Raw genomic sequence first — 922,746 nt, forward strand, 5'->3', positions numbered from 1 at the left:
TCCAGGAATGGCTGGAGGATTATAAAGAAACCGAACCGCAGCATCGCCACGTATCACACCTGTATGGTTTATTTCCGGCATCTCAGATTACACCGGAAGCTACACCCGCACTTGCCGAAGCCGCTAAAAAAACTTTAGAAGTACGTGGCGACGACGGCCCAAGCTGGTCTATCGCCTACAAAATATTGTGGTGGGCACGTCTGCATGATGGTAACCGCACTTACAAACTGTTTAAGGAACTGATGAAACCTACCATCAAAACCGATATTAATTACGGTGCAGGCGGCGGTGTATATCCTAATCTGTTATCGGCGGGCCCGCCATTTCAGATTGACGGTAACTTTGGCGCAACAGCAGGTATTGCCGAAATGCTGATCCAGAGCCATGCCGGGTTTATTGATTTTATCCCATCTATCCCTGATGCATGGAAAGCGCAGGGCGAGGTTAAAGGCCTTAAAGCCCGCGGTAATTTCACCGTTGATATGAAATGGAAAGACGGTAAAGTAACTGCCTACAAAATAACTTCATCTACTCCTCGTATGGTTAAAGTAAAAGTTAACGGCGAGGTTAAAAATATTCTGGCGACCAGAATTTAATCAACAAAAACATTCTCAAGAGGAGAATTTCCAACTACAGTCAAAGAGTATTCCATGTTTAAAAAGTTTCTGCTAAACATTACAATTGTCTGCTTGCCTGGTCTGTGCTTTGCACAATCGCAGCCGTTAAGAATCTGGTTTAACCGCCCTGCTGACCAGTGGGAAGAAACCCTTCCCTTAGGTAACGGCAGATTGGGTATGATGCCCGATGGTGGCGTTAAAAAGGAAACCATCACCCTTAATGATATCACGTTGTGGTCGGGCGCACCGCAAGATGCTAATAATTACGAGGCCTATAAAAAGCTTCCCCAGATTCGGGCCCTGCTGCTCGCCGGTAAAAACGCAGATGCTCAGGAAATCATTGATAAAGATTTCATTTGTAAAGGCCCGGGGTCTGCAGGGGTAAGTTATGGCTGCTACCAAACCATGGGTAACCTGAACATAGCATTTGACTATGCCGCAGCCGATCCAAAAGATATAAAGTACACTAACTATCACCGGGAGCTTTCAGTAAACACTGCCGTAGCTAAATGCAGTTATGTAGTTGATGGCGTTACCTATAGGCGCGAATATTTTACCAGTTTTGGCGATGATATCAGCATCATTAAACTCAGCGCTGATAAACCCGGCAAGCTGAACCTAAGCCTCACTATGGATAGGCCGGAACGTTTCACCACTACCTCACAAAACAACCAGCTTGAAATGTTCGGGCAATTGGATAATGGTATCGATGGTAAAGGTATGCGTTACGTAGCAAAGGTAAAAGCCAGTTTAAAAGGCGGCAGCCAAAGCGTTACTTCAAATTCACTGGTGATTAAAAATGCTACTGAAGCTATTATTTATATTTCGGCAGGTACCGATTACAAACAGCTTAACTATGATCAAAAAGTAAGCAGTACACTGATTGCTGCCATGAAAAAGCCTTATAATCAGGAAAAACAGCAACATATTTCCAATTATCAAAAATTATTTAACCGGGTTACCGTCAATTTAGGCGGCAACTACAGGGATACCATTCCAACAGATCTTCGATTAGCTAACTTTCACAAAACGCCGAAGGCTGATAATGCCTTGCCTGTTTTGTACTATCAGTTTGGCCGTTACCTGAGCATTTGCAGTACCCGGATTGGCTTGTTACCACCTAACCTGCAAGGCCTTTGGGCTAACCAGATAGTAACACCATGGACTGGAGACTACCACCTTGACATCAATGTTCAAATGAACCATTGGCCGGTTGAAGTGTCCAACCTGTCCGAATTAAACCTACCCCTTGCCGAACTGGTAAAAGGTATGGTAAAAAACGGCGAAAAAACAGCCAAAGCCTATTACAATGCCGATGGCTGGGTTGCCCACGTAATAACCAATATTTGGGGATGGACAGAACCCGGCGAAGCGGCTTCATGGGGCATTTGCAAAGTTGGCTCGGGCTGGCTATGCGATAATCTTTGGCAGCATTATGATTTCACAAACGATAAAAAATACCTGGGCGATATTTATCCGGTACTGAAAGGCTCGGCATTGTTTTATAGCAGCATACTCATCAATGATCCTAAAACGGGCTGGCTGGTAACTTCGCCATCGTCATCGCCCGAAAACGGATTTTTAATACCTGATGGAAGCGGCAGACATGCTAGTATCTGCATGGGACCGACTATCGATAACCAAATCATCCGCGAGTTGTTCAACAATGTGATCGCAGCAGGTAAGGTGCTGGGAAAAGATGCCGCCTTCTGCAAAATACTGCAGGAAAAACTTAAAAAACTGCCGCCTCCAGGTATTATTGCCAAAGATGGCAGGATTCAGGAATGGCTGGAGGATTATGCCGAAATAGAACCGCATCACCGCTGCATTTCGCATTTGTATGGCCTGTACCCGGCGTCGCTTATTACACCCGAAGCTACCCCTGCGCTTGCTGAAGCAAGCAAAAAAACGCTGGAAGCCCGGGGCGATGACGGCCCCAGTTTTGCCATTGCTTACAAAATAGCGTGGTGGGCAAGGCTGCATGACGGCGAACGTGCTTACAAACTATTCACCGACCTCATCCATCCTACCCTTGCCACCAATATAAATTATGGCGATGGCGGCGGTATTTATCCCAACATGCTTTCTGCTGGGCCTCCATTCCAAATCGATGGTAATTTCGGAGCCACGGCAGCATTGGCCGAAATGCTGATCCAAAGTCATGCAGGTTTTATTGAGCTGCTACCATCTGTACCCACTAATTGGAAACAAAAAGGCGAGGTTAGAGGCTTAAAGGCAAGAGGCAATTTCACTGTTGATTTTAAATGGCAGAATGGCAAAATCACCAATTACCGCATTACTTCCACCCAACCCCGAAAGGTTAAAATGAAGATAAACGGTATGGTAAAAGAAGTAATGGCCCAAAAAGCGTAACAGCACCAGTTGTAAAGAAAACGTTATGATTCAAAAAAACATAACGCAAATAAATAAAATGGAACTTATACATTTAATAACCCAAAATTCATGCGAAAGTTTCTTAACCGTTTTATAATTGCTGTGCAATTGTCCGGCTTGCTTTGCGTTTGGCAACCGGCAATTGTTTCGGCATCGGCCACTATTCAGACGTCTCAACAAGGCGGCATATCGTTTTCATATAGCCCCGCCGGCATCATCTGTTATGATCAAAAAAACGGCACCTTTTCTGTTACCGAAAACGGTAAAACTGTACTTAACAATTGCTATAGTAAAGCCTATATCAACGGAAAGTTCATTATCTCAAGGGATTATAAACATATCACTTATAACAAAAACCAGATAACTGATGACTTTGGCAAGGGTGTTAAACATACCTTTACACTAACCGACAATAATTTGCCAAACATGGTACAGGTGTTTTATACCTACCCATCGCATAAAGGCTATTTTTTTGTTCAACTTTATATTGAAGGCAAAAACCTGAAAACAAATTATATGGAGCCAATAGCCGGAAATATGGCGACAATACCCGGCGATACCCGTTCGTTATTTGTACCTTTTGATAACGATACCTTTATCAGTTATAATTCAAAAGCGTTTAAAGCGCCGCTTACCAATACCAGCGCCGAAGTAGGTACTGTTTTTGATAACAGCAGCCGTAACGGTTTAGTGTTTGGATCTGTGGAACACGAAATCTGGAAAACCGGCGTGCGTACCATCGCCAAAAAAGACAGCGCCAATACCTTTGAGATATGGGGCGGTTATACCGAAGAGGCCGTAAACCGCGACAAGATAGCACATGGTTATATCAACGGTGATACCGTTAAATCGCCCAAAGTGTTTGTTGGCTGGTTTGCTGATTGGCGCACCGGTATGGATGAATTTGGTAAAGCCAACCGTATTGCTGAACCACCTTACATTTTTAACTGGACAAAGCCCACCCCTGTTGGCTGGAACAGTTGGGGCGTTATGCAGGAAAAACTCAATTACGATAAAGCTATCAAAGTAGCTAACTTTTTTGCCGACAGCATCCCTGCATTCCGCAATGGTAATACGGCGTTTATTGATCTCGATTCGTTTTGGGATAATATGATCAGTGGGGGCTGGGAAGGTGATTTTGGTAAGCTGAAATCATTTGCGGATTACTGTAAATCAAAAAGCCTGCAGCCCGGCGTTTACTGGGCACCGTTTACCGACTGGGGCTGGAAAGGCGGCCCCGACCGCAAAGTTTTAGGCAGCAACTACACCTACGGCGAAACCTGGACTAAGGTTGGTGACGGCTACCACGATATTGACGGTGCCCGCGCAACAGACCCAACCCATCCGGGTACCCTGCAACATATTGACTATGTAATTGGTAAATTAAAAGCCTGTGGTTTTAAAATGATCAAGATCGACTTTCTGGGTCATGCGGCGGCCGAATCAAGCCATTTTTATGACCCTAAAATCACCACCGGTATGCAGGCGTATAAAAGGGGGATGGAACACTTGATTGATCAGTTGGGTGATCAGATGCTGGTTTACGCTGCCATTTCTCCCAGCCTGGCAACCGGGCGTTACGCACACATGAGGCGTATTGCATGCGATGCCTTTAAAACGATAAAGGACACCCGTTATACGTTAAACAGCGTAAATTACGGCTGGTGGCAAACTTACCTGTACAATTACATTGATGCCGACCATGTTGTACTTTCAACCGAAAGCGAAGGCGCTAACAGGGCAAGGATGCTCTCGGCAGTTATTACGGGAACGTTTATAACCGGCGATGATTTCTCTGCCCATGGCCAATGGGGTGACAGAGCAAAAGCTATGTATCAAAATCTTGAGGTCTTAAAGATTGTGCAAAATGGAAAGGCTTTCAGACCGGTTGAAGGTAACACCGAGACAGATACAACCGAGCAGTTCACGCAAAAAATTGGCAACAGCTTTTACCTGGCACTGTTTAACTATAGTGAAACTGATAAAGTGTATACTATCGACCCGAAAAGGATTGGTATGGAGGCCGGAAAAGCAGCAAATGCGAAATCGTTACTGCAAGGCACTAACGTAAACACAAAAAGCGTTTTGGTAAAAGCAGGAGATGCTGAATTATTAAAATTTGAATTGAACTAATAAACACTGCAAAGGCGCCGGCAACAGATTCCCCTTTAATCGCCGGACGCCTTTTGAGGGGATGAAACCCTGTATCGTTTTCAACTGTTTAGCTTAGCTGATTTTGCCCGTTTGCATGCAAGCGGGCATTTTGATTTTTTTGCGCTTACACAGCATTTGTTTTTGTGTTTAACGCCCGCAACGTTAGTCTTTTCTATCTGGAGCGAAGTAAAAAACAATCCGCCGGTAACGGCCAGTATGGTAAAAAATTTCATAGCAGTAGGTTTTAACATAAAAGACGATCTTTTTTTGCGAATGTTACAGTTAATTAGCCAAATGTTGATTTTCGCATACTTTTAAACAAAGGATTCAGCTCGTAAACAGATAGTTACCGTAACAACCGTTATTGGCAATGAAGCGGTAAAGTAATCATCCTCCCCTCAAAAACAAAAAGTCAGTGACCTCGCGTTACTGACTTTTTCATTAACTATTAACTGACCAAATATCCTTAACAAAAAACTATCTGGTACTGCAAACATAGTGTGTTAAATACGTGGCACATGTGTGAAAAGCACCATCTTAACACAAAAAGAAAACTCTTATCATGCTGATTGTCTGTATTTTAATGGTGTTATCTTATAATGCGTGCGGAATAACCTGATGAACGAACTTGGGCATTCAAAACCTACCATACCAACTACTTCATTTACAGGATAACGGGTATCCTTTAACAACATTAATGACCGTTTTAAACGCAATTGAATTAAAAACTGGTGCGGCGTTAAACCAAAGGCCTGCTTAAATGTGCGCAGCAAATGGTTAACCGAAAGGCAGGCATGTTCAGCAAGGTCTTCAAGGCTAATATTCTGATTATAATTACTGTACAGGTACTCCTTAGCCAAATTAAGGCGGCGCAGGATCTCAACCCTGGTACCCTGGTTTAAAAAATCGAGCTTTTCGGCTTTTTTGCAGATCTCATCATTATAAATATGAAAATAATTAATGAGCGTATGGTGCAGGTATTCGTTGATCAGCATTTCATCCTGCATTCCATTATCCAGGTGTTGTTTCAGGTGACATACATTGTACTTGATATCGCCGGCAAACGGATATATGGTTTCATTAAACTCCGGCTGTAATTTACCGTTACCGTAGCCTTTACTTAACAAAGTGTCATTGTCAAAGGTCCAGCAATCTTTAAAATCCTGCAAAAACTGCTGATCAAAATTGATGGCAAATGATTGTACCTGCTGGCCAAGATCGGTATCGGTTGAATATTGTGTACCCCTGTTCAGGATCAGGAACGAATCGGGATATATGGACAAATGTCTGCGGCCAATATCATAACGTTCATTACCGCTTAATACAAAGCGAAGGCTTAAATCTGAAGTATACTGCGGCCCCTGCCTCTGGCCGCCGGTGCGACTTACAATCTTGTTGTTGTTGCGTAATACTTTTGAATAGTCCATTGTGATATGATTTTATTGTTCGTTATAATTTCTTTCTTCCAGTAACATAAATTTGTTCCCCGCCGGGTCTAAAAATTCGGCTGCCAGTCCGGCCGGTAAATATGCAGGCGATTTGCAAAAAAATACGCCAGCAGTACGGAGGACATGATAATCGCTCAAACAGTCGGTAGTATTAATGATAATATTACTCTTATCACTGTTGCCGTCATTATTAGTTACAAGCAGCGCCACATTTAATTTATCCGACTGGATCACCGTGCTTTCCCTGCCCTCGTAAAATGTCATTGTGCCTGTTACTTTGAAGCCTAATTTTTGAGTATAAAAATCAATTTGACCCTCAAAGTCAGCTGTATACACAGGTATATATTTCAATTTCATTTTACAGTAGCTATTAACAGAAACCAGATTGTAATGATGGAAACCAACCTGTTGGCCAGGGGCAGCAAACAGGATAATTTTTGAAGCGGGTTTACAGTAGCCGGTCAGTTAAAACTACTTAACATATCAAAGGTACTTTACCTGCAGGGGGATAGTATCCCCCTATTTGGGGGATTTGTGAATTAGTAGGGTTTGGGTTATTGGCAGTTATTTTATAGCGATGATTCGAAAGGACACAGATCGGGGAGGAAAATAATTAATCATCCCTGCGTTCGTGTCCTCACGAACGCCTCTAAGAGGTTGTAAAAATGAAAGGAAATATTTTTGTAGAGACGCATAATTGCGTCTCCCGGAGAACAAGCCAATTTCAAAAGTTTATCAGGTACCGTAAATTGCAGGCGGGAGACGCAATTATGCGTCTCTACATTTAAGAACTATCGTTTTTAACAGCCTCTAAGCCTATATCAGCTTATTCTGCCTTGCCAGCTTAATAGCATCGGCACGCGAGTTTACATCGAGTTTTAGGTAGATGTTTTTGATGTGGCTCCGAACGGTTTCCAGGTCAATAAACAATTCATTAGCTATCTGGCCGCGGCTTTTGCCTTCGCCTATCAGCTCCAGGATCTGGGTTTCACGTTTAGATAACGGAGATTCCTGATTTTTTTGGAACGAGCGAATTACCAGGCGCGCGATGTTTATGCTCATAGGCCCCCCACCTTCCCGCACTTCTTTTATCGATTCGATGATTTTGGCTGAAGGGGTGTTTTTAGTAAGGTATCCCGAAGCGCCATTTGCCAGCGCGTTAAAGATTTGCTTTTCCGACTCATAAACAGTAAGGATCAGGATATAGCAATTGGGCAGCAGTTTTTTTAATTTAGGGATTGCATCAATACCGTTAACACCGGGCAGCTCTATATCAAGCAATATTACATCGGGTTTATCCGCAGCTATTTTTTTAGCAGCTTCATCATATGAACAATAGGTACTTATCACATCATAGCCCTCGGTAGCACCAATTAAAAAGGCATAGCCATCGCGCAGGGTTTCATCATCCTCAATAATACTTACCTTAATGTTACGGGCCATGCTTAATTGCTTAACTGATTTTTACTAAACTTTAATGTTACTGATGTGCCTTTGCCTGCTTCCGAATTAATGAGCAGTGATGCATTGATCCGTTTTGCGCGGGCATTAATGTTGTTGATCCCCCGGCCGCGATGGGTGGCACTGCTATCAAACCCCTTACCATTATCGGTAACCCGGAGTGCTATCGCATTTTTATCGCTCTGATCAAGCTCAAAAACTACCTGTCCGGCATCGGCATGTTTAAGGATGTTATTTAACAGTTCCTTAAATATCATGGTGATGTTACGGCTGTATTCCATAGGCAGTTTTACCAGCTGGATATCTTCATCAACGGCAGCAAACTCAAAATCAACCTGTACATCATGAAAAACCTCTATCCCTATCTCGCGGATGTGGTTCAGGGTTTCATACAGATTATCGCTTTTAGGATCAAGTGCCCACAGGATATCCTTTGTACCGTTGTATAGTGATGCCGCGTTTTGCTTGATCTGATCCACGATTCCGCGCTGATCCGCTTGCTCTCTATCTATTTTGGCATTCAGTATTTCTGATAAGACGGTGATCCGGGTTAATTTGTTACCCAGATCGTCATGAAAATCTTCGGCTGTTTGCTGGCGGATCTTTAATTTTTCTTCCCGCTTCATGGCTTCAATTGCCTTTTGACGTTTTATTTTACGCTGATGAACTAAATTTTGCACCCCGAAACCCAGCAGAACTAAAAATATAATGGCTAATAACCTGAAGGTAAAAGTTTGATAAAAAGGCGGAATGATCACAAAACTGAAACTGGCCATCTTCGGCGATACCTGCCCGTCGGGGCTTATGGCTTTTACCTTGAAAGTATATGTACCGGGCGGCAGCGAAGGATAATTGACCACATTGTTGCGCGTGGGCGAGCTAAAAGCACTATCCAGCCCAACGAGCTTATACTGGTAAGATACCGCGTCAGGATTTTTGAGGTAAACACCAAGAAAAGATATCGACAAATGATTTTGATTATGTTTAAGCTCAGCCCAGTCATTAAGGTCGATAGAAGAGCGTTTTTCGCCATCCTCCTTCATCATCTGTACCGATTTAATGAACACATGCGGCGGTGGCGAGGGAACCATTTTTGTCATGGTATTATACACCATAACAGCCTTGGTGGTACTGATCCAAATTTCGTGTCCGCGGTGCATAATGGCATTCTGGTTGGCCTCTACCACCGGTTCTTTTGAGCCTATGTTATCAATTACCCAAAAAGTTTTCTTTGCAGGGTCGTATTGCATCCGGTTAATTCCCCTACCGGTACCCATCCAAAGCCGGCCGCGTTCATCAGCAGCAAGGCTGTAAATACTATTGGCTTTGAGCCCGTCATCAACATTATAAATATTTACCGCCCCGGTTGTCATATCCCAGGTGTATAAACCGCTATCATCTGTACCAACCAGCAGCAAGTCGCGATATCGGATCATGCTGTAAACCGCAGTAGCCGGAAATGATTTAAGTTTAAACCCTGGAACTATTTTTTTATTTACGGCCAGCATAACGCCGTTTTGGGTGCCTATCAAAAGAGAATCGCGCCCCAGGCTAAGCATTGCGGACGAATAAGGGGGAATACCTTCCAATTGTTTCAGCTCGCCGTTTTGGTAATAGAAACAGCCCATTGACGTGCCCAGCCATATAATACCACTGTCATCGGCAGTAATAAAATTACAGGCAAAAGATGAACTGTTTTTTACCTGTCTGAAACCCTTTTTATCATACTGCCATAAACCGGTTTGCCCGGTACCAATCCAAACAGTGCCGTTTTTATCCGTATATAAACTCTGCACCCCTTTTAAATATGGCGAACCGGTTGGTACAGGCACTTCGCTGGTTTTTTTCCCGTCATATCGCAAAAGGCCGGCTCCATCTATCCCCATTAAAACATTTTTGTTCCAGTCTTCGGTCACCGACATTATTATCTTTGATTCGGGGACACCCTGTGTACGGTCAAAAACGGTATATCTATCGCCTTCGCAGCGGTAAAGGCCATTGCCAAGGCTCCCCAGCCACAGGTTTTTATCTGCATCAAAATAAATATCAGGGACAGAGTTATCGGTAAGTCCGTTTGACGAGTTATAGTGGATCACCTCATCGTCGTCCATAATGCAATAGGCACCATTATCAGTACCCAGCCAAATGTTGGCATCGGCATCCTGCTCAATACATAAAAGCTGGCCTTTTAATTTCCCGGTAACGTTTCTTTGATCCAGCGGCTTAGCAACCCTATCCTTTGCGCATAACAAGCTTGAGCGTGTTAAAAGATATGTTTTGTTTTTATCAAAACGATCGAAAAAAATACGTTTAACAACCTGCTCTTCATACCGCGGGCCTATGTCTATTGCATGTTCCCATTTTTGCCCTTTCAGGCGATAAATGCCTTTTTTATAAACAGCGGCGTAAAGGGTGCCGGCGCTGTTGACGGCCAAACTGGTAACAAAAATGTCAGGATCATCACTCACAGGCACATGCTGCATCTTATCATTTTTAATCCTGAATAGTGCACCCGCCGATGTTACCCAGATAGTTCCCTCTCCATCCTGAGTTATACTACCTACAAAATAACGCTTCAGCGGGATATCTGGTTTATACCTTATAATCCGGCCCTTGTAAAGCCTTGCAAGCCCGTTCATGGTACCAAACCAGGTACAGCCCCCTTTATCCGAAAAAATGGTTGCAACATAGTTATCCGGCAAACCGGTTAAGCGGGTATATGCGGTAAAGTCTTTACCATCAAAACGGCAGGCCCCGCCAAAGGTACCTATCCAAAGGCGATGGTCGGTATCCATGGATAGCTTGTTTATTTGCGACTGGATGAGCCCATCCTCAATATCATAGTGCGCAAAAATGTATTTCTGTGCATGGGCCCGGCCTGTAAACAACAGCATGCCTGCCAGGGAACACAAAACCAGAAAAACGGGGAAACGCGATAGCTTATTCAATTAAAAACGTAATTTAAATTACCTGTATGGGGGTACAATTAAAAAGTTAAATTAAAGCTAATTAAAATAAAAAAAATCACCCCAATAGGGTGATTAATTATTATCAGTTAAGGAAATAAAATTTAGTTTTTGGCTACTACAGAATTGTCGTTGGGTAACGGTGTTTTTATATCCTCAAACATTTTGCAAACCTGGGTAATTTTCCAATCCTGTTTATCATTTTTTTCGATGATCAGGTAATCATGCTGTGAGCAGTTTTCATAATTAAAATCGACTCTGGCAATCACCATAGCATCGCTTTTGGCAAGAACCTCATAGCTTGATGCGCAGTTTTGTGTTGTGCCGGCATCCTTTTTCATCATGTTCACCAGATCATCTTTTTCCTGTACAAGTACCTTTTCGCCGCGGGGGAGCTTCAATACAGAATTATCGCTCATGATTGATTTTAATTTTTTAAAGTTGGAGGTCATATGACTGTCAATGAAATCGCGGATCACATTGGTGTACTCTGTTTCGGCCACTGGCCTGGCGTAAAGGGTGCTGACAGATAATAGTCCTACTATAAATGCCAATAAAAACTTATTTTTCATTTGTGATATTTTTTTGATCAAATGTGGGCAGGGTTTCATCAAAAAAATATGCACATCACACCTAAGCAGGCAGGTATGGTACTGCCGCAAAGAAAGCAGGTGCTTTTCGCCTATTAAAGTCATTTTTAGTACATTTTTTGCATTTAGCCCATTAACCTGCAAAAACAATCAAACAATTACTTAATTTCAATAAACAATATCAGAAGCCTCCGGAGGTATTTAAATCTCTACGAAAATATTTTTATTTTTGAGAGCATCTTTTACCTATATAAACCCCACTGTAACTTGGAACCTACTGAAAACTTTTTCCGAAGTATTGTTGAGGCATCGCCCTTTCCAGTGTACATGTGTATGGGCAAAAATAAGCTTATCGCTATGGCCAACGAAGCCGCTTTAAAAGCCTGGGGAAAAGATAAATCAGTAATTGGCAAATCATTTGACGAGGCGCTGCCTGATCTTGACGGCCAGCCATTTAGCAGCCAGATAAGCAAAGTTTACCACAGCGGCGAAACCTACCATGGCAGCAATGAACCGGCAGAATTTGTAATTAACGGTAAACGGCAGATTAATTATTACAAGTTTACTTTTCAGGCGGTTCGCAATACACGTGGTAAAATTGTGGGTGTTATTTGTTTCTCAACCGATGTTACAGAAATTGAGCACGCCCGGCAGGCGATGGAAGAGAGCAGGCATACTTTGTATAATATGGTAAAGCAAGCCCCTGTAGGCATCTGTATTATTAACAGCGACAACCTGGTAATTGAGGTAGTTAACGATTCATATCTCGAACTCGTTGGTCGAAAACGTGCAGAAATGGAAAACCGGGTTATTTGGGATGCCATACCGGAAACTGCTGATCTATACCGCCCCGTGATGGACAATGTTATTGAAACGGGGCGCCCCATTACTGCCAAAGAGCATAAATTATTACTGGTACGCAATGGAATACCAGAAATGGTATTTATTGATTTTGTTTACGAGCCCATCAGGGGTTTTGATGGCGAGATCAGCGCCATTATGGTTATTGCCATCGATGTAACTGAAAAGTTTTTTGCCCGGCGTAAAATTGAAGAAGCCGAAGAAAGGGCGAGGCTTGCAGTTGAAGCCGCCGAAATTGGCACCTTTGATCTCGATCTGGTTACGGATGAGATCCTCACATCTGAAAGGTTTAACATTATTTTTGGCGTTGGGCGTGATGCACCCCGCGATTTATTTTTAAAAGCATTGCATCCCGACGATGTGGAATTACGCAATAATGCCCATAAAACGGCTCTTACTACCGGAAAACTGTTTTATGAAGCGAGGATCATCTGGCCAAACGGCTCAATACGCTGGATCAGGACGCAGGGTAAGGTTTATTACGGTTCTGTAAACAAACCATTGCGCATATTGGGCACTTTGCTTGATATTACTGAGTTTAAACATTTGCAGCAGCAAAAAGACGATTTTATCAGCGTTGCCAGCCATGAGCTAAAAACGCCAATGACGTCAATCAAAGCATCGATGCAATTGCTGGACAGGTTGATCAAGGTTGATCCTTCATCTGAGAAGATCCCTCAATTTATAAGCCGCGGCAACAGCAGCTTAAATAAGATGCAGCAATTGGTTGATAGTTTGCTCAATGTATCAAAAATAACCGCCGGACAGCTTTCTTTACATAAAATAAGTTTTTCGGCAGCGCAATTGATCAATGAGTGCTGTGATCATATCAGGCTTGCAGGTACACATGAATTAGTACTTACCGGCGAAACAGAACTCCAGTTATTTGCCGACAGGCAACGTATTGACCAGGTTGTTGTTAACTTTGTAAACAACGCAGTTAAATACGCGCCTGAAAGCAACCACATAATAATCAACATTGCCAAACAGGATAATATGGCCAAAATATCAGTACAAGATTTTGGTAAAGGGATTCCGGCCGAAAAAATCCCGCATTTATTTGAGCGCTACTACAGGGTTGACACATCAGGGATCCAATACTCGGGGCTTGGGCTTGGTTTGTACATCAGTGCCGAGATTATTGAACGTCATGGCGGCCAAATAGGTGTGGAAAGCGAAGTTGGCAAAGGCAGTACCTTTTGGTTTACGATACCGTTAAATTGAAATTTAAATCACGATTGAAAATAGTAAAACCCCTAATCATCGTTTTATTGTTTTGCCTGCTCACTGTTTTTACACAAATTGGTGGGTTGGTTTATCTCATTTCAATTAGACTGCACATACTAATCAACAAAACAGTAAATAATAAATATTACCTCCAAATTACCAAGGCTGTAGTTTTTATGGTGTTATATTGCCTTACCACTTTTTTAATTGTACCTCCGCTTGCCAGGCTTTCGGGCAGGGTGCCGCTCCCCTTCTCCCAAATCAATCATTTAAAGCCGCTAAACCGGCTAACCTGCCTGTTCAATCGTAATTATGTTCGCCCACAACTTAAGCAGGCTGTATTTGCCGTAGCCGCCGAAATGAACGATAAGTATCCGGGAAGTACCCTGAATTATCTTGACGCGAGCTTTCCGTTCATTAATGGGTTTCCGCTTATGCCCCACCTGAGTCATAACGATGGTAAAAAACTCGATCTCGCATTTTTTTATATCGATAATAAAACAAACTTAGAAACTGATAAAGCACCTTCGCCAATCGGATACGGAATAGTGAAGAACCGCGCGCCGGGGAAATCAATACAACACAGGCTTGCCTGATAAAGGGTTATTGGCAGTATAGCTTTTTGACTAAAATGGTTCCCCAGGGTAATAAAGTTAATTTTACTTTTGACAGTTTACGAACAAAGGCACTTGTAACCCTCTTTGCATCGCAAAATGTCATCAATAAAATATTTATCGAACCTCATTTAAAAAACCGCCTGGGCATCAAAACACCCAAACTACGATTTCACGGATGCCGTGCAGTAAGGCATGACGACCATATTCATGTACAACTATAGTTAAAAGCATTTATTAATTTTCAACAAACGGATTATAGCAGAATTCCCAGCAATTCCCTTCAGGATCGGCAATAAATCCGGCATACCCGCCCCAGAAAGTTTCGGCCGGATGCTTCAAGACTTGTACTTCTGCCAGCCTCAATTGGGCTATTTTGGCGTCAACGTCAGCTTTTGAAGCCAGATTTATAGTAAGATAAAAACGATTGCTTTCAGCATTATTGCTTATATTTGTGTACTCTGAAAAAAGCAACTCATTGCATAGGGTAAGCACCAAATTATCAAGCTTTAACATTATTACCTTTTCGTTTTCGGCAAGCATCTGCCATCCGAATTTGCCGGTATAAAATGCCTTGACCTCGTCAAGATCTTTAACTGCAAGAGTAATGGCTGTTACATGGGCCTGCATTGTATATTTTTTTATTAGATCCTATCCAATCATGAAATCAGGGATCCTGGCTGATTTTATTTCACACTCAAATTTAATCGCCAGTTAATACAGTCGGGGTAAATTGAGCTAACCAAATATATAAACATGCAGATAAATTATTTCATAGTAGCCGTTGTGATAACCCTGTTAATAGCATTAATGATATGGATAGTTAAAACTAACCGTAAAGACGAAAAAGACTTTGAAAGGCAGATCATTGACCGGGAACTTAAACCAAGGGAACACACTAAACCTCAAAAAGCCCATAAAGCCATGTGATCGGGTAAAACCCGCTATCAACTCGCGTAGTTTCACGTATCATTTTGTACGATCCTTTTTTTAAATTTAACAACCCAACCTAATATCTATCTCATGGCAGCAGATAAAACTTCAGATCAGCAAGTATTTTATGTAGGACTTTGTATGGCCGGCGCCGTATCTGCCGGGGCCTATACAGCAGGCGTTATTGATTACCTGCTTCAGGCATTAACCGAATGGGAAAAGCACCGCAATGAACCCGGTGTCCCATCTCACAAGGTGCAGATCCCGGTAATGGGCGGCGCGTCGGCAGGCGGTATGACCAGTATCATGGCCGCATCCTCCCTTAATAACCCGATAACCCATATCGACAAGCCATCCGGAGATCTTTTAGCCGAACATCCCGAAAACAAGCTCTACCACTCCTGGGTTGACCTTGTGCAGGCTGATATGTTCACAAAAATGCTGGATACCAGCGACATCAAAAGCTCGGGTGTAATATCGGCACTTAATTCTGATTTTATCAATGATGTTGCCAAACGCGTAGTTGCTGCCGATCCAAAACAATGGCAACCGCTGCCCGCTTATATTAAACCCGGCTTAAAGATCTTTACCACGCTTACAAACCTACAGGGCTACGCCTACAATGTTCCGTTCAATTCATCATCGCTGCAGCGTACCAAGTATAATATGCGCATCCACAACGATTACGCATGCTTTGAGCTTACCGAAAACGCCATTGCCGGGCATAATAACGGATGGATGCCGCTTGACCTGAAAAATAATATTAACACAGATATAGCCGCCGACGCTGCAATGGCCACCGGCGCCTTTCCGGTTGGATTGCAATCAAGGATAGTTAAACGCGACGCCCAATATGTTAACAATAACCCATGGTTAAGCAACTACTTAACCAATACTCCAATTGATGCAGGCGGCTACCAAACCCTGAATGTCGACGGTGGTATGATCAACAATGAGCCGTTCGATAAAGTACGAAGTGTTTTAGACGATCTTACCGGTCAGCCCAGCGTTGATTATAACAACTTTAACAAGTTTGTTTCAACCGTACTGATGATCGAACCCTTCCCTACCCAACCGCCAAAACCAATTTCGCAATCACGGGCTATATCAAATGTGATAGGCTTAACGCTGTCATCCATGCTATCGCAAATGCGCTCAAAAGCGGTTAATATTAAAGACGCTATGGACGAGGATTGCGCAGGTCAGTACCTGATCACGCCATCGCGCCGCGTAGATACGCCCGATGGCAAATCGACAGATCTAACCGGTGAGCAAGCCATAGCCTGCGGTGCGCTGAGCGGATTTAGCGGTTTTTTAAATAAAGAATTCAGGGTGCATGATTTCTTTTTAGGCCGGCACAATTGTAAGATCTTTTTGCGTGATTACTTTACCATACCAGCCAAAGCGCTTACCACCAACCCTATTTTTAAAGATGGTTATGCTAATGCCGATCTGGCCAGATTTAAATCGACCCAAAACGATAGCTACCAGATCATCCCTGTATTTGAAGAAGATATCAAATTCCCCGATATTAAATTCAGTTCGGGTAACAACTGGCCTACGCTTAAAGAAAAAGATATCGACAGGTTTAGCAGCGGCTTGAAAGATCGGATCCAAACCATTATACTTAATGTGGCAGACCTGGGCTGGCTTACCAAAAGCTTATTATGGATAGGCGCTAAAGTGATCCTGAATCGCATGGTAACCAACAAAATAATGGTAGTGATCAAAGAAGAGCTTAAAACATGGAAACTGCTGCCGTAGCGGTCTAAAAATTCAGCCTTACGAAGCTTTTTAAAACTTCGTAAGGCTTCAAAGGCTTTACACCGCCTTAAATACCACTATTCCGTTATGCCCGCCAAAGCCAAAAGTATTGCTCATGGCTACTTTCACTTTATGGTCGATAGCATCATTCAATACAAACTTCAGAGAATCCGGAATAGCGGGATCTAAAGTTGTGGTATTGATTGTTGGTGGTATAATCTGATTTTCAATTGATTTTATGGCGGCAATAGCTTCAATAGCTCCGGCGGCACCCAGCAGGTGGCCGGTCATTGATTTGGTTGAACCTATAATAGTATCTGTTGCTTTGCCTTTGGTAACCGCAAGCAGGGCGTTAATCTCTGAAAGATCGCCTACCGGCGTTGATGTGGCATGCATGTTCAGATAGTCGACATCTTCAATGTTTAACCCCGATTCATTTAGGGCCTGTTGCATGGCACGTGCTGCACCCAATCCTTCAGGGTGGGTTGCTGTCATATGGTAGGCATCAGCAGTCATAGATGCTCCGGTAACTTCAGCATAAATATGGGCACCACGACCTACTGCATGTTCATAATCTTCCAACACCAAAGCACCTGCGCCTTCGCCCATAACAAAACCATCACGATCAATATCAAATGGCCTTGAAGCGTGTTGCGGATCATTATTACGGGCCGACATGGCTTTCATCGAACTAAAACCACCAATAGAAGCCGGGGTTATAGGCGCTTCAGAACCGCCGGTAACGATGATCTTAGCCTTACCCAAACGGATGTAATTAAAAGCATCCATAATGGCAGTATTGGACGTTGCACAGGCCGAAACCGTGGTATAATTGATCCCCATAAAACCATTGCGGATAGAGATCATACCCGAAGCCATGTTAGATATAAACTTCGGCACAAAAAACGGGCTGAACCGCGGCTGTCCATTACCTTTGGCATATTCGGTTACCTGCTCTTCAAAAGTTTCCATACCACCTTGTCCGCTGCCCCAGATCACGCCAACATCAAACGGGTCCATTTTATTAAAATCAAAACCCGAATCGCGGATAGCTTCATCAGATGCTACCAATGCGTACTGGGTAAAGGTGTCTGTACGTTTTAATTCGGCCTTATCAAGGTGATCTGTGATATTGAAATCTTTCAATTCACAGGCAAATTGCGTACGGAACAATGATGCATCAAAACGGGTGATGGTTGCAGCGCCGCTTTTACCGGCTATTAAATTTTGCCAATAAGTTTCTACATTATTTCCAAGCGGTGTTAAAGCGCCCAGACCTGTTATAACTACTCTGTTTAACATGATGGTTTTATTAAAATCGGCGCAAAGATATAAATATATACCACTTGGTATTTTGATAATTCAACATGTACTGGTTTTACATGCTGAAAATTACCGGGTTATGGCATGACCAAAAGTTAAAACAGTTCAAAAACCATCATGGTTAAATCAAGGAAAGAGATTCGATTATTTTCCAAAAATCTTATTTAGTTCTGAATAAGGAACAGCATCATTTACAAAACCATAACTTCCCCGTGAAAGTTCAATAGCGGCCCGCTGAAAAGCGCCCAAAGCAGCCCTTGCCAATGCAGAACCAAGACTTACCCTTTTTATACCCAGGTCGGCAAGTTCATTGAAGCTAATATCAAAACCTGCTGCGCCAAGTACAATATTCACGGGCTTAGGCGCAACGGCTTTTACTACTTCGCTTATTTGTTCCCTCGTTTTGAGGCCCGGCGCAAAAAGCACATCGGCACCTGCATCGGCATAAGCAACAAGGCGTTTTATGGTGTCCTGCAGATCTATTTTCCCGTGGATCATATTTTCGGCCCTTGCGGTCAATATAAAATGAAAAGGAAGGCTTCGCGCCGCTTCAACAGCAGCCTTTATCCGGGCAGCCGAAAGGTCAAAATTGTAAATGGGATCTTTATCATTACCTGTGGCATCCTCTATTGAGCCGCCAACCAGTCCCATTTCCGCTGCGGCTAAGATAGTTTCGGCACAAATCTCCGGCGTATCGCCAAAACCATTCTCCAAATCGGCGGCTACCGGTAAATGGGTTGCGTTAATAATAGCGTGGGCATTATCCAGTGTTTCACTGCGGCTGATCAGGGCATAACCATCTGGCCGGCCCAGTGCATAAGCCAACCCGGCACTGGTAGTAGTAAAAGCTTCAAAGCCTAAACCGGCTAAAATTTTAGCCGAACCTGCATCCCATGGATTAGGGATAACAAACAGGCCATCACGTTCATGCAGAGCTTTAAAAACTTCGGCTTTTTGATATTGGTAATTGTTTATTGCAGATGACATTTGAAGGTAGATTAGTGTTTATCGAAATTAAGCAAAAGTTAGCCTGCAATCACAAGTCTTAAGCCAGAAATTTGCTTTTTGACTTAAGACTTACGACTTCTAACTTCCGACTTAATATCCCTATTATTGCAACAGCAATAGTTATGAAACAAAAAGTAGATATTGAAAACTGGATCAGGAAAGAGCATTACAACTTTTTTAAACAGTTTGAGGAGCCCTATTATGGCGTAAACGTAAACGTTGATGTAACAGCCGCCTATAAGTTTGTGAAGGATAACGGGATCTCATTTTTCCTTTACACCATGTACCAGTCTTTAGCGGCATCGCAAATTATTGAGCCTTTCAAATATCGTATGGAGGGCGATGATGTTTTTATTTATGACCGGATTGATGCCAGCTCAACCGTGCCGCGGGCTAATGGCACATTTGGCTTTGGTGAATGGCCTTTTCATCCGTTGTTCGAAGATTTCGCCCGCGACGCCAACAAGGAAATTGAACGGGTGCAAAGTAACAACCTGCTTGAACGCAAGGCGTTAAACAATGTAATCCGTTTTTCTTCGCTACCCTGGATCAACTTCACCTCGCTGTCGCACGCGCGGATGTTTTCATTTGTGGATAGCTGCCCCAAAATTTCCTTTGGAAAAATGACAGAGCATCATGGTAAGCGTACTATGCCGGTGTCCGTCCATGTAAATCACGCATTGATTGATGGCATCCACGTGGGCCAGTATATTGATTGTTACCAGGAGCTGCTGAACAAAGGGTTTTAGGCTACTGTAAACGCGCAGAAGTTGCGTACCTCTGGCACGCTAAAACCCTATAAATCTTTAATAATTATTCTACAAACCTTTAGCACCTCTGGTGCTATCTTTCCATCTATTGATTTACAAGATAAAAAGTTTAACTTTTTTTAAACACATTTTCCTTCACCATAAACAACGGCAGCGAGCCATGATCAAGCACGCGCGAATGAAAATCCCTGATATTAAACTTAACGCCTTGTTTTTGCTGCAATTCCTCTTTCCAGTGCAGTATTTGTAATGCGCCATACTTGTAGGTAACTACCTGTGCCGGCCAGCGGCGCATGCGGGCAATTTCGCGCATGGCAATATCATCCTGCCCCCGGATGTTCTTTTTCCAAAATGCCAGCGCCTGTTCATCTGTCCAGCCGTAATAATTAAGCGCTACATCCAAGGGTACGCGTACCGACCGTACAATATCCCACTCCCATTTACCCAGGTCATCATAAGGCGTTTTGTATACACCAAGTTGTTTGCCTAACTCTTCGGTATATGCCGCCCAACCCTCAGCAAAGCCCATATAATAAAAAAGCTGCTGCACGGCTGATGTTTTGGTTTGCGCCTCCGTACTCGCCTCGTAATGGTGACCGGGAACTCCCTCATGCATAAAAAGCCAGTCGACCTGCCGTTTATTGTATGGCTTATCAAAAAGATTATAGTAAAACGCATTACTATCGTAATAGCCGGGCGTTTGTGCCAGCTGCCTGCTTTCGCCTTTTACAATTTTTAGCAGGGCTATGTTGGTATTGCTAAACAGTTTGGACATGTTGGCATAAATGACCGCTTTGGTATTTTCGAAGGCTTTCTGGACTAACTTCGGGTCGCTGATAAAAAAGGACGGATCATTGAGGTGCTTATAAAAAGCATCTTCGTTTAACCCGGTTTGCTGGCGGATAGCTTCGATATGCTTTTGAACGCGGGCCACTTCGCTAAGGCCAAACTGGTAGATCTCATCAGGAGTGGCGCTGGCACTGGTCCAGCGTTTAAGCAGGTAGGCATACCAGGCTTTTCCGTTAGGGAGGTTGATAATACCATTGGTAGGAACAGCCGCCGGTTTGTTTTTTAACCAATCCTGTTCAAGGGAAATCCGCTCTAAATTGAGGCCTGTTTCATAACGGATCAGCTGATAATCTACTTTTTCCGATTCGCTGAGCTGATCTGCCTTAAAAGCCGATAAGCCGGTTTTGACTTTTGTAAAAAAGTCCAGTTGCTTTTGCACATCGGCGGCTGTGCCAATACGCTCTAAGCCACTTACGTAGCTTAACTCCAATTGTGGTAAATGCAATTTGGTGTAGCCGGCTACAAAATCATTGCAAAAAGCATCAAACGTTTGCTGACCAAAAGCAAAAGAAGAAGTTAAAATAAAAAACAAAAAAACAAGAGGTCGCCTCATAACAACGGAGTGGTTAACAAACCTAAATATTTGCTTTGATTAATTTATGCAAAAACAAATCTCCTGTTAACCATTATCAGCAATCCAAAAGCATTTTTGCTTATGTTGATTGGATGTAGCTATGCAATTGCTCAATGGTTTCCCTTTGCGAATAGATAGTTTCGTACACCACATCACTCATAGAAATAATACCGCATAGCTGATCGGCCACATCAAACACCGGTAAATACCTGATATTATTTTCGCTCATGATCAGCATGCATTCATCAACTGATGATTCGGGTGTGATCCTCGGGAAATTGGTACTTATGATCTCGCCGGCGGTGGTTTCATCAGAGTGTTTACCCATTAAAATGATTTTACGGGAGTAATCCCTCTCTGTCATCAGGCCCATATACCTGCCATTTTCAGTTACTACTACCGAGCCGATGTTTTTTTCGGCCATCAGTTTCAACACGTTAAACACGGTGGTATCGGCAGGTACTGCAGTAACGTTGTTCCCCTTACGGGCCAGGATATGCTTTACACTTTTCATAAATACTCAGGTTAATTTGGTAAATTCAAGATACGAATAAGTAACAGAAAAACAATGGATTGTGGAAAACAAAATCTATTCAGGCTAAAAAAACCGTTCGGCCATGCAGTTTAAACCAATCCTTATATTGTAACAAATCAGGTGCCCCAATTTTTTGATTCCCGAAAAAAAATTAAAAAAATGCCGGCTGTCTTTTTTGTAAAAAAACAATTGTTCCATTTTTTGAGAGTGAAACAAGGAACAGTGTAAAAATGAAACAAATTGATAATCAGCTAATTAGTACATTCAATAAAACATACATAACTAATTAAAAATCAGACAATAAAACTAATAAGAGTAAAAACAATGGAGGTTTTACAGAAGATTTGACGCCATGTTTATACAACTTCTTTTTTTGTTTTTATCGTAACTTTTTTGAATAAGTTACCCAATAATAAAAAGCGCTGACAAAATAGCTTCACCAACAATCTCGGTTTCTTTGATTAAAAATGCCCCCCGGTAATTAAACCGAAGGGCTACCAACCTATATAAAAACAAACCTATTGTTTTCTCTTTCCCCAAATGGCAGTGCCATGGTTATCTAACCCGGTAAATATCAGGGTTGATGTTATTTTGTTTTCCCAGTCGCGCTCACGTTCAACTTTTAGCTTGTACGTATCGCCGTTGCTGTATTTAAGCTCAAGCCATGGAGCGGTAAATGTCCATTTATCGGCAGCGTTACCATCAATAGTACCGGCAGCGTCCAGTTTAAAGGTTGTTGAAACCTGGAAGTCCGGATTGGTTTGCTCGGTACCATAACCCGGTACAATATGATAATTCAGCGTAATTTTTTCATAGGTTCCTGCCACATCGGTTGATGCTATAGTTGTTTGAGCAACATTGGCATATCGCTCGGGCGATACTATTGGCCAGCCGTCGGTCGTCCATGATATTTTACGAACGTGCAGGTCCATAAAGTACGAGTTAATACCCGGCCTGCCCTGGTGTGCCATGTAATATTGCCCGCTGCCATTATCAAACACCGCGCAATGCCCTGTGCCCTGCCAGCCGCTTTGGTTGCTGAACTGGTATGGGGCAAGGATCATCGGCCCATGATCCTCATCGGTATTGATGTCATGCCCGTTATAATCATAAAACGGACCGGTCGGGCTATCGCCCCGCCCTACCCTTACGTTATACTTGGTTTGCAGCCAGTCATAACTGATAAACAGGAAATACTTTTTCAGATCGGGGTTGTAGATCACTTCAGCACCTTCAATATTACCATTGTATTTGCCGCCGGTAAAACCGCGGTTAGCTATGCGCTTACCCTTATCGCCCGAATTGGCCGCCAGGCCGGTTGAAGGATCAAGTTTCAGGATATAGATCCCATCCCAGGCCGAGCCATAATACATGTACTGTTCGCCGGTTGTTGTAGTTATTACGGTTGGGTCGATAGCGTTTGTTTGGATACTGGCATCATTGGCTGATGTTACAACGAGGCCTTTCTCCGTCCAGGGACCATCAGGCGATGAAGCTGTCGCCATGCCGATAACACTCAGGCGTGCTACAGGCGATGAAAGCGAATAATACAATCTGTACTCCGAACCTACCTTCATTACGTAAGGAGCCCATAAGGCGTTGTAAGGCGTGCCGCCTTTACCCGTAATATAGGCAGATCCCTGCGCCGGTAATGACGAAAATACCCAGCCCACATACTCCCACTGCACCAAATCCTTCGACCTGCGGATTTGCAGGCCCGCTCTTACATCAGTACCAAAAGCCACATCCGTACTGTAGCAATAGTAATAATCACCAAACTTTTTGATGGACGGGTCATGCACGTTATAAACCGTCCACTTAGGGTAATAGGTAAATGCCGCAATATCCGCATAAGTATCACTGATACTATTGATATCAAACGCTGTTGTTACCGGTGGAGTTGTGGTAGTATCCGTTTTAGTTGGCGCAGGGGTTTCCTTTTTTGAGCAGGAAAACATTACTGTTGCCAACGCTGCTATCAAGTATAGATCTTTCGCTTTAGTCATCGTCTTTGTCATCTCTTGCACTTAATTTTTATTCCCTCCCTCGAGAGGGGTGTGATAGATTGTGATGTGGCGGGGAGGGGTTTATGCAAGCAGTGTATTTACCGTGATTCATAAACCCCTTCCTCCTCCTTCCCAAGGGAAGGAATCGCGCCTCCACCCGCTCTTTTTTCTCTAATACCCCGTATTCTGCACCAAACCCACGTTAGTTTGTACCTCGGTAAGTGGTATTGGCAGATATTCCTTACCCGGTGTGTACGTATTAAATTCCGGGTCGCGCGTTTTTAGCCAGGCCAGTTTGGTGGCATCCTGCAGCCAGCCCCAGCGGCGGATGTCATCAAAACGGTGTCCTTCCAACGAAAACTCCAGAAAACGCTCGTGACCTATTTGCTCGCGCATTTCAGCCTGGCTCATGCCCGGTTTTACCGTAGCTAAGTTTGGCAAACCAACACGGCTGCGCACCCGCTGGATGTATTGATAAGCATCGTTTGTCTGGCCCAATTCGTTCAAACACTCAGCGTACATCAGCAGTACATCGGCATAACGCATCAACCTTTCGTTGATACCCGATCTCCAGTCATACTCATCGGCCTGGCCGCTGTCGCCGTTTTCATACTTATGGCAAAACAGGGCATTTAATGAGGAGCTGCCGGCGTAGCGGGCGGCAAAATCCTGGTTATATAATTTTTCGCCGGGTTTGTTGTAATACATGGTTACATCCAAACGGGGATCAACACCGCCGCTGGTTGTTTTTTCCTGCAGATATTCATTGTATAATGCAGGCGTTGGCTGCACATCGGTAAAACCGAAACTCGCCGCGCCAAAAGTGATTGCACGGGCAGATGTACGGCCCCATCCTGATGATGGATCGCCTCCCCAGCCCAGATCTGTACCTCCGGCAACCGTCGAAAACTGAACCTCAAAAATCGATTCGGAGTTGTTTTCATTGTTTGCAAAAAAGTTATCGTAATAATTGGCCACCAGGCTATAGCTACCCATATCAATAACTGATTTGAACTCGGCAGCCGCTTCAGCATATTTTTTTGTAAACAGATAGGTTTTACCCAGGTATGCAGATGCCGCACCTTTTGTAGCACGACCAATCTGTCCGTCGGGCGATAAGCCGCTGTAAGTTGTTGGCAGCATGCCTTCGGCCGCTTTAAAATCGCTGATCACCTGTGCCCAAACTACATCCTGTGGTTGTTGTTTCTGGAAATAATCGGCACTTGAGCCGGCAGGTACCAACGGCATAGGCACGTTTTTATAAAAATCGGCCAGGTGAAAATAGTACAGGGCGCGCAGGAAATATGCTTGTCCTAATACCCGTTTTTTCAGTTCGGCATCCATATTAATGGCGGGTACATACTTCAGCACTTCATTTGCGCGTAAAATACCCTGGTAGTAGGCTGTCCATGAAAACAGTACGCCATCGCCGGTGCTTTGCATGTTAAACTTACCCATATTATAGATCTGGTCCCAGGGGCTATAGCTTGTCGCATCATCGCCCCGTGTGTTTTCTACTATCGGCGAAAAGCGCATGTATGAACCATCAATGATTAAACTGCCGTATACCGCGTTAATTCCCTTTACGGCATCGCTGGCATTTTGCCAAAAAGTTTGAGTTGTTTGCGCGTTAGGGTTTACCGTAGTCAGATCGCTCTTTTTACATCCCATGGCAAATACAGCTACCAACAATAGCGTTAATACTGCCTTTGTATATATCGTTTTCATTATAAATAATGTTAAATCGTTAATCAGTTTTTATAATCCTAATTGTAAGCCTACCAGTAAAGTGCGTGGATTTGGGAACGAGCCATAATCAAAACCACGGTTAATGGTACCATCGTTAATAAAATCAGGGTCGAAACCTTTGTACTTGGTTATAGTGTACAGATTTTGTCCCGACAGGTAAACTCTAAGGCTCCTGATCACGTGCGTACGGTTCAATAAACCCGTTGGCAGCGTATAACCCAATTGTGCAGTTTGTAAACGGGCATATGAGCCGCTTTGAATAAACCTGTCAGAATTGCGGTTATTGGCATTAGGATCGCCAATTATTGGACGCGGCACGTTGGTATTGGTATTGTTTGGTGTCCAGTAATTCAGCTCATCAGTGCTGGCATTGGTATACTGACCGGTCATTAAAGACTGATACACACCATTGGCTATTTTACTGCCATAGTTGCCCTGTATAAATACTGACGCGTCAAAGTTTTTATAATTAGCGCTGAAGTTAAAGCCATAGTACAATTTAGGAATAGCCGAACCCAAATAAACACGGTCGGCATCATTGATGATGCCATCTTTATTGGTATCAACAAACTTAACATCGCCCGGGGCTGCTCCTGTTTGGGTGGCATGTGCCGCTACATCCGCAGCATCTTTAAAAATGCCTTCAGTTTTAAAAGCGTATAGTTCACCTACTTCGCCGCCAACAGCCGTTTTGCTGTATGCGCCGTATATCGGGTTACCGCCATTGCCTAATGATGTTACTTTATTTTTAACGGTTGAAGCGTTTGCGCTAATGGTGTAATTAAACGGACCGGTATCCCTGCTGCGATAAGTTACCGTAAACTCGATACCTTTATTGGTAAATGAGGCAGCATTAACCAGCGGCGTGTTAATAGCCCCTACCGAAACCGGGATAGGTACTGATAACAGGATGCCTTTGATCTTGTTGATATAATACTCTGACGAAAAGCTTAGCTGATCATGAAACAGGCTTAAATCCAAACCAATGTTAGTTGTTTGCTTTTGCTCCCATTTATTGGTTTGATCAAACACCTGGGTTTGGGTTGCTCCCGATGCAAGTGTATTACCGAATACATAGCTGGCATTGGCATTTACTACCGCCTGGTAAGGATAAAATGCAAGTGCATTTACGTTACCTAATGTACCATAACCGGCTTTTAATTTTAACTGGCTGATGGTTTCGGGCAGGTGCAAAAACTTCTCCTTGTTGATGTTCCAGCCTACTGATACACCTGCAAAATTACCAAAGCGATTATATTCAGGCAGTTGCGATGTACCGTCACGACGGTAGTTTGCTGTCAGCAGGTAACGGTCATCATAGTTATAATTTACACGACCAAATATGGGCGAGTAAAATTTACGTTCGTTACTGTTGCCAAACACGGTTTTATCGGTGGTATTGCTCACATTATCAAACGCAAACAGGTATGGCTGGGGCAGGTTATACGCAATACCTGTAAGGTTATCATTTTTATCCTTTTGATAAGCCGTACCCGCTAATAACTCCACATGGTGCTTGCTGATATCAAACTTGTAGCTTAACGTATTCTCAATAAGTGCGGTGTAATAATTACCGCGTGCGTCTCTGTAGTAAGCAGTAGTGTTTGGGTAGAACCAGCCAAGATCGTAAATAGGATCAAAGTAAGTATTCTTGAAATCGTTACGATCATAGCTTGCATTTAGGCGGTATTTCAGGTTTTTAATAAACTCAACCTCCATCCACGCCGATGCCAACATACGGTTGCGTTGCCCGGTGCTGTTCAGCAGGTTATTTACACCAATGATATTCAAAGAGATAGCTCTTTGTGTATTTTGATCAACACCTCCGTAGCCGCCAACACGGTTAGGGTCATAAATAGGCATGGTAGGGATAGCTGTCACCAGGTCAACTATCTGATTACCGGTACCGTGCAAGTGAGGATACGCCAGATTGTTATAGTCGCCTTCGGTATAGGCAAACTTAGTACCGAAAGATACGATACCTTTTTTACCCTGGATATTGCCGCTGAGGTTATAACGGGTATAAGAAGGTCCAGATACAGTTGTACCGGTTTGGTTAAAGTAATCAAAGGCAACGTTATAACTCATGTTTTCGTTACCGCCCGATAGGCCCAGGTCATGACTTTGGGTATAACCAGTTCTGAACCCCGATTTTTGCCAGTCGGTGTTTACATTGCTGATAAATTTGCTTGATGAGGGATCGTTGCCCGGGGCCAGGGATAAACCTGCATTGGTTTCGGCAGCGTTGGCAATTTTCTGATAACCTACCCTATCGGTAACAGAAAGCGTTTTGGGATTTTTCTGGAAGCCTGCATAACCATTGTAATTGATCTTCATGGCGCCATTTTTACCTTTTTTGGTAGTAATGATCACCACACCATTAGCACCGCGGAAACCATAAATTGCCCCCGCCGAAGCATCCTTTATCACCTGCATACTTTCGATATCAGTGGTTGGGAAATCGAAAGGTTCCATAGTTGGCACGCCATCAATAATATAAAGCGGGTTGTTATTGATAAGCGAACTTACACCGCGGATACGGATAGAAACGCCTTCGCCCGGCACACCCGAGCCGTTTACCTGCACACCCGCAACCTGGCCTTGTAAAGCCCTCGCAACATCCGGTGTTACACGTTTATTGGCATCTTTAAGATTTACCACAGCAACCGAACCTGTAAGGTTTTCCTTTTTCTGCGTGCCATATCCAACCACAATTACTTCGTTCAACGAGTTGGATGCTGCTTTTAACTGTACATTGATCAACGAGTTGCCGTTAACTGTTATTTCCTGCGAGGCATAGCCAACAAACGAAAAAACAAGTACTACACTACCGGTATTGTTATCGGGAATATTTAATGTATAACGCCCCTGTAAATCAGTTTGGGCGCTTACATTGGTGCCCTTTACCTTTACCGTTACACCAGGCATGGGCAAGTCAGTCTCGTCGGTAACTTTACCGTTAATAGTGCCGGGGGCCATTGCCTTGCCTTTTTCGGTAAGGATAACGAGGTTATTATCACCCAGCGTATAACTCAGGTTGGTATTGCTAAGTACAATTTTCATCACCTCTTCAAGCGATGCATCTTTTGTATTTAAACTGGCGGGCATGTCATTTTTCAACAACATATCGTCGTTATACAAAAAGCGATAATCAGACTTCTTTTCTATCTCCTTAAGTGCCTTCTTCAGGGACACATTTTGGAAATTTACGTTGATCTTGGTCTGACCATATCCTTTTGAAAACGCCTGCAATGAGGAGACGAGCACCAGGATACAGATAAATTTAAACATAAGAAGTACTTTCAAAAATTGGTTCAGCCGCAATGGGTTAATGCGGTGTGCATTTTTTTTCATAATTTAGCATTAAGGTTATTTTAACTATTTGGTTTATAGAAGGACTGGTAGTTAACTTGTACCACATTATAATTGGGGGGATGCGGGAACATCTTCCCATTTTTTATGGTTTAAGATTTGATACTTATTTACGCATAGGCTCTTTCATAAAGGTTTATTAATTAATAAATTACAATTTGGTTAGTGTCAATTCTATAACGAAACGCCGCCGTTTTCTGCAGGCTCAATAAAGCCTTATTAATCGATTCTTTTTCAAACTTACCGGTAAAGCGCAGCTTTTTTACATCCTCATTTTCAAAAACGATGTTCACATTATATCTGCGCTCCATTTTTTGGGCGATATTTTCAAAATCTTCAGCGTCAAAGGCCAGTTTATTTTCAAGCCATAAGGCTTCTGATGGCAAAGTGTCCTTTTTGGCCTGGTGGATACGGCTTAGTGCTATAAGTGGTGTTTCCTCAGCCACCTTATCTGTAGGGGTATTGCTTTTAATTTGCGGCTCCTGGTTATTAATTATTGTAAGTTTTTCTGAAGGGTTGAGGATGATCTTTTTTTCGGGATTTTTTAAAATAGTGAGTTCAATTTTTCCGCGTACCAGTGCAGCTTCAGATGTTTTATCATTATTATATGAACGCACATTGAATTTAGTACCCAACACCCTGACGCTGATTGTTGACGTAGTAACGACAAAAGGGTGCTGCGCGTCTTTAACCACATCAAAAAAAGCTTCGCCAACAAGGCTTACCCTTCTTTGATCGGTACCAAAATCATTGCTGTAAGTGAGTTTGCTGCCCATATTAAGCCAAACACGGCTGCCATCGGGCAATTGAATTTTGCTAATTCCGTTTTTAGGAGCAGTTATTTCATTGGGTTTCCCGGTAGTGATAGTTTCTTTGCGTGTAAACCAAAATATGCCCAGCATCAAACATGCGGCAGCTAATAACGATCCCAGTTTAATGATCCCGTTTTTTTTTGTTTTGCTTTGGATTGAGATGATTTGAGCGGCTTCTTCAGCTTCCTTTTCTTCAATGACATCAAGTTCGGTTTCAAAAGCATCCCATTTGCTTAACAGCTTTTCATCCTGGCTTGTTTGCTGATCATTTTTCCAGATCGCTTCCAGCCCATCCATTGGGTACATACCGGCGGCTTCCTGTTGCTGCAACAGTTGTTCAAGTTCAAGTAATTCTTCGGGCGAAGCTTCACCATTTAACTTTTTACCAATAAGTATCCAGATGTTGTTGATCATTATTTACGGCTCTATATATAAAGACTGTAAATAATCAGGATACCCCAGTGGGCAGATCAAATATTTTTTGAAATTTTTTCGGGGCTGGCAGGCATCGCCGCTTTTTCGGTGTCTTTTAACCCTTGCGCAAGGGTTTTCAATGCGTTGCCCATATGGTATTCAACTGTTTTTATAGAGATATCGAGCAGCTCGGCTACTTCGCGATATTTCAAGCCGTCCTCTTTTATCAGCTTAAAAACCAGGCGGCATTGTTCGGAAAGTTTGTTTAAAGTAGTATTGATGAGTTTGGTAAGATCTTCATAAACCAGCTTATCTTCACCTGTAGCGCCCGAATCGGCAACGTCTACCTTTATATCATCAATATTTACGCTTTTAAGCCGATTTTTGGATAGACAGGTAAGCGACTTATTTTTAACCGATGTATAGCAGTAATAAGTAAAGTTATTGATCTCCGCAATAGAAGCCCGGCGCCCCCAAAGGTTCATGAAAACATCATCGGTGATTTCTTCGGCAAGTTCATCCTGCTTTACCAGTGATTTTGCCAGGTTAAATAATTTACCATAATAAGCCAGGTACAGCCTTTTAAAGGAAGCCCTGCTGCTGTTTAGAGCAATATCATTAAGTAAGTACCTAATCTCGGTGTCCAGCATCTCCTTATCGGTTGTATTTACTTTGATCAAAAACCGTGAAACAGTTCTTGTATGGTTTAATTCAATATAATTGGCTATTGGTCTTAATTAAAGCAAAGTCATTGCTCTAATTAAAATCTAAGATATGATATTTTATTTTAATTGTTCAAAAAACAATTAAAATATTTTTCATCAAATTTATAAGCATATTCTGCTAAATTGTTTTATTTATCACAAAGCATCCGTGTCAATAAAAATTCTTCTTAATCAAACAAAGCAACATGCGAGGGTCTTTGAAAATTTAATGAGTTCTAAAATACAATATTTTAATTGTCATTTAAACAATAATAAAGCAAACCAAGCCTCTGCTTTCGACTTATAAAACTAATACAATTCTTGAATTAAAACTGATGGCAAATTTTAAAGACAGTTACAAATAAAACTTACACTTTTTCGTCTCAAAGAAGCAATACCAATTTTGACAAAAAAAGCGCCACCATAAATTGCAGCGCTTTTCTAACTACTTAGGCTAATTGATAAATCACTTCGTGTGCCTCCCACAATGCCGGAGTTTCCAACTTATCAATCAACCTTTCAACTACCGCATCTGGTATGGCTGCTTCGCGGTTCCTGTTCTGCTTTAGTAATCCGGCATAGGGCACCTCCACATAAATAATCTTTACTGCGGTTTTGTAGGTGGCAAATAATTCAATCAACTGCAAACGCATTTGCCGGGTAATGTTGGTAGCATTCCAGATAAAGCTTTTTTGCTTTCTTAAAAACACGCGGGCCTGCTCCTTAGCTTCCTGAATAACCAAACCATTACCGCTTTTATCTGTGGGCGAAATACCACGTGCTATCCGGATATCATCAAGTGATACAACCGGCAGATCCGGGTAGCGCTTTTGGATATAGGTATTTTTACCAGCTCCCGGCAGGCCGCTCATTAATATTACTTCGGCAGCTGGCTGTTCAAACGGTACATAATTCGGGTAAGCATCTTCGTGCTGCATATAATACATTTTCGCCTCGTTAGTTACAAAGTTACGGGCAGTACCCCAGCAGCTTTGTTCGCGACAGAAAGCCTCAAAACAATCTATTTTATAAAGCATTTCATCCTGATCGGTACAGATTCTCCCCAATACATCGGCACGGGCAAGCAAGGCCAGCCATTGAGTATTAACTTCCATACTTGCCATAATGAGAGCCTTTGCCGGATCGGGCTTTTCAAAAACCCAAAGCGGCAAGCCGTGATAGCGCACCAGCCCAACAATCTGCTCACGTATTGAAAATGGTGTCGCTATTTCTCTGTATAATATCTGCCGGGCAGTCATTGCACCTTTTCGGGCATGACCGTTTGAGGTAATCCTGCCGTCCGGTTCAATTACAGTAGTACTGTATTTTTCAACATCATGCAGCAAAGCTGCTGCCCAGAGTATTTCCTGTTCCTGTACAGGTAACTGCTGATAAGCAGGCTGACCAACTAATGCTTCAATCACCATTTTGGTGTGAATTGCAACGTTACCCTCCTCATGATATATTGTATCCTGCGGTACACTTTCCATCCGCCCCACCCAATCAAAATGGCTTTCAAGATATGTCCAGTCTTTATTTTCAGTAATGGTCCACATAGGTACCTCCTTCGTTTTTTAATGGCGCACGTTTCCAGCTGCGTGTCCAGTGCTGGTCGGTTTTAACGTGCCCTTTCCTTACATATTTAAATACATTATGCGCAAAATCATCTATCGCATAACTGTCTGCATTGCGGGATACAATCCCTTCAATAGTTGCAGGCTTTCCGTCCCCCGCATCATGGGGCTCAAAAGTGCCCCTGCTTTTAGTCAATGTCAAAACATCCTGTTCAAATCTCAACTGATCAACAGGTAGATGAACACTTCCCAGTTCAGGTACCGTCGGCAAGCCGATCATTGCGGCATAAAACTTTGTCTCTTCCCAGCTTAACCAACGGTCATGCTCGCGGATACCGAACACATAAAAATGATGTTCGAGGTTCCGGTATTCGATGGAATGAATTGCGTAGAGATTTTCAAGGAAGATCTCCAGATCACCCAAGTCATTTTTGATCAACTGCCAAAACCTACGGATGCTCTCAGTCCAGGCAGAAACCGTTGGCGCAACGTGCGAACGCGCGAAAACACCGCGCTTTGACAAGCAGTTATTCTCTCCATCCAGCTTTTCAGTATGGATAAGCGTGGGTATTTTTTGTATGTGTTTCCAATAGTCGTGTTGTATCCTGTCATCGCTGGTTGTGCCCGGCGAAAACGGATAATGATACGTACGACCATATTTTTTTGATATAGCCATGTTGTAAAATTTTTAATTAAAAGAAATAGAAATTCACCTCCTCCCCTGGGATGGGGAAGCTCATTAAACGTTTATGCTAATGAGATTACATGGCTCAAATTTTTGAGAGTTTTTTTATTACTGGCGCAAAGGTAATAAACTGACTGGTAATAAAAAAAGAAAGGCCTCCGGTTTATACCGAAGGCTAATAACAAATGATTACGCTATATCGAAGTTGGTTGTCTTATGCCAGGATCTGGTTAATCAGCTTCAGCTCTTCATCACTAAATGAAGTATTGGTTAAACAACCGATAGAGTCAGTAACCTGCTCCGGCTTACTTGCACCGATCAACACCGAAGTGATGCGCTTATCTTTCAAAATCCATGATAATGCCATTTGCGCCAGGTTTTGACCACGCTGCAGGGCAATTTCATTCAGTTTTGCGGCTTTGGCTATATTTTGTTCGGTTATGGCATCTTCGTCAATGGCGCCGTTGCCGCGGTGGGCAGCAGCCCGCGAGCCTTCGGGGATACCTTTCAGGTATTTATTGGTTAATAAACCCTGTGCCAACGGCGAAAATGGGATACAGCCTACACCTTTATCCTCCAGTACGTCAAGCAAACCACCTTCAACCCACCTGTCGAACATGGAATATTTAGGCTGATGGATTAGGCATGGCGTACCAAGTTCTTTCAACACGGCAACTGCCTTTTCAGTTTCGGATGCGCTGTAGCTTGAGATACCAACATACAGGGCTTTACCTTGGCGCACTATCAGGTCTAATGCCCCCATTGTTTCTTCAATAGGTGTTTCCGGATCCGGACGGTGATGATAAAAAATGTCCACATAATCCAAACCCATCCGTTTCAGGCTTTGATCCAAACTGGCTACCAAATATTTTTTCGAGCCCCAGTCGCCGTAGGGGCCAGGCCACATTCCCCAGCCGGCTTTGCTTGATATGATGAGCTCATCGCGGTAGCTTTTAAAATCATCTTTTAAGATACGGCCAAAAGTTTCTTCGGCCGAACCAGCCGGCGGCCCGTAATTATTGGCCAAATCAAAATGGGTGATGCCTTTATCAAAGGCTAAACGTAAAATATTGCGGGCGTTTTCCAGGCTGTCGATGCCGCCGAAATTATGCCACAAGCCAAGTGACACCGCCGGCAACTTTAAACCGCTGTTACCGCAACGGCGGTATTCCATGCCCTGGTAACGGTCTTGATTGGGTAGATAGGTCATATTTGATCGATAAAAATTATATAAGGCAAAATTGACTTATCTATTCCAAAAATCCATTGAACTGGAACAAGAAATAAAATTATTTACAGGTCAATATTCGCGGGTATCACTCGCTCGGGGCTTATATTTGGGCAATGTTTCAAAATATCAATAATTACGCGGCGCGATCGGTTAGTTTAACCACAGAAGAAACAGCGCTGTTTAATGAGATCCTGGAATACCGGAAAATACCTAAAAAAACACGTTTACTTGCAGCCGGCAACATTTGTAATTTTGAAGCCTACGTAAACAAAGGCTGTATCCGCGAATATATTATTGATGAGAACGGCGCAGAAGTGACCCTGCAATTCGCGGTTGAAGACTGGTGGGTAAGCGATCTGGCCAGCTTCCAGGATCAAAGCCCTGCCCACATGAATATTGAAACATTGGAAGATTGCGAACTGCTCATCCTTACCCGCGACTCAAAAGAAAAGCTGCTTAACGAAGTTCCCAAACTGGAACGCATGTTCAGGCTCATGCTGCAAAGGCATTTAACTGTGGTTCAAAAACGGCTTTATAAAACTATAGCAACCACAGCCATGGAAAAATACCTTGAGTTTATTAACCGTTATCCAAACATCCCGCAAAGGGTGCCACAGCATTATATAGCGTCTTATCTTGGTATCTCGCCCGAATTTTTGAGTAAGCTGAGGTCGAGGAGTTTGAAAAAATAAATTATATAAATTTGCGGTAATTACGTTTCCAATACTGTTCAATAAATCCCCATTTATAATTCTTATACTTTTCAATTTCTTTGATTGGGTATTTTTTGATCAGGCGCTCTTTTGTTCCTTTTATCTTGGATATAAATACGCCCACTTCTTTACCACCACAATCCAATCCTGATATATTACCTATTTTGATAATCTTATTATTTACAATTTTGAATAGGTCACTATCCCAATTTGAATCAGCGCATCCGCTCCTGTGGTATGAATAATAAAGACTTGTTCCGTTCAGTTTTTCAGGGGCGGGATAATCAGGAAAGTCTTTTACCTGTACAAATTTCTTAGTTCGTTTATCATACAAAAGCAGCTCACACACTCCTGGAACATTTGATATATATTCTACGAGGAGATCTTTATACCCATCTTCATTGAAATCAGTAAACTTAAATGAGTCAAAACTCAAGTAATCCCAACTATTAATGCGCGACACCATCTCGCCATTGGATTTTAAAATTGATATTTTCCCATCGCTGGCATTATAAATAGCTTTATAAAGTATACCGTCAACCCTCGCGATTTTATAAGTATCTTTCTGAGCAAATAAACTATTAGCGCTAATAGTTAAAATAAGCGCGATAAGAGAGGTTTTCATTGAGATATATTTATATCTCTAATTTAAAAACAAAAGAGTAAATCATTATTAATGATCTACTCTTTTGTCATACTATTAAAAGCTAAACTACTATTTAATTCCTATGAATATGCAAACCATTAAATTGTCGTTTGCCATTTTCATAACTTGTATTGCCCTGGGCAAAACGGGGATACTTTTCGCGGTATTTTTTAAACACGCTATCGGGCTGCTTTTTACCGTTTACGATCAGTTCTTCACCGTTAAATGAAAGCTCATGCAGGGCCTCTTCATTAGGGATAATATGATCTGTTACCAAATCCCCTGTCATCTGTTTTAACAACCGTTGATCTTCGGCGGCGCGCTCCTGATCTTTTTTGGCCTGGATCTGATCTAAGTGTGCCTGTTCCTGGTCGTGTTTTGCCTGTACCTGATCGCGGCCGGCTTGTTCCTGATCGCGGGAAGCCTGCTCCTGGTCACGTTTGGCCTGTAACTGGTCTTTGGCAGCTTGTTCCTGATCACGTTTGGCTTGTTGCTGACCGCGTTCGGCTTCTTCCTGTTCAACTTTTGCATGTTGCTGATCGCGGGCGGCTTGTTCCTGATCACGTTTGGCTTGTTGCTGATCGCGCCGGGCTTGTTCCTGATCACGCTTAGCCTGTGCCTGATCCTTTTTTGCCTGGATCTTGTCCTTCCTGATCTGCTCGCGAATGGCAGCTATAACTGTGCTGTATTCACCCCATTTGGTCGACGGGATAATTTCGCCGTCAACAGCCAAAGCCACCAGCTTGTTGTTTGCTAATTCCATTTGGTAAGTTTTTCCGTTCCAGTCGGTTTGGATACGTTCGCGCCCCTTGCCATCAAAAGTATCGTAATTGTTATAAGAGTTTAAGGCCGTTTTCTTTCCTGGTTTCTGAGCGTTTGCTGCAGTCGTTAATGCCGTTGCCGCTATCAGCAACAGGGCACTTCTTAAATAATTTGTTTTCATTTTTCTGTTGATTTAAAGGTTAAAAATTGGGCAATAGTTTTCCATTCCGCCCATTTGGCAGTTTAAAATTGATTATTGAAATGACTGATTACTATAGCTTATAAAGCAGTATGTATCCCTGCTTTACAGACTAAATAAGAAAGGTTTTACTTAATCCTGAACGCTTGTTTTACTTTTTATCGGTTCTGTCTTTAGTTTGTTAGCCTGTGCCTGATCACGTTTTGCCTGCTCCTGATCGCGCTTTGCTTGTGCCTGATCTCTTTCGGCCTGTTCCTGGTCAAGTTTAGCCTGCACCTGATCACGCATGGCTTGTTCCTGATCGCGCCGCGCCTGCTCCAGGTCACGTTTGGCCTGATCCTGTGCACGGCGGGCTTGTTCCTGTTCGGGGTTAAGTGCGGTTTTATTATTTACCGACTGCCGATTATCCTGTTCGGCCCGCTGCTTTGCTGCCAATGCATCGCGCTCAAGCTGCTCCTGCGGAGACACGGGTTCATCATTAGCCATAACTGTGTTTCCATTTGCATGAACGGGTTTCCGGGCAGCAGCAAGATATTTATGTTTTAAATGTTTCGGCTTATCTCCTTGCCTAACAATCGCTGCAGATTGGGTATCGGCAAATGATGTTACGCGTTGTTCCTGTTTATACGTATGATTATTGCCGTTTTCAGGATAATTCACTTTTCGGATCTGTGCAATGGCTGCGGTTGCTATTATAGCCGAAAGGATAATAACGCCGCTTATCAAAAATACCTTTTCGCCCGAGGTTACCGTTTTGTTTTTATTATTCAGAATGCGGCTTACCCTTTGCAACAGCTGATTTTTTTTACCGGGGAATGCAACCGCGTAGTTTGTACCATAAAGCGAATGTTCCTTAAAACTGATGAGTGCTTCTATAAACTCCCGCTTATTTTTTGTTTGGGCGATGGCGATATCATCGCAGCAATTTTCCCGCTCATCGCGCAGCAGGGCCGAGATCCATAACAAGCCGGGATTGAAGAAAAATACGGTTTCGGCAATGGTTTGTAAAAAGTTAACGAAATAATCATGCCTGCGAATGTGCGCCAGTTCATGCAGCAGTACAGCCTCCACCTGCTCGGGCGGCATCCCAGCCAATAAACCTGCAGGAATCAGGATCACCGGCTTCAGGTGCCCGATAACCATAGGCATTTTCACGTATCCCGATTCAAGTAGTTTAACTGCCTGTTTCAGTTGCAGCTTTTTGCAAAGCAGTTCCACCCTGTTTTTCCAATAGCCAACAGGCTCGGATACCTGCCTGTGTTTTGCGGTATGGACAAACATGAGCCCGCGCATCATCCGTACCGACCGGAACAGGAAAAACACAAACCAAAGCAATACAACAATTGGCGCGTTGGCTGTAAAATAACCGATACAGGTGCCGGCAAAAGCCCGTATCCCATCAGCATTAAGGTTTAATAAAGCCGATGCCCGACTGCCAATGGAGTTGCCTATTTCCAAACTGCCTTGCTGCGGCTGCTTGTTCCATTCCCAAACAAAAGTGAACAGGCAGGCGCCAACAAATAATAAAAACTGTACCAGTACCAGGTTGTACCTTACTGCCGCGCTTGTTTTTTTGGTAAGCAGCATCACCACCGCGCTCATAACTGCCAGCAACATCCCCTGCCATAGTGAATGGATCAGCATCCAGCTAAAAGCCTGTATCAGGCTGTGGGAAACGGTGTTGGTGTTAAGGAGCAGGTACATATCTGTAAAGTTTAATTATCGTCCAGGTTTTTGAGCAGCTCTTTTATTTTTCTGAGTTCTTCGGCCGATGTTTTGTCGTTGCCCAGCAAGGCTACCATCAAATCGCTCGGCGAACCATTATACATCGAATCAACAAAGCGCCCAAGCATGTTCCCTTTCACCTTGTCTTCTTCAACTGCGGCGCTGTAAATGTGCTTCATATTGGTTTCGTCACGTTCAAGCATCCCCTTCTCTTTCATTACCTGCATCAGCTTAAGGGTACTGGTGTAAATTACCGCTTCCTTTTGTTCATTAAGCTTATCATGCACAAACCTCACTGTCGACGGGCCATGCTGCCACAACACCCGCAAAACGTCCATTTCTGTTTTGGTTGGCGTTAAATCAGCAGTAATATCCTTTTTAAACAAACTCATAAACCAAAGATACGTATCAAAAACGTACGTTGCAATAGCTAAGTTATTTTTTATTAAAAAAAAACTCTAAAACAAAACAACCACCCTAATACTAAGGTGGTTGTACATTATAATAATAAGATCAGTCGTTTAAAAGCTCTTAGCAAAGGTTAACCCAACCTTGCCGTCCTGGTAAGTTGGCAACAATAAGGAGTTGTTGTTTTTCCCTTTCTCATTCCCCCCACGGAATACACCATTACGGATAAGCGGGTAGAGGTAATAAGCCGCTTTGGTTGACAGAATACCAAAACCAGCTCCTGCTATGATGTCGCTAAACCAATGCTTGTTGTTGTATACACGCAAAATAGCAGTGGTAGTTGCAAATGCATAGCCCACACCACCGTATATGGGCGAGCGGTCGCCGTACTCCTGGGCCATAAACTCGGCAGAAACAAAGGCGTTACCGGTATGGCCTGAAGGGAACGAAAATTTATCGGAACCGTCAGGCCGCTCACGATGGGTAATGCGTTTTAGGCCAAAAGTTGAACCTGCAAAAATGGCTTCGGAAAGTACGAGCAGCATAGTACGGTCGATAAATGTATTTTTACCATGAATGCCGACCAGGTTCAAAGCATAAACTGAAACTATTGGCGCATATTGGAGTGAATTATCAACACTGGTGCGAAAACCGGGATGATCCTTGTTCATATCATTCCGTACGCGATAATCAATATTACGTATAAATCCTACTTTTAACGATAGTAGGCCATAAGTGATAAAAGCGGCCGGCGGTATGTATGAGGGAAACTTACTTTGAAGATGTTTAACTGTATCGGGCAATGTCAGGATATTCCTGGCAGAGTCTTTCTGCAGAGAATCCTTCTTTACGGTATCTTTTTGTAATGTATCCTTAACCTGGGCATATAATGGCAGCGAGAACGAAGCTGCCAATAGCATCGAAATAAAATAAAACCTAAACTTTTGCAAAGAATCCCCCTTATTAAGCGCTGATAAAATACAATTATACAGTCCAATTCTGTATAATTTCTGAAGCACGTAAACAATAAATTAACACGCTGTTAACGTAAATTATGTTAGATATGTTGTGTGCCATTTAAAATTGATTGAAAGGCCAGTCCCTCATTTTAATTGTTCTTTTTACAATAAATAAAATTACCTATGTTTGATCTGTACTCCTTATAAACCACCAAACCACCTGAATGAAGACCATCAAACTCCTCTGCTGCTTCCTATTACTTACAGGCACCCGTATTTTTGCCCAGGAACAGGCCCATATCGCCATCAACCTAAATGATAAAATTGGCGATATGTACCCCGTTTGGGCATGGTTTGGTCATGATGAACCTAACTACACTTACATGAAGGATGGCCGCAAACTACTTTCCGAACTGGCAGCTTTGAGCCCTGTACCTGTACGCATGCGGGTTCATAACCTGCTTACCAGCGGTGATGGCACGGCAGCCCTAAAGTGGGGATCGACCAACGCTTATACCGAAGACGCTAATGGCAACCCGGTTTATAACTGGCATTTGGTTGACAGCATTTTTGACACCTACATTAAATTGGGCATGAAACCTTATGCCCAGATAGGTTTTATGCCCGAGGCCTTGTCAACCCACCCCAAACCTTACCGCCATTACTGGAAACCGGGCGATAACTATGATGATGTTTACACAGGATGGGCGTACCCTCCTAAAGATTATAACAAATGGGAAGAGCTTGTTTACCAATGGGTAAAGCATTGTGTACAACGCTACGGCCAGGCCGAGGTTGAAAGCTGGTACTGGGAAGTTTGGAACGAGCCCAACATAGGCTACTGGAAAGGTACCATGAAAGAGTTCTTTAAACTGTACGATTATGCCGCCCATGGTGTAAAACGCGCCCTCCCTACCGCGCACGTGGGCGGACCGGAAGTTGCAGGTGGCTCAAGCCCCGGCGGAATGAAATTCCTGAACGCATTTATCAAACATTGTATTGCTGATACCAATTACGCAACAGGCAAAATAGGGTCGCCTATTGATGTGATCTCTTTCCATGCCAAAGGGCAGCCTACGCTGATCAATGGCCGGGTGCGCATGAACATGGCCCCGCAGATCCGCGATATCAGGGAGGGCTTTAAAATTGTGGCATCATATCCCGAAACTAAAAACACGCCGATAGTAATAGGCGAATCGGACCCGGAAGGTTGCGCCGCCTGCGGTATGGCTACCAACCCTTCAAATGCTTACCGTAATGGCACCATGTATTCGAGCTATACAGCAGCTTCCATAGCCCGCGAATACCAACTGGCCGACTCATTAGGTGTAAACTTTATGGGCTCGGTATCATGGTCGTTCGAGTTTGAAAATCAGCCCTGGTTTTATGGCTTCCGCGATTTGGCTACAAACGGAGTTGATAAACCGGTAATTAACGTTTTCCGGATGTTGGGCATGATGAAAGGCAAACGCCTGAAAGTAACCGGCGACCAGATGTATTCGCTTAAAACCGTAGCTGATTCAAGCATCGGGGGAAATAATACAGATATCGGTGCTTTGGCAGCCGCAGATAAAAAAGAAATGACCGTATTGCTGTGGAACTACCATGATGATGACCTGCACGATGCGGGAAAAACCGTAAAGATCAGGATAGAACACCTGCCACCAACCTTCGTTAAACTTACCCAATACCGCATTGATGACGAACACAGCAATGCTTATGAGGTATGGAAAAAGATGGGTTCACCGCAAAAACCTACAGCTGCGCAAATTAAGGAACTTGAAAAAGCGGGGCAATTACAACAGTTTGGCAAACAGGTTACGCTACAGGCTAAATCAGGGCTGGCAGGTGCCACTGTATTGTTACCAAGGCAAGGGGTGGCTCTTTTAAAGTTTAGCTGGTAAGTTAAACTCATCAATTGCCCTGGTGGCATAATTTTAACAGGTAGTTAACATCTGATCTTAAATCAGGATAGCATAATTACCGTTAACTTGGAAAACAAATAAAAACCCTCTTTCGGTAATAACCGAAAGAGGGCCAGTCAACCTAACATAACCTGGGTGAGCCGGGTGTTTGTTAGTTCATATTAGTTAATCGTTACATTAAGTGCGAAATTATAAAGCAAATCCGTAAGCTAAGCGCAGGCCAACCATACCAAAATGATCCTGGTTAGCACCCGAAAAGTTTTCATAGCGTACACTTACATCCCAGGTTTTATTGGCCCAGCCTATACCAGGCGAAAGATCAAGCCTGTGCGGGCCCCAGCCTTCTTCCAGTTTTTCATAAGCGATACCAGCTTCGCCGGCAACATATACACTTGGTACAAAAAACTCTTTGAAACCGAATTTAATAGGGATTTCGCCATAGCTTGGATAGCGTTTACCCGTAGCAGGATTTTCTTTCTGAAAAAAATGATACCCGCCCATAGTATAAGTAAGCGCAAAACTATTGCTTATACCGTATTGTAAACGGGCTGTACCACCTAAGGTAAAAGTAGTGCCAATTTTTGCTACACCTGTAGGCAAGCCGGTTTCAATTCCTAAACCTAAACGGAACGCATTTGCTGGAGTGGTTTGCGCTTTTACCGTATTTGAAAAAAACAGTGCTCCTGTCACAAGGGCCGCTGCTGTTAACTTTGATAGTAATTTCATGTAATAATATGTTTGTGTACATAATGATTACTACCATTTTAGCAAAGGCGTTGCCTCGGGTTGCAGATTTTTTTATAACGGAAGATATCTCCCTGCAAAACACTACTCTTTTATATAATGTGCCCCGAGAACACCGTCGGCGAAAGTGGTGCTTTTTGCCAGTTTGAGCTTTATCTCCGTATTAGGAAACAGCGGAATACCGGCACCAAGTACTATTGGGTTTATAAACAGCCAAAATTCATCAATCAATCCTTCCTGCATCAAATAACGGGCAAGAACAGGGCTGCCAAACATGATGATCTCGCCGCCTTCCTGTTTTTTGAGGTCTGAAATCCGCTCCTTTACATCATCACTGATAAATTTAATCTTATCGGTATTTTGCTTGGCAGCAGTTTCAGACACTACATACTTAAGTGTATTATTATACCATGTAGCATGTTCAATAGTATGCTTTGAGGGGTTTGGCCCATTGGCTGCTGTTGGCCAGTAGGCATCCATCATTTCAAAGGTTTTACGGCCATATAGGGCGGAGTCAGCTACCTGTGTGCGGGCGTTGGCATACTCAAACATCTCGTTGCTCACTTTGATCCAGTCCATAGCGCCATCAGTGCGGGCAACCATACCATCGAGTGAAATGTGCATAAACAATACTAAGTTTCTCATAATATCAGTGGTTATATTTTTTATATCAAAATTAAACCGGTGCTCGTTCGTATGCAGGGGGCTAAAGCGACTTTTAAAGGGTGTAAATATGACTATAGTAAAAAGGCCATGCTCCCGCACGGCCTTCTGTTATCAATTATAAATTACTTTACAACGTAGCCATATCAATTACAAACCTGTAACGCACATCGCCTTTTTCCATACGGTCATAAGCGGTGTGAATATCCTTGATATCAATCATTTCAATATCAGAGACGATGTTATTTTCGGCACAGAAATCAAGCATCTCCTGGGTTTCTTTGATACCGCCAATTCCTGAACCCGCTAAGCTTTTACGGCCGCCCAATAAGCTGAAAGCAGCAATCTGAGCTGGTTTAGGCGGAACGCCCACACAAATATGAACGCCATCGGTACGTAATAACGACAGGTACATGTTAAAGTCATGCTCGGCCGATACGGTATCCAAAATAAAATCGAAGGAGTTTTTAGCTGCTTCAACCTGTTTTGGATCGGTAGTTACCACAAAATGGTGGGCACCTAATTTTTTAGCGTCTTCTTCTTTCTTAGGCGATGTACTTAATACGGTAACATCGGCACCAAAGGCCACGCCAAATTTAACAGCCATGTGGCCTAAGCCGCCTAAGCCGAGTACGGCCAGCTTATGGCCTTTGCCTACCTTCCAGTGCCTTAGCGGCGAGTAGGTTGTGATGCCGGCGCATAACAACGGGGCAACGGCGGCGAGGTCAACTCCTTCCTTAAGGTGCAGCACAAAATCCTCATTAACAACAATGGTGTTTGAGTAACCACCATAAGTAGGTGTTTTATGATCCTGTTCAAGGCCATTATAAGTTTGTGAGTTGCCATTAAGGCAATATTGCTCCAAATCGCGTTTACAATTTTCGCATGTACGACATGAGTCAACCAAACAGCCGGTAGCGGCAAGGTCGCCAACTTTAAAACCTTTTACATGCTCGCCAACTTTAACTACGCGGCCAACAATTTCATGTCCGGGCACCATAGGAAAAATGCCGGGGAACCAGTCGTTTTTGATCTGGTGTAAATCGGAGTGGCAAACGCCGCAGTACAAAATATCAAACTGCACGTCATGAGCACCAACTTCGCGCCTCTCAAAAGTCCAGGGGGCAAGCGGTGTATTTTCATCTTGCGCAGCATACGCTTTAGTTTCAATCATAGTAGTAAACGTTAAGTAGTGTGAATGATGATTTATTGGGTTTGGAAAGGATCTCCATAACAAATGTACAATGATAATTTTATAAATATCGGCTAAGTATGGGTTGAAATAAAAAAGTGACACATGAGAGGATAAATATTAACCACAGATATTCGCAAACCTTTAATTTAGCATATAGATTAACACCGCATGAAAATAGCCATTGCCACTCCGCCTTTCCCGAAATCAATTAATGATGGACTGCAACAAGCCGAAAAGCTGATTAAAGATGCAGCATCTCAACAGGCAGAGGTTATCTGTTTCCCTGAATCATATATACCGGGATATCCGGGTATGATAACCGATCCGGAGCCAACATCGCCGGAGATACTGCAATCGGCATTGAATGAAGTATGCGGATTGGCGGCCGAAAATAATATAGCAGTTGTTATGCCGATGGACTGGTATGGAGATACCGGCCTTTTAAATATTGCACACGTAATATCCCAAACCGGCGATGTACTCGGCTACCAAACTAAAAACCAGTTAGATCCATCGGAAGATGCCATTTGGGTGCCGGGCACACAACGAAATATTTTCGAGGTAAATGGCTTAAAATTTGGTGTTACCATTTGCCACGAAGGGTTCCGTTATCCCGAATCGGTAAGATGGGCGGCGCGTAATGGCGCGCACATTGTTTTCCATCCGCATTTTTCGGGCAGTAATACTGAGGGGGTATTGCTTACCGAATGGGGCAGTATGGCCAACCCTTATTACGAAAAAGCCATGATGATGCGGGCGCTGGAAAATACCATCTATTTTGCGAGTTCCAATTATGGTTCGCTTTACCCCGAATCGGCCAGTTCGGTTATAGCACCGGATGGCACCTGTTTAGTTTACCAGGCTTATGGCACAACCGGTGTAATTATAGCTGATATCGATTTAGAAAAAGCTACCGGCTACCTGGCTAAAAGATTTAAACCACAGTTGTACGATTATTAAAAGCGCCGATATTTTAACCATTATTTGAATTTTGTAAATAATGGATTGATTTATTAAAACGCCTCCCCTCCCATCTGTTTTACTTTTGTATCAAAACAAAAAAGAAAATGGAAAACAAAAATAAAATTGCCGTGGTAACCGGCGGCAGCCGCGGCTTAGGCAGGGACATGGCCTTAAGGCTTGCCGAAAAAGGAATAGATGTTATTATAACCTACAATACCAATGCAGAGGAAGCAGCAAAGGTAGTTAGCCTTGTAGAACAAAGCGGCGCAAAGGCAGCAGCATTGCAACTCAATACCGGAGTAATTAAAAGCTTTGACGCATTTACCGAAAAACTGCGTGAAGTTTTGACGGATAAATTTGGCACCGATCATATCGACTTTTTAATTAATAATGCCGGGCAAGGCGGTTACAGCGCCATTAGCGATGTTACCGAGGAGTTTTTTGATGATTTATTGAATGTGCACTTTAAAGGTGTATACTTTTTAACTCAAAAATTGATCCCGTTGATGGCCGATGGCGGTGGGATTGTCAATGTATCATCCGGGTTGACAAGGTTATCAGTTCCAGGTTCTTCGGCATATGCATCTATGAAAGGCGCGGTGGAAATTTTCACCCGTTACCTGGCTAAAGAACTTGGCGGAAGAGGTATCAGGGCCAATGTGGTTGCCCCAGGCGCCATTATGACCGATTTTGGCGGCGGCCATTTGCGCAACAGCGAAGAAACCCAAAAAATGGTAAGCAGCATAACTGCACTGGGCAGACCAGGCGTTGCGGAGGACGTTGGCGGCGTTGTAGCTTTCCTTTGTACTGAAGATGCGCGTTGGGTTAATGGCCAGCGTATTGAAGCATCGGGTGGTATGGCAATTTAAATGAGAAATATCTTGATTAGTCGGGTACCTCTTTAAATTAATGAGGTACCCCTTTTGTAAGGAGCCGGCTGTATATTACGGAAGGCGCCTATAATGCGTCTCCACAATAGGCGATTTATTTTAATATTTCCAATATCGCAATCACCGCGTTATTGCTTAACGCTTCCATGTCGGCTTCTTCCAGCTGCCATAATGCCAATCCGTCACGCTCATGCATCAGGCGGCCCTGCAGCTCAAATGCTCCGGCAAGTACAAATGCGTAAAACAACGATTTACTATTTTGAAGTTGATAAAAGGCATCCACCCTCCCGCCAAATACTCCTGCATGCAATCGAAACGGATGCATTCCGCTGGTGGGAACCAGGTCAATCAGTTCATTTTGCCTGTTGGTAATATCAAATTTAAAAACTGCGTCGTGTGGGAGATTTATAACCTCATCATCCTTTAACTGCAAATAAATGTAATTGATCCAATCGCTTTTATAAAGATTAGTTAATTCAAGACGCTCACCGGCAATTGTATAACCTGCAAACACCTCTCCAACATCAATCAGGCGGATATCTCCATTTGCCCTTTTTAACAATACTTCGCCGGTTACCGGCATTACAACAAACCAGCCGGAGTTTTCGACAGCTACATCAATTGAACTACCACCGGCCAGCATTTCATCATTCCATACTTCCAGCCTGCCAAAGGGTTTCCGATGCTCGTTAAAATAGTTACCATAATTGAAACTACTGTAACGCCGCAGGGTTGAGGTTTTCGTGAAACCTCTTTGGTCGGCCAAATGTATTTGCCCCGGTGAGATCTTTTCCATGTTAATTGTGATATTGCAATGAAGTTATGTTTATATACGGCTGCAATTGCATAAGGTTGGTGGATATGCAATTATTTTCGACATTTAACTGATTTTCGGCCTGTTGAGCGGATATCAGCAGGTAATTATCTATGGTATCATGCCAAAACAACGATTCGGAATAAAAATTAACCGCGACCTGGTGTTTATCCTTATCATTAATATCCGAATTGATGATCTCCAACTGAAACTTGCTGAACGTCAGAAACCGTCTGCCAACATTATTTAAAATATCAGGCATAATACTGCCAAGCTGCTGAATATAACCTGTAACCGATGGTGTAACTATACCGGCTAAACGCTGAGCATTGGGCACATTTCTTAACAATTCGGAATAGGAAGTATAGGCTGTTCCCTGGCTAAAGTTCTGGGCCTGCATTTTAAATTCCAGGTAGGTGCTTTCAAAAACCAGCTTATCCCATTGCTTGAACGACCGGATATCGATGATTTTACGATAACATAAAATGATGACGCGCTTTTGCATATGATGGTTCAAAAAACAAAATGGTTTTTTAAGCAGGTACACTTAAGCTGATAGCCAATACAAAACCGGCGGTGGTGCTACCGGTAACAGTAGCAGTTTCAAGCGTATATCCATCGCTAAACACATTATCACTCGCATTATACGTATATCCGCTCAAGCCTTTAGCATAACCATTAACAGCCGCCAGGGCCGTGCCGGAACCTTCCGGAAAAGCGATCTGTGTTACTTTCAATGATGTACCCGATGAGTTATACACATGAACGTGAATATGCGTAGCCCTGCCCGTATACCAACCTGGAAATATAGAGGTAAAAGTTACCAGGCCATTTGAATCGGTAGTTTGCCTGCCACGTAAAAAATGAACTGATGTATAATTTGTTGATTGTGTACCGCTGCCGCCATATTCAGAATAATTGCCCTCCGCATCGCAATGCCAGATATCAACCAACGCTGACGATAGCGCGCTACAGCTATTATTGCTATTGTTGATTGTAATTTTCACGGTAAGTTTATACCCGGTACGGCCATCGGTAATATCGCTCCTTACATATGAAGCAGGCGAATGTGTTGGATATGGACCTTCCGTTTCGGTAGGCGCAACACTGCAACTGCCTGTGTCGGTTGAACCCGAGGTACTGCCGGAAGATGAAGTGGTAGTAGTTGTGACGGTATCAGCATCTTTTTTGCAGGCCTCAACCAATACCGACGATGACACTGCGCCAATTACCAGGCTTTTTAAAAAGTTCTTTCTTTCCATTGTTTGTTCTCCTTTTAAGTTTAATCTAAATCGTTGATTCAAAAGTAAAAGCAGTACAGTAAGTGTTAAAACATGTGTCGGTTAGATGCGTTTTTGTGTCGATAAACAGCAAATTATCGGTGTGCGAAAAGATGAGATTGTATAAACATACAGTTGCATGACAGCTTTAAACCGTCAAATTTCTCTATCTTTGCATGTTTTTTTGAGAGTATATAATATTTATGGCATTAAAAAGCAGTGCGGTGATTACCGGTGTAGGTGGATATGTTCCCGACAACATTTTAACTAACAGTGATTTAGAAAAAATGGTTGAAACTAACAGCGACTGGATAGTTTCACGTACAGGGATCAAAGAAAGAAGAATCCTCGCCGACAGAACACTCGCTACTTCAGACATGGCTGCCTTTGCGGTAAAAAATTTACTTGAAAATGCCCAAGTTGATCCTTCTGAAATTGACTGTGTTATTGTAGCCACTTCAACCCCCGATTATCTGCTTATTTCTACCGCCAGCATCGTTTGTGATAAATGCGGTTTAAGCAATGCCTGGGCGTCTGACGTTAATGCGGCCTGCAGTGGTTTCCTTTATGCCTTTACCCTTGGCTCGAGCCTGGTTGAAAGCAACCGTTATAAAAAAGTAATAGTTATCGGTGCCGATCAAAACAGCGCCATTGTAAACTATGCCGACCGCAACACCTGTATCCTCTTTGGCGATGGCGCCGGCGCGGTATTGCTTGAACCATCTTCTGATGATCTGGGCGTTATTGACAGTGTATTTAAAACTGATGGTCACGGGCGGGAACATTTATATGTACCTGGCGGCGGCTCTATGAACCCTGCATCAGAAGAAACCCTCGATGGTAAACTGCACTATATACGTCAGGACGGTCGCGTAGTTTTTAAAGCGGCCATTAAAGGCATGACCGAAAGCTGCACATCTGTGCTGCAGCGTAACAGCCTTACCATAGATGATATCAACTGGCTAATCCCTCACCAGGCCAATTATCGCATTATCCATGCCGTAGGTGATGCTTTGGGCCTACCTGAAAGCCGTGTTAAGATCAACATCGACCGTTATGGTAACACCACAGCCGCCACTATCCCGCTGGCGTTGTGGGATTATAAAGAAGATTTTAAAGAGAACGATAACATAATCCTGACAGCATTTGGCGCAGGGTTTTCATGGGGCGCTACTTATTTAAAATGGGGTAAATTGAGATAAGCAACCTCAGCCCCCCGGAAGGACGGGCTATAATAAAAAGGGTTCCCCTTTACCTGAAGGGAGAACTTTCGTGCCAAAAGGTAGATTAATACAAAGCTTTATGACCACCGAAGAACGAATTAAAGAAGCCGAATCACGGATATTCAAAACCGTATTCCCAAGCGATACCAATCATTATGACACGCTATTCGGAGGTTCGGCAATGGCCATGATGGATGAGGTGGCTTTCATTACGGCCACCCGCTTCACCCGTAAAAAAATGGTTACCGTATCATCCGACAGGATCGACTTTAACCGCCCTATCCCGGCAGGCACCATTATTGAGCTTGTTGGCCGTATATCCCATATCGGCAATACCAGCCTAAAAGTTTTGGTTGAGATTTATATTGAAGAAATGTACTCCTTTGTACGGGAAAAAGCCATCACCGGCACTTTTACCTTTGTTGCCATTGATGATCATAAGCACCCGGTAAGCGTTTTGTAAGCTTAAAGCTGAAAGCTTACCCTACAAAAAAGCTTTCAGCCTTCGGCTTTAAGCTTCTTAATGTAGTTTCTTGCGCTTCAACAACCCGCCTGTTGTATCGTCAATGCTTTGTTGTACAATAAAGGCTTTGGGATCTATCCGTAAAATAGTTTGCTTTAACGAAGGGATCTCCAAACGGGTGGCTACAGTGAAAACAATATCACGGGGATCATTTACATGGCCGTCTTTACCGTAACCGCTTTTACCCTGATAGATTGTAACGCCACGGCCGAGGGTGACAGTTATAGCGCGTCTTATAGCGTCACTTTTAGTTGAGATAACGGTAACACCCGAGTACTGTTCGATACCGTTCAGCAAAAAGTCGATCATTTTGGCGGCAGCCATATAGGTTAATATTGAGTACATGGCCGGTTCAACACCGAGTACCGAGGCTGCTACTCCAAATATCAAAACGTTAAGTAGCAAAATAAAGTCGCTCACTTTAAGCAGCTGCGTTTTTTTACTTACCAGCACAGCCGCTATTTCAGTGCCATCGAGCACGGCTCCACCACGCATGGCCAACCCGCTGCCGGTACCAATAAATACACCACCAAATACCGCGGTAAGCAATTTATCATGAGTAACATCCGGAAACTGAACTAATGCAAGGCATAATGAAAGCAAAGCAATGGCGGCGGTACTTTTAATAGCAAACCAAAGTCCAAGCTTCCGGTAACCGATCCACAAAAAAGGCACGTTGATAACAAAGATCAATATGGATATAGGTATGAGGGTGATATCAGATATCAGCATGGAAACGCCGGTAGCACCACCATCGATAAAATGACTTGAAAGTAAAAAACCCTTAAGGCCAAAAGCTGCCGATAAAATCCCGAGTCCGATATTTGCTGAATCCCTGATGGTGTTGATTGCCTTCATGCCCAAATATAGCTTTTTGAGGCTAAAGGCCGGTATTTAAACACAGCCGAATGTTTATAAACCAACTTTTTTTACGTTTACCTAACCACCACCTGTATCGTATTCCTGCTAATTTGCTCCAGCAAAATGGTTTTGCCTTCGGTTAGTTTCTTAACGGTATTCGCCCCGTCATGGCGTACTGTAATAAGCGTTAAACCCTCATTATACTTCACCTTAAAATCCGCTTTAAGACCATTTAACAACTTTTCAAAGCGCTCTTCATTTAGGTCGAAACAAACCGAAAAACTTAATGCGGAAGTTTGCATCACATTTACCTTAACATTGTTTTGGGCAAACAGGCGAAATACATCGCTCAGATGATCTTCCGTTATAAATGAGTAATCCTTGCCTGATACTGACAGCAATACCTGATTTTGTTTCAGGATGATCACCGGTTTGGTAAACTGATTATGTCCATCTTCTTTAATTACTGTACCGGGCGCAGATGGGTCTGTAAACGACTTTACCAGCAGGCGTATTTTAGCATTTTGTAAGGGTTTGATGGTTTTGGGGTGGATGACACTGGCCCCGTAATAGGTCATTTCGATGGCTTCCGTATAGGAGAGCTCATCAAATTTAACCGTATCAGCAAAAAATCTCGGATCGGCGTTCAGGATGCCCGGAACATCTTTCCAGGCGGTAACCGATTCGGCACCTAAGCAAGCTGCAAATATAGATGCTGTGTAATCAGACCCTTCGCGACCAAGTGTGGTGGTAAAATTTTCGGAGGTGCCGCCCAAAAAGCCCTGGGTTACAACAATACTTTTTTCAAGTAAGGTTGGAAGATCCTTGCTGATACTTGCTTTAGTTTTATCCCAATCTACTATACCCTCTCTGTAAGTATTATCGGTATGCACATATCCGCGTACATCAAGCCATTTACTTTTGAGGCCAACCTGGTTCAGGTAGGCGTTAACTATCCGGGTTGACACCAGTTCGCCAATGGATACGATCTGATCATATACAAAATCGTAACTATCGTGTGGTTCATCCTCAATGGCCCAGTCAATCTCCACAAAGGTATTGGCAACTTCATCAAATACCGGATGGCCCGGTTCAAATAATTCGCTCAGGATGTTGTAATGATATTCTTTGATTTCGTTAAAGATCCCGTGCATATCATCGGTTTGCTCCATGTAGGCTTTGGTAAGCTTCTCAAGCGCGTTGGTAGTTTTGCCCATGGCCGATATCACGATGAGCAATTGTTGACCTGTATATTGTTTTACGACCTTAGCAAGGTTGGCAACACCCGCAGCATCCTTAACTGATGCCCCTCCAAATTTAAAAACAAGCATTTATTTGATAAATTGATTTACAACCGAACCCGGTTGTATTAATGATTTGATCTGTGCGTACGGAATAAACAATTCGGTAATACCGGCTGCGTATGGTTTTATCTCGTATTGGTTATATAAAAATTTGATTCCAAGGGGCGTAATAGAAAAATTACCATTGATGGCAAACTTATCATCTTTGAAAAAATAGTTATCCTTCAGCGATGCGGTATCACTAAGTTTTTCATTCCTCCTGAAGAACTTTTCGGCAACAGCAGTCAATTTATCATGATAACCGGTTGCAAAAATATCGGCAAGCCTTAAGTTTTTACCGGCTTTTGAATCCCAGTTAATGAAAGTGACAGATGTGCCGCCGTGAGCCCCCCCAGTGTACGTATAACCCTGCACCTGCAACGTGGTAAGGCTTGAATCCTGGTGGATCACCTTAACAGAATCATCCAGCGTAAAAAACATTCCCGACCGGGGATCCGTTTTCTTGAAATCATCGTATGACTTCAGGAAATTTTTAGTCATCAATTCCAGGCTGCTGTCAGCTTTACCATCCATAGCAAACATTAAGGTGAGCTTAGCAACTATGGTATCATTTAAAGCCTTGGCACTGTCAAAAACCGGGTAATTAATTTTCACCACCGTGCAGGCGCTATCGGATTTAGTGCCGCAATCTGCCGCCCTTGCTTTTATTACTTTATAAGCATAGTGCAGGGTATCAAATGATTTTTCGTTAACCTTATTAGGAACTCCCCACTGGCACGATGACACCCCCAACACGATAAAAAACAACAGGCACAGATTTTTCATAGGTATAGTATTAGTAGTTTAACAACTGCTCTTTTGAAAGCGAAGCATTTAACCAGCCCGCCTCAATATTCGCGCCGTACTTATTGTAAAAGTTAATGGCCGGTTCATTCCAGTCGAGCACCTGCCAAACCATACCGCTGAAACCTCTTTCTTTAGCTTCCTGGATCAACCTGTCGAAAAGTAGTTTGCCGATCTTTTTGCCACGCATATCTTCAGTTACAATGAGATCTTCCAGGTACATGCGGGAGCCTTTCCAGGTGGAGTAGCGAACATAGTACAAGGCAAAACCAACCACAACGCCGTCAACTTCGGCAACAAAAGCTTTCCAAACCGAGTTAGGGCCAAACCCGGTTTCTTCAAAATGCTGCAAGGTTACGGTAACCTCATCCGGGGCTTTTTCATAGAGGGCAAGCTCATGTACGAGCTCCATCAGGCGCGGACAGTCGGTTTGAATGGCTTCCCTTATAATTAGCCCCCCGGCCCCCTGAAGAGGGTGCTGACTTTCAATTTTATTTTCTGTATTATTCATTTTTATCTTTTCGCTTCGCAGTTGTTGGTGTTGTCACCAACAACTTCATATTTATTTTAACAGGTGTTCAACTTTTTTAGGTGTGAACACTTACAGATATCCTCCCAAAAAAACAACTGATAATCAACTATTTAATTTTAACGCATATTACCCATTCAAACAAAATGAACGCATAATAATTGATAATCAATTACTTAACTTTACACGGTTTTATAAGTTGAACACCCGTTTCTAAAAAATTGAACACTTAAATTTCATTTCAAAAACATGTTGTTGGTAACAACACCAACAAGGGGCAGAACGAATTATTTGAATGGTAGTTTCATTCTGTCAATTCTTTAATTCCATAAATTCCGGTTCAGACAAATTCCAGTCAATTATTCTTCCAGTGCTTGATCACCCTACCTCCAAATATGGTGCTGCCCAGCCTTACCATATTGCTGCCCTGCTCAATGGCCAGTTTATAATCTGATGACATGCCCATCGACAAAATATCAAAACTTTCTTCCTTACGGAAATAGCTTTGTTTGATGCCCTCGAAAAAGGTGTTCAGTTCGTAATATTCTTCCTTGATCTGCTTTTCGTTATCGGTATTGGTAGCAATGCCCATCAAGCCACGAATACGAACGTTTTTCATTGCAGCAAATTCTTCAGAGCGCAGCAATTCTATAGCTTCGTCAAAACCGAGTCCGTATTTGGTTTCTTCGTCGGCTATATAAATTTGCAAAAGGCAATCAATTACCCTTCCGGCTTTTTCAGCATGTTTGTTGATCTCGTGCAAAAGCTTCAGGCTATCAACAGACTGGATCATACTTACAAAAGGCGCTATATACTTTACCTTGTTGGTTTGCAGGTGACCAATCAAATGCCATTCGATATCTTTAGGCAGTTGCTCGTACTTCTCAACCATTTCCTGCACTATATTTTCGCCAAAAAGGCGCTGCCCCGCATCATAGGCTTCCTGTACATCTGCAACAGGTTTTGTTTTTGATACGGCCAATAATATTACCTTATCTGCTTCCGTTTCCTTTTTTAAGCTTTTGATATTATCTGCAATGCTCATTTATCCGTAAATTTGCTTAATTAATCAGCCGCTAAATTACTGAATGCATAAATATATAACCTTGTTTTTTTCTGCAGCACTTTTTTTATGTGCCTGCAATGGCAAAAGTATTCCCAACGACGTCCTCAAACCCGATGCCATGGCAGCGGTTTTAACCGAAATGCACATCATCGACGGCAGCCTGTATAATACTACGCAGATACCCGATAGTTTGTATAAATACGGCGCGGGTAAATATATTGCCATGTTTCAACGCCTGCATACCGATACCGCGCATTTTAACCGCAGCATGCGGTACTACGCCATGCAGCCCGATAAACTGCTGGCCATTTATGACCAGGTGGATATAAAAATTAAAAGTAAAACCGATTCGCTTGCCAAAGTGCAAACAGAACAGAGCAAGGCTACGCGTAAGCTCGATTCGCTAAAAAACTTAAATATTAAAACTAAAATAGATTCGGCAAGAAAAATGCATCCTCATGAAAACACGGAAGCCCGCAAAGCCGACTCATTGAAAAATTTAAAAACTAAACTAAAAACCGACTCGGCAAGGAGATTCCATCCCCGCAAAAGCAAGAAAGCCCGCAAAGCCGACTCGTTAAAAAACTTAAAGTCATAACCTGATGCTTTACCCCCAAAACAGTGTAGATAAGCTGGGTTTTACCGAGATAAAAGAACTGATAAAAGCACATTGCCTGAGCGAAATGGGTCAACAAATGGTTGACAAGATCCAGGTGATGAGCAATTACGACCAGATCCATAAATTCCTGAGCCAGGCAAACGAATTTAAGAATATCCTGGTAAATGATGAGGCCCTGCCCATCCAGCATTTTTTCGATATAAAGTCCCTTGCCAATAAAGCCCGTATAGAGGGCGTTTTTTTAAGCGAAGAAGAGTTTTACCAGGTTCAGGCTTCGTTAACCACGGTATTTGCCGTTATTGCCTATTTTAACGAGCGTGAAGGCCTGTACCCTAACCTTGAAGCCCTTTTTGAGCACCTGCCTATTGAAAAGGCGATCCTTAAAAAGATAGACGCCGTGATTGACCGAAAAGGCAAGATCAGGCCCAATGCATCGCGCGAGCTGATGGAAATTACCACAGGCATTGCCAAAGCCGAACAGGAAGCCCGCAAAAAAATTGATATGGTTTTTAAAAATGCCACATCAAACGGCTGGGCTGCCGATGGTTCATTAACTGTACGTGATGGCAGGCTGGTGATCCCCCTGCTGGCCGAAAACAAACGCAAACTGAAAGGCTTTGTACATGACGAGTCAGCCTCGGGCCAAACAGTTTACATTGAGCCCGAAGAGGTATTTGTGCTCAACAACCGCATCCGCGACCTGGAATTTGAACGCCGCCGGGAGATAGTAAAGATCCTGACCGCCTTAACTACCGAATTAAGGCCTTACGTGCCTTTGCTGCTCTCCTATCACGGCCTGTTAACCAAGCTTGATTTTGTGCGCGCCAAAGCCCTGTTTGCCATTGATATTGAGGCCGAAATGCCGCAGGTGATAAACGAGGCCAGGGTTAAATTATACAATGCCCGTCACCCGCTATTGTTCCTGAATTTTAAGGCAGAGAAAAAAACGGTTGTCCCACTCAATATGCAGATAGACGAAGGTACCCGCATCATCGTGGTATCGGGCCCCAACGCGGGCGGTAAATCTGTTTGTATGAAAACCGTTGGTTTATTACAAATGATGGTGCAGGCCGGCCTGTTGATCCCTGCCGATGAAGCCAGTGTTGTGGGTGTGTTCAAACAGCTTTTTGTTGATATCGGCGATGACCAGTCGATAGAAAGTGATTTGAGTACGTACAGCGCCCACCTGTCCAAAATGAAAAATTTTGTGGAGCAGGCAAACGGCAAAACCCTTATCCTGATAGATGAGTTTGGTACCGGTACAGATCCGCAATTTGGCGGGCCGATTGCCGAGGCCGTGTTGGAATCGTTGAATCAAAAAAAGGTTAAAGGCATGGTTACCACCCACTACTCTAATCTTAAAATATTTGCCAGCAATACCGAGGGCATTGAAAATGCATCTATGCTGTTCAATAATATTGAGATGAGGCCGCTGTACCAGTTAGAGATCGGCAAACCTGGCAGTTCATATGCTTTTGAGATCGCCCAAAAAATCGGTCTGCCGGCAAACGTGCTTAACCTCGCCAAAAACAAAATAAGTGAGGGGCAAAAAAAGGTGGATACCCTGCTTGTTGACCTGGAGCGTGAAAAGCGTTCTATTTTTGAAACCAAACAAAAACTGGACAAACAACAGCGCAAGGTTAATGAGCTGCTTGCAGAAAACGAGAAGTTAAAAAGCTATCTCGAAGAAAATAAACGAACACTGATTAAGGAAGCCAAGGATCAGGCCAAGAACATTATCCTGAACGCAAACAAGCTGGTTGAAAATACCATTTCCGAAATAAAGAGCAGCAATGCCGATAAAGAAAAAACAAAGCAGCTGCGCGAAAATCTGAATGTTGAGCTTAAAAAGAACACCGTTAAAACTGAGGCGCCAAAACCTGCTGCTCCTGTTGATGAGGAGCTAAAACCCGGCGACTGGGTGAAACTCACCGATTCGGAAACCACGGGCCAGGTAATTGAGATCATTAAAGAAAACGTAGTAATTGCCATTGGCGATTTGCGTACGGTTGCTAAAAAGAAACGCGTGATCAAAGTTTCCAAATCGTCTGTTCCCAAAGAGATCAGGCGAAATTTCAGTTCGCACACCAATGACATGGCCAGTTTTAGTCCGGAGATTGACGTACGTGGCCAGCGTACCGAAGATGCGCTTCACGCCATTGAAAAACTGTTTGACCGTGCACTGATGATGGGCTTTAACAACCTCAAGATCATTCACGGTAAAGGCGATGGAATTTTACGCAAAATGATCAGGCAATACCTCAAAAAATATGAACAGGTTGACCGCATGGAGGATGAACATGCCGACCGTGGCGGAGATGGAATAACTTATGTATATTTGAAGTAACGGCAAGGTTAAAATAAATAACCAAATAACAAGGAACGTCATTATAAGGTACGAAGCAATCCCAAACTATACAAAGCGGATTTGCATATTCGCTCTGCCAATCGGGGATTGCTTCGTACCTCGCAATGACGGTTCACGATTTGTTAGCATTAATTTACCTATTCAACCTTAACTTATTTCAAATAAACTATGTCTTTAAAATCTATTGCCCCTATGTTATACACCCGGCAGGTACGGGAAAGCGTTGACTTTTACATTAACAATCTTGGTTTTACCTGTATCGGTTATGATGAGGACTGGGGCTGGGCCACGGTAAGCCGTGATGATATTGAGATCATGTTAGCTTTGCCTGTTGATAATGCATCGTTCACCGTGCCCAAATTTACCGGCTCATTTTATATCCGCACGGATAAGGTTGACCTCTTGTGGAGCGAACTGAAAGACAGGGCAGTAATTTGCTACCCCATTGAAGATTTTAATTACGGCATGCGCGAGTTTGGTGTTTTTGATTATAATGGCTACCTGCTGCAGTTTGGGATGCCGATTGAATGATAGTTTCTTAACAAATATTTGCGGATAGGCCAATGACTTATCCGCTTCCCCGCCGTTATTGGTGTTGTCACCAACAACATTTGCTTACCAGTTTTATTAACCGTAACGTAATAAAAAACATAATTTATTGAAAAAGTAGAAGTTGTTGGTGACAACACCAACAACGGCATAATAATAGTTTCTTAACAAATATTTGCGGATAAGGCAATGACTTATCCGCTTTTTGCATAAGTTTCCTATTTTTAGGGCAGCCAAACCCTAATAAAGATGCGCAGATTATATTTTCTTGTACTTTTTATTGCATTTACCGGTTCAATAACAAGCTGTCTTGCTCAAAATATTATTTTAAAGAGCAAAGATCAGCGCATCCGTTACACCGGGCGGATCAATCAAACCGATGAAGCTGCCGAACTATACTGGACGGGCTCATCCTTAAAAATCAACTTTGATGGAACAGGCGCATCGGCTGTGATGCAGGATGAACGGGGCGAAAACTATTTTACCATCATTGTTGATGACAAGGTTGTAAACACCATTCACCTTGATAATACCAAACAGGCTTATACCCTTGCCGAAAATCTGCCTGCGGGCAAGCACACCCTTGAGCTATTTAAACGTACCGAATGGGACAAAGGCAAAACCTTTTTTTATCAGTTTACCTTAGCTAAAGACGCCACTGCCCTTTCTCCTCCGGAGGCCCAAAAACGTAAGATCGAATTTTTCGGCAACTCCATTACCTGCGGCTATGCCGATGAGGACACCACCGGGCAGGACCGCGGCAGCGCCCCTTACGAAAACGGCTACCTTAGCTATGCGGCCCTTACTGCCCGTCATTTTGACGCGCAGTATGTTTGCACCTCTAAAAGCGGTATCGGCATTACGGTGAGCTGGTTCCCGCTCATTATGCCCGAAATGTATAACCGTCTTGACCCAACAGACCCAACAAGCACCTGGAATTTCAAAAAGTATACGCCCGATGTAGTAGTGATCAACCTGTTTCAAAATGATTCGTGGATTGTAAACCAACCCAACAATCCACAGTTTAAAGAGCGCTTTGGCAGTAAAGCCCCCGAGCCGGAGCAGATCATTAAAGCTTATAAAGAGTTTGTAAAAAGTATCCGCAAGGTATATCCTAAAGCACAGATCATTTGCGCGCTGGGCAGCATGGATGCAACCAAAGCAGGTTCGCCATGGCCTGGTTATATCGAAAAGGCCGTTGCTGCTTTAAATGATAAAGGCATTTACACTCACTTTATTCCTTATAAAAATACACCGGGGCATCCGAGCCTGAAAGAGCAGCAAGCTATGGCCGATGATTTGATCGCTTTTATGGAGAAGACGGTTAAGTGGTAAAATGATATCCTTATTTCTTGCGCTCGTTTGCAACGAGCGCTTACTATGGTTGTCGATTGCATCGCCAGTCGCGTTATAAACGCTAACCCAGGTTAAGCGCTCGTTACAAACGAGCGCAAGACTCTATCCTACTCTCCTACCCTCTGCTGATCAGGCAACTCATTAGGCCCGGGAATATTGGTTTGTTGCTTTTTGCTGGCATCCCCGTCATCGTCAGCAGTTCCTTCCTGGTATTGCTGCTGCGGGTTGGGCTTGCTATTACTGGTTTCCGTTTGTCCGCTGTCTTCATCCGAACGGCCGTTTTGTGACACGTTGATCACATTGCTGTAGTTGGCGTTACCGGCCTGGTTAGGATCTTTAAAATTGCTGTTTTCGGGATGTTCCTCGGCAGGCTGGGTGCGGTTAAAGTATTCGTTATTATTGCCCGCCATTTGCGAGGGGTTGTCTTTATCATTACCCGCCGGGGTGATATTGTTTTGGCCAAAGTTTTGGCCTCCCATACCGTTTCCTTCCATACCCGGGTCATTTGGGCTTTTCATTTCTGAGCTGCCAAACAAATAACTTCGTTTCAGGTCTTTTTCATCCTCATTATTGTCGTCATCTACCCGGTAAGCATTGGGTTTGTTTTCTTCATGTTCGGGGCGTTTAAGCTCGTCGCTCCTGAACTCGTCATCTCGTAATTCCATAGGTTTGATATTTGATGTATTAATTATTAATACAATTAATTTCCAATTGTTTTATAAAACCTATAAAACATCATTTATAAAAACACAGTCGTGCGGTAGGAAGTTATCTACATAACAATAAGCATTAAGCTTATTTTACTTAAATTTATAGCAACCAATTATAATATATGAATAAAGTAGTTAGTGGTGCTGATGAGGCCATCCGCGATATTACCGACGGCATGACCCTTATGCTCGGCGGATTCGGATTATGCGGATTGCCCGAAAATTGTATTGCCGCCCTGGTAAAAAAAGGGGTTAAGCAGCTCACCTGTATCTCCAATAATGCCGGGGTTGATGACTTTGGTATCGGCTTAATGCTGAAGCAGCGCCAGGTAAAAAAAATGATCTCATCGTATGTGGGCGAAAATGCCGAATTTGAACGCCAGTTACTAAGCGGCGAGCTTGAAGTAGAACTGATACCACAAGGTACGCTGGCTACCCGTTGCATGGCGGCAGGCTATGGTATGCCGGCCATATTTACCCCGGCCGGGATTGGAACTGAGGTAGCTGAAGGCAAAGAAGTACGCAACTTTAATGGTAAGGATTATTTAATGGAGATGGCTTTTAATGCCGACTTCGCCATTGTAAAAGCCTGGAAGGGCGATACTATGGGCAACCTGGTATACCGGTCAACCGCCCGCAATTTTAACCCGGTAATGGCTATGGCCGGTAAGGTAACCATTGCCGAAGTGGAAGAACTGGTACAACCCGGCGAACTTGATCCGGACCATATCCATACACCGGGTATTTATGTGCACAGGATTTTTAAGGGAAGTAACTATGAAAAGCGCATAGAGCATGCGACGGTAAGGAGTAAACAATAAAACAATGCTTAGCCGCGCGTCATTGCGAGGCACGAAGCAATCGCGAACTTTACAGAGGGACTTGCAGGGCCGCTCTGCTTCTTGGGGATTGCTTCGTACCTCGCAATGACGGGAGCTACAAAATACATTTTCAAATTGAATTATGTTAGACAAACAAGGCATCGCAAAGCGAATTGCAAAAGAAATAAAAGACGGTTACTACGTTAACCTTGGCATTGGCATCCCTACGCTGGTAGCCAATTACATACCGGATACCATGGACGTGGTATTACAGTCCGAAAATGGTTTATTGGGGATGGGACCTTTCCCTTTTGAAGGGAAGGAAGACCCGGATACCATTAATGCAGGCAAACAAACCATCACCATGCTGCCGGGATCGGCCATATTTGATTCGGCCATGAGTTTTGGGATGATCAGGGCTAAAAAGGTAAACCTTACCATCCTTGGCGCTATGGAGGTATCCGAAAACGGGGATATAGCAAACTGGAAAATCCCCGGTAAAATGGTTAAGGGTATGGGCGGCGCTATGGATCTTGTAGCATCGGCCGAAAACATCATTGTAGCCATGCAGCACGTAAACAAAGCGGGCGAATCAAAGTTGCTGCCCCAATGTACCCTTCCCCTCACCGGTGTCCACTGCGTTAAAAAAATCGTGACGGAGCTGGGTGTATTTGACGTTTTGCCCGAAGGTGGTTTCAGGCTTATTGAAAGGGCTCCGGGAGTAAGTGTTGAAGAAATAAAACAAGCTACGGCAGGGAAGCTTATTATTGAAGGCGACGTACCGGAAATAAGTCTGTAGTCACGTCATTGCGAGTAACCATCAAGGAAATCCTGAAAAAAACCGCGATGACGTATAAAATATAGCTTAGCGATGGTGCGCCGGGCGCGTTAGCGATAGTAGCGGATACCGGCCTTGTGGCTAATGCCCGTGCAGTATGAGCGTATAGCGCGGGCCACAGGCAACGCCCATATCACAAAACAGGCCCAAAAAGCCCACTTGATAATCAATTATTTACCATGACGTCATCATAAGACACGAAGACAACCGACCGTAGGGAGCTCATTAATACCTATAAAAATCAAATTACAATTATTAATAATCCCCGATAAGCAGGTCCGCTCTGTATAGCTCGCGATTGCTTCGTTCCTCGCAATGACGATTTAGTAAAACGCTATAGCATCCCTCTCAAAGAAACTCCTATCTTTAAAACATGAATTTCATATTTGGCATTGCTGGAATGATGGGCATGGCAATTGGCGCACTGCTGTATTTTATACCCGCTATAATTGCCCGCGAAAAAGCCGACTTTAAATTAATCTTCCTGTTAAACCTGTTTCTGGGCTGGACTATTATCGGCTGGATTTGGGCGCTTATCTGGTCGTTTGAAAAGGAAAAAGCGCCTTTAGATTATTATAAATCGGGTTATCCGGGTTATACCACCGAAAAAGCGCTGAAGCTGCATGAACTATACAAACAATTTGATGCCGGGGTTATTACCAAAGCCGATTACGACAAAGCACTTAAAGAGATTTTAGGCGATCTGTCTTAAAATAAACGTCCCCTCAAATCAGCCGAAATCTCTTCCGTTATCACCATAATGTCCTCAGCAACGTGGGTGTTATTGGTGATCACACGGTCGCATTCATCTTTGTAGGGCAGCAGGTATTCTTTGTAGGCTGGCACCACGTGGTTGATCCATTTGTACATCACGTCATCGTGCGAATAGCCACGCTCTATCAGGTCGCGTTTAAGGCGGCGCTGCAAGGCTACATCTTCATCGGCATCAATAAAAACTTTAAGATCAAGCAGCTCCGATATATCTTTAAAATGCAGGATAAACAAGCCCTCCACTATCAAAATAGGTGCAGGCTTGATCTCTATCATTTTAGGGATAGCATCGGGGTTATTGAAAGTGTATTCCTGTTTCAGGATAGGTTCTTTGTTTAAAAGCTTACTGATATCCTGCTGAAAATGTTCATGATCAATAGTTGAGGGGAGGTCAAAGTTATATTCTTTGTTCTCCTCCTTGGTCATGTTATGTGCTACCGGGATGTAATAATCATCCTGCGATACGAGGCTCACCTCGTCGGCAGTAAAATGTTCTAAAAAGCACTTTAAAAAAAAGGTTTTGCCTGAGCCGCTTCCGCCGGCAATTCCAATAATATAAGGTTTATTCATTCGGGCTGCCGTAGCTGATATTTACCTGGAAACGTTTATCTAAAGCACCTAAAGCATCGGCAGTGTTCTTGGTCATGATGATCAAAACATTTTTGTTTGTTTCGTTATCGGTAAAACGGCCAACAACCTTTGCAAAGGTGGTATGATTGTTCATAGGGTTGGTAATTTTAATAATGGTGCCTATTGGTGCTGTACGGTGCAGCACCAACTCCTTTTTAGGATCTAAACCGGCGTCATCCATCCAGGTAGCTACGCCTTTTTCAACTTTCTCGTACAAACCAAAACGATTGGCTTTACCATGGTCGCCGGTGGTGTCCTGCTGCGCAGCAACAGAAGTTGAATCGCGCTGCATTACAGGCTGTTTAACCTCTTCGGGAGGTAAACCGCTGCGCACATTAATCACCTGGTTAGGTGCTAATGAATCAGAGCTTAGTTTATTAAGTGCTTTGATATCCTCAACAGATGTATTAAAACGCTTGGCGATAGAAAACAAGGTTTCGCCCGCCGATACTTTGTATTGCTGCACATTAAGCATGCTTACTTTTTTAACGGTATCGGCAGCTGCTTGCTGTGTTTTATTTACTGTGGCTTGGGCTACAGGCGCAGGTGAGCTAACCGGAGCTTGTACCTGTGGTTTGTTTTGCTGAACAGGGGCCTGGGTAACCGGCTTTTGTTGTACAGGCGCAGGAGTAGTTGCTACCTGTTTTGCAGGCGCAGTTACGGCAGGCTGTGCAGCAGCTTCACCTGCAAAAGGTAATTCGGTAGGTACTTTTACAATACCGCCAATTTTAAGCGGGGCGTTATTATTAAACTGTATAATAGCTTTAGGGCTGATGTTGTAGCGACGGCCTATAGAATAGTAATTATCTTTGGGATCAAGCTTGTGAACGATCACTTTTTTGCCGTTCAGGTTTTCAACACCAATTGAATCAACAACAGGGTTTGCAAAAAGCGATATGGAGAGTGTGAGTAAGGGAGCGACCAATAATAAAATCTTAAATTTCATAATAAATTATAATACAGTAATTTACAAGTTCAACACTATTAAGCCCGATCTGTTTTTTAAATAGATGAGCTGATTATTATGTAGTACAAACGCCTCGGGCTGCATTTTTTGTATAGCGTTATGTAACAAATCGTGATACAAAAGGGTACCCTCCTCGTTAAATACAAACAAGTGCTGTTCAAGATGCTCCTGCAAAAGCGTGTGCAAAGATACAATTCTGAATCTATTGTAGCTGATATAATGAACTGCATTTGCATATACGCTGAGCGGTAAATATAAACTATTTACTTCCGCTGAGGGCAACAGTTCAGGGTTAATGACCTGATTATTCAGCGGTTGATCTGGCACCGGCTCATATCCTCTTAGCACATTGCCGGTTTTAACATCAAGTAAAAATAATTTCTTTGGTTGTAGCTGGGCATTGTAAACTACAGGGCCATTTACCGACAGATGATCAAAAGCTAAAGTAAAATTGCTCCATAATGCCTTGCCTGTTGTAGCTTCAATAGCTGTCAAGCCCTTATGTACCGGCCCTGTGGCCGATTGGTAATTATGGAGTAGTAATACGCCACCATAAGCAGCTTCAATACCGGTAAGCCAGCGCTCGGGGGTAGTTAAGCCTTCAAAATAAACCTCACCGTTTTGCAGGTTCAGGGCCGAAAAACTAACCTGCTTATCGGCATGGTCCCTGATCTCGAGGAACAGCGTTTGGCTGCTTTCGTCAATTTCCATACGCCAAACCGGGGACTGGTAAGTTTTACTGATGAAGGGTAAAAGCGAAGTCATAGAGAATGCAAATATGCTCATTAAAATTAAAACTGTTTACCTTCGCCAAACATTGCCCGCAAAGGCATGTTACACTTAGAAACATCACTATTATTTATGGACGCAAAAGAAATAAGCCTCGAAGAAGTTAAAGTAAAACCGGTAGTTGACCACCTGAACGACCTGTTGGCTAATTACCATATCCACTACCAAAAACTGCGCGGCTGCCACTGGAACGTTAAAGGCACAAGCTTTTTTACACTGCACCTGAAATTTGAAGAGCTGTACACCGCCGCGCTGGTTACTATTGATGAGCTTGCCGAAAGGATCCTGAGCCTTGGCAAACCTCCTATCAGCACGTTTAAAGATTATATTGAAACATCAAGCATCAAAGAGATCCAGACCATCGGCTTAAAGGATACCCTGATGGTGAAAACTATTATTGACGATTTGGCTGCGCTGATAAAAATGGAACGCGAGATATTGACCATCACCGCCGATGCTGGAGACGATGGCACTAACGACATGATCAACCGCTTCATGCAATTCAACGAAAAAAACACCTGGATGCTGCGTTCATTCGTGAACGAGGACTAACCCGCACATAATCTTACTGTAAAAAAGCCACATCACGGACAATCCGGATGTGGCTTTTTTTAAAACGAGGTTTACACCGGTTTGCATATTTCGTATATTTGCACTAAACAAAATGCCATCACTTTAAGTGGCAGATGTTCTGTTTATTTTCCTATGGTGTAATGGTAGCACGTCAGATTCTGGCTCTGAAGATTGAGGTTCGAGCCCTTGTAGGAAAACTTGTTTTGGAAAGCTCTTAGCGTATCGCTAAGGGCTTTTTTTGCATTTTGTAGCCTTTATTAAAGACATTATAAAGAAAACATGCCTATTATTGAAGCTCAAAAGCTTTGCCGTTTTTGGCGAAGTTATCGAAAATGTTTTACCATTGTTTTACCTTATTTTATGCCAACGGTAAAAGAAGTGGTACTCAAAGAAAACAGCGAGATGGTGGGGCATGGAATTTAATTATGGTTCATTGAACTTTGCAATTATAAAGCTAATATTTATCATCAACTGGATCGGGCATAAAAGAAATATTAAGATCATCAATAAGCCGCCGTCATTTCGGCCGCGCAAAAATCATCGTACTTTTGCTGATAATAAAAGCGGCGGAGCGGGGCTCCCTCATTTAATAACGCAAAGTATCTCAGAGATAACATCATACAACGACGACACCTTTGTTGCCATCTTTTTAAAGAATTTTTCCATACCCAAAATTGCAGCTTAGCGTACGCTGAAACTTTGCTGTGAGGCTCTATTTATTTGTTATTACGCCAACTCCTCAATGCGCGCATTTTTGGGTGATGTGCCAAATTTTTCTTTGTATATTTTAGAGAAATGAGAAATGTTTTCGAACCCGCTTGTATAAGCAATGGTCGATACCGGGTCGCAGGAATTTTTGAGCTGGTATTCTGCATATTCCAGCCTGCGGTTTATTTGCCATTTTACCGGAGTGGTGTTAAAACGTTGGGAAAACTCCTTTTTGAAAGCGCTTACACTTCTGCCGGTGAGCTTCGCCATATCTTTTAAAGACAACTGCCTGTTAAAATTCGCTTCCATAAAATAAGCGAGGTCTACCTTTTTTTCCTCAACCAAGTATTTCAGAAACGCTACAATTTTTTTTGATTGATCATTCGCCAGGATCTGTAAAAGTATTTGATGGGCCACAAACTTTACTATACACCTGGAGTAATCCTGCTGGTGCGAAATATGCTGAATGGCCTGCGTTATATTTGCATTTATAAATTCAGTGGTTTTAAATACAAACGGAGGCAGATCTGCTATAAATCGTTCCTGCTTAAAATCCGGCACGTGACTTTCCAGAAAATAATCTACAAACTCATTTTCCATGAAAATAAGCAGGCTGGTATAATCATCAGACGGAAATATCTGATAATTACCGCGCCTCCTGAATTGTATATCGCCTGAATTGAGTTGTTGCACGCAGCCGGCGTACCGCACATCAATAGAGCCTGTTAAAACAAGTTCGAGGCAATGCATGGTTTGCAGTGCGTCGTCACAACTGTACGGCCGTTTCTTATCGACCAGCACGCCATACATTTCGGATTGACGTAACCGGATGTGTGTATGGTGATTTAATAAATCTTTGGGAAGTTGGATCATCGTAATAGTACTAAGCCACTCTAAGTTACAGTTTGCAACCCGCTATTTGTAATTTTTAAAGAATTGTAACAAAGCAATGATAATAGGTAGATAATTGGTCTCCCCCCTTGCACTTATTAGTGTTTTCGCAAACAAGATGGGTTTACAAAAACACTCCTTTACCCATAAGCCAAAGGCAGGTACTTCTCAGAACATCACCGTGCTTTCGGTGACGACACCTACTGCGGCGGGAGTGGTCACAAGTGGCTCAACCTCGTACACATCAACATCCGGATGTCCCGTATGAGAATTAAAGAAAGAAGATGCAATTAGAGTACTATCAATAAAAGAAATCTCAACTGATTTGTCATGTTCGGTAAAAAGGGCTAATGCGCATTGCCAGAGAAGCCCCAGATGCGTTGGTCTAAGTATCAGATACTACATCATTTAAAATGAGCTTTTATCTGATTTTAGTTCTTTATAATATCCTAAATATTAGAATATCAAAGCATTAACACTAAGAACACCTCCAATGAAAATTAAAGACAGATGCAAAATTGGATAAATATTCCCCGATAAAAAACAAGATCATATCCAATATAAATATAACCAAATTTAAAAGGATGCCGTAATTGAATATCAGGACTCAAATCTGTTTGTTTAAAATGCAACTAATTATGTAAGCGTATGTCTTTTATTAATAGCACCTCAGGTTAACAAGCAATGGCAAAATATTTAGTCTTAACAGATCTGCAACTGATCGATCATTTAAAAAAAGATGATGAAAACGCCTTTTCCGAAATTTACAGTAGGTATGCAGATTCGTTAGCAGATTTTGCAACCTCCAAATTGTTTGACGTGGAGGATGCCAGAGATATTATTCATGATGTTTTTGTTAAGCTTTGGCAGCAAAGGGCTCAATTAAAAATTGACCGGGATTTAAAAGCTTACCTCTTCAAGCTAACCCGTGACCGGATAGTGGATAAAGTTAGAAAGAATATTACACGCCGGGAGTATGCGGCTATGCTGGACTCGCTGGCGGTTGGTTACGAAGTCACGATTGAGCAAAAAATAGCTGCAAAAGAAATAGCCAAAAGTATTGAAACATCGCTTGATGAATTATCACCCCGGGTAAAAGAAATCTATTTATTAAGCCGCGAAGAAAATTTAAGTATAATAGAAATAGCTGACAAATTGCAGCTTTCTGAACAAACTGTAAAAAATCAGCTTTCCACTGCGTTAAAACATTTACGAGCTTCACTGGCAATGGTTGCTACCGTTGCATTATTATTATGGCTATCCTAACCCGGCATCTCAGGCAATTACACGCCCCTTGTTTCAGCGTGTCTTCCTTATAGTTAAACTAAATTCACATCTAAAAAAATATTTCATTTCTCTATAGTACCAAAAGGCATCTCATACGGCTACTGTGAAATGGATAACAAATGAGCCGTCATGAAACAGCAGCCTTACTGGATCGTTACCTTAAGGGCGAAACCACAAACGAAGAAAATGAGTTGGTGAAACGTTGGCTGGAAGAGAATGGTAATGCCAACTCCCGATGGCAGGATTTAGATCGTTCAGTAAAAGACCAATGGCTTTCGAGTGTTTTCAGCGAAATTAAAAATACAATTCACGAAACGGAAATTAAAGTAGTGTCGCTTCCGCAAAGAAAGCGTCGGTTATGGCGAGGTGTGGCAGCTGTTGCAGCAGTGTTGCTGATCTCTTTTGCATTATATCTGGAAAGGCCATTATTGCAAAGCCGTCTGCATCCTGTTGAGCTTACAGCTCTTAAGGCACCTGTTAATCAGAAAAGGGTGATAACGCTTACTGATGGCAGCCGGGTGTGGTTAAATATTGGCTCAGAGTTAAAATATCCTAAGACATTCAATGGTAAAACAAGGGAAGTTTATCTTTCAGGTGAAGCTTATTTTGATGTCAGCCATGACACGGCTAAACCTTTTATTATTCATACCGGAACCTTGCTGACCACTGTGCTGGGTACAGCATTTAATATCAATGAGGACAAAAATAAACATACTATTCAGGTAACTGTCACCCGCGGGAAAGTCAGCGTTGCTAATGGCAATAAATTGTTAGGTGTAATTATCCCTAACCAGCAGATCAGCTTTAATACTTTAAAAGAGGAAGTTGTACAAGCTACTGTTAACTCAAACGCGGTAGTTGCCTGGCAGCAAAGTGATTTGCATTTTGACGATATGAGCTTTGGTGATGCTATTGCACAGTTGCAAAAACACTTCAATGTGAAGATCAGTTTCGCCAATGCAAAATTGAAAGACTGCCGTTTTACAGGCACGTCCTTAAGTGATGAAGACTTGGATAAAATACTAAAAGTAATGTGCGTTTTTAACAATGCCTTTTATCAGACCAAACCAGACGGCAGCATCGTGATAGATGGGCCAGGGTGTAACAACTAAAAATAAAGAAAATAAAAAATGAACAATAGTTAAGCCCGGCTAAATGCTTTCGTCCTCCAGGCAGGACAATAAGCAAAATAACCTATAAACCGACCGTCATCGGCTTACAGGCGTCCCGGAAAACCGGGGTTTTAAATAATTGCGTCACTTAAAACATTTAAAAGTATGGATTTTTCTGCAAAAATGCGGAAGCCGGGAGGCGTATGTGCAGGTCTCAACGGTGTAATAAAATTAAAACAGTCATTTATTTTTCAGTTAATGCGCCTAAGCCTTGTCACTACCTTTTTTATATCAACCACTTTCCAGTTATTACTGGCTACTACTACTAAGGGTCAAAATATGCACTTGGACATGGTTACTATTGGCCTGCAGGATGAAAGTCTTGCCAGTGGTCTCAAAAAGATCGAGCAACAAACCTCGCTTCGCTTTTATTACCGCAAGGCGGAAATTAAAGCAATTGTCGGCCTTAACCTCGCTTTGGGGAACAGAACAATAGAACAAACCTTGCAGCAACTATTACAAAATACTTTTCTTTCGTTCCGGCAGGTCGAAGGTAATATATTAATCGAACGTGATGCTGAGCAAGCCAACTATGAGATTAAAGGCCGAGTAGTGGATGTAAATCATAAATCAATAGCTTTTGCAAACGTGATCATAAAGCAGGTCGCTACCGATAAAATAATCCAATCTGCACAAACCGATGCAGGTGGGCGTTTCAGGCTCTCAGCAACAGAAAAAGGAGACTATCTGATCGGGATCTCGGAAGTAAGTAAGGATAGTTTGTTTCTTGCCCTAACTTTAGGAGACATGAAAACGGTTCAATTACCGGATGTGATACTAAATACATCAATCAAACACCTCAAACAAGTAACCATAACCAGCAAAACCCCTATGCTTGAACGAAAGGTTGACCGGCTAATATTTAACCTGAACAACACCATATCAGCGAGTGGCTCCTCCCTTTTTGACGCTCTGCGGGTGGCGCCCCTTTTAACAGTGTCAGAGAATGGCAGCATTTCTATGGTTGGTAAAGGTAGTATGATGGTTATGGTAAATGAAAAAATAATCTATCTCACCGGAGCCGACCTTGCCAATTACCTGAAGACGCTTCGGGCCGAAAATGTCGAAAAAATTGAGATTATCACCACGCCGCCTGCAAAATATGAGGTACAGGGAAATGCCGGCCTGATCAATATTGTTTTAAAGAAAAACGAATCGTTAGGTTGGCGTGGGTCGGTTGGTTCCACCTATTATCAAAACACCTACCCGTCCTTTAATAATAATATGGCTCTTTTTTTCCGGTCAAAAAAAGTGAGCAGTTCTTTTACATTTAACCAATCACATTATCGCTTTATAATTAAAGAATCGACAGATATAACCGGGCAGCCGAGCCAAATCCTCAGCGATGAGCGTCGTTTAGGAAGATCGCCAGGTTTGCAATCTGGCCTAAGTATAGATTACGAGCTGAACAAACACAATAACATCGGCCTTATTTATAATATTTCAGACTATAAATCGAATACCATCTTTAGTAACAACTATAGCTTTGTTACCGGCAAGGATATCGATTCTGTTTTAAACACTACAGGAAAAATTTCAAGGCCAGTATTTACACAAACCTTCAATTTATATCACGATTTAAAGCTTGATTCGGCCGGAAAGAAATTGAGTAGCTCTGTCAACTTTTTCACGAATAAACCTGAAATGAGAAATAATTTTGTTTCTGAATCTGAAAACACCTATGCTTCAGTTCAAAATAATAATTTGTCAAAATACCGTATCTGGTCTATTCAATCAGATTTAACGTTGCCTTATAAATGGGCTAAAATAGAAACAGGTGCTAAGTTTGCTACCTATAATAACAGTGCCAGCATAGCATATTATAATTATATCCTCGATAACGTCGTGTTGGACCAAACGCGCAATAATGATTTCGACTATACTGAAAATAACCTGGCCGCGTATTACAGTATGGAAGCCGATCTATCGAAAAAATGGACAGCCAAAGCAGGGTTGCGTTATGAGTATACCCTGATGGATGGTTATTCGCCTACTTTAAATCAGCGTAATAAACGTGATTACGGTGCTTTATTCCCTACGGCTTACATTGTTTATAAGGCTGATAAAAACAATGTTTTTTCTTTAAATTATTCAAAGAGGATCAACCGTCCGAGTCTTAATTCCCTCAATCCATTTGCCTATTATACAAACATTTATACTTATTTTACCGGCAACCCATCGCTCTTGCCATCCTATAGTAACAATTTTGAGTTTAACTACCTCTATAAAGGGATGTTTTCTTTTACTGTCTATACACAACATACCAGTGATATGATCTCGCACCTCATAACCGTTAATGGCCCGGAGGTTCATACAAGCACTGAAAACTTTTTGTCGCAGGATAATCTGGGGGCTTATGCATCCTTTAACCGGTCATTATTTAAATGGTGGGACAACAGCATCTCCGCCTCTTTTTCCTATGCATCGCCAAAATCTAAAATAACAGCTATTAGCACTCCGAACGGAATTTCCGGCTCATTTAGTTTCAATAATACTTTCAAAACAAGTAACTTGTTAAGTTTTTATCTGAATTACAACCAAAATCTTCCATCAACGTATGGCAATATTTATACCTATAGTCAGCGTAGTTTTAGAATAGGGGCTACATTAAAGTTGTTGAATAACAATGTGATCATCAGCCCGGGTTATTTTTTGGGTAACACAACGAAATATGAATACCGTTATAGTGGATTTATACAAACAGACAAAACAGACTATAATTATAACAACTTTAGCCTTGGCCTTACCTATTTATTCGGAAGATCAAAGGTTTCCGGAAACAACAAGAACATATCTTTTGATGAGAAAAGAAGAGCTCAATAGTGAATATTCCGGAGGCGTTGACCAATTCATTCGGTAAATGAGTTTAGAGCATTCCGTTACACTTGACCATGGTATCTTCCTGAATTGGATAGCAAAATTTTATTTTATTAACAACCTATGTTGCTCTAATAAGCACGGAAAAGCGTGGTCAAGTGTGCCGGAAGATCCACACAAGGTGATGTTGGTCTTCCGCATAATGCAAGAACGTAGTTAATCACAAACTTCCATATCATATAGCAATTAACTTCAGCCACAATACTTGTAACATTTTTCATTTTCAGGTTGGTAATAAGTTATAAAATAGCTTATTGTTGTATTTTGTGCGAGCGTAATAAAAACAAAAATAACCCGGACAACAAATCGTTTACTGTTTTAATGCCCACTTTTAGCTCATACGTTAAGTTAGCACACTACCCTATTTTCAACGCTTGGGCAAAAAAAAGCGCGAGGGGGAAATGGAAAAGCCTCGCCCTTTTGCTGCAAAAGGAATATAATGTACCTGCTTTCGAGTACAGACACCATGCTTTGGCCGTGTTATGAGAAATGCCACATTCATTCGCTAAAGCGCTAAAGTTTAACATTGCCCTGCACGCTCCGCACACAAACTAAGAATGTCCGAAAAAGTTTCAAATCCCTGATATTCATTAATTCTGTTACACCTTTTTCTATATAGGTTTGAATGTAATTTGCATAAAAACAACAGGTCAATACCCCTGTCGAAATAGCAGGGTAGAAGCCATTAATTCTGGTTTGGGTATAGGAATCGCAACGACAATGTGTACATCAATTGGGAAACCGGCATCTATTATTTTCAAGGGTATTTTACAGCTCCCTTGCATCTTTGCCAAATATAATTGGTGCGAATCTCTTGATTAACAGCAAGTCGGTTTACTTATCTGGTATGGCTACTTCAAAGCCTCGTTAAATCTTCCTGAAATTTTTGAGTATAAAAATCCTATTCTCCTGTCTTACTTAATAATCACAGGTCAGACTCTGCCAAAACCAACGCTATAACCCATTATAATAATATGCATCAGTTGGGAATTACCCCGGGATGTTAGGATATCAGTATGAACGAAACCACTATTCAGGACTTGTTACAAAAAATAGCTTTTGAAGATGATCAGCAGGCTTTCAAGGTGCTGTATTTTCAATACTATAAAAGGCTGTATAATCTGGCCTCTTTCTACGTGCGATCTGCCGAGGCTACAGAAGAAGTAGTGAATGATACCTTTATTTCGATCTGGTCACGGAGAAAACTTTTGGCAGACATTACTGACTTCACTTCTTATATCTACAAAGCGGTAAAAAACAAATCGCTGAATTTCCTGAAACAAAGAAACTTCCCGATACATTTTAACATCGACGACGTTAAGGCAGAAATTGAAGATGTTACCCTGAATATTGAGGACCAAATGATCGTGGCAGACTTTCAGCTTTTAATAGAGCATGCAGTTAATAGCCTGCCCCCGCAGTGTAAGCTGGTATTTAAGATGATCAAAGAAGATGGTCTTCCGCACAAGGAAGTTGCCGAGCTTCTTAATTTATCCGTAAGGACTATCGAATATCATATGAGTATTGCTTTGAAAAAATTGTCGGAAAGCCTCAACTACCAAAAGAACACTCCCCTGGTTTCCTCCAAATAAGGAAGCTCTCATTTTATTTCATTAGAAAATATTTTCCTTCCTTCCCCGTGCCGGGCAATTTTTGATTGTCTATAAGATTAGAGAACACTTATGGTCAACAATACCTGGATACTTATTTACAAAAAGCTGAATAATACGGCAACTCCGGAGGAACTGAAAGAGATAGACCAGATCCTGAAGGAAGATGGCGGGTCACAATACCCTATAGCCATGCTGGAGCATCTTTGGCGATTATATCCGATATCAAAAGGATGTGATAATGAGCCAAAGGAAGAACGATGGGTGCAATTACAAGCTCAGTTAAATAATAGGCCTGATGCTTATGTTGAAGATGAATACCGAGCCAAAACGATCCAATCGATGCATCGCGGAAGGCTCAACTACATATTGATAGCAGCAGCGGCTGTCATTTTATTTTGTAGCAGCATAGCATTGATCTATTTCAGGTCAACCGACAAAAAAAACGGGATCTGTGAGATTAAGGTACCGATGGGGGGAATTACAAATATACAATTACCCGATGGCAGTACGGTTATCCTGAATGCAGGCAGCAAGCTTGCCTATAAAAACACATTTGATGCCAGGCACCGGGAGATAACCTTATCAGGCGAAGCCTTTTTCGATATCGTTAAAGACCCGGCACACCCGTTCATAATAACAACGCCAACAATAAAAATCAGGGTTCTGGGTACCCGGTTTAATGTCAGATCTTATCCGGGTGATAACACTTCCGAAGCAGCTTTAATACGCGGTGTTATTGAGCTTACTGTACTGAAAAATCCTGACCGACAAATTATTTTAAAGCCTTCGGAAAAACTGACAGTATTCAATCAACCGGTAGAAACATCGGCATCACGGTATAGGTCAACCGATACCACGTCAAAAGCGATAGTTGAGCTCAGTGAAATCCACCCGGGCAAAAGGGATTCTTTACCCGCAGAAGCCGGATGGATCAAAAATAAAGTAGCTTTTGACACCATGGAATTTGAGGAGGTAGCAAAAATGATGGAGCGGAAATACAGCACCACCATCATTTTTAAAAAGGAAGAATTGAGAAGGTTAATCCTAACTGGAAAATTTGAAAATATAACGCTTGACAAGGCGTTGCAGCAACTTAAGCTAACAAGCAATTTCAATTATCAAATTATAAATAACCAGGTATTCATTTATTAAATTTCAAACATGCGTATGATCAAATAACAGACCAACAATAAAAAAGAACGGGAAATGCTTCCAACATTCCCCGTCAAATGGTACAATAACTACCAGTCCGTCTTAATAAACCAATTAGTTAAATACCCTTGATACTAAATTATGAAAAAAAATCAAGGCCGCATATGTTATTTGCGGCACGAACGACTTTTGAACGTTCTTCTCATGACAAAATTTATACTTTTCCTGATCATTGTCTCGACACTGCAGTCCTATTCAAAGGGTTTCGGGCAGACCGCGATCAATCTTAACCTGAAGAATGTAAGCTTGAAGACTGCATTCAGGGAGATCGAAAAAAAATCTGACTATCACTTTCTTTATAACGATGAAACGATCAGGCACATTGACAAGCTTAAATCTGTCGAGGTAAGTAACGCATCCATCCATGCCGTGATGGACCTGCTGATCAGTGACACCGCCATTAAATACCAGCTTAGCGAAGATAATACCGTTATCATTTATTCAAAAGGCGAGCAATTGAATGCTCTTGTGGTGAAAGGTAAAGTAACAGATGATAATGGCCAGCCCCTACCGGGCGTTTCTGTTCGGCTAAAAGGCACCTCTGCCGGTACACAAACAGATTTGAACGGCAATTATTCCTTAAACGTTCCGAACGGCAACGTCTACCTGGTATTCAGTTATACCGGCTTTGAGCCCCAGGAGATCAATGTTGAGAGCCGTACAGCCATCGACATAAAGCTGAAAGCCAAAGATAATTCGCTTAGCGAAGTTGTGGTAGTTGGCTATGGTGTACAGCGCAAATCTGACCTGACCGGCGCTGTAACCAGCATAAAGGGCGCCGACCTAACTAAAATCGGGGGCAGTAACGCGGCAGAGGCGCTACAGGGAAAAACGCCGGGTGTGCAAATCCTGAGCCAGGGTGGTCCCGGAGCCGCACCTACAGTGTTGATACGCGGGCTCGGCACAAACGGCGACCCTACCCCGTTATACGTTGTTGACGGTATGATGGTGACCAATATCAGCTTCCTCGCACCGAATGATATCGCGTCCATGGAAATTTTAAAAGATGCTTCCGCCACCGCGATATATGGATCGCGGGGAGCAAACGGAGTCATCCTCGTGACAACTAAAAAAGGAAAGCCAGGCAAACCGGTCATCAATTTTTTAACAAGCCAGGGGTTTCAGTTCCTGACACGTAAATTTCACGTTGCCAACGGCCAGGAATACGCTCAATTGGTCAATCTGTTTAAAACCAATGCAGGTTTAGCACCGGTTTATGATAATATCAGCCAGATAGGCGCCGGAACTGACTGGACCAAAGAAGTAACTCAAAACGGAATTGTCAGCGATTATCAACTTTCTGTTGGGGGAGGGAGCGAAAATGTTAATTATAATATCAGTGCCAGTTACCATAATGAAGATGGCGTATTAAAATACACCAACTATAACCGTTTAACTCTGCGCGCCGATAATGAATATAAAATCAGCAAAAAATTAACCTTCGGGCATAACCTATCGCTGGCCAGCAGTCATTATAACGGCGATGGCGGTTCCAATACGGGCAGGGGCATCAATTCAATAACCCGTATATCACCCTTGATCCCCGTTTACAAAAGCGATGGCTCTTTTTCATCAGGTCAGGATGTGGACATTGTTAACCCCTTTGCAGAGCTTTATCTTCATAAAGATGCCCAAACCCATCCGCTGCAATTTGTTGGTAACGGATATCTGAACTATGAACTATTTAAAGGCCTTTCTTTCAGAAGCAGCTATGGAATTGATTATACTTTGAATAATATCAACAGGTATACACCGCCATACAACCTGGGGGCAAATCAAAGCAGTTTAACCAGTATTGAAAACGGATATACTACGGTTTCAACCTGGCTATGGGAAAATACGCTGGCTTATGACAAACAGCTTGGCGCATCTCACCATCTGAACCTCCTGGCCGGTTATACCGCGCAGAATACTGATTATAGAGGAGTAGACGTAACAGGAAGCGGCCCGTTAACTACAACCGATCCCAATTATCGCTATATCCAGGTTTACCCGATATCAAACATCAATTCACTTGGCGCACTGCCATCCAGCGAGTCTATCCTTTCGTATCTTTTCAGGGCAAACTATAGCTACAAGAACAGGTACCTGTTAACTGCTTCGTTCCGCGCCGACGGGTCATCAAAATTCGCCGAAGGGCATCGCTGGGGATATTTTCCGTCAGTAGCCCTCGGATGGCGGGCCTCCGAAGAGAAGTTCCTGAAGAACGTTTCGTGGATAAGCAATCTGAAAGTACGCGGGAGCTGGGGCCGGATCGGCAGCAACAAAATCGCCAATTACCAAACTTTCAACCTGCTTAACCAGGAAACAACTTATGATGGTGTATTTAACGGCGTTTTCTATCCTATGGCAACAATCGTAGCCGCATCAAACCCTAATATCACCTGGGAGGTTTCACAACAAACTGATGCCGGTATTGAATTTGGCACACTAAAAAACCGATTACGCTTTGAAGGCGACTATTACCGCAGGGACACTAAAAACCTGTTATTGATATTGCCTGTGCCGGGTGGCTCTACAGGTACTGCCCCTGCATATTCAAATGCGGGAACTGTGCGGAACAGCGGTGTGGAACTGGCGGTGAGCTGGAATGACCGCATCGGGGGTTTTGGATATGGCGTAAAAGTAACCGGAACGGCCAATAAGAACAGAATCCTGGACTTTAAAGGCCTCACTTCGTATGCATCAGATTTCCAGGTGCCATCTACCCATGTATCAAAAGCAGGTGCCCCTATTGGTGACTTTTACGGTTATCAATCGCTCGGAATTGTGCAAAGCCAGGCGCAGATTGACCAGCTAAATGCAGCAGCTGCAGCAAAATCAGGCAATCCAACAAAGCAATACTGGTCGGGATTAAAGCCGGGTGACCTGCTGTTCAAAGACATAAACGGCGACGGGTTCGTTGATGCTAATGACAAAACAGATATCGGTTCTCCCTATGCAAAATTTGTGGGAGGGTTAACGCTTTCTGCAGATTACAAAGGTTTTGACCTAACCATTGATATGATGGGCAGTTTCGGCGGTAAGATCTACAATGACACCAGGAACCAGTTTGTAAGCTCCGGGCTATCCAACCTGAATGTTGAGTGGCTGGATTCCTGGACCCCTACCCATACCAATACCACCATTCCGCGCTATGCCGTTAACACGTCAACAACGCAATCATCCGATTTCAATATTTTTGACGGCACTTATATCAAAGCACGGTTCATCGAACTGGGATATACTTTCAATAAGCAGCTATTGAAAAGAGTTGGAATTTCGGCGCTTCGCGTGTATGTCAACACCACCAATCCTTTTTACATAACCAAGTACAAAGGCTTCTCTCCTGAAGTATCAAATGCTTACGGGGTTTCAACTATAGGCGATGATTTCCGGACATATCCCGTTTCGGGCACTGCCAGATTGGGTATAAACTTAACTTTTTAAATAAGAAATAACAGTTATGAAAAATATTATAAAATTCATTGTTGTTTTAGAGCTTTTTGCGACATGTTCCTGCAAAAAAAGTTTTCTTGATAAAGAGCCGCTTGGGGTGCTTTCGAGCGCAACCTTTTCGGCCGATACAACAACACTTGGCTTGGCGGTAAACCGCCTTTATGGCTCCATAGCCTGGAGGGAATTCCGTATCGGGCAGCACCAGTACTCAACGAAGGAGATGTGCGGGGATGACTTTATTGTGGGCGGTAATGCTGACTTTAAAGTGTTCCAGGATTACAGCTACCTCACAGATAATTACATGATAGAGCGCTACTGGGGACGGGCCTTTGAAAATATCCATTACTGCAACGTAGTAATTGACCGTACATCGACTTTGAAAGCCCCCTATTCGGCACAATTATTTGAAGCCCAGGCCAAATATTTCAGAGCTTATTACAACTTCGATCTAACGAATGTGTTCGGCGATGCACCGCTGCGGGACCATGACCCGGTATCAACTGCTGAATATAATATCCCTAAAAGTTCGCATGCGGATATTATTAAACTCGTGATATCAGACCTGAAGTATGCTATAGATCACCTACCAACAAGGAGCCAATGGGGAACAGCCAACCTCGGCCGCGTGACCAAAGGTACGGCACAGGGACTGTTATCAAAGGTTTATCTTTATGAGCAGGATTATGCTAACGCGAAGTTATACGCCGAAGCAGTTATCAACGGCGGCGAATACAGTCTTTACAGCAATTACCGCAACCTGTTTAGCCCGGATCAATTGTATTCTACTGAAAATATGATGCCCGGTGGATTTATTTACAACACATCCCTTCCTGCCGGGCGCCAATACGGACCTTACCTTCAATACCAGGGGCTTCCCTCGCTGGGTTCAAATGGTGATATCTTCCCCTCACCTAACCTGGTTAGCAGTTATGAAAAAGGTGACCCGAGAATGAGCGCAACTATTTTTACGAAAACAGACATCATTCCCGGCTTTAACAACAACCAGCCGGTGGCATTCCCGGCATCAACTAATTATGCCAATAAAAAAGTGATCTGGCCATATTCATACTGGAACGGCGGTAACTTTAACTTTCAGAGTGTGAACCCAATGTATCTAAGGTATGCTGACATCATTTTGATAGCCGCCGAAGCCAATAATGAGTTGGGGAATCTATCTGATGCGTTGAAATACCTGGAAATGATCCGTTTCAGAGCCCGTGGTAATAAAACATTCGCGGCATCAGTTGCAGCAGGCGAAAATGATGGAGCGGGTATCCTTCCACAAATTATAACTACGGATAAAACAGCATTGCGGTTAGCCATCTGGCATGAACGCCGGATAGAGCTGGCCCTTGAATTCAATCGCTGGTACGACCTGGTTAGATATAACAAAGTAGCCGGCCCCAACGGCAGTTCGGGCACCGGCTACACAGAAAACCTGCTAAAAACTGTTTACGGGAGAACTAATTTTAATTATGCCAAATTCAGTCATTTTCCGCTTCCGCAGACCTTTGTTACATCGTCAAATGGCGTACTCAAACAAAACAGTGCCTGGTAATTGCTTGTTACTTTTTTCGTTGTTCAATCTCGCATGAACTGCAGACCGTAAATAAGTAACAAATAAGCCAGCGTATATCGGAACTAATAAATAGTTCGACTAAAGGCAAGCTTAGCATTTAGTATTGCCCCAATTAATTTAGTCAGCTTTTGAATTAAAATAATTAGGTGTTCAATAAATCCAACATGTTGAATTTATTGAACACCTCTTACAAAGGAAAATGGCTCAATTATGCGTCTTTTTCACTCAACTTTTCCTTCTCATATTTCTTAAAATCCGCCCTACGACCATCAGGAATCCACAAACTAATTAGACATCTTCCTCAATATCAAAACATTAATTCCATAGTAAAATATTAGTAAAACAAAAAACTTATATCAATTAACGTGAGATAGTCACGATTTAATCTGACAGTTGAGTTACAAATTCTTTATCGTTTCCCAGTCAACCACGCCAACTTTATTTGCCCAGTCCAGATATTCCTTTTCCAGTTTAATAACCTTTGCGCGATATTTCGTAGCCAGATCCTTCGTTTCAGATCGGTCTGCTTCCAGATCATATAACTCCCATGGTTGCTTCGATTCGGCTACGAGCTTCCATCGGCCTTTTCTTATGGCCCTGCTACCTTCATGCTCCCAAAACAAAGTTTCATTACCTCCGGCAGCTTTGCCTTTAAAAACATTAAGCAAACTGGTACCTGCCAATGTTGTAAGGCGCCTGTTTTTAAACAGAGCCGGATAAGTTACCCCGGCCAGTTCCAAACAGGTAGGCATCAGATCGATCAAGTGGCCAGTACTGCTGTTGGTAATCCCAGCTTTGATATATCCCGGATACCAGGCAATCAACGGAGTGGCTATGCCACCTTCGTGTGTGTTGCGTTTAAACAACTTAAATGGTGTATTGCTCAGGTTTGCCCAGGGAATCTCATAACTGTCGATCGAATTTACGGAGCCGGGGGGGCCGTTCTTTTGTATTACTGTTGCCAGGCTTTTAACCTCATCGGCGCTACCGCCATTATCTGATGCAAAAAGGACAATGGTATTTTTACCTTTTCCCAATTGCTTTAGTTTGTTCATGATCTCACCTATGCAGGCGTCCATGCGATAAACCATGGCGGCATAAATAGCCATCCTGGTATCCCATTTATCTTTTTCATCGGGAGATAGCGAATCCCATGCAGCGGCACGTTTATCCCTTGCTGATAGCTGCCATTGTTTTTTGATAATGCCTACCGCCAGCTGCTTTTCACAACGCTGTTTCCGCAAAACGTCCCAGCCCTTAAGGTATTGGCCTTTAAATTTTGCAATATCCTGCGGCAGGGCCTGAATAGGCCAGTGCGGGGCATTGTACGCTACGTACATAAAAAATGGCTTCTGCTGGTCTTTGATCTCATTCAATGATTTAATTGCAAAATCAGTGATGGCTTGTGTCAAATATTTTGAAGTATCGCTGCGCGAGATCTCTTTATCATTGAGCATAAAGGTAATTTTGCTGCCATCATTATACAGTGGTGCCGAGTTAAAATAGCTACTGCCATTATTCAACATCGTAAACGATTTATTAAACCCGCGGTTGTAAGCCAAAGCAGATTGTTGCAGTCCCACATGCCATTTCCCAGATACAATAGTATTATAACCAGCCTCATCTTTAAGCAATTCGGCAATGGTGGCGCTATGGTCATTCAGGTATCCCTGATATGCAGGCGAACCTTTATATTTTACCATATCACCCACACCTGCCTGGTGCGGATACAAACCGGTAAGCAATGCCGCACGTGACGGACAGCACCTGCCCGCGTTATAAAACTGTGTCATTTTTAAACCTTCCCGGGCAAGCCTGTCAATATTAGGTGTGCTGATCTCTGAGCCAAAGCAGCCTATATCAGAAAAGCCCATATCGTCGGCCAAAATGACAACGATATTGGGCTTTTGCTTTGGGGCCTGCCCAAATACAGGCCTCGTGCAAAATAGAGCTACCAGTAGGTAGCCAATGTATTTACTCATGTTCCGATTTTATTTATTATTGGCAATTTTCAGGTTTTTCATGGTCAATTATTGTTTTCGAGTTTGTGGATCCGTTTATTGTTGATATCATCACGATCAATAAAAGGATAGATGTGATTCTTTTTGGCTTCCGCGTCAAACAGATCTTTCAGTTCCTTTAGCTTTTCAGGATATTTTTTGGCGAGGTCAACGCGCTCGTTAAAATCCTCATTCAGGTTATAAAGCTTCCAAACATCCTTATCGTAATTACGCTCGGGGATGGTTTTCTCTTTCGGAAAGTTCAGCAAGTCCACATTATCCGGTCGGTGTGCGGCTTCGGCCTTCCAGCCATCTTTGTAGATGGAGCGGGAAGTGAAAATGTAATAGTACTGCTGCGTATGCAATGTTTTCGCCTGCGCATTATTGAACGAGCTAAAGAATGACTTACCCTGCAACGTATCCTGCTTAATGCCCTTAACGTACTCCGGTAGTTTTAAACCGGCCGCCTCAATAGTTGTCGGGAACACATCAGATACATGGCTGTATTGCGTACGGATGCCTCCTTTTTCGGCGATCAGCTTTGGATAATAAACTATCAGCGGGTTATGGGTTCCTCCTTCAGCGTCAGCATCCGATTTCCAATATTTGAACGGTGTGTTTGCTGCCTGTGCCCAGCCTAAAGGATAGTTGGTTGAAGCCTCTGGCGTACCAATGGTTTCGTAATCGCTTTCGTTCTTTTTGATATAATCGACCTCAGGTGTGGTTGCAGCCGAGTTTTTAGGATTGATAACGCCGTGTACAGTTCCTTCTTTACTTGCACCGTTATCCCCTATCATCACAAAAACCAAGGTATTATCAAACTGCCCGGAAGCTTTCAGATAGTTAATCACGCGGCCAACCTGGTGGTCTATATAAGTCAAATAGCCTGCATAAACTTCCATGAACCGGGCATACAATTTCTTCTGATCAGCAGGCAGGCTGTTCCAGGCCTGGATCCGCTCGTTACGCTCGGGGAGTTTAGCATAAGCCGGGATATAGCCGGCCTTTTTCTGATTGTCAAAAACCTTTTGGCGATAAACATCCCATCCCTCGTCAAACTTACCTTTATACAGGTCGCTCCATTCATGGCTCACCTGGTGCGGGGCGTGGGTAGCGCCGGGGGCATAGTATAAAAAGAAAGGCTGATCAGGTGCAGCTTTATGAGCGGCATCGATATATGCAATGGCTTTATCAGTGATTTGCTCGTTCAGGTTACGGCCATCAGGTTTGATGTGAAAATTATCCTCTACCAAATGCGGCGGGTTATATTGATCGGTAGCCGATTCCAGGAAACCGAAGTGATGGTCAAAACCTTTACCGGTAGGCCAGCGGTCAAACGGACCAACCGCTGTAGTATCCTCATCAGGAGTTACGCCCCATTTACCTACAGCAAAGGTGCTGTAGCCGTTAGCACGAAGCGCCTCGGCAATGGTGCCTTTATCAGGCGGGATGCGGCCATCATAACCCGGGAAACCCGCGGCTGTTGAAGCGTGGGCAAAGTTACCCATATGTACATAGTGATGATTACGCCCGGTAAGTAATGAAGACCGTGTTGGCGCACAAATACCCGCTGTATGGAAATTGACGTAACGCAGGCCATTATTGGCCAGCGTATCAAAATTTGGCGTACTGATTAAACCTCCAAAGGTTCCTGACGCACCGAAGCCTACATCGTCCAGCAAAATCCAGACAATGTTTGGAGCACCTTTGGGTGCTTTGAGTGGCTTATTCCACCACTCTTTTGATTCGGCAAGCGTTTTGCCTTCCACGCCCTTGTAATTAGCGGGATCAATTGGCGCTATGTTGGCCGGTATTACCTTTACTTGCGGCAGTTGCGCAAAAACAGGTGCGCTGAAGGCAACGGCCATTGCCGACATGGCGACAATACGTTGATAAACGGATTTCATAATTGTAAATGGTTATATAAGTTTTTTAATTAATCCAATCAAGCTATTAGCTTTGGGCTTTCTGCCTTCCGTTTTTAGCTTTCATGTTATTAGTTACTTTTTATAGTTTTTGTGGATACGCTGGTGGTAAACATCATACCAGTCGATAAATGGATACCGGTTATTTTTTTGAGCCTGTGCTTCAAATACAGCTTTCAATTCTCTTAACTTTTCAGGATATTTTTTGGCGAGGTCAACCCGTTCGTTGAAATCCTCATTCAGGTTGTATAACTCCCAGGTATCCTCATCAAAGCTTTTATCGGGCACGTTTTGACCAACTTTAAAATCGCCCAATTCCACGTTATCCGGGTGGTGTGCAGCTTCAGCTTTCCAGCCATCGCTATAAATCGATCTCGACCCAAAAATGTAGTAATGCTGCAACACATGTTTTGATTTTGCTTCGGGATGATCAAATGAATACACCAAAGAAGTGCCCTGCAAAGTATCCTGCTTAATACCGCGGATGTATTCAGGTAATTTAATGCCGGTATATTCAAGCGTGGTAGGTAGTACGTCAATCACATGACCATACTGGGTGCGAATCCCTTTTTCTTTAATGCCTTTTGGATAATAAACTATCAGCGGGTTACGGGTACCACCTTCAGAGTTAGCATCCTGTTTCCAGTATTTAAATGGCGTATTGGCTGCCTGCGCCCAGCCCAGTGGGTAGTTGGTGCTTGCCTGCGGTGTACCGATATCGTCAATGTCTTCAATGTTAGTTTTCAGATAAGCATCTTCGGCAATCAGTTTAGCCGAGTTCTTTTTAGGGTTGATAACACCATGAACCGTCCCCTCTTTACTGGCTCCATTATCGCCAATGATCACAAATACCAGCGTATTATCCAGCTGACCGCTTTGTTTCAGGTGATTGATGAGCCTGCCGACCTCATGATCGGTATAGGTCAAATATCCGGCATAAACTTCCATGAAACGGGCGTACAGTTTTTTCTCGGCATCAGGTAATGATTTCCAGGCCGGGATGCGTGAGTTACGCTCAGGCAATTTAGCGTAGGCCGGGATAATGCCCAATTTCTTTTGCCTTGCGATGACCTTCTCCCTGAAATCGTCCCAGCCACTGTCAAACTGGCCTTTGTACAGATCGCTCCACTCCTTCGCAACCTGGTGAGGCGAATGCGTTGCACCCGGCGCGTAATACAAAAAGAAGGGTTTCTCAGGAGCTACCTTATGCTGGCGTGTAAGGTAGAAGATGGCTTGATCAGTAATCTGATCAGTAAGGTGACGGCCGTCGGGAGTTACATGAGCGTTGTCTTCAACCAAATCAGGTTTATACTGGTCGGTAGCCGATCCCAAAAATCCGAAGAAATGATCAAAGCCTTTACCTGTAGGCCAGCGGTCAAACGGGCCTGCATCCGTAGCATCCTCGTCGGGTGTTAAACCATATTTGCCAACCGCGAAAGTGTTGTAGCCATTTTCGCGCAAGATCTCCGCTATAGTCCCCTTATCAGATGGAATGCGGCCATCATAACCCGGAAAACCCGCCGATAAGGTTACATGCGAAAAACCACCTTCATGAACATAATGATGGTTACGTCCGGTTAACAAAGCCGATCGCGTTGGCGCGCAGATCCCTGCTGTATGAAAATTAGTATAACGCAGGCCATTATTGGCCAACGTATCAAAATTAGGGGTTTTAATGATGCCGCCAAAGGTACTTGTAGCGCCGAAGCCCACATCATCTAAGATGATCCATAATACGTTTGGCGCACCGGTGGGCGCTTTATGAGGCTCAGGCCACCACTCCTTCGAATCATCAAGCGTTTTGCCCACCGTGCCGCCAAATACCGACGTTTGTCCGTTTTGTGCTTTGGCTGTAAATGCTGCAAGCAAGCCAAGCGAAAGGAACAATGTTATTTTTCTTGTTTTCATTGATAAATAGTTTATTCGGCATAGCTGGAGCGAAACTTCACACCCCAGCGGCCGTTTTCTTTGATTAGTATGTATAATGATAATTGAGATTACTGCCAGCCGGGGTTTTGCGTAAGCTTACCATTGCTGTTATCAATTTCCTGCTGTGGTATCGGGAACAAGTAAAATTTGCCTGCCGCACCTTTGCTCACATTGGTTTTACCTACTTTCAGCAGACTTGCCTCCAGTATGCCGTTGCCCGAAGCATCCCGCTCGCGGATCAGATCAAACCAACGCTGGTATTCAAATACAAATTCCAGCCTGCGCTCTAAATAAACCGCGTTACGGAATGAAGCCTGATCAAGCCCGGCAAGATCGTCCAGCCCGGCACGTTTTCTTACCCTGTTGATAGAAGCATATGCTTGGGCAGTTGGTCCGTTTAATTCATTTTCTGCTTCGGCATGGATCAGCAGCACATCCGAAAAGCGGATGATAGATACATTGGCGCCCGACTCGGCTTCGTTAGATGCCACGCCCGGATCATAATATTTATTAAAGAATGGGATAGAGTCGTTGGGAATAGTAGCGTCATTCAGCTTACCATACCACAGATTAGTTGCAGGACTTTGAAAGCGCGTTACAAAACTCACCCGCTTACGCTTATCATTGGCCGGATACAACTTATAAATGCTGAAAAACTTATCTACGCCGCCGGGTTTGGTAGCATCAGGTACCGGGTAAAACACCACCTGATCGGCATAGTTGCCCACTATACCCGGGATACCGTTCAATATTGATCGCGGAGCCTGGTTGTTGCCCTGTCCCTGTGAGTTTGATTTAAACTGCGCCGAAAAAATATGCTCCTTTCCGTTTTTAGTTGCAGGCAAAAACACATCGGCATAGTTGGCAAACAGGTCATAGCCGTATGGGCCATTAATTACAGTTTCGGCCTGCGCCACAGCCTTATCCCATTTACGTTCGGTAAGGTAAACCTTAGCAAGTAATGAATAAGCTGCGCCTGCTGTAGCCCTGCCTACATCCGGACCGGTATAGTTATTTGGCAAATCGGCGGCGGCATTAGTTAAATCGGTTTCTATTTGTGCATAAACGGTAGCCGCGGCTGTTCTCGGAATTTGCAGATCAGATAGATCAATTGATGTTTGATCGTGCAATACCAAAGGCACATCGCCATACAAACGCACTAAATTAAAATAATACAATGCCCTCAAAAACCTCGCCTCGGCAACAAGCCTTTTATTTAGCGTAGCATCAAATTTGATATCAGGAATGGTATCAATGGCGATATTAGCCTTTTTAATAGCTGCATAATGCTGTTGCCAGATCTGCAGGATCCTTAAGCCGGAAGCTGAATGGCCTAATACAGACTGTGAGCGTACGTCGGCATTGGTAGCACCGGGGCCGGGACCTTCATCATCGCCCATAAAATTCATACCCGTATTAAAAAGGGTGTTGTACGGTGTTTGAACGCTATTTGCCCCGGCGTTCAATAACGAATAAGCAGCTGTGACTGCTGCCACGGCGTCTGCCTGGGTTTTATAAAACTGACTTGCCGGGATGAACGACCGAGGGTCTTCCTTAAGTTTGGCGCATGAAACAGCGGCAAAAGCAACCAGTATAATAAGGTATTTAATATTTTTCATCTTCATATCTAAAAAATCAAGGTTTAGCCGTTACAGGGTAACTCCTATACCAACTATTACAGATTTATTATTTGGGTAAGCACCGTTATCAACTCCTGATGTAATGGCCGATTGCTCGTTGCTGCTTACTTCAGGGTCGTAACCGGTATATTTGGTCCAGGTTGCCAGGTTCTGGGCACTCAGGTAGATCCTAACCTTTTTAATAGGCGACCTGGAAAGTACCGACTGCGGAACCGTGTAACCAAAGCCAAGGCTTTTAAGGCGCAGGTATGAGCCATTCTTCACAAATCTATCCGATATAGTTGGCGCAGGGTCCTGGTATGCGCTGTGCACATCGGTATTGGTGTTGGTTGGTGTCCAGCGGTTTAGCAAGGTAGTTGTAGCATTGGTATAGCCTGTTCCTAATTCCAAAACGCCTCTTTGCTGATTGTAGATCTTATTACCGTAAGATCCCTGTAAAAACACACTCAGATCAAAACCTTTATAGGCAAACGTGTTGGTAATACCTCCGGTAAATTTAGGCTGCGAGTTACCAAGAATCACCCGGTCTCCGCTTTGTGTTATTTTACCATCGCCATTAATATCCTTATAGTTTTGACCACCTGGTTGTGTGTTGGCAGCGGGGGTAAGTACTGGTCCGCCGGCCTGGATAAGGCCATTGGTTTTGTAACCGATAAATGAGCCTATAGGTTCGCCAACTTTAATGATGGATGGCAGCGACGAATCTGGGATGAACTGGTTAACGCCGTTACCGCCAAGGCTCAGCACTTTATTACGGTTAACTGCAAATACCAGGTTGGTGTTCCATACAAAACTGCCAACAATATTGCGCGAGTTAATACCCAATTCAAAACCCTTGTTTTGCACCGAACCTACATTTTCATACTGCTGCGGGTTGGTAATAGCAGTGTTGGTAATGATGGTTAAACCGCTTGTTGCCGGTAAAGGCAGGTACAACAACAGGTTGGTGGTTTTCTTGTAGTACACATCGGCGGTTACAGTAACCCTGTCTTTAAACAAGCCCAGGTCGAAGCCAAAATCATATTGGCTTGTTTTCTCCCAGGTTAGGTTGGGGTTATATAAACTGTTTGGCGCGAAACCTGCAACTGTAGCGTTACCAAAATTGTAACGATAATAACCTAACTGCGAGTACGACTGGTAAGCCGGGATATCGCTGTTACCGGTTTGGCCGGCACTTAACCTCAGTTTTAACTGGCTGATGGCCGTTACATTTTTCAGGAAATCTTCGCTCGATGCATTCCAGGCTACAGCAGCCGACGGGAAAGATGCCCACTGGTGCCCTGGCGCGAATTTCGACGAACCATCGGCACGCAGGGTTAAGGTTAGCAGATATTTACTGTTAAAACCATAATTGATCCTGCCCAGATAAGATTTTAAAGCCCATGTATTTGACGATGAGGATGGCGCGATAGCAAAACCACTGCCCGATACCGAAGTAACACTGCCCGAACCAAGGTTATTGAAAGTGTCATAATCGCTCACAAAACCTGATGAGCCTGTAATAGCGCCCTCGGCTTTAAACTGTTGCTGAGTAAAACCAGCCAATACATTTAATGAGTGCTTCCCAAACTTTTTGTTGTAGGTAAGCGTATTTTCATTAAGCCAGTTGAACGAGTTTAATGTACCAACCTCGCCAAGGCCCGAATAACCCGAACCCTCGTAAACGGTTGAAGGCAGGTAACGGTTTTGCTTATTGTCGATGATATCCACACCAGCCAATACCCTTGCGGTAAGGTTTTCGGTGATTTTATAATCGCCTGCTATATTTCCTAAAATGCGGCTTGTGGTAGTTGTGTTGGTTTGGTTATAAAGCGTATTGATCGGGTTACCATAGGTGCCTTCAAATACGTTTTTGATAAAAAATGAACCGTCGCTGTTATAAACCGGCGTGGTTGGCGTCATGAGCAAAATGGCTGGTACAACACCCTGAGGTGCAATTTGCGCGGTGGTACGGCTACCAGTTATAAATGAAGAGATCTTGAATTTATCGTTATAATCGTGTTCTACGTTCACACGGCCGGCGTAACGCTCAAAGTTGGTGTTTTGCAAGATCCCGTCCTGTTTAAAGTAATTGCCGGAAAAGGCAAGCCTTGTACGCTCGGTACCTGAAAATATCGAAAGGCTATGATTTTGTGAAGTCCCCTTACGGAAAGCGGCGGCCTGCCAGTCGGTATTGGCATTGTATGGGTTTAGCTGCGCTTCTGTTTGGGCGGTTTTGCCTGTGTTTACCAAAGCATCGTTACGCAAGGCTTCCCATTGAGGTGTATTAAGCAGCGACAAGGTTTTAATCACCTCCTGCTTGCCATAACTGCCATCGTAATTGATAGATGACACGCCTGCTTTACCTTTTTTAGTAGTGATGATAATTACACCATTAGCCCCGCGTGTACCATAAATTGCCGTGGCCGAAGCATCTTTTAAAACCTCGATGCTTTCAATGTCCGATGTATTGATAGATGCCAGCGGATTGATCTTTGGGCCATTGGTTACACCTGCATCGGTAAGTGAGTTGCTGTTTGAAGTAGGGAAACCATCAATGATATACAGCGGCTCAGCAACGGCATTGATAGAGTTTACACCACGAACCTGTACAGTTACGCCCGCTCCCGGCTGCCCGGTAGCCTGAGTAACCTGGATGCCCGAAACAGAGCCCTGCAAAGCCCTGTCGAGCGAGGGAACTGGCTGTTTTAAAGCAAGCGCGGGCACGGATGCAACCGAACCGGTAATATCCTTACGTTTTTGGGAGCCGTAACCCACTACAACCACCTGGTTTAGTTGTGTCTGGGCATCTTTAAGTTTAATTTCAACCGGGCTACCATCGGCAATAAACTCTTTCCTTTCGTAGCCGGTAAAAGTGATAATAAGTTTATATGGAAATTTCTGGCCGGTTATAAAGCTGAATTTACCTTCAATATCGGTTGAAACTACGTGAGTGGTACCCTGGATCTTGACCACGGCACCGGGTAATGGCTCGCGGGTTGTGCTGTCAATTACACGGCCAACCAGGTGCGAATTGATGGTGGGCTGCGTTTGCTGCGCGATGGTTAACAGCGGAAAAGCGATCAAAAACAGAAATGGGATTAATAGTAGTTTTTTCATGTCGACAGGTTTTTAGAAGATGAAAAACCGGACGACTGATCAGTAACCGTATTAAACGGCTTGTATAATTGCTGCGGATGAAAGACATCCTCAATAATTTGCAGCGTAAAAGATGCCGTGTGCAGCGGAGAAGGCAACGCATAGCCAATCCCTGCATTTGCAATATTTTGCATAGATTTGAATATTAAAATGACACCATTGAAACAGGCTCAACGCCAATCGATCCCTGTTTCGTTGTTTTAATGACTGAGGGAAAGGCTTTGCTTTTCCCTTATTTGAAGAATGTAATTGTTTACTTTTTCATGTTCCTTTCTGGTTATGCCTGTTAAGCAGGCCGATCGATCATTTATTTTAGGGGTATTATTTTAATTGCTGACACAACGGAAACCAAGGTGTTCCATACCGCTGTCTTCGGTAGTTTTCATCCGGCGCGATACGCGGTAACCTGAGCAATAACTATCGTTACACAAAAATGAGCCGCCCCGCACTACCCTTTTAATGGCATAAGGCTCGTCCGGGTCATATGATTTTGAAGCGCCTTTAGGGTTTTTAACTCCCGCCGGACTGCTTACTGTTTTGTAGTAGTTGTTATTGTACAAATCGGCACACCACTCCCATACATTACCGGCCATATCATACAGACCGTAACCGTTAGGCGCAAATGAGCTAACCGGGGCTAAGTAATAATAATGATCGCGCTGGGTGTTTTTATAGGGGAAACTTCCCTCCCAGGTATTTGCTTTAGGCTGCCCTTCGTTCACTTTTTCATTTCCCCAGGGATAGATCTTATCTTCAAGACCGCCCCTCGCCGCCCGCTCCCATTCAGCTTCGGTTGGTAAACGTTTGCCCGCCCATTTGCTATAGGCCACAGCATCGTACCACGAAACCTGCACTACCGGATAATTATCTTTACCCTTGATATCGCTACCCGGCCCGTGCGGGTGTTTCCAGTTGGCACCTGTTTTCCATGCCCACCACTGGCTATAATCGTTCAGATTAACCGGTTTACTTGCGGGTACAAATATCAGTGAAGCCGGTACCAGCAAACTATCTGCAGGTTTTTCGGTACCCGGGGGCATTTGCTTTTTAAGCTCGTTCCAGTCGGGCTTGCGCTCGGCTGTGGTGATATAGCCTGTAGCTTTTACAAACTTTTCAAACTGGGCATTTGTTACCTCGGTTTTATCTATCCAAAAACCATCGACAGTTACGTCGTGTTTGGGGTATTCATCAGGTTCAGCCTGCTGGTTATCGGCCCCCATCCTGAAAGTTCCGGCCGGTACCCAAACCATCCCCGCATGGCTGGTTTGGGTATTACCCGTATCGGGCAGAGCAAGCGCCGCACCGCTTAACCCCGCTGCTTTAAACCTGTTGGGGATATTTGATTCGCAGCAAAGTTTCTTTTTAGCACCGGGAACCGTGGCAACCGCAATACTCGCCACTGGTTTCGCCGGTTGTTTACATGATGCTAACCATACGGTACTAAAAAGTATAAGTACAATCTTTTTCATTACGCTTTTAGAGGCTGTAACTGAAATGCGGCATCAACCTGTTCAGCTTCGGGCTGCACTGCAATATCGGTTCTGTATAAGTGATGAGGTTGCAAAGGCACATCTTCTCTAATCATCGGTCCATCGGCCGCAAGCTCGCTTCCGGGTATCTTTGATTTAAATAAAGGCCAGGCCAGTTGTGCATACCATTGGTCACCTTCATAATGCGAAATACCATAAGCTTTAGGATACTGACGCGAGATATGAGCCGTACCGAAAATAATGTCCCACCAAAAGAACATATTACCAAAATTACCTTTATAATAGCCTACCCCGTCATCGGTAGTAGCTGCATGGTGCGCATGATGCGTTGCAGGCGTTGAAATGGTACGTTCAAGGATCCAGGCCAGGGGGTGTAATATTTTATACTGATAAAATGGTTTATCCCAGGGAATACTTGAATGCGCCAGGGTGGTAATAGTACCTTTAATACCTTTCACCACTACAGCCGGGATGCCTAAGCCGAGATAAACCAAAGCTGTTGTTAAATAGGTCTGCGAAAAAAAGATGGTATAAATGATATTTTGCCTGCTGGCCATTGCCATACCCATGTACGATGCCGAGTGGTGTGTACGGTGAAAACGCCATAGCCAGGGCACCTGGTGGTGCAAACGGTGATACCAGTATTGGGTAAGATCATCGGCTACAGCGATGATGATAAATCCCCAGAAAAACGGAACCCAATCAAAGGTGTTCTTTAATCCTGGTAATACAGCCGGCAGCACTTTTAATCCGTAATAGGCCACCAATGGTTTTACCACCAGTTTAGGGATGGTAAAGCAGGCAATATCCACCCATTTTTCATTTTTGTTCCAGCGCTTTTTATAAAGGCCGAACGAAAATTCCAATACACCGAGTACCAATACCAAAACGGAAAAGCCATAGCCGTTAAGGTTTTCTATTATTTGCTTTATCTGATCAATCATTGTCTGGCGAGTTTGATGTTTTAGTTTTTATGGTGTTTTCCTGTTTATGCTGATGTTGCTTCTTTTCCCATGGGCGCTGACCGGTGATGGCGAAAGTGCCAAACATGAGCGCGATAGGCAGGATATAAAGCAGCAGGCTCAATGAAGCGTTTTTGATAATCTGCTTTTTGGTTGATTGATCCAGTTTCATGAGGGTGTACTGTTTTGAGGTTGAACAATTTGCGCTGTTTTAGTTGCAGAGCCTTTTTCCAATAGCTTACGGCCAAGCCACAGCCCGCCGAAAATGATAACAAAAGGTATGAGGGTTACTGTAACGCCTACCAACACCTTTTTCCCAATCAGGGAAACGTCGTTAATGGTCATAATGGACTTATATTAAGTGATTAACAATGCAGGCGTTGCATAGCAATCCGCATAAAGCAGCAATGCCTGGTAAATAATGTAATGAATTGAAAAATTGAGTACCGTGCGATCAACGCACTATTATGGAGGAGGGATTATCCCTTGTACTGATTAGCAGCAACAACAAGAATAACAACAGGAAGTAAAAGCAACAGCGGTTAACTGATAATTAGCAAGGCCGTATTTAGGTAAAAGTTCGGGTTGCATGGTGGGTGCTTTTAAAGATTTTAATTTGTTGTTATTAATTTTCTGAGGCAAATGTAAAAAAAGATTTGATAAATACTACTAATTCTATAGAAATTATATAATAATAATTTGTGAGTAAAATAAAGATGTCCCGGCGCTTTTTTGAGATACCTCTGGCTACGTCCCGGATTACCTGAACAAATACAGAGATCAGCCTACAAAGAACCGTAATTAGGCTACAAAGCGAAAGGCTTGTTCCCTGAACTTTGCTTTCATCAAATAAAATATAGTATGACACAGCAAACGAATAAAATATGGTTCATCACTGGCGCTTCGCGCGGCCTGGGACGTATATGGACAGAAGCGGCATTGGAGCGCGGGGATCAGGTGGCCGCGACGGCCCGCGAACTGAGCAGCATCGCTGCATTAAAAGAACAATATGGCGATCGGGTATTGACACTGGAACTCGACGTGACTAACCCTGCTCAGGTTAAAGACGTCGTTAATAAAGCGCATGAGCATTTTGGCGGGTTGGACATCGTGTTGAATAACGCGGGATACCCACTGATCGGCACGATCGAGGACGGCAGTGCCGGCGATATCCGCGCCCTTTACGAAACCAACGTGATAGGCCCTGTTAGTGTGATCCAGGCGGCTTTGCCGCTGCTGCGTGGGCAAGGTTACGGACATATTTTGGGTACTTCCAGTAACCTGGGGCATCTGGCCATGCCGATCCTGGGCTATTACTGCTCGTCCAAATGGGCGTTTGAAGCGATCCACGAAAGCCTGGCCCTGGAAGTGGCGCAGTTCGGTATCAAAGTAACCATCATTGAACCGGGCGCATATGCAACAGAATTTGGTAGCGATCAGATCCCGAAGGTTTTCGAAGGAAATCCGGTCTACCACGATTTTAAAGCGAAATTCATGGAGGGACTAAAAGGCATGGAGAGAGGCAACCCGGCCGCTACCCCGCAGGCGCTGTTCAAAGTGGTGGACTCTGAAAACCCGCCGCTACGTTTTAACCTTGGTAGCCATAACCTTACCGGCCTGAAAGCTGCCTATACGGAGCGCATTGCCACCTGGGAAGCCTGGGATGAAGTTTCGCGCTCGGCGCAATGAAATTACAAAATACGGACACCAGCCACTGCAAATTACGGCCTGGTGTCCTTAACTTAGCTATGATGAAAAAGGATGAAAACCCGCCCTTGAAACTGGAGTCGCTGACCGAGGCGCACCGGATGTTCGGCTTGCCGCAGCCTAAACACCCACTGATCAGCCTGATTAACGGCGCACACACCTTGTTGGAAGGCAAATTGCCCACCCGGCATGTGCTGGCCTATTACAAGATCGCTTACAAGCCCAGGCTGGGCGGTAAGTTGAAATATGGCCAGGGTTATTATGATTTTGATAACGGCGGTTTGTTATTCGCCGCGCCGGGGCAGATCATCGGCGGTAACGACCTGGAGGGGACGGTATGCTCAGAGTACACCCTGATCATCCACCCGGATTTCTTTTTGGGGTACCCCCTGGCCAAAAAGATCAAGCAATATGGCTTCTTTTCCTACAGCACCAACGAAACACTGCATCTCTCGGAAGAAGAAAAAAACACGGTCCTGGCTATCTTTAGCTTTATGGAAAAGGAACTCGACGGCCGGATCGACGACTTCAGCCAGGAGGTAATGATCTCCCAGATTGAACTGCTGCTCAGTTATGCCAACCGTTTTTATAAGCGGCAGTTCCTGACGCGCAAAGCGGCCAGCACCGACATCCTGCAGCGGTTGGAGGAAACGCTGGATGCGTATTTCAATAATGAACTGACGTTGAGCCGCGGCATCCCTACAGTTGCTTACCTGGCCGAAAAACTGAACCTTTCGCCTAACTACCTGAGTGACATGCTGCGATCACTGACCGGTCAAAGCGCCCAGCAGCACATTCATGACCATCTCATTGAAAAAGCGAAGGAAAAATTGTCCACCACCAGCCTGTCGGTCAGCGAGGTGGCCTATGCCTTAGGTTTTGAGCATTCACAGTCGTTCAGTAAGCTATTTAAGACCAGGACGAATCTCTCGCCGCTGGAATTCAGGAAATCTTTTAATTGACAACCTACTGTTATCCGCTATCATTTTAATAATTACACGTTTGGCAGATAACAGTTGACCGTTTTTTGCAGCTGCCAGAATTGCCGGTTGTTCCGCAACTTGAACTACCGGGGTTTGCAGTCGCCAGAAACGTTTACATTTGCACAGAAACGCCCTTTTTCAAATTACCTGCGCCAAAATATTCTTTGCCATCTTTAAGAACGACAACTTTTAAATGGGCAACCTCCTTATTAATGGGATAACTGCCCTCCTGGGCGACCACACGCAACATCATTTCGTGGCCGCTTTTTGTTGCCTTGAATTTGATTTTGCTGTACTGCTTTTTCTTAAATTCCCAACCTTCGCCCCTATCCCAGTAAAGTTCGCCCGTAGCGTTGCCTTTTGCATCTGGATTAATATATAGCGTTAAAGTGTTCAACGATTTCTCGCCTGTATTTTGGATAACGTTTCCGGCAGGAATAATAGCACCGCTTTTCAGCAATAATTTAGCCTGATAAGGATCTGATTCTTCGCCATCAACAAGCGTTACCTTCTCCCATTTTCCGGCAGGCAGTTTGATATCTTTAGCAAAAGATGGAACTACCAGAAGGTTGTTGCCTAATAAAAACGACTGCTCTTCACTTCTTAAACTTAAATCTTTCGGATCGGCAAAAAAGGATGGTTGCATTACCGGCAAGCCGGTTTTGTGGGCATTGTAAAACAGCGTATAAAACAATGGCAATAAGCGATACCGACGACTAATTGCGATCTTCGAAGTTGTTTCAACGGCATCGCCAAATGCCCATGGCTCTTTGTTATTAGTACCTGCGCAGGCGTGCCCACGGGCAAACGGCAAAAACACACCGAAGCCGAGCCATTTGGCCCACAGATCAGGACTGGTATTACCCAAAAAGCCACCAATATCTGGCCCACTGAAAGGCTGACCTGACAAACCAAGGGTAAGGGACATCGGTACTGATACTTTCATAAACCGTTCGTCGGCTAAATTATCTCCCGTCCAGGTTGCGGCGAAGCGCTGGCCACCCAACAAACTGGCTCTTGTTAAAATAAACGGCCGCTTATTTGGATTGGCTTCCATCACGCCCTGCCGGGTAGCCTGAACCATCAACCGCCCATAAGCATTATGGTATAACAAATGCGGCCCGGCGGGGAGTGCATCTCCACCCCTGTGTTGGTTATTATAAGGCATGGTACCTAATCTCTGCTCTTTCGGTAAAGCCTCGTCATTTACTGCCGGCTCGTTCATGTCGTTCCATACACCATCAACCCCGGTAGCCATAAATTGATGATACAAATCCGCCCACCATCTACGCGCTGCAGGCATGGTAAAATCAGGGAAAGCACAATCGCCAGGCCAAACTTTGCCGTGATATTCCCGACCGCCAGGGTCTTTAACCCAAATATCGTTGGCTGATCCGGATTGATAAACCGCATATGAACTATCAGCCTTAACACCTGGATCTATCATAAAAACAGAATGAAAACCTTTGGCATGCAGATCATCGTTCAGTTGCTTAGGATTTGGAAAATTATTTTTATTGAAGGTAAAAACACGGAAACCTTCCATGTAATCAATATCCATCCAAATGGCATCGCAAGGTATTTGCTTTTCCCTGAAGGTGTTGGCTATTTTCCTCACACGCTGCTCTGAAACGTATGAAAAACGGCACTGCTGATAACCTAAGGCCCACCTTGGCGGCATTTCTATAGTACCGGTCATTTCGGCCAGCCCCTTAACCACCTCTTGCGGTGATTGACGATCGATCACAAAGACACGAAATAACGGACCTTCGGTATTGTAGGCTATTTCTTTCGAATCCGTTTTCAGCTCCGCTTTCCAATAGCTATCAAAAAGAATTCCGAAAGCGGTGCCGTCTTTCCGTACACCCATTACCCAGGGATGGGTTTGATAAAGGCGTTTTCCATTATCTGTGCCATAAGCACCGTTATCGGTATTCCAAAGTTTTATAGTTTGGCCGTTCCTTAATAGCGGGCCAGTGACTTCTCCGCCGCCATATAGGCTAATGTCGCCCTCCAAATGAACAACAGCGCTTGCCTTCCCCTCATTCAAATTAAACTCAGGAAAAATACGCCATCCTACCGGAACAGCTTTTTTAATAGAAGGTTCCCTTTGGAGCATCAGAGATGGAACTTTAGATTGATCGAAACCTTCAGGAACAAATTCGACAATGGATTTGCCGATGAGGCCCGATTGCCGGATAGGGATATTTTTTGCATTGCCCCAAGAAAAGACCAGCAGAAAAAAGAGAATCAGATAATACCTGATAGATGTTGTCATATAAAGTTTTAGTTGATGAATTTTAATCCTGAACATTACAGGATCAAAGTAAAACATGAAGCCAGCACCGTGAGCAACAAGTTGTTTCTACAGGTCAAAAAATCCAGCAACATATTTAATTAACAATTTAATATTCAGCAATTTAAACAGAACCCACATGAAAAAAATCTCATAAAAACCGCGCAACCAGCCAATGCATAGCTTAAAAAACCGCGTTTTTCGAGAGAATATCGCTTTCCTTAAAACAGAGCTTGTAAATTTTAGATGTAATTTTATCCCCGTTTGCATAAAGCATCCCTCTTTTGTTTTCAAAATTGGTTTTTGCCGCCTTAGTATATTATCATGCAAACACAACATCTGCCGAAATCATTCAAATTTATATAGTTGAAAATGAAGAAAAATTTACTGCTTGTTATTATCTCATTATCCCTGGTAGTTCGCTGTTATTCGCAGGAACTGAGATCTGATAAAATATTAGCTGTTCTGAAATCTGAACTCGAAAAAGAGAACTCATACGATCTTAAAAAAGAAGACCGCATAAAACAGCTACGCAATCAGCTTAACTTCAGCGACAAAAAGAACTTTAATGCCCAATACGCCCTTTGCAGCCAGATTTTTGATGAATACCATTCCTTTAAGTTTGATTCGGCATTTATGTACGCGAGGAGGATGATCGCTCTTTCAGAAAAGTTTAACAATACCAACAAACTGATCAGGAGCCAGGTACAGCTCGGCAGCACGTTGCTTAACTCCGGTTTTTATAAAGAGGCTTTTGATGCTGTTGAGGCCATTAATATTCATGGCTTATCCGATTCGTTAAAAGCAGATTATTTTAACCTCCGCGCAAGGCTAAACGCGGGGATTGGTGATTATGATGATGACGCTTATTTTTCGAAGATCTATCGTCAGCGATCTGACGAAGATTTTAAAAATGCCGAGGTCGCAACGCCATCAAATGAGTTTGAAAAAACCATTAACATGGCATTTCAACCCGACTCGATCAGGGACAAAAAACTAACCCCCGATTTTTACTATAACTTTATCATTAGTAAGGACTTGCCCGAACACAAAGTGGCTATGGTTGCCACCAGGCTCAGTTTTGCCTACACCGGCGATAACCGGATCTTGTTCCTGGCACTTGCCGCGATAAACGATATTCGATCGTCAACCAAAGAAACACTGGCGATATTTCTGCTGGGGCAGGAACTGTTTAAGCGGAGCAAAACCGAAGACGCATATATTATGATGCAGCATGCTGTAAAAAATGCAAAGTTTTACGGAGCCCGGAGCCGGGAGGTGCAGATAGAATCCATATTACCACTTGTTGCCGGTAAGGTTATCGACCAGAAACAACACGAAAGGGATAAATTACTGATAGGCTTCCTGATATTTTTGATTGTTGCTGTAGTACTTTTCTTTTTACTGGTGATTTACCGGAAGCAGATTGAACGCATTAAAAATAACGAGCGTGTAATTAAGGAAATTAACAGCGACCTAAAAAGCATTAACGGCAAGCTTTGGGAATCATCAAGAATTAAAGAAGAATTTATTGGCTTGTTTTTTAAAACCTGTTCATCTTATATCGAAACACTTGATAAAGTTAAACGCCGTACGCAGCATAATATTAAGCTTGGCAAATACAATGAAGCCAACGCGGTGCTTGACAAAGTACAGGTAGACAAAGAAAAAGATCAATTGTATGACACTCTGGATACCATGTTTTTAACGCTCTTCCCCAATTTTATAACATCTTTCAATGCCCTGTTAAAAACCGAAGACCAGATCTGGCCTAAAAGCGGTGAAATGCTGAATGCCACCCTCCGGATCTTTGCTTTGGTGCGCCTGGGGGTAAGCGAATTAGAAACTATTGCCCAAATACTTGATTATAGCGTAAGCACGGTGTACACCTACAAAAACCGGGTAAAAGTGAAGGCAATGGTACCTGCCGAGGATTTTGAGCGAAAAATAATGGAGATCAAATTTATAGATGATCTGCAACCTGTCGGTGCATCGTTATTGACCTAAGGTGCCAAAGCAAACAGCCACCGGATCCTGAAATATCCGGTGGCTATGGGTTAAACCAACCGCTTAATAGCCGGGGTTTTGTTTGAATTGCGGGTTAACGTTCATAATATCCCGCCCGATAGGAAATATCTCGGTATGCTTGTCTCCATCAGGTTTCTTATCCCACCAGGTACCGGTGTTGAACACTCCCCAACGGATCAGGTCGGTACGTCTCCGGTTTTCACCAAGAAATTCCCGGCCCCACTCGTCAAGCATTTCCTGGTCGGTGAGCTGGCTACCATCCGGTTTATAAAGGCTTGAAGACCCATCAGGATAGTTGCGTCGTCTTACCTGGTTCAGATAATTGGCGGCACTGGCTTTATCACCCGCCCTATAACGGCACTCGGCCAGGGTGTAATAAATTTCTGATAACCTGATCTCCGCGTAAGCTGAAGTGATCCTGTTAGGATCTGGAGTTGGATAAATAGGATATTTCACCATGAAAATACCTGAGTTATGGTCGGCATGATTCATATCCGACTCCTTATCTGCAATTTTGGTTCCCGGTTTTGCGCCGAGGAACATTCCCACCTGGTCGCGGATGTAAAGTGGATAAGGGCCCTTATTGCCTTTAACAGTATCGGTGCGACTTACACCGTTTACCAAATGCGTATAAGGCAGATAGCCATACAAAAACATACCCTCGCGAGTACTGTTGCCCAGGTTTTTATATTTCTTTAACCGCAGGTCATCGGGGTATTTATGAAATTTAACAAAAGGTTTGCCCAACTGAAAAGCGTACTCAACGCTATCTATATCATGCCCGGGTTGTAATGCATAGCGCGGGTTAGCCTGCCCGAAATCTGTAAATCCGCAGTATAGCGGAGCTGCGTCGTAAGTCATTCCCCAAAAAAACATCCCGCCATCGTACTGCCAGTGTGTGCGCGCCAGTGAGCCTGGGAAACCGTAGATCACTTCCGAGTTTAATGTGGTGTTGGTATAATCGAAAGGGGCATCCCATCGCGTATCAAGTTGATAAGCGCCGTATTTACCGCTAATGATGTCACGGCAAACGGCTTCGCATTCGGCATATTTATCGGTACCGGTATAAACTTTGGCGTTGAGATAAAGTCGGGCCAGCAATGATGCAGCACCAGCTTTGGTCCAGCGCCCTATACCTGCTGCACCAAGCTGTTGCCGGGTGGGCAATCCATCGATAGCGCCTTTCAATTCCGATTCGATGTAATTAAACATTTCCTGCGGGGTAGATTGCGGGTTACCGTGTGTAGCTGTTTTTACATCGGTAACAATTTCAATATTGCGATAAAAATCAAATGCCCGTAAATAAAACCAAGCCCGTAAGGTATGCAGTTCTGATTTAAAATCGGTTAATTCTGCATCTGTAACACTGAGTTTTGCCGGGTCTTTGATGCCTTCCATATCGGTAAGCGAGTTGGTTGCCAGCACAATGCCCTGGTAAAAGTTTGTCCATGCACCGCTTGTAAAGCCATCTGTAATAGTCCAGGTATGGTAATGCATACGTTGATAGTAGCCACCATCCTGCCAATCGCCCTGGCGGTTGTAGGTAGCCATTTCGTCGGTACAATCTTCGCCTGCAGCATAAACATCGTTGCCCTGGATACTCCAGTACGCGTGTTCAAATGGGCGTAAAAAATCCCTGATCACATCATCCCTCCTGCTCAAAAAACTCGCGGCATCTACCTTATCATACACGTGCTCGTCGAGTTTTGTACAGCTGGCAGTCAGCATGGCCGACAGTAAAATACCGCTGATATATACTTTATATTTTTTCATGTCTTTTCAATTTTAAAAGGTTGCCTGCAGGCCAAGGATTAGTTGAAGTGTAGCCGGATAATAATTCAGCGAGGTGTTCACGCCCGGTGTAAGTCCGTTAACCTGTACCAGGTCAGGATCGCCGCCGGTAAAGCTTGTAAAGGTGTGCAGGTTTCTGCCGGTGGCGTAAATACGTATTGATTTAAGGTATTTGGTTTTAAACGGCTGGGTATAACCTAAAGCCACGTTATCTATTTTTACAAACGAGCCGTTCTCCAGGAAATAATCTGAAGCGATAGCTGTTGTTGCCGGATTAGTTAACAACGAGTATTTACTTTTACTATCATAGGCCGATCGCAACACGTTAGCATCGCTTTGGCTTGATGGTGTACCTATGTAGAAGGCAGCGGTATTGAATATTTTATAACCAAATGTGCCGCGCAGAAATATCCCCAGATCAAACCTTTTGTACCTGAAAGTATTGCCAATGGAACCGATAAACTTTGGTAAACCGTTCCCTACAAATTGTTTATCATCTGATGATGCCTGGTTGGCCTGAACTATGGTGCCATCTTTTTTATAAACCTGCAAAGCCCCATCCTTATTCACCCCTGCCGAGCGCAGCGTATAAAACTCGCCAATGCTACGTCCTTCCTGGATACGCTGTATATTACCCGGCGATCCCGGAGCAGGCAAACCGGCCAATTCAACAAATGGCGCGCCTTTGTAAACATCGTTAGAGAAGGAAATGAACTTGTTACGGTTATAAGCCAACGCCGCGGTTATGTTATAACTGAAATCCGGCTGCCTGATTACACTGCCATTCAACGCCAATTCCAGGCCGTAGTTTTTCATAGTACCTACGTTGGCAAAGGTTTGCGATTGGGAGTTTGGCGGCAAGGGCACGTTATAATAACCAAGCAAATCCTTGTTTTTGCGGATGTAATAATCAAGTGAACCAGAGATGCGGTTATCCAGGATAGAAAAATCAATACCAGCGTTAAAGTTGATCGATTTCTCCCATTTCAAATCGGGGTTTACGTTTGATGTAGGGCCATAAACCTGGTAAGTTTGGCCGTTGTACGGAAAATAGCCCGCACCACCATATAGCAGCAATGAAAGATAACTATCGAAATCCTGGTTACCTGTAACCCCGTAATCTGCACGTAGTTTAAGATCGTTTACCCATGGCAGCGCACCTTTCATGAAACTTTCTTCGGATACACGCCAGGCAGCCGAAGCTGCGGGAAAATTACCCCATTTGTTTTTTATACCAAATTTGGACGATCCTTCCCTGCGCAAGCTTGCCGTAAGAATATAACGATTGTTAAAATCATAATTCAAACGACCGAAGAATGAGATCAATGTTGAGCCATTCTGCGTTGAACTTACGGCAGATTGGCCCTGCCCGGCGGCACCACCGTTGTATAAACCCGAGCCAAGATTGTTCCACAGGTATGAATCGAATGGAAAATCATAATTCTGGGCGTAAAAGGTATTATAGTTGTAAAGGGTATATGAATAACCGCCCAAGGCTTTGAGGTGATGTTGACCGAGATTGAGCGAATAATTTCCTGTCCATTCCACGTTTTTCTGGTCATTCTCTTCCTGCCGCTGCGATGCGAAATTGGTTTGGGTTATTTTGCCCGCGTGCAAAATTGATGATAATGTTGAAGGGGTAAAATTGAAGCTCCTGGTCGATTTACTGATTTCAGATATCGTTACCGTTGTGCTCAGGTTCTTTAGAATATTTACCTTTAACGATCCGTTAAGATCCATTTCTTTGATTTGCGCTTCAGATTTGATCACATTAGCGTTCTCAACCGGATTATTGGAGAAAAAGCCGGTATTGATATAGTTGTACCTTCCCGCGTTATCGTAAATTGGATAAGTCGGGTTTAAAGTGAGCGCGTTGTTGAAATTACCCTGATCAGAGTTTTTGGTATTCATATACCTCGGTGCGATATTTAAGGAAGCCACGAAAACGCCATTGTCTGATGTATGGTTTACGTTGATCCTCGCGCCATATTCCTTTTTATGCGCCCGCAAGTCAATTCCATCCGCATTGCGGTAGTCGGCCGATGCGAAGTAATTCGTTTTACCAGAACCACCCGACAATTGAACCGTATGTTTTTGAGCAAATGCCGGCGAATTGGTAACCGCATCCATCCAGTTTGTTTTAGCGCCGTAATCCTGTCCCTGGCTATTTTTTACCCTGTCGGCAATAAACTGTTCGGGCGTAAGGTTTTGCAGTTGATTAGTTAAATAGTCAAAACTGGCATAACCTTCATAAAACGTACGCGCCTGCGATGAGCCTTTTTTTGTGGTGATGATGATAACGCCGTTGCTTCCGCGTGTACCGTAAATAGCCGATGCGGCACCGCCTTTAAGCACATCGATACTTTCAATATCATTTTGGTTGATATTATCAATGTTGCCGCCGGGTACACCATTCACCACATACAGCGGCCCTAAACCTGCGTTACGCGATGAAACGCCCCGCAACTGAACACTGGGCGATGAATTGGGATCTGCACCGGAAGTATTGGTAATACTAAGTCCTGCAACCTTTCCCTGTAACGACATTAGGGGGCTGTTTGAGGCCACCGGAAGCAGATCTTTTGAGGAAACGTGTGTAATAGCGCTCGATACTTCACGTTTATCAAGCGTACCATAGCCAACGCTTACAACAACCACCTCCTGCAATGAATTATTTGCCGCGGAAAGCGTTACGTTTAATGTGGCATCGGCAGTTAACGGCATTTGCTTGGATGTGTAGCCGATATATGAAAAAGAGATCGTTTTAGCAGATGCGGGAACGCTAAGCGTATAAACACCCTTAGCATTGGATGTAGTACCTACCGACATCCCGGTTACCACAATACTTACACCTGGTAAAGGCGAACCGTCGGCAGCATCCGTAACAGTACCGGATATAGTTCTGTTTTGTGCCAGCGCTGTCCCGGTAAAAATGCAACAGAGCACTATGGCACTTAGCCTGAGTAAAAGTTTCTTGTACATAAAAAGAAATTATAGATTGATTTTTGAGGTTAATTTGGCCGCGCAATAAGGTCTCCGGCCACGACGAAATGAGTGCTATTAAGGCGGCGAATGAGCCCGGTTTTCTGTTTTCATAAAGTGAGATTTGAATGGCCGTCAGGTATTGGCAAAGCGCAAATTGGTACGTTGTGAAATTAGAAAGTTAGTAATCCCAAATACACAATCGCGGCCGACATCCGCAAAAAATCTCATAACAAACAGACACAAATACCTGTATAACAATTAAATAACTTAAATAAAAACGAGAAAAATCTCAATGAAAAACAAGGTTATCATTTTCAATTGAGCACCGATCAAACCGAATTGATGTAACAGGGGGAAGTAAGGCGCGTGTGAGAAGCTAAAGTTCATTCCATAGAAAAAGTTGTCAGTTGAGTTGACAACTTGCCCAAAACAGTACGCAAGCCCGCCACTCCCACGAACCAATTTATGATCTGAAAGGTTTTGCCACTATGTTTGAAGATTGAGGTTCGAGCCCTTGTAGGAAACAATATTAAGGAAGTAAAATACCCCTAACGCCCAAGATTAGATGCTGCCCGTCATTTTAACATCATTCCAGCAATTTTGTGAACCTATTTAATGGAGGTAATATGCCCGATTGCGCCGTGCAACTTTGGTATAATAAACAGTGAGTAAGAAAACAGGCAACATAAGCTGCTTTTGGGCTTGCCGGTGGTGACGAGCACGGCCTGGCCATTACCAGGTAACAATGCGTAATTTTCGTGTACAATAATTGGGGTCATGCGATTGAGCGTCCGTTAATTTCCAGGACGAGATCGATATGAAGCATGCGGACCTGGCTTGATCCCAGTGCGCAAATATTCCGGGTGCGGTTCTTAGCGTGGTACTGGATACCTCCTTTTAATTTGCCCGGCTTACCTTGTTTGCCAGGCCTGCCTGAGCGCCTCAACCGGCTAAGGATTGCTTTTGGATAATGGATTACTTCGCCACCGGTGTCACGGCTTTGATCGGCCGTTACAAAAGTGATGCTAAATAGCCGGGGCCGGCCGGCAGCATTCAGCAATTCCATGATCTTAAGGCCATCTTTCAGCTTCAACATACTACGAAAGTAGAGCCGCCGGCAACGCTGTTATAGGATGTAAAAAATGGGTAGATTTGGTGAACTAAACTTTAACAGCAATGGTACAGCAAATCAAATCCCTATCACTTCAACCATCTTCGACAGACACATTAAAGCAGCAATTACATATCTTGCAGCATACTGTTGACAGCTTAAATAAAATCAGCCTGACAAACTCGATACACGCTGCTTACTACCATGATTTTATGAGCGGTCAGTCAGTCTTGTATGGAACAATCCTCGCATGCATTATCGCTTTATTAGTAGGCTTTAACTGGTATAACTTTAAAAGGATGAAAAAAGACATCCGCGATAAATTCGACGAAAAATTAGTAAAGCAAAAAACACAATTGATCGAGGAAATTGATAAAGTGAAAGCTTCAGATATTTCGAATATTGAGCCGATCAAGAGTTCAATAGATCATTTCGAAAATGAATTAAATGACTTATCAATTTATGTCATTGGATCAGAATATGCAAAACAAGACCAACCCTTGGCCAAAAAATTGCTGCATGGTCTAAGGCTTAGTGTAGCATACAAGAAGGCTGGCGATTACAAGGCCGAAACTAATATCCTTTATGATTTATCAACCATTTCACAGTACACTGACGTCGATAAAGCGACAATTAGAGCTAACAAGGGCAAAATCAAAGCGTATTTCGCGAACTTAAAACAATATCCTGAGACTGCTGAGCCTTTGATTCATCTTGATAAGATTGAGGAAACAGTTGATAAAATAATTGAAGGATAATACAATATGAACTACAATAGGGACACAACTTATAGGCACCGAAGGATTACAGTCCCTTCTCAACGTCGATCTGATCTCGAAACAGGCGATCAATCGGTCGAAATCGCAAAAGAAGCGAATGAATTCGGTAAGCATAGCCTACGTATAAATAAAATCGGCTTAATTGTAAATGCAATTCTCGCATTTATTGCTTTGATTGTCTTTCGATACACCCAAGTTCAAACGGACGCTGCAATCAAAAAGATTGGCTGACATAGCGCAAAGCGCACTCGAAGACAGTCGAGCTGAGGTAAAAAATGCTAAGCGTAGGGAAAACGAGTCAGATAGAGAATTGAAAGCTGCGAACGAAGAGCGGCGGCAAGAAAATGATCGGACAGCTCATCGATGACAAATATTCCTTTTTCGTTTCACAATCAATACGCGTGTGATAAATGCTGTAGAGTATTCAATTTCTAATGTTAGAACCATCAATTAAATGTCATTTGCAGCCCTTGCAAAATCGATCTTTATAAACATGGAAAATGCAGCGGAGAACTTATCACTTTTGTTACACAGAATTACTTGTAGAATTCCTAATGTTGAACATCTGAATCAGGGATGGCAGGAAATCTCTGAAAGCATTAACCTAATAAAAAAAGAGAATATAAAATCTGATAAATTGGATTTTAACGAAGTATTATTCAACATCGAAGTTAAAATACGCGAAGTAATGGATAGTTAACTCATTCACTCTTAACTTCGAATTTGTTTATGAACTTCTATCTTTGGAAATTGTCAATTCGCCATATGGAAAGGTTAATCATAAATATTCCAAACGCGAAAAGTATTTTGATTAAACAAATACTTAAGGTGCTCGTTGTAACCATGCAGCAGAAAATAAATCACAACCCTTGGCATATAGAAAGAAATTACTTGAGATTTCTATTTGGAGTGAGGAAGATTTGAAAGCTTTCGACGAGAGCAAAAACACATTCGAAAACTTACGTCCGGGTAACAATAAGTGATACAAGTATTGGTTTTACCCCTACGCCGACCTCGTAGCCTTCTCAATATCATCCCACATTTCATCCGGGATCATTTCAAGCCCGCTGAACTGGCCGGCACCCTGCAACCACTCACCGCCATCAATAGTAATTACCTCGCCATTGATATAGCCCGAAAAATCAGACACCAAAAAGGCAGCGAGGTTTGCCAGCTCCTGGTGTTCGCCTACACGTTTAAGCGGCACCCTGTTTTTAAAATCAAACTTTTGGGCCATGTCTCCCGGCAACAGCCTTTCCCATGCACCTTTGGTTGGAAATGGGCCCGGCGCAATGGCATTGGCACGAATACCATGCCTGCCCCACTCAACGGCTAAAGACCTTGTCATGGCCAGCACACCACCCTTCGCACAGGCCGAGGGCACGACATAAGCCGAACCTGTAAAAGCATAAGTGGTTATGATATTCAGAATGTTTCCGGGCATTTTCTCCTTGATCCAATATTTGCCCAAAGCCAGCGAGCAATTAGCCGAGCCTTTTAAAACAATATCGATAATAGCCGAAAACGCGTTTGCCGATAAACGCTCCGTAGGCGAAATAAAATTACCTGCCGCGTTATTCAACAGTGCATCAACCTGCCCAAATGTTTCAATAGCTTGTTGCAGCATTGCTTCAACCTCGTCGTACTTCCGCACGTCGCAGGATATTGGCAATACTTTGCGCCCGGTTTCGGTTTCCATTTCGGCAGCAGTTTGTTGCAGCACATCCAATTTGCGGCTGGTAATTACCAGGTTAGCACCCAAATGCAAAAAGTAAGTCCCCATTGCTTTACCTAAACCTGTTCCGCCGCCGGTTACAATGATGGTTTTTCCTTTTAAAGCATCATCTCTTAACATTCCACCAGCAGTTGCGGGATTATGGTTTGCGGCATTATTTGAAGTTGTCGGATCAGTCATCATCAATTATTTAACAGCTGTATTCTTTGATTTTAAATTCTGGATCATCATTTGCAGGCCTTGCCTGGTTTCGGGTGCCCACCATTGCTTCAGCATCTTATCGAGCGTGTCGGTTTGGTCGGCCTTTAGTTTCCCTATCAACTCTTTTCGCAAATTCAATTTACTTTCCGTCCAGGTAACAGGGTTCAATTTCATAAAAGCTGTTACTTTTTCTATTGCAGCGTTCATTAACCTATCCGGTGAAACTACTTCATCGATAAGCCCGGCTTCTAAAGCTTCGTTTACCTTAAGCAGCTTCCCTTCCATCAAATATTGATAAGCTTTACGCTGGCCAAGCCAAAATGCATATAAGCTAAAAACACTATCAGGAACGATAATACCAACCGGAACTTCATTTAAGCCGATGATAAATGCTCCTTCAATCATCACCCGATAATCGCAGCAAATAGCTAATATGCAGCCGCCCGCCGGGCTGTGACCACTAATGGCAGCTACCAAAGGTTTCCTGAAAGCGGCTAAAGTATTTTGTAACGCCAAAAAATCCACCCAAAATTGGCGGCTTTGCGCTTCATCATAATCATAAGCCTCAATCAGGTCGATCCCCGACGAAAAAAAGCCTTCCTTGCCGGTTAAGATAACCCCGCCCACGTTATCATCATGCTCCAATGTTTTGATACAGGCCGCCAGCTCTTTAACCATTTCATGATTAATGGCATTTGACCGGCCCCTATCAAGCGAAATTGTAACCAGCCTGCCCTGTATTGTTGTTTGAAATGTATTCATCAATTAATTTACAAGAGTTGGATCCTCACTTACTTCGCAGGGATACATTTTATCTATTTCGGTTTTGTATTTTTCGGTGATCACCTTTCGCTTCATTTTTCCGGTTGGCGTCAGTTCACCGCTATCTATCGACCATTCGTTGGGGAGCAAGGTTATCTTCTTCACCTGTTCAACATGGTTAAATTCTGGGTTATAGTTATTGATAATGGATTGATAAAGCTCAATAACCTTCGCATTTTTAGCCAATTCACTATTGGATGAAAAAGTGATGTCATTTTCCTTACACCAGGGTTTTAAATGGGTGTAAGAAGGTACAATGAGCGCCGCGACAAATTTCTTTTCCGCACCAACAACCATCATCTGTTCAATAAAATAATTTTCCTTCATCTTATTTTCGATGGGTAGCGGGGCCACGTATTTACCGCCCGAGGTTTTAAAGATCTCTTTTTTACGGTCTGTTATTTTCAGGAACGAATCCTGGTCCAGTTCGCCTATATCCCCGGTATGAAACCAGCCGTCTTCCAGTACCTCGGCCGTTAGTTCGGGGTTTTTATAATAGCCCAGCATCACATTAGGGCCTTTGCAAAGGATCTCGCCATCAGGAGCTATCTTCACATGCACACCGCTCAGCAAACGACCTACGGTACCAAATTTCCTCCCGCTTTTTTCATAACAGTTAACAGCAATTACAGGCGAGGTTTCGGTAAGCCCATAACCTTCCATAATAACAATATTAGCTGCGGTAAAAATTCTTTCCAGTTTTATGGGGCAGGCCGAACTCCCAACTACTATGGCCTTTATATTTCCGCCTATAGCAGCACGCCATTTGCTGTAAACCAATTTATCGGCTATGGCCAGTTTGATCTTATACGGCAGGCTGGTATTATTAATTTCATAAGCTTCGGCCAGTTTTACCGACCAGAAAAAGATCTTCCTTTTAATACCGGTTAATTTCTGCCCCTGCACCATAATTTTTTCAAATACTTTTTCGAGCAAGCGGGGCACGGCTGTAAAAAGTGAAGGCTTTACCTCTTTCATATTTGCGCCTATGGTGTCCATACTTTCGGCGTAATAAATAGAAAAACCGTAGTATAGATAAACATAGGTACACATCTTTTCAAAAATGTGGTTCAGTGGCAAAAAACTCAAAGCACGTTTTTCTGTAACGGGGATCCGGCTAAGAATGTCGCCGGATGCCGAGGCGTTGGTCATGATGTTTTTATGCGTAAGCATTACCCCTTTTGGCCTGCCCGTAGTGCCCGAAGTATAAATGATGGTTGCCACATCATCTTCGGTGATCTGATCATTTATCTGCTGTATTTTTTGCTGATAACCTTCTTGTAAAGGCTTAAGCAATGTACCCCAATAATCACAGCCATCGATGTTATCGAAAGTAAATATGCCTTTTAACGAGGGGATATTTAAATGAACTTCCTTAACCTTATCGCATAAATCTTTGCTGCTTACAAATACATATTTCACTCCGGCCTCGTTCAGGATCTGCTCAATTTCTTTAGTGCCTGTATTAGGGTATAGCGGGACCAGTATGGCGCCTGTTTGCTGTACTGCCAGATCGGTTATGATCCACTCGGGCCTGCCGTTGCTTATCAAACCTATTTTATCGCGGCCTTCGGTAGTGCCGTCACCGCCCGAAACGCCCAGGGCCAACAGGGCTGCGGATAGCTGGTTGATCATGGCATGCACTTCTTGGGTGCTGTATGACCGCCAGGAACCATTCTCCTTCGCATTCAAAAGATCCACCTTAGGCTCCTTAGCCTGGGTAATCATGCAATCAAACAATCTTGTCGCCTTTTCCATGCTTGCAATGGTTTAGATAAAGGTAAATTCCTATAACATTTCAAATACACCCGCCGCGCCCTGCCCGGTGCCTACACACATGGTAACCATGCCATACTTTTTCTCCCGTCGTTTCAATTCGTTAAAAAGCTGAACAGAAAGTTTAGCCCCGGTACAGCCAAGCGGATGACCAAGGGATATGGCACCGCCGTTTACATTTACAATGTCGGGATTAAGCTCCAACCCTTTTATTATGGCCAATGATTGTGAAGCAAAAGCCTCATTCAATTCTATCAGCTCAATATCCTGTTGTTTCATCCCGGCCATTTTCAACACTTTGGGGATAGCCACCAGCGGACCTATCCCCATGATCCGCGGCGGCACACCTGCAACGGCGTAATTAACCAGCCGGGCTATGGGTTTAAGGTTGTTCTGTTTCATAAAACGTTCGCTAACCACCATGACAAAGGCCGCCCCATCACTGGTTTGTGACGAATTGCCGGCAGTTACCACGCCCTTTGCATCAAATACCGGTTTAAGCTTTGCCAGCGCGTCAATTGAGGTATCGCTGCGCGGACCTTCATCCGTATCTACCTTAAACTCTCTTTTCGCTTTTTTGCCGCTCTCATCTACATAGGTTTCCACAATATTTACCGGCGCTATTTCATCTTTAAACTTGCCTTCTTTAATAGCGTTGATGGCTTTTTGATGTGAATTGTAGGCAAACTGGTCCTGCTCTTCGCGGCCAATATGATATTCTTTAGCTACAGCTTCGGCAGTAAGGCCCATGCCCCAGTAATAATCGGGATGGGCAAGGGCAATATCGGCGTTAGGAACAATGCGCCAGCCCCCCATCGGGATCAGGCTCATACTTTCCACACCGCCCGCGATAATACAATCGGCAATGCCGCTGTGTATTTTTGCTGATGCTATCGCAATTGTTTCCAACCCCGACGAGCAATAGCGGTTCACCGTCATACCGGGTACTTTATCGGTATCAAGCGCCATTAATGAAATCAGCCTCGCAACATTCAATCCCTGTTCGGCTTCGGGTGTAGCATTGCCTACAATTACATCATCAATCTGCTCTTTATCAACATTAGGCACCGATGCCAGCAGATGCCTGATCACATCTGCCGCAAGCGTATCCGGACGGGTAAACCTAAACCCGCCCCGGGTAGCTTTTCCAACAGCGCTGCGGCTGGCTGCCACTATATATGCGTTCATTTTATTGAGATTTTATACTTAAAAAAATTAGTTCCTTAACACTTTTCCGCCGGTTAAAATGGATTGGATCCGTTCAAGCGTTTTCTTTTCGGTACAAAGCGAAACAAAGGCTTCACGTTCCAACCCCAGCAAATATTCCTCGCTCACTATGGAAGGCTGGGACAGATCGCCGCCCGAAAGCACATAAGCCAGTTTCTGCGAAATTTTCACATCGTGCTCGCTTATGTAATTACCGCTGTACATGGTATTTGCCCCTACATAACCTAAACCCAGGGCCTGCTTACCCAGCACTCTGATATCTCCGCGCGGAATAGGCTGTATGTACCCTTCGTTCGCCATCTGCAGGCATTGTTGTTTGGCTTCGGCAAGTAACCGCTCGCGGGATACCACAACAACGTCCCTACCCTTTTTAAGATAGCCAAATTCAAAAGCCTCATAAGCCGAAGTGGATACTTTTGCCTGGCCGATGGTTAAAAAACGGTCACGGAAATTATTGAGTTCTACGTCACCTTCCTGTAGTTCGTCTGAAAGGCGCAGGGCAAACTCTTTCGTTCCTCCACCTCCGGGAATCAAACCAACACCAAACTCAACCAAACCCATATACAGTTCGGCATGAGCTACCACTTTATCAGCATGCAGGCACATTTCGCAGCCACCACCCAGGGCCATTTGATGAGGCGCTATCACCACCGGGATCGATGAATAACGGATGCGCATCATCGTATTCTGGAAGGCTTTGATCACGATATTGAGTTCATCAAACTCCTGCTCAACAGCCATCATAAATATCATACCCACATTGGCCCCGGCACTGAAATTGGCCCCTTCGTTTGAGATCACCAGGCCTTTGTAGCTTGCTTCGGCAAGAGTGATAGCTTTATTTATACCTTCAATCACCTCGCCGCCTATCGTGTTCATTTTGGTATGAAATTCAAGGTTCAAAATACCATCACCAATATCGGTAATGGTAGTACCGCTGTTTTTCCACACGGTATTTGTTTCCCGGATATTGTTAAGCAAAATAAGCCCCTCGGTACCGGGAATCACCTGGTAGCTTTTCGATGGGATATCATAATACAAGCGTTTGCCATCTTCTATTTTATAAAAGCTTTTTGCACCTGCCGCAAGCATGTCATATACCCATTGGGCCGGTTTGTGCCCTGCTGCTTCCATGGCTTTTACCGTCTCCTCAACACCAAGCGCGTCCCATTTTTCAAAAGGGCCCAGCTCCCAGCCAAAGCCTGCATTGGTGGCAGCATCTATTTTATAAAGCTCGTCGGCTATTTCGGGGATGCGGTTACCGGCATAGGCAAATAACTGGTAAAAGGTAGCGCGGTAAAAATCGCCGGCTTTGTCTTTTGCCGCAACCAGGATCCTGAGCCTATCTTTTAAGTTATCAACCGCCTTTGTAGTTTCAAGCGAAGCGAATTTTACTTTTTGAGAGGGCTTGTACTCAAGCGTTTTCAGATCGAGCGCATAAAACTGGTTTCCACCTTCGCCTTTTTCTTTCTTATAAAACCCCTGGCCGGTTTTGCTGCCCAGCCAGTTATTTTTTAGCATTCCCTCAACAAATGAAGGAATTTTGAATAATTCCCTTGCCTCATCATCAGGAGCGTTTTTGTAAAGACCGTTGGCAACGTGTACCATCGTATCTAAACCTACCACATCATTGGTGCGGAAGGTGGCCGATTTTGGGTGACCTATTACCGGCCCTGTCAATTTATCAACCTCTTCCACCGTCATGCCGGTTTGCTGCACATAATGCAGCACACTCATAATGCTGAAAACCCCGATGCGGTTACCGATAAATGCCGGCGTATCTTTGGCTAACACTGTAGTTTTTCCCAGGTATTTTGCGCCATAATCCATCAAAAAACCCACAACGCCCGCTAACGTATCTTTTGTGGGAATAATTTCCAGTAGTTTTAAATACCGGGGAGGATTAAAGAAATGGCTTCCACAGAAATATTTTTTAAAGTCATCGCTCCTGCCTTCTGCCATTAAATGTATCGGGATACCGGATGTATTGGAAGTGATCAGCGTGCCGGGTTTCCGGTATTTTTCTACTGTTTCAAACACATGTTGTTTTATATCCAGCCGTTCAACTACTACCTCTATCACCCAGTCGCAATCCGCAATTTTGGGCATATCATCTTCAAAATTGCCGGTTATGATACGTTTTGCGAATGATTTAAGGTAGATGGGCGAGGGGTTTGACTTTAACGCGAAGTCCAGCGCGTCATTAACAATTTTATTCCGCGCTTTTTTATCTTCCGGGGCATCCTTGGGTACAATATCAAGCAACAGTACCTGTACGCCGATATTTGCAAAGTGGCAGGCGATACGACTGCCCATTACTCCCGACCCCAATACTGCAACCTTTTTTATAATTCGTTTAGCATTCATTAGTATCTGCTTGTGTTATTAAAACTCTTTATCTTTAGTTTACTCTGCCCGCGACCAGGTTGTTGTCCGCCCGAAAAGCGAAATACCAATGTATCCGCGGATATCCAGGGTTTTACCTTTATAGGTCATTTTACAGGAGTACGTTTTGCCGTTATTAGGATCGTAAATTGTTCCGCCCGAGTATTTGTTATCCCCATCTTTCACAAAATCAGCCAGTACGGGTAATCCCAGCCTCGGCCTTGAACGCAATTTTTCGTCACTATTCATTTCGTCAACTTTCGGCTTCCCATCTTTTAATGGTTCCTTAAGCCATACCACCTTACCATAAAATTTACCGTTGCTTTCTTTAGTGATCTGGATTTTGGCGGTTTTTACATCGTTGTACCATAAACCTTCAATTTTATCGGTTTGCGCTTTTGCGTTGATGCTTGCCGCCACAATGGTTAGCAGGATTAATACAAAACGGGTGAAATGTTTTTTTGATGCTGACATTGCCTTAGGTGTTTTTTATAGTTAAAAACAAGTCGGTTTTTAGGTCATCTGTCGCACTTACCCAATATCAATACGGGTATTGGAAGCCACCTAAAAAGAGACAGAGTAGAATTATAAAATGGTTTATATAAAGCTAAAAGCAGCATGCACAAGGCTTAAAGCTAATAGCCTGGTTATTATTATTTAATTATCTATGTGAATTAATAGATTCTAATCATATCCCCGATACCGGGATGGTTTATAATAACAAATATCTATTTCTGCGGTGCTTTATAAAGGTCTAAACGGCGGAAACATTTGTCAATATTTCGGAATTAAAGTTAGCTGGTTTTATTTGATAATTGCGTTACAAGCTGGATATATTGCTGCATGGCATGATCGGCGGTAGTGCCCTTCTGTTTTAGCCAGGCATCATATTTTGCTTTAGCTACAAAATCAAACATACCCGGAGGGTTTTCTATATTTATATCGCCTTCCGTTGCTTGCTTATATAAACTGTACAGCCGTAATAATGTTTCATTATCAGGTTTTGAGGGTAGTTCCTTACTCTCTTTAACGGCCCTTTCAAAAGTGCCTTTCAGATCGGTCATAGATAAATTATTTAAAGCTAAAAGCAGAAGGCATAAAGCCCAAAGCTTATAAACTGATATTCAACACTATTTAATTATTTCAGGCTGGATTGGCCTCTTCCACATAATCGCTGCTCCGGGGCGCCTTCATAAACATCTGGCTTAGTTTTGAAGGCAATACGGCCAGCTTACGCTTTTCCATATCTATCCATGAACCTTCGGCATTTACGATTGCGGCTTTAACACCGTCGCCCCGGTACAGCTCATGCCTGATTGCCCAGCGGGAACCATCAGGCCTGGATTTGGTAAGCTGGCAGGTTACCCTGATCTGCTCATTGATCCCGATCTCTCTCAGGTAAATCATTTCTTCCCTGAATAATACAGGCCCTATTTTGTATTCATAAAGTGTAGGCAGTTTTAAACCCAGGCTTTCAAGCATGGTGATGCGTGCCTGTGCTGCAAGATCGGCATATGCAGAATGCCGCATGTGCTGGTTCGAGTCTATCTGCGACCACAGCACCTGTCCTTCATAAAAAAACTCCATAGCCCTGATTATTTATTGATGATGTTCCTTAAACTTTTTTACAGCAGCAGTCAGTCGTGGCAGAATCTCCAACGCGTCACCAACTACACCATAATTGGCTGCTTTAAAAAATGGGGCTTCGGGATCTTTATTGATCACTACAATAGTTTTTGAACCGTTAACCCCCGCCAGGTGTTGGATAGCTCCGGATATTCCCACCGCTATATACAGATTTGGACGAACGGTGCCACCTGTTTGGCCCACATGTTCGTGATGCGGTCGCCAGTGCGAATCGGCTACCGGGCGCGAGCAGGCCGTAGCGGCGCCCAGTTCTTTCGCCAGGTCTTCCAGTATGCCCCAGTTTTCCGGGCCTTTTAAACCTCTGCCTCCCGAAACAACCAGCTCGGCATCGGCAAGCGGTACCTCGCCGGTTACTTTATTTACCGATTTTATTTTTACGCCAAAATCCTTTTCGCTAAAGCTTACATCCAGTTGCACAACAACCGCCTTACCCTCCTGCTTTTGAGGTGGGAATGTGTTAGGCATCAGCATAATCACCTTTACGTCGCTTAAAATGTTTACATAGGCAAATGCCTTGCCCGAAAACACGGCCTTTTTGATCACGAATCCTTTGTCCAGATCAGGATACGAAAGTGCACCCGCCACCAGTCCCGCTTTTAATTTTATAGCTACCCGCGGTGCCACAGCCCTGCCCTTAATATCATGAAGGGTTATGATTACTTTACTATTCTCCTTTTGCGCTGCGGCTATTAAGGCGCCGGCATAGGCCCTTGAATGTAACTCGTCCAACCGGCTATCGGCAACGTGCAGCACTTTTTGAGCACCATACTGGCCAAGGTTTTCCATTTCGGCAACTGCAACGCTGCCTAAAGCAAGCGCGGTTACCGTGGTTCCCATTTTTTTGGCTATCTGAGCGGCATATTGCACGGCCTCAAAACTTTGTTTTTTTATAATTCCTTCGGTATGTTCTACCAATACTATTACAGACATTTTTTATTTTTTTAGTTAGATACTACAGCTCGCACATCATGGGTGTTCGGAAGATACAGATCAGTTGTAAATGTTGGTTTAAAAAGCAATGTCATTGCGAGGAGGAACGACGAAGCAATCTCGTAGCTATACAGATCGGACATGCATTGGCTACGAGATTGCCGCGCTACGCTCGCAATGACATATTTTTTAGAGGTAATTTCATCTTCCAAACATCTGTGGTGCGCACACCGGGTAATAAATATGATTATTAAATAACCTTAGCCTCGGTATGCAGCAGCTGCACCAATTCATCCATATCATCCGGGCTTACCAGCTTGATACCGGCCTTGGCAGGCGGCAATTCATATGACAGTATTTCGGTTACAGCAGTTATTCCTGAAGGCGTAATGACCTTTAACGGACGCGTACGTGCCGCCATGATACCGCGCATATTGGGAATGCGAGCTTCGGCAACACCTTTCTGGCAGGAAATAACCAGCGGTAAATTACAGGCATCTGTTTCTTCACCGCTTTCTATTTCACGATTTATCACAGCAGCATTGGCCTCTATGCTGATCCCGGTTGCAAAACCAATGTAATCGAGATCAAGCAATTCGGCCAGCATGGTGCCGGTAGTTCCGTTATTGTAATCGATAGACTCTTTGCCGCATAAAATAAGGTCATAACCAACCCCGGCAGCATATTCGGCTATATAATGAGCCGTTTCATAAGGATCATTGCTCTCTGCATCAATGCGGATGGCTTCGTCGCCGCCCAACGCTAATGCTTTCCTGATCACGGGCTCAACATCGGCCTTACCTACGGTTACCAAATGAATTTCGGTGGCGATACCGCTTTCTTTTAATTCGATAGCCCTAATCAACGCGTACCATTCATCATACGGGTTGATCACATAAGTAACACCATCGCTGTTAACCGAGGTATTGTTATTTTTCAATACAATTTTGGTGCTGGTATCCGGCACCTGGCTTATACACACTAATATTCTCATTATTAGATTTTTGTTTTTTAGGTTGATATTATTCGGAAAATAACAGCGGGATCGTCGTTATTGGCGTTTAACGTAAAAGGCAGGGGATTGTGCGATTCCCCTCTTGAGAGGGGTGGAGGGGTGTGTCTCTGCTTTGATAAGCATACAGCATAAACACACCCCTGCTATCACTCGTTCCTTCGCGCCCCCTCTCAAGAGGGGATTTTTTTTAGCTTAAATGCAGCACTAAAAACAATATTTATTTTCAGCAATCAATTTTGAAGCGATATTTCTGCGTGCCTGGGTAGTATTAATATCTTCGGTTTTGGTGAAACGCTTAAGTCCCATGAGCATCATCCTTCTTTCATCGCCTTCGGCAAATGAGTTCAGTGCTTCTTTACCCGATTTGGCAATATGTTCGGCCGCGTCATTGATGTACACCCGCATCATGTCCAGTTGTTCTTTACAGGCTTCTTCGCCCCTTAAGCCAACCAATTTCTCTACCCTCAATTGCAGCGATTCGCTTACATAAAGCTCTATCAGCATATCGGCCAGGTTCATCAATACTTCCTGCTCTTTGCTCAATTGCATCATTAGTTTTTGAACAGCGCTACCGGCTACCATCAATATGGCCTTTTTAAAATTGGCTATGTATTTCTTTTCTTTAGTAAACAGGCCATCTTCTTCCGTTGCGCCAATATCGGGGATGCTCATCAATTCACCGGCTACTTTCTGGGCTGGCCCCATCAGGTCAAGCTCACCCTTCATGGCACGTTTCAGCATCATATCAACGGTTAACAACCTGTTGATTTCATTGGTGCCCTCAAAGATCCGGTTGATTCTGGAATCGCGGTACGACCTATCCATCGGCGCCTCTGCGCTATAGCCCATGCCACCGTAAATCTGCACACCTTCGTCAGTTACATAATCTAAAACCTCCGAAGCATGAACTTTTAGGATCGCTGCTTCGATGGCAAATTGCTCAGTCCCTTTCAGCTTGGCTTTGTTTTCATCAAGGCCCGAGGCGATTAACATTTCTGTAGCCTCCTCCATATTCTGACTGGCCCTGTACACGGCCGATTCTGCCGCGTAAGTACGGATAGCCTGTTCGGCCAGTTTATATTTTATCGCTCCGTATTTGGAAATAGCGCGACCGAACTGCTCCCGCTCATTGGCGTAACGTACCGATGAGGTGATCACATCCTTACTGGCCCCAACGGTGCCGCCGCCTAATTTGATACGGCCAAGATTCAGGATATTAACGGCTATCTTAAACCCATTCTGCCTTTCAGAAAGGAGGTTTTCAACCGGCACTTTGCAATCATTAAAAAAAACCTGCCGTGTTGAGCTGCCTTTGATACCCATTTTATGCTCTTCCGTATTGAGCGAAAGACCTTCAAAATCCTTTTCAACAATAAACGCGCTCAGGTTTTCATCATCATCTATTTTGGCGAAAACGGTAAACACATCGGCAAAACCGGCATTGGTGATCCACATTTTTTGCCCGGTGATGAGATAGTACTTGCCATCAGCAGAAAGTTTTGCCCTGGTTTTACCCGAATTGGCATCTGAACCTGCAGCCGGTTCAGTAAGGCAATAAGCTCCTTTCCATTCACCGCTGGCCAGTTTAGGGATATATTTTTGCTTTTGTGCATCATTACCATAATATAATATAGGCATGGTGCCTATACCCGTATGCGCCGAAAAAGCAACCGAAAATGAATGCCCTGCACCTAACTTTTCAGTAACGAGCATGGCAGTTTTAAAATCTTTACCAAAACCGCCATATTCTTCGGGCACGGAGATGCCTAACAATCCAAGCGCGCCTGCCTCGTCCATTAAATGACGCATTAACCCCTCCTCCTGCTCGTCAATACGCTGAAGGTTTGGTGTTACCTGCTGTGCCAAAAAATTGGTACATGTTTCGGCGATCATCAACTGCTCTTCATTCCATTCTTCAGGAATAAAAACGCTTTCCGCGGAAGTCTCCCTGATCAGAAACTCCCCTCCTTTTATGGCTTTCATCGGTTCTGTGGCATTCATAAAGTTTTTTGGTTTATAATCAGGAGTAAAATTAGAGGCATTATGAAGCCAAAGAAAGGGCAGCAATGCGGAGATATTAGTCAAAAAGTCGGAAAGAAGAGGGGATATGGGAGGGTGGAAAAAGGTTGTTGGTGTCCGAAACGTGAAGATCGACTGGGAATGATGGTTTAAAAACCCATGTCATAGCGAGGAGGAACGACGAAGCAATCTCGTAGCTATACAGACGGACATGCATTGGCTACGAGATTGCCACGCTGCGCTCAATGACATATTTTTTTATTACTTAATTAACTAATAAACATTCAATGCGCAGATATCGCCCTATAATCAGAAGGCGACATGCCGGTATGTTTCTTAAAATATTTACCAAACGAAGATTGGTCTGGGAAATGGATGCTCTCGGCCGCGCGTGCAATGCTGATCTCATGATTTCGCAGTAATACTTTGGCTTCCAATATTACCGCGTCGTCTATCCATTCCCCCGCGGTTCTCCCGGTTACTTCCTTAATGGTTTCGGTTAAATGTTTGGGAGATACATACAGCGCGTCGGCATAGTATTGCACGCTCCGATGTTCTTTATAATGATGGAAAATGAGGGATTGGAAAAGCACGTTTAGTTCCTGTTTCCTGGTTTGTTTACCTTTTATTATCAGGTGTTGCTTTTCGTAAATGGCCTGTATTTCATAAAGCAGTGTCATCAAAATGCTCCTGGATATTTCAACATCATAAGGATGCCCTTCGCGCGCTAATTTTTGCTGGATCAATAAATAAATTTCCAGAATCATTTTGGCATCGGCATTGCCCGGATAAATTACCGGGATAGATGCGCTGTTAAAATAACTGAATGATTCAAGGAAATGGCTATTGGCGTTATTTTCGATTAAAAAGGCTTTGCTGAAAACAACAAACCGGCATAAAAAATCGGCACTGCTATCGTAAATCCTCAAAACATGAAAGGGGGTTGCCAGAAGCATGGCATCCGGCCGGGCATCATAAACCTGCAGGTTTACTTCTACTTTGGCTGTGCCCCTGGTACAAATGCCTATAATATAACCGTCCGAACGATAAGGATATTCGCTCAGGCTCAATAATTGCTTTTCGTCAACAACAAAAAAATCGGCACCAGCCAGCTTGTCTGCATAAAGATCTGCAAATTTCGACAGGCTTAATTGTCCAACTTTATTATTCATATAGTTTAGATATATAATTTTAACTATTGTATTTATTAAAGACGGTTGTAAAGCAATTTTCTTATCTGATATTAAAAATAAGCTTTATCCGACTTTTTGACTAATATCTCCGCATTATAGCCCTTTTTTTCTTTTTAATCCAAACTAATTTTATCCCTGACAGTTTCAAATTGTAACCTACAAGCAATTTCCTGTCACGAACCAATTATATTTTTATGAGAAAAATTCTACTATTGGTGCTCACCGCAGCACCGCTGTTAGCTTTTTCCCAGGGATTCCAGGTGAACCTTGGGGGGCAAAAGCAAATAGGAATGGGCCATACAGGTACGGGTATCGTACAGGATGGCGCTTCCGTATTTTTTAACCCGGGCGCGGTAGCCATGCTGCCCGAAAATTACATACAGGGAGGAATAAGCCCTTTACTGTTCAAATCTGTTTTCAACCCCGCAGGGACATCAATACAGGACCATACCTCTAATAAAGTTGCTACTCCGTTCCATGCTTATGCGGTATGGGGCCCTAAGTCTTCCTTCTGGAAACTTGGACTTGGCGTTTATACCCCTTTTGGCGGCTTAACCGACTGGGGCAATACCTGGCAGGGCAAATATGTGCTGGAAAGCCTCGACCTGAAAGCCATTTATATTCAACCAACACTAAGCATAAAACTGGCCGACTGGATTAGCGTCGGCGGAGGCTTCGTATATAACCATGGCAGCGTTGATCTGACGCGGGCCATTCCACTGGCAAACAGCAACGGCGACGCAGGCCAGGCCCGGTTGAAAGGCAGCGGTAAGGGCTACGGGTGGAACGCGGGCGTTTACTTCAAAACGGAAGCAGGTATTACCATAGGGATCACACACCGGTCGCAGGTAAATACCACAATTTCGGCAGGGAACGCTATTTTTACTGTGCCTGCATCGCTGCAAAGCAATTTCCCTCAGCCCAATACCTTTAGTTCAACCATACCCCTACCAGCCACTAACTCCATCGGTTTCGGCTTTTACCCCAGCAGCAAATGGATATTGGCCCTGGATGTTAACCTTGTAAACTGGGATAGTTATAAAACGCTATCGTTTGATTATAAAAATAATACGGCTGTGTTACAGGACACCCACTCCGCCCGGAATTATCAACAGGCGTTTAGCTTACGCGGGGGCGCTCAATATAAGGCTACCGATAAACTGGCCCTGCGTTTTGGCGGCGGCTATGGCGGCACCGCTGTTTTAGATGGCTATGTAACCCCCGAAGCTCCGGATGCTAACCGGGTTTATGGTACCCTGGGCTTAGGTTATACCGTAGCCAAGCACCTCGATATAGATATCTCCTTTGAGTACGAGCACCTGATGCAACGCACCCAAACCAATATCGAATCGCAGCTATCGGGAACATTTAAAACCGATGTTTATATACCAGGTATCTCATTAGCCTATCATTGGTAATCCTTAAAGAAATCAGTTCATGAAAACGTTTAAATTACATATTTATATTGTTGCAGGGTTACTGTTATTAGGTGCCTGCAAGCCCGAAATCCATACGCCAAAGCCGTCCGCAGGTTCTGTTGATTTTTCACGATACATTGCATTAGGTAATTCGCTCACTGCCGGTTATGCCGATGGGGGCTTATATCTTGCAGGTCAGCAGGTATCCTATCCCAGCATCATCGGCAAGCAAATGCAATCGGTTGGAGGGAACGCATTTACGCAACCGCTATTCAGCACGGCACAGGCAAATGGGTCCGGGTATTTATCACTTACCGGCTTTAATGCCGATGGCACACCGATTACAACTCCTGTAACTACCAATCTGGCAGTACGCGGCTTATTGCCTGTACCCGGCTTCGGAAACGTGACTTTATATACCAAATACACCGGCGATATCAATAATTACGGTGTGCCCGGCATTAAGCTGATGCATATCACCTACGCACCTTATGGCAACCTTAACGGGTATTTTGAACGACTGCTGCCTGGTAACGCGCCAACAAACTCCACCACCTATCTTGATTTTGTAATGTCGAAGCCATTCACTTTCTTCTCAAACTGGCTGGGGAATAATGACGCGTTAAGTTACGCCACATCCGGTGGGGCCGGCGACGTGCTGACAGATAAAAACACTTTTGCTGCCTTGTATAATGTATTGATCAACACCCTCACTGCCAAGGGGCAGAAAGGCGTAGTTGCAACCGTACCCGATGTAACCTCAATACCTTATTTTAATACCATCACCGTTTCTGCAATACTGGCCGGGGTGCAAAAAGCCAACCCGAATGCAAAAGCATTGTATATCAACGCGCTGGTTTCTGGCGGCACCCATGCGCCGCGCGTAGCAACAACTAACGATCTTATCGTACTTACCTTCCCCACAAGCAAGATCGGGCAGCCTGTTGCAACACCTGTCGGCAACCTGCCTTACGGTTTAACGCCTTATACGCCGATAGATAACCAATATGTACTTGACGAAAAGGAGGTTGCCCTTACCGGGGATTATGTAACTTCTTATAACACCACCATAAAATCTATAGCTGCAGCAAAAGGCCTGGCGGTATTTGATGCCTATACCTTTCTGCAAAATGTTAAACTGAACGGTCTGGTGGTTGACGGTGTAAGCGTTAACTCAAATTACATCAGCGGCGGTTTGTTCTCATTGGATGGGGTTCACCTTACACCGCGGGGCTATGCAATTGTGGCCAATGAGTTTATTAAGGCTATTAATGATAAATACAACTCATCAATACCACAGGTGAATATATCAGATTATAACGGGGTTAAGTTTCCCTGATCGTTAGTCAGAAGTCTTAAGTCGAAAGTCTTGAGTTCTAAGTCGATAAGGGTAAATCCTGACTTAGAACTCAAGACTTTCAACTTAGAACTAAATTATCCCGCAGCACTATCCGGCTCCGATTCATCGCCTGGCTCCCAAAGCTCAATAATGTTCCCTTCCGGATCGAGAATATGAACAAATTTGCCATAATCATACTCAGCAATCTCGTCAATAATGGTTACGCCACCTTTTTTTAATTCGTCTACCAGCGCAACGATATTTTCTACCCGGTAATTAATCATAAACGGCTTGGCCGACGGATTAAAATATTGGGTATCCTGCGGGAACGTACACCAGGAGGTGGACCCTATTTTCGACGGATCATCTGCATGCCGCCACTCAAACGTTGTTCCGTACTGGCCGGAAGGCAGTCCAAGGTTTTTGACATACCATTCGTTCATACTTTTCGGATCGTCGCATTTAAAAAATACGCCTCCAAGGCCCGTTACTTTTTTCATAGTTTATTGAGTTTGTATGATTAAGGTGCTATACAGAGAAATTTGTACACATCTTAAAGATTATTTAACATCAATTAAATACTTTATGATGTACAACGTTTTGAGCAATTTCCATCTATTTTAAAACATTACCAAATCCGTTTTCAGATTTTTGCCCACTACTGTGTCAATCTTTCGTTACAGTGCTGTATCGTTTTCAGATAGGTTTTTTACTTTTTAGAGCCTGTATAACCTCTTTTAACTTTTCGTTGCTGTTGATGGTTTTTAAACCCTCTTCATACCCTATCATATAAATTTCTTCGGCGGCATCGGTATCAAAAATACCATAACCACCCAAGCCACGCGGCTCGATAACTATATCGCACAACATTTTATGCGCATTGAGGCCCGAATTAATCGTTATCATGGCCGCCCTGTCAACCAGGTTCACAAAGGATTTAATTGTTGAAACAACAGGCAAATGGTTACAGCATGAACCTATGATGAGGTCACAATTGCCCACCAATGGTTCAACCGGAAAATTATTGAGTATGCCGCCATCAACAAACATATGATCGTTAATGATGATGGGCCTAAAAATACCTGGCAAACAGCATGACGCTAAAATTGCTATATCCAACTCGCCCTCGGTAAAATAAACCAGTTTTGCTTCTCCAATGTCGACCGCCGGAATGGTAACACGTGTTTTGAGGCTTTGAAAGGAATTATGCGGAATATATTTATTGATCAATACCCTGGCATGTGTTATTGAGATCAAACCATTGCTGCCAAATGCCGGGCGCAGCAATTTGAGCAGGCTGTTGTCTTTGATGACGCGTAAAATTTCTTTTGGGGTATATCCCTCTGCAAAAAAAGCCGCAGCTATTGCGCCTGCACTTGTGCCCGAGATATGCGAGAATTTGATACCATAATCGGTTAGGGCCTGCATCACCCCCAAATGGGCCACCCCTCTTACCCCCCCGCCAGACAGCACCAATCCTATCTTCTTTGAGCCGTTTTGATCAATATTTGTATTCATTTTATATAGGTTATCATCTGCCGTTGTTTATGGCAAGCTATGAGAACGATTGAGGTCAAGATATCACTTTAATAATAATTTACCTGCAAAATATTATTAAAACTTTCCTGCAAAACAGAAACCACTTCCTATTGAAGATTTCTCTTATCTTACATCCATGTTAATCTCAGTAGACAACCTCGAATTAAATTTCAAACAAAGCAACGATGGCGAATGGTGGACAATATTTAAACTAAAAACAATTCGATGTGAAGTTATATTTAATGAGAAAGTGTTTCAAAACAAAGCTGACGAAGACATAATTATAGATTGGAACTGCGTTGTGGAAGCAATAAAAGACCTTATAAATAACTTTGATACTTTAATGCGCAAATCGGAATATGCGCTTATAGCATTGCACCAGCAAATTTTTGACGACGAATTTTTGGATAAAAAAGGTTATTTCGATTTTTCAGGGATTGAAATAGTTGAATATAACACTCAAGGCTATAGATATGCTATTGATTTATGTTTCGCTCTACAATCGCATTTATCATTTGTTATGGACGATCTTTGTTATTATTCAAACTTCAAAAAACAGCCACATGGATTAATACTCTCAAATGTGCGACGAGAATAACGAAATAATTCGGCAACCCTACTTCTTCAAAAACGACATAGCCGCGGCACTGCCGACACCTAATGTTAACCCGGCAGCCACATCGGTAGGATAATGAACCCCGAGATACATTCTTGAATAGCTGGTGGCGCCCGCCCAAAAGAAAGATGGCGCTATCACATACCATTTAGGATAAGCTGCCGATAAAGCCGTAGCCGTAGCGAAGCTTGATGAAGTATGCCCCGATGGGAACGAGGTACCGCCCGCCCGGTAAACCGGCGTGATATTGATATTTTGAATAAATGGCCGCGGCCTTTTCACCAGGTGCTTGATCAGCAGCATAAAACCATATGATATGGCCGTGCTGCTGGCCACATAACCTGCGTTTTGGCGCATTTCTTTATTATTGCTTGCAATACCTCCTACCAGTAAGCCCGCCGGGATCCCGATATCGCCGTACAAAACATTCTTGCTCAGGAACATGAAAAAACCTGTTTGGCCGGGTGTGCGTTGATTTTGCAAATCGATCATGACACGGTCGTCCCAGCGCTGAACAGCAGGTGAGATAAATGCAGGACTATTTACGGTGACTTTCGCCGAATCGGCCTGCGTAAAAGCTTCGCCCGCAAAACAAATCAACAATCCCTGCAAATGAATTAAAACTACCAGGAATTTAAGCGGGGAGATCTTTTTCATAGGCGGTTTAGTAGCAATATCCACACTGCTAATTTAACTATAAATGCCTATTACATGGAGATTGTTTGTTCGCCGAAAAAGTAGAACCACAAAGAATGGATGACCAGAAGAATAAGACTTTTGAAACTTCGTAAGTCTGGGTTCTTCAACTTACTAAGGGTAGATACAAAGCAAAGATGCGTCCTATTATACACTTACCCTCATCTCTATCCCAACTTCTCAATAATCTCGGCGGTAGTACCCACCTGCCCTATTCTCGGGAAAATGTATTTAAAGCTGTGGGCATGCGCTTCGGGAAACATATCGGTCATGGCATCACTGGCAAAGGCTATATTGTAGGCATGCTCGTTGGCCGAGCGGGCAGTAGCTTCAACACCTATGCTGGTGGCTACGCCGGCCAGTACAATTTGCGTGACGCCTCTCTTTTGCAATTCCTCGTGCAGATCTGTATTATAAAAAGCGCCCCAGTTTTTTTTGGTGATAAAAATATCTGTTTGTTCGGTTTTAATTTCGGGAGCTATTTCGTTCCAGTCGGCGGGGAGTTCGGTCATGCTGTTTCTATTGTTGTCGCGCCTGGTTTTAAAAGCCGCACCGGTTGGTTCTACATGAACAACGACAATAGGCTTACCGGCCTTGCGAAAGGCTTCAACCAATTGAGCCGACTTTTCCAAAATGCCGGCCATTGGGTGGGCACATGTAAGCTGTACAATGTATTTCTGCAAATCTATCAGCACCAGTGCTGTATTTTGATCTAATGTAGTTATCATGGTAGTTGATTGTTTAATGTTTAAGAAATTGCTTCGGCGGGCTGCTGCATGGCTTCCATAGTTTTCTTTTTAAGCCTGCTGCGCCTTAAAAAAGCAAAATGTAAAACCCCTAAAAGCAGTGCTATCATACCTTCGGCCATAACCGTATCGGGCACGCCTATCTTTTGTGAAACTGCGCCAATAAGCAGTCCACCAAGCGGCTGCATCCCAAAAAAAGACATAGCATAATAACTGATTACCCGGCCTCGCATTTCGGGAGTCGCAGTAGTTTGGATAATGGTATTGCCAATGGTAACCTGCGACATCATACCAAAACCGATAATTGCTGAAAAAAACAGCGCAACAGGATAATTGTGCATATGCGAAAATGCTATCAGCCCTGCGGCAAATATCAGCGTATTAACGGCCAGAATCTTTTTTAGATCGGTACCGGCACTTAATGAGGCCAGGAAAATCCCGCCGCCAAAAGCACCAAGCCCTATAACACTATCTATAACCCCAAAAGTAGAGGCCGTTCCCTTAAATATGTCCTTAGCATAAACCGGTATCAGCGTACTGAAAGGCAGTACAAACAAGCTTATGGAAGCAAGCATCAGTAACATGAACTTTATAGTGGGTGTATTGCGGATGTATTCGAAGCCGTCTTTTAGATCGGCCAGTACATTTTTACCATGGGGCTTAGGAGCAAATTCAGGCAAACGCATCATCAGCAATGAGCCAATTACGGCAATAAAGCTTAGGGCATTGGCGCCAAAACAAACCGAATCGCCAAATTTTTCGATAATCAGGCCTGCTATCCCCGGCCCTATCAGGCGCGACAGGTTAACCATGGCAGAGTTAAGAGCAAGTGCATTAGGCAGGTCGGATTTATCATCAACCATTTCATATACCAGCGATTGCCTTGCAGGCACATCAAACGCATTGATTAACCCTAAAACAGCAGTTAAAGCCATGATTGCCCAAACTGAATAATAACCGAAAAACACCAGCCCCGTAAGTAAAACGGCCTGTATCATTGACGCCACCTGTGTAACCAGCAGCACTTTAAAGCGGTTATACCTGTCAGAAACCACACCACCCAGAAACGAGAACAGGAAGGACGGGAACAGGCTTGCAAATAAGCTTAATCCCAGCATAAACTTGGAATGTGTTTGCGAATAGATCACCCAGCTTACGGCGGTTTTTTGCATCCAGGTACCCAACAATGAAACGGATTGCCCGGCAAAATACAGCCGGTAGTTGCGGCTTTTAAAAGCGTTGAATGTACTTAACTTACTCATTTATCCCTTTCTGTCAGTTTTTATTAATCAAAGTCCACAAGTTTGGCCAGTGGCGCCAGGGCTTTTTTCATAATCTCCTGCTCCTCGGCAGTGCAGGTAGCTTCGAGCGCGCGGCTAAGCCATTCATCCTTTTCACTCCTTGATTTATGGATAAGGCTGATCCCCGCTTCCGAAAGTGAAATGATCACCTTGCGTTTATCCAGCTCGGAGATGCGTCTCTTGATCAATCCGAGATTAAGCAGGTTGCTCAGGATCTGCGACATGGATTGCGTGGTGATCTTTTCCATAGCTGCCAGCTCATTAGGCAAAATCTCCTCATGCTGAAAGATCAGTGCCATGGTTGACCGCTCGGTAAGCGAAAGCTTTTCGGCAGTAGCCGAAGTCTTCCTGATCTTTTTACTAAGCCGGCCTATAATAAACCTTAATTCAGAAGCCAGTTGGATCTCTTTTTCGTCACTCATATAATTAATCAGTTAAACTTGTAAGTTTACCTTACAAATATAGGAATTGTTTTGTTAAGGGAATGTAAACCTTGATTTTCTTGATTTGAAGATTTCCTGATTTAGGTTTTGGATACTGCTCAATAATTTTAATGCTAATCAACCTGCTATCAGGGGAATCCAGAATCCTAAAAATCCAGGTTCAAATCCCGGTTCAGATTTGCTATTTTTACCCCGTGCCTGCTCCTGAAAAGAAAACACCCGTAAGAAAGAAAGCGCCTGCCCGTAAAAAGCCGGTAGTTAAAGCAAAACAGCAGGCCAGTTTCTCCACCCAGTGGATAGTGGCTATAGGCGCGTTGCTGCTCATCCTGCTTTCTCCTTTTTATTATGGCTATATTTTAAAATTTGGCAGCGCTACCTGGCGGTGGATTATGGATGCCGGGGAAGACACGCATTATCGTAAATACAAGGACTTTAATATTCATATCCCTGATGGCTATACAGTATACGGCATTGATGTATCTTCATACCAGGGCCGCATTAACTGGAAACAGGTAAAGGCCATGCGCGAGGGCGATGTTCATATCAGTTTTGCATTTATAAAAGCTACCGAAGGCGTGCTAAGTGTCGATCCCTATTTTCAGCGTAACTGGCGCGAAGCACCTAAGGCGGGGATCATGTGCGGCGCCTATCATTTTTTTCTTCCGCAAAAAAGTGGCGTATGGCAAGCTAAGTTTTTCCTGCAAACCGTAAAAACTGAAAAAGGCGACCTGCCTATGGTGGTAGACGTGGAACGATTATATCGTACCAGTCCTGAAAAAATGCGTGAGCAATTAGAGAGTTTTATCAAAACAATTGAAACCCGCACTGGCATCAAGCCTATCATCTACACCAACCTAAAATTTTACCAGGATTACCTGGAAGGTTATTTTGATGGTTATACCCTGTGGATTGCACATTACTACCAGCCCAAGCTGCTTGTATCCAACAAAACAAACTGGAAATTCTGGCAGCATTCGGATAAAGCCCATGTTAACGGCATTAACCATGTTGTGGATTTTAATGTGTTTAAGGGCGATAGTACGGAGTTTGAGAAATTGCTGGTGCCGTAAGTAAAATCTCCTTAGTTAAATTACTGCTCAACGATTTTGGCTAAAGCCACCCGCCTCCTAAAATGACAAACCGTCGGTTAAAACCGACGGCAATGAAATAACAAATCTTTAACCAAATATTTTCAGACAAAGATATAAAACACTCCTTTGTCTGATGTGCAGCCATTATTACTACAAAATAAAAAACGTCATTGCCGTTGGTTTTAACCGACGGAAGTATGGTAGAAGTAAAAGGGGTTTAGCCAAAAAGCACTAAATAAAATAACCAGTCAATATCTCTTTTCTAACACGCAATAAATATGTATATTGATGTTAAAAACAAGAACAAACGTTGTACAAAAGAAAAATTGCCTTAGCTGCCAGCCATGTTCATAAAGAAGATGAAGATACGCTGGATGTGGAATTTTGGCTCAGCAAAAGCCCTTCGGAACGACTGGCGGAAGTAGTTCGCTTGAGGCGATTATATTTTATTTCATCAGGCAAAACCTTTCCAACCAAAATAGAGAAAGTTATTTTTAGAAGAAAATTGCAATAGCCAAGCAGATCAATTCGTTTGGTGGAAAAGTCTTCTAAAATACTTCTATCTAATATTGACAATATTATTTACTCAATTCTGCTTTTTATAATACAACACATACGATCCGCCCAAAATCGCCAGAAACACCAACGGCATAACACGGTTTGCCACCGGATCACCTAATGCACTATGTGCTATAAATGCCGAAACAAACACAAAAGTAAATCCTGCATAAGTCCACTCTTTTAGCCTGGCAGGCACTGGTACCAATAGTAATATTGCACCAATAAGCTTAGCTATTGCCAGTTCAATCCTGAAGTAATCGGGGAAGCCTAAATGATGAAAAGCTGCAGCCATTTCGGGCTTTGTTAAGTATGAATAGCATGAAAAAGCCATCATCAATGCTACAATAGCGGTCAGCATCCAGTAAAAAATTTTAGTTGCTTTCATTTAATGAATTATTTGCCGCAAACTTAGCTACCTTTGCTATTAAAAAGATACTACTATCCTAAAGGATACCGGTATCATTGGGGATAGCGAGTATGAACAACGAACAAATCATTCACAATAAAGAGACCTGCAAAGCTTCTGTAACCGCGGTACGCGATACGCTTTATGTAGTAAACGGCAAATGGAAGCTGCCTATGCTGGTAAGCCTGATGACCGGCCCTAAACGGTTTAAGGAACTTCAGCGCGACCTGGAAAGCATCACGCCTAAAATACTTTCGAAAGAGTTAAGGGAGCTTGAACTAAATGGCTTTGTTAAACGGACTGTTTATGATACCACGCCGGTAACTGTAATTTATGAACGTACCGAATATGCCGATACGCTTGGTAAGGTTGTTTCAGAATTGCGCGAATGGGGCATGAACCATCGTGAACATATTAAACAAATGAGCCGGGCTGAAGCCGATGCCAAAAAAACAATGGCAGTTTCATTATAATGTAGTAAATAGCTCTTCAGAATTTAGAAGTACAAAGCGCCTTTGCCTGGTAAGCAAAGGCGCTTTTATAAATGATAACATTACGCTTTTTTCTTCTCGGGGCGATGAGCGCTATCCCGGCTTGATGTTTGATCGGATCGCTGCCCGCCCGCATTACTGATGCCTTTTTGCTTCTGGGCATCATTGTGGTTCGTAAAGGCACGATCTGCAGTTGGTTTGCCCTGTGCGTCGGTGTTATTCTTAAAATGCTGTTGACCTTTCATAGTAGCTATATTTAAATTCAACAATGTTTATATAGTTACTACAAGCAAACAGTAATTGGGTTTTATAAAATTAGCCCCCACTATCCATTACCAGTAGTTGCATTATTAAGAAGTTCCATAGCTCCCTCTGCACCAAGGCGTTCCATTAAATTAAATTCTTTAGATTCCAGGCGGTTATAGTTTGTAAAAAAAGCCTCTATCTGGTCGGTAAGGCTGTGCGGCAGTTGAGCGGCATCATGCAAACCGGTAAAAATTTTTGATACTGCCGGCACTGCCAGCAACCTGTCGTTCCGGTAACGTTTCCCATCGGGACTGGTTTGTTCTACCTTAAAGGCGCCTATCAGCCGGCAATCTATCACACAGCCCGGAAAAGTACTGATCTCCGATATGACCAGCACATCCAGCGGATCGCCATCGCCCCCCACTGTATTGGGTATAAAGCCAAAATCAAAAGGAAAAACCATACCTGCAGGCAGTAGTTTTTTAAGCCTGAACTGATTGGTGATGGCATCATAATCATACTTATGGCCGCAGCCTTTAGGCGTTTCAACAATCACCGTGATCTTGTTTTCTAAATTATCCATGTACACATATTTTATAAACCCGGTATTTTAACCCCGGAAGCTTTCAAGTCCTGCAAAATGTTTTCCTGTACGGCCAGTTTGGTATCCTGGAAACCGTGTGCATGAACCCAAACATTAATCCCTACACGATAACCATCAGGATCTAAACCGGCAATACCTATCCTCCTGTCCGGAGTTTCCAATATGTTCTTTGATTTATCGATAGAAGAGTTAATGACCGATTTCACCTCATTAAAATCAATATTATTGGTAAACTTCAGCTCGATATCAAGCCTGCGGGTACCTTCCCTGCTGATATTGATGATCACTTCGTTTGAGAGCTTACTGTTAGGCATTATAACTATCCTGTTATCGAAGGTTTTAACAACGGTATAAAAGATTTGGATAGCGGTAACAGTGCCTTCAAGTCCCTGAGCTATGATATTATCACCAACAACAAAAGGTTTAAGTAGAAGGATGAGCACTCCACTGGCAAAGTTTTGCAGTGTACCTGAAAGTGCCAAACCGGCCGCCACACCAAAAGCACCAACAAGCGCGGTAAACAAGGTAATAGGCACCCCCATGATCTGTACAACTCCTAATATCAGCAGCACGCGTAGGATAACGCCCACAAGGCTTTGCAAAAAGGGTTTAATGGTAGGATCTATTTCCTTTTTCTGCATATGGCCCTGCCACCATTTAAGCAGCAGGTTAATGAGCCAAAGGCCGATGAACAAAACTACCAGCCCAATCAAAAAACTGGGTGCGTAACGGATCACCCAAATGTATACCTGTTCATAAAACTTTTCAATCTTCATAAAACAAACCGTTTAGCTTCCGCATAAAAACCACCTATGCTTAACGCATATTTGGGGTAAGGGTTTGTTTTAACAACCATTTAACACTTCAACCCTCCAAGTGTTAACAAATGTTAAAAGTGTTAAATTTCAATACGTTACCAATTTTAAGCTCTAATTTGGTATTAACTATTTGAAAAAACTTTACACTTTATCATGAGCTACAACAAGATCAACAACCTTTTGGGCTGGCTTTGTTTTACCCTTGCATCCCTTACTTACGTCCTAACTTTAGAGCCTTCGGTAAGTTTTTGGGACTGCGGCGAATTTATTTCCTGTGCCTACAAACTCCAGGTATCGCACCAACCGGGTTACCCGCTTTTTGCTATGATAGGCAAAGCCTTTTCCCTGCTTTCCATGGGCGAAAGGACAAAAGTTGCCTACTTTACCAACCTTGGTTCGGCACTGGCCAGCGGAGCTACCATTATGTTTCTATTCTGGAGCATAACCGCCCTTGCCAAAAAACTGCTTGCTATAAAAAATACTCCTGTTAATACAACCCAAACCTTACAAATAATGGGTGCCGGGCTAACCGGCGCCCTTGCATTTACCTTTACCGATACCTTTTGGTTTTCGGCAGTTGAAACCATTGTTTTTGCCTGGGCATCGTTATGTACAGCTATAGTATTCTGGGCTATTTTAAAATGGGATGCCGTTGCCGATGAGCCGCGAGCCGACAGATGGCTGGTTTTTATAGCTTATGTAATCGGCCTTTCTATCGGCATACACCTGCTCAATTTATTAACCATACCGGCTTTGGTAATGGTTTATTATTTCCGCAGGTATAAAAACATCAATGTAAAAAACGGGCTTTTGGCATTTGCCGTCAGCATCCTGATCCTGGCCTTTGTTCAGTTTGGGATAAGAGGATATACCATAGGCCTCGCCGCCAGGTTCGATCTGTTTTTTGTAAACAGTCTTGGGCTTGGTTTTGGCAGCGGCGTTTTGTTCTTTTTTTTGCTGATCATCGGCTTGCTTATTGCCGGGATCCGGTACAGCATCCGCAAGCAGAAACATCTTTTAAATATAAGCCTGCTATGCATTGTGTTTGTTTATTTTGGATACAGTTCTTTTGTTTATATCCCTATCAGGGCATCGGCAGGAACCAATCTGAACAACTCACACCCCAGCGACGCCTTTACGATGTATGAATATCTTAACCGTACCCAATATGGTGAAACACCATTGCTTAAGGGCCCTTACTTCGATGCCAAAATAACGGATGTTACCGATGGTACACCGCTTTACCGCAAAGGAAAGACGAAATACGAGGTAGCCTATAATAAGCCCAATTATGTTTATGACCACACCAGCATTCTGCCCCGCATGTGGTCGACAGAGGAGAATACCACCTACGCCCAGGATGCCCAGTTTTACCGCGACTGGCTGCAGTTGAGCGATAACGCTACGCCTTCCTTTTCGGATAATTTAAGATGGATGTTCAGCTGGCAAATGTACCAGATGTACTGGCGCTATTTTATGTGGAACTTTGTTGGCCGCTACAACGATGATGATATGGAAGGGCAGACCAACATGAATGGCATCGGCGGCAACTGGACATCGGGCTTGTTCAACAACGCCTCCAATACGCCTAAGTTTGTATTGAATAATGTTACCTATACGCCGCTTTATGCCCTCCCTTTAATAGTGGGCTTGCTTGGCATGTTCTATCACTTCAAAAAGCGAAAGAAAGACGCGCTGGTAATAACGTTGCTATTCTTTTTCACCGGGTTGGCTATAGTATTATATGTTAACCAGCCGTCTGTACAACCCCGTGAGCGCGATTACTCGTACGTTGGCTCATTTTATGCCTTTGCCATTTGGATTGGTTTAGGATTGATAGCGCTGATTGACATGATGCCTAAAAAGATCAGTCCGCGGTTTGCCACCATTGGCGCTTTTGTTATTTGTACAATTGTTGGCCCTATTTTACTGGCAAGCAAGGAGTGGAAAAACCACGACCGTTCAACCAAAATGGCGGCGCATGATATGGCTTACAATTACCTCATGTCCTGCCCTAAAAATGCCATTTTGTTTGATTTGGGTGATAACGACACCTACTCGCTATGGTATGACCAGGAGGTAGAAAACATTCGGCCGGATGTACGGATTGTAAATCTGTGCCTGCTGAGTGCCGACTGGTCGGTAAGGCAAATGCAACGCAAAATAAACAAGGCCGATGCGCTGCCCATCACCATGAGCTTTGATAAATACAAGCTCGGTACCCGTGACGTGATCAGGTATAATGATGCCAAAGTACCAGGTTATGTTGATGTAAAAGATATATTTGATTTCATTACTTCGGATGATAAACGTACGCATGTTGAATATACCAACGGTACCACCGAAAATTATTTGCCTACCAAAAACTTCAAGCTGGCGGTTAACGCCGATGATGTAATGAAAAATAAGGTGATCACACCTGAGCAAAAAGGCATGCTAACGGATACCATGAAATGGAAATTCCCTCCTAATTATATCACCAAAGAAAACCTTGCCATGATAGATATACTTGCCCATAACGACTGGAAACGGCCAATTTGTTTCACTACATCTATTGGGCAAACAAGCATGGTTGGCTTACAGCCATATTTGTACCAGGAAGGTTTTACCTATCGCCTGTTGCCTTTCAAAACTGATTCATCGTTAAGAGATCAGCTTTCAAAGATCAACAGCCTGGTGATGTACAGCAACATGATGGATAAGTTTAAGTTCGGCAATTTCAAAACAGCCAAATACCTTGATCAGCAATCAACAACCATGTTTTTTCCGCAAATGGTGTCTGCTTTTTCTGATCTGTCGGCGACATTACTGAAAGAGGGCCATCGTAACCTGGCACTTAATACCCTGCACAAATATGAAAAGGTGATGCCTGATATCAACCCCAATTTCATGACCGCACAAGGCAAAATAACAATGGCCGATACCTCGTATAAGTTGGACTATGCCAGGCTGGGTAATAAATTGATCAAAAGTGTTAACACCTACCTAACCGATCAGCTTGATTATAACTACCATCAGTTGCAAAAAGATACAGGTCGGTTAAGTCCGCGCGATGTGCAGATCAGTATGCAACTTCTCAATGATATGGCAGCCATTACTCAAAACGGCAACCAAAAAGAACTAAGCGGTCAAATAATTACACAACTTAATGACTATGCCGAAAAGTTTAAAAGTATTCTCCAGCTCTAAACAACCAATATATATACTATGGGGCAGGCTATTTGATTTAGCCTGCCCCTTTTTTATACTTTAATAATTCACATACTTTTCTTCAAAAGTACCATCGGCATACAGGTCTATCAAACCATAGCCGGGAGCTGTTTCCCGGCGGTTACCCTCCCACCATGCACCGGAAACGGCGCCGTTGCACAGGTAAGTAACATTGTTATAAACCACCTTATCGCGCATGTGCAGGTGACCGCTCAGACATAATTTTACGTTAGGGTGCTGGTAAAACAGGTTGATGATTTTAGCAGTATCAGTATGCATGTCGCCGCCAAGCATTGTCCACTTGTTTACAATATCATCCTCTATCATCAGTAAAGCGGTCAATATCGGTATGTGCGACATGACCATTACCGGCATATTGGCATCTGTAGCTTTCAGCTCATCGCTAAGCCAGGTAAGCTGCTCATCGCCCAGCTTACCTATATACCAGGTATTATCAATATCTAAATGCACACTATCCAGCACAATAACCTTCCAGCCATTCTTAACCATACTATAGTAGGGCTTTACAAGCTGTAACTTATCCAAAGCGTATTTTTTTCCGTAGATGACCTGGCCTTTGTCGTCCTCGTACCACCAGATATCGTGGTTGCCCAAACAATAATGAACGGGCAAACTGCATTCATTTTTCATGATGTTTTGCACCAGTTTCCATTGATCATTGATGGTGCCGATATTTTCCTTGTTCATATCAAAAACAATGTCGCCGCCATTTAATACCATATCAACCTTTGGCGTTTGCTGCTGCAGGTGATGGAGACACCTGGTAAACCTGGCAGGGGCATCAAACTTATCCTTCAGGTGCACATCAGTAATGTGGGCTATCCGTAATGATGGCTTTGCAGCCGGTGTTGTATTGCCGAGTGCTAATGAAGGTGCCAGAAGCAGGCCGCCTATATTTTTTAATGCTGATCTTCTTTCCATAATATAAAAGCTGCCTCCCGGGTTCAGGCAATTTGAGGGTTAAAAATACATTTATAATATTGGTGAGCCACGGGAATTTCTGTTAAACTTTTATTAAGAAAATAATGACCGAAACATCCATATAAAACAAAAAGCCTTCCGCGTTAGCAGAAGACTTAATAGATTTGTGTAGGGAAGGTTAAAATATTATTCCGGGGCGCTTAGCCATTAATTATTGAAGATATGGCCTGCCTGCCATGTACTCATTTACAGCCCCGGCAATGTATTTATTGTTGTAACCCGTTTCTTTGTTTTGCAAAACTGATTTATAATAAAGCAGCAGAAAATCGTACACACCCAGTTCGTGAGCCTGCTGCCTGGTCTTAAACAAGCGGTTCATACTCATTTGAATAAGGCTGATCACAAGCAGGTTCAGATCCTGCGGCACCGTGCCGGATGAAATAAGCTCGGCAAGCAATAAAGCTGCCGGTCTGTTGTTTAAACTCCGGTACCTGAGCAGGTCGTTGCCTGCAACCGCGGCACCTTCGGCAAAAAGGCCCTCAATCTTGTTGCGGTAATGCCTGTATTTAAAAGTCAGTTGCTTTGAAAGCAGGTTATCATAATTAACGTCCGGATATGATGAAGCTAAAAGCAGCTCCATAAGCTCGTTTTTTTGTTCGATCTGAAAATCAAAATCATTCAATAGCCTGTCAATTGATAACAGCCCCCAGAGCCACCTCAGCTCTTCAAAGTTTTCGGTCATATCCGCTCTTGATATAAGACTGGCTATTGCAAGGCTATCATTAAAAAACAACTGCTCAACAAGCTCAATCGACGCTTCTCCGTAACGTTCCAGTTCACGCTCGTAGGTATCAAACTGCACCTTCCAGATTTGCTTTGATTTAATTAAGGCCGAAAAGCAATAGTTAATATTTTGAATGACCCTGCCCAATGCAAATACAGAAGCCAGATGGACCCTGAAACGAATATGAGGTTCAGGATCAGCATAACGTACATAAAACCATTGATCAATCAAGTCTTCATGGTAAAGCTTTTTGCTTAGCTGTATCAGCTCATTACCTATCACATGTTCGGCAGTTTCAATACCACAATACAGTTTTACGTACAACCATTCATCACCCGGGAAAAACTGGCGTTTAGCCGCATTTGTATTAAGCGGCCCCATACCGGTATATTTGCCGGCTACTTTTTCGCCCCGTTTTAAAACAGCCACAAACTGGTTACCGATAAGCTTTTCATCCTTCTTTTTAAGCATGATATTATCGCGTTCGCCAATGTATTCCTTTAAAATAATTTCATTCTTTTTCTTGCATGACGAAAGCCATGCAGCAACCTCAAGCCTGCTGTTGGTATGTACAACCAATTCACTGTCAATATCTGTAAAAACAAAAGCCTCGGGCAGATCCCAGTATTTAACAAACTTCGCCCACGCTTCGTTGTAATCGACAGCCAGTTCTTTTAGCAGCTGCTGTAAATCAGCATTGGTGATGTACCAGGTTTTTAGGGCTAATATTACGCCTTCATAAACTACCCTTGGCGTTTTGGTTACCCCAAGTTTAGGTAATATATCAAGATTAAACCCAAGCTCGTATTTTGAATCCTGGCATTGCAGATCGGCCAGGAACCGGTACACGGGTAAGGCCGTCATACCGTAATTATATGCTGTATTTAAGCGGGGGATAATCCTTTTGCCTGATTTGGCCGAACGCAGCACAACGTTGTTCCCTTTAACAGATACAAGCAGATCTGTTAAATTAACTTCCTGGTCACCGGTGCTTACCGGCGTTTGAAACTGGTAATCCCGATATGGTGCAGAGGTAAAGCTCCCCAGGTAGTCATCAGGCGAGTGTAGAATTTCGGCAAATATAGCCGGCTCATAAATACGGGCTTCAGTTTCGGCTATTTCATCAAGGATCTGGCCAAAATTCCGCTCGGCATTGGCCAAACGGCCAAACATAGCAGTGCCGGCCGGCCATCCGCAAAGTTCAAGGTACAGCAAGGGCTCATCATGGCCCGAAATACGGAACATTACCGAAAAACTTGGTGGCAATTCATCATCGTGAGGCTTAATACTATCAAACTGCGATTTTTGTAGATGGATAATTTCCTGCCCGGGATTGTTAACAATTTGCCCGATAAGCCACTTCACAGCACTGGTATATTGCAGATCTTCATTATCAGTTGTATAGCCCAATGCTTCTTTATAACAGTTTACGGCATAGCCAATACCTTTTTCAGGATCAAGCGCTTCTGTTAGCAAAATCTCCCGCTCATGATAGCGGTCGCGGAAACGTTTTATAAACGTTTCCAGGTTTTTACTTTGGTGCCTGGGTGTGATCCGGTTAAGCAGATCAATGGCATCAAGCAATTTATCGGCATACACTTTATCAAGCGTAGCCGAATCTGCCTGCCTAAAATAATCAACCTGCAGCAATGTCCCCTCTGAGGCATCACCTGGCAAATCTTTCAAAATCATAGCAACCTTATTATTTTTTGTAATTACATTATCGATGCCGGTCAGCACCTGCTTAACGGTATTCAGTTTTGATAAATAGTTTTGTGCCTGTGCACTTTGATGTGACAACCGGGTAAAAATGCCAATAGCCTGGTCAAGGTATTCCCCGCTCTCAATACACGGTTCAAGCTCACTCCACAAAACCTGGTTTTTAATCAATTGGTCCAAAAAAGCAGCGGCATCTTCCGGAGCTCTGCCAAGTGTTTGCGTTATAAATAAGTCTATCGAATTATATGTCCTGGCGTTTTCACAAAACCCGATAACCGCCTGCAGATCGTCAGATATCTTTACCGGCGATGCGTTGTATTTACCACAGTTTACAGTTTGCCGGTCAACTTTATGGTAGGTACCGTTTAAGGTATACAGTGTTTTATTTGCCCTGTAACTTAACAATGTCCGTATGACACGGTTATTTAAAATTTGACTGTTCAAATTAACCGCTGCGGCAACATTAAGCCTTACGTGCTGGTAAGCATCCCCAAGCTGTAAATCGGTCGTATCTCCCCAGGTAACAGGAGCGCAACCTGCAAATAACCCTGACGGATTGGTGCCAGTTGCACTCCTGTTAATAAATTTGGCAAGGGTTATTTCAAGCTTCTCCAGTTTTTTCGCGTCGGTGATGTTATCTATATGCAAAACCGCTTCATACAGATCTTTAGAGGTAAGCCAAAGCGCCTGCATAAACAACTCATCTTTTGTGAATGTCCTGATGGTTTTTTTATTAATTGCTTCCACGCAATCAAATGCAGAAAACCTAAGCATCAGGCCTGATGAAAATTTATATTGCTCGGATAATTTGGCTGTTTTCATAGTGGTTACCTCTAATGGTGGCCGCTTTATTTAGGCACTAATCCTTCACTACAATCACCCGTATTTAAACAGGTTGATACCTCTCAATTAAAAGGCCGTGCCTGTGGTAGTAGTCGTTGTATCAACAGTAGTAGTACCAGCAAGCAAATACCCTGCGTTATTTTTTAATGTAGGATTTGAAATTATGCGATTTAAAATCTGTACTTGTTTAATTTGGATTTTTGGTAAAGAAGCTTTGTCATGATTTTTCATAATTTTAAACTTTTAAATGGTTATGAATTATTAGTTATTTATCCGTGATAGGATAAATGTGGTTAACAGGCTTTTACTCGAGAAAAATTTAGTACCAATGCCTGTTTATGAATGACCAAAACCGTATTTAAGAGTGACAAAAAAATAACGAGAGGCCCTTACAGCGAATAAGGAGAGTCCCAAAACAATATCTCAGAGCTTGTTTTTGGGAGATTATTTATATTTTTTATGAGGGAGTAATTATTTTTTTAGCAGGCTTGAGTATTAAGTTCTTTAACACTTTTTTCGTCTCTTCTTTACGAATTTGAAACGCTGATCAATGACATACACAATACTATGATTGTGATCTCGCAATGCTTTGGAGATTTAAGAAAATTTGACAATAAGCTCTTTAACTAACCTGAATATCAACAATTAACAATATCAAGTTGCACAATATATAATGAAGCTAAAAATAATAATGCAGCATTTGCTGTTTTGGTTCGGCTATATGCTTTACGAATCAATCATAGGCTTTTTTGGCGTTGGTGTAAATGTTTTAGGTACGCTATTAGCATTTACTGTAAATACCAGCGTATTTTATGCAACCAGTAGTTGCTTTAGCTCATTAAAAAAGCGTATAAAAAACCCCGTACTACTATTTTTATTGATGTTTTGTGCCGTTTCTGTTATTGTAGCAATATCTATGATATTTAAAATATTTGTAGATATGATCCTTGACCATATCAAATTCAGCGATGATATCAACAAAGTACGGATAACTGCTCTTATAATGCGTTCAATTTATTTTGTGATGATGGGTTTAGCTTACTCAGTTTTTAGAGAGGTTTTACAAAAAGAGAGAGAAGTAGCAACACTGGCAAAGAAAGCCCTTCAGGCCGAACTAAACGTCATCAAATCACAGATCAATCCGCACTTTGTATTCAACACACTCGGCTTTTTATATGCTGAAACTTATAAGAAGCTTCCGGAAGTAGGGCAGTCAATCATCACACTTTCGAACATTATGCGGTATGCATTAACCAAAAATGAGGACGGGTTTAGCAGCCTTGAAAGTGAGCTTGCCTATATCAAAGACTTCATAAAAATTCACGAAGACCGCAGCAAAGCTTTTTTTATGAAGATAAGTATCGAAAGCGGTGTCATTCCGTATAGGGTAGTATCATTGGTTTTAATTACCCTTATCGAAAACATGTTTAAGCACGGCATTTTCAATCAAAGCACAAAGGAGGCTGTGCTGAGCATTACTGTTGAAAATGGGACGCTGCATTTTTATTCACTTAATTATAAAAACAATAATAGCGTTAACAAAGTACAGTCGAACGGGATAGGGTTAAATTATATTCGCGAAAGATTAACGGACGAATATGGCCGGGACGGATTTGAACTATTGGTCAATGAAACGCATAACAGCTACGAGTGCAAACTTACCATGCCTTTAAAGTATCATGAAAGTAATTAACTGTATTATAGTTGAGGATGAACCTTATGCCATTGATATTTTAAGTGATTTTATATCAAAGGTACCTTTCATTAACCTTACCGAAACGTTTACCAATCCTATTGAAGCATTATTGTATTTAAAAGGATCGGCGACTGACCTCATTTTTCTTGATATAAACATGCCCGAGCTTTCGGGTATCGACCTGATTAAAATGCTGCCTAAAAGCACGGAGATCATCATAACATCAGCCTTTAGTGAATTTGCGCTGGCGGGATTTGAAAACAATGTGCTCGATTACCTGCTTAAGCCCTTCGCTTTCGACAGGTTTTTACAGGCTTCACAAAAAGCCCTTGATAAGCTAATACTGCTTTCATCTAATAAGCCGGCCCCGGTGATCGACCTGCAGCCAAAGTCCGACTCATTTTACCTAAAAACCGATCACGGTAAAATTGTGCGCATCAACTTTGAGGATATTATTTATATAGAAGGGCTTAAAAATTACTGTTCGGTTTTTACAGAAAATGAACGACATATCTCGCTGGTGAGCATGAAAACCTTGGTTGACACCCTACCCCAGGAAAATTTTGCACGAACTCATAAATCATATATTATTGCTTTAAAGCGTATTAAAGCTATTGATGGCAACATGGTAATATTTGATAAGATCAAAGAAAAAATCCCCATCGGGGTTACCTACCGTGACAGCTTTTTTGCCATGCTTAACAATAAAATGTTCAGGTAAATTATACTTTGCCTTTCCGTGCCTTTTCTGATTTAAGGAACTTTAGCAGCAGCCCGTACAAAATACATTCATGCAGGCGCTGCCGGTTACTGAAATAACGATTAACTGCCATATGGATCACGCTGCTTAAAAACTTCGGATTCCAGTTGATACTGTAGTTTTGCAGCAATAATTCTACCTGCATTCTTTTTTGCTGAAGTAGGTCGTCGTATGCCAAAAGCAGAGTATTTAAACTACCATGATATTTCCGGTATAACTGATCAATTTGTATTTTGACAGCCTTATCATCAAACTCGGCAAAAAAATAGGCCTGCTGCCTTTCAACAAATTGCAGCTGATCGTTCAGATCCGGGCTCATCAGGTTTAAGTAATCCTTGATCAGCCAAAAAATAAGGAGCCAGTCTTCAGTGTCGTAACGGTTACTTTCAAGCAACCTGAACACGTTGCAGCAAAATGAAGTTTCAATACAAAAAAGCGCCTCGGCCTGTTCAATCTGTTGCCCATAGCGTTCCAGCTCACGTACATAGGTATCAAGCTGCACAACATGTACCTGTCCGCTGGTTAAAAATGGTGACAGTGCCTCCCGAACGGCCAGGTAAACATTCTGAAAATCAACCTCATCGAGCAAATTAATCCTAACCCGAATGTGATTATCCGGGTCATGATACCTGATAAAAAACCATTGCTTTATTTTAACAGTACCGGAATACGTTAACAGTTCATCCAATTTTAACAGCACCTCGTTGGCGATATTACTGCTGAGATATAGCTTGATAAACAACCACTCGCTGCCGGGAAAAAAATTACGCTGAAGTGTATTTTCAATATATTGGAAATATAGGGGCTTCAAAGGCCTATCGAAATGGAAGGGTGCAACAAACTGGTGCATATAAGGATCGCCATCCACATCTTGTACAATAGCCTCATGCTGAAGGTGAATACACTCAGATAAAATCAAAACCGGGGACTGCTTTGCTATTTCCTTTGCAAATACCTGTATACTAATTTCATTTGCAGTATCAATCAGTAATTCATTATCGCCCTTTATAATATAAAATTTATCGGGCAGCAACCACTCATCCCTAAAGCTATTAAACAAATCGCTGAATTTTTCAGCCTTGCAAAGTTCATCTAAAATAGCGGGCGTAAACTTCCAGGTGGCGCGGTGCAGGATAACGCCAAAGCTGGTTTCAACACGTGGAAAAAACACAAAATCTTTTGAAAGTGCACCCCAGTTAAAACTTAAGCTGCCATTGCCCCGCTGGTGCTGGATATCGCACAAAAAGGTGTAAATGGGGTGCTGCGACCTGTTATAATTATAGGCACTGCTTAAGCGCGGAACTACTTCCCGCTGATGTTTTTTTGAAAACAATTTAAAAACGCCCTGCTCAAGCTTTATGTAGATATCGTCAAGCTTCAAAACCGAACTGCCCTTGGCATCATCAATATAAGCCAGTTCATGAGGCCAGAAAGGCGGGTGCATCATAACGTTTAAGATCCGTTCTTCGGGCATATGGATCACTTCGGCAAACATGGCATCCGGGCAGTTGGCGATCTCCTTTGCCGCTATCTCTAAACCTGTTTTATAAATTTCGGTATCCCCAACTGCAAACCTTGCTATCATGCTTAAAGCGCCGGGCCCGGTAACTCTCTCCAGGTATACCATATCGTTTTCAAAAAGCTGAAAAACCGCCGACATGGAAAACGGCAAATGATCCGGGCTGCGTTCCTTGGCAAAATCATCGGGTATAACAACTTTATACTGTTTTTCAATTTTGGCGCGGTTTAACAGATTAAGCATTTTAAAATCTATCTCTGTATAATCCACCCATGAAGGCCCCCCTTCGCTTCCGGTATACAGCCCTTCTGTAAAAAGGGTTTCATGCTCATACCATTGCCCGTATTCAATTCCCGTATCGGTGTCAAATGCCTCCAGGAGCGGTACGCTCTGCTCCTCATACCTTTTCCCGAACCTGCCTTTAAACTGCTCAATCCTTTTATTGAGAGCCATGGCACTCATATTATTAAGCAATGCAATCGCCTTAGCTATTTTCCATTGCAATGATTGGTCAAGTTCCCGGCTTTCCGGCTCGTTAAACCTGGTTACATGTACCTGGTCTTTAAGTTCCTTGCCGGTTATTTGATTAGCAATTTGTTCAATAGCGGTATATAACGAAAACCAGTTTGAGCTTTCAGCATTTCCATTATTAACTTTGTTAAGCAAATCGACCAATTCATTAATGGTATCGCTTAATTCCGGATCATCAGTCTTTTGCAAAAAGACCGGAAAATCATACCCTATTGCCGGTTCAAATGCTGGTTTTAGCAGTTGCCCTTCAATAAGGTCATTAATAAACACTATGAAATCATCAGGCTCAAAATCCGGGAATTTTTCGAGCAGTTGTTGTTTATTCCATATTTTATCACCAACAACAGCAACTACATCATCAAGTACCTCATTGCAGGCAATCGCACTCACCTGGTAAACCCTTTGGTTATCAATAATTTGATAAGTAATAAATCGTAAATCTCCCCCCACTTTATAAAGGGTATTATTTAGCTTATATCCTGCAGATAATTGATTGGCATTTTCAATTTGTTTGGCAAGCGAAAAACTCACCACAGCGTCGGGCACTGCATGTCTCCTGAACTTTGCCGTAAGTTTTACTTTATTTGCAGCCCCCCAGTAAACTGATGAACAACCCGCAAACAGCCCAAACGGCGTAGCCCGGTTTGCCATACGGGCCATATATTTATAAAAACTTGATAGTAATTGAGCTTCTTTAGCTTTTGTTTGCTGCCCGTTTGCAAAAAAAGCATCCAGCTCATTATAAAGCGATTTACTTGCCAAGTAGATACTTTCCTTGATTAACCTGTTATTCCATAATGTAAGCAAGCTTTTTTTATCAAGCTTTTGCCTGTACGACAAAGCAGCCGAGCGTAAAATTAAACCGTTAATAAAATTAACTTTCATTTGGATGTACAGGCAAGGTTCAGTATGTAAACAGCTAATTTAAGTAAAAGCTATTTTTATTGGCAGGTTTGTTATGAGTGTTGTCTATTTCTTTGTTTATAATATGATTACCACAAAACTCAATTGATTAATCATTCTTGTTGAAATGATTAATCAATTGAGTTAATATCGCCCTGCTTTCATGCCTTTGCATTTAACGCAAAAATTGATATATAACAAGGCGATCAAAATAACTGCCATACAAGTATACTATCCAAAATAGGACAGCAAAAACTTACAAAATATCATCCTTCGGTAATTAAGAACATTTGATTCCAGGGCCTTCACTTATAGCCGAGGTTCAGGTTATCAATTTGCAAGCAATCCGCATGACACAGCATGATAACCACAAGCGACAACGTTCGCGATAGCATATGGACCGACTGAAACTACATTAATTACTCCAACAGCAACGCATCCTCATCATCGGTAAGGTTAAGCTGAATCGTATCACTCCCCGCAATCCCTTCAATACTGCCGCGGATGTGAGCGGCACTTAGCAGCACTTTATCCAATTGCTTTTCGCGGGCTTTCCAGAGTTTTTCCATGGCATCGCGTTCGCGCTGAATGGATTGGCGCATGCTCATATATCCTTCACGAATAGCCTTCCATTGCTCCGAAAACTCGCTGCTGGTAAGGTAATCATACAAAAGGTGCATTTTATCACCTTTATTATCCTGCGATTTGGCCAGGTTTGATAATTTCATCACCCCATCCCTTAAAATATAGGATACCGCCTTCACCTCATCAAAACTACAAATCCAAACCCCGTCACGCTCGCCAAAGCAATCCATCCCTTTCGGGTAGCACTGGGTTACAATAACGGCTACATCAACCCCCATGCTGCGCATGTCTTTTTTAAGCTTCTCGATCCAGTCTGCCGAAAAAGCATTGGTACGCTTGCTTTCATAAATAATGCGGCCACACTCCTGGCCAAACTGGTTACGCACGGTTTGTACGCAGTCGGCACCGCGTACGCCTTTCCCTACTTCGCTTATGATATCGAACGGGAAATAATTTCGTAATAACTCTTCCAGTATCAGCTCCTGGGCTTCGCCCTGCAGTTGCATAGAACCCTGCTCGGCTTTGCGCTTCATTTCATCGGCCAGTTTCTTCTGGTCGTCAAGCTGTTTTTCAAGCTCTTTTACCTTTAGCTGGTATTCAGTATCTTTTATGCTGTGGCGTTCGGCTTCCTGCTTTCGGATCTGGTCGGTAAGTTCGTTCCTCTGCTCCTGCAGCTTGCGCTGTACGGCAAGCTCCATTTCCTCTTCCTTTTGATGCAGTTGTTTCTCGCGCTGCAAAAATTCCAGTTCTTTCTGGCGTGATAGTTTTAGTTTTTCCTCAGTTTCAGCGGCTGAATTTTTGAGCAGTACAAGCTGGTTCTCAAAATCCTGGCTTATGGTTTTACGCAGGTTATCTTCAAGCGTTTGCTGCAATTGCTTTTTTTCGTTGTTAAGCCTTTGTTCAAAAGCGGCCTGCTGCTGGCGCTCCTTATTTAAAAACTCCTCATCCTTTTTGCGGTACTCTTCTTCTTTTTGACGGGTATAATCCATCATTTTAACCCTGAGCTCTTTTTTATACTCCTCGGCCATTACCTCCTCTATCGGAAAACCAAAACCACAACTGGGGCACTTAACTTCTGTAGCCATATTATTTATATAAAAGCTGAGAGCTGAATGCACAAAGCTTTAAGCTAATAACTTGATTATTGATATTATTCAATTACTTAATAAAAGGAAAATATTTCCTGTAAATCAAAGATAGGGATTTTACTGTTTAGCAGATGATATGTAACTCATGAGGGGTATTAACATTATTGTAACAAAATGAAACTACAATGATAACAATCTGTTGTAAATGCCGTTTAAAATACCGAAGTTTATAACATGCAGATATTGAGAATTGGAAAGGTAATGTGGAGTCACGATTATGACCTGGCCACATTAGGGTTGGCAAATGACGGAGGAGCATTATTTGCATTTACCCCGCCACCACACCATTATAACGGCGAAATTATACTTACCCCTAAAAGCCTTGTACTTGACGGTGATAGTTATGAACATATCCCCCTTGATAGCCTTGAGCAATTATATTTAGGTTTTGACGAGCTATACAAACGTTCGATGGTACGGAACAATGGTTTATTCTGGCAACCGTTAAGATTACGCTACAGGCTAAAAGAAGAGCTTATTACATTATATCTTATTGTTGACCATACCCTTTTTGGAGCTAAAAATCAATTGTGGTTTAATACCCTAAAGCAACTGCTTTCCCGCAAAGCCTAATTGGACTTTCTTTTCCCCCTCTTTTTACCGGCGCTTCTTTCAAAGCTAAGCAGCTAATCAGCAAATTATTAATTCAGGTTGTAAAAATACCGTGTAACGGGTATTTTATAAAAAGAACCATTGTGGCATATTTGCAGCGCATTAGTTGCGCTAAATACCATTATCACTTTTTATGAAAAAACTTGGTTTCCTGAGGCTATTCTCCTGCCTGCCCCTCATCGCCATCATCATTCCTGACATAACCGAAACGCTTATCAATCCGGAGTTTAAAGTACCCTTTACACATGTCGTAGCGAGCGCGGCCCTTATTGCAATAATTAGCATCTGTACATTAATAATCCGCTATCAAAAAAAGCAAGGATCAAAAATGCAGTACCTGCACTCCCAAGCATAGATCTTCCACTGCCTGTATCATAAAACAAGAAAACGGCGCGGGTTATCCGCGCCGTTCCTGTTAATATATTTTTGCAATTATTTGGCTTTGCCAAACTCACCATTTGCTTTAATAGCAACTTCGTCGCTTACCATAGCGTTACCAAATTTTGAACCGAAGTTAAAATCAGAACGTTTGATGGTGCCGGTTAACTGGAAACCTGCGTCATCAGCTTTGCTCATTGGGTTTTGGATAGTACCACGGTACCATAAATCAAATGAAGCCGGTTTGGTTACACCGTGTAAGGTTAAGTTACCGGTAAGCTTGTAGTGCTTATCAGATGTTTTGGTGATACCGGTACTGGTAAAAGTAATGGTTGGGTAAGTAGCAACGTCAAAAAAATCAGGGCTTGTGATGTGCTTATCGCGCTGATCGTTATCTGTAGTTACTGAAGCTGTTTGTATGCTGATCTGGAATTTAGCATCGCTGAAATCAGGTTTAGCGGCAGTAATGGTTGCATCATAGTTTTTAAAAATACCATCAACATCAGATACCATTAAGTGGGTTACTGTAAATTTAACGTTTGAGTGAGCTTTGTCTACAGTCCAGGTAGTTTGTGCTGATGCCACCGTGTAAGTAAATGCTGCTGCTAACAGGATAAGAATCTTTTTCATTGTTTTAATTTCTTTTTTGTTTTTGATTTATGGCTCAAAAATATGTAAATGATCCGGACTTCAAATAAAATAAATGTTTAAACATGTTTTTATTGAAATCGGATGACAATATACTACCATTTTAGTAGAACTTACAAGAAAAGTAAACTATTTCCCGGGGAGATTTATACCTTAGGTTTTTAAGGTTTTTTGTTTGTTACGGAGCATGATCAATGCCTTATCGGCCCTTGCTTTACGGGAAGCTTCCTGCTTAGCCGAACCTATCCAATCACAATACCCTTGTTTGTATGATTTGGACAGGCTTTCAAAAAATGCATTGGCTTCAGCATCGTTATCAAGCAGGGCCTGCAGTTCGGCAGGTGTACCTTCAATATGTTCGCCGGGTTTAAGCATGTTTTTTATCTGGGTTTACTTCCAGATAAAGATATATTAATTGGAATAAACACCGGGTTGAAAAACCATAATTACGGCAAGTAAAACCACTAAAAGAAATGAGATAGTTAAAAGCGTGTCGATAAGCAGCCTTTGGTTTTTTGATTCCATATTACTTTACTTAAACAGTAAAAGCTGCAGGGTTAGCTTACGGTTGAGTTATTGTAAAAACGGTATCAGGCCGTAATTATTATGGTGCTTTTACCAAAAAGCATATGTAACGCAAATTCTATAAAACCTAAGGCAAATAAAATTGTTACCTAAAATAATTGAGATTTACTAAATTAAAGTAATTATGTGAGATAGCCCGGCCTAATAACCGGGCCATCTTTTTTTAAAGGCTTTATAACCAATTACCCCCCTTTTTTATATTCCTTTAACGCCGGTGAAACGGTTGCTCAAAAAACTCATCCACTTTTTTATTAAACTCATCGGTATGTTCAACCAATGTGCCATGACCCGAGTTGGGCAGGATCCATAAATAGGCGTTCGGAATATTTTCGGCTATCTGAACGGTGTGCGTTGTTACAATAAGGTCATGGTCGCCGGCAATAATCAGCGACGGGCATTTAATAGCTTTCAATGCCGACAGTTTAATATGGGGTTCTTTATAATCAAGCATAAACACTTTCCTGTCGTTCTTTTCTTTGGCGGTGATAAAATGATAATCCTTTTTGCTGGCATATTCCTTTTCCATATCCTTCCATAAGGAAGGGATCAGCGCTGTAGAATCGGGCCAGAGGTTGGCACCTGTAGAGGCCAGCTTTATTACTTTTAGGGGATGGCGCATAGCCATCACCAGGGCGTTGATGCCTCCGTCGCTCCATCCTATCACATAAGCCGAATCGATATGCATTACATCGAGCAAAGCGGCAAAATCATCGGCCATCATTTCAAAAGTAAGTGAATCGCGCGGATCGGTGGATTTGCCATGTGCACGGCTGTCAACAGCTATCACCTTGTACTTCTTTGCAAAATAGGGTATATTTTTTTTAAAGGCATTGATGCTGCTACTGTTGCCATGTATCATCAGCAGGGGTTTGCCTTTACCATAAACTTCGGCATAAAGTTTTATCCCCCTAACATCATAATACTTACCGGCAGCGGCATTATCGCCATAAACAATACCTTTTTGCTGGCTGCAGGCCAAAAATGCCTGACATACCAATACAATTAACAACAGCTTTTTTAACATCATGATCACACCTGTTTAAGTCATTAAATATACATACATAATGCAAAGTTTGAACTTCTGTTGCGGACCCAGGCTATTATTTTTTAGATAGTGCTGTAAATCAAACATGTATTATATTTGCGCACTTTAACAAATGCGCTTTTTAAACCATACGGTTAAAACAATATCATACCTATAATTATTTGTTATAGAATGAATGTTTATAAACCTGTATACATATATGTTCATGCCTGCTTCCTTTCCTAAAAAATATAAAATATTTATTTCGCTTTTTCCTTTACTATGCGTGCTTTTCACTGCCAGGTGTTTCGGGCAACAGTCTGCACCAGCAAGCCCCAATCGTTTCAAATTTAAAACGGTTATTATCGATGCCGGACACGGAGGCAAAGACCCGGGATCGCATGGGACTTATTCAAAGGAAAAAAACGTTTCATTAAGTATCGCCAAAAAGTTAAGGGATGCCATAAACGATGAAATGAGCGGTATTAAAGTAGTAATGACCCGCAGCACCGATGTTTTTATTGAGTTGCATAAACGTACCGACATTGCTAACGACAATCATGGTAACCTTTTCATTTCCATCCATTGCAATTCATCGCCCCAGCGAAAAGGATCATCGCGGGGAACATTGTTGCTTGTATACGGCTTTCACCGCAGCCAGGAACAGCGTGAAGCATTGCGCGAAAATGCTTCGATATTTATAGAAAAGGATTACAAAGAAAAATACAATGGCTATGGCGATGATGCTGCGGTAAATACTATTGTACTTAACGCGTTTCAGCAAAAATACCGCAAACAAAGTATCCAGTTTGGCGACTTGGTTGATAACCAGTTTCGTAAAACTAATGGAAGGCATAGTTTGGGCGTAAAGGAACAGGGTGTTTTGGTATTGGCGCAAAGCGGCATGCCTGCCGTACTGGTTGAAACCGGGTTTATCAACAATCCATCTGATGAAGCATACCTGAACTCGGCCAGCGGACAAAACGAAATCGTACGATCAATCCTAACAGCGCTAAAGCAATACCGTAATAATTTAGAGGGGAATTAATAGTAACCGACCTTATTTCATCAACCTAATTAAACATTTACGCTTCGTTCTGATATTTATTTTATTGCTATTCAAATATTTATATCGACATAACTATAAAAAATCCATTTCAACGAGTTTTTCTAACTTATATTATCTATTTCAGCTCAAATTAAATTTATTTTATAAATATTATTAAAAGCCTTTCTCGGGCAAAATATCTTTTGTGTTTTTCCGTTTCAATGGCTTAACAAACCAAAACATTAACACAAATGAAAAAAATCCTAATCTTAATCCCCGCATTTTTATTGGCTTTTCAAATATCAAAAGCCCAAACCGAAAAAGGTTCACAAACATTGGGTATCGATCTGCAATTTATGTATCAGAAATCGACGCAAAACGCTTTTCAGTCGGTCCCCAACCCTTACGAATCTGAAGTTAAAAATACAAATTTCAGTATCGGTCCCAGCTATAGTTATTTTATAGCAGATAAACTTGATATTGGAGTAAATCTTAATTACGCCCACACCTCACAAAACAGTAAAAACAGTAATTATCCCAACAACGTAACTTCACATCAATATGGGGCTGCACTATTTCTGAGGAAATATTTTATGTTTGGCGATAAATTAGGGCTTCGCGCAGGACCATATCTCGGATACAGTCGCTACAATTTCAGATCAGCTGATACAAGTACTCCAACTAAAACTGACAGTTATGCAGCAGGAGCAACTATGGGTCTTGTTTATTACCCTACAAAAAAACTTGGTTTAGCCGCCACATTGGCCAATTTCTCTTACAGTCACAGCAAGATCAAAGACGATTATAACAGCCGGATTGGAAGTACTAATAACGTTAATTTCAATATAATTAACAATGGCGTATTACTCTCTGTATTTTATGTATTTGGTGGTAAATAAACGCTAAATCAGGGTAGGATGAAAAGATATAAATCATCGTCCTGCCCTCGTTTTATTTTACCCTATGGATGATAAAGCCGTTATGAACAGTTTCCATACCTACTTTAGGGTAATATTCCATAGCGGTTGTAGCCGAAAGCAGTAAAAGCATAGTTTCATCGCCAATGGCTTCCTTAGTTAGTTTAATCAGCTTTTTGCCTATCCCTTCTTTTTGATAAGCTTTAGTAACCGCCAGGTCTGAAAGATAGCAGCTGTAACAAAAATCGGTTAGCGCGCGAGATATGCCTACCAGTTTATCACCATCCCAAGCGCTTACCACAAGGTTTGAGTTTTGGTACATCCTGGCAATCCGTTGCTCATCATGGGTTGGGCGTTTCAGCCCTGCTGTATCATAAAGTTCTATCACTTGCCGGGCGGATGGTATTGTACCAGTTTTATAAGTTATTTCCATATTGTTATTGAGTTGTTTACAAGCTTTTAATCAAATGTAAACAGCATCTGCATTATCCCAATAAGCCAGGATTAAGAAAGCAGGTAGTCCAGCAAATATGAAAACGAAAAGGGGGCGGTAAGTTTTGCAGCGTATCATTCAGACCGCTTTACCTAAGTGTTAGCTAATTACCATTTTTTAAAAATAACAAATACCGCCAGCACAATTAGCCCGAAACCTACCAAATGGTTCCAGCCCAGTTTTTCATTTTTGAAAAGCAGGGTTGTGAAAATCATAAATACCGTAAGCGTAATGGCTTCCTGAATGGTTTTTAATTCAACCAGGGTAAAGGGGCCGCCGTTTTCCTTAAAGCCTCCTTCGTTAGCAGGTACCTGGAACAGGTATTCGAAAAAAGCCAATCCCCAGCTTATAAGTATAATGGCTATTAAGCTTAGGTTTTTGCCCCAGTCATACTCCTTAAACTTAAGGTGCCCATACCAGGCAAATGTCATGAAGGTATTGGAAATAAACAGGAATGTAATAGTACGTAAGCCTTTCATTAATACAAATATTTGGCGTAAATATCAGTAAATTGAGATTCATATCACCAGCAATTGCAAATTACTATACGTAACGCTACAAACCGATTATTAAAATTTGAAAACCAGCTCGGCCCCAAGCGAAAGAGAATTCCAGTTTTGTTTTGCCGAAACATCGCCCAAAGTTAGTTTCTGAGAGAAGAAGTTATATTTTGATTCGATGCTGATCCCCAACTTAGGAGTTATCGGAAATATTACCCCTACTTTGGGAGCATAATATAATGATTGCGACCATTTATCATAAACAAATGGATCTACGCCGTCAATTTCATAACCTACAGCAAAATCAGTAAAATATACCCCTAAGTTAACACCGCCATATACCCTGAAGTTATCGGCTATATCAATATTGTAAGCAGCACCGCCATATGCGGCAATTACGGGCATATCCGCATAATACGTATTAGCAGTTGAACCTGTACCTTCAACTTCCTCTGAAATTAAATATTCATCCGGCTTAAAGTTCATGTACCCTAAGCTTACACTTGCGGTAAAAGGCCCTAAAAACCTGTAAACGCTGGCATTAAAATTAATGGCAGGTTTAAAGGTATAATTAAAATTACCTTGCGGAATATCGACACCTGTACCTGCGGCTATGCCCCAGCCATCGCTAAAATTAACAGCGCCGCTGCCTCCGCCACCATACGTTAACGCCCGGCTGGAACGATGCTGGGCCATAGCATCGCTAAAACAACAAAACATTATAACTATTAAAAATAGCTTAAAACAGATAGCTGATTTTTTCATGAGGAGTAAGTACGCCTTACGGGGAGAAGTTAGATAATGGTGTTTAGGGTTCATTTACCCGTAAAAATAAAAAAATAAAGTTAACCCGGAACACTAAATTAATTTCAAACAAGTAAGGCCACAAAAAAACCTGGCTTAAATAAACCGGGCAACAGGGCTTTTAGGGTACTAAACAATATATCTTGTTTATAATGATTAATGTTAAAAACTACGGGTAACTGGCTGAGGCCCGTAATTTATTATTGCAACTGCGAACCAGGCCTGTCGCCAAATTTCCGGATATAGGCTATGCCCAATGTACAAGCAATTATAAAAAGGAATAAAAAACATTCAATATAAATATGAAACGGCGAAATATCTTGAAAGCGGCCGACTATAAAAGTAGAAATATCAGGCAGTAATAAGCCGAGCAATGGAAAGCCGGCAAACATTCTTAAAATTGCTAATTTTTCCATAATATTTAAGGTATAAGTTTAATACGTCTAATTTAAAACTTTAAAGATTAATAAAAAATAATATTTATTAAAAAGCAATAAATATTTTCGATATGGTTAATGGAAGTTTTTAATAATTAACAGCATCAGAGTTTATAATACTCCTCAATTGAGCGGCCTATTTCCTGCAGAGGGATCAGATGATCTCCGAAACGATGCTCAATAATTTCCCAGCAACCTTTTGTTAACCGGGTTATGGTGTAAAAAGCCGAGTAGTTTAATACACTGAAGGTGGTTTCATTAACAACCGAAGGTATAATTTTATAAGTCCGCTTATTAACTCTTAGTTCAAAAGGCTCCATGGGCATCCGTTTACACAAAAATATTGTGCAGTATACGGATATACAAGCACGACGCACCCCGTATTTTAACCCATTTTACACTACGTATTTTCACCCTAAAAAAGGGTTAAAAAGGCATTGCTTTTACCAATTCAAGTACATTTTGTTTTATTGCAGGATCGTTTTCAATAATACGAACAAGCTCATTATCGTCTGAAACAGAAACAATTACAAAGTTTTTATCCTGGTTCCAGAAACTACCGCTTATAACAACCTTGCCATTGCTTTTAAGATCAGCGTAATAACCATTTCTATCAACCAAACATTGTTCGTTATCCGCAAGGTTGCCAATCTCTTCAAAAAAAAGCATCACGTGATGCGGATCTTTATAGGCTGATGCATGTACCATAAGTTGATTATTTTATTTAATACTTAATTATTAAACTTATTAAGCTAAACAGGTAACCTCCGTTAATATATTGCCCGGAGCATTAAAATAAAACCCAAAACCACCACGCAAAGGTGCCGGAGCTTGCGTTACAGCTATTCCACCTTTTATCAGCCGGTCATAAACTTCGGCAACCTGCTCATGGCTGTCAACCAAAAAACCGATATGAAAAGCATCGGGGTAACTGTTGTTGCCATTCCGGTTAAAGGTATCAGCCATAAGCACCAGGATAAAGCCATCCCCGCCTTCCATTACGGCCAGCATATTATTACCTTTTACACTGGTACATTTAAAGTTAAAATATTGCTCAAAAAAATCAGAACAGGCGGTAACATCAGTCACCGGCAAATTAACGTGATTAAGTTTAATAGTGATTGCTGACATACTAATCAAGGCTTTAATGCTTTTAATACCAGACCCAATGCTTGCTCCATCAGTTTATCATCCAATTTAAAACTGCTGTTCACATAGCTGTTGCCCTGGTTATGAAATTTGATAAGCTGATAAAGCGGCGCATATGCTACTGCCCAATAAACCTCAAAAGGCAAAGGGATCAGTTGCTGCTTTTCTTCGGCATTACGCATAAATGCGCCCAGTACCTGCCCAAAATTAACGGCAAGCATAGCAGTTACTTCTTCATAAAAATGGGTATAGCGCATAATTTCAATAAACTCCATGTCTAACGGACATTCCATGAAATACTCGAGGCGGTTGCGCCATTGTACCCTCAGCCCATCTGCAAAATCCATATCAGGCGAAAAATTTTGGAGACTAAAGGTCATCATCTTTTCGGCTACCCCAATGCAAATACTGGTTATTAATTCTTCTTTATCCTTATAATAGATATAGATGGTAGCTGGTGACACTCCCGCGGACCGCGCAAGCTTATTTACCCCAAAACCGTCAAGACCTTCAGCCACTATCAATTCTATCGCCTTCTGGCGTATTAGGTATTCTTTATGTTCGTCGCGGGGTCTCATTTCAACACTAAAATAAGCGAGCGTTCGCTTATTTAAAAATTTATTTTTTATTTTCCCCTGATATGGGCTAAAAACCTATATCAGCCCTAAAAAAATCTATAAAAAACACGAACATTAAAACAATAACCGGCAAACAATGTTCTATTATCACTTAATTAATAATTATTAAAAATTGCAGAGGCATTTTATAAAACATGCTTTCGAAATTGTTACCCGGCTGGTTTTGAAGGTTTCAATTAAATGAATGCAAATTTTATTTAAATTACAAAAAAATAATACGTACCTTAGCATTGTCATACTAAATGTTAATAATTATGGAAAAATTAATAATATTAAGAATGTTCTTTTGCTTCCCGCTGGTTGGTCTGTTGGTTCCGGACGCAGGTATTTTGTTGTCAAACTTCCCTGGCAACGTCCCGGTAATTCACGTTGTTATTGAGGTAGCATTATTGGTGTGCATTGCGCTTTGTACAGCCGCGATAGCATATGGAAAAAAACGGAATCAGGACAGGACAAACGAAGCCTCTTTTTCCTGATCACTGATCTAAAAAATAAAGGAATACTCCTGTTTAGTTTTAATTAAACTCTTTAACGTTGGGGCTTTTACGCCCCAATTTTACCCCAATACCCACTGCCCCTCATTCATTTCTTATTAGTTATAAGATATTTCATGATGGTATAAGTTTTGCCATAGTCAATAACAGATTTTTATTGATATTTGATAAACCGCTGCCGTGTTCATGAAAAAAATTCTATTTCTGCTTTTTTTGCCGCTATGTTCACTTGCCCAAACAGCAAGTAAATATATCCAAGAGGGAAACTCAAAAGCCAATGCAAGTAATTATAAGGATGCCATACAAGATTTTACGCGCGCTATAGAATTAAACAACAATAACGCGGAAGTTTTTTATTACCGGGCAAATGCATATGGCAATCTCAAAGACTATAAAGCAGCTATTAATGATTATGCACAGGCTATTGCCCTGAAAGCCGATTTGACCAACGCCTACCTATATAAAGCCAATGCAGAGGCTGCCATACAAGATTATCAGGCGGCCATTATCGATTTTGACCGCGCGATTGCGTTGGGACCAAAAACTGCAGACATGTTCCACTACAGGGGCAATGCCAAAAGTAACATGAGTGATTATACCGGCGCCATTGCCGATTTTACTACGGCACTTCAATTTACACCAAACAACGCCGATCTGTATAAATACCGAGGCCTTGCCAAAAACAATAATAACGATTTTACCGGGGCCATTGCTGATTATAATATGGCTATTAAACTAAGCCCTAACAGCGCCGAAATCTATCAATACATGGCAGGCAGCAAGGCCAGCATAAACGATTATAATGGCGCCATTGCTGATTATACCAAAACACTATCGCTTAATCCCGATAACGCTGAAGCTTATTTTTATCGGGCAAATACGAGGGCAAAACTAAATGATTTTAAAGGCGCGGTTGATGATTATAAGAAAGCAGCCGCTATCAACCCCAACCTTAAAAACCTTTTGCTTTACATGGCCAATGCCCAAAGCAGTCTGGGCGATTCCAATGGTGCTCTTGATTATTTCAACAAGGCAATTGCGCAATTCCCCCGGAATTCAAATCTGTACCTATATCGTGGAATTATTAAAAGCGACAAAAAAGATAATCAGGCCGCTTTGGAAGATTTTAACAAAGCTATTGCCCTTGCCCCCAAAAACGGTGATGCATACCAAAGCCGTTCATTTTCAAAGCTGGCATTAGGCAATTACGAAGGCGCCAGAGCCGATGCCGATTCGGCAATTAAAATAAACCCTAACAGCATAAGTGCTTACGTAACCTTAAGCAAAGCTAAAATGGCCACGAAGGATACCGCAGGAGTGATTACTGATTTAACAAAAGCAATCAGCCTGAACAGTAAAAGCGATGAAGCTTACCTGTCGCGCGGCGATGCTTATCGCGATTTAGGAATTCCCTTAGCTGCTATTAACGACTATACGAAGGCCATCGCTATAAATCCGATTTATACTTATGCCTTTTTAAACCGGGCTATTGAAAAAACCAAACTGGGTGATTATGCCGCGGCTGTAACTGACCTCGAAAAACTGATCAGTATTGCCCCGCAACAGCAAAATGGTTATTCACGGCTGGGTAAAATCAATAATTTTTATAAATACACTAACAATGGCGTACAAATATTTACCAGGGCTATAGCACTTAATCCTGCAAATGCTGATTTTTACCTTTATCGGGGTGAAGCAAAGGCCGCCATAGGTGATGCAAAAGGGGCCATGGCCGATTATAATACCGGTGTACTTAAAGCCCCTAAAAATATCACACTATTGTTGAAGCGGGGCCTCGCCAAAGCAGACGCTGAAGACAACAACGGCGCCATAGCCGATTTGAGCAACGCACTAAAAATTGACTCATTATCAGATTCAACCGCTTTAGTATGGCAAACGCGGGGTTTTGTAAAAGCCAAACTTAAAAACTATAAAGGCGCCCTCGCTGATCTCGACCGTGCCGTGTCAATTTACTCAAACGACGAAACCTTTTTAATCAGGGGCGATACTAAAATGGCTATGAAGGATTATGCCGGCGCTGCCGATGATTATCATAACGCCATTTATATGAACGATACCAATGTAAAAGCTTACTCGCATAGCGGTATTGCTAAAAGTAATCTCGGGGATGCCCAGGGAGTGAAAGAAGATTTTGCAGCCGTGTTTAAACTTGCCCCTAACAATCCTGATCTATATATTGACAGGGCTGTCGCCAAAATAAATTTAAAAGATTTGAACGGAGCAATTTTAGACTGTAATACCGCTATAAGCCTCGACGCGAAAAAAGGCCGGGCCTATTTACAAAGGGGGCTTGCAAAAATAACCCTTGATGATAAAACGGACGGTTGCGCCGATATGAATAAAGCGTTAAGTATGGGCGTACAAGAAGCGTCTGATTCTATTATAAAATATTGCAAATAACAATAACTTTTCATTTACAATACTCGTATAATAAGTAACTATTAACTGATCTATAAATAACAACCAAGCCCCGAAAGGGGCTTTTACATTTACGCGAATTTGGAGTGGCTATACCGCCTTCTTGTCCTCTATATGTAATTGTGCGCGCAGCTCTTTCAATTCCATTTCGTAGGCGCGCATACGGGCCTGCAAAATATCCACCTCGGTACGCATCATTTGTATTTCGGTAATAAGCTTGGCCGATTCGGGTTTGTTGATCATTTTCTCGCCCGTACCAAGAATAAGCCATTCGGGCGAGTATTTAAGCTGGAAACAGAGCTTCCGGATAAGATAATAGCTAATATCCTGCTTTTTGTTGATCACCTTACTAATAAAACCCTGATCAACACCAATGGCTCCGGCAAGCCCCAGCTGGCCGCCGTGCTCTTTAACAACTACCTTTAACCGTTTTATAATCGCTTCGTCAGACATAAGTGACTGCAATAATAATCATTTTGTTTATCCATGCAATATATAATTGCTTTATTGAAGGCACCGAAACAAAAAAGGTCAAATGCCCCAACAGCAAATGACCTTAAAGTAAAACTAACCAACAAAAACTATATATGACAATAAAATAAACTCAGGTTAAAACCAATAAATTATTTATTTCCTAAATTTTCAAGCAATTCGCCAAGCTTATCATTATAAACCGGCAAACTGATCTTTCCTGCATGGTAATCACCTGCTATTTGTTGCAGGCTTGCCCCAATGTTTTGCTTCGCATTGTCGCGCATATGCACATGACAATTATCAACAGTGAGCCCCGCATTAATTTTATTTATTTTTTGATCCATACACCGTTTCATCAATAACGGCTGCACATCATTCGCGTTCTTCAGCAATAAATTAACCCTGCTCCGTTGTTGCTTATCAAACTGTAAAATAACAAATACCAGTCCGAGCCCCGCAATCATAAACAAATAAAAACAATCCATATAAAGCTCTGATATTAAACATTGATTATACATTTTAATACGAAGCCAATAAAATAAGGTTGCATAATATTTAAAACTTTTTTCGAATATTTTTCTAACACAAAAATCCACCCTGCACAAATTTTAAAATACGCATAAAAAGCCGACCTTTACATTCATAATCCCTTAACAAAAGGGATACATAAAATTGCGATCATTATGAAACCGGGCGATAAGGTAATTTGTATAAACGACAAAATAGATCCTGAAAAGATGGCTGAAATACGGCAGGACTTTGAGATCTGGATCACCAAAGATAAGGAATACACCATACGCGAAATACTTGATAACAATGGTATTGTAACCGGCCTGTTGTTAGAAGAAGTACACAATTTCCCCAAATTTTTTAAACTGATAAACCGCTTCCAGGAGCCTGCTTTTGCCCAGTGGCGTTTCCGCAAACTAAACTATGCAAGTCCGGAAGCCGAAGCTGTTAGCGAAGATTTGGAGCTCGTTGAGCATATTGAAAAAGAACAAAAGTTGGTAAAGGTAAAATAGCGTCGAAACCTGCGTCCCGGCCCTTCTTCATGCAACAATGATCGCTTTGTTAAAATAAGTTAAACGTTTGCTGCAACCTATTTCATAAACGGAATTTATATAGCGAAACTGCTGCATATAATTATCTGCCTGTATGAAAAAGTTACCCGCATTGTTTTCACTGGCAACCTCAATTGGACTGTGGTATGCCTGCACCCAGCACCCGCAAAACAAAAACGCAACTGATAAGTGCACCGTAAAAATCAGCAACCATGGAGTTATATTGCTTACAAAGATACGGGTAAAGGTGATACAACATTGCTTTTTGTACACGGGTGGCGATATGCAAACAATGCCAAACAGCATATTTTATAGATAACTTAATACGTATAATCGCTCGCAGCACCCTCTTCTACAAGTTGTGTAAGCAAAGCTTTCAATACAGCTTCGCGGGTCCAGTGCTGTTCAAGTGACGAGGCATCCTCTTTATACCATAGCAAGGGGGTGTTAATTTCGATGCGGGCCTTGTAAGCAAAGTTTTTGGTTGGGTGCAATTTGCTGCCCTCGTAACTATTCAGGTTTTCGGTTTTAATGATCCGGGCCAGGTCACGAACCCGGATATCTATCTGGAGGCATTCATCAATTGAGTTTTTAAAATCCTGTTTATCCTCCAGCCACAAAGTAAGCACTTCATCGGTAATATCGTGCTCGGCAATAGTTATCCGACTGTAATCATAATCAACCGATATAATAAGCCACCAAAGCTGACTTTTAAGTTTTTGAGAAATTTTTATCATGATAATTAGTGTATTGATTTCGTATTATTTTAATTGAGCATTTTAGGCCGTAATACCTGCAACCAGGTTACTACCGTTTAAAAGCGGGCATCCATCCCGGCATATACTTTTGGATAGCAGCAATTTCATCTCTATATTTTTCACATGCAGTTTTGTAACCCTCAAAGCGCTGTAAAACCTCATGTTCATTCACAGTATCCCGATTATCTTGATTGTTATTACCTCCTGTCAATTGCCGCAGGGCCGAAAATGCTATATGCATGGTAGTATGATATTGACTATTTATTGATATTATTTCTTGATTTTAAATTACAGAATATTGTATTTAAATAAAAGAATACTCTTTATAAAACGAACCGAACATTTTGATTTGTGAATAATTTGACTTACATTAGCAATTATCAACGAAACAAATATACAGAATTATCTTTATTATAATCAAGAAAAATCTTTAAATTATTTTCATCATGGAAGACGAGATAAAACCAAACAAAATAAAGATTGTACGCCCCGAAACATTGGAGTTTATCATACTTTATAACCAACTTAAGGGAAAAGCCTTTAACGGAAATGCTCAATTAGCTGAAGCGTTAGGCTTTAACTCGCCAAGCTCGATCACCGAAATAATAAAGAGCCGGCAGAACATAGACCCAGAAAAACTCCGTGTTTTTAAAGAAAAATACAAAGACTACATAACAGGGGACAAAAAACAGAATTTCTCTGAATCAAAACCTATATCCAAACACAGTGAGGGCATACCTATGTATGAAATTTCTGCAACCGCTTCAGGCGTAGAAGTATATAACGACATTAATGATTCACAGCCGGTTGGTCATATGAATTTCCCGGGCATTGAGGATTGCGATTTCGCACTTCCGGTTTGGGGGCACAGTATGTACCCATATCTTGAAAACGGCTGCTGGGTTGCACTAAAAATAATTCATGACAAAAAGATCCTGCCCGGCGAGGTTTATTACATTGAGTGGGGAGATTACCGAATGTATAAACGCCTGCTTGCAGGTGATAGCCTTGATGAAGTAATTGCACATTCAGATAATACAACCGAAATGGTTGGCAACCGGCTCAAATATGCCCCATTTATTATAAAAGTAGCCGACATTAAAAAACTTTGCCTTGTTAAAGACATTCACAAAAAGCATAACCATTAACCCGCATGGCGGTAGAATTTATTAAAAGAACAACAAATTCCACCGCCATTGTTACCTGCCCGGTGAGCGGTTATCATACTTATAAAATCAACATCGAAAACCTCATTAAAAAACGCCCATGGTGAAATAAACTGGTCATTTGTTACAAAAATTAGCTATCATGACTTAAAACTTCCCTATTTTTAATTACGATTTGCTTGACAGATAAAATGATAATCCGGCTGGCTACCCTCAATGATATACCGCAGATATTAGCTTTTGTAGCTGAAGTAATACCTGGCATGAAGGCAACAGGTAATTTTCAATGGAATTATGACTACCCCAATAAACAAGTATTTACAGAAGACATTAACCTTAACCAGCTTTGGGTAGCCGAAGCTACAGGAGCAATAGCAGGTGTGGCTGCCATAACTACCGATCAGGATGCAGAATATGCACAGGCCGGGCTTGATATCGACGAAGCTGCCATAGTTACGCATCGGCTTGCTGTAAACATTAACTACCGGGGTCGGGGCGTCGCTGCAGCACTTCTCATGCAGGCCGAACATGAAGCTGCACAGCGAGGAATAAATATATTACGAATTGACACCAATATTGCGAACCTGGCAACGCAAAAGCTGTTCCCAAAGCTGGGCTATGTTTTGGCGGGCGAGATTAGCCTGGATATAAGGCCGGGTTTAAGATTTCTGTGCTACGAAAAACGGCTCAATAGGCAACCTACAACAGCTACCCGGCATAGCTAACCTGTTTCCTTAAAGCTTCACATATTTACACAAAACCCACAACCATTTCTCAATAGTTATTCACAAATGGGGATTTTATCAACAATGCCTTTTTAGTTTATTTTTTATTCAATTATATTTATAGTAATTATAAACCGCAGGCCTCTGCCGGGAGTGATAAAGTTGTAATAAAAGAGAAGAAGATGGAACCTATCATGATACTGGTAATCGCGGCTATCGTTGCTGCCATAATTTTAGTTGAATTTAACAAACGGCAAAACACAAAAGCTGGCGACAATAGTCATATAACCGCCGATGTGCAACAACTATACCTGCTTAAAGCTGCAGAACATAAAATAGAAGTAATTGAAGATTTGCAAAAGAATGGCGCTAATGCCAATAATGCCATTGTAACAAGTATTGAACAGGAACTGACACGCTTAACAGGAGCTTTTGAAAGAGGTGATATCAAATTGAAAGAATTTAACCTCAAGCTTGACAGCTTACTTAATAACCTCGATATTAATAATTCACTGGCACAAGCATCATAAGCAACAAGTTACTTAATTGCGCTGGCTTGCATATATCACTTTAAAAGTGTTACGTACCCCGACAGCGGTTTCTTACCATCTTTAAGGTCAACTACATAATAATAAGTCCCGGCCGGCAGCACATACCCATTGAAAGATCCGTTCCAGTTTTTAGCATAACCTACCGAACGGAATATTCCGGCGCCATATCTGTTAAACACATTCACGATGCAATTTGGATATGCGGCAAGCCCGGCTATACTCCAGGTATCGTTAATACCATCCCCGTTAGGGGTAAAAGCATTCGGGATAACCATTTGTTCAAGCACGTTAACTTTGATGGCGGCTGAGGCCTGACATCCGCCTGCTGTTGTTACGGTTAACCTATAAACAGTGGTTACCGTTGGCGACGCAGTTGGGCTTGAGATAACTGAATTATTTAATCCAACTGAAGGCGACCAACTATAATCTATAATATCATCTGATTTAACTGGGGACAAGGCAATACTTTCACCCCTTTTTATAGTAAGCTCTCCGTTAAATGCCACAGTAGGCAACGCTTTAGTTTCAATGGAAAGCTCATTGCTGGTACCAGGCATTGTACATTGTGCAGCGCTGCTTATTGTGCAGGTTAACACATCACCGTTTTTCAGGGTATTACTTGTAAACTTATCGCTGTTTTCGCCAACGTTAACATGGTTCAATTGCCACTGGTAGGTTGGGGTACTGCCCGCATTAGGCGATACGGCCATAAAGGTTTGATCTGCCCCCTCGCAGGCGGGATAAATCGACGAAGAAGCAATAGTTACAATTGGAGTAATTTGAGGTTTATATACAGGTGATACCGGAAGAGAGGTTACACCAGCGGGATTATCGGTACAATCACTGGTATTGACGAGGGTAACAGTTACTTTATCGGCAGCGGTAATAGTTGCAGGTGCCGGAAATGTTTTTTCATTATTATTTTGATCGATACCGTTAACCCGCCAGCGATATACAGGGTTAATACCTTCGCTCCTATTGGTATTAGCCACAAAAGTTACAGGCTGGCCCGAGCAAACTATGTTGAGCTGTTCCACTGTTACTGTTGGTGTTACTAATGGCTTATATACAGGCGATACCGGAAGAGAGGTTACACCAGCGGGATCATCGGTACAATCACTGGTATTGAGGAGGGTAACAGTTACTTTATCGGCAGCGGTAATAGTTGCAGGTGCCGGAAATGTTTTTCCATTATTATTTTGATCGACACCGTTAACCCGCCAGCGATATACAGGGTTAATACCTTCGCTCCCATTGGTATTAGCCACAAAAGTTACAGGCTGGCCCGAGCAAACTATGTTGGGCTGTTCCACTGTTACTGTTGGTGTTACCAATGACTTATATACAGGCGATATCGGAAGAGAGGTTACACCAGCGGGATTATCGGTACAATCACTGGTATTGACGAGGGTAACAGTTACTTTATCGGCAGCGGTAATAGTTGCAGGTGCCGGAAATGTTTTTCCATTATTATTTTGATCGACACCGTTAACCCGCCAGCGATATACAGGGTTAATACCTTCGCTCCTATTGGTATTAGCCACAAAAGTTACAGGCTGGCCCGAGCAACCTATGTTGAGCTGTTCCACTGTTACTGTTGGTGTTACTAATGGCTTATATATAGGCGATACCGGAGTTGAAATCGCACTCAAAGGACCGCAATCGCTTGTATTAATCAGCGTAACAGTCACCTTATCGGCAGCCGTTATGGTGGTGGGCGCAGGAAACGTTTTATTGTTATTATGCTGATCGACATTATTAATCTCCCAGCGGTAAACAGAATTAGCGATCTCAGTCCCATGGGTATTTGCCACAAATGTGACCGACCGCCCCTGACAAGCTAAATCTGGCTGTTCTACCGTCACTATTGGGAATGTTAATGGTATATACATGGGCGATGCCGAGGCCGAAGTAACAGATGGCGTGCTTGTACAATCGGTGGTATTGGTGAGCGTAACCGTTATTATATCACTACTGCTAATTTCAGAACTTATAAAATTCACGCTGTTGGCACCCTGAGGACTTCCGTTTACATACCACTGATAATTGGCATGATCACCACCGTTTGTTGATAAGGCCACAAGTATCACCTGTTCGCCGGGACAACTTAAAATCTGTTGATTAATGCTTACCTCCGGCGTTATCTGTGGTTTATATTGAGGAGTCAACGAATTTGACTTTTCCGTTGCTTTAAAAGTACAATCACTGGTATTGGTTAAACTAAAGGTTACAATATCAGATTTGTTTATTGTAGCCGGTGTAAAGCTAAGGCTATTTTCGTCCTGTGCATTTCCATTTACATACCATTGATAAATGGGATTAACACCAGCATCGGTTGGTGTTGCCACAAAAGTAACCGGTTCGCCTGGGCAAACTAAAGCTTGCTGGCTGATATGCACCGCAGGTACTACTTGCCTATATCGCGGAAATAATTTATTGGAGCGCGAATCGGCAATTGTGGCACAGTTATCGGTATTAGTTAATATAAATGTTATTGCATCAGTACTTGTAACTGATGAGGTTGTAAACGTAGTACTATTTACACCCTGATCAACATCATTTACAAACCACCGGTAAATTGGGTTGCCCCCTTGATTTATTGGTGTAGCAACAAATGTTACCGGCTGGCCAGCGCACCCTAAATTCTGTTGAGCAATACTAACAGCCGGTGTAACCGATTCATTTACTACGCCTGTTGCAACTGCAACAGCATCATTAGCGCCAAGCGAATGTATATACAAATTACCCGTCCACACTCCTACTACCGCTTCAGCCGACAAACGTATATAAACCTCAACACCGGCCGTACCCAACGTTGCCTGGTTAACTGTAAAGCTATTGGTATAGCCTCCTGTTGGCGATAACGAAATCTCAAACCCTGCAGCAGGAGCACTTACGCTAATATTGTTAATAAGATTTGTACCAGACAAGGTAAATTTCTGATAACTTGTTGAGGCAGCCCCAAAACAGGTACTCATTGTTCCAGTTACGCGGCCCACTACAATTGCAGGCGCAGCAACCGTGTTTACGCTAATGTTTATCACAAAACTTGCGCTACCGCCAGCATTGAATGCGGTAACTTTATAATCGGTAGCCGGCCAGGTTACCGTAGGAGTTCCGGTTATTACCCCGGTTTTAGGATCAAAAACAAGACCGGGAGGCAAAGGTTTATCAATAATATAACCTGTTGCTATAACCCGCTTTATAGAATTTTTGCCATATTCAGCTACATATAAATTGCCATCCGGTCCTATTGCGATACCGCTTGGGCTGCTAAAATGCACATCGGCACCAACCCCACTTTCGGCTCCTACCGGACCACCTCCAGCTATAGTTTTAACGTCGCCATTAGGTAAAATTCGTCTTATAGTCCCCGTTCCACTATCAGTTACATATAAATTACCCGAGGCATCAATAGTTATCCCCACAGGAGATTGAAAACTGGCCGCTGTCCCATTTCCGTCGTTCGTTCCAAAAACTCCACTGCCCGCAATTGTTGTAACCCGCCCATTAGGAGTAATCTTACGAATCACAAAGCCGCCTTGATCAGCGACATAAACATTCCCGTTTTTATCAACTGTGAGCCCGGCTGGCCTATTAAACTGAGCGGCAGGCCCAATCCCATCTAAAGTACCTGCAGCAGGCTGGCCGGCAAGGGTATATACATAACCCGACGGAGATATTTTACGAATCGCATTATTACCATCAGACACATACAGATTATCATCCCTGTCAATAGCAATACCGTTGGGATTGATAATATTTGCCACATTACCCGGACCATCAGCAGTGCCGCTTTGATTAATTCCTGCAAATACAGTAATTGAGCCCGAAGGCATAATTTTTAATATGTTATGGTTACTGTAATTTGCTACAAATAAATTCCCGCTTTTATCCTTAACTATCCCTCGGGGATTGTTAAGCTTAGGCACATTAAAAGGCGGACCAGGCAAGGCATCCGTACCAATTGATGAAACCTGCCTCAAGGCAGTTATCATGCGGATTCCTCCTCCGCTTTCAGCAATATACATATTGCCGCTGGCATCTATGCTAATACCGTACGGCAATTTAAATTGCGCAGTAGCTGCATCACCATTAACGTTCCCTAATTGGCCTGTTCCAGCTATAACCTTCGTTTCGCCATAAATAGTAGCAGGCACGGGGCCGCGTGAATTAGAAGGAAATAACTCAGGTATTGTTGTACCTACACCATAAACGTTGGGTGTAACATAAGTAAGGTCAGGTGGCTCCTGGCTAAAAGCTGTAAAAGCCGTAAACCATAGCACAGTCGCTGCTATTACCGATTTAAAAAAAGAACCCACCGTAGTTATTTTAAATCTACAATAAGCTCAGGAATTCCCGGGTGCGGACAATGTAAAAAGTAACCATAATTAGCCATAAAACCGCGGTTAAGGTTATTATATGATAATTTATTAAAATTCAGAGGCTTACCAATCACTAATAAACATACCAAATTATTCTTTTTCCCGCAACTCTTGTTCATTCAATTATTTAACACCATTTTAATTATATGATTCAGCGTTGCAGATAAAAACAAAAAAGCCGGACTAAGCCGGCTAATATTTTTGAAATGAAGAATAAATGTTTTAGTGGGTATTAATTACGCCTGAAGCCACCTTTTTGGCCACCGCCGTTAAAGCCAGGACCTTTATCTTCGGCTACGTTAACCGTGATTCTGCGGCCATAATAACTTGCTCCATTCATGCAACGTATCGCTTCTTTCGCTTCATCCTCGTTAACCATCTCCACAAAACCAAAACCCTTACTCTCTTTTGTTTCGCGATCTTTAATGATCCTGAGCGATTTAACCGGCCCAAAATCACCAAAAACAGCTGTTAATTCGGCCTCATCTACTTCTAAAGGAAGACCTGCAATAAATACTTTCATCAATGTTTTTAAAATTTGCGTAAAGGTACAAAAAAAGAGCCGGATTCCTGCCTCGCCCGGCACTAATGATCATCAGGTAATGGCTTTTTTACCTTCATATTACTGAATAAAATTTCCAAACCAATGTTAAAAACAAAACCGGATTTTATTTGAGCTGTAGCTCGAAGCTTCCCTCAACACGGTAAAAAGGAGAGTCAGACTTATCGTCTTTAGCTAAAAAGGTAAAGAAAGTACCTTTAGCAATCATATTTTCGTGATTATACTGGTCCATATCAATCTTGCCAAAATCCTGTTGCCCGGCATATTTGGTAAGGGTATATTGAAGTAAAGGTTTTTTTTCATCAACCTTAAATAAAAACTGGCTTCCTGCTACGTCGCTGCTGGTTTTCACCGAAGCTAATCCTAACGAGCTGATACCAAAACTCATGTTATGCGCTTTATTGATTGCTGTGATGCCAAAGTATTTGTTATCGCCATTATGCACGTTTATGAATGCAATTGAATCCTGGCTGGCATCAAAAGTGTAAGTTGAATCTTCGATGGTAACTTTTAAAGTACCTTTACCTGCAAGAAAATTACCCGGAGTATTGATAATGTTTACTGATGATACGCTGTCCTTACTGCCTGATGTTTTAACCGCGCTGATATCTTTCACTTCCTCGTCTTTTTGGCAGGAAGTTAAGGCCACCGAAATGGATAAACTTAGTAAAACAAACCATTTAGTAAAACTGGTACGTATCATAGGCTTATTGGCGAATAAACATAGCAATAAATAATTACAAATTTCATTAAATATGGTTAAACGAATTAATTTTTTAACTTTTTTTAACCTTTATATAAATATACGTCAATAGTCATGCTAAAGTTGCCGGTTTATGCGCGGTAATGAACTTTTAATAAAAATGCAAAAACAAACAGAGAACAGGCCGTTTTTGGGGATTTCCAACGCCGTAAAATTATAAAAATTAAAATTCAAGCCACCAACAATACACTGTCAATCAAAAGAATACACTTCAACTAAAACACTTCGCCCACATTAATAAACAAGCCTTTTGACCCTTCGCGCCCAAAACCATAATCAATGGCTATGTTGGTTTTGGATACCTTATTCAGTTTAACTCTTAAACCAGCCCCAAAACCGGGCTGCACAGTTTGCAAAGCCGTACCCGGTGCTGCCGAAAACGACTCGCCGTTTACAAAAGCTACCCCTCCAAGTAAACCATTCCGGGTTATTTTAAACCGGTATTCGCTTTCAAGATAAACCATTTGCGCCCCTCTAAACCTACCCTGTATGTATCCGCGCCCGGTAGTAAAGCCCGGGTCATGCCCTGTAGCGGGCAGATCGAGGTATGCCGGCCGGCCATTAATTACCAGCCAATTGTATGACCAAAAGGCCAGCACGTTATCCGAGCTTTCCGGAAATCTGAAGTATTTGCGCACGTCAACAATTAAAGAGCGCCAGGCAGTTGTACTGCCTAAAAAAGTATAATTATCCCGGTACTGTAACGAGGTGTAAAATCCGCGCGATGCATTGATCGAGTTATCGCGACTGTCATAGAGCCCGCTAAACGTTATCCCGGTTGATATAGCGCGGCTAACAGGGCCGTACCTTTCATAGTCGGACGTTTTTCCGTTTAACTGCCCTTTCTCGTACATATTCCACCTGTCATCAAAAATATACCCCAAACCGGCATAAAAATTTCCGGTTATATTGCGCAAAACAGTTTCATGGAAACGAAAAAAACTGTAAACCAGGGGATTTTCATTATCCCTGTCAGAATTACTGCCTAAGCCAAAACTACTTTGCGGATATTTGTAAAACCTGAAATCGCCTATAAAATCATATTTGTTATTTTTCGACCATATGTTTGATTGGATGGGGACGATCACCTGCTTATTTTGAGTGTAGGCAGGGTTTACTGTTATGGTGGAGATCCGGGTATCGGGTGCTAACCTGAAAATCACATTGCCTGATATAGTACCCGCCAACCCTGTTTGTAAAGTGTAACCTATAGCCGGAATAATTGATATTACGGGTTTTGAAGTTACAGAATCAACTTTGCCGGGCTTTTTGCTTTCACCAAAAATGGATCCTATAACGTCAAATATATCTTTTTCAAAAGTAGTGTCGGGATGGGTAACCAGTACTGTATCTTTATATTTAGTGTGCCCTATCGGGATGTATCTTTTATCCTGGGCGTGTACTCTGATACTTATGAGCAAGCCTGCAAAAATTAAAACGCTTGTTTTATTAATACCCATTATAATTATTCGATGCAGGAAAAGTAAAAGGTTTATCCGTGCAATTATAAAATAATTATTTAAGTTATTTGTTTGTACAAGATTTTATTGCGCTTTAAGCCGCGGATCAAAGGTGAACTTGTTTATGCTGCTAATAGTTATTTTGTTATAATCGGGATGGGCCGGATTAAGCAGGTAATTATATTCCAGATCAATAATTGCCGATGGTACTTTTAATACGGCCGTTTCCATTTTACGAAGCCAGGTATCGCCAAGTAATTGAGTAACCGGGTAGTTAATTACCTTGTGCCAGTTGGCATTAAGTTTTTGGAGTTTGTTTACAGTGATCTCAAAAACAGGCAGATTATCCGGTATCTGAAATATAATAACTGAAAAATCACCGGCATATAAAGCAGTGCCAGGCGAATGCGCCAGTTTTTCAAGGCACGAAAGAGCCAGCGAACCGCCTGTATAGATCATATATTGTCCCAATGAATTCCATCGGCCGTCAATTCCTGAGCCTTTGCGGTCATGGGCATATTTGGTTTGACTTATCCGGTAAACGTTCAAAAGATAGATGGAAAGATTAATAACCTATTTAGTGATCATAAATTTGCGAAAAAAATGCAATCATTCACTAAATCATTAATTCAATAATTATTTTTAGGCAAGCACACCGTAATCAATACGGATAAGCTGGCTTATTACAATACTAATGCCTGTTATGGTATCAAGTAAATCAAAAGGGATAGCATCAATGCCCGGATTATAATGTTTTAGCCAGCCTTTAAACTCGTCAAGGGTGCCAAAGGTATCCAGGCCTTTATCAAAAAGCTCAAACAGTTGAATGATGTGCTCACTCAGCCCCTGGTTTAACTCATGTGTGCTTTGCAAATGCTTACGCAAAGTAGGCTCGGTTATATGCAGCCATTTGGCAATATCACTTTGAGTAGCACCGGTTACCTTTAATAAATCAGTGATGGAATTTGAACGCAACCCTTGTTTTATAGCCCCAAGCTTGGCCAAAGGCGATTTAAAATAGGTTTCATAAGGCATCAGCAGATCATTAAAAACCTGTATAGGCGCATCGGTAAATACATAGGGGCGGGATGCAGCCTGCCCTTGCCTGCCTTCAATAGCTGTATTACGTTTAATTGCTTTGCTCATATACAAATGTAAATATTTTCTATTAAAAAAGAAAATATTTACATCTTATTCATTTCACCCTATGCTCATCTGCTATATCTGCTTCAAATAAAAAATTACCAATAAAATTAGTAATTGTAAAAAATATTTCCGACATTTGATTATTCTTTTATGCCAATCGGCATTTAAAACATAATGAAACCCAATATATCTTCCTTTAATAACGCCGCCCAGGTTGAGCGGCTTATTGACAAATATTTCGCCTATATAAAGGGGAAATATCATATTGAACAAAAACCGGTAAAAAACAGTAAAGACAATGCAGAAACTATTGAACAAAAGGTTTGGGACCGTGAACCCGAACCCGCAACGCTATCAGGGCTGGCTCTTGCCCTTGGCTTTAGCAGCCGGCAGGAGTTTTATACTTATGTACAGCACGGCCCGTTTTCACAGGCAGTTAAACAAGGTGTTTTACGCGTAGAAGCTTGTTATGAAGCCCATCTGCACCAAAATGCAACCGGGGCAATGTTCGCGCTAAAAAACATGGGGTGGAACGAAAAACATGATCCGTCACCAAATACAGAAGCAGGAAAACCTTTAAAAGTGAAGATCTTTAACTCCGGCCCGCCCCCTGCCGGTAGCGAAAAAGAGGTAAAACTATAAGCTGGTACCCGTTGCAAGTTCAGGTATCAGATTTAAAAATCAGCAACAATGACCGATGAAGAAATAATCACCGACATTCCATTTAAAGAACCGGAAGGTTTTCACTGTTCTGTCCTGTTCAAACAAAATTATCTCTCAACCGCGCATGTGGTAATTAACCAGGGAGGTACCAGCAGCGGTAAAACATTTGCCATTGAGCAGGCGCTGTTTTGCCTTGCCTGCGAAAACCCCAAACAGGTGATCACCATAGTTGGACAGGATATCCCTAACCTTAAAGCAGGCGCCCTGCGTGATGCGCTAAATATATATAGCTCTTCGCCGGTATTACAGGCAAAAATTAAAAGCTATAATAAAAGCGACCGGATCTTCGAATTTTTTAACAGTAGTATTATTGAGTTTAAAAGTTACGACAACGGCCAGGATGCAAAATCCGGAAAGCGCGATTACCTGTTTATCAACGAAGCCAATGGCCTTACATGGGATGTATATACAGAATTGGCCCTGCGCACAAAAAAACGCATTTTTATTGACTATAACCCCAATACCGGCTTTTGGGTACATGAGCACTTAATTGGTAAACCGGGAGTACAGCTTATCGTGTCCGACCATCGGCATAACCCGTTTTTAGGTCAGGAAGTACGTGATAAAATAGAAGCGTTAAAAACTGTTGATATTGAACTATGGAAGGTATATGCCCGTGGTTTAACCGGCAAAACAACCGGACTTATATTTGACAACTGGTATATCTGCGAATCTATCCCGGCCGATGCCCGTTTGATAGCCCTGGGGTTAGATTTTGGTTTTACTAATGATGAAACCGGATGCATTGAAGTATACCAGCAAAACGGCGAATTGTGGGTAAACGAGTTATTCTACAAAACAGGCCTCACCAACACAGATATTTCCTCAAAATTAAAAGAGGCCGGTGTAGGTTTTAACTGCGAAATTATTGCAGATAGTGCAGAACCCAAATCAATAGAAGAATTAAAACGCCTGGGGTGGCGCATTACACCTGCAAAAAAAGGCGCCGATAGTGTTAAAAACTCTATTGATATCCTTAAACGCTACAAAATAAATATAACCCGCAATAGTACAAACCTGCGTAACGAGCTTAACCGTTACAAATGGCGCGTAGATGTAACAGGCAAAACCATCAATGAACCGGTTGACTCATGGAATCATTTGATAGACCCCTTAAGGTATATCGCCCTTAATAAACTAAAAATAAACGGTACCGGAAAACTCCACTCGCGCCTGCCGCACAGGCAAAGCATTCAACAGGCAGGGGTTTTACACGGGCTGATCTAAACATCCATAATCAAAAACCACAAAACCGATACAGGCTCAATAAATATGACAGAACAAATATTAAAAACAACCCAGGGCAAGTTGCGGGTCCGGATACCAACGCAATTAAATGAAGTAACCCTGGGCCAACTAATGGATTTGCAGGCCCGGCCCGATATAACAGATTTGGAGGCCATCAGCATACTTTCGGGCATCCCGGTTATTGAGCTTCATAACATCAAAAACTATGATGATCTGCACCAGTTTGGCGATGCCGTGCTTTCTTTATCCTACCAGATTAAACACCTGTACAACAGTAACGAGATCCCCAAAGAGGTAATTTTTATGCTATCAGGGGGCAGCGGGGCACCATTCCAAAAAACAAAGGTAAAAGTAATGCAAAACCTTTCGGTTGAGCCTGCTGGTGCTTTTATGGCAGCCCGCGATATCATAGCCGAAGAAATAAATACCCATATAAAAACCCATGGCGAAGATGATTGGCAGGAACATTTTAACCCATCATTAAACGCCTGCTGCCAGGTATTGGCACAATACCTTTATTGCAGGGCTACGGGTAAAAAATATAACGAATATGAAGTCGAAAACTTTATTGATGAAGTTAAAAAGCTACGGGTAACGGAGGCACTGCCCATCTCAAAGCATTTTTTTACCTGTTATCCCAGCTTATCGATGCCGAGAATAAGCTTTTGGCATCGGCTCCTACCGTATTGGAAAAAAGGGCAGGAATCCAGTCGTTCGAAAAATTTAAATACATCAACACTGTAAACTCATTAGCAGGCGGCGATATTACCAAATGGGACTTGATCATGAGTATGCCATATGAGCGCTTGCTTACCAAACTGCTGCTTAACAAAACCGAAGCTGAATATCAAAAACGATATAGCGAGCTATCTCAAACTACAACTTAAAGCGCCTTATCCCTGCAAGGCTATTAAATACCAAACCACCCCAACCCAGGGATCGGGGTCTGAATTATTATGCGTAACCAAATAGAAGCTATTGTACAAACACTTAATGGCAACCCGGCATTTGCCTATGGCACCCAGGCCGAACTGAATACCCTTGCAGATGATATCACCTTTCCCTGCGTATTTCTTTACCCCCTTCAGCCTATTGAGGTAAGTCCGCAGGTTAATGGCTCGGTTGATAATACGTTCACCGTTTATATGGAGTTTCTGTTCAAAACAGATTTTGGACAGTTCACGGCCGAAAATGAAACCTATATATCGCAGGCACTGCAAATGGCTAACCAATTTGTGGTAAAAGCCTCAAAATACAGGGAAGGCGAAGGCCGGTACTTCAGGGTCAAAGCAGGGCAAAAAGCCAAATGTGTGCCGGTTTATAACAAGTTTGATGTTAACACCACCGGTATTGGTTTAACCATAGCGTTATCGGCCATGTATTTTGATGCTTTTTAAACCCTCATTCTAACCAATAAAAAATGAATATAACAGCCACTATTAATGAAACCATCAGCTCAACAACCTACCCCGACCAAAACGGGGGACAAATCGATCAGGGCGATGTATTCATCAGCATTATTGATGCTGATACCAGGCAGCCTACCAATGGCAATAACTGCGAAGTCACCTATCAGCGTAACGAAAACGGGTATACAAGCACCTTCACCGTTATTGTAGCCGGGCAATCATTCCCACTTTATTCAGGTATCATCAGGGATTACGAATATAGTCCCCAGGGCGATATGATTCGGAGTAATTATGTATCGTTCAGCATAATTGCTGTCAAAGCCGGTGACAATCCTTCCCCCAATCCCTCTGTTTGTGATCTGAAGATAAATTATATAGCTATTAATAAGATCGAGTCGGCCCCGGGAGCTGCCGACGCTCAGATTACAGTTAACGCGACCTCAAGTTTTGCATCCATATTGTATAGTATCGATCTGGGTGTAAACTGGCAGGCGTCTCCTGTTTTCACAAACCTAAGCGGAGGGTTAAAACACATACTTGTAAAAGACAGTAACCCCTTAGGCTGTACAGACACCGCGGAGGTTAGTATTTCAACATCCACCAATCTGTTAACCGGTGACCCTTCGGTAATGCTCCCCGATGGATATATATCACGCTGGAGCGCGGCGTTCAATCCTATCGTGTTTACCTATCAAAGAAAAGATTTCACGATTAACAACATAACAGCCGACGGCGAAAAAGGGCATGCCTGCATCAGTGTTAACGCCAATTTTAAAGACACCAATACAGGTTTGGTTAAAGTCAAGGAAGGGGATAAAATCTATCTGAATACGAACGCTTATAAAGGAGTTTATACCATTGAAAAAGTAACCGGCACCAATAGCATAGTGATTGATACTTCCTTTATAAACGGTGACACTACCGGTTTTATTAATATCAACAGCATGTACCCGTATTATGAGCTGCATACCCGCATTACCTATAACGATCCGCTTACCAATAACCTATCCGCTATAAAATCAGTAAACCGGCCGGATAATACCGGCTTAGTAAAAGCGGACCTGTCAAACTTTTTACAGAGTTTGCTGCGCCCGGCCGACAGCAGCGATTACAACCAGGTTGATCATCGCGATACCAATCTCTGCGCCGCTTATACGGTTGAGTACGCCCAGCATTATGATGATGGCTCAAACGAAGGATTTACAAGCAGCTTCAGTCAAATTCGGTATCCGTACTATGTGGTTTATGCGGCCAAACAGCTCGGGGATAAATATGGCAGCAACCTTGCAGCTTATGTACCAAACGTTAACTCACCTGCACAATGGATAACAGATTTTAAAGAACCTGTGTATTCGGCCGGGTACCCATTCGATATTGGGTTTATCTGCACCGATGAGATGGCCGGCCTCCAACCCTATTGCCTGCTTACTTTGCTTGATATTAACCGGAACCCGCTACCGGGTGGTTCACAACCCGATTATTTACAAAACGAAGATGATTCATGGATATTGAATGAAGATGGCAGCAAATTTAGTATTGGGAACCAGACATCTTTTATCATGCCTTTAACAGGTCCCGCCGGCCTGCACCGGCTTATGGTTAATGCAAACTTCCCGGCCGTGGCCTATTACTTCAATATCCAGATCAGGTATGATGATGAAAATGGCTCGCATTCGTTAACCAAAGCACAAACTATACGGATAGATGATGCTGTTGATGATAATTCAGTATACCTGAGATGGATCGGGCTTAGTGGTTCCTGGAATTACTATCGTTTTGTATTTAACCAGGAAATAAGCCTGGATGTTCAAAATGCTGTTATAATTAAAAACTTTGTACAAAACTGGCAAACCCAGGAAGGAATTGAAGAAGTGATCAGCAAAAGTGCAGGGCAAAAAATGAAGGTTATGGCCGAAGACCTTTCTGTAAATGATATCCGCGGGCTGCAGTCAATTAAATATTCGCCAAAGGTACAAATGCTGGTAAATAAAAATCCTGTCAGGTGGCAAACCATTGTGATAAATACGGCTACCTACAGCGAATATGAAACCCGCAACGGGCAAGCCCCGTTTAGCGTAACATTCAACATGCCGTCGATAAATATTCAAAGCCAGTAACCGCCCTATTCTTTCGTAAAACTAATGTTATCAATCCCATAGTAATAATCACCATCAACAGTTATACTACTTTCATAACTTACTTCAAGTGCATTTTCGCTAAGTGTATTAACGGTATAAGTGCCTTCATAAAATGCCGGTGTTGTTTTACTTATGGTTAATACTTTATCCTTCAAAGTGTATTGATATTTAATAAGCGCCGTTTCGCCCGACGGAGTGCGGTTTGACGTATAACCTGAACCATCATTATTAAAAATTTCAAAATCAGCAGCCGAGTAATCTGTACGGGCAGTATCTCTCAATAGTACATTGTTTTTATAACTGCGGGTATGATATTTTTTCAGGTACCATTTACCTGTAATAGTAACTACAGGGTTAGCAGCCTTATCATCTTTTTTGCATGCTACCAGGCAACATACCAATATGGCAATTATCAAAAGATACTTTACATGCATTGAATGCTGTTTCAGGTTAATTGGTCGGGATCATAAACTTAAATAAATTATTGATAATAAACCAATTGTTTTAAACAACGGTCAACAACTAACATTTGCTAATTTCATGAATCAGATACAACTTTATATTAATGACCAACTGGTTGATTTAACTGATGACAGCCCTATTGCGCTTACCTTCCAGATCAATAATCTGGCCGAAGTTAAAAACCAGCAGGGCAATACCAGCAACCAGTTTAAGATACCACTAAGGCAACGTAACCGTCAAATTCTGGGTTTTCCGGATCAGGTAGCTTTTACTACAAACCTGCCCTATGATAATTATCAGGCTAAAATTATACAGGATGGGCTTGAAATCATCCCTTATGGGTTAGCTGTGCTTAACAGCATTGAACAGGATATGGCCAACATCACCATATTAAGTGGCAATGTTGATTTTTTTGACGCGTTGGAGGGAAAAATCTATGACATGGGCGATAGCAGCAGCACCACATCCAATTTGGGTAAAAACCTGCCGTGGCAGGCTTTTGACCACACCTGGAATCTGGATACCATTATCGCCTCACAAAAAAAGACAGATGGCTGGATATGGCCAGTTGTTGATTATGGCTCGATAAATGAGGTTGATTTTGATAAACCTTTAGATGTGTACACCATGCGCCCCGGCTTTTTCATTAAAACAGCAATCGAGTTAATGATCAAAAACACAGGGTATAAAGCAACAGGCTCCTTGCTTAAAAATGAGTTATATCCTAAACTTATTTGCCAGTTTGCCAATGACGAGTTTGAGCATGGCTCAGATCTTCAGAACGCTATTGACGGTTTGAGTAAATCGGCATCGATGTTGTACGTTACAAATAACGAGCTTGTAATTGATGGCGGGCAGTTAGGTATGCACGCCAATGATAATACGGACAGAACATTACCAATTGGGTTCCAGGAATATCATGCAAAAGAGCGGGTTAACGGCACTGCAAGCCTGATACTGGATTTGGATATGCATGGCATTGCTAATACCGGTGACAATGGATATTTTGAACTCATAATAAACTATCGTGAAGCAAACGGTCATTCAAGCGAAGTGGCAAAGCAAACAATCAGCTTTACGGATAAGGCTTATCCACCAAATACCCGTGAGCGCACAGAACCGGTTAAGAATTTAAAGCTCACATATGATTTTGAACTTAATAAAGGAGATTCCGTTTTCATCACTTTTCACCTGCATCGTTATAATACTACAGTTTTTATTCATAAAGGCGCTGTGTTTAGGTTCGATGTTGATCAGAAACCGGTTTTATATGGCCAGCAGGTACAATGCGAACGCATTTTTCCGGATATAAGTCAGAAAGATTTATTGAAGGATACGCTGCAACGTTTCGGCATTGTATGCCAAACAGATAACAGTACCCACACCGTGTCGTTTAACCCATTTGCTGATATTGTAGATAATATCCCAATCGCAAAAAACTGGACCAGCAAATGCATCGATCAGGGCAAAACTATTAGCTTCCAGCTTGGCGGATACGCGCAGGTTAATTACATGAAATGCAAGGATGATGATAATGTACTGCCTAAAAAGTTTGCCGACGCAGAAATTGTGGTTAAAGATAAAACGCTACCCGCAAGTGCCGACCTGTTTGAAAGCCAGTTTGCTCCAACCCTTAATCGGGCTTTTACAGGCGGCACTATAGCACAAATCAAAAAACTTGATCCAGATAACGATACTAACGACTTCAGCATTAGTACATCACCAAGAATACTGATCGATCAGAAACTAAACCTACTCAATCTCAAAGATTATCCCACAGTAAAATTTACAGACGGAGAAAAGATTATGGAGGTAAATGACGTCGTATCTGTTCCCTATTTTTACAAGCCCGACGGCGAGTTTAATCTTTGCTTCTGCGATAAACCGGGAGTTAACGGTAGTGTGCAACCTGGTTTAAAAACAATGTATTATCCTCAACTCGAAAAGATACTTACCCAAACGAAAAAGGTTGTCAGATATTTCTTACTTCCCCCCCGTGATATATTGGAACTTGATCTGCTTATTCCGATTTATCTGGAACAAGACAGTTGCTATTATTACATCAACAAAATTGATAGCTGGCGTAAAGGACAGCCTACCAAGGTTGAATTGGTTAAATTAGGATAATTATTTCAAGTTAGTTAAAAACAACTTCCCAATAAATTATTGTAATATCAATAAATATATTGCGTCCAGATATTTGATTTATCCAAGCCGTCATTTATATTTACCAAAAATATTAGCAAAACCTAAATAATCATGATTAAAACCCAAAGCCAGCAACAGAACAATAAAAAAAACAAGAAACGAACAATTTGGTTAATTAACAGCCTTTCAATTATCCTAATAATCGTAGCCGTATTTTTTTATAATAAACGTTTTTTAACGCTTTACTATCTTAACTTTAAGAATAACCACTTTAAAATTAATGACAAACTATATGCTCGAGATCGTTTGCTTGATAGTTCATCTCATATAACCTTATATAGAAAAGTTAAACCGATAACCGGCAATTTGAACGGACGTCCGTCTATGGCAAGCTGTGGCTGGGTAATAAGTGCTGATAGTTTACGTAAATACAAAACCGCTTGTATAGGTGCATATACCGGATACGAAATTCAAAGCATGGAAAATAAGAACAATAAATATTTTCCGATGATTTTCTTTTCCATGACAACAAACAAAAAAGCGCTAATAAAGGAAGACTTTGATAGTGATCCACCAGTTGGATACCAATTTGAAGATGGACCTCTTTATGTATGGGCAATCGAGATAACGAACAAAGAATCTCCCATTTTCAAAAAATAAAAAAATCGCCTAAGATCGAATCTTTCTTACCTAAACAAATCTCCATGTCCAATAAAAAGAAATATAGCATACTTGCTATTACAGTTATTTTAATAGTCATAGCGTTTTTGGGCTTTACCATTCGAAATTGATAATAATACGTTACCAGATTTTACAAGGTCAATCATTTTAGCAACGGCAACCTAAATTAAAGCTGATTAAACATTTGCCGCAATTGTTTTTTTCATATTTTTACTAAAAAAATTAGTCAACAACCTTAACACGATGAAATATTCAAAAATCTTTTTACTATCTCTTCTCTTTTACAGCTGCCAACCGGTGTCGAAACCCGTTAAGGATGATCGTACTGTACAACAATTGTCCCTGGTTAAGCGCCTATCTATGTACGATTCCCTTTATAACTCTGAATATAATGAAATAAAAAAGTCTGAATTATTTGATGCAGAGAAAGAAAAATTGAATAGCTTCATCCTTGATTCTCTTAAAAGTTCATTTCACAAATGGCCGGTAACCATTTATAAACTGAAAGTAGAAGATTGGCCCTCAAAATATATCGATGTAACGTTTATGACTCCTTTGGGAAAGGTTCTTGACGATAAAAACCCGCAAAATTATTCCATTCTCATCCATGCAGCTGTAACATTTGATCAAATCTCCGTTAAAGACTCTTTAGCAAATTTATATAACGGAGATAAAGTTTGGATAAGTGGCAATTTTTCAAAAAGGGATACTAATCAAATTGATATCAGTAGTTCTCCCCCGGAATTCCTCTTTAATAACCCGGAAATTCAAGTTGATCTTACGCGAGTAAGCTCGAAAGCAGACAAATAGTATTGAATTCACATACAGGTGGACTTTTAAAAGTCAGCCTGTGTGTGAAATGATAGCGTTATTTACTTAAAAAATGTTGTCAGCGATTATTTTCTTCGTTTTCCATTGAAGTCCGCAAGATACAGACATTCTACGGAGCATTGGTGTTAAACAACTCCTTTCCCACTGTCGTTTAACATCATGTCGACAACAGCAATGCCTGCTGCCGATCCTGCCCAGAATTTTAATACAGTAACTATATTTTGAAATTCCCCACGGGGCGCTAAGAAATTGTAATCAAGAAATCATTCCTCGTTGTTAAACAGGATTGTATTAACTGAATTATTGTTAAACCCATTTGCAATATGCCAATTGGCATATTGCAAATTACATTATCCAAAAAGCTCAGAGAACGGCGGTACAGGACATCAAAATCTGTTTATAATATAAACTTCAACAAAACATACCATGATAAATCAAAACAACAACGCGGGTATAACCGACGATGACATCAAGAAGGCTGAAGCATATAAAAATGCCTTAGATGCACTAAAGACCTCAATAATTGGCGTAAATAGCAAACTACCTGAATTTGCTGATGGCATAAAGGATGGACTTAAAGCACTTGGCGAAAAACTACCAGAGGTTGTAGACGCTATGCAAAAACTGAATGAGCAAAATAAGGAGCTCGCAGCATCAGGGCAAAAGCCTAAGAACATATTAAAGGAATTAGCCTCATCAATGCTATCCTGGAACTCACTTATTTCTGTAGGCATTACTTTGTTGGCAAACTACAGTGGAGTGATCATTGATTGGGTGTCGGCATTATTCAAAGGCGGCGACGCTATAGATGAGCTTAAAATAAAACAACAGGCAATGGGAGAAGCTTTTAAAGGTTCGGGATATAAAAAAGCTATTTCTGATGTTATGGAGCTCACAGCGAAAATAAAATTAGCGAAGAATGGATATGCAGATAAAAAAGAGGTTTTGGCAAAATATAACGAAACTTTAGGCGAAACACTCGGTAAAACGAATAATCTGGATTTCGCTGAGAGAAATATTGTACAACACGGTAAAGATTATATCCAAATGATGTACTACCGGGCCGCAGCAACTGCATTATTAAGCAACAACACAGATCAAATTATAGAGTCGCAAAAGGAGATTCAAACTGCAGAAGAAAAGAGCTTAGAAGCTCACAAAGCGTTATCAAACTTTGAAAAAGTGGAAGCCGACAGAAAAGAGAAATATGGTGCCGCATCTACCGCAAAGGCGAAAATATTCTTAACTATACAGCAGCAAAATGCAGATGATGAACTTACAATAGCAAAGAAAAAGAGCAAAAACCTGTCAGAAGCAACGGCAAATTTATACCAGCGGTTAAACAAACAAGCCGAAAACTATGCTGAGAAATTTGAAACTCCCGACAACGCCCTTAATACAATAGATGAGATAGAAAATCGTATGTCCCGCTTATCAAAAAAACTTGAGGCAAATAAGTCTGACGGTGACACAAGCAAGCGACTTGCAAATTTAGGACACAAGTTAAAGGACCTGAAAGAATTTGCTTCCGATGATAAATTTATCACAATAAAGACCATTAAACAACGTGTTGCCGAGCTTTTGGAAATGCCTGATGCCAAGACCAATGGCAGCGAAACAAGCAACAGATTAGCAAGATTAAACCAAAGACTTGCAAAATTAAAAAAGACATCTGACGCAATAGGTTCTTCGCATGTAGATCATAAACAAAATATTGCTCATGAAAAAAGAGGCGCCGATTTATTGCAAGCTAAAGCAATTGACTTTGCCAAACAAATTGAACTTGATAAACAAAGCTACGACATTGAGCTTGTTGCATTAAATGATGTATTTAATAAAAAGCTGATCAGCCAGGAAGATTACAACAAAAAAAGCGAGCAACTTCAACAGAAATTCCATCTTGGTATTGGCGATAAGATCCAGTTTTTCAACAAGAATGATTTCGCAGAAGCTCAAAAGCAAATGCAGGCCATGATTGATGCCAAACAACATGAGGATACCATAGCAAAAGATCAGAAAAAGGTTGATAAAGCATTACTGCCCGGCCAAAAATTAGATGCCGAGAAACAACTTATTAATGATAAGTATGCCTATGAGATATGGCTCGCTACCGGTAACGCCGAAAAAATCAAAGCGCTGGAAGATCAAAAGCAAAAAGACATTACAGTTTTAACTCAACAATACGAGCAACAACGCAAAGAATTCGCATTGCAAAGCGCACAACAAGTGGCCGACAAAGCTTTTTCCATCATTCAAAATAACATTAAAACTCAAAGCGATGCCCAAATAAGAGGATTGGAAAAAGACAAATCAGCCGAACTAAGCAATAAAAACCTGACAAACACACAGAAAAAGGCCATTGAGGATAAATATCAAAAAAAGGAAGCTGCCGAAAAAGTCAAGGCCTTTAAGGCAGAACAGAAAGCATCGATATTACAAGCCGTTATTAACGGTGCATTGGCCATTACCAAAGCAACGTCACAAACGGGTATACTTGCTCCCTTTGTTATACCGGGCATCATAGCTTCTACAGCTATACAAGTTGCTACTATTATAGGCCAGAAACCTCCGCAATATGCGAAGGGTGGTTTACACTATCAATCTGACGGTCGAGGAGCATTGCTACCGGGCTACAGCCGTACAGATAACACCAATGCCTATCTCCGTTCGGGTGAAGCTGTTGTGGTTTCTGAAGCCATGCGTAATCCATGGGCCCGCAATTTGGTTAGTGCCATCAATGTGGCGCATGGTGGTCGCGATTTTTCGATACCCAATCCAGGCCGTGGGTATGCAATCGGCGGTATATTTACTGATGGCGGCAATGCCAATAGATATTATAACCAACCTGTTAATGACGTTAAAGATCTGGCCAATACGCTTGCCTACCAAATGATCAATAACTTCCCCCCCGTTTATGTAGATGTTAAGGATATAAACAACCAGCAAAACATCCTCGCTCAAACCATAAACCGAGTAAACCTATAAATAAACTATGCCAATCTTCACAACAAACATACCTCTAACCTCTAACCTCTAACCTCTAACCTCTAACCTCTAACCTCTAACCTCTAACCTCTAACCTCTAACCTCTAACCTCTAACCTCTAACCTCTAACCTCTAACCTCTAACCTCTAACCTCTAACCTCTATGGATATCCAAATTGCAAACACGCTGTTTGATGAAGGCATTTTCTCGGCCATGTATAAAGCAGGGTTCATCACTACTAAAGTATTTGTATATCGTGAAATTTATTTATGGGTAAATGCCCAACAACAAACGCGCGGTATTTCTAAAAATCAGGCTGTACTTGAGGCCGAAATCAAGTTTAACAAAGATGAACGTACCATTTGGCGTGCACTCAACTGTTTTTCTGAAAAAGCAGCTTAAAAATTCTTCCACTGACAAAACACTGTCACCAGATTAAAAGAAATTTGTGCCGACATTTGTTATGTCAATCAGCTAAACAAAAAATAGCCCATAGCCAGAATCAGCCGAAGCAAATTCAATTCATTCAAAAAATTCGGGGTCAGATAAACAACTGACAAAACACTGTCACCATCCAAACAAAAAATAACAACGACCTTTGATACATGCCAGCCGGCATTATAAGACGTAAAAAAAACGGCCGCTATTACAAGCTAATTAAAAATCCCCAGTCCATCTTCAGGACTTTCTGACTTCCCGACTTTCGGACAAAAACAATACCAATATGAGCTACAAAATTTATTTATACGATACCGAAACCGACTGCATTGGTTCGGGTAATTTATCATCAGTTTACATACAAACCCAACTTGGGGCGGCAGCGGGCGATGACGTTGAAGTACACATCAGTTCGGTAGGCGGCAGTGCATTTGATGCCATCGCTATTTATGATCTGCTTAAAAAGTATCCCGGTAAAGTTACTACCTATATCGACGCGCTGGCCGCCTCGGCAGCTTCAGTTGTTGCAATGGGCGGCAGAAAAGTGATCATGAGCAAATACGCATTGCTTATGATTCACAAACCTATGGTTGGCACAGGCGGCAACGCCGATGAACTCTTAAAAGATGTACAAATGTTAAATGTAGTTCAGGAGCGCCTGGCACAGATCTACATGGACAAATCCGGGTTAGACGGAGTTACCGTAAACAGTTTGATCAACTCCGTCACCTGGATGACTGCCGATCAGGCCCTTGATCTCGGCTTTATCGACCAAATAGAAGATTATCAAACAGAGATCACTAACAGCGCGCTTATTAAAAACTATACAAACGCTGCCCCGGCAGTTTACCAGCGATGCATCAACAAAATCTTAAACATAAATAACAACAGCATGAACATCGAGAACAAAGAACTCATTGAGAAAACAACATCGGTATTAGACAAGATCATGAACTTCTTTAAAAAAGTGGTCAACAAGCAAACCATCACCGATAAAGGTACGCTTCATCACGGAGGCCAAATTGAAGAAGGTGCCGAAGTTTACCAGGACGAAGACATGACTACGCCCGCCATAAGCGATACTTATACCTGCGCCGATGGTAAACAACTAGACGTTAAACAGGGAAAAATTCAGACAGTAACACCTGCCGCCCCCGAAAATGCGCCGGAAGCAGAAGATGACGATGACGACCTGCCTGAAAGTAAATTTAAATCGGCTAAAAAACCTGCCGACGTGCAAAATCGCATGCAGCAGTTAAAAGCCCGCCTGCATGCACAAAACGCACTGTTAACAGAAGCCCGTAGCGCGCTTGAGGAAGCCAACAACCACCTGCAAAAAACACGTACTGAAGTAAAGAACGAAATCAAATCAACCTTTATACCGGAAAGCTCAAAGCGCAGTAATAAAACCCACTCAGAGCCCGCTCCTTTTTTTGCCCCGCAAACCGAAATCGCGAAAAACGCGGTTAAAAAAGCAATAGCTTCCTAAACCGACTCCTACATTACTAAACCTTATCGTATCTAATTAACCCATTCTCACTATCCCTATACGTTTAAAACAATCAAAGCTCTCCCTTTAGGGGGCCGGGGGGCTAAACTTTATGGCTCAATTTACATTTACAAACAACACCTACGCCGGCGAAGCGCTGGCAGGATTTATGGCAAGCACTTTATTGGAAGCCGATTCCGTTAAACGTGGCCTGCTCACGGTAATTAACGACGTAAAAGCCCGCAAGGTAATCCTTGATGTCGATGACGACGTTGTACTGCAAAACCCATCGGGTATCTTTACCGATCAGGGTACAACCGCTCACCAAACCGAAAGCTATCTTGACCCCGTGGTTTACGAATTTATGAAACAGGAACAATGGGATAAGCTTGCACAAAGCTGGGAAGCCCAATCCCTTAAACCAGGAGCCTTTATGGATTATGAAGGTGTGGTTGACCTGTCGGACTTTATGGTGCAGCGTTATTTAACAAAAATCCAGATTGCTAACGAACGCTTGTACTGGCTTGGCAAAGGTGCCACCAAAGAAGCAGCCTTTACCGCCGATTTCCCCGGCTTGCTCCCATCAATAGCTGCGGCTTCAGGCGTTTATAAAGTAGGTTTAAGCAAACCCGCCACCTCATTAGCAGCTACAGCAATTGATGCAAACGGCATCGTAACCGTTGCCGATACCTCAACCCTTGCCGATGGCGATGTGGTTACAATCACTGCGGTAACCGGCACCAGCAAAGATACTACCAATGGCGCGCCAGGTATCGCTGTTCAGGGCCAATCTTACTTTATTCAGGTAGCGAGCGCCACCTCGTTTAAGCTGGTGCGTAACTACAACGAGGTTAACAGTCGCAAACCTGCAACTTTTAGCGGCACAGCTACCGCGGCTATAGTAAACTACATTAACGTAAGCAATGTATTGCAGGTGCTGGGCAGCGTTTATGCCCAGCTTGACCCTGCCGATAGGATTCAGGAAGATTTTAACTTACAGATTCCTTTACATGTGGGTTATGCGTATGCCCAGGCGCAGGCAAACAAGGCATTAAACGTTATCAACGCTTTTACCGATATGAAAAAGATGGACTACCTGGGTATTCCGCTCCAGATCATGAACCACTGGCAGGCCAATACTATTTTAGGTGCAAGGTCGTCAAACCTATTCCTCGGTGTCGACCTGTTAGGTGATGCTTCTGAGTTATCAACCGTTTACCTGAAGCCTTACACCAACGATAACGTGGTACGCATGAAAGCCCGTATGAAAGCGGCTGTAAATTTCAAATTTGCCAACGAACTGTTCTACCTGTCGGCTTAGTGAATTGTTGATTGGGTTGGTTCGGTGAGTGGTTATTGACCCTTTACCCTATCCCTAACTAACCCAATCAACTTAATCAACCATTAACTTAATCAACCAATAATAACATGTCAATTTATAATAAAATAAACGCAGGTTTTAGCCTGGGCACTGATGAACCTATCACATCGGGTATTGAGGATGTGATCTATATCTTTAATGCGGATGATGTTGTGCTCACTTATGACACAACCAACCCGCTTATTGTTAAAGGATTAACCGCTGTGAGCAATGCCAAAGTTTACAAATTTGAAGGAACAAATAACAGTTTCAATACTACTTCCAAACAAACAAAAACACAGGTAGGCCCGCGTTATACCGAAGAGATAGATTTCAACATAGCAGGTTTATCTGTTGATATCAAAGGCCAGCTTATGGCCATGGGATATGGCCGCGTACGCGCCATAGCGATTAATAACTATAAATCAAGCGATTCGGCTATTGAACTTTTTGGCGCGGTAAACGGATTGATCCTAACCGATGCCGAACGTAATGCCGCTGATGAATCACTTGACGGCGGCTACAAGCTGAAGCTCACTAATCCGGATAAAATGAAAGAGCCCTACCCTCCCCGTGCGGTATCCATTGCTCCCGGCACCGGCAGCGCCACTTATGCCAGCACTTTAGCGGCCCTCGAGGCGCTGGTTACAGCATAATCATTGTGTCATGAGGTCATTAGTCATTGTATAATGGCTAATGACCATTAAGATCTAATTTTTCTAACCTAAAACTAATGACCAAATGACTGATGACGCAATAACAAAGAAATACATGCTTAAACCCGGCTTTCATCAATTTGTACCTGGTTCGGCAGCAATACATTGCAATGAAAACCTGAGCGATGAAGAAGCAGAATGGTACTTACAACGATATCCACATTTAGAAGCGCTGTTTGCCCCCCGTCACCCTGAAGGGGGAGTTATAATCCAATCTAAGAATAGGCGCAAATCAATGGCTAATAAAGATTCAAACAAAGGAGGTTCAAAATGAAAACCTATCTTCCGCAAATTGAACGGCGAATACTGGTAAGACCAAACCAAACCTATGGTATTCTTAACTATGACCTGGATAATGCTTATCCGCAGCGCATGCTTGAGTTAGTAGCCGGATCACCTACCGCAAAAGACTGCTGGAACAAAAGGACGAAATTTATTGCAGGTAACGGGTTTGAAGAAAGAAACCTAGGCAAACAGGTAATTAACTCTAAAGGCTTGACCCTTGCCAAACTATTAAAGGCATTGGCTACCGACAAAGCACTTTTCACTGGTTTCGGCATTCACCTAAATTACAATGCTGATTTTAAGATTGTATCAGTAAGCTATGTGAAGTTCGAAGATATCCGCATGGGTGATACTGACGCCCCGGAAACAGCCGATAAATACGCGCTATACTCGGATTGGGGCCGCAAAACCTGGAAAAACATCATGCGCAGCAAGATCACTTTTTTAGACAGGTATAACCCTGATCCGCAGGTGATCCGGGAACAGGTATCCCGGGCCGGCGGATGGGAACATTACAAAGGACAGTTGTTTTATTTTAATCCGGAAGTTGATGATTACCCGTTAATTGAAGCAGATTCGGTATGGGAGGATTTTGAAACCGAGGCCGGGATCAAGATTTTCAACAACAGGGAGGTAACTACCGGATTCCTGCCGTCGACCATGCTTTTCATGCAGTCACGCCGTGAAGAGGCCGAAAACACCAGGCCTGATGCCGATGAGTACTCAGCGGCCAATATACCATCGCAGCTTGAAAAAGACCTGGGCGCATTTCAGGGTGCAAAAAGCGCGCAAAAGATCATCGTAATTGAATATGAAGATGAAAACTCAAAACCGGAATTCAAAGCCTACCCTATTCAGAATAACGATAAGCTGTTTGAAACTACTGAACGATCTGTGGAAGCCCGCATCATTAAAGGCTTTTCGGTGCCAAAAGAATTGATCAACGCCGAAAAATCATCAGGGTTAAGCAACGGTAGCGAAAAGAAGCAGGCTATTCTTGAATTTAATGATAATACCGCCACTGATAGACTGGACTTGTCAGAAACCTTTGCCGAAATATTCAGACACTTTTACAAAGAGCTTAATCCCGATAATAACTGGAATATTGTGCCGGTAACGGCAATAGCAGCCGACGATACCCCTGGCATTAAAGCTGGAAACGCCATCAATGAGCTTTTGCAATCAACCATTCCTCAAAAAAGCAAAATAGCCGCTTTGGTATACGCATACGGCTTTAAACAAGCCGAAGCAGAAGCTATGTGCCAGTAAATTAAGTCATAAGTCTTTAATTTTAAGTTCTAAGTATAAAGAAATACTGACTCAAGGCCTTAGACTTAAGACTTTCGACTTTCAGGTCAATCAACACAAACGTAAATAACATTTTCAAATCCCTTAACAGGAGTTAGGAGGCCATGCCATGATCTATTTAATTAATCAAACCATATTTCAACAATATGAAGATATTAACGTAAACATTAAACCCGAACGGCTCAAAGTATTTATCAAAAAGGCCCAGGAGCTCGACCTAAAACCATTTTTAGGATATGCTTTGTACTACCAGCTAATAACCTATTGCAATGATGACGGCACTATAAAAGATGATGCGCCGCAGGCTTATAAAGATCTGTTAAACGGCAGCGAATATCTTGACGAGTATGGCCGCATCGTATTATACGAAGGCCTCGCTCCCGCGCTGGTTTATTTCACCTTTGCCCGCTTTATTGAAAACGACGCTGTACACTACACTGCAACTGGACCAGTTATTAAACGCCACGATAACGGCGATGCCCTTTCATCGCCCGAAATAGTAAAACTGGTACAACAACAGCGCAGTATAGCCAATGCTTATACCAATGATATAGAAAAATTTTTAAGAGATAATCAGGAAAACTTTCCGCTTTGGCGCTACAACGAAAAGAATAAAAGCAGCCGCCAGTCCGGCCCGCGGATCCGTGGTATCGACAAAACTGATTTCAACTATCCGGGCACAATTAACAATTACAATTTACCAATAACCGAATTTTTAAACTGATGGCAAACGATAAAAAAATAAGCGAACTCCCGATAGCAGAAACTATAAATACCGCAGACAGATCAATCCTGATCAACAACAATGCCGATTATCAATTCGATTTTGCCACCTTGCTTCAATTTATCAATTCAGGGCTAAACGCCGGAGCTAACCTAACCTTCGGCCCGGTGCTTCCGCAAAACACAAGCGGTAAAAACGGGGACGTATTTATAAACACTGCAGCAGGCTCCTTCGCGCAAAAAATTGCTGGTGTTTGGACAATTGTTTATACCATAGCAACAGGAAACAGCGGCGATACCACCGTGCTATATGGTACAACCAGTCCTGGTACCTCAACCGGCAATAATGGCGATACATTTATAAACACCGTAAGCGGTATATTTTACAAAAAGACTGCCGGAGCTTGGAACCAGGTATTCTCTATGCAAACAGGCCCACAGGGACCACAAGGGGCAAGCGGAACAGATGGTACCAATGGTACAAACGGCAAAACCATATTAAATGGAACAACCAATCCGGCAAACAGCCTGGGTACCGACGGCGATTTTTATATCAACACCTCCTCTTACTACTTTTTTGGCCCCAAGACCGCCGGTGCCTGGGGAGGCGGAATTTCATTGATAGTTTCGGGCGTACAATTTGAGGAAATTGAGAACAAAAACACACCTAATGGCTACGCGGGTTTAGATGGCAGCGGAAAGATTGCGGCAGCCCAGCTCCCCAGCTACGTTGATGATGTACTGGAGATTGCCAATTATGCATCCCTGCCAGCAACCGGAGAAACCGGAAAAATCTATATCACTACCGATACCAACAATGAATATAGGTGGAGCGGATCGGCATACATCCAAATTGTCGCGTCGCCCGGCACTACCGATGCTGTACCCGAAGGCGCGACAAATAAATATTTCACATTGTCGAGGGTTTTAAACGCTGTACTTACAGGTATTGGATTCGGAAGCGCCTCGGCAATATCAGCAACCGATAGCATTTTACAGGCATTAGGGAAGCTGCAGGCTCAAATTACCGGTCTATTTAAGATTCCTTCGGGAGGGACAAGTGGGCAGATCCTGGCAAAAAACAGCAACACTGATGGTGATTTGCATTGGATTAATGCGCCTTCTGGTAGTGGCGGGGGCGGCTCGTCTGAACCATCCGGGCAGATTAAATCTTTCAGGGTTGATTATGGAGCTGTTGGGGATGGTGTGACGGATGATACGGCGGCGGTGAATGCAGCTTTGGCAGCAGAGCGTGTTATAGAAGACACAGGCGACTTCTTTGTATCGTCAATCCCAATTAATAAATACGGTACTAAAGTACAAGGTAATGTCCGTATTTTAAGAAATAGTCCTAACGGCAACGCTGTAAAACAGCAATTAAACAGCTATGCGGATAATTATCAACACATATTTGGTACTGAATATTTGAGCTCATTCCACAAAAAATTGTACGTTAATCAAACGGCATCTTCGCCAACGGCTTTAAAGATCATATTTTCAGGTGATAGTACGACAGCGGGCGGTGATGATAGCAGAGATACAGCGATTGATCAGGTGTGTATTAGATTAGCTGCTCGGGACTATATACCAAATCTTACTTTTTTGAATCATGGTTACGGAGGACAAGGTACGGTCAATTGGCTTTCTACTTACCTGGCAGATGACTTGGCCTTAAATCCGCATGTCTATATTTTGAGATGGGGTATAAATGATACAAATGGTTCCACTCCACAACAGCTGCTTGAGCGGATGGACGCCGGATTAAGCACAATTCGTGGAAATTCAAACTTCACTAAAGATAAGCTTGCTATTATCCTTTGTTCAATGAATACTACTACAGATGATAATCAGAATCATCAAGGGGAAATTTTTAACGAAGAATACAATAAGGGTTTACGTGTACTTGCACGAAAGTATTGCTGCTGCTACATGGATTTATATGCTCTATGGCAGGATGCGAGAAACGGGCAAGATTATTTCATTCCTTATGACACAGGGAGGCCAAATGAATTAATTCACCCCGGAAAGTCGCTTAAGGTGCTTATCGCTTGTAAAACATACGAAGTTCTGTTCCCGCTTTATTACAGACGGAATGACATAGTAGATTTAAGTCAATCAGGACGTTTATTTATGGCCCTGCCATCTACCTATGCTAAGGGAATGTCTTATGAGTATGTGGAAATTGTAAATGGATGGCCTATCAATGGATTTTTAATCACACATCATCTTAGTAATGATATGTATAGGCAGGAGTTATCCTCTTTCAGCGCCACGGACAATAAATTTTATGTTAGAGTAGGCTGGTCAGCATCCGGTTGGCAACCATTTTACATTTTACAACCATTGCCAGCGCAAGTGGCATTTATTGGAGCTGGCGGTGGTTTTGGCTCAATACCCTTTTCTCAAGCTTTTACTGCATGGCCTGAAGGCATGACACTGGATTATGTTAATGCAACTGATGGATGGCCTATTAACGGCTCTTTAGTTACTTTTAAAAACAATGGAGTATTTCAGCAAACGCTAACAAGCACGAGCGCTTTAGTAAGGCAATTTGTTCGTGGCGCTTATCTTGGCACCGGAACATTCAAAGAAGTAACTTTGACCTAATAAGTTATATCTTAGCTACAGCATAATATAATTTTGATGATTAATAATAAGTTCAAAAAAGGGGTGTTGATTGCTTCTTTATTACTCAACGCTTATTCATCCTATTTTTTATTGGGAAGCGATTTTATTATAGCCACTGGTCGCTTTTTCATAACGTTAAATTAGATCGCTGGGATGACTATTTAAAATCAAAGTCAGATACCGGAGAGATCATATTTTTAGGAACAAGCATTACCGAGGGATTTCCCATAAAAAAGGAGTTCAACAATCCTAAAGTTAAAAACAAGGGATTTGCCAGAAGTATATCTGAAAATGGCATACAGGTAATTAAAAGGCTAATTTACCGCAGGCCTCAAAAGGTTTTTTTAGAATTTGGTGTAAATGATTTTAAATATCGTATAAGTGCGGATACAGTAAAATCCCATCTAATCACAATGATTGACATTATTAAAGCTAAGTCACCCAATACAAAAATTTATGTCCAGTCTGTTTTGCCCACCGATATCGACAGCTTAAATAATAAGATTGTTAACTATAACAAAGAAGCTGAAAGTATCTGTTTAGCTAAAGAGGTAACTTCTATAAATCTTTATCCTGATTTTCTAAAAGGGAATAAGATAGACTCAGATTTAACAATTGACGGTACACATCTTTCAACTGCTGGATACTTTAACTGGAGGCGACTAATCGACAAATACGTTAATTGACTTTTTTACTAACATTTAAAGCCCCTTTAAAATGATATCTCAAATATTTCTTTTGTTGGAATAGCCATACTGATCAACCCGCCTACTTTTTCCAACGGTATTTTATTTGTAATACCATACGCGCTATTTGTATTTATAATTACATCAGTATTAACCCACACAATTTGATCCATTTACTTGACCATGGTTGAGATAAAATTAGAAGCTTTTGCAATGACGGATATCGCTTTAATGCACGTTCCAATGTATCTAAGTTGGTATCAATAACAATAAGATCAAAGTCGAACATAGCGCAATAGTCAGCCCAATTGCTTCGGCAATATTCATCAAATAGCTTTATATATTTTTCACCGACGCATAAGGTCAATATCGCTTTTTTCATCCTTGAATTTTCTCCAAATATAAATAAGAAGATCAGGTTGCTTAAGGTATCAGAAGTTACGGTCTTGTTCAATTCAAAGATCATATAACAGCACAGCTGCTTCTTACAATCATTCATCAATATATCTACATCATGACAACATTTGAACACAGAGAGATCAGAGGCATTACCATAAAGAATATGATAGTCACCATAGCCAGCACCGTAAGTATTGTTGTTTCGGTAATGACAGGCTACTTCCAATTGAAAGGCGACATTAAAGATATCCGTTCATCGCAGGAAACACAAAGCAGGATCAATGAGATCAGGTTGAAAGTACTGGAAGGACAAGTTAATGTATTACAGCAGGAAGTCCGTGGATTAAAAGAGGGAAAGAAATCTTAAAAACAATTGTTTAAGAGGTGTGCCCAGAACGAGATTCGAACTCGTACATCCTTACGAATGCCACCCCCTCAAGATGGTGCGTCTACCAATTTCGCCACCTGGGCTTTTAAAAAATGTGAGAATCTTTCAACTCTCACATTCTAATTTTTCTCACTTAAAAAAGGCGTGCCCGAAGAGAGACTCGAACTCTCAAGAGACAATTCTCAACGGCTTCTGAGACCGCAACGTTTACCAATTTCGCCATCCGGGCTTATCGTTTCATTAACAAGCGTGCAAATATAATCGTTTCCGGCAAATTGCAACTTAATAAATTAAAAAATCAATATTATGTTGTTTAACGGCCTTTGAAAATCTAACTTAGGTTTCATAAAACACTTTATATCAAATATAATGAAGCTAAACCGCATTTTTACTTTAGGAACCTTACTTTGTTCTTTGTGGTTCAGTTCTGTCCTGAAAGCACAAACTATTACCGTTTTACAACAGGATAAGCCAACAAGTATCCGTGGTTTATCAGTAGTTAATGATAATACGGCGTGGATAAGCGGCAGTAAAGGATACATCGCCAAAACTAACAACGGCGGCAAAACCTGGAGCTGGCAACAAATAAAGGGATATGAAAAATACGACTTTCGGGATATCGAAGCATTCAATGATCAGGAAGCCGTGATCATGAGTTCGGGCACGCCATCCCTCATCTTAAAAACGGTCGATGGCGGCCAAACCTGGCAGGAAAAATATCGAAAAACAGATACCACCTATTTTTTAGACGCCATGGATTTTGCCGATAACCTTCATGGTTACATCTTAGGCGACCCGATCAACGGTAAATTCTTATTACTGGAAACCAAAGACGGCGGTGAAACCTGGAATGAGTCAAAAAATGCCCCGGATGCACTGCCCGGAGAGGCATCATTTGCCGCAAGCGGCACATGTCTGAGAGTATCAGGCAAAGAGGCAATATACATCGTTTCAGGAGGCAGCAACGCCAGGCTTATTTCCTTGCAGCCTTATAATAACCAATGGCAGTATTCAAACCTTCCTCTTACACATGGAAAAAGCAGTGAAGGCGCTTTTTCAATATCGATCGGGCAAAATGCCGGTATCATTGTTGGGGGTGATTATGCCAGTGATAAAAAAACAGATTCAGTGGCGACTATCCGGGCGGTTCACCCTGTCCTCACATTTACACCACCACAAACAGGGCCGGCAGGTTTTCAATCAAGTGTTGAGCACATAAAATCCGGGATATTTCTTTCCACAGGCACACCCGGGAGTAATATTACTACTGACGGAGGCAAAACATGGAAACAAATAGACAGCACAAGCTTTAACGTTTGCCGTAAGGCAAAACATGGCAAGCTTGTATTATTAGCCGGAAATGGCGGTAAAATAGCCGTTCTAAAATTGTAGTTTACTGGTTTTTAACAGCTTAAAAAAAGCTTAACATTAATTTAAAAAATAGCTTGCAGGGAATAATTAAGAACCCTATATTTGCACCACTTTAAACGGAAACGGTTAACCGAACCAAGAAGTTGAAAAGTATGATTCCGTAGCTCAGCCGGTAGAGCATAACACTTTTAATGTTGGGGTCCTGGGTTCGAGTCCCAGCGGGATCACAAAGCCTTTGAAAAGAGGCTTTTTTATTTAAAAACAAAAGCTGCCTTTAAACAGCCCTGCTTTAGTAAGCGAAAATTTAAAGAATGATTCCGTAGCTCAGCCGGTAGAGCATAACACTTTTAATGTTGGGGTCCTGGGTTCGAGTCCCAGCGGGATCACGAAAGGCGCAAGAAATTGTGCCTTTTCTCATTTAAATCGTACCCAAGATTGTTTTAGCATATAGACGCCGTTCTTCCGTTCAGGTTGAGTTGCGCCGAACTACTGAACATCTTTTTCGTTATATTGCTCCACAATTAAACACAACCAATACTAAAAATGAGCGGCGGTAACAAGAATGATAAGGTGAATATGAAAACGCTTGCGAAAGAGCTTAACCTTTCAACCGCAACCATATCCAAAGCGCTGCGCGATAGCTATGATATAAGTCCTGAAACCAAACTGAGGGTAATGGAAGCTGCCAGGCGTTTAAATTACGTACCTAACGCTTATGCCAGTAGTCTCCGCAAACAAAGCAGTAATACAATAGCCATCATCATACCCGAAATTGCCGACAGCTTTTTTAGCCAGGCCATTAACGGCATTGAAAGTATTGTCGCCCCAAAAAAATATCATGCGCTCATCTACCTTACTCATGATAGCTATGAACGGGAAGCATCCATGTTTAACGACCTGGCCAGCGGACGCGTTGATGGCCTCATTATGTCGGTAGCCAGCAGCACCCAGGATACCGGACATATTAAAACATTACAGGAAACGGGCATTCCCATAGTTTTTTTTGACAGGGTATGCGAGGATATTACTGCAGATAAAATAGTAACCGACGACTATAATAGCGCCTACAATGCCGCCAGCCATCTGCTGCAAGCGGGATGTAAAAACATCTCACTGGTTACCATCAGCGGATATCCTTCTATTTTAACCGCCCGGGAACAAGGCTATCGCAATGCTTTAGTTGATAATGGGTTTGCAGCCAAAGATACAGGAATAGTTACCTGCTCCAATAAATATACAGACGAAAATGTAAATATGATCAAAGCGCATTTGGCAACCGTTAAACCCGATGGTATCATAGCTACGGTTGAACAGCTGGCTACCGCGACTTATTTGGCTTGCGATGAACTGAAACTACAAATCCCACGCGATGTAAAAGTTGTTTGTTTTACCAATCAAATTACCGCAGCCATACTTAACCCTTCGCTTACTACTATTTTACAACCTGCGTATGATATGGGCAAGCAAGCGGCCGAAATACTTTTCGGCCGCTTGTCAGGGCGGATTATTGAACCTAAGCAAGAATTAGTGATGCCTTCACAACTGATTGTAAGGGCATCTACTGCATCTTAATTAATCTTTTTGAGGGATATTGGTCATGGTAAAGGCCAGGGTACCTCCATGACTGATTTGCTCGTGCGATATCATATGGTCTTTTATAGGTACTCCGTTAAATGTAACCAACTTTACATATTTGTTTTGAGCCGATAGACCTGTGGCTTTGATCACCAGTTTATTTCCGTTTTGCAGGTTCATTGCTATGTAAGGGAATTGCGGCGCACCGATACTGTACATGCCCGATGCAGGCGTTACCGGGTAAAAACCCATCGTGCTAAAGATATACCATGCTGATGTTTGACCGCAATCATCATTACCATTTATGCCTATTGGCGCATTTCTGAAATTTTGCCATGACGTATGCTGCCTTACCAGTTCCTGCGCTTTCCATGGCATACCGCAATAGTTAAACAGGTAGATGTAATGGTGTCCAGGTTCATTATCGGCACGGTAATGTCCATCGTTAAAATTGTGGATTAATTTATCAGCAAAAGCTTTTTCGCCGCCCATGAGAGCTATCATTCCGGGTACATCCTGCATAGCGCCAAAAGTATACGTCCACTTGGTGCCTTCGGTAAAGCCACTATCCGGCTGGGTCAACCAACTGCCATCGGCGTTACGTGGAGCCATAAAGCCGGTTGAGCTATTGTATACGTTTTTATAGTTTTTGCTCCAACCCATCAACTGGTTATAATCGCTTGTTTTACCTAAAGCCTTTGCTAATTGGGCAACACAGTAATCATCAATACCATACTCAATGGTACGGGATACCGACTCTTTAGTTTTATCAACAGGGATATACCCTAATTTATGGTAATTGGTTAGCCCTCCCCTTGCCTCAAAGCTGGTCCACAGGTCACGGTCGCCCCATTTTTTTTGAACATCTCCATCGGGGGCGGTAAATGCGTCTTTGTGTAAGGCCTCATAAGCTAAAGCGGCATTATAGCCTCTGAAACCTTTGATGTAGGCATCAGCAATTACAGCATCGGCATGGGTACCTATCATGATATTGGTATAGGTTGGATTAGGCCACATCGGCATCCAGCCACCCTCCTGGTACATTTGCAGCAGCGATTTCACCATATCATTTACGCGCTCGGGCTGGGTAAGGATCAACAAAGGATGTAAAGCCCTGAAGGTATCCCATAATGAATAATCGTTGTAAGAAACGCCGGTATGAATTTTATCATCAAAAGCACTATAATACCTGCCATATTCCGAAGATTCTCTTGGGAAAAGTAGTGTGTGGAACATTGCCGTATAAAAAATAGTCTTTTGTCCGTCGGTGATATCGGCTACCCGTACTTTTTTCAATTGTTGCTGCCAGTTATCACGGGTACTTTTAACCACTTTCTCAAAATCCCAATCGGGAATTTCACGCTTAAGGTTGTGGCGTGCCTGATCGATGCTGATAAATGAGGTAGCTACAGTAACTTTAACCACTGTACTACCTGTTGTTTTAAAGGAAACGTAAGCGCCCATGCGGGTACCAAACTGCTCTTTGCTTTTCTTTTTGATGGCTTGGTTGTCCCAGGTACCATAGCTACGGATTGGCTTATCAAACTTGATAATAAAATAGCCTTTAAAGTTTTTTAACGGCGGACCAAGCTGTGCCGATTGCCTGTCGGGATTGTAACCGGTTATCTCGTTATTCACCGTATCAATATGCACATAGCCGCGCATTTCTTTCATCCTAATCTTAAAATCATTAGCCCAATCAGTAAGTGCAGAATTAAGATTGATACCCTGGATAATGAGATGTGCCTGATCGGCCTTAGGGAAAGTAAAACGAAACATGCCACAGGTATTAGCACCGGCTATCTCGGCTTTGATGCCTGCGTTAGCGCCGACCTTTAGTTTTACCGAATAGTAATAGGGCCTAGCTACCTCATCTTTATGGTCAAACATCAGCTTACGCTCTTCAGGCAGTACACGAAGGTTACCAATTTGAGGCATTACAGATACATAGCCATAATCACCCATCCAAACAGTTGGCTGGTGCGAGGCCATCAGGCCTATTACGGAGTTATCCTCATAGGTATAACTCATTTTGCTCATTTTATTCTCACCAGTTTGGGCAACAAAATTGGTCATGGCAAACGGCACATTTACACATGGCATAGTACCGCCACCGTCCAAACCTTTGCCAAAACCGGTTGATGCGGTACCGATGAGCGGGTTGATGTAGTCAACCTCGTCCTTTTTAGCTTTATTTGCTTTTTGCTGTGCGTTTACTGCGGTGGTAACCAACGAAAGCAATAGCAACGAATAGATATTCCGTTTTAATTTCGGGCAAATGTTTAAGATCATTTCAGATAGATTTTTTAGGCTTGTTTAAACAGGCCTGGCAAATTTCTTATTTTTCAGGTCATATCGGCGAAAAGCGGAAATTTTTTTCTGAAGATTTTTACCGATATCGGGCTATTGTTTTTCCGTCGATACAATAGTTTTAATGTCATCAGCAGATAATGCTGCCTTAAACACCTTTACCTTATTGATATAACCATGAAAGATCCGCTCTGAAGGAAACTCCTCGTTCCGGCCCAACGTCCATTTGTTATTTACCGACAGATCCGTGCTTGCCTCCAATGTGGAAGTTCCCGCCAAAACACCATCGATATAAACATACAACGTTTTGCCATTGCATATGCCCGCAATGTGATGCCAGTGCTGTTGCCAGTTGGCAGCGAGGTTTACAGTACAGTCGCCCCTGCCCCACCCGCCGGCAAAGAAGGTGAGGGTTCTGTTATCGGTCATTTGCAACACGTGATTATCGCCTTTGGTAATGATATCAACCAAGCCTTTCTCGTTACCCATTGGATAAACCCATCCCATCATGGTAATGGATTCATCCATATTGTCCAAAGCCGGTGAGTTTGGGACTTCCACATAAGTGCTGTCGCCAAACAACAGCCGGTCTTTATTATTTGCTATTGAACCTGAAATAATCTTCCCGTTGTTATGAAATCCCGAACTATCAGTTACCGCTTTGCCAGGAACGATCGACCTGAAATCAAGCAATAAGGCCTCTATACCGCTTTGATAAACTTTATACATGGTTTTAGCAATATCGACCCTCACGTACTTAAACCCTTTTTGAGTGGCTGTTATATTATGGCTGATAATTTTAGCCTCACCCGCATTTAGTTTGATGTTATCATTAAAAGCAACCGAATCATTTTGGATTACCGGTATGATAAAGGTTTGATTAAGTCCACCGGTATTTTTTATGATGTATCTAATTTGCTGATCTTCCTTTAATCTGATCATCGGCTTTACCTCCAGGCCGGATATTTCGAACGGGCGCTCCTGAGGCTTTTCCGGCAATTTCACCTCAACTATAAACGGAATTGTGTTATCAAGTTTCAGTATTGATTTCCCTACGGGATAAAGGCGAAACACAATAGAGTCCTGAATAGTTTGTCCCTCTTCAACCAAACAATTCTTATAGCCATAGGGCTTGCCATTGACTAACAACTTTACAGTTTTAACGCCCTTGCTTCCCGTATTTTTAAGCTTGAAGTTTATTACAAGCGGTTCATCCGGAACTATACTTTTTTTATTGACCGAGTAATTCACTATACTAAAAGCAGTGTTTTTTTGTGTCGTTGAAAGTTCAATCGGATCTTTATTCGCTGGCCAGCTACCGGGCTCTTTACCCATATTAAAAGTCATCATGCCCCCGTTCATCAATACCGAATGCGGCAGGATCAACTGCTGCCAGGCCTTACCATTTACCTGCAGCGATTGTACATAATTATTTTTTAATGTTGAATTATTACTGCTGATGACAAACTTTTTGCCATTTGACAGATAAAGGGTTGCAGATTTAAACAATGGCGCACCGATGGAGTAAAGCGGCCTGCCCGGGCACACAGGATAAATTCCCAATGAGTTGAAAACATACCAGCTGGATGTTGAACCGAGGTCATCATTACCGGGCAAACCGCCGGGAGTAGCACTGAACCTGTTTAGCATAATATCCCTTACCCACTTTTGTGTTAACCGTGGCTTGCCCGCCTGGTTAAACAGATAAGGTAGGTGAAAAACAGTTTCGTTATCAAAGAGGATAACATTATTACGAAGAGCTGAATCCAAACGGGCGGCAAACTGCTCATTGCCGCCGGCCATATTAATCAAGTCTTTACCATTTTGGGGCACAAAGTAGGAATACACCCATTTGTCGCCTTCTTTATAACCCGATGTACCGGGCCGAAGCTTAAACTCATCGCCATTGCGCGGAAGCATAAAGAGTTCGTCATTATTTAAAAGATTGCGGTAGTTAAAACCTCTGTTTGATAGTAACTGATAAGTCGGCTTATCATTCATCACCTTATCCGCGAATTGCGACAGCGCCCAGTCATCATACGCATACTCAACCGTGCGGGTAACTGACTCGGGCCGGGTAAAGGGTACATAGTCCGTTTTGTGATAAACTTCTATGTCTGACTGAACAAATGGTCCATCAACCAAATCTTTCTTCATCGCCTTATAAGCAAGATCTTTATCACACTCCACAATCCCTTTCAAATAGGAATCAACAATAATTGGAACAGCATGGTTGCCCGTCATACTTTCGGTAGGCAGGTGACCGCTTTGCTTGTATACATCCAACATAGACAAGATCACATCCTGTTGCTTTTGCGGGTATAGCAAAGTGAGCAAAGGATGTAACGACCGGAATGTATCCCAGGGAGAAAAAGCTTCATACTGGTTTTGCCCTGTTTTTTTATATATTTTACCATCGCCGCCACGATAATTGCCATCAGCGTCATCGGCAACCCATGGCAACAGTAGCGAATGATAGAGAGCAGTATAAAACACGGTTTTATTTTGTTCGTTGTTGTCATTTAAATCTACAACAGACAGTAGTTTAGCCCATTCACGGCCCGTTTTCGCACATATTTCATCAAAATTTAAATTCCCTGCTTCCTGATCAATATTATGCTGTGCGATATTACTGCTTACCGATGATTTACTTAACCTTAAAGTGATCGCTTTAACGCCTGTTTTAGCTTTTGGGAACGAGAAAAGCCAGCCTCCCTTAATTTCCTTTTTATCTGTATATCCTTCGCTAAAATTTATAACCGCATTGAAGTTTGAAGCATGGATTATTTTATCAGATATAGCTCGGATCTCACCACCGTCACCGACAAAAATTTGCGGATCAGCATCCCCATCGAAAGTAAAACGGAACATACCTGTTCTTGCGGTAGTGGTAGCTTCTGTCGTGATCTGCTTATCATTAAAATAAACTCTATAATAGCCTGGTCTGGCGGTCTCCTTTTTGTGCGAAAACCGCAGACTTGATTTACCGGCCTCAAAATTGGCACCACCTTTCAACGGCATTATGTAAAGGCGCCCCGACGACCCTTCCGGGAAACCACTCATATGCCCCAGGCAACTGAAGTAATAAATTGAACTATCAGCATAATTATATCCCCGGGCACCTACAACCCGTGTTTCCGGACTTAATTGCATTGATCCTGACGGCGCAACCGCTCCGGGATAACAGCCGCCATTGTTCCCCCATTTGGTAAGCACATTACTTACAGTAGTGCCAATGAACGGGTCAACATAATGAAGATGGTTTATTTGCTGGGCGTATAGGTTGCTGCCCAATAATAAACTTATCAGAAATGATATAGCGCGAACAAGTTTATTCAAAGCCACTGTATTGTATTTTGTCAAGCTGAAGGCAGAAGGCCTAAAGCTCAAAGCCAATAAATTATTTTATAGAACTTATAAAAAGCTTTCAGCTTTAGGCCTTCTGCTTTCAGCTCCCGCCTATATTTTAATATAGATTTTCTTTTTATCAAGCATGTACGCCACCAGCCAGCAAAGCATCATGTAACAAAGTGCAAATACCAGCGTACCAAAAGCGCCCGGGAATAGCTTTTGATAAAACACCTGGTTGATCCAGTCATAAAAGCTTAGCTGTGGTTTTACCCAAATGGTTTGAAACACCGTAAGCAGCAACTCCGATAGCAAGTATATGGCTAATGAGTTACGTCCGAAGATGAGGAAAAAGCTGGTGCCGCTCTTCATCTTTTTTATTTCAATTGCAAATACCATAAAACCTAAAAGCAGAAGATCGATACCAATGGTAAGCAGCGTGAACGAGCTCGTCCACAGTTTTTTGGCGATGGGAAAAAACTGCGCCCAGAATAAGGAAACAGCGATTAGCAAAACACCGCACATAAATAAACGGGCAACCGACTCGTAGTTTTTACCCTTACGCTGTATAAATGCTCCGGCCAGGTACCCGCCAATTACATTCACAATGGCAGTCATGGTGCTGAGTAAACCTTCCGGGTCAAAAGCTATGGGGCCACCTTTATCATGATATAAATGATCATTGCCCATCAACACGATATCCAATCGGGTGCCAGCGTTGCCAAGCATACTATACTCTTTGCCCGGTTCGCCGCAAAAGATCAGGAATGCCCAGTAGCCCAATAAAAGCACAGCAGAGATGATGATGGCCATTTTTTGTGAACAATAGTGGACGATCAGCGCGCCAAAAAAGTAACACAAAGCAATCCGTTGTAACACCCCCATAATACGGGTATGACTTAGCGGATTAAATACCCAAACACCCGCTTCCCGATGAAAAAACGGAAACCAATACATGAGGTATCCCAACAAGAAAATGATGACAGTACGCTTAAAGATCTTACCTATAAAAGCGGCATCAGTTTCAAATTTCTTTTTGGAGAAACTAAGCGCATTACCTACTGCGAAAAGGAAAGAAGGAAAAACCAGGTCAGTAGGTGTAAAACCAATCCAGGGTGCATGATCAAGCGGCGACCATACGTTTGCCCCCGAACCGGGGGCATTAACGATGATCATGAAGCAAATGGTCATACCACGGAAAACATCGAGCGCGGTAAATCTTTCGGTTGTTGCAGCCATTTTTGCAATTATATTAATTAACGGGTATTGAAATTTCTTTGATTAACCGGCCTGCAGCTTCTTCGGCCACAATACGGGTTTTATTGATACTATTGCCGTCTTCGTCATAAACCACCACCTGGTTTACACCCGGTTTAAGCCAGCATTCGGGGATATAAAGGCTTTTCATATCCAGTTTTTCAGGGTACCTACCTAAGTTGTGACCATTAACCCAAACGGAGCCATGTCCTAATCCATCGGGATCAAAACGCCAGATGAATGTACTTCCTGCTGATGATGGCAGACTGAAAATGGTGCGATAAAAGGCTGGTGCATTTTTTACTTGCTTAACTGCTTCAAGCTTCGTCCAGCCCTGAACAGCTTGCGCATCACCCGGACCACCTTTTAATTGCCAGTTGATCACCGCTGTGGCATCACCTATGGCATTGATTTTTACAGATTGATCAATGCCCCCTTCATTTGAGTAATTTTCAATAAAAAGGGTAAGATCAACCGGGTGTTTTAAGGTTTCTGCATCAGTAATGTTCACTTCAAATGGCTGGTTCCAGCCGTCATGATGGGCTACTTGTTTACCGTTAATAAATACGGTGGCGTTTTCGTCAACGCTTTTAAACAGCACTGCTAATTTTGAAGTTCCCGCAGGCTGCTGCGGAATAGTTGTGTGAAACCAGGCATAACCCTCTTTCAGGTTAAAAACATCATTGCCTATTTTATATTTTTTGTATGCTGAGGTATCAAAGGCTGATGGCCCTTGCTTTACATCGTCTTTTTTGTTTGCTTTGGTAAAATACCAGTCGCCAAGCTCAGAAATGAACGGTCCGCCTTTTTTAATGAGCGCATTGCCGAAAAGCCCTTTACTATCTACCTCATCTATTGGCCCAAGGTAAGCAGCTAACTTGTCCCTGCCATCGTGCGCGGCAAAAACGGCCAGTGTATGCTTCCCTTTTGTAAGGTTAAGCGTTAATTCATTATCGTTCAGTTTCCAATTAGCAGCAGGTTTGCTGTCAATAAAAGCTTGTCCTCTGCCACCACCTTTTACCTGCAAAGTATATTTTCCGGGAGATGGTATAATTATGGTGGTCCTGTACCAGGCATCAGCAGAGATATCGGCATCGGCACCCATAGGCTGCGGATCTTTTGATTTGAGCCAGCTGCTTGTGTTTACATTTGTTGCCGCGTTAACGGCCGCGTTTTTATATTGCCAGTTAGCTAAGCTGATAGTTGACTGCTGATTGCCTTTCTGCGCATCAAGGCTGAATGGTATCTCCTTGCGATCAGTATATAATACCGCTTTCTGAATTATGCTCTCGGTTAAAGGCGTTTCTGCTATTAATTTTAACTGGCCATTTTTAACCGATGCCTCACCAACATAGTTCAACCCAGTGATGATGTAGTTTTTGTCTTCGCTTTCGGTAATCCACGTTTTATCGGTTAAAGCACGATTCATGACTAAAACCCTTACAGTTTGCGAACCGACGTTAAAACTATATTCAACAACCTTTTCCGCGATTGCCGGCATTTGCTCATCGATAAGCACATTATTGTTATCGATTTTTACCGAAGCCTTTGCTGATGAAGCTGTCTCTTTAGTATTGAAACGAAGAAGCAGCGGATCATCGGCTTCAGCCTCAACAATTATAGTTGTGGTATTAGCCTGCCTAACAATAGCAAACACGCGGGTAAGTGCCCAATCAAGCGTAACCTCATCGTTAAGTTTATAATTGTGTACCAACGGATAAATCTCTTTGGGATGCAGGCTGATCTTTTTTCCCGCAAACAGGTTCTCATTACCCTTGATATTTAATGATGAACTTACCTTAGATGTACCCGGATTATCCAGGAATATCAGATTACCTGCCGGGCTTGTACGGGCAGATATTTTAACCGCTGTGTCAACGGCAATGCCTTTGTATGTTTCCGAAGCGTTTGCGCTGTTCTCCAATACATCCTGGAAACTACGCGAGAACCATGCAGCACGCTTAAAAGTGTAATATATTGGTCGTAAATCACCTGCCTGGCCTATGCCTGTACCATAATCGTATGAAGCAGCGTCCTCATCATTATTGGTATAGCCAAAATTTGAACCGCCATGGGCCAGGTAGTAATTATAACCATTACCACCGTGAGCAATGATTTTCCAGGTGCGCCTGTCGTAAAGCTCAGCATCTCCCGGCTTGGCTCCATATTGTGAATACCAAACAGCCCAGAATTCGGTAGAGAACCATGGGTTTGGCCGCTTATCGTCATCCAGTTTTACATCACCGGCCGGATCGCTGGCGTGATGTAATCCACTGAAGAAATAGGGTACCTGCATACCCATATCCAAAGCTTTTGCCTGCAGGTGTTTAAAGTAACCATCAGGCATTACTGTTCCCCAGCCGTTGGGGTGCTCATTCTCCAACTGAACCAAAATCACAGCACCACCTTTATTGATTTGCCTTTGGAACACCACAGGCAAAAGATGATCAAAAAAGCGGTCGACATATTGTTCAAAGGGTTTGTTATCCTCGCGTACCCTCAGGCCTTTTTTAAATTTAAGCCATATCGGATATCCGCCGTTATCCCACTCGGCGCAATAATATGGCCCAACACGTACAATAGCGTACATACCTAACTCTTTTACTATATCCAGAAACTTGCCCAAATCATGATCGCCACCAAAATTAAATTTGCCTTCCCGTTCTTCATGAAAGTTCCAAATAGTATAGATCTCGATGCAGTTAAAACCTGCCCTTTTTATGCGCAGTAACCTGTCATACCAAAGTTCATGCGGGATACGGGCATACTCCAATCCAGCCGATGCGATAAATGTGCGTTTACCTTGAACAATAAAACCTTTGCTGTCAAAATCAATATAAGGTTTGGCAGCTGCTGTAGCCGGGAACATATGATCGTTTGAGCCCTGGCTGTGTGCAGCTGTAAAAGCGCTTAATATTAAGATGAATGTTAGTATGCTGTAGCGTATTCTCATGATTTTTCAAAAATCCAGACTTACGAAGTTTTCAAAACTTCGTAAGTCTTTATCTGCAAGCCCTACCTTTTTAAAGGCTATTTAAATCTTATAAGCGTCATTGCGAGGAACGAAGCAATCCCCTATTGGCAGAGCCGCCCTGTATGGTTCGCGATTGCTTCGTTCCTCGCAATGACGTCTTTATTAAACTTCTTATCGCGTCCCCAAAATCACCGCATTATACTTCGCAAACAATTGCTTTGATTTTTCAATAGCATCACCTTTAGGCGCATCAGTGTAAGCATTATCATGCTTGTTTACCCATTGCCATTCCCAATCTTTTACTTGTTTATCAAAAGCTTCGGCATTAAAGCCGGTTTTGGTTGATAATGATTTATCTAACTGGTTAAAGTACATTGCCCAGCGTGGTTTGTAATAGCCTTTGATTAAACCAGCCCATTGACGGTTTGAGTATTCGCGCAATCCGCTTTCTTTATCTCCCCAAAGGGTAACCAGGTCACGGGCGTTAAACTCATATAGGTTTTTCTCTTTATCGGTTACGCCGTTAGCCCTTGCTTCGTTGATCCATTTGCCTAACAGGAAATCTTTACGGGTACTTAGCAAAGCATCCATATCATCCATCAGTTCCAAAAACTGGCTGCTATATAATTTAAATTGTTGCTGATCCTTATTTTGATAAGCCTGAGCCATTTTCTGCTGTAGCGGACTTGCATAATTGGCCAACACTTGCCGGGTAACATCAACCAGGTCATACTGAAAACCATCACTTTGTTTTAGGCTGTCGGCAGCATTTATGAGTAGCGTCCAGGCTTTAACCAATTGCATAGGGTCATAATCCAGTTTGATCAATACCCTGTCGATATACTTTTTTTGCGTTGGCCTTGCCACAATGATCGACTCTGGTCCCCCTTCAGTGAGGCCACCCGAATAAACCGAATTTAACAGGACATGCCATGCTTCATCTGCCTGATTGTTAGCTTGTCCGTAACGACGCTGTGCATAATTCATCACCCATTTATCGGCATCAATCGGGGTATCACGCCAAACATTCTCCAGCATCAGGGCAAACAGTGCAGGATTTTGCTCGATACCTTCAGGCGTAACACCAATACCGCGCATATTTTTTGATTCGGGATCATGCAGAGCTATGGCAGGATCGGCGGCTACGTGGCGCATACGACCAAACAGGCTGATATTACCGCCAAAGTTTTGCAACATACTCCAGATCCACGGTTTGCCGTAATAAGCTTCGGTACGGTTCCAAACAGGGTGGGCATCACTGTACAAATCAAGCACTATCATTTGCTCATTAGGCACAGCGTTAAGCAAGGCCTTGATCTGTTGCGGCTGCCAGAATTTGTTGTTATAATGAAACATCCAGCCCTGCATTACCCAAATAGCTTTGGGATCGGCAGCAGCCATAGAGTTGAACACCTTTTTGCTCATGCCATCCAGATAGGTTGAGTCATTTGTTGGCGGCACGTTTTCGTTAAAAGTATCGGCCGAATACAGGTGGTCGGTACCAAACTCTTTTGTTTGTGCTTCTATATATTTTTTACCAATGGTTTCAAACATCGGATCGTCGGGATCAAGTATAAAAACATCTGGAAACCCGGCATCCCAGTTGGTTCTTTTAACCTTAGCACCGGGGAATTTATCTTTAAATGATGGCGGCACATGGCCGGTAAATGACGACAATACAGGCGTCATCCCAAATGAGCGCTCGCGCTCTAAAATCTTTTTTTGTAATGCTTTATGCGAGTCCATCCAATGCTGCGGCAGCGGGCCTCCCCAGGCATCAATGTTACCCATCCAAAACCATGAAAAATAAGCGGGACCGCTAAAAAACTCGTCCAGTTGCTTATCGGTAAAGCCCATGTCTTTATAAACGGTTTGCCAGACGGCTTCTTCGCCTGTTATGGCCAGCGGCATGTTAATGCCGTTCAGGGCCATCCAGTCAATTTCTTTTTGCCAGCGTTCCCAGCCCCACCAGGCCATGGTGTAGTTAAACGTACAGTAGTTTAAATAGTAGCGATATTGATAAGGCGTTGTTTTGTGGATAAGCCCTTTAACCACAGGCAAAGTGGCCGGCAAGTTAAGGTTGGTGCCATTCCAACCAATATCGCAAAAACAATAATTTTTGAGATAGTAGTTTAATGCCGACGCTACCGACAGGCCGTTATTACCCCTGAGCACAATTTTACCGTTACGGCTTTCCAGCTCAAATACATCTTTACCGTTCTGTTGCGGGATAGACTCAACAGTAAACAAATTACTCTTGCCGGGGATCACCCTTTCAACAAAATCATAGGAGGCTTTTTGATCAACCTGGGCACCGGCTTTAAGGCCGAATAAAATAATAGCAGCTAAAACAAGTAAACACTTTCTCATCAACAGATAATTAAACGCTGGAAATAAATACCGGCAACAGGAGGCTCTCCCCTATTGCCGGTATAAGGATATAATTATTTAAAATTAGGGTTCTGTACTAACACACCTTTACTCTTATCAATCTCAACCTGGGGGATTGGGAAGTAATAGTTTTTAGGGCGTACAAAGGTTACCGTTTTGTTTTGATCAAGTGGAGCTTTGGAAACAGCAAGGTTATAAATAGCAGCTATATCCACAATTTTAACTTTGTCCCAGCGCATCAGGTCCTGATGGCGTTGATCTTCACCCGCCAGTTCAACTCGACGCTCATGGATCAGCTCTTTCATGCCAGCTCCTGAAACAGGTTTTAACAGTGGAGAAGCCCTATGCCTGATCTGGTTGATCAAAGCGTCACCAGCTCCGGCGCCTTGTGTACGGATCAAGGCTTCGGCAACTAATAAATAAATATCTGCAGAACGCATTAGCGGCACAGCATAACTGTGGTCAACTCCACCACCATCAGCCTCAGTATTGAATACAGCGTACTTTTTAAATGCATAACCAGTAGCAGAAAGATCGGCGGTAAACGTTGTCAAGCCCTTGCCATCACCCAGATCAACCTTGTCGCCAACGCTTAATAAAGTAGCCTGTTTACGTGGATCCCCTGCCTCAAACTCATTGGCAAGTCCCTGTAATGGCTGACTAAAGCCATAACCGTTCCATGATCTTGGAATGTAATAAACTGTAAAGTCATTTTGTACAACGGTTTGTACAGCCTGGATCGAAAAAAGCAACTCGGTGCTGGTTTCGTTAGCACGGGTAAAATTATCGGCGTAGTTAGCAGCCAACGCGTAATGTGAATTGGAAATCACTTTTTGACCGGTTGCAATTGCCTCAGGAAGTTTTTCCCAATACATGTAAAGCTTGGTTAATAAGCCCAATGCAGTTCCTTTGCTTACACGGCCGCGGTCGGCAGAGCCATAGCTTTCAGGCAAAAGATCCACCGCTTTCAACAAGTCCGACTCGATCTGTTTTCGTACTTCTTCAATTGGCGATTTTGGAACATTAAAAGTTTGTTTTGAGTAATCATCTTCGGTAATGATAGGTACATCGCCATGAATGATCATTAAACGCCAGTAGCCAAAGGCACGTAAAAAATAAGCTTCGCCCATACTCCGATTTTTAATATCGGCAGATATTGCGGTGATCTTTGGGATGTTAATGATGCAATTGGTTGCCCGGTTGATGGTTTCATACCTCCATTTCCATGGATACCTGATGGCTGCATTTGAAGCATCATAAGTTAAGTTCTCAATGCCCTCATCCTCGCTATGATCACCTGAACGCCAGTAATCGTCAGATGGAACATCAAATGTAGCCTCCGCGTGGCCAACATAATCCTCTTCTTCCAAAAGGCTATAAATACCGGAAACCGCATTTACAGCATCAACTTCGTTCCTGAAATAATTATCTGAGGTATAAACCCCTTGTTGTTTAAGGTCAAGTGCTTTTTTACAGGCGCTGTTGAGTAACGCCAGCCCTATAACCATATATATTGTAATTTTCGATTTCATGATTTTAAAGTTTAGCAGTTATACCGAATGTAATTGTACGTACCGTAGGGTACTGGGCCACATCAACCCCACGCTGCAGGTTGCCATTAGTATAACCAAGCTCAGGGGTGTATCCTTTATAATTGGTTATAAAAAATATGTTTTGACCTGATGCATATAACCTTACGCTTTTCAGTGTCGCTTTTTTAGCCCAGCTTGCAGGTAAAGTATAACCTAAAGTGGCATTTTTGAGGGCAAAGTAATTCCCGCTTTCGACAAACAGGTCGGATGTGCGATAATTGTCGTTAGCACGATCTAATGACATACGCGGGATCGAGTTGCTTGTGCCCGGCCCTGTCCAGCGGTTCATGTCTTCGGCATAAAGATTAAACGGATAGGTTGGATCAATACCTTGCATCCTATCGGCATTATAAAGGCTTACACCAAATACGCCGGTAAAGTTTGCTGCAAAGTCAAAACCTTTGTATGAAAGACTGCCTTGCAAACCAACTGTAGCATTAGGATTTGGATTGCCCAAATTGGTGCGGTCATTACCATCAATCTGGCCATCGCCATTTAAATCCAGAAAACGCACATCGCCGGGTTTGATATTAGCCTTGCGCGAATCATTTTTAAGCGCCGGATCGTTATCAATTTCTGCCTGGGTTTGGTAAAGGCCATTTGTTTTCCATCCGTAAAAAGAAGCTATCGGCTGACCCTGATATGTTCTTGAGATTTCCTGGCTTGAACGCCCGTAAACTGTCGAACCAATGAAAGTACCTTCTCCATTAAGTTTAGTTACCTTATTTTTGATAAACGAAGCATTGGCACCGAATGAATATTTTAGTTTATCGCCGCCTTGATAGTTAATTTCAACTTCGACACCTTTGTTATTCATTGTACCGATGTTTTGATTTGGAATAGCTACCGAACCCGCTGAACCTACTACCGGCGGTGATATCAGCATATCTTTAGTATTCTTATTGAAATACGTAAGTGTGGTATTTAACTGGTTATTCAGGAAACCAGCATCAAGGGTAATGTTGGTCATAGCAGTACGCTCCCAAGTAATATCCGGATTTGCAATACTTGTAACAGCTGCACCACTTACTCCCGTGCCGCCAAAGGCATAACCACCATTTTCATAAGTACTGCCAATTTTGATCAAGCTTAGATACTGAAAAGGCAGTACATTTTGATTACCCAACTCACCATAACCACCCGTCAATTTCAAGTTATTAATCCAGGTGATATTTTTCATGAATTTTTCACTGGTAATTCTCCAGCCCAAGGAGAATGCAGGAAAGTACCCCCACTGTTTGCCGGGCGCAAATTTGGAAGAACCGTCTGCACGAAAAGTAACGGTTGCCAGGTACCTGCTGTCAAAATCATAAAATAATCTTGCAAAGCCCGACTGTAGTGAAGATGGTTGAGGCAAGATATTTGAATTGAATTGGCCATTGCCCTGGTTAAGCACCCGCTGATCGGGATCGGTATCGTCATAACCAACCCTTTGAGCGTTAAAACCGTAATCTTTAAAGTTTTGATAAGAATAACCACCTGTAAAAGTTACGTGACTTTTGCCAAACACCTTATCATACGTAAGAAAAGATTCAAGCAACTGTGACGATACTTCCTCTTCAGATTGAGTTAAGGTAGAATTTGGATTTGGCCTTGTTTGATTATTATCTGCGATACTAAAATTATAATTGCGGATAAATGTACCGTCAAAGGCATAGTTAACCTTCAATTTCAGCTCCTTTAAAAAGGTAATTTCAGCAAACGCGTTGGCCAAGGCCCTGTACTTTTTAGTGTACCTGTCGGCCATTTGGATAGTAGCATAGGGACTGTTGATATCACCCAACTGATTAGCAAAAGCCTTTGATGTACCGTAAGTACCATCAGGATTTACCAGCGGTATAGCCGGGTTAAAACGTAGAGCCGAAAATATCAAACCCGTTTGCGAATTATTGTTATCAAAGCCATTGTTATTACCATAGGTCAGTTGAACGTTCTCTCCCAGTTTTAACCATGAAGTTATCTTATGCTCGGAATTGATACGTGTACTGTATCGTTTGAAGTTGGTTTTATCAATAATACCATCCTCGTTATAAATAGAGCTTGAAAAGTAATAATTAGAGGCATCGTTACCTCCTTGTATACTAACATCTCCATTGGTTACATGTCCTGTACCCATAATAGCCCGTTGCCAATCTGTTCTTTGAGTAGCATAATAATTATCATCCCATGGAGCATCAATTGCTACGCCGTCATTTGTATAACGTTCCCTTTTTAATTTAAATAAATCTGGAGCCGTTAGCAGATTAAGATATTTAGTTGTGTTGGAAAACCCGCTATAAAAGTTAACAGTGGTTGCCAGCTTTTGATTATAAGTACCTCTTTTCGTAGTTACTAAAACCACACCATTCGCAGCACGTGTACCGTAAATAGCGCTTGAAGAGGCATCTTTCAAAATGTCGACGCTGGCAATATCGTTGGGGTTAATGTCACTTAACGCGTCAGGGTTACTGGTAGGTACACCGTCAATTACAATTAACGGATTGGCATCATTCACTGTACCTGTTCCACGGATCCTGATGCTCGGCGCAGCGCCAGGTGAACCATCGTTACGAACAATACTTACACCACTTGCACGGCCATCTAAAGCCTGGGCCGCTGTACTAACAGGCAAGTTTTGAATATCCGATCCTTTAACGCTTGCTACTGCACCCGTAACATCAACCTTTTTGCTGGTACCATAACCAACAACCACAACTTCGGTCAAGGCAGATGGCAGGGCAACGAGGGTAATATTTAAAGTTTGGCTTCCGGTTATGGTAATTACTTTTTTTTCATACCCGATATAAGATATTTCCAACACACCATTTACCGGTGCATCAATACTGAAATTACCATTTGCATCGGTAGTAGTGCCCTGATTAGTCCCTTGCAGCCGGATATTTACGCCTACAAGCGGCTCGCCTTTGGCATCAACAACTTTTCCTTTTACAACGGCCAAACTTTTGGCATCCTCCGGGTTGGCGATGATCACCACATGATCATCATTCATTTTGTAGGAAAGCTTGTCATCAATAATAACGGCAAGCAATTCATCAATTGTCGCGTCTTTTACATCCAGGTCAACTTTGCCCAGCTTTTTAATACTGGCATAGTTGTAAAAGAAACGGTAATCGCTTTGTTTTTGAATTTTAGTAAGGATACTGCTTACTTCAGCCTGCTTTAGGTTAAGCGTGAATTTCTGCTGTGAATATACTTTTGCAGAAACTTGCACACAGGTAACCATGACCAATAAAAATACTGCTTTCATCAGCAAAATAACTTTGAGACATACGGGCGCGCCACGAAGCGGAAACACCCTTCTTGTTTTTTTCATTACATTTGTTTTGAAAATAAATGGATGGAGTAAGTGCTGTGTTACAATAGCTTACTCCGTTAATAAAATCCTATTTGTTTGCGGGGAGGAGTGGCAGCTCTTCCCTTGTTTGTTTGAGGATGTTTCAGGAATCTGACAGGTAAGTTTTCAATATCATAAGCTGTTGGTTAAGTGGTTAGTTAGTTTATTTTGTTTTATTTATCTTTCTTTGACAGGTACACCGTTTGTCCATCAACCCTAAAATTGAACGGCGTGGTCAGTTCAATAATGCCTAAAGCTTCCTTCAACGTTTCTTTATCAAGTAAACCGCTTATCTGCTCGGTACGGAGTGCCCGATCTTCAAACACAACCTGCACGTTGTATTTGCGTTCAATTTGAGCAGCCACATCTTCAAACATCTCGTTGGTGAACAGGATGCGGTTATCAACCCAGGCTGTTTCTTTCACTTCATCCGGCTTAACATCAGGCAGTTCGGTTACCTGGTATTCAATTTTTCCCTCTTTGGGTTTTACACTTTTTGGTTCCCGGTTATTAATAACAATCAGCTTTTCGTTAGGCAACAGGATAATCTTTTTTTCGGGATTGTTCTTTAATTCAACCTGTACCTTACCTTTTAGCAATGTTGTTTCTACAGTTTTATCGTTATTGTAGGCTTTTACATTAAAAACGGTTCCCAATACCTTTACAACCAATTTGGCAGTATGTACCAGAAAAGGTTTCTTAGCATTCTTTTTTACTTCAAAAAAACCTTCGCCGGTAAGGCTAACATCCCTTGTGTTTTTTTCAAAAGCCTCGGGGTACGAAAAAGTACTGCCTGCATTTAGCGTAACCTGTGTCCCATCGGGCAATTTGAGCTTTTCGGTTTTACCATAAGGCACATGAATTTCATGTAATATATTTTCGGCGGTTAAAGTATCCTGCTGTGCCGCTCTGTTATAAAATAAAACTCCCGTAGTAACAAGCACCAGTACCGCTGCAGCAACCCATTGCCACCTGAACATTGGTTTTATCTTAGTATCATTCGCCGAATTTTCGTTCAAGTTTTTAATTCGGTTCCAGATTTCCTCCAGGTTTCCGTTAATCTCTTCCGGTTTTGTTTCTGTTGCTTCAGTGCCGTTTCCTTTTAAAGCATTGGTAACATTGTACGTTTTTTTATAGTCGGGAAATTGTTCAAGAAACATGTCGAGTTCGGTCAATTCTTCAGCACTGGCAGTTTTGCCCATGCTTTTGGCCATTAACTCAATAAACCTGGATTTGCTCATAGTAATTGGTATTCTGCGTTAAGGACACGGCAGGTTCCGGTTTTTCCTAAAAGAAATTAAAATATTTTTTTGAAGGGGATCAACCTATTTATTCCCAAGCGCCTCATCCAGTTTCTTCAAGGCGATGGCCAGTTGCGCAAATACAGTTTTGTTAGAGAGACCAAGGATATCGGCTACTTCATTGCAGGAGAGATCATCCTCCTTAACCATTTTAAAAATGAGCTTACAACGAGGCGGGAAACTGTTAACAGCGTTTAAAACTCCGGCCTGCAGCTCTTTGCTGATGAGCAATTGCGAGGGATCAACCGATAAATGAAAATAATAGGTTTCGGCTAATTGGGCGTCGCGGTTTCTTTTTGAGGTGTTACTTCGGATATGGTTAAGACAGGCATTTTTTATCGCCACATAAATATATACTTTGGGATTCGCGATCTTGTTAAGTTTGTGGCGGCCTGTCCAGATATTTACAAAAAGGTCATTGATGATCTCCTCGCAAGCTTCCTTGTCGCCCAAAAACGACCAGGCGAACTGATTAAGATTATTGATCAGCAGCTTATACAATTCATTAAAGGCAGATTCATCATTGTTGTAATGAATAGAATCTATAAGTTCTTTAATCTCCAATGTTTAGCGGCTTGCTTTTAACGGGAACAGTTAACTGAAATAATGTACAATTTTAAGTAAAAAATCTTGATCCAAACTATTTTAGGTTGATTTAAGAAGCCCCGATCTGCTCATCGCCTAAAACCGATTGCCTGCAATTATATTGTCGTACTATTCGCGGTTTAAAATGTCTAATTCAGGCGATAAGATGTCCGCTTGTACCATAAACCCATATTTCCATATTGAAACCTGTTATATTTTAGCAGCAAACGGAAATAATTGGGGTGTTTGGTCAAAACAGATTAAAGTTTGACGGTGGTTTTAGTAACACAACAGCAGATTTGGCCTATAGGCCATAATTAACTTTATATTTGCCCGGCGACCATTTTATTTCCGCAAACCTTTGCAATAAATGAAAGACACAACATTTAAAATCTCCCCCGGAATTATATGGAGCAGTTCAATCTTCCTTGGCCTGTTGGCCTCCGTTCCCCAAATAGCCGAACGCCATTTTAAACCCGCTGAAGCGGCAGTGAATTCGGCTGTTACCGCTTCTTTTTCACTGTTTGTATGGTACTATAATATCTATACGCTGCCAAAGCAATCGGGCAATAAACAACTGAATAAAAGCATCTCGTATTCCCGGCTCCTTACAACACTGCTGATAGGTATGGGGGTAATGTTGGCCTTAGCCTACATACAGCAACTGATACTAACGCATTTGAATTTTGGCCCGGTAATGCTGATGATTGAAGTAAGGGGCATACTTATTAACCTGGTATTTTATATGCTTATAAACCTGTTGTACCAGAACTACCAAAACCAGCAGGTTAACGTTGAGTTGGAACGTATTAAGGCCGATAACCTTGGCGCACAATATGAACTGTTGAAACAGCAGATCAACCCGCATTTCCTGTTTAACAGTCTCAATACCCTAAAGGCGATGGTTGAGACCAATGACCAACACTCGGTAGATTTCATCCTTAAACTTTCAAATTTTTACCGTTTTACGCTTGAGAGCCGAAAATTAGACCTCATTCATTTATCCGACGAACTGGAAATTGTAGAAGCTTACAATTTTTTACTTAAAGCCAGGTTTGAAGACGGTTTTATTTTCACTAATACTATACATGAACAATATCGCGGTACGCTAATTCCCCCATTCACACTGCAGCTATTGATAGAAAACTGTATTAAACACAATGTGGTATCATTAGATCATCCCCTGCATATCAAACTGTATACTGAGGGTGAAAACATCGTTATGGAAAACGAAATAAAACCAAAGCGCTTTGAAGAACCATCAACAGGTGTTGGGCTTAAGAATATCAATTTGCGTTACGATCACCTGCTTGATAAACATATAGAGATCATATCTGAAGATAAAATATTCAAAGTTAAACTACCTATTATACATGAACATTATCATCATTGAAGACGAATTAAAGGCGGCCCGTTCGCTTGAAACGATCATATTAGAATTAAGACCGCACTCAAAAATAATTGCCAAGCTTCAGAGTGTTGAAAGCTCGGTTGCCTATCTTTCAGAGAACAAGCAGCCCGATCTTATTTTTATGGATATCCAACTGTCGGATGGGTTGTGTTTTGAGATCTTTAAATCGGTAAAGGTGTCCTGCCCTATTATTTTCTGTACCGCGTTTGATGAATATTCGTTAGAGGCATTTAAGGCCAACAGCGTTGATTATGTACTCAAGCCTTTCTCAAAAACAGATATTGCCGATGCCTTTAAAAAGGTAGACGAGTTTCGGAATTTCTTTCAGCAGGGTTCATCTCCTGATATCAGCAGCTTGCTATCGCAGGTTACGCCTCCTGCCGGTAAAAAAAGCTTCCTGGTATTTAAAAATAATAAGTATATCACCATAGCGTCCAATAATATAGCCTTCTTCTACATCCGCAATGAACTTTCAACCATTACGACTTTTGATGAGCAAGAATATGTGGTTAATCAGTCGCTTGACCAGATCAGCGGTCAGCTCTCGCAGGAGCAGTTCTTCAGGCTCAACAGGCAATACATAGTTAACTTCAGCGCGATAAAAGAGGTGGAGCATTATTTTATGCGTAAGCTGTTTGTGAAACTAACCATTCCAACTCCCGAGAAATTACTCATCAATAAAGAAAAAGCGCCGGTATTTTTAAGCTGGCTCGAAAACAGGTAATTCTAAGTTGGAAGTCTTGAGTTCTAAGTCTCAAGTAAAAAGACTTCCGACTTTAGGTTTAAGACTTTCGACTTAACAAATGCCCAACTGAACTATAGATATGTCTGGTTGGGCTTTTTTGTGCTGTTTCTGCGGCCATTCAGGGTATAATTTTGAAGTAAATAAAAAATCGAGAGATATGAAAACCTTAAAAATTTTTAGCTTTTGTGTTGGTGCCGTGGCACTGGCACTTGCTACCGCAGCTTACGCTAATCGTAAAATAAATGCCCCTAAAACTGAAAACAACGTTACTCCCGGTAAAGGTTTTGCTTTGGTAGAATTGTTTACCTCGGAGGGATGCTCAAGCTGCCCTCCTGCCGATGAATTGCTGGCGAGGATCCAAAAAGAGTCACAGGAAAAGCCTGTTTACATATTAGCTTACCACGTTGATTATTGGAATAACCTCGGCTGGAAAGATGTATTCAGCAATGCCATGTTTTCAAAACGCCAAAAAGAATATAGCTACCATTTAAATGCCCAGGTTTATACACCTCAAGTTATAGTTAATGGTAAAACCGAGATGGTTGGCTCGGATGAGCCGGCACTTCGTGAAGCGATTTCGAATGCACTAACAACCGCACAAACCGCTCAGATTTCCTTAAAAGCACAACAAACCGGCGATAAGCTTGCTGTAAATTACGAACTATCGGGCAATACTGATAACCAACAATTGCTGATAGCCATTGTACAAAAAACAGCCATCAGCAAAGTTGCCCGCGGCGAAAACGAAGGCAGAACCTTATTGCACACCCAAATAGTGCGCGACTTAAAAACAGTTGCCCTAAGCGAGGTAAAAACAGGCCAAACCATTATTAGCGTTCCTAAAGAATTTAACCAGCAAGAATGGGAAGTAGTGGGCTTTATACAAAATAAAGATAGCGGTGAGGTTTTAACTGCAACAAAAGCTGTTTTAACCAGCGAAGCCGTAGCCAAAATATAACAACCATAAATTCAAAAATCATGAGCAAGTTGAAACAAGGCCGGTTATTAATGGGATTCTTATCACTGTTCTCTTTATCATTCCTGACAAGGGCACCGTTTGAACGTAACCCGCAGGATTGTGAATTGATCTGCGTTACGGGAAAGAGAAAAAAACCGGCAGAAAATAATTAAATCTAACATAAAAAGGATCGGCCCTTCGCAGGGCCGATCCTTTTTTAAAAAATACCATCATGAAAACATTACTGTTAATTGCCGTAGCAACATTTTTAAGCATTGGGGTTTATGCCCAGGCAAACGAACTAAATTGTACCGAGCAGGCATTTACTTTTAAAATAAACCTGCCGGCGGGTGGACGCAACTATTCATCTGAAATAGGCCGCTTTGACGCTTCGCAATTATCACCGGAGTTCAGGTTGCCGGGTGCTAATACCAGTAAACAAAATCAAGCGGATAGCATTCTGCCTGCCGGCTTTAACAAAAAACCTGATCCATACACAGCTTATTCTTCGGCCGATAATATCCTGCTTAAAAAGATGACATTTCTATATCCTAAAATAAACGCTGTAACAGGTAAATTTACCTACACAGCCTACGATCATTTTAAGCTATTGCCAATGCCTGTCTTAAACGTTTTAACTCCGCTCTTAAACTAATCATCATTAACATAAAAAAGCAAACCAATGAAACTGAACTATTACGGTCACTCATGCTTCTCGGTGGTTGCCGGAGGTAAACACATTTTATTTGATCCCTTTATTACAGGTAACGAATTGGCAAAAGAAATCAACATTGATGAAATTAAAGCTGATTACATTTTTGTATCGCACGGGCATTACGATCATATTTTGGATGTAGAAACTATAGCCAACCGTACAGGCGCTATGGTTGTGGGTATTTATGAGGTGTATGATTACTTCAGCAAAAAGGGCGTTAAAAATGTACATCCTTTAAACCCGGGTGGTAAAGTGACCTTTGATTTCGGCACAGCAAAATCATTCATCGCCCAACATTCGGCCAGCTTTCCGGATGGCAGCTATGCAGGCGTGGCCTGCGGTTATGCTTTAAAGACTGATGATGGCAATCTGTATTACAGCGGCGATACCGGTCTCACCTTAGATATGGAACTGGTGGCCAAATGGGTTGATCTCGATTTCGCGGTTTTCCCTATCGGGGACATGTTAACAATGGGTATTGAAGATGCCATTGAAGCGGCAAAGCTTGTTAAGGCCAATAAGGTTTTGGGGGTTCACTATGATACTTTTGGCTTTATTAAAATAGATAAGGACAAAGCTTTTAAACAATTTGAACAGGCAGGGATAAAATTGTTTTTACCAGCCATTGGCGAAAGTATAGAGATTTAAATCTGTGATTTTCCATACATAAAAAGGCCTGCTCTCTTTAACAGGAGCAGGCCTTTTTATGACTTTTAAAGCACCCCCTTCAGGGGGCGGAGGGGGTTTATACTAAATTGATCTCAACATTGATATTACCGTAAGTCAATTTTGAATAAGGACATGTTTGGTGTGCTTCTTCAATCAATGCTTTGGCTACTTCAACATCCAAACCTGGCAAACTTACATTTAAACGGGCTTGAAGGAAATAAGCGCCGGTAGTGATACCCAAATCCACTTCTGCATCAATAGCCAATTCGGCAGGGAGTGCAATCCTTTTTTTAGCGGCAGCAATACCGATGGCGCCTTCAAAACATGCTGACCAGCCTGCTGCAAATAATTGCTCGGGGTTTGTGCCTGGTTTAGGGGTTCCGGGAGTTGAATGTTTGATATCCAACTGGCCATCGGTACTAACAGATGAACCACCGTCACGACCGCCAACTGTACGAACTTTACCGGTATATAATACTTTGTCGATTTTATTAGCTGAGATAGCGTTGATAACCTTGATCTTACTGATACCTGATTCTTGAATAGTTTCCATTGTGTTATTTATTTATTAATTTTTGTTTTTTGTATGCTCAAAGATACCCTGATATCGCCCGGTGCCCTATCGCTAACTATGTGAACCGGACAAGCCACGTCGTGAACAAGACATTCTTTAAGCCGAAAGTTCAACCAGTACAAGAGCTATTGAAACTTTTAATCACAACCGGTAAAGAATAAGAAAACCAGCTACACATTACGCGTAATTATTCTAAATAAATTTGGATACTACATTTATAAACAGCAATTTTAAGCAACTCATTGTTCGTAAACCAATTGAAGAAGTTTATTGCCCTAACGCTGCTCAGTTTTCACCTGCTTAATATAGGGGGGCAACTGGCATTGCATCAGTTCATGGTTTACAAAAGCAATAAATACTTTGCCGAACAAACTGCCAAAGGCTTTTATAATGTGAAAGACCTTACCGAGGTAGTAATCCCGGTAAACATGCCTGGCATAACCGACTGGAAAAACTACGAAAATATTCATGGGCAGATCCGGTTTGGCAACAACAGCTACAATTATCAAAAAATGCGCGTAACCAGTCGCGCAATTTATTTGATGTGCATCCCAAACTACGAAACCACCCGGCTGGCCGATAAGAACATCATTAACGCAAAGGATGTAAAAGAAAACCCTGTACCGCAAAAAGAACATGTGCCTTTCGGTAAAATAATAATGCAGGACAACCTCAATTTCGCTTTTGTGCATTTTGAATTTAGTTGCCCGATAAAATACACTCAACAAACCGTTGTTCACCCCGTTCAACAGTTAATTCCTGCTCACCAGGACATTCCGGAGCAACCGCCAAAAGCTTCCTGCTAATCTTTCTCCCTGTTTTAATTCATTTTTAGGGTAGCGGCTGTGCCACTCTACCGCGGTGTTATTATTTATTTCTGTCGATAGTTTATTCGTGGCTCAAGAGTTATGAAAATAACAACATATCGATAAGATTAGTAATCTCCAGACGATACATCCGCTCCCCAACCTATAAATATTTAATTTATTAAAATGCCTTATATTACACTTGAAAGCCATTTGCCGGGCATTACCGGCCTGCTGGAGTATGCCAAAGAAGCGGCACAACCTATCCGTAACCTTACACAGTTTTTATTGCGCGGGCCATCAACCTTGTCTGAAGCCGATCGTGAGCTGATCGCCACTGTGGTATCACACAACAACCAATGCACCTTTTGCACTACCGCTCACACCGCCGCGGCCGACCTACTTGCAGGTGAAGCCGAAACAGCGCAAAAAGTAAAGGAAAACATTGAAACTGCCCCGGTTACCGAAAAAATGAAAGCTTTGCTTACCATTGCAAAGCTAACTGCCCAAAATGGCCGGAATGTAACTACCCAAGCCATCGATCGTGCCAAAGCTGCCGGAGCTACCGATATCGAGATCCATGATACCGTGCTCATAGCTGCCCTGTTTTGCTATTACAACCGCTATGTTGACGGATTGGCCACCGCCTTACCTGCTGATGCCGGCTATTACAACATACTGGCCGAGCGATTAGTAAACCATGGCTATACTCGCCTGCCACAAGGCTATGATCATTTAAAAAAACAACCCTAATCCTCATTTGAAGTAAAACCCAATCACAATGAAAAAACTTTTATTCATCATATTACTGCTCAGCTCAATAAACCTGTTTGCACAGGAAATTAAAATAACGGGCAACATTACCGATGCAGCTACAGGCAAACCTGTATCCGGCGCAAGTATCTCTGTTAAAGGAAAACTTACAGGCACTACTACTGATTCAAAGGGTAACTATACTTTAAATGCCAATAAATTGAAGCTGCCCTTTACTATCATTATATCGGCAGTAGGCTTTGAAGTGCAGGAAAGCCAGGTAACATCTGCCAATAACAATATCAGCGTCAAGCTAATACAAAAGGCAATTGTGCTTAATGAGGTGGTATCATCGGCTACCCGTATCAACCAAAGCATTTTACAATCGCCGGTAAGTATCGAAAAAATGAGCCTTAAGGCTATTAAGGAAAACCCTTCATTCACATTTTACGATGGATTACAGAGCCTGAAAGGCCTCGAAGCCGTTACCAGCAGTTTAACCTACAAACAGATCAACACCCGTGGTTTTAACAGCACAGGTAACAGCCGTTTTTTACAACTGGTTGATGGCGTGGATAATCAAACCCCCGGTTTAAACTTTTCGGTAGGTAACCTTTTTGGCGCTTCGGATATCGACATTGAAAGTGTGGAAGTTATCCCCGGCGCGGCTTCGGCATTATATGGCCCGGTTGCTTTTAACGGCTTACTTTCGCTTAAAACCAAAGACCCATTCAAATACCAGGGCTTAACCGTGCAGGTAAAAACAGGCCTTAATCACTTCGGCGAATCGGTTGTTAAACCACAAGGCTTGTATGATTTTGCAGCCCGCTATGCCAAAGCTTTCAACGATAAATTCGCGTTTAAAATCAACGCCTCATACCTTACCGGGCGCGACTGGTATGCCGATAACTATACCGACGTAAGCGCATCAACTCCAGCCGCTCAGCGTGGTCCCAATAACCCTGGCCGCGATGCACTTAACATTTATGGAGATGAGGTGACCAAAACCTTACCGGGAATTGGCCTTGTTTCCAGAACTGGTTATGAAGAAAAAGACCTGATGAACTATAACGTTTACAGCCTTAAACTTAACGGCGCATTACAATACCGTTTCAGCAATAACCTTGAGGCAATCTACCAATACAACTACGGTCGCGGTACTGCAAGCTATACCGGCAGCAGCCGTTTCGATCTCAATAACTTTGTTTTACAGACACACCGGGTCGAATTAAAGGGAAGTAATTTCTTCATCCGAGGTTATTCGGTTGAAGAAAATTCGCACGATTCATACAACACCCGCTCACTGGCCCAATTCATTAACCGCGACTGGGTAAAAGACCTGAACGGCAACACCGTTAACCCGGATAAAGCCGATGACACCTGGTTTACACGTTATGCCGCGGCATTTAACGGCACGGTAAGTGGCGTTACACCTAATAGCAATTCCTCAGCAAGGGCCTTTGCCGATCAGGGCCGTTTTTTACCGGGCACAACTGAATTTAACAATGCCAAGAACGCATCAATCCACAATTATGGTTTAAGTGGCGCAGGTGTTTTCAGTAACAGTAAATTTTACCATGCCGAAGGCCAGTATGATTTCACCAGCGCCATAAAAGTGTTTGAGCTTTTGGCCGGAGGCAGTTTCCGCAATTACAGGATGTTCACCAATGGTAGTTTGTTTGATGATAAGGTAAATCGTGTAACCATTAAAGAGTACGGCTCATTTTTACAAGCCGGCAAAAAACTGTTTGATGACAACCTGAAACTAACAGCCTCTATCCGTTATGATAAAAATGAAAACTTTAAAGGAAGCTTCACACCTCGTTTTTCGGCAGTATATACAGTTGATAAAACCTCCAATTTCAGGGCATCATACCAAACCGGTTTCAGGAACCCAACGCCGGTTGATCAGTTTATCCACCTTAACGTAGGCCCTATCACTATTTTGGGTGGTGCGCCTAATAACAGCAAGGGCTTAAACGTTTATGAAAACTCATTCACTTCATCATCGGTAAGCGCTTTTGGCGCTGCGTTTGGCAAGGCGGTACAAAGCGGTACGCCATTCCCACAGGCTATCGAACAAAACAAAGGGCTGCTCCAAAAAGCAAGCGTAGCCTACATTAAACCAGAGCAGCAAAAAGCATTTGAGCTTGGCTACAAAGGTTTAATTATGGATAAATTACTGATCGATGTAAACTATTACTACAGCAGCTACACCAACTTTATCCTGAACTCGGTTGTTATCCAACCCAGCAATCCGATTCTTGGTCCAGACGGCCAGGTTACAACAGCCTCTGCTACCGATATCCCTAACGGTAAGGTTCACGCCTTCCAGTTGTATACCAACGCGCCTGATAAAGTATCTGCCCAGGGAGCAAGCGCCGGTTTAACATACCTGCTTAAAGGCGGTTATGCTGTGGGTGGTAATGCTACTTTATCCGTATTTAACCTTCGCAACGCCAACCCAAACAATATTGCAGCATTCAACACACCAAAATGGAGCACAAACGCAACATTTGGTAACAGCAACGTATTCAATGATTTCGGCTTTAATGCGGCATGGCATTGGCAAACCGCCTACGACTGGTATGGAACCTTTAACGGCACCCGCCCCGGCCGTGTAGATGCTTATTCAGTTGTCGATCTGCAATTCAGCAAAAAGCTTCCGAAGATCAAATCAACAATCAAACTGGGCGGCAGCAATATTTTCAACAACCACATTTACCAATCTTATGGTTCGCCGGCAATTGGCGCTATTTATTATGTATCAATAATATTTGATGACCTTTTAAAATAAACAACATGAGCACTTTAACAATTGATGAACAGGTTGTAAAACCTCAAACAAACCTCAGCGCCGCCTATAGGGTGGTGCTGTTTGCGATCTGTTTTTTTAGTACTGCTCTGGGTGGCTCCGTATCAACACTGATGTCGGTTTACCTGCCCGTTGTGGTAAAAGACCTGCAGGGAACTGTGCCTGCTGATGAGATCAACGCCATAAGTGGGTACATCAATGCCATTTTTATATTCGGCTGGGCCTTTGGCGGTTTTACCTGGGGGGTAATCAGCGATAAAATGGGTCGGAAAAAAGCCCTGCTGCTGGCCATTGGCAGCTACGGTGTATTCACCATTTTAACCGGGCTAATGCCAACCTGGTGGGGCGTACTATGTTGCCGTTTTTTCAGCGGTTTTGGCGTAGGCGGCGTTTTGGTAACATCCATAACGCTGGTGAGCGAAGTCTGGCCAGCCAAAAGCAAAGCGGTGATCATAGGCATTCTTTCTATTGCTTTCCCGGTAGGTATTTTCTCTGCAGGGCTAATCAACTTTATTGTATCATCATGGCGGTCGGGCTTTTTTGTCGGGGTGATCCCGCTTGCACTGGCCTTGATAGGCGCTCTGGTTTTGAATGAATCTGAAAACTGGCTCAACTACCGTAACCATATTGCCAACCGCGAAAACCCCTTGAATAAACTGCTCTCTAAAAGCCACCGCCGCGAGCTTATTGTAGGCTCCCTAACCTTTGGCACTATGCTGATAGGTTTATGGGCCATATTTTCATGGCTGCCTACCTGGGTGCAAAGCCTGATTACCGACCATGATGCCGCAAAAGAACGCGGCCTGAGCATGATGTGTATGGGCATGGGTGGTTTAACCGGTGGTTTTTTTTCAGGATGGCTCGTTAACTTACTATCCATCAGACGCTCCATGGTGATCTGTTTCGCGGTTTGCGCGGGTATGTCATTTATCCTGTTTAAAACTAATACTACATTCAGTACAGCAGTTTATATCGAGATCATCATATTGGCCTTATTCTTTGGGGCGAGCCAGGGCGTATTATCAGCATATATCCCTCAATTATTTTCAACCGGCATCAAAGCAACTGCAACAGGCTTTTGCTTCAACATCGGGCGTATTTTTACAGCCACAGCAGTATTATTTGTAGGCGTGCTGGTATCAACCCTGGGAGGCTATGGCAACTCGCTATTCGTCTTTTCACTGGTATTTATAATAGGCTTGCTGGTGGTACTATTTGTACGGGAGAAGGATAAAAGCTGAAAGCCTAAGGCTAAAAGCTTAGAAAGGAAAATTTAAAAAATCACTAATTCAATAACTCACTAATTAAAAATATGGCACACATCAATGCACCCGAAGGCGTTCCGGGCATCCGTTCGCTGGTAATGTTCAGGCCCGAAACTGGTCAGTATCTATATGAACTGGCCGAAGTATTATTACGCGGAGAGTCAACGCTGACTCCGGCCGACCGTGAGCTGATAGCCACTTATGTATCATACCGCAATAATTGCACGTTTTGCTACAGCAGTCATGCCGCTGCCGCCCGTTGCCTTTATGAAGATGACGCCCTTATTGTTGACGAAGTTTTACGCGACATGACCGAAGCCCCCATCAGCGCCAAATTGAAAGCCCTGTTGAAGATCGCTGGTAAGGTTCAGATCCTCGGTAAAGAAGTAAAACAGGAAGATGTTGACGCAGCACGTGCAGAAGGAGCTACCGACCGCGAGATCCACGATGCAGTGTTAATAGCCGCCGCCTTCAGCATGTTTAACCGCTATGTTGACGGCCTCGCCAGCCTTACCCCTACCGACCCGGAAGCTTATGCCGAAATGGGCAAACGTATGGCTAAAGGCTATGTATTACCACAACCTCAACATTAATTTTTTAATACGATAGATATGGCGCATATAGAATTAAATAACGATCTGCCCGGTATCCGCGGGTTGATGTTTTACAGTCCTGAAACCGAGGCTCCGTTAAATGCCCTTGCAGAGCAATTGCTCCGCGATGATAACAACTCCTTATCGCGCGGAGAACGTGAACTGATTGCAACCTATGTATCCTACCTCAACGATTGTTTCTTTTGCCAAAATGTACATGGCGCAGTAGCCGGCTATTACCTTGGCTGCAAGATTGATGAGATAGACGCTATCAAAGCCAACTTTTCGGCAACTGATCTTTCGCCAAAGATCAAAGCACTATTAGCTATTGCCGGAAGCGTACAACAAGGTGGTAAACACGTAACTACAGATCAAATTGAAGCCGCCCGTGCAGAAGGTGCTGATGATAAGGAGATCCATGATACCGTATTGATCGCTGCTGCATTTTGTATGTTCAATCGCTATGTTGATGGGTTGGGAACCTGGGCACCGCAAGACCGTCAGATCTATATCGACCGGGCACCTGAACGTGCCGAAGTTGGCTATATATCAAGCATTTTTAAAAAAGCTTAATACCTACTGCTTTATCACGCCCACAGCCCGGAGTTTTTAACTTCGGGCTGTTTTTTTGTTATTAATCGCAGTTCTATCCTCTGACTTAGAATACATTATGAGGGTGTATCAACAATCAGAATCAGCCTCATTTTTTACTTATTCAGTTAATAAGCGATATATAGTTTAGCTTGTATTTACTAACAAAGGGGGTTAACAGGGTTAACAGAATTCAGGGTTAATACTTATATATATTTAACAATCAGACAATTAATCGTTTTTTATACAAAAAGTGTTACCCCCCTTTTGTATAAATATTATCGGCTAATTTTCAATTCATCCAACTGTTTTTTTCGCGTATCCCTTGTCATCGACCGCAGGAAGAAATTATACACTCTGCTAAGCGGACTTTGCAAAACCGCTCAGCAGAGCGTACAAGGTTTCTCTTTTGCCCCTGTACTCATTCCCCCCAAGCTCTATCGAAATGACAAAAAGCTTAAAAAAATCTCTATTTAAATACCACCCTGCTCCCCTCACTATGCGCATTAAACTCCGGCGCATACATGCATTGAATACTGGTAATACCGGTTGAAAAATTGCCAGGCTGTGCTACCCGCAATTCATATTCAAATACATAGCTGCCTTTGTTTAAATAACTAATGAAAAAGTTGGTTGCTACATCTTTAGATACCTGATAATAGGATAAACGATCCTGGTATTTATATTCCGATAAAGCCGTTACAGGCTCCGTACCTGCCGGGCGAAGATCTTTAAGCTGCACATATTCATAATCACGACCGGCTTTTAAATACACCACCACTTTGAGCAAATCTCCGGTTTTAGGCTGATGAGTTGCATCAACCGCCTGCAATACGGGGCCTGCATCTGTTTGTTTTTTGATGAAGTACTTACGCTCCAAGTGGATATCCGTTTGCGACGGGGTAATCTTATCCATCTGCTCCAGGTACTGCCAGTACATAGCACCATAGCTGATGGATTTTCCGTTATTTTTGATCTCCACCTTGCCCAATGTAGGTTTTACCTGATCATCAATCCAGCTGGTTTTTATGTAGCCTGTACCGCCATCAGCTTTAACATCCGGCTTTAATTCGGCGAGCGGTTTATTATCCAGCTTAATTTCAGATGCAGCGCCACCTTGCAGCCAGTCTTCCTGTTTTAATAGCAGTGCATACACTGCAGCGGCAGTTGCTTTGGTGGTTTTCCAGTTATTGGTTTGCTTGTTGCGCATAAGCCATATTTTCATTTCCTCAACCACTTTTGCGTTATTACCAGCTTCAGTGAACAACTCTATCATTAAACTTTGCGTTTCAATTGGCGACTGGTACCAGTAATAACCCACCATGTTTTTTCCCCAGTACATACCCATTTCGTCCGAAGTTTGTGCCGTTTCCATCAACGATTTAATGATGGCCTTTGTAACCAATGGTTTGCCGTTACGCACCATGGTAAGGGCTATCATCCCCTGCTCATAAATGCTTCGCGTTACCCATTGATCTTCGGCTCGTTTCAGATAATTATTGAAGATAGATTTTAACGCCGGTTCCATTGGCTTATCGGTGTAGTAACTCCGCACGTACCACGCATGGGCTTCATCGTGACTAATCTCTCTTTTTTGATAGTCTTTTTGTTTCTTCTCTTCTTTATCCTGTTTTATCAGCCCGGCATCCATATAACCAAGCGCTTTGCCGGCGATCTCTTTTAATATTTTATTATCAGCTGTGGCTATCTTCAGATGATAAAGCTGTCCTATTCCTTCCAAAACATGGCGGGTGATGTACTCATCGGCATAATTGCCCCCAAACCAGGGGAAAGCGCCGTTCGGTAATTGCTTTTGTTTCAGTTTATCCAGGTTAGCCTTCATTTCGTAGCTCATTTTATTGAGATCAAAAAGCTGGGCTATCCTTTTCTTTTGCTCCGACTCGCTGAGCGCATCCTGTAGCCATGTTGTTTCTTCAAGCAAGGTTGTTTTCAGCTCCTGGTTCTTTTCAAGGTTGGAGAGCAGTTCTTTACTATCGCTGTTTTTCCATCTATCAAATACCTGTTTGATGACCGGCATTTTACTGAGCAGATAAGTAGATAAGCTATTGGCGTAATAACGGCTAAACAATTGTTCCGAACACTCATACGGAAACTCCATCATGTAAGGAATAGCCTGCACCGCATTCCAGGCTGGATTTTGACTGTATTCCAGCGTGAGGGTTTTACTTTTTAACGGGGTGCTGCTATTGTTAATTAGCTTATCAAAATTGAATGTTTTTGTTTGCCCGGCCCGCACCATCATCGGCATACTTTCGGTAACCAACATGCGGTTTGGCAATACCGGGATAGTATTTTCTTCACCGTCGGTGTATTTACCCGCGTCGGCTGTTAAACGATAAGTAAGTGCATCAAGCCCGGGCGGGATTACCAGTTTAAAAGAAATTGATTTAGTTGCCGAAGCGCCGATCTCAAACTTTTGTTGTGCATCATCTTTATTTGCTAATAGTTCTACAGGTTGCATATTAATGCCATTGAAGAGCCGTAACTCCACTTGTCCCTTTAAAGATTCTCCTTCGAGATTAGCTAACCGAGCGGAAACGACCACCGTATCACCTTCACGTAAAAAGCGGGGCATATTGGCGGTTATGCTCAATTGCTTTTGTGTAACCACTTCTGCCTCGGTATAGCCAAGCTGTAGCTGTTTATCATGTGCAAAAGCCCTGAACTTCCATTTGGTGAGTGCCTCGGGCATGGTGAACTCAATCAATACCTCTCCCTTTTCATCTGTACGGAGCTGCGGGTAAAAGAAAGCTGTTTCATTAAAGTTTTTGCGGGTGGCGATAGGTTTGGGTGTAAATCGGAGTTCATCATAATTCATAGCGACCGATTTGTATTGAACCTCTTGCAATGATACGTTATGGGAATAATTCGTAAAAGATTTGGAGCTATATCCCACTTGTACTCCGCTCGCCGTGCCCCGCAACATTACAGGGATTGAACCCGCAGCTTTCAACTTGTCGGTGTTCCCTACTGACTCATCACTCACGGCGTCATCAACAAGCGCTGAATCCATTGAATTAACATCAGGGCGGGCAACACCGAAATAATCCTTTCCGCTAACCCTTATTCTTTTTCCCTTTTCAAAACTCATCCGTATATAACCGTTTACCGGGCGACTAATGTACTGCGTAGTCAAATATTTCCCGCTAAATATCAGTGTTGCGTTTCGTGGTACCTTAATTTTGTAAAAGCCAAATGAATTGGATGTGGTACTAATATCGGTGCCTCTTATCGTAACCTTAATGCCGGGCACTGGCATATTAAATTCGTTAATAACTCTACCGCTCACTATTGTACCATCTTTTATAAGTGCGGAATTTTTAAGATACCAAGCCTCAATCTGGTTGTCCTTAGCAGAGCCATTTTTGTAGTTTGACACTGATGCGATGTAATCGGCATAGCCATAATTTTGGCCGCCCCAATAATTATAACCGAACCAGTTTAGCGTTTCATAGTTAAAGTTTAACATCTTGGCACCATAATAAAAGGTTTCATTAAAAGATGAAGTGTAAACAGTCCTTAAAAATTCACTATATGTTTGCCAACTGAAATAATTGGGGTTATAACCATATGTTGGCAATGGCTGATTCCAGGATTGAGGCAATGCTATATCGTCAAGCGATGCATCATACATACCAGCAAGTAATTCTGCCTGCTCCTGCTCCCTGCCCGATGCCGACACCTGTATCTTCCAGTGTTCCTTTTCGCCGGGTCGCAGTTTATCTCTAAAAGTAAGAAAACGGATGTTTAAGCTCGAGGTAGTATCGTTTATTTTGATCTGTTTATAATAGCTGTAGAGCCGGTTATCATTCAGCATTAAAAACTGCACCGCGAAATTGTTTTTTGCAGTAGCAGGTATGGCTATTTTTAAATGTTGCTGCTGATTGCCTTTAATGGTCATCCACTCTGACGATACCATTTTAGGCCCTTCATATTTTTCGACCAGAACGTGACTTTCCCTGCTTGTACCGATCCAAAACTCGGCGGTTTCTCCGGATGTATTTACTTCATCATTAATAGCAGTTAACCAACTGTCGGCATCGGGCGCTTTGCCCGGCTCATTATGAACCTTTATATAATAGGTTTGCGATGTGGTATCGCCTTTACTATTCCGGGCATCTATAACCAGTTTGTAAATACCTGTAGCCTGTTTTTTCAAAGTAGACAGATCAAGCATACTATTTGTGGTATCACTTACTTTGATGTGATTATCAACAACTGTTTTATTTATTTGCCAAGTGTCGCAATCATCATCGTTTTTATAAGAATAGGCCGGAAAAAATTTTCTAAACTCTTCGGCGCTTATCAAAAATTGATCAGGAACCTGCCATAACCGCTTTTTGAAAACGCTGCCTGGTTGCATCAACGAGTACACTTTCACATCCAACACGCCGCTTTGCGGTTGGCCATTTATATTATTGAGTTTTAGCGGTATTGTTGTTTTATCTTTTGCTGAAAGTTCGTCGGGTACCCTCAACTCCAGGTCAAGTGCGTTGTCACTTACTTTAACTACCGTATTTGCAGACTGTGTTTCTCTACTCCCGTCTGTTACATCGGCAGTTATATTGTAAGCATATATATCCGGCAATTTTGCGCCCTCTGCCGAAGCTTTAAAAGCAAAATCAAATTCGCCCTTACTATTCGCCTTAATTGTATCGAATTTTACTTCGACAGTCTTCTCGTTATAATAATTGTAATTGTTTTTCCTTGTTCTGATATAATAGATCCTGCGGTCCGGAATCCTTACAACATGATAAACTATCTTAGCTCCGGAAAGGCCATAGCCTGAAAACGCAGTAACCTTCCCCTTAATGTGAACTGAGTCGTTAAAATGGTAGGTTTCCGTAACCGCCGGGAATGTTATCTGAAATGTAGGTCGCTTATATTCTTCAACACGCAACAATGCAGCGCCACCATTTGCGGTAATGAACATTGCACCGCCAACAATTTGCTGCGGTATAATAAACGAACCTGCAACGGTGCCATATTCGTTAGTTTTTAGTTTAAGGCTATCCCGCCTTTGATTATTGCCATCATATAAATTAACAAGAATTTGTGCGTTGGGCACAATTCTGCTTTTGTTATCCAATGTACTTATCTGCAGTCCTTTAAAATAAACTGTTTGTCCCGGCCTATAGATTTGCCTGTCGGTAAACAGCATCATACGCTCAATTGGTGTAGCTTTCGGCTGTGAAGTTTCAACATATCCACCTATATAATCGCTTCTGCCCACAAATTTATCATTGGCAGTTGAAAGATCAACGCTGTAATAGGTTAGGCCACGTGTAAAGGTAAATAAACCACCGGCATCAGTTGTACCATTTGTAACGGGGATTTTTTTCACTTTACCCTCACTATAAGTGTTATATACCTCAACCTTCACGCCCTTTAATGGCCTTCCGCTATCACGGTCAAGTACCCGAATCTCTTTCGAACCATCGGGTCTTAGCCTTGTTACATATGCTAAACCGCTTACCCTGAAGCGGGCAAGTCCGGTTAAATCAAATTTCTTTGATGAAGTATCAGAAACCATGATCATATAATTGCCGGGGTGTAGCGGAGCTATTTTAAATTCCACCCGGTGACTTCTGTAATCATGTGGGTCGGGTAACGCAAGGTTAACATCTTCAATTGGTTTCAGTTTACTCACAAAATCATAAACTTTTTTAGTGATCACTAACTCCTGCCCCGGGTCCTGTTTAGCATCTTTTTTAAGCTGCTCTATCTGCGCATCGGTTATGCTGTATATTGAAAATTTTGACTGCTTAAGATTGGTATATTGTAAACTTGCCAGCAAAGGCTTATTGGGTGCATAAACATCTTCCATTTCAGCTATTAAGGACTGTCGTTCTATCTCCTTAATATAAGAAGCTGCGTTTTTGCCGCTGATGCTATTAGGAAACCTGCCTTTAGCTTTTTCATAGTAACCATGTGCAATTACAAGGCTGTCAAGCTGTTGATAGTAAAAACCAGTAAGTACCAAAGCCTCGGCACTTATAGGCTTGGCAGCAAAATCGGCTGCTATTTGCTTTAAGCCCGATAGGCATAATGAGTCGGCATTAACCAAAGTGGATTTATCATGCAAAAACCTGAGCCGTTGCAGTTCAAGATCGGCAATGGCTTCAATATTATTTTCATGCAAATGAAATGCTGTTACTTGCTGTAATAACTTCATTCCCTGGTACCAGGATGAAGCTGTATCAAGGCTGTTGATATTTATCTTAACAAATGAACGGGCATCACCAAAAAAAGCTGGGTCATTTAAGGAGAATGCCGTTTTAGGTTTGATAATTTCCGGTTCATCAGCTAAAAAAAACTCAAAGGCGCGCTGAACTAACAGGTCGTAAAGTGTAGGCCGTAAATAGCGGATGCTTTTATCGCCCTTTAAAACACCGTCAAGAATGCTAACCGGAGTCGCCTGCAACTGTTTAACATCGGTAAGTGAAAGCCGGTATTGCCTTGCGGTTTCTGAAATGATAGTTTGCAGGTCCCATTTAGTATAATCATCGCCGGGTGTTTCGAGGCGGCTTCGTTGATTGTAATTGTATCGGTTGTCCTGGTAATAATGCCAGTACATTTCGGCCAGCATTGATTGCAGTACAGGCTTTACGGGATACTGCGCCTTATCGATATCAGTTTTTAACCGAGAGATAATAGCTACCAGGGCATCTTCCTCAATGTACGACTGAAAAGTCATCCGGTAAATTACTGCGTGTACCTGCTGTGGCACATTACTTTCATCATGGGCCAGCTTGTCGAGTTTATCAACCTCCTTCAATGCTGATTTAGGCAAGCCTACTGCCGCCAATGAATCGATCCGGAAATTGAGCACGTCATATTTAGTTTGTGCCGATACCTGGTTAACAGAAATAATTAAGCTTAAGACAAGCAAGCAGGCAAGGTTTTTGGCAAGTTGTGGTAACATGCTGGATAATGGTTTTGGTTGATGTTTAAACGACGTACCAAGATATAAAATATCCATAGGTTAAAATTTAACGTTTTTTAACGGTTGATCAATCACTCTACCTTTAAGATGCAATTACAAATCTTTTTCCATAAATAGTTTTCAGACCTCATATCCAGCCAATTGAAACAGCAATATTACTTTGTAAATTAATTTAAAAAGTTAATTTTAGTTATGCTTACCACCAATCACAAACCAATTAAAACCCTGCTGCTCACAGCATTTATTGCCTTGCAAGGCTTGCAAAGCAACGCCCAAACCAAACCGGGCACAACCGAAATAACCAAATGGCAATACGGCAAAACCGGGGCTGTTTCCCTTACTTACGATGACGGCTCGATGAACCAGTTCAGAAAAGCCCTGCCTGTGATGGTACGCCTGAAAATGCCGGCAACGTTTTTCATCATTACGGGATCTATACCGGGATCCAAATACCATGGCAAGTTTATTGGCCGACCGGTAAAGGAGATCATTAAAGAATCGGCAACAGTACCTACCAACGATCAGAACTTTTTTGAGCGATGCTCTGCTGCCGGATATTTGGGATATATGGGTACCATCGCCTCGCATACGCAGGCCGGAAGTTTGTACGATAGCGGTAAAAAGGAAAAAGCTTTTAAAGTGCTGGATGACATCTATGCTAAAGCCCGCAATGGCGAATTGAAACCGGGTTACGAACCCAATGATGAGTTTAAACAATCCATAGGTTCAACCTGGGATGATTTCCGGAAGGATGCCGCCAAAGGTTACGAGTTTGCCAGTCATTCTATCACCCACCCTAGTATGCCCGGACTTGATGAGCCAAACCTGCTTTGGGAACTGGAAAAAAGCAAAGCCGATATCCTGGCCCAGCTTGGCCCAAAACATACATTTTCGGCCGAGTGCCCCTACGGTTTTGAAAACGACCGTGTAATGGGCTATGCCCTCAAAATATATCCGGCATTGCGTAACCGCATGCCCGAGCCCTGGCTAAAGGAAATTGATCGCGCCAGCAAACAAACACCCGGCTCAACAGATAAAGATTATATTCAATGGCAGCGCGGCGCAACTACAAAAACACCACTACCTATAATGAAGCTTTGGGTTGATACTACGCTTAATCATACCAATACCTGGCTGGTACTTGTTTTCCATGGGATTGACGGCATGGGTTACAAAGCCCTGCCCAGCACCCTGCTCGATGAATATTTTCAATACATCAAAAGCAAAAATGATAAACTTTGGGTAGCCACCTTTGGAGATGTAGCCCGTTATATGCGCGAACGTGAGCACGGCAAGGCCGATGCTTCAACTACAGGAAACATAATACAGGTAAAAGTAAGCCATAGCCTTGATGGCAAAATGTATTATCTGCCGTTAACGCTCAAAACCTACGTATCACCAGGCTGGACAAATGCAACAGTGGCCCAGGGTTCAAAAAGCAAAAAGATTAACACAGCTAAAGATCAGCACGGTACCTATGTACTCTATCAGGCTCAGCCAAATGAAGGCATAGTAACGCTAAAGAAGGGATAATTATATTGGATAGTTTAATTGATGCTGAAGTAGTTTTTGATAAAATAGCCTGCTTCAGCACCAATTAACAATTGCTTTTAGTTCAACTGCAAAGTTTGCGGGCCGAACTCTTCAAAATGGATCAGTTGCTTATCGATCCCTTTTTTAACTAGTTCGCGGTAATGCAGTTCAATAAAGCCAGCCGGGCCGCAAATGTAATATTCAGTATTGGGCTCAAATATCTCATCACCCAGTTGGTTCAGGTCAACCCAACCTTCGTAAAAATTATCAGGTGTTCCTTCCTCAATCTCGTTATAAAAAATGTGCTTTTTAACGTCTTCATTTTTACCTTCCCAATGTTCAATAACTTCTTTAAAGGCATGCACATTTTTATCACGGCAGCCGTGAACCCATGTTTTTGGTCGTTTACTGCCGCTTTTGATCAAGCTTTCCATCATGCTCATTAATGGGGTTTGGCCAACGCCGCCGCTAATGAAAACTATCGGGTGGTCACCGTCGCCATTTAGTACAAAGCCACCTGCAGGTGCAGATACCTCGATGATATCACCTTCATTAACAAAATTATGCAGGCGGTTGCTGATCATGCCATCGGCAAGCAATTCAGTTCCAGCTTCGCGTTTAACCGAAATCCGGTAATACTCACCATTAGGTGCACTTGAGATGCTGTACTGACGGGGCTGCAAAAGGTTAAGCTCAGGCAAAAACAAACGAACGCTTAAAAACTGCCCGGGTGTAAAATCCGGTACCGCACCACCGTTCGCGGGATAAAGGTAAAAGGAAATGATCTCTGCCGATTCTTTTACTTTCTGTTTTACCACAAAGGGTCGCCAGCCTGTCCAGCCACCTTTTTTTGCCACTTGTTTACTATAAAGGTTTTGCTCATGGCCAGTCATAATAGCGGCCAGCTGATTGTAAGCGACGGTCCAGGCTTCCAGCAGTTCGGGTGTAGCGGCATCGCCTAATACTTCGCTAATTGACGCAATCAGGTGACCGCCAACAATAGCATAATGCTCAGGCCTGATATCAAGACTTGTATGTTTTTGACCAATGCCATCAAGTACGGGCATTAACACGCCCGGATTTTCTATATGCTCGGCATAAGCCAGTACAGCCATGGCAAGGGCCGTTTGTTGTTTGCTGTTTTGCTGGTTACCCATGTTAAACACATTTTTAAGCTCGGGGTTATGAGTAAACATCCGGTTGTAAAAATGAGTTGTTAACAGTACTCCATGCTCCTTCAATACAGGCACCGTGGCCTTAATCAACTCTTTTTGTTCTTTAGTGATCATCATTTTAACAGTATATATTTATAATTAATTATGCGGCTGCAGGGATTACACAATAGTCCTGCCCGTCCTACCTTTCATATTAGCCAACTTACTCTGAAACATTACCGCCATCAAGCCTGCCCTGTTCTTGGCATCATCAGCCATTGGCCCGGCAAAGTGTGTATCAACCGTTTGGGTAAACAGCTCCAGCCAACGGTTGAAATGCTCATCATTAATAGGCAACGGCGCATGTTTGGCAAAGGGATTGCCTCTGAAACCAGCAACGCCAAACAATGCAGCATTCCAGAAAGCGTACATTTTATCAAGGTGCGGCTGCCAGTCGTCTTTTATAACTTCGGCAAAAACAGGCCCCAATAAACCATCGAGGCGCACCCTGGTGTAAAATTCATCAACCAGTATTTTAATTGATGTTAGGTCTTCTATATCGTTCATTACTTTATTTTATTACCGGTATGTATCCTGCTATTCAGGAACAGGATAGTCCGGCTGTCTTAACATAAATAACAATCATGTTGAACTTGTTTCAAAAACACACTTGCTAAACAATCATGCCAGGTTAACCACCTGCTTAATTTTAAAAGCCGTCCGATCTTCAAATCGTTACAGCAAAAAATTCAAAATCGACATCCCAATCCAAATTACCCGGACGTTATCTCCGGCCGGGCTATCCGCTCATACTGCACAGGGCATTAACCACCTGGCCGGTATCCTCCCATCCCCTAACGCGATCGCCTTAGCCTGCCCACTTTTTGCAGGTGTGTCTTGAGCTCACTCACATACTAAATTCGACTCTTATATAATATATTAATACCTTTTTATCCTTTAATTAACTACTTCAACATCCTCTTTTATTTAATTCATTAAAATTGGAATGCTTTGACCGCGCCTTGCTTTTCGTGTGGGCGATTTATTTTTTCAGTACTACAATTCCCAGGTTCAGATCTTCATTGAACTGGCTTATGGTAATAGATTCAAGCATGTTTTGCAGACGGTTCCTCACGTCCAAAAAATCATGATGCAAGGGGCAGGGATTTTTTGACGAACATTCCTTTAACCCTAAACCACAATCCCTGAATATGCCGCCGCCATCAACCGCTTCTATCACGTCGGATAACGGGCGGGCCAGGCTTTGTGCATCAAGATAAAAACCTCCGTTGGGCCCTTTTACCGATTGAATGATACCTCTTCTACTTAAATCCTGAAGTATTTTAGCCAGGAAATGCTCGGGCGAATCAATGTTTACGGCTATTTCCTTTATGCCAACCCTACTACCGTCGGCGGTGCGCTGGGCTATAAAAAATACCGCCCTTACCGCATACTCGCATGTTTTTGAAAATATTCCCATTGCTTTATATAGCAAAAGTAATTATTTAAATCAACAATAAAAGATATAAATATCTTTTATTGTTTCGTTTACTTAAACCTGACAGTCTATGCCATTAGTTTTATTGCTTCCGGACCGACGGTGTTAAATTTATTTTGCTGGTTAAGCGGCAAGCTAAAAGAAAATACAGCACCTCCATCCTTTCCGTTTTCGGCTTTTACTGTACCGCCATGTTTTTGGATAATGCTTTTCACAATATATAAACCCAGTCCTTTGCTGTTTTTTTGCCGCACTGATTTTTGATTGCACTGGTAAAACTTCTGGAACAGCGCCTGGCTGTTTTCCTCATTAATCCCTACGCCCTCGTCATGCACCGATACTTCAACATCATTTTCGGTACAGTCTATATTAATGTTAATGTGTGAGCATGGCGGCGAAAATTTGGCAGCGTTAGTTAAATAATTGATCAGCACCTGGATGATCTTGTATTTATCTCCCCTAACCAAAATGCTATCGGCAGTGGGATATTTACAAAAGCGGTGGCCGGGATAAAGGATCCTCATTTCACCAAGTACTGTATCAACAAGGTCGTTAATATCAAACAGGCTGTAATTGAGCTGTGCTGATCTGTCCTCGCCGGTTGATGGTGATAAATATTCATCAATCAGTTTGGTCATCCCGTTAATATGCTGATCAACCATGTTCAGCAACCTCACCGGTTGTTTATTGATGCTGAGTGCAAGATGGTTAATTAAAAACTGGGTATTGAGCTTTATAATAGTTAACGGCGCACGCAGTTCATGATTTACAATAGCCATGCTCAGGCAGTCCTCGTTAACTTTCTGGGTAACATCTTCAATGGTACCAATCATTTGTTCGGCAGTGCCCCATCTGCGTGAGTATAAAACACCGGTAAGCCGGATCCATTTTTCGGTACCGGATGGGGTTACAATTTGCACCTGTTTTTCAAATTTGGTACCATTAAAGGAAGCAACCTTAAACTCATGAATAAGCCCGCTCAACTGCCCGGGTTTAACCAGCCCAAAAAGTGCTTCGATATTTTCATCATACCCCTTTGATAGCTCAAGCATCTTGCGCATCCGCGGGCAAAAGGATACCTTATTTGAGCTGAGCTGAATTTTCCAATTACCTATGTATGCCACTCCGATGGTGTGTTCAGGCATTAGCCCCGCCCGGCTTTCTATATTTCTGATTTCCCTGTTCATTTGGATATGTTTTTCTTAAATTTTATTTTGTTACTGATAGATTTAGCCTGATCACATTATTAAATTTTGACCATAAGCGTAATGACATCCCTTTAATATATGCCCTGTAATCACTCATCAATATGCCCTTTATGTCGTGGTTAATTAACCGGATGGCATACACCAAACTACAATCATTATTTTTTCCCGATGATTTGCAGTGATAGGTTTCCAGGATATCAAAATCATCGGGCGAGATCAGCTCGTTGTATTGTAAGCACCTGATATATTCATTCTCAATTACAAAATCGTGATTAAAGCCCCGCTCCTGCAGATCAATAATGAGGTTAATCAATTGTTCATCATAGTGATGCATATTGTCATTCATTAAATAGGTGATGCCATCAATTCATTTTCAATAGTGTTTGCATTGGCCTTATAAAGCCATAAACGGCCTTGCAAAGCCATGTAAAAAAGCAGGAGCAATGCCTGTATTGCAATAAGCGGCACAGGTACGCTTATTGCCAAGCCGGTGACGCTGCCCGATAGCTGTAAAAACATATCGGCCGATATAAAACCTATGCTTATTTGCTTAAGCATAGGTTTGTCCGGCATAAGCATAATAACCAGCAAAGCAAATTTCAATGAACATATACTGTAAAGCACGATTATGAAAAACCTGGCGGGCACCAGCGGTTCCATCAAACCTGTGCTAAGCTTAATAAATAAACCTGCTGCTATAAACATCAACACACTTGTGAAGAAGGCTACCGCCAAACAAACAAACTTTTTCATAGCGTAAGGGCTTTACACATTTATCGTACAATTAATTAATGCTTAATTATTAACTGTTATTTAACAATGTAAAGTTCGGGCCGGAGATACCCGAAATCAATGTACTAATTATGGTTTCAGTAGTACAAATTACATATGGCCCATGATAAATGGGCCTTTAATACTATATAGGATAATATTCATTTTCGATATTCCCGAAATTCTTTTCGGCACGGAAAACCAGCGTTATTGCCACGCCTTCGTTATTTTCCATTTTAAAATTCCCGCCAAGTTGTTTGCTTAGGGCCTTCATCATTTCCATACCTAATGACGAAGCGTCTTTAATATCAAAACCCTGCGGCAGGCCGATGCCATTATCGGCAATACTCAACATGATATTATTATCATCAAGTGTACCAAGCGAGATGTTTATATAGCCACGCCTGTGTGGAAAAGCATACTTAATAGCATTGGTAATAGCTTCATTGAGCATAAGGCCAACAGGTACGGCCTGGGCAACGTCTATTTTAACACGTTCAATTTGCTGTTCAAACCTGATTCCCCGTTCATGAGCGTCATAACAATCGGCAAGATAATTAACCAGTTCGCTGATGTAAACAGCAATATCAATAAAGGCCAGGTTTGAGCTGCTGTATAATTTCTGATGGATGAGAGCTATAGCCTGTACCCGGTTCTGGCTTTCACGGATGGCGGCAAGCGCTGCGTTATTTTTTAAAAATGCCGATTGGGTGTTAAGCAGGCTCATAACTATTTGCAGGTTATTTTTTACCCGGTGATGCACCTCTTTCAACAGCCAGTCCTTTTCATCAAGCAGGCGGTTTTTATCCGCAGTTAAAAGCTGCAGCATTTGATTTTGCTCACTGATCTCCTTCTCCTTTAGCTGCAACCGTTTACTGTTTATTTGCTTTTGCCAATAACCAACATAAGCACCCCCCAAAACGAAAAGCAACGCCACAATGCCGACAGTTATAAGGTCCCATCTAATAAAAAACGAACTACCTTTTGCCCACAAAACACCCTGGGCGATATAATCGTAACGCTGCGCTGGCGAGTTTGTGGATATCAAAAGCAAAAAGCCTGTTAATGTCAGCTTGCAACAAAACCGGGATAAGCTTATATTGATATTCACTTGGTATTATTTTTATTACCGCCCTAAACCAAAACTCCTGTTCACAATGCATGCTTATACACAAATAAACATGTCCTCAAATTCAACTTATAAAAATAATATGCTGCCCAAACCTTATCAATGTATTAAATATGGATTTTGATGTATAAATTATGTATTGTATTACCACCTTGCAATAAAAGCAAATATTAATCTATATGATTAATAATCAAATACTAAGCATCCGGATCTCCAGTTTCAACCTCTTTTATTCGTGAATGTAGGATGACTGAGGCAGAACCAAAATACCGGCATCTCTTCTCCCTGAATAGTAGATGTTTTGTCAATAGCTACATTTAGCTCAAACATATCGGCGCGCCCCCTTTTGCCGGTGATAGTACACGGCTTAGGCGGTTAAGGATATATAAGGACGATATTTCGCTTTCCAATCAGGAATATAATGATATTTCGTTAAGAAGCGGCATTCAAAAAAATAACAAGTAACTGATTATCAATAAAATAAAAACAACGGCACGAAATTAGAGTAGCGGTACATATACTATAAGCTTTAAACTAAGTAACCATGAAACAAGCTAACGATTTTGCACCGCTAAACTTTGACAAAACATCCTGCTGCTTTCCTTTTAAGATCCATACCATTGAGTGGATCAAAGAAAACGGCATTGACCTTCCTAACGATTATTTTATGCTGATTTGGATAACAGCCGGTAACGGTTACTACAGGCTCAATTTGCAAAAAGAAGCTGTTACCCCCAATCAATTACTATTGATCAAACCCGGCCGGCTGCATAATCTTAAATTTAGCAGCAGTTTACAGGGGTATGTCATATCGTTCACCGATTCGTTTTTAGATATAGAAGATTATGGCAGGGAGCCTGTATACAGCCCCATTTATCAAATGTTTAACCAAACGCAGATCATCACCATAAGCAGTGAACTGGCCAAGGACATGATTGATATCAGCGAAATAATGCTTAAAGAATACAGCAGGCATAACCTTTACCGATCCGAGATATTGAAGCGTTATTTCAAGATTTTCCTAATTTATCTTTCACGCCAGCTGGACTCGGAGCAGGTGCCAAAACAGTCGCGAAATACTGCCATCCTGCAAAACTTCATGACCTTGCTTGATAAAAACTTCAGAGAGAATAAAATGGTTGCCGACTATGCCAGCAGGTTAGCGGTAACCCCCAACTACCTCAACGAGGTGGTGAAAAAGCTAACAGGCCAGCCGGCAGGTCATCACATCAGGCAAAGGGTTGCCGCCGAGGCAAAACGGCAGGCCATACATCCTGATAGCTGCATGAAAAAAATTGCATATGACCTGGGCTTTTGTGACCTGGCCCATTTCAGTAAATTTTTTAAAAACACTACCGGTATCAGCTTCTCTGATTTTAAGAAAAAGGGCACAATATTACAACCTGTTTTTTAACAGCATATCACAAGCTTATTTTTTTAAAGTTTCGAATTACATTTCGTCGTATTTGAAATCAATACTCCAGCGGTAGGTAGATATACCTGCCAGCATTAAGCTGGCTGCGCTATCGGCCCAAACCGAATAGCTGAAGGGAGCCTTAACCCCTAAAAACAAAGTCATGCACAGGGCAAATGTAAATGTAAGGGCAAAACTTGCATATGCAGCTGCCCTGATCTTAAGACCCACAATAAACATAATAGCTATACAAACCTCACAAACTGTTGCTAAAAAGCCCATTACCCCGGCCATTGAGCGGCTCAGAAAAGGCATTAGCGTGTTGGTATAAACTACAAAATTATCCCAACTGCCCCAGCTTACAGAACGTTGCCCTGCTGGTCCCAGGAAACCTAAACGATCTGCCACGGGTAGCAGGAAGCCTATCCCTAATGCAAAGCGGAAATAAAGCTGTGCTATTTGAAGTGTGTTTTTCATATTATGTACAAATTACGCATCTAAAATAAAGCTTTAAAAGCCCGCTCAGAAACGCTCTGTTCCATGTTTACACAAGTACGATAAAAGTGTCATCTTTTTGTTGAGAGTTTGGCCGGTTAATATTTATCCAGAATTTCTACAGAATGTGAGGGTAGTATCGCAACTATCTTATGCCTGCAATAAGTATAGTAAAAAGGGCTGCTGCCTATGTCACGTCGCTGATGGAAGAAAACCTACCATCAACCATGTACTTTCATAACCTTAAACATACATTGGGCGTTGTTAACGCAGTAACAGAAATTGCATCACACTGCAAATTAAAAAAGCAGGAACTAACCATTTTAACAATAGCTGCCTGGTTTCATGATACAGGCTACCTTTATCATTATAACGGCCATGAAGACACCAGCATGATCATTGCCGGTACTTTTTTAATGCAGCACCACTATAATAATGATTTTATACAACAGGTATGGGATTGTATTGAAGCCACCAAAGTACCGCAATCGCCCCAAAACCTTATCCAGCAAATTATTTGCGATGCCGATATGCACCACCTGGCATCTGTAAACTACCTGGATTTTGCCCATGATTTAAAACAGGAATGGGAAGTACATTTGGATAAGCGGTATAGCGACAAAGAATGGCATGCCCTTAATTTAAGCCTGTTACAACAGCACCAATATTTTACGGAATACGGTAAAACGGTATTGCAAGCCATGAAAAAGAAAAACATTGAACTGATGAAGTTTCAGGGTTAATGTTTCTTTACAGTTTCTTTTCGTACACGGCTTAAGGTTTCGGGGGTAATGCCTAAGTAAGATGCAATCATCGCCTGTGGCACCCTTAGCGACAGATCGGGATATTTCTGCACAAAATCAAGATATTTTTGCTCGGCAGTAAAGGCAATGGCCGAGTGAATGCGGTTTTGACTGGTAATGAAACTTTTGTTAAGGATGGCATTAACCATATCGTTAAAAGCCGGTATATCACGGCAAAGCCTGTCGAAGTTTGTTTTGGTAATCAGTATCAGTTCTGTATCCTCAATAGCATCAATATTATTTTTAGAAGGCTCGCCGGTAAGCAGGCTGGCACGGTCGCCGGTCCACCAGTTTTCTTTGGCAAAGCTTACAATGTTTTCGCGGCCACTTTCATCAACGCTGTAAAATCGAACCAAGCCTTTGGTTATAAAAGCGTTATACTTCCAAACATCGCCTTCCTGCAATAAATACTGCTTTTTACGGAGTTTTTTAAAAATACAAACTGCTTCAATTTCAGCATAGTCGGCTTCGGTGAGTGTTGCTTTCTGGCCAATGTACTCTTTAAATTGCTCAAACATATAAAAGCAAATATCTCCTTTATCCGGGGATATTTGCTTTTGTTCGGGTCATATTTTTATAATTAGGTTATGCGGTGTATTTGCTTAACCATTTTGTTTTGATAGCGGCGCGGGCATCAATAAATTCCTGGTCGGTACCCTGCGCTACGGCATCAAGTGGATAACGCAACGGGCGGGTACCCTTTTCCATTTCAACCAGCCTCAATATACCATCGGCAATAGTTTGAGGGTCCATGTTAAACTCGGCCATTTTGCTGAAAAGCGCGGTGCCCATAGCGTTAAATTGCTGTGCTGAGGCCTCGCCGTATTCGGCCACAACTTCCGGTTTATCTGCATGGATACCTGTTTTGCTGCCATTGTTCATTTCGGTTGGATATACGCCCGGCTGAATACTAACGCTTTCGATGTTGAACTGCGCAAGCTCATCCTTTAAACCTTCGGTAATGCTTTCTACCCCAAATTTTGATGCAAGATAAGGAATCATGAACGGCAGGGTATGACCACTTGCACCCGATGTAATGTTAATGATAAGGCCATTTTTAGCTTTACGCATCCCCGGCAAAACCGCAAAGATGGTGCGCAGGGTTCCATAAAAATTCACTTCAAACATCTGCCTGATCTGGTCGAGCGAGTAAGCTTCCAGTACGCCAAAGCCTGAAACTGCGGCATTGTTCACCAACACATCAATATGGCCGTATTTGGTTAATGTATATTCAAAAGCAGCTTTAACTGAATTATCATCAGTAATATCTACCTCAACTACTTCAACATTTGGCAAGGCTGAAAGCTCTTTGGCTACAGTTTCATTTTTGCCATTTATTCCGCGCATACCTGCTATTACGGTATGGCCTGCATTTGCAAGGGTTATAGTGGTTAATTTACCAAATCCTGTACTTGTTCCGGTTATAAAAATTGTTTTTGACATTTTGTATCGTTCTTTTGTTGATACAAATCTACCGCGATGCTATAACCTGTACATTGACATTTGATAAGAAGGAAATTGACATTTGTCAAGAAAATTGTGTGCTTATAACAAGAACGTCATTGCGAGGTACGAAGCAATCGCGAACTATACAGAACGACTCCGCCTATCGGGGATTGCTTCGTTCCTCGCAATGACGATTTTTTTTAACTGTGTCTTAAAGCAGTCTCCCTTTACTTAGTTCCAGACGGCACAGCCAAAGGCTGTCCATCTTTCATTGGCATACCAAAATTTGGCGAACCATCCTTATTCCAGGTAAATTTTTGCGCGCGAGGCGAACGTTTATTACCGCAGCCTTCGTTTGGGTTTGAGTTGGCATGGTACAGGATCCAGTCTTCCCTTCCATCTGGCGATTTAAAGAATGAGTTATGACCGGGCGCGTAAACGCTGTTTTCCGGCGATTGCTTAAATACCGGCTCCTCTGTTTTGATCCATGAGGCAGGGTTCAACAGATCACTATTTTTAGAAGCGGTAAGCATGCCCAATGCATAAAAGTCAGTCCAGCAGCCACTGGCCGAATAGATCAGGAATAACTTATCCTTATGTTTCAAAATTTCCGGTCCTTCATTCACACTTACATGTGCCGGGTTCCCAGCATCATGCAGATCGCCATTGGTTTCCCACTGATAAGCGGGGCTCGATATTTTCACGCGTTTGCTGCCGATGGTCAGAGCGTCTTTCATTTTAGCGATGTAAATATTCTGCTGCCCATTATGGTCTCCCTCCCAACCCGACCAGATCATGTACCAACTCCCGTTATTTTCAAATACCGAAGCGTCAATAGCCCATTTATCGGTGCTATCTGCTATTTTTCCTTTAAACTCCCAGATACCTTCCATTGGGTCGGCCGAGCTATTTTCCAGTACATATATGCGATGGTTATTGTTATCGCCATTATCCGCGGCAAAATATACATACCATTTGCCATTTATAAAATGGAGTTCGGGCGCCCATAAGTCTTTGGAATAAGCTGTACCAGGCGGCGGCGCCCAAACAGCTTTCTTAGGTGCAGTGCTCAGCTTGGTAATATCTTTTGTTTTCCAGATAACAATATTGCCCCCTGTTGAATTGGTATAGTAGTAAAACCCGTTTTTACAGATCACCCAGGGATCGGCGCCTGATGGCAGCAACGGGTTGGTAAAAGTTTTATTGCCGGTATTTTGTGCAATTGCCGCGCTGGAAAATAAAAGCAGCAGCAAACAGGCAGTGAACATTTTTTTCATAGAGCTGAAAGGTTTTAGCGTAGTTTATAATGCGCTAAAAATCTGTAAAAGTTTCCACAAAAACAACAAATGTTAAGCATACATTTATTACCAATCAGGTATTTAATATTAAGCTTTTACCGGTTGAGAGGAACTGCGGATAAAAACCCGGGTAGGCAATACGGTAGTTTCAAACTCTGTAACAGGCCGCTTGCTCTCGATAATGCTGATCAGCATTTCGGTTGCCTTTTTTCCCATTTCAAAACCGGGCTGATAAACAGCACTTAGCGGCGGGTTTAAAACTTCGGCCAGTTGGGTATTGGTGAAGCCGAGCAAAGCGATATCAGCAGGGATCCGGAAGCCTAATTTATGAAGAAGGGACAAGGTAGTAGTCGTGATCCTGTCAGAGGCTGTAAAAATAGCATCGGGTTTACTTTCAGAAAACAATTCACTTAGCGCGTTTTCGATCTCGGCAAGGTCTTTACCACCATGTGGGCAGTACTTGATCAGTTTTTCATCAGGTATTATACCATGTTGTTCAAGTGCATCTTTGTATCCCCTCAAGCGTTCGGCGGTAATGGATACGTTTACCGAACTGGTAATATGAGCTATTTTATGGTATCCTGCCTCAAGCAATTGTGTTGTGGCTTTATATGCCCCGGCAAAATTATCGGCCACTACTTTATGCGTCTCAATTTCATCGCTTACCCTATCAAAGAAAACGATAGGCAAACCTTTTTCATGCAGGTTTTTCAGGTGATCAATATTTTGGGTTTCGGTTGAGAGAGAGATCAGCAAACCATCAATGGAGCGAAAAGTCAGGTGACGTACATTTTGCATTTCAAGCTCATACGATTCATGGGTTTGAGTAATGAACACATTATATCCCTTACTGTGCGCTACTGATTCGATGCCATTGATCACCTGCGAAAAAAACTGGTTCTCAATAGTTGAAACCACAATGCCAATAGATTTGCTGTTACCCCGTTTAAGGCTTTGAGCGTTAAGATTAGGCTGATAGTTAAGCCTTTTAGCACACTCCAGTACAAGCGCCTTGGTTTTTTCGCCAATTTCATGGCTGTCTTTAAGCGCCTTGGAAACCGCTGACGGTGAGATCCCTAACTCTTTAGCAATATCCTTTATGGTAATTCCGCCAAAATTCATTTCGCCCCCTTGCTTATGATCCTAAAATTAACAATCCAATTATATAAAGGAGAGTAAACATAAGAAAAATAAGTCCTGCACAGCATAAGGATGTATTATGCCATGTAACATTATGCTGACATCCACGAATTTAAATTCATATATATGCTATTATCCCCCGGGCTCGGGCGTGTTGAGTCTCTTGTCTTAATCTCTTAAAAATCCATCTATTTTCATATTCCATTCCTGTTGGTAGTATTGGTTTGTACCGTGACTGGTTTCGTTATCATACTGATCTTGTAGCTGGTTCATTTCACGGTACGAGTCAAGGTATTGTACATTAATATAGCCATCATAGTTATCAACCGGGAGTTTCATAGTCATAAGGGCCTTCTTAAAATGCCGGGCTACTATCGCTACAATATCAAAATGCCGCTGCTCATGATTTAGAGCATAGCCTGTACGTCCTTCCGGTTTTACCCAGGCGGCACTTTTAGGCAAAAACACGCGCATGCTTATCTTCACTACCACTATCGACTTCACTACTTCTACCTGTTCTGTGTAACCAAAACTTGGCTGCACCTCGGCAACATATTTTTCGCCCCGGGCTTTATCCTGAAAGTCATTCCAGGTTAAAGGCCGTTTAGCCGAGTAGTAGATGGTATCGCCTTCCGGCTGTTCCGAATAATCGGTAAAGATTAATTTTACTCCCTTAGCCAGTTTGATATTAGTGCCCGCTTCACGATTCATCCATCTGTTAAAATACACCAGTCCTGCTTCAAGGGCCCGGCTTATCAGCACCCCGGTATCGTACTGTTGCCCCGCGCCGCGATAGTATATTGTAGCTGCCGGGTAATCGATCAAATGCACATTGTCCTCAGCTTTTTTCAATTCAAACCATAATTGTATCTCCAGCCGGCCTTCTATCCTGCCATCGGCCATTGCCGTTTCAGTAAGCTTTAACTTCTTAATGCGGATGACCACCGGGCGTAACATCTTATTAACAGGGATAGCATAATCAGCAAATTGTTTAACAGCTGTTGCTGTGCCTCCCTGTAAATCAACTTCATGTTTTACTGCCGGCAAATTACCTGTGGCTGATAATAACCAGGCGACGGCACTCCGGTCGGGCCGTTCATCAGTAACATTTGCGATATAAAATTCGTTCGGTTTATCATTTAACTGCCTGTTTGTTAAAACAATTTCGGCATTTGTTTTTTGTGCTTTTGAATTTAACGGACAAAACACCAACATGTACAAAATAACCGGCAACCACACCCCCCCTCTGTTAAGAACGCTATTCATAATGGGTAAAAATAATGGATGGGGCACGCCGCCCCCAGGGTATTATAATGCTCAAAATACAAATAAATTGCACTGTTTAACGTGTAATTATTATTTTTGATTATTCATAGCCGGCACCACGGCAGTACTCAACAATTTTAAAGTTTTCCACATGGATATTATCTTAAGTATTACCTTCGTTAAAAGAAGTGTTATCCACAATTGTTAATTTCTAATGTGAAAAGCCTCTTTTTGGTTTAGCTATTTTCGCACTATCGTTAGTATGCGCTTTATGATCAAAACAAGATACATCACCCTGCTCATTCCCGTATTTTTAGTTACAACAGCACGAGCCCAGCAAAATCCTTCCACTCAAATTTACCGCACTTATCACGCGGCTATTGATTTGATGGACAAAGGAAAATTTGCTTCGGCGGCCGAACAATTTCGCCTGGTTGAAGCTTACAAAATTAAAACAAGCACCCAGCCACAGTTTGAAACTGAGCTATCGCTCACTAAAGAAAACTGCCAGTATTATGAAGCATTCTGCGCCCTTAACCTGGGCAATGATGATGCCGAAAGCATGTTTCTCCGTTTTATAAAAGAACACCCTGAAAATCCGCTTACCAAACAGGCTTTTTTCCAGATTGGTAAATCGTATTTTAAACAAGGTAAATATGAAGACGCTATCCGCTGGTTTAACAAGGTTGAGGCAGGCGAGCTTAACGGCCATGACAATACCGAGTATAAATTCCGTAAGGGGTATGCCTATTTTGAGTTAAAAGACTACAAAAATGCCCAATTGCTTTTTGGCGAGGTTAAAAACAAACGCACCGAGTTTACCGAAGATGCTACTTATTATTTTGCCTACATCGCTTACCTGAACAAGGATTATCATCTTGCCCTGGTAAATTTTGAAAAGCTTAAAAATTCTAAGAAATACGAAAACAGCTATCCTTACTATATCTCGGCAGTTTACTTTTTAGATAAGCGTTATGACGATGTGCTCAACTACGCCGTTCCTATTGTAAACAGCACACATCAGCAAAACGAAACTGAAATGCTGCGCATCATCGCTGCATCATACTTTGCCAAGGCTGATTATGACAACGCGGTTAAGTACTATGGCCGTTTTGAAGACCGGGATCAGGGCCGTACCCAAAACACGCAGGACAGCTACCAGATGGGTTATACCTATTATAAGGTAGGCAACTATGCCAAAGCTGCCAGCGAACTGGAAAAATTGGTTGAACAGCACGATGTTTACAGCCAAAGCGGTAACTATACCCTGGGCGATGTGTTCCTGAAAATGAACAATAAACAGAGTGCCCGTAACGCTTTCCTCAATGCCTCCAAGCTTGATTATGATAAGCAATTACAAGAGGATGCCCTTTATGAGTACGCCAAACTATCATACGAGCTCGACTTTAACCTGCAGGCTTTAGGTGCCACAAGGTTATACCTGGCTACATACCCACGTTCAAAACGTATTGACGAGGTTAAGGTATTATTGGGTGAAGAATTACTAAACTCACGCAGCTATAAAGAAGCTGTGGAGATCCTGGAGCCCATCCCTAATAAAAGCCAGAGTGCACGTTTAGCTTATCAAAAAGTTACTTACTACCGGGGATTGGAATTTTATAACGAGCGTGCATTTGAGAATGCGATTGGTATCTTCCTGCGTTCGCTGAAAGATCCGGTTGATAGCAAAACTGAAGCCTTAACTACTTACTGGATGGCAGAGGCCATGTTCGAGGTTCGTAAATACGGCGAATCGGTAGAGAATTTCGAGAAATTCCTGAGCATGCCCGAGGCTAAGGAAACTGATGTAGCCAATTATGCCAACTATGCTTTGGCTTACGCGGCCTTTGGCGATGAGCAGTACAAAAAAGCAGCCAATTACTTCGAGAAGTTTTTACAAGGCGATGTAAAAGACGCCAACACCCAGAATGATGCCATCACCCGCCTTGCCGATAGCTATTTTGTGATGAAGAGTTACGGCAGTGCGATGACCTACTATAACCGCATCATAGCCATGCACAATCAGGGCGAAGATTATGCGTTGTTTCAACGTGGTATGATCCAGGGTTTACAGGGTTCATTGGATACCAAGATCAGTACATTGAATGATGTACTGAACAAATTCCCTAACTCTGATTATGCAGATGACGCTTCATTCGAGATAGCTTATACCTACTTCCTGAAAACAGACGGTGATAAAGCCAAAGCCGATCTGCAGGCCATGATCCAGAAATATCCGCGCAGCAGCTATGTGCCACGCGCACTGGTTACTATCGGTTTGATTGATTACAACGCGGGCAACGATGACCTTGCTATTGAATCATTCAAAAAAGTAGTACAGGATTACTCGTCAACCGATGAGGCCAAACAATCTTTAAAACAGATCGAAAAGATCTACACTGATAAAGGTGACGCCCAAACATTTATTAACTATGCAGGCACCACCCCTATCGGTAATTATACCACCTCCGATCAGGAAAGCATCATGATCACCGCAGCCAACAACCTTTACCTTAAAGGCGACTGGCAGGGTACTGTGAGCGCGGTGAACGCTTATTTTGATAAGTTCCCGGGCAAACAGATTTACGAAAAACAGGCACGCTTTATCCGCGCGCAAGGCTTAGCAGCCTTGGGCCGCACAGACGAAGCCGTGGTTGATTATAACGTGATCCTGAACGACTGGACCAGCGCCTACAGTGAAAAAGCGTTGATCAGCATGGCTAAATTATACATGCAGCAAAAGAAATATAACGAAGCGGTGGTGTTCCTGAAACGTTTGGAAACCAATTCAGAATATAAAGCTGATTATACCTTCGCCATTACTAACCTGATGTACTGCTATTCGGAAATGCAAATGACCGATGATGCCATCAAATACGCCGAGCTGGTTAAAACAAATGATAAAACATCGCAGGAGGACAAGTTTAAAACCGGTTTATACGAAGGCAAGGCTTATCTTTCAACCGGCGATACTACCCTGGCTGTTAAACAGTTCACCTATACTGCAACAAACACCAAAACCGTTGCCGCGGCAGAAGCCCGTTATAACCTCGCACTTATTGAGTATGAAAAAGGACGATACAAAACAGCGCAAAAAATGTGTTTTGATTTAGCCAAGGAAATGCCAAACTACGATTACTGGGTGGCCAAAACATACATTTTGTTATCAGATACCTATGTGGGCTTAAAAGATACCTTCCAGGCCAAAGCAACCCTGCAAAGTATCATTGATAACTATAAAGCCGATGACGACATATTACCTACTGCTAAAGAGAAGCTGGATAAACTGAGCGGCCGCAAAACCAAAGCCCCTGCCACAGGCACCAAAGAAACTGCCCAGCCCGATACAACTAACAAACAGTAACAAAGAGTAATATAAAAAAGACAAGCAATGAACTCAAGATACACATATACGCTGCTTACCTTAATAATAGCATTATACTTTGTTCCTGCCCAGGCACAAACAAAGAAATCTACCAAAAAAGCAACAGTAAAAACTGCAACTAAAAAGCCTGCCGCCAAACCGGCACCAAAAAAGGCCGCGCCCAAACCTGTAACTAAAAAAGCTACCGACAGCAAAAGCTTGGGCGATGCCGCTGCAAAAACAGCGCAGGATACTACTAAGAAGGGCGGCGGCAATAATCCCAACAACGCTGCCAATGGTGGTAGCTTATCAGAAGAAATTGTAGTGACCACTGCTTATAAACCAGTACTGGCCGATGCAGTAAAGATCCGTCGTAACCCCGATTTAGAAGATAAAGTGCCCTTTAAAGCACCTCTAACCTATGCGCCGCTTGATAAACGCCAGGAGCAAAACTCCGAGATCAGGCAGCTTGACCCAATGAAAAGGCCGGCAGAACAGGATTCTGTTTTAACCAACAACTTTGCTAAAGTTGGTTTCGGCAACCTGAAAACCATTTATGGCGAAGGCTATTTTGCCAACGGTCGGGATGAGGCTTTACAATTTGGCGGTTTCATAAAACATTTGTCGCAATCTGGCTCACTGCAAAAACAAACCCAAAGCCGCGATGACGTTGGTGTTTTCGGTAAAAGTATCATTGGCGATAACAATATCTCAGGCCGCATCAACTACAATCGTTTAGGTACCTATTTTTACGGTTACAACCAGGATGCTCCCGACATCAATTTTGTGCCGACAAAACAGCACTTCAATACCATAAGCGGCGAGGTTGAACTGGCAAAGAATTACAAAGACGTTGAAAACGACTTTACCTATGCTGTAAAGTTAAAAGGATACGCATTTAGCAATGCTTACCAGGCACGTGAAAACAATGTAGTTATTTCAGGCTTTCTAAATCAAACTGTTAAGCAGTTTTATGCAGGCTTAAGCGCTTCGTTAGACCTGGCCAGTCAAAAAGACAGTCTATACAGTCTTGGTAATAACATTGCAAGGGTTAACCCCTACATCAAATTTCAGGGTACTAACTACAAGATAGACGCGGGAATTAACATTGTGAAAGAGTTTGGCGACTTTGGCAAGTTTTACATTTTCCCGGCAGCAAAGCTTGAGGTACAGGTGGTACCTAAATATGTACGGCTGTTTGTGGAAGCCAAAGGTGATGTTAACCGCTCTTCACTGCACGATTTTGCCATGATCAATCCATTCCTTGGCCAAAACATCAACATCAAAAACTCGGTTGATCAGCTGGATATCAGTGCTGGTTTAAAAGGCACGCTTGCTCCGGGCTTAAGCTTCAAAGCTGCCGTGTACCGCAACAGCATTAAAAACATGCCTTTAATGGTGAGTAACTTCAACGCCGAGGGCAACAAATTCGCTGTTATTTATGATGATGGCAAAACACGCGTAAACGGTTTTAACGGCGAGCTGGATTTTAAAGCAACAGACGATTTTAACATTTTCGGTCGCGTTGAAATAAAAGACTATCAAATGGCTAAAGAAAGTGAGCCATGGAATTTGCCCAAATTTTTGTTAACTGCTGGTACAGCTATACATATCGACAGCAAATTGACTGTTACAGGCTCATTACTTATCCGCGGCTCAACAACCGACAGGTTATTGGTATTGGCACCAACATCTACCCCGGGAAGCCCGGTTTACAACCAGATTAAACAGCCTATTAAGGGCTTTGGCGATCTGAGCGGCAGCGTAGAATACAGGATAAACAGCAAGTTTTCGGTATTTGCGCAGGCTAATAATATCCTGAGCAGTTCGTATCAAAATTGGTTATACTACCCTAACTACGGATTTAATATCTTTGGCGGCGTAGGGTACTCGTTTTAAGCCCTGTTTGATGTTTTAAAATTAACCGTATTTTTACCGGATGGATATAGCCAATTATTTAAGCGAACTACTCGGTCGGTACACCGAAATAAGTGTACCTGGCTTGGGCTGCTTTTCGCGCCTGCGTGTAAATGGCTATTATGATGATGTACAGGCAACTTTTTATCCGCCCGGTTATGAACTGCATTTTGACCAGGAGATTAAAGACGATGAGATCCTGACACGCCATATCGCCGAAAAGAAAAAAATCTCGCTGGCATCATCCAAATATTTCACCGAAAAATACATTAACAGCCTTAAGCAGGAACTGGCGCTGCATGAAGTACCTTTTGCCCAATTAGGCTGGTTTTACATGCAGGAAGGCAAAATCGCTTTCAGGCCGCAGGAACAGCCGCCGGGCAGCGATCCTTTGTTTTTTGGCCTTACTCCGGTAACCATTAACAAGGTTAATTATGTGCCCCCTACACCACCGCCGCCGCCCTTGCCTACGGCCATCCCTTTACAGCAAACCTATACACCTCCGCCGACAGCCGCAGTCGTTGTTGAGCAGCCTGAGTATATTGATGATGAACCCGAAGTTAAGCGTGGTATCAGTATTTGGGTTATAATAGTAATTGCAGTGGTTGTACTTGCCGCAGCAGCTTTTGGCGTATATAAATATAACCCCGCACTATTACATCTTAACAATGGCAGCCCTGAAGAACAACCAAAGGTTGAAAAGCCCAAAGCTGCTCCCGTAATTAAGCCGGATAGTATCCAAAAGGATTCCGCTCCAACTGTTGCTGATACGACAAAGACAATTTCTAAACCTGTTGAAGCGTTAAATAAACCGACAGCTAAAACAGATACCGTAGCACAGCCTGAGTTTGCGATATTTTTAGGATCGTTTAAAACCCTAACCAAAAGCAATGAGGCCGTTAAAGATTATAAAAGCAAGGGAATTGACGCCCGCCTGCTGAAAGGACCAGGAACCGGTCCGCGGATCAAGATCATAATTGGAGGGTTTTCCTCATCTGGGGAAGCAGAAGCCGTGAGAAAAAAACTCATATCACAAGGAAAAATAACTAAAGACACATACTCAAAACAAATTACTGATTCCACGAAATGACTTTATTATTAATTCAGCAAATTACAGATACCGCCAAACACCTGGCAGATACCGCAAACCACGCCGTAACAACCGCAGCACTGCCAACTGAAGAACTTCGCTTTGGCGACCTGTTGATCAAGGGTGGCTGGGTAATGATCCCGATAGGTATTTTAGCTGTACTGGGGCTGGTAATATTTTTTGAACGTTACTTTACTATCCGTAAAGCATCTCGTGATGAATCAAACCTGATGGTACAGGTACGTTCAAGTATCCACTCGGGCAATTTGGAATCGGCCATTGCTATTTGCCGTAACAATAACACGCCGCTTGGGCGCATGCTGCAAAAAGGTTTATTGCGCATTGGTCGCCCTATAAAAGATATCGAAGGGGCTATTGAAAACGTTGGTAAACTGGAAGTATCCAAACTGGAAAAAAATATTGGAATTTTAGGTATCGTAGCCGGTATAGCGCCGATGTTTGGTTTCCTGGGTACCATTGCCGGTGTAATCAAAATCTTTTATGATATCTCCAAAACCGATAACATCAGCATGGGTGTAATCTCTGGCGGTTTATATGTAAAAATGGTAACATCAGCCGCAGGTTTGTTTGTAGGTATCGTAGCTTATGTGTGCTACCACATTTTAAATATGATGGTTGATAAGGTGATCCTGAAGCTGGAAACCGATGCCATTGAATTTATTGACCTGTTAGAGGAGCCGAGCAAATGAATTTAAGAAAACGACACAGGGGCGCATCGGCAGAGGTACATACATCGGCAATGAACGATATTATGTTTTTCCTGCTGCTGTTTTTCCTTATAGCCTCAACAGTTACCAACCCTAACGTTATTAAGCTGGTGTTGCCTAAATCATCAACAGGGCAGTCGGTATCTAAAAAAACCATAACCGTTTCAGTAACCAAAGACCTGAAGTACTACGTAGATAAAAAAGAGATCCCGGTGGATGCTTTGCAAACTACGCTGGCGGGTTACAAAACCCTGGCTACCGAACTTACCATAGTTTTATATGTTGATAAAACTGTAGCTATACAGGATGTGGTACAAGTGATGGACGTGGCACAAAAGTTGAACATTAAACTGGTTTTGGCGACAGAACCTAAGGGATAACAGTGGCAGTTGCAGTTTAAAGTTTATAGTAGATTATTGCAGTAAGTTACTGTAATCGTTTAAACAAACTGCCACTCTTTTTAAAAGTAGCAGTTTTAATAGCAGTTGCAGTTTCAAGGAAGCAGTTTATCTGCTTGATTTTTTTAACTTTTGCAGCTGGTATTGCTACTGCAAAGTGCCACTGCTACTAAAAACTGCCACTGCAACTAAGAAAATACTGCTAATTAAAAAATTGCACTAATTATAAAAATGGAGTACAGGGAAGAAAATAACTATCCGAAAGCATTTATAGCAACAGGCATTATTATGGCTGTGCTGATAGCGGCATGTTATTTTATTGTATTCAAAAATCCGCCAGTTGAAGAGAACGGAACAGGCGGCATATTGGTAAACTACGGTACGGTTGATGAAGGTATGGGCGATGATTACATGAGCACCGAAGAACCTTCTGTTGCCGAAAAAGCCAATCACACCAAACCGGACAAGGTTACCGAAAGTAAACCCACCGAAGAAAAACCAACGCCCGAAAGCAGCGAAAAAACGGTAGTTACCCAAAATAACGAGGATGCCCCAGAAGTGGCCGCGCCTACTAAAAAACCAAGTCAAAATGTTGCCCCTACTCCACCGGTAAAAACACCGCCGGCAAAACCTACCGTTAACCAAAATGCTTTGTACAAAGGCAAAGCATCAACCGGTACCGGTGAAGGCGATGGCACAGGCAAAACTCCGGGCAATCAGGGTAAAACCACAGGCACAACGCTCACCAATAACTATAACGGAACAGGATCCGGCAATGGCGGTAGCCTGAATATGGCACAGCGTAACTTTGTGAGCCGACCCTCTGTAAGTGACGACAACCGTCAAAGCGGTAAAATTGTAGTTGATATCCGGGTTGACAAAGATGGCAACGTTACGTATGCCCGTGCCGGTGCCCGTGGTACCACCATATCAGATGCCGGCTTGCTTCAAAAATGCGAAGATGCTGTAAAAAACTCCAAACTTAACCCGCTTGATAATGCCCCCGATCAGCAACAGGGTACCGTTGTTTTTGTGTTTAAGGTAAATTGATTTCTTAGTCCATTGTCGATGGATGATAGACCATAGCATTTATCTGTTAACTTACGGTAAATTGGATCGACCATGATTATGCACTATGACGCATAAACCATAAGTTTGCGGTAAAATCCATTGACCATCAACTATGGACTATGGACCATGGACTATGGACTATAATCAAACCCTCCAATACCTCTACACCCAGCTCCCTATGTTTACACGGGACGGGGCTTCCGCATTTAAGAAAGACCTTACCAATACGCTCGAGCTTTGCAGGCGGTTGGATAATCCTCACCATAAATTTAGAAGTGTGCACATAGGCGGCACTAATGGCAAAGGATCAACATCGCACATGCTGGCGGCCATTTTACAAACAGCGGGTTACAAAACAGGGCTTTATACTTCACCCCATCTCAAAGATTTTCGCGAGCGGATCCGCATTAACGGACAAATGATCAGCGAGCAAACCGTAATTGACTTTGTTGAAGCTCATAGGGCCGATTTTGATGAAATAGCCCCCTCCTTTTTTGAGATGACCGTAGCACTTGCCTTTGATGTTTTCGCCAAAGAAAAGGTAGATATCGCCGTTATTGAGGTAGGTTTAGGCGGCCGGCTGGATTCAACTAATGTGATCACTCCTCTCCTCTCGGTAATTACCAACATAGGTTGGGACCACATGAATATGCTGGGTAATACCCTGCAACTGATAGCCGGCGAAAAGGCAGGCATCATCAAACCGGGCATCCCGGTAATCATTGGTGAACAACAACCGGAGGTATCAAACGTGTTTATCGATAAAGCTGCGCAAACTAACAGCAACATTCGGTTTGCATCAGGAGAGTGGACGATTTCAAGTCCGGAAGCCGGGAAGTCCGAAAGTCGGAAAGAAAACGAAGGGCTACTTAAAATTATTGCGAAACGAAACCCATTGGGCCATACCTCTTCCGGACTTTCGGACTTTCGGACTTTCGGACTCGACCTAACAGGTAGCTATCAGCTTAAAAATGTAAAAACCGTTTTATCCGCCGTTGATGAATTAAGCGAGCAAGGCTTTGTAGTTACCGATGAGCACCTCGAAACAGCCTTAAAGCAAGTCAAAAATCTCACCGGCCTACATGGCCGCTGGGAAACCTTAAGCCATAACCCGCTTACTATTTGCGATACCGGACATAACCCCGATGGCATTGAGGAAGTGATGAAAAATATTGCTTCTCTTCATTACAAGCACCTGCACATGGTTATAGGGATGGTAAATGATAAAGATACCGGCAAAGTATTACCGCTGCTGCCCAAAGGTGCTACTTATTATTTCTGCAAACCAGACATTCCAAGAGGCCTGGACGCTGAAATCATGAAAGCCCAGGCCGAAGCTCATGGTTTAATTGGTAATGCATATCCATCGGTAAAAGAAGCACTGCTATCGGCACAAAAAAATGCGGCTAATGATGATCTTGTTTTCGTAGGCGGAAGCACTTTTGTGGTGGCTGAAGTTGTCTGAATCAGAATTTACAGAATTTTAGGATTTTCGAAATTTTGATGTAGAAATAGGCGAGGTTTCCTGTTACTTCAAACCCTTTAAATCTGGGCTTGAAGTAAAACATTCTGTTAATTCTTAAATCCTGTAAATTCTGATTAAGACAGTTTCTTCCAAACCACCTCTCCCATTACCGCTCCTCCGGTAGTTGGCGCGGGTACAGTGTACTTAAAAATATCGCCCGAAATTGTAAAGGGGCGTTTTTGCTGTGTGCCCTCCCAGTTTGGGAACGATGCATGTTCTATATTAAAATTGATATTATTCCCTTCAACTTTATAGGTACCGTAATGAGCATTACATCCTTTTATCGCGGCTCTGTTCTCATCATCGGTACCCTTAGCTTTATCTCCCGATGCAAACTTTAGCCGGTTTTCGCTATAGATCTGTAAAGCGTAATGCCCCATAGCATCAATTACAAGAATCCCCTTCGGCAAATCACCGTAAAGATGGGTTCGGCTGCCGTCGGCAGCAATATTATCAACTGTTACCAATTCATAGGTTCCGGTCAAATTATAAACAGAGGGTTTGTTCTGTGCCGATGCCGTACATATTGTAACCAGCATCAGGATCAAAAGCGATTTATATTTCATGTAGCAAAGTTATATTTGCTATATTCCATTAGCAATAAGGCACAAAAAAGTAGCCTGATTACTAAAAAGTTACCATGCTGTAAATCAGTTATATTATTTTTAATTGATGGATAAAAAATCAAAACACGAAGCCCCAAAATGCGGTATCGACTACGCTTTTCAGCGAATAGGCGGCAAATATAAAGGTCGCATACTGTGGCGTTTACGCAATGGTACCATGCGTTATGGCGAGTTACGGCGCACTGTAACAGGCGTAACCTCTAAAATGCTTACCCAGGCCCTGCGTGAGCTGGAAGATGATCGCCTCATCCTTCGGCAGGTGCATGTTGAAGTACCTCCAAGGGTTGAATATACTCTTACCGATACAGGCCGGGAATTACTTCCTTTTTTACAATTACTACGCGATTGGGCCAAACATCAGATGCAGGTTAATGATATAGTAGCCATGCCATAATTTAATTTCAGTAAAGTCAAAAATACCTTTATTAATCTGCCTAAAGTTCTATTTTTACGGCCCGATCCTTACCTAAAAATATGACATATATAGCATCTGCCGATAGATATCAAACAATGCAATATCGCCGCTGTGGTAACAGTGGCATCAAGCTTCCGGCTATTTCATTAGGCCTTTGGCATAATTTCGGTCATGTTGACGTTGCCGATAATTACCGCAAAATATTACATCTCGCTTTCGACAGCGGCATTACCCATTTTGACCTGGCCAACAATTATGGCCCGCCTCCCGGCTCGGCCGAAGAGAATTTTGGAAAGATCCTGAAGGAAGATTTCCGCGATTATCGCGACGAACTTATTATATCAAGTAAAGCCGGTTACACTATGTGGCCGGGCCCATATGGTGACTGGGGCTCGAAGAAATACCTGGTAGCCAGTCTTAATCAAAGCCTTAAACGCATGGGGCTTGATTATGTGGATATCTTTTACCACCATCGCCCCGATCCAAACACGCCACTTGAGGAAACCATGGCTGCGTTAGATCTCATTGTTCGCCAGGGAAAAGCTTTGTATGTTGGTGTTTCCAACTACCCTGCCGAACTGGCCTCGAAAGCTATCAAAATACTCAAAGAGCTTGGCACACCGTGCCTTATCCATCAGCCTAAATACTCCATGTTTGAGCGCTGGGTTGAAGGCAGTCTGCTGAATGTTTTAGGTAACGAAGGCGTAGGCTGTATCCCCTTTTCACCACTGGCGCAAGGTTTATTGACGGATAAATACCTTCATGGCATCCCGGAAGATTCAAGGGCTGCGCGACCAACAGGCTTCCTTCAAAAAAGCCATATAACGGACGAACGCCTGAGGCAAATCAAGGAGTTGAACAACCTGGCAGTGCAACGCGGGCAGTCGCTGGCCCAAATGGCACTGGCCTGGATCCTGAAAGATGACCGCGTGACATCTGTATTGATAGGCGCAAGCAGGCCCGAACAATTATCCGATTCATTAAAAGCTTTGAATAACCTCCGGTTTTCGGCAGAGGAGTTAGCAAGGATAGAAGAAATTTTGGCCCCCTAACCTCCTAAAGGGGGAACTATGGCGGAGCGCCAATTTCTATTCTTTTCGACAAGTAATTTTAATATCTTTCCTTAAATAAAAATTAAAGTCTCCCCTTTAGGGGAGATTTAGAGGGGCTAACAATGATAAACTGGGGCATTATAGGCTGCGGCAACGTAACTGAAAAAAAGAGCGGGCCTGCATTTAAAAAAGTGGCGGGAAGTAACCTTGTGGCAGTTATGCGCCGCGATGCAGAAAAAGCGGCCGATTATGCTGCACGCCATGGCGTAGGCAAATGGTACAGCGATGCCAGTGAATTACTGAACGACCAGGAATTAAACGCGATCTACATAGCCACCCCTCCCGCATCCCATCTCGATTATGCACTTACCGCATTAAAAAAAGGGTTAAACGTTTATGTCGAGAAACCGGTAACGCGCAATTCGGCCGAAGCAAGGGCTATGGCGGAGGCAGTAAATGAAAGCAATTCAAAACTTACAGTTGCCCATTATCGCCGGGCTTTACCTATGTTTTTAAAGGTTAAAGAATTGATTGATAACCAGCTTATTGGGGAGATCCGTACCGTACAGATCAGGATGTGGCAAAGCCGCAAACCAACTTTGATTGCCGATGTGGAAACCAACTGGCGTGTACGGCCCGAATTATCAGGCGGCGGCTACTTCCATGATCTTGCCCCGCATCAGCTCGATTTGATGCTGTATTATTTCGGCGAGCCTGAAACATATCATGGTTTTTCGCTCAATCAATCAAACTCAACACCTGCCGACGATCATGTTTGCGGGCAGATCCTATTTAAAAACAAGGTAGTGGTTAACGGTTCCTGGTGTTTTAATGTAGCCGAAAGTGAAACCACCGATACCTGTGAGATCATCGGCACAAAAGGAAAAATCACCTTCCCGTTTTTTGGCAATTACATCAATTGGAGAACTGATAGTGAAGAAGACACCATAACTTTCACTCATCCTGAACATATCCAGCAGCCTTTCATAACCAAAATAGTAGCTTACTTTAATGGCGAAGAGCCCAACCCCTGCCCCATTGAAGAAGCTGTGACGCTGATGGATATCATAGACGCGTTTACATTAAAAAAATAAAAGGATCAGGCCAAAACCTGTCGAAGTATGGTGTTTAAATTCATCAGACTTCGACAGGTGCCGAAATTTTTTCCGGTCATAATATATTAACTTTTCTTCTTCGGCACTTTGGCTCCCTCTTTCCTGGCTTCGGACAGTCCTATAGCTACTGCCTGCTTTTTACTGGTTACTTTTTTGCCGCTGCCGCTTTTCAGCTTGCCTTCCTTCATTTCGTGCATGGTTTTCTCAACCTTCTCTCCGGCTTTTTCTGAATACTTTGCCATAATGTTACTTTTTAAGTAAATAATTATATTGCAATGCAAAATATTTGCCAAAACATAAAATCAGTAGTAGTTTTTTAATAGTAGCAGCGACAATTTTAGTAGCAGTTACTGAGCAGCAGTTGCAGCATATGGTAGCAGTTTTAACGACTGTAATAGCAAGTACACCAAACTGCTCTTGCTGCTACTTAAAACGCAACTGCTGCTCAATCCGACATGATTTAAACGTTTATTAATTTTCACCCGATCTGTTCCCGATTATTACTTATCTTCAAACTTCTGAAGTAATTACGCGTTAAGCCATCATAAATACCCCTACATTTGCCCCATATGCCAACAAAAAAACTCATCGCTCCATTTTATGAACGTCTTGCTTTAGTACTTATTGGTTTTATGGCCCTTGGCTACCTGATTATTATGGGTAAAGATCTGCTTGATCCCATGATCTTTGGTTTTATATTTGCCATACTGTTGCTTCCCGTTTGTAATTTCCTTGAAAATAAACTCAGGTTGCCCCGCAGCATGGCGTCGCTGGTTTCTATATTATTGTTGGTTGGTGTTGTCGGAGGAATCCTCTACCTGGTAGGGTCACAGATCTCAAACATGGCTAACGACTGGCCGATGCTTCAAAAGCAGGTAAAACAATCAATACAGGACTTGCAGCAATGGGTTCAACATGCTTTTCATGTTAACACTGCCAAGCAAATGGCCTATGTTGATGACACCGCCAAAAAACTCATGGAGTCGGGCACTGATGTACTGGGCACTACTTTCGGGGCCATCTCATCGCTTATGCTGTTTTATGTATTCATCATGATCTTCACCTTTTTTATACTGTTATACAGGCGTTTACTCATCCGTTTTATGGTATGGGTTTTTAGAGATGAAAACGAGCACGTGGTAATGGATATTGTTGAAAATATTCAAAGTATTTTGAGGCAATATATATTGGGGCTACTGTTAGAAATGGTGATTGTTGCCGGTGTAGCCATTACTGTTTTTTGGATGATAGGTATAAAATATGCCGCTTTGCTGGGTATTATAGTTGGTCTTTTCAACATTATTCCATACCTCGGGATCTTCACTGCCTTGCTTTTAAGTACTGTTATAACTTTTGCTACAGGCAGTATCAGCAACACTGTAGCGGTGGCTGTTAGTGTTATAGGCATTCACGCAGTTGATGCCAATTTTTTGCTGCCCACTATAGTTGGTTCAAAGGTTAGGCTCAATGCCCTCATCTCTTTTATAGGTATTATTTTAGGCGAAATGATCTGGGGCCTTTCGGGCATGTTCCTTTCTATTCCTGTTATTGCCATATTCAAGATCATATTTGACCGCATTGAAACACTTAAACCGTGGGGGTATCTGTTAGGTGGCGATTATGAATATAAAAAACCTGCTGCGAAGGCCATGAAAACAGAATAAATTCTCAAAAAAAGGCAAACCTAAACCTGTAAACTTTCGTTTAAATATACTGAACTTTAATTTTGCAGAAACTATTGCTCCCCCCTAACAATGGAAATTGTAAGAGATACACCACGTGCTATTTACAGGTGTAAAAAATGTAATGAGCCTTTAAAAACCAGGCGTAGGCGTAGCCTTGCATTAAAAATCACCCTGTTTTGGCTTCCTGTTCGCAAATTTTTTTGTGAACGATGCCTTAAAACCCGTTATGTAATGTAACTGTTCATAAAAACAGGCGGCATTTTACTTTAATTATTTATGCATATCCTTAATTTAGTAGCGTAGCATACTAAAGCTAAATCTGCCTAAAATGAACCTCAAGTATAAATTACTGCCATTTTTATATATTTTCCTTTTCCCTGTAATTTTGGTTGCTCAAACTCCAAAGACCTCAACTTTCAGGCTGGTACCTTTAGGTGTGCTGGGGGGTATTGATGAAAGTAACCTATCAGCTTATATGCTTGCACCCAAAGGCAGCAATAATTACATCTGCCTTGATGCAGGCACAATACATTATGGCATTGAAAAAGCTGTAACGTGTAAAAGCTTTAATGTACCCGGCAATGCTGTGCTCAGGCAGTACATTAAAGGCTATTTTATATCCCATCCACATCTTGACCATATCGCCGGGCTTATCATTAATTCGCCCGAGGACAGCACCAAAAACATCTATGCACTTAATGGTTGTATTGAAACGATAAAGACGCACTATTTTACCTGGAAAAGCTGGGCCAATTTTGCTGACCAGGGCGAAACACCAGCACTGAAAAAATATCACTATAAAGTACTGGAACCCGGTACCGAAACAGCTATCGAAAATACTGACCTTAAGGTCCGGGCTTTCCCGCTCAGTCATTCCAATTTAACCAGTACTGCTTTTTTGGTGAATAGCAATAACAATTATTTGCTTTATTTAGGTGATACCGGCCCCGATGAGATAGAAAAAAGCAGCAACATGCAAAACCTGTGGCAGGCCGCTGCTCCGCTGATAAAAAGTAAAAAATTAAAGGCTATTTTAATAGAGGTATCTTTCCCTAATGAGCAGCCAGATAAAACATTGTTCGGTCACCTTACGCCAAAATGGTTAATGGCCGAGATGGATAAACTGGCTTCGTTTACCGGCACAGATGCTATAAAAGGCTTAAACATTATAATAACTCATTTAAAGCCGCCAATGACCAGCATCAGCAAAATCAAAACTCAGTTAAAAGTTGCCAATAAATTACAGCTAAACCTGATATATCCGCAACAGGGGAAGGCCCTTAATTTTTAAACCTGAAACATCCATACCATGAAAATACTTAAACCTGTTTTTTTATTCCTGTTGCTGGTAAACGGCTTCAATTCATTTGCGCAGCAAGGCAAGGTACTTGAAGAGCAAAGCCTCAAAAGCAAAATTTTAAAGCGCAATGTAAATTATGCGGTTTATCTACCTCCGGATTATGAAACGGCTAACCGCACCTACCCTGTAGTTTACCTCCTGCACGGCTATACCGACAACCATACCGGCTGGCTGCAATTTGGCGAGGTTAACCGCTATGCGGATAAAGCTATTAGCGATGGCACTATCCCGCCCATGATCATTGTAATGCCAAATGCCGATTCGAGCTGGTACATCAACTCTTATGACGGTAAGGAAAAATATGAAGACTTTTTCATCAAAGAGTTTATGCCTTATATTGAAAAGGCATTGCGCATCAAGGCCGAAAAAAAATACCGGGGCATTGCAGGCCTTTCAATGGGCGGTTATGGAACGCTGATCTATACACTTAAACACCCCGATCTGTTTGCAGCCGGTGCAGCCTTAAGCGCCGCTGTATTTCCCGACGATCAGCTTGTAAGCACTCCTGATGATACTTATGAAAAAATATTTGCGCAGCTTTATGGCCGGGGTTTAAAGGGAAGAGACAGGGTTAACAATGCATGGCAAAGTAATTCGGTTTTAAATCTGGTGCAAACCAAAACTACCGATGAGCTAAAATCTGTAAGGTACTGGATAGATTGCGGCGACGACGACTTTCTGAGCAAAGGCAACTGCCTGCTGCATATCGCCCTTACCGAAAAAAATGTACCGCATGAATTTCGTATGCGCGATGGTGCCCACACCTGGACCTACTGGCGCACAGGGATCACCAACGCACTGCAATTTATTGGTGATAGTTTCAGGCAAAAGTAGCAGATGCGCTTATTTCAAATATGCGGATGTGCAAATGACGATTTAATTGAATGAATTAGAATATGAGTACTATAAAAAGGATTTTGCTGGCTTGTTTATTGCTGATTTCGGCAAATGTATTTGCGCAAACTACCGGCAAGGTGATTGAAGAGCAATATATAAAAAGCGATATTTTAAATTATAATGTAAAATACGCAGTATACCTCCCTGCCGACTATGAAACATCAAACCGCACCTACCCTGTAGTATACCTGTTGCATGGTTATGGGGATGACCATACCGGCTGGCTGCAATTTGGTGAAGTTAACCGCTATGCCGATAAAGCTATTGCCGATGGTACCATTCCACCGATGATCATTGTAATGCCCGACGGGGGCACAAGCTTCTTTATCAATGCATACAAGGACAAACTAAACTATGAGGACTTCTTTTTCAAGGAGTTTATACCATCTATCGAAAAAGAATACCGTATAAAAGGTACTAAACAATACCGCGGCGTGGCAGGCTTATCCATGGGAGGATTTGGCACATTGGTATATAGCCTTAAACATCCCGATATGTTCTCGGCAGCAGCGGCTTTGAGTGCTGCGGTACGTGGCGATGATGATTTTATGGCGATACCCGACGAGCGCTGGAAGGATGTATATAGCAAGGTATTTGGCCCCGATCTTAAAGGAAAAGAACGCCTTAATGCTACCTGGCAGGCTAACTCCATACTGGGATTGGTACAAAGCAAAACAACCGATGATCTGAAAAATGTGCGCTACTGGATAGATTGCGGTGATGATGACGCGCTAAGCAAAGGGAACAGCCTGCTGCATATAGCCCTTACAGAAAAGAAAGTGCCACACGAATTCCGCATCCGCGACGGAGCCCACAACTGGACCTACTGGCGCACCGGCATCACCGATGCATTAGCATTTATTGGTGATAGCTTTAGGCAAAAGTAGGACGTAGGAATATAATAAAATAGCTATTAAATCCTGAGGCTTCTGAAGATTGTTTCGGCCCCCCACAGGTCAGTCAACGCTTTGATCAGCACGCCCGGAGGCATAACGAGTGCGGTGTTGAAGCAAGTTACCCATGACAACTTAAAATGGGTGTCATACTGAGTGTTTAAATCCGTGGCCTCTGAAGGTGAAATGACATAGATTTGCTGAACCGTGCAGTGTGGCCGACCGAGTTATAGTGCTTATTGCCTGTTGCTGAGTATGGTTCCGAAGCAAGAGTCTGAAGGTATGGTACGATCCCTTGTGTGGGTGATTTGTCCGATGGGTAGCCTGTCTTTTCTTTAAACTCCTTCGGGCACGGTTTAAAAAGCGTTATAAGTATGGAAAAGATGCATTTTCATGCGGCAGGTATAGATACTGGAGCCCCAAGGTATTTGTGGGTCTTGAAGGCCAGCCGGTTCGTTCGTTTGAGACTTTCACCAGTGACCTGGTATCACTTAAGAACTATTTATTGGAGCATAAGGTAAGTACAGTGGCAATGGAAGCCACAGGAGTATACTGGTATGTACTTTACGATATTCTTTTAGATGGGGGATTGGATGTGTGGCTTGTTGACGGAAGACAGACGCGCCAGTTACCAGGCAGGAGAACAGATGTAAAAGATTGTCAGTGGATACAGCAATTGCATAGTTATGGCTTGCTGAACCGCTGTTATGTATCCGAAGGTCATATCAAAGAATTGCGTAGTTATCAGCGCCTTCGTGAGGATCATCTTCGGAGTGCGGCCATGCATGTTCAGCACATGCAGAAGGCCTTAATAGAAATGAATATCCGTTTGCCGGAGGTATTAAGCCAGGTCCATGGAGTAAGCGGGATGGCGTTAATCGATGCGATACTGCAAGGCGAGCGAGATCCTGATAAGTTGTTTTCACTTTGCCATAAAAAGATCAGGGAGAATAAAGGGGAAGAGCTATTGAAAGCCCTGCAAGGTCATTATACAGCGCAAGGGCTTTTTGCATTAGGTCAGGCCTATAAGGCTTATGGTTTTTATCAAGGTCAGATAATGGAATGCGACAGCCAGATTGATAGTGTTTTACAACGGATCAACAGGGATAAGAACCTGCCGCCGGGAATAAGCGAAGGAAAACGCAAGGCGATCCGTCACAACAAACCTCATATCAACAACCTGGGAGATCATCTGTTAAAAATATTTGATGGTAAGGATGCAACTAAACTTCCGGGTATTACAGATTACAACTGGTTACAGTTATACACAGAGGTGGGTTCGGATCTTAGCCGATGGCCAAGTGAAAAACATTTCACAAGCTGGCTTGGTTTATCTCCCGGCCAGGATCGTTCAGGGAAAAAGAACAAAAGTAAAAGTAAGGGTAAACCGGCCGTCGGCAAATATTCAAACAAATGGCCCATGGATTATTGAACAGCAAGTATATCGGCTGGGGTTCATTTGCAAGAAGATTAAGAGGCAGAAAAGGTCCGGCAATAGCTATTAAAGCAACAGCCAGAAAACTGGCCGCTCAATACTGGCGTTTAATTGTAAAAGGAGCCGACTTTGTGGAAAAAGGGCTGCAAGCCTATGAAAATATCATTAAGAAACAGAAACAAAGGCGATTAGAAAAACTCGCCTTTGAATTAAATAGGGAACTTGTACCTGCTTAAATTATTATGTCATGGGTAGGCACGAAGCATGGTGTGCAGGGCCTCTGCGCGCGACCCTTCGACAGGCTCAGGGTGACAGGCCCCCTTTTTATTTTGTCATTTCTCCTTTAGAGTTTCTGGATTTAATCACTCAGCATTACTCTGGATGGAGTAATTTGGCGCTAATCACTCAAAATATCTTCACATTTCTCTTTCAAAACCTTCAAACGGTTATTCAGTTCGGTCAACCCGGCATCATTACCAATGTTCTTATAAAGCGTTTTTATCAGGGCTAAAGTATTGTCGTCAGCATCGCAGGCCTGTGCCTTCTCCAATTGAGGCAGGGCTTTTTTGACAGCCTTAATGTATTCGGCATCTGTAGATGGGGTATTCAAAGGCTTATCCGCATCGGGGATATTTTTGAGATACAAGTATCCCAAAGCCCGGTGGGCCACATAATAATCAGGTTCGGCAGCAACTACGCGCTCATATAAGGGTATCGCATTTACACTTTGATTGTCATCTTCATAAAGCCTGGCCAGTGAATTGAAAAAATTGATCTTAACTTTGGCTGATAGTCTGGCCGTATCCTGCATAATTTGCCGGGATAATTCCATTGCCTTATCCTGTTCACCCTGCAAACGCGCCAAATTAAAGTCGAGGTATTTGTTGTAGGTATCTTCAGCAGTTTGGGCCTGTGTTAAGGTAACAGCCATTAATAAGATTATTACCGTCAGTATTTTCCTGGGCATGATTGCGGGCTTGGTTCTGAGCTATAACGCTGAAAGGGAGTGTTTAATATGAAAACCAAAACTATAAAACCTTAAACATTTTAACCAAAGGCAATACCACCCCATCAGGCATCGGCTGATCTATATTTTCCATGGCTTTGTATCCCATAGCTTCGTAAAGCGGCACACCAGGCAACGTAGCTCCTAATTGCAGGCTCTTAAAGCCGTTGTTTTGTGCAGCAGTTTCGCAAACCTTTATGATATAACTACCTATACCCCTCCGGGCATAGTCCGGATGAACAAAGAAAGCCCTGATCCTGGCAGCATCATGATTGGGATCAAGCAATGGGTCTTCAATTTCTTTATGCTGATCGCCACCGTAAAGTGTATTGCGTTTGCTCCAGCCGCCACAGCCTACGGTAACGCCGTTTATTTCGGCTACATAATAAGTACCATCGGTAACCAATTGGGTATCCACTCCAAAAATGTACTTAATAGCACTTTCAATTTGCTGCTGATTATAATAATTAGTGCTTAATCCACGAACAGAAAGAGCGATTAGCCCCTGCAATTCGGGGATATCATTAAAAGTTGCTAAGCGGGTTGTAATGGCAGACATGGTGGTAAATGTAACGTTTTAGTAAATAGCACAACCTGCACTATTAAAGAATGACCTTATTCTGAAAATTGAATAATTCTGTAATTCTGATTCGGACAATTCCGCCTGGCACAAAGCGCTTCTTTCCTCTCACTGCAATATCATTTTACAAAAACAGTACATACACACTGCTTGTTAGTACGCATATTTGCAAAAACAAAAAACATGTCTACACTATTCTCTCCCCTTAAAATAAAAAACATCGAACTAAAAAACCGCATCGTAGTATCGCCTATGTGCGAGTATTCAAGCCAGGATGGTTTTGCCAACGACTGGCACCTGGTACACCTTGGTAGCTTTGCTACAGGCGGTGCAGGGTTAATCATTACCGAAGCCGCCGCGGTATCACCCGAAGGCCGCATTACCTTCGCCGACCTGGGTTTGTATAAAGACGAACATGTTGAAAAACTAAAACAGATCACTGATTTTATAAAGGCTCAGGGCGCTGTTCCGGGTACCCAGCTGGCGCATGCAGGACGTAAGTCAAGTCACCAGGAACCATGGAACGGCGGTAAACAGGTCCCTGCCGATCAGCCAAACGGTTGGCAAAGTGTTTCGGCAAGTGCCATTTCTTTTTTTGAAAATGAAGAACCACCGATAGCTTTAGATAAAGCGGGCATTGAAAAAGTAAAAGCCGATTTCAAAGCCGCTGCTAAACGGGCTGTTGATGCCGGTTTTCAAGTGATAGAATTGCATGGTGCACACGGATACCTGATCAATCAATTTCTTTCACCGTTCAGTAACCAACGTACAGACGAATATGGCGGAAGCTTTGAAAACCGCATTCGTTTACTCCTCGAAATAATTGAAAGTGTTAAGGAAGTTTGGCCTGAAGAGAACCTACTGTTTGTACGGATTTCGGCAACCGAATGGGTAGAAGGCGGCTGGACGGCCGGAGATTCCGTTGCATTAGCCAATATTTTAAAAGGAAAAGGTGTTGATTTGATTGACTGTTCAACAGGCGGAAACATACCAAATGTTAAAATCCCGTTAACACCAGGTTATCAAGTTGAATTTGCCGAAAAAGTTAAAAAAGAAAGCGGTATACTTACAGGTACGGTAGGTTTGATCACCAAATCGGACCAGGCTAACGAAATTATAGAAAACGAACGTGCCGATCTTGTGTTTTTTGCAAGGGAAATGCTTCGTGATCCACATTTTGCCCTGCGCGCTGCACATGAGCTTGGCCACGAAATAAAGTGGCCTGTTCAGTATGAACGCGCTAAATGGCATTGATTGGTTAATGGCTAATAGTTCATGGTTCATAGCAGTACCTGAAACTATTTCCTAAACTAATCCAACCATCAACAATGAACCATAAACTATGAATTAATATAAAAACCACACGCTATGAAACGTACAGCAAACGCCCATTGGAACGGTACATTACAGGCAGGCCAGGGAGAGATCACTACCCAAAGCACTGTATTAAACAAAACCCAGTATTCATTTAAAACCCGCTTTGCCGATGGCATCGGCACTAACCCCGAAGAGTTATTAGCTGCTGCTCATGCAGGCTGCTTTACTATGGCTGTTGGCGCTGCTTTAACCCAGGCAGGCTTTACTCCTAATGATTTAACTACCGATGCAATTCTTGACCTTGATATGCAAGCCTTAGAGGTTACAGGCATCCATTTAGAAATAAAAGGATCAGCAATTGATGGTGTTTCTGAACAGCAATTCAAAGAAATTGCCGAAGGCGCCAAAGCTAACTGCATTATTTCAAAAGCGCTGAGCGTACCAATTACTTTGAGTGTTACTTACGCTTAATTACATTTTACAAAATACAAAAGGGGGATTGTGCTGTGCACAATCCCCCTTTTGTTGACTCATCCCTTATCCACTCCTTTTTAAAACAACAAAGCCGCCGGCAAACCGGCGACTTTTCAGCACATATTAAATCAGGGGTCAATAAGCTATATTACAGCATAAATACAAGCAACATGGTAATATGGACCAGAACGCTGAACGCGAAAAAACCAAGCAGTGTACGGATACCGGAGCCGCCCATACCGGCTATGATGTTGGCAAAGAATAACACAAGAGTTACTACCAGTACTACTATCGGAGCATTGTAATAATACAGCAGGAAAGCAGGTACAGGTAAAAAGAGCACACCTTGTGAAACAAGTGAAAACATGAACCAAACTGTTTTATTAGGTGCCTGGCTATCGGCAAAGGCCATTAACTTATTCCAGGTATTGTTGCCGGCTTTAGTATTGGCGGTGTTAACGGTATTGGTATTTGCAGTGGCCCATTCAGGAGCATTTATTTTTAAAGTTGCCATGATTGTTATCTTTTAATGATACAAAGATGGCTGGTACAGCTTACCTGTAACATGACCATGGTGTGTTAAAAAGATGATCGTGGTCACTTTCAAAAGCTGAAGGCTGAAAGCAAAAAGCGAAAGTGCATCCTAATAAAAACCGGATCAAGACATTTGAACATCAACCAACTCACAATAACATTGCCATAAGCCATTGATTACTAAATTAAAAAGCTTTATTCAAAGCAGACTGATTACCCGCCAAATCAACCGCTCTCACTGTTAACTTGCCTTTACCCCCCAAACTCCTGTCCACCACAAAATAATTTAACGGCGTAAAACCTATCCGTTTGCCATTATTGTAAATATTATAGCCCAGCACCCGCTTATTATCCTTAGATGCCCGCCATTTTATAGTACCGGTAGCTTTAACCAGTTTTACCTGCTTTGGTGCGGTGGGTGGTATTTTATCCGGGTCAAGTTGCATCACGCAGTTCATCAGCGCGCGGAAAGTGTGATAAGTTCCCTTCCAGATCTGGCCTTTGAGAGCGGTTTTGTATTGGGGTTGTTTATCTATACCCCCCTGGTACCAGTCGCCGTGTTCATGGTCAATGAGGTAGGTTTGCGTATATTGCCACAGGGTTTTAAACTTTTCAAAGTACTGGTGCTTATCCTGCGGATACCTGGCGGCCATAATGAGCAGCGTGTTGAGTCCTTCGGCCTGCGCCCACCAGTTCTTGGTATCCTCAGTAATGGTAAGTCCGGGCTTATCTTTAAAGTAATAGCCCTCATCGTAAAAACCGCCCACTTTATTATCCCAGCCATTATCCAACGCATCATCAACCATTTTTTTGCCCACCTGCAAGGTTTTGACATCCCCTTCAATACTTAAAGCAAGTGAAGCTTCGAGCACCAGATAAGCCGTTTCTACATTGTGCCCGTACGAAATATGATCAAGGCTATGATGCTGTTTATAAACAGTGAGGGTGGAATCGTGGTAAGATACCGGTGTCCAATCGGGTTGAAAAAACAGGATAAGATTTCCTCTATCATTAGTGATCTTATCACGCACCAGCATTAACATTTCTTTCAGGCGGGTTTTAAGCAATTCATCCGGCCACACGCTGTATAATTCAGTAAACGCCTCCAGCAGATGGATGGATGAGTTTTGATCTTTATAACCCGTTTCTGCAGTAGATTTTATGGTTGCATCCCTCACAATTGGTGTTCCATCACGCTGCATATGCTGACAGTAACCCTTATAAACCGGATCGTGAGCGTGTTTTTCCAACCACCAAAAACATTGCTTAGCCAAATTTAATGCGCTGGAATCGCCCGAGGCCTGGTAATATGCTGCAAGCGCGTAAATTGCAAAAGAATTACCATAAGCTTCTTTAGGAGCAAAACCACCCTGTTTGGGTTTGCCTTGTCTATCCGTAAAAATGTAAAAGCCCCCGTATTGCTTATCCCACAATTTATCCCGCAAAAACTCATAGCCATGACGGGCCCCCTCTATATAATATTTTTTTGCGGGGAAAAACTCAGCAGCTTTACTGTTGCTCCAAACGTGGCGCGCCTGGGTCACTATCATTTTATCCTGGTTACCTGTTGGCTTGAAATCATAGGTGAAAGCACTTAAAAAGCCACCATCGGCAGTATCAATAGCGGCCGGGTACCAGGGCTTAAGCAGTTCATCAACCATGGATATTTGCATTTCATGGGTTATCTTTTGCTTTTCGCTCTGATTATTTTGGGCAAATACAATCGACACGGCACCGGTTAAAGCCGACAGCAAAGTGATCTTCAATTTCATAAGCTTACTTTTTATTTAAAACATGATCGGCCGCTAAAACTAAAAACAGGTAGTCGGTTGTGCCACCGCCCAAAACGTATTCGCCCTGCTGCCACAGGTAAGGCCAGTTAAGCAGTTCGGGAAAATCAGGCCGGATAAGCGCCGTGCCCGAGGTAATACCACCGGGAATATATGAGCGGTCGGCCCTGTTAAAGCCGTACGCAGTTGTCATTGATTTTGAACCTACACCCGATACAAACGAAGCTGTATTAGAACCCGGATGGCAGCCCAGCACAAAATCAATAGCATGCAGCATATAGGTATCACTAAAAACAGACGGAAAACCGGAGTATAAAAAGTATTGTTTATAACCAAAATTCTGGATCCCCCATCCCGCTCCCCAAATATTGGGTTCGTACGGAACTCCATAAGGGGTTTTAGTTCCCTGTTGCTGAATTTGAGCATATAGTTTTTTTACTGCTTCGGTTATTTTATCATGATAATTTGCATCATTGATCAACCCCATGGTGCGGCCAACCAGCCAGCCGGTGTTATCAATACTATTGGCTATCGCATCGGTATTGTTTACCAGGTAATCGGCATAGGTTTTATCTTTTGTGGCGATGAGTAATTCTACCGCCAAAGCAACGCGATGGCGCAAAGTCTGGTCAGGTGTGTTTTTCCAAACTTCCTGTGCTATTTGCAGGCATTGCGTGGCAAGTGTATCATTATATCCCTTCATTACACGGCTTGCAGCAGCCAGAGCTGCGGCTGTTTCTAACGAACGGCCAGGGTTTTCCTCCGTAAACACCCAGCGGTCATCAGCCGTCGCGGGAGTTTTCAATACAGGGTTAATATTTGAAGCATTGGTTACAAAAGGTTTGTTATCGGTGATATTGGCGGCATCACCCAAAATGGTGTACTGCCTGATGGTTGGCTCAATAACTCCACGGTAAAAACGTCCCAAGGCCTGGTAGCCTCCTGTAATGGCTAATAAACCGTGCTCAATCTGTTGCAGCATATCCGGTTTGCCATCGGGCTGGTGAATTTCAACGATGTGGTTCTTTTGGTCGATAGTAGTATTATCATATCTTACGTCGAAAGCCTCATAAGCTAATGTAAGCCCATGTACCGTTTCTGCCTGCGATTCAACCCGCAGGTCAAAATCTCCGGCATCATGCCACGCACCCCGATCGAGAAACGGTACGTTATCGCCCGGTTTATATTTATTGAGTGTACTATGCCCCTGAATATAGCCGTCGAAATGGTTGGAATCAACCGGCGCCATTCGGGCATCATCCATATGGCATAAGCCATGCCATACGCGGTATTTTTCGTTAACCCGCATATGGCACATCTGTATAGGCAGGAAATATGAAAGCGTTGGCTGCCATACATCGTTTCTAAATACATCAGTGCTGATCTGGAATGGCTCCGTTTGATAATTGCCATATTTCACCAAATACATACCCGGTGTGGTGATCTTTGTAAAATCAAATTGCAGGTAATGATACCTTAAAAAATCTCCCCAAATGGTGGGTGTGGCTTTCAAAGCGGTTATTAGTCCGCCGTTTTCATTTATCCTCATCAGCGAAACCGGCAATACTCTTTTATCATTTTTATCCAGTTCAATTACCGCAATTTTTTGCTGCGCGGGATGGTACCCTACCTGCGATACCTGCACTACCGGTTGCGATTGCCAGCCCTCTACAGCATTTGGGGTTATCAACCATTCTACAGCATCTTTTGACGCGCCTTTAGCCACTAACGAACGTACCACAAACCAGCCATTGTTATGCTTGGCCCGGCCATCTAACAATTGCAGGCTGCCGCCCGAAAGGTTTTCGATAGTCATGCGCTGCAAATCGGTTTCGGGCGTAATAGTGAGCTTTCTGCCTTCGGCCATGGGCATAACCTGGGTTTCACCTTCTTTGTCGATATAAGTTTGTCCGTCGGCCTGTTGAGGGAATATGCCAAATTGCTTATCCATGTAATAAGATTTGCCAAACAAAATCCCCGGGAATAACTCCAGGTTAAAACCTACTTTACCTATCCAATTATCGGGCAATGGCTTATCCAAATCAACAATGATCCTAAACGCCTTTCCCGCAGGGATCACCCGAATATTATAAGCAAAATTCAGATCCGGATAGATAATAGGGTTGAAACCGTGGCGATTCATATCCGGATTGGGGAACTCCATGCGTACGCTTACTTCGCCGGTAGCTTTATTAACCACACGCTTACCTACTTTGGGTATAGGCGACCATTGACCCGGCGTGGGTTCCAGCCTGATATCACCATTGGTAGCTACACGCTGTCCGTTTTGAATAATGCCTACCCCTCCCTGATGCCCTTCGGGGTAAAAATCATAGGCAAGCATTACGTTTATGCCCTTATATTCAAGATATTCCTGCGCGTTAAGCTTCATTAAGCCAGCAGCAGGCTTAACCTGTGCATACAAAAAACTGGGCAGTAAACAACAGGCAGCAATAATCGCGGTGAAGGTAAATTTAGATCTCATCAGGATAATGGATTAACCGGTAATATGCAACAAGATATTTGCACGGCTAAAAATACCTCTGTGACAAGGGCTCAGTATAATGATATATTAACCTTTTGTTGCCAATTTTATACAATAACGGGGATTTTACATTAAAAATCACTATTAATAAAAAACCAGCCAATAACACCGCAAACAACTTATTACCAATTAATTAAAAATAAAAATACCTGATATTAGGTATTCAATTTGTTCAGTAATTAATTTAAATTTGATTACCAGTAATACCTGTGTGCCGAAAAAGGGATCAAAGAGTAGGCAACAATTATTAAACCGATGGCCTTCCTTTTATGCTTAGCTGTAATAGCTTCAATGCTGTTACTGAACCCCTGTTTAAAAAAACAAGTATTTAAACTATTTACAGCTGTTTTTTTTATTCTTATTTTCTCTGAAGCAGTTCACGCTCAGCCTGCCAACATTGATAGTGTAAAAAATAACGGGGTTAAAAAAGATTCAGTAACTAAAGCCCTTCTTCCCGATTCTATATTAAATATTTACAACCTAAGCGGAAGAAAAGATTCGGCCAGGTTAAATGAGATCATCGCTATCAGACTCAAAACTACACTCCCAATCGATTCGTTCAAAACCCTGTATGTTGACGATATCAAAGTAGGAGAAACTGCTTTTTGGAGTAATAACGATTACGAAAAGATCGTGTATTTCAAAATAGACGAGTCGGTACAGAACCTGGCCGTGCAGTTTTTAGCCAGCAAATCCATCGATAAAGCCCGCATTCCGGTATATTTTTCGGTGGGGTATTCGGGTGGTTACATAACCAAAGGATTAATAAAAACACAACTTGAGGTTAAACAGAAAATAAACCGGGTTTGGGTATGGATAATGGCCGTTATTATGGCCGGCTTCCTGGCTATGGGCTTAAAAAACAATATTTTAAAAGATGACAGCAACTTATACTACAGTCTGAGCCGCACGCAACTTCTTTATTGGACGGTCATTTTCTCGGTCACTTACCTCTATATATGTAATGAAACGGGGGCACTTCCTGACATCCCGGGTTCACTGCTGGCTATCCTGGGCATTAGCGCTGCAACTATGGCTACGGGCAAGGTTATCGAAAATGACCAAAAAACCAAAACGGAGATTGATCCCAAAGCACATAGTGAAGGCTTTTTTCATGATATCCTATCTGACAGGACCAGCATCAATATTCAGCGCCTTCAAAACGTGCTGTTCAATATCCTGTTCGGGCTAATTTTTATACAAAAAACCGTATCATCAAACCTGCTTCCCGATTTCGATAACAATATATTGCTGATGATGGGTATAAGCGCAGGCACCTATGCCGGGTTAAAGGCTACCGAACCAACCAAAGATCAGCCAACAGAGCAACATGATTCAACTACCGTTGGAAATGAAAAACCAACCGACCAACCCGAGGGAGATGACAGTAAAGGAGGTAGTGGTAAAACCAAATAAAAAAGCTTTAAAGCCGTTTAATGCAAATCAGGCACAAGTCCGGTATCATATGATGATTAACCGGGCTTGTGCCTGTTCTTTTAATTCGGGTTTAAGCTGGGTTAGCTTTGCACGGTAACGGTTGGGTCCCAGTAATAGTAACCAAATAATACCGGATTATCAACGCCCCGCTGGCGTACGTAAAGTGCAAACTGCACGTTATATTGCTCGGTACCTTTGCCAATTACAGTAGCCTGGTTAAACCAAAAATTTTGAGTAGAAAAGCCAACCGGAATAGCGGTACTATTAGTTGGCAAAATGCCTGTGCGCGTATATACATTGAAAGTTTCACCATCAAATACTACATCCTGCGCATACCATGCTAACTTGTAAATAACTACAGCCGAATCAAAGTTACCGTACTCTGATACTGCATACCAGCGTATAACATCACCTACATCAGCTTTGATGTTAAGGTCGGCGCCGCCAGATCCGGTCATGGTATTACCGCGGGTAGCAACCATATACATATAGTTATGCGGCAAACCTGTTGGATTGTTAGGATCCTGACTTGGGTTTGGATAATCGGTAGTAATTGCATCGGTATCGATAACTACCTGGATGTTGATGATCTCCTGCGAGGTGGAGACAAATTCACTGTTAATTGCCATGACTAAAAGGGTTATTAGGATAAATAAATGTCCCTACTCTTTAAAGGATTTTCGGGTTAGCTCCTTTGATCAGAGCGAGCAGAACCGAAGCGCTTCTTAACCGGTTTTTCTTATTCGCTTATCACAATACAAACCTCCGCTTATTTAAACAGGCTTATTAGAGAAAAAATACCGAATAAAAAAAATAAGTATTTATACGTATACAAACCATAAAAACACCCTTTCACACTATTTCACACCTACTAACTTTGCGACATAGGAAAATCAGCAGAAAACAAAGCGAACAATAAATAATTAGTGAGAAATTTTTTCACAGTAGTATAAATAATTTCTCACTTATATAATTTATTATTATCAACATAAAATATAAATAATACAACTATATTACCTGCATATTAAACCTATTATATCATGAAAAAACGACCTTTTAACTTATTCAGACCGATCGCTGCAGCGATTACTATTTGCTTGTTTTTTGCCATGACTTCATGCAGGCAGGCTACCAAATTTGCCCAGGTAAAGTACACCGCTACACAGATTAATCACTGGCTCGACTCGACCAAAACTGACAATTTTGTTTTTCAGTTTTACAGCCCTCAGATTGATGACGTTAAAAAGCCATATCAGCTTGTATCATATATTCTGGATACAGCCGGAGGATATCTTAACCCCATGCATCCCGATACACTGGCTATTACAAAAGACACACTGGTTAACTTAACCGGCCCGGTGGTTTTAGGCAATACATATCTCACCAAAAAAGCTATTATGGCGATTATCTCAACCGATAGCGGAAAAAAACGTGATTATGACTTCCTGGTTTTCACCCCTAAGATCATAGCTTCCAACCAGCACCTTGTATACGCCATCAGCCTTATAAAAAACGGTGTACCTATTGATTACCGCGACTCAGACACCGGGGATGTTGATTCAAATCCATCACCTCCGGCAAAAATGTAATAGCGTTACAAAACTGCTGCAAAGTGGAACAGCTAATAAAAGGTATATCTGACTGGTCGGAGGTTTGGGCGTTGCTCATTCCCCTGGCCATTCTTTGTTTGAAGAAAAAACAACCTGCTTTTAACAAACCTGTTGTTATATATTTATGGACGGCGCTGGCAATTAATGTAACTATTGATGCCATATGGAAGCTTAAAACAATTTTACCGCACCCATACAACACCAATAATTATCTGTATAATATACATTCCATAATCAGGGTGTTATTATTCAGCTCTTTTTTTATAAAGTTAAACCAGCAGTTTTTGTCCAAAACAAAAAGGATAGCGCCGTATATTTTTTTAGGGTTTGTACTTATCAATTTCATCTTTTATCAAAACTTTTTTGATTACGGACAATTGAGCAGCAGATTACTATCGTTTGAGGCGGTAATTATGATGTTTTATTGTATGCAGTATTACCTGTTTAAAATAACCGACGATGAAGAACCCAGTAAGAAACAGCCCGACTTTTGGATAGTAACCGGCCTGGGTATTTACTACACTGTAAACTTTTTCATTTTTTTGCTGTACAATGAACTCACGCTGCGTCTGCACAACTTTGCCATAAGCCTGTGGAACATCCACAATTTCACCTATACCATTTTATGTGTATTTATAGCGAAAGGGTTATATGAAACAAACGAATGATGATATCAGGCTCCTGCTCTTTATGGGCATTGCGGTTATGCTTTCCTTATTCGCAAGTATATTGCTCATTTTTATATTTTTTCAGCGTAAGAAATACCAGTATCAGCAAAAAATACAAAGGCTGCATCAAACCCAGCAAAACCAGTTGATAGAGGCAGCTGTGCGCAGTGAAGAAACTGAACGTCATCGTATTGCCGAAGAGCTGCATGATGAAGTGGGCGCCATTTTATCGGCATCAAAGCTGCATTTGCAAGGGGTAAAGATCAACGTTATTGATAAAAACAATGAGCCGAGGTATGAAAAAGGACAGGAGCTGCTTGACATGGCCATTAAACAGGTGCGTGGTATTTCGCACAATTTGCACTCCAGTATTCTGAAAGAGTTCGGGCTAAATGAAGCAATCAGGCATTTTGTTGAGAAAATAACAAATAACGACCTCATATTTATTACCACCGATCTTGATGATTCATATACAACCCAGGCTAATGAAAATGATATTAGCATATACCGCATGGTGCAGGAGTTAATGAACAATATACTTAAACATGCCAGACCTAAAAAAATACATATCACATCAACTTATAACCACGATGCTTTAAACATTAGTATTTTTCATAATGGGAAGGGGCTCAGCCATGCACAATATGAAGAACTGAAGTTTAATAAACAGGGCCTTGGCCTCAAAGCTATCCAAACCCGCATCATTTTGCTGAAAGGCGAGGTATCATTCAATCACAAGCCCGAGGGATACTACATTAATATCAGCATCCCCCGAACGATTACTATTTAACCATTATAACAATCAAAAATAAGGCGATGAAACCTATTAAAATTGCCATAGCCGATGATTATACCATATACAGGGACGGCCTCAAAATTGGACTTACCCAGGATGAGAACCTGGAAGTAATGCTTGAGGCCGGCGATGGTGAAGACCTGATAAAAGGCATTGAAACCAATATGCCCGATGTAATTATCATGGACCTTAAAATGCCTGTTATGGATGGCATGGAAGCTACCAAACACATTAAAAAGAAGTATCCTGATATGAAAATTTTAGTGGTGACGATGTACGATGACGAAAAGTTCGTAATTCATTTAATGGAGATTGGCGCCAACGGGTATCTGCTAAAGAACGCAGAAGCTGAAGAAATCAGGAAAGCGATATATTCGGTACACGAAACAGGCTATTACTTTAACAATATAGTAAGCAACGCACTTTTAAAGAAATTGGTGATAAAAGGTAATATCAAACCATCCTTTAAAGAAGGCGTTGAACTCACCGAACGGGAACAGGATGTACTGAAATTAATTTGTGCCGAAAAAACTGCCAATGAAATGGGCAAACAACTATTCCTTAGTCCGCGCTCGGTTGAAGGGATCAGGCAGCGCCTGATAGATAAGGTGGGCGTACGCAATACCGCAGGGCTGGTAATGTTTGCTGTAAAGAATGGGATAATATGAGGCTTTTTTAAAATTAGCCATCGCATTTTGCACATCCTCTTAAAACAAGATTCCGTTTATTAATAAACACACAAAATAAACGCTTAAAACAAACCTTAAAAAGCATAATTAATCTTTTCGCTTAACAAAAAACATGATTTATCATTGTTAAAATCATATAAACCAATAATTATAGAAAAATTCATCAATTAAAATTCATTGTTTTGATAAAAAATACAATTTTCATTGATATTTTTACAACAAAACGTTGACTGATTGATCAAGATTTGAATGAAAAGAAATATCCAGTGCGATAATCAAACCTGTCTTTTATGTAAGGGCTGTATAAAAGAGTGGCTGCCTGCAATTGCAGCCAACAAAAAAAACTTTAATGTAAAAAAAGGACAGGTTATTTTCAGTGAAGGCGACCCGGTGAAAGGAATTTACTTTGTTTATGAAGGCAATGTAAAAGTTCATAAAAAATGGGGGCCGGATAAAGAACTTATTATTCGCTTTGCCAATAAGGGTGCCATTTTTGGTCACCGTGTGTTGGGTAAACATGCCACCCACTACCCTATTTCGGCAACAGCGTTGGAAGCAGGTATTATATGCTACATTGATATGGAGTTTTTTGAAGCTACTTTAAAAGTAAACCCTCAGTTTACCTACCAGCTAATGTTATTTTTTGCCGACGAACTGCAGGAGGCTGAACGCAAAATGCGTAATCTCGCGCATATGCCGGTAAAGGGCCGCGTTGCCCAGGCACTCATAAGCCTCAAAAATCAGTTTGGTACAAACCCGGAAGGCCATATTGATGTAGAACTTACCCGGCAGGACCTGGCTTCATACGCCGGCGCCACTTACGAAACCGTTTTCAGGGTAGTTAACGAGTTGTTACAGGAAAAACTGATTAGCACAAATGGCAAAAAGATCAGTATTATCAATCATGATAAACTTTTTCTTTTAACTCAGGATGACGAGTTGTAAATGGGATAATTACTTCGAAATATTATTATCCTTTTGCCTTAAATGGGTTTATTATTTTTAGCTTTTTTGGGATAAAAATCATGAGGCGTAAAGCAGAATATTGGTGTCGATTGCGATATTATTCATAATCATTAGCTTCACCCCTGTCAAACCTATACCCATTATTCAAGGTAAATTCATTTAATCTGTCGCTCAAATGATCAACGATTTTTTATATAGGCTCAGTTTCTCTTTAAATTAACGACAATCATTTTTAACATTTAGATAATTATCGGCAGCCAGCCCTCACCCAACCAAATTCCGTACTTCAACCGGCGATAACGATGTTTGCTTTTTAAAGAAGTTTGAAAAATGCGACAACTGCCCGAAGCCCAGGCTATAGGCTATTTCCGATATATTCCAGTCGGTTTGTTTGAGCAGGATGCGGGCCTCCTGGATGAGCCGGCCGGCTATATGCTCAGTTGTAGTTTTGCCGGTACTCTCTTTTAATACTTTATTAAGATGATTGCTATGAACAGCAAGTCTGTCGGCATAGTCTTTAGCTGTACGCAGACTGATTCTTTGATCGGGTGACGCTATTGGAAACTGCCTCTCCAGCAATTCAATAAATAGGGATGATACCCTTGCAGATGCATTATGACTGTTATTATAATTGGTAAAGGGCTGCAATTTTTGGCCATAATGAATTAGCTCCAGTACATAGTTCCTGATCAGGTCATACTTGTACAGGTAATCGGATGCTATTTCATGCTGCATCTTTTTAAAAATGAGGGTGATCTCATCGGCCTGTTCATCGGTAAGCATAAACACCGGGCACCCTCCGGGACTAAAGATCGGTAAAGCATCTAATACCACACCGCTTTTAGATTGTACCAAAAACTCATCAGTAAAAATGCAGAAATATCCGGATTGATCCATACTCTGTGGTTTCCAGCTATAAGGAATTTTGGGTGTGCCAAACACTAATGCATTCTTTTCAATATTAATAACCTTATCTGCATACTCAGCAATATTCCTGCCCCTCACCAGGTTAATTTTATAATATAACCTGCGATTGTAAGGTACATGGGTAGGATCCTTCTTTATTTTAGCAATGATGTCGGTAAGGTTGAATACATTAAAATGCCCTATCTGGTTATTGATATCAGCCGGAAGCAGGTCCCCCACCGTGCTATTGGTACGCCCGGCAGCATCTTTGTAAAAATCTTCTACTGTTACTGTTTTCATCTTTTGCTTTAATGAGCTAAACAAATTTAATGATAACTACATCAATATTTGCTTCTGGTAAATCAGTTCTTACAAAACTCAAACAAAAGTTTGCAGTAGATCAACACTTTATATTTTCCGGAGGCAAAACAAACTTAATACATAATAGAAATGTTATTTGAATTTGATAAATACCCATTAACAGATGATAAAAGAAGCCGCCTCATAATTGACTTACGAGGCGGCTTCCTTCTATATAACACCAGTATTAATAACCCGGGTTTTGGTACATCTTAACAGGGTCAAGTTTGTACTCATCAAACGGAATCGGGTAATAACGATCTTTAGCGGTAAAGTTTGCCAATGAAGCCAAACCAAAATCAGTTTGTTTTTTTGCTTTGAAGTAAGCTACCAGATCTGCATCGTTAAAGGTACGCAACAAATCGTACCAGCGGTGATGCTCAAAAGCAAGCTCAACACGGCGCTCATGCAAAATAGCCAGCTTTAATGTTGGGTATTTGGTGGCATAATCACTGTTAGTCATTGATACCGCATAAGTTGGCATACCTGCACGTGTGCGTACCTGGTCAAGGAAGCCGATAGCAGCAGCCTGGTCGCCAAGGTAGTTATTAACTTCGGCCAGGGAAAGGATCACATCAGCATAGCGCATCAGGATCCAGTCGTTACCGCCGTAGCCATTTACGCCGGCGCTGGTGCTCACATCCCTGAATTTAGTAACAAACCAGTCTTTCACAATAGGATCATTGGCATATTTAACAGAGAAAGTCATGCGGGGATCGTTGGTTTCATACTCATTAATCAAATCATGAGTAACATTATAACCAGCACCTGATGATTTTTTTTGCGAGTTGATAGTCTCACCCTTTGCCTGGAAATTAGCCGCAATTGAAGAGCTATAATTAACATCACCCTGAATATTTACTATCTGGAAGATTAACTCCGGACATGTTGTTTTTTTTGCGACATCAAAAACATCAGTATAAGGGATGCTGTTTAGCGTGCCAAAAGTACGCATATTATAAGCATTCATTAGATATGTTTTGGCATTGGTAAGGTTAGTTGTACGGTTAGCCTGATCCTGGGTAGTTGCCATAGTAAGGTACACCTGACCCAACAGGAAATTAGCAGCCGCTTTTGAGGTTCTGCCGGTAGAAGCTTGCAGGTTAGGTAGCGGGCTGTTATTGATAACATCTGTCAGATCGGCCACTATCTGTTGATAAACAACGGCTTGCTTTTCGCGGAAAGTAGCTGTAGGCAATTCAGCATAAGATAATTGCTTAGTAACCAACGGTACATCCCCCCAAAGGCGCACCAATTCAAAATAAGTAAATGCACGTAAAAATTTGGCTTCGGCAATGTATTGCAACTTTACACTATTATCCGGAAACGGCACAGCATCAATATGCGACAACACCACGTTAGCGCGGGTAACAGTACCATAAAGCGATACCCAATGACTTTTAAGATAGGTATTGCTTGGCAGTATCGAAAAATTACCAAACTGAAAAGGTTCGCCTGCGTTTGACTGGTTATCCTGAGTACCAGTGTCATCCGAACGCTGATCTGTCCACAAATCACTGCTTTCGCCTACATTATTGCCACTGCGTAACGATTGATAAATACCGTTTACAGCCAGTAACACATCATTAGGGGTTTTATAGCTGGCATCAACCGTTATAGCGTTGGGGTCACTCTCATTTAAAAAGTCTTTTTTACAAGACGGGCTTATCGCCACTGCAACTGCAAGGCAGGCAATGGCTACAAATTTTTTATTCATCTCAATATCTCTTTAAAAAATTCATTAAAAAGTAACATTAACACCTAAGTTATAAGATCTAACCAGCGGGTAAGTACCATAATCGATACCCGGGGCCAGATTGGCAGGCTGAGTATTGTTTGAAGCAGCGCCTGAATAGTTATAATCCACATCGGGGTTATAACCTTTATACTTGGTGATGGTAAATGCGTTCACAACGCTGGCAAAAACGCGTGCTTTGCTCAGGCCTAAAGTTTGCTGCAGGAAGGCAGGCAAGGTATAACCTAAAGTAAGGTTGGTACAACGCAGATATGAGCCGCTTTGCAGGTAAAAAGTTGATAAACGGGTACTGTTACTTTGCGTACCGGCACGTGAAGCACGGTAAAATGAACCGTCCCCTGGTTCAGCTTCGTTACGATAACGTTGTGCAACATTAGCATACTGGTTACCGGAACCTTCCCCATTGTACAAATAATAATCCTGCCCGTCAAGTATCTTATTACCATAAGAACCGTTGAATGAAGCACCGAAGTCAAAACGTTTGTAAGTGCTGTTAAGGGCGAAGCCGTAAGTAAATTTAGCATATGGTGAACCGATAATGGTTTTATCAGCATCATTCACAACACCGTCTTTATTGGTATCAACAAACCAAAGGTCGCCAATTTTGGCAGGGTTGGTTTGAGAAGCTGATGGAGCAGTTTTACCATAGTTAGAAGCGTTGATTATACCACCAACCTGGAAACCGTAGAACATACCGATAGGCTGGCCCTGGGTAGTTATACTGGTAAGGTATGAACGTTCGGCACCGTTGATGATGAGGGTATTTTGAGCAGGCAGTTTAACTACTTTGTTGCGGTTTAATGAAATATTACCGCTCGCGCCAAATGTAAAATCCTTTGTATTAATTATCTTACCATCTAACTGCAAGTCAAAACCGGTATTACGGATCCTTGAGTCGTGCAGATTAGTTAAGATAGTAGTACTGCCGGATATTGCCGAAATTGGCTGATTGTACAAAAGGTTATATGAATAACTTAAGTAATAGTTGGCGATAACCTGTAAACGGCCGTTAAATAAACCAATATCGGCACCAAAGTTATATTGTGATGTTGTTTCCCAGCTCAATTTGGGATCTTTTAAGCCGCCGGGATAAGTTGCCGTAGCCACTCCGCCGTTTAACACAGCGCCAACCGGGCTGGCCAGGGTTTGCGCGATAGCGTAGTTAGGGATATTGAAGTTACCGCTTTTACCCCAGCTTGCACGGATCTTAACTGTTGACTGATCGCCAAGGAAATTGTGATAGAAAGCCTCATCAGACAGGTTCCAGCCTGCAGCCACAGAAGGAAAATAGCCATACCTGTTTGTTAATCCAAAACGGGATGAACCATCCGCGCGGAAGGAAGCTGTTAAAAAGTATTTACCGGCGTAGTTATAATTTGCACGGCCAAGGTATGACAGTAGTGTATAGGTGCTTTTAGCTGCAGAGTTTAAGCTAAAGAAAGCGGCATCGGCACCTTTACCTGAAATCTCGGGCACGTAATCACTCTGAAAACCGTTTGCTTTTACACTGATGTAATCGCTGGTTGTTTTTTGCGCTGTGTAACCGGCTAACGCATCAAAGTGATGTTTACCAAATTGTTTGGTGTAATTTAAGGTAAACTCAGCCAGCCTGTCAACGTTAACAAGGTTTGATGCCTGTGCATTGGCCGCCAGTATTGACTGCTGAGAGCCCGGAGGGAACGCACCACTGCTTATCGTGGTTGGGTAGTAGTAATCGTATTTTTCGGTATAGGTTTGTGTACCAAGGTTGGTTTTAAAATTAAAACCAGGCAAAATATTATAAGTAACGTTTGCATTATAAGTGCTACGGTAGCCTTTCCTGTTAATTTTAATACGCTCGGCAAGCGCTACAGGGTTTTCGATGCTCTGATAGCCATACTGGGACGAGCCGGCAGCTTCAACGTTTGTTTGCAATGATCCGTCGGCATTGTAAGCAGGCAGGTAAGGCATATAGATCAGGGCGCCAAGAATTGGGCTGTGATCAAAGCGGCCTTCCTGTGTTTCCTGGTTGGTGTTTTGAGTATAAGCTATGTTTGCACCAACATGGATACGTTTGCTGACATCACCATCGATATTGGTACGGAAGTTAACACGCTGCTGACCGGTAGCCTGAATAATACCCGGCTGGTTTTGATACGCACCGCTTACATAATAACGAATACCATTCGATGCTCCTGAAAACGACAAGGTATGTTTCTGGAAAAACGTGTTGCGGTACAGCTCGTCCTGCCAATCAGTATGTACTGTCTGTTTAATAGGGGTTTGCGAAGCAAAATTATATAAACCATCGGGGATGCTCACGCTACCAGAGTTACCAACATTAGTGACACGCGTTGCGTTGTTATCAGAGTACATGGCGTCGTTCCAGGTATGGCCTGAGTTTACCCAAAGGTCATGATAAGCATTATTACGGCCGTCAATTACCAGCAGTGCTGCCTGATCGGCATTAAGTAGCTTCACTTTATGGGCAAGCTGATCAACACCGGTTTGTACATCGTACTCAAAACGGCCTTTACCTTCTTTGCCTTTTTTTGTAGTGATCAATACTACACCACCTGATGCACGTGAACCATAGATAGCGGCAGATGCAGCATCTTTCAAAATGTCGATGCTTTCGATATCATCGGGGTTAATGAAGATATCATTACCGGCCGGGTAACCATCAATTACATATAGGGGATCAGAACTGGCGTTGAATGAGCCAACGCCCCTTACCCTGATTTTAGTGCTTGTATATGGAGCACCGCTGGTTTGGGACACTTGTACACCTGATACCTTACCAGCAAGGGCCTGCCCCAATGAAGGTGCAGAAAGATTAAGATCACTGGCTTTAACGCTGGCAATAGAACCGGTAACATCACTTTTACGAATAGACTGATAACCGATGGCCACCACCTCGTTAAGCATGTTTGATTTTGGTTTCATCTTAACGTTAATGGTTGATGAACCGCCAACAGTTATTTCCTGCTGCTCATAACCAATAAAGTTAAAAACCAGCACGGCGCCTTCATCGGCCGAAATGGTATATTTACCATTTGTGTTAGTTGCAGTACCTTTATCAGTCCCTTTGATCCGAACTGATACGCCGGGTAACGGAAGATTAGTTTCGTCGGTAACAATACCGGTGATTTGGTTTACCTTATATATTATATTTTTTGCCGAAGCGTTTGAGATAAAAGGTTTTAGCAAAACCAGTAAAAACAATACAGGAATTAAAAAAAACCTGTTCAAAAGATTTGGGTTAATCTTTTTATTCATATTTTTAAAATTGATTGTTGAAAGAAATCACTTAAAGCCTTGGACCGCTTTTGAGTTATTTGACAATTATCCCGGACCAGGTGAGTGTTAGCGCATTCACCGGTTCTTAGTTTTATCGCCGAGCCCGATGTTAAGTTGAAGTTATGTTACATAGGCGATATTTTTAAAGACATGAGCCAAAGATTAATAATTTAATAATTATTATTGCACTATCATTAAATAATATTAATACAGAGTTATTAATATTGTAATAATGACAGCAAAGCTAAACCTGTTATCTTAACCAAAGGATACCTTAGTGTTAAATTTACATTAAACAAAAAATAGAAAAATGCTTGCCTCTTTGCAGGAATTTTCACTTTAGTCAGTTGTTTAATACTACCATGAAGTAGTGGTAAAATTCACGTTACTTTTCCGTGATGAGGTTACGGCTATCCCTTTCTCACCACCGCCGAGCAAGGAAAAACCTTCCAGCTCATCGCCCCTGTCTATACCATCAACCTGGCTTAGCACCACCTGTTTACCGGCTTCAATTGATTTTTTCAAATCAACATAAGTAAACCGCCATTGCCTGCCTTCAAGCTTATTCTGGATCAGCACTAAAACACCTTTATCAGCCTTCCAATACAGATTTTGTACCCAGGGTGTACATGTAAATTTTTTGTAAAGCACACCAGGTTCCTTCGTGCTTTTGGCTTTAGCCAGTTTTTCGGGGTCGTATAAACGCACTTCGTTGCCATGATCGCCATAATCGGCAGTGGCTACATACCACTTATTATTATACTTTACATATTCCGGACGGGTGCCCTGGATACAGGCATCATCCTCAATGGTATTAATTAAGTTACCATCAAGCGTACCGGTTTTAAGCAAGCCTTTCCAGTTTACATTATAAATAACCGCTCTCCACTGGCTACCCGCCGCATTCAATCGGATAGAGTTGCCTATAAAGGTTGGGCCTCTATCATTGTTATAGGCTATGCCGGTAGGGTGGTTAATAATATCCTGCCCGTTTTGGGTTAGCTTATATTCCTTATGCAGATATACCAGGCTATCATTTTCCAACTTAAACTCCCGGATCATTCCAACTTCCCTGTCGCCATATAAAAATATGCGACCATTTTGGTATGAAATGCCCTGGCAGGCGCCCAACGAGTCGATAGTTATGGCCCGGTTAAGCTTATGATCAATGGTACCGGTTGTGATGCTGCCGATACCTAAAACAGCAGCTACCATAGTTAAAGTAAGTTTTTGCATTAGTTTAATAAAATATTACATGAATGATCAGACCACAGCTTTAAGCTTTGCGCATTCCGCTTTCGGCTTTCTTAACGAGGGTCAAGGGGTTCGTCAGGATCAATTTGTTTGGCTTCTTCTACCGGGTAATATTCAACTTCGGTTTCGGAGTTACGCTTGGCCAGTTTATATGGCACATAGTTCAGTTCCTTTTGGCAGCGGGCATCCATATTCATTATAAAATCGGTTTGTGATTTATCGGTTACCACAATTCCGGGCTTATCGGCAGGGATACCATATTTATAAAGCAGTCTCGCGCTGTTACGCATATTTGTTGTGGTATGGCGTGCATGAGGTTCAATGATGATCGCATTTTCAGGAATGTGAAGGTTTTTTACTAAATAAACTTTCATTTCCTCGGCTTCATTATACTTTGTTTTATATGGATGCACATTGCCGCCCGATACAATGATAAACGGCGCTTTGCCTGCCTTATATTCCTGTACCGCCAGTCTGCAGCGCAGCATCCCCTCACCGCTCAATGGCGATGTTAAATTATCCGGACCAGCGCCGGGTACAAGAATATTTGAATAAGGATAATCGGCCCATTTAATGGTTTTGATACGGGTTACGGCAGCCTTATTGCTACCTAACTCCATAGGCTCGTAATTGGCTGGATCCTGCCTTTCGTTGATCTGCAGATAAAGCAGGGCTGCCTGCATAGCGGGTTCAAAAAACAGCTTTGTTCCTTTAATATCACCCAGCAATGTAGCGGAAGCATCATACATCAGCGTATAATATGCCCTCGCTTTAACATTATAGCTAATAGAATCTATTTGCGGATAGTTAGGCTTTTTGCCTTCAGCATAAATGCCAATAGTGTAATTAATACTACCTGCGTCCTGCTCCCATGCTTTTATAAGCAATTGCTCCGGCGATAGTTTTTTATACAAGCTATAAAGGCCCGATGGGATCAGTTTCGATTTAACCATCCTGTCAAACGCGTTACCTGTTTTATATAGTGCTGCAAGCCGGTCGCTTACGGTTTTGATGTCCTCATCAGTTAGTTTTACTGCAGTTACTAAGCACGCCGCGTCTTTACAATCAGTAAGAGAAGTGCTAAGGGCGCTTAGCTTTTTCCGAGTGAGCTGTGCCAGTTCAGGATCGTTTTTAAGTAAATTGCTTACTTCGGCATCCTGCTCAAATAAAGTCAGCAGGCCGTAGTTTTTAATCTTTACATAATCTGTCGGGGCATTTTTAACAGGGGCCTGGGTTTGCGCGAAGGTGCTTATACTGCCTAATCCAAGCATAGTTAGTAGCAGGAGTTTTTTCATTGAGCTGTTTTTTAACAAGGCGCAAATAACGCCTAAGCAGATAAACTCAAAGTTAACTACCGGTAACTTTCCTCTTACAAAAGAGGCCAAATTTTGATTTAAATTAAGATATACCATCTTTGGGTGTAAAAAATCCATATCAAATTTGATATTTGCAAAAGCTGATAAATCTTTCAAACTTCATCTATGGAAAATGCTGCCTTATTAAAAGCCATTATTGAAAATGCTATCGATGGCATTATTACTATCGATGAACGGGGGATAGTCGAATCTATTAACCCATCGGCCTGCAAGTTATTTCAATATGAACCTCATGAAGTTATCGGAAAAAATGTATCGATGCTGATGCCCCAGCCTTACAGGCAGGAGCATGATCATTACATCAATCGATATCAAACTACCGGTAAACCGCATATCATTGGTATAGGTCGTGAAGTAACAGGCTTGCGTAAAGACGGCACCCAATTCCCGTTCAGACTTGGGGTTAGTGACGTAAATTTTTCGGGACGTAAAATATATGCCGGCTTTATACACGACCTTAGCCGTGAGAAGGAAGCTGAAGATAAGCTGAAGGAATACACATCACACCTGGAGGAGGTGGTAGAGGAACGCACCCTCTCCTTAAAACAATTTGTTGTTGAACTGCAAAAAACCAAGGAGGAAGTAAGCCAGTCTCTCGAGAAAGAGAAAGAATTGGGGCAATTGAAAAGCCGTTTTGTATCCATGGCATCGCATGAGTTTCGTACGCCGCTAAGCGCTGTTCAATTATCAGCCTCGCTCATTGATAAATATGCCGAGCCTTTGCACAGCCTGCAGATCAGCAAGCATGTTAATAAAATCAAAAACGCCGTTGGCAACCTCACTACCATTCTGAATGATTTTCTCTCGCTCGAAAAACTGGAAGCCGGGCGTATTGAACCATCATACACCAGGTTTGACCTGGTTAAGCTGGCCGAAGAGCTAACTGAAGAAATGCAGATTATGGCCAAGCAAAACCAAAATATCCTTTATCAGCATACAGGTACAGATAGTATGGTTTACCTCGATATTAATCTGCTCAAAAACTGCATCATCAACCTCATCACAAACGCCATCAAATATTCGGGCGAGGACAGTTTTATTGAATTTAGTACCGAAATAAATGCTTCCGGCTGTTCCATTACTGTAAAAGATAATGGCATAGGCATTCCCGAAAGCGACCAGAAGCATTTATTTGAGGCATTTTTCAGAGCGCACAATACAGGCAATATCGCGGGTACCGGTTTAGGCCTTAATATTGTGGCCCGGTACACTGCCCTTATGAACGGCAGGGTTGATTTTCAAAGTAACGTAAACGAGGGTACTTCATTCACCATTTCATTTCCCGCATCATGAACCAAAAAATCCTTATCATCGAAGATAACAACGATATCCGCGAAAACGTGGTAGAAATACTGGGGCTGGCCGGTTACACGGTATTTGAAGCCGATAATGGTAAAACCGGTATTGAACTGGCCGTTAACAACCTGCCCGATGTAATACTTTGCGATATCATGATGCCCGAACTTGATGGTTATGGCGTTTTATTTATGCTGAATAAAAATCCCGAAACTGCCGCCATACCTTTTATATTTTTAACCGCAAAGGCCGAACGGATTGACCAACGCAAAGGCATGGAAATGGGTGCCGATGATTACTTAACCAAGCCTTTTGATGATATTGAACTGCTAAACGCCATTGAAAGCAGGCTCAGGAAAAAAACTGCCCAGCAAAGCTTTTATAGTCAATCGCTCGAAAACCTAAACTCAATTGTATCGAAGAATAGCGGTCTCACCGAACTTAAACGTATTATTAGCGAACGCAAGGTACGCCTGTTTAAAAAAGACCAGGTAATTTATTACGATGGTGATAAGGGGAATGGCTTGTACCTGATATTGAAAGGCAGAGTTAAAACCGTTAAACTGGCAAACGATGGCCGTGAGTTGATGACCGCCATCCACTCTGCCGAGGAATACCTTGGGGTAAATGCCATGCTCTCGAACGAGGCTTACACAGATACAGCAACCACCCTGGAGGATAGCCAGCTGTGCCTGATCCCGAAAGATCAATTGGACAACCTGCTCAATTTATACCCAGATATTGCGCGTGAGTTTATCAAACTGCTTTCTAATCATATCCGCGACAGGGAAGAGCAATTATTGCAGCTTGCGTATAACTCAGTACGAAAAAGGATGGCCGATACCCTGGTGCGACTGCATAAACAGCAGGGTGGGGATTTCAAAATTTCGCGGGAAGACCTTGCTGCTATGGCCGGTGTGGCAACTGAAACTGTGAGCCGTACCCTTACCGATTTTAAAGATGAAAACCTAATCGAAAAAAAAGGGAGCCAGATCACCGTGCTTTCGCCCGAACGGCTGGCCAAAATGAAAAACTGACCGCTGCTATTTTTAGATGATCCTGCTCATTCACTGAGCAATGACTTGATTACAACAAACCATTTGCACCCCTGTGCAACCTATTTTTGTATCAACACCAACAGCTCCTGTGGCGTTTCATAAGTTGTACCTTTGTAGCTGAGTACTTTAGCGCCAACGCATACGGTATCAACGGTTTTGGTAGTGTGTGTAATATAGATCTTCCCGCGCACGTCCGGTTCTGTACCGTCACTCACCATTTTCATACCGGTTAGCAATTGCATTACACTATCAACGCCCGGCTTTTTATTAAAGTTTTTTTCTTTCCCTTCAGGGAAGTAATAATCAAACTTATCACAGGTGATCCTGAACTGCGTTTCGCGGCCAAGCTCGGTGAACTTAAATTTGATGGATTGCACGTCATCATTTGAGCCGGATTTGCTTTTGCAGGCAAAAAAAGTAACAGCAATAAAAAAGAATACTAAAATGTTGAACTTTTTCATAAAGCTTTTAATATTGATATAAACCTACAAAATATCCTGAACTTGTACGGCATTCCGATTATAAGGCTTTATTCCGTTACTTTTTATTTAAAAAGCCCGAATTTAATGTAAGTGCAGTGCTTTTGATAATTATCATATTCAACTTCACTTATTAAGTTTTGATCGTAAATTGCATGGCAATATATTAATAAACATATGTCGAAAAGAAAGCAAGCTGATTTCTTGAAGTGGTTTGGCCCATTACTACATGCATTAAGAGATTTAGGTGGATCGGGTAAACCACGAGAGGTTTCGGAAAAAATTGCACAGAATTTAAAATTATCAGATTCCATCCTTGAACAGACTATCAAATCGGGTGAATCAAAATTCCACAATCAGGTGGCGTGGGCAAGGCAATATCTGGTATGGGAGAAATTTCTAGATGATTCTCAAAGAGGAACATGGTTATTAACGAAAAAGGGCTGGGAGACAGATGTTTCAGAATCCGAATCTCGATTAATATTTCAGAAATGGGTCAAAATTTATCAGGAAAGAAGAAAATCTAAATCAACTACAGGCATAATCGACGATGTTAATGAAATTGAACCTGAAATTATAGAACAAGACTATACTCCTACGTTACTGGAAATATTGAAAAAACTATCACCTAAAGGATTTGAACAAATTTGCGGATTACTGCTAAGAAAATCTGGATTTGAACAAGTTACCATTACAGGACGGTCAAATGATGGTGGAATAGATGGGATTGGCATAATTGCCCTTAACGCGTTTGTAACCAATCGCGTATTATTTCAATGTAAACGATATTCGACAACGCCGGTTAGTTCCAGCCATTTAAGAGATTTCAGAGGCGCTATGAGTGGCAGAGCTGAAAAGGGCATTGTTATAACAACAGGCCGATTTTCGGAGGAGGCGAAAAGAGAAGCTTCCAGAGATGGGGTGGGGAATATCGAATTAGTAGATGGAGAAAAACTAGTTGAATTATTTCAAAAAATTGAGTTGGGAGTTAAACCACAAATCGTTTATGAAGTAGATTATTCCTTTTTTGAACCATATCTATAAAAACCAGTAATAAAAAACTTCCACTTGAGGGCTCGGGGCAGCTACTTCAATTCATCCAACACCCTAAACATTTTCTCCTTTATACTCCTGTTCGGGCCGCTGAAATTATTAACCATGATAGAAAAACAAAGCTCTCGGCCGTTTTTGGTTTGATAACCGGCATAACACAACACATTATTGATGCTGCCGCTTTTCATTTTCATATCATTATAAACCGGCAGACTTGTATAAAAATCGGCAAACCAGCTTTCCTTCTTTGCCGATTGCAGGATGCGGGCCAGCGTTAACGTAGTTACCCTGTCACCGGGCGAAAGGCCGCTGCCGTCGTAAATATTCATGCTGCGGGTATCTATCCCTTTGGCCGCCCAAAACTTTTGTACCTCATCCACACCATTTGCCGTTGTAGGCTTGCGGTCCTGTTTCCAGGCTATTGTTTTGAGTAACTGCTCAGCGTAAAGGTTAATACTTTTCTGGTTGAGCCAGTAAACTATTTTGCTTAAAGTTGGTGATGATATAGTTGCCAGATTTTTAGCAATTATGGGCAATGGCAGGTTTTTAGCGCTCAAAGTAGTGGCTGATTCCGGCTCATTACCGATAATGATACCTAAACTCCTCAGCATATCATTGAGCCGCAACGCAGCATCATAAGCAGCATCGGGTAAGGCCGCCGAAATACTTTTCTTATCCTGATCAATGGCATAAGTACCGCGCAGATATATTACTTTACTGCCAACCGGTAAAAAAGCATAAGCATTATCGCCTGAGCCGGCAGAACCATTTGTCAACTCGCTTTTAAATGCAAGGTATGGCATCAGCGGAACAGTACGGGATATGCCAACCGGGCTACCAACCGCACCCGTACGCAGCTTTATATCAAACTGATTTTCGCGCCAGCAAAGGCCCGATGTACCGGCTCCGTAATAGTTGCCGATGTCCTGCCAGATCCAACCTTCGGGGATGGACTGTGTACCGAAGATGCTATCATCGCCAATGATGCGGCCGTTAACTTTTTTGATACCGACCTTTCGCAAGGCATCAGCCAAAAGGGCTAATACATGCCCCTCTTGGGTTTGCTCATAACGCCAGCTGCCCAAGGTCGGGTCGCCGGCACCTTTAATGATGATATCGCCGGTCAGGGTGCCGTCGGCCCCAATCTCGCCGGTATAACCTAATTTCGTTTGATATTGAAAATCGGGACCTAAAATATTAAAAGCCGTAATACTGGTAATGGTTTTAAGCGTTGAAGCGGTAGCCAAACCCACGTTAGGGTTACCGCCAAACACCTGCTCCCCGGTTTTGGCATCAAGTACGGTTAATGATACTGAAGCATAATTGCATTGGCTATCCGCCTGCAACCTGCCAAAAGCATTTGATATTTTTTGCTGAAGCGTTTGCGCCGCAACAGACTCTCCTATAAATAAAAAACTAATTACCAGTAAGCGCCTCATCCTGTTTTTTAACGTACCGTTGCGAAATATAATATATGGGCACACCAATCAATACAATAATTAAGCCCGGCCAGGTAAACTGGGGTTTATAAATTATGAGCAATACACAAAATATCAATCCCATTATAATGTATATGGCAGGCAAAATTGGGTATCCCAGTGCTTTATAAGGACGCTCAGCATTTGGATGTTTTCTCCGCAGGATATATATGCCGAAGATGGTAAGGACATAAAAAATCACCACCACAAAGGATATCATATCCAGCAAATCACCGTAACGGCCGCTCAGGCAAAGTATCGAAGCTACTACAGCCTGGATCCACAAACCAAACTCGGGCACGCCAGACTTATTTAATTCACCTGTTTGTTTAAAAAATAACCCGTCCTTTGCCATGGTATAATAAACCCTGGCACCTGAAAGTATCAAACCGTTATTACAACCAAAGGTTGATATCATGATCATAACGGCAATGATATAAGTACCGAGATTACCAAATATGATATGCGATGCAGCTACGGCAACACGGTCTTTATCGGCAGTTGCGATATCATGCATGGATAGCACACCGGTGTAAGCAACGTTAGCTGATACGTAAATGATAGTTACTATCAAAGTCCCTAAACCAAGACTTAAGGCAACATCCCTTTTAGGGTTTTTCATTTCACCTGCTATAAACGTTACGCTGTTCCAGGCATCACTACTGAAGATCGAGCCTACCATCGAAGCTGCAATAGCCCCCATGGCTGCGGCAAGGGTAAGACTAACAGTTGTATTATCCGCTTTAAGATTATGAATATCCCAGGCGTTACTCCAGTTGGCATGCCATATTTCAGGCTTTAGCGCTACAAAACCAAATATGATCAAACCAAACAAACTTAAAAGCTTGGTAAGTGTGAACGTGGTTTGGATAAGTTTGCCACTTTTTACCCCTTTGGTATTAATATAAGTAAGTAATACAATGATGAAAATTGACATCAGCTGAGCAGCGCTGATCTTTAAGAAACCGAGTTGAAAAAGAATGTTCTCCTCGCTAAGCGGATGAATCAAATAGGCAGCAAACTTACTAAAGGCAACACCTACCGCCGCAATAGTACCTGTTTGGATCACCGCAAAAAAGCTCCAACCATATAAAAAAGCGATGAGCTTGTTGTAAGCCTCCTTTAAATATACATATTGGCCACCAGCTTTGGGAAACATACCGCTCAATTCGCCATAACTTAGGGCCGCAGTAAGCGTCATGAAACCGGTGATAACCCAGATAGCTATCAGCCAGCCGGCCGAGCCTACGTTACGGGTAATATCTGCACTAACAATAAAAATACCTGAGCCTATCATGGATCCTGATACGAGCATGGTACCGTCCAGCAAGCTAAGCTCATGTTTCATTTTTGGTTGCGATGAGTTTTTCGCCATATATTGTTTTAGGGTTTAAATCTCTAAACTATTCAAAAAACTTTAATATTAACGATCACTATAGTAAATAAATAAAATTACTATTTTGCAATCACCAATTGTTATTAAACACTGTTAAACCAAGCAGTACTACTTTATTAAACCAAATTTGTGATATGGATTTTCTGAACAATTATTTAATTTATTTAATTCCTGTTTTGGGGCTTATCGGGATCCTTGTTATGGCTATTAAGGCCGCCTGGGTTACCAAACAAAACGCCGGTGACGGCGACATGGCCATACTTGCCGGTTACATTGCAGATGGCGCAATGGCCTTTTTACGTGCCGAATGGAAAATATTAGGCGGCTTTGTTGTGGTTGCCGGTATTTTGCTGGCATGGTCGGGCACAACGGTTACTACTTCAAGTCCTGTTATTGCCATATCATTTCTGATAGGCGCGTTTCTATCTGCGTTTGCAGGTTACCTGGGGATGCGTATTGCTACCAAAGCTAACGTACGTACCACACAGGCTGCACGTACCAGTTTGGCACAAGCTTTAAAAGTATCGTTTACCGGCGGAACCGTAATGGGCTTGGGTGTAGCGGGTTTGGCTATTATTGGTTTAGGATCGCTTTTTATTGTTTTTTATCAGTTTTATGTTGTTAAAGTAGCAGGCAGCAGTGTTAATGGCGAAGCCATGGCAAAAGCGCTTGACGTTTTAGCCGGTTTTTCATTAGGTGCAGAATCCATAGCGCTGTTTGCCCGTGTTGGCGGTGGCATTTACACCAAAGCGGCCGACGTAGGTGCTGACCTTGTTGGTAAAGTTGAAGCCGGTATCCCCGAGGATGACGTGCGCAACCCGGCCACCATTGCCGATAACGTAGGTGATAACGTAGGCGATGTTGCCGGTATGGGTGCCGACCTTTTTGGCTCATATGTAGCTACTATGCTGGCTACTATGGTGCTGGGCCGTGAAATCGTATCACACGATAATTTTGGTGGTATTGCCCCCGTATTGCTGCCAATGGTAATTGCCGGCCTTGGCTTGATATTTTCGATAGTGGGCGCGGCTATGGTGAAAATCAAATCAGAAACCGACAGTGTGCAAAAAGCATTGAACATAGGTAACTGGGCATCAATTATACTAACTGCTATAGCTACATATTTTGTTGTACAATGGATGTTGCCTTCGGGCGAATTTCACATGGTACGCGATGAGGTTAACGGGGTGGTAAAAGCTGAGGTGATACCCTTTACTAAAGACGGTGTCTTCGGATCAATATTGGTTGGCCTGGTAGTAGGTACTTTAATGTCGATTATCACCGAGTACTACACCGCCATGGGTAAACGCCCGGTATTGAGCATTATCAGGCAGTCGTCAACCGGTCACGCTACCAATATCATCGGCGGTTTATCAGTAGGTATGGAATCAACCGTGCTGCCTATCCTTGTTTTGGCATCGGGTATTTACGGGTCATATTATTTTGCCGGTTTATATGGTGTAGCTATTGCCGCTGCCGGTATGATGGCAACAACGGCCATGCAGCTGGCTATCGATGCCTTTGGGCCAATTGCGGATAATGCCGGCGGTATTGCCGAAATGAGCCGCCTGCCCGAAGAGGTACGCCACCGTACCGACAACCTGGATGCTGTTGGTAACACTACAGCCGCTACCGGTAAAGGGTTTGCTATTGCTTCGGCTGCACTAACGTCCCTGGCCTTATTTGCGGCTTTTGTGGGCGTTGCAGGTATTGAACATATTGATATTTATAAAGCCAACGTACTGGCAGGTCTGTTTGTTGGCGGAATGATTCCGTTCATTTTTTCTGCTTTAGCTATTGCGGCGGTGGGCAGGGCGGCTATGGCCATGGTAGAAGAAGTTAGGCGCCAGTTCCGCGAAATTCCGGGTATCATGACTTACGAAGGTAAACCAGAATACGAAAAATGCGTGGCTATCTCCACCAAAGCGTCGATCCGCGAAATGGTTGCCCCTGGTTTAATAGCGCTGATCACCCCTATCATCATCGGTTTTGCCTTTGGCCCCGAAGTGTTAGGCGGCTTGCTGGCCGGTGTTACCGTATCGGGCGTATTGATGGGGATTTTCCAAAGCAATGCAGGTGGTGCATGGGACAATGCTAAAAAATCATTTGAGAAAGGCTGCGATATCAATGGCGAGATCTTCTACAAAAAATCAGAACCGCACAAAGCATCAGTAACAGGTGATACTGTAGGTGATCCGTTTAAAGATACTTCAGGCCCATCCATGAACATCCTTATTAAGTTAATGTCGATAGTTTCACTGGTTATTGCCCCGCACCTGAACAGCCATCCGGCTGCAACCAGCGCCAGGATCCAAAAAGAAATGAACAAACAACCTATGAGTATCCATATGGTTGTTAAAGCAGAGAAAAGCGTTTAATAGTTTTTATAGTAATAAAGAGAGCCGCCTGTTGAGGGCGGCTTTTTTGTTGTCTGATTGGATATGAGATTTGAGACGTGAGATTTAAGATAATATCTTTATTTAACGTAATGCCCTTTCACCTTTCACCTGCATTCCAGAATATCCCCCGGCTGGCAGTCAAGCGCCTTACATATGGCTTCGAGTGTTTCAAAACGGATGGCTTTCGCCTTGCCCGTTTTCAGGATAGAAAGGTTTGATATGGTGATCCCTACCCTGTCGCTCAGTTCATTTAATGACATTTTTCGTTTTGCCATCATCACATCAAGATTTACTATTATCGGCATGACTTAAATAGTTAAAGCTTGCTCCTCTTTAAGCCTCGCCCCTTGCTTAAATGCTTCGGCCAGGATAAATATCAAGATAGCAAATACCAGCGTACCAAAATTAAATGCCGATGTATTGATGATTTTTAGCGGCACATGCAATTTAGCTATTAACTCCTGATAGGATACTTGCTGCCCTATATAATCAGTCAATGTAAACAGCAATAACAGCATCCCTGTGCTTTTGATCAGCCTAATACATCGCTGCTCAAATAAAGTACCCTCGACAATATTTACAATAACCTTATTAATAAGATAGGCTATTCTTATTACTATCAGAGTTGTAATAAGTATCAGCCCAGTTTCAATCGCGTTTAATGGCCAGCTTACAGATATATTATCATTATTAACTACTATATCACTGTTTATAATTATATTCTTTAAAGTATAGTTTTCACCTATCTTCATTTCGCCCCCATTTTTTTGCGAAATGAAGCTTCCGTCAATAGTGGCTTGCAATGTTGGCCCGTATCTTTTAGCGCCATCTATTGTACCCATTCCATCATTGTATCCATCCTTAAACCCCTGCCAGAAATCGGCAGCCATATTCTGAAAAACAAACAAACCAAACACTATATAAACAAGTATTTGCAGGGCACGTACCTTTTTCATTACACTACAATATTAATTCAATTCAAATAAAAACAATATTTATTAAATAACAAAATAAATTCATTGTTTTACAATAAATTTTATGCGATATACATAAATTTTAAATTTTGAATATAAAATTTTACACTGGTATTGCTATTTCTGATTTATATGTTTTATTTTAGAAACAAAATATTAGCTTTGCACGTTCTATTCAGAATATAACGAATAGAGAGGTTTATTAAATAGATGAGACAACTCAAAATAACGCAATCCATTACCAATCGCGAGTCGCAATCGCTTGATAAATATCTGCACGAGATTGGTAAGGTAGACCTAATAACCGCCGAAGAAGAAGTAATTTTAGCGCAAAAGATCCGCGAGGGCGACCAGGCGGCATTGGAGCGTTTAACCAAAACTAACCTTCGCTTTGTTGTATCTGTTGCTAAACAATACCAAAACCAGGGCCTCACACTGGGCGATTTAATTAACGAGGGCAACCTCGGCCTGATTAAAGCCGCCAAGCGTTTTGATGAAACCAAAGGCTTTAAATTTATATCATATGCTGTATGGTGGATCCGCCAGTCGATATTGCAGGCTATTGCCGAGCAATCGCGTATTGTGCGTTTACCGCTTAACCAGGTAGGTTCATTAAGTAAGATCAGCAAGGCTTTTTCAAAACTTGAACAGGAGTACGAGCGCGAACCATCGCCTGAAGAACTTGCTGATATATTGGAGACCACTGTTGATAAGATCTCCGATACACTAAGTAACTCTGGTCGCCACGTATCAATGGATGCACCGTTTGTACAGGGCGAAGAGAATACATTGCTTGATGTACTGGAAAACCAGGAACCAAACACCGATTCGATCCTGATCAATGAGTCATTATCTGAAGAGATCAAACGTTCACTATCAACCTTAACTGAGCGCGAGCGCGAGATCATTGTATTGTTCTTTGGCTTAGGCACCAACCATCCGCTTTCATTAGAGGAAATTGGTGAGAAGTTTAATTTAACCCGCGAGCGTGTGCGCCAGATCAAGGACAAAGCCTTGCAACGCTTGCGCCATACTTCAAGGAGCAAGATCCTGAAATCATACTTAGGTTAATCAAAAAATTTAAAGGAGATATTAAAAGCCACCAGTTATGTAACTGGTGGCTTTTTTCTTTAGCATGGTTAGCTGCAATACAACAACTGCCGCCCCTCAACTACTAATGACGATTTATCAAAATGACTTAATGACTAAATAAGCCGCCTGTCAAAACTAAAAGGCTCTCTTTTTAAAAGTTTAATATTAAAGGCATCGGAATGCAAAGGATTAAGCAGATAATTAAACTCGGCAGGTACAATTGATGAGGGTACTTTCATTAATAAGTATTCCTGCTTTTTCAGAAAAGCATCTCCAAGCTCGCGCAAAATTACCGGCCCGGTGATATCCCGCCAATCCGCAGGTAGCTGTTCAACCTCAACAGTAATTATTTTACTATCGGGAACTTCTATTTCAGTAAGACAATAATTTCCCGGAATTATCAGCGGATCTAAATGTACCAACACCTCAAGCACCGCCAATGATCTGGAAGAAGCAAGGTAAAGCATTGGCTTGCCTTCGCTGTTCCAGCGGCCGCCATATAATCGTGCTCCGGTGCCGCTCAGATCGGTAGCGTAATTGCATTTGGTAATACGGAAAAGTATCATCAGGCAAAAATACCGTGTTCAATGCGGCCAAGCTCTTTAAAAACCATGTCGAAACCGGCAGATGTATCCAGAATAGTAACAGGTGCCTCACCTCTGAAAACTACCGACGGCGTTTTGATCCAGATCTTGAATTTATCCATCGATTCAAAAACCTCCTCGCCACGGGTATAAAGCCGTGCAAGTTCAATAGCCTTTTCGGCATACTCGGTTTTGATGATGACATCATCCTCGTAGCGCTGTAAGGTGCGCTCGGAGATATGCAGTATATTGGCAAGCTCCTGGATATTAAGGGAGATTTTTTTTGCCAGAGAAAGCAAGGCGCTTTTAGGGAAGCCCTTACGCGCCAGGCTGATGATATCAAAATCAGAAGAGGCTTTTAACTGTTTTGAGCCATTTAATAAACTATAAAACGAAGGCATAGCTCCCTGAACAACATACGCTGCCATGGGCTCATTAACCTCATTTTTAGTATCTGGTTTTGATTTATACGACATATATACAAATATAATTACCATTTGTCGTATTTACAAATATTAAACCAACAAAAAAAGCGATAGGTTTTAACCTGTCGCTTTTCTATATCGTTTGGTCATTTTGTCATTAAGTCATGGACCTTGCAACGATTTAATGAGACAAGAGTCCAATGACTTAATGACGATTCATCGAATGACTCACTGACCTAACTTATTCTGCTATTATCAAAAAATAGTTCTTCTTACCTTTTTGAGCTACGATGAATTTATCACCAATCAAAGCATTTGCATTATAAACATCATCGGCAGTACCTATTTTAACTTTATTGATTGCAACACCACCGCCTTGTATCATCTTTTTAGCTTCACCTTTTGATGCAAAAACAGCCGTTTTCGCCGCTAACAGATCGGCAGCGTTAATTCCCTGCTCTAATTCGCTTAACGCTATGGTATAGTTAGGCACACCGGCAAACAAACCCAAAACCTCAGCTTCATTCAGTTCGCTCAAAAATTCGATGCCTATATTACCAAACAAAAACTCCGAAGATTTTATTGCTTTTTCGTATTCAGCTTCGCCATGTACGCGAATCGTAATATCTTTAGCCAATGCTTTTTGCAATACACGTGTATGTGGTGCGGCATCATGCTCAACTTCCATCGCTTCAATAACATCACGACCAAGCAGAGTAAAAATGCGGATATATGATTTGGCGTCAACATCGGTAGTATTTAACCAAAACTGGTAAAACTGGTAAGGCGAGGTACGCTCGGCATCAAGCCAAACAGCACCGCTTTCGGTTTTTCCAAATTTTGTACCATCTGCTTTTTTGATCAGGTTGGTAGTTAAGGCAAAAGCCTCACCGCTGTCTTTACGACGGATAAGCTCAGTACCGGTAACGATATTTCCCCATTGATCGCTGCCACCCATTTGCAATGAGCAGTTATGATACTTCCACAGGTAGTAAAAATCGTAGCCCTGTACCAACTGATATGTAAATTCGGTGAATGACATACCGGTATCGCCTTCAAGTCGTTTCTTCACCGAATCCTTAGCCATCATATAATTAACCGTAATATGTTTGCCTACATCGCGGATAAAATCAAGAAAAGTAAAGTTTTTGAACCAATCGTAATTGTTCACCATTTCGGCGCTGTTGGCGCCGGTATTAAAATCAAGGAAACGGGTAAGCTGTTTTTTTACGGCTTCCAGGTTATGCTGCAACACATCCTCTGATAATAAATTACGCTCGGCCGATTTACCTGAGGGATCACCCACCATGCCGGTAGCACCGCCAACCAAAGCATAAGGTTTGTGACCTGCACACTGAAAGTGGATCAGGGTCATGATCTGGGTAAGGTGCCCAACGTGCAACGAATCGGCAGTTGGATCAAACCCGATATATCCCGAAGCCATACCTTTATTTAACATATCCTCGGTTCCAGGCATTTCGGTATGCAGCATGCCGCGCCAGCGTAATTCTTCAACAAAGTTCATATCAAGTTCTGTTTCAAAAAGGTGCAAATATAAATTAAATTGACACACTAATTTTTACTAATTAGATCGAATTACACTAATTATAACTCACCCTTCCGAAAAATTCTTGTAATTCGATTTAATTGCCCACTATCCGGAAAGATTCGTGCCTATATAGGTTAACTACAGGTAAAATCTGTTTCAAATAATTACTTATATTTTGTATCTTGAGCAAAACCGGGTATTTTGCAAGGCAAGGCTTATGAATTTTTTATCGCATTATTATTTCGACAGGGATACTACCAACTGTTACCACGTGCTGGGAACGGTGCTACCCGACCTGTTAAAGAATGCCGATAAAAACATTATCCTTCATCCCGAAAAGCTGCACCATACTGATAACGAGGTCAATTCGATCATATCCGGATGGAACAAGCACCTTGATGTCGACCGGTATTTTCACTCATCCTTTTTTTTTACCAGTCGTTCACATGAGCTCAAAAAACTGTTGGCCCCGGCCCTGATAAACTCGCCGGTAAAACCATTTTTTTTAGGGCATATTGCACTTGAGCTGGTTATCGATAACCTGCTGCTTACCACCCGCAAAATCAGCGTTACCGAATTTTACGATCATTTAGCCGATTGCCGGGAAGATAAAATAAGAAGCTTTTTAACCTTTGCCGGGCTTGAGGATACTGCCGTTTTCTTTAAATTTTACGAAGGCTTTAAAAAAAGTCAGTACCTGCATACCTATGCCGAAACTCACCAGATAGCCTACGCACTCAAACGGATCTGTATGCGGGTATGGAAAAATCCATTCACACCAGAACAAGAGGTGATAATGGATGAAATATTAAGCGGCTACCGGGAGGAAATGCTGAATGATTTTATGCAGATTTTTGAAGAAATAGATCACAAATTAACAAGCGTTTAAAACGCCCTCTCACCGATAAAACATGCCTGTAAAACGCTGTTTCATACATTTATATAGGTATAACCCTGAAAAATCTTCGTTTTAAAAAACAAAATGGCTTGAATATAAGCAATTAACATTAAAAAATTTCTTTTTTCAATAAAATATATCCGTACCTTTGCAGTCCCAATTAACAAATTGGGAAAAGGAGAAAAATTATTTAATGGCAAAAAAACAAGAAGCAGAAAAAGAATTAAAAGCGAAAGAAGCTGAACTGGGTACAGTGAACGCGTCTGGCGAAAAGGAAACTATTGAATCAGAAGCTGATTCAATCTCTATCGAAGAGATCAAATCAAAAATTGCGGCTACACCAAGCGAAGATTTCGACTGGGATGCTGACGACAAAAAATTTGGTAACTACAGCGATGACGACCGTGAGAAATTTGAAAAATTGTATGATGGAACATTCAGCTCTATCACCAAAGGCGAAATCATCACCGGTACTGTTGTTAACGTTAACAACAAAGATGTTGTGCTTAACGTAGGTTTCAAATCAGACGGTTTAGTATCAGTATCAGAATTCCGTGACACACCAGATCTTAAGATCGGTGACAAAGTTGACGTTTTTGTTGAGTCGCAGGAAGATGCTAACGGTCAGTTGGTACTTTCACGCAAACGTGCAAAAACTCAAAAATCATGGGAGCGCATTAATTCAGCCCTTGATAACGATGAGATCATCACCGGTTTTGTGAAGAGCCGTACTAAAGGTGGTTTAATTGTTGACATTATGGGCGTTGAAGCCTTCTTACCTGGCTCACAGATCGATATCAAACCTATCAGGGATTACGATGTGTATGTAGGTAAAACTATGGAATTCAAAGTTGTTAAAATCAACCACGAATTCAAGAACGTTGTGGTATCACACAAAGTGCTTATCGAAGACGATCTGGAAAACCAAAAAACTGAAATTGTTGCACGCCTTGAAAAAGGTCAGGTATTGGAAGGTACCGTTAAAAACATTACCGACTTTGGTGTATTCATCGACCTTGGTGGTGTTGACGGCTTACTGCACATTACAGATATTTCATGGGGCCGTATTGAGCACCCACGCGAAATTTTGGCATTGGATCAAAAGATCAACGTTGTTGTTCTTGACTTTGATGACGAGAAAAAACGTATTGCTCTGGGCTTGAAACAATTAACCCCTCACCCTTGGCAAAGCCTTTCTGAAGAAATTCAGGTTGGTTCAAAAGTTAAAGGTAAAATCGTTACCGTTGCTGATTACGGCGCGTTCCTTGAAATCATCCCTGGTGTTGAAGGTTTGATCCACGTATCAGAAATGTCATGGTCACAAAACCTGCGCAACCCTCAGGAATTCCTGAAAGTTGGTGACGAGATCGAAGCTCAAGTATTGACTTTAGACCGCGAAGAGCGCAAAATGTCATTAGGTGTTAAACAATTAACTCCTGATCCATGGCAAAACGCTGCTGAAAGGTACGCAGTTGGTACTCAGCACGTAGCTACAGTTAAAAACATGACCAACTTTGGTGTGTTTGTTGAACTGGAAGACGGCATCGACGGCTTAATCCACATCTCTGACCTTTCTTGGTCTAAAAAAGTTAATCACCCTAACGAATTCACTAAAGTTGGTGAAAAACTGAATGTGGTTGTACTTGAACTTGATGTTGAAAACCGCAAATTGAGCTTAGGCCACAAACAGCTTGAAGAAAATCCTTGGGATACATTTGAAACTATCTTCACTATCGACTCGATCCATGAAGGTACTGTTATCAAAGTAACCGACAAAGGTGCTATCGTAGCTTTACCTTACGGTGTTGAAGGCTTTGCGCCAACCAAACACCTGGTTAAAGAAGACGGTAAGAGCTTAAAAGCTGAAGAAGCTGCTGAATTCAAAATCATTGAATTTAACAAAGAAAACAAACGTATCGTTATTTCACATTCACGTATCTGGGAAGAAGCCCGCGCTGATGCCCGTGTACAGGAATTTGAAAACCGCAAAAAAGAAGCAAAAGCTGCTACTAACGCGGTGAAAAAAGTGAAAGATTCTGTTGAAAAATCAACTTTAGGCGATCTTAGCGTATTAGCTCAATTAAAAGAGCAAATGGAAGGTGCTGAAAACAAAGCCCGCAAGGCTGCACCTGCTGCTAACAGCTCTGAAGAAGAAGCATAATTTTAGCTTAAGTTTATACAAGCCTCTCCGGTTATCCGGGGGGGCTTTTTTGTTTTTTTATTTTATTGCGCTCATTTGCAATGAGCGCAATAAAATGGCTTGGCGATTGTATCGCCCGTTGCGTTATAAACGCAAACCCATGTTACACACTCGTTAAAACGTGCGCGAGTTAGTTTTATATATTTGTGATATGACCATCGGCGAAACCAATCTCAACATCTTGCTTAAAAACATGACACCCGTAATTAATGAAGGTGACTATGTTTATTGCACGACATCATCATTAAACAACATCAACACCGATGATATCATAGCTTTTTTCAAGGAGCAGGAGGCGGTAACCCTCATCTTAAAAAAAGAAACCGCCGATAAGTTAAAGCTTGAATATAGCTATGTCGCGGCCTGGATTGCTTTAACCATCCATTCCTCGCTGGAAGCGACTGGTTTAACCGCTGCATTTGCAACTGCGCTGGCGAATGAAAACATCAGCTGCAACGTAGTAGCGGCCTATTATCACGATCATATTTTTGTGGCGAAAAAAGATGCAGAAAGGGCGATGTTGACTTTAAGAAAACTTGCCGAATAACTGAATTATAAAAAGTCTCCCCTATCGGGGGAGATTTAGAGGGGGCTTTTGAAAACAAATTATTACTTTTGCCCAAATCCACCCATACGATGCAAAATCTAACACTGCTCGACGGACAAAAGTTTCAAATCACTATACAACGTTTATGTCGCCAGTTAATTGAAAATCATAACGACTTTTCAAATACCGTATTAATTGGTATTCAGCCGCGCGGCATTTATTTAGCCAAACGTGTTGCCGAAGAACTTAGAAAAATCCTTCCCGATAAAAACATATTGCAAGGCGATCTTGATATTACCTTTTACCGCGACGATTTTCGCCGCCGTGAATCACAACTGGTACCTAATCAAACTAAAATAGATTTTATTATTGAAGGCAAAAAAGTGATCATGATGGACGATGTACTATGGACAGGCCGCACCATCCGCGCCGCTATGGACGCCATGCAGGCATTCGGCAGACCGGAAAAGATAGAGCTATTAGCTTTGGTTGACCGCCGTTACTCGCGCCATATCCCGGTATCTGCAGATTATGTGGGTATCGAGGTTGATTCCATCGCATCGCAAAAAGTAGTGGTAAGCTGGAAGGATACGGATGGTGAGGACAAGATAGTTCTTGTTTCAGAAGTACAGGAATAATAGAATTAATAATATGTCATTGCGAACGATAGCGCGGCAATCGCATACTCTACAGAGCAACCCGCATAGTTCGCGATTGCTTCGTGCCTCGCAATGACATAACTAATAATACAACAAGGAATAAAATATAACAGGAAAATAACTGAGATGGCAGGACTGAGCACACGACACTTATTGGGTATAAAAGATTTGAACCGGGCAGATATTGAGCTGATATTTGAAACTGCCGATACTTTTAAATCTGTTTTAAATCGACCGATCAAGAAAGTGCCGTCGTTACGGGATGTTACCATCGCTAATATTTTCTTTGAAAACTCTACCCGTACCCGTTTATCATTTGAACTGGCCGAAAAAAGGCTTTCGGCAGATGTGATCAACTTCGCGGCCTCTTCATCATCAGTAAGCAAAGGCGAAACGCTGATTGATACAGTAAACAACATACTGGCCATGAAGGTTGATATGGTGGTGATGCGCCACCCTTACGCCGGTGCAGGCATCTTCCTGTCAAAACATGTTAAAGCACAAATTGTAAATGCCGGCGACGGTGCGCATGAGCATCCTACCCAGGCTTTGCTTGATGCTTTTTCTATCCGTGAAAAGTATGGCGATGTGGCAGGCAAAAAAGTGGTGATTGTGGGTGATATCCTGCACTCGCGTGTGGCGCTTTCCAACATCCTTTGCCTTAAACAATTGGGCGCTGAAGTAATGGTTTGCGGTCCAACAACACTAATTCCAAAATACATTGGTTCCTTGGGTGTAAAAGTTGAGCACAACCTTATCAAAGCCCTTAACTGGTGCGATGTGGCTAACATGCTCCGCATTCAGCTGGAGCGCCAGGATATTAAGTATTTCCCTTCACTGAGGGAATACACCATGCTCTTCGGCCTTAACAAAACCATTCTGGATTCACTGGATAAAGAGATCACCGTAATGCACCCTGGCCCTATCAACCGCGGCGTGGAGATCACCAGCGATGTGGCCGACAGCAAACAGTCTATCATCCTCGACCAGGTAGAAAACGGTGTTGCCGTGCGCATGGCAGTGCTTTACCTGCTGGCCGGACAAACACCAACCATATAAAAAGCATGTTTCAGGTATGAAATTCAATTTCAAAACATATCTGAAACATACTTACAAAACCGAACTGGTTTATCTTGCCGTTATTGTTGCACTGTATTTTTACGATAACAACAATATCATCTTCCTTTTATTTTTCCCGTTCTCATTTATACAGGGTTATTATCGCTATCAATATAAATTAACTCAGGCAGAAAAACTTAAGACCAAAGGCCTCACCGAAGAGGACATCGACAACATTAGCTTCGTAAAAAAGTGGGAGCATTCGCGTAAACGCGGCATATGGAATTACTGCATTATTGACGGCGGATTTATTTTCGGCTTGGCAATATCCCTTATCACAAGTGTAGCCTGGCTAATTTTCAAAGGCAAAGACATGCACACATTGCTTGCCGAACCCGGCGATATGTTTGCATTTATTGGGTACAATTATATGATTGGGGCCGGTATTGCCGTTATCATATTCCGCATGAGGTGGAAACGCAATGAAAAACGCTTTGTGCGCTTAACCGATCCTTTGGCTGATAACTATTTTGCCAAGGATTACCAGGATATATAAGTCGATAGTATTTAGCCGTAAGTGGAACTCTTTCGTTTAACTTTGATTAAAGACTAAACAACATTTCAATATAACGCGAATTGCTTTTCATGAAACTCAGGTTCTGTTTTGTCTTACTTTTATTTACCCCGGGCATAACCTTCGCCCAAAGCCATCAGCAATTTAAGACCGATTCGGTATTTGTGCTGGTAAAAAAATTCTTCAACGCTAAGCAGGCCGATTCTATTTATGCTTTAACCGGGGCAAATTTCAGGCACGCTGTAAGTGAGGGCCAGTTCCGCAGCCTTAGCCAGCAGCAATTGTTCCCCCTGAATGAAATTAAAGGATCAACGGTAATCAGCTTTGTTAACAATAAGGTGAGCACCTACAAGCTGGTATTCCAATCGGTAACACTGCAATTGCTCATGAGCCTCGATGCATGGAATAAAATTGAACTCTTCCTGTTTCAGCCCTACAAAGACATTACTGCCGATAAAACCACACAGGTACCTACATCCAACAAACTGCTCAGCACAATAGATAAACAGGTTGATGAAATTGCCCGTCCTTACGTTCAAAAAGTAAATACAGTAGGTTTGAGCATAGGCATATTAAAAGACGGCCAGATCAGCACCTATAATTACGGAGAAACCGCCCGTGGCAATAACCAGCTACCAACGGGCAATACAATCTTCGAAATTGGTTCTATTACCAAAACCTTTACCGCTACCCTGCTGGCTTATTACGCCAACGAGGGCAAAGTAAAGCTAACCGATCCTATCACCCAATACCTGCCCGATTCGGTAAAAACCAATGCGGCGTTGAATGATATAACTTTGCAAACCCTAAGCAATCATACATCCGGCCTGGCAAGGATCCCGGAAAACCTTCAGTTTGATTCTGCCAGTGCAGCAAATCCCTATAAAAGTTATAATAAAAGGCTACTGTTTAGTTATCTAAAAACCTGCAAACTCAATAGTAAGCCAGGAGAACAATACGCATACTCCAATTTGGGAGTTGGTTTATTAGGAATGATACTATCACAGATAAGCGGCAAAACATTTGATCAGATGGTGCAGGAAGTGATCTGCAGTCCCTTGGGGATGAAAAATACAGTACAGCATTTAAGCGCTTTACAACTGCCCCATTTTACCAAAGTATACAGTCAATACGGTGATGCAACAGTAGCCTGGGATTTTAACGCCCTTGCCGCCTGCGGGGCCCTCCATTCAACGGTAAATGATTTGCTGATATATGCAAAGGCAAACATGGCAAATGGTACAGACAAGCTATCAAAGGCTTTTGAGCTAACCCACCAGATCACTTACAGCAAAGATGCCAAAATAGCCCTCGGCTGGCACATTATTTTGGTTGATGGTGTAGAATACATTTTCCATAACGGTGGCACTTACGGCAGCAGTAGCTTCCTGGCTTTTAATGCTGATAAGAAACTGGCAGTGGTTATACTATCCAATGCTGCTGAAAGTACGGATGCTGCGGGGACGGGGATTATTAAGAAGTTGCAGGTGGAGGAGAAATAGAACAAAAGAAACAGGGATTATGCGATTCCCCTCTCGAGAGGGGCGGACGGGTGTATTTCTGCTTTAACAGTCGCTTGCATAATACCCCCTGCTTTCGCTCATTCCTCCGCGCCCCCTCTCAAGAAGGGGATTTGAAAATCACCCAAAAAAAGAAGCCCGAAAACCTTGCAGCTTTCGGGTTTCTTTTATCTCTTCGCACTATCCGTCAGGCCGAATCTACAACCAATTCAATTTATCAATATTTCAAGGTCGATCCGTTCCTGATCTCGTCTGAAGCTACTTTTACCAGCTTGTCATCAGGTTTCAGGTTGCCACCGAAGATCTCGATACTATCGCCATTACTCAGGCCTTTTTTAACGTCAACCCAAACGGCTTTATGATCAACAACTTTTATCACAAACACCTTTTCGGTTGAAGTTGCAACGGCTGTTTTAGGCACCACGTAAGTACTGTCGCCGGCAGGCAGTGGTACACTTACTTCTGCAAACATGTGGGGAAGCAGTTTTTTATCTTTATTGTAAACGTCCATCTCCAGGCGTTCGGCGCGTAATTTTTCATCAAGCGCGCCTGCTATACGTTTTACCTGGGCGGTAAATTTCTGACTTGGTAAAGCCCTTACGGTAAAATTAACCTCGCTTTTATTGCTTAACGCGCCGGTATAAACTTCAGGCACAGACACTACCAAACGTAAACGGCCCTGATCCTGTATAGTAAACAACGGATCAGTACTTTTACCTCCCGGACCGACATAGGCACCAAGATTAACATTACGGCTGGTGATCACACCATCAAACGGGGCGCGGATCTCCAGGTAAGCTAAATTAGCTGATACCTCTTTTAAGCCTGATTTAGCGGCGTCAATATTGGCCTGGTCGGCGTTCTTTTTAGCTTCGGCCTGTTCCAGGTCGTTTTGCGAAACAGTACCTGGCGTTTTGCTGGTGCTTACCAATCTGTCATAGGTGGCTTTGCTTGCAAAATAAACTGCTTCAAATTGTTTGACGCGTGATTGTGCGGCCGCTAATTGTGAGTTGATTTCCGGTGCTTCAAGCACAGCTAATAACTGACCCTGGTGTACTTCCGAACCGATATCAACCAAAAGTTTTTTAACATAGCTGTTGGTTTTGGCATACAGGTCAACCTGTTGGTAAGGGATCAGCTCACCAGGTATGGTGATGTTGCTGCTTAACCTACCTTTAGTTACCGGCACAATTTGCACAGTTGGCGTTTCAACAGCTTCCTGCTGCTCCTGCTCTTCCTGTTGTTCTTTCTTTTCTTTATCATCCGAGTGGCAGGCACTCAATGAGCCTATTGCCATTGCTAAAACGGCAAGCAGCAGTATTGATTTATTTTTTAGCTTATTCATGGTGGTGCAAAGGGACATAAAATTTACTTTCTTTATCTTCCGGGTCTAATGAAACAGATTGGGTAGTGGCATTACCTTGTACCCAGGCAAAAACTAATGGTAATATCAGCAGCGCAGCAAAAGTTGATGCGATAAGTCCACCAATAACGGCGCGACCAAGCGGTGAGGTTTGATCACCACCTTCACCTAAGCCTGATGCCATCGGGATCATACCTACAATCATGGCTAAACTGGTCATTAATATAGGGCGAAGACGTAATGCTACTGCTTCGCGGGCCGATTTTAATGCATCGCCGTTATGTTTGCGCAGCTCTTCGGCATTGGTGATCAGTAACACGGCGTTTGAAATAGATACGCCTACCGACATGATCATACCCATGTATGATTGCAGGTTAAGTGTAGCCCCCGTGATCTTAACCAACAGCAACGAACCAAATAACACGGCCGGCACAGTTGATAAAACCACCATCGACATTTTAAACGACTGGAAGTTTGCAGCCAGCATCAAAAAGATCACCAATACCGCTACTAATAAACCGCCTTGCAAACTGTTCAGGGTATCGGTAAGGGTTTGGCTCATACCATGCATTTCAACTGTTAAGCCCCTCGGCGGTTTGCCCAGTTCGTCAATGGCTTTCTGTACATCATTGGTTGCCGTGCCCAAGTCTTTCTTATTGATATTTGCTGTTACCGATAGTGTCGGCACAGCGCCTACGTTGTCGTTTTCACCAAAGGTGGTACCGGTTTTAACATCGGCCACATCACCCAATACCGGACGGGCCTGGTTGGCTAATACCGGGATTTCCTTAACATCATTCAAACTGGCCATTTGGTACTCTGGAACCTGCACCTGTACAAGGTAGCTCAAGTTTGATTTTTCGTCAATCCAGTTATTCTTTTCGGTAAACCTTGATGATGATGTTGAAGCTACCAATGAACGTGATATATCATTTAAACCTACACCAAGCTGTGCCGCCCGCTGCCTGTCGATATTGATATCGATAGTTGGGTAATTGAACGACTGGCCTATCTGCACATCGCGCAGGTATTTGATATCTTTCAGTTTATTGATAACCTTAAAAGCGTAATCAACGTTTTGCTTTTTGTTTTTACCGGTGATGGCTACTTCGATAGGAGTTGGCGAACCCTGGCTCAGGATCTTATCCGTTAACTCAATTGGCTCAAATGATAGTTTAACATCGGGTAACTGTTTTCCCATCTCATGCCTGAATTTTTCCTTCAGATCATCAAGATTAACTTTATAATCCTCCGTTAAGCTTACCTGCATAACAGACTCCTGCGGACCAGCCATGAACAGGTAGATTGGGTTGGTTGAGAATGATGAAGGGTGCGAACCAACAAATGTTGAAGTTATAGCTATGTGGTTTTTACCCACGATATCGCCCAATATGTGCTGGGCCTTAACCGCAATTAATTCCGTACGTTCTAAACGCGTACCATCAGCAGCCCGTAAACGTACCTGGAAAGTTCCTGAGTTTACTTTAGGCAACACGTCACGCCCTATGATATTGAACAACAGGAAAGCAAGGCCAAAAGCAACTACTACATAAACCGTTACCAGTATTTTGCGGTTAGGCAGCATGCGGTCCATCAGGCGCATAAAGCTGTCTCTGAATTTGTCAAAACGGGTAACCTCGCCGCCTGTATGTTCAAGGGCAGCCTTCATGGCTTTTTCTTTCTGCTCCCATGGCTCACCTTCATCTTCCAACGCAAAACCATCTTTATGGCTGTGGTCTTCATGCTTGTTTACCATGATCCAGTTGGCCATGATAGGCACAAAGGTTTGCGCCAGGAAGTAAGATACAATCATCGAGAAACCGATAGCCAGCGCCAACGGCAGGAACAATGCTCCCGGAATCCCGTTCATGGTAAATGCAGGTGCAAACACCGCCAGGATACAGAACAGGATCAGCAATTTAGGGAAAGCGATCTCTTTACAAGCGTCCCAGATAGCCAAAGCTTTCGGCTTGCCCATGTCAAAGTGCTGGTGAATATTCTCAATCGTCACTGTCGACTCATCCACCAAAATACCTATTGCCAGCGAAAGCCCGCTCAGCGTCATGATATTGATGGTTTGGTGTGCCAGCGACAGGAAGAATATAGCCGAGATAATACAGGTGGGAATAGTAAGGATCACGATAAGCGCTCCGCGTTTATCACCCAAAAATAACAATACCATAAGCCCGGTAAGTACCGCCCCTATCGCGCCCTCTTCCGCCAAACTTTTTACCGCGTTAATTACATAAACTGACTGGTCAAACACGAACGACAGCTTCACATCATCGGGTAGCAAGGCCTGGAATTTTGGCAATGCTTTTTTCAGGTTTTGCACTACGTCCCAGGTTGAGGCCGTGGCCGATTTGGTGATTGGGAGGTAAACTGAACGTTTGCCGTTAATGAGGGCGTAACCGTTGGTAATATCGGCACCATCTTCAATAGTAGCCACATCCCTCATAAACACGGTTTGGATCCCATTTTTATAAAGCGGGATATCTCCAAAATCCGGGATTTTCTTTATGGTGGTGTTTGAAGGTGCAAGGTAGTTGTAATCGCCTATACGCACGTTACCTGCAGGGGTGTTCTGGTTATTCTCGCGCAGGGCAGCCACAATTTGGTCGGGCGTTAAATTGTGCGAGCGTAAAAGGTTTGGGTCAACCTTGATCAGGATAGTACGCTGGTTACCACCAAAAGGTGCAGGTGCAACAAGTCCCGGGATAGAAGTAAATGACGAACGTACGTAAACCAAAGCATAGTCGAGCAACTCGTTATTGCTTCGGGTAGCGCTGCTCAACACCAACTGACCAACCGGCAGCGTTGAGGCATCAAAGCGCAAAATGAAGGGTGGCTGCGATCCCTGCGGGAACGCGGCCTGCGCCCGGTTGGTGTAACTCGTGACCTCCGCCGCAGCCTGGGCCATATTGGTGCCCTCGTAAAAAGTAACTTTTATTAACGTTAAGCCTTGTATATTTTTTGTTTCGATGCTTTTTACACCCGATACGAAAAGCAACAGGTTAACGTATTGCTTACCAAAGTAAGCTTCCATTTGGTTTGGGGTGAAACCGCCGTATGGGTGCGATACATATATAACCGGGAGGTTCAGATCGGGAAATATATCGATCTTGATAGTCCGTACCGCATTTATACCGAAGAAGAACAACCCGGCTACTATAACCAATATGGTAATTGGTTTTTGCAGCGCCCCTTTTATCATTCCCATTGTATATGTGTGTAACTGTTAAAAATTATTGATGAAAATCCCGAAATCGCCGGTAGCTGCTGATTTGAACAGCAGCGCCTGCCATACATTGTTCAGGGCTATGTATTTGTCAACCTCGGCCCGGTTAAGGGTATAAAGCGCCTGTGTAAAATCAACTATGTTTGATAGTCCATTTTTATACAGCGTATATTTTTGAATGTAAGCGTTATTAGCGGCCGAAACTTCAACCGGTACTTCGTTTACATTTTTAAGGGCATTGCCTATGCGTGTTTCGGCAAGGGTACGCTGTGCTTCCAGTTGCTTATCAACCAGTTCGTAGTCGTTTTTCAATTGCTCTGATGTGAACTTTTGTGATTGAACCTGGTAGTGGGTCCTGAAAACGCTGGTAAAGTTCCAAATCATGCCTATACCAAACAAGTAGTTATAACGGGTTGGATCAACACCTGCGCCGTAGCTGCCGGTGTAGCTATCCTGGTTGGTGCCATAGTCCGGCTTAAAGCCCGATCCCCTGCCCTGGTAAACACCAAAAAGGCTAAAGGTTGGCAAGGCGAAAGTGCGGAGATATTTAGCCTGCTGATCGCTCACATTCACCCTGTTTTGGTAGAATTTTAAAGTAGGGTGATCTGTAGTGGCAACAGCGCTCAAAGCTTCCAGGTTGTTTGGCTGTTTGGTAATAAAAGCGCTGTCCAGCTGAAACTCCTGCGCCTGAATACCCAGATAAATAGAAAGCTGATTGCTTTGATCCTGTACCGTTTGCTGCGAATTGGTAAGGGCAATCTTGGCGTTAGATACTTCGGCATTGGCCAGTGAAGAATCCACACCCGGATTTAAACCGTTCTTTACGCGGGCTACTACAACCTTTTGCAGGTCCATTGCACGGTTAAGGTTATCCTGCTGTGCCTTGGCAAGCTGCTGTGCTGCCAGTAAATTTAAATATGTGGCGGCAACACGTACCTGGTGCTGAAATTGCTCCTGTGCAAGATCAGTTTCATCCCGGGATACGATAGTTTTTTGTACGCCGATCCTTTGCTTCGATCTGCCGAAAGCGAAAAAGTCCCAGCTAACGTTGGTTAAATACAGAGCGCCAAATGCGGCGTTCCAGTTCTGTTTGGCCAAAGCTGGCCCCGATGAGGATACCGACAGACCGCGGTAACCATACGATGGTCCGTTTTGGCCGTTCACTGTTCCGTAGTCCTGCTGCGCGGAAAAATTTACATCCGGCAGATACTCCGTTTTTGTTTCTTTGAGGTATGCCTTAGAGGCGTTAAGCTGGTTTGCCTTCGACTTAATAGAAGCATAGTTAGCAAGAGCCATTTGTTCAGCATCCTTAATGGAAAGGACTTTTTGCTGGGCTTGTACGTGTAAGACATATGAAACACTCAAAAAAAACAGGAGTAATTTTTTTGAATTTGTGTTTAACATGAGGTGTATTTTATACACAGCAAATGTATATCTATATGATTCATGAAAAAAATGAATTAATTTTGTGTAAATCATTAGCAAAACTAATAATGAATATTGCATTACATCATTTCAGGTTAGTTGATACCATTTCAAAAGAGGGTTCGTTGACCAAAGCAGCAAGCGCTTTACACCTAACTCAATCGGCCCTGAGCCACCAGTTAAAAGAGCTGGAAAAGGAACTGGATATAGAGGTGTTCCATCGCCAGGGAAAGAAGCTTCAGCTTACCGAAGTGGGCTACCGTTTCCTACGAAGTTCGGAAAAAATATTGGCCGAAATACGCACCCTTGAAGAGGATATTAACAACTATAAAAATGGCAAAACCGGCAAGCTCAATATCAGCATGCAATGCTACACCGCATACCATTGGCTGCCCGGCGTAATTAAAGATTTCAAGAGCCAATGGCCTGATATTAACATAAATATAGTTTCGGATGCCAGTCGCAGGCCACTCGAATACCTCATGCGGGGCGACCTTGACCTGGGCATTGTTCGCACCCAAATGGTGAACACTCAGATAGTGTATGAACCCATTTTTGAAGACCGCCTGATATGTATTTTACCGGCCGATCATCCACTGGCAAAAAAGGCCGTTATCGACATCTGCGACTTCCAGGATCAGGAGCTGATCCTCGCCCTTTATGACCCCTCATACCAGGAAACTCCGGTCATCGAAACACTCATCCAGGAACAGCATGTAAAGCCCAAAACATTGAGCCGCATCCACTATACCGATGCCACTATTGAGATGGTAAATGCAGGCCTCGGAATAAGCGTTATGGCCGACTGGATTGTGAAGCCGTACCTGCCCGGTAAACACATTGTTACAAAACCTTTGCACCACAGTATTGCAAAACGCACGTGGTATGCCGCTACCTGTAAGGATACACCGGCAATTCAGAACTTTTTGAGCTGCCTTAAGAACCATTTCTGCAAAACTGAGTTATTGTGCAATGATGTTGAAGAGGTTGCTGCTTACCCCGAACTGCGTGCGATATAGTCTGCTGCTATTTTTAATATTATTAACGAACGGCCTTCATGCACAAGCTGTATTAAGGCCGTTTCCGCAACATTGCCGGTATACTGCCGGTACAATAAAACCCAATCACATCAATCAGCAACAGCTTGATAGACAGGTAACCTCTTTTTACGATCAATGGAAACACAGGTACATTAAACCCGGCTGCGATAAAAATCAATTTTATGTTTGGTTTGAAAAGCCAGGTAAAGAATGCGTATCCGAAGGACAAGGCTACGGCATGGTGATCACAGCGTTGATGGCCGGATATGATAAACAGGCAAAAAACATTTACGATGGTTTGTATAATTACTACAAATCCCATCCCGCTAAAACATCGCCCTATTTAATGGCCTGGGCCCAGCTAAAGAACTGTAAAAACCACGACCGGGATGCCGCCACCGACGGCGATATAGATATAGCATACTCCCTTCTGTTAGCAGATAAGCAATGGGGAAGCAAAGGCCATATCAATTACCTGCAGGAAGCCAGGATCGCGATGGCGGCAATTATGCACTATGAAATCAATTCTAAAACGTTTTCTGTTTTATTAAGCGATGGCAGCGACGGAGATAGCGAAGATTATTATGATATGCGCGCTTCTGATTTTATGCCTGCCAACTTCAAAGCATTTGAAAGCGCATCAAAAACCGGTAAATGGCAAAAAGCTATTGATAACAACTATCGCTTATTTAACTATCTGCAGAAAACCTATAGCCCAGACGCTGGCCTGGTGCCCGATTTTATTAGACGCATAAATACAAAAGCGCGGCCCGCTCAACCCAACTATATGGAATCAAAGTATGACGGTTATTATAACTACAATGCTTGTAGGGTACCGTGGCGCATAGCTACCGATTATTTATTATATGGCGATAAACGCGCTAAAGGCTTTGTTAGTCCAATAAATCAATGGATCAGGCAAACTACTGATGGCAATCCGGATAATATTTCGGCAGGATATACGCTTGAAGGTAATGATATTAAAGGCAGATACTTCGAAGCTTTAAGTTTTATAGCGCCATTTACGGTATCGGCCATGGTTGACAAAAGTAATCAGCAGTGGCTTAATAAAGTCTGGGATTATCTAATAGCCTTTAAACTGAAGGATTATGATTATTACGATAATACTATCAAAATGTTGGATATGATTATTGTGAGTGGAAATTACTGGAAGGGACAATAGCATCTACAATCATGTCATTGACATTTTTTTATTTATAGTCCAACAACATCTCCGCAGCCCTCAACCCACTCGTCAAAGCCGCCTCAACAGTTCCCATTGCCGTTCCTTCATACAGATACTCGCCTGCAAAAAATAAGGTATCGCCAATAGGATGGCTCAGGATCTTTCGTGCTTCGGCTGTTTCTATGGTATCATAGCTATATGAACCTCTCGAAAACGGATCGACAGTCCAGTTGATTACATTCCAGGTAAGGAGTTTTTCTTTCAGTTTCGCGATATCTATCTTAAAAATATTGGAGATGGAGCCGAGTGCTTCTATCAAAACATCCTCGTCGCTGGTATTTATACGGGCGGCAGCAGGTGGTCCACCAAGCCACCCGGTAAGCAGCGGGCGATGTACCGGCATTTGGGTCCACCAAACGGGGATTGCTTTATTTGAAAATAGAAAGCCCATATCTTCGAGATCGGCACCGGTCATTTGCCGGGTTTCCTCACTGTACCAAAATGCTTCGTCAAACTCAAGCAGCACCTTGATCACCGCGCCAAAACCAAGCGATTTTAATGCCTTAATATAATAATCAACCGGTGGGTCAAAACTTAGTGTTCCTTTCAATCCGGCTTCAGCCTGTAAAATTCCAAGCGGTACAGCAATCAATAATTGCTGGGCCTGATAGGTTATCCCTATATCTGTACTTACCGTAACATGGTGTTTTCCCCAGTCAATATCTTTTGTTACCGCATTTAGGTAGATATGCCCACCTGCCTGTTTAAATTCATTTGCAAGGTAGCTGATCAACATGCAATAACCACCTTCTACACGGTATTGTGCATCCTCATGCTCATTTTGCCACTCTTTACGGATTGAAAAGGCGCTGGCTTTTTTGGGATCGGCGTTATCATATCCCGATACATAGCCCCGCACCGATTCCCGGAGCCCTCCATATCGTTCGCCCGAAAACTCCTGCTGCATGAATGCTTCAATGCTCATATCATGCTTCAGTTTCATGATGCTTTCCATAAATTCGTCCCAATGCTCAATAACGTGCCCTTCGGCTATAAACTTTCCATCCTCATATTTCCACATAGAGGCGGAGGCCGGAGTGTATTTAATGCCGGCTTCATTAAGCAAGCTTTGGGTTATGGGTAAATCGCCATGAATAAATTCGGCGCCTAGTTCTGCCGGCTCCAGGGAGGTGCCATGTTCCAGCGTATGAATGCGGCCGCCAAGCCGGTTGCGTCCTTCAAGCAGAACAACATTTTTACCTGCTTTGGCAAGCGTACGCGCGGCCATCAAACCCGCGGCTCCCCCTCCTATGATAATTACATCTGTATTTTCCATATGTAAAATGCGTTGAGCAAGATAAGCAGATTTTCAAAACAGAACCTGTATGGCAAGTCATTCTTAAACAAAATTTAACTTAAAAAAAGCTAAAAGCTGAATGCACAAAGCTTAAAGCTAACGGTTTTGTTATTAATGTTATAGCAACAAAGGCGCGAAGCCGCTAAGAAAAAACTTTGCGTCTTCGCGCCTTTGCGAGCATATTAAGTTTAAAAAATTTTAGGGCAATGTTATCACCTGCTTATCCAGATTCCAGCCTTCAAGTAATACGGTTGATTTTACCGCGCCTAATTTGGCTACCGGGGCACTTACCAATACTATAATACTTTCATGTGGCGCCAGGCTAAAGTAATTACCGGTCCAGTAACTTGGCATTACCTCCTCGCCGTTTTTCATCAATTGCGGGCGAACAAAGAATGCCAGTTGATTGGAGTTATTGGTAAACTTCATAGTCCACTTATTTTCGCTTACCCCTTTTTCGGATTTGATCACTTTTCCCTGCACCTGTGCATGTTTCATATAGTTCAATGACGTAAAGTCATCAGTGGCCGATAGCCAGTAAACATTATGTGATACGGTTTTACCTGCCGCATTAGTCAGGTTCAACACTACAAAACTTACGCCTTTGGTAGCGGCAAGTGCATCTTTGAGCTGAATCACTTCCTTAACGCCAGTTTGCGCCAATCCTACATTGCCAACCTTTTCTGATTTAATCAGTTTACTGTTGATATCATAAATATCGGCTGTAGCAGTTAAGCTTCCGGTGGCATGGTGTGTACGGTTGATGATTGCTATTGATGAATTATCATAATTATACTGGATGTGGATAGGTTCACAGGCAATTTGCATGGTATAGTAGCCTGCATTGGGTTCCAAATACCAATCGTAAATTTGCCATATAACACTCGGCAACGCTGCGTTCAATTTCCAGAGCATTACGCCACCGGTTTCGTTCAGTTTATGACCATCGGCTTCAAAAATACCCTGGTAACCTACAGCGTTCATGAGCTGCATCTTGTCCGAGAAATTAACAATGCTGCTTGGTTTACCGTACCTTTTAGCCATTTCTTCATAATATTTATCATACTTACCTGCTCCGGTAGCTGCATCATGGTAACCCCATGAATTATTAAGCGGAAATGGCAAGTTGGTATCCCAAACCAAATTAGGGATGATCTTCGGCAGAGTTGTATATGGTGGTTGTGACGGCAGGCCGGTTTCGTCTTTAAACACCCAATCCTTAGCATCATCGGCCAGCTTATAATAGTCTTTAGGATCCTTCCACTCGTACGGGCCCCCGCTGTAAACACCCGATGGCATCTCATCAGGCCACGAGCCCTTCCAGCCGGCAGGCAGTTTGGCAAAACCCGATGAACTTGGAATGAACGGACGCGTACCATCTAAAGTGATGATATCATTACGCATTACATCATATAGCTCTTTACGGGCATGGCCTTCGTTCCCTCCTGTCCATACCAATAAACTCGGATGGTTACGGATGCGGTAGATGGTACTTTCTACGTTTTTGATGAATACGTTACCTGCCAGCGGCCAATCAGGCGAACCTTTAAATTCGCCCTGGGTATCGCCGGTGATCCAAAAATCCGACCATACCATCTGCCCGTATTTATCGGCAGCATTCCAGAAAGCGTCCGGCTCAGTAACGCCACCGCCCCAAATACGTACCAGGTTAACATTAGCATTGCGGCACAGGTGCATCTCATAATCATAACGGGCCGAATCGCGGTTCACCATCATATCCGGTACCCAGGCGCCACCTACCAAATGCACTTCCTTCCCATTAACATAAAACTTACGGCGTACAAAACCATTGGCTGTAGTTTCGGCTTTTGAGGCCACCTTGCGGATGCCAAATACAAAAGTGGTATCGTCACTTACAGTATTCCCTTCAGCGTACTGCATACGGATCCGGTATAAGTTTGCTTTACCATAACCGTTAGGCCACCATAATTTAGGCTGATGGATTATCAGCTGGCTAATCTTATCGGCATTTAAGTCGACCGCTTTTTCGGCACCGGCTGGTACAACCACAGACTGGCTAAACTGAACGGGTACGCCTGCAAAATTTTCGGGCTTTATACTGATGGTGAGTTTACCACCACGCGTTGCAGTTGTATTGTTTGTTAATGTCAGGTTTAATGAAAGCTTTGCTATGCCGGTATCGGGCAGGTTTGGCAGATCAGTAACCAGTTTTGGCCTGCTAATAGTCACGGCACCGCTTGTACGCAGAAAAACCGGCTGCCAGATCCCCATATTACGGTCGCGCACGGGCGGGATCCAATCCCATCCTGATGAGCAAAGCATAGTTACGTTTTTGCCGATATCACCCGTTGGGCCCCCATTTTCATAAAACGGACCGAGGGCTTTCAACTGCTCCTTTGCAGGATATCCCGGATAATCAAGCGGATAAATTTTTACGGCAAGCGCATTTTCAGCACCAGCTTTAACTATATTGCTTACATCAAGGTTATGTTCAGCAAACATACCAGCCATCTGGGTACTGTCGGCAATTTGCTTGCCGTTAAGCCATACAGCTGCCCGGTAGTTGATACCTTTAAAGATCAATTGGAAACGACGGCCTTTATCTGCGGCAGGCACTTTAAAAGTAGTGCGGTACCAGTATGGTTTTTTCCAGGGATTAGGGTCATTGGGTAAATGACTGTATTGTTCCAGGTTATATTCTTTATTAAACTGATCGGAGGCATCAGGGATCAGCATATTATTAAGGCCCTGGTATGGGTCTGGATAAATGTGATTGGCCACCAGTCCGGTGAGTACTGTAGATGGTACTTTTACAGGAAACCAGTATACCGGCGAGTGGTATTGTGTATTGGAAAGTTCAGTGCCTGGTGCACTTACCAAAGCCGATGATTGCAGATCGAAATTGCTTAATTTAACTTGTTTTACAACTCCTGATTGTGCCGAAACACTGGCGGGCAAAACACAGGCTGCCATAACACTTAAAGCAGAGCGGATACTTTTGTTCATTTAGTATATCAATAAATAAGTATGGTAAAACTACTTAACATACAACCAGATACAGCGGTACTTATTTATCAATTTATTGTACAAATGATACGTTTTGGGGCTTTAGTAATCAATTTACCAGTTTCTTATCAAGACAACCTCTGTCCTTGTTAAAACGGTTAATGAAACCCTACTTCTTGATTGTTTTATTCTGCAGTACAATAATTGGCTCGTACATATCCCAGTTGGGTTTATAATCCTTTTGGTTCATCAGGCCCTGCGCCCCTACCGAAAAATTGCCCAAAACCAGATCAGTATCGCCATCGCCATCAATATCACCGGCTTCCATCGAAATCCAACGACCTAATAAATTAACGGGAACCTCGTGTACTTTAAACTTTCCCGGACTAACCTGCTCGTGATAGGTAAAACCTTCGGTAGGATGATATTTATAATCAGGAAAGAAAGCTATTACAGCAAGATCAAGATCTCCATCCTTATCAAAATCGGCGGCTATTGCTTTGGAGCAGCCGTTGATATGGTAAAAGTAGGTTTGTATAAATTTCCAGTTGCCTTGATTGGTAAATATATAAACTCCATGATAGGGCTTAAATATAGGCGAGTAATCATTGTTATCGCCGCAGGTATATACAATGTCGAGTTTGCCGTCATTGTTAACATCCACCAACTGGAAGCTGCTTGACCCATATACAGATGGAAAACGTATGATATTTTGGGTAGTAAATCCTCCCTTTTTATCGTTCAGAAACAGCCAGATCCCTTCATCGGCCTGGGCAAACAGGCAGGCAATATCAGGCCAGCCATCGCCGTTAAAATCGCCGGTATAAACTATTTCAGGACCAGGAACTGCACGGATGATCTTTCTTTTGAATGTATGATTAGTTTGTTGCTGTAATAGGAACAAACCACCCCGGTCGCGGCCAAAACCGCAACTAACATAATCTATCAGGCCATCTTTGTTAAAGTCGGCCGTCCCACTTTTAACCGGGCGTGGCAGACTATCAGCCATTAGGGTGGTATCTTTTGATTTCTTGTCGAGATTAATATGTGTTAAGGTTCCTTTGAGTTGATCATTAGGCGGAAGTATCCCGATGCAGGTAACTACGGCGCTGTTAGGTTCGGTTGCCGATTGATAAAAGGTAGCATCGGTTATTGGCGAATGGAATTTTTTGACCAGGGTAGCTGTAAGATCACTACTCCAGCGGTAAAGCTTATTGCCGGCATCTCCTGTATAAAAGTGCTTATCAACTTCATTAAACTTAACCATGGTGGTCATGGCCTCCCCAGATGTAGTATCAACATTAGCAGGCCTTTTCACCGAAAATATAGCCGAATCGAGCAGGGCATCCGGTTTAGGAATTTTTAGTTTTTTGGGCGAGGCGTACCTATAGTAAACAACAATCTTTGTCCAATCGGCAAGAGAGAGCGCGGCCCCTGGACCGGCTATATACTGGTCCATAAAAGGGCGCATGCCAAGTTTTGCTCCCATGGCTGGTAATATGTGCTTGTCCCAGGTGGCACTATCCAGTAAAGAAGCATCGGGCGGTTCATGACAGCTGCCGCAATGTTTGAACGCCGTTTTTTTGGCGTCGGCCAAAAGCTGTTCGTCGCTCGGTTCATTATCGCCGCAACTATTCAATGCGGCAATAACAACAGCTGCGAATATTATAGTCAGCAACAATACGTTTCGTTTTATTATGCTCACCCCTCCTGCTTTCCTCATACAGTTCGGTATCGCTTTACTTTTTGGTGTGATTTTCAAGCATTATCAATGGCAGGTGCTGGTCCCAATTAGGTTTAAAACCATCCTGGAACATAAAACCATCTGCATAATTACCTAATACAATGTCGGGTTTGCCGTCCTTATTCAAATCTGCAATTTCCATGCACATCCAGTGGCCAAGCTTTCTAATTGGCAAAGCGTGGGGCTTAAAGTCAAAAGGTTTGTCCTGTGCAAAATAAATAAACTCCTCGGCAGGCGTGTTTTTCATATCGGCAAAGAAAGCTATCGTAGCAATATCGATATCTCCATCACCGTCAAAATCGGTGGCAATGGCTTTAGTACAACCATTTATAGGGTAAAACCAGCGTTGTTTAAAGTTCCAGTCGCCCGTGTTGGTAAAAATGTATAAGCCGTGGTAAGGTTTCAGGATCCTCGAATCACGGTAGTTGTAGCCGCAGGTCAGTACCAGATCAAGTTTGCCGTCATGATCCATATCAACCAATTCAAAACTGCTTGAACCATAAACCGGCGGAAAATGCAGCAGGTTCCTGAGGGTAAATCCTCCTTTTTGATCATTCAACAACAACCAAAGGCCTTCATCGCCGCTTCCGGTTAACAGCATTACATCTGTCCAGCCATCGTTATTAAAATCGCCGGCTAAAGCTTGTGCAGCACCCGGCTTGTCATAAATGGTTTGTTGCTCATACGTATGATCCTTATTTTGCTTAAGCAGGTAAACACCTCCTTTAAACTTGCCTTGACCGCAAACTACCACATCCCGCAAACCGTCCTTGTTAAAATCGCCTGTTATTGTGCCAACAGGCCGGGGCAAATCAGATGCAATATAAGTTTGTTCGTTGTTAACATGCTGCGCATCAAGGTTTACTTTAACTACTTTACCATTCGGAAAATCAACTGGTGCCATACGCCCAATACAAGCGAAAAAGCCTATATTATTCCCGGCACTATCTTTGTCAAAACTAACCCCAACCGCGGCTGATGGAAATTTGGCGAGTGAGTCCATCTTTAAATTACTATCCCATGTATTCAATTTTTCATCCACCGCATCGGCACTGTACATACGTCCTGTGGCTGCGTTGGTAGCAAGCAGGGTAGTAAAAGCGGTATAACTTACCGGTGCAGGCTTTTTAAGCGTAAAGCCAGCCCAATCATTTATTAATGGAATGGGCTTTTTAGCCGGCAGCAAGGTGTCGGGTGCAGCTTTTTTATAATAATCTAAAATGGCTGTCCATTCGGCAATAGTGGCGCCGGTAGTATCAAGCGGATTATCCTTATAGTATGACGAACCGCCATAAGTTGAAATATGCAGCAGCGGGGCCATATTAACCAGCGTGTGGTTAAGCCAAACATCCTTAGGTAATGCATCAACAGGCACTAACGAGTGGCAGCGGGTACACTTTAATTGTACCAGGTTTTTACCATCAACTATCACATCGCCGGTAAATTTATAAGGTTGATATGCCGGTTTACGCTTGCAGCTATTGATGAGCGTTAAACCGGCTAATATTGCAGAAAATGAAAAAAGGTATGATATGGTTAATAAGCTTTTTTTTAAATTCATAAAATAGCTCAGCCCTTAATTTTTAAGTTTTAATTTTTTCCAAATGTATTCACCTACCTGTTTTCCTTGTACAGCGCCTTGATTAACGCTATTGAGGAAGTGGATGCCGCCGTAAAACCTGCTTATTGAAGTTTCGTCGGCAGCTTTCAAAAATGAGTCGAAATGACGCTGCATGCCTATGTAACGCAGATCGCTGGTATCCTGATAGGCAAAGTTATCGCCAAATAAATGCGTTAGCACAACTGCCGATGCACCGCTGATATCGCTGTGGCCGCTCGGATACTCAGGAAATGGTGGCGTTTGCAGCATTGGCAGCCAGTCGTGGTCAATTTTATCATTGATAATGGTTACCGGCCTAATGTAATTAGTTTCGTATTTAACCTGCCAGCCGCAAATAAAGGCATCAAATAAAGCTATTGAAGTGAGTGCATAGGCCTGGGCCGTTTTTATAACATCAGCATGGGTTTGTTTACAGGCAATTGCGGTTATACCAATCCAATGACCACCCGGGGTGATTTTTTTGTTGGCAAACATCATGTGGCCATTATGCTCAATAACAAAAGGATTATCGTCCCAAAACTTTGCAATAGTTTTTTGCTCGGGTGTAATGTTTTTGCTTTGGTTATACACTTCCATTGTTTGTCTAAAATACTCGCTGTTTTTATCCTCGCTAAAAGCTGGTGGCGGAGGTAAAGGGAACATGGTTGAGGTGTCAACGGCGAAAGTATGCATGGTACCCCAGCAAAACTCCACACCATCCAGGTAATCGGGAGGAGTGGGATGCCAGTTACCGGGATTATCATTGCCTAAAAATCTTGGCTTGCCGCGGGTTTGGGGATAATTATCAACCGCTGCCCTTTTTAAAATGTACTTACCAATTTTTTCGCCAAACGCCATTGAGCGGGCATAGGTCGAGTCATCGAGGTTATCTTTATACATGGCATAAACCTTAGCCTCGTATTTTTTGAGCGAATCGATAGAGAAGGTAACCTTATGAGCTACCGCAAAAAATGCCGATGTAGCCGCAAGGGTGTAATTATATTTTACCCCCTCCTTTGGTTCAGGCGGCTTGCCAAAGCCACGCAGCTGGGCTGTTATTGAATTATAGCCGGGATTTCCATAACGAAGTGCCTCATAGGCTGCCAGTGTAGTATATCCATAAATACGACTCGACACAGGGGGGCTGAATACGTCATAAATAATAACCTGCGTAAGCTGGTCAACATTGTTATGGATAACATCGGCATCCTTAATCAGCGGGATCTTTTTAGGCTTACCTCCGCAACTTAATATAAAGGAACAAACTGCAGCGGCTATAAATATCTTAAAGCATCTCATTTATAATAGTTTAATTAATTGGTATATTACGTTGATGACCATAGCTGTCAGTTACAGTTATCGACGCCATGTTATCATCAATATTAATGAATCTGCCCGACTGCGACAAGAAAGAATTACCATTATAAAACTCCTGTTTAGCAGTTTTACCATTTTTGTATTTTATGGTTGCAAATGCATCAAGCGGCTGCAGATTATAGGTTTTAACTGGCCGTTTCAGTTCAAACAATTTCATACTGTCACGATTTTGAGTAGCTGCCAACAGGTAGTTACCACGGGCTCCTTTAAGCTTCACCAAAGCCTTGCCATCGCCCGGAATATAAATACCGCTTTGCATAATGCTGAGCGGTTTAAAGCCACCTTTGCCATCTCCCTTTAGCAATAAACCATTAAAAGCATCATAACGGCCGGTTGCAACCTCAGTGCCGTAGTCATTGCCGTTCAGTGCAGCATCAAGGTTACCATCTCCATCAAAATCATCAACAGTAATACCACATAATTCAGACATTTGTGCTTCAACCGGTAGCGGAATGGCCGTAAACTTCCCTCCGCCGTCATTACGTAAATAAACCGACTGCAGATAGTTCACTTTTAAGCGGATAGCTCCCTCACGCATTTTTGGCGTTATCACCGAATCCATTGTGGCCGTAGCAAATGACCGATAATTTTGGAACCTGGTACGCATACTGATCATTTGTTTCACAATGTCGTCGCGCCCGAAAGCCGGAAATTCCTGCAATTGGCCCTGCTGATCTTTCAGGAAAACAGAAGGGAAAGCGTCATAGCTGCCATTCTTGTCAAAATCTTTGGCAGTAATATAAATCGGGTATTCATCGGTTGCTTTATAAAAAGTATTGAGGCCGGTATTACCTACAATGTAATCTGTATCGCCATCGTGGTCAAAATCGCCTGAGGCAATTGTATTCCACCAACCAAGCTTATTTTCAACGCCGGTGCTTTGCGTTACATTTTTGTATATGCCATGATCGTTTCTAAGGAATGTGATCGGCATCCATTCGCCGGTAAGAATCAGGTCGGGCCATCCGTCATTATTAAAATCGGTAAAGGTGGCGTCGCAAACCAGGCCTATGTTGTTCAGTTCTTTTGCCGATGATGCGGATACGTCGGTAAATTTGATAACGCCGTTCTTGCTATCGTTACGCAAAATAAAACTTGAAACCGGCTTAGGATAGTTCCAGGGATCCACACGACCGGATATAAACAAGTCCATTTTGCCGTCGCGGTTTACGTCAGCTGCTTTTACACACAGTTTGCTTGTAAAGTTTTTAGGCAAGGCATCGGGCTGTATTTTGAAGTTGCCTTTACCATCGTTAACATAAAGCCTGTCCTGGTAATTTGATGAACCGGGCTCACTTTCATAACCGCCGCTGGCAACGTACAAATCAAGGTAGCCATCGCCGTCGGCATCAAAAAGCAACATGCCTTCGTCTTTCACTCTTACAGGCGATATCATATGTGCCATATCGTTGGGATTTCCAACCGGGATGATAGTTTTAGATTGAGGCACTAAATCGCGCTGAATAAATTTTCCGCTGGCTTGCTGCAATAATAACTGAGCCGGATATTTTGTAGTGCCGCCTACCACCATATCATCAATGCCGTTACCATCTACATCGCCAACCGCTATGGCCGGCGTATATTCCGACAGTTTATGCGGAAGTAGTTTCTGAACATTAAAATCGATATAATCCTGATCATTATGTTTATAGGTTATACCCGCTGATTGAGTGACCTCTTTGAACAATGCGGTATTGTCAACAGAGGGCTGTTTATTGGTATAATCAAGCTTTGCATCGGCAATTTTGACCTGGAGTGTTTGATTAGTTTTAACATGGGTAAGCACCTGTTTTTTACCGTTATCCCATCGGATCACTACCGAATCGAGTTGAGATATGTTACCCAAGCCAAAGTGGGCGATATCCTGTATAGTTGATAAATAGCCACGGTAAGGTGTATTTTCATAATATTGATGTTTGCCGTGATCGTAATAAATATCGGCAAAAGCACCAAGGCCGTTTAGGTTTTTAGGCCTGCCATGAAATTGTATGTGTAAGTAGTTACTACTGTTTATTGCATTTTTACGGGAGGTGTTTTTATAGATAAATGCCTCGTCATTGATATTGTTAATAATCATATCCATGGTGCCGTCGTTGTCCAGATCGGCATAGGCACAGCCATTTGAAAATGAGGGAGCGCTAAGTCCCCAGCTTTGGGTTACATCCTCAAATTGCACTCCGTTGGTGTTACGGAAAGCATAGTTAGGTATTTTCACAATCGGGATTTGGTCAAGCACCTGTTGGGTTGACGCTACCGAATAGGCCATTTGCCTGAAAGTTATAAAATCATGATCGGTTACATCGCGCGGATAGCCATTGGTTATTACAATATCGCGATACCCGTCATTATCAAAATCGGTTATCATGGGTCCCCAGCTCCAGTCTGTTTGTCCAACACCACTTAAAAAAGCCACATCGCTAAATGAGGGATCACCAATGGAATCATTGCCGGCAACTCGCGGGCCGTTGTTTAATTGTAAAGTATTACGGGTGTATTGATATTGATATTGATACCTGTCGAAATTTTGAAATATCTGGTAATTATTAGGCGGCATGAACATCTTTTTACGGTAGTTATCCTCAGGGTTCATATCAACCTCAAAAACATCGGCAAGACCATCGTTGTTCACATCCTCAATATCCTGCCCCATAGAGCTGAAGGCGGTGTGCTTAAAATACTCCTTCACTTTATCGGTAAAAGTGCCGTCGCCATTATTAATGTATAAAATGTTATCAGTTAAAAAATCGTTGGTTACGTAAATGTCTTTCCAGCCATCGCGGTTAATATCAACAATGGTAGCGGCATGGCCATAGCCTTCAGTGCCTACACCTGCCTGTTTTGATACATTGGTATAAACCGGATGTTTCAGCGCCTGGTCCCAGTCGCAGCGGTAAAGCTGCCCGGTACTGCGGTGACTTCCATTGGTAATTATCGGCCTGAAAGTACTTTGATTATCACCGGCAACAGCCTCATTAACGGTGAGGTACATATCCAGGTCGCCATCGTTATCATAATCAAAAAACGATGCCATAGTTGAGTGAAGTTTTACATTAAGGCCATACGCTTTAGCCATTTCTTTAAAGCGCGGTACGCCGTCCTTACCTATTCCCTGGTTAACATAAAGCAGGTTAGTGCGTTTAACCGAATCATCAAGCAAAGTATAGCACACATAAAGATCCATAAGGCCATCGTTGTTAATATCAACAATAGCCACTCCCCTGCCCCATCCGCCACTGCCCTTTACACCGGCTACGTCGGTAACGTCATCAAATTTCATATCGCCCTTGTTAAGGTATAGCTTATTTGATGTAGTATTGGCAACAAAGTAGATATCCTGCAGGCCATCATTATTAAAATCGCCTATGCCCACACCGCCGCCATTGTATAGATTAAGTTTGGTAAGCGGGTTTATGGCATCATTTTCAACAATTTTATTATTGAAGGTAATACCAGAGTGCGAAGAAGGAACCTGTTCAAAAAGTGTGGCTTTTTTACAGGCACTAAGTAAAACGGCAATCAGGCATATAAGGGGAAGGGTGTACTTCATTATTGGTTAGTAAACTATAAAAAAAGGTGGAGATAATTATCTCCACCTAAAGTTAAATATTTAAAATCAATGGTTAATTAATAACCAGGGTTTTGTTTCAATTTTGAAGCTCCTGTTGAACCAGAAAGGTCGATCTCACTTTGAGGTATAGCGTAATATTCGTTTTTACCTTTAGTAAAGTGAGCACCGTTCAGCTGTGAGTTAACGTTAATATCATATGCGAAGAAAGCGTTGATTTCATCAGCCATGCTACCTGTACCCTGATCCCAGCGTTGTAAATCGAAGAAACGCTGACCTTCCATCGCCAATTCAAGTTTACGCTCAAAATGAATAGCAGTACGGGCGTAATTTTTATCGGCAAATTTACCTGCTGGATATGGTTTAACTAAATAATTATCAGCAGGGGTTGTTTTTGAGGTATACTCAGATTTTGATGGGTCGTAAGTTGAGTTTTTATATACCCACCAGATAGGGTTTGCAGCGCGATTACGAACCATATTAACATACTCCAGTGCTTTATCAGTACTACCTACTTCAACTTCGGCTTCGGCCGCCATTAAAAGTACGTCGCTCCAGCGCATTAAGTTAATGTTGTTTGAGGTAACCTCATTGGCTGCCCAGTAGTTTTCAGTACTTGAATTAGTACCTTTTTCGGCAGATGAATAAACGTTTTTACGTGGATTGAAAACACCATCTGTAGGGTCACGAATCCAGCTTGCCGGAGGATTGCCCCAGTCAAGGTAAGGAATGTTAGGACGACCCATGGTGATATCAATACGAGGATCTAAAGTGCCAGTGTACGGATCAGTTTTACCGCTTACTTTTTTACCCGAATTGAAAGCGGTAAACAATGGTAAGCCGTCACCATCTGTTTTAAATGAGTTACCTAATGATTGTGATGGGTTGAAGAAACCGCAGCAAGCACCAGGCCCACTGTTGTAAGGGAAGTTCAACTCATCGCCGGTGTTACCGTTGTTACCGCCTGAGTTATCATTAACTGATGATTGTGCAGCAAATACCGATTCTACGCTGTTTTTTTGACCAGCCTGAGGGCTAAAGTTCTTCTGCATGTTATCGTTCAATGCAAAGTGGTCGCCGCTTGGTTTGGTACCATTAGGTATCAGGTTATCATATAACGCTTTAGCTTCGGCAAATTTGTGTTGAAACATTTTTGCTTTGGCGAGATATGCCATAGCTATCCATTTGTTCGCGCGGCCTTTTTGTGATTGAAGGGCAGGAATATTGTCAATACCAGCCTGTAAATCGGCTTCAATGTTCGGCCAGATATCCTTATCATTTGGCTGATTAGCATCCGTTTGGGTTTCGTCGATGTAAGGGATCATATTATACATCTTCTTCAACTCCATGTAATAATATCCCCTTAAAAATCGTGCTTCGCCAGTTATGCGTTTCACGTCATCGGCCGAGATATCTTTAGCTAAGGGTAATGTACGCAAAACGTCATTAGCCCGGCTTACGCCGTTAAAACAAAGCTTGTATTTATCTCTGATGTATGGATTCGAGGTAGAATAAGTAAAATTACCTACCGGCAAGATATCGTTACCACCATCCGATGGTTCTGAACCTTTATAAGCATCACCAGCGGTAACACTACCAAACAACCAGTTTGACCCTGCAGCATTTATGCCGCCGCCGTTACCACCCACACCGTCCAACAGTGAATAAGTACCAATAAGCAAGCTCTCAACACCGGTTTTGTTGGCAACGATATTCGGACTTAAGCTTTGCAGGATGGGCCTGTTAAGCATATCCTTGCGGCACGCGTACACCAGGCATACCAACAGCGATGCTATTGGTATGATCAGTTTTATTTGAATTTTTTTCATAACTTTTATATTAAAAATTTCTCAATATTAGAAAGAGGCGTTAACACCAATGTTATATATCTTCTGCCCGGCAGGGTAGTTACCAAAGTCGATACCAAAGCTGGTATTGTTATTTAGGTTTGATGGCTGCAACTCAGGATCTAAACCAGTGTACTTTGTAATAGTGAACAAGTTGTTAGCCAACAAATAAAACCTTAATCTTTTAATACCTAAAGCCTTGATTTGTGAATTTGGAACGGTATAACCTAATGTTAATGATTTCAACCTAACATAGGTACCGCTTTCAATGTACCATGAGTTTGGATCACCTGTGTTATCAGCGTTAGCTGTACGGGTTAATACAGGGATAGTTGCTTGGCTGTTATCAGCACCTGGTTTCCAAACTTTAGGGCCTAATATATCGGCACTTACGTTACCGGTAAATACTTGTGGGAAATAAGTCCAGTATTTAATGTAATTAAAGATCTTGCCACCAAATGAACCATAAAGAAAGGCATTCAGATCGAAGTTTTTGTAACTAACGTTAAGTGTAAAGCCACCTGTAAATTTGGGGTTAGGGTTACCTATAAATGTTTTGTCATCAGAGGAGATCTTTCCATCACCGTTAACGTCGGCATATTTAAATAAACCTGGCCTTGCGTTAACATCGGTTGGCGAAGCAGCTATATCAGCAGCATCACGGTATAAGCCGATAACTTTATATCCGTAAAATTCGCCCACAGGCTGACCTGGCTGTAACCTTACAAAGTTTTGGATACGAGTTGAGCCATCGCTGTTACGATCCTGGTATTTAAGGCCATTCAAATCAGTAACTGTGTTTGAATAATTACTTACGTTTAAGCTCAAATCATACTTCCAGTCACTGCCCGCACTACCATGATAAGTGGCTACAACTTCAAAACCTTTGTTTTTAATGTTGCCACCATTAACAAATGGCAGCCGTTCAACAGCAAGCGGAGCAAGTGCTATTCCGGGAGCGGTTGATTGGAATAATAAACCGGTAACTGATTTCTGGAAATAATCAAAACTAAGGTCAAGTTTATTATTAAGTAAAGTAGCATCAAAACCGATGTTTTTAGTCACGTCAGTTTCCCATGTGGTAGCTAGGTTACCTGTTTGTACACGATATAAACCCGTTAAAGTTGAATTACCGGTACCGGTAATATCATAGTTGGCGTTACCGTTTGACTGCGCATACAAGCTGTACGCATTACTTAAGCGGGTTTCAACACCTGCAAGTGAACCAAGACGACCATAGCTTGCGCGGATTTTCATGTCATTGAGCCAACTAATATCTTTCATAAATGACTCTTTTGAGATCCTCCAACCTGCGGTTATTGCAGGGAAGGTACCCCATTGATGACCTGGTGAAAAATATGAAGAACCATCACGACGCACTGTTGCACCTAAAATATACTTATCGTTGAACTGGTAATCTAATCTTGCGAAATATGAAAGCAGACTGGAATCAAAAAGCTGGTCAACAGCTGTACTTGGAGGGTTAGCTCCGTTGGCTACCGTTACGTAATTAGGATCAAACGAGACATTATAATTACCACCGCCTGCGCGAATCCCCCTTTTATAGGTAGTAACAGCCTCAGAACCAAGCAATAAATTAACACTATGTTTACCGAACTGCTGTTTATAGTTTAAGGTATTAGTCCAGGTGTACTGGCTGTTGTAACCGGCAACTTCGGTAAAGCCGTTGGTTGAGGTGTTACCTTCAGAATTTTCATAAGCCGGCTTTGTGAAGAAATAGTAGTAATAATTATCCACAGAACCACCAAACTGAGTACGCACGGTGAAATGTTTCAGGAAGTCAACTTCAGCAAAAAGGTTACCTGTAATATCCCAGTTGTTATTTCTGTTATCTTTTGAACGTTCCTGAATCGCAACCGGGTTACTTGCGTTACCTAAACTTCCTGACCTTGTACCAGCAAAGTTACCCATGATATCATATACAGGAATAATAGGCGGCTCCCTGTAGATGTGTGATATGGCGTTACCTTCGTTTTGGTTGTTGCTTACGTTAGGATTGCGTTTGTAAAATATATAAGCGTTCTCGCCTACGCGGATGTGTGGGCCTAATACAAAATTAGTATTAATTCTGGCTGCATACCTTTTAAAATAGGTGTCAATTAGTGTACCTTGTTGATTAAGGTAGCTTATTGACATCAAATAGGTAGATTTATCATTGCCACCGCTTGCTGTAATATTATGGCTTTGTATTGGGGCCGGTTTAAACACCTCATGAAACCAATCGGTCCCCTGTTTGTTTGCACGCGTAATTTGATTATCAGGTAAGGTAGCAGGGTGAAGGCTGTAAGTTGAGGGATCTGTATTAGGATCACCTACTTTGGCACCAGCCGGTGTTATATAATCTGGAATTGTCCAGGTGCCGGTTTTGCCGGGGTCGTATTGTGGGTTACCACCAGCCAAGGGGCTGGTACCATCAGGGTTAGGACTGTTTTTGTATGATTGATAAATGGCCTCAACGTAGGTTTTGGTATCGGCGAGTTTAAAACCATCTTTTAATGGCCTTTGTGTACCATAGTAAGCATCATAAGAAATGGTCGCAGCACCGCTTTTTCCTTTTTTGGTTGTTACTACCACAACACCGTTTGAACCACGTACACCGTAAATTGATGCCTGGCCGTCTTTCAATACCTGAATCGACTCGATATCATTAGGGTTGATATCGTTTAATGAGCCCTGAACACCGTCGATCATTATAAGTGGAGCGGTACTAAAAATAGAGCCTACACCACGTACGTTTACTGTAGTATTAGCACCAGGGTTACCTGAGTTTACTACAGTTACACCAGCGGCAGTACCCTGAAGTAAGCTGGCTGTGTTTGACGCAGGTACTGTTTTCATGGTTGCAACGTTAACCACCGATACCGAGCCGGTGATATCTTTTTTACGCTGAGCAGTATAACCGGTTACTACCACCTCATTCAGTGTACTACTACCTGATTGTAGTGTGACCCGAAGGTTTACATCGGTACCTACTTTAACCTCGGTGCTTTGATAACCGATGTAAGATACTACCAGGGTATTGCCCGGGCTTAGGGTTAAGGTGAATTCACCGTTAACATCAGTTACAGTACCGGTACTTGTACCTTTGACGCGTATAGAAGCGCCAACAACAGGTAATTTATCGTCGGAGCCGATAACTTTACCTTTGTATTTTGTTTGTGCTGTAACTACCAATGAAGATACCAGGCAGCATAGCAGCAAACCCAAGTACCTTCCTTTTAGGAGTAAACTTTTAAACATGAGATTGAGATTTAGTTGATTAATATATTTGATTTAAGCTTTTAAGTCGGTAATTGGTGGGTTATGTTTTAAAATGGAAAATTGCACACTTGCGGACAACCGGTTTTAACATGGCAGTTGTGAGATGAGCCCTGTTAAACAGATTAATTGAAGATGAAGTGTTGGAAAGTAAAAAATGTAAAAGTTTTATCATATGAACTTCTCTCGTAATTTTTTTAAACTTTTTTATCCGTGTAGTCACCTTTTTTATGCTTCCGCAACTGAAGCATCATTAAAGTTGAAATGTTATAATAATATTAGATTTTGAACGATTTCTGCCTTAACAGAAATTTATATTGGCTATGGAACTAATGTAATTAGTGTGTACTGTATACACAAGTAAAAAAAGCAGATTTACAAATTAATTATCTATAGGCATATTTATCCGTTAAAATTACAAATTGAGAACTTTTTATTGATACATTATTAACACATGACCTCCTTTTTTAAAAATATCGTATTGTAAAAGTGTTGCTATTATTCTGCAACAAGTCCAAAAACGTTGTTGAAACAATAAATATTAACGCAATCGAGCTGTTATCTTAAATATTTTGCCCCTGGTTTAATATGCCGGGCCTCCTTGTCATAATTTACCAAAGTGTTAAAATATCATCATGTTTTGCATATACTGTCATACCAACATTTATTATTAATTAATCAATAATAAATGTTGAATATACATTTGCACCAGCGATACTTTTTAAACAATAAATGTTTATATAACATTTATTACAATCGATTTCACCTCAAAAAACACAGCATTTTACCCGCTTTTTTCAAAACAAAACAGCACCGGCAAATCTACTTACCGGTGCTGTTAAGATATTTTTGCATATCCAAAAATATCTTTTCTTTTTTAACCAAGTGCTAAAAATGTATTATACCTCAAATGGTTTTATTTAGCCCACCAAACCGATGCATTATGCGTATTGGCCGAGCTTGTTCCTATTTGCACAATAAACTCGCCCGGCTCCCAGTCATACTTAAGCTGACTGTTATAAAATTTCAATTGTTCGGGAGTAATATTAAAAGTCACCTGTTTTGACCCGCCCGCCTGGAGGCTTATTTTTTGATAGCCTTTAAGCTCTTTCACCGAGCGGCTGATGCTTGCCACAGGGTCACTTATATATAACTGAACCACTTCTTCGCCGGCATACTTACCAGTATTGGTTACAGTGACAGTAGCTGTTAAAGTTTCATTGCCTTTTAATTTATTCTTACTTACACTAACAGCACTGTAACTAAAATTGGTATAGCTTAGGCCATAACCAAACGGATAAAGAGGATCGTTCGAAATATCAAGATAATTTGACCTGAATTTTGATGGGCCACCGCCGTATGGCCTGCCAGTGTTTTTGTGGTTATAATATATAGGTATCTGCCCTACGCTACGCGGAAATGTAGCCGTTAATTTACCGGCCGGGTTGTAATCGCCAAACAATACATCGGCAATGGCGTTACCGGCCTCAGTGCCGGGTGCCCAAACGTCAAGTATTGCATTAGCATGCTTATCTTCCCAGGTTAAGGTAAGCGGACGGCCGTTAAACAACACGATCACCATTGGTTTGCCCAATTTTGAAAGTTCTTTCAGCATATTTTTCTGGCTTTCGGGAATATCTATATCCGAACGGCTTGACGATTCACCCGACATACTTTGCGATTCACCAACAACGGCCACAATTACATCCGATTTTTTAGCAGCGTCAACTGCTTCTTTCAATAATTCGTCAGCCGGCTTAGCATCCAAAGAAACCATTCCGGGACCAAAGTTCAGCCTTTTAATAAACAAACTGTCTTCGGTTATATTGGCACCTTTAGCATAGTTAATGGCAACATTGTTACCCACAACATTTTTAATACCTTCCATTACGCTTACCGATTTTTGCCACTCGCCGGCAATAACCCATGTACCCAGCATATCGCGGTGATTATCGGCCAATGGGCCTACCAATGCGATACTACCGCCTTTTTTTAGCGGAAGCGTTTGATTATCATTTTTTAATAATACGAAGGAATGTTTAGTAATCTCTCTTGCAGCTGCGCGGTTCGCAACTGATAGCTCTTCTTTAGCTTCTTTACCGGCATCCATCGATTTGTAAGGGTTATCAAACAAACCTAATTTGTACTTAGCTTCCAATACACGCTGGCAGGCCTGATCAATTTCCTGCTGGGTTATTTTCTTTTGCGTAAGCGATTTCTTCAGGGTTTTCAGAAAACCCTCTCCTACCATATCCATATCTAAACCTGCTTTCAGCGCAAGGGCAGATACCGTTTGCAAATCGCCAAGGCCGTGATCTGTCACTTCGTTTACAGCGGTATAATCAGATACTACGAAACCTTTAAAACCCCATTGTTTTCTTAATAAATCTGTTAACAACCATTGATTAACAGTTGCAGGTACACCATCAACAGTATTGAATGAGCTCATGAAACTGCCTGCACCTGCATCAACCGCTGCTTTATACGGCGGCAGGTAATCCTGGTACATTTTAATGCGGCTCATATCAACTGTATTATATTCACGGCCGGCTTCTGCGCCACCGTAAAGTGCAAAGTGCTTAACGCAGGCCATCACGGCATCAGCATCTTTCATGCTGCTGCCCTGGTAACCCTGCACCATAGCTTTTGCCACCTGCGAACCATACCAGGGATCTTCTCCCGAACCTTCAGAAATACGGCCCCAGCGCGGGTCGCGGGCAATATCAACCATTGGCGAAAACACCCAGTTTAAACCTTCTCCGGTTGCTTCTTTAGCTGCAATTTGTGCCGACTGTTTGATCAAGCCCATATCCCAGGTTGCCGACATGCCCAACGGAATAGGAAAAATAGTGCGGTGGCCATGGATTACATCCAAACCAAAAATAAGCGGAATATGCAGTCTTGAGTTTTTAACGGCTATATCCTGGATCTGGCGGGTTTGTGCTGTACCCCAAACACCAAACACTCCACCAATTGATCCATTTTTTATATTTTCTTCAACCCCTTTATTTACTACCGATCCTGTTGTTGCCGCTCCGATGGTTACCAGGTTTAACTGCCCAATTTTTTCATCGAGTGTCATTTTACTCATCAGGCCTTTAACATAGGCATTCATTTTTGCATCTTCGGTTTTGCTTTGGGCCAATACCTTATTATAAGGCATCAACGCCAGGCAAAGTGGCGTAATGGCTATAACAAGCCGACTTGAAAAATACTTTTTCATTTTTTAATTTATGTGGATAGTAAATAATTGGTTAACAAATATGACTAATAATCAGAGCATTTCATTGCGCCTTTAAATATTTTTGACAATTTTAAAAACAGGATGCTACGGCATTTATCATAGTGTATTAAGTACACAATTGTAAATATTATAATTAAAAAATCAAACTTTATTTGTACAATAGCACAAATGTTAAGTAAACAGCAACTTATTGAGTACAGCGAGGATGCCCGCAAAAATTACGTAAACCACATTTCTATTGATTGTGTTGTATTTGGATTTCATGAGGGGCAAATGAAAGTGCTGCTATTAAAAACCCATGACGAAGAGAAGTGGTATTTGCCCGGCGGTTTTGTACTTAAGGAAGAACCGATAGACAATGCCGCTGTAAGGATACTACAGGAACGTACCAGTTTAGATAAAATATTTTTACAGCAGTTTCGTGTATTTGGTGATCCCGACCGTTCAAAGGTCCATAACGATATGTATGCCGATATGCTGCCAAAAGAACAAAACTGGTTTTCTGGCCGGTTTATATCTATTGGCTATTACGCGCTGGTCGACTTTTTTGGCGTTATACCCCACCCCGATCAGTTTTCGGAGCTTTGTGCCTGGCGCGACCTGGATGACATGCCCGAGATGCAGCTTGACCATGAAAATATTTATAAAAGCGCTTTGGATGCCTTGCGACTGCAGCTTAACTATCAACCCATAGGTTACAACCTGATGCCGAGAGAATTTACCATGCCCGAGCTGCAAAAATTGTATGAAGCAATTTTAGGTAAAAAGTTGGACAGGCGTAACTTTCAACGCCGGATTTTAGCTTTTGGCATCCTTAACCGATCTGAAGAGCCGCGTAAAGGCGGTGCGCATAAGGCGCCGTACCTGTATTCGTTCGATATAAAAAATTACCAACACGCCTTAACCGAAGGATTTAAAGGCGGTTGGTAATTGCCGCTAAAAGGGCTATGGCTTACGCCGCAGCTATCGCCCTTTTTAGTGTAAAGTAAAATGTACTGCCCGAACCTATTTCACTGTCCACGCTAATTTTACCTGCTTGTGCCTCAATAAAATCCTTGGCGATGGCAAGGCCTAAACCCGTTCCGCTTTGCTCGGATGTAGCATTAGGCACCTTAAAATAGCGCTCAAACAAACGGGGCAGATATTGCTGTTCTATCCCCTTGCCATGATCAGTTACCGAAAACTCTATCTCATCGTTCTTATGTTTTTTAACTACCAGTTCAACTGTCGATTTTTCGTGGCTATATTTTATAGCATTCGAGAGCAGATTGATGAGTACCCAGGTGGTTTTATCCAAATCGGCGTGTACTTTGGGGAGGCTTTGATCGCATTTCACCTTAATTTCTACATGCTTTTGATCGGCTATAAACTTAATAGCTTTTACGGCATAATCCACAATATTTTGAGGGTGCGTACTGCCGAAGTTAAGCTGTAATTTACCTGTTTCAACCTGAGCCATATCCAGTAGCTCGCCGGTGATGAGCAACAGGCGGCGGGTATCGTCTTCTATATTGCCTATCAGCTGGCGTTGCTCGGCATTTACTTCGCCTATGCGTTCGTCTTCCAATAATTTCAGGCTCATTTTTATGGATGAGATCGGTGTTTTCAACTCATGCGATATGGTAGCAATGAAATTAGTTTTGGCCTCATCCAACTGTTGATACTCGGTAATATTTTTTAGGATAATCACTTTGCCTATCACTTTATCCCTGCTGCTTACCGATAATGATTCGCGGGAATAAAAACCTTCGCGCTCATCAGCAAAGATCCGAAGCTTTGCCTGGTCATTAACAAGCAGCTTGCGCATCAGGTCATTTTCGATAGCAATATCTGGCGCGTATTTACCGTTGAGCTGATCTGGCTTCATGCCGATCAGGTTGCAGGCTACCTGGTTGGCAAAAATGATAACACCTTTTTCGTCAAGACCAATAATGGCATCATGCATGGAATTGATAATAGTTTCAATCCGCTTTTTCTCAAACAGGATACTGGCCAGGTTACTGTTTTCAAACTCATCAAGCTTGCGGGTCATGTTATTAAAAGCCTGGCCCAGTTCGCCAAACTCATCGTCCGACTCAAAATGAATCTGCTGATGGTAGTTTTTGTTTGATACCTCTTTAATACGGGCCGTAAGCTCCTTAATTGGGTTGGCGATATATCCCGGGAAATTAACCGCGAAACTGAATGCCACCAAAAACAAAAACGCGCCTAAAAATGCCACCAGCAACGACCCTCGTTTTGAAGTTGTGTTAGCTATATCATTCTTTCGTGCGATGGCATCCATGTTGAGCTTCATTATTCCATATACCTGCTTGTGCAGGCGATTGCGTAAGTCGTCTTCGGTTATTTTATTATTAGGTTCCTGCGTTAAACGTTCAAAAATAGCACGCAAAGAATCTGTAAGCTGCAGCTCACCTACCTCTGTGATATTGTGCTCCTGCAATACCAAATTGTCATTTATCGTTTTTTGTTGGTCGGCCGATAGTTTGTCGGTGCGCAAATCAATAGCCGTAAGTATATTTTGCATATACTTTACTGTTTTATAGTTATCTTTTAATACGGCCCCCGCGTCGACAGATAGCCGGTTTAGGAAATATATCGACATTCCGCAGCAAATTATTGCCAGTACAAACAGGAAACCTATTCCTGCCCGGAGTTTATTTTTTATAGTCATGGCTATGAAAGTATTACAAGGTCAATATCAGTTTTCGACATTTTATTTAGTAGCTGTGTAAACACCGCTGTTTTCATGATAAGCTGGTAAAATTTAAACCGCGGCTTGCCAATGCAAATCGTGGTGATGTCATATTTTTCGGCCGTTTCCCAAATGGTGCGGGCTACATTATCGTCTTTTACCTTCAACACTTCGCCCCCCAGTTGCGTGGCCAGCTTCATGTTGTTAATAAGGTGCCTTTGCGCGGCTAAGTTAATCTTATCACTGCTCTCCCGTGATGTTTGCACATACAACAAATACCATTTGGAGCGATAGTATGACGATAACCGCGCCGTTTTACGGATAATAACCTTGGCTGACTCATCATTAGTACTGATACAAGCCAAAAACAGCTCGGGCCTTAGCTTAATTGTTTTGGGCACCTCAATATCAATTTTCCGCTCCACCTGGTGGGCCACCTCACGCAGGGCCAGCTCCCGCAGCTGCAAGATCCGCTCCGCCTGGAAAAAGTTACTTAGCGCTGTCGGGATCTTTTTCTCATCATAAATTTTGCCTTCTTTAAGTCGTTCAATCAACTCATCGGCGGTAAGGTCGATGTTTACCACCTCGTCGGCCAGTTGCAGAACCTTATCGGGTACACGCTCGTGGATGGTTGCACCGGTTATCCGTTCCACTTCCTCATTAAGGCTTTCCATGTGCTGAATGTTCACCGCGCTGATCACATTAATGCCCGCGTTCAAAATCTCCAGCACATCCTGCCAGCGCTTTTCATTGCTGCTACCCTCAATATTGGTATGCGCCAGCTCATCAACAATCACCACCTCCGGGCGCAGGCTTATTACAGCTTTCAGGTCCATCTCCTCCAGTTCCTTTCCCTTGTAAAACAGTTTACGGCGGGGTATTACAGGCAAACCTTCCAGCAAGGCATGGGTTTCTTTACGGTTATGGGTTTCGATGTAGCCAATTTTCACGTCGATACCATTGCGCAGCAAGGTTTGGGCCTCCTGCAGCATCCGGTAGGTTTTCCCAACACCGGCGCTCATGCCTATATATACCTTGAACTTTCCGCGGCGCGATTTTTTGATCAGCTCCAGGAAATGCTCTACAGATTGCTCTTTAGTGTCCTCATTCATAAGTCGCCTTTGAATCTTCCTTTAGTTTTTATGGTGTTCCATGCCGGTCAGGCTTTCCGCTCACTTTGCACATGCTTTAGTCACGATGCCTGGATTTGCTGTAATAGTTAAGCATTTAATTGCTGCTAAAACCCATAAACGGCTGCCAGCACAAACTGTGATGCAGACTTTGTCAGATCACCATTGCGTGCTTTAAACTGCTCCACCGATCCGTGATCCAATCTCACCTCGGGTATTAATGTTAACGGGCCTGCTTTAACGTTAGCAGTAAGCGTTGCCGCTGTAACCGATTTACCATTTGCCGGCCCTGCAATTGCGGTATAAGTACCCGTTTTATGCTTAAAATATTCGCCCCTTAAACCAAGTGTAACATATTTTGAAACTGCCAGTTGCGGATACAAAGCTACGCCCGAAAAACCGCCGGTAACACCTTTGTTTGCCGAAAAGTCGGCCGCGTTCAGGCCAAGCTTAAACGCGTTTGTTATTTGATAGGCAGTTGTTAAATCAAACTCGGTGCCTACAATCCCTCCGGTAATTACGTTTAAATAGGCGGTCCAGCCCTTAACCGGGTTTAATATCAGCTGAGCGCCAAAACTGTTTACTTGATTTGACGACCGGTAATAATTCCAATTATCATTAAACACACCGGCCATCACGTTCACTTTATCCGAAAACGAATATGCGGCTTTAAAACCCGCGTTTTGAAACGGGCCATTGGTAAACAGGTAAGAGGTTGAGTAGTTAAAATTGCCAACCGGGCTCACAACTTCATAACCTATAAAGGTAGCCGTATATCCGGCAGTAAGTACAAATTTATCTGTTACATCATAAGCCACATACAAGTTTTGAATATGATACGAATCGCCATCAGATCCGTTTGGTATCGACTGGCTTTGTCCTCTCGGACCAAATGATAACTCGCCTACAAAAGCGGCCCTGCCTACCTTTTTCTTTAAACCCAGATCTATCATCCCGATAGAAATTGAATTGTGATCCGTTGCAAAACTCGTCGGGATCTGCGATCCCCTGTTTGCGAAATCATATTTAAAATAGGTATCAACCGAGCCATAAACCACCAAAGGCGCATCGGATGTGGTTTTGACCGTATCCTGAGCCTTAACTATAAAAGCACAGTTTAACATCGAAAATATCAATAGCAGGAAAAATTTCATTTAAGTAGGTATTAAAATTTCCGGGTTCCTTATTGGTAACCCAAATTGTGTTGTATCCTCGCCGTTGCTAATTATTGCTAACCCCGGCGAGGATTTGAGCTGCGCTAAAACTGCGGCAGCCTGGTTTTTACTTCTTCAATCCATCCAAAGCCACATTCAGCTTTAATACATTCACTTTAGCAGGACCAAACAAACCTAACATAGGCTGCTCAGTATGCTCATCAACCAGTTTACTTACGACATCGGCAGATAAACCGCGAACTTTTGCTACGCGGGCTACCTGTACTTTTGCTCCGGCTGGTGAAAGATCAGGGTCCAAACCGCTGCCTGACGCTGTAACCAGTTCGGCAGGAATTTGTGAGCGTGTTACGCCAGGGTTATGTTTCAGGAAATCCTCAATCCTACCTTCAACCTGTTTCAGGTAATCAGGATTTGACGGGCCTTTGTTTGAGCCTCCTGAACCGGCAGCATTATAATCAACTGCTGACGGACGGCCCCAGAAATACTCGTCTTTAGTAAACTTTTCACCAATGTTGGCATAGCCAACTACACGGCCTTTGTATGTAATGGTTTCACCATCGCCTTTACCCGGGGTAAATTTACCTATACCGGCTATAGCTAAAGGATAGATGCCTGCTGTTAATACTATCAGTATTAGGGTAAGCTTGATGGATGGCAACAAATATGTTTTCATTTTCTTTTTAGATTTGAGATATGAGATTTGAGACATGAGATTTTGTTAGATACGAAATGCGTGACTTATAACTCAAAAAGTCTCAAATCTCATATCTAACATCTCACATCTATATAAAAATTGAAACAGCTAAATCAATTAATTTAATGCCTATAAAAGGTATAATAATACCGCCTAAGCCATAAATGAGCAGGTTACGGCGTAACAACGCACTTGCGCCTATCGGTTTATACTCAACACCACGTAAAGCCAACGGGATCAGTAGCGGGATAATAATAGCGTTAAATATCACTGCCGAAAGTATAGCCGATTGCGGACTGTGCAGGTCCATGATATTTAGCGCCTTTAAAGCAGGCATCGATACCATAAACAGTGCAGGAACAATAGCAAAGTATTTAGCCACGTCGTTAGCTATACTGAAAGTTGTGAGCGTACCACGTGTCATTAGCAACTGTTTACCTATTTCCACAATCTCAATCAGTTTGGTTGGATCATTGTCAAGGTCAACCATATTCCCCGCTTCTTTAGCGGCTTGGGTACCGCTGTTCATGGCTACACCAACATCGGCCTGGGCCAGTGCGGGGGCATCATTTGTTCCGTCGCCCATCATGGCTACCAGTTTACCGCCCTGCTGTTCTTTCTTAATGTAGTTCATTTTATCCTCGGGCTTTGCCTCGGCAATAAAATCATCTACACCGGCTTTTTCGGCGATGAATTTGGCTGTAAGCGGGTTATCGCCCGTAACCATCACTGTTTTAACCCCCATTTTACGCAAGCGCTCAAAACGTTCGGCGATACCGGTTTTAATGATATCCTGCAGCTCGATCACACCCATGATCTTTTCATTTTGCGATACTACCAATGGGGTACCACCATTTGATGAGATCTTTTTAACGTTATCCTCAACATCCGACGGAAACGGATTGCCCGCTTTTAAGGCTATATTACGGATGGAATCAAAAGCACCTTTGCGGATGCGTAAACCATCGGGGGTATCTAAACCGCTTGAACGGGTTTCGGCAGTGAATTTGATAAACACCGAATCGGCCGGAGCGTAGATTTTCAATTTGTACGGGCCTTGCTCGGCCAGCTCAACAATCGACTTACCTTCGGGAGTTTCATCGGCCAGCGAGCTTAGTACACAGGCCATTACGAAGTCCTGCTCATTTACACCTGCGGTTGGGTAAAAGCTCGTTGCTTTACGGTTACCAATGGTTATGGTACCAGTTTTGTCCAGTAATAAAGTGTCTAAGTCGCCCGCTGTTTCAACAGCTTTACCACTTTTGGTGATCACGTTGGCGCGTAAAGCCCTGTCCATCCCGGCAATACCGATGGCCGATAAAAGGCCACCGATAGTGGTAGGGATCAAACAAACAAACAACGATATAAAAGCGGCTATAGTGATGGGCGTGTTAGAGTAATCACCGAATGGCTTCAGGGTAACGCACACGATAACGAAGATCAGTGTAAAACCTGCCAGCAAAATAGTTAAAGCAATTTCGTTAGGGGTTTTCTGGCGGGAAGCACCTTCAACCAAAGCGATCATTTTATCCAGAAAGCTTTCGCCCGGCTGGGTAGTAACCAATACTTTTATCCTATCGGACAGTACTTTGGTACCACCCGTAACAGATGATTTATCACCCCCGGCCTCACGGATCACCGGGGCGGACTCACCTGTAATGGCCGATTCATCAATGGTAGCGATACCTTCAATAATTTCACCATCGGTAGGGATATTATCCCCTGTTTCGCAAATGAAAACATCACCTTTTTTTAACTGTGATGACATCACCCTTTCTTCCTTGCCATTAACCAGTAAGCGGGCAGGTGTCTCTTCGCGGGTTTTGCGCAGGCTTTCGGCCTGGGCTTTACCACGTGCTTCCGCAATGGCCTCGGCAAAGTTGGCAAACAGCACAGTTAACAATAATATAATGAATACCGTAAAGTTGTAGGCAAAGCTACCCTGGCCTTTATTGGTCAGCGAAAATATGCTCACAATGAGCATTACAACTGTACCGATCTCCACAGTAAACATTACCGGATTGCGGAACAGCACACGAGGGTTTAACTTGATAAAGGATTGTTTTAAAGCATCCCTCATCTGATCGCCCTGAAACAATGTATTTTGAGTTGAGTTCATGATTATTTTAATGAAAAATGTTCAGCAATTGGGCCTAAAGCCAGTGAAGGGAAGAACGACAGCGCTGCAATAATTACGATCACCGCGAAGATCATCAACCCAAAGGTTGAGGTATCGCTCTTCAACGTACCGGCCGATTCAGGGATATATTTTTTATTGGCCAACAATCCGGCAATAGCCAGCGGACCAATTATTGGCAGGAACCTGCCCAATATCATCACGATGCCGGTGGTATAGTTCCAAAAGATATTACCATCGCCCAAACCTTCAAAACCCGAACCGTTGTTGGCTGCGGCTGAAGTATACTCGTACAACATTTCGGAGAAACCATGTGTACCGGGGTTATTTAACCAAGCCGAAGGTTTAACAGCCCAATCGGCGCCGGCAACATTAACCACATAGTATGATGATATCGCCAAACCTACCAGGATAATGAACGGGTGGAGCAATGCAATCAGCGAAGCGATCTTCATTTCCCTTGCCTCAATCTTACGACCTAAAAACTCCGGCGTACGACCAACCATCAACCCCGAAATGAATACTGCTACTATGATAAATATGTAGAAGTTGAGGATACCAACGCCGCAGCCACCATAAAAACAGTTAACCATCATACCCAGCAGCATCATAGTACCTGATACCGGCATAGCACTGTCATGCATGGAGTTTACCGAACCTGTAGAGATAATAGTAGTCACGATGCTCCAGTAAGCCGAGTTAGCCGGACCAAATCTTACTTCCTTACCTTCCATAGCACCTGTTGGCTGGCTGATACCCATTTTTGCGATGGCAGGGTTACCGTTTAGTTCGGCATTCATAGTCGGGATCAACAGCATGAGCATACCCAGCGTCATTACGCCGAAGATCACATAAGCGAATTTCTTTTTATTGAGATAAAAACCCAATGCAAACACCAACGCGATCGGGATAGCAACCTGTGCTACCAGCTCGACAGTATTGGTTAAATAGTTAGGGTTCTCGATAGGGTGGGCGGAGTTTGCGCCAAACCAGCCGCCGCCGTTGGTACCTAAGTGCTTAATAGCAACCAGAGGTGCAACCGGTCCGCGGGATACGTGAACGGTGTCGCCCTGCATACTGATGAAGGTATCTTTACCTGCATAGCTGGTAGTCATGCCGTTAAATGCGAAGATCACAGCTATCACAAATGAGATAGGTAATAATATACGGGTGATGGTTTTTACAAAGTATTCCCAAAAGTTGCCCAGCTTATCAGTAACCTTATTTTTCATGGCCCTGAACACAACTACCAGCGCGGCAATACCTGTAGCAGCTGATACAAAGTGCAGGAACATGAACACAAAATGCTGTGTAAAATAGGTAGCACCGCTTTCGCCCGAGTAATGCTGCAGGTTACAGTTTACCAAAAAGCTGATAGCGGTATTGAAAGCAGTATCAGGCGATTGACCGGGGTTACCATCCGGGTTAAGCGGCAAATGACCTTGTGCCATTAAACAAACAAAAGCATATATCAGCCAAACGCTGTTAATGGTAAGTAGGGCCAGCAGGTGCTGTTTCCAGTTCATTTCGCGTTTGGTGTCGATACCGCTGAAGCGGAAAATAAAACGATCAAGCGGGGCGAGGAAATCGAGCCAGGTTTTTTCGCCCTTAAATACCTTAGCTATGTAACGGCCAAGGGGAATGGCGATGGCTAAGGTGAGCAGGTAGGTGAAAATTACACCCGTTAATTCAGTGTTCATAGTTTAATTTTAAAATTTTTCGGGTTTAAGAAGTACGTATACCATGTAAATGAATACGGCTATTGCTACGATGAATAATGCTGCCATGATTTTAGATTTTTTCGAAGTACGTTACAGATTTAAAAAAGATCCAGAACACCACTACAAATGTGGCCAGGTAAGCGATTGTGAGTAAAGCATCCATTTTTATGTGTTTTTGCAAAGGGCTTTGCCAAGCGGATGCCAAGAAAATTAAAAACTATATAAATGATTGACTATCAATAATCTATACATATATCAAATTAAGGTTTTATTTATTTAGGGAGAATTGACCTATCATTTTGATAGGGGATTATCAAAGTGGGATTTAAAACCACTCGCCGCCGCTCGCGTCTGGCGAGTGGCAACTATTTCCAGGCCTCTGGCCTGCGTAAGGCGCCCAAAGGCCGCTTGATAATGGACACCCGGCTGAAGTTGGGTGTAAGCGTGGGGTTATAAACTAATGTGTAATTTATGTCTGCTCCTGGTCGAAGTTTAACGATAGCGTGACTTCGTCCCCAAAATAGCTTAAGCCTTCAGTTTAACTAAGGGCCTTAATAAATACCAGCTAAAGTATCAGCCCAGCTTCGGAAGCAGAATGCTTCCATTGTTTAAGGTCGAAGTTGCGCTATCGCTAAACTTCAACCAGTATTAACTATTAAACCTATATTCGGCGGCCAGAGGCCGTTTAATAGTCGACACCCGGCAGGAGCCGGGCGTCAGCGGAGTTTTTAGAAAAATCCGAAATCGGTATTCCGAAATCCGAAATTACTCCAGGTTATATTCCTTCAGCTTTCTGTACAACGTAGCTACGCCAATATTTAGCAGATGCGCTGCTTCTGCACGGTTACCGTGGGTGTGGTTTAACACCCTCTGAATATGTAATTTCTCTACAGAGGAAAGATCAAATGCCGAAATAGGTGCACCGCTTTTCACCTGTTGCTGCTGAACTTCATAAGGCAATAGGCTTTCATCAAGCACATTACTATCGGTCAGAATCACCGCACGTTCTACAATATTCTTCAGCTCGCGGATATTACCGGGCCATGGATAGGCTTCCAGTTTTTCTATGAACTCATCGCTGAGGGTATTTACCTGCTTTTTTACTTTAAGGGCAAAATGCTGCATAAAGTATTCGGCAAGTAGTTTGATATCTTTTTTACGCTCGCGCAGGGCAGGCAGCGTGATCTGGAAAACTGAAAGACGATAATATAAATCCGACCGGAAATGGCCGTCATTAATTTCGTTCAGCAGGTTACGATTGGTTGCCGCCAGGATGCGCACATTAACCTGTGTAGGCTTGGTATCCCCTATTTTAATGAATTGCTGCGATTCGAGTACACGAAGCAGTTTGGCCTGCAAATCGTGATCGAGCTCACCTATTTCATCTAAAAATATAGTGCCGCCGTTGGCTTCTTCAAAAAGTCCTTTTTTATCTTTTACCGCCCCGGTAAACGAGCCTGCTTTATGGCCAAACAATTCGCTTTCCAATAATTCCTTAGTAAATGCGCTGCAATTTACCGCCACAAATGATTTTGCGCTGCGGTTGCTGGCCTGATGAATGGCTTCGGCAAAAATTTCTTTACCGGTACCTGTTTCGCCTAATAATAATACTGTAGTATCTGTAAGCGCCACCTTTTGGGCCAGCTTAATTACATCGCTAATAGCCGTTGACCGGCCAATAAGCCTGTCGAAGCCGAACTTATCATTCAGCTTGCTTTGCAATTCGGCAACCTTTTGCTGTAGCAGGGCTTTATCCATGGCCTTGCTTACCAGCGGGATGATCTTTTCGTTATCATCGCCCTTGGTGATATAGTCAAACGCACCGGCTTTTATGGCTTTCACGCCATCATTAATAGTGCCGTATGCTGTCAAAACAATGATTTCGGTATTTGGGTAGTTTTTTTTGATGGTTTCAGAAAGGGTAATACCATCAATATCAGGCAGCTTTACATCGCTTAGTACCACCTGTATCGTATCCTGCTGGAGTTTTTTAAGCCCCTCTTTGGCTGTAGCCGCAGTAATTACCTCATGGCCTTCCAGCTGTAAAATACGCGCAAGCAGGTTGCGGAGGCGTTCCTCGTCGTCAATTATTAATAGCTTACCTTTCTGCATCGTGGCAAATATGATAATTTTGAACCATGATTTTTAGGATTTGAGGATTTCTTGATAGAATAGTCCTAAACAGCCTCAATCAAAACATCCGGGAATCCTATAATCAAGCGAATCAAGGTTACCAACGGTAACGCCTTGTCGCCCGCATCAGTTGCCGGTGACGTTTTGCTTCATAATAATCGCTGGTTACCAGGATGGAATGGATCACGCCCGGGATCCAGAAGAAAAGTGTTAAAAATATATTCAATATAAATGCACCTATCCTGCCGGTGGTGAGGATGGCAAGCGGTGGCAGTAAAAAGCATAGAAAATATCGCATGGCAGTAGTTTTAATGTTTAAACCATTTAGACAATGCGCCGGGAAATTTGTTACTGCTTTATTTCTTCACCAAGATTAGGTGGCAACTGGTCACCAAAAAAAAGCGCTTTCAATTCAGTAGCATCATTCGGGTTCATTTTTCCGCCTAATATTAACCTTAATTGGCGACGGCGAAGCGCCCCCTCATACAATGCGCGCTCTTTATCCGTTTCAGGTACCAGCTCGGGCACAGTCGTCTTTTGGCCATCTTTATCCAAAGCAACAAAGGTATAATAGGCCTCATTACTTTTTACTTTAGTGCCCGATGGAATGTTTTGCGCCCATACATCCATCCTTACCTCAACCGAAGTAGTGAACGCGCGGGTAACCTTTGCTTCAATGCTGATCACATCACCCAGCTTTATCGGCGATTGGAACGATACGTTATCCACCGAAGCGGTCACCACTATTCTATTACAGTGCTTTTGTGCCGAAATAGCAGCGGCAATATCCATCCAATGCAGCAGGCGACCACCCATCAGGTTATTTAAAGTGTTGGTATCATTGGGTAATACCAATTCGTTCATGATGGTGTATGATTCCTGAGGCGATTTTCCGGTCATATTCAGTCTGCTTTTAGGGCAAAGATAGGAAAAAACCTCAGCCAACCCTCTCTTTTGGGGATTGGCTGAACGTACCTTGTAAATGTTTGCCCCTGCCGAAATCCCCTTGCCCTGAATAAAAACATGTCATTATAAGAAGAACGACGAAGCAATCGCACGCAATACAGGGCGACCGTGCTTTCGTACGATTGCTTCGTACCTTATAATGACGTGTTTTTGTTTACTACTCCGTCTTCAAACTCTTTACCGGGTTCATCAGCGCTGCTTTCACGCTCAAAAACGAGACCGTTGAAAAGGCAACCAACAATACCAGGAAGAATGGAATAACGAACAGGAAGAGGTTAATATCCATCCTGAAAGCATATGTTTGCAGCCATTGATGAATAGCGTACCAGCCTATTGGTGCCGAAATTACAAACGACACTACTACCAACAGGGCAAAATCTTTATACAACAATTTTAAAATACTGTTTACCGAAGCTCCCAGTACCTTGCGGATGCCGATTTCCTTGGTGCGCTGTACAATGGTGTATGACACGAGGCCAAATAATCCCAAACAGGCCACAAAAATGGCGATGCCGGTAAATACGCCAAATACCTGCCCAAAGCGTTGATCGGTTTTGTATTGCTCGTTAAAATGCTGGTCTAAAAAGAAATAATCAAACTGGTCGCCGGGGAAAAAGCTCGCCCAGGTTTTCTTTAATTCCGCAATGGTTTGGGGTAAATTGGTGGTGCTTATCTTTACAGATACGGGTCCGCGTACATCAGGGATACAACGGAAGATCATCGCATCATAAGCATCATGTAACGATTGCTGATGGAAATTATCGGCCACGCCTATTATCTCATAAACATCTCCCCAAAAATCAATGCGTTTGCCCAGGGCATCGGCAGGTTTGGTAAAACCTAATTGGTCAACCGCCTTTTTGTTAAATACTACCTTGTGCAGCTCGTCGCCAAACCCCTTTGAAAACTTACGACCGGCTATCAGCTTAATATCGTAGGCATTAAGGTAATCATAATCGGCACCAACGATGCGGTATTGCTTGCTTGTGCTTTGATCGGATCCCACCAATTTAATTCCGCCTGCATTCCAGTGTACAGGTTCGCCTGGAATTGAGGTTGATACAGTTACGCTTTTAACGGCGGATTGTGCCAGGCATTCGTGTTTAAATGAGCTCATGCTGCGATAAAATGAATCTACCTTCACCAAGGGAGCCTTAATGACCAGCGTTTGGTCTATTTTTACCCCTAACTTTTGGCTCTGCATGTATTTAAGTTGTTTGAAAACCGTAAGCGACCCTATCAATAAAAATATCGAGGCAGCAAACTGGAATACCACCATTGCCTTACGTAATATCACTCCCCCTGGCGATGCTAAGATCTTGCCTTTCATCACTTCAACCGGCCTGAACGCCGATAAGACTATAGCCGGGTAAAAACCGCTGAAGAATGAGCCCAACACAAAAATTCCCAAAACAGCCAGCCAAAAAGTTGCTTTAGTAAATAAGGTAAAGCCCATCTGCATGCCGGAAATATTGGCGAATACAGGCAAGCAAGCCATAATGATAAGTAATGCAAGGCCAATAGCCATGGCGTTAAGCATCATAGCTTCCAGCATAAACTGGGCAATGAGTTGCGCTTTTGCCGAGCCGAGGGTTTTACGTACGCCAACCTCTTTAGCCCTGCCAATGCCACGGGCCGTAGCCAGGTTGATATAATTGATCCAGGCGATAATGATCACGAAAATAGCAATGCCCAAAAGCAGGTAAACCGATTTGCCATCGCCATTAGGCTGAAACTCAAGCATTCTGTTGGAGTACAGATGGATATCCTTAACGGGCTGCAGTGTATAAACGCCGCCTTCGCCCGATCCGGGATACTTATCATAAGCTTTCTTTACTATCGGGATAAACTTAGCCTCCAATTTACGCGGATCAACACCGGGCTTTAACAGCAAATAGGTTGTACAACCGTCGTTAAGCCAAGCGTTATCAATATCGTCCTCTTTATTTGGAGGGTTTTCTTTCTGAAATGTTGCGTACGATTGCATGATATCGAAATTCATGTGCGTGTTGCCAGGCATATTTTCTATTATACCGGTAATTTTAAGCGGCTTATCTGTATTGATATACAAGGTTTGGCCAACAGGGTTTACGCCATGAAAAAGCTTATCGGCAATTTGCCGTGTAATTACTGCCGTGTTAGGTTCTTTAAGGGCCGTGTTAGGATCGCCATTTATCAGCGGAAAAGTAAATATTTTAAAAAAGGCATCGCTTACATAGTAAACATTCTGGATCACCATTTTCTGATCCTTATAGTTAGCGATGGTTTGGCCCGCTCTTACTATCTTTATGTACTCCTCAATTTCGGGGAGCTCAGTTTTAAAAGCTGTACCAGGTGCAAAAGCCCCGCCAGCCCATTGGGTGCTCAGCTTGCCGTTATTATACCTGTCCTGATTGATGCGGAATACACGATCTTTTTTGACGTGAAAATCATCGAAACTAAGCTCAAAGCTAACGTATTGCAAAATGAGCAGGCATGCTGCCATGCCAATAGCCAACCCTACTATATTGATAGCGGAGAAGGCTTTGTTCTTAGAAAGGTTTCTAAACGCAACCAGCAAATAATTTTTAAGCATAATTGTAATGGTTTATGCCTGACAATTAGCCAATTGCATGCCCTATTTTTAAATTACTGACTACAAGTGACTTGCGCTGAAACCAATCTACGAAACTGTTCGTTTTCGAACAGTGATTGTGCGGTTGTGGATTGGTCTGGAAATTCGTGATTAAAAATTGAAGGTGGGGATTTATAAGTCGTTGGGACGTTTAATAAAAACTCCTGCAAGTGAAATTTCCTTATTTTAGTGGCTCAAGGTTGGCAATAACCAACGATACATCACGCCTACAAGATACTTATCTATGACTAAAAAAACATTTACGTTTATAATCCTAAGCTTGTTAACCTGCAAATTAATTGCACAACAAAACGATAGGCCAATCAAACCAACGCACCAGGATACTTTAAAAGGGTCGATAACGCCAGAAAGGGCTTGGTGGGATGTTCTGCGCTATGATCTGACCATAAAACCAGATTACATTAATCAAACGATCTGCGGTAGCAATATTATTCAATATAAGATTGTTAAAAATAAACACACCGGGCTCATGCAAGTAGATCTGCAATCGCCTCTAAAAATAGATAGCATCAAAACAGGGAACGCAAAGTTATCTTTTATACAAAACGGCGATGCATGGTTTGTAAAGCCCCTACAACGGTCAAAAAATAACATTCAAAACATTACGATTTACTATTCGGGCAAACCAAAACAATCAGTTAACCCTCCATGGGATGGTGGTTTGGTATGGCAAAAGGACTCTGTAGGCAGACCATGGATGGCTGTAGCCTGTCAATTGCCGGGCGCGAGTGCATGGTTTCCATGTAAGGTTTACATTGGCGATAAACCCGATAAAGGCGCTTCGGTTACTATAATTACCCCAGATACATTAGTTGCGGTTTCAAATGGAAGGCTTCAGCGGCAACTTAAAAATACAGACGGCACCTCAAGCTACACCTGGGCGGTGAACAACCCTATAAATAATTATGGGCTTACCTTTTATATAGGAAAATATGAACATGTAAGTGACAAATTTAAGGGCGAGCGCGGTAACCTTGATCTGGATTTTTGGGTACTGGATTATAACCAGGAAAAGGTAAAAGGTTACATGGTTGCCGAAGTTCGAAAAACTTTAACATCATTTGAGCACTGGTTTGGCCCATACCCATTTTACAGTGACGGCTTTAAGATGGTTGAAGCACCATATATAGGAATGGAACATCAAAGCGCTATCGGCTATGGAAACAAGTTTAGATTGGGCCGCTTTGGCCTTAATCCCAAACGGCTAACTTATTGGGATCAAAAAACCGACCGGATGATAGTTCATGAAACAGCGCACGAATGGTTTGGCAACAGCATAACGGCAAATGATCCTGCCTACGGCTGGTTACAGGAAGGCTTTGCCGGCTATGCAGAGGAATTGGTTATCGCCGATCTTTATGGGCCAAAAGCGTCCCATGATTTCTTTTTAAGCAGAACCAACAATCGGATAGGCAACAAGGCTCCTGTAATTTCTCCCGACAATATTTTTAAAGACGGAGGCGAAGACGCCTATCTGAAGGGCTGGGTTTTAATCCACATGTTACAGGCTATTATCAATAATGACGATAAATTTAGGGAAGTGTTACGAGGACTTAACAGAAGCTTTTATCACCAATCGGTAAATTCGGTACAGATAGAAAACTATATCAGTAAAATCGGCAAAAAAGATTTCAGCAAGATGTTTGACCAATATTTAAGAACCGCACAGATCCCTGTATTGGAATATAAAATTGATGGAAAAAACTTCGAATACAGATTTACAAATTGCATAGACGCTTTTACCATGCCGGTTAAAATCAAATTGATTGATCAACGTTGGATTACCCCCTCAACGAACTGGCAGTCACTGAAATTAGAATATCTTCCTGCTGTCGACTCATTAGCTATTGATCCTGACTTTTACATCAAGGCAAAAATCGTTGAATAAGTTAAATATCAACCAGGTACCTGGTCCGCCTCACAGGTTATTGGGCAAAAAAAAACAAAAGAGAGATTATTATAGGCAATGTGCGGTATTGCAGGAGGATAGAATCGCCTTCTAATCTCTAAGTTTATCTCACATCAACTCATTATCCTTTTTAACATGATAAGCCTTGTACGATAAGTAAAACAAGGCCAAAGCTGGCAGAGCGCCAAGGATTACCCCAACTGTATTAGGCTTTGGATAGGTAGCCACAATTTGCACAATAAACAATATCGTGGCAACTATACCACCTATAAGATAAAGATATTTGAATTTGGGGTTCATAGGCTATTTACATAATAACAACAGTGGCATCCTGAACTTGTTTACCTAAAAATCAAGACTTACGAAGTATTAGAACTTCGTAAGTCTTTCAAAGCTGGTTACCGTTTCAGCTCATATTTAGCAGGCACATCGGGTACCAGTTTAAACACAGCAGCCGCAAGCGGCGGTATAGTAATTTTGATAGACTGGCTTTTGCCATGCCAGCTTACCTGGTCGCTGTTTACAGGCTCATAATTGATGATGCCGCTGCCCCAGTATTTTTCGTTATCCGAATTAAAGATCTCTTTCCACTTACCGGCAGCGGGTACGCCTATGCGATAATCGCGGCGCACAACAGGGGTCATGTTCAGGATGATCATCAGGTCGTTTTTACTATCGTGTCCCATCCGACGGTAAACCAGTATGGAATCGTTGGCATTGCCGCCGTCAACCCATTCAAAACCCTGGTGTGAAAAGGCTTTTTCATACAGCGCGGGCTCTGTACGGTATAAATGGTTCAACGCCTTAACTGTTTCGCTAATACCCTGGTGATTTGGATACTGCAACACATGCCACTGTAACGATTTGCCGAAATCCCATTCATCGCCCTGCCCAAATTCGCCGCCCATAAAGAGTAGTTTTGAGCCGGGGTGTGTGAACATATATCCGTACATCAGTCTCAGGTTTGCAAACTGCCTCCACTCATCGCCGGGCATTTTGCGTAACATGCTGCCTTTGCCATAAACTACCTCATCGTGCGAGAAAGGCAGCATAAAGTTTTCGGTAAAGGCATATATGGTGCTAAAAGTTATTTCGTTATGATGGTATTTACGGTGGATAGGATCCTCATGAAAGTAATCGATAGTGTCATGCATCCAGCCCATCATCCATTTCATCCCAAAGCCCAGACCCCCTAAATAAACCGGGCGACTAACGCCTGTAAATGACGTAGATTCTTCAGCTATGGTTTGTACCGATGGAAAATGGCTGTAAACAGCTTCGTTAAATTCTTTCAGAAATGATATAGCTTCGAGGTTTTCGTTACCGCCATACCTGTTAGCTTCCCATTCGCCATGCTTGCGCGAATAATCAAGGTACAGCATTGAGGCCACCGCGTCAACGCGTAAACCATCGGCATGATACCTTTCCAGCCAAAACAGCGCGTTGCTGATCAGAAAAGCCCTTACCTCGTTGCGGCCATAGTTAAAAATGTATGATTTCCAGTCGGGGTGAAAGCCTTTGCGGGCATCAGCATGCTCATAAAGGTGTGTACCGTCAAATTTATACAGTGCATGGATATCTCCCGGAAAGTGCGAAGGCACCCAATCCAGGATTACGCCAATACTGGCTTTATGAAATTCTTCAATCAGGTACATCAGTTGTTGTGGTGTACCGTAGCGCGATGCCGCTGCAAAATAACCACTTACCTGGTAGCCCCAGCTTGGATAGTACGGGTGTTCCATAATGGGCATGAACTCCACGTGCGTAAAGCCCATTTCCTTTACATAAGGCACCATCTTTTCGGCAAGCTGAGTGTAAGTTAAAAACTCGTCCGGACTTTCGGGATTACGCGCCCATGAACCCAAATGCACTTCGTAAACCGAATATGGCCTGTCGAGTGCGTTATGTTCATGACGGTTCTGCATCCAATCCTGATCCTTCCACTCATAAAAAGTATCGGCAACTATAGAGGCTGTACGTGGAGGCAATTCCCAGCGCAGGGCGAAAGGATCGCTTTTTTCCAGGTCTTCGCCGGTTGATGATTTGATATAGTATTTATACGTTTCGCCATTGCCAATATTTGGAATAAAACCTTCCCAAATACCCGATGAATCCCAGCGGGCATTCAAGCTATGCGAACCGCGGTCCCAGCCGTTAAAGTTGCCTATTACCGCTACGTATTGTGCATTTGGAGCCCAAACGGCAAAATAAGTCCCAATAACACCCAGATATTCCACTACATGCGAACCCAGTTTTTCATACAGCTTATAATGTTTGCCCGACTTAAATAAACTGATATCAAAATCCGTAAAACGGCTGTATGGTTCAACGGCTTTAAGCGTTACAGGTTGCGGGGTAATTTCTGTCGGGTTATTGGCATTCACCGCTTTCTGCTTAGCATGCGCAGCTTTTTTAATGGCAGCAGGCTTTTCAGCAGCAATCGATTTTGTTTTAACCGGTGCAGCTTTCCCTGCAACAACAGGCTTTTCGGCAGCCACTGTTTTTGTTTTAACTGCTTGTTTAGGTTCCGGGGCTCCTGTTTCAGGCGTTACTTTATCGGCTTTGACCTTAGTGACGGCTTTTTTTTCCTTTACAGGCTTTGTATCCGGTAAGGGGTTCTCGGTTTTAGTTGTTTTTTTGGCCATGATATAGATAACCTGTTAGGGTGTTAGTAGATAACCCAAATCACAGGAATGAGTTTGGTTTATATGTAATCAAATATAACAGGATTAATATATTATGCAGGGTTTTGGAGATTTATTTTTGAAGGGAAGATTGTCTGAATCAGAATTTACCGAATTTGAGAATTAACAGGATAACTTGTCTGAACTGATTTATTGAATTAAGAGAATTTATTAAATTTACTAAGCATTCTGTCCGTTCATCTAATCCAATAAATTCGAATTCATACAAAAAACGCCATTGCAGTAGCAATGGCGTTTTAATGAGATAGCCTTAACGTGAGCAAAGCTATAAAGGTTTTTTTTCTTGATTTACAAGGCTACAGCTACCTTTAACCTTTTGCTCTTCAGCTTTAACCTCTTCTAAATACTATCTGCTTATTTCAATATGTTTAAAGTTTTTACTGTATTTAAATTCTACCGTTTTATCATCATTTAGTTGAAATTCTTTTACCTCTTTGCCATCTACTTTTATTTTTGATGGCGTAAACGGCAAACCTATCAGGTTAAAATGATAGCCGTCATAGCGTGGGGTATACAAACCTTCCAGGCTCTGATCAATGGTTAAATTTTTGCTGCTGCCATTTACCACAAACTTTTTCTCCAGATAAATATCCTGCTCGTAAGCAAAGGTTTCGCCGTAATCTTCAAACAGGAATGAATTTACTTCATAATCGGTATAGTAAATATTCAGCTTTACTTCTTCAATCTCTTTGTGGCCAACATACTGCATTACCGGGTATTCAGGTATCACCGAACCGGCTTTTATAAATACCGGCATAGTCTCAAGCGGGGTATCTACTGATACTTCCTGGCCGCCGTCAACAAGCTCATAAGTCCAGAAGTTGTACCATTTACCTTTAGGCAGATATACATTGCGTTTGATCTGACCTGGCTCCATTACCGGGCAAACCAATATCTTATCGCCATATGTAAACTCATCCTGGCGGAAATGGTTTAGCTGTGTGTCCTGCTCGTGCATCACTATCGGCCTTAAAATAGGGAAGCCATAGCGGTGGTGCTCCCAAAAAGTTGAGTACAGGTAGGGGATCAAACGGTAACGCAGTTCGATAAACTTACGGTTGATTGCCGTGAATGGCTCTCCAAAACTCCACGGTTCACGCTCTTTGGTATCACCTGCCGAGTGCGCACGCATAAACGGCGAAAAGGTGCCCATCTGGATCCAGCGGGTAAACAGTTCGCCATCGGGCTCTCCGCTAAAACCGCCAATGTCGGTACCGCAAAATGGTATGCCCGATATCGACAAACGCTGACACTGGATATTACCCAGCTTAAGGTGTTCCCATGAGGCCACGTTGTCACCAGTCCACACCGATGAAAAGCGTTGTACGCCCGAGTAACCTGCCCTTGTAATGGTAAAAGGGCGTTTGTTTTTCATGATCTTGCGCAAACCCTCGTAGGTTGAGCGTACCATCTGCATGCCATAAATATTATGTGCCTTGCGGTGTGATCCACGGTAACCATCGTACTGGTGACGCACATCATCAGGGAAGGTACCGGCACCAAATACAGCAGGCTCATTCATATCGTTCCAAACACCGGCAACGCCCATTTGTACCAGTTCGTCAAACAAGCCGCCCCACCATTCGCGTACTTCAGGATTGGTAAAATCAGGAAACTGGCAACGGCCCGGCCATACGTGGCCTTCCATAAAATAATCATCGCTTCGGCGGCAGAAATATCGCTTCTCCTTACCCTCCCTGAATACCTCGTAGTTGTCATCCACACGGATCCCCGGATCAATAATTACCACGGTTTTAAAGCCATCAGCCGCAAGCTCGCTGATCATTTTTTTAGGATCGGGGAAATACTTACGGTTCCAGGTAAAGCAGCGGTAACCATCCATATAATCGATATCCAGGTAGATACCATCACAAGGGATTTGGTTTTCGCGGAAACCTTTGGCTATCTTCCTAACCTTAGCTTCAGGATAATAGCTCCAGCGGCATTGGTGATAACCCAGCGCCCAAAGCGGCGGCATAGGGTGCGTACCCGTTAGGGTATGATAGCTTTTTACCACGTCCATCATGTGCGGCCCGTGGATATAGTAATATTGCAATTCCCCACCATCTGCCCAAAAACTTGTTTTAGTCCTGTCTTCGGCGCCAAAGTCAAATTGCGCTTTAAATGTATTATCAAAAAAGATACCGTGTGCTATACCCTCGTTTACGCTTATGTAAAAAGGGATACTGCGGTACAAAGGGTCCTGGTTCCACTGAAACGAGTAGGCATCAGTGTTCCAGTTTTTTAGCCTTTTGCCGCGCAGGTTAAATTCGGTCGGTTTATCGCCTAAGCCAAAGAAACTTTCGTCGGGTGCGCAGGTTTTGGTGCAAAACACATAATAACCGCCCGCCTGCACGTTCTCTTCCCAATGCATTGGCACAGCATCGATGCTGGTTACATGGTTGCTGCTATCTGAAAAAGAGATAAAGAAATCCTTTTTGCGGATATGGCAATTCACTTTATAAGTAGATACCCGAAATTCATTATCATCTTCATGCAAAGTAAAACCTGCCGCCTTGGTTGGCAGCTTAGGTACCCCGTATGAAAAATCATCTAAAAAAACGCTATGCGGCGCAAGCCTTACACGGATAATCTCGTCGGTAACAACTATTACTTCAACTTTAGCATCGCCATCAGTAAAGTAGAACTTATTCCCCACCTGATCGGCATGATTGGGTACACCGAGATACTTTTTTACAACCGGCTTAATACCATCGGCAGGGTTATTAAGATGGTGAAATTCCTCTTCTTCTTCAAGTAAGTTTTCTGCTTCAATTAACTTACTGGTTATCAACTCCGGATTTGGGGTATTACTTTCCATTCAAACAAATTAGTGGCTTCTGCAAAGATGTATAAAGTGTACTTACTACGCAATATACAATAATTGAATTAACGAAAAACCATTAACCGTGCCAAATCCTTAATTTTTATTCAATTTGCAGCTTCAATTATTTGAATTTTCTTACCATCCTGAACAAAAAGAACGGCTGTCGCCCCCAGGAACATAAAAATACCGGCCATCACCAAAGCATAAATGGCATGCCCGCTGTATGCATACTTCACTATCGGACCACCAATAATGCCATTAACTATTTGCGGAAAAGTAATAAAGAAATTAAAAATGCCCATGTACACGCCTATCTTTTTGGCTGGTATTGAGCTTGATAGAATAGCATAAGGCATAGCAAGGATACTACCCCAAGCCAAACCGACACCAATCATTGACAAGATCAGCAGACGGGGATCAGGAATAAAGAATACGGAGATTAACCCTAAACCGCCCATAGTTAATGAAAACGCATGCGCTTTTTTTCGGCTCAGTTTTTTAACTATGCGGGGCAATAACAAAGCATACACTGCCGATACTAAATTATATACACCAAACAATACATTTACCCAGTTGGCGGCATCATTATAGGCTGCCGAAGAAGTATCCCCTGCCGGGATATGGTAAACATGATCAACAACTGCCGGGGTTGTAAATACCCACATAGAGAAAAGCGCAAACCAGGAAAAGAACTGTACCAATCCCAGCTGCTTCATGGTTTTAGGCATGTTGACGAGGTCGGAGAAGATCTCCAACAAACCGCCCTTATGCCCAGATACCGTTTCGTCCTTTTCATGAAAGGTAGCATAAACTTCGGGGGGATATTCTTTAGTGCGGACCACAGTCCACAAAATAGCACCTATTAAAACCGCCGCACCAATGTAAAAGGAATACAGCACATTATTAGGCACAATGCCCTGATCGGCTGTTTTGGCTATTCCAAACCATTCGGCAAAAACATAAGGTAGCCATGAACCAATTACAGCGCCTACACCTATCAAACAGGTTTGCATGGAAAAACCGGTTGTATGCTGGCTATCGGGCAGGTTATCAGCCACCAATGCTCTGAAAGGCTCCATAGCTACGTTGAACGAAGCATCCATGATCATGAGCATGCCCGCGCCTACTACGATAGGTGGAATAAATGCTGCCAACATGGATGAATTTGGCATAAAGAATAACGCTAAACCCGATAAAATAGCGCCTGTTAAAAAGTAAGGGCGGCGGCGACCAAGGCGGTTCCAGGTCCTGTCGCTGTAATGACCAATGATAGGCTGAACAACCATACCTGTTATAGGCGCGGCCAACCAAAACCACGACAGATGCTCCACATCGGCCCCAAAAGTCTGCAGGATACGACTGGCGTTACCCGTTTGTAAGGCAAAACCAAACTGGATGCCCAAAAAGCCGAAGCTCATGTTAAAGATCTGCCAAAAGCTTAACCGTGGCTTTTGCGCGATGGTTGGTTTACTCATAATTGGTTTATTAGTCTGTCTCTTTTTCGTCATTGCGAGGAACGAAGCAATCCCAAACATTACAGGGCGAACCTGCAAAGTTGCTCTGCATATTGGGGATTGCTTCGTTCCTCGCAATGACGGCGCGAGAAGCGCATTGGTATAATTTAAAACTCCAGCAACAATCCGCCCATGGCTGGCAGGCTTACTTCAACACCATTACGTATATCATCGGTATTGAATTTAGCGCCGCTTAGCAGATCGGTGAATTGTTTATGGCCGCTTTGATTTAATTTTGTTAACAGGTCTTCCGGAAGCTTTACGGTTAGTTTACGCTCACTCCGGTTAAAATTGGTTATTACTAATATACGTTGATTGTTGGTATAACGGGCGTAGATATACAAACGGGTATCAAAGCCCGGCTGATGTTCATTAGCTATCATCAGCTCATAGAAAGCGCCCGATTTAAGAGCTTCACTATTGTGCACTGCAGTAAGCAGGTTGTAGTAAAAGCCACGAAGCTTTTGTTGATCTGCCGATAATTTCGCGCCATCGTACTCGTGATTATTCACCCATTTTTGATACTCAGGCACTCCCCAGTAATCAAAGATGGAAGTGCGGCCGTCATTACCGCTAAAGCCTTCGTTGCCTATAGCAGGTTCGCCTACTTCCTGGCCAAAGTAAACCATCACCGGGCCGGTATTTAACGTGGCTGTTACGATCATGCCCGGTACAGCCAGCCAGGGATTACCTGCGAAATCATTTGAGGCAATGCGTTGCTCATCATGGTTTTCCATAAACCGGAGCATGTGCTCGTCGATGCCTTTGCTATCATGGTTCCAAACAGCATTGATTTCCCAGGTTGATGACTTATGCTCATCGCGGGTAAGGCGTTTGATGGCATCGTACAGGCCTACCTTATCGTACAGGTAATCAAACTTGCCTTTATAAATATAATCGTTATATTTTCCTTTATCGTAAGCTTCACCAATGAATACCAAACCAGGATGTTCGGCTTTTAGTTTGGGGATCACCCATCCCCAAAATTCAATCGGCACCATTTCCACCATATCGCAGCGGAAACCGTCGACACCTTTTTCGCTCCAGTAATGCAGGATATCATAAACCTTATTCCAAAGCGGGGGGATGGGGTCGAAATGACCGCGGCGATGATCCATGTAGTCAACACCGTAGTTCAGCTTCATGGTCTCGAACCAATCATTGATAGATGGTGCAGCGCTGAAAACATCGTTACCGGTTGCTTTGGCTGGGTTTTCATCAAAATGCCCATCCTTCATCAGACTTTTGAATTCATCACCTCCGGGATTATAGCCCGACGGCACAACAAAAGGCTGGCCAGGCATATAGTAAAAATCATTGGTTGGGCTAAAAGCTTTGCTCTTATCATCATCCTGGCCAAAATCCCGTACACCGGCCGGTTTAACGTCCGAACTATAGGTACGGGCTACGTGGTTTGGAACCAAATCCATCAATACTTTTAAACCATTGTTGTGGGTACGTTTGATCAACGCTTCGTACTCGCCGATACGGTTTTTAACATCAACTGCCAGGTCGGGATCGATATCGTAATAATCTTTAATTGCATAAGGTGAACCTGCCCTGCCCTTCACTATATCCGGATCATCGGCTTTAATACCATATTGCGAATAATCAGTCATGGTAGCGTGCTCAATTACGCCCGTGTACCAAACATAGGTAAAGCCCATTTTCTTAATTTCCTGAAGGGCCTTATCATTGATATCGTTCAGCTTGCCAACACCATTTTCTTCAATAGATCCATTGGTTTTATTAAACGTGTTGGTATTGCCAAACAGGCGGGGCAATAACTGGTATATGATGAGCTTATGGTTGGTAGTTTGTTCCATGCGTTTTTTTGTATGATGTGGTTTTACCTGTGCCAACGTAATAACAGGCAATATTGTTGCAGCAATAAAACAAGTAAATAGTTTATTGCTTTTCATTACGCCTCAACCAGTAATTCATCATTGGCTTTTACCAACTGCTCTTTACCATAAACCAGCACCGTAGTTTCAACATCCGAGGCATTTTTGATCTGCACACCTTCCTTGCTCACCTTAATATTCAGCAATGCACCGCGGAAACCAATATGGAACGAAAACGACGACCATTTTTCGGGAATGAACGGCTGAAACGAAAGCTTGCCATCCTTAACGCGCATCCCCCCAAAACCTTCAACAACAGCCATCCAGGTGCCGGCCATTGAGGTGATATGACAGCCGTCCTCAGTATCATTGTTATAATCGTCGAGGTCTAAACGGGCAGTGCGCAGGTAAAACTCATAAGCACGGGCCTCATCTCCCAATTTAGCTGCCAAAATAGCATGCACGCATGGCGATAACGATGATTCATGCACGGTACGCGGCTCGTAAAAATCAAAGTTGCGGCGAATAGTATCTATATCGTACTGATCTTCAAAAAAGTAAATCCCCTGCAGTACGTCGGCCTGTTTAATGTAGCATGAACGCAAGATCCTGTCCCAGCTCCATTTTTGGTTGATGGGTCGCTCTGAGGCAGGCAGGTCTTTAACCAGGATCTGTTCTTTATCAAGGTAACCATCCTGCTGTAAAAACACCCGGCGTTTCTCATCGTACGGGTAATACATCTTTTGGATGATATCGATGAAACGGCCAAATTCGGCTTCCTCATTCAGGCTTACCTTGCTCACCAATGCGGCGTATTTTTCCGGATCAGCTGCTTTTACTTTTTCAGCAACCTCAACGGTATATTGCATGCACCAGGTAGCAATGGTGCTGGTGTACCAGTTGTTGTTTACGTTGTTTTCGTACTCGTTTGGTCCGGTTACGCCCAGCATTACATATTGCTGCCTATCCTCCGACCAGTTAACCCTTTGCGACCAAAACCTGGCTATACCCAACAATACTTCAAAACCGTAATCGCCTAAATAAGCTTCATCGCCGGTATAACGCACATAGTTATAAATAGCAAACGCAATAGCCCCATTACGATGGATCTCCTCAAAAGTGATCTCCCATTCGTTATGGCATTCGGTACCATCCATCGTAACCATTGGATATAAGGCAGCGCCATTTTTAAATCCAAGCAATTGTGCGTTTTCAATGGCTTTACCTAACTGTTTATAGCGATAAAGCAGCAAATTGCGGGTAACCTTTTGCGGTGCTGTTGAAAGGTAGAAAGGCACGCAATAAGCCTCGGTGTCCCAATAAGTAGAGCCTCCGTATTTTTCACCGGTGAAACCTTTAGGCCCAATATTCAGGCGATCATCTTCACCCGTATAGGTTTGGTTAAGCTGGTAAATATTAAAACGGATAGCTTGCTGGGCAGATACATCGCCATCAATAATAATATCGTTATGCTTCCATTTTTCGGCCCAGGCAGCTGCTTGCTCGGCCAGCATGGTATCAAAACCTTTAGCGCTGATACGAGTTAACGTAGCATTTAACTGCTCAACCAACTCTTCGGGTTTGTAGTTTTGCGATGAAAGGTTAGCAGCATATTTGATGATGGTAATACTTTCGCCCTGTTTTGCCTGCAGATCAATTTTAGCAGCTACATATTTTTCCTTTTTGATGGCTTCGGTAGCTGATTCAATAACTTCAGCATTTTGAAGGATGCAAAACTTCATACCTGTAGCAACCTCAAAGCCTGTTTTTTTGGTGCGCATTACGATATAACCACCATCGCTTTGTGACGCCTTGCTTGCTTCGTCCCAAAACTTTTCATCATAGTTAGAATCTTTGTTCACCACATCGCCATCAATTGAAGGCGTTAAGGTGATAGCCCCACTGAAGTTTAACGGCGTAAGGGTGTATTTGATAGCACCTGTTTCATCGTCGGCCATGCTGCAAAAGCGGATAGCCTCTACTTTTACTTCTTTACCCGATGCTGTTTTAACGCTAAAATCGCGCTTCAGGTAACCTTCTTTCATGTTTAGTTCCCGGCGAAAACTGAATACTTCGCATTTAGCAAGGTCAAGTTGCTCGCCATCAATTACCACATCAATACCAATCCAGTTGGCGGCGTTAAGCACTTTGGCAAAATATTCGGGATAGCCGTTTTTCCACCAGCCCACGCGGGTTTTATCCGGGTAATAAACCCCGGCCACGTAGTTACCCAGCAAAGTATCGCCGCTGTAAGCTTCTTCAAAATTGGCGCGCTGGCCCATGCGGCCATTACCTAAGCTGAAGATACTTTCAGAAATTTTATTGTAATGAGGATCGAAGCCTTCTTCAATTATCTTCCACTCATCAGCTTTTATGTAGTTTTTCATTGAGTCACTTTATTTAACCTTCATTGCGAGGAACGAAGCAATCGCGAACTGTACAGGGCGTGCATACAAAGCCGCTCTGCCTATCGGGGATTGCTTCGTTCCTCGCAATGACGATTCATTTAATATCATTACAACTTATACAATTTATCCAGTGTCATTTCATCCAAACCCTTAATAACCAGGTTGGCGCTTTTCAATACATCGGACGAGCCAATGCCTACCACTTTCATATCCCCGGCAATGGCTGCCTCAACACCAGCAATGGCATCTTCAAATACCACACATTCTTCGGGCTGAACGCCCAGGGCCTGCGCTCCTGCCAAAAACACTTCAGGATCAGGCTTAGCTTTGCTTACCTTGTTGCCATCAATTACTGCATCAAACATATCGGTGATACCAATTTTCTCTAATATGGTCATTGAGTTTTTACTGGCGGAACCCAGCGCCGTTTTAAGACCTACCGCACGGCAGGTTGTTAAAAACTCTTTGGCCCCAGGCAGGATCTCTTCGGGTTTCATCTGGTTTACCATTTCCATATACCAGGTGTTTTTTTGAGTAGCCAACTGCTCCTGCTCGGCTTCTGTTTTGGTAACGCCGCCCCAGCCCAGGATCAATTGCAGCGAACGTACCCGGCTTACGCCCTTCAGCTGTTCGTTCTGATGTTCAGTAAAATCAAAGCCAAGCGAATTGGCCAGCCTTTTCCAGGCTTTATAATGGTAAACGGCAGTATCGACTATCACACCGTCAAGGTCAAAAATACAGGCTTTTATTGTATTCATTTTTTTGGGTAAAACACAGGGAATTAGTCCCCTAAGATATTATTTTAATGGGTAACACCGGGTATTAATTCTAACACTAAAGTTGTCTTGCCTGGTATAGTGACTTTATCCAGACCAATCATTTCATCCGTTAGTACATTCTTCGCTTTTTTAGCATCGCCGATACGCTCAAAATACCGTGCGGTAGTAGTTTCCTGTTCCTTATCGCTGCTGTTGAACATGACCATCACCGTTTTTTGGGCATCATATCTAAAATAAACATAAATACCTTTTTCGGGTACAAATTGCATCATTTTACCGGTTTGCAGGGCAGTAGTGCCTTTGCGATAATTAGCCAGCTTGCTCACATAATTAAAAGCGTCATTTTCTTTTTTACTGCGGCCTTCGGCGGTAAATTTATTTTCCTTATCGCCGGCCCAGCCGCCCGGGAAGTCCTCGCGTACCAAACCATCAGGGTTCGAGTAGTTTTTCATCAGAATCTCATCGCCATAATACATTTGCGGCACGCCCCTCATGGTCAGCAGCATAGCCATAGCCGATTTGTATTTAGTAACATCCTCCCCTACCATTGATAATAAACGGCTCATATCGTGGTTATCCATAAATATGGTATTGCGGGTAGCATCCTGGTATAGAAAGTCCTGAGCTACTACTGAATACAAGCGACCAACACCGTCTGTCCAGCCATCGTTACCATTAATAGCTTCATAAATGGCATCTTTTAAAACAGCATCGGTTACGCCCGGTAGCTGGGTATCAAAACCCCGGTTAACCGTATTGCCCTGCGTAAAAAATGCCTGGTTAGCGGCCGACCATACCAGCGTTTCGCCAAATATGGAAAGCTTCGGAAATTCGGCTTTTACTCCTTTTGCCCATTTGGCCATATAAACAGGTTCATTATAAGGATAGGTATCCAGCCTGAAACCGTCGATACCCGCATACTCCACCCACCAGATGTGGTTTTGGGTAAGGTAGTTTTGCACGTAAACATTATTTTGGTTTAAATCGGCCATGCGGTGGTCAAACCAGCCGTCCTGCATCAGTTTGCGGTCCATTGGCGAGGCGTGCGGATCCATCACCGCAGCATCCCTGAAGTTTGATTTGGTGTATGCTGGCCACTGGTGTACCCAACTTTTCATTGGCATATCCTGTATAAGGTAACCTTCGGTACCGGCGTGGTTATGTACAAGATCTTTAATAACCTTAAGCCCCATGCTGTGGCATTTTTCCACAAACTTTTTGTAAAGGTCATTAGTGCCGTACCGTGGATCTATCTTATAATAATCGGTAACGGCATACCCGTGATACGAAGCGCTTGGCTCGTCATTCTCAATTTCGGGTGTAAGCCAGATTGCAGTTACTCCTAAACTTTTCAGGTAATCCAAATGGTTCATGATTCCCTGAAGGTCCCCCCCATGGCGGCTGAACATCGAATCGCGGTGGATGCCCCGCTCACGCAGGTTATCAAATGAGTCGTTGGCAGCATCGCCATTGCTAAACCTGTCGGGCATAATGAGATAGATCAGGTCTTTACTGGTAACGCCCTGCACCCTGCCGGCAGATCTGTCGCGTTTGTTAAGTGTATAACTATACGTAAGGTCTTTTTCGCCTGCCTTCTTAAATTTTATCGGGAACGTTCCCGGAATAGCTGATGAAAAAATTTGCAGATCGACAAACAAATAATTCGGATTTTCAACTTTATGAACTGCTTTAAGCTTAACACCGGGGTAAGTAAGCACTACATTACGGGCGGCAATATTGCGGCCATGCACAACCAGCTGGAGGTTAGGATTGCTCATGCCAACCCACCAGGACATGGGCTCAACACGCTCAAGTGCAGGCGTTTGTGCCTTTACACCCAAAGCAGCCAGCAAGCAGCATAAGGCGGATAGTAAGGTTTTTCTCATATAAAAAATGATAAAAGGATAATTGGTTAGGTTACAGACAAGCCCATAACCACGCTCCAAATTTATAATAAAATTAATTGCTTGTATGAAAAAGTTACAGATAAGTGAATTGCTGTTGTATCCTATTGGCAGATAACAAATTTTATGGTTTTATAACTTACATCGTCGCCCTCTTGGCCGGGCGGGGCCCAGTCACTTTTTCCTTGATGAAAAAGTAACCAAAAAATCAAGACAAAAAAATGCTTCCACCCACAGGCCATACTCCCCGGCTCGCTTTTTTGTCGCGCCGGCGCACTTTTGTTTTGGAGATTATAACAGCCTTTTCCCTTATTAAGTTCTTCTCTTTTGTCTTTCTTCCTGACTCTCATTGTCTTATTTCTTGACTCTTGCTGTCTTGTATCTCTCTCAAACCCGTCGGCAGGTAAGCTTCGGGTGAAAGCCGGCAGAACAATGGTGGCCTGTGCGGCTGCAGGAGCATAGCAAGTTTTTGCAGACGTTGAGGTGCGCGCGGCCTGGGCAAAATAATTGCAGCCCGTGATCTGACCGATTTGCAGGGCAAAGGCCAAGGAGAGGAAGGCGGATTGGTCAGTACGGCGAAGAAGCCTGTCTGCCGACTTGACTTCCTGGTTACTTTTGTGTCAAGACAAAAGCAACAGCCACCCCGCGGCGATTGAGCGGGTCAATGTTTGTCAAATACAACCAAAGCTCTTACTACCCCAAACCTCCGCAAATTTGTTAATATTTTTTCTTGTGTTTATTTGGATTGATTACAAATAATACCAATATTTGTATCGTTATATGATTGCGACCACCGAACTAACTTTATGGACCGACGTTTTCAGTACCAAGACAGGTACCGTTTACCAATGCGATACAGAGCGTTGCTGGTATGTCGATTTCGCCGGTAAGGTTGCCCGGTTTGATCATCGCAATCTCTTAAAATTACGCAAAGCGGTTTATGCCATCGACATCGAGCAAAAGTTGCTGAACACTACTACCGATCCTGACGTGGAGATCATTTTCATCTGCGCCTGCGACCATTGTTATGTACTTTCACTGGCTCAGATCATCAGCCTGAAAGAGCTTTTAGAAGGTACTTTTGTAATGCTGGAACTCAACCACATTATCCACGCCCGCCTTTACAGCAACTCGCTGTAATTAGACTAATTATCAACACAATTTAGATTAATTTCATATTGTCTTTAAATTAAACTAATATGCCTTTACAGCATTATTATTGTATATAACTATCCTGCGATAAGACATATAACATTAATTTATCAAGACCATGAAAGACCTACTCCGCATAAAAAGCCTGATATCATCAGATATTGAAGCGCTGTTAAATCAGCAAGTTAAAAAAGAAGCATTTTCGTCGTCAGCATATTTGGCCATGGCATCATGGTGCAATCGCAACGGTTATGATTTTTCATCCGAATATTTTTTCAAACAAGCCGAAGAAGAGCGCCATCACCAGCTAAAATTTTATAAATATATCCTTGATATGGGCGGTAATGCTGTATCACCTGAGGTAACCGGCATTAAACAGGAATATAATTCATTCCGCGAAGTGTTTGAAGACGCCCTCGACCAGGAAATTAGCGTTACCAACGCTATCAAAAACATATATGCGCGCTGCATGAAAGAACAGGATTTTGTTACTATGGAGTTCCTGAACTGGTTCCTGAAAGAACAACGCGAAGAAGAATACAAAGCCCGCCGCGCCCTTGAACTGTTTGAAGTTATCGGCGAAGAGGGTACCGGCAGATGGCAGATTGACAAGCACGTTGGTCAGATAAAATATGATAGTGAGGCTTAAGCCCCACCCTGTCCTCTCCAGAGGGAAAGGTTTCCACACGAAATGCCTTTCGATAAACGAAAGGCATTTGTTTTAACATCTTATTTTAAGGAGGCTGTATCGTAAATCAAATGATGCGGTCTTTTTTGTTTTGGTGGCTCTTTCCTTTTCATATGATACCTTCGGCATTACCCTGCAAACACAAAAAAACCGGCGGTTGCTGGCCGGCTTTTTATAAGGGCGGAAAAAAGCTTATTTTTTGAAATCGGTCGATTTGCTGATGCTCTCGAAAGCAGCCAGGTCTTTCTGAACGGCTTCGATCTTGTTTTGCGCCATACCGAATGAATCTGAACCCAGGAATAAGTGCAGCGGGCGCTCTTCCATTTCAGCCACTTTGATGAAGGCTAAAGCCGCATTTTCAGGGTCACCGGGCTGGTTGCCGATGACCTGTTCGTTGTGGATCACTTCCAGGTCGCGGGCTTCTTTATAGTCATTGATCGGCTTTGCTGCGGTGCGCAATGAGCCTTGCAGCAGGAAATTGGTCTTGAAATAGCCGGGATAAACGATGGTGGCAGTTACGCCCAGTGATTTTGCTTCAGCCGAAAGCGCTTCGGTGAAGCCGGCAACCGCAAATTTGGTGGCGTTGTATATGCCCCATCCGGGGAAAGTGCCCAGGAAACCGGCTATTGAAGAGATATTAAAGAATGCACCTGATTTCCTGGCGCGAAATATCGGCATTACGTTACGGATCACATTCAGCGAACCGAATACGTTGACGTCGAAGTTTTTGCGGGCTTCGTCGTCGGTTAGTTCTTCTAATGTGCCGAGCTGCCCGTAACCGGCGTTATTCACAACTACGTCGATCGTGCCAAATTTAGCAACTATCGCAGTAATCGCTTCGGCTACACTGTTGTTGTCGGTCAGGTTCACCTGCAGCGGAAGAAAATCATCGCCGCTGTAGCCCACCTCGGTACGTAAGGCTTCTGCCTCTCTTGAAGTAGCCGCGACCTTGTAGCCTTCAGTTAACAACCGTTTTACTAAACTTAAACCTAATCCTTTTGAGGCTCCTGTAACGAACCATACTTTCTGTGTTTTCATTTTCTTGATCATTAATTGTATGGTACAAAATTGCGCAGGAAGGCCCTGAAGGGACTTATTCAAATCACAGGAATATTTGTGAGTTTCAAATATGAGTTGAAACAGCCGCATTTCTGCGGAATTCTGAAGGGGAGACAAGGGCCTTTTTCTTGAATAAGGAGGTAAAGGCGGCCTGGCCGGAGAAGCCAAGTCCGTCGCTGATCTCATTGATACCCCAGTCGGTTTGCACGAGTAAGGATTTGGCCTCATGGATCAGACGATCCTGTATATGTTCCCGCAGGGTTTTTCCTGTCTGATTGCGAACAAGGGAATTCAGATAATTGGGGTGCACATGCAGTTGGTCTGCAAATTCAGCCGCCGTTTTAAGCTTAACGTAGGAGTCGCGTTCCTGTATCTGAAAGGATGATTCCAGTAAGGATAAGAAACGGTAGATATAGCTATAACCTTCCGAAGCCTTCGTGCGCATCAGGTTCTTGCCAGCGCGCCGGCTTTCGAGCAACAGCATCTGCAACTGTAATAAAATCGCCTGCTTTTTATCGTCGCTGTTACCGCGGTCTTCCCGGTGCATGGTTTCGAAATAACCGTTAATCGTAGCCGACTGTTCGTCGGTCAGTTGGATCACCGCCTTATCAGTCTCAAAGTTCGGGAACTGCCGGAACAACTGAAGCACATGGTCGGCTTCGAGCCCGAAGTAGTTAGGATGGATCAGGCAGAAATGTCCGCCAGTCTCTGCTGAGGTGGTTTGCCAGGACATGATCTCGTCGGGGTGGAGAAAAGCGATCTCATTCCGCCCCATTTCGTAGCGGTGAAGGCCGATGGTCAAAACTCCGGTACCCCGGGTCATATGGAAGATCTTGTAAAATTTACGACGGTGCGGTGATATATAATCCTTAATCGGGTAAGTGTCCCGGTTTTGAATGACAAAGTGTTGCGAATCAACCGGGTAATGCTCTACATTGAGTAATGGCTGCTGGTAGTTGTCCGCCGCGAACTTTTCCAATGGCATACGGGGAATCGTTGAATTTTCCATGGCCCGGTAATGTAATTTGATTCGGCGCAAAGTTAGTGAATTTTAATAGCGCCGTCCAAGCCCTACAAAGCAGGGGCTTATGATACGGCATCTTTGGAAGAGGTCACTCAATCAGATCCATCAACTTCAACACCTCTTTAGGGTGATATTCTTTCAACCAGGTGTTGCCGGGCTGGATACTGCACACAGGGGCATATTTACACCTGTCGGTGCATTCGGTTTCAATTACCTCCAACTCTTCGGGGCCGTGATGATGTTTAATGTACGATTTTGCGATCTTGTACATGTCCTTACCGCCTCGTTTTCCGCATTTGCTGCCTACGCATACGTACAACACTTTATCAGGTATGGTAAATTTGCTCATAATGGCAATTATTAAGACTATGTTAACAATCAGCAAAGTTAATGCTTTAATGTTCCAATTTTATCTGAACCGGGATTTAATTGGGTTTACAAGATTGAAAGGGCTTTATTATAATGCCGCTGTCCGATTCGATACGCATACATCGACATGGTGCCGATGCTAATTTTTTTTAATTGTATATTTTAAAAGATAAATTTGAAATTCAATGCGGGGTTAAGCCAACCCATTAGCATTAAACAAAGCTAAGTATATGAAAGCAATTGAAATTATCTCCATCCCTGTAACCGACCAACAAGCAGCCAAAGCGTTTTACCTAAAAATCGGTTTTGAAATATTGGTTGAAGCTAACTTTGAAAACAAACCTGGATCCAGATGGCATTTCCCGGCTCGCCTGTTTCCATTACCCTGGTAAACTGGTTCCCTGAAATGCCTGCAGGTAGTGTACGCGGCCTTGTAATTAAAACCGACAACCTGGATAAAGATATAGCAGACCTTAAAGCCAAAGGCCTTGAAGTGGGCGATGTTGACACAACCCCATGGGGTCGCTTTGCCACTGTTAAGGATCCCGACGGAAACGCGTTGAGCCTGCATGCGAAATAGAACCGAGATTTGAGGAGATTTCGGATTCCGGGATTTTTGCCGGTCAAATCCTTTAATGCTTTTCATTTAATCCGGGTTAATCTTCTTACTGTCAAATCCGATAAACCCTTTAATCCCGTTTCAGATACCCATATTTGCATATCCAAAATCCGCACATTAATATATGACATTTAAAAAGTACTCTGCCCTACTTCTCCTCATATTACTTATAATTGCCGGTTGTAATCCCAATAATACCAAACAACCCGATGCCAGTGTTTATAAAGTTGTGAAAATAAAAGATGGTGATACTTTGGGTTTGCTTACCGGCGATAACCAGCAGATTACTGTGAGGCTTGCCGAAATTGACTGCCCTGAAAAATCGCAGGCCTTTGGACAGGCAGCTAAAAAATTCACTTCCGATCTGTGTTTTGGTAAAGAGGTGAGATTAATTGGCAACGAGCATGATCGCTATGGCCGTACTGTTGCGCAGGTAGTACTTATCGATGGCACCAATGTAAATTATGCGCTGGTAAAAAATGGCTACGCCTGGCAGTATAAAGCCTATTCCAAAAACACCGAACTGGCTGCTCTGGAACAACAGGCCCGCGAAGATAAACTTGGTTTATGGCAGGATGCCAATCCTACCCCGCCCTGGGATTTTCGCCGGGAAAAGAAACAACCTAAGACAGACTCACTTCAAACTCCTAAACCTAAAAAACATTATCGCAAGCGTAAGCCAAGACTTGAATATGCAGCCTAAATGGTTAACTTTAGGGGCATCATCATCCAAGCAATGAAGTTTACCAAAGCATTCATATCTATCTTTTTCACATTACTGCTCATTTGGGCACTGCAAACTAAAATAAGCCTCGTTCCACCATTAGGAAAATTCCTGAGCCCTGCTGATGGTTTTTGGCAAAATGCCGAAAGCAAGCACATTTTGCCAACGCTCGACCTGAAACTTAAAGGCTTACAGGGCAAGGTTACCATTAAATTTGATGAGAATCATATCCCGCACATTTTCGCACAGAACGAGCACGACCTGTACTTTGCCCAGGGATATATGACCGCAACCGACCGTCTTTGGCAAATGGATATCCAAACCCGGCAGGCAGCAGGCAGGCTGGCTGAAGTTATTGGCCCCAAAGTATTGGATATTGACCGCTATCACCGCCGCATGGGAATGGTTTACGGCGCCGAAAAAACAATAAAGGCAATGATGGCCGATCCAGTAGTGCGCAACATGATCCTGGCGTATACCGATGGCATCAACAGTTATATCCATCAGCTAAGCCCGAGGAGTTACCCCATAGAATTTAAACTCCTGAACTACGCCCCCGAAGACTGGAAACCTATCAACTGCGCCTTTTTGCTTAAGCTAATGTCGGAAACATTGGCCGGCGGCTCAAACGAATTTGCCATGACCAATATCCTGCGCAAATTTGGCCCGGCCACTACAAATGATCTTTTTCCCGATTATCCTATGCACGAAGATCCCATCATCCCCACAGGGACAAAATGGGATTATTTTAAACCACTGCCCATTCCCAAACCATCTGCTAATTTTTTAGCCGGCATGGCAGATAGTACAAATACTAAACCCCGTGTTGAAGGTATCGGCAGCAATAACTGGGCTGTAGCGGGCAGTAAAACAGCAAGCGGGTATCCTATTTTAGCTAATGACCCGCATCTTAACCTCACACTACCTTCTATCTGGTACCAGGTACAGCTTTCGGCGCCGGGTATGAATGTTTATGGCGTATCATTACCGGGTGCGCCCTGTGTTATTTTAGGTTTTAACAATAACATCAGCTGGGGTATTACCAATGTTGATGCCGACGTATTGGACTGGTACCAGGAAAAATTCAGGGATACCAAAATGGAGGAATACTGGTACAACAACAAATGGAATAAAACTACCCGCCGTGTTGAAAAAATTGAAGTACTTGGTCAAAAACCGGTTTATGATACAGTAGTTTATACGCACCATGGCCCGGTTGTGTATCAAAACAATGCTCAAAAAGCCGATGGCCCTGATTTTGTTCCGGTTGGGCATTCTTTAAGGTGGATAGCGCACGAATCATCCAACGAACTGATGGCTATGTACCTGCTTAATACAGGCAAAAACTATAACGATTACCGCAAGGCGCTTACCTTTTTCAGCGCCCCTGCTTCAAATTTTGTTTTTGCCAGTAAAGACGATATCGCCATAACGCCAAACGGTAAATATCCGCTTAAATACAAAGACCAGGGGAAATTTATTTTAGATGGAACCGATCCTGCCGACGACTGGCATGGTTGGGTACCATTTGAGCAGGATCCCACCATTAAAAATCCGCCTCGGGGATTTGTAAGCTCAGCCAATCAGTCGTCAACAGATCCGTCTTATCCTTATTATATCAACTGGTCATTTGCACCCTATGAACGCGGTAAACGCATTAATGACAGACTTTCCGTTATGACCAAAGCCACCGTTGATAGTATGCGCATCCTCCAAACAGATGTTTACTGTATCCGGGCACAGGACATTTTACCAACCCTACTTAAATATATCGACCCAACCAAACTTAATGCTGCACAACTTAGTGCTTACGATCAAATCAATAAGTGGGATAAAAATTTTACGCCGAATTCAATAGGTGCCACTGTATTTTCCAACTGGTGGTCGCAATTGTACAATGCTGTGTGGGGGGATGATTTTGCAGATAAAACCCTGCAAAACAATTTTCCTTCAGTAGATCGCACAGAAAAGCTGCTGCTTAAAGAGCCAACTTCCAAATGGTTTGATGACATCCGCACACCGGCAAAGGAAACCGCGGCAGATATCGTTAATAAAGCTTTTGCAGCTGCGGTAAAGGAAATTACCGACAGATGTGGTAACCCCGGAGCAAACTGGCAATGGGGTAAATTTAAAAAAATGGAGATAGCGAGCCTTTCACGCCAGCCGGCTTTTGGTTCAGGCAATTTTGAATCGGGTGGCACAGCATCAACAGTTAATGCCCTTCATGACGGGCATGGCCCGTCATGGCGCATGGTGGTGCAAATGGGTCCCAAGGTAAAAGGTTACGGCATTTTTCCCGGCGGCGAATCAGGTAATCCCGGCAGTTTTTTTTATAACGATATGTTCAAAACCTGGAATGAGGGAAAGTTAAAAGAACTACTCTTCATGCAATCGGTAAGTGAACAGTCACCACGCATTAAATCAACTTATACATTAACCGGTAAATAATAGCACTATGTTGTTCTTCATCATACTTATACTTTCATTTGCCAGCGGATATTTTTTACCCTGGTGGATAGTTGCCGTCATATCTTTTTTAACGGCCCTTTTTATTGGCACAACAGCAAAAAGTTCTTTCTGGCAAGCCTTTACAGCGGTTTTGGTGGTGTGGATAGTACTGGCTCTCTTTAAAAGCATACCCAATGACCATATCATGGCTACAAGGATAGCGCACTTATTTCATTTGCCTGGCTGGGGTTATATATTGGCTGTAACCGGCATTTTAGGAGGCTTAGTGGGTGGGATGTCAGCACTTTCGGGGCTACTGCTTAAACGGGCATTTCAAAAGCATTAAAACAAAAATACCCGGAACTTAACCGGGTATTTTTGTTTATCAATGCATTGTTTTTAAAACGAAGCCAATGTTTCTTTTAACGTTTTAACTGCTTCGGTATTGCTGCTCGCCTGCGCAAAAATATCCTGCGAGGTAGCTTTAGCTCCATAATAAGCAGCATTTGAATCCTTATCAATGCCCAGGTTTGAGCCATTGATGGTTATTCCGGCAAACAAACCACGGCTGCGTGAGTATGAATAAACCTCAGCCTGTAGCTTATAATCGGTACTTGCAGTCGAACTGCGGCCCACAGGGCCGGCTGCTGCAGAAATATCGCCGCCGATAGTAAAATCGCCATTTTTGACTTTGGTTAACACACCTTTATGGCGGAACACCAGCACCAGATCAACGGATTGTACGCCAATTTGCAAGCCAAAGCTACCGCCCGTTAAGGTAACAAACACCGGATCGCTCCATTTGCCATTACCCAGTTTCACCATGGCTACGCCTTTACCGCGTTTACCGCCAATGCCAAATCCGGCATTGATGAGTTTGGGGATGATAACGATGCCTTCGTATTCTTCCAATAGCTGATGCGGGATGCTTTCCTTCATCTTGGCAAACTCTTTCAACACATTTGACGAATTATGGATGCGTTCTGTCTGTTTGCTGTCGTCGGCCGGTTTTGCCGATATCATTACAAAAAAGAGACCTAACAAAACCGGGAGTCTCAAGAATTTTAATGTTTTCATGGGGATGGATGATTAATATTATTAATTATATATTCAATACTTAACTAACCCCCAAAACACGTACTTGTTTTTTAATTTTATGTAATAGGAAAGTCAAACACGCTCAATTTTGCATATAAAACAACATGCCTGGGCATTTCTGGCATGCAAATATTCAACATTATCATTCTCGGCAAATATTTCGTTAATCAGTTCATCTACATCGGCATCACCAACAAGCCGGGTTAAAACCATTTGTTGCGCTTTACTGTAACCTATGACCGACAGCGGGAAACTCTTTTTATTAGCCTTAATCTCCGGCGGGAAACGATAAATATCGCTGTACTCCTCCACATCTTCAGCGTGAATAAAAATAGGTCCCGGTTGGTTATAGGCATTTTCGATTTCAAAAGGCGAGTGCTTTAGCAACAGGCGTTTATCAACATTACGTTCAAAGGGTTTAAGTGAAACCCGGCATGGCCCAAGCCCGGTAGCCAGTTGCTCAACCACTTCGCCTCCAAAATCGTCGGTCATGGTTGTCCTTACTTTTTCGGCGAATGATTTTGATAGCGGTACAATTTTAAATGTATTCATGATTATTATTTTTTAGATAGATCAAAGTTCGCGCGATAAACAAAGCGTTTCAACCCGAAACTTGCGGAGTTTCTGAACCGGGATTTATAGGACTTAAGGATTTCCCGGATGTATGTTTAAACGCCAGCACCTAAAAATCCAATAATCCAAAAACCGGATTAATCCCGATTCAGATAATCTGCATATCTGAAATCCGCACATCTGCACATTTACTTTATCTTTGCCTCAATGGACAAGCCCGGAAAACAACAGGTATTTTCTATCGATACTGATGAACGATTTAATGAAACAGCATTGCGGGTTTTCAATTACCAGGCACAGCATAACCCGGTTTACAGGCAGTTTATTGAAGGATTGAAAATTGACACCGCATCAATTACATCTTACAGTCAGATCCCATTTTTACCTATCGAGTTTTTTAAGTCACATACTATATTAAGTACCGATGCGCCCGTTGAGGTAACCTTTACGAGTTCAGGTACTACCGGGATGATCACCAGCAGTCACCGGGTTACCGATAAAACCTGGTATGAGGAAAGCTTTCGGCGTGCATTCAATATTTTTTATGGTGATATCGGGGATTTTACCGTCCTCGCTCTGCTCCCGTCGTATCTGGAGCGCGAAGGTTCATCGCTCATTTACATGGTTGATGATCTCATTAAACAATCAAATCACCCGGATAGCGGTTTCTTTTTGTATAATCATGACGAGCTGTTTCATCAACTTAAAAAACAGCAGGATGCCAGGAAACCTACGCTTTTAATAGGTGTTACTTTCGGTCTGCTCGATTTTATTGAAAACTACCAGGTCAACTTCCCTGAACTGGTTGTAATGGAAACCGGCGGCATGAAAGGCCGCCGTAAGGAAATGATCCGCGAGGAACTGCACGCAATTTTAGGTAAGGGCTTTGGTGTAAAGCAGATCCACTCGGAATATGGAATGACGGAGCTGCTGTCACAAGCTTACTCCAAAGGCGACGGCATTTTCAATTGCCCGCCATGGATGAAGATCATCATCCGGGATACTAACGATCCGCTCAGTACGTTACAAACTGGTAAAACAGGCGGCATCAGCGTTATTGACCTGGCCAATATCAATTCCTGCGCGTTTATTGCTACGCAGGATTTGGGCAGGATTTACCCTGATGGCTCTTTTGAAGTATTGGGCCGGTTTGACCAGTCAGACATCCGCGGATGTAATTTGTTGATTGCTTAATACCATTTGAGAATCAAGACGTCAGGAATCACGTTTCAGGAAAACTTGATTCTTAACATTTGATTCTTGACTCTTTAACAGGTATAATTGTTATTTTTGCGCGCATCATAAATGCTAAAAATATGATTGAGAAATTTTTAAACGAGGAACAGGACCCTAAAACAGTTGAAAAGGTTTATTCACGCCTTGTTGACCTGCTTTCTTCAGGCGAAGAGGTTATCTACATTGCCGTTCAGAAAAAGCCGCTGGTAAACCTTTTTCCTGATTGTATAGCTATTACCAACAAACGTGTATTGTTTTTTACCCCGGCCAACCTTGGGCTATCTATCAAGTTTGTTGATTTTGTTTGGAAAGATATCGTTGACGTATATACCAAGGAAGAAATTATCGGTTCCATTTTCAGCGTAAAAACCACCGGTGGCGCCGAAATGGCTGTTGACTACCTGCCTAAAGTTCAGGGCCGTAAATTATACCAGTACGCCCAGGAACGTAAGGAAGTTGAGCGTGAAGCCCGCCGTCAGCGCGACCTGGAGCAAAAACGTGCCGAATCAGGTGCTATCCAGCTGGAAAACTCGCCTGCCCGTGCTTTTGTAGCACCGGCATCGCCTCAGCCGTTTTCTCAACCAAATGGCTATACAGCACCTGCTGCACCGGTAACGCCACCCGCACCAGTCGCGGCCCCTGCTCCTGTTGTACAGGAAACACCTCCGCCTGCCGCACCAAAGCCTGATGAGCTTACCGAAAAACTAAAAAAACTAAAAACCTTGTTTGATAATGGCCTTATTTCGCAGGAAGAATATAATGCCAAAAAACTTGACCTCTTGAGTGACTTATAGTCTTTTAGGGGACATCGTACCCTTATAAAAAAAGGAGGCCGTATCAATGTGATACAGCCTCCTTTTTTATCTACAGGCTGGCAACTAATCTCTAATCACCAGCCCCTAATCTTTAAAAAGAATTAAAGCGCTAAAACTTCTTTAACACGGTCTGCAGCTTCTTTCAGCAATATTGCCGAGTAAACTTTCAAACCTGAGTTATCGATCAGTTCTTTTGCTTCGGCAGCATTTGTGCCCTGTAAACGAACAATAATTGGCACCGGGATATTACCGATCTCTTTGTAAGCATCAATTACACCTTGCGCAACACGGTCGCAGCGAACAATACCACCGAAGATGTTGATCAGGATGGCTTTTACGTTAGGATCTGAAAGGATGATATTGAAACCAGCTTTTACAGTTTGCGCGTTGGCCGTACCGCCTACGTCAAGGAAGTTGGCAGGCTCGCCCCCGGCAATTTTAATGATGTCCATAGTAGCCATAGCTAAGCCGGCGCCATTAACCATACAGCCTACGTTACCATCAAGCTTAACATAGTTAAGGTTTGATTTGCTGGCTTCAACCTCGGTTGGATCTTCCTCATCGGTATCACGCATTGCAGCGTAATCCGGATGACGGTAAAGCGCGTTATCGTCAAGGTTTACCTTAGCGTCAACAGCTAAAATTTTATTATCAGAGGTTTTTAAAACCGGGTTAATTTCAAATTGCGATGAGTCGGTACCTTCATAGGCTTTATATAAAGCAGCAATGAATTTGGTCATGTCTTTAAATGCTTCGCCTTCAAGGCCAAGATTAAAGGCTATTTTACGGGTCTGGAAGCCCTGTAAACCAACTTTAGGATCAATCTCTTCTTTAAATATAAGCTCAGGGGTTGAGTGTGCAACTTCCTCAATATCCATACCGCCTTCGGTGCTGTACATAATTATGTTGCGGCCACGTGCGCGGTCAAGCAATACGCTCATGTAAAACTCTTTAGTTTCACTTTCGCCCGGATAGTAAACATCCTGTGCAACTAAAACTTTCTTAACTTTTTTACCTTCAGGACCAGTTTGTGGAGTTACCAATTGCATACCTAAAATATTGCCGGTATGTTCTTTTACCTGGTCGATGTTTTTGGCAAGCTTAACACCGCCGCCTTTACCACGGCCACCTGCGTGAATCTGTGCTTTGATCACTACCCAGCTTGAGCCCAGGTCTTCTTTCAATTTTTGGGCAGCCTCAACAGCCTGCTCAACAGTATCGGCTACAATGCCTTCCTGAACTCTAACGCCATAGCTTTTTAATATAGCTTTACCCTGATATTCGTGAATATTCATGTTTTGAAGAATTTGCGGTAAAGCTACAATTTTGTTTGAAACGGTAAACACCTTGTTTCAGTTTATTTGCCCTTATCGGGGCAAATAACATTGTATTTACAAAGGATGTAAAGTACAAGAAACTTAGGGAATTGAATATTAAGCACGCTGAGGCGCAACGCCGCAAAGAAAAAGTAGGAGAACTTGTTTTCAGTTGAGACCCTCCTTAAATCATTTCATTCAGCTCTTTATCAGAATCAGGATTTACAGGATTTTAAGATTAATAGAATGTTCGTCAAATCAGAAAAACCGGGTGTCAACATAATCAAAAATCAGCAACAGGAAAAATCGGTGAAATCATAAATCAATCGGTGTAATCCCAATAAAATAAATCCAGCTAATCCGTTAACTTTGCCAAATGCTTAAAGCTAGATCTATCCATAAATCATACGGACAGTTACAAATATTAAAGGGCGTTGACCTTGAGGTACAAAAGGGCGAAATAGTGACTATCGTTGGTGCTTCAGGTGCCGGAAAAAGCTCGTTACTTAACATATTAGGTACCCTTGACCGGCCGGATTCGGGCACTTTAACCATTAATGATATTGAACTAAACAAACTAAACAACAAACAACTAAGCGATTTCCGGAACCGGCAGATTGGCTTTATATTCCAGTTTCACCATCTACTGGCCGAGTTCAGCGCTCTTGAAAATGTTTGCATCCCGGCCTTTATAGCAGGAAAATCAAAATCTGAAGCAGAAAAAAAAGCGGCAGAGCTGCTTGACCTGCTGGGTTTGAAAGAAAGGGTACACCACAAACCTAACCAGCTATCGGGCGGTGAGCAACAACGGGTAGCTGTGGCACGTGCGTTAATCAACAATCCGGCACTTATTTTTGCCGATGAACCTTCAGGCAACCTTGATTCGGTAAACGCGCTCGAGCTTCATGAATTATTTATTAAGTTGAAGAATGATTTCAGGCAAACCTTTGTAATTGTTACTCATAATGAAGATCTTGCAAACCTGTCAGACCGTACAGTTACAATGAGAGATGGTTTAATTGTTAACGGTCAGTAGCTATATGAGCATTTTAATTACCGCCGCCACAACGGCACAAGCCTACCAGCTCAAAAACAAACTTGAAGGAAAAAATATTATTTTGGGTGATCATATGGACTTGCCCGATTTTATGGTAAAAACGGGCAAAATGATAATGTTGCCCAATCCAGCTTCGGCAAGTTATACGCATGAAATGCTAACGCTTTGCCTGGATAAGAGCATCGATTCGGTTTATTTATTAAGGCCTGATGAAACAACACTCTTACTAAACGCCGAAACCCTTTTTAATGAATACGATATAAACCTACACGTAATTGCTTAATGGACTATAAGGATATTGATAAACGTAAAACAGCTTTTATTTTTGAGTTAGATGATGTGCTTTATCCGGCAAAGGATTACTACTTTCAGGCTTATTACCTGTTTGCAAATATGCTTGAATATATTGAGCTGACAGATGCAAAAGCGGCAACCAAAGTATTAACGGGTACGTATATAGCCGAAGGGAAGGATACTGCGTTTAACCGTTTGACGGAGCAGTTCCCGGTGGCTGAACAATACCGCGATAAATTTGAGAATCTGCTTTTAACTGCCAAATTACCGCTAAAACTGCTTTTATATCAAAATATACTTACCTTGATGCAGGATATTGTGGTCGACCGCAAAAAACTGTTTATTGTAACTAACGGCAATGTTAAGGAACAGGTAAATAAAATTAAACAAACCGAATGGCACGGATTGGAAAAATATCTCCGCTGCTATTTTACGGAAGAAACCGTACCAAAACCCGAACCCGATGTGATTAACCTGCTTATTCAGGAACATGGAATCCAGCGTAAAGAAATAGTGATGATTGAAAATTCGGAAACCGACAGGCTGTGCGCTGAAGCAAGCGGTATTGACAGCATCAATGTAAAACATTTTTTATAGCATTGGCTATAACATACTTACTAACAAGGCGTTTAAATACTTAAACTCAAACTAATGAGAAAAATATTTTACTTTTTAATCCTTATCTCCATTGCTTCATTATCGGCCTGTAAAAAAAACAAACCGCTGGATAATGGCGATGATGACACCTCGGGACCGTCAAGCACCGGCACCGCGCTTGATCGTATAAGAGATTCTGTTTTTTTATATCCACAGGAAACCTATTTGTGGTACAACCAGCTTCCAACCTATAAAAACTTTCAGCCCCGTAACTATGTCAGTACTGATACTATTACCGGGTTAAGCAGCGAGGTTGACCATTTATCACAATATGCCATAAATCCGGCAAGCTCTCAACCGTACGAATATTACGATAATACCGGCACGGCTAAGTATTCGTTTATTGATGACGGCTCGGTATCGAACGAATTGAGCGGCAATGGCGGCGACTTCGGTTTTTCGGTATTCTACCCTACGCGTTCGGATCTGAGGATCAAATATGTATACCCTGGTTCACCTGCTGATAAAGTAGGTATTAAACGCGGGTATCAGATCACCAAAATAAATGGGCGTACCGACCTTGCTTACGATGACGGAGGTTCGACTACCCAATTTGTAATACAAGCCTATGCATACAGCAAAACTATCAGCATGACATTGGCCAGACCGGATAATACTACCGTTGATGTAACGCTTAATACTGCTAACTATACCATAAACCCTGTTATTACTTATAAAACACTGGACGCCGGCTCGGGCAAAAAAGCCGGTTATATGGTTTTTAATTCATTCACAGATCTGGCCAATGCCAAACCCAAAATATTAGAGGCCTTAAACAGCTTCACCGGTATTTCTGAGCTCATCATTGATTTAAGATATAACGGCGGTGGATCAGTGGAGACTGCCGAATATTTTGATAACCTTTTGGTGCCTTCTGCAAAAAACGGCAGTAAAATGTATACCGCTTATTTCAATGACAAGCTCACCAGCGATAACTATACCTTGCTAAAAAACCTCTATGACATCCCTAAGGGCTTTTTCTCGGTGAGCAACCAAACTGTGAATTTTCAAAAACAGGGTTCGCTCAATTTAAGCCGCATCTTCTTTATTGTTGGCAGCGGTACTGCCTCGGCAAGCGAGTTAACCATTAATAACCTGATTCCGGAACTGGATGTTGAATTAATCGGTTCCGTCACCTATGGTAAGCCGGTTGGTTTTTATGGTATCGATATCAATAAATACCAGTTGTATATGCCCATGTTCTCTACCAAAAACTCGGCAAACAATGGCGATTATTATACCGGTATGACACCAGGGCAAGGCATTTATAAAGGTGTTAGCGCTGTCGATGACCTGACCAAAGATTTCGGCGACCCTACAGAAGGATTATTAGCACAGGCTTTGAGCTATATCTCGACCGGTAAGTATATAACCCGTTCGGTACAGACACAAAGCCTGGCCGGTTCATCAAAAAATGTCCTTTCAGCAGATCAAAAACGTGCGATGGAACAGAGGTTCACTCGCAGCAAAGTAAAAGGTTTGATGCTTAAAACACCATCGGTGTTTAAAAAGAAGAAATAAAATTTTTCTGTATCATTTAAAGGCGGAGGGCTGAAAAGTTTTTCGCCTTTTTATTATAAAAGCTCAACGCCTTCGGCTTTAAGCATAAAGCTTTTATTTGATCGACCTTTGCCGTGTTAGTGTTGTCACCAACAACTTTATGCTATGCTAACGGCTTTAGTGATTAATAAAATCATATGGATATAGAAAGTTGTTGGTGACAACGGCGCGAGCTTTTTAGCTTTCCGCCTTAGGCTTTAAGCTCTAATCAGCCAGTTCCCTTAAATCTACAGGGACAACGCGGGAAATCCCCTGCTCAACCATGGTTACGCCGTAAATAACATCTGTACTGGCAATAGTGCGTTTATTGTGGGATACAATGATGAATTGAGAGTCTTTGGAGAAGGTACGGATAATGTTATTGAACTTATCGATATTGGTATCATCAAGCGGCGCATCAACCTCATCAAAAATACAGAAAGGTGCAGGCTTTAGTAGGTACAGCGAAAACAGTATAGCCGTTGCCGTAAGGGTTTTTTCCCCTCCTGATAGTTGGTTGATAGATAATGGTCGTTTACCTTTTGGCTTCGCGATGATATCAATATCCGATTCGAGCGGATGATCAGGATCGGTTAGAATCAGATCGCATGAGTCCTCTTCATTAAACAGTGAGCGGAATACTTTGATAAAGTTTTCGCGCACCATAATAAACGCGGTCATGAACTTATCTTTCGCGGTGTCGTCAATCTCCTGAATAGTAGCCAATAATGAGGCTTTGGCTTCGCTCAGGTCTTTCTTTTGCGCCTGGATAAAAGTATAACGTTCGTTCATTTCGTTATAGGCCTCTACCGCCATTGGGTTTATGGCCCCAAAATCATCCAGTTGTTTTTTCAGCTTTTCAGCTTTTTCCCGAAGGTCCTGTTCGCTTTCACCCTCGGGCACTTCGCTTTCGGGCAGGTCCTCAATATCTATATTAAATTCAACAGAAAGACGCTCTTTCAGCGCATTCAGGTCTATCTTTAAATTATTTCGTTCGTCGCGCAGCTCGTTCTCAATAACTTCGCTATTTTCTTTTTTACGCCTTAATGAGCTTACCTGGTTCTCATTTTCGGTTATCAGGCCGCGCCATTGATAATATTCCTGCTCGGCTTGCTGTGTAGCCTTTTCCAGGTTTTCCTTCTGCTCATACATTTCAAGCAGGTTATCATCCGAGTTATCGGCCAGCTTCAGGTTTTCCTGTATAGCAACTTTTACTTTTTCAAGCTCGCTGCTATTTTGGCGGATACGTGTTTCAAGGCTTTCCTGCTGGGTATCACGATAGTCAAGGTCTTTCATTAAACCCGATACCTTATTTTGTTGCTGATGAAAACGGATGTTTTCCTGGTTGTAGGCGTTTGACTGTACGGATACGTATTCGTTCAGTTCATTAAAAGCCATCTGCTTATCGGCCAATAAATCACTTTGAATCTGCCGCTGGGTTTTCAGCTCGGCCAGTTGCGGCTGCAAGGCAGCCATTTCATCTTTGATCCCTGCAATTTTGCGGGCGATATCTTCCTTGCGGTTAAGGCTGTTCTCAATAAAGGTCTGATACTGCTCCTGGCGGGTTTTAACAGTAATAAGTTCATTATTTAACCTGTTCAGGATCTGTTGCTGCTCATTGATCTCAGCTGCCTTGGTTGACGAACGTAAAGCAGCAAGTTTGTTCTGCAATTCATCAGATTTTGCACGGAACGTCCCTATCTGGTTCTCTACCCCACGGATCTCCTTGGCCAGGTTTTCCAGGTTTTTAGCACGACCAATCCTTTTACCCTCAAACAAACCCACCGACCCACCGGCCATGGTATGTTTTGATTTATTGAATTTACCGCTTTTACCTATCAGCACCACGCTCTGCGGCAAAGTTTCGCTGTTGATTTGCCCTTCCTTATCGTCATCAACCAAATAAACACCCTTAAGCAGGTAATTACAAAGTGGCAGGTAATGTTTATCAACCTCAATAACACTCAGCGCAGGGATAGCACCTTCCTTTTCGAAGCTGATTTGTGAGGGCGCTTCATCAGCGTAGTTGTTCAGCACAAAGAAGTTTGCGCGCCCTTTAGTCGAATTACCGAGCAGGTTGATGGCCTTCACCGCATCGTCATAGCTTTCAACTACGTAATAGTTCATGAGCGGTTCAAGGTAGTTTTCGATAGCTACACGAAACTCCTCCTTACAAAAAAGCACATCGCTAAACAGCGGTGCATTTTTGGCCCAATCGGTATTCTTTTTCAGGAACCTTATTGACTCCGGGAAACCTTCCAAACTATCAACCATGCTTTTGGTAAGGTTGTATTCGTTTTGCTTGGCATCAAGGCGGCGGCTCTCTTTTATAATGGTATCCTTAACCGAATTCAACTCGACATCGGTTTCGGCAATTTGTTCTTTTAACTTATTTTCAAACTCGACAGCCTGCTGAAATTCATCATCAAGCGTTTCCTTGCGGTATTGCAGCTCGGCAACCACCTGGTTAAAGTGCGAAAGCTCCACCTCTTTATTGGTGGTATCTTCCATATTCCGCTGGCTTTCCTGTTCTAAAGCCTGTTGCTGGATCTGTAAGATGTCCAGATCCTTTTCGGCTTTGTAAGCCTGGTTTTGCAGGCGGGTGTTGACATTGTTAAGCTCGTTTAGCTCGTTACGTGCTTCGGTTTGCTGTGCCCGTAATTCGTCAACAGCCTCCTTTAAATCAGTTACCCTGCTTTGAATAGTTTGCAGGGTTTCGTCCTCAGTAGCCTTTTCCTCGCTTAAACGCTTGATATTGTATAATACGTGGTTCAGCTGGTTTTTGTCCCGTTCTAACTCTTCAGTCAGACGCGATTCTTTATCCTGCTGAAACTTCAACTGTTCATTCTTGATCTTCTTTTCGCTTTCGTAAGCCCGGATCTTTGAAACAAATTCATTAGTAGTTTTTTGCTGAACAGAGAGGTTCTTTTCTTTGGTGATACTATCCAGCTTCTGCTGTTGCAGCGTTGCTTCCAAAGTATCAATCTGGGCTACGATATCACCTTTCTCGGCTTTGTGCTTTAGCTCCTGCTCCTCTATCTTTTTCAATGATTCGCTGAAAGCCACGATCCTGAACGAAGCCAGCATAATGCTCAATGTTTTATACTGCTCTTTGAGGCGATAGTATCGTTCAGTTTTCTTCGCCTGGCTCTCCAGCGATTTGAGGTTCTTCTCAATCTCAAATAGCAGGTCATCCACACGGGCCAGATCAGCCTCTGTCTCTTTCAGCTTGCTGAAAGTTTGCTTTTTACGAAGCTTGTATTTGGAGATGCCCGATGCTTCTTCAAACAGGTTACGGCGTGAGCCCTCCTTGTTGGTAATGATCTCATCGATCATCCGGAGCTCGATGATAGAATAGGAGTCGGAGCCGATACCCGTATCCAAAAAAAGATCGGTAATATCCTTTAAACGGCACTGTACATCGTTAAGTCGGTATTCGCTTTCGCCTGTGCGATAAAGTTTACGGGTAAGCGTTACCTGCGAATAATCGGTAGGCAGTACGTTTTTGGTATTATCAAAAGTGAGGGAAACCTCGGCAAGGTTAGCTGATTTACGGCTTTTGGTACCGTTAAAAATAACGTTATCCATTTTTTCCGAACGGAGCATCCGGGTGCTTTGCTCACCCAAAACCCAACGGATAGAATCAACAACATTTGACTTACCGCAACCGTTAGGGCCTACAATAGCGGTAACACCCTCATTAAAATTGATGGTTATTTTATCGCCGAAACTCTTGAAGCCCTTGATTTCTAAACGGGTAAGCTGCATTTAATTTATTAAGTACCTTGCAAAGTCCAAACCTCCAAAGTAATTATAAATAATTAAGTTTTTAAATATATTTTGAGGTTAAAGGTAAAAGGATAAAGGCAAAAGGTTACTGGCAGGGTTTGTATAACGTCATTGCTTTGTTCCTACCGATGACAACTCAAAAAGGGTGTCATACTGAGTTCCTCGAAGGATGGTGGGCAGGCCTCTGCACTCAACCGTTCGGTAACTCAGGGTGACAACTCCTTTTTTGCCATTTATCTTTAGCGAGCCGGACTTTTACATATTCGTAATGACAATTTATAATTTAAACCCTTATCTCCCCCTTCAAATAAGTAACCGCTTTGCCACTCATCAACACGCGGTCGCCTTTAAGCTCGCACCAAAGTTCGCCGCGGCGGGCTGAGAGCTGATAGGCATGAAGCGTATCTTTACCCAGGCGTTTTGCCCAGTACGGGATCAGGTTACAATGTGCAGATCCGGTAACCGGATCTTCAGGAATACCTGCGCCGGGCGCAAAAAAGCGGGAAACAAAATCAGAGTTTTCGCCAGGTGCGGTAGCTATGATACCCACAGTATCCATTTTTGACATGGCAAAGAAATCGGGCGTAAGCTCCCTGATATCCTGTTCAGTTTCATAAACAATAAAGTAATCGCGCGAGCGCAAAAAGGCTATAGGCTGCTTTTCGCCAAGCGCTTCGGCCAGTCCGTTCGGCGCCTCAATGGGGATTGGTGGGCGCGACGGAAAATCCATCGTATATTTATCGCCATCACGCTTTACGGCGAGCGTTCCGGCTTTTACAGTTTCAAAATGAATGGTATCACCCTCATAGCCCAGTTCCGAAAACAGGATATGTGCCGATGCCAGCGTAGCATGCCCGCAAAGGTCAATCTCATACTCCGGTGTAAACCAGCGCAATTTGTAGCCATCCCCGTTTTTCACAAAAAAAGCGGTTTCGGCAAGGTTATTTTCAATGGCTATCATTTGCATGGTAACATCGGGCAGCCATTCATTAAGCGGACAAATTGCCGCCGGGTTACCGCCAAAAAGCTTATCGGTAAATGCGTCGGCCTGGTATATAGGGATGGTCATAACAGATATGGTATTTTAGCTAATATAACGAGGTGAGCGTCAAAATGCAAAAATATGAGAACCAAGATGCGAGAATACGAGAATCATGATGCAAGACTATGAGAATCAAGATCTTTCTTATCCAGCTTCTTTATTTTTTTTGCTTCTTTATGTATCTTGATTCTTGCAATCCTGCTTCTATAATTGTTCGATCCATAAAACGGAATTACCCGAATTATATTGGTTAGGTTCGTAAAGTTTATTGCCAGGGTCTATCATCCATTTACCATCCACAATAAACTTGTACAGTTGCTTGCCTGGTTTCAGGTAAACACTTACAGTCCACTCTTTACCGTTAAAAGCGAGTGTGTAACCAAAATCATCAAAGTTATTAAAACTGCCCGCTAAATGAACGCTCTTAGCATTATTAAATCCGCTTAGCTTAAACGTATAATTTGGCTTCACCGAAATATATGAATTAACAACGCCGCCCTCCATCATATTACGAGGGTTTTTGGAGTCGGTGATCCAGTTATCATCCACAACAAACTTATAGCCATAATTGCCCGGCGGAATAATTAAGGCCGATGCCCAGCCCGTTTTGGTTTTGGTAAGCGGGATCAAGCCAAGCTCCCAATTATTGAAGCTTCCGCCTACGTACACTTTCTTTGCGCTGGTATAACCATCAAGCTTAAACACAACCGTTTCGCCAAGGTTCAGTATTGAGTTTGTATATCCATCAGCGGCCTGGATCTTATTGGGATTAGCCGGGTCGGTGATCCATTTGCCATCAACCAGGAAACGATATGCCTGTGTACCTTCGTGCAGGTAAAGCTGTTTTTGCCAGCCTTTGGGACTTTTCTCGAGGACGATATTGTTAGGGTCCCAATCATTAAAGCTCGCCGCCAGTGTTATTTTACGGGCATTGACGTATCCGTTCAGCTTAAAAGTGTAGTTATAACGAAAGTATATCGAATTATCGTCATTGTCGCTCACCAGGTTATTATAACGGTCGCTGATCCAATGGCCATCCACAATAAATTTATATTCATATTTGCCGGGTTTCAGCTTTATGTCGGCAATCCAACCGCTGTCGGTTTTGGCCATGATACCTTTAAGGGTGCTCCAGTTATTGAAGTTGCCTGATAGCAGTACCCTTTTACTTTGGGCGTAGCCGGGCAAAAAGAAACGGGTTAAACCAGATGCTAATTCATGAACAGTGACTTTAGCAAAGTTATTGATACCGAAATTAACATCAGCCGGATACCCCGGCGACTCATTATCATTGTTATCTATTTTAGTAGTTATCAGGTAAGGAGTAACTTGTGGGTTCAGGTTAAGGGCCTCAAGCGGCCTGTCGAACTCTATTACATTTCCCTGTTTTTCGGCCATTGTCCAGCCGTCTTTTTTCAGGGCGGTAAAATCGCCCTTCAAAATAGCAGCGGCATTTGCACCTTTTAACCCGGCTTTTTTGAGCAAGCTATCTACCTCCGCTTTAGTCGACCGCATATCAATGAGCAGCCTCAGGTTATCGCCGCCCATAACCAGCTTACCGCGTTTTTGCGCGCTTGCAGACAAAGCCATGCAAACCATCGCAAAAAAAACAATAACTATATAGGCCCCTCTTTTCATTACTGATTATTGTAAATGTACATTTCAAATTCTTTTTTAACAAAGTTGATAGTGAATATGCCCCTTACAAAGAAATCGTAACCCAATACACCATCTATTGTGTAACCATAAGCGTTCCCCATTTTTTCGAGATTGGTGATCAGGATCCGGTTTTTCATATACTTGCGGTCGCCCACAACCAGGTTATCAAAACGGGTATAGATCACCTCGATAGAAGTACCGCCAATCCCCATAATTTTTGAGCGGCTAACTACCTCCATATCGGGCATTAGCTTTTTTGATCTCCTGTAATCGAGCAAGCTGGTTTCTGCGGCGCTGTCAAAAGCGAACCAAAGCGAATTATCGTTAACAGTACCCTTCATTAAAATAACATCATTAAGTATGCGGAAAGGGCTTACCATAAACCGGTCATGAAATACTTTCTCAGCCGGAGGGATATTGCCGTTTTCGTCAAGCTTTTGAATATATAGTGTATTACGGAACAGATCGATTGTAATGGCAAAATCTGAAAATAACCGGGTACCCAGCAATCCCAATATTTTGATCCCTTTGCTGTTTTCGATAGAAGACAGATCGGTAACATCGGCCCTGAGCCTTGGATAATGTAGGTCAAGGATGTTAAAATTACGGATATAAGTAGTAAAAGAACTGCCGGCAACGCCGTTGATTCCTGCAGATTCCTGCTCAGCTACGTGTGGCAGATCCCTAAAATAGGTTTCATTTAAAACCAGGTACGGCGCGCCGGTATCCAGCACAAAATTACCTTCAAGGGTATCGATCTGGGCTTCAATAACAATCAGGTTACCAGCTCTTTTTATGGGGATGACCAAGGTTTTAAAATCGCCGGTTGGTGAAGGATCCGGGTTTGGTTGTACGTTTTTAAAGGTGATGCCATTAATGGTCGTTTTCCCGCTTCCCGCTGCACCCAAACAGCAGAAAGTTAAAAAAGCGAACAATAAGTAAACCCTGAACATGGTATGAAGTATATACCTGTCAGACCCTCGTTTTACACTTTAAGTTACACCTCCCGGCATTTAAATAATGTGATTAATATAGCCGTGCCTGATCAGATCATCAGGGCTGTTGATGGCTTTGGTGCTCCCGTCGGTAATTAGTACTATTCTATCGGCCACGTCAAGGATATTATAATACTGATGATCGGTAACAATGATACCTTTTACCTTAGCGCATTTACGAATGATACCCTTAAACATTTCCGCCTGCACCGGCGAAACATGAGTAAATGGCTCATCGAGCAATATAAAATCTGCCCGGCTGTAAATACACATCAGGGTTTCCAATTGCCTGAGTTCTCCGCCGGATAGCTGGCCGGGCTTTTTGTGATGATGATCCTGGTAAATTGACAATGAGGTAAATTCATCAGTAAATTGAGGGTCGATAATGGTACCAGCAAGGCTTTGGATCTTTATATTTTGCGGCAGATAATTGTGCTGGGGCAAATAAGCTACCCGACCATCGTCATAACCTTTATAAATGTGTTTATCGTCGATGCTGACGTGCTTGTAAGTTGGCTTCAGGCTACCGAAAATAACCCGCAGCAGCGATGACTTGCCACAGCCGTTGCGGCCAAGCAAGCCTACCACCTCGCCCTGGCGGCAATCGAGATAAATATCCTGTAAAATTTTGCGTCCATCAAACTCGAGGTGAACGCTGTCGGTTTTTAAAATATACTGACCCAATATTTTACCAGTTTTAAGAGTGATAGCAGTATTCCGTAGGCCATGGCATCGCACGTAAGGGCGTACAGGTATAACTTGTCGATCCCGTAACCTGCATTACGGAAGTAGAAGAAGGTTTTAGTTGAGTTGTAATTATAATACCGGAACCCGATGATTAAACCATAACTCATTATTTTAAAAATGTATGATTCTACAATATTAACCTCTCCGCGAAGCAAATAGTAGATGCAGATCATGTTGATGGTCATGCACCATAACGACATCGATTTATAAAAATACCAGGTAATTTTTATGGTGTTACGCATTCAGCTAATCATGACAGGTGAGCTAAAATAACGCAGGTTATGGCTTAAAATTTTCCCCGTAGATATTTCTATTTTATTCACCTGCAGATTCTCCTGGCGGATGGGTTCAGCGATGCAGCAACTGCAGACACAGTTTTTGATGAGCCAGCACTTACTCCATACTGATGTGTTGTTCCACCTGCAAAACGGGAAATGCTCATTTTCATGTTTACGTCCACGCTTATTTTAGCGTTGCTATGTGAGCGCGGATGCTTGAAGGGAATTGCATATTCCCCTTGCTCACAAACCTTATTCAACCCGATCCTTTAGCGCTGCTTCCCAGCCTATTATTGCGTTTTTACGAGTACTGCCCCAATGATATTGACCGATTTCGCCGGTTGATTTGATTACCCGGTGGCAAGGGATCAGGAACGCTACGGGGTTATTACCTACCGCTGTGCCGACTGCGCGATAAGCATTTTCGCTACCTGCTTTTCTGGCAAGTGAGGCATAAGTGGTCAATCCGCCGGGAGGTACTTTCAATAACGTCTCCCACACCTTGATCTGGAAATCGGTTCCTTTTAAATGCAGCTTGATCTCATCCAAACGACTCCAATCCTGGGTAAAAATAAACAAGGCGTTCTGCTGGATCCTGTCAACTAACTGGTTGAATACCGCGTTAGGAAAACTTATCTTCAGTTGCTCCAATGCCTTCTCTTCGCACTCATCAACAAAAGCCATATGGCAAATCCCCTTAGCGGTCGATGCTACAATCACCTTACCAAATGGTGTATCAGCAAACGAATAGTTGATGTGCAGCATGGCTCCGCCGTTGCGGTATTCGCCAGGGGTCATACCTTCTACCTTAATAAAAAGGTCATGCAGCCGGCCACCTCCCGAAAAACCTGTCTCCAGCGCGGTATTAAAAACATTCGCGTCTTCATGTTTCAAGATTTCCTTGGCGTGCTCCACACTCAAATATTGCAGAAATTGTTTTGGGGTTACCCCTGCCCAGTCCTTAAACATCCGCTGAAAATGGAAGGGACTTAAATTAACATGTTCCGCTACTTCATCCAGTTTAGGCTGTGCCTTAAAATTCTCCCTAAAAAAGCCAATCGCGTCGGCTATGCGGGTATAATCTATCTCTTGCTGAGTTTTCATAAAGCCTTATAATTAAATAAATCCAATTGTGTTTTTTATATTTTATAACACAAAGGTACCGGCCCTGCCTAAGCTCAACAATCCGGTTCTTGCGGAGTTTTTAAGCAATATACTCATCAATAATCTTTTTCAATACTACCGCATTATTCAATTTCGGCTCCTTTGAAGAAAACAGCAATGTCACTGTTTTATGCTGCCTGATATAATCTACTAATTCATCCAAAGCCTTTGCACCCTCAATTTCGGCACAGTATTTTTGGTTAAAGGCTTCAAATTTTTCAGGATCATGATTATACCATTTTCTTAGCTCGCTAGATGGTGCTACATCTTTAAGCCACTTGTCAATCCGTTGGTCTTCCTTTTTTATCCCCCGCGGCCAAAGGCGGTCCACCAAAACCCTAACACCATCTGCCTCGGCATAAGGCTCATAAACCCGTTTAAGTTTAATCTCCATGATATGTATTTAATAATTTCTCTTCGATGGAACCGACAGTATAAATTCCGCAAGAATCGGATTGCCCGCCAATCTTCCTAATGATAGTTTTGATACTATTCAAAATAACAAAAATGACACCAGAACAAACACTTAAAGATCGCATCAAAAATCTTGATTGGGATCAAATTAATAAAACATTACATGACAACGGTTTTGCAATTGTTAAACAGGTTTTAGGTGAACGCTACTGCGATACATTAATCAGCGAATATGACGCAGATGCTTACCGCAAAGCCGTCAACATGGAGCGCTACAGATTTGGATATGGCGAATACAAATATTATAAATACCCGCTGCCTGCAATTATAACCGATTTAAGGGAGAGTGTTTATCCGTACATCGTACCTGTCGCCAATAAATGGATGAATGAACTTGGTTTTGACAAACGATTCCCCGGCACCCATGAAGAAATGAAACAGTTAAGCCATGAAGCCGGGCAAACCAAACCCACAGCCCTGATATTGCAATACACAGAAGGCGGATTTAACACCCTGCACCAGGACCTTTACGGCGAAGTATATTTCCCCATCCAAATGGTTTTCATGCTCGACCAACATGACAGAGACTATACCGGCGGCGAATTTGTAATCACCGAGCAAATTCCACGGGCACAATCAAAAGTTAATGTACTTACTCCTGACATGGGTGATATGGTTTTATTTACCACTAACTTTAGGCCGGTAAAAGGCAGCAAAGGTTATTACAGGGTAAATATGAAACATGGAGTAAGCCCGGTTCACAGCGGTAAGCGCCATAGCCTGGGCATTATATTTCATGATGCACTTTCTTAAACACATTGATGTAATTTTAACCGATGCTGCAGAACCGCGTAAATCCATTTGGCCAACTCATTAAAACTCCCGAACGTGGCGCCTGGCTCGGTAACCGCGGCGTAATACATAATGAGTGCAAGGAGATAGTACGCCCCTTTAAAATCAAAGCATGGATAACCTGCGTTTTGGAGTTCAGGGGCCGCCATCGGGAAATCATGCAGCCCAACCGGTGGACGGAACTATTCTTCCTTGACGAAGCTACCGCATTTTCGGCCGGGCACCGCCCTTGCTTTCAATGCCGGTATAAAGACTATCAAAAGTTCAAACAGTTTTGGCTAAAAGGAAACCCGCAATATGGTTTCGATATGAAAACACCAGTATCCAAAATAGATGACATCTTACAGGCCGAGCGAATTACCGCCGATAAGTCAAAAGTTACTTATGACGAAAATATAAGGGCATTGCCAAACGGAACTTTTGTGATTCATGTGGGGCGGCCATATTTGCTTAAAGATGACGAGTTGCACTTGTGGAGCGCCGTGGGATATGAAGAAGGAATAGCATTACCCCATGTGGATAAACTGCAGGTGTTAACTCCCCGTTCTTTTGTGAATATGTTTAAAGCAGGATATGCACCGCAAATGAGTATTTAACTTATAATGCTAACAAATATCAGGGATTAAATAATTTCCAATGTCCTTCGGTAACAACCTCAATTACTCCATCGACAACTTTAATGGCGGTTTGATCGTCAATAGCGTATGATGGTACAGGTATGGAAGCAGCCAGTTTCTCAATATTGGCCAGTGAATTCTCAGGGAACCATTCGTGGTCTAAATGAGGATGAATAGCAAAATCAACAACATTCAGCGACTTATCACTGTTAGCCGGTAACACATGGTTGCCATAGGTTGTGCCAAACCGGGTCATAATCATACTGCCGGCGCTTAAACCTACGTATACCATTTTATGCAATAACGATGGCAACAGCTCTGCCAGGCCGGATTGCTGCATCCAATAGGTCAGATATTGGCAGTCGCCTCCACCTACCAACAAGGCATCAGTTTCATTGAGCATATTAACCCAAAGTTCTTGTTTGATGCTTGGCAGCGCCGTTAGCTCCAGCAACCCCAGCGATTTCCAGCCTAATTCGCAAAAAGGATCGCCTAACGATCCGCGAATTACCCTTCGTACTATGTCGCCGCCATTAGGAATGGCATATATCGCCGTAGGGACAAAAAGGGCATTCGATTCAGCAATTGGCTTGCCCAGTAGTTCAATGAGCGCATTTTGAATGCTTATATTGCTTATACCGGCAGAAGTGAGAAGCAGCTTCATATTCGTTTATATCGTGATTGTGCGCAATAAGCTTAAGGTAACAATGTAATTCAAAAAGTAACCGGGCTTATAAATAATTCATTTGATTATTTCACCCATTATAATGTAGCCGCACACCCGCATGCCGGCTTTCAGAAGAAGTGCCTTAGAAGCGTGATTATTGACGTTGCACCGGGCTGCAGGAACCCTATTTAACCGGTAGGCTTCCTTTTTCAACTCCTGCATAAGGAAAACGCCATATCCTTGTCTTCTTAAATCTTCCTTTACTTCATAGTAAATATCGATATAAGGGAAATTATAATTCCAGATAAAACCACCTGTAGCAATAACTTCACCATCTTTTTGCATACTGTAAGCATTCCATTCGTCTGCATTTTTACTTTTTACAAACTGCGCATCATCTATTGCAAATGCCGTTTCAAAAGCCGTTTCGAACAGAATGGCCTCGGCATTGATGTTTTTTGTTGATTCAAACGCCATACCCGCAAGTAAAATATCATTGGTTTGGCATTCTACAAAACTGGCACCCGAGGCTTTTATAAATTGCTGAAAGATCTGCCTGGCATGCTTTCTGAAAGGTTTATCTAAAAAGAACTCACATATAGTATCCCTTTCCTCGCGTTTATCTTTTCCCCATACCGAACCATAACCAACAGGGATGTCATTATCTTTAAAAAGATAAGTGTCTACCCAACCTGCACCATGACATTTGTTATACACAAATTGAAATTTTGCTTCTGCAAGAAATAACCGGCGATGCGATTCAATATCTATCTCCTGTACTTTTACAACGTCAAATTTCATTTGCACATTAAAATTAAACTACTAAGCATAAATATACCAAATAACAAGAATTAGTAGTATCGAAGCCGGTAAGGAATTCATGTTCTAAACCATATTTCGATATCAAACTAACAGTGTTTTCAGATACAAAAAGCTTGCAAAGCCTCTTCCATCCATTCAATCCCGCAATTCGTCGGTACAAAATTTCAAATTAAGGCCGCGCGACTACCTTTACACCGTCAAATAATAATTTGATCAGTGATAAGGTTTAGGTGACAGCCCCCAAGCAGCGAGTGCAAGGGGGCTTTCTTGTATAATCCACTCATTCCTATTTTTTGGTAAAACGCGCCGCTTCCCTCCGTTCATCTATACAATTTCCCAATTCACCGACACATGGTTGTTAAAACTCCCGCTCATCTTCACCTTTGATTTATAATTCAGAAGCAGGGACACTGAATTATAGTTTTTTTCGTATAAGATGAAGCACCTGTGCAATGTACAGGTGCTTTTTTTAAATTAGATGCTGAAATATGTGCCAGCCAGTAGCTTCGGCATTGATGAATAAAAGAATCTTAAAATAAAATGATCCGCTCAAAAGCAACCACTTTTTTCATTCATGCTGCAGGCTGGCTTGTGTTTTTAGGGTTCCCGCTATTATTCATGAACCGCACACAGCAAAGCAGCGCCGGCACCTATGCCGTCCTGTTTTCACCTTACTACTGGCTGTTTTGTCTCACCTATATTTTTATGTTTTACCTGAACGCCTGGTACCTGGTGCCTAAGTTCGTGTTCCGTAAAAGATATGTCTGGTATGGGCTTATTGTGCTATTACTTTCAGGCTGTGTTTACTTTTTGCAGCCTTTTGATAACCTGCTTCTTCACAATCTCATTAAAGGGAATAAACCTGTAGCAACAACAGCCCCCAATCCGCAGCCTATAGGGCCGCAAATTACGCCTACAGGTATTGACAGCTCAGCTCCCAATCAGCAAAACATGCCTTTTGGCCCGTTGCCACACGAGGACCTGCGGATGCAGGACCCCAGCCTTAAACCTGCCAACCGCATTATTTTCATTCACCAATCAGGTAATATTGATATGGTAGGCTTATTTATTTTTATCATTGTGATGGGACTGAGCGTTGCCATTGCCACGGTTCAAAAATGGCAACTTACCGAGCAGATGGTTACCCGCGCCGAGGCCGAAAAAGCCCATGCCGAACTCTCTTTTCTTAAAGCCCAGATCAATCCTCATTTTTTATTCAATACCCTGAATAATATTTATGCCTTATCGGTTACCAATAGTGCGCATACTTCCGAAAGTATCATGAAACTCTCCAATATCATGCGCTACGTAACCGATGAGGTAACGGAGGATTTTGTTTTGCTGCAAAACGAAGTTGATTGTATCAACGATTATATCGATCTGCAACGCCTGCGCCTCGGTAAAAAAACAACGCTTGATTTTGAGGTTTCGGGCAAGATAGACAACCAAAAAATTCCGCCCCTGATACTGATGACCTTTATTGAAAACGTTTTTAAATACGGCGTAAGTAAACATCAGCCATCAGTTATCAATATCTGCTTAAGGGTAAACGGCAACCAAATGCTGTTCATCTGCAAAAATACCATTTTCGAAAAACGACCTGCCACAGAACGAAAAGGTATCGGCATTGCCAATAACCGTCAGCGCCTGCAACATATTTACCCTAACAAACACCGGCTTGACATCAGCTCGGCCGATGGCAATTTCACTGTCGAACTGGAGATTAACGCTTAAAACTATCTATTATGCAGTTAAAATGTGTAGCTATTGATGATGAGCCACTGGCCCTTCAGATAATTGAAAAATATGTAGCTGGCTATCCCGCGTTAACATTGGTCAATACTTTTGAGGATGCTATATCGGGCGGGGAATACCTGAAAATGAACAAGGTGGATGTATTGTTCATAGATATTAACATGCCCGATATCACCGGCATTGACCTGGTAAAATCATTGGCCGATAAACCGATGATCATTTTTACCACTGCCTACAAAAATTATGCGTATGAAGGTTACGAACTGGAGGCGGTTGATTACCTGCTGAAACCGATCAATAACCTGCGCTTTGACACGGCGGTTCAAAAGGCAATTGGCTATTACCAGTACAAACATACCGATACCCCGAATGAAAGCGATTTCCTGTATGTGCATTCAGAATACAGACTGATCAAGATCAACATTAAAGACATTGAATATATTGAAAGCATGCAGGATTACATCAAGATTCATATGCTGGGCGTAGCCAAACCCATACTAACGCTTATGCCCCTGAAAAGTGCAATTGAAAAACTGCCTGCATCAAAGTTTATCCGTATTCACCGCAGCTTCGTGGTAGCGCGCGATCTGATCAGGTCTATCCACAACCGCAAGGTAAAACTAACCGACGTAGAGCTTCCTGTAGGTACAAACTATACCGATTTTATCAAAAACTGGCACAAATAATCAATTCATCGGCACATTAAAGGCGTTGAACGACACATTATTTTATAGCCCCTTAAATAGCCTCAACTTTATATTGTTAAAATTGACACTAATCCTTAAAGTCATGAAAACTGCAGACAATAAAAAAACCATCTTAGTACTTGATAAAAACAGCCGGATGTTATCGGTAATTGATGACATTATGTACTATGGCGATTTTAATGTGCATTTAACTTTTGACCCCAATGCTATATATGATAAAGCTAAAATGATTAATCCGGATTTGATCATTTTGGATTATTTGTTGGTAGATAACGATTGTGAACTGGTTTGCCGGGACTTTAAGGATGATAAGCAGCTATGCAATGTACCTATCATTATTGTAACCGCTTTTAAAACAAAAAAAGCACAGGCCGACTCTTATAAATGCGATGCCTTGTTTGTAAAACCGCTGGATATGGAAGTACTTGCATCAAGGATAGAATACCTGATGGCATCCTGAAGCTGGTTTTGTAAACTCATATAAACCTGCTAAGTTTAGCTTTTATTAATTAAACAACTCTGCACTTATAAAATGAAACTCAAGAGCAACATAGCCACCAGCGAAAACGGGTTTATTTTTAACCCTGCCACCGGCGATTCATTTTCCGGTAACGGTATGGCGGCAAAACTGCTTGAGGCTATGAAAAGCGGCAAAACCGAAGATGATATCAAGCAGGATATTCTGAGCAGGTATGAAGTGAGCGAAAGCCAGCTTAACTTGGATTGGGATAATTGGATGCTGCAGCTAAAAGAAGCAAACCTGCTCGAAATTTAAGGATGATGCCAAACAAGTACGCTAATTTATGTATTGCCGTCACCGGGCTTAATGCCAATGACAATCCGGGTCCTGGGATGGCGGTCATCCGTTCTTTAAAAGAGTGTTTTGGAGATGGCTTGCGCATAATTGGCCTATCGTATGAGTCGCTGGAGCCCGGGATTTATCTGCGGGGGTGGGTAAATAAAACTTACCAGATCCCCTATCCAACCGAAGGTACGGCAGCCCTCGTTGAACGTTTGACATATATCAACGAACAGGACAAACTTGATCTCATTATCCCCAACTTTGATTCGGAGCTGTTCAATTTTATAAAGATAGCGCCTCAATTGCAGCAAATGGGCATAGCAACTTATCTCCCAACACACCAGCAACTGGCGTTAAGAGATAAGGTGAACCTAAAAAATTTCGGCACAAAAAATGGCTTTTATGTGCCTGCCGATCATAAGCTTTACACGACCGACGATATTAAAAAAGCGGCTGATGAGTTCAACTTTCCTATGGTAATAAAAGGTAAGTTTTATGATGCTTATGTTGTATATACGATGGATCAGGCATTGAAAGCCTTTCATCAATTATATGCAGCCTGGGGCATACCGGTAATAGCTCAGCAATACATTAAGGGCAACGAAATCAACATGGCGGCACTTGGCGACGGTAATGGCAACAACATCGGCTTGGTGGCTATGCGCAAACTTTATATTACCGATAAAGGGAAAGCCTGGGCGGGCGTTACGGTTAAAGATGACAAGCTTACCCAGTTGGCCAATCATTTTGCAAGTGCCACCAACTGGAAAGGCGGTTACGAAATGGAGATCATGAGCACCGTCGAAGGGCATTTATACATACTGGAAATTAACCCGCGGTTTCCGGCATGGATTTACTTAACCGTGGCCGCCGGGCAAAATCAACCTGCAGCATTAACTAAAATGGCATTGGGCGAAGTTATTAAACCCTTTACCGATTACCAGGCCGGCAAACTGTTTGTCCGGTATTCGTGGGACCATATCGCCGACATCGCCGATTTTCAGCAGATCTCGGCGTTTGGCGAATTATAATTTATAACGATGGAAAAGCTGCCATACGAGAAACCATATATAAAAAAACTACAGGCCGGTGCCCTTAACAAATTCGGCTCCCGCGCCGGTGTGCAGCCTGTTAAAAGCATCGATGGCGTTTCAGTTAAAAGCCTTATCGAAAACTACGGTTCGCCGGTGTTCGTATTGTCCGAAAAACAGATCCGCAAAAACTACCGGGCTGCATACCGCGCTTTTAGCACCCGCTACCCAAAAGTACAATTTGCATGGAGCTACAAAACCAATTACCTCAACGCCGTTTGTCAGATTTTTCACCAGGAAGGCAGTTGGGCCGAGGTAGTTTCAGGCTTTGAATATCGTAAAGCTTTAGGTAATGGCGTACCTGGCAACAAGATCATTTTTAACGGACCGGGCAAGTCCATCAATGATTTACAGCTGGCCATCGAACATGATTCGCTGATCCATATTGATCATTTCGATGAGCTTAACCTACTGCTTACATTAAGTAAAAACCTGGTCAATAAACCGCGTGTGGCCATCCGTATAAATATGGATACCGGCGTTTACCCACTTTGGGACCGCTTTGGTTTTAACTATGAAAATGGAGAAGCCTGGTCGGCAGTTACAAAGATCACAGGCTCGGGAAGTCTGCAATTGGTGGGCTTGCATTGCCATATCGGTACCTATATGCTCTCTGCCGATGCTTATGGTATAGCGGCTAATAAACTGGCAGAACTGGCTGTTCGCTGCCAGACCGAGCTTAATCATAAAATAGAATATCTTGATCTGGGAGGCGGCTTCCCCTCAACCAATACGTTGAAAGGTGCTTACCTGCCGGGAAATGACACTGTACCAACTATTGATGATTTTGCCGAAGTGATAACTTCAGCCCTGCTCAATTTTGGCTTTGCTAATGATAACCTACCTCTGCTGATATTAGAAAGCGGCCGTGTTTTAATAGATGACGCCGGTTACCTGCTGGGCACCGTTATTGCCAACAAACGTTTGGCAAATGGCAAAGGCGCCATTATTGTTGATTTTGGGGTTAATATCCTGTTTACATCTTTTTGGTACGAACACAAGGTAAGCCCGGCACAGGATTTTGTAGCCCATAGCGAAAACATGGTGATCTACGGCCCCCTTTGCATGAACATCGATGTGATCAGAGAAAGTATTAACCTGCCAGCGCTAAACCCCGGCGATCAGGTTGTAGTACACAAGGTTGGCGCTTATAATATGACCCAATGGATGCAGTTCATTACCCTGAGGCCCGCTGTTGTTTTGATAGATGAAAAGTTGCGCACCCACCTCATCCGCAAAAACGAAACATTGGAATATACCGCCGAACCCGAGTTAGTACCGGCTCATTTAACTAACACCAAATGAAGCAAATTCCAGCATTTATAAAAACCATTATCAATTCTTATTCAGTGCTGTTTTTTTCGCAGAACCGGGTATTGGGGATTATTTTGCTGCTGGTATCTTTCTTCAACCCGGTGTCTGGCTTTGCAGGGTTGGGTTGCGTTATTTTTTCATTGCTGCTAACAAAACCATTAAAGCAAAATAGCGAAGACCACCGCATAGGTACCTACAACTTTAACAGTTTATTACTTGGGATTGCATTTGGCGCTTTTTTTCAGGTTAACCTGATGTTTGTATGCTGGCTGCTGATTGCCTGCTTCATGGTAGTGCTTGCTACTGTTATCATATCAAAGCGCATGGGCAAACCAGGTTTACCCATGCTCTCGCTGCCGTTTATATTGGTGTTTTGGCTTGTACTGCTGGCATCTAACAGCATTTTCAACACAGGTATTTTGCAAAAAAGCAGTTCCCTGCTCGAAGAAATTTACACCGGGCCGGGCAACCTCGCCGGGGCCGAAGGTTATCTGGCCACAGCATTGCCAAAACTGCTGAGCTTATTTTTTCGCTCATTAAGTGCAGTATTGTTTCAGCATAATATCATAGCAGGGATCCTTATTGCTACAGGTATGCTAATTCACTCGCGCATAGCATTCAGTTTGCTTATCATTAGCTTTTTGGCAGCTTGTGGCTTTAACAGCATCACCCATACTTACCCCGAGGGCATCAGTTATTACCATTTGGGCGCCAATTTAATGATGGGCGCCATGGCAATCGGGAGCTTTTTTACCATCCCTTCGCTGCGCTCTTATTTGTTGGCAGTTCTTTGCATCCCGGCGGGTTTCGTACTTATTAATGCCCTAACAACCTTAATGGCCCTGCATGCGTTGCCTATATTTTCGCTGCCGTTTTGTGTGCTTAATATCAGCCTGCTTTATTTTTTAATGCTGATAGGCTTTCAGCCCAAATTGCAGCTGACTACGGTTCAGTATTACTCGCCCGAAAAAAACCTTTACCATGTTTTAAACCTGCAAAACAGGCTGAACGATCTGAAATACATCAGGCTCAGTTTACCATTTATGGGTTACTGGACAGTATCACAAGGCTATAACGGAGCCATAACCCACAAAGGCGAATGGGGCCAGGCACTTGATTTTGTAATCACCGATGATGAGCAGAAAACATTTAAATATCCGGGTACATTGCCCGAACACTTTTACTGTTTCAACAAACCGGTACTGGCCTGCGGTGATGGTATTGTGGAACTGGTGGTAAACCATGTAGAAGATAACGATATAGGTGAAGAAAACCTGAAAGAAAACTGGGGAAATACTGTAGTGATCCGTCATGCCGAAGGCCTCTACTCCAAGCTCTCGCACCTCAAAAAAAATTCTGTAAAAGTTAAACCAGGCGATACTGTAAAACAAGGTGACCTGCTGGGTTTCTGTGGTAATTCGGGCCGGTCGCCGGAGCCGCATTTGCATTTTCAGTTGCAGGCAACGCCTTATATCGGGTCCAAAACGCTGTCATATCCATTTGCTTATTATTTTAACAAAAAGAAAAATCAAAACTGCATTGAAAGCTACACTGTTCCTAATGAAAATGAGCTGATCAGTAACCCGGAGACAAATGCATCGCTCAAAAAAGCATTCGACCTGCAACCCGGTTTTGTAGCTAAACTAACAGCCGAAAATGGTATAATCGAAGATTGGGAAGTGTTTAAAGATGCTTTGAACCAATCATACATTTACAGCAAAACAACCGGTGCTGTTGCTTATTTTATCAACAACGGTACCATGTTTTACTTCACCAGTTTTTACGGCGATAAAACATCATTGCTTTACTGCTTTTACCTTGCCGCCTATAAAGTTATTTTTAACGATACAGCATATATCCAGGCAAATGATGAGTTCCCGGTACCGCTTACCGACAATAAAATACTGCTTTGGTTGCAGGATTTTATTGCGCCGTTTTACCGGTTTATCAGCATAAAATATAAAAGCGGCATTCAGGTAAAAAAAATGGGGCTAAATATTGTATCAAAACAATACCAGGAAATTGCAGGGACAACAGTACCACTTGCCGAATCAACAGTTTTTGTTGATCATGGCAGCCTGCAGGCCTTCGTCATCAATATAAACGGAAAGCCTATTGAAGCACAATGGAGTACAGAAAATTAACCCTTCTTTTTGCCCTGCTATTTGCTGTTCTTGTAAGCCATGCACAGGATCATAAACTTGCTGTGGCCGATAGCACCGCAGAACAGCTATACGATGCCGGCGACTGGAAACAGCTTATCAGCTTTGTGAACAATGCAGTTGCCGATAATGCTGATTCCCCTGCTTTGCGTTTTAAATGCGGATATGCTTATATGCTTACCGGCAGCTACAAAGCGGCCATCAGCCAGTTTAACCGGGTTTTGCTTAAAGATCCACATAATACCACCGCACGTTTATATGCTTATTATTGCAATACCTATATCAACAATAATAGCACAGCGTTTTATAATGCATCACATTTAGACACCGCAACCCTACATGCTATCAAGTTATCACCCTTTAGTTTAACTGATGCTGTTTTGGAAAGCGGCATAAAATTGCCGAATAACCACGAACGCGACAACGGCTTTTTTGAACGTGCGGGCATCGGTTTAAGGTTATCATGGCGTTTGCAGTTGGATCAATCATTTATGTTTTTCAAACAGAATATATTCAGGTCGGGCTATATTGATTATAATAACCAAACAGGTAAAACCGACAGGCAACTTGAATATTATGCGAAGGCAAAGTACTCGCTTACCAATAGCTTAAGCTTACTTGGTGCTTACCACTATTTGCATACCAGCTACCGGAACAATATTTACCAAAGCAACCTGGGCTTGTTTGGAGTAAAATATGATACCCGTTATGTTGATTTGCAGGCAGATGTTAACTTTGGAAAACTTATTACCAAAACTTTGAAACAATACGATGCCCGCGTAGATTTTTACCCTTTGGGCAACCTGAATTTATATACGATAGGCAAAGCGTCTGTATCAAATTTAAGCGGGGCTCATAGTTTCATATATAGCCAGTCGATAGGGTTTAAAGTACTGGATAAAACCTGGCTGGAGACAGCTGCAGCTTTCGGCGACCAGGATGACTACCTTGATGCCGATGGCCTTTATGTGTATAATGCCATCGACCCTACAAAATTTAAATGCGGCGAAAGCGTTTTTTACCAATTGGGTAACCATGCCTTATTGAATTTAAATTACTTTTATGAAAAGAAAACAGACATTTACCGTGCTGTTAACTATAACCAAAACTCTGTTACGTTAGGTATAACATGGAAATTTTAAAGAAGACGTTTACAGCCTTGTTTTTACTTGCATTTACAGCACAACTACGGGCACAAACCAATGCTGTGCTTCAAAAAGCCTTTCACAACAGCTACACCGACGAGTTAAACAAAAACTACGTTGCCGCAATCGCCGACATTTATCCCTACTATTCGGAAAATAATTATGAAATAACCATCAGGCTTGGCTGGCTCAATTACCTCAATAAAAACTACCCGGCTTCACAAACTTATTATCAAAAAGCAGTAAATCTTAAGCCCGGTGCTATCGAAGCCAAATTTGGCTACGTAAAACCCCTGTCCTTTTTGCAAAACTGGGATAAGGTTCTTGAACAATATCTCGCTATCCTTAAAATAGACCCTCAAAACACACAGGCCAATTATTGGGCCGGCGTAATTTATTATAACCGAAAGCAATACGAACCCGCTATTAAGCTTTTTAGGGTAGTAGTAACGCTTTACCCCTTTGATTATGACGGCAACCATATGCTGGCCTGGTCAATGCTTATGGCTGGAAAAAAAGCGGAAGCGAAACCTTTTTTTGAAAAAGCGCTGATCATCAAACCTGCTGATGCTTCCAGCACTGATGGCTTAGCCAGATGCAATTAACCAGTTTAAATTTTTCACGAGATGCCTCACATGCATCTCCGACAGGACAGCAAATTTGCGCATTAAATACCTTCATGCGCAAGACGCATGTGATGCGTCTCTACAACAAAAAACATATTCTTCATACATCGATTTAAATCCCTCATTTGTCGACACATTTCCCGACGACCCGATTTTCCAAATTAACTTTAATTAAACCTGTCCGAAAAAAGGCAGCGCTAATTATCAATTAAATTAATTCTATGAAAATGAAATCATTTTACGCCTCATTATTGATGCTGGGCACAATAATTGGCCTGGCATCATGTAAAAAGGAGAACGCTTCAAAATCAGCTTCGGCCGGCAGCGTTTCGTCATCAGCCGTTACATCAACCGGCGCCATTGCTATTAGCCTTGCATCGTCCGGAACTACTACCGACAGCGTTTATATGGTTGGCTGCTATGGCAAGCATGATACCAAAGACTCGGTTGCTTTTAGCGCATTACCTACAGCTATCGGCACTTACCTTACAGCTAATTACAGCGGTTATACATTCAAAAAAGCGTACTCCATTACTGATAGTACCAAAACAGTTACCAACTACATTGTGGTTATCAAATACAACAGCGCTTTGGTTGGCCTCAAATTCACTGCTGCGGGTACGTTTGTAAGCATCCTTGAGCAACGCGAAGGTGTTGACCTTAAAGGACCAGGATGGCACTTAGGCGGATTCTTTGATAATCGTGACAGTAAACACCGCGATACCATTGCTATTTCGGCCCTTCCTACTGCTGTGAGTAGCTATTTTTCAACAACCTATCCAACAGATACTTTGTTGCATGCCTCTATCGCACCTGATAACGTATACATTTTGATAAGCCAGAACGGTGTACTTTACTCAACAACGGTGACCGCGGCAGGCAAACTTGTAAAACGTATTCAGATAGAAAGACACGATTTAAAACATGCTGTAGTAGCTGAAGCTAACTTACCGGCTACTATTACCACTTATCTTACTGCTACTTATCCGGGCTACGTATTTGATAAAGCTTTTTCTGAAAGCCCCGGCGGAACCCTGCAAGGTTACGTTGTGTTGATTACATCAAACAATACCAAATACGCATTAATTTTTAATGCGTCGGGTACATTTGTCAGAGTCCTGCCCATCCACTAAACAATCGAGATTATAGCGCTGTTGGTAAGCCATGTTTTTAATTAAACATGGCTTACTTGCTTAGTTTCAGAGCCCCAAACAGCGGATTACATATTTATTTCCTGCTGATGAGTTTAAAATTGGAGAATTTAACATACGAGCGGTGCGGGCCATAGGTACTGTGATAAAGCCCTATTTGCAGATCGGCACTATTTAAATCAGGCCTTAATACCGGGCTTCCGGGCAGATCAGTCCAATGTATGCCGTCACTACTGCTCCTAATGTAAAACACATCACCCGATTTTTGGATCTGCAGGTAGCGATTATAATTCCAGCCGGTTTGAGTATTGGTTTGCATCCGGTCGCCGGTTTTAAAATTGGTGAGCATGTTGCCGCAATTCCAGGCCGGAAAAATACTGTTCTGAATGAGGTTTTCGCTGCCTTCAGTACCGGGTTGTTTTGCTTTGCGTACCATCAAGCCCATATCGCTGTTGCCGGCTACCTTTTTTTCCTTAAGGCCGCTTACATCAGCTACTTCTACCTCGGCCACAAAATCGCCCGAAACATTACGGTATAAAAATGGTCCATAAGGCAGGTTACCGTCCCAGTTAGCGCCTTTTGATTCCAGGGTTAACACGCTGTCACCGGTAAATACTTTATTCTCCGGCTTATCTCCACCTATCAAACCATCCCACATAGTGCCGGTTGTGCCATTTGTTACAAAGTCCTTGATGAATGCAAACCCATCCGCAACAACATTAAATAAGGACAAAGCCGTATTTACAGGCAATGCCGCGGTTTTTGGGCTTACATTACCATAATTGTCTTTAACTTTAAAAGAGTAGCTATAATTTTTACCGGCTGCAAGCCCATAACTCAAATAATGAGGATCGGCCTGCCAACCGCTTGATTTGCTGCTGTCTGCCTCGTTAATAAAATCATACTGAAGATTTGATTTTACAGAAGCATATTCCGGCGCCTCCATTTCAACCATACCGGGCGTCACAGCCTTCGGAATAGTTTTGAACGCAAACGAACCTGCTACGGGCGAATGATAGTTTTGTTTCCAACCAAGGCTTAACTGTTTAATTTCCGTCGATGATAAACGATGTTTAAAGAATACAAGATTGGCTATTGCACCATTAAAACCATCGCCCAGCAAAAGCTCGCCAATAAGCTTATCTGCATTTGACATTGTTGAAACCAGGACGCCATCCACATATAATTTAGCGGCATTGCCGCTAACAGTTTTTATGACGTAATACCAATTTCCTCCGCTTAAATATTTACCGGCATTAACTAAAGGTTCTGCGGATGATTTTGATTTTAGTATTGCCCCATTTTGGGAAGATGTGCTTTGATAAACACTTAAAGCTATGCTATAACCATCTTTGCTATTGACCGAATGATCGTTCTTGAATACGAGTGAGCTTTTATCATTAAAATTAACGGCTATTTTCCCTTTAATATCAGTTACTACCGCGGCTTGTCCGGTAGCGGATAGGAAAGCACCGCCCGCATCGCCATTATTTGCCCATTTTTGAAGCGGCCCGTAACTTAGTTTGGAAGCATCGAGGTAAACGGAGATATCTGACTTTGCAGGATGTAAAGCCCATTGTTTAATAACGCTATCGGCCACCGGCTTGTTATAAACTTTAACTGATGAAATAGCACCTGAAAAATATGCTGAACGGTTTGTTTTTGCCCCGATAATGAATTTATCTGCAAGCTGTAAGAAAAGCATTTTGTTTTCTGTATTGTTAAGTTCACCGTCAACAAACACCTTTTCGAACGAACCATCAAAAGTAACCACTACCTGGTGCCATTTCCCGGCGGCAGGCATGCTTTTGTATTGAAAGTCAGAAACGCCAAAATGTTGTACGGCACCGGCTGTTTTATTGCTTCCGTAGCCAAAAGTAGCGGTGCGATGATCCGATTCGCCGTTTGTCCAGCTTAATACCGGGTTTTCGTCTTCGATCTGGTCGGTGTAAACCTCATATGCTACTGTATAACTGTTATTACCCGCAAGTGAACGGGGTACTGACACCGTTGATTCGAGCGATTGCGTACCGTTAAACAACAATGCCTTTTTACCTGCAATGATATCGATAACCGGAGGTTTACCTGATGCTGTAAAACTACCGCTCAAGGCACCTTTGTTTGCCCATTGACTTACCGCTTCGCCGGCCTGAAAATTATCAGCGTTTAGGTTTACCAATAAACCCTCTTTCTCGTTTGAAACTGCAGCCTTTGATATTTCTTTTTTATCGGCAGGATCAACGTTTTCGGTTACCACGCGCTCGCCATAAACTTTTACGTTCCATATCGCTTTGTATAAACCCGGATATTCTGTGCCGGTAATTGTTAAGCGGATAAACCGGCCCTGCACATTTCCTGAATCTACCATCGGCGAGCCATGTTGCTTATTCTTTGTTCTATCAGCAAAAGGCTTCCAGGTTTTACCATCTACCGATGATTCTACCAGGTATTGATAGTACCAGGTTGCGTATTCAAATTGCGTTAACACTTGCTGCACCGTTTTTACCGAACCTAAATCGATGGTGATCCAGGCCGGGCTACGACCGTTATCAGCCGGTTTCCATAGCGTGCCGTTATTGTTATCAATCGCAAATGACGGTTTATAATTTTCGTTATAGTAAGATGAAGCGGTTACCCTTTTCTGATAAGCCTCATCAGGAACATTAATGGTATTTTTTCCTAATAACCCGACGCCAAGATGGGTAGGAACAATCTTTTCAATATTACCATCTGCATCAAACACGATCTTATCCGCACAAACCTGCCTGTGGTAGCCGCCATTAGAGTGCGGGTTATTATGCCTGTGATATACCATATAAAAATCATCCCCAACCTGCACTACCGACTCATGGCCCGGTCCGTGGATAGTTCCGTCATGATTAGTACTTAGCACCGGGTTGTTTTTGCCGAACTCAAATGGCCCCATTGGTCCGGTTTTGCTGATGGCGTATTGTACCCGATAAGTAGAATCCTCACAAAGACCGGATGAATAGGTAAAGTAGTAGATGCTCTTACGTTTAAACATAAAAGGCGCTTCAAAAAAATCTTTAGCAATAGTATTGGGAATCTTGACCGTTTTGGCAAAAGTGTGCATATCTGCGTTTAACAAACCCACACCACAACCATGATCGGGGTAAATGCCCCAGGTACCCCAAAACATATAGATCTTGCCGTCGTCATCTTTAAAGGTTTGACCATCGAGGGTAATCACCCCTGGGATAAAATAATTGGGGATCATTGATTTGCCATCGGGCAGTAAGGGCGTCCACGGCCCTGTAGGGCTTGTTGACGAAGCTCCATAAATATCAACCGGCTGGCAGTAATACATGTAATACTTGCCGTCGTTTCCATTAATTACATCGGGAGCCCAATAGTAATTGGAGGTTGGCCAGTTCATATCATGCATGGTCCAGTTCACAAAATCTTTGGATGTCCAAACCTGCGATGGCCCGTGCCCTCCACCGTTGCCATCGGTGGTAGCATAAATGTAGTAGGTATCGCCAAACTTGCGTACAGTTGGGTCGGCAAAGTAGCCGGGAATAATAGGATTACCATTACCCGGCTCTGTTGCTGATTGTTGCTGTGCAGAACTGTTTAAAACAGCCATACACAAGGAAAAGAAAACTATTAACTGAAATTTTCGCATTGTGTTACCTACCCAACAAAATTAATTATGTGCTAACTCATCGGTGTTTCTTGCAGGCGGCTCTGCATTAAGCAGGTGCTTTACAAAAAAGTCGCGTTTCTTTTTACGACCATACGGGCCGCCATCGCTATGCCCCATACCGGGTACCACCAGCAGATCAAACATTTTATTGTTTTTGATCAATGCATCTGCAAAACGGAAAGTTGATTCGGGCGGAACATTGTTATCGGCCTCACCTACTATTAGCATCAAATCGCCCTGTAATTTACCGGCGTTGGTTATGTTTGATTGCTGCTCGTAATGCGGACCAACCGGATAGCCCATCCACTGTTCGTTCCACCATTGTTTATCAATGCGGTTATCGTGACAGCCACAGGCAGATACCGCAGCTTTATAAAATTCCGGATGAAACAACAAGGCTCCCGCCGAATTTTGCCCACCTGCTGAAGTGCCATAAACACCTATCCTGCTGATATCAACCTGCGGATACTTTGCCGCAAGCGCCTGCATCCATAAAATACGGTCGGCGAAACCGGCATCAGCAAGGTTGTGCCAGCATACATCATGAAAAGCTTTTGAACGGTTGGCCGTACCCATGCCATCCATTTGTACCACAATAAAACCCAGCTGGGCTATACTTTGCATTTCGTTAACAACCGAAAAGCTTTTAGGAACAAATGAATCCTGCGGACCGGCATAAATGTTTTCAATTACCGGATAGCTTTTGTTAGGATCCATATTTGCCGGGCGATATACCACGCCCCAGATATCCGTCTTTCCATCCCTTGCCTTGGCAACAAACACTTCAGGGAGTTTGACGCCGGCAGCTAAAAGACCGGTCAAATCGGCATGTTCAAGCGCCATAACCGTTTTCAGGTCGGCAGTGTTTTTGATCACAATGCGGGGAGCTATATTAACTTCCGAATACGTATCGATGTAATATTTTCTATCGGGCGAAAAGCTTAGGCTATGGTTGCCCTTTTCGGGCGTTAGGTCAACAAGGTTTTTACCATCAAAACCAATGCGGTAATAGTGCATGAAATAAGGATCTTCACCTGCATTTTTACCGCTTCCCTTAAACCAGATCTGCCTTTTCTTAACGTCAACGCTGTCAATATCACGTACTACCCAATCGCCTTTGGTTACCAGCTTTTCTTTGCCGCTCAATTCATCAACCAGGTAAATATGACGCCATCCGTCCTTCTCGGTGATCCACACAATCTCATGCATTTTCGAGGCATAATAAGTGTAGATCCTTTGTTCATAAATAAAAGTATTTGTTTTTTCATCAATGATGCTGCGGGTTTTGCCGGTAGTAATATCTACCTCAATAACCCTGAAACGCTGGTGGCCCCGATCTGCTTTTTCATAGGTAAAATAACGGCTGTCGCCATCGCGCCAATGCAATCGAGGCGCACCAAAAAAATCTATCTTTTCAGCATCGGTTTTTATCGCGCTTTTATCGGTGATATTGAATATATACTGCTGATACGCGGTAAACTCATCGCCCGGCTGGTCATACTCGTGCGATTTCAGTACCGCCCGCGTAGTCCCCGGCACCGAACTGAGCAGGTAATAAACTTCTTTTGTTTTTTTTGGGTCGATACGATAGCCGACAATGTGCTTACTATCCGGCGACCAGCTCAATTCGCCGTAAGGTTTATCTAAATTACCATCAGTAGTTAACTTGATTTCAGTTGCGTTCTTTAACGACTTAACAATAATGTTTCCGCCTTTTACAAAGGCTGTCCATTGCTTATCGGGCGATACAGAATCGGTAGTAGCATTTTCCCAACGGTAATGGCGCTCCTGCAGCGGTTTCTCGTTATCATAACTTTGGTGTACGGTGTCGGTAGTTTTGTTACATTGCAGTGTGCTCAGATCGCACTTAAGCCAGGTATTATTTGTTTTAAAGGTAGCCTGCTTTTTATCAGCGCTAAAAAACATATCGTCAATTTTAAAGTTACTATCCTTTATGGTTTTGCCTGTTATTTTGCTTACCTCCGGGCTTAGCTGGCTGCTTTCAAAAATGGTTTTCTTAGTCCCTTTTTCAGGATCAACCAAAACATAAGCGGTTTGGTTGCCTGCTATTCTTTTGCCGTACCAGAACTGATTACCATCCACCTGCCAATTGGGTTTAACGTTGGCAACATAGGGGATCTTTTTTAAGGCAGAATCAAGCGCATCGGCCGCTTTGTAGTTTTGCAGTACTTCTGCGTGGGTGGGGTAATATGGAGTAGCTTTTTGTTGAGCTTCGGCTGATTGACCTGCAGCCCCTAAAAAAATGGTTAACAGTAAATATTGGTGGTACCTTGTCATAAGTTATAGTGTTAGGTAAAGTTACTCAACACCAAACGATTTGTATTTCCATAAATTAACACATCATAGCAGGCATTTAACAAATCGGCCCGCACCTTCCGGATGCGGCCCGATTTGTTTGGTTAATCCCTTTTTGCAAGTTCAAGCGCCCTTCGCTTAAATTATAAAATAACTAAACGTCCACGGCAAAGCCGGTAAGGCAGTCGAGGGGGTTAACAGGGTTAACAAAAATTCGATTTTTACATTATAAAAATCTGAAAATCAATTTATTAATCAACAGACAGGGTTACCCCTAAATCCACCGCTTAGTTGAAGCTGGGTGGCCGACAGCTTAAGAGATTAAACAAACAAAGGATTTAAAAAATCTTATGCAAGTTCAAGCGTCCTTCGCTTGAATTAAAATTTAAGGTAAGCGTCCACGCTTACTTATTTTAACGTTTTACTTAAGCGTAGACGCTCAATCAAAGCAAACGACCAAGCGTGGACGCTTGACCGTGCGGGTAGTATTCATTGCCGTTGGTTTTAACCAACGGAACATAAGCAATCAAATAAAAGGCTTTAGTAAAATCCAATTGAAGAGTTTGGGGCTAAAGCCCGGGTCGTTTATTCTTTTTCACCGTTGGTTAAAACCAACGGCAATGAATAACAGATATAGATTTACCGATTAGCAGATTTCTCTATCCTCTTAAAGCCTCAATTTCTTCCCGTGTTTTAGGCAAATATTTACCTAATAACTGGCTACATGTATCCGTTATTAAAAAGTTATCCTCGATACGGATACCGCCGAAATCACGATAGGTATTCAACACATCGTAATTAATAAACTCAGCGAATTTCTTTTCGGCCTGCCAACGATCTATCAGTTCGGGGATGATATAGATACCCGGCTCTACGGTAAGCACATAACCTGCTTCCAGTTCGCGGCCTAACCTCAATGATTTTAGACCGAAAACAGCAGTTTCCTTTTTCAAGGTATCGGTATAGCCAACGTATTGCTCGCCTAAATCTTCCATATCGTGGGTATCCATACCCAGCATGTGACCTAAGCCGCATTGAAAAAACATAGCATGTGCCCCGGCAGCAACAGCCTCTGCAGGATCACCTTTCATCAGGTTTACCGCTTTCAGGCCCTCGGTCAGTTTCTGACAAGCTTGTATATGCACATCTTTGTACCGTACGCCCGGTTTCAGCATACTGATGGCATGATCCATTGAATTTAAAACCACATCATACAACTCCCTTTGGCGGGTACTGAACTGCTTGCCTACCGGGAAGGTACGCGTTAAGTCTCCACCGTAGTGCATGGCGTTTTCGGCACCGATATCGCTTAATACCATATCGCCCTCTTCCAGGATATTGCCGTAGTAATGCGTATGCAACGTTTGACCGTGTTTAGTGATGATAGCCGGGTAACCTAAGCGTGAATCATTGGCTATGGCCACTTCATGCGCTTTGGCAACCAGTTCATACTCCCTGATACCCGGACGGGCATATTTCATTACTGCCAGTTCCATGTCAACGCTTATGGATACGGCTTTCTCTATCTCGGCAACCTCAAGCGGGGTTTTGATCACCCTTTGGGCTATTACGGCTTTCACCAGTTGCAATGAAACGCGACCAGCCACATCTTCCAGACTGGTATTTAACCAATCGGCCAGTTTGATTTTATTTTCCGGGCGATAAAGCGGCAGGATATGAACCGGGCGGCTACCAGTAACCGCCTTGTGGATATAATGCTTTACATCGGCATAAGGCCTTGTTTGAGAAACGCCAACCAGCGCGGCCATTTCACTAACAGATGGCAAAGTACCTGTCCAGACGATATCATCAATGGTAAGGTCGTTTCCAAATATCACTTCCTCACCTGTATCGGTGTCAATGATAGCTGCTAAACCCGCTACATCAAGCCCGAAGTAATATAAAAAGCTGCTATCCTGCCTAAACAGGTAGGTATTGTCTTTATAGTTCATGCTGCTATCCTCGTTTCCTAACAAAACGAGGATGCCGTTAGCGCCCATGCTTTGTTTTAAAACATTGCGGCGCTGTACGTAAACCTGCTGATCAAAAAGTTGAAGTTTCATAATGCAAAATTAAACATGCCGGCTCTGTTCAGGAACCGGCATGTGCAAGTATAATTTAAATTTGATTATCTGATGATGATTAACGGCTCACTATTTCTTCCATTCGCCATCACACAAGCGCCAGATATTTGTTGGGTTGGCCTGTTGTAAAGCTAAAGGCAATAATGAATCCGGGCAGCTTTGGTAGCAAACCGGGCGAACCCATCGCTTAGCAGCATTGACACCTACGGCAGTGAAACGGCTATCGGTAGTGGCCGGGAACGGACCACCATGCACCATACTGGCACAAACTTCAACACCTGTTGGTACGCCGTTAAACAATACCCTGCCCGCTATGGTCGGCAATAATTGCAATAGGTTGGAGTGGCCCGCAAAATCCTCATCGGTGCCCATTACAGTGGTAGTGAGTTGACCTGATACTGATTTTAATACTTTGATCAGTTCCTGCTCATCTTTGCAAACTACCATTAATGAATATGGCCCGAACACCTCTTCGTGCAATAAATGATTTTCAAGGAAAGTTTCGGCGCTTACGAGGGCGATGGTTGGCTGAGCCTCAATGTCAATAGCTTCAGTAGCTGATTTTACTACGCTCGTTATGCCTTCCTGCTCCAAAGCAGCATGGCTCTTTTTTTCGTAAGCAGAATGGATGCCGGCATGCAGCATCTTGGCTGGTTTAATACCTTCGATACCATTACCCAACGACTTATAAAAATTATCAAGGCCTTCACCTTCAATAGCAAGCATTAAGCCCGGATTGGTACAAAACTGACCAACACCTAAAGTAATGGAACCTGCATATTGTGCAGCCAGATCGGCGGCATTTTTATTTAGAGTATCCGGTAAAAATATAACCGGGTTTATGCTGCCCATTTCTGAAAATACCGGGATAGGCTTTTTGCGTTCTGATGAATATTGCAGCAATGCCAGTCCGCCAACAGTTGAACCTGTAAAGCCAACGGCAGCGGTATCATCTGCCTGAACCAATGCTTTACCGCTTTCAAACGAAGTGCCGTGCACATGTTGAAAAACATGCTTGGGCATATTGCTGCTCGCTATCGCTTTTTTAATAGCCTGGTAAACCATTTCAGACGTTTCGGCATGGGCAGGGTGGGCTTTTACCACTACCGAACAACCTGCACCCAGCGCGCTTGCAGTATCGCCACCGGCGGTTGAATAAGCGAATGGGAAATTACTTGCACCAAAAACAACTACCGGCCCCAGCGGAACAAGCATTTTTCGGAGATCCGGGCGTGGCAATGGTTTTCTATCAGGTAAGGCGGTATCAATACTCGCCTCAACCCAGCTGCCTTCGCGCAGCATCCCTGCAAACATGCGCAGCTGACCGGTGGTACGGGCACGCTCGCCGGTTAAACGGGGTAGCGGGAGGTTGGTTTCTTCGGATGCTTTTTGCAGCAGGGCGTCGCCTACTGCTTCTATTTCATCAGCAATAGCTTCTAAAAACAGGGCCTTTTGTTCGGCGCTTGTTTTTTGGTAAGCCTCAAACGCGCTTTGCGATTGCTGCATGATGATATTTATTTCTTCGGTGCTTTCTTCTTTAAAGTTGTTAGCCATGCCAGATATTTTAGTAAAAAACGAGGGCTTACGCCACTATTTTGCGCAAGCAAATATATTTAACCTTTTTATGATGTGCACTGAACATTCCTAACCAGTTATAGCAGGATTTTATCTTATTTACACATCGCAATCTCAAAACAGATTAAAAAACGGTCAAGACGTCCGGTATTCAACAAGCAGATAATAGTCTTGTTTACATCAATTTATAAAACCTTACCCCATGCGCGGGGATATTACATGATATAGCGGTAATATTTTTGGCGAGATCCTTTTGCTGCCAGAGATCCCGCACTATTTTAACCTTGCCCATATGGATTTTCTTAAAATCAAGCGTATACTTCGCGTATTTTTCACCAAGATTGAAAACACCTATAGCCTTGCTGCCATCTGCCAGTTGTTTAACCCAAACCTGAATTTGCTTATCATTAATCATGCGTACGGCCTGATTGCCTGCCACATCCTGATCAATGGCAATTACCTCTCGATTTTTTAACAGGTTGAGGGTAAACTCATCAAGCTTATCCATGTCACAGCCAATAAGCAGGGGTGCCGATAAAAGGCTCCATAAGCTCATGTGGGTATATTGCTCATAAGGGGTCAGATTGGTTTGGTGCAGATTTTCGCCCCAACCCACCCTGCCTAAAATAAGCATATCGGGGTCGTTCCAGCCTCCCGGCCCGGCATAGGCCGCGTTATTGGTTTGGCTAAAACCGATGCCGTAAAGGCTTTCCCAGGTATCGGTAATGTCCTCGGTTGTACGCCATAGGTTGCCATTCATTTTTGTGCCCCACTTCCAAACATCTTTGATACCGTACTGGCAAATGCTGTAAATAATATCCCGTGGTTGCTTTGCCAGTTCATCGCGCATGACCATGTATGGCTTTTGCTGGACGAACAGCGTTGTGTCACCTGCCGTTTGGTCGGAATAGCTGCACAGATCGTATTTTAGATAATCTACGCCCCAATTAAAATAGGTGGCAGCATCCTGCCCTTCATGCCCTAACGACCCCAGATACCCGCCACAAGTTTTAGTTCCCGGCGATGAATAAATACCAAACTTTAATCCCTGTTGATGCAGGTGCGCACCAAGGGCTTTCATATCCGGAAACTTTTCATTTGCGACGATTTCTCCATCCTGTTGCCTTGCGGGTGCCTGCCAGCCATCATCCACGTTAATAGAGTTCCAACCATAATCGGTAAGGCCTTTATCAACCATAGCTTTAGCCGAAAGCCTAACCTTTTCGTCGCTTACGTTTAATCCCCAGCAATTCCAGCTATTCCAGCCCATGGGCGGGGTAAGCGCTAATAATTTGCCCGATTTAATAGTTAGCATTCGTTCGCTTTTTCCTAAAGTATTGCTTACGGAAACGGATAACTGATACTCCCCTACGCTCGGTGCGATGCCCGTTATAATGCCTGTTTTACCATCAAGTGCTAAACCTTGCGGCAAATTCTTAACCGCATATCTTAAAGGCTTTTGCCCGCTTGCCGCAATCTTATAAAGTACCGGTGAGCCGGGATGTACGCCTAAAACAGCGGTTCCGTTAATCATTGGTTTAAGTGACGCTTTGGGCGTAAGCAGATAGGGTGCTATCTCGGCAAAGGTTTTGGTTTTTCCCAACGCCGTTTCGATAAATTCATAAAACAGTTTGATGCCCTCACGATGCGGGAAGGTAAGCGTATAGGTTTCCTTACCCAACGGTGGCAGATTTGCGTTTACAGTTTTTTCGGCGATTGTTTTTTCAGTAACCTCATCGATTATCTTATAGTGAAACTTACCAGTGATATTAGTTTTAAAGCTATTGCCTACAGTTAATTTCCGAACAGATTGTGCATTGGGTAAAAAGCTGATATCCGTTTGGGTGAAAACAATACCGTCAAATTTTTCCAGCATATCAATAAAAGGAGCGCCCATAAAAATCCCCCCTGAGCCTCCGCCATCGTATACCTTGATGGCGATGATATTTTCCGCATCCCATTTAATAGCCGGATCATTTGCTGCAACACAATAATTGCGCACGGCAGGCCATTTGCTTACGTAACCTCCTTTATCTTCAGGGAAAGCACCTGTTTTACCAATCAGTTTGCCGTTAAAATAAGTTTCATCAACATCGTTAACATGGGCAAGAAATACCCGTAAACTGTCGCCCCAAACCGCCTGCTTTTTTAACGATGACGGGATAACCACATGAATGCGGTACCAGGCAAAGCCATGATAATCCGGGTAGCCCTGCTCCTGCCATACATCGCCAACTTTAATGTCTTTCCAATTGCTATCGTTGAAGCCGGTTTCCTTCCAGTCGGCATCATTACCGGTAGAGAACTTTGCAGTGCCCAGCTTAATAAAATTTCCGTTTTGGGCGAAAGCTGCTATGGCGATAGTTATAAGCCATAGCAGCGATAAGATCTTTTTCATGAATTGATATAATGAATGTCCCCGGTCTACAAACTTTCAACCGGGAGTTCGGCGCTTTTGCGTTGCTTGCTGCCGCCAATCAGGTAGTAAACCGGAATGCCCGTTAAAGTAATGATTAAGCCAGGGTAAGTATACGCTGGTTTATATTTGATAAGCAATAAGCAAAACGCAATGCCCATGATGATATAAATAACCGGCAGCACCGGGTATCCAAATGCTTTATAAGGCCGCTCGGCATTGGGCATTTTTTTGCGGAGGATAAAGATCCCGATGATGGTAAGCACGTAAAAAACAACCACCACAAACGAGATCATATCCAGCAAATCACCATACTTGCCGCTCAGGCTCCACAAACAGGCAAAAACACACTGCAACCACAAACCAAAACCGGGTACCGAATTTTTATTCAGCGTTCCCACTTTTTTGAAGAAAAGCCTGTCTTTAGCCATAGAGTAATAAACCCTTGCACCCGACATGATAAGCCCGTTATTACAGCCAAAGGTTGACACCATGATGAGCAGCGCAATGATCACCGTACCCGAACTGCCAAAAATATGCTGTGATGCAACTACGCCCACCCTGTCCTTATCGGCACTGGCAATGTCATGCAGGGAGAGCACGCCGGTATACATTACATTGGTTAAAATGTAGATCACCGTTACGATCAACGTACCCAGCGCCAGGCTTAAACCGATATTCCTTTTCGGGTTTTTGATCTCGCCGGCAATAAAAGTTACATTATTCCACGAATCGCTGCTGAATATGGAGCCCACCATCGCCGATGCTATTGCACCCAGGGCAGCAATGGTGGTGTACGAAGCAATGGAACCATTGGTGCTGAGGCTATGCATGCTCCAGGCATTTTTCCAGTTCTCATTCCATACCGAAGCTTTCAGGGAGAATAATCCAAACACAATTAAACCAAGCAAGCTCAGCAGTTTGGCCATGGTGAAAATAGTTTGCACAATTTTGCCGCTGTTAACACCACGGGTATTGATATAAGTTAAAAACACGATCACCAAAATGGAAAGCAGTTGCGCCGGGGATATGGTTACGAAACCCAGATCGATAGCAACAAGGCTTTCACTTAATTGGGGAATGAGGTAAGCTGTAAACTTGGCGAAGGCTACGCCTACGGCCGCAATAGTAGCTGTTTGTATTACTGTAAAAAAGCTCCATCCGTATAAAAAACCTACTAATGGACTGTAAGCTTCCTTCAGGTAAACATACTGACCGCCTGCCCTGGGGAACATGGCGCTCAATTCGCCATAACTTAAGGCAGCAGTAAGGGTCATAAAACCGGTGATAAGCCAAACAAATAGCAGCCAGCCTGCGCTGCCCACATTGCGAGTAATATCTGCGCTCACAATGAAAATACCGGAGCCAATCATGCTGCCTGCCACCAGCATGGTGGCATCCATCAACCGCAACGAAGGCTTAAAAGAAGTGCTGTTCTCCATAATTTTTTTTAGCTAAAAGCTGAAAGCATAAAGCTTAAAGCTTACCATTAATGCTGTTTTATTTACTATTTGCCTCTGAAGTCGTAGAACTTCCAGCTTGTTGTGAAATCTTTAGTTAAAGCCTGTTTGGTCAATGTGGCGCGCAGCATTTCAACCGGGATCAGGTTTTCTTTGATGGCAGCATCATGAAACTGCTTATAGGTCATTTTTCCACTGTCAACCAGTTCTTTCCTCAATTCTGTCAACTGCAAACCACCTAACAGGTATGCTACCTGGTAAAGCGGACTATAGCCGCCTTCAAACGAGCGCCTAACCTCGCCCTCGGCATTAGCGCGTTCATGACCAACACGATCAACCAAAAAGTCGATGCATTGCTGAGGTGTCCAGTTGCCTAAATGGTAGTTGAGCGAAAATATGATCCTCGCACAACGGTGCATGCGCCAAAACAGCATGCCTACACGTTCTTCGGGGGTTTTGGCAAAGCCTTTGTCGTATAACAACAGCTCCCAGTATAAAGCCCAGCCTTCAATTGCAAACGGGGTACCGAAATCCTGGCGATAAGCTTTATACCGGCTGTTCATAAAATACTGCAGGTTATGACCGGGAATCAATTCATGCTGCACCGTACCCCTTGAAAAATATGGATTGTTGCCGCGCATGCTCATCAGCCTGTCGTCATACTGCATGGTATTGGTCGGATACGAGATGCTGATCTCCTTGCCGCCGGTAAAAAATGGGTTAACCAACTGCCGCTGCGGCGACATCATTACCATACCCCAGGTTTCTTCGGCCAATGGCGGTATTGTGATCAAATCGCGCTCTTTGATAAAGCTTAGCGCATCGTTATATAATTTAACAATTAGTTCGGGCTGATGGCCTACCGGTACGTAGCTGTTCTTTACTTTTTCGAGGGCTTTCTTCCAGTCGCTGCCAAAACCCATTTCCTGAGATGCTTTCAGCATTTCCTTATCGCACCAGGCAAACTCCTTGTTGGCAAGCTTGATAAGCTCTTCGGGCGTGTAAGGGATCATTTCGGCCTGTAACTGGTTAATCAGCTCTTGCCTGCCAATGGGTACGCCTTTGATACCGCTGCTATCGCTTTTTTGGCTGGTGTTCAGCTTTCCTTTACTAATGGCTAACTCGCTGTACCTTTCCAGCGCATTATCAACGGCCCTATACGGCTCAGGCACCCACCAGGTAAACGATGGATCATATTTGTTATAGAAACCAAAAAAGTCCTTTAAACGACCTTTCAATCCTAATAAAGCAGCTTTGGTTACCTTAGCCACCGGCATATCCACCGATGCGAGTTTACGATACGCTGTGGTATCTGCTTTAAGTTCTTTCAAGATCTTATTCAGATCGCCTGCAACTTTTTCGCCATCCACAAATGTTCCGCGGCGGCGTTTTTGTTCAAGCGCGTAAATCTCATCGGCAAACGAGATGTATTTGGCTGCCTGGCTGTAAAGGTCTTCTTCCTTTTTCAGATCTTTCAGATCAAAGTTAATGCGCTTTTTCAGCAGGATATAATCAACTTTGCCATATATGCTCAGGGCATTAAAATCTGTTTGCTCCAGTTGTTTCAGATAATCGTTATCAACTTCAATGAGCCTTTTGCGCTGCTCGGGTGAATTAATGACATCTTGTTTGTACTGTTCTTCAGCACGGTCATTAACATTATAGGGCGAATAAAAATCGTGGATGGCATTCATGTCCTGCCCGTACCTGATTATGGTACCGGCTACTTCGCTGCTTTGCTCATACAAATTGCTGGATGGAGCAGTTTGTGCATTTGCAGTCAGGACACCAAAAGTAAGGGCATAAAGGGCCAAACCTTTTATGGTTGTTTTAGTATTAATTAGCACGATAAATGTGGTTTGAGGTAAAAAATTAAAGCCGTTATATTAGCTGGCTGCCCTGTTCAGGCTGATAAGATTGTTGTTGTATGAGTCGAGATAGCCACGTGGCGAATTACCAATTACGCATTTAAACACCCGGTTAAAGTTGGTTATACTTTTAAAACCACACTTATAAGCTACCGTATTGATGCTTTCAAATTTATGTGCGATCAATTTTTTGCAGGCCTCATTGATCCTGATCTCGTTCAGGAACGAAATAAAAGTATGACCGGTATGCTTTTTAAAATATCTGCAAAACGACTCCGGCGTCATATAGGCTACCTTAGCCACATCTTCAAGCGTGATAGGCTCACTATAGTGCTGCATAATGTAGTTGTAGATATTACCTATCCTGATCCCTTCATTTTCAGTTATCCCCGGCAGGTTACCGTAGGTTGATAAAGGATCAAGCTTGGTTTTGATATTAGTAAGTCCCTTAAGCAGATGGAAAAACTGAATGAGCTGATCAGGGCCGGATGCCTTTTGCAACGCGATCATAATCTGCGATACTTTGTCAACAACAGAATGCGGCAATTTAAACCCCTGCTGGTGCTGCTGCATAAATATCAGGCTTGGCTTTAACTCAGGTAAATTAAACAGCGGCGCCAAAGCCCCTTCCGGGTTAAAAAATATGGTAAGCGCTTCTATTTGTTTGTTGGCATTGGGGGCAAAGTATTCGGGGTTACTTTTAAACACATGCGGCAGGTTAGCCCCTATTAAAAACAAATCGCCTGCAGAGTAATCATGCATGTTATTTCCTGCAATCAAAGTCCCCTCACCCTGTTGGATCCAGGTAAGCTGAATTTCTTTATGACGGTGCAGGTAGGGGTAATGGTAAGGCAAGCTAACCTTTTCTGCTATCACACTTTTATCGTGCGGAACCGGGATAGTAAATTGTAAAACTTTCATCTGCTACTTGATTATCACTTGTTGAATTTACAATTACTTAACTTAATTTACTAATAAATGAAGTTAAAAGGATAAAATACGGGCAATATTTGATAATTTATGGTTGATACAGGTGCCAAAATTGACCGAGAAACCGCTTTTTATCCAACAAATAGAAAGTAAATTAAATGTTATATAAACAATTAAAATCAAAATTATAGGCACCACAGCCACCATTTGGCCGAATAAAATATTTTTAATTGTACAGAATACAACTATTGTACATTCTACACTAACTATGCATTTTACGCAGAAAACCCATTTTTTAACCTGTTTTTTATGATGCAGGTAATAAAACAAGCTCCTGTTAACGCAAAAAAACCGCTCATCAGGGGTGAATGAGCGGTTCCGTTTTCCGGCAAAACCGGAAGGGTAATCAATTGTTTAAATTAAGATCTTTCAGGGGCAAATTCTTTAATATCGATAGAGCTTGGTTTGCCCGAAATAATTTCATTTGCCAGCAATCCGGTTGCTGCCCCCAGGCTAAGCCCCATCATACCATGACCGGTAGCCACAGTAAGGTTGCTATATTGTTTGCTCCTGCCGATGTATGGTAATCCATCTGCAGATGAAGGACGGAAACCGAACCAGATATCCTTTTGTTCGGGAACAGCAGGTTTTAAACCAGGAAAGTATTTTGGCACCGATTCAACAATACCTTTAACACGGTTCATGTTGATACGGTCGTTGATCTTGTCAAGTTCCATAGTACCACCATAGCGTAAACCACCATTCATTGGGGTGATGGCAACCCTGGCTTCGGCCAGCAGTGCGGGGATGTGCATGGTGTCGCTATCGTCTTTTACGTTAAATGAATAACCTTTGCCCGGCATCAGCAAGATTTTTAAACCCAACAATCTGCCAATGGCCGGCGACCATGAGCCGCCTGCAATAATATATTCATCTGCTGTAAATTCTTCATTTCCTGCCAATACCTTGCTTACTTTACCAACTTTGGTTTCAATTTTAGTAACCTCTTTATTGGTAAGCAATTTTACGCCAACAGCTTTCAGATGTTTGATCAACGCAGCCATCAGTTTATTTGGCGAAAGATGGGCATCGCAACGGTAATGTACCGCGCCCAACACATCAAGCTCAAGCTTTGGTTGCAGTTTTTTACAATCATCAACACTAAGCACGGCCATATCCAAACCTAATTCCCTGCCCTTTTCGGCCATATGCGCCTCTTCCTCGCCGGCTTTTTCGGTTTTGTAAAACATCAGGATACCTTTTTTAACCAGGTCAAAATCAAAGCCTGGCTCTTTGCTCAGATCTTCATAAAGCTTTTTGCTGAGCAGGGAAAGCTCCGTTAAAGGAACAGCCGATTTTTCAACGTGCGCGGCATTCGCTTTCTTTAAAAATTTTAATCCCCATGACATCAGTTCAGGGTTTAAAGATGGCTTTACGTAGAACGGACTTTTGCTGTTAAACATCCACTTAATGCCCTGCGAAACCATACCCGGAGTTGCCAGCGGAATAAAATGGCTCGGCACTATCATTCCCGCGTTACCATATGAGCAACTGTCTGTCATGTCGCCTTTATCAAGCACAGTAACCTCATGCCCGGCCTTTTGTAAATAATAAGCCGAACTAAGCCCTACTATCCCACCTCCTATTATCAGCACCTTTGCCATTTTTATTTTAAGCTGAAAGCTTAAGGCGAAAAGCCGAAAGCTTTTATTTAGAAAATTATTAATTAAAAGAGTTAAACACCAACGTCATTGCGAGGAACGAAGCAATCCCCGAACTATACAGGACGGACCTGCTAATCGGGGATTGCTTCGTTCCTCGTAATGACGCTTTGGCATATCGCTATATCACCTGGAAACCATGAGCATACGGATCGTCATCATCTATTTTGATGGTATTGTAGCCATAAACTTTAGCCCAGCCTTCTACACTTGGTATAATGGCGTCGATATCATTGATCTTCACCACGTCCTCAACCCTGCCGGTAAATTTACTGCCTATGATGCTTTCATGAATAAAAGACTCACCTACTTTCAATTTACCTTTGGCAAACCACTGCGCCATACGGGCCGAAGTACCGGTTCCGCAAGGCGACCTGTCGATAGCTTTATCACCGTAAAACACGGCGTTACGTGCAGTAGCATCTTCAGATAGTGTAGCACCCGCCCAAAGGATATGTGTACAGGTATTAATTGTAGGATCCTGTGGATGCACAAACTGGTATTTTTCGTTAATACGTTTACGCAACACCTGGCTCCAGGCAATCAGTTGACCAGCTGTATAATGCTCGATGCCTTTAAAATTAGGCTGAGGATCAACAATGGCGTAATAGTTACCACCATACGAAACGTCTATAGTAAGTGTGCCAAGGTCAGGGCACTCAACCTCTAAATCAGTCGCAGCAAGATATGCGGCCACATTTCTGAGTTTTACCGAAGTTACCTTTTTGCCCTCCTGCTTGTACTCAATCAATACAAGCCCGGCAGGTGCTTCCATGCGTACAATACCCGGAGTTTTAGGTTGGATCAACCCTTCCTCAATAGCTATGGTAATTGTGCCGATAGTTCCGTGACCGCACATTGGCAAACAGCCGCTTGTTTCGATAAACAAAACAGCAATGTCATTTTCCGGGTCATGAGGCGGATACAGGATACTGCCCGACATCATATCATGACCGCGGGGTTCAAACATCAGGCCCGTCCTGATCCAGTCGTACTCCTTTAAAAAGTGCTGACGTTTCTGGCTCATGTTGTCGCCTTTTAGCGTTGGGCCGCCGCCGGCCACCAACCTTACGGGATTACCGCAGGTGTGTGCATCAACACAAAAGAAAGTTTTACTTGCCATATGCAATTATAACGCTACCTCAGTCAATTTACCCCAGCTTCCAACAGGCAATTCGGGCCTTGCAGCAAGTGCATCATTAATAATTTTTTGAACTTTTTCGCGCTCAGCACCAATTAACGGCAAACGTGGCGCACGTACATTTTCGGTACCTATACCGGTTGCAACCTCGGCCAGTTTAATGTATTGCACCAATTTAGGGTGGATATCCAGCTCAAGCACAGGTAAAAACCAACGGTAAATGGCCAAAGCCTCATCATACCTTTTTGCTTTAACCAAACGGTAAATAGCAACAGTTTCTTTAGGGAAAGCGTCAACCAAACCGGCAACCCAACCATCAGCGCCCATCACAAGACTTTCCATAGCCAGGGGATCAACACCGGTAAAGATCTTGAACCTTTCGCCAAAACGGTTGATCATACGGGTAACGTTTGATACATCGCGGGTTGATTCTTTTACCGCCTGGATATTATCATAAGCAGCAAGTTGTTCAAACATATCTAAAGTAACCTCAATCTTATAATCAACAGGGTTATTGTAGATCATGATCGGCAGTTCGGTACTTTTTGCAATAGTTGTAAGGTAAGCAACGGTTTCGCGGGCTTCGCTATTATAACGCATAGGCGGCAGCAACATCAGGCCGTCGGCACCTTTATCAAATGCTTTTTGAGCATAAGCAACAGCCGCTTTAGTGGTTTGCTCGGCTATGTTTAATATAACCGGAACTTTTCCTTTAACAAACTCAACGGTGTGGGCAAGCAGCGCGAATTTTTCGTCGTCGCTTAAAACGCTTGCTTCGCCTAATGAGCCGCCTAATATAAATCCGTCAACACCGGCCTCAAGCTGGGCGTTCAAGTTTATATCAAAAGCATCAAAATCAAGTTCGTCATTATCTGTAAATTTAGTAGTTACTGCAGGGAGTACGCCTTTCCAATCAAAAGTTATCATTGTATATTATTTTTCACAAAATTAAGATAGTACTTATTATCGTTTATTTAACAATTTAGCAGACACTAACCGTATTTTAACCTATAATGTCACTTACCGGCAAAGTGCCTGCTAAATAATGCCTATTGTGCATCCCACCAAACCCTGTCGGTAAGCTTAGCGCTTTGTACCGGCTGCGGGTTTGAGGTCATTTCCGACTGCGGATACAACACCCTGCGCGGAATATCCGACAATGCATTTTTTACTTTGGTTAAGGCCGGATAGCCTGTACGCCTCCAATCGGTATAGTTCTCCATCGACAGGAAGTTAGCTATAACCTTTTCTTCAATAATAAGCTGCATGGCATTGGCACTGGTCAATGTTCCTCTTGAAGCTAAATAAGTATTTACATCAGCATCAGCAATACCCAATTTTGACATGTGCGATTTAACAGCAAGCAAATAAACCGGTTGCGCCGCAGTTGCTCCTGATAATACAAATGTAGCTTCGGCTTTTAAAAATAACGCTTCGGAGTAAGTAACAATATAGTTATTTGAGCTTGCGCTTGCATAAAAAGCCCCACCCAAAGAGTATGATTCCAAACTGCCAATATCTTCTGAGCCAATTACCCTTCCGGTATATAACCCACCTTCAATTGCCGGAGCTACCATTTTTGATACGCGGGGATCTTTCCGGGCTGCAAAACCATCAACAAATGTTGAAGCTAATACAAGTGTTGAGCCAGGCAGGAAGTTCTGCTGCCATGGGTTTTCGGCGCCAGCACCGCCGGTAAAAGGCATTTTCATATCATCATCATTACTTACCATGCCATTTTCAAGAGCAGTAAGCGCCAGCTGTGCCTGTGCAGCAGCTGTATGCCCCGGAGCTTTGGTTAGGTGCATGTAATAACGTGCCTTTAAGGTATAAGCTGCCTTTTTCCATTTGCTCATATCGCCTGCATAGTAAAAGTCATCACCTGTAGGTACGGTGGTAGTGTTTTTGGCAATATCGGCAATGGCGTTATCAAGCAGGGTTTGGATTTGTGCATACACAGATTCCTGGCTGTCATAAGTTGGGGTAAGGTTACTTACACCCTGAAAACCTTTTGAAAACGGAACATCGCCCCAAACATCAGTAGCTGAACCAAGTGTATAAGCCAGCAGGATCTTTGATATGCCTGCGTAATTTGCATTACCATCGGCCTCAGCTTTTTTATTTAGCAAAACAAGATTGTTCATTACCTGCGTATAAAAGTTGTACCAATCGCTGTCCATGTCCTGGTGGTACATGAGGTAGGTACCAAAGTTTGGCGGTACCTGGTTTAAAGCTATTACCTGCAGGTATTGCTGCAATACTATAGCAAGGTTGGCGCCGCCCGCGGCAGTAATATTTTGTGATATGGCAGCTTCAACGGGTGCAAGGATCAGAGATTCTTTAACATCTATAGGCCTGTTAGGATCGTGGTTTACATCAATGTATTTTTTACAACCCGTAAAACTTACCAACGCGCATGTTACTAACGTGATATATTTATTTTTCATGACAATTTCTTATTAATGATTTAAATTATAGGGTAACTTTCAGACTAAAATCAACAGACTTTGAGGTTGGGGTTGAGAATGAATAGATACCCTGTGAGCCGTTTGCTGCGCCAAATGAGCTAACTTCGGGATCACCGCCGGTAAAGTGTGGTGCGTGGATCCAAAGGTTACGGCCGGTTACACTAAATGTTGCCGACTTGAAAGGGCTTTTACTTAACCATGATGGATTTAAAGTATAGCCTAAGCTAATATTACGCAGTTTAACATAGCTGCCATCCTGAATAACTGACTCTAATACGCTATTTGCGCGCTGATAGTAGGCCTGGCCGTTTACAGCTATTGTATTAGGCTGACCTGTAGTTGCGTTTACACCGTCAACCACGCGGGGACCGCGGTTTTCTGTAACTTTTGGTGTTCCGTAAAAGTAGCCGTAGCCATCAACATTGTTCTGGATGTCGCCGCCTCGCTTGATATCAAAGAAAAAACTAAAGTTGAATTGTTTATACCTGAAATTATTATTGATACCACCAAGCCAGTTAGGGTTAATATTACCTACTATGCCCTGGCTATCATCAGCGTATGGCAAGCCCGACTCATCAATTAATAATTTTCCTGCCGCATTACGTGCATAACGTGTACCGTAAATAACGCCGTAAGGCTGCCCAACTATAACATTGGTAAAGCCATTGCCAATTAATTTCAGGTCTTGATAAATAGACAACACTTTGTTCCTGTTACGGGTAAAGTTTAAAGTGAGGTCCCAGTTAAAGTCGCGGCTTTTTATAGGCGTAACATTTAATAGTATCTCAATCCCCCTGTTACGCATCACAGCTGAATTTACACTGGTTGCAGAATAACCGGTTGACGGGGCAAGTGCTACGTTAGGTATAATACCATCAATGGTTTTTTTGCTGTAGAATGAAGCCTCAAGGCTGATCCTGTTATTAAAGAATCCTGCTTCAAAACCGGCTTCAAATTCGTTGATACGCTCGTTTTTAAGATTGGGGTTGCCAAGCACATCGCTGATTAAAAAACCAGCCTGCTGGCTGTAAGGGAAAGTAAGGTTCCGGATGGTGGCTTTGTTATAAGGCGTTTGCAAACTATATGCACCAATGCTGCCATCATTACCTACCGTACCATATGAAACCCTCACTTTACCCAGGTTCATAACTTTTGAAAGTTCAGGGCTAAAAAACTCTGAAAATATAAAACTGCCCGCGGCAGAACCATATGGGTAAAAGCTATGATCTATTGAAAGTACCGAGTTACCATCATACCTGCCGGTTAATGATAATAACAGAAACCGCTTATATTCAATATTTGATTGCAGGTAAAAACCAACTTTTCGCTGCAATGATGATCCCTCACTATAGCTAACTGTTGATGCAGAAGCCATATTATACAAACCTGGTACAGTTAACCCAACACCATTTGCGTAAGTGTTTTCATTATAGGTGGAGATAAGGTTATTACCCAAAACAACATCTACATTGAAATTGCCAAACTGCTTGTTAGCACTGATCAATAAATCATTATTGTACTGGCGATAAGTAAGATTCTGATCAACCAACCTGCCATTAGGATTTGATACCGATTGAGTTGACTCATGGTACCGGTCCATTTCGGTATAAACGTCAGCACCGAACCTTTCAGTAATAGTTAGCCATGATAAGGGCTTATAGTCGGCAGTGAAGGTTGGTAAAAACCTGTTAACACCAGAGTGGTTTTTGATATTGTCCAAAACCCAATATGGATTATTACGTGAAAAACGGTAAAGGCGCTGTGTACCATCGGCATTTAAATAAGGTTGCAGATTGTATGATACCGGCGCAGTAAAAATTGTCCAAACAGGGCTTTCCAGTGCATAGCCCTCAGGCATTCTGTCGTTTTGCGAATTAGAGTAATTTAACTGAAACGTTGTATTAAGATTTTTAAGCACCTGTGTGCTATATTTTGCAAAGAACGTATTACGTAAAAATTTGGTTGTTGGCACCGTGCCCTGCTGGTTAAAATTAGAGTATGATACCAGGTAGGTTGAATTACTACCGCCACCGCCTATGTTTACAGTATTATTGTAGGTGTGCCCCGTTTTAAAAAACAAATCGGACTGATTATAAACTTTTGCAGGCTGTCCGTTTATTTTTAAGGTATCCATACGTGCGCCCCATGATGTACTTGTTTTGTTACTACCCTCGCCGTTAAAGTAAGTTCCATTTGTACCTAATGAATATTTATTTTGGATTTGTGGCAGTAAAGGATTTTCATAAGAAAAATCAGAAGAAAAAGTTATCAGCGGTTTTTTATTCAAGGCGCCGTTTTTAGTAGTAATGATAACAACCCCATTAGCGCCCTTTGAACCATATAAGGCTGTCGCTGCCGCGCCCTTCAACACGTTCATGCTGGCAATTATTGATGGATCAATATCGGCTATCCTGCTTGTACCAGGACCAGTATTAAGGTTACCTGTTTCTGAGTTATCAACAGGCACGCCATCAATAACCATCAAGGGCTCATTAGTACCATAAATTGAAGATCCGCCCCTGATTACGATCCTTGCCGAACTACCAGGTGTACCAGATGAGCTTGTAACCTGAACACCGGCAACCTTACCAGCTATCGCGTTTACCAGGTTTGGCTCTTTTGATTGTGTTATCGATTCTGCCTTTACCTCTTGTGAGCTATAAGTTAAGATCCTTTTGTCGCGTTTTATACCAAGTGCAGTTACAACTACTTCGTTCAGCACTTTGTTATCTTCGGCCAAAGCTATGTTAATCTGCGCCTGGCCTGTAAGTTTAACTTCCTGTGTAGTAAAACCAATTGCAGTAACAATTAATGTCCCCTGCCCGGTATAGTTAAGGTTAAACATACCGCTGCCATTGGTAACAGCGCCTGCGCTTGTATTTTTTATTTTAACGGAAGCGCCAACTATAGGCTCGCCCTTCCCGTCGGTTACCTTTCCTTTTAATGTTACCGTTTGCGCGTATGTACTGTAACAAAACACAAACACACTTAGTAAAGGCAAAATGAACCTCTTTAGTAATTGTTTAAACTTCATAAATTAAATTTTGGGGTTAAAAACTATATATTACATGCTGTATTTCAGACACGTAAAACTATCCGCGAGCCGCCCCTTGTTTTTTTATGAAATTTGCCAATACTGCCCGTATCTTAACATTACTGTTACAATAGCATTAATTTGATATTATATTTATATAAAAAGCCATTAAAACGTTAATATATTGATAGTTAATTCGCAATAACACTAATAAACTTACTGTAAATAATCCGCACGTTAAAAAAACGGATAAAATCCTGCTATCAACTGCAAAATATTATTCAAAATAATTGTGCAAAGCACACTAATTTAGTTGAAAGTTATTCTTACCGTTACACAAACATATCATGCTAATAAAAAAGTGGTTTAAATTGAACTTATGCCTCGTAGCCTGCTTAGCAGGGGCACAAACTATCCAGGCACAATCCTACGTACCCGAATTGAACGATACCCGGGTAAAGATAAAACCGGTAGTTCCGGTTAAAGCCTATTCTTTTAATTTAAAGGACGTTCAATTACTGGAAAGCCCTTTTAAGAAAGCGATGGAGGTTGATGCTGCTTACTTATTATCTATAGAACCAAACAGGCTGCTTTCGGCCTTCCGTTCGCACTCAGGACTTACACCTAAAGGTAAAATGTACGAAGGCTGGGAATCATCAGGTCTGGCTGGCCACACCTTGGGGCATTACCTGTCGGCTATTTCCATGCATTACGCGTCAACCCGCGATCCTGAATTTTTAAAGCGCGTAAATTATATAGTTAAAGAACTTGATGAATGCCAGATAGCCCGTAAAACCGGGTACGTGGGTGCTATCCCTAAAGAAGACACCATTTGGGCAGAAGTTGCCAAGGGCGATATCCGTTCACGGGGTTTCGATTTAAACGGTGGCTGGTCGCCCTGGTATACCGTGCATAAGATTATGGCCGGTTTGCTCGATGCCTATTTATATTGCAATAATGCCGAAGCCTTAAAAGTATGCAAAGGTATGGCCAACTGGACAGGCGAAACCATCAAAAACCTTGATGACGAGAAACTGCAAAAAATGCTGCTGTGTGAATATGGAGGTATGGCAGAAACATTAACTAACCTTTACGCTATCAATGGCGATAAAAAATACCTGGAACTATCGTACAAATTTTATGATAAAAAGATCCTCGATCCGTTATCTCAAAAACAGGATATACTGCCGGGCAAGCATTCAAACACCCAAATCCCTAAGATAATAGCCAGTGCACGCAGATATGAGCTTACCGGCGATAAAAAAGATAAGGCCATAGCCGATTTTTTTTGGGAAACCATTGTTAACCACCATTCCTATGCAACAGGAGGTAACAGCAATTATGAATACCTGAGCGACGCAGACAAGCTTAATGATAAACTAACAGAAAACACTACCGAAACCTGCAATACCTACAATATGCTGAAATTAACCCGGCATTTGTTTGCGGTTGAGCCTTCGGCCATGCTGATGGATTACTACGAGAAAGCGCTGTATAACCACGTCCTCGCCTCGCAAAACCACACTGATGGTATGATGTGCTACTTTGTACCACTGCGTATGGGTGGCACCAAGCATTACAGCACTCCGTTTGATGATTTTACCTGCTGCGTTGGTTCGGGCATGGAAAACCATGTTAAATACAACGAAAGCATTTATTTTAAAGGTGCCGATGGCAGCTTATATGTAAACCTGTTTATACCCTCAGTACTTAACTGGGAATCAAAAGGTTTATCGGTGAAGCAGCAAAGCAGTTTCCCTAATGACGATCACATCACATTTACGGTGAACACCAAAAAGCCGCTTACCATGGCTATCCGCATCCGTAAACCAAAATGGACTGCCAACCCAACCATCAGCATTAACGGAAAAACTCAAAATGCAACAACTGATGATCAAGGATATATTGTGTTACACCGCAAATGGAGCAACAACGATAAAATTGAGTTTGCCACGCCCGAAAAGCTTTATACCGAAGCCATGCCCGATAATGCCAACAGGCGCGCCGTGTTTTACGGCCCGGTATTACTTGCCGGTGTTTTAGGTAATACTGAGCCTGATCCGCTAAAAGGCGTTCCGGTGTTTGTGACAAGCGAAACTGATCCTAACCAATGGCTGCAAATGGTTGATAAAAAACAGTTGAGCTTTCGCACGGTAAATATTTCAAAACCTGAGGAAGTTACTTTGATTCCTTTTAATCAAACCCAAAATCAATACTATTCTGTTTATTGGGACGTATTTACACCACAGGCCTGGATTGTACAGCAAAAAGCTTATGATGAGCAAAGGAAAAAACAACAGGAACTGGAAGCCCGCACCATGGACATTTTACGTGTAGGCGAAATGCAGCCCGAGCGCGATCATAACTTCAGCAGTGAAAGCGCCACTACCGGCGAAGATCACCAAAAGAAATGGCGGTCGACAGAGAACGGAGGCTTTCTGCAATACGAAATGAAGGTTGACGCCAATGCACAAAATACGCTGATTAACAGCTACTGGGGCATGGACAACCGCGGCAGAAAATTTGATATCCTAATTGATGGCGTTAAATTGGCTTCTGAAGATTTGAACCAATATAAAGAGAGCCGTTTTTACGATATCAGCTACAACTTGCCTATTGAACTGACAAAAGGCAAACAAAAAGTAACTGTAAAACTGCTGCCGCAAAAAGAAAACAGTGCAGGCCCGGTTTACGGCAGCCGGATGGTTAAAAACTAATTTTAAAAGTAAAAGAACTTGAATATCATGATCAATAAACAAAAGGCCGCCGGTGTGCTTGCCCTTTCATGGGCAGCACTTACAAGCCCGGTATTGGCACAGCAAAAAGATTACCCCATCCAACCGGTTGCCTTTACCAGCGTACACGTGAACGACAACTTCTGGCAGCCCAAGATGGAAGTAAATGCCACCGTTACCATTCCGTATGTACTGGCGCAATGCAAAGCCAATGGGCGTATGGATAACTTTTTACGTGCGGCAAAAAAATTGGATGGCGACAAGTTAAGTGAATTTCCGTTTGATGATACAGACGTATATAAGGCCATTGAAGGTGCATCCTATTCCATGCAGAATAAAAGGAACCCGCAGCTTGATAAATCCATTGATAGCCTTATCTCCATTATCGGCGCGGCCCAGGAGCCGGATGGCTATCTATACACTTTCAGGACTGTTAACGCTAAAAAGCCTCATGAGTGGATAGGTTCCAAACGCTGGGAAAAGGAAGAAGACCTAAGTCATGAGCTATATAACGCAGGCCACCTTTATGAAGCCGCTGTAGCACATTACCAGGCAACCGGTAAGCGCACACTGCTCAACATTGCCATAAAAAATGCTGACCTGCTGGTTAAAACTTTTGGACCGGGCAAAATTGAGGAATATCCGGGCCACCAGATTGTGGAGATCGGCTTATCAAAAATGTACCGGGTTACCGGCAACAAGCAATACCTTGACCTGGCCAAATTCTTTTTAGATGTACGCGGGCCAAAAGGCGATGCTTACAACCAGGCCGATAAAAAAGTGGTTGACCAGCATGAAGCCGAAGGCCACGCGGTAAGGGCTGCTTATATGTACACCGGTATGGCCGATATAGCCGCACTAACAGGTAATACCAAATATCTGGCGGCCATTGACGATATCTGGAGTGATGTGGTAACCAAGAAATTATACATTACCGGCGGCATCGGCGCAACGGGAGCAGGTGAAGCTTTTGGCGAGGCATATCAATTGCCTAATATGTCGGCCTATGCAGAAACCTGTGCGGCTATTGGCAACGTTTACTGGAACAACAGGATGTTCCTGCTGCACGGCGATTCGAAATATATTGATGTTCTTGAACGTACGCTTTACAATGGTCTGTTATCGGGCGTATCGTTGAGTGGTAACAGATTTTTCTATCCAAATCCGCTGGCTTCCATGTTCCAGCACCAGCGCAGCGCATGGATCAGCTGTGCATGCTGTATCAGCAACATGACCCGATTTTTACCTTCATTACCGGGTTACGTTTATGCCAAAAACAAAAACGACCTGTACATTAACCTGTTCATGAGCAACTCAAGTAATATTAAACTCACTGAGGGCAACGTAAACATTGTACAACAAACAGATTATCCATGGAAAGGCAGGGTTGACATTACCGTTAACCCCGATAAAACCGGCGAATTTACTTTAAGGGTACGCATCCCGGGTTGGGCGAAACAACAACCTGTACCGGGCGATCTGTACACCTTCATGGATAAGAAGTCTTTCCCGCTTACATTGATGATCAACGGGCAGGCAAAATCATTTGAAACTGAAAAAGGCTATGCGGTATTAGAACGCACCTGGAAAAAAGGCGATAAGGTTTCACTTTTATTACCGATGGAAACCGAAAAGGTATTGGCCAATCAACAGGTTAAAGACGACCGTGGCAGATTTGCCTTTGAGCGCGGCCCTATTGTTTATTGCCTTGAAGGCCCTGATAACAAGGATAGCCTGGTACAAAACATATTAATTGATAAAAACGCCATTGCCGATGCCAACTATCATGCCGACCTACTCAATGGCGTTGATGTGATCAGTGCCGAAGGTAAAAGTGCCAAACGCCAGCTAAAAAACGACAGCATTTTACAAACAGACCAAATGGTGAAGGCCATCCCCTACTATGCCTGGGCCAACCGCGGCCCAAGCGAAATGACCGTTTGGATTCCATATGAAGCTTCGGCAGTGCGCCCTAAACCAGCACCTACCATTGCCAGCACCAGTAAAGTAAGCGCCTCGTTAAAAAATGTACGGATGTTTGCTGCCATAAAAGACCAGTATGAACCTGCCGATTCCAAAGATACCAACTACCCCTACCTGCACTGGTGGCCCGCTAAAAACACCAATGAGTTTGTACAGTATGATTTTGACACTGAACACACCGTTAGCGAATCAAAAGTTTACTGGTATGATGACGGCCCATGGGGTGGCTGCCGCATCCCGGTATCGTACAAAATCCTGTATAAAAAAGACGGGCAGTGGGTTCCTGTAAAAAACACCACACCCTACGCCATAAGTAAAGACAACTTTAACGTAGTTACTTTTGAGCCGGTTGCTACTACAGCCTTGCGGATGGAAATTCAGTTACCGGTTGATAATTCAACCGGGATCCACGAATGGGCGGTTAAATAACCTCCTGTTATCCATAATAACAGTAAAGCCTTTCCGTTTATGCGAAAGGCTTTACTATTTTAATTACACCGCAACGGAATACTTTAAGTATGAAAAAGCCCATTTTACCTATAAACTTATATTCCCTACATTTGCGGCCTTAAAAAATAAAAAAATGATAAATTTCGAAAAAGTGAAAGAAGTAATCGCAGCGGCTGAAGCTGATGCGGCAAGCTTTTATGAAAAAGGCAACAAAGCTGCTGGTACAAGGTTGCGTAATGCTATGCAACAGTTAAAAGTATTAGCTACGGATATCCGTAAAGAAGTTACTGAAAAGAAAAACGCAGCAGCTTAATCACTGTTAAAAATGTTTTTAGATAAAGCGGGCCTGGTTTTCCATGTACCCGCTTTATTTTTTTTTGATCCCACTGCCATTTCAATCACTCGCTTGGGTTTTTCCACGCCGGCGAACTGCCTAAAGCACAACAAGGCATAGCAAGTACTACCTACTGCCCGACACACAGGTTTAAAATGTAACGAACCAGAAAGTATTTGTAACAAACTCAAAAGTATTTTCACTCCCGCCGATCTTTCTTTGTAAACCTTCTGAAAAAACATTCATAATCAAAACAACCCGATATGAAACGGAATACATTTGTACGCGCTTTGATGGGCGCTGCCACATTTTTAGCCATTCCATTTGATGGAGTTGCCAATAACCTATTCAAAACCAGGGAAAAGAAAGGCTGTAAAACCGATGCAGGAGCTGATCGCGCTCAAAATCCAATGCACTTATTTGATGGCGATACTTTCTATACCAAAGTTTCAACCAGGGATACTGATGGTGATATGTATGTTTATGAATCAACCCGGGTTAAAAAAGGCGGGCCTAACCTGCATGTACATTATGAGCAGGACGAATGGTGGTATATTTTAGAAGGTGAATTTCAAATTAAAGTAGGCGATCAGCTATTTCATACCAAACCCGGCGACAGCGTATTTGGCCCAAGGGGCGTTCCGCATGCGTTTACGAAAATAGGCGATGGCGCACCAGCTAAAATGCTTATTACCTTTCAGCCGGCCGGTAAAATGGAAGCTTGTTTCCAGGCATTGAGCGATGGTTTGATGAAAGGTAAATCCGAAGCCGAGCTTGATGCATTCAGAAAGCAACATGGCTTTGAACGTGTAGGCCCCCCGCTTGATTACTATAAAAAGTTTTAGCCGGCCCAACCATCATTTTTACCAAATAATTTATTTCTGATGTTAATTTATATACCTTTTTACTTATCATGAAGTGGCTTGCTTTTAAACAAAAACTGAGCCTGGTTTACTTATGCCTTATACCTTTGGCAGTGGTAGCTATAGGATTTGGGATAGGCCATGTGAGTTATAAAATTTATTTGCCAATCTGGGTTGTTAACGCCTGTTTAATGGTAGCAGCAACGTGGCATTTAGGTGGCTATCAACTCCGAAACAATAACCAGGAGATAAAGAAGCAGGTAATCACAGCTTTATTACTATTTGCACCCTGGCTATTATTTTCCATTTTCGCGGGGATGGGGCCACCTCCTGCAACCTTGCAAGGTTGGGTTAATTCAGCTGCCGAGCAGCAGATCCGGTATACTATACTCATTGCCGGCGGTATTTTATTCGCGCTGGGTTCTGCATTATTGAAAGTAAAATTACAGGCGGCAGGCGAAAATCTATATTCGGTAATGGCCTCGGCAGCGATCAATCTTGCAGTGCCGCTATTTATTATTAATATGGCATTTTGGGGATATTACTTCACAGACGCATTCAGGGTTTTCATAAAATTAGGCGGCACAAAACGTCCTGACTTGCATGGACCGATAAAAAGTTTATTTTATGTGATCAGTATAGCCGAAGTATTACTGATGTACCTTGGCACCGTATTTTTTGCCGTTTCACTTAAAGTCGCCGGGCTTTTTAATCCGGTTGCCTGCCGGTATTATATCATCTTCGGTTTAATCGGCATGGTGCTGGTTTTATTACCATCCTACTGGCCCGAGCCATTCGGCACCGCCGGTTTTCTTGTTGCTATACCCGCCATTCCTTTTATAATGCCATACCTCATTGGTATACACCTGTTAAAGCATGCTAAAGCTGATTAGCTAAATTGTAATATAAAAAAAGGGAGCTGCTACTTTTTCTCTAAAGTAACAGCCCCTTCTTTTTAATTGACTACCCCGACCCTATTTCCCTAAAACATCCAGAATAGGGTGATCAATAGCATTCAATGTATTTTCTGATGGTTTTATCAGTTCAAGTACGGTAATTTCATTGTTACCTTTTTTGAGCCATTCAACCGGCACATACAAGGTTTGCTGAGGACCGCAATTCCAATAGCGGCCTAAGTTGTGTCCGTTGAGCCAAACAATACCCTTACCCCATGTACTCATATCAAGATAGGTATCAGCCAATTTATCAACCTTGAAAACTGTTTTTTTCAATTGCGGTGTGTTGTTAGCTGCAACCTTTTTAATTGCCGGATTTGTTTTCACTTTATTGATATCATCAAAAGGCAGTGAATACATTTTCCAGTTTTTCAGCTCAGTACCGGCAAAAAGTACTTTTTCGGTAATACCCTTTTTGTTTTTAAGCAGATAAGGCCCAAAATTGATGCGGCCAAGGTTTTCAACCAAAATATCCAGTGTCACCTTACCTTTTGGTAAGCTGATCATCAAGCTGTCCTGGTACTTGCGCCTGTCGAGTATCCCTACACGTTTACCGTTTACGAAGATCACGCCATAATCACGCAGGTCTTTAAGTTTAAGCAGACCAGATTTGCCGCCGTTAATGGTTGTACGATACAATACAAAACCGTAAGCCTGGTTCAGATCTTCAAAAGTAAGCGGAGTACTGTTGGTCTTTGCGGGCGGCAACACATTAAACAAACTGGTTGATTTAGTAAATTTAATCGCCGGCAGACCCATAGCAGGTTTAGCAGCCGGAACTTCGGGCAGGGTTACGCCTGCCGGAAGGTGTTTACTAATCACCTCTCTAAACTTCATGAACTTGTCGGTAGAGTTACCTGCCTCATCAAGCGGGGCATCATAATCATAACTACTGATTTGCGGTTCATATGGATTTTGATCATTATAGTTTGCACCGTTCATGAAGCCGCGTGTTGTACCGCCATGAAACATATACATGTTAATGGAAATACCTGCTGCCAATACCGAATCAAGCTTTGGTATAAATTTAGCCGCCGGTACAGTATGATGCGCAGTTCCCCACCAGTCGAACCAGGCCGGGTACCATTCGGCAATAAAATAAGGGCCCTTACCATTATAATTTTCGCCAATCAATTTTTTAACTTTTGCCACATCATCAACGCCGTTTATAGCAGGCAGCAAGCCCGGTAAATGACCATCCTTTATAGCCGGTTCAGGATCGCAGGTGTAAAGCTGGCCATCAAAACCGGCGTCTATAAACATTTTGCGGTTAAGGGCCAGGTAATCTTTATCGCTTCCGTACGAGCCGTATTCATTCTCTATCTGTACCATTAAAATATTGCCGCCGTGGTTCACCAACAGTGGCGACAATTGCTTACCTACCTGGGTAAGATATTTTTTATAAGCTTCAAGGTATTTAGGCTCCTTGCTGCGTACCACTAAGCCCTGCTCTTTTTCAAGCCAGTATGGGTAGCCGCCAAACTCCCATTCGGCGCAAACGTACGGGCTTGGGCGCAGTATCACCCAAAGGCCTTCCTCCTTTGCTATTTTAACAAACTCAGCAATATCATGATTGCCTGTAAAATCATAATGCCCTTTTTGTGGTTCGTGAACATTCCAGAAAACATAGGTACCAATAGTATTTAAACCCATTGCTTTGGCCATTTTCATGCGCTGGCGCCAAGCCTCGCGCGGAACACGGGTATAGTGCATTTCGCCTGAAATGATCTGCAGCGGTTTACCATCAAGCAGGAATGTAGTATCGCCAAGAGCAAAAGTATGTTTGGCATTTTGCGCCTGCAGCTTTGCTGATGCAAACAGGATAACAAAGAGGAACAGTAGTTTTATAAGTTTCATAAATTGAAAAAATGCAGGGTTTTAGTTTTTATTTGTATAAGGGGATTGACTATTTTACAGTTAATGTTATAGTTGATGATTTAAGATTACCGGCACTAAACTGAACCTGTACCACGCCAGGCTTGCCTGTAGTTTGTACATAGGCCAATAAGCGCCCATGCAATGCTTTACGTTTATTTGATTGATAGCTTTCATGACTGCTGCTGCTGCCGCTTTCAAGGCCTATTAGTTTAGCCGCACCGTTAATTGTTACTGTTATCTCATCAGTAGCAGTAAATACGGGATTACCGTTTTTATCGGTAATGTAAACCTCAATTTGGCTCAAGCCTTTCGTGTTATGGCTAAACAGGGTATTATCAGCTACCACTTTAAGTTGATAAGCATCGCCGGCTGTTTTTATATTGTTGGTGCATACTTCAATACCATGGTTGTAGCCTTTAACCACAAGCTCGCCCGGCTCATAGTCAACCTGCCATGATGGAACTTGCCCTCTTGCGGCACCGCGTATTTGTTTACCAAGAGATTTGCCGTTCAGGAACAATTCTGTTTCCTGGCAATTGGTAAAGCAGTCAACTTTTACTTTATCACCAGGCTGCCAGTTCCAAACAGGCTCGGCGGTACGGTGGCTCCAGATCCCTCTGTCATCAGTTCCGGTAATAGGGCGTGCACCTATATAAGCCATGGGCTTGTCCGACCAAAGACTTTGCCTGAAGAAATATTCCGGCTTTTTAAAGCCGGCCAGGTCAATAAGTCCTGCTCCATTGCTACGCTGTGGCCATTTACCGGCCTCACCCAGGTAATCTATGCCAGTCCACAGGTATTGGGCCGAAATATATTCGTTACTGTCAACAGCGTTCCAGGCTTGTTTTTGCATGCCGTTCTCACTGCCGTAAATGATACGGTTGGGATATTTTTTATGATCTTCAGGATACCTATATTCCTGGTAATTATAGCCCACAACATCCAATACATCAGGGTAGCCGACTTCGTTCGACATCACCACACCGGCCAGCGCGGCCGTTACCGGGCGGGTTTGATCAACGGCTTTTACAGCTTTAACTAATTGTTTGGCTATCGGTGTTAGCCCGCTTGCCGCTGGATGATCAGGCAGGTAGCCCTTACCGTAGATCTGCGGATTGCGGCCCGTGTTTAACACCTCATGGGTATATGGGTCGTTGGGGTAATCTATTTCGTTACCAATGCTCCACAGAATGATAGATGGATGGTTACGCGCTCGCAGTACCATATCAGCTACATCCCGGTCTGCCCATTCTTTAAAATATTCGTGGTATCCGTTTTTGGATGGCGTACCAACATTCCAGCCTGCCACCCATTTGTTTTTACCAACCTCCCATTCGTCAAAAGCTTCGTCCATTACTAAAAAGCCCATCTTATCGCACAAATCGTACAGATAATCGGCATGGGGGTTATGGCTTAACCTGAGCGAGTTTACTCCTGCATCCTTCAATAATTTCAACCTGCGTACCCAAACCTCCTGCGGAACGGCTACACCCAGGGCACCGGCATCATCATGAATACATACGCCTTTAAGTTTGGTGCTTTTATCATTTAAAAAGAAACCCTTATCCCTATCGAAACGGATACTGCGGATCCCTACAGATTGCGTTACCTCATCAAATGCCCTACCGCTGCGGTTAAGAGAAATCTTCAGCTTATAAAGATTAGGCTCTTCGGTATCCCATAGTTTGGGGGACGATAATTCTTTCTCAAACTCAACCTCGTGTACTCCCGGTTTTGCTTTTATTTGTTTTTGGAGGGCAATAGCCGCTTTTCCTTTCCCATCAAGCAGGTTTACTTTCACTAATACAGAAGCATCAACCTTGTCGCTGTTGGTAACACTCACCTTAACTTTTACGGTAGCTTTCTCTGCCGAAACATCGGGCGTTGTAAATGCTACATCCCAGGGAGCAATGTGTACAGGATCTTTAACTATCAGGTATACATTACGATAAATACCCGAGCCGGTATACCACCTTGAATCAGCGAACTCGCTGTGATCTACCCTTACAGCTATCGTATTTTTTTCAGTTAAATTTAGATACTTGGTCAGCTCATACTGAAATGAAATAAAACCATTTGGGCGCTTGCCCAGCGAATGCCCATTGATCCAAACTTCGCTGTTTTTATATACCCCATCAAAATAAATATATACCTGCTTTCCTTTCCACGCATTATTACCGGCGAAACTCTTTTTATACCAGCCAATCCCCCCGGGCAAATAACCGGTAGCACTTGCCCATTCATCGCTAAAAGGCCCTTCAATACTCCAGTCATGCGGCAGATCGACAGTTCTCCATTGCGTTTCGGTAGCGATCCCGCTGATCCCTGTACTGATGTCGCCCTTGTGGAAAGACCATGCCGCATTAAATAAAACCGGATTGCCTGCGCCCTGGGCCTTAAGTAAGCCAGGCAGCGTTAACATGCCAAGTACAAAAAGAAGCAGTTGTTTTTTATTTTTCATTTGATGATAGAGAGATAAAATGCTATTTGATGACACCTGTAAACGTGACAATGGAACGTGCCGGAACAATATTCTTATTCCCGGTTATTTTACCGGCTTTAAGCTCATCAACCTGCGACGTTAAATAGGATGATGTAAACTGAACTTTAGCATTATCTATACGAAATGCCGCGCTTACCTCATTAGCACCCTGGTTAATTATAACCACGGTTAAGTTTTTTCCATTTTTAAATGCCGATACCAGCAAGGGTTTTCCCTCGGCTACTGATGAAACTTCGGCATCAACCCTCACAGCTCCGAGTTTAACAAACCTGCTGTAGTTCCCCATGGCCCAAAGCATTTTACTGCCGTAAAAATTGCCGTCGGTTTTATTTTTGTCGATGTAAATGAGGCCATCCTTATAATCATAGGCCGAAATGGCTGTCCACCATTGCCAGGCCGACGCGTTGGCCGCTGTAAGATCGGTATGGATCACCGATGCTAAATATAGCGCCGCATCAATACCCAGGTCACGTTTGTTACCGTCTATCTCACCCGCGTTATCGCCTAAAATGCAATATTCCGACTGCCAGAAATCGAGACCATTAATAGTCGCAACACTATCGGCCAATGCCCTGCGAGCTTTTATTGACGATGCCATTGGCGACGTAGTGAAATAGCTGTGCGCCGCGATACTTTTGGCTACAGAAGGCAGGTCGCCTATGTAATTGGCCGATCCCGGCTTGAAAAAATCGGTTATCTGGCTGCCTTTACCCGGCTTATCACCTTTAGTAAATAAATAGTTGATGCTCCCGGCCTCACCGACCAAAATCTTTGAGCTAATCTTATTATTGATAAATTCTTTATTGATGGTCCGTATCAACCCTGCTACCTCGGCATTATGATATGGGGCTCCCTCCTGACCGCCATCGCTCCAATCCCACTGAGGTTCGTTTACCGGGCTTATGTAATCAAATTTTATTTTGCTTACCTGCTCAACTCCCTTTACAACTTTAGCCAGGAACACGGCATAAGCATCATACTTATCGGGCGCTATATTAACTTTGCCACCGGTAGCGTAAGCCTTTCCATTAACAGTAAACTGCACTGGCGGACTGTTGTTAAAACCTAAAAATTGCTTAACCCCGCGCTTTTTGGCAGCTTCAAGAAACCACAACTGCCCGGCCTGGTTTCGCCAGTTATAGCTGCCATCGCCGTTTAAAAACGATTCAGCACGGCGCCACTCGTCCTTAATGCCACTTTCGTTTCCCTGCTGAGTACTGCCAGCACCAATGTTAAACCTCCATAATGATAAGCCTATACCTTTAGGCGAACCGTCGGCATAGGTATCCCGGCTAAAAAGCAGGTCGGCAATTTTATTGCGCTTATCATCAGGCCAGTTACCCACAAACTGGCAGGCCCACGCATCTGATGCACCAAAATTGCTGATGGTTTGGTGCGTTTTTGAAAAATTGATATCAATAGTTACTTCTTTGCCCTGGCCGCTTACCAAAGGAATATTAATCCCCAAAGCAACTACAGCCAGCAGTATTTTTTTTATGGTAGTTTTTATTATCATCGTGTTTAAATCAACAAATAAAACAGCACTGTTTAGTGCTGTTTTATTGCAATATTATTGTTGCACTATTTGCCATTGCTGGTTAGTAGCGCCGCCATAAGGCCACTGAATGATGCCAGCACCATTTGTGGTTGATGCGCCGTTAACATCAAGCGCAAGCCCGCTGTTACGGTTAAGTACTTTGTAAACGCCATCGCTGGTAGCGGTAAGCTGCCATTGCTGGTTGTTGCCTCCGTTCCACGGCCATTGTATAATGCCCGCCCCGTTGGCAGTTGAACTCATGTTAACATCAAGCGCCTGCGTGCTGTTGCGGTTAGTTATTTTGTAATAGCCACCGCCGTTGGCAGCAATAGCCCATTGCTGGTTATTGCCCCCGTTTTGAGGCCATTGTATGATGCCGGCGCCGTTGGTGGTTGAGCCACCATTAACATCAAGCGCCTGGCCGCTGTTAACATTTAAAAATCTGTAGTAAGCACCGGTATAAAATGTATCGGTACCGCCGGCCCCTACGCCCCAGGCATATTTGATCCGGCTTAAGCCCGATGCATTTGTTGTTGATACGGTAAGGCTGGTGCCTGTACCGCTCAGTTGTTGAATGGCATAGCTATCGCCGGTACGTACGCCCGGCCAGTAAACCGCGCCCATGCCGTAGGCACGTGCCTGGTTGGTTAATCCCTGCAGGTACGCTATTTCCTGGTCACCGCCTATAGCACCGGTATAATTTTTTCCACCCGTCATCGGGATCCCAAACTCGGTAAGCACCGCGCGGCTGCTGTAAGCGCCGATATTGCCTTTCAAACGGTTTTCCCATTGCAGCGCGGTTGTAAGTGTGCCATTGCTGAAAAAGGTATAATCATGTATCGACAATAAACAACCCGAAAAACGGCTGTCTGCCCCTACTCCGGTAATATCCTGCGAATAGGAAGTACCGCTAATGAGGATCCTGCCTTGCGGAACAGATGGATAGTTGCTTAACCACTGGGCGCAAATAGTTGTCCAGTCGGTTAAAGTATAGCCATGTGGCTCGTTAAATATTTCAAAGTACACGTGGGCATTGCTGCCATATTTGGTAACAATGGTTTGCCACATCGACCAAAATTCGGTCGTGTTATCTATCTTCCCATCTTCGGATGATTTGGCTTCCCAATAACCCAGTATCACGTTCATCCCTTTGCTCAGTGCCTTATCAATAACACCGGTGTATGAGTTCCACCAGGTTTGTGATACGGTTGAATAGTTTACAGGTAGCCTTAGCGTGTTGGCCCCTGTATTGGTTTGGATCCCTGTTAATACAGCATCGGCTTTGGCTGATACCGTTGCATAACTATCGGCAGATGTTAAACCACTTAATACAAGGATTCCATCACTAAAATTGTCCCCATCGGCAGCCCAGTTCACGCCCTTCAGCGCGCTTGCCGGTGTTGAATCTGTAGTTACTGTTTTATCTCCTGTTTTTACTTCATCCGGAGTTGATTTTTTTTTTACTGATACGATATCCTTTTTACACCCGGCCACCAAACAACACATCGCGATTAATGCAATACTTAAGTTTTTCATAATTTGCTATAGGTTATAATTGGAAGGAAAAAGGGGGAAGAAGGAAACTCTTCCCCCGGAATATTTGGTTATTAGTAACCAGGGTTTTGTTGTAGCTGCCCACCTGATGCCTGGATTTCGGCCCTTGGTATTGGCAACCAGTAGTGTTTGGTTGCAAAAGAACGGCCATCTAAAGCCACTTTCGGTGTATAAGCAAAGCTGCCGTCGGCATTTTTGGTGATGATCACACCACCTGCCGGTTTGTTTTCGGTAACGTCGGCAATTTTCCAGCGGCGGACATCATAAAAGCGGTGCTCTTCAAAGGCAAGCTCCACACGGCGCTCGTAACGTACAGCGTCACGCATTTGCGATTGTGACATACCAACAGCCAAAGCCGGCATATTAACAGTTGGACGGGCCCTTACTAAATTGATAGCGGTACGTGCGGATAAAGTTGAACCTGAAGGGATCACATCCGGTCCGTAAGCTTCGTTAGCCGCTTCAGCAAAGTTTAACAGGATCTCAGCATAACGGAAATAGATCCAGGGCTGGAAACCTGCGTTGCCCCATGGGTTTTGAAGCGGATAAGCATCATTCATATATTTCTTGAGGTAGTAGCCAGTTTTGGTAGTATTCCAGTTATCTGCTCCGTCTTTGCTATCCTTACCACCCGGAATAAAAGATTCAATAGCCCGGCCCCTGTACATTGCACCATTGTATAATACAGTAGCTGCAAATCTTGGATCGCGGTGGTCATAAGGGTGTGTCGGATCATAACCTGATGTTGGATCGGTAATAGCTTTACCATTATCCATTTCGTAATCATCAACCAAATTTTGCAGCGGTGTATTACCTGCCCAGCCGCCATAGCCGTTCGGCCCGTTGGCTATTTCAAGGTGCGTATGGTTTGCATTTTTAGTATATAAACGTTCAAAAATGGTTTCGTTGGTTTCGTTAACTAAAAACAGATTACTATAGCCACCAGTGTAGATACCATATTTATTCAAACTGATAACCGCCTGTGCGGCGGTAACAGCATCGGCCCAGGTGCCAGCAGTATATAATGGGCTTGCAGCATATAATTTTAATCTTGATTTTAAAGCCAGCGCTGCACCTTTTGTGGCACGACCCAAAAGCCAGCTACCATCATTGTTCAACGGCAATTTTGAAGCTGCGTCATCAAGCTGAGCAGTAGTGTAATCGATACTCTCTTTGATTGAAGCGCGTTTAAATAGCGATGGATCCTGCAAATTATCGGTAAGCTGGGTAACCTTATCGCCTATCAAAACAACACCACCGTAGTTACGAATCAAATCCTGGTAACGGAAGGCCCTGATAAATTTAAGCTCACCTTCAATAAGTGTTTTATGTCCGGCACTCATTGCTATTTTCGGCAATATACTCAAAGCATAGTTACATTCTCTGATACTACGGTAGCTGCGGGCCCAAAGTACACCTGCACCACCTAAGTTTTCGGGAGCAAGCTGACCTCTTTGAATAAGCCAGGTAGCATCATCATTATTATAGATCGATTCATCGGTTAAAGAGCTCCACATACTGTACTCAAAACCGCGGCCAAAACCAGGGTTTGATCCGTCACCTTCCTTGTCCTGAAGCTTAGCGCCGATATAGCGATTAGTTACATAAGCCTCAAACACGGCTGTATCCGATTCAATGGCAGATGTAGCAATCCTGTCGGTAGGTTGTACATCTAAAAGGCTCTTTTTACATGCCGTAAAGCCCATCATACCGCATACCATTAAATATAGCGGGGTTTTATATTGTAGTTTCATGTCGTCTGATTAAAATTTCACGTTAACACCTAAGTTCAAAATTCTCTGCTGCGGATAAAATTGTCCGCTGCCACTGGTTCCTTCGGGATCATAATCCTTCACTTTGGTAATGGTAAACAGGTTAAATGCACTTGCATAGACCCTTAAACCTCCAATTTTAAGTTTCGACAGGAAAGGTGCGTTGAAATTGTAGCCTAACTGCACATTCTTTAACCTCAGGAACGAGGCATCATTAAGCCAGAAGGTATTGTTATATAACCCCCCACTGATGGCGTTTGATGCACGGTCGGTTACACGCGGATAGGTTCCGTTAGTGTTCGTAGCACTAAACCTGTTATCGGCCCAGCTGCTGTAGAAGTTACCTATGCTACCTGCCTCAGGCAAAACATACTGGCTAACCTGTGCCTGGCCTGCAAACAATACTGCAAGGTCAAACCCTTTGTATGCTGCGTTAAGGCTAAAGCCATAGGTGATTTGCGGAATATTACCGTATTTGGTACGGGTTTGGTCATCAGCAGTGATTTTGCCGTCGTTGTTGTAATCCAGATATTTCAGATCACCTACTTTGGCTCCGGTTACATGCGGATAAGCATCAATATCTGCCTGGGTACGGAAGATACCAATGGCATCATAAAGCAGTGAAGTACCCAATGGCCGACCAGTTTGGCGCTGATAACTTAAAGTACCGCTGGCTTCGTCAATAAAAATGATCTTACTTTTAGCGTAGGTAATATTACCGCTCACACCCCAGCTAAATTCATGGCCGGTATGGTTATAGCCCAACGTAGCTTCAAAACCGTTGCTGTTTACTTTACCAATGTTTTCAGATGGCACTAATGGGTCGGAACCGTAAGGGTTTACGATACCTGATGTACCTGGCAATGATGCATTCCTGGCAGCAAGGATATCAGACCTTTTTTGCTGGAAATAGATAGCTTCAATTGTGAAGTTATGTAAAAACGTAGCGTTGATACCGATATCCAGTTTCTTTGCAACTTCCCAGGTAATGTTAGGATTTGCAAGCTTTACCAGGTTTACGTTTGGCTGAATAGTATTTGAGCCGCTGCCCGGAGCACTGGCTACAAAGCCATTATTAACGAGCACATAGTTATCAAAATACTGGAAGCCGTTCACGTTATCATTACCCAGCGAACCGTAAGAGGCCCTCAGTTTCAAATCATCGATAAAGGTAACGCTGTTTTTGAAAAAGTTTTCTTTCGAAATTCTCCATCCAACTGAAGCTGACGGGAAGTAGCCCCATTGTTTTCCTGATGGAAATATCGAGCTACCATCTGCACGTAACTGGCCTTCAAACAAATATTTTTCGTCATAAGCATAAGCTAAACGGCTGATCACACTGCGACGGTTGTAGTTTGAACTGTAGCCCGAGTTAAGGTAATCAGTAGCTGCGCTACCACCTTGTGAAAGTTCGGGCAGTTGTGATGAAAGATAATTATAACGCGTAGCATCAAAATACTCAAGGTGATTTTTACTTTGCTCATAACCAACAAAGGCATTGATATCATGCAAACCAAATTTCCTCACATAATTCAACTTTATATTTGAGGTAATAAGAGATTGATTATTTTGCGATTCGAACAATGTTGGCTTGCTGTTATTACCACCGACAACTACCGGAGTATATACTTTTGTAGTTGAGTTATAACTGTAAAGATTATACGGCTTACTGAAGTTTTTATCAAAAGCATTAGACTTATCTACTGAAAAGAAACCATCTAATGAAAGGCCTTCGATACCCGGAATGGAGTAGCTGCCTCTCAAAATGCCATTGAAAACCTGTGTTGGATTATTGTTGATACCACCAATATCGGTTACCTGCACTGCAGGGTTATTATTTTCGATACCTGTTGTTGGCAACCCGTTAGGATAATATGCTGCTACAATAGGTTTAGCCCTGTACACAGAACGGAAAAGATCACCGGCACCTGTTACCGGGAACTGCCTGTCTTCCTGGCGGCCAGATAATGATAAACCTACCTTTAAGCGCTTGGTAACATTTGCGTCAATGTTTGAGCGGAAATTATATTGGTGATACTTGGTAACACCGCTTTTGTAAATACCATCCTGGTAAAGTGTACCTAATGATACAAAGTATTTTACATCCTCGCCGCCGCCAGAAACCGAAAGACTATGTTGGTTTTGCAATGCCGAACCTTTAAGCGTTTGCTTTTCCCAATCAGTATTTGGATAGTTTAACGGGTCTGATCCGTCCTTGAATTTCTGGATCTGATCGGCAGTGTAAGACTGGTTCGGGCCACCGTTCGGATTTGAATCGAGGTTAATCTCGTTCATGATCTGGGCATAAGTTGCTGCATCAGCCATTTTTGGCAAACGGGTTGGTGAAGCAAAGCCCTGGTTGAAGCTGTAATTGATGGTCGGCTTACCGCTTTTACCACGCTTGGTGGTGATGAGGATAACACCGTTTGCAGCACGGTTACCGTAAATAGCAGCCGACGCATCCTTCAATACCGACATGCTTTCGATATCGTTCGGATCAAGCCTTTCCAAACCACCTATTTGGCCCGGGATACCGTCAACTACGATAAGTACGTTGTTGCTACCGGTTGTTGCCAAACCACGTACGGTAATATTTGAACCGTCATAACCAGGCTCACCGCTGCGATTATTAACAATAACGCCCGAGAAACGACCGGCGATTGAGTTAGATAAGTTAGGTTGAGGGCTTTTTACCAGTTCGGCACCTTTTACCTGCGAAATGGAACCTGTTAAGGTTGCCTTTTTCTGAGTACCGTAACCTACAACTACCACCTCATTCAATGATTTTGAGTCGGCTGTTAATTGTACATTGATTGTAGTTTGTCCGTTAAGAACAACCTCCTGAGATGTGTAGCCAATGTAGCTAAACACCAGTGTGCCCGATGAAGCGTTTGGAACATTAAGGCTAAAGTTACCTTTAATATCGGTCACCACGCCGGTTGAAGTCCCTTTTAAGGATACACTTACACCTGGTAATGTTTCACCTTTTTCGTCGGTTACTTTACCGCTAATTCTGGCATCAGGTAAGCGCTGCTCATTAATGGTACCCGCAAAAGCCATTACCGGCATTTGGACTGTAGCGAAACAAGCAACGGCCATGCTGGCCGCAACTACGAAAAAGCGGGGTGATCTTTTCCGATGGGGAGAATCCTTTTCGAGTAAATTTGGTTTCATATGGTTTTAAAAAATTGGTTTTTTAATCGGCTTAAACCTTGCAAAGCGAGGCGCATAAAAACAAGGAAGTGGATTCGGCATCGATAAACTACCGTCCCATTTTGACCTTATTATTTATACACAGTACAAAAGTTTGGTTTAAACCTTGGTTATTGGTAGGGCTAAATTGCGTTTTAAAGCAAAAATGAGTGAGGGGTAAATTCTGAATAAGACAGGGGGTATTTCATAAAAAAGCGCTTAAAAACAACATTTTGGGCACTTTTTAGAGAGGGGGTAAATCAATACTGGCAGGGGGACAAAAATAAGTTGTAGTATTTAGCCCCCAAACATTGCTGCGCTTGTCGTTACTTTGTAAAGAAGGGCCACAAAAACCACTCTTAGCTCTTTGCTATGAAACTGAAGGCGAAGGGAAGTTGGTCCGACGAAGCACGAACCAGGTGAATCAACCAACCGATAAACAAGATTAATTCTCTTTAATCACATCCCGGTTCACGTTGTAATTGTTGTGAAATGGCTTACGATATTTCTTGATATAATCAGAAGGGTTTATCCCGAACAACTTATTAAACTGTTCCCTGAAATATTTCAAATCATTTAAGCCCACTTTGTAGGCCGTTTCGTAAACTGTGCTATCGGTTGTAAGCAATATTTCGGCAGCCTTACGCAAGCGGATAAAACGGATAAAACTGTTTGCCGATTGACCCGAAATAGATTTGATCCGTTTATACAAATTGGAGTGGCTCATGCCTATTTCGGCAGCAAGCGTTTTGATGCTGAAATCAGGATCGGTTAAATGCTGCTCAACTATCTGCAAACATTTTTCTAAAAATTCCTTGTACTCCTGCGAAATCTTGAGATCATTTGATTTGTTAAGCGTTATCTCGTTATAAAAATACTTTTGCAGGTTGTTCCTGCTTTTCAGGATGCCGTTTACGCGGGCCACCAGGATCTCTTTTTCAAACGGCTTACTGATGTAGTCGTCGGCCCCTCCCTCAATACCTTTCAGTTTTATTTCGGGCGAGGAACTGGCGGTAAGTAATATAACGGGGATGTGGTTCAGTACAGGGTCTTCCTTAATACGGCTGCACACCTCAATACCGCTTAACCCCTGCATCATTACATCGCTTATCACAATATCAGGTACCAGGTGATAAACAAGTTCAAGCCCATCTGTACCATTATCGGCTTCAAAAACCTCAAATTCGCCTGTAAAAATTTGTTTAAGGTAAGTACGGATCTGTTGGTTGTCATCAATCAGCAGCATGGTTTTGGTATCGGAGCTTAAAGCCTCAGAATTTTTGGCTGCGACGGCGTTTTCAGCCTCAACGGCGGCTAATTCACCCTTATTCTCCATTAGCTCATCCAGGAACACCGAAGTTTCGGCAACGTCTTCAAACACAAACTGCTGCCCAAAATGCTCCCTGCCTTTTAACAACGATACATGAAACACCGTGCCCTGCCCCTGCTGGCTGGTATAACCGATGCTGCCTTTATGGTTTTCAATAAACGCTTTAACCAGGTATAGCCCAATGCCAAACCCGCCTGCCATTGGCGCCGAATTTTGCAACTGGTAAAACTTACCGAATAACTGATCGCCGGTACCCTCGGCTATTCCACAGCCGCTATCCTTTATCTCGATGGTAATTTTATCGTTAAACTCGGCTATTGTACAAGTTACTATGCCATACTCCGGTGTAAACTTCAACGCATTCGAGATGAGGTTAAACAGGGCTATTTCCATTTTTTCCCTGTCGGCATAAATCTCTATCGCATCCCTTTGACTTACAAAATCAAACTGAATATGCTTGGTACGTGCCTGGTGATTAAAACATAAAAACACCTCATGACAAAGCGATACGATATTGAGCCTTACTATTTTAAGCTTATCGGTATCGCTTTCGGCTTTTCTGAACAGTAAAAGCTGGTCAACCAAACTCAAAAGACGCCGTGCGTTGCGATAAATGATATGCAAATTACCGGCATCATCAGTAGCCTCGCCCTTCCCGAACAACATATCCTTTACCGGGTTGATGATGAGCGTTAGCGGCGTGCGGAACTCATGTGAGATATTGGTAAAAAACGAAAGTTTACGTTCATTAAGCTCTTTATCTTTTTCGGCCGAAAGCTGGGCTACTTTAACCTCATATTTAAGCCTTGTTTGGCGGGTTCTGTAAAGTATATAGTAATAAGTTACAACCCCTGCTGCTGCTATATAAATTAAATAAGCCCACCAGGTTTTATACCAGGGCGGCAGGATCTTAACCTGTAATGTGGCATAATTATCAAACCACAAGCCATCCTGGTTGGATGCTTTTACCCTGAACGTATATTCTCCGGGTTCAAGGTAACGGTAAGTCGCCAGCCGCTGATCGCCAACATAGTTCCAGGTTTTATCAAGGCCATCCAGTTTATAAGCAAACTCACCTTTATCCGGATAGGTATAATTTAACGAGGCATACTGGATAGAAAATACCGACTGATCGGGCTGTAATGTGATCTGCCTTGCCTGGTTAATGGCTTCGGGCAATACGGTGTGGTCCTTATCAAGTTCACCAACCTCAACCTGCTTACCAAAAATTTGTAATCCCGTTATAATAACTTTTGGTTTATAGTCGCTTTGATTTACTTTTTCAGGGTCAAAAAAGTTAAGCCCTTCTGTTCCCCCAAAATACATCAATCCATTAGCAGAATCAAACAAAACTGACCCTGCGTTAAACTGCCCGGCCTGTAACCCATCCGACTGATCATAATTTAAGATCTTATTATTCCGTACATCAAGGTTTGATAAGCCTTTATTGGTACTTAGCCACAATGAACCATCGGATGATTCCTTAATGGCCGATACTGTATTATTAGCCAGACCATTAGTTTCATTAAATTTTTTAAAAACCCGGTTTTGAAGATCGTATGAAATTAATCCATCGCCCTCGGTTCCTATCCATAACCTGTGTTGTTTGTCGGGATGAAGTGAAAATATCACCTGGCCGGGTAAATTGTTTTTTTCATCAACAGGTTTAAAATACCTGCTGAATTTCTTTTGTCCGGCGTTATAAAAATCAAGTCCCCCGCCATAAGTACCAACCCATAAATTACCATTACCGTCTTCGGCAATTGATCTTACATCGTATGAAGTAAGGCCGCTATTGGCTGGTGTATAGTTGGTGAAAGACTTTGTAACGGCATTAAACAGGCACAAGCCGCCGCCATTGGTGCCAATCCATAAATTTTTATGCTTGTCCTGGTAGATAACCCGTACGTCGTTACCCCCCAGGCTTTTGTTATTTGCCTGGCTGTGTACGTAGTTGACAAACGAATCCGTTTTCTTGTTATATTGCAAAAGCCCCTTTGCATAAGTACCAAACCATAAATCACCATCCTGATCGGTATAGCCGAATAAAATGGCATTATCAGTAATACTGCCGGGTTGCCCATCTGCTTTGTATTGCTTTATCAGGGTGCCGTTATGGCTGGTTTTGTAAATCCCCTCGCCATCAGTGCCCAGCCATAAAAAGCCGTCGCTATCCTGGCACAGGCCATAAAACCTAACCAAGCTTTCGCCGCTGGCGCCATATCGCTTTTTAGCAATCTTTGAAAATTTTTCCTTGATGCTGCTCACCATGTAGATACCATCACCATAGGTGCCTACCCAAACATTTTTATCCTTATCTATATAAAGCGTTTGAACAGAACGCTGTGTAAGGTAATATCCGTCATCGCCGGTTACCGGCTGAAGAAAAAAGTTATTAATGTTGTAGTTGGGACTTGTGCCAATGTTAACTTTAAACAAACCGCCATCCTGCAGGCCTACAAGCAATTGTTTATCACTATCCTCAATAACTGATATGTATCGTTTACTTTTAATACCCTGCTGGCCGGTTTGCAGCAAGGTAAATTTATTTGATTGCCTGTTGTAGTAGCCGAGCCCGCTTCCGGTTGCTATCCACATGTTGTGAAAATGATCTTCAAAAATGTCATTGATGCGGGTACTCGGCAGGTTGGCTATTGGAGGACCTATGCCCGCAAGGTTGGCTATTACACCATCCTTATGACTAAAAACATTGATGCTGCCTTCCTGTGTACCCACCCATACCAGCCCTCTTGAATCTTCGTACAAACAGAGCACCCTGTTACTTGACAGCCGGGATAAATTGACCTGAGTATAGTTAATAACCTTTGCCGATTTGGTATCAAAATAAGAAAAGCCCTGCCCATAAGATGTGATCCATAAATTACCATCATGGCTTTGGATGATATTACTGATATCGTTTTTGACGGCCCTGTTAGAAGTGAATTTATAATGGATAAACTTTTCTGTACGGCTATCAAATTTGCTGAGGCCGTTTCTTGACGATACCCAGATACTGCCATGAACATCGCACAAAACCTTTTGTACATAGTTACTGGCCAGTGCAGTTGAATCGCCCAGGCGCGATTTAAAAATCTTAAAAGTTGTACCGTCAAAACGATTGAGCCCATCATTGGTGGCAAACCACATAAAACCCTTATCATCCTGTGTAATGCTATTTACAATACCAAAAGAAAGACCATTTTTTAAAGAATAGTTGAGGATCTTATTTTTGATGGGCGACTGCGCATGGGCCGAAGAAATGATCAAAAAAAGAACAAAACAGACAAAGGATCCCTTTTTCATTAACACGTTGCAGGCTGTGAATTACACAAATAATTGGAAGATTAAAGCTACCTAATTAATTGTAAAGTAAACAATAATATTACAAAAATGTAAAATACCCGTTACAATAAGGGAAGATTTGCTTATTCGGGCTACATAGCAAATTATCAGTCCGGCGTTATTTACGACGACGATCACAGCCCATCAGCGATCTGTAATTGCTGATAATGATCCATTACCTCGTCGAAACATATGGCGAGCCACCTTGTATAATCGCCCGGGTTTTCTTTCAGGTCGACTGCCAGCCGGGCCATCGTTATGTATTTAAATGAGGAGACCTCGTCATGGTCAGGGATCGGCAAAGCATCAGTGATGCCAAAAAACACATGATCGTATTCATTTTCAACCAGGTCGTCCTGGATAGCTGCACAGTAAACAAAAGAAAATACAAAGTTAAGTTCGGCGGCCATTCCCATCTCCTCCTTTAGCCTGCGATGGGCTGCTGTAAATGTGAGTTCGCCGGGCCTTGGATGGCTGCAGCAGGTGTTTGTCCATTTACCACCCGAGTGGTATTTGCCTTCGGCGCGTTGCTGTAATAGCAGCTCTCCTTTTTTATTAAAAATAAAAACTGAAAAGGCACGGTGCAGGCTCCCCTGAAGATGCGCCTCCATTTTTTCCATAGTGCCAATTTCCTGATCATCGCGATCAACCAAAATCACGGTTTCTTCTATCTTCACTCGCTATAATTTGTTGTTACCTTCCTGATGAGAAACGCTGATCTCCGGAATTTCTTGTTTTTTTGTTAATCTTAAAAACAGGGCCAAAGCCATGTCGCAAATTTCAGCTTTATTTTCAATAAAAAAACGGATTTCCTTTTGGATAAACCCGTTTTATTTTACGAAGTGACACTTGTTTAGTTTACATCAAACCAAAGCTTGGTAGTAAGCGCATCAGCTCCCTGTGCTGCCACCGCCGATTGGTAATTAGTTTTGTTGAGCGATTGTTCGGTTCCCGGATAAATAAACCTTACAGGTATTTTACCATTCAGGGTACCTGCAACGGCGGGTTGCAGTTGAGGATAATCAAGCCTGCGCCATTCGGTCCAGCCTTCCAATCCCTGCCCAAACAGGGCTAACCATTTTTGCTCGCCTATTGATTTTTTATAGTTAAAGGCATCATATTTAACTGCCGGCTGCGCCAAATAGGTAGTAATATCCGCCGAAGCAATACCGTATTGCGCCAATGCAGCGGTAACGGCCTGACCGTATAGCGAGGCAGCATCTTCGGTGGTAAAACCACGTGCAGCAGCCTCTGCCCTATCAAACAAGCTCTCGGCATAGCTTAGTATTACAGCGGGGGCATGTGGAGCCCTGAAGTACGTACCTGGTTTTGAGGTTTTGGTAAAACCGTAGTTGCTTGCATCGCCAACTAACAAGCCATTTGGCAGACCAACATAGTTTTGCGGTGTTGGGTCCTGTGTTTTAGCGGCATATATAGATAAGCGTGGATCATTAAGTGCAAACAGCTTATCAACTATTGTTTTGCTGATACGGTAATCATCGCGCGTATCAAATAGGTTGCTCACGGGATTTTGGTTAGGCGAGTCGACATAAGTGAATTGTGCTATTTCAGCATTCGAACTGATGTATGAACCGCCTTCGGCCTTGATATCGTCCAATACTTGCTTAGCTTTTGCCGGCTCTCTGTCGGCAATACGCAAGGCGATACGAAACCTTAAGGAATTGGCAAATTTTTTCCAAGAAGCAATATTATTGCTGTAGATCACATCGCCCGCTATGGCTTTGCCCGAAGGATCGAGCGCTGTTTGAGCTGCTTTCAAGTCATCCAGCAAAGCAAAATAAACGTCCTTCTGAGTATCATAAGCCGGGGTAAGATACTGATCGATATTGGTGGCCTGCTTGTAAGGAATATTCCCATAAGCCTCTGTTAATAAACTGAATGTCCACGAACGTAGCACCAGTGCGACACCTTTATAGTTAGTATTACCCTGAGCATCGCCAATTTTAATGATCTCATTGAGATTTACAATGCTTTTTGAATAGCCCGTACTCCAGAGTTCTTCAAAGGCGGTACTGGCATAAATATACCGGTCTGGGTCAGTATACTGAATTTTAGACCAGTATTGAACAAAAAGTAAGCTGGCATCCATGTTATTGGCAACTCCCCAATAAGTATCAGAAGTGGCTTTGGTGGCAGCAGTCAACAGGTAGTTGGGCTGTGCTGTTTGTGAGCCGTTAGGGTTTTGATTGATCCTGGCAAGTTCCTTTTTGCATGATGTTATCGATAATAAGACCACGCCGGATAATATGCTGATATATTTAAGTTTCATGATGTTTAAAATTTAAGGTTTACGTTAAAACCGATGTTACGTACGGTTGGCAGAGTGAGATCTTCCAGGCCCTGGCCATTGCCTGCGTTAAAGGCTGTCTCCGGATCGATGTTCGGCGCGTTTTTATGAATGATCCAAAGGTTACGGCCAACTACCGAAAATGTAGCGCCCTGAAAACCTATTTTATTCACCCATTTAGCCGGTAAAGAGTATCCCAGCTTTACTTCACGAAGCTTGATATATGAGGCATCATAAACAAATGCTTCGTCAATATTGGTAAAGCCTTTGTAGTATGATTGCGCGGGGATAATGGTGGTATTCGGAGAACCATCGGCCTTAACCCCTTTAAAAATCATCCCATCATTATAAACGGTTACACCCGCCGGAGCTGCGCCGGTTACCTGCACCGCCGGATTTGTTGTTTTATTATCCGGATAGTAATAGCTTAAACCACCATTAGCAGCACCGCGCCCCGGTAAGGTAGAGGCCAGTACGCCGGTATAGGTACCAGTACGGTTGGTGTTTGAGTAGATGGATCCACCGAAACGCGCGTCAACCAGGAAACTCAGGTTAATGCCTTTGTAGGTAAAGCTGTTATTGATGCTTCCTAACCAATTTGGAGTGAATTTGCCAAGGTAACGTTTGGTTGTGTTGAATACAGGTGTACCGTTAGCATCGATAACGATTTGCCCGGAAGCGTTACGCGTATAAGCTGTACCATAAAGTGCGCCATAAGGTTGGCCAAGTGCCGCGGTTACCTGTACAGTTCGGTCAGACCCAATTGGCAGACTTTGCAAACGGCCTTCGGCATCAAGCGAAGCAACCTTACTGCGGTTTAACGAATAGTTAGTAGTGATATCCCAGGTAAACTCCTTTGATTTAATTGGCGTTATCCCCAATTGTATCTCAAGACCTTTATTATTAAGGCGCCCCCCATTGATGATTTTTTGACCAAAACCCGTGGCCGAACTAACCTGAACCGCAAGTATCTGATTGGTACTATTGGTATTGTATGCACTTACATCCAGATGTAACCTGTCCTGAAAAAAGCCTAATTCAAAGCCAGCCTCTGCCGATGTTGTACTTTCTGGTTTCAGTGTGTTATTGGCATCTGTAGCCGGTAAACTTTGCTGTGGATTAGCATTGAAAAGGATTGATGAGGCAAATACATTCCTTAACTGGTAAGGATCGGTAGCCTTACCCACTTTAGACCAGCCACCTCTTAATTTAGCATAGGTAAGCACATCGCTTTTAATGCCCAGCGCTTCGGATAGTATTAAGCTTCCGTTTACTGAGGGATAAAAGTATGACATGTTATCAATTGGCAATGATGAAGACCAATCATTACGTGCCGTTACGTTAACGAAGGCATAATTCCTGAACCCAACCTGTGCCGATCCGAACACACTGTTAGTTTTAAGTTTAGAATAAAAGTTTGTTGAAACCAGTGGATCACGCGAATTACCCATGTTATATAGTCCCGGAATTGCAAGTTTAGGTGCTAACTGATCATTTTGTTCGAGTGTTTTTACCGAGATATTACCACCAACAAATGCATCAAGCGAAAAATCATTGTTTAGTTTTTTGGTATACTGCAACCTGCCTTCCGTATTATTTTCATTTACGCTGTAAGCATCTTCCTCATATGAGCCAAACGGTGTTCCATTAGTGCCATAAGCAACCTTGATTTTACGGCGGTCATTATAATAATCGGTACCGGTACGGAAGTTTGCCGATAGGCCATCGATGATCTTATAATTCAATTCAACGCTTCCGATCAGGTGATTTTTGTGCTGACCAACCGTGTTTTCATAAGCCAGCCAGTATGGGTTGCTATAGTAACTGTTATTCCAGTTAAAAGTGTTTCCATTGGCATCCTTGTAGTTTTTAAGCTTGTTGATATCAACCTGGCGCCCAAACCAGGTAAACTGCAGCATGGTACTGGTTGCGCGTTTTCCATAAGCGCCCGGCAGGTTATCAGCATCATCTTTAATATAATTAACAGTGGTATTTACTGTTAATTTAGGATTGAAACGGTAGCTTGAATTTAAAGCGAATGAGTTACGTCCTTGCGATGTATTTGGGACAATACCGGTTTGATGCAGGTTATTGTAAGATACCCGGAAATCACTCTTTTCGTTACTGCCCGCTAATGCTATACCATTATTAAGCGTCACGCCAGTCCTAAAAAAGTCTTTTACGTTATCGGGATGGGCGATAAATGGCACAGCCTGTCCATTGGAATAAAACTGCGGGATCAATGAGCCATCCAATGCAGGCCCCCAGCTTTCGTCAACACCATCGTTAACGCCACCGCCCTTACCGTCAACATAACTGAATTTACCATTTGAACCCTGGCCGTATTCATTTTGATATTTGGGTAATACCTGCACATTTGAAAAGCTGGTATTAGAGTTAATGGTAACCCCAAGCCCTTTTGCTCCTTTACCTGTTTTGGTACGAATAAGGATAACGCCTGCTGCCGCGCGTGAACCGTATAAGGCTGCAGCATTCGGGCCTTTTAACACGCTTAGCGACTCTATGTCTTCAGAATTGAGATCAGAGAGGGCATTAGCGAAATCCCTTGAACCACCAGATCCTAAAAACTGGGTATTATCAACAATAACCCCGTCAACTACAAACAAAGGCTGATTATCTTTAGTGATAGAAGTTTCACCACGGATAACGATACGTGATGAACCCATATCGCCCTGGCTGTTGGTAACCTGCACACCGGCAATTTTACCGGCCAGCGCGTTTACAAAGTTGGTTTCCTTTGCCTCAGAAATATCTTTCGATTTAAGCCCTTGTACCGCATATCCCAGCGATTTTTTATCCTTTGAGATATTGAGGGCCGTTATCACTACCTCATTCAGAGAATTTGGTGCTTCAACCAAAACCACGTTTAAGGTAGTTATTCCTTGCGTAATCGGGATCTCCTGGGTTGTAAAGCCAATGTAGCTAACCCTAAGCACATCATTAACATTGGCGTTGATGATAAACTTACCATCAACATTGGTTTGTGCGCCCGTGGTTTTACCTTTAACAGATACGCTGACACCCGGCAACGGCAACCCATCGGATTTGGCGGTTACCTCCCCGCTTATTTTAACGGATTGCCCCGCAACCGTCTGGACGAGAATAAAAGGCAATATAATTGCCAGTAATAGCTTGTAAATTTTTAACATGATAATTAATAATTGAGATTAATTTTTGATGCCTTTACCGGTACAAAAGACATGGCTATCGCCTTAGCGGGCATAATTTGCCCGGCTCATAAGCCTATCGTAACTGTAAAGAATTGATTAGGGGATGGTAATTATTAAGCTAAGACAAACTGCAGCAAGCCCGCATTTAAACACCATGCATGCTGTAAATGATTAACAGCAACAATGCATGCTTTGCATATTGAGACAGAAGGATTTGCAGATTGACTGGCTTTCCGAAACGAAAGTTTTCTTGTGTAAAAAAGTAGATTCTGTTTTCATAAAACGGGTATTAAATAAGTACTGATAGATTCTTTTTAATTGATGGACGCTGTTTTGTTGTTTACCAAAGCGTCCACAGCTTTTAACATGGACGCAAATTCCTGTTTATCGTACAAGCGGGTGAGGTAAACAATTTTCCCATCCCGATCGATAACCACATTGCGGGTAACACCGCTCTTTTTGCTGGCAAACCGGCCAAAAATCTCAGCACCAGGATCGAGTGCCAACGGATAGCTTATATTCATGACCTGGTGAAAACTTTTTACTTTGTTGAGCGGTTCATCGCGGTCAACGCCTATTAACACAAGGCCTTTATCTTTATAAGCCTGCCAGATCTCTTTTTCCAAATGCGGCATTTCTTCTCTGCATACGCTGCACCAGCTTGCGGTAAACTGCAGGATAACCACCTTACCATGCAACTTCGTTAAAGAAGTTTTTGTACCATTGGTCAATACGAGCTCAAAATCGGCAGGAGCAAGATCACCGGTTTTTATGATATAACCGCGGTCGTCAGCTGTCGGATCAATTGCCTTGGTGATCTGCGCAACAGCCGGCAATGTTGTTATGAAAAGCAAACAGGTAAAAAGTAATTGTTTAATGTTCATTGCTATACAGGTTAAACCGTAATATCATCCCGGTGATATTTTCAATATTTTAATTAGCAAGAAAAATGAAGAGGGAAAAGAAGTATACAACACCTTGCACTATACAAGGCCATAGCGTATTACATTATCTTTTCTACCCTATTTTGGGCAGACAGGAATTAGCACCTTTATAACAGTGGGCTTACAGGTTGCTAAGACATCACAGGGCCTTTCCCTCAGTCTTTCTTGATAATTAAAATATTCAAAGAACCGATTTGACGATGCAAATATATATAAATTCTACTAAAACCATAGACTTTATATAATTATTGCAATAAAATGAATTAATACTTTAAAATTCTGCAGGCTTATTTACAGAATTTGTTTACTGATTGGATTAGCTGAAACTTTTTGAAGATAAATTCCATAACAACAAAAAGTCCCTAACGTTCGCTGCCGGGACTTTAACCTAAACTTATTTTGCAGATTATTAAACTACCTTATAATAAGGTAAAACAAGGCAATTAGGTTTTTAATTATTTAGCACTTATAGTTGATACTTATTTAACACTTTCATTCGCCTGTTAACTGGCAACCCCATTAAACAGGGCTGCAAAGCTATTTTCAGCTGCTATCTTTTCAATTAAATTTTCCAGCGACTGGTAAATGTTCATGTTTAAAAACGGACCTGCACTGATCCTTTTAACACCGGCATTTTGTAACGCTTTAAAATCCGGAAGTCCGGGTATGCACATTACGCTAACCGGAAGGCGCGATAAGGCTGTTATTTGTTCAATATCTGTTGTTTGGGTGATACAGGGAAAAAACAAACCATGCACACCTGTATCCTGGTAAAGCTTAGTGCGGGTTAAAGCATCTTCCAACGCGTTAGGTAAACCAAGCAGGAAGGAATCGGCCCTTACATTTATAAATACCTGTACATCTGCCTTAGTCAACAATTCGGTGATCTGTTTAAGTTTCATGGCAAACTCATTTGCATCAACAATACTTCGCTTGCCATCCACCACTATCGAATCCTCTATATTAATACCCACAACGCCGATATCACGTAATTTTGTGATGTTACTGCAGATTACTTCCGCTGTATCACCATAACCTCCCTCCAGGTCCACAGTTAACATGGCTGATGATGTTGCCGCTATCCGTTTGACTACAAACAGGTAATCATCAAAACTCATTTCTTCGCCATCTGCAAAGCCTAATGAGCTTGCTACAGCCGCACTTGACGTACCAATTGCCTCAAAATTTAACTTATCATAAACCTGCGCGCTTTGCGCGTTCCATACATTGCCAATCTGCAAAGGTTCGGTTTTATGATGCAGCGCTAAAAATTCATTAAATCTATTTTTCATGTTCTTGTTTTTATTTTATGCTCAAAATTAGCTTGAACACTTTTCCAAAAATTGTATAAAACGGAAGAGATTAGTGAAAGGCGAAAGGTGAAAGGTGAAAGGTGAAAGGTGAAAGGTGAAAGGTGAAAGGTGAAAGGTGAAAGGTGAAAGGTGAAACAATAATGGCCGGGTAAACCAGCCATTATTGTTTCTGAATTTAAATCAGGCTACGAGATTAGCTTCGGCTCCGAATGCGTGATCGATGACAATTTTCCAGCTGCCGTCGGGTTGCTGTTTCATTAGCTCTATCCCCTTTGCGGCAACCTGTGTTTTGCCATTGTCGGTAACGCTCCACTCCGACCGGCCGACCGCTACATCACCCGATTGCAGACAGTAAACGGTTTTGATTTCCATTACTCCCGGAACCGCACAGATGCTTTTAACGGCCTCTTCAAATTGAGCCTTGCCTGATACTTCTTTTCCCGGCTCGGGAAAAATAATACCGTTGGCATCGTACACATTCATAACTACATTTACATCTTTGGTGTTAAAGGCTGCCGCGAGTACCGCGTGCACTTCCTGTGGTGTTTTTGCTGATTTCATTTTGTTGTTTTTTTTATATCAGCAAAACTATGTGGCTCGAATAGCCCAAAATTGTATAAAACGGAAGAGTATTAACTGCCCGCTAACGCCTGGTTTATAGGCGATGCCTGAGCGGCAAAGGAATTAGGCGTAAAACCTGTAAAAAGTTTAAATTCCTTTATGAAGTGTGCCTGGTCAAAATAACCGGCGCTGTAGGCCACATTGGTCAGCTTTTCTTCGTTGGCGCTAACCAGGCCAAGGCTATGCTGAAAGCGGTTTATTTTATAAAATAATTTGGGCGGCAAACCTGTGTACTGCGAAAAAAGTGTATTCAAATGCCGCGAGGAAATGTTGTAACGGCTGGAAATTGACAGGATATTATCATCACTGTAGTTCTTTTTAAGATTGCTGACAATATCTCCGATAAATTTGATCTTCGAATGTTTCTTCTCCGATGTTGATAAACGGCTCCACAAATAATCTTCAATCATGGCCACCTTCGCGTTCAGGTCGACGGTTTCCAATAATTTTAAATAAAGCGTTCTTAATTTAGGGCCGAATACGTGCGTGGCATCAACAATTTCATTATTAAATTCTGACACGTTTTCATCAAAGAAATAAACAGCCGAATGCGGGTAAAAACGGAAACCCAGCATAATATTTCGCCCTACAGATTGTATTGCTAACGGCTTGGTGATCTGTCCCCAAAGTTCAACAGGAGGAGTGGTGAAAAATGTATCGCTTTTTTTTGATTTCCAGTTTCCGGTGCCGAGGTTAAAGATCACTTCCATAGTACCGCTCGGAAACACGATATCATCATAGCTTCTGTCCGAATCAGATTCATACAGATAGAAGCACTTGATGTAAGGCTGTAGCCTTGGTTCCGGAAGCATCTCTTTGAAAACCATTATTACAAATATAGGGTACAACCAAGTCCTCAAATTGTAAAAAACGGAAGAAATTTTTTTATAAACTGTTTAAAACCGCTATTGCGAGGCACGAAGCAATCCCCGACTTTACAGGGTAGATTTGCTTAGTCGATCTACCTATTGGGGATTGCTTCGTGCCTCGCAATGACGTTGGGAATACATTGGTTTTGATGAACCGTTTTTAAACAGTGTCTCAGAACCCGCATTTACTTTTTCACATGTACCGATTTTATACCTTCATGTGTAGGGGTTACCTGTTTGATCAATCCTTTATTATCAAATTCCATTTTATCAATACATACCTCACGGTTGTAGCCTGCGGCATCCCCCATGGTAATCCCTTTGGGATAGTTGAACCTGTGATAAACAATATACCATTCATCTGTACCAGGGATCTGGATCACTGAGTTATGGCCGGTACCGTAAATACCTTTTGCTGCATCTTTCGCAATAACCGTGTTTTGCTGAGGAATCTCTATTGGCCCCAGCGGAGATTTTGCAGTGCCGTAATGCACACTATAATTAGGACTCCGGGTATCATTTTCAGACCACATGAAGTAATAAATTCCATTGCGATAAAACACATAGGTGCCTTCGTTGTAATGCGAGTAAGGCGTGAGTATCTTGGTAGTACCTGGTTTTAATGAAATCATATCATCGTTTAACTCGGCCACGGCCATATAACCATTGCCCCAGTACAAATAGTTTTTACCTGTTTGCGGGTCTGCAAAAACATCGGCATCAATCTGTTGCCCGCCTTTAACACCTTCAGGCAATTGTGCTATCAAAGGCTTACCCGAATCGGTAAATGGTCCTGCCGGATCATTTGCTGTTGCCACTCCTATTTTTTGTGCAGCAGCGAAATAGTAAAAGTATTTATAATCGTCACCAATCTTTTTTTCGATAATACAGGGTGCCCAGCCATTCTTCTTCGCCCAGCTTACATCCTGCGGCAAATCAAGAATCTTACCCTCATCTTTCCAGTTAACCATATCATCCGAAGAAAAAGCCTTGAAATACTTACCCGACCAGCCATCGAAACCATCACTGGTTGGATAGATATAAAATTTGCCTGTTTTTTCAGCATACAGGATCTCCGGATCGGCATAATATCCCGCTATAGCCGGGTTATGGGTTTCCTGAGCGGTAACCTCGTAAACCTGAGCTTTTTTACCCGCTATGGTTACCGAATATTTAACCGGCCCTTTGGTAAAGTCCTGCGCCTTTGCCGGGCTGATAGTAACACCTGGAAATAAGGTAAACTGAGGATCAAATGATTTTAAACTTGTACCCGGTTTTACAGGCAGGTGAACCTTATGGTTCGCAGTATCCAAAACGATATTAATGGTTTTAATCTGCTTGTTTATCGGTGAAAGTATGACATCTTCCGGCGTTTCCCATTTAGCAGTCAGTGCAGCGGCTTCCTTTGAAGTTATTGGCATCACGGTACCGTGGCGCGGATGGAAATTCATGGATACCTCATCGTCAATCAGTTTGAAATTTTCAAGATCGGTTGTCCTGGTAAACTGGTATTTACCTTGGGTATACATATCATACATCAAAATATAACCACTGCCATCATTTAATTTAAAGGTACCAGCCCCTTCTACCGGATCTTTGGTTTGCTGTACGTATTTATCCCGCAATGCATAGCCAGAAGTTAGCTTATCCGATACGGCTATTTTGATCCCCGCTCCTGATCCTTCTGTTTTGAAAAACAGGTAATATTTATTGTTTTTATAAACAATATCCCCGTCGATACAGGCGCCGCCATCGGGCTTAAAGAAAAGCTGTTTAGGTTCAGTTTCAAGACCTGTAAAATCCTTATTAGCATAGGCATAATAGATCTTATCAGCCTCTTCGCCAAAACGCATCGACCAGTAGATCATATATTTTTTTTCCTGCGGATCATAAATGGTTTGCGGTGCCCATACCCTGTTCACGCCTGCAAACTTTTCAAAGGTTTTGGCGATGTCAATAGTCTTAGAACTCCAGTGTACCAGGTCGGTTGATTTGAGCAATACCATAGAATAATCCGGTCCCCAGCCATATTTTTCGGTGTTCATGTCTGTGGCAACCATATAAAATGTTTTACCGTCGGCAGCTCGCATAATATGCGGATCCCGAACACCGCCGGTAGCACTGATATCGGCCGAATTTAAAACCGGGCGATTGTTATTCAGCGCGCGGAAATGATAACCGTCATTGCTTAAGGCAAAACGAATTTCTTCGCCGCCTTTACCGCCTGTAAAATAAGTAAACAGGTAGGCGCTGAATTTTTGCTGCGGCTGCGCTATGACTGCCGTGTAAAAGCTGACCAAAATGCCCAGTAAAACTATTTTTTTCATGTATAATTGGTTTGTTTTTTTCTAATATGCAGGATAATTATTTGTGCTTTTCCGAACCTTTGCTACTAATTCTGACAACTGTTAGTGAATAGGCAGGTACAGTGAAAGCCCACTTCTTTTGCAATTTTATTACTGATGATTGTGGAACGATAGCTTGCGGATTGTCGGCAGAATTCTTTACCTCCGGATTGCCTGTAATAACAGTAAGTGTTGCCGATTTGGGTAGTTGACCAATTTTTGACAGGTCCGCCTCTCCTGAAACAGGAGTATTACCGGCATTGGCTATTTTCAGAATCAGATCTCCTGTTGCTGAGTCGCGTACGGTTGAAACACCCGCGGTAGTGTCAATAACCGCTTTTTCACCTTTAAGCTTTATTACACCCGGCAAATACTCATTGCCCGAATTAGCAGCAAACTGCTGCTGAATGTAATAGTTAACCGTTGGAAAAACCTTATTGCCATTAAAATATATCAAATTTGGATTCCATGAAGTATGGCCAATCCTGGCAATAAGCGGTGCGTATGACGCCATCCTAACCACATCTCCGTTGCGTTCTAAACTGGTCATGTAAACCGCTTCTGATAAGGCATTAAACAGGGTATTACCCCACGAAGCATATTCGCCTATATAAACTTTTGACCTAAGCCTGTTGTATGCATCATAACGTTGGGTATTTTTTAAAAACCATTGCGGCTTTTCATAGTAATGTTCATCAACAATACCAACCGAAAGCTGATCGGCCAGTTTCCAGCCTTTCTCAAAGTCCTCGCCGCTGGGGCTCGGGCCTACCGTACCGATGATTTTAATTTCGGGATGGGCCTTGTGCACGGCATCATAGATCATCCTGAAACGCTCTTCAAATACGCCGGTGATCTTATCTTCATTACCTATACCAAGGTATTCCAGGTTAAAAGGTGCCGGATGACCCGCCGCGGCACGTTTTGCGCCCCAGGTAGATGTAACCGGCCCGTTGGCATATTCTACCAAATCGAGTACATCCTGTACATAGGCTTTCATTTCTTCCATCGGGATACCTTTTTGCCCGGTAGAACCTATCCTCCACGTACCGCCAGAGTTTTGACAACTCACTCCTGCTGCAAGTACAGGAACAGGCTTTGCACCGATATCCTCGCAAAACTGAAAATATTCAAAATAACCCAAACCTACTGTTTGGTGATAGTTCCAGATATTACGTTGCTCCACCCTTTGTTCAACCGGGCCTATGGTATTTTTCCAGCGATAAATATTGGCTATGCCATCGCCATGAGTAAGACAACCGCCCGGGAAACGCATAAATTTTGGTTTTATATCGGCAATAACCTGCGCCAAATCAGCCCTCAATCCATTTTTATGATTTTTAAAAGTTTCTTCCGGAAACAGAGACACCATATCGATCCCGATTTTTCCTTTTGCTTTAATCAGCAATACCAGTTTAGCACTATCGTTATCAAAATTCACATGAATCTGTTCGGCGTATTTTTTCCAGCCTTTATCAGATGTTGTAAATGAGGAAGAACCCAATTCTTTACCCTTGCGGTCAACAAGAGCTACTTTTACAGGTAAAGATTGATCTGAAATTGCATTTAAAAAAACTGAAAAATTATAGTTTTTACCGGCCTTTACAGGGATTCCATCAAACCCTGAATTTTCGAGCCCCACTCCTTTTTGCCCTTCATCCTGAATATCAAGTAAAATGTAGTGCGGGTTATTGGGATGTACCGGGGCAGCCGTTTCTACAGAAATGGTACCATAACCAAACCCATCTGTTTGGTATTTCCAGGCGGTCATCGAATTCCAGTCGCGGTTATCGGCCGGGTTATATTCAAATGAGCGGTTCTGGATAAGTTCGGCATAAAGGCCTCCATCGGCGGCATAACTTAAATCCTCAAAAAAGATCCCGAAAAGGTCAGGACTGATCTTTTTAGGTTTTGTGGCATCGCCTTTTTGCTGTGCAGAGGCTCCAAACCAAGTAAATGCCAATGTTAATAACAGCACTGTGCAGGCTATTTTTTTCATCATAACAGGTTATAAGATTAATTGAACTTTTGTATTCCTTTGGTGCTTACCTTTTTGATGCTGCTATCCGCATCAAAATTTAAACTGTCAAGACACAGCTGCCGCAGCACAAATGATTCCTTTTGCGGAAAAATGCGGTGATATAAAATATAGCGCTGTCCTTTTTCAACAAAGGTGGTATGGTGGCCGGGGCCAATCACTGTACTATCGGCAGAGGTGTTCAATATAACCCTGTGCTCATCCTCATAAAAAGGGCCCAGCGGACTTTTTCCTTTAGCGTAACCCACCTGGTAAGTGGCATCAATGGCTTTACCCTCTGAAAACATGAGGTAATAGGTTTGATTGCGTTTAACCATATGAGCACCTTCAAAAAAATGAGGGGTAGTGATGTCTTTAGGCGCTCCATCAAACGAAATCATATCATCTTTTAGCTTTACAGCCATACAATGCCCGTTAATCCATTTATACCCAGATCCCCAATAAAGATATATGCTGCCATCGGTATCAATAAAGCAATCCGGGTCGATATTATGCACCTGCGGGTAATCTGTAGATTTTACCATAGGCGTATTGTCGGCCTTTAAGTTTTTCCAGGGGCCAAGCGGCGTATTGCTAACCCCTCCCCAAACCTCGCCGCCTACGGCTACGTACATGTAAAACTTATTATCCTTTCCTTTCACTACAGATGGCGCCCAAACCATTTCATTGAGCGAGGTTGGACTGGTACAGGCTTGTTTGGTAGGCCAGTTGATATGGTGCCGGGTAAATTTGATAAAGTCGGTTGTTTCCAATACAGCCAGTTCCTTATCACCCCAGGGATCAATTGTGGCATAAATAAAATAATGGCCCTTATCTTTTACGATAGTCGGATCGGCAAAATATCCTCCGGTTATTGGATTTGGTATCATTTGTTTTTGCGCACGCAAAGCGGTGCCAGCCAAAACAAAGACAAAAAGGAAAAACAGGCGCTTGGTCATAATGAAGGTAAAAACAATTCAATATTAAGTGTTATTTTAACAATTAACGAATTTAATAAGATTTTATCTAAATTATTTTTCTGATTGTTACAGGAAACCAGAGCGCCTCTTAGCTTATATTTTCAGGAAAATCTTATTCCGGTATAAAAAGTACAATACCGCAAGCTGTACAATTACAATGGATATTGCCGCCCATACCGGTTGCCAGTTTTGGGCAAGGTGACTGATCATTCCCCCGAAGAAAAAATTAGCAGTATGCTGAAAACCAACCATCCCTTCGGATGCCAGGTAGATCAGGATAGAATTTACCCCGATAAGCACAAAAGGGAAAGCCCATTTTTTGTACCCGGCAACATCTATCACCAGGTAAAATACCGAAAGGAAAACCAGGCTCCATCCGCCAACAAACATTACAAACGAACTTGTCCATAAACGTTTATTGATGGGGAAAGCAAGATTCCAAAGCATCCCTAACCCCATAAATAAAATACCAACTGCTAATAAACAAACGCCCTTTTTCCACATTGGCCATTTTTCAGATTCAAGCTTCAGGAACTGGCCTGTAAAAATCCCCAGCATGGCGGTACCAATAGCCGGAATGGTAGATAGTATACCCTCAGGGTCATGCACCTTATCATGCAGGCGACCGGGGAGCAATAAACGATCGATATAGGATTCCAGGCTACCATTCATGGTTAAAACGCCTGCCCCGTAACCGGGCACCGGGATTAATTCCATGGCTGCCCAATATCCCAACAGTAAAACACCAAACCATAAAATTTGCCCCCGGGTACTAAAATTCAGATAAATTACACCCGCAAAAAACCAGGCCAGGCCGATACGCCCAAGCACACTTGCAAAGCGTGTATTCTCCAACCCGTTAAACTTAAACAAGCCGTTAACAACCACCCCTAAAAACAACAGGATAATAGTGCGCCTGATCATGGAACGATAGATTTCGCCTTTGGATGAGGATGGTAACAGATAAGGGTAAGCCACCCCATGCTTAGCAACTTTATTGCTCATTGAATAAGGCATGGAAACCCCGGCAATAAACAAAAACAAAGGAAAGATCATATCATAAAAGGTGATCCCATTCCATTCGGTATGATGCAACTGCCCCGACATCCATACCAGAAGCGGCCAGCCGGTGGCTTTAGCAAGGGCATGCACTACCCCCTCGCCGCTCATGATCCAAAACATATCAAACCCGCGGAGGGCATCTAACGATAATAATCTTGCCGGCTTCGCTGCAGCAATTCCAGGTTTAGCTGTTGATGTATCCATTATTTAAGATCGTTACCCACGTTTGTTCTGTATTTTTCATAAAGCTGCTTTGCAACAACGGTGCTGTTTCCGGCCGGAGCAACTGGGTACGTTTTGGACGAATTAACCCACTGCCACTCCCAGTTGCTTATTGATTTGTCAAATTGTTTAAAATCGGGGTCTTTACCTGTTTCAAGTGATCCTTTCAGTAACTCAAAGAACGTTTGCCAGCGCGCCTTATAAAAATCATTAAGCAAACCGCTCCATTGCCTGCAGGAGTATTCATGCAGCGGACTATCGGCATCGCCCCACAGTGTTATCAGGTTACGGGCATTTTTTTCGTAAAGCGCTTTTTCGGTGGGGGTAGTTCCCCAGTTGCGGGCATCGGCTATCCATGGGCCCAGCATAAAATCCTTGCGGGTGGCAAGCAACCTGTCCATATCGGTTATCAGGGTAAGATATTCAGCAGCATACTTATCAAAAGCTTTTTCATCTTTATCATGATAAGCCTTAATCCATTTTAGCTGCATCGGCCTGCCGTAATTAGCCAATACTTGCCGCGTAACATCAACCAGGTCGTAGTTAAAACCGCTGCTTTGTTTGCATGCAGGTATGGCGGCTACCATTTTATCCCAGGCCGGCAGCAGGTCTTTCCGGTTGTAGTTTAAGCGGGTACGGGTCCATATTGCGGCCGAATCAAGCGTTGGCCGGCCGGTAATGATCGATTCGGCACCGTCACGGATATCCTTGCCATTAAAAACGGTAGTCCTCAGTGTTTGCCAGGCATCAAGCGCATCCTGGCTCTTTACACCATAACGATTAAATAAATACTCTGGCAGCCATTGATCAAGATCAATAGGTTTGTTTTGCCAGGTATTTTGCGTCATTAATTCATAAAGCACAGGGGTTTGTTCAATGGCTTCCATAGTTAAACCTATGCCCACCATTTTTCCTGATTTAGGGTCGTTGAGAGCCTGCGCGGGTTGGGTTGCGACGGCCTCTATCCTGCCAAACAAGCTATTGTTACCGCCATAGTTATGCAGCATATTCCAGATCCAGGGTTTACCGTAAAATGCTTCAGTCCGCTTCCATATTGGTTCATAATCGGTATTGAGATCAAGCACGATCATATGATCATCAGGCACTGCATTCAGTAGCGCTTTGATCTGTTCGTTTTGCCAGAATTTGCGGTCGCTAAAAAATAACCAGCCCTGCATTACCCAAACAGCTTTCGGATCGGCCCCTTTCATACCGTCATAAACTCTCGCGCTTAGTTCCGAAAGGAATTTAGGATCGTTTGATGGAGGCTCATTCTCATTAAAAGTATCGGCAGAGTATAAATGATCTGTGCCATAAACCTTGGTTTGTTCCTGTATAAATTTTTTACCGATCTCCGCAAATAGCGGGTCTTCCGAATCAAGGATATATGTATCGGCAAAGCCGTTGTTCCAGTTGGTTTGCTTTAGCTTAGCATTCGGGAAATGTTTTTTAAACGATGCCGGCACGTGACCTGTAAATGCCGGAAGTACTGGTTTTATCCCCAGTTCGCGTTCGCGCTGCAATATTTTGATCTGCAAATCCCGGTGACTGGTTATCCAGCTTGCGGGCAGCGGGCCGTCCCATTTATCTATATTGCCCATATAAAACCAGCCAAAATATGCGGGGCCGGTAAAAAAGTCCTGCATATCTTTATTGTTAAAGCCCATGCCTTTATAAACTTTATCCCATACGTATTCCTGCCCGGTTATGGCCAGCGGCATATTGATGCCGTGCAAGGCCATCCAGTCAATTTCCTTTTCCCACCGTTTCCAGTCCCACCAGCTCATACTGTAGCTATAGGTGCAATAGTTAAGGTAGTACCGGTATTGGTAAGGCGTGGTTTTATGAATCCTTTTGGCCGGCATAGGCAACTTTACAGGAAGCTTCAGATTTGTACCGTTCCAGGTGATTTGGCAATGTGCATATTCGGTGAGATAATAGTATAAGGCCGACGCCACTGCGATACCATTATTGCCCCTGAGTACAATTTTGCCTTTAGCACCTTCTACTTCAAAAACATCTTTGGCTTCATTTTCAGAAAGCGGTTGAACAACAAAATTTTGTGCATAACCGGGCACCACCCGTTTAATTAAAGCATAAGAAACCGGCACTTGCAATTGTGCCTGAGCGCTGATCATCCCACCGCATATGCCACACAGCAGCATACAAATGAAAATCTTCGTTTTATAAACCATTTACTTTAGATGTTTTTATGATTATTGAGTTTTAGGCACATCGCCCGATAAATTTTGAAATCATTATCGCACACTTTCACGTCCCCTTAGGGTCTCTCGCAGAGGACCCTGAGGTTCAACCGCATTCTATATTTTACAAGAGCATTCAGAACGGCGAATTTGCTTGTATACATCAGGGGATGGGACGTTAATCAATGAATTTCAAAGTTATTATCGCACGCTTACATGATGTGCAGAAACTCAAGGCAATAAAAACAAAAAAAGCCATATTTCATTAAAAATAAATCAAAAAGGAAAAACAGCTTTAAAACTGATATTTCGCCCGATATTATAAATACCCAGGTGCCCGTTTGGCGATGACTGGTAATATTCGAAATATTTTAAACGGTTAAGGTTTGATTGATAGGCTTTATCAAACAAATTATCTATCTGTAAAAAGAGCTCGCAAACAGGTTTGTCTGATTTATTTTTGATAGTAACGCCTGCTCCAATATTAAACAAGGCGTAGCCGGGTGTAGCCGTCTCCGTATTATCCAAAGCATAAAATCGGTTCTGCGTGGTGTAAGCATCCATTTCAGCCTTAAAGTAAATCTTCGAAAAAGCACCATACGCTTTCTGCAAACTGGCCTTAAACTCCGACCGGATATGCAGCGGCGGAATAAATGGCAGATATTTAGCCGCGCCATTGGATTCATCAACAAGCTGTTTATTGCCGTTAATCCCCGTTACATAAGCCAAACTATTGTTGAAAGCCAACCATTTTACATTTTGCGGATGCACATTCAGCGTAAACTCGGCCCCATACAACCTGGCGCTGCTTTGCTGGTATTGGTAGGTACTATTACCCGGCACAATCACTACAGGGTTGCCATTGGCATCGGTTAGCTTGGCCTGGTAAATGTAATTGTTGATGTGATTATTAAACAGCTCGGCAATTAGGTCAACATCTTTCAGGTAGGCGATGAAGCCCAAGTCCTCCTGCAAACTAAATTCGGGATTGAAGCTACGGTTGCCTAAATATACGATATGTGCACCTGGGTCGAGCCCGTTCGAGCCTATTTCAGTGATATTTGGCGCACGATACCCCCGGGCAATATTAGCCTTAAACAGTAAGCGTTCGCTAATATTATAAGTTATCCCCAAACTCCCCGAAACACCTTGGTAAACATGCTTAAAAGCCGGAAACTGTAAATGCGCACCTGCCGTATCCGGCAATTTCACATGCTGCTCAAACCCGTTTTTGGAGTTTGGCCCCACATAAAAATCATTCCAGCGGATGTGCCTGTTATCATACCTCAAGCCGCCCGAAATATCAACTTTTCCGATTTTTTTTTTGGCGAAGAAAAAAGCCCCCGCATCAAACAGGTTATAATCCGGAATCGGGAAGTCAGTTGCCGTTTTACTGCGATTAGTTTGGTACATGCCGTTTACACCAATGGTGCTTTCAATACCTGCAATAGTTGGCAAATTGTATTTCAGATCATAATTAAGTGTATTAAGCACTACGTACAATCCCGGCTGATCTACCTGTGTGGGATGATTATATTCTCTGCGGACGCTTTGCTGCAGCCCGAACGAAGCATTGATACTGCTTCCTTCGCCCAACTTAAATTCATTATGCGAGTAAATTCGATAATGCTGAATGCGCTGATGTAGTGGCGTTATGCTGTATGATCTTAACTCATCGTTACTAACAATTGGCCGGTTCCTGATATTGTCTGTACTACTTTCGGCTATTTGTTTGGTAAACTGCCTCGTAATCGAATCCCTGCTACCATCAGGGATTTCCTGCCGGTTATCATAAACAGTAGCGGCAATTTGCGAGTACCCCCAGTTTTTATCAACCCTCGCCATGCCCGATAGATTAAACTCGCGGAAACCTGTATTGTATACATAACCATCAACGCTGTTATGATAATCATGTGCGGCTTTTGCGGTAGCCCGAAAGGCGTACCGCCGGTCGTCCTTCTTATAAGATAAACCCAATGAGGTACCGATCATGCCATTGTTAGTATGGTAATCGGCAGTATAGTCACCCTTCAAAACATTGTTTTTGCCAACCGGCAGATAAGGGATCATGTTGATCACTCCCGCCAGTGCATCCGAGCCGTAGGTTAAACTTGCCGGTCCTTTCACTACTTCTGCGCGACCAATACCGTACTGGTCTATCTCAATACCGTGTTCATCGCCCCATTGCTGTCCTTCCTGTCGCACACCATCATACAAAGTTAAAACTCGATTGTAGCCCAATCCCCTGATAAATGGCTTGGAGATATTAGGTCCGGTAGTAACCGCGTTAACCCCCGGCACCCCTTTTACTATAGCATCAATAATGTTGTTATTTACATTCTGATCCATCTCTTTCCGGGTCATTACCGCGATAGGTATGGGATTACTTCTTAATTCTGTTTTCCGGGATACTCCAGTCACAGTTACTTCATTCAATTTAGAACTGCTTTCCTGAAGGTTCCCATTCAGTATGGTAGCCTCATCCGGTTTTATGCTTACGTTATACCGCCCGGTTACATATCCGACATTAGAAAACACAACCGCGTATGTACCTGCCGGAACGTTTTTCAAATGATAATAACCCTTATCATTTGTTGTACCTCCAATAGAAGTTCCGAAAAGGGCAACGGTAGCAAAAGAAAGCGGTTCACTACCCGCGGTAAGCTTTCCCCTGAGGGAACCATGCTGGGCAAAAACCACTACCGGCATTAACAAAAGAGACAGTAAAAACAACACCTTCATTCGCTTTGGCATATTGTAAACAATATACAAAACAAATAAAAAAAATTAGTCTTACCTAATTTTTATATCAAAGCGCATAAAATAACTTCATTTATCAGCCCGATAATAACCAAACTGTAAACAGAAGCTCTTTGCTAACTAAATAACCTGTTTATGTTGGGTTATGGCTGACTGTTGCGAAGAAAAGGCCAGCATAAAATCTTCGGCCCGCTTAACCATATTTTCTGAACCGATAAAAATAGCCGAGCGCTGGTGAAGTTCATTAACATCCAAATCAAGGATCCGCTCATAACCTGTAGACGCTAAACCACCCGCCTGCTCAATAATAAAGGCCATCGGGTTGCATTCATAAACCAGTCTTAATTTGCCATTTGGATATTGCGCGGTAGTTGGATATAAAAAGATTCCGCCTTTAATCAGGTTGCGATGGATATCCGCAATCATTGAACCTGTGTACCTTGAAGTGTACGGACGGTTGGTAGCGATATCTTCAACCTGGCAATATTTAATATATTTTTTTACGCCTAAAGGGAAATGGGTATAATACCCCTCATTAATAGAATAAATATAGCCATCCTTAGGCATTTTAATATCAGCGTGCGACAGGCAAAACTCGCCTATTGAAGGATCAAGGGTAAAGCCGTTGACCCCTTTTCCCGTAGTATAAACCAGCATGGTTGAGGATCCGTAAATTACATAACCGGCCGCTACCTGCTCGGTGCCCTTTTGTAATACATCTTCCAGTTTAGCTGCACCTTCGGTTGATTTACGGCGATAGATAGAAAATATAGTGCCCACGCTCACATTCACATCAATATTTGATGATCCATCCAGAGGATCAATAGCCACGATATATTTTGCGTGTTTTGAGATCTCCGATTCTATCAGGATATGCTCGTCATTTTCTTCAGAAGCTACAACACAGCATTCGCCGCCACTACGCAATGCCGAAATGAATTGCTCATTGGCATAAACATCCATCTTTTTTTGACGTTCCCCGTGTGAGTTTACAGAATCCGTTTCGCCTATGATATCAATAAGCCCCGCTTTACTGATTTCGCGGTTTACGATTTTAGCAGCAATGCCAATATCCCGCAAAAGCCTCGACAGTTCGCCTTTAGCGAATGGAAAATCCGCTTGTTTCTCTATAATAAATTGTCCTAAGGTTTTTACTGTTTTCATAAGGGTGCATATTTAATTGGTTAACAGAAATATTAAAAATACCGGAGTTTAGCCGGATGATTTATAATTAGGACGCGATGGTTTAACCACCGACGAATAAAAGCATTAAAAGATAAACAGTCCTTATAAACTTGGCCCTATATCCTCATATTCAACTTTTTGCTAAGTTACCGACCTTTAATTGCCGAACTGTCATGCCCCGTCTCCTTGTATTTTCACGATTATTTACTGCCATAACTACCTGTAAAAGCTAATTATAGCCGGATAATATCATAACTGCTTAGCACCCCGCGCCCCTTTTGATAATATCGTATAATAATTGGATAACGGTTGGATAAAAATGGGAGGCGGCATTATCCATCTTTGTTTTATATCAAAACCAATTAACCAGGGCCAGCTATTATAATATATAAGTATATGCCGCAAACTGAACATCCTTATCGCGACATCACTATCCGGTTTCCGGGCCAGGTAATTGTTGGCAAAAACTCGCTTTTAAAACTAACTGACGAGGTTACCGGTCGTGGCTATAAATCAGCTTTGATCATTACCATCAGGCCACTATCAACTAAACTTGAACCGCTTTTAGCTCAGTTTAAAGAAGCGGGCATCGCTGTTCACGTGGATACATCGATAGTAAAAGAGCCTTCGTTCGGGGATTTTGAAGATCTGCTTGCATCTGTAAAACATACTGAAGCAGATGTGATCATAGGCATTGGCGGCGGCAGTGTGCTTGATGTGGCTAAGCTCATAGCTGCACAGATTGACAATAATCAAACATTGGCAGATATAACAGGAATCTGTCTGCTTAAAAATCGCAATAAAAAACTCATTTGTGTACCTACAACAGCGGGTACAGGCAGCGAAGCATCACCCAACGCTATATTGATAGATGATGCGGATAACCAGAAGAAAGGCATTATAAGCCCTCACCTGGTTCCGGATGTGGTGATCATTGATCCGGCATTGATGATAAGTCTCCCAACAGAGGTTACCGCGGCCACAGGACTTGACGCGTTAACCCATTGCCTTGAAGCTTATACCAATCTATACGCGCATCCATTCATTGATATGTACGCGCTTGAGGGGATCAGGCTTATAGCCGACAATCTCGTTAAAGCTGTAAATGATGGTGCCAATGAAGATGCCCGTACGCAATTAGCCATTGGCAGTTTAATGGGTGGCTTTTGTTTAGGGCCGGTAAATACGGCTGGAGTGCATGCACTCTCCTACCCATTGGGCAGCCTATACCATATAGCCCATGGATTGTCAAACGCTTTACTGCTCCCCTTTGTAATGGAATACAACATTCCGGCAGCACCTGAGCGATATGCTGCCGTTGCCCGTGCATTGGGTTGTAACAGCAGCATCAACGATTTTGAAACGGCTCATGCCGGTGTTGAAAAGATCAGGCAACTGATTAAGGACTGCGGAATCCCCGCAAGCTTGAAAGAAATAGACATAGATAAAAACACCATACCCCAAATGGCCGCCGATGCCATGAAAATTACGCGCTTGCTTAAAAACAACCCGCGACCGATGAACATAGATGACGCTGTTAGCATTTACGAGGCCGCTTATTAAAACACTAATGAAATCAAAAAAGAAATATAATGGCCTGGTAGTGCCATCAATTACGCCACTTACTCACAACTACAAACTTGACCACGAAGCGGTTGAAAAAATATTCGACAATATTTTCAACTACGGCGGTGTGCCGTTCATATTGGGTACTACAGGTGAATCAGCTTCGCTATCATACGAGCTTAAGCTTGATTTCATTAAACTTGCTGCCTCAATAAGGCAGCCCGGCCGACTGCTATATGCCGGTATCTCATCAAACTGCCTGGCCGATTCAATTGACCTGGCCAAACGTTGCGCCGATGAAGGTATTGACGTTGCGGTAGCCCATTTACCTGCATATTTCACTTTAACCGAATACGAAATCAAAACGTACTTTGAAACGCTGGCAAACGAAGTACCTATCCCGCTGATAGTTTACAACATCCCGGCTACAACCAACGTATCGATAAACCTAAACCTTCTCGACGAACTTAGTCACCATGAAAATATTGTTGGCACCAAAGATTCGGAACGAAACCACGAGCGTTTAAAGGATTCACTGAAGTTATGGGCGCACAGACAAGATTTCAGCCACTTTTTAGGTTGGGGCGCGCAATCTGCTCATGCGCTATTTACAGGAAGTGACGGACTTGTACCAAGTACCGGAAACCTGTTCCCCGATATTTATTACAAAATGATAGTTGCTGCCGACAATAACGACGAAGCTGCCGCGCTGCAACTGCAAAGGCATTCCAATCTGATCGGGGACATTTATCAAGGCAAACGCCTGCTGGGCGAATCATTGGCAGCATTAAAATCACTAATGCAAAGCGCCGGGTTATGCCGTACTTACATGATGCCTCCTTTATTGCAGGTTAGTGAAGCCGAAGCAGCTGATCTACAAAAGAAATTACAGCGCATGCTTAATGTTGAAAACCTTAGCTTACCGATATACCAATGATAGCCGAGAGACCGATCATAGCCATAACGATGGGCGATCCGGCCAGTATTGGCCCCGAGATAGCTGTTAAAGCACTATTAACAGAAAGATTGTACGAGATCTGTCGTCCGGTAATTATAGGTGATACCGGTGTGTTTTTTGATATCGTAAAACGCCTTGGCTTAGATGCGCGCATAAACTCCATAAAAGATATCCGCAACGCGAACTTTGAGTTTGGCAAGCCAGATGTTTTTGACCTGCAAAATGTAGATATGGAACAGCTGCGTTTTGGCGAAATCTCGGCCATGGCAGGCAATTCCTCGTTTGAAGCAGTAAAAAAAGCAATTGAACTGGCGCTCGACAACGAAGTTGATGCAACAGTAACCGGACCTATCAATAAAAAATCCATTAACGAAGCCGGGCACCACTTTGCCGGGCACACCGAAATCTACGCACATTATACCGGCACAAAAAAATATGCCATGCTGTTGGTTGAGCATAACATGAAGGTGATCCATGTATCAACCCATGTATCGCTAAGGCAAGCTTGTGACCTTGTTAAAAAAGAGCGCATCATTGAAGTAATTGAATTATTGCAGGATGGCCTTATTTCCCTGGGCGAGAAAAATCTAAAAATTGGCGTAGCCGGGCTTAACCCTCACGCAGGTGACTCGGGTTTGTTTGGCACCGAAGATGATTTTGAGATCCTTCCCGCGGTACAGGAAGCACTAAAGTTAGGTTACGATGTGGAAGGCCCTGTACCAGCCGATACTTTATTTTCCAAAGCCTCGACCGGGTACTATGGCGGCGTAGTGGCTATGTACCATGATCAGGGCCACATTCCCTTTAAGCTTACCGGCTTTAAATGGAATGCAGAAAAGCAGCAGATGGACAGCGTAAAAGGTGTTAACATCACTATGGGATTGCCTATTATCCGCACCTCGGTTGATCATGGTACAGCTTTTGAAATTGCAGGTAAGGGTGTGGCAAGCAGTGATGCCATGATACTGGCAATTGAGTCGGCGGTACAGTTGAGCAAAAACCGGATAAAAGTATAAGCTATGATCGCTGTAATTGCAGATGATTTAACAGGGGCCGCCGAGCTGGCGGGAATAGGCCTCAATCACGGGTTAAGAACCGAAGTGAGTACCACTGTTGATGAACACTGCGATGCCGACCTGTTGGTTATAGCTACCGACACCCGTTCACTCGCTGTAAATGAAGCGAAGAATATTGTTCATGATCTTACCATCCGATTACAGCGGTTAAAGCCCCGGTTTCTTTTCAAGAAGATAGATTCCGTTTTACGGGGGAACATTATTGAGGAATTGCAAAGCCAGTTAACGGCATCTCGTTTAAAAAGAGCTCTGATTGTGCCCGGCAATCCTCACCATTCAAAAAAAGTCATAGGCGATACATTTCACTACAATGGCCAACCTATTCACCTGAGTGATTTCGCCAACGACCCAACCTTCCCCGCCTTAAGCTCAAATATTATTGAATTATTGAGGGCTGATGGAAGCATCTCATTGATAAAAAAAGAAGACAGGCTACCATCGACAGGAATTATTATAGGAGCGGCCGAAGATGAAGATGATCTTAAATATTGGATCAGCCAAACAGATGGCAATATCCTTTTGGCGGGTTCGGCAAATCTGTTTACCACGCTGCTTGAATACCTAACAACTCCGCAAAAGATCGAAACCCCTGACCCGGAGACCACAGGCAGGCGATTGTTTGTATTTGGCAGTACCTTTTACCAGGGTAAGCTGAATCTTCTTGATGGTAAACACAATAATATCCCAGTACACTATGTGCCTGCGGCAACCATTTGCGCCGAAACCAGCGGCGATAATGTGCATGCTCTTTTTGCCAGTCATGTAGCATCAAGCATTGTGGCAAACAACAATGCTATTATTGCTATAAATCCGGATTTCATTAAAGATATTAAAGTTGACCCCGTGTTACTGAGCCACAAAATGGCGGCTATTGTAAAACAGGTTATTGACCACACCGATCTGCACGAATTGCTGATTGAAGGCGGCGCAACAGCCTGGGCCATACTCGAGCGTTTAAACATCAAAAAATTATATCCCTCAAAACTAATAGCTCCCGGAGTTATTCATATGCGTATAGCAGGCAATAACCAATTATGTTTAACTTTAAAACCCGGCAGCTACCCCTGGCCTGCCCCCGTTTGGGGAACCAATAACTATACCTGCATATGAAACATGAAACCCTGCACCTGGCAGATTATATTATCATAGCCCTGGCACTGGCCATTTCATTAACCATCGGTCTCAAATTTTCAAAAGGACAAAACTCTACCAAAAAATATTTCGTATCACGCGGCTCAATTCCGGCATGGGCTATAGGCATGTCGTTAATGGCAACGCTCATCAGCAGTGTAACTTTCCTGGCCTACCCTGGCGAAGGTTTTTCATCTAACTGGATCCTGCTTGTTCAAGGCTTAATGGTTCCAATAGTTTTATTGCTGATGGTTTGGTTCATAGTCCCCCTTTACCGCGAGGTAATAGGTGTAAGTACCTATGAATACTTTGAAAAGCGCTTTGGACTGTTTGCCCGCTTTTATAGCTCTATCAGTTTTGTACTTACCCACTTTTCAAAAATGGGTACTGTATTTTTTCTGCTGGCCCTGGCCCTCTCCAACATGACCAATACCAACACCTTCGCCATTATCTGGGTGATAGGATTTGTGATCATCGTTATCACGCTTATTGGCGGCATTGAGGCCGTGATCTGGGCCGATGTTGTACAGGGCTTTTTATTGATAGGCGGCGGCATTGCATCATTCATCATTCTCATCTGTTCGATAAAAGGTGGCTTTCCCGAGCTTTGGCATATCGCCAGCGTAAACCATAAAAACAACTTCGGCCCCTACTCCTGGAATTTCAAGAAACTGACATTTATCGTGATGGCTATAAATGGGGTATTTTACGCCATCCAGAAATACGGTACCGATCAAACCATGGTGCAACGTTACCTTACGGCTAAAACCGATAAGGCGGCTATCAGGGCATCGATATTAGGTGTAGCACTCACCGTACCGCTATGGGCATTATTCATGTTCATCGGCACCGCGTTATTTGCCTATTATCAGCAAAACCCATTACCGGCGGGTATTAAGGCAGATGCTGTTTTCCCCTATTTTATCATGAGCAAACTGCCTACCGGTGTTGTAGGATTGATATTGGCGGCGTTAATTTCAGCGGCTATCTCCAGCCTCGGCGCCGATCTGAATTGCCTTTCGGCCATTGGCGTAGAAGACTACTACAAAAAATTCAGGCCCAATAAATCGGATAAAGAATACCTAAAAGCAGGACGATGGATAGTAGTACTGGCCGGATTTGGCGCGATGGGCATAGCTACCCTTTACCTGCTTGCCGGCGATGAAGGTGCATTAGGCATTGTATTCACGTTGTACGCTATATTTTCGGGCGGTATTGCGGGGATCTTTTTATTAGGGCTGTTCAGCAGCCGCGCCAATCGCCAGGGGGTGAACATCGGCATTATTGCCTGCATCCTGTTTACGGGCTATGCTTTTTTAACATCAACTAAAATTGGTTTGGGTACGGACAAACACATCTTGCTTGATTTAGGCAGGTACAATTTCAATCAGCATAAATACATGCTCGGGGTGTATAGTCACCTGGTGGTAATCATAGTAGGCTATGCGGCCAGCTTGTTTTTCCCTAAACCTGAGTTGAATAAAAACCTCCTTTTCAGCGGATGGCTTGAGGCCAAGCGCGCCGGAAAGCTCACTAAATAATTTACAGCAATGAAAAAATTACTGGCGTTGGGCCTGGGTTTGTTCGTGTTTATACCGTTGCAGGCTCAGGTAAAACCGGCATCCATTTTTACCGATAACATGGTGTTGCAGCAACAAAGCGAGGCGCCAATCTGGGGCTGGGACAAGGCAGGCTCAACCGTTACCGTTAACACCTCATGGAACAAAAAGAGTTACAAAGCTAAAGTAAATGCCAATGGCAAATGGCTTGTTAAAGTAAGCACCCCGGTTTACGGCGGCCCGTACACCGTTACTATCAGCGATGGTAATACCATCAAACTAAACAACGTGCTTATTGGCGAAGTTTGGCTTTGCACCGGGCAATCAAATATGGAGATCCCGATGAAGGGGTATAAAAGCCAACCAATAAGCGGTTCTGTTGATGCTATACTTAAATCATCTAATAATAATATCCACATCTATACGGTACCCCACTCATCACTAACCGAAGTTCAGGAAAATAGCAAACCATCCGAATGGCACGTGGCTTCGCCTGAGTTTGTCGCCAATTTTAGTGCAACGGGTTATTATTTCGGCAGATTATTGAATGAGATGCTTCATGTACCCGTTGGTCTGATCAGCGATTGTTACGGTGGTTCAAGTGCCGAAGCATGGATGGATCCTGAAGGATTAAAAGATTTTCCGGAGATCAAGATCCCTGCTAAAACAGACTCGATCAAAGCAGTATCGCGCACGCCTACTACCCTGTTCAATGGTATGCTGAACCCGGTAATAGGCTACGGTATCAAAGGCTGTATCTGGTACCAGGGCGAATCAAATTATGACCGCCCGGATCAGTATGAAAAACTATTCCCGGCCATGGTAAAACGCTGGCGCCAGCTTTGGCAGCAAGGCGATTTTCCGTTTTACTATACGCAGATAGCCCCTTACGATTATACCCAACTCCCCCCGTACAATGCAGGCGGCAAATACAATTCGGCCTACTTGCGCGATGCTCAGCGTAAATCACTTAAATTTATCCCAAACAGCGGCATGGCTGTATTGCTTGATGTTGGCGAACAGGCTACCATTCACCCGCCGAGAAAAGAACCTGTCGGCACACGGTTGGCTTATATTGCCTTAGCCCAAACTTATGGCATTAAAGGTTTTGACTATGCGAGCCCACTTTATAAAGAAATGACAGTTGATGGCAACCGGGCTACTATCAGATTTGAGCATGCCGAAAACGGACTCACGTCATTCAACAAGCCTATCCAAAACTTTGAAGTTGCCGGCAAAGACAAAATGTTTTACCCGGCCCAGGCCATGATATCGGGTAGTGTAATTATTGTATCTTCAGCTTTGGTAAAAGAGCCTGTAGCTGTGCGTTACGCCTTTAAAGATTTTGTGGTGGGCGATCTCTTCGGCACCAACGGGCTCCCCGTTTCCTCATTCAGAACCGACGACTGGTAATTATGAAAAAACTCCTGCTGCTCTGCTTCCTGTACTGCAATATCGCGTTAGCTCAAAACAAAAGTATCGAACAATACAATGAAGTATGGATCAGCCAAAGCCAAAATTCAGGTCAATCGATGCCCTGCGGCGGTGGCGATATCGGGCTGAATGTATGGGTTGAAAAAGGCGAACTGCTTTTTTATATTGCCCGGAGCGGCACCTTTGACGAAAACAATGCCATGCTCAAACCCTGCCGTGTTAGGATCAAACTATCACCTAATCCTTTTGATGGCAATGATTTTAAACAGGAGCTGAAACTTCAAAATGGTTCGGTACTCATCAACGGCAAAAACGGTGATTTAAAAGCCCAAATAAAACTTTGGGTTGATGTTTTCCGCCCAGTGATCCACGTTAACATCAGCAGCAATAAAGCCATTAAAACCGAAGCCACTTTTGAAAGCTGGCGTTACCGTGACCGGGAAGTTAAAGGCCTCGAAAAAAATGAAGGCTCATGGAAATTTGCCCCGCGCAATGATGTAAAAACGCTGAAGGATAATATCGCGTTTAAAGGCAATGCCATTCAATTCTGCCACCACAACCTTGATTCCACCATATTTGATGTTACGGTAAAGCAACAGGAGATGGATGGGGTTAAGGATCAGATGTACAATCCGCTTAAAAACTTAACCTTTGGCGGGTTGATGCAAGGCAAAAACCTGAAAGCAGCCGGGAATACCAAAGGCCAATACCTCAACACCGATTTTGAAGGCTGGAAACTGGAGAGCATTAAACCGGCAACCAACCAGGATATCGAGATCTATCTCAATACCCAACAAACTACATCTGTAAATGAATGGCAGCAAAGCCTTGAAAAGGTAGTTAAAGAAGCTGAAAGCAATAACAAAACCGCGTGGCAAAAAACAGCCGACTGGTGGAAACAGTATTGGGATAGAAGTTTTGTTTACATCAATACCGCTAAGCCCGACAATGATACCACAGCCTGGCAAACCGGTAAAAACTATCAGCTTTTCAGGTATATGCTGGGCTGCAATGCTTACGGACAAGCGCCCACTAAATTTAATGGTGGCCTGTTTACCTATGATCCTGTTTTTGTAAATGCGCAATATGCCTTTACGCCTGATTTCCGTAACTGGGGAGGAGGACTGATGACTGCCCAAAACCAGCGTTTGGTTTATTTCCCGATGCTCAAAAGCGGCGATATTGACATGATGAAACCAGAGTTTGATTTCTATCTCCGTTCCCTTAAAAATGCCGAGCTACGCAGCAAGGTTTATTGGGGGCATGATGGCGCCTGCTTCACCGAGCAGGTGGAAAATTTCGGTCTGCCCAACAGCGCCGAGTACACCTGGAAACGCCCTGCCGATTTTGACAAAGGGCTTGAGTACAACGCCTGGTTGGAATACACCTGGGATACTGTTTTTGAGTTTTGCCTCATGATGATGGAAACGGAACGGTATAAAGGCGATGACATCCATCAGTATATTCCGTTTATTGAAAGCTGCCTCACTTTTTTTGATGAGCATTACCAATACCTCTCCCGCAAGCGCAGCGCTAAAGCATTGGACGGCAAGGGGCATCTTGTGCTCTATCCCGGCTCATCTGCCGAGACATTCAAAATGGCCTATAACTCCAACTCAACTATAGCTGCCCTGCAAACCATCACTAAGCGAATGCTTGCCTTGCCGGATAGCTATATAGATAAAGAAGAGCGCACCAAATTGGAAAGCCTGCTGAAACGCATCCCTCCTATTACGTTTGGCGAAATTGACGGGCATAAAACCCTTACCCCGGCAAAATCATGGGAGCGGGTTAACAACGAGGAAAATACCCAGTTTTACCCGGTGTTTCCATGGGGCATCTTCGGCTTGGGCAAACCCGGATTGGATATAGCTTTGAATACCTGGAAATTGGACACGCTTGTAGCCAAATTCAGGAGCAGCATAGGCTGGAAACAGGATAATATTTTTGCGGCCCGCTTAGGTCTGACAAATGAAGCGGCCAAATTAACCACCTTCAAACTCAAAAACTCGGGCAGGCGCTTCCCGGCTTTCTGGGGTCCGGGCTTCGACTGGACACCCGACCATAACTGGGGCGGCTCGGGCATGATCGGTTTACAGGAAATGCTGATGCAGGTAGATGATAAAAAGATCATGCTGTTCCCCGCCTGGCCAAAGGATTGGGATGTACATTTTAAACTTCATGCGCCTTATAATACTACGGTTGAAGCTACGCTGAAGGATGGAAAGATAGTTGACATGAAAGTTTTGCCGGAGGAGAGAAGGAAGGATATTACAGTGATGTTAGCTCAATAAACCCTTCGTTCATTTGTAACAAATGGGGTGTCCCAATTTTTTGATTCTCAAAAAAAATTTAAAAAAACTCCCGCTGGTTCTTTTTTGTAAAAAGAGACTGTTCCATTTTTTGAGAGTGAAAACGCGGAACACCTTAAAAATAAAACACACTGACAATCAAATAGATATAAATATACCTGAAACACCATTAAGCAACTGATTATCAGAGATTAAAACTTTAAAGAGTAAACTTAACTTATTTCAAAGACAGGTAAAACAGCCTTTTTATTTCGTATTTTTCTAAAGGTTTTTGGGCTTTTTTGAAATTGATCATATCGATTATAAATGATACTGACAAATTAATACCACCAAAATTGCGGGAATGAACTCCGATATTTCATGCCATCCGGCTGAAGCCGGATGATGCCGCCCGGTTACTATCATATCGGGACGAAAAAACAACCGCCGCCGCCCGGCTCCCAGCCGAGTGGCAATTATCAGGGCGGCCTCTGGCCGTCGGGACTAACCTTTGATTAATAATAGGCTTTTACACTTGCGCTTGGGCGGCCGGAGGCCGTGTAATAGTTGCCACCCGGCTGGGAGCCGAGCGGCGGCATTTTCTATTGCAACCTTTCGCCTGTCGCCTTTAACCTCAAAATCACCTATCCAGCGGCATCCATGTTTCCATGTCCACATGCCCACGGTTACCCCAGGCATAATATGGGATCAACCTGATATCAATAGCGTTTTGTTTGGGTGCCGATATTTCTTTATAAAGCTGGTTACTCCAATTATTTTCATCGCGAAGATCAGCTTTACCTATTAGGCTCATGATCTCGCTGTTATCTATCCGGATCATTTCGGGTTTAAGTTGATTGTTAGCGGATATCGCTACACTGAAAACCTTTTGCCCTTTAGCCAAATCTGCCGATTCGAGGCAATAAACCACCGGGCCGCGTTTTACCGCTACCTGGTTGCGGGTTTCCTCAACCAGCGGGTTTGCTTCCATCATAGTCACCGGCATTGGCAGGTCGAGATCAATCGTCATTCCTTTGCGCCAAACAGCGTTAACTTGCGTATAAGTTCCTGGCGTAGTATCTAACTGCGGCACCGGCTGACCTTCGAGTTTGATACTTGCAGCCTTACACCAGCCAGGGATCCTCAAAAATACCGAGAATGCTTTATTGCCCGGTACTTCATCAAACCTGATATGGATCTTCCCATCCCAGGGGTAATTTGTAGTTTGAGTAAGTTTTACCGGGGTGCCATCTTTCAATTTAGCGGTTATGGTGTTGCTGCCGTACAGATTAAACCACAACCCTTTATCTGATGTACTGTAGGCATAATCGCTTACCTCAGCAATGGTTCGCACCACATTGGGCGGACAACAGTTAGAAAGTTTGATATACCCTATCCTATCCTTAGACCAACGCTGCTTAAACGGCAAGCTATCCGAATAAGCCAGCGGATTGGTATACAAAAAGTTACGGCCATTAAGACTGATCCCTGAAAGTACGCTGTTGTAAAGCGCCAGCTCCATTACATCGGCATATTTTGCATCACCGGTTACCTGCAGCATGCGCCAGTTCCAAAGCACATTGCCAATGTTCGCGCAGGTTTCATTGTGGGCTGTAAAGCTCGGTAATTGATAATCGCGTCCGTAAGCCTGGTGTACCTTTTGCACTTCGTTTGGATTGTAAGAAGTGCCATCTGGCGAAACACCATCATACAAGGCCCCGCAACCACCGGTAATGTACATTTTGCGGTTAACCACATCGTTCCACATCAGGTTTAAAGTGTGCATGAGTGTGGTATCTCCGGTTTCGGCATAAACATCGGCAGCACCGGCAAAAAGATAATTGGCCCTCACCGCGTGCCCCATCGCCTGTGTTTGCTGCCTGAAAGGTGTCCTGTCCTGGTTGTCGTCTGTACCATCCTTCATCAAGCCACGGATGTCTATCAGGTTTTTAGCCAGTTCCAGGTATCGTGGATCGCGGGTGGTACGGTACATCTCCACTACCCCCATGTAATGCGAGGGGCAAATAGCGTTACGCGCCAGTTCGGGCGAGGCCGTTTTATAAAACTTGTAGAGATAATCAGTGGCTTTAACAGCCACTTTCAACAAAGTAGTTTTGCCTGTAACCCGGTAATGAACGCAGGCGGCGGTCATCAGGTGACCAAGGTTATACGTTTCAAAATTAAGGCGATCGTTAAAAGCTTTTTCCTTGCCGCTGTTCTTCCGTTCTTCAATAAGGGTTGGCGTGTGGATATAGCCATCCGAGCGCTGCGCTTTGGCAATAACGGCTATCGTTTTATCCATTAGCGCATCCAGCTTAGGATCGTGTGTGTTAGCATACATGCTGGCCACAGCTTCAAACAGTTTGTAAAAATCACCATCATGAAATGGCGGGCCTTCGTGCGAACCGGTGTCTAAACCGGCGGCTATTTCAAAGTTGCGGTAGGCATGACTGATCTTCGGATCGGTATAAACACGCCACAGGTTGGGGATCATGGTATCACGGCAAACTTTGAACCTGTCGGCCCAAAAGCCGCCTGTCCACTGTACTGCGCCCATATCAAGGCTGCTTAGTTTGGCGTAACTGCTTTTACTGGTGTTTACCAGGGCTTTGTTTTGTGCCGATAGTTTTAATGTGCAGCTTAACAACAATGCTATTCCAATATATTTACAAATCCATTTCATATCATTAAGGGATATAAGTGAGCAACTTCACGGGGCTTAACAAGCCGGCCGGCAACAATGAGCGCCCTTCCAAACGGTAAGGCGCATTTGTCCATGTAATACGTTTACTTTCGGGCAGGGTATGATCCCCCATCAGGCGGTTGGCCCAGGTGTTGGTTACCTTGATTACCAGTTTATTTTCGCCTGATTTGATGGCTTTGCTGAGATCTACCCGATACGGAAATGTCCAGGCTGTGCCGCAGTTGATACTGTTTAGATATACTTCGGCCAGATTGGATACATTGCCCAGATGGAGATAGGTTTTGGCTCCTGTTTTTGCGGTAAACTGAAATGTATGATTGTAAACCGCAGTGCCCGAATAATACTTAATACTATCATTAGTATGCTGCGACCAGTCTTCAGGTTGACTGAACGTAATCTGCTTTGCGGGGCCTCCGTATTTAGGATCAAACTGTACCTGCCAGTTTGTAAAAGTTTGTACCGTTTTAAAATGAGCAGGTTTATCATTCGCATTTTTTAAAACGGAACCTCCCTTTCTGAAAACGATAAACGCAGAACCATTTGCTGCTAAATCAAGCGTAATATTTGTACGACCGGATTTGCCCACACTACTCAACTGCTTTATTTCACCGGTTAAAGGATCCCAAAGTTCAGGCACGCGGCTTGCCGTCCTCAATGACAAATTAATTGTACGATTCAAAGATTGCTGATTAGAAATAAAATAAATATCAACGCCATCGTGGCTACGATGCGTCCACGCAATGCCTTTTGCCGTTTGATTAGTTGAGTCTGTAGCTATAAGATCACGGGTTACACCTAACTCATCAAACGTATCTTTTTGATATGGGCCGATGAGTACCTTTCCTGCTGAGCCATTAGATAAAAGCGCTTTCATCCGCTGATCGCCGAATAAAACCGTAGCGCCTTCATTTACCAATTGCTGAAGCTTTTTTACTGCTTCTGCCGATAACTGCCATGGCTGAGGCGACATCTGGCTTACACCCGGTATCACCAGCATGGCATAACTTGCCCCGCCGGGCAGAATGATCCTGCCTTTTTTTACTGTAGCTAAACGCAATAAAGCGTCTTTGTTAAAAGAATCGTAGTTATATCCTCTCAGCGGATCTATCCAGCTTTCGGGCAGCGCCATATTGGCCGAATGACTTGCATCCTCAATCGAATTGATAATCGGCACGCCTTTGTTTGCTAAGCGTTCCGCTTCCTGCTTTACCCTTTCGGCACCGAAAATCCCCGGCAGAGTATTCACTAACCTATCGGGTAAAATAGCCCGGCGCGGCGTTTCCTCGCCGGTAAAAACAGCGATATCTGCAACCGGATGTCCCTGTTGCAACATGACCTGGCAGCGACTGATATAATCAAACCAAGCCTTACCAGGCTGCCACCAGGTTTGGTCGCGCTGAAAAAACAGGCCAATGCCATCCAGTGTCATACCTGGTTTACGGTCAAGCCAGGGGTTATGCACATTCACATGGAAAACATAGCGATTGATGCCAAGCGCGAAGTTGCGGTCGGCAGTGGTTTTGAGCATGCCGGGGTGTTCGTCCCATAATAACCGCAACTCGGTAAAAGCCTCGGCCTGGATGACATTTTTACCGTAAATGTGCCCGCCCGAAATGGCATCCAGCATATCATTGGGTTTATCATGCGTAGGGCTCCTGAACCAAAACTCCCCCATCGGAATATCAGCCTTTTGGTAATGCAGCATGCCATCGCTCATCATGGTTGGGGCCACGCTTTCGGCAGTGAACGTGCAGCCTTTTTCATGCGCCAGTTTAGCCATGGTACCGTAGAAATTATCCACCAGTAACTCGGCTATAGTTTGCCTAACATCTGCTAATACTTTTTCAGATTTTTCGGCGCTTTCCATCGGCACACCTGCCATCAAAGGCAGATATGGCAGCAGGTCATATCCCCTCCGCTTCTGAAATTCAGCAGCAAAAACCGGCGACCAATTCTGGCTCCCGCATTCCCAGCTATCTATGTGAAATATCTTTAACACCCGTTTAGCCAAATCCGGGCCAACCTGCTTTACAGCCTCACCAAACCAATTATCAAACTGTATTTTGGCAGCTTGGGGATTAAACTTATCACACTCTAAACCGATGCCGCCACCACCGGTAGCATTGGTATGCCCGGTAGAAGTATGACCGATACGAATGATAGTCCAATTACCCGCCGGTACCTGCCAGTTCAGTTTGCCATCTGCCCCTAATTTATCAGTAAGGTTGATGACCTTTCTTTTATCTACACAAAGGTTAGCCGGTAATTGGGCATCTGTAGTTTGTTTACTTAGACGCCATACCTCACCGGTTTTACTTTCATATTGATGGATCCGGGGCTCACCCAGCAACTCAATGCGCGATAATTTTAGTGTAGGTTTCCATTTGGCAAAATCAAGATCTTCGGCACCCGGTTCAGAGCCTTCTTTTTCGTAAGTAAACCTGAAATATCTTGCCGTTGTTGGGGTTATGGCGTGTGTGACCTCCGCATCCCCGTCCTGCCAGCCGTGGCGCGGTGGCTCCAATCTGCCCAATGAACGATAATTTTTACCATCATCGCTTACCTCAAGCAACAACCTTTGCGACTGATAATTACTTGCCGAAGTATGAATAACAAGCGAGCGGCAGGTAAAAGGCTTTTCAAATTCAAGCTGCAGCCAGCAGCGCTCATTGCTGGCGAAACTTTTTATATTTCCTTTTTCAGTGAGATATTGTAAATCGGTATTAGGTAAGCTGGTAGCTACCTTCGGATGCTCGTCGTAGCTACTTTGTCCCTCGCCGGGCAACGAAGGATAAGCCAATATTTCAATGTCTTTATAATAGCTTTTATAGTGCTTTGGAACAGGCAACGTATCATGATAGGCTTTGCCGCCCTCAACCTCAACTTTTGACCATACTACTTTTTGCATAGAAAACTCCGGTGTTATCCACGGGCCACCGGCCAGCGCAAAGCCATCGCTATCATGCATAGCCAGTTTTACACCTATCCTGTCGGCTTCCTGCATGGTAAATTTTACCATTGCCCACCACTCCGGGCTTAACTGGTTAATTGATGGAGTGATAAACGGCGGATTAGCAGGGCCTTTGATGGGCATTAAATAAGCACCCGCTATTCCGGCCTGCTTCATAGCCTGCAGATCAGCAGTGATGCCCTCTCGGCTAACAGCACCCTGCATCCAGTACCAAAAAACCCAAGGCTTTGCAGATTCGGGCGGATGCAGGAAGGCCTCCTTCAAATCATCATTTTTAAGAGATACTTTTCGCTGCTGGGCTATACCCGGTAAAAACAGGCAGCAAAGGCAAATTATAAAAACGTATTTCCTCATGGCTTCCTGTTAAATTTGATCTGATATGCCGTATTACCTGCTGCATCGGGTTTACCCTCGTAAGGCTTCAGGTAAAAACTGTAGCTATATTTTTTTGCCGGGATCCGGTACTGTTCCAAAGGCTCTGCCACTTCCGACCAGCTATCATTTCCTCCTACGCCCATCTGTATCAAGTCAATATTCAGCGTAATAAAACCGGCATCTTTTAGTTTATTGGTATGCTTTGCCTTTTGAATATTTTCTTCGGTATAAGGCCAGGCGCTCATACTTAGCAGGCTATCGGCAGTGATCAGCAATCCACCTGTTTTATGGTGCAGCAGCATCCAGCGTACATCGGTGCGGTTACCGTTTTCCTGCGGAACTACATAAGGTTCCATGAATTGATTAATTGATTGCGAGTAGGTCCCCGCTTCCGAGCCTGCACGCCTGTCGATATAGTTTTCATAAGGCCCCCGGCCATAATAGCTGATATTGCTATCGGCCTGCGCAATCCCCATTTGCATACCAACTTTAGGAAGATTTGGCAAACCTGGTTTAGCGTCGAAAGCATAAGCAACATTTAACAATCCATCACCACGGACGGTGTAATTTACTTGTACCGAAGCGCTATCACCAACCATTGAATAAACGCTTGCAATCACCACCGAACCATCTCCGGCTTTTTGACCTGAGATCTTTTTCAGTACCGGTACCACTTTGATCCATACAGCCAGTTTCTTTTCCATCTTCCAGCCACGATGATCGTTATCGGTAACCGGGCGGGTAAAATGCGGCATTAAAGGAGCAAAAACCTGCTGATTACCTTTGTACACGTACGAGGTTAAAGCGCCGTTTTCCTTGTTGATGACTATCTCAAAATCCTTTCCACTAAGGTGATAAGCCTTATCATCTTCGGATAATTTCGTTTCCGGATAACCCTTGGCATCCACATTGGTAGCTGATGTTTTAGGCTGTGTTAGTTGGAACTGATCGTTTGCTATTTCATAACCTTTGCTTGCCCAGGGCTTATCCTCGGCAAGGGTAAAATGAATATCGGCCAGATATTCGTGGTTGGGTTTTAAACCGGGCAGATATTGTTTAATGCTGATTGTGGTATCATTCCCGGCTGCAAGGCTAATACGGGGAATTTGTTTTTTCAGGATGATATTGCCGTCTTTCCTCAACTGTAGATACACATCATAATCGGCCAGTGAAGCTACACTATGCCAGTTTTTGATGTGGATGGTTGCTTTATCGGCATCAACCAATTCACAAACCGCCGGCTGAAAAACATGCTTGCATTCGTAAATGGCAGGTTTCGGTCGCCCGTCGGATGCTACGATGCCTTTGATGGTGAAATTATCAAAATAGCGTTCGCCATAATCACCGCCGTAGGCATAGTATGCCTTACCTGTCGAATCATGTTTTAGTAAACCCTGGTCTTTAAACTCCCATATCGCCCCACCAATAACCCGCTTTGTTGATCGCCATTGATCCCAAAACTCTTTTAAATTTCCATTGGAGTTGCCCATCGCATGCGAATACTCCACGAAAAATATCGGGCGGTTATCGCCATTCTGCTGATTGGCCAGCAAGGGAGCTGTATAAATGCCGGGGTACATCCGGCTTACAATATCTACATAAGGCTGATCTATAGGATTCTGTAACCTGTGCGAATGATCATTAGTTTTTGGATAGCGCGGATCGGTTGGGGCGATATAACCTTCGGCCTGCGGTGTACCCTGGGCCGGCTCATAATGTACCGGGCGGGTAATGTCAAAATCGTGAATCCAACCTGCCATCGCCGCGTGGTTTGGCCCCCTGCCGGCCTCATTACCTAAACTCCAAATGATCACACTCGGATGGTTTTTATCACGCATTACCATGCGGGTTGCCCTGTCGAGGTAAGCGCCGGTCCACATGGGGTCGTTGCTTAATTTCGATCCCAGTCCATGTGTTTCAAGATTAGCTTCGTCTATGACCAGTATCCCATATTCATCGCACAGGTCATACAGGTATGGATCCATCGGGTAATGACTGGTGCGGATACAGTTAAAATTGAAACGTTTAATGGTACGTACGTCATTCAGGATATCCTCACGGGATAGCGCTTTGCCTTTTACCGGGTCATGATCGGGGCGGTTTACGCCGTACAGGTAGGTCACTTTACCATTAATGAGTAGCTTGCTGTCTTCTTTGCTGAACTCAATACTCCTGACGCCCACCTTGCAGCTTTTAACTTCCAATGTTTGGCCGGTGCTGTCTACTAATGATAAAGTAAGTGTATACAGGTTTGGCTTTTCATCACTCCACTTTTCCGGGTTTTTCAGGGTGGTTTCCAGCAAACCGAATTTCACGTTATCCAGCCGCGGGTAGATCTCGTTAATGATGCTTTCCACACTTCGCTCTAAAGGCTTCTGCAATACTTCTTTATTGTTGCTGTCGAAAAGCCTTGCCTCAATTTTATATCCGGGAACAGCCTTGCCTGTCAGGTTTTCAATCCGCGGACGGATACCGAAAACGGCGTCTTTGTATTGCTTGTCCAATTTGGCCTGCCATTGAAAGTCGGCTATGCGTAATTTAGGTTCTGCCAAAAGCATTACTTCGCGATGGATGCCGCTCATGCGCCACTGGTCCTGGTCTTCCAGGAAATAACCATCACTCCAGCGGATCACTTGTACAGATACTACGTTTTCACCGGCTTGCAGATATGGAGTAATGTTAAACTCCGACGGCAAAAAGCTATCCTCCCCATAACCTAAAAACTTGCCGTTGAGCCAAACCTTAAAGCCCGAACTTACCCCGCCGAAATGCAACGTAATGTTCATGTCCTTCCAGTTGGCTGGCAGGGTAAACGTACGCTGATAACTGCCAACGCCATTATAATCCTGCGGTACGTGAGGAGGGTTAACCGGTCGGAACGGGTAAACCGCGCTTTTATAAATGGGCTTGTCATAGCCCTGCATCTCAATGCTTGAGGGAACTATGATCTTTTTCCAGCCGCTTACCCGATTTTTATAAAAATCCTTTGGGGCATCGGCCGGTTTTGCGGCATAGCTAAAATCCCAATAACCATTCAGGGATAACATCCTACCCGATTTTTCCCTGTCGCCCGCCAGTGCATCTTTAATATTGCTGTATGAATAGGCCGTAGCGCGTGCTGCATCCCGGTTTACACCATCAATCAATGGGTTTTCCCAGGGCTCCGCATCGTAAACCGTTGGCACATTAGGGATGGGCGCGGGCGTTTTATCCACCAGTTGCGCGTAAACCCCTGTTGATGAAAATGCTGTTAAAAGCAGGATATTTACAAGCCGTTTCATCATTTTTTTGCGCTGTAGTTTATGGTGTACTGTTTTTGCTTTTGGATGGTAACCTCATAGACGCCGTTGCCTTTTGCAGTAAACTCACCTTCTTTACAAACCGGTTTAGAAGTACTTGCGAACCGCAACAAGCCAGTGCCGGTATTGCTGCTTACTTTAATTTGTTTGGTACTGCACGATACTTTGATATCCCCATCAGCAGTTGGTACGCTGCCTTCCATCCATTGTAAGCCACCCAATTGCGGCTCAATAATATATCGCTGATAACCCGGTGCCGTTGGTTTTACACCCAAATAATATTTACCTAACAGGTATATCGGACTGGCGCCCCAGGCATGGCAAAGGCTTTTACCAAACGGGCGTCCATACATGGCATAGCGGTCGGCACCGGTTTTAGCCGGGTTGTACTCTTCCCAAAAAGATGTAGCGCCAAGGTTAAGCATCCCGCCCCAGTAATCCTTTATTTCTTTAAGTACATAACTTTGCTCGCCCATGGCGCAAAGGGCTTCCAGTTCGTAAAAGCGCATGTATGGGGTGGTTATTTTCTGGATGTTATCATTCAGCAGCACGTATTTTTTTATTTCCTGCTGCTGGCCGGGGTTGAGGTAGTTAAAAAATATGGAGAACATATTGGTATAGCGGGTTACATTATCGCTTTGCTTACCGTCAACCAGGCTATGCACAAAGGCATGTTTATCGCTATTCCAATACAGGGAGAAGATCTTCGATTTGAGACCGGCCGACAGTTTTTGATATTGATCGTTACCCGTTTTATCATCCATGATATTGGCGCATAAAGCCATGGTTTCCAGGCTGCGGCAGAGCAGTAACTGCTCAAAGCTTACTTCACCTTTTTTGCTGAGTTTATCGGCCCAGTCAATGAATACCCAATCACCGGGAAGGCCTTCCATCAGGCCATTTTTATCGCGGCGTTGCAGGCAGTAGCTCATCAGGCTTTGCATGCGGGGGTACATTTGTTTAATAAAACTTTTATCGCCGGTGTATTGGTAATAATCATAGATACCCATGAACCAGTAAAAAGTGTAATCCATAATGGTATTGATGTGGCTGGTTACGGGGTCTTTACCACGCAGCGCATACAAGGTGCGGGTAACCGTTGGCGAATCAAAGTACAGGTAATAATTCATCAAATAACTTTGATAAGCATCGCCCGACCAGATCCACCTGTCACGCTTGATGCCGTCGATAAAAAACTCGCGTGTATTCAGGTGCAGGGTATAGGCCGAAACATCCCAGATCTTATTGATCAACTCATCCGAACATTTGAAACTCCCCCGCTGCTCAACCGGCGAATATTCATAAAGCATAGCAATATCATCGGCACTCACGTTATCATCAAACAATATATTAATATACCGGAAAGCACGTGAGCCCTCCATGGTATAATCAGCTTTTTGTTGCTGATCAATATAGACGCTATCCAACAGTTCGCAATTAATTAAGGATAAGGCTTCCTCTCTTGATTCACCGTAGCAGAGTTTAATATTGCCTTTGCCTTTTAGGCCGATAAGCTTGGCGTAACCAAATGTTTCCTTGCCAAAATCAACCAAGATAGAATGCTCTTTTCGTTCAACCTTTTCAGGCTTATGCTCTTCGATAGGCAAACGGAATGCTGAAGGCAATTTGTCCGCCGAATCAAAGTTCCAGTTACCGGCGTTCACATATTTTGTAGCCGAGATATCCGAGGTCTTACCCGATTCGTCAATCCATTCCTTATCCTCATAAGTTACCAGCCATGAAGTATCTGACACCAGTTGCTGCCCCTTCACAAATATGGCGGGGGCAGCAGCCTGGTTATAGACTTTGAGACTAAGCCTGTGCCTGCCAGCCGGCACATGTATATTTTTAGGATAACCAGCCAATGCCTTACCATCAAGCTTTACATTGTATTGTCCTTCAACAGCCAGTTCAATGGTTTCGGGGTTGGTAAGCGTAAAATCCTTATGAAAATCAACCAGTACATAATGGCTGTCCAATTTCCAGAATGGCGGAAAGAAAGCGCCGCGCTCCGTACGGCGGTTTTGCATCCTGTTACTGAGCCATACCTCATAATCGCCTGGATACCAGATCCAGGTTGCTTTCTGTGCTTTGGCCATATCGGCACAAAACATAAAGCTTAGCAGCGCGATAAATACACGAGCCTTATTGAATCTTATATGAGTAGTGATTTTATTCATTTTTAATGTCCGTTGAAAATGAGGTATAAAGCGATCATGACTATCGAGAGCAGCAGCCAGGCTATTTTTACACGCCGGGTAGGTTTTGCAGTATTTTCTGTTTCAGATTGATCGGCCACGTAAACAGCCGGTGTTTTGTCAAGCAGCGAGATCAAAACGGCAGATGCCGCCAGGAACACAAATATGAAAAACGACAGCATCAGGTAATGCGGCCAAAAGCTGTACTTATCTGGTGGTAACACCCACAGGTAAACCACACCGGTACCCAAACTAAAAGCCGAACCCGCAGAAAGAATGATATTTACCGCCTTGCGGGTAGTGCGTTTCCAATAAACAGTAAGGAGGAAAACTACAGCCAGCGGCGGCGCAATAAAGCCCAATACCGATTGAAATACGTCGAACAAATTAAGCCCTTTGATACTATCGATAGCCAGCGCCATGCCTATGGCAAACAGGCATCCACCTATTACAGTGTATCGCCCTACACGGATAAGGTCTTTATTAGTGGCATTGGGGTTGATCTTTTCAGCATAAATGTCCATGGTGAACACCGTGCTCAACGAGTTTAAGGACGAACCGACGGTACCTATTAAAACGGCTATCAATACCACAATAACTAATCCATTCATCCCCGGTGGGAAAAGATTGGTCACCATGGTCATGTAAGCTAATGCAGGATCGCTCAGATGTGGAAACAGGATAAAACACAAAATGCCTGTGAGGATAAACAGCGGCAGCGATAATATTTTGAGCCAGCCAATAAAGTTAACCCCGAGCTGTCCCTGCTCCAGGTTTTTAGCGCCCAGTACCGATTGTACCATAGCCTGATCGGTACAGAAAAATGCCACGGCCGATACCGGGTAGCCCAATAAAATAGCATACCAGGGGTATTTAACATCGCTTGCCGGATGAATGAGGTTCCAATAATTTGCGGGCGTTTGATGAAATACGGCTGATAACCCACCTGCTTTGTTTACGCCCAAAACAGTCAGAGTGAGCGATACGCCGATAAGCAGCAGCATCTGGAAAACATTCACTTTGGCAATAGCCTTTAAACCGCCGGTAAAAGCAAACAAGCCCGCAAATGACACCAACACGATAACCGATTGCCACATGGGGATGCCCAGTATCTGCCTCACTAAAAATCCACCGGCAAACAAACCTAACGATAGCCATGAGATCAGCATTTTGATAAGCGCGTACCAGGCTAGGATATTACGGGTCGAATCGCCGTAACGGTTCCCCATAAACTCGGGCATGGTTGATACTTTGGCCGCTATGTATTTAGGTGCGAACACCAGCGCCAGCAACATCAGGAACACAAAGGCATACCAATCGAAATTGACGGCCACGATGCCCGTGCTGTAACCTATACTGGCAAAGGCCAGCAACATGGAAGGCCCAACATTGGTGCCCCACATATTAAAGCCAATACTTGCCCACCCCAATGATTTATTGGCGAGGAAAAGTGTTTCGTCTGTTTTGTTTTTACCACTAAAACTGGCGCGGAACCCGATTATCATCAAGATAATCAGATAAACGGCCACAACCGAATAATCCAACAGCGTGAGGCGCGATACAATATTGCTCATGCCCAGGATCATGCGCTTAACTCGTTTACGGTTAAATTAAACTCAGTCAGGATCTCGTCAACCTTTACGGGTTTGCCGCTTTGCAATGATCTGTCCATAGCCTGGAGGAGGGCGATTGTGCCGATACCTTCCTTAATATCCGGGTAAGCGGTGTAACCTTCAGTAATGCTATCGGCAAAGTATTCGAGGTAATTTTGATACTCCCCGGCGTGGTGGCTTTTGCCCTCAAACCTGAAGTAATGTTTCAGCTTATGTTCCCAGGTGATGATGCGTTCTTCGCCGGTATTATCAGTGATGGCATAGCGCAAATCCATATAGTCGCCCTGGCTGCAGCCCTCGGTGCCGCGTAAAATACAGCTCATTTCACTGTCGCGGGTAACGGGTTGCACCGGACCAGTATAGCAGCCGCTAACACGGGCAATGCGGCCATCCTTAGCTTTGAAAATAAAGTGCATGGTATCCGGGTTCTTCAAACCGCCTTTTGCACCGTTGGCACTTAGCATACCGTAGCCCATCACCTCTTCAATCTCCGGCAAATACCAGCGGATAAAATCAACCGGGTGACTTAAGCCACCGTACAGCCATTTAAAGGCCTGTTGTAGCGACCATGGCTTCTCTAAAAACCAGCGATGATCTGCATGATAATAAGCCTCCACAGTGATCAAATCCCCTATTAAACCTGCCTCGTAATCTTTACGCTGCTTTTTCATCGGTTCAAAAAAGCGTGAACTTTGACCTACAAAAACTTTTTTGCCGCTTTGCTCAACCAGTTCAAGCAGTTCGGCAGCTTTGCTCAGGTCGTCAATAAAAGGTTTTGTACATACCACATGCTTGCCATGCAATAACGCCTGTTTAACATGTTCAGCATGCAGATGATCGGGCGTATAAATGGCAATGATATCTATTTCGGCATCATTGAGCATGTCTTGGTAGCTGGTGGTATAGTTATGAAAGTTAAACTCTTCTGCGCGGTGCTTACACATTTCAATATTCATATCGCATACCATTTTCAGTTCAAGCTTTTCGCTTTTCAATACTGCCGACATGGTACTGCGCCCTTCGCCTAATCCTAATATTCCTATTTTCATTCTTATAATGATCGTTTAGTGTCGCTATTGTCCGTTACCTGTTTAAAAAACACCCAAACCTCACCTTTCCGGGTGCCGGGCACACCTTCCTGGTATTTCTTCATCAACCTGTTCCAATCATTTACCCGCGGATTATTTTCGATGGTTTTAGGATTGAGGTCCTCAAGCTTTTTTCCTTTCGGGATACTGATCACCAGCATCAGCCGGCGCCCGTTCCTGAATACAAGCAATTGCTGAAAACCGGCGTTACAGAACCCTTTGGAAACCTCGGGCCAGTTTTTAAATTGAGTGGCGTGATAAGCAATGTACTCCTGCTGCAGGCGTTCATTAGCAACCAAATTTGCCGTTAGTATAATGTTATCCCATTGCCTAGCAATGCCATTGCCGCTGCAACGCTGCTTGCGGTTAAAATCATAAAACGGGTTGTTGTAAACTGCTATTTGGCATGAGGGGTATGCTGCCTGGGCGTTTTTTTTGATGGATGCTGTGTTTAAATGCTTGCCATAAACAATGAGATGGTTATCCCAATGGTAAACGGCCGAAGCCGGCAGCCCCTGCTTGCGGGCGATATTCAATAAGGCAGTGTAATCGAGGTCCTTGCCTTGCGCCTCTGTCACTTCAACTATGCCGTAAGGGTTTGCAGCCGCCTTTATAGGAAACACCGGCAACAATAAAATCACCGTAAACCAAACTATATATGCTTTTGATATTTTCATTCTGTTTTATGATTGATGGGCCAGTTATCCCGGTTTACCTTACGATATTGAAACAGATAGCCATAAGACCGTTCTATGCCTGCAGATTGCTTTACGGCTGCATCAACCTGCGGACCGTTATTTTCCCAAACATTACCGGGACCATTAGCATTTTTCAGAAACTTATCAGCCGGGCACCAATTGTTTTTGATAGCGATGTATGACGAACCCTCGTCGGTATACAGGTAAAACCAATGCTGTGGATCATGCGCGTAAGGTGCTTTGTAAATGCTATCCACATAATTATCACTGATAACCGAACCGGGCTGTGCAGATAGTGTGTAGATGGCCGCCACATCATACATATTGCGGGCGTAATGGTGGATTTTATTAGCGATGATGCGGTTATCGCTCATGGCGTTAACGGTCTTGGTCCATCCCCAGCCCATGCTGATGCCGGTGTAGTTTACATCGCAAACCTCGTTATGCGTTATGCTGATGCCCCTAACATAACCCGCGCCAATGCCAACACAGCCCCAGTCTTCATTTGTGGCATCGGTGATTAAATTATTGGCGATGGTATCATTGGTGCAGATCTCCCGTTTATCGCCTGGGTTATAAGGCAGGTGCACTTCCTGTGCTTCGTCCGAATAAACGCCGTCAAGTACCGCTGTGCCGCCTATATCTTTAAAAAGGCTGCCTCTAACCACATCGTTATGCATGCCGCGCTGAAAGTCCAAGCCGGTTGAGGCCATATGTTCAAAACCGCAACCATCGAAGGTAATATGTGAAGCATAAGCCACCTCAACCGCTGCCTTTGGCCGGCCTACCCATGCCTGGTTTTCCAAACCTTTTTTATCCGGCGTACCGGGAATTTTAAGCTTGTAAGCATCCAGCATATACATGCCAGCCTGATGCGGGACCAAGCCTTCTTTTGAGGGACGAAGCCAGCTGCTATGTTCAAAACTGATATTTTTAAAGCTGATATAGTTAATCGGGTTGTCAACAGTGCCCTGCATTTTTACCAATGTTTCCAATTGCGGAACGGTTACTGTAGCTGTTTGCAGATCTTCGCCTTTGCGAGAGATGTAATAAATTTTATTAGCCTTCCGGTCGTGAAACCACTCGCCGGGCTTGTTCAAAAAGCTGATAGCATTGCTGAGATAAAACGCTGAGTTACCCGTTTTTTTGGAGATCCAGGGCGCTGGCCAGGGGTGCTCTGACTGGATGCGGCTTTCGGGTTGATAAAATGATAAGCGCGCGCTGTCCCCCATTACCTTAACTGCTTTAACCCTCAAAATGGCTATAGCCCACCACTGGTGAATAAACATCTCCAAACCCTTAAGGTGAGCGGTATCGGCTGAAGCAGACCATGGGATTACACAGGTTTGGGTTTTATGATCCCAGGAAAGGATGCGGTTCATGAGCGGAGCTTCGGTATCCCGGGTGCGAACAGCCTTTTCATCATTCACCCATAGTTGTCTGAATTGTAATGGCTCATCGCCTATAACGGGCCCGTCGGCAACCCAAACATTGCCTGTAGCTTCTGCCGGCAAACCGGGGATGGCATAATTTACTTTACGCCATCCACTTACCTTAATGCCACCACTTAAAACAGTTTTACCAACGCCCTCACCCTCTATAATGGTTGGACTATCAGCAGTACCTGAATCTTCCGGGCGGATAAACAATGGTTCATCTAACGTATAAACTCCAGCCGCGACTTTGATATAAATGCCACCTTTTATTGATGGATCGTTTGTTCGCCTCAGTTCACGGGCTTTCCTGATGGCCATGGCTACGGTGGCCAGCGGCTGCTCGCGGGTGCCGGTATTTGTATCGGAGCCTTTAGGCGACACCCAGATTTCGGCCGCAAAGAGGCTACCTGTCAAACTAACATTTAACAGCATTAACAAAACAACTATGCGGCGGATATTCATTTACGTTAATTACTTAGCCTGAAATATTGATTTTACATAGGTGGTATTCGCGCTGAAATTCCACTTCACGTTACGTGGGTCTTTGGCATCGCGCGAGCGTTCAATCACTAACCAGCCTGTCCAGCCCATTTTATCTAAAGTGGCTTTTACATGCTCCATGTTGATTTTAGGGTCGTTTTGCAGCCAAACGCCATCATCGTTGGTACAATGGATCTGAACAATGTGTTTTTTACCCAAAATTTTCAGCTCGCTATCCAGATCGCGGCCGTTCCTGATGGCGTTTTCAAAATTGAAATAGCTTTTGATGGCAGGCGAGCCTATATCTTTCAATAGCTGCAACTCGCCTTTGGCATCCAGCGCTGTTTCAATGCCTATTACAACTCCTGCCGTTTCGGCTATTTTGCCAACCTCTTTCAGGCGGGAAACAATAGCCGGGCGCAGTTCGGGGAATTTCATCAGGTCACCTTTTATCCCCATTGGCAAAAAGCCCACTTTAACACCCATTTGTTTCATGGTGTTGATACAGTCGGTAACAGCTTTGACCGCTGTTGGCCGTTCGGCAAATGATTGGGCGAAAAAACCGGTCATGCCCATGGATGGGATTTCCAGGTTCAGCTCTTTTGCCTTGTTCAGGAATACATTTCTGATCGAATCTTTCGCCAGTTGATTATCAAATGTTTCGCGATCGCCAAGGCCACCCATATCTACCTCTACGCCATCGGCACCAATCTCTTTAGCTAACTGAAATGCACCTAACTTTTGCCGTTTAAGGATCATCAAATCAACTACCGCAACCTTGTAGCGCCGGTTTGATGCGGTTTGAGCCATTGCAGGCACACTGCAGGCACATACCATTAATACTATCCAAAAACCTGATATCAATCTATTTTTCATAACCTATTTTTTTATTGCCCGCGCAAATACTTTCTCCAACTGATCAAAACCTTTTATTGCATTTGCGGGAAGTTTTTCGCCCTTGTCGCCAAATACATACATAGCAGGTTCTTTTTCGATGGTGACCCTTTGGTCATCGAAATTGCCGCTGCTATTTTTAATTTTATTAAGATCCAAGTGGAAATTTTTAGCTACGAAAGCATATAACGCGGCCCTTTTTGACGGACCGAAATCATGCCCCTCGTTTGGCAAGTGCACATTCTCTACCTTATCCGTAGCTCCGTAATAGCTATATATTTTCTGGAGATAAGGAAAATCATGCTCGGGCATATTGGCTGTCCAGTCCTGCCCGTCCGAGATCAGGAGTTGAGGTCTGGGTGCTGCCATGGCTGCCAGTTCCACATTATCTGTTCCGTTGCCGCATTGATGGATAGGCATGCCGCTTTCGCAAGGACATCCCCCGTAAAAATAAGATGACACCGACACAGCCGGGGCGCTTAGTTTGATCCGGTCATCCAGTGCCGTCATTAAAACGGTATGGCTTCCGCCTCCCGAGCCGCCGCTAATGCCAACGCGTTCCGGGTCGGTTTCTTTAAGTGAAAGCACATAATCCAAGATCCGGATGGCGCCAAGTGCCTGGATAGTTTGCGCCAGGCTACGGCGATGATCTTCATCTTTAAATTGCAGCAATGATTCGCCCCAGGCAAAGAGGTCGTAACTATAAGCCATTGCCCCCATCCGCGCCAGCGATGCGCAACGGATCTGGCAATCGGCCCGGTAACGCTGATGTTCCCAATGCCCGTCAGGACTTAGGATAACCGGAATCTTACCTTTAATTTTGGATGGTTTATACAGCGAACCATTAATGTACAAGCCGGGCAATATTTCAATAGCAATATTCTCAACTGTGTAACCATCAAAAATCCTTTTTGGGGTGATGATTGGTTTTGAAGCAGGTTTAGCAGGTAGGGGTGATAACTCCAAAGCCTTGTAGAGTTCCGGTTTTAACATCGCTTTACGTTGCTCCCAGGTATCACGGTCGTGGTATTGAGCGGCTATCCTGTCAAGTTCCTTCCAGCCATCGCTTACCGACCAGCGGAAGTATTCGTACTCTTTTAATTTATACCTGCCGGGAGCTTCTTTATTCACTTTCAGATCAAGAGGGGTAAGAACGTTGGCCAGGGTCGTATCCACATTGGGCCTAAAACGCCATTGGGCGTAGTTAACCCATTTGCCATCAACCTGGGCAGCAGTGTATTTGATCTTTACATGGTATTTGTCCTGCACCTCATCAAGCACCTCCTTCAGGGTCTTCCTGTACATGGCATCGGTAGTTTGCTGCGCATGGGCGGTAAAGCTCATCGCTGTGAGGCAGGTTACCAGTATATAGATCAGTTTTTTCATTTTTTTATTTTTTTGTAGAGACGCATCACATGCGTCTCCCGTGTGCCAGTCATATTCGCTTGTCCTAAAGGAGACGCATGTAATGCGTCTCTACATTTACAAAATCATGGTCATGCTGAACTTGTTTCAGCACACCACTCGCTAAGCGATCATGCTAAGCAAATTGACTACCTGTCCTGTGGGGTGCCGAAACAAGTTCGGCATGACGCTTTTTTTACCCCTCAAGGTCTATTTCACTTACAAATCCTTAGTCTCCCCAACCGGTACCGGCGGCGTATAACCATCCACCTTTGGCCAAATACCATCCTTTATTTCCTTCATTTCCAATTTCGACGGATCAATAACCACATGTTTTATCTTTTGCCTGCGCCAGGTGTAGACCACATGCACCATCCCATCCGAAGTTTGGATAACCGATGGGTAAGAATACTGGCTGATTGGTGAATCCTCCAGGATCGACGCTGCGTACCAGGTAATACCATCTTTAGATACAGCGACATTTAATGGCGTGCGGGCACCTTTAGCCAGGTTTCCCGGGGGCAAAACATGGTTATAAACCAATAACTGGCGGCCATCTTTCAAGGTCACCGCATCAGTACCGGAGTTGTTATTCGGCAGACTGGTCTTTTCCAAAGGCGACCATGTTTGTCCCCCATCTTTGGACCATGTGCTCAATATCGCCCTGTTCTGACTGCGGCAAAGTGCCTGCAGCCGGCCATCTTTATAAGTTAAAATACTCGGTTGTATAGCTTTCATATCCTTGCCATCGCTGATAGGGCCTATCATTGTCCAGTTTTTACCGAAATCTTTGGTGGCCTCAAAATGCACCTGCCATGCTTTGCCTTCGGTACTTACCGGACTTAACAGCGTGCCGTTTTTAAGCAGTACCGGTTTGTTTTTGATCGGCCCTAAAAAGCCATCGGGCAAGGCTTTTTGCTCTGACCAGCTGATGCCACCATCTTTAGATGTTTTTACAAAACCTTTCCATTTTGCAGGGCTCGGTCCTATTTTGTAGTAAAGCTGTAATTCGCCTTTGGGCACCTGGTACAACACCGGGTTCCAGCAGGCATAGCGTAAAGTATCGTTCTGGATGCCGTTGGCTACGTTGATACCTTCTGTCCATTTGCCCTTAACAAACCTGCTAACCCAGATACATACATCAGGGTTGCGTTCTTTAGTGCCGCCAAACCATGAGGCCACAAGGCCGGTTGGTGTTTCGACTATGGTTGCCGCATGGCATTCCGGGTACGGTGCTTTATCATATATAAACTCATCCTTCACAATCCCCTTGCGCCATGGATTTTGAGCAAAGGCAGTGATCATGAATAAACAGCTTACCGCACCGGCGAACAAGATTTTTTTTAACATAGTACAATTATTTTTGGTTGGCGGCTTTATCCTTTGCTGCTTTGTCAGCAGCTTTTTTCGCGATGATGGCTTTAGTATAATCACCGTATAGCTTGTGCCAGTTACGGCCGTTGCTGTTGAGGTATTGCTCGTTTTTGGTTTTGTAAATCTCAAAAATGGCCGATACCTGTTTGATATTCTTAAAATCGACAGCCTGTTCGCGGGCCTGCTTCAGGTTAGCGAGGATCGCTGCTTCTTCAACAGGTGTCAGATCCGGTACAATCGCTTTATAACCGGCCAGTGTAAAGGCTACCTTACCAATGGTGTATTTATCAAGTACGGCTTCAACCTGTTCTTCGGTAAGGTCGTTACGCAAACCAGCCATGAGGTTTTCATGTACCGATTTTGGCAGCGACGAATTAATGATAATCTGCCTGTCCATAGTACTCAAAGCTTTGCCGGTAGCCGGATCAATACCTGCCGGTACTGACTCATACGAATGACTGTTATTCCAGTCGCGGATGGCTTTGAGGTGGGTTGCAATTACATTTTTCACCCGGGTAGCCTTTGCTGTGTCCGTAAGCGACAAGGAGGCAACCCAATCCGAGGCTTTCTTATCCACTTCAGCATCGGCTTTGGCCAGTGCTTCGGGAGATGGAGCTGCTTTAGTTGCCTGTTGTCCCTGGGCTTTCAACGTGCATGACAGCGATAGTAAAACTATCAGCATAGCACCCGCTCTATTTAATTTTTTCATATCAATACTACGTTAATATTTTACTTCAAAATCATAGTCCCCCGAACCAATGCTAAGCACCGCTCTCCCATTGTCTATTTTCACTGGTTTAATATCTTTCATGGCTGATATTTTTTTCCCGCCCTCAGTTACTTCATTCATATTTTTTGCCGGCACATAAACCAATGCCGAACTATTTGGCGGCACAGTAACATGCCAGTTAAAACTTCCCTTAGTATGGGTATAACTGCTTTTCACAATACCATAAGCCGTTTGGTATGAGGTATTAACACTATCTAAACCATTAATAATTGAAGGCTGCATAACCACTTGTTTAAAACCGGCATTTACCGTTTTTATCCCGGCTATGTCCTGATAAAACCAGGCAATCAGATCGCCAAGCAACATGATGTGGTTGCGTGAATTCATGGCCGGGTTGGCGGTATCGCCGTTCCATAGCTCCCAGATAGTGGTTGCCCCCCTTTCGGCCATATAGCCCCAGCTTGGGTAGGTGGTGTTAGAGGCAATTTTCCAGGCCAGATCGGGTCTGCCAAATTCGGTAAGGCCGCGCATGAGCCACTGCGTGCCTATTACGCCGGTACTGATATGATCATGGGCTTCGTTGATCTTAGCCACAATATTTTTAAATACTGCCTGTTTATTGGCTGTTGGCGTGATCCCGAAATACAATGGCAGCAGGTTGGCGGTAACCGTATTGTTGCTGTATTTAGATGTGGCTTTATTAAAATACTTATCGTTAAACGCCCTGGCTACATTTTGCTTCGTACTGGCAAAAAACTGTGCATCAGCAGGTTTATGCAACATTGTCGCAAACTTTTTCATCAAGCCGGACAAGTGATAGTAATAAGCTGTAGCTATCAGTTGTCCGTTAGTATTCAATGATGAATCTTTGGCGTGGATCAGCTCTAACGATTCGGGGGGTACACACCAGTCGCCATATTTATCCTTGGTGACGATGTTATTTTTCATGTACTTAATCCGCATATAATCCATCCATTTTTTCATGGAGGCGTAATGCTTTTCAATGGGCGCTTTATCGGCAAACTGGCGGTAAAGCATATCGGCCACCAGGATATAAGTGCCGGGCCAGGTCATGTTATCGCTGTAGTAATTCCAGTAAGCCGGGGCTACATCAGGTATTGCACCATCCGGCCTTTGCGATTGCGCTATATCATCCAGCCATTTAGCATAGAAATTACCGTTGGCAAATACAAAGCTTTCGCCAAGCGAACCTACCGCCCTGTCGCCCAGCCAGGGCATGCGTTCGTTACGCTGAGGGCAATCTACAGGCATACCTTTGTAATTGCTCAGGATGCCCCAATATGCATTGTGATAGATCTTATTGACGATGGCGTTAGATGTTTCAAAATGACCGATGGTCGGCAAGGCATCGTAAACCACGTGCCCCTCAAAATCGGTTAATTCGGGTTTACCTGGATAACCGCTGATCTCTACATATCGGAATCCATGATATACAAATACCGGGTGCCAGATCTCTTCTGCTCCACCTTTCAATGTATAAACATCGGTTACTTTCGCATCGCGGAGGTTAGCTACATAAAGCTCATTATTGGATTGAAGGGTTTCCGCATATCGAAGTGTCACTTTATCTCCCCGGTTTCCTTTTACACGCATCTGTACCCAACCCGCCATATTTTGCCCCAGATCCAGGATCCATACATCTTTTTTAAGTTGACTGATGCTGACAGGCTTAACGGTATCCATCACCCTGATCGGTTCATTCATCTGCGCGTCAAGCTTGCCACTGGGAGCCGGCACCAGCTCGGCTTTAAGCCATTGGCTGTCATCAAAACCAGCACTGTTCCATCCCGGAAATTCTTTAGTGGCATCATATTCTTCGCCATCATACTCGTTATTGGTGCGGATGGGGCCATCGGCAGTAAAATGCCAGTTGTCATCGCTTATGATGGTTTGCTTTGTCCCGTCAGTATATTCCACCTCCAGTTGCAGCAGCATTTTAGGAAACCCAAATTCTTTGATCTTTTTAGGCTTATATTTTGGCCGCATGGTAAAATAACGGCCGTTGCCCAATACCGTTCCGATGGCATTATCGCCTCGTTTCAGATAACCCGTAACATCAAAAGTATTGTACTTAACCGATTGGGTATAGTCGGTAGGTGCTTCGGCCAAAACCTGGTCGCCGATGGCTTTCCCATTCATATACAGCTCGTAATGTCCCAAACCAACTATATAAGCAGTGGCGCGTTTGATCCCTTTATTTAAACTAAACCCGCGACGGTAATACCGGGCCGAAAGACGAGAGAACTTGGAGATGCTATCCCAGGCAAAACCACGATCGCAACCAATCCACTTAGCTCTCCAGTCAGTAGGGTTCAAAAGCCCTACGCTCCATTTAGCTGGTTGGCTCCAGGCACTTGCTCCATTGTTTGTCCAGACCCTGACTTTCCAGTAACATGCAGCACGGCTGCTCAACACTTTGCCCGCATAGTTGATCATAATAGATTCAGCCGAACTTACTTTGTGTGAATCCCACAAGTCACCCTGCCCTACTGTTAGCTTTTCGGGAGATGAGGCCACTAAAATTTGATAGGCCACCTGGTTGGTATTCCGCGTATCGCTGGTGATCTGCCAGCTAAGTCGGGGCTTACCGGTGCCGATGCCTAAGGGATTGTTCAGCATTTCACATTTCAGGTTTTGCAGGCCGATCCAGGCATCCGCATAGCAATTGCCCAGGCAGGTTAAAATAACCGCCACAGCCAAACCTATATGTGTGCCTAACCTTTTCATCAATTATTTGCCCGAAAAGTCGAAATACAGGTTCAGCGAAAGTGCGTCTTCTATATTCCTGTCGTAATTAAAATATTGGTTTTTTTGCCCGCCCGGACCCAGTTTTTCAGGCTTTTGCGATTTGGTGCCTATCGGCGTTATGCCATGCATAAACGAGATATCGCCCGATGGGAAGGCCGGAGCTGTGTTGTAAACCTTTGCCGGATTTGCAGGTGTAAACAGGCGCATAAAGACATCACGGCTGTTGCAAACTATAGTTACCGGCTGCCCGGTGGTTTGCAATTTCATCCAGTACAGGTTGGAGTAATAGCCTTTAAATTCGGGATAAACAACTTTGCCCTGCCCTGTTATGGTATTGTTATAAGTTTTATCCCAAATACCAAGCGATGTACCCTTCATGCGGTTTTTCCATACCCTGTAAGGGCCATCGCCCATATAGGTTACGCCTTTGATATTTCTTTCGGGGAAAGAGAAATTAACGCCCATTAATGTGGCGTCCTCGCCAATTGGCCAGTATTTAACATCAAGCTGTACCCAGCCCGATGGGTAGATAGTCCACTTCAATAAAGGTTCTGATTTTTTCGGCGGGAATACTGCTTCAACCACCAGGTTATCGCCCTCATAATGATAGGTGAGCTTTTCAAAACCTGTTTGATCCTGTCCTTCAATCAAAAAAGGGCCATTGTTAAAAGGGATATCGCCCTTAGCATTTTTCACACTAACCAATATACCCGAATTGCGGTTAAACGCCAGTTCGATCCCGTTACCGGTTTTTACTTTGTATATTGAATCCGTTTCGGTAATTACAGCTTTACTTCCGCCTGTTTTGGTAATGATGCGGTTAGTGATCTTGTCATGGTTACTTACCGGGAAACTCCAGGTAAACAACTCATGTTTGTTTACATCAAAAGCTGAAATATGCAGCACATCATAGTTTTGCCAGTCTTTAGGTAATTGTAGCTGCAGGTTTCCGTACTGTCCGGGCGCAACATCCGGTGAAGCAATGTTGCCGGTTTTACTTGTTGAACCAGCCATATTAAGCATAGCCAGCTTATAGCTGAATGTGCATTGTTTGAGATTAGTATAGGAATACCTGTTCTCTAAACGCAAGGTGCCGTTAAACGCCGGAGTTATTTCTCGGGGTTCGAGGTAAACCGGGCTCCAGATTTCTTTGATGGCATAATAGCTGCCTTCTTTTTCGTGGTATGGGCCTACTATACCGTCCGGGCCATGATCACCATCGCTGTCAAGCTCACCGCTTTTATCCGTACGAACCACAGCTTCATCGGCAAAGTCCCAGATAAAACCACCTGCCGAAATTGGTGTATGCCACATCTGTTTCCAGAAATCATCCAGCCCTGCACCTGCGCCACCATCGTACAAACCATGTAAAAACTCGGTCGGGAAAAATACGTCGTGTCCGTTGATACCTGTATTGGTACCGTAGTCATAATTGATATAATGCTGCGTATTTGTTCCGCGGAAGATTCCCCATGGATGGATCAGCGGGCGTTTTTGAAGATCCAGCTCATCAAACCAATGATCGAGGTTAAAGTTAAACCCACCTTCGTTGCCATTGTCCCATAGTACGATGGATGGGTGATTGATATCTTTTTCGATAAGCTCTTTTGCTAACTTTGAGCCAACCACATCGTCATAAGCATGATGCCAGCCGGTGAGTTCGTCCAGTACAAAAAGACCTAATGAATCACATACATCCAGGAAATGATCATCGGGCGGGTAGTGCGACATGCGTACGGCGTTCATGTTCATATCCTTCATCAGCTGAACATCCCCGATGCTTACCTTTTTATTTAATGCCCTGCCTGTAGTTGGCCAAAAAGAATGGCGGTTTACGCCTTTAAATTTGATCTTTGCGTCGTTTACATAAATGCCGTCATGCTCCCGCAACTCAACCGTACGAAAACCGATCCGTTGCTTTACTGTATGAACAGGCTTACCATTTTCATTTAGGGCAAACACCACATTATACAGGTTAGGAAACTCCGGCGACCATAATTTAGGCGAAGCAATATGTGTGCTGATATTGGCAACAGTGTCACCCGCATTAATCTTTACCAAAAAGGGAGCACCAAATTTTTGCCCCGCCAAGGTATACACCTGCCCTGTTACCGTGCCGCTTTTTACAGATGCCAGTTTTAGTTGTGCTTTTAAATTACCATTAGCTTTAGCGTCAACGGCATAATAACTGATGTGTGATTTAGGGGCAGCCTCCAAAAACACCGGCCTGAAAATACCACCGAAGATCCAGAAATCGCCTTTACGCTCAGCGGCGTTTACCGATGCGTTGGCCGAATGCTTGGATACCGTTACCTCCAGCAGGTTTGATTTGCCGTAGTTAAGCAAAGTGCTTACATCATATTTGAAACGGTAAAATGATCCCTGGTGAATTGCCCCGGCGGATTTGCCGTTTAGCTTCACCTCGGTATCGGTCATGGAGCCATCAAAAACAATATTGACAGCCTTGCCCTGCCATGATGTCGGCACGTTAAACTCGTATTTATAAAGCCCTTGCTCCTTGCCTCTTAAACTATCTTTCGAAAGCCCATAATTGTACTTGCCAAACCCCTGAAACTCCCAGTTTGATGGCACCGGAATGGTTGTCCATTTGCCCGAGTTGTTGCCTGCGGTACAATAAAACTGCCAGTTTACGGTATGGTCGCTCCCTGTACCCGACAGGAATAGCTTTTGTGTTTCCTGGGCATGGCTTACCGACCAGTTGATAACAAACAGTAAAGCAATCCATATTTTAAAGCAGGCAGATCTCATTAGTATATTTAGTTAGCAGTTAGAGTAAATTTCAGTTGGTTATCCGTACGGAATGGAGCAGCAGGTAAACCATCTTTGTTATAAAAATTAGGCTGTGCGGTTTCCGACCAGGCAAAGCGCGCGGCTACAGGTTTGGCAACCGATTGGGCCGATACCTCAACCGTGTTTCCTTTTATTATGGCGGTGGCGGTTACAAAATTTCCATCGGCACCAGCAATGGTGAAATCAGTAAGTGGTTTACCGTCGTGACTTACCAAGCCGGCACCCACGTGATCAAACTCAAGGATGATCTTGTCGCCGTTTATTTTCATGCTTTTGTACATCGGGCCCGAAAAAACTACCGGCTTTTTGTAGGTATTGGCAAGTGCCTGTAGTTCCAACCTTCTGCCTATTTCCCATTTAAAAGGAGGGTGAATGTTTTTAAGATCATCGTTCAGGTCGGTAGTTACAATCATCCCCGTATGCGGGATTTGCAGGGCGGCAGCTTGCGCTTCGCGCAATTCGGGTTCTGTAAATGGCGTATAAGTTACCGGCCCTTTTCCCCGGGTGTAATAATAAGGCGCTATCTGCACGTAATAGAATGGCAGCGTTTTATCGCCCCATAGCTTACGCCAGTTGTTGATGAGCGCCTCCATTTTATAGGTATAACTGATGGTTTCGCCTAAAAAGCAATTGCTTTCGCCCTGGTACCATAAAAAGCCCTTCAGCGCAAAGGGGGCAACCGGCTCAATCATTTTGGCGTAGAACTTACCGGGATCACCCTCAATTTTAATGTTGTTGGCCTTAAAATACGGAATGGCATCAAAACCCTCCTGTGATACCCAGGGCTCAATCCTGCTGCCGCTCACCGCCGATGAAATAATACCTACCGGCACTTTCAAATCATGCTGCAGGTTTTTAGCAAAGAAATACCCCGCCGCCGAAAAAGCCCTCAAAGCCGAATCTTCGGCCACACTCCATCCCGAATGGTTAGAATCGGGCTTTAACAAGTTTTTCTGCGTAACCAGGAAAATCCTGATCTGCGGGTTATGCGCGCGGTTAAGTTCATCAACAGGCGAGTTTGCGGTGCTGGTATCCGGCCTTTTCACTTTGCTGTTTTTGCGCATTTCGTACTGCATGTTCGATTGGCCGGAGCAGAGCCATACCTCGCCTACCAATATATTTTGCAGTTGGATAGTGTTGGTACCTTTTATAGTTAATGTTGATGGTTTGGCTGATGCGGGCATCGCGTCGAGCTTTACCATCCATTTACCCGCCGCATCAGCCGTAGTTGCCTTTGTTTGTTTAGCAAACTTTACTGTTACCTTTTCGCCCGGCGAGGCTGTTCCCCAAACGGGCACGGGAGCATTACGCTGCAATACCATATTGTTACCCAATATTTTAGGTAAAACAACCTGCGCCCCTGCAAGCCCGGGGCTCAGCAGGCAGATCGTCAACCAACAATATTTTATAAAGCGCAGCATTAGTAATTACTTGTTTTAAATGATTTGATGTAGAACACGGCTTGTTTCGCAGCTTCTCCTGCGTTCGGCCGGTCGAAATCCTGATCGGTTGGGGTATCGGCGTCAGGGAACCTTCTGATATTCCCGGTACGGAACACCACCCGGTTTACGCTTAGCACCGGCGCGAAAAACAGGCCAGTAAGTACATCCTTGCCGTTTACATTCACAGTATAAAAGCGGGTATCGGTATTCAGCTTGATCACTACATGATATTGCGTACCGGCTTCATACTTCATGAAGTTTTTGTTGCGATAACCGGCCTTGGTCCTGAATTGCCCTGCAGAATCAAGCGTAAGCCTGATAGCAGCGGTGCCTTTTTCATCCTGAAATTCGATGTCCAGCATACCTGTATTGTTTTGCCCGGCAGTGATGGTGAAATCGGTCATTAATTTTTTAGAAACAGGCACAACACGTTCTGCTTTGGCAAAGTCAAATGGGTCGCTATCTTTCAGGGTTAGGGCTCGTTCGCCATCAGGTGACTTGTCGATAGCCGCAGGAGCCCATTGCGGGCTGTAAGTGTTCCACTTTTCAAGCTCTTTACCTACTGGTAATTGATTAAAGATCTCATTGGCATGTACGTCCGCTTTCTCGGTTACCGGTACCGGGATGGATGACACCCAGATATCCTCCTTGTTCATGCTGTAGGTTACCCAAAGCTTACCATCAGGCGGGTTGCCGTTTCCCTCTTCAATGCCGCGTGTATATTGCGGCCCGTATGATTTATAAGCACCGCCGTAACGCATAGTGGTGATCTCGCCGTTAACTAACAGCAGGTTGGTATAATCTAATCCGTCCTTACTAACCGATAAGGCCAGCGGCCAGCGAAATTCCGAAGGGTTGTAAACCGTGGCATATTTACCGTCGGATGTGCGCTGTCCCCAGATTTTGGCATTGGCGGTTACAAAACGCGGCGCGCGGGCGGCATTTGCTGGCCAGGTTTTGCCATTATCGGTGCTGATAGCGGTTAGCGCGTATTTCCAAAGTCCAACCACACGGCCGTCTGGCAGGTGATAAAAGTTAAACGCTTTATAATCCTTATGCAGCGGGATCAGCGGATCTTTCCTATCGGTTTCCTCAACCCATTGCATCATCATCAGCGGGTTTGCCATCAGTTCATCGCAAGCTTGTACAAAACCTTTGTCCTTACTGGTTTTATAAAAAGGATATGAGGTGTTCTTTTCGTTCCATTTTGGATTATAGTGGATAAAATAGATCGGTCCGAATTTACCATTTGGCAATACTTCACGCACTACGCGACCAATGCCTAAGCCATCATTCGGGTCATCATGACCATCCAGGCAAATCCCATAAAAACCAAGCACCAGTAAGCGTTTTGATTTCGACGTATAAAAACCCATACGCTGGTGCATTACCGAATACAGGTCTTTCGCCACGCCTGGGTGCCCCTCTTTGGTAGTTCCATCAGGAATTTTATACTGAGGAAAAACTACCGTTGGTTTCGACCATGCTTCACCATCTTTTGAGGTTATGAGCAGGGTTTGTCCCGGCGGTACACTTTCACCTACCTTATCGCTCAGGTATTCAACATAAAAAGTATTATTCCAGTAGGCCAGCATCGGCGCATGGTTGTAAGTAAAACCAAACCCATCGGCCAGTTCCGGATGTTCACGGTTAGCCCTGAAGATCTGTTTGCTGTGCACGCCTATTACCGGGGTTAACTGCCCGTGATGATAATCGACATTGGCAACCGTATTGCCGCTGTAATGCACGGTATCCTGTGCATTGGCTATCCCGGCCATCGATATAAAAAACAATATGCTGATGAACTTATTCATGTTTAGCTGCTTTGGTTTGCCCGGCTGCCTGTAAAAGCTGCGCAAGCTGTTTTTTGGTAACCTTAAGTATGGTGCCGTGCTTGTGCCCTACCGGTATGCTCACGCTATCGGCCAGGTCGGTAAAAGTTTTAAAGTCGGTTGTACGCATTGCGCCATATCTTTTTAAACGGTACGAATCATAATAAATCAGCCAGTTATCACCGGCTTTGGTCATGCTGGGGCCTTCACTGAAAGGTTCGGTAAATCGCGGAGTATAATTGCTATAAGGCCCCAGAGGATTATTACTAAAGGCCACGAGGATATTACGGTTAGGCCGGGTATTATCCTTTATCACCAGTGCATAATCATTTTTGGCCCGCTTTACGATCTCAGCATCAATTACGCTAAAACCCGGATCAAGGAAAAGCTGTGAGGGGCTGAAAGTTTTAAAATCTTTAGTTGTGGTGTAATACAGTCGGTGATTGTTATTTTCATCCTCCTGTCCTTTCGGAAAGCGGAATGGTACTGTCGAGGCCCATACAATGATGAAATATTTATTATCCTCATCATAAAATAACTCCGGCGCCCAGGCATTCACCGCGGTGGGTTCGTTGGCCATTACCTCAATATGTTCTTCGGCCGACCAATGGATCAGATCTTTTGAACTGGCATAACCGATACCTTTGTCGTTTTTCCAGCCGGTTGTCCACACCAAATGGTAAACTCCATCGGGGCCCGGGGCTATGGATGGGTCGCGCATGATTTTGGCATCGCCAACCTCCGGTTTAATGAAAATATGATCGATGGCATTCCAGTGATAGGCATCATTACTGTATAAAAAACGCAAACCCTCATTAGCAGGCTCGTGAAATGACGTAAAAAGGTACACGCTTTTACCGGCTTTGCATGAAAACATCAGCGCAATGGCAAATAGTAAAGTGATATGTTTGATTCCTTTGTTCACTGTTATATCGCGTCAATAATGAGCACCCAATCGTTACCGTTTGATACTTTGCCCGGGGACTTAAATTTGATTGCTTTAGCTTTCGCGAAGGTTCCGATAGCCGTAGTTTGTCCATTACGCGGGTTATACCACGATGCTTTCAGTTTTGTACCTTCCAGTTTATCGGCATTGATATTGATCTCCCGGCCGGTATAAGTATAAATAAAAGCATAATTTTTACCGCGGGTAGCTATCAGCCTGTTATACTTTACACCGTTATTACCGGCGATCAACGATTGATCCGGCACACGATCAAGGTACGGGCGGGACAGCATTAACTTTTTCAGATAGATCATCTGCTTTGCTCCCGGATCATTTACCGAATTATACCAGTACCCTTTTGAGCCGTAAGCACTGCCTTTATCTGTTGGTTTGTGCATTTGCATCACATCATTATCGCCATACGTATACCCGCAGGCCCCGGCAAAAACCGACCAGTAGCCATAGCGCCTTACATCGGCGGCAGTCCAGCGGGGCAGTTTGATATCATGTAATCCATAAGGGATTTTTTCGTACGATGGCTCGGCATCAAGCGTTGGCTTTACGGGCGACAGGTTGTAATCCGTTTCAACATAACGCCAGTTATCTTCGCCGTATTTTAAATCTTTTTTGGAGGTATCCTGCGCATAAGTACGATGGCCGGATTGAAAGCAATTGAAGCTTAACCAATCTTCATTATGAAACCATTTCGATGATTGCGTACGGCCGCGCGGATGGTAAGTTATCAGATGTGTACCATCAACATCATGCAAAGTGTTACCAATAGCATTCCAGGTTTTTAATGAATCTGAACCGGCAATGTCGCCGCCATTCATCCAGATCACATTGGGGTGATCGCGGTATCTTTTGGCCAAAAATCCGGCATAAGCTTTTGCTTTATCAGCACCAATATGGCTTTCCTTAACTACCGATCCCCAAACGGGAACCAAGGCAACATATAATCCTTTTTCGGCAGCTTTGGTGATGATCCAGTCGATATGATCCCAATAATCATATTCGTTTCCCTTGCCAAAGGTATTGCCGGGAGTTGTTTTTGGCAATGTGATATTCTTATTGCTTAGGGCAGAATCGCCATAGGCATTGGTTTCTTTGATGCTATGCACCACCATTACCTGTATCACGTTAAAACCCTGTTTGGCACGGACATCAAGGTATTGCTCGGCCTCTTCTCTTTTCAGTTTAGAGAACAGCAGCCATCCTGTATCACCCAGCCAAAAAAATGGCTTATCACCAGCCATAAAATAGCGGTGGTTAGCGGATATGATTAAACGAGGCATTACATCGTTGCTTTTGAATGAAAAAAGCAATGAAGCAATGGCAATTAATATGGTAGATTTTTTAAGCATAATTATAAATTTATCAAGTTCCCCTCTTGAGAGGGGGCGCGTTGGGTTGAGCGTTGGCAGGGGTGTGTTTCTTCGGCGTTCATTATCGCTTTGTTAAACACACCCCTCCGCCCCTCTCAAGAGGGGAATCGCACTGGCCCTTTCTTCTTTAATCCCTCTATTTTTTCAAGCTCCCCTCTTGAGAGGGGGCGCGTTTGGCTGAGCGTTGGCAGGGGTGTGTTTCGTCCGCGTTCATTATCGCTTTGTTAAACACACCCCTCCACCCCTCTCAAGAAGGGAATCGCACTGGCCCTTTCTTCTTTAATCCCTCTATTTTTTCGAGCTCCCCTCTTGAGAGGGGGCGCGTTTGGCTGAGCGCTGGCAGGGGTGTGTTTCGTTCGCGTTTATTACCGCTTTGTTAAATACACCCCTCCGCCCCTCTCGAGAGGGGAATCGTGCAAGCCCTCCGCTTTTATTTTTTCCTAACCTTTCAATTCCTGCTCAGCCACAAAATTGCAGCCCCATTCCCCTGTCCTTTAATTTCTGTATTTGCAGCACCATTTATCGTTTCAGCACCGGGTAAAAGCTCGCCGGTTTTAGGGTCGATCCATTGCGCTTTGTAACTAACACCGGCCGATAAATCAAGGTGAATCCCACCGCCATTACTATAAACGATATACCCTTTTGATGAAGCTAACGCCCATTGATCTTTAGGCGAACCCGGCAGCTCGGCAGGTTTCATACCGCTCGCATCGGCTAAAAAAGCTTTATTGGTATTGGCAGGAAGGACCGGCAATGATCCGCCTGCAATAAATATCGCCCAGCCAAAATGATCATAACCATCAGCAGAATAAAGCACAGCTTTATCCGGGTATTTGGTACGGTACTCATGTACCGCACGATAAACCTGCTCAAATGATGAAGCCTTGGGTTTAAAGATGCGGGCTTGCTGGCGCGGGGCCAGGCTTTGGCCGCCAATGGGTTCATAGGCCGTTCCGTTGGCCTGGTAATACCAATAACGAATATCTATAACATTGATGACCGAAGCTGTTGCCGGATTGGACAGGATAGCATCCTGCACATCTTTTGTAGCGCTTAAAGCGATAATCTGTTTCTTTTTATGTGTGGTTTCCCATTGTTTAATGGTTTCTACCCAAAATTTCATGAAATGCAGCGGACCGGTAAATTCTGCTCCAATCTGTTGGATCACCCCGGTATTACCTGCAAAATTGTCCATGCATTTGTTGATATAGGCAATATGCAGCTTGCGCCTTGCCGGGTCGGTTTCGTCATAAAACTGCTCAGCCATAAACTGGCGTTTGTCGCCGGCATAAGGTACAGGCTCCGGGAAACCGGTGCCATTGATATTATTTGCCGTACGCCATGGAAAATCGGTATAGTGCGCCCCAGCCTCAATAATATTGTGCTGAAAATAATTTTGGTGAACCAATACCAAACCTTTCTCATCGGCCAAGTCGGCAAATTGTTTCAGGCGGTTCCAGTACCAGTTATTATATTTGGTCAGGTCGTATTTACTTAAGCCGTCGTAAGCCAGTTCTTTGCCGCTGCGGGCAAAAGGTAGCTCATAAAACGGGGCCCAAACATCGCCGTCCATCCGGCGGATGCGCTCATGGTCATCGCGGCGGCGATCATACCATAAGCCATAGTTGTGTTCAAATACCACGATATTATCTTTCCGCATCCAATCGGTTACCGCGTTAAGATCATCCGTTAACCCTGTGCCGGTTTGGCCGGGTACCCAACGGGAGATGGCGGGTTTAGCTTCCTTTTCAGTATAATCGGGATGAACAGTGCCGTTCCACCACGGGGTTTCAAAATGCTTGCCTGTTAAAACGATGTTACCACGGGTGAGCCAGCCGTTGGTAACACTCATTTTGGGTGCCAATGTAGCAACAGCCGGGCGTTTATATCCTATTTCATCAATAGTTTTGGCACCTGCCGATGAAATGCTGATAGAATTTCTTTTGGGCGATTGATCTATCCAATCCTTCATGGTAATAGCCGGTTTGCGGGCAGCGGCCATTAATTCGGCTGCTTGCTCAACCGTTGGACTGCTTGATGGTTCAGTAGCCGGATATAAGATATCGGCTTGTTTAGTTACATCCTTGTTAAGCCGGTTAGCTAGCTGTGCATAATAAAAACTTCTTGGGCTTATGGTGCTGTTTGATGTACTCCAGTAGCCATCACCTGCAAATTGCGCCCAGGTACCAAAAGCCCAGTTTTGAGCCGTTGGCGGCTGATAGCAATCCACACGAGCTGCGGTACAATTCCAGAACAGGCTGTTGGCGGCGCTCCATCCGGCGCCTTGTCCGTCCTGTCCCCGGTTCATATAACTTAAGGGCTGTCCATCGATGTTGGCGATATCAAACAGAACGCCTGAAGCCCAACTGTCGATGCCACCGCTAAAACCCAGCGAACCTACCGACATACATTGCACAAAGGCGTTTGGCCCCGGCGCGCAATACCCGGTAGCAAAATCATGAAAACCCTGCTCGGAATATAAACGCTGAAAAAGGTTTTGCCCGCCCATAGTCAGGAATGTGTTGCGGCGCTGCCCTCCTATTTCAGAAACGGGTGAAAGCGATTTACAATCTTCAACCGTAACGCGGTTTCCGGTAACACCAACAAATACTGCCGAACCTGCAAAATGCTCAAAGATTACCTGGCGTACCCAGGCATCGCTCACATTTCCCATCGTAATTGCCATCCAGCGGTGAGCTTCGTCTTTTGCGTTTGAAGCGTCGTAGGCCGACTGTAATTTTAAATTTTCGATACCAATCCGTGTAATTCGGCCGGGCCATTGATAAGAGGCTATCAAACCACCGCCGTATGCAGTATCCAATGCTGTTGTTAAAGGTGCGTCAAGGGTTATGGTATTGCCATCTATTGCTGTTACCTTGCGGTCCCAGTAAATATCCCGTTCGCCGGGTTTCCAGGCCAGGGCGGTTAAATCGCCACCAAAATGATCGGTTTTGATGGTACTGATCCAGGCCTGTGTGCTCGGGCGATGGATCAACACCATGTCGCCGGTTTTTAGGCCTGCGTCTTCAGCAATGTGCAGAGTGTTGGCATTTACCGGAACATAAGCATCGGTAATTTTAATTTCTTTGGATGTTTGCCGGTCGTTTTTGCCGGTAACATGGATAAAGGTTTCCCTATCCGTTCCGGCAGCGAATAGTATGGTACCGTTGGCGGCCATCCCGCTTCCCCGCAATACAACGCCGGATGCATTTATTTTAAGGCTGCCGTTAACCTGATATGTGCCTTTGTTGAGCAGCACCGTTCCGCGAAAACCATCTTTATCTGCAGGTAAACTAGCTACGTAATCTAAGGCAGCCTGGATCCTCAGCGTGGCATCGCCTGCTTTTACAGGCACTACAACTTTTACAGGCACCAAAGGGATTGGCTTTTCGGAGGCCATATATCCGCAATATGAAAAATCAGGAATGCGGTCGCCGTTGGGAGCAACCACATAATTTAGCTTGCCGTTTTTATCGGCAGCAACAGGCGGTTGGGGTTTAGGGGCTTTTTTCTTATCCTGCGCAAATAAGGGGGAATGCATAAGCATCCCCCCAGTCATTAAACCAACCCAAAAATAAATCCTTATAAACCTCAATCCCCGCATTATTAGCAGTTGTTAAAAATGTAATTTATTCATTACCGTTGGTTTTAACCAACGGTAACAGAAGCTGAAGAACCTGGGCTTTAGCCTAATTATGCAAGTGGCATTTGGGCTAAAGCCCTTTGTTTCCATTTTGTTATTCCGTTGGTTAAAACCAACGGCAATGATCTTACATAAATGGAACAAACGGTTTTAATCGCTTCTGATATGTCTTTATTTTAAAGTAGCAAGCTTCTTTTCGCCTTTAGCGGCTACTGTATTTAAATATACTTCGATATTGGTATAACCACCGCCATTTTTTGCAGGCAGGGCCGAATCTTTACCATCTTTAGGGTTTAGGCCATGAGCTGTTTCCCAACTATCGGGCAAACCGTCATTGTCCGAATCTTTGTAAGGCATGCCTTTATATTCAGGATAGCCACCAACCTGCCATGGGGCAGTGATGATACCCAGTTTGTACGAGTCCTTAGGTAATTTACGCACTTTAAACTGGTAAGCAGTATCGGTGTTCATTTCTTTGTAAGTGATCTTACCGGTACGTACCTGCTCGGTAATCCGCACATCAACCGGATCGCGTTTTGGAAGCGTTGCTCCCGCATTTGCTATAACAAATTTAAAGGCGTCTTTTGCCGATAGGATAGTCATCGGAGGCATAGGGAACGGAACATCCGATTTCATGTAATCCTTGTACTGACCGGCGTCAGGCAATTCTTTGCCACCAGGGCCTTCAACCTGGATGCCACCGTTCCACGCATCTTTGGTAACTTCGGGATAACCTTCCATAATGTTACCTGATGCATAAACGCGACCGAATACTTTTTCTTTCAGCTTGCTCCTGCCCGATTCCGGTTTTAGGATACGGTGACCAACCGGCTCATCTTTAGGTGTAACCGGACCAGGTTTAAAGTAGTTATTGATCACGTTGTAATTGGTGGTATAATCGCCGCCGTCCATTGAACGGTGATGCCAGTTAAATACCACATTGTTTACAAAGTTGTATACGCCATTCCAGCCAACAGATGGGTTACGGCCAGTATTATCGGCCCAAAGGTTACGCATCAATGAGCTGTTTTCGCCGCCTGTCGTTGAGCCGAAAGCGTGGTTCCAGTAATCCAATGATTCTGAATAAATACAATTCTGGATAGTGATATTTACGGTACCCAGCTTCTCTTCTTTCGAGCCATCGCCCGGATCAAACATGTGGCGGTACATGGAAAAGTTTTCGTCCAGGCCCCAGCTTGCAGATACGTGATCGGCAATGATGTTGCCCACCGGGTTGCCACCCAAAGCATCATCACGGCGGCCAACATTGGTTTCGCCGCGGCGGAAACGCATATAACGGATCACAACATCATGTGTATTCACCCAAAATGATTCGCCTGCAATACAAACGCCATCACCCGGAGCAGTTTGGCCTTCAATAGTAATATACGGAGCCCTCACGATAATCGGTGTTTTGATGCGGATAATGCCCGCAACATTAAATACCACAATACGCGCGCCGCCTTTTTCGCAGGCCTCGCGCAAAGTGCCGGGACCGCTATCTGCTAAACTGGTAACTACATATACCTTACCACCGCGGCCCCCAAAAGTAAATTTGCCACCGCCCTCGGCACCCGGGAATGCCGGGATCTTGGCCTGCGGCAAATCTGTTGGGCGTGCGGCCCATGGTACGTATACTTTGCCACGGCGCTGATCGGCCTGGATAATGGGCAGGGCAACCGCCCATGCTGAATCTGAACGACGGGTAGCCTCTTTCATCAAAGCCTCACTCTCTGCTTTAACCTTTTCTGGTATTTCCGGGTATTGGGCAAAAGCCGGTTTAGCTAAACCCAATGCCGCTGCTACTAAAAATAAAGCTGTGTGTTTTTTCATATCTGTATTCGTAATCTTCTTTTGTTAAATGGTTAGCAGGCACCCATCGTTCAATTAATTTATTATTGAAGCGGATCAAACGGCCCACCCCAGGTGTTATTTTGCTGTAAATTGATATTATTTAACAATGCCGCCGAAGGGATCCCGAAAAAGTAATCGCCCGCCTGAACCGCTATGTTATAAGAATCCATAGTTTTAGTTTTAACGGTGAAAGATGTGCTGTACAGGGCATCCAATGATGCAGCTGCTAAAGCATCTCTTGTACCGGTAAGATAATCTTTACCGCTTGCGTTGTTATTAAGGGTAACTGTAAGCCCCGTTCTCTTTTTACCGTTCAATGTGCTTTCGAGCAGTTTACGGCGACGAAGGTCCCAATAGCGTTTACCTTCAAAGGCAAACTCAATTTTACGTTCATTCATGATAGCGTTGATCATCTGATCAGGGCTCATACCTGCGTCTAAACCGTACAGGTTATCAGCACCAGCTTCAATACCCGCACGTTTCCTGATGGCGGCAATATTGGTATAACCGGTAGTTACGTTACCTAACGCGGCGGCACATTCGGCCTGGTTCAATAAAACTTCGGCATAACGGATCTCCATCCAATCTGTACCAACATATGGTGTATTTGCCACACTGACGTTAGGGTCAATAGCTTTGCGCAGGTAGAAACCTGAGCCTGTTGCTGATGCCGGTTCAGTGGTTTTAACACCGGAACCATCCGCTTTATTGTAATAAAAGTAAGTCCACAGACGATAAGAGCTATTGCCGTTTATAGGCCAGTTACAACCGTTGTAGGCAATAGTTTTGTTAAACCTTGGATCGCGGTTATCAAAAAACTTTGCATCATCATATGTATACTTTAAGGAGGTACCTGGTGCTTTTCCGTCAAGCATCGGGTATGATTTTACAATATCCCATGTAGGTTGATTGGAACCGCCTTTAGTACCTAAATAGGCCGGACGAGTCGCGTTATCATAGGTATTGTTATTCTGGTTTTGATCGGTTGATGATGTGTTAAAACCTGTTATCAAAATTGCTTCCGGATTGCTGCTGTTTTCGGTAAACCACATATTGTCATACGAAGGGTTTAAACCGTAGTTATTAGCGGACAATATCTGCATTGCCTTATCATTGGCATCAGCAGCTGTTTGCCAGCGGGCCGCATCATTGCTGGGGTTAAACTGAGGACTTGCATACGTTAGCAACACCCTTCCTTTAAACGCAGCAGCAGCAGCCGATGAAATACGACCGTAATCGCTGCCACTCCATTTGGCGGGCAGATATTTTATACAGCTGTCCAGATCGCTCACAATTTGTTTAAAACATTCTGAGGTTTTGTTACGAGGCAAAAGCGCCGCGTTTTTGGCGTCCTGACCAATAGCATCAAGCGGTTTTAATACCAATGGAACACCTCCATATAACCTTACCAGGTCAAAATACCTGAAAGCCCTCCAAAAATAAGCCTGTGCTTTATACCTGTTTTTGGTAGAGGCAGGCAAGGTGCTGGCGTCGAGGTCCTGCAGGGTTTGGTTAATGTTACGGATCCGGCCGTAGTTATTGCTGATATTCACCGAGGTACCGATGTCACCAACAGTTTCGATGGTAACCGTGCCTTTTACGTATGCGTTATCGCTGTAAAATTCGTCGCATTTGTCGCCCCCGCTGCCAATAGCGCCGCCGGTATCGCCAAACCAGCCAGGCTGGTTTGCTGTATACAGGTAATTGATGTTTAAAATAGCCACCGTTGAGTCATTAAAAATCTGACCGGGGGTGCTGTGTGTAAGATCTTCCTTATCAAGCACTTTTTTACAGTTTGTAAACAGGGCTGATACGATCAAAGCTGCAAATATGGTTTTAAATAATTTCATGTCTTTCAAAGTTTAGAAGCCTAAGTTTAAACCAAAAGATACTGTGCGTAAGTTGGGATATGCCCCAAATGGTGATGAAATATCACGATAATGTTCGGGGAACGGGTTTACAAAGTTGATTGGGTTTGTAGCTACCACATACGCCCTTATGCTTGACATTCCAAGCCTTTTTGTGATGGAAGCGGGCAGGGTATAGCTTAAGTTAGCACTGGAGATATTCCAGGTGAAGGGGCTAACAAACCAAAAATCACTTGTAGCACTCACATCGTCCGAGTAATAAGGGTCGGGATATTTGGCATTTGGATTAGATGGGGTCCAGTGATCGGCCCAGAATACAGGCCTGTTCTGGTTGGCAGTAGCTTGTTTAATGGCCGCGCTCTCAATTGATTGGTTACCACCCCAGCTCATTCCCATAACCACATTTAAGCTTAATGTTTTATATGCACCGCCAAAGTTCAGACCAAGATTGTAGTGGTTTGATGATTTCTTACCTAAATAAAACTGGTCGTTGAGATCGTTTTGTTTGATAATACCGTCGCCGTTTTTGTCAACGTAATTGATCATACCAGGTGAAGGTACGTAACCAAAAATCTTAACGTTTTGCGCGCCACCGGCTGCTGCGGCCCTTTCTGCAATGATCGCGTCGGCATCGGCTTGTGTACGGATAATACCGAGTGATTTGTATCCCAGTGTTCCCTGATCGCTTGATTTACCGGTCAAATCCTGAATGGTACCCACCTGTGCTGCAGCGATATCATATTTAATGTATTTATTATCGCTCCAGGAAAAGAACGGGCTAAAATTATAGCTAAAATTAGAACCGATTTTGTCTTTCCAGCTTACAGAGATCTCGTATCCGAAAGTATTGACAATACCATAATTTTCGGCAGATGGCGCTGCGCCTATAGTTACAGGAACTGAAGTGTTCAGCGATGCAAGCATATCATAGCGGTGCTCCCAGAAATAATCGGCCGAAACTGATAAGCGGTTACCCAGGAAAGCGGCATCTAAACCGTAGTTTGTTTTCAGGTCATGGTCCCAGGTTAAATTAGCGTTCGGGATAGCGATATTTAGCAGTGCGCCGAGGCCCCTGTCGCTATTGCCGCCGAAAACAGCACCGCCTTTGTTGCCGGTACCAAACTGGTAGTTAACCGCGTATAAGAATGAAGGTGTATTATCAGAACCCAACAAACCTACCGAACCTCTGAATTTCAAAAGATCAACAAAGCTTACTGATTTAAAGAAGTTTTCTTTTGAAACCACCCAGCCTGCTGAAGCCGAAGGGAAATATCCCCACTGGTGGCCCGGTGCAAAGTTGGTATTGGCATCCGCCCTCATGGCCAATTCAACCAGGTATTTATCGGCGTAGGCATAATTTACCCTACCTGCCACAGCTTTACGGCCATATTCTTTTACCAATGTAGCCTGGTTTGACGATTGATCGCCGATGGTGAACGTTTGGTTATCTTTTCCGCCTACAATTACACCGTCGGCTTCGGCAGCTACACCTTCACTATATGACTCATATTGCTCATACAAAGCCAGTGCAGTAATTTCATGCGCCCCAAAACGTTTATGGTAAGTAAGGTTGGCGTTGAACTGGTAATTATCTGCCATTGTAGGGGTAAGGCGCACCCTATCGCCATTTTTAATAGCTTTTACGCCTACCACAGTTCCTCCCGGAATATGGTTATTGTCGCCTTCGCCCGAATATTGGTTGTAATAAAACGTTGAGCCATATTGCTTGTTAAAGGCATTATTAAGATTACGGTTGTAGCTAACATTGGCAGTTAAGCCGCTAATACCCGGAATTTCGTAACTCAAATTGGCTAAACCATTAAATACAGTGTTATTGTTACCTGTGTAGTTGTTAGAATTTTGAACAGCAAAAAAGTTAAGGTTATCGTTATTGCTAGTTCCTAAATATACAGGATGCCCGTCGATAAAATATTTTTGCCATGGTGGTGCCTGGTTAAGCGACAGAAAGTCGTTATCCGGGCTTTCGCTGGTACTTGATAGTTTATACCAGTAAATTTTGCTTTTGGCAAGATCTTCGCTCAATGACAATGACAGTTTTAAACCTTTCGCCACTTTTGCGTCGACACTGGCCCTGAAGCCAAAGCGGTTAGTGTTTACGCCTTTAAAGTTGGAGTTTTGGTTTACATAATTTGCGCCTGCGAAATAAGTAACCTTATCGTTGCCACCGGTTATGCTCAACGCGTTCCTGCTGGTTACTGCCGGTTTAAATGCCTGCTCCAGGAAATTTTGGTTATTATTTTTAAAGTACTCAAGCTCATCCGGCGTATAATATTTTAAGTCTTTATTGCTTAAATCGCCGTTGATATAACCTTCGGGTGTTATGGTGTGGTTATACCTGGTTTGCTCAATATCATTCAAATAAGTAGCCATCTGAAAGCCCGACATCATTTTAGGAAGCTGAATTGCATCGGCAATACCTACTGATGAACTGAAGCTTACCTTTGGCCCGCCGGCCTGGCCGCGTTTGGTTGTTACAACGATAACGCCATTCGCGCCTAAAATACCGTATATGGCAGCGGCAGCATCTTTCAATATCGAAATGTTCTCCACCTCACTTTGATCAAGCAAGTTGAAATCTGCTTCACTACGTTGTACACCATCAATAATGTACAATGGTGTTGTACTTCCACCATTCTTTGCCAGAAAGACTGGGTTACGGATAGTGATGGTTCCGCTTTGGCCCGGTCTTGCAATACCACCGGTAACACTTACCGCGGCATTGGTACCGCGAAGTGCGGCGGCAAGGTTAGTGGTAGGGATATCCTGGATGGTTTTCATATCCACCGCGGCAACAGCACCTGTTAAGTGGACCTTCTTTTGAGTACCGTAACCTACTACCACAACCTCATCGAGGGCATTTTGTGATGGTACCATTTTAAAGTCGGCATTCATTTCGCCAATCTTCAGTGTTTTTTCCTGGTAGTTGTATCCAAGAAATTTAGCCCCAACCACAATGGCCTGTAGGTTAGTAGCCTTAATTGAATATTTACCATCGGCATTGGTGATAGTACCTGTTGTACTGCCCTTTACCTGGATGGCAACCCCTGGCAGGGGAGCACCTTTTTCGTCCGTAACCGTACCTGTTATATTACGGTCCTGGGCTTTTAGCGCGCTGCCTAAGCACAGCAACACCGAAAGTAAGAGGAAAAGTTTTCTCATAAACTTGATAATTTAATTTTCATGATCAGGTTAATTAATTAGTATAATTGGTTTGCCCGGCTAAAGCTTATTTCATGATACCGGGATATTTAGGTTAGTTCAAAAATTATTGTTTTGCTGCCTGCCGCTCTTTGATCCGTTTTTGCCACTCTTCACCCTCCTTTTTCATATCGTAGCCCTGTGCGGATAGGTAATTATTAATGCGGCCCTTAAACTTCCCAAACCAGGCATGTTTTTTCTCTGCCGATTCGGCATCTATGGCATTCTCCCTCGCTTCCAGCAGCCATCCTTTAATTTTGTCTTTTTGCTCCCCGGTAAGGGTAGGTATTTCATCCTGGTAAGCGGTATAAGTGATGGGATAAATGCGGTAGGTCATGCCGTCTTTTATTTTATCAACCTCATCAGCGCTTAATTCCTTATTCAGCTTATTGATATATAAGGTATGTAAAACCTTAACCTGCTTAGCCACATTACTATCTACAAGGGCGATTTTGGCATTGGCACCTGCTTTATCATCGGGCATCTGGGTTTTAATATCATTTACTTTTGCTTTACGCGCATCATAAATGGTGTTCAAATCACTGTACTGGGCAACTACAATATCACGCACTTTCTTAAATTTTACCGAGTCGGTGATGCCTGCTCCTGTAACAATTTTGTTTGAACGTTCGGTTATAACTTTTATGTAGTTGTTATCCACTGGTGCCTGCGCGAAAGCCTCACTGACTGCAACTGATAATAACAATATCACTATGTATTTAAAGTGCTTCATGGTTGTTTCAATTGGTTAAATTCTTTACAGTTTTTATAAAGCCCTTAAAAAAAGTATATAGTACCCTGCCGTTTTTTACGCAATTAATTGTTCATATCACAATTAATTAACTGTTAAAATCTTGTCAGTTCTAAAAGCCTGATAAAAAGTATAATTAATTTTATTGGTTTATATTTCCTGGTATCCTGCAGCCTGATTTACAAGTTGCTTTAACAAATATCAATGGTTAGCCTTTGCCTTTCCTATTTGTATTTATCTATTTATTATACAATCTTATCATAACCCGCTTTTCGTATTAACGTAATTTTTTGTCAAAAGAAAATTACATTGGTGCAAATTGGGTTTGATTAAAAATTACTACTTTTAAAATATAAACCAGCGCGACGCATACTTAATTGTCCGCTCACCTGCTAATCTTTATTGATTTTTACAAAATGAAGCCCCATTTTCTCAAGGTTGCGGTTAAACCGCAAAATTCATTCAGTATCAGGCATGATATTTTGCCCACCTTCCGGGGTATCTGGCACTACCATCCCGAGCTTGAATTACACTACGTAATAAAGGGCGAAGGGGTTAGGTTTATTGGTGATAATATCAGCAATTTTTCGCCAGGCGAAATCACATTGCTGGGAGAGGCCCTACCACACTGCTGGCGCTGCAAGGACGAATATTTTTTGCCCGAATCCGGATTGAATGTTGAGGTGATCGTGATCCACTTTTTGCCCGACTGCCTTGGTCGTTATTTGTTAAACTTACCTGAAGCGTTCATGTTGCCCAAGCTTTTTGAAAAGGCCAAAAGTGGTATGGTAATTAAGGGTGAAGCAAGAACCGAGCTGGCCAAACTGATGCGGCAGGCGGCTGAAGCTACCAACCTCGACAGGATCATTATCCTGCTATCGATACTTAAAGTGCTGGCCGAAAACGAGGACTTTGAACCGATAACGCTATCGCACAGTGACTTTCATCAATCCAACGAATCGGATACTATCCGCCTCAATAAAGTATGCTCCTATACATTGGCCAACTATAAACAGGAGATCAGCCTGGAAAAAATAGCAGCCATCGGCAACCTCAGTGTCACCTCCTTTTGCCGGTATTTTAAACTGATGACCAAGAAAACGTATTTTGATTTTTTAACCGAGATCAGGATCAGTCATGCCTGCCGTTTTTTGATTGAGGACAAATTACCCACCGAGGTTTTGTGCTTTGAATGCGGTTACAACAACATCTCTAATTTTTACCGACACTTTAAACGGGTTACCGGCATGACCCCGCTTGAGTATAAACGCCGTTATATTAAAGGACAAAAGCAGGCAATTTCTGCTTAGTTTGGTTAAGTATTAAGTCGTTAGCCAAAAGTTCCAACAGGCTGTTTTAAAATGTAGAGACGCATCACATGCGTCTCACGCATGCAAATCCAGGGTTTAATGAATTACAAAACGGCTTGTCCTATGGAAGACGTATGTGATGCGTCTCTACGTAAAAACTTCACAACAGAATTAAACAGGACTTTCGACTTAAGACTAATAGATACCGATCTCACTTTGAAGTGTAGTGTAGTTAGCGTAAAGATCTTCTATTTTATTGCGGATGGCCGGCGAGAAATAACCAACATCGCGCCGGGTGGTGGTTGTAATTTTAAGCCCACGTTTAGTAAGATAATATTTAGCAATAACAGGGTAAACATTGTGCATCACATCCATATTTTCGGTTAGAAATTCCTGTACCATGGCAACCTCATGCTGGCACGATGCATCGGCATAATGATTGCATAACCAAACAATAAGCTCAGGGAAGAAATTCCCCTGAATACATGACAATCCCGCCGAACCTGCTTTAAGCGATTCAACCGCGTGAACCATGTAAGCGTCATACAGCCCAAACGCCGGATTAACTTTGCTTGCCTCCAATTTCTGTTTTACCACGTCAATTTTAAGGCAGGTATCTTTATGATATATTACCCTGCCTGTTGCTGCAAAATGATGAAGCTGTTCTGCCGATAATAACCTTTTGTATGGCGCCGGGCATTCGTAAAAGCCTAAAGGGATATTTTCAGTATGATTGAACAGTTCAAAAACACGGTCATTAAGTACAGCATCCGGTTCATCGGCATCAGCCAGCAAACTGGTAATGGCAATCACCGCCGAAGTACCTGTATCATATACCTTTTTTATAAAATCGGCTTGTTTTTCAATTGGCCCGCCAAAGGTACCGGTGGCCACGACAGGAACAGCGCCGTCAACAGTTTCAACCACGTGTTTGATAATTGCTAACCGCTCCTCACCACTCAATTCAAACATTTCGCTCGACAGGCAATTGGCAAACACACCAGCCGCACCCGCGCGCAGGTACATTTCGGTTAAGCGGGTCAGCGCTGCATAATCAATAGCACCGTTATCTTTAAAAGGCGTTAACATTACCGGGATAAAACCCTTTTTTGATTGTTCCATTTGATGATTATTAAACTGTTAACTGCCTTGTTTTGGTTAAAAATATTCCCGTTAAAAATATAGCGAGGGTACCCGCAACAATGATCATGTTGGTATTGAGCGTACTGCGAAGAACGGCGTATTGCTCGGGAATGAGTGACGGAAAAGTAAGCCAAAGGATCACCAAAACACCTATGATACTGGCAATGATGGCCTCATGGTTACGGGTTTGCCTGCTGATAATGCCCAGCAAAAACAAACCGAGCATACCTGCTGCAAAAATCCCCGAAAGCTGCCACCATAAATCAAGAATGCTTTTTACCCCTATCATGGCTATCCCGGCGGCCATACCCGCAAACCCAAAAAGCACAGTACCGATATGCAATGCATTCAATGTATTTTTATCATTAAGTTGTGGTTTAAAATATCTTTTGTAGATATCGATGGTAAAAACCGTGGCCGATGAGTTCATACCCGAACTGATGGTGCTCATGGCAGCTGATAAAATAGCAGCTACAATAATACCAACCAATCCTGCCGGGATTTTGGTAACCATAAAATGCGGCATGATCTTATCACCGTAATCGGCAGGGGTTAATTTGTTCATAAATACCGAAACATCTGTTGCCGAAGCCGTTGCAGGCAGGCGCTCAATAGCTACCTGGTGCTTAAGGCTTAAGATCAGATCGGGATGCTGCCTACAGTAAGCGTATAAGCACGAGCCTATTACAAAAAACAGGAAAGAAGCGGGCACATAAATACCAACACAAAGCCAAACTGATTTGGCAGCCTGCTTAGTAGATGTAGCCGCATGATAACGCTGGATATAATTTTGATCCATCCCAAAATTATTTAGATTGATGAAGAAACCGTAGAACAGGATCACCCAAAAAGTTGGTTCGGTAAGGTTCAATGAAAAACTGCCCAGGCTGAATTTGTGATCAGCTTTACCAATTTCTACGATCTTATCAAAGCCGCCGGGGATACTATTTACCACAAGATAAATGATCAGTAAAGCTCCTAATGTTTTGATGATTGCCTGTACTACCTCTGTCCAGATCACGGCTTTAATGCCGCCGGATACGGTGTACAGAATAATAGAGATCCCCATTATGATCATGATCGTCTTCATAGACAAGCCGGTTAGTGCCTGAAGGCTCAATGCAATACCGAAAAACACAGAACCCATACGGGCTATCTGCGTAAGCAAAAAACAAATAACCGCATAAACCCTTGCCCAGGGGCCAAAGCGTTTTTCGAAATGGGTATATGCCGAAATGTTGCCGGTATTACGATAAAATGGTATAAAATATTTAACCGCTATCCACGCCGCAAAAGGCATAGATAAGCTGAATACAAAAGCGTTCCAATTGCCCCCGTAGGCCTTGCCAGGCACGCCCAAAAATGTATTACTGCTTAAAAAAGTGGCATATATAGATAAACCGATAGCCCAGCCCGGTATTAAACCAGATGCAACGGTGAACTGTTCAGCATTTTTATTTTTACGCGAAAAATAAAAACCCACCAGCACCATAGCTATAAGGTAAATACCTATAATGGTAAAATCTAACACGGGCAACACTTTCATGCGTTAATCGGGTAGTACAGTAAATGTTAGTATTATGGTTTAAAATTGTATAACAAATGTAACGTACCACAATTATTCTTTACTGTAATATTTTCGCTTGCTATTATAGGATATTATCACCCATGAAAATAAAAGCGCCGCTACTCAGCTGGATTTAAAAACTCCCCTCTCGAGAGGGGGCGCGGAGGAACGAGTGGTGGCAGGGGTGTGTTTCTGCCATAGGCTTACCAAAGCAGAAACACACCCCTCCGCCCCTCTCAAGAGGGGAATCGCACAATCCCGAGCTTTTTTCGTAAGTCAACAGCAATAAAAATTCTTAGCCTTTAAAACTATTTAACGCTTGCCCTCTATGATTAAGCGAGCCGGTTGCAACCCATCTGCCGTAGCAGTAACAGTAATTTCACCCGCAACAGACTTAGATTGAACAATAGCCAATCCCAAACCATTAAACAAATGATGCTGATCGGATACAAACGGATCCAGATCTGTTTGCGAACCGTTATCCACACCTTTCAATATACCTTGTCCGGTTACTTTGAACTTCACCAATTGATTGGCATCAGGCACAGGAACATTATTCTTATCCAGAACAGATACGGTGATATATGACAGGTCTTTACCATCGGCATTAATCTTATCCCGATCTGCCTTTAGCTGTATTTTATAAGGCTCGCCTGCTGTAACCACCTGCGTAGTCATGACTACTTTGCCATTACGGCGCGATACAGCCTTTAACACTCCTGGTTCGTATTTAACACGCCACATCACATGCAGGTCATCGCCGGTTTTCTTTCTCACCCCTATCGACCGGCCGTTTAAAAACGCTTCTACCTCATCGGCATTGTTGTAATAGGCCCAAACATCAATCATTTGTCCGGGTTTCCAGTTCCAGTGCGGCAACAAGTGTAAAACAGGCTTATTTGTCCACTCGCTTTGGTACATATAATATACATCTTTAGGAAAACCGGCCAAATCAACAATACCGAAAAATGAGCTGCGGGCAGGCCATAGGTATGGGGTTGGTTCGCCAATGTAATCAAAGCCTGTCCACACAAAAAGGCCGGAAAGGAAATCATGCTTTTTGATGATCTTCCAGGTTTCCTCATGCGTTGAGCCCCAGTAGGCCGAAACATTATCGTAAGATGATACCGTAAAATCGGCATTGCCATCCTTCAATGGTGTTTTACCATCCTTTGGCCAGCGCCTGATACTATCCGATGGCATATCATAATGCCCTCTTGTTGCCAGGGCCGACATATTTTCGGTGCCGATAAACTTCTGACCGGGATAGTTTTTCTGAAAATCGGCATATACTTCCTGGTGATAATTTAAACCAACCAGGTCAAGCGCACCCGACTGGTAAATAAAGTTCTTTTTAGGATCAGCATCGCTCAAAGCCGATGTAACCGGCCTGGTGTTATCCAGTTGCTTTACAATTTTTACCAGCTCGCGACCAATACTTACACCTGTACTATCAAACTGTTCCCTTATTTCGTTACCAATACTCCATGCAAAAACAGATGGATGGTTACGATCGCGTAAAACCTGGTCTTGCAGGTCTTTCACATGCCATTTATCCCAATCTTCGTGGTAATCATGCTTGCTTTTTTTCTTCTTCCACATATCAAAAGCCTCGTCCATCACCAGGAAACCCATTTTATCACATAGGTCGAGTAATTCGGGCGCGGGAGGATTATGAGATGTACGGATAGCATTGCAACCCATATCCTTTAAGATCTGCAATTGCCGCTCAATAGCGCGGGTATTAACAGCCGTACCCAAAGCCCCCTGATCGTGGTGCAGGCATACGCCAAGAATCTTCATCGACTCACCATTTAGGCTAAATCCTTTATCTGCATCAAAGTTGAAATAACGTATACCTGTGGTAGTTGTGTAATCATCGATAACCTTATCAGCAGCAAACAACTGCAGTTTTACTTTATACAGATAGGGATGATTTATCGACCATAATTGAGGATTGTTTACCTGAACGTTTTGTTGAATTACAGTGTCCTTTACGGTAGTAGTGACAGATCCAACAATCTTGCCATTATCATCCAAAACAGAAGCTTTGAGCTTAAACTTTGAGTTAACGAAAACCGGTAAAACTGTGCGAATATGGATTTCTGTTTTTTGCCGATCGACCTGCGGCGTAGTTATAAATGAAGACCATTGCGGCAGATGCGTTTTATTAACGGTTGTTAGCCACACATTACGGTAAATACCTGAACCGGTATACCAGCGAGAATTAGGCTGATCGCTGTTATCAGCCCTCACGGCTATCACATTTTCCTGTGTACCGAATTTAAGGTAAGGCGTTAAATCATACCTGAACGAAATATAGCCGTTAGGCCGTTTACCTAAATAATGGCCATTTATCCAAACCTCGCTATTATGAAAAACACCATCAAAATCAATCAAAATAGTTTTTGTTTTTGACGATGCAGAGATCAGGAAACTTTTGCGATACCAACCAATGCCGGCTGGCAATCCACCTTCGGCCTGTGTAGTAGGATTTTTACTGTCGAATTTACCTTCGATGCTCCAATCATGCGGAAGATCGAGTTTCTGCCAGCGGCGATCGTCATACTTTATGGCGTTTGCTGCGGCATCATCGCCCAGAAAAAACTTCCAGCCGGCGTTAAAACTCTCGGTTTTGCGCACCTTTTGGGCAGATACAAAACCAGCCGCGAAAAACACTAAACACAGTGTATATAGACAACGCAGCCTCATTATTTGGATTTGCTTTTTTTAACAGGCGGCGCAACAAAGTTGAGCTCGCTTTTACCCAGATCTTTCGACACAGCTACCGCTATACCGCGCTGATCGGCTTTGTTTACAGCGCAATAAAAATGATAAACCAAGCCTTTATGCTTCACCACACACGATTTATGGGCAAACATATTATCATAAGGTTCAGACGATTGAATGAGTTTCTCCCCTGTCCAATCTGTCCAGTGTACCAGGTCGTATGAGCAGGCAAAGCGATTAAACACGCCTGAGTCGCCGGTTTTCCAGAAAGCACCAAAATAGAACATTACATATACGTTGCCTATCTGTTGAATATATGGATCACCTGTTATCCCGTCGCCGTGATTCAATACCGGGTCTTTACCAAAACGCCTCCAGTGTAGCATATCATCCGATACGGCCATGCCAATTCGCTCGGCACCACGCTTTTTGTTTACGCTATCGCCATTCGCATTATAGTACATAATGAAAGGGTGACCGGTAAGCTTCTTTTTATCCCAGATTACGGTTTGCTTATATTGGGTATGGTTATCCCACCAGCTTACATCTTTATCAATACTTGACAATACCGGATGAACTAATCCCTGCCACTCGTGAACCGTACCCGGATCTTTATCGGTAGAAGCCACACTTACGGATAGCAAACCTTTCTCATAGCCTTTGCTTTGCCCGCCGAAGTACGATAACCAATATTTGCCATTATACTGCTGCAATTTGTACGAACCTCCCCATTTATAATCCTGCAAACCTACATAACCAGCTTTTTGATTATTGTCCCATTTGGTAGTATCATCCGAAAATGACAGGATGCGGCCACGGGTTTTCCAGTGCAGCAGGTCCTTACTATCAGCCAGCCAGGTTTCATAACCGCGTCCATTGAAAATGATGTAGCTCATATACCAGCCGTCACCCTGGCGAAAAACCGTAGGGCAATCAGCTTTCTGACTGTTGTCTTCGGGCGCTATCACCAGGCCATATTTGTAAGGCGTTTTAACCTGCTCGTAAATATCTTTCATCACCTTTTCGGGTACCTCCTGGGCATGTACCTTCAGTATTAAAAAAGTACAAACGAAGAATGCAGATGATTTGAAAATGTGTTTCATAGTTTGTTTAGTATTTATTTGGCGATGAATGTATAGTTGCCTGAACCTGCCTCGATTTCAGCCTTCCCATTGTGATAACCGATAAATTTGATATCGTGACGAGTTTTAATATTTTGCCCATCGACCATAATAGCTGCATTATTTTTCACGGGCAGAAAGATACTCGCGGTAGTATTTGCCGGGATGTTCACCTCCAGTTTAAACTGCCCCTGCCCCTTCGCCCAACTGCTTGAAATATTGCCATAAGGCGATTTATAATTAGCCTTAGCCCAGGTTACATTACCCACAGTTTCGGGCCTGATCTCGATTTTATTAAATGCGATGGCATCATCTGCCGGACGGATCCCGGCCAGGCCGCTGTAAAACCACTCCATCAGGTGCCCCAACATAAAATGGTTGTTGGATACCGAAGGCAATGCCGCCCACGATTCGGTTAAGGCAGTGGCACCGTGAGCCAGTTGATAACCATAGCCCGGCACATCGGCACGACTGTTCATATCATAGATCACATCCGAAAGGCCTTCATCATCCAAAACCCGTAACAGGTAGCGATAACCGATGTCCCCTGCGGTAAGGGCATTCCCTCTGCCGCGGATATCTTTTACGATATTATTCACTACAGCTGCTTTATATTGTGGCTCAACCAAACCGGCATAAACCGACATAGCGTTGGCCGCCTGACTGCCTGTGCCGTATTGTTTAGTGTCAGTATTAAAAAACGTTTTGTTATAGGCCTGTTTTACTTCATCAGCCAGTTTCTTGTAAGATGCGGCATCATCGTTTTTGCCAAGCAGCGTAGCTATTTTTCCGGCTATATCAAGGTCATAATAATACAGCGAAGTTGCCGTAATTCCTTGTGGTGTTAACTGCGAAACGCCGGGAGGATTTGGACCAAGATCATACCAATCGCCCAACCCCTGATACAGCAAATGATTTTTTGATTTTTTATCGAGATAGGCCAGGTAACGCTTGATCATATCATAGTTTTGAGCAAGCACTTCCTTATCACCATACCACTGGTATACATACCACGTCAAAATCACCGCGTTGCTCCCCCACTCGGGCGAGTCGCGGAAGGGCTCATCAAACTTTACATATTCGGGTGAGATCTCGGGGATCAATCCATCCTCTGTTTGGGAAATGCGCATATCATTAATACACTTGCGTGCCAGGCCCACGATATCATAATTGTAATGCAGGGAACTGCCGACTAAATGCGCTTCTTCCAGCCAGCCCAGTTTTTCGCGGTGAGGACAATCGGTAAATACGCTTGCCATGTTGCTTTTCATGGCCCAGTCAATCAGTTTAAACGTTTTGTTAAACAGCTCATTTGAACAAGCGAAACTGCCCACGGTTTCTGCTGAGTTGCGCGTGTGCAATCCTTTAATATCAACAATCACGGGGCGCTTCGATACATTGGTTTCTCCTTGGGGAACAGCACCCTGCACCTGCAAATACTTGAAACCGTAATAAGTAAACAGGGGATGCCAGGTTTCAATACCATCGCCCTTCAACACATAATCATAATAATGCGGACTGCCCGAGGCTTTTTGATTGGCGCTGCCATCCTCATTTACCAGTTCAGCGGGGACAATGCGCACAGTATCCCCTTTTTTACCCAGAAGACTGATCTGCGGAATCCCTGAAAAGTTTTGACCCAAATCATAGATCCATGCGCCATTAGCCAGTTGCTTTTTACCTTGCGGTTTCAACTCCTGTATAATTTTCAAAGGCTCCGCCATTTGCACGCTCAGCTCAGGTATGCCATTTACCTTAACCACATTGCGCCATTTAGAATCATCAAAATTGTTGGTATCCCAGCCCGGTTGTTCCAAATTGGCATTATAATCCTCACCTCCATAAATACTGCTGAATGTAACCGGCGAGGGTGCGGTTTTCCATGAACCATCGCTCACCACATTGTCTATCTTTCCATTGTCATACTCCAATATTAAACGACAGATCATTTTAGGATAGCCAAAAGCACCGGTAAGCTTGCGGTAACGCCTATCCCGCGGGATGTAATAAAATCCATTGCCCAGCATTACGCCTATGGTATTTTTTCCGGCGATAAGCTGCTTAGTTACATCAAAAGGCACATATAGTGCCTGCTTATCATATTTTGTCCACCCGGGATCAAGGAAATGATCGTCCACTTTCTTACCGTTCAGGTTCAGCTCAAAATGACCTAACCCGCACAAATAAAGCGTGGCTTTTTTCAATTTGGCCTCAACATTAAAAGCCTTGCGCATTAAAGGCAAAATATCATTGGCCGCCCCCAGTTTTTTTGGTCCTTTACCATGATAAAAGGGTACAATAGCCGAAGAATCGGGTAATCTGTCATAAGCAATCCAGTCGGCACCGTTCCAGTCTCTTTTTGTAAGCAAGCCCATTTGCCAGCTGGCGGTATTGCTCCATGCCGACGCTTTACCATGGTTGTCCCAAACCATTACCTTCCAGTAATAAGTTTTGGCTGCCTGCATAGGTTTACCAATGCACGAAACCTGTAGCGACGCGTTTGAAAGTACCTTGCCCGAATCCCAGATATCAGCATTGTTGCTTGCCAGTTTAGCCACGTCACCGGCAACCAAAACCCGGTAAGCGGTTTGCAGGGTGCTGTGGGCATCACTTTCTATTTGCCAGCTCAGCTTTGGCTTAAGCGATTCGACACCCAACGGATTGTTTTTGTACTCGCATTGCAGGTTTAACACCTTCAGGCTTTGCGCAAAAAGGCCGAAGGGCAGTAACAAAAACAACAGGCAAATCTTTTTTTTCATGTTAATATTTTATTGCATTTCGATGCCCGAAACAACCAAACCATCAGCCTTAATACCCGTGATTACCAGCTTATAGTTTCCCGCGTTGATACTTGTGCCTGTATTGGTTGCAACCGTGCCCGATTTATTTTTGGCAACCGGTTTAAAACTCAGTTCTTCCTCCTTCATCACCGTACCATCAGCGGCCAGTAATCGCATTTTTGCCGTAAAAGTTTGATTGCTCTGGTTATAATATTTGATGCGCAAGGCATATAGATCGGCAACACCCGGTGTTAACGCGAATGCCACACTGCCGCCCGCCCCGTTGCTAAATTTAATTACTTTTTTTCCGTTCAGGGTGTCGGCTTTTAAGCCCTCGCCTTTTAATTCAGCCGTCTCTGCTTTGTAGCTTACGGTTTTACGAAGATCAGTAGCCGGTTGCAACGAAGTAACAGGCAGCACCACCACGGTGTACATGAACCTGCCTTTACTTTCGCCTAACTTAACTACATCAGCTTTTTTGAAACGTTTCCTGTAAACGGGTAACTGATGCCCTCCATCGGCATCCGTTTTTACAAATAAGCCGGTGTTTTCATAATTGACAATCCAGGATGGTCTTTGCAAGTCGGGTACATCCATGGCAACATAAACATCGGCATCAGCATTTAAAGTAAACGAACAGGTTTGAGCCTGATTTGAATTAGCTGTACTTATCCAATCCGCACCATAAAATATTGGAGGCAGATCATTAAAAGTTACCCCGGCATCAGTATATTGTTTTCGGCCGATATCCATCCAGCTTTTTATTATCCATTTATTATTGCCCTGTAATTGGCCGATTATTCCATTACCTGCCTGTTGTGGTTTTACTGTTTTATTTAAAGTACTGATGGCTATAGCTGATATAATTGCTTCACCGGCCGCTGCGTTCGGAAAAGATATAGTTAGCATCCCGCCCGTAACATGGGCAACGATATTTTTCTTAAGCGCTTTAGCATATCCTGCTTCTTTCCAGATATCCAGATTGCGGATCATGGTTTTGCCATTCAGAGCTACATCAAACAAACGCCAGCCTGAACAATCCATCCCGCCGCCTGTGCCATACCAGGGCTCGGTAAAATATAGATCGATACGATAATCACCATCAGGTACCGGGAAATTAAATTTTAGTTTATCTAAACCATACCGAAAAGTCTGGAACAAAGCCCCATCGGCCGTGTTGCTGATCCTGTCGAAAGTGCGTTGCTGACTGGCAAAGAACTGAGGCATTCCGGGGTAATTGTCCGTCCATGATGTGGAGCCGGGTTCCTGTTTATTATCCTGATGCCTGTCGGCCATCCAGGTGTTGCCGTAGGTATCGGTGTAATCCGGTCCGCCGCAATTGAGACGGTACAAATTGTTGTAACCAGCTTCGGGTTTCAGGATAGCGGGATTCTCTTTTGGCAAATGAGGTGCTTGTGGCACATGGTTTAACATGATCTCATCATGCGTTACCGGCTTGCCATTAACATATCCTACGGCGTACAGCACATTGTATTTGATATCTGCGCCATGCCATTGAAAATGCGTGCCGATACCCTGTCGTTTTCGTATGCCTAAGGACTCATGGTTGAGATCATTAAAAAGCTCAACCTCGTCGCAGTTTGAATAAACAATGATACTATCCTTTTTCCCCGGAGTAAGCCAGCGGCTTGGCCAGGTGTGTGATACGATATAAACCATCGGCTCCTTATCCTTTGGTACATAATTGGCCCTGTACATGTAAAACGCATCGGTTGGCTGCCCCCAAGGTGTAAACAAACCTTTATAGTTAACAGGGCCAACCCTATCCAGTTCCCGCTGCCCTTCGCCGCCTTGTGTGCGACCAGGGTTTTCATGCGAATAGAGCAGCCACTGAAAATGCCCCGCAACCTGATCTTTTACAGACCCGGCCAGGCGGACTTTAGTTTCCATCAATTGGGTCATGCGGTCTTCACTTAGCTGACCGTTGGCATTGAAAGGCCCCTCGGTATGTAAACCAAGGCTTCGCCATGCGCCGTACTCACCTACCAGTATTTGTTTTTTCAGGTCCTCGCCATACGTAAGCGGGTTACCGCCGTAAGTTCCCGTCCAGTTTTGGGGCACATCCCAATCGGTACCTTCACCGCCATTGCAGGTTGTTATTTTGCGTTGCGAGGAAGCCGTAGGATCAAGCTTACGGATGATATCGCTGCATTCGCGGGCAAAATCAGCCAGTAACTTGCTTTCGTTCTGTAATCCCCATAATATCACCGAAGGACTGTTGCGCCGTTCCTTTACCCAATCAACCAGCAAAGCTTTGTAATTGGCCCTGAACTCCGGCGAATCATACCAGATATGTGCCGAATATTGCGGCCACCATAAAATGCCCAGCTTATCCCAATACTGCTGATAGGCGAGGTTATGAGGCTGATGAGCATCCCGAAAAGCATTAAAACCAGCTGCTTTTACCTGCATTACCCTGGCTTTGATCTCCTCGGCTTCAAAAGCCTGACTTTTGCCCATCAGGTGTTCATATTCAGCAATGCCATTGATAAAAACAGGTTTGCCATTGAGATAAAAACGATTGTCGTTATTATTTCTGCCAATGGGCCAGCTGATCCAACGGATCCCATACGGTGTTTGCGTTCTGTCGATCGGTTTTCCATCGGCCCAAATTTCCGTTACTACATGATACAGGTAAGGTTTCTCTAATGTCCATAGCTGCACGTTTTTAACATCGGAAAATTGTTGACTTACCGTATTAACCTCACCGGCTTTTAATATTTTTTTTACTTTTGCTTGCGCGATAGTTTTGCCAGCGGCATCAACCATGCTGTTTGTCACGGTTATTGCAAACGGCTTAGCGCTGTAGTTTTTAACTTCAGTTTCGAGATAAAGCGTAGCCGATTTTTCACGAACAGTCGTATCATTCCAGATATGTACACCAAAAGGCTCGATCCTGACGGCATTAGTGACCATCAAATGCACCGGTCTGAAAATACCCATCGGCTGCGAGCCTTCCGAAAAGCCCGGATCATCCGAGCAGGCCCCGCAAACCCATGGCAGATCTTTGATGAATGAAGGATGATCGGCGCTGACACATAGGAGGTTTTGTTTGCCTGCTTTAATGACGTCTGTTACATCAATAGTGAAAGACGTGCGTCCGCCGGCGTGGTAACCTACCTGCTTGCCGTTGAGCCAGACTGTAGCGTATGAGCCAACACCTTCAAACCAAAGGAAATAACGTTTATTGTTTTGCTTACTTTCAAGCGGGAATATTTTGCGATACCACGCAGTGCCATGCCGGTTGCCATGTTTCAGGCGGCGATAGCCGCCGTAGGTGTCCCAGTTATGAGGTACGTTTACTGTTTCCCATTTGGCATCATTAAAGCCGGCTTGCTCAAAACCGGCGTTTGCCTTTGGGTTGTTATCATCGGCAATACTTTTCCAGTTGGTATTTAATGAGATATCACTACGCTGTGCAAAAAGGCGATAATTGGAAAAAAAGAGCAAAAACAGCAGCGAGGCGATCAGTTTAAAAAAACGTAAACACTCCTCTCTGCTCCTCTCAAGAGTAATAGTCAATGAATTGACAATTCCCTCCCTTGGGAGGGGCGCGTTAGGATTGCGTGTTGGCAGGGAAGGGTTTATACGCCTTTGTAACGACAAGACATCTCGCTGAAACCCCTCCCTACACCCTCCCAGGGGAGGGAATCGCACAGCCCTCCACACCTTAAACTCCTCTATTGTCTTTTTATAGGTTATTACTCTCTCAAAAGGAGAATCGCACTGCTCCCAAACAATTAGTTCTTTTTCTGCGATCTCTCTGTGATATTTTTGAGTTTTGCCCATCTTTATAATTGTTTCAGATCGGCGTCAAAGCGATAGCTTTTACCTTTTTGAGTTTCGACATCTATGGTCTTTCCGCCATAATTTAAGCGACAGGTTTTACCCAGTTTGGAAAGCACCTGCAGGCTTTTCAACCGACCATTTTGCCATTCAAAATCAAGTACAAAACCACCTCTTGCGCAAATACCTTTGATGCTACCTTGCGGTAATGCAGTTGGCAAAGCTGGAAGCAGTTCAATAACATCACCCTGACTTTGTAAAAGCATTCCGGCTAAACCTGCTGCGCCGCCAAAATTTCCGTCAATTTGAAATGGCGGGTGTGCATCGAACAGATTATGGTAAACGCCTCCCTTCTCTTTCCCGGAAGTTACGTCCGCAGGTGATAACAGTTTGCTCAGCATCAGATAAGCATGATTACCCTCGTGCATCCGTGCCCAGATATTTACCTTCCAGGCAATGCTCCAGCCGGTACCTTCATCGCCACGGTATTTCATAGATTGTTCGGCAGCCTTTAACAGTTCGGGAGTTTTAAGCGAGATCTCAGTGCCGGGATAGACACCCCACATATGCGAAACATGCCGGTGGGTATCCGTGGTATCGTCCTTATCTTCAAGCCATTCCTGTAACTGGCCGTATCTGCCAATTTTATTCGGTGCTATCCAGCTGTATTTGAGTTTTAATGTATCGGCAAACGCCTTATCGATATTCAACACTTTGGCAGCTTCCATGCAGTTTTTAAACAGGTCGCGAATGATTTGGTGATCCATCGTTGGCCCGGCAACCAAACCCCCATGCTCCGGCGAGTTGGATGGCGTACTAATGAGGTAGCCAGTTTTAGGATCTTTCACCAAAAAATGCACAAAGAACTCAGCTGCACCCTTCATTTCGGGATAAGCCCGTTTTTGTAGAAACTCTTTATCGCCGGTATACAAATAATGTTCCCAAAGCTGATGGCAAAGCCAGGCAGCTCCGCTCACCCAAATGCCATGATTGGAAGCGTTAACAGGTGCAGTGCCGCGCCACAAATCCGTATTATGATGCAATACCCAGCCCGGTGCACCATAATGCTCAACCGCGGTTTCACGCCCCGTTTTGGAGAGATCATCAACGATACTAAAAAAAGGCTGACTGCAAGCCGATAAGTTAAGTACTTCGGCAGGCCAATAATTCATTTCGAGGTTAACATTGGTGGTGAACTTACTACCCCATGGTGGTGTAAGCAGGTTATTCCACAAACCCTGCAAATTCGCCGGACCGCCGCCAGACCGTGACGAGGAGATCAGCAAATACCTGCCATATTGCGTATATAAACTAATAAACGAAGGATCGGGCGACTGGCTAAACTTTAATATTCTTTCATCTGTGGGCAATTCGGCATTTTCACCCTTACCCAGATCAATGGAAAACGTTTTGAAATACTTTTGATAATCTTTGATGTGAGCTGCTTTGATAGTCGCATAGCTCTTAGTTGTTATAGCCGCAATTTGTTTTTTGCAGATAGCCTCCGGGTTACCCGATACATCATGATAGTTTTTTAAATTGGTTGCCGCCGTAAGGTAAAATGTAGCCTCATTAGCTTCGTTAACTAATATATTTTTTGAATCGACCGCAACCTTACCGCCCGTAGCCTGTACATGCAGATAACTTACACCCCGCAAAACACCATCTTTTACTTTTAAGGACAACGCAAGCGTGTGATCATCAATTTTACGGGTGACATAGTTTCTATGCAGACTGTTTAATAAAGCCTTCAGCGTAATTTTACCGGGCTTATCGGCGGTTAGATGTATGGCCATTACCTGATCGGGAGCACTGCTGAAATATTCGCGGTTGTAGGTAACACCATCCGCTTTATAGCTCACATGTTCAGTGGCATTAGTAAGATCAAGGTCGCGTTTATAATCTGTAACCTCCTGCTTTGGAAATTGCAGGTACAGATCGGCAAAGGGTTGGTAATCGGCATTGTAACGGGGATATGCGGGTGGGCTATCATCCTGGATAAAATATTTCCATTGACCGGCCAAACTAATCGCATCACTTTCACTTCCTCCGGGATAAACAGATAAAGTTTTAGCGTTGCTTGTAAATCCACCTTTATCGTAAAAATTAACTACCTGTACAGCGATCCTGTTTTCGCCGATATGTACCTTATCAGAAGGGATAATGTATTTCCTGTAAGCGTTACCCGATGTTGTGCCGATGTAATCTCCGTTAAGCCAGGTTCGGTCTATATCACGTATCCTGCCTAAACTAATTACGATATTTTTCCCTTTCCAACCGGAAGGAATATTAAAATGCTTAATAAACCAAACTGCTCCATCCAAACCTTCAAAACCGGGTGTTATTTCCCAACCCTGTTCAATTGGCAAATTGATAGTTCTGAGGTTATTATCATGAAATAACTCGTCTTGCGTTAAATGGTATGAGCTCATCATATTGAACCATTTCGCCGAATCAACCGCATAAGGGGCTTCATTGCTCTTCATCCCCATAAAATGCTGCTGGGCCATGGCTTCTGCTTCGGCCTGCTTACCTTCGGCGAGGAGTTTGCGGATGGGCTCTAAATATTTTACCGCGCCTTTGCGGTTATAGTCGCGCGGGCCGCCTGTCCATAAGCTTTGTTCGTTGTATTGGATATGGTCTTCGGTAACCCCACCGTAAATCATGCCTCCTATCCTGCCATTACCGACAGGCAAAGCATCCGTCCATTTTTGAGCGGGTTGTTTATACCAAAGCTTAAGGGGCTGCTGGGCAAAAGCTTGTACAACCCCAAGAATGAATATTACAATAAATAAGCTCCTTCTGCTACTCATAGATCTCAGTTAAAAAGCCAGCGTAAATCTTTGATATTACCTTCGTTGCTCAGGCCTGCATCATATACAGGCACATTTGCGTCCGCGTCAACAATGCCTAAAACCATTGCCGCACCTTTACCCAGGGTAAGCGTATTTGAACCTGCTTTAAAGGTATAAGTATGAATATTTACCGGCGGCAAGCCATCAATTTGAATGGCATTGGCAATCTTGATATCTGCCTGGCCATAATCATTGGCACTTGCATCTGTTTCCAGTTGTGGTTCCTGCAGGTATTGAGGCATTTTACTGTTGAAAAAACCAACCAGCACCTTCACCGGTCTATCATTTTTAAAGCTGATTGTTGTGCCATTCTTTTGCTGATCAGCCTTAGATAATTTGACACCTTTTAAACCGGCCAGTTCTTTCGCGATATTTTTGATTGCTACTGATGTATCGGCAAATACCACTTCTCCTGAATTTACCTGATAACTGCTACTGCCACTGCTACTGTTTTCAAACTTCACGGTCGCATCTTTCAAAACTGCAACCTCCCTTTGCTTTTGCTGTGTTTGAGGCGATTTCAATGAATCGATATTTCTTTTAAAATTATCCAGTTCCTTTTGATAAACCGGCAAAAGCTCGGCCCAGGTTTTCATTTTGGCATCGTTACCCCCTACCGGGATTTTGCGTTGTTTGGTTTGCATGCTGTTGGCATACAGGTAAGTATTTTCGGTTAGTTTCACCAACTGCTTATAGTGATCCAAACTGGTTTGCAGCTCGGGTAAAGCTTTTTCCAAGTCAGCAACATTATCCGAGTATTTGTACTTCAAAACCCATAAAGCTGCCTTTGCCTTGTAGGCGTAGCTATTAGCCATTGCGTTATAGCAATACATATCATTTTTTAAACGATCGAACTCAGCTTTATCTTTGCTCACTTGAAGAGAAGCTTTATCGATAGCCTCAACCGCTTCTTTTCCTTGCAGTATTACACTATCGATAACCTTAACCGGTGTTTCGCCTATGTGCGGCTGGTGTTTCCATTCTCTTTCAGCATATTCACTCATCATTTCGCCAACGGGCCCTTCAGAATTATATAACAGCGAAAACAAACCATATTTTTCAGGATTTACCAGCTGGCTCATCAGCATGCCCAAGGTCATGGTTTGGCGGTTGCCATCAGTGATGCCGAAACGGCGCAACAACTCGGGTGAGATATTGCCTGATTGTTCATAAGCTCTTAAAATTGCTTCGCCATGAACCTGATCGCAGCCATACTTATCGGCCAATTGCTTTGCCCAATAGCTTATTTCGCCGACCCTTTCCCTTTTGCTATCCCAGGCATAGCGCGACCATGCCTTGTACCAGATCCAATCCCTCTCTAATTGCAACAGGCGCTTACCATCCGTTTTATCTGCTGTATAAGGCCAATCCCAGTACGACGCCTGCGGATACAGGTGCAGGGCATTTGCTCCATAAACAGTATGCATGGCCTGCACACATTTTTGTATAAAATCAGGTGAACCATAGCGGAAAGGCTCCAGGTTGGCAAGGATATGCACATTTTCTATCTGCACGGTACCGATATTACTCAAAGTACGATGCAGATCAGCCCATGGACCATGTGGTTCATAAGTAGTAAGCGCCTCGCCGTTGTATTTGGCCATGGTGTACAGATTGTGATATAAAGGTTTGGCGTATTTCATCACTGTGGGCGCATCGGTATCATGCGCGCGAAGTACGATCGGTGGTTCATCCGTACGACCGAGGGCTTTTAACCCATCTTTTACACCCGGAATGATGGTTTGTGTAAACCAGTCGATATCATCTTGTCCGGCGCCTTCCATAGCCTCGCCCAGTGTAATCAACAATCCAACGTGAGGGTATTTTTGTACAAAAGCAGCAATAGATTTACGGGTATAATCGGCAATAATGGGTACAATGTGACGGTTCCTGTCCTGCGTTTTCAGGTTATTTTTTTCGGCGAAGGGTTTGGATACGATGATGTTATAAAAACCCTGAATAAGCCAGATGCCACGTTTATCAGCTTCCTCGGCCAAAAAACTATAGATCTCTTCGTTTTTTTTAAAAGTAGCATCATCAACCTCAACAGCGTAAGGATATTCCTTTACCCGTACCAGCGAGGCAAAAGGGTGACCGTTCCACAAATACAACGAGTTCATTCGGTTATGCGCCAACGAATCCAGATAACGGATCCACAAAGCTTTATCATAAAACCATGGGAAATTTTGCGGCGTGTATGGGTACTCATAAGTACCCCGACCGGGAAGTAGCGCAGGCTTTTGCACCCCAATACAGGTACCCCGCAAAACCATTTCGGGCTGATCATGCAGGTTGATATTTACGGGAAGCTTGTTATTTAAATTGATCCTATCCGCCAGTTCAAGACAGCCATAAAGCGCGCCTGAATTATCGGCACCTGCTATCAGGAGTTTATTTTTAAGGCCGCTATCACTGATGATAAAGCCCTCTTTTCGGGGGCGGTTATTTGTGGCACCAGCCAGTGTCTTAACCGGGGCATCGGTGAGCAATCCAACAAGTATGGTATTGCCTGAAGGGAACGCACCTTTGTAGGGTTGTTCAACAACCGAATAACCTGCGTTTTTTAAAGCAAACGTTAACTTTTGTACGCCATAGCTTATCCTTGCATGGTGCTTGGGTAAAGTAACAATGGTTATTTTTTTTGACTTTCCCTGTGCTTTTAAATTTGAATGAAAACAAGAGATTAATATAAGCAACAGCAGCAGGCAACGGTTAAACATCTTCATTTTCATTGGTATTTAGACAGGCGTACGCAGAGTCGGTTTTCAATATTTGAAGCGAATTAGCTTCTCAAACCTGCTCTTGGGTTTTGAACTTAATTGGTTGTATAGTATTCAAAAATATCAGTACGCTACTGCAATTTCATCTGATATTTTCTCTATCTACTATATGATATTATCATCATTAAAGCCAACAAGCCAATAAAAGGGAGAAAATGAGTCAGGATTTAACCCGGGAGTTTCACCAGTACATGTTTCAGTTGCGTACTCCGGGATATTGCCTTACCATCGGCATAAATGATAAAACCTTTGCCTTTGTGATATTTAGTACCGGTTTTATCCCAAACTACGCTGATAGTATGCCCGTGATAAAGCACATTATCCAGCGCAAACCATTTCCATTGGTTTTGGGGGATAAGCGGGAAAATTTCCAGCATATTGTCTTCACGAGGTTTCAGGCCAACGAGATTGTTGATGATCAAATCGCAAAAACCGGAGTGGTTGTAATAGCTGCTTCTTGGGTTATCCCCTTTAAGCCAGTAACCTGTTTTTTCATCCTGGTACTCACCCAAATAAGGCAGTCCGCGTTTGATGTGCGAAAGAGCATATTTATGCAGTTCATTATAAAAAATACCGGGTGTCATAGCGCCTTTATTTTGATAAGCCGTAAGCAGGTTAGCCAGGCCCTTTAATGTTTGCGTAGTGGCAAAAGGCCATACCGCACCGTCCCACTCGCAGCCGTGCCCGGTACCATGGGTACGGAATAAAGGGTGCCTGCGTTCGGCAGTGGTAATGCCCCATGGAGCGTTAAAACCTTTGATATCGGTTAGTTGATCCCATTGTTTGGCATAAACAGGTTTATCATCGGGCAGGTTAAAATACCAGGGGATAAAGCCCAATTCCTCGCGGGCGTTGGCAAAATGCCCGTCGGGTTTACGTACTTCAAAAAAGGATGCGCTGTCGTTCCACAAACTATCCTGCACCAGTTTTTTTAGGTCGATAGCTTTTTGTGTGTATTTTGTTTTTAGTGAATCATTGCCGGTTAGGGCCGCCATTTTTGATAGCGCCACAGCATTGCCATACATGTAGCTGTTAATAGTAGGCCGGATGTTTTTTATTTTGCGCCCCCCGCTGATACTTTCCTCCATCGCGTCGCGCACGTCGAACTGCCAGAACAATTTGGAAGGCAGCTGTTTTTCCTTTTCCCAAACATAATAATCAGTATTAAGCAAAGGCAAGGCTTGTTCAACAAATTTTCTATTAAGGTTTACGAGGTAATAATTGTAAACCGCGTCATCTATCCAACTGCTGAACGCATGCAAATGGGGCTTCTTTTGCTTAGGATCAACATATAGCCAAAAGTTGATATACTGATTGATGTACTGCGGATCATGCAGCCAGCGCCCCTCATAAATTTGGTGACCAAGGGCACTGCTTGAACTATTATAAACGCCGGTAAAGCTAACCGGCGTTATAAATTCGGTGAAAATGAAGCCATCGGGTGTTTGTTTCAGGTGTTTCCTGAATGTCCACCAGCGGTAATAATAGATTTTTTGAATAGCCGAGTCCGGGCAATCAAATAAAGGTACATTTTTGGCCAGCCATTCGTAAGCATGGTCATTGATGACATAGTTCTTTACCGTTTCGGTATCGGTTTTATTAAAGCTGTTCACATAGGTTTTCAGTTTATTAAAACCCAACACATGCTTTTGTTGCGCAAAAGCACTTCCTATCACGCAAAAAAAGAACCCGGTAAAAAACGTCTTCTTTATCATCATTTAATTTTCTTCTGTAGAGACGCATAATTGCGTCTCCCGGAGGACGAGCCGATTGCAAAAGCGTCTCAAACAAAGCCGCTTGTCCCGCGGGAGACGCAATTATGCGTCTCTACATTTGTTTAAACAGCTTCCTACACCTCTACAATAGCTTTAATAACCCCATTTGCCGGGTTAAGCCAGCTTTCAAACTGATCTTTAACTTCATCAAAAGTTACCCGGTGGGTGATATAGGTTTGCGGGTTTACCAAACCATTTTTCATGGAACGGATCACGTGTTCAAAATCCTCGCGGGTAGCGTTGCGACTGCTCATCAGCGTGCTTTCGCGTTTATGAAACTCGGGGTGACTTACAATAAGTTCGTCTCGTTGTAAACCAACCAACACATACCTGCCGCCATGCGCCAGGTACAAAAACGCGCCGTTTATAGCCTTTTGATTGCCTGTAGCATCAATCACCACGGTAGGCATATCGCCATTGGTGATCTCTTTCAGGTGCTCATTCACATCTTCGTTTTTTACGTTGATGGTATAATCAACCTTCAAATTTTCGCTGCAAAAATTAAGACGCTGTTCGTTCACATCGGCAGCAATGACTTTTGCTCCTGCAATGCGGGCAAATTCCATAATACCCAAACCTATAGGGCCGGCGCCAATAACCAGTACAAATTCGCCCGGCTTTACATCGGCCCGTCGTACTCCGTGGGCACCAATAGCAAGGGGCTCAACCAAGGCCAGTTCGTCAAAGCTCAAACCTTCGCCATGAACCAATAAATGTGATGGTACCTGCAGGTATTCGGCCATGCCGCCATCGGTATGTACACCGCAAACCTGGATATTTACACAACAGTTTGGTTTGCCCGAGCGACAAGCGATACAATGCCCGCAATTGAAATACGGGATAAAAGTAACAGCCTCACCTTTTTCAAAGCCTTCGGCATCTCCGGCTTCAATCAGTTCGGCCGCAAGTTCGTGGCCTAAAATTCGTGGATAGCTAAAAAATGGCTGAGTACCTTCAAAGGCATGCAGATCGGTACCGCAAATGCCTATACGTTTTATTTTGAGCAGTGCATTACCCGGTTTTAATTGGGGTACATCAGCAGTGCCATAATCCAATTGACCGGGTGTTGTACAGGTTAGTATTTTCATTAGTGTTAAGTTAGTAGTACTAAGTCTGAAGTTAAATTCAGGCTTTTCTCTTTTTTTATGCTTAGAATCTGTTTAAAATGCAAAATATTCATTGCCGTTGGTTTTAACCAACGGTAAAAAAAACTAAAATATTCTGGCTTTAGCCCAACTCTATAAGCGAATTTGGGCTGAAGCCCTCTTTTCGCGGCTCATTATTCCGTTGGTTAAAACCAACGGCAATGAAGTTTTATGTATGCTCATCTACCGGGTTTTCGTGTCTCCACGAACACGGAGAAATAAATATCAAATTAAAGTGAAACCCCTCTTTTCCATGGAATAAAATCATCCTGACCGTGGCGCACAGCATGAACTTCAATTTCGCCGCTGGCTACTTTTACCACATAATCCAGGATACGTTCGCCCGCCTGTTCAATGGTTTCGTCACCTTCTACAATAGTACCGGTATTGATATCAATAATATCGCTCATTCGGTTAAATAATGCAGTATTAGTGGCGATTTTTACAACCGGAGCTATTGGATTGCCGGTTGGCGTACCTAAACCGGTAGTAAACAATACGATATTAGCGCCCGACCCAACCTCGGCCGTGGTTGATTCAACATCGTTACCCGGGGTACACAACAGGTTTAGCCCCGGCTGTGTTACTTTTTCGGGATAATCCAGCACATCCGCAACCGGCGATGTGCCGCCTTTTTTGGCTGCCCCGGCAGATTTGATGGCATCAGTGATCAGGCCATCCTTAATATTACCCGGCGACGGGTTCATGTAAAAACCAGAACCGGCCTCTTCGGCCCGTTGGCTGTAGGTACGTACCAGATCGGCAAAGCGCTCGGCTTTAGTTTTATCCAAACAACGGTCAATCAGGTTTTGTTCCACACCGCAAAGCTCCGGGAACTCAGCCAAAATAACTGAACCGCCCATGGCCACCAACAAATCAGAAGTATAACCAATAGCCGGGTTTGCCGAAATACCGGAGAAGCCATCCGACCCGCCGCACTCCAAACCGATGGTCAGCTTGCTTAAAGGGGCCGGTTTACGGGTATATTGGTTAGCCTGCATCAAACCGGCAAGTGTTTGCCTGATAGCCAGCTCCATTAAATCGGCTTCTTTACCTGTTTTCTGCTGATCTAAAATGTAAAGTGGTTTGTTAAACTCCGGCGAGCGTTTATTGATCTCCTCTTGCAAGGTCTTCACTTCGGCATTCTGGCAGCCAAGGCTTAATACTGTTGCCCCTGCAACGTTAGGGTGCGTAATATACCCGGCCAGCAAACCGCAAAGCGCAGTTGAATCCTGGCGGGTACCCCCGCAACCGCCTGTATGCGTTAGAAATTTAATCCCATCAACATTCGGGAAAACTTTATTACCAGCGCTTTGAGCAGTATCGCTGCCTATTTCGGTGTATAAAACCTCATCTATCTCCGCCCCTGCTTTTATTTTACCTATCAACTCCTGCGCTTTGATCTCGTATGTTTTTTTGCGACCATAACCCAAAGGTTTTACCAGGGCCTCCTGCAATACTTCAATATTTCGGTTTTCGCAAAAAACCATCGGTATTACCAACCAATAGTTCGCAGTACCTACGCTGCCGTCTCCGCGGTGATAGCCGTTGAATGTTTTGCCTTCCCATTTACTGATATCAGGCCTGTGCCAATCAGTATGGCTTTGACCTGTTAAAAAGCTGTTTGCCGCATGTTTTACATTAGCGGTACTGAGCAATCCGCCTACCGGGATCAGGCTTTGAGCTTTGCCCACCAGTACGCCATACATGATGATCTCGCCACCTTCGGGAATCTCGGTAACAGCGAATTTATGCTTTGCCGGGATCAACTCTTTTACTATATAAGTTTCACCTTGGTAAGTAACCTGCTCATTAGCCTGCAGATCTGTAAGTGCTACAAGCACATTATCGGCAGGGTGTACTTTTAATATATTCTGTTTCATCTGTCCTACTATTTAATAGCGCTTATTTCCAGCTTTCCCTGTTCGTTAATAAGTTTAAACTGTGCTGTCACTGCTTCTGTAAAGCCGGGTAACGTTGTCAGATCGGTATCCCAAAGGCTTTTATTTTTAAGGATAGCTGCAATCGCTGTTCCTGCATCAGCTCCGTTCCATGCTTTGCTTAAATTAGGTGCCTGATCGTCGGTTACCGCGTAATTATCCGAATGTGCTGTTCCGGTATATTTACCATCAGCCGTCTCGGTAATCTGCATAAAGCGGATAAAAGCTGCAAAACCAAGAGCCATCATTTGAGGCGCCTTATTATTTTGTTTGTAATAGTTCAATAATAACGGAATAACCCGCATTTTAATTTTAGTAGCGTACTGCACCGAAATGCTCAGCCACTCGTGCCTGATGTTGGGGTTGCGGAACCTGTCGAGCACCTTGTTACCAAAATCACGGGCCACATCTTCGTCAATTTCGTAAGGAATAGATGGCATGATCTCGGTAAACATCAGTTGAGTGATGAATTTGGTGAAATGCGCATCGTCCATGGCTTCCTTAACCGTTTTGAAGCCTGAAAGATAAGCTACGGCACAACTCAAGGTATGCGTACCATTAAGCAGCCGGAGTTTCAACTCCCTGAACAGTTCAATATCAGGCGTGATTACAACACCCTTATCAGCCTGGGCAAAAGATAGCACTTCGGCTATTTTCTCATCGCCCTGGATAGCCCAAAGACTGTAGGTTTCGGACATGATGCTGAGGTTATCGGTATAACCGCGCTCGGTTTCCATGGCGTCACTTAACTGCTGATCCGGCCTGCCGGGCACAATCCTGTCCACCAGCGAATTGCAGAAACTATTGTTGCTCTCCAGCCAGTCCATAAAGGCGGGCTCCAGTTTATTCAGGTGGGCAAGTTCCAGTACTATAGCTTCCAGTTTTTTGCCGTTGTCGATGATCAGCTCGGTTGGGATGATTACCAAACCGGTATCGGGCCTTCCGTTAAAGGCCTTGTAACGCTCATATAAAATAGCCAGCAATTTGCCGGGGAATGATGCCGGCGGATGTTTACGTACATCTTCCTTCACCAACTGGATTCCAACTTCTGTGGTGTTTGAAATCACCACCTGTAAATTCTTGCTTCGTGCTATCTCCAGGATCTCTTCCCACTCGCTTGAGGCCGAAAGCACCCGGCTGATCGCCGAACAAATTACCTGCTCATTAACTTCTTCACCATTTTCAATGCCTTTTGAATAAATGGTGTACAAACCATCCTGCATATCGAAATCCGTTGTCGAACCTTTGTCGGTGGATTTAACAACCGCAACCCTGCCGTTGAAGATTCCGGCACGGTTAGCCTTGTCGATAAAGTAATCGGGCAAGCCACGCAACAGTACGCCGGTACCAAATTGCAGCACCTTTTCGGGCAGATCGAATACATTGGCAGGAGGTAATTCTGCCGCCGGTACGGTTGTTTTGTTGAGGTTATATCTTGATAATATCATGTTCTTTTGAATTGTAATGGGATTACTATTTTTTTGTTTGAGGAATTTGCTTCACCAGCCAGCTTACCAAATCGTTAGCTGCTTTAAAATTGTCATATTCGGAAGGCAGTTTCCGGCCATCTGTATATTCGTTATAAAACCAGGGATCGCCAACGGCAAACACAGTGCCTTTACCATATTTGGCGGTAGCTACAATGATGTCCTTGCTGTTAATTAACCGCGGTACAGCGGGCTTGGTTAGCTGCAGGGTACTCAACTCTTTGATATAAACCTTGTGCGCCGTCTTGAAAATGGAATTATCCGAAGGGATGTTTATAGCTCCCTGCTCAAAATTGCGGCCGACAACCCTGTTAACACTATTTAGGTTAAAGCTGATACCAAACTTGGCCATCAGTTTGTTGAGGTGCGTAAATTCGGCATTACCGGTATCGTTGTTTAAAACCACCAGTACGCCGCCATTTTTCACCCAATTACTGATGGCTTTAATATGTGGTTCTTCAATATAGTTAGCATCCGGATTTTCCTTCGGGATATCGGGGTCAACAATAATATAAACCGAAGCTTTCTTCAAATTTATATCATCCGGCGCCTCACTTAAAGTTTGAGTATGTAATCCGTGATTATTGAAGATCTCCCCGAAAAACGAAAATCCATTATTATCCTGTTCCTCCCATTTGTAGTGGAACGGAATGTTTTTACCGGTAACATCTTTATGATATTCGTTATTGAAATAGCTATCTAAAAGTACGGTTTTGCCTTTACCTGCATTCAGATTGGCTAAACGTTCCATCTCTACACTGGCCAGCATAAATGAACCAACACCTTTGGTTTCGTTGGTGACAGTCTTTACTCCGGTATAGTATTCGTAACTGCCATCGCGATATGGTTCGCCGCCTACGCCTACAGCACCTGCCGTGCCTTTCAGGTTTACCTGTCCATCGGCATCGGTTTCGATAAAGTTTTTGATGATGCCATCATAAGCCTTTCGGGCAGCAGGCAAATATTTTTGAGGCAGATAGCCTTCCCTTACACCTTTAGCTAACGTATACACAAACATGCACGAAGCCGATGCTTCCAGGTAATTACCTTTTTTGTTACCCTTGTCGAGCACCTGGTACCACAAACCCGTGCCCTGGTCCTGGCAAGCTTGTATAGCCACCGCAAGGCGGTTTAAAATGGCAACGAGTGCCGCTCGTTTAGGATGATTGGCCGGGAAATACGGCAGCACATCAACCAGTGCCATAGCGTACCAGCCATCGGCACGGGCCCATAAACTGGCCGAAAGACCGGTTTGCGGGTTAGCCCAGCGATCTTTTTTGCTCTGGTCCCAGGCATGATACAACAACCCTGTTTTAGCATCGCGCGCATGCTGCTCCATCCAGATAAACTGATCGGCTATCTGATCAAAGTCCGCATCCTCATGGTAAACGGAAGCATATTCGGCATAAAAAGGCTCGGCCATGTACAAGCCATCGAGCCACATCTGATTAGTATATCTTTTTTTATGCCAGAAACCACCTTCGGGTGTTTTTGGTTGTTCGTCCAACTGTTTGCGAAGTAACGAAGCAGCTTTGTAGTATTTTTCAGTACCTAATACTTGTTGCAAAAACAACAGGCTCCGGCCGGATAAGATATTATCCAGCGTATAATCTTTAGCCTTGTAAGTACGGATGGATCCATCTGCCCCCACATACCTGTCCATCGCTTTTTGGATATAAGTAAAATATTCACTCCGGGTCGATTGCTGCCAAACGCTTTGCAGCCCCTGCAAAACAATCCCCTGGTCATACGACCAATTGGCGCCCGGTAACGAATCTGCCCAGATATATATAGCCGTGTTAGCCATCCGCTGTGACCATGGCAGCGTTTGTGCCCTTAGCCCCAGGCCCGCGAACAGGAAAGCACATAATAATAATATTTTCTTCATTATACAGCTCATTTTATTGACATTACATCCCAGTTATCATTCCCGGCAAGAATATTATTCAATGTATATTTTTTCATTTCGGCCTCAGTTAATTGGTGCGACCATGGCGCACGTTTGCTGATATTGGTGCCGCTGCTTTTATATTCGGCAAAAAAGGCGGTCTTTTCATTTTCCGGGTTACGCCAGTTATCCCAGCCCTGGGCGCAGATGTAGCTTCCCATTGTTGTATTGATAAAAACAGATCTGGCGTATGGCCGCCAGGGCCTGCCCAGGTAAACCTTTGTTACAGAGGTATCAGCTGCTTCAAGCCGGCAGTTTAAAAACACAAAACCAAATTGCTGTCGCGGTGTAGTTGCGGGAGCTGTAATAAAAGAGTTTCGGAGACTTTTGATCACACAGTTTTGGAAAACCGCAGTGGCTTCGCCGAAAATAAAATCGGTTGTACCTTCCATATAACAGTCTTTATAAAACTGGCGGCTGTTTTCGGTACCGGCATAAAGCGTATCCTGGTTGCCAAGCAGCCGGCAATTGATTATGGCACACCTGTCGCCCTCAACATGTAAAGCCACGGCCTGTCCTACGGGGCCTGCGGCATTTGCTATGGTTAAATTCCTGGCGATGAAATCATTTCCCTGCACCAAAACAGTGTAGGAAGTATAGGTTGTAAACTCGGCTTTTCCGAAGGCATCCTTACCCGGGTTTGCTTTGCCCGAGAAATCGCTGTTGGTTATAATGGTGTTATCTTGGCCATCGCCTATCAGTTCGATATTACATTTCCAGGAGGGGATTACCAGTTTTTCGTGGTATACTCCGGCTTTTATGTAAATGCTAACCCTTTGCTGCGACAGGTCACGCACAGCATTTACAGCCTGTTGAATGGTTTTGAAATCGCCACTACCATCCAGTGCTACGGTAAAACGCTTTGGATATACAACCGCCTGCGCCAGCAATAGTGCCGGAGCAAAAACAATCCATATCAATAGCGCCGCTCTCTTCATTAATTTGAACCGGTTATTGCATTTTTGGTTGCTCCTGAAGCAAACTCAGCTTTGTTCTTAGCCTTGGCGGCATCTGTATTCAGTAATTTTATTTGCTGCGACTTTTTACCGCTGACCTTAAACAACAACTCTGTATTGCCATAGGTAATATGATCAAACGCAAGGTTGTTGCTATTTTGAATATTTATGAGTGGGTTGGTTTCTTTGCTTTCGAGATGGATATTTTTCAGGAAGATGTTCTGTGCTTCTATTACATCTGCTCCTTTAACAGTTTTGAAGGTGCTGTTTTCGATGTGGATGTCTTTGATCCCCATTTCGGGTAGCCCCCGGATCATAAGCGCCTTTTCAGCACCGTTGCATACTACGTTATTTACATAAAACTTGCGAAACGAAGGTGTAGCTTCGGTTACCGGCACAACAGCCTGGTCATTTATATCATCCGCTTCGCCGGGCGATTTACCTCCGTAGTACATATCAAAAAGAATAGCCTCATGAAGAATATCCTTCATGGCAATATCCTTAATAAAGATATTTTCAACTACGCCTCCCCTGCCGCGGGTGGTTTTAAAACGCAGGCCAATGTCAGTACCAATAAACGTACAGTTAGACACGAAAATATTACGCGCCCCGCCCGACATTTCACTACCTATCACAAAACCGCCATGGGCACGGTAAACCACGTTATTCCGTACAATGACATTTTCAGTGGGCTTACCGCGTTTGCGGCCTTCTTCATCCCGGCCCGATTTAATACAGATGCCATCATCGCCGGCATCAAAAGTGCTGCCTTCAATTAACACATTCCGGCATGATTCTACATCGATTCCGTCACCGTTCTGGGCATTCCAGGGATTCCTGACCCTTGCGTTCTGTACGGTAAGATCTTCGCATAGTAAAGTATGGATATCCCATGCGGGCGAATTTTGAAGTGTAACGCCCTGCAGCAATACTTTTTTACAATTGGTAAGCACCAGCATATTAGGCCTGAAAAAATCTTTAAAAGGTTCGTTGTCAGCAATTGTTTTACCGTTACCTATCACTCCTGCTCCGGGTGTTTTTAACCCCTTAACGTAACTTTCAGAAGGATACCATGATTTGCCGTTTTCACTCACCACCCCACCCGAGGCTACTAATTTTTTCCATTCGGCTTCGGTAAGCCTTTCTTTACTGATAGCCCGCCAAACATCGCCGTGCCCGTCAATGATCCCTTCGCCGGTTATGGCTATATTGGTAAGGTTGGTGCCGGATATCGGCGATTCATTACGCACAGCGGCATGGCCTTCATAATTACCTTCAACCAGTTTATATTGCGTTTTATCATCAGTAAACTGGAGCAGCGCCGCCCGGCTTACATGCAGGTTTACATTACTCTTCATCACCAGCGGCCCGGTTAGCCACAAGCCTTGCGGAATAAGCACTACCCCGCCGCCTTTGGCGCTGCAGGCGCTTATTGCTTTATTGATACTTGTTGTATTTAACGTAATGCCATCAGCTTTGGCGCCATATTTAAAAATGTTGATGGTATCCTTTTTAAATACAGGTTTATTTACCTGCGGCAAATGTTGCCAGGAATACTGCTGACACTGTACCCGCGATGCTAAGCAACCCGCCAAAAGCAAAACCGCTACCCTTATCCTTGTTTTTACTACCGACATGTTTTTATTTTAAAACAGCTATTTATCGCCCTATAATTGGTGAAGGAACATTAAATCCTAAACAAGATTAAAGGCTGACGGCAATAAAAAAAAGAATTTGCCCAACAAAAACCGCGCAAACGTTCCCAGAAACGTTTGCGTAAGTTTTAGCGGCCTAAAAGGAGTACCGAATTTCTTCAGTAAAACTCAAATCAACTCCGGTTTATGGTGATTTTACTTGATACCGCGCAATTACAAAGCCGACCAGTGCACCATATCATAAGGATAATTCGGATGATTAGCATAACCGCTATCATCAAGTCCCAATATCTTAGTTACCGCGCCCGCCTCCCAGCTCCAGTAGCCTTTATATGAGCCTTCTTTTTTGTGGTTTTCATACCATGAATCGTCTTTGTGCAACCTGTACCATTTGTCGAGGTAAAGTTTCATTTCGCGCTCCGCATCGGCCTTAGGCATTTTTGTTAAATCATAAATATCCCTGTAAGCTTCGGTGATAAGCGTATCCGGCTGCGGGCCGCTCCCCGGCTTTTTGGTGTTAATGATATACCATAATAAGGCATCCGGTGTCCAGGTTGGGTAACTGGAACCAATATCCGACTGGCGGATATAATTAATAACCGGCTCATATACTTCATCGGGTACATCAAGCAGGCTGCCTAAGGCTACCATATCAATCATATCAGCATAAAACGCGTCGGCATCCCAACCTTCGCCATAGTATCCGGCAGCTGTTATATATTCATTATAACAGAGGCTGATATCATTCCCGGCAGAATAGTTTAAATAAACCAGGTCAAGATGTTCCATAGCAAGCACCCAGTTGTTTATCGGGCGAAACTTTTCCTGCTGCTTCAGGGTGACATTTTGTTCCTGGTACATTTTTATTATCGACTGCTTCTTATCAAACATTTTTTTAAAGAAAGCAGCGTCTTTATATTCTGCTCTTAACTGCGTTTCGGGTGTTGCCGTGGTTCCACCTCCGCCAAATAATTTATCAAAAAAACCCATTTTATAAATTGTTTAAATTTATGAGAACCATCCTGCAATTGATTTACCAATGCCGCTTCCGGCCAGGCCTCCGATAACCCCGCCAACAATACCACCAACCACCGTACCAACCCCGGGGCATATAGCAGTACCTATCATTGCACCTATTTCGGCGCCGGCTATACCGCCGGCAAGGCCACCGGCAGCACCGCCTACCGCTTCTTTTGTTTTTTTGCCAAAACCGCCCTCTTCTTCATACGCCGAATAGATACTTACTGCATCAAGGGCGATACCAACAACTATAAGCCCCCGGCCGGCAACTTTGCCAGCCACACTTAAAGCCGGAGAACGTGCAATTGCCTGGCTTGCCTTAAACAGGCCGTCATTTGCGCCAGTGGCAATTCTGCTATTACGTACCGCCTGCGAAAAATTAGATTCGGACAAGGCTGTAAGAGGTTTTGAATTGAGCATGGACGACCTGACACCATTCATAAAATTGCCTGCCCTGCTGGTTTTTATCTCCAAAGCCTCACTTTGTCCGCGGGTAGCTTTAAAGCCGTTGGAGTTTATAGTTTCTGACTGCATGGTTCCGTCGGGCTTAACCCTGATCACCTCTCGGTTCAGGCTGCCATCTGTATTTGCCAGTCTAACCCCTGCTTCGTCTGCCGGGTTTATCGCCCCGTTATTGTCGATGTGATTTCGCGTCCATCGCTCACTTAACTCGCGGCCGGTTGTCGTATTTTGTATCGATGCTGTATTGTATTTACCGTCTGTAATTTTATACCCATTATCTTTGGCGTAAGCTCCATCAATGCCCGAAGCCGTAGGTTTATCAATATCAATTACAGGGTGCTCGCTTCTTACATCGCGAAAACCTTCCTGCCGATGATAAACGTTGTCCTTCATCTCCCCGTAATTACCATGCCTGCGGTAATCACTTTCGCTGTTGCTCCGTACCAGGCTTATCTTGCCGTTTTCAACATCATAAATGGTACCGCGCTGTAATATATCAAGGGTGTTGGTGTACGAACCATAGTTGAACGTTCCGGCACCGGCACCCGTAACAAGCGCCCCGGCTGTGCTCATACCGCTTGGCGCATTAAAGTCAACACTTATTTTGCCGCCTTGTTTGCATAACAGGTTCGCATCTTCAAATAATAATTTGTAGCCGTTAACCTTAACACCTTTATTGGTCTTGTCCCAGTAAATTGGGTCAAATTTGCAGCTGCCACCCGTTACCGAACACCTGCCCATAGGCAAAATATTTTCACCCGGTACCATATCGGCCTCACTGGCCAGGAACTCACCATAAATTTTCGTGTTGTTATGATGCGTTACCTTTAACCGCACAGGAGCCGACCCTTTATCGCACTTAAGGCAGCTATTGTTTGGAATATATTTTTTTGACATCGGATATTACTTTTTGTTAGTACTAAACCTTCAGCCTTATACATGCAGTATACTGTTGCTCAGCTCGTGCTTATCAACGCGTTCCTTCGGAAGCTCATGCTGTTCAATCCGCCTGCATTGATGTGCCGTTACAACGGTATAAAATGAGGGCACATGTAATTGCAAAAACAAATCGGCCTCCTGCAGTATGTTGTTTTCAAATTTGTAAATCTCTTCCATCTCGGTTTGCAGGTCAACCTTCAGGTTATAGGTATTGGTAAGGTCCTTTAGCATCCTCACTAAAACAGGTCTTTCAAACCTTTCTTCGTCAACCTCGGCTTCGTTAATTATGGTTACGGTGTTGCCATGTTGTTCGGTAAAACTGTAGATGACGAGCGGCAGGTCAATTGTGCCGAAAAAACCTTTCAGTATCAGGGAAGAGCTTTCATTGGCTTGCCATTCCCTGTAAAACGGTTGAAAAAAGCACCGGTAATGGCTGTACCCCATAAATGATTGCAGAAAGCATTTAGGATCCTGCAGCAATTTGTCTGTTTCGGACAGCATTACATCGATACCATCCTGCTGACGATATTTTTTGGCGATTTTTGACCGGAAGCCCTGCTGCCAGCAATTAGCGATACTATTAAAATTATTGATGCCGATAAATTTCCCTTCCAGATCTGTTATGATCTGTACCGGCGACTGGAACCATTCCATATCTGCTGCCCATTCATGGATCAGCGCCGAACCATCCATATTTTGATCAAGCAGGGTATATTCATAAACCCGTTGCTTATCGTCATGGCTAATGAGTTTTATTTCAATCCACCTGTCTTGCACAAACTCAAGTACTTTTGTGCCGATTATAGTACGGTTGGATGAGCTAAGCTGGTACCATGAACTTTGAGCTGTATTTACCGGTAATATATTCATGATCATGATTGGTTAATTTCAACATCGCCTGCTATAATATGCGCAAGGCTGCCGCCATTGAGATGCATTTTGTCGGTCGAGCTGATCTCGGCCGATTTGCTGCTTGATGAAAGTTTGCCGGCCGCCGCATCAAAAGTGATGTCTTTGGCTGATGCAGAAAGTTTGATGCTTTCGGTTTCGCTGGTAAAGGCAATATCTTTTTTCGCATTTGTAGTAATACCTTCATCCTGCGCCGCTACCGCTATCGATTTTTTGGCTGTAACATTGATAACACCGTCACCCCCGCCTTCTTTGGCCGGCGATGATGTTATGTTAATGCTATTGCCCGCATTAATGTTAATATCTTTTGATACCAGCGTTAAGGTGTTTGGCGCATAAATGGTTACCGTACCGTCGCCATTAAGGGTTACCACGTTACCGCTGGGATCTTTAACGTTAATGCTGCCATTGCTATCGTCCAGTATCACGGTGTTGCCGCTTCGGGTAGTAAGCGCTTTGGTTTTATTGGTTTGACTGCCGCCTGTGCCTGTTTTACCACTAAACATGCTGCCAATAATAACCGGGCGGGCAATATTACCCTCCTCAAATGCTACCAGCACCTGGTCGCCAACTTCGGGGATAAAAACAAACCCGCGATTCTTGCTTACTTTATCCGAGCTGCCTGCGTCAGGAGAAACTACTCTAAGCCACTCGGTAACATCATTCGCGGTACATTGCCATTTAAATTTTACTTTAACGCGGCCATGTCCATCCGGGTCGGCGTTGTCGGTAACATCGGCCAGCTGCATATCCGGGTTGGGTTTTTCGGCTTCAGCAACCGGGATACGCTCCGTATCGGCAGTAACGCCTTCAAACGTATTTTGGTAATGGCCAACACCGTCGATCTGGTGATAAACAGCAGTAACCAGGAACTTGCCAAAATCCTGTAATTCAAAAGCCCCTGTACCCCTTACACTCATGCTTACATTAAGTATTTTGCCCAGGCCCACCATAGGGTTGTCACCATTGCCTACAATGGTAACCAATTCGGATATCAGCGCTTTTTGCTGGTTATTAACAAAATCATCTATTTCTTTTTTGTTATTTACCCTAACAGCCAATGGTTCATTATAAACTTTGCTGAAAACTTTGTTTGACGCGCTGATGGCATGCGAAAGATCCGGCGTGCTGCCCGAAGAGCCTTGCGGCTCTGACGAAAGCAGTTCATCCTGCCTGGGGTTGTAAGCAAACTTGTTATGCTTTAAGGGGGCTATCTGCATTGCATATTGCAGGCTGTGCAGATCACGACCGTAAATAAGAGCAACCTCCTCCAGCTTATCGGGCTTACCGAAATTTAGTTTAGCACCATCGTAATAAAACCATTCGTAATACTCGGCCGAAAGACGGTTGATAAACTCAAAATCGCTTTCACGATATTGAATGATATAATCAATAGGCGAAGTATTGGTTGGTTTGATATTGAGGTTCAGATCATTTGCAGGTGCATCCTGCGTAGCTAACTGAATAATGCTGCTCAGGCTTTTGTTAAGGTACGAGCCGAGATCGGGGCCCCGGTCAATCAGGATGGTCGGACTAAAGCCGCTCACCAGGATATCGCCATGAAACCCATGGCTTTGCGAAAGCTCTACCTTGGTAACAATACCGCTAAATTTATTTTCGCCGCTATCGGCTGTGCCAAATTGCACGGTAATGTTTTTACCAATAAAGTCCTTTGAGTTTTCGAGCGTAACAGCGTTGTACTCTTCAACCATATCATGGTTAAACCTGAGCTGAAAAGTATGGTGCTCATTAAAACGCTGGTCAAGGTTAAAGGTAGAGAAATGGGTGATCTGGGTACCTTCAATATTGATATCTACTTTTAGTTTCTTTTCCATAATTCGGCTATAAAATCCATTAACCTTTAACAGGCCATGGGCTGTAGTAACTTATAATTTTATATTGCCCGTTAACTTTGCCAAAAACAAACCCGTACGATGTTTCCCTGCCATTTTTTTGCTCATATTGTTGCTGCAACTCGTAAAGCTTACTACCTTTATCTGTAACTTTTGCAATAACTTTATAATAGTTTTCGTCGGTAGCGGCGTCAATTTCCGACAGATCGTCTTCTGTGCTTTTGGGTATAAGACGAAGCGCGTCAGCATTCAATATAGTAGGCTCATACTGTGGATATTCTGCTCCGCTAACCAGCCCTTCAGCAGGGTTAATCTTAGCAGATCGTAAATCTTCGTTCGACCATTGGGGTGTTGTTTGCAGCGGGAAGTAAAACATGCCGGCCAGTTGCTTTTTATTTCTTTGCAGGGCAGCGGCTTTAAACTGTTTCAGGCAGGCTCGGAACAACTGCTCGTCGGTAAGGGCCGACTTATGTACGGTTCGGGAGGCCGACTTAGCTATGGTTTTGACAGTATCAGCAACCGGGGCTTTAGGGTTACCACTGCAGCCCACGGCCGAACCTGCCAACCCGGTAGCAAGCAGTAATAATACCATATATTTAACGATCCTTTTCATTGGTTAATTTCTGGGAATACTAATCAGCGCCCTGTCTTCCATGCGTTTAAGGATAACTGCCGCGCCCATTTGCTGGGATACCGCTTCGGCATCAAAAACACCGTCTTTGACATATTTGCCCTTGACATACTGGTTCGAAAAACTCCAGAGGTAAGGCGTGTGAATGCCCTTTTTGTTATAACCGAAACCATTATATCCCTCCAGCTTTTGCAAAATAAACGGCAGGCTCCAATTGGTTACCTTATCATACTTCATCAGTTTAATAGCATCAACAGCGCTCTCCTCAAAAGTAAACGGAGGGCCATGACCTACCTTTGGGCGATTGGCGGGCACCTGTACTGTGTAACCGGTAAGCGGATCGCCGTTGTGCAGGTGTTTTTTGAAACTGAACGAACACTCCATATAATGTACGCAGGCAATAAAATACCAGGGGATAGCTCCGCCGCCGCCAAAAAGGTTCATAAACCCGAACGGATCGTTTGGGGTAAACCTCCCGGTGTCAAAAAAATTAGCTCCCAAAAGGCCGGTTGTCATCTGCGGTTTGGTCATCATATCCAAAACACTTTCGGGTTTGGCATTAGCCGCCGTTGGGTTTAATGATAGCGGTGTGGTGTTATAACGATCAAAAAAAGGGGTATACACCGATGCGAAAAGATTTTTATTTCCGGCAGCCGACGGCGCATTAGTACCAAGGCGTACCAGGTTTGAAATACTTTCGTAACGGGGGCGGTTTACGGTTACCTTTTCATCGATGATCTTATCGACAGCAGCAATTTTTTCCTTTTTAATAACACAGGTATTAAAAAGCTGCACGTATTCCATGGGGGTTGGAACCGACGATTTTTTCACCTTTTTCTTTGTAGTGGGTAAGGCTGGGTTTATTATTCTCTTCTTTCTTTTCATAAGGTTTATAACTGAACCTAAACAAAGCTGTAAAAAGAACACGGAGGAAAATATGTTACTATCTCCTCCGTATCTTTTTAAAAGACAGTACAAATCAATTGTACTGATATATTATTTAGGCCAGTCGTTTTCGTGCTCGGCGTTGCCTATTTTCAGCTTACGCGCCGATATCACAAAGCTTAACGACATTGGGTTGTTACCGATAATCGATATCCCCTCGTTATATTGAATGATGTAACCATCCTCAAAATTAAGCTCCTTCATTTTGGCATCTTCTTCAGATTTTTTGAAGGTGATAGTGCCGTGGATTGGTTTGTACTGACTGTTCACCATTGATTCGATAACCGAAGTATCTTCGGTTGATTCAACCTCAACCTGGATAGTACCACCATATACACCTGATGACGGACGGCCTTTTGAATCAACGTCCCTATTTAATGAATAGCTGCATTGCAGCACATCGAATTCTTTCGATCCTAAACTAATTCTTGCTTTGAAAGCCATGATCAATAAAGTTTTAAGTAGATAAATAAATTAAGTGCCCCTTCGGCACAAACAGATAACAAAATCGGCCGGGCTTAGTTTTTACCTGGCCAATCGTTCACGTGCTCGGCGCTTCCCAGTTTCAACTTGCGGGCCGAGATCACAAACTTCAAACTCATTGGAGTTGCGCCTGTAATGTCGATACCTTCAGAATACTTCACGATGTAGCCATCTTCAAAAGACAACTCTTTCATTTTAGCGTCTTCCTCAGATTTTTTGATCAGCAAAGTTCCGGCAATCGGTTTGTACTGGTTGTTAACCATTGATTCGATAATGGAGGTGTCTTCAGTCGACTCGATCTCGATATCGATAGTACCGCCGTAAATACCTGAGGACGGGCGTCCTTTTGAGTCTACATCGCGGTTTAATGCATAGGAGCAAGTGAGCACATCGTAGTCCTTGCCCGAAAAATTTAATCTTGCTTTGAAAGCCATAATGATAAATTTTAAGAGGTTAATAATTTAAAGTAGATGCTTTGCGCATTACTTTAATAACTACAATGTAATTAATTTATTGTTTTGAGAAAATATTAAATATTTATTTAAATAAGTTTTAACCCAAAAGAATATAATTTTTGAAGCCACTTTTTGCTGTACTCATTATCGAGAGCGTAGAGGTGCCCTATGGTACTGGTGTGCACTGGCTTGATGCCACGCTTTTCGAGGGTTAGTTTTTTTACTGCCAGATAGGTTGGCTTCATATCAACCTGCCAGTCCTGCCAGGCAGCTTCATCCAATATAGAAACCACACGTCCTGACCGGCCATTGAAATTAACCGACGAGCCGCTGATAAAAACCTGGTCGGGCATAAAAACGCGATCAAAAAAACCTTTAATTTTTGAATTGATCGAATCTTTATAAACCGGGCAAAATATCACCACGTGCGATGCCCATTTTATTGCGGTTACAGCCTGCACAAGGTCGGGTTCGGGCTCGTTATTGCTTAGCGTGAATTGCTTGTTGGGATTAAATTTAAGGTCGGCGATGGCTATCTCTTTTACTACGGCTTCGGCTGCCTGGGCCCCGTCTTTGTAAGCGTTGATCAATGCCGCTGTGGTTGGTGTTTTATCTATATCTGCATTAATGATCAATAGCTGCCTCATCAATGCAAACATAAACCATATTTAACAATAAATAAAGTTAGGCCTTCGGTTAAATTAACCTAAAATGCACACAGCGCTGGTTTAACGGTTGAATATCGCTTTTAAAACCTGCCTCCTAATACGAGGCACCTAAGGAGCCAATATATTGTTTTGCACATGCCCGATATCGTTCCAGTAGGTGCTTCCTTATTTTAAAAGGGATTCACTACCCTTTCACAACGCTGTGTGCCCCAATATTACTGCTGTTTATATTCGCTGTTCCAGGTTGGGCTTGCATCCTCACCTTTTTGTCCGTCAAGCTTTACCACAAAGCTTTTAGCCGGGAAGTATGGCGTGATATTGATATCAAGGTGAATGCGGTCCTTTTGCTGCTCATCACGCTCAAACCTGATTATTTTAAAGCGTTCGATAAGCCTGTCGGGCCCCTGGATGTTATCCAAAAACTTCACAATTTGCGAGCGCAGGTCCTGCTCTGTTTTTGATGTCCAGTTTTCAAAAGCACGGCGGTTCAAAAAGTCGAATAATACTTTGGTGATATAATCAAATACCCTCACTACCGAATAGGTTTGCAAACCGATATTATCGCCGTTAAACAAAGTTTTGGCCGAGAATGCCATTACCTTGCCGTACTCATTCACCATAGGTACCAGGCCAATGCGCTCCAGGTGCGAGATCTCGCTCTTTTTAAGGTCAAAGCGTACACCATCCACCTCGTTAACCGCTCCGTGTTTTTTACCGGCGGTAACCTGCGACATCAGCGTATAATACATTTTACCCGCCAATGCTGCCGAGCCCGGGATATATAAGTCATCCTCTTCACCCGCTTCGGCAACTTTGCCGCGGCCTACCAGCCAGTTACAAGTCATGATGGTGTTTGATTTAAAGGCATCGCCGCCGGTTAAATTGGCTGATGTAAACAGGTCTATCACATCATCCGGTTGTTCAAGATCCGCAAAATCGGTCACCAGCATTACTTTATTATCATAGGCTATTTTTGACCAGCGTTCAACTACCTTGTTTGAGCCAAGGTAGCCGGGTACAACCAGGATTGAATAATTTTGACGAAGATCCAGCCTGTCATAATTTTGCTTGAGTTCATTTGCAGCATATTCAATAAAGCGCGGATTATCAAGCTCTTTCAACTGATCGATCGTGGCATTCATTAATACCACATTCTTCAGCTTATCCTGTTCGGTGTTTTTATAAAACAAATGCACTGTGCGGTAAGCCTGTTCAAGCTCGCGGGTGCTTTCCAATACATTGAGTAAATTTTTGTTCAGGTTTTCTTCAACGCTTTGCAGTTTTTCGGCGCTTTTCTGAATAGTATCGCTAACCGATTCGCCGCTTTCCAAAGCTTCTATCCATTGATTAAGCTTCAGCTTAAGTTCTTCGCGCTCCCCTTTCTTCTCATCATCAGTTAAAAAGATCTGTTTACGGGCTTTGCGTTCGGGGTTCAGGTTTTGAAGGCCATCAATAGTAGCTTCCAGCAAATCAAAACCACCAACTTTTGATAGTTTATCTAAACTGGTTGATAGAGGTGCCGCGCCGCTTCTTTCTTTTATTTTAAGAGCCTGGTCTGTTGAATTTTCATTCAGGATCTGCTCGTTTGGTGTTGCCATGATCGTGTTGTTAAATGTTTAGGATTAGCTAATTATTGGTCAAGCTCGGTTACTATATTTTTTAACGCCTCAATAAAGGCCTGTTTGGTTTCGGCGTTATCAAGGGTTGACTTCAGCGTTTTGTTGGTTTTCAGCTGCTTCATGATATTGAGGTACATCTCGCGCTGGATATTAAGCTTATGCAGGTATTTACTTTGTTGTACCAGGTTTTTGGGGGCAAAATCGCCAAGATTGTTAAAGTGCAGCGTTTCGGTAACATTTGATCCGTTTTCTCTTTCAAGCTCAACACTTACTTTTGGCTTGTAATGAGCAAAAACCTCTTCAACATTTTTAAGTCCCTCAACCTTCTCAGGTCTCAGCGGCTCATTATCAGTTAATTTTTGAATAAACAAAGTTTTATTGGGAGCTATCTCACCAAATGCTTCTGAGGAATCAACTTTTGTTTCGTTTCCCCCTATTTCGTAATTAAACATAGCTTTATTTAATAAATGATAAGTATGAAAGTGTTTATGTTATAATGCAATAACTATAAAATTGTTTTTAACAGTATGTATTTCAGTTAAATTACTTAACTAATGCTCCACAATAATTCAGTATCATCACTTTTTTTATCTATGGCGATAGTATTTCCTTTTTTCAGTTCGCCCGAAATAATATAGCGTGATATTGGCCTGCGCAATTGGTTACGGATCACCGCCGATAGCTGCCGTGCACCATATTTGGGTGTAAAACCGCTTAAAGCCAGCATATTTTTGGCTTCGGCACTTAACTGCATGTTTATGCCCATTTTTTCAAGCGCCTGTATAAGGCTTTTGAGCTGGATCTCAAAGATGCGTACTACATTTTCTTCATGTATAGGTGCAAAGGGTACAATTTCTGATAACCGCGCCAAAAACTCCGGCCTGAACTTATTGGCCATCACTTCCATCAATTGGTTTGATGTAGGCATATGCCCCCGGCTAATTTGCTCAGATACCCACTCGCTGCCAATGTTTGAGGTAAATAGCACCAGCGCGTTTGAAAAATCGCCTTGCTTGCCCAGCCTGTCGTGCATATGCCCTTCATCCAGGATCTGTAAAAAGATATCAAATACCGATGGGTGTGCCTTTTCAATTTCATCAAACAGCACAACCGAATAAGGTTGCTGCCTTATTTTGTTTACGAGCAAGCCGCCCTCTTCATACCCCACATAGCCCGGCGGCGCGCCATACAGCAATGCGGCCGAATGCTCCTCCTTAAACTCCGACATATCAAAGCGGATCATCGCTTTTTCGTCATTAAATAAAAACTCGGCTATTGATTTGGCCAGCTCCGTTTTACCGGTGCCTGTTGGGCCAAGCAAAAAGAATGAGCCGATGGGCTGCCCTTTTTTGTTCAGTCCGCTCCGCGATTCGAGTATGGCATCAGAAACGGCTTTCAACGCCTGGTCCTGCCCAACAACCCGTTTTTTCAGGAAGCCTTCCATGCCTAAAAGCCTTTCTTTCTCTTGTGCCTGGATCTTGCCTAAGGGAATGCCTGTTTTATAGGAGATAATAGCGGCAATATCATGTTTATCTACTACCTCGGTTTTATTTTGAGCCAATTCCTCAAGCCGGCTCAAATTGCGTTCAAAGTAAGCGATGTATTCATCAGGCGTTTCAAAAGTATCAACCTGGGTTTCATCTTCCAGCTGACCTAACAACACCGCGCTTATTTTATTGCGATACACGGTGTAAAGCCATTTGTACGCTCCGATCAAATCACCCGCATCATTCAGTGCTTTTAATTCGTTCAGTTCGGTGCGGAGTTCGGAAAGGGCAGTATCGGTGGTATCGTTCATTAAACGGATAGCAGCCATGGTACGGTCGAGCAGGTCGAAGGCAGAGTCGGGCAGGCGACGGTCTTTCATATACCGCTGCGCCAGTCTAACGCACTCTTCGGCAGTATTATCGTCTATCTTTAAGTTGTGGTGCTCCTCATATTGGGGCACCAGTTTTTTAAGCATTTTAATAGCTGTAGGCGTATCGGGCTCATTTACCTGCAGCACCTCAAACCGGCGGCTAAATGCCTGTTCGGGCTCAATCACTTTGCGGTATTCGTCGATGGTAGTGGCACCAATCACCGTTATTTCGCCGCGGGCAAGTTCCGGTTTCAGCAGGTTGCCAACACCGCCGCCTATCGGCCCTTTATTATCAAGCAGTGTATGGATCTCATCAATAAACAGAATAGCTTTTTCAAACTGCTTTATCTCGCGCAGGATGTTTTTTAACCGGTCTTCAATTTCTCCTTTGTAAGATGCCCCCGCGATCAATGAACCCAGATCAAGTTCAAAAAGCTGTACATTTTTAAGCGACGCTGGTACCTGTCCGTTTACAATGCTAAGCGCGAACCCGTCAACCAGGGCTGTTTTGCCAACGCCCGCGTCGCCGGTGATCATTACATTGGGCTTGGTGCGCCGGCTCAGGATCTCCATCACCATCCGTGTTTCGCGCTCCCGGCCTATGATAGGATCTACCTTACCCTGTTTGGCCAGGCTTGTGCGGTCTACACAGTATTTGAGTAATGCTGTTGTTTGTTTGGGTGCATCGCTGCCGTTTGTGGCCTGCGCAGAGGGATTTACCGCATGGTTAACATCCTCATTACTCAAATAAATATCCAGTAACTCGCGTTCTTTTACCGGGAAGGATTTTAGCTGGTTAGCATCAAAACCCACATTGGGCTTTATTAACGCAATCAACACACAAACGGGCGTAATCAAATCCTGGCCTAATTTTATGCGCACATTATCGGCTTCTTCAAATACCTGCTTTACCTGGCTGTTACCTAACATTTCGTCGGGCACGGTTAACGCGGCCGAATAATCTTCAATGCGCACTTCGGCCCAATCGCTTATGTAAGCCGTGTCCTTCCCGATGGATTGAAGCAGGCTCTTCAACCCCACTTCCTGGTGCATCAAGCCTTTTAAAAGGTGCGCCGGACCGAATTCCTTATGGTGATATTCTTTGGCTAATGACTGCGCTACCCGCACCGCCGATTTCACCGACTCGCTTAAATTAACTATGTTCATATGCTATTGCAGGTTAGCCTGGGTTATATAATAATAGGTTTTGCCGTTTGACGTAAAGTGTTGGTTGGTAATAGCAGCCTGTTTAATAACATCACTGCTATGGATCAAATAGTGGATATATGCCTCAAATTGCGCCTGCGGCATATCATCGTTATGTTTAAGATCATTCACCTTCTTATTATAGAAATCTTTTTTGCCGGGTAAGGGTAAACTGGTAACCCGCAGAAAATAATCGGCAAGGGTCATGTCTTTAATATCACCGCCAGATAAGTTAAGCCCTAAATGCTTGGAAGCGATGTCAACATAGTTATCAACCAATTTTGAGCGGTAATCGGACGCGTCCCGCTGCAGGTTTTCGCCTATCATGAGCGACAGCAGATCTGTCAGCTGCTTATAATCCTGCTCGTTCAATATCAGCAGGTATTGCAGCTGCCCCTTGCTTTCATTTACCAGGTTCCTGGGCGCTTCGGCGCTGAGGTAATATTTGAAAGCGTTATGCGGCATATTGTTTCCCAAATCGGTTGATGGCTGCCCCTGCTGCTGCATAACCAGCGGCTGTACATAACGGTTTTCGCGCCCGGTAAGCCTGAATGCGCTGTCGAGCGTATGGATCTGGTTACGGATATCATAATCTGTTTCGCGCATCAGGCGTTCAACTGCCAAACTCATGGCCTGGTTTGATTTTACCACTCTCTTGGGCGGAAACACCACAGCGCCCTGGATCAGGCTCTTTTTGGGATAATCGAGGTAAAAAGAAACCGAATCGGAAAGCGATGTATTGAATTGCTGCACGTTGGTAAGGCCTTCTCCATTCACCATGCGCTGTTTTTTATAATCGGCCAGCTTTACCGCAGATTGTGATACAATTTGTCTTGCCTGGATCACGAAATCATTGTAAATAGGGTTATAATCGCTAAATACCTGGATAGCTAACAAGCGGGCGTTGGAGGCCGCTATCTGACTGGCCACCGTATTAACCCCTACCGAATTACGATCTAAAGCACCGGTGGCACCAATCAGGATGACCAGGTTGGTTTCGTCCGGATGATTGCCAAACAGGCTTAATCCCGTGCGGATGCCGTCAAAAACAGGTTGGGAACTTATCACCGGGGCGCAGTTACCTGTTACTGTTGACTGCGATTCGAGGTATTTTACCAGGTTACGATAATCGGCACTGAGCGGGGTTGACTGGATGCCCCCGGTTTGACAACCGGACGCGTTACGGTAAACTACAGCCCCATATCTAACCTGGTTACCCCTGGCATGCGCATCAAAAATATCTTCAAATGATTGAATAGTGCTTGTAATACCTGAAAAATAATTGCGCATAGGGCTACCGCCATCAACCACAAACACAATGTTAACGTGGTGAACATTGTTACGGATCTTGAGATAATCCTTATATGCTAAATGCCCGCCTTTGATATTGAGCACACTGTTATGGCTTTTATCATAAACATCGGTTGCGAAGCCGAGGCTAAGATTACCCGATGCAGATGAGCTTACAGGCATGCTCAATAACAAGGGAGCATTATCGGCCAGTAAGGGGTCAAAAGCAAAATAGCCCGTACCTCCCTTGCTATTATTGGTTTTCAGGGAACTGTTGATATACTTCGCAATAGAATCATTGATCAACGGCTGATTTTCCCTTGCCGACCCGATATATAGCCTATCGCCCCAGCTATGAACGGCGTCGGCGGCTATCCAGCCATAAACACTGCCAGCTGCATTATCGGCAATCAACTGCGGATCGGACCCTACCAATACTTTTTTCCCGTCGTCAGATTTTTTGTATACATAAACCACATTGTGCAGCGCCACTTTGGTTTTTTTCTGGCTTTGATCGGGACCGGCAAAAATGTATGCCGAATCAGTTTTGTCATAATAATAATCGGGCATAGTAAGCGGACCGGCACCACTTATAATGGTGATATATTTTTCGGGATAACCATTTGTGCTGGTAAAAGCCGACTGCCAGGGCAACACCTTTGAAATGCTGATCCATCCGTAACTTTGCGAGCCTTTTTTATTGGTAAGCTTTTTACCTTGTACCATGCCGGCCTGGTACTTAATTAGTTTTATAAACCCGTTTTTTTGTTCACTTACATAAAAAGGCTCCATGAAACTTATTTTTTTCATTACCAGCGTTCCGCCCGGCGAGGTATATGTATAATTTTCGGCCCTGTCCGAAAATACGATCCACGGCAAGGAAGTACGGTCGTCGGTATTGTAAATGCTGGTACGCTCATCAGGTTTTTCAAAAGCTTTGGGCAGTGTTACCACCGTTTTGCCAAGTGATACCGGCGATTGCGCCCGGGCCGCAATTACTATACAGGTTAATAAAATGAAGCTTAATATATTTTTCATGTTGGTTGATGCAAATAGGTTTTAAAATGGATTTATCTGGGCCTCTTTTCGGGGGCGGCAGTGGTTGCATGCTGCCTTACCGAAAGCATGCTTGAACAGTTTGATTTTGGCTTTAGGGTAACTTGTGCTTCGTCAACACTGATGCCACCTCCAAAAGTTAACCGCATACAGTAAGAGTAAAAGTCAGTCCGTTTGCTCTCACCGTTATCTTCAAGATTTACGGTAACTTTCTCGTCTCCGCAGAAATATCTCCTAACCAGGTAATAATAATGGCGGTTAAAATCACGGCCGTTGGCTATGGCCTGCAGGTGTGCCCTGATATCATCGATTACACGACGCTCGCTTTCACCTGGGTTTACGATCTGGTTGGCAAATGTTGAATCGGGGTTCGTAATACGCATGCGGTGATAGACCGGGCGCCTGCTTTTATCCGTGCTCAGTTTGATGAAATAGGTACCGGGATTGTGAAAGGTGTAGAGTGCAGTTGGTCCTTTAACATCCACCCGGCCGGTTTCCCCAAACGACCATTCAAAAATCCGGGCATTACCCTGCGCCTCAAGCCTTACCTGTTCATTTACAATCCCTTGTGTGGGGCCGTTAATTGTAATCAGGGTATCGGCAGCTATGGTTGGGGTACTATCTTTTACGCTAACCGGGAATTGCTGCGTCAAATTGCGGTCAACGGTAAGCCGTATGATATAGTCGCCTGTTTTTTTAAAGCGGTAGCTCCCGTTTTGCTGAGTTGATTTATCGCCATTGCCAAACTCCCAAAGCCAGTTTTTTGCATTGGCCGTATTATCCGAGTAAACCAGGTGCTCGTTCAGGGCTATCTCATCCTTCAGGATACGGGCGTTGATCACTCTCTTTTCAAACAATGAACTCCGCAGCAGGAAAATGATACCGGCAATAACAACTACACCAGTAAAAATGTATAGAAATGTGTAGGTGTTCCGGTTAGTATCGACGGGCCTCCCGTCGTTGTAATCGTTTTTCATTTTGCTTAGGTTATATATGGTAGATGTATGATGATGCTTACCGGGCCATGCTCATGTTTTGCTGCAATTGCCGCTGTGCAATGTGGCAGTCATCAACCGATCCTTTTATGTTCCTGATATCGTTATAATTGCCCGTTAGTTCGCGCTTATCATAAAAAAGTGCCTGCAACAGTTTTGAAGCGTGGATAAAGCATTTATACCGCGCGTCATAAGGGCGGCGGTTGTAATATGACTTTATGGCACCTATTGAACCGCTGATATCATTCTCCAAAAAAACGGCCTGCACGTTGGGGTTAAACTTTACTATTTTATGATACGTTGTATCAACGGTTGGTAACGCTTCGGTAACAAGGCTTTCAAACTGCTCTTCTTCGTTTACTTTTTTAGCAAACTCGCTTTTTGATACTAACCCTTCGTTGCCATAATTATAAAATATAGCCACGCACAATATCACCGACGTTACTAAAAACATCCCCATGAAAAACAAGAATTTTTCTCTCCGTTCTTTTAAACTAAATTTTAACATATGGCTTATTAATGCGGATAGTGATGGTTTAACTGGTTAATAGCCGATTTATTTACCCGGCTGCACGACTCTAACTGTGAGCGAAGGCTTTCAATCTGGAAACGTGTGGTAAAAAGCGAATCTTTGATACTGGCAATGGTTTCAATATCGTTGCTGAGCTTTTTATACAACTCAAAACTTTTAAGCGGGTAAGGGTTACTTTGCAGTCGCTCACGGATATGCTGATTGCTCTCCTGGATATCATTAAGCAGTACCGTTTGGTTATTAAGCTCCTGCGAATTCATTTTTGCATACTGCGAGAGTTGCTGCATGCGCAGGAGGATCAATTCAAAGCTGTTATTGATATCGGTACGGAGCGCTATCAGCTGATCTGTTTTTTTAACGCGGGCATTTAATAATTCAAGCTCACGGCCCGAGGTTGCAAAAAAGAAGTAAACGATAATGATGGCAAAACCCAGTAATGTAATAAGGTACATCATGAATTTGCGATAAGCCCGGTTTAGGTCGCTATTGTTTACAGGTTTCATCTAATATTATAGTATCGGTTCGGTTTATTTACAGCTAAAAAAGCTGCATTTATAATATTTAGCTCATATTTATTAATTAACCAATAGTGTAATAATTATCAAAAAATCAATGCTTTATCAACTATTTGTAACCAATAAAACATATCTACAACTATTTTTGAAAATAAATGTTTATAAAAAGTTAAAATTTAACACAGACGCAATCCAATAATATCATTTATGCTAAACCCGCTTTATTCAAAACCGCTCCGCTTTAGCCATATCAATAATGGCCAGGACCTTGATAAACAAGACCTTGGTGCGTCTATATCGCAATACATCGAACTCATTATTTTTACCCGTTTTGGCGAGCACCGTTACAACCCCGAATTTGGCTGCGAGATCTGGGATATGGATTTTGAACTCATTATGAGTGAGACTATCTGGGAAGAAAAGCTGAGGCAATCGTTATTGCGCTCTATCAGCAAATTTGAAAATAGGATTTATGATATTGATATCAGCGTGAACATTACCGAGATCAACAAATTTTACCCCTTGCGCAACGTGAGCGAGATAAAAAAGAAAGTAGATATAACCATTAAAGGCAAACTGAACAAAACCGGCGAAACATATTTGTTCAAAACTGCTTTATTCCTAAGCCCGCTATCAGCATAAACCTATGAGCGATATATTTTATAACTCAAAAGAAGAGATCAGGAACCGCATGCTGAAGAACGCCACCGAGTTTTGGGGCGTTCAAAACGTAAATGATGTTGATCCGCTGGTAAAGCTTTTGATTGAAGCCCTGAGCACCGAATTGTTTAATTTAAACAACGATGTTAAAAACCTGGAGCATCGCATCCTGAACAAAATATCCAGGATCCTGGCCTCCGACTATTTAACGGCTCCCCTTCCCGCCCATGCCATATTGAAGGGTAAACCCATCGAGGCTTCAGAAATATTGAACATCGGCAATCATTTTTATTTCCGGAAACAGCTGGCAGCGGAGGTTGGCAAAACCAGCCCGGAACAACTGGACATTTATTTTACACCTGCTGGTGCTAACTCTGTATTTAATGCCGAAATAAAATACAGCTTCAACGGGGGCAGGCTGCAGGAACATATTGAAAATGGGCAGAAGAATACATTGCTAAACGTCCGCACTGGTGCTTTTGGCGAACCTAACACCCTTTGGATAGGCATTGAAACAGCAGTAGCATTGAATACTTTTAAAAATGCGGGAATTTATTTCGACTGGCCTGTTTACATCAGCAATACCGATTTTTACAGCCTGCTCCAGGTAACTAAATTTTATCTGGATGGTTCACAGCTTGATACTGAACCTGGCCTCATTTACGCTGATGAACAAGCCGACGATCAGAAACCTGTTTTTTATGATCAGCATATCATTAACCTTATAACGCGGGACATAAGGACCTATTACAACAATCATTTTATTTCGCTCACCGATGAGCGGCTAAGTAATATTACCGCCTTCAAAGCAAACTATCCGGTTGAGTTGCTGTCGTTTTTTAACGAGCAGGATCTGAAAGCGCTTAAACCCTGCTTGTGGTTCAAAATTGTATTCCCGGCGGCAATCCCGGCAAATGCCATTGATGAACTACAGTTACATTTAAACTGTTTCCCGGTAATGAGCAGGCGGCTTCACCAACAAAAATTCAGGATCAAGGAGATCAGCGATATCATCCCAATAAAACCAGGTGCTTATGATCATTTTTTATCGATCCATGAGCTGCATGACGACAATGACGTTCGGTATAACGAGATCCCGTATAGCCAGGCCGGTATTAATTATGAGGGCAGTTACTCCATCAGGAATGGCGGCGCCGAGCGTTTTGATGCACGTAACGCCAGGCAAACTATCGAATATTTGTTTGAGTTGCTTCGCGACGAAAAAGCGGCCTTTGCCGCATACGGAAGCGACTTTTTAACAACCGCCCTAAAAACACTGGAGCAAAATATCTCCGTTATCGAAAAAAAGTCCAAAAGTTCAAAAGACAATCATGAACTGGTAAATTACCTGGTACTAAAACCGGCAAACAAAGCGGCCATGTTATACCTCAGCTTTTGGACAACACTTGCCGATAATGCCAACAATATCCGCAAAGGGTCAAAGCTACAGCAGGCGGAAGCCATTAAACTTAAGCCGGATAGTTTAAGGCTTCTCACCACGACCACAGGCGGCCGAAACAGTCTTGGAGCTTCCGAGCGGATCCAGGCCTATAAATACGGCCTCACCACTAAAGACCGCATAGTTACCCTTGCCGATCTAACAAGTTTCTGCAGATATGAGCTTGGAGCAAAAATCAAAAACATCCGCGTAAGCAAAGGGGTAAGTATCTCAGCCAACCCCAAAGAAGGTTTTATTAAAACAACCGATATTTATATAACCCCGGCCAATCATGAACTTTCGGCACCGGAATGGGCCACGCTGCTTGAGCTGCTAAAATCGAAGCTGCAAAGCCGGAGCGTAATGGATGTTAATTATAGGGTGTTTACGGAGTAATGTATACATATCGATACCGTCATCGCGCCCTTGTGTTCTTTTGTTATTAGGGGACTGGGCCTGCAAATCGCGCAGAATCACGGGTTGCATTATTTTTCCCGCTTCGCTTGCTCTATCGCGACATCGTAAATAACTAATAAAGCGGGATAATTTTAAAACATCCCGCTTTTTGCGTTTTATAGAAAATCTTACAACGCCTTCTCTTTCGGCACAAAATCATTCATCACCGCCTCGCGGATCAATGCCGGCGGCAGGATCCCTTGCGACAAGATGAAATCATGGAAATGCAAAGCGTTGAATTTGTTGCCTAATGCAACCTCGGTATCTTTGCGCAAGGCAATCATTTTGGTAAAGCCATAAAAATAGCTGTTGGCCTGGCCGGGAGCGTTAATAGTATAACGCTCAACTTCCTGGCGGGCAAACGCACGCGATTGTACTACATCGTTCATCAATACATCAAGCGCCTGTTGCTGGGTTATCTTGCCAGCCTGCAATTCAGGATCAAGGAAGGCGCGGGCGGCCCTGAGCAGGCGATAATCTAACGATACCAACTGTCCTTCTAAAGGCATGTAAGGGCGGGTAATATATTCGGAATATAAGCCCCAGCCTTCCACATTAGTTGAGTTAAAAGCGTACAGGGCGCGTGCCTGTGATACCCCTTCTTCTACCATTTTATCAAACTGTAATTCGTGGCCCGGCCTTGCTTCGTGGGCAATGATGGTCCACGAGGCGGCATCAAAAGTAAAGTCATCGTACTTGTCTGTAGCTTTTTCGCCGGGTGATGCGGGCATGTTTAATGGCAGTACAAATACGCCACGCTGGCCGGTATTGTTCAGAAATGGTGGTGGCACCATGTGGGGGGCCGGGCTCTGCGCAGTTTCGGCGGCCGTAGCTAAACGGATAATAGCCGGGCGGTTTGGCAGCGTTACCAGTTGATGATCGCGAATGATGCCTTCAATATCTTTTAAATGCTGCTCGTACAGTGGAATAATAGAATCACCATGAATCTGCTCTTTTTTTAGTTCGCGGACCACAGCACGATAATCACTTGATGGCAGGTTCCTTTTTTTTGCTATCTGCTCGGCAATAGGTTGCATTTCATCCTGCAGTTGTTTAAACAGCGTATGGGCCATCTCTGCTACCTTTGCAGGTGGAATATCTATACCATAAGCTTCGAGGTTCATAGCATACTCTTCGGGTGGGAGCCTGAAATCTGTACGGGCTTTTACCAGTACATTTGCTTTTACCCATTTGTCATAATCTTCCAGCTGTTTTTTCAGGGTGGCATAAGGTTGTTCCCATCCGGTCACCTTGTATTTGGTACAAAGCTCGGCGATGCCGCTTACGATACTCGCATTGCGCGACAGATCGGTTTCCATGCGTTGCTTTGACGGATAGATCATGTTTTTGCCGTCCATCTGGTGCTGCAGACGTTCCCTGTAAATGGTTGTCAATGGTTTATAACCTTTTTCCAGTCCTGCATATTTACGGATACGCATTACCGCTGCCTGGCGACGGGCTTCGGGGGTTTGATCGTCAAGCAGTGTTTCCAGTCCGCTGTAAATGGTTGAGGACGCATTTAAAAAAGGGACCTGGCGGCTCAACTCAAAGTCCTGCTGGCGAAAACCCAGTTTGAGGTGGGTTATAATGATATTGATATCCTGTTGAATAAAAGTATTTTTTTCAGTCTTAAGGGCTTCGGTAAGTTTAGCGACAACGGTCTCTTCATCCTTGCGTTCGGCCATGATGTTTTGGAGGGTTGGTATAGCGATGTCGCTGTCATATTCTGCAAGACCTTGCGATGATCCGTATTCGGGCGAATATTTTTTATCCAGATCGATGATGATTTTGGTATACTCATTTGATTTGGCTACCCATGCTTTTGTTTCGGCTGATTGCTGCGCCCGGGCATTAATGCCGATACCAGTCAATAGCACTAACAAACCGGTGCTTTTAAGTAGATTTTTGTTCATGGTCAATTTAAATTATGAATGGCAAGTTACTTAATTTGACCGTTGATATTTTGATTACGTTGATTTCGCTGATAATAGCACATTTTAACTTTTTCGGCATTGTTGGCGACGACATCAACAACGGCACAACGATAGACGTTAAATGAAACAGCCTGTCTTTTCGTAGCGAAAAGACAGGCTGTGGAACAGATCAACGCAATAAGCGTAATCTATTAAAAAAATCAACGGTTAAAAGCGGTACCCTAAAGTAAGGAATCCATTGTTGTTAGTTTTTTTCAAATCGGCAAAAGGACTGGTCGCACCTACTTCATAAGGGAAAATGGTTTGTTTGCCGGTTACCCTGGCGTAGGTAGCGTCAACAAAATAAGCACCAAAATGAAAGCCTATGCCGCCGCTAACTGTTTTAATATTGCTGCCCAGGTCTTTCATTGGGTTACCTTGCTGGCTGTAACCGCCGCGCAGATAAACGAGGCTGTTCACGTTTACTTCGGCGCCCACATGAAGGTTCACTGTTGAGCGGTAAAGTGATTTGATATCACTGTTGTCACCATCGGCAGTATAACTGTCGTTACTGCTTAAATGAGTAGTGGTATAATCGATATATTCAACATCGCCGCTTATGAAACCATATTTGCCTATGAAAACAGACGCGCCACCTGCTAATTTTAACGGCGTACGCAGATTGTAGCTTAGCTGATATGGTTCGGATTCGTTTTGATGACTCTTGCCACCTGTGTATTGCGTGGCAAGCCCTTCGGAATATGAATCATCAATATTATAAAACGTTGGTGAGGTAAATGTAAAACCTAAACGTAAGGCCTGTATAGGTTTATAAATAATACCCAATTTGGCGTTGAAGCCCGAGCCTTTGGTACTTTGGTCTTGCGCAAAAGTGGATGAAAAGTCGGTAGGGTTGCCGCCATTGGTTATAATGGCGTTGCCATTTTCGGTAAACCTGGCGTGCGAATTATACCTGATATCGGTAATAGCCAGTCCCAAACCTAAGTAAAGCTTATTGCTGTAATTGGCACCGAACGAAAGGTTAAACTCCGACTGGCCGCCGGTACGGGTAATCCCCGCCAACTGCCTTACCGGAACATTCACCGTGCTTGAATACGAATTTGGGTCAGTTGCCGGGCCAAAATTATCGATCAGGACATGATCATATGCCCAGCCATCGAGCCCATTGGGGTTGACGCTGCCATATTGAGATACTTCGCGCTTGGCAATACCGGCATAGTAATCAGAAATAGAACTGGTTTGGTTTGTACCGCCGTAAGCAACGTTTTCATAAAAGTTATTGGTACGGCTGTAGCCCGCGCCATAGTTAATACTTAACCAGCCTTTGCTTTTGTCGCGCCCACGGGTGGTTAGCTGCTGATAAAATACAATGGCAGCGTTGCTCATGTTCACATCGTTACGGTTGGCGCTTCCTGCCTGTCCAAAAAAGGTGGAGTTTATTTTAGAGTTATCATACTCAGGGGTAATACTAACCTCCGAGTGTGTAAAAAAGCCTAAGCCGGCGGGGTTGCCGCTAACTGAGCTCAAATCGCCGCCTACGGCGGTGCCGGCGTTGCCAATAGCTTTGATACGTGAGGTTGACCCGGTTTGAAAGGTTGAAAACCTGATGGCATCCTGTGAGTATTGCGCAAAACTATCTTTAGTAATTGCTACTATAGCAATTATGCTTAGTAAATACTTGATTTTCATAAAATTCAGGTAAATAAAATATAAGATTTAGGTTTATGGTCTTGATGGTCTGCCGCCACCGCCGCCACTGCTGCTGCCTGTGCTGCGTGAACTGCCGCCGCTTGAGCTTGGTGATGGTGTATATGATGGTTGCTGTGATGTACGTTCAACCTGTGGCTGTCTGTAAACCGGCTGTGCATCACGGGTAGGCGCCGCGTCCGTACGGGCCGGGCGTGCATAGCGGGTGCCATTGTTATTATTATAACTGTTATTTCCGCTATTGCTGCTGCCGTTACTGTAAGTGTTCGTTCTGCTGCCCAATGGTCTGTTACGACCTCCGGGAATGTAGCCTATACCGGAAGTGGCACTGCTGACAGGGCGACGCCCGCTGCCTGCAAAAGGATTGCCATTACCACGATAAGGACGTGCTGTACCTGACGAAGCATAGCCTCCACCATAGTAACCGCCATATCCACCGTATCCGTAACCACCACCGTAATAACCGCCGTATCCGTAGCCGCCATATCCGTAGCCTAATCCCCAACCGCCATATCCCCAGCCAAGACCGTATGCATATCCTGGTCCCCAGCCGCCGTAGCCTCCATAACCGAGGCCACCATAATAGCCGCCTAAGCCACCATAACCAAGGCCGTAGTTGTAATAAGGATAGCGATTATATGCTGAATAAAAGTCATCGTAATAACCAAATGGGGAAAAATAACTGAAACGGTTTATACGTGCCGAATAATCATCGTAGTAAAAGTAATCATCGTCGTCATCGCTATATCCATCCTCTGCAACCGGGGTTTGGTTGTAAGCCGGCTGTTGTGCATAAACAGGTTCATCGCCCGCTCGTGCATCAGAAAAATAAACGTTGTCATTACTTTGGTTTGATGCAAGCTTGGTTGTAGAGCAGGAACTCAGCGCCATGGCACCGATAATAAACATTCCTATCACGATGTTCCGTTTCATATGCAGGTAAGTAAAAAGTGCAAGGTCAAATAAGTTTTAAATTTATAAATTTGGCAGCAATATACAACAATTACAGAAGTCCAAATTCTATCCAATCAATATGAGCAAAGGTGTTATTAGTAAAGACGAAGATTATTCGCAATGGTTTAACGACTTAGTAATTAAATCTGACATGGCCGAGTATTCGCCGGTTAGAGGCTGTATGATCATTAAACCCTACGGCTATTCGATATGGGAAAAGATCCAGGCGGTGCTTGACGAGATGTTTAAAGATACAGGTCACAGTAATGCTTATTTCCCGCTTTTAATACCCAAGTCATTCTTTAGTAAGGAGGCCAGCCATGTTGACGGTTTTGCCAAGGAATGTGCTGTTGTAACCCATTACCGCCTCAAAAATGATGGAGAAGGAAATATAATTGTGGATGAGGAAGCCAAGCTTGAAGAAGAGCTCATCATCCGCCCAACATCAGAGACGATTATCTGGAACACTTACAAGGGCTGGATCCAATCATACCGCGACCTGCCTATCTTGGTTAACCAATGGGCTAACGTTATGCGCTGGGAAATGCGTACGCGTTTGTTTTTGCGTACCAGTGAATTTTTATGGCAGGAAGGCCACACAGCCCACGCAACAGCTGATGAGGCCGTAGCCGAAACCGAGCAAATGCTGAATGTATATGCCGATTTTGCCGAAAACTGGATGGCTTTGCCGGTGGTGAAAGGTCGTAAAACAGCTAACGAGCGTTTTGCAGGAGCTTTGGATACCTATTGTATTGAGGCGCTAATGCAGGATGGTAAAGCCCTGCAAGCCGGCACATCACACTTTTTGGGACAAAACTTTGCAAAAGCTTTTGACGTAAAGTTCACCAACAAAGAAAATAAAATTGAGCATGTTTGGGCCACTTCATGGGGTGTTTCAACCCGTTTGATTGGAGCGCTTATTATGGCCCATAGCGATGACGCGGGGTTAGTATTGCCTCCAAAGCTGGCACCTATTCAGGTAGTAGTTGTTCCGATTTACAAGCACCAGGAAGAGCTTGATAACATCAGCGCTTATGTTAACTCGCTAAAAAAGGAACTTAAGGCTAAAGGTATTTCGGTTAAGTTTGATAACCGCGATACCCACCGCCCGGGAGCTAAATTTGCTGAATACGAACTGAAAGGTGTTCCATTACGCGTAGCCATAGGCAGCCGTGATATGCAGAACGGAACAGTTGAACTGGCCCGCCGTGATACCAAAACAAAAGAAACCGTTAACCAGGAAGGTCTTGCTCAGGTTATAGAAAACCTGCTTGAAGAGATTCAACAAAATATCTATAAAAAAGCATTTGATTTCCGTGCCGAAAACACAACCGAGGTTGATACCTGGGACGAATTTAAACGCATGCTCGATGAAGAGCCAGGTTTTATCAGTGCACACTGGGACGGTACATCCGAAACCGAACAAAAAATAAAAGAGGAAACTAAAGCGACAATCCGTTGCATACCTTTGGATAATAAACAGGAAGAAGGTAAATGTATTTTGACAGGTAAGCCATCGACGCAGCGGGTGTTATTTGCGAGGGCGTATTAAATGTTAGTGAGTGGTTGAATGGGTTGATTAAGTGAGTGGTTGGTATTTCAATCTTCTTGTTGAGGATTAGAATTTCTTCATAACTTTATCAATCGGATAACCTAAACAACTATTCACTAACTGAATAATAATGGCTTCATTTACAGATCTTGAAACATGGAAACAAGCACGGAAAATTAGAAATATCATTTCTGGATTTGTAAAAAGCTTTCCTGTTGAAGAAAGGTATAGACTTACAGATCAAATTGTCCGTTCTTCTCGTTCTATAGGCAATAATTTAGCTGAGGGACACGGCAGGTTTCATTATCAGGATAATATTCGCTTTTGTATAATGGCCAGAGGATCCTTAACAGAAACACTCGATCATTTGATAATCGCATTAGATGAAGAGATTATAACAAACGAGACACTGCAAGCGTTTCAGGTAGAATACGATAGTTGCCTGAGATTAATAAATGGTTACATTCAGTATTTAAAGACAAAAAAAGGAACAGTTGATTAAGTGAATGGTTGATTGAGTGAGTTGTTAATTCCGAAAGCAAACCACTCACTCAATCAACCATTCAACCACTTACCACTCATGAAATTCGCAACTAAAGCAATACACGCAGGGCAGGAGCCCGATCCAACTACCGGCGCTATTATGACGCCGATATATCAAACATCAACCTACTGGCAAAAATCGCCGGGGGATAACAAAGGTTATGAGTACTCTCGTGGTACTAACCCTACCCGAAAAGCACTGGAAGACTGTTTGGCTGCTTTGGAAAACGCAAAGTTTGGCCTGGCGTTTTCGAGCGGTATGGGTGCTACCGATGCAGTAATGAAACTGCTTGCGCCGGGTGATGAGGTTATTACCGGTAATGACCTTTACGGAGGTTCGTACCGGATCTTCACTAAAATCTTTGCTAACTACGGCATCAAGTTTCACTTTTTGGATCTGTCTGATCCGGAGCTTGTTCGCGCTCATGTGAATGATAAAACTAAGTTGGTTTGGATAGAAACTCCAACCAATCCTACTATGCGGATTGTAGATGTGGAAGCAATTGGTAAGATCACCAAAGAAAAGAATTTACTTTTTGTGGTAGATAATACCTTTGCATCTCCATACCTGCAAAACCCAATAGATTTGGGTGCTGATATCGTAATGCACTCGGTAACGAAATACATCGGTGGCCATAGCGATGTGGTAATGGGCGCGTTGATGCTGAACGATGAAGAACTTTATAAAAAGCTTTGGTTTATTTACAATGCCTGTGGTGCTACCCCTGGACCAATGGATAGTTTCCTGGTGTTACGTGGCATCAAAACCCTGCACCTGCGCATGAAAGCTCATTGCGAAAACGGACGTCAGATAGCTGAGTTTTTGAAAGATCATCCAAAAGTTGAAAAAATTTACTGGCCGGGTTTTACTGATCACCCTAACCATGAAATCGCCAAAAAGCAAATGCGCGATTTTGGCGGCATGATCTCTATTGTATTGAAGGGTGCCGATCTGCAGGAGACCTTCCGCATAGCATCATCATTTAAAGTGTTTTCACTGGCCGAGTCGTTAGGCGGTGTTGAGTCATTGATCAATCACCCGGTAAGCATGACCCACGGATCGATCCCCAAAGCCGAGCGCGAAAAAGCAGGTGTAGTTGATAATTTGCTGCGTTTGAGTGTTGGAGTGGAAGATATTGAAGATTTGTTAGAGGATATTAAACAGGCCTTGAGTTAAGTTTTATATTAAAAAATACGCGTCATTGCGAGGTACGAAGCAATCCCCGACAGGCAGAGCCGCTCTGTATAGTTTGGGATTGCTTCGTACCTCGCAATGACGTTTTTGTAAATACCCATGACAGAAAACCTCAAAGCTTTCCTCGACGCGAAAGTTGCCCAATATAACCGCCCCGAATTTATTGAGAATGATCCGGTAACTATCCCGCACATGTTTAGCCAAAAGCAGGATATCGAGATCATGGGTTTCTGGGCTGCCACACTGGCCTGGGGACAACGGGTTACCATTATCAAAAAATGCAAAGAACTTATTACGTTGATGGATGGCGCGCCTTATGATTTCATCATCAATCATGAAGAGCCTGATCTGAAAAAGCTATTAAAGTTCAAGCACCGCACTTTTAATGATGTGGATACTTTATATTTCATCGCTTTTTTTCGGCAGCATTATGAACGGTTTGAATCGTTGGAGGATGCGTTTATACCCCCCGGCCCCCTGAAGGGGGAGGAAAAGGTTCAAGCGATTGAGGCTGCTTTAAATCATTTTCGCTCATACTTTTTTTCTTTGTCCGATTTTCCGCATCGTACTAAAAAGCATGTATCATCACCATCGCAAAAATCCACCTGCAAAAGGCTGAATATGTTTTTACGCTGGATGGTGCGGAAGGACAATAACGGCGTTGATTTTGGCATCTGGAACCGCATCCAGCCTGCTGACTTAATTTGCCCACTCGATTTACATGTGGACCGGGTATCGCGCAAACTCAATCTTATCGACCGAAAACAAACCGACTGGCAAACCGCTGTTGAACTGACCGAAAGGCTCCGCGAGTTCGATGCTAACGATCCGGTTAAATATGATTTTGCCTTGTTTGGTTTGGGGATTGAAGAACGCTGGGGTGTGCAGTTTTAAAATATAGCGGCATTTATTTGCTCAAAACTACAATGCCTGGTTTAGGCGCATCAACAAGCCCTGTGCGTACCAATGTTCCGTTATTGAAATAATAATAATGGTACGATAATGGTTTTGATTGTGCATCTGCTGAAGCTATTCTCCTGTAAACAGCATGCTGTGAGGTTTCTTCAACTAACTCCAGGTTGTACTTTTCGGAGTTTTTAAATTCACTTTCACTCATCCCTATGGTATAGTGTTTTACGCTACAACCAGAAAGCGCCAGTAAAATGAACAGACTAAGGACTAAATTTTTTAAGGCAGACATGTGATTAAGTTTATTTTTCGTGATGTAGGTATGACTATCCCGAAAAACAAAGGTTTATTCCCTATCCGTTGTTTTTTGCGATTACGCCTCTTCCTTAAAATAAACTTTGTAATAATTCATCGCCCGGCCATCGTCAAAGCCTTTCTCAATCAGTTCCTTATCGCCGTGAATATAGATGTGGAAGTTTTTATCAAGCTTAAGCACACTTTTGTAAACCCGGGCCTGTTTCTTTACCGCATTTTCTGAAATAATGAAGTTATCGGCTATCGGGCTGTCAAATTCCTGCTCGTACTGGTTTTTAAAACTTTTGAACGATTCAATGGCTTGTTCATTACCAATAACTTCGTTCGAAAACTCTTCCATATCAAAAGTTTCCTTCTCCTTAAAATATTTCATGGAGCGATTTAGCAGGTCGATCTTGTCGGCTTTGCTCATCTCAAATTCTTCATCGATTTTTTCGGTGATGAAGTTTTTGTAAATGCCTAACGTATTGTTGGTTTGGTTGAAACTGTCATTGCGGATCTTCAACTGCAAAAAATCGTCCTTCCAGAAACGGGCGGCTTCCTGCCCGCCGTTGGTTTTATCGACAACAACTACCTTGTAACCGTTCTCTTTTTCGATATTGAAGATCAGTACACCTTTATCCAGTTTGTTAATATTGATGGCATCCTGTTCATAATCAACCTGGAAACCGCCTTTATCCGGATAAACTTTAAGGTAAGTTTCCTTGTTTTCTGACTTGAAGATACCGATAGCATCCAGTGGGTTACCTTCAATTTGTACTTTGTTGAAGTAAACCACATAGAGTTCGCCGCCTTTGATATTGGGATGATTGGTAACCTTATATAAATGCTTCGCTATTTTCTCGGACGCCTCATGAAATTTGGTGTTGTCACCAAATACCTGTGTGGCAAAGTGGTGCAGTTCGTTTAGTTCCAGGTCGCCACTGCTGTGCATCAGGTGATAAACCTCGTTAGCCTTTTCAAAAGGTTTCAGAAAATATTGCATAAGCAGGTTGGGAATAATCTCATCCTTTAATTCCAATGGCTGTTCGGAAAGTGCATACATCTCTTCCTGCGATTGATTACCAACATGATGTACCGAAATAATTTCGAGAGAAGCTTCAAAAAAAGTTACCATAATTGCCTGCGAAGGTAAAGATTTTAGTTAATGGTTCATGGATCATAGTTCATGGTGTGCCTGCGTTTTTCATGTTCAAGTCATATGGAGATGGATTAGGAGGAGTAGGTGAGAAAAATCACCACGAAATAACGACCTTTGCACTTTGGTAAATTAGGCGGGCTTAGGCTATGATCTATGAACCATTAACTATCAACTAAAAAATGACAGATAATACCGATACCATAGTTGCCCTTGCCACACCAAACGGTGTGGGCGCCATTGCTGTGATTCGCCTTTCGGGCCCTGATGCCATAAACATAGCCAACAGTGTATTTAAAGGTAAAGACCTGAGCAAACAGGCATCGCATACTATCCATTTCGGCAGCATTGCCGATGGCGATTTGATTTTGGACGAGGTGCTGGTATCGTTGTTTGTTGGCCCGCGGTCATACACCCGCGAAAACGTGGTTGAGATCTCATGTCATGCTTCGGGTTATATTATTGAAAGCATCATTAAGCTGTTCATCAAAAAAGGTGCACGGTCGGCCAAACCCGGCGAATTTACGCTAAGGGCATTCCTGAATGGTCAGCTCGACCTGAGCCAGGCCGAGGCTGTTGCCGACCTGATCGCCTCCAACTCCAAAGCATCACAACAGGTGGCGCTGCAGCAGCTTCGTGGAGGTTTCAGTACCCAATTACAGGCCCTACGCGAGCAATTGGTGAATTTTGCATCGCTCATTGAACTGGAGCTTGATTTTGCCGAAGAGGATGTAGAATTTGCCAACCGTGATCAGCTGAAACAGTTGATCCACGAAATTACCAAAATTGTTGGCCGGTTAATTAATTCATTTGAGTTGGGTAATGCCATTAAAAATGGTGTAAACACGGTAATAGCAGGCAGGCCAAATGCGGGCAAATCAACCCTGCTGAATGCTCTGCTTAATGAAGAGCGTGCCATAGTGAGCCACATCCCCGGAACCACAAGAGACACGATTGAGGAGGTGCTGAATATCCAGGGCATTAATTTCAGGTTGATTGATACCGCCGGGATCCGGGAAGCTACCGATGCCATTGAACAGATAGGCGTACAGCGCACCATGGAAAAGATCAGCCAATCGGCCTTGTTGGTTTATGTTTTTGATGCCGCTAAAATCACTATTGAAGAACTGAATAGTGATATAGCCAGCCTGCAAAAACCCGGGGTTACGATGTTAGTGGTAGCCAATAAAGCAGATCTGCTGAATAAGCCGGGCAGCCAGAAAGTCGGGAAGCCCGGAAAAAACTTTGCGGATTTATTTGCTAATCAGAATTTTGATAAGCGGGATCTATCCACTTCTGCTACCTCCCTCCTCCAGCCGTTGGGACTTCCGGACATTATTTTTATCTCAGCCAAAGAAAAACGACATATTGACGATCTGAAACACAAGATTTACTCGTCTGCCGTAAAAGACCAGCTCAGCGGTGACGAAACCCTGGTTACTAATATCCGCCACCTCGAAGCCTTACAAAAAACTGAAGAGGCGCTTGTAAGGGTATTAGGCGGTATTGATGGCAGCATAACTTCTGATTTTTTGTCGATGGATATTAAACAGGCGCTTCACTACCTCGGTGAGATCACCGGTGTTGTTACCACAGATGATTTGCTGGAGAATATATTTAGCAAGTTTTGTATCGGTAAATAGTTAAGTATCTGATAATGAGTTATTTAATCTTTTATTGTCCTTTTATAGGGAGGTGATTATCCTTCGTAATTCATTCTGCTTCTTAGGCGTTTATAGTTTCTTAGTATTTTCCAAGTGACCGATTTTAGTAAGAAAACAGTATTACTAAAAAAACTGCCCATCTATCCCTATGTGCCTTTCTTTATCCTTTAAAGAAAATAAAGATTTTTATTGACAAAGGTTTTACTTACGTGTTTAAATTATAATTTTTAGGTGTACATAAATTTGTAATCTAATAATTATCAATAACATGGGAATAAGTTTAAGAACACAGAAATTAACGAAAGGCAGAGTAAGGTTGTCTTTGGATATATACAGTAATGGAAAAAGTCACTACGAAAATTTAAAATTGTTTCTTTATGAAAAGCCGGTTACAAGCAATGAAAGAGAGCACAACAAACGCACAAAGAATTTAGCCGATACTATATTAGCTAAGCGGCTTATCGAAATGCAGGAGGGAAATTACAATGTTGTTACAGGTTTCAAAAGCCAGGCAAGTTTTATCAAGTACTTTAAGCAATTAACAAACGAACGCAAAGGCTCAGGTGGTAATTTTGGTAACTGGGACAGCACGTATAAACATCTGCTTAGTTTTGCAAAAGGGCAAGATGTAACATTTGCTCAAGTGAACGAAGAGTTTCTTAATAAATTCAAAAAGTACTTACTAAGTGGTAAAGTGACTAAAGGGAATCAGGATTTATCAAGTTGTTCAGCTTCGTCATATCTCAATAAAGTTAAGGCAGCCCTAAACTGGGCGTTTCGGAGATATGTTACACCCTATTCCGTGGCAAAACTGACCACCTGTTTGCTGGCAAAGAAATGCAGCTCATGCTTTAGCAGCATAAACAAAGATAATTATTTACCAATTTCCATTTAGCCTGGTGCTGCTCTATCTATAACCTCTTTTTTCTTTTCGAAGCTTTAATATGCAAGGTGATTGCAGGATCTCCATTCTGGTTATGGCCGTTCATTGCTTTATTAGAGGCTTTCAGCGCTATTTCGCATACCTAATGAGGCTACCGATCAACTCGTTCACCCGGCGACTGTATTTGGCATTTAAAAGGACGGCCAGCGTCTGATGCATAAACTACCAAAAATGGGGTGGTCAATTTGATCCGGAATCAGGTGGTCACTTTGGTCCGGAATACCCTGGTCACTTTAAATCGGAATCAGGTGGTCAGTTTGAGCGGAATCTCCACTATCCACCCGAAAAGCAAGATCAAGCTGTAAAAACCATATTGGAACAAGCCAATCTTATAGCACAGGATTTTTTAGATAATAAGTAACTGTCAATGATAGTATATAACCAACAAGGTGTCCACCTTGAAGAGGCAAAGGAAAAACCGTTCATCTTAGAAAAAGATATACAAAATCTGTTTGAAGCCAACTTAAAAGCAATAATGGGACTGCAATTGGTTAAAAGCGAATTTACAATAAAGAACAAAAGGATTGACACATTAGCCTTTGACTCAGAAGCTAAGGCTTTTATAATTATCGAATATAAAAGAGACAAAAATCATAGTGTTGTAGATCAAGGAGTATCATACCTAAATCTAATGCTGGAGTATAAGGCTGATTTTATTATTGAATACAATGAAAGCCTTTCGCAAAACTTAAAACGTGATGATATAGACTGGAGCCAAACTAAAGTTTGCTTTGTATCTCCTTCATTTACTGAAAATCAAAAGCAAGCTACTAATTTTAAAGACTTGTCAATTGAGTTATGGGAAATCAAACAATATACAAATGGCGTTATAATAATTGATCCTATTAGAAAGTCTGCCAGTGCTCCAAGTATTAAGCCTATCGCTAAGCAAAATGAATTACTTGAAAAAGTAGCAAAAGAAATTACAGAGTATACTGAAGAATATCATTTGAAAAATAAATCTCCATACGTTATCGAATTATATGAAAGCTTTAAGAATGGCATATTAAATTTACCTGGTGATATTGAGGTTGTTCCGAAGAAAACATATATAGCTTTTAAGATCAAAACCAACGTGGTCGATATTGAAATACAAGCAAGCTCAATTAAGCTTTGGATTAATTTAAAGAAAGGGCAACTAGATGACTCCAAAAACTTGATGCGGGATGTTTCAATGTTGAAAGGCCATAATGGAAACGGTGATTATGAGCTTATTGTAAAAGATACCCGGAATCTGGAATACATTTTAAGTCTTGTTAAGCAGGCTATAATTTGATAACTAAACCGCTTTTTCTGGTAAAAACGCTTGGGGTGAGCAATTAAATATCTTAGCCAGCTTATTAATATGATTAAGATTGTATTTAGCAGGTTTTTTAGGGCTTTCAATATGTCCTAAGAAGCCCACCGATAGGTCAAGTTTAATTGCTAATTCGGCTTGGGATAAATTTGCTTTTATTCGCATTTCCTTCACCTTATTAATTACAAATAATTCAATTTCTGACTTTGAATTTGTTCTTGACATCTGCGTGCAAGAAACACATTGAATATTTTTTAATCACCTATATATATGTAGGTAAATCTTTATATATTGGGATAGTTTTTAAAACCTATTGCAATGAAGAAACTCATTTTATTAATTCCATTTTCAGTCATTCTTTATTCATGTACTCCTGCATCGAAAGGAGATATCAGCCAAGATGAAAAAGGATGTACTATATTAAAAAACACATCAACTTCTGAAAAAATCACCTTTGTGTTACAGTATGGGTCTGTTGACTATAAGTTTGAAACGAGAGTCGGACCGCAAGAAGAATCAGTTTTAGGTTGCAGCGAGGATTCAAAAACACTTCATATCGTTGGTGCTTATGTTAAATAAACTTAAATAACTGTAAAAACATGGAACAATCTGGATTATCTTTTCCGGTCATAATGATCATTTTAGGCGTAGTAATACTTCTTTTTCGTATTGTAAAGAACACCTCTAAAGGTGATAAATAACATGCACTATTTGAAGGTATTTAGCTGATATTAACCTATAGTAACCTTTAAAATATCCCCCATTCCAACTGCTTTCACAGTATCTCATGTAACCTATTGATAATCACAATAGGTTACATAATGTATCGGAAAGTAATTACGCAAATTGACAAATGTTTACTATTTAAACATTTAATTCATAAATAAGGTATTATTTCTCTTTGCTAATATTGAGGGCGTTCATTTGCTCTTGTACCTTACGCTAACCAACCCTGCCAATAAATTGGTCAAGATCGTCGTCCTTAGCTAATTTAAGTTTTTGTTTAAGCCTGTACCTGGCCATGCGGATACTTTTTGGCTCAACGCCAAGGCGGTTAGCTATTTCCTTGGTATCGAGCCCCATTAAAATATATGAGCAATATTTTAGGTCGAGGCGGGTAAGGCTGTTTTCTGCCTGTTGTTGCAGAGCATTGAAAAAACCGGGACGGCTTTGGCTTATGACCTGTTGTTCATCAATACTTTTATCCATCCGCAGGTTTTGGTTAATGATGCGGCCCATCTGCCTGGCTACAGCCGGTGAATCAGCTTTGCGCGATTTTTCTTTTAGCAACTCGAGAATAGCGTTTTTCTCTTCAATCTTCAATGAACCGGCTAGTAACTCTTTTTCCAGCCATTCAGTACGGTCCTGTAACAACTCCTGTTGGGCTTTTGCATGGGCATGTTCTTTTTCGCGCAGGGAAATCTGCAGTTCGGCTTCCTGTTTCTCGAGCATTAAGCGCTGGGCTTCGGCTTTTTGTAATTGTGCCAAAAGCTTTATTTCTTCTTTCTCCTGCTCGGTAAGCTGTTTTTGCTGCTGCGATGCTTTTAGTTTGTAATGGTAAGAGCTTAACAACAGCGCGAGTAAAATAATACTTGCCGACCCGATAGCTACATAAAGCCAGTTGAGTTGCTTATTAAAATCGGCGCGTTCGCGCAGGCGGGCAATCTCATTTTCTTTAAGTACAGATTGATATTCCTCTTCCAGTTGCTGAACGGTAGCCAGTTTCTGGCTGTCAAATACCTTGCTGTAGTAGTCGATATATTTTTTGTAATAATCGAGCGCTTTGGCCTTGTCGCCGCTTTTTTCGGCTACGTTTGCAAGTCCTAACATTAACCGCGACCGTGTAATAGCGACGCCGGGGGCAGAATCCTTTAATTCGGAGATGCCGGTGAGCAGGTATTGCTCTGCCTTTTCGGGCGACTCGTCGCGCAGCGCATATTCGCTCAATATGCCGTAGCAATTGGCAATTATTTCTTTACCGTTGGTGCGCCTGGCAATATCAAGTGCCATGTTAACATAGCTATAAGCGCTGTCTTTATAAGCGGAAGGATAGTATTTGAAATAACTGTTTGCAATATTAAGGGCAGTTGCCGAAGCATTACTTTGCAAAAGTATTTTTTCTGTATTATGCCGGTAGGTGGCTAACGCTATACGGTAATATACCATCGACGAATCAAGCAGCACACGCCTGGTCCTATTCTTTTCAAATGCGGAGAAAAAACTGTGGCCCAGCGTCATGTAACCTAACAATAAATCATCCGGATATAAGCTTCGCTTAGCCGCCGAAAGGCAATCGGACGCGTATTTGCGCTGTTTAAGGGTATCGCTGCCATAAGCGTAAATACTGGCGATGTAATGATTGATGAGCGTTTTATAGCTGAATGCACGCCGACCGTCGGCGTATTGTATTAGCTGTTCGGCTTTCAGCAAACCTGACATGGCCTTTTCATTATTTCCTTCTACCAGTTCCAGCCAGCCTTTGCGCAGCCAGGCAAAAGAAACCAGCACGTTATTTTTTGATTTTGCAGCAATCTGTACTGCACTGTCGATAAAGAGGGTAGCCCGGTGTTGCTGGTTTTTCTGCATCAGCAAATATCCCATGGTAGCATAACAAAAAGCGGTTGCACCGGCATCGGCGTTCTGTTTTGCCATGATTACAGCCTTGCCTGCGTTCGCTATAGATACATCAATGTTTTTCTCTACGGTAGCCCGTGCAAGTTCGGCCATTACAACCGGTTTTTCGTGGTTACCGGCAGTTTTTAAAACTTGCTGTAAAGAATCAGTTACGAGTGATTGGGCCTGGGCTATCGTTGTGTATGACACTAAAAAAAGGAAGGTTATTGCGGCGACTTTATTCTTCAAAGGCATAAAAGGTATTATTTCTTGCATTAGGTATTACCCGGATAGTAAGCAGATAATTAATTATCTGCATTATAACACAGAAGTTTAAGTAATTGTTGTAGATGATTTGTAGACGCTGCCAATCAAGATTGTAGACGGCTTGTAGTCGCCGTTTTTTTTGAGTGAGAGTATATCGGCAGCTAATTTTGGTTCACATCATTTATCGTTTAACCTTAAAAAACAAAAAGTTATGACAAACAAAAGCATGTCCATTGTGGCTTACATCACTATTATTGGTTGGATCATATCTTATCTTGAATATAAAAAGCGCGTTGATAAAAGTCCTTTGGTTAATTATCACCTTGGGCAGTCGCTCGGCCTCATTATTTTATCAGTGATCCTGGGAGTTGCTCTTGCGGTATTGGCAGCTATTATCCCGGCCCTTTCGGTTGTATCGCTGGTTCTCAGCGTCCTTACGTTTATATTGCTGCTGCTGGGTATTATAACCGCCAATAATGAAGCTATTAAACCCTTGCCGGTGGTGGGTAAATTGTTCGAAGGCAAATTTGATTTCTCCAAATAATTCTCATCCAAAGGCAAGCAAACGGCAATGTCCGGAAAGCCATTTTTACCTTTTACCTGTCACTATATTTTAATTAACGAACCCGGACCGCCAACAAATGTCGGCTTTCCGGGTTTAAATCAATTCAACAGGCTTTATGCTGCTACAATCATCACAGGTGCCTCCGGAGGGTGCTGAAGAGCTTTTAATTATTAACTTGATTGGCCAGTGCCGTTACGCCGAAGCATATCTGCTTTTAAAAACGGAAACGCCCCAGCGGCCGGCCGGCATGTTTAACCTTGCTTTATGTTTTTACTGGCTGGGCAGTTATCGTGAAACACTGGTATGCCTTGATAAGGCTCAGATGTTACTGGCAATTGATCGGGGCGGGATAAGCCTTAACAGCGATAATTTTTACAAGGCCATCAGGGAAAAGCAAAATCTTATCGATGAATATAAACTGCCTCTTACGTCAAAATATATTGCTTTGTTTGGTGAGTTGGCGAAGGATAATATCACGCGGATTAAAACAGATTGCTGGCTGCAGCTTGAAGTATATCAAAAGGTTATTGAAATTGCTACCCCCATTGCGCACAAAAATTATAAAAACATTGCCGATGCGCTGCAGATAGCCAAAGAAAGAATTTAAATATGACAAACGAATTTAACCAGATCAGGGATGCCTATCATCGTAACATGTTTAATCCGGCGCCCAATGCCATTGATGTGATGGGCATGTATAAGGATTTAACCGATATTCATATTGTAAATGAGCAGGAAGAAAACCTGTTCCACCTTGCAGCCCGTTTTACCGATCCGGAAGCCATCCGGTTTTTAGCTGGTGCGGGGTTGAAACCCGCGGCCGACAAATACGGCAACACAGCTTTGCACGCACTCACTACCACCAGGTTTGATCTGCAGGGTACTTCACCTGAGGATAAGGCGAAGAAAATATTTGATACCGCCACTGCGCTGCTGGAACTCGGTATCAACCCTAAAAAGAAAAACGATTCGGGCAAGTTAGCCTATTTTGAGGCCGGCCAGTTATATATGTACCCTTTTATCGAGGCTATGGGCAATGCCGGCGTAAAGATGGATGCAACGGAATCGGAAGGAAAAAATCTTTTACATGTTATCTGTGATAAACTCGTCCACCGCAAAACCATACCCGGAGCCATAGATGCAGCAACAAAAACTGTAAAGATATTGATAGAAAACAGCGGCATTGATACAGAAGATAAAGACATATTTGATACAACGCCCCTTACTTACGCGCAACGCAGCGGGGTAAAGGAAATAGCTGCACTATTATCGGGTGATGAAACCGACATAGCTACCGGGGGGATGAGCATTCATGAGGCCGTATTAAACCGTGATGTCGCGGCCATAGAAGCGCTTATCAAAGCCGGTGCAGACCTGGATGATTTTTCTGATCAGTACAAACGCACGCCTTTAATGCTGGCCTGCGAGTATCCCTCAGAGCCAATGGTCCGTTTACTGGCCGAAGGTGGCGGAGATGTGAATTTCAGGACAGGTAATGGTGATACCGCTGTTTTTATACTGCTTACAAAGGCCGTGAGTAATTTTGGAAGGGGCATGAGCCGCGACCTGAAAGATATTGTGAAAATGCTGCGTATATTGATCAAGCACGGACTTGATCTTGACGCAGCGGTGAATAACGATGGAGACACTGCTTTAAACATAGTATGCCAGGCCGGTTACCTGGCCGATTTAAATATTGTACTGGCAGAAGAATTGGTTGAAGCCGGCTGCGATATTAATAAACCTAACGTTTGGGGCAAAACACCGCTGATGAATTTTGCACAAAAAGGAAATGAAATTAAATACAATATTGCCGAACTGCTGCTTGACAATAATGCCGATACCACCTACGCCGATAAAACCGGTAACACCGCATTGATGTACGCTGCTGCGAATGGTGATAAAATGTCGGGCAAAAAGATAGTTTCGTTGTTGTTGGATAAAGACAGCTCGACGGTTGAAAATGTAAATAATGCCGGTCAAACAGCGGTTGATGTAGCAGTTCAGCATAATAACGAAGCTGTTGTTAAACTGATGCTTGCATAGCCTGTAATAAATAGATACCTATGGATAATATGTTTTTAAACGCGTGTAAAAACGCACAAAAAGGGATAGTGCAAACATTCCTGAAAAAGGGAGGGATTAATGTTGACAAACGCGATAGCCTGGGCAATACACCCTTATATTATGTATGCTTAAAAAGTGCAAGGGATATTGCCAAAATGCTTATAGATGCCGGCGCCGATGTTAACCTGGGCAATAACCTAAGCGAAACACCCCTGCATTGCGCATCGCGCAGTGGCAGTAAAGACCTGATCAAAACATTAACTGAGGCCGGTGCAGATGTGAATGCCGGTAATAACCACGGGCAAACACCTCTTTTTTATGCTGTACTTGCGGGTAAAACAGAAACCTCGCTTTACCTGATCTCATTAGGTGCCGATATCGCCGTTAAAGACAATGCCGGTTACAGTTTGCTCGATCATGCTACTGCCGACGGCATGCGCGACCTGGTTGCAAAATTGTCGGCCGGTGAAACCGCGCAAAGAGATGACAACGGCAACACGCCGCTTCACCAGGCGGTTTATAATAACCATAGCGAAACGATAAGCGCCTTGCTCAAGTCGGGCATATGGGATGTAAACGGATTAAATAACGACGGCGTTAGTCCGCTGATATTTGCAGTTAATAACTCCAATATACACGTAGCCGGACTGTTGATCAAAAATGGCGCCGATGTTAACCTGCATGTACAGAATGGTAATTCGGCACTGCACTACGCGGCGGGTATGGGCAACTATCATCTTGGTAAAATGCTGCTTGAGGCAGGGGCCGAGATCAACTCACGCAACAGCTTTAGCGAAACTCCGCTTATCGTGGCAGCACAGTGCGGATTTAATGATTTTACAGCTTTTTTAATCGAAAACAACGCTGATGTAAACGCTGTAGACAATAACGGCCGGCACGCTATGGATTTTGCCAGTGAGCGCGGTTATACCGAAATATTGGAACAACTGTTAATGGCGGGTGCCTAAAGCCGGTAATAAAACAATACTGGTTTATGATGACTGCCTGCCGCAATATATGGAAACGGCAGGCATTTATTTTATTGGAACCTTTAACTGTGCTTAATCAAGTAATGTCCAGGTACGTTTAGTTTGTATGGTTTGTATGGCCTGCTGCTCGGCAACTACAATGTTCTCTTTGCGTTGGCCTATGTATTCTAATGTACTAAGCTTATTCCACAGGGCAACAATTACCCGCATAAACTCATCAATCGCTGTCATTGACGAGTTTATTTCATGATGATTATAAACTATTTCGATTAAACGGGCTAAAAGCTCTTCAAAGTTACCGGGTGTTACATCCTTCCATTCATAAAAATATTTAAGCAATTCTTCCCGTTCTGCTCCCGGCATGCTTTTAACGGTACTGAAAAACAGGTGTGCCATTTCTGAAAAGCAGGAAACCAGTTGGATAGGCGGTTGAAGATAGATCAGGTTTCGGTATGTAAAATAGATCCCCGCGATATAATCAAGCATTTTATCGCACAGCAGCTTCACATTTTTACCGATGGTAGATATCGAATCTTTCGAGGTGATCTTGTCAATAATACGGAACGAAAGCAGCTGAAGGTTGTTGATCTGTGCCCCAAAGTTTTCATAATAGGTCATGAGGCCGGCATGGCTTATCAGCGCAGTACATGGCGGGATATAGGTTACATTGGCCTGAAAGGAGCTTCCGCTTCGTACAAATTTACCAACCTCCATAAAATGCGCCCCGATGCTGTTGAGTTGTGACACCGGCAAAACAGTGATACTGTAATGTTTGCTGATATCAGGATAGCGGATAGGCTGTTCTTCCGGGTCGGGTGTGCCTGAGGGTACACGTTCAAAGGGGTTTACGGTAAGCAGCACATAATAGGTTTCTGATGCTTCATTGATAGTTTCCTGGCCAAAGTAATGGCTAAATGTTAGCGGTTGTTCGGCACGGGTAATATCAATCCTGAAACCTTCGGCGGTGATGGCGTTACACTGGTTTAAAGTCACCTGCACCTGGCCTGATGCCCGTTCGGTCATCTGGATATCCAGCGATGAGCTTTGCCCTTGCGCGGGTGGAAGCAGCCCGAAATTATTATTGTTGAGCGGCAGCGAATTGGCATCGCGTACTATATCATGAATAAAATTATCAGTATTAACAAAATGCGCGCTGGAAATTTTCATTCCATCTATCCAGTTCACAGGTTTATGTTTTAATGGGCTGATCATGTTTATTTGTTTTAATAAAGTTTACAGGTAGATGGCCTGATCACCGGTACGGGCGGGTTCACTTACCACTTCCGATACACGTTTGGCAAATATGGTTACAGATTCGGTTATCCGGTTTTCTGTAATATTAAGGTCCGGGTCGATAAAGTGGCGTTGCTTAAAAAACGATGGCTTGATATAAAAAATCCACTTATAGCTTTCATTATTATCAAGCTTATACTGCACCGTTGATTTTGGAAATTTAAGGTTATAATCATCAATAAACTTTTGAAACCACTGGCCAAAATTCATATTTGGCGGTGCTTTGGCCTTTACTTTAAGCGGTTCAGGATCGTCGGTGCTTTTATACAGATCGAGCTCGAGCACCATCAGCCTGTCAAAATCCAGGTGTTCCATGCTGATCTCTTCAGGCGTACGGGGATATTGCCAAACCTTGTAAATTTCGAGCGGGATACTTAAAAAGGCGATGTACCCCCACCAAAAAACCGGCGGTAATAAAAATATCAGAATACTGGTTGAAGCCCACAGGCCATATTGCATATCATTAAGCCAGTTAAATGCCAGCTTGAAAAGAAACATCCCCAGCAAGCATGATATTAAAGAAGCCACGAGGAAAAACCATTTTTTATCAAGAAACTGATCTTCATGGTATTTGCCTGCAAGCCAACTGTAAAATACACCCATACCTAAATATATCAGTTGGCAAAATAAGTACCCCCACGGCATAAACTGCATACCTAAAAAGCCCAAAAAGCCCGGAACTCCCAATATAACAGCCGTTAAAAGTAAAGTGATGATAAGGCGCCTGTTACTTAGGTATTTGTTTTTCTTGTTCACCACCGACATGATCAGCGCGGCAATGAAGAACAGGACAGGAGCTATCAGATAACTTATAAAAAACGATTTAAGGTTCATGAGTATTAAATATGTAGGCCGGGCAGCTATCTTATATTAATTTCAATTTAGTATAATCAATTACCGATAATATTGGTTATTGTTTTGGATAGCATCAATTATTTAAATCACAAATGAGAATAAAAAAGCCTAATCAAATTGATACCGACTTTAAAGCGGCAGCTATAGCGGCCGAAATTATTGAAAATGAAATGGTTAGTACCGGTGATGTAATGATACTGCCCAAAGGCCCTAAAAAGCGTGCCTATGATAAGGAGATAGCAGGCATAACCGTTGATAAAAAAAGTGAAGGTAAAAAACAGGTAACCACCATTTGGGTTAACCGCGATGGCTTTTATGATATGCTGCCCGAGGGATTGTTTCACCGGCCGCCTGCTTCGAGTGTGATGATCACCGAGGAGGACATGATCAAAGATATTAAAGCCCGCCGCGAGGAAGAAAAACAAACCCGCCGCTTTTTTGCCCCATTTGAGGCCGAGCTTAACTATTTCAGAACACTGGTCGAGCTTTATGAAAGCCGGCTCGACAAAAAAAATGAATACGATGAGCTGATCAATATATTTTTAACGGAATGGCAGGAGTTTGAGTGTTTTACAAAAAAGCAGATGCTTATTTTAATACATGTTTTACCTGTAATACATGAGCAGCGCAATAATATAAATTTTGTAAGCAGTATCATTAATATGATGTTCAATGTACCCTTATCATTGCATTACAAAACGGTATACCCGAGGCAAAATACCATTATAAATGGCGGAACAGCCCTTGGCGCCGGTACTTTAGGTGTAAACTTTATTGCCGGGCAGGTTATTGAGGCCGAGCGAAAATTAATCATGAACATAGGCCCTGTAAGCGCCACCCGGATGCTGGAGTTTTTACCCGGCACATGTGCTGCAAAAGCTATTGATGTATTATTATCCTACTTTATACCTTTAGGCACCGACGTGCAATTTAACCTCCTTGCCGATCCTGCCTCGCAAAAATTGGTTATCGGCGGAGCAGGGGCCAATGCTACGCTTGGTTATACTACTTATTTAGGGTGATGATGATACGAATCTCATTTTTACACCCCAGAGTGTGTTTTGAAATGACTTTCATATATAATTACCTCTTCGCCTGCTTCAACAGCCAGTGGGCGACATCATTCACTGCCTTGTCATTCTCATACCCGGCAGGCAACCTGCCGTTCACATATTCATTGTAAAGCCACGGATCGCCAACAGCTATTACTGTCCCCTTACCATATTTGGCAGATGCTATGATCGTAGCATCATCTTTATTTTTAAGTACAGGTACGGCAGTCCCGGCTAAACCTATCGAACAGGCATCTTTCATAAAAACCTTAGTAGCTGTTTTCAATACCGGATTGTTTTTTACATACACAGCACCATCCTCAAAATGAGCATCATCAATTACATGGTTTTGCAGATCGTTATTGAAATGCATCCCGAATTTTGCAGCAAGGTTATTGAAATGAGGCAGCTCCACATTAACGCTGTCGTTAGCCATCAGCAGCAGCACACCACCTTTTTTTACCCAGGCAGCAATTTGCTCAATATCATCTTCCTGGATATAGTTTGGGTTCGGGCTCTCCTTTTTAGTATCAGGGTCAACAATTATATAAACAGATGAACCTTTCAGGTTTTCCAATGTAGGCGCTGTGCCAAGGGTATCCAGCTTAGCGCCGCGGCGTGTAAAAGCCTCGCCAAAAATCTTGAAACCGTTGTTGTCCGTTTCATCCCACAGATAATGAAAGCGTTCCGGTTGCCCGTTTACGCCCTTGTGCACCTCGTGGTTAAAATAATAATCGAGCGTTACAGTTTGACCGCTTGCGGCAAAGCCGGCAAGAGAGAACAGGGTTATAAGGGATAATCTTAGTTTCATAGTGGGTTTATTATTTGGTTAGCCTGTGGTAGGTGTTATCACCATACATTTTAACTTTTCAGTCTATTTTCCAGGTGTTCAATTTTTTTAGGTGTAAACACTTTCGCTTGTTTTCAAAAAAAACAATACTGATAATCAACAGGTTAACTTTAGCAAAAAGCACCTTTTTAGCAAAAATAAACACGTAACCATTGATAATCAACAAGTTAATATTTTACAAGATCAAAAATTGAACACCTTGTTTTTTAAAAAATTGAACACTTTGTTTGTGCCCAATTTTACAGCCATATATCTCAGCGGTCATGCTGAACTTGTTTCAGTAACCGTCATGTATGAAGCCGGCCTTAACAATGGGATCCCGAAATAAATTCAGGATGACCTTAGTTATATTAACTCCCTAAACTCCTCCAAAAATCGAGAACCCGCCGTCGACGCAGATCATCGAACCGGTTACAAATACCGAGGCATCGCTCAGCAACCATACCAGTGCTCCTTTCAGTTCGTCGGCATGGCCAAAGCGTTTAAAAGGTGTTTGTTTGATCACCAGCTCGCCCCTTTGGGTATAACCGCCTTCGGGTTTGGTGAGCAGGTAACGATTCTGTTCGGTAAGGAAAAAACCCGGTGCCAACGCGTTCATCCTTATTGAATCACCATAACGGTTGGCCAGCTCAACCGCAAACCATTGGTTATAGCAATCAACAGCGGCCTTGCCTATATTATAGCCTAATACCTTGGTTATGGCGCGTTTTGAGTTCATTGACGATATATTAACGATGCTGCCTTTACCCGTTTTGGCAATGGCTTCGCCGAAAACCTGTGTAGGGATCAGTGTACCCCAAAGGTTCAGCTCCATTACTTTTTTCATGCCATCGATATTCATTTTAAAAATATCCTCATCGGGCTGTAAAACGCCCTCGGGCATGTTGCCGCCCGCACCGTTCACCAGGCCATCTATCCTGCCAAAAGCTGCCAGCAATTTATCTTTGGCGGCTACCAGTTCAGCCTCGTTCATTACATCGGCTACCAGTGCTATGGCTTTGCCCCCGGCTGCATTTATCGCTTTTGCGCGCTCTTCTGCTACCTGGGCATTACGACCAAGAATGCCTACCGCGCCCCCCGCCTCAACAATACCATCTATAAATGCTTTGCCTAATATGCCTGTTCCGCCGGTTACTACAATTACTTTTCCGGCTAATGAAAATTGATTCTCCACTTAAACTATATTTTTAAGGTTGATGTATAATTATTTCAGATCTGTTATAGCAATGGCGTCCATATCGGTGTAATCGAGGTTTTCGCCTGCCATACCCCAAATAAAGCTGTAATTTGCCGTACCGCTGCCCGAGTGGATGCTCCACGGCGGCGATACCACGGCATCGTAATTATCCATGGTGATATGCCTTGTTTCCTGTCCTTCGCCCATGTAATGAAAAATCTTCTGGCCTGCCGGTACGTCGAAATAAAAATATGCCTCCATACGCCTGTCGTGCACGTGGGCCGGCATGGTATTCCAAACACTGCCTTCATGTAATATGGTAAGGCCCATTACCAGCTGGCAGCTCCGTACACCTTCCAGGTGAATATATTTATTGATAGTGCGTTTGTTTGCCGTTCCTACCGAACCCAGTTCAACCTTAACCGCATCGGCGTGGGTAAGCAGGGTTGTCGGGTATACCGCGTGTGCCGGTGATGACAGCAGGTAAAATACAGCCGGCACTGATGGATCGGCACTTTCAAAAGTCACGTTTTTGGTTCCTTTACCAATGTACAGGCAATCAAGCTTATTCATTTCAAAGGCTTGTCCGTCGGCTTTTACTACACCGGCACCGGCTACGTTAATGATCCCGATCTCGCGGCGCTCTAAAAAATATTCGGCGCGCAGGTTTGGGTAATTTGGAAGCTCAAGTGTTTTACTTACCGGGTTGGCCATACCTACAATCATCCTGTCGTAATGGGTATAGGTACAATTGATCTGGTCGGGCTGAACCTGTTTATCTATCAAAAATCTTTCGCGTATGGTAGTGGTATCGTAGCTTTTAAAATCCGTTGGGTGGACGCTGTGTATTGTTTTCAAAGCAAATGTTGTTTTAGAAAATCTTTTGTTAATAAATACAATTCTACAATCTTATAAACGATTTCAAAAGCCATTTAAGCCTTATTTTCACTCCAACGTTATAGTGATAACACGATTACTAAACCATTTAAAAGCTAAACTATAACGTTAAAGTAAATATTTAACAGATCATATATCATTTTAATTAATTAAGCTTGTATAATTGATACTTAATGAGCTGCCGAACCAGGGCAACGCCAATTCAATAACCGGTAAACTATAAACTATGAAACAATTATCAGCCTATAAAAACATCGCGCTACTAACCGTCTTTTTGCTTGTTGCAGGCATTGTTAATGCCCAGCAGCAGGAGCTTACAACTAAAAGCGCAAAAACATGGGTAAAAAGCCGCATCTGGGCTAATGGCTTAAAGCTTAAATTAAACTCATCAACCAATAATCTCGAATTTGCAAAACAATATGCCGCCAATAAAGCGGCATGGGATAAGGCTTTTGAATTTCTGCGCGAACGAAATCTTGATCAGATAGCTCCCGGTAAATATCCTATAGATGGCGATAATGTTTATGCATCCGTTACTGAAGGCCCTTCTAAAGAGTTTGAACAATCGGCCTGGGAATCGCACCAAAACTATATCGACCTGCAATATGTGATCAAAGGCAAGGAAAAAATCGGTGTTGCTCCCATTGAAAGCCTTACCGTTACCAAACCCTATGACCCGGCTAAAGACGGTGCCAACTACAGCGGGGAGGGTAAATACTACACCGCCACTCCAGACGAGTTTTTCCTGTTTTTCCCCGGCGATGGCCACCGGCCTAACATCAAGGTTGATGGCTATGATAAGGTAAAGAAATTGGTTATTAAGATAAAGGAGATAAAATAAACCTCTGATCAACCCCCACTAACGTCATTGCGAGGTACGAAGCAATCCCTAACTGTACAGGGCGGCCCTGCTCGTCGGGGATTGCTTCGTACTTCGCAATGACGCTTTTTTTATAATTTATCTACCTACACCTGCACCGTTTTCACCAGCTTCCGCACATCAAATCCCTGTCCTGCAGCCTGTACTACCAACTCATTATAGATCTGTTCATCAAGTGTTGAACGCCGGCTCAGGATCCATAAGTAATTTCTATTCGGGTGCCCTACCATGGCATAGCTGTAATCATCAGCCAAAGCAATGATCCAGTATTTACCTTTAAAGGGCCATTGAAACTGAATATCAAGTTTAGCATTACTCGTTTTATCAGCTACAACAGCGCGGCCTTCGGCAATTTTTATTTTATTCTCTTTTATACAACGGTTTTTAACAATGATACTGCCATCAGGAGCCAGGCCGTACGCGGCTGACGTAAAAGTGCATCCTGATTCAAACCATTGCGGGAAAGCGGCAATTTCAAACCAGGAACCAACATATTTTTTCAAATCGACATAAGGAACAGTTTCAAGCGGTTTGCAGCGGGTTGCCTGTAAGGCTAAAGCAGTTAAACCTAATGCTACAGAGGTTGCAATGATCTCTTTCTTCATAAACCAATAACGCCTGTTATGCCCAAAAAGTTTAAAACAAAAGCATATTAACGGCAGCCAAACACCATATCATTATTTAATTACCTTTGCGCCAAAGCATTATTTTTATAACATGCCCGGTAAAACAAAGATCAGTATTTTAGGCTGCGGCTGGTACGGCAGCGCATTGGCTAAAGGGTTAATTGCCGATGGCATGCAGGTAAAAGGCTCAACCACTTCTACCGCAAAAATGGATAACCTGGCTGCTTTGGGCATCCGGCCCTATGTAGTAAACTTTTCGCCGGGCGAGGAAATATATGATGCCGATTTTTTTGATTGCGATATTTTGTGGATATCCATTCCGCCCAAAAGCCGCAGCGGTGAGGGTGATGTTTTTTTACAGAAGGTTAAAGGCATTGTCCATGCCATAAAAAGGTTTGCTATACAGCAAGTGATTTTCGTCAGTTCCACAGGGGTTTATGCCGATAACAATAGGCACGTGAATGAAGAAACCGATCCCCAGCCCAATACCGAAGCCGGCAGGATATTATTTGAAGCTGAGAACCTTTTACGTGCCGAGGATAGTTTTAAAACAACCATTATCCGTTTTGCAGGATTGATTGGCCCCGGACGCAATCCCGGCAGGTTTTTTGCCGGTAAAAAGGAGATCCCTAACGGTGACGCGCCGGTGAACCTCATCCATCTTGATGATTGTATCGGCATTAGCAAAGCGATATTGGCGAAAGAGGCATTCGGTTATCTTTTTAATGGATGCTCGCCGGTTCACCCTGCTAAGGCTGATTTTTATACACAGGCTGCTCTTGATTCGGGCTATGAAAAGCCGGAGTTTATAAGGGAGTTGAAGGAATGGAAAGTTGTGGAGAGTATAAACGTTGGACCGGTATTAGCTTATCAATACCAGGTCTTGATTTAATGACGCAGGTTTAACTCTGTGCAGGCAAATCCCCTCTTGAGAGGGGCGTGGAGGAACGAGCGGTAGCAGAGGTGTGTTTCTGCGATAGGCTTATCAAAGCAGAAACACACCCCTCCACCCCTCTCAAGAGGGGAATCGCACATTCCCCTGCCTTTCATCCCTTAAACAGCGGCTGTTGAGTGGACACTTGAACTTGCGATAATCGTTAAAACACCGGCGCTTTCTTCGTATTCCCCATCACAAATACCAGCTTCCCCCCTTTCATAATATCCTTATGTGTAATATATTCTTTGGGGTAAGGTTTACCATTTAAGCTGATGTTTTGCACATATTTATTCTCTTCGGATAGCCCCTTTGCTTCTATCACAAAACTTTTGCCGCCAGGTAAAGCAATGCTAACCCTATCTAATAGCGGCGCACCAAAAACATAACGGCTATCTGCCGGATTAACGGGATAAAAACCCATAGCAGTAAAGATATACCAGGCCGACATTTGTCCGCAGTCATCATTGCCAGAGAGGCCATCGGGTTTGTTTATATAAAACTGGTCGGCAATTTGCCTTACCAGTTCCTGTGTTTTGGCAGGGTTCCCGGCAAGCGTGTACAAATAAGCCACATGATGGTTAGGTTCGTTGCCATGTGCATACTGGCCTATTAACCCGGTAACATCAAGCGTTGAGCCTTTTCCAAACACTTTTGAATCCATAGTAAACAATGAATCCAGCTTGCCCGAAAATGCTTTTTTGCCGCCCATGAGTTTAATCAAACCCGGAATATCATGCTGAACCTGCCAGGTATATTGCCAGGCATTGCCTTCGGTATAGTCACCACCAATGGCCAGTTGGCCACTGTCTAAATTGGCAAAAGGCTGTATCCATTCGCCGTTTGATTTTCGGCCACGCATCAAACGCGTGCTTTTATCAAACAGGCTATTATAAAACAGAGATCGTTTGATGAAATAATTGTAATCACTTTGTTTGTTCAGCGCCTTGGCTAATTGAGCGGCGCACCAATCGTCGTACGCGGCCTCCAGTGTACGGGAAACAGCTTCGCGTTTTACAGTATCTGATGGCAGGTAGCCGTAACGCAGATATAGGCTCCAATCGTATTTTGGATTTTTATTATGTGTGAGCGTGTTTTTAATGGCAGCAAATGCCTTTTGCCGATCAAAACCTTTAATCCCTTTCAGCGCGGCATCTACAATTACCGGTACGGCATGGTTACCGATCATGGCGTAGCTTTCCTTACCCCACAGCGTCCAGATTGGCAGCATACCTGCCACGCCGTTGTGTTGTAACATGCTCTCTACCATTTGCCCGTCTTTTTCAGGACGAATAATAGTATACAGTGGATGGGCGGCCCTGTAAGTATCCCATAATGAAAGCGTAGAATAGAAAACTTTATCAGCGGATCGGTGTACCAGGCTGTCGGCTCCACGATATTGACCGTCAACATCCGCAATGTTGTTAGGCTGGATCAAGGTGTGGTACAGGCTGGTATAAAATGCTATTTTCTCTTTTTTGCTGCCTTCGGCTTTAAGTTTACCAAGATTATTTTCCCATGTACGGGCTGCTTCCGTTTTTACCTGTTCAAATGTTTTGTGCTGTGTTTCGGCCAGCAGGTTTTTATGCGCACCGGCAATACTTACGCCCGATACCCCAACTTTAGCTTCAATAGCTTCACCGGGTTTCAGATCGAAATCCAATATTAAGCGGCGTTTATTATCGCCATCAATAAAATGCTGCCCGGTAAATGGGCGGTTAAAAACAGCCGTGAAATATACTTTTTTATTCACCCATTGGCTGGTGAAGGCATAACCACTGATAGTTATTTTGCTATCGATAGTGATCTCCCCGTCAGAAACATGCTCAGCCAATTGCTCCGGGCTATCAACCAGTCCGCTTTGCATATCAACAAGCAAATGTGCTTTACCGGCTTTTGTAAAAGTATACCGGTGCAAACCAGTATGGGCAGAAGCAGTTAGTTGAGCTTTAATAATGTTATCGCCCAAAATCACTTCATAATAACCGGGCGATGCTTTTTCTTCCTGATGAGAAAATTTGCTTTGAAACTTTTGAGGTTGATCGCCCTGAAAGGGAAAAAACAGCACATCTCCTAAATCAACACCACCTGTACCGCTTAAATGGGTATGCGCGAAACCGGTGATAACGTTATCTTCGTAACGATATCCCGAGCAGTAGTCCCAACCAAAATTCCCTGTCTCAGGACTAAGCTGAACCATACCAAAAGGCACCGTAGCGCCCGGAAAGGTATGCCCGGTTGCGGAAGTGCCAATGAAGGTGTTTACGTATTTATTATACGATTGCGCATTAACCTCAACAGCCAAAGTCAACACTAATAAAACGGCAATCAACTTTTTCATGACCTTTTACTATTTATATTCAATTGTCTTTTTTAACACAACATCTTCGGTCGATCGTGCTATCATCACATCAAATGTACCGGGTTCGGTTACCTGTTTCATTTGATTATTCCAGATAGCGATATCTTCGGGCTTTACCGTAAACTTTACCGTTTTGGTTTCGCCGGGTTTAAGACTGATCTTGTCAAAACCCTTTAGGGCCGTTACAGGCGTAGTTACCGAATTTACCTTATTGCCCAGGTACATTTGTACCACTTCCTTACCGGCCATGCTGCCGCTGTTGGTTACATCTACCGAAACCGTTATAGTCTCATTTTTTCCGAACGACGCTACCGATACCTGCAGATTACTGTATTTAAATGAAGTATAGCTCAACCCATAACCAAAGGGGAACAGCTCATCCGGCGATGAAAAAACATAGTCTTGTCCCGGTTTTTCGGTTGAACCTGGATTGTGATAAAAACCTTTGTTGGATGCCACATGATTATAAAAAACCGGGATATGCCCGGTTGACTGCGGGATAGATACCGTAAGCCTGCCTGATGGGTTTACCTTGCCGAACAGGATGTTGGCAATGGCATTACCTCCCCTTTCGCCGGGATACCAGGCCTCCACAATAGCCGGGAGATTCTCTTTTTCCCAGCTGATGCTTTGCGGCCTGCCGTGTACCAGTACTAAAATTACAGGTTTACCTGTTTTATAAACAGCCTGCAACAGTTCACGTTGTACACCATCGGGATCAATGTCGGTTACATCATAACCTTCGCCGCAGGTGAACGGGTCTTTAGGCTCGCTTTCGGGTGCATGCCCATCCCAGCCTACGCCGGAGAATACCACGCTGGTGGTGCCCAAAACCACTATTACGGCATCACTGTTTTTTGCTGCTGTGACGGCTTCGGGAAAGCCGCTTTTGTCCGGGCCCGACAGGGCACAGCCTTTAGCATAATTGATCTTTATTTTATTGCCGGTCAACTGTTTTATGCCAGCAAGCACTGTTGAGCCCGAGCGGCTGTCGCGGGTTGAACTGTAATCGCCATACTGAACCTGGTTGGCATTAGGGCCGATTACCGCCAGCGATTTCAGGCTGTTCATATTGAGCGGTAAAAGCTGTTTATCGTTTTTAAGCAGGATGATCGATTCCTCGGCTATATGTTGGGATAAGGCGATATGATCAGGCGTGTGTACCCGTTTTTTTAGCGCTGATGTATCGGGCAATGCCTTTTCAAACAAACCTGCTTTAAATTTTATAGTAAGAATACGGGCAACAGCGCTATCAACCAACGCTTCTTTTACTTTTCCGCTTTTCACCAGGCCAATCAGTTTATTATATACATCGGGGCTTGGCGCTTCCAGGTCAACCCCGGCGTTCAGGCCGATTGGAGCGGCGCCTTCAGCATCTTTAGCAATATGATGAAAAGTGTATAAATGTTTTAAACCTTCATAGTCCGAAAAAACATAGCCTTTAAAACCCCATTCCTCCCGCAATATGGTTTGCAGCAGGAAATGGTTGGCATGTGCAGGCACACCGTCAATTTCATTATAGGCCGGCATCACGGCGTAAATATTTGCCTTTTGCACGGCATCTTTAAAAGGCGGTAAAAACATCGACCGTAGCTCCCTTTCCCCTACTGATGCCGGGGCTAAATTGATACCTGCTACAGGGATGCTGTAGGCCGCGAAATGCTTGGCTGTACACATCACTTTGTTTTTACCAATACCGTTTATTGTTTGCGAAGGATCACCCTGCATCCCAATTACAAACGATGTACCCATCCTGCTTACGAGATATGGGTCTTCGGCATAACATTCCTCATTACGGCCATACCGCGGGTCGCGGATGAGATCGAACAAAGGCGAAAGCGCCTGGTCAACTCCTGACGAGGACGCTTCATAAGCGATCACCGAACCCATTTTTTCAATCAGCGCCGGGTTCCAGGTACTACCTTGCGCAATAGCCTGTGGAAAGATGGTAGCGCCTGCTGCCAATTGCCCATGCAGGCACTCGCCTATTTGTATAGGCGGGATACCAAGTCTCGTTTTTTCTTTAGCATATTTTTTTGCAGCGATTGAGCGTGATGCTATATCATTGATATTGGTAAAAGGGCTTTCGCAAACACCGTAAGCAATTGGGTTTTGCATAGAGCCTTTTAACGAGTTCATGCTCATCTGGCCCACCTTTTCTTCCAGCGTCATACGGCTTAGCAAGTCTTTCACGCGTACAGGCACAGGTGCCTTGGGGTCTTTATAAACCTGCGCGGCTGCGATGTTAATTACAAAAGCAAACGCGGTAAACAGGCATAATTTCTTTTGCATAGTATCCAGATATTTAATTTTCAAATGTAGAGACGCATCACATGCGTCTCCCACATGCAAAGCATCGTTGCTTGTCCTCCTCGCCGTTGTTGGTGTTGTCACCAACAACTTTTCATGCAGCATTTCAGAAAATAAAAATCATAGGAGTTGTTAGTGACAACACCAACAACGGCATATTTTCATCATGTTCCCTCAGGGTCTCTCGCAGAGGATCCTGAGGTTCTTTGCGTTCTAAACATTTACCAGGATAAAGAGCATGTCATTGCGAGCGTAGCGCGGCAATCTCGTAGCCAATACATGTCTGCTCTGTATAACTACGAGATTGCTTCGTCGTTCCTCCTCAATGACATGGTTTTTTAAACCAATAATTTCAACTGATCTGCATCTTCCGTACACTTATGATGTTGTCGCCAACAACGGCATAGAAACCGATTTTATCCCCTCAATGCATCAAATAAAACTTAGGATAAAGCTTTTCCCCTCCGGCTACCTTCAATTCTATCAGGGTTTGATTCTCATTAGCTTTATCAGCCATGTAATATCCGCTTAAAGCATAGATGCCTTTTTTCAAATGTAATAGAGCTTTTTGCGGTTCTACATAAGTATTCAGCCCGGGTTTAATTACCGGTACTTCATCCAAAAACAAAGCGGGGCTAACCTCAAAACCGGTAGTTAATTCATAATCCGCTTCCTTGTCTATTTTGATAAGGCCTTTAATTTTAACCCAGTTGATAAAACCTTCGGTTGCAATTTTAACGGGTACAATCAGGCTTGTTTCGCCGGTTTCCGTTGGCTTTTCATTTCCCAGCTTATCTATATCGCGTTCCCTCGTTTTAAAAACCTCGTAAGCCATACCGGGTTTGAGGTTAGCAACTTTTTCATGTGCAGGCTTGATATTCACCCGCCTGATGCTGGCCATCTGGCGAATGTGCTGATCATTCAATGTCCAGGTGGTGAAGGTTCTTAAACCGATGCTGTCTTTTAAGGGTACATTAATGTTTACCGGGAAAGGTACAGCCGGGCTATTATTATCCGGCATTTTGCCGTTTAACGCGTACCGAACTTTAGCTCCTTTCAGCGGGTAGCTCAGCGTTAGTTTAAACCGGCTTTTATTGGTAATTACGTTGTCTACGCCGTCAATATCAGGCAGACGGGCGTTGAAATCCCACAACTTAAACAGGCCGTACTGGTTTTTCATTTTCCAGCCAAAGCGCTCCAGGTCTTTTTCATTTTTCGGGCTCCAGGTGAGTTCGGCTACGGCGAGGGCACGGGGGTAAACCATGTATTGCAGGTGCTGCGCGTTGGGCACCTTTTCGTTCCAGATATTGCCCTGGGCACCTAAGATATACTCGGCTTCGGCATTGGTTAGTTCTTTCGACTGCGGCTCATAATTATAAACCATTTGCCAGGTAACCGGCGGGTTCCAGCCTATCGGTTCCAAATCTTCGTTAGCCTGCGGAGCATCAAAGTACATGTATGGCAGCGGCGTCATTACTACATGATGATGCATCCTGGCGGCAGCTATGCCCCCGGCTTCACCCTGCCAGCTCATTACTGTTGCGGATTCGGCAAGGCCACCCTCTAAAATCTCATCCCAACCAACCAACTTCTTATTTTTTGACAGCAGGAACTTTTCTATCCGTTTAATAAAATAACTCTGTACTTCTTTTTCGCTTTTCAGGTGCTCACGTTTCATTAGAGCAACTGCTGTAGGGCTTTTGAGCCAATCGGCCATTTCGGCCTCATCACCGCCAATGTGAATGTATTGGTTCGGGAACAGCGCTATCACTTCTGTCAGCACATCTTCCATAAATTTGAAAGTATATTCACCCGGGTCAAGCATCCGCACACGGTGTTTAGCCCCTGTCGAATCCTGGCAGCCCAGTTGCGGGTAAGCAAAAATAGCAGCCTCGCTATGGCCCGGCATTTCAATTTCGGGCAGGATGGTCACAAACCTGTCCTGCGCATATTTAATCACATCCCTAATTTCATCCTTGGTATAAAACCCGTCGCGACCGTCATCTATCAGATTGTCCAGCTTACGGAATTCGCCCCGTTTGGCATAGTAGCTGATCCTGGCACCAACTTCGGTAAGGCGCGGATATTTATCAATCTGGATACGCCAGCCTTCATCGTCGGTTAAGTGCCAGTGAAACACATTCAGTTTGTAATGTGCCATTACATCGATGTATTTTTTCACTTCATCAACCGTAAAAAAATGGCGGCTTACATCCAAACTCAGACCACGCCAGCCAAAACGTGGCTGATCGGCTATGGTACAGGCGGTAACTTTTAGGGGCGCAGTTTTATCTGTCGGCAACAACTGAATTAATGATTGTACCCCGTAAAAAACACCAGCCCCGCTACCGCTGATACTTACCGATGCAGGATTTATATTCATGGTGTAGGCACTCTCAGCATTAGACCAAACATTGTTTAACCTGATGGCTGTTTTGGCAGGGATCTTTTCAAAAACTTTCACCATTGTTTGCAGGCCATAGTTTTGATTAAGGTAATCCTGCAGGTATTTGCCTATTGGTTCTGTCTCTTTATTAACCCCGATCACGGCAGACTTACTTAAAATAAAACTGCCCTTCCCTGCTTTTAAACTCACCGGCTGCGGGATAATATGAAACTGTGCGTTTACCGTTATTGCCAATAAAAGCAGTGAGGTGAATAGTAAAATATGTTTAAAAGATAGTGTTTTCTTCATTTCGGTAGATGATGAATAAAGATTATACCTTAATGGTAATATTCCTTTTGTAAAGGATCCAGACCGGGATAAAAATGACCAGCACAGTCAGGATAGCTCCGGCCAGTGAAGCGTTTTCGGGCGAGAGATATGGCACAAACAAATGACTGTAAGTGAACGACCATAAATTGGTTTTACCTACCGGGATAGCAGCTATTAAAGCAGGGATAATATCGGCCAAAACATAGGCAGCAATGGCATTACGCCCGAACGCTAAAAATGGAGGCAGTAAGGCTTTATTCCCTTTGATATCAATAAACCAGTATGACAATGCAAGAATATTGATAGCCAGTCCGGCAGTAAGCAACACGAATGAGCTTGTCCACAATTGCTTGTTGATGGGAAAAAATGGATTCCAGATCAAAGCCAGTATGATCAATACGATGCCGGCTCCCATTATTTTAAGCAGATCAGCACGGGTTGCAAGTTTGCCCAGTTTGAGCCAGGTACCGGTGAATACACCTAACAAACAGGTAGCAACAGATGGGATTGTCCCAAGCAAACCTTCCGGGTCCCAGGTTTTGGATGAGCCCCAGAGGTGGTTTTCGGTAAATACCGATCTGTCAATCCAGGCGCCCAAATTGGTTGCCGGTTCAAGGTTAGGTGTACCAAAACCCGGTACAGGTACCAGCGTCATCAATAAATAATAACCAATTAAACAGCTTACAGCAATAATTACCTGTGTACGGATGCCGGTTTTAACATACAGCAAGGCAGTTATGCCAAAAACAAGCCCGATGCGCTGCAACACACCGGGAAAACGCAGATGCGCGAATTGAAAATCGTTGATCAGTGGTAAACAAACGCCAAGGGCTATGATAATCAGCGTACGGCGCAGGATGGATAACAGCAATTTGTTATGATTAGCTATATCCGCTTTTTTACTTTCCATGGCATATACGATAGATACGCCTACCATAAACAGGAAGAAGGGAAACACCAGATCGGTTGGGGTACAGCCGTTCCATTTGGAGTGTTCAAGCGGCCAGTAAATATGGCCCCAATCGCCGGGATCATTTACCAGGATCATAGCAGCTACGGTAAATCCCCTGAAAAAATCAAGCGACAAAAGTCTTGGGCGGCTTGTCTTTGTTGTGCCTGTATTTTCAAGCGCTTCCTGCTGATTGATTACCATAGTTGCTATGTATTACAGTACTATTAGCTATTTTTTTTATGGGTTTTTAAAATGTATTTGAACTGGTAAGTACCCGAGCCAACATCCATCTGCATATCGCCGCCGGCCGGTTTGATGTTAGCGATATCTTTAATGGTGTTAATGTCGATATTACTTTCTGTCACCGGACCATCAACCGCCGGTAGGGTGACCGTGGCAGTAGTATTCGGCGGCACAATTACATCAAGGGTAAAAATACCGTTATCAATACTCCAGGCCGATTTTACCTTTCCGTATAATGTTTCCAGTTCGGCATTGGCATTGGTCAATTTACCGCCGGGATGCGGGAAGATATTTATTTTATGAAAGCCAGGGCTACCCTCATCAGTGTTGATCCCTGCTATAACACGGTACATCCAATCGCCAATGGCGCCGTAAGCATAGTGGTTAAAGGAGTTCATTTCCGGATCTTCAAAAGTACCATTGGGTTTTATGCCATCCCAGCGCTCCCATATGGTAGTTGCCCCGTTTTTTACAGGATAAAGCCATGAAGGGTATGACTCTTTCATCAACAGATCATAGGCAATATCGGTGTGACCGAAACGACTTAACACATGACAGATATAAGGCGTGCCTAAAAAGCCTGTGGTAATGTGTTCATCATAATCTTCAATATTGTTTACCAGCCTTTTGGCGGCAGATTCGCGCAAGTTTTCGGGCAGCAGGTCGAAGTTAAGGGCCAGTACATAGGATGTTTGCGTACCCGAGATCATACGTCCGTTAGGTGTAACATATTCTGCCTGGAAAGCCTTTTTGATATCAGCTAACAGCGCGGTATATTTTTTAACATCATCTTCCTTACCCAATATGGTAGCGGCATTAATAACCAGCTGAGTTGAATAGGCATAAAAAGCCTGCGCTATCAGGTTTTTATCGGTAAGGGCGGCGCCATCCTCATAATCGGTGCCGGCGTAAAACAGCCAGTCGCCAAAGTGGTTACCGGTGTCCCAAAGGCCGTTTCGGGTATGCCGGGTAATGTAGCCCACCCAGGCGGTCATGCTTGGGTACTGGTTTTCCAATACCTTTTTATCGCCGTAAGCCAGGTAAATATTCCAGGGGACAATAGTTGCCACATCGCTCCATCCTGAGGCTGCCGCCGAAGCGCTATCCAGCATGTTAGGGATCACATAAGGCACCGCGCCGTTTTTATGCTGATCGGCCGAAAGATCTTTTAGCCATTTGGTAAAAAATCCGGCCACATCCATATTGAAGGTAGCTGTACGGGAAAAGGCCTGGGCATCGCCCGTCCAGCCCATACGCTCATCGCGCTGGGGGCAGTCGGTAGGTACATCAATAAAATTACCCTTTTGCCCCCATTGAATATTATGCTGCAACTGGTTAATGAGCGGATTGGAGGTAGAGAACATACCCGTTTGCGCCATATCCGAGTACATGGCAAAGGCAGCCACATTGGTTGAATCTAACTGGCCATCATATCCTTCAACCTTCAGGTACCTAAACCCCTGGAAGGTAAAATGAGGTTCGAATGTTTCAATACTATCGCCCTTAAAAACATATACGTTCTCCTGCTTGGCTGTACGCAGGTTTTTTGTGTAAAAGTTCCCTTTCTGATCCAAAACCTCGGCATGGAACAGCTTTACCGTATCGCCTGCTTTTGCCTTTAATTTAAACTGCACCCAGCCAACCAGGTTTTGCCCAAAATCAACCACATGCTCGCCCGCAGGAGTGGTAAACACTTTAAGCGGCTTAAACATTTCGTGCTTGCGCACCGGCGGACCAAATGTAGCCACTAAATTTTCTTTAACGGTATCAATGGTGCGTACCGAATCCCAGTTTAAATCTTTGTAAGCAATGGTCGACCAGCCTTTCTTCTCCTTGCGGGCGTCATAAACTTCGCCATCAAAAAATGATGATGAACGGATTGGCCCATAGGCTACCTTCCAGGTTTTATCCGAATTAATGAGTACCCGTTTACCGTTAGTGTACACCACCTCTAACTGAAAAAGCAAACCAAGCTTGGTGCCATACACATTCTTTTTTCGATTATACGTATAACCACGGTACCAGCCGTCGCCAAGGGTTACGCCAACAGCGTTATCGCCTTTTAGCAGGTCGGCAGTTACATCATAAACCTGGTACTGCAGGCGTTTGTTGTAACTCGTCCAGCCGGGGGCAAAGTAGTCACTGCTAATTCGTTTACCATTAAATTGCGCCTCATATAAACCGTGGGCAGTAATGTATAAATGCGCCGCACGCACCTTATGATCAAGCTTAAATGTTTTCCTGAACATGGGGCATGGGCCACCGGTAGTGTCCGACAGGTAATTATTTTCTATCCATTTGGCACTCCAGTCGGCGGGTTTAAGCAGGCCCATTTTCCATGAGTTAACCATGCTCCATGGGGTAACCTGCTGCCTGTTGTTCCAAACGCGTACCTGCCAGTAAACTTTCTGACGTGAAACGAGCGCGGGGCCGCCATAGTAAACATGCAGCGATTCATTGGAGTTAACTTTTCCCGAGGTCCAGAGCAGGTCTTTACCTTTCAGTAAGGATACGGCGTTACTGCCTACCCTTATTTCATAGGCAATTTGCTGAATGTTGCGGTCCCGGGTTATTAGTTTCCAGCCAAGACGGGGAGCGGCATCGTCGACAGAGATGGGGTTTATTTTGTATTCACAAACCAGGTTATCAACCCGGAACGGCGGAGGAACCGGCGGCACTTTTTGTGCTTGTACAATTATTGGCAGAAAAGAAAAAAACAATATAATAACGCGTGTGCATACCTTTTTACACATACCTTTTTTGGGGTTTTAATAGTTCATGCTATTAAATATACTTTAACAGCAATATTGTTTTGATATGCACCTGAAATTTTTCATTGAGCCGGCCCACAAAAATGGGCGTTCATCGCAATATACACCTATAAACGTAATATAACCTGGTAAAAGTTTCACCCTGGCCGTGTAACATTATTAATGTTCGAGGTTTCCTTCATTTAAAGGATACTGGAACAGCAGGCGGATGTTGCTGTAAGCGGCCGGGTTAATTTGCCATGAACCATTTTTATAGGCCCTTTCACTGGCCGCGTGGGCTTTCATTACCTCTGCCGCTTTACCTGTACGTAAAAGATCAAACCAGCGGTGATTTTCAAAGGCAAGTTCAACCTGGCGTTCATGGGCTATCGCCGCGCGAAACCCTTCCTGGCTGGTAACATTTAAATCAGGATTGTTATTCCCCATTGATTTAGGTTCAAGACCGGCGCGCTGCCTAACCAGGTTCAGATATTTGAAAGCATCGCCACCTGCTGCAAAGCCTTGTTCGTTTAAACACTCCGCAAGCATCAGGTAAACATCTGCATAACGATAAACCGGGAAGTTATTACCGGTAATGCCTTTAACATCCCCGATGCTCTGATACTTCTTGATGAAAGGCAGATCGATGCCGTACTCGTCTGATGTAAAATCAGTCAACGAAGCATCCCTCCTTTTATCACCTTCTTCATAGGCATTTACAAGGTCCTGGGTAGGGATGTTCCAGCCGTTTTGAGCATTGTTACCGATGTAAAAGCCGGTAACATCATTATCATAATAATCCCATGGGATGAAAGTATCTATAAAATCAGACTCCAGGCCGTTAGGGCCTTCAATATACTGAATTTCAAAAATTGACTCGGGGCCATTTTCCTTAGCAATATCAAAATTATCCGCATAATTAGCGTTAAGGTTATAGGCCCCTGACGATATAACATTGCGTAACAGTGGTATGGCCAAATCAAATTTCTTTTGGGTTATATAAACTTCGGCCAGCATGGTCTCGGCGGTACCTTTGGTAACCCTGCCTTTATTAGCGGTGGTTTGGTATTTTACAGGTAGTTTAGCTATCGCAGCCTGGGCGTCTGCAATAATCTGCGTATAAACAGCAGCTGCCGGTGACTTTGTAGACAAGTCATAAGCATCCCCTACCGATTTTGGCTCAACAAGCACCAGCGGTACATCACCAAACATACGTACCAGGTTAAAATAATTGAACGCCCGTAAAAATAACGCTTGCCCCCCTATGGTATCGGTAGTGGCGGCATCAAGCTTGGCAGCCGGCAGCCGATTGATGATAACATTGCAGCGGCCTATGCCGGTGAAACAGAAGCTAAAGTACGCCTGCACAATATCATTATTATTCAATTCGCGAAACTCATCCAACTCTTCCTTATTGTTGCCTGAACGGTCGTAAGGATCATATTCATATGAAGTATTATCAGACCGCATTTCGCCCATTGCCCAAAATGACCCGGTATATAAACCCTGAAGAGGGGCATAGGCACCATTAATAGCCTGAACAAACTGGGCTTTTGTTTTAAAAAAGTTGGCGCTGTTTTGAGTATCTGTAGGTTGCAGGTTAAGATAATCCTTTTTACAGCCGTAAAAACCAATAGCTGCGAGGCTAAGAAAAAGGTATATGTTTTTTTTCATGTCTTCTGATTCTTAATGTTGCTCAATTGTGTTTTCAAAAATCGCTGTATCCGCTAAAATGTTACGTTACAACCCAATGTGTAAATTGCCGAAACAGGATAGCCTGTAAAATTCACATTGGGTGATAACGAACGGTTACCCTGTTGCCCCTCAATGCCGACCTCAGGGCTGCCTCCTTTATAACCTGTAATCAGGATGGCATTTTGAGCGCTGAAGTATACCCTGAAGTTTTTGCTGAATTTTGTTTTGAAATTGTAACCGAGATCAATATTCTTCACCATTAAATACGAGTTGCTCTCTACCCAATATGAGGGATAAAAATCGCGGGCAAGGCCTGTGTTTGAAGTTGTGGTAGGCAATATGCCGGCTCCCGGCTGCCCCGGTGATCTCCAGCGGTTTATAACGCTTTGCTCAACGTTAAAAATACCATCCAAATTGGTTGTAAACTGTTTGTACATATCAAACACATGCCCTCCTACCGAGCCGGCCGAGATAATGTTCAGGTCAAATTGTTTGTAACTGAAGTGGTTGTTGAAACCAAATGTAAATTTAGGCCAGGGGCTGCCAATAGGTACCTGGTCTTTAGCATCAATAACACCGTCATTATTAACATCCTTATACCTGATATTGCCTACATTTTCACCCTCAAAATGCGGGTACTTATCAAGTTCGGCCTGGCTTTGGAATATACCCTCGAAAATATATCCGTAAAACTGCCCAAGCGGCAACCCTACCAGTGTAATACTGGTTGGGTTGTCATTCCGGGGCGCGTCATAGATTTGAGGTGTAGGGCCAAGACTTATAACTTTATTACGATTTAACGATATATTAAAATCTGTATTCCAGTTAAAAGCTTTGCTAACTATGTTTTTGGTGGTTACCGTAAACTCAAAACCGCGGTTACGCACATTGCCAACATTTGATAACGCGTATCCATAGCCCGAGGCTATCGGCACGGGTATATATTGCAGTAACCGTTCGGTAAAGCGGTTATAATACTCGGCAATTAAGTAAACCCGGCCTTTAAATAACGAAAGGTCCATGCCTATATCAAACTGTTTAGTTGTTTCCCAGCCAACTTCAGCATTACCGAGATCGGTAATTGACTTTCCCGGAGCAAGTGCTCCGCCAAAAGTATAATTGGTTTCGTCTACAGCGGCTATATAATCGTAGTTACCTACGCTGTTATTACCTGCGTGACCATAGCTGGCTGTGAATTTCAACTGATCGATCACATTCGTTTTTGGGAAGAATGATTCGTCAGAGATGCGCCAGCCGCCCGATACCGAAGGGAAGGTTCCCCACCGGTGCCCCGGTGCAAACCTTGACGATCCGTCGCGGCGTATGGAGGCGCTTAATAAATACTTATCCTTATATGCATAGTTCACCCTGCCAATCAATGATAATAGCCTCCATTCCGCGTCACCGGCATCGGCTGTAATAATGGTGGCGGCCCTTACCGAACGGACTACATCGTCGGGGAAACCGGTACCATAGGTTAAACGATAGTGGCTGGTTTCCTGCTGTATCGAATAGTCGCCCAAAACAGTTAATGTATGATTGCCCCACGTTTTTTTGTAGGTTACGGAGTTTTCGCTAAGCCAGTTGAAGGAATTAGACGAATTAAATGAGCCTATAGCTTTAACCTGGTTTCCGTCCTTATTGGGAATGCGGAAGCTTCCTAAAAACGACGGGCGGAAGTAATCGCCATTGCTATTCTGATAATCAATACCAAAAGTAGATTTTACATCTAAGCCTTTAATTATTTCCCAGTTAACGTATGTGTTAGCCAACGTACGGAATTGTGAATACTTATTAGTGGTATTAACCAGCTCACTTACCGGGTTGGCGTTAAGTGCCGTGCCTGCGATATTCCCGTTTCCCTCCGAACCTACCACATTGGTATATGAACCGTCGGGCTGTTTTACCGGCGTAAGCGGGCTTTCAAGATAGGCCTGGCTTAATGCAGCCTGGTCAAAATGCCCGTCTGTTTGTTGTAATTTACGCTGGCTGTAAGTTGGAGCGATGCTAAGGCCGGCCGTAACATTTTTAAACAGATCGGCATCCATATTGGCTTTTACCGAATATCTCCTGAATCCGGTGTTAAGCACCGTACCCTGCTGATCAAAATATCCCAATGAAAACAAAGAGCGTACTTTATCGGTACCATTTGAAACAGTAACATCATAATTTTGCATAGGCGCGTTACGGGTAACTGCATCATACCAATCAGTACCTTTGCCAAGTGCTTTTGGGTTCCTGAACGCCTCAGGCACCTGATCCATGCTGAATGGCACCCCGTTCACTTTATCCAGGTCCTGTAAAGCTTCTATACGCCATTGCGCGTATTGCTCGGCGGTCATCATTTTCAATTTGCTTTTGGGCAATATGCTTTGGATCCCTGTTGAAGTATTTACCGTGACTGACGACTCGCCTTTTTTCGCTCTCCTGGTAGTGACCAAAATAACACCGTTTGACCCGCGCGAACCGTAAATAGCTGTAGAAGCAGCGTCTTTCAATACACTGATATTTTCAATGTCATCAGGATTAATAGTACTTAAAGGATTTTGATATTGATCAAACCCCGGAGAAATGGGGAATCCATCAATTACATATAAAGGATCATCACCGGCACCCACTGAACCGGCACCGCGTATATTTACCGATACACCACCACCTGGAGTACCGGTTACCTGGTTTACGGTTACGCCCGCGAGCTGGCCAGCCAGTTTCAGATCAAGACTCGCAGTTTTGATCTCTTTGATATTGCCCATTTTTACCGAACCCACAGCGCCCGTTACATCCTTACGCTCCTGGTTGCCGTAGCCTACAACAACTACCTCTTTTAATTCCTTGTTATCCTCATTCAAAACAACGTTGATAGTTGTTCTTTTATTAACCGGTTCTTCTTTGGTTTGGAAACCTATGAATGTAAATACTAACACCGCATTATCTTCGGCATTCAAGGTATACTTGCCGTCCACCCCGGTTATAGCACCAACATTGGTGCCTTTTACTTTAACATTAACACCCGGTAAGGGCTGATTTTTATCATCTACCACAATACCGCTTATGGTTATGGATACCTGGGCAATGCTTACATCGGGAGTTTTCTTTTTATTGACAATGATATTCTTATCATCAATAACATAGGTTAAAGGCTCATCCTTAAAGCATTGCTGCAATGCTTCCTGTAATGAAGCGTTAGTTAATGAAAGATTAACCGGTTTGGTTTTTGAAATATCCTTATACCTGTAAAAGAAATAATAGCCGCTTTGCTTTTCAATTGCTTTAAAAGCTTTATCAAGCGCTATCCCCCTCGCATTCAGGGTTATGGATTGTGAAAAACTTTTAGCACTTAGCTGCAGGCAGCCGAGAGTTAGTAATAAGACGGTTAATCTCATCGTCAAAAACAGTTTTGAATGTGTACCAAAGGCACTAAATACTTTACCAGTAAAGTTTAAATGCATAACTTCGTGATGTTTGGGTTAAAAAAATCTGTTATTGAAAACTCAGGAAAGCTTGATCCAATTCATTATGCCGGAAGCGTTGCAGCGCTTCCGGCTTTTCTTTCATTTAGATAAGGAGAGCTTAGGTTGGAATATTTTGAGATTATATCGTCAGTGTTTCTTCATAGTTTGGGTTTAGCAGTTAAAAATCAGCTGCCGGTATTTTAAGGCGTAACAATTATTTTTTTGTTCTCAATCCTAAAACGCACGTGGCTTAATTCAAGGATGTGCAATACCTGCGATAGTTTTACATCCCTGCTGATCTTACCTACAAACTCATCATCAGGTACTTTACCTTCGTATATTACTTCGGTACCATACCACCTCGAAAGCTGCTTCATAATATCTTGTATGTTTGCCCGCTCAAAGTCAAAGAAGCCATTTTTCCAGGCTACCGCTTCGTCGGTATCAACATCAATAATTTTAATGTTTTTATCATTTATAATGCCCTGCTGACCGGGCTTTAATAAATTGCTCGTATTACCTTGTGTTAATTTCACCGATCCTTCAAGAAGGGTGGTTTTAACAGCGACCTCATCATTATAGGCCATAATATTAAAATGCGTACCCAATACAGCTACGTTAATATCTTTAACCTTTACATTGAAAGGCTTCGCTTTATTTTTGGCCACCTCAAAATATCCCTCGCCCGTAAGCTCTACATCACGTTCATTTCCGGTGAAGGCGGTAGGGAATTTTAAAGATGAGGCAGAGTTAAGCCAAACTTTTGAACCATCAGGAAGCACTACCCGGTACTGGCCGCCCCTGGGCGTACTAATGGTGTTATAGGCAACCGGGCCATTTTGTTGTTGGTCTTTATCTGCGGTGTAAACCACCTGCCCATCCTGCGTTTTATTAATGCTGGTGTTACCCGATTGATTGAGCAAGCCAATCTTAGCCGAGTCCAGTATCAGTTTGGAGCCATTGGCAAGGGTTAAAACCGCGCGGTTATCGCCTGGATCAACGTCATGTTTTACAACTGCTTTGTTTTGAACGGCTAATTGTTGCTGCTCATGTTTAATACACCAATGATAAACGGCAGTGCCCGACACAGCCAACAGAATAACAGCAGCGGCAACATTTCTGAAAAAATGTAACCTTATAACTTTTGGACCCTTGTTAGCCACCGGCTCGGCTATCGCCTGCCTGATGTTGCTTAACATCCGGTCTTCCAGTTCTTGTTTTACACCAATTATTTTTTCATCCCATTCGTCGGTATCACCCTGAAAGCTTTCGAAAAAATTCAACAACTGCTCCTTCCCCGCGGCAGTTGACTGCCCCGCCAGGTATTTATCTATCAGTTGTAAAAATTCTTCTCTTTGCACAAATGTGGCTTTGATAAGGAGAGTAAAAAAACGGGGGTATCCCCTACGTCGAAATGAAAAAAAATTAAAAGATTTTGTGAATAGGCTTTAACAAACGAATGTTAGCCGAAAAATCAATTATCCCCAAAAAAAAATCAGTAAAAAAGCCGTTTGAAAACAATCAGAATATCTAATCATTCAATAGAATTTCATTGCCGTTGGTTTTAACCAACGGAATATCAAATAGCGATAAAGAGGGCTTTAGCCAAACCCACCTGCATAATTGGGCTAAAGCCAGACCTTTCGAATTATTTCACCGTTGGTTAAAACCAACGGCAATAAATATTTTACATTTTTAAATAGCTAAGATTTCATTTGATGCTATTTATCTAAAAAAAACATCAACGCTTCCAGGATAAAAGCAGAGCCCAACGAGCCGCGTAACTGGCGAAGTGCTTTGGTTAAATGATTTTCGACGGTTTTAGTGGATATATTTAGCTGCAAGGCTATTTCCTTATGGCTAAGGCATTCTTCGCGGCTCAGCTTGTAAACTTCCCGGCATTTTTCGGGCAGGGTATCAATTACCTGGTTTATTTGCAATAGCAGTTCTTTATGCTCAATGGTGTTGTGGGTAGCTGGGGTGTGCAGGCGTTCTATCAGATCATCAAAAATCTCGCTTCTTACGGGCGTACCTGTGCGGATTTGCCTGTAAACCCCATAACGTACCGATGCATACAGATAGGCTTTAAGCGATATAGTGATCTCCACTTCGGCCCGGCAATCCCAAAGCTTAATAAACAGTTCCTGGATAATATCCTCGCATGCCTGCCTGTCTTTTAAGATATTATAAGCCGCTTTAAAAAGCGAAGCCCAGTACCTCCTGTAAATCATGGTAAGCGCCGCTTCATCATCAGCCTTTAATCGGCTAATGAGCTGCATATCGCTCATCACAATTTTGTCGGGCATAGTTTACTAATTAAGTTCGTCCGGGAAACAAAGGCTAAAATTACTTAAATATTAATTTAATATATTTAAAAAGTAAAAATAAGCTTATATGCTAATTATGAATAACTTAACCATCATTTCAAACTACCGGTTATTAATATAAAATAACCCAAAGGTTATCAAAAGCATAGGCATAACTTATTTATTATACAGGTTGGTCAATGCTATCCGGCAAAAAAAAAGAGAGCCGCCCCTCCGGGCAGCTCTCCACTCTTAAACACTCAACTTTGAAAACAATCAATTCTTCAGTATCTCGTTTGCCAACACAATTTCTTCATGGGAAATAGTATGTTGACGGCCTTTATATATTTTGAGGGTTACACCCGCATTTAATTCTTTTAATATTTCAACACTGTCATTAACCCTGCTAACCGGTACATGCGGGTCGGGGTCGCCGGTAGTAACCAGTACCGGGGTATTGTTAAAATCGCCTTTATAGTTTTCCTTAACCAATTCCTCTCTTATCAATCCGCCGGTGAAAGCGATAACCCCTCCGTACCTGCCGGCATTGCGGCCGGTATATTCAAGCGTTAAACATGCCCCCTGCGAAAAACCAAGAAAATAGATATTTTCCTGTGCTATTCCTTTTTGCCTGAGGTCCTCTACCAGTTCGTCAATTACTTCAAGGGCCGAATCAAGTGCCGGTTGGTTATTTTGCACCGGGGCCATAAAACTGTAGGGATACCAGCTATGTTGATTGGCCTGTGGCGCATAGATAGCATAACCATCTAATTCAAGATGATCTTTAAGCGAGATCATGCTGCTTGCCGATGCGCCGCGGCCATGCAGCATAATGATGGCTTTTTTGGCCTGTTCGGCGGGAACTCCCGCCGAAACAACCTGTTTTGTGTGCCTGTACATCTGTTTGATTAAACTAATGATGGTAATGTTTTTTCCAACTCGTCGCGCAGGTTTTCATACTGTGCAGGCAATTTTAATCCTGTGCCCAATAATTCGGCTGGTTCATCAACCGCGAAGCCTGGGTTATCGGTTGCTATCTCAAACAAAACACCACCTGGTTCGCGGAAGTATAATGAGTAGAAATAGTTTCTGTCTATTTTGTCGGTGATATGCAAGCCAAGGTTTGCTATCTTTTCACGGTATTCCATCAATACTTTTTCGTTTGGTACGCGGAATGCTACGTGGTGAACAGAACCACCCGCTACATGACCGGCAACTTCTCCCGGAACTTCCACCAAATCAACTATAGCTGCATTTTCGACAGCATCGGTAATAAACCTGTAGCGGTTAACATGCTGTTCCAGTAAGCGATAGCCTAATACACCGGTTAATATTTTGGCAGTAGCCTCAATTTTATTTGATGTAATAGTAATGCTGTGAAAACCTTTGGTAGCATTGGCAGCGGTTACTTCGGCAGTTTCCCATGGTGTGCGGTCATCGGCTTTTTTGGGAACGATAAGCTCAAATTTCAATCCATCAGGATCAAGAAAAGTAAGGTACTGCTCACCAAATTTTTCGGCCGGTTTGTTGTAGATCACATTGTTGTCCTCAAACCTTTTCAACCAGAAATCCAAACTACCTTCAGGTACCGAATAACCAATTTCTGTCACCTGCCTTGCACCCCGGCGACCTGCTGTAATGCCTTCCCATGGGAAGAAAGTAAGGATGGAGCCGGGAGTGCCATTGCCATCGCCATAATATAAGTGATAAGTACCGGGATCATCAAAGTTTACGGTTTTTTTAACTAACCTTAAGCCCAATACACGGGTATAAAAATCATAGTTTTTTTTGGCATTGCCTGCAATTGCAGTGATGTGGTGAATGCCGTTTATAGTGTTTTCCATTGTTTTCCTTGTTTTAAATATTTTAATACTTGCTGTGTTATTATGATTCAAAATTACGGTCAAAATCGCCGGCGGCACTTGATGTAGGATAAGAAAAACGGGGCGGTGTTTTTTATTATTAAACGATTTCATTATCCGCCTTTCGGCAAAAAAAGTATATTCGGTTTTACATTTACATTGATGGTCAACCTGTTTACATTCCGCAAATTTCTCAGTTGTATTCCGTTATGCCTGCTTTTTGCAGCGGTAACCAACGCTCAGGTAAAGGAGGAAGGCATTATCCCTAAGCCGGTTATAATGGTAAAGACAAACGCAAACCAGGTTTTTACGTTTAATCAATCAACAGCAATAGGTACCACACCCAACATCGGCCGGGATAATCTTACATTTTTCAATACTTGGTTTAAATCTGTTTCAGGTTTCAGCCTCTGGGCAAATCATAGGTTGAATGCTCCTGTTCAATTAAATATAGATGATAAATATGTTACCCAACCAGAGGGATATAAACTATCGGTTACTGCTAAACAGATAAAAATTAGCGGCCATGATGAAGCAGGTGTGTTTTATGGTTTGCAATCGCTTATCCAGTTACTAAAAGTATCCGGCGGAAAAGTAACTGTGCAAAGCTGCACCATTATGGATTACCCCCGTTTTGCATACCGCGGAATGCATTTAGATGTAAGTCGTCATTTTTTCAAGCCGGAAGCTATCAAAAAATGGATAGACCTGCTGGCACTATACAAGATCAATACTTTTCACTGGCACTTAACCGATGACCAGGGCTGGCGCATCGAAATAAAAAAATATCCTTTACTGCAAAGCATTTCGGCTTACCGCGATGAAACCATCATTGGCCACAAAAAGGATAGTCCGCACAGGTTTGATGGTAAACGCTATGGCGGCTATTACACCCAGGATGAGGTTAAAGAAATTGTAGAATATGCCACCCAAAGGCACATTACCGTAATCCCGGAAATTGAAATGCCGGGCCATGCACTGGCGGCGCTGGCTGCTTACCCGCAATTGGGTTGTACCGGCGGCCCGTATAAAACCGCTACCTATTGGGGTATTTTTGATGATGTGTATTGCGCCGGCAATGACGAAACGTTTACCTTTTTACAAAATGTGATGGATGAGGTACTGCCGTTGTTCCCTTCAAAATATATTCACATCGGCGGTGATGAATGCCCTAAAACCAAATGGAAGGCCTGCCCCAAATGCCAGCAGCGCATTAAGGACGAACACCTGAAAGATGAGAAGGAACTGCAAAGTTATTTCATCGGCCGCATGGAAAAATACCTGAACAGTAAAGGCCGGCAGATCATAGGCTGGGACGAGATTCTGGAAGGCGGGCTTACCCCCGGTGCAACCGTCATGAGCTGGACTGGCGAAGAGGGCGGCATAGCCGCCGCCAAACAGCATCATGATGCCATCATGACGCCCGAAAAATATGTATACCTGGATTACTACCAGTCACTTTACCCGGCCGAGCCATTAGCCGGCGGCGGATACACGCCATTAAGCAAGGTCTATAATTACGAACCAATAACTAATGAATTAAGCGGCGAGGAAGCAAAATACATCAAAGGCGTACAAGCCAATGCCTGGAGCGAATACATGGCCAGCCCCACACAGGCCGAGCGGCAATTGTTCCCGCGAATGCTGGCTTTGGCCGAAGTTGCCTGGAGTTCGAAGAAAAATAAAAGCTATCCGGATTTTTTGAAACGACTAAGGTACCAGCAGCCTTTACTCAAAAAGCTAAACATAAACGCGGCTGATGTATTTGACGAGATCACCGATTCGGTAACAGAAACTGCAGATCATCAAGTGGCGCTGAACCTTCAAACAACACTCCCCAACAGCAAAATTTATTACTCAAACGATGGTAGTACACCTGGTTTAAATAGCAAAATTTATGCGGGTGCAATTACCATAACTTCATCGGGGATTATTAAAGCAGCTGTTTTTAATAATGACAGGCAGCAGGGCCGGACCTATGAAAAGTCATTTACCATTCATAAAGCCATAGGCAAAACGGTAACGCTTAAAAACCAACCGCAAGGAGGGTTTAATCCGGGTAATACCTTTGGTTTGGTGAACGGAATATTCGGCAGCAAGCTTTATAATGACGGGCAATGGTATGGCTTCAGTGGCGATGATCTGGAAGCGGTAGTTGACCTTGGAAACGAGCAAAGCATATCAAAACTGGGTATCAACATCCTAAAATACCACTGGCAAAAAATGTGGGAGCCAACGCTGCTTACCTTTGAGGTATCAACAGATGGAAGCACTTATACTGAGGTCTATCGCCAGACTGATTTCCCGGATAACGGCATCAACGCTGTAAGGGCAAACATCAAAACACAGCAGGCAAGATATATCAGGGTAAAAGCAACTAACAAAGGGATTATTCCGCCGGGTGAGTATATTGCCGGAGCGAAGGCCTGGTTGATGGTGGATGAGATAGTGATACAATAATGAACCTTGATTCGCTTGATTAAAGGATTTCCTGATGACCAGTTGCATAATTTAACCCTTTAATCAAATAAATCAGGGTTCAGATAACTATTTGCATCGCATAATCCTTTAATCAGGCAAATCATGGTTCAGATTTGCCGAACTTTTTTTTATATTTTTATACCAAACACTAATGCCTGCGTTATGTTGAGTAAAAAGTTTTTAATATTTGTCACGAATACTCATTCCCCAAGTATAACTCAATGAGCAAAGTATTTACTATTACCGAAGGTTTGGAAAACATGGGGGCTTTACGAACGGGCGGTCAGGGCTCTGTTTATAAAGGTCGCCGCTATGGGCCTATTATCACAGCGGTAAAGCTCCTGCCCACTCCTATTCACACCGAAAGCACCGACGATAAAAATTTTCGCAATTTCCAGAACGAGGTCGAAAAACTAAAAAAGGTAAACGAAGAGCCTAACCCAAATGTGGTTAAGATCCTTAATTCGGGCATTACCGAAAGTGGTTCGTTCCCGTTTATCGAAATGGAATATATTGATGGCCCCGATCTGGAAGACCTGCTGAAACCACCGCATGAGGCTATCTTCAGCATTAAAGAGATCATTAAACTGGCCGATCAGCTGGCAAACGCGTTATCACACTGCCACAAAGTTTCGGTAAAGCATGGCGACATCAAAAGCAACAATGTAAAGTTCAACGTACATACCGGAAACTACGTGCTGCTTGACTTTGGTCTTTCGGCTATGTCTGATGATCAGCGCCGTACCAGTATCCGTCATGCGGGCGCTATCGAATTTATGGCGCCCGAGCAAAATGAAGGCTTGATGTATTTCCAAACAGATGTGTACAGCTACGGTATCATCCTGTATGAATTGATTGGCGGGCAGGTGCCTTTCCCGCTAAAAGATAATGGAGAAACAGCACGCAACGCCGTGATGCTGGCCCACATGGAGTCGGAGATACCTGATGTAATGGAGCTGCGCCGCAAAAACCTGCCCGAAAGCTGGTCGGACGAGAAAAAGGAAATGCAGATGCAGGTTCCGGCCTGGTTGTTGCAGATTGTGGCTAAATGCCTGCAAAAAGACATCAATAACCGGTATGCCAACGGCATTGAACTGCAGGAAGCTTTAATGCAGGGCAGTATCGGCGCTATCAGTCCGACGCACCCGGATGAATCGTGGAACACCGAAGTTTTATTGAAGGAAAATGAACGCTTACAAGGGCTGGTGCTATATTACCAGGAAAACGAGAACAAGCAACCGGCACAGGTAGTTAGCAATGAGCCTGCTGATAGCAAAGCCGTGCGCATGTCAAAACCAATTTTTGTTTTGTTCATGATATTGCTTTGCGGTTTCACCGTTTTCTCTGCAGTGGTGATGGATAAGTTTGGCGGGCGTATCTATAATGGGGTTGTTAGCAGGCTGTTTAAGCCTTCAAAAAAGGCAACTGACTCGGCTGCAAGTAATAAAGTTATCCTGCCCCAAAAAAAAGACTCTGTACAGCAGCCTAAGGCCAGTGATTACAAAGATGAGAGCAATATTCCACCGGAAGTTGATTCAACCGCCGATTCGATATTGCGTAATATACAACGGGCAAAACAACAAAAGGAAGATACGCAGTTTTATCGTGATAGTGTGAAAAAAGCGGATACCTCTAACTTAAACTTTTAATGATTTAGCAAATACAGAATGGAACCTAAATCAACATTTTGGAAACGGATAGGCCTTCAGGACTGGTTTTTACCAAACGGTAAACCAGTAAACGAGGAGGCTGTAAAAATAAAAGCGCTAACGCCCGATGACGTGTATTTGTATATCATCGAAAAATTCAAGGAATCGATCAAGCAGCTTTCTTTTGCCGACAGGATAGTTTTTTACCACGAATTTATCATCAGCTTTAACGAAGAAGATTACCAGGATTTTGTAAATAACCGCTCTGGCCTGTTCGGCATTATCGTTAATGAATCTGTTAAAAAATTCTATGAACTGCTGCGCGAACACCAGGAAGTAGGCAAAAAGGTGGAACCTTCAAGCTCAAAATGGGTATTCAGGCTGGTATCGCACCCGGATTATAAACGCGGCGATAAGGGTTTTATAGGCAAACTGCTGCCCGGCACAAGCGCTAAAAAAGAAGAAAACCTGCGGGTTACTTTCATTCCGCGCCAAACGGGTGTTGCCCAAACGCTGGATATCAGCAATGAGGTTTTAAAAGGCTTTACTTATTACAGCGAGGGTTATTATGAATTGCCTTATGCTAATGACCTGCAGCACAACGAAAAGGACGTAGTTAAGCCCGGAACCAAGGTGCTGGCCCGGCTGGAAACCATTATGCCCGATAAGCAGTTTGTTGGCCGCAAGGTGGAGTACCTGATCAAGGATGATGATATTGTTGTATCGGGCAGTGATGAGGAAAGGGACGAACAGGCCGTGTTTAAAGTACCGTCTGAATGGGTTAACACCCCGCACCTGCGCATCAGGCTAAATAAAGCCGATGGTAAGTTTTACATGGCATCTTTTGGCGAGCGCACCCTGATCAACGAGCTGGAAGTAGCCAGCAGCGATGTGAACTCGCCGCAATGGGTTGAGCTGCCATTCAACTCCAGGATCCTGCTCAATGGCATTGTAGGTATTAACATATTCAAACCCGAACCATAATGTCACAGGTATTATCAATAGGGCTGCTGGCAATATGTGTGCTGTTATTGGTAGCTCATTTTATCGACATAAAAAAATCCAGTTAAAACCATGGCAAATAATTTTTTCGGGATAACAGATACCGGTAGGCAAAGGCAAAACAACGAGGACGTTTTTATTGCCGAAAAATCTGGTGATGGTAATTTTATCATTGCCTGTGTGGTTGATGGGGTTGGCGGTTATGCAGGCGGCGAAATAGCTGCCGAAATTGCCCGCGCCACCATCCTGGAGCAATTGCAATATATAGCCGGCGATATTGTGCCGCTATTGGTAAATACGTTTACTATTGCCAACCAGCGGATCTACGACGAAAAAGTACAGAACAAAGATCTGGAAAACATGGCCTGTGTGCTTACCCTGGCCGTGGTTGATGTGATCAACAATAAATTTTATTACGCCCACGTTGGGGATACCCGCCTGTACCTGCTACGCGATTATTCACTGATCAAGATCTCGAAAGATCACTCTTTTGTGGGCTTCCTGGAAGATTCGGGCCGGCTGACCGAGGAAGCGGCGATGGACCACCCCAAACGCAATGAAATTAATAAAGCACTTGGCTTTGCCGGGCAGATAGGCCAGGACCCCGATTTTGTGGAGACTGGTAACTCGCCCTTTTTGCCGGGCGATATCCTGCTCATTTGCAGCGACGGCTTAACCGACCTGGTTGATAAAAGCAAGATCACCAATATCCTTACCAGCAGCGATAACCTGCCCGAAAAGGGAAAAAAACTGATTGACGCAGCCAATAATCGTGGGGGTAAAGATAATGTGACCGTGGTACTGGTACATAACGATAAGGAGCGCAAGCAACACAGCGCCACGAAACCAGCGGTGGCTGCTGTAAAAGCTGCCGAACAGCCGGAAGCAATTACTCCCGCTCCGGTAAAAAGGCAGGAAGAGCCTGATCCTGTGGTAAAAACCAAAGGCAATGGCGGCACAGTGGCTATACTTACCCTGCTTTGCTTTATCTTTTTGGGTGGATTTATCTGGCAGTTTAAAAAGAATGCCGATCAGGCTGCTATTCCTAAAAAAACAGATACATTGATAGCTCAGCATATTAAAAACGCGGTGGAGCTCAAGCTCCAGGATACTATCAATAAATTAAAAGGCCATACGTTGTTACTTTCGGCGGCTGATTTTCAGCAGCCTATTGTGCTGAGCGATACGCTGCATATCAATAAGGATAGCCTGTACATCAAAACAAAGGGTGCCGTCGTATTCAAGAAAGATTCTACCTATTCGGGGCCGGCTATCGCGCTGGCTGCCAGCTGTAAATATGTAGTGTTGGATAGTGTTGCTTTTGATGGCTTTGGTACTGCTATCGTAACACATAACGATGCCCTGGTGCTAAAAAATGTGCAGTTTAATAACTGCTTAACGCCGGTTCAGGCATCGTACATGTTCCCCAATAAAATATATATATCGGGCAGGTTGTTTGGCAGCATGTTCAAAACTGATTCTGTTCCAACTAAAGCTACGCACTAATAAATGGCCCAGGAAAATCCCAAAGTACCCGGCAGGAGAATGGAACGGCTGTTCCTGTTGCTTACAGGCATATTGCTGGCCGTTTTATTTTTGAAGCTCTATAGCGTATTGCAACTTAAGTTCACTGATGTTGATAAGCGCCTGAAGGATGGTACGATCGTAAACCTTAACTCGCCCAATACCGCTCAAAACGTAAAGGCGCTGCTTAAAAAGGGTTATTATTTCGATGATCCGAAGGATGTTGATTACATTGAATCGGTAATAGCATCGCGTAAAACAACCGGCGACCTGGTTGATAATACCGGCGAGCTTAACAAACGTAAATACTACGTAAATGCCGACGAGGCCTTTGAAAAAGGCGGTGAAACTTTCAAGAAACGCGTACTTACCTCCCGTACGCTTTTAGGTTATACCGGCGATGATTCCATCCGCTTTGAACAGGAATTGAAAAACCCTCCTGCTTTAGGCGCTCAAACCGATCTCAACCTTGGCGAATACAGCATTAAAGGTACAATAGCCCACAAAGGCGAACCAGTACCCGGTGTACTGGTAAAGCTCACCATGATTTTGCCCCGCGACAGCATTTTCAGCGATGAGGAGACCGGGGCTAAAACCTCTTATTCGGAAAATGCCTCATCATACAAAAAGCTGTATGTACTTAACGATCAGAAAAAGAAGGTACTACAGTCATTAACCGCCTTTGCCCGTACCGATGAACAGGGGCGGTTTGTATTTGCCAAATTGCCAACCGGCAAAGCATTTTCGGTATTGCCCATGCAGCCTGGTTTTGAGTTTGGCCGCTCGCAGGGCGTTGACGAGCTGGACAAAGATGTAAGTTTTAAATTTAGCCAGGCACCCCATAGCATCAAGCTGCTCTCTACCCGCGACTTTAACATCCTGAAAAAAGAAGGCGCTTTTATTGTGCGCTACCAGGAGGAGTTTAACATGTGGTACTGGATCATAGCCGGAAGCTTTTTTGCAAGCTTTATCATCGTACACCTGTTACTCAGCGCCCGGTATCCCAATGCCGATCAGATCATTTTACCCCTGATCATGATGCTTACCGGTATCTCATTCCTTACGCTTTTAAGCCTGCAAGACCCACTGCGCGATAGGTTCCTGGCTAAAGATACGCTTGTTTATTTGGGCATCGGCATGGCCGGGATCTGCATCATTCAGCTGTTTAACCTTCGCCGTCTTAACCCCGACTCGGGCTTTTACCGGCTGCTTGTTTTTAAATGGAGCAGGAGCGCCGCCAACGGCTGGCCATGGGCTATTGTTGCTATGGGCATCCTGTTTTCAACCATCTTGTTTGGTACCGGCCCCGAGGGTAGCGGTGTAAAAGTTAACCTGCTGGGTTTTCAGCCAAGCGAAATTGTAAAATACCTCATTGTTATTTTCCTTGCGGGTTTTTTTGCCACCAACGAAAAATTCATCAGTCAATACGCCAGTTGGAGCAAGCGCTGGTCGTTCTTTTCATTCGCGCTTATCGCTACCATCATCACCCTGCTGCTGTTTTTGGTTTTGGGCGATCTGGGGCCGGCCATGGTGATTTGTTTTACGTTCATCATCCTGTTCTCTTTTTCACGGGGCGATTTCTTGTATATGGCGGGCTTTGTGGTGCTATTTGTGCTCACTACCTGGTTTTTTGATAATATATGGCTTAGCGCCGGCATCACATTTTTTTCGCTTGGGAGCGTAGTATTTTTCAGGCGGAGGAGGTTGAGTGAATCGGCCATTATGGCGCTCGTGGTGATCACTGCTTTTTTAACCATCGATAAAATCCCCGGTCTCGATAAAATTATCCCCGGACCGGTGGAGCGTTTGGTTGAGCGTAAGGCCATTTGGCAGGACGCCTGGAATAATGAGGTTTACGGCGGCGACCAGGTAGCTAACGGACTTTGGGCCATGGCCAGTGGAGGGGTAAGCGGACAAGGTGTTGGGCAGGGCTTTGCCAAAACTATCCCCGAAGCACATACCGATATGATATTGCCATCCATCGGCGAAGAGTTTGGCTGGGCTGGCATGGCCGCGGTGTTCATCTTGTTTTTGTTGTACCTGCACCGCTCCATCATCATAGGCAGGCAAACGGGGATGCCCCTACTGTTTTACCTAAGTGCAGGTATCGGGGTATGTACCTTTGTGCAGTTTTTGCTGATTGCGGGCGGCTCTATCGGGGCATTGCCATTATCCGGCGTTTCCCTTCCTTTTGAAAGTTATGGCGGCTCATCATTGGTAATAAATCTGCTGGCTGCGGGCTTCCTGCTGTCGGTCTCATCAGTAAGGGGCACAGCAGTGCAAATGGATTATATCACCAAACAGCAGGATAAAAACCTGGTGCCTGCATTGGCAGCCGCGCTTGCCGGAGTGGTATTATTGGTGGTGAATGTATCGCGCTACACAACAGATAATAAGCAATGGGTTGTAAAGCCTGCTTTGGTTGCCGATAAAAGCGGTCTGCGGATGTTTAGCTACAACCCGCGTATCGCTATATTAATGAACAGGTTGCAGGCCGGTACTATATATGACCGTAACGGCCTTATCCTGGCTACCAGCAAACCCGAGCTTATCGAAAAACAAAAGAACAAATTAAGCGCTTCGGGCATGCTGCATTATGACCTGGATTCGGCTATGCACAAACGCCTGGACAGGTTTTATCCTTTTGAAGAACAAATGTTTTTTTGGACGGGCGATCAAAACACCGGGGTATTTAATGGCAGCACCAACGGTTATTTTGCCGAGTATGAACATGCCGCCGAGCTTCGCGGGTTTCATATGCCCATCACCAATTATAATGTGAAGGCATCACGTTACCAGGAAGACAGGTTTTTGCCCCGCGGAATGAAAGAAATGACCGTAGCTAAAAAAGACTACAGCGCTTTGGCCAACCTGCTGGTAAGTGATATCAACGGCCCTGAAGTCGAGGCTTTCAAAAACAAAAACCGCGATGTAAAGCTTACCATGGATGCCGATCTGCAAACCAGTATTCAGCAATCTATCGCTTCCGATACTTCGCTGTATGATAACAGGGTTTCGGTAGTTATCGTGGAATCCAACACGGGCGATGTGCTTACATCGGCACAATACCCGCTGCCTCCTGTGCACAACTGGGACCAGCTGACTATGCCACTGGCCGATCAGAATAAACTGGCTACCTGGTTAACCACTACCGATCTGGGTTTTACCTATGCCAGTCAACCTGGTTCAACGGCTAAAGTTTTAACGGCGATGTCGGCATTTAATAAATTAGGTATCGCTGCATCTGAAATACAATATCATGTAAGCACCCAGGAGCGGATCCGTACCAAGGGCATCGAACCGGACGAAACCGGGATGATCACCATGGAGCGCGCCATCGCCAAATCAAACAACGTGTATTTTATCAAACTGGCCAACCAGGAACACCTGGAAGAGTACATGGCAACATTGTACCTTAAAACAGGGATGTTTTTGCATGGCGTAGGCGGTTACTATTATAATAAACCGGTATTAAATGCCACCCAGGAAGATAAATGGCGCACCTTATGGCGTAAAACCGAATTTAATACCAAACCACGGTACGATCCTAACAATATCCATAAAACAAGGGCTAAAGGTATTTCGGGTATGGCTTGGGGGCAGGGCGAGCTGATTGCTACCCCTGCGGCGGTAGCAAGGCTGGTATCGGGCGTGGCTAATGACGGTATGTTACTGCCCAACAGGTACGCGCTAAAAATTGCCGATTCAACAGTGGCTGTAAAAAGCAGTATCAAGCTGGCCGAAGATCCGCGTTATGCTGCTTTGTTAAAACAATATATGATTGAGCAAAGTGCGCCTAAAACGCCTATATTAGGCATCAAGGTAGCGGGCAAAACCGGTACGCCGGAACGTATTGTAAGGAACCAGAGCGTTAACGATGGCTGGTATGTTTTCTTTGCACCAAAAGAAAAAGGCAGTGGCTATATGGTGGTTTGTATCCGGATAGAATCAACCCGCGGATCATCAGACGCGGTACACCTGGCCGGCAATCATGTGATCCCTTTCCTGCTGAAAAAAGGTTATATAAAAAGCATGGAAACGGAAACCACTACCGAAGAATAGTGTTTAAGCAGAAAGGAAGAGCAAATGGCATTTAGTTTATTTAAAAGAAGCGGCGAAAAACAACCCTGGGATGTAAAAAGCTTACGTGAGGCTATATTACGTTTCATTAAAGAATCGCTACAAAAGATAGAAGGTGGAGAAGGCGGCCATATCAAAGAGCTGAAGCTTTTTATAGTTGCCGATGCCGAGGATAAGCCTATTTACGAAGGGGCAGTTTATGTACATGATAAAGCGCTGTTCAAAAACGAGGTTCAAAAAATAGCCGACGACTTTGACATCAATTTGCCCCCCGACTGGACGCTGGACGTTGAGTTCACGGAAGAACTCCCGGCGGAAGCAAAAAGGATCCCTGATCTGGACGCCGCCTTTATCATGAATACCCGCAAGCAGGTTGCACACAATGCAGCTTCCTTTACAGCCTATTTACGCATCCTGAGCGGTGAGGCCGAAAAAGAAGAATACCTGATCAAAGCTACTGACCCCAAACTCTACATCGGGAGGGATAAAAAGTCCGTTACCGAAAATGGATCGTTCAGGCTAAATCAATTTGTTTTTCCGGGAGAGAGCAGGGACGAAAGTAATAAATACATCAGCAGGCAGCATGCCCATATTGAATGGGACGGCGAAAGCGAGCGCTTCATGATCTTTGCCGATGAAGGCGGCGTGCCCCCGCGCAATAAAACCAAGATCCATATCGCGGCCGATGGCAAAATGATCAAACTCAATTCCACTCAAATTGGCCACCCCCTAAGCGAAGGCGACCAGGTAATATTGGGAGAATCGGCGGTGTTTTTGTATACTACGATAGCAAACCGATAGAGCTGGGACAAGAACGGGCGTTAGGAGGCGAAAGAAAAATCCCCAACCATGCGCTGTCGAAATAACCTTTTCTATCGGTATATGGTTAAAGGGAACTTATTTCCTGTACTTTAATCGCTTCCAAAATCCCATCCCAAAGTGCAATGCGCGCCTGTAATGCTTCTTTAACAGCAACAGTCGCTTCGGCCCATTTGCTGTCATCATCGCCGCAAAGTTCGGCAGTCATTTGATAGGCCAGTTGGGAATGATGGTCGCCGTCAACTTCTATATGGCGCTCAAGATAGTATAACAATATATCAACCTTACCCGGCAATTGTTGGCTCAGCTCTTTTACTATGCTTACAAACATATCCGGAATCAGGTCTTCGCGGCCAAAGGTGAATACTGCAGCTTGCAGATGATCTTTATTGGTATCGATAACATCAAAGGTGTGCTGCACAAAATTGCGGGCGGCAACAGGAATATTGGCAATGATCAGCGCTTCATCAATATGCTTACCGAAGTTTAATTCATTAAACAGGTTGTTGATCCCTTCGGCTTGGCTACCAGCCTGCTGCATGGCACGCAGATAAAGTTCGAAATGGCTTGCACGGTTTCCCTGCTCATCGATATCGCTTTCCTCGCCGGCAACAATTTCATTGATGAGGTAACGGGTATTGGCATTGCCTGTAGGCATCCAGGGGGTAACAGTGCAGGTAAGCTTTTGCTGCAAAGCTTTTAACAACGACATAAAATCCCAAACAGCAAACACATGATGCTCCATAAAAACAGTAAGCTCATCAAGCGATGTAATATTTTTATAAAGCTCGTGGCTGATAAGCCGATCGCGTAAAGGCTGGATCGCGTTTTTCAAATGCGCAATGCGGCTGCTGTAATTTGCCATGTATCAAAAATTGTATGGGTGGCAAAAATAGCAAACAACGTGATTATTAATGAAGTGATTATTTTTTTTGACTGGGTGGTGATGGGAGGGGATTATTTAATCATAGTTGCTTTAATAAGGGTTAAAAGCACAGCTAACTCGGAACGGATCGGATTACTGCTACAAGCGATATCATTAACTTAAATTGAAGAAATTGACAGGCTGCTCCAGAGGGGCAAAAGGTTTGTAGAAAAATAATGTAAATTTGATTAGAGCACCAGAGGTGCTCAACTTAACGAACCTGATCACAACGTATGGCAAGTAATAACACTTATTCTCAGTTATATATTCACATCGTTTTCGCCGTAAAATATCGTATGGCATTAATTGAAGATACCTGGGCTGAGCGGTTAAGAATGTACATAACTTCGATTATTCAAAACCAAGGGCACAAATTAATAGCTATTAATAACATGCCCGATCATCTACATTTATTTATCGGATTAAATCCCAATCAATCTATTTCTGAAATTGTGCGCATCATAAAAAGCGACTCATCCGAATGGATTAATAAACAAAAATTAGCCAATGGCGGATTTCAGTGGCAGGAAGGATATGGAGCTTTTAGTAATAGCAGGTCACAAATTGATAAGGTGGTAAACTACATAGCAAACCAGCAAGAGCGTCATCGAAAAATTACATTTTTAGACGAATACAGGAAAATGCTAAATGATTTCAATATCGAATTTGACGAACAATATATCTTTAAATTGCCTCAATAATTAACTTGTTGGCTTTGTTCAGCCCCTCTGGGGCTGTAAAAGGAAGGGCATTTATTTTTTCTACAAGCCTTTTGCCCCTCTGGGGCAGATCGTCATGCTTAATAATTCACTTCCATAAGTTTACCATAAAAACTCGAAGCATCACTCCCTTTCACATAACTCTTTACTTCCCCACCACTATCTTCTCCCCCATTCTCACCACGATATCCGACCCAAGCGCGTAAAAGGCCGAAACCGGCTCTTTTTCCAAAAATGGCTTAAATGCATCACCATAGAGTGCGGCAACATCAGCATCAAAAACATAGTCGCGCACCAAACCTGTTTGCCATGAAATATGCTCAACCTGGTACTCCATTGTCTTTATTTCGCTTAAACCATTGTATCCCCAGTAGTGTTCTAAAATAAACTCTTCCGGGCTGCCGGGCTTAATATCCACCAGGGTGTCGCTTGCCGTAGCGCCAAGCTTGTTCCAGGTCCCGTTAAGTTTCCATTCGTATAAAAACTGGGTATGGTTATCTGTTGTCGCGGTAATAGAGCTCCGCATGGGCAAGGCGCGATAATGTTCCTTATAAAGATTATTGGCAATGAGCGCAATCATGCTTTTAGGCACTATTTCGCTTATAAAAACAGCGCCGCGCTTCCATTCGGTACCATTAAAGTATCGCAAGTAAAACCGCAGGTTAACTTCTTCAAAGTTTACATGCCCGGGCCATTTAATACCCAGTACCCGGGTATCCGAAAACATGAAGCCAACCATACTTACCAGCGCTTTTCCTTCCCAAAGGTCGAGCAGTGTGCCTGCTGGTGTATAAGGTTTTAATATTGCCGCATCAACCTCGTAATTGAGCATTACAAGGTTCTTCCACTGGGCATTTAAAAATTCGTTTTTAGCCATAAAAAGAAAAATCCCGCCTTTTTTACGAGCGGGATCTACTAAAATGATTAATATTTTTTATAGTATTTCATAGCCTCGGGTATGAGGTTCTGGATATCGGCAATACGCGTAACATCGGCAGGGTGAGTGCTTAAAAATTCAGGCGGTGCCCCACCTTTGTTTTGGGCTGCCATACGTTGCCAAAAGGCAATGGCATTGTGCGGGTCATAACCGGCCATAGCCATAAAGGTTAAACCTAAACGGTCGGCTTCTGATTCCTGTTTACGGGAATACGCCAACAGTTTCAGCTGGCTTCCAACACCATATAAAGTACTTATGGCGGTTTGTGTAGCCTGCGACTGCTGGCTTGTCGCCGCTCCTACCAATTGTCCGCCCCCTTGTACCAACATCTCCTGCGAGATGCGCTCAGCTGAGTGACGGGCAATAGCGTGACCTATTTCGTGGCCCATAACTACGGCAAGGTAGGCATCGGTATTGGCTACAGGTAATAACCCGCTGTAAACCGCAACTTTACCGCCAGGCATACACCATGCATTAACTTCACTGCTCTGGATCAGGTTAAACTCCCAATTAAAGCTATACTGATCGCCATAACCGTTTTCTTTGAGGTATTTTTCAATGGCTACAGCCAGTCTGTTACCAATGGTTTTAACACGTTGCGCATCGGCACCGCTGGCCACCACTTTGGTTTTGGGGTCGGAAAGCAGTTGCTTATAGCTTGCCGCTGCCGACTGGTTCACTTCGGCATCGCCAACCAGGCTTAATTGTTTACGGCCGGTTAGCGGCACAGTTGAACAGGAAAAGACAGCCATGATGGCTATCAGGACTAATAAAGGTTTAAACTTTTTCATGGTGATTAGGCAGCTGTTGTTTTCTTCTTAAAAAAATTAACTTTCGATTCTTTGCCTCTTATTAAACGTTCAATGTTTTTTTGGTGGGTTACCAGCACAAGTACGCAAATACACATGCCATAAATTACTATAGACCGTATAGGTGTCGGAAAAACAAATGTAACGCCTATAGGGTAAGTAAAGGCAGCCGCAATTGAGCTAAGCGACACATATTTTGAGATCAGTAACACCGTTATAAAAACCACTATACATAATAAAGCAGCATGAAAATGTATAGCCAAAATCATTCCAAACAAAGTTGCTACGCCCTTGCCGCCCCTGAAACCTGCAAAAATAGGGAACAGGTGGCCCATAACTGCCGCTATGCCTAAGGCCAGTTCATAATTGGTGTATGCGGTTGAATTGATGGCACCTGTAGCAGATGCACCAATGAAATAAGCGAAGTTTGTTGCTGCCCAGCCTTTAAATATATCAAGCAGCATCACTGGGATGCCCGCCTTTTTACCAAGCACACGAAAAGTATTTGTAGCACCTGCATTACCGCTTCCGTACTCGCGTACATCCACATTGTAAAAAGCCATACCAATCCAAACAGCCGTAGGTATTGAGCCGCACAGATAAGCCATTATAAGTGCTGTAACAGAGTAAACGGTTATCATTCTCCTGCAATATTACAAAATTGAAGCGGTAAAAGCGTTTTAATCACAGCGCTTTTACCACTAAACTTTGTTTAACAATGTGTTATTTGATATTTTAATTACCCTATTTTACGGCTTTCAGACTAAGGTCAAGGCTTTTAACCGAATGAGTAAGCGCCCCGACAGAAATATAATCGACCCCACAATCGGCATATTCACGTATATTATCAATGGTGATACCGCCCGAAGCTTCGGTAATATAACGCCCTTGTATTATACCAACAGCCTGCCGCAGGTCATCAAAATTGAAATTATCAAGCAGTATGCGGTTAACCCGGCCGGTTTGTAAAACCTGCTCCAGTTCATCAAGGTTACGCACCTCAATTTCAATGGCAAGTTTTTTTCCATTGTCGGTTAAATATTGGTTAGCGCTTTCAATAGCTTGCCTTATCCCGCCGGCATAGTCTACATGGTTATCCTTAATCAGGATCATATCATACAAACCAAACCTGTGGTTTACGCCTCCGCCTATGCGTACCGCCCATTTTTCGAGATAACGAAGCCCCGGGGTAGTTTTGCGGGTATCTAAAACTTTAGTATTAGTCCCTTTCAGCAAATCAACTATCTGCCTGGTTTTTGTAGCAATTCCCGACATACGCTGCATACAATTTAGTACCAAACGCTCGGCGGTCAAAATGCTGCGCGAATTGCCCTCAACCTCAAAAGCTATGTCGTTATATTTAACCGGGGCTCCGTCCTGCAAAAACACGTTAAGTTTAAGGTTTGGATCAACCACATGAAATATTTCGGCAGCCAGCTCTACACCGGCCAGTATTCCTTCGTCCTTAACTAAAAGTTTTGCTTTGCCGGTAGCGTCGGCCGGGATGGTTGAAAGCGAGGTATGATCGCCATCGCCCACATCCTCACTTAAAGCATTATTTATAAACTGGTGTATGAGTTCTTTATCCAATTGTGTACTTTTTGAGTGTCAAAAGTAACAACAATTTTTAAATGGAGGGGTTTGACGGCGATGTATGATAAAATGAATTTGAAAATGTGCCGATTTGAAAATTTGATAATATCAAAACACATTCATTTTCAAATTAACCAATCCTCAAATTTTCAAATTAATTATTTCACCTTTTCGTCTTCAATTTTTAATTCGACAACGTTAGTGCCTTTGCCTGCATCCTTGAGCGTGATGGCAACCCGAAATTCGCCCTTATCTGTATTCAAAATATAAACACCGAAATGATAATTACCCCCCGAATTTATTTTATGTAACAGCTTAATACCTTTAGGCTTATTCCGGGCGAAGAACTTATCCAGTATAACCGTAGCCTGGTTTTGCGAGTAAACATTCTCGTCTTCCATAATGGTGATCTCTACGTTATTGGCAAATAGCTTGGAAAGCTCTTTGGTATTACCTGTTTTTAAAAGATTGGCCACGTTATCTATAGCATCTGCCGATGAGACATATGGAAGCAGCAGCAAAAAAATAAACGACGGCAGGTATACTAATTTCATACAATAATAACGTACTAATGGGTGCTAAAGTTACAAAGAGCGGTTAAGTGTTTACTTGTTTTTTAATAAACTAAAAAGCTATGTTCATTAAACTGTATAATAAACACTAACAGTATAATTTAAGTTTTATTTCAGGCTGCTAACCTAAATTAAAAAATTATATATAAAGTACCCAGTTGCCTTTATATTTGCATTGTGGAAAACAAAAAGAAACTCGCACTAATAATACTTGATGGCTGGGGTTATGGCCGCAACGATCAATCAAACGCTATACTGGCTGCCAATACTCCTTTTGTTGATGGCCTGCTTAAGCAATATCCAAATTCAAAACTTGAAGCCTCAGGAACAGCAGTAGGCTTACCTGCCGGGCAAATGGGCAATTCGGAAGTTGGTCACATGAACCTTGGTGCAGGCCGCGTGGTTTACCAGGAACTTGGCCGCATTCATAAGGCAGTTGATGACAATGAGCTGCCAACTATCCCCGTATTGAAAGATGCGTTTGAATACGCTAAACAAAACAATAAAGATGTACACTTTATCGGTTTAGTATCTGACGGTGGTGTACACTCGCACATCAGGCATGTGAAAGGCCTTTGCGACACCGCCAAACAGCTGGACGTTAACAATGTATATATCCATGCCTTTTTAGATGGCCGCGATACCGATCCTAAATCGGGTTTGGGATTTGTTACCGAACTTGAAGAGCATATAGCAGGTACCGGCGCTAAAATAGCCTCTGCCATAGGCCGTTACTATGCTATGGACCGTGATAACCGTTGGGAACGTGTTAAACTGGCTTATGACCTGATGGCAAACGGTATTGGCACGCCAACTCAAAACGTTACCGACCTCATCAAACACTCCTATCTTGAAGGTGTTACCGACGAATTTGTAAAACCGATAGTTGCTGTTGATGACGCAGGAAAACCTTTAGCCGTTATTAAAGATGGCGACGTAGTGATCTGCTTTAACTTCCGGACCGACAGGGGCCGCGAGATCAGTATCGCTCTAACTCAAAAGTCGTTCCCCGAATACAACATGCACCCGCTGGCTATCCGTTACATCACCATGACACCATATGATGAAACGTTTAAGAATGTTCAGGTTGTTTTCAATAAGGAAGATCTGACCAAAACCCTGGGCGAGATCCTGCAAAATGCAGGTAAATCACAGATCAGGATTGCCGAAACCGAAAAATACCCTCACGTAACCTTCTTCTTTTCGGGCGGCAGGGAAAAAGAGTTTGCCAACGAAAAAAGGTTATTAGTACCATCGCCAAAGGTTGCTACCTACGATTTACAGCCTGAGATGAGCGCCGCGGGTATCCGTGATGCTATTATCCCTGAACTGGAAACCGGCTGGCCTGATTTTGTTTGCCTTAACTTTGCCAATACCGATATGGTTGGCCATACCGGTGTTTTTAGCGCGGTGGTTAAAGCAGCCGAAACTGCCGATAGCTGCACTAAAGCTGTTGTTGAAGCAGGTTTAGCCAATGGCTATTCGTTTATTATCCTGGCCGACCATGGTAATGCCGATTATATGATCAACGAAGACGGATCGCCAAACACAGCACATACCACCAACCTGGTACCATGTATTGTGATTGACAAGGATGTTAAAGAGGTAAAAGACGGAAAACTGGGCGATGTGGCGCCAACCATATTAAGTATATTAGGTGTTGCCATCCCTCCCGAAATGACTGGTAATGTATTGGTGTAATCCAAAAAACATAAGCAAAGCCGCCCTGATGGGCGGCTTTTTATTGTTAATAGCAAATTTATATTCCTGCCGGCCCGATAACAGGCAAAGCGGTGCCAAACTGGTTTACTTTGACCTGAAAGAGTTTTTCAGGGCCGATTCGGCACGGCTTACCAGGCTAAACCCTGCGGTAAACAAAACGGTTACCCACAATGGCGTTACCGAAACCAAAGTAGTACATATTGGCAACTGGAACCAGGAGCTTAATTTGTTTATCCAGTCGGACATTAACCGCCCGGCCTGGAAAAACAGTTATACGGTTAGCACAAGTGATAGCGCTATTGTTTATAAAGCCCGCACACCAGAGCTTAAAACCCGCCGCATCATCATCAAAAAAGCCGGCGATAAAGTGTCGTGGATCCTGATCTATAACCACACCAAAAACCTGCTGTACGAAACCAACGAAAAATTGAGTTATTTTCCTGATTCACTTTACCTGATCCAAAAAACGCAACACGTGAAATTGATGGGCCGGAACGATTACAAGGTGCAGGGAACCTTGCCTAAAAGGTAAAGAGAAAGTTTAACCGGATTTTAGTGCTGCTTCACTAAAGTATTAACCCCTGTAGTAGCCTGGATGAGTTTCTCTTTTGACTGATCGATCAGTGCGGAAATGTCCATGCGGCCCGGGTTATCTGCCAGTACCTTTTCCAGATCGGCAACTGAAGCTTTTAGCGAGTTTATTCCCCTTGCTTTGTCGTAAAAACGAGATGTTGCCTGCAATTTAAACATACCGTAGTCACGGTAAGCTATGCCCCTGTTTTGGTAGTACTTGTTATCCCTGAGATCGCTGTTAATAGAGATGGCCTTTGTAAGATCCACAATAGCGCCCAACAGGTATAGCTCCTTGTCCGCCGCCGAAGCCTGGCTATCTCTCCCCAGGTAGCTTTTTGCCCTTGCCCTGTAATAATAAGCAGTAGCATCTGCCGGCTTTACGGCAATTACCTTGGTATATGCCAGTATCGATTTTTTGTAGTTATCGCTGTGGTAGTATGAGTAGCCCAGCATCCACATAGCATTTGCATTTGTTGAATCAGTTATGCACGCCTTTTCCAGGTGTGACACCGCCGAACGGAAATCGCCATCCATGAGTGCCTGCTGGCCGAGCCGTACATAAGCGTTTTGTGCTATAGCCGACTCGAGCGAAGACATGATCAGAAGGGGCAGGATAACTGATAACTTCATTAAACGGATTACTGGTAAAACAAAAATGGTATAATATTAACTATTAATACCCTAAATTATTATGCCATATTGTGGTTTTATATAAAATTTTTCACACGTACAAATAATTTATGCACAGCGATACTATGACTTTTTTTCATCTTTACCAATAAAATCTTATTTATTTACAATTCGTTTTACAAATTTGTAACAAACATATACCCAGTACGTTAAATCACCAGATTAATTGTTGTTATTTATTATCGTAACTTGGCACAGCTCTTGAACCATTGTTATGTGCGATTGATAATCGCAATTTAACCTGTAATTGAAGTGGATACTATCTTACAGGCTGACAACATGACGTTTTATTCTACTAAAATATAATAATGAATTTCGATCCGTTTGATTTTAAAAATGCTTTACCGGTTATAAACGAGGATTCAGAATTTTTCCCGCTAATGTCATCGGAAGATGAGGAGGAGATGAATAATGAGGAACTGCCCGATGTAATGCCAATTTTACCCTTGCGCAATACTGTACTTTTCCCGGGTGTTGTAATCCCAATTACAGTTGGCAGGGATAAATCAATAAAGCTAATCCGCGATGCCAATAAAGGCAGCCGCATGATTGGGGTGGTTTCGCAACAGGATGTGGGGATTGAAGACCCTACTTTTAACCAGCTTAACAAAGTTGGCACCATAGCACTCATTATAAAAATGCTGCAAATGCCCGATGGTAATACCACCGTTATCATCCAGGGCAAAAAACGTTTTTATTTAAAAGAAGAAGTACAGAGCGAACCTTATATAAAAGCCACAGTTGAACCCTTCCATGAGATAAAAACCAAGGAAGATAAAGAGTTTAAAGCCATGGTATCATCCATTAAGGATATGGCCATGAATATTATCCAGCTTTCGCCAAATATCCCGAGTGAAGCAGGGATCGCAATCCGCAATATCGAAAGCACATCGTTCCTGATCAACTTCATATCATCAAATATGAACGCTGATATGACCGCTAAGCAACACCTGCTTGAAATTGCCAACCTGCGCGAACGTGCTAACCTTGTGCTTGAGCATTTAACGCTCGACCTGCAAATGCTGGAATTAAAAAACCAGATCCAGACCAAAGTACGTGTTGACCTTGACAAACAGCAAAGGGATTATTTCCTTAACCAGCAGCTAAAAACTATACAGGAAGAGCTGGGCGGTAATACGCCCGACCTGGAAATTGAGAGCCTGCGTCAGCGTGGCATCAAAAAGAAATGGGCAAAGGAAGTTAAAGATCATTTTAGCAAAGAGCTTGAAAAACTGAGCCGTACCAATCCCGCAGCAGCCGATTACTCGGTTCAGATCAATTACCTAGAACTGTTGCTTGATTTACCATGGAACGAGTTTACCAAAGATAACTTCGACCTTAAGCGTGCGCAAAGAATCCTTGATAAAGATCACTTTGGTTTGGATAAGGTAAAACAACGTATTATTGAATACCTGGCCGTACTGAAATTAAAACACGACATGAAAGCTCCGATACTTTGTTTGGTCGGCCCTCCGGGGGTTGGTAAAACATCGTTAGGTAAATCAATAGCCAAAGCTTTGGGCCGTAAGTATGTGCGCATGGCATTAGGCGGAATCCGCGATGAAGCGGAGATCCGGGGTCATCGTAAAACATATATTGGTGCTATGCCGGGCCGCATTATCCAGTCGATAAAAAAGGCGGGCGCATCAAACCCGGTATTTATTTTGGATGAGATAGATAAAGTAGGCAACGATTTCAGGGGCGATCCTTCATCTGCCCTGCTTGAGGTACTTGACCCCGAGCAAAACGGCACTTTTTCTGATCATTATGTTGAAATGGACTACGACCTTTCAAACGTAATGTTTATTGCTACCGCCAACTCGCTGAGCACGATCCAGCCTGCTTTGTTAGACAGGATGGAGATCATTGAAGTGAACGGCTATACTATTGAAGAAAAAATTGAGATAGCCAAGCAACACCTGGTGCCTAAACAGCGCGAAGCACATGGCTTAAAAATAAAAGATGTAAGCCTTAAAGCAGATGTGATCGAAAAGGTGATAGTTGATTACACCCGCGAATCGGGGGTACGTTCACTGGAGAAAAAGATTGGATCGGTTGTGCGCGGCGTGGCTAAGAACATAGCTATGGAAGAGCCTTACAACAATGTTGTAAGTAAAAAAGATATCGAAAAGATACTGGGCGCACCTATTTTTGATAAAGACCTTTATGAAGGCAATGATGTTGCAGGCGTTGTAACGGGCCTGGCCTGGACTTCTGTAGGCGGCGACATCCTGTTCATTGAAGCCAGTTTAAGCCCCGGAAAGGGCCGCTTAACACTTACAGGCAGCCTTGGCGATGTGATGAAAGAGTCGGTAACTATTGCCCTCGCTTACCTGCGCGCTCATGCCGCCGATTTTGACATCAACCCTAAACTGTTTGATCAGTGGGATGTACACGTACACGTACCGGCAGGCGCTACCCCTAAAGATGGCCCGTCGGCAGGTGTTACCATGCTTACAGCACTGGTTTCGGCATTTACGCAGCGTAAAGTAAAGCCTAATTTGGCCATGACGGGCGAGATCACCCTCCGAGGTCGGGTTTTGCCTGTGGGTGGTATTAAAGAAAAGATCCTGGCTGCAAAACGTGCCAACATAAAAGAGATCATCCTGTGCAAATCAAATCAAAAAGACATTCTGGAAATTAAGGAAGATTACATCAAAGATCTTAGCTTTCATTACGTTACCGATATGAGAGATGTGATAACCCTGGCCCTGCTTAATGAAAAGGTTAAAAATCCAATAAATCTTACCGTTAAAGAAGACGAAAAAACAGCCATTAATTAAAGCGGGGCTATTTCCCGGCATAAAACAAAAAAGTTTTACAGTTACACGCCGTAAAACTTTTTTGTTTTAGAAGTTCTTCATGACAAGGTATCGAAACATAATGCCCAACTTAAAATAGAGTCCCCGGCTTGAAGTTTAATTTTCACTTGTAATCTCAACCCCATCCCTTATTGCCGCTTCAAGTATATCAATGTTTATATCGTTCAAATTATTGAACTTAATACAATACCCTGTCACGCTCGCTTTGCCTATTTCTTTTCCATATGTTTGGGGTAAATATTTTTTATCCTTAATACCAAGGATGTAGATAGAAATCCCCGTAGTGTTGGCGCTCATACCAACCTGAAAAAACTCCCGGATTGTTCCGTTAGCATATTTTATGGTATAAGATCCATATCCCACGTTAGGGTTGCTAACAATCCGGCCTTCAGCGTTTCTGCCATCCTCAAACCATAATTTACATCCCGGTAATATTTGAAGTATATGTTTATGTAAAATTTGCATATCACCACGTTTGGGTTCGGGTTGGCTGGCAATATACTCTTCGGTTTGCTGCTGCACGTTCATATAAATATGGTATTATGGGTTATTTGATTTGCCTTTTAAATTTCGTTTTATTTTTAGTAAAACACTAATTCATTTCTTTCTCATCAACCAAATTTCAAACTGTAACATTCCCTAAATTTATAACTGCTTTATTTGCATCGGGTTTTTTATATATTAGCGCACATATATACTATTATACTATATAAACCCCAATGCCTAATAAACTATTTTTAACACTGGTATGCCTGTTAAGCGCTACCTGTTTATTTGCACAAACCCGCGGTCATGAATTTGGTATTCAATCTGACAATGATTCATTCCTTGGTCAGGGATCTGACAGGTATTACACCAATGGTATTTTCTTTTATTACCGAAAAGCGCTTACAGTTAAACCAACCGAAAACGATCTCCAAAACAAAGTTTTAGGATTTGAGTTAGGGCAAAAAATGTTCAACCCTCAATCGGGCTATGTTCGCGGTCCCTTTGATATTGACAGGCCGTTTGCTGCATATACTTATATAGGTTCAACACTTAACTTACTGTACAAAAACGAAAGTAACCTGAAGCTTGGCGCCCAGATTGGCCTGGTAGGCCCGGCTGCGGGCGGCGAACCTGTGCAGAAGCTTATTCACAATACTTTCGGCTTTTACAAACTCAACGGCTGGCAATACCAGATCAAAAATGATGTGGAGCTCAATCTTTCGGCCGAGTACAATAAGCTGCTGGCCCGTACCTCATGGATTGACCTGAGCTTTAGCTCATATGCCAACCTGGGTAACGGATTTACCGGTGCTGGCGCCGGGGGTATGGTACGCCTGGGAAATTTCAACCAGCTGTTCAATTCCGTCAGTACCCAAAGTACGGTATCAACCGGCGGCGAGGAAAAATTACTGCACAAGCACGAGATCTTTTTTTACTACAAGCCTTTAGCCAATTTGGTTGGTTATGATGCAACCATCCAGGGCAGCCTGTTCCGCAAACATGACGACCCAAACAGCCTGGAAGTTGTTTCAGAAAAGAAACCGTTTATATTTAGCCAGCAGGTAGGTGTAGCTTTTACAACCAGCCGTTTCGCGTTTGATATAGCAGCTATATTCCACACTAAAGACACCAAAGAGATGATCCGCTCGCATCAATGGGGATCAATTACCGGGTTTTACAGGTTTAAGTAATGTTGTATTTGAGAATGTGTTGATTTGAAAATTTGAAGATTGTCCTGCCATTTTTCACAGGATCGGCAGCTCAATGTAAGCTTGTATGTGCGCTTTTCATTTTCAAATTGACACATTCTCAAATTAACTATTCCCCGAAATCATTTTTCCTATTCTCCTTCTTTACCGATTGCATTTTCTTGTTGTCCAATCTTGCGGCTTTGGCGGCTTTACTTACTTTGGTGGGTTTGCGCACTTTGGGCTTTTGAAGGGCTTTTGTTAGCAGCGATGTTAACCTTTCAATTGCTTTTTCTTTATTGAGATACTGGCTTCGCTCTTCGTCACATATTACCTGCACGTAACCATCTTTGTTAAGCCTGTTCTGCAGTTTTTCGGTTAGCAGCAGTTTTTCCTCATCATTAAACAAAGCGGACGAACCTATTGAAAATAACAGTTCAACCTTGCTCGAAACCTTATTTACGTTTTGCCCGCCCTTCCCTCCGCTTCTTGATGTTTTGTAACTCGTTTCCTTTTGAAGATCTGCTTTAGTAAAATTCATCTTCAAAAATAAGCCTTATTGAGTTACCGCTATCAGGCCATTTGCTAATAATTTGCTATTTTAGCAGCTCTATGAACAACAATATCGTAGTAGCCATTGATGGTTATTCTTCGTGCGGGAAAAGCACCCTGGCAAAAGCTTTAGCAAAAGAGCTTCATTTTATCTATGTTGATAGCGGCGCTATGTACCGTGCCGTAACCTTATACTTTTTAAGGCACAACATTGATCTTGAAAATCATGCCCAGATAGCGGACGCGTTGCATAATATCCATCTTAATTTTCATACGCAAAACCATAAAACCTTTATTACCTTAAATGAAGAGGACGTGTCTGAAGAGATCCGCCAGATGCACGTAGCTGATAAAGTAAGCTCGGTAGCAGCTATAAAAGAAGTGCGCGCAGCCATGGTAAGGCAACAGCAGCGTTTAGGCCGCTCCAAAAATATTATTATGGATGGCCGCGATATTGGTACAGTAGTATTCCCGGATGCCCAGGTGAAACTGTTCATGACTGCCGATCCAAAGATCCGTGCTGAACGCCGTTACAAAGAGTTATTACCAACCAACCCTAACATTACTTTAGAAGAAGTTTTTGATAACCTGGCACACCGCGACTACCAGGATACCACCCGCGAGGAAAGCCCCCTTACCCGCGCCGAAGATGCCATTATATTAGACAACACCGACCTGAGCCAGGATGAGCAATTGATGTTTGCCATAAGCCATATTGAACCGTTTATTGCGGAGTAATGAACCATGATTTTTAGGATTTAAGGATTTCTTGATATTTAAAGCCTATCAGGAAATCCTTTAATCAAGTGAATCATGGTTCTGCTTAAACTTCTCCGCTTTCACCCCAAACCTGTTTAAAAAATCTACCCCCTCGTCGCTTGCTAAGCCTTTATACTCGGCATATGATTTATCATAATAAACCTGGGTGATCCCGGCCGAATAGATGAGCCTTGCGCAAGGCAAACATGGCGACAGCGTGGTATATAACGTAGCGCCTTCAAGTCGCGCCCCATTTTTTACCGCATAAAGTATCGCGTTTTCTTCGGCATGCAGGGCAAGTGAACAGCTGCCTTTTGAATCACGTGCACAACCTGTTTCGGGCCATTCCACATCACAATTATGTGTTCCAGCCGGCGGACCGTTATATCCAATTGAGATAATCCGCGTATCGCGTGTCAAAACCGCCCCAACATGTGCTTTAACACAATGCGACCGCTCGGCCAACTCAGTGGCCAGGTTCATGAAAATCTGATCAAAGCTGGGTTTTGTCATCGGTGATCGGAGGTTAGAGATTTGAGATTAGTTAAAATTATTATAAAAAGAAAGAGGTTGAAAATTAAAGGCCTAACCTCTAATCTCCAACCTCTAATCTCTAAAAATATTAATGTCCGCCTTTAACTTCAACGTGGTCAAGGTCGATACCCTGATGACGGAGTTCGTGGCTAACTTTCCATGCAAAATAAGCAAGGTATGCGAAACCAATTACAGGCACGATGTACGAGAAGTGAATACCGCTCATCCCCGGTACAACATTCCCTGCCCCGTCGGCAATTTTACCTTGCAACGGCGGGATGATAGAGCCCCCTAAGATCATCATGATCAAAAATGCCGAGCCCTGGCTGGTGTATTTACCCAAACCGGTAATAGCTAACGAGAAGATTGACGGCCACATGATTGAGCAACATAATCCACCGCTGATAAACGAGAAGGTAGCTACCTTGCCTGTAGTAAATAAACCTGCAAGCATAAACGCTACGCCCAGTAAACCAAGTACAGATAAGGTACGGGTTGGCTTTTGCTGACCGATGAAGAAAGCAACGATCAGGATGGCCACGCAAATTGCATAAGCGTACAGGTGGCTTACATTAGCACCCGAAAAAACATTTACCAGCAGCACTATGCCAAATGCGAGGAAAGGGATTAAAATATATAAAACGTATTTAACCGATTTTGAAAGATTAAACGCATCAATAGATCCCGCAAAACGCCCGATCATTAAGCTACCCCAGTATAATGAGATATATGGAGCAATGTCCGACTCAGCAAAAGAACCAAATTCCGGGGTCTTTAATAATGAACCCATATTACTTTGAATAGTAACCTCAGTACCTACGTAAGTAAATATAGCAAGCATACCCAATATTAACTGCGGGTATTGCATGGCGCCCCAGCCTTCTTTACTCTTTTTAGCGGCGAAAATGGTACCTATCAGTGTAAATACAATTATAGCTAACGAAGCATATACAAAATATTGGCTCGGTATGCCTATAGCCTTGCTGATAGGATCGGCTGCAAGTATCAAACAAAACGCTACAAACATCACCAGCAATGGTGTATTTGCTTTTGAGCTTGATTCGATCTTTTCATCGCTGGTAACCTTTGGCAGGTTCGAAAACCAAAAGAACAAAGCAACAGCAATGAACAAGCCAGCTAACAGGTAATAGAGATTATTGATTGATGATATTTTAACATCAGCAGCGGCAGTTTTTGCGGTTGCCGAACCAAATAATACCACACTTACTACTACCGGGCCTAATAAAGCGCCTATGTTGTTGATACTGCCTGCAAAGTTTAAACGATTTGAACCGGTTTCAGGGGGGCCTAATGCAACAACAAATGGGTTTGCAGCTGTTTGCTGTAACGAAAAACCAACAGCTATAATAAAGAATACAGCCAAAATGAAACCAAACGCGCCCGAAGCTACAGCAGGGATCATAGCCAATGCACCAACGGCCGAAACAACGAGGCCTAAAATGATACCATTTTTGTAACCTAACTTGTTCATAATATCAACTTTACTGGCTTGTGATGCAAAGTAAAGTATCAACGAACCGATGAAATATCCACCGTAAAATGTAAAGTCGATAAGTTGTGATTCGAACTGGGTAAGGTGAAAGTGCTCTTTACAGAAAGGTATGAAAATACCGTTGGAGGCGGCTAAAAAGCCCCAAAAGAAAAACACGGTAATCAGCGTATACAGGGCTGTACCGTAGTTCTTAGCATTGTTTTGTTCCATTTTAAAATAGGTTGTACAGATTTGAATTTTGAATTTCTAAACATAATTCAATTTTGGTAAAACTCTCTGGTCTTTTTTTAAATAAATTAAATCACAATTTTAACTTTCGTTGTTTATGAGATAAAATTGCATATTCGCAATGTTCAAAAAAGAACAAAGCTTAACTTAATGATAAAAGCCATTGTTTCGGGTATCGGGTTTGGATTAGTACTTACATTTATTACCGGCCCGGTTTTTTTTGCGCTCATTAAAACCAGTATCGAAAAAGGGTTTCATGCCGGTGTTTCGCTTGCCCTTGGCGTGGTTTGCAGCGATGTGGTTTTTGTAGGAGCAATCCTGTTTGGTTCGCAATATATCGATGTATCTGACCATACCAAAGTTATAGCAGGCGTTGTAGGCAGCGCTATATTATTCGCGCTCGGCCTATATTACATGTTCAAAAAAAGCGAGATCAATTATGAAAACAAAGTACCATCGGGCGCCGACCGCTTTGGTTATGTACTTAAAGGCTTCCTGATGTGCATATTTAATCCTACCCTCCTCTTCCACTGGACGGTAGTGATCGGCGCGGCCAGTACCACATTCCTGGTGGGCACCCCGCACAGATCCTTTCATATAGCCGTTATGTTCCTTACCATACTCATCATCCAATTTGGTATGGATACCCTCAAAGCTTTTTATGCTAATAAACTCCGGGCACGTATTTCGGTTAAATTTATCCACCGTTTAAATGAGGTTGCCGGTATCGCGCTCATTATCGCCTCATTGGTGCTGATTGATAAGCTGGTTACACATTTTGTATTTGCGGCACCAGCAGGATCATAGGAAACTTTTCTATCAGTATTCGCTACATTTACTTTAAACCATAAACCATATTATCATGTTCCAGGAAATCATTTATATACTTCTTTTTATTGCGGTTGACTTAGTTGTTTATTCAAAACTGAATAAAACCGAATGGGTAAATGCAAAACAATTCAAGCTATTTCTTATAGGCACTATATTATTGATTTTACTACATTTTTTCAACCTCCCATTCCTAATGCCAATGCGTACTTTTTCAGGGCTTATTTTCTTTTCATTATTTCCCCTGTTCACTTATTTCTGGTTTACTTATTTTGCGGTCAAAAGAATACACAGGATAACAACACCGCAAAACGAAAACTTTATTTCTACCGGCCTAAAAGTATTCTCCTTCTTTTTTTTAAAGCTTGTTTATGCAATGACTTTGATTATGCAAGTATCGATTATCCTTTCACTCATAAAATAAAACTTTCGTGGTTGTTGGTATTGTCACTACGTGCGCTGTGACATATTTCTTGCCATTGCCTAAACAATGATTTTCTTTTAAAACAAAAAAGGCGATGAAAAACTCATCGCCTCGTATATCATTCCCCCTTTAGGGGGTTAGGGGGCATTACATATAAGCTCTTTGGTTTTTACCTTCCATCCAGTTAACAAAGGCGCGGTTAACAACCTTGTTACCACCCGGGGTTGGGTAATCACCACTGAAATACCAATCACCAAGGTTATCAGGGCAGGCAATATGCAGGTTATCTAAGGTTTGATAAATTACCTGTACCTCACAATTCACATTTTTAGGTGTGATGATCTGCGCAATACGGTCAGAGATCTGCTGATCGGTAAACATGGCATAAATCTCTTTCACATAATTTTCAACTTCTTCCTTCGGCAGTTTCTGGCTGTCTTTACATTTTTGATAAACATCCAGGATCACATCTTCCCTGCCCATCTCTTTTAACAAACTGATTGCTGCTTCAAATGCCACAAATTCACCCATACGTGACATGTCGATCCCATAACAATCGGGGTACCGGATCTGCGGAGCAGATGAAACCACAACAACTTTTTTAGGGCCAAGCCTGTCAAGAATCTTCAGGATACTTTGTTTCAGCGTAGTACCGCGAACAATGGAATCGTCCAATACAACTAACGTGTCGGTACCTTTTTTGATCAGTCCGTAAGTAGTATCGTATACGTGGGCCACCATTTCGCTGCGATCCGCGTCCTGCGTGATGAAAGTACGCAGTTTAACATCCTTAATGGCTATCTTTTCAACCCTTGGGGCTATCTGTAATATTTCGGTAAGCTTTTCTTCGGTAATGTCGCTTCCAAGCTCAAGCAGTTTTTCGTGCTGATATTTCTTTACATACTTATGCATACCTTCAACCATACCATAAAAGGCAACTTCGGCGGTGTTGGGTATGTAAGAGAATACCGTGTTTTTAATGTCATGATTAACAAAATCCAATATCTGAGGACAAAGCAGGCGACCTAATTGCTTACGCTCACGGTAAATGGCCGAGTCGCTGCCGCGCGAAAAGTAGATCCGCTCAAAAGAGCAGGCTTTCTTTTCTTTTGGCTCGCTGAACATATCCTCGGTTATTTTACCATTCTTTTTAACGATCAACGCATGGCCGGGGCGAATTTCCCTGATCTCCTCCATCGGCACGTTAAATGCCGTTTGAATAGCAGGGCGTTCAGATGCCGCAACAACGATCTCATCATTATAATAGTAAAATGCCGGACGGATCCCCACCGGATCACGCATTACAAAAGCATCACCGTGGCCAAGGATCCCGGCAATAGTATAGCCGCCATCCCAGTTCTTGGCCGATTTACGGAGGATCTTGGCAACATCCATATCATTAGCTATCAGCTTACTGATCTCCCTGTTATCATCTAATCCCTCGCGCTTGTACTGATCAAACAAGCCCTGGTTTTCAGTATCGATGAAGTGGCCTATTTTTTCGAGCACAGTAACCGTGTCGGCTTTTTCTTTTGGATGCTGGCCTAACGCATACAGCTGTTGCAGTAATTCATCAACATTGGTCATGTTAAAATTACCGGCAATAACCAGGTTACGGGTCATCCAGTTGTTTTGCCTTAAAAACGGGTGGCAGCTTTCAATGCTGTTTTTGCCATGGGTACCATAACGCAGGTGCCCTAACAAAACCTCGCCGGTAAAGCTAACGTGTTCTTTAAGCCATTCAGCATCGGCCATCTTTTCCGGGGTTTCTTTTTGAATTTCCGCAAATTTCTTTTGGATATATTCAAAAATATCGGCAACGGCATTTGAGGCCATTGAGCGGTGACGGCTGATGTATCTTTTGCCCGGTTCAATATCCAGTTTAATGGTAGCAACACCTGCGCCATCCTGGCCGCGGTTGTGTTGTTTTTCCATTAAGAGATAAAGTTTGTTCAGGCCGTACAGTGCAGTTCCGTACTTTTTCTGATAATAAGATAGTGGCTTTAGTAAGCGGATAAATGCCACACCGCATTCATGTTTAATCTGATCGCTCATGATTCGGAATGAGGCTGCAAAGGTATCATTTTAAAATGAAGTATCGGTAAAATCTATTGTCATAAATTAGTAGTTTATTGATTGCCAGGTTGATTTGGTGAATGGTTGATTCAGTGAGTAGTTATTACACTGATAACCAACCATTAACCTAATCAACCCAATAAACCACACACCTATTTCTTAAACCCAACCATCTGGTGCAGTTTAACCGGGTCATAGATCCGGCCTTCTTTTATTACTACCGATACCTTCCTGATGTCCCTGATATTACGCAACGGATCACCATCGATAATAACAAGGTCGGCTTGCTTTCCCACTTCAACCGAACCTGTTGTTTTATCAAGCCCCATCACCATTGCCGGTGTTATCGTTGCTGTTTTGATAGCCTGCGCCGGGGTAAGACCGGCTTCAACATATAATTCAAGTTCGCGGTCAAGACTATAGCCGGGGAACCCCATATCTGTGCCTGCAACAATAGTAACTCCGGCATCATGCAATACCTTAACGGTTTTCTTCATGCTTTCATACAAAGGTTTCAGCTTAGCGGCCTTTTCCGGTTCTTCGCCCATGTTTTTAAACAATGCCTGGAGTGGCAGCGGCAGGGTATAATAATTAGGCTCCAGTTTGGTTATATCATCCTTAACATTACGGAAGGCGAGTTCAAAAACACCTATCGTAGGATCTATCACCACATGATGGTCTTTTATAAATTTAACGGCTGCAATACTTACAGAATCATCGAAAATAACCGACCTGTCCTTATCCCGCTTCATGATGGCATACACATACTGCACGTGGTTCACCATATTCATCCCCGAATCAACCCCTTGCTGCAGGGTCATGCCCTGCGGGATATGGCCTGTTACGGTTAAACCCAACCGGTGTGCCTCATCACAAATAACTTTAACTATAGCCGGTTTAACCGAACTATAGATCTTGATCTGCTGAAAGCCATTTTCTTTATAACGGTCTACTGCCTTTATAGCATCTTCCTTAGTATCCGCCTGGATAATCCCCAATGCATAAGGCCCTTTGCCGTCAATAATGCCGGCTTTAATGATGTTCGGCCCCACACCTTTTCCGCCATCAATAGCGGCTTTTATAGCGTTGATGTAACCAAATTCGTTACCACAATCGCGCACGGTAGTTACACCTGCTGCAAGATAGGCCGGCCCCCACTCGGCCTGCTCAAAGTGCGAGTGCATATCCCACAGGCCAGGTAAAATAGATTTTCCTTTGGCATCGATGAGCTTAGCCCCTGCCGGTATTTTAACCTCACCAATCTTACCCGTTTGTTTGATAATGCCATTTTCAATCAACACAACAACATTAGGTTTGCTTATACCGGTATTTACGTCAACCAGGTTTCCGCCGGTAATAGCTATTATCTTATCTGCTTTACCTGTTGGTGCGGCCGCTTTCGCAAATAGTTCCATACCGTAGGTAGCCGCCTTACTGATGAGCTGTGGTAACAGTTCTTCGTAAGGTACCCGCATCATTTCCAGTTTGTCACCTTCGGCGTCATTAGTGATCAGGCATATGAGTTTACCCTCATTATCAGTCCAAACCAGTTCGTTACCCCAAACCAGTCCGCTTATGGTGAGCCGGTTAAGTGTAAGTGGTTTACCGTTAAACGTAAGCTGATCAATGCCTGCTTTTTTGATCTGTACCGCGCCAAATGGCAGTGTATGGATGCTTGCAGGTTGTTTATGTTTATTCCAATATTGGATGAGCACCTGCTGCACAGTGCCCGGCGAATAGCCCGCTACCGGGAAGCTGAGTGGCAGTACTTTTTGTGTATATGATGAATCGTTAACCCTGATAGATGCTTCAGATCCGCGAATGGTTATTTTATCATCAATGGTCGAAAATCTTGAAGTATTGCCTTTTATAGTCAATTCCAGTGGATCGGCTACGGGGTTCACCTTCAACTCGGCAGTAAGCGGCACCGGCGAACCACGGTCAACGAACTTAAAATTGATATTATAATGAACAGCATCTTTATACTTGTGCACATAATAGGTTTCCTTACCAATGTGTTGCTCAAACTTATGCAGAAAAAAGGTACCGCTATCGGTTGGCAAATCGGTTTGCGCGTTGGCGTTTGTTATTAAGACCGAAAAGGCGGCAAATAATAATAAAGATATTTTCATAAGGTCAGTAATGTTAATGTAAGATAGCGGTTTGTTTGGGATGTTACAAAACAGTTTTTTGTGCAAAAACGGTTAATTGCGCTTTCCGTTTTCCGACCAACCACATCATCAAAGCAGAAAATTTTCACCCAATATTTCTAAACGTTATATTAATCCTTGCCCCCAGCATCCTGCTTGTTTTGGGTACCTGGTGAAGCCAGTAATGCTGCGTTTGCCCCTGCATGATCAGCAGATCGCCGTTGTTAAGTACGACAGAGGCTTTAACATTCTTTTGCTGCTTATGCTTAAACTAAAAACCCGCGAAGCACCAAATGATACCGAAGCGATGACAGGGTTACCGCCAAGCTCGCTTTCATCATCACTATGCCAGCCCATACTATCGCCACCGTCACGGTAATAATTAAGCAGCGCTGTATTAAACCGGTGACCGCATTGCTGTTCCGCCGCCTGCTTAATGCTATCAAGCAGCGGGCTAAACTTAACCGGCACATTTACCACACCTGAATATACATATACCTCATCGCGCTCTCCGTACCAGGCCGTAAGCCGGGGGAAGTTCACTTCCCTGCCATAGATTTTCATTTTATCCTGCTTCCATGGGGTTTCCTCAACCAGCCGCGTAAATACATCTTCCTTACAAAAATGGGGATAAAGCAATACCTCTCCATCAAAAGGTAATAAGTTTTTTGGTGCGCCAAACAGGTTCAGTTGGTCATTATTGAACAGATCCATGTTCAAATATCTGTATTACATACCATAAAACACGATGGGTCACCCCGCTATCAGAATGATAAAACCTATCATTTTGATAGCTTTTCCTCATATTGAGAAAATCTTTCTCATTTTGATAAACTCCTATAAAACAAGCTTCTAAATAAAGCAAAAAACGTTGTGGCATGTTTATTGGCCATGCGGCCTCACAATACAAAATAAATTTACGATGGCATTGTTTATCGCTGCTACAGCAAAATTTACAAAACGGACAATAAGTTCCTTCATTGCAGCTGGTATCATCCCCTCTTTTCCCCTAACAATTTATACACTTCATGAATTCGCACGTTAAGCAACTCACTTTCGCGGGTATGATCGTTACCCTCGGTATTATTTTTGGCGATATCGGTACTTCTCCCCTTTATGTTTTTCAAACCCTGTTGGTTGAAGGCGGTAAGGTAAACCCCGCGCTGGTATTAGGCTCTATCTCCTGTATCTTCTGGACACTCACACTGCAAACCACATTCAAGTATATCGTTATTACGCTGCAGGCTGATAACAAAGGCGAGGGCGGTATTTTTTCATTATATGCACTGGTAAGGCGTTACGGTAAATGGCTGGCAATCCCAGCTATAATTGGCGCAGGTACTTTGCTTGCCGATGGTATCATTACCCCACCCATCTCTGTAACCTCGGCCATTGAGGGCCTAAATTTAGTACCGGCATTTTCAACCGTTATTGTTCCCGGCAATAACCTGATCCTCATTATTGTAATTAGCATCATTTTATTGCTGTTCTTTTTTCAGCAGTTTGGCACCAAGGTGGTCGGTTCCGCATTCGGGCCGGTTATGCTGCTGTGGTTTATTATGCTGGGTGTATTGGGCACTATACAAATAACACATTTTCCCTCTATCTTTAAAGCTCTTAACCCTTATTATGGCGCCCATTTACTGATGGACCACCCTAAAGGTTTCTGGTTGTTAGGCGCGGTATTTTTATGTACCACTGGTGCCGAAGCCCTATACTCCGACCTGGGCCATTGCGGCAGGCGCAATATCCAGGTAAGCTGGATCTTTGTGAAAACAACCCTGATATTAAACTACCTGGGGCAGGGCGCCTGGGTGCTGTCACAAGCACCGGGTAAAAACTTTACCGGCGTTAACCCTTTTTTCGAAATTGTTCCTCATTTCTTTCTGCTGCCCGCGATAGCTTTGGCAACACTGGCAACCATTATTGCCAGCCAGGCTTTGATCAGTGGTTCATTTACACTCATCAGTGAGGCGGTAAGCATGAATTTTTGGCCAAGGATCACCATCAAATACCCGTCAAATATCCGCGGGCAGATCTATATTCCAAGCATTAACTGGATATTGTGTATTGGTTGTATCCTGGTATCGCTCTATTTCCGCACCTCAAGCGCAATGACGGCTGCTTACGGCTTCAGCATCACCATTGCTATGCTTAGCACTACCATTTTAATGTATTACTTTATGCGCTATGTAAAGCACTGGCCTGTATGGCTGGTTACCATTATCCTGTGCTTATTTGTAACCGTCGAATTCTCCTTTTTTGTAGCTAACGCGGTTAAAATACTAAAACGTTTGTTTTTTGTGGGATTTGAAGTTGGTCTGATCTTTACGATGTACACCTGGTTTAAGGCCCGTAAAATCAATAACCGCTTCCTTCATTTTACCGATATCAAGGAGAAACTGCCTTTACTAAACGCGCTGAGCAATGATACTACCATAAACAAATACGCTACGCACCTGATCTATCTTACCAAAGCCAATAATGGCAAACAGATTGAAGAAAAGATCATCTACTCCATCATGAGCCGCCGTCCTAAACGTGCCGATACCTATTGGTTTGTGCACATTGAACGCACCGACGAGCCATATACTATGGAGTACAGTGTTGACCAAATTGAGCCGGGCAAAGTCATCCGCGTAGAATTCCGTTTGGGCTTCAGGATCCAGCCGCGGGTAAACGTATTGTTCCGTAAAGTAGTTGAAGATATGGTTGAACGTGGCGAGATTGATATCTCCAGCAATTACCCATCATTAAAACAACACAATATGGCTGCCGATTTCAGGTTTGTGATCATGGAGAAATTCCTGTCGTATAATAACGTGTTCAATGTATCGGAGAGCTTTATCCTCAACAGCTATTTTGCCATTAAAAAACTGGCCCAGTCAGAAGCTAAGGCTTTTGGGCTTGATACCAGTGAAACACGCATTGAAAAGATCCCGCTGGTGGTAAAACCGGTTAATAATATCCACATAAAAAGGGTTGACCCGGTTACGCATAAAGCGGTTGAAGGTATGGGTAAGAAAGTTTTTGCGTAGGGCTAACCATTATGTATTAACGTCCCCTACATAACTACATGTGTTGCCCCTCTTTGCTCCGCAAAGAGGGGCTTATTTTTTCCCTTTTCGCTCATTTGCAACAAGTGCTTATTGCAGGACAACTGTATCCTCCGCGGCATTATAAACGCTAACGCAGGTTAAGCCCTCGTTGCAAACGAACGCGGGACGAATACTGCTAAAATGTCGCAATCATAACGGTATAATGTCGTGATCATGCCTTATTCTGCAGCCGCTGCGCCTGTAACTTTGTAATATCAATTTACCCTAAAACGGATCGGCATGAGAAAGTTAAAATTACAAATGAACCTTGCACTCAACAATAAATGGGACAGCGGAATGTCTGATTTCAGTATCGATAATCTTAAGAATGTGGACTGTATTTTACATGGACGAAAAACAGCTGAAGGTTTTATTCCCTATTGGACAGCAATAGCAAACAACCCTAATGACGCTGAATACAAGCTTGGAAGGCGTTTCGCGGATATTCCAAATGCTGTTTTTTCAAACACCCTCAAAGTAAGACCATGGGACAATACAACAATTATAAGCGGCGACATAAAGGAGGCGATAGAAACATTGAAAAAGAAAAATGGTAAAGACATCCTTGTTTATGGGGGAGATTCGTTTGTATCATCCTTAATTCAACATGATTTGGTTGATGAGTTTTATTTGCTTGTAAACCCTGCTGAGATTGGTAACGGACAACAAACCTTTAACCCTTTAAAAAATGACTTAGAGTTAAAGTTGATGAATTGTAAACCATTTGCCTGTGGTGCGGCTTTGCTTTATTATACCAGGGCGTAAAAAAAGACTCTCCCCTCCCCGCCCTTCTTAAGAGGAGATCTGAGAGTTTTTTTTCGTCACGCTTAAACCCGCGTTAATATTTTCAATTACCCCTTAAAACAAAAAACCCGGCCTTGCGGCCGGGAATTTCATTAGATTTATTGGATTGGTTGGAAATACGTGATTATAATTTTTCGCCGTGCTGGCTGATATCAAGACCTTGTTCTTCTTCTTCGGCCGATACCCTTAAAGGCGAGATCATGTCGGTGATTTTTAACAATAATAATGACCCAAAGAATGCGAATATCGATACGCACACCAATGCTACCAACTGTACGAGGAACAGGTGTGTCTCGCCAAAAAACAAGCCGTTGCCTGTTGTATTATTAGCATTTACATGCTGACTGGCAAATACGCCGGTTAACAACATCCCCACCATACCGCCAACCCCGTGGCAAGGGAATACATCAAGCGTGTCATCAATAGAAGTACGGGTACGCCATTCCACAACCAGGTTACTCACCACAGCCGATATGATACCGATAGCCAGCGAGTGCGGCACCGATACAAAGCCGGCGGCAGGTGTAATAGCCACCAAACCAACAACAGCGCCAATACAAGTACCCATTGCAGATGGCTTGCGGCCAAGCAGCATATCAAAAAAGATCCAGGTAACACCGGCAGCAGCCGAGGCAGTTGTACTGGTAGCCAAAGCGGTAACCGCCAAAGCGTTTGCGCCAAAAGCCGAACCGGCATTGAAACCAAACCAACCAAACCACAACAAGCCCGTCCCTATCATTACATAGGTAATCCGCGCAGGAGAATGATTAGCCTCATTACGGCGTTTTAAATATAAAGCCGATGCCAAAGCAGCCCATCCGGCCGACATGTGCACTACTGTACCTCCTGCAAAGTCAAGCACACCAAATTTGGCTAATATGCCATCCGGGTGCCAGGTGCAATGCGCCAGCGGCGAGAATATGAAAATAGAAAACAGCACCAGGAAAATAATGTACGAGTTAAAACGGATACGTTCGGCAAATGCACCGGTGATAAGCGCCGGGGTAATAATGGCGAATTTTAACTGATACATAGCGAAAAGCAGTAACGGAATGGTTGGCGCGGCTTTCCAGGTGGCGTTACCTAACATGCCTTTCATCATGAAATAAGTTCCGGGGTTACCGATAAGGCCATAAAAGCTATCGCCGAAGGCTAAGCTAAATCCAAAGATGCCCCACATTACCGTAATGATCACCATACAAATGATGCTTTGCAGCATGGTGGAAATCACGTTCTTCTTATTAACCATTCCCCCGTAAAAAAACGCGAGACCGGGTGTCATGATCAAAACCAGCGCCGTCGACATCAGCATCCAGGCTATATCGCCCGTATTAAAATTGGGATGACCGGAATTCTTAAAATCGACCGACGGAAAAACGAAAGTAAGCGAAAGTATAATTAAGATCAGGAAAAAAGGGAAATACCTCTTCATGTATTCAGAAAAAATATGTTTTAAATCAGCACGAAAGGTATGATTTTTTCTAAAAACAAAAGAAACTAATTAACTTTTGTTGAAAAAAACATCAACTACAGATATTTCAGGATAGAATTGGGGAAAATGCCTAATAAAACAAGCAGAAAACTAACAACAGTAGCTAAAACCAGTAAATTATAAGATCTTTCACTGGCAACTTCAGCATTTTCTGTTCTTTTCAGAAATAAATACAAAGGAATTTTAAGGTAATAAAACAACGATACCACCGTGGTTATAGCGCCCGTTATCATCAGCGCCAACAGCCAGCTACTGTGTGTTTGCTCATAGACGCTGTAAGCCGCCGAAAACACAAACAGCTTACCCGTAAATCCCGCCGTCACCGGGATCCCCGTTAAAGAAATGAGGATAATTACAAAACAAACCGAAGCTACAGGGTATTTTAAGCCCAGCCCTTTGTAAGCTTCCACCTCTTCGGCATTCACAATATTGCTGAAGTACGATGCCAGTGCCAGCGCCCCGATATTGGCCAACGCATAAACGGCCAGGTAATAGGTTAATGATGATAAGCCCTGTAAATTAAACGTAACCACCGCCATTAAAGCAAAACCGGTATGGCCAATGCTTGAATAAGCCAGCATCCTTTTTACATTACTTTGCAAAACGGCTGCAAAATTTCCGGCTATCATGGTGATGATACCAATGGCTGATAAAACAATGCTAAAATCAATCCCCTTCCAGTCGGCCGAAAACAGGAACAAAGGCATCACATTTACCAGCAATGCAAAGGCTGCTATTTTAGGTACCGTTGACAGGTATGCGGTAACCGGCGTGGGCGCTCCCTGGTAAACATCGGGTACCCAAAAATGCATCGGCATAAATGATAATTTAAACCCTATGCCAATCATCACCAGTACTAAAGCAAATGAAGCACTCACCGGGTTAACATTGGGCAACTGGGCTACAATACCCGGCAGATCCAGCGAGCCACTGAAGCCGTATAATAACGAGATCCCGTATAGCATGACAGCCGATGATGCCGCGCCAAAAAGCACGTACTTTAAACCGGCTTCGGTACTTAAAGCAGTTTCAGACCGGTAAGCCACCATCAGGTATGATGCTATGGATACCATCTCGATGGCAAGATAAACCGAGAGCAGGTTAATGGCCATAGCCATTAAATGCAGCCCTAAAATAGATGCTATGGAAATGGTATACAGGTCTGATAACCCTTTTGGATGCGCCTTCAGCTTGTCATCCCAGGTAAAATTTAACAGAAGAATGAATGAAAGCAGATCGATAATGATCTTGAAAAATACCGCCGACCGGCGCAGCAGTAACATACTGCCAAAAATAACATGATCGCCGTCAAGGATCAGGGCTACCTGCTGCAGGTCTTTAAACAACACCAGCAGCAAGCCGGCGCAGGCTACTATTTTACAAAGCTTTACAGATCTGCGCCCAAATATCAGGTCGGTTATCAGCACTACCAAAAACAGCCCGGTTAAATAAATTTCGGGCATAAAATAAGGTATACTGCCAAAAACATTGGTTAACTGAACTGATATATGGGGAAGCAGATCGTGCATTTATATTTTTATTGTACTATTACTGATTGATTTTTGGGGTATTTAACCTGGTATTTTAGTTTCACCTTCTTTTCATCGAGCGAATTTAACATGAAATTCCATGAAACCTTGCCTGTTGTTACATCAGGTTTTGCGCCAGATGTTTCCTGCGCCTCTACTTCGATATCTTTATTTTGTGAAACCGGTACCTGGTCTTCAACCAATAAATTAACCGACTGGCTTTTCCTGTTTTTTACGTCGATAAGCCAGTTACGGGTTTCCTTTTGGTTTGAACCTGATGACTGGCGCATGGCCAAACCTTTCTCCAGCGTACGGGTAACAACAATATTTTTATCGGTACCTAACGATAGGTTCAGTGTATCGGTAGTAGCATCGGTATTAATCAGCGACTTGCCAATGTATGTTCCTTCAAAAAACAGGTTGGCCTCGCCCGAAAGAAAACTGTATTTATTCCAGTTGGTAAGCTGCGCGGTAAGGAATACATCGGTACTCAATTTTGGCGCCACGTAATATTGATAAGTAGCATCAATATTATATTGGCTAATTTCAACCGCATACTGTTTGCCATCACTTGGTACCGTATAAGGGTTAGCGATGTTAAACTCAATATTGGTTTGGTTCTCTTCTTTTTTTACTTCGATAGGAACCGTGTTAATTATATTTTTATCTTGTATTCTCGCAACAGCACCGGTCAAATCCTTTTTATGTTCAACTTCACCATAACCAATTACAACAACTTCATTCAATTGGTTTGAAACCGACTTTAGCGACACATTGATCATTGGCGCATTGGCCTGCCTTTCTAATGTTTCATATCCAATAAAACTATAAGTAAGCACAGCATTGGCGTTAGGTATCTGGATGCTGTAATTTCCACCGGCATCACTTACGGCCCCTATTGATGTACCTTTTACCCTGATGCTTACACCAGGGACGGAGCTGTTATCATCCCTGCTCACTATTCTACCCATTACTTTAGTTATTGGAACACCAGTACCTGAATAGTACATACCGAAGTTAAGATAGGTAGGCGTAAGTTCGGGCTTCGCCCCATTTACGCTTGGGTTACCGGTTGATAAGGTAAGCTTAGCGCTTTTCCAGTCCTCACCCGTTTTTTGCGACACGTTGGCTTTGTAAACGATAGTTATTGGACTGTTCACATTTTTAGCACGGATATCGTAGGTAGGGAACCAGCTGGCGTTTCGCACCAGATAACTTAAAGTAAAATTTGCCTGCAAGGCTACTTTTGCCGATACGGTGACCAAAACATTACTGGTTGTTTTAACACCTGCTTTATTAATCTCTGCAATTTGTTTATTATAATCTTCCAGCTCGTCGTTAAACAAATCTATCTGATCATTTACGGCTTGCTGATTCTTTTTGATCTCGTTTAAGCGAGCTGTCTGAAAGTCGAGTGTCTGTTTCAGTCTGATCGGATCCAGCGCAACATTAGTACCGTTGCTCACCGGGTTTTTAGCCAGTGTATTAGCTTCTTCCTGGTAAATAGAGAGCATGTTATTTTGCAAGGCTATTTTGTTTCTTACCAGTTTTACCTTCGCCTCAATAGCCTGTATGTTTTTTTGCCTGATGTCATTATCGGCAAAATCAAGTTCGTGATTAACCGAAAGAATGGTAAAATCGCCGCCTGCATTTACCTGGATACTCTGCACATCAATTCCAGGCGACAAGTTTTCAAACACCAGCGTTGATGTGCCTGGACTGATATTGACTAACGCTGTACGACTTACCTGCGCCCCGTTCAAAAACACGGTTACTTTCTGAACTTTGGAGGCTACCTTCTGGCCTTCATCGGCCCTTGTTGCTGCAGCGATAAAAAGCAATGCTGCTGCGATAGATAATTTTTTAAACATAATTCCTTCGGTTAAATACATACCATCTGTTATTTTGCTTATGCCCGGGTTGCCGGGGGCAGCGTAAATAAAAGATGCAGGTGTATGCACTTTTCCATAAATGAATTTATGTTGAAACACTATTTTTTTATTTAGCCTGTAAAAACTGTATCAATGCCAATACCGAATCATTGATTTTTCCAAACACCAACGACGGCATCAAACCTAAAGCCAATGCTGCAGCGGCAAGTGGTATCAGCGCCAGCTTTTCGCGGATGCTTACATCGGTAAGTGCTATTTTCCAAACCTCGCCACCTTTAAGTGATACTTTTCCGAAGAACATGCGCTGCAGCGTCCACAGGAAATAAGCCGCTCCCAACAGGATCCCTACCGAACCGCAAACAGCCATCCAGTATGGCAGCAAACCGTTAACCGTTGGCGATTTAAATGTACCCGCCAGTGTAAATGCTTCGGCCACAAATGCCGAAAAGCCCGGCAGCCCCAGTGAGGCAAAGAAAGCCACCATAACAAAGGCTGTATATTGAGGCATCTGAGTGCCCAACCCGCGGAAATGATAAATATCCCTGTCGTGCACGCGGTTATAAACCACGCCCACCAAAAAGAACAGCATTGATGATAAAAAGCCATGGCTTACCATCTGCATTACCGCGCCGCTTACACCTTCGGCAGTTTGCGAGGCAATGCCCAGCAGCACAAAACCCATGTGCGATACGGAAGAGTATGCGATCATCCTTTTCAGATCGCGCTGGGCCAGCGCATTGCAGGCGCCATATAATATCGAAACAACCCCAATCAACCCAAGCCAGAAAGCGCCGGAAGAAGCTATCTCCGGGAAAATTCCCAGACAGATGCGGATGATGCCGTAACCGCCTATTTTAAGAAGCACACCGGCAAGAATGATAGATACCGGTGTAGGCGCTTCAACGTGCGCATCGGGCAACCAGGTATGTAAAGGCACAACCGGTACTTTGATGGCAAATGCAATAAACAATACCACAAAACCAACCGTACGCGCAGGCATCCCCAATATAGTTTGATGTGCCGCCACTGAAAATACCGAACCTTGGGTATAATTGGCAGGGTTCATCATCTGGATAATATTGAAAGTATGGCTACCTGTAGCCGGGTCATTTACTGATAGGTATAAACCTACCATCACCAGTAACATAAATACTGAACCAAACAGGGTATACAAGAAAAACTTGATGGCCGCATACTCCCGGCGTACACCGCCCCACATTCCGATCAGGAAATAGAGCGGCAGTAACATGAGCTCATAAAACAGGTAAAACAGGAAGAAATCCAAAGCGCAGAATACACCCATCACGGCCATATCCAACAGTAAAAACAAAAGGAAGAAACCTTTGAGATTGCTCTTGATTTCCCAGGAGGCCAGCGTAGCAACCACCATCACCAGTGCCGACATTACCAATAGGGTTACCGAAATGCCATCTATCCCTACAAAATAATCTATCTGCATTTTGCCCATGCTGCCCAGGTTAAGGGCAATCCATGGCAGTTTCTGTACAAACTGAAACTGGTCTTCATGGTTAATACCTGCCGTTGCCGCACCTGTTTTAAAGTTAAGGTAGATCGCGATGCTGATACCCAGCTGCAAAAGCGTAGCCAGCAGGGTAATATATTTAAAACTCCCCCGAACCGACGATGGCAGCAATACGATCACCAACGCAAACAGTACAGGTATAAATATGAGTAGGGTTAGTAGGTTCATTAAATTCAGATCAGTATTTTTAAAATAAAGAGTACCAACACAATGAGCAGCATACTATACAGGTAATACTGCACCTTGCCGTTTTGAAACTTACGTGCAAAATTGCCAATACTTTGCACTAATGCAGCCATTAAATGCAAAAATCCGTCGACAATATATTTATCGCACCAGGCGGTAAGGTCTGCCACCTTCCTGCTCAGCCTTTCAATTAAATGGATCAGCCCGTCAATGATATTCCTATCAAACCAAAAACAGGTTTTGCCCAGGCCAAGTACTGGTTTTACAATCACTTTCTTATAGATCTTATCCAAATACCACTGGTTATAGGATAAGCGGTAAAAGAAGCCTGTTTGCGGAAACGAAAACGTATTTTGTTTTACGCAGATGGCATAAGCGGCATACATTACAAATACACTCAATATATTTACCCCAATCGGGATAATGGTGTGGTAGATGTTTTCGCGGGCCATAAATTCGGCAGGCTTTAAGCTTTCAAATAGCCAGGCCTTTTCATAAAAGAATGGATTAAGCGAAAATAAGGGGAACAAACTGCAAACCGCCAGTAATATCAAAGGCACACGATACTGCCAGCCACCATCGCTGATGTGTAGTTTAATTTCAGGGTGATGTTTCAACAGACGAAACTCTCCGAAAAACACCTTCACTATCAGCCTTGATACATAGAAAGCGGTAAGCCAGCTGGTAAATAAAGCGCCGGCAGGGATCAGTTTAAGCCATGCACTTCTACCCTCGCTCCATTCAAAAGCCTGGATCAGGATGCCATCTTTTGAAAGATAGCCCGAAGTAAGCGGAATACCTATAAGCGCCAGTGAACCAACAATTGCCACAATAAAAGTTAATGGCAGCTTTTTACGCAAGCCACCCATGTACTGAATATTTTGCGGGTCGATATCCAGGTTATTTTCCTCCCTGATATGCTGCATTTCGTGAATCACAACCCCAGCCACCAAAAACAGTAAACATTTAAAGAAGGCGTGCGTAGCCAAATGGAATAGCGAAGAGCCATAAGCCCCAACCCCCATCGCAAGGATCATATAACCCAATTGCGATATGGTTGAGTAAGCAAGCACCCGTTTTAAATCGTTTTGCGTAAGCGCAATAGTGGCGGCCATGAAAGCGGTAAAGCAACCTATTATAGCAAGAACCGTTAACTCCGTATCGGTAAACAAAGGATAAACCCTGCCCAGCAAAAATACACCGGCAGCCACCATAGTAGCCGCGTGGATCAGTGCCGAAACCGAAGTCGGCCCTTCCATGGCATCAGGTAGCCAGGTATGCAACGGGAATTGTGCCGATTTGGCCGCAACAGCCATAAATACACCAATGCAGGCCACGTATTGCCATACAGCAGGAATCTGCCCTGAGGCAGAGATCCACAAACCATCATGAATAGCCGATTTAAATACCAGGTTATCATTAATGAAAAGCGTAGCAATATCGAACGTATGGAACTGGGCAAATAGGATAATGATAGCACTTAGCAAACCGATATCGCCGATGCGGTTCATGATAAAGGCTTTTTTATTGGCCTGTACGGCTTTATCCTTAGTGAACCAGAAACCGATAAGCAGGTATGATGAAAAACCTACCAACTCCCAGAAAGCATAGAACAGCACCAGGCTATCTACAATCACCAAACCAAGCATACTGAAACAAAAGAAGCTGAGGTAAGTAAAGTATCGACTGTATCTATTGTCGTGCTTCATGTAAGCAGTGGAATAGATGTGAACAGGCAAGGCAATCAGCGATACCAGCAGCAACATCAGCGCTGACAGATTATTAAGCAGGATGCCTGCAAAGACTTTGGTGTTGCCAATGGTAAACCATAGTTTTTGGGTGTGCAGCGGTTGTTGGTTCCACACCCTTGCAAACACAATGGCTGATAATACGCAACCCACCAAAATGGCCAGTGTTGAAATCCAGCCCGCCGCTTTACTTTTTACCGGCAGGCAAAAGTTGATCAAAGCAGCAAACAAAGGCAATGCCATAGCTGCAATGGTGTAGCTGATGATGGTATCGGTATATTGTAATGCGGTGTTCAATTATCTATTTTGCTTTTATTTCTACTGAGGGCGGTATAGAATCATGCTCCATTACATAATATAAACTAAACTCATTGTAAGTCGCCTTCTGTGAAAGAATAATGTATAATTGTTCGATTCGTACAGACGTCATTGATTTATATTCACGCCCATTTATTATGTATATTAACGAACTATCATCATTATGATGTTTTTCAAGATACGATTCATATTCCTTTGAAAGCGCGGCGATTTTCTGTTTATATTGTTTTACAGCATAGTCCCGGGTCGTAACAATTATTAGTTTGAAGCTCGTCGGGGCGTTAATTATTGAGTCAGTTTTTTGTTTTATAAATTCAACACTATGAACATCTTTCAATTTCAAACCCCTGAAATTCCTATCCGATTGCTTTCCGTCAACTACATATTTATAACTACTATCTCGAAAGTGGCTAAACTGCTCATTACGTAACAAAGTATCACTCGGATTTATAAATGTAAGCGATGTGCTATCCAGATCCCCTTTAAGCAATATCCCGCCAAATATCATAGATCGGGAAAGTAAAGTAGTATTGATCTGTTTTCTTAATGTACTTACAAAGGTGTCAGCAGCTTGAGCACATGCAATGACCGGAATTAAAGCGACCAGAAAGAAAATAAACAAAAGTTTTCTCATATTTAATCCCTCAAATTTTTAATCTCATCCGGGTCAATGGTTTTATACCTCCGGTAAACATTCAGGATGATAGCCAATGCCACGGCCGTTGTAGCCGCCGCCAGCACAATGGCAAACAGCGCGAATACCTGGCCGCCGTTATTTAGCTTATCATATTTACCAAAGGCTACCAGGTTTAAAATGGCAGCGTTCAGCATCAGCTCAATACCTATTAATACTTGTATGGAGTTGCGTTTGGATACGATCATGTACATGCCCGTACAAAACAGCAAGGCACCTACCAGTAAAAAATCGGTTAACGTGATCATGCCCTGCCCTCCTTACGTGATAAATGTGCCGCGCCTACCAAAGCCATCAGCAATAAAACAGAGATGGCCTCAAAGGGCAATAGGTAAGTGGTCATGAGGTTAACGCCTATATTATCAATGGTTGATGATGTTGGCGTTATTTCATTTTGCTGCGTGATAGATTGCTTTACCCAGGGCAGTTTATCTGCATCGGCTTTGAGGATAATGTTTACAATCACCGCTAAAAACAATACAGCCAGTATAACTGCCGGTACCTTAGCCATATTAATGAATTTACCTTTGCGTTGCTCTATCACATTTAGCGTTTCGCGCCCAGAAAGCATAAACGCAAAAAGGATTAATACCAAAATGCCTCCCACATAAATTACCACTTGCGTTACGGCAACAAAGTCGGCAAGGGCAATTACATACAAGCCAGCTAATGCAAACAAGGTCACAAAAAATATAAAAATACTCCTGACCAGGTTTTTACTTAAAGCAGCATATAGCGCCGAGCCAATGGCAATAAAACTCATTGCATAAAACAACACACGGATCAAGGTCATGCCCCGCCCTCCTTTTGTTTCATGGCGGCTAATTTGGCAGCCTGCTTTTCGGCTTGTTGCTTATCAAAAAGTGCACGCTTTTCCCCGGCATCTTCGGGCGTCATATCCGAAAACTGGTAAACCAGATCGCTTAGCTGAAAAACGGTTTTATCATACTGGTTGGTCATGGTGATGCACTCGGTTGGGCACACAATAGTACACAAACCGCAATACATACACTTGGCCATATCAATATCAAACTTGGCAGCATATAAACGCTTGGTTGTACCGTCGGATGTTTGGCCGATAGCTTCCGTAGCCTTGATCGATTCAATATCAATACAATTAACCGGGCAAACCTTGGCGCACAAATCGCACACTATACAGTCATCCATTTCCACATCCAACTGATACCGGCCCACTTCGGGTACCGGCAGTTGTTGCTTAGGATATTGGATGGTATTTGTGCCATGCTCCAGTTGCTTAAAGTAATTACTATCGCTCACGGTTACAATCTCCCTTTTGCCGTTACCCGCAAAGAGATGCCGGATGGTAAGGCTTAAACCTTTCCACGCCGTTGTAAACGCTTTTATTACTTTCTGAACCATGATTTTTAGGATTTTAGGATTACCAGGATATTGCCTTTCTCTCCGTTAAATCCGTTATTTTATATTTTAATAAATTCTATATTTCAACTTTTCCAAATCCGAAATCGAACATCCGAAATCAAAAATCACATTAACCACAACCTCCACACGCCCGATATCAGCATACAAGCGAAAGCCGCCGGGGTCAATACCTTCCAGCAAAGGTTCATGAGCTGGTCAACCCGCAAGCGGGGTAATGTCCACCTGATCCACATCTGAACACCCACCAGGCCCAATGTTTTTATTACCACCCATAATATCCCCCAGGCTACCCCGGTTGTCCAGGTTGCCAGTTTAACGCCGCCTATGTTAGGCAATGGCGTATTCCAGGCACCTAAAAACAATATTACTGCTATCATGGATACCAGGAACATCATCGAATATTCGGCCAAAAATACCAGCGCGAAGCGGATACCCGTAAACTCGGTATGGAAACCGGCTACCAATTCAGATTCTGCCTCCGGAATATCAAACGGAGCCCGGTTACTTTCGGCTAATGAAGCTATGAAATAAATTACGAATGCGATGAGCAAATGCGGTGCCCTGAAAACATTCCAGCTAAAAAAACCGCCTATTTGAGATACGTCCCAAAAACCAGCGAATTTAACTTTTTCTGTCGCCAGGATCCCCTGCTGGGCCGAAATCACCTGCAAATCCAGCGTTTGTGCTATCATCACAACAGCTATAATAGCAAAACCGGCAGGGATCTCATACGAAATGATCTGTGCTGCCGAGCGCATGGCACCCAATATAGAATATTTGTTATTTGATCCCCAGCCCGCCATTAGGATCCCCAATGTTTCAATGGAGATAATGGCGAAGATGTAATACAGACCAATGTTTGTTTTTGAAGGAATAAGTCCGGGAGCCCAGGGTAGCGCAGCGAAACCGAGGTATACGGCAATGAATATTACCGCCGGAGCCAACGTAAACAACCATCTATCGGCAGCAGCCGGGATGATCAGCTCCTTCTGGAGCATTTTTAAAATATCGGCCAGCGTTTGCAGCGAACCATATTTTCCTGTTTCCGTTGGGCCAAGCCTGTCTTGTATAAACGCCGATATTTTACGCTCGGCATATACACCGAATAAAGCGAAAAAGGCCGAAAAACTGAACAACCCGATTGCTGCAATAAAATATGTAAAATAATAGTTCAACAGGAATATTTGCTTAAGGGTGCAAACTTACTAAATGTTGAGTTATTTAGAATGATTAAATTATATATTAAGTTGATAGGGTTTATCAGGTGAATGGTTGATTGGGTTGATTAGGTGGATGGTTTAATCTCGTTTTTTAGCGCAAGTCTTGTGTGATGGGATTAGCGTGGCTGACTTGTGCCTTCTACGTAACATGCGGGGTTTCGTCGCGACGTCATTGCGAGGTACGAAGCAATCCCCAAAATAGAGAGCCGATATGTAGAGCCTCTGTAAAGTTCGCGATTGCTTCGTACCTCGCAATGACGTGTGGGAATCAACACTTCACCAAATCATTTGCCGATATAAACGTTGATTTTACCGGGGCCGAGAAGAACAGCGAAGCATGATGGTCGAAATCGGCTGTATCATCGGTAGTGGTATAAAACTTATTTTCGCCGTGCCGGCTAAGCTTTTGCTCAATTTCGGGATGGCGGTTTAAATAACTAACAAGGCTTTTAGCCACTATATCGCCCTGCCCTATAACATTAATCCCTTCGGGTAGATGCGCTTTAATTTTTTCCTGGATAATGGGATAATGCGTGCAAGCCAATAAAATCGTATCGATGTTGGGCGATTGTGCCATGATTTGATCCAGGTACAGCTGCACAAAAAAATCCGCGCCGGGTTTATCGTATTCCCCGTTTTCAATTAGCGGCACCCAAAGCGGACAGGCCTGCTGGTAAACTTTTATGTCGGGGAAAAAATTCTGGATCTCCAGCAGGTATGAGCCAGACTGAACAGTGCCCTTTGTACCAAGCACTCCAATCTCTTTGGTTTTAGTATAATCGCCAATAACCTCGGCCGTAGGGCGGATGACGCCCAATACCCTTTTCGACGGATCATCTATCTGTTTAAGGTCCTGCTGCTGGATGGTACGTAATGCCTTGGCCGATGCCGTATTACACGCCAGGATCACTAAGGGGCATCCCTGGTCAAACATCCACTGCACACATTCCCAGGTATACTGGTGTATGGTGCTGAATGAGCGGTTACCATAGGGAGCACGGGCATTATCGCCCATATAAATATAATCATAGCCAGGCAATTGTTCAATGATAGAACGGAACACTGTTAGCCCGCCATAACCCGAATCAAAAATACCAATTGGTTGATTTGACATATACAAACATAAAAAAAGCGCCCCGTAATTACGGGGCGCTTTTGTATAATTTACTTAAAGGTGATTTTATTTTAAACCCAATTTCAATTTCACGGCAGCCATCAGGTCGTCACCTGCAGGAGATACGATCATGCTAACCTGTGATGAATCCAATACATAAGCGTAACCTTTTTCTTTAGCTACCGCTTGTACAGCCTGGCTAACTTTATCGATAATAGGTTTGCCTAATTCTTGTTTTTTAGCATCAACTTGTTGCTGTGCGTTGTTTTGGTAATCGTTCATACGTTTCTGAATATCCTGCAATTCAGAAGTTTTTGCCGAACGGGCAGCATCTGTCAAAGTTGAACCGTTTTTTTCCAGATCGGCACCCTTGGTTTGTAACTCATTGTTCATAGTAGTTAACTGATCAATGAATGTTTTTTGATAGGCCTGTAATGTTGTAGAAACAGTTTTAGTTTCAGGCATCTGGTCAATAACCTGGCTAAAATTAACATAACCTATTTTTGTTTGCGCTTTAGCGAAACTACCCACGAACAACATACCTGCTGCAACTAAGGCGACTTTAAATAGTTTTTTCATTTTGTTTTGTGTCCTGTGTTTAATAATGGATAATAATTATCTGTTTGTTTTTGTAACGTGTATCAACAAATTACTCATGAACTAACGCCGGGAGAGCTTACAATGAACAGGAACATTTGACGCTACCCCTTACCCCGGCTAAAATAGCAATGTGTAATTTAAATGGCAAACATAAAAAAAGCGTCCCGTTTAATCAGGGCGCTTTTTGTATGTCTTTTGTATTTCTTATTTCAAGCCTAATTTTAATTTCACAGCTGCCATCAGGTCATCAGCATCAGGTGATACCAATAAGGTGATCTGTGATGAATCTAATACATAAGCATAGCCTTTTTCTTTAGCTACAGCCTGTACTGCCTGGGTAGCCTTATCAATAAGCGGTTTACCTAATTCCTGCCTTTTAGCATCAACCTGTTGTTGGGCATTGTTTTGGTAATCATTCATACGTTTTTGAATATCGGTAAGCTCGTTTTCTTTAGCAGTACGTACAGCATCGGTCATGCTTGCCCTTTTTGACTGGTAGTCCTGGCCTTTTGTCTGGTATTCATTATTCATTGTAGTAAGCTGATCAATAAATGTTTTTTGATAAGCCTGTATCGAAGCAGTTACAGTTTTAGTTTCGGGCATCATATCAATCAGCTGATTGAAGTTGATGTGGCCGATCTTAGTCTGAGCATTTGCAAAGCTGCCCGCAAATAACAAACCTACTGCAACTAAGGCAACTTTAAATAGTTTTTTCATTTTCCTTTTTCTGTGTTTAAATAATAGTTCGATTTATTTTTATTCAAATTATTTAGCAAATACCCCGGGTTTTAGTCCTAATCTGGTTATAACATCCGCGCTTTTATCATATCGCGGATTAGCATATAACATAATAACCTCGCTGTTTTTATCAAAAATCATATCCAGGTTATCGCCTTCAGCAATTGCTTGTACAGCTTTAGACACCCTATCCTGAATTGGTTTAATCAGCGCTGTGCTTCTTTGCGAAAGCTCACCATCCGGACCAAACTTCTGGCGTTGAAAATCTTTCGCGGCCTTTTCTTTATCAACAATTTCGGCCTCACGGCGTTTTTTCATATCAGGGGTCATCAGTACCTGATCGGCCTGATAAGCTTTATACAGGCGGTCGATTTCCTGAAAACGGCCATCAACTTCTTTCTGCCACTGATCAGATAATGCAGCTAATTGCTTTTGTGATGAAGCATATTCGGGCATGTGCTTTAATATATACTCCGAATCAACATAAGCAAAACGTTGCGCATAAGCGCCTGCAAAAGCAGTTAACGTTAAAAAGGCTACTAAAATTATCTTCTTCATATATTCGGTACGCAAATTAATTAAATCCGCCGGATAAACTCTGAGAAATTGTAAAATGGAACTGGCCTTTATTGGCATCCGGTTGTCCCGGTATTTTGTCAAAGCCATAACCATAATCTAACCCCAGTAAGCCAAATATAGGCAAAAATATCCTTGCGCCTACACCTACCGAACGTCTTACGTTAAACGGATTAAACTGGCTAAACTGGTTCCAGGCGTTGCCACCTTCGGCAAAAGCTAACAAGAAGATAGTGGCCGATTGACTTGCAATAACCGGGTGGCGAAGCTCCAGCGTGTATTTATTGTAAATCGCGCTACCTGTATTATTATTTTGAGTTTCGTTTGAGCCTTCAGGCACTATCGAGAAGTTTTGGTAACCGCGTAAACCGATGATCTCGCTACCCTGTAAAAACTGATAGCTCTGCATACCGTCGCCACCTAATTTAAAGCGTTCAAACGGTGATGGGCCAACCTGGTGATTGTACTGGCCAAGGAAACCAAACCTAACCTGCGACATCAAAACAAACTTACCTACCAGTTTTGAAAACCATTGCGCATCATATTTAAATTTATAATACTCAACAAAATGGTAACGTTCTTCCGGCGTAGCTATCTTATAATTTATATTGTTAAACAACGAGTATGGCGGCGTAGCCTGGATAGTAAATTTAATATTTGAGCCCTGTGTCGGGAAGATAGGCGCGTCAACAGAGTTACGGGTAAGCTCCTGGGTTATCTTGATGTTATACGAGGTACCGTTAGTGAACAGGTAATTACTATAATTGTCAAGATTGTAGTGGTCAAGGTTAAGTGAATAGTTTAACTGGAAATAGTTATCAGGCCATTTTAAACGTTTACCCAATGTAACCCCAATACCATTAATACGCAACTTATTATAGTAAGGACTTGATTTTGGATAGTACTGACCGGTTGAGCTTCCCTGTGTATAAGCCGATAATGCAAAGTAGATTGGCTTTTTACCGCCTAACCACGGCTCGGAAAATGTGAACGAGAAGTTTTGATAAGTACGACCGCTCGATTGTCCCCTTAAGCTCAGTTTCTGACCATCACCTTTTGGCAGCGGCTTGTAAGCTTTAAGATGGAAGATATTACGGATAGAGAAGTTATTAAAGGTTAAACCCAAGGTACCTACCAACTGGCCGCCACCAAAACCACCCGAAAGCTCGATCTGATCTGAAGGTTTTTCAACTACGTTGTAAACCAAATCAACAGTACCATCCTGCGGATTGATGTTGGTTGGTTTAGGTTCGGTTTTTTGCTCGTCAAAGTTGCCCAACTGGCCTATTTCCCGCGCACTGCGGATCAGCAGGTCTTTGTTGAATTTTTGACCGGGCTTAGTCTGGATCTCACGCATTACCACCTTATCGTTGGTAACGTCGTTACCTTTTAACATAACACGGTTAATAGTATACTGAGGGCCTTCATAAATCCTCACATCAACATCTACAGTGTCATTATAAACCCTTGTTTGTACCGGATCCGCATTAAAGGTTAGATAACCGTCATTAAGGTATAACGACGAAATATCATCATTGCCCGGAGTTGGGCCGCTTAAACGTTTGTTCAGCTCGTCTTCGCTAAACACATCGCCTTTTTTAACATGGAGGATCCTGTTTAACAGGTCGGTATTATATTTGGCATTGCCCGAAAACCTAACATTGCCAAAGTAATATTTAGGGCCTTCGTATACCTTAAGTTTTACATTTACGGTTTCATCGTCATGCTTCCACACAGAATCACTCAGGATCTCGGCATCACGGTATCCCCTGGCCTGCATTTTTTCAACCAGGTTTTGTTTATCTTCTTCGTATTTATCCTGTTTAAATTTCTTTGAACCAAACAGGTTATACCATTTACGTTTACGGGTTTTACTTAAAAAACCACGCAGGGTTCCGGTGCTAAATGCCTTGTTGCCTTCAAAAATAACATCGTTTATTTTAACCTTGGTCTTTTTATCGACGGCAACATCCAGTATAACGCTGTTAACATCACCCTGGTCTTTACGCTGGGTAATAGTAACGGTAGTGTTTAAGAAACCTTTTTCGTTAAAATGCTTTTTAATAATAGCTGTTGTTGTGCTGATGAGGTTTTCATTTACGATCTTGCCTACACGGTCGTTCAATTTTTTCTGAACATCCTCAATCTCACCTTTACGAATACCTGTTAAGTGCATGCGTGATAAACGCGGACGCTCCAATACGGCAATCTCCAGGTAAATCGTATCCATGTTAATTTTGGTAATGTTTAATTGAACATCATCAAATAAACCCTGTTGATATAAGGTTTTAATTACCTCGGCATTACGCTCGCCCGGCAGGTTGATACGATCGCCTTTGGTTAATTTGGATAGTTGGATCAGGATGTCTTTATCAAGATATTTTGCGCCACTAACAGAAATACCACCAATAATATAATCTTTAGGATTAAGATAACTTAAACTATCAGCCGGTATCGATTTTGTAAGTGTAGGCCTCGGCCCATTGGATATCTGGGCGAAAGCCGTAGTAGCCAAAACCGAGAAAAGAATAGCAAAAAGAAATTTATACATTCGAATATTTTAGTGGGCTAAAAATAATTTATACAGTTGTTAAAATTTGTTAAAAGTAAAAATTTAGTTCACCTGCTCACTTGTTAGGCCAAAACGGCGCTCGCGTTTCTGAAAATCGATCACTGCTTCATACAGGTCTTCTTTCCTGAAATCGGGCCATAATTTGGTTGTAAAATACAACTCGGCGTAAGCAATTTGCCATAATAAATAATTACTTATACGATATTCACCGCTGGTTCTGATCAGCAGCTCGGGGTTCGGCATATCGCCTGTAAAAAGGTTTTGTTCAAAAACCTCTTCATTAATATCTTCCGCATTCAACTCGCCGTTTTTTACCTTTATGGCTATATTCTTTGCGGCTCGTACAATTTCGCGGCGCGAGCTATAGCTTAAAGCCAGCGTAAGCACAACACCGGTATTACCTGCTGTTGTTTCAATAGCATTATTAAGTTCGCGAAGGCATTTTTCGGGCAGTGTGTCCAGATCGCCGATGGCATTTAGCCTGATGTTGTTTTTCATAAAGCCGGGAACCTCTTTATGAATAGTGGTTACCATTAACTCCATAATAGCCATCACCTCCAGCTTGGGGCGGTTCCAGTTTTCGGACGAAAATGTATATAAGGTGATATATTTAATACCTAATTTATCGGCCCCCTCAACAACATCCCTAACGGATGTTACACCGTTGTGATGGCCAAATATCCTTAATTTGCCTTTCCCTTTTGCCCAGCGCCCATTGCCATCCATAATAATAGCTACGTGCTTCGGTAGTCTCGACAAATCAATCTGATCCAAATAATCCATATTACTCCTTATCAAAAGCCACCCTGTACAAACACACTTGTGTAAAATTTTTCATCAATACTATGGTCTGCGATATTCGGTTGTTAGACTAATCAATTATTAATTACCTGCATCCGCCGTTTTGCCACGCAAATTGACGGATTTTTCAGGGTACAAAGGTAAAACTTACTTTGTATTTTTTTAGTATCCCTCGCTAAAAGAAAATGTTATTGCGAATAATATATTAAAACTGCCTAAACAGCTACCAAAACCATGATTTTTCATAATATTTGGTTTAAAGCTCAAAAAAATAAAAAGCCGGCAGCCATTATCTGCCTGATAATGAAAGCTGCCGGCCTCAAAAAACCGCCTGTAAATTTGCTTACAATTGCGTTACACTTTTATATTCCTTTTTGTTTGAGCGCGTCAACATCGGCGGGCATAATGTCAATTATAGCGTATTGCTGAATGCCGGTAATAGTCAGCTCATCAAGTGTACTCACCAAATTACTGTATTGCGATTTATCGCTTGGTTTTACCAATACTATCATGCTTTTGCCCGATCCATCGTGTACTTTTTTATTGGTTTCGATGATGGCCCTGCGAATGCCATTGGCTGAAAAATCGGTTACCGAAGGTGCGATGATCGGGTTTTTAAGCTCGCCCAGAAAATACATGACCTTATTATTTTTGCCCAAAACAACAGTCAGTGTTCGGCTTGCCGGAACCGGCATTCCGTCGCCACCGTCATCTGGCATAGCCAAATCCATAGCTTTTGGTTTAGCCAGCGTGGTGGTCATGATAAAAAAGGTAATAAGCAGGAATGCCAGATCGACCATTGCAGTAAGATCAACGCGGGCGTTTATTTTTTTGCGTTTGTGCTTTCCGCCGCCATTTTGGGGAGATGAGTTTAATTCGGCCATGACTTTAAAGATTTTAGGTTAATAATCAATTATAATACTAAATTTCAAAATACAATATAAAAACAGAATTAAATATTGCATTTTAAATTTAAAACGAATTAAATATTGAATTATTATCTAAAAGAGACGCAATAAATCCACAACATTTGTTACAGGCCTGATGTAATTAGAAGTAGCAGTTTGCTGTTACAAAAGTAAATGAGATTGTAAAGTTAAGGAAGAAGTAGGTATCATGCGATTTAAAGTCGCCGCGCTGAGAACCAACGGTGCCAATATAATTGCCGGTTTTTTCGCCCGAACGATCAGAGAGTAAAGCGCCGGTTGTGGTCATTTTGCTTTTATCAGCATATACACCGCTTACATCATCCAGGTAATCTGTAAATGCATAGCGGTAACCCATATCGGCCATAACTGTAAACTTACCGGATAAATTATACTTGATACCTAAACCATAGGGGATTACGACGGTGTTATTGCCATAAGGCTTAGCCTGGCCTTCGGTTTTTAGCTGCCTTAAGCTAATCTCACGACCGTCAAAATCCTGTGCACGCGGCGCGTAAGATGCAACGCCAATACCTGTAAATATATAAGGTGTGTATTTGTTTCGTCCGGCATCGGGGATATAGTTCATAAAATTAAACTCGCCAATAAGACTTACCTCCCGCAATTGATCTTTAAAGTTAAGGTTACGATCACGAAACTGCTGGTAGCCGGACCGGTTATCATAAGCCGATATATTACCAACACCAATATTCAGTTTAGCTGAAAAATAGCCATTAAAATTTCTTTTACCAAAGATACCCGCCGAAACGCCGCTTATTTTAACAGGGTTATTGGGGTTAAGATCACCTATGTACCCCGCACCGCCAATCGATCCGCCTATTTCCCAGGTTTGGGCCTGCAGCTGATAAGTTAAAAACAAGAATATGGCAAAAAGTAAAAATTTAGGCATTAATCAAATTTAGTAATTACGGGCATCAAGGCCCCAAAGCAGTTTATTCCTTAACGTAGTTAAATAGCTTTCATTACTAAGGCGAATTAAATTTAACTGAAAACTGGCTTTTTGAACATGAAACTTAACTGTTTGATCTAAAACTTCCGTCCGCGAATCGCAGGAGATGATATAATTAGCGCTGCGGCTTTCCACCTCAAAACAAAGCTTACTGGTATCAGGGATCACTATAGGCCGCACGTTAAGGTTGTGAGGTGATACCGGGGTTACCACTATGCTGTTTGACTGCGGGAAAATAATAGGCCCTCCGCAGCTTAATGAATAAGCTGTTGAGCCGGTTGATGTTGAGATGATAATACCATCGCCCCAGTATGAATTTAAAAACTCATCGTTCAAAAACACGTGCGTTATGATCATGGCGGCATCATCGCGCTTATGGATGGTTACATCATTAAGGGCAAAATTATTGCTGCCAAAAACATTAGGATCCGAGTCGACGGTAAGCAATTCGCGGCAATCGCAGGTAAACTGCCTGTTCACCACCGCATGAATGGCTGCCGTAATATCACTTTTATTAACACTGGCCAAAAATCCCAGGCGGCCAAAGTTAATACCAATAACGGGGATCCCCGAATCGCGAATCAAAGTAACTGTATCAAGCAGGGTACCATCGCCTCCAAGCGTTATAAAAATATCAATAAAGCCTTTTAAGGTTTCGGCGGGGCGCAACACTTTATATTGCACTGTGGTTAGTTTATCCTGCAAATATTCGTGGAGTTGCTGGTGTACATAAATATCAACATCATGCTGTGCAAGATTATCAAAAACCTGCTGTATAAAAGGTAAAACAGATGGCTCATTAAACGGCCTGCCGTAAACTGCTATTTTCATTTTTTAAAAAAGCGAATATCGAACTTTGAAAGTACATTAATGCAGCAAGGCATAAATAATTAATACCAGCATAAACTAAACACTACCATCCATCCATCATTACACATTGTTCTTATAATGGCAAATTGTGCGCTATTGTTTGCTTATATTTCCTAATAAAGCCATTTTAAGTGCTTTAACAGATAAATAACTTCAAAGTAAAATAATTAAGTTTAACTATTTTGGCCTACCTTACCAATATTAAACAACGGTTATTTTATTGATGGATAAAACTTTTACCCAAAAACTATCGGATATACAGTCAATAGCTGATTACCTTCCTTCCGCATTAATAATTCATGAGGTTGAAACGCTGCAGATAGTATATATGAACAGTGTAGGCCTCGATGTACTGGGTACCACGCTCGGCGAACTGCAGGCCATGGGCCCTGAAACATATCACCTGAAATATTTTAACACTGAAGACAGCGACGAGTACGTACCTAAAATTTTGCACCTGATAAAAAGCAAAACACAGGAGCAGGTATCCTACTTTCAGCAGGTACGTGTACCTGATAACCCCGAGTGGCAGTTGTTTGTGAGCAATACCAAAGTTTTTGCACGCAATGACGCAGGCGATGCCACATACATGTTGACTATAGCCAGCAGGCTTGATCCTTTGCATCATATCACTACCAAGGTAAACAGGCTTATGAATGAGATCGCTTTTTTACGCCATAATAACCTGTTATTTTTAACACTTACCCGGCGCGAAAAAGAAATTCTGAAATATATTGCCATGGGTATGAGTTCGGCAGAGATCAGCGCGAAGCTATTCATTGCCCCGGCTACGGCCGAAACGCACCGTAAAAACATCAAAAACAAACTGCACCTGAAAAATAATTATGATGCTGTGATGTTTGCGCAGGCTTATAATTTGGTTTAAATTATAAGTCGATAGTCGTAAGTTTTAAGTCTCAATATTTGGTAAAATAATCCATGATGTCGACTTAAGACTTTAGGCTCAGGACTTAAAATTTCCGCCTTAGGGCTTCGGACTAAATACTACAAATTAAGGTAATTCATGAGCGAATCATACCTGTCGCGGGTGGTATCGTTGATATCGGTATGATTAAAGGTAGCTTTGATATCATACTCATACCGAAGGAAGCTGGCAGTTATGGCCGAAATATCCAGCTTGTTGACCTTAAGGGTAACTTCCATCCGGGTTGAATCGGGAAAGGACTGAACATAGGAGCTCAGGATCTGCGCATTGTCCGATTCAACTATCTGCGCCATGTGCGCAAGCGAATTATTTTTATTGTTGATCTCCAGTACAATAATGCCTCCCGGTTGGGATACTGAAGTTATTTTTGCGAAATATTCTGTAATGGCGTTAATAGATATCAACCCAAGATAATTGCTTTTAGCGTCAAGCACCGGTACAATGGTAAGCTGCTGCTCATAAAACAGCCGGATAACATCATAAATATGCTGATCTTCCAACACGTAGGGATTAACCAACGAAAGGGCCAGCGCACCTATGGACGTTTGATAATCACTTTCGGCTATCAGGTCATCCTCGGCAAGCAAACCTAAAAACTGCTCTTCATTTACAATAGGCAAATGCCTGAGGCGAAACTCAATCATACGGTCAAGCACTTTCTGAATGGTATCAGAAGTGTGTACCGGCGGTATCGAGTCAGCTATCAGGTCAAGTGCTATCATCTATGCATTTACTTTGGTTTCTAATTTAGCTAAAAACTGTTTAAGTAACGTATTAAATTCTTCAGGGTGCTCCATCATAGGGGCATGTCCGCATTTATCAATCCAATGAAGTTCTGAATCGGGCAATAGCTCATGAAATTCAACAGCTACCTCGGGCGGGGTGATCTTGTCATTTCGTCCCCATATCAAAGATACCGGGATAGTGATCTTATGCAGATCTTTTTTCATATTATGCCTGATGGCAGATTTTGCCATGGCCAGCAAGCGGATCACCTTATGCCTGTCGTTAATGGTCTGAAAAACATCAAGCACCAACTCATCGGTGGCTATAGCCGGATCGTAAAATGTAAATTGCACTTTTTCGCGCACAAAATCAATACTCTCCCTGCGGGGAAAAGAGCCGCCGAAAGCATTTTCATATAAGCCCGAGCTACCGGTTAAAACAAGGGCCTTTATATTTTCGGGATGCGTGGTTAAATAAACCAGCGCCACATGCCCGCCAAGCGAGTTACCCAATAAGGTAATATTGCTGAGCTTTTTAAACTTTATAAACTTATGTACAAATTTCGATAAACTTTTTACCCCGGTACTAATCAGCGGCATGTCATAAACAGGCAGCATAGGGATGATAACCCTGTATTTTGATTTAAACTCATTAATAACACCATCCCAATTGCTCAGTGCCCCCATTAAACCATGCAGCAGTAACAGCACCTCTCCTTCGCCCTCATCGATGTAACTAAAACCGTGTTCCTCTTTAAGCACGAACTCCATATAAAATATTAAAAATTAATTTTTCAAACTTATCTTATACCAAAATCGCTTTCAGTACAAATTCCTGTTATTCCGCTGTAAAATTAGTTTATTACGAACGACATTTAGCAAGTATAGTAATTATTTACCAATGTAGTAATGTTAAGCTTTTATTAAATAAGATTAACATTAACACAACATTACGTAAAAAGCGCTGTACTAATTAAATGGTAAAAGCTTAACCCAATAACTGTTTAACCACCTCTGATATTGTTTTACCGTCAGCCTTGCCCGCAAGCTCTTTACTGGCCATACCCATTACGCGGCCCATATCTTTTACGGATGTAGCACCTATCCTGCCAATAAGCTCTTCAAGGTAGCCTTCAATTTCAAACTTGCTCATTTGCTGCGGAAGGTATTCTTCAATAACCAGCATTTCGGCTATTTCCACCTGGTACAGGTCGTCGCGGTTTTGCTCCTTATAAATATCGGCCGATTCCTTACGTTGCTTTACCAGCTTTTGCAATACTTTAATTTCAGCTTCCTCGGTTAGTTCATCGGCAGCGCCTTTTTCGGTTTTAGCCAAAAGCAATGCCGATTTGATGGCACGCAACCCCTGTAAACGATCTGCCTGCTTGGCAAGCATGGCCAGTTTAATGTCCTGGTCTATTTGTGTAATTAATGACATATGTTTTATGTTAGTCCGGAAGTCCGATGTCGGAAAGTCCGGAAGTTTTTCTTTTTAGTCCGGAAATCCGATGTCCGAAAGTCCGAAGGATTTGTTTGGTTAATAAAGCAGCCTTGTCTTACTTTCGGACTTTACTGACTTTCCGACTTCAGACTTCCCCTCTACCCCCTAAATATCGTACCTGCGTTGGCTTGCGCTGTAGGCATGATCACGAGGTCGTTAATATTAACATGTGCCGGTCGTGATGCAATGAACCAGATGGTTTCGGCCACATCTTCGGCCACTAATGGTTTAAAACCATCATACACTTTTTTGGCCCTTTCCTTATCACCTTTAAAGCGCACCTCCGAAAACTCGGTTTCTACAGCACCCGGATGTATCGCCGTTACCTTAATACTATGGGGTAAAAGGTCAATCCGCATACCTTTATTTAAAGCATCAACTGCATGTTTGGTAGCGCAATATACATTTCCGTTGGCATAAACTTCCTTACCGGCAATTGAACCAAGGTTTATAATATGACCATTACCGTTTTCTATCATCCAATTTGATACCACCCGGCTCACATACAATAAGCCTTTAACATTGGTATCAATCATGGTTTCCCAATCATCAATGCTGCCTTTTTGAATGGGGTCAAGCCCCTGGCTTAAACCTGCATTGTTAACCAATACAGTTACTTTCTTCCATTCGGCCGGCAAAGCTTCCAGGCTGTTGATGGTATCTTCGCGGTTACGCACATCAAATGACGAAACCGCAACCTCTACGTTATACTTATCATTCAGGTGTTTGGCCAGTTTCTCTAACCTGTTTAACCGGCGGCCGGTTAATACCAGGTCATAGCCTTCACGGGCAAAAACGTGTGCACATGCCTCGCCAATGCCGGCGGTAGCTCCTGTAATTAAGGCAATCTTACTCATAGGTATTGATAACTATAAACAGCGAAATTATGTTTTTTAGTTTAAAATATTGTCGGTTGGGAGTAAGGATGTTTTTGAAGAAAGGATTTTACTCACCCCACCATTGCGTTGAAAACGCAAATCCATCTTACGCTCTCATTATAAATTAGCGCGAGATTTAGGAGGAACGGTCATCCTGAACTGGTCGAAGGACGCGCGCAGAGGCCCAACCCGCCATGCTTCGACGGGCTGTATGACATCTTTTTTTATATTTTTAAGTATCTACCCTACTCAAAAATCAAACTAAACATAATGGTATGTAAGCCCAGCCTGCTGAGGGGCGCCGAGTAGGGGTTATACTCGCGCATCAGCACATTGCCTAACGAATTGGAGATCTTAATCTCGGGCGAAAGCTTAAAAAATTCAAAATAAATATCACAACCAACGCCCGCCTCATACGAGGCAAAGCCACCTACATTTTTAACCAGCTTCTCTGAAAGGTCAAGGTTGGCATCCGCGTTTTTCTTAGAGCCTATCGCCTGGGTATATTTCAGGCCGCCTACAACATAAGCCCTGAAATCGCCCAGCCTGTCTGATTTTAATTTCAATTGCAGGGGCACGTCTACCGAAGTGGTTTGTACTTTTTTATCCACATCTTCCGACGGATCTACATAAGAATAATGCAAAACCCTGTCGGCAAAAATTAATGATGGTGTGGTACGTACCTCAAGATGTTCAGTGACCCTGTACCGGGTCAAAAAACCTACTCCGAAAGCCGGTGAACTTTTTGAGCTGATGCTGTTAAGCGGCCCTTTAACCTGCACACCGTTCTCATCTAAAAACGCGTTGCGAAAATTGGGTTGATTGACGATCTTAAAATCGGTGCTTACATACGTGAAACTGAAGCCAAAGCTCAGATCCTGCTGATCGGCACCGCCACCCCATGCAGGTACATGCTGAGCAAACAATAAATTGCTGCTAAAAATAAGTACAACTACAAGCAGGTAACGGTTTATAATCATTTAATACCGGTGTATATTGAACAGATACCAAACGTTAAAGGCCGGCATTTGGTATTCTTAAAGCCTACTTTATCCATCAAACCCACAAAAGCCCGCCCATCAGGAAAAGCAGCTACCGACTCGGGCAAATAGCTGTACGCCCTTGCATCTTTGCTAAACAATTTACCAATCCCCGGGGTAATATAGCTGAAGTAAAAATTATACAACTGCTTTACCGGGAATACTTTAGGCTTTGAAAACTCAAGCACCACCACCTTCCCTCCGGGTTTTAGCACCCGGATTATATCAGCAAGGCCTTTTTCCAGGTTTTCAAAATTACGTACACCGTAGGCAACCGTAACAGCGTCAAACTCCGCGCCCTCAAACGGCAGTTTTTCCGAATCGCCCAGTTTTACAGCAAATTTATCGCTTAAACCCCGTTTTGCTATTTTTTGCTCCGCGATGTCAAGCATCCCCCTTGAAATATCTACACCAATAATTTTTTCAGGTTTCAGGATAGATAAAGCCTCAAAAGCAAAATCGCCGGTACCGGTAGCAACATCAAGTATCAGTTTGGGTTTATCCTTTTTTAATTCGTTGATGGCCTTTTTACGCCAGATGATATCAATACCAAGCGACATGAAATGGTTCAGGAAATCATAGGTTTTTGATATATTGTTGAACATATCTGCCACCTGTTCTTTTTTGGTAGCCTGCTCGTCATGGTACGGTGTTATGGTTTTGCTCATCGGGGCAAAGATAATGATTGTATACCGAATGCATTAACACTAACAAGGGTGAAAAAGGAATACTGAAACAGGGCTGACAAGTTAACTCACCCCGACTTCGCTACGCTCGCCACCCCTCTCTGCTTCGCAAAGAGGGGATTTTAATTTATATATTTTCTTACCCTCTTTATCCGAAGGATAGAGGATGGTGGCCCAACGCAGCGCAGGCCAAATGGACCACCTATGCGTTACGCTGTAACTAAACCGATTTTATATTACTACAATTATGAAAATGTTAAGTCAATTCATTATTTTTAAAAACCAATTTCAGCCGGCACACTCCGGCAAATCACATTTAAAATTTGTTTCCTTATCCTTATGAAAGACGAACAAGAATCCTCGCGCCGCAGTTTTATTAAAAAACTAACCACTGCAACCGCGGCCGTAGCTGCCGGATCGGGCCTCTTAGCCAGCCAAAGCCAGGCCAAATCTTTTTCTATCCAGAAACGCCTCATCGGCAACAGTCCTAACGACCAGGTAAACATCGCCCTCATTGGCGCCGGTGGTATGGGTACCCAGGATACCATCACCGCCCTGCAGGTGCCCGGTGTTAAACTGGTAGCCGTATGCGATTTGTATGACGGTCGCTTAAAGGATGCTAAAACCCGCTGGGGAGCCGACATTTTTACTACCCGGGTTTACAAAGAGATCCTGAACCGTAAAGACATTGACGCTGTAATCATTGCCACACCTGATCACTGGCACCAGCAAATTTCTGTTGATGCCATGCACGCCGGTAAACATGTATATTGCGAAAAACCGATGGTGCACGCCATTACCGAAGGGCCGGCGGTGATCAAAGCGCAAAAAGAAACAGGAATGATCTTCCAGGTAGGCAGCCAGGGGGTATCATCATTAGGCAATGAAAAAGCACACGAGCTGTTAAAAAGCGGCGCTATTGGCGAATTAAACTATGCCGAAGGTTTCTGGGCCCGCCGGGCGCCGCTTGAGGTTTGGCAATACCCGATCCCTGAAGATGCCTCACCTCAAACTGTTGATTGGGAAACTTATATCAGCAATACTAAAAAGCGTCCGTTTGATGAAAAACGCTTTTTCCGCTGGAGAAACTATACTGATTATGGCACCGGCATGGCGGGCGACCTTTTTGTTCACCTTTTTTCAAGCCTGCATTTTATAACCGATTCAGTTGGCCCTAATAAAATTTATGCATCCGGCGGCTTACGTTTCTGGAATGATGGCCGCGAAGTACCTGATGTACTTTTAGGCACTTTTGATTACGGCAAAACGCAGGCTCATCCAGCCTTTAATCTTTCCTTACGTTGCAACTTCGTGGATGGCACCAGCGGTACCACTTATCTTAAACTGGTAGGCAGCGAAGGCTCAATGGATATAACATGGGATAAAGTGACGCTTAAACGCAATAAAGTGATGGACTCTGATGATCCATTCTATCTTGATAAACTCAAAAAAGCAGGCAGCGGTTATGCCGAACGCAAAAAAATGCTACCGCCCGAAGAGATCACGTATGATGCCGAAAAAGGATACAAAGGTGGGCCATATGATCATATGGTGAACTTTTTTACGGCTATCCGCAATAAAGGCAAGGTAACTGAAGATGCGATATTTGGCTATCGTGCGGCAGCCCCTGCCCTGCTGTGTAATGACAGCTATTACAATAACAGCCCCATGTTCTGGGATCCGGAAAAAATGCAGGTTGTCAAAAAATAACAGATCACAGCAAATACCTTATTATGAAACAACAGTTTAAAAAATTGGGTTTGGCACTGGCTGCTGCAGGCTTAGTTTGCGTACAAACGTCAGGGATTCCGGTTCATAACGCTAAACTTCCTAAACAGGCTACTCCTGCAAAAGGTACCTGGATAAATTTATTTGATGGCAAAACGTTAAAAGGCTGGCATGGCTTCAACAAAAACGGTCCGGTAAAAAACTGGACCATTGTTGACGGTGCCCTGGTTTGTCTTGGTGCAGCGCAGGGTGATACCGGCGGAGATATAGTAACCGATAAAGCTTATACCAATTTTGAGCTTTCATGGGAATGGAAGATAGAAAAAGGCAGTAACAGCGGTGTAATATACCATGTGGTTGAAGATCCGAAATACCATGGCCCTTATGAAACCGGCCCCGAATACCAGATCATTGACGATGCCGGCTGGCCCGAAAAACTGGAAGACTGGCAAAAAACAGGCTGTGATTATGCCATGTACCTGCCAAACATCTCAAAAAAAGTAGCCCCGGTTGGCACCTGGAACACCAGTAAAATTATTTTCAACAACGGTCATGTTGAACACTGGCTCAACGGCAAAAAGATTTTAGCTTTTGAAGCCTGGACCAGCGACTGGAAAAGGAAAAAAGCCGACGGTAAATGGAAAGATTATCCCGACTATGGCAACGCCAAAACCGGCTTAATTGCACTGCAGGACCACGGGCATAAAGCTTATTTCAGGAGCATTAAAATAAAGGAATTATAAAATTTATAATTTTTTGCTTCGTACCTTCGCGCAACAGTTTTATCTTTATCAAAAAACTCATTGGGGGTACGAAGCAATCCTTAACAGCAGGCAACCATGCAATATCGCCGGCAGAGGACTGCTTCGCCGTTCCGCCTCCCAATGACCGGGAAAGATTGATTATCTTTTGATCCCCCCGTTGAATATATAACCCACAATGAGTTTTTTTGTTTGCTTTTTATCTGTTAATTAGCCAGTTGCAGTAAATTTTCTATATCCAGCCTGCGGGTAAACATGGTCAAATTCCCTTCCTGATCTACAGGCCATTGTTCTTTGGGGCGATCCCAGTAGAGCTCAACCCCGTTTTGATCGGGATCGTTAAGATAGATGGCTTCAGATACACCATGGTCAGATGCTCCTGTAATATTGTAACGGGCATCAATCAGCCTTTTAAGTATAATGGCCAGGTCTTTTCTTTCGGGATATAAGATGGCAGTATGGTATAAGCCCGGTGCGTATTCCGGGGCTGGTGAAGCGCCTTTGCTATGCCAGGTATTTAAGCCAATATGATGGTGATAACCACCTGCAGATATAAATGCAGCCTGATCGCCGTACATCACCATTTTTTCAAAGCCTAACAAACCACAGTAAAAATCAAGAGATTTTTGCAGGTCGCTTACTTTTAAATGTACGTGACCAATGCGGGTTTGGGCGGGTATTTTATAATCGTTCATGTTGTTTCTTGTTGGAAGGTTAAAATGTTGTAAAGTTGGAATGTTGCCTACAAACATCATCAACTGTCACAAATTTAAGCTATTTTAATCCGGACCGTGTCGGCGACATGTAAAATATGTTTAAACATCTATTTTTATTAATTTTGATTCAGTTTCAAACCTGAAGCACTACGCTGGCTTGAACAAAACATTACAACCATCAACAATCTAATAACATTTCAACTTTAAAACATTACAACTTTATAACAACAAATCCGACTTTATAACATCCAAAACAAAACCCTACCTTTGCAGAATGATCGTAAAATCGGCCGAATTTATTTGCAGCAACAGCCAGGTAAGCAAGTTACCTCCACCCGTTAAAGCGGAGTACGCTTTCATCGGGCGCTCAAATGTGGGCAAATCATCCCTTATCAATACATTAACCGGTAAAAAGGGCCTTGCTAAAACATCGCAAACTCCCGGCAAAACGCAACTGATCAATCATTTCCTGATCAACGAGAGCTGGTACATTGTCGATTTACCCGGTTATGGCTATGCCCGCGCATCAAAAACGGAAAAAGCCAAATGGGATAAGTTCATCCATACTTACCTTGACAAACGCGAAAGCTTGCAATGCGTAATGGTGCTGATTGATAGTCGCCTCGAGCCACAAAAGATCGACCTTGAATTTTGCAACTGGCTTGGCGAAAAAGGCCTTTCATTTGTGCTGGTATTTACCAAAGTCGATAAACAATCGAACATTAAAACCGATCAAACTATTGCCCGGTTTAAAAAAGCCCTGTTGGCTACATTTGATGAAATGCCACAGTTTTTTATCACATCGTCAGAAACACAGCAAGGCCGCGAAGAGATACTTGAGTTTATTGATGCAGTAAATCAAAATTTTGAAGTGCCGGTGTTTCTTGGTTCCCCTCTTGAGAGGGGGCGCGAAGAATAGCGCGATGGCAGGGGTGTGTTAACAAGCGACAAGCAATACGTCTGCTAAGCATACGACGCAACACACCCCTACACCCCTCTCAAGAGGGGAATCGCACAGGGCCTTTTAATTATTTTTAATATTGAGCAATATGCCCCGCACAATCATTCCATACAATCCCCGGTTAAAAGAGCTGGCCCGGAAATTAAGGAATGACAGTACAATTGGCGAAATACTACTCTGGAAAGAGTTAAAAGGCAAACAAGGTTATGGATATGATTTCCATCGCCAAAAGCCTCTGTTAAATTATATTGTAGATTTCTATTGTTTCGAACTAAATTTGATAATAGAGATCGATGGTCAATATCATAACCACGAAGAGACATATAAACTGGATTTGATACGTGAGCAAGAACTCGAAAAATACGATTTAACAATTATCCGTTTTACTGAACTGGAAGTAAGAAAAGACATGTTCAACGTTTTAAGAACAATTGAGCAACATATAGAGAAATTTAAAAACAACGAAGTAGATCACACCTCTTACCCCTCTCAAGAGGAGAGCCGAATATCATGAAAAAATATTTATCTTTAGTAACCTTCGCCCACACCATCTTCGCGATGCCGTTTGCATTTATCGGCTTCTTTTTGGCGGTAACTACTACGCAATATCATTTCGACTGGCTTAAGCTGGTTTTGATGGTACTTTGCATGGTATTCGCCCGTAACTCGGCGATGGCCTTTAACCGCTACCTTGACAGGGATATAGACATTCAGAATCCGCGCACCAAACAACGTGATATCCCGGCCGGCCGGATCAGTCCAAAAGCTGCTTTAACCTTTGTTATTATCAACTGCCTGCTGTTTATTACAGCTACCTGGTTCATTAACAGGCTTTGTTTCTTTTTATCGCCGGTAGCTTTATTTGTGGTGATGGGTTACAGCGCAACCAAACGTTTTACCGCGCTCTGCCATTTGGTATTGGGATTGGGTTTATCGCTTGCCCCTATCGGCGCTTATTTAGTGGTTACCGGTCAGTTTGCCCTTACACCTATATTCTTTTCACTATCCGTGCTTTGTTGGGTAAGCGGCTTTGATATCATTTACGCCCTGCAGGATGAAGATTTTGACCGAAGCCAAAACCTGCACTCTATCCCGGCGTACTTAGGTAAGGTGAACGCCTTAAGACTCTCTACCTTTTTACATGTGCTTTCGGCTGTTTTCATCATGATGCCGGCATTTGAAACTCAAGTAGGCTTCCTGTACTACATTGGTATCGCGTTCTTTTGCGCCATGCTTGTTTACCAACACCTGCTTGTAAAACCAAATGACCTGAGCCGCGTTAACTTTGCTTTTATGACTACCAATGGCATTGCCAGCGTAGTATTTGCTGTATTGTTTTTGCTCGACAGGATATGGATCCACTAACAGCGCTTAATAAGTTTAGGGAATATTTTGAAAGATATGTTCCGCTTACTGATGAAGAGTGGCAGGCCTTATCGCGATACCTAACGGTTGATACCTTAAAAAAGAAAAGGTTTTATGTAGAGGCCGGTAAAGTATGCGATCATATCGGCCTGGTGGTAAAAGGATCCGTGCGCTATTACCACGTTAAAGACGGCGAGGAAATAACAGGATATTTCAGCTTTGAAGATGAAATGCTGAGCTCATACAAAAGCTTCCTCACCCGTACCCCGGCAGCAAATTATATCCAGGCGCTTGAAGATTCGGTGATTGTGAATTTAAGCCACAATAATCTGAAACAAGCTTGCATGAATGAGCTGCTCGGTTTTAAGATGGAGCGTTTTGGGAGATTAACAGCCGAACACTATCTCATCTGTTACGAAGAACGCATCACCTCCTTCATCACCCAATCGCCCGAAGAACGTTATGCCGATCTTTTACAAACAGGTGGCGAAGCCTTGTACCGCATCCCCCAGCATTATATTGCCAATTATTTAGGAATTACCCCGGTTTCGCTCTCGCGGATCAGAAGAAGGATCATGAAGATAAGCGCCTGACCTCACCCCGACCCTCTCCAAGGGAGAGGGAGTAAAGGCATAAATTTAAAAGTCCTCTCCTTTGGAGAGGATTTAGGAGAGGTCAATTCCTTATCTTTTGTTAACGTTTTGATTTACAAAGGCAGCTTACTTTTGTAATACACAAAACGAAAAAGATCATGCATACTATATTAGGAGCCGGCGGTCCGGTAGCGAACGCCCTTACCAAAGAATTAATCAACCATAACGAAACCATCCGTTTGGTTAGCCGCAAACCGGTTACCGCTACTAACGATAAAGTAACCTGGCAAAAAGCCGATTTGCTTAACTACGATGAAGTACTGTCGGCAGCAAAAGGATCTACGGTAATTTATCTCGTTGCCGGCCTGGTTTATGATAAAGACATCTGGCGGACGCAATGGCCGGTGATCATGCAAAATGTGATCAATGTTACCAAAGCCACCGGTGCCCGTTTAATATTTTTTGATAACGTTTACATGTACGGACTGGTTAACGGCTCCATGACCGAAGATACCCCATATAAACCCAGCAGCGTTAAAGGCGAAATAAGAGCGGGCATCGCCGAAATGCTCATGAATGAAGTTAAAGCCGGCAATATCAACGCAACCATAGCCCGCGCACCTGATTTTTATGGCGCCCCGGTCAACAGCTTTATTGATATGATGGTGCTGAGCAATTACGCCAAAAAACAAAACGCGCAATGGATAGGCAATCCGGATTGTAAACACAATTTTATTTATGTGCCCGATGCAGGTAAAGCTATGTTCATGCTTGGTCAAAATCCCAAGAGCGGCAATCAGATCTGGCACCTCCCTGCTCCGCCGGCCATAAACGGTAAACAGTTTTTGGATATTGCCGCCAAGATTTATAAAGTTGAACCAAAATATACGCGCGTTAATAAAGTAATGCTGTGGCTGTTCGGCCTGTTTAAAAAAGTGGTAATGGGTACTGTAGAAATGTATTATCAGTATGACCACGATTATATTTTCGACAGCAGCAAATTTGAGAAAGCGTTCAACTTTAAACCAACAAGCTACGAGGATGCGATAACTGAGATATCGAAAACGCTTCATAAGAGTTAAATAGTATTAATGGTATCAATTCATACTATACTCTGAGATTTATCAAATAAAAACATATCTTGGTAACTCAATTGTCATGAATGAACAACCCAACCGAAATAAGAAAATTAGCTTATCAACGTTTAAAAGAAGCTGAAATATTATATAATAACACAATGTGTGACGGCGCGTTCTATCTTGCAGGCTATAGTGTAGAATTAATGTTAAAGGCAAAAATTTGTGATAGGCTTGGGATCCCGAATTTGTTTGATGAAACCAATTCTAACACGAACTCAATAAGAGGAATCGGAGATATCAGAAAGACACTTAAAACACATAATCTTTTCACATTATTGATATTTAGTGGTTTAAAAGTTAAATTTGATAATGACAAAGCAAACAACAAAGATTTAGCAAAAGCAAATTCTTTGTTGTTTAATGCATGGGATGAAAATGCGCGCTACAAGCCATGTGGACACATGTTGAATAAGGATGTAGAAAAATTAATAAATTTGCTTTCCGGAGCTAATGGAATACTATCATGGATAGAACAGAATTAAAAGAATTATTAAAGCCATTTGAAACTAAGTGCGCTGAAAAGGGAAAATCACTACAAGGAATTTGCGTTGAAGACGCATTTCCAGGAGATAGTTCTACATCTTTTATCGTTCAGGTAAAGGCACCATGGGTAGACGACATGTATTGCTCAGAGGCAATAGACTTTTTATTTGATACACTTTGGGAAACAACAAATGAGGAAATCAGAAAAAAGGTTTTTTCCATTCAAGTTATAGATAGTAGAGACGAACTGCATTGTTCATCAGAGCCGGTATCTAACGATAAAATTACTATCGTTAAGTAACTTTTTATAACAATTGGGAAATCCGAAAGTTGAAATAGCTTTCGGATTTTTCTTTATAATGTAACCAAATTTCATATTGAAGTGCAGACTTCGAATTAATTTACAGATCTATTATTTGCACTTCTCCAACCATAATCTGCACATTTGCACATACGCATATCTGCACATCTAAAAATCATGATCCACAAAAAAACGAGAACATATATCCCGGCTTCCCTTGATATTAAATGGGAAACCCTTGAACCTTTTTATAAAGAATTATTAGATCGTCCAATCCACTCAGTTGAAGAACTGGAGAAATGGCTACACGATAAAAGTGAGCTGGAAGCTGCATTAGAGGAAGATTTCGCCTGGCGCTATATCCGCATGACCTGCGATACCACCAGCGAAGACCTGCTTCAAAAGTTCCAGTACTTTGCTACCGAAATTGAGCCCAAAATTGCTCCATACAGTAACGAACTGAACAAAAAGCTGGTTGCCAGCGCGTTTGTTGATAAACTGGATGGCAAAAAATATTTTATTTTTTTACGGGCCGTAAAAAAAGCATTGGAACTTTTCCGCGAGGAAAATATCCCGGTACAAACCGAGATCCAGGTGGAACAGCAAAAGTATCAGTCAATCACCGGTGCCATGTCTGTTCATATTGATGATAAGGAATTTACTTTAGAACAAGCTTCTGTATTTTTAAAAGGCACCGACCGTGCTAAACGCCAGGAAGTTTGGGAAAAGATCACCACTCGCCGTTTACAGGATAAAGACAAACTCGATGAACTTTTCGATCATTTGCGCAAGCTTCGTCACACCGTAGCAACAAACGCCAATTTTGAAAACTTCCGCGATTATATGTTCCAGGCTTTGGGCCGTTTCGATTATACCCCGCAGGATTGTTATGCTTTTCATGCAGCTATCGAAACCGAAATAGTGCCTATTCTAAGAACCCAGACCGAAAAGCGCCGCGAGGCTTTGCACTTACCTGCCCTTAAGCCATGGGATATGGATGTGGATATCTCAGGCAAACCAGCCCTTAAACCATTTCAGAATGGCGAAGACCTGATCGAAAAATCTATCCAGTGCTTCAGCAACATCAATCGTTATTTAGGCGAACGTTTGGAGATCATGAAAGATAACGGCCTGTTTGATGTGGAAAGCCGTAAAGGCAAAGCCCCGGGTGGTTACAACTATCCGTTGGCCGAAACCGGCGCGCCTTTCATCTTCATGAATTCGGCCAATACCTTCCGCGATTTAACTACTATGGTACATGAAGGCGGTCATGCGGTACACACTTTCCTTACTGCCGATCTGGAACTGAATGATTTTAAACATTGCCCATCCGAAGTTGCCGAATTAGCCTCCATGTCGATGGAGCTGATCTCGATGGATAACTGGAATGTGTATTTTGATAACGAGGAAGATCTTAAACGCGCCAAACGTGATCAGTTGGTTGATGTTTTGAAAACCCTGCCTTGGGTAGCCGTTGTCGATCAGTTTCAGCATTGGATCTATACCAACCCCGACCATACCGATGCCGACCGTACAACCGCCTGGATCGAGATCTTTGAACCATTCGGCGCGGGTTTTGCCGATTGGAGCGAGCATCGCGAAGCATTAGCAAATCTTTGGCAAAAACAGTTGCACATTTTCGAGGTACCATTTTACTATATCGAATACGGCATGGCGCAATTAGGAGCTATAGCTGTATGGAAAAACTACAAAGAAAATCCTGAAAAGGGTTTGCAACAATATTTAGAAGCCCTTAAACTCGGTTATACTAAAACTATTAAAGAGATTTACGAAACCGCAGGGATCAAGTTTGACTTTAGCGCGGCCTATGTAAAAGAATTAGCTGAGTTTGTTAAATCAGAGTTGGATAAATTGAATTAAGATAAATTCTTCATAAAACAACAAAAGCGCCAGTGGCGCTTTTGTTGTTTTATACCTGTCTGCCGCGGCAGTTTTTGCTTTTAATCCAATACCCTATTATACAACTCCCAATAATCATTCACCATTTTATCGCTCGAAAACTGCGAATTTGCCCAGTCATAACAATCAGCCCTGCTAATCTGACGGAGCCAGCCAACTGCTTCGGCGGCTTCATCAACCTTATTAACCAAAAAGCCGGTCTGTGCGTTTTTGATTAATTCTGGCATCGAGCCCCGGTTAAAAGCTATGACCGGCGTACCGCATAGCATTGCTTCAGCCACACTCAGGCCAAAAGGCTCATCAAAGCTGATGGGATGCAACAGTGCATAAGCTCTGCCTAAAAGCTCCCGGCGCTTATCAGGCCCGGCATGGCCTATATACTCCACATTGGCACAAAGCAATGGCTCTATCTTTTCCTTAAAGTAGTTGGTATCCTGAACTATACCGGCTATCAGTAATTTCCGTTTACTTTTTTTGGCGATATCGATAGCTTCGGCAGTTCCTTTATCGGGATGGATACGACCGAAGTACAACAGGTAATCATCCGGCTGTTCATAAAACTGAAAATCACGGGTATCGAGGCCATTATATACCGTGGCTAAATAATCAAGCTCAGGACTACGGTCGGCATTGCTGATAGAAACATAATGCCCCCGGCTATTATATTTTTTATAAACCGGGATGATCTTTGATGATGAAAACCCGTGAATGGTAGTGAGTAACGGCGTTTTAATCAGACCCGAATAGGTAAGCGGCAAAAAGTCAAAGTTATTATGAATAATGTCGAACTGACCGGCCTTTTCCATCAGGTTACTGATATGCAGGCATTCCAGCACCTTGGCATCCTGTGTTCTGTCTTCCTCGTAACCTGTATCGCAAATGGCATCAAGTTTACCTGCGGTTATCGAATCGCCCGTAGCGAAGAGTGTTACCTCCGCTCCCATTTTGATGATCCCTTCGGCTATATTTGATGCTATTTGCTCCCAGGGCCCGTAGTGCCTGGGCGGCGTGCGCCAGGCAACAGGGGCTAATACAGCTACCTTCATTTAACAGATCTGCATTTTTTGGCCGTATTTATTGTATTCGTATTCCAGCTCAAAGGCTTTCAACACCGTAAGGTGCGATATCAGATAAGCCAGTGTACTTTCAGCTCCCTGGTTACGGTTAATGCCGCCAGGCAGCAAACCATCGCAGCAGCCTTTGGTTTCATGGTCATACAGCGGTGCCCGCAAAGTATTTTCGCCCAGGAACCACTTATAGCTCAGGAACATTTTTTCAATGTATTGCGGTATCCTGAATATCTGGTATGCCTGGAAATGCATCAGCACCATAGCCATTGTTTCAATAGCCTGCTGATCAAATGTAGGGAATGTGCCGCCACGGTAATACCAGCCATCATTACCTACAGGACTTAAATACCCGTTTGATAATGTAAGCTGATCAAGGAAAGCCATAGTTGCCAAAGCTATTTTCCTGGCTTCCTCATTACCGGTAATCTCGCATGAGTGCAATAGGGCCAGCGGAAGGATGGCGTTATCGTAAGTCATCTTTTCCTCAAACCATTGCCAATCATCAGCCTGGGTGTTGTTATAGGCATCAATTAATGGCTGGGTAAGGTTGGCCAATATTTTAACCATACCCTCGTCTGTAGGGTAAACCTGCAGGTAAAGACTGATACCAATTATAGTATTGGCCACACCCCTTAAATGTTTCAGCGCTGAAAAATGCGGCACCGATTTATGGAAGATCTCCAGGGCGAATTCACGGTATGAATTGCTGGCCGCACAGCCAATTAAATGACCAAGGGCCCAAATGGTACGCCCAAATGAATCTTCCGAGCCAACCTCGTCCAGGTAGCGTCTGTCAAAACTCAGGAAGTTGCGGAAATTACCATCATCAGTTTGCATATAGTGGATATAGCTGAGGTAAATGGGTAGCAGTTCAAATGCTTCCTTGCTTCCGTTACGCTGATAAGCCATTAGTGCCATAATAAGCGCACGGGCGTTATCATCCAAACAATACCCTTCTTTTAAATTCGGGATCCCGTACTTGGCATGTTGTACAATCCCGGTATCATCGGTTAACCTCAATACGTGGGTTAAGCTGAATTTCGGCAGGATCTCCGGGTCAACGATGCTGTTACGCAGAATTTTATCGCTGAAATCAAAACGTACCAGTGATTCCCGGGCCACTTTAATAAATTCGGCGCCTATAACCGGCCAGCGTAAATGTAAACCATATTGGTACGCATTTTTCTTCAGCTCGTTCAGCACACGGTCCTGGTCAAGTAATTCGATGACAATATCGGCCAGTGCTTCCGAATTTTTAAAGTCAAATAACCTGCCGCGTTTATCGGCCAGCAATTCTGTAGCATGCCAGTATGGAGTTGAAACCACAGCCGCACCCGCACCAACCGCGTATGATAGCGTACCGCTGGTGATCTGGGCTTCGTTTAAATATGGTGTTACGTAAATCTCGCAGGCAGTTAAGTAGTTTACCAATTCCTCTTCTGACACAAATTTGGCAATAAACGCCAGGTTCTTCGAAACCCCTAACTGTGCCGCAAGCGATTTCAAATGATCACGATATTCCTCGCCCGAACTTTTGATAACTCCGGGATGTGTATTACCCAATACAACGTACATCACATCAGGATGCTTCGCTACTATTTTAGGCAATGCTTTTATCACGGTTTCCAAACCTTTGTTACGGCTCAGCAAACCAAAGGTTAACATCACCCTTTTGTTTTTAAAAGACGATAAGCTTTTAACCGGGTTTTCGGCAGGGGCTTCTACATCAGGTACGCCATGCTCTATAATCTGGATCTTATCGGCAGGGATCTCATAAATATTGGTCAGGAAATCTACAGCACGTTTGCTCATCACCACAACCTTTGATGATTGCTCGGCAATTTCGCGAATAATGATGCGCTGCACATAGCTCGGGTCTTTCAATACTGTATGCAAAATAGAGATCAATGGCTTTTCGAGACGATTGATCAGCGGTAAAATATAAATGCCGCTTTCGCCGCCGTAAATGCCAAACTCATGCTCCATAATACATACATCGGCATTACTGGTGTTGATATAATTGGCCGCACGGATATAATCTTTCTGGTGATTTTGACGAATGATATATTTAACTTCCTCCGGATATTCATATTCCTGCAGGTTTTCCGAATCATTAAGTGCCACAACAAAGCCATTTTGTGCTAAGATGTGCCTTTCAGGGAAATTTGAACTGATGGCACGCATCAAATTATTATTAAATGTTGCAAGACCGCATTCGCGGGGGGGGTAGGTTGATATATATGCTATTTTCATATGTAGATTGTGTATAGATGCTTTGATAGTTCGTTTTACAACATTTAATTAATTGTAAAAGCAGGGTGACCTTAAAAAGATGCATCAGTGACCTTATTTATTGCCTTTAGGACACTGAAAGCATTGTTTTTATAGGCATTGCTATAAATACACAAACCATACCAATTTAACTCAAACTATAATCCTTATGAATTATGAAGGGGTTGTAACAGGCAATTTACAAGGAAGAATAGCACAGAATTGACTTAGCCAAACATCGTTGTGCTTGTCGGCTTTCTTTGATTCGCAAATGGGCTGAAGAAAACTTCTTTTCATTTAGTATAGAGCAGTAATGAGATTTCGCGTTAACGCGAAAGAGAAATCATATACACAATCGAGGCTGGATTTGCATGGTTTCTTAACTGTCCGCAGAAGATTCCTCCTCATTTCACGAGGAGGAATGTTATATTTTATTTATTAGTGTAGAAATCAATCGCTTCTATAATTACATCACAAGCTTTCCTGATCTCGTCGTGGGTAATGATCAAAGGAGGCGCCAAACGCATGGAGTTGCTGCAATGTAAAAACCAGTCGGTTATTACACCGTTTTCGATACAACGGTCAATTATGTTTTTATTGAGCTCGAAGTTTTCCAGTTCGATAGCCATCATGAGGCCTTTGCCGCGTACCTGTTGTATAGCCGGGTGTACAAGCAAATCCCGAAACAAAGCTTCCTTTTCGGCTACGCCGGATACCAGGTTGTTATCCAGCAGAAACTCCAGTGCCGCTAAACCTGCCGCGCAGCATACAGGGTGCCCGCCAAAGGTAGTGATATGACCAAGGATCGGGTTTTCCTTTAACGCGTCCATGATCTGGTTTGATGAAATGAACGCCCCTATCGGCATCCCGCCGCCTAAAGCTTTTGCCAGTAACAGGATATCTGGTACGATATCAAAATGCTCAAACGCGAAAAGCTTTCCTGTTCGTCCAAACGCCGCCTGGATCTCATCCAGGATCAACAGCGTACCGGTTTCGGTACAACGGGCACGTAAAGCCTGCATATATGCAAGATCCGGCACACGGATGCCGGCCTCACCCTGGATGGTTTCGATAATCACGCAGGCGGTTTCTTCAGTTATCAGCACAAGATCTTCCGGGTTATTAAAACGGATGAAATTTACGCCCGGTAATAAAGGACGATAAGCCTGTTTAAACTCCTCATTGCCCATAACACTCAATGCGCCATGTGTGCTGCCATGATATGAGTTAAGACAAGCCACAACCTGCTGCCTGCCCGTAAAACGCTTGGCAAGCTTTAATGCCCCCTCCACGGCCTCAGCACCCGAGTTGGTAAAATATACTGACTGAAGGGTCGCCGGTAATACCGAAACAAGCTTTTCGGCAAAGCGCACCTGCGGGGTTTGTACATATTCGCCGTAAACCATCAGGTGCATGTATTTATCAACCTGCTGTTTAATAGCCTCAATAACATAGGGGTTGCTGTGGCCTAAGCTACTTACACCGATGCCTGAGATCAGATCGATATAGGGTTTGCCCTCCGCATTGTACATATAAATACCTTCGGCACGCTCAAATTCAAGCAATAAAGGAAAATTAGTGGTTTGCGCGTTATTGGCTAAAAAAAGCTGGCGAAGAGTAGGCATGTTGTTAAGTTCTAAGTCTTAAGTACAAAGTTTTAAGTCAATTATCCAATGCAGGTTTTAAGAGAAGACGTCATTGCGAGATACGAAGCAATCGCGAACTATACAGAGCGGCTCTGCTTATAGGGGATTGCTTCGTACCTCGCAATGACGAGTAGTAGAACCCAGACTTACGAAGTTTTAAAAACTTCGTAAGTCTTAGGTCCGCAATGATGACCTACTTAGATTTACCGACAAAGATAAACTAAAACAGATGGACGAAAATCCATCTGCAAATGTTATTTGACATACTTTAGACTTTTAAGACAGCGAGAGAACTAATCTCTAAACTCCAACCTCTGATCTCTCTTCCTAATTCCCCGCTCTCTCGCTGCGTTCGCTGAGTTGTTTGATGAGCTCATCGTTAAATTCCTGTTCGCTTTTGTACAGGACACTCACCTTTTCGGGCGGAAGGATCTTGGCAAAGGAATCGCGGTAGCGTTTACGGATCCCAACCAGCTGGCTTTCGTAATAGATTTCCTTATCTATTTGCTCGGTGCCGTTGGTTGATGAAGTGGAGTTATTTAAACGCTTCAGAATGCGTACAGCAGTAAGCTCCTGCTGGTACTGATTATAAAGCGGCCAAAATTTGTTAGCCTCTTCATCAGTAAGATCAAGCTGGCGGCTGATATACCTGTTACGGGCAGCCTCAAGTCTTTTACCCATAGCGCCCTTTTTGTTGCCATTAGGGCGTACCGGATTAAGTTGGGGCCTTGAGGGTGTTTGAGCCGGAACAAAGCGGTTAACCTGTCCCACAGCTTCATAGCCTATTGCCATAACAAATAACACAATACAAATATGCCTGATCAATTTACTCATTAAATTTTTTCCTCTGTTTAATTATCTATATAATCCGACAGATCTTCGTCTGCATTACTTGTGTTGCTTTTTTGGTTTGCATCTATAAGTGTACGGGTATCGCTCGCGTCCATGTGTAACTGAAGATAGCTTTTTATTTCATCAACCGGTACCGATGATACCTGCTCATGCAAGTAAGAATGGTTATGATCCGGCGCCTGGATATCTCCCCTGAAAATAACACCCACGCCTAATATTAAAGCAAAGCAGGCCGCTGTAGCATACCTGATGGTTGGCGACAACCAAAGCCTTCTCACCATTCCTTTTTTCTGTACAGGTTTAGTTTTAGTTTTGTTAATGCTTACAACATTATCAAACTCCTGCTCCTCTTCAACGTCTGCATTAACTGTTTTATCCAGGATATGCTGGTTAAGTTGATCAAAGTAATCTATCGGTACAATAAAACCTTCGTGCCCGGCATTTACTGCTTCCTCAACTGCTATGCGGCTTTGAATATTGGCACTTAGCTCCTCAAAATAATTTTCAGGAACAGTAAACCCTTCTTCATTGCCCATGGCTTCTTCAACCGCTATACGGCTTTGGAGGTTGCTGCTCAGTTCATCAAAGTAATTTTCGGGTACAGAGAAGCCTTCATCAGCCAGGTTCATGGCCTCCTCCACCGCTATGCGGCTTTGGATATTGCTGCTTAACTCGTCAAAATAGTTTTCGGGCACCGTGAAGCCCTCTCCCGCATTCATGGCTTCATCAACCACAATCCGGCTTTGAATATTGCTGCTCAGCTCATCAAAATAATTTTCGGGAACGGTAAATCCCGAATCACCGTCGCTTAAAGCACGCTCAATATTTATACGGCTCCGGATGTTGCTGCTTAGCTCGTCAAAGTAATTTTCGGGTATGGTATACCCTGCAGATGGATAGTTTTTTAATCCCTCAAGCCTTATACGTGTTGTAATGTGCTGCGCTAACTCATGGAAATAGCCGTCAGGCACTGTAAACGGGTTAGTTTTGCTAACCTGCTTCAGCGCGATGAAATCATCCAGCCATTCCCTATTGTCCATATCGCTTTTCATACACAACTATAGATTGGTATAGTGCTAAAAGGTTTAACGTAAATTAAAAAATTAATCCCTGCCAAGCAAATGAGCTTCTATCTTCTTGACTGCCAGGTGAAACGAAGCCTTTAAAGCCCCCACGCTGGTACCCAAAACCTGCGACATTTCTTCATACTTCATGTCTTCATAATATTTCATATTGAAAACAAGCCGTTGTTTTTCGGGCAGGGTAAGCAGTGCTTCCTGTAGCTTACGCTGCGCAGCATCGCCGTTAAAGTAGGTTGAGTCGGCCAGCGTATCGGCCAGCTCATAAGCAACATCATCCAACGAAACATTATTTTTTTGTTTTTTCTTATTCAAAAAAGTAATGCATTCGTTGGATGCTATCCTGTACATCCAGGTGTACAGTTGCGCGTCGTTTCTGAAACCGGCTAGGTTTTTCCAAACCTTTACAAAAACATCCTGAACCAGATCATCAGCATCGTCATGATCAACAACCATGCGCCTGATGTGCCAGTATATTTTTTGCTGGTATTTTTTCAACAACAGGTTAAATGCCTCATTCCGGGTTTTTTCGTCCTGAAACTTGCTTAATATCTCTGAATCTTCAACCTGTACCGACATTTTTAGAATTTTATTAATGTTAAAGGTTTAATTAACCTTTTTTGTTTTTTCTTTCTATCACCTTTTTCACCGCCGCCACAATATGATCTGCATCCAGGCCGTATTTGGTCATCAGCTGTTCAGGTGTACCGCTTTCGCCAAAGCTGTCATTTACAGCTACGTACTCCTGTGGTGATGGATTGTGCACTGCAAGCACCTGGGCAACGCTATCGCCTAAGCCACCCAAACGGTTATGCTCTTCGGCAGTAACTACACAGCCTGTTTTGGCAACCGATTTCAAAATAGCCTCTTCATCCAACGGTTTAATGGTGTGGATGTTGATGATCTCGGCATCGATACCCTGTTCAGCTAAAATTTCGCCTGCAAGGATAGCCTGCCATACCAGGTGACCTGTAGCAAAGATACTTACATCAGCGCCTTCGTTCACCATCCATGCTTTACCAATTTCAAATTTTTGATCGGGATCGGTAAAGATCGGAACAACCGGGCGGCCGAAACGTAAGTAAACAGGACCGTCGTATTCAGCAATAGCAACAGTAGCGGCTTTAGTTTGGTTGTAATCGCAAGTGTTGATAACAGTCATACCGGGTAACATTTTCATCAGGCCGATATCTTCCAGAATCTGGTGGGTAGCACCGTCTTCGCCCAAAGTTAAACCGGCATGTGAAGCGCAAATTTTAACGTTTTTGTTTGAATAAGCTACCGACTGGCGGATCTGATCATAAACCCTGCCGGTTGAAAAGTTGGCGAAAGTACCGGTAAAAGGAATTTTACCGCCAATGGTCATACCGGCAGCAATACCGATCATGTTAGCTTCAGCAATACCTACCTGTACAAAACGCTCAGGGAATGCTTTAATAAAATCGTTCATTTTTAACGAACCGATAAGGTCGGCGCAAAGTGCAACAACCTGGTCATTTTTCTGGCCTGCTTCCAGCAACCCGGCGCCAAAGCCCGAGCGGGTATCTTTTTTATCTGTGTAAGTGTATTTTTTCATTGTTCAAATTCCCCCTGCAATCGAGAGGGATTGGCATTAAATCGTAATAATTAAACTGATGTTTCTAAACTTCCCCTTCAGGGGGCCAGGGACTAATAATCGCCCAGTGTTTCCTCTAACTGATCTAACGCCAGTTTAAGCTGCTCATCATTTGGCGCAACACCGTGCCATTTGTGGCTGCCCACCATAAAGTCAACACCGTACCCCATTTCGGTATGCATCAGGATCATGATCGGTTTACCCTGACCTGTGCGGCTTTTTGCTTCTTCAAGCACCCTAACCACATCGGCCATATCGTTACCTTTCATATCCAATACATCCCAGCCAAAAGCTTCCCATTTAGCGCGAAGATCGCCTAATGAAAGTACCTGTTTGGTTGGACCATCAATTTGCTGACCGTTAACATCGATAGTTGAGATCAGGTTATCAACATGATTGTGCGGGGCAAACATTGCAGCTTCCCAAATCTGGCCTTCCTGGATCTCGCCATCGCCATGTAGGGTAAATACCAATGATTTATCACCATTTAATTTTTTTGCCAATGCAGCGCCGATAGCTACTGATAAACCCTGGCCCAATGAACCCGAAGCAATACGGATACCCGGAAGGTGCTCATGTGTGGTTGGGTGACCTTGTAAACGCGCGTTCAGTTTACGGAAAGTTGCAAGTTCGGCTTTATCAAAATAACCGGCATGTGCCAATGTGCTGTAAAACACGGGGGAAATATGGCCGTTTGACAGGAAGAAAATATCTTCGCCAACTGCATCCATATTAAATTTAGGATCGTGGTTCATTACCGAAAAATACAATGCGGTAAAGAAATCGGTACAGCCCAATGAGCCGCCCGGGTGGCCTGATTGACAGCCATGTACCATGCGTACAATGTCGCGCCTGATTTGTGACGCGGTTTTTTCTAATGTTTGTAAGTCTGCTTTCATTAATGGAATTTAGGAACTGCTAAAGTAGCTATTTTGATTGTGTTTTTAACACTTATTTTACAAGATCGAGCACCTGTTGTGACGAGGCCTTAGTATCAACCTTACTGATCACATGCGTAATAACCCCTTCTGCATCAATTATAAATGTGGTACGGGCTGTACCCATATATTTTTTGCCGTACATGTTTTTTTCAACCCATACGCCGTAAGCTTCAACAATTTTAAGTTCATTATCGGCTATCAGGGTAAATGGCAGGCTGTATTTGGTTTCAAATTTTTTGTGCGATTTTTCATCGTCGGTACTTACACCTATCACCTCAAAACCTTTGCTTAAAAGCGATTGATAGTTATCCCTGAAATCGCATGATTCGGCAGTACAGCCGGGGGTATCATCTTTAGGATAAAAGTAAAGGATCACATTTTTGCCTTTATAATCGGCAAGGGATACTTCTTTGCCGTTTTGGTCTTTAGCGGTAAAAGCAGGAGCTTTATCGCCTTCTTTTAATGTTGTCATGGCTTATTTAGGTACTTATCTGGAAAAATCGGCGGAAAATTCCGAAAAATTATTCTTGTTATCAACTAAAGTCAACTTAAACACGTGTTTACCGGACGCAATATCGTTATTAAAGGTGTAACTTAATATTTTAGTTTTATAATCATGCTCCATTAGCACCCATTTACCATCAATTGTGCCTGTATAACTCTTAATTCCTGATAAATTATCGCTCATTCTGAAATTAATACTGCGGGCAGCCTTCATGTTGCTGCCATTTTTGATGTTTAAAGGATGAATTACCGGGGCCACCGTATCTACCTTGACATAATAGTCGCCGAAGGCACTCACCTGCGATATCACATAGCCATCTTTAAAGTAACCGCCCTGGCAGCCGCCCCAAGAACTTACAATAACCGCCTTATCAGTGTAATTACCCAGGTCAACATCGGGCTTAATCCAGATCTCATAGCCATCATGAATGGGTGTAAGCCGGTTATGGATATGGTGCATGGCCGAATAAGCCCCCACGGGTTTGGCTGATGCTGAATATTGGAAATCAAGGTCATCATAAAGGTTACCAGGCATAATGACCACTTTCACTTTGTCGTTGCTAAACTCGCTCCGCTTGTCATAGTAAAACATAGTACCGGTAGGTTTTACAGGCTGTGGGTTTGTAAACGGAGATGATTTAACCTTCAGGTTAAGCGTTGCTATATTGCCAGCCACATCCTTTACAACATACTCCACATCATGCGTCGCGTTATCATCAAATGTAATGATGCCGTTATTTACCGATTGCGGATACAATGAAATCCGGCTGCCGGGCAAAATGAAACATTTTTGCATCCACCTGCGGGATGATACAAATGCAGGGTAATCTATATAGGCATTGATAGCATGGGTTTGATCGAACGCGAAACGTTCAACAGCAAAGGTATATACGGTTTTGCCATCCAGTTTTAGCTCTATTGAATAAACACCGTTATGATTAAGCGACGTGCTGTTCATATCGGTGGTATTAATCCCGAATCCGATGTTACCGCTTAGTTCCAGCGTTTGTGGTTTAAGGAGATGATAATTACCTGCTGAGCCCGTAACGCCTAAAAACTCCCTGGGTGTTTTTTCGCTGAAAGGTTTCCCATTGAGGTGATAGATACCAATAGCGGTAATTGTAGGCGACACTTTATCCGGAATAGTTAAACCAAACAGCTGCGCATTGATAGTTTCCTCTGTTTTAGTATCCCTGATCTCAAAGTGCACATGCGGCCCGGCCGATGCACCGGCGTTCCCTGAAATGGCTACCACCTCATCCTTTTTTACCGGCACCTGTGTTGATGTAAGTTTAAAATCGGCTTCGTAGGTTTGGTGTTCGTATTGATATTTCTTTACCAGCTCAATAACCGCCGGACTAAAACTTTGCAGGTGACCATAAACTGTAGTATACCCATTGGGATGGGTAATATAAATAGCCCTCCCAAACCCACCAAACTGTACGCGTACCCTTGATATGTAACCTTCGGCAGCAGCATGTACAGGGTAGCCGGTACGCTGGTTGGTTTTAAAATCCAACCCGGAGTGGAAATGCGCGGGCCTCAATTCACCAAATGAACCGGCTGTAGTGGGCGGCGTAAGATCAAGCGGATACCTGAAATAATTTTGCGGGTATTGCCTGCTTTGTATAATATCACTCTGTGCAAACGTGTTTGAATAAAGCGCTAAACACATCGCACCTGTAACCAATAGTTTTTTAATCATGCTTATTTAACGTAAAAATCGAGCATTTTCTCATTTTCAAGGTATCCCTCAAGCCTGTCGCCGATTTTTACTTTTGATACACCCGGAGGGGTGCCGGTAAATATTAGGTCGCCCTTTTTTAGGGTGATGTATTTTGAAACAAAGGCGATGATGCTCTCAAACGAGAAAAGCAGATCGCGGGTGTTGCCCTGCTGGCGGGTTTCGCCGTTAATATCCAGCTTAAAGTTGATATCATAAACAGATTCAAACTTTGTTTTAGGCACAAAAGTGCTGATGGGCGCCGAGCCATCAAAGGCTTTAGCCAGTTCCCAGGGAAGGCCTTTTTCTTTATGGCGTGCCTGAACATCACGGGCGGTAAAGTCAATACCTAAGCCAATTTCTTCGTAGTAATTAGCGGCAAATTTTTCGCTGATGTGCTTGCCCTCTTTGCTGATCTTCAAAACCAATTCAATTTCATGGTGAACATCTTCCGAAAAATCGGGATGGTAAAAAGGCTTGTTCTCTTTTAATAAGGCCGTATCGGGCTTCATGAAGATAACCGGCGTGGTAGGTACCGGGTTATTGAGTTCTTTGGCGTGTTCGGCGTAGTTGCGGCCAATGGCAATGATTTTCATAAATGAACGCTATAATCGCCAAAGCTAAAAAAATTGATGGGTTTGGGGGAAGGTTTTGGAGGTGTATTAACAATTTGACGTTTTTTGCGCTATTACTTCTACATTAAAAATCATGTCATTGCGAGGAGCGGCATAGGTAAAGTGCGCTTGGGGCGACGAAGCAATCTCGTAGCTATACAGATCGGACATGCATTGGCTACGAGATTGCCGCGCTGCGCCCGCAATGATATAATCTTTAGCTATTTGTTAATTAATAACCGAAATCCTCTTGATAACAGATTCAGTACCGGCTACAACGCGCACAAAATAAAAGCCGCGGACCAGTTTATTGCTGATGGGATAATTCAAATTATGATCGCCGGATTCAACCCTTTGCGAAAACAGGGTAGAAATATCGTTGCCCAGCACATCCATTATTTTAATGGTTACGTTGGTGTTGCGCGATATGGAATATTTAAGGTTGATCTGGTCAGTTACCGGGTTAGGGTATAATTGCACATCAGTCAGTAGTTTATCATCCGGTCGGGATACATTCAGTTTTACACTTGAAGTAACAGCGGGCTTCAAAGGGGGAAGCGAAAGGTGCAAACCATTCTTTAAATAAGACGTTTTGGCGGCTTTGGTTTTACCCCTAAGGTACACGGTATCAGTCTTTAGCGATTGCCCATCGGCAACAAAGGCGAAGTTCACGAAAATTGCCATCGCAATTATCACGACCCATGTGTAGGTATGAACATAAGAATATGTAAAATTTCGCCTCATTATTTAGTATGATTCTACAAAAGTATAAATAATGCCCTCATCCCATTAAATATTAATGTTTTTGTAAAACTTTTTAACAAATTTTAACAAAATGCACAGCCTTATTGTATAATAGACACATAATTTCCTTATACGTTTAATCATTGTAATGGTTTAACCAAAAAAATTAATATTTTTGCCATCTCTAAATCATAAAAGTGTCAAATCATAAAGATCTGCATAAACTGTCGGCCGCGGGCTTTCTAATCAGTTTAGGAATAATTTACGGTGATATTGGTACCTCCCCATTATACGTATTCAAGGCTATAGTTGGCCAGCGTCAAATTTCAGAAACATTAATTCTTGGAGGTGTTTCGCTCATTTTTTGGACATTGACCCTACAAACCACTTTAAAGTATGTGGTGATAACCCTAAGGGCCGATAACAAGGGTGAGGGCGGTATTTTCTCGCTGTTTTCATTAGTACGGCGTAAAGCAAAATGGCTTATTATACCGGCGGTTGTAGGGGGCTGCGCCCTTTTGGCCGATGGCATTATTACCCCGCCAATTACCATATCATCGGCTATTGAAGGTTTGCAAACCTATTACCCTAACTTGCCTACTGTATATGTGGTAATGGCCATTATTACCGTTTTATTTATCATACAGCAATTCGGCACATCACTGGTAGGTAAGGCATTCGGGCCTATCATGTTCGTCTGGTTTACGATGATGGGTTTTTTAGGTGTTACCTATATTGTGCATGATCCATGGGTTATCCGCTCGTTAAACCCATACTATGCCATTAAATTGCTTACGTCGAGTTCAAGCGATGGTGCCTTCATTATATTGGGGGCCGTGTTTCTGTGTACCACTGGCGCCGAAGCTTTATATTCCGATCTTGGCCACTGCGGTAAAGCCAATATCCGCGTAAGCTGGGTGTATGTAAAAATTTGTCTTATCCTAAACTATTTAGGTCAGGCAGTTTGGTTGCTACAACGTAACGGTCACGTTATGGACCTTAACGCTCAAAACCCTTTCTATCAAATCATGCCAACATGGTTCCTGATCTATGGTATCGGTATAGCTACTGTGGCGGCTATCATTGCCAGCCAGGCGCTGATATCAGGTTCGTTTACGCTCATTGCCGAGGCTGTAAGACTTAATCTTTGGCCAAAAGTTAGGATCAACTATCCATCAGAGCAAAAAGGACAGCTATATGTACCCAGCGTTAACTGGCTGCTTTGGGCCGGTTGTTTAGGTGTGGTGCTAATATTCAAACACTCGGATAAAATGGAGGCTGCTTACGGTTTAAGTATCACCGTAGCCATGCTCATGACCACTATACTGGTATCCAAATTCCTGAAACGCAAAAAAGTACCTAACTATATCATCAATACGTTTTTGGCAGTTTACCTACTTATTGAAGGAACCTTCCTTACCGGTAACCTGCATAAGTTTTTAGATGGCGGTTGGTTTACACTGTCGATAGGGTTTGTGCTGTTTACCGTAATGTGGACCTGGCATACCGCCCGCAAAATCAGGAACCGCTATGTTAAGTTTGTTGAAATTGAAGACTATTTTGATATCATTAAAGAATTAAGCTCTGATGAAACCGTACCTAAATACGCCTCTCAATTGGTGTACTTAACCAGCGCCAACTTCAATTCAGAAATTGAATCAAAAATTGTTTATTCCATACTTCAAAAGCAGCCTAAACGTGCCGATGTCTACTGGCTGGTACACGTTGACGTAGTGGACGAGCCTTACAAACGCGAATACGAAGTTGACCATTTAGTGCCAAACAAACTCATCCGGATTGACTTTAAGCTCGGTTTCCGCGTTGAACAGCAAATAAACCTGCTATTCAGGAAAGTAGTGGAAGACCTTGTTAAAAAAGGCGAGGTTGATATTACCAGCACTTATAAATCACTGAACAGGCACAAAATTGTCGGCGATTTCCGTTTTGTGGTGATCGAAAAGATCTTCTCACGCTCACACAACCTGTCATTCATCGAAAGATTTATAATGGATTACTACAAGCAGCTTAAAAAAGTGAGCTTATCCGAAGAGCGCGGTTTCGGCCTCGACCTGAGTTTTGTAACGGTAGAGAAAGTACCGCTGGTACTTGCTATACCTGAGGCAATTGAAATCCACAGGGTTAATTAATTGCAATCCTTTTTAATATTGAAAGCCTTCCGGAAACGGGAGGCTTTTCTTTTTACATTCTGTCGCTCAATCTGCCGCGGGCTTTCAGCCCGTGGTATACCATGGTTTGAGCTTTCAGCTCAAGGGTGTAAGCTGAAAGCTTACATTATGCCACCCACAGGCTGAAAACCTGCGGTAGTTATATAGTTATTTACTTTTTTCCCAAGCCATCCGCATATATTTCCGCACTTCATCATTAATATCTTCCTTAAAATACATCCTGAAGTAGTGATTATACTGATCGGTGCCGGGCACTTGTTTTATTTTACTGAAGCACAGGTTATCGTCATAAACCTGTTTAAAGGGAAATACCACATCAATAAAGTTTTTACCTAATTGGGTAACATAAGCAAAGTTTATCCTTGCTCCCAATGCTATCATGCTTTTGGTAGGATAAACTTTAATTTCGGTAATTTGCAGGTACTCATCAATCAAATGATCAAACAGCGCTATGGTGTGGGGCGTTTTGCCACTTAGCGCTTCCGATAGTTCCCTGTCGCGACATGAATGCGCCTGGTTGGTGGCGGTAAATTCACGTTCGCATAAAGGGCAGGTCCACATAAGTTTTACGCGGTTTTGATTTCTTTGCCCAGCACGCTGTTTTTATAGCTGTAAGTGGCATAAATTACCAGACCTATCACCAGCCATATCAAAAACCTGAGCCAGTTAGTATAGCCAAGTTCCGTCATCAGGTAAAAACAGCTCATCAGCCCCAAAACAGGGATGAGCGAGAAGTTTTTAATAAAGCTGTAAACCGCTATAATAATGATCAGGATAAAGAAAAGATAGTTAGGGAAATTATACAGGAAGCCGTCAAAACCTAAATAATATTTCTTAGCATCGCTGATATCGTTCGTTTGCCTTAGCGCGGTATTGAATTTATCCTCCTCTATATCCTTAAAATATTTTTTAGCCGAGTCGGGCTGGGCAGTTACATTAGCGTTATAAAGCTGATTGGTAGTTTTAAGCAGGCCCAGCTTGTCATTGTTATCCATGTTATCAATGATATCGCTACGGTCTTTTAGCTTCTTAAACTGCATCATTTCAACCTGGGCAGCCGGCTTAAACCATGCAACCGAACCCAAAATCACCAGTGTTATAATTGGTATAATAAATTTACCATTCACATATGGTAAATGGAATTTGCCTTTAACGGCCTCTTCACGCGGCAGCAGCAGCACACCGCCGCAAACCAGTACAAATGCAAACAGGGTACCTATACTGGTCAAATCGGTTACTTCGGTAAGGTTCATGAACAGGGCCGGTATAGCCACCACAAAACCGGTTACTACCGTGGCAAAGGCAGGTGTTTGATATTTTGGATGGATACGTGAAAATGCTTTGGGCAATAAGCCATCGCGGCTCATGCTCATCCAGATCCTGGGCTGGCCTAGCTGGAATATCAGCAATACACTCGCTGTAGCAACAACTGCACTAATGGAGATCACATAGCTAATCTTATTTAAGCCCACCTTTGCAAAAACAAATGCCAGTGGGTCGCCAACCTGCAGGTCTTTATAGCTCACCATTCCCGTAAGCACCAGGGCTATCAGGATATACAATACTGTACAAATGACCAGCGAATAGATCATGCCGCGAGGCAGATCACGCTGGGGCCTTTCACATTCCTCGGCAGTGGTTGATATCGCATCAAAGCCGATGTAAGCAAAAAACACACCTGATACGCCTTTCATAACGCCACTGAAACCGTTAGGCATAAATGGGTGCCAGTTGGCAGGTGTTACATAAAAAAAGCCTACCACTATAACCGCTATAACAATCACTATCTTTAAAACCACCATAGCATTGGTGGCCTTTTTTGTTTCGCGGATGCCCACATAAACCAGGTAGGTGATGATGATAACAATTAAAAGGGCCGGTAAATTGGCTATGAGTTTAAAATTACCAATACCCGGAGCCTCACTCCAGGCCAGTGCTTCTGCTTTTACTTTATCACCGAGATCAGCCAGGTTTGCACCTGCTGCCTGAACCTGCTCATGCCCGCGCAGGGCCGAAACATAGTCCATAGTCAGAAACTTGGGCATATGGATATGAAAGCCTTCCAGCAGGTTTACAAAGTATTCGCTCCAGGAAATGGCTACTGCGATGTTGCCAATGGCATATTCCATTAACAGGTCCCAGCCAATGATCCATGCTATCAATTCACCAAAAGAGGCATAAGCGTAGGTATACGCACTGCCCGCAACCGGGATGCGCGAGGCAAACTCGGCATAACAAAGAGCCGAAAAGCCGCAGGTAACAGCGGTTAAAATAAACAGGATGGAAACCGCAGGGCCGCCGTGGAAAGAGGCTTCGCCAATTGTCGAAAATATACCTGCCCCCACAACGGCGGCTATCCCCATGAGGGTGAGGTCTTTTACGTTAAGTTCTTTTTTGAGTTGGGATGACGTTGTACCGGGATGCTCACTATCACTAAAACCACATTCAACATCATTTAAAATTTTTGCTACCGACTTTTTACGAAAGATACTTTTCGACATGTAGTTTAATTAATAAGTGCTAACCAATCTCAAAATTAATCATTTTTTTGCATTGAATAAGTATATGCTTACTTTGCAGCATGAAGATAGGTATAAAAGACGTGTTGCACAGGATCCGCCCTTTTTTTATCCTTTACCTTATCGTTTTAGCCACCTGCCTGACTATCAAACTGCTATTTACCCGTGAAGCTATTTTTTTTACGGTTAATGGTTGGCACCAACCCTGGCTTGATACCATTGAGCCTTATGTTACAGATATCGGCGACGGCACCACAGCCGTAATAGTATCACTTGCTATGCTTTTATTCAGCTACCGCAGCTGGCTGTTAATGGCCTCCAGCTATGCCATAACATCCATCGCGGCACAAATCCTTAAATACATTTATATCGCTCCCCGGCCAAAGCTATACTTTGCAAGCCAGTGGAGCAGGGTGCATACCGTAGAAGGTGTTTATATATTGGAGAAATACAGTTTTCCTTCCGGACATACGGTGAGTGCTTTTTCTGCCGCGCTGGTCATAACATACCTCTGTAAAAACAAAGGCTGGGGAATCCCAGCCTTGTTTGTTGCCATAATGGTTGGCTATTCAAGAATTTATTTAACCGAGCACTTTTATGAAGACGTGCTTGCCGGCTCGGCTATTGGCGTGTTTGTTACTATATTTTGGTTAACATGGCTTGATGGTAAGCAGTTCATCAATTCGGCCAAATGGAACAGGGGCCTGCTCGATCACGTATTCAAAAAAACCCCTGTCGCTAATTAAACTCCAGCTTCCAGCTGACTGTTTTTACGTTTGATCACGGTTAATACAATGATCAGTATTATAACCGCTCCACCTCCATAAATGCCAATCTTTGCAGGTGCAGACATGCCTTTTGCGTCAGACAAATACTGATCGCGGCGATCTAAAGTAGGCGCTATTTTGATAGAACCCGAAAATTGTTTCAGTTCGGCCTTTGCCAGATCAAGTCTTTGCTCCGGATAGTTATATTCAAAAGTATAGGTTACGTCCTGGGTATATAACAGGATAAAATTTCTTAACTCCGGAGATTCACCGGTTGAGCCGCTGTTATCAATCCTGAGGGTAAATACCTTTCCTTCCAGTTTACCGATAGTGGTATCACGCGGATACATCACACTGCCATTAACAGATTGTTTTTGAATACCTTTGATGTAGGTTTTAAATACATCTTTCAAGTCGCTCTCCTTGTTTAAAGGTTTTGTATTAGCGTTTGGCACGCGTAAAACAAGAATATTACCTAATGATGCACTACCCTGGTAGATCTGCTGGCCTAATGTATCCTTTTTAGTAAAGCCTTCGGGTAATGAAACCGTGACAAGGCTATCTATCTTTACAGGTTTAAGTGCCTGGCTAAAACCTGTAAGCGAAAACAGTATTATGCTTAAGCTTAAAATTATCTTTTTCATATTTATTTAACTTGAAAAAGAAGAATAAGTTTTAACTAATAATACATTATGAGATTTACATGAAAGTTAAATGACTTATAATCAACAATATAAATATGAGCTAAAAGCAGCAAGCTCAAGGCTGAAAGCTTTTCAAACACAAAGCTTTTCGCTTTCAGCCTTCGGCTTTGCGCGCTTAAATAAAGGCTTTAAGCTTTTTCAAAAGCTCATCCAGGCATACTTCTGCAAAGGCAGTTGATGAGTCTGAAACACCGTATGGAATAATGAGTTTATTGTTGTGTACAATGACCCCGCATGAATAAAGCACGTTAGGTACATAACCTTCCCGCTCATCACTGTTGGGGATCAGCAAAGGCTCGCGCAGGCGGCCAATTTCAACCGTTGGGTCATCCAGTTTAAGCAGGCTTGCACCCAGCACATAACGGCGCATGGGACCAACGCCATGGGTTATCATGATCCATCCATCGGGTGTTTCAATGGGCGAGCCGCAATTACCTATCTGCACAAACTCCCAGCTAAATTTAGGCTGTTGCAGCATTACCGGCTTTTCCCAGATATTGATCTTATCCGAATACATGATATAGTTATTGCAGCCGTCTATCCGCGATATCATCACATACTTGCCGTTCACCTTGCGCGGAAACAAGGCCAGGTTTTTATTCTGTGCGCCCGCACCGTACAAAGGCATGATCTTAAAATTATAAAAATCAGTTGTTTGCAGCAGTTTGGGCATAATCAGCGAGCCATCATAAGCTGTATAGGTAGCGTAATATAGTTTGCTGCCGTCATCGTTGGTAAACTGTACAAAACGGGCATCCTCAATACCCTTACGTTCATATTCGGATATCGGGAAGATCACCCTGTCGGAAATATCGGTATCCAGTGAAAAAACAATTTCATAATAGGAATCTGCAAGCCAAAGCACTTTATCATACTCCAGCCGCTTCATGTCGTCTTCCTGCAGTTTTTGCGAATCCATGATGATCCGGCGCAGGTTGGCGTACTCAAAATGATGATCGAGTTTTGATTCCAGCTCGCTTATAACATCAATATTAATTTGGGTGATGGCAGCTTTTTCAAAAAAAAGCTTTTTATTATAAACGGCATTCCTCACAATTTCGGCCTCATCAATATAACTGCCCGCAGGTTGTATGCTGATGTTGTTATCCTTATCTATCAAGGCCCGGCGAAAAGTTATGGAAGAGATATGCCCCTCGCCTACCGCCCGGAAGCTGATGATCACCCTGCGCTGGCCGTCTTCAAGCTCAGTTTGGTCGGGATCTTCAACTATCGAGGGATTAAAGAAGGCGGCCGATTCTATTGAATATTCATGCGTAAAATAAGACCCAATGAGCAGTTTGCGGTAAACGGTAAGCGTATCAAAATCAATATTGAGCTCTAAAAACAAGGGCTTAAGCTTGCTGCAATGCCTGTTGAGCACCCGGGTAATATTACGGTGTCTTTTGGAATATTCCTGCAGCAAGGGCGATACAATGCCAAAAGCATCATCTTCGCTAATTAACATTACACGCTCAATAACCTCTTTGGCGCGATCGTTCCCATTAAAAAAAAATCTTGCTATTACACGTTTCGGATCTGGATTTACCCGGATGGGTTTGCGTTCGATAGAAAGTCTCATACGATGAAGTGGTAGCTTTTAGTTTGTAACACCAATCGGCGCAAATTGATTTGCGCTTTTTTAATTTAAACGCAAGATTTAAAAAATGACACTTTACAGGCCGCTATAAAAGCCTATCTTCATACTTTATTAATCTTCGGTACGGTACTTTGCCTGCCGTGAATGATCTTGATCCTGTAACCCTTATTGATAGTTCCTGTAAATACACAATTATGAACGTACTAATTGTTGAAGACGAAAAAGGCCTTGCGCTTGAGGTAGATGAATTTTTAAGCCACGAAGGTTTTACGGTTGAACATGCCCGCACCAAAAAATCAGCATCTGAAAAAATCTTCGTAAACAATTATGACTTTATCTTACTTGACCTGGGCTTGCCCGACGGTGACGGCTTTGACCTGCTTAAAATGCTGAAAAGCATGAACGAACGCGAAGATGCTGTAATTATCCTCACCGCCCGCGGTGCTGTTGACGACCGGGTATCGGGCCTTGAACAGGGTGCCGACGATTACCTGGCAAAGCCGTTTTCATTAAACGAGCTATTAGCCCGCATGCACGCCATCACCCGCCGCAAACACCGCCTGGAGAGTAATGACATTAATGTAAAAGGGTTAAAGATCAACATACAAAACCGTACCGTTACCTACAATGATGAGCGTATAACCCTCACCAAAAAAGAGTTCGAGATCTTCAACTACCTGGTGCTAAACAAAAACAGGGTAATATCACGCACCAATCTCACCGAACATGTTTGGGGCGATGTATTGGAAATAAATTCCGACTCCAACTTTGTGGATGTGCACGTTAAAAATCTGCGTAAAAAGCTATCGGTATATATCCCTATAGATTGGTTTGAAACCGTAAGGAGCATCGGCTACCGTATCAACATCTGAAATTGACAGACTCATGAAATTACAGGTAAAACTGGCCCTTTATAATACGTTAACCAAATTAGCCATTATACTTTTCACTGGCCTGCTTATCCTGCTTTCTATCGAGAAGATCTCGTATAATCATGTAGAGCTCAGGCTTGAGGAAAATGAAAGGGAAACGCTTAAAAACCTCAGTTCAAAAGAGATTAGCAGCAAGCTTGCTAATCAAAAGCCTTATACCGATTATAATATTTTAAAAGAGGAGTTCATTATTATAACCCCTGTTAAATTTGAGCCCACCGAAACCAAAGCTGTAAAGTTCACAACCGAAACACGTACCAGTGACCTGGTTACGCAAACTTATCGCATCCTGACTCACCAGTTTAATTTTAACAACCATACCTATTTGCTTGAAATTGGCGTGTCAGTTACCTCCATTGAGGAATTAAAATCCATCATTAAAAGGTTTACCCTTTTGACATTGATAATAGCACTCGCCCTCACGCTGGTAAGCGACCTGGTGTTTACCAAATTTTTGCTCGCCCCCTTTTATAAGATCATCGACCGCAAGCTGATCAAAGTAAATGATCCTATGAACTTTGATTATGAAAAGATCCAGACCACCACACAGGATTTTGAACTGCTTGATGACAGTATCAGCACGCTCATGAAAAAAATCAGTAACCTGTTTGCTCTTGAAAAACAGTTCATTGCCAATGTATCGCATGAGTTACTTACGCCCATATCAATTATCAGCTCGCGGCTGGAGAATATTTTATTGCAGGAAGAACTCAGCGAAGCCAGCGAAAACAAGATGCACGCTTCGCTGAAAACATTAAACCGGCTTAAATCTATTATTAACAGCCTGCTGCTCATTTCAAAAGTTGAAAATAATCAATATGACAAAGCCGAAGTGGTGATGATAGCAGGTATAATTATGGAGATCCAGGAAGAACTGGAAGACCGTTTGGAAGAAAAACATCTCACCTTCAACAATAACATTAAATACATCTACTCCATTATGGGTAACCGCCCCCTAATGCATACCCTATTGTTCAATTTGATAAACAATGCTATTAAATACAATAAGCCCAAAGGTAGTATCACCGTTGCCGATGAATTGAAGGAAGATGTGTATGTACTGGAAATTACAGACACAGGTGCGGGGATGGACCAACAACAAATAGAAAACGCTTTTAACCGCTTTGAAAAATTTGAGACCGAAGAAAAGGAAAGCTACGGCCTTGGCTTAGCTATTGTGAAAAGTATTACCGCTTTTCATGGCATCAGGGTAAAAATAGATTCGGTAAAAGACAGGGGAACGAGCATATTCCTCATATTTAACCGTGAGTAACGACTTCACTTAATCTTCACATTGTATCAATACCTTTACAAGGTTTATTTTATAAGTAGATCCCCTATTTAACTATAGAGGCTGTTTTCCAGATGGGAATGGCCTTTTTTTGTTTTCAAGAAAACCCAATCAAAAAACTACCGTCATTGCGAGGCACGAAGCAATCCCAAACTATACAGAGCGGCCCGGCGTATTGGGGATTGCTTCGTACCTCGCAATGACGCCTTTTTTACAAAATACTCTTTATATCATCTTATTCCGCTTAACCAGGTACGTGTTCAGGATATGATGATAGCCTTCATGAATATTGGCGTCAACCAAATCAATATGATACTGTGCACATTTTAACTCCAACTGATGGCGGTACTCTTTTAACGATGCCCTGTAGGCGTCGCGGATGCGGGCCGGGTTCACCTTCAGCTCGTCACCGCTTTCAATATCAACAAAATGATGGGGACGGTTATCAAAATTAAACTCAAGTTCTTTTTGCTTATCGGTAACATTAAAGATCACCACCTCATGTTTATTAAACTTTAAATGCTGAATTGCCGCAAATAAAGCCTGCTGCTTTTCGGCATCCAGGTTATTCTCCAGCATATCGCTAAAAATGATCACCAGCGAACGCTGATGAATTTCCTGCGCAATATGATGCAGCACATTGGTGATATTGGTTTGCGTGTTTACTTTAGGACTGGCATACATTTTTTCCAGCTCGGCATATAAATAAAACAGGTGCGTAGTGGTTGATTTTGCCGCGCTGATCCAGTCTATCTTATCCGAAAATAAACAAAGCCCAAAAGCGTCGCGTTGTTTTTTGAACAGGTACATCAGCGATGCTATGGCATAAACCGAAAACTGCAGCTTATTAGTACCAGTTTCAGGAAAGTTCATGGATGATGAAGTATCCAGCAGCAAAAAACAGCGAAGATTAGTTTCCTCTTCAAATTGCTTTACAAACAATTTATCGGTACGGGCCAGCAGCTTCCAGTCGATATTTTTTACCGATTCGCCGTTGTTATACAGCCGGTGTTCGGCAAACTCCACAGAAAAGCCATGAAAAGGACTTTGGTGCAGGCCGGTGATAAAACCTTCAACCACCTGCCGGGCCAGCAATTCGAGATTGGCCAGTTGCCTTATTTGCTGATCATCGTTTAATTTGGGCATAGACTAATATAGGCATAAAAAAAGCGCTGCAAAATTGCAACGCTTTTTCAAAAAATATGTTGTGTTAATGCTACAGTGTGTAGCATTAAATAAGCTCTTTGAGTTATGCTAACTGTTTTACCAGTTTATCAGTTAATACTGATTTTGGCACAGCACCGATTTGTTTATCAACAATTTCGCCATTTTTGAAGAACAATAAGGCAGGGATGTTACGGATACCGTATTTTACAGATATGCCTGGGTTGTTGTCAACATCTACTTTACCAACAACAGCTTTGCCTTCATATTCTTTTGCAATATCTTCAACTACCGGACCTACCATCCTACACGGACCACACCATTCTGCCCAAAAGTCAATTAATACCGGTTTGTCTGATTTCAGGACAAGCTCGTCAAAGTTTGCATCAGTTATTTCTAAAGCCATGATTTCTATTTTTTAAATTTTGTACTTACAAATATATGCTATTCAAATTGCTTGCCACAAGTGTACTACTGACAATGTGACAATTATATTATTATAATCCACGCAGTTAACGCAGGCATGACCATTTGTCGCATCACACCTTCAAATACCATTTTGCGACATCCCGTATTAACACAAATAACCTGTTTATAAAGCAGATATACAACTGTGAGAATGGGTTACTTTTTAACATTGGCGGTATTAATTAACATTATAGGTATAGATTATGTTGATCTTAATTATCCCGTTGATCTTAATTTTAATTGCACCTATACTGCAATGGAAATTATCATCGCGCCGAATAAACGATCAGATCAAGTTACCCATAATAGCCATTTTCTTTTTTTCTTTTTTACTTGCCGCAGCCTTAGCAACCCTCGCGTTTGTAATTTCGCTGCTCGGCGTGCCCCCTAATATTAAATGCGCAACTGGGTGTACAGTATTTATATCATTGGGATTATTAAATGTATGTTTTATAATCCCAGTGATCGGAATTATTGGTTCTATCAGATATTATAAAGCCCATCAATAATGAATTTCAAAAAACAATTTACATGGATTTAGCTATTTTATTATTGTGGACTATAGCTCCTGTTGTGCAAATCACACTATCAACATTAAGAGTAAAAGGCCGCGTAGGTTTACCCATAATTGCTGGTATGATATTATCATTTATGTTGGGTGTTGTATTGACGATTATATCACTCAAATTTGTTCCGCTTCCTCCACCATCGCCTTCAGGGTTCAGATGCGGAATGCTTGATTTGGCTGTTCTTTTCATCGGTGTCTTCATTCATGGAATAAGTGCACTGATTATAGGCATTATTAGCTATATCGCCTATTGCATCAAAACAAAAAATGACCGGAAGCTACAACCGCCGGTCATCAGTTAATAAATTTATCATCCCTCCATGAATTATATCTTGATCAAATTTTCACGAAAGATAGGTTTTTAAAAGTCTCCCCTTCAGGGGAGATTTAGAGGGGTTTATGCACCTTTTAAAGTAGCCATACCGCCGTCAGCAATCAGTTCGGCACCTGTTATAAATGTTGAATCGTCAGAAGCGAAGAAAGTAACTGTTTTGGCAATTTCTTCGGCCAAACCAAAACGGCCCATTGGGATCTGTTTTATCAGTTCGGAACCCATGCCTTCCAATTGTTCCTGGGTTAAGCCTAATTTATCGGCAGTGTGTAAAGGTGTTACAACCGGACCAGGGCTTACAGAGTTAACCCTGATACGACGTGGCAACAACTCGGCCGAAATGTTTTTAGCTAATGAAAGCAATGCTGCTTTACTTGCTGCATAAACGGTTGCACCGGCCATACCAATATGCGCGTTGATTGATGTATTTAAAATGATAGAACCGCCATCGTTAATTAAGGGCAACAACTGCTGAATACTGAAGTATGCGCCTTTAAAGTTGATGTTCATGATATCATCAAACATCTGCTCGCTCATTTGCTCAGTTGAATTAAACTGGCCAATACCTGCATTAACAAATACGATGTCAATTTTTTCGGCAATGGCCTTTACTTTTTCGCCCAGTTGTTTAACCTGGTTGATATCGCCGCTGTCGGCAATTACACCCTTAGCATCGGCACCGAGTGTTTCAAGCGCTTCGTTAATTGATTTTTGGTTCCTGCCAGTGATGATCACTTTTGCACCTTGTGCAATGAACTCCTGTGCTGTGGCCAGGCCTATACCACTGTTGCCGCCTGTTATTACTGCTGTTTTTCCTTGTAACTTTTTCATTATCTTTGTTTTGATACATCAAAGGTACATTGAGTTATACCTCCCCACAAGAATGCACCATTTTGTGTGCAACATACTTTTTGGTAGGTTATGGGCCCGTTTGATGCAATCGATATATCGCCTTTTTCATTATGACAAAAAACAGACATTCCGATCACTCCTGCACTATGGCAGCAGCCCTCAGCGTAATTAGTGGTAAATGGAAACTGAGTATAATAAACCAATTGTTATCCGGCCAGAAGCGTTACAGCGAGGTAAACCGGGCTATTCCCGGCATGACCGAAAAGATGCTTTCGCAACAGATCCGCGAATTGGAAGAGGACGGTATCGTATCACGACATATTTTTCCCGAAGTACCACCAAGGGTTGAATATTCCCTTACCCCTATCGGCCAGGAGCTATCATCTATATTTTACACCCTCGAAACCTGGGGTAGCCATTACATGACAGTCACCAATGCCAACGGCGAAGTCATTAAGCCTGATTATACTTGTTATACTTTAGTGAAACAGGATGACGAGGTGGTGAAGGCGGAAGAAGTATAGAATTTTCTAAATCACGTCATTGCGAGGAACGAAGCAATCGCGAACTTTACAGAGCGGCTCTGCTAATCGGGGATTGCTTCGTTCCTCGCAATGACGGGTGTATAGAGGTGGGCTGGAAAATTTAACTCAGCACCGGCTCCTCATTAGTCAAACTATGTATCCCCGCCATAAAATCATCGCTTGGATTTACCTTGAATGATTTAGATGACAGTTCAACCAACATAACCTCTTCCCTATCCTTGATTTGGAAACGGAGCTTACAGTTTTTCACCGGGTACTTTTGATTGTTATCATCTATCATATGCTGGATATCATCCAACAGCTTACTGTTAAGCATCTGCACATCAATGCAAACAGTTAATGATTTGGTAAGCTTATCGCGCATTTCTGATAATAGGTCCATCACCATGATCCGCAAATCCCAGTTATCTTTCTGGCGGAATTTCTCTTCGATGTTTCCTTTAATATGCAGGAAGTAGCCCTCCATCATCATATTACGGAACTTCACATAGTCATCGCCAAACAGCGCAAACTCGTACGATTCATTGTAATCTTCAAACACAAATGTGCCGAATGGCTTACCCGTTTTAGTCATTTTATGCTGAACGCTTGATACCAGGCCACCTATCCTTAACTCACCGCGACGGCGTAGTTCATTGAACGCCGCAGTTACATCTTCGCCGCCTTCACCTGACCGGGCTTTTTGCATCAGTTTCAAATCGCTGATGTTTGCGTTACAGAAACGTTTAAGTTCAACTTTATAATTATCCAAAGGGTGACCGGTTAAATAGATCCCGATAACCATCTTCTCGTACTTCAGCTTTTCTATCAGCGGCCATTCTTCAACATCGGGCATAGCCGGCTCCGGTACATATGATGCTACCGAACCGCCAAATAATGACGATTGCGAACTGCTCTGCACATTCTGATAATCGTTGGCATATTTGATCAGACGTTCAACACCTGTTAACGTACCCAACTCGGTTTTGGCAAAAAACTGGGCACGGGGAATCCCGAAGCCATCAAACGCGCCGCCATAAACCAGGTTTTCATACGATTTACGGTTAACACTGCGGGTGTTTGAGCGCCGTGCAAAATCATATACCGTTTCAAACGGGCCATTGGCATTACGTTCTTCAATGATACTTTCCACCGCTTTATCACCCACACCTTTTACGCCGGTTAACCCGAAACGTACCTGCCCGCGTTTATTCACCGCAAAAGCCATATCCGACTCATTGATATCCGGTCCTAAAACCTCAACGCCCATACGGCGGCACTCCTCCATAAAGAAGGTGATTTTTTCAATGTTATTCTGGTTATTTAAAACCGCCGCCATATATTCAGATGGGTAATGCGCTTTTAAATAAGCCGTTTGGTATGCCACGAAAGCGTAGCAGGTAGAGTGCGATTTATTGAATGCGTACTGGGCAAATGCCTTCCAGTCGGTCCAGATTTTGGTAAGCTTATCTTTAGGGTGGCCCTTGGCAACGGCGCCCTCCATAAACTGGGCTTCCATTTTGTTGAGTACCTCAATCTGCTTTTTACCCATCGCCTTACGCAAAACGTCGGCATCGCCTTTACTAAAGCCTGCTAACTTTTGCGACAAAAGCATCACCTGTTCCTGGTATACGGTAATACCATAGGTTTCTCCCAGGTATTCCTCCATATCGGGCAAGTCGAACACGATAGGTTCGCGGCCATGCTTACGGGCAATAAAGTTTGGTATATACTCTATCGGGCCCGGACGGTAAAGGGCGTTCATGGCTATCAAGTCTTCAAACTTATCGGGCTTAAGCTCGCGCAGGTACATTTGCATACCATCACTTTCAAACTGGAAAGTACCGTTGGTATCGCCACGCTGATAAAGCTCATAAGTTTTAATATCATCAAGCGGGATGTAGTCGATATCGATCACCACACCATGATTTTGCCTGATCATGCGCAGCGCGTCCTTTATAATGGTAAGGGTTTTTAAACCCAAAAAGTCCATCTTAATTACACCGGCATCCTCAATCACACGGCCATCATATTGGGTAACCAGTAAGTCCGAATCTTTTGCTGTTGCTACCGGTACAATCTCGGTAAGGTCATAAGGGGCAATGATGATACCTGCGGCGTGTACACCGGTATTACGTACCGATCCTTCCAGTTTTTCAGCTTCACGCAGTACCTGTGCCTTAAGGTCGTTACCGTTCAGGATCTCCTTCAGTTCAGGCACCTGTTCAATGGCATCTTTCAGGGTGATACCCAGGGTTTCGGGCACCAGCTTTTTCATGGCACTTACATCGGCCAGCGGCATATCCAATACACGGCCCACGTCCTGGATACTGGTGCGGGCAGCCATCGAACCATAGGTAATGATCTGCGCTACCTGGTTTTTGCCATATTTATCAACCACATAATCAATAACCCTTTGCCGACCGGCATCGTCAAAGTCCGTATCAATATCGGGCATCGATTTACGGTCGGGATTCAGGAACCTCTCAAACAGCAGGTTGTACTTCATCGGATCAATATTGGTGATCCCGGTACAGTAAGCCACTACCGATCCCGCCGCCGAACCACGTCCCGGGCCAATGAACACGCCCATATCACGGCCGGCCCTGATAAAGTCGGCCACGATGAGGAAGTACCCTGCAAAACCCATAGTACGAATGGTGAACAACTCAAAATTGATGCGCTCTTCGGTTTCCGGACTAATATCACGATAACGCTCCTTGGCGCCCATAAAGGTAAGGTGCTTCAGGTATTCCCATTGATTTAAAGTATCGGCATCGGGTGTTTTGTGGATCTTAAACTCTTCAGGAATTACGTAGTTGGGCAGCAGGATATCGCGTTTTAGCTTTAACACCTCCACCTTGTCAACAATTTCATTGGTATTATCCAGTGACTCGGGCAGGTCATGGAACAGCTTGCCCATTTCCTCCTGTGTTTTAAAGTAAAACTGATCGTTAGGGAAACCAAAACGATAACCTTTACCACCTTCCTCGTCGGTAGCTATCGGGGTGCTTTGCATATCGCCTGTGTTTACGCAAAGCAAAATATCGTGCGCGTTTGAGTCTTGCTGATCTACGTAATGCGAATCGTTTGAACAGATCACTTTTACGTTATACTTTTTAGCATAAGTGAGCAGCACATTATTGATAATTTGCTGCTCCGGAATTTCGTGACGCTGTAACTCGATATAAAAGTCCTCACCAAACAAATCCAGCCACCATTTAAACTCCTTTTCGGCATTTTCGGGCGTATCCCTTAAAATAGCTTGTGGTACCGAAGCCCCAATACAACAGGTAGTAGCAATGATACCTTCGTGGTATTTTAAAATAAGTTCTTTATCAATACGCGGCCATTTACTGTACAGGCCTTCCATATACCCCAATGAGCATAGCTTCACCAGGTTTTTGTAGCCCGTAGGATTTTTGGCCAGCATCAGCTGGTGGCGGCGCACGTCTTTATTCTCTTTGGTGAACTGCTTTTTATGCCTGTCTTCAACCACATAAAACTCACAGCCTACAATGGGTTTTACATTGTGCTTACCGGCTTCGGCCACGAACTTAAATACGCCAAACATGTTACCATGATCGGTAATGGCCAGGGCTTTCATCCCATCCTTGGCGGCTTTCTTATACAGCTTGGAAATATCGGCGGCACCGTCGAGCAGGGAGAACTGGGTATGTACGTGGAGGTGAGAAAAATCAGGCATAGTTAATCCGTTTCAACAAAATCTTTATGAGTTACAAAGTTAAAACAAGTTAGGGATGTAGACTGTTAAAAAGTAACACTGTGGAAATTTAATTAAAGCCGGCCCCATTTTGTAAATTATACAAAACACACAGCTAACTGCTATCCTTAGCATGCTATTTGTTTATATTAAGCATCGCTATCTTAACCTTTGAAATACGTATACAATTGAAAAAAACACTACGAATAGCCCTTAAAACAATACTCTGGATACTGGTTAGTGTAGTTCTGCTGGTTATCCTTGTAGTAATTTTAATACAGGTTCCTTCTGTTCAAAACTTTGCGAAAGACAAAGCCGTAACTTTTTTACAAAATAAGATCCATACCAAGGTTAAGATTGGCCATATTAGTCTCGGCCTGCCCAAACTGCTGGTTTTGGAAGATGTATACTTTGAAGACCAGAAAAAAGACACCCTCATAGCCGGCGAAAAATTAAAGGTTGATATAAGTATGCTTAAACTGCTGCACAGCCAGGTTGAAGTGAACGAGGTAAACCTACAGGGCATCACTGCCAATGTAAACCGGGGTGTCGATAGCGTTTTCAACTTCGATTACATCATCAAAGCTTTTGTTGGCGAACAAAAGAAAGAGGTAAAACCTACAGATACTACATCAACCATGAAGTTTTCTGTTGATAAGATCATCCTCGATAAGATCAACGTAAAATATAAGGATGCCATTACCGGCAACGATGTGAAATTTTTATTAGGCCATTTTGACACCCGCGTTAAGGATTTTGATATGGATAAAATGAAATTTACCATACCCAAAATTACCCTGAGCGATGTAAACGCGAAGATCATCCAAACACCAACCAAAGCTATCCCACCACCTGATACCGCAACCACTCCACTAAATATGGATTTGAATTTAGGCGTGATCGATATCTCCAAAATCAAAGTCGATTACCAAAGCACCGAAATGGGCGCAAAAGTTGACCTGAGCAAATTTTTGCTGGAGATGGATAAGATCGACCTGAAAAACCAAAAGGTTGGAATTAAAAACATTGAATTGAGCAATACCAGCGCCGGATTGACCCTTGCCAAACCCAAAACGGTAGTTAAAGAAGTTGTTAAGACAATTAAAAAACTGGATACGCTGGTATCATCACCAACCAAATCGGCATGGCGGGCCACCATTGGCAAGGTTACTTTTACTAACGATCATATTAAGTTCGATAACGAAGCACAGAAAGCGATCCCCAAAGGCCTGGACTTCGGGCACATGGATATCCGCAGCCTGAACGCCGAAGCCGAAAATATTTCCTACAGCCCGGATACCATTTCGGGCAAGATTAACTCCTTTACTTTTACCGAAAAAAGCGGTTTAAAGATCAACAAATTTCATACGTCATTCCTGTACGGGCCAACCAATGCCTACATGAATGACCTGTTGCTGGAAACGCCGAATACCACGTTGCAAAAGTCGGTACAGGTACGGTATCCCTCTATCGATGCCATTACCAAAAACATCGGCGCTTTAGGCGTCAATGCCAATTTAGATGGCAGCCGCTTAGGTTTGAAAGACGTTTTACTGCTGATGCCAACCATGGCTGGCATGGAGCCGTTCAAATCATCACCCGGTACAGTATTCAAGATCAATGGCCGGGTAAGCGGACAAGTTAACAACCTCGAGATCCCCAACCTGGAAGTAACTGGCTTAAGCAGCACCCATATCAAGGCATCAGCTAAAATGAAAGGACTGCCGGATGTAAACAAGGCCACCTTTGATGTTAACATTGCCGATTTCAGCACCAGTCGCGGTGATATCGCTAAGCTCGCTCCGGCAGGCAGTATTCCGCCAAATGTGAGCATTCCCGAAAAAATGAACCTGAAAGGTACTTTTAAAGGCAGCATGTACAGCTTTAATACCAAAATGGGCTTGCGCTCGAGTTATGGCGCAGTTGATCTGGTAGCTGCTTTAAAAAACGGGAAAAACAAAAACGCGGCAACTTATACCGCCAACATTAAGGCGAATGAACTTAATGTGGGCGCGCTTACCAAACAGCCGCAAATGGTTGGCCGCATAACCATGAGCGCCAACGTGAAAGGCACAAGCCTCGATCCTAAAAAAGCCAGCATCGCTTTTAATGGCAATATTGCAAAGGCTTATGTTAAAGGCTATACGTACAAAAACCTGGTAATGAAAGGTACATCGAGCAACGGGGCTTATACCGCTGTTGCTACCATGAAAGATCCTAACATTAATTTTAGCCTAAATGCGAAGGCTGATCTCAATAAAAAATATCCGGCAGTTAAAGCCACGTTAAATGTGGATAGCATCAACCTCAAAAACCTGAATTTTGTGAAGGACGATATGCGTTTTCATGGCAAGATCGTGGCTGATGTACCAACTGCCGATCCCGACTACCTGAACGCCGATATTAAAGCAACCGACCTGTTGGTGGTGAACAAAGGTCAACGCATCCGGATGGACACTATCAGCCTCATCTCTACAGCCAGTGCCGACAGCAGTACACTTCGTTTAAAAACTGCTGTCATGACAGCCCATATGGCCGGTAAATACAAGCTCACACAGATAGCCCCGGCCTTGCAGGATGTGATTAACAAATATTTCAACACCGCTATTGCAGGTGGGCAGCAGGTAGCTGTAAAAACTAAAGACGGCAAAACCATAAAAGCCAAACCTGCGCCTGCAGTTAAATATTCTCCGCAGCAGTTTACGTTTGAAGCCAAACTGGTTAAAACCCCGCTGCTTACCCAGTTTGCCCCCGACCTGAAACAGCTCGACCCTGTTTTGCTGAATGGCAGTTTCAACAGCCAAAGCGGCGAGTTGATTGTTAAAGGCTCCATACCCAAAGTAGTTTACGGCACTAATACCATTAATAAAGCGTCGCTTAACATTAACACCGCTAACAACGCGCTTAACTATAATCTTTCGGTTGATGAAGTTAAGGTTGGATCGTCTGTCGACCTGTTGTATGCCAGCATTTCCGGAGCTGCGCAGGACAACAAAGCAGGCTTGAACGTTCAAATCCGCGATGCGGCAAAAAAAGAACGCTTCCGTATAGCTGGTACCTTCAGCATATTACCAAACGAATACCAGTTTAGCTTTAATAAAGATGGCTTATTGCTGGATTATTTACCATGGGCGGTTAGCGATGATAACTTTTTACAATACGGGCCAAAAGGTATCCTGGCGCATAACTTCACCATTAGCAACAACAACCAGATCCTTAGTGTTAACAGCAGTACGCAGGAATTTAACAGTCCGCTGAATATCAAGTTTAACAACTTCCATATCGAGGCGCTTACCAAAATGGCCAGGCAGGATTCCTTACAGATAGGTGGCGTTATAAACGGGGACGCTACTGTAAGTAATTTCCAGACTTCGCCGGTATTTACGGCGGCTATCAACGTTAATGATTTTAACTTCAAGGGTGATACCGTAGGCAACATAGCACTTAAAGTAAATAACCAAACGCAGAACGCCTACGCCGCTCAAATGAGCATCACCGGCAAAGGCAACCAGGTTGATTTGAATGGCACCTATTATACTTCGCCCGAAAGCCGCTTCGATCTTGACCTGAATATCGTGAACCTGAGCATGAAGAGCATCGAGGGCTTTAGCTTCGGCAATTTGCGTAATGCTACGGGTAATATCACCGGGGCGCTCAAAATATCCGGGACAACAGATGCACCATCGGTTCGGGGCGATATCAATTTTAACAAGGTGGGCTTTAATGTGGCTATGCTCAACTCCTACTTCCGCATGCCGCAGGAAAGCATTACGTTTAACAACGAAGGCATCCGGTTTAATGATTTTACGTTGGTTGATTCGACCGGCAACAAGGCTGTGGTAAGCGGCAGTATCTACACCAAAACTTACACCGATTTTGCCTTCGGCATGGATATTAACGCCAATAACTTCAGGGTGACCAACTCCACCCAGGTCGATAACAAACTTTACTACGGTAAACTGTACGTGGATACCCGCATCAAGATCCGCGGCAATATGACTAAGCCGGTGGTTGATGCCAACCTTACTGTTAATGACAAAACCGACATGACCTTTGTGCTGCCTACCAACGACCCGGCGCTGGAAGACCGGAAGGGTGTGGTTGACTTTATTGATAAAGATGCCCCTAAAATGGATTCCATCTTGCTGGCCAGGCAACTGGATTCGCTCAAGAAATCGGATGTTACGGGTTTGGATGTTTCTGCAACTATCAACGTAAACAAAAATGCAGCGTTTACTATTGTAGTTGATGAGCGAAACGGCGATATCGTACATCTTAAAGGCGAGGCCAGCCTGAATGGCGGCATTGATCCAAGCGGCAAAATAAACCTTACCGGTACTTATGTGGTTAACTCGGGCTCGTACAACCTGGCCTATGCAACTGTCAAGCGCACTTTTAACTTTAAAAAAGGCAGCACCATTGTTTGGACCGGCGACCCAACCAGTGCCAATATTGATCTTACCGCTATTTACGTAGCCAATGTACCACCTATTGACCTGGTTTCAAACCAGCTTTCGGATGCGCAAAATAGTACGATGTACAAGCAAAAACTACCTTTCAATGTTAACCTTAACCTGAAAGATCAGTTGCTCACACCAACTATCAGCTTTGACATTGTATTGCCCGATAGCTCGTATTCTGTGTCATCCGATGTGGTAAGTACGGTTAATACCCGCCTTACCCAGATACGCCAGGATCCTAACGAGCTTAATAAACAGGTATTAGGTGTACTTGTACTGGGGCACTTTATTGGCGATAATCCGCTGCAAAGCCAGGGTGCGGGTACTACCGTAGAGGGCACCATCCGTAATAGCGTAAGCAGCCTGTTATCTGACCAGTTAAACAGGCTCGCAGGAAGTTTAATATCAGGAGTTGATCTGAATTTCGGTTTAACCTCAGGTGAGGATTATTCATCTGGCACGGCCACCAATCGTACCGACCTCAACGTTGGCCTGTCTAAACGGTTCCTGAATGACAGGCTTACCGTAAGTGTTGGCAATAATTTTAACCTGGAAGGTAATCAACCCGGTCAAAAAGCGTCGAACATCGCAGGTGACGTATCCATAGCCTATAAACTAAGCAAGGACGGCCGCTATACCCTGCGTGCTTATCGACGCGACGAGTTTATTGTGATACAGGGACAGATCATTGAAACAGGCGTAGGTTTTACTTTGACGGTTGATTATAACCGCTTCCGCGAGATCTTCCGCAAACGTACCCCTGAAGAACGCAGGTTGCGCCGCCAGTATCAGCAGGAACAAAAAGAAAAAAAAGAAAAACAGGACGAAGCAGATAAAGCACTGGAGCAAAAAAATATGCAGCAGCAACAGGATAACAAACCGCAAACTACTTCAAACTAAGCCCATGACCAAACATTTAAAATATATACTGCTTTCATCATGTGTTTTACTAAGTGCCTGCAGTACCACTAAGTTCCTGGCGCCCGGCCAAAAACTATACACAGGCGGCGAGGTTGTGATCAAAGATTCGGTGTTGAAAAAGAGCGAGAAAAAAGCTTTAAGTGAAGAGCTTGGGGCTTTACTAAGGCCTGTGCCCAACAGTACCATATTAGGTTTGAGATTTAAACTGTGGCTGTACTTTAAAACAAAAACCAATAAAACCAAAGGGCTTGCCCACTGGCTTAATAAAAAAGGTGAGCCTCCTGTGCTTATTAGTTCTGTTAACCTTGATCAAAACAGCAAAATCCTGCAAAACAGGCTGCAAAATGAAAGCTATTTTCAGGCGCAGGTTAGCGGTGATACGGTAAGTAAAAAACCAACGTCAAAAGTTGCCAAAGCGGTTTATACCGCGGTAACCGGGCCGGGCTATAAAATCAGGAAAGTAGTATTTCCGCAGGGTAACCGCACTATCGATACCGCCGTAGCCGGAACATCGGCAAAAACGCTGCTAAAAGTTGGCGATAAATATAACCTTGATGTTATTAAAACCGAACGCCTGCGTATTGACGCCCGGTTGAAAGAAGAAGGCTTTTATTATTTCTCGCCCGAAGATTTGATCATGCACGTGGATAGCACTATAGCCGGGCACCAGGTTGATATTTTTGTGGCTGTTAAAAATGAAACACCTGGTCGCGCCCAAAACATTTATACCATCAACAATATTTATGTGTATCCGAGTTACTCGTTAAGGGATACTTCGCTGATGAAGGACAAAGCCATTTTTTATAAATGGTATAACATTGTTGAGCGTCGCAACACAGTGCATACTTACACTTTTGCCAATACCGTGCTGATGCGCCCGGGCCAGGTTTACAACCGCACCGCGCATAACAACTCGCTTAACCGCTTCATTAACCTCGGCCCTTACAAATTTGTAAAAAACAGGTTTGAGGATGTATCTGCCGATTCATCAAAGCTGGATGTTTATTACTTCCTCACACAATACAAAAAGAAATCACTCTCGCTTGATATATTAGGTCGTACCACCTCTGCAAACTATACAGGTACTCAGGTTAACCTCAACTGGCTTAACCGTAATGCCTTTAAAGGCGCCGAGGCTTTGAAAGTAACCCTATTTGGTAGTACCGACGTGCAGGCAGGGGGGCAAAATGCCGGCTATAACGTGTACCAGGCCGGTATTCAAACCACACTGTCGTGGCCACGTTTTATAGGGCCTATTTACCCGAAGGCTGCCGATGCTTATATCCCGCATACTAACCTGAGTCTTGGTTACTCCATAGTAAACCGTCAAAAACTATACAACTTAAATTCATATAACTTATCATTTGGTTATCAATGGCGCGAAACAGAACATCGTTCGCATGAGCTCAACCTCATCAATTTTCAATTTGTAAATCCATTGAGCGTATCCGACGAATATAAGGCAAGTATTAATCCGGCTAATGGCCCTGTTAATCCGGCCTTAAAGCATGTAATTGACAAGCAGTTTATATTGGGCCCAAGCTACAGCTATACCTTTACCAATACCAACGAAGATTACCGCACCAATACGTTCTATTACAATGGCAAAGTAACCCTCTCAAATAACATATATGGTTTGGTAACCGGTGCCGATAGTGCCGGTGGAAAACCTAAAAAACTTTTCGGCGCGATATTTAACCAGTTTGTAAAGTTTGAAAACGAGATCAGGTATTTCCATAAAACCGCACCCAACAGCACTATTGCCACAAGGTTCATAGTGGGTGTTGGTTTACCTTATGGCAACTCAAGCCAGTTGCCATATAGTCAGCAGTTTTTTATAGGCGGACCAAACAGCCTGCGGGGATTCAGGGCGAGGGCCATCGGACCAGGCTCATTTGACCCACAAACCGGCTTAGGTACCGGAGGTTTCCTGGCAGATGAATCGGGCGATATCAAAATAGAAGCTAATATCGAATACCGCCCAAAATTGTTCAGCATTGTACGCGGAGCTTTATTTGTTGACGCAGGTAATATCTGGCTGCTGCACTCCAACAGCCTACAACCGGGAGCAGTGTTCAGCAAGAAATTTTATAACGATTTTGCCGTTGATGCCGGCTTCGGCTTAAGGTTTGATTTAACGGTACTGGTACTTCGTACCGATTTAGGTATCCCGTTACGAACACCTTATGTTCGTGCTAACGAGCCTCGTTGGGATTTCAACTTTAATCGCAGCGTGTTTAACTTGGCCATTGGGTATCCGTTTTAATTTTACAGTCAAAATATAACGAGAGTTAATCTTAGCATATAGCATAGCGTCAAACAGCCCAATTAGCCAAAAGCTATTGTGTTGTTTGCTTTAACATGCAATCATACCTATACGCGTCTGTTTTACACTGGATCGGCCCCTCGCCGTTTTCAAACTGTATTTAATCATTTCTTTTTAAATTTATCGGTGATACAACAAAACAAAGCGATACACCGTATCATTGCATATTGATAAAAAAGCAGCAGTGTTAAATTGATACAAATTATAGAATGCCGCTAAAAAGCCCTTTTTTTAAACTTTTAATATTAACATTGTTTCTATTCCCGGGCCGGGTATATGCCTACATTCCATATCAGTTAGTTTACCTGAAAAATTATAGCGCGCCTGATGGCCTGCCCAGTTCAAGGGTTAACTATTTAATGCAGGACAGCAGGGGTTTTATCTGGCTGGCCACCGATAAAGGCGTGAGCAGGTTTGACGGCCAGCACTTTAAAAACTTCACATCGGCCGATGGGCTGGAAAACAATGAGTGTTTCCGGATTGCCGAGGATAATTATCACCGGATTTTTTTTTACTGTAATAACTACCGGGTTTGTTACTATGAAAACGGACTTATACATAAGCTTAATTCATCTCAAAAAGTAATCGTTTCACCCTTCGCCAATTTCTTTTTTAACCGTTATAATGAACTCTGTGTAAATTACAGGCTTAGTACCAAAGTATACCATTTTGAAGAGTTAAAATCGGAAAGACATGCTATCCGGCATTTGAACGGATACATTTATGGTTCTGACGGAGAAGAGATCACCCTATCTGAAAACGACCTTGACATCCTCGAAGAAGAGCTTAAGGCCGGCCAGTTAAGTTTTCAAACCGCCAATAACAATATCAAACCTTACCGGTTGGCTTTACAGCAAAATTATTTGTTACTGATCACTAAAGGCTGGGTACATGTTTATCGGTATCAAAAAAGCGGGATCATCCCGCTCAATAAAATCTTTTTTACCGGGAATGTGACTTCGGTGTACCTTACCGGCAAAAATACATTTGCCGTTACAACGGTAAAACAGGGCACCTACATTATTAACTATCTTACTGGCGAGCGGAAAAATTACCTTAATAATAACATCACTACCGCTACGGTTATTGACCGGGAAAATAATTTATGGTTTGGCAGTTATGACAAAGGTTTTTTTCTGTGTACCAATCCCGAAATAAAAATCATTAACAAAGAAAGCGGGCTGGCCAATGAAGATGTTTTAAAACTGGGTATTGCAGGAGGATATCTTTTTGCCGGGCATGTTTTAAGCACCCTCAGCTACATGAAGCTTGGAACAAATCAATCGTCATTAACCGGCATCATATCCATTAATCAAAACCGGTCTGACTTTAACCGGATAACCAGCCTGCTTACAATTCCGGGCAACAGGCTCATGATTGGTACCGATAATGGCTTATTCAGATTAGATATTTCCAATAAGAACCCGGCGTTATGGCATTCTGTAAAATACTTCTTTGGCCCTATAAAAGGAATTGCTCAACGGCCTGATAAAGAAATCTGTTTTATTTCACAAAATTCCGTTATCGCATCGTCAGGTCAGCTCAAGCATAAACAAGGCTATGCATTTGAAAACCTGCGCTTGACATCTCTTGCCTGGTATAAAAACAACATGCTAATAGGTTCACTTTACGGATTATATAAGTTTACACCTAACACAAGCAAAATTCCCTATTATGCCAAGATACTGCCCAATAAAGGGATTGATGTTGTTAAATGCCTGGCATCAAATAATGATGTATGCGCTATAGGTACCGAAGCCCAGGGGGTGTTTTTGTGGACTGGGGAAAAAATTGTTCAATTTAGATCTCCTGCTATTTTTTCAGGCGATATCCGTAAACTGGTATGGACAGATGCCCATACACTATGGGTCTGTACCGCAAACGGTGTAAGCATTATCAGTTTCCATAATAATTATCAAAATTACCGCATAAGTTTACTCAATACCAGTAACGGGCTCCCCTCGGACAACATTGCCGATGTGGTGCAGAACGGCCATGATTACTATATAGCCACAGATCAGGGCATAGCCGTCACTCAAAATTTAGGGAATACGAGCCTGCCTAAACCGGTGTTGATTAATGACGGGATAACCGGTACTCAAAGCAGCTTTACTTACGGCCGCCCTGTTGTATTTAACTGCGTTGCCTTGTCCTACAAAAGCATGGGTAAAATACAATACCGCTTCAGGCTTAAAGGGGTTGACAAAAATTGGAGCGTCGCGCCGTCCGGCGAAAAACGGTTCGACCTGCTGCCCCCCGGAAACTATGAGTTAGAAGCCCTGGCTGCCGACCGGTTTAACCAGTTAAGCCCGCCGCTCATTTTTAAATTTGCTGTTATGCCTTTATGGTACCAGCAGTTATGGCTGCAGGTGCTGGCTGTATTAAGTGCCATAATCATCGTGTTCCTGCTGGTACGGAAATATTATCAGTCCATCATCGGCTTACAAAAAAAGGATTATGAAAATGCCCTTGCCCTCCAGCGCGAACGACAGCGGATCAGCAGTGAGGTGCATGATGATTTAGGGGCAAGCATCTCCGGCATTAAGCTCAGGACCGAATTGCTCAGCCGCAAAGCGGCCGATCAGCCGGCTTTTAAGGAGATTGACGCTATTCATGAAGCCATTACCGATATATCTACCCAGGTAAGGTTAATTATCTGGAGCCTTGATGCCGAAAACGACGAAGTAAGCAACCTGGCCGGTTTTATTCATAAACAAGCCATTAAAATATTTGAATACAGCAATATTGATCTTCATGTAAATGCCGCCGTTAACGAAACCCCGGCTATCATCAGCGGCGAAAAAAGGCGCCAGGTATACCTCCTTGTTAAGGAAGTATTGAACAATATTGTCAAACATTCGGAGGCGAAAAACGCGTTTCTGGAAATCAATCTTTACAAAAACCGGCTGCAGATCAGCATCCGTGATGACGGGCGCGGATTTGACCCTGATGTGCGCAAACACGAAACCATGGGCATCCGCAATATTTACGCCCGGGCAAAAAGATTGAACGCCGAACTCAAAATTGATACCGCCCTCGGTAAAGGCACATCCATCGGCCTTAAACTAAACCTTTAGCATATACCCCATAATAGGTATTAAGAAAACCGGGATATTTTAGGAAATTAGCATTTTATATTTACCGCAAAGCATGCTCCAGATAATTTTATTAGAGGATAATTTACATTACCGGCACGGGCTGGAACAGATTATTCATGATATGAGCGGCGTAACTTTAATTGGTTCTTATTCCAATGCCGAAGCCGTATTAAAAAAAATTGATCTGCTTAAACCGGATATCTTTATCGTGGATATAAACCTTGAAGGCATGTCGGGCATTGAATTTATACGGCGGGCCAAGCCCTTTGTCCCGGATGCCGAATTTTTGATGTGCACCATCAACGACGACAATACCAATATTTTTGAATCTTTAAAAAGCGGCGCAACCGGCTATATGCTCAAAGAATCTTCGGCCGATGAGATCAGGAACGCCATTATCGAAATCGCCGCCGGCGGTTCGCCCATGAGCGCCTATATCTCGCGAAGGGTCATCGCATCATTCAATGCCCACACCGATAAACCACCTGCCCCTGCTGCCGAAAGCCTCACCGAACGCGAGGTTGAAGTACTTAACCACCTGGCCCGCGGCCTCCAGTACAAAGAAATCGCCGATCGCCTCGATATCTCTACCGGAACCGTCAAAAAACACATCCGCAATACCTACATCAAACTGCAGGTACAAAATAAAGTAGAAGCTATTAATAAATTCCGCGCATTCTGATATACCACTTTTTCAGTATTGCAGGGCTGATTGGTTAACCCTAATTTAGCCTCATAAAGAAACTAAATGGACTTGTTAAAATTAACTTCCCTGTTAGTGATCTTTAAAGCCTAAACCTTATCACAATTGAAAGATCGCGCCATGAAAGATGGGCATTTAATTAAATCTTAAAATTACCGCTGATTTTTTTCTAACAGGACCAATAATAATCACTGCTTTAATCTGCACATTTGCACATCTGTAATTGGCATACCTGCAATGATTATATCTGTCCCGCTCCGTATTATCGACTTGCATGACGATGGTTTCCACCCACTGGTTGAAGTTATGCTGTTTGAAAAAACTTTTATTATGGTGCTGGATACCGGCGCGTCAAAAACCGCTTTTGATCAAACGGTGCTTTCCGAAGCCAATGAAACCATGAACATCTTAGCCAGCGATAAACTCTCCACTGGCCTCGGCACTAATACCATGGAATCTTTTACAGCAACAGTCAGCGACCTGCACATCGGCGACTTGCCTATCGCCGAATTTGAAGTAGCTGTGCTTGATCTTTCCACTATTAATGTGGCCTACGGCCAAATGGGGCACCCGCAGGTACTGGGTGTTTTGGGCGGAGATATTTTAATGAAATATAAAGCCGTTATTGACTATGGGAAACGGGTACTGAAACTAAAAAAGCCTCGAATGAGAAAACGCGGAGTTTAAAATTTATTAAAGAGTCAAGTATAGATAGCAAATACTCCTGTTCCTAATATATATATTCTTTTAGATGTTTACGGGTTTGTAGGATTTGAAGCTGTAAATTGCCTGCAAAAATGAATAGAAGCAAGGTTTAATAAAACAAACAGCATCATTAACGCCATCAGGATTATTGTTGGTGTATTGGCAATAACTGCAGGAGACAATAAATAAATAACATTAAAGATAATAGCCGCCGATATTGATGCCTTTTTAATTAAATGAACCCTAAAAAACGACAGCTTACCATCCATTGTAGTCATCACCCGGTCCCGCAATGAAAAATATGAATACACCGTTGGTGAACAAGCCAGTAAAATGCACATTACAAAAACCGACGATCTTACCAACTCAACGTCGGGAAGCTTGAGGCTCAACAGCAGTACCACAATTGTAAAAGCCAACATCTGCCACGTGAGATAATGCTTTAAGCTTTGCATCCATAGTTTCTTTATACCTTCTTTATAAATTTCTTCATGTTCAGCTACAAGCTTTTTTATACCTTCTGTTCCGCCAAGATGTCCGTCAACCACTTGCTGAAAAAGGCTTTCAATATTTCGGTTATCACCAGTCTGGCGTTTTTCCTCTATTGCAGATATAATATGATCAAGAATTTCGTGGTACACGCTCCTATATCTGATCTGGTATGCTTCCAAACGCAGCTCAATCCATTTCAACTCATCAACCGGTAAACTCATTTTACAACAGGTTTAAGATTTAACAATGCTTGCAGTTGCTCAATAAACAATCTTGCTTCACTTAACTTGCTGGTAACCTCCTTACCGCCCTGCTCAGTTAAACGGTAGTACTTGCGGATTCTGTTATCAACTACCTGCGTAAAGGTTTCCAGTAGGCCACCAGCCTCCAGTTTGTGCAGCGCCGGATAAAGTGCACCTTCGGTAAGCACGATCTCGCCGCCGGTAACTTCCTTCACCTTCTGTGTTATTTCGTAACCATACATTTCAGCATTATCTTCCAGCAGTTTTAAAATGATGGTTTGCAGAGTACCTTTTAGCAGCGGATTTGTGCTCATGAATCAAAAGTATAAATATTTATATACATAACAAAATTATGTATATAAATATAAAAGTACCACTCCAATTAAAACAAAGCTATAATTGGCATAATGGTCAAAATGACAATTATAATTTTGATATCAATCGAATAAAAAGACAATAATTCCTAAAAAGAATATTTTTTTGTTATTTTCTATTAATAAATTCATAACATTTTATTTATATATTGCGTATAAGTTAATAGCGCTGGCCGGCTGCTGAAATTAATTCTTCTTTTACATCTAAAACGTAACGAAAACAATGAAAAGAAAACTATTATTAGGGATCGGACTAAGCGTGCTTGTCGGAGTCTCTGTACTATTCTCCTGTTCAAAAGACAAGGCTGCAAAAACTACAACCACCAGCCCAACCGCTATTCCGGATGATGTACTGAAAAGTATTACAAACTTAGGCTTCAGCACCGATGAAGTGCGCCGGCAGGGCGATGGCTATCTTGTTGAAGGAGATATCCTGCTCACTAAAGCTAATTTAGCCGAAGCAAGCACCAGCCCTACCTTAAGAATTGCCGATGTTGAGCAGTACCGTACCACAAACCTGGTTAAAAATCTACCCAGGACAGTAACCGTATCAGTTACAAACCTGCCTACTGTTTACCTTAACGCGGCTACCGCGGCGGTTGCACGTTACAATGCTTTAAACCTCACGCTTAAATTTCAAATGGTTAGCAGTGGCGGCACAATCGATATCATCGGCTTTAACGAGGGCCCAAGCGGCGGTTATATCACTTTAGGTTCATCAGGCTTCCCTACTTCATCGGGCGACCCGTATAGCCAAATCCAGATGAACACCAACGAACAGGCTTATGGCACTAACCCTGATCTGGGTTATGTAACATCAGTTATTCAGCACGAGTTGGGCCATTGTATCGGTTTCCGTCATACCGACTATATGAACCGCGCGTTCAGCTGCGGCGGCCGACATGTAAACGAAGGTTCGGCAGGCATAGGCGCTATCAACATTCCGGGCACACCAACCAAGGCAGATGCCGGCTCATGGATGTTAGCCTGCTCAAGCGGTACCGACCGTACGTTCAATGCCAACGATCAGATAGCGTTAAATTATTTATACTAATAACGCCTATAGTTGTTTTTTACATTTCAACTAAATAGCTTTATCAATAAAGGGGATGCTGCAGCTCCCCTTTATTGGTTTGATCACATTACCGCCTATGACAAAAAGACTACCTGTTACCGTATTACTCCTTTTTTTATGCTTTAAAGTGTCATGGTCACAAAAACACATGAGCGACGAGGCAATTGTTTCACTTTATAAAGCAACATCTTTATCTCCGCAAAAAAATCCCAACCAGTATTACCTTGTAAAATTTAAAGATCCGGCACATATTGATAGCCGGAAATACAATATCATCAAACGGGTCTCCTATAACTATTATGTAGTATCATCAGTCTCTGCTATCAAAAGCGATGCTAATATTATAAATAACAGCGCCGCTTCCCCCATCTGGAAAGCTTCAGATAACCTTGCAAAAAACTGGAAGCAGCATCCGGCACACACACAAGCCATTGAGGTTACAGTTACAGCTGTTAATGACACCGTTATTAAGCACATTCAACAATCCGGAGCCATTACCGGTCAAACCGGCAACTTAGTACGTCTTAAAATCAAGTTAGAAAACCTACCTGCCTTACTTCAACAGGACTATATATTATTTGCCAATGAGGTGCGCCAACCTCATGAAGAACTTGCCATTAGCGATATCGATCTCGGCTTAAATACCATATCGGCCATAGGGGCTAATTTTCCGGGTATAACCGGATCTGGCATTAACGTTTCGGTAAAAGAAGACCGCTATGATAATGATCTCGACCTGTTAGGCCGCAGCTTCACATCCTTCAAAACATCCGATATCACATCAGGACACGCTACCACCATGGCGACCCTTATAGGCGGCAATGGCAACTCATATATCAAAGGCCTGGGAGTTGCGCCTAAAGTAAATTTCACGTCATCATCTTTTGCACAACTAATGCCCGATAGCACTACCATCTTTAAATCATTCAGAATTTCGGTGCAAAACCACTCATATGGTACCGGCATTGAAAATTATTATGGGGCCGAAAGTGCCGCTTATGATCAGCAGATTTTTGAAAATGATTCGCTGGTGCATGTATTTTCATCGGGCAATATCGGCACTTCTGCACCCGAAAGCGGGCTTTACAGCGGCATAAGCGGGGTAGCCAACCTCTCGGGCGACTTTAAGCAGGCTAAAAATGTATTGGTGGTTGGCGGCACCGGCAGAACGGGTGCCCCCGAACCCTTAAGCTCGGCAGGACCCGCTTATGATGGCCGCATCAAGCCCGAATTGATCGCGGATGGAGAGGATGGTACGTCTGGCGCTGCAGCCCTCGTATCAGGCACGGTAGCTTTGCTGCAGCAAGCTTATAAAACACAATATAAACAACTGCCATCTGCCGCGCTTATAAAAAGTGTACTCATTAACTCGGCCGATGAAACAGGCTCATCAGGCCCCAGCCATAAAACAGGCTATGGTTTATTGAATGCATTGGAAGCATTACGCACCATCAATGAAAAACACATTTTTACCGGCTCGGTTAGCAATGCTACACAAACAGACTATTCCATAACGGTCCCCGCGAATTGCAGTGAGCTTAAAGTTTCGTTGGCCTGGAATGACCCCGCGGCGGCCGTTAATGCGCCATGGGCATTGGTAAATGATCTCGATCTTACTGTTACCACACCATCCGGGCAGCAAATTTTACCATGGGTGCTCAGCAGCTTCCCCTCTGCCGATTCGTTATCTGCCCCGCCAAAAAGACGAGTGGATACATTAAACAACACAGAACAAATAAGTTTACAAAACCCCGCGGCTGGCACATACATGGTGCATGTTAAGGGCAGAAGGGTTACTGCCGGTGTTCAAAAATTTCATGTCGCCCACCAGGAGATCATATCAAACCGGTTTGAATGGATCTACCCGTCGACCGGCGACCAGCTTTTTGCCGGCGAGGACAATTACCTGAGATGGCAAAGCTCATTCAATACCACATCGGGTACAATAAGCGTTAGCTATGATCACGGCCAAACCTGGCAGGCCATTAATAATGCCACCCTTAAAAACCGCTATTATACCTGGACAGCGCCCGATGTTTTTACCAAAACCATGCTTAAAATGGATATCGGCGGTCAAACTTTTACCAGCGCGGAGTTCAGCATTTCAAAACCTTTAACACTTGATATAGGGTATAATTGCGCCAGCGGCACGCTCCTGCAATGGAAACCCCAACCAGGCAGCACTGGCTACAACGTTTATACTATTAAAGATAACCTGCTTCAAAAACTTGTATCAACAGCTGATACCAGCATCATTATACCCGCGCAACAACAAACTTCAACTTATTTTGCGGTGAGCGCTACAGGCAGTGGTTTTGAGGGGCTAAAAAGTTATACTATTAATGCTACCACGCAGGGGGTTGGCTGCTATGTAAAAACATTATTGGCAAATGTAGTTAACAATACCGTTGTGCTTAACCTGCAGTTGGGCAGTGTTTATAATCTTAAATCCATCACATGGGAAAAAACAACAGCTGCCGGCCAATACGTTACTTTAAATACCGTCCCGGTTAGTACGGCGGTGGATTATATATATACAGACAATAATCCCCGACAAGGCAAACAATATTACCGGGCAAAACTCACCACAATCAATGGCGATATCATCTACTCCAACATAGCCGATGCTGTTTATTTACAGCCCAACCAATTTGTTATATACCCCAACCCTGTTGCCGGCCAGATCAATATCATCAGCGGCGATATCAATAATTACGAATTTAAACTATACAGCATCGATGGTAAGTTAACCCTGGTTAAAAGCATCAATGAATTACAAAACACCATCCCCGTAAACCTCGTGGCAGGCATGTATGTTTATACCATCGAACTAAATGGCAAAGTAGTTTACAATGGTAAACTGATAACAAAAAAGCCCTCCGGTTAACCGAAGGGCTTCATGTACTTGTTTATTGAAAATTATTGACTAACAAATTTCTTAGCGTTGATCTTACGTTCGTTTTCGTTAAGATAGATCTTACGCAAGCGGATGCTTTGCGGCGTAACCTCAATATACTCATCGGCCTGGATATATTCCATTGATTCCTCCAACGAGAACTTGATAGCCGGAGCAATCCGTACGTTGGTATCACTACCTGATGCACGCATGTTGGTTAACTGCTTGCCTTTGGTTAGGTTGATAACCAAATCGTTATCGCGAATGTGCTCACCTAAAATCTGGCCCTCATAAATATCAACTCCGGGATCAACGTGAAACCTGCCGCGATCCTGTAATTTATCAATTGCGAAAGCAGTAGTTTTACCGGTATCCATTGATACCAATACACCATTTAAACGGCCCGGGATCTGACCTTTCCATGGTTCGTATGCTTTGAAACGGTGTGCCATGATAGCCTCGCCGCCTGTTGCAGTTAACACGTTGTTACGTAAACCGATGATGCCACGTGCAGGGATATCAAATTCAAGGTGTTGCAAATCGCCTTTAGGCTCCATGATCAACAAATCGCCTTTACGTTGAGTTACAAGTTCAATTACTTTACCTGCAACATCACCCGGTACGTCAACAATCAGGGTTTCAACCGGCTCACATTTAACACCGTTGATCTCTTTAATAATAACCTGCGGCTGACCAACCTGCAATTCATAACCTTCACGGCGCATAGTTTCGATCAATACCGATAAGTGAAGGATACCACGACCATAAACCAGGTATGAATCAGGCGATTCGGTTTCAACAACCTTAAGCGCCAGGTTTTTTTCCATCTCTTTGTACAAACGATCGCGCAGGTGGCGTGAAGTAACAAATTTACCTTCTTTACCAAAGAAAGGTGAAGTATTGATGGTGAACAACATGTTCATGGTTGGCTCATCAATTTTAATTACTTCCAGTTGTTCCGGGTTTTCAAAATCGGCAATGGTGTCACCAATATCAAAACCTTCAATACCAACTACGGCACAGATATCGCCCGAGCTAACTTCAGTAGCACGTACTTTACCCAAGCCTTCAAATGTATAAAGCTCTTTTATTCTTGATTTTTGGATGGTGCCGTCGCGTTTTACCAAAGATACCGGTTGGTTTTCCTTAATGGTACCACGTGCCACACGACCGATAGCGATACGACCTACGAAAGATGAATAATCTAAAGAGGTGATCTGCATTTGTAAAGTACCTTCAGCTATAGGCGCCGGAGGAATGTTTTCCAAAATAGCATCCATTAACGGGAAAATATCCGTTGTTGGTTTTTTATAATCGGTGCTCATCCAGCCTTGTTTTGATGAACCGTAGATAACAGGGAAATCCAGTTGCTCTTCAGTAGCTTCAAGGTTGAAGAATAATTCAAAAATTTGTTCGTAAACTTCTTCGGGGCGGCAGTTCTCTTTATCAACTTTATTTACAACTACAATTGGCTTAAGGCCTAAAGCCAAAGCTTTTTGAGTTACGAACCGAGTTTGAGGCATAGCGCCTTCAAAAGCGTCGCAAAGTAATAATACACCATCGGCCATTTTCAATACACGCTCAACCTCGCCACCAAAATCGGCGTGACCAGGGGTATCAATAATGTTGATCTTAACATCTTTATACCTTACAGATACGTTTTTTGAAACGATGGTGATACCACGCTCACGTTCAAGGTCATTGTTGTCAAGGATTAACTCTCCGGTTTGCTCATTGTCCCTGAAAATGGCACAGCTGTGCAGAATTTTATCAACCAAAGTAGTTTTACCGTGGTCAACGTGCGCTATAATCGCGATATTTCTTATTTTTTGCATGAAAATGCTCCCTAAAATTTGGCGCAAAGGTACGCTTAATATATGAGATTATAAAGCCGTTTACAAGTTATAGTTAATAATTAATGTAATCAAAGTATCAAAAGGCAGTTAATACCTTATTTCCAAAAGCCCAAACCAAAAACTTAGCCATTGCTTTTCCCCAGGTAGCTGTATCATGGGAACCTCCTACTACTTCAATATATTGAATTTCTTCCGGGCGTTTAAAACCTTTGCCCTCCATTTCTTTGATCAGGTCTATGGTATCGTCAATGGCATCAATAATGCCGTTTTTATTACGGTCGGTGGTTTCATCTTTGGTTCCGGTTTGCAGCCACGCGTTGATGGATGGTTTGATTTTGGTTTCCCTGATCACCTGGTGCATTAATCTGTCGGCATCGGTATAACCTTTAGCAAGGTCTTTTCCCCGCCACCAAAACGAACCTGAAAAAACGCCCGCTTTATCAAATAACACCGGGTTATTCCAAACAATATCAAAAGCAGATAAACCGCCGAGCGAAAAGCCTGCAAAGGCCGTTGTATCAAATTCGTTAAAACCGGTTAGCTGTTGTAGCTGCGGCAGCAATTCTTCTTTTATAAATTGAGTATATAAACCAGCCTTGGCACCCCGGCCTTTAAAATCGGGTTTACCGGTAATGCCATATTCATCTAGGCGGCTATCTCCGGCATGGATAGCTACGATCAGCACCGGCTTAAGGCGATTGGTATTATATAATGTTTCGAGCGTGGTTTTTAATCCGAGGTTTTCAAGCTCCTGTCCGTCATTAAGCAGCAGCAGGTTTAGCGGTTCGGCAATATCACTATCTTCCGGCTTTAGGATGGTTAAAGTCACTTTCCGCTCCAGCAGCGCCGAGGTTATATTTATTTCTTGTTCGGTTATCGTCATTTCAGTATCAAGCCAGCCCGGGTACATCTCTTTCTAAATTAAAATTAAGGGCGCAAAAATAAGCTATACATTTTACTTTTTGGCGGCTAAGGATTAATATTATCAGGCTGTTGCCTTTTTCAAACAAACCTCCTAACTTACAATCATTATAAAAACTACAAGCTTTGACCGAAAAATTTCACCGCTGGCACTCACCCAACACCAACACCGACCTTGAAATGCTGGTTTTCGGCGACCGCGGTTATCCGGTGATCGTTTTCCCTACTACCAAAGGCCGCTATTATCAAAATAAAGATTTCGGCCTGATCGAGAGTGTAAAATGGTTTGTTGACAATGGCCTGGTGAAAATCTACTGCCCCGATACTATCGACCACCGCAGCTGGTACAACAAAGGCATACACCCGGCCGACAGGGCCAAAACCTATGCAGGATACGATCGCATGTTGATAAACGAGCTCATCCCCTGGGCCATGCATGAAACAGGTGTTGGCGAGGTAGCTCTCGCTGGCTGTAGTTTTGGGGGCTATCATGCCGCCAATTTCGCGTTTAAACATCCTGAAAAGGTAAGGCATTTGTTTACCATGGGCGGGGCCTTTGATATTAAAATGTTTACCGATGGCTATTATGATGATAACATTTTTTATAATAACCCGGTCGATTTTTTGCCGGGCAGTAACCATCATGACCTTTGGCAAATGAACATTGTACTTGGTACATCCGAGTATGACATATGCAAAGGGTATAATATCCAGCTTTCAAATATTTTAAAACAAAAAAACATTAAACACTGGCTGGATGTCCGCCCTTTTGCCAATCATGACTGGCCCATCTGGCGCGAAATGTTCCCGCATTATTTATCAACGATTAAATAGAAACAAGAGATCAGGATTCAAGAAACAAGAAAATAATAAGGCAAGAACTTAAGAGACAGGAAAAAAATGAAAAAATAAAGAACAAGATTTACGTCAACCTGAAACCCAAAGAAAAACAAACATATAAACACCTACTATCATGAAAAAAATCGGTATCTTATTCGGGCAGGAAGATTCATTTCCGCAGGCATTTGTTGACCGTGTAAACCAAAAGGCAGAAAAAGGCATCAGCGCCGAATTTGTGCGCCTTGATAAGGTAATGCAGGCCGAACCGCTTGACTACGCCGTGATCATCGACCGGATTTCGCAGGATGTGCCTTACTATCGCGCGGCCCTAAAAAACGCCGCTATTTGCGGTACCGCGGTAATCAACAACCCTTTTTGGTGGAGCGCCGACGAAAAGTTTTTTAACAACGCCCTTGCTGTAAAGATCGGGGTTCCGGTACCTAAAACAGTGATCCTGCCATCAAAAGAATTGCCTGATGACACCACCAGCAAGTCGTTCCGCAACCTGGCTTACCCCTTGGACTGGAACGGAATTTTCAACTATGTAGGTTTCCCCGCTTACATGAAACCCTTTGACGGAGGGGGCTGGAAAGAGGTATACAAAGTGGAAAATGAGAAAGATTTTTTCAGCAAGTACGATAAAACCAAGCAATATGTAATGATGCTGCAGGAAGAAGTTGTTTTTGATGATTACTTCCGCTGCTATTGCATTGGCGGCAAGCATGTGCGAATTATGCAGTATGAGCCGCGCAATCCTCACCACCTGCGCTATGAGCATGGTAAAGCACCTGCATCTAAAAAGCTATTGGACACCATTAAAGATTATGTGATCAAACTAAACCAATATTTAGGTTACGATTTCAACACCGTTGAGTTTGCCGTACGCGACGGCATCCCATACGCGATTGATTTTTGTAACCCCGCCCCCGATGCTGAAGTTACCAGCGTTGGCCAGGAAAACTTTGACTGGGTGGTTGAAACCGCCGCCGATTATGCCATTGAACGCGCAAAAAAACAAAAAGATGGCCTGGATAACCTTACCTGGGGCGAATTTGTAAAAACTTCGGCAGCAAAAATGCCCTTGATAGCAGTTGCAAAAAAAGCGACTGTTAAAGCTGATGTTTCCGTGGCTATGGTTGACCATGCTATTGAAACAGAAGGGAAAGTGAAGAAAGCCACAGTAACTAAGGCACCGGCAGCAAAAGCTGCTGCTGCGAAAGAACCGGCAGTAAAAGCGGCAGCAGTGAAAGAACCCGCCGCAAAAGCAGCCGCTGTAAAAGAAAAAGCAGTGACTAAGCCTAAAAAAGCGGCTAAGAAATAAGAAGCTCCTAAACTCCCCTCTTGAGAGGGGGCGCGGTTGGAAAGAGCGATAGCAGGGGTGTGTTGTACGAATTATAAAATCAAAGCAAAACACACCCCTCCACCCCTCTCAAGAGGGGAATCGCACAATCCCGCCCTTTTGAAAATGAAATATCATAACCCTAACCAATTATGAACGAGTTTACCTTAGGCGTTGAAGAAGAATTTATGGTGATTGATCCCGTATCGCGGGAACTCAAATCCCATGAGCAAAAAATTGTGGATGCTGCCCAAAAAATCCACGAAGACCAGGTAAAGGCCGAAATGCACCAGGCCGTGGTTGAGGTGGGTACCCACATTTGCCGCAATACCCAGGAGGCCCGCAAGGAGGTAAGTAAGCTTCGTACCACGGTAGCGCAACTGGCAGGTGATATTGGTCTGCGGATTGGCGCCGCGGGTACACACCCGTTTTCGCACTGGCAGCATCAATTAATTACCGATAACCCCAGGTATTTTGAAATTGTGGATGAGATGCAGGAGGCGGCCCGTTCCAACCTCATTTTTGGTTTGCATGTGCATGTTGGCATCCAATCCCGCGATATGGCTATTCACATTGCCAACCAGGTGCGTTATTTTTTGCCGCATGTGTATGCCCTTTCAACCAATTCACCATTTTGGGAAGGGCGGAACACAGGCTTCAAATCATTCCGTACCAAGGTTTTTGATAAGTTTCCGCGCACCGGTATCCCCGATTATTTCAGCAGCATTGAGGAGTATGACCGCTACATTAAGCTGCTCGTAAAGACCAATTGCATTGATAACGCCAAAAAAATTTGGTGGGATATCCGGGTACACCCTTTCTTTGAAACCATCGAGTTCCGAATTTGCGACTGCCCTATGCTGGTTGATGAAACCATCGCGTTTACAGCTTTGTTCCAGGCTTTATGTGCCAAGTTATACAAGCTCAGGGCGCAAAACATGAAGTTCATTAACTATTCGCGCGCGCTCATCAACGAAAATAAATGGCGTGCGGCCCGGTACGGTATCGACGGCAAAATGATAGATTTTGGCAAGGAAATGGAGGTAAACACCCGTTCGCTGATTTTGGAGCTGCTTGATTTTGTAGATGATGTAGTTGATGAACTCGGCTCACGAGATGACCTGCAATATGTACACAATATCCTGGAGCACGGCACCGGCGCCGACAGGCAACTGGCCATTTACCAGCAAAACAATAACTTTGCCGACGTGGTGGATTATATCACTTCACAAACTTTGAAGGGGTTGTAGCCCCACCCAACGGCCCCTCCCAAACCCTCCCCGGGAGGGAGGGCTTAAAAATCAGTTACATGGCAGATCAAATGAGACTAGTTATTTTTTTATTTAAAAAACAAAAAGTCTCCCCTACCGGGGGAGATTTAGAGGGGGCTCGCTTATGAAACCGGAAATAAAAGTGGCCATACTTGATCTGTATGATGGGATAGCGAACGAGGGTATGCGCGGTTTCCAGGATATTTTAAAGCGATACCGAACCGAACACGATCTGAATTTAACTTACCAGATCTTTGATGTACGCCGCAAATGCGAAATGGCCGATCTCAATTTTGATATTTATATATCAAGCGGAGGGCCCGGCAATCCATTGGAAACCGAGGGTACCGAGTGGGAAAAGAAATACTTTAACCTGGTTAATAAACTGGAAGATCATAACTTATCTAATAACAGCAATAAAAAGCATGTGTTCTTCGTGTGCCATTCGTTTCAGTTAATGTGCCGTTATTATAAACTGGGCGATATTAATATGCGCCGCTCCCCTTCATTCGGAGTATTGCCGGTTAATAAAACTGGGCTTGGCTTAAACGAACCACTATTTGAAGGTTTAGCCGAACCTTTTTACGCTGTTGACTCGCGCAGCTGGCAGGTGATCAATCCTGATGAAAAACGCTTTAAAGAACTGGGCATGCAACTGGTAGCAATAGAGAAAGAACGTCCGCATGTTGATTTACCAAGGGCAATGATGGCCATCAGGTATAACGATTATTTTTTTGCTACCCAATTTCACCCCGAGGCCGATGCCGGAGGGATGAAAGGGATGCTGCTTCGCGAAGAAAAAAAGGACGAAGTCATCAGCGAGCATGGAGAAGTTAAATACCATGAGATGCTGGAACGCCTCGACGATCCGGATAAAATAACACATACCCAGCACACACTGATCCCTAATTTTTTGGATATGGCGGTAGAGAACGTGTTGGGTGTAGTATAAACACTACGTCATTGCGAGCGTAGCGTGGCAATCGCACGGAGGCCAGACCGCTCTGTATAGTATGCGATTGCCGCGCTACGCTCGCAATGACATCACAATATGAAAGGTAATGAATCCACCAGCCAGAAAAACATTTAACGAAACATTCAGCGAGGAAAAGTACAGTCAATTTCTGAATCTTCTTAATGAAGGGCTACGTGAACCGGTTCCCTTCCGTGTTGCGGAAACACCGGTGTTTTTGACTGCCGATTTTCGTGATAAGCTCATCGCCGCCGGTAATGATATTACTGATACAATCCTCAAGCCCAATTTCAAAGAACTTACTGAGCGGGCTATCCCCGATTTTTGGCGGGTAGCCAATGAAAATGATCACCCTCATTTTATCGCATTGGATTTTGGCATCTGTAAAGATGAGCAGGGTAATATCGTACCCAAACTCATCGAATTGCAGGGCTTCCCTTCACTTTACGGCTTCCAGGTGCACCTGGGCAATACCTACCGCGAGGTCTTTGATATTCCGGCTGATGAAACTATCTTTTTTGGAGGATTGGGTAAGGAAAGTTATCTCGATCTGCTTAAAAAAACAATCATAAGCCCTTATCAGCCTGATGAAGTTGTACTGATGGATGTAAACGCCCCGGAGCAAAAAACAGCGGTAGATTTTTATCTCACACAAAAATATGTTGGTACGCCGGTGGTGTCTTTAGGCGATCTGATCCAGGATGGTAAAAAACTTTATTATAAAGTGGGCGATCAAAAGAAACAAATTAAACGGATTTATAATCGTTTAATATTTGACGAGATAGCGGGCGATCCGGATATTTTTACCACGACGGCCGATATCAGGCAGCCTCTTGAGGTTGAATGGATCACTCATCCCAACTGGTTTTATCGCATCAGCAAATTCACCATGCCTTTTTTAACGGGCGATTACATTCCCCAAACACAGTTTTTGCACCAATTGAAGCAAATCCCTGCTAATTTGGAAAACTATGTGCTTAAACCGTTGTTCTCCTTTGCAGGTCAGGGGGTAATTATCGATATTAGTAAGGAAGACATAGAAACCATTACAGATCCTGAAAACTGGATCTTGCAAGAAAAGGTGAATTACGAGCCTGTTGTGCAATCGCCGGAAGGCGGTGTAAAAGCCGAGATCAGGTTACTTTATCTTTGGCCCGATGGGGATGAAAAACCTACGCTTGCCATTAACCTTGCGCGCTTAAGCCGCGGAAAAATGATAGGCGTGCGTTATAACAAGCATTTTAATTGGGTTGGCGGCACAGTTGCCTTTATGCCGCGTTAAACTTTACACTAATTACCCTGTCTGTACGTATATATTAAATAATGCTTAATTTTGTCTTTATGAATATGCAAATCATCATTATCGCGATACTTTTTGCAGGCGCTGTTTTTTACATCGGCCGTATGATGTACAGGGCGCTTACTACTAAAAAAAGCTGCGGCGGCAATTGCAAATGTGGTGTCGATTTTTCAGGTATTGAACCCGGAAAAACCACCAAATAATGCCCAATTCTCATTTCATACAATCTTCATAAGTAACCCATACTTTTAATAAAGTAATTTTTCTTAATGTCATCAAGCAAGCAAGTTTTTCAGGCTGATAATCCCGGTAGGTGGAACCGTTTTAAATGGTTGAGTCGTGTACTACTGGCTGTATTGATTATTGGTATAATAGCCGTTTTCGTTACTATCCGCTCAACCTACTACCCCGAGCTTCCCAACCTTAACCCTGCTCCCAAAAAAATGACCAAGGAGGAGCTTGAGCAATTAAAAAAGTCAACGAAGTTCAAATCATTCAAAATACAAAAATCTGAAATAGAAGCACTTGAGAGAGCTAAGAAATTACACCAGCTTAAACAACCTAACAATAAAGACCGTATAAACGCCGCATTTTATCGTGCGTGGGAACCACAGGCTTATAACTCGCTGGTGGTGAATATTGGCCACCTGGATATGGTAGTGAGCGAAGGCTTTTCTATAGTACCTAAAACTGATACCGTGGTAACCAAGCTCGATACCGGGCTGATGAACCTCAATAAAAAATACAACAAACCAATTATTGTATCGCTGTCAAACTACGTAAACTACAACAACACACATGGCGGCTACGACACTAAAGATGTCGACCGTATTGTTAACAATAAAACACTCCGTAGTAATTTTATTAACAGCATAGTTAACTCGCTTACCAAAAATAAACTGAAGGGTGTCAACGTTGATTTTGATGAGCTAAGGGACCGCAACAGTAAAAATTACATAGCATTTCAAAATGAGCTTTATACAACCTTGCATGCCAAAGGTTTCCTGGTTACTCAAAACGTAGTGCCGGAGGATGAAAGTTTTGATATCACAAAGCTCCAGCATGTAAACGATTTCCTGTTCATCATGGCTATTGATGAGCATTATGAAGCAACCAATGCCGGTGATCTTTCAAATCAGCGCTGGGTTGAGCAAATCCTCGATGACGTATGTTCAAAAGTGCCGTCAGAAAAAATAATCTTAACATTTGCAGGCGGCGCTTATGACTGGCCCGAAGGCAGTGTAGGTAAAACTATCGGTTATCAGCAGGCTATCAGTACTGCAGAGGAGCAAAAAAGCAAAATTACTTTTGATCCTAATTCGGCCAACCTGCACTTTACTTATATGGACAAGGACAGCCTTGACCATACCATTTACTTTACAGACGCGGCAACAAACTTTAACGTGATCCGCATGGCCGACGACTGGGCCACCGGCGGCGTGGCTTTATGGCGTTTAGGTGCCGAAGATCCGCGTTTGTGGACATTTTTCCAGAAAAACCTGTCGATAGACTCATTGAAAAAAACAGGTGTGGATATGCGGAGACTTACGTCTGTAGGTTTGAACAACCGTGTAAATGTTGACTATGATGGTGATGGCGAGGTGCTTGACCTCATTACTACTCCTACCACCGGGGTAATTGATGTAAAAATGGATACATCTACGTTTACCATCCTCGATCAGCATTATATAAAACTTCCTACTAAATATGTGATCCGCAGGTATGGTTATGCCCCTAAAAAGGTGGTTTTAACTTTTGATGACGGCCCCGACCCCGATTTTACCCCGCGTATTTTAGATATCCTCAAAGCCGAAAAGGTACCGGCAGCATTCTTTGTTGTGGGTTCTATGGCCGAAAAAAACATACAGTTATTGCGGCGCGAATACGAAGAAGGTTATGAAATAGGCAATCACACGTTCTTCCACCCCGATATTTCAACCATCAGCTTAAAAAGGGTGATCCTGGAGCTTAACTCCACGCGCAAACTTATTGAATCGGTAACCGGCCGAAGCACCATCCTTTTCCGCCCGCCATTTAATGCCGATGCCGAGCCGCAAACCCTTGCCGAAGTTATTCCGGTTGCGGAAAGCCGCCGTCAAAGCTATATCACCATCGGCGAATCTATCGATCCCTGGGATTGGCAGCCCGGCGTAACTGCCGATAGTATCATCGCCCGCACCATAAGGCAAAAAGATAACGGATCGATGATATTACTGCATGATGCAGGAGGTGATACTCGTGAAGAAACCGTTAAAGCCCTTCCTGCAATCATTCATTACTTTAAATCGCAAGGGTACCAGTTTACCACTATTGCCGATGTGCTGGGCAAAACTAAGGACGACCTGATGCCGCCGATTAAACCGGATCCAAGCACAGGCATTTTCGGGCCCGCTTATGATGTTTTTATTCATGGTTATTACTATATAAACTGGGCGCTGATTTATATATTCCTGTCGGCTATATTCCTGGCTATTGGTCGCATTGTGCTTATTGGTATTTTGGCTGTAAGGCAGCGAAGCATGGATAAAAAATCCAAAAAGCTTGATCGCAATGCCGATGTGATGCCTGCGGTGAGCATCATTGTTCCTGCCTACAACGAGGAAGTTAATGCAGTAGCAACTATACAAAGCCTGCTCAAAACCGATTATCCATCGTTCGAGATCATTTTCGTTGATGACGGATCAAAAGATAAAACATTTGAGGTTGTAGAATCCGCCTATAAAGGTAATCCGCTCATCAAGATCTTAACCAAACCAAACGGAGGTAAGGCATCAGCATTAAACTTTGGCATTACCCACGCCCAAAATGATTTTGTGGTTTGTATTGACGCCGATACCCAGCTCAAAACTGATGCTGTTTACCAGCTCATGACCTATTTTACAGATGAGGAAATTGGCGCCGTAGCCGGAACCGTTAAAGTTGGCAACGAAACCAATATCATCACCCGCTGGCAGTCGATAGAATATATCACCGCACAAAATATGGACCGCCGCGCGTTTGATCTCATTAACAGTATTACCGTTGTGCCCGGGGCTATTGGGGCATTCCGTAAATCGGCTATTTTCCGCGCAGGCGGGTTCACCTATGATACCCTTGCCGAGGATTGCGACCTTACCATGCGTATCCTGAAACAAGGCTACGTAGTGCGTAACTGCGCCGAAGCCATTGCTTATACCGAAGCGCCGGAAACGATAAACATGCTGCTTAAACAGCGTTTCCGCTGGAGTTTTGGTGTGATGCAAAGTTTCTGGAAAAACCGTGACGCATTGTTTAACAAAAAGTACAAGTTCTTTGGGATGGTGGGGATGCCAAACATCCTTATCTTCCAGATCATATTGCCGCTGTTCTCCCCTCTGGCAGACCTGATGATGCTATTCGCCCTGTTCGGTGAAAAACCCGAAAAGATGCTGCTTTATTACGTAGCATTTGTGGTGGTTGATTTTATAGTAGGCATCATCGCTTTCCGGATGGAAAAGGAAGACTACAAGAAACTCATTTATATCATTCCGCAGCGTTTTATGTGGCGGCAACTAATGTATTACGTACTGTTTAAATCACTGCGAAAAGCATTGAAAGGCGAATTGAGCGGATGGGGAGTGCTTAAACGCACCGGCAATGTGAAAGTTGATGGCTCAGGAAGCAAAAAAGCGCAGCCAATATATATGGTAATTGGCGTGGCAATAGTTGCGGTGATTGTGTATTTGTTGTATAAGCATTATAGTTAGGATTAAAAGATCGTTTAGTTACAAACTATAGTATACGGATTCGAAGTCTCTGACTTCGGACGACTATGCCCTTAGTTTGTAACTATAGAGTGCTTCCTTACTCCCTTTCAATCAAACAAACCGCATAAGCCACAACGCCTTCCTCCCTACCAATAAAACCCATTTGCTCGTTTGTGGTAGCTTTAATGGAAATATCTTCTTCGCTGATAGCCGCAGCTTCGGCTATGTAGGTTTTCATTGCCGGGATATGCGGGTTGATCTTCGGAGCCTCAAGACATACCATGGCATCGATATTGCCAATAGCAAACCCTTTTTCTTTGATCAGGGCAACAACATGCTGTAAAAGGATCAAGCTGCTGATACCTTTCCATCTGTCATCCTTATTTGAAAAGTGAAAGCCTATATCGCGCAGGTTTGCCGCCCCCAGCAGGGCATCGCAAATGGCGTGTAACAATACATCGGCGTCTGAGTGTCCGTAAGCACCGGCATGGTGCTCAAGTTTAACTCCGCCCAAAACGAAGGGGTGATTTTCTTTTAGCTGGTGTACATCAAACCCAAAACCTACCTTAATTTTACCCATTATCTTTTAGAAGCATTTGTTGTACCACCAAAATTTGCCGACAAAGTGAAGCGCAAAGTATTGGCCAGGGCACTATTTTGCTGGCTGGCTGCCAGGTACGAAAAATCAAAATCAAAAACGCTGTACTTAAACCCAATACCCATGGTAACATAATGCCTGTCGCCTTTGTTGGGGTTTTCATAAAAATAGCCTGCCCGCACAGCAAACTGTTTGTTGTACCAATATTCAACACCCGGCGAAAAGCTGATCTCTTTCAACTCTTCACTGAAACCACCCGGTGCGTCGCCAAACGATTGAAAAAGACCCGCCGGCACCGATACATTATCATCCTTGCCTTTGATGATCTTACCATCCTTGTCGCGCAGGGGCGGAGTTGGTACCAGCAGTTTGTTGATGTCGAAGGTTGCTGTAAACTCATTAACATCATCTAACTGCCAGGTGTTAGCCACCCCTAATTTCAAGTTGGCCGGCAAAAAATACTTGTTGCCCACATCGCTATAGCTGATTTTTGTACCAATGTTTGAAATGTGGGTTCCAAAAGCAAAAGTATTGCCATCACCATAAGGCGCCGTGTAGTATAGTGAAACATCTGCAGCAAAAGCATTGCCGGCTTTTGCCGCCTGGCTTGAGCCGGTGGCAAACGAAATACTTGATATATTGGAATGAATATACCGGGCAGTAAGGCCCAGTGAAAAATTATCGCCAAACTTACGGGCAAATGAAACATCTAACGAATACTCGTTTGGTGTGTAAGTACCCTGGTCGTTTGTGTTATCATCGGTAAGCTGAATGGAACCATAATTAAAATACCTGAGCGAAGCGCCTATTGTGTTCCGCTCATCAATTTTATGGGCATAGCTCAGGTATGATAAGCTGATATCAGGCACAAGATGCCTTAACCAGGGGCTATATGATACAGACAACGCATCATTACTTTCTAAAAATGCAAGCTTTGACGGATTCCAAAAATTCGCATTTACATCCGGCGACAAAGCCACCCCAGCATCCCCCATAGCCCCCGAACGCGAATCAGGTGAAATATTTAAAAAAGGGACCTCGGTGGGAATTGCATTGATATTACTTCCGTTAGGATTTGTTTGCGCAGCAGCAGCAAGTGGCAATAAAAATGGGGTAATGATAGCAAGGCCTCGAAATGTAAAAAACTTCATTTGTAGGAGTTAGGTTTTAACAATTTGTATTTTATAAACATAGGACCATGACTTGCTTCACATTTTCAAGTCCCCGCTTTTGCTGAAAGTTAAATCAAAAATTTAAATCAACGCAACTAATTTCATTAAATTTTCGTTAAAACCTCTGATAATTGTAGTATTTATTTCTAAATAATGGTTCATTAGCATAAGCACTGTATCCATTTTTTTATAAATTTACCACTTAATATAATTGTAAAAATATGAAAATACTTTTTACTAAAACTGCTCTGGGATTGTTGGCTTTAGGTGCCGTGATGAGTAGCTGCAGTAAACGTGAGCAATCGCAAAAAACGGGTATAACTTATAACGATAAAAACAACGGCGGTTATGAGCGTTTTAGGCAAAGCCATCCATCTCCAGGGCCCGGACTGGTGCCTATTGAGGGTGGTACTTTTGTTATGGGAGGCAGTGCCGACCAGGACATAACTTACGATTATAATAATGTACGCCGCAGGGTTACCGTGCCTTCTTTTTACATGGACGAAACCGAGGTATCAAATCAGGATTGGCTTGATTACCTGCATTGGATAAACATTACTTTCCCGCAGGATCGCGAGTTATATTACAATGCGGTGCCTGATACATTGGTTTGGCGTCATCCTTTATCTTATAATGAGCCATATGTAGATAACTACCTGCGTCATCCTGCTTTTCAGGATTATCCTGTTGTAGGCGTAACCTGGGACCAGGCACAGGATTATTGCTCATGGCGCACCGACCGTACCAATGAAAACATTTTACGCGAAACCGGAAAAATGGTAGCGTGGAAAGATATGGGCAAAAAAGGTGGCGGCGGTGATGCCGGCATTGCAGCGAACGGACAACCTTTTAATACTGATATTTACCTCAACGGCCAGATGACCGGAGCAGGCATCGATGGTAAAAAAATGATGCCTAACCTGAGCCCTAATGCCCAGGCAGGGACAGGAAAAGGCGGCAAAGCCGTTAGGCCTGTACGTATGGAAGACGGGATCCTTAAGCAAGCATATCGCTTACCATCAGAAGCCGAATGGGAATATGCAGCATTAGCCCTTGCAGGAAATACCCAGTTTGAAAACATCGATGATGGCAAAATATATACTTGGAACGGTATGGGAGTACGTTCGGCAAAAAGCAAAACCCGTGGCTTGATCATGGCAAACTTTAAACGCGGCAACGGTGACAACGCCGGTGTTGGCGGTTACCTGAACGATAAGGCAGACATTACCGCCCCTGTACGTTCATATGCACCTAATGATTTTGGCTTGTATAACATGGCGGGTAATGTAAACGAATGGGTTGCTGATACCTACCGCCAAACATCATTTGAGGAGTTTGAAGATTTTAACCCTTTCCGCGGTAATGAGTTTTCAAACAAACGCCTTGCAGATCCAAGCAAAGGACTTTATGCAAAAGACAAATATGGCAAGCCAATCAAAGATCCCGCACATGCTAATAAGAAGCTAAAATACAGTGAACTTTTAGCTTTACAGCAACAGAATACAGTCGCGCAAAGCGCCAATCCAAACGCGCCTCTTACAACTCCTCAAACAGGTTCATTACCAATTGATTCATTGCTGCCTAAAAACTCGGGGAAAGCTTACAACCCGGATGCGAGGGGTGAAAAAGACGAAGTTAATAAAGCTCTTTACGGAACAACCACCCTGGTTAATGATCACTCTAAAGTTTACAAAGGTGGATCATGGAACGACATGGCGTTTTGGCTAAACCCTGCTACCCGTCGTTTTATGGATCAGGACGAGGCAAGTGCCGAAGTTGGTTTCCGCTGTGCAATGACCTTAGTTGGCGCTCCCGAAATTAACCCTAATGGCAAACCACATTACCCGGTTAAAAAAGCTAAACCGTTTAAAACAAGATAATTTTTATAACAGATATTTGAAATGAGGCCTTTCAGTAATGAGAGGCCTTATTTGTTTTAAAGTAATCAAAATAGATTATCACCAATCAGCATAGATCTTGCTTCAACAATGCGTTATCCATCGATCGGCTCAACCCATTGGCTTCGCCAGGCCGGGGCTTCGAAGGGATCTGCGAAATACTGTGTTTCATGTATTACCTTATCCTCACGAAACTCCATAATGCTTACCGTGTAAGCCAGCTGCTCCTGATACTTAACGGTATATTCCGTGACCCAGGTATCGCCTTTTCCCAGAATCCTCCTGACACGAAAACCCGATGGCTTACCCGGATGATGCCCACGCAAGGCCTGCAAATTAATGCGCCCAAAAATCCGCTCGCCTGATTGAGGATAATCACAGATCACATCATCATCGTATATGTCATGTTCCGCGTTGATATCACCGGCTGCCGATGCCTGCCAATGAGCATTCAGGGCGGCAAGTATTTGTTGATCTTCCATGGTGTTTTAGGTATGTTTAATATGAGTAAACTTCAAATAGCAGCTAAACCCAATCTGGTCAGCAAATAACATCAGGTTAACTGAAAGACTTACTTAGGTTAATAAAGTAAAATCCCGGTGGTAAGCTACCACCGGGATATAAACATTTAAAAGAATACAGTTGTTATTGATATCCTTCGTTTTGCGTTAAATTAGGGTTTGCATCGCGCTCGCGTTTCGGGATTGGGAAGATCAATTTTGGCGAGTTCCACTCAAAAGTATCTGCCACATTTCCGTCTTCATCTGTAGTAACCGTGCTACCTTTGTATCGTTTTAAATCAAACAGCCTGAAACCTTCAAAAGGCAGTTCCACACGGCGTTCATTCTCTACCGCAGCACGTAACGCCTGCTTACTGCTTGCTGCAGTTGTATTGGCTAATCCGGCCCGGTTTCTTACAACATTCAAATCAGATATAGCACCTGCAACATTAGGAGTTGTTTTTTGCGACCTGGCTTCTGATCTTATCAGGTACATTTCGGCAAGCCTTATCACAATCACATTACCAAACTTATTATTGAATTTAGCAGTATAATTATCGCCATCATTATAAAACTCATCAGCTCTTGCATCTCCCGATTCATACCTGTCAAAGTGTTGTTGATTAATTACAGTTTCTCCCCTGCCTGCAAAATCGGCACTGGCGAACACTTCGTTTAATGCATTGAAACCTGATTGGGGAGACATCTGAATAGCAAACACATCTTCACTCGAATTGAACACACGTGTTGCCTGTTCATAATTTTGGAACTCATCCTTAAACACAGGAACCAAAGAGTATAAACCCGAACTAATTACCTTAGTAGCTTCCTGTTCGGCAAGTTCAAATTTTTCCTGTGTGAGATATATCCGCGCGAGCACCGCTGAAGCATCAGGAGAGTTAGCGAATGAAGTTTTATAAGTATCCAGTTTTGCCTCGGCATCTGTAAGATCCTTTATAGCCTGTGCGTAAACTTCAGCAACTGTATTGCGTGAAGGCTTCTGAATACCAGGAATTGAAGTTGTTGGAGTTAATATTATTGGTACAGCCGGATTTGAAGCGGGCGTTCCATCATTCCATGCCTTACCAAACACCCTTGCCAAATCAAAATAGATCATGCCCCGTAAAAATTTGGCTTCACCCTCCACTCTATCCTTATTAGCAGCATCAACCAGATTTAAGTTGGCCAAAACGTTGTTGCACACGTTAATAGCATTATACCCACTATCCCAAACACCTTCAACAAAAATATTATTAACGGTTAGCGCTTTATTTGCCAGTTCAGTATATTCTGAAAAAGTTCCGAAATATGAAAAGTCGCCATCATCAGCTAAAAAGTCTGTGGTTGATTGAAACCGGCCACCATATAACCCTCTTAAACCGGCTGCTGTATAAGCACCCACAAGTACGCCCTGAACATCTTTTGAAGTTTTAATTGCAAGATCCTGTTCAACTGAATCCTGTGGCTTTATATCCAGTTGCTTTTGGCAGCCGGAACTATACAGCATTACTATTGTGCTTAATGCTATAATTGAATATTTAGTTTTTTTCATTGTTCTTCAGCTTAAATTAAAATCCCACGTTTATACCAAAAGTTATAGTCTTAGCCTGAGGTGCGGCATAAAAGTCATACCCCTGAGTAATATTTCCTGAAAACGCATCGGAATTAAGCTCTGGGTCCCAACCTTTGTATTTTGTCCAGGTAGCCAGGTTAGTAGCCTGTGCATAAACTCTTAGGCTTGATAATTTAATTTTGCTTATCAATGCTTTAGGGAAGTTATACCCTAACACAATATTTTTCAAACGCACGTATGAACCGTCGTCCAGAAACCTTGAACTTGGGTTAACTCCGTTTCCGCCAAATAAACGGGCTTCAGGCACATTGGTAATTTGCCCGGGTTTTGTCCAGGCCAGCAGCTGATCGCGGGTTTGGTTATCAAAACCATTGTTAAAACCAACTGACATATACTGACCGGCACCGTTATAAATTTGGTTCCCATTAACTGATTGTATCAGGAAACTAAAATCTATACCCATGTAACTGATACTGTTATTTAGTCCTGCGATATATTTGGGATTTGGATTACCAACTACAACAGGAACCGCCTCATTGTAATCATTAGTTTTGGTACGGTCTCGTTTACCATTGCCTAAATCGGTATTTTTGTAATATAAGGCATCACCATTTGCAGGATCAGCGCCGGCAAACTCCGGAGCCACAAATATACCTAAGGGCTGTCCTTCCATGGCACGGTTAACAGCATCGCCGCTGCCTGTTATAACCTGTCCTTTAAGATCAGTTATTTTATTGCGATTGAATGAGATATTAAAGCTTGTATTCCAGGTTACTTTACCCACAAGATTTTTTGAATCTATCTGAATTTCCAAGCCCTTGTTCTGCAATTTACCGAGGTTTTGTGTAATGGTAGTAAATCCGGAAGTTGCCGGTACTTGTACATTCAACAGCAGATCTTTTGTTTTCTTCAAATAAACATCAAACTGGCCTGCTAAGCGGCCTCCTAAAAAAGCGATATCCACACCTATATCTGTTTGGGCAGTAGTTTCCCACTTTAAATCGGGATTTGGTAATTGCGTAGGCCTCGCTCCGGCAACACCTGCATAACCAAATTCGGTATATAGCCCCCGCGCCGGAAAATTACCTATCTCAGAGTTACCGGTTAAACCATAGCTGCCTCTTAATTTCAAGTCAGATATCAGCTTTTGATTTTTCATGAAACCTTCTTCCGAAACTATCCACCCAACAGAACCTGCAGGGAAGAAACCATACCGGTGATCGGCACCGAACCTTGAAGACCCGTCGATACGACCGCTTAATGATAAAAGATACCTGTCATGATATTTATAATTAGCTCTTGCAAAATAAGACAGTAATGAATAAGCAGTTGACGATGACAAAGCGCTGGTGATACTTGCGGAGCTTATTAGCTTCTTATAAGCATCGCTTGGAAATTGTTCACCATTCAGTGAATTTAAGTCATTTTGCTGTCTTTGATAGGTCATACCGCCAACCGCATCAATACTGCTTTTTCCAAAATCCTTTAAGAAATGTAAAAAGTTATTGGTGTTAAAATTAATGGACGTTATTGAAGAATTAAAACCCACTCCATTATTAGTGCCCGAATTACGTGCAGTAAGGCTGCCTGAATAATTATCTTCACTTGAATTTAAAATATCTACACCTACCTCACTCCTGAAAGTTAAAGATGGCAATATCTTAATCTCTCCAAAAACATTACCAAGGTTACGATAATCCGTAGTAATGAAATAACTATTTTCAGAATTTAGCAGCGGGTTAAAATACACCGGGAAATTACTATTTGGCAAGCCGGTGGCGGGATCAAGCTGACCACTTAACAGGCCCGTACGCGGGTCAATGACAGGTGTAATAGGTGACAATGCAACGATTTGCTCGGGGGTCGAAAAAGCATTATCATTATCCAAACGGTGATTTTGCGTACGCGAAACGCTCAAATTGGCACCTACTGTAAGCCAGTTGGTAGCCTGATTTTCGATATTTGTACGTAAACTGTATTGATTGATCTTGTTCTTTAGTATCCAACCTTTTTGGTCGTTATAAGTTCCGGATATGTAAAATTTTGTTTTTTCTGTACCACCCGAAAATACAAGGTTATAATTTTGAACCGGAGCGTGCTGAGTGATTTGATCTTGCCAATTGGTATTTACATTTGTATTTGCATAGTTTGCATTTCCCGCAGCATATCTGGTCAAACGGCTTTTCGCATAATCTTCCAAACCACCTGCAACTGCAGCCGATTGTACAAGTTTTAAATATTCTTTTGAATTTAGAAATTCGCGTTCACGGGTCGGCTTACTAAAACCATAATATTGATTATAGGTAATTTTTGTTGAACCTGCTTTACCTTTTTTTGTGGTAACCAAAACAACGCCATTTGATGCTCTCGAACCATATATAGCTGCCGCAGAAGCGTCCTTTAAAATATCGATAGACTCGATATCATTCTGGTTCAAATCCACAAGCGGATTAGTAGATGCTCCGTTACTTGAAAAATCATTGACAGTAATCGGCAATCCGTCCACCACGTATAATGGTTGGCTGCCGGCTGATACAGAAGATGCACCACGTACCCTAACCTGGATACCCTGCCCTAATTTACCGTTTTGAGCCTGAATGTATACGCCCGGGCTCCGGCCTTGTATAGCCGATTCAAGACTTGGTACAGGAATATTTTCTATGTCGCCGCCTTTAATCTTTGAAACAGAGCCGGTCAATGATCGCTTGCTTTGTGTACCATATCCTACAACCACAACCTCATTAAGTACTTTTGAATCTGTGGTCAACTGTGCATTTACCGCTGCTCCATTTATAGCGATTTCGCGGGGAAGGTACCCTAAAAAATTAAAAACTAAACCTTTAGCATTTGCCGGCACACTAAGTTTATAACCACCGTTAATGTCGGTTTGGGTGCCAAGCCCGGCAACTCCTTTTACAGTTACGCTTACCCCCGGTAAGGGCGAGCCGTCTTTCTGATCTGTTACTTTACCTGTAATAACCCGGTTTTGAGCAAAACCGAAGGCAATACAAGTACATAACAACAGAATTGTTAGTAGATGTTTCTTCATAAGTTAATATTGTTAATTAAGAAAGTAAGTTCGTAAAAAAAATGTGTAGAAACAACAAAAGCCTTAAAACTACGTTGCATTTGTTGCAAAAATGTTATTATCGCATATTTAGAACAATAACAATCAGTTAAAAAAGCATTAAAATCTGCCCTTTTTCAACTTTATCTCCAGGCTTTATTAATATCTTTCCAACCGTTACATCGGCGGGGGCTTTGATGATGTTCTCCATCTTCATAGCTTCAAGCACAAAGAGATTGTCACCTTTTTTAATGATATCTCCCTTATTTACAAATACTTTCAATACCAAACCTGGCATAGGGGCTTTAATTTCGCTAATCCTGGCACTGTTTAAATTACTAAAACCAAGCTTATCAAGCAGTATATCAAATTGATCCTTAGCACTAATGCTATATATATGATTATTAACTTTTATTTCAGCAGTTTTTTCGTCACCGTTAAAATTGACTACCTCGACATTGTATGAGCGGTTGTTTTCGATGACGTGGTAAATACCAGGTTGTATTGGTTTGATATCCGCATCTCTTTTAACCCCGTTAATAAGCAGTCCCGCCGCAATGGTTCTCTCAGCTTCAATATTAAAATGGCTATTAATACTTAATTTATACATAGGATTTAGATTTGGAAATAAGCGGTTTATATATTATTTGTTTAGGGGCTGGTATAAAGCTAAACATATTATTATTAACCACAAAGGTTCCATAAGCAAAATCCAATGTTTAACTACAGTATAAAGAAAATGGTGCATTGCATAATGCGCTGCGGAACAAAGAGGCAACTATTGGGTAAAGATGTATTGAATTAAATTTGCGCCCATTTTAAGGGCCTTTTGGCGGCCTTCCTGGGTATCGCCGGCATAGGTGCCATAATCTTCCCAACCGTTGCCCAAATCGCACTCATAAGTGTAAAAACAAACTAATCTGCCTTTGTATATCAATCCAAAACCCTGGGCACGCTTGCCGTCATGCTCATGAATTTTGGGTAAGCCGTTCGGGAAGTCATATTTTTGATGGTAAATAGGGTGATTAACCGGCAGTTCAACAAAATCAAGCTCAGGAAACACCTTCTTCATTTGCGGGCGAATATATTGGTCGAGCCCGTAATTATCATCGATATGCAAAAAGCCTCCGCCGGTAAGGTATTTACGCAGGTTCCGGGCTTCCTGGTCGGAAAAGATCACGTTGCCATGCCCCGTCATAAAGGTGAAAGGATAATTAAATAAAGAAGCACTGCCTGCCTCAACTACTTCATCGTCGTCATCAAAATTGGTTTTGAGGTTTTCATTACAGAATTTGATCAGGTTAGGTAACGCTGTGCGGTCGCCATACCAATCGCCGCCGCCGCTGTATTTAAGGCGGGCAATCTTATAGGCAGGGGCATTAAAGCTGCTCATTGCTATAGCCGCAAATAAAACAACCAATGCTAACCTTATCCTTTTCATTATCTGTTTAAAAAATTCACCTCAAAGCAAGCCTCCAGCGCGGCAGTTTCCGTACGCAGGCGACTTGTACCTAAAGATATTGGTTTAAACCCATTGTGCAAAGCCTTATCAATCTCAGCCGGAGCAAAATCCCCTTCCGGGCCTATCAATATTAAATAACGGCCTTGCGGGGTTATTTCGTCTTTCAGATTGAATTTCTCTCCGGGTTCACAATGGGCAATAAACTTTTGCCCCTCAAAAGGTTTATCGAATAGTTGGTTTAGCGTTAAAGGCTCATTTAATAGCGGATGGTAGGCTTTAAGGGATTGCTTGATAGCAGCGGTGATGATTTTATTTAAACGCTCCACCTTGGCCTCCTTACGCTCTGAACGCTGGGTGACGATCAGCGATACTTCATCGATACCAATCTCTGTAGCTTTTTCCAAAAACCATTCCAGGCGTTCAATATTTTTGGTTGGTGCTACCGCGATGTGTAGATAATGGTTACGTTTTTCAAATTCGGTAATTACCGATGTTATTTTTAGAATGGTACGCTTAGGGTGTCCGTCATGGATGAGAGCGGTATATAAGCCTCCCCTTCCGTCAATCAGTTGCACTTCGTTGCCCGCTTCGAGGCGCAGCACACGTATAGCGTGTTTGCTTTCTTCTTCGCTCAGAAAGTATTGTGGATGCGAGGCGTCAATATCAGGCGTATAAAAAAGTTGCATTATGGATAAGCAGATTAATGTAAATCTACTGCATCTTCTTCATTTATCAGTAATTCGAGTTTAACTGATTCAATATTCTGGTCGGATTTTTTCAGTACAGTGATGTTATATCCGTTCGATTCTTTTTGCTCACCAACATCAGGGATCTTCCCGAAGATATCGCCAAGCCAGCCCGATACGGTATCGAAATCGCCATCTTCAGGTAAATCATGCGGTAAATGCTCGTTCACATCGTAAATAGATGCAAGCGCATTAACTATAAACTCACGCTCATTTACTTTTTCAACAATTGGCTTTTCTTCATCATACTCATCCTGTATCTCGCCAACAAGCTCTTCAACAATATCTTCCAATGTAACCATGCCTGCAGTACCGCCAAACTCGTCAAGTACAATAGCTATCTGGATGCGCTTTTGCTGTAGTTCGGCCATCAGATCGTTGATCTTTTTGGTTTCGGGGATGAAATACGGTTTGCGGATAATATCTTTAAGTACAATCTCCTCGTTCCGGGCCAGTAGTGGCAAAATATCCTTGGCATGTACTATACCGATGATCTTATCTATAACATCGTCATAAACCGGCATCCGCGAATAACCTTCGTTGATGATCATATCCAGCAGCTCTTCTTTGGTTGAAGCGATATCGACTCCCGAGATTTTGGTACGCGGTACCATGATGTTTTTTACCACACGCTCGTTAAAATCAAACACGTTCTGGATTAGTTCGTGCTCATTTGAGTCAAGTGCGCCGGTCTCTTTACCTTGCTCCAACAGGTATTGCAGTTCTTCCGAACTATGATGGGTTTCACCGCCTTCAACGGTGCTTATACCCAATAATTTCAGAATGAAATTTGCAAAATTATTAAGTACCCATATAAATGGCCTGAAAACCACAAAGAAGAACCTGAGCGGCAATGAAACAGCCATTACAGTACGTACCGATTTTTGGATAGCCAACGATTTAGGCGCAAGCTCACCAAAAACAATGTGCATAATGGTGATAAAGCTGAAAGCCAGGATATGACTGGCAGTAATATAACCCGGAGAAAGGGTTATGCCCACGCTCAGGAAAGCGCGGATCACGATGTTGGTGGCAACCTCCTCACCCACAACACCGAGCGCCAGCGAAGCAATGGTAATACCCAGCTGTGTGGCAGCCAGGTAACCATCTAAATTATGCAATATGCCCCGGGCAACTTTGGCTACGCCGCTGCCGCCTTTGGCCCTAATTTCAATCTGCGAACCCCGAACCCTTACCATGGCAAACTCCGCGGCTACGAAAAAGCCATTGAGTAAAACCAAAAATATGGTCGCGAAAATGTAAAATAAACTAATCTCGTAATGTGCGGGGTCCATTTATTTATGATTGATACACAGGGAACGTAGACTTGTACAGCTCCAAACTCTCGGTTATCACTTTATGGGCATAACGTACACCTAACAAATGTTCGATGGTAACGTTTTTGCCTTCTAATTTTTTGTAGTCTTTAAAAAAGCGAACAATTTCGGTCATGGCATGCGGCGGCAGCTCATTTAAATCGTTGATGTAATTTACCGACATATCATTTTTAGCCACAGCTATGATCTTATCATCCTGCTCACCGTTATCAACCATGTGCATTACACCTACTACCTTAGCCTCAATGATAGACATTGGGAAAACATCAATTGAGCAAAGTACAAGGATATCCAAAGGATCTTTATCATCGCAATAGGTCTGAGGGATAAAGCCGTAGTTAGCCGGGTACATTACAGATGAAAATAACACACGATCGAGCTTTAGCAAGCCCGACTCTTTATCAATTTCATATTTCGCTTTTGATCCTTTTGGAATTTCAATAATAGCGTTTACTATTTCAGGGATATTATCACCTGGTGAAACCTGGTGCCATGGATGCAGAGTACTCATTTATCTTTATTATATAGTATATAAAATTATTAACTAATCTATTTTTTCGTTTTTTTCACGAAGTTTCTTTTTAACATAAGCAATAACCAGCGGAATTGTTGTAATTACAATCAATCCCAGTACAATGTATTGCAGATAATCCTGCAGTTGAGGGAACCTTCGCCCTAAAAAAAAACCGCCCAGCGTAAATACACATACCCAGGCCACGCTGCCAATAAGGTTATAAACCGAAAATCTTCTAATATCAACCTTAACAACACCTGCAAATATAGGAGCAAATGTTCTAACAATAGGGAAAAATCTCCCTAAAATAAGCGCCATTCCCCCATGTTTGTTGTAAAACTCACTGGCCAGTACTACGTACCGCCGCTTAAAAAATAGTGAGTCGTTTTTATTGAATAATACCGGCCCCGTTCGGTAACCAAACCAATACCCGGTAAAATTGCCTAATACTCCGGCGCCTATCAATGACAATACCAGCGTAGTTATAGAAACATCAACTTTACCAGCGGCACATAATAAACCAGCCATAAACAGCAGGTAATCGCCGGGCAGAAAGAAACCAAAGAATAAACCGGTTTCGGCAAAAACAACAATAAGCAAGAGATAAAAACCACCCCTGCTTATTATGGATTGTGCGTCAGTTAAATTTTGAAGGTATTCCCAGAAACTTTCCATTCACTATATCTGTAAAACTACAAATATTATATCAATTTGCAGTTATCAATACCGATTATATGAAACGGGCTATAACATCGGGATAAACACCAATAAGGATTGTAGCGAGAGCAGAAAGTGCAAATACTACTTTATAATAAACCGGCACTGTAAGCTCTGCGCGTTCGTCGGTACGGAAATACATGGCGATGATGACCCTGAAATAGTAAAAGATACTAATGATAGCGTTAATCACAGCTATAATAACTAAACCGATATGATAACGGCTTACCGCTCCCGAAAACATGAAGAATTTACCGATGAAGCCTGCAGTAAGCGGAATCCCCGCCAATGAAAGCATGGCTACAGTTAATACAAAGGCAAGGAACGGGTTCTTCTTACCCAGGCCGTTAAAGCTTTCAAAATTGTCGCTTCCGTTTTGTTGCTGTACTAATATCAAGCCGCCAAACGCGATAATTGAAGCAATTGAATATGCTGTAGCATATACAAACACCGAATTGCCTGAAGCAGCGCCTAATGACACGATTGCAAATAACAGGTAGCCGGCGTGAGAGATACTTGAAAATGCAAGCATCCTCTTAAAGCTTTGCTGATACAACGCGGTGATATTGCCTATAAATAAGGTAATAATAGTGATTACAAGTATTATTGGTGTCCAGAAGTCAGACAATGGCTGGAAACAGGCTGAAAATAAACGCAGGAAAGCTGCAAACCCCGCTGTTTTAACTACAGTCGACATGAAAGCCGTGATCAGCGTAGGCGCACCTTCGTATACATCCGGTGTCCAGAAATGAAAGGGGGCTGCACCAACTTTAAAACATAAACCTACAATGATCAGGGCTATGCCGGTATAAAACATTGGATCGATATGCGGATGATTAATTACATATTCCCTGATTGCATCGATATTGAATGAACCGGATGATCCGTATAACAGGGCCATACCAAACAGCAGGAAGCCGGTTGAAAAAGCACCCATTAAAAAGTATTTCAAAGCAGCTTCATTTGAAGCGAAATCGCTCTTTTTAATGCCGGCCAGGATGTACAAGCTAACTGACATGATCTCGATGCCGATAAACAGCATCACCAGGTTATTGAATGATACCATCACAATGATACCTGCCAGCGAAAACAAGATAATGGCATAATACTCGGCGGTATGCCTGCTGATCCGCTCAAAGTATCCTTTTGACAGTAACAGGATCAGTATGGTAGATATAATGGTAACACTTGAAAATACAACAGAGAAATTGTTGAACAGCAGCATGCCGGTATAAAGCGGCTCGGCTGTATCTTTTGAAGTCCATTGGCAAATTGCAAAACCTAAAGCAGCCAGTAAGCCTATAACGGTAACGGGTAACAAAGCTTTTTGCGCTTTATACAACCCTAAATACAGCAGCACTATAGGTAAAACAGATATGATGATTATAGTATTCATTCTTTTCTTTAAAATCTTAAACCTACATTGTAAACTTTGAACCTATCTGATTTACCAGTTGCGTTACCGCAGCTTCAGAAATATGCAGAATAGGCTGAGGATAAATACCTAATACAATAACCAGGGCACAAATGATACACAACGTCAACTTTTCAGTGCCGCTAACATCAGCAAAAGTAGCTGTAAGCGGATTGGTTTCGCCCTGCATTACATTTTTGTAAAGGCGTAACATATAAACCGCCCCAAAAATGATGGTAAGACCAGCTACCGCTCCAAGTACAACGTTTCCATAATGAACCGCCCCAAAATCAAATACACCTTTCAATAACAGGAACTCACCAATAAAACCATTAGTAAGCGGCAATCCTACTGTACCCAATAATATGATCAGGAAGCCTATCGCAAATCTTGGAGCCACCTTTGCGATACCACCAAGTTGACTAATCTCGCGGGTGTTTAACCTGCGGCTGATGATATCCCAGACAAAGAACATACCAACAACGTTGATACCGTGGTTAAGCATTTGGATCATGGCACCCTGAACACCTCCAATATTCCATGCAAAGATGCCTGCGGCAATTAACCCTACGTGTGCTATTGACGAATAAGCAACCAGGCGCTTGCCGTCCTTTTGTTTAAAGGCAATAATTGAAGCATAAACCACGCCTATAACACCAAGGATCAAAGCCAAAGTCTGGAAGTGGAAAAAGCCAAGCGGAGCATTAGGGATCATCCAGCGGATAACACCGTAAATACCCATTTTAAGCATGATACCTGATAGCATCATGGTACCACCTGATGGTGCTTCGGTATAAGTATCCGGCTGCCAGGTATGGAAAGGGAACAAAGGCATTTTAATGGCGAAAGCCAGGAAAAACGCCCAGAAGATCCAGCCCTGGTGTTTAACATCCAAAGTCATTTTATAGAAATTGTGGATGTCGAAAGTTTTGTCGGGAGATTGCAGATACAGGTAGATAATGCCTACCAGCATGAACAGCGAACCGGCAAAGGTGTAGATGAAAAATTTAATGGTAATACGGATGCGGTTTTCACCTCCCCAAAGGGCACAAATGAAGTAGATCGGAATCAATGCCGCTTCCCATCCAACGTAAAACAAAAATCCGTCGAGGGCGGTAAATACAACCAGCATGCCAGCTTGCATAAACAGAATGAGACCATAAAAGGCACCTTCGTTTTTATATTGATGCTGATAGGTTGTTAAAATAATTAATGGTACAAGCACAGTGGTCAACAAAACCAGGATCATACTGATCCCGTCGATACCGGCACTGAAGTAAATTCCAAAACTGCTGATCCATGGCACATCAATTACAAACTGGGTTGATGCATCCGGAACAAACTTGCTTAAAAATATAAGCGCTATTACCAGTTGGGCAACAGAGAAAAATAATGCAGCATGTTTAGCTATCCCGTTTTTAAGCAGGGCAACTATCAGGGCGGCAACTATTGGCAAAAAAAGTAATATACTAACGGTCATTTTTATGTTGCTAAACGCTTATCGTTTATATTTTAGTTAATCCAAATACACTATACACTAATACCGCGATAATTCCCAGTACCATTACAAATATGTAGAACCCTACGTTACCGGTTTGCAGCAGGCGCAGGCCTTTACTGGTTTCAATCGTTCCTCTGCCAATCCCATTCACCAAACCATCGATACCTAAACGCTCTATGATGTTATAGAAGAAGGTTGAAAGCCAGTCGAGTGGTTTACGAACGATCAGGTCATAAAGCTCATCCAGGTAAAACTTGTGGTATGACAGACTTGTAAGTGCCGGGCGCTCTTCAGTATCAGCAACAGGTACACTGCCATTTTTAGCATATTTCATATAGGCATAAGCCATAGCAGCTAAAGCCAATGCTACCGAAGTGCCCATTAACGCGCATTCAAGTGATTCGGACAAATGATGCTCGCCCAAAATTTCGTTTGATTTATGGAAAACAGGCTCAAGGAAATGTGCCAGTTCATGATGTCCGTGTAATACTTCCGGCACACCGATCCAACCACCTACAATAGAAAGGATAGCTAATACAATAAGCGGAATAGTCATTGTTGGAGGCGATTCATGTAAATGATGCTCCTGCTCATGAGTGCCACGGAACTTTCCGTAAAATGTAAGGTACATCATCCTGAACATATAGAATGAAGTTAACATAGCGGTTAATACACCTACGGCCCAGAATATCGGGCTATGCGCGTAAGCATGTGCTAATATTTCATCTTTTGAAAAGAAGCCTGCCAATGGCGGAATACCTGCAATAGCCACAGTGCCTATCATCATGGTAGTGAAAGTAGTTTTGATCTTGCCTTTCAAGCCACCCATTTTGCGCATATCCTGCTCACCGCTCATAGCGTGGATCACCGAACCCGCACCGAGGAATAATAAAGCTTTAAAGAAAGCGTGTGTTAACACGTGGAAGAAAGCGCCTGTATAAGCACCAACACCCAGGCCTAAAAACATATACCCTAATTGAGATACGGTTGAATAAGCCAATACCTTTTTAATATCTGTTTGGGTTAACGCGATAAGTGCAGCAATGAGTGCTGTTGCCAAACCTACGTACGCTATGATATCCATAGTAACAGGCGACAATGTGTAGAGAATGTTTGAGCGCGCGATCATATAGATACCCGCAGTAACCATGGTAGCAGCGTGGATCAGAGCAGAAACAGGAGTTGGGCCGGCCATTGCATCAGGCAACCAGGTAAACAATGGCAACTGTGCCGATTTACCGCAAGCACCGACAAACAATAAAATAGTGATAATATACAACGGTCCATTATCTGATTTCATTGTAGCTGCCTTTGGAAAGATCTCGGCAAATTGGACACTGTTGAAAACCAAAATAATAGTAAATATGCCCAGTAGAAAACCAAGGTCGCCGATACGGTTCATTACAAACGCTTTCTTCGCTGCATCTGCATAATCAGGGTTGGTAAACCAGAAACCGATCAGCAGGTATGAGCACAAGCCCACGCCCTCCCATCCAATAAACATGATGAGGTAGTTTGAACCTAAAACCAGCAGCAGCATGAAGAAAACGAACAGGTTGAGATAAGCGAAAAATTTTCCGAAACCTTCGTCGTCATGCATGTAGCCAATAGAATACAGGTGGATCAGGAAGCCAACGCCTGTAATGATTAGCAGCATGATAGTGCTTAACTGATCGATAAGAAATGCGAAAGGAAATTTTAATGACCCAACCGAAAACCAGGTAAAGTAGTTGACATTAATTGGAACTCCGGTTGATTTTACCTGAAAAAAAGCTGCAATGCTTAAGCCAAATGAAACCAGTACAAGCAAACTGCCAATAAAGCCAATTACACTTTTTGATAATGAATTACGGCCAAGTCCGTTTATAACAAAACCGGCTAACGGTAGTATAGGAATAAGCCAGATATATTTATCCATGTTCGATGTTGTACGTTTTACGCGTTACGTTATACGTTTTTAATTATCTAATCGCTATTGCTGGAAAGAGGCAACAACGTTTGTTTATTATTAATCAGCTATTACAATTCCGAAATTGAAACTCCGAAATCCGAAATACCTGTTACCATTTCAACCTGTTCAGTACGTTGATATCAATTGAATTAGTATTACGATAGATCATCACGATAATAGCCAAACCAACTGCAACTTCGGCAGCGGCCAGCGCCATGATAAAAAACACGAATACCTGCCCGGTTGCATCACCCCTGTATACCGAAAACGCGGTAAGCAGCAGGTTAACCGAGTTAAGCATCAACTCGACTGACATGAAGATCACGATAGCATTACGGCGGATCAATACGCCCATTACGCCTATAGCAAAAATGATTGTGCTTAACAATATGTAATGATTAAGCGGCACGGCGTGCATAGTATTTGTTAAACTTTCCATTATGCTGCTTTAGGTTCTTTTTCTTTAGTGGCCAATAATACCGCACCTACCATAGCTGATAAAAGCAATACAGATGACACTTCAAATGGCAATAAAAATTCGTTGAACAATACTTTACCTAAGTTTTTTACAAGGCCCAGATCAGGGTTTTGTAACAATACCGGGTTTGATGCGCCCATCAGTTTAAGTGAAGATGCAACAGCTACAGCCAAGATGCCTCCGCCAAAAACACCGGCTATTTTAACCATGAAAGGCTTTACAGGCTCCGACTCCTTATTAAGGTTGATGAGCATCAGCGTATACAGGAACAATACCAATATAGCGCCCATGTACACGATGAAGTTTACAATCGCCAAAAATTGAGCGTTAAGCAAAATGTAGTGGATGGTGAAAGTAAAAAAGGTAAGGATCAGATAAAGGATACTATGTACCGGATTTTTGGCCGAGATTACCAATATCGAAAAGAATATGGACAAAAATGCGATGAAGTAAAATGTACTCATGTTTTTATTTACAAAATACCTTTACCCTTTTAGGCAGGGCAAAGGTATAAAACTTCTTTATTGATTTAAGGGTGCTTCTACTAATTTGTCTTTACCGTAAATAAAATCCTTCCTTAAATAGTCGGCAGGCACAATATCACCATCAAGATAAATAGCTTCTTTAGGGCAGGCCTCTTCGCATAAACCGCAAAAAATGCAGCGTAGCATGTTGATTTCATAAACAGCAGCGTATTTCTCTTCCCGGTACAGGTGCTCCTCGCCTTTCTGACGTTCGGCAGCTGTCATGGTAATAGCTTCTGCCGGGCATGATAATGCGCAAAGGCCGCAGGCTGTGCAACGTTCCCTGCCATCTTCATCACGTTTAAGCGAATGCATGCCGCGGAAATTCTCTGAAAATTCACGCTTTTCTTCAGGATAGCTGATGGTTACCGGCTTTTTGAAAAAGTGTTTCATTGTAGTGGATAAACCGCCCACAATGGCCGGCAGGTAAGCACGCTCTAAAAAATTGAGTGGCTTAACTTCCAGTACTTTTCGTTTATTGCTTAATGATTCCATTTGATTAATATCCAAAGTGTGTAAGTAATGTACTGCCTACGCCTGTAAGCACAATGTTGGCAATAGCCAATGGTATTAATATTTTCCAGCCAAGGTCCATCAACTGATCATAACGGAAACGCGGGATTGTCCACCGTACCCACATGAAGAAGAAGATAGAGAAGAAGATCTTACCAAATAATACAACAACACCAATAATAGGCGCTATAGTAGGGCCGGCATGAGCGGCAACCCAATCCATACCTGGATAGTTATAACCACCCCAATATAAAGTAGCCATTACCGCCGATGATATGAACATGTTGATATACTCAGCAAACAGGTAAAAACCTAATTTCATTGATGAGTATTCGGTATGATAACCACCTACAAGCTCGGTTTCGCACTCAGGTAAATCGAATGGTGAGCGGTTGGTTTCGGCAAAAGCACAAACCAGGAAAAGGATAAAACCAAGTGGTTGTCTCCAAACGTTCCAGGCAAAACCATGTTGTTGTTCGGCAATTTCTTTAAGGCTTAATGTACCGGTAAGCATCAGCAACGCTATGATGGATAAACCCATTGAAATTTCATAGCTGATATTTTGAGATGCAGCGCGGATGGCACCTAATAACGAATATTTATTGTTTGATGCCCAGCCACCAATCATGATGCCATAAACACCTAATGATACTACGCCAAAAATGTAAAGTACACCTACGTTGATATCGGTAACCTGTAAATCAAAAGTACGACCGCCAATTTGAATAGCTGATCCCCATGGAATAACAGCCGAACCAATACAAGCAGTTAAAATAGCCAGCGAAGGGCCAACAATGAACAGAAAACCAGTTGCATTGGTAGGGATGATCTCTTCTTTCAAAAACATCTTGCCGCCATCGGCAAGGGGCTGTAAAATACCCCATGGACCTGCACGGTTAGGGCCTATCCTATCCTGGAAAAATGCGGCAACTTTACGCTCGGCGTACGTTGAATACATAGCCACGACCAGGCTGATTGCAAAAATCACAACGATCAGTACGATCCTGAATATTAAATCTGCGGTTTCCATTATAAGCGGGTCTCCCTTTCAAATTGTTCTTTATTGGCTTCCATCAGTACCGGGTTAGTTTTAACAACCGGCAGTGGCGTAAACTCGTAATGGTTAGCGCTGATCACTGATTGGTGCGATACCTTACGTGGGCCTTCAATAACCCAATCGGCAGTTTTCTTTTTATCGAATCGGCAGGTATTGCAGATAAATTCCTCAACTTCCCCATAAACATCTTTACGGCCAGTTACCCTGATCACATCCTCGCCTTTGTACCATAAGGTAACTTTACCACAGCATTTATCGCAATCGCGGTGTGCTTCAACAGGTTTGGTGAACCAAACTCGGTTTTTAAAGCGGAAAGTTTTATCAGTTAATGCACCTACAGGGCAAACGTCAATCATGTTACCCGAAAAATCGTTATCAACCGCTTTGCTGATGTAAGTAGAGATTTCTGAATGATCGCCTCTATTCAGGATGCCATGTAAACGGGTGTTGGTGATTTGATCGGCAGTAAACACACAACGGTAGCAAAGGATGCAACGGGTCATGTGCAGCTGAATTTTGTCACCTATGTCTATCTTTTCAAACGTACGGCGGTCAAATTCATAGCGCGTTTTAGCTGCGCCATGCTCAAAGCCCAGGTCCTGCAGATGACACTCGCCTGCCTGGTCGCACACAGGGCAATCAAGCGGGTGATTGATCAGCAACATTTCCACTACACCTTTGCGGGCTTCAATAACCTCTGGCGAAGTAATATTTTGTACCTCCATCCCATCCATAACACCAGTGCGGCATGAAGCCACCAGCTTAGGCATAGGGCGCGGATCTTTTTCTGATCCTTTGGTAACCTTAACCAAACAGGTACGGCATTTACCGCCGCTACCCTGCAGCTTAGAGTAATAGCACATTGCAGGCGGAACAATATCGCCACCTATCTGCCTTGCGGCATTCAGGATGCTTGTTCCGGGTTCTACATCAACGGTTATTCCGTCTATTGTTACTTTCATTGACATTTAATAATAACGTCGTTTGTTAATTTCTAAAATCTCTGTTTTCAAACCTGAATCTGAAAACTGCCGTCATTGCGAGGTACGAAGCAATCCCCGATTTGCAGGTACGCCCTGTATAGTTAGGGATTGCTTCGTACCTCGCAATGACGCTTTTTATTTGTTACGCAGTCTCTACAACCTTCAGCGGATCAGCATAATGCGCCAAACCGTAGTTTCTTGAAGTTGCTTCGCTCGCGTTAGTTACGTGCCATTCAAACTCATCCCTGAAATGACGAATAGCACTGGCCACAGGCCATGCTGCCGCGTCACCCAGCGGACAAATGGTATTTCCCTCTATTTTCTTAGATACATCTACCAGCAGGTCCATGTCGCTCATTTTGCCATGACCATACTCGAGGCGATGTAATACTTTTTCCATCCAGCCGGTACCTTCACGGCAAGGCGAACATTGTCCGCAGCTTTCGTGATGATAAAAACGGGCGAAATTCCAGGTATTACGTACAATACAGGCATCTTCATCATAAGCGATAAAGCCACCCGAACCCAACATGGTACCGCTTACGAAACCACCATCTGATAATGACTCATAGCTCATCAAACGAGCTTCGTTATTGATAGTTTTCAGGATCAGGTTAGCCGGTAAAATTGGCACTGATGAGCCACCGGCAACAACAGCTTTCAGGCGTTTGCCATTGGCGATACCACCGCAATACTCATCCGAATAAATAAATTCTTCAACAGGTACACCGAGTTCAATTTCATAAACCCCCGGTTTTTTCAGGTTACCACCAGCTGAGATCAGTTTTGTACCTGTACTGCGGCCGATACCTATTTTAGCATATTCGTCGCCACCCTCGTTAATGATAGGTACAACCGCTGCTATAGATTCAACATTGTTTACCACTGTAGGGCAACCATATAAACCGGCAATAGCCGGGAATGGTGGTTTGATGCGCGGGTTACCACGTTTGCCTTCCAATGATTCCAGTAAAGCAGTTTCTTCACCGCAGATATAAGCACCACCACCTGGTTGAACATAAAGTTCAAGATCGTAACCGGTACCTAAGATATTTTTTCCTAAGAAACCTTTCGCTTTTGCTTCAGCGATGGCTCTTTCCAGGATCCTTACCTGTGGCATCATTTCGCCTCGCAGGTAGATGTATGATGTATTAGCACCAAGCGCAAAACTTGATACAATCATGCCCTCAATCAGCAAGTGAGGGATATAAGTCATCAGGTAGCGGTCTTTAAAAGTACCAGGTTCCGATTCGTCACCATTACAAACCAGGTAACGCGCAACGCCTTCGGGCTTAGCCAAAAAGCTCCATTTCATACCGGTAGGGAAACCCGCACCGCCACGACCGCGTAAGCCCGATTTTTTAACCTCTTCAACAATCGCCTCAGGCGACATGGTTTTCAATGCTTTCTCCACAGAAGCATAGCCACCTTTTGAACGGTAAACATCAAATGTGTTGATGCCGGGTACGTTTATATGTTCTAAAAGTAATTTCCGTCCCATAACTTAATTCTTAGCTTTCGCTTTTAAATCACTGATCAATTTATCTACCGACTCGTTGGTCAGGTTTTCATAAAAAGTATATTCAGGGCCAATTTGCAATACGGGGCCAAAACCACAGGCGGCAAGGCACTCTACCCCTCTCCAGCTGAATAAGCCGTCGGGAGTAACTTCACCTTCTTTTACACCAAGGGTTTCCTCTATATGATCCATGATCTTTTCGGCACCTACCAGGCAGCAACCGCTTGTGCGGCAAACTTCCAGCACATACTTGCCCTGCGGGCGTAAAAAATACATGGTATAAAATGTAGCAACCTCGTATACCTCAATAGGCAGGATGCTTAAATATTCGGCAACCTTATCCATTGCTGGCGCACTTACCCAGCCAAACTCAGCCTGTACCAGGTGAAGGATCGGCAATAAGCCCGATTTTTGTTTTCCCTGCGGATAACGGCTAACTATTTCATCAAATTTGCTGATCAGTGCCGGCGAAAATTCAACCGGTTCCTGAGCTTCGTCAACTCTAAGCATCTAACTCTCCGGCTATAACGTTTAAACTACTCATGTTAATAATAGCATCTGATAATAACATACCGCGGCTCATTGGCGCATACATCTGGTAATTGATGAAGCTTGGCCTGCGGAAATGTAAACGGTACGGTGAGCGGCCACCATCATTAACCAGGTAAAAGCCCAACTCGCCGTTAGCACCCTCAACCGAATGATAAACTTCAGTAGTTGGTGTTGGAATTTCGCCCATCACAATTTTAAAGTGATAGATCAAAGCTTCCATGTTATTATATACTTCCTCTTTTGGAGGCAGGTAAAATTCAGGTACATCAGCGTGGAAAATATCGTTTGGCTCTTTATCAAGTTTGGCTAAGGCCTGTTCAATGATCCTTAAACTCTGCCACATCTCTTCGTTACGAACCAAAAAGCGGCTGTATACGTCGCCATTATCACCAACGGGTACTTCAAATTCGAAGTCCTCATATGATGAATATGGGTTCATAGCCCTTACGTCGTAATCAACACCGGCAGCACGTAAAAGCGGCCCGGTCCAGCTGTAGCTCAAAGCAGTTTCAGCGCTAACAGCAGCTACGTCTCTGGTACGGTCAACAAAGATCCTGTTACGGTTAAACAGGCTTTCAAACTCTTTAAGGGTTTTAGGAAAGTTCTTTAAAAATGCACGCAGCTTATCAAAGGCACGGCTGTTGAAGTTACGCTCAAAACCACCGATACGGCCAATGTTGGTTGTAAGGCGCGATCCGCAAACTTCTTCATATATTTCATAAATAGCCTCGCGGTGCTCCATCATATACAGGAAGCCCGTAAAAGCACCGGTATCTACCCCAAGTACACCGTTACAAATGATATGATCGGCTATACGAGCGAGCTCCATCACAATTACACGCAGATAATCAACGCGCTTTGGAGTTTGGATATTCAGGAGTTTTTCAACCGTCATGTGCCAACCCATATTATTTATAGGCGATGAACAGTAGTTTAAACGGTCGGTAAGTGGGGTGATCTGGTAAAAAGGCCTGTGTTCGGCAATTTTTTCAAATGCGCGGTGGATATAACCAATGGTTGATACACCGCTAACGATACGCTCGCCATCAAGCTGGAGCACATTTTGAAACACCCCGTGGGTAGCAGGGTGAGTTGGCCCCAGGTTAAGGGTTGATAGCTCGCTTTGCGGATCGTTATCTGTATATACAGGATGATTTTGCATCAGTATTGTTAATTAGAGTCAAGAATCAGGAAGACGAGAATCAAGATGACTTGTTCTGGCTTCTTAATTCTGTATTTCCTGGTTCTTAATTCTCAATTTCTTGAGTCTATATTATGTTATCTTCCGAAATAGAAATCCTTCTTGTCAACACGGTTGGGATCTTCCAACGGAAACTCCTTACGCATTGGGAAAGCAGTCATATCATCTACGTTCAAAATCCTGCGCAAATCCGGGTGACCGTCAAATAGTACCCCAAAAAGGTCATAAGTTTCGCGCTCCATCCAGTTTGCACCATCCCAAAGCACAGTAGCAGTGGGGATATGCACATCAGCATCGGCCAAAAACACCTTGATCCTGATACGGGTATTGGTAGTGAGGCTATGCAGGTGATAAATTACGCCTATCGGCTTTTCCTGTTCAGGGTAATGGATACCTGTAATATCTGTCAGAAAAATGAACTTAAGAGCCGGATCCGTTTTCAGGAATGTAAGCAGATCGATGATTGTTTCGCGGCCGGTTTCAACAGTAAGCAGTTCATACGGTTCACCAACAACCGTTACTGAAGTATCAAATTTATCGGCTATAGCTTTAATAAGCTCTTCGTTAGGTATTTTAGCCATTATTGAATTCCGTATTTAGCTAATAACTCCTGGTATTTAGGCTCGCTCCTGCGGCGCAGAGATTCCGTTTTTACCAGCTCCTGAATATTCATAAAACCATCTATAATAGCCTCTGGCCTCGGCGGGCAACCAGGTACGTAAACGTCAACCGGGATAACTTCGTCAATACCTTGCAAAACGGAGTAAGTATCAAATATACCACCGCTTGAAGCGCACGCCCCAACAGCCATTACCCAACGGGGCTCGGCCATTTGCAGGTATACCTGGCGCAGTACAGGAGCCATTTTCTTGGCTATGGTACCCATAACCATTAACAAATCGGCCTGTCGTGGTGAAAAACTCAAACGCTCGGCACCAAAACGTGAAAGATCATAGTGAGATGCCATGGTGGCCATAAACTCAATGCCGCAGCATGAAGTAGCAAATGGTAAAGGCCATAATGAATTTGAGCGTGCTATGCCTATTACTTTATCAAGCGAGGTAGCAAAAAACCCGGCGCCTTCAACTCCGGCGGGGGCATCAACTAATTGAATATCACTCATTGAACTAAATTGATAGAAAAATCATCATCCGCTAAATGTGGATAATGGGAGCAAATTTACAATAATAACGATGTAAAATGTACACTATAGGCGTACACGGGCCATATTTAGAATCAATCTAAACTCAATCCCAGTCCAAAGCTCCCTTTTTTATTACGTAGATAAAACCCAGCAGAAGTGTCGCCATGAAAATAAACATTTCAATAAGACCGGTAGTACCTAATGCCTTGAAATTTACCGCCCAGGGGTACATAAAAATAACCTCCACATCAAACAGCACAAACAAAATGGCTACCAGGAAATATTTAATGGAGATTGGTGTACGGGCATTACCCACCACCTCAATACCCGACTCAAAAGGGGTAAGCTTATCTTTTGTTTTTCTTTTGGGCCCTATTTTGTGTGTTACAAACATTGTTGTTACCACAAACCCTAAAGCAACCACCATTTGAAATATGATGGGTAAATAATTAACCGGTAAACTTTGTGCTTCCATGCTGCAAATATACTAATGCCTTAATAATAAAAAAGTGTGATTTATAAGGTTGTTAATCATTTCTGCAATTCGTTATTAATATTGATTACAAATCGCCGTCATTAATCAATTTCTCAAACCGGAATAAAAAAAGGGCCTCTTTTTAGGAGACCCTTCATATCTGTTAATTTATAATGTTATTTGCCTTTTCCAGCACCACCTTTGTGTTGAAAGTAAGCTGCGGCACTTTTGTTAGCAGGATCCAGTTCGCGCGCTTTAGCAAAGTTTTCGGATGCTTTAGCGTCGTCTTTCTCTTTATACTGGTAAATCGTGCCAAGATAAGCATAGGCTTCCGCTAAACTTTTCTTGGTTTTTTCGTCAGGGGCACCCTTTGCATTAACTACTTCGATATACTTTTCGTAGTATGGCTTCGCGTATCCTGAAATGTTATTACGGTCTTTTTCTTTTAGGTCGTTAACACGTGCACGATATAAAAATGCATCCGGAAACGGACTGGTAGCTGTTTTGGCAATTACATAGCTAAATGCACTGTCGGCGCGTGTAAGCAGTGAATCGTTAGGAGCTTTTGTATCGTAACCATAATAATAGCTGATACCTTCGTAAAAATAGTCGGTTAATTTAACGCTGTGACCACCTTTAAGAGTAACTTCCCTGTAAGCATCACCAGCTTGAGCATATTTCTTTTGGCGGAAATATGATTTAGCTATCTCAGCATACACATCAGTTTGGGTGCTATCAAGTGTTAAAGCTTTCTTAAGAGTAAGTATACCTACCGAGTCCTGATTAAGGGCAACCTGTAAACGGCCTTGATACAAGTAGTCGCGTGGGATGATACGTTTCGGATCAGCTTTCTGGAACCAGGTGTTGATTGCAGTTAAACCATTTTGATAATCTTTGTTTTCGTAAGCCGCATAAGCCAGGTAACGATAAACCCTTGCATTGGTACTTGCTGATTTTGACAAATCAGTAGCTACCTGTTGTAAAGTTTTATAATCACCTGCAAGAATCAGGAAGTCGGCATAACGCATTTGAGATTCTACTGACTGATCAGTTAAGCTCAGGTATTGTTTGTAATGATCAACTGCCTCTTTAATTTTAGCCGAAGCCATTTTGGGGTCGGTTAATGACCAGCGCAGGTCGGTTTCAGCCCACTCGCGGTAAGCAGGGCCATAGTTGGCATTAATAGCCAATGCGTCTTTAAATTGCTGCTCAGAGCCATCAAAGTTATTAGCAAATTTATACAATACACCGGTTGCTACTTTAGCAGCAGGGTTTTTAGGATCAAGTGTAGAAGCGTCAGAATAGTTTGAGTACGCTTCGTTACTTTTTAACACAGAGCGGTAAGCATCACCTAAAGCGATAAGCAAATCAACATCTTTCGCATTAATAGCTTTTCCTTTAGTCAGTACTGCAATAGCAGCATCTGCATCCGCGGGCGCAACTTTTTTATCGGTAGTAGTAGGCAGCAAATATGATAAACCTACATACGTGTAAGGTTTTGCGTCCTTACCTGCCAAAGCTACAGCCTGATTAAAGTTAGTTGTTGCACCGGAATTATCCTTATCCAAACGGGCAACAGCACCTAAACCGGCATAATTTAATGCTGATTTTGGATTTGCAGCAATACCTTTATTGAAAACGACTTTCGCCGAGTCAGAATAGTCCTGTTTAATGTACACCCAGCCCAGATAAAAAAAGTTTTCATCTTTAGTTGGCTGAGTTGTAGTAAGCGTTTTGAGCATCGACTCTGCTTTCTGATATTGTTCGGCGTCAATAGCTTTTTTGGCGTCGGCAAGACTTTGCGCAAAAACTGATGATGAACCTAAAAATACCAGTCCTAATGAAGCCTTAGCTATTTTACTGATCATTTTCATCTTTATTTAGTTATAGTTTACTTTTTTAAAATTATCTCTCTAGGGGGAATTGAATCAGGTAGTAAACCCGATTTCAATATTATCCGTTGCCCCACATCACTGGCCAGGAACGTAACAAATCCCGCTGCTAAACCATTCTTACTTGAGCAATTGATCAAATATAAACTCCTGCTCAAGGGATACTGTTTTAAGACAAGCGATTCTTGTGAAGGTTTAAAATATTCGTTAGGATACTGTTTGTTTCCTTCATCTCTAACTCCCACAACTTTCACTTTTCCAACGTAATCCGCATACTCTTTTTCTGGGTTATTAATCCAGCTAAAACCTATAATGCCTAATGCATCAGGATGTTCGCTTACATACTTAATAACCTCGATATTTGATTTAAGCGCATATATATTCTTCTGCTTAAACTCCTTAGTACCAGAGAAATCCTTCAAATACCTTACCAAACTTGAGTTCGGGTTATCAAAAACTATAGTTTTATTTCCGTTCCCCTGGCCTTTAAGCTCCTTTTTTAATTGAGCGACAGTAATAGCGGTATCATTCGATGCCTTATTAACTATCAATGTAATTGCATCAACTGCAAACGGTACAACCTCTACACTCAACGTACGGCGCGTTATTATATTACGCTCCGTGGTATCAAGCGTACGCGATAATACCGCAAGCCTAACACTGTCGTTTAACAACATATTTACAGCCTGGTTTTCTGTTTTATAAATAAATACCGGGTCGGCGTTGGGGTACCGGCTTCTGTAAACATATTCTTCCTGTGCTACTATAGGCGAAAAAGATTCATCGGCTACGAAAGTTGCTCTTCCGGCGTTGAAGCTGTCGGTTGGTACGGATTTTACTTGTTTTTGCTTACAGGCCTGTAAACCGGCTATTAAAACAATTAAAACCAATACATATACAACCCCTAATTTAATCTTCATACTGATCCTTCTTAAACAATCTCGAAAACCTCAAAATCGCGTATCCTATAGTAAACGCACCGAAAAGTAAACGTTGATAATGTTGCAGTTGCAGCGGGAGCGCATCCCAAAACATGATCATGAGACCTAAAACCACAAAGCAAATAAATGCAGCGGTTCCTAAAATAAGCAAAAACCGCCTTTTGGGCGATTTTTGCTCTTTATTGTAATTAAATGGCATTACTTATTCTTCAGATGCTAAAGTAAAGCTGATTGGAACACTGTATTGTACACGAACCGGACGACCGTTTTGTATACCAGGTTTCCATTTTGGTGAATTTTTCAATACACGAACTGCTTCTTCGTCGCAACCGCTGCCGATGCCTCTTACAACCTTAATATCGGTTAAAGAACCATCTTTTTCCACAACGAATGTACAAATTACACGTCCTTGTGTATTGTTTTCGCGGGCTACGGCCGGATACCTGATGTTTTTGCTCAAATACTGACCAAATTTCTCCAAACCGCCGGCAAATTCAGGAACTTGCTCAACAGAAGTAAAGATCTGGTTAGGATCGGCTTCCACAACCTGCTTAACGTCTGAGTTACCTACCGGCTCATCAATTCTAATGTCTGCGTTAGGATCACCTTTTTGGTCTTTTTGACCCGGATCGGCAACAGCAAGCTCTTTTACTGTTGGCGGATCCTTCTCCTTAACCTCGTTATCTGGTTTTACAACCGGAGGAGGGAAACGTACCTGGTCTACCTTTGGTTTTGGCGGTTCAGGTGGCGGCGGAGGTGGTTTTTTGGTTTGGTCAACCGGTGGCGGAGGCAACAGAACCACGTCTGTTATCTTCACCTTTTCGTCTTTCGCTGGGATAAGACCTTTGATCTTGTTGATGATAGTTGGCAAAGAAACTATAAATACAAAAACCACAATAGCAATGATCAACGACTTGCTGGTGTTTTTTGAATTCTCTTTCCTTAACTCGTAAGCGCCATAGGCTTTATTACGATTACTAAAAACAACGTCGATCCATTCCTGCTTTAGTATGTCTAATTTTGATCCTAACATCTGTTAAGGCTTTAATGGAAGTTTATAACGTTATTTAATACTATTTATTATCGTTGTACAAGCCGTCTTTTTTAAGCAACTCAATCTCCGGTGCTGAAATATCAACAATACCATAGCTCTGGATATTGGCGATATTGATCTCATCAAGCGTGCTAACCATATTTTTATATTTTGATTTATCGCTTGGTTTAATCACAACAAACATGTATTTGCCTGTTTTTTGCTGTACTTCTTTGCTTTTTTCAATTAACGTTTTACGTAACCCAGTAGGGCCAAAATTGTCAATTGTGGGCGCTGATTTTCCCGGCTCGCCGATGTACCACTCCAATTTATCGTCGCTTCCCAATAAAATGGTCATTGAACGTGAAGCGGCAATATCCATCTGATCTTTTGTTTTCTCATCCTTATCAGGCATGGCCAAGTCCATCGCTTTTGGTTTAGCGAGTGTAGTGGTCATGATGAAGAAGGTGATCAACAAGAAAGCCAGGTCAACCATCGCGGTTAAATCTACACGGGTTGATTGCTTCTTACTGCGAACCTTACCGCCTTTATGTTTGCCTCCCCCGGAGGTATCTAATTCTGCCATGGTCTTTTATTTTTTTGGAGCACCACCGGCGCTGCCCAAATCCGTAATTAAACTAAACTTGTTAACTTTTTGCTTTTGCAAAATACCGATAACATCCTTTATAACCGGATATTCTTCTTTGCTATCACCTTTAATAGCCAAACGAAGCTCCTTGTTATGTAAGGCTTTGGTAGCTATACGGGCCTGGCGAATCCAGTTGGTAAGCTCGGCCGAAACCGAGTCTCTCGGGATACCCGGCTGTGCATATTTCTTTTGCTGATCAGCAGATAAAGCGATAAACTGTTTCAACTGGTTCATTGGCACGCCAAATGAATTGATAGATGAAAAACGGGTTTGCTCTTCAGGGGTAAAGGTCATATGATATATTGAACCCATCTGGTTCAAAGTTTCCTTACGGATATCAACACCTTCAACACCAAAGAAAGCTTTTTGATCACCTACAGATACTGTAGCAAAATCAGACTCAGGCACTGGCTGCTGGATTGAAGACTTCGGTATATCAATAGGTACCGGATCTTCGGTTTTTACTTTTGCGGTCATGATGAAGAAAGTAAGCAGCAGAAACGCCACGTCGCACATAGCGGTCATGTCAATTGCGGTGCTCTTTCTTGGAACTTTTATCCTTGCCATGTTAAATTTCTTAAAAATATATAGTGTTTCAGTATTAACTATCTTGCCCCTAACTTATTGTGCATGAGGCATAGCACTAATATATTCTTATTTGTTTTTGTGAGATGAAGCAAATGTTTGTACAATGCTAAATCCTGTTTCGTCAATAGCGTAAGTCAACTTATCAATTTTTGATGTAAATACGTTGTACATAACAATTGAAATAGCTGAAGTACTGATACCAAATGCAGTGTTGATCAAGGCTTCAGAAATGTGAGCTGATAGTTCAACCTGGTTAGGTACACCGGCAGTTGCTAATGAAGAGAACGCTTTGATCATACCCACAACCGTACCTAACAGACCGGTTAACGTACCGATAGATACCAAAGTAGCGATGATAGTTAAGTTTTGCTCAAGCATTGGCATTTCTAAAGCAGTAGCTTCTTCGATATCTTTTTGGATAGCTAAAGTTTTTTGATCAACGTCAAGGTTTGGTTCAGCTTCCATTTCGCCGTATTTTTTCAGTGCTGATTTGATAACGTTAGCAACAGAACCTTTTTGTTTGTCGCACTCTGCAGAAGCACCTGCAATGTTACCGGCATTTAAAAGAGATTGGATTTTCCTTACGAAGCTATCAACACTACCAGTACCTGAAGCTTTGCTGATAACAATGAAACGCTCGATAGAGAAAACGATAACCATTAATAAGAAACCCATGATCACCGGTACGATAACACCACCACTGTGAACTGTGCCGAAAATGTCTGTTGGGTAAGCGTTAACATCACCACCTTTAAAGTGGCTTGGATCACCTAAAATGAATATAAAGATACAAGTTGTAACAATAAGACAGATTGGAATGGTTAAAGAAGCAAACATGCCAGATGCACTTGAGCTTTCTTTCTTAACAGGAGTAGTTGGTTTTGTTGGTGCGTTTGCCATTACTTTTGAATTTTTAGTTTTTGTTTTTGTTTATTTTATAAGTTAGTTAAAATGCGCTGTTTGTTGGGAATAACAAAAATAGAATTTTATTGAATTAAAAAAACCATTTATGTTATTCTTTACAATTTTTTAATACAGAATATCATTCTGTGTATTGTTGGTGAATATAAACGCAACATTACAATTTTATTGTGTGTTACCAACACAATTATATGCAATGAAAACCATTTTTTTTAAAAATAGCAAGTGATAACACATAAAATTTGTGTTACCAAGCTAAAAATGGCCCGTTTTTTTAAGTTTATAAAAGGTTTCTGTACCTTTTAACTATGATGCAAGCTTTGTAACAGATAGTTGTGCACTTTGTTTAAAAATCCTTCTTTCAAATAAGTTTGTTAAACTACCGGTTTATAATTGTTTATTTTTTTCAGATCACCCGCCGGCTTTTTTAGCTTTATACCCGTCAGTTTGTAATAATACCAGTATTTTATCACGGAAATCGCCCTGGATCAGTATTTCGCCATCTTTAACCGAACCTCCAACCCCGCATTTTGATTTTAGCTTTTTTCCCAAAGCTTCCAGATCAGCATCGGCACCAATAAACCCGGCAATGCGGGTAACCAGTTTGCTGCCTCCTTTACGGTCAAGATATATTTTAAGATTTTGCTGCTGTGGCGGCAATGTTTCGGCCCCTCCCCCACTGGTTTCCTGGTATTGAAAATCGGGGTCGGTTGAGTAAACTACGCCTGTAAAATTTTTCTTAGCCATATTGATCAATTTTTAAATGACGGGCCAACTATAACCTTTAATGATTTTGGCAATATAGTAATATCTATGCCCGTACCCGCCACCTGGGGTTCGCCATCCAGGTGAATAGGGCCGGTATGCTCCCTTTTTATCAGGATTTGCTTACCACGGATAATTTCTACGTATTTTGAGCTTTCGGTCGCTTTAATCAGCATGCGCATGCTCATCTCCGGAAACCTCCACAAGGGAAAAGGCTTTATCACACAAACATCCAGCAAACCATCCTGCAGGCTTGCTTTGGGCGATATATGTACATTATTGCCGTATTGCGAAGAATTGGCTATACTGAGCATAAATGCCTTATAATCATATTTCTTTCCGTCGATATCAAGATGATAGTTTTGCGGCTGGTAGCCAACTACCTCCTTTATCGACGATTTTATATAACTGATAAAACCGCGCTTTTTACCATGCGAAAAGATCTCGCTGATGTGAGCGTCAAATCCCATGCCTGCCATATTAAAAAACGGTTGCCCGTTAATCCTGGCCGAATCAATAATTTCGGTACGGCCCGAGGCAAGGTTCTTAATAGCATCCCTTGTATCCATTGGGATTCCTAAAAACCTCGAAAGCCCGTTACCTGAGCCAAATGGAACTATACCAAGCGATGTATCTGTATCCACAATGGCCGATGCTACTTCATTAACTGTACCATCACCCCCAACTGCAACCACTATATCAAATTTGCCAATGGCTTCGGATGCGATAACCCTTGCATGTGCCACGCCGTCACTAAAAGCGATAACCGGCTCCATTACACCGGCATCAATAGTATCTTTAATCAGTTCAGGCACCCCGTCCTTCTTCTTCCCCCCCGAAATTGGGTTTATTATAAATAACGCTTTCCGTTTCAACTATATATATTATTTCAATCTTCAAAAGTAAATGTATTTTCGGCTTTGTGAAATTTGTTTTATTTTTACCGCCCGAATGTGGACTGATTTAATGCTCCTTTTTACACCGGAGCCGGATTGCAACCACGTAAAAAAGTGCTAAAACCATGCTTCTTTTTACCGCTCGATCCGTCTTAAGCCCCTCCCAGTCGATTTTAATTTTACTTATTTAAAATTTTATGTCATATTTATTTACTTCAGAGTCTGTATCAGAGGGTCACCCGGATAAAGTGGCCGATCAGATCTCGGACGCGCTGATTGATCATTTTTTAGCATTTGATGCCGAATCGAAAGTTGCCTGCGAAACGCTGGTAACCACAGGCCAGGTTTTTTTAGCCGGCGAAGTAAAATCAAAAGCCTATCTGGACGTACAGAAGATTGCCCGCGAGGTGATCAACAAGATCGGGTACACCAAAGGCGAATATATGTTTGACGGCAGTTCATGCGGTGTGCTATCGGCCATCCACGAACAATCGCCCGATATTAATCAGGGGGTTGACCGCACCGCCAAAGAAGAACAAGGTGCCGGCGACCAGGGCATGATGTTCGGTTATGCAACCGTTGAAACCGACAACTATATGCCGCTTGCCCTTGATATAGCCCACGCTTTATTAATTGAGCTTGCAGCCATCCGCCGCGAAAACAACGAGATCAAATACCTTCGCCCGGATGCAAAATCGCAGGTTACGCTTGAGTACAGTGACGACAACAAACCACAACGTATTGATGCCATCGTTATATCAACCCAGCACGATGATTTTGACGACGAACCGGCTATGCTTGCCAAAATCAGCGCCGACATCATCAGTATCCTGATTCCACGTGTTAAAGCTAAATACCCTAAATACGCCCACTTCTTTAACGATGATATTAAATACCACATTAACCCAACCGGTAAATTTGTTATCGGCGGGCCGCATGGCGATACCGGCTTAACCGGCCGCAAAATTATTGTGGATACCTACGGTGGTAAAGGTGCACATGGTGGCGGCGCTTTCTCTGGTAAAGATCCTTCAAAGGTCGACCGCTCGGCTGCTTACGCTACCCGCCACATCGCTAAAAACCTGGTTGCCGCCGGTTTGTGCGATGAAGTGCTTGTGCAGGTATCATACGCTATCGGCGTTGCACAGCCAATGGGTATTTACGTAAATACTTACGGCACCGCTAAGGTCGACCTGCACGACGGTGACATTGCCAAAAAAGTAGAAGGCATTTTCAATATGACCCCATACGCCATTGAAACCCGCTTTAAACTGCGTAACCCTATTTACAGCGAAACCGCGGCTTACGGCCATTTCGGCAGGCCTAACGAAATAGTTACCAAAACTTTTGTTGGCCACGACGGCAGCAAATTGGAGCGCCAGGTTGAGCTGTTCACCTGGGAAAAGCTTGATCATGTTGATAAGGTTAAAGCAGCCTTCGGGTTGTAATTAACTACACCTATATAATACGCGGCAATAGCGACGGGCTTACCTGTCGCTATTGTTGTTTAAGCCCCCTCTATATCTCCCCGGTTGGGGTGAATTGAAGCCCTCTCCCCCCGAGAAGGATTTAGGGTGAGCTCTTTCCTAATTAAATTATAAATACATACATTTATAACCCAAAATCCCCGAGCCTGATTTAAATGCCTGCTAACACCCGAAACGCCATAACCGCCATCATAAACTTTGCCGCATCAGTCATGATAACCGCATGGTTCATTGAACAAAAGTTTGGGTACGTGGTTACGCCCGAAGCCATATTGTTATCCAACCTTGTTGCTTGCGGTAAATGGGTTGTGATGGTTATAGCGGCTATCATATTGCTCGAAACCAACAAATGGGTCTTCATCAGGCGTATGAGCTTTGCCAGCCTGGCTGGCAGCTGCGCCATGTTTTCTGTGTATGTGTTCAGGTATATACCGGTGAGCAGCTGGGAGCAGTTTACCTATGCTACAGTATTAGCAGTGCTGATGATGATCATATTCTTTTTTAAGGCCGTTGTAAACACCCGGCTATCACTTAAATGGTTTGCCGGATGGATGATTATCCTGATCATCAGTATACTGCTGCAAATTAAAGTAGTATTCCATTTGCACCCCGGAATTGTAACAAATGAGGTGTCCCATTTTTTTGATTCCCGAAAAAAAAATGAAATTTCCTGATCTCTTCTTTTTTTAAAAAACCGGGTGTTCCATTTTTTGAAAGCCGAAACGAGAAACAGTCATTTTCTGAAACACCTTAAAAATCAACAGTTTAACATTTTTGGTGAAACATGTCTAAATAGTTGATTATCAACAATTAAAGCTTTTTACCGGTAAATTTAACCGCTCATTAAAGCAGCAGTTCAACCGCGTTTTTCATCTTCTATTTTTTTCATTTTTTTGCTGTTTTTTGGGCATTTTTATTTGAACCCTCCATTTTACCGGCAGGTACTGACAAAACAGCGCCACCAATATTGCAAAGACCTACAGCTAAATTTGGCCTTCACCCAACCCTCTCCTTTGGAGAGGGCTTATGAAAATTTCCCGGGGGCAATTAAGTCAGGAGTACTAAGCCGGAAGCCATAAGTCGGGGTCCTTCCCGTTATGCAGTAAATGTTGGAAGATTTTTAATTCCCTCCCGGGGGAGGGAATCGCGCAATCCCTCTTTTTTTATTTCTTCCGAACACTTCTCCGCTACCCGGGCCTTATGGTTTGGCCTAAAAGATCAAGCATTAATTTATCAACGACATAACACTATGATTCAAAAAAATGGACGACCACTGGTTGTGGAAATGATCCGCGCCGATGTGCGCGAGGCGGCGCGAAGAGACGCTAAAAGAGGGATCCGCCCGAGGGTTTATGACCCTGACGCTATCCCTCCCGATGCTTTTATTATTCACCAGGCCAGTACATGGATGGAGATGGAACGCGAACGCCAAACGCCCCGGATGCTGTTCGGCGAGTTTTGGCTCGAGGGCGAACTGTGCATCCTGTTTGCCGATACCAATATGGGCAAAAGTTTACTGGCCGTACAACTGGGCGACAGCATTACCCGCGGCAAAGCCATCACACCTTTTAAAATGGATGCCGAACCCAGCCCGGTTCTCTACATTGATTTTGAACTCACCGGCAAACAATTTGAACAACGCTATACCGACGGCAGCATCACCCACACCTTCCACGAAAATTTTTACCGGGGCGAGTTTGATCAGATGACCGGCCTGCCGCAAGATTTTAAAACTTTTGATGAATTTATTACCCACGCGCTTAGCCGCGCTATTAAACGTACCGATGCCAGGGTGCTGATTATTGATAATATTACCTGCCTCCGCAACGGCACCGAACGCAGCAGCCAGGCGCTCTCGCTCATGAAACAGCTCAAACTGCTTAAAACCCGGCATGGCCTCAGCATCCTGGTGCTGGCTCACACCCCTAAGCGCAACCCTTCACTGCCTATTACCCGTAACGACCTGCAGGGCAGCAAAATGCTCATCAACTTTGCCGACAGCGCTTTCGCCATGGCCGAAAGCCAAACCCTGCCCGGTTACCGCTATCTTAAACAGGTAAAACAACGCAGCACCGCCGAAATGTACGGCAGCCATAACGTATGCCTCGGTCGGCTGGAGAGGCAAAACGGCTTTTTACAATTTGTATTTTCCCATACCGATAATGAGGTTAAACACCTGCGCCGCTACAGCCAAATCGAGCGCCAACGCCGGGCCGCAGATGTGCTCGCGCTTCATAAACAGGATTTGAGCCAAAGGCAAATTGCCGGCAGGCTGGAAATGAGCTTATCGGCGGTGAACAGGGTGTTGGGGGGGGTGGGGGGATAAAGTGGTTTGGGATATTGCAGCAAAGGTATTCTCGTTAATCGATATCATTAACAAATACTTACTATAAAACTACAATATTTTAGCAAAATCCATGGTAGCGCATAGGTAATACCATTTTAATGCCTTTCCTTAATAGGCTCCATGTGCATAAATAAAAATATTAAATATTCTTTAATTTATTATTTAGTTATTATCTTACCTAAAGACAATCTACTAAAATAATGAATCAACCTAAACCGGCTTTTAAAAAGCTACTACTTCTATGTGCGCCTATCACGCTCATCGCCGTAATTATCGGCAGTTGTAAAAAAGATAGCCATGTGACTACGCCGCCTGCTGCAAATCCTGCCGCTGTCAACGAAGCAAAAAGTTGGTACGAAAAATCTTATCCTGCCAACACCAAACTCTCTGTGCAGGCAGCATCTGTCGGCCAAGATTGGAGCCAAGGTGTAAAGCCTGATTGGAACAATGGTGCAACATATACACGCTTCGATGACGAGGTGCTCGAAATGCCGATAGACGCAGTGACCTCGGGAAGCTTGCCCTTGGCATAAAAGAACAAACCACCGGGACGGAATACAAAGCAGCGAACAGTAAAAGCTCATTTCTCTTGATAAAATCGCTTGGCGTCTATCAAGCCTACATTATGACTATTATCGGCGACCCGTCATATCTCAAAGGTGACCTCACGAAGCTTGATAACAACAAATACAACAAGCGGGACAGCGACTTTACCGGGATCGTATACTACAGTACCCCGAAAGGAGCATTTGTTAACGCGTGGACATACCAAAGTGGGAAGGTAATGGCGAAAATCTCACCAAACGCGGCATCTACGGGGTCTGCTGAAACAAACAACAGTATTCAAATAGACGCGATAAAGACCAACCTAATAGGAATAACGGTGTGCTATGCGTGGACGCAAACCACCACGTATGAAGGACATACCTACCCGCCAGTGACGCTCGATAGCTATTGTGTCACCACGTACGCGGGCGGCATGGGTGGTGGCCCGGATAACAACGGCGGCTCAGGTAGCACCGGCGGTGACGGGGGAGGCGGAGGAACAGGTAGTACTCCTGGTACTCCACCTGCGCCCAAAGACGATCCATGCGCGCCAAAAGGCGGAGCTGTTGAGAGCATCGGCAAAACGGTCAGCGTAAATGGACTACAAACAAACACATATCAACCGCCTGCCACACCAGTTGATCCAGGCGGGGGCTTTCCGCCACCAGATGGAAACGTGCCGTGTGCAACCGTTGTAACATCAACTCAGGTTACCATTCCCAATGCAGACATACGAGATAGTATTAGTACGAACTACCAATGCGCCCGGGCATTGGTGGCGCAGTTGACCACTCTCAATACCAATATTGCAAGGATACTGTATCAAGCCTTCGGCACGACAAGCAGTAAAAGCATCACGTTTGTTGATGGCCCTGCTGCTGATTTTACCGGCAATAATGCAACTGAAGATGGACATACGATCGGCTACAAGGTATATCTCAACCCCTTTGTTCTTGCCAATTCATCGAACGAATACCGGCTCGTAACGCTTTATCATGAGGCCATTCACGCTTATTTGAACTTGGAACACAAGACGCTTGGTGATGCTGGTTTCAGAGCCAAGTATCCGATGGTAAAAGTTGTTGCTCACTCCAATTTCACAAGCGTAGTCGGCGCTGACCCATACGATTATTGGATCGACCCCGGAGCCGGATACGAAACCAAGGTCGTAACAGGCGGTCACATAACTATGGCTGAATATTTCATTGGACAGCTTAAAGATGCGATATTAGCATATAATCCTTCTTTTCCTGCTGATAAGGCGCTGGCTCTTGCAAAAGGAGGAATCGTGGATGATAGCAGCATTAAATATGCCAACGACTCGGAACGAGATGTCAGAAAAGGCAACTCAGTTGGAACAAAATGTCCTTAATATAATTGATTATGAAACAAATTATCATCTCGCTTGCGTTCTTTTTATCGTCCGCATTGTCAATAAAAGCCCAGTCTAAATTAAATATTTACGGAGGAAAAAAACACGATCAGTTTTTAGGATGTGTCACGTGTACAAAAGATGATCCTAATTCCATCTGGAACACCCTGGGGAGATATGGATCCACCCACGAGACTAACTCAATATGGAACCCGAATGGCGTGTACGGAAGTACTAAGAGTGATTATTCCCCTTTCAATAAAAAAGCGAAATGTCCGCCGATTATACTTGACGAAAATGGTAAGTCTAAAGGATATATGACCGTAAATAGAAAGAATCCGAAACGGTCATGGGAACCGTTTGTAAATGCGGTGAGCGAAGAACGGCAGCAAATAGTTAAGGATATACCTAAATATTATAACGACAATTTTCACGACTTTCGTAATTGAACGACAATTTCAGTATATAAATAGCATGAAAAACCTGAAAATAGTCGTACTCTTAATTATCATTATTGCTTGCACTGCAAAAGCTCAAAGCAAGCTAAATATTTATGGAGGCAAAAATCACGATCAATTTTTAGGCTGCATGAACTATGACAATGAACAGCCGCATTCAATTTGAAGCCCATTCACCGATTATGGTTCTACCTCAGCTACCGCAAGCAACCTAACAGAAGTAAGGGCTATCTTTATGATTCTGAAAAGGATGTTCACAGGAGTAATTCTATAGGTACAAAGTAGATACAATAAAACTCTTATGAGGAAATTAGCGCTAATACTTTTCTTAACTGTCATAAGTTCCATTGCAGCAAATGCTCAAGGCCTAACGAAAATTTATGGAGGTAAACACTACGACCAGTTCCTGGGCTGCTTTGATTGCGATAGTCAAACGCCAAAGTCTATATGGAGTTTCTTTTCCGATTATGGTTCTGCTCATAGTCCAAAGTCAATTTGGAACGAACGAGGCAGGTACGGTTCTGTGACCAGTAATTATTCACCCTATAATCCCAAGGCAAAATATCCGCCGCGCGTTGTCGACGGCAGCGGGAAGCTTTTGGGATACTTAACCGTTAACAAAGACAATCCTAACCGGTTGCAAGGGTCAATTGCAGATCTGATATGCTTTAGCAGGGCAATGGTGCTAAAAGATGGTGTTGAAACTTATGGGGAAATCTTCGAGAAGGTAAGATAGCCCCTGCTACCGCAAACCAAATTCAATACTCAGCACATTCACCACAAGGCACAGCCTTGCGGTAGCGAAAGAAGCATCCAACAAAAAAGGCTAATCATTTCTGATCAGCCTTTTCACATAATTACCCGTTTAACTTATTATTTTTAACATTCATTTTCATTTGTACTGTGCGCAACAAAAAAACCGCATAATGCACTTGCGCTTAATGCCAATAATAACGTAATCATAGTGTTTAATTTTAGGTGAATAATTAATTAATACTATAATTAGTACGTATAAAACTGGCTATGGTTTTATTAAATAGTCGTTTTTTGATACCGAGGAGGCACTTTTACAATTATTATTTCTTTCAGGTTAAAAAATTAGGATATTATTAGCAATAAGCCCCAACACGCAACAAAATCAAAATAACTTTACCATTATTTGTGCAGTAAAATACAGCGTATTCGGCGCTTTATATAAATCTTTCGCGTTTGCTGCCGTGTTATGCATGTTATCAAGCTCATCGCTTTTTGCAAAAAGTCCTGAATTTTACCTTTGTTGGCTTTTAAAACGCTGCCAAGCATATCCCACGTGGCCTAGCCTTAATTTAATCTCCTCCTGTTGTGCATTATCTTGTTACAAAACCGTTCTTTAAAACATATTATCTTTGCGATACCGGTTTAACCATTACGCCAAAAACATTGTTAAAGGCCAAAGCATGATACACGGAAAAAACAGTAAACCCATACGTTCATCACTAAGTTTGATGATGATGGTGATTTTCCTGGTGCTTGGCTACTGCCCGGTAAGGAATACTTTGTGTTCGCTCGCCAGCCATTCGTCTCAAAATAAAGAACAAAAGGCCCCGCGCGATATCAAAGCTATTGTTGATGACGTATGTAACGCATATAATAGCGGCGATAAAATTATACCATACCAGGAAGTTGTATCAAAAACAACAATCCCCTTGCTCCTGGCAATTGTTGTAACAGCCGTATTTTTTGGGGGCATAGCCCTGTTAAAAAAGCTTGTTGTTTTATACCCCAACCCCGCTGCCCGGGGTTTAAATTCCATTCCGCTTTATTTGGCAAACAGGTCGTTATTGATCTGAACCTTTCCCGCCCATTTTATGCTTCTCGCCATGCAACAATTAAGTTGTGCGTTTAATTTAAGCATTGTCCACTAACGCCTTACGGCTCTTTGTATTCAATTTTTTAATGATCACCGGCTTTTCTGTTATTGATGTTGCTATCTGCAGCGGCATCTGTATACACGGCCTAAATGATCATTGCATATCAATTTTTTTTAAAATCATGATCAAACATATTTTTTCAATAACCGGTAAAAATTACCGGCAACCCGCTCCCCTGTTTCTGCGGCTGACTATCGGCTTCGGCTTTATGGCACATGGCTGGGCAAAATTAATTAAAGGTCCCGAAGCCTTCGGAAACCTGCTGGCCCAGATACATGTCCCTTTCCCGCATGCTATGGCATGGATGTCAACCTTAACAGAACTGGTTGGCGGCCTGGCCATGTTTGCCGGGTTTATGGTAAGCTTAACCGCCTTGCCACTTATCGGCATTATGCTTGTAGCCATGTTCGGTATTCAAATTCATTATGGTTTCAGTTCGGTAAAAACCATTGGTTTAACTCCCAATGGACCAATTTTCGGTCCGCCGGGATATGAGATCAATTTATTGTTTATCGCCGGGCTTATCACACTGCTTATTTCGGGTGGTGGTATATTCTCTGTCGATTCCATCCTGTCATCGAAACGAAGCCCAACTAAGTCGTAATAAAAAATAATAACAACCTATTGATCATTAAGCCTCCCGGCAAATGATCAATAGGTTTAATACACATTGATATGTACACTGTTTTTCTTTACATTTTTATCATAAGTTTTATTGCTACACTGGTGCGGTCGACCTTTGGTTTTGGCGAATCGCTGGTTGCTGTACCGCTGCTAAGCATATTTATCCCTCTTGGCGTTGCCGTTCCGCTTTCGGTACTCATTTCTGTTTTGATTGCGCTGGTGGTGGTGATACAGGATCATAGCAGCATCCAGTTTAACAGCGCAAAATGGCTTATCATTTTTGCTATACCGGGTATCCCCATTGGCTTACTGATTTTGATTTACGGTAACGAGTTTTGGGTAAAAACAGGGCTGGGTGCCCTCATCATCCTTTACTCATTATATGCCATATTTGGCAAAAACAGCTTTCAGCTTAAGTATGATAGTAAATTCTGGTTGTTTATCTGCGGATTTCTCTCGGGCGTTTTAGGAGGCGCTTACGGGGTTAACGGGCCACCGCTGGTTGTTTATGGTAACATGCGTAAATGGAGCGCTAAAAATTTCAGGGCCACACTGCAGGGGTACTTTTTACCGGCAAGCTTAATTGGTGTAGCAGGCTATATTTTTAAAGGGCTAATTACCAGGGAAGTATTGAAATATTTTATCATGTCGCTACCGGCTGTTTTCCCCGCTATTTTTTTAGGACGATATCTTAATCACAAGCTAAATAGCGCTTCATTTTTCAGGTATGTATATTGGGGCTTACTGCTTATCGGGCTATTTTTAATTGTATTTTGCCTGTTCAACATAAAAACCTGATGTACAAGCCATCAACAAAAACCCTATCTTTAAAATGGTTAAATTCACCTGAACTTATCTGCCTATATGGAACCTATTGCACAAGCTCAAACTATCGACCAGATTATTGAACAGTTAGAAGCCATTATTGCCGATGCAATAAAAACCGATAGCCGCGCCGGATATTTTGCGGCCCTATATCATAAAGTTACCTGCAAGGTAAGGGAAGGCATCCAAAACGGTGAGTTTGAAAACCCTGCCCGTATGGAACAACTGGACGTGATCTTTGCCAACAGGTACATCACGGCCTATCGCAGCTGGCAACAAAAGCAGCCTTGCTCCAACTGCTGGCAACTGGCGTTCGGCATCTTTAGTAAATCGTCAAAGCTGGTATTACAGCATCTGCTCATCGGCATGAATGCGCATATCAACCTCGATTTGGGTGTTGCCGTTGTTGAAGTAGCCAACAAGCTCAACCAGCCGCTAACCGAAGTTCATAATGATTTTAATTCCATCAATACTATACTATCGGCGCTTGCCTACGAGGTGATCAGCGAGTTGAACCAGATCTCGCCGCTGCTGTCATTAGCCGGCCTGCATGCGCAAAATAATTCTATCCTCATCCAGTTTGCCCTTAGCAACGCCCGTGATGGTGCCTGGTGCTTTGCCGAAGACCTGTTTACCCGTACCGGGGATGCTTATCCTAAGCAGATAGCCAGCAGGGATAATGACATCAACAAGTTGGGTTTAGGCATTGTTAACCCTGTTGGGATGCTGCGTATTACCGTATGGATCATTCACCTGTTTGAAAAACGTGATCCATCCAAAATAACTGAGATTTTGAGCACTTATAAAAAGACTTATTTAAAGGTGAATCCAACGGCTGCAACCTGATAAGCGCTATTCATGATTACCCTTACCTGGATATGGTCAGTGTCAAAAAGCTCCGGCCTGCATAACATAATTTATTATGTGCCTCACCATTCTCTCCATTCGCTGGCTATTCCTTCGCCGCCGCCAAAATCCTTAGGGTTAAGGCCACAGGCAATAGTAATTTGATCTACCAGTGCACAAAGATCTTCACGCTCCCCGGTTTCAATCAGGCTACTGTCTTCCGCATTTATATTATTTAATAACAATACTGCCCTTTTAAAAACTTCCACTTTGTCAGTACTTGGCGATTGCTCTCCAAGCTTTGTTAAATCGCTGATCAAACGATCAAAAACAGCCTTAAATCTACCGCAATTCTCCTCAGTGTACTGTTCAAATCCCTGATCAAATGCTTCGCGCCACCCCGCAAACGGATAACCTGCTTTGCAGCTTTGTAATTTTTTTCCGTAAGTAATATTGGCTAAACTTTTTGGGGCACTGGTTACATGGCCCGTAGCTGTTTTGATTTTAACTCCAGTTGTATTTGAACTGCAATTGCATAATAGCGGGATTATAGTTAGCAAAGCGAAGACTTTTATTGTTTGTGCAGGCAATTTGAAAGATTTTAGGTAATACATAATTAGGGAAATATAAGCTATTATGCAAACCCGTAATAAATAGTTAAGCCAATTAATGGCTATTTTATGAACGATGTGCAGATAAACGGGCCAACTTTCCGACTCATCAAAATTCATTATCTTTGCCGCTCAACCGGTGATAATCACAACAATCCGTGAAATCATCAAAAGGAAAGCAAAGTGGAACAGCAAACAATAACAACCTGGGAAAAAGGCTACAACAACTACGGGCCATGGCTTAAGGAAAAATACAAAGGCCATCGCGTGTTTAAAGTAATTGTTGATGGTGGTTTTACCTGCCCCAACCGCGATGGCTCAAAAGGCTACGGCGGTTGCACTTATTGTAATGTTGATTCCTTTACGCCTTCTGTCAGCCGCAACGCCCCTACTGTAAGGCAGCAGGTTGAGGAAGGTATGGAACGCGCGCGTAAAGGCAATAAGGCCGATAAGTTTATTATTTACTTTCAGCCCAATACCAATACCTACGCCCCGGCGCATTATTTGAAAATGCTGTACGATGAAGCCCTAAGCTACGGTACCGAAGATATTGTAGGCCTCTCGGTAGGTACCCGGCCCGATTGTATTGACGCCGAAAAGATTGCCCTGTTGGAAAGCTATACCGATCGTTTTGATGTTGATTTGGAAATGGGTATGGAAAGCATCTATAACGAAACCCTGAACCAAATCAACCGCGGCTGCAGCCATGAAGAACTGGTGAAAGCCCTGAGCCTGGTGGAAAACTCAAAACTGGATATTTGCGTACATACTATTTTCGGTTTCCCCTGGGAAACTAAAGAAATGATGCTGAAATATGCCGACGAGATCAACCGTTTTAAACAGATCAAGTTTGTAAAATTCCATCACCTGCATATTGTTGAAGGCTCGGTAATGGGCGTAAAATACAAACGCGACCCCTTCCACCTGTTTGGCATTGATGAATATGCCGATTTTCTGTGCGAGCTGTTACCACTTATTCGCCCTGATATCGTGATCCAGCGCCTCTTCGGCCTCAGCGACCGCGAACTGCTCATCGCCCCCAACTGGGGATTGAAAAAATCAGAGATTCAGTATTACATTGATCAGAAAATTTTAAGCAGAGGTGTGGTGCAGGGAAGCCGTCTGAACCTTGATTTATAGGATTTGCCGGATTACTCTGCCGTTGTTGATGTTGTCACCAACAACATTTACCCTCGGCTATCAATGGTAAAGCAATTAAGAATATGGTGTATTGAACAAATAGAAGTTGTTGGTGACAACACCATAGCCGTTAACCTAAGGATTTTAAAAAAGTTTTTTTGAGGAGTTATAAATGACGGGGCTTCGCCATTGGGCAAAACCACTTAGATTTTCCCATATTTGTATAGTTTAATATTTATTAAAAAGGCGGTTTGTTTTCGAGGCAATTACCGCCTTTTCTTTTATAAAAATAAGTTTTTTTTCGCGATAATCATTCATTTTAAGGGGAAAAGCGCCTTTTATTTTCGATCAAAGTACATTTGTTACTGATTATGCATCCGAACTACAAACCAGCATCCGCTCAGTTATAGACCCTGATAAACTTTCTGAATTAGCTCGAAAAAGTGGTTTCCTACAAAGGCAGTCCAAGCTAAAACCATCGGAGTTTATCGACACGTTGATGTTTAGTGATTTAGACCATAGCCAGCTTAGTCTGCAGGATTGCTGTAACGATCTGGCCCAGCAACATCAGAAATCTTTAAGTAAAGTTGGACTGCACAAACGCTTCAATACAAGAACGCTTGACTTTCTGAAATCGGTTTTGTCAACCCAAATGGCTTTAAAGCTGGATCATGGCCAGCTAAACAGCTGGCAGCCTTTTTCACGTGTGCTAATCGCTGATTCCTCTAAGTTTACGCTACCCGACCAATTCGCGGAAGATTATCCAGGCTTTGGAAACTTTGGAGTATCTTCTATTATGAACATTCAGTATTCTTTTGATTTGAAGCACGGGAACTGGGAGAACCTTGAATTAACAAAAGCAACTGAAAATGACCAAAGTCATTCGGGAAAGACATTAGACCGGATCTGCAAAGACGAATTGCATATCCGGGACCTGGGGTTTGTAACATTAGAATATCTTGCAAGAGTAATTAAGGAAGAGGCATTTTTCCTGAACAGACCTCACCCACAGGTAAAGTTTGTCCAGTGCAGCAATGGTAAGCAGATAGATTGGGTAAAGCTGTACCAAAAGATGCAGAATAATAATAATCATTTTGATACGGAGGTTATTGTTGGAACAGGTAAAGATGCCATCACTTGTCGCCTGATCGCTTTACCTGTACCGGAGGCGGTATGGTCAGAACGAATAAGAAAAGCTGAACAAAAAGCAAAAAGTCAGAAAAGTAAACTTACTGATAAGTACAAGACCCGTTGTAAATTCAGCGTATTCATTACCAATACAACGAAAGAATCCCTTAACGCGGCAGCTATTATTCAATTGTATCGCTTACGATGGCAGATTGAATTAGTATTCAAAACATGGAAATCGTTGTTCGGTATACATCAGATCAAGGCAGTTAAAAAAGACAGATTGGAATGCCAGTTGATCGCCAAATTCATATGGATATTACTCAACTGGAAGATCTTCCGATGTATCGATGCAGCTATTCAAAAGGGAGTGCCCGGATACGCTTGCTCTATGTGGAAGTTTTTCAAGCAGGCACGCCAGTTTGATTATGCATTAAGAAAAGTGGTAAAAAGCTCCATGAGCTTTGAACAGTGGTGCGAGATATTCATTTTCCCAATTATAAAAAACATGCTCATTGAACCTAAGAAACGGAAAAAAGCAGCCTTTGAGATTGTTTACGACATATTCAATCCCTTAGGTTAACGGATATGGTGTTGTCACCAACAACGGCGCAGATATACTTTATACGTCATCACGGTTTTTTTCAGGATTTCCCTGATGGGTACCCGCAATGACGATGTTATAAAAAAAGCTTTGGAAACTTACGAGCCAACAAAATCCATCAATCCGGCCAATCCCCCCAAATCCCGGTTCTGGTTTAACGAATAAGCAAATCAATACTCTTCTCCCTGCAACTAAAAACTGCCACTGCAACTTAAAATATCACCACTTGCCGCTGTTACTTCCTAAACATTGGTATCTCTTTTGCAAACATTTACGTATAATTAAATTCATCTGAAAGTTAAAACACGTCCATTTTGTCACAACGAGCACAATCCAATTATATTCCGGCGTTAACAGGTGTAAGGGCTATGGCAGCTTACCTGGTTTTCATATCGCATTTTGCCTATGTGTTTGATGAGAAATTTCCCCACTCTGTGCAACGTTTCTTTAATGAGTTCCATATCGGGGTTACCATTTTCTTTGTGCTTTCGGGCTTTTTGATCGCATTTCGCTATTTTGATAGTTTTAAATTAACTAAAGCCTGGTTTCTGCAATACCTTAAAAACCGGGTAGCACGCATTTATCCCATGTACGCGCTGCTTACCATTGGCGCGTTCATAGCTTATCATTTTACCCAAAACCAAACAGTAACGGCAGGGCAAAACCCGGTGGTTATGTTTTTCATGAACATTGTTTTTATGCGCGGCTTTTTTGATCAGTTTAAGTTTACGGGCATTGCCCAGGGCTGGTCGCTCACGGTTGAAGAATGCTTTTATTTTTCGGCGCCATTTATTTTCCTTATCGCCACTAAATACAAAAAGTTTTATATCCAGCCTATCGCGGTTACCGGTTTAGGTGTTTTGCTTGTACTCATCTTTAGTCATGTAAACTGGTTCGGTTTCTTCGGCAACTTTACGTTCATGATGCTGTACACCTTTTTGGGCCGATGTTTTGAGTTTTTTGCAGGCATTCAGCTGGCGCTCATAGTACGCAAACAAAAGCTTGATGGTACCAGTAAAAAGAAGTTTACCTACCTGGGTTTTTTCCTGATCTTTTTTTGCGTGTGGATCATGTCTACGTTAACTATCCCGAAAGGATATGAAGCCGGTTTGCATAATCCCTGGGGCATTATAACCAATAACTATCTACTGGCTACCTCGATTGCAATCTTCTTTTATGGCTTGCTTACCGAAACTACCCTCCTTAAAAAGTTTTTAGCACACCCTTTTATTGAACTGCTGGGCAAAAGCTCCTACATATTTTACCTGATCCACTTAGGCTTTATGTACAATTTTATCCATCAGGGCATGAACAGTCTTAACGATTATGTTTTTGAGCTTTATGATAAATGGGGTGTCGACTGGCATTCGCCGTTTGAGTATGATAGTTTAAACCTTTTGTATGCCTTCATCGTTTTAAATATCATTTCAATAACGTTGTTTAAATTAATTGAAGAACCGCTTAATCACTATATCCGCAAGTCTGATTTCCTGATTAAAAACAAAGCACGCAATCCCGAAAATGAATCAGCTAAGATTAAAGCCTAATTACAACATGCTAAAAAACGCTAACAAACTACTGATCATTGCTTTCGCTTTACTGACCTGGTGTGCAGCCCTACCGGCCATGGCACAGGAAACTGAAAAAGGACCAGCCGAAACCAACGATAAGAGCGGTGGTGATGATGAAGTATCAACGGTATTAACTATCAATAATAAGGATGGTATATTCAGTTCAACAGCCTCGTTCAGCTTTGAAATTAAAAACACTTATGATACTAACCAGGAAGGTAGCATATCATACAATATCACCACCGAAAATGGGCAAATTATTAAAACCCTGTCAAAGCCGGTAAACCTTAGCAAAAAAAGCACTTCCAAATATGATTTTGAGGTACCCAACCTAAAAACGGGCTTTTACAAGCTTAACATGATGATCAACGTAAGCGATTATGACGATACCACCCGTCGCGCTTTCGGGATCAGGCCGGAGGAAATCAGGTCGCAATATGCCAAGCCGGCCGATTTTGACCAGTTTTGGCAAACCGCTAAAGATGAGTTGGCAAAGGTAAAACCCAACTACAAAATTACCGAAGCACCATCCATGAACACCGAAAACCGCAAGGTTTACGAAATAGAGATGAAATCGCTGGATAACCTTACCATCCGCGGTTACATGACGGTACCTATCAGCAAAAATAAAAATAAGAAATTTTCGGTATTGCTTGGCCTGCCCGGCTACCAGGTAAAGCTATATCCCATTGTAGGTGATGACCCCGACCTCGTGATTATCACCCTAAACACCCGCGGACAAGGTACCAGTCGCGATGTGATCCACACCGAGCGGGATGCCTTTATCTCCTATCATATTGAAGATAAAAACAAATATGTGATGCGCGGCGTAATTATGGATTGTGTACGCGCTGTTGATTTTATTTACGCGCAGCCCAATTTAAGACACGATCAGATCCTGGCAACCGGCGGTAGTATGGGCGGTTATTTATCGCTTGCGCTTTCAGGCGTCGATCACCGTATAAACCTTTGCTCGGCACAAAACCCCATCATGAGCGATATCCGCAATTTGGTTGGCGCTGTTGAATGGCCCATTAACGATATCAAAAAATATGTTTTAAGCAAACCCGGCGTAACCTTTAACCAGGTATTAAACAATCTTGATTATTACGATGCCAAAAACTTTGCAACAACTATAAAATGCCCAACAATTTTAGGTCTGGGCCTTTTGGACCCCTACGTACCGCCAGCCAATGGTTACGCGGTGTTCAACTCAATAAATACTGATAAACACGTATTGGTATTTAAAAACCTTGCACATGAGGTGAGCCAGGTATACAAAGATTATGAGGGCCGTTGGATGCGCGATACCTTTGGTTTGTTTTAAAACTTTTAAAATCTTAAACACATGACCTTGAAAAATACTTTATCAAAATATTTGCTTACGGGGATAGTAATATTCGCCATTGCTACGGGTAAAAGTTATGCCGGAGGGTTCCCGGTAAGGCCGGGCAGGATCTCACTATCGCCATCAGCAACTTACTTTTTTGCCAATAAAGCCTGGGATGCCGACAGCCATAAAGGAGCATTTGCCAATAATGGTAAGTTCAGCTCATGGAGTTATTCCTTATACTCAGAAGTTGGCTTAAGCCGCAAGTTTACCCTATCAGTACTTGCGCCTTATGTAATAAATACTTTTAGTACTGATCTTGGTACAAGCAAAAGCTCAGGTTTCCAGGACCTGGAAGTGGGTATCAGGTATTACCTGGCCAATATCAGTTATAAATACTACTTCAGCTTACAGGGTACGGCTATTTTACCCATGTACACCAACACCGCGCTGGGCTATAACCAAAAAGGGGCCGAACTTAAACTGGCCTTTGCAGGCAGCGGGCATTTGTTTGGTAAAAACTCATTCTTCATTCTCGAAAACGGTGTACGCGAGTACTTTGGTTACGAAAGCGTTTTCCAGGACAGGTACAATGCCACATACGGCTTAACGCTCGATAAAAAATTCCGCGAGCAGATCTCGCTAAGCGTAGGCGGCTTTTATGCCACCAGTATTAATAAGGATTTTAACGTGAACCCCAGCGCCAGTAAAAACTTTGCTTTTAACCAGGTATCGTTAAGTTATGGCCATGCGTTCGCTAAAAGCCTGTCGCTGTTTTTAACAGGCGGCACCTTTATTACCGGGCGCAATACCGGCGCAGGTTCCAGTTTTTCGGCATCACTTAATTACCGGATAGATACGAAGTAGCCCTATAAAAGCTAAAAGTGGAAGGCATAAGCTTAAAGCAATAGTTATCAATAAACTTCTTTAGATTCTGCTATGCTAAATCTGCAGAAGTTTTTTCCATTTCAAACAGGTTCAACACCTCATCCCAATTGTGAACCCGCACGTGCTGGTGCTCATGTTTGTTGTGATGCGCGTTAAACATGATGGCTTTGCCGCTGCAATAGTCGAGGTTTTTACAATGGTCATCTATCATGTAATCGGTATGGATGATACTTTTATCGCCACACAGCACAATATTACGCCAGCTGATAAACGGGAAATATTCCTGAAGCCATTCTAACTTTTCGGATAACGACAGCGGGAATTCCGTAGCGGCGGATACAATGTATACCTCGTAATCTTCCATCAGTTTTCTAACGGCCTCAATAGCGCCGGGCATAACCGGCAGCGTACGGAAAAATCCGGGCAGGTTCAGGGAAGCCTTCGTTGCAGCATCTAAGGGAAAAGCCTCGGCATGTGATAAGCCATCAATAGCCTCAAGGGTTTTCGTAATACCGTACAACTGTTCATAATATTTGATCAGTTGCGGCTCAACATCGGCCATAACACCGTCCATATCGATGGCGATAGTTTTCTTTGTTTGCGTTTTCATGCAACAAATCAAAACAAAATTGCAATATTTTGCAAATTATTTATAAATTTGCATCATATTGCAAACATGGTAAGAGAAGAAAGACTCCAGATCATTTTAGATCACGTATCAAAAGACAACAAAGTTATGCTTGCCAAACTGAGCGAAAAACTCAATGTTTCGGAAGATACAGTACGCCGGGATATTAAAGTATTGGCCGACCAGAAGTTGCTAACAGCAGTAAGGGGCGGCGCGGTTGCCCACTCTCCCATTCCGCACCATTACCGCGCGAGGGAAAAGCATGATATTGCCTCTAAGAAAGTCATCGCATCAAAAGTGTTGAGTTTTTTAAAAGACGGACAGGTTGTACTTTTTGATGGCGGCACATCAACATTAGCTGTGGCTGAAAGCCTGCCGGATGACTTGAGGATCACCGTAGTTACCAACAGCTTTCCGGTTGCAAGCGCGCTTGAAGATCATCCAACAGTTGAGGTGATATTTGCCGGGGGGCGTCTGTATAAATCGTCCTTTACTACCATCGGCCATGAAACCATCAATGCCTTCAGGAATATCCGGGCCGATCTTTGCATTTTCGGGATTTGCAGTGTGCACCCTGCCATCGGCATCACAACCAGGGATTATGAAGAGGCCGAGATCAAGAAAACGATGATAGAAGTATCGAAAGAAACTATCGCCTTATCCACCTTAGAAAAAATAAATAAAGCCGATTCTTATTACATTGGCCCGGTAACAGAACTGGACACCATCATTACCGATGTATCTCCCGACAATGAAGAACTTTCGGCATACAAGGAAGCAGGCATTAATATCTTTTAATATAACACTACCGCTGGCTTTCAGCTGTGATTTAACACTTGTACTTCCCAAACAGATCCTCTATCGCCCTGGTACGGTAATCGAAGATCTGTTCTACCTTGCCTTTAACAAAAACGTTGTTCGCCAGCCTGCCAATCGCGCCATAAGGGATAGCATAATGTAAAAGATCGGTCATGTGAACACCGCCATTTATTTCTTTAAAATGGTGCTGATGATGCCATAGCGCGTATGGCCCGAAACGCTGCTCATCAACAAAATACTTTTTATCATCAACATGGGTGATCTCTGTCATCCAGTTCATTTTAATACCTAATAACGGCGAGATCTTATAAGTGATGATCATTCCGGGGTACATTTTTGTCTCGGCGGTATAATCAGATGTTACTACGAAGCTCATGTCACTGGGTGTGATCTTAGCCAAATTTAATGGCGACGAAAAAAAATCCCAGGCCTGATCAAGGCTGATAGGAATGGATTGTTCTTTTTTTAAAACGTATGTTTTCACGATGACGTAACAAGAAGGGACGGATAAGTGTTTTGGTCGACTCGCCCAATGGGCTATAAAATGATGTCATTGCGAGCGTAGCGCGGCAATCGCATGCCATACAGAACCGCTCTGCGTCCGTGCGATTGCTTCGTTCCTCGCAATGACATTTTTTTCTGACCCTACCGATCTTCCTTCCCTATTGGCAAATCCCTTCTTGACCATTCGCTCCAGGAGCCAACGTAAAGCTTTGGGCCGCTGATGCCCGCGTAATCCATACCCAGTAAGGTATGACAGGCTGTAACACCCGAACCGCAGTGAACTATTACTTCGCTATGCGCTACATCGCCAATTGCAGCATCATAAGCCTTTCGCAACTCATCAGCGGGTAAATACCTACCGTCGGCACCGAGGTTGTTGATATAAGGCAGGTTTAACGCCCCGGGGATATGACCGGCTATCAAATCCAAAGGTTCAGTTTGGCCTAAATAACGTGGTGTTTCGCGCACATCAATTACCAGTCGTGAGGGATCCTGTGCAGCTTCTCCGGCCTCCGCTATCTCAACAGTATTTGCATATTCGTGTGTTACCGGGTACGGATCAACGGCAACCGGGGTATAAACTTCAGTGCTAAATGTTATACCTGCATCTTTAGCGGCCTGTAAGCCGCCATTTAGTACCTGTACGTTTTCATGACCAATTGCCCGCAGCATCCACCACAAACGTGATGCGCTGAACGCGCCTGATTTATCGTCATAAACCACTACGTGACTGTCGGGTGTAATGCCCCAGTTACCTAACAGTACGGCAAACTCCTGTATATTAGGCAACGGATGTCTGCCGCCAAAGGCAGGGTCATCGGGTTTAGTGGTAAGGTGCTGATCAAGGTCGGCGTAGATGGCGTGGTTTAAATGGCCTGCCAGGTAACGCTGGTAAGAGTCCTGCCCTCCGCGAGCATCAATAAGAATAGTATCCTGTGCGGCTAAAGCCGGGTCGTTGATTTCAATAAGTGGCGACATAGGTATATCTGATATGTTTTAATATCAAATATAGATACACGCTTTGGGTTTCGGCAAATTTACTGCACTATTTTATTGGCGCAGTATGAGCTTGCAAAAGCCTCGGGCTTGGCCTTAAACACAAAACCCATGCTCAGGATGTAACCCATAGCCTCGTGCAGGGCCGCGTTACTTTTAAACATCGGGTTGGTGTTAATGTCGGCATGTACCTCAAGCTCCACATCATACAGGTCGAGCAAATCGCAAAGCTTGTAAGCAATGTCGATAGACTTCTGCACCTCGCTCAGCATCCTTTCTTTAATGCTCATTTTTTGCGAAGTACGCTCCTGGTGTATAAACATAAAAGCGCCGCGTTTTTCGCGCAGAAACACGATCACCGTTGCAAAATCCGTTACGGATCCTTTAACTTGCGAGTCGGTGCCGATACATACTTTTAGCTTGTTGCCAAGGAGGGCTTCGCGTTCAATTGCCTTTTCAACCTCTTCCATAATGGGCGATTGGATTACTTCGCCGCTGAATTTTCTCCAGGTCATAAAAATTATTTTAGGTAAATTTTAGGCGACCTCTTTTATGGGTCTATAAAAATAAGCGATAACGTTTCATATTAACGTAAATAACATGTGATTTATTTGTTAACATTTAGCTGATTATTAACAGATTAATTGCATTTCGGGTATCGGGTTTGGGATTTGGGATTTTTCGTCCCCTCAGGGTCTCTCGCAGAGGACCTTTAACTGGTCGAAGTTTAGCGATAGCGTAACTTCGTCCCAAAACAAGGCAAGCATCCTGCTTGCGGAAGCGGAAAAGTAAATTTCGTCCCCTCAGGGTCTCTCGCAGAGGACCCTGAGGTTGGCAATCATCTTTAGATCCATAATTATCTTTATATTTAACTATGGCTACCCGAACTTTACATAATGATTCCGGCGAGACCTGGTTTATAACTTTTACCTGTTATAATTGGATTCCTTTATTCGAAATCACACAATCGTATAAAATGCTATATGATTGGCTTCGATTTATAGCAGAGAATTACAAGGTGCAAACTCATGCTTTTGTATTGATGCCTAATCATGTTCATCTGATTATTAAAATGCCCGATACAGAAGCAGGGCTTAACAAGATAATCAGTAATGGCAAAAGATTTATGGCTTATGAACTTGTAAAAAAGCTTACAGCATCAGGCAAAATCGACCTTCTTAATCAACTTTCGGCGGCATGTACCGAAAAAGAAAAAAACAAAGGACAAAAGCATAAAGTTTTTGAACAGTCATTTGATGCCAAGCCCATATACTCTACGGCCTTTCTCTATCAAAAAATAGATTATATTCATCATAATCCGGTATCCGGAAAATGGTTATTATGCGATGATTTTACTAAATACCCACATAGCAGTGCAGCCTTTTATCATTCTGCAAAGCCTCATGAATTTTTAACCATAATAGATTATCGGGATTTTTGGACAGGCATAAACCATGTGAGACCAGTGAGGCTACTTTAAACATAGCAGCTGGCTTGGCGTAGATCATCAGGGTCCTCTGCGAGAGACCCTGATGGGACGGGATTTGTTAACATTTAGCTGATTATTAACAGATTAATTGCATTTCGGGTATCGGGTTTGGGATTTGGGATTTTTCGTCCCCTCAGGGTCTCTCGCAGAGGACCTTTAACTGGTCGAAGTTTAGCGATAGCGTAACTTCGTCCCAAAACAAAGCAAGCATCCTGCTTGCGGGAGCGGAAAAGTAGATTGATAGTACAGTTAAGCTGAAAGCTTAACACATTTTAGGGCGAACTTAAGCTATCGCTAAACTTCGACCAGGGAAGGGTAGATTCTCAGGGATATCTGAGAGAGACCTGATGGAACGGAAAAGCAAAAATAAAAAATTCGAAATCGAAACTCCGAGATCCGAAATCAGGACAGCGCAGCCTTGATCCTGTTCTCGGCTTCAAGTACAAGGTCGCCAATCGGGGTTTTACCGGGCTCAATGGGTTCAAGCACTGTCCAGCTCATGGATATAAAAGTATTAAGCGGATAAAAGCCATATTGTACAACTTTCCAGCTATTTTTTATGGCGATAGGCACCAGCAATGCCTCAGGGCATTTTTTTAAAAGCATGGCAACACCTCCCGGCTGAAAAGATCGTACTACGCCATCTTTGGAGCGGGTGCCCTCGGGAAAGATCACTGCCGACCAGTTATTGGCCTTCATGCGCTCACCCAAACTTATCATTTCGGTCATGGACTGACGGGAGTCTTTCCTGTCGATATTAGCACCGCCGCCGTGTTTCAGATTATAACTGATAGAGGGGATCCCTTTGGTAAGCTCTATTTTAGAAACAAACTTAGCGTGATATTTGCGCAGGTAATAAATCAAGGGCGGGATATCAAGCAAACTTTGATGATTGGCCACAAATATAATTGGCCTGCCCATCGGCAAATTTTGTTTATTGATGAAAGTCACCGTATCGCCAATGATATAAAAAGTGCGAAACAGGCATAAGTTCAGGATATCAACCGAACGTTTGTGCGCGGCATAGCCAAAAAAACGAAAGCAGATCCACTGGATGGGGTGAAAAATAACCAGGGCTAAAAAAAATGCAATTATGGCAAAGGGCGACAGGATATAGCCTAATAACTTCTTCATCAATGGGCAAAGTTATATTTTTTTTAGTAAAGCGGTAATTTACAAACGGTTTTCTGTTAGTAACAACTGTACTTTAAGCACTGCGGCAACAGTCATGGCATCAGTAATTTCGCCATTACAAACCATGCGGTACATTTCAGCAAAAGGCACTTTTTTGATGATCAGCTGCTCGGTCTCTTCGGGCTCGGACTCAAACTGCTCAAGGCCTCGGGCCAGGTACAATATGCTCAACTCATCGCTTACCGAATTACTGAGGTGCAAGCGCTGGATCTCTGTCCACCGTGAAGCTTTTAAACCGGTTTCTTCCAGTAATTCACGCTTAGCCGAATCAAGCGGATCCGTTCCCTCAGGGCCGCCGCCTTCGGGCATCTCCCAACTGTACTGATTTAACGGGAAGCGGTATTGGCCCACGAGGTAGGTATTTAGTTCTTCATCTAAAGGTAAAACACCTATGGCCAGATTTTTATAGTGTACTTTGCCATAAATACCGGGATTACCGGCTGGGTTAATCACCTGGTATTCGGTAACGTTGATCCAGGGGTTATCGTAAATGTCTTTTTGAGATGTTATTTTCCAGGGATTATCTTCAGGGTGATGCATGGCCTAAAAATAGACATCTTTTATTAAAAAAAATGTCATTTCGACTGAGCAGCGCAGGTTGTGAGTAATGGCGCGAAAGAGAAATCTTCTGTATCAGGCTTTACAACTAAACCTGTAAAAGTCCGGGGCGTAGAAGATTTCTGCTCTCCCCTGACACACAAAACCCATCTCGGGTTCATTAATTTTTTATCTACTCCGCTACATACTCCAGTTTCACCTGCACGTTCAGGTCTTCATGCATCCGGGCAAACTGGCGCGGATTGCGGGTAAAGTCGGGATCAGTGTCCATATAAATGTTGGTGATCTTAACCATTTCGGGGTGTTTATCAGTACCTATATTATAGGTAAGCCCCTCGCCGCTTTCTAAACTTTGTTTTAGCTCAAGGTATTGCTTACCAGTTACAATAATCATTTTTTCGGCAGTCATGGATACTATTTATATATAAATGGATAAACTCAAAACCGTGAGTTGATTTGCCCAGTAACATACCGGCGATACAAAATTATCGCTTACCGGGTTCTGTAACGGTTTATTATATTTACCTCAAATATAACTCATATATATCCGCATAAATGATCAGTATTAAAAAATTATTGCCCTTTGCTTTATTATTGGGCGGTACTGCAGCATTGGCCCAGCAAAGCTTACCCATAGCTGTAAACCTGCAAAAAACCTATACCAAAGGCACACGTACCACAACCGGAGCACCCGGCAAAAATTACTGGCAAAATACGGCCGACTATAAGATCAAAGTAAATTTCGACCCTAAAACCCGCCTGGTAAGCGGTACTGTTGGTATTGATTATGTTAACAATAGTCCCGATACTTTAAAAAGGGTGCAATTTAAGCTCTATCCCAACTTGTATAAAAAAGGTGTGGCACGTCAAATGCAGGTTTCGGCAGATGACCTTACCGATGGAGTGGTGATCAAAAGCCTTACAATTGATAACAGGACACCCGGCAGCACTGAACCCCGCCGAATGAGCGGCACGAATATGACACAAAAGGTATCTCCCATTGCTCCAAAACAAAAGGTACATTTTGACATCAGCTATGCTTACACTTTAAACAAGGGCTCGCATATCCGTACCGGCCAGGTTGATACGGGCGCATTCTTTATTGCCTATTTCTTTCCACGAGTAGCTGTTTATGATGATATTGATGGCTGGAACGATTATCCTTATGTGGGCGCACAGGAATTTTATAATGATTTTTGCCATTTCAGTGCCGAGATCACAGTACCCGGCGATTATAAGGTTTGGGCAACCGGCGATCTGAAAAACGCTGATGATGTTTACGATAGCCGCATTGTTAAACGCATTGCTGATGCAGGCGCGAGTGATAAAGTAACTGATATTATTACCGAAGATGATATTAAAGCAGGCAACATCACCAAAAACAACCCAACCAACACCTGGAAGTTTGAGGCCGATAGCGTTACCGATTTTGTATTTGCTGCCAGCAATCATTATTTGTGGAAAGCATCGAGCCTGGTGGTTGATCCGAAAACCGGCAGGCGCACCCGTGTTGATGCAGTGTTTAACGAAAAACATAAAGATTACTATGCAGTAGTTGATTATGCCCGTAAAACGGTAGAGGTGATGAGCTACAAATTCCCTAAATGGCCATATCCATACCAGCATGAAACCGTTTTTGATGGTTTGGACCAGATGGAGTATCCGATGATGGTAAACGATAACCCGCTCGAAGATAAGGCCGATGCCATTGAGCTTACCGATCATGAAATTTTCCATACTATGTTTCCGTTTTACATGGGCATTAACGAAACCAAATACGGCTGGATGGACGAAGGCTGGGCAACCATCGGCGAATGGCTGGTAAGTCCGGAGATTGATCCCTCCATAGTGGATCCATATGGTGTTGCCGCTGTTGAACAAAGCGCCGGCCACGAGGTTGATGTGCCGGTAATGACCCTTACACCAATGCTCACAGGCCCTGCCGGTTTTACCGACAGCTATCCCAAACCAGGCCTGGGCTATTTATACGTAAAAGATATGCTTGGCGATGAGATGTTTACCAAGGCACTGCATTACTACATTGCACAATGGCACGGCAAACACCCTATGCCGTACGACTTTTTTAATTGTATGAACACCGGCTCGGGCATAAACCTTAACTGGTTTTGGAAAGCCTGGTTCTTTGATAATGGCGTAACCGATCTGGCTATCAGCAAAGTGACCAATGCCGGGCAAAATTATAGTGCCATGATCACCAGGGTTGGCAGCAAACCCATTCCCGTAAATTTAACGGTTTATTATACCGATGGCACTACCGAACTGGTGCATAAAAGTATTGCTGTTTGGGCGGCCGGTAACAAAACAACTACAGTTAATTTCGCCGCCAAAAAAGCAGTAAAAAAATTAGTATTGGGCACCACTTATGATCCAGACAGCAATAAAAAGGATAATGTGTGGGTAAGCAGCAAATTAATTGAAAGCTAAAAACGGAATGCACAAAGCCGAAAGCTAATAATGTGATAAATAAAAAAAGCGTCATTGCGAGGTACGAAGCAATCCCCAATAAGCAGAGCAGCTATGCAGATTTGCCCTGTAAAGTCGGGGATTGCTTCGTACCTTGCAATGACGACCTTCTTACCGTCCCATCAGGGTCTCTCGCAGAGGACCCTGATGTATGCGCCATGCAGATTTACTATATCCCCTGCTTTTGATACGCCCTCAGCAGTTCATCCACATCAATCCCATTAATTTTCATACCGTTCAAATCGCAATCGGTAATATCAACACCACTTAAGTTGCAATCAGTTATTGTGCTGCCCTGCAAGTCGCAGTTCTCAAATTTAAGGGGGCGCTGCTTCACAGCAGGATCATAAGCCGGATGACCTTCGGGCGGCATACCTATATCATGGATATAAGCACCGCCAAGCTGGGCGTATTTTATTTCCAGGTCACTTAAATTGGCATCTTCAATTTTAAGCCCGGTTATACAAACATCCTTAAGGCTTGCATTGTTCATCATCGTTTGCTCAAAGCTTGAACCATTAAGCAGAGCGCATTTAACATCAAGTACCTTTTGAGTTTCTTTTATAACAATGATTTCGGGGTTGTTATTTGCTGAGTTTTCCATGATTCATTATTGATTTATTCAAAGATGCTGAAAATGAACGCCAAAGCAAGGTTATACACGCGACAAATGACGGGTGTATTTGCGACAAATGAATACTCACTATCTCGTTTAAAATTTAGGCTAAAGCCAGCTCGGTTCACTAAATACCCGTTGGTTAAAACCAACGGCAATGAATCAAAACAGACATAAAATATCATTACAACTTCATTGCCGTCACTTTTAAGTGACGGAGAATTAAAATGAAGCTTCGGCTTTAGCCGAACCCGTCACTCAGGCGTTGGATTTCCTCCTTTCAATTTGTAACTTCAATTACTTATTTACCACTCATGACCCTGCTCCACCAATTCAAATTGCAGTTACTTATTGTATTATGCATTAATTCTGCTCATAGCATTTTTGGCCAGCAAAAAAACCAGCCTATCACGCATGCTAAATGGTTGATCGGCAGCTGGAAAAATCAATCGGCAAAAACAGTGGATATTGAAACATGGAAAAAGCTTAACGACAGTACCTTTATCGGCAGAAGCTATTCGTTGACTGGTGCAGATACGGTATCATCCGAACATATCCGTATGGAGCAACATAAAGGCAAGCTTTACTATATCCCAACGGTAAACAATCAAAATGGCGGCAAAGCGGTAACTTTTACGCTTACCTCATCTAACAACAAACACCTCGTTTTTGAAAATCCGGAGCATGATTTCCCGCAAAAAATAACCTATACCCAAATCACTAACAACTCGTTGGTGGCCGAAATATCGGGGACAAGGAAAGGCTGGCAAAAGGCAATACAATTCCCGATGAAAAGAGTCAAATAAGAGAGGAGCGGCTTTATATCTATTGCAAAAATTCGGCTATATCACGACCATAAAATTCTTTAAACAGTTTCCGGAAATAAGCCGGGGTTTCAAACCCTGCTATATAAGATATTTCGGCCACGGTACGGTATTTACCACTATTGATTGCCTCCATCGACATCAGTAAACGGATTCGCCGGATATAATTATTTGGCGTAATACCCGTGGTGTTTTTTATGCGCCGATGCAGTTGTCTTTCACTTAAACCCATTTCATTACTTAACAATACAATGATCAAATCAACTTTTCCAATATATTTTCTTACCAGCGTTTCAAGCTCATAAAGCCAAAGCTGATCGGCAATAGAAAGTTCACTGATTGGCTTTAGATTATGTGTACTTAACTCCGCCCCTCTTTCAATTTCGTTATTTTTTACCGATACGAGTGATACTTTGCTAAATTCTTCCAGTTTCTTTTTGTCGGTAATATTCCTGGCAATAGCAAAAACCAGCTGCTGTTTTTGTACCGGCATCGAGATCCATGAAAGCCATACTATTTCTCCGCTTTTGGTTACATACCTGTTTTCAAAATTATACAGCGGATTGTTTTTCTTTATACTCTCACGTTTACTTGCGGTGATGCTTCTGTCTTCGGGATAAACAAATGAATCGATAGGCCTTGCAAACAGTTCGCTTTCGGTATAACCTAAAGTTTTGGAAACAGCCGGGTTAATTTTTTTAAAGTAACCATCAAACCCGGCAACACATAACCAATCGGGCGACAAGCGAAAGAAGTATTCCAGATCAAAAATCTCATTGAAGTTTTCCATATAAATTTCAGTTCCTCTTGTAAGGGAACGCAACACATTTGGTAATTAAAAGCAATATAGCCACAGGTTGTGAAAAGGCAAATTCAAAAGAAACCATTTTTTATGATACCCATAAATATTTAACATAAACTGGCAGGATTCTTTAGTAAAATGTCAGTAATGTTAACTTTTCCAAACCGGATTTTATCTGCTTAAAGTGAAACAACCAACCGCTATATCCCGTTATGCAAAAGCTTGATTATTCATAAACCAGTGGCAATAGTACAATTGAGTGTTTTTTCATATTATTACGGATAATATGAAAACCCTATACCAAAACACAATTAAACTCATTCCCTTCGCTTTACTGGCTATATCATTACAAAGCTGTATTAAACAGCCGGGAGCATGGCGAAACGACCAGATTCCCGGCGGTAAACGCGACGATTTCCACAAACTTAACGAACAACTGCTCCATGACCTCCGTACCGGCAACAGTGATGATATCAGCAATATGGAATCGCGGGAGATGCTGGACGACAAGTCAAATCTAAGGCAAATAGACTTGGTAGGCAACGCTGTTAAAACTGCCGACTATGATATTTACGATGAATATTACATTGTAAATAAACATCGCAGTACAGATACCATAGGCAATCCGTCGGCAGGCATTAACAGTTATAAAATGATCTATAATGGTATTACCCATGAAATGTACATGGTGCTTTTTTTGCCAAAGGATAAAAACCTGCCTAACCAGGAAATGATTACCGCCCTGTATGCCAAATACGATTATGGCTGGAAACTAACCTCGGTAAATGTAAATACTTATAAAATTAATGGCAAAACAGCCCCGGAGCTTTATGAGCTGGGAAAAAAGAAATACAATAAACAGCATTTTGCCGATGCCCGTTTAACCCTTGAGCTTGCTTTACAATGTACCGCCCCTAACGACTACTGGCAATACGAACACGATACCGATGCAGGCAAATTATTCCAGGATGCTGCCGAGGCAACAGTAAAACAATACCGTTTCCCGGTAGTAATTGATGGTGTTGCAGGCGAACCGCGGGTATTCCGGATTGGCAATCAGAAAAACAGCCACGGCTGGTTCCCGGTAATTTTTTATACAACCAAAGTAAACATTGCCGATACCAACGCGGTAAAAAGCGAGAACACGCAGATCGGGAAGGTTATTAACAAACTACTACCGGGTATTACTGAGGATAAGGATTATATTTTCTACTCTGCCTGCAGCAAACTGCCGCTGGGCGCCGCAAGGGTTGAGCATTTTGATATTACAGATAAGTTGAGATAACAGGCTATAAATCCCCGTCGTGATGCCGACCTTGTTTCGGCACCCCACAGGACAAGTAGCCGATTTGCTCAGCGCGATTGCTTAGCGAGTGGGGTGTTGAAACAACATGACAAACAAAAAAGGGAGCACCGGGCAAAGCCTTGCTGCAGCGATGGATGACATATCTTTGAGCCCCCCCTAAATAAAAGAAGCCCCGGAACAATTAATGCTCCGGGGCTTCTTTATAATATCAAATCGATTTTATCAAATCGCCTCCAACTCCAACACTACACTGGTGTGATAAGCGCTGTTTCCGGGATTAATACCCACATTCATCAGGAAATCGCCGGTAAAAGTTAAATCCTCTTTGCCTAAAACCGAACCCGCGCCCGGATAAAGGTTAATTTCTTTTACACGGTATTTTTTATTAGGGTCGAGGCCTTTTAGGCGTACAGGCACTTTGGTACCCGAGCCGTACCGGTTATTCACCAGGTAGTTAAACATTACTGCCTTTGATTTATCGTCGTTTACATACATGATAGATGCCGCGTCGTTATCCCATGGCGAAGCTAAGCGGTACTGGTCGCCGTGCCAGATCACATCTTTTAATGCATCATAATTTTTCAACGCCGACTGACAGAAACTCAAATCGTTTTCGCTTAGTTTGCCAATAACAATATCAAAGCCCATTTTACCCATCATGGCTACATCCACACGGAATTTGATGGGTTGTTTGCCCCAATCGGTAACGTGGTTTGAGCTGGTGATTGCCGGGTAGAAGAATGAATACTCCCACTGGATAAATACACGTTCCAGCGGATCAGTGTTATCGCTTGGCCAAAACTCTGTAAAGTATTGCAGTGCACCATAGTCAACCCTTCCGCCGCCGCCCGAGCAAAGCATCAGAGGCACTTTAGGATATTTGGCACGAACGCGTTTCAATACATTGTATAAACCATTCACATAATCAACATAAATGTGCGACTGGTCTTTTTTCAGGTATGCTGAATACGCGTTATAGATTACCGCGTTACAGTCCCATTTGATATAAGCCAAATCAGGATTTTTGGTGAACAGACCGTCAACCACGCCAAATACAAAATCCTGCACTTTAGGGTTAGCCAGATCAAGCACCAACTGGTTACGGAAGTATTTTTCAGGACGGTTGGGCTGTTTAATCACCCAATCAGGATGGGCTTTGTACAGGTCGCTGGCAGGATTAACCATTTCCGGTTCAATCCAGATGCCGAATTTTACACCATTGGCCTGCGCTTCTTTCACGAGTGAGCTGATACCGTTAGGCAGTTTTTGTTTATTCTCCTGCCAGTCGCCAAGGCCGGCATTATCGCCGTTACGCGGGTGGCTGTTGCCAAACCAACCGTCATCCAACAAAAACAAGTCGACGCCCAGCTTTTTGGTATCTTTTAGCAGGCCGGCAAGTTTGCTCTCGTTAAAATCAAAATAGGTTGATTCCCAGTTATTGAGCAACGTAAGCCTTGAGCCGTTACCGTCAACAATTTTGTATTGGCGTGCCCAACTTTGCAGCTTGCGGCTGGCGTCGCCCTTACCATGATCAGAGTAAGTGTAAAGGAAAGCTGGCGTAGTAAATTCAACACCTGGTTTTAAATGATATTCGGAAGCGGCATTGTTGATCCCTGCAATAATTTTCAGGTTATTGGCCACATCCAGCTCAAAATCAATCCTGAAATTGCCCGACCATTCCATAGCTCCGTAAAGCACTTTGCCTTCATCTTCGGTAGCAGGTTTATCCATTGATATGGCGAACATCGAATGCTCATACAGGTTGGCACGGGTACCCAGTTTGCTGTCGATTGTTTTGATCCCGTGGGTTAAACGGGCTTCTTCGGGCTGCATTTCCATAGCCCAGTTGCCGTGGTATTGTTTTAACCAGAAACCGCCGGTAGTATTACCCTTCAGGTTTAAATTGGCCGACGCATATTTATCAAGTGTTACTATCCCCTTTTCGTTATGCTTTATTACCGACCATTGTTCGGTAACATCCTCTTTAAAATAGGTTTTGTAGTATAGCTTTACTTCAAAATCATAAGCAGGATCTTTCATGGTAACTACCAGTAATGAAATATCATCATCAATCTTGCTTACCGTATGGTTTACGTAGGTTAGGTTTAATGATTTATTACCATCGGCATGGGTAACTGTAATAGCCGGCTCACCCAGACTGGCTGAGCCTGATGGTGTGTAAGCATCGTTTTGTACGCCCGAATCATCGGCTTGTTTGTACATTTTTGAGATGCCTGCATACTCGGCTGTATTGGCAAGTTTTGCCCCCAGGTATACCATGTTCAGGTGCTTTTCGGCATCGGTTTGTAATACAATAGCGTTGTGCTGTGTTTCAACAGGGATGGTTACATCCTGCGCTGCTGCCCTGCCGGCCAACAGCATTGAGCCTGCGAAAAGCAGGCCCAGTGGTAAAGTTTTTTTTTGAGTAGTTCTCACGTGTGATTTTTGGGTTTAACCGGCTGCTTCGGTAATTTGGTTTATCATGTTTTGATGTATCCTCGCCCCAAAGTGCCCGGCATCAAGTTTCAGAACCTCGGTAAAGGCCTTTTGTGCCTGCTCGAAATCACGTAAACCGAGGTATCCCAGTCCCTGTAAAAAGTAGCAATGCACGCGGTTCCTTACCTGCAGATCATCTTCAAAAATGAGCAAATTTGGCAGCGAGACGGCAAAGTAATCAATTTTTACGTTATCATCCATGTGCCCGATACCATAATTAAGCAGTTTTTTGAAGATTCGTTCGGCCGATGTACTGTCACCCAGACATTTTTTAGCTAAACCCTGATAAAAGATCTTATCAGGCTGCTGATCGTTATAAAAAACAGCAGCTGTCGGGTCTTCCAAACCTATGGCTGCCTGCTCAAAATAAGCCTTTGCCTGTTCAGTTTGCTGCAGGCCTTCATGGGCCTGGCCCAGCCAGTAAAAGATATCATTTTCCTGTGTGCCGAATAGTTTACCCTCGCCTAAATTATGTGGGTAGGTTTGTGCCTGTGTTAACTGTTCAATGGCTTCATTGTATTTGCCATCGCGGATGTTTTGCTTGGCCAATTCAACCAAAGCTGCAACATATTGCCCCGAAGCTTTGCCTTCGCCGCCCTCCCATGGGTGGAATGTTCTTTGCATCACCTGTTCAAACGCGGTTTGGTACTCGCCTAAAAAGTTATACAGCGTTGCACGCTCTAAATAAACATCATCACGAAGTTTGGCAGTCTCCAGATTAGCTTCAACAAAATTCAGTCGTGCTTCTGCAGAATAGTTCAGCTTTTTGTAAAGCTGGTCAAGTTCCATCAGTACACGGGCATCTGTTCTATCCAGTGCGAAGGCTTTTTCAAAACAAATTAAAGCTTTTGCCGGGTCATTACGTTTATTATAATAGGCTATACCCAGATTCCTGAATACGGTTGGGAAAGTGTCATCCAGTTGTGCCGATGTTTCCCAGGTCGCGATGGCATCATCATACTGCAGTTTGTCATAAAACAGGTTGCCTAAATAATAAGGTGCTTTGGCATCGTTGGGCACGAGCTCAGCGGCCAGTTTCAGTACGCTGATCTCTTCCAGCCTATCGGGGAAGCACAGGTACGAATCGGCAGCTGAGGCCTGTTTAAAATATGCAGAAGCCTGTTCATTATTGCCTAACCTGTACGCAAAGTAGCCCAGGTAATAATACACCATCGGACTGGTAGCATCACCGTTCACCGCATAATTCAACAAATCTGCAGCTTCCTGGTACAGGCCGGCATTGGCGTAATCAAGTGCGTATTCAATGTAATTTTGGTAATAACCGCGCGACAGTTTAATGAGTTCATTAAGGGTGACAGTGCCTTTTTCTTCATCACCCAAAGCTTTGTAAGCATAAACCAGCTCAAACAGAGCGCCCAGGTTAAACGCATCCCTTTTTATTGCCGCTGTAGCTACCTCGACAGCATCTTCAAAACGCCCGAGCTTACGGAAAGCCGCCGAGCGCAAAACATAGGCTTTACTGTTATTGGCATTTCTATCTAATGACGACAGCGAGTGATCAAGCGCCAGTTCGTAATCGCCGTTTTCCAGGTCGATCTGTGCTACCGAAAAATAGCCGCTATCTTTCCAGGCATTGCCCCAGGTAGCTTTATAAAACGCTTTGTACGCATCCTCTTTTTTGCCGAGGAATTTTAACGCCAAACCTAAATTGTAATAACACTCGCTATCGTAAGGATTAGGGTTACGCTGGGTGATGGTTTCAACCGCCTTGCGGAAATAAGGCTCGCTTTTAGCAAACTGTCCGCGGCGCAAATACCATAAACCTAAAGCATTGTTGTTGCGGATGTCTTTCGGGTCACGGCGCAGGGCTTCCTCATAGTAAGGAACCGGGCTATAAGTAGCATGACGGTACTGCTCCAGGTGCTGGCCCGTTAAAAACAACTGCTCGTTATTTTCTACATCGGCAGGCAGCAGGGCCGGACTGGCAGCTTCAGGGATATTATTAAGCTTATTGCTTGCCGCATCATATTTAATGAGTTCTTTGCCCGCTGCCGAGTGTATGGTAAGCAGCAAAAGATTCTCGTTAATATCCTTAACGGCTATCTCGCGGGTATACACCTGTTCTGGTACAATGCAAACTTCTTCGCTCAACAATATTTTGCCATCATGCTGCAGTTTGATGTTCAGGTTGTTTTGCTCGCCGGTTACGTAAACTTTCAATAGTAGTTTGCCATCTTTATAATCAAGTGCCAGCAGGATATCTTTGGTAGCATTTTTTACTACGCCAAGCTCGCGGTATGGCATAAAGTATTGGGTAAAATGCTTTTCCTCGTGCGGCATCAGCCAGGTAAAATCGGGTTGGTTATCGGTAAACATACCTGTCATGAGCTCAATGTACGGGCCATCCTCGTCGGTTAGGTTCCTGTCCCAGGCCAGGCCGAAATCGCTGTGGCCCCAGGTCCACTGTTTTTTGCCGGGCGATACATGATGATTGGCTACATGCAGCAAACCAGCCTGACTGTCATGCTCATATCCGCCCACAAAATCGTAATTGGAGTTGATAGCCATGTACGACGTTGGCACCGGGATATTTTTATACCTTGAGATATCTGTACCCGGCGAATAATCAACTTTATAGTAAGTACCCGTAGCTATCGGGAATGTTGATACGTCGCGCTTACCATGGTCAAACACCGCGTTCACATCCGGCGGAAAAACCGACTGGTAATCGTCATTAACTTTCACCGCCGGGTTTGCCCACCATAAAAAAGTTTGCGGCAGGGCCGAGCGGTTATAGAGCTTCGCTTTTATTTCGATGTAAGCCTTATCCGGGTGCAGCGTAAAACCGGCCATACCTTTGGTATGGAACATGCGCTCCACTTCATTAACCCAAACGGTTTTGCTGCCATCGGCATTTTCTTCAATTTTATAATCAACCGGTTCAAAAGTGCTTGGGCGATGGTGCTGTGGCCAGTTAAATTCAATACCGCCCGAAATCCAGGGGCCGGTTAACCCTACCAGTGCCGGCTTAATCACCTGGTTATAATAGATGAAATGGCGGTCCCTGATTTTGTCATAAGCCATCTGGATACGGCCGCCAAGCTCGGGCAGGATGAGTACTTTGAGGTATTTATTTTCGAGGTAAAGGCCTGCGTATTCTTTATCTTCTTTTTCGTCGTAAATTTTTTCGATAACCGGGTTAGGGTACACCTTGCCGCTGCTACCCTGGTAAACGCGCTTTTCAAAAAACATGGGGTTTTTATCGGGCTTCCCTATACCGTAGGTTGGGATAACTACCTTCTCTTCCCAAACATTTACATACAAATTATTCATGTGGCTTATGATTATTAATGTCTTATTAAATTTTCTTCTAACTCTTCAAGGGTTTGGCCTTTGGTTTCTCTCACTTTTTTAAGCACAAACAAAAAGCCTAAAAAGCAGATCACCGCGTACATATAAAATGGCCCGTAAGTGCCCAGCACCTTAGCCAGTATAGGGAAGGTGAACACCAATATAAAATAGGCAGCCCATAACGATACAATGGCCACTGTTGATGCAGCGCCACGGATCTTATTAGGGAAGATCTCTGAAATAAGTACCCAGGTTATAGGTGCAAGTGAAAGCGCGTAAGTGCTGATGGCCAGCAACACAAATATGGATACCAGCCCGGCCGCCAGGTGATTTTGCAGCAGGTAAGCCAATACAATATAAAATATGGATAAGCCCAATGAACCAATGAGCATCAACGGCTTACGGCCGAGCTTATCAACCTGCCACATGGCCAGCAAGGTAAAAACCAGGTTAACTATACCAATGGATACAGTTTCAAACAATTGCTGGTTTAAGCTTGAACCCACCGAGGCAAAAATGGTTGAAGTATAGTTAAACACCACATTGATGCCACAAAACTGTTGAAACACAGCCAGTGTAATACCTATCAATACGGCGGGGCGTACGCTTTTTTCAAATACGGCGCGGTACGATTGCTTTTTTACGCCGCTAAGCGATTTTTCAATGGCCTGCTGTGTTGAAGTCACAAAACCTTCGGAGCCTATTTTGTAAAGCACCTTTTCGGCATCAGTGTGCCGACCGGCCTTGATCAGCCACCGGGGGCTTTCGGGCAGGGCTATAACCCCTAATAAAAATACCGCGGCAGGTACCGTGCCCAAACCAAACATCCAGCGCCAGGCATTATCGCCGCTGTCGGCCAAAAAATAGTTACACAGGTTGGTGATCAGGATGCCCAATACCACGGTAAGCTGGTTGATAGCTACATTACGCCCGCGCACCTGTGCCGGAGAAATTTCGGCAATGTACATGGGGCAAAGCATTGATGCCATCCCTACCCCTATGCCCGCTGCAAAACGCAGAATGATAAAATAAGTGAGCCCGGTTGAAAAGGCAATACCCAGTGACGATACCGCGAAAATAAACGCCGCAACCATCAGGCCTGGTTTACGGCCGTATTTTTCGGCAATGCGGCCGGCTATGATACAGCCCACGATACAGCCCAGCGCCAGGGAACCGGTAAGGAAGCCCTCCCAAACAGGGTCAAGCGCAAACTCCTTGCGGAGGAACGGCAGCGCACCCGATATTACGGCAAAATCAAAGCCGAACAGGTAACCGCCCAGTGCCGATATAAAGGAGATCCCTATAATATAGCCGCTGTTAAATTTTACTTCTTTTTTAAAATCGATGGTCATTTGATATTGGTTAGTTTCTTCTCTCTGTATAAATTTACTTTAATTACAGTCCATTATTAAATAAGCTTTGGGCTTTCTGCCTTTTGCTTTCAGCTTCATAGGGTGCCAAACTTGTATAAAATACTTTGGTTATATACATCGCCTGCCCGCAATACAGCCTGCGGAAAATCAGGATGATTGATGCTATCCGGATAATGCTGACACTCCAGGCACAACGCATCAAAAGGTTTCGCCCCCTGGCCAGTATGTATAGGCGTAGTGCTGCTTAAATAATCACCGGTGTACAGGAACACGCCGGGATAATCCGTATAAACTTTAAGGGCACGGCCCGATGCTTCGTCGGTTAAAAGAGCGGCATAAGTTAAGCCGTTCTCCCTGGCTCCAGTGTTGATAATGTAAAACAGGTTAAGGCCCTCAACACGGTTTTCATCTATATTAAATTTATCGCCCAGCTTGTTATTATTGAAAGCCTTTTGCCCGGCTGGTATAATTGCCCCGCTCGGCGTATAATCTTCGTGCAAATCCACAATACTATCCGACAGCAGGGTAAGTTTGTGGTTATAGATCTTACTTTTAAATGCCGATAAATTAAAGTAAGCGTGATTGGTAAAATTTGCTATCGTAGCTTTGTCGGTAGTAGCTTTATAATTGATCAGCAACTCATTATCATTGCTCCAGGTATAGATAACCATAAGCTCCAACTTACCGGGATAACCCCCATCGCCATCAGGGCTGGTCAGGGTCATCATTACGCCATTATCAAAAGCTTCGGCAGTAAACACCCTATAGTTAAAACCGCTTTTACCGGCATGGTTGGAATTTTTACCTTCATTGGCATCCAGGTGAAAAGTTTCGCCTTCGAGCTGAAATTTTACCCTGCTGATACGGTTGGCGTACCGGCCTATGGTTGAGCCGATGTAGCAGCTATCGGTTAAATACCCGCTCAGGTCAGGAAAACCAACCACCACGTTTTCAAAGTGCTGCAGCCTGTCGGGCACCACAACTGATACAATGGCCGCGCCGTAATTGGTAAGTTCAACATAGGCCCCGCTCTCGTTTTCAATTTTGAAAAGATAAACGTTATGACCGTTATGCTGCCCCCATAAACGGGTTGTGGTGTTAACAGCCATCGTTCAGATATTTAAATTGTTTGTTCATAAGTTATCAGCTTCATTAAACAGCCAGATAATTTGCCTGACTTGTTTTAGCCCTAATTGGTTTTGGTAAACCTACTATGAAACAGGTGTTAAAAAAATGGATATTCTTTAAAAAGTGATGGATAATACTATCATTTGCCGGCAGGTATTAAAATCTTGCCGGGATAAAAAAAATAAATACCTTTAATCGCCAGTTATACAGCAACGTTATGAATGTGATAGCCGAACCTAAAAAACGGATCAAAGAAGGCTTTATCGGTCAAAAAATGATCGTATTGCCACCAAACATAAAAAAAGCCATCACCAGCAATGCTTTGATCAAAGGCTTTTACCTTACCGCTATCGGCTATTATCCCAAGGCGGCCTTTCATGACCGTGAACGCCGTACAGGCAGCAACGAATATATTTTTCTTTATTGCGTTGATGGAGAAGGCTATGTTTATTTAGGGGGCCAGGACCACACCCTTAAACCCAATACTTTTTTCATTATCCCCCGTAACGTGGCACATCGTTATAAAAGCTCGGAAACCAATCCCTGGAGCATTTACTGGGTACACTTCAGCGGGCTAAATTCGCACCTGATCTATGAGCGCTCGCTCGAAAACGGGCAGCCTGCGGTACAATCCGTTCCGTACGACAGCAGCCGGATCAAGCTGTACGAGCAGATCTATGCCGTGCTTGAACACAGCTATCATGAAAAAGAAATGGAGATCGTTAACATCAACCTGCTCAATTTTATCTCCTCGCTGGTGTATTATAAGCAAACCAACCCGGTTGATTATGATAACGATTTTGTGAGCAACTCCATCGCTTATATGAAAAAACACATTAGTCAAAAGTTTGAAGTGATGCATTTGGCGAAACAGCAGGGAATTTCGTCATCACATTATTTGCGGCTGTTTAAACAAAAAACAGGCTCATCACCTATTAACTATTTTAACCTGCTCAAGATTCAAACCTCCTGCCAGTACCTGTACTTTACCGACAGGAGCATTAAGGAAATTTGCTCAGAACTGGGCTTTGACGACCCTTATTATTTTTCAAGGCTGTTTACCAAACTGATTGGCATGTCGCCGTCAAAGTACAGGAAAACACATAAGCGATAGGCCGACGCAGGTTCGGGTTAAAGCCGTCGGCGAGGAATGCAGCGAATAAAACAGATGACTTAGTTACTCCTCATCCTTTCACTCTCTTCTTTTGAACCGCTTTCCGGTTTCCCCAGGCCCGCGGGTCTTGTGCTGCCAAACGACTTTGAATAAGTAAGTTTAATTACCGGGAAACGTCTGGTTTCGGTATTGACAAGTACGTTGCTCTTTATGTCAAAAGCCTCACGTGTAAGTGTGCCGTACCGCACATGGATCTGTGCGGCACTAAACACATCGGCCACTGATAACTGCAAGCTGCCCCCGTTATTTTTCAGCTCTTTTTTGATCCCTGCATTGATCACCCCAAAACCATCAACCCTCGTTGTGCCATTGTACGCCAGGGAATTGTACTGGCCCGATGCCTCTGCCGAAAAGCTGCCGGACAACTTAAACAACTGGTTAAAATTAAAGGAATATCCGAAGTATGATTTGGTTAATGGATGTAAAGTATAATCCTCCTTAAACTGCCTTAGGCCGCCAACCAGGCTATAGGTCATTTCCCACCAGTTGCTCACTTTAACCGGCACATTGGCCTGCAAGGTAAAGTAGTTTTGATACGGCAGATTTTGTGGCGAGATGAACAAAATATCGTGCGCAGGGCTTTCGCTGAGCTGATAGCGGGCTATGGCATTATCATCCCGGCTGTAAAGCAGGGAAAAGCTATAGTCGCCATAGTTATAGCCCAGTTTTATATTATTGGTGATGGTTGGTTTAAGAAAAGGATTGCCGGTGTAAACCGCCGTAGGGTCGCTGTATGCAAAGTATGAGGCCAGGTCGTCATATGATGGACGACTGATCCTTTTGGTGTAAGACAGCTGCAATTCGGACCGGTCGCCCAGCTTTTTGGTAAACAGCACTGTCGGAAACAGCTTTCCCAGTTTACGGTCTACAATATTGCCGCCGGTTTGCGGGTTATCCATATTGGTATAGGAATATTCATAACGCGCGCCGGTATTAAGGCTTATGCTTTTGCCCAGTTGCCAGGTAAGGGACAGATAAACCGCGCCAATATCTTCCTTCATGTATATGTTCGCGGCGGTCTGCATATTGCGTTCCCAAACCCCATTGTTAAAACTTTCGATACCTGATGAGCTTGAACTGCCGGTATGCGTGCCTTTAATGCCTGTTTCCAGTTTTAGCAAGGGTGATAGCTGGTTGGTATAATCGGCTTTAAACACGCCTACGTTGATGGCCGTATTGGCAAATCCGCGTTGCCTTTGCGCGCTTACGCTGTTATTGGCGTACACCTGCTCACCGTTTTTGTTTACAAAGGAAGTATTAACTTCGCTTGGACTGTTATTTCCATAATGGATGTAATCAGCTTCCATGCTTATCTTCTCCCCTTCCTTCAACACGCGTTCAATATTGAGCGAGCTGGTGAGGTTATCCCAGCGCCCGTTCCCGTTAATATGCCCAATGTACCTGAGCAATGAATCGGGCAGGATCTTATAGCCCGCATTACTGTAGGTATAAGTAGGCGAATGGCTATTGTTGTAGCTCAGTGTACCGCTAAGGGTAGTTTTATGATCCAGCTTAATATCAGTACCCAGGGTGGCATTGTGGTTATTGCTGATCCTTTTAGTTTTTGTGTAAAACTCTACCTCGGCATTGCCGCCGATAAAAGGCATGTATTGGCTTCCGGTGATAAAAAGATCGGTATAGGTCCTGTCGTGCTGGAAAGTATAGGAGCCGTACAGGTTAACATTTTTGGTGTTATGATTGAGGTTGATGCCGGCAGTACCTTTCTCGCCCATGCCGTAACCGCCGGTTAAGGAATAGGAGCCGTTTGTTCCCTGCTTTTTGCTTTTCTTCATTACAATATTGATGATGCCGGCACTGCCTTCGGCATCGTATCCGGCGGGCGGGGTGCTCAGCAGTTCTATTTTCTCAATATTATCGGCACTGGTACCGTTAAGCAAATTCGTGACCTGGGCAAGCGGCATACGCACCAGTTTGCCGTTGATCATTACAGTAGCCCCGCTTTTACCGTTCAGGGCAATACCATTATCCCGATGATCGATAGTTACACCCGGCAATCGTTCCAACACCTGCAGGGCCGTACTGCCTTTGGTAAGCACGCTGCTTTCAACATTTACCACTAAGCCATCGCTGCGCTGCTGGTACAATGGCTTATTTGCCCGCACTACCACCTCGCCCAATTGCCGGGTGTCCTCCTTCATTACAATAACAGCAAGATATTTTGCATCACTGCTCCCGCTGATTTTAAAAGGGGATGAAACCCAGGTTTGATAACCGATACTGCTTAACCGCAACCGATAATTTCCGGAAGGGGCATCCGCAATACTATAGCCTCCCTGCTCATTGGTAAGCATACTTTTAACTGAAGATGAATCTGCAGTTCTGACAAGCGATACAGTGACATATGGCAAGGGCTGGCTGCCGGCTGTGGTAACCCTGCCCGACACCTGGGCATTTACTATTTGTGCCAGGCAAATAAGTAACAGACTGATGCATAAAGTTTTCATATGGCGTGTGTAACCTTTTTGGAGGTTATGCCGGCAAATAAAAACAGTGCTTTAAACTTTAAAAAACATGAATGATGAGTGACATGAGATAATTGATGAGATACGCAGAAGCGGGTTAATCGGTTTAAAACCAAAACTATACTGCCTTTTTTACGGCTTATAAGTTAAAGCCTGCATTTGGTCAATTATTTGTGCAGGTTGATACAATAACGAAATATAAATCAGTGCAATTGCTGTATCTTTAGGTAGGATATTGGAACGCGCTGGGCCTCAGGGTCCTCTGCGAGAGACCCTGACGGGACGGGAAACAGTTTATAACAGCCGTTGTTGCGAGCCCCTACAGGTACGGGGCACTATATAACGGCCGTCATTGCGAGTACCCATCAGGGAACCTGAAAAAAAATGAAATGACATGTAAAATATATTTTAACGGTGTTGCGCGTGGGCCGCGTTAGGAATTGCAGTGTAAAGCCCGGAGCGCGCAAAGGGGTTGCGGGCGGAAAGGCGAGGACTTGCAACAGAAAGCCCGGGCCGCAGGCAACGCCCATGTTATAAAATCCATCAAGAAAAATATACTTAATAATCAATAACTTACAATCACGTCATTATAAGGAACGAAGCAATCCCAAACTATACAGAGGAACTTGCTTGGTTGCTCTGCTTATCGGGGATTGCTTCGTACCTCGCAATGACGGTTTTTTTTCTTATAAAGTAGGCAGTACCGGCACTTACAGTGGCAGAGATATAGCATCTCAAACAATTAAACGAGAATATGAACAGTTTATCCGTTGATACTTTAAACCAAAACTGGCTGTTTAAATACAAGCTGTACCATATCCCGTTTTGGTGTGTGTACCATTATTTTTGGTTTACTATAGCGGTGGCTAACCCTGTGGCAGCGGCCAAATCCATGTTTTTTTCGGCTTATAGTGTCAAGATCCTGGCTTATGTAGTTTTCCAGGCGCTGGCGGTATATTTTAACCTTTACTTCTTAATGCCGCGGTTTATGAAAAAAGAGCGGCTTACCCAATATGTAATTTATCTTTCGCTAACCATCATCGGCACATCATCACTTATTAACGGCGGCTATTATTTAAGTGCTTTTTTTGCAGGCTGCTCAGTAAAAAAAATGTTTGGCGTTGATCCGGGCAATTTTATGAGTTTCTATAATACCTCCTTCCCCTCTACCGTAGCCAGTACGACTTTGGGTATGAGTATCAAACTCACCAAAAACTGGCTGCAAACCCAGCACCGCCAGCAGTTGCTCGAAAAAGAGAAATTGGAAACCGAACTTAAATTCCTGAAATACCAGTTTAACCCGCATTTCCTGTTCAATAGCATCAACTCTATATTTTTCCTGATCCATAAAAACCCAGGTATGGCATCAGCATCATTGGCCAAATTTTCTGAATTACTGCGGTACCAGTTGTACGAATGCAACGACCAGCAAATCTCTTTAGGAAAAGAGCTTAGCTATCTCGAAAACTTTATCGAGCTGGAAAAGCTTCGGCAAAACAATAATGTGCATGTTACCTTTGAAGCAGATGAGCCGATGCCCGGTCATTTAGGCATAGCCCCCTTTATATTGATGACCTTTGTAGAAAACGCGTTTAAGCATGTATCCAAAGACGCAGAGCACCCTAACTGGATTGCGATTAGATTGGGACTGAAAAACGATCAGCTCGCTTTTTACATTGCCAACAGCGCATCAAACGACTCGGGAACCGCGGTTGTGAACTATGGCGGTATCGGCCTGAAAAATGTAAAGCGCCGGCTTGACCTGGTTTACCCCGATCTTCATAAGCTGGAGATCCAAAATACCGGAGACCGCTTTGAGGTACACCTGCAATTAACTTTAACCGAACTGGAACAATCATCCGCAACCTTTCAAATGGCCTCACTATGATGAACTGTGTAATAATAGATGATGAGCCCTTAGCCCGCGAAGGATTAGCCAGCTATGTACGCGAGGTTGATTTTTTGAATTTAACCGGCACCTGCGAAAACCCGCTCGAACTGATCAAGCTACTTGACCACCAGGCTATCGACCTGATATTTTTGGATATCCAGATGCCGAAAATGAACGGTATTGATTTTTTAAAGATCATGCAGAAGCCACCGATGGTAATTATCACCACAGCCTACCCGAGCTATGCGCTTGAAGGTTTCCAGCTCAATGTGCTCGATTACCTCCTAAAGCCCATCACGTTCGACCGATTTTTTAAATCGGCCAATAAGGCTAAAGATTATCACCGCCTGCTTAACAATTGGGCCCAGCCCGGCGCGCCAAAAACGGAAGCGGATGAAGGCTACTTTTTTATCAAATGCGGTAATAAATACGAAAAGATTTACTTTGATGAAATCCTGTACGTGGAGGGGATGCAAAATTACGTTACCATATTTACTGTCAAAGGCAAATATATCACGCTGCTTAACCTCAAAAGCCTTGAACAAAATTTAGATAGCAAGCTCTTTATCCGTGTACATAAATCATACATTGTATCAACCGGTAAAATTGATGGTATTGAAGGGAATGATATTTTTATCGGTCAGCACCGCATCCCTATAAGCCGCAATTACCGCGAACAGGTGATCCGGCAGGTTGTCGCCAATAAACTGTGGGATAAAATAAAATTTTCGTGATATATTTATATATCCGTTTTTAACCTTTATCCTGCTTAAGCCATGGCCAAAAACACCAATAAAACCACGGAAAACGTAGCAAGCGTAAGCGATTTCATCAACACCATTGCCGATGAGAGCAAACGGGCCGACAGCTTTAAGCTGACCGCGCTAATGGAAGAAGCCAGCGGCCACAAAGCAAAAATGTGGGGGCCGGCCATTGTGGGCTTTGGCAGCTATCATTACAAATATGAAAGCGGCCGTGAGGGTGATGCCCCGCTTATAGCTTTCTCGCCCCGTAAAAGTTCTTTAACGCTCTATCTTCCAGGCTTTGAGAGCAAGGAACAGTTACTGCAAAAATTAGGTAAGCACAAGCAAAGCGGCGGCTGTACGCATATTGTTAAACTGACCGATATAGATAATACTGTGCTCAGGCAATTGCTCGACGAATCATTTAAACACGCGGAAACAACGCATTGCAAATAAAGATCATTATAAGAAATTGCTTTCTAACTCGCTATGGTGCCTTACTTTCTCAATTTTAAATTCAACACTGATAGTAACACCCGACTTATTTTGAACTTTAAAAGTGCCTCCCAGTTGTTTACTTAAGGCCTTCATCATTTCTATACCTAATGAGGTAACTGTTTTAAGATCAAAGCCGGCCGGCAGCCCTTTTCCGTTGTCGGCAATAGTTAGTATCACACCGTCTTCGCCTACGCGGTTCAACGCGACGACGATCTGCCCGCCTTCACTGCTAAAGGCGTACTTGATAGCATTGGTTATGGCTTCATTAAGTATCAGGCCGAACGGAACGGCTTGGGTCAGATCGAGATAAATGGGTTCAACCACCTGCTCAAACCTGATACGACGGGCAACCGAGTCAAAACAATCGGTTAGGTTGCGGATCAGATCGGTTACGTATGATGGCATATAAATGCTGGCCACATTATCAGCACTATACAATTTATGGTGTATAAGCGCTATGGCCTGCACCCGGTTTTGACTTTCAGTGATGGCTTCAATGGCCGCGTTGTTCTCCAGGTATGCCGATTGCGCGCTTAACAGGCTCATCACAATTTGCAGGTTATTTTTAACCCTGTGATGTACCTCTTTGAGCAACCATTCTTTTTCATTAAGTAATTTTTCCTGTTTACGGTTCAACAGCTGCAATGATTGATTTTGCTTGTTAATTTCGTTTTGCTGTACCTGTAAGCGTACATTGCTGCGCTGCTTTAAACGATAACGATTATAACCAACCCCCAGCGAAAGCAACAACATTACCGAGCCTCCAATAAGCAAATTACGATCGGCCTGGGCTGCTAAAAACCGGCTGCGCTGCAACTGCTCGTTGTTTTTGAGCAGTTGTATATCCTTGGCCTGCAGTTGCAGGTCTTTATTCTTCTTATCCGTATCAAACTCAATTTGCAAAAAGGAGGTGTGCTTGTTATTGTTAACCAGGTAAACCGAATCGGTAAGCATTTTGTAGCGCTGGTAATGCTTAATAGCACTTTGGTACCTGCCCATCCCCGAGTCGGCCTTAAACCAGTTGAGATGGTTCTGTGCCAAAAAAGACAGCACCTTGGTTTTTTGATAAAAACTTTCATTTTCCTGCAGGTAGGGATACGCTTTATTATACTGCCCTGTGGCGATATAATAATTAATATATGACCTTAACATCTCGGTATAATTTGCCCCTGCATCTTTTTTTGACGCCTCCATTTTGTCGATGTACACTTTGGCCATTTTATATTGTTTAAGCCTCATGTAAACCAGGCAAAAATCATAATAGTTTTCAAATCTTTCCTGCGTTGTTGTAAACAGGTTCATGTTTTTGAGCAATTGCAGCCGTGCAAGCGCTTTTTCGGGCTGTTCCATTTTATAGTAGCTCATGGCCAGGTTACCGTTTATTACAACTATTGAAGCTGTGTCATTATATTTTTGGGCAATTTTTACAGCCTTATCAAAATAAAAAATGGCATCGCCAAATTTATGCAGCGTATAGTACGAAAGGGCGAACCGATTGTATATTGTACACATTTGCAAACTGGTATCACCGCGGCCTTCGGCAAGCCTCACCGCTTTCAACTGATACTTCAGAGCGTTATCAGCATCTCCCTGGAAGGTAAGGCACCCTCCAAGCAGGTTGTACAAACCATCCAGGTCTTTTTTCCCTATCGATTGGTATATTGCCAATGCCGTGCGCAGGTTTTTAACAGCAATATCATATGATCCTTTTATGCTTTGCAGATCGGCCATATCTACCATAGCTGTAGCTTCCCTGTCTTTTAAACCTGCTTGCCTAAAAATATCAATGGCTTTTTGATAATAGGCTATTTTTTTATCCAGGTCCTGGCCTTCATTTCCATAATGCTGCCCAATAATGACATAAGCTTCGGCCATACCCGGCAAATCATCTATCGACTTAAAAAAATTAAACCCCCTTTGGGCCAATGCAGCACCAGCTTTATGATCGCCCTTTTTATTGTTGATCATTGCTGCCATCAACGCAGCATTCCCCTGCCCTTTAACATCATTAAGCTGAATGCTTAATTGTTCGGCTTGTTTCATAAACCGGTAAGAGCTATCTGTTTCCTTTGCTCCCGCGCCCGACTTGAGCAGGATAACACGGCTTAAAGCAAGCAACAGCTTCACTTTGCCGGTATCAGCTTTGCTTTTTTGAATTTGCGATTGCAACGAGGCTGAAGATTGCGCACACAGATGTCCTGTTACACACACAACAGCAACACATAGCGGTAAAAATTTAAATTTCATGATAAAGGGGATAACCATTAAAACGTGCTGCCGTCTTTTAAAAACAGAACTTAAAATACAATAAAAATTTAATAAATGCCTTATAGATAGCTATTTGGCACAACCATAGATAAAACACTAATTTATTACTAATCAGCCATTCAGAAAAAATTAAGTTTATTTGGTGATGTTTGTAGTTCAGGATATAAGGCCATTCGCCAATCTCCCCAACACCTTAAAACTTTCTTCAACCATCTCATCAAAAGCTAACCCAAAACTAATGCGGATAAAATTGGTAAAACGCCCGTCCACACTGAAGATTTGGCCGGGGGCAATACTGATATTGTGCTCTATGGCCAATTGGTAAAGTTCGAAAGCGTTTACTTTTTTATCCAGTTCAACCCAAAGGGCATAACCGCCTTGTGGCCTGCTTATTTTGGTACCCGACGGAAAATGTGCGGCTATAGCCTGTGTATATCGCAAGCACTGTGTATACAGAGCCTTGCGCAAATGCCTCATGTGCAAATCATACCTTCCGGTTTCAAAAAAATGGCCGATAGCCGCTTGCGTTGGTGTTGCCGATGCTATTGAATGCATCATTTTGATATTCAATACCTGTTCTTTAAATCTTGCCGGTGGTATGCACCACCCCACCCGGTAACCGGGCGCTATTGATTTGGATACCGATGAACAAAGGATCACCCAGCCATCCTTATCATAACCTTTGCAGGTGCGCGGACGGCTTTTTCCAAAATAGATCTCACCATAAATATCATCCTCAATTAAGGGAACTTGCTTTTCAGCAAGCAGGCGCACCAGTTGCTGCTTACGCTCATCGGGCATGCAAACCCCTATCGGGTTACTAAAATTGGTAACAAACAGGCATACTTTTACTGGCACTTCATTCATAGCCCGTTCCAGATATTCCAGGTCGAGGCCGGTATCGGGGTTAACCGGAATTTCCAATACTTTCAGGTCCAGGCTAAGCATCACATTGAAAATCCCAAAATAAGTAGGGCTTTCAATGGCAATGGTATCGCCGGGCTTGGTGAGCGCCCTTAAGCAAAATATTAAAGCTTCCAGGCAGCCCTGTGTTGTGATCACATCATCTTCGGTAATATTACCACCCCAATTAAAAGCGTTTTTAGCCACCTGTTTGCGCAAAGCGATATTACCCTGCGGGTTTTCATAAGTGATATTACCTGATGGACTATTACGGATAGATTCCATCATGGATTTACTGAGCTTGGCCAGCGGGATCAGGCTGAGCGGCGGCGATGAGCGCGAGAGCTGCAAAACGCTGTCTTCCGACATGTTACGGTAAACCATCGCAATCATTTCAGCAACGCTGGCCTGTTTAACCTTTTTAAGCGGAGGTTTGGTTTCGGGCACACTCGCAAAACGGGCGGGCAGGTATTTTACATAGTAGCCCGATTTGGTACGTGCCTCTATCAACCCCAGGTTCTCTAACTCAACATAAGCTTTATAAGCAGTACTCATGCTGATGCCCTGTTCCTGGCTCAGCGCCCTTACCGATGGCAGCTTATCGCCGGGTTTGAGCAGGTTTTGTTTAATCTGCTTTTCGATCCGGGCAGCTATCTGCGCGTATAAAAAATCATTATCTGTATTGAGTACCGGGCTTTCCATACAAAAATCTGTTATGCTCAAAATTAATAAAACTGCATCTGTTTTGCCATTGTCGGATGTTTTTATTTTGTATTGATCAAATAATTAAGCACATGGAACTACAGGTTATCGGTTATCAGCCACAACATGCCCCCTACTTTGAAAAGTTTAACAAGGCATGGCTCGAAGAGTATTTTACCGTTGAGCCTTTTGATAAATGGGTATTGGAAAATCCCGACGAGGCCATCATTAAAACAGGCGGCAGCATTTACTTTGTCACTTCGAACCAAAAAATTATTGGCACAGTAGCATTGCGGTATATGGAAGACGGCGTTTACGAGCTTACCAAAATGGCGGTTGATAAAGACAGTCGCGGGGCTGGCGCCGGTCAGTTTCTATGTCAAACCGGTATTGATAAAGCGCGTGAGTTGGGTGTAAAAAAGTTGGTACTGTTTTCGAACAGGGTGCTCGAAAACGCCATCCACATTTACCGCAAACTGGGCTTTACCGAAATCCCTGTTGAACCCGGCACCTACAAACGTGCCGATATCATGATGGAAATAAACTTTACAAATAACTAAACCTGATGAAAAATATACTAAGCGAACAGGAAGTACAGCAACTTAGGGCCGAAACCCGGGGCACAACAAAAACCATCCACTTCAATAATGCAGGCTCGTCCCTGCACCCCGATGTGGTGGTTGATACCGTGATAGATTACCTGTACGAAGAAGCGCAAAACGGCGGCTACGAAACCGAGTACACATACCGCGAAGAGCTTGAAAACACCTACAACCTCATAGCCCGACTCATCAACGCCCGCAAGGATGAAATTGCCATTGTTGAAAACGCCAGTATCGGCTGGTGGCTTGCCTTTAACGGCATTGATTTTAAACCCGGCGATGAGATCATTACCTGCGAAATGGAATATGTAACCAACCTGATAGGTTTGCTGCATGCTAAAAAAACACTGGGTGTTGAGTTTAAAGTGATCCCTAATGATGATCAGGGTAATTTCCGGCTGCAGGCTTTGGAAGATGCTATTTCTGACCGGACAAAGCTGATAGCCGTAACCCATATCCCCTCAACCGCAGGGGGTATGATACCGGTAGCAGAGATAGGCAGGATAGCGCGCAAACACAATATTTTGTACCTGCTTGATGCCTGCCAGAGCGTGGGCCATGTGCCGCTGGATGTACAGGCCATTGGCTGCGATATGCTGGCCGTAACCGGCAGGAAGTATTTGCGGGCGCCGAGGGGTACGGGCTTTCTGTATGTCCGCAAAGAAATTCAGGATAAGCTGAAACTGTTTTTCCTGGATGGCTTTACTACTCAATGGGTAACCGAAACTGATTTTAAACCGCGCGACGACGCCCGCCGTTTTGAGGTGTATGAAAAAAATCGCGCTTTAACGCTTGGCCTTGGCAAGGCGGTTGAATATGCGCTCAATATTGGTGTTGACCGTACCTGGCAGCGGGTGCAATATTTAGCCGGCTTACTACGCGAAAAACTAAAAAATATTAATGGCATAACCGTTCATGATTTTGGCGATGGGTTATGCGGCATCGTAACTTTTTCGGTAGATGGCATGGAGGCCGCAACGGTAAAAAACAAGCTGGCCGAAAAGCACATCAACGTATCAGTTGGCAAGGCGGTTTCAACCCTCATTTACATGAATAAAAACCACTTAAATAATATTGTAAGGGCTTCCGTGCATTATTATAATACTGAGGAGGAGATTGATACCTTATGCGGAGCTTTAGAGGAGTTGGTTAGAGTGAGTGTTTAACATTCGCACTACTGAGCGCCCCCGCTATTGTTGGTGTTGTCACCAGAAGTGTTCGGAAGATTTTTAATTCCCTCCCTTGGGAGGGGTGCGGTTGGATTTCGTGGTGGCGGGGAGGGGTTTATACGTCGTTTCAGGCGAATAAGTCTGTGAATGAACCCCTCCCTGCACCCTCCCAGGGGAGGGAATCGCACAATCCCTCGCTTTTTTTATTTCATCCGAAAAGCTGTCAACAAACGGCAGCATCTATTGATGTTTTGTAATTTTTGAGCGCAAACTCGGCCTCATAAAAGTCGTTGTCGCTATAAAAAGCAGAGTATATTTATATTAGTGCCATAAATCATTGGCCATTGAAAGCAATCCACGATAAAACCGGTGAATTTTTACTTGGATTACGGGATGTACAGGAAGATATTTTATGTACGCCTGCCCAGTTTTCTGAATATACCGTTTACCTCGTTCCTGAAGGGTCAGGTATTTTCCATGCAGATTTTGGGGCATTCCCTTTTACAGGCCCGGTGTTGTTGTTTTCGACCCCGCTGCAGATTATTTATGTAGATGAGTGCCGCGCCATAAAAAGCAACATCTTACAGTTTCACAGTGATTTTTATTGTATCGAGTACCACCGTGAAGAAGTAGCCTGCAACGGGTTATTATTTAACAATATCTATATTGATCCAATTGTTGCGCTTACCCCACAGGATGTAAAAGTGTTTGAGCTGTTATTGATGCAGATGAACGATGAATTCATGCAGCCGCAGCCATCCGAAATTGTATTGAGAGCCTATCTGCAACTTTTCTTAGCCAAGGCCAGCAGCATAAAAATAAATGCTATCAATACTGATCAGGATAAGCCCCAAAAAGACGAACTGATGGAAAAGTTTCAGGCACTGCTTAATCAGCGCTATCTTGATCTCCATAAACCTTCAGACTACGCATCATTACTCGCTATGTCACCCGATACGTTAACCCGGCGTTGTACCAAATACTTTCGCAAATCACCATCACAACTTATCCAGGAACGGCTGATCCTCGAAGCAAAAAAACAGCTTCATTTAACCCGGCAAAGCATCAAAGAAATTGCCTACAACCTTAAATTTCAGGACGAGTTTTATTTTAGCCGGGTTTTTAAAAAGTTCACTAAAGTATCGCCCCAAACCTTTCGCGATAAAACGGGCATTTCCATCGTAGCGGATTTGTCCAAGCAATAGCCGTTTTTGTCCATGTTGCAGGGAGTTACAGCGTTGTAGTTTTGCTCTATCAGAAAACAACAACATGAAAACTTCAATCATAAACACCATAGCAGGCCTTGATCAGCTTGGTAAAAAAGCAGTCCGTTTCGGCATCGTAGTCGTATTCCTTTGGATAGGCGGGCTAAAATTTTTCACTTACGAAGCCGATGGCGTTGTACCCTTTGTGGCCAACAGTCCGGTGATGTCATTCTTTTACAATCACCCAACCGAATATAAAAAACACATCAATAAAGAAGGCGAACTGATTGCTGCCAATCATCAATGGCATATCGAAAATAATACTTATGGCTTTTCAATTGGTCTTGGTATTTTTTTGGTAACCCTCGGCGTATTAGTTGCGCTTTATAAAGTTGCGCCAATACCAAGTATGATTGCCAGTATCTTGATATTTATTATGACATTGGGTACGCTTTCCTTCCTGATCACCACGCCCGAAAGCTGGGTACCACATTTAACCGACAACCAATGGGGCTTCCCATACCTGTCAGGCCGCGGTCGTTTGGTTATTAAAGATATCGTGATCCTTGGCGGTGCCATCATCACTATGAGCGAAACCGCGCAACTTTATCTAAAACGTAAAACAACAAGTAAATAATCTTAAACCATAATATAATCATGAAAACTATAAATGTTCCCACCCGCGAACAGGTAAGTGCCGAAGCGCAGGTAATGTTTGATACCTTCACAAAACGCGTTGGTAAAGTACCTAACCTTTATGCTACTATGGGTTACTCAGCACCTGCACTTAAAATGTTTATGGATATGGAGGATGACATGAGCAAAAGCGTGTTTACCCCCAAAGAAAGGGAAGCTATTGCCCTCATTGTTTCTGAGCTAAACGGTTGTGCCTATTGCTTAGCCGGTCATAGTATGCTGGCCATGAAACGCGGCTTTACTAAAGAACAAACCCTGGATATCAGGAGAGGCCATACAGCTGATGACAGATTGAATGCCATTATCGGTTTAGCCAAATCAATTGTTGAAAATAAAGGTAAAGGCGATGAAACCTTACTAAATAACTTTTTCGAAGCCGGTTTTGATGAAGCCGCTTTGATGGAACTTATTGCCTTTATTACCATACGTGTGTACACCAACTACGTATTTGCCAACACCGAAGTTCCGATAGATTTTCCTGCCGCTGAGCCTCTTAACTAATAGCTAAACATATCATCATGAAAACCACAGAAGAAGTAAAAGGACAGTTAGCCAATAAGTTTTTAACAGGACTAAAAAATCGTGATTGGGAACTCATGCGCCAGGCCCTTGCTAATGATGTGACCTGGACCCTGCCGGGGACAAGTTTGCTTTCGGGTCCTGCTGTTGGTGCCGATGCCGTGATTAAACGTGCCGGTCAGCTGCGTGATTTTGGGGTAATGGTTCAATTAAACCATATTTTATACGGGTTGGATAGTGTAGCCCTGTCGCTTCACAATACTGCCAGCCGTGGCGATTTGATCCTGGATGAGCAGGTAGCCATAGTTTGTGATATTACGGATAATAAGATCAGCCGGATAACTACCCATTTGAGTGATGTTGAAGGGATCAATAAGTTTTTTATTGAAGGGGTGATTTGAGGTTATACGGTATATTATTAAACTCATTAACGTCCCATCAGGATCTCTCGCAGATTTAAGTTTACCCATAAAATCATTAGTCAAATTGGGTATTCCTGATAAGTTGAACCCCTCTGGGGTTCGGGTAAGGGGTGTGACGTTTTATACAAACCTGTTCTCCTTCTGGGGATTTTACAATTTAATAAACATGTATTAATTGCCCAAGGACAGATGCACCAGAGGTGCAAAAGGTTTGTAGCTCGTAAAGTTATAGAATACACTTTGCCCCAGAGGGGCAAAACACAACGACTTGCTGTTTAAACGACAAGCAATTTTGTGGGTAAACTTAAACTCGCAGCGGACCCTGATGGCTTACCCAAGCAGGTACGCCTGCTTTTCGTGCGTTATATACAGTCTCCTGTCTGTTAGGAACATCCGGGTCCTCTACGAGAGGCCCTGGTGGGACAGAAGCCTGGGCTTGCTTCGTACCTCAAATGACGCTTTTTTTTGAGTTGCATCTACGTTATCTTTGGGCCTAATCCCTGCAATACACATGAAATATTTCATTGTCCTTCTATTTGCCTTTTTCATTGGCCAATACAGTTTTGCACAAACCCATAAAGAGCAAATTGCTGCCTTCAGGCAAAATTATAAGGATGATTTTTTAAAAGATCCGCGATCGCCGCTTAAACAGGATGACCTGCAATTTTTAAAGTTTTATGATGCCGACAGTACCTACCGTGTACCTGCTAAAGCTGAATTATTGACTAATCAACCAACTTTTATAATACCAACCTTCAGCGGTGCAGGCAGCCAGTATGTGCGTTATGCCCAACTTTCGTTTACGCTAAAGGGTAAACCAATGCAGTTAACCATTTACAAAAGCATCGCCCTGTCGCAAAACCCTGCCTTCAGCAATTACCTGTTCCTGCCTTTTACTGATGCTACAAACGGCTCTGAAACCTATGGCGGAGGCCGCTATATCGACCTTACCACCAAAGACATTAAAAACGGCTCGATTGTTATAGATTTCAATAAAGCCTACAACCCATACTGCGCTTTCAGCAGCGGCTATTCATGCCCCAAACCTCCCGACGAAAACCGAGTTGATATGGCTGTTGAAGCAGGTGAAAAAAACTTTGGGAAAGGGCATTGATCTAAATCTGCATTAAACAAGCACATTAAATATTTTTTACCTTACAAAAATACCGGCATCTATGTGCGCCCCCGGTGATGAAGATGAAAGGTTCAGGTAATCTTTTGGTATGCCTTTGGTTTGCACTTCGCTCAGGGTTACTTTTCCAACTTTTTGGATACTCTGTTCTATAGGCTTATTTAGCCGGTCTGGCTTTACGTCCTCTTCGTTAAAGCCCAAATAAAAAGCGTTTTCGGAGATAAGCGAATTGGCAAACTTATAGTTAGCATGTGCACCACGGTAACCTATCCAAAAATAATTGCAATTGGTAACGATATTATCACTGAACGTAAACGGCATATTGGAACTCTGGCCGTAGCCGTACCAAACAGCACCTTCATAGGCCCCGTAAATAATAGAATGAGTGAGTGAAAAATCCCTGATCCCGAGGAACACCATAACGGCGTTTTTTACCCCATAAAATATACAATGGTCCACGCGGATATCGGCACCCTGGGCAAAAACCCCTCCTTGTATAGGTGCAGAATTCTTTTCCCCGATAAAATAACACTGGGAAATTTCCAGCCCGGTCAATGTGCTGTCCCTCCTTTCTATAACGTAATAATACTCTGATGCGGGGTTTGGGTTACCGGTGAACTTAAGTCCTTTAATTACTACATGATTCCGCGCTACCTGGAAAGCGGAACTGGCATGCTTTAATTTACCAGCCCTGTTGGAATCGGCCACGCATTGGATAACCGGCATTTTGGCCGGTGCCCAGTCCGGATCACCGGGCATGACCATCGCTTCGAAAGTGTATTTTGAAGCAACCTGCCGGTTACTTTCATCACGAATAGCCAATGCACTTTTAATGGTATAAAGGCCGGGCGCAATCTTAATGGTAATGGGCTCTTCACCACTAAACGTATTTGCCTTGATAACCGCTTTTTCAAGGCTTGCCAGGCGTTCACTTTGCGTACCCGGGGCATCATCCCTACCCTGGCTTACATCTACATATAGTGTTTGTGCGTTCAGCGAAATGCTCCAAATCAATAATATTATAAAGCTTAAGAATTTTAACGCTATAGGTTTCATAAGTTCAATTACAAGGCATGCTGCCTGTTAAACAAATGTAAAAGAGCAGAAGGAGCCCTCATATTCATAACAGGTTCAAGTTTGTTCAAGTTTCATCACGCCTGCAATCAAAAAAATATTCAAACATTACCTCTGAAAATAAAAGCAGCCCGGCGGTTAAAATAAGCTTTCAAAGTCTGTGGTTACCGGTCTGATAGTTTCAGGTTGTAAGGAAATAAAAACATACCATGTAGAAACTCTCGCAATCCAACACAAAAAACATTACCGGTAACGAGACTGTTACACCTTAAACAAAACCTAACCGGTAAATTTGAACAAAGCCTCCGGAAATATGAACCAAATCAGCAAAGAAGATATCAAACAGGAAGTATTTGACCTGTATGATGATTACGCACATAACCGCCTCGACAGGCGCTCATTTGTGCAAAAGCTCTCCATGTATGCAGTGGGCGGCCTTACCGTAACCGCATTAATGAGTTTCCTAATGCCCGATTACCAGTCGACAGCAGAGATTAAATCTGATGATCCGCGTTTAAAATCGGGCTATATTAATTACCCTTCGCCCAAAGGCGGCGGTACAATTAAAGGATTATTATCGGAGCCTGCAGATGCAAAGAAGAAACTGGGAGGCATAGTGGTGGTTCACGAAAACCGGGGCTTGAACCCTTATATCGAAGATGTGGCCAGACGCGCCGCCCTGGCCGGCTTTATTACCCTCGCACCCGACGCATTAACGCCGCTTGGCGGCTATCCCGGCAACGATGACGAAGGGCGTACGATGCAGGCCAAACGAAATAAAGGCGAAATGGAGGAAGATTTTATAGCTGCCTATGAATACCTGAAAAACCATAAGGATTGCAATGGTAAGGTGGGTGTTGTAGGCTTTTGTTTTGGCGGAGGAATTGCCAATATGATGGCTGTACGTGTTCCCGACCTGGCTGCCGCCGTTCCATTTTACGGAAGTCAGCCGGCTGTTGAGGATGTCCCTAAAATTAAAGCGCCGCTGTTGCTGCATTACGCGGCCCTGGATACCCGGATTACGGAGGGCTGGCCGGCATACGAAAAAGCGCTTAAAGAAAATGGCAAAAAATACCAGGCTTATATCTATGAAAACGCGAACCACGGCTTTCATAATAATACAACTCCACGTTATGACAAAGCCGCGGCAGAACTGGCCTGGAAACGGACCATTGATTTTTTTAATGAGAATTTAAACTAAAGACCTAAAATTTCAGGTCTTTAGTTTCGCAGGATCATATTGTGAGGATACCTTATTCTTTGGGAGTATCTTCTTTATCTTCCTCTTCTCTTTCAACAGTTATGGTACATTCCGTAACCAGTGCGGCCAGGGTACCTACGGCAGCAAAAACCGGTGCCAGGATCATCCCGAAAAGGCCCACACTTAACGGAAAGGTCATTAACTCTTTGCCATGCTTGTCCGAAATGGTGATCCTGCTGGCTTTACCTTCGTTGATTATCTCTTTTATCTTTCCCAATAACGCTTCACCGTTAATTGAAAATGTTTCTTTGGTGCTCATGTTTTTTCTAAGTTTTTATATTTAGATGTGCATACCAGCAGCTTGTTACAGGTTCTGCTAAATATGCCGATAGGAGCCGAAATATTAATTTCCTTATTGCGAAAGCTTCTCAATTGGTTTACAAAAAAGCAAACCCGTCATGCCGAATTATTTCGGCACCCCACTTTCAAAGTAAGCAGTGGACAAGTAAGCAAGAATTAATCGTGAAACCAGGTAAGCGTAAATATCCAGTTAGGTGCCGACATAAATTCGGCATCACGTATGTTTTTAACTTTAAACGATATTAAACACTTATCTCCACCTTCTTTCCGGTTTTAACAGCAAGGTAAATGGCATCAATAATTTTAAGGTCTTTCACTCCTTCTTCACCGTTTACCGGTACTACCGGCTTTTTATTATTAAATATAATCTCGCACATTTCATCCATCTGTACGGTTTGATGTGTGGTAATGGGCTGGTTAAGCTCGCCCAAGTGGGTGCGGCCTTTAATTGGCCCGTAGCCGGTAGAAGGCTGCATTTCGGCAAAGCCTTTTTCTCCATCAAGGAAAAACCGGTCGAGATTGTTCATATTGTAGGTTGACAGGCAAGACGCGACGGCCCCGCTTGGGAAGCCGAACTGGAACTGGATGGTTTCATCAACCCCTTCTTTAAATTTCACCGTATCGGTTTTAGTTTCCTGGGCTGTAACCCATATCGGTTCTTCACCGGTCATATAGCGTGATCCGTTGATGGCATAAATCCCAATATCCATCATAGAGCCACCACCGGCAAGCTTTTGATTCAACCGCCATTGTGTGGGATCGCCGATGGTAAACCCGCATTGCCCCTGAAAAAATCTAATCTTCCCAAACTCGCCGTTTTGCCTCATCCTGATCACTTCAAGCGTTTTGGGTTCAAAATGCATCCGGTAGCCAACCAACAATTTTACATTGGCCTTTTTACAGGCATCAACCATCTCCTGCCCCTCTTTGGCATTCACGGCCATTGGCTTTTCGCATATAGCATGTTTCCCGGCTGCAGCTACCCTGATCACAAAATCGTGGTGTAAGCCATTGGGTGTAATAACGTATACCGCGTCGATATCGGGGTTATTTTTGATGTTATCGAAATTCTCATAGTTGTAGCAATTTTTTTCGGGGATGCCATATTTGCTTTGCCATGCTTTAACTTTTGATGGGGTACCGCTAATTACCCCAACCAGTTTAGCTTTGGTACATTTCCGCATAGCTTCTGCAACTATGGTTCCATAGCCTCCAAGTCCCATAATGGCCACACGTAATACCGGACCGTCATAAACCTGTTCAGTTTTATCTGTTTCTGCTGCCCATCCTGAGTGTGGTACAAGTTGCAGGGCCAGGGCCGATAAGCCCAACTTTTGTAAAAAATCACGACGAGAATTCATAGGTATGTTTTTTGGTTTATGACAATTTACATATTTCCGGGTAAACTGCACCTACGTCATCTGATTTTTACAGGGAATGAGGAGCCTCCTTCTAAAAGAAGCTAAAAACAAATAAGAAAATCGTAATTGCGAGGAACGAAGCACCCACCCCCGACCTGTAGAATAGCTCTCCATTGTTTGGGATTGCTTTGCTCATTACAATGACACTATCATAAGCAATTGATTATTAAGTATTTTTTTAATTTATTTTATAACATGGGCATTGCCTGCGGCCCGGGCTATCCGCTACAAGTCCTCGCCTTGCCTGCGCACAAACCTAACCCGCGCTGCGGGCTTTACGATTCTATCCCTAACGCAGCCCCTGCGAAACACCCCTAAAATTTGGTTTATACGCCATCACATTTTTCGATCTGTTTTTAAATACCTTCCGATGCTAAGGTCCATTATATCACATCCCCTTAGGTTGATTTAATGGTTTAACCGCCCAGTTATTTCCCGGTTGATCGTTCAGATATATTTCGAGCTTACCGCCTTTGCTGATATCGTTGTAACGGATAAAATTATTGGGCATTATTTTGCCATTCAATTTCACCGAGCGGATATACATTGATCTGGGGCTCGGTTTATGACAGATGATCTCGAACTTTTTGCCGTTTTGAAGCGTGATAGCAATTTTATCAAACAAAGGTGAACACAAAAGGTACTCACCCGAAACCGGGTTTACCGGGTAAAAACCCATGGAAGCGAACAGATACCAGGCCGACATTTGGCCGGCATCATCATTTCCTCCCAAACCACCCGGACCATCACTGTATTCTGTAGCCAGGATCTTGCGTACGGCGGCTTGCGTTTCCCATGGCGATGGTGTGTAATTATACATAAAAGGGATCTGGTGCCCCGGCTCATTGCCATGCCAGTATTCACCTTTTTCAAACAGGCTATCTAACGACTGTTCCAGCTTCTTCGCACCACCCATCAACTTTGCCAAGCCGGGTACATCCTGCGGTACATAAAAGGTATATTGACGTGCGGTACCTTCTGTAATATAAGTCGCCTTTTTATCAGGATCAAAGGGAGATACCCACGTGCCATCAACATGTTTACCGCGAACAAAGCCACTTGTAACATCAAATACATTGGCATAATATTTTGCCCGTTTGGTGAGTGTGGTATAATCGGCAGATTTTTTTAAAGCTTTTGCAAATTGCGCCAGCGCGTAATCATCATAAGCATACTCCATTGTGCGGCTAACCTGCTCCATTTTATGAAAGGCATCGCGTACGCTATCTTCCAAAGGGATGTATCGGTATTTTAAATAACTATCCAATGCCCTGCGGCCCTTGCCTTCTACATAGTCGGCCCGGTTGGGAGGTAGTTCAAACGCGTTATGCCTTAAAATTTGGTAAGCTTCTTTAGCGTCAAGATCAGTGATCCCCTTTAAATATGCCGAACTGATTACAGAAGCCGTATGATCGCCGATCATTTCGGATGTATAGCTGTTCCAGCAGGGGAATACAGGCATCCACCCACCTTGTTTACCTTTCAAGATCAGTGATTTTGCCAGGTTATTGATCAAAGTTGGGTTCAGGATCTCAAACAACGGCAACTGTGCCCGGTAAATATCCCACATCGAAAAATCATCATAATAATTGCCGCCTGATAACTTTTCAATTTGATAATCGCCGGCAAACCGAGGGTATCTGCCATCAACATCATTAAAAAGACGCGGATGCTGCATGGCATGGTAAAATGACGTATAAAAGATCCGTTTGTCCTGCTCGTTGTTAGTTGAAATATTGATTTGCCCTAAGGCCTTCTTCCATTTTACCTTGCTGCGTTCTACCATCTTGTCAAAATCAAATGCCGGCATCTCGGCCTCCAGGTTTTTACGGGCACCATTCAGGCTGGTAAATGAAGTGCCAATCCTGATAGTTAGCTTCTCGCCTTTATTGAGCTTAAATCCGGCATAAATCCCTGTACCTGCATCGTTTTTGATACTATCTGCAATAAATATTTTATCACCTGCAAAAGTGCCCGTTTTACTTAAACTCCGTTCAAACCTGATCACAAAGAAACCGCTGAAACCTGCGTTTTTTCCCCATCCCTGGTAAATACGGTGAGCAGGATTGTAACCCGATATTTCGCCCTTTTGTTGATCCACTTTTACAAAGCCTTCATGATAATCGCTATTGGCTTTGATCAATAAATAAAGGCTGTCGGCTTGCTGCATAGTAAACTGCATCATGCCGCAACGCTCCGTGGAGGTTACCGCGGCACTCACTTTATATAGATTAAGATTGATGCTATAAACGTGAGGAGACGACAGTTCATCAGTATGTTTAAATGCTGCACTATAATTAGCTGTTTTTAGCTTGCCTGTGATGGGCATAATGGTAAAGCTGCCATAATCCTGTGTACATGAACCACTTAGCCAGTGCGAACCACGGAGGCCGTTGAACAGGCCGTCCTTATAATAATATGGAGGTACGCACTTGGTTTCGCCGCTCTCGGTTTCGGGTGTCCATTGTGTCATGGCAAATGGGGCAGTAACCGCGGGAATGGTATTGGCAAACCGTGTATCAGCCGCCTGTCCATGTTTTAGTGCGGAAGCTGTAGTGGCAATAGCTGTACCAGCCATTGGCTGTACATATTTAACCAGATTTTGGGCAAAAACCGGCCACGGAAACAACAAGAAAATGATATAAATAAACCGGTTTGCAATTTTGGGGATGAACTTCATTTTCGGACAGCGTATTAACAAAAAATTTCAGCAAAATACAGCAATCATCGCTAATTGTTACACGCACGAGTAAAATAATGATGTATAAACACCTGGCTATACTGATAACCGTAAGGATTAATTGTTACTCCCTTCCAACCAGCACTGCCACTTCCAACTATTTCAGATAATGGCAAATCTGGTGGGGAATATGTCTAACTGAAGTCACCATTTGTCCGGTTCATGCATTAACCACTTCTATAATCCTGGTGCTGGTGTATTTTTGTTATGCCCGACGATGAGGAAAGCATCTGAAAGCGAATTATTAATCAAACTAATCCGAAAAACATGAACAACGAAACAACATTCAGCCGTCGCCGCTTTCTGGGTATCTCCGCATTAACAGTTGCAGCAGCAGAGTTAGGCGGTCTCGGTTTACTTAAAGCCGAAACCAAACAGGCAGATTCACCGGCACGGCAAAACAATACTCTTTTTTCTACAGCCTCTTTCGACTCGATCAAACAGGTAAATGCAGGCCTGCTTAATATTGGATACGCGGAAAGCGGCCCGGCAAACGGACAGCCTGTTATCCTGCTTCATGGATGGCCATATGATATACATAGCTATACTGAGGTATCAGCCATACTTGCCAAAGCCGGCTACAGGGTTATTGTACCTCATTTGCGCGGCCACGGCACAACGCAATTCCTTTCGGCACAAACTTTCAGGAACGGACAGCAGGCAGCAATAGCTACCGATGTTATCGCACTGATGGACGCCCTGAAAATAGACCGTGCAATTATTGGCGGGTTTGACTGGGGCGCTCGTACAGCAAATATCGTGGCGGCATTATGGCCCGAGCGCTGCAAAGCAATGGTTTCGGTAAGCGGGTACCTGATAGGCAGCCAGGAAGCAAATAAAAAACCATTGCCGCCCAAAGCAGAACTATCATGGTGGTACCAGTTTTATTTTAGTACCGAGCGCGGCCAATTGGGCTACGAGGCAAACAGGCGTGACTTTAACCGGCTCATTTGGGAAACAGCATCACCTAAGTGGAAATTTGACGACGCTACTTTCGCGCAAACCGCCCCGTCTTTTGACAACCCCGACCATGTTGCTATCGTGATCCATAATTATCGCTGGCGCCTGGGCCTTGCCCAAGGTGAGGCAAAATATGATGACATGGAAAGAAAATTAGCAACCGCGCCTCCTATAACTGTACCTTCCGTAACCCTTGAAGGCGATGCCAACGGTGCTCCTCACCCTAAGCCTGCTGATTATGCCGCGCGCTTTAAAGGTAAATATGCACATCATACTATTAACGGAGGCATAGGCCATAATTTGCCCCAGGAAGCCCCTAAAGCTTTTGCTGACGCCATTATAGAGGCCGAAAGCTTTGCCAGATAAATAACCCCTCTTTTTAAATAACACGGTAACCAGGAAAGGAAATGTTAAAATGCATTTCCTATCCTGGTTTTTTGTTTACTTAAAATCAGGTGCTCACACCTGTCTGTCTTTCTAAAACCCTTTTGCACCTCTGGTGCAATCATCGTTGGGCTCTATTCATTAAAATCTGTTACCGGCAATCAAATCTTACAAAGGGCAAGATTGCAGAAATAGCCCCCTTCAATGCCCGAAGCCCGCCGGGCGGCAACTCAAATTGATCGCTTGAAACTGATCGTTTTATTTATAAGCTAATTAAATGTTCGAGAGTCTATGATAGGACATCAGGCTATATAAACGAATTTTCGTCATGTAAACCTCTATGGGCTTAACCTAATGCTTGTCATGTTATATATTTTACTAGACTGGCTTTATGGGTTACCTTAAATCTGCAGAGAACTTGGTGGAACTCGTAGCAGCATTCAACAGCATTATGGCAAAGGCTACCGCTCTTCAACAGGAAAAGGGGCAACCGTTAAAACGGTCGCCCCTTTCCATCTTTTAGTAAATGAATTAAAATAACATTACCTTATTTTTTTTCAGAACCATTTTTTGCAGCAGCTTCAATTACGCGGGCCACGGCGGCGGCCTGCGATATAAATATAACGTGACTGCCTTTAACCTCTGTAACTACAGCACCGGCACGTTTATACATTGCACGTTCCAGTTCGGGGTTGATGGCTTTGTCCATGGTGGCTACAATGCCATAAGTTGGTTTGGTTTTCCAGGCGGCCTGTGTTAATGGGGCTACAAAGCTTGAGCCAACAATCGGCTGTTGTGAATCAAACATAAAATCTGCTTTCGCTTCAGTCAAATCAGCTGCAAAACATTCGTGAAAGAGCGCTTTATCAAAATATACCAGGCCATTTTTATCGGCAGGCAGGATACCATTTTTGGCAAGTGCCGGGCCCGACTGATAAACATCCAGGGTCGACTGGCCAACTTCCGGTGCAAAAGCCGCAACATATACCAAACTTGTTACTTTGGGCGATACGCCGGCTTCGGTAATTACCGAACCGCCCCATGAATGCCCTACCAGCACCGCGGGGCCATCCTGTTTTTCCAGGGCGCGATTGGTTGCGGCAACGTCATCATTGAGCGAAGTAAGCGGGTTTTGCACAAGAGTTACGTTGTATCCATCCTTTTTTAATATTTTATATACGCCTTCCCATCCCGATGCATCGGCAAAAGCGCCGTGTACTATCACAATGTTCTTTACAGCAGGTGTAGTTTGAGCCAAGCTGTTTTTTGGGCTGAAAGTAGACAAAAAGACTGCGGCAGCAGCTATTGTTAGTTTGGTAATGTTGATTTGAGTTTTCATTTTGTTAAGTATTTATTGATTTACTCCCAAAAGTATATTTCAACTTGCCGCATACCGCGTTCAACTGCTTTAACCCGACAAAGAAGTCTCCGAACCGGACATTTCAAACATTAAAAAATTGGGACCAGCCATTGCATGTTAATATTTAACAGCATAATAAAAATCCGTCTTTCCGACCCTGCCGTTTTTAGTTTATACGCCTATCACCGGGATCGCTGCAATCATCATCTGAGGGATAGAAAACTTTAAGGCAGACTTTAATTAACATATTGAAGCAGTTTACATCAATGCCCATGGAAGTCGGGGTCCGGATTGTCCGACCAGGAGCTTAGTTTGTCTGCTTCATCCCGAAAGTGGTTAGATATCCGTTGATTTTGCCACAATTTTGAGCCATCAAACAACTCAAAACTACATATCATGACAACAAAAACAGTAAAAACAATCTATTGGATAGGAACAGCATTGACTTCATTGTGGTTTGCAGCAAGCGGATTTGGCGAGCTGACCAAAAACCAGTTTGTGTGGGATATCACCTTAAAACTGGGCTATCCTCCACACTTTATTTATATCCTTGGTGTCGCTAAACTTTCGGGAGTAGCTGTTCTTTTAACACCTAACAGATTGCTTAGATTAAAAGAATGGGTATTTGCAGGTATTTTCTTCGATATTATATTTGCTTTTTTGTCTAAAATCTCTGTGCTCGGTTTTCCCGCCACCATTGATGCCATTGTTGCATTTATCATGGTAACAGTAACCTACCTGATGTTCCGTAAACTTTATCCGGCTACATACGCAGCCCCTGCCGCTGTATAAAATGCTAAGTTGCAGCAGGCCGGTTCATAATACATCGGTTATTTAAGGCTTTAAGCAATCTCAAAAGAGGCTATCGACAGGTAGCCTCTTTTACATGCATACTACCGTGCCGCATGATTATCCGGCAGGGGCAGGCGCTCTACCGGTCACTTAATCTTCAAGAACAGGGGCATCCTTTATTTTTTCCAATACCGAGCCAGGCAAATACGGTCTGCCGCCAGTTGCCGGCACACAGGTGCCCGTAAATACAGCTTTAGTCATTACCTTATTGTTGCATATTATCGATTGTTTAAAGTGCAGCTTTGGTAAGCCCCCTTTATCAGTATACAAGGTGCAGGTAACTTTAAATTCATCGCCCTTTTTTAGTGATCTGAGAAAGCTGATGCTATAGTTTGAAAGTACCATGTAAATCCCGTTTTTGGCTTCGGTTTCAAAATCAAATCCCAATATTTCCCTGATATAATCATGTCTGCAATATTCCATATAAAACGGATAATATAAACCATCCATGATCTCCTGTACATCTATATGCTCATCTTTTGCAATATAGGTTTTTGAGTATTCCATAATAATTAACCTTTTTTGTTGGATTGCAAAGCTATTGAACCTTTTGGTTTCAGGAAACGGGAGATCAGAATTTTAATGGATCAATCCGGGCTTTGTCAAATAAAAAAGCCCCACTTGTTTGTGAGGCTTTGCTCCTGAGGCTGGGCTCGAACCAGCGACCCTCTGACTGTTAAGCTTAATGTCATTGAAAACAGGTAATTCAATTCCGCGCTCTTATCGGAGATCAATGATTCCAATCCCATAACCGCATTAGCGATGCGTTGCACTATTGATATAATAGCTAACGAGGCACTGATACAAAACATCAATTACAAAAAGTTAATATTTCCATAACAGCTTTTTTGGGTGGTTATAGATGTAAATTAATTATGACGATCCGGACATCACTCCGGGAATGTCCGAGTCGGACACAAAAAAATAAAAGAAATAATTAGATTTTGATAGTTGAGAACTAAATAAAATCTGTGTAACAAAATATAATGGGTAAAATAATAGAATACCTAAGCCTTAATTTAAATATACAATGAACGACTAATTCAATTAATTAATAATGTTGGGGATTTAGGCTTTAAAAACGTGTCGCTATCTACCTTGTTAAAAACATTAAGATATAAAATCCATATTTTTAAACATGACTTTTGAATTTACGGTGCAGGCAGGTTGTAATTTTGTCAAAAGCTTTGGCAACCATTTTAATATTCCCGTTTTCAAGAATGAACTGAAAATTCCGCCGCATATGGGCGAAGGTCACATTAAGGCGATTGATGTAGCACCCGGCTTTAAGTTCGTATTGCATCATTATACTTTGAAAGAGGAATTTCATTTAAAGCGTAAGTCCCCCGCTGAAGTCAGTGATTTGATCTCCATTGTATTCAACAGTAATGAGCTACCGGCAGGATCTGCCGTTGACCGGGAAACGGCAGTAGAATTTTTAAAGAAGAACGGGTCGTCAATCCAAATCGCCTCCACCGCTATATCCACCGAAACTATTTTTCCCGCCAATGTCGAGGTCTATTTTGGTGTCATTGGCATCAAGAGGCAATTGCTTTCCGACATCCTGCGGGTAGACCAGGTTAATGGTCCTTTGGAAACTATTTTAAATAGCGATAATCTATTCTTCTATCATGAAAAGATGTACCCGGATGTGGCGAGGGTTTTGAAGCTTGTTTCGGAGATCAACGAACAAAATAAATTGAGCGAGCTGTTTTATAGTAACAAGGCGCATGAGATGATCTACCTGTTGTTTGATAAACTGCTGGAAAGGGACAGCGACAAACAAAGTCCTGTTAACAAAGCTGATATAGATAAATTATACCTGATCAGGACTGCTGTACTGGCTGACCTGGGTCAGCCACCTCATTTAAGCGAACTTGCAGCCAATGCCGGCCTGAGCGAAACAAAAATGAAGCATTTGTTTAAGCAGACCTTTGGCGATACTATTTATAACTTTTACCAGAATGAAAGGATGCAGGAAGCCGGCTTTTTATTAAAACATGCGGGTTACTCCGTTTCTGAGGCTGGTTACCGGCTTGGGTTTTCGAACCTCAGCCACTTCTCACGGCTTTTCGAAAAACACTTTGGAACCACTCCCAAAAAATACACGCTCGTCGGATAGGACTATTTTTCGGACTTGAGGCGCTATTTTAACCGTCATATCCTGCGGACATTTGACATATCAAATAAAACAAACGATATGAAAAAGTTACTGATGCCCTATACCAGCCAGGCACTGAAATTAAAGAATCATTTAGTGATGGCACCCATGACCCGCAGTCGTGCTATTGACAACCTGCCCAACGCACTTATGAAAGAATATTACAGTCAACGCCGCGGGGCCGGGCTGATCATTACCGAAGGAACTGCTCCTGCTCCGGAAGGCCTTGGTTATGCCCGTATTCCCGGCATATTCTCCAATGAACAAATTGAAGGCTGGAAATTAACCACCGCAGCGGTACACCAAAACAATACCAAAATTTTCCTGCAGCTGATGCATACCGGCCGCATCGGCCACCAGGCTAACCTGCCAGAAGGAATGCGAGTGATTGGTGTTTCTGCTATCCCGGCGGCAGGGCAAATGCATACCGATACAGCAGGTATGCAGGATTACCCCGTACCTGTAGCATTATCAACGCAAGGGGTAAAAGAGGTGATCGGCGAATATGTTTCCGCTGCAAAAAATGCAATAGCTGCTGGTTTCGACGGCGTGGAACTACATGCTGCAAATGGCTACCTGATCGAACAATTCCTTAACCCTAACGTTAATGACCGTACCGATGTTTATGGCGGAAGTATTGAAAACAGGTCCAGATTTGCTATTGAAGTTGCACAACAAGTAGCAGAAGCGATAGGTAAAGAAAAAACAGGTGTAAGAATTTCGCCTAACTCTACCCTTGGCGACCTGCAGGCTTATGACGCAGACACAACCGAGGAAACATACATTTATTTAAGTCGGGAGTTTAACCGGATTGGCCTGGCCTATATCCACATCAGTCTCAGCCCGCAGGTTCCAGCACAAACCTTAAACGCCATCCGTACCGAATTCGAAGGAACGCTCATTTACTGCAATACCTTTACTGCCGAAGGGGCTGAAGCCGAACTGGATAAAGGAGATGCAGACCTGATCGCATTTGGTAGGGGATTCCTGGCCAATCCCGATCTAGAACAGCGAATCATCCATGGCTCAGAACTGAATGCCCCTGACTTTACCACCCTTTACACACCGGGCGCTAAAGGCTATACAGATTATCCGGTATTATTTAATTAATTCAATAAGAGATCAAAAATGAAAAAGATAGTTTATCATAAATTCGGCGACGCCGATGTGTTGGAAATGACCGATACAGTTATTCCAAAGGTCAGTGAAACAACAATCCTGATCAAGGTCAAAGCAGTCTCCATCAATCCCCTGGACTGGAAGATAAGAAACGGCGAAATGAAATTAATGTCAGGCAGCAAATTTCCAAGAGGCACCGGTATCGATTTTTCAGGTATAGTTGAGGCAACCGGTAGTTCCATTAAAAACTATAAAGAAGGAGATGAAGTATACGGCCTGCTTGATGTTTTTAAAGGGGCGGCTTTAGCTGAATATATTATTGCAGAGGAAAAAGATATTGCAACTAAACCCATGGGAATTTCTTTTGAGCAAGCGGCCGCCGCGCCGGTGGTAGGCTCTGCGGCGATCCAGCTGTTCGATACCTTAGTCAATATTCAAACCGGCTCGGAGGTGCTGATCAATGGTGCTTCCGGAGGAATAGGCATGTTCGCCATACAGATTGCCAAAACGAAAGGAGCCACCATTACAGCCGTTGTAAGTGATGGTGGCTTAAAGGCAGCAAAAGATTGGGGCAGTGATTTTGTAATTAACTACCGCAAGGAAGATGTTCTTAAAGCCGGAAAGCTTTACGATGTGGTGATCGATCTGTCTAATCAAATGTCTTATAGTATTGCAAAAAAGATTATGAAGACTTCTTCGGTCTATGTGCATACTGCTCCGGGGCCAAAAGAGATCGTCTCCGCTTTTTTCATCAGTCTTTTTTCACCCCAAAAATATAAGGTCCTCATGCTTAAACCTTCGCAGCTATATTTAAAAGAACTTAAAAGATATATAGAAGCGGGACTTTCTGTCTTAGTCAGCAAGGCTTATTCCTTTGATTCATTTAAAACTGCTTACGCTGAGGCTCCTAAAGCGCACATCGTCGGAAAATCAGTAATCAGGGTTAATTGAAAAAAGTCAAACCGATAGGGGATGATGACTGAAATAAAAGGTCATAATTACCGGCAAAATAGCGATTCCGATAAGCCATTTTTTTTCGACTATCGAAAAAGTATTCAAATTTTATGCAAATAAAAAAACCCCACTCGCCAGAGTGGGGTTAAATCATTGATTTTAAGGCTCCTGAGGCTGGGCTCGAACCAGCGACCCTCTGATTAACAGTCAGATGCTCTAACCGGCTGAGCTACTCAGGAATCTAATCCGGTTGGGGATTGCAAAAGTATAATTTTCATTGATATTTCACAATTTTATTCAGCTTGTTATATCCTGCTGTTTCAGGGTTACGTGGCACTTGCATTCTTCCCTGCCCATTTCACCAGTTTGTTAACCAGGTCGTCCAATTTAAATGGTTTGCTTATATAATCGTCCATACCTGCATCTATACAAATTTGCAGATCGGATTGGAGGGCATTGGCCGTCATCGCTATAATAAAGGGCCGTTCGGGGAAACGCTTCTTTATTATTCGCGTAGCTTCCAGGCCATCCATTTTGGGCATTTGTACATCCATTAAAATAACATCGAATATTTTTTTATTAACCAAATCCAGTACCTCCAAACCGTCTGCTGCCAAAACGGCTTCATATCCTAATTTACTCAATATCTTCATGATCAGTTTTTGGTTCATCTGGTTGTCTTCGGCAACCAAAATCCTCAATGGGTAACTTTCCGAAAAATTATCGGGCAGTTTATGATTTGCAGTATCACTGTGCAGCGGCTCATGAGTGACAGAATTTACATGCTTGCTAAGTTCCTTTATAATGTGCTTATATAAGTTATGCTGTTTTGCAGGTTTGGTTAATATAGAACAAAACAAGCCGGGGTTATCTTTATGGAAAACATAGCTGATGGAACTCAATAGCATTATAGGCAATTCGGGGTGTTTGGCCCGTATTAAGGTTGCCAGTTCAATCCCATCCATAAAGGGCATCTGCATATCGGTAATAACCAACTTAAAATCATGCTGCTGCTGCGCCAGGATCTCAAGGGCCTGTTCGCCCGATTTGGCTACCACGGGGCTTAGTTGCCACTGCTCCAACTGAGCCTTTAAAATCCTGCAATTGGTATCATTATCATCAACAACCAAAATTTCGCTCTTTTCAAAACCCTGCATGGTATGGTTTATTTGCACAGGGTCCTGCAGTAAACTTTTTTGCGAGTGAATAGAAAACCTGAACGTACTTCCTTTATCAACTTCACTTTCTACACTGATTTTGCCGCCCATTAATTTTACAAGTTGTTCGCTGATAACCAGGCCAAGGCCTGTGCCTCCGTATTGCCGGGTGGTTGACGAATCAACCTGCGAGAATGCTTTGAATAGCCGGTGCAGCTTATCGGCAGAAATACCAATGCCGGTATCTTTTATCTCAAAGCCTAATTCGATGTGGTTATCATCTGATATGCTGAGCAAATGCACGGCTACATAAATTTCGCCTTTTTTGGTAAACTTGATAGCGTTACTGATTAAATTGATCAGGATCTGGCGAAGCCTTAAACTGTCGCCAATAATTTGCGCCGGTACATCATAGTCAATCTGGTAAACCAGATCCAGCTTTAGGTGGGCCGCTTTTAAGGCAAAAACATCAAAAACTTCTTCAATACAGGTGCGCAGGCTAAAATCCTTTTCCTCCAGCTCCATATTGCCCGATTCTATTTTCGAAAAATCTAAAATATCGTTAATTACCGCCAGCAGGTCTTCACCGCAGGTTTGTATGGATTCGGCAAAAGTTCGCTGCTCCTCGTCCAAAGGAGTTTCGGCCAGTAATGAAGCCATCCCGATTACCCCATTCATAGGTGTGCGGATCTCATGGCTCATGGTAGCCAAAAATATGCTTTTAGCCTTGTTAGCTTCTTCGGCCTCAAGGGCTAATTTTTTTTCAACTTCTATGGCACGGGCCAGTTGCCCGGTACGTTCTTCTACCTGGCGCTCAAGCTCGGCCTTTTGCTTTAATATGGAACGTGTGCGGATTAGATAAAATGCCGGGCCGCTGATAATAAAAATTAAAGCCACAATTAATTTAAACCACCAGGTAAGCCAAAACGGAGGCTTAATGTTGATGATGATAAATGTGCCTTCGTTATTCCATTTGCCATCGTTATTTGAGGCCTTAACCCTGAATGTATAACTACCGGGATCGAGGTTGGTATAAGTGGCCGTTCTTTTATTGCCAACATAATTCCAATCTTTATCAAACCCTTCCAGCTTGTAGGCATATTGATTTTTTTCGGGAATGGTATAATTCAGGGCCGCAAACTCAAATGTAAGTACCGACTGTTTGTACGATAGGTTTATGGAGTCTGTTACGCTGATATCTTTTTGAAGCGGGGAGTTTTTAGCCCCGGCGTTTATCTCTTTGTTAAAAATCTGCAGCCCGGTAATATAAACAGGAGGGACAAAGTCATTATCTTTTAAACTATCGGGATAAAAAGTACTGAATCCGTTTACGCCGCCAAAAAACATTTCCCCGTCGGCAGTTTGAAAACATGAATGGCCTTTAAATTCATCTCCCTGCAATCCGTCAGAAATGTCATAGTTTCTGATGGCTTTTGTTTTGGGATTAAACCGCGATATCCCTTTGTTGGTGCTTAACCAGAGGTTACCTTTGCGGTCTTTCAAAATCGCATAGATCACATTATTAGGCAAACCCTCTCTTTCGGTGTATATAGTAAATGTTTGGTTATGCTTGTTAAACAGGTTAAGGCCGCCGCCGTTGGTACCTATCCATATATCACCGTTATCGGTTTCGATAATCGACTCGACAGTGTTGTTTGATAAGCTGCGTTTATCCCTCTCATCGTGCGTGTAGTGCGTAAAGCGGCCTGTTTTAGGGTTAAATACATTCAACCCGTTATCATCAGTGCCTATCCACATATTGCCCTGTTTATCCTGAAACACTGCTGTAACAATATCACTGCTTATGCTGTTGTTATCTTCCGGGTTGTTCCTGTACCGTGTAAAGAGACCGGTTTTTACGTTATAATGATTAAGGCCCCCTTTCCAAGTCCCCAACCATATATTGCCGTCACGGTCTTTATACATATTGTTGATATCTGAAAGGGAGAGGCTACGCGGATTATTTGCCTGGGGCATGTGATGTGTAAAGGCTCCCTTTTTTTTATCAAACAGGTCAAACCCGCCAATATGATAACCAATACCAATAACATCTTTATTTATTGGCACTATGGCCATTACATAATTATTACTTATGGTGTTGCTGTTATTATCACTATGCAGGTAATGAACAAAGGTCTTTTTCTTGCGATTAAATAAATTAAGGCCACCCCCGTCGGTGCCTATCCAAATATTTTCGTCACTATCATCACCGGAGATGGCCAGCACGTTGTTGTTGCTCAAACTATTCGGGTTGTTGGGGTTTTGACTGTAGGAACTGAATTTATCGCCAAAGCCAGGCAAAAAATCAACACCGCCCGAATAAGTGCCTATCCAGGTATTCCCCGTATCATCTTTATATAAACAATAAACCGAGTTACTGCTCAGGCTGTGATGGTCGTTTGCATCAAATTTGTAGCAAGTAAATTTATTGGCCGGATAATCGAGCACACTTATGCCGCCATTTTCGGTCCCTATCCAAAGCTTCCCGTCGCTGTTTTCGAGTATCGAAAGAATATCGTTATGGCAAATACTGTTGCTGTTATTAGGATCGTGTTTGAAATTTATAAACGAATTATTTTTATTGTTATATAATGCCAGGCCTCCTCCATGTGTACCTGCCCAAATATTGCCTTTGCTATCTTTGTATACCGCCTTTACCCAGCTGGCGCCGATGCTGTTTTGGTTTGCAGGATCATGAACATAACCAATAAACTTACCGTTTTGCGGATTAAAGTGGTAAAGCCCATCGTCGGTACCTACCCATAACCAGCCATTATTATCCTCAGTAACCTGGTAAATGAAATCGTTAGCTATACTGTTTGTGCCATTTGCGGCATGTGTGAATCTTTTAAATGAACCATTTGCAGCATTAAACAGATATAAACCCTTGCTGGTGCCCAACCACATCCTTTTTTTACTATCCAAAAAAACAGACTGTACAGCAAAAGTTAAATGATTGGAATAGTGGATAAATGTATTTGAGGCCCGGTCAAATCTGTCAAGCCCGCTTTCTGTTCCAATCCATAAATTATGATAACTGTCTTCCGCTATGGCTAATACATAGTTATCGATGATGGTTGTTTTATTATTCTGGTCGTGCTTATAATGCGTAAACTTATAACCGTCGTACTTATTAAGGCCATCTTCGGTGCCAAACCACATAAAACCACGACTATCTTTAATAATGGTTAGTACATGGCTTTGTGACAGGCCTTCATTTGTACTAAGCTGTTTAAATTTAAGGGCGGGTGTTTGCGAATAGGATAATCCGGGAAAAAGCAGGTATAAACACCAGATAAAAAGCGATATTGGCCTCATTATTATTTTGCTGGTAGTTTTATCGTATTTCTAATGCTTGCCAGTGATACGGTATTTACGGAAAATAGTTTCGTATAACGTGTTGTTTTTGCCCATTTAACAGCTATTGTTAACTCAGGAGAAATATTAACGAACCTAATTTTGGTTACAACCTACCTATCAGTATCCGGCAGCTGTTTAATCTCTATATTCCTGAAATCGACGGGCTGCCCTTCACTTTGCAGAGCGATAAAGCCGCTGCTTAGTAATTTGCCATCCTGCTTGTATTTAGGATCATAGCCATGTGCCACGCCGCCGCCAATGGTAGGCCTTGAATATTGAAGTACGGTATCGCCGTTGATAATATGGGTAATTAATTTGTTGCCCTGAACAATCAGCTCACCTTTTACCCACTGGTCACCGTCATAGGTTTTTGAAGTAGAGTTGATACAATGATCGGGTGAAACCTTTCCTTTATAAACAACATCAGTGCCGGGTGAGCACATATTCCCTGTTGGCCTTGGTTTCCCGTCGCTCAGGCCACCTAATAACTGCATTTCTATCGATATCGGCCAATCCTGGTCCTTTAACATAGTTCGGGGATCCTGTGAATGAAACATGACGCCGCTGTTAAGGAGCGTGTAGTCTGGGGCACCTTTTTGCTGTTTACCTACAAAGCGGTATTCAAACCGCAGGTGATAGTAAGAGAACGGCGTTTTGTAATACAAATGACCAAACTGATCGTTGAAATCGCCGTACTGATCATAGCTAACCCTGATCATGCCATCTTCTACCCGAAAGGTATTGCCATAATTTTCGCCAACCAGGTGGTGATTGATCTTCACAAACCAATCATTAATGTCGGTCCCGTTAAACAGCTTCGTCCAGCCTTTATCGGCATTGCCGGCGTCAGCCAGCTTTTTCGGCCCGGCGCAGCCTAATATGAGGAGGCAGGAAAACATAAAAACGCGGTTTATTTTCATAGGTGGTAAGGTATTATGCTTTTTATAGACAAATTAAATACTTTTTTTCACTTAACGCTTTGCTAACTGGTATTTCGAAAGTTTGCTCAATATTAATTTTGCTGACCCTCCTTTACCGTAAGTTTTATCTCTTATGCTACGAATTTAAGAAATTCAGGCCATGTTTATTGCTTTTAATGCTTTGCCTGTCAAGGTACGCTGAGGCCGCTTTTGTTCAAGATCTCTTTTTAGCCAAGTTTTTTTCGCAGCCAGTTACGAACCGGCTCATCATACCATTTCAAAGTAATATACGCCAGGAAAATTGCACCAATCAAAATAGCTAAGGCATAAGGCCAGGCCTGTCCTATGGTTACGCCTTTATGATTGCTGATCCATGCCACATAAAAATAAACCAGCGGATAATGCACCATGTAAAGAGGGTAGGATATATCGCCGAGAAACCTGCATACCCTGCTCTCCGTTTGGGTATGAACCTTACCGCCGGCGCCAAGATAAACGATAAGCGGAAAAATGATAATAATGCAAACGGACTCGTAGATCCCGTTCATCCAAAGATGGGCAGCACCGCCGATGCGCGGCATATATAATACTATCGATATTAAAACACTGCACCATAAAAATGCGTGCCTGATGCGGGCTGGTTTAGCAATACGTGAAAGCAACAGGCCGGCAAAGAATGGGTATATGGTACGGGTAATGCCAACGCGTACCTGCTCCACATTAAGTGTCCAGCCGCCACTGACATCTCCATTGGTGATAGCCAGGTGCGCAAGTGCTACAGCTGCAACGCATACTAATACCGACAATGTAGTTTTTGAAAATTTCCTTATCCAAACCGCATAAAGAATGTTGGCGATGTATTCAAAGAACAATGACCATCCTACACTGTTTAACGGGTGCATTTCCTGCCAGCCGCGTATATCCAGGGATAGTGGTACCGGCAGGATGGTATAACCGATCAGCATCACCAGCAGCATCTTCCAAACCGGTACGGTATGAATGAGCGGCCACAGTGTAGAATCTGTAAAATAAAAACCTATAGCACCCAATGTCATCCCAAGAATTACCATTGGCTGAAGTCGCTCGATACGGCGTTTAAAAAAACTGCCGATTGTCATTTTATGCCAGCGGTCGTCATAAGCATAACCGATAACAAAACCCGACAGCAGGAAAAAGAAATCGACAGCCAGGTACCCGTGGTTAACTATAATATCCAGATGACCGCTCGCCAATGGTTCGGTTAGGTGAAAGGTAACTACGATAATGGCTGCAACACCGCGTAAGCCATCCAGTATCGGGTAATGTGGTTTGGTAATCAGTTTATTATTGTCCATGTATAAGATTAGAGTTGGTAGATATTGGGCCGGACGCTAAAGCAGGCGTTGCCGATGTTCAGCGGGTATTTTTCTTTCCTGTGCATGTACAGGCCGGTAAGACCAATGACTTAAGTCGGTTAGATTGGTTCATGAACAGTATATAATTGAAGTCTTATTCAGATCGTAAAAATAAGTGAAAGTGATGCCGGGATATCTTCATATCGTGTCAAAATACACGCATATCGTCTCATTTTCGCATGTTTTGTGGATCATTGCCTGCAAAGTGAGCTACAGAATATCAGATATAAAAAAAGCCTCACAGACATGTGAGGCTTTTGCTCCTGAGGCTGGGCTCGAACCAGCGACCCTCTGATTAACAGTCAGATGCTCTAACCGGCTGAGCTACTCAGGAATCTAATCCGGTTTGGAGTGGGGCAAAGGTAAAAACTCATCGGATATTTCACAATTTTTATTAAAAAAAATTTAAAATATTTTTCACAGGCTTTTTTAGCCTCTGATTATGTGCTACTTAAAACCCAAAGATACACTACAGCATTTTTTTAGCGATGGCACTTCTTTCTGCAAAGCCCCTTTTTTTCAGCTGCCAGTTTTCTGAACCAGCTTAAATTATGTTTTCTCCAATGAAAATTGGCATCGCAAACCGGCAACAATGAATGATTATCCCTTAATTTTCACAATATTTGCGGCAAAAATATAAATATCTTTACATGAGTTTGTTAGTTATTGGCACTGTGGCGTTTGATGCCATTGAAACCCCTTTTGGTAAAACCGATAAAATAGTAGGCGGCTCTGCAACCTTTGCAAGTTTGGGCGCTTCTTACTTTTATGATAAAATAAAAATTGTTGCGGTTGTTGGTGATGATTTCCCGCGGCACGAGATTGAGGACCTTCAAAAGCACAACGTTAATACCGAAGGCCTGCAGATAAAACAGGGCGAGAAATCATTTTTCTGGAGCGGGCGTTACCATAACGACATGAACAGCCGGGATACCCTGGTAACTGAGCTTAATGTATTGGAAGCTTTCGATCCAATTATCCCGGATAGTTACCAGGATTGCGAATGCCTGATGCTGGGCAACCTTTCTCCACAAGTACAGCAAACAGTTATAGCGCGCCTTAAAAACCGCCCTAAGCTTATTGTAATGGACACCATGAACTTTTGGATGGATATTGCCCTTGATGAGCTTTTAAAAACCATCCAGCTGGTGGATGTGCTAACCATTAACGATGCCGAAGCCCGCCAGTTATCCGGCGAATTCTCATTAGTTAAAGCCGCCCGCAAAATATTAACCATGGGCCCTAAATACATCATCATTAAAAAAGGCGAGCACGGTGCATTGCTGTTCCATGAAGATAAGATCTTTAGTGCGCCCGCCCTTCCGTTGGCCGAAGTATTTGACCCCACAGGCGCGGGCGATACTTTTGCAGGCGGCTTTATTGGCTACATGGCCAAAGTAGGCACCGTTAATTTCAACAACATGAAAAACGCCATCATTTTTGGCTCGGCCCTGGCTTCATTCTGTGTTGAAAAATTTGGTTCAGAAAGATTAAGAAACCTTAGCGAAGAGGAAATAGCCGCCCGGATCCAGGAGTTTGTAGGCTTATCTAAATTTGAATTGTAAGATAGCTGCTTAAAAACATCAATTTTTTAATGTAGAGACGCATCACATGCGTCTCCCGTTTGCAATTCAAGATGAATAGTAACGCTCTTAAAAGCAGCTTGCCCTATGAGAAACGCATGTGATGCGTCTCTACAAAAAAGAACTTTTATAAAGCATTTTAGGGTATGATCAGAAGAATCTCTAAAATACAAAAAATAAACCCTCTATATGTTTTACATACAGAGGGTTTACAAATAATATAATTGTAAATCAATAACTACAGGCAGAATAACCGGGTTCCCTATCCTTTCAACACTTCCCTGCTAATCACTATCTTCTGGATCTCACTCGTACCTTCGCCTATGGTACAAAGTTTGGCATCGCGATAAAACTTCTCAACAGGGAAATCCTTGGTATAACCGTATCCACCGAAGATCTGAACAGCCTCGGTGGCTGTGCGCACTGCCGTTTCTGAGGCAAAATATTTGGCCATGGCCGATTGTTTTGTGACCGGCAGATGGCGGTTTTTCAGATCGGCTGCCTGCATGATCAGCAGTTCGGCTGCTTCAATTTCGGTAGCCATATTGGCCAGTTTAAATGCTATCCCCTGAAAATTACCAATAGGCTGTCCAAACTGGCGGCGTTCTTTGGCGTAAGCAACCGCTGCTTCAAAAGCACCTTTTGCAATTCCTAATGAAAGTGCCGCTATCGAGATCCTGCCGCCGTCTAACACTTTCATAGCTTGTTTAAAGCCTTCTCCCTCAACACCCAGCAAATTTTCCTTTGGCACACGGCAGTTATCAAAAATAAGCTCCGTGGTTTCTGAAGCGCGCATACCCAGCTTATTTTCTTTTTTGCCATGGGTAAAACCCGGTGTACCTTTTTCAATTACCAGTGCCGAGATCCCGTGCGAATCGCCTTTGTTGCCTGTACGCACCATCACTACCGCCACATCGCCCGATTTACCATGGGTTATCCAGTTTTTTGAGCCGTTCACTACATAATGGTCGCCATCCAAAACGGCGGTGGTGTTCATACCCAGCGCGTCCGAACCGGTGTTGGCCTCGGTTAATCCCCAGGCGCCAAGCCATTCGGCAGTGGCCAGTTTGGGCAGCCATTTAAGCTTTTGCTCTTCATTGCCAAAGGCAAGGATATGCCCAGTACAAAGTGAATTATGGGCGGCAACCGATAAACCTATAGCACCGCAAACTTTGGCTATTTCGCTGATCACGGTTACATATTCAAAATAGCCGAAACCGGAGCCGCCATATTGTTCGGGCACAAAAACGCCCATCATGCCAAGCTCGCCCAATTGTTTAAATAAGTCGATAGGGAAAACCTGGGCTTCGTCCCATTCCATTACATGAGGTTTGATATAACGTTCGGCAAAGTCTTTGGCCATCTGGCCAACCATTTGCTGATTTTCGTTCATAGCAAAATCATACCCTCCTGTTGAGGGGGTATCGGTTAACAAAGTATCCATACATTTATAATTGGTTACTACAAAATAACGCATAAAAAACGAGATTGGTTTGCCCGTAAAAGCCTGCAAATCAAGAACAGTTTGGTATTGGGTATGAATTATAGGTTTAGTTAAAACAGAGTGGTTTTAGGGGAGAGGAAACTGATGAAAAATATTTTTCAGGAATTATTGGAGCGGGGACTAACCGGACAGTCTCATAGGGGCTAACCGCTACCAACTTTACCGATTAAAAAAGGTCAGCTCAGGCACGTGCCGGGCCGGTAAAAACGAAAAAGGGGCATCGCTACCCCTTAATCTATTAACTAACCTTATTAAGAAATGAATTGCATAAAAATGCTGATTAATTTGCAGTACCGTTTTTCACGTCGATCTTAAACGGGGCGGGCTCAGGAAGCCAAAGCTTGCCATCCCCGATCTGAACAGGCATCCATAAATACCGGGAATCCCATTGTTCTTTCGGTTTCCAGATATCTCCCAGATACAATACTATCGTATCCTTCTTCCCGCTAACTTTAAGCAATAAGGTAGATTGCGAACCATATGTATTTTTTTCCTTAGGTGCTATGTCTTTAAACTCCGACCATGGGCCTTCCAGGGCCTTTGCTGTGGCATACCGGTTAGGATTGGGCTTCCAGCCGGTAAGTGCGGAGCCTATGGCGTAATAAAGGCCCTTATAATGCACTATAGCCCCGCCTTCCATATGCTCAGCTATCAGGCACATCTCCCGGTCAATACTCAGGCAATCCTCCGAAAGCCGAACAATATGAAACCCGAGCGGACGGTCTTCGAAAACAAGGTATGGCGTACCATCATCATCTATAAACTGGCCAATGTCGCGGCTTTCATGCTCCAGGGGCCTGAAGCTTTTCAGGTATTTAAAATCACCGTCGGGGCTGTCACTTACGGCGATGCCGACCCGGGCAAACTTATAAGTTGCATTGTCAAGATGGAAATACATAACATATTGCCGGCTCTTTTTGCTGTAGAAAACTTTGGGCCTTTCCAGAACCCAGCGCCGCCCCAGGTTTTCGGGATCGGTCATCTGAACAACATCGCCTTTGAATGTCCAGTTCGTCAGGTCTTTTGACGCATAACAGCTAACATAACGTTTATTTGAATCCAGTCCCCGCCGTCTTTCTTCGCCATACCAGTAGTATGTGTTCTTTATTTTTATAATCCCTCCGCCATGCGCCTGGATATGTTCTCCCCGGTTATCGGGCCAAACTGCCCCGGGGTTTATGATTTTTTGATGCTGTGCATATACCTGGCCTGTAATCAGCAAAGTCATGACAGCCATGGTTATTCTTTTTAAAAGTATTTTTTTAATCATTCGGTGTTTTTTTGAAGGTCAGGAAATCTTATATACCGTTTTTATGAAAGCACCAATTCGGTTGTGGCAATCTTACTGCCTTCAGAAAGTTTAATACGCAGTTGATTGATGCCCCTGTGTACATGATTAACTACCGATTGATATTGTAACCCCGTTACTTCAGCAATCTGATCGTAATTCCAATTATCAAAATATCTTAAAAAGATCATCTCCTTTTGGCGCTTTGGCAAGGTATTCAAGGCAAGCGCAAGCATGTGCTCCACTTCTCTCCCGGTTTCTTCCAAAACAAGCACATCTTCCCTCGAAAAAACAATATCGATATCATGGCTTGCGGATAAGCCTACAAACTCGGGCCGCGCGGCCTTTAAAAAATTAATGGCAAGTGACCGCGCCGATTTAAAGAAATAGTATTTAACATTTTTAATAGGTCCAAATGTTATCCTCCGCTCCCACATTTTTATAAACAGTTCCTGTAAAACATCCTGGGCTGCATCCTCGTCTTTAATAATTTTATAGAGGTAGAAATACAAACCGGAATACAGTTCGTCATGTATCCTGCCAAAAGATTTGACATTTCCGTGGAGGGCTTCTTCCCACCATGTAGTTAGCTGGTTACAATTGTTCATATTGGCTTTAAAAACTGGTTTCTCTTTCAATTGGTCGTTGCCGACTTTAGGAACCTAAGCTGAAAACCGATTTACATAATCGATTAAGTAAGTTTGCCTATGGTTCTAATAACTGGTTTATATAAGCTAATATGAATAGATTTTATTCGGCAGATGGGACTCAAATTGGTCATTTATGCGGTATAAATTCGGCAATTTATCAATTTACTCAATTGATTAAGCAATGGAGAGAATATACATAAATAACTTAATATCAGTTAATTATATTTTTATTTTTCTTAAATACAGGTCTTTTTTGCTTAAGAAAGTCTGATGGGTTAGCGCCGAACAGTTTAAAAAACTGATCGCGGAAGTATTTGATGCTGTTAAAGCCTGTTTCAATGGCCACTTCATTAACATTCATATCCGACTGGATCAGCAGCTCAGCCGCCTTTCTGAGGCGTATGTAGCGGATGAAGCTATTAACAGTATGACCGGACAGCGATTTAATTTTGCGGTAAAGATTTGAATGGCTCATGCCGATCTCTGAAGCCAATATTTTGATGTTGAAGTTTTCGTCGGTAATATGCTGCTCAACAATTTCGATACATTTTTCCAGGAAGTTTTTATACTCATCCGAAATAGTGACGTTAACCGATTTCAGGGTAATGGTATTATAAAAATAGCTTTGAAGGTTACTCCTGTTTTGCAGCAGATTGGCAATGCGCGCAACCAGCACATCTTTATCAAAAGGTTTGGATATATAGTCATCCGCGCCGCTTTCCAGCCCTTTGATCTTATTTTCGGCAGATGAGCTCGCTGTTAGTAAAATCATCGGGATATAGCTCAATTGCTGGTCCTGCTTAATGGTTGAACAAAGTTCAATGCCATTTAAACCAGGCATCATTACATCACAGATAATAAGATCGGGCTGCTTTTCTTTCGCTTTCTGTAAACCGGTCAAACCATTGTCTGCCTCGTAAACCCTGTAACGGCTTTCAAGAATGGAACAAATGTACGACCTGATCTCGCTGTCATCATCAATAACCAGGATCCTTTGCTTGTCGGTAAAAATCTTATCCGCTTCAAAATCAATATCATTAATTTGGCTGGCTTCAGCTATCGCCGGCTGGTCTTCCACCATTTCACTAAGCAAGGGCGATAAATCAGCAGCATCGGCTGCCGCTGCCATATCCAACGAATAATGAGCTGTCCCTTTTAACAGGGTTAAACAAAAATCAGAGCCCTTACCCGGCCCACTTTCAAACGTTAATGAGCCGCCGTGATCTATGGTAAACTGGCGGGCCAGGAATAAGCCGATCCCAAAGCCCCCTTTTGCCGCCTGGCCATGCGTATTTGACCTGTAAAACTTTTCGAAGATATGCTTACCCGCTTCCGGGGATATTCCCGGGCCATTATCGGTCACATTGATCACCACCTCACCCGGCCCCGATTGCAGGCCAACGCACACGGCTTTCCCGGCCGGCGTATATTTAATAGCATTGGATATGAGGTTAAACAGGATAATCTCAATCTTTTCCCTGTCTCCGTAAATCAGTACCGGCTCTTCCGGTACCTTTAATTCAAAACTGATACCCGAAAGCCTGGCCTGCTGCACAAAACATAAAAATACCTCCCGGCAAACAAGGGTAATGTCCATTGGCGCAATTTGCAGGACCCCGGCGCCAGAATCGGCCTTACGAAACAGCAGCAGCTGATCAACAAGGCTTAACAGCCGCCTTGAATTACGATAAACAATATTAAGTTCCGCACGGTTCTCAGGGCCAATTTTTGCAAGCAGATCCCTTAACGGGTTGATGATGAGAGAAAGGGGGGTACGAAACTCATGAGAAACGCCCGTGAAAAACTCTACGCGCCGGTCATTCAATTCGCGTTCCTTTTCCTGCAGGTCGCGCTGGTGTGCAGCGGCGGCATTGGCCAGTTGTACTTCATATTTAAGCCGCGTTTCCCTGAACCTATAACGCAGGTACCAATAAACAACTGCCGCAAGCAACATCGCGTAAATCATGTAAGCCCAGATGGTACGATACCAGGGCGGCAAAATAATGACATGAAGGTGGACTTCACGGCTGATCCATTGCCCTTCGGCATTGGTACAGTTAATTTTCAATGTATACGTACCGGGCGCTAAACGGGTATAAAGCGCATTACGCTGATGCGCTGCATACACCCATCCCCTGTCCCAGCCCTGGAGCGTATAACGGTAACCGATCCTATCCTGCGCGGTAAATTCGATAGCTGCGAAACTAACGGCTATTGATGCCTGATCGTAAGGAACTTCTAACGACCGGATAACATTCCCTGCATCCGTCTTCACATAGTCCGGATAAGTACTTATGGGCTTATTGTTAATTTTAATATCAGTTATAACAATGTTGGGGATATCATGCAGGGGCAGGATTGCCTGCGGATGAAACATCGTGACACCATTGATCCCCCCAAACGCAAGCTGACCATTGTTTAGCCTTAAGCCCGCGTTAAAGTTAAACTCATTGCTCGCAAGGCCATCGCTTTCAAAAAAATTGGTAAAACTAACGGCTTTGGGATCAAATCGGCAAAGCCCGTTGTAAGTGCTTAGCCACAAACGCTTTTGCGCGTCTTCCAAAATGGCCAGTACCGTATTATTACTAAGTCCGTTACTGGTGGTATAGTGGTGAATTATTTTTTCCTTAGATGCTGAAAAATACAACAAGCCGGCTTCTGTACCCAACCACATGTCGCCGTTGCCTGCTTTCTGCATTGATCTTACCGCTTTACCTACCGGATAAAACTTATGTGCGTTGCTTTTTTGATCAATCTTATAAACCCCTTCGAAATTTCCAGCCCAAAGGTTTCCAAAATGGTCTTCGCCCATTGAAAGGATATTGGTCAGTGCCGCGTCATACAACCTGAATTGGTTATTATGCTTATCATATAGAAACAGCCCGTCCTGTAAGCCGCTGGCCCAAAGATTTCCAGCATGGTCCAGGTACAGGCACCAGAACACTATCCGGCTGGCAGCTCCCTGCCTGTCTACACCCCGAAATGTAGTGAATGTATTGGAACCCGGCTGGTACAGGTTAATGCCGCCCCCATAAGTGGCAATCCAGGTCCTGCCTTCCCTATCCCCGGCAATACTGGTTACAAAGTTTGAGCTTAGGGTGCCCGGCTGTGAAGCATCATGGCGAAAATTTGTGAAGCGATGGGCCTGCCGGTCCCAAATGCTCAATCCGCCGCCATCGGTACCAATCCACAGCCTGCCATCTGGGGCTTCATATAATGATTTAACAAAGTTACTGATAAGACTATTGGCGTTCAGTTCATTGTGCCTGATATTTACAAAACGTTCCTTTACCTCATCAATAACATTTACTCCGCCCCGTAATGTGCCGATCCACTTTCTGCCTTCGCGGTCTAAAAATAAAGCATAAACAGCACCACTTGAAAGTGAGTGCTCGTCACTCCCCGCAGGCAGATAGGTAATCTTGTCGCGCCCTTTATTCAGGATCTGGATCCCGCCGCCGTCAGTGCTCACCCAAAGTGTACTATCGGGCATAACTTGCAGGCTCGTTATCCTGCCCGATTTGAAAGGCCCGTTAAACTCATCAAAAAGACGGTCATATTGCCCTGTTTTGAAATCATAGTGGTGCAGGCCCTGGGTTGTGCCTACCCATAAACCATTGCCCTCCGGATAAATACAGGTAGCGCCGGTAACCGAAGGGTTCAATAACTTCAGACTACCGTGTGCGGCATCGTATTTAAAAAGGCCGGCGGCGCTGATCAGCGCATAGATCTGGTCGCCAGGCCCAACATACAACGCGTTAACGCTATAACCCTGTACAGCTTTTCCGTTATCATAGTATGGTATAACACGGCCGGTTCGTTTTCCCTTATCCATAACGATCAGGCCGTTGGAAAGAGTGGCAATGAAAATACGCCCGGAGCGGTCCGTTTTGATATCCCTGATAAAGGATGTCACGGGTGTTTCTTTGCCGGCCAAAATTGCATACGCCGGAGAAAACTCTTCTGTTACCGGGTTTAAGATACTTATGCCCTGGCGCGTACCTACCCATAAATTATTGGCCGCATCCTCTGCAATACAATTAATAAAATTATGAATAATTGATTGTTGCTTTTCGGGCTGATTGCGGTAAATACGGAAGTCATATCCGTTAAAACGGTTCAGGCCATCATAAGTGCCAAACCACATATAGCCCGAATGATCCTGGAAAATGCACCGTACTTCGCTGTTGGAAAGCCCGTCTTTGAGGCCAAGCCGCTGAATATTGGGCAAAGCAAGCGCTGCGGCATTGCTGTTTAAAATCAGTGCTCCTAAAATAATTACACAGCACCAACGTGCGGCTGCTTTAAAAGGCCGCATACAGGAGGATGCCGGTTGTTGAATACTGCTCAATTTGAATATAAGTGCGCGAAACACTTGGTTTGTGTTTCAAAAACTGTCCCGTCAGGTTAAACATTACTCCTGGCGCTTCTTTTTAGGTTCCTGATTTATTTTCTGAACAATTGAATTCCAGCTTTTTTTGATCGTTTGTTCGTCTGCTTTCGGATTCTTTATCTGAAATAGCTCTAAGGGTTCCGCTTCGTTTCGCTTTTTTTTCATAAATCGATACACTATCATGTCTGCACCCTGTAACCTTTACTCAAAACAAAAATATAATTATCTGACAAATAAAGAGCAAGGATTGTCCGTGTGCCCCAACCGATCATTTTCCTCAATATTCCCTGCTGTTTATCCTTAACAAAAAGGGCTTCCTTTCAGAAGCCTTATTATAACCAACTTAGCTAAACCGAACGGTTTATTAGGGGAGAGTTACAACAAAGACAATCCCAAACAGGTTTGATACTCATTTTTTTAATTTTTTTATTTCGGATAAATTACACCTGTAACCTTGCTGATGAATCCCTTATGATCAGTTTGGTTTTCAATAAAATATTTTGCGAATCGATTATGTGGTTATCCTGAAGCTCTTCCAATAAAATTTTGGTAACCCTGAGCCCGATCTCCGTGATTGGCTGGGCTACAGCGGTTATAGCCGGGTTAAAAAGGGCAAAATTGTTAATATCATCAAATACGGCAACACCGATATCTCTGGTGATTATCAATCCCGATTCCTTGAGGACCTGCAGGCCGCTTAAGGCGAGATAGTTGGTTGCAAAAAAAATGGCATCTATATCCTTTTTACTTTTCAGGAGGCTTTTAAGGTTCTGGACGGTTTTGTGTGGATCTTCATTATAGATAATTTCTTTTAGGATTGGCGGTAGCCCGTGTTTTTGGAGGGCCGCGTGATAACCGTTAACACGTTCGTTCATTTGGTCCTGCCCGGCCGCAAGCGTAACCATGGCAATGTTACGGAAGCCGTTATCTATCAAATGCAAAACAGCGGCCTCACTGCCGCGAAAGTTATCGACAAGTACTTTAGAACATTGCAGATCAGGCGAGGCGCGGTCGAACACCACTACCGGGTAACCTTCCTTTACAAGCTGGTTGATATCATCTTCCAAACCGGCAGTAGGTGCCACGATGTACCCATCTACCTGGTAATTTTTAAAGGTTTGCAGCAGGTCACGGGCGATAACGGTAGAATTTTCAGAGCTGCCATAAATAACGCGGTAACCTTCTTTATAAATATGCTCTTCCACAACCCTGGCGATAGCCGAAAAAAAAGGATCGCTTATATCTTCCACAATCATGCCCACCGTTTTACTTTTTCCTGTCCGCAGGCTGGCTGCCAGCCGGTTGGGCCGGTAACCTACCTTTTCAACAAACCTCAGTATTTTATTTTCCAGCGCCACGCTGATACCATATTGCCTCGCCTTGCCATTAAGAACATAGGAAACAGATGCTTCTGACACTTTTAACGCGGCAGCAATATCTTTCAAAGCCAATTTTTTCTTCATTTCGCCCAAAGCAGGATCCTCCTTAAGTCAAACTAACACAATCATTAATAATGCTCCCCAACAACATCCCCGCCCTCTATTTTATTTGAGGTCTTATGATAACGGCCTGGCCCCCTTTTGCATCCAGGTCAACAACAAAAGCATCATTGTGCCTGAGCTCAATCTTTTTTACCTGTATGCCGCCCTGTCCGTCATCGCCATAAACAGTAGCGATGTATACCTGATTTTTTTCCAGGAAATCGAGCTTGAGGTTTCCTCCCCATTTCTGAAGGCCAGCAGCGCTGCCCAGGTACCAGGTACGGCCTTTACGGCGTGCTACGGTAATGCCTTCGCCTATCTCTCCCTGTACATATTTGCTTTCGTCCCATACAGTGGGCACATATTTAAAAAATTCAATGTCTGCCTCATCCTTATAATCCTGCGACCGCCCGTACCAGAAAATCGCCTGGAGCGGGTCAAAGTATACAATGGTCAGGGCCATTTGCTGGGCTTTGCTCACCCGGATATTTTTACTGTAATCATTCACCTTGTTGGGGTAGCAAAAGGTAAAATCGGCAGGGCCGGCCAGGTAACGCGTAAATGGCAATACGGTATTATGGAAAGCATCAGGACTGTTTTCATCGCCCCTGATCCCTTCCTGGCTCAGCACACACGGGTACCGGCGGCTTAAACCTGTGGGTTTATAATGATCATGTACGTTGAGTATCATGCCATAATCATTTACTTTTTTCATGGCCGAATCAAGCCAGGCAAGGCCTTTCTGCGTGCCGCCGTCTACAAACCCAAACTTCAGCCCGCTAACTCCCCACTTTTTATAAAGCGGCAATATGGTATCTATCTTAGCTTTGAGCCCCACATAATTTACGTATAAAATAACGCCGATGCCTTTTTGCCGGGCATGGGCAATGATATCCGGCAAGTGGAAATCAGGTAAGTATCTGGTAGGATCAGAGGTAGTTCGAAATTCGGCACCGTACCAGCCTGCATCAACCAAAATGTATTGAAAGTTCATTTTTTGAGCAAAATCAATTACATCAAGGGCGCCTTGCGTATTGATAGGTACCCTGAAAACCTTTCCGGGTTTTACATAATCAGGCACCTCATTACTAAGTGGTTTAACCAGTTTAAGATTAAGCTGACTAAACGCGTGCAAACCTATGGCAGTACTGCTGCAACTGATGGTTCGCCAGGGAGTAATGAGACTATCGGTGAACCGGATTAATGAATCCTTCCGAACCGATTTAACGCGATGGTCGCGGTAAATGGTATCCGTATAAAATTGTAACGACAGGCTATTGGGGCGGCTGCCGTGAACCAATACGCATTTGGTGTAATTGCGGTTATCGGCTTCGCCTATACTTATATATGACTGTGCGGCGGTAAGCGTTGAAGGAAGGTCACTGGTACCCGGCAATGAATCGACCATAACCGGCCGGAAAACAGATTCTTCGTGATACTGGTAAATGCGATAGCTTGTTGCAAGGTTAAACTCCGTTAGTTCCGATTTAAGTTGTACAATGCTATCACCAAGCTGCTTACAGACATACCTAAACGCCAGGCTTCCATCATATACCCTTACGATAATATCATAATTACCTCTGCCAGAGGTGCAATGAAGCATGAGCTCGTTACAATGGTTTACCAGGCTGGCATCTTCTCCCAGCGGCCACAAAAACTTTTCATTGATTTCTTTTTTGGCCGATCCCTTTAACGTGATACCCCGAACTAATGAAGAACCGGTAGTTTCGATCCCCAAACGCGACCAGTTAACAATTAACCGTGTATTGAAAATTAACCGATAATACAGCTGCCCTTGCTCATCCAGTGAAAATTGCGCCCGCGTACGGTTATCTGGTGAATAAAGCAGTGCAACAACCTTTTGTTTTGCGGACACAGCATTATTGCAAAAGGGAGAAAGGGCTATAAAAAAGGCAAAAAAAAGGTATTTATTCTTCATTGTTTAGGATACGGGGCAACAACAGTAATAAGGACAAGCAATGCTCTTAAATATACTCAAAGAGATTAGTGATTTAGTTCAAATTGTTCAGGGTATTTCATTAGGGCACATTATCTCCGGCAAATGCAGTTATTTTTTCGATATAGTTTTTTTATTGAGTATGAGAATCCGCCTTTATTGTCTTCCTCTATACACTATAAAAACTTCTATGAACAAATTCCTGGCACTGACATGTGCAGTCGTATTTTTATTAAAAACAGTCAAGGCAGAAATCATAACTTATAAAGCACCCGAAAGTAACTTAGTTAATCATACAATTAAAGTAGATGTGCGGCAGGGCACAGGCAACTGGCAGCCCTTAGATGTATATATCGCCGATGTAGCGGCTCGTTTTGACGCGCAGCGCATTATTAAAAAAACCACTTTTACTTATTTTGATTGTTCCGGTTCGATAAAGCTTCGGGTTAAGCTAAACCAGGGGAATATCAAAGAAGTAAGGATCAGACCTACGGCATACGGCATCAAGCCCGAGGTTAAAGGCAACGTTGTGGAATTTGAATTAAACGCTTCGCAATATGTTTCATTAGAGGTAAACGGCAACATTTTTGAAAACCTGCAGATTTTTGCTAATCCTATAGAAAACAGCCGTCCCACAAAAGCCAATGCGCAAACACTTTATTTCGGCCCGGGCATCCATAAAATCGGCCGGATGGTGATCCCCTCGGGTAAAACCGTGTATGTGGCCGGCGGCGCTATTGTTGAAGGCTCATTTGTTATAGATCATGCAGAGAACGTCAGGATCTGCGGCCGCGGAATCCTTACACAGCACCCGGTACAGGGCGACAGCGTTAAACCCCAAAATACTACAGGAACACTCTCAAAATTAAGGAATGACCATTTGATCATCCAGAACAGCAATAACGTCAGTGTCGACGGGATCATTGAATTACCAACGGGTTATTCTATTTTGATGGGCGAATCAAAGCATGTGAGTATAAGTAATTTCAAAGCTTTCAGTGCAACCGGTAATGCCGATGGTATCGACATCTTTTGCAGTCAGGATATTAAGCTTGATCATATATACATGCGAAACTCTGACGATTGCATCGCCATTTACGGTCACCGCTGGAACTATTACGGCAATACCTCAGATATCTCAATTAACAACGCCATTTTATGGGCTGATGTAGCCCATCCCCTGCTGATTGGTACGCACGGCGATACTGACCACCCGGATACCTTACAAAATATCCGGGTTCAGAATATGACTGTACTTGACCATAACGAAAACCAGCTTGATTACCAGGGCTGCATAGCACTTAATGCCGGCGACAGCAACCTGATCAGGAATGTCAGTTTTGAAAACGTGGAGATTGAGGATATCCGCAAGGGGCAACTGTTTAATTTAAGGGTGATGTACAACCGAAAATATAACACCTCTCCCGGGCTGGGGATCGAGAACATACTGTTCAGGAATGTTAATTATAACGGCAAGCGGGCTAATATGTCTATTATAGTCGGCTACGATGACAAACGCGGCATCAGGAACGTTATATTTGAAAACCTGAAGATAAACGGCACCCTGATATTCGATAAGATGCCGGGCAAACCCGGCTTTTATAAAACAAGTGACATGGCCAATATATTTGTGGGTGAACATGTAGATGGGATCCAGTTTCTGAGCAAGGATTAAGCCGGATAAACGTAAGGCTTATTGACCATCTCGTCATACGCATTATTTTCTTACGCCTCCAATTTCATAAACGGTGTTCGGAATAAAAAAGCGCAGCAGTGTGTGATTTTTTTCCTATCAATAATTGAAAAAATGTTCCGAACAGCTATGTCTTTTTCTCTTCTCCCCCCACTTAGCTCCCATACTAAAGAGACTTATTCCGAGCGATTTAAAGTCGAAAGCCTGGCTTAAAAATTTCAAAAACACCACATTTCTGTGAGTATCATTTACAGCAGTCATTGTCTTTGATGTGTCTGATTATAAAACTGTTTTGTTCCACGTCCTTACACGACTTCCAAACATGCCGGAACGGCAGTAAACATGTTTACCTAAACAATTAAACCATGAAAAAACTTTTTACGCTTTGTAATTATTTGACAGGTACGCACCGGCAGATAAGGCTGCTGTTGTTTTCGCTGTCGATGTTTGTCACGATGGGTGTATGCGCCCAACCTTTTGTCCATCCTGGCGTGGCCTTTAACCGGGCCGATTTGGATCAATTGAAAGCCAACATTAGCCGTGAACCATGGCTATCTGGTTATAACGCATTTAAAAACGACTCGCATTCACAATTGGGCTATGGGCAAAAGGGTCCTTTTGCAACGGTTACCAGGGCGCCCAATCTCAACAACAGCGCCTGGATTGATGATATGCAGGCTGTTCACAACCTGGCCTGGATGTGGTGGTTTACGGGCGACTCTACTTATGCCCGCAAAGCTACCAATATGTTGGATGCATGGGCAGTAACCAATACTACCTGGGGCGGCGGAGAATCCATGCTGGATATTGGCGATTATGCCCAGTATTGGGGCGTAGGTGCTGAAATCCTTCGTTGTACCTTTCCCGGTTGGACCGCAGCCAACACACAGCACGTAAAAAATTATTTTGCCAATGTTTTGTTTCCAACTTCCTGGGTACCCAGCCCCTTGCGCGATGCGAATAAAGGGGCTCTTCAGTTAAAAATTGCCCTTGCCGCCTCGGTTTTTTGCGATGATGTAACCCGGTTTAACCAGGCGGTGGAAGTGTACCGGATGGATGCCGGAGGAGGGATGCGCAATTCATTGCCCGGTGGCGAAGTTGGGGATTCGGGCCGCGACGACCATTGGCGTGTGCAGGCAGCCGCACTGGCCTGGGGTGCAGAAGTTGCCTACAAGCAAGGTGCAGATATGTTTGCCGAATTGGATAACCGGGTATTAGCTATCGGTGAGTTGTATCATAAATACGCTTTTGACGGCGCAACAATGACCTTTATCCCGTTGGGAGGGTATGCAAGTTACTGGACCGGCTGGGGAATTCAGCCCGGAGCGAGGAGCGGCGATATGACTAATCTTATTTACAGCGCTTATGCTGTACGCAAGGGCATACCTACTCCTAATACCGACAGGATGAGGGCTGCGTTAATGCAGCCCGGTGCAACCAATTATTCTCCGGCCGGCGGCAATTTCTTATACCTGAAATCATCAGATACGTCTACCTCCGTTAAATTGCCACAGGTGTATTATCCTGCTGATCATGTGCAGCCGGTGAGCAATCTAACAAATATAGATATCGGTAATACCGGATTAGCGGGCAGCGCCTCCTATAATAACGGGGTTTGGACACTTCAAGGTGCCGGAACTTCCACCAGTAATGCCTTCAGCTTTAATTTTAAAAAAATTAGCGGTGATGCGGGCCTGGTGGTAAAAGTTGAGAATATGTCGTTAAATACCGGTGGTTGCGGGGTCATGCTACGCCAATCGCTGGCGTCCGGTTCAGCTTTTTATGATATTTTCCTTAAAGCGACAGGCGGTGCCGGAAACCACTACCAACCCAAAGCCCCCTGGTGGTTAAAAATTGAGCGTGTAGGCACCCGCATATTTACATACCATTCGCAGGATGGCATCAGTTGGACCGGTCTCAGTTGCTGGTATTCTGCAACAGGTTTCCCCGCGGATTTGTATGCCGGATTTTATACCCTTTCCAGTAATAACTCGGCGCTAAATATAGCCACCTTCAGTAATGTAGCCTATAGTCAATCCGCACCTGCCGGGTCTCCGGAGATTAGCAGTGCTACCACCGCCACAGCTACCAGTGGTGCGCCTTTCAGTTATAACATCATAGCCAGTGCTAATCCATCTTCTTATAGTGCCACTGGCTTACCATCGGGGCTTAGCATTGATGCGGCCACCGGTATCATCTCGGGCACACCTACCTCGTTAGGGCAAAGCGAAATTACCATAGCCGCCACTAATGCCAGCGGCACCGGCACGGCAAGCCTCATGCTGAATGTGGTCAATAACCAGGCGCCGGCAGCACCTGCTTCAGCTGCGGCAGCGGTTGTTAACGCTACACAAATTAATATTTCCTGGGTAGCTTCAGCCAATGCTACCAGCTATTCGGTAAAACGGTCGTCGTCATCCACCGGGCCATTTACCACTATACAATCAGGCATAACCAACACATCATATATTGATGCCAGCCCTGTACCCGAGGTAAACAATTATTATGTAGTGACCGCGCTTGCCGGAACATTGGAAAGCGGAAACTCAAATGTTATTTTTTCATCCGTGCCACCGGCTGCCCCGGCGCAGCCTTCAGCTGTTAATAAAAACAAGGAGGTTGACTTGAGCTGGAGTGCAGCAGCAGGGGCGGCTACTTATAATGTAAAACGCGCTACCATAAGCGGCGGTCCTTATACTACCGTAGCCAATGTTTCAACTACGGCGTACGCGGATCTGAATGTAAGCAACGGAAGCCCATACTACTATGTTGTTTCATCTGTGGGCCAAACCAAAGAAAGCTCCAATTCGGCCGAAACATTTGGCGTACCCGGCTCAAGCACTTCAACATGGAGCCAGCAGCCCGAGTCCGACTCGCTTACCCTGGCCAGCAACTGGCAGGAAAACGCGACACCTGTTAATCCAGCCATTATTACTTTTCAAAACAGTGCAGATACCGTACTGACCAACGACATCCCAAACCTTGTAGCCTCGAGAATTCAGTTTAATGCAAACGCCGGCAGCTATACCATTGACGGCGCAGCAATTCATTTGCGAAATGACCTGGTTAATAACAGTTCTGGCTACCAAACCCTGAAGATGCCTGTAACACTCGATACATTACTTAATGTAAACACACCCAACGTGAGCGGCACCGTAGCATTAACCGGGCAAATAACAGGCTCAGGCAGCCTGCTCAAGAACGGTATCGGGTTCCTGTATGCAGGGGGCAACAACACCTACTCCGGCGGTACTATCCTCAACGGAAACGGGCAAAGCTGGCCGCCGGTTTATGGCATGGAAGTATCGGGAACAAGTACAGGAGCGCCTTCCGCCCCTACATCAGGCCCGCTCGGTACCGGAAAAATAACCATGAACGGCGGCGCGCTTTTTTCGGCCAACGGCGATGCTACCTTGTACAACGATATTGAAATCGCTGCCGGCAAAACCAGCTATTTTTACCAAACCAGCAATGCACTGAACCTCTACGGGCGGCTTACCGGCAGCGGAACAATTATTCAGGATGGTAACGTTTATGCCGGATTGCACCTGTTTGCCGATAACAGCAGCTTTACGGGTTACTTTGTATCCAAATTACGCAGCGGCAACTCACGTACCCGTTTTGAAGTGCCGCAATCAGGCAGCGCGAATGCATCATGGAATCTTGACGCCAACGGGAATGATTGCCAGGGCATCATGTTCCCTACCGGCACTATCAGTTTTGGTGCGTTAAGCGGCCGCGGGGCTATCCGTACTGATGGTGGCGGCAGCCCAACCATCAGCATCGGTGCACTGAACATAACTACCAGCTACGGCGGAACGATGACAGGCAGCATGAACGTAGAAAAAGTTGGTACGGCTGTTCTGACGTTTACCGGCAACCAGGCTTATTCGGGAACAACAACGATAAAAAATGGCATTTATTTGCTCAATAACGACCCTAACAGCGGCACATTCACCAGTCCGGTGGTTGCAACGGCCGGCACGTTTGGCGGCAGTGGGAAGAGTACATCATCGGCTACTATTGGTACAGGCTCAGGTACAGGCGCGGTACTGGCACCCGGTAATCAGGCCATAGGCACCATAAAAGTGGGCACCCTCACCATGAATGCCGATGCCACCTATAAAGTAGAATTAAGCACCAGTTCGGCCACCAGTGATAAGGTAAGTACAGCCATTGTTAATTTAGTGAACCAGCCTAAACTGCAGGTCACGGCTATCGACTCGACCAGCCTGGCCCAGGGAACTTCGTTCACTATCATTGATAACACCGGAAGCGCGGCAATATCCGGTACATTTAAAGGCTTGCCCGAACTTGCCCCGGTAACTGTTGGTAATTTCACGCTTCGCATCAGCTATAAAGGCGGTACGGGCAATGATATTGTGCTCCTGGACGACCGGCCATTACCGGTAATTATCACCAGCGCGCCAACGGATACCACGCTGATAGGAAAACCTATGACTTATACCGTAACCGGAATTAAGTCGCCCAACCATTTTTCGGCCAGCGGATTGCCGGCCGGGTTACAAATTGATTCTCTATCAGGCAAAATTTCAGGAACACCAACGGAATCAGGCACCTTTAATGTAAGCCTGTCGGCAGGTAACGGCAGCACAACAGGTACTTCGACATTGGTACTCACAGTGCTTAGCAGTGCCGTAAACTCTTTGACAATTGCCGCTGGCGATGCCAAAAACATCCTTGAATGGCAATCACTTCCCGGCTATACTTATAACGTTAAACGTTCAACAACTTCCGGCGGGCCATATACTGCACTTGGCTCGGTTAGTAACCTTACCTTCACCGACAGCAATGTGAGCAATGGCACAACCTATTTTTATGTGATAGCTCCTGCAGACGGTACCGGCGAAGGTACCCAAAGCACAGAAGCGGTTGCTAAACCCAATGCCGGGCAACGCGACTTTTATCAATTTGATGAGGTAAGCAGCAGTAAAGGCATTGATGCCTGGGGCGCCAATCATGCTGCACTCGCGGCAACAGCAAGCCGTGCTGCGGGTAAATATGGAAAATCTTTGCTGCTTGATGGTTCGGCGAACGCTTATGCAACTTTACCTGCCGGTATTTTCAGTACCCTGAACGATTTTACCATATCTGCCTGGGTGCGGATGGACGCCATAAGTACCTGGATGCGTGTTTTTGACTTTGGCTCAAGCACTACCCAATATATGTTCCTTACTGTACAGGCCGGTGTTACCAACGGGCAGTCAACCATTCGTTACGCTACTAAAAACGGCTCGGCTGCAGAACAGAATATCAATTACAATTACACCTTCCCATTAAATACCTGGACCTACCTGGCGTTAACCCGGGCGGGCACTACTACTACACTTTATGTAAATGGTACATCAGTTGCCTCCTCAACAAACATTACCATCAAACCATCGGCGCTCGGCAGCACCACACAAAATTACCTGGGCAAATCGCAGTTTGCCGATCCGATGTTCAAAGGCTCCATTGATAATTTCAAGATCTACGGCAGGGCATTAAGCAGCACCGAAATTGCTGCCGATGTATTGGGCGATCAAACAATTACCTTCGCCTCCTTCAGCGGAAAAACATTCGGTGATGCAGATTTTGTACCCCCGGCGACAGCTTCATCAGGTTTAGCGGTTTCTTACAGCAGTTCAGATACTACCGTTGCCAGTGTGATCAATGGGGCCATCCACATTAAAGCGGCCGGAACAGCAACCATCACTGCTTCCCAGGCCGGGAACAGCAGTTTTAAAGCAGCTACTTCTATTAATCAAAGCCTCACCGTTAGCCAAAAAGCACAAACCATTACGTTTAATGCGATCCCTGCAAAAACAGTTGCCGACAGCGATTTTGTGGCCGGTGCTGTAGCCAGTTCTGGCCTTGCGGTAAGCTATAGCAGTTCGGACAGTACGGTAGTTCAGATAGCGGGCGGAAAGTTGCACATCACTGGTGCGGGTACGGCCGTGATCACCGCTTCGCAGGGTGGGAATGCTAATTATCTTGCGGCATCACCGGTTACACAAACGCTTACAGTTAACAAGCTGAGCCAAAGCATCACCTTTGCTGCTTTGCCGCTAAGCAGGCCCGGCGATGCCGATATCAGCCTGAATGCGACAGCTACTTCCGGACTTACAGTTGTTTACACCAGCTCAAACTTAAACGTAGCTACGGTAATCAATAACAAGCTGCATATTGTAGGCGCGGGCAGCAGTACTATCACAGCGCAGCAAGGCGGCAACGCACGTTTTGACACCACAGCCTCAAGCAAAGCCTTCACCGTATTGCCATACAATGTCCAGGTGCAATCATCCGACGGGGATAATAACCAACCTTTAAACAATCTCATTAAGCCATTTCTGAAAATTGTTAACCAGGATTCTGTCGCCATTAATTTAAACGAGCTGACCATGAGGTATTGGTTTACCGCGGAAAATTATGCCGGGATCAATTCGTGGATTGATTATGCCCAAATAGGCAACAGTAACGTTACCATGAAATACGTTCAGCTACCCAACCCGCACACCGGGGCATTTGGATATATAGAATATGGTTTCCTGACAAACGGCCAACTCAGCGCAGGCGGCAATTCCGGGGTTATTCAGTCGAGGTTTGCCAACCAGGACTGGTCAAACTTTTCGGAGGCCGATGATTATTCATACCTGCCATACACCGGGAGCTATGCTGCAAACAGCCATATCACCCTTTACCGCAACAGGCAGTTAATTTACGGTACCGAGCCTGCTGCAGTTACAGCTACCACGGCTTTTACTGTATCTTATCAAAACCAAAATCAAAGCACATCCGGAAATACGATCAGTACCTACTTGGCGCTTAACAATACCGGAAACGTGCCTGTCAATTACAGCGATTTATCTGTTCGTTACTGGTTTAGCCGCGAAGGCACGGCAGGATTGAATTTCTCGGTAAGCTACGCCAAACTGGGCAACAGCAAAATCAACAACCGGTTTGTTACTTTAAGTCCCCCTTTAACCGGGGCAGACACCTATCTTGAATTAACCATCGATCCATCGGCCGGTTCGCTTTACCCCTTAAGCAATACCGGTAACATTCAATACCAAGTAAATAAAACAGACTGGTCGGCATTTAACGAGGCCAATGATTATTCGTATGCCCCCAAAGCTGCTATGGCGCTTAACAGCCATATTACCGTTTATTATAAAGATCAGCTGATTTATGGAACGGAGCCTTCATTGCTCAGCAGCAATTCGCTGGCTTCGACTATGGGTCAAAAGACCGGTATTGTACAGGATAACAGTGCACCTATCGGTACCGTTCAAAATAATGTTATCTATCCAAACCCGGTGGCTGCGCGCAGCTTCAACATTAAACTAACGCCCGACCTGGAGCAGAAAGAGATCAACCTGGTTATCCGGGATAATTTTGGCAAGGTTATGCAAAGCGGCAGGTATCGCGGTTTTGGCGGGAACCTGGCGGTTCAGTTAACCCGGTCGTACATGACCGGTGTTTACTTTGTTCAGATCAACAATCTGGCACCATTACGCATGATAGTAAGCCCATGATTTTAGCTAAAAGCCGAATGCACAAAGCTTAAGGCTAAAACTTTAAAACGTAAAAAGGGATGGCAGTGCTGCCGTCCCCTTTTTCTTTTACAGGAATTCCCTTTACCCCTGACAGAAACCCTTGGTTTATTAAATATTAATACTCGGTAGCCCCAATATCAAAAGCCGTACCCGATGGGCGTACAGCATCATAATAATCAAATTTTATGCCGTATGATAAAACATTTGCCCCCTGATCGATAAGCGGCGATGACGATTGTAAATGGAAATCATCTCCGTTATAATCTACAAACCCGCAAACACTTACATCTGTGTTTACATAATTATTTGATTCGGTAAGTTTAACGCTGGTGCTTTTTAAAATTATCGGCTGTACCGATCCCGATTGTATGATAGCATTATTGATAACGGTATTCATGGGGATAGTTTCGGAGTTTAACTTTATGCCACCTAAAACAGAACCCACAATGGTATTATTGATAAACTGAAAATTCGGGCCCGGCGTATACCGTGAATCAGCAAAAATACCGTAAGCTTTTGAGTCAATAATATAATTATTGAATACCTGGTTATCCCCAAGGCCAAGAACAATGATACCGTTGCCGGGTGCATTCTTAACCAGGTTGTTATAGCATTGGCCGCCGGTGCCTTCTCCTATTTGTATGCCATTATTTTGATAGGAAGCAAACGGACTTATTCCCGGGTTTTTAACTGTGTTACTATAGATCATGCATCCCGACGTAGCACTGCCAACCTGGATTCCTTCGGCACCGGTTGAGTCAACAAGGTTTTTGTAGATCCTGGCGTTCACGATATCATGAGGTAAAACTGTACCACATGATGTGGAAACACCATTCTGATAAAAAGAATTTCCTATGTAAAGGCCTTCCCCTCCTGTTTTGTGAACGTAATTATCATGAATTATTACATTACTCATCGTAAAATTGCCCCGCCAGGTTGCAGCGTCGCATGATGGATCGGTTTTTGCCATGATCCCTGCAAACCCGCTGTTACGCACCTCAACATTCGCGATCTCAAAATCCGAGCTCAGATAGTCCATCGTCATACCAATGTTGCCGCCGTTCATATCAAACCCGTACTTAATTGAGGAAACTCCATTTCCCATTACCTTAAAATACTGGCAGTTTTGTGTCTTAAATGCATACGAGGCGGTAGTTTCTGTAGTGAATGATACCCTGCCACCCTGGTTAACAATTAAGATTGGAGCAGCGGCTGTTCCTTTAAAGTTTTTAAGCAGCAAAGCCCCACGTTCACCGGCGGGGATATATATTATAGCCCCCGCGGGGATATTTGTCCCGTCAACCATCCACTCGGTAGTTTTAACGGTATAAGTATAGGTAGTTATCGGCCTGGTTTTCAAACTTTGTAGTTTTCCATCCTGCTCCGGAATTGAACTTGCCGGTGTCTCAATTTTGTTTATACTTTTTGAACACGCGAAGCATGATATTACCAGCATACCAGCAATCATGCTTAGTAAGTAATTGTTATTTCTCATTTATTAATCTGAAAGAGTTTTGATAATCAACCAGTCCCTGTTGTGCGGAACCGGCAGTTCTACGTTATTTTTTCAGATATTGTTGCCCACACAATTAAATCGCCCGCTTGCAGCGTTCAGGGACTTCAGCAATAACAAAAATTGTAAAAAAGGGGGTTGCTTTAACAGCAGGTGCTTTGCTTGGGCTATTATATAAAGCCCATTGCTCCTGACTTAGCCTCATAGTCCATCCAGGTAAGATTAAACCTGTTTTACTTTACTGCGCTTAGCCTGCTGGTATTCAGTAGGTGTTGTACCGAATTGTTTCAGGAAATTACGACCAAGGTGTGATTGAGAACTGTAACCTACCATGTTGGCTACTTCGTAGATCTTATAATCACCTTCTTCCAGTAATTGCGCGGCAGCCTTGAGGCGGGTGATATTGATAAGCTCGTTAATAGTAAGATTGGATATAGCTTTAACTTTGCGGTACAGCGTTGGCTTACTCATATTCATGAGATTGGCTATCTGCTCAACATCAAGCTCAGCGTTTTGGATGTTTTTATAGATAACACCATTTAGCTTATCCAAAAAGCTTTCATCGGGTTTTGAATAAGCCATCGATTTGATATGCGCCAGCGGCGAACTCGCGAAATGCTCCTTAATTTTATTACGGTTAATAAGCAGGTTAGCTATCTGCACCTGCAAATGTTCGGGCGAAAACGGTTTTTCGATATAGGCATCGGCACCAACCTCCAGGCCTTCAATTTTACTTTGCAGGGTATTTTTTGCAGTAAGCAGTATTATGGGGATGTGGCTGTAATCGAAATTGGTTTTAATGGTTTTGCACAGTTCAAATCCATCTATTCCCGGCATCATTACATCGCTTATAATAAGCTGAATGTTCTCTATGCCTATCATATCCAGCGCTTCCTGTCCGTTAAGGGCTTTAATAACCGAATATTTATCGCTCAGATCATCCGAAATAAAATCAAGTATTTCAGGGTTATCATCCACTAAAAGTATAACTGGTTTCATAAAGTCAATATTCTCCTCTCTGTTACTTAGGTCTGCCTGCTCATATTCATCGGGGGTAATATGAAGGTCGAATTCTTTTTCCTGGTGAACAGGCAAAGTAAGGTTAAATATATTAAAATCGTTAATAGATTTATTCAACACCAATAAACCCTTATGCAATTCGGCTAAAGAGCGCGATAACGAAAGTCCTATCCCGGTGCCAATTTGTTTTTCCGACCCTTTCATCCTGAAGAAAGGCTCAAAGATCTTTTCGCGCATTTCGTAAGGGATCAGGTGCCCGTTATTCCTTATTTCGATGGTAAAGGTAGGGTCGTTAACCGGGTGATCAAGCAGTTCAATCTCAACAACAGAAGTGCTGTATTTGATGGCATTACTGATGAGGTTACTCATTATTTTGGTAAACGCTTCAATATCAACATAGGCATAAACGGTTTTAACCGGATGTATAAAGGTATAACTGAGGTTCTTTTGTTCGGCCATGGGCTTAAACCGCAAAAAGGTATCGGCAAGCAGATCCATAATATCGGTTTTAACAAAGCTGAGGCTAAAGCCATTGGTTTCAGTTTTTCTGAAATCAAGCAGCTGGTTGGTAAGATCGAGCAGCCGGTTGGTATTCTTTTCCATGATCTTCAGGTTGTTTTGAATATCCGGAACATGCTCCGCCCGCCTGATCACTTTTTCCATCGGCCCTTTAATAAGCGTTAAAGGTGTACGGATTTCATGGGCCACGTTGGTGAAAAATTCAATCTTAGCATTATAGATCTGTTTTTCCTTGTCATTTTCAAGGGTTTCGATAATGCGCTTATTTTTTTCGCGGGTTTTACGGTGATAGCTTCTGAGCAGGTAGTAACCTGTTAGTAAAAATAACAGGCAGTAAGCAATGTATGCCCAAACGCTTTCCCAAAAAGGAGGTGCTATATCAATTTCAATACTTGTTTCTTTTTGGGTCCAGATGCCGTTATTGTTTGCCGCTTTTACTACAAAGGTGTAATGTCCGGGCTGCAGTTGCGTAAAGTAAACTTTTCGGTTGCGTTTAAGTTCGGTCCAGCCTTTATCCAAACCTTTCATCGTGTATTTATATTGGGTCATTTCGGGCGATGGGAAGCTCAGCGCAGCAAAATCAATACTGAATGAAGATTGGTTATAATTAAGGTTGATCTTTTTTGTGGTGATGATAGATTGTTTTAATAATGAATCGGCACCATTAACAGAGATCTCTTTATTGTGCACTTGGAAACCAGTTATATAAACCGGGGCTATAAAGTAATTTTGCTTAAAACTGGCAGGATTAAAGCTAACCATACCACGTACACAACCAAAGTACATAGTACCGTCGGCATCTTTAAAAGATGAGTTGTAGTTAAACTGATCACTTAACAAACCGTTGGCTTTTGTGTAAATTTTGATGCTCCCGGTATTATCATTAAAGCAAACCAGGCCCCGGGTAGTGCTGATCCATAGGTTTTTATGCTTGTCTTCTTCGAGTCTGAAAATGTAATTGCTCGGAAAGCCGTTACCGGTGTCATAAAATTTATAGCTATCGGCTTCGGGATCATATCTCCATAAACCCAAACCTTCCGTAGCAAACCATAATTTGTGGTTGCTATCCTCAAAAACGCCGTTAACCGTGGTGGTGTTAAGCACGTTTTTAACGGGGTACCGATAGTTTAGCTTAGTGCTTGTATTGTTTGCCGGGTTATAGCAGTAAATGCCATCCCTTACGGTGCCAACCCATATTTTGCCCGTATGGTCTTCGGTTATGGCGTAAATAAAATCATATGGGGGTAATTTATCTATCAGGGTAAAATCCTTGCTTGCCAGGTTATACCTGTAAATGCCACGGGTAGTACCAACAAAAATGAGCCCGCTGCGGGTTTTGCAAAAGCAAATTATAAAGTTGCTTTTGAGATCATTATTTCTGCTTCCGGCCAGGTAAACGCGTTCAACCTTGCCGGTTTTAATGTTCATGATATCCAGCCCCCGTTCAAAAGTGCCTACAAACAGTTCATTGCCTAAGGCTAATATACCGTGGATGTTGGTATTGGAGATGCTGGCGCTTCCGCCGGGATTATAATGAGTCCAGGTGTTATCGGGAGCCAATTTGTTTAATCCGTTATCTTCGGTCCCCATCCACAGGTTGCCGTACATGTCTTTGGTAATTTCGCGTACCACGTTTCCTTTAAGGGAATTTGGCTCGGTGTCGGGGTAAAATTTGTTAAAGGTTGAATATTGTTTAGGGTAATAGTTGAGGCCGCCAAAGTAAGTGCCTGCCCAAACTCCGCCTTCCGAATCCTTATAAAGGCAATAAACGGCATTATCCGATATGGAGTAAGGGTCATTGAAATGCTTTCTGAGATTAAGAAATGTGCCCTTTACCGAGTCATAAATAAATACGCCCGATTCTGTGGCTATCCAGTATTCTGTATCGCTGTATTTTAAAAAATCGCGCACGTAAACAGCCGTTTTATCCGGGTTGTAGTTAAGCAGGTCCTTGTAGGTATAGGTTTCAGCATTAAACTCCTTAAAACCATGACTATTAGTACCTACAAATATTTTGTTATTGCCTGCATAATAAATCTTTTCAATAAACTTTGAGGTAACTTTATCAGTTGGCTTAAACACGTTGTAAGCGGTAAAAGTGCGGCTTGCCCGGTCAAATTTCTCCATTGCGCCTGTTGAAGAAGAAGCCCAAACTGTACCATTAATGATTACTACAGAAGTAGCCTCAAAATGCTGCGAAGGCCAGTAATCAGTTCTTTCGCCGGTTTTTGTGTTATATCTTATTAATGAAGCTCCGGCCACAAACCAGCAATTATCATGTTCATCAAAGGTGATACTGCGCACACCGTTAATGTTTGCCGTATTAATATGTGTAAATGTTTCTGACAGGGGATCATACTTATCAAGACCTTCGTCAGTACCTATCCAAAGCGTACCTTCTTTATCAAGGCACAGGGTATGCACCATGTTGTTGGAGATGGTGCTTTTGTTTGCAGGGTTATGTCTGAACGTTTTAAAGGTATAACCATCAAAACGATTAAGGCCGTCCTTGGTACCAAACCACAAAAAGCCGCGCCTATCCTGCATGCTGCAGTAAACGGTATTATGCGATAACCCATGCTCAACCTGGTAATGCTTGAAGTAGTAGGTTTGGGCATTACAAATACCGCATGATACTGTAAAAAATAATAGAAATATGTATAGTGGTTTCAAAATAATCAGCTTAACGCAAATATAGCCAATCTGTTGCAGCGTTTCCCCTCTCCCGAAAATTGATACTTTTTGACTAAGTATTGATATGATTTGGTTAAGCGCCGGGGCTAAAATCCTTTTTCTTTACAACATGATTTTAGATATGTCAATTGTACATTTTTAAAATCAAAACTTAACCAATTAATAGATCATTTATGAGAAAATTTTTACTACTCAGGCATGGGGGAAACCCTCATGTGCAGTGGCCGCCCAGTAAGTGGGGCCCCAAAGTAATGCTAATCGCTTTTTTCATCATGACCGGTTTCCTTTTTTCGTTTAGCGCATCCGCGCAAAATAAAATTAAGGTAACAGGCAACGTGGTTGACACCACCGGCCAGGTACTTACCGGCGTAGCCGTACGGGTACAGGGCACACAGGGGGGCACCACAACCGATGCACAAGGCAATTTCAGCATTAACGTACCAAGTGCAAACAGCACTTTGGTTTTTACTTACATCGGTTTTACTACACTCGAATTACCATTAAACGGCCAAACAGCCGTAAAAGTGCGTTTGCGTGCCACAAACTCGGCTTTGCAGGAGGTGGTTGTTACCGGTTATGGTACGCAAAAGAAGGCATCTATCACAGGTGCCATTTCAACTGTTACCAGTAAAGACCTCGACCGCGTACATGCCGGTTCAACTGTAAGTACAGGTTTGGCAGGTAAAATTCCTGGTGTAACTTTCAGGATGTCTGAAGGCAGGCCTGGTGCCAGCGCCAGCATCCAGATCCGTAACATGGGTACACCTTTATATGTAATTGACGGGATCCAGCAGGATGAAGGCCAGTTTAACAACCTTGCTCCTAACGATGTGGAGAGTATCTCGGTATTGAAAGACGCTTCGGCAGCTATCTACGGTGTACGTGCGGCTAACGGTGTTGTTGTGGTAACTACAAAAAAAGGTGCAGGCGATGCCCGCATCAATATTGATGCTTACACCGGTTATCAAAACTGGTACAGGTTCCCTAATGTGTTAACCAATTCATATGATTACATGCGTTACCGCGCTGATGCCGAGGTTAACAGCAATGGCTCAACCAGCATTACCCAGGCCGAGCTTGATAAGTATAAAGCCGGCACCGAAAAAGGTTATCAAAGCTTTAACTGGCGCGATTATGTTTTGAAGGCCAATAACAACGCCCCGCAAAACTCGGTGAATGCCAATTTTACCGGCGGTAACGACAGGGTTAACTATTATGTTTCGGCAACTAACCTTTATCAAAATTCGCAGTTGGGTAAAGAGTATAAATTTAACCGTTCAAATATCCAGTCGAACGTTTCGGTTAAAGTGGCCAACGGTTTAAAAGTAAGCCTGGACATTAATGGCCGTATCGAAACGCGCGAAAACCCTGGCGTACCGGGTGGTGATGATTACTTCCTTGCCCGTTTTGCCGTTTTAAGAAATACGCCGCTTGAGCGCCCTTATGCTAATGATAACCCGGCATACCTTAATGATATCGGCCATACTGAATCAAACTATGCCTTCCTGAATAAAAAGCTTTCAGGACTTTATCACAGTGATTGGCGAGTGCTTCAAAGTAACTTTGGCGTTGAGTATCAAATACCGGGAGTAAAAGGATTGAATGTGAGAGGTTTGTATTCTTATTATATTGCTGATTATTTGCTTAATAACCAGGAGTACACGTACAATGCGTATACCTACAGGCCCGCTACCGATACTTATGATGTAACCGGCGGCAGCACCAACCCATGGCGCGAACGTGAGCAGCGTAAAGAGTTTGCCAAAACTTACCAATGGCAAATTAACTATAACAACAGTTTTGGTAAACATACCATTGGCGCTACGTTTGTTTCCGAACGTATTGAGTTAAAACATTTACGTAACTGGATCCATGCTTCGCCAATTTCAAATAACCTGCCATTGATCTACTTCCCAACAGCCGATCAATACCAGGATAGTGATAATACCGAAACCCGCATAGGTTACATTGGCCGTGTAAACTATAACTATGACAACCGCTATTATTTAGAAGCATCGGCAAGGCGGGATGCATCATACCTGTTTGCCCCTGATAAACGTGTGGGTTATTTCCCTGGTGTATCTGCCGGCTGGCGCATCACACAGGAAGGTTTCATGAAAAAGTTATTGGGTGAAAACAGTATCCTGAATGATTTGAAATTCCGTGGTTCATACGGTGTGTTAGGCGATGACCGTGATCCGGGAAATTCAGCCAACCCTATCGTGGCTCCATACGCTTACTTGCCGGGTTACAACTACAATCAGGGTACTTATATTTTTGATGGCAACGCAGTTATCACTTCAAGGGATAAAGGGATCCCTGTGACCCGTATCTCATGGCTGAAAAGTAAAATTACCGATGTTGCTGCCGATTTCAGCTTGTTTAACAGTTCACTGAATGGTACTATCGATTATTTCTATCGTAAACGTACGGGCTTGTTAGGTACTAAAAATGACGTTGTGGTACCTATTGAAATAGGTTACTCTCTGCCGCAGGAAAACGCGAGCAGCGATTCGCAACGCGGTTTTGAGATCTCGCTTAACTATAACGGTAAAATTGGCAAAGCAAGCTATAATATAGGCGGTAACTTTGGCTACACCCGCCAAAAAAACCTGCAAAGCTATAACCCGCTATTCTTTAACTCATGGGATCAATACCGTAACTCGACCGAAAACAGGTACTCGCATATCGACTGGGGTTACCAGGTTATTGGCCAGTTTACGTCGCAGGAACAGATCAACAACTATACTATTAACAACGATGGCAAAGGTAACCGTACCTTATTGCCGGGCGACCTGATGTATAAAGATCAGAATGGTGATGGTAAAATTGATCAGTATGACGAGCGCCCTATAGGTTTCGGTTATGGTACACAGCCTAATATCAACTTCGGCTTTACAGTTGGTGCTGCTTATAAAGGCTTTGATTTCCATGCTGATTTTTCAGGTGGTGCAGGTTATACCTGGTTCCAGAATTATGAAACCCGCTGGGCGTTCCAGAACAATGGTAACCTGAACTCGATATTTGAAGACAGGTGGCACCGCCAGGATATGTTTGATTTAAACAGTCCGTGGGTACCGGGTAAATATCCTGCAAATAGGGTGAACCCAGGTTTTGGTCATAGCGATTACGAGCTAAACGGCCAGCGTAACTCAACTTTTTGGTTGCATAGTGTAAGATATTTAAGGGCCAGGACTTTAGAGCTGGGCTATTCATTGCCTACCGATATGCTAAAGAAAGTGAAGATCAGGAGAGCGAGATTTTATGTTAACGCGTACAACATGTTTTCATTTGATAACCTGAAACAGTATGGCGTTGATCCGGAAACTACCGATGATAATGGTTTACAGTTTCCGCAAAGTAAGGTACTCAACTTCGGCGTTAATTTAACCTTTTAATTAATTCCTAAAGTTTAAAAGCAAATGAAAAAGATTTCAATTATAACAATGCTGGCAATCTCGGTAGTAGCGGGATCGTGCAGAAAAGATAGTTCATTTTTAGATGTGCCGCCTAAACAGGTGCTGCCAACAGATCTGGCATTTTCAGACCCTGCCCTGGTACTTTCAATCCTTGGCGATCTTTATGACAGGCAACGCGATTTCTCAAGTTTGGATGGTTATCCCTCAAGAGAATATCCTCAGCCACCAAATGGTGACAGGGAGCCGGGATGGCGCACATTCGCTGACTTCAGCGAGGCTTTCCCTTCAGAAAATGGCAGCAGCTTCCTTGTGCAACGTACAGGCTGGGGCTACGGCGAATGGGCAATATGGGATTATGGTTACATTCGCGACCTGAACCTTTTTATACAACGTGCAACCGCGGCCACCAAACTTACCGAAGGTGATAAAGCGCGTTTTATTGCTGAGGCCCGTTTTTTACGTGCTAACTATTATTTTGAAATGGTTAAACGTATGGGTGGCGTTCCGTTAATTACCGATCCGTTGGCTTATGATTACTCCGGTAACGTTACCCCGCTTCAAAGACCGCGTGCTAAAGAATCAGAAGTATATGATTTTATTATCAGCGAAGCAGAGGCTATTAAATCAATACTCCCGGCAGATGTTAACCAAAAATCAAGGGCAACTAAAGCTGCAGCATTAGCTATGGAATCAAGAGCTGCATTATATGCCGGTTCAATTGCGAAGTATGGCGCTACCACGCCCCAGGTATCATTACCGGGGAACGAAGTTGGTATTCCTTCTACGCAGGCTAATGCTTATTATACCAAAGCATTGAGCGCTTCTCAGGAAATTATTAACGGTTCGGCAGGCAGCTACCAGTTATACAAAGTACTTCCTGACCTGAGCGATAACTTCGCTGCTATTTTCCTTGATAAAAGCAGTGTAAACCAGGAAGCTATATTTGTTGAGGACTTTAAAGCCAACGGCGGTAAAGTACACGGGTTTACCACTAATGATCAGCCGTTCTCCATTTCTGATGAAGGTTTGGACGCAGGTCGTTTAAATCCGTCGTTGAACCTGGTTGAGGCTTTTGAAAAGCTGGATAACACCTATGCGCCAATTGCAACAAAAGATGGTGCAGGCAACCCGATATACTACGCTAACCAGCTTGATGCATTTGCCGGCCGGGATGCAAGGCTTGCTGGTACCGTGCTTTTACCAAACGGCTTATTTAAAGGTAAACGAACCGAAGTTTATGCAGGTTACCAGCTTGGTGATGGTACCGTGATCAGCAGCGGCGACGCTACCATAACACAAGACATACCGGGATTAGGTAAAACACAGGTAGTGGGCAAGGACGGACCGGTTAACGGCCTCGAGTTCCGTACACAAACCGGTTTTTATGTACGTAAATATCTCGATCCAACTGTTGGTTCAGGCCGTCGTGGCCGCGGAAGCGACGTTAACTTTATCCGTTATCGTTATGCCGAAGTGTTGTTGAATGCTGCGGAGGCCGCCTTTGAACTTGGCCAAACAGGTACCGCACTTGGTTATATTAACCAGGTAAGGTCACGTGCAGGCTTAACCACTCCTTTGGCTTTACTTACTTTTGACAGGATAGTACATGAGCGCAGGGTTGAGCTTGCATTTGAAGGCCACACTTTGTATGATATGAAACGCTGGAGACTTGCAACCAAAGTTTGGGATGGGAACCAGATGTCA

General features: G+C 43.2%; 719 protein-coding genes, 6 tRNA genes, 1 pseudogene and 1 riboswitch (2 of these 727 cut by a window edge). Of the genes and pseudogenes, 281 read left to right on the top strand and 445 right to left on the bottom strand.

The genetic code is table 11. The features are described from left to right. The 3 genes from ACP26M_RS13240 to ACP26M_RS13250 all read left to right on the top strand — a co-directional run. On the top strand, window positions 1–596 hold the end of the coding sequence (locus ACP26M_RS13240) for a glycoside hydrolase family 95 protein (protein ID WP_426589526.1). The gene continues 1,744 nt to the left of window position 1, outside the view; 596 of the gene's 2,340 nt are visible here — the last part of the coding sequence; the start codon falls outside the window, past its left edge; it ends in the stop codon at window positions 594–596. A gap of 54 nt (window positions 597–650) precedes the next feature. Then, window positions 651–2,990, top strand: a complete 2,340-nt coding sequence (locus ACP26M_RS13245) for a glycoside hydrolase family 95 protein (protein WP_426589528.1) — start codon at window positions 651–653, stop codon at window positions 2,988–2,990. A 90-nt stretch (window positions 2,991–3,080) separates the two neighbouring features. Beyond that, a complete protein-coding gene (locus ACP26M_RS13250; protein WP_426589530.1) occupies window positions 3,081–5,144 on the top strand; it encodes an alpha-galactosidase in 2,064 nt (687 codons plus the stop codon). Window positions 5,145–5,224: 80 nt separating this feature from the next. Here the strand turns inward: ACP26M_RS13250 and ACP26M_RS13255 are convergent, their stop codons facing one another. From ACP26M_RS13255 to ACP26M_RS13280, 6 genes are all read right to left on the bottom strand, one after another. Next, the gene (locus tag ACP26M_RS13255) at window positions 5,225–5,398 is read right to left on the bottom strand and encodes a hypothetical protein (protein ID WP_426589532.1); all 174 of its coding nucleotides are present in this window, start codon (window positions 5,396–5,398) and stop codon (window positions 5,225–5,227) included. A gap of 327 nt (window positions 5,399–5,725) precedes the next feature. After that, window positions 5,726–6,592 (bottom strand): helix-turn-helix transcriptional regulator, encoded by an 867-nt coding sequence (locus ACP26M_RS13260; RefSeq protein ID WP_354481566.1) that lies wholly within the window; start codon window positions 6,590–6,592, stop codon window positions 5,726–5,728. A gap of 12 nt (window positions 6,593–6,604) precedes the next feature. Further along, complete coding sequence (locus ACP26M_RS13265) at window positions 6,605–6,970, bottom strand: VOC family protein (RefSeq protein ID WP_354481563.1); 366 nt, start codon at window positions 6,968–6,970, stop codon at window positions 6,605–6,607. A gap of 459 nt (window positions 6,971–7,429) precedes the next feature. Beyond that, window positions 7,430–8,056 carry a response regulator gene (locus tag ACP26M_RS13270; protein WP_176623533.1) on the bottom strand — a complete coding sequence of 209 codons (627 nt, stop codon included), beginning with the start codon at window positions 8,054–8,056 and terminating at the stop codon, window positions 7,430–7,432. A 2-nt stretch (window positions 8,057–8,058) separates the two neighbouring features. Continuing rightward, complete coding sequence (locus ACP26M_RS13275; protein ID WP_426589535.1) at window positions 8,059–11,022, bottom strand: ligand-binding sensor domain-containing protein; 2,964 nt, start codon at window positions 11,020–11,022, stop codon at window positions 8,059–8,061. Window positions 11,023–11,144: 122 nt separating this feature from the next. Further along, window positions 11,145–11,612: a nuclear transport factor 2 family protein gene (locus ACP26M_RS13280; RefSeq protein WP_426589537.1), complete on the bottom strand. Its 468-nt coding sequence runs from the start codon at window positions 11,610–11,612 to the stop codon at window positions 11,145–11,147. 285 nt (window positions 11,613–11,897) lie between these two features. On the opposite strand from ACP26M_RS13280, the gene ACP26M_RS13285 reads away from it, so the two are divergent. Beyond that, on the top strand, window positions 11,898–13,715 hold the full coding sequence (locus ACP26M_RS13285; protein ID WP_426589539.1) for a PAS domain-containing sensor histidine kinase: 1,818 nt from the start codon (window positions 11,898–11,900) through the stop codon (window positions 13,713–13,715). Between the two features lie 14 nt (window positions 13,716–13,729). Next, window positions 13,730–14,314: a hypothetical protein gene (locus tag ACP26M_RS13290; RefSeq protein ID WP_426589541.1), complete on the top strand. Its 585-nt coding sequence runs from the start codon at window positions 13,730–13,732 to the stop codon at window positions 14,312–14,314. A 255-nt stretch (window positions 14,315–14,569) separates the two neighbouring features. Here the strand turns inward: ACP26M_RS13290 and ACP26M_RS13295 are convergent, their stop codons facing one another. Continuing rightward, the gene (locus ACP26M_RS13295) at window positions 14,570–14,962 is read right to left on the bottom strand and encodes a VOC family protein (protein ID WP_426589543.1); all 393 of its coding nucleotides are present in this window, start codon (window positions 14,960–14,962) and stop codon (window positions 14,570–14,572) included. Window positions 14,963–15,088: 126 nt separating this feature from the next. On the opposite strand from ACP26M_RS13295, the gene ACP26M_RS13300 reads away from it, so the two are divergent. Next, complete coding sequence (locus tag ACP26M_RS13300; RefSeq protein WP_426589545.1) at window positions 15,089–15,262, top strand: hypothetical protein; 174 nt, start codon at window positions 15,089–15,091, stop codon at window positions 15,260–15,262. Window positions 15,263–15,355: 93 nt separating this feature from the next. Further along, window positions 15,356–17,029 (top strand): patatin-like phospholipase family protein, encoded by a 1,674-nt coding sequence (locus ACP26M_RS13305; RefSeq protein ID WP_426589547.1) that lies wholly within the window; start codon window positions 15,356–15,358, stop codon window positions 17,027–17,029. Between the two features lie 57 nt (window positions 17,030–17,086). Here the strand turns inward: ACP26M_RS13305 and fabF are convergent, their stop codons facing one another. Then, window positions 17,087–18,331, bottom strand: coding sequence for a beta-ketoacyl-ACP synthase II (fabF, locus tag ACP26M_RS13310; RefSeq protein WP_426589549.1), 1,245 nt, complete (start codon window positions 18,329–18,331; stop codon window positions 17,087–17,089). Window positions 18,332–18,496: 165 nt separating this feature from the next. Continuing rightward, window positions 18,497–19,339, bottom strand: coding sequence for an isocitrate lyase/PEP mutase family protein (locus ACP26M_RS13315; protein WP_426589551.1), 843 nt, complete (start codon window positions 19,337–19,339; stop codon window positions 18,497–18,499). Between the two features lie 143 nt (window positions 19,340–19,482). On the opposite strand from ACP26M_RS13315, the gene ACP26M_RS13320 reads away from it, so the two are divergent. Beyond that, the gene (locus tag ACP26M_RS13320) at window positions 19,483–20,109 is read left to right on the top strand and encodes a CatA-like O-acetyltransferase (protein ID WP_426589553.1); all 627 of its coding nucleotides are present in this window, start codon (window positions 19,483–19,485) and stop codon (window positions 20,107–20,109) included. 130 nt (window positions 20,110–20,239) lie between these two features. On the opposite strand, the gene ACP26M_RS13325 is transcribed toward ACP26M_RS13320, so the two are convergent. The 10 genes from ACP26M_RS13325 to mgrA (ACP26M_RS13370) form a co-directional block, all read right to left on the bottom strand. Next, complete coding sequence (locus tag ACP26M_RS13325; RefSeq protein WP_426589555.1) at window positions 20,240–21,532, bottom strand: DUF885 domain-containing protein; 1,293 nt, start codon at window positions 21,530–21,532, stop codon at window positions 20,240–20,242. 100 nt (window positions 21,533–21,632) lie between these two features. Continuing rightward, window positions 21,633–22,067, bottom strand: a complete 435-nt coding sequence (locus ACP26M_RS13330; RefSeq protein ID WP_426589557.1) for a CBS domain-containing protein — start codon at window positions 22,065–22,067, stop codon at window positions 21,633–21,635. Window positions 22,068–22,606: 539 nt separating this feature from the next. Then, window positions 22,607–24,106 (bottom strand): arabinan endo-1,5-alpha-L-arabinosidase, encoded by a 1,500-nt coding sequence (locus ACP26M_RS13335; protein WP_426589559.1) that lies wholly within the window; start codon window positions 24,104–24,106, stop codon window positions 22,607–22,609. A 159-nt stretch (window positions 24,107–24,265) separates the two neighbouring features. After that, complete coding sequence (locus ACP26M_RS13340) at window positions 24,266–25,822, bottom strand: RagB/SusD family nutrient uptake outer membrane protein (RefSeq protein WP_426589561.1); 1,557 nt, start codon at window positions 25,820–25,822, stop codon at window positions 24,266–24,268. A gap of 30 nt (window positions 25,823–25,852) precedes the next feature. Then, window positions 25,853–29,197, bottom strand: a complete 3,345-nt coding sequence (locus tag ACP26M_RS13345) for a TonB-dependent receptor (protein ID WP_426589563.1) — start codon at window positions 29,195–29,197, stop codon at window positions 25,853–25,855. A gap of 161 nt (window positions 29,198–29,358) precedes the next feature. Beyond that, window positions 29,359–30,441: a FecR family protein gene (locus tag ACP26M_RS13350; RefSeq protein WP_426589565.1), complete on the bottom strand. Its 1,083-nt coding sequence runs from the start codon at window positions 30,439–30,441 to the stop codon at window positions 29,359–29,361. A 56-nt stretch (window positions 30,442–30,497) separates the two neighbouring features. Beyond that, window positions 30,498–31,121 carry an RNA polymerase sigma-70 factor gene (locus tag ACP26M_RS13355; RefSeq protein WP_426589567.1) on the bottom strand — a complete coding sequence of 208 codons (624 nt, stop codon included), beginning with the start codon at window positions 31,119–31,121 and terminating at the stop codon, window positions 30,498–30,500. 473 nt (window positions 31,122–31,594) lie between these two features. Then, entirely contained in the window at window positions 31,595–32,701 is a 1,107-nt protein-coding gene (locus ACP26M_RS13360) for an AAA family ATPase (RefSeq protein ID WP_426589569.1), read from the bottom strand. After that, a complete protein-coding gene (locus ACP26M_RS13365; RefSeq protein WP_426589571.1) occupies window positions 32,685–33,395 on the bottom strand; it encodes an RNA ligase family protein in 711 nt (236 codons plus the stop codon). Before ACP26M_RS13365 ends, ACP26M_RS13360 begins: the two co-directional genes overlap by 17 nt. Window positions 33,396–33,618: 223 nt before the next feature. Next, on the bottom strand, window positions 33,619–34,614 hold the full coding sequence (mgrA, locus tag ACP26M_RS13370) for an L-glyceraldehyde 3-phosphate reductase (RefSeq protein ID WP_426589573.1): 996 nt from the start codon (window positions 34,612–34,614) through the stop codon (window positions 33,619–33,621). 134 nt (window positions 34,615–34,748) lie between these two features. Here mgrA (ACP26M_RS13370) and ACP26M_RS13375 point away from each other — a divergent pair, with 134 nt between their 5' ends. Continuing rightward, the gene (locus tag ACP26M_RS13375) at window positions 34,749–35,327 is read left to right on the top strand and encodes a Crp/Fnr family transcriptional regulator (protein ID WP_426589575.1); all 579 of its coding nucleotides are present in this window, start codon (window positions 34,749–34,751) and stop codon (window positions 35,325–35,327) included. Between the two features lies 1 nt (window position 35,328). On the opposite strand, the gene ACP26M_RS13380 is transcribed toward ACP26M_RS13375, so the two are convergent. From ACP26M_RS13380 to ACP26M_RS13400, 5 genes are all read right to left on the bottom strand, one after another. Beyond that, window positions 35,329–35,973, bottom strand: a complete 645-nt coding sequence (locus tag ACP26M_RS13380; protein WP_426589577.1) for an XAC2610-related protein — start codon at window positions 35,971–35,973, stop codon at window positions 35,329–35,331. Window positions 35,974–36,067: 94 nt separating this feature from the next. Beyond that, window positions 36,068–36,937, bottom strand: coding sequence for a hypothetical protein (locus tag ACP26M_RS13385; protein ID WP_426589579.1), 870 nt, complete (start codon window positions 36,935–36,937; stop codon window positions 36,068–36,070). Window positions 36,938–37,087: 150 nt separating this feature from the next. After that, window positions 37,088–38,659: a M56 family metallopeptidase gene (locus tag ACP26M_RS13390; RefSeq protein WP_426589581.1), complete on the bottom strand. Its 1,572-nt coding sequence runs from the start codon at window positions 38,657–38,659 to the stop codon at window positions 37,088–37,090. A gap of 11 nt (window positions 38,660–38,670) precedes the next feature. Further along, a complete protein-coding gene (locus tag ACP26M_RS13395) occupies window positions 38,671–39,072 on the bottom strand; it encodes a BlaI/MecI/CopY family transcriptional regulator (protein WP_426589583.1) in 402 nt (133 codons plus the stop codon). Between the two features lie 129 nt (window positions 39,073–39,201). Further along, window positions 39,202–40,008 (bottom strand): phosphatase PAP2 family protein, encoded by an 807-nt coding sequence (locus ACP26M_RS13400; RefSeq protein WP_426589585.1) that lies wholly within the window; start codon window positions 40,006–40,008, stop codon window positions 39,202–39,204. A gap of 263 nt (window positions 40,009–40,271) precedes the next feature. On the opposite strand from ACP26M_RS13400, the gene ACP26M_RS13405 reads away from it, so the two are divergent. Then, a complete protein-coding gene (locus ACP26M_RS13405; RefSeq protein WP_426589587.1) occupies window positions 40,272–41,951 on the top strand; it encodes a GH39 family glycosyl hydrolase in 1,680 nt (559 codons plus the stop codon). Between the two features lie 210 nt (window positions 41,952–42,161). Here ACP26M_RS13405 and ACP26M_RS13410 read toward each other — a convergent pair whose 3' ends face one another. The 3 genes from ACP26M_RS13410 to ACP26M_RS13420 all read right to left on the bottom strand — a co-directional run bounded on the left by ACP26M_RS13410 (window position 42,162) and on the right by ACP26M_RS13420 (window position 44,553). Then, entirely contained in the window at window positions 42,162–42,698 is a 537-nt protein-coding gene (locus tag ACP26M_RS13410; RefSeq protein WP_176623479.1) for a hypothetical protein, read from the bottom strand. A gap of 102 nt (window positions 42,699–42,800) precedes the next feature. Beyond that, complete coding sequence (locus tag ACP26M_RS13415; protein ID WP_426589590.1) at window positions 42,801–43,361, bottom strand: dihydrofolate reductase family protein; 561 nt, start codon at window positions 43,359–43,361, stop codon at window positions 42,801–42,803. 148 nt (window positions 43,362–43,509) lie between these two features. Beyond that, window positions 43,510–44,553 (bottom strand): NAD(P)-dependent alcohol dehydrogenase, encoded by a 1,044-nt coding sequence (locus tag ACP26M_RS13420; protein ID WP_090524030.1) that lies wholly within the window; start codon window positions 44,551–44,553, stop codon window positions 43,510–43,512. A 189-nt stretch (window positions 44,554–44,742) separates the two neighbouring features. Here ACP26M_RS13420 and ACP26M_RS13425 point away from each other — a divergent pair, with 189 nt between their 5' ends. Together ACP26M_RS13425 and ACP26M_RS13430 are read left to right on the top strand one after the other, a co-directional pair. Next, on the top strand, window positions 44,743–45,534 hold the full coding sequence (locus ACP26M_RS13425) for a carbon-nitrogen hydrolase family protein (protein ID WP_426589592.1): 792 nt from the start codon (window positions 44,743–44,745) through the stop codon (window positions 45,532–45,534). 107 nt (window positions 45,535–45,641) lie between these two features. After that, window positions 45,642–46,406: an SDR family NAD(P)-dependent oxidoreductase gene (locus tag ACP26M_RS13430; protein ID WP_426589594.1), complete on the top strand. Its 765-nt coding sequence runs from the start codon at window positions 45,642–45,644 to the stop codon at window positions 46,404–46,406. A 115-nt stretch (window positions 46,407–46,521) separates the two neighbouring features. Here ACP26M_RS13430 and ACP26M_RS13435 read toward each other — a convergent pair whose 3' ends face one another. From ACP26M_RS13435 to ACP26M_RS13445, 3 genes are read right to left on the bottom strand one after another with little or no spacing between them, the layout of a single operon-like run. Beyond that, window positions 46,522–47,223 carry a hypothetical protein gene (locus ACP26M_RS13435; protein WP_426589596.1) on the bottom strand — a complete coding sequence of 234 codons (702 nt, stop codon included), beginning with the start codon at window positions 47,221–47,223 and terminating at the stop codon, window positions 46,522–46,524. 1 nt (window position 47,224) lies between these two features. After that, a complete protein-coding gene (locus tag ACP26M_RS13440) occupies window positions 47,225–47,746 on the bottom strand; it encodes a hypothetical protein (RefSeq protein WP_426589598.1) in 522 nt (173 codons plus the stop codon). Window positions 47,747–47,774: 28 nt separating this feature from the next. Then, entirely contained in the window at window positions 47,775–48,503 is a 729-nt protein-coding gene (locus ACP26M_RS13445; RefSeq protein WP_426589600.1) for an intradiol ring-cleavage dioxygenase, read from the bottom strand. Window positions 48,504–48,724: 221 nt separating this feature from the next. Here ACP26M_RS13445 and ACP26M_RS13450 point away from each other — a divergent pair, with 221 nt between their 5' ends. Beyond that, entirely contained in the window at window positions 48,725–49,723 is a 999-nt protein-coding gene (locus tag ACP26M_RS13450) for a beta-ketoacyl-ACP synthase III (protein ID WP_426589602.1), read from the top strand. A 100-nt stretch (window positions 49,724–49,823) separates the two neighbouring features. Continuing rightward, window positions 49,824–50,207: an acyl-CoA thioesterase gene (locus tag ACP26M_RS13455; protein ID WP_090524011.1), complete on the top strand. Its 384-nt coding sequence runs from the start codon at window positions 49,824–49,826 to the stop codon at window positions 50,205–50,207. 57 nt (window positions 50,208–50,264) lie between these two features. On the opposite strand, the gene ACP26M_RS13460 is transcribed toward ACP26M_RS13455, so the two are convergent. From ACP26M_RS13460 to ACP26M_RS13480, 5 genes are all read right to left on the bottom strand, one after another. Next, window positions 50,265–51,125, bottom strand: coding sequence for a YitT family protein (locus ACP26M_RS13460; protein WP_090524008.1), 861 nt, complete (start codon window positions 51,123–51,125; stop codon window positions 50,265–50,267). Window positions 51,126–51,202: 77 nt separating this feature from the next. Then, entirely contained in the window at window positions 51,203–52,459 is a 1,257-nt protein-coding gene (locus ACP26M_RS13465) for an aspartate kinase (protein ID WP_426589604.1), read from the bottom strand. Next, complete coding sequence (locus ACP26M_RS13470; RefSeq protein WP_426589606.1) at window positions 52,460–53,257, bottom strand: DUF3298 and DUF4163 domain-containing protein; 798 nt, start codon at window positions 53,255–53,257, stop codon at window positions 52,460–52,462. Window positions 53,258–53,267: 10 nt separating this feature from the next. Beyond that, the gene (locus ACP26M_RS13475; RefSeq protein ID WP_426589608.1) at window positions 53,268–53,786 is read right to left on the bottom strand and encodes an N-acetyltransferase family protein; all 519 of its coding nucleotides are present in this window, start codon (window positions 53,784–53,786) and stop codon (window positions 53,268–53,270) included. 373 nt (window positions 53,787–54,159) lie between these two features. Then, on the bottom strand, window positions 54,160–54,849 hold the full coding sequence (locus ACP26M_RS13480) for a YggS family pyridoxal phosphate-dependent enzyme (RefSeq protein ID WP_426589610.1): 690 nt from the start codon (window positions 54,847–54,849) through the stop codon (window positions 54,160–54,162). Window positions 54,850–54,892: 43 nt separating this feature from the next. Between ACP26M_RS13480 and ACP26M_RS13485 the strand changes: the two genes are divergently transcribed. From ACP26M_RS13485 to ACP26M_RS13500, 4 genes are all read left to right on the top strand, one after another. Next, window positions 54,893–55,468: a DUF4296 domain-containing protein gene (locus ACP26M_RS13485; protein WP_090523992.1), complete on the top strand. Its 576-nt coding sequence runs from the start codon at window positions 54,893–54,895 to the stop codon at window positions 55,466–55,468. Between the two features lie 4 nt (window positions 55,469–55,472). After that, on the top strand, window positions 55,473–57,836 hold the full coding sequence (locus ACP26M_RS13490; RefSeq protein ID WP_426589613.1) for an endonuclease MutS2: 2,364 nt from the start codon (window positions 55,473–55,475) through the stop codon (window positions 57,834–57,836). A 189-nt stretch (window positions 57,837–58,025) separates the two neighbouring features. Then, the gene (locus ACP26M_RS13495) at window positions 58,026–58,388 is read left to right on the top strand and encodes a VOC family protein (protein WP_208102442.1); all 363 of its coding nucleotides are present in this window, start codon (window positions 58,026–58,028) and stop codon (window positions 58,386–58,388) included. 267 nt (window positions 58,389–58,655) lie between these two features. Further along, entirely contained in the window at window positions 58,656–59,741 is a 1,086-nt protein-coding gene (locus ACP26M_RS13500) for an SGNH/GDSL hydrolase family protein (RefSeq protein WP_426589615.1), read from the top strand. Between the two features lie 128 nt (window positions 59,742–59,869). On the opposite strand, the gene ACP26M_RS13505 is transcribed toward ACP26M_RS13500, so the two are convergent. Then, window positions 59,870–60,427, bottom strand: a complete 558-nt coding sequence (locus ACP26M_RS13505; protein WP_426589617.1) for a hypothetical protein — start codon at window positions 60,425–60,427, stop codon at window positions 59,870–59,872. Between the two features lie 167 nt (window positions 60,428–60,594). Here ACP26M_RS13505 and ACP26M_RS13510 point away from each other — a divergent pair, with 167 nt between their 5' ends. The 3 genes from ACP26M_RS13510 to ACP26M_RS13520 all read left to right on the top strand — a co-directional run bounded on the left by ACP26M_RS13510 (window position 60,595) and on the right by ACP26M_RS13520 (window position 62,843). Beyond that, complete coding sequence (locus ACP26M_RS13510; protein ID WP_413318342.1) at window positions 60,595–61,293, top strand: CoA transferase subunit A; 699 nt, start codon at window positions 60,595–60,597, stop codon at window positions 61,291–61,293. A gap of 142 nt (window positions 61,294–61,435) precedes the next feature. Beyond that, on the top strand, window positions 61,436–62,092 hold the full coding sequence (locus ACP26M_RS13515) for a 3-oxoacid CoA-transferase subunit B (protein WP_426589619.1): 657 nt from the start codon (window positions 61,436–61,438) through the stop codon (window positions 62,090–62,092). 412 nt (window positions 62,093–62,504) lie between these two features. Beyond that, entirely contained in the window at window positions 62,505–62,843 is a 339-nt protein-coding gene (locus ACP26M_RS13520; RefSeq protein WP_091163302.1) for a superinfection immunity protein, read from the top strand. Here the strand turns inward: ACP26M_RS13520 and ACP26M_RS13525 are convergent. The 3 genes from ACP26M_RS13525 to ACP26M_RS13535 are packed head-to-tail and all read right to left on the bottom strand — an operon-like array spanning window position 62,840 to window position 65,285. After that, the gene (locus ACP26M_RS13525; protein ID WP_426589622.1) at window positions 62,840–63,472 is read right to left on the bottom strand and encodes a uridine kinase family protein; all 633 of its coding nucleotides are present in this window, start codon (window positions 63,470–63,472) and stop codon (window positions 62,840–62,842) included. The two genes, ACP26M_RS13520 and ACP26M_RS13525, sit on opposite strands and share 4 nt — an antisense overlap. Further along, window positions 63,465–64,478 (bottom strand): DPBB and LysM peptidoglycan-binding domain-containing protein, encoded by a 1,014-nt coding sequence (locus ACP26M_RS13530; protein ID WP_426589624.1) that lies wholly within the window; start codon window positions 64,476–64,478, stop codon window positions 63,465–63,467. Before ACP26M_RS13530 ends, ACP26M_RS13525 begins: the two co-directional genes overlap by 8 nt. A gap of 21 nt (window positions 64,479–64,499) precedes the next feature. Continuing rightward, on the bottom strand, window positions 64,500–65,285 hold the full coding sequence (locus ACP26M_RS13535) for a DUF4905 domain-containing protein (RefSeq protein ID WP_413318335.1): 786 nt from the start codon (window positions 65,283–65,285) through the stop codon (window positions 64,500–64,502). Between the two features lie 75 nt (window positions 65,286–65,360). Between ACP26M_RS13535 and ACP26M_RS13540 the strand changes: the two genes are divergently transcribed. The 3 genes from ACP26M_RS13540 (at window position 65,361) to ACP26M_RS13550 (ending at window position 66,546) form a co-directional block, all read left to right on the top strand. Continuing rightward, on the top strand, window positions 65,361–65,840 hold the full coding sequence (locus ACP26M_RS13540) for a Dps family protein (RefSeq protein ID WP_426589626.1): 480 nt from the start codon (window positions 65,361–65,363) through the stop codon (window positions 65,838–65,840). A gap of 300 nt (window positions 65,841–66,140) precedes the next feature. Next, a complete protein-coding gene (locus ACP26M_RS13545) occupies window positions 66,141–66,284 on the top strand; it encodes a hypothetical protein (RefSeq protein WP_426589628.1) in 144 nt (47 codons plus the stop codon). Further along, window positions 66,274–66,546 (top strand): hypothetical protein, encoded by a 273-nt coding sequence (locus ACP26M_RS13550; protein WP_426589630.1) that lies wholly within the window; start codon window positions 66,274–66,276, stop codon window positions 66,544–66,546. The genes ACP26M_RS13545 and ACP26M_RS13550 overlap by 11 nt, the downstream gene beginning before the upstream one ends. 41 nt (window positions 66,547–66,587) lie before the next feature. Here ACP26M_RS13550 and ACP26M_RS13555 read toward each other — a convergent pair whose 3' ends face one another. Continuing rightward, complete coding sequence (locus ACP26M_RS13555; RefSeq protein ID WP_426589632.1) at window positions 66,588–67,442, bottom strand: helix-turn-helix transcriptional regulator; 855 nt, start codon at window positions 67,440–67,442, stop codon at window positions 66,588–66,590. Window positions 67,443–68,144: 702 nt separating this feature from the next. Here ACP26M_RS13555 and ACP26M_RS13560 point away from each other — a divergent pair. From ACP26M_RS13560 to ACP26M_RS13590, 7 genes are all read left to right on the top strand, one after another. Next, window positions 68,145–68,726 (top strand): RNA polymerase sigma factor, encoded by a 582-nt coding sequence (locus ACP26M_RS13560; RefSeq protein ID WP_426589634.1) that lies wholly within the window; start codon window positions 68,145–68,147, stop codon window positions 68,724–68,726. Between the two features lie 140 nt (window positions 68,727–68,866). Next, complete coding sequence (locus ACP26M_RS13565; RefSeq protein ID WP_426589636.1) at window positions 68,867–69,859, top strand: FecR domain-containing protein; 993 nt, start codon at window positions 68,867–68,869, stop codon at window positions 69,857–69,859. A 165-nt stretch (window positions 69,860–70,024) separates the two neighbouring features. After that, window positions 70,025–72,742 carry a TonB-dependent receptor domain-containing protein gene (locus tag ACP26M_RS13570; RefSeq protein WP_426589638.1) on the top strand — a complete coding sequence of 906 codons (2,718 nt, stop codon included), beginning with the start codon at window positions 70,025–70,027 and terminating at the stop codon, window positions 72,740–72,742. A gap of 1,070 nt (window positions 72,743–73,812) precedes the next feature. Continuing rightward, on the top strand, window positions 73,813–74,388 hold the full coding sequence (locus tag ACP26M_RS13575) for an RNA polymerase sigma-70 factor (protein ID WP_426589640.1): 576 nt from the start codon (window positions 73,813–73,815) through the stop codon (window positions 74,386–74,388). Window positions 74,389–74,478: 90 nt separating this feature from the next. After that, window positions 74,479–75,561: a FecR family protein gene (locus tag ACP26M_RS13580; protein WP_426589642.1), complete on the top strand. Its 1,083-nt coding sequence runs from the start codon at window positions 74,479–74,481 to the stop codon at window positions 75,559–75,561. A 204-nt stretch (window positions 75,562–75,765) separates the two neighbouring features. Continuing rightward, window positions 75,766–79,050 (top strand): SusC/RagA family TonB-linked outer membrane protein, encoded by a 3,285-nt coding sequence (locus tag ACP26M_RS13585; RefSeq protein WP_426589644.1) that lies wholly within the window; start codon window positions 75,766–75,768, stop codon window positions 79,048–79,050. Between the two features lie 16 nt (window positions 79,051–79,066). Beyond that, window positions 79,067–80,617, top strand: coding sequence for a RagB/SusD family nutrient uptake outer membrane protein (locus tag ACP26M_RS13590; RefSeq protein ID WP_426589646.1), 1,551 nt, complete (start codon window positions 79,067–79,069; stop codon window positions 80,615–80,617). 419 nt (window positions 80,618–81,036) lie between these two features. On the opposite strand, the gene ACP26M_RS13595 is transcribed toward ACP26M_RS13590, so the two are convergent. From ACP26M_RS13595 to ACP26M_RS13640, 10 genes are all read right to left on the bottom strand, one after another. Next, the gene (locus ACP26M_RS13595; protein WP_426589648.1) at window positions 81,037–82,620 is read right to left on the bottom strand and encodes an arylsulfatase; all 1,584 of its coding nucleotides are present in this window, start codon (window positions 82,618–82,620) and stop codon (window positions 81,037–81,039) included. A 44-nt stretch (window positions 82,621–82,664) separates the two neighbouring features. After that, on the bottom strand, window positions 82,665–84,545 hold the full coding sequence (locus tag ACP26M_RS13600) for an arylsulfatase (RefSeq protein ID WP_426589650.1): 1,881 nt from the start codon (window positions 84,543–84,545) through the stop codon (window positions 82,665–82,667). Between the two features lie 93 nt (window positions 84,546–84,638). Then, window positions 84,639–86,471, bottom strand: coding sequence for an arylsulfatase (locus ACP26M_RS13605; protein ID WP_426589652.1), 1,833 nt, complete (start codon window positions 86,469–86,471; stop codon window positions 84,639–84,641). An 89-nt stretch (window positions 86,472–86,560) separates the two neighbouring features. Continuing rightward, window positions 86,561–88,117 (bottom strand): RagB/SusD family nutrient uptake outer membrane protein, encoded by a 1,557-nt coding sequence (locus ACP26M_RS13610; protein ID WP_426589654.1) that lies wholly within the window; start codon window positions 88,115–88,117, stop codon window positions 86,561–86,563. Window positions 88,118–88,141: 24 nt separating this feature from the next. Beyond that, entirely contained in the window at window positions 88,142–91,231 is a 3,090-nt protein-coding gene (locus ACP26M_RS13615; RefSeq protein WP_426589656.1) for a SusC/RagA family TonB-linked outer membrane protein, read from the bottom strand. Further along, complete coding sequence (locus ACP26M_RS13620; RefSeq protein WP_426589658.1) at window positions 91,228–91,404, bottom strand: hypothetical protein; 177 nt, start codon at window positions 91,402–91,404, stop codon at window positions 91,228–91,230. The genes ACP26M_RS13615 and ACP26M_RS13620 overlap by 4 nt, the downstream gene beginning before the upstream one ends. Before the next feature lie 192 nt (window positions 91,405–91,596). Continuing rightward, window positions 91,597–92,739, bottom strand: coding sequence for a formylglycine-generating enzyme family protein (locus ACP26M_RS13625; RefSeq protein ID WP_426589660.1), 1,143 nt, complete (start codon window positions 92,737–92,739; stop codon window positions 91,597–91,599). Beyond that, complete coding sequence (locus ACP26M_RS13630) at window positions 92,739–93,704, bottom strand: sterol desaturase family protein (protein WP_426589661.1); 966 nt, start codon at window positions 93,702–93,704, stop codon at window positions 92,739–92,741. The genes ACP26M_RS13625 and ACP26M_RS13630 overlap by 1 nt, the downstream gene beginning before the upstream one ends. Beyond that, window positions 93,697–93,894 carry a hypothetical protein gene (locus ACP26M_RS13635; protein WP_090523922.1) on the bottom strand — a complete coding sequence of 66 codons (198 nt, stop codon included), beginning with the start codon at window positions 93,892–93,894 and terminating at the stop codon, window positions 93,697–93,699. The genes ACP26M_RS13630 and ACP26M_RS13635 overlap by 8 nt, the downstream gene beginning before the upstream one ends. Further along, window positions 93,891–94,067 (bottom strand): hypothetical protein, encoded by a 177-nt coding sequence (locus tag ACP26M_RS13640; RefSeq protein WP_426589662.1) that lies wholly within the window; start codon window positions 94,065–94,067, stop codon window positions 93,891–93,893. Before ACP26M_RS13640 ends, ACP26M_RS13635 begins: the two co-directional genes overlap by 4 nt. Window positions 94,068–94,583: 516 nt before the next feature. Between ACP26M_RS13640 and ACP26M_RS13645 the strand changes: the two genes are divergently transcribed. Then, entirely contained in the window at window positions 94,584–95,411 is an 828-nt protein-coding gene (locus ACP26M_RS13645; RefSeq protein ID WP_426589664.1) for an SDR family NAD(P)-dependent oxidoreductase, read from the top strand. A 62-nt stretch (window positions 95,412–95,473) separates the two neighbouring features. Beyond that, on the top strand, window positions 95,474–96,391 hold the full coding sequence (locus ACP26M_RS13650; protein ID WP_426589724.1) for a helix-turn-helix domain-containing protein: 918 nt from the start codon (window positions 95,474–95,476) through the stop codon (window positions 96,389–96,391). Window positions 96,392–96,524: 133 nt separating this feature from the next. Here ACP26M_RS13650 and ACP26M_RS13655 read toward each other — a convergent pair whose 3' ends face one another. Beyond that, window positions 96,525–98,690 carry a TIM-barrel domain-containing protein gene (locus ACP26M_RS13655; RefSeq protein WP_426589666.1) on the bottom strand — a complete coding sequence of 722 codons (2,166 nt, stop codon included), beginning with the start codon at window positions 98,688–98,690 and terminating at the stop codon, window positions 96,525–96,527. Between the two features lie 390 nt (window positions 98,691–99,080). Here ACP26M_RS13655 and ACP26M_RS13660 point away from each other — a divergent pair, with 390 nt between their 5' ends. Continuing rightward, window positions 99,081–100,715: a DUF6377 domain-containing protein gene (locus ACP26M_RS13660; RefSeq protein ID WP_426589668.1), complete on the top strand. Its 1,635-nt coding sequence runs from the start codon at window positions 99,081–99,083 to the stop codon at window positions 100,713–100,715. Window positions 100,716–100,778: 63 nt separating this feature from the next. On the opposite strand, the gene ACP26M_RS13665 is transcribed toward ACP26M_RS13660, so the two are convergent. The 3 genes from ACP26M_RS13665 to ACP26M_RS13675 form a co-directional block, all read right to left on the bottom strand. Continuing rightward, a complete protein-coding gene (locus ACP26M_RS13665; RefSeq protein ID WP_373614381.1) occupies window positions 100,779–102,509 on the bottom strand; it encodes a RagB/SusD family nutrient uptake outer membrane protein in 1,731 nt (576 codons plus the stop codon). 12 nt (window positions 102,510–102,521) lie between these two features. Next, entirely contained in the window at window positions 102,522–105,509 is a 2,988-nt protein-coding gene (locus ACP26M_RS13670) for a SusC/RagA family TonB-linked outer membrane protein (RefSeq protein ID WP_426589671.1), read from the bottom strand. Between the two features lie 778 nt (window positions 105,510–106,287). Beyond that, window positions 106,288–106,608, bottom strand: a complete 321-nt coding sequence (locus tag ACP26M_RS13675; protein WP_426589673.1) for a hypothetical protein — start codon at window positions 106,606–106,608, stop codon at window positions 106,288–106,290. An 80-nt stretch (window positions 106,609–106,688) separates the two neighbouring features. Between ACP26M_RS13675 and ACP26M_RS13680 the strand changes: the two genes are divergently transcribed. Continuing rightward, the gene (locus tag ACP26M_RS13680) at window positions 106,689–107,381 is read left to right on the top strand and encodes a hypothetical protein (RefSeq protein ID WP_426589675.1); all 693 of its coding nucleotides are present in this window, start codon (window positions 106,689–106,691) and stop codon (window positions 107,379–107,381) included. 514 nt (window positions 107,382–107,895) lie between these two features. Next, complete coding sequence (locus tag ACP26M_RS13685) at window positions 107,896–108,102, top strand: hypothetical protein (protein ID WP_426589677.1); 207 nt, start codon at window positions 107,896–107,898, stop codon at window positions 108,100–108,102. 303 nt (window positions 108,103–108,405) lie between these two features. On the opposite strand, the gene ACP26M_RS13690 is transcribed toward ACP26M_RS13685, so the two are convergent. The 12 genes from ACP26M_RS13690 to ACP26M_RS13745 all read right to left on the bottom strand — a co-directional run bounded on the left by ACP26M_RS13690 (window position 108,406) and on the right by ACP26M_RS13745 (window position 122,331). Continuing rightward, on the bottom strand, window positions 108,406–109,317 hold the full coding sequence (locus tag ACP26M_RS13690; protein WP_426589726.1) for an SDR family oxidoreductase: 912 nt from the start codon (window positions 109,315–109,317) through the stop codon (window positions 108,406–108,408). A gap of 6 nt (window positions 109,318–109,323) precedes the next feature. Then, a complete protein-coding gene (locus tag ACP26M_RS13695) occupies window positions 109,324–110,100 on the bottom strand; it encodes an enoyl-CoA hydratase/isomerase family protein (RefSeq protein WP_426589679.1) in 777 nt (258 codons plus the stop codon). A 3-nt stretch (window positions 110,101–110,103) separates the two neighbouring features. Next, the gene (locus ACP26M_RS13700; RefSeq protein WP_426589681.1) at window positions 110,104–111,918 is read right to left on the bottom strand and encodes an AMP-dependent synthetase/ligase; all 1,815 of its coding nucleotides are present in this window, start codon (window positions 111,916–111,918) and stop codon (window positions 110,104–110,106) included. A gap of 30 nt (window positions 111,919–111,948) precedes the next feature. Then, window positions 111,949–113,124, bottom strand: coding sequence for an acetyl-CoA C-acyltransferase (locus tag ACP26M_RS13705; protein ID WP_426589683.1), 1,176 nt, complete (start codon window positions 113,122–113,124; stop codon window positions 111,949–111,951). A gap of 27 nt (window positions 113,125–113,151) precedes the next feature. Next, on the bottom strand, window positions 113,152–115,530 hold the full coding sequence (locus ACP26M_RS13710) for a 3-hydroxyacyl-CoA dehydrogenase/enoyl-CoA hydratase family protein (RefSeq protein WP_426589685.1): 2,379 nt from the start codon (window positions 115,528–115,530) through the stop codon (window positions 113,152–113,154). 39 nt (window positions 115,531–115,569) lie between these two features. Continuing rightward, entirely contained in the window at window positions 115,570–116,022 is a 453-nt protein-coding gene (locus ACP26M_RS13715; RefSeq protein WP_188833125.1) for a DUF2147 domain-containing protein, read from the bottom strand. A gap of 320 nt (window positions 116,023–116,342) precedes the next feature. Continuing rightward, on the bottom strand, window positions 116,343–116,612 hold the full coding sequence (locus ACP26M_RS13720; protein ID WP_426580641.1) for an acyl-CoA-binding protein: 270 nt from the start codon (window positions 116,610–116,612) through the stop codon (window positions 116,343–116,345). Between the two features lie 79 nt (window positions 116,613–116,691). Beyond that, window positions 116,692–117,135, bottom strand: coding sequence for an acyl-CoA thioesterase (locus tag ACP26M_RS13725; protein ID WP_208057802.1), 444 nt, complete (start codon window positions 117,133–117,135; stop codon window positions 116,692–116,694). A 12-nt stretch (window positions 117,136–117,147) separates the two neighbouring features. Beyond that, window positions 117,148–118,125 carry an electron transfer flavoprotein subunit alpha/FixB family protein gene (locus ACP26M_RS13730; RefSeq protein ID WP_426580642.1) on the bottom strand — a complete coding sequence of 326 codons (978 nt, stop codon included), beginning with the start codon at window positions 118,123–118,125 and terminating at the stop codon, window positions 117,148–117,150. A gap of 250 nt (window positions 118,126–118,375) precedes the next feature. Beyond that, complete coding sequence (locus tag ACP26M_RS13735) at window positions 118,376–119,119, bottom strand: electron transfer flavoprotein subunit beta/FixA family protein (RefSeq protein ID WP_426580643.1); 744 nt, start codon at window positions 119,117–119,119, stop codon at window positions 118,376–118,378. Between the two features lie 225 nt (window positions 119,120–119,344). Further along, the gene (locus ACP26M_RS13740) at window positions 119,345–121,141 is read right to left on the bottom strand and encodes an acyl-CoA dehydrogenase family protein (protein WP_426580644.1); all 1,797 of its coding nucleotides are present in this window, start codon (window positions 121,139–121,141) and stop codon (window positions 119,345–119,347) included. Between the two features lie 302 nt (window positions 121,142–121,443). Continuing rightward, the gene (locus tag ACP26M_RS13745; protein WP_112651847.1) at window positions 121,444–122,331 is read right to left on the bottom strand and encodes a helix-turn-helix domain-containing protein; all 888 of its coding nucleotides are present in this window, start codon (window positions 122,329–122,331) and stop codon (window positions 121,444–121,446) included. Window positions 122,332–122,546: 215 nt separating this feature from the next. Between ACP26M_RS13745 and ACP26M_RS13750 the strand changes: the two genes are divergently transcribed. After that, window positions 122,547–123,770: an OmpP1/FadL family transporter gene (locus ACP26M_RS13750; RefSeq protein WP_426580645.1), complete on the top strand. Its 1,224-nt coding sequence runs from the start codon at window positions 122,547–122,549 to the stop codon at window positions 123,768–123,770. A gap of 19 nt (window positions 123,771–123,789) precedes the next feature. Beyond that, window positions 123,790–125,109: an SGNH/GDSL hydrolase family protein gene (locus tag ACP26M_RS13755; RefSeq protein ID WP_426580646.1), complete on the top strand. Its 1,320-nt coding sequence runs from the start codon at window positions 123,790–123,792 to the stop codon at window positions 125,107–125,109. A gap of 95 nt (window positions 125,110–125,204) precedes the next feature. On the opposite strand, the gene ACP26M_RS13760 is transcribed toward ACP26M_RS13755, so the two are convergent. Continuing rightward, complete coding sequence (locus ACP26M_RS13760) at window positions 125,205–125,609, bottom strand: VOC family protein (protein WP_426580647.1); 405 nt, start codon at window positions 125,607–125,609, stop codon at window positions 125,205–125,207. A gap of 196 nt (window positions 125,610–125,805) precedes the next feature. Next, the gene (locus tag ACP26M_RS13765; protein WP_426580648.1) at window positions 125,806–126,627 is read right to left on the bottom strand and encodes a patatin-like phospholipase family protein; all 822 of its coding nucleotides are present in this window, start codon (window positions 126,625–126,627) and stop codon (window positions 125,806–125,808) included. Between the two features lie 157 nt (window positions 126,628–126,784). Between ACP26M_RS13765 and ACP26M_RS13770 the strand changes: the two genes are divergently transcribed. Then, window positions 126,785–127,246, top strand: a complete 462-nt coding sequence (locus ACP26M_RS13770; RefSeq protein WP_426580649.1) for a hypothetical protein — start codon at window positions 126,785–126,787, stop codon at window positions 127,244–127,246. An 18-nt stretch (window positions 127,247–127,264) separates the two neighbouring features. Here the strand turns inward: ACP26M_RS13770 and ACP26M_RS13775 are convergent, their stop codons facing one another. The 4 genes from ACP26M_RS13775 to ACP26M_RS13790 form a co-directional block, all read right to left on the bottom strand. Continuing rightward, window positions 127,265–127,921 carry a phosphatase PAP2 family protein gene (locus tag ACP26M_RS13775; protein WP_426580650.1) on the bottom strand — a complete coding sequence of 219 codons (657 nt, stop codon included), beginning with the start codon at window positions 127,919–127,921 and terminating at the stop codon, window positions 127,265–127,267. A gap of 206 nt (window positions 127,922–128,127) precedes the next feature. Beyond that, window positions 128,128–128,688, bottom strand: a complete 561-nt coding sequence (locus ACP26M_RS13780; RefSeq protein WP_426580651.1) for an isochorismatase family protein — start codon at window positions 128,686–128,688, stop codon at window positions 128,128–128,130. A 20-nt stretch (window positions 128,689–128,708) separates the two neighbouring features. Next, a complete protein-coding gene (locus ACP26M_RS13785; RefSeq protein WP_426580652.1) occupies window positions 128,709–129,968 on the bottom strand; it encodes an MFS transporter in 1,260 nt (419 codons plus the stop codon). 23 nt (window positions 129,969–129,991) lie between these two features. After that, window positions 129,992–130,429: a MarR family winged helix-turn-helix transcriptional regulator gene (locus ACP26M_RS13790; protein ID WP_426580653.1), complete on the bottom strand. Its 438-nt coding sequence runs from the start codon at window positions 130,427–130,429 to the stop codon at window positions 129,992–129,994. A gap of 131 nt (window positions 130,430–130,560) precedes the next feature. On the opposite strand from ACP26M_RS13790, the gene ACP26M_RS13795 reads away from it, so the two are divergent. Both ACP26M_RS13795 and ACP26M_RS13800 read left to right on the top strand, forming a co-directional pair. Beyond that, complete coding sequence (locus ACP26M_RS13795; protein ID WP_426580654.1) at window positions 130,561–131,520, top strand: glycoside hydrolase family 25 protein; 960 nt, start codon at window positions 130,561–130,563, stop codon at window positions 131,518–131,520. Window positions 131,521–131,851: 331 nt separating this feature from the next. Next, window positions 131,852–132,055 (top strand): hypothetical protein, encoded by a 204-nt coding sequence (locus ACP26M_RS13800; RefSeq protein ID WP_426580655.1) that lies wholly within the window; start codon window positions 131,852–131,854, stop codon window positions 132,053–132,055. Between the two features lie 72 nt (window positions 132,056–132,127). Here ACP26M_RS13800 and ACP26M_RS13805 read toward each other — a convergent pair whose 3' ends face one another. Continuing rightward, window positions 132,128–132,487: a DoxX family protein gene (locus tag ACP26M_RS13805; RefSeq protein ID WP_426580656.1), complete on the bottom strand. Its 360-nt coding sequence runs from the start codon at window positions 132,485–132,487 to the stop codon at window positions 132,128–132,130. Window positions 132,488–132,579: 92 nt separating this feature from the next. On the opposite strand from ACP26M_RS13805, the gene ACP26M_RS13810 reads away from it, so the two are divergent. Further along, a complete protein-coding gene (locus tag ACP26M_RS13810) occupies window positions 132,580–132,981 on the top strand; it encodes a winged helix-turn-helix transcriptional regulator (RefSeq protein WP_090523849.1) in 402 nt (133 codons plus the stop codon). Window positions 132,982–133,061: 80 nt separating this feature from the next. Here ACP26M_RS13810 and ACP26M_RS13815 read toward each other — a convergent pair whose 3' ends face one another. The 3 genes from ACP26M_RS13815 to ACP26M_RS13825 all read right to left on the bottom strand — a co-directional run bounded on the left by ACP26M_RS13815 (window position 133,062) and on the right by ACP26M_RS13825 (window position 134,625). Continuing rightward, window positions 133,062–133,244, bottom strand: coding sequence for a hypothetical protein (locus ACP26M_RS13815; protein WP_426580657.1), 183 nt, complete (start codon window positions 133,242–133,244; stop codon window positions 133,062–133,064). An 80-nt stretch (window positions 133,245–133,324) separates the two neighbouring features. After that, a complete protein-coding gene (locus ACP26M_RS13820) occupies window positions 133,325–133,828 on the bottom strand; it encodes an inorganic diphosphatase (RefSeq protein ID WP_426580658.1) in 504 nt (167 codons plus the stop codon). Window positions 133,829–133,839: 11 nt separating this feature from the next. Beyond that, the gene (locus tag ACP26M_RS13825) at window positions 133,840–134,625 is read right to left on the bottom strand and encodes a mechanosensitive ion channel family protein (RefSeq protein WP_373614399.1); all 786 of its coding nucleotides are present in this window, start codon (window positions 134,623–134,625) and stop codon (window positions 133,840–133,842) included. 195 nt (window positions 134,626–134,820) lie between these two features. Between ACP26M_RS13825 and ACP26M_RS13830 the strand changes: the two genes are divergently transcribed. After that, complete coding sequence (locus ACP26M_RS13830; protein ID WP_426580659.1) at window positions 134,821–137,856, top strand: protein O-mannosyl-transferase family; 3,036 nt, start codon at window positions 134,821–134,823, stop codon at window positions 137,854–137,856. Between the two features lie 60 nt (window positions 137,857–137,916). On the opposite strand, the gene ACP26M_RS13835 is transcribed toward ACP26M_RS13830, so the two are convergent. The 3 genes from ACP26M_RS13835 to ACP26M_RS13845 form a co-directional block, all read right to left on the bottom strand. Further along, window positions 137,917–138,819 (bottom strand): metallophosphoesterase family protein, encoded by a 903-nt coding sequence (locus ACP26M_RS13835; RefSeq protein WP_426580660.1) that lies wholly within the window; start codon window positions 138,817–138,819, stop codon window positions 137,917–137,919. 211 nt (window positions 138,820–139,030) lie between these two features. Beyond that, window positions 139,031–142,144: a lantibiotic dehydratase gene (locus ACP26M_RS13840; RefSeq protein ID WP_426580661.1), complete on the bottom strand. Its 3,114-nt coding sequence runs from the start codon at window positions 142,142–142,144 to the stop codon at window positions 139,031–139,033. An 87-nt stretch (window positions 142,145–142,231) separates the two neighbouring features. Beyond that, window positions 142,232–142,396 carry a hypothetical protein gene (locus ACP26M_RS13845; RefSeq protein WP_426580663.1) on the bottom strand — a complete coding sequence of 55 codons (165 nt, stop codon included), beginning with the start codon at window positions 142,394–142,396 and terminating at the stop codon, window positions 142,232–142,234. A gap of 442 nt (window positions 142,397–142,838) precedes the next feature. Between ACP26M_RS13845 and ACP26M_RS13850 the strand changes: the two genes are divergently transcribed. Further along, window positions 142,839–143,858, top strand: coding sequence for a sensor histidine kinase (locus ACP26M_RS13850; protein ID WP_426580665.1), 1,020 nt, complete (start codon window positions 142,839–142,841; stop codon window positions 143,856–143,858). Next, window positions 143,845–144,582 carry a LytR/AlgR family response regulator transcription factor gene (locus tag ACP26M_RS13855; protein WP_426580667.1) on the top strand — a complete coding sequence of 246 codons (738 nt, stop codon included), beginning with the start codon at window positions 143,845–143,847 and terminating at the stop codon, window positions 144,580–144,582. Before ACP26M_RS13850 ends, ACP26M_RS13855 begins: the two co-directional genes overlap by 14 nt. A gap of 1 nt (window position 144,583) precedes the next feature. On the opposite strand, the gene ACP26M_RS13860 is transcribed toward ACP26M_RS13855, so the two are convergent. Then, on the bottom strand, window positions 144,584–147,556 hold the full coding sequence (locus ACP26M_RS13860) for a lantibiotic dehydratase (protein ID WP_426580669.1): 2,973 nt from the start codon (window positions 147,554–147,556) through the stop codon (window positions 144,584–144,586). A gap of 437 nt (window positions 147,557–147,993) precedes the next feature. After that, the gene (locus ACP26M_RS13865) at window positions 147,994–149,244 is read right to left on the bottom strand and encodes a DUF2130 domain-containing protein (protein ID WP_176844376.1); all 1,251 of its coding nucleotides are present in this window, start codon (window positions 149,242–149,244) and stop codon (window positions 147,994–147,996) included. 237 nt (window positions 149,245–149,481) lie between these two features. On the opposite strand from ACP26M_RS13865, the gene ACP26M_RS13870 reads away from it, so the two are divergent. Further along, on the top strand, window positions 149,482–149,880 hold the full coding sequence (locus tag ACP26M_RS13870) for a hypothetical protein (protein ID WP_129568859.1): 399 nt from the start codon (window positions 149,482–149,484) through the stop codon (window positions 149,878–149,880). A gap of 172 nt (window positions 149,881–150,052) precedes the next feature. Further along, entirely contained in the window at window positions 150,053–150,274 is a 222-nt protein-coding gene (locus ACP26M_RS13875; protein WP_426580671.1) for a hypothetical protein, read from the top strand. A 77-nt stretch (window positions 150,275–150,351) separates the two neighbouring features. Here ACP26M_RS13875 and ACP26M_RS13880 read toward each other — a convergent pair whose 3' ends face one another. From ACP26M_RS13880 to ACP26M_RS13890, 3 genes are all read right to left on the bottom strand, one after another. After that, entirely contained in the window at window positions 150,352–150,927 is a 576-nt protein-coding gene (locus ACP26M_RS13880) for a YceI family protein (RefSeq protein ID WP_426580673.1), read from the bottom strand. Between the two features lie 171 nt (window positions 150,928–151,098). Further along, on the bottom strand, window positions 151,099–151,320 hold the full coding sequence (locus ACP26M_RS13885; RefSeq protein WP_426580675.1) for a YdeI/OmpD-associated family protein: 222 nt from the start codon (window positions 151,318–151,320) through the stop codon (window positions 151,099–151,101). Window positions 151,321–151,735: 415 nt separating this feature from the next. Then, window positions 151,736–152,557, bottom strand: coding sequence for an alpha/beta fold hydrolase (locus tag ACP26M_RS13890; protein ID WP_426580677.1), 822 nt, complete (start codon window positions 152,555–152,557; stop codon window positions 151,736–151,738). 223 nt (window positions 152,558–152,780) lie between these two features. Here ACP26M_RS13890 and ACP26M_RS13895 point away from each other — a divergent pair, with 223 nt between their 5' ends. Next, entirely contained in the window at window positions 152,781–153,602 is an 822-nt protein-coding gene (locus tag ACP26M_RS13895) for an N-acetylmuramoyl-L-alanine amidase family protein (protein WP_426580679.1), read from the top strand. A gap of 251 nt (window positions 153,603–153,853) precedes the next feature. Beyond that, window positions 153,854–154,501, top strand: a complete 648-nt coding sequence (locus ACP26M_RS13900; RefSeq protein WP_426580681.1) for an autotransporter outer membrane beta-barrel domain-containing protein — start codon at window positions 153,854–153,856, stop codon at window positions 154,499–154,501. Between the two features lie 52 nt (window positions 154,502–154,553). Here ACP26M_RS13900 and ACP26M_RS13905 read toward each other — a convergent pair whose 3' ends face one another. From ACP26M_RS13905 to ACP26M_RS13940, 8 genes are all read right to left on the bottom strand, one after another. Further along, complete coding sequence (locus ACP26M_RS13905; protein ID WP_426580683.1) at window positions 154,554–154,952, bottom strand: GNAT family N-acetyltransferase; 399 nt, start codon at window positions 154,950–154,952, stop codon at window positions 154,554–154,556. Window positions 154,953–155,119: 167 nt separating this feature from the next. Beyond that, entirely contained in the window at window positions 155,120–155,491 is a 372-nt protein-coding gene (locus tag ACP26M_RS13910; protein WP_426580685.1) for a DMT family protein, read from the bottom strand. Window positions 155,492–155,581: 90 nt separating this feature from the next. Then, entirely contained in the window at window positions 155,582–156,331 is a 750-nt protein-coding gene (locus tag ACP26M_RS13915) for an outer membrane beta-barrel protein (protein WP_426580687.1), read from the bottom strand. Window positions 156,332–156,516: 185 nt separating this feature from the next. Further along, entirely contained in the window at window positions 156,517–156,732 is a 216-nt protein-coding gene (locus ACP26M_RS13920; RefSeq protein WP_354481347.1) for a hypothetical protein, read from the bottom strand. Between the two features lie 125 nt (window positions 156,733–156,857). Continuing rightward, complete coding sequence (locus ACP26M_RS13925) at window positions 156,858–157,073, bottom strand: hypothetical protein (RefSeq protein WP_426580689.1); 216 nt, start codon at window positions 157,071–157,073, stop codon at window positions 156,858–156,860. Between the two features lie 106 nt (window positions 157,074–157,179). After that, on the bottom strand, window positions 157,180–157,461 hold the full coding sequence (locus ACP26M_RS13930; protein WP_426580691.1) for a hypothetical protein: 282 nt from the start codon (window positions 157,459–157,461) through the stop codon (window positions 157,180–157,182). Window positions 157,462–157,500: 39 nt separating this feature from the next. After that, window positions 157,501–157,884, bottom strand: a complete 384-nt coding sequence (locus ACP26M_RS13935; protein ID WP_426580693.1) for a VOC family protein — start codon at window positions 157,882–157,884, stop codon at window positions 157,501–157,503. Between the two features lie 5 nt (window positions 157,885–157,889). After that, window positions 157,890–158,480, bottom strand: a complete 591-nt coding sequence (locus ACP26M_RS13940) for a TetR/AcrR family transcriptional regulator (protein ID WP_426580695.1) — start codon at window positions 158,478–158,480, stop codon at window positions 157,890–157,892. Window positions 158,481–158,794: 314 nt separating this feature from the next. Here ACP26M_RS13940 and ACP26M_RS13945 point away from each other — a divergent pair, with 314 nt between their 5' ends. Next, the gene (locus tag ACP26M_RS13945) at window positions 158,795–159,016 is read left to right on the top strand and encodes a hypothetical protein (RefSeq protein WP_426580697.1); all 222 of its coding nucleotides are present in this window, start codon (window positions 158,795–158,797) and stop codon (window positions 159,014–159,016) included. Window positions 159,017–159,220: 204 nt separating this feature from the next. Then, the gene (locus ACP26M_RS13950) at window positions 159,221–161,455 is read left to right on the top strand and encodes a tetratricopeptide repeat protein (protein ID WP_426580699.1); all 2,235 of its coding nucleotides are present in this window, start codon (window positions 159,221–159,223) and stop codon (window positions 161,453–161,455) included. 108 nt (window positions 161,456–161,563) lie between these two features. On the opposite strand, the gene ACP26M_RS13955 is transcribed toward ACP26M_RS13950, so the two are convergent. Beyond that, window positions 161,564–161,926, bottom strand: coding sequence for a helix-turn-helix transcriptional regulator (locus ACP26M_RS13955; RefSeq protein WP_090523778.1), 363 nt, complete (start codon window positions 161,924–161,926; stop codon window positions 161,564–161,566). Between the two features lie 170 nt (window positions 161,927–162,096). Continuing rightward, a complete protein-coding gene (locus ACP26M_RS13960; RefSeq protein ID WP_426580701.1) occupies window positions 162,097–162,432 on the bottom strand; it encodes a hypothetical protein in 336 nt (111 codons plus the stop codon). Between the two features lie 198 nt (window positions 162,433–162,630). Between ACP26M_RS13960 and ACP26M_RS13965 the strand changes: the two genes are divergently transcribed. Continuing rightward, a complete protein-coding gene (locus ACP26M_RS13965) occupies window positions 162,631–162,969 on the top strand; it encodes a hypothetical protein (protein ID WP_426580703.1) in 339 nt (112 codons plus the stop codon). Between the two features lie 359 nt (window positions 162,970–163,328). On the opposite strand, the gene ACP26M_RS13970 is transcribed toward ACP26M_RS13965, so the two are convergent. Further along, window positions 163,329–163,745, bottom strand: a complete 417-nt coding sequence (locus tag ACP26M_RS13970) for a hypothetical protein (protein WP_426580705.1) — start codon at window positions 163,743–163,745, stop codon at window positions 163,329–163,331. Window positions 163,746–163,815: 70 nt separating this feature from the next. Continuing rightward, window positions 163,816–164,007, bottom strand: coding sequence for a hypothetical protein (locus ACP26M_RS13975; protein ID WP_426580707.1), 192 nt, complete (start codon window positions 164,005–164,007; stop codon window positions 163,816–163,818). Between the two features lie 205 nt (window positions 164,008–164,212). On the opposite strand from ACP26M_RS13975, the gene ACP26M_RS13980 reads away from it, so the two are divergent. From ACP26M_RS13980 to ACP26M_RS13990, 3 genes are all read left to right on the top strand, one after another. Further along, window positions 164,213–164,914: a S24 family peptidase gene (locus ACP26M_RS13980; RefSeq protein ID WP_426580709.1), complete on the top strand. Its 702-nt coding sequence runs from the start codon at window positions 164,213–164,215 to the stop codon at window positions 164,912–164,914. Between the two features lie 209 nt (window positions 164,915–165,123). Beyond that, a complete protein-coding gene (locus tag ACP26M_RS13985; protein ID WP_426580711.1) occupies window positions 165,124–165,657 on the top strand; it encodes a GNAT family N-acetyltransferase in 534 nt (177 codons plus the stop codon). Between the two features lie 182 nt (window positions 165,658–165,839). Continuing rightward, window positions 165,840–166,187 carry a hypothetical protein gene (locus tag ACP26M_RS13990; RefSeq protein ID WP_426580713.1) on the top strand — a complete coding sequence of 116 codons (348 nt, stop codon included), beginning with the start codon at window positions 165,840–165,842 and terminating at the stop codon, window positions 166,185–166,187. 35 nt (window positions 166,188–166,222) lie between these two features. Here the strand turns inward: ACP26M_RS13990 and ACP26M_RS13995 are convergent, their stop codons facing one another. The 6 genes from ACP26M_RS13995 to ACP26M_RS14020 all read right to left on the bottom strand — a co-directional run bounded on the left by ACP26M_RS13995 (window position 166,223) and on the right by ACP26M_RS14020 (window position 174,524). Then, a complete protein-coding gene (locus ACP26M_RS13995; protein WP_426580715.1) occupies window positions 166,223–170,530 on the bottom strand; it encodes a gliding motility-associated C-terminal domain-containing protein in 4,308 nt (1,435 codons plus the stop codon). A gap of 295 nt (window positions 170,531–170,825) precedes the next feature. Then, entirely contained in the window at window positions 170,826–171,116 is a 291-nt protein-coding gene (locus ACP26M_RS14000; protein WP_090523751.1) for an RNA recognition motif domain-containing protein, read from the bottom strand. Between the two features lie 145 nt (window positions 171,117–171,261). Continuing rightward, window positions 171,262–171,858 (bottom strand): hypothetical protein, encoded by a 597-nt coding sequence (locus ACP26M_RS14005; protein ID WP_091163239.1) that lies wholly within the window; start codon window positions 171,856–171,858, stop codon window positions 171,262–171,264. 275 nt (window positions 171,859–172,133) lie between these two features. Then, window positions 172,134–173,378 (bottom strand): hypothetical protein, encoded by a 1,245-nt coding sequence (locus ACP26M_RS14010; protein WP_426580718.1) that lies wholly within the window; start codon window positions 173,376–173,378, stop codon window positions 172,134–172,136. Between the two features lie 84 nt (window positions 173,379–173,462). Continuing rightward, window positions 173,463–173,927: an RES family NAD+ phosphorylase gene (locus ACP26M_RS14015; protein ID WP_426580720.1), complete on the bottom strand. Its 465-nt coding sequence runs from the start codon at window positions 173,925–173,927 to the stop codon at window positions 173,463–173,465. A gap of 93 nt (window positions 173,928–174,020) precedes the next feature. Next, a complete protein-coding gene (locus ACP26M_RS14020) occupies window positions 174,021–174,524 on the bottom strand; it encodes an antitoxin Xre/MbcA/ParS toxin-binding domain-containing protein (RefSeq protein ID WP_426580722.1) in 504 nt (167 codons plus the stop codon). 174 nt (window positions 174,525–174,698) lie between these two features. Here ACP26M_RS14020 and ACP26M_RS14025 point away from each other — a divergent pair, with 174 nt between their 5' ends. The 6 genes from ACP26M_RS14025 to ACP26M_RS14050 all read left to right on the top strand — a co-directional run bounded on the left by ACP26M_RS14025 (window position 174,699) and on the right by ACP26M_RS14050 (window position 180,021). Beyond that, window positions 174,699–175,166: a terminase small subunit gene (locus ACP26M_RS14025; protein WP_426580724.1), complete on the top strand. Its 468-nt coding sequence runs from the start codon at window positions 174,699–174,701 to the stop codon at window positions 175,164–175,166. 48 nt (window positions 175,167–175,214) lie between these two features. Further along, a complete protein-coding gene (locus ACP26M_RS14030; RefSeq protein ID WP_426580726.1) occupies window positions 175,215–176,474 on the top strand; it encodes a PBSX family phage terminase large subunit in 1,260 nt (419 codons plus the stop codon). A 45-nt stretch (window positions 176,475–176,519) separates the two neighbouring features. After that, window positions 176,520–177,239 carry a hypothetical protein gene (locus ACP26M_RS14035; protein WP_426580728.1) on the top strand — a complete coding sequence of 240 codons (720 nt, stop codon included), beginning with the start codon at window positions 176,520–176,522 and terminating at the stop codon, window positions 177,237–177,239. Then, window positions 177,182–177,382: a hypothetical protein gene (locus ACP26M_RS14040; protein ID WP_143020699.1), complete on the top strand. Its 201-nt coding sequence runs from the start codon at window positions 177,182–177,184 to the stop codon at window positions 177,380–177,382. Before ACP26M_RS14035 ends, ACP26M_RS14040 begins: the two co-directional genes overlap by 58 nt. A 69-nt stretch (window positions 177,383–177,451) precedes the next feature. After that, a complete protein-coding gene (locus ACP26M_RS14045; RefSeq protein ID WP_426580730.1) occupies window positions 177,452–177,892 on the top strand; it encodes a hypothetical protein in 441 nt (146 codons plus the stop codon). A 23-nt stretch (window positions 177,893–177,915) separates the two neighbouring features. After that, window positions 177,916–180,021 (top strand): hypothetical protein, encoded by a 2,106-nt coding sequence (locus ACP26M_RS14050; RefSeq protein ID WP_426580732.1) that lies wholly within the window; start codon window positions 177,916–177,918, stop codon window positions 180,019–180,021. A 5-nt stretch (window positions 180,022–180,026) separates the two neighbouring features. On the opposite strand, the gene ACP26M_RS14055 is transcribed toward ACP26M_RS14050, so the two are convergent. Next, the gene (locus tag ACP26M_RS14055) at window positions 180,027–180,476 is read right to left on the bottom strand and encodes a hypothetical protein (RefSeq protein WP_426580734.1); all 450 of its coding nucleotides are present in this window, start codon (window positions 180,474–180,476) and stop codon (window positions 180,027–180,029) included. A 106-nt stretch (window positions 180,477–180,582) separates the two neighbouring features. Between ACP26M_RS14055 and ACP26M_RS14060 the strand changes: the two genes are divergently transcribed. The 14 genes from ACP26M_RS14060 to ACP26M_RS14125 all read left to right on the top strand — a co-directional run bounded on the left by ACP26M_RS14060 (window position 180,583) and on the right by ACP26M_RS14125 (window position 197,548). Next, window positions 180,583–182,631, top strand: coding sequence for a hypothetical protein (locus ACP26M_RS14060; protein WP_426580736.1), 2,049 nt, complete (start codon window positions 180,583–180,585; stop codon window positions 182,629–182,631). Window positions 182,632–182,763: 132 nt separating this feature from the next. Continuing rightward, window positions 182,764–183,312, top strand: coding sequence for a hypothetical protein (locus ACP26M_RS14065; RefSeq protein ID WP_426580738.1), 549 nt, complete (start codon window positions 182,764–182,766; stop codon window positions 183,310–183,312). Window positions 183,313–183,576: 264 nt separating this feature from the next. Further along, the gene (locus ACP26M_RS14070; protein WP_426580740.1) at window positions 183,577–184,143 is read left to right on the top strand and encodes a hypothetical protein; all 567 of its coding nucleotides are present in this window, start codon (window positions 183,577–183,579) and stop codon (window positions 184,141–184,143) included. Between the two features lie 447 nt (window positions 184,144–184,590). Then, window positions 184,591–187,149 carry a hypothetical protein gene (locus ACP26M_RS14075; RefSeq protein WP_426580742.1) on the top strand — a complete coding sequence of 853 codons (2,559 nt, stop codon included), beginning with the start codon at window positions 184,591–184,593 and terminating at the stop codon, window positions 187,147–187,149. Window positions 187,150–187,311: 162 nt separating this feature from the next. Continuing rightward, on the top strand, window positions 187,312–187,551 hold the full coding sequence (locus tag ACP26M_RS14080) for a hypothetical protein (RefSeq protein ID WP_112575215.1): 240 nt from the start codon (window positions 187,312–187,314) through the stop codon (window positions 187,549–187,551). 322 nt (window positions 187,552–187,873) lie between these two features. Next, window positions 187,874–189,076 (top strand): head maturation protease, ClpP-related, encoded by a 1,203-nt coding sequence (locus ACP26M_RS14085; protein ID WP_426580744.1) that lies wholly within the window; start codon window positions 187,874–187,876, stop codon window positions 189,074–189,076. A gap of 112 nt (window positions 189,077–189,188) precedes the next feature. Next, window positions 189,189–190,397: a hypothetical protein gene (locus tag ACP26M_RS14090; RefSeq protein WP_426580746.1), complete on the top strand. Its 1,209-nt coding sequence runs from the start codon at window positions 189,189–189,191 to the stop codon at window positions 190,395–190,397. Window positions 190,398–190,504: 107 nt separating this feature from the next. Further along, on the top strand, window positions 190,505–191,092 hold the full coding sequence (locus ACP26M_RS14095; RefSeq protein ID WP_426580748.1) for a hypothetical protein: 588 nt from the start codon (window positions 190,505–190,507) through the stop codon (window positions 191,090–191,092). 85 nt (window positions 191,093–191,177) lie between these two features. Continuing rightward, entirely contained in the window at window positions 191,178–191,426 is a 249-nt protein-coding gene (locus tag ACP26M_RS14100) for a hypothetical protein (protein ID WP_426580750.1), read from the top strand. After that, window positions 191,423–192,706: a hypothetical protein gene (locus tag ACP26M_RS14105; RefSeq protein WP_426580752.1), complete on the top strand. Its 1,284-nt coding sequence runs from the start codon at window positions 191,423–191,425 to the stop codon at window positions 192,704–192,706. Before ACP26M_RS14100 ends, ACP26M_RS14105 begins: the two co-directional genes overlap by 4 nt. A 148-nt stretch (window positions 192,707–192,854) precedes the next feature. Next, window positions 192,855–193,469: a hypothetical protein gene (locus ACP26M_RS14110; protein ID WP_426580754.1), complete on the top strand. Its 615-nt coding sequence runs from the start codon at window positions 192,855–192,857 to the stop codon at window positions 193,467–193,469. Further along, window positions 193,469–196,075 carry an SGNH/GDSL hydrolase family protein gene (locus tag ACP26M_RS14115; RefSeq protein WP_426580755.1) on the top strand — a complete coding sequence of 869 codons (2,607 nt, stop codon included), beginning with the start codon at window positions 193,469–193,471 and terminating at the stop codon, window positions 196,073–196,075. The genes ACP26M_RS14110 and ACP26M_RS14115 overlap by 1 nt, the downstream gene beginning before the upstream one ends. A 302-nt stretch (window positions 196,076–196,377) precedes the next feature. Next, window positions 196,378–196,782 (top strand): SGNH/GDSL hydrolase family protein, encoded by a 405-nt coding sequence (locus ACP26M_RS14120; protein WP_426589728.1) that lies wholly within the window; start codon window positions 196,378–196,380, stop codon window positions 196,780–196,782. Window positions 196,783–197,296: 514 nt separating this feature from the next. Then, window positions 197,297–197,548 carry a hypothetical protein gene (locus tag ACP26M_RS14125; protein ID WP_426580757.1) on the top strand — a complete coding sequence of 84 codons (252 nt, stop codon included), beginning with the start codon at window positions 197,297–197,299 and terminating at the stop codon, window positions 197,546–197,548. 20 nt (window positions 197,549–197,568) lie between these two features. Here the strand turns inward: ACP26M_RS14125 and ACP26M_RS14130 are convergent. Next, a tRNA-Leu gene (locus ACP26M_RS14130) sits at window positions 197,569–197,652 on the bottom strand. 62 nt (window positions 197,653–197,714) lie between these two features. Further along, window positions 197,715–197,798, bottom strand: a tRNA-Leu gene (locus tag ACP26M_RS14135). A gap of 140 nt (window positions 197,799–197,938) precedes the next feature. Here ACP26M_RS14135 and ACP26M_RS14140 point away from each other — a divergent pair. The 4 genes from ACP26M_RS14140 (at window position 197,939) to ACP26M_RS14155 (ending at window position 200,512) form a co-directional block, all read left to right on the top strand. Further along, window positions 197,939–198,961: a WD40/YVTN/BNR-like repeat-containing protein gene (locus tag ACP26M_RS14140; RefSeq protein WP_426580759.1), complete on the top strand. Its 1,023-nt coding sequence runs from the start codon at window positions 197,939–197,941 to the stop codon at window positions 198,959–198,961. A gap of 133 nt (window positions 198,962–199,094) precedes the next feature. Continuing rightward, window positions 199,095–199,167 (top strand) — tRNA-Lys (locus tag ACP26M_RS14145). A gap of 86 nt (window positions 199,168–199,253) precedes the next feature. Continuing rightward, window positions 199,254–199,326, top strand: a tRNA-Lys gene (locus ACP26M_RS14150). Between the two features lie 157 nt (window positions 199,327–199,483). Next, complete coding sequence (locus ACP26M_RS14155; RefSeq protein WP_426580761.1) at window positions 199,484–200,512, top strand: LacI family DNA-binding transcriptional regulator; 1,029 nt, start codon at window positions 199,484–199,486, stop codon at window positions 200,510–200,512. Here the strand turns inward: ACP26M_RS14155 and ACP26M_RS14160 are convergent, their stop codons facing one another. The 9 genes from ACP26M_RS14160 to ACP26M_RS14200 form a co-directional block, all read right to left on the bottom strand. Continuing rightward, window positions 200,513–202,807, bottom strand: a complete 2,295-nt coding sequence (locus tag ACP26M_RS14160; protein WP_426580763.1) for a GH92 family glycosyl hydrolase — start codon at window positions 202,805–202,807, stop codon at window positions 200,513–200,515. Window positions 202,808–202,918: 111 nt separating this feature from the next. Next, complete coding sequence (locus ACP26M_RS14165; protein ID WP_426580765.1) at window positions 202,919–206,164, bottom strand: GH92 family glycosyl hydrolase; 3,246 nt, start codon at window positions 206,162–206,164, stop codon at window positions 202,919–202,921. A gap of 120 nt (window positions 206,165–206,284) precedes the next feature. After that, entirely contained in the window at window positions 206,285–207,412 is a 1,128-nt protein-coding gene (locus tag ACP26M_RS14170) for an acyltransferase family protein (RefSeq protein ID WP_426580767.1), read from the bottom strand. Between the two features lie 13 nt (window positions 207,413–207,425). After that, on the bottom strand, window positions 207,426–210,383 hold the full coding sequence (locus tag ACP26M_RS14175; RefSeq protein ID WP_426580769.1) for a beta-galactosidase: 2,958 nt from the start codon (window positions 210,381–210,383) through the stop codon (window positions 207,426–207,428). A 192-nt stretch (window positions 210,384–210,575) separates the two neighbouring features. Then, a complete protein-coding gene (locus ACP26M_RS14180; protein ID WP_426580771.1) occupies window positions 210,576–212,774 on the bottom strand; it encodes an alpha-N-acetylglucosaminidase in 2,199 nt (732 codons plus the stop codon). A gap of 74 nt (window positions 212,775–212,848) precedes the next feature. Then, on the bottom strand, window positions 212,849–214,327 hold the full coding sequence (locus tag ACP26M_RS14185) for a RagB/SusD family nutrient uptake outer membrane protein (protein ID WP_426580772.1): 1,479 nt from the start codon (window positions 214,325–214,327) through the stop codon (window positions 212,849–212,851). 4 nt (window positions 214,328–214,331) lie between these two features. Continuing rightward, complete coding sequence (locus ACP26M_RS14190; RefSeq protein WP_426580774.1) at window positions 214,332–217,700, bottom strand: TonB-dependent receptor; 3,369 nt, start codon at window positions 217,698–217,700, stop codon at window positions 214,332–214,334. A gap of 194 nt (window positions 217,701–217,894) precedes the next feature. Next, the gene (locus ACP26M_RS14195; RefSeq protein ID WP_426580776.1) at window positions 217,895–218,962 is read right to left on the bottom strand and encodes a FecR family protein; all 1,068 of its coding nucleotides are present in this window, start codon (window positions 218,960–218,962) and stop codon (window positions 217,895–217,897) included. An 84-nt stretch (window positions 218,963–219,046) separates the two neighbouring features. Next, complete coding sequence (locus ACP26M_RS14200) at window positions 219,047–219,586, bottom strand: RNA polymerase sigma-70 factor (protein ID WP_426580778.1); 540 nt, start codon at window positions 219,584–219,586, stop codon at window positions 219,047–219,049. 391 nt (window positions 219,587–219,977) lie between these two features. Here ACP26M_RS14200 and ACP26M_RS14205 point away from each other — a divergent pair, with 391 nt between their 5' ends. The 6 genes from ACP26M_RS14205 to ACP26M_RS14230 all read left to right on the top strand — a co-directional run bounded on the left by ACP26M_RS14205 (window position 219,978) and on the right by ACP26M_RS14230 (window position 224,084). Beyond that, complete coding sequence (locus ACP26M_RS14205) at window positions 219,978–221,000, top strand: sensor histidine kinase (RefSeq protein ID WP_426580780.1); 1,023 nt, start codon at window positions 219,978–219,980, stop codon at window positions 220,998–221,000. After that, a complete protein-coding gene (locus ACP26M_RS14210) occupies window positions 220,981–221,742 on the top strand; it encodes a LytR/AlgR family response regulator transcription factor (protein ID WP_426580782.1) in 762 nt (253 codons plus the stop codon). The genes ACP26M_RS14205 and ACP26M_RS14210 overlap by 20 nt, the downstream gene beginning before the upstream one ends. Window positions 221,743–221,920: 178 nt before the next feature. Further along, window positions 221,921–222,721 carry a DUF1223 domain-containing protein gene (locus ACP26M_RS14215; protein WP_426580784.1) on the top strand — a complete coding sequence of 267 codons (801 nt, stop codon included), beginning with the start codon at window positions 221,921–221,923 and terminating at the stop codon, window positions 222,719–222,721. A gap of 20 nt (window positions 222,722–222,741) precedes the next feature. Further along, window positions 222,742–222,894 carry a hypothetical protein gene (locus ACP26M_RS14220; protein WP_426580786.1) on the top strand — a complete coding sequence of 51 codons (153 nt, stop codon included), beginning with the start codon at window positions 222,742–222,744 and terminating at the stop codon, window positions 222,892–222,894. Between the two features lie 59 nt (window positions 222,895–222,953). Next, entirely contained in the window at window positions 222,954–223,376 is a 423-nt protein-coding gene (locus tag ACP26M_RS14225) for a hypothetical protein (protein WP_426580788.1), read from the top strand. A 27-nt stretch (window positions 223,377–223,403) separates the two neighbouring features. Next, the gene (locus ACP26M_RS14230; RefSeq protein ID WP_426580790.1) at window positions 223,404–224,084 is read left to right on the top strand and encodes a metal-dependent hydrolase; all 681 of its coding nucleotides are present in this window, start codon (window positions 223,404–223,406) and stop codon (window positions 224,082–224,084) included. Between the two features lie 97 nt (window positions 224,085–224,181). On the opposite strand, the gene ACP26M_RS14235 is transcribed toward ACP26M_RS14230, so the two are convergent. Beyond that, complete coding sequence (locus ACP26M_RS14235; protein WP_090523523.1) at window positions 224,182–224,658, bottom strand: organic hydroperoxide resistance protein; 477 nt, start codon at window positions 224,656–224,658, stop codon at window positions 224,182–224,184. Window positions 224,659–224,936: 278 nt separating this feature from the next. On the opposite strand from ACP26M_RS14235, the gene ACP26M_RS14240 reads away from it, so the two are divergent. From ACP26M_RS14240 to ACP26M_RS14265, 6 genes are all read left to right on the top strand, one after another. Then, entirely contained in the window at window positions 224,937–225,485 is a 549-nt protein-coding gene (locus ACP26M_RS14240; protein WP_426580792.1) for a hypothetical protein, read from the top strand. Window positions 225,486–225,671: 186 nt separating this feature from the next. After that, entirely contained in the window at window positions 225,672–226,238 is a 567-nt protein-coding gene (locus ACP26M_RS14245) for a carboxymuconolactone decarboxylase family protein (RefSeq protein ID WP_426580794.1), read from the top strand. Between the two features lie 28 nt (window positions 226,239–226,266). After that, on the top strand, window positions 226,267–229,035 hold the full coding sequence (locus tag ACP26M_RS14250; protein ID WP_426580796.1) for a TonB-dependent receptor: 2,769 nt from the start codon (window positions 226,267–226,269) through the stop codon (window positions 229,033–229,035). 5 nt (window positions 229,036–229,040) lie between these two features. Continuing rightward, entirely contained in the window at window positions 229,041–230,294 is a 1,254-nt protein-coding gene (locus ACP26M_RS14255) for an MFS transporter (protein WP_426580798.1), read from the top strand. A gap of 71 nt (window positions 230,295–230,365) precedes the next feature. After that, on the top strand, window positions 230,366–230,911 hold the full coding sequence (locus ACP26M_RS14260; protein ID WP_426580800.1) for a carboxymuconolactone decarboxylase family protein: 546 nt from the start codon (window positions 230,366–230,368) through the stop codon (window positions 230,909–230,911). A gap of 18 nt (window positions 230,912–230,929) precedes the next feature. Then, window positions 230,930–231,484 (top strand): carboxymuconolactone decarboxylase family protein, encoded by a 555-nt coding sequence (locus ACP26M_RS14265; RefSeq protein WP_426580802.1) that lies wholly within the window; start codon window positions 230,930–230,932, stop codon window positions 231,482–231,484. A 487-nt stretch (window positions 231,485–231,971) separates the two neighbouring features. Here the strand turns inward: ACP26M_RS14265 and ACP26M_RS14270 are convergent, their stop codons facing one another. Beyond that, complete coding sequence (locus tag ACP26M_RS14270) at window positions 231,972–238,448, bottom strand: alpha-2-macroglobulin family protein (RefSeq protein ID WP_426580804.1); 6,477 nt, start codon at window positions 238,446–238,448, stop codon at window positions 231,972–231,974. Between the two features lie 213 nt (window positions 238,449–238,661). Between ACP26M_RS14270 and ACP26M_RS14275 the strand changes: the two genes are divergently transcribed. Next, the gene (locus ACP26M_RS14275; RefSeq protein WP_426580805.1) at window positions 238,662–240,002 is read left to right on the top strand and encodes a polysaccharide deacetylase family protein; all 1,341 of its coding nucleotides are present in this window, start codon (window positions 238,662–238,664) and stop codon (window positions 240,000–240,002) included. A gap of 77 nt (window positions 240,003–240,079) precedes the next feature. Here the strand turns inward: ACP26M_RS14275 and hmpA are convergent, their stop codons facing one another. The 7 genes from hmpA to ACP26M_RS14310 form a co-directional block, all read right to left on the bottom strand. Beyond that, entirely contained in the window at window positions 240,080–241,294 is a 1,215-nt protein-coding gene (hmpA, locus tag ACP26M_RS14280; protein WP_426580807.1) for an NO-inducible flavohemoprotein, read from the bottom strand. Window positions 241,295–241,336: 42 nt separating this feature from the next. Then, window positions 241,337–241,723, bottom strand: coding sequence for a group III truncated hemoglobin (locus ACP26M_RS14285; protein ID WP_426580809.1), 387 nt, complete (start codon window positions 241,721–241,723; stop codon window positions 241,337–241,339). A gap of 475 nt (window positions 241,724–242,198) precedes the next feature. Next, window positions 242,199–242,636, bottom strand: a complete 438-nt coding sequence (locus ACP26M_RS14290) for an RrF2 family transcriptional regulator (protein ID WP_091163129.1) — start codon at window positions 242,634–242,636, stop codon at window positions 242,199–242,201. An 86-nt stretch (window positions 242,637–242,722) separates the two neighbouring features. Next, a complete protein-coding gene (locus ACP26M_RS14295; RefSeq protein WP_426580812.1) occupies window positions 242,723–243,841 on the bottom strand; it encodes a PAS domain-containing sensor histidine kinase in 1,119 nt (372 codons plus the stop codon). Window positions 243,842–243,863: 22 nt separating this feature from the next. Beyond that, window positions 243,864–244,196: a hypothetical protein gene (locus tag ACP26M_RS14300; protein WP_426580814.1), complete on the bottom strand. Its 333-nt coding sequence runs from the start codon at window positions 244,194–244,196 to the stop codon at window positions 243,864–243,866. A gap of 11 nt (window positions 244,197–244,207) precedes the next feature. Then, entirely contained in the window at window positions 244,208–244,615 is a 408-nt protein-coding gene (locus ACP26M_RS14305; protein WP_426580816.1) for a hypothetical protein, read from the bottom strand. Between the two features lie 163 nt (window positions 244,616–244,778). Continuing rightward, on the bottom strand, window positions 244,779–245,744 hold the full coding sequence (locus ACP26M_RS14310) for a sensor histidine kinase (protein ID WP_426580818.1): 966 nt from the start codon (window positions 245,742–245,744) through the stop codon (window positions 244,779–244,781). 562 nt (window positions 245,745–246,306) lie between these two features. Here ACP26M_RS14310 and ACP26M_RS14315 point away from each other — a divergent pair. Continuing rightward, window positions 246,307–247,176, top strand: a complete 870-nt coding sequence (locus tag ACP26M_RS14315) for an AraC family transcriptional regulator (protein WP_426580820.1) — start codon at window positions 246,307–246,309, stop codon at window positions 247,174–247,176. A 36-nt stretch (window positions 247,177–247,212) separates the two neighbouring features. On the opposite strand, the gene ACP26M_RS14320 is transcribed toward ACP26M_RS14315, so the two are convergent. Then, window positions 247,213–247,653, bottom strand: coding sequence for a DoxX family protein (locus ACP26M_RS14320; protein WP_426580822.1), 441 nt, complete (start codon window positions 247,651–247,653; stop codon window positions 247,213–247,215). Window positions 247,654–247,823: 170 nt separating this feature from the next. Between ACP26M_RS14320 and ACP26M_RS14325 the strand changes: the two genes are divergently transcribed. Continuing rightward, on the top strand, window positions 247,824–248,414 hold the full coding sequence (locus ACP26M_RS14325) for an HD domain-containing protein (RefSeq protein WP_426580824.1): 591 nt from the start codon (window positions 247,824–247,826) through the stop codon (window positions 248,412–248,414). Here the strand turns inward: ACP26M_RS14325 and ACP26M_RS14330 are convergent. The 5 genes from ACP26M_RS14330 to ACP26M_RS14350 all read right to left on the bottom strand — a co-directional run bounded on the left by ACP26M_RS14330 (window position 248,411) and on the right by ACP26M_RS14350 (window position 253,624). Then, window positions 248,411–248,992, bottom strand: coding sequence for a Crp/Fnr family transcriptional regulator (locus ACP26M_RS14330; protein WP_426580826.1), 582 nt, complete (start codon window positions 248,990–248,992; stop codon window positions 248,411–248,413). The two genes, ACP26M_RS14325 and ACP26M_RS14330, sit on opposite strands and share 4 nt — an antisense overlap. 67 nt (window positions 248,993–249,059) lie before the next feature. Next, a complete protein-coding gene (locus tag ACP26M_RS14335; RefSeq protein ID WP_413319256.1) occupies window positions 249,060–249,917 on the bottom strand; it encodes an SDR family oxidoreductase in 858 nt (285 codons plus the stop codon). A gap of 230 nt (window positions 249,918–250,147) precedes the next feature. Next, complete coding sequence (locus ACP26M_RS14340; protein WP_426580828.1) at window positions 250,148–251,197, bottom strand: glycoside hydrolase family 43 protein; 1,050 nt, start codon at window positions 251,195–251,197, stop codon at window positions 250,148–250,150. A 108-nt stretch (window positions 251,198–251,305) separates the two neighbouring features. After that, window positions 251,306–252,340, bottom strand: a complete 1,035-nt coding sequence (locus ACP26M_RS14345; RefSeq protein ID WP_426580830.1) for a LacI family DNA-binding transcriptional regulator — start codon at window positions 252,338–252,340, stop codon at window positions 251,306–251,308. 186 nt (window positions 252,341–252,526) lie between these two features. Continuing rightward, window positions 252,527–253,624 (bottom strand): hypothetical protein, encoded by a 1,098-nt coding sequence (locus ACP26M_RS14350; protein WP_426580832.1) that lies wholly within the window; start codon window positions 253,622–253,624, stop codon window positions 252,527–252,529. A 271-nt stretch (window positions 253,625–253,895) separates the two neighbouring features. Here ACP26M_RS14350 and ACP26M_RS14355 point away from each other — a divergent pair, with 271 nt between their 5' ends. The 7 genes from ACP26M_RS14355 (at window position 253,896) to ACP26M_RS14385 (ending at window position 263,657) form a co-directional block, all read left to right on the top strand. Further along, window positions 253,896–256,988 carry a tetratricopeptide repeat protein gene (locus ACP26M_RS14355; protein ID WP_426580834.1) on the top strand — a complete coding sequence of 1,031 codons (3,093 nt, stop codon included), beginning with the start codon at window positions 253,896–253,898 and terminating at the stop codon, window positions 256,986–256,988. Window positions 256,989–257,015: 27 nt separating this feature from the next. After that, window positions 257,016–258,887 (top strand): hypothetical protein, encoded by a 1,872-nt coding sequence (locus ACP26M_RS14360; RefSeq protein WP_426580836.1) that lies wholly within the window; start codon window positions 257,016–257,018, stop codon window positions 258,885–258,887. A gap of 40 nt (window positions 258,888–258,927) precedes the next feature. After that, entirely contained in the window at window positions 258,928–259,995 is a 1,068-nt protein-coding gene (locus ACP26M_RS14365) for an SPOR domain-containing protein (RefSeq protein ID WP_426580838.1), read from the top strand. Next, entirely contained in the window at window positions 259,992–260,705 is a 714-nt protein-coding gene (locus tag ACP26M_RS14370) for a MotA/TolQ/ExbB proton channel family protein (protein WP_090523416.1), read from the top strand. The genes ACP26M_RS14365 and ACP26M_RS14370 overlap by 4 nt, the downstream gene beginning before the upstream one ends. Further along, window positions 260,702–261,103 carry an ExbD/TolR family protein gene (locus ACP26M_RS14375; protein WP_090523411.1) on the top strand — a complete coding sequence of 134 codons (402 nt, stop codon included), beginning with the start codon at window positions 260,702–260,704 and terminating at the stop codon, window positions 261,101–261,103. The genes ACP26M_RS14370 and ACP26M_RS14375 overlap by 4 nt, the downstream gene beginning before the upstream one ends. Window positions 261,104–261,352: 249 nt before the next feature. Further along, window positions 261,353–262,171: an energy transducer TonB gene (locus ACP26M_RS14380; protein WP_090523406.1), complete on the top strand. Its 819-nt coding sequence runs from the start codon at window positions 261,353–261,355 to the stop codon at window positions 262,169–262,171. A 133-nt stretch (window positions 262,172–262,304) separates the two neighbouring features. Then, complete coding sequence (locus ACP26M_RS14385) at window positions 262,305–263,657, top strand: bifunctional folylpolyglutamate synthase/dihydrofolate synthase (RefSeq protein ID WP_426580841.1); 1,353 nt, start codon at window positions 262,305–262,307, stop codon at window positions 263,655–263,657. Window positions 263,658–263,791: 134 nt separating this feature from the next. Here the strand turns inward: ACP26M_RS14385 and ACP26M_RS14390 are convergent, their stop codons facing one another. After that, window positions 263,792–264,283: a lipocalin-like domain-containing protein gene (locus tag ACP26M_RS14390; RefSeq protein ID WP_426580843.1), complete on the bottom strand. Its 492-nt coding sequence runs from the start codon at window positions 264,281–264,283 to the stop codon at window positions 263,792–263,794. Between the two features lie 106 nt (window positions 264,284–264,389). Between ACP26M_RS14390 and ACP26M_RS14395 the strand changes: the two genes are divergently transcribed. The 3 genes from ACP26M_RS14395 to ACP26M_RS14405 all read left to right on the top strand — a co-directional run bounded on the left by ACP26M_RS14395 (window position 264,390) and on the right by ACP26M_RS14405 (window position 266,904). Further along, window positions 264,390–264,737, top strand: a complete 348-nt coding sequence (locus ACP26M_RS14395; protein WP_426580845.1) for a winged helix-turn-helix transcriptional regulator — start codon at window positions 264,390–264,392, stop codon at window positions 264,735–264,737. A gap of 80 nt (window positions 264,738–264,817) precedes the next feature. Further along, window positions 264,818–265,810 carry an L-glyceraldehyde 3-phosphate reductase gene (mgrA, locus tag ACP26M_RS14400; RefSeq protein ID WP_426580847.1) on the top strand — a complete coding sequence of 331 codons (993 nt, stop codon included), beginning with the start codon at window positions 264,818–264,820 and terminating at the stop codon, window positions 265,808–265,810. A 122-nt stretch (window positions 265,811–265,932) separates the two neighbouring features. Then, window positions 265,933–266,904 carry a Gfo/Idh/MocA family protein gene (locus ACP26M_RS14405; RefSeq protein WP_426580849.1) on the top strand — a complete coding sequence of 324 codons (972 nt, stop codon included), beginning with the start codon at window positions 265,933–265,935 and terminating at the stop codon, window positions 266,902–266,904. An 86-nt stretch (window positions 266,905–266,990) separates the two neighbouring features. On the opposite strand, the gene ACP26M_RS14410 is transcribed toward ACP26M_RS14405, so the two are convergent. Then, on the bottom strand, window positions 266,991–267,167 hold the full coding sequence (locus ACP26M_RS14410) for a DUF6496 domain-containing protein (RefSeq protein ID WP_167516215.1): 177 nt from the start codon (window positions 267,165–267,167) through the stop codon (window positions 266,991–266,993). 327 nt (window positions 267,168–267,494) lie between these two features. Here ACP26M_RS14410 and ACP26M_RS14415 point away from each other — a divergent pair, with 327 nt between their 5' ends. The 6 genes from ACP26M_RS14415 to ACP26M_RS14440 all read left to right on the top strand — a co-directional run bounded on the left by ACP26M_RS14415 (window position 267,495) and on the right by ACP26M_RS14440 (window position 273,431). Beyond that, window positions 267,495–268,589, top strand: a complete 1,095-nt coding sequence (locus ACP26M_RS14415; protein WP_426580852.1) for an AI-2E family transporter — start codon at window positions 267,495–267,497, stop codon at window positions 268,587–268,589. A gap of 349 nt (window positions 268,590–268,938) precedes the next feature. Then, a complete protein-coding gene (locus ACP26M_RS14420) occupies window positions 268,939–269,901 on the top strand; it encodes an MBL fold metallo-hydrolase (RefSeq protein ID WP_426580854.1) in 963 nt (320 codons plus the stop codon). An 18-nt stretch (window positions 269,902–269,919) separates the two neighbouring features. Further along, window positions 269,920–270,804, top strand: a complete 885-nt coding sequence (locus ACP26M_RS14425) for an alpha/beta hydrolase (RefSeq protein ID WP_426580856.1) — start codon at window positions 269,920–269,922, stop codon at window positions 270,802–270,804. A 62-nt stretch (window positions 270,805–270,866) separates the two neighbouring features. Then, window positions 270,867–271,754 carry an alpha/beta hydrolase gene (locus tag ACP26M_RS14430; protein ID WP_426580858.1) on the top strand — a complete coding sequence of 296 codons (888 nt, stop codon included), beginning with the start codon at window positions 270,867–270,869 and terminating at the stop codon, window positions 271,752–271,754. A gap of 436 nt (window positions 271,755–272,190) precedes the next feature. Beyond that, a complete protein-coding gene (locus ACP26M_RS14435; protein ID WP_426580859.1) occupies window positions 272,191–273,192 on the top strand; it encodes an IS110 family transposase in 1,002 nt (333 codons plus the stop codon). Next, window positions 273,174–273,431: a hypothetical protein gene (locus ACP26M_RS14440; RefSeq protein ID WP_426580861.1), complete on the top strand. Its 258-nt coding sequence runs from the start codon at window positions 273,174–273,176 to the stop codon at window positions 273,429–273,431. The genes ACP26M_RS14435 and ACP26M_RS14440 overlap by 19 nt, the downstream gene beginning before the upstream one ends. Window positions 273,432–273,592: 161 nt before the next feature. On the opposite strand, the gene ACP26M_RS14445 is transcribed toward ACP26M_RS14440, so the two are convergent. After that, entirely contained in the window at window positions 273,593–274,162 is a 570-nt protein-coding gene (locus ACP26M_RS14445; RefSeq protein WP_090523357.1) for a hypothetical protein, read from the bottom strand. Between the two features lie 61 nt (window positions 274,163–274,223). Continuing rightward, window positions 274,224–274,760 (bottom strand): GNAT family N-acetyltransferase, encoded by a 537-nt coding sequence (locus ACP26M_RS14450; RefSeq protein ID WP_373614738.1) that lies wholly within the window; start codon window positions 274,758–274,760, stop codon window positions 274,224–274,226. A gap of 204 nt (window positions 274,761–274,964) precedes the next feature. On the opposite strand from ACP26M_RS14450, the gene ACP26M_RS14455 reads away from it, so the two are divergent. Both ACP26M_RS14455 and ACP26M_RS14460 read left to right on the top strand, forming a co-directional pair. Then, entirely contained in the window at window positions 274,965–276,035 is a 1,071-nt protein-coding gene (locus ACP26M_RS14455) for an NADH:flavin oxidoreductase/NADH oxidase (protein ID WP_426580863.1), read from the top strand. 114 nt (window positions 276,036–276,149) lie between these two features. Next, the gene (locus tag ACP26M_RS14460; protein ID WP_354481211.1) at window positions 276,150–276,569 is read left to right on the top strand and encodes an OsmC family peroxiredoxin; all 420 of its coding nucleotides are present in this window, start codon (window positions 276,150–276,152) and stop codon (window positions 276,567–276,569) included. A gap of 151 nt (window positions 276,570–276,720) precedes the next feature. On the opposite strand, the gene ACP26M_RS14465 is transcribed toward ACP26M_RS14460, so the two are convergent. From ACP26M_RS14465 to ACP26M_RS14475, 3 genes are all read right to left on the bottom strand, one after another. Then, window positions 276,721–277,086: a hypothetical protein gene (locus ACP26M_RS14465; protein WP_426580865.1), complete on the bottom strand. Its 366-nt coding sequence runs from the start codon at window positions 277,084–277,086 to the stop codon at window positions 276,721–276,723. 205 nt (window positions 277,087–277,291) lie between these two features. Beyond that, complete coding sequence (locus tag ACP26M_RS14470; RefSeq protein WP_426580867.1) at window positions 277,292–278,878, bottom strand: AGE family epimerase/isomerase; 1,587 nt, start codon at window positions 278,876–278,878, stop codon at window positions 277,292–277,294. A gap of 4 nt (window positions 278,879–278,882) precedes the next feature. Next, complete coding sequence (locus ACP26M_RS14475) at window positions 278,883–281,381, bottom strand: glycoside hydrolase family 9 protein (protein ID WP_426580869.1); 2,499 nt, start codon at window positions 281,379–281,381, stop codon at window positions 278,883–278,885. A 315-nt stretch (window positions 281,382–281,696) separates the two neighbouring features. Here ACP26M_RS14475 and ACP26M_RS14480 point away from each other — a divergent pair, with 315 nt between their 5' ends. Further along, the gene (locus ACP26M_RS14480; protein ID WP_426580871.1) at window positions 281,697–282,857 is read left to right on the top strand and encodes a hypothetical protein; all 1,161 of its coding nucleotides are present in this window, start codon (window positions 281,697–281,699) and stop codon (window positions 282,855–282,857) included. A 101-nt stretch (window positions 282,858–282,958) separates the two neighbouring features. On the opposite strand, the gene ACP26M_RS14485 is transcribed toward ACP26M_RS14480, so the two are convergent. Beyond that, entirely contained in the window at window positions 282,959–283,507 is a 549-nt protein-coding gene (locus ACP26M_RS14485; RefSeq protein ID WP_426580873.1) for an inclusion body family protein, read from the bottom strand. A 411-nt stretch (window positions 283,508–283,918) separates the two neighbouring features. Between ACP26M_RS14485 and ACP26M_RS14490 the strand changes: the two genes are divergently transcribed. The 5 genes from ACP26M_RS14490 to ACP26M_RS14510 all read left to right on the top strand — a co-directional run bounded on the left by ACP26M_RS14490 (window position 283,919) and on the right by ACP26M_RS14510 (window position 287,586). Beyond that, on the top strand, window positions 283,919–284,467 hold the full coding sequence (locus ACP26M_RS14490) for a hypothetical protein (protein WP_426580875.1): 549 nt from the start codon (window positions 283,919–283,921) through the stop codon (window positions 284,465–284,467). Between the two features lie 23 nt (window positions 284,468–284,490). After that, window positions 284,491–285,156 (top strand): hypothetical protein, encoded by a 666-nt coding sequence (locus ACP26M_RS14495; RefSeq protein WP_426580877.1) that lies wholly within the window; start codon window positions 284,491–284,493, stop codon window positions 285,154–285,156. Beyond that, entirely contained in the window at window positions 285,140–285,946 is an 807-nt protein-coding gene (locus ACP26M_RS14500) for a sensor histidine kinase (RefSeq protein ID WP_091163090.1), read from the top strand. Before ACP26M_RS14495 ends, ACP26M_RS14500 begins: the two co-directional genes overlap by 17 nt. Before the next feature lie 26 nt (window positions 285,947–285,972). Beyond that, window positions 285,973–286,620: a response regulator transcription factor gene (locus ACP26M_RS14505; protein WP_090523305.1), complete on the top strand. Its 648-nt coding sequence runs from the start codon at window positions 285,973–285,975 to the stop codon at window positions 286,618–286,620. Window positions 286,621–286,890: 270 nt separating this feature from the next. Next, a complete protein-coding gene (locus ACP26M_RS14510) occupies window positions 286,891–287,586 on the top strand; it encodes a Crp/Fnr family transcriptional regulator (RefSeq protein ID WP_091163089.1) in 696 nt (231 codons plus the stop codon). Window positions 287,587–287,871: 285 nt separating this feature from the next. Here the strand turns inward: ACP26M_RS14510 and ACP26M_RS14515 are convergent, their stop codons facing one another. The 5 genes from ACP26M_RS14515 to ACP26M_RS14535 all read right to left on the bottom strand — a co-directional run bounded on the left by ACP26M_RS14515 (window position 287,872) and on the right by ACP26M_RS14535 (window position 296,457). Then, window positions 287,872–288,813: a helix-turn-helix domain-containing protein gene (locus ACP26M_RS14515; protein ID WP_426580880.1), complete on the bottom strand. Its 942-nt coding sequence runs from the start codon at window positions 288,811–288,813 to the stop codon at window positions 287,872–287,874. A gap of 247 nt (window positions 288,814–289,060) precedes the next feature. Next, window positions 289,061–290,590, bottom strand: a complete 1,530-nt coding sequence (locus tag ACP26M_RS14520) for a RagB/SusD family nutrient uptake outer membrane protein (RefSeq protein WP_426580883.1) — start codon at window positions 290,588–290,590, stop codon at window positions 289,061–289,063. Between the two features lie 24 nt (window positions 290,591–290,614). Continuing rightward, complete coding sequence (locus tag ACP26M_RS14525) at window positions 290,615–293,887, bottom strand: SusC/RagA family TonB-linked outer membrane protein (protein ID WP_426580885.1); 3,273 nt, start codon at window positions 293,885–293,887, stop codon at window positions 290,615–290,617. 378 nt (window positions 293,888–294,265) lie between these two features. Further along, window positions 294,266–295,144 (bottom strand): hypothetical protein, encoded by an 879-nt coding sequence (locus ACP26M_RS14530; protein WP_426580887.1) that lies wholly within the window; start codon window positions 295,142–295,144, stop codon window positions 294,266–294,268. 71 nt (window positions 295,145–295,215) lie between these two features. Continuing rightward, window positions 295,216–296,457, bottom strand: coding sequence for a YdcF family protein (locus ACP26M_RS14535; RefSeq protein ID WP_426580889.1), 1,242 nt, complete (start codon window positions 296,455–296,457; stop codon window positions 295,216–295,218). Between the two features lie 186 nt (window positions 296,458–296,643). Between ACP26M_RS14535 and ACP26M_RS14540 the strand changes: the two genes are divergently transcribed. After that, window positions 296,644–297,831 carry a PAS domain-containing sensor histidine kinase gene (locus tag ACP26M_RS14540; protein WP_091163083.1) on the top strand — a complete coding sequence of 396 codons (1,188 nt, stop codon included), beginning with the start codon at window positions 296,644–296,646 and terminating at the stop codon, window positions 297,829–297,831. Next, window positions 297,828–298,871, top strand: a complete 1,044-nt coding sequence (locus ACP26M_RS14545) for a response regulator (protein ID WP_426580892.1) — start codon at window positions 297,828–297,830, stop codon at window positions 298,869–298,871. Before ACP26M_RS14540 ends, ACP26M_RS14545 begins: the two co-directional genes overlap by 4 nt. 80 nt (window positions 298,872–298,951) lie before the next feature. Here the strand turns inward: ACP26M_RS14545 and ACP26M_RS14550 are convergent, their stop codons facing one another. Beyond that, window positions 298,952–299,353, bottom strand: a complete 402-nt coding sequence (locus tag ACP26M_RS14550; RefSeq protein ID WP_426580894.1) for a hypothetical protein — start codon at window positions 299,351–299,353, stop codon at window positions 298,952–298,954. A gap of 195 nt (window positions 299,354–299,548) precedes the next feature. Between ACP26M_RS14550 and ACP26M_RS14555 the strand changes: the two genes are divergently transcribed. Next, complete coding sequence (locus ACP26M_RS14555) at window positions 299,549–300,415, top strand: restriction endonuclease (protein ID WP_426580895.1); 867 nt, start codon at window positions 299,549–299,551, stop codon at window positions 300,413–300,415. Between the two features lie 41 nt (window positions 300,416–300,456). Here ACP26M_RS14555 and dacB read toward each other — a convergent pair whose 3' ends face one another. Both dacB and ACP26M_RS14565 read right to left on the bottom strand, forming a co-directional pair. Further along, window positions 300,457–301,863: a D-alanyl-D-alanine carboxypeptidase/D-alanyl-D-alanine endopeptidase gene (gene dacB / locus ACP26M_RS14560; RefSeq protein WP_426580897.1), complete on the bottom strand. Its 1,407-nt coding sequence runs from the start codon at window positions 301,861–301,863 to the stop codon at window positions 300,457–300,459. After that, complete coding sequence (locus tag ACP26M_RS14565) at window positions 301,841–303,277, bottom strand: APC family permease (RefSeq protein ID WP_426580899.1); 1,437 nt, start codon at window positions 303,275–303,277, stop codon at window positions 301,841–301,843. Before ACP26M_RS14565 ends, dacB begins: the two co-directional genes overlap by 23 nt. Before the next feature lie 155 nt (window positions 303,278–303,432). Here ACP26M_RS14565 and ACP26M_RS14570 point away from each other — a divergent pair, with 155 nt between their 5' ends. Further along, window positions 303,433–305,676: a sodium-translocating pyrophosphatase gene (locus ACP26M_RS14570; protein WP_426580901.1), complete on the top strand. Its 2,244-nt coding sequence runs from the start codon at window positions 303,433–303,435 to the stop codon at window positions 305,674–305,676. 125 nt (window positions 305,677–305,801) lie between these two features. Here ACP26M_RS14570 and ACP26M_RS14575 read toward each other — a convergent pair whose 3' ends face one another. Continuing rightward, window positions 305,802–306,002, bottom strand: coding sequence for a helix-turn-helix domain-containing protein (locus ACP26M_RS14575; protein ID WP_426580903.1), 201 nt, complete (start codon window positions 306,000–306,002; stop codon window positions 305,802–305,804). A gap of 3 nt (window positions 306,003–306,005) precedes the next feature. Beyond that, entirely contained in the window at window positions 306,006–306,653 is a 648-nt protein-coding gene (locus ACP26M_RS14580; protein ID WP_426580905.1) for a DUF2975 domain-containing protein, read from the bottom strand. Between the two features lie 228 nt (window positions 306,654–306,881). On the opposite strand from ACP26M_RS14580, the gene ACP26M_RS14585 reads away from it, so the two are divergent. Then, window positions 306,882–307,742, top strand: coding sequence for a sigma-70 family RNA polymerase sigma factor (locus ACP26M_RS14585; protein WP_090466905.1), 861 nt, complete (start codon window positions 306,882–306,884; stop codon window positions 307,740–307,742). A 134-nt stretch (window positions 307,743–307,876) separates the two neighbouring features. On the opposite strand, the gene ACP26M_RS14590 is transcribed toward ACP26M_RS14585, so the two are convergent. The 3 genes from ACP26M_RS14590 to tyrS form a co-directional block, all read right to left on the bottom strand. After that, window positions 307,877–308,329 carry an RES family NAD+ phosphorylase gene (locus tag ACP26M_RS14590; RefSeq protein ID WP_426580909.1) on the bottom strand — a complete coding sequence of 151 codons (453 nt, stop codon included), beginning with the start codon at window positions 308,327–308,329 and terminating at the stop codon, window positions 307,877–307,879. Then, window positions 308,329–308,823: a type II RES/Xre toxin-antitoxin system antitoxin gene (gene parS, locus ACP26M_RS14595; protein WP_090532043.1), complete on the bottom strand. Its 495-nt coding sequence runs from the start codon at window positions 308,821–308,823 to the stop codon at window positions 308,329–308,331. Before parS ends, ACP26M_RS14590 begins: the two co-directional genes overlap by 1 nt. A 190-nt stretch (window positions 308,824–309,013) precedes the next feature. Next, window positions 309,014–310,297 (bottom strand): tyrosine--tRNA ligase, encoded by a 1,284-nt coding sequence (tyrS, locus tag ACP26M_RS14600; protein WP_426580911.1) that lies wholly within the window; start codon window positions 310,295–310,297, stop codon window positions 309,014–309,016. Window positions 310,298–310,538: 241 nt separating this feature from the next. Between tyrS and ACP26M_RS14605 the strand changes: the two genes are divergently transcribed. From ACP26M_RS14605 to ACP26M_RS14635, 7 genes are all read left to right on the top strand, one after another. Beyond that, window positions 310,539–311,210, top strand: coding sequence for an ACP phosphodiesterase (locus tag ACP26M_RS14605; RefSeq protein WP_426580913.1), 672 nt, complete (start codon window positions 310,539–310,541; stop codon window positions 311,208–311,210). Window positions 311,211–311,412: 202 nt separating this feature from the next. Further along, window positions 311,413–313,380 carry a 30S ribosomal protein S1 gene (gene rpsA, locus ACP26M_RS14610; protein ID WP_129569382.1) on the top strand — a complete coding sequence of 656 codons (1,968 nt, stop codon included), beginning with the start codon at window positions 311,413–311,415 and terminating at the stop codon, window positions 313,378–313,380. Between the two features lie 190 nt (window positions 313,381–313,570). Continuing rightward, on the top strand, window positions 313,571–313,966 hold the full coding sequence (locus ACP26M_RS14615; protein WP_426580915.1) for an ACT domain-containing protein: 396 nt from the start codon (window positions 313,571–313,573) through the stop codon (window positions 313,964–313,966). 89 nt (window positions 313,967–314,055) lie between these two features. Next, window positions 314,056–314,604: a bifunctional pyr operon transcriptional regulator/uracil phosphoribosyltransferase PyrR gene (gene pyrR / locus ACP26M_RS14620; RefSeq protein WP_090531558.1), complete on the top strand. Its 549-nt coding sequence runs from the start codon at window positions 314,056–314,058 to the stop codon at window positions 314,602–314,604. Window positions 314,605–314,751: 147 nt separating this feature from the next. Continuing rightward, entirely contained in the window at window positions 314,752–315,684 is a 933-nt protein-coding gene (locus ACP26M_RS14625) for an aspartate carbamoyltransferase catalytic subunit (RefSeq protein ID WP_091163068.1), read from the top strand. 16 nt (window positions 315,685–315,700) lie between these two features. Beyond that, window positions 315,701–316,240, top strand: coding sequence for a hypothetical protein (locus ACP26M_RS14630; protein ID WP_426580918.1), 540 nt, complete (start codon window positions 315,701–315,703; stop codon window positions 316,238–316,240). Window positions 316,241–316,329: 89 nt separating this feature from the next. Continuing rightward, on the top strand, window positions 316,330–317,760 hold the full coding sequence (locus ACP26M_RS14635; RefSeq protein ID WP_426580920.1) for a serine hydrolase domain-containing protein: 1,431 nt from the start codon (window positions 316,330–316,332) through the stop codon (window positions 317,758–317,760). Window positions 317,761–317,995: 235 nt separating this feature from the next. On the opposite strand, the gene ACP26M_RS14640 is transcribed toward ACP26M_RS14635, so the two are convergent. From ACP26M_RS14640 to ACP26M_RS14650, 3 genes are read right to left on the bottom strand one after another with little or no spacing between them, the layout of a single operon-like run. After that, complete coding sequence (locus ACP26M_RS14640) at window positions 317,996–319,123, bottom strand: efflux RND transporter periplasmic adaptor subunit (protein ID WP_426580922.1); 1,128 nt, start codon at window positions 319,121–319,123, stop codon at window positions 317,996–317,998. Further along, the gene (locus ACP26M_RS14645; RefSeq protein WP_426580924.1) at window positions 319,116–322,361 is read right to left on the bottom strand and encodes an efflux RND transporter permease subunit; all 3,246 of its coding nucleotides are present in this window, start codon (window positions 322,359–322,361) and stop codon (window positions 319,116–319,118) included. The genes ACP26M_RS14640 and ACP26M_RS14645 overlap by 8 nt, the downstream gene beginning before the upstream one ends. A gap of 18 nt (window positions 322,362–322,379) precedes the next feature. Further along, entirely contained in the window at window positions 322,380–323,783 is a 1,404-nt protein-coding gene (locus tag ACP26M_RS14650; RefSeq protein WP_426580926.1) for a TolC family protein, read from the bottom strand. Window positions 323,784–323,872: 89 nt separating this feature from the next. Here ACP26M_RS14650 and ACP26M_RS14655 point away from each other — a divergent pair, with 89 nt between their 5' ends. Both ACP26M_RS14655 and ACP26M_RS14660 read left to right on the top strand, forming a co-directional pair. After that, window positions 323,873–324,823 (top strand): LysR family transcriptional regulator, encoded by a 951-nt coding sequence (locus ACP26M_RS14655; protein WP_176844368.1) that lies wholly within the window; start codon window positions 323,873–323,875, stop codon window positions 324,821–324,823. Further along, entirely contained in the window at window positions 324,777–326,027 is a 1,251-nt protein-coding gene (locus ACP26M_RS14660; RefSeq protein WP_426580929.1) for a glycosyl hydrolase family 8, read from the top strand. Before ACP26M_RS14655 ends, ACP26M_RS14660 begins: the two co-directional genes overlap by 47 nt. A 28-nt stretch (window positions 326,028–326,055) precedes the next feature. On the opposite strand, the gene ACP26M_RS14665 is transcribed toward ACP26M_RS14660, so the two are convergent. The 9 genes from ACP26M_RS14665 to bglX all read right to left on the bottom strand — a co-directional run bounded on the left by ACP26M_RS14665 (window position 326,056) and on the right by bglX (window position 347,010). After that, window positions 326,056–327,375 (bottom strand): flavin monoamine oxidase family protein, encoded by a 1,320-nt coding sequence (locus ACP26M_RS14665; protein WP_426589730.1) that lies wholly within the window; start codon window positions 327,373–327,375, stop codon window positions 326,056–326,058. 210 nt (window positions 327,376–327,585) lie between these two features. Next, window positions 327,586–330,375, bottom strand: coding sequence for a glycoside hydrolase family 2 protein (locus ACP26M_RS14670; protein WP_426580931.1), 2,790 nt, complete (start codon window positions 330,373–330,375; stop codon window positions 327,586–327,588). Window positions 330,376–330,544: 169 nt separating this feature from the next. Next, a complete protein-coding gene (locus tag ACP26M_RS14675; RefSeq protein WP_426580933.1) occupies window positions 330,545–332,098 on the bottom strand; it encodes an FG-GAP repeat domain-containing protein in 1,554 nt (517 codons plus the stop codon). 16 nt (window positions 332,099–332,114) lie between these two features. Beyond that, window positions 332,115–333,680: an FG-GAP repeat domain-containing protein gene (locus ACP26M_RS14680; protein WP_426580935.1), complete on the bottom strand. Its 1,566-nt coding sequence runs from the start codon at window positions 333,678–333,680 to the stop codon at window positions 332,115–332,117. Between the two features lie 15 nt (window positions 333,681–333,695). Beyond that, window positions 333,696–335,018, bottom strand: coding sequence for a vanadium-dependent haloperoxidase (locus ACP26M_RS14685; RefSeq protein ID WP_426580937.1), 1,323 nt, complete (start codon window positions 335,016–335,018; stop codon window positions 333,696–333,698). Between the two features lie 10 nt (window positions 335,019–335,028). Continuing rightward, window positions 335,029–338,643: a VCBS repeat-containing protein gene (locus ACP26M_RS14690; RefSeq protein WP_426580939.1), complete on the bottom strand. Its 3,615-nt coding sequence runs from the start codon at window positions 338,641–338,643 to the stop codon at window positions 335,029–335,031. 77 nt (window positions 338,644–338,720) lie between these two features. Further along, complete coding sequence (locus tag ACP26M_RS14695; protein WP_426580941.1) at window positions 338,721–340,490, bottom strand: RagB/SusD family nutrient uptake outer membrane protein; 1,770 nt, start codon at window positions 340,488–340,490, stop codon at window positions 338,721–338,723. Window positions 340,491–340,517: 27 nt separating this feature from the next. Then, a complete protein-coding gene (locus ACP26M_RS14700; protein WP_426580943.1) occupies window positions 340,518–343,769 on the bottom strand; it encodes a SusC/RagA family TonB-linked outer membrane protein in 3,252 nt (1,083 codons plus the stop codon). A 934-nt stretch (window positions 343,770–344,703) separates the two neighbouring features. Continuing rightward, window positions 344,704–347,010 carry a beta-glucosidase BglX gene (gene bglX / locus ACP26M_RS14705; RefSeq protein ID WP_426580945.1) on the bottom strand — a complete coding sequence of 769 codons (2,307 nt, stop codon included), beginning with the start codon at window positions 347,008–347,010 and terminating at the stop codon, window positions 344,704–344,706. A 189-nt stretch (window positions 347,011–347,199) separates the two neighbouring features. On the opposite strand from bglX, the gene ACP26M_RS14710 reads away from it, so the two are divergent. After that, window positions 347,200–347,961 (top strand): NUDIX hydrolase, encoded by a 762-nt coding sequence (locus ACP26M_RS14710; RefSeq protein WP_426580947.1) that lies wholly within the window; start codon window positions 347,200–347,202, stop codon window positions 347,959–347,961. A gap of 22 nt (window positions 347,962–347,983) precedes the next feature. On the opposite strand, the gene ACP26M_RS14715 is transcribed toward ACP26M_RS14710, so the two are convergent. The 11 genes from ACP26M_RS14715 to ACP26M_RS14765 form a co-directional block, all read right to left on the bottom strand. Then, window positions 347,984–349,705 (bottom strand): ATP-binding protein, encoded by a 1,722-nt coding sequence (locus ACP26M_RS14715; RefSeq protein WP_426580949.1) that lies wholly within the window; start codon window positions 349,703–349,705, stop codon window positions 347,984–347,986. Between the two features lie 2 nt (window positions 349,706–349,707). Beyond that, on the bottom strand, window positions 349,708–350,838 hold the full coding sequence (locus ACP26M_RS14720; protein WP_373614765.1) for a sensor protein KdpD: 1,131 nt from the start codon (window positions 350,836–350,838) through the stop codon (window positions 349,708–349,710). A gap of 125 nt (window positions 350,839–350,963) precedes the next feature. After that, complete coding sequence (locus ACP26M_RS14725) at window positions 350,964–352,010, bottom strand: porin (RefSeq protein WP_426580952.1); 1,047 nt, start codon at window positions 352,008–352,010, stop codon at window positions 350,964–350,966. Window positions 352,011–352,137: 127 nt separating this feature from the next. Next, window positions 352,138–352,704 carry a K(+)-transporting ATPase subunit C gene (locus ACP26M_RS14730; RefSeq protein WP_426580954.1) on the bottom strand — a complete coding sequence of 189 codons (567 nt, stop codon included), beginning with the start codon at window positions 352,702–352,704 and terminating at the stop codon, window positions 352,138–352,140. 109 nt (window positions 352,705–352,813) lie between these two features. Then, window positions 352,814–354,844: a potassium-transporting ATPase subunit KdpB gene (gene kdpB, locus ACP26M_RS14735; RefSeq protein ID WP_373614768.1), complete on the bottom strand. Its 2,031-nt coding sequence runs from the start codon at window positions 354,842–354,844 to the stop codon at window positions 352,814–352,816. Between the two features lie 2 nt (window positions 354,845–354,846). Beyond that, window positions 354,847–356,562, bottom strand: a complete 1,716-nt coding sequence (gene kdpA / locus ACP26M_RS14740) for a potassium-transporting ATPase subunit KdpA (RefSeq protein ID WP_426580956.1) — start codon at window positions 356,560–356,562, stop codon at window positions 354,847–354,849. Between the two features lie 9 nt (window positions 356,563–356,571). Beyond that, on the bottom strand, window positions 356,572–356,649 hold the full coding sequence (gene kdpF, locus ACP26M_RS14745; protein WP_083879072.1) for a K(+)-transporting ATPase subunit F: 78 nt from the start codon (window positions 356,647–356,649) through the stop codon (window positions 356,572–356,574). 699 nt (window positions 356,650–357,348) lie between these two features. Beyond that, window positions 357,349–358,695: a sigma-54-dependent transcriptional regulator gene (locus tag ACP26M_RS14750; protein ID WP_373614770.1), complete on the bottom strand. Its 1,347-nt coding sequence runs from the start codon at window positions 358,693–358,695 to the stop codon at window positions 357,349–357,351. Between the two features lie 118 nt (window positions 358,696–358,813). After that, window positions 358,814–359,014, bottom strand: coding sequence for a YqaE/Pmp3 family membrane protein (locus ACP26M_RS14755; RefSeq protein WP_090531506.1), 201 nt, complete (start codon window positions 359,012–359,014; stop codon window positions 358,814–358,816). A gap of 50 nt (window positions 359,015–359,064) precedes the next feature. Continuing rightward, on the bottom strand, window positions 359,065–359,616 hold the full coding sequence (locus ACP26M_RS14760) for an acyl-CoA thioesterase (RefSeq protein ID WP_090532037.1): 552 nt from the start codon (window positions 359,614–359,616) through the stop codon (window positions 359,065–359,067). A gap of 223 nt (window positions 359,617–359,839) precedes the next feature. Beyond that, a complete protein-coding gene (locus ACP26M_RS14765; RefSeq protein ID WP_426580959.1) occupies window positions 359,840–362,257 on the bottom strand; it encodes an ABC transporter permease in 2,418 nt (805 codons plus the stop codon). A 283-nt stretch (window positions 362,258–362,540) separates the two neighbouring features. On the opposite strand from ACP26M_RS14765, the gene ACP26M_RS14770 reads away from it, so the two are divergent. Next, window positions 362,541–364,205 carry a M1 family metallopeptidase gene (locus tag ACP26M_RS14770; protein ID WP_426580961.1) on the top strand — a complete coding sequence of 555 codons (1,665 nt, stop codon included), beginning with the start codon at window positions 362,541–362,543 and terminating at the stop codon, window positions 364,203–364,205. A gap of 129 nt (window positions 364,206–364,334) precedes the next feature. Here ACP26M_RS14770 and ACP26M_RS14775 read toward each other — a convergent pair whose 3' ends face one another. From ACP26M_RS14775 to ACP26M_RS14815, 9 genes are all read right to left on the bottom strand, one after another. Then, a complete protein-coding gene (locus ACP26M_RS14775) occupies window positions 364,335–364,526 on the bottom strand; it encodes a hypothetical protein (protein ID WP_091163041.1) in 192 nt (63 codons plus the stop codon). 98 nt (window positions 364,527–364,624) lie between these two features. After that, entirely contained in the window at window positions 364,625–366,871 is a 2,247-nt protein-coding gene (glgB, locus tag ACP26M_RS14780) for a 1,4-alpha-glucan branching protein GlgB (protein WP_426580964.1), read from the bottom strand. 406 nt (window positions 366,872–367,277) lie between these two features. After that, window positions 367,278–369,752, bottom strand: coding sequence for a TIM-barrel domain-containing protein (locus ACP26M_RS14785; protein WP_426580966.1), 2,475 nt, complete (start codon window positions 369,750–369,752; stop codon window positions 367,278–367,280). A gap of 110 nt (window positions 369,753–369,862) precedes the next feature. Further along, entirely contained in the window at window positions 369,863–371,233 is a 1,371-nt protein-coding gene (locus tag ACP26M_RS14790) for an MFS transporter (protein WP_426580968.1), read from the bottom strand. A 146-nt stretch (window positions 371,234–371,379) separates the two neighbouring features. Then, window positions 371,380–373,194 (bottom strand): alpha-amylase family glycosyl hydrolase, encoded by a 1,815-nt coding sequence (locus ACP26M_RS14795; protein ID WP_426580970.1) that lies wholly within the window; start codon window positions 373,192–373,194, stop codon window positions 371,380–371,382. Continuing rightward, window positions 373,194–375,503, bottom strand: a complete 2,310-nt coding sequence (locus tag ACP26M_RS14800; RefSeq protein ID WP_426580972.1) for a glycoside hydrolase family 65 protein — start codon at window positions 375,501–375,503, stop codon at window positions 373,194–373,196. The genes ACP26M_RS14795 and ACP26M_RS14800 overlap by 1 nt, the downstream gene beginning before the upstream one ends. A gap of 128 nt (window positions 375,504–375,631) precedes the next feature. Then, entirely contained in the window at window positions 375,632–376,282 is a 651-nt protein-coding gene (gene pgmB, locus ACP26M_RS14805) for a beta-phosphoglucomutase (RefSeq protein ID WP_426580974.1), read from the bottom strand. Window positions 376,283–376,326: 44 nt separating this feature from the next. Next, window positions 376,327–378,189: a glycoside hydrolase family 13 protein gene (locus tag ACP26M_RS14810; RefSeq protein WP_426580976.1), complete on the bottom strand. Its 1,863-nt coding sequence runs from the start codon at window positions 378,187–378,189 to the stop codon at window positions 376,327–376,329. A 122-nt stretch (window positions 378,190–378,311) separates the two neighbouring features. Continuing rightward, the gene (locus ACP26M_RS14815; RefSeq protein WP_426580978.1) at window positions 378,312–378,755 is read right to left on the bottom strand and encodes a hypothetical protein; all 444 of its coding nucleotides are present in this window, start codon (window positions 378,753–378,755) and stop codon (window positions 378,312–378,314) included. 232 nt (window positions 378,756–378,987) lie between these two features. Between ACP26M_RS14815 and ACP26M_RS14820 the strand changes: the two genes are divergently transcribed. Together ACP26M_RS14820 and ACP26M_RS14825 are read left to right on the top strand one after the other, a co-directional pair. Then, on the top strand, window positions 378,988–379,347 hold the full coding sequence (locus ACP26M_RS14820) for a hypothetical protein (protein ID WP_426580980.1): 360 nt from the start codon (window positions 378,988–378,990) through the stop codon (window positions 379,345–379,347). A gap of 130 nt (window positions 379,348–379,477) precedes the next feature. After that, the gene (locus tag ACP26M_RS14825) at window positions 379,478–380,008 is read left to right on the top strand and encodes a ferritin (RefSeq protein WP_129569350.1); all 531 of its coding nucleotides are present in this window, start codon (window positions 379,478–379,480) and stop codon (window positions 380,006–380,008) included. Between the two features lie 231 nt (window positions 380,009–380,239). Here the strand turns inward: ACP26M_RS14825 and ACP26M_RS14830 are convergent, their stop codons facing one another. The 3 genes from ACP26M_RS14830 to ACP26M_RS14840 form a co-directional block, all read right to left on the bottom strand. After that, entirely contained in the window at window positions 380,240–381,085 is an 846-nt protein-coding gene (locus ACP26M_RS14830; protein WP_426580983.1) for an SDR family NAD(P)-dependent oxidoreductase, read from the bottom strand. A gap of 85 nt (window positions 381,086–381,170) precedes the next feature. Then, window positions 381,171–382,115, bottom strand: a complete 945-nt coding sequence (locus tag ACP26M_RS14835) for a helix-turn-helix domain-containing protein (RefSeq protein ID WP_426580984.1) — start codon at window positions 382,113–382,115, stop codon at window positions 381,171–381,173. Between the two features lie 103 nt (window positions 382,116–382,218). Next, complete coding sequence (locus ACP26M_RS14840; protein ID WP_091163031.1) at window positions 382,219–382,479, bottom strand: (2Fe-2S) ferredoxin domain-containing protein; 261 nt, start codon at window positions 382,477–382,479, stop codon at window positions 382,219–382,221. 250 nt (window positions 382,480–382,729) lie between these two features. On the opposite strand from ACP26M_RS14840, the gene ACP26M_RS14845 reads away from it, so the two are divergent. From ACP26M_RS14845 to ACP26M_RS14860, 4 genes are all read left to right on the top strand, one after another. After that, the gene (locus ACP26M_RS14845) at window positions 382,730–382,891 is read left to right on the top strand and encodes a hypothetical protein (RefSeq protein WP_426580986.1); all 162 of its coding nucleotides are present in this window, start codon (window positions 382,730–382,732) and stop codon (window positions 382,889–382,891) included. Then, window positions 382,852–383,079 carry a VOC family protein gene (locus tag ACP26M_RS14850; RefSeq protein WP_426580988.1) on the top strand — a complete coding sequence of 76 codons (228 nt, stop codon included), beginning with the start codon at window positions 382,852–382,854 and terminating at the stop codon, window positions 383,077–383,079. Before ACP26M_RS14845 ends, ACP26M_RS14850 begins: the two co-directional genes overlap by 40 nt. 163 nt (window positions 383,080–383,242) lie before the next feature. Then, entirely contained in the window at window positions 383,243–383,821 is a 579-nt protein-coding gene (locus tag ACP26M_RS14855; RefSeq protein ID WP_090531473.1) for a thermonuclease family protein, read from the top strand. 33 nt (window positions 383,822–383,854) lie between these two features. Continuing rightward, the gene (locus ACP26M_RS14860; RefSeq protein ID WP_426580990.1) at window positions 383,855–386,290 is read left to right on the top strand and encodes a penicillin acylase family protein; all 2,436 of its coding nucleotides are present in this window, start codon (window positions 383,855–383,857) and stop codon (window positions 386,288–386,290) included. Here ACP26M_RS14860 and ACP26M_RS14865 read toward each other — a convergent pair. After that, a complete protein-coding gene (locus tag ACP26M_RS14865; RefSeq protein ID WP_090531471.1) occupies window positions 386,276–386,497 on the bottom strand; it encodes a hypothetical protein in 222 nt (73 codons plus the stop codon). The genes ACP26M_RS14860 and ACP26M_RS14865 overlap by 15 nt on opposite strands. Between ACP26M_RS14865 and ACP26M_RS14870 the strand changes: the two genes are divergently transcribed. Next, the gene (locus ACP26M_RS14870) at window positions 386,496–386,636 is read left to right on the top strand and encodes a hypothetical protein (RefSeq protein ID WP_167516217.1); all 141 of its coding nucleotides are present in this window, start codon (window positions 386,496–386,498) and stop codon (window positions 386,634–386,636) included. The two genes, ACP26M_RS14865 and ACP26M_RS14870, sit on opposite strands and share 2 nt — an antisense overlap. Before the next feature lie 53 nt (window positions 386,637–386,689). Here ACP26M_RS14870 and ACP26M_RS14875 read toward each other — a convergent pair whose 3' ends face one another. Both ACP26M_RS14875 and ACP26M_RS14880 read right to left on the bottom strand, forming a co-directional pair. Beyond that, a complete protein-coding gene (locus ACP26M_RS14875; protein WP_354486722.1) occupies window positions 386,690–387,367 on the bottom strand; it encodes a lipid-binding SYLF domain-containing protein in 678 nt (225 codons plus the stop codon). A gap of 93 nt (window positions 387,368–387,460) precedes the next feature. Next, window positions 387,461–387,940, bottom strand: coding sequence for a DUF1203 domain-containing protein (locus ACP26M_RS14880; protein ID WP_426580993.1), 480 nt, complete (start codon window positions 387,938–387,940; stop codon window positions 387,461–387,463). A 228-nt stretch (window positions 387,941–388,168) separates the two neighbouring features. Here ACP26M_RS14880 and ACP26M_RS14885 point away from each other — a divergent pair, with 228 nt between their 5' ends. Continuing rightward, entirely contained in the window at window positions 388,169–389,155 is a 987-nt protein-coding gene (locus ACP26M_RS14885) for an acyl transferase (RefSeq protein WP_426580995.1), read from the top strand. A gap of 122 nt (window positions 389,156–389,277) precedes the next feature. Beyond that, window positions 389,278–389,991: a PH domain-containing protein gene (locus ACP26M_RS14890; RefSeq protein ID WP_090531464.1), complete on the top strand. Its 714-nt coding sequence runs from the start codon at window positions 389,278–389,280 to the stop codon at window positions 389,989–389,991. A gap of 122 nt (window positions 389,992–390,113) precedes the next feature. On the opposite strand, the gene sucC is transcribed toward ACP26M_RS14890, so the two are convergent. Beyond that, complete coding sequence (gene sucC / locus ACP26M_RS14895) at window positions 390,114–391,307, bottom strand: ADP-forming succinate--CoA ligase subunit beta (protein ID WP_090532025.1); 1,194 nt, start codon at window positions 391,305–391,307, stop codon at window positions 390,114–390,116. Between the two features lie 397 nt (window positions 391,308–391,704). On the opposite strand from sucC, the gene ACP26M_RS14900 reads away from it, so the two are divergent. From ACP26M_RS14900 to ACP26M_RS14915, 4 genes are read left to right on the top strand one after another with little or no spacing between them, the layout of a single operon-like run. After that, on the top strand, window positions 391,705–392,364 hold the full coding sequence (locus ACP26M_RS14900) for an ABC transporter ATP-binding protein (protein ID WP_426580999.1): 660 nt from the start codon (window positions 391,705–391,707) through the stop codon (window positions 392,362–392,364). A 4-nt stretch (window positions 392,365–392,368) separates the two neighbouring features. Then, on the top strand, window positions 392,369–392,668 hold the full coding sequence (locus ACP26M_RS14905) for a hypothetical protein (RefSeq protein ID WP_426581001.1): 300 nt from the start codon (window positions 392,369–392,371) through the stop codon (window positions 392,666–392,668). Further along, window positions 392,668–393,276, top strand: coding sequence for an HAD family hydrolase (locus ACP26M_RS14910; RefSeq protein ID WP_426581003.1), 609 nt, complete (start codon window positions 392,668–392,670; stop codon window positions 393,274–393,276). The genes ACP26M_RS14905 and ACP26M_RS14910 overlap by 1 nt, the downstream gene beginning before the upstream one ends. A 54-nt stretch (window positions 393,277–393,330) precedes the next feature. Further along, window positions 393,331–394,857, top strand: a complete 1,527-nt coding sequence (locus ACP26M_RS14915; RefSeq protein ID WP_426581005.1) for a S41 family peptidase — start codon at window positions 393,331–393,333, stop codon at window positions 394,855–394,857. 243 nt (window positions 394,858–395,100) lie between these two features. Here ACP26M_RS14915 and smc read toward each other — a convergent pair whose 3' ends face one another. From smc to ACP26M_RS14955, 8 genes are all read right to left on the bottom strand, one after another. Next, window positions 395,101–398,643, bottom strand: a complete 3,543-nt coding sequence (gene smc / locus ACP26M_RS14920; protein WP_426581007.1) for a chromosome segregation protein SMC — start codon at window positions 398,641–398,643, stop codon at window positions 395,101–395,103. A gap of 304 nt (window positions 398,644–398,947) precedes the next feature. Then, window positions 398,948–399,733, bottom strand: a complete 786-nt coding sequence (locus ACP26M_RS14925) for a PhzF family phenazine biosynthesis protein (RefSeq protein ID WP_426581009.1) — start codon at window positions 399,731–399,733, stop codon at window positions 398,948–398,950. Between the two features lie 177 nt (window positions 399,734–399,910). Next, the gene (locus ACP26M_RS14930) at window positions 399,911–401,344 is read right to left on the bottom strand and encodes a hypothetical protein (RefSeq protein WP_426581011.1); all 1,434 of its coding nucleotides are present in this window, start codon (window positions 401,342–401,344) and stop codon (window positions 399,911–399,913) included. Continuing rightward, the gene (locus ACP26M_RS14935; RefSeq protein WP_426581013.1) at window positions 401,344–402,318 is read right to left on the bottom strand and encodes an aspartyl protease family protein; all 975 of its coding nucleotides are present in this window, start codon (window positions 402,316–402,318) and stop codon (window positions 401,344–401,346) included. The genes ACP26M_RS14930 and ACP26M_RS14935 overlap by 1 nt, the downstream gene beginning before the upstream one ends. Window positions 402,319–402,378: 60 nt before the next feature. Further along, window positions 402,379–403,044: an ATP-binding cassette domain-containing protein gene (locus tag ACP26M_RS14940; protein WP_426581015.1), complete on the bottom strand. Its 666-nt coding sequence runs from the start codon at window positions 403,042–403,044 to the stop codon at window positions 402,379–402,381. Further along, entirely contained in the window at window positions 403,026–403,349 is a 324-nt protein-coding gene (locus tag ACP26M_RS14945) for a hypothetical protein (RefSeq protein ID WP_426581017.1), read from the bottom strand. Before ACP26M_RS14945 ends, ACP26M_RS14940 begins: the two co-directional genes overlap by 19 nt. A gap of 288 nt (window positions 403,350–403,637) precedes the next feature. Beyond that, a complete protein-coding gene (locus ACP26M_RS14950) occupies window positions 403,638–404,489 on the bottom strand; it encodes a methylated-DNA--[protein]-cysteine S-methyltransferase (protein WP_426581019.1) in 852 nt (283 codons plus the stop codon). Window positions 404,490–404,589: 100 nt separating this feature from the next. Further along, window positions 404,590–404,943: a DUF488 domain-containing protein gene (locus tag ACP26M_RS14955; RefSeq protein WP_426581021.1), complete on the bottom strand. Its 354-nt coding sequence runs from the start codon at window positions 404,941–404,943 to the stop codon at window positions 404,590–404,592. A gap of 113 nt (window positions 404,944–405,056) precedes the next feature. Between ACP26M_RS14955 and ACP26M_RS14960 the strand changes: the two genes are divergently transcribed. Continuing rightward, on the top strand, window positions 405,057–405,776 hold the full coding sequence (locus ACP26M_RS14960) for a 2OG-Fe(II) oxygenase (RefSeq protein ID WP_426581023.1): 720 nt from the start codon (window positions 405,057–405,059) through the stop codon (window positions 405,774–405,776). Window positions 405,777–405,799: 23 nt separating this feature from the next. Continuing rightward, the gene (locus ACP26M_RS14965; protein WP_426581025.1) at window positions 405,800–406,411 is read left to right on the top strand and encodes a hypothetical protein; all 612 of its coding nucleotides are present in this window, start codon (window positions 405,800–405,802) and stop codon (window positions 406,409–406,411) included. Window positions 406,412–406,430: 19 nt separating this feature from the next. Here ACP26M_RS14965 and ACP26M_RS14970 read toward each other — a convergent pair whose 3' ends face one another. Together ACP26M_RS14970 and ACP26M_RS14975 are read right to left on the bottom strand one after the other, a co-directional pair. Further along, entirely contained in the window at window positions 406,431–407,096 is a 666-nt protein-coding gene (locus ACP26M_RS14970; protein ID WP_426581026.1) for a Type 1 glutamine amidotransferase-like domain-containing protein, read from the bottom strand. Between the two features lie 78 nt (window positions 407,097–407,174). After that, window positions 407,175–407,900: a GNAT family N-acetyltransferase gene (locus ACP26M_RS14975; RefSeq protein WP_426581028.1), complete on the bottom strand. Its 726-nt coding sequence runs from the start codon at window positions 407,898–407,900 to the stop codon at window positions 407,175–407,177. Between the two features lie 561 nt (window positions 407,901–408,461). Between ACP26M_RS14975 and ACP26M_RS14980 the strand changes: the two genes are divergently transcribed. From ACP26M_RS14980 to ACP26M_RS15025, 10 genes are all read left to right on the top strand, one after another. After that, window positions 408,462–409,655 (top strand): sensor histidine kinase, encoded by a 1,194-nt coding sequence (locus ACP26M_RS14980; protein ID WP_426581030.1) that lies wholly within the window; start codon window positions 408,462–408,464, stop codon window positions 409,653–409,655. Between the two features lie 11 nt (window positions 409,656–409,666). Beyond that, window positions 409,667–410,362, top strand: a complete 696-nt coding sequence (locus ACP26M_RS14985) for a LytR/AlgR family response regulator transcription factor (protein WP_426581032.1) — start codon at window positions 409,667–409,669, stop codon at window positions 410,360–410,362. 103 nt (window positions 410,363–410,465) lie between these two features. Then, a complete protein-coding gene (locus tag ACP26M_RS14990) occupies window positions 410,466–410,843 on the top strand; it encodes a response regulator (RefSeq protein ID WP_426581035.1) in 378 nt (125 codons plus the stop codon). Window positions 410,844–410,915: 72 nt separating this feature from the next. Beyond that, window positions 410,916–411,158, top strand: a complete 243-nt coding sequence (locus tag ACP26M_RS14995) for a PqqD family protein (protein WP_176623085.1) — start codon at window positions 410,916–410,918, stop codon at window positions 411,156–411,158. A 2-nt stretch (window positions 411,159–411,160) separates the two neighbouring features. Next, window positions 411,161–412,216, top strand: a complete 1,056-nt coding sequence (locus ACP26M_RS15000) for an ATP-grasp domain-containing protein (protein ID WP_426581037.1) — start codon at window positions 411,161–411,163, stop codon at window positions 412,214–412,216. A 9-nt stretch (window positions 412,217–412,225) separates the two neighbouring features. Next, the gene (locus tag ACP26M_RS15005; protein WP_426581039.1) at window positions 412,226–413,581 is read left to right on the top strand and encodes a hypothetical protein; all 1,356 of its coding nucleotides are present in this window, start codon (window positions 412,226–412,228) and stop codon (window positions 413,579–413,581) included. Continuing rightward, window positions 413,578–415,734: an urea transporter gene (locus ACP26M_RS15010; RefSeq protein WP_426581041.1), complete on the top strand. Its 2,157-nt coding sequence runs from the start codon at window positions 413,578–413,580 to the stop codon at window positions 415,732–415,734. The genes ACP26M_RS15005 and ACP26M_RS15010 overlap by 4 nt, the downstream gene beginning before the upstream one ends. Beyond that, window positions 415,716–416,894 carry a tetratricopeptide repeat protein gene (locus tag ACP26M_RS15015; RefSeq protein ID WP_426581043.1) on the top strand — a complete coding sequence of 393 codons (1,179 nt, stop codon included), beginning with the start codon at window positions 415,716–415,718 and terminating at the stop codon, window positions 416,892–416,894. Before ACP26M_RS15010 ends, ACP26M_RS15015 begins: the two co-directional genes overlap by 19 nt. Next, window positions 416,882–417,502, top strand: a complete 621-nt coding sequence (locus tag ACP26M_RS15020; protein ID WP_426581045.1) for a tetratricopeptide repeat protein — start codon at window positions 416,882–416,884, stop codon at window positions 417,500–417,502. The genes ACP26M_RS15015 and ACP26M_RS15020 overlap by 13 nt, the downstream gene beginning before the upstream one ends. Before the next feature lie 248 nt (window positions 417,503–417,750). Continuing rightward, complete coding sequence (locus ACP26M_RS15025) at window positions 417,751–418,656, top strand: PepSY-like domain-containing protein (protein ID WP_426581047.1); 906 nt, start codon at window positions 417,751–417,753, stop codon at window positions 418,654–418,656. Between the two features lie 94 nt (window positions 418,657–418,750). On the opposite strand, the gene ACP26M_RS15030 is transcribed toward ACP26M_RS15025, so the two are convergent. From ACP26M_RS15030 to ACP26M_RS15090, 13 genes are all read right to left on the bottom strand, one after another. Beyond that, a complete protein-coding gene (locus ACP26M_RS15030; protein WP_426581049.1) occupies window positions 418,751–422,281 on the bottom strand; it encodes a family 43 glycosylhydrolase in 3,531 nt (1,176 codons plus the stop codon). 60 nt (window positions 422,282–422,341) lie between these two features. Then, window positions 422,342–424,639: a prolyl oligopeptidase family serine peptidase gene (locus tag ACP26M_RS15035; RefSeq protein ID WP_426581051.1), complete on the bottom strand. Its 2,298-nt coding sequence runs from the start codon at window positions 424,637–424,639 to the stop codon at window positions 422,342–422,344. Between the two features lie 677 nt (window positions 424,640–425,316). After that, entirely contained in the window at window positions 425,317–426,720 is a 1,404-nt protein-coding gene (locus tag ACP26M_RS15040; RefSeq protein WP_426581053.1) for an aminopeptidase P family protein, read from the bottom strand. 90 nt (window positions 426,721–426,810) lie between these two features. Then, window positions 426,811–428,295 carry an aldehyde dehydrogenase (NADP(+)) gene (locus ACP26M_RS15045; protein ID WP_426581055.1) on the bottom strand — a complete coding sequence of 495 codons (1,485 nt, stop codon included), beginning with the start codon at window positions 428,293–428,295 and terminating at the stop codon, window positions 426,811–426,813. 196 nt (window positions 428,296–428,491) lie between these two features. Then, complete coding sequence (locus tag ACP26M_RS15050; protein WP_426581057.1) at window positions 428,492–430,714, bottom strand: putative Ig domain-containing protein; 2,223 nt, start codon at window positions 430,712–430,714, stop codon at window positions 428,492–428,494. A 26-nt stretch (window positions 430,715–430,740) separates the two neighbouring features. Beyond that, on the bottom strand, window positions 430,741–432,174 hold the full coding sequence (locus ACP26M_RS15055) for an APC family permease (RefSeq protein WP_426581059.1): 1,434 nt from the start codon (window positions 432,172–432,174) through the stop codon (window positions 430,741–430,743). Between the two features lie 65 nt (window positions 432,175–432,239). After that, window positions 432,240–434,039, bottom strand: a complete 1,800-nt coding sequence (locus ACP26M_RS15060) for a DUF885 family protein (RefSeq protein WP_426581061.1) — start codon at window positions 434,037–434,039, stop codon at window positions 432,240–432,242. Between the two features lie 39 nt (window positions 434,040–434,078). After that, window positions 434,079–434,981, bottom strand: coding sequence for an AraC family transcriptional regulator (locus tag ACP26M_RS15065; protein ID WP_112658032.1), 903 nt, complete (start codon window positions 434,979–434,981; stop codon window positions 434,079–434,081). A gap of 428 nt (window positions 434,982–435,409) precedes the next feature. Beyond that, on the bottom strand, window positions 435,410–436,654 hold the full coding sequence (locus ACP26M_RS15070; RefSeq protein ID WP_426581064.1) for an NAD(P)/FAD-dependent oxidoreductase: 1,245 nt from the start codon (window positions 436,652–436,654) through the stop codon (window positions 435,410–435,412). Between the two features lie 178 nt (window positions 436,655–436,832). Continuing rightward, entirely contained in the window at window positions 436,833–437,834 is a 1,002-nt protein-coding gene (locus ACP26M_RS15075; RefSeq protein ID WP_426581066.1) for a 4-hydroxyproline epimerase, read from the bottom strand. 6 nt (window positions 437,835–437,840) lie between these two features. After that, a complete protein-coding gene (locus tag ACP26M_RS15080) occupies window positions 437,841–438,779 on the bottom strand; it encodes a dihydrodipicolinate synthase family protein (protein ID WP_426581068.1) in 939 nt (312 codons plus the stop codon). A gap of 122 nt (window positions 438,780–438,901) precedes the next feature. After that, complete coding sequence (locus tag ACP26M_RS15085; protein ID WP_426581070.1) at window positions 438,902–440,299, bottom strand: SusD/RagB family nutrient-binding outer membrane lipoprotein; 1,398 nt, start codon at window positions 440,297–440,299, stop codon at window positions 438,902–438,904. A gap of 25 nt (window positions 440,300–440,324) precedes the next feature. Beyond that, complete coding sequence (locus ACP26M_RS15090) at window positions 440,325–443,354, bottom strand: SusC/RagA family TonB-linked outer membrane protein (protein ID WP_426581072.1); 3,030 nt, start codon at window positions 443,352–443,354, stop codon at window positions 440,325–440,327. A 347-nt stretch (window positions 443,355–443,701) separates the two neighbouring features. Between ACP26M_RS15090 and ACP26M_RS15095 the strand changes: the two genes are divergently transcribed. From ACP26M_RS15095 to ACP26M_RS15115, 5 genes are all read left to right on the top strand, one after another. Next, on the top strand, window positions 443,702–446,071 hold the full coding sequence (locus ACP26M_RS15095; RefSeq protein WP_426581074.1) for a beta-L-arabinofuranosidase domain-containing protein: 2,370 nt from the start codon (window positions 443,702–443,704) through the stop codon (window positions 446,069–446,071). Window positions 446,072–446,098: 27 nt separating this feature from the next. Beyond that, complete coding sequence (locus ACP26M_RS15100; RefSeq protein ID WP_426581076.1) at window positions 446,099–448,501, top strand: glycoside hydrolase family 127 protein; 2,403 nt, start codon at window positions 446,099–446,101, stop codon at window positions 448,499–448,501. A 154-nt stretch (window positions 448,502–448,655) separates the two neighbouring features. Then, a complete protein-coding gene (locus ACP26M_RS15105; RefSeq protein WP_090532015.1) occupies window positions 448,656–448,835 on the top strand; it encodes a histone H1 in 180 nt (59 codons plus the stop codon). A gap of 284 nt (window positions 448,836–449,119) precedes the next feature. After that, window positions 449,120–449,701 carry a cupin domain-containing protein gene (locus tag ACP26M_RS15110; RefSeq protein ID WP_426581078.1) on the top strand — a complete coding sequence of 194 codons (582 nt, stop codon included), beginning with the start codon at window positions 449,120–449,122 and terminating at the stop codon, window positions 449,699–449,701. Window positions 449,702–449,769: 68 nt separating this feature from the next. Then, window positions 449,770–450,612, top strand: a complete 843-nt coding sequence (locus ACP26M_RS15115; protein ID WP_426581080.1) for a hypothetical protein — start codon at window positions 449,770–449,772, stop codon at window positions 450,610–450,612. Window positions 450,613–450,693: 81 nt separating this feature from the next. Here ACP26M_RS15115 and ACP26M_RS15120 read toward each other — a convergent pair whose 3' ends face one another. The 21 genes from ACP26M_RS15120 to fbp all read right to left on the bottom strand — a co-directional run bounded on the left by ACP26M_RS15120 (window position 450,694) and on the right by fbp (window position 489,783). After that, window positions 450,694–452,532: a beta-galactosidase gene (locus ACP26M_RS15120; RefSeq protein WP_426581082.1), complete on the bottom strand. Its 1,839-nt coding sequence runs from the start codon at window positions 452,530–452,532 to the stop codon at window positions 450,694–450,696. A gap of 49 nt (window positions 452,533–452,581) precedes the next feature. Beyond that, window positions 452,582–455,014 (bottom strand): glycoside hydrolase family 2 TIM barrel-domain containing protein, encoded by a 2,433-nt coding sequence (locus tag ACP26M_RS15125; RefSeq protein WP_426581084.1) that lies wholly within the window; start codon window positions 455,012–455,014, stop codon window positions 452,582–452,584. Window positions 455,015–455,036: 22 nt separating this feature from the next. After that, window positions 455,037–456,572, bottom strand: a complete 1,536-nt coding sequence (locus ACP26M_RS15130; RefSeq protein ID WP_426581086.1) for a glycoside hydrolase — start codon at window positions 456,570–456,572, stop codon at window positions 455,037–455,039. Between the two features lie 54 nt (window positions 456,573–456,626). Next, entirely contained in the window at window positions 456,627–458,129 is a 1,503-nt protein-coding gene (locus ACP26M_RS15135) for an RICIN domain-containing protein (protein WP_426581088.1), read from the bottom strand. A gap of 71 nt (window positions 458,130–458,200) precedes the next feature. After that, window positions 458,201–459,901: a RagB/SusD family nutrient uptake outer membrane protein gene (locus ACP26M_RS15140; RefSeq protein WP_426581090.1), complete on the bottom strand. Its 1,701-nt coding sequence runs from the start codon at window positions 459,899–459,901 to the stop codon at window positions 458,201–458,203. A 9-nt stretch (window positions 459,902–459,910) separates the two neighbouring features. After that, the gene (locus ACP26M_RS15145) at window positions 459,911–463,093 is read right to left on the bottom strand and encodes a SusC/RagA family TonB-linked outer membrane protein (protein ID WP_426581092.1); all 3,183 of its coding nucleotides are present in this window, start codon (window positions 463,091–463,093) and stop codon (window positions 459,911–459,913) included. A 463-nt stretch (window positions 463,094–463,556) separates the two neighbouring features. After that, the gene (locus tag ACP26M_RS15150) at window positions 463,557–467,744 is read right to left on the bottom strand and encodes a hybrid sensor histidine kinase/response regulator transcription factor (protein ID WP_426581094.1); all 4,188 of its coding nucleotides are present in this window, start codon (window positions 467,742–467,744) and stop codon (window positions 463,557–463,559) included. A gap of 173 nt (window positions 467,745–467,917) precedes the next feature. Then, a complete protein-coding gene (gene idi / locus ACP26M_RS15155; protein WP_254780176.1) occupies window positions 467,918–468,460 on the bottom strand; it encodes an isopentenyl-diphosphate Delta-isomerase in 543 nt (180 codons plus the stop codon). A 176-nt stretch (window positions 468,461–468,636) separates the two neighbouring features. Then, window positions 468,637–470,073, bottom strand: a complete 1,437-nt coding sequence (locus tag ACP26M_RS15160) for a SusD/RagB family nutrient-binding outer membrane lipoprotein (protein ID WP_426581097.1) — start codon at window positions 470,071–470,073, stop codon at window positions 468,637–468,639. 5 nt (window positions 470,074–470,078) lie between these two features. Beyond that, complete coding sequence (locus ACP26M_RS15165) at window positions 470,079–473,261, bottom strand: SusC/RagA family TonB-linked outer membrane protein (RefSeq protein ID WP_176623035.1); 3,183 nt, start codon at window positions 473,259–473,261, stop codon at window positions 470,079–470,081. Between the two features lie 335 nt (window positions 473,262–473,596). Further along, on the bottom strand, window positions 473,597–474,166 hold the full coding sequence (locus ACP26M_RS15170; RefSeq protein ID WP_354486665.1) for a TlpA disulfide reductase family protein: 570 nt from the start codon (window positions 474,164–474,166) through the stop codon (window positions 473,597–473,599). A gap of 121 nt (window positions 474,167–474,287) precedes the next feature. Continuing rightward, window positions 474,288–474,401: riboswitch (SAM riboswitch) on the bottom strand. 328 nt (window positions 474,402–474,729) lie between these two features. Then, window positions 474,730–475,518, bottom strand: coding sequence for an isocitrate lyase/PEP mutase family protein (locus tag ACP26M_RS15175; protein ID WP_426581100.1), 789 nt, complete (start codon window positions 475,516–475,518; stop codon window positions 474,730–474,732). A 201-nt stretch (window positions 475,519–475,719) separates the two neighbouring features. Continuing rightward, entirely contained in the window at window positions 475,720–476,100 is a 381-nt protein-coding gene (locus tag ACP26M_RS15180) for a YybH family protein (RefSeq protein ID WP_426581102.1), read from the bottom strand. A 71-nt stretch (window positions 476,101–476,171) separates the two neighbouring features. After that, window positions 476,172–476,987 carry a DUF6597 domain-containing transcriptional factor gene (locus tag ACP26M_RS15185; RefSeq protein WP_426581104.1) on the bottom strand — a complete coding sequence of 272 codons (816 nt, stop codon included), beginning with the start codon at window positions 476,985–476,987 and terminating at the stop codon, window positions 476,172–476,174. Between the two features lie 227 nt (window positions 476,988–477,214). Further along, window positions 477,215–479,356 (bottom strand): family 43 glycosylhydrolase, encoded by a 2,142-nt coding sequence (locus ACP26M_RS15190; RefSeq protein WP_426581106.1) that lies wholly within the window; start codon window positions 479,354–479,356, stop codon window positions 477,215–477,217. Window positions 479,357–479,393: 37 nt separating this feature from the next. Next, window positions 479,394–481,376, bottom strand: coding sequence for an alpha-L-arabinofuranosidase C-terminal domain-containing protein (locus tag ACP26M_RS15195; protein ID WP_426581108.1), 1,983 nt, complete (start codon window positions 481,374–481,376; stop codon window positions 479,394–479,396). 14 nt (window positions 481,377–481,390) lie between these two features. Then, a complete protein-coding gene (locus tag ACP26M_RS15200) occupies window positions 481,391–482,350 on the bottom strand; it encodes a family 43 glycosylhydrolase (RefSeq protein WP_426581110.1) in 960 nt (319 codons plus the stop codon). Between the two features lie 114 nt (window positions 482,351–482,464). Further along, window positions 482,465–483,637 (bottom strand): acyltransferase family protein, encoded by a 1,173-nt coding sequence (locus tag ACP26M_RS15205; RefSeq protein ID WP_426581112.1) that lies wholly within the window; start codon window positions 483,635–483,637, stop codon window positions 482,465–482,467. Further along, window positions 483,637–485,850 carry an alpha-N-acetylglucosaminidase gene (locus ACP26M_RS15210; RefSeq protein WP_426581114.1) on the bottom strand — a complete coding sequence of 738 codons (2,214 nt, stop codon included), beginning with the start codon at window positions 485,848–485,850 and terminating at the stop codon, window positions 483,637–483,639. The genes ACP26M_RS15205 and ACP26M_RS15210 overlap by 1 nt, the downstream gene beginning before the upstream one ends. Before the next feature lie 285 nt (window positions 485,851–486,135). Further along, window positions 486,136–488,613 carry a TonB-dependent receptor gene (locus ACP26M_RS15215; RefSeq protein ID WP_426581116.1) on the bottom strand — a complete coding sequence of 826 codons (2,478 nt, stop codon included), beginning with the start codon at window positions 488,611–488,613 and terminating at the stop codon, window positions 486,136–486,138. A 126-nt stretch (window positions 488,614–488,739) separates the two neighbouring features. Beyond that, a complete protein-coding gene (gene fbp / locus ACP26M_RS15220) occupies window positions 488,740–489,783 on the bottom strand; it encodes a class 1 fructose-bisphosphatase (protein ID WP_426581118.1) in 1,044 nt (347 codons plus the stop codon). 417 nt (window positions 489,784–490,200) lie between these two features. Between fbp and ACP26M_RS15225 the strand changes: the two genes are divergently transcribed. From ACP26M_RS15225 to ACP26M_RS15255, 7 genes are read left to right on the top strand one after another with little or no spacing between them, the layout of a single operon-like run. Next, entirely contained in the window at window positions 490,201–491,367 is a 1,167-nt protein-coding gene (locus ACP26M_RS15225) for an iron-containing alcohol dehydrogenase (protein WP_426581120.1), read from the top strand. A 7-nt stretch (window positions 491,368–491,374) separates the two neighbouring features. Further along, window positions 491,375–492,307: a dihydrodipicolinate synthase family protein gene (locus ACP26M_RS15230; protein WP_426581122.1), complete on the top strand. Its 933-nt coding sequence runs from the start codon at window positions 491,375–491,377 to the stop codon at window positions 492,305–492,307. Beyond that, window positions 492,304–493,344 (top strand): 4-hydroxythreonine-4-phosphate dehydrogenase PdxA, encoded by a 1,041-nt coding sequence (gene pdxA / locus ACP26M_RS15235; RefSeq protein WP_426581124.1) that lies wholly within the window; start codon window positions 492,304–492,306, stop codon window positions 493,342–493,344. Before ACP26M_RS15230 ends, pdxA begins: the two co-directional genes overlap by 4 nt. Window positions 493,345–493,347: 3 nt before the next feature. Next, entirely contained in the window at window positions 493,348–494,514 is a 1,167-nt protein-coding gene (locus ACP26M_RS15240; protein WP_426581126.1) for a four-carbon acid sugar kinase family protein, read from the top strand. Further along, the gene (locus ACP26M_RS15245) at window positions 494,511–496,076 is read left to right on the top strand and encodes a sodium:solute symporter (protein ID WP_426581128.1); all 1,566 of its coding nucleotides are present in this window, start codon (window positions 494,511–494,513) and stop codon (window positions 496,074–496,076) included. The genes ACP26M_RS15240 and ACP26M_RS15245 overlap by 4 nt, the downstream gene beginning before the upstream one ends. Before the next feature lie 9 nt (window positions 496,077–496,085). After that, complete coding sequence (locus ACP26M_RS15250) at window positions 496,086–497,507, top strand: sialate O-acetylesterase (protein WP_426581130.1); 1,422 nt, start codon at window positions 496,086–496,088, stop codon at window positions 497,505–497,507. Between the two features lie 2 nt (window positions 497,508–497,509). Beyond that, window positions 497,510–499,822 carry a DUF5703 domain-containing protein gene (locus tag ACP26M_RS15255; protein WP_426581132.1) on the top strand — a complete coding sequence of 771 codons (2,313 nt, stop codon included), beginning with the start codon at window positions 497,510–497,512 and terminating at the stop codon, window positions 499,820–499,822. 637 nt (window positions 499,823–500,459) lie between these two features. On the opposite strand, the gene ACP26M_RS15260 is transcribed toward ACP26M_RS15255, so the two are convergent. The 23 genes from ACP26M_RS15260 to ACP26M_RS15370 all read right to left on the bottom strand — a co-directional run bounded on the left by ACP26M_RS15260 (window position 500,460) and on the right by ACP26M_RS15370 (window position 543,585). Next, the gene (locus ACP26M_RS15260; RefSeq protein WP_426581134.1) at window positions 500,460–502,502 is read right to left on the bottom strand and encodes an aceric acid hydrolase; all 2,043 of its coding nucleotides are present in this window, start codon (window positions 502,500–502,502) and stop codon (window positions 500,460–500,462) included. A gap of 4 nt (window positions 502,503–502,506) precedes the next feature. Further along, complete coding sequence (locus ACP26M_RS15265) at window positions 502,507–505,848, bottom strand: glycosyl hydrolase (RefSeq protein WP_426581136.1); 3,342 nt, start codon at window positions 505,846–505,848, stop codon at window positions 502,507–502,509. Continuing rightward, entirely contained in the window at window positions 505,845–509,153 is a 3,309-nt protein-coding gene (locus ACP26M_RS15270; protein WP_426581138.1) for a glycoside hydrolase family 2 TIM barrel-domain containing protein, read from the bottom strand. Before ACP26M_RS15270 ends, ACP26M_RS15265 begins: the two co-directional genes overlap by 4 nt. Then, window positions 509,150–511,348, bottom strand: coding sequence for an alpha-L-rhamnosidase C-terminal domain-containing protein (locus tag ACP26M_RS15275; RefSeq protein ID WP_426581140.1), 2,199 nt, complete (start codon window positions 511,346–511,348; stop codon window positions 509,150–509,152). Before ACP26M_RS15275 ends, ACP26M_RS15270 begins: the two co-directional genes overlap by 4 nt. Before the next feature lie 2 nt (window positions 511,349–511,350). Further along, complete coding sequence (locus tag ACP26M_RS15280) at window positions 511,351–512,940, bottom strand: sodium:solute symporter family transporter (RefSeq protein ID WP_426581142.1); 1,590 nt, start codon at window positions 512,938–512,940, stop codon at window positions 511,351–511,353. A gap of 8 nt (window positions 512,941–512,948) precedes the next feature. After that, window positions 512,949–514,028: a Gfo/Idh/MocA family protein gene (locus tag ACP26M_RS15285; protein ID WP_426581144.1), complete on the bottom strand. Its 1,080-nt coding sequence runs from the start codon at window positions 514,026–514,028 to the stop codon at window positions 512,949–512,951. A gap of 2 nt (window positions 514,029–514,030) precedes the next feature. Beyond that, a complete protein-coding gene (locus ACP26M_RS15290) occupies window positions 514,031–514,744 on the bottom strand; it encodes an L-rhamnose mutarotase (protein ID WP_426581146.1) in 714 nt (237 codons plus the stop codon). Next, window positions 514,741–516,663, bottom strand: a complete 1,923-nt coding sequence (locus tag ACP26M_RS15295; protein WP_426581148.1) for a hypothetical protein — start codon at window positions 516,661–516,663, stop codon at window positions 514,741–514,743. Before ACP26M_RS15295 ends, ACP26M_RS15290 begins: the two co-directional genes overlap by 4 nt. 9 nt (window positions 516,664–516,672) lie before the next feature. Then, window positions 516,673–517,557: a sugar phosphate isomerase/epimerase family protein gene (locus ACP26M_RS15300; protein WP_426581150.1), complete on the bottom strand. Its 885-nt coding sequence runs from the start codon at window positions 517,555–517,557 to the stop codon at window positions 516,673–516,675. Between the two features lie 3 nt (window positions 517,558–517,560). Next, the gene (locus ACP26M_RS15305; protein ID WP_426581152.1) at window positions 517,561–518,961 is read right to left on the bottom strand and encodes an acetylxylan esterase; all 1,401 of its coding nucleotides are present in this window, start codon (window positions 518,959–518,961) and stop codon (window positions 517,561–517,563) included. Window positions 518,962–519,198: 237 nt separating this feature from the next. Continuing rightward, the gene (locus ACP26M_RS15310) at window positions 519,199–520,329 is read right to left on the bottom strand and encodes a sialidase family protein (RefSeq protein ID WP_426581154.1); all 1,131 of its coding nucleotides are present in this window, start codon (window positions 520,327–520,329) and stop codon (window positions 519,199–519,201) included. Between the two features lie 7 nt (window positions 520,330–520,336). Next, entirely contained in the window at window positions 520,337–521,062 is a 726-nt protein-coding gene (locus ACP26M_RS15315) for a DUF3826 domain-containing protein (protein ID WP_354486645.1), read from the bottom strand. A gap of 12 nt (window positions 521,063–521,074) precedes the next feature. Then, window positions 521,075–523,831 carry a family 78 glycoside hydrolase catalytic domain gene (locus tag ACP26M_RS15320; RefSeq protein ID WP_426581156.1) on the bottom strand — a complete coding sequence of 919 codons (2,757 nt, stop codon included), beginning with the start codon at window positions 523,829–523,831 and terminating at the stop codon, window positions 521,075–521,077. 3 nt (window positions 523,832–523,834) lie between these two features. Beyond that, window positions 523,835–526,621 carry a glycoside hydrolase family 2 TIM barrel-domain containing protein gene (locus tag ACP26M_RS15325; RefSeq protein ID WP_426581158.1) on the bottom strand — a complete coding sequence of 929 codons (2,787 nt, stop codon included), beginning with the start codon at window positions 526,619–526,621 and terminating at the stop codon, window positions 523,835–523,837. 8 nt (window positions 526,622–526,629) lie between these two features. Continuing rightward, entirely contained in the window at window positions 526,630–528,084 is a 1,455-nt protein-coding gene (locus tag ACP26M_RS15330; protein ID WP_426581160.1) for a sialate O-acetylesterase, read from the bottom strand. Next, window positions 528,084–529,919: a six-hairpin glycosidase gene (locus ACP26M_RS15335; protein ID WP_426581162.1), complete on the bottom strand. Its 1,836-nt coding sequence runs from the start codon at window positions 529,917–529,919 to the stop codon at window positions 528,084–528,086. Before ACP26M_RS15335 ends, ACP26M_RS15330 begins: the two co-directional genes overlap by 1 nt. Further along, on the bottom strand, window positions 529,912–530,862 hold the full coding sequence (locus ACP26M_RS15340; RefSeq protein WP_426581164.1) for a glycoside hydrolase family 43 protein: 951 nt from the start codon (window positions 530,860–530,862) through the stop codon (window positions 529,912–529,914). Before ACP26M_RS15340 ends, ACP26M_RS15335 begins: the two co-directional genes overlap by 8 nt. Window positions 530,863–530,864: 2 nt before the next feature. Further along, the gene (locus tag ACP26M_RS15345) at window positions 530,865–532,247 is read right to left on the bottom strand and encodes a glycoside hydrolase family 140 protein (protein WP_426581166.1); all 1,383 of its coding nucleotides are present in this window, start codon (window positions 532,245–532,247) and stop codon (window positions 530,865–530,867) included. 469 nt (window positions 532,248–532,716) lie between these two features. Continuing rightward, window positions 532,717–535,815, bottom strand: a complete 3,099-nt coding sequence (locus tag ACP26M_RS15350) for a DUF6298 domain-containing protein (protein WP_426581167.1) — start codon at window positions 535,813–535,815, stop codon at window positions 532,717–532,719. 267 nt (window positions 535,816–536,082) lie between these two features. Continuing rightward, the gene (locus ACP26M_RS15355; protein ID WP_426581169.1) at window positions 536,083–537,744 is read right to left on the bottom strand and encodes a polysaccharide lyase; all 1,662 of its coding nucleotides are present in this window, start codon (window positions 537,742–537,744) and stop codon (window positions 536,083–536,085) included. Between the two features lie 62 nt (window positions 537,745–537,806). After that, window positions 537,807–539,615 carry a RagB/SusD family nutrient uptake outer membrane protein gene (locus ACP26M_RS15360; RefSeq protein ID WP_426581171.1) on the bottom strand — a complete coding sequence of 603 codons (1,809 nt, stop codon included), beginning with the start codon at window positions 539,613–539,615 and terminating at the stop codon, window positions 537,807–537,809. A 12-nt stretch (window positions 539,616–539,627) separates the two neighbouring features. Next, window positions 539,628–542,813, bottom strand: a complete 3,186-nt coding sequence (locus tag ACP26M_RS15365) for a SusC/RagA family TonB-linked outer membrane protein (RefSeq protein WP_091172327.1) — start codon at window positions 542,811–542,813, stop codon at window positions 539,628–539,630. A 106-nt stretch (window positions 542,814–542,919) separates the two neighbouring features. Then, the gene (locus ACP26M_RS15370; protein WP_091172329.1) at window positions 542,920–543,585 is read right to left on the bottom strand and encodes a DUF3826 domain-containing protein; all 666 of its coding nucleotides are present in this window, start codon (window positions 543,583–543,585) and stop codon (window positions 542,920–542,922) included. A 434-nt stretch (window positions 543,586–544,019) separates the two neighbouring features. On the opposite strand from ACP26M_RS15370, the gene ACP26M_RS15375 reads away from it, so the two are divergent. Beyond that, window positions 544,020–544,913 carry an AraC family transcriptional regulator gene (locus ACP26M_RS15375; RefSeq protein WP_090531643.1) on the top strand — a complete coding sequence of 298 codons (894 nt, stop codon included), beginning with the start codon at window positions 544,020–544,022 and terminating at the stop codon, window positions 544,911–544,913. A 195-nt stretch (window positions 544,914–545,108) separates the two neighbouring features. On the opposite strand, the gene ACP26M_RS15380 is transcribed toward ACP26M_RS15375, so the two are convergent. The 31 genes from ACP26M_RS15380 to ACP26M_RS15530 all read right to left on the bottom strand — a co-directional run bounded on the left by ACP26M_RS15380 (window position 545,109) and on the right by ACP26M_RS15530 (window position 592,026). Next, complete coding sequence (locus ACP26M_RS15380) at window positions 545,109–546,035, bottom strand: dihydrodipicolinate synthase family protein (protein WP_426581175.1); 927 nt, start codon at window positions 546,033–546,035, stop codon at window positions 545,109–545,111. Between the two features lie 10 nt (window positions 546,036–546,045). After that, complete coding sequence (locus tag ACP26M_RS15385; protein WP_426581177.1) at window positions 546,046–547,602, bottom strand: sodium:solute symporter; 1,557 nt, start codon at window positions 547,600–547,602, stop codon at window positions 546,046–546,048. Between the two features lie 333 nt (window positions 547,603–547,935). Next, entirely contained in the window at window positions 547,936–550,335 is a 2,400-nt protein-coding gene (gene galB, locus ACP26M_RS15390) for a beta-galactosidase GalB (RefSeq protein ID WP_426581179.1), read from the bottom strand. Next, the gene (locus ACP26M_RS15395) at window positions 550,335–551,456 is read right to left on the bottom strand and encodes a glycosylase (protein WP_426581181.1); all 1,122 of its coding nucleotides are present in this window, start codon (window positions 551,454–551,456) and stop codon (window positions 550,335–550,337) included. The genes galB and ACP26M_RS15395 overlap by 1 nt, the downstream gene beginning before the upstream one ends. 14 nt (window positions 551,457–551,470) lie before the next feature. After that, window positions 551,471–554,233, bottom strand: coding sequence for a family 78 glycoside hydrolase catalytic domain (locus ACP26M_RS15400; protein ID WP_426581183.1), 2,763 nt, complete (start codon window positions 554,231–554,233; stop codon window positions 551,471–551,473). A 9-nt stretch (window positions 554,234–554,242) separates the two neighbouring features. After that, on the bottom strand, window positions 554,243–557,797 hold the full coding sequence (locus ACP26M_RS15405; protein WP_426581185.1) for a malectin domain-containing carbohydrate-binding protein: 3,555 nt from the start codon (window positions 557,795–557,797) through the stop codon (window positions 554,243–554,245). Window positions 557,798–558,066: 269 nt separating this feature from the next. Continuing rightward, window positions 558,067–560,874, bottom strand: a complete 2,808-nt coding sequence (locus tag ACP26M_RS15410; protein ID WP_426581187.1) for a glycosyl hydrolase family 95 catalytic domain-containing protein — start codon at window positions 560,872–560,874, stop codon at window positions 558,067–558,069. Between the two features lie 5 nt (window positions 560,875–560,879). Next, complete coding sequence (locus ACP26M_RS15415) at window positions 560,880–563,642, bottom strand: alpha-d-galacturonidase (protein WP_426581189.1); 2,763 nt, start codon at window positions 563,640–563,642, stop codon at window positions 560,880–560,882. Between the two features lie 221 nt (window positions 563,643–563,863). Then, the gene (locus ACP26M_RS15420; RefSeq protein WP_426581191.1) at window positions 563,864–565,414 is read right to left on the bottom strand and encodes an MGH1-like glycoside hydrolase domain-containing protein; all 1,551 of its coding nucleotides are present in this window, start codon (window positions 565,412–565,414) and stop codon (window positions 563,864–563,866) included. A 131-nt stretch (window positions 565,415–565,545) separates the two neighbouring features. Then, entirely contained in the window at window positions 565,546–566,559 is a 1,014-nt protein-coding gene (locus ACP26M_RS15425) for a zinc-binding alcohol dehydrogenase family protein (RefSeq protein ID WP_426581193.1), read from the bottom strand. A gap of 287 nt (window positions 566,560–566,846) precedes the next feature. Then, window positions 566,847–568,499, bottom strand: coding sequence for a UxaA family hydrolase (locus ACP26M_RS15430; RefSeq protein WP_426581195.1), 1,653 nt, complete (start codon window positions 568,497–568,499; stop codon window positions 566,847–566,849). Between the two features lie 8 nt (window positions 568,500–568,507). Then, on the bottom strand, window positions 568,508–570,004 hold the full coding sequence (locus ACP26M_RS15435; protein WP_426581197.1) for a tagaturonate reductase: 1,497 nt from the start codon (window positions 570,002–570,004) through the stop codon (window positions 568,508–568,510). A 25-nt stretch (window positions 570,005–570,029) separates the two neighbouring features. Next, window positions 570,030–571,931 carry a glycoside hydrolase family 88/105 protein gene (locus ACP26M_RS15440; protein WP_426581199.1) on the bottom strand — a complete coding sequence of 634 codons (1,902 nt, stop codon included), beginning with the start codon at window positions 571,929–571,931 and terminating at the stop codon, window positions 570,030–570,032. 8 nt (window positions 571,932–571,939) lie between these two features. Further along, window positions 571,940–572,929 (bottom strand): pectinesterase family protein, encoded by a 990-nt coding sequence (locus tag ACP26M_RS15445; protein WP_426581201.1) that lies wholly within the window; start codon window positions 572,927–572,929, stop codon window positions 571,940–571,942. After that, window positions 572,929–574,584, bottom strand: a complete 1,656-nt coding sequence (locus ACP26M_RS15450) for a glycoside hydrolase family 28 protein (RefSeq protein WP_426581203.1) — start codon at window positions 574,582–574,584, stop codon at window positions 572,929–572,931. The genes ACP26M_RS15445 and ACP26M_RS15450 overlap by 1 nt, the downstream gene beginning before the upstream one ends. 231 nt (window positions 574,585–574,815) lie before the next feature. Then, window positions 574,816–575,592: a PoNe immunity protein domain-containing protein gene (locus ACP26M_RS15455; RefSeq protein WP_426581205.1), complete on the bottom strand. Its 777-nt coding sequence runs from the start codon at window positions 575,590–575,592 to the stop codon at window positions 574,816–574,818. Between the two features lie 18 nt (window positions 575,593–575,610). Continuing rightward, window positions 575,611–576,981, bottom strand: coding sequence for a PAAR-like protein (locus ACP26M_RS15460; protein WP_090531678.1), 1,371 nt, complete (start codon window positions 576,979–576,981; stop codon window positions 575,611–575,613). Between the two features lie 36 nt (window positions 576,982–577,017). Beyond that, window positions 577,018–577,893 carry a hypothetical protein gene (locus ACP26M_RS15465; protein ID WP_426581207.1) on the bottom strand — a complete coding sequence of 292 codons (876 nt, stop codon included), beginning with the start codon at window positions 577,891–577,893 and terminating at the stop codon, window positions 577,018–577,020. Between the two features lie 2 nt (window positions 577,894–577,895). Further along, window positions 577,896–579,767 carry a type VI secretion system Vgr family protein gene (locus ACP26M_RS15470; RefSeq protein ID WP_354486618.1) on the bottom strand — a complete coding sequence of 624 codons (1,872 nt, stop codon included), beginning with the start codon at window positions 579,765–579,767 and terminating at the stop codon, window positions 577,896–577,898. 19 nt (window positions 579,768–579,786) lie between these two features. Then, window positions 579,787–580,398 carry a hypothetical protein gene (locus ACP26M_RS15475; protein ID WP_176622932.1) on the bottom strand — a complete coding sequence of 204 codons (612 nt, stop codon included), beginning with the start codon at window positions 580,396–580,398 and terminating at the stop codon, window positions 579,787–579,789. Window positions 580,399–580,401: 3 nt separating this feature from the next. Further along, the gene (locus ACP26M_RS15480) at window positions 580,402–581,301 is read right to left on the bottom strand and encodes a hypothetical protein (RefSeq protein WP_426581210.1); all 900 of its coding nucleotides are present in this window, start codon (window positions 581,299–581,301) and stop codon (window positions 580,402–580,404) included. A 111-nt stretch (window positions 581,302–581,412) separates the two neighbouring features. Next, window positions 581,413–581,805: a type VI secretion system tube protein TssD gene (gene tssD / locus ACP26M_RS15485; protein ID WP_090531686.1), complete on the bottom strand. Its 393-nt coding sequence runs from the start codon at window positions 581,803–581,805 to the stop codon at window positions 581,413–581,415. Window positions 581,806–581,879: 74 nt separating this feature from the next. After that, window positions 581,880–582,278, bottom strand: coding sequence for a type VI secretion system tube protein TssD (tssD, locus tag ACP26M_RS15490; RefSeq protein WP_090531688.1), 399 nt, complete (start codon window positions 582,276–582,278; stop codon window positions 581,880–581,882). Window positions 582,279–582,385: 107 nt separating this feature from the next. After that, window positions 582,386–582,958, bottom strand: a complete 573-nt coding sequence (locus ACP26M_RS15495; RefSeq protein WP_426581212.1) for an NAD(P)H-dependent oxidoreductase — start codon at window positions 582,956–582,958, stop codon at window positions 582,386–582,388. Between the two features lie 224 nt (window positions 582,959–583,182). Continuing rightward, window positions 583,183–584,565 (bottom strand): DUF5458 family protein, encoded by a 1,383-nt coding sequence (locus ACP26M_RS15500; protein ID WP_176622928.1) that lies wholly within the window; start codon window positions 584,563–584,565, stop codon window positions 583,183–583,185. A 32-nt stretch (window positions 584,566–584,597) separates the two neighbouring features. Further along, on the bottom strand, window positions 584,598–585,038 hold the full coding sequence (locus tag ACP26M_RS15505; RefSeq protein ID WP_188832938.1) for a type VI secretion system contractile sheath small subunit: 441 nt from the start codon (window positions 585,036–585,038) through the stop codon (window positions 584,598–584,600). 95 nt (window positions 585,039–585,133) lie between these two features. After that, on the bottom strand, window positions 585,134–587,611 hold the full coding sequence (locus tag ACP26M_RS15510) for an ATP-dependent Clp protease ATP-binding subunit (protein WP_426581215.1): 2,478 nt from the start codon (window positions 587,609–587,611) through the stop codon (window positions 585,134–585,136). A gap of 3 nt (window positions 587,612–587,614) precedes the next feature. After that, window positions 587,615–589,978, bottom strand: coding sequence for a type VI secretion system protein TssR domain-containing protein (tssR, locus tag ACP26M_RS15515; RefSeq protein ID WP_426581217.1), 2,364 nt, complete (start codon window positions 589,976–589,978; stop codon window positions 587,615–587,617). 32 nt (window positions 589,979–590,010) lie between these two features. Further along, entirely contained in the window at window positions 590,011–590,973 is a 963-nt protein-coding gene (locus ACP26M_RS15520; protein WP_426581219.1) for a PKD domain-containing protein, read from the bottom strand. 37 nt (window positions 590,974–591,010) lie between these two features. Then, the gene (locus ACP26M_RS15525) at window positions 591,011–591,499 is read right to left on the bottom strand and encodes a type VI secretion system transmembrane protein TssO (protein WP_143020843.1); all 489 of its coding nucleotides are present in this window, start codon (window positions 591,497–591,499) and stop codon (window positions 591,011–591,013) included. A gap of 8 nt (window positions 591,500–591,507) precedes the next feature. Next, window positions 591,508–592,026: a type VI secretion system TssO gene (locus tag ACP26M_RS15530; protein WP_091172388.1), complete on the bottom strand. Its 519-nt coding sequence runs from the start codon at window positions 592,024–592,026 to the stop codon at window positions 591,508–591,510. A 219-nt stretch (window positions 592,027–592,245) separates the two neighbouring features. On the opposite strand from ACP26M_RS15530, the gene ACP26M_RS15535 reads away from it, so the two are divergent. Next, entirely contained in the window at window positions 592,246–592,680 is a 435-nt protein-coding gene (locus tag ACP26M_RS15535; protein WP_091172390.1) for a GPW/gp25 family protein, read from the top strand. Between the two features lie 4 nt (window positions 592,681–592,684). Then, complete coding sequence (locus ACP26M_RS15540; protein ID WP_426581222.1) at window positions 592,685–594,532, top strand: type VI secretion system baseplate subunit TssF; 1,848 nt, start codon at window positions 592,685–592,687, stop codon at window positions 594,530–594,532. A gap of 188 nt (window positions 594,533–594,720) precedes the next feature. Here the strand turns inward: ACP26M_RS15540 and ACP26M_RS15545 are convergent, their stop codons facing one another. Beyond that, window positions 594,721–596,505: a DUF885 domain-containing protein gene (locus ACP26M_RS15545; protein ID WP_426581224.1), complete on the bottom strand. Its 1,785-nt coding sequence runs from the start codon at window positions 596,503–596,505 to the stop codon at window positions 594,721–594,723. A 14-nt stretch (window positions 596,506–596,519) separates the two neighbouring features. Between ACP26M_RS15545 and ACP26M_RS15550 the strand changes: the two genes are divergently transcribed. Beyond that, complete coding sequence (locus ACP26M_RS15550; RefSeq protein WP_426581226.1) at window positions 596,520–596,651, top strand: hypothetical protein; 132 nt, start codon at window positions 596,520–596,522, stop codon at window positions 596,649–596,651. A gap of 82 nt (window positions 596,652–596,733) precedes the next feature. Here the strand turns inward: ACP26M_RS15550 and ACP26M_RS15555 are convergent, their stop codons facing one another. Next, a complete protein-coding gene (locus tag ACP26M_RS15555) occupies window positions 596,734–598,215 on the bottom strand; it encodes an OmpP1/FadL family transporter (protein WP_426581228.1) in 1,482 nt (493 codons plus the stop codon). Between the two features lie 33 nt (window positions 598,216–598,248). After that, entirely contained in the window at window positions 598,249–599,166 is a 918-nt protein-coding gene (locus ACP26M_RS15560) for a hypothetical protein (protein ID WP_426581230.1), read from the bottom strand. A 100-nt stretch (window positions 599,167–599,266) separates the two neighbouring features. On the opposite strand from ACP26M_RS15560, the gene proS reads away from it, so the two are divergent. The 4 genes from proS (at window position 599,267) to ACP26M_RS15580 (ending at window position 603,371) form a co-directional block, all read left to right on the top strand. Further along, window positions 599,267–600,739, top strand: coding sequence for a proline--tRNA ligase (gene proS / locus ACP26M_RS15565; protein ID WP_426581232.1), 1,473 nt, complete (start codon window positions 599,267–599,269; stop codon window positions 600,737–600,739). A gap of 130 nt (window positions 600,740–600,869) precedes the next feature. Continuing rightward, window positions 600,870–601,241, top strand: coding sequence for a four helix bundle protein (locus tag ACP26M_RS15570; RefSeq protein WP_426581234.1), 372 nt, complete (start codon window positions 600,870–600,872; stop codon window positions 601,239–601,241). A gap of 78 nt (window positions 601,242–601,319) precedes the next feature. Further along, window positions 601,320–602,459, top strand: coding sequence for a cystathionine gamma-synthase (locus ACP26M_RS15575; RefSeq protein WP_426581236.1), 1,140 nt, complete (start codon window positions 601,320–601,322; stop codon window positions 602,457–602,459). A 117-nt stretch (window positions 602,460–602,576) separates the two neighbouring features. After that, window positions 602,577–603,371 (top strand): TIGR02757 family protein, encoded by a 795-nt coding sequence (locus ACP26M_RS15580; RefSeq protein WP_426581238.1) that lies wholly within the window; start codon window positions 602,577–602,579, stop codon window positions 603,369–603,371. 13 nt (window positions 603,372–603,384) lie between these two features. Here ACP26M_RS15580 and ACP26M_RS15585 read toward each other — a convergent pair whose 3' ends face one another. After that, window positions 603,385–603,678: a hypothetical protein gene (locus ACP26M_RS15585; RefSeq protein WP_426581240.1), complete on the bottom strand. Its 294-nt coding sequence runs from the start codon at window positions 603,676–603,678 to the stop codon at window positions 603,385–603,387. 81 nt (window positions 603,679–603,759) lie between these two features. Beyond that, window positions 603,760–604,818: a nucleoid-associated protein gene (locus ACP26M_RS15590; protein WP_426581242.1), complete on the bottom strand. Its 1,059-nt coding sequence runs from the start codon at window positions 604,816–604,818 to the stop codon at window positions 603,760–603,762. A 203-nt stretch (window positions 604,819–605,021) separates the two neighbouring features. On the opposite strand from ACP26M_RS15590, the gene mnmE reads away from it, so the two are divergent. The 3 genes from mnmE to ACP26M_RS15605 all read left to right on the top strand — a co-directional run bounded on the left by mnmE (window position 605,022) and on the right by ACP26M_RS15605 (window position 608,722). Then, window positions 605,022–606,482: a tRNA uridine-5-carboxymethylaminomethyl(34) synthesis GTPase MnmE gene (gene mnmE / locus ACP26M_RS15595; RefSeq protein ID WP_426581244.1), complete on the top strand. Its 1,461-nt coding sequence runs from the start codon at window positions 605,022–605,024 to the stop codon at window positions 606,480–606,482. A 289-nt stretch (window positions 606,483–606,771) separates the two neighbouring features. Further along, window positions 606,772–607,398 (top strand): phage integrase SAM-like domain and Arm DNA-binding domain-containing protein, encoded by a 627-nt coding sequence (locus ACP26M_RS15600; RefSeq protein ID WP_426581246.1) that lies wholly within the window; start codon window positions 606,772–606,774, stop codon window positions 607,396–607,398. 415 nt (window positions 607,399–607,813) lie between these two features. Then, window positions 607,814–608,722, top strand: a complete 909-nt coding sequence (locus tag ACP26M_RS15605; protein WP_426581248.1) for a DUF5655 domain-containing protein — start codon at window positions 607,814–607,816, stop codon at window positions 608,720–608,722. 3 nt (window positions 608,723–608,725) lie between these two features. Here the strand turns inward: ACP26M_RS15605 and ACP26M_RS15610 are convergent, their stop codons facing one another. Next, window positions 608,726–608,968, bottom strand: a complete 243-nt coding sequence (locus ACP26M_RS15610; RefSeq protein WP_426581250.1) for a helix-turn-helix domain-containing protein — start codon at window positions 608,966–608,968, stop codon at window positions 608,726–608,728. 93 nt (window positions 608,969–609,061) lie between these two features. Between ACP26M_RS15610 and ACP26M_RS15615 the strand changes: the two genes are divergently transcribed. Continuing rightward, entirely contained in the window at window positions 609,062–609,322 is a 261-nt protein-coding gene (locus ACP26M_RS15615; RefSeq protein WP_426581252.1) for a hypothetical protein, read from the top strand. A 363-nt stretch (window positions 609,323–609,685) separates the two neighbouring features. On the opposite strand, the gene ACP26M_RS15620 is transcribed toward ACP26M_RS15615, so the two are convergent. Further along, complete coding sequence (locus tag ACP26M_RS15620) at window positions 609,686–611,605, bottom strand: LuxR family transcriptional regulator (RefSeq protein WP_426581254.1); 1,920 nt, start codon at window positions 611,603–611,605, stop codon at window positions 609,686–609,688. 229 nt (window positions 611,606–611,834) lie between these two features. Between ACP26M_RS15620 and ACP26M_RS15625 the strand changes: the two genes are divergently transcribed. The 4 genes from ACP26M_RS15625 (at window position 611,835) to ACP26M_RS15640 (ending at window position 615,223) form a co-directional block, all read left to right on the top strand. Then, window positions 611,835–612,167: a DUF4870 domain-containing protein gene (locus tag ACP26M_RS15625; RefSeq protein WP_426581256.1), complete on the top strand. Its 333-nt coding sequence runs from the start codon at window positions 611,835–611,837 to the stop codon at window positions 612,165–612,167. Window positions 612,168–612,303: 136 nt separating this feature from the next. Beyond that, on the top strand, window positions 612,304–612,795 hold the full coding sequence (locus ACP26M_RS15630) for a hypothetical protein (RefSeq protein ID WP_426581258.1): 492 nt from the start codon (window positions 612,304–612,306) through the stop codon (window positions 612,793–612,795). Window positions 612,796–612,797: 2 nt separating this feature from the next. Next, window positions 612,798–614,234 (top strand): ankyrin repeat domain-containing protein, encoded by a 1,437-nt coding sequence (locus ACP26M_RS15635; RefSeq protein WP_426581260.1) that lies wholly within the window; start codon window positions 612,798–612,800, stop codon window positions 614,232–614,234. A gap of 20 nt (window positions 614,235–614,254) precedes the next feature. Next, window positions 614,255–615,223: an ankyrin repeat domain-containing protein gene (locus ACP26M_RS15640; RefSeq protein WP_426581262.1), complete on the top strand. Its 969-nt coding sequence runs from the start codon at window positions 614,255–614,257 to the stop codon at window positions 615,221–615,223. Between the two features lie 93 nt (window positions 615,224–615,316). Here ACP26M_RS15640 and ACP26M_RS15645 read toward each other — a convergent pair whose 3' ends face one another. Both ACP26M_RS15645 and ACP26M_RS15650 read right to left on the bottom strand, forming a co-directional pair. Next, window positions 615,317–616,456: a hypothetical protein gene (locus ACP26M_RS15645; protein WP_426581264.1), complete on the bottom strand. Its 1,140-nt coding sequence runs from the start codon at window positions 616,454–616,456 to the stop codon at window positions 615,317–615,319. A gap of 21 nt (window positions 616,457–616,477) precedes the next feature. Then, a complete protein-coding gene (locus ACP26M_RS15650) occupies window positions 616,478–617,371 on the bottom strand; it encodes a TssN family type VI secretion system protein (protein ID WP_426581266.1) in 894 nt (297 codons plus the stop codon). A gap of 113 nt (window positions 617,372–617,484) precedes the next feature. Between ACP26M_RS15650 and ACP26M_RS15655 the strand changes: the two genes are divergently transcribed. Continuing rightward, a complete protein-coding gene (locus ACP26M_RS15655; RefSeq protein WP_426581268.1) occupies window positions 617,485–618,414 on the top strand; it encodes a type VI secretion system baseplate subunit TssG in 930 nt (309 codons plus the stop codon). Between the two features lie 61 nt (window positions 618,415–618,475). Here the strand turns inward: ACP26M_RS15655 and ACP26M_RS15660 are convergent, their stop codons facing one another. The 3 genes from ACP26M_RS15660 to kduI all read right to left on the bottom strand — a co-directional run bounded on the left by ACP26M_RS15660 (window position 618,476) and on the right by kduI (window position 621,329). Further along, a complete protein-coding gene (locus ACP26M_RS15660) occupies window positions 618,476–619,255 on the bottom strand; it encodes a DUF4350 domain-containing protein (RefSeq protein WP_426581270.1) in 780 nt (259 codons plus the stop codon). A 397-nt stretch (window positions 619,256–619,652) separates the two neighbouring features. Then, window positions 619,653–620,468, bottom strand: coding sequence for an SDR family oxidoreductase (locus ACP26M_RS15665; protein ID WP_426581272.1), 816 nt, complete (start codon window positions 620,466–620,468; stop codon window positions 619,653–619,655). A 30-nt stretch (window positions 620,469–620,498) separates the two neighbouring features. Then, the gene (gene kduI, locus ACP26M_RS15670) at window positions 620,499–621,329 is read right to left on the bottom strand and encodes a 5-dehydro-4-deoxy-D-glucuronate isomerase (RefSeq protein WP_426581274.1); all 831 of its coding nucleotides are present in this window, start codon (window positions 621,327–621,329) and stop codon (window positions 620,499–620,501) included. Window positions 621,330–621,594: 265 nt separating this feature from the next. On the opposite strand from kduI, the gene ACP26M_RS15675 reads away from it, so the two are divergent. Next, window positions 621,595–622,209, top strand: coding sequence for a YhcH/YjgK/YiaL family protein (locus ACP26M_RS15675; RefSeq protein ID WP_426581276.1), 615 nt, complete (start codon window positions 621,595–621,597; stop codon window positions 622,207–622,209). Between the two features lie 125 nt (window positions 622,210–622,334). On the opposite strand, the gene ACP26M_RS15680 is transcribed toward ACP26M_RS15675, so the two are convergent. Beyond that, entirely contained in the window at window positions 622,335–622,853 is a 519-nt protein-coding gene (locus ACP26M_RS15680) for a lipocalin family protein (protein WP_426581278.1), read from the bottom strand. Window positions 622,854–622,965: 112 nt separating this feature from the next. On the opposite strand from ACP26M_RS15680, the gene ACP26M_RS15685 reads away from it, so the two are divergent. Further along, window positions 622,966–623,766: an SDR family oxidoreductase gene (locus ACP26M_RS15685; RefSeq protein ID WP_426581280.1), complete on the top strand. Its 801-nt coding sequence runs from the start codon at window positions 622,966–622,968 to the stop codon at window positions 623,764–623,766. 205 nt (window positions 623,767–623,971) lie between these two features. Here ACP26M_RS15685 and ACP26M_RS15690 read toward each other — a convergent pair whose 3' ends face one another. The 11 genes from ACP26M_RS15690 to ACP26M_RS15740 all read right to left on the bottom strand — a co-directional run bounded on the left by ACP26M_RS15690 (window position 623,972) and on the right by ACP26M_RS15740 (window position 644,438). Continuing rightward, window positions 623,972–626,149 carry a GH92 family glycosyl hydrolase gene (locus ACP26M_RS15690; RefSeq protein WP_426581282.1) on the bottom strand — a complete coding sequence of 726 codons (2,178 nt, stop codon included), beginning with the start codon at window positions 626,147–626,149 and terminating at the stop codon, window positions 623,972–623,974. A 9-nt stretch (window positions 626,150–626,158) separates the two neighbouring features. Continuing rightward, entirely contained in the window at window positions 626,159–628,462 is a 2,304-nt protein-coding gene (locus ACP26M_RS15695; RefSeq protein ID WP_426581284.1) for a glycoside hydrolase family 3 N-terminal domain-containing protein, read from the bottom strand. 442 nt (window positions 628,463–628,904) lie between these two features. Next, window positions 628,905–631,175: a beta-N-acetylhexosaminidase gene (locus ACP26M_RS15700; protein ID WP_426581286.1), complete on the bottom strand. Its 2,271-nt coding sequence runs from the start codon at window positions 631,173–631,175 to the stop codon at window positions 628,905–628,907. 22 nt (window positions 631,176–631,197) lie between these two features. Beyond that, on the bottom strand, window positions 631,198–632,349 hold the full coding sequence (locus ACP26M_RS15705) for an acyltransferase family protein (RefSeq protein WP_426581287.1): 1,152 nt from the start codon (window positions 632,347–632,349) through the stop codon (window positions 631,198–631,200). 23 nt (window positions 632,350–632,372) lie between these two features. Continuing rightward, entirely contained in the window at window positions 632,373–635,144 is a 2,772-nt protein-coding gene (locus ACP26M_RS15710; protein ID WP_426581289.1) for a family 78 glycoside hydrolase catalytic domain, read from the bottom strand. A 177-nt stretch (window positions 635,145–635,321) separates the two neighbouring features. Then, window positions 635,322–636,815 carry a RagB/SusD family nutrient uptake outer membrane protein gene (locus ACP26M_RS15715; RefSeq protein WP_426581291.1) on the bottom strand — a complete coding sequence of 498 codons (1,494 nt, stop codon included), beginning with the start codon at window positions 636,813–636,815 and terminating at the stop codon, window positions 635,322–635,324. Window positions 636,816–636,868: 53 nt separating this feature from the next. Further along, window positions 636,869–640,219 carry a TonB-dependent receptor gene (locus ACP26M_RS15720; protein ID WP_426581293.1) on the bottom strand — a complete coding sequence of 1,117 codons (3,351 nt, stop codon included), beginning with the start codon at window positions 640,217–640,219 and terminating at the stop codon, window positions 636,869–636,871. Window positions 640,220–640,488: 269 nt separating this feature from the next. Further along, the gene (locus tag ACP26M_RS15725) at window positions 640,489–641,649 is read right to left on the bottom strand and encodes a FecR family protein (protein WP_426581295.1); all 1,161 of its coding nucleotides are present in this window, start codon (window positions 641,647–641,649) and stop codon (window positions 640,489–640,491) included. Between the two features lie 360 nt (window positions 641,650–642,009). Next, complete coding sequence (locus ACP26M_RS15730) at window positions 642,010–642,594, bottom strand: RNA polymerase sigma-70 factor (RefSeq protein WP_426581297.1); 585 nt, start codon at window positions 642,592–642,594, stop codon at window positions 642,010–642,012. 276 nt (window positions 642,595–642,870) lie between these two features. Further along, window positions 642,871–643,494, bottom strand: a complete 624-nt coding sequence (locus ACP26M_RS15735) for an alpha/beta hydrolase (protein WP_426581299.1) — start codon at window positions 643,492–643,494, stop codon at window positions 642,871–642,873. 8 nt (window positions 643,495–643,502) lie between these two features. Beyond that, entirely contained in the window at window positions 643,503–644,438 is a 936-nt protein-coding gene (locus tag ACP26M_RS15740) for a ring-cleaving dioxygenase (RefSeq protein ID WP_426581301.1), read from the bottom strand. A 180-nt stretch (window positions 644,439–644,618) separates the two neighbouring features. On the opposite strand from ACP26M_RS15740, the gene ACP26M_RS15745 reads away from it, so the two are divergent. From ACP26M_RS15745 to ACP26M_RS15770, 6 genes are all read left to right on the top strand, one after another. Then, window positions 644,619–646,916, top strand: a complete 2,298-nt coding sequence (locus ACP26M_RS15745; RefSeq protein ID WP_426581303.1) for a glycoside hydrolase family 20 protein — start codon at window positions 644,619–644,621, stop codon at window positions 646,914–646,916. Window positions 646,917–647,158: 242 nt separating this feature from the next. Then, window positions 647,159–648,586 (top strand): serine/threonine protein kinase, encoded by a 1,428-nt coding sequence (locus tag ACP26M_RS15750; RefSeq protein WP_426581305.1) that lies wholly within the window; start codon window positions 647,159–647,161, stop codon window positions 648,584–648,586. Between the two features lie 18 nt (window positions 648,587–648,604). After that, window positions 648,605–649,570 carry a hypothetical protein gene (locus ACP26M_RS15755; RefSeq protein ID WP_426581307.1) on the top strand — a complete coding sequence of 322 codons (966 nt, stop codon included), beginning with the start codon at window positions 648,605–648,607 and terminating at the stop codon, window positions 649,568–649,570. 90 nt (window positions 649,571–649,660) lie between these two features. Further along, the gene (locus ACP26M_RS15760; RefSeq protein ID WP_426581309.1) at window positions 649,661–651,094 is read left to right on the top strand and encodes a protein phosphatase 2C domain-containing protein; all 1,434 of its coding nucleotides are present in this window, start codon (window positions 649,661–649,663) and stop codon (window positions 651,092–651,094) included. A 3-nt stretch (window positions 651,095–651,097) separates the two neighbouring features. Further along, complete coding sequence (locus tag ACP26M_RS15765) at window positions 651,098–655,174, top strand: FtsW/RodA/SpoVE family cell cycle protein (protein ID WP_426581311.1); 4,077 nt, start codon at window positions 651,098–651,100, stop codon at window positions 655,172–655,174. A gap of 24 nt (window positions 655,175–655,198) precedes the next feature. Continuing rightward, complete coding sequence (locus ACP26M_RS15770; protein WP_112654774.1) at window positions 655,199–655,993, top strand: FHA domain-containing protein; 795 nt, start codon at window positions 655,199–655,201, stop codon at window positions 655,991–655,993. 85 nt (window positions 655,994–656,078) lie between these two features. On the opposite strand, the gene ACP26M_RS15775 is transcribed toward ACP26M_RS15770, so the two are convergent. Then, complete coding sequence (locus tag ACP26M_RS15775; protein ID WP_426581313.1) at window positions 656,079–656,876, bottom strand: DUF3050 domain-containing protein; 798 nt, start codon at window positions 656,874–656,876, stop codon at window positions 656,079–656,081. Window positions 656,877–657,169: 293 nt separating this feature from the next. Here ACP26M_RS15775 and tnpA point away from each other — a divergent pair, with 293 nt between their 5' ends. After that, entirely contained in the window at window positions 657,170–657,637 is a 468-nt protein-coding gene (tnpA, locus tag ACP26M_RS15780; protein WP_426581315.1) for an IS200/IS605 family transposase, read from the top strand. A 163-nt stretch (window positions 657,638–657,800) separates the two neighbouring features. Here tnpA and ACP26M_RS15785 read toward each other — a convergent pair whose 3' ends face one another. The 5 genes from ACP26M_RS15785 to ACP26M_RS15805 all read right to left on the bottom strand — a co-directional run bounded on the left by ACP26M_RS15785 (window position 657,801) and on the right by ACP26M_RS15805 (window position 661,548). Next, on the bottom strand, window positions 657,801–658,532 hold the full coding sequence (locus ACP26M_RS15785; RefSeq protein WP_426581317.1) for a YqjF family protein: 732 nt from the start codon (window positions 658,530–658,532) through the stop codon (window positions 657,801–657,803). A 47-nt stretch (window positions 658,533–658,579) separates the two neighbouring features. Next, the gene (locus tag ACP26M_RS15790) at window positions 658,580–659,383 is read right to left on the bottom strand and encodes a M48 family metallopeptidase (protein WP_426581319.1); all 804 of its coding nucleotides are present in this window, start codon (window positions 659,381–659,383) and stop codon (window positions 658,580–658,582) included. Between the two features lie 5 nt (window positions 659,384–659,388). Then, window positions 659,389–660,042, bottom strand: a complete 654-nt coding sequence (gene plsY, locus ACP26M_RS15795; RefSeq protein ID WP_090531854.1) for a glycerol-3-phosphate 1-O-acyltransferase PlsY — start codon at window positions 660,040–660,042, stop codon at window positions 659,389–659,391. 103 nt (window positions 660,043–660,145) lie between these two features. After that, window positions 660,146–660,991, bottom strand: coding sequence for a carboxylating nicotinate-nucleotide diphosphorylase (gene nadC, locus ACP26M_RS15800; protein ID WP_413322579.1), 846 nt, complete (start codon window positions 660,989–660,991; stop codon window positions 660,146–660,148). Between the two features lie 161 nt (window positions 660,992–661,152). Further along, on the bottom strand, window positions 661,153–661,548 hold the full coding sequence (locus tag ACP26M_RS15805; RefSeq protein ID WP_426581322.1) for a DUF4783 domain-containing protein: 396 nt from the start codon (window positions 661,546–661,548) through the stop codon (window positions 661,153–661,155). A 195-nt stretch (window positions 661,549–661,743) separates the two neighbouring features. Here ACP26M_RS15805 and gpmI point away from each other — a divergent pair, with 195 nt between their 5' ends. Further along, a complete protein-coding gene (gene gpmI, locus ACP26M_RS15810; protein WP_426581324.1) occupies window positions 661,744–663,267 on the top strand; it encodes a 2,3-bisphosphoglycerate-independent phosphoglycerate mutase in 1,524 nt (507 codons plus the stop codon). Further along, window positions 663,254–663,820: a hypothetical protein gene (locus ACP26M_RS15815; RefSeq protein WP_426581326.1), complete on the top strand. Its 567-nt coding sequence runs from the start codon at window positions 663,254–663,256 to the stop codon at window positions 663,818–663,820. Before gpmI ends, ACP26M_RS15815 begins: the two co-directional genes overlap by 14 nt. 20 nt (window positions 663,821–663,840) lie before the next feature. Here ACP26M_RS15815 and ACP26M_RS15820 read toward each other — a convergent pair whose 3' ends face one another. Continuing rightward, window positions 663,841–664,491 (bottom strand): tetratricopeptide repeat protein, encoded by a 651-nt coding sequence (locus ACP26M_RS15820; protein ID WP_090531867.1) that lies wholly within the window; start codon window positions 664,489–664,491, stop codon window positions 663,841–663,843. Window positions 664,492–664,859: 368 nt separating this feature from the next. Between ACP26M_RS15820 and lon the strand changes: the two genes are divergently transcribed. Next, window positions 664,860–667,334 (top strand): endopeptidase La, encoded by a 2,475-nt coding sequence (gene lon / locus ACP26M_RS15825; RefSeq protein WP_426581328.1) that lies wholly within the window; start codon window positions 664,860–664,862, stop codon window positions 667,332–667,334. Window positions 667,335–667,469: 135 nt separating this feature from the next. Here lon and ACP26M_RS15830 read toward each other — a convergent pair whose 3' ends face one another. Then, the gene (locus tag ACP26M_RS15830) at window positions 667,470–667,895 is read right to left on the bottom strand and encodes a hypothetical protein (protein ID WP_426581330.1); all 426 of its coding nucleotides are present in this window, start codon (window positions 667,893–667,895) and stop codon (window positions 667,470–667,472) included. A 197-nt stretch (window positions 667,896–668,092) separates the two neighbouring features. Between ACP26M_RS15830 and ACP26M_RS15835 the strand changes: the two genes are divergently transcribed. Then, window positions 668,093–669,052: a lipid A deacylase LpxR family protein gene (locus tag ACP26M_RS15835; RefSeq protein WP_426581332.1), complete on the top strand. Its 960-nt coding sequence runs from the start codon at window positions 668,093–668,095 to the stop codon at window positions 669,050–669,052. Window positions 669,053–669,179: 127 nt separating this feature from the next. Here ACP26M_RS15835 and arfB read toward each other — a convergent pair whose 3' ends face one another. Next, window positions 669,180–669,590, bottom strand: a complete 411-nt coding sequence (gene arfB, locus ACP26M_RS15840; protein ID WP_426581334.1) for an alternative ribosome rescue aminoacyl-tRNA hydrolase ArfB — start codon at window positions 669,588–669,590, stop codon at window positions 669,180–669,182. 71 nt (window positions 669,591–669,661) lie between these two features. Between arfB and cmk the strand changes: the two genes are divergently transcribed. Further along, complete coding sequence (gene cmk, locus ACP26M_RS15845; RefSeq protein ID WP_176622601.1) at window positions 669,662–670,339, top strand: (d)CMP kinase; 678 nt, start codon at window positions 669,662–669,664, stop codon at window positions 670,337–670,339. 60 nt (window positions 670,340–670,399) lie between these two features. On the opposite strand, the gene ACP26M_RS15850 is transcribed toward cmk, so the two are convergent. After that, window positions 670,400–670,873 carry a deoxycytidylate deaminase gene (locus ACP26M_RS15850; protein ID WP_426581337.1) on the bottom strand — a complete coding sequence of 158 codons (474 nt, stop codon included), beginning with the start codon at window positions 670,871–670,873 and terminating at the stop codon, window positions 670,400–670,402. A gap of 109 nt (window positions 670,874–670,982) precedes the next feature. Beyond that, a complete protein-coding gene (locus ACP26M_RS15855; protein WP_426581339.1) occupies window positions 670,983–672,617 on the bottom strand; it encodes an MFS transporter in 1,635 nt (544 codons plus the stop codon). A 168-nt stretch (window positions 672,618–672,785) separates the two neighbouring features. On the opposite strand from ACP26M_RS15855, the gene ACP26M_RS15860 reads away from it, so the two are divergent. Both ACP26M_RS15860 and ACP26M_RS15865 read left to right on the top strand, forming a co-directional pair. After that, the gene (locus ACP26M_RS15860) at window positions 672,786–673,442 is read left to right on the top strand and encodes a LysE family translocator (RefSeq protein ID WP_090531882.1); all 657 of its coding nucleotides are present in this window, start codon (window positions 672,786–672,788) and stop codon (window positions 673,440–673,442) included. Between the two features lie 55 nt (window positions 673,443–673,497). After that, window positions 673,498–673,887: a hypothetical protein gene (locus ACP26M_RS15865; RefSeq protein ID WP_176622597.1), complete on the top strand. Its 390-nt coding sequence runs from the start codon at window positions 673,498–673,500 to the stop codon at window positions 673,885–673,887. A 147-nt stretch (window positions 673,888–674,034) separates the two neighbouring features. On the opposite strand, the gene ACP26M_RS15870 is transcribed toward ACP26M_RS15865, so the two are convergent. The 3 genes and pseudogenes from ACP26M_RS15870 to ACP26M_RS15880 all read right to left on the bottom strand — a co-directional run bounded on the left by ACP26M_RS15870 (window position 674,035) and on the right by ACP26M_RS15880 (window position 678,827). Beyond that, the gene (locus ACP26M_RS15870) at window positions 674,035–675,942 is read right to left on the bottom strand and encodes an amidophosphoribosyltransferase (RefSeq protein ID WP_426581341.1); all 1,908 of its coding nucleotides are present in this window, start codon (window positions 675,940–675,942) and stop codon (window positions 674,035–674,037) included. A 173-nt stretch (window positions 675,943–676,115) separates the two neighbouring features. Next, complete coding sequence (locus tag ACP26M_RS15875; RefSeq protein WP_426581343.1) at window positions 676,116–678,095, bottom strand: amidohydrolase family protein; 1,980 nt, start codon at window positions 678,093–678,095, stop codon at window positions 676,116–676,118. A gap of 124 nt (window positions 678,096–678,219) precedes the next feature. After that, a pseudogene (locus ACP26M_RS15880) lies at window positions 678,220–678,827 on the bottom strand (alpha-ketoglutarate-dependent dioxygenase AlkB family protein). 314 nt (window positions 678,828–679,141) lie between these two features. Here ACP26M_RS15880 and ACP26M_RS15885 point away from each other — a divergent pair. Both ACP26M_RS15885 and ACP26M_RS15890 read left to right on the top strand, forming a co-directional pair. After that, on the top strand, window positions 679,142–681,151 hold the full coding sequence (locus ACP26M_RS15885; RefSeq protein ID WP_426581345.1) for a KUP/HAK/KT family potassium transporter: 2,010 nt from the start codon (window positions 679,142–679,144) through the stop codon (window positions 681,149–681,151). Between the two features lie 300 nt (window positions 681,152–681,451). Further along, complete coding sequence (locus ACP26M_RS15890; RefSeq protein WP_426581347.1) at window positions 681,452–681,976, top strand: dihydrofolate reductase family protein; 525 nt, start codon at window positions 681,452–681,454, stop codon at window positions 681,974–681,976. A 163-nt stretch (window positions 681,977–682,139) separates the two neighbouring features. On the opposite strand, the gene ACP26M_RS15895 is transcribed toward ACP26M_RS15890, so the two are convergent. From ACP26M_RS15895 to ACP26M_RS15985, 19 genes are all read right to left on the bottom strand, one after another. Further along, window positions 682,140–683,447, bottom strand: a complete 1,308-nt coding sequence (locus ACP26M_RS15895; RefSeq protein WP_373614920.1) for an ammonium transporter — start codon at window positions 683,445–683,447, stop codon at window positions 682,140–682,142. 95 nt (window positions 683,448–683,542) lie between these two features. Further along, window positions 683,543–685,036 carry an NADH-quinone oxidoreductase subunit N gene (locus tag ACP26M_RS15900; RefSeq protein ID WP_426581350.1) on the bottom strand — a complete coding sequence of 498 codons (1,494 nt, stop codon included), beginning with the start codon at window positions 685,034–685,036 and terminating at the stop codon, window positions 683,543–683,545. Between the two features lie 8 nt (window positions 685,037–685,044). Continuing rightward, window positions 685,045–687,027, bottom strand: coding sequence for a mucoidy inhibitor MuiA family protein (locus ACP26M_RS15905; protein ID WP_426581352.1), 1,983 nt, complete (start codon window positions 687,025–687,027; stop codon window positions 685,045–685,047). A 7-nt stretch (window positions 687,028–687,034) separates the two neighbouring features. Further along, a complete protein-coding gene (locus tag ACP26M_RS15910) occupies window positions 687,035–688,639 on the bottom strand; it encodes a complex I subunit 4 family protein (protein ID WP_426581354.1) in 1,605 nt (534 codons plus the stop codon). Between the two features lie 5 nt (window positions 688,640–688,644). Further along, window positions 688,645–690,702: an NADH-quinone oxidoreductase subunit L gene (gene nuoL / locus ACP26M_RS15915; protein WP_426581357.1), complete on the bottom strand. Its 2,058-nt coding sequence runs from the start codon at window positions 690,700–690,702 to the stop codon at window positions 688,645–688,647. Between the two features lie 4 nt (window positions 690,703–690,706). Continuing rightward, window positions 690,707–691,357: a hypothetical protein gene (locus tag ACP26M_RS15920; protein ID WP_426581359.1), complete on the bottom strand. Its 651-nt coding sequence runs from the start codon at window positions 691,355–691,357 to the stop codon at window positions 690,707–690,709. 2 nt (window positions 691,358–691,359) lie between these two features. Next, window positions 691,360–691,665 carry an NADH-quinone oxidoreductase subunit NuoK gene (gene nuoK / locus ACP26M_RS15925; RefSeq protein WP_091222011.1) on the bottom strand — a complete coding sequence of 102 codons (306 nt, stop codon included), beginning with the start codon at window positions 691,663–691,665 and terminating at the stop codon, window positions 691,360–691,362. Further along, the gene (locus ACP26M_RS15930) at window positions 691,662–692,210 is read right to left on the bottom strand and encodes an NADH-quinone oxidoreductase subunit J family protein (protein ID WP_426581361.1); all 549 of its coding nucleotides are present in this window, start codon (window positions 692,208–692,210) and stop codon (window positions 691,662–691,664) included. Before ACP26M_RS15930 ends, nuoK (ACP26M_RS15925) begins: the two co-directional genes overlap by 4 nt. Then, window positions 692,207–692,797, bottom strand: a complete 591-nt coding sequence (locus ACP26M_RS15935; RefSeq protein WP_426581363.1) for a 4Fe-4S binding protein — start codon at window positions 692,795–692,797, stop codon at window positions 692,207–692,209. Before ACP26M_RS15935 ends, ACP26M_RS15930 begins: the two co-directional genes overlap by 4 nt. A gap of 125 nt (window positions 692,798–692,922) precedes the next feature. Next, window positions 692,923–693,993 (bottom strand): complex I subunit 1/NuoH family protein, encoded by a 1,071-nt coding sequence (locus ACP26M_RS15940; RefSeq protein WP_426581365.1) that lies wholly within the window; start codon window positions 693,991–693,993, stop codon window positions 692,923–692,925. Window positions 693,994–694,306: 313 nt separating this feature from the next. Next, window positions 694,307–695,152 carry a glutamate racemase gene (gene murI / locus ACP26M_RS15945; RefSeq protein ID WP_426581367.1) on the bottom strand — a complete coding sequence of 282 codons (846 nt, stop codon included), beginning with the start codon at window positions 695,150–695,152 and terminating at the stop codon, window positions 694,307–694,309. Between the two features lie 66 nt (window positions 695,153–695,218). Next, window positions 695,219–695,731: an OmpH family outer membrane protein gene (locus ACP26M_RS15950; RefSeq protein WP_090531916.1), complete on the bottom strand. Its 513-nt coding sequence runs from the start codon at window positions 695,729–695,731 to the stop codon at window positions 695,219–695,221. A gap of 225 nt (window positions 695,732–695,956) precedes the next feature. Beyond that, window positions 695,957–696,469, bottom strand: a complete 513-nt coding sequence (locus ACP26M_RS15955) for an OmpH family outer membrane protein (RefSeq protein WP_090531918.1) — start codon at window positions 696,467–696,469, stop codon at window positions 695,957–695,959. Between the two features lie 48 nt (window positions 696,470–696,517). Beyond that, window positions 696,518–697,048, bottom strand: coding sequence for an OmpH family outer membrane protein (locus tag ACP26M_RS15960; RefSeq protein WP_090532069.1), 531 nt, complete (start codon window positions 697,046–697,048; stop codon window positions 696,518–696,520). 16 nt (window positions 697,049–697,064) lie between these two features. Next, a complete protein-coding gene (gene bamA, locus ACP26M_RS15965; RefSeq protein WP_426581370.1) occupies window positions 697,065–699,617 on the bottom strand; it encodes an outer membrane protein assembly factor BamA in 2,553 nt (850 codons plus the stop codon). 63 nt (window positions 699,618–699,680) lie between these two features. Continuing rightward, complete coding sequence (locus ACP26M_RS15970) at window positions 699,681–700,421, bottom strand: isoprenyl transferase (protein WP_426581372.1); 741 nt, start codon at window positions 700,419–700,421, stop codon at window positions 699,681–699,683. A gap of 380 nt (window positions 700,422–700,801) precedes the next feature. After that, window positions 700,802–701,323: an ExbD/TolR family protein gene (locus ACP26M_RS15975; protein ID WP_426581374.1), complete on the bottom strand. Its 522-nt coding sequence runs from the start codon at window positions 701,321–701,323 to the stop codon at window positions 700,802–700,804. 166 nt (window positions 701,324–701,489) lie between these two features. Then, on the bottom strand, window positions 701,490–702,275 hold the full coding sequence (locus tag ACP26M_RS15980; protein ID WP_188832887.1) for a DUF6089 family protein: 786 nt from the start codon (window positions 702,273–702,275) through the stop codon (window positions 701,490–701,492). A gap of 9 nt (window positions 702,276–702,284) precedes the next feature. Next, window positions 702,285–703,166 carry an NAD kinase gene (locus tag ACP26M_RS15985; protein ID WP_426581376.1) on the bottom strand — a complete coding sequence of 294 codons (882 nt, stop codon included), beginning with the start codon at window positions 703,164–703,166 and terminating at the stop codon, window positions 702,285–702,287. A 262-nt stretch (window positions 703,167–703,428) separates the two neighbouring features. Between ACP26M_RS15985 and ACP26M_RS15990 the strand changes: the two genes are divergently transcribed. After that, window positions 703,429–704,091, top strand: a complete 663-nt coding sequence (locus tag ACP26M_RS15990) for a response regulator transcription factor (RefSeq protein ID WP_426581378.1) — start codon at window positions 703,429–703,431, stop codon at window positions 704,089–704,091. Window positions 704,092–704,210: 119 nt separating this feature from the next. Here the strand turns inward: ACP26M_RS15990 and ACP26M_RS15995 are convergent, their stop codons facing one another. The 6 genes from ACP26M_RS15995 to ubiE all read right to left on the bottom strand — a co-directional run bounded on the left by ACP26M_RS15995 (window position 704,211) and on the right by ubiE (window position 708,963). Continuing rightward, window positions 704,211–704,873: a CBS domain-containing protein gene (locus ACP26M_RS15995; RefSeq protein WP_176622571.1), complete on the bottom strand. Its 663-nt coding sequence runs from the start codon at window positions 704,871–704,873 to the stop codon at window positions 704,211–704,213. Continuing rightward, window positions 704,874–705,647, bottom strand: coding sequence for an alpha/beta fold hydrolase (locus ACP26M_RS16000; protein ID WP_091172581.1), 774 nt, complete (start codon window positions 705,645–705,647; stop codon window positions 704,874–704,876). Window positions 705,648–705,864: 217 nt separating this feature from the next. Continuing rightward, complete coding sequence (locus ACP26M_RS16005) at window positions 705,865–706,314, bottom strand: GatB/YqeY domain-containing protein (protein ID WP_188832885.1); 450 nt, start codon at window positions 706,312–706,314, stop codon at window positions 705,865–705,867. 161 nt (window positions 706,315–706,475) lie between these two features. Next, window positions 706,476–707,234 (bottom strand): SDR family oxidoreductase, encoded by a 759-nt coding sequence (locus ACP26M_RS16010; protein WP_426581381.1) that lies wholly within the window; start codon window positions 707,232–707,234, stop codon window positions 706,476–706,478. A gap of 266 nt (window positions 707,235–707,500) precedes the next feature. Continuing rightward, window positions 707,501–708,235 (bottom strand): outer membrane beta-barrel protein, encoded by a 735-nt coding sequence (locus ACP26M_RS16015; RefSeq protein ID WP_426581383.1) that lies wholly within the window; start codon window positions 708,233–708,235, stop codon window positions 707,501–707,503. Further along, a complete protein-coding gene (gene ubiE, locus ACP26M_RS16020) occupies window positions 708,232–708,963 on the bottom strand; it encodes a bifunctional demethylmenaquinone methyltransferase/2-methoxy-6-polyprenyl-1,4-benzoquinol methylase UbiE (RefSeq protein ID WP_175490059.1) in 732 nt (243 codons plus the stop codon). The genes ACP26M_RS16015 and ubiE overlap by 4 nt, the downstream gene beginning before the upstream one ends. Before the next feature lie 357 nt (window positions 708,964–709,320). Between ubiE and ACP26M_RS16025 the strand changes: the two genes are divergently transcribed. Both ACP26M_RS16025 and ACP26M_RS16030 read left to right on the top strand, forming a co-directional pair. Next, window positions 709,321–710,691 (top strand): Gfo/Idh/MocA family protein, encoded by a 1,371-nt coding sequence (locus tag ACP26M_RS16025; RefSeq protein ID WP_090531940.1) that lies wholly within the window; start codon window positions 709,321–709,323, stop codon window positions 710,689–710,691. 23 nt (window positions 710,692–710,714) lie between these two features. Beyond that, a complete protein-coding gene (locus ACP26M_RS16030) occupies window positions 710,715–711,452 on the top strand; it encodes a 3-keto-disaccharide hydrolase (protein WP_426581386.1) in 738 nt (245 codons plus the stop codon). 224 nt (window positions 711,453–711,676) lie between these two features. Here ACP26M_RS16030 and ACP26M_RS16035 read toward each other — a convergent pair whose 3' ends face one another. After that, a complete protein-coding gene (locus ACP26M_RS16035) occupies window positions 711,677–712,165 on the bottom strand; it encodes a VOC family protein (protein ID WP_091172596.1) in 489 nt (162 codons plus the stop codon). A 295-nt stretch (window positions 712,166–712,460) separates the two neighbouring features. Between ACP26M_RS16035 and yihA the strand changes: the two genes are divergently transcribed. The 8 genes from yihA (at window position 712,461) to ACP26M_RS16075 (ending at window position 718,909) form a co-directional block, all read left to right on the top strand. Next, a complete protein-coding gene (gene yihA / locus ACP26M_RS16040) occupies window positions 712,461–713,105 on the top strand; it encodes a ribosome biogenesis GTP-binding protein YihA/YsxC (protein ID WP_426581389.1) in 645 nt (214 codons plus the stop codon). A gap of 130 nt (window positions 713,106–713,235) precedes the next feature. Beyond that, window positions 713,236–713,661: an endonuclease domain-containing protein gene (locus ACP26M_RS16045; RefSeq protein ID WP_188832880.1), complete on the top strand. Its 426-nt coding sequence runs from the start codon at window positions 713,236–713,238 to the stop codon at window positions 713,659–713,661. Further along, window positions 713,658–714,512 (top strand): UbiA-like polyprenyltransferase, encoded by an 855-nt coding sequence (locus ACP26M_RS16050; protein ID WP_112654815.1) that lies wholly within the window; start codon window positions 713,658–713,660, stop codon window positions 714,510–714,512. The genes ACP26M_RS16045 and ACP26M_RS16050 overlap by 4 nt, the downstream gene beginning before the upstream one ends. Beyond that, a complete protein-coding gene (locus ACP26M_RS16055; RefSeq protein ID WP_426581392.1) occupies window positions 714,500–715,105 on the top strand; it encodes a Crp/Fnr family transcriptional regulator in 606 nt (201 codons plus the stop codon). Before ACP26M_RS16050 ends, ACP26M_RS16055 begins: the two co-directional genes overlap by 13 nt. A 158-nt stretch (window positions 715,106–715,263) precedes the next feature. Continuing rightward, the gene (locus tag ACP26M_RS16060) at window positions 715,264–716,187 is read left to right on the top strand and encodes an NAD-dependent epimerase/dehydratase family protein (protein WP_426581394.1); all 924 of its coding nucleotides are present in this window, start codon (window positions 715,264–715,266) and stop codon (window positions 716,185–716,187) included. Window positions 716,188–716,267: 80 nt separating this feature from the next. Beyond that, window positions 716,268–716,726 (top strand): hypothetical protein, encoded by a 459-nt coding sequence (locus tag ACP26M_RS16065; protein ID WP_426581396.1) that lies wholly within the window; start codon window positions 716,268–716,270, stop codon window positions 716,724–716,726. Continuing rightward, on the top strand, window positions 716,708–717,028 hold the full coding sequence (locus ACP26M_RS16070) for a hypothetical protein (RefSeq protein ID WP_426581398.1): 321 nt from the start codon (window positions 716,708–716,710) through the stop codon (window positions 717,026–717,028). The genes ACP26M_RS16065 and ACP26M_RS16070 overlap by 19 nt, the downstream gene beginning before the upstream one ends. Window positions 717,029–717,205: 177 nt before the next feature. After that, window positions 717,206–718,909, top strand: coding sequence for a M3 family oligoendopeptidase (locus tag ACP26M_RS16075; RefSeq protein ID WP_426581400.1), 1,704 nt, complete (start codon window positions 717,206–717,208; stop codon window positions 718,907–718,909). An 80-nt stretch (window positions 718,910–718,989) separates the two neighbouring features. Here ACP26M_RS16075 and ACP26M_RS16080 read toward each other — a convergent pair whose 3' ends face one another. From ACP26M_RS16080 to ACP26M_RS16135, 12 genes are all read right to left on the bottom strand, one after another. Next, window positions 718,990–719,994 carry a glycosyltransferase family 4 protein gene (locus tag ACP26M_RS16080; RefSeq protein WP_426581402.1) on the bottom strand — a complete coding sequence of 335 codons (1,005 nt, stop codon included), beginning with the start codon at window positions 719,992–719,994 and terminating at the stop codon, window positions 718,990–718,992. Then, the gene (locus ACP26M_RS16085) at window positions 719,995–722,271 is read right to left on the bottom strand and encodes a glycosyltransferase (protein ID WP_426581404.1); all 2,277 of its coding nucleotides are present in this window, start codon (window positions 722,269–722,271) and stop codon (window positions 719,995–719,997) included. 449 nt (window positions 722,272–722,720) lie between these two features. After that, on the bottom strand, window positions 722,721–723,914 hold the full coding sequence (locus ACP26M_RS16090) for an aspartate aminotransferase family protein (RefSeq protein WP_426581406.1): 1,194 nt from the start codon (window positions 723,912–723,914) through the stop codon (window positions 722,721–722,723). A gap of 348 nt (window positions 723,915–724,262) precedes the next feature. Then, window positions 724,263–724,769 (bottom strand): hypothetical protein, encoded by a 507-nt coding sequence (locus ACP26M_RS16095; RefSeq protein ID WP_091172619.1) that lies wholly within the window; start codon window positions 724,767–724,769, stop codon window positions 724,263–724,265. Window positions 724,770–724,786: 17 nt separating this feature from the next. Then, window positions 724,787–725,839 carry a hypothetical protein gene (locus tag ACP26M_RS16100; protein WP_426581408.1) on the bottom strand — a complete coding sequence of 351 codons (1,053 nt, stop codon included), beginning with the start codon at window positions 725,837–725,839 and terminating at the stop codon, window positions 724,787–724,789. A gap of 51 nt (window positions 725,840–725,890) precedes the next feature. Further along, window positions 725,891–726,445: an RNA polymerase sigma factor gene (locus ACP26M_RS16105; RefSeq protein WP_090531966.1), complete on the bottom strand. Its 555-nt coding sequence runs from the start codon at window positions 726,443–726,445 to the stop codon at window positions 725,891–725,893. A 31-nt stretch (window positions 726,446–726,476) separates the two neighbouring features. After that, entirely contained in the window at window positions 726,477–727,442 is a 966-nt protein-coding gene (locus ACP26M_RS16110; protein WP_090531969.1) for a transketolase family protein, read from the bottom strand. A gap of 92 nt (window positions 727,443–727,534) precedes the next feature. Beyond that, a complete protein-coding gene (locus ACP26M_RS16115; RefSeq protein ID WP_090531971.1) occupies window positions 727,535–728,380 on the bottom strand; it encodes a transketolase in 846 nt (281 codons plus the stop codon). Window positions 728,381–728,432: 52 nt separating this feature from the next. Beyond that, window positions 728,433–728,894 carry a thioredoxin-dependent thiol peroxidase gene (bcp, locus tag ACP26M_RS16120; RefSeq protein WP_091221880.1) on the bottom strand — a complete coding sequence of 154 codons (462 nt, stop codon included), beginning with the start codon at window positions 728,892–728,894 and terminating at the stop codon, window positions 728,433–728,435. Between the two features lie 15 nt (window positions 728,895–728,909). Further along, on the bottom strand, window positions 728,910–730,631 hold the full coding sequence (locus ACP26M_RS16125; protein WP_426581412.1) for a M23 family metallopeptidase: 1,722 nt from the start codon (window positions 730,629–730,631) through the stop codon (window positions 728,910–728,912). Window positions 730,632–730,633: 2 nt separating this feature from the next. Then, on the bottom strand, window positions 730,634–731,245 hold the full coding sequence (locus ACP26M_RS16130; protein ID WP_176622539.1) for a fumarylacetoacetate hydrolase family protein: 612 nt from the start codon (window positions 731,243–731,245) through the stop codon (window positions 730,634–730,636). Between the two features lie 246 nt (window positions 731,246–731,491). Then, window positions 731,492–731,947, bottom strand: a complete 456-nt coding sequence (locus ACP26M_RS16135) for a T9SS type A sorting domain-containing protein (protein ID WP_426581414.1) — start codon at window positions 731,945–731,947, stop codon at window positions 731,492–731,494. A gap of 257 nt (window positions 731,948–732,204) precedes the next feature. Between ACP26M_RS16135 and ACP26M_RS16140 the strand changes: the two genes are divergently transcribed. After that, complete coding sequence (locus ACP26M_RS16140; protein WP_426581416.1) at window positions 732,205–734,154, top strand: KUP/HAK/KT family potassium transporter; 1,950 nt, start codon at window positions 732,205–732,207, stop codon at window positions 734,152–734,154. A gap of 186 nt (window positions 734,155–734,340) precedes the next feature. On the opposite strand, the gene ACP26M_RS16145 is transcribed toward ACP26M_RS16140, so the two are convergent. Both ACP26M_RS16145 and ACP26M_RS16150 read right to left on the bottom strand, forming a co-directional pair. Continuing rightward, window positions 734,341–734,754, bottom strand: coding sequence for a DUF5655 domain-containing protein (locus tag ACP26M_RS16145; protein ID WP_373614949.1), 414 nt, complete (start codon window positions 734,752–734,754; stop codon window positions 734,341–734,343). 5 nt (window positions 734,755–734,759) lie between these two features. Then, complete coding sequence (locus ACP26M_RS16150; RefSeq protein ID WP_426581418.1) at window positions 734,760–736,694, bottom strand: amino acid permease; 1,935 nt, start codon at window positions 736,692–736,694, stop codon at window positions 734,760–734,762. 80 nt (window positions 736,695–736,774) lie between these two features. Here ACP26M_RS16150 and ACP26M_RS16155 point away from each other — a divergent pair, with 80 nt between their 5' ends. Beyond that, window positions 736,775–737,458 carry a phosphatase PAP2 family protein gene (locus ACP26M_RS16155; protein WP_426581420.1) on the top strand — a complete coding sequence of 228 codons (684 nt, stop codon included), beginning with the start codon at window positions 736,775–736,777 and terminating at the stop codon, window positions 737,456–737,458. On the opposite strand, the gene ACP26M_RS16160 is transcribed toward ACP26M_RS16155, so the two are convergent. Further along, complete coding sequence (locus ACP26M_RS16160; protein WP_090531988.1) at window positions 737,455–738,123, bottom strand: hypothetical protein; 669 nt, start codon at window positions 738,121–738,123, stop codon at window positions 737,455–737,457. The genes ACP26M_RS16155 and ACP26M_RS16160 overlap by 4 nt on opposite strands. 175 nt (window positions 738,124–738,298) lie before the next feature. Continuing rightward, window positions 738,299–739,762 carry a glycoside hydrolase family 130 protein gene (locus ACP26M_RS16165; RefSeq protein WP_129570995.1) on the bottom strand — a complete coding sequence of 488 codons (1,464 nt, stop codon included), beginning with the start codon at window positions 739,760–739,762 and terminating at the stop codon, window positions 738,299–738,301. Between the two features lie 212 nt (window positions 739,763–739,974). Between ACP26M_RS16165 and ACP26M_RS16170 the strand changes: the two genes are divergently transcribed. Both ACP26M_RS16170 and ACP26M_RS16175 read left to right on the top strand, forming a co-directional pair. Then, complete coding sequence (locus ACP26M_RS16170; protein ID WP_426581423.1) at window positions 739,975–740,652, top strand: response regulator transcription factor; 678 nt, start codon at window positions 739,975–739,977, stop codon at window positions 740,650–740,652. Between the two features lie 13 nt (window positions 740,653–740,665). Then, a complete protein-coding gene (locus tag ACP26M_RS16175) occupies window positions 740,666–741,985 on the top strand; it encodes a sensor histidine kinase (protein ID WP_426581425.1) in 1,320 nt (439 codons plus the stop codon). A gap of 243 nt (window positions 741,986–742,228) precedes the next feature. Here the strand turns inward: ACP26M_RS16175 and ACP26M_RS16180 are convergent, their stop codons facing one another. Together ACP26M_RS16180 and trxA are read right to left on the bottom strand one after the other, a co-directional pair. Then, complete coding sequence (locus ACP26M_RS16180; protein WP_426581427.1) at window positions 742,229–743,149, bottom strand: DUF58 domain-containing protein; 921 nt, start codon at window positions 743,147–743,149, stop codon at window positions 742,229–742,231. Window positions 743,150–743,252: 103 nt separating this feature from the next. Continuing rightward, window positions 743,253–743,573: a thioredoxin gene (trxA, locus tag ACP26M_RS16185; RefSeq protein WP_090531998.1), complete on the bottom strand. Its 321-nt coding sequence runs from the start codon at window positions 743,571–743,573 to the stop codon at window positions 743,253–743,255. Between the two features lie 593 nt (window positions 743,574–744,166). Between trxA and ACP26M_RS16190 the strand changes: the two genes are divergently transcribed. Continuing rightward, window positions 744,167–744,505, top strand: a complete 339-nt coding sequence (locus ACP26M_RS16190; RefSeq protein ID WP_426581430.1) for a hypothetical protein — start codon at window positions 744,167–744,169, stop codon at window positions 744,503–744,505. 95 nt (window positions 744,506–744,600) lie between these two features. On the opposite strand, the gene ACP26M_RS16195 is transcribed toward ACP26M_RS16190, so the two are convergent. Beyond that, window positions 744,601–745,365: an SDR family oxidoreductase gene (locus ACP26M_RS16195; RefSeq protein ID WP_426581432.1), complete on the bottom strand. Its 765-nt coding sequence runs from the start codon at window positions 745,363–745,365 to the stop codon at window positions 744,601–744,603. 167 nt (window positions 745,366–745,532) lie between these two features. Between ACP26M_RS16195 and ACP26M_RS16200 the strand changes: the two genes are divergently transcribed. Continuing rightward, on the top strand, window positions 745,533–745,910 hold the full coding sequence (locus tag ACP26M_RS16200; protein WP_426581434.1) for a winged helix-turn-helix transcriptional regulator: 378 nt from the start codon (window positions 745,533–745,535) through the stop codon (window positions 745,908–745,910). Window positions 745,911–746,031: 121 nt separating this feature from the next. On the opposite strand, the gene dnaE is transcribed toward ACP26M_RS16200, so the two are convergent. Further along, window positions 746,032–749,616, bottom strand: coding sequence for a DNA polymerase III subunit alpha (gene dnaE / locus ACP26M_RS16205; RefSeq protein WP_426581436.1), 3,585 nt, complete (start codon window positions 749,614–749,616; stop codon window positions 746,032–746,034). Between the two features lie 206 nt (window positions 749,617–749,822). On the opposite strand from dnaE, the gene ACP26M_RS16210 reads away from it, so the two are divergent. The 5 genes from ACP26M_RS16210 (at window position 749,823) to ACP26M_RS16230 (ending at window position 761,829) form a co-directional block, all read left to right on the top strand. Beyond that, window positions 749,823–754,994, top strand: coding sequence for a translocation/assembly module TamB domain-containing protein (locus ACP26M_RS16210; protein WP_426581438.1), 5,172 nt, complete (start codon window positions 749,823–749,825; stop codon window positions 754,992–754,994). 4 nt (window positions 754,995–754,998) lie between these two features. After that, a complete protein-coding gene (locus tag ACP26M_RS16215) occupies window positions 754,999–757,281 on the top strand; it encodes a BamA/TamA family outer membrane protein (protein ID WP_373614957.1) in 2,283 nt (760 codons plus the stop codon). 311 nt (window positions 757,282–757,592) lie between these two features. Continuing rightward, window positions 757,593–760,418 (top strand): two-component regulator propeller domain-containing protein, encoded by a 2,826-nt coding sequence (locus ACP26M_RS16220; RefSeq protein ID WP_426581440.1) that lies wholly within the window; start codon window positions 757,593–757,595, stop codon window positions 760,416–760,418. Window positions 760,419–760,491: 73 nt separating this feature from the next. Beyond that, window positions 760,492–761,121, top strand: a complete 630-nt coding sequence (locus ACP26M_RS16225; protein WP_426581442.1) for a LuxR C-terminal-related transcriptional regulator — start codon at window positions 760,492–760,494, stop codon at window positions 761,119–761,121. Window positions 761,122–761,379: 258 nt separating this feature from the next. Continuing rightward, window positions 761,380–761,829: an aspartyl protease family protein gene (locus ACP26M_RS16230; protein ID WP_426581444.1), complete on the top strand. Its 450-nt coding sequence runs from the start codon at window positions 761,380–761,382 to the stop codon at window positions 761,827–761,829. A 68-nt stretch (window positions 761,830–761,897) separates the two neighbouring features. Here the strand turns inward: ACP26M_RS16230 and ACP26M_RS16235 are convergent, their stop codons facing one another. Next, on the bottom strand, window positions 761,898–762,560 hold the full coding sequence (locus ACP26M_RS16235) for a hypothetical protein (protein WP_426581446.1): 663 nt from the start codon (window positions 762,558–762,560) through the stop codon (window positions 761,898–761,900). Next, window positions 762,557–762,895: a PadR family transcriptional regulator gene (locus ACP26M_RS16240; RefSeq protein ID WP_090533851.1), complete on the bottom strand. Its 339-nt coding sequence runs from the start codon at window positions 762,893–762,895 to the stop codon at window positions 762,557–762,559. The genes ACP26M_RS16235 and ACP26M_RS16240 overlap by 4 nt, the downstream gene beginning before the upstream one ends. Before the next feature lie 283 nt (window positions 762,896–763,178). Between ACP26M_RS16240 and ACP26M_RS16245 the strand changes: the two genes are divergently transcribed. Together ACP26M_RS16245 and ACP26M_RS16250 are read left to right on the top strand one after the other, a co-directional pair. After that, on the top strand, window positions 763,179–764,009 hold the full coding sequence (locus ACP26M_RS16245) for a M57 family metalloprotease (RefSeq protein ID WP_090533853.1): 831 nt from the start codon (window positions 763,179–763,181) through the stop codon (window positions 764,007–764,009). Between the two features lie 97 nt (window positions 764,010–764,106). Further along, window positions 764,107–766,917 (top strand): S8 family peptidase, encoded by a 2,811-nt coding sequence (locus tag ACP26M_RS16250; protein ID WP_426581449.1) that lies wholly within the window; start codon window positions 764,107–764,109, stop codon window positions 766,915–766,917. Window positions 766,918–766,949: 32 nt separating this feature from the next. On the opposite strand, the gene typA is transcribed toward ACP26M_RS16250, so the two are convergent. Next, a complete protein-coding gene (gene typA, locus ACP26M_RS16255; protein WP_176622498.1) occupies window positions 766,950–768,761 on the bottom strand; it encodes a translational GTPase TypA in 1,812 nt (603 codons plus the stop codon). 97 nt (window positions 768,762–768,858) lie between these two features. Further along, entirely contained in the window at window positions 768,859–769,692 is an 834-nt protein-coding gene (locus ACP26M_RS16260) for an alpha/beta hydrolase (protein ID WP_426581451.1), read from the bottom strand. A gap of 137 nt (window positions 769,693–769,829) precedes the next feature. On the opposite strand from ACP26M_RS16260, the gene ACP26M_RS16265 reads away from it, so the two are divergent. From ACP26M_RS16265 to ACP26M_RS16295, 7 genes are all read left to right on the top strand, one after another. Continuing rightward, window positions 769,830–770,537: an esterase family protein gene (locus ACP26M_RS16265; protein ID WP_426581453.1), complete on the top strand. Its 708-nt coding sequence runs from the start codon at window positions 769,830–769,832 to the stop codon at window positions 770,535–770,537. A gap of 139 nt (window positions 770,538–770,676) precedes the next feature. After that, window positions 770,677–771,864 carry an ATP-grasp domain-containing protein gene (locus ACP26M_RS16270; RefSeq protein WP_426581455.1) on the top strand — a complete coding sequence of 396 codons (1,188 nt, stop codon included), beginning with the start codon at window positions 770,677–770,679 and terminating at the stop codon, window positions 771,862–771,864. Window positions 771,865–772,034: 170 nt separating this feature from the next. Continuing rightward, window positions 772,035–773,132: a carboxylate-amine ligase gene (locus ACP26M_RS16275; RefSeq protein WP_090533867.1), complete on the top strand. Its 1,098-nt coding sequence runs from the start codon at window positions 772,035–772,037 to the stop codon at window positions 773,130–773,132. A 145-nt stretch (window positions 773,133–773,277) separates the two neighbouring features. After that, window positions 773,278–774,105 carry a type 1 glutamine amidotransferase gene (locus ACP26M_RS16280; protein WP_426581458.1) on the top strand — a complete coding sequence of 276 codons (828 nt, stop codon included), beginning with the start codon at window positions 773,278–773,280 and terminating at the stop codon, window positions 774,103–774,105. 109 nt (window positions 774,106–774,214) lie between these two features. Continuing rightward, window positions 774,215–775,408 carry a hypothetical protein gene (locus tag ACP26M_RS16285; RefSeq protein ID WP_426581460.1) on the top strand — a complete coding sequence of 398 codons (1,194 nt, stop codon included), beginning with the start codon at window positions 774,215–774,217 and terminating at the stop codon, window positions 775,406–775,408. Window positions 775,409–775,467: 59 nt separating this feature from the next. Further along, a complete protein-coding gene (locus tag ACP26M_RS16290) occupies window positions 775,468–775,629 on the top strand; it encodes a FeoB-associated Cys-rich membrane protein (RefSeq protein ID WP_090533873.1) in 162 nt (53 codons plus the stop codon). A 66-nt stretch (window positions 775,630–775,695) separates the two neighbouring features. Then, on the top strand, window positions 775,696–779,151 hold the full coding sequence (locus ACP26M_RS16295) for a glycosyltransferase (protein ID WP_426581462.1): 3,456 nt from the start codon (window positions 775,696–775,698) through the stop codon (window positions 779,149–779,151). 97 nt (window positions 779,152–779,248) lie between these two features. Here ACP26M_RS16295 and ispF read toward each other — a convergent pair whose 3' ends face one another. Further along, window positions 779,249–779,731, bottom strand: a complete 483-nt coding sequence (ispF, locus tag ACP26M_RS16300; RefSeq protein ID WP_426581464.1) for a 2-C-methyl-D-erythritol 2,4-cyclodiphosphate synthase — start codon at window positions 779,729–779,731, stop codon at window positions 779,249–779,251. Next, entirely contained in the window at window positions 779,731–780,900 is a 1,170-nt protein-coding gene (gene porV, locus ACP26M_RS16305; RefSeq protein WP_090533878.1) for a type IX secretion system outer membrane channel protein PorV, read from the bottom strand. Before porV ends, ispF begins: the two co-directional genes overlap by 1 nt. Before the next feature lie 242 nt (window positions 780,901–781,142). On the opposite strand from porV, the gene ACP26M_RS16310 reads away from it, so the two are divergent. Further along, a complete protein-coding gene (locus tag ACP26M_RS16310) occupies window positions 781,143–782,801 on the top strand; it encodes an SUMF1/EgtB/PvdO family nonheme iron enzyme (RefSeq protein ID WP_426581467.1) in 1,659 nt (552 codons plus the stop codon). 113 nt (window positions 782,802–782,914) lie between these two features. Here ACP26M_RS16310 and ACP26M_RS16315 read toward each other — a convergent pair whose 3' ends face one another. The 32 genes from ACP26M_RS16315 to ACP26M_RS16470 form a co-directional block, all read right to left on the bottom strand. Next, window positions 782,915–783,301: a hypothetical protein gene (locus tag ACP26M_RS16315; RefSeq protein WP_426581469.1), complete on the bottom strand. Its 387-nt coding sequence runs from the start codon at window positions 783,299–783,301 to the stop codon at window positions 782,915–782,917. A gap of 163 nt (window positions 783,302–783,464) precedes the next feature. After that, window positions 783,465–784,871 (bottom strand): RagB/SusD family nutrient uptake outer membrane protein, encoded by a 1,407-nt coding sequence (locus ACP26M_RS16320; RefSeq protein ID WP_426581471.1) that lies wholly within the window; start codon window positions 784,869–784,871, stop codon window positions 783,465–783,467. A 16-nt stretch (window positions 784,872–784,887) separates the two neighbouring features. Next, on the bottom strand, window positions 784,888–787,941 hold the full coding sequence (locus ACP26M_RS16325; protein WP_426581473.1) for a SusC/RagA family TonB-linked outer membrane protein: 3,054 nt from the start codon (window positions 787,939–787,941) through the stop codon (window positions 784,888–784,890). 127 nt (window positions 787,942–788,068) lie between these two features. After that, window positions 788,069–788,569 (bottom strand): biotin/lipoyl-containing protein, encoded by a 501-nt coding sequence (locus tag ACP26M_RS16330; protein WP_426581475.1) that lies wholly within the window; start codon window positions 788,567–788,569, stop codon window positions 788,069–788,071. A 168-nt stretch (window positions 788,570–788,737) separates the two neighbouring features. Beyond that, window positions 788,738–789,400 carry a DUF4159 domain-containing protein gene (locus tag ACP26M_RS16335; protein WP_426581477.1) on the bottom strand — a complete coding sequence of 221 codons (663 nt, stop codon included), beginning with the start codon at window positions 789,398–789,400 and terminating at the stop codon, window positions 788,738–788,740. Continuing rightward, window positions 789,400–790,107, bottom strand: coding sequence for a 16S rRNA (uracil(1498)-N(3))-methyltransferase (locus ACP26M_RS16340; RefSeq protein WP_426581479.1), 708 nt, complete (start codon window positions 790,105–790,107; stop codon window positions 789,400–789,402). Before ACP26M_RS16340 ends, ACP26M_RS16335 begins: the two co-directional genes overlap by 1 nt. Before the next feature lie 14 nt (window positions 790,108–790,121). Next, entirely contained in the window at window positions 790,122–791,462 is a 1,341-nt protein-coding gene (locus ACP26M_RS16345) for a hemolysin family protein (RefSeq protein ID WP_426581481.1), read from the bottom strand. Window positions 791,463–791,466: 4 nt separating this feature from the next. Then, the gene (locus tag ACP26M_RS16350; protein ID WP_091175807.1) at window positions 791,467–792,015 is read right to left on the bottom strand and encodes an inorganic diphosphatase; all 549 of its coding nucleotides are present in this window, start codon (window positions 792,013–792,015) and stop codon (window positions 791,467–791,469) included. Window positions 792,016–792,048: 33 nt separating this feature from the next. Further along, window positions 792,049–792,693, bottom strand: coding sequence for a DedA family protein (locus tag ACP26M_RS16355; protein WP_426581483.1), 645 nt, complete (start codon window positions 792,691–792,693; stop codon window positions 792,049–792,051). 55 nt (window positions 792,694–792,748) lie between these two features. After that, a complete protein-coding gene (locus tag ACP26M_RS16360; RefSeq protein WP_426581485.1) occupies window positions 792,749–794,131 on the bottom strand; it encodes an NADH-quinone oxidoreductase subunit N in 1,383 nt (460 codons plus the stop codon). 22 nt (window positions 794,132–794,153) lie between these two features. After that, entirely contained in the window at window positions 794,154–795,629 is a 1,476-nt protein-coding gene (locus ACP26M_RS16365) for a complex I subunit 4 family protein (protein WP_426581487.1), read from the bottom strand. 25 nt (window positions 795,630–795,654) lie between these two features. Then, window positions 795,655–797,568 (bottom strand): NADH-quinone oxidoreductase subunit L, encoded by a 1,914-nt coding sequence (gene nuoL / locus ACP26M_RS16370; protein WP_426581489.1) that lies wholly within the window; start codon window positions 797,566–797,568, stop codon window positions 795,655–795,657. A gap of 142 nt (window positions 797,569–797,710) precedes the next feature. Continuing rightward, the gene (gene nuoK, locus ACP26M_RS16375) at window positions 797,711–798,040 is read right to left on the bottom strand and encodes an NADH-quinone oxidoreductase subunit NuoK (protein ID WP_090533902.1); all 330 of its coding nucleotides are present in this window, start codon (window positions 798,038–798,040) and stop codon (window positions 797,711–797,713) included. Further along, on the bottom strand, window positions 798,040–798,543 hold the full coding sequence (locus ACP26M_RS16380; RefSeq protein WP_090533903.1) for an NADH-quinone oxidoreductase subunit J family protein: 504 nt from the start codon (window positions 798,541–798,543) through the stop codon (window positions 798,040–798,042). Before ACP26M_RS16380 ends, nuoK (ACP26M_RS16375) begins: the two co-directional genes overlap by 1 nt. A gap of 57 nt (window positions 798,544–798,600) precedes the next feature. Next, entirely contained in the window at window positions 798,601–799,098 is a 498-nt protein-coding gene (locus ACP26M_RS16385; RefSeq protein WP_090533905.1) for a NuoI/complex I 23 kDa subunit family protein, read from the bottom strand. Between the two features lie 4 nt (window positions 799,099–799,102). Continuing rightward, window positions 799,103–800,146, bottom strand: coding sequence for an NADH-quinone oxidoreductase subunit NuoH (nuoH, locus tag ACP26M_RS16390; protein ID WP_426581493.1), 1,044 nt, complete (start codon window positions 800,144–800,146; stop codon window positions 799,103–799,105). Beyond that, window positions 800,146–801,135 (bottom strand): 2Fe-2S iron-sulfur cluster-binding protein, encoded by a 990-nt coding sequence (locus tag ACP26M_RS16395; RefSeq protein WP_426581495.1) that lies wholly within the window; start codon window positions 801,133–801,135, stop codon window positions 800,146–800,148. Before ACP26M_RS16395 ends, nuoH begins: the two co-directional genes overlap by 1 nt. Window positions 801,136–801,298: 163 nt before the next feature. Beyond that, complete coding sequence (gene nuoF, locus ACP26M_RS16400) at window positions 801,299–802,657, bottom strand: NADH-quinone oxidoreductase subunit NuoF (RefSeq protein WP_112575916.1); 1,359 nt, start codon at window positions 802,655–802,657, stop codon at window positions 801,299–801,301. Window positions 802,658–802,660: 3 nt separating this feature from the next. Further along, window positions 802,661–803,185, bottom strand: a complete 525-nt coding sequence (gene nuoE, locus ACP26M_RS16405; protein ID WP_090533912.1) for a complex I 24 kDa subunit family protein — start codon at window positions 803,183–803,185, stop codon at window positions 802,661–802,663. Continuing rightward, on the bottom strand, window positions 803,178–804,389 hold the full coding sequence (locus ACP26M_RS16410; protein WP_426581498.1) for an NADH-quinone oxidoreductase subunit D: 1,212 nt from the start codon (window positions 804,387–804,389) through the stop codon (window positions 803,178–803,180). Before ACP26M_RS16410 ends, nuoE begins: the two co-directional genes overlap by 8 nt. A gap of 116 nt (window positions 804,390–804,505) precedes the next feature. After that, window positions 804,506–805,009: an NADH-quinone oxidoreductase subunit C gene (locus tag ACP26M_RS16415; protein ID WP_090533916.1), complete on the bottom strand. Its 504-nt coding sequence runs from the start codon at window positions 805,007–805,009 to the stop codon at window positions 804,506–804,508. Next, entirely contained in the window at window positions 805,009–805,551 is a 543-nt protein-coding gene (locus ACP26M_RS16420; RefSeq protein ID WP_090533918.1) for an NADH-quinone oxidoreductase subunit B, read from the bottom strand. Before ACP26M_RS16420 ends, ACP26M_RS16415 begins: the two co-directional genes overlap by 1 nt. A 124-nt stretch (window positions 805,552–805,675) precedes the next feature. Further along, a complete protein-coding gene (locus ACP26M_RS16425) occupies window positions 805,676–806,047 on the bottom strand; it encodes an NADH-quinone oxidoreductase subunit A (protein WP_090533920.1) in 372 nt (123 codons plus the stop codon). Window positions 806,048–806,223: 176 nt separating this feature from the next. Further along, window positions 806,224–807,915 (bottom strand): tetratricopeptide repeat protein, encoded by a 1,692-nt coding sequence (locus tag ACP26M_RS16430; protein ID WP_426581501.1) that lies wholly within the window; start codon window positions 807,913–807,915, stop codon window positions 806,224–806,226. 23 nt (window positions 807,916–807,938) lie between these two features. Then, window positions 807,939–808,859 (bottom strand): PstS family phosphate ABC transporter substrate-binding protein, encoded by a 921-nt coding sequence (locus tag ACP26M_RS16435; RefSeq protein ID WP_426581503.1) that lies wholly within the window; start codon window positions 808,857–808,859, stop codon window positions 807,939–807,941. After that, entirely contained in the window at window positions 808,849–809,079 is a 231-nt protein-coding gene (locus ACP26M_RS16440; protein WP_426581505.1) for a hypothetical protein, read from the bottom strand. Before ACP26M_RS16440 ends, ACP26M_RS16435 begins: the two co-directional genes overlap by 11 nt. Window positions 809,080–809,082: 3 nt before the next feature. After that, complete coding sequence (locus ACP26M_RS16445; RefSeq protein WP_091175774.1) at window positions 809,083–809,913, bottom strand: energy transducer TonB; 831 nt, start codon at window positions 809,911–809,913, stop codon at window positions 809,083–809,085. A 40-nt stretch (window positions 809,914–809,953) separates the two neighbouring features. Continuing rightward, window positions 809,954–810,499: an ExbD/TolR family protein gene (locus ACP26M_RS16450; protein ID WP_188834569.1), complete on the bottom strand. Its 546-nt coding sequence runs from the start codon at window positions 810,497–810,499 to the stop codon at window positions 809,954–809,956. A gap of 6 nt (window positions 810,500–810,505) precedes the next feature. Further along, on the bottom strand, window positions 810,506–811,129 hold the full coding sequence (locus tag ACP26M_RS16455; RefSeq protein WP_090533928.1) for an ExbD/TolR family protein: 624 nt from the start codon (window positions 811,127–811,129) through the stop codon (window positions 810,506–810,508). A gap of 87 nt (window positions 811,130–811,216) precedes the next feature. Beyond that, entirely contained in the window at window positions 811,217–812,050 is an 834-nt protein-coding gene (locus ACP26M_RS16460) for a MotA/TolQ/ExbB proton channel family protein (RefSeq protein WP_090533930.1), read from the bottom strand. A gap of 432 nt (window positions 812,051–812,482) precedes the next feature. Then, a complete protein-coding gene (locus ACP26M_RS16465) occupies window positions 812,483–812,818 on the bottom strand; it encodes a translation initiation factor (RefSeq protein WP_426581508.1) in 336 nt (111 codons plus the stop codon). A gap of 5 nt (window positions 812,819–812,823) precedes the next feature. Then, on the bottom strand, window positions 812,824–813,711 hold the full coding sequence (locus ACP26M_RS16470; RefSeq protein ID WP_426581510.1) for a diacylglycerol/lipid kinase family protein: 888 nt from the start codon (window positions 813,709–813,711) through the stop codon (window positions 812,824–812,826). Between the two features lie 218 nt (window positions 813,712–813,929). Between ACP26M_RS16470 and metK the strand changes: the two genes are divergently transcribed. The 11 genes from metK (at window position 813,930) to ACP26M_RS16525 (ending at window position 824,147) form a co-directional block, all read left to right on the top strand. Next, the gene (metK, locus tag ACP26M_RS16475; RefSeq protein WP_426581512.1) at window positions 813,930–815,180 is read left to right on the top strand and encodes a methionine adenosyltransferase; all 1,251 of its coding nucleotides are present in this window, start codon (window positions 813,930–813,932) and stop codon (window positions 815,178–815,180) included. Between the two features lie 194 nt (window positions 815,181–815,374). Then, window positions 815,375–815,893: a hypothetical protein gene (locus tag ACP26M_RS16480; RefSeq protein WP_426581514.1), complete on the top strand. Its 519-nt coding sequence runs from the start codon at window positions 815,375–815,377 to the stop codon at window positions 815,891–815,893. Between the two features lie 575 nt (window positions 815,894–816,468). Beyond that, window positions 816,469–817,545 carry an AAA family ATPase gene (locus ACP26M_RS16485; RefSeq protein ID WP_426581516.1) on the top strand — a complete coding sequence of 359 codons (1,077 nt, stop codon included), beginning with the start codon at window positions 816,469–816,471 and terminating at the stop codon, window positions 817,543–817,545. Window positions 817,546–817,766: 221 nt separating this feature from the next. After that, window positions 817,767–818,099 (top strand): hypothetical protein, encoded by a 333-nt coding sequence (locus ACP26M_RS16490; protein ID WP_426581518.1) that lies wholly within the window; start codon window positions 817,767–817,769, stop codon window positions 818,097–818,099. 92 nt (window positions 818,100–818,191) lie between these two features. Continuing rightward, window positions 818,192–819,484 carry a hypothetical protein gene (locus ACP26M_RS16495; protein ID WP_426581520.1) on the top strand — a complete coding sequence of 431 codons (1,293 nt, stop codon included), beginning with the start codon at window positions 818,192–818,194 and terminating at the stop codon, window positions 819,482–819,484. 11 nt (window positions 819,485–819,495) lie between these two features. Continuing rightward, window positions 819,496–819,933, top strand: coding sequence for a hypothetical protein (locus ACP26M_RS16500; protein WP_426581522.1), 438 nt, complete (start codon window positions 819,496–819,498; stop codon window positions 819,931–819,933). 310 nt (window positions 819,934–820,243) lie between these two features. Further along, on the top strand, window positions 820,244–820,678 hold the full coding sequence (locus ACP26M_RS16505) for a hypothetical protein (RefSeq protein WP_426581524.1): 435 nt from the start codon (window positions 820,244–820,246) through the stop codon (window positions 820,676–820,678). A gap of 700 nt (window positions 820,679–821,378) precedes the next feature. Further along, on the top strand, window positions 821,379–821,771 hold the full coding sequence (locus tag ACP26M_RS16510; RefSeq protein ID WP_426581526.1) for a hypothetical protein: 393 nt from the start codon (window positions 821,379–821,381) through the stop codon (window positions 821,769–821,771). A gap of 202 nt (window positions 821,772–821,973) precedes the next feature. Continuing rightward, window positions 821,974–822,456: a DoxX family protein gene (locus tag ACP26M_RS16515; RefSeq protein WP_426581528.1), complete on the top strand. Its 483-nt coding sequence runs from the start codon at window positions 821,974–821,976 to the stop codon at window positions 822,454–822,456. Between the two features lie 71 nt (window positions 822,457–822,527). Next, entirely contained in the window at window positions 822,528–823,274 is a 747-nt protein-coding gene (locus ACP26M_RS16520; protein WP_426581530.1) for a sulfite exporter TauE/SafE family protein, read from the top strand. 66 nt (window positions 823,275–823,340) lie between these two features. Further along, a complete protein-coding gene (locus ACP26M_RS16525) occupies window positions 823,341–824,147 on the top strand; it encodes a DUF5995 family protein (RefSeq protein WP_426581532.1) in 807 nt (268 codons plus the stop codon). A gap of 83 nt (window positions 824,148–824,230) precedes the next feature. Here ACP26M_RS16525 and ACP26M_RS16530 read toward each other — a convergent pair whose 3' ends face one another. After that, complete coding sequence (locus ACP26M_RS16530) at window positions 824,231–824,707, bottom strand: hypothetical protein (protein WP_426581534.1); 477 nt, start codon at window positions 824,705–824,707, stop codon at window positions 824,231–824,233. Window positions 824,708–824,941: 234 nt separating this feature from the next. Here ACP26M_RS16530 and ACP26M_RS16535 point away from each other — a divergent pair, with 234 nt between their 5' ends. From ACP26M_RS16535 to ACP26M_RS16555, 5 genes are all read left to right on the top strand, one after another. Continuing rightward, window positions 824,942–825,898, top strand: coding sequence for a TIGR01212 family radical SAM protein (locus tag ACP26M_RS16535; RefSeq protein WP_426581536.1), 957 nt, complete (start codon window positions 824,942–824,944; stop codon window positions 825,896–825,898). A 406-nt stretch (window positions 825,899–826,304) separates the two neighbouring features. Beyond that, window positions 826,305–827,609, top strand: coding sequence for an IS4 family transposase (locus ACP26M_RS16540; protein ID WP_426589693.1), 1,305 nt, complete (start codon window positions 826,305–826,307; stop codon window positions 827,607–827,609). A 335-nt stretch (window positions 827,610–827,944) separates the two neighbouring features. Then, complete coding sequence (locus ACP26M_RS16545) at window positions 827,945–829,177, top strand: acyltransferase family protein (protein ID WP_426581538.1); 1,233 nt, start codon at window positions 827,945–827,947, stop codon at window positions 829,175–829,177. Between the two features lie 7 nt (window positions 829,178–829,184). Next, window positions 829,185–830,528 (top strand): acetylxylan esterase, encoded by a 1,344-nt coding sequence (locus ACP26M_RS16550; protein ID WP_426581540.1) that lies wholly within the window; start codon window positions 829,185–829,187, stop codon window positions 830,526–830,528. 21 nt (window positions 830,529–830,549) lie between these two features. Then, the gene (locus ACP26M_RS16555) at window positions 830,550–831,398 is read left to right on the top strand and encodes a hypothetical protein (RefSeq protein WP_426581542.1); all 849 of its coding nucleotides are present in this window, start codon (window positions 830,550–830,552) and stop codon (window positions 831,396–831,398) included. Window positions 831,399–831,468: 70 nt separating this feature from the next. On the opposite strand, the gene ACP26M_RS16560 is transcribed toward ACP26M_RS16555, so the two are convergent. After that, complete coding sequence (locus tag ACP26M_RS16560) at window positions 831,469–832,029, bottom strand: 5' nucleotidase, NT5C type (RefSeq protein ID WP_373614981.1); 561 nt, start codon at window positions 832,027–832,029, stop codon at window positions 831,469–831,471. A 66-nt stretch (window positions 832,030–832,095) separates the two neighbouring features. On the opposite strand from ACP26M_RS16560, the gene ACP26M_RS16565 reads away from it, so the two are divergent. Further along, window positions 832,096–832,845 carry a DeoR/GlpR family DNA-binding transcription regulator gene (locus tag ACP26M_RS16565; RefSeq protein WP_426581545.1) on the top strand — a complete coding sequence of 250 codons (750 nt, stop codon included), beginning with the start codon at window positions 832,096–832,098 and terminating at the stop codon, window positions 832,843–832,845. A 31-nt stretch (window positions 832,846–832,876) separates the two neighbouring features. Here the strand turns inward: ACP26M_RS16565 and ACP26M_RS16570 are convergent, their stop codons facing one another. The 3 genes from ACP26M_RS16570 to ACP26M_RS16580 form a co-directional block, all read right to left on the bottom strand. After that, entirely contained in the window at window positions 832,877–833,350 is a 474-nt protein-coding gene (locus tag ACP26M_RS16570) for an SRPBCC family protein (protein WP_426581547.1), read from the bottom strand. A gap of 161 nt (window positions 833,351–833,511) precedes the next feature. Continuing rightward, entirely contained in the window at window positions 833,512–834,348 is an 837-nt protein-coding gene (locus ACP26M_RS16575) for a sulfurtransferase (protein ID WP_176622433.1), read from the bottom strand. A gap of 59 nt (window positions 834,349–834,407) precedes the next feature. Continuing rightward, on the bottom strand, window positions 834,408–834,881 hold the full coding sequence (locus tag ACP26M_RS16580; RefSeq protein WP_090533971.1) for a ribonuclease H-like YkuK family protein: 474 nt from the start codon (window positions 834,879–834,881) through the stop codon (window positions 834,408–834,410). Between the two features lie 359 nt (window positions 834,882–835,240). Between ACP26M_RS16580 and ACP26M_RS16585 the strand changes: the two genes are divergently transcribed. Further along, entirely contained in the window at window positions 835,241–835,846 is a 606-nt protein-coding gene (locus ACP26M_RS16585; RefSeq protein ID WP_426581550.1) for an REP-associated tyrosine transposase, read from the top strand. Window positions 835,847–836,257: 411 nt separating this feature from the next. On the opposite strand, the gene ACP26M_RS16590 is transcribed toward ACP26M_RS16585, so the two are convergent. The 3 genes from ACP26M_RS16590 to ACP26M_RS16600 all read right to left on the bottom strand — a co-directional run bounded on the left by ACP26M_RS16590 (window position 836,258) and on the right by ACP26M_RS16600 (window position 838,016). Further along, complete coding sequence (locus tag ACP26M_RS16590; RefSeq protein WP_426581552.1) at window positions 836,258–836,989, bottom strand: lysophospholipid acyltransferase family protein; 732 nt, start codon at window positions 836,987–836,989, stop codon at window positions 836,258–836,260. A 39-nt stretch (window positions 836,990–837,028) separates the two neighbouring features. Beyond that, entirely contained in the window at window positions 837,029–837,589 is a 561-nt protein-coding gene (locus tag ACP26M_RS16595; RefSeq protein WP_426581554.1) for an NUDIX domain-containing protein, read from the bottom strand. 190 nt (window positions 837,590–837,779) lie between these two features. Continuing rightward, window positions 837,780–838,016 (bottom strand): hypothetical protein, encoded by a 237-nt coding sequence (locus ACP26M_RS16600; protein WP_112657594.1) that lies wholly within the window; start codon window positions 838,014–838,016, stop codon window positions 837,780–837,782. 146 nt (window positions 838,017–838,162) lie between these two features. On the opposite strand from ACP26M_RS16600, the gene ACP26M_RS16605 reads away from it, so the two are divergent. Further along, window positions 838,163–840,052, top strand: a complete 1,890-nt coding sequence (locus ACP26M_RS16605; RefSeq protein ID WP_426581556.1) for a M1 family metallopeptidase — start codon at window positions 838,163–838,165, stop codon at window positions 840,050–840,052. Window positions 840,053–840,260: 208 nt separating this feature from the next. Here the strand turns inward: ACP26M_RS16605 and ACP26M_RS16610 are convergent, their stop codons facing one another. Next, on the bottom strand, window positions 840,261–840,695 hold the full coding sequence (locus ACP26M_RS16610) for a pentapeptide repeat-containing protein (protein ID WP_426581558.1): 435 nt from the start codon (window positions 840,693–840,695) through the stop codon (window positions 840,261–840,263). A gap of 326 nt (window positions 840,696–841,021) precedes the next feature. Between ACP26M_RS16610 and ACP26M_RS16615 the strand changes: the two genes are divergently transcribed. Next, window positions 841,022–841,513, top strand: a complete 492-nt coding sequence (locus ACP26M_RS16615) for a DUF6265 family protein (protein WP_426581560.1) — start codon at window positions 841,022–841,024, stop codon at window positions 841,511–841,513. Between the two features lie 19 nt (window positions 841,514–841,532). On the opposite strand, the gene ACP26M_RS16620 is transcribed toward ACP26M_RS16615, so the two are convergent. Further along, complete coding sequence (locus tag ACP26M_RS16620; RefSeq protein WP_090533985.1) at window positions 841,533–842,321, bottom strand: helix-turn-helix domain-containing protein; 789 nt, start codon at window positions 842,319–842,321, stop codon at window positions 841,533–841,535. 298 nt (window positions 842,322–842,619) lie between these two features. Here ACP26M_RS16620 and ACP26M_RS16625 point away from each other — a divergent pair, with 298 nt between their 5' ends. Next, complete coding sequence (locus ACP26M_RS16625) at window positions 842,620–843,618, top strand: hypothetical protein (protein ID WP_426581563.1); 999 nt, start codon at window positions 842,620–842,622, stop codon at window positions 843,616–843,618. 243 nt (window positions 843,619–843,861) lie between these two features. Here the strand turns inward: ACP26M_RS16625 and ACP26M_RS16630 are convergent, their stop codons facing one another. From ACP26M_RS16630 to ACP26M_RS16645, 4 genes are all read right to left on the bottom strand, one after another. Further along, complete coding sequence (locus tag ACP26M_RS16630) at window positions 843,862–846,075, bottom strand: alpha-galactosidase (protein ID WP_426581565.1); 2,214 nt, start codon at window positions 846,073–846,075, stop codon at window positions 843,862–843,864. A gap of 15 nt (window positions 846,076–846,090) precedes the next feature. Next, a complete protein-coding gene (locus tag ACP26M_RS16635; protein ID WP_426581567.1) occupies window positions 846,091–849,429 on the bottom strand; it encodes a DUF5107 domain-containing protein in 3,339 nt (1,112 codons plus the stop codon). Between the two features lie 14 nt (window positions 849,430–849,443). After that, window positions 849,444–850,829, bottom strand: a complete 1,386-nt coding sequence (locus tag ACP26M_RS16640) for a sugar porter family MFS transporter (RefSeq protein WP_426589733.1) — start codon at window positions 850,827–850,829, stop codon at window positions 849,444–849,446. Window positions 850,830–850,894: 65 nt separating this feature from the next. Continuing rightward, on the bottom strand, window positions 850,895–851,929 hold the full coding sequence (locus ACP26M_RS16645) for an aldose epimerase family protein (RefSeq protein WP_426581569.1): 1,035 nt from the start codon (window positions 851,927–851,929) through the stop codon (window positions 850,895–850,897). 236 nt (window positions 851,930–852,165) lie between these two features. Between ACP26M_RS16645 and ACP26M_RS16650 the strand changes: the two genes are divergently transcribed. Beyond that, window positions 852,166–853,062, top strand: a complete 897-nt coding sequence (locus tag ACP26M_RS16650; RefSeq protein ID WP_176622416.1) for an AraC family transcriptional regulator — start codon at window positions 852,166–852,168, stop codon at window positions 853,060–853,062. A 59-nt stretch (window positions 853,063–853,121) separates the two neighbouring features. Here ACP26M_RS16650 and ACP26M_RS16655 read toward each other — a convergent pair whose 3' ends face one another. Then, on the bottom strand, window positions 853,122–855,587 hold the full coding sequence (locus tag ACP26M_RS16655; protein ID WP_426581571.1) for a TonB-dependent receptor domain-containing protein: 2,466 nt from the start codon (window positions 855,585–855,587) through the stop codon (window positions 853,122–853,124). A gap of 772 nt (window positions 855,588–856,359) precedes the next feature. On the opposite strand from ACP26M_RS16655, the gene ACP26M_RS16660 reads away from it, so the two are divergent. The 3 genes from ACP26M_RS16660 to ACP26M_RS16670 are packed head-to-tail and all read left to right on the top strand — an operon-like array spanning window position 856,360 to window position 858,695. Further along, complete coding sequence (locus ACP26M_RS16660; RefSeq protein ID WP_426581573.1) at window positions 856,360–857,493, top strand: sensor histidine kinase; 1,134 nt, start codon at window positions 856,360–856,362, stop codon at window positions 857,491–857,493. After that, window positions 857,490–858,230 (top strand): LytR/AlgR family response regulator transcription factor, encoded by a 741-nt coding sequence (locus ACP26M_RS16665; protein ID WP_426581575.1) that lies wholly within the window; start codon window positions 857,490–857,492, stop codon window positions 858,228–858,230. The genes ACP26M_RS16660 and ACP26M_RS16665 overlap by 4 nt, the downstream gene beginning before the upstream one ends. Before the next feature lie 42 nt (window positions 858,231–858,272). Beyond that, a complete protein-coding gene (locus tag ACP26M_RS16670; protein WP_426581577.1) occupies window positions 858,273–858,695 on the top strand; it encodes a DUF1801 domain-containing protein in 423 nt (140 codons plus the stop codon). Between the two features lie 6 nt (window positions 858,696–858,701). Here the strand turns inward: ACP26M_RS16670 and ACP26M_RS16675 are convergent, their stop codons facing one another. Then, window positions 858,702–860,984 carry a histidine kinase dimerization/phosphoacceptor domain -containing protein gene (locus ACP26M_RS16675; RefSeq protein WP_426581579.1) on the bottom strand — a complete coding sequence of 761 codons (2,283 nt, stop codon included), beginning with the start codon at window positions 860,982–860,984 and terminating at the stop codon, window positions 858,702–858,704. Between the two features lie 177 nt (window positions 860,985–861,161). Beyond that, window positions 861,162–862,610: a PLP-dependent aminotransferase family protein gene (locus ACP26M_RS16680; RefSeq protein ID WP_426581581.1), complete on the bottom strand. Its 1,449-nt coding sequence runs from the start codon at window positions 862,608–862,610 to the stop codon at window positions 861,162–861,164. Between the two features lie 92 nt (window positions 862,611–862,702). Between ACP26M_RS16680 and ACP26M_RS16685 the strand changes: the two genes are divergently transcribed. The 7 genes from ACP26M_RS16685 (at window position 862,703) to ACP26M_RS16715 (ending at window position 868,337) form a co-directional block, all read left to right on the top strand. Beyond that, window positions 862,703–863,170, top strand: a complete 468-nt coding sequence (locus tag ACP26M_RS16685; protein ID WP_426581583.1) for a GNAT family N-acetyltransferase — start codon at window positions 862,703–862,705, stop codon at window positions 863,168–863,170. Between the two features lie 5 nt (window positions 863,171–863,175). After that, window positions 863,176–864,378, top strand: a complete 1,203-nt coding sequence (locus tag ACP26M_RS16690; protein ID WP_426581585.1) for an aminotransferase class V-fold PLP-dependent enzyme — start codon at window positions 863,176–863,178, stop codon at window positions 864,376–864,378. A 347-nt stretch (window positions 864,379–864,725) separates the two neighbouring features. After that, window positions 864,726–865,586, top strand: coding sequence for a helix-turn-helix domain-containing protein (locus ACP26M_RS16695; protein WP_426581587.1), 861 nt, complete (start codon window positions 864,726–864,728; stop codon window positions 865,584–865,586). A 64-nt stretch (window positions 865,587–865,650) separates the two neighbouring features. Next, complete coding sequence (locus ACP26M_RS16700; protein WP_426581589.1) at window positions 865,651–866,223, top strand: DUF417 family protein; 573 nt, start codon at window positions 865,651–865,653, stop codon at window positions 866,221–866,223. Window positions 866,224–866,243: 20 nt separating this feature from the next. Then, window positions 866,244–866,783, top strand: a complete 540-nt coding sequence (locus ACP26M_RS16705; RefSeq protein ID WP_426581591.1) for a carboxymuconolactone decarboxylase family protein — start codon at window positions 866,244–866,246, stop codon at window positions 866,781–866,783. Window positions 866,784–866,800: 17 nt separating this feature from the next. Continuing rightward, a complete protein-coding gene (locus tag ACP26M_RS16710) occupies window positions 866,801–867,202 on the top strand; it encodes a nuclear transport factor 2 family protein (RefSeq protein WP_426581593.1) in 402 nt (133 codons plus the stop codon). A 532-nt stretch (window positions 867,203–867,734) separates the two neighbouring features. Then, window positions 867,735–868,337: a DUF1684 domain-containing protein gene (locus ACP26M_RS16715; RefSeq protein ID WP_426581595.1), complete on the top strand. Its 603-nt coding sequence runs from the start codon at window positions 867,735–867,737 to the stop codon at window positions 868,335–868,337. A 36-nt stretch (window positions 868,338–868,373) separates the two neighbouring features. Here ACP26M_RS16715 and ACP26M_RS16720 read toward each other — a convergent pair whose 3' ends face one another. Next, complete coding sequence (locus tag ACP26M_RS16720; RefSeq protein ID WP_426581597.1) at window positions 868,374–869,411, bottom strand: hypothetical protein; 1,038 nt, start codon at window positions 869,409–869,411, stop codon at window positions 868,374–868,376. Window positions 869,412–869,742: 331 nt separating this feature from the next. On the opposite strand from ACP26M_RS16720, the gene ACP26M_RS16725 reads away from it, so the two are divergent. After that, complete coding sequence (locus ACP26M_RS16725; RefSeq protein WP_426581599.1) at window positions 869,743–870,630, top strand: dienelactone hydrolase family protein; 888 nt, start codon at window positions 869,743–869,745, stop codon at window positions 870,628–870,630. 52 nt (window positions 870,631–870,682) lie between these two features. Here ACP26M_RS16725 and ACP26M_RS16730 read toward each other — a convergent pair whose 3' ends face one another. From ACP26M_RS16730 to ACP26M_RS16740, 3 genes are all read right to left on the bottom strand, one after another. Next, on the bottom strand, window positions 870,683–870,949 hold the full coding sequence (locus ACP26M_RS16730) for a DUF4342 domain-containing protein (protein ID WP_090534028.1): 267 nt from the start codon (window positions 870,947–870,949) through the stop codon (window positions 870,683–870,685). A 283-nt stretch (window positions 870,950–871,232) separates the two neighbouring features. Next, window positions 871,233–872,351 carry a Gfo/Idh/MocA family protein gene (locus ACP26M_RS16735; RefSeq protein WP_426581601.1) on the bottom strand — a complete coding sequence of 373 codons (1,119 nt, stop codon included), beginning with the start codon at window positions 872,349–872,351 and terminating at the stop codon, window positions 871,233–871,235. A gap of 448 nt (window positions 872,352–872,799) precedes the next feature. Then, window positions 872,800–875,091, bottom strand: coding sequence for a GH92 family glycosyl hydrolase (locus ACP26M_RS16740; protein WP_426581603.1), 2,292 nt, complete (start codon window positions 875,089–875,091; stop codon window positions 872,800–872,802). A gap of 327 nt (window positions 875,092–875,418) precedes the next feature. On the opposite strand from ACP26M_RS16740, the gene ACP26M_RS16745 reads away from it, so the two are divergent. Then, window positions 875,419–876,477 (top strand): alpha/beta fold hydrolase, encoded by a 1,059-nt coding sequence (locus ACP26M_RS16745; RefSeq protein WP_426581605.1) that lies wholly within the window; start codon window positions 875,419–875,421, stop codon window positions 876,475–876,477. Between the two features lie 565 nt (window positions 876,478–877,042). Here ACP26M_RS16745 and ACP26M_RS16750 read toward each other — a convergent pair. Continuing rightward, window positions 877,043–877,834: an alpha/beta hydrolase gene (locus ACP26M_RS16750; protein ID WP_426581607.1), complete on the bottom strand. Its 792-nt coding sequence runs from the start codon at window positions 877,832–877,834 to the stop codon at window positions 877,043–877,045. A gap of 417 nt (window positions 877,835–878,251) precedes the next feature. Here ACP26M_RS16750 and ACP26M_RS16755 point away from each other — a divergent pair, with 417 nt between their 5' ends. After that, the gene (locus ACP26M_RS16755) at window positions 878,252–878,647 is read left to right on the top strand and encodes a DoxX family protein (RefSeq protein ID WP_426581609.1); all 396 of its coding nucleotides are present in this window, start codon (window positions 878,252–878,254) and stop codon (window positions 878,645–878,647) included. Window positions 878,648–878,797: 150 nt separating this feature from the next. Here the strand turns inward: ACP26M_RS16755 and ACP26M_RS16760 are convergent, their stop codons facing one another. Further along, window positions 878,798–879,214, bottom strand: coding sequence for an acyl-CoA thioesterase (locus ACP26M_RS16760; protein ID WP_090534040.1), 417 nt, complete (start codon window positions 879,212–879,214; stop codon window positions 878,798–878,800). A 631-nt stretch (window positions 879,215–879,845) separates the two neighbouring features. Here ACP26M_RS16760 and ACP26M_RS16765 point away from each other — a divergent pair. The 3 genes from ACP26M_RS16765 (at window position 879,846) to ACP26M_RS16775 (ending at window position 882,938) form a co-directional block, all read left to right on the top strand. Beyond that, entirely contained in the window at window positions 879,846–880,829 is a 984-nt protein-coding gene (locus ACP26M_RS16765; protein ID WP_426581612.1) for a helix-turn-helix transcriptional regulator, read from the top strand. A 78-nt stretch (window positions 880,830–880,907) separates the two neighbouring features. After that, a complete protein-coding gene (locus ACP26M_RS16770) occupies window positions 880,908–881,978 on the top strand; it encodes an alkene reductase (RefSeq protein WP_426581614.1) in 1,071 nt (356 codons plus the stop codon). A gap of 18 nt (window positions 881,979–881,996) precedes the next feature. Then, a complete protein-coding gene (locus ACP26M_RS16775; protein ID WP_426581616.1) occupies window positions 881,997–882,938 on the top strand; it encodes an NAD(P)-dependent alcohol dehydrogenase in 942 nt (313 codons plus the stop codon). A 168-nt stretch (window positions 882,939–883,106) separates the two neighbouring features. On the opposite strand, the gene ACP26M_RS16780 is transcribed toward ACP26M_RS16775, so the two are convergent. The 5 genes from ACP26M_RS16780 to ACP26M_RS16800 form a co-directional block, all read right to left on the bottom strand. Then, window positions 883,107–883,180, bottom strand: a tRNA-Asn gene (locus ACP26M_RS16780). Between the two features lie 87 nt (window positions 883,181–883,267). Next, entirely contained in the window at window positions 883,268–887,416 is a 4,149-nt protein-coding gene (locus ACP26M_RS16785; RefSeq protein ID WP_426581618.1) for a two-component regulator propeller domain-containing protein, read from the bottom strand. Between the two features lie 152 nt (window positions 887,417–887,568). Beyond that, entirely contained in the window at window positions 887,569–888,378 is an 810-nt protein-coding gene (locus tag ACP26M_RS16790; protein WP_426581620.1) for a 3-keto-disaccharide hydrolase, read from the bottom strand. Window positions 888,379–888,605: 227 nt separating this feature from the next. Next, on the bottom strand, window positions 888,606–889,712 hold the full coding sequence (locus tag ACP26M_RS16795; protein WP_426581622.1) for an acyltransferase family protein: 1,107 nt from the start codon (window positions 889,710–889,712) through the stop codon (window positions 888,606–888,608). A gap of 320 nt (window positions 889,713–890,032) precedes the next feature. Next, window positions 890,033–890,106 (bottom strand) — tRNA-Asn (locus tag ACP26M_RS16800). Between the two features lie 316 nt (window positions 890,107–890,422). On the opposite strand from ACP26M_RS16800, the gene ACP26M_RS16805 reads away from it, so the two are divergent. After that, on the top strand, window positions 890,423–891,337 hold the full coding sequence (locus ACP26M_RS16805; RefSeq protein WP_426581624.1) for a PfkB family carbohydrate kinase: 915 nt from the start codon (window positions 890,423–890,425) through the stop codon (window positions 891,335–891,337). Window positions 891,338–891,617: 280 nt separating this feature from the next. On the opposite strand, the gene ACP26M_RS16810 is transcribed toward ACP26M_RS16805, so the two are convergent. The 6 genes from ACP26M_RS16810 to ACP26M_RS16835 all read right to left on the bottom strand — a co-directional run bounded on the left by ACP26M_RS16810 (window position 891,618) and on the right by ACP26M_RS16835 (window position 902,610). Continuing rightward, window positions 891,618–892,799, bottom strand: coding sequence for an acyl-CoA dehydrogenase (locus tag ACP26M_RS16810; RefSeq protein WP_090534114.1), 1,182 nt, complete (start codon window positions 892,797–892,799; stop codon window positions 891,618–891,620). Window positions 892,800–893,139: 340 nt separating this feature from the next. Further along, window positions 893,140–894,129, bottom strand: coding sequence for a family 43 glycosylhydrolase (locus ACP26M_RS16815; protein ID WP_426581626.1), 990 nt, complete (start codon window positions 894,127–894,129; stop codon window positions 893,140–893,142). Between the two features lie 41 nt (window positions 894,130–894,170). Continuing rightward, window positions 894,171–894,785, bottom strand: coding sequence for an RNA polymerase sigma factor (locus tag ACP26M_RS16820; RefSeq protein WP_426581628.1), 615 nt, complete (start codon window positions 894,783–894,785; stop codon window positions 894,171–894,173). A 223-nt stretch (window positions 894,786–895,008) separates the two neighbouring features. Then, complete coding sequence (locus tag ACP26M_RS16825; RefSeq protein ID WP_426581630.1) at window positions 895,009–899,115, bottom strand: hybrid sensor histidine kinase/response regulator; 4,107 nt, start codon at window positions 899,113–899,115, stop codon at window positions 895,009–895,011. Window positions 899,116–899,630: 515 nt separating this feature from the next. Then, window positions 899,631–900,653, bottom strand: a complete 1,023-nt coding sequence (locus ACP26M_RS16830) for a substrate-binding domain-containing protein (protein ID WP_426581632.1) — start codon at window positions 900,651–900,653, stop codon at window positions 899,631–899,633. A gap of 76 nt (window positions 900,654–900,729) precedes the next feature. Further along, a complete protein-coding gene (locus ACP26M_RS16835; RefSeq protein ID WP_426581634.1) occupies window positions 900,730–902,610 on the bottom strand; it encodes a glycoside hydrolase family 97 catalytic domain-containing protein in 1,881 nt (626 codons plus the stop codon). Window positions 902,611–902,818: 208 nt separating this feature from the next. Between ACP26M_RS16835 and ACP26M_RS16840 the strand changes: the two genes are divergently transcribed. Both ACP26M_RS16840 and ACP26M_RS16845 read left to right on the top strand, forming a co-directional pair. After that, the gene (locus ACP26M_RS16840; protein ID WP_426581636.1) at window positions 902,819–904,303 is read left to right on the top strand and encodes a glycosyl hydrolase family 28 protein; all 1,485 of its coding nucleotides are present in this window, start codon (window positions 902,819–902,821) and stop codon (window positions 904,301–904,303) included. Between the two features lie 383 nt (window positions 904,304–904,686). Further along, window positions 904,687–911,856: a cellulose binding domain-containing protein gene (locus ACP26M_RS16845; RefSeq protein WP_426581638.1), complete on the top strand. Its 7,170-nt coding sequence runs from the start codon at window positions 904,687–904,689 to the stop codon at window positions 911,854–911,856. Window positions 911,857–911,992: 136 nt separating this feature from the next. Here the strand turns inward: ACP26M_RS16845 and ACP26M_RS16850 are convergent, their stop codons facing one another. Together ACP26M_RS16850 and ACP26M_RS16855 are read right to left on the bottom strand one after the other, a co-directional pair. Beyond that, the gene (locus tag ACP26M_RS16850; RefSeq protein WP_426581640.1) at window positions 911,993–913,372 is read right to left on the bottom strand and encodes a right-handed parallel beta-helix repeat-containing protein; all 1,380 of its coding nucleotides are present in this window, start codon (window positions 913,370–913,372) and stop codon (window positions 911,993–911,995) included. A gap of 240 nt (window positions 913,373–913,612) precedes the next feature. Beyond that, window positions 913,613–917,602 carry a hybrid sensor histidine kinase/response regulator transcription factor gene (locus tag ACP26M_RS16855; protein ID WP_426581643.1) on the bottom strand — a complete coding sequence of 1,330 codons (3,990 nt, stop codon included), beginning with the start codon at window positions 917,600–917,602 and terminating at the stop codon, window positions 913,613–913,615. Between the two features lie 194 nt (window positions 917,603–917,796). Between ACP26M_RS16855 and ACP26M_RS16860 the strand changes: the two genes are divergently transcribed. After that, window positions 917,797–921,021 carry a SusC/RagA family TonB-linked outer membrane protein gene (locus ACP26M_RS16860; protein WP_426581645.1) on the top strand — a complete coding sequence of 1,075 codons (3,225 nt, stop codon included), beginning with the start codon at window positions 917,797–917,799 and terminating at the stop codon, window positions 921,019–921,021. 24 nt (window positions 921,022–921,045) lie between these two features. Continuing rightward, window positions 921,046–922,746 carry the 5' portion of a RagB/SusD family nutrient uptake outer membrane protein gene (locus ACP26M_RS16865; RefSeq protein WP_426581647.1) on the top strand. 240 nt of this gene lie beyond the right edge of the window, so the window shows 1,701 of its 1,941 coding nt (coding positions 1–1,701); it begins with the start codon at window positions 921,046–921,048; its stop codon lies beyond the right edge, outside the window.

It is taken from the genome of Mucilaginibacter sp. R-33, from assembly GCF_049949235.1.
Lineage (GTDB): Bacteria > Bacteroidota > Bacteroidia > Sphingobacteriales > Sphingobacteriaceae > Mucilaginibacter.

What these genes read in the sequence shown, in the direction of transcription:
- ACP26M_RS14995 (WP_176623085.1), top strand. Translation starts at nt 410,916, where the DNA reads ATGAAACTCAAGAGCAACATAGCCACCAGCGAAAACGGGTTTATTTTT.
- ACP26M_RS14100 (WP_426580750.1), top strand. Translation starts at nt 191,178, where the DNA reads ATGACTGATGACGCAATAACAAAGAAATACATGCTTAAACCCGGCTTT.
- ACP26M_RS14090 (WP_426580746.1), top strand. Translation starts at nt 189,189, where the DNA reads ATGGCTCAATTTACATTTACAAACAACACCTACGCCGGCGAAGCGCTG.
- ACP26M_RS15135 (WP_426581088.1), bottom strand. Translation starts at nt 458,129, where the DNA reads ATGAAAAACTTAAGTATTGCATTAATCGCGATGTGTTGTTTGGTGGCC.
- ACP26M_RS15745 (WP_426581303.1), top strand. Translation starts at nt 644,619, where the DNA reads ATGGTCAACCTGTTTACATTCCGCAAATTTCTCAGTTGTATTCCGTTA.
- ACP26M_RS14430 (WP_426580858.1), top strand. Translation starts at nt 270,867, where the DNA reads ATGAGTACTATAAAAAGGATTTTGCTGGCTTGTTTATTGCTGATTTCG.
- ACP26M_RS16175 (WP_426581425.1), top strand. Translation starts at nt 740,666, where the DNA reads ATGAAATTACAGGTAAAACTGGCCCTTTATAATACGTTAACCAAATTA.
- ACP26M_RS13570 (WP_426589638.1), top strand. Translation starts at nt 70,025, where the DNA reads ATGGATTTTTCTGCAAAAATGCGGAAGCCGGGAGGCGTATGTGCAGGT.
- ACP26M_RS14320 (WP_426580822.1), bottom strand. Translation starts at nt 247,653, where the DNA reads ATGAAAAACACACTTCAAATAGCACAGCTTTATTTCCGCTTTGCATTA.
- ACP26M_RS14375 (WP_090523411.1), top strand. Translation starts at nt 260,702, where the DNA reads ATGAATTTAAGAAAACGACACAGGGGCGCATCGGCAGAGGTACATACA.
- ACP26M_RS13865 (WP_176844376.1), bottom strand. Translation starts at nt 149,244, where the DNA reads ATGGCTACAGAAGTTAAGTGCCCCAGTTGTGGTTTTGGTTTTCCGATA.
- ACP26M_RS15095 (WP_426581074.1), top strand. Translation starts at nt 443,702, where the DNA reads ATGCTAATAAAAAAGTGGTTTAAATTGAACTTATGCCTCGTAGCCTGC.
- ACP26M_RS15580 (WP_426581238.1), top strand. Translation starts at nt 602,577, where the DNA reads ATGACAGAAAACCTCAAAGCTTTCCTCGACGCGAAAGTTGCCCAATAT.
- ACP26M_RS15360 (WP_426581171.1), bottom strand. Translation starts at nt 539,615, where the DNA reads ATGAAATTATTTAAAACCATATTTGCAGCTTTGATCGTATCAGCCCTG.
- ACP26M_RS13495 (WP_208102442.1), top strand. Translation starts at nt 58,026, where the DNA reads ATGTCTTTAAAATCTATTGCCCCTATGTTATACACCCGGCAGGTACGG.
- ACP26M_RS16775 (WP_426581616.1), top strand. Translation starts at nt 881,997, where the DNA reads ATGAAAAAGATAGTTTATCATAAATTCGGCGACGCCGATGTGTTGGAA.
- ACP26M_RS13475 (WP_426589608.1), bottom strand. Translation starts at nt 53,786, where the DNA reads ATGAATAATACAGAAAATAAAATTGAAAGTCAGCACCCTCTTCAGGGG.
- ACP26M_RS14830 (WP_426580983.1), bottom strand. Translation starts at nt 381,085, where the DNA reads ATGAAAACACAGAAAGTATGGTTCGTTACAGGAGCCTCAAAAGGATTA.
- ACP26M_RS13610 (WP_426589654.1), bottom strand. Translation starts at nt 88,117, where the DNA reads ATGAAGATGAAAAATATTAAATACCTTATTATACTGGTTGCTTTTGCC.
- ACP26M_RS13795 (WP_426580654.1), top strand. Translation starts at nt 130,561, where the DNA reads ATGCTAATCAACCTGCTATCAGGGGAATCCAGAATCCTAAAAATCCAG.
- porV (WP_090533878.1), bottom strand. Translation starts at nt 780,900, where the DNA reads ATGAAGTTTTTTACATTTCGAGGCCTTGCTATCATTACCCCATTTTTA.
- ACP26M_RS13385 (WP_426589579.1), bottom strand. Translation starts at nt 36,937, where the DNA reads ATGAAAACAAATTATTTAAGAAGTGCCCTGTTGCTGATAGCGGCAACG.
- ACP26M_RS15710 (WP_426581289.1), bottom strand. Translation starts at nt 635,144, where the DNA reads ATGTGTAAAAAGGTATGCACACGCGTTATTATATTGTTTTTTTCTTTT.
- ACP26M_RS15865 (WP_176622597.1), top strand. Translation starts at nt 673,498, where the DNA reads ATGTTCCAGGAAATCATTTATATACTTCTTTTTATTGCGGTTGACTTA.
- ACP26M_RS14790 (WP_426580968.1), bottom strand. Translation starts at nt 371,233, where the DNA reads ATGAGTAAACCAACCATCGCGCAAAAGCCACGGTTAAGCTTTTGGCAG.
- ACP26M_RS15115 (WP_426581080.1), top strand. Translation starts at nt 449,770, where the DNA reads ATGAAGTGGCTTGCTTTTAAACAAAAACTGAGCCTGGTTTACTTATGC.
- ACP26M_RS13260 (WP_354481566.1), bottom strand. Translation starts at nt 6,592, where the DNA reads ATGGACTATTCAAAAGTATTACGCAACAACAACAAGATTGTAAGTCGC.
- ACP26M_RS16135 (WP_426581414.1), bottom strand. Translation starts at nt 731,947, where the DNA reads ATGGCAATTTTCGTGAACTTCGCCTTTGTTGCCGATGGGCAATCGCTA.
- ACP26M_RS15705 (WP_426581287.1), bottom strand. Translation starts at nt 632,349, where the DNA reads ATGGTAATCAATCAGCAGGAAGCGCTTGAAAATACAGGCACAACAAAG.
- ACP26M_RS13615 (WP_426589656.1), bottom strand. Translation starts at nt 91,231, where the DNA reads ATGAAAAAACTACTATTAATCCCATTTCTGTTTTTGATCGCTTTTCCG.
- ACP26M_RS16200 (WP_426581434.1), top strand. Translation starts at nt 745,533, where the DNA reads ATGGCAGCAGCCCTCAGCGTAATTAGTGGTAAATGGAAACTGAGTATA.
- ACP26M_RS13510 (WP_413318342.1), top strand. Translation starts at nt 60,595, where the DNA reads ATGAATAAAGTAGTTAGTGGTGCTGATGAGGCCATCCGCGATATTACC.
- ACP26M_RS14095 (WP_426580748.1), top strand. Translation starts at nt 190,505, where the DNA reads ATGTCAATTTATAATAAAATAAACGCAGGTTTTAGCCTGGGCACTGAT.
- ACP26M_RS13585 (WP_426589644.1), top strand. Translation starts at nt 75,766, where the DNA reads ATGACAAAATTTATACTTTTCCTGATCATTGTCTCGACACTGCAGTCC.
- ACP26M_RS13525 (WP_426589622.1), bottom strand. Translation starts at nt 63,472, where the DNA reads ATGAATAAACCTTATATTATTGGAATTGCCGGCGGAAGCGGCTCAGGC.
- ACP26M_RS15015 (WP_426581043.1), top strand. Translation starts at nt 415,716, where the DNA reads ATGGAGTACAGAAAATTAACCCTTCTTTTTGCCCTGCTATTTGCTGTT.
- ACP26M_RS15145 (WP_426581092.1), bottom strand. Translation starts at nt 463,093, where the DNA reads ATGAAACCAAATTTACTCGAAAAGGATTCTCCCCATCGGAAAAGATCA.
- ACP26M_RS15685 (WP_426581280.1), top strand. Translation starts at nt 622,966, where the DNA reads ATGCCCGGTAAAACAAAGATCAGTATTTTAGGCTGCGGCTGGTACGGC.
- ACP26M_RS14625 (WP_091163068.1), top strand. Translation starts at nt 314,752, where the DNA reads ATGGCAGGACTGAGCACACGACACTTATTGGGTATAAAAGATTTGAAC.
- ACP26M_RS15165 (WP_176623035.1), bottom strand. Translation starts at nt 473,261, where the DNA reads ATGTTAAAAATTTACAAGCTATTACTGGCAATTATATTGCCTTTTATT.
- ACP26M_RS15765 (WP_426581311.1), top strand. Translation starts at nt 651,098, where the DNA reads ATGGCCCAGGAAAATCCCAAAGTACCCGGCAGGAGAATGGAACGGCTG.
- ACP26M_RS14235 (WP_090523523.1), bottom strand. Translation starts at nt 224,658, where the DNA reads ATGGAAACTATTCAAGAATCAGGTATCAGTAAGATCAAGGTTATCAAC.
- ACP26M_RS16450 (WP_188834569.1), bottom strand. Translation starts at nt 810,499, where the DNA reads ATGGCAGAATTAGATACCTCCGGGGGAGGCAAACATAAAGGCGGTAAG.
- ACP26M_RS14335 (WP_413319256.1), bottom strand. Translation starts at nt 249,917, where the DNA reads ATGTCAAAAACAATTTTTATAACCGGAACAAGTACAGGATTTGGTAAA.
- ACP26M_RS13380 (WP_426589577.1), bottom strand. Translation starts at nt 35,973, where the DNA reads ATGAAAACCTCTCTTATCGCGCTTATTTTAACTATTAGCGCTAATAGT.
- ACP26M_RS16340 (WP_426581479.1), bottom strand. Translation starts at nt 790,107, where the DNA reads ATGCAACTTTTTTATACGCCTGATATTGACGCCTCGCATCCACAATAC.
- ACP26M_RS13875 (WP_426580671.1), top strand. Translation starts at nt 150,053, where the DNA reads ATGAAAAAACTTGGTTTCCTGAGGCTATTCTCCTGCCTGCCCCTCATC.
- ACP26M_RS16850 (WP_426581640.1), bottom strand. Translation starts at nt 913,372, where the DNA reads ATGAGAAATAACAATTACTTACTAAGCATGATTGCTGGTATGCTGGTA.
- ACP26M_RS13955 (WP_090523778.1), bottom strand. Translation starts at nt 161,926, where the DNA reads ATGTCTGACGAAGCGATTATAAAACGGTTAAAGGTAGTTGTTAAAGAG.
- ACP26M_RS16295 (WP_426581462.1), top strand. Translation starts at nt 775,696, where the DNA reads ATGTCATCAAGCAAGCAAGTTTTTCAGGCTGATAATCCCGGTAGGTGG.
- ACP26M_RS16075 (WP_426581400.1), top strand. Translation starts at nt 717,206, where the DNA reads ATGATCCACAAAAAAACGAGAACATATATCCCGGCTTCCCTTGATATT.
- ACP26M_RS16270 (WP_426581455.1), top strand. Translation starts at nt 770,677, where the DNA reads ATGAAAAAAATCGGTATCTTATTCGGGCAGGAAGATTCATTTCCGCAG.
- ACP26M_RS14170 (WP_426580767.1), bottom strand. Translation starts at nt 207,412, where the DNA reads ATGGCTGCAACAACCGAAAGATTTACCGCGCTCGATGTTTTCCGTGGT.
- ACP26M_RS15025 (WP_426581047.1), top strand. Translation starts at nt 417,751, where the DNA reads ATGAAATCATTTTACGCCTCATTATTGATGCTGGGCACAATAATTGGC.
- ACP26M_RS14260 (WP_426580800.1), top strand. Translation starts at nt 230,366, where the DNA reads ATGGCACACATCAATGCACCCGAAGGCGTTCCGGGCATCCGTTCGCTG.
- yihA (WP_426581389.1), top strand. Translation starts at nt 712,461, where the DNA reads ATGATCGTAAAATCGGCCGAATTTATTTGCAGCAACAGCCAGGTAAGC.
- ACP26M_RS13530 (WP_426589624.1), bottom strand. Translation starts at nt 64,478, where the DNA reads ATGAAATTTAAGATTTTATTATTGGTCGCTCCCTTACTCACACTCTCC.
- ACP26M_RS14155 (WP_426580761.1), top strand. Translation starts at nt 199,484, where the DNA reads ATGAGCGGCGGTAACAAGAATGATAAGGTGAATATGAAAACGCTTGCG.
- cmk (WP_176622601.1), top strand. Translation starts at nt 669,662, where the DNA reads ATGAACAACAATATCGTAGTAGCCATTGATGGTTATTCTTCGTGCGGG.
- ACP26M_RS13845 (WP_426580663.1), bottom strand. Translation starts at nt 142,396, where the DNA reads ATGAAAAATCATGACAAAGCTTCTTTACCAAAAATCCAAATTAAACAA.
- ACP26M_RS16430 (WP_426581501.1), bottom strand. Translation starts at nt 807,915, where the DNA reads ATGATCAGTAAAATAGCTAAGGCTTCATTAGGACTGGTATTTTTAGGT.
- ACP26M_RS15050 (WP_426581057.1), bottom strand. Translation starts at nt 430,714, where the DNA reads ATGAAAAAGATCTTATCGCTGCTATGGCTTATAACTATCGCCATAGCA.
- ACP26M_RS14880 (WP_426580993.1), bottom strand. Translation starts at nt 387,940, where the DNA reads ATGAATACATTTAAAATTGTACCGCTATCAAAATCATTCGCCGAAAAA.
- ACP26M_RS14220 (WP_426580786.1), top strand. Translation starts at nt 222,742, where the DNA reads ATGAGCAAGTTGAAACAAGGCCGGTTATTAATGGGATTCTTATCACTG.
- ACP26M_RS13505 (WP_426589617.1), bottom strand. Translation starts at nt 60,427, where the DNA reads ATGGAATTACGAGATGACGAGTTCAGGAGCGACGAGCTTAAACGCCCC.
- bcp (WP_091221880.1), bottom strand. Translation starts at nt 728,894, where the DNA reads ATGACAACATTAAAAGAAGGCGATAAAGCTCCTGCTTTTACCGCTAAA.
- ACP26M_RS15625 (WP_426581256.1), top strand. Translation starts at nt 611,835, where the DNA reads ATGACAAACAAAAGCATGTCCATTGTGGCTTACATCACTATTATTGGT.
- ACP26M_RS14960 (WP_426581023.1), top strand. Translation starts at nt 405,057, where the DNA reads ATGACACCAGAACAAACACTTAAAGATCGCATCAAAAATCTTGATTGG.
- ACP26M_RS13455 (WP_090524011.1), top strand. Translation starts at nt 49,824, where the DNA reads ATGACCACCGAAGAACGAATTAAAGAAGCCGAATCACGGATATTCAAA.
- plsY (WP_090531854.1), bottom strand. Translation starts at nt 660,042, where the DNA reads ATGATAACCGTTTACTCTGTTACAGCACTTATAATGGCTTATCTGTGC.
- ACP26M_RS13520 (WP_091163302.1), top strand. Translation starts at nt 62,505, where the DNA reads ATGAATTTCATATTTGGCATTGCTGGAATGATGGGCATGGCAATTGGC.
- ACP26M_RS14065 (WP_426580738.1), top strand. Translation starts at nt 182,764, where the DNA reads ATGATTAAAACCCAAAGCCAGCAACAGAACAATAAAAAAAACAAGAAA.
- ACP26M_RS16010 (WP_426581381.1), bottom strand. Translation starts at nt 707,234, where the DNA reads ATGAGTAAGATTGCCTTAATTACAGGAGCTACCGCCGGCATTGGCGAG.
- ACP26M_RS13340 (WP_426589561.1), bottom strand. Translation starts at nt 25,822, where the DNA reads ATGAAAACGATATATACAAAGGCAGTATTAACGCTATTGTTGGTAGCT.
- ACP26M_RS14450 (WP_373614738.1), bottom strand. Translation starts at nt 274,760, where the DNA reads ATGTCTGCCATTACAACCCGCTTAGCAACTTTTAATGATATCCCCGAA.
- ACP26M_RS14140 (WP_426580759.1), top strand. Translation starts at nt 197,939, where the DNA reads ATGAAGCTAAACCGCATTTTTACTTTAGGAACCTTACTTTGTTCTTTG.
- tssD (WP_090531688.1), bottom strand. Translation starts at nt 582,278, where the DNA reads ATGGCTTTCAAAGCAAGATTAAATTTTTCGGGCAAGGACTACGATGTG.
- ACP26M_RS14125 (WP_426580757.1), top strand. Translation starts at nt 197,297, where the DNA reads ATGACAACATTTGAACACAGAGAGATCAGAGGCATTACCATAAAGAAT.
- ACP26M_RS15700 (WP_426581286.1), bottom strand. Translation starts at nt 631,175, where the DNA reads ATGAAGAAAACACTATCTTTTAAACATATTTTACTATTCACCTCACTG.
- ACP26M_RS14775 (WP_091163041.1), bottom strand. Translation starts at nt 364,526, where the DNA reads ATGAACCCCAAATTCAAATATCTTTATCTTATAGGTGGTATAGTTGCC.
- ACP26M_RS14515 (WP_426580880.1), bottom strand. Translation starts at nt 288,813, where the DNA reads ATGAAAACAGTAACAGTAGAAGATTTTTACAAAGATGCTGCCGGGCGT.
- ACP26M_RS16750 (WP_426581607.1), bottom strand. Translation starts at nt 877,834, where the DNA reads ATGAAAACTCAAATCAACATTACCAAACTAACAATAGCTGCTGCCGCA.
- ACP26M_RS13775 (WP_426580650.1), bottom strand. Translation starts at nt 127,921, where the DNA reads ATGAAAAAGATCTCCCCGCTTAAATTCCTGGTAGTTTTAATTCATTTG.
- ACP26M_RS13460 (WP_090524008.1), bottom strand. Translation starts at nt 51,125, where the DNA reads ATGAAGGCAATCAACACCATCAGGGATTCAGCAAATATCGGACTCGGG.
- fabF (WP_426589549.1), bottom strand. Translation starts at nt 18,331, where the DNA reads ATGTTAAACAGAGTAGTTATAACAGGTCTGGGCGCTTTAACACCGCTT.
- ACP26M_RS15210 (WP_426581114.1), bottom strand. Translation starts at nt 485,850, where the DNA reads ATGGTTTATAAAACGAAGATTTTCATTTGTATGCTGCTGTGTGGCATA.
- ACP26M_RS13765 (WP_426580648.1), bottom strand. Translation starts at nt 126,627, where the DNA reads ATGAATACAAATATTGATCAAAACGGCTCAAAGAAGATAGGATTGGTG.
- ACP26M_RS15070 (WP_426581064.1), bottom strand. Translation starts at nt 436,654, where the DNA reads ATGGCAAAGGTGCTGATAATAGGAGGTGGGATAGTAGGGCTTAGTTCG.
- ACP26M_RS16085 (WP_426581404.1), bottom strand. Translation starts at nt 722,271, where the DNA reads ATGAAAATAGCATATATATCAACCTACCCCCCCCGCGAATGCGGTCTT.
- ACP26M_RS14875 (WP_354486722.1), bottom strand. Translation starts at nt 387,367, where the DNA reads ATGAAAACATTAAAATTCTTGAGACTCCCGGTTTTGTTAGGTCTCTTT.
- ACP26M_RS14300 (WP_426580814.1), bottom strand. Translation starts at nt 244,196, where the DNA reads ATGCATCACTATGATGAACAATTGATTAACCTCATTATTGATCTGCAG.
- ACP26M_RS15230 (WP_426581122.1), top strand. Translation starts at nt 491,375, where the DNA reads ATGAAATCAAAAAAGAAATATAATGGCCTGGTAGTGCCATCAATTACG.
- ACP26M_RS14680 (WP_426580935.1), bottom strand. Translation starts at nt 333,680, where the DNA reads ATGAATTTAAAAAAAAGCTTATTAACCATATCATACCTTTTTTCATTT.
- ACP26M_RS16815 (WP_426581626.1), bottom strand. Translation starts at nt 894,129, where the DNA reads ATGATTAAAAAAATACTTTTAAAAAGAATAACCATGGCTGTCATGACT.
- ACP26M_RS15245 (WP_426581128.1), top strand. Translation starts at nt 494,511, where the DNA reads ATGAAACATGAAACCCTGCACCTGGCAGATTATATTATCATAGCCCTG.
- ACP26M_RS14080 (WP_112575215.1), top strand. Translation starts at nt 187,312, where the DNA reads ATGGATATCCAAATTGCAAACACGCTGTTTGATGAAGGCATTTTCTCG.
- nuoL (WP_426581489.1), bottom strand. Translation starts at nt 797,568, where the DNA reads ATGGATAAATATATCTGGCTTATTCCTATACTACCGTTAGCCGGTTTT.
- ACP26M_RS15980 (WP_188832887.1), bottom strand. Translation starts at nt 702,275, where the DNA reads ATGCCTAAATTTTTACTTTTTGCCATATTCTTGTTTTTAACTTATCAG.
- ACP26M_RS14935 (WP_426581013.1), bottom strand. Translation starts at nt 402,318, where the DNA reads ATGTTCAGGGTTTACTTATTGTTCGCTTTTTTAACTTTCTGCTGTTTG.
- ACP26M_RS13820 (WP_426580658.1), bottom strand. Translation starts at nt 133,828, where the DNA reads ATGGATAATTTAGAAAACAAGATCACGGTGATTGTTGAAACGCCTAAA.
- ACP26M_RS16360 (WP_426581485.1), bottom strand. Translation starts at nt 794,131, where the DNA reads ATGAATACTATAATCATCATATCTGTTTTACCTATAGTGCTGCTGTAT.
- ACP26M_RS14795 (WP_426580970.1), bottom strand. Translation starts at nt 373,194, where the DNA reads ATGAAAAGCAATAAACTATTTACTTGTTTTATTGCTGCAACAATATTG.
- ACP26M_RS16690 (WP_426581585.1), top strand. Translation starts at nt 863,176, where the DNA reads ATGAAAAATATACTAAGCGAACAGGAAGTACAGCAACTTAGGGCCGAA.
- ACP26M_RS15600 (WP_426581246.1), top strand. Translation starts at nt 606,772, where the DNA reads ATGGGAATAAGTTTAAGAACACAGAAATTAACGAAAGGCAGAGTAAGG.
- ACP26M_RS15740 (WP_426581301.1), bottom strand. Translation starts at nt 644,438, where the DNA reads ATGGAAAACACTATAAACGGCATTCACCACATCACTGCAATTGCAGGC.
- ACP26M_RS13735 (WP_426580643.1), bottom strand. Translation starts at nt 119,119, where the DNA reads ATGAGAATATTAGTGTGTATAAGCCAGGTGCCGGATACCAGCACCAAA.
- ACP26M_RS15770 (WP_112654774.1), top strand. Translation starts at nt 655,199, where the DNA reads ATGGCATTTAGTTTATTTAAAAGAAGCGGCGAAAAACAACCCTGGGAT.
- ACP26M_RS15170 (WP_354486665.1), bottom strand. Translation starts at nt 474,166, where the DNA reads ATGAACATTAAACAATTACTTTTTACCTGTTTGCTTTTCATAACAACA.
- ACP26M_RS15010 (WP_426581041.1), top strand. Translation starts at nt 413,578, where the DNA reads ATGAAGCAAATTCCAGCATTTATAAAAACCATTATCAATTCTTATTCA.
- ACP26M_RS16670 (WP_426581577.1), top strand. Translation starts at nt 858,273, where the DNA reads ATGGCCAAAAACACCAATAAAACCACGGAAAACGTAGCAAGCGTAAGC.
- hmpA (WP_426580807.1), bottom strand. Translation starts at nt 241,294, where the DNA reads ATGATGATCACTAAAGAACAAAAAGAGTTGATTAAGGCCACGGTGCCT.
- ACP26M_RS13870 (WP_129568859.1), top strand. Translation starts at nt 149,482, where the DNA reads ATGCAGATATTGAGAATTGGAAAGGTAATGTGGAGTCACGATTATGAC.
- ACP26M_RS16320 (WP_426581471.1), bottom strand. Translation starts at nt 784,871, where the DNA reads ATGAAAAAAACTAAATATTCAATTATAGCATTAAGCACAATAGTAATG.
- ACP26M_RS14075 (WP_426580742.1), top strand. Translation starts at nt 184,591, where the DNA reads ATGATAAATCAAAACAACAACGCGGGTATAACCGACGATGACATCAAG.
- ACP26M_RS16460 (WP_090533930.1), bottom strand. Translation starts at nt 812,050, where the DNA reads ATGGCAAACGCACCAACAAAACCAACTACTCCTGTTAAGAAAGAAAGC.
- ACP26M_RS15045 (WP_426581055.1), bottom strand. Translation starts at nt 428,295, where the DNA reads ATGGCTAACAACTTTAAAGAAGAAAGCACCGAAGAAATAAATATCATC.
- ACP26M_RS13280 (WP_426589537.1), bottom strand. Translation starts at nt 11,612, where the DNA reads ATGAAAAATAAGTTTTTATTGGCATTTATAGTAGGACTATTATCTGTC.
- pgmB (WP_426580974.1), bottom strand. Translation starts at nt 376,282, where the DNA reads ATGAATACAATAAAAGCCTGTATTTTTGACCTTGACGGTGTGATAGTC.
- ACP26M_RS13470 (WP_426589606.1), bottom strand. Translation starts at nt 53,257, where the DNA reads ATGAAAAATCTGTGCCTGTTGTTTTTTATCGTGTTGGGGGTGTCATCG.
- ACP26M_RS15240 (WP_426581126.1), top strand. Translation starts at nt 493,348, where the DNA reads ATGATCGCTGTAATTGCAGATGATTTAACAGGGGCCGCCGAGCTGGCG.
- ACP26M_RS14020 (WP_426580722.1), bottom strand. Translation starts at nt 174,524, where the DNA reads ATGAGCAAAGCAATTAAACGTAATACAGCTATTGAAGGCAGGCAAGGG.
- nuoF (WP_112575916.1), bottom strand. Translation starts at nt 802,657, where the DNA reads ATGGGACGGAAATTACTTTTAGAACATATAAACGTACCCGGCATCAAC.
- ACP26M_RS15140 (WP_426581090.1), bottom strand. Translation starts at nt 459,901, where the DNA reads ATGAAACTACAATATAAAACCCCGCTATATTTAATGGTATGCGGTATG.
- ACP26M_RS15080 (WP_426581068.1), bottom strand. Translation starts at nt 438,779, where the DNA reads ATGATAACTTTTGATTGGAAAGGCGTACTCCCTGCAGTAACTACTAAA.
- arfB (WP_426581334.1), bottom strand. Translation starts at nt 669,590, where the DNA reads ATGAATTTTACTAAAGCAGATCTTCAAAAGGAAACGAGTTACAAAACA.
- ACP26M_RS14925 (WP_426581009.1), bottom strand. Translation starts at nt 399,733, where the DNA reads ATGACCATCCCTATATACCAGGCCGACGCATTTACCGATAAGCTTTTT.
- ACP26M_RS16755 (WP_426581609.1), top strand. Translation starts at nt 878,252, where the DNA reads ATGACAACAAAAACAGTAAAAACAATCTATTGGATAGGAACAGCATTG.
- ACP26M_RS16825 (WP_426581630.1), bottom strand. Translation starts at nt 899,115, where the DNA reads ATGCGGCCTTTTAAAGCAGCCGCACGTTGGTGCTGTGTAATTATTTTA.
- ACP26M_RS13835 (WP_426580660.1), bottom strand. Translation starts at nt 138,819, where the DNA reads ATGGAAAGAAGATCAGCATTAAAAAATATAGGCGGCCTGCTTCTGGCA.
- ACP26M_RS14635 (WP_426580920.1), top strand. Translation starts at nt 316,330, where the DNA reads ATGAAACTCAGGTTCTGTTTTGTCTTACTTTTATTTACCCCGGGCATA.
- ACP26M_RS14465 (WP_426580865.1), bottom strand. Translation starts at nt 277,086, where the DNA reads ATGGCAACTTTAAAAATAAATGCTCCTGAATGGGCCACTGCAAATACC.
- murI (WP_426581367.1), bottom strand. Translation starts at nt 695,152, where the DNA reads ATGTCAAATCAACCAATTGGTATTTTTGATTCGGGTTATGGCGGGCTA.
- ACP26M_RS14210 (WP_426580782.1), top strand. Translation starts at nt 220,981, where the DNA reads ATGAACATTATCATCATTGAAGACGAATTAAAGGCGGCCCGTTCGCTT.
- ACP26M_RS14550 (WP_426580894.1), bottom strand. Translation starts at nt 299,353, where the DNA reads ATGAAAAAGTTCAACATTTTAGTATTCTTTTTTATTGCTGTTACTTTT.
- ACP26M_RS14295 (WP_426580812.1), bottom strand. Translation starts at nt 243,841, where the DNA reads ATGAACAGGGAAATCAGAAATATAGAAAGCCGGGCGGGGCTAATGCCT.
- ACP26M_RS14360 (WP_426580836.1), top strand. Translation starts at nt 257,016, where the DNA reads ATGAACTCAAGATACACATATACGCTGCTTACCTTAATAATAGCATTA.
- ACP26M_RS16730 (WP_090534028.1), bottom strand. Translation starts at nt 870,949, where the DNA reads ATGAGCACCAAAGAAACATTTTCAATTAACGGTGAAGCGTTATTGGGA.
- ACP26M_RS15185 (WP_426581104.1), bottom strand. Translation starts at nt 476,987, where the DNA reads ATGGTTTTCAAAGAGATGCTTCCGGAACCAAGGCTACAGCCTTACATC.
- ACP26M_RS15785 (WP_426581317.1), bottom strand. Translation starts at nt 658,532, where the DNA reads ATGGCTAAAAACGAATTTTTAAATGCCCAGTGGAAGAACCTTGTAATG.
- ACP26M_RS16090 (WP_426581406.1), bottom strand. Translation starts at nt 723,914, where the DNA reads ATGCCTACTCTTCGCCAGCTTTTTTTAGCCAATAACGCGCAAACCACT.
- ACP26M_RS13965 (WP_426580703.1), top strand. Translation starts at nt 162,631, where the DNA reads ATGAAACCGGGCGATAAGGTAATTTGTATAAACGACAAAATAGATCCT.
- ACP26M_RS16715 (WP_426581595.1), top strand. Translation starts at nt 867,735, where the DNA reads ATGAAATATTTCATTGTCCTTCTATTTGCCTTTTTCATTGGCCAATAC.
- ACP26M_RS16645 (WP_426581569.1), bottom strand. Translation starts at nt 851,929, where the DNA reads ATGGCTGTTAACACCACAACCCGTTTATGGGGGCAGCATAACGGTCAT.
- ACP26M_RS15920 (WP_426581359.1), bottom strand. Translation starts at nt 691,357, where the DNA reads ATGAGAAAACTTTTGTTTATTTTCTTTCTGGTCGCTTTAATTCCGGTC.
- ACP26M_RS14870 (WP_167516217.1), top strand. Translation starts at nt 386,496, where the DNA reads ATGGCTACAAGGATAGCGCACTTATTTCATTTGCCTGGCTGGGGTTAT.
- ACP26M_RS14425 (WP_426580856.1), top strand. Translation starts at nt 269,920, where the DNA reads ATGAAAATACTTAAACCTGTTTTTTTATTCCTGTTGCTGGTAAACGGC.
- ACP26M_RS13980 (WP_426580709.1), top strand. Translation starts at nt 164,213, where the DNA reads ATGGAAGACGAGATAAAACCAAACAAAATAAAGATTGTACGCCCCGAA.
- ACP26M_RS14930 (WP_426581011.1), bottom strand. Translation starts at nt 401,344, where the DNA reads ATGAAAAGAGGGGCCTATATAGTTATTGTTTTTTTTGCGATGGTTTGC.
- ACP26M_RS15205 (WP_426581112.1), bottom strand. Translation starts at nt 483,637, where the DNA reads ATGGATACATCAACAGCTAAACCTGGAATTGCTGCAGCGAAGCCGGCA.
- ACP26M_RS15000 (WP_426581037.1), top strand. Translation starts at nt 411,161, where the DNA reads ATGATGCCAAACAAGTACGCTAATTTATGTATTGCCGTCACCGGGCTT.
- pdxA (WP_426581124.1), top strand. Translation starts at nt 492,304, where the DNA reads ATGATAGCCGAGAGACCGATCATAGCCATAACGATGGGCGATCCGGCC.
- ACP26M_RS15090 (WP_426581072.1), bottom strand. Translation starts at nt 443,354, where the DNA reads ATGAAGTTTAAACAATTACTAAAGAGGTTCATTTTGCCTTTACTAAGT.
- ACP26M_RS15500 (WP_176622928.1), bottom strand. Translation starts at nt 584,565, where the DNA reads ATGGCAACACCAAACGAGCAGATCCTGAATGAAAATTCAACAGACCAG.
- ACP26M_RS16805 (WP_426581624.1), top strand. Translation starts at nt 890,423, where the DNA reads ATGAGTTTGTTAGTTATTGGCACTGTGGCGTTTGATGCCATTGAAACC.
- ACP26M_RS15435 (WP_426581197.1), bottom strand. Translation starts at nt 570,004, where the DNA reads ATGATATTATCAAGATATAACCTCAACAAAACAACCGTACCGGCGGCA.
- ACP26M_RS14695 (WP_426580941.1), bottom strand. Translation starts at nt 340,490, where the DNA reads ATGAAAAAAATTCAAATAAAACTGATCATACCAATAGCATCGCTGTTG.
- ACP26M_RS16515 (WP_426581528.1), top strand. Translation starts at nt 821,974, where the DNA reads ATGATCAAACATATTTTTTCAATAACCGGTAAAAATTACCGGCAACCC.
- ACP26M_RS14325 (WP_426580824.1), top strand. Translation starts at nt 247,824, where the DNA reads ATGCCTGCAATAAGTATAGTAAAAAGGGCTGCTGCCTATGTCACGTCG.
- ACP26M_RS13635 (WP_090523922.1), bottom strand. Translation starts at nt 93,894, where the DNA reads ATGAAACTGGATCAATCAACCAAAAAGCAGATTATCAAAAACGCTTCA.
- ACP26M_RS16770 (WP_426581614.1), top strand. Translation starts at nt 880,908, where the DNA reads ATGAAAAAGTTACTGATGCCCTATACCAGCCAGGCACTGAAATTAAAG.
- ACP26M_RS13630 (WP_426589661.1), bottom strand. Translation starts at nt 93,704, where the DNA reads ATGATTGATCAGATAAAGCAAATAATAGAAAACCTTAACGGCTATGGC.
- ACP26M_RS13250 (WP_426589530.1), top strand. Translation starts at nt 3,081, where the DNA reads ATGCGAAAGTTTCTTAACCGTTTTATAATTGCTGTGCAATTGTCCGGC.
- ACP26M_RS13410 (WP_176623479.1), bottom strand. Translation starts at nt 42,698, where the DNA reads ATGAAATTACTATCAAAGTTAACAGCAGCGGCCCTTGTGACAGGAGCA.
- ACP26M_RS16170 (WP_426581423.1), top strand. Translation starts at nt 739,975, where the DNA reads ATGAACGTACTAATTGTTGAAGACGAAAAAGGCCTTGCGCTTGAGGTA.
- ACP26M_RS13675 (WP_426589673.1), bottom strand. Translation starts at nt 106,608, where the DNA reads ATGTTGAAGCTGAAAGATGGCCTTAAGATCATGGAATTGCTGAATGCT.
- ACP26M_RS15885 (WP_426581345.1), top strand. Translation starts at nt 679,142, where the DNA reads ATGAATTCGCACGTTAAGCAACTCACTTTCGCGGGTATGATCGTTACC.
- ACP26M_RS13580 (WP_426589642.1), top strand. Translation starts at nt 74,479, where the DNA reads ATGGTCAACAATACCTGGATACTTATTTACAAAAAGCTGAATAATACG.
- ACP26M_RS15315 (WP_354486645.1), bottom strand. Translation starts at nt 521,062, where the DNA reads ATGAAAAAATTAAATAGAGCGGGTGCTATGCTGATAGTTTTACTATCG.
- ACP26M_RS16065 (WP_426581396.1), top strand. Translation starts at nt 716,268, where the DNA reads ATGAACAACCCAACCGAAATAAGAAAATTAGCTTATCAACGTTTAAAA.
- ACP26M_RS14890 (WP_090531464.1), top strand. Translation starts at nt 389,278, where the DNA reads ATGATTGAGAAATTTTTAAACGAGGAACAGGACCCTAAAACAGTTGAA.
- ACP26M_RS15030 (WP_426581049.1), bottom strand. Translation starts at nt 422,281, where the DNA reads ATGGCTGTTTTAAACAGTTCTGCACAGCAACAATCAGCAACAGAGCCG.
- ACP26M_RS15975 (WP_426581374.1), bottom strand. Translation starts at nt 701,323, where the DNA reads ATGGCCGAATTAAACTCATCTCCCCAAAATGGCGGCGGAAAGCACAAA.
- ACP26M_RS13485 (WP_090523992.1), top strand. Translation starts at nt 54,893, where the DNA reads ATGCATAAATATATAACCTTGTTTTTTTCTGCAGCACTTTTTTTATGT.
- ACP26M_RS14540 (WP_091163083.1), top strand. Translation starts at nt 296,644, where the DNA reads ATGGAAAATGCTGCCTTATTAAAAGCCATTATTGAAAATGCTATCGAT.
- ACP26M_RS16745 (WP_426581605.1), top strand. Translation starts at nt 875,419, where the DNA reads ATGAACAACGAAACAACATTCAGCCGTCGCCGCTTTCTGGGTATCTCC.
- ACP26M_RS16495 (WP_426581520.1), top strand. Translation starts at nt 818,192, where the DNA reads ATGACTATTATCGGCGACCCGTCATATCTCAAAGGTGACCTCACGAAG.
- ACP26M_RS14410 (WP_167516215.1), bottom strand. Translation starts at nt 267,167, where the DNA reads ATGGCAAAGTATTCAGAAAAAGCCGGAGAGAAGGTTGAGAAAACCATG.
- ACP26M_RS15335 (WP_426581162.1), bottom strand. Translation starts at nt 529,919, where the DNA reads ATGAATAAGTTCATCAGCATATTGTTTTTTATATCGATGGCCGGGATA.
- ACP26M_RS16280 (WP_426581458.1), top strand. Translation starts at nt 773,278, where the DNA reads ATGAAACCGGAAATAAAAGTGGCCATACTTGATCTGTATGATGGGATA.
- ACP26M_RS14370 (WP_090523416.1), top strand. Translation starts at nt 259,992, where the DNA reads ATGACTTTATTATTAATTCAGCAAATTACAGATACCGCCAAACACCTG.
- ACP26M_RS13345 (WP_426589563.1), bottom strand. Translation starts at nt 29,197, where the DNA reads ATGAAAAAAAATGCACACCGCATTAACCCATTGCGGCTGAACCAATTT.
- ACP26M_RS16565 (WP_426581545.1), top strand. Translation starts at nt 832,096, where the DNA reads ATGGTAAGAGAAGAAAGACTCCAGATCATTTTAGATCACGTATCAAAA.
- ACP26M_RS14820 (WP_426580980.1), top strand. Translation starts at nt 378,988, where the DNA reads ATGATTGCGACCACCGAACTAACTTTATGGACCGACGTTTTCAGTACC.
- ACP26M_RS13770 (WP_426580649.1), top strand. Translation starts at nt 126,785, where the DNA reads ATGTTAATCTCAGTAGACAACCTCGAATTAAATTTCAAACAAAGCAAC.
- ACP26M_RS14115 (WP_426580755.1), top strand. Translation starts at nt 193,469, where the DNA reads ATGGCAAACGATAAAAAAATAAGCGAACTCCCGATAGCAGAAACTATA.
- ACP26M_RS13950 (WP_426580699.1), top strand. Translation starts at nt 159,221, where the DNA reads ATGAAAAAAATTCTATTTCTGCTTTTTTTGCCGCTATGTTCACTTGCC.
- ACP26M_RS16625 (WP_426581563.1), top strand. Translation starts at nt 842,620, where the DNA reads ATGAAAACCCTATACCAAAACACAATTAAACTCATTCCCTTCGCTTTA.
- ACP26M_RS14570 (WP_426580901.1), top strand. Translation starts at nt 303,433, where the DNA reads ATGGATTTTCTGAACAATTATTTAATTTATTTAATTCCTGTTTTGGGG.
- ACP26M_RS16810 (WP_090534114.1), bottom strand. Translation starts at nt 892,799, where the DNA reads ATGGATACTTTGTTAACCGATACCCCCTCAACAGGAGGGTATGATTTT.
- ACP26M_RS13515 (WP_426589619.1), top strand. Translation starts at nt 61,436, where the DNA reads ATGTTAGACAAACAAGGCATCGCAAAGCGAATTGCAAAAGAAATAAAA.
- ACP26M_RS16245 (WP_090533853.1), top strand. Translation starts at nt 763,179, where the DNA reads ATGAAAAGAAAACTATTATTAGGGATCGGACTAAGCGTGCTTGTCGGA.
- mnmE (WP_426581244.1), top strand. Translation starts at nt 605,022, where the DNA reads ATGACAGATAATACCGATACCATAGTTGCCCTTGCCACACCAAACGGT.
- ACP26M_RS16795 (WP_426581622.1), bottom strand. Translation starts at nt 889,712, where the DNA reads ATGGACAATAATAAACTGATTACCAAACCACATTACCCGATACTGGAT.
- ACP26M_RS15110 (WP_426581078.1), top strand. Translation starts at nt 449,120, where the DNA reads ATGAAACGGAATACATTTGTACGCGCTTTGATGGGCGCTGCCACATTT.
- ACP26M_RS16610 (WP_426581558.1), bottom strand. Translation starts at nt 840,695, where the DNA reads ATGGAAAACTCAGCAAATAACAACCCCGAAATCATTGTTATAAAAGAA.
- ACP26M_RS14970 (WP_426581026.1), bottom strand. Translation starts at nt 407,096, where the DNA reads ATGAAGCTGCTTCTCACTTCTGCCGGTATAAGCAATATAAGCATTCAA.
- ACP26M_RS15850 (WP_426581337.1), bottom strand. Translation starts at nt 670,873, where the DNA reads ATGACAAAACCCAGCTTTGATCAGATTTTCATGAACCTGGCCACTGAG.
- ACP26M_RS13810 (WP_090523849.1), top strand. Translation starts at nt 132,580, where the DNA reads ATGAACAACGAACAAATCATTCACAATAAAGAGACCTGCAAAGCTTCT.
- ACP26M_RS15175 (WP_426581100.1), bottom strand. Translation starts at nt 475,518, where the DNA reads ATGAAAAATAGATTTAATGAATTTTTAGCGCTGCATCATAAAACCGAA.
- ACP26M_RS16735 (WP_426581601.1), bottom strand. Translation starts at nt 872,351, where the DNA reads ATGAATTCTCGTCGTGATTTTTTACAAAAGTTGGGCTTATCGGCCCTG.
- ACP26M_RS15255 (WP_426581132.1), top strand. Translation starts at nt 497,510, where the DNA reads ATGAAAAAACTCCTGCTGCTCTGCTTCCTGTACTGCAATATCGCGTTA.
- ACP26M_RS14055 (WP_426580734.1), bottom strand. Translation starts at nt 180,476, where the DNA reads ATGCATGTAAAGTATCTTTTGATAATTGCCATATTGGTATGTTGCCTG.
- ACP26M_RS14160 (WP_426580763.1), bottom strand. Translation starts at nt 202,807, where the DNA reads ATGATCTTAAACATTTGCCCGAAATTAAAACGGAATATCTATTCGTTG.
- ACP26M_RS14405 (WP_426580849.1), top strand. Translation starts at nt 265,933, where the DNA reads ATGATAAACTGGGGCATTATAGGCTGCGGCAACGTAACTGAAAAAAAG.
- ACP26M_RS13915 (WP_426580687.1), bottom strand. Translation starts at nt 156,331, where the DNA reads ATGAACCCTAAACACCATTATCTAACTTCTCCCCGTAAGGCGTACTTA.
- ACP26M_RS13400 (WP_426589585.1), bottom strand. Translation starts at nt 40,008, where the DNA reads ATGCTATTGGCAGCTTCGTTCTCGCTGCCATTATATGCCCAGGTTAAG.
- ACP26M_RS14270 (WP_426580804.1), bottom strand. Translation starts at nt 238,448, where the DNA reads ATGTTACCACAACTTGCCAAAAACCTTGCCTGCTTGCTTGTCTTAAGC.
- ACP26M_RS16035 (WP_091172596.1), bottom strand. Translation starts at nt 712,165, where the DNA reads ATGAACGATTATAAAATACCCGCCCAAACCCGCATTGGTCACGTACAT.
- ACP26M_RS15995 (WP_176622571.1), bottom strand. Translation starts at nt 704,873, where the DNA reads ATGATAGCACTTGACCTGATAGCTGACTCGATACCGCCGGTACACACT.
- ACP26M_RS16675 (WP_426581579.1), bottom strand. Translation starts at nt 860,984, where the DNA reads ATGAAATTTAAATTTTTACCGCTATGTGTTGCTGTTGTGTGTGTAACA.
- ACP26M_RS15990 (WP_426581378.1), top strand. Translation starts at nt 703,429, where the DNA reads ATGGATAAAACTTTTACCCAAAAACTATCGGATATACAGTCAATAGCT.
- ACP26M_RS15835 (WP_426581332.1), top strand. Translation starts at nt 668,093, where the DNA reads ATGCCTAATAAACTATTTTTAACACTGGTATGCCTGTTAAGCGCTACC.
- ACP26M_RS16415 (WP_090533916.1), bottom strand. Translation starts at nt 805,009, where the DNA reads ATGGCTAAAATACCTAACGAAGAGCTTATTAAAGCTATAGCCGATAAA.
- ACP26M_RS13300 (WP_426589545.1), top strand. Translation starts at nt 15,089, where the DNA reads ATGCAGATAAATTATTTCATAGTAGCCGTTGTGATAACCCTGTTAATA.
- ACP26M_RS13320 (WP_426589553.1), top strand. Translation starts at nt 19,483, where the DNA reads ATGAAACAAAAAGTAGATATTGAAAACTGGATCAGGAAAGAGCATTAC.
- ACP26M_RS16710 (WP_426581593.1), top strand. Translation starts at nt 866,801, where the DNA reads ATGAAAACCACAGAAGAAGTAAAAGGACAGTTAGCCAATAAGTTTTTA.
- ACP26M_RS15270 (WP_426581138.1), bottom strand. Translation starts at nt 509,153, where the DNA reads ATGATGAAACGGCTTGTAAATATCCTGCTTTTAACAGCATTTTCATCA.
- ACP26M_RS14340 (WP_426580828.1), bottom strand. Translation starts at nt 251,197, where the DNA reads ATGAAAAAAATGTTCACTGCCTGTTTGCTGCTGCTTTTATTTTCCAGC.
- ACP26M_RS13660 (WP_426589668.1), top strand. Translation starts at nt 99,081, where the DNA reads ATGAAGAAAAATTTACTGCTTGTTATTATCTCATTATCCCTGGTAGTT.
- ACP26M_RS14835 (WP_426580984.1), bottom strand. Translation starts at nt 382,115, where the DNA reads ATGGAAAATTCAACGATTCCCCGTATGCCATTGGAAAAGTTCGCGGCG.
- ACP26M_RS16760 (WP_090534040.1), bottom strand. Translation starts at nt 879,214, where the DNA reads ATGGAATACTCAAAAACCTATATTGCAAAAGATGAGCATATAGATGTA.
- ACP26M_RS14350 (WP_426580832.1), bottom strand. Translation starts at nt 253,624, where the DNA reads ATGAATAGCGTTCTTAACAGAGGGGGGGTGTGGTTGCCGGTTATTTTG.
- ACP26M_RS16100 (WP_426581408.1), bottom strand. Translation starts at nt 725,839, where the DNA reads ATGAAAAGCGATATGGACAATAGGGAATGGCTGGATGATTTCATCGCG.
- ACP26M_RS13780 (WP_426580651.1), bottom strand. Translation starts at nt 128,688, where the DNA reads ATGATAACTACATTAGATCAAAATACAGCACTGGTGCTGATAGATTTG.
- ACP26M_RS14675 (WP_426580933.1), bottom strand. Translation starts at nt 332,098, where the DNA reads ATGAGGAAAGCAGGAGGGGTGAGCATAATAAAACGAAACGTATTGTTG.
- ACP26M_RS13710 (WP_426589685.1), bottom strand. Translation starts at nt 115,530, where the DNA reads ATGAATGCTAAACGAATTATAAAAAAGGTTGCAGTATTGGGGTCGGGA.
- ACP26M_RS16330 (WP_426581475.1), bottom strand. Translation starts at nt 788,569, where the DNA reads ATGTATAAATTAAGTATTAATAGCCATTTTAATATTGAAGCTGAGAGA.
- ACP26M_RS15035 (WP_426581051.1), bottom strand. Translation starts at nt 424,639, where the DNA reads ATGACAAGGTACCACCAATATTTACTGTTAACCATTTTTTTAGGGGCT.
- ACP26M_RS13975 (WP_426580707.1), bottom strand. Translation starts at nt 164,007, where the DNA reads ATGCATATAGCATTTTCGGCCCTGCGGCAATTGACAGGAGGTAATAAC.
- ACP26M_RS16740 (WP_426581603.1), bottom strand. Translation starts at nt 875,091, where the DNA reads ATGAAGTTCATCCCCAAAATTGCAAACCGGTTTATTTATATCATTTTC.
- ACP26M_RS13650 (WP_426589724.1), top strand. Translation starts at nt 95,474, where the DNA reads ATGAAAAAGGATGAAAACCCGCCCTTGAAACTGGAGTCGCTGACCGAG.
- ACP26M_RS15085 (WP_426581070.1), bottom strand. Translation starts at nt 440,299, where the DNA reads ATGAAAAATAAATATATCACGTTAGTAACATGCGCGTTGGTAAGTTTT.
- ACP26M_RS16620 (WP_090533985.1), bottom strand. Translation starts at nt 842,321, where the DNA reads ATGGAAAACTTCAATGAGATTTTTGATCTGGAATACTTCTTTCGCTTG.
- ACP26M_RS13555 (WP_426589632.1), bottom strand. Translation starts at nt 67,442, where the DNA reads ATGATCCAACTTCCCAAAGATTTATTAAATCACCATACACACATCCGG.
- ACP26M_RS15955 (WP_090531918.1), bottom strand. Translation starts at nt 696,469, where the DNA reads ATGAAAAAACTATTTAAAGTTGCCTTAGTTGCAGTAGGTTTGTTATTT.
- ACP26M_RS13360 (WP_426589569.1), bottom strand. Translation starts at nt 32,701, where the DNA reads ATGTGGACCATTACTGAAAATAAAGACTGGACATATCTTGAAAGCCAT.
- ACP26M_RS16550 (WP_426581540.1), top strand. Translation starts at nt 829,185, where the DNA reads ATGCTAAAAAACGCTAACAAACTACTGATCATTGCTTTCGCTTTACTG.
- ACP26M_RS13430 (WP_426589594.1), top strand. Translation starts at nt 45,642, where the DNA reads ATGGAAAACAAAAATAAAATTGCCGTGGTAACCGGCGGCAGCCGCGGC.
- ACP26M_RS14390 (WP_426580843.1), bottom strand. Translation starts at nt 264,283, where the DNA reads ATGAAATATAAATCGCTTTTGATCCTGATGCTGGTTACAATATGTACG.
- ACP26M_RS15200 (WP_426581110.1), bottom strand. Translation starts at nt 482,350, where the DNA reads ATGACCAAGCGCCTGTTTTTCCTTTTTGTCTTTGTTTTGGCTGGCACC.
- ACP26M_RS15715 (WP_426581291.1), bottom strand. Translation starts at nt 636,815, where the DNA reads ATGAAAAAAAACATATACCTTTTTCTTAGCCTCGCAGCTATTGGTTTT.
- ACP26M_RS16705 (WP_426581591.1), top strand. Translation starts at nt 866,244, where the DNA reads ATGAAAACTATAAATGTTCCCACCCGCGAACAGGTAAGTGCCGAAGCG.
- ACP26M_RS14710 (WP_426580947.1), top strand. Translation starts at nt 347,200, where the DNA reads ATGTTAAGTAAACAGCAACTTATTGAGTACAGCGAGGATGCCCGCAAA.
- ACP26M_RS13680 (WP_426589675.1), top strand. Translation starts at nt 106,689, where the DNA reads ATGGTACAGCAAATCAAATCCCTATCACTTCAACCATCTTCGACAGAC.
- ACP26M_RS14385 (WP_426580841.1), top strand. Translation starts at nt 262,305, where the DNA reads ATGGACTATGGACCATGGACTATGGACTATAATCAAACCCTCCAATAC.
- ACP26M_RS15550 (WP_426581226.1), top strand. Translation starts at nt 596,520, where the DNA reads ATGAATGGCAAGTTACTTAATTTGACCGTTGATATTTTGATTACGTTG.
- ACP26M_RS16860 (WP_426581645.1), top strand. Translation starts at nt 917,797, where the DNA reads ATGAGAAAATTTTTACTACTCAGGCATGGGGGAAACCCTCATGTGCAG.
- ACP26M_RS15510 (WP_426581215.1), bottom strand. Translation starts at nt 587,611, where the DNA reads ATGAACATAGTTAATTTAAGCGAGTCGGTGAAATCGGCGGTGCGGGTA.
- ACP26M_RS15445 (WP_426581201.1), bottom strand. Translation starts at nt 572,929, where the DNA reads ATGAAGAGAGCGGCGCTATTGATATGGATTGTTTTTGCTCCGGCACTA.
- ACP26M_RS15640 (WP_426581262.1), top strand. Translation starts at nt 614,255, where the DNA reads ATGGATAATATGTTTTTAAACGCGTGTAAAAACGCACAAAAAGGGATA.
- ACP26M_RS16435 (WP_426581503.1), bottom strand. Translation starts at nt 808,859, where the DNA reads ATGAAGATTAAATTAGGGGTTGTATATGTATTGGTTTTAATTGTTTTA.
- ACP26M_RS15385 (WP_426581177.1), bottom strand. Translation starts at nt 547,602, where the DNA reads ATGAAAGTGTTGCCCGTGTTAGATTTTACCATTATAGGTATTTACCTT.
- smc (WP_426581007.1), bottom strand. Translation starts at nt 398,643, where the DNA reads ATGCAGCTTACCCGTTTAGAAATCAAGGGCTTCAAGAGTTTCGGCGAT.
- ACP26M_RS15425 (WP_426581193.1), bottom strand. Translation starts at nt 566,559, where the DNA reads ATGAAAATACTAACCTGTACAACACCCGGTCAATTGGATTATGGCACT.
- ACP26M_RS14530 (WP_426580887.1), bottom strand. Translation starts at nt 295,144, where the DNA reads ATGCAAAAACTTACTTTAACTATGGTAGCTGCTGTTTTAGGTATCGGC.
- ACP26M_RS14395 (WP_426580845.1), top strand. Translation starts at nt 264,390, where the DNA reads ATGGATAAAAAATCAAAACACGAAGCCCCAAAATGCGGTATCGACTAC.
- kdpB (WP_373614768.1), bottom strand. Translation starts at nt 354,844, where the DNA reads ATGAACTCAACTCAAAATACATTGTTTCAGGGCGATCAGATGAGGGAT.
- ACP26M_RS16840 (WP_426581636.1), top strand. Translation starts at nt 902,819, where the DNA reads ATGAACAAATTCCTGGCACTGACATGTGCAGTCGTATTTTTATTAAAA.
- ACP26M_RS16130 (WP_176622539.1), bottom strand. Translation starts at nt 731,245, where the DNA reads ATGAAAATCATTGCCATTGGCCGCAACTACGCCGAACACGCCAAAGAA.
- ACP26M_RS15430 (WP_426581195.1), bottom strand. Translation starts at nt 568,499, where the DNA reads ATGAAACAGAATATATTAAAAGTACACCCTGCCGATAATGTGCTTGTA.
- ACP26M_RS16700 (WP_426581589.1), top strand. Translation starts at nt 865,651, where the DNA reads ATGAAAACTTCAATCATAAACACCATAGCAGGCCTTGATCAGCTTGGT.
- ACP26M_RS15100 (WP_426581076.1), top strand. Translation starts at nt 446,099, where the DNA reads ATGATCAATAAACAAAAGGCCGCCGGTGTGCTTGCCCTTTCATGGGCA.
- ACP26M_RS16310 (WP_426581467.1), top strand. Translation starts at nt 781,143, where the DNA reads ATGAAAATACTTTTTACTAAAACTGCTCTGGGATTGTTGGCTTTAGGT.
- ACP26M_RS13295 (WP_426589543.1), bottom strand. Translation starts at nt 14,962, where the DNA reads ATGCAGGCCCATGTAACAGCCATTACTCTTGCAGTTAAAGATCTTGAC.
- ACP26M_RS13730 (WP_426580642.1), bottom strand. Translation starts at nt 118,125, where the DNA reads ATGTCTGTAATAGTATTGGTAGAACATACCGAAGGAATTATAAAAAAA.
- ACP26M_RS13605 (WP_426589652.1), bottom strand. Translation starts at nt 86,471, where the DNA reads ATGAAAACAAGAAAAATAACATTGTTCCTTTCGCTTGGCTTGCTTGCA.
- ACP26M_RS16110 (WP_090531969.1), bottom strand. Translation starts at nt 727,442, where the DNA reads ATGAAAAAATACACTTACACAGATAAAAAAGATACCCGCTCGGGCTTT.
- ACP26M_RS15575 (WP_426581236.1), top strand. Translation starts at nt 601,320, where the DNA reads ATGAAATTCGCAACTAAAGCAATACACGCAGGGCAGGAGCCCGATCCA.
- ACP26M_RS15525 (WP_143020843.1), bottom strand. Translation starts at nt 591,499, where the DNA reads ATGTTAAAATTTAGTTTAAAAGAACGGAGAGAAAAATTCTTGTTTTTC.
- ACP26M_RS13850 (WP_426580665.1), top strand. Translation starts at nt 142,839, where the DNA reads ATGAAGCTAAAAATAATAATGCAGCATTTGCTGTTTTGGTTCGGCTAT.
- ACP26M_RS15935 (WP_426581363.1), bottom strand. Translation starts at nt 692,797, where the DNA reads ATGGTTCAGAAAGTAATAAAAGCGTTTACAACGGCGTGGAAAGGTTTA.
- ACP26M_RS14455 (WP_426580863.1), top strand. Translation starts at nt 274,965, where the DNA reads ATGTCTACACTATTCTCTCCCCTTAAAATAAAAAACATCGAACTAAAA.
- ACP26M_RS15605 (WP_426581248.1), top strand. Translation starts at nt 607,814, where the DNA reads ATGATAGTATATAACCAACAAGGTGTCCACCTTGAAGAGGCAAAGGAA.
- ACP26M_RS16335 (WP_426581477.1), bottom strand. Translation starts at nt 789,400, where the DNA reads ATGAAAAGGATAAGGTTAGCATTGGTTGTTTTATTTGCGGCTATAGCA.
- ACP26M_RS16165 (WP_129570995.1), bottom strand. Translation starts at nt 739,762, where the DNA reads ATGAGACTTTCTATCGAACGCAAACCCATCCGGGTAAATCCAGATCCG.
- ACP26M_RS15505 (WP_188832938.1), bottom strand. Translation starts at nt 585,038, where the DNA reads ATGTTTAATTACGAAATAGGGGGAAACGAAACAAAAGTTGATTCCTCA.
- ACP26M_RS14605 (WP_426580913.1), top strand. Translation starts at nt 310,539, where the DNA reads ATGAATTTTTTATCGCATTATTATTTCGACAGGGATACTACCAACTGT.
- ACP26M_RS14510 (WP_091163089.1), top strand. Translation starts at nt 286,891, where the DNA reads ATGAAAAGAAATATCCAGTGCGATAATCAAACCTGTCTTTTATGTAAG.
- ACP26M_RS13600 (WP_426589650.1), bottom strand. Translation starts at nt 84,545, where the DNA reads ATGAAATCCGTTTATCAACGTATTGTCGCCATGTCGGCAATGGCCGTT.
- ACP26M_RS15930 (WP_426581361.1), bottom strand. Translation starts at nt 692,210, where the DNA reads ATGACCTTGATCCGTGTGTTGTTTTATGCAATGAGTTTTATTGCCATT.
- ACP26M_RS14955 (WP_426581021.1), bottom strand. Translation starts at nt 404,943, where the DNA reads ATGGAGATTAAACTTAAACGGGTTTATGAGCCTTATGCCGAGGCAGAT.
- ACP26M_RS16000 (WP_091172581.1), bottom strand. Translation starts at nt 705,647, where the DNA reads ATGGAGTTCGTGCTTAAAGAGGAACACGGTTTTAGTTACATCGATGAG.
- ACP26M_RS13425 (WP_426589592.1), top strand. Translation starts at nt 44,743, where the DNA reads ATGAAAATAGCCATTGCCACTCCGCCTTTCCCGAAATCAATTAATGAT.
- ACP26M_RS15460 (WP_090531678.1), bottom strand. Translation starts at nt 576,981, where the DNA reads ATGTCAAAAAAATATATTCCAAACAATAGCTGCCTTAAGTGCGATAAA.
- ACP26M_RS15480 (WP_426581210.1), bottom strand. Translation starts at nt 581,301, where the DNA reads ATGAAAAGAAAGAAGAGAATAATAAACCCAGCCTTACCCACTACAAAG.
- ispF (WP_426581464.1), bottom strand. Translation starts at nt 779,731, where the DNA reads ATGGGTAAAATTAAGGTAGGTTTTGGGTTTGATGTACACCAGCTAAAA.
- ACP26M_RS15150 (WP_426581094.1), bottom strand. Translation starts at nt 467,744, where the DNA reads ATGAAAAAGGGATCCTTTGTCTGTTTTGTTCTTTTTTTGATCATTTCT.
- ACP26M_RS14810 (WP_426580976.1), bottom strand. Translation starts at nt 378,189, where the DNA reads ATGAGAAAAACCTTACTATCCGCCTTATGCTGCTTGCTGGCTGCTTTG.
- ACP26M_RS15675 (WP_426581276.1), top strand. Translation starts at nt 621,595, where the DNA reads ATGAAACAATTATCAGCCTATAAAAACATCGCGCTACTAACCGTCTTT.
- ACP26M_RS16665 (WP_426581575.1), top strand. Translation starts at nt 857,490, where the DNA reads ATGATGAACTGTGTAATAATAGATGATGAGCCCTTAGCCCGCGAAGGA.
- ACP26M_RS14285 (WP_426580809.1), bottom strand. Translation starts at nt 241,723, where the DNA reads ATGAACGATATAGAAGACCTAACATCAATTAAAATACTGGTTGATGAA.
- lon (WP_426581328.1), top strand. Translation starts at nt 664,860, where the DNA reads ATGAATTTCGATCCGTTTGATTTTAAAAATGCTTTACCGGTTATAAAC.
- ACP26M_RS13245 (WP_426589528.1), top strand. Translation starts at nt 651, where the DNA reads ATGTTTAAAAAGTTTCTGCTAAACATTACAATTGTCTGCTTGCCTGGT.
- ACP26M_RS14590 (WP_426580909.1), bottom strand. Translation starts at nt 308,329, where the DNA reads ATGATACTTTTCCGTATTACCAAATGCAATTACGCTACCGATCTGAGC.
- ACP26M_RS13900 (WP_426580681.1), top strand. Translation starts at nt 153,854, where the DNA reads ATGAAAAAAATCCTAATCTTAATCCCCGCATTTTTATTGGCTTTTCAA.
- ACP26M_RS15960 (WP_090532069.1), bottom strand. Translation starts at nt 697,048, where the DNA reads ATGAAGAAGATAATTTTAGTAGCCTTTTTAACGTTAACTGCTTTTGCA.
- ACP26M_RS16190 (WP_426581430.1), top strand. Translation starts at nt 744,167, where the DNA reads ATGGATTTAGCTATTTTATTATTGTGGACTATAGCTCCTGTTGTGCAA.
- ACP26M_RS16790 (WP_426581620.1), bottom strand. Translation starts at nt 888,378, where the DNA reads ATGAAAATAAACCGCGTTTTTATGTTTTCCTGCCTCCTCATATTAGGC.
- ACP26M_RS16615 (WP_426581560.1), top strand. Translation starts at nt 841,022, where the DNA reads ATGACCCTGCTCCACCAATTCAAATTGCAGTTACTTATTGTATTATGC.
- ACP26M_RS13895 (WP_426580679.1), top strand. Translation starts at nt 152,781, where the DNA reads ATGCCTGCTTCCTTTCCTAAAAAATATAAAATATTTATTTCGCTTTTT.
- ACP26M_RS14730 (WP_426580954.1), bottom strand. Translation starts at nt 352,704, where the DNA reads ATGAAAACATATTTGTTGCCATCCATCAAGCTTACCCTAATACTGATA.
- ACP26M_RS13890 (WP_426580677.1), bottom strand. Translation starts at nt 152,557, where the DNA reads ATGATGTTAAAAAAGCTGTTGTTAATTGTATTGGTATGTCAGGCATTT.
- ACP26M_RS14440 (WP_426580861.1), top strand. Translation starts at nt 273,174, where the DNA reads ATGGCCCATGGATTATTGAACAGCAAGTATATCGGCTGGGGTTCATTT.
- ACP26M_RS16315 (WP_426581469.1), bottom strand. Translation starts at nt 783,301, where the DNA reads ATGGAAGATCAACAAATACTTGCCGCCCTGAATGCTCATTGGCAGGCA.
- ACP26M_RS13790 (WP_426580653.1), bottom strand. Translation starts at nt 130,429, where the DNA reads ATGAGTGACGAAAAAGAGATCCAACTGGCTTCTGAATTAAGGTTTATT.
- ACP26M_RS16250 (WP_426581449.1), top strand. Translation starts at nt 764,107, where the DNA reads ATGACAAAAAGACTACCTGTTACCGTATTACTCCTTTTTTTATGCTTT.
- ACP26M_RS14860 (WP_426580990.1), top strand. Translation starts at nt 383,855, where the DNA reads ATGAAGTTTACCAAAGCATTCATATCTATCTTTTTCACATTACTGCTC.
- ACP26M_RS13920 (WP_354481347.1), bottom strand. Translation starts at nt 156,732, where the DNA reads ATGGAAAAATTAGCAATTTTAAGAATGTTTGCCGGCTTTCCATTGCTC.
- ACP26M_RS16030 (WP_426581386.1), top strand. Translation starts at nt 710,715, where the DNA reads ATGAAACAACAGTTTAAAAAATTGGGTTTGGCACTGGCTGCTGCAGGC.
- ACP26M_RS15020 (WP_426581045.1), top strand. Translation starts at nt 416,882, where the DNA reads ATGGAAATTTTAAAGAAGACGTTTACAGCCTTGTTTTTACTTGCATTT.
- pyrR (WP_090531558.1), top strand. Translation starts at nt 314,056, where the DNA reads ATGCAAAATCTAACACTGCTCGACGGACAAAAGTTTCAAATCACTATA.
- ACP26M_RS14470 (WP_426580867.1), bottom strand. Translation starts at nt 278,878, where the DNA reads ATGAAATTGAAGATCACTTTGCTGTCGGCTTTAACCGGTGCCGTGTCG.
- ACP26M_RS15610 (WP_426581250.1), bottom strand. Translation starts at nt 608,968, where the DNA reads ATGTCAAGAACAAATTCAAAGTCAGAAATTGAATTATTTGTAATTAAT.
- ACP26M_RS15475 (WP_176622932.1), bottom strand. Translation starts at nt 580,398, where the DNA reads ATGAAAAGGATCGTTAAATATATGGTATTATTACTGCTTGCTACCGGG.
- ACP26M_RS13715 (WP_188833125.1), bottom strand. Translation starts at nt 116,022, where the DNA reads ATGTCAGCATCAAAAAAACATTTCACCCGTTTTGTATTAATCCTGCTA.
- ACP26M_RS13905 (WP_426580683.1), bottom strand. Translation starts at nt 154,952, where the DNA reads ATGGAAATAACTTATAAAACTGGTACAATACCATCCGCCCGGCAAGTG.
- ACP26M_RS14290 (WP_091163129.1), bottom strand. Translation starts at nt 242,636, where the DNA reads ATGGGAATATTTTCAAAAACATGCGAGTATGCGGTAAGGGCGGTATTT.
- ACP26M_RS13945 (WP_426580697.1), top strand. Translation starts at nt 158,795, where the DNA reads ATGGAAAAATTAATAATATTAAGAATGTTCTTTTGCTTCCCGCTGGTT.
- ACP26M_RS13500 (WP_426589615.1), top strand. Translation starts at nt 58,656, where the DNA reads ATGCGCAGATTATATTTTCTTGTACTTTTTATTGCATTTACCGGTTCA.
- ACP26M_RS15325 (WP_426581158.1), bottom strand. Translation starts at nt 526,621, where the DNA reads ATGAGATCTGCCTGCTTTAAAATATGGATTGCTTTACTGTTTGTTATC.
- ACP26M_RS14180 (WP_426580771.1), bottom strand. Translation starts at nt 212,774, where the DNA reads ATGAGAAAGTGTTTACTTGTTTTAGCTGCTATTATTTTATTCGGCCTT.
- ACP26M_RS14615 (WP_426580915.1), top strand. Translation starts at nt 313,571, where the DNA reads ATGACCATCGGCGAAACCAATCTCAACATCTTGCTTAAAAACATGACA.
- ACP26M_RS13685 (WP_426589677.1), top strand. Translation starts at nt 107,896, where the DNA reads ATGGAAAATGCAGCGGAGAACTTATCACTTTTGTTACACAGAATTACT.
- ACP26M_RS13465 (WP_426589604.1), bottom strand. Translation starts at nt 52,459, where the DNA reads ATGCTTGTTTTTAAATTTGGAGGGGCATCAGTTAAGGATGCTGCGGGT.
- ACP26M_RS16555 (WP_426581542.1), top strand. Translation starts at nt 830,550, where the DNA reads ATGACCTTGAAAAATACTTTATCAAAATATTTGCTTACGGGGATAGTA.
- ACP26M_RS15005 (WP_426581039.1), top strand. Translation starts at nt 412,226, where the DNA reads ATGGAAAAGCTGCCATACGAGAAACCATATATAAAAAAACTACAGGCC.
- ACP26M_RS14785 (WP_426580966.1), bottom strand. Translation starts at nt 369,752, where the DNA reads ATGGAAAGTAATACCCCAAATCCGGAGTTGATAACCAGTAAGTTAATT.
- ACP26M_RS14505 (WP_090523305.1), top strand. Translation starts at nt 285,973, where the DNA reads ATGAAACCTATTAAAATTGCCATAGCCGATGATTATACCATATACAGG.
- ACP26M_RS16225 (WP_426581442.1), top strand. Translation starts at nt 760,492, where the DNA reads ATGCTCCAGATAATTTTATTAGAGGATAATTTACATTACCGGCACGGG.
- ACP26M_RS13390 (WP_426589581.1), bottom strand. Translation starts at nt 38,659, where the DNA reads ATGTACCTGCTCCTTAACACCAACACCGTTTCCCACAGCCTGATACAG.
- ACP26M_RS15560 (WP_426581230.1), bottom strand. Translation starts at nt 599,166, where the DNA reads ATGAAACGGAACATCGTGATAGGAATGTTTATTATCGGTGCCATGGCG.
- ACP26M_RS15105 (WP_090532015.1), top strand. Translation starts at nt 448,656, where the DNA reads ATGATAAATTTCGAAAAAGTGAAAGAAGTAATCGCAGCGGCTGAAGCT.
- ACP26M_RS14755 (WP_090531506.1), bottom strand. Translation starts at nt 359,014, where the DNA reads ATGCGATATTTTCTATGCTTTTTACTGCCACCGCTTGCCATCCTCACC.
- ACP26M_RS15760 (WP_426581309.1), top strand. Translation starts at nt 649,661, where the DNA reads ATGGCAAATAATTTTTTCGGGATAACAGATACCGGTAGGCAAAGGCAA.
- ACP26M_RS14965 (WP_426581025.1), top strand. Translation starts at nt 405,800, where the DNA reads ATGCTGCAGAACCGCGTAAATCCATTTGGCCAACTCATTAAAACTCCC.
- ACP26M_RS13985 (WP_426580711.1), top strand. Translation starts at nt 165,124, where the DNA reads ATGATAATCCGGCTGGCTACCCTCAATGATATACCGCAGATATTAGCT.
- ACP26M_RS15630 (WP_426581258.1), top strand. Translation starts at nt 612,304, where the DNA reads ATGCTGCTACAATCATCACAGGTGCCTCCGGAGGGTGCTGAAGAGCTT.
- ACP26M_RS13595 (WP_426589648.1), bottom strand. Translation starts at nt 82,620, where the DNA reads ATGAGTAAATACATTGGCTACCTACTGGTAGCTCTATTTTGCACGAGG.
- rpsA (WP_129569382.1), top strand. Translation starts at nt 311,413, where the DNA reads ATGGCAAAAAAACAAGAAGCAGAAAAAGAATTAAAAGCGAAAGAAGCT.
- ACP26M_RS13970 (WP_426580705.1), bottom strand. Translation starts at nt 163,745, where the DNA reads ATGATAAAAATTTCTCAAAAACTTAAAAGTCAGCTTTGGTGGCTTATT.
- ACP26M_RS13620 (WP_426589658.1), bottom strand. Translation starts at nt 91,404, where the DNA reads ATGCAAAATATTGCAAATGCAGGGATTGGCTATGCGTTGCCTTCTCCG.
- ACP26M_RS13395 (WP_426589583.1), bottom strand. Translation starts at nt 39,072, where the DNA reads ATGAGTTTGTTTAAAAAGGATATTACTGCTGATTTAACGCCAACCAAA.
- ACP26M_RS15305 (WP_426581152.1), bottom strand. Translation starts at nt 518,961, where the DNA reads ATGAAAAAACTGATCTATATACTGGTAACCTGCCTCACAGCGATGAGC.
- ACP26M_RS14490 (WP_426580875.1), top strand. Translation starts at nt 283,919, where the DNA reads ATGAAAAAACGACCTTTTAACTTATTCAGACCGATCGCTGCAGCGATT.
- ACP26M_RS15055 (WP_426581059.1), bottom strand. Translation starts at nt 432,174, where the DNA reads ATGGAGAACAGCACTTCTTTTAAGCCTTCGTTGCGGTTGATGGATGCC.
- ACP26M_RS15720 (WP_426581293.1), bottom strand. Translation starts at nt 640,219, where the DNA reads ATGAGATTAACCGTCTTATTACTAACTCTCGGCTGCCTGCAGCTAAGT.
- ACP26M_RS13490 (WP_426589613.1), top strand. Translation starts at nt 55,473, where the DNA reads ATGCTTTACCCCCAAAACAGTGTAGATAAGCTGGGTTTTACCGAGATA.
- ACP26M_RS15350 (WP_426581167.1), bottom strand. Translation starts at nt 535,815, where the DNA reads ATGCTTATGCATTCCCCCTTATTTGCGCAGGATAAGAAAAAAGCCCCT.
- ACP26M_RS15065 (WP_112658032.1), bottom strand. Translation starts at nt 434,981, where the DNA reads ATGAAAGTTTTACAATTTACTATCCCGGTTCCGCACGATAAAAGTGTG.
- ACP26M_RS15805 (WP_426581322.1), bottom strand. Translation starts at nt 661,548, where the DNA reads ATGAAATTAGTATACCTGCCGTCGTTTATTTTTTTGCTGCTGCTTCCA.
- ACP26M_RS13750 (WP_426580645.1), top strand. Translation starts at nt 122,547, where the DNA reads ATGAGAAAAATTCTACTATTGGTGCTCACCGCAGCACCGCTGTTAGCT.
- ACP26M_RS15275 (WP_426581140.1), bottom strand. Translation starts at nt 511,348, where the DNA reads ATGAATAAAATCACTACTCATATAAGATTCAATAAGGCTCGTGTATTT.
- kdpA (WP_426580956.1), bottom strand. Translation starts at nt 356,562, where the DNA reads ATGAACACTGAATTAACGGGTGTAATTTTCACCTACCTGCTCACCTTA.
- ACP26M_RS13990 (WP_426580713.1), top strand. Translation starts at nt 165,840, where the DNA reads ATGGAACCTATCATGATACTGGTAATCGCGGCTATCGTTGCTGCCATA.
- ACP26M_RS14690 (WP_426580939.1), bottom strand. Translation starts at nt 338,643, where the DNA reads ATGAAGTACACCCTTCCCCTTATATGCCTGATTGCCGTTTTACTTAGT.
- ACP26M_RS15370 (WP_091172329.1), bottom strand. Translation starts at nt 543,585, where the DNA reads ATGAAGCACTTTAAATACATAGTGATATTGTTATTATCAGTTGCAGTC.
- ACP26M_RS15855 (WP_426581339.1), bottom strand. Translation starts at nt 672,617, where the DNA reads ATGGAACAAAACAATGCTAAGAACTACGGTACAGCCCTGTATACGCTG.
- ACP26M_RS14365 (WP_426580838.1), top strand. Translation starts at nt 258,928, where the DNA reads ATGGATATAGCCAATTATTTAAGCGAACTACTCGGTCGGTACACCGAA.
- tnpA (WP_426581315.1), top strand. Translation starts at nt 657,170, where the DNA reads ATGGCAAGTAATAACACTTATTCTCAGTTATATATTCACATCGTTTTC.
- ACP26M_RS14850 (WP_426580988.1), top strand. Translation starts at nt 382,852, where the DNA reads ATGGCATTTCCCGGCTCGCCTGTTTCCATTACCCTGGTAAACTGGTTC.
- ACP26M_RS15355 (WP_426581169.1), bottom strand. Translation starts at nt 537,744, where the DNA reads ATGAAAAAACACACAGCTTTATTTTTAGTAGCAGCGGCATTGGGTTTA.
- ACP26M_RS14190 (WP_426580774.1), bottom strand. Translation starts at nt 217,700, where the DNA reads ATGAAAAAAACAAGAAGGGTGTTTCCGCTTCGTGGCGCGCCCGTATGT.
- ACP26M_RS15395 (WP_426581181.1), bottom strand. Translation starts at nt 551,456, where the DNA reads ATGAAACACATTTTCAAATCATCTGCATTCTTCGTTTGTACTTTTTTA.
- ACP26M_RS16510 (WP_426581526.1), top strand. Translation starts at nt 821,379, where the DNA reads ATGATACACGGAAAAAACAGTAAACCCATACGTTCATCACTAAGTTTG.
- ACP26M_RS13265 (WP_354481563.1), bottom strand. Translation starts at nt 6,970, where the DNA reads ATGAAATTGAAATATATACCTGTGTATACAGCTGACTTTGAGGGTCAA.
- ACP26M_RS15300 (WP_426581150.1), bottom strand. Translation starts at nt 517,557, where the DNA reads ATGAAAAATAGATTGATATCAGGTTTTTGGATAGTATTAATGGTATGT.
- ACP26M_RS14215 (WP_426580784.1), top strand. Translation starts at nt 221,921, where the DNA reads ATGAAAACCTTAAAAATTTTTAGCTTTTGTGTTGGTGCCGTGGCACTG.
- ACP26M_RS13640 (WP_426589662.1), bottom strand. Translation starts at nt 94,067, where the DNA reads ATGACCATTAACGACGTTTCCCTGATTGGGAAAAAGGTGTTGGTAGGC.
- ACP26M_RS15570 (WP_426581234.1), top strand. Translation starts at nt 600,870, where the DNA reads ATGGCTTCATTTACAGATCTTGAAACATGGAAACAAGCACGGAAAATT.
- ACP26M_RS16525 (WP_426581532.1), top strand. Translation starts at nt 823,341, where the DNA reads ATGGAACCTATTGCACAAGCTCAAACTATCGACCAGATTATTGAACAG.
- ACP26M_RS13805 (WP_426580656.1), bottom strand. Translation starts at nt 132,487, where the DNA reads ATGAAAGCAACTAAAATTTTTTACTGGATGCTGACCGCTATTGTAGCA.
- ACP26M_RS14640 (WP_426580922.1), bottom strand. Translation starts at nt 319,123, where the DNA reads ATGAATAAGCTAAAAAATAAATCAATACTGCTGCTTGCCGTTTTAGCA.
- ACP26M_RS16230 (WP_426581444.1), top strand. Translation starts at nt 761,380, where the DNA reads ATGATTATATCTGTCCCGCTCCGTATTATCGACTTGCATGACGATGGT.
- ACP26M_RS13690 (WP_426589726.1), bottom strand. Translation starts at nt 109,317, where the DNA reads ATGACTGATCCGACAACTTCAAATAATGCCGCAAACCATAATCCCGCA.
- ACP26M_RS14525 (WP_426580885.1), bottom strand. Translation starts at nt 293,887, where the DNA reads ATGAATAAAAAGATTAACCCAAATCTTTTGAACAGGTTTTTTTTAATT.
- ACP26M_RS15545 (WP_426581224.1), bottom strand. Translation starts at nt 596,505, where the DNA reads ATGAACAAAAATCTACTTAAAAGCACCGGTTTGTTAGTGCTATTGACT.
- ACP26M_RS13405 (WP_426589587.1), top strand. Translation starts at nt 40,272, where the DNA reads ATGAAGACCATCAAACTCCTCTGCTGCTTCCTATTACTTACAGGCACC.
- ACP26M_RS14865 (WP_090531471.1), bottom strand. Translation starts at nt 386,497, where the DNA reads ATGATATGGTCATTGGGTATGCTTTTAAAGAGAGCCAGTACTATCCAC.
- ACP26M_RS16560 (WP_373614981.1), bottom strand. Translation starts at nt 832,029, where the DNA reads ATGAAAACGCAAACAAAGAAAACTATCGCCATCGATATGGACGGTGTT.
- ACP26M_RS16025 (WP_090531940.1), top strand. Translation starts at nt 709,321, where the DNA reads ATGAAAGACGAACAAGAATCCTCGCGCCGCAGTTTTATTAAAAAACTA.
- ACP26M_RS15160 (WP_426581097.1), bottom strand. Translation starts at nt 470,073, where the DNA reads ATGAAACTTAAATATATCAGCATATTATCCGGCGTGGTCTTATTATCG.
- ACP26M_RS16765 (WP_426581612.1), top strand. Translation starts at nt 879,846, where the DNA reads ATGACTTTTGAATTTACGGTGCAGGCAGGTTGTAATTTTGTCAAAAGC.
- ACP26M_RS14555 (WP_426580895.1), top strand. Translation starts at nt 299,549, where the DNA reads ATGTCGAAAAGAAAGCAAGCTGATTTCTTGAAGTGGTTTGGCCCATTA.
- ACP26M_RS16785 (WP_426581618.1), bottom strand. Translation starts at nt 887,416, where the DNA reads ATGAGGCCAATATCGCTTTTTATCTGGTGTTTATACCTGCTTTTTCCC.
- ACP26M_RS15420 (WP_426581191.1), bottom strand. Translation starts at nt 565,414, where the DNA reads ATGATGATAAAGAAGACGTTTTTTACCGGGTTCTTTTTTTGCGTGATA.
- ACP26M_RS15040 (WP_426581053.1), bottom strand. Translation starts at nt 426,720, where the DNA reads ATGAAACTTCAACTTTTTGATCAGCAGGTTTACGTACAGCGCCGCAAT.
- ACP26M_RS13255 (WP_426589532.1), bottom strand. Translation starts at nt 5,398, where the DNA reads ATGAAATTTTTTACCATACTGGCCGTTACCGGCGGATTGTTTTTTACT.
- ACP26M_RS13535 (WP_413318335.1), bottom strand. Translation starts at nt 65,285, where the DNA reads ATGAGCATATTTGCATTCTCTATGACTTCGCTTTTACCCTTCATCAGT.
- ACP26M_RS15440 (WP_426581199.1), bottom strand. Translation starts at nt 571,931, where the DNA reads ATGAAGAAAATATTATTATTATGTGCTTTCCTGTTCGCGGGCCTGGGG.
- ACP26M_RS14060 (WP_426580736.1), top strand. Translation starts at nt 180,583, where the DNA reads ATGAATCAGATACAACTTTATATTAATGACCAACTGGTTGATTTAACT.
- ACP26M_RS15900 (WP_426581350.1), bottom strand. Translation starts at nt 685,036, where the DNA reads ATGCACGATCTGCTTCCCCATATATCAGTTCAGTTAACCAATGTTTTT.
- ACP26M_RS14025 (WP_426580724.1), top strand. Translation starts at nt 174,699, where the DNA reads ATGAAACCCAATATATCTTCCTTTAATAACGCCGCCCAGGTTGAGCGG.
- ACP26M_RS15775 (WP_426581313.1), bottom strand. Translation starts at nt 656,876, where the DNA reads ATGGCAAATTACAGCAGCCGCATTGCGCATTTGAAAAACGCGATCCAG.
- bglX (WP_426580945.1), bottom strand. Translation starts at nt 347,010, where the DNA reads ATGAAAAAGTATTTTTCAAGTCGGCTTGTTATAGCCATTACGCCACTT.
- ACP26M_RS16585 (WP_426581550.1), top strand. Translation starts at nt 835,241, where the DNA reads ATGGCTACCCGAACTTTACATAATGATTCCGGCGAGACCTGGTTTATA.
- ACP26M_RS13565 (WP_426589636.1), top strand. Translation starts at nt 68,867, where the DNA reads ATGAGCCGTCATGAAACAGCAGCCTTACTGGATCGTTACCTTAAGGGC.
- ACP26M_RS16060 (WP_426581394.1), top strand. Translation starts at nt 715,264, where the DNA reads ATGCATACTATATTAGGAGCCGGCGGTCCGGTAGCGAACGCCCTTACC.
- ACP26M_RS14980 (WP_426581030.1), top strand. Translation starts at nt 408,462, where the DNA reads ATGATCCGCTCAAAAGCAACCACTTTTTTCATTCATGCTGCAGGCTGG.
- ACP26M_RS15290 (WP_426581146.1), bottom strand. Translation starts at nt 514,744, where the DNA reads ATGAAAATATCAAAAGCATATATAGTTTGGTTTACGGTGATTTTATTG.
- ACP26M_RS14715 (WP_426580949.1), bottom strand. Translation starts at nt 349,705, where the DNA reads ATGACTATAAAAAATAAACTCCGGGCAGGAATAGGTTTCCTGTTTGTA.
- ACP26M_RS14760 (WP_090532037.1), bottom strand. Translation starts at nt 359,616, where the DNA reads ATGACCGGAAAATCGCCTCAGGAATCATACACCATCATGAACGAATTG.
- ACP26M_RS15310 (WP_426581154.1), bottom strand. Translation starts at nt 520,329, where the DNA reads ATGTTAAAAAAAATCTTGTTCGCCGGTGCGGTAAGCTGTTTATTCATG.
- ACP26M_RS14585 (WP_090466905.1), top strand. Translation starts at nt 306,882, where the DNA reads ATGAGACAACTCAAAATAACGCAATCCATTACCAATCGCGAGTCGCAA.
- ACP26M_RS13935 (WP_426580693.1), bottom strand. Translation starts at nt 157,884, where the DNA reads ATGTCAGCAATCACTATTAAACTTAATCACGTTAATTTGCCGGTGACT.
- glgB (WP_426580964.1), bottom strand. Translation starts at nt 366,871, where the DNA reads ATGGCCAAAAAAACAACTAAAACCGAGAACCCCTTACCGGATACAAAG.
- ACP26M_RS15985 (WP_426581376.1), bottom strand. Translation starts at nt 703,166, where the DNA reads ATGAAAATAGCAGTTTACGGCAGGCCGTTTAATGAGCCATCTGTTTTA.
- ACP26M_RS14520 (WP_426580883.1), bottom strand. Translation starts at nt 290,590, where the DNA reads ATGAATAAAAAATTTGTAGCCATTGCCTGCCTTGCAGTTGCAGTGGCG.
- ACP26M_RS16500 (WP_426581522.1), top strand. Translation starts at nt 819,496, where the DNA reads ATGAAACAAATTATCATCTCGCTTGCGTTCTTTTTATCGTCCGCATTG.
- ACP26M_RS14315 (WP_426580820.1), top strand. Translation starts at nt 246,307, where the DNA reads ATGAAACAAGCTAACGATTTTGCACCGCTAAACTTTGACAAAACATCC.
- ACP26M_RS16385 (WP_090533905.1), bottom strand. Translation starts at nt 799,098, where the DNA reads ATGGAATCATTAAGCAATAAACGAAAAGTACTGGAAGTTAAGCCACTC.
- ACP26M_RS13830 (WP_426580659.1), top strand. Translation starts at nt 134,821, where the DNA reads ATGAGCTACAACAAGATCAACAACCTTTTGGGCTGGCTTTGTTTTACC.
- ACP26M_RS15730 (WP_426581297.1), bottom strand. Translation starts at nt 642,594, where the DNA reads ATGCCCGACAAAATTGTGATGAGCGATATGCAGCTCATTAGCCGATTA.
- ACP26M_RS14070 (WP_426580740.1), top strand. Translation starts at nt 183,577, where the DNA reads ATGAAATATTCAAAAATCTTTTTACTATCTCTTCTCTTTTACAGCTGC.
- ACP26M_RS16055 (WP_426581392.1), top strand. Translation starts at nt 714,500, where the DNA reads ATGGATCCACTAACAGCGCTTAATAAGTTTAGGGAATATTTTGAAAGA.
- ACP26M_RS15635 (WP_426581260.1), top strand. Translation starts at nt 612,798, where the DNA reads ATGACAAACGAATTTAACCAGATCAGGGATGCCTATCATCGTAACATG.
- ACP26M_RS16070 (WP_426581398.1), top strand. Translation starts at nt 716,708, where the DNA reads ATGGATAGAACAGAATTAAAAGAATTATTAAAGCCATTTGAAACTAAG.
- ACP26M_RS15450 (WP_426581203.1), bottom strand. Translation starts at nt 574,584, where the DNA reads ATGTCGGTAGTAAAAACAAGGATAAGGGTAGCGGTTTTGCTTTTGGCG.
- ACP26M_RS14910 (WP_426581003.1), top strand. Translation starts at nt 392,668, where the DNA reads ATGGACTATAAGGATATTGATAAACGTAAAACAGCTTTTATTTTTGAG.
- ACP26M_RS14460 (WP_354481211.1), top strand. Translation starts at nt 276,150, where the DNA reads ATGAAACGTACAGCAAACGCCCATTGGAACGGTACATTACAGGCAGGC.
- ACP26M_RS15895 (WP_373614920.1), bottom strand. Translation starts at nt 683,447, where the DNA reads ATGAAGAGGTATTTCCCTTTTTTCCTGATCTTAATTATACTTTCGCTT.
- ACP26M_RS15215 (WP_426581116.1), bottom strand. Translation starts at nt 488,613, where the DNA reads ATGCCAAAGCGAATGAAGGTGTTGTTTTTACTGTCTCTTTTGTTAATG.
- ubiE (WP_175490059.1), bottom strand. Translation starts at nt 708,963, where the DNA reads ATGAGCAAAACCATAACACCGTACCATGACGAGCAGGCTACCAAAAAA.
- ACP26M_RS16655 (WP_426581571.1), bottom strand. Translation starts at nt 855,587, where the DNA reads ATGAAAACTTTATGCATCAGTCTGTTACTTATTTGCCTGGCACAAATA.
- ACP26M_RS13480 (WP_426589610.1), bottom strand. Translation starts at nt 54,849, where the DNA reads ATGAGCATTGCAGATAATATCAAAAGCTTAAAAAAGGAAACGGAAGCA.
- ACP26M_RS13960 (WP_426580701.1), bottom strand. Translation starts at nt 162,432, where the DNA reads ATGGATTGTTTTTATTTGTTTATGATTGCGGGGCTCGGACTGGTATTT.
- ACP26M_RS15590 (WP_426581242.1), bottom strand. Translation starts at nt 604,818, where the DNA reads ATGGTAACTTTTTTTGAAGCTTCTCTCGAAATTATTTCGGTACATCAT.
- ACP26M_RS14355 (WP_426580834.1), top strand. Translation starts at nt 253,896, where the DNA reads ATGATCAAAACAAGATACATCACCCTGCTCATTCCCGTATTTTTAGTT.
- ACP26M_RS13545 (WP_426589628.1), top strand. Translation starts at nt 66,141, where the DNA reads ATGCCTATTATTGAAGCTCAAAAGCTTTGCCGTTTTTGGCGAAGTTAT.
- ACP26M_RS15660 (WP_426581270.1), bottom strand. Translation starts at nt 619,255, where the DNA reads ATGAAACTAAGATTATCCCTTATAACCCTGTTCTCTCTTGCCGGCTTT.
- ACP26M_RS14275 (WP_426580805.1), top strand. Translation starts at nt 238,662, where the DNA reads ATGCTTACCACCAATCACAAACCAATTAAAACCCTGCTGCTCACAGCA.
- ACP26M_RS15345 (WP_426581166.1), bottom strand. Translation starts at nt 532,247, where the DNA reads ATGCTTAAAAAATCTACCATATTAATTGCCATTGCTTCATTGCTTTTT.
- ACP26M_RS14500 (WP_091163090.1), top strand. Translation starts at nt 285,140, where the DNA reads ATGAAACAAACGAATGATGATATCAGGCTCCTGCTCTTTATGGGCATT.
- ACP26M_RS16420 (WP_090533918.1), bottom strand. Translation starts at nt 805,551, where the DNA reads ATGAGTGATATTCAATTAGTTGATGCCCCCGCCGGAGTTGAAGGCGCC.
- ACP26M_RS16355 (WP_426581483.1), bottom strand. Translation starts at nt 792,693, where the DNA reads ATGGAAAGTTTCTGGGAATACCTTCAAAATTTAACTGACGCACAATCC.
- ACP26M_RS14105 (WP_426580752.1), top strand. Translation starts at nt 191,423, where the DNA reads ATGAAAACCTATCTTCCGCAAATTGAACGGCGAATACTGGTAAGACCA.
- ACP26M_RS16845 (WP_426581638.1), top strand. Translation starts at nt 904,687, where the DNA reads ATGAAAAAACTTTTTACGCTTTGTAATTATTTGACAGGTACGCACCGG.
- ACP26M_RS14000 (WP_090523751.1), bottom strand. Translation starts at nt 171,116, where the DNA reads ATGAAAGTATTTATTGCAGGTCTTCCTTTAGAAGTAGATGAGGCCGAA.
- ACP26M_RS13655 (WP_426589666.1), bottom strand. Translation starts at nt 98,690, where the DNA reads ATGACAACATCTATCAGGTATTATCTGATTCTCTTTTTTCTGCTGGTC.
- parS (WP_090532043.1), bottom strand. Translation starts at nt 308,823, where the DNA reads ATGTCGTATAAATCAAAACCAGATACTAAAAATGAGGTTAATGAGCCC.
- ACP26M_RS14175 (WP_426580769.1), bottom strand. Translation starts at nt 210,383, where the DNA reads ATGAGAATACGCTACAGCATACTAACATTCATCTTAATATTAAGCGCT.
- ACP26M_RS16605 (WP_426581556.1), top strand. Translation starts at nt 838,163, where the DNA reads ATGATCAGTATTAAAAAATTATTGCCCTTTGCTTTATTATTGGGCGGT.
- ACP26M_RS14005 (WP_091163239.1), bottom strand. Translation starts at nt 171,858, where the DNA reads ATGATACGTACCAGTTTTACTAAATGGTTTGTTTTACTAAGTTTATCC.
- ACP26M_RS13725 (WP_208057802.1), bottom strand. Translation starts at nt 117,135, where the DNA reads ATGGAGTTTTTTTATGAAGGACAGGTGCTGTGGTCGCAGATAGACTCG.
- ACP26M_RS13305 (WP_426589547.1), top strand. Translation starts at nt 15,356, where the DNA reads ATGGCAGCAGATAAAACTTCAGATCAGCAAGTATTTTATGTAGGACTT.
- ACP26M_RS13315 (WP_426589551.1), bottom strand. Translation starts at nt 19,339, where the DNA reads ATGTCATCTGCAATAAACAATTACCAATATCAAAAAGCCGAAGTTTTT.
- ACP26M_RS15655 (WP_426581268.1), top strand. Translation starts at nt 617,485, where the DNA reads ATGAGAATAAAAAAGCCTAATCAAATTGATACCGACTTTAAAGCGGCA.
- ACP26M_RS16095 (WP_091172619.1), bottom strand. Translation starts at nt 724,769, where the DNA reads ATGAGTAAATTGATCAGGCATATTTGTATTGTGTTATTTGTTATGGCA.
- ACP26M_RS16290 (WP_090533873.1), top strand. Translation starts at nt 775,468, where the DNA reads ATGAATATGCAAATCATCATTATCGCGATACTTTTTGCAGGCGCTGTT.
- ACP26M_RS13375 (WP_426589575.1), top strand. Translation starts at nt 34,749, where the DNA reads ATGTTTCAAAATATCAATAATTACGCGGCGCGATCGGTTAGTTTAACC.
- ACP26M_RS15280 (WP_426581142.1), bottom strand. Translation starts at nt 512,940, where the DNA reads ATGAGCAATATTGTATCGCGCCTCACGCTGTTGGATTATTCGGTTGTG.
- ACP26M_RS14030 (WP_426580726.1), top strand. Translation starts at nt 175,215, where the DNA reads ATGACCGATGAAGAAATAATCACCGACATTCCATTTAAAGAACCGGAA.
- ACP26M_RS16445 (WP_091175774.1), bottom strand. Translation starts at nt 809,913, where the DNA reads ATGTTAGGATCAAAATTAGACATACTAAAGCAGGAATGGATCGACGTT.
- ACP26M_RS13880 (WP_426580673.1), bottom strand. Translation starts at nt 150,927, where the DNA reads ATGAAAAAGATTCTTATCCTGTTAGCAGCAGCATTTACTTACACGGTG.
- ACP26M_RS13700 (WP_426589681.1), bottom strand. Translation starts at nt 111,918, where the DNA reads ATGGAAAAGGCGACAAGATTGTTTGATTGCATGATTACCCAGGCTAAG.
- ACP26M_RS13550 (WP_426589630.1), top strand. Translation starts at nt 66,274, where the DNA reads ATGGAATTTAATTATGGTTCATTGAACTTTGCAATTATAAAGCTAATA.
- ACP26M_RS14915 (WP_426581005.1), top strand. Translation starts at nt 393,331, where the DNA reads ATGAGAAAAATATTTTACTTTTTAATCCTTATCTCCATTGCTTCATTA.
- ACP26M_RS15910 (WP_426581354.1), bottom strand. Translation starts at nt 688,639, where the DNA reads ATGAACCTACTAACCCTACTCATATTTATACCTGTACTGTTTGCGTTG.
- ACP26M_RS16195 (WP_426581432.1), bottom strand. Translation starts at nt 745,365, where the DNA reads ATGAAAAAGTTACAAGGAAAAACAGCAGTAATAACAGGCGGCAACAGT.
- ACP26M_RS14415 (WP_426580852.1), top strand. Translation starts at nt 267,495, where the DNA reads ATGCCAACAAAAAAACTCATCGCTCCATTTTATGAACGTCTTGCTTTA.
- ACP26M_RS14535 (WP_426580889.1), bottom strand. Translation starts at nt 296,457, where the DNA reads ATGAAAAAACTCCTGCTACTAACTATGCTTGGATTAGGCAGTATAAGC.
- ACP26M_RS14630 (WP_426580918.1), top strand. Translation starts at nt 315,701, where the DNA reads ATGAAATTCAATTTCAAAACATATCTGAAACATACTTACAAAACCGAA.
- ACP26M_RS13745 (WP_112651847.1), bottom strand. Translation starts at nt 122,331, where the DNA reads ATGAATAATAAAGTTGGACAATTAAGCCTGTCGAAATTTGCAGATCTT.
- ACP26M_RS14650 (WP_426580926.1), bottom strand. Translation starts at nt 323,783, where the DNA reads ATGTTAAACACAAATTCAAAAAAATTACTCCTGTTTTTTTTGAGTGTT.
- ACP26M_RS15465 (WP_426581207.1), bottom strand. Translation starts at nt 577,893, where the DNA reads ATGAATATATTACCGGTAAATACAGCTCAAAGTTCATGGTACCAGCTT.
- ACP26M_RS16835 (WP_426581634.1), bottom strand. Translation starts at nt 902,610, where the DNA reads ATGAAGAATAAATACCTTTTTTTTGCCTTTTTTATAGCCCTTTCTCCC.
- ACP26M_RS14685 (WP_426580937.1), bottom strand. Translation starts at nt 335,018, where the DNA reads ATGAGATGCTTTAAGATATTTATAGCCGCTGCAGTTTGTTCCTTTATA.
- ACP26M_RS14565 (WP_426580899.1), bottom strand. Translation starts at nt 303,277, where the DNA reads ATGGCGAAAAACTCATCGCAACCAAAAATGAAACATGAGCTTAGCTTG.
- tssD (WP_090531686.1), bottom strand. Translation starts at nt 581,805, where the DNA reads ATGGCTTTCAAAGCAAGAATTAGTTTAGGATCGAAAGAATTCGATGTG.
- ACP26M_RS14085 (WP_426580744.1), top strand. Translation starts at nt 187,874, where the DNA reads ATGAGCTACAAAATTTATTTATACGATACCGAAACCGACTGCATTGGT.
- ACP26M_RS14545 (WP_426580892.1), top strand. Translation starts at nt 297,828, where the DNA reads ATGAACCAAAAAATCCTTATCATCGAAGATAACAACGATATCCGCGAA.
- ACP26M_RS15375 (WP_090531643.1), top strand. Translation starts at nt 544,020, where the DNA reads ATGAAGCCCCATTTTCTCAAGGTTGCGGTTAAACCGCAAAATTCATTC.
- ACP26M_RS15225 (WP_426581120.1), top strand. Translation starts at nt 490,201, where the DNA reads ATGCCGCAAACTGAACATCCTTATCGCGACATCACTATCCGGTTTCCG.
- ACP26M_RS15285 (WP_426581144.1), bottom strand. Translation starts at nt 514,028, where the DNA reads ATGAAAATAGGAATATTAGGATTAGGCGAAGGGCGCAGTACCATGTCG.
- typA (WP_176622498.1), bottom strand. Translation starts at nt 768,761, where the DNA reads ATGCAAAAAATAAGAAATATCGCGATTATAGCGCACGTTGACCACGGT.
- ACP26M_RS14670 (WP_426580931.1), bottom strand. Translation starts at nt 330,375, where the DNA reads ATGAACAAAAGTATCCGCTCTGCTTTAAGTGTTATGGCAGCCTGTGTT.
- ACP26M_RS13740 (WP_426580644.1), bottom strand. Translation starts at nt 121,141, where the DNA reads ATGAATGCCACAGAACCGATGAAAGCCATAAAAGGAGGGGAGTTTCTG.
- ACP26M_RS13815 (WP_426580657.1), bottom strand. Translation starts at nt 133,244, where the DNA reads ATGAAAGGTCAACAGCATTTTAAGAATAACACCGACGCACAGGGCAAA.
- ACP26M_RS15860 (WP_090531882.1), top strand. Translation starts at nt 672,786, where the DNA reads ATGATAAAAGCCATTGTTTCGGGTATCGGGTTTGGATTAGTACTTACA.
- ACP26M_RS15890 (WP_426581347.1), top strand. Translation starts at nt 681,452, where the DNA reads ATGAGAAAGTTAAAATTACAAATGAACCTTGCACTCAACAATAAATGG.
- ACP26M_RS15125 (WP_426581084.1), bottom strand. Translation starts at nt 455,014, where the DNA reads ATGAAAAATAAAAAACAACTGCTTCTTTTTGTACTTGGCATGTTAACG.
- ACP26M_RS16590 (WP_426581552.1), bottom strand. Translation starts at nt 836,989, where the DNA reads ATGAAGAAGTTATTAGGCTATATCCTGTCGCCCTTTGCCATAATTGCA.
- ACP26M_RS15380 (WP_426581175.1), bottom strand. Translation starts at nt 546,035, where the DNA reads ATGGAACAATCAAAAAAGGGTTTTATCCCGGTAATGTTAACGCCTTTT.
- ACP26M_RS14720 (WP_373614765.1), bottom strand. Translation starts at nt 350,838, where the DNA reads ATGAATGAGGACACTAAAGAGCAATCTGTAGAGCATTTCCTGGAGCTG.
- ACP26M_RS13365 (WP_426589571.1), bottom strand. Translation starts at nt 33,395, where the DNA reads ATGGCTATATCAAAAAAATATGGTCGTACGTATCATTATCCGTTTTCG.
- ACP26M_RS15365 (WP_091172327.1), bottom strand. Translation starts at nt 542,813, where the DNA reads ATGAGAAAACTTTTCCTCTTACTTTCGGTGTTGCTGTGCTTAGGCAGC.
- ACP26M_RS13855 (WP_426580667.1), top strand. Translation starts at nt 143,845, where the DNA reads ATGAAAGTAATTAACTGTATTATAGTTGAGGATGAACCTTATGCCATT.
- ACP26M_RS16595 (WP_426581554.1), bottom strand. Translation starts at nt 837,589, where the DNA reads ATGCATCACCCTGAAGATAATCCCTGGAAAATAACATCTCAAAAAGAC.
- ACP26M_RS15195 (WP_426581108.1), bottom strand. Translation starts at nt 481,376, where the DNA reads ATGATGAAAAAAATAGCCTGCACAGTGCTGTTATTAACATTGGCATTT.
- ACP26M_RS13330 (WP_426589557.1), bottom strand. Translation starts at nt 22,067, where the DNA reads ATGAAAAGTGTAAAGCATATCCTGGCCCGTAAGGGGAACAACGTTACT.
- ACP26M_RS13325 (WP_426589555.1), bottom strand. Translation starts at nt 21,532, where the DNA reads ATGAGGCGACCTCTTGTTTTTTTGTTTTTTATTTTAACTTCTTCTTTT.
- ACP26M_RS16260 (WP_426581451.1), bottom strand. Translation starts at nt 769,692, where the DNA reads ATGTACCCGGGCTGGCTTGATACTGAAATGACGATAACCGAACAAGAA.
- ACP26M_RS15075 (WP_426581066.1), bottom strand. Translation starts at nt 437,834, where the DNA reads ATGGCAAGTAAAACTTTCTTTTGTGTTGATGCACACACCTGCGGTAAT.
- ACP26M_RS14225 (WP_426580788.1), top strand. Translation starts at nt 222,954, where the DNA reads ATGAAAACATTACTGTTAATTGCCGTAGCAACATTTTTAAGCATTGGG.
- ACP26M_RS15320 (WP_426581156.1), bottom strand. Translation starts at nt 523,831, where the DNA reads ATGAAAAGGTTAGGCACACATATAGGTTTGGCTGTGGCGGTTATTTTA.
- proS (WP_426581232.1), top strand. Translation starts at nt 599,267, where the DNA reads ATGAGCAAAGGTGTTATTAGTAAAGACGAAGATTATTCGCAATGGTTT.
- ACP26M_RS15330 (WP_426581160.1), bottom strand. Translation starts at nt 528,084, where the DNA reads ATGCTGCGCTTTATAAAATATTGTTGGTTGACGATCTGCCTGCTGAGC.
- ACP26M_RS14345 (WP_426580830.1), bottom strand. Translation starts at nt 252,340, where the DNA reads ATGAATTTTGGCGGAATTACCATAAAGGATATTGCTAAAGAGTTAGGG.
- ACP26M_RS16600 (WP_112657594.1), bottom strand. Translation starts at nt 838,016, where the DNA reads ATGACTGCCGAAAAAATGATTATTGTAACTGGTAAGCAATACCTTGAG.
- ACP26M_RS16235 (WP_426581446.1), bottom strand. Translation starts at nt 762,560, where the DNA reads ATGAGTTTACCGGTTGATGAGTTGAAATGGATTGAGCTGCGTTTGGAA.
- metK (WP_426581512.1), top strand. Translation starts at nt 813,930, where the DNA reads ATGTCATATTTATTTACTTCAGAGTCTGTATCAGAGGGTCACCCGGAT.
- ACP26M_RS14660 (WP_426580929.1), top strand. Translation starts at nt 324,777, where the DNA reads ATGATGTTGAAGAGGTTGCTGCTTACCCCGAACTGCGTGCGATATAGT.
- ACP26M_RS16275 (WP_090533867.1), top strand. Translation starts at nt 772,035, where the DNA reads ATGAACGAGTTTACCTTAGGCGTTGAAGAAGAATTTATGGTGATTGAT.
- ACP26M_RS15875 (WP_426581343.1), bottom strand. Translation starts at nt 678,095, where the DNA reads ATGAAAATATCTTTATTATTATTTGCCGCCTTTTCGGTCTTAATAACA.
- ACP26M_RS15495 (WP_426581212.1), bottom strand. Translation starts at nt 582,958, where the DNA reads ATGTTTGCATTGATGAGGCAGCTATTGATCATTAATGCAGATATAGAT.
- ACP26M_RS16155 (WP_426581420.1), top strand. Translation starts at nt 736,775, where the DNA reads ATGAAGATAGGTATAAAAGACGTGTTGCACAGGATCCGCCCTTTTTTT.
- ACP26M_RS15970 (WP_426581372.1), bottom strand. Translation starts at nt 700,421, where the DNA reads ATGGATTATTTGGATCAGATTGATTTGTCGAGACTACCGAAGCACGTA.
- ACP26M_RS13940 (WP_426580695.1), bottom strand. Translation starts at nt 158,480, where the DNA reads ATGAGACCCCGCGACGAACATAAAGAATACCTAATACGCCAGAAGGCG.
- ACP26M_RS14230 (WP_426580790.1), top strand. Translation starts at nt 223,404, where the DNA reads ATGAAACTGAACTATTACGGTCACTCATGCTTCTCGGTGGTTGCCGGA.
- ACP26M_RS13720 (WP_426580641.1), bottom strand. Translation starts at nt 116,612, where the DNA reads ATGACCGATCTGAAAGGCACTTTTGAAAGGGCCGTTAAAGAGAGTAAG.
- ACP26M_RS14840 (WP_091163031.1), bottom strand. Translation starts at nt 382,479, where the DNA reads ATGAGCAAATTTACCATACCTGATAAAGTGTTGTACGTATGCGTAGGC.
- ACP26M_RS14900 (WP_426580999.1), top strand. Translation starts at nt 391,705, where the DNA reads ATGCTTAAAGCTAGATCTATCCATAAATCATACGGACAGTTACAAATA.
- ACP26M_RS14265 (WP_426580802.1), top strand. Translation starts at nt 230,930, where the DNA reads ATGGCGCATATAGAATTAAATAACGATCTGCCCGGTATCCGCGGGTTG.
- ACP26M_RS13560 (WP_426589634.1), top strand. Translation starts at nt 68,145, where the DNA reads ATGGCAAAATATTTAGTCTTAACAGATCTGCAACTGATCGATCATTTA.
- kdpF (WP_083879072.1), bottom strand. Translation starts at nt 356,649, where the DNA reads ATGGCAGCATTATTCATCGTAGCAATAGCCGTATTCATTTACATGGTA.
- ACP26M_RS15735 (WP_426581299.1), bottom strand. Translation starts at nt 643,494, where the DNA reads ATGTACAGGCACACAAAACAGGTTGTTTCGGCGGGAGTTCCCGCCGAA.
- ACP26M_RS16505 (WP_426581524.1), top strand. Translation starts at nt 820,244, where the DNA reads ATGAGGAAATTAGCGCTAATACTTTTCTTAACTGTCATAAGTTCCATT.
- ACP26M_RS15470 (WP_354486618.1), bottom strand. Translation starts at nt 579,767, where the DNA reads ATGGAAAAGAAACTAAAAGTAGATATCAATATTGAAGGTACCCAGATC.
- ACP26M_RS13665 (WP_373614381.1), bottom strand. Translation starts at nt 102,509, where the DNA reads ATGAAAAAATATAAAGTATATATCAGCGGTATTTTACTGTCGGCCATG.
- ACP26M_RS13440 (WP_426589598.1), bottom strand. Translation starts at nt 47,746, where the DNA reads ATGCAAAAGCGCGTCATCATTTTATGTTATCGTAAAATCATCGATATC.
- ACP26M_RS16160 (WP_090531988.1), bottom strand. Translation starts at nt 738,123, where the DNA reads ATGAAAAAGATAATTTTAAGCTTAAGCATAATACTGTTTTCGCTTACA.
- ACP26M_RS14445 (WP_090523357.1), bottom strand. Translation starts at nt 274,162, where the DNA reads ATGCCCAGGAAAATACTGACGGTAATAATCTTATTAATGGCTGTTACC.
- ACP26M_RS15695 (WP_426581284.1), bottom strand. Translation starts at nt 628,462, where the DNA reads ATGCAAAAGAAATTATGCCTGTTTACCGCGTTTGCTTTTGTAATTAAC.
- ACP26M_RS16240 (WP_090533851.1), bottom strand. Translation starts at nt 762,895, where the DNA reads ATGAGCACAAATCCGCTGCTAAAAGGTACTCTGCAAACCATCATTTTA.
- ACP26M_RS13270 (WP_176623533.1), bottom strand. Translation starts at nt 8,056, where the DNA reads ATGGCCCGTAACATTAAGGTAAGTATTATTGAGGATGATGAAACCCTG.
- ACP26M_RS15260 (WP_426581134.1), bottom strand. Translation starts at nt 502,502, where the DNA reads ATGAAATGGATTTGTAAATATATTGGAATAGCATTGTTGTTAAGCTGC.
- ACP26M_RS16180 (WP_426581427.1), bottom strand. Translation starts at nt 743,149, where the DNA reads ATGCCCAAATTAAACGATGATCAGCAAATAAGGCAACTGGCCAATCTC.
- ACP26M_RS16105 (WP_090531966.1), bottom strand. Translation starts at nt 726,445, where the DNA reads ATGTCGGTACAGGTTGAAGATTCAGAGATATTAAGCAAGTTTCAGGAC.
- ACP26M_RS15400 (WP_426581183.1), bottom strand. Translation starts at nt 554,233, where the DNA reads ATGAAAAAAAAGATTTGCCTGTTGTTTTTGTTACTGCCCTTCGGCCTT.
- ACP26M_RS16580 (WP_090533971.1), bottom strand. Translation starts at nt 834,881, where the DNA reads ATGACCTGGAGAAAATTCAGCGGCGAAGTAATCCAATCGCCCATTATG.
- ACP26M_RS15555 (WP_426581228.1), bottom strand. Translation starts at nt 598,215, where the DNA reads ATGAAAATCAAGTATTTACTAAGCATAATTGCTATAGTAGCAATTACT.
- ACP26M_RS13760 (WP_426580647.1), bottom strand. Translation starts at nt 125,609, where the DNA reads ATGAAAAAAGTAACGGGCCTTGGAGGCGTATTTTTTAAATGCGACGAT.
- ACP26M_RS16465 (WP_426581508.1), bottom strand. Translation starts at nt 812,818, where the DNA reads ATGGCTAAGAAAAATTTTACAGGCGTAGTTTACTCAACCGACCCCGAT.
- ACP26M_RS15820 (WP_090531867.1), bottom strand. Translation starts at nt 664,491, where the DNA reads ATGAAGTTATCAGTTATCCTGCCCCTTCTGATCATGTCTTCGCTCGAG.
- ACP26M_RS14945 (WP_426581017.1), bottom strand. Translation starts at nt 403,349, where the DNA reads ATGCGTAACACCATAAAAATTACCTGGTATTTTTATAAATCGATGTCG.
- ACP26M_RS16725 (WP_426581599.1), top strand. Translation starts at nt 869,743, where the DNA reads ATGAACCAAATCAGCAAAGAAGATATCAAACAGGAAGTATTTGACCTG.
- ACP26M_RS15410 (WP_426581187.1), bottom strand. Translation starts at nt 560,874, where the DNA reads ATGAGTAGCAGAAGGAGCTTATTTATTGTAATATTCATTCTTGGGGTT.
- fbp (WP_426581118.1), bottom strand. Translation starts at nt 489,783, where the DNA reads ATGAAAACAGTAAAAACCTTAGGACAATTTATTATAGAGAAACAAGCG.
- tssR (WP_426581217.1), bottom strand. Translation starts at nt 589,978, where the DNA reads ATGAAAAATATATTAAGCTTCATTTTATTAACCTGTATAGTAATTGCG.
- sucC (WP_090532025.1), bottom strand. Translation starts at nt 391,307, where the DNA reads ATGAATATTCACGAATATCAGGGTAAAGCTATATTAAAAAGCTATGGC.
- ACP26M_RS14045 (WP_426580730.1), top strand. Translation starts at nt 177,452, where the DNA reads ATGCGTAACCAAATAGAAGCTATTGTACAAACACTTAATGGCAACCCG.
- ACP26M_RS15645 (WP_426581264.1), bottom strand. Translation starts at nt 616,456, where the DNA reads ATGATCAGCCCATTAAAACATAAACCTGTGAACTGGATAGATGGAATG.
- ACP26M_RS14655 (WP_176844368.1), top strand. Translation starts at nt 323,873, where the DNA reads ATGAATATTGCATTACATCATTTCAGGTTAGTTGATACCATTTCAAAA.
- ACP26M_RS16575 (WP_176622433.1), bottom strand. Translation starts at nt 834,348, where the DNA reads ATGTCGCCACTTATTGAAATCAACGACCCGGCTTTAGCCGCACAGGAT.
- ACP26M_RS14845 (WP_426580986.1), top strand. Translation starts at nt 382,730, where the DNA reads ATGAAAGCAATTGAAATTATCTCCATCCCTGTAACCGACCAACAAGCA.
- ACP26M_RS16635 (WP_426581567.1), bottom strand. Translation starts at nt 849,429, where the DNA reads ATGAATAATTTGTATGTAAATGTTTGGGAAGAGAAGGTAGTTATCCCA.
- ACP26M_RS13450 (WP_426589602.1), top strand. Translation starts at nt 48,725, where the DNA reads ATGGCATTAAAAAGCAGTGCGGTGATTACCGGTGTAGGTGGATATGTT.
- ACP26M_RS15585 (WP_426581240.1), bottom strand. Translation starts at nt 603,678, where the DNA reads ATGTCTGCCTTAAAAAATTTAGTCCTTAGTCTGTTCATTTTACTGGCG.
- ACP26M_RS14195 (WP_426580776.1), bottom strand. Translation starts at nt 218,962, where the DNA reads ATGAGCAAATCCAGGTTTATTGAGTTAATGGCCAAAAGCATGGGCAAA.
- ACP26M_RS13645 (WP_426589664.1), top strand. Translation starts at nt 94,584, where the DNA reads ATGACACAGCAAACGAATAAAATATGGTTCATCACTGGCGCTTCGCGC.
- ACP26M_RS15790 (WP_426581319.1), bottom strand. Translation starts at nt 659,383, where the DNA reads ATGAAAAAGTTTAAACCTTTATTAGTCCTGATAGCCATCATGGCTGTC.
- ACP26M_RS15950 (WP_090531916.1), bottom strand. Translation starts at nt 695,731, where the DNA reads ATGAAAAAACTATTTAAAGTCGCCTTAGTTGCAGCAGGTATGTTGTTC.
- ACP26M_RS13625 (WP_426589660.1), bottom strand. Translation starts at nt 92,739, where the DNA reads ATGAAAAAGATTGTACTTATACTTTTTAGTACCGTATGGTTAGCATCA.
- ACP26M_RS15415 (WP_426581189.1), bottom strand. Translation starts at nt 563,642, where the DNA reads ATGAAGATGTTTAACCGTTGCCTGCTGCTGTTGCTTATATTAATCTCT.
- ACP26M_RS14250 (WP_426580796.1), top strand. Translation starts at nt 226,267, where the DNA reads ATGAAAAAACTTTTATTCATCATATTACTGCTCAGCTCAATAAACCTG.
- ACP26M_RS16365 (WP_426581487.1), bottom strand. Translation starts at nt 795,629, where the DNA reads ATGACCGTTAGTATATTACTTTTTTTGCCAATAGTTGCCGCCCTGATA.
- ACP26M_RS16015 (WP_426581383.1), bottom strand. Translation starts at nt 708,235, where the DNA reads ATGATTATAAACCGTTACCTGCTTGTAGTTGTACTTATTTTTAGCAGC.
- ACP26M_RS15755 (WP_426581307.1), top strand. Translation starts at nt 648,605, where the DNA reads ATGGAACCTAAATCAACATTTTGGAAACGGATAGGCCTTCAGGACTGG.
- ACP26M_RS16380 (WP_090533903.1), bottom strand. Translation starts at nt 798,543, where the DNA reads ATGAGTACATTTTACTTCATCGCATTTTTGTCCATATTCTTTTCGATA.
- tyrS (WP_426580911.1), bottom strand. Translation starts at nt 310,297, where the DNA reads ATGAACTTTGTTGAAGAATTACGCTGGCGCGGCATGCTGCATACCGAA.
- ACP26M_RS13910 (WP_426580685.1), bottom strand. Translation starts at nt 155,491, where the DNA reads ATGAAAGGCTTACGTACTATTACATTCCTGTTTATTTCCAATACCTTC.
- ACP26M_RS15540 (WP_426581222.1), top strand. Translation starts at nt 592,685, where the DNA reads ATGAGCGATATATTTTATAACTCAAAAGAAGAGATCAGGAACCGCATG.
- ACP26M_RS16325 (WP_426581473.1), bottom strand. Translation starts at nt 787,941, where the DNA reads ATGAAGAAACATCTACTAACAATTCTGTTGTTATGTACTTGTATTGCC.
- ACP26M_RS13350 (WP_426589565.1), bottom strand. Translation starts at nt 30,441, where the DNA reads ATGATCAACAACATCTGGATACTTATTGGTAAAAAGTTAAATGGTGAA.
- ACP26M_RS14700 (WP_426580943.1), bottom strand. Translation starts at nt 343,769, where the DNA reads ATGTTTAAAAGTTTACTCCTAAAAGGAAGGTACTTGGGTTTGCTGCTA.
- ACP26M_RS13840 (WP_426580661.1), bottom strand. Translation starts at nt 142,144, where the DNA reads ATGAAAACAGCCAAATTATCCGAGCAATATAAATTTTCATCAGGCCTG.
- ACP26M_RS14800 (WP_426580972.1), bottom strand. Translation starts at nt 375,503, where the DNA reads ATGAAAAACTACATAAAAGCTGATGAGTGGAAGATAATTGAAGAAGGC.
- ACP26M_RS14010 (WP_426580718.1), bottom strand. Translation starts at nt 173,378, where the DNA reads ATGGGTATTAATAAAACAAGCGTTTTAATTTTTGCAGGCTTGCTCATA.
- ACP26M_RS14480 (WP_426580871.1), top strand. Translation starts at nt 281,697, where the DNA reads ATGGCCTTCCTTTTATGCTTAGCTGTAATAGCTTCAATGCTGTTACTG.
- ACP26M_RS16650 (WP_176622416.1), top strand. Translation starts at nt 852,166, where the DNA reads ATGAATGTGATAGCCGAACCTAAAAAACGGATCAAAGAAGGCTTTATC.
- ACP26M_RS14990 (WP_426581035.1), top strand. Translation starts at nt 410,466, where the DNA reads ATGAAAACTGCAGACAATAAAAAAACCATCTTAGTACTTGATAAAAAC.
- ACP26M_RS13575 (WP_426589640.1), top strand. Translation starts at nt 73,813, where the DNA reads ATGAACGAAACCACTATTCAGGACTTGTTACAAAAAATAGCTTTTGAA.
- nuoH (WP_426581493.1), bottom strand. Translation starts at nt 800,146, where the DNA reads ATGGAAACCGCAGATTTAATATTCAGGATCGTACTGATCGTTGTGATT.
- ACP26M_RS15455 (WP_426581205.1), bottom strand. Translation starts at nt 575,592, where the DNA reads ATGGGTTTTTTTGATAAATTATTTGGCGGAGGTGGAACCACGGCAACA.
- ACP26M_RS13885 (WP_426580675.1), bottom strand. Translation starts at nt 151,320, where the DNA reads ATGCTTAAACCCGGCGAACATATTGAAGGTACACCTGCCGAACTGCAG.
- ACP26M_RS14750 (WP_373614770.1), bottom strand. Translation starts at nt 358,695, where the DNA reads ATGCAGAAAGGTAAGCTATTAATAATTGACGACGAGGAACGCCTCCGC.
- ACP26M_RS13335 (WP_426589559.1), bottom strand. Translation starts at nt 24,106, where the DNA reads ATGACAAAGACGATGACTAAAGCGAAAGATCTATACTTGATAGCAGCG.
- ACP26M_RS16440 (WP_426581505.1), bottom strand. Translation starts at nt 809,079, where the DNA reads ATGCCATTTAATTACAATAAAGAGCAAAAATCGCCCAAAAGGCGGTTT.
- ACP26M_RS14580 (WP_426580905.1), bottom strand. Translation starts at nt 306,653, where the DNA reads ATGAAAAAGGTACGTGCCCTGCAAATACTTGTTTATATAGTGTTTGGT.
- ACP26M_RS16215 (WP_373614957.1), top strand. Translation starts at nt 754,999, where the DNA reads ATGACCAAACATTTAAAATATATACTGCTTTCATCATGTGTTTTACTA.
- ACP26M_RS16485 (WP_426581516.1), top strand. Translation starts at nt 816,469, where the DNA reads ATGATTCAAAAAAATGGACGACCACTGGTTGTGGAAATGATCCGCGCC.
- nuoK (WP_090533902.1), bottom strand. Translation starts at nt 798,040, where the DNA reads ATGGAAAGTTTAACAAATACTATGCACGCCGTGCCGCTTAATCATTAC.
- ACP26M_RS13415 (WP_426589590.1), bottom strand. Translation starts at nt 43,361, where the DNA reads ATGAGAAACTTAGTATTGTTTATGCACATTTCACTCGATGGTATGGTT.
- ACP26M_RS16005 (WP_188832885.1), bottom strand. Translation starts at nt 706,314, where the DNA reads ATGTCATTAATTACACAAATAGACCAGGACATTAAACTGGCCATGCTT.
- ACP26M_RS16480 (WP_426581514.1), top strand. Translation starts at nt 815,375, where the DNA reads ATGCCTGCTAACACCCGAAACGCCATAACCGCCATCATAAACTTTGCC.
- ACP26M_RS13705 (WP_426589683.1), bottom strand. Translation starts at nt 113,124, where the DNA reads ATGAACGCATATATAGTGGCAGCCAGCCGCAGCGCTGTTGGAAAAGCT.
- mgrA (WP_426580847.1), top strand. Translation starts at nt 264,818, where the DNA reads ATGACATATATAGCATCTGCCGATAGATATCAAACAATGCAATATCGC.
- ACP26M_RS13670 (WP_426589671.1), bottom strand. Translation starts at nt 105,509, where the DNA reads ATGTACAAGAAACTTTTACTCAGGCTAAGTGCCATAGTGCTCTGTTGC.
- dacB (WP_426580897.1), bottom strand. Translation starts at nt 301,863, where the DNA reads ATGAGGCGCTTACTGGTAATTAGTTTTTTATTTATAGGAGAGTCTGTT.
- ACP26M_RS14050 (WP_426580732.1), top strand. Translation starts at nt 177,916, where the DNA reads ATGAATATAACAGCCACTATTAATGAAACCATCAGCTCAACAACCTAC.
- ACP26M_RS15520 (WP_426581219.1), bottom strand. Translation starts at nt 590,973, where the DNA reads ATGAAAAACGATTACAACGACGGGAGGCCCGTCGATACTAACCGGAAC.
- ACP26M_RS16660 (WP_426581573.1), top strand. Translation starts at nt 856,360, where the DNA reads ATGAACAGTTTATCCGTTGATACTTTAAACCAAAACTGGCTGTTTAAA.
- galB (WP_426581179.1), bottom strand. Translation starts at nt 550,335, where the DNA reads ATGAGGCTGCGTTGTCTATATACACTGTGTTTAGTGTTTTTCGCGGCT.
- ACP26M_RS15120 (WP_426581082.1), bottom strand. Translation starts at nt 452,532, where the DNA reads ATGAAACTTATAAAACTACTGTTCCTCTTTGTTATCCTGTTTGCATCA.
- ACP26M_RS14475 (WP_426580869.1), bottom strand. Translation starts at nt 281,381, where the DNA reads ATGAGATCTAAATTTACCTTCACCGCGATTATTGCTGCCTGTTGTTTA.
- mgrA (WP_426589573.1), bottom strand. Translation starts at nt 34,614, where the DNA reads ATGACCTATCTACCCAATCAAGACCGTTACCAGGGCATGGAATACCGC.
- ACP26M_RS13930 (WP_426580691.1), bottom strand. Translation starts at nt 157,461, where the DNA reads ATGGTACATGCATCAGCCTATAAAGATCCGCATCACGTGATGCTTTTT.
- ACP26M_RS16455 (WP_090533928.1), bottom strand. Translation starts at nt 811,129, where the DNA reads ATGGCAAGGATAAAAGTTCCAAGAAAGAGCACCGCAATTGACATGACC.
- ACP26M_RS14035 (WP_426580728.1), top strand. Translation starts at nt 176,520, where the DNA reads ATGACAGAACAAATATTAAAAACAACCCAGGGCAAGTTGCGGGTCCGG.
- ACP26M_RS13825 (WP_373614399.1), bottom strand. Translation starts at nt 134,625, where the DNA reads ATGAAGATTGAAAAGTTTTATGAACAGGTATACATTTGGGTGATCCGT.
- ACP26M_RS15690 (WP_426581282.1), bottom strand. Translation starts at nt 626,149, where the DNA reads ATGAAAAAGTTGATTGCCGTTTTATTAGTGTTGACTTTGGCTGTTGAG.
- ACP26M_RS16285 (WP_426581460.1), top strand. Translation starts at nt 774,215, where the DNA reads ATGAATCCACCAGCCAGAAAAACATTTAACGAAACATTCAGCGAGGAA.
- ACP26M_RS14950 (WP_426581019.1), bottom strand. Translation starts at nt 404,489, where the DNA reads ATGAAAACTCAGCAAGAGATAGATTATACCCGCATAGCCGACGCGATT.
- ACP26M_RS14645 (WP_426580924.1), bottom strand. Translation starts at nt 322,361, where the DNA reads ATGGGAATGATAAAAGGGGCGCTGCAAAAACCAATTACCATATTGGTT.
- ACP26M_RS13445 (WP_426589600.1), bottom strand. Translation starts at nt 48,503, where the DNA reads ATGGAAAGAAAGAACTTTTTAAAAAGCCTGGTAATTGGCGCAGTGTCA.
- ACP26M_RS15650 (WP_426581266.1), bottom strand. Translation starts at nt 617,371, where the DNA reads ATGAACCTTAAATCGTTTTTTATAAGTTATCTGATAGCTCCTGTCCTG.
- ACP26M_RS15180 (WP_426581102.1), bottom strand. Translation starts at nt 476,100, where the DNA reads ATGAAATCAGCAAAAACACCACAGGAAGTGCACGCGGTACTCGCGGCA.
- ACP26M_RS15530 (WP_091172388.1), bottom strand. Translation starts at nt 592,026, where the DNA reads ATGAAACCTGTAAACAATAGCGACCTAAACCGGGCTTATCGCAAATTC.
- ACP26M_RS13695 (WP_426589679.1), bottom strand. Translation starts at nt 110,100, where the DNA reads ATGAATACATTTCAAACAACAATACAGGGCAGGCTGGTTACAATTTCG.
- nuoE (WP_090533912.1), bottom strand. Translation starts at nt 803,185, where the DNA reads ATGCTTAGAGTTGACGAAGCTCAGGAACCGGTTGAATTTTCGCCGGCA.
- ACP26M_RS16490 (WP_426581518.1), top strand. Translation starts at nt 817,767, where the DNA reads ATGAATCAACCTAAACCGGCTTTTAAAAAGCTACTACTTCTATGTGCG.
- ACP26M_RS15535 (WP_091172390.1), top strand. Translation starts at nt 592,246, where the DNA reads ATGCTAAACCCGCTTTATTCAAAACCGCTCCGCTTTAGCCATATCAAT.
- ACP26M_RS14885 (WP_426580995.1), top strand. Translation starts at nt 388,169, where the DNA reads ATGGACAAGCCCGGAAAACAACAGGTATTTTCTATCGATACTGATGAA.
- ACP26M_RS14330 (WP_426580826.1), bottom strand. Translation starts at nt 248,992, where the DNA reads ATGTTTGAGCAATTTAAAGAGTACATTGGCCAGAAAGCAACACTCACC.
- ACP26M_RS15680 (WP_426581278.1), bottom strand. Translation starts at nt 622,853, where the DNA reads ATGAAGAAAGAGATCATTGCAACCTCTGTAGCATTAGGTTTAACTGCT.
- ACP26M_RS13860 (WP_426580669.1), bottom strand. Translation starts at nt 147,556, where the DNA reads ATGAAAGTTAATTTTATTAACGGTTTAATTTTACGCTCGGCTGCTTTG.
- ACP26M_RS14575 (WP_426580903.1), bottom strand. Translation starts at nt 306,002, where the DNA reads ATGCCGATAATAGTAAATCTTGATGTGATGATGGCAAAACGAAAAATG.
- ACP26M_RS13540 (WP_426589626.1), top strand. Translation starts at nt 65,361, where the DNA reads ATGGACGCAAAAGAAATAAGCCTCGAAGAAGTTAAAGTAAAACCGGTA.
- ACP26M_RS14770 (WP_426580961.1), top strand. Translation starts at nt 362,541, where the DNA reads ATGACTAAAAAAACATTTACGTTTATAATCCTAAGCTTGTTAACCTGC.
- ACP26M_RS16350 (WP_091175807.1), bottom strand. Translation starts at nt 792,015, where the DNA reads ATGAGTACTCTGCATCCATGGCACCAGGTTTCACCAGGTGATAATATC.
- ACP26M_RS13785 (WP_426580652.1), bottom strand. Translation starts at nt 129,968, where the DNA reads ATGAGTAAGTTAAGTACATTCAACGCTTTTAAAAGCCGCAACTACCGG.
- ACP26M_RS13590 (WP_426589646.1), top strand. Translation starts at nt 79,067, where the DNA reads ATGAAAAATATTATAAAATTCATTGTTGTTTTAGAGCTTTTTGCGACA.
- ACP26M_RS15190 (WP_426581106.1), bottom strand. Translation starts at nt 479,356, where the DNA reads ATGAAAAAAATAGTTTTACTGGGCATTTTGGTCAGCTTTTACACGGCA.
- ACP26M_RS14245 (WP_426580794.1), top strand. Translation starts at nt 225,672, where the DNA reads ATGCCTTATATTACACTTGAAAGCCATTTGCCGGGCATTACCGGCCTG.
- ACP26M_RS15265 (WP_426581136.1), bottom strand. Translation starts at nt 505,848, where the DNA reads ATGAGGAAATACGTTTTTATAATTTGCCTTTGCTGCCTGTTTTTACCG.
- ACP26M_RS14825 (WP_129569350.1), top strand. Translation starts at nt 379,478, where the DNA reads ATGAAAGACCTACTCCGCATAAAAAGCCTGATATCATCAGATATTGAA.
- ACP26M_RS14985 (WP_426581032.1), top strand. Translation starts at nt 409,667, where the DNA reads ATGCAGTTAAAATGTGTAGCTATTGATGATGAGCCACTGGCCCTTCAG.
- ACP26M_RS14255 (WP_426580798.1), top strand. Translation starts at nt 229,041, where the DNA reads ATGAGCACTTTAACAATTGATGAACAGGTTGTAAAACCTCAAACAAAC.
- ACP26M_RS13420 (WP_090524030.1), bottom strand. Translation starts at nt 44,553, where the DNA reads ATGATTGAAACTAAAGCGTATGCTGCGCAAGATGAAAATACACCGCTT.
- bamA (WP_426581370.1), bottom strand. Translation starts at nt 699,617, where the DNA reads ATGTATAAATTTCTTTTTGCTATTCTTTTCTCGGTTTTGGCTACTACG.
- trxA (WP_090531998.1), bottom strand. Translation starts at nt 743,573, where the DNA reads ATGGCTTTAGAAATAACTGATGCAAACTTTGACGAGCTTGTCCTGAAA.
- ACP26M_RS16115 (WP_090531971.1), bottom strand. Translation starts at nt 728,380, where the DNA reads ATGAAAGCAGACTTACAAACATTAGAAAAAACCGCGTCACAAATCAGG.
- ACP26M_RS16150 (WP_426581418.1), bottom strand. Translation starts at nt 736,694, where the DNA reads ATGTCGAAAAGTATCTTTCGTAAAAAGTCGGTAGCAAAAATTTTAAAT.
- ACP26M_RS15815 (WP_426581326.1), top strand. Translation starts at nt 663,254, where the DNA reads ATGTATTGGTGTAATCCAAAAAACATAAGCAAAGCCGCCCTGATGGGC.
- ACP26M_RS16395 (WP_426581495.1), bottom strand. Translation starts at nt 801,135, where the DNA reads ATGAAAGTAACAATAGACGGAATAACCGTTGATGTAGAACCCGGAACA.
- ACP26M_RS16680 (WP_426581581.1), bottom strand. Translation starts at nt 862,610, where the DNA reads ATGGAAAGCCCGGTACTCAATACAGATAATGATTTTTTATACGCGCAG.
- ACP26M_RS15750 (WP_426581305.1), top strand. Translation starts at nt 647,159, where the DNA reads ATGAGCAAAGTATTTACTATTACCGAAGGTTTGGAAAACATGGGGGCT.
- ACP26M_RS16425 (WP_090533920.1), bottom strand. Translation starts at nt 806,047, where the DNA reads ATGGAAGCACAAAGTTTACCGGTTAATTATTTACCCATCATATTTCAA.
- ACP26M_RS16045 (WP_188832880.1), top strand. Translation starts at nt 713,236, where the DNA reads ATGCCCCGCACAATCATTCCATACAATCCCCGGTTAAAAGAGCTGGCC.
- ACP26M_RS14725 (WP_426580952.1), bottom strand. Translation starts at nt 352,010, where the DNA reads ATGAAATTTTTCCTGCTATTGATATTTTCGATGTTAAACTGTGCTTTT.
- ACP26M_RS16410 (WP_426581498.1), bottom strand. Translation starts at nt 804,389, where the DNA reads ATGCAAAATCATCCTGTATATACAGATAACGATCCGCAAAGCGAGCTA.
- ACP26M_RS14765 (WP_426580959.1), bottom strand. Translation starts at nt 362,257, where the DNA reads ATGCTTAAAAATTATTTGCTGGTTGCGTTTAGAAACCTTTCTAAGAAC.
- ACP26M_RS14905 (WP_426581001.1), top strand. Translation starts at nt 392,369, where the DNA reads ATGAGCATTTTAATTACCGCCGCCACAACGGCACAAGCCTACCAGCTC.
- ACP26M_RS14420 (WP_426580854.1), top strand. Translation starts at nt 268,939, where the DNA reads ATGAACCTCAAGTATAAATTACTGCCATTTTTATATATTTTCCTTTTC.
- ACP26M_RS16720 (WP_426581597.1), bottom strand. Translation starts at nt 869,411, where the DNA reads ATGAAACCTATAGCGTTAAAATTCTTAAGCTTTATAATATTATTGATT.
- ACP26M_RS16520 (WP_426581530.1), top strand. Translation starts at nt 822,528, where the DNA reads ATGTACACTGTTTTTCTTTACATTTTTATCATAAGTTTTATTGCTACA.
- ACP26M_RS16050 (WP_112654815.1), top strand. Translation starts at nt 713,658, where the DNA reads ATGAAAAAATATTTATCTTTAGTAACCTTCGCCCACACCATCTTCGCG.
- ACP26M_RS15250 (WP_426581130.1), top strand. Translation starts at nt 496,086, where the DNA reads ATGAAAAAATTACTGGCGTTGGGCCTGGGTTTGTTCGTGTTTATACCG.
- ACP26M_RS14205 (WP_426580780.1), top strand. Translation starts at nt 219,978, where the DNA reads ATGAAAGACACAACATTTAAAATCTCCCCCGGAATTATATGGAGCAGT.
- ACP26M_RS13755 (WP_426580646.1), top strand. Translation starts at nt 123,790, where the DNA reads ATGAAAACGTTTAAATTACATATTTATATTGTTGCAGGGTTACTGTTA.
- ACP26M_RS14975 (WP_426581028.1), bottom strand. Translation starts at nt 407,900, where the DNA reads ATGAAATTTGACGTTGTAAAAGTACAGGAGATAGATATTGAATCGCAT.
- ACP26M_RS15870 (WP_426581341.1), bottom strand. Translation starts at nt 675,942, where the DNA reads ATGAGCGATCAGATTAAACATGAATGCGGTGTGGCATTTATCCGCTTA.
- ACP26M_RS13435 (WP_426589596.1), bottom strand. Translation starts at nt 47,223, where the DNA reads ATGGAAAAGATCTCACCGGGGCAAATACATTTGGCCGACCAAAGAGGT.
- ACP26M_RS16830 (WP_426581632.1), bottom strand. Translation starts at nt 900,653, where the DNA reads ATGAAGAAAAAATTGGCTTTGAAAGATATTGCTGCCGCGTTAAAAGTG.
- ACP26M_RS16145 (WP_373614949.1), bottom strand. Translation starts at nt 734,754, where the DNA reads ATGTGGACCTGCCCTTTATGCGAACGTGAATTTACCGCCACCAACCAG.
- ACP26M_RS15295 (WP_426581148.1), bottom strand. Translation starts at nt 516,663, where the DNA reads ATGAATATCCGCCGCATAGTTGTTTTGTTAATGCTGTTAAATGTTAGT.
- ACP26M_RS16080 (WP_426581402.1), bottom strand. Translation starts at nt 719,994, where the DNA reads ATGAAGGTAGCTGTATTAGCCCCTGTTGCCTGGCGCACGCCGCCCAGG.
- ACP26M_RS16345 (WP_426581481.1), bottom strand. Translation starts at nt 791,462, where the DNA reads ATGGACCCCGCACATTACGAGATTAGTTTATTTTACATTTTCGCGACC.
- ACP26M_RS16685 (WP_426581583.1), top strand. Translation starts at nt 862,703, where the DNA reads ATGGAACTACAGGTTATCGGTTATCAGCCACAACATGCCCCCTACTTT.
- ACP26M_RS13925 (WP_426580689.1), bottom strand. Translation starts at nt 157,073, where the DNA reads ATGGAGCCTTTTGAACTAAGAGTTAATAAGCGGACTTATAAAATTATA.
- ACP26M_RS14305 (WP_426580816.1), bottom strand. Translation starts at nt 244,615, where the DNA reads ATGAAAAAGTTTGTTTGTTTGGCGGTAGCCTTCTTCACAAGTGTGTTG.
- ACP26M_RS15615 (WP_426581252.1), top strand. Translation starts at nt 609,062, where the DNA reads ATGAAGAAACTCATTTTATTAATTCCATTTTCAGTCATTCTTTATTCA.
- nuoK (WP_091222011.1), bottom strand. Translation starts at nt 691,665, where the DNA reads ATGATCACGTTAACCGATTTTTTACTGGTAGGTGCCTTGCTGTTTTGT.
- ACP26M_RS14185 (WP_426580772.1), bottom strand. Translation starts at nt 214,327, where the DNA reads ATGAAATCGAAAATTACAATATATATGGTTATAGGGCTGGCGTTACTC.
- ACP26M_RS15130 (WP_426581086.1), bottom strand. Translation starts at nt 456,572, where the DNA reads ATGATAATAAAAACTACCATAAAAAAAATACTGCTGGCTGTAGTTGCT.
- dnaE (WP_426581436.1), bottom strand. Translation starts at nt 749,616, where the DNA reads ATGCCTGATTTTTCTCACCTCCACGTACATACCCAGTTCTCCCTGCTC.
- ACP26M_RS14380 (WP_090523406.1), top strand. Translation starts at nt 261,353, where the DNA reads ATGGAGTACAGGGAAGAAAATAACTATCCGAAAGCATTTATAGCAACA.
- ACP26M_RS14110 (WP_426580754.1), top strand. Translation starts at nt 192,855, where the DNA reads ATGATCTATTTAATTAATCAAACCATATTTCAACAATATGAAGATATT.
- ACP26M_RS14855 (WP_090531473.1), top strand. Translation starts at nt 383,243, where the DNA reads ATGACATTTAAAAAGTACTCTGCCCTACTTCTCCTCATATTACTTATA.
- ACP26M_RS14485 (WP_426580873.1), bottom strand. Translation starts at nt 283,507, where the DNA reads ATGGCAATTAACAGTGAATTTGTCTCCACCTCGCAGGAGATCATCAAC.
- ACP26M_RS16125 (WP_426581412.1), bottom strand. Translation starts at nt 730,631, where the DNA reads ATGATTAAAAAACTATTGGTTACAGGTGCGATGTGTTTAGCGCTTTAT.